At 73.0% G+C, this 922,746-nt stretch carries 756 protein-coding genes, 11 tRNA genes, 1 other RNA gene, 8 pseudogenes, 4 CRISPR repeat arrays and 2 riboswitches (2 of these 782 running past the window's edge); of the genes and pseudogenes, 393 read left to right on the top strand and 383 right to left on the bottom strand.

The window, feature by feature from the left end:
* On the top strand, positions 1–1,066 hold the 3' portion of the coding sequence (locus MQV74_RS16370; RefSeq protein ID WP_242718375.1) for a M6 family metalloprotease domain-containing protein. 209 nt of this gene lie to the left of the window's left edge; the window shows 1,066 of its 1,275 coding nt (coding positions 210–1,275); the start codon falls outside the window, past its left edge; its stop codon occupies positions 1,064–1,066.
* Positions 1,067–1,242: 176 nt separating this feature from the next.
* Here the strand turns inward: MQV74_RS16370 and MQV74_RS16365 are convergent.
* The 7 genes from MQV74_RS16365 to MQV74_RS16335 form a co-directional block, all read right to left on the bottom strand.
* A tRNA-Lys gene (locus MQV74_RS16365) sits at positions 1,243–1,316 on the bottom strand.
* Positions 1,307–1,909: a bifunctional DNA primase/polymerase gene (locus tag MQV74_RS16360; protein ID WP_242718373.1), complete on the bottom strand. Its 603-nt coding sequence runs from the start codon at positions 1,907–1,909 to the stop codon at positions 1,307–1,309. Before MQV74_RS16360 ends, MQV74_RS16365 begins: the two co-directional genes overlap by 10 nt.
* A gap of 170 nt (positions 1,910–2,079) precedes the next feature.
* Positions 2,080–2,427 carry a hypothetical protein gene (locus MQV74_RS16355; protein ID WP_242718371.1) on the bottom strand — a complete coding sequence of 116 codons (348 nt, stop codon included), beginning with the start codon at positions 2,425–2,427 and terminating at the stop codon, positions 2,080–2,082.
* Between the two features lie 330 nt (positions 2,428–2,757).
* Positions 2,758–4,104: an AAA domain-containing protein gene (locus tag MQV74_RS16350; RefSeq protein WP_242718370.1), complete on the bottom strand. Its 1,347-nt coding sequence runs from the start codon at positions 4,102–4,104 to the stop codon at positions 2,758–2,760.
* Positions 4,101–5,687: a hypothetical protein gene (locus MQV74_RS16345; protein ID WP_242718368.1), complete on the bottom strand. Its 1,587-nt coding sequence runs from the start codon at positions 5,685–5,687 to the stop codon at positions 4,101–4,103. The genes MQV74_RS16350 and MQV74_RS16345 overlap by 4 nt, the downstream gene beginning before the upstream one ends.
* Positions 5,688–5,727: 40 nt before the next feature.
* Positions 5,728–7,005, bottom strand: a complete 1,278-nt coding sequence (locus MQV74_RS16340; RefSeq protein WP_374120783.1) for a hypothetical protein — start codon at positions 7,003–7,005, stop codon at positions 5,728–5,730.
* Entirely contained in the window at positions 6,890–7,999 is a 1,110-nt protein-coding gene (locus tag MQV74_RS16335; protein ID WP_242718366.1) for a phosphatase PAP2 family protein, read from the bottom strand. Before MQV74_RS16335 ends, MQV74_RS16340 begins: the two co-directional genes overlap by 116 nt.
* Before the next feature lie 305 nt (positions 8,000–8,304).
* On the opposite strand from MQV74_RS16335, the gene MQV74_RS16330 reads away from it, so the two are divergent.
* Positions 8,305–8,901: a histidine phosphatase family protein gene (locus MQV74_RS16330; protein WP_138959872.1), complete on the top strand. Its 597-nt coding sequence runs from the start codon at positions 8,305–8,307 to the stop codon at positions 8,899–8,901.
* Positions 8,902–8,913: 12 nt separating this feature from the next.
* Here MQV74_RS16330 and MQV74_RS16325 read toward each other — a convergent pair whose 3' ends face one another.
* A complete protein-coding gene (locus MQV74_RS16325; protein ID WP_242718364.1) occupies positions 8,914–10,335 on the bottom strand; it encodes a tetratricopeptide repeat protein in 1,422 nt (473 codons plus the stop codon).
* Between the two features lie 325 nt (positions 10,336–10,660).
* Here MQV74_RS16325 and MQV74_RS41175 point away from each other — a divergent pair, with 325 nt between their 5' ends.
* Both MQV74_RS41175 and MQV74_RS16315 read left to right on the top strand, forming a co-directional pair.
* Positions 10,661–11,242, top strand: a complete 582-nt coding sequence (locus MQV74_RS41175; protein ID WP_308402275.1) for a hypothetical protein — start codon at positions 10,661–10,663, stop codon at positions 11,240–11,242.
* A gap of 301 nt (positions 11,243–11,543) precedes the next feature.
* A complete protein-coding gene (locus MQV74_RS16315) occupies positions 11,544–12,407 on the top strand; it encodes a spermidine synthase (RefSeq protein ID WP_242718362.1) in 864 nt (287 codons plus the stop codon).
* A gap of 16 nt (positions 12,408–12,423) precedes the next feature.
* Here MQV74_RS16315 and MQV74_RS16310 read toward each other — a convergent pair whose 3' ends face one another.
* Positions 12,424–12,948, bottom strand: a complete 525-nt coding sequence (locus MQV74_RS16310; RefSeq protein WP_242718360.1) for a hypothetical protein — start codon at positions 12,946–12,948, stop codon at positions 12,424–12,426.
* Between the two features lie 131 nt (positions 12,949–13,079).
* On the opposite strand from MQV74_RS16310, the gene MQV74_RS16305 reads away from it, so the two are divergent.
* Positions 13,080–13,766: a response regulator transcription factor gene (locus MQV74_RS16305; protein ID WP_242718358.1), complete on the top strand. Its 687-nt coding sequence runs from the start codon at positions 13,080–13,082 to the stop codon at positions 13,764–13,766.
* Between the two features lie 34 nt (positions 13,767–13,800).
* On the top strand, positions 13,801–15,228 hold the full coding sequence (locus MQV74_RS16300) for a sensor histidine kinase (protein ID WP_242718356.1): 1,428 nt from the start codon (positions 13,801–13,803) through the stop codon (positions 15,226–15,228).
* A gap of 155 nt (positions 15,229–15,383) precedes the next feature.
* Here the strand turns inward: MQV74_RS16300 and MQV74_RS16295 are convergent, their stop codons facing one another.
* From MQV74_RS16295 to MQV74_RS16280, 4 genes are read right to left on the bottom strand one after another with little or no spacing between them, the layout of a single operon-like run.
* Positions 15,384–16,829, bottom strand: a complete 1,446-nt coding sequence (locus MQV74_RS16295; RefSeq protein ID WP_242718354.1) for a GH1 family beta-glucosidase — start codon at positions 16,827–16,829, stop codon at positions 15,384–15,386.
* A 57-nt stretch (positions 16,830–16,886) separates the two neighbouring features.
* Complete coding sequence (locus MQV74_RS16290; protein ID WP_242718352.1) at positions 16,887–17,807, bottom strand: carbohydrate ABC transporter permease; 921 nt, start codon at positions 17,805–17,807, stop codon at positions 16,887–16,889.
* 9 nt (positions 17,808–17,816) lie between these two features.
* Positions 17,817–18,806 (bottom strand): carbohydrate ABC transporter permease, encoded by a 990-nt coding sequence (locus tag MQV74_RS16285; RefSeq protein WP_242718350.1) that lies wholly within the window; start codon positions 18,804–18,806, stop codon positions 17,817–17,819.
* Positions 18,807–18,813: 7 nt separating this feature from the next.
* Positions 18,814–20,190, bottom strand: a complete 1,377-nt coding sequence (locus MQV74_RS16280; RefSeq protein WP_242718348.1) for an ABC transporter substrate-binding protein — start codon at positions 20,188–20,190, stop codon at positions 18,814–18,816.
* 262 nt (positions 20,191–20,452) lie between these two features.
* Between MQV74_RS16280 and MQV74_RS16275 the strand changes: the two genes are divergently transcribed.
* Positions 20,453–21,508, top strand: coding sequence for a LacI family DNA-binding transcriptional regulator (locus MQV74_RS16275; RefSeq protein ID WP_242718346.1), 1,056 nt, complete (start codon positions 20,453–20,455; stop codon positions 21,506–21,508).
* On the opposite strand, the gene MQV74_RS16270 is transcribed toward MQV74_RS16275, so the two are convergent.
* The 3 genes from MQV74_RS16270 to MQV74_RS16260 are packed head-to-tail and all read right to left on the bottom strand — an operon-like array spanning position 21,411 to position 22,598.
* The gene (locus MQV74_RS16270; protein WP_242718344.1) at positions 21,411–21,956 is read right to left on the bottom strand and encodes a hypothetical protein; all 546 of its coding nucleotides are present in this window, start codon (positions 21,954–21,956) and stop codon (positions 21,411–21,413) included. The two genes, MQV74_RS16275 and MQV74_RS16270, sit on opposite strands and share 98 nt — an antisense overlap.
* A complete protein-coding gene (locus MQV74_RS16265) occupies positions 21,949–22,155 on the bottom strand; it encodes a hypothetical protein (RefSeq protein ID WP_242718342.1) in 207 nt (68 codons plus the stop codon). The genes MQV74_RS16270 and MQV74_RS16265 overlap by 8 nt, the downstream gene beginning before the upstream one ends.
* Positions 22,152–22,598, bottom strand: coding sequence for a hypothetical protein (locus MQV74_RS16260; RefSeq protein ID WP_242718340.1), 447 nt, complete (start codon positions 22,596–22,598; stop codon positions 22,152–22,154). The genes MQV74_RS16265 and MQV74_RS16260 overlap by 4 nt, the downstream gene beginning before the upstream one ends.
* Positions 22,599–22,893: 295 nt before the next feature.
* Here MQV74_RS16260 and MQV74_RS16255 point away from each other — a divergent pair, with 295 nt between their 5' ends.
* Genes MQV74_RS16255 through MQV74_RS16245 form a run of 3 tightly spaced genes read left to right on the top strand, consistent with a single transcriptional unit; the run spans position 22,894 to position 24,529 of the window.
* The gene (locus tag MQV74_RS16255) at positions 22,894–23,154 is read left to right on the top strand and encodes a hypothetical protein (protein WP_242718338.1); all 261 of its coding nucleotides are present in this window, start codon (positions 22,894–22,896) and stop codon (positions 23,152–23,154) included.
* Positions 23,126–23,653, top strand: coding sequence for a DUF6879 family protein (locus tag MQV74_RS16250; protein ID WP_242718336.1), 528 nt, complete (start codon positions 23,126–23,128; stop codon positions 23,651–23,653). The genes MQV74_RS16255 and MQV74_RS16250 overlap by 29 nt, the downstream gene beginning before the upstream one ends.
* A gap of 24 nt (positions 23,654–23,677) precedes the next feature.
* Positions 23,678–24,529: a helix-turn-helix domain-containing protein gene (locus tag MQV74_RS16245; RefSeq protein WP_242718334.1), complete on the top strand. Its 852-nt coding sequence runs from the start codon at positions 23,678–23,680 to the stop codon at positions 24,527–24,529.
* Positions 24,530–24,583: 54 nt separating this feature from the next.
* Here the strand turns inward: MQV74_RS16245 and MQV74_RS40790 are convergent, their stop codons facing one another.
* The 5 genes from MQV74_RS40790 to MQV74_RS16225 all read right to left on the bottom strand — a co-directional run bounded on the left by MQV74_RS40790 (position 24,584) and on the right by MQV74_RS16225 (position 27,774).
* Positions 24,584–24,709 carry a hypothetical protein gene (locus MQV74_RS40790; RefSeq protein ID WP_278194162.1) on the bottom strand — a complete coding sequence of 42 codons (126 nt, stop codon included), beginning with the start codon at positions 24,707–24,709 and terminating at the stop codon, positions 24,584–24,586.
* A 144-nt stretch (positions 24,710–24,853) separates the two neighbouring features.
* Positions 24,854–24,926: transfer RNA gene (locus tag MQV74_RS16240), tRNA-His, on the bottom strand.
* A gap of 114 nt (positions 24,927–25,040) precedes the next feature.
* Positions 25,041–25,643 (bottom strand): oligoribonuclease, encoded by a 603-nt coding sequence (gene orn / locus MQV74_RS16235; protein WP_138959861.1) that lies wholly within the window; start codon positions 25,641–25,643, stop codon positions 25,041–25,043.
* Between the two features lie 10 nt (positions 25,644–25,653).
* Positions 25,654–26,964 (bottom strand): helix-turn-helix domain-containing protein, encoded by a 1,311-nt coding sequence (locus tag MQV74_RS16230; protein WP_242718332.1) that lies wholly within the window; start codon positions 26,962–26,964, stop codon positions 25,654–25,656.
* 396 nt (positions 26,965–27,360) lie between these two features.
* A complete protein-coding gene (locus MQV74_RS16225; RefSeq protein ID WP_374120627.1) occupies positions 27,361–27,774 on the bottom strand; it encodes a hypothetical protein in 414 nt (137 codons plus the stop codon).
* Between the two features lie 542 nt (positions 27,775–28,316).
* On the opposite strand from MQV74_RS16225, the gene MQV74_RS16220 reads away from it, so the two are divergent.
* Positions 28,317–28,841 (top strand): universal stress protein, encoded by a 525-nt coding sequence (locus MQV74_RS16220; RefSeq protein WP_030681921.1) that lies wholly within the window; start codon positions 28,317–28,319, stop codon positions 28,839–28,841.
* A gap of 306 nt (positions 28,842–29,147) precedes the next feature.
* Here MQV74_RS16220 and glmS read toward each other — a convergent pair whose 3' ends face one another.
* The 3 genes from glmS to MQV74_RS16205 all read right to left on the bottom strand — a co-directional run bounded on the left by glmS (position 29,148) and on the right by MQV74_RS16205 (position 32,304).
* Positions 29,148–30,965, bottom strand: coding sequence for a glutamine--fructose-6-phosphate transaminase (isomerizing) (glmS, locus tag MQV74_RS16215; protein ID WP_242718331.1), 1,818 nt, complete (start codon positions 30,963–30,965; stop codon positions 29,148–29,150).
* A 29-nt stretch (positions 30,966–30,994) separates the two neighbouring features.
* Positions 30,995–31,252, bottom strand: a complete 258-nt coding sequence (locus tag MQV74_RS16210; RefSeq protein WP_242718329.1) for a hypothetical protein — start codon at positions 31,250–31,252, stop codon at positions 30,995–30,997.
* 143 nt (positions 31,253–31,395) lie between these two features.
* Positions 31,396–32,304 (bottom strand): DUF4429 domain-containing protein, encoded by a 909-nt coding sequence (locus MQV74_RS16205; RefSeq protein WP_242718327.1) that lies wholly within the window; start codon positions 32,302–32,304, stop codon positions 31,396–31,398.
* Positions 32,305–32,429: 125 nt separating this feature from the next.
* Between MQV74_RS16205 and MQV74_RS16200 the strand changes: the two genes are divergently transcribed.
* A complete protein-coding gene (locus tag MQV74_RS16200; protein ID WP_242718325.1) occupies positions 32,430–34,079 on the top strand; it encodes a beta-N-acetylhexosaminidase in 1,650 nt (549 codons plus the stop codon).
* 57 nt (positions 34,080–34,136) lie between these two features.
* On the opposite strand, the gene MQV74_RS16195 is transcribed toward MQV74_RS16200, so the two are convergent.
* The 7 genes from MQV74_RS16195 to MQV74_RS16165 all read right to left on the bottom strand — a co-directional run bounded on the left by MQV74_RS16195 (position 34,137) and on the right by MQV74_RS16165 (position 43,356).
* Positions 34,137–34,715, bottom strand: coding sequence for a GNAT family N-acetyltransferase (locus MQV74_RS16195; protein WP_242718323.1), 579 nt, complete (start codon positions 34,713–34,715; stop codon positions 34,137–34,139).
* Positions 34,716–34,745: 30 nt separating this feature from the next.
* Positions 34,746–36,188, bottom strand: a complete 1,443-nt coding sequence (locus MQV74_RS16190) for a pyridoxal phosphate-dependent decarboxylase family protein (protein WP_242718321.1) — start codon at positions 36,186–36,188, stop codon at positions 34,746–34,748.
* A 236-nt stretch (positions 36,189–36,424) separates the two neighbouring features.
* A complete protein-coding gene (locus MQV74_RS16185) occupies positions 36,425–37,465 on the bottom strand; it encodes an ABC transporter substrate-binding protein (protein ID WP_242718319.1) in 1,041 nt (346 codons plus the stop codon).
* Between the two features lie 185 nt (positions 37,466–37,650).
* Entirely contained in the window at positions 37,651–38,811 is a 1,161-nt protein-coding gene (locus MQV74_RS16180; protein ID WP_242718317.1) for an acyl-CoA dehydrogenase family protein, read from the bottom strand.
* 5 nt (positions 38,812–38,816) lie between these two features.
* Positions 38,817–39,776, bottom strand: a complete 960-nt coding sequence (locus tag MQV74_RS16175; protein ID WP_242718315.1) for a hydroxymethylglutaryl-CoA lyase — start codon at positions 39,774–39,776, stop codon at positions 38,817–38,819.
* Positions 39,773–41,719 carry an acetyl/propionyl/methylcrotonyl-CoA carboxylase subunit alpha gene (locus tag MQV74_RS16170; RefSeq protein WP_242718313.1) on the bottom strand — a complete coding sequence of 649 codons (1,947 nt, stop codon included), beginning with the start codon at positions 41,717–41,719 and terminating at the stop codon, positions 39,773–39,775. Before MQV74_RS16170 ends, MQV74_RS16175 begins: the two co-directional genes overlap by 4 nt.
* A 20-nt stretch (positions 41,720–41,739) precedes the next feature.
* Entirely contained in the window at positions 41,740–43,356 is a 1,617-nt protein-coding gene (locus MQV74_RS16165) for a carboxyl transferase domain-containing protein (RefSeq protein WP_242718311.1), read from the bottom strand.
* Between the two features lie 83 nt (positions 43,357–43,439).
* Here MQV74_RS16165 and MQV74_RS16160 point away from each other — a divergent pair, with 83 nt between their 5' ends.
* The 3 genes from MQV74_RS16160 to MQV74_RS16150 all read left to right on the top strand — a co-directional run bounded on the left by MQV74_RS16160 (position 43,440) and on the right by MQV74_RS16150 (position 46,297).
* The gene (locus tag MQV74_RS16160) at positions 43,440–44,045 is read left to right on the top strand and encodes an SACE_7040 family transcriptional regulator (protein ID WP_242718308.1); all 606 of its coding nucleotides are present in this window, start codon (positions 43,440–43,442) and stop codon (positions 44,043–44,045) included.
* A gap of 213 nt (positions 44,046–44,258) precedes the next feature.
* Entirely contained in the window at positions 44,259–45,416 is a 1,158-nt protein-coding gene (locus MQV74_RS16155; RefSeq protein ID WP_242718306.1) for an acyl-CoA dehydrogenase family protein, read from the top strand.
* Positions 45,417–45,424: 8 nt separating this feature from the next.
* Positions 45,425–46,297, top strand: coding sequence for an acyl-CoA thioesterase (locus tag MQV74_RS16150; protein WP_242718304.1), 873 nt, complete (start codon positions 45,425–45,427; stop codon positions 46,295–46,297).
* Positions 46,298–46,307: 10 nt separating this feature from the next.
* On the opposite strand, the gene MQV74_RS16145 is transcribed toward MQV74_RS16150, so the two are convergent.
* Positions 46,308–47,093 (bottom strand): phosphatase, encoded by a 786-nt coding sequence (locus MQV74_RS16145; protein ID WP_242718302.1) that lies wholly within the window; start codon positions 47,091–47,093, stop codon positions 46,308–46,310.
* Positions 47,094–47,244: 151 nt separating this feature from the next.
* Complete coding sequence (locus tag MQV74_RS16140) at positions 47,245–48,744, bottom strand: PucR family transcriptional regulator (RefSeq protein WP_308402274.1); 1,500 nt, start codon at positions 48,742–48,744, stop codon at positions 47,245–47,247.
* A 134-nt stretch (positions 48,745–48,878) separates the two neighbouring features.
* On the opposite strand from MQV74_RS16140, the gene MQV74_RS16135 reads away from it, so the two are divergent.
* The 5 genes from MQV74_RS16135 (at position 48,879) to MQV74_RS16115 (ending at position 58,188) form a co-directional block, all read left to right on the top strand.
* The gene (locus tag MQV74_RS16135; protein WP_242718298.1) at positions 48,879–50,327 is read left to right on the top strand and encodes a sodium:solute symporter; all 1,449 of its coding nucleotides are present in this window, start codon (positions 48,879–48,881) and stop codon (positions 50,325–50,327) included.
* 258 nt (positions 50,328–50,585) lie between these two features.
* Positions 50,586–51,578, top strand: a complete 993-nt coding sequence (gene speB, locus MQV74_RS16130; RefSeq protein ID WP_242718296.1) for an agmatinase — start codon at positions 50,586–50,588, stop codon at positions 51,576–51,578.
* Positions 51,575–53,260, top strand: a complete 1,686-nt coding sequence (locus MQV74_RS16125; protein ID WP_242718294.1) for a thiamine pyrophosphate-binding protein — start codon at positions 51,575–51,577, stop codon at positions 53,258–53,260. Before speB ends, MQV74_RS16125 begins: the two co-directional genes overlap by 4 nt.
* Positions 53,261–53,382: 122 nt before the next feature.
* Complete coding sequence (locus MQV74_RS16120) at positions 53,383–54,309, top strand: serine hydrolase (RefSeq protein WP_242718292.1); 927 nt, start codon at positions 53,383–53,385, stop codon at positions 54,307–54,309.
* A 99-nt stretch (positions 54,310–54,408) separates the two neighbouring features.
* On the top strand, positions 54,409–58,188 hold the full coding sequence (locus tag MQV74_RS16115; RefSeq protein ID WP_242718290.1) for an ABC transporter ATP-binding protein: 3,780 nt from the start codon (positions 54,409–54,411) through the stop codon (positions 58,186–58,188).
* Positions 58,189–58,233: 45 nt separating this feature from the next.
* Here MQV74_RS16115 and MQV74_RS16110 read toward each other — a convergent pair whose 3' ends face one another.
* Positions 58,234–58,746: a hypothetical protein gene (locus MQV74_RS16110; protein ID WP_242718288.1), complete on the bottom strand. Its 513-nt coding sequence runs from the start codon at positions 58,744–58,746 to the stop codon at positions 58,234–58,236.
* Between the two features lie 160 nt (positions 58,747–58,906).
* Here MQV74_RS16110 and MQV74_RS16105 point away from each other — a divergent pair, with 160 nt between their 5' ends.
* The gene (locus tag MQV74_RS16105) at positions 58,907–59,299 is read left to right on the top strand and encodes a hypothetical protein (RefSeq protein WP_242718286.1); all 393 of its coding nucleotides are present in this window, start codon (positions 58,907–58,909) and stop codon (positions 59,297–59,299) included.
* Between the two features lie 181 nt (positions 59,300–59,480).
* On the top strand, positions 59,481–60,890 hold the full coding sequence (locus MQV74_RS16100) for a S28 family serine protease (protein WP_242718284.1): 1,410 nt from the start codon (positions 59,481–59,483) through the stop codon (positions 60,888–60,890).
* Positions 60,891–60,955: 65 nt separating this feature from the next.
* Here MQV74_RS16100 and MQV74_RS16095 read toward each other — a convergent pair whose 3' ends face one another.
* The 3 genes from MQV74_RS16095 to MQV74_RS16085 all read right to left on the bottom strand — a co-directional run bounded on the left by MQV74_RS16095 (position 60,956) and on the right by MQV74_RS16085 (position 64,653).
* The gene (locus MQV74_RS16095; protein ID WP_242718282.1) at positions 60,956–61,576 is read right to left on the bottom strand and encodes a hypothetical protein; all 621 of its coding nucleotides are present in this window, start codon (positions 61,574–61,576) and stop codon (positions 60,956–60,958) included.
* A gap of 131 nt (positions 61,577–61,707) precedes the next feature.
* Positions 61,708–63,597, bottom strand: a complete 1,890-nt coding sequence (locus tag MQV74_RS16090; RefSeq protein ID WP_374120782.1) for a glycoside hydrolase family 3 protein — start codon at positions 63,595–63,597, stop codon at positions 61,708–61,710.
* A 138-nt stretch (positions 63,598–63,735) separates the two neighbouring features.
* Positions 63,736–64,653 (bottom strand): LysR family transcriptional regulator, encoded by a 918-nt coding sequence (locus tag MQV74_RS16085; RefSeq protein ID WP_242718278.1) that lies wholly within the window; start codon positions 64,651–64,653, stop codon positions 63,736–63,738.
* Positions 64,654–65,130: 477 nt separating this feature from the next.
* Here MQV74_RS16085 and MQV74_RS16080 point away from each other — a divergent pair, with 477 nt between their 5' ends.
* The gene (locus tag MQV74_RS16080; RefSeq protein WP_242718276.1) at positions 65,131–66,051 is read left to right on the top strand and encodes an EamA family transporter; all 921 of its coding nucleotides are present in this window, start codon (positions 65,131–65,133) and stop codon (positions 66,049–66,051) included.
* A complete protein-coding gene (locus tag MQV74_RS16075; RefSeq protein ID WP_242718274.1) occupies positions 66,048–66,779 on the top strand; it encodes a MerR family transcriptional regulator in 732 nt (243 codons plus the stop codon). The genes MQV74_RS16080 and MQV74_RS16075 overlap by 4 nt, the downstream gene beginning before the upstream one ends.
* Before the next feature lie 130 nt (positions 66,780–66,909).
* Here the strand turns inward: MQV74_RS16075 and MQV74_RS16070 are convergent, their stop codons facing one another.
* Positions 66,910–67,707, bottom strand: coding sequence for a sugar phosphate isomerase/epimerase family protein (locus MQV74_RS16070; RefSeq protein WP_242718272.1), 798 nt, complete (start codon positions 67,705–67,707; stop codon positions 66,910–66,912).
* Positions 67,708–67,910: 203 nt separating this feature from the next.
* On the opposite strand from MQV74_RS16070, the gene MQV74_RS16065 reads away from it, so the two are divergent.
* On the top strand, positions 67,911–68,093 hold the full coding sequence (locus MQV74_RS16065) for a hypothetical protein (protein ID WP_242729399.1): 183 nt from the start codon (positions 67,911–67,913) through the stop codon (positions 68,091–68,093).
* Positions 68,094–68,488: 395 nt separating this feature from the next.
* Here MQV74_RS16065 and MQV74_RS16060 read toward each other — a convergent pair whose 3' ends face one another.
* A complete protein-coding gene (locus MQV74_RS16060) occupies positions 68,489–69,544 on the bottom strand; it encodes a LacI family DNA-binding transcriptional regulator (protein WP_242718270.1) in 1,056 nt (351 codons plus the stop codon).
* Positions 69,545–69,693: 149 nt separating this feature from the next.
* Here MQV74_RS16060 and MQV74_RS16055 point away from each other — a divergent pair, with 149 nt between their 5' ends.
* From MQV74_RS16055 to MQV74_RS16045, 3 genes are read left to right on the top strand one after another with little or no spacing between them, the layout of a single operon-like run.
* On the top strand, positions 69,694–70,845 hold the full coding sequence (locus tag MQV74_RS16055) for a Gfo/Idh/MocA family protein (protein ID WP_242718268.1): 1,152 nt from the start codon (positions 69,694–69,696) through the stop codon (positions 70,843–70,845).
* Positions 70,842–72,044 (top strand): dihydrodipicolinate synthase family protein, encoded by a 1,203-nt coding sequence (locus MQV74_RS16050; protein WP_242718266.1) that lies wholly within the window; start codon positions 70,842–70,844, stop codon positions 72,042–72,044. Before MQV74_RS16055 ends, MQV74_RS16050 begins: the two co-directional genes overlap by 4 nt.
* Positions 72,041–72,895, top strand: coding sequence for a sugar phosphate isomerase/epimerase family protein (locus tag MQV74_RS16045; RefSeq protein WP_242718264.1), 855 nt, complete (start codon positions 72,041–72,043; stop codon positions 72,893–72,895). The genes MQV74_RS16050 and MQV74_RS16045 overlap by 4 nt, the downstream gene beginning before the upstream one ends.
* On the opposite strand, the gene MQV74_RS16040 is transcribed toward MQV74_RS16045, so the two are convergent.
* The 6 genes from MQV74_RS16040 to MQV74_RS16015 all read right to left on the bottom strand — a co-directional run bounded on the left by MQV74_RS16040 (position 72,855) and on the right by MQV74_RS16015 (position 79,481).
* A complete protein-coding gene (locus MQV74_RS16040; RefSeq protein WP_242718262.1) occupies positions 72,855–73,268 on the bottom strand; it encodes a DUF937 domain-containing protein in 414 nt (137 codons plus the stop codon). The two genes, MQV74_RS16045 and MQV74_RS16040, sit on opposite strands and share 41 nt — an antisense overlap.
* A 241-nt stretch (positions 73,269–73,509) precedes the next feature.
* A complete protein-coding gene (gene rbsD / locus MQV74_RS16035) occupies positions 73,510–73,905 on the bottom strand; it encodes a D-ribose pyranase (protein ID WP_242718259.1) in 396 nt (131 codons plus the stop codon).
* Complete coding sequence (locus MQV74_RS16030; RefSeq protein WP_242718257.1) at positions 73,902–74,831, bottom strand: ribokinase; 930 nt, start codon at positions 74,829–74,831, stop codon at positions 73,902–73,904. The genes rbsD and MQV74_RS16030 overlap by 4 nt, the downstream gene beginning before the upstream one ends.
* A gap of 60 nt (positions 74,832–74,891) precedes the next feature.
* A complete protein-coding gene (locus tag MQV74_RS16025) occupies positions 74,892–76,844 on the bottom strand; it encodes an ABC transporter permease/substrate-binding protein (RefSeq protein WP_242728743.1) in 1,953 nt (650 codons plus the stop codon).
* Between the two features lies 1 nt (position 76,845).
* Entirely contained in the window at positions 76,846–78,435 is a 1,590-nt protein-coding gene (locus MQV74_RS16020; protein ID WP_242718255.1) for a sugar ABC transporter ATP-binding protein, read from the bottom strand.
* A complete protein-coding gene (locus tag MQV74_RS16015; protein ID WP_242718253.1) occupies positions 78,432–79,481 on the bottom strand; it encodes a LacI family DNA-binding transcriptional regulator in 1,050 nt (349 codons plus the stop codon). The genes MQV74_RS16020 and MQV74_RS16015 overlap by 4 nt, the downstream gene beginning before the upstream one ends.
* A 181-nt stretch (positions 79,482–79,662) precedes the next feature.
* Between MQV74_RS16015 and recD2 the strand changes: the two genes are divergently transcribed.
* Together recD2 and MQV74_RS16005 are read left to right on the top strand one after the other, a co-directional pair.
* Complete coding sequence (gene recD2, locus MQV74_RS16010; RefSeq protein WP_242718251.1) at positions 79,663–81,918, top strand: SF1B family DNA helicase RecD2; 2,256 nt, start codon at positions 79,663–79,665, stop codon at positions 81,916–81,918.
* Between the two features lie 220 nt (positions 81,919–82,138).
* Positions 82,139–83,437 (top strand): citrate synthase, encoded by a 1,299-nt coding sequence (locus MQV74_RS16005; protein ID WP_242718249.1) that lies wholly within the window; start codon positions 82,139–82,141, stop codon positions 83,435–83,437.
* 639 nt (positions 83,438–84,076) lie between these two features.
* On the opposite strand, the gene MQV74_RS16000 is transcribed toward MQV74_RS16005, so the two are convergent.
* The 4 genes from MQV74_RS16000 to MQV74_RS15985 form a co-directional block, all read right to left on the bottom strand.
* Positions 84,077–86,335 (bottom strand): heavy metal translocating P-type ATPase, encoded by a 2,259-nt coding sequence (locus tag MQV74_RS16000; protein WP_242718247.1) that lies wholly within the window; start codon positions 86,333–86,335, stop codon positions 84,077–84,079.
* A gap of 109 nt (positions 86,336–86,444) precedes the next feature.
* Positions 86,445–86,693 (bottom strand): heavy-metal-associated domain-containing protein, encoded by a 249-nt coding sequence (locus MQV74_RS15995; protein ID WP_242718245.1) that lies wholly within the window; start codon positions 86,691–86,693, stop codon positions 86,445–86,447.
* Positions 86,694–86,850: 157 nt separating this feature from the next.
* Entirely contained in the window at positions 86,851–87,051 is a 201-nt protein-coding gene (locus MQV74_RS15990; protein WP_138959819.1) for a helix-turn-helix transcriptional regulator, read from the bottom strand.
* A 347-nt stretch (positions 87,052–87,398) separates the two neighbouring features.
* Complete coding sequence (locus MQV74_RS15985) at positions 87,399–88,316, bottom strand: sugar phosphate isomerase/epimerase family protein (protein ID WP_242718243.1); 918 nt, start codon at positions 88,314–88,316, stop codon at positions 87,399–87,401.
* Positions 88,317–88,433: 117 nt separating this feature from the next.
* On the opposite strand from MQV74_RS15985, the gene iolC reads away from it, so the two are divergent.
* The 6 genes from iolC (at position 88,434) to MQV74_RS15955 (ending at position 96,293) form a co-directional block, all read left to right on the top strand.
* Entirely contained in the window at positions 88,434–89,432 is a 999-nt protein-coding gene (gene iolC, locus MQV74_RS15980) for a 5-dehydro-2-deoxygluconokinase (protein WP_242718241.1), read from the top strand.
* A 62-nt stretch (positions 89,433–89,494) separates the two neighbouring features.
* Positions 89,495–90,349 (top strand): Cgl0159 family (beta/alpha)8-fold protein, encoded by an 855-nt coding sequence (locus MQV74_RS15975; RefSeq protein ID WP_441349356.1) that lies wholly within the window; start codon positions 89,495–89,497, stop codon positions 90,347–90,349.
* A 31-nt stretch (positions 90,350–90,380) separates the two neighbouring features.
* Positions 90,381–91,184 carry a 5-deoxy-glucuronate isomerase gene (gene iolB, locus MQV74_RS15970; protein WP_242718237.1) on the top strand — a complete coding sequence of 268 codons (804 nt, stop codon included), beginning with the start codon at positions 90,381–90,383 and terminating at the stop codon, positions 91,182–91,184.
* Positions 91,181–93,058: a 3D-(3,5/4)-trihydroxycyclohexane-1,2-dione acylhydrolase (decyclizing) gene (gene iolD, locus MQV74_RS15965; protein WP_242718235.1), complete on the top strand. Its 1,878-nt coding sequence runs from the start codon at positions 91,181–91,183 to the stop codon at positions 93,056–93,058. The genes iolB and iolD overlap by 4 nt, the downstream gene beginning before the upstream one ends.
* Before the next feature lie 13 nt (positions 93,059–93,071).
* Entirely contained in the window at positions 93,072–94,574 is a 1,503-nt protein-coding gene (gene mmsA, locus MQV74_RS15960; RefSeq protein ID WP_242718233.1) for a CoA-acylating methylmalonate-semialdehyde dehydrogenase, read from the top strand.
* 321 nt (positions 94,575–94,895) lie between these two features.
* Positions 94,896–96,293 carry an APC family permease gene (locus tag MQV74_RS15955; protein ID WP_242718231.1) on the top strand — a complete coding sequence of 466 codons (1,398 nt, stop codon included), beginning with the start codon at positions 94,896–94,898 and terminating at the stop codon, positions 96,291–96,293.
* A gap of 86 nt (positions 96,294–96,379) precedes the next feature.
* Here MQV74_RS15955 and MQV74_RS15950 read toward each other — a convergent pair whose 3' ends face one another.
* Positions 96,380–97,561 carry a threonine synthase gene (locus tag MQV74_RS15950; protein ID WP_242718229.1) on the bottom strand — a complete coding sequence of 394 codons (1,182 nt, stop codon included), beginning with the start codon at positions 97,559–97,561 and terminating at the stop codon, positions 96,380–96,382.
* Positions 97,562–97,721: 160 nt separating this feature from the next.
* On the opposite strand from MQV74_RS15950, the gene MQV74_RS15945 reads away from it, so the two are divergent.
* Positions 97,722–100,421 (top strand): alpha/beta fold hydrolase, encoded by a 2,700-nt coding sequence (locus tag MQV74_RS15945; protein WP_242718227.1) that lies wholly within the window; start codon positions 97,722–97,724, stop codon positions 100,419–100,421.
* A gap of 80 nt (positions 100,422–100,501) precedes the next feature.
* Positions 100,502–101,374: an ABC transporter permease gene (locus MQV74_RS15940; protein ID WP_242728741.1), complete on the top strand. Its 873-nt coding sequence runs from the start codon at positions 100,502–100,504 to the stop codon at positions 101,372–101,374.
* Here MQV74_RS15940 and MQV74_RS15935 read toward each other — a convergent pair.
* Together MQV74_RS15935 and MQV74_RS15930 are read right to left on the bottom strand one after the other, a co-directional pair.
* Positions 101,371–103,062 (bottom strand): hypothetical protein, encoded by a 1,692-nt coding sequence (locus MQV74_RS15935; protein ID WP_242718225.1) that lies wholly within the window; start codon positions 103,060–103,062, stop codon positions 101,371–101,373. The genes MQV74_RS15940 and MQV74_RS15935 overlap by 4 nt on opposite strands.
* Positions 103,063–103,159: 97 nt before the next feature.
* Positions 103,160–103,633 (bottom strand): SCP2 sterol-binding domain-containing protein, encoded by a 474-nt coding sequence (locus tag MQV74_RS15930; RefSeq protein ID WP_242718223.1) that lies wholly within the window; start codon positions 103,631–103,633, stop codon positions 103,160–103,162.
* Positions 103,634–103,763: 130 nt separating this feature from the next.
* Here MQV74_RS15930 and MQV74_RS15925 point away from each other — a divergent pair, with 130 nt between their 5' ends.
* Both MQV74_RS15925 and MQV74_RS15920 read left to right on the top strand, forming a co-directional pair.
* Positions 103,764–104,420 (top strand): TetR/AcrR family transcriptional regulator, encoded by a 657-nt coding sequence (locus MQV74_RS15925; protein ID WP_242728739.1) that lies wholly within the window; start codon positions 103,764–103,766, stop codon positions 104,418–104,420.
* 302 nt (positions 104,421–104,722) lie between these two features.
* Positions 104,723–106,642: an AMP-dependent synthetase/ligase gene (locus tag MQV74_RS15920; protein WP_242718221.1), complete on the top strand. Its 1,920-nt coding sequence runs from the start codon at positions 104,723–104,725 to the stop codon at positions 106,640–106,642.
* Between the two features lie 3 nt (positions 106,643–106,645).
* Here the strand turns inward: MQV74_RS15920 and MQV74_RS15915 are convergent, their stop codons facing one another.
* Positions 106,646–107,131 carry a MarR family transcriptional regulator gene (locus MQV74_RS15915; protein ID WP_242718219.1) on the bottom strand — a complete coding sequence of 162 codons (486 nt, stop codon included), beginning with the start codon at positions 107,129–107,131 and terminating at the stop codon, positions 106,646–106,648.
* Positions 107,132–107,242: 111 nt separating this feature from the next.
* On the opposite strand from MQV74_RS15915, the gene MQV74_RS15910 reads away from it, so the two are divergent.
* Together MQV74_RS15910 and MQV74_RS41380 are read left to right on the top strand one after the other, a co-directional pair.
* Complete coding sequence (locus MQV74_RS15910) at positions 107,243–107,605, top strand: HGxxPAAW family protein (RefSeq protein ID WP_242718217.1); 363 nt, start codon at positions 107,243–107,245, stop codon at positions 107,603–107,605.
* Between the two features lie 44 nt (positions 107,606–107,649).
* Entirely contained in the window at positions 107,650–108,138 is a 489-nt protein-coding gene (locus tag MQV74_RS41380) for an SCO4225 family membrane protein (RefSeq protein WP_374120781.1), read from the top strand.
* Here MQV74_RS41380 and MQV74_RS15905 read toward each other — a convergent pair.
* Positions 108,100–108,172, bottom strand: a tRNA-Arg gene (locus MQV74_RS15905). The two genes, MQV74_RS41380 and MQV74_RS15905, sit on opposite strands and share 39 nt — an antisense overlap.
* 308 nt (positions 108,173–108,480) lie before the next feature.
* Between MQV74_RS15905 and MQV74_RS41170 the strand changes: the two genes are divergently transcribed.
* The 7 genes from MQV74_RS41170 (at position 108,481) to MQV74_RS15870 (ending at position 117,578) form a co-directional block, all read left to right on the top strand.
* Positions 108,481–110,085 carry a dynamin family protein gene (locus MQV74_RS41170; RefSeq protein ID WP_242718215.1) on the top strand — a complete coding sequence of 535 codons (1,605 nt, stop codon included), beginning with the start codon at positions 108,481–108,483 and terminating at the stop codon, positions 110,083–110,085.
* Positions 110,082–111,998: a YfjP family GTPase gene (locus MQV74_RS15895; protein ID WP_374120626.1), complete on the top strand. Its 1,917-nt coding sequence runs from the start codon at positions 110,082–110,084 to the stop codon at positions 111,996–111,998. Before MQV74_RS41170 ends, MQV74_RS15895 begins: the two co-directional genes overlap by 4 nt.
* A 268-nt stretch (positions 111,999–112,266) precedes the next feature.
* Positions 112,267–112,791 (top strand): single-stranded DNA-binding protein, encoded by a 525-nt coding sequence (locus MQV74_RS15890; RefSeq protein ID WP_242718213.1) that lies wholly within the window; start codon positions 112,267–112,269, stop codon positions 112,789–112,791.
* A 324-nt stretch (positions 112,792–113,115) separates the two neighbouring features.
* The gene (locus tag MQV74_RS15885; protein ID WP_242728730.1) at positions 113,116–114,615 is read left to right on the top strand and encodes a Cys-Gln thioester bond-forming surface protein; all 1,500 of its coding nucleotides are present in this window, start codon (positions 113,116–113,118) and stop codon (positions 114,613–114,615) included.
* Between the two features lie 179 nt (positions 114,616–114,794).
* The gene (gene ettA / locus MQV74_RS15880) at positions 114,795–116,459 is read left to right on the top strand and encodes an energy-dependent translational throttle protein EttA (RefSeq protein WP_242718211.1); all 1,665 of its coding nucleotides are present in this window, start codon (positions 114,795–114,797) and stop codon (positions 116,457–116,459) included.
* Between the two features lies 1 nt (position 116,460).
* Positions 116,461–116,895, top strand: a complete 435-nt coding sequence (locus tag MQV74_RS15875) for an acyl-CoA thioesterase (protein WP_242718209.1) — start codon at positions 116,461–116,463, stop codon at positions 116,893–116,895.
* Positions 116,892–117,578, top strand: a complete 687-nt coding sequence (locus MQV74_RS15870) for a hypothetical protein (RefSeq protein WP_242718207.1) — start codon at positions 116,892–116,894, stop codon at positions 117,576–117,578. The genes MQV74_RS15875 and MQV74_RS15870 overlap by 4 nt, the downstream gene beginning before the upstream one ends.
* An 18-nt stretch (positions 117,579–117,596) precedes the next feature.
* On the opposite strand, the gene MQV74_RS15865 is transcribed toward MQV74_RS15870, so the two are convergent.
* Positions 117,597–118,001, bottom strand: coding sequence for a globin (locus MQV74_RS15865; RefSeq protein ID WP_242718205.1), 405 nt, complete (start codon positions 117,999–118,001; stop codon positions 117,597–117,599).
* Between the two features lie 85 nt (positions 118,002–118,086).
* Here MQV74_RS15865 and MQV74_RS15860 point away from each other — a divergent pair, with 85 nt between their 5' ends.
* Positions 118,087–119,076 carry a methyltransferase domain-containing protein gene (locus MQV74_RS15860; protein WP_242718203.1) on the top strand — a complete coding sequence of 330 codons (990 nt, stop codon included), beginning with the start codon at positions 118,087–118,089 and terminating at the stop codon, positions 119,074–119,076.
* Positions 119,077–119,118: 42 nt separating this feature from the next.
* Here the strand turns inward: MQV74_RS15860 and MQV74_RS41525 are convergent, their stop codons facing one another.
* The 14 genes from MQV74_RS41525 to MQV74_RS15790 all read right to left on the bottom strand — a co-directional run bounded on the left by MQV74_RS41525 (position 119,119) and on the right by MQV74_RS15790 (position 138,985).
* Positions 119,119–121,089: an FHA domain-containing protein gene (locus MQV74_RS41525; RefSeq protein ID WP_242718201.1), complete on the bottom strand. Its 1,971-nt coding sequence runs from the start codon at positions 121,087–121,089 to the stop codon at positions 119,119–119,121.
* A gap of 141 nt (positions 121,090–121,230) precedes the next feature.
* A complete protein-coding gene (locus MQV74_RS15850) occupies positions 121,231–122,574 on the bottom strand; it encodes a vWA domain-containing protein (protein WP_242718199.1) in 1,344 nt (447 codons plus the stop codon).
* A gap of 140 nt (positions 122,575–122,714) precedes the next feature.
* Positions 122,715–124,055: a PP2C family protein-serine/threonine phosphatase gene (locus MQV74_RS15845; protein WP_374120624.1), complete on the bottom strand. Its 1,341-nt coding sequence runs from the start codon at positions 124,053–124,055 to the stop codon at positions 122,715–122,717.
* Between the two features lie 11 nt (positions 124,056–124,066).
* On the bottom strand, positions 124,067–126,655 hold the full coding sequence (locus MQV74_RS15840) for a serine/threonine-protein kinase (RefSeq protein ID WP_242718195.1): 2,589 nt from the start codon (positions 126,653–126,655) through the stop codon (positions 124,067–124,069).
* Positions 126,652–127,971, bottom strand: a complete 1,320-nt coding sequence (locus MQV74_RS15835; protein ID WP_242718193.1) for a hypothetical protein — start codon at positions 127,969–127,971, stop codon at positions 126,652–126,654. The genes MQV74_RS15840 and MQV74_RS15835 overlap by 4 nt, the downstream gene beginning before the upstream one ends.
* Positions 127,972–128,078: 107 nt before the next feature.
* The gene (locus tag MQV74_RS15830) at positions 128,079–129,110 is read right to left on the bottom strand and encodes a glutamate ABC transporter substrate-binding protein (RefSeq protein ID WP_242718191.1); all 1,032 of its coding nucleotides are present in this window, start codon (positions 129,108–129,110) and stop codon (positions 128,079–128,081) included.
* Positions 129,111–129,150: 40 nt separating this feature from the next.
* Positions 129,151–130,614 (bottom strand): hypothetical protein, encoded by a 1,464-nt coding sequence (locus MQV74_RS15825; RefSeq protein WP_242718189.1) that lies wholly within the window; start codon positions 130,612–130,614, stop codon positions 129,151–129,153.
* Positions 130,615–130,942: 328 nt separating this feature from the next.
* Positions 130,943–131,920 (bottom strand): N-acetylglucosamine kinase, encoded by a 978-nt coding sequence (locus MQV74_RS15820; RefSeq protein ID WP_242718187.1) that lies wholly within the window; start codon positions 131,918–131,920, stop codon positions 130,943–130,945.
* A complete protein-coding gene (locus MQV74_RS15815; RefSeq protein ID WP_242718186.1) occupies positions 131,911–133,176 on the bottom strand; it encodes a 6-phospho-beta-glucosidase in 1,266 nt (421 codons plus the stop codon). The genes MQV74_RS15820 and MQV74_RS15815 overlap by 10 nt, the downstream gene beginning before the upstream one ends.
* 7 nt (positions 133,177–133,183) lie before the next feature.
* Positions 133,184–134,095 (bottom strand): carbohydrate ABC transporter permease, encoded by a 912-nt coding sequence (locus tag MQV74_RS15810; protein WP_242718184.1) that lies wholly within the window; start codon positions 134,093–134,095, stop codon positions 133,184–133,186.
* A gap of 6 nt (positions 134,096–134,101) precedes the next feature.
* On the bottom strand, positions 134,102–135,034 hold the full coding sequence (locus MQV74_RS15805; protein ID WP_242718182.1) for a carbohydrate ABC transporter permease: 933 nt from the start codon (positions 135,032–135,034) through the stop codon (positions 134,102–134,104).
* A 13-nt stretch (positions 135,035–135,047) separates the two neighbouring features.
* Positions 135,048–136,388 (bottom strand): ABC transporter substrate-binding protein, encoded by a 1,341-nt coding sequence (locus tag MQV74_RS15800; protein ID WP_242718180.1) that lies wholly within the window; start codon positions 136,386–136,388, stop codon positions 135,048–135,050.
* Positions 136,389–136,452: 64 nt separating this feature from the next.
* A complete protein-coding gene (locus tag MQV74_RS15795) occupies positions 136,453–137,631 on the bottom strand; it encodes an ROK family transcriptional regulator (protein WP_242718178.1) in 1,179 nt (392 codons plus the stop codon).
* A gap of 274 nt (positions 137,632–137,905) precedes the next feature.
* Positions 137,906–138,985, bottom strand: coding sequence for a mechanosensitive ion channel family protein (locus tag MQV74_RS15790; RefSeq protein WP_242718176.1), 1,080 nt, complete (start codon positions 138,983–138,985; stop codon positions 137,906–137,908).
* A gap of 298 nt (positions 138,986–139,283) precedes the next feature.
* On the opposite strand from MQV74_RS15790, the gene MQV74_RS15785 reads away from it, so the two are divergent.
* Positions 139,284–139,820 (top strand): HNH endonuclease, encoded by a 537-nt coding sequence (locus MQV74_RS15785; RefSeq protein WP_138959776.1) that lies wholly within the window; start codon positions 139,284–139,286, stop codon positions 139,818–139,820.
* 155 nt (positions 139,821–139,975) lie between these two features.
* Here MQV74_RS15785 and MQV74_RS15780 read toward each other — a convergent pair whose 3' ends face one another.
* Positions 139,976–142,909: a beta-N-acetylglucosaminidase domain-containing protein gene (locus tag MQV74_RS15780; protein WP_242718174.1), complete on the bottom strand. Its 2,934-nt coding sequence runs from the start codon at positions 142,907–142,909 to the stop codon at positions 139,976–139,978.
* Positions 142,910–143,273: 364 nt separating this feature from the next.
* On the opposite strand from MQV74_RS15780, the gene MQV74_RS15775 reads away from it, so the two are divergent.
* The 3 genes from MQV74_RS15775 to MQV74_RS15765 are packed head-to-tail and all read left to right on the top strand — an operon-like array spanning position 143,274 to position 145,978.
* Complete coding sequence (locus MQV74_RS15775; RefSeq protein ID WP_242718172.1) at positions 143,274–143,510, top strand: hypothetical protein; 237 nt, start codon at positions 143,274–143,276, stop codon at positions 143,508–143,510.
* 8 nt (positions 143,511–143,518) lie between these two features.
* Positions 143,519–145,690 carry a 4-alpha-glucanotransferase gene (malQ, locus tag MQV74_RS15770; protein ID WP_242718170.1) on the top strand — a complete coding sequence of 724 codons (2,172 nt, stop codon included), beginning with the start codon at positions 143,519–143,521 and terminating at the stop codon, positions 145,688–145,690.
* Between the two features lie 48 nt (positions 145,691–145,738).
* On the top strand, positions 145,739–145,978 hold the full coding sequence (locus MQV74_RS15765; protein WP_242718168.1) for a hypothetical protein: 240 nt from the start codon (positions 145,739–145,741) through the stop codon (positions 145,976–145,978).
* An 86-nt stretch (positions 145,979–146,064) separates the two neighbouring features.
* Here MQV74_RS15765 and MQV74_RS15760 read toward each other — a convergent pair whose 3' ends face one another.
* Complete coding sequence (locus tag MQV74_RS15760; RefSeq protein WP_242718166.1) at positions 146,065–146,589, bottom strand: MarR family winged helix-turn-helix transcriptional regulator; 525 nt, start codon at positions 146,587–146,589, stop codon at positions 146,065–146,067.
* A gap of 155 nt (positions 146,590–146,744) precedes the next feature.
* Between MQV74_RS15760 and MQV74_RS15755 the strand changes: the two genes are divergently transcribed.
* Positions 146,745–147,704 carry an EamA family transporter gene (locus tag MQV74_RS15755; RefSeq protein ID WP_242718164.1) on the top strand — a complete coding sequence of 320 codons (960 nt, stop codon included), beginning with the start codon at positions 146,745–146,747 and terminating at the stop codon, positions 147,702–147,704.
* 252 nt (positions 147,705–147,956) lie between these two features.
* A complete protein-coding gene (locus MQV74_RS15750) occupies positions 147,957–148,820 on the top strand; it encodes a DMT family transporter (RefSeq protein WP_242728727.1) in 864 nt (287 codons plus the stop codon).
* Here MQV74_RS15750 and MQV74_RS15745 read toward each other — a convergent pair.
* The gene (locus MQV74_RS15745; protein ID WP_242718162.1) at positions 148,810–149,421 is read right to left on the bottom strand and encodes a hypothetical protein; all 612 of its coding nucleotides are present in this window, start codon (positions 149,419–149,421) and stop codon (positions 148,810–148,812) included. The genes MQV74_RS15750 and MQV74_RS15745 overlap by 11 nt on opposite strands.
* Before the next feature lie 198 nt (positions 149,422–149,619).
* Here MQV74_RS15745 and MQV74_RS15740 point away from each other — a divergent pair, with 198 nt between their 5' ends.
* Positions 149,620–150,513 (top strand): LysR family transcriptional regulator, encoded by an 894-nt coding sequence (locus MQV74_RS15740; RefSeq protein ID WP_242718160.1) that lies wholly within the window; start codon positions 149,620–149,622, stop codon positions 150,511–150,513.
* Between the two features lie 162 nt (positions 150,514–150,675).
* Here MQV74_RS15740 and pepN (MQV74_RS15735) read toward each other — a convergent pair whose 3' ends face one another.
* Positions 150,676–153,243 (bottom strand): aminopeptidase N, encoded by a 2,568-nt coding sequence (pepN, locus tag MQV74_RS15735; protein WP_242718158.1) that lies wholly within the window; start codon positions 153,241–153,243, stop codon positions 150,676–150,678.
* A 187-nt stretch (positions 153,244–153,430) separates the two neighbouring features.
* Here pepN (MQV74_RS15735) and MQV74_RS15730 point away from each other — a divergent pair, with 187 nt between their 5' ends.
* The 5 genes from MQV74_RS15730 to MQV74_RS15710 all read left to right on the top strand — a co-directional run bounded on the left by MQV74_RS15730 (position 153,431) and on the right by MQV74_RS15710 (position 158,336).
* Complete coding sequence (locus MQV74_RS15730) at positions 153,431–154,450, top strand: ABC transporter substrate-binding protein (protein WP_242718156.1); 1,020 nt, start codon at positions 153,431–153,433, stop codon at positions 154,448–154,450.
* A gap of 10 nt (positions 154,451–154,460) precedes the next feature.
* Positions 154,461–155,363: an ABC transporter permease gene (locus tag MQV74_RS15725; protein ID WP_242718155.1), complete on the top strand. Its 903-nt coding sequence runs from the start codon at positions 154,461–154,463 to the stop codon at positions 155,361–155,363.
* Positions 155,363–156,136 carry an ABC transporter permease gene (locus MQV74_RS15720; RefSeq protein WP_242718153.1) on the top strand — a complete coding sequence of 258 codons (774 nt, stop codon included), beginning with the start codon at positions 155,363–155,365 and terminating at the stop codon, positions 156,134–156,136. The genes MQV74_RS15725 and MQV74_RS15720 overlap by 1 nt, the downstream gene beginning before the upstream one ends.
* Before the next feature lie 128 nt (positions 156,137–156,264).
* Complete coding sequence (locus MQV74_RS15715; RefSeq protein WP_242718151.1) at positions 156,265–157,065, top strand: ABC transporter ATP-binding protein; 801 nt, start codon at positions 156,265–156,267, stop codon at positions 157,063–157,065.
* Positions 157,062–158,336, top strand: coding sequence for a flavin-dependent oxidoreductase (locus tag MQV74_RS15710; RefSeq protein WP_242718149.1), 1,275 nt, complete (start codon positions 157,062–157,064; stop codon positions 158,334–158,336). The genes MQV74_RS15715 and MQV74_RS15710 overlap by 4 nt, the downstream gene beginning before the upstream one ends.
* On the opposite strand, the gene MQV74_RS15705 is transcribed toward MQV74_RS15710, so the two are convergent.
* Complete coding sequence (locus tag MQV74_RS15705; protein ID WP_242718147.1) at positions 158,305–158,505, bottom strand: DUF397 domain-containing protein; 201 nt, start codon at positions 158,503–158,505, stop codon at positions 158,305–158,307. The two genes, MQV74_RS15710 and MQV74_RS15705, sit on opposite strands and share 32 nt — an antisense overlap.
* Before the next feature lie 8 nt (positions 158,506–158,513).
* Positions 158,514–159,365 carry a helix-turn-helix domain-containing protein gene (locus MQV74_RS15700; protein ID WP_242718145.1) on the bottom strand — a complete coding sequence of 284 codons (852 nt, stop codon included), beginning with the start codon at positions 159,363–159,365 and terminating at the stop codon, positions 158,514–158,516.
* Positions 159,366–159,600: 235 nt separating this feature from the next.
* On the opposite strand from MQV74_RS15700, the gene MQV74_RS15695 reads away from it, so the two are divergent.
* The gene (locus MQV74_RS15695; RefSeq protein ID WP_242718143.1) at positions 159,601–160,038 is read left to right on the top strand and encodes an ATP-binding protein; all 438 of its coding nucleotides are present in this window, start codon (positions 159,601–159,603) and stop codon (positions 160,036–160,038) included.
* Here MQV74_RS15695 and MQV74_RS15690 read toward each other — a convergent pair.
* Positions 160,035–161,219, bottom strand: a complete 1,185-nt coding sequence (locus tag MQV74_RS15690; RefSeq protein ID WP_242718141.1) for an MFS transporter — start codon at positions 161,217–161,219, stop codon at positions 160,035–160,037. The two genes, MQV74_RS15695 and MQV74_RS15690, sit on opposite strands and share 4 nt — an antisense overlap.
* Before the next feature lie 125 nt (positions 161,220–161,344).
* On the opposite strand from MQV74_RS15690, the gene MQV74_RS15685 reads away from it, so the two are divergent.
* Entirely contained in the window at positions 161,345–162,229 is an 885-nt protein-coding gene (locus MQV74_RS15685) for a LysR family transcriptional regulator (protein ID WP_242718139.1), read from the top strand.
* Between the two features lie 6 nt (positions 162,230–162,235).
* Here MQV74_RS15685 and MQV74_RS15680 read toward each other — a convergent pair whose 3' ends face one another.
* The 3 genes from MQV74_RS15680 to MQV74_RS41165 all read right to left on the bottom strand — a co-directional run bounded on the left by MQV74_RS15680 (position 162,236) and on the right by MQV74_RS41165 (position 166,175).
* Positions 162,236–162,751 (bottom strand): DUF1203 domain-containing protein, encoded by a 516-nt coding sequence (locus tag MQV74_RS15680; RefSeq protein ID WP_242718137.1) that lies wholly within the window; start codon positions 162,749–162,751, stop codon positions 162,236–162,238.
* Between the two features lie 176 nt (positions 162,752–162,927).
* Positions 162,928–163,935 carry an aspartate-semialdehyde dehydrogenase gene (locus MQV74_RS15675; RefSeq protein ID WP_242718135.1) on the bottom strand — a complete coding sequence of 336 codons (1,008 nt, stop codon included), beginning with the start codon at positions 163,933–163,935 and terminating at the stop codon, positions 162,928–162,930.
* A 182-nt stretch (positions 163,936–164,117) separates the two neighbouring features.
* Positions 164,118–166,175 (bottom strand): TerD family protein, encoded by a 2,058-nt coding sequence (locus MQV74_RS41165; protein ID WP_308402273.1) that lies wholly within the window; start codon positions 166,173–166,175, stop codon positions 164,118–164,120.
* 231 nt (positions 166,176–166,406) lie between these two features.
* Here MQV74_RS41165 and MQV74_RS15665 point away from each other — a divergent pair, with 231 nt between their 5' ends.
* The 3 genes from MQV74_RS15665 (at position 166,407) to MQV74_RS15655 (ending at position 169,469) form a co-directional block, all read left to right on the top strand.
* Complete coding sequence (locus MQV74_RS15665) at positions 166,407–166,949, top strand: RNA polymerase sigma factor (RefSeq protein WP_242718127.1); 543 nt, start codon at positions 166,407–166,409, stop codon at positions 166,947–166,949.
* Positions 166,946–167,746 (top strand): hypothetical protein, encoded by an 801-nt coding sequence (locus MQV74_RS15660; RefSeq protein ID WP_242718125.1) that lies wholly within the window; start codon positions 166,946–166,948, stop codon positions 167,744–167,746. Before MQV74_RS15665 ends, MQV74_RS15660 begins: the two co-directional genes overlap by 4 nt.
* Before the next feature lie 226 nt (positions 167,747–167,972).
* Complete coding sequence (locus tag MQV74_RS15655) at positions 167,973–169,469, top strand: M28 family metallopeptidase (RefSeq protein WP_242718122.1); 1,497 nt, start codon at positions 167,973–167,975, stop codon at positions 169,467–169,469.
* Positions 169,470–169,569: 100 nt separating this feature from the next.
* Here the strand turns inward: MQV74_RS15655 and MQV74_RS15650 are convergent, their stop codons facing one another.
* The 4 genes from MQV74_RS15650 to MQV74_RS15635 all read right to left on the bottom strand — a co-directional run bounded on the left by MQV74_RS15650 (position 169,570) and on the right by MQV74_RS15635 (position 175,322).
* On the bottom strand, positions 169,570–172,869 hold the full coding sequence (locus MQV74_RS15650; protein WP_242718120.1) for a S8 family serine peptidase: 3,300 nt from the start codon (positions 172,867–172,869) through the stop codon (positions 169,570–169,572).
* A gap of 536 nt (positions 172,870–173,405) precedes the next feature.
* Positions 173,406–173,852, bottom strand: a complete 447-nt coding sequence (locus MQV74_RS15645) for an NUDIX hydrolase (protein ID WP_242718118.1) — start codon at positions 173,850–173,852, stop codon at positions 173,406–173,408.
* A gap of 56 nt (positions 173,853–173,908) precedes the next feature.
* On the bottom strand, positions 173,909–174,793 hold the full coding sequence (locus MQV74_RS15640; protein ID WP_242718116.1) for a pyridoxamine 5'-phosphate oxidase family protein: 885 nt from the start codon (positions 174,791–174,793) through the stop codon (positions 173,909–173,911).
* 73 nt (positions 174,794–174,866) lie between these two features.
* The gene (locus MQV74_RS15635) at positions 174,867–175,322 is read right to left on the bottom strand and encodes a VOC family protein (RefSeq protein ID WP_242718114.1); all 456 of its coding nucleotides are present in this window, start codon (positions 175,320–175,322) and stop codon (positions 174,867–174,869) included.
* 156 nt (positions 175,323–175,478) lie between these two features.
* On the opposite strand from MQV74_RS15635, the gene MQV74_RS15630 reads away from it, so the two are divergent.
* The 3 genes from MQV74_RS15630 (at position 175,479) to MQV74_RS15620 (ending at position 179,321) form a co-directional block, all read left to right on the top strand.
* Positions 175,479–176,033, top strand: a complete 555-nt coding sequence (locus tag MQV74_RS15630; RefSeq protein WP_242718112.1) for a CGNR zinc finger domain-containing protein — start codon at positions 175,479–175,481, stop codon at positions 176,031–176,033.
* 267 nt (positions 176,034–176,300) lie between these two features.
* A complete protein-coding gene (locus tag MQV74_RS15625) occupies positions 176,301–178,052 on the top strand; it encodes a TIGR03767 family metallophosphoesterase (RefSeq protein ID WP_242718110.1) in 1,752 nt (583 codons plus the stop codon).
* A 111-nt stretch (positions 178,053–178,163) separates the two neighbouring features.
* On the top strand, positions 178,164–179,321 hold the full coding sequence (locus MQV74_RS15620) for a serine hydrolase domain-containing protein (protein WP_242718108.1): 1,158 nt from the start codon (positions 178,164–178,166) through the stop codon (positions 179,319–179,321).
* Between the two features lie 107 nt (positions 179,322–179,428).
* On the opposite strand, the gene MQV74_RS15615 is transcribed toward MQV74_RS15620, so the two are convergent.
* Positions 179,429–180,496, bottom strand: coding sequence for a hypothetical protein (locus MQV74_RS15615; RefSeq protein ID WP_242718106.1), 1,068 nt, complete (start codon positions 180,494–180,496; stop codon positions 179,429–179,431).
* A gap of 311 nt (positions 180,497–180,807) precedes the next feature.
* Between MQV74_RS15615 and MQV74_RS15610 the strand changes: the two genes are divergently transcribed.
* A complete protein-coding gene (locus tag MQV74_RS15610; protein ID WP_242718104.1) occupies positions 180,808–181,884 on the top strand; it encodes a S1 family peptidase in 1,077 nt (358 codons plus the stop codon).
* 74 nt (positions 181,885–181,958) lie between these two features.
* Here the strand turns inward: MQV74_RS15610 and pepN (MQV74_RS15605) are convergent, their stop codons facing one another.
* On the bottom strand, positions 181,959–184,547 hold the full coding sequence (gene pepN, locus MQV74_RS15605) for an aminopeptidase N (protein ID WP_242718102.1): 2,589 nt from the start codon (positions 184,545–184,547) through the stop codon (positions 181,959–181,961).
* A gap of 147 nt (positions 184,548–184,694) precedes the next feature.
* On the opposite strand from pepN (MQV74_RS15605), the gene MQV74_RS15600 reads away from it, so the two are divergent.
* Positions 184,695–185,351, top strand: coding sequence for a mycothiol-dependent nitroreductase Rv2466c family protein (locus MQV74_RS15600; protein WP_242718100.1), 657 nt, complete (start codon positions 184,695–184,697; stop codon positions 185,349–185,351).
* A 139-nt stretch (positions 185,352–185,490) separates the two neighbouring features.
* On the opposite strand, the gene MQV74_RS15595 is transcribed toward MQV74_RS15600, so the two are convergent.
* From MQV74_RS15595 to MQV74_RS15585, 3 genes are all read right to left on the bottom strand, one after another.
* Positions 185,491–186,141 carry a superoxide dismutase gene (locus MQV74_RS15595; protein WP_242718098.1) on the bottom strand — a complete coding sequence of 217 codons (651 nt, stop codon included), beginning with the start codon at positions 186,139–186,141 and terminating at the stop codon, positions 185,491–185,493.
* Between the two features lie 228 nt (positions 186,142–186,369).
* A complete protein-coding gene (locus MQV74_RS15590; RefSeq protein WP_242718096.1) occupies positions 186,370–187,776 on the bottom strand; it encodes an amino acid permease in 1,407 nt (468 codons plus the stop codon).
* 234 nt (positions 187,777–188,010) lie between these two features.
* The gene (locus MQV74_RS15585; protein ID WP_374120623.1) at positions 188,011–189,435 is read right to left on the bottom strand and encodes an amino acid permease; all 1,425 of its coding nucleotides are present in this window, start codon (positions 189,433–189,435) and stop codon (positions 188,011–188,013) included.
* 291 nt (positions 189,436–189,726) lie between these two features.
* Here MQV74_RS15585 and MQV74_RS15580 point away from each other — a divergent pair, with 291 nt between their 5' ends.
* Positions 189,727–190,311, top strand: coding sequence for a biotin transporter BioY (locus MQV74_RS15580; RefSeq protein ID WP_242718094.1), 585 nt, complete (start codon positions 189,727–189,729; stop codon positions 190,309–190,311).
* A gap of 39 nt (positions 190,312–190,350) precedes the next feature.
* Here the strand turns inward: MQV74_RS15580 and MQV74_RS15575 are convergent, their stop codons facing one another.
* Entirely contained in the window at positions 190,351–191,694 is a 1,344-nt protein-coding gene (locus MQV74_RS15575) for an FAD-binding oxidoreductase (RefSeq protein WP_242718092.1), read from the bottom strand.
* A gap of 105 nt (positions 191,695–191,799) precedes the next feature.
* A complete protein-coding gene (locus MQV74_RS15570; RefSeq protein ID WP_242718090.1) occupies positions 191,800–193,254 on the bottom strand; it encodes an amino acid permease in 1,455 nt (484 codons plus the stop codon).
* 272 nt (positions 193,255–193,526) lie between these two features.
* Between MQV74_RS15570 and MQV74_RS15565 the strand changes: the two genes are divergently transcribed.
* Both MQV74_RS15565 and MQV74_RS15560 read left to right on the top strand, forming a co-directional pair.
* Positions 193,527–194,012: a ribose-5-phosphate isomerase gene (locus MQV74_RS15565; RefSeq protein WP_242718088.1), complete on the top strand. Its 486-nt coding sequence runs from the start codon at positions 193,527–193,529 to the stop codon at positions 194,010–194,012.
* A 156-nt stretch (positions 194,013–194,168) separates the two neighbouring features.
* Positions 194,169–195,032 (top strand): Fpg/Nei family DNA glycosylase, encoded by an 864-nt coding sequence (locus MQV74_RS15560; RefSeq protein WP_242718086.1) that lies wholly within the window; start codon positions 194,169–194,171, stop codon positions 195,030–195,032.
* 40 nt (positions 195,033–195,072) lie between these two features.
* Here the strand turns inward: MQV74_RS15560 and MQV74_RS15555 are convergent, their stop codons facing one another.
* Positions 195,073–196,308, bottom strand: a complete 1,236-nt coding sequence (locus MQV74_RS15555) for a GNAT family N-acetyltransferase (protein ID WP_242718085.1) — start codon at positions 196,306–196,308, stop codon at positions 195,073–195,075.
* Between the two features lie 164 nt (positions 196,309–196,472).
* Between MQV74_RS15555 and MQV74_RS15550 the strand changes: the two genes are divergently transcribed.
* The 3 genes from MQV74_RS15550 to MQV74_RS15540 all read left to right on the top strand — a co-directional run bounded on the left by MQV74_RS15550 (position 196,473) and on the right by MQV74_RS15540 (position 201,129).
* A complete protein-coding gene (locus MQV74_RS15550; RefSeq protein ID WP_138959732.1) occupies positions 196,473–197,657 on the top strand; it encodes a PP2C family protein-serine/threonine phosphatase in 1,185 nt (394 codons plus the stop codon).
* Positions 197,658–197,827: 170 nt separating this feature from the next.
* Positions 197,828–198,679, top strand: a complete 852-nt coding sequence (locus MQV74_RS15545) for an ABC transporter ATP-binding protein (RefSeq protein WP_242718083.1) — start codon at positions 197,828–197,830, stop codon at positions 198,677–198,679.
* A complete protein-coding gene (locus MQV74_RS15540) occupies positions 198,676–201,129 on the top strand; it encodes an ABC transporter permease (protein ID WP_242718081.1) in 2,454 nt (817 codons plus the stop codon). The genes MQV74_RS15545 and MQV74_RS15540 overlap by 4 nt, the downstream gene beginning before the upstream one ends.
* A 67-nt stretch (positions 201,130–201,196) precedes the next feature.
* On the opposite strand, the gene MQV74_RS15535 is transcribed toward MQV74_RS15540, so the two are convergent.
* The gene (locus MQV74_RS15535; RefSeq protein WP_242718079.1) at positions 201,197–202,396 is read right to left on the bottom strand and encodes an acyltransferase family protein; all 1,200 of its coding nucleotides are present in this window, start codon (positions 202,394–202,396) and stop codon (positions 201,197–201,199) included.
* Between the two features lie 714 nt (positions 202,397–203,110).
* Here MQV74_RS15535 and MQV74_RS15530 point away from each other — a divergent pair.
* Together MQV74_RS15530 and MQV74_RS15525 are read left to right on the top strand one after the other, a co-directional pair.
* Positions 203,111–203,305: a hypothetical protein gene (locus tag MQV74_RS15530; RefSeq protein WP_242718077.1), complete on the top strand. Its 195-nt coding sequence runs from the start codon at positions 203,111–203,113 to the stop codon at positions 203,303–203,305.
* A 43-nt stretch (positions 203,306–203,348) separates the two neighbouring features.
* Entirely contained in the window at positions 203,349–205,463 is a 2,115-nt protein-coding gene (locus MQV74_RS15525) for a protein kinase domain-containing protein (protein WP_242718075.1), read from the top strand.
* A gap of 99 nt (positions 205,464–205,562) precedes the next feature.
* Here MQV74_RS15525 and MQV74_RS15520 read toward each other — a convergent pair.
* Positions 205,563–205,636: transfer RNA gene (locus MQV74_RS15520), tRNA-Gly, on the bottom strand.
* Between the two features lie 159 nt (positions 205,637–205,795).
* On the opposite strand from MQV74_RS15520, the gene MQV74_RS15515 reads away from it, so the two are divergent.
* The 5 genes from MQV74_RS15515 (at position 205,796) to clpX (ending at position 210,697) form a co-directional block, all read left to right on the top strand.
* A tRNA-Pro gene (locus tag MQV74_RS15515) sits at positions 205,796–205,872 on the top strand.
* 218 nt (positions 205,873–206,090) lie between these two features.
* Positions 206,091–207,491 (top strand): trigger factor, encoded by a 1,401-nt coding sequence (gene tig / locus MQV74_RS15510; protein WP_242718073.1) that lies wholly within the window; start codon positions 206,091–206,093, stop codon positions 207,489–207,491.
* Between the two features lie 319 nt (positions 207,492–207,810).
* Positions 207,811–208,416 carry an ATP-dependent Clp protease proteolytic subunit gene (locus MQV74_RS15505; protein WP_030362534.1) on the top strand — a complete coding sequence of 202 codons (606 nt, stop codon included), beginning with the start codon at positions 207,811–207,813 and terminating at the stop codon, positions 208,414–208,416.
* A 104-nt stretch (positions 208,417–208,520) separates the two neighbouring features.
* Positions 208,521–209,192: an ATP-dependent Clp protease proteolytic subunit gene (locus MQV74_RS15500; protein WP_242718071.1), complete on the top strand. Its 672-nt coding sequence runs from the start codon at positions 208,521–208,523 to the stop codon at positions 209,190–209,192.
* Between the two features lie 218 nt (positions 209,193–209,410).
* Positions 209,411–210,697 carry an ATP-dependent Clp protease ATP-binding subunit ClpX gene (clpX, locus tag MQV74_RS15495; RefSeq protein ID WP_030673850.1) on the top strand — a complete coding sequence of 429 codons (1,287 nt, stop codon included), beginning with the start codon at positions 209,411–209,413 and terminating at the stop codon, positions 210,695–210,697.
* Positions 210,698–210,792: 95 nt separating this feature from the next.
* On the opposite strand, the gene MQV74_RS15490 is transcribed toward clpX, so the two are convergent.
* The 3 genes from MQV74_RS15490 to MQV74_RS15480 form a co-directional block, all read right to left on the bottom strand.
* On the bottom strand, positions 210,793–211,584 hold the full coding sequence (locus MQV74_RS15490; protein WP_242718069.1) for a hypothetical protein: 792 nt from the start codon (positions 211,582–211,584) through the stop codon (positions 210,793–210,795).
* 86 nt (positions 211,585–211,670) lie between these two features.
* Positions 211,671–212,693: a hypothetical protein gene (locus MQV74_RS15485; protein WP_242718067.1), complete on the bottom strand. Its 1,023-nt coding sequence runs from the start codon at positions 212,691–212,693 to the stop codon at positions 211,671–211,673.
* 46 nt (positions 212,694–212,739) lie between these two features.
* Entirely contained in the window at positions 212,740–213,711 is a 972-nt protein-coding gene (locus MQV74_RS15480) for a hypothetical protein (RefSeq protein ID WP_242718065.1), read from the bottom strand.
* Positions 213,712–213,875: 164 nt separating this feature from the next.
* Between MQV74_RS15480 and MQV74_RS15475 the strand changes: the two genes are divergently transcribed.
* Entirely contained in the window at positions 213,876–216,500 is a 2,625-nt protein-coding gene (locus MQV74_RS15475) for a valine--tRNA ligase (protein WP_242718063.1), read from the top strand.
* A gap of 142 nt (positions 216,501–216,642) precedes the next feature.
* On the opposite strand, the gene MQV74_RS15470 is transcribed toward MQV74_RS15475, so the two are convergent.
* From MQV74_RS15470 to MQV74_RS15450, 5 genes are all read right to left on the bottom strand, one after another.
* Positions 216,643–217,995, bottom strand: a complete 1,353-nt coding sequence (locus MQV74_RS15470; protein ID WP_242718055.1) for a glycosyltransferase family 2 protein — start codon at positions 217,993–217,995, stop codon at positions 216,643–216,645.
* 39 nt (positions 217,996–218,034) lie between these two features.
* Entirely contained in the window at positions 218,035–219,177 is a 1,143-nt protein-coding gene (wecB, locus tag MQV74_RS15465; protein WP_242718053.1) for a non-hydrolyzing UDP-N-acetylglucosamine 2-epimerase, read from the bottom strand.
* Between the two features lie 298 nt (positions 219,178–219,475).
* The gene (locus MQV74_RS15460; protein ID WP_242718051.1) at positions 219,476–220,153 is read right to left on the bottom strand and encodes a response regulator transcription factor; all 678 of its coding nucleotides are present in this window, start codon (positions 220,151–220,153) and stop codon (positions 219,476–219,478) included.
* On the bottom strand, positions 220,150–221,313 hold the full coding sequence (locus MQV74_RS15455) for a PAS domain-containing sensor histidine kinase (RefSeq protein WP_242718049.1): 1,164 nt from the start codon (positions 221,311–221,313) through the stop codon (positions 220,150–220,152). The genes MQV74_RS15460 and MQV74_RS15455 overlap by 4 nt, the downstream gene beginning before the upstream one ends.
* 9 nt (positions 221,314–221,322) lie before the next feature.
* On the bottom strand, positions 221,323–221,943 hold the full coding sequence (locus tag MQV74_RS15450; RefSeq protein ID WP_242718048.1) for a hypothetical protein: 621 nt from the start codon (positions 221,941–221,943) through the stop codon (positions 221,323–221,325).
* A 183-nt stretch (positions 221,944–222,126) separates the two neighbouring features.
* Between MQV74_RS15450 and MQV74_RS15445 the strand changes: the two genes are divergently transcribed.
* Positions 222,127–223,308, top strand: coding sequence for a sensor histidine kinase (locus MQV74_RS15445; RefSeq protein ID WP_242718046.1), 1,182 nt, complete (start codon positions 222,127–222,129; stop codon positions 223,306–223,308).
* Positions 223,309–223,345: 37 nt separating this feature from the next.
* Here the strand turns inward: MQV74_RS15445 and MQV74_RS15440 are convergent, their stop codons facing one another.
* Positions 223,346–224,353, bottom strand: coding sequence for a rod shape-determining protein (locus tag MQV74_RS15440; RefSeq protein ID WP_278194157.1), 1,008 nt, complete (start codon positions 224,351–224,353; stop codon positions 223,346–223,348).
* A 210-nt stretch (positions 224,354–224,563) separates the two neighbouring features.
* Between MQV74_RS15440 and folC the strand changes: the two genes are divergently transcribed.
* From folC to obgE, 17 genes are all read left to right on the top strand, one after another.
* On the top strand, positions 224,564–226,099 hold the full coding sequence (gene folC / locus MQV74_RS15435) for a bifunctional tetrahydrofolate synthase/dihydrofolate synthase (RefSeq protein WP_242718042.1): 1,536 nt from the start codon (positions 224,564–224,566) through the stop codon (positions 226,097–226,099).
* 5 nt (positions 226,100–226,104) lie between these two features.
* On the top strand, positions 226,105–226,461 hold the full coding sequence (locus MQV74_RS15430; RefSeq protein WP_242718040.1) for a DUF4233 domain-containing protein: 357 nt from the start codon (positions 226,105–226,107) through the stop codon (positions 226,459–226,461).
* Between the two features lie 237 nt (positions 226,462–226,698).
* A complete protein-coding gene (ndk, locus tag MQV74_RS15425) occupies positions 226,699–227,112 on the top strand; it encodes a nucleoside-diphosphate kinase (protein ID WP_242718038.1) in 414 nt (137 codons plus the stop codon).
* Positions 227,113–227,409: 297 nt separating this feature from the next.
* Positions 227,410–228,429, top strand: a complete 1,020-nt coding sequence (locus MQV74_RS15420) for a rod shape-determining protein (RefSeq protein ID WP_030362602.1) — start codon at positions 227,410–227,412, stop codon at positions 228,427–228,429.
* A gap of 272 nt (positions 228,430–228,701) precedes the next feature.
* Complete coding sequence (gene mreC / locus MQV74_RS15415; protein ID WP_242718036.1) at positions 228,702–229,652, top strand: rod shape-determining protein MreC; 951 nt, start codon at positions 228,702–228,704, stop codon at positions 229,650–229,652.
* Between the two features lie 13 nt (positions 229,653–229,665).
* Positions 229,666–230,340: a rod shape-determining protein MreD gene (gene mreD, locus MQV74_RS15410; protein ID WP_242718034.1), complete on the top strand. Its 675-nt coding sequence runs from the start codon at positions 229,666–229,668 to the stop codon at positions 230,338–230,340.
* 93 nt (positions 230,341–230,433) lie between these two features.
* On the top strand, positions 230,434–232,683 hold the full coding sequence (gene mrdA / locus MQV74_RS15405; RefSeq protein WP_242718032.1) for a penicillin-binding protein 2: 2,250 nt from the start codon (positions 230,434–230,436) through the stop codon (positions 232,681–232,683).
* Between the two features lie 49 nt (positions 232,684–232,732).
* Positions 232,733–233,929 carry a rod shape-determining protein RodA gene (gene rodA, locus MQV74_RS15400; protein ID WP_242718030.1) on the top strand — a complete coding sequence of 399 codons (1,197 nt, stop codon included), beginning with the start codon at positions 232,733–232,735 and terminating at the stop codon, positions 233,927–233,929.
* Positions 233,930–233,989: 60 nt separating this feature from the next.
* Positions 233,990–235,528, top strand: coding sequence for a CYTH and CHAD domain-containing protein (locus MQV74_RS15395; protein WP_242718028.1), 1,539 nt, complete (start codon positions 233,990–233,992; stop codon positions 235,526–235,528).
* 93 nt (positions 235,529–235,621) lie between these two features.
* Entirely contained in the window at positions 235,622–237,547 is a 1,926-nt protein-coding gene (locus MQV74_RS15390) for a TIGR03960 family B12-binding radical SAM protein (RefSeq protein ID WP_242718026.1), read from the top strand.
* 78 nt (positions 237,548–237,625) lie between these two features.
* Complete coding sequence (locus MQV74_RS15385) at positions 237,626–238,786, top strand: hypothetical protein (RefSeq protein WP_242718024.1); 1,161 nt, start codon at positions 237,626–237,628, stop codon at positions 238,784–238,786.
* A gap of 49 nt (positions 238,787–238,835) precedes the next feature.
* Complete coding sequence (locus MQV74_RS15380) at positions 238,836–239,738, top strand: TIGR03936 family radical SAM-associated protein (RefSeq protein ID WP_242718022.1); 903 nt, start codon at positions 238,836–238,838, stop codon at positions 239,736–239,738.
* Between the two features lie 248 nt (positions 239,739–239,986).
* The gene (locus MQV74_RS15375; protein ID WP_242718020.1) at positions 239,987–244,393 is read left to right on the top strand and encodes an Rne/Rng family ribonuclease; all 4,407 of its coding nucleotides are present in this window, start codon (positions 239,987–239,989) and stop codon (positions 244,391–244,393) included.
* 196 nt (positions 244,394–244,589) lie between these two features.
* Positions 244,590–245,954, top strand: coding sequence for a phospholipase D-like domain-containing protein (locus tag MQV74_RS15370; RefSeq protein ID WP_242718018.1), 1,365 nt, complete (start codon positions 244,590–244,592; stop codon positions 245,952–245,954).
* Between the two features lie 281 nt (positions 245,955–246,235).
* Complete coding sequence (rplU, locus tag MQV74_RS15365; RefSeq protein WP_030673925.1) at positions 246,236–246,556, top strand: 50S ribosomal protein L21; 321 nt, start codon at positions 246,236–246,238, stop codon at positions 246,554–246,556.
* Positions 246,557–246,570: 14 nt separating this feature from the next.
* Positions 246,571–246,825 carry a 50S ribosomal protein L27 gene (gene rpmA / locus MQV74_RS15360; protein ID WP_010986870.1) on the top strand — a complete coding sequence of 85 codons (255 nt, stop codon included), beginning with the start codon at positions 246,571–246,573 and terminating at the stop codon, positions 246,823–246,825.
* 157 nt (positions 246,826–246,982) lie between these two features.
* The gene (gene obgE / locus MQV74_RS15355) at positions 246,983–248,431 is read left to right on the top strand and encodes a GTPase ObgE (RefSeq protein ID WP_242718016.1); all 1,449 of its coding nucleotides are present in this window, start codon (positions 246,983–246,985) and stop codon (positions 248,429–248,431) included.
* Between the two features lie 113 nt (positions 248,432–248,544).
* Here obgE and MQV74_RS15350 read toward each other — a convergent pair whose 3' ends face one another.
* Positions 248,545–250,626, bottom strand: coding sequence for a hypothetical protein (locus MQV74_RS15350; protein ID WP_242718014.1), 2,082 nt, complete (start codon positions 250,624–250,626; stop codon positions 248,545–248,547).
* A 393-nt stretch (positions 250,627–251,019) separates the two neighbouring features.
* Here MQV74_RS15350 and proB point away from each other — a divergent pair, with 393 nt between their 5' ends.
* The 5 genes from proB (at position 251,020) to MQV74_RS15325 (ending at position 256,343) form a co-directional block, all read left to right on the top strand.
* Positions 251,020–252,180, top strand: coding sequence for a glutamate 5-kinase (proB, locus tag MQV74_RS15345; RefSeq protein ID WP_242718012.1), 1,161 nt, complete (start codon positions 251,020–251,022; stop codon positions 252,178–252,180).
* A gap of 279 nt (positions 252,181–252,459) precedes the next feature.
* Positions 252,460–252,972, top strand: coding sequence for a hypothetical protein (locus tag MQV74_RS15340; protein ID WP_242718003.1), 513 nt, complete (start codon positions 252,460–252,462; stop codon positions 252,970–252,972).
* A 168-nt stretch (positions 252,973–253,140) separates the two neighbouring features.
* Positions 253,141–254,427 carry a glutamate-5-semialdehyde dehydrogenase gene (locus MQV74_RS15335; protein ID WP_242718001.1) on the top strand — a complete coding sequence of 429 codons (1,287 nt, stop codon included), beginning with the start codon at positions 253,141–253,143 and terminating at the stop codon, positions 254,425–254,427.
* A gap of 103 nt (positions 254,428–254,530) precedes the next feature.
* Positions 254,531–255,157, top strand: a complete 627-nt coding sequence (locus MQV74_RS15330) for an SCO2584 family spore wall biosynthesis protein (protein ID WP_242717999.1) — start codon at positions 254,531–254,533, stop codon at positions 255,155–255,157.
* A gap of 121 nt (positions 255,158–255,278) precedes the next feature.
* Positions 255,279–256,343 carry an SCO2583 family membrane protein gene (locus tag MQV74_RS15325; RefSeq protein ID WP_242717985.1) on the top strand — a complete coding sequence of 355 codons (1,065 nt, stop codon included), beginning with the start codon at positions 255,279–255,281 and terminating at the stop codon, positions 256,341–256,343.
* A 42-nt stretch (positions 256,344–256,385) separates the two neighbouring features.
* On the opposite strand, the gene MQV74_RS15320 is transcribed toward MQV74_RS15325, so the two are convergent.
* The gene (locus MQV74_RS15320) at positions 256,386–257,546 is read right to left on the bottom strand and encodes a M48 family metallopeptidase (RefSeq protein WP_242717983.1); all 1,161 of its coding nucleotides are present in this window, start codon (positions 257,544–257,546) and stop codon (positions 256,386–256,388) included.
* A 114-nt stretch (positions 257,547–257,660) separates the two neighbouring features.
* Between MQV74_RS15320 and MQV74_RS15315 the strand changes: the two genes are divergently transcribed.
* The 7 genes from MQV74_RS15315 (at position 257,661) to MQV74_RS15285 (ending at position 262,373) form a co-directional block, all read left to right on the top strand.
* Entirely contained in the window at positions 257,661–257,813 is a 153-nt protein-coding gene (locus MQV74_RS15315) for a hypothetical protein (RefSeq protein ID WP_171075740.1), read from the top strand.
* Between the two features lie 106 nt (positions 257,814–257,919).
* Positions 257,920–258,084 (top strand): hypothetical protein, encoded by a 165-nt coding sequence (locus MQV74_RS15310; RefSeq protein ID WP_138959695.1) that lies wholly within the window; start codon positions 257,920–257,922, stop codon positions 258,082–258,084.
* A 67-nt stretch (positions 258,085–258,151) separates the two neighbouring features.
* Positions 258,152–258,802, top strand: coding sequence for a nicotinate-nucleotide adenylyltransferase (gene nadD / locus MQV74_RS15305; RefSeq protein ID WP_242717981.1), 651 nt, complete (start codon positions 258,152–258,154; stop codon positions 258,800–258,802).
* Positions 258,803–258,818: 16 nt separating this feature from the next.
* Positions 258,819–260,555, top strand: a complete 1,737-nt coding sequence (locus MQV74_RS15300) for an LCP family protein (RefSeq protein WP_242717979.1) — start codon at positions 258,819–258,821, stop codon at positions 260,553–260,555.
* 542 nt (positions 260,556–261,097) lie between these two features.
* Positions 261,098–261,556: a ribosome silencing factor gene (gene rsfS / locus MQV74_RS15295; RefSeq protein ID WP_242717977.1), complete on the top strand. Its 459-nt coding sequence runs from the start codon at positions 261,098–261,100 to the stop codon at positions 261,554–261,556.
* Entirely contained in the window at positions 261,553–262,194 is a 642-nt protein-coding gene (locus MQV74_RS15290; RefSeq protein ID WP_242717975.1) for a histidine phosphatase family protein, read from the top strand. Before rsfS ends, MQV74_RS15290 begins: the two co-directional genes overlap by 4 nt.
* Positions 262,195–262,300: 106 nt before the next feature.
* Positions 262,301–262,373, top strand: a tRNA-Ala gene (locus MQV74_RS15285).
* Between the two features lie 124 nt (positions 262,374–262,497).
* On the opposite strand, the gene MQV74_RS15280 is transcribed toward MQV74_RS15285, so the two are convergent.
* Positions 262,498–263,319 carry a helix-turn-helix transcriptional regulator gene (locus MQV74_RS15280; protein ID WP_278194798.1) on the bottom strand — a complete coding sequence of 274 codons (822 nt, stop codon included), beginning with the start codon at positions 263,317–263,319 and terminating at the stop codon, positions 262,498–262,500.
* Positions 263,320–263,974: 655 nt separating this feature from the next.
* Between MQV74_RS15280 and MQV74_RS15275 the strand changes: the two genes are divergently transcribed.
* From MQV74_RS15275 to MQV74_RS15265, 3 genes are all read left to right on the top strand, one after another.
* On the top strand, positions 263,975–265,339 hold the full coding sequence (locus tag MQV74_RS15275; protein ID WP_242717973.1) for an MFS transporter: 1,365 nt from the start codon (positions 263,975–263,977) through the stop codon (positions 265,337–265,339).
* A gap of 89 nt (positions 265,340–265,428) precedes the next feature.
* Positions 265,429–265,605 carry a hypothetical protein gene (locus MQV74_RS15270; RefSeq protein WP_242717971.1) on the top strand — a complete coding sequence of 59 codons (177 nt, stop codon included), beginning with the start codon at positions 265,429–265,431 and terminating at the stop codon, positions 265,603–265,605.
* Positions 265,606–265,608: 3 nt separating this feature from the next.
* Positions 265,609–265,842 (top strand): hypothetical protein, encoded by a 234-nt coding sequence (locus MQV74_RS15265; RefSeq protein ID WP_016643127.1) that lies wholly within the window; start codon positions 265,609–265,611, stop codon positions 265,840–265,842.
* On the opposite strand, the gene MQV74_RS15260 is transcribed toward MQV74_RS15265, so the two are convergent.
* The gene (locus MQV74_RS15260; RefSeq protein ID WP_242717969.1) at positions 265,821–267,119 is read right to left on the bottom strand and encodes a glycosyltransferase 87 family protein; all 1,299 of its coding nucleotides are present in this window, start codon (positions 267,117–267,119) and stop codon (positions 265,821–265,823) included. The two genes, MQV74_RS15265 and MQV74_RS15260, sit on opposite strands and share 22 nt — an antisense overlap.
* Positions 267,120–267,232: 113 nt before the next feature.
* On the opposite strand from MQV74_RS15260, the gene MQV74_RS15255 reads away from it, so the two are divergent.
* Positions 267,233–267,305 (top strand) — tRNA-Ala (locus MQV74_RS15255).
* Positions 267,306–267,367: 62 nt separating this feature from the next.
* On the opposite strand, the gene MQV74_RS15250 is transcribed toward MQV74_RS15255, so the two are convergent.
* Together MQV74_RS15250 and MQV74_RS15245 are read right to left on the bottom strand one after the other, a co-directional pair.
* Positions 267,368–268,954, bottom strand: coding sequence for an NADH-quinone oxidoreductase subunit NuoF family protein (locus MQV74_RS15250; RefSeq protein WP_242717967.1), 1,587 nt, complete (start codon positions 268,952–268,954; stop codon positions 267,368–267,370).
* The gene (locus MQV74_RS15245; protein WP_242717965.1) at positions 268,951–270,309 is read right to left on the bottom strand and encodes a cytochrome b/b6 domain-containing protein; all 1,359 of its coding nucleotides are present in this window, start codon (positions 270,307–270,309) and stop codon (positions 268,951–268,953) included. Before MQV74_RS15245 ends, MQV74_RS15250 begins: the two co-directional genes overlap by 4 nt.
* A 416-nt stretch (positions 270,310–270,725) precedes the next feature.
* On the opposite strand from MQV74_RS15245, the gene leuS reads away from it, so the two are divergent.
* From leuS to MQV74_RS15215, 6 genes are all read left to right on the top strand, one after another.
* Positions 270,726–273,641, top strand: coding sequence for a leucine--tRNA ligase (gene leuS, locus MQV74_RS15240; protein WP_242717963.1), 2,916 nt, complete (start codon positions 270,726–270,728; stop codon positions 273,639–273,641).
* Positions 273,642–273,934: 293 nt separating this feature from the next.
* On the top strand, positions 273,935–274,726 hold the full coding sequence (locus MQV74_RS15235; RefSeq protein WP_242717961.1) for a hypothetical protein: 792 nt from the start codon (positions 273,935–273,937) through the stop codon (positions 274,724–274,726).
* A gap of 145 nt (positions 274,727–274,871) precedes the next feature.
* Positions 274,872–275,717 carry a DegV family protein gene (locus tag MQV74_RS15230; protein ID WP_242717959.1) on the top strand — a complete coding sequence of 282 codons (846 nt, stop codon included), beginning with the start codon at positions 274,872–274,874 and terminating at the stop codon, positions 275,715–275,717.
* Positions 275,718–276,189: 472 nt separating this feature from the next.
* On the top strand, positions 276,190–277,032 hold the full coding sequence (locus MQV74_RS15225) for a ComEA family DNA-binding protein (RefSeq protein WP_308402272.1): 843 nt from the start codon (positions 276,190–276,192) through the stop codon (positions 277,030–277,032).
* Entirely contained in the window at positions 277,029–279,734 is a 2,706-nt protein-coding gene (locus MQV74_RS15220) for a ComEC/Rec2 family competence protein (protein ID WP_242717955.1), read from the top strand. The genes MQV74_RS15225 and MQV74_RS15220 overlap by 4 nt, the downstream gene beginning before the upstream one ends.
* A gap of 168 nt (positions 279,735–279,902) precedes the next feature.
* On the top strand, positions 279,903–280,805 hold the full coding sequence (locus MQV74_RS15215) for a YceI family protein (RefSeq protein WP_242717953.1): 903 nt from the start codon (positions 279,903–279,905) through the stop codon (positions 280,803–280,805).
* An 18-nt stretch (positions 280,806–280,823) separates the two neighbouring features.
* Here MQV74_RS15215 and MQV74_RS15210 read toward each other — a convergent pair whose 3' ends face one another.
* Positions 280,824–281,069 (bottom strand): hypothetical protein, encoded by a 246-nt coding sequence (locus MQV74_RS15210; protein WP_138959682.1) that lies wholly within the window; start codon positions 281,067–281,069, stop codon positions 280,824–280,826.
* A gap of 90 nt (positions 281,070–281,159) precedes the next feature.
* Between MQV74_RS15210 and holA the strand changes: the two genes are divergently transcribed.
* Entirely contained in the window at positions 281,160–282,146 is a 987-nt protein-coding gene (gene holA, locus MQV74_RS15205; protein ID WP_242717951.1) for a DNA polymerase III subunit delta, read from the top strand.
* An 802-nt stretch (positions 282,147–282,948) separates the two neighbouring features.
* On the opposite strand, the gene rpsT is transcribed toward holA, so the two are convergent.
* Positions 282,949–283,215, bottom strand: coding sequence for a 30S ribosomal protein S20 (gene rpsT / locus MQV74_RS15200; protein ID WP_242717949.1), 267 nt, complete (start codon positions 283,213–283,215; stop codon positions 282,949–282,951).
* A 201-nt stretch (positions 283,216–283,416) separates the two neighbouring features.
* Here rpsT and lepA point away from each other — a divergent pair, with 201 nt between their 5' ends.
* Entirely contained in the window at positions 283,417–285,279 is a 1,863-nt protein-coding gene (gene lepA, locus MQV74_RS15195; protein WP_242717947.1) for a translation elongation factor 4, read from the top strand.
* Positions 285,280–285,656: 377 nt separating this feature from the next.
* Positions 285,657–287,546, top strand: a complete 1,890-nt coding sequence (locus MQV74_RS15190) for an AMP-dependent synthetase/ligase (protein WP_242717939.1) — start codon at positions 285,657–285,659, stop codon at positions 287,544–287,546.
* A gap of 62 nt (positions 287,547–287,608) precedes the next feature.
* Here MQV74_RS15190 and MQV74_RS15185 read toward each other — a convergent pair whose 3' ends face one another.
* Positions 287,609–288,193, bottom strand: a complete 585-nt coding sequence (locus MQV74_RS15185; RefSeq protein ID WP_242717937.1) for a response regulator — start codon at positions 288,191–288,193, stop codon at positions 287,609–287,611.
* 12 nt (positions 288,194–288,205) lie between these two features.
* Positions 288,206–292,393 (bottom strand): HAMP domain-containing protein, encoded by a 4,188-nt coding sequence (locus tag MQV74_RS15180; RefSeq protein WP_242728722.1) that lies wholly within the window; start codon positions 292,391–292,393, stop codon positions 288,206–288,208.
* A gap of 530 nt (positions 292,394–292,923) precedes the next feature.
* Between MQV74_RS15180 and MQV74_RS15175 the strand changes: the two genes are divergently transcribed.
* Together MQV74_RS15175 and hemW are read left to right on the top strand one after the other, a co-directional pair.
* Positions 292,924–294,849, top strand: coding sequence for a SpoIIE family protein phosphatase (locus tag MQV74_RS15175; RefSeq protein ID WP_242717936.1), 1,926 nt, complete (start codon positions 292,924–292,926; stop codon positions 294,847–294,849).
* Between the two features lie 54 nt (positions 294,850–294,903).
* Positions 294,904–296,130 carry a radical SAM family heme chaperone HemW gene (hemW, locus tag MQV74_RS15170; RefSeq protein WP_242717933.1) on the top strand — a complete coding sequence of 409 codons (1,227 nt, stop codon included), beginning with the start codon at positions 294,904–294,906 and terminating at the stop codon, positions 296,128–296,130.
* 56 nt (positions 296,131–296,186) lie between these two features.
* On the opposite strand, the gene MQV74_RS15165 is transcribed toward hemW, so the two are convergent.
* Positions 296,187–297,011 carry a DUF3097 domain-containing protein gene (locus tag MQV74_RS15165; protein ID WP_242717931.1) on the bottom strand — a complete coding sequence of 275 codons (825 nt, stop codon included), beginning with the start codon at positions 297,009–297,011 and terminating at the stop codon, positions 296,187–296,189.
* Positions 297,012–297,067: 56 nt separating this feature from the next.
* Positions 297,068–297,823 carry an MBL fold metallo-hydrolase gene (locus MQV74_RS15160; RefSeq protein WP_242717929.1) on the bottom strand — a complete coding sequence of 252 codons (756 nt, stop codon included), beginning with the start codon at positions 297,821–297,823 and terminating at the stop codon, positions 297,068–297,070.
* A gap of 251 nt (positions 297,824–298,074) precedes the next feature.
* Here MQV74_RS15160 and hrcA point away from each other — a divergent pair, with 251 nt between their 5' ends.
* From hrcA to MQV74_RS15065, 19 genes are all read left to right on the top strand, one after another.
* Entirely contained in the window at positions 298,075–299,091 is a 1,017-nt protein-coding gene (gene hrcA, locus MQV74_RS15155; protein WP_138959673.1) for a heat-inducible transcriptional repressor HrcA, read from the top strand.
* The gene (dnaJ, locus tag MQV74_RS15150) at positions 299,092–300,228 is read left to right on the top strand and encodes a molecular chaperone DnaJ (protein WP_242717921.1); all 1,137 of its coding nucleotides are present in this window, start codon (positions 299,092–299,094) and stop codon (positions 300,226–300,228) included.
* 164 nt (positions 300,229–300,392) lie between these two features.
* The gene (locus tag MQV74_RS15145) at positions 300,393–301,475 is read left to right on the top strand and encodes a nitronate monooxygenase (protein ID WP_242717919.1); all 1,083 of its coding nucleotides are present in this window, start codon (positions 300,393–300,395) and stop codon (positions 301,473–301,475) included.
* The gene (locus MQV74_RS15140; protein ID WP_242717918.1) at positions 301,472–302,221 is read left to right on the top strand and encodes a 16S rRNA (uracil(1498)-N(3))-methyltransferase; all 750 of its coding nucleotides are present in this window, start codon (positions 301,472–301,474) and stop codon (positions 302,219–302,221) included. Before MQV74_RS15145 ends, MQV74_RS15140 begins: the two co-directional genes overlap by 4 nt.
* A 156-nt stretch (positions 302,222–302,377) precedes the next feature.
* Entirely contained in the window at positions 302,378–302,965 is a 588-nt protein-coding gene (locus tag MQV74_RS15135) for a hypothetical protein (RefSeq protein WP_242717917.1), read from the top strand.
* A gap of 45 nt (positions 302,966–303,010) precedes the next feature.
* Entirely contained in the window at positions 303,011–306,241 is a 3,231-nt protein-coding gene (locus tag MQV74_RS15130) for a S41 family peptidase (RefSeq protein WP_242717916.1), read from the top strand.
* Positions 306,242–306,347: 106 nt separating this feature from the next.
* Complete coding sequence (locus MQV74_RS15125) at positions 306,348–306,701, top strand: histidine triad nucleotide-binding protein (RefSeq protein ID WP_138959668.1); 354 nt, start codon at positions 306,348–306,350, stop codon at positions 306,699–306,701.
* Positions 306,702–306,707: 6 nt separating this feature from the next.
* Positions 306,708–307,616 (top strand): ribonuclease Z, encoded by a 909-nt coding sequence (locus tag MQV74_RS15120; protein ID WP_242717915.1) that lies wholly within the window; start codon positions 306,708–306,710, stop codon positions 307,614–307,616.
* Positions 307,617–307,752: 136 nt separating this feature from the next.
* Positions 307,753–308,754 (top strand): adenosine deaminase, encoded by a 1,002-nt coding sequence (locus MQV74_RS15115; RefSeq protein WP_242717914.1) that lies wholly within the window; start codon positions 307,753–307,755, stop codon positions 308,752–308,754.
* 107 nt (positions 308,755–308,861) lie between these two features.
* The gene (locus tag MQV74_RS15110; RefSeq protein WP_242717913.1) at positions 308,862–309,170 is read left to right on the top strand and encodes a hypothetical protein; all 309 of its coding nucleotides are present in this window, start codon (positions 308,862–308,864) and stop codon (positions 309,168–309,170) included.
* On the top strand, positions 309,170–310,501 hold the full coding sequence (locus MQV74_RS15105) for a hypothetical protein (RefSeq protein ID WP_242717912.1): 1,332 nt from the start codon (positions 309,170–309,172) through the stop codon (positions 310,499–310,501). Before MQV74_RS15110 ends, MQV74_RS15105 begins: the two co-directional genes overlap by 1 nt.
* 18 nt (positions 310,502–310,519) lie before the next feature.
* Complete coding sequence (locus MQV74_RS15100) at positions 310,520–311,164, top strand: hypothetical protein (protein ID WP_242717911.1); 645 nt, start codon at positions 310,520–310,522, stop codon at positions 311,162–311,164.
* 1 nt (position 311,165) lies between these two features.
* The gene (locus MQV74_RS15095; RefSeq protein ID WP_242717910.1) at positions 311,166–311,768 is read left to right on the top strand and encodes a hypothetical protein; all 603 of its coding nucleotides are present in this window, start codon (positions 311,166–311,168) and stop codon (positions 311,766–311,768) included.
* Between the two features lie 67 nt (positions 311,769–311,835).
* On the top strand, positions 311,836–313,125 hold the full coding sequence (locus tag MQV74_RS15090; RefSeq protein WP_242728709.1) for a glucarate dehydratase family protein: 1,290 nt from the start codon (positions 311,836–311,838) through the stop codon (positions 313,123–313,125).
* Between the two features lie 39 nt (positions 313,126–313,164).
* A complete protein-coding gene (locus MQV74_RS15085; protein WP_242717909.1) occupies positions 313,165–314,337 on the top strand; it encodes a carbohydrate kinase family protein in 1,173 nt (390 codons plus the stop codon).
* A 135-nt stretch (positions 314,338–314,472) separates the two neighbouring features.
* Complete coding sequence (locus tag MQV74_RS15080; protein ID WP_138959661.1) at positions 314,473–315,525, top strand: PhoH family protein; 1,053 nt, start codon at positions 314,473–314,475, stop codon at positions 315,523–315,525.
* 13 nt (positions 315,526–315,538) lie between these two features.
* Complete coding sequence (gene ybeY / locus MQV74_RS15075) at positions 315,539–316,036, top strand: rRNA maturation RNase YbeY (protein ID WP_138959660.1); 498 nt, start codon at positions 315,539–315,541, stop codon at positions 316,034–316,036.
* Between the two features lie 4 nt (positions 316,037–316,040).
* On the top strand, positions 316,041–317,339 hold the full coding sequence (locus MQV74_RS15070) for a hemolysin family protein (RefSeq protein ID WP_242717908.1): 1,299 nt from the start codon (positions 316,041–316,043) through the stop codon (positions 317,337–317,339).
* Positions 317,336–317,692, top strand: coding sequence for an MmcQ/YjbR family DNA-binding protein (locus MQV74_RS15065; protein WP_242717907.1), 357 nt, complete (start codon positions 317,336–317,338; stop codon positions 317,690–317,692). Before MQV74_RS15070 ends, MQV74_RS15065 begins: the two co-directional genes overlap by 4 nt.
* A 63-nt stretch (positions 317,693–317,755) precedes the next feature.
* Here MQV74_RS15065 and MQV74_RS15060 read toward each other — a convergent pair whose 3' ends face one another.
* A complete protein-coding gene (locus MQV74_RS15060) occupies positions 317,756–319,054 on the bottom strand; it encodes an MFS transporter (RefSeq protein WP_242728707.1) in 1,299 nt (432 codons plus the stop codon).
* A 222-nt stretch (positions 319,055–319,276) separates the two neighbouring features.
* On the opposite strand from MQV74_RS15060, the gene MQV74_RS15055 reads away from it, so the two are divergent.
* The 3 genes from MQV74_RS15055 (at position 319,277) to era (ending at position 321,767) form a co-directional block, all read left to right on the top strand.
* On the top strand, positions 319,277–320,182 hold the full coding sequence (locus tag MQV74_RS15055) for a helix-turn-helix transcriptional regulator (protein WP_242717906.1): 906 nt from the start codon (positions 319,277–319,279) through the stop codon (positions 320,180–320,182).
* Between the two features lie 30 nt (positions 320,183–320,212).
* Positions 320,213–320,563 carry a cytidine deaminase gene (locus MQV74_RS15050; protein WP_242717905.1) on the top strand — a complete coding sequence of 117 codons (351 nt, stop codon included), beginning with the start codon at positions 320,213–320,215 and terminating at the stop codon, positions 320,561–320,563.
* A gap of 241 nt (positions 320,564–320,804) precedes the next feature.
* Entirely contained in the window at positions 320,805–321,767 is a 963-nt protein-coding gene (gene era / locus MQV74_RS15045; protein WP_242717904.1) for a GTPase Era, read from the top strand.
* Here era and MQV74_RS15040 read toward each other — a convergent pair.
* The 3 genes from MQV74_RS15040 to MQV74_RS15030 all read right to left on the bottom strand — a co-directional run bounded on the left by MQV74_RS15040 (position 321,764) and on the right by MQV74_RS15030 (position 324,641).
* The gene (locus tag MQV74_RS15040; protein ID WP_242717903.1) at positions 321,764–323,140 is read right to left on the bottom strand and encodes a GH1 family beta-glucosidase; all 1,377 of its coding nucleotides are present in this window, start codon (positions 323,138–323,140) and stop codon (positions 321,764–321,766) included. The genes era and MQV74_RS15040 overlap by 4 nt on opposite strands.
* A gap of 78 nt (positions 323,141–323,218) precedes the next feature.
* On the bottom strand, positions 323,219–323,485 hold the full coding sequence (locus tag MQV74_RS15035) for a protealysin inhibitor emfourin (protein WP_138959652.1): 267 nt from the start codon (positions 323,483–323,485) through the stop codon (positions 323,219–323,221).
* 70 nt (positions 323,486–323,555) lie between these two features.
* Positions 323,556–324,641, bottom strand: a complete 1,086-nt coding sequence (locus tag MQV74_RS15030) for a M4 family metallopeptidase (RefSeq protein WP_242717902.1) — start codon at positions 324,639–324,641, stop codon at positions 323,556–323,558.
* Positions 324,642–325,014: 373 nt separating this feature from the next.
* Here MQV74_RS15030 and leuA point away from each other — a divergent pair, with 373 nt between their 5' ends.
* The 5 genes from leuA (at position 325,015) to MQV74_RS15005 (ending at position 332,018) form a co-directional block, all read left to right on the top strand.
* Entirely contained in the window at positions 325,015–326,736 is a 1,722-nt protein-coding gene (leuA, locus tag MQV74_RS15025) for a 2-isopropylmalate synthase (RefSeq protein WP_242717901.1), read from the top strand.
* A gap of 305 nt (positions 326,737–327,041) precedes the next feature.
* A complete protein-coding gene (locus MQV74_RS15020; RefSeq protein ID WP_242728705.1) occupies positions 327,042–327,701 on the top strand; it encodes a TerB family tellurite resistance protein in 660 nt (219 codons plus the stop codon).
* Between the two features lie 173 nt (positions 327,702–327,874).
* Positions 327,875–329,971 carry an MMPL family transporter gene (locus MQV74_RS15015; protein WP_242717900.1) on the top strand — a complete coding sequence of 699 codons (2,097 nt, stop codon included), beginning with the start codon at positions 327,875–327,877 and terminating at the stop codon, positions 329,969–329,971.
* 71 nt (positions 329,972–330,042) lie between these two features.
* Positions 330,043–331,347, top strand: a complete 1,305-nt coding sequence (locus MQV74_RS15010; protein WP_242717899.1) for a sensor histidine kinase — start codon at positions 330,043–330,045, stop codon at positions 331,345–331,347.
* Complete coding sequence (locus MQV74_RS15005) at positions 331,344–332,018, top strand: response regulator transcription factor (protein WP_242717898.1); 675 nt, start codon at positions 331,344–331,346, stop codon at positions 332,016–332,018. The genes MQV74_RS15010 and MQV74_RS15005 overlap by 4 nt, the downstream gene beginning before the upstream one ends.
* An 18-nt stretch (positions 332,019–332,036) precedes the next feature.
* Here the strand turns inward: MQV74_RS15005 and MQV74_RS15000 are convergent, their stop codons facing one another.
* From MQV74_RS15000 to MQV74_RS14980, 5 genes are all read right to left on the bottom strand, one after another.
* The gene (locus tag MQV74_RS15000) at positions 332,037–332,960 is read right to left on the bottom strand and encodes a dihydrodipicolinate synthase family protein (RefSeq protein WP_242717897.1); all 924 of its coding nucleotides are present in this window, start codon (positions 332,958–332,960) and stop codon (positions 332,037–332,039) included.
* Positions 332,957–334,042, bottom strand: coding sequence for an oligopeptide/dipeptide ABC transporter ATP-binding protein (locus MQV74_RS14995; RefSeq protein ID WP_242717896.1), 1,086 nt, complete (start codon positions 334,040–334,042; stop codon positions 332,957–332,959). Before MQV74_RS14995 ends, MQV74_RS15000 begins: the two co-directional genes overlap by 4 nt.
* 113 nt (positions 334,043–334,155) lie before the next feature.
* A complete protein-coding gene (locus tag MQV74_RS14990) occupies positions 334,156–336,180 on the bottom strand; it encodes a dipeptide/oligopeptide/nickel ABC transporter permease/ATP-binding protein (RefSeq protein WP_242717895.1) in 2,025 nt (674 codons plus the stop codon).
* Positions 336,180–337,139, bottom strand: coding sequence for an ABC transporter permease (locus MQV74_RS14985; protein WP_138959643.1), 960 nt, complete (start codon positions 337,137–337,139; stop codon positions 336,180–336,182). Before MQV74_RS14985 ends, MQV74_RS14990 begins: the two co-directional genes overlap by 1 nt.
* A 57-nt stretch (positions 337,140–337,196) precedes the next feature.
* Complete coding sequence (locus tag MQV74_RS14980; RefSeq protein ID WP_242717894.1) at positions 337,197–338,825, bottom strand: ABC transporter substrate-binding protein; 1,629 nt, start codon at positions 338,823–338,825, stop codon at positions 337,197–337,199.
* 208 nt (positions 338,826–339,033) lie between these two features.
* Between MQV74_RS14980 and MQV74_RS14975 the strand changes: the two genes are divergently transcribed.
* On the top strand, positions 339,034–340,941 hold the full coding sequence (locus tag MQV74_RS14975; protein ID WP_374120622.1) for a beta-galactosidase: 1,908 nt from the start codon (positions 339,034–339,036) through the stop codon (positions 340,939–340,941).
* On the opposite strand, the gene MQV74_RS14970 is transcribed toward MQV74_RS14975, so the two are convergent.
* Positions 340,899–341,792 (bottom strand): NmrA family NAD(P)-binding protein, encoded by an 894-nt coding sequence (locus tag MQV74_RS14970; protein WP_242717893.1) that lies wholly within the window; start codon positions 341,790–341,792, stop codon positions 340,899–340,901. The genes MQV74_RS14975 and MQV74_RS14970 overlap by 43 nt on opposite strands.
* A complete protein-coding gene (locus MQV74_RS14965) occupies positions 341,785–342,216 on the bottom strand; it encodes a nuclear transport factor 2 family protein (RefSeq protein ID WP_242717892.1) in 432 nt (143 codons plus the stop codon). The genes MQV74_RS14970 and MQV74_RS14965 overlap by 8 nt, the downstream gene beginning before the upstream one ends.
* 83 nt (positions 342,217–342,299) lie before the next feature.
* Here MQV74_RS14965 and MQV74_RS14960 point away from each other — a divergent pair, with 83 nt between their 5' ends.
* Positions 342,300–342,938: a TetR/AcrR family transcriptional regulator gene (locus MQV74_RS14960; RefSeq protein WP_242717891.1), complete on the top strand. Its 639-nt coding sequence runs from the start codon at positions 342,300–342,302 to the stop codon at positions 342,936–342,938.
* A 546-nt stretch (positions 342,939–343,484) separates the two neighbouring features.
* Complete coding sequence (locus tag MQV74_RS14955) at positions 343,485–350,096, top strand: non-ribosomal peptide synthetase (protein ID WP_242717889.1); 6,612 nt, start codon at positions 343,485–343,487, stop codon at positions 350,094–350,096.
* Positions 350,097–350,153: 57 nt separating this feature from the next.
* Here MQV74_RS14955 and MQV74_RS14950 read toward each other — a convergent pair whose 3' ends face one another.
* Both MQV74_RS14950 and MQV74_RS14945 read right to left on the bottom strand, forming a co-directional pair.
* On the bottom strand, positions 350,154–350,348 hold the full coding sequence (locus MQV74_RS14950; RefSeq protein ID WP_138959637.1) for a DUF397 domain-containing protein: 195 nt from the start codon (positions 350,346–350,348) through the stop codon (positions 350,154–350,156).
* Positions 350,330–351,172, bottom strand: a complete 843-nt coding sequence (locus MQV74_RS14945) for a helix-turn-helix domain-containing protein (protein ID WP_242717887.1) — start codon at positions 351,170–351,172, stop codon at positions 350,330–350,332. The genes MQV74_RS14950 and MQV74_RS14945 overlap by 19 nt, the downstream gene beginning before the upstream one ends.
* A 115-nt stretch (positions 351,173–351,287) precedes the next feature.
* On the opposite strand from MQV74_RS14945, the gene MQV74_RS14940 reads away from it, so the two are divergent.
* From MQV74_RS14940 to MQV74_RS14925, 4 genes are all read left to right on the top strand, one after another.
* Positions 351,288–351,530, top strand: coding sequence for a hypothetical protein (locus tag MQV74_RS14940; protein ID WP_242717885.1), 243 nt, complete (start codon positions 351,288–351,290; stop codon positions 351,528–351,530).
* Positions 351,527–351,742 carry a hypothetical protein gene (locus MQV74_RS14935; protein ID WP_030674182.1) on the top strand — a complete coding sequence of 72 codons (216 nt, stop codon included), beginning with the start codon at positions 351,527–351,529 and terminating at the stop codon, positions 351,740–351,742. Before MQV74_RS14940 ends, MQV74_RS14935 begins: the two co-directional genes overlap by 4 nt.
* A 162-nt stretch (positions 351,743–351,904) precedes the next feature.
* A complete protein-coding gene (recO, locus tag MQV74_RS14930) occupies positions 351,905–352,651 on the top strand; it encodes a DNA repair protein RecO (RefSeq protein WP_242717883.1) in 747 nt (248 codons plus the stop codon).
* A gap of 58 nt (positions 352,652–352,709) precedes the next feature.
* The gene (locus MQV74_RS14925) at positions 352,710–353,531 is read left to right on the top strand and encodes an isoprenyl transferase (protein ID WP_172386326.1); all 822 of its coding nucleotides are present in this window, start codon (positions 352,710–352,712) and stop codon (positions 353,529–353,531) included.
* A gap of 57 nt (positions 353,532–353,588) precedes the next feature.
* Here the strand turns inward: MQV74_RS14925 and MQV74_RS14920 are convergent, their stop codons facing one another.
* From MQV74_RS14920 to MQV74_RS14905, 4 genes are all read right to left on the bottom strand, one after another.
* Positions 353,589–353,999: a Fur family transcriptional regulator gene (locus MQV74_RS14920; RefSeq protein ID WP_242717881.1), complete on the bottom strand. Its 411-nt coding sequence runs from the start codon at positions 353,997–353,999 to the stop codon at positions 353,589–353,591.
* A 159-nt stretch (positions 354,000–354,158) separates the two neighbouring features.
* Positions 354,159–355,052, bottom strand: a complete 894-nt coding sequence (locus tag MQV74_RS14915) for a metal ABC transporter permease (RefSeq protein WP_242717879.1) — start codon at positions 355,050–355,052, stop codon at positions 354,159–354,161.
* 10 nt (positions 355,053–355,062) lie between these two features.
* Positions 355,063–355,848, bottom strand: coding sequence for a metal ABC transporter ATP-binding protein (locus tag MQV74_RS14910; protein WP_242717877.1), 786 nt, complete (start codon positions 355,846–355,848; stop codon positions 355,063–355,065).
* 41 nt (positions 355,849–355,889) lie between these two features.
* Positions 355,890–356,882, bottom strand: coding sequence for a metal ABC transporter substrate-binding protein (locus MQV74_RS14905; protein ID WP_242717875.1), 993 nt, complete (start codon positions 356,880–356,882; stop codon positions 355,890–355,892).
* Positions 356,883–357,159: 277 nt separating this feature from the next.
* Here MQV74_RS14905 and MQV74_RS14900 point away from each other — a divergent pair, with 277 nt between their 5' ends.
* Entirely contained in the window at positions 357,160–358,539 is a 1,380-nt protein-coding gene (locus MQV74_RS14900) for a glycine--tRNA ligase (RefSeq protein ID WP_242717873.1), read from the top strand.
* Positions 358,540–358,614: 75 nt separating this feature from the next.
* On the top strand, positions 358,615–358,824 hold the full coding sequence (locus MQV74_RS14895; protein ID WP_242717871.1) for a hypothetical protein: 210 nt from the start codon (positions 358,615–358,617) through the stop codon (positions 358,822–358,824).
* Positions 358,825–358,846: 22 nt separating this feature from the next.
* Here MQV74_RS14895 and MQV74_RS14890 read toward each other — a convergent pair whose 3' ends face one another.
* The 3 genes from MQV74_RS14890 to MQV74_RS14880 all read right to left on the bottom strand — a co-directional run bounded on the left by MQV74_RS14890 (position 358,847) and on the right by MQV74_RS14880 (position 362,113).
* On the bottom strand, positions 358,847–360,376 hold the full coding sequence (locus MQV74_RS14890) for a GMC family oxidoreductase (protein WP_242717869.1): 1,530 nt from the start codon (positions 360,374–360,376) through the stop codon (positions 358,847–358,849).
* Positions 360,377–360,467: 91 nt separating this feature from the next.
* The gene (locus tag MQV74_RS14885) at positions 360,468–361,061 is read right to left on the bottom strand and encodes a TetR family transcriptional regulator (protein WP_242717867.1); all 594 of its coding nucleotides are present in this window, start codon (positions 361,059–361,061) and stop codon (positions 360,468–360,470) included.
* Between the two features lie 35 nt (positions 361,062–361,096).
* Positions 361,097–362,113, bottom strand: a complete 1,017-nt coding sequence (locus MQV74_RS14880; RefSeq protein WP_242717865.1) for an aldo/keto reductase — start codon at positions 362,111–362,113, stop codon at positions 361,097–361,099.
* Positions 362,114–362,345: 232 nt separating this feature from the next.
* Between MQV74_RS14880 and MQV74_RS14875 the strand changes: the two genes are divergently transcribed.
* Both MQV74_RS14875 and MQV74_RS14870 read left to right on the top strand, forming a co-directional pair.
* The gene (locus MQV74_RS14875) at positions 362,346–362,690 is read left to right on the top strand and encodes a DUF6247 family protein (protein WP_242717863.1); all 345 of its coding nucleotides are present in this window, start codon (positions 362,346–362,348) and stop codon (positions 362,688–362,690) included.
* Entirely contained in the window at positions 362,687–362,830 is a 144-nt protein-coding gene (locus MQV74_RS14870) for a hypothetical protein (protein WP_242717861.1), read from the top strand. The genes MQV74_RS14875 and MQV74_RS14870 overlap by 4 nt, the downstream gene beginning before the upstream one ends.
* Positions 362,831–362,935: 105 nt before the next feature.
* On the opposite strand, the gene MQV74_RS14865 is transcribed toward MQV74_RS14870, so the two are convergent.
* Positions 362,936–364,393 carry an MFS transporter gene (locus MQV74_RS14865; RefSeq protein ID WP_242717859.1) on the bottom strand — a complete coding sequence of 486 codons (1,458 nt, stop codon included), beginning with the start codon at positions 364,391–364,393 and terminating at the stop codon, positions 362,936–362,938.
* A gap of 51 nt (positions 364,394–364,444) precedes the next feature.
* Positions 364,445–365,974, bottom strand: a complete 1,530-nt coding sequence (locus tag MQV74_RS14860) for an MFS transporter (RefSeq protein ID WP_242717857.1) — start codon at positions 365,972–365,974, stop codon at positions 364,445–364,447.
* A gap of 107 nt (positions 365,975–366,081) precedes the next feature.
* Here MQV74_RS14860 and MQV74_RS14855 point away from each other — a divergent pair, with 107 nt between their 5' ends.
* Both MQV74_RS14855 and dusB read left to right on the top strand, forming a co-directional pair.
* Positions 366,082–366,972, top strand: a complete 891-nt coding sequence (locus MQV74_RS14855; protein ID WP_242717855.1) for a helix-turn-helix transcriptional regulator — start codon at positions 366,082–366,084, stop codon at positions 366,970–366,972.
* A gap of 130 nt (positions 366,973–367,102) precedes the next feature.
* A complete protein-coding gene (gene dusB / locus MQV74_RS14850; protein WP_138959622.1) occupies positions 367,103–368,254 on the top strand; it encodes a tRNA dihydrouridine synthase DusB in 1,152 nt (383 codons plus the stop codon).
* 86 nt (positions 368,255–368,340) lie between these two features.
* Here dusB and MQV74_RS14845 read toward each other — a convergent pair whose 3' ends face one another.
* Together MQV74_RS14845 and MQV74_RS14840 are read right to left on the bottom strand one after the other, a co-directional pair.
* Positions 368,341–370,380: an amylo-alpha-1,6-glucosidase gene (locus MQV74_RS14845; RefSeq protein WP_242717853.1), complete on the bottom strand. Its 2,040-nt coding sequence runs from the start codon at positions 370,378–370,380 to the stop codon at positions 368,341–368,343.
* Entirely contained in the window at positions 370,373–371,887 is a 1,515-nt protein-coding gene (locus tag MQV74_RS14840; RefSeq protein ID WP_242717851.1) for an MGH1-like glycoside hydrolase domain-containing protein, read from the bottom strand. Before MQV74_RS14840 ends, MQV74_RS14845 begins: the two co-directional genes overlap by 8 nt.
* A 172-nt stretch (positions 371,888–372,059) precedes the next feature.
* Between MQV74_RS14840 and MQV74_RS14835 the strand changes: the two genes are divergently transcribed.
* Both MQV74_RS14835 and ppdK read left to right on the top strand, forming a co-directional pair.
* Positions 372,060–373,310 carry an ROK family transcriptional regulator gene (locus MQV74_RS14835; protein ID WP_242717849.1) on the top strand — a complete coding sequence of 417 codons (1,251 nt, stop codon included), beginning with the start codon at positions 372,060–372,062 and terminating at the stop codon, positions 373,308–373,310.
* Positions 373,311–373,751: 441 nt separating this feature from the next.
* Positions 373,752–376,478: a pyruvate, phosphate dikinase gene (gene ppdK / locus MQV74_RS14830; protein WP_242717847.1), complete on the top strand. Its 2,727-nt coding sequence runs from the start codon at positions 373,752–373,754 to the stop codon at positions 376,476–376,478.
* A gap of 136 nt (positions 376,479–376,614) precedes the next feature.
* Here the strand turns inward: ppdK and MQV74_RS14825 are convergent, their stop codons facing one another.
* Together MQV74_RS14825 and MQV74_RS14820 are read right to left on the bottom strand one after the other, a co-directional pair.
* Positions 376,615–377,364, bottom strand: coding sequence for a DUF4232 domain-containing protein (locus MQV74_RS14825; protein WP_242717845.1), 750 nt, complete (start codon positions 377,362–377,364; stop codon positions 376,615–376,617).
* A gap of 149 nt (positions 377,365–377,513) precedes the next feature.
* Complete coding sequence (locus MQV74_RS14820; RefSeq protein WP_242717843.1) at positions 377,514–380,303, bottom strand: AfsR/SARP family transcriptional regulator; 2,790 nt, start codon at positions 380,301–380,303, stop codon at positions 377,514–377,516.
* A gap of 181 nt (positions 380,304–380,484) precedes the next feature.
* Here MQV74_RS14820 and MQV74_RS14815 point away from each other — a divergent pair, with 181 nt between their 5' ends.
* Complete coding sequence (locus MQV74_RS14815; RefSeq protein WP_242717841.1) at positions 380,485–382,017, top strand: alpha/beta hydrolase; 1,533 nt, start codon at positions 380,485–380,487, stop codon at positions 382,015–382,017.
* Positions 382,018–382,039: 22 nt separating this feature from the next.
* On the opposite strand, the gene MQV74_RS14810 is transcribed toward MQV74_RS14815, so the two are convergent.
* The 4 genes from MQV74_RS14810 to MQV74_RS14795 all read right to left on the bottom strand — a co-directional run bounded on the left by MQV74_RS14810 (position 382,040) and on the right by MQV74_RS14795 (position 387,156).
* Entirely contained in the window at positions 382,040–382,876 is an 837-nt protein-coding gene (locus MQV74_RS14810) for a carbohydrate ABC transporter permease (RefSeq protein ID WP_242717839.1), read from the bottom strand.
* A 3-nt stretch (positions 382,877–382,879) separates the two neighbouring features.
* Complete coding sequence (locus tag MQV74_RS14805) at positions 382,880–383,824, bottom strand: carbohydrate ABC transporter permease (protein WP_242717837.1); 945 nt, start codon at positions 383,822–383,824, stop codon at positions 382,880–382,882.
* Positions 383,821–385,080 carry an ABC transporter substrate-binding protein gene (locus MQV74_RS14800; RefSeq protein ID WP_242717835.1) on the bottom strand — a complete coding sequence of 420 codons (1,260 nt, stop codon included), beginning with the start codon at positions 385,078–385,080 and terminating at the stop codon, positions 383,821–383,823. The genes MQV74_RS14805 and MQV74_RS14800 overlap by 4 nt, the downstream gene beginning before the upstream one ends.
* Positions 385,081–385,296: 216 nt before the next feature.
* Positions 385,297–387,156 carry an APC family permease gene (locus MQV74_RS14795; protein WP_242717833.1) on the bottom strand — a complete coding sequence of 620 codons (1,860 nt, stop codon included), beginning with the start codon at positions 387,154–387,156 and terminating at the stop codon, positions 385,297–385,299.
* A gap of 224 nt (positions 387,157–387,380) precedes the next feature.
* Here MQV74_RS14795 and MQV74_RS14790 point away from each other — a divergent pair, with 224 nt between their 5' ends.
* Positions 387,381–387,965, top strand: coding sequence for a hypothetical protein (locus MQV74_RS14790; protein ID WP_242717832.1), 585 nt, complete (start codon positions 387,381–387,383; stop codon positions 387,963–387,965).
* A gap of 13 nt (positions 387,966–387,978) precedes the next feature.
* Here the strand turns inward: MQV74_RS14790 and MQV74_RS14785 are convergent, their stop codons facing one another.
* The 9 genes from MQV74_RS14785 to soxR all read right to left on the bottom strand — a co-directional run bounded on the left by MQV74_RS14785 (position 387,979) and on the right by soxR (position 397,158).
* Complete coding sequence (locus tag MQV74_RS14785; RefSeq protein ID WP_242717830.1) at positions 387,979–388,911, bottom strand: oxidoreductase; 933 nt, start codon at positions 388,909–388,911, stop codon at positions 387,979–387,981.
* A 230-nt stretch (positions 388,912–389,141) separates the two neighbouring features.
* Positions 389,142–389,918, bottom strand: coding sequence for an SDR family NAD(P)-dependent oxidoreductase (locus MQV74_RS14780; RefSeq protein WP_242717828.1), 777 nt, complete (start codon positions 389,916–389,918; stop codon positions 389,142–389,144).
* A 61-nt stretch (positions 389,919–389,979) separates the two neighbouring features.
* On the bottom strand, positions 389,980–390,324 hold the full coding sequence (gene nirD / locus MQV74_RS14775) for a nitrite reductase small subunit NirD (protein ID WP_242717826.1): 345 nt from the start codon (positions 390,322–390,324) through the stop codon (positions 389,980–389,982).
* Positions 390,321–392,867: a nitrite reductase large subunit NirB gene (gene nirB / locus MQV74_RS14770; protein ID WP_242717824.1), complete on the bottom strand. Its 2,547-nt coding sequence runs from the start codon at positions 392,865–392,867 to the stop codon at positions 390,321–390,323. The genes nirD and nirB overlap by 4 nt, the downstream gene beginning before the upstream one ends.
* Position 392,868: 1 nt before the next feature.
* The gene (locus MQV74_RS14765) at positions 392,869–394,092 is read right to left on the bottom strand and encodes an NAD(P)/FAD-dependent oxidoreductase (RefSeq protein WP_242717822.1); all 1,224 of its coding nucleotides are present in this window, start codon (positions 394,090–394,092) and stop codon (positions 392,869–392,871) included.
* A gap of 158 nt (positions 394,093–394,250) precedes the next feature.
* Entirely contained in the window at positions 394,251–394,898 is a 648-nt protein-coding gene (locus tag MQV74_RS14760; RefSeq protein WP_242717820.1) for a class F sortase, read from the bottom strand.
* A gap of 109 nt (positions 394,899–395,007) precedes the next feature.
* The gene (locus MQV74_RS14755) at positions 395,008–395,553 is read right to left on the bottom strand and encodes a hypothetical protein (protein WP_242717818.1); all 546 of its coding nucleotides are present in this window, start codon (positions 395,551–395,553) and stop codon (positions 395,008–395,010) included.
* A gap of 204 nt (positions 395,554–395,757) precedes the next feature.
* Positions 395,758–396,618 carry an aminotransferase class IV gene (locus MQV74_RS14750; RefSeq protein ID WP_242717816.1) on the bottom strand — a complete coding sequence of 287 codons (861 nt, stop codon included), beginning with the start codon at positions 396,616–396,618 and terminating at the stop codon, positions 395,758–395,760.
* Positions 396,619–396,699: 81 nt separating this feature from the next.
* On the bottom strand, positions 396,700–397,158 hold the full coding sequence (gene soxR / locus MQV74_RS14745) for a redox-sensitive transcriptional activator SoxR (RefSeq protein ID WP_242717814.1): 459 nt from the start codon (positions 397,156–397,158) through the stop codon (positions 396,700–396,702).
* Positions 397,159–397,221: 63 nt separating this feature from the next.
* Between soxR and MQV74_RS14740 the strand changes: the two genes are divergently transcribed.
* Entirely contained in the window at positions 397,222–397,857 is a 636-nt protein-coding gene (locus tag MQV74_RS14740; RefSeq protein WP_242717812.1) for an NADPH-dependent FMN reductase, read from the top strand.
* A 13-nt stretch (positions 397,858–397,870) separates the two neighbouring features.
* Here the strand turns inward: MQV74_RS14740 and MQV74_RS14735 are convergent, their stop codons facing one another.
* Positions 397,871–399,217, bottom strand: a complete 1,347-nt coding sequence (locus tag MQV74_RS14735) for a sensor histidine kinase (RefSeq protein ID WP_242717810.1) — start codon at positions 399,215–399,217, stop codon at positions 397,871–397,873.
* Positions 399,214–399,981: a hypothetical protein gene (locus MQV74_RS14730; RefSeq protein ID WP_242717808.1), complete on the bottom strand. Its 768-nt coding sequence runs from the start codon at positions 399,979–399,981 to the stop codon at positions 399,214–399,216. The genes MQV74_RS14735 and MQV74_RS14730 overlap by 4 nt, the downstream gene beginning before the upstream one ends.
* Before the next feature lie 309 nt (positions 399,982–400,290).
* Here MQV74_RS14730 and cutA point away from each other — a divergent pair, with 309 nt between their 5' ends.
* A complete protein-coding gene (gene cutA / locus MQV74_RS14725; RefSeq protein WP_242717806.1) occupies positions 400,291–400,626 on the top strand; it encodes a divalent-cation tolerance protein CutA in 336 nt (111 codons plus the stop codon).
* Positions 400,623–401,081 (top strand): gamma-glutamylcyclotransferase family protein, encoded by a 459-nt coding sequence (locus MQV74_RS14720; RefSeq protein WP_242717804.1) that lies wholly within the window; start codon positions 400,623–400,625, stop codon positions 401,079–401,081. Before cutA ends, MQV74_RS14720 begins: the two co-directional genes overlap by 4 nt.
* Here MQV74_RS14720 and MQV74_RS14715 read toward each other — a convergent pair.
* The gene (locus MQV74_RS14715; protein ID WP_242717802.1) at positions 401,026–403,185 is read right to left on the bottom strand and encodes a molybdopterin oxidoreductase family protein; all 2,160 of its coding nucleotides are present in this window, start codon (positions 403,183–403,185) and stop codon (positions 401,026–401,028) included. The two genes, MQV74_RS14720 and MQV74_RS14715, sit on opposite strands and share 56 nt — an antisense overlap.
* Before the next feature lie 402 nt (positions 403,186–403,587).
* On the opposite strand from MQV74_RS14715, the gene MQV74_RS14710 reads away from it, so the two are divergent.
* From MQV74_RS14710 to MQV74_RS14690, 5 genes are all read left to right on the top strand, one after another.
* Positions 403,588–404,349, top strand: coding sequence for a sirohydrochlorin chelatase (locus tag MQV74_RS14710; RefSeq protein WP_242717800.1), 762 nt, complete (start codon positions 403,588–403,590; stop codon positions 404,347–404,349).
* A 46-nt stretch (positions 404,350–404,395) separates the two neighbouring features.
* Complete coding sequence (locus tag MQV74_RS14705) at positions 404,396–405,736, top strand: deoxyguanosinetriphosphate triphosphohydrolase (RefSeq protein WP_242717798.1); 1,341 nt, start codon at positions 404,396–404,398, stop codon at positions 405,734–405,736.
* Between the two features lie 118 nt (positions 405,737–405,854).
* On the top strand, positions 405,855–407,117 hold the full coding sequence (locus tag MQV74_RS14700; RefSeq protein WP_242717796.1) for an NAD(P)/FAD-dependent oxidoreductase: 1,263 nt from the start codon (positions 405,855–405,857) through the stop codon (positions 407,115–407,117).
* Positions 407,118–407,288: 171 nt separating this feature from the next.
* Complete coding sequence (gene dnaG / locus MQV74_RS14695) at positions 407,289–409,187, top strand: DNA primase (protein WP_242717794.1); 1,899 nt, start codon at positions 407,289–407,291, stop codon at positions 409,185–409,187.
* Between the two features lie 115 nt (positions 409,188–409,302).
* Positions 409,303–410,619 carry an RNA polymerase sigma factor gene (locus tag MQV74_RS14690; protein ID WP_242717792.1) on the top strand — a complete coding sequence of 439 codons (1,317 nt, stop codon included), beginning with the start codon at positions 409,303–409,305 and terminating at the stop codon, positions 410,617–410,619.
* A gap of 2 nt (positions 410,620–410,621) precedes the next feature.
* Here MQV74_RS14690 and MQV74_RS14685 read toward each other — a convergent pair whose 3' ends face one another.
* From MQV74_RS14685 to MQV74_RS14670, 4 genes are all read right to left on the bottom strand, one after another.
* A complete protein-coding gene (locus MQV74_RS14685) occupies positions 410,622–412,520 on the bottom strand; it encodes an ABC transporter ATP-binding protein (RefSeq protein ID WP_242717790.1) in 1,899 nt (632 codons plus the stop codon).
* 26 nt (positions 412,521–412,546) lie between these two features.
* Positions 412,547–414,280 (bottom strand): ABC transporter ATP-binding protein, encoded by a 1,734-nt coding sequence (locus MQV74_RS14680; protein ID WP_242717788.1) that lies wholly within the window; start codon positions 414,278–414,280, stop codon positions 412,547–412,549.
* 338 nt (positions 414,281–414,618) lie between these two features.
* Positions 414,619–416,046 (bottom strand): FGGY family carbohydrate kinase, encoded by a 1,428-nt coding sequence (locus tag MQV74_RS14675; RefSeq protein WP_242717779.1) that lies wholly within the window; start codon positions 416,044–416,046, stop codon positions 414,619–414,621.
* A 233-nt stretch (positions 416,047–416,279) separates the two neighbouring features.
* On the bottom strand, positions 416,280–416,582 hold the full coding sequence (locus tag MQV74_RS14670; protein WP_242717777.1) for a YtxH domain-containing protein: 303 nt from the start codon (positions 416,580–416,582) through the stop codon (positions 416,280–416,282).
* 168 nt (positions 416,583–416,750) lie between these two features.
* On the opposite strand from MQV74_RS14670, the gene MQV74_RS14665 reads away from it, so the two are divergent.
* Positions 416,751–416,823, top strand: a tRNA-Asn gene (locus MQV74_RS14665).
* A gap of 5 nt (positions 416,824–416,828) precedes the next feature.
* A tRNA-Asn gene (locus MQV74_RS14660) sits at positions 416,829–416,901 on the top strand.
* Here MQV74_RS14660 and MQV74_RS14655 read toward each other — a convergent pair.
* A complete protein-coding gene (locus MQV74_RS14655) occupies positions 416,875–417,072 on the bottom strand; it encodes a hypothetical protein (RefSeq protein WP_242717774.1) in 198 nt (65 codons plus the stop codon). The genes MQV74_RS14660 and MQV74_RS14655 overlap by 27 nt on opposite strands.
* 92 nt (positions 417,073–417,164) lie before the next feature.
* Between MQV74_RS14655 and MQV74_RS14650 the strand changes: the two genes are divergently transcribed.
* Positions 417,165–417,238, top strand: a tRNA-Ile gene (locus tag MQV74_RS14650).
* Positions 417,239–417,729: 491 nt separating this feature from the next.
* A CRISPR array of direct repeats spans positions 417,730–418,308; the repeat unit is 29 nt; unit sequence GGGACCACCCCCGCACGCGCGGGGACCAC.
* Between the two features lie 117 nt (positions 418,309–418,425).
* Here MQV74_RS14650 and cas2e read toward each other — a convergent pair.
* From cas2e to MQV74_RS14605, 9 genes and pseudogenes are all read right to left on the bottom strand, one after another.
* A pseudogene (gene cas2e, locus MQV74_RS14645) lies at positions 418,426–418,788 on the bottom strand (type I-E CRISPR-associated endoribonuclease Cas2e).
* A complete protein-coding gene (gene cas1e / locus MQV74_RS14640; protein ID WP_242717772.1) occupies positions 418,785–419,759 on the bottom strand; it encodes a type I-E CRISPR-associated endonuclease Cas1e in 975 nt (324 codons plus the stop codon). Before cas1e ends, cas2e begins: the two are co-directional and overlap by 4 nt.
* Positions 419,756–420,514 carry a type I-E CRISPR-associated protein Cas6/Cse3/CasE gene (gene cas6e, locus MQV74_RS14635; protein WP_242717770.1) on the bottom strand — a complete coding sequence of 253 codons (759 nt, stop codon included), beginning with the start codon at positions 420,512–420,514 and terminating at the stop codon, positions 419,756–419,758. Before cas6e ends, cas1e begins: the two co-directional genes overlap by 4 nt.
* On the bottom strand, positions 420,514–421,260 hold the full coding sequence (gene cas5e / locus MQV74_RS14630; protein ID WP_242717768.1) for a type I-E CRISPR-associated protein Cas5/CasD: 747 nt from the start codon (positions 421,258–421,260) through the stop codon (positions 420,514–420,516). Before cas5e ends, cas6e begins: the two co-directional genes overlap by 1 nt.
* Complete coding sequence (cas7e, locus tag MQV74_RS14625; protein WP_242717766.1) at positions 421,257–422,456, bottom strand: type I-E CRISPR-associated protein Cas7/Cse4/CasC; 1,200 nt, start codon at positions 422,454–422,456, stop codon at positions 421,257–421,259. Before cas7e ends, cas5e begins: the two co-directional genes overlap by 4 nt.
* Before the next feature lie 97 nt (positions 422,457–422,553).
* Entirely contained in the window at positions 422,554–423,372 is an 819-nt protein-coding gene (gene casB / locus MQV74_RS14620; RefSeq protein WP_374120621.1) for a type I-E CRISPR-associated protein Cse2/CasB, read from the bottom strand.
* Complete coding sequence (gene casA / locus MQV74_RS14615; protein ID WP_242717764.1) at positions 423,369–428,111, bottom strand: type I-E CRISPR-associated protein Cse1/CasA; 4,743 nt, start codon at positions 428,109–428,111, stop codon at positions 423,369–423,371. The genes casB and casA overlap by 4 nt, the downstream gene beginning before the upstream one ends.
* 850 nt (positions 428,112–428,961) lie before the next feature.
* Positions 428,962–430,151: a CRISPR direct-repeat array (repeat unit 29 nt; unit sequence GGGACCACCCCCGCACGCGCGGGGACCAC).
* A 254-nt stretch (positions 430,152–430,405) separates the two neighbouring features.
* Positions 430,406–431,086 (bottom strand): class I SAM-dependent methyltransferase, encoded by a 681-nt coding sequence (locus MQV74_RS14610; protein ID WP_242717762.1) that lies wholly within the window; start codon positions 431,084–431,086, stop codon positions 430,406–430,408.
* 157 nt (positions 431,087–431,243) lie between these two features.
* Positions 431,244–431,684, bottom strand: a complete 441-nt coding sequence (locus tag MQV74_RS14605; RefSeq protein ID WP_242717760.1) for a glycine-rich domain-containing protein — start codon at positions 431,682–431,684, stop codon at positions 431,244–431,246.
* Between the two features lie 192 nt (positions 431,685–431,876).
* Here MQV74_RS14605 and MQV74_RS14600 point away from each other — a divergent pair, with 192 nt between their 5' ends.
* Both MQV74_RS14600 and MQV74_RS14595 read left to right on the top strand, forming a co-directional pair.
* Complete coding sequence (locus MQV74_RS14600; RefSeq protein WP_242717758.1) at positions 431,877–433,184, top strand: helix-turn-helix domain-containing protein; 1,308 nt, start codon at positions 431,877–431,879, stop codon at positions 433,182–433,184.
* A gap of 182 nt (positions 433,185–433,366) precedes the next feature.
* A CRISPR array of direct repeats spans positions 433,367–433,639; the repeat unit is 29 nt; unit sequence GGGACCACCCCCGCACGCGCGGGGACCAC.
* Positions 433,640–433,921: 282 nt separating this feature from the next.
* Positions 433,922–434,383, top strand: a complete 462-nt coding sequence (locus tag MQV74_RS14595; protein ID WP_242717756.1) for a hypothetical protein — start codon at positions 433,922–433,924, stop codon at positions 434,381–434,383.
* Positions 434,384–434,426: 43 nt separating this feature from the next.
* Here the strand turns inward: MQV74_RS14595 and MQV74_RS14590 are convergent, their stop codons facing one another.
* From MQV74_RS14590 to MQV74_RS14565, 6 genes are all read right to left on the bottom strand, one after another.
* Entirely contained in the window at positions 434,427–435,806 is a 1,380-nt protein-coding gene (locus tag MQV74_RS14590) for a NucA/NucB deoxyribonuclease domain-containing protein (RefSeq protein ID WP_242717754.1), read from the bottom strand.
* A gap of 859 nt (positions 435,807–436,665) precedes the next feature.
* Positions 436,666–437,172 (bottom strand): hypothetical protein, encoded by a 507-nt coding sequence (locus tag MQV74_RS14585; RefSeq protein WP_242717752.1) that lies wholly within the window; start codon positions 437,170–437,172, stop codon positions 436,666–436,668.
* Between the two features lie 76 nt (positions 437,173–437,248).
* Positions 437,249–438,430 carry an RHS repeat-associated core domain-containing protein gene (locus MQV74_RS14580; RefSeq protein WP_308402271.1) on the bottom strand — a complete coding sequence of 394 codons (1,182 nt, stop codon included), beginning with the start codon at positions 438,428–438,430 and terminating at the stop codon, positions 437,249–437,251.
* A 283-nt stretch (positions 438,431–438,713) separates the two neighbouring features.
* A complete protein-coding gene (locus tag MQV74_RS14575) occupies positions 438,714–439,205 on the bottom strand; it encodes a hypothetical protein (protein ID WP_242717750.1) in 492 nt (163 codons plus the stop codon).
* 151 nt (positions 439,206–439,356) lie between these two features.
* Positions 439,357–440,031 (bottom strand): response regulator, encoded by a 675-nt coding sequence (locus MQV74_RS14570; protein WP_242717748.1) that lies wholly within the window; start codon positions 440,029–440,031, stop codon positions 439,357–439,359.
* Between the two features lie 14 nt (positions 440,032–440,045).
* Positions 440,046–441,272 (bottom strand): sensor histidine kinase, encoded by a 1,227-nt coding sequence (locus tag MQV74_RS14565; protein ID WP_242717746.1) that lies wholly within the window; start codon positions 441,270–441,272, stop codon positions 440,046–440,048.
* A gap of 413 nt (positions 441,273–441,685) precedes the next feature.
* Between MQV74_RS14565 and MQV74_RS14560 the strand changes: the two genes are divergently transcribed.
* The 18 genes and pseudogenes from MQV74_RS14560 to MQV74_RS14465 all read left to right on the top strand — a co-directional run bounded on the left by MQV74_RS14560 (position 441,686) and on the right by MQV74_RS14465 (position 490,863).
* Positions 441,686–441,991, top strand: coding sequence for a hypothetical protein (locus MQV74_RS14560; protein ID WP_242717744.1), 306 nt, complete (start codon positions 441,686–441,688; stop codon positions 441,989–441,991).
* The gene (locus MQV74_RS14555) at positions 441,991–443,451 is read left to right on the top strand and encodes a M14 family zinc carboxypeptidase (RefSeq protein WP_242717742.1); all 1,461 of its coding nucleotides are present in this window, start codon (positions 441,991–441,993) and stop codon (positions 443,449–443,451) included. Before MQV74_RS14560 ends, MQV74_RS14555 begins: the two co-directional genes overlap by 1 nt.
* Before the next feature lie 187 nt (positions 443,452–443,638).
* Complete coding sequence (locus MQV74_RS14550) at positions 443,639–444,253, top strand: flavin reductase family protein (RefSeq protein ID WP_242717740.1); 615 nt, start codon at positions 443,639–443,641, stop codon at positions 444,251–444,253.
* A gap of 451 nt (positions 444,254–444,704) precedes the next feature.
* The gene (locus tag MQV74_RS14545; RefSeq protein ID WP_242717738.1) at positions 444,705–445,772 is read left to right on the top strand and encodes a LuxR C-terminal-related transcriptional regulator; all 1,068 of its coding nucleotides are present in this window, start codon (positions 444,705–444,707) and stop codon (positions 445,770–445,772) included.
* A 703-nt stretch (positions 445,773–446,475) separates the two neighbouring features.
* The gene (locus MQV74_RS14540) at positions 446,476–447,336 is read left to right on the top strand and encodes a 3-hydroxyacyl-CoA dehydrogenase family protein (protein WP_242717736.1); all 861 of its coding nucleotides are present in this window, start codon (positions 446,476–446,478) and stop codon (positions 447,334–447,336) included.
* A complete protein-coding gene (locus MQV74_RS14535; protein ID WP_242717734.1) occupies positions 447,336–448,007 on the top strand; it encodes an O-methyltransferase in 672 nt (223 codons plus the stop codon). The genes MQV74_RS14540 and MQV74_RS14535 overlap by 1 nt, the downstream gene beginning before the upstream one ends.
* 14 nt (positions 448,008–448,021) lie before the next feature.
* On the top strand, positions 448,022–448,297 hold the full coding sequence (locus tag MQV74_RS14530) for an acyl carrier protein (RefSeq protein ID WP_242717732.1): 276 nt from the start codon (positions 448,022–448,024) through the stop codon (positions 448,295–448,297).
* Positions 448,290–449,390 carry an acyl-CoA dehydrogenase family protein gene (locus tag MQV74_RS14525; RefSeq protein ID WP_242717731.1) on the top strand — a complete coding sequence of 367 codons (1,101 nt, stop codon included), beginning with the start codon at positions 448,290–448,292 and terminating at the stop codon, positions 449,388–449,390. The genes MQV74_RS14530 and MQV74_RS14525 overlap by 8 nt, the downstream gene beginning before the upstream one ends.
* Before the next feature lie 27 nt (positions 449,391–449,417).
* Positions 449,418–450,509, top strand: a complete 1,092-nt coding sequence (locus MQV74_RS14520; RefSeq protein ID WP_242717729.1) for an HAD-IIIC family phosphatase — start codon at positions 449,418–449,420, stop codon at positions 450,507–450,509.
* An 87-nt stretch (positions 450,510–450,596) separates the two neighbouring features.
* The gene (locus MQV74_RS14515) at positions 450,597–452,462 is read left to right on the top strand and encodes a BTAD domain-containing putative transcriptional regulator (protein WP_242717727.1); all 1,866 of its coding nucleotides are present in this window, start codon (positions 450,597–450,599) and stop codon (positions 452,460–452,462) included.
* 83 nt (positions 452,463–452,545) lie between these two features.
* Positions 452,546–458,971, top strand: coding sequence for an SDR family NAD(P)-dependent oxidoreductase (locus MQV74_RS14510; RefSeq protein WP_374120620.1), 6,426 nt, complete (start codon positions 452,546–452,548; stop codon positions 458,969–458,971).
* Positions 458,972–459,005: 34 nt separating this feature from the next.
* Positions 459,006–469,313, top strand: a complete 10,308-nt coding sequence (locus MQV74_RS14505) for a type I polyketide synthase (RefSeq protein ID WP_242717723.1) — start codon at positions 459,006–459,008, stop codon at positions 469,311–469,313.
* Positions 469,314–469,328: 15 nt separating this feature from the next.
* Entirely contained in the window at positions 469,329–472,187 is a 2,859-nt protein-coding gene (locus MQV74_RS14500) for an aminotransferase class III-fold pyridoxal phosphate-dependent enzyme (protein ID WP_242717721.1), read from the top strand.
* Positions 472,188–472,257: 70 nt separating this feature from the next.
* Positions 472,258–473,769 carry an MFS transporter gene (locus MQV74_RS14495; RefSeq protein WP_242717719.1) on the top strand — a complete coding sequence of 504 codons (1,512 nt, stop codon included), beginning with the start codon at positions 472,258–472,260 and terminating at the stop codon, positions 473,767–473,769.
* 233 nt (positions 473,770–474,002) lie between these two features.
* Entirely contained in the window at positions 474,003–475,208 is a 1,206-nt protein-coding gene (locus tag MQV74_RS41160; protein WP_242717716.1) for an acyl-CoA dehydrogenase family protein, read from the top strand.
* 218 nt (positions 475,209–475,426) lie between these two features.
* Positions 475,427–483,835: a type I polyketide synthase gene (locus MQV74_RS14485; protein ID WP_278194149.1), complete on the top strand. Its 8,409-nt coding sequence runs from the start codon at positions 475,427–475,429 to the stop codon at positions 483,833–483,835.
* 51 nt (positions 483,836–483,886) lie between these two features.
* A pseudogene (locus tag MQV74_RS14470) lies at positions 483,887–489,310 on the top strand (SDR family NAD(P)-dependent oxidoreductase); the annotation flags it as partial.
* A 401-nt stretch (positions 489,311–489,711) separates the two neighbouring features.
* A complete protein-coding gene (locus tag MQV74_RS14465) occupies positions 489,712–490,863 on the top strand; it encodes an acyltransferase family protein (protein WP_242717712.1) in 1,152 nt (383 codons plus the stop codon).
* Positions 490,864–490,938: 75 nt separating this feature from the next.
* Here the strand turns inward: MQV74_RS14465 and MQV74_RS14460 are convergent, their stop codons facing one another.
* Positions 490,939–497,313 (bottom strand): type I polyketide synthase, encoded by a 6,375-nt coding sequence (locus MQV74_RS14460; RefSeq protein WP_441349355.1) that lies wholly within the window; start codon positions 497,311–497,313, stop codon positions 490,939–490,941.
* Between the two features lie 11 nt (positions 497,314–497,324).
* On the bottom strand, positions 497,325–498,716 hold the full coding sequence (locus MQV74_RS14455; RefSeq protein WP_242717708.1) for a PucR family transcriptional regulator: 1,392 nt from the start codon (positions 498,714–498,716) through the stop codon (positions 497,325–497,327).
* A gap of 257 nt (positions 498,717–498,973) precedes the next feature.
* On the opposite strand from MQV74_RS14455, the gene MQV74_RS14450 reads away from it, so the two are divergent.
* Positions 498,974–500,302, top strand: coding sequence for an acyltransferase domain-containing protein (locus MQV74_RS14450; RefSeq protein WP_242717706.1), 1,329 nt, complete (start codon positions 498,974–498,976; stop codon positions 500,300–500,302).
* Positions 500,303–500,377: 75 nt separating this feature from the next.
* On the opposite strand, the gene msrA is transcribed toward MQV74_RS14450, so the two are convergent.
* Positions 500,378–500,926, bottom strand: a complete 549-nt coding sequence (gene msrA / locus MQV74_RS14445) for a peptide-methionine (S)-S-oxide reductase MsrA (RefSeq protein WP_278194148.1) — start codon at positions 500,924–500,926, stop codon at positions 500,378–500,380.
* A gap of 224 nt (positions 500,927–501,150) precedes the next feature.
* Between msrA and MQV74_RS14440 the strand changes: the two genes are divergently transcribed.
* From MQV74_RS14440 to MQV74_RS14420, 5 genes are all read left to right on the top strand, one after another.
* Positions 501,151–502,212, top strand: a complete 1,062-nt coding sequence (locus MQV74_RS14440; protein ID WP_242717698.1) for an ABC transporter substrate-binding protein — start codon at positions 501,151–501,153, stop codon at positions 502,210–502,212.
* 2 nt (positions 502,213–502,214) lie between these two features.
* Positions 502,215–503,288 (top strand): FecCD family ABC transporter permease, encoded by a 1,074-nt coding sequence (locus tag MQV74_RS14435; RefSeq protein ID WP_242717696.1) that lies wholly within the window; start codon positions 502,215–502,217, stop codon positions 503,286–503,288.
* Between the two features lie 6 nt (positions 503,289–503,294).
* Positions 503,295–504,119: an ABC transporter ATP-binding protein gene (locus tag MQV74_RS14430; protein WP_242717693.1), complete on the top strand. Its 825-nt coding sequence runs from the start codon at positions 503,295–503,297 to the stop codon at positions 504,117–504,119.
* Between the two features lie 97 nt (positions 504,120–504,216).
* On the top strand, positions 504,217–506,109 hold the full coding sequence (locus MQV74_RS14425; protein ID WP_242717691.1) for a serine/threonine-protein kinase: 1,893 nt from the start codon (positions 504,217–504,219) through the stop codon (positions 506,107–506,109).
* A gap of 146 nt (positions 506,110–506,255) precedes the next feature.
* The gene (locus tag MQV74_RS14420; protein ID WP_242717689.1) at positions 506,256–507,029 is read left to right on the top strand and encodes an FHA domain-containing protein; all 774 of its coding nucleotides are present in this window, start codon (positions 506,256–506,258) and stop codon (positions 507,027–507,029) included.
* On the opposite strand, the gene MQV74_RS14415 is transcribed toward MQV74_RS14420, so the two are convergent.
* Genes MQV74_RS14415 through MQV74_RS14380 form a run of 8 tightly spaced genes read right to left on the bottom strand, consistent with a single transcriptional unit; the run spans position 507,004 to position 514,486 of the window.
* Entirely contained in the window at positions 507,004–507,963 is a 960-nt protein-coding gene (locus tag MQV74_RS14415) for a DNA-binding protein (protein ID WP_242717687.1), read from the bottom strand. The two genes, MQV74_RS14420 and MQV74_RS14415, sit on opposite strands and share 26 nt — an antisense overlap.
* A gap of 24 nt (positions 507,964–507,987) precedes the next feature.
* Positions 507,988–509,031: a pyridoxal-phosphate dependent enzyme gene (locus MQV74_RS14410; protein WP_242717685.1), complete on the bottom strand. Its 1,044-nt coding sequence runs from the start codon at positions 509,029–509,031 to the stop codon at positions 507,988–507,990.
* Positions 508,952–509,962, bottom strand: a complete 1,011-nt coding sequence (locus MQV74_RS14405; protein ID WP_242717683.1) for a GHMP family kinase ATP-binding protein — start codon at positions 509,960–509,962, stop codon at positions 508,952–508,954. Before MQV74_RS14405 ends, MQV74_RS14410 begins: the two co-directional genes overlap by 80 nt.
* On the bottom strand, positions 509,959–510,789 hold the full coding sequence (locus MQV74_RS14400; protein ID WP_242717681.1) for a Rossmann-like domain-containing protein: 831 nt from the start codon (positions 510,787–510,789) through the stop codon (positions 509,959–509,961). Before MQV74_RS14400 ends, MQV74_RS14405 begins: the two co-directional genes overlap by 4 nt.
* Positions 510,786–511,523 carry a methyltransferase gene (locus MQV74_RS14395; RefSeq protein ID WP_242717679.1) on the bottom strand — a complete coding sequence of 246 codons (738 nt, stop codon included), beginning with the start codon at positions 511,521–511,523 and terminating at the stop codon, positions 510,786–510,788. Before MQV74_RS14395 ends, MQV74_RS14400 begins: the two co-directional genes overlap by 4 nt.
* Positions 511,520–512,320, bottom strand: coding sequence for an ABC transporter ATP-binding protein (locus MQV74_RS14390; protein WP_242717677.1), 801 nt, complete (start codon positions 512,318–512,320; stop codon positions 511,520–511,522). Before MQV74_RS14390 ends, MQV74_RS14395 begins: the two co-directional genes overlap by 4 nt.
* Entirely contained in the window at positions 512,317–513,480 is a 1,164-nt protein-coding gene (locus MQV74_RS14385; protein WP_242717675.1) for a FecCD family ABC transporter permease, read from the bottom strand. The genes MQV74_RS14390 and MQV74_RS14385 overlap by 4 nt, the downstream gene beginning before the upstream one ends.
* Positions 513,470–514,486 (bottom strand): ABC transporter substrate-binding protein, encoded by a 1,017-nt coding sequence (locus MQV74_RS14380; RefSeq protein WP_242717673.1) that lies wholly within the window; start codon positions 514,484–514,486, stop codon positions 513,470–513,472. Before MQV74_RS14380 ends, MQV74_RS14385 begins: the two co-directional genes overlap by 11 nt.
* Positions 514,487–514,788: 302 nt before the next feature.
* On the opposite strand from MQV74_RS14380, the gene MQV74_RS14375 reads away from it, so the two are divergent.
* On the top strand, positions 514,789–515,970 hold the full coding sequence (locus MQV74_RS14375; protein ID WP_374120779.1) for an MFS transporter: 1,182 nt from the start codon (positions 514,789–514,791) through the stop codon (positions 515,968–515,970).
* Between the two features lie 43 nt (positions 515,971–516,013).
* Here the strand turns inward: MQV74_RS14375 and MQV74_RS14370 are convergent, their stop codons facing one another.
* Positions 516,014–517,528, bottom strand: a complete 1,515-nt coding sequence (locus MQV74_RS14370; RefSeq protein WP_242717671.1) for a GAF domain-containing protein — start codon at positions 517,526–517,528, stop codon at positions 516,014–516,016.
* Positions 517,529–517,567: 39 nt separating this feature from the next.
* The gene (locus MQV74_RS14365) at positions 517,568–518,605 is read right to left on the bottom strand and encodes a rod shape-determining protein (RefSeq protein ID WP_138959557.1); all 1,038 of its coding nucleotides are present in this window, start codon (positions 518,603–518,605) and stop codon (positions 517,568–517,570) included.
* 251 nt (positions 518,606–518,856) lie between these two features.
* Between MQV74_RS14365 and MQV74_RS14360 the strand changes: the two genes are divergently transcribed.
* On the top strand, positions 518,857–520,182 hold the full coding sequence (locus tag MQV74_RS14360) for an MFS transporter (protein ID WP_242728683.1): 1,326 nt from the start codon (positions 518,857–518,859) through the stop codon (positions 520,180–520,182).
* Between the two features lie 37 nt (positions 520,183–520,219).
* On the opposite strand, the gene MQV74_RS14355 is transcribed toward MQV74_RS14360, so the two are convergent.
* Genes MQV74_RS14355 through MQV74_RS14340 form a run of 4 tightly spaced genes read right to left on the bottom strand, consistent with a single transcriptional unit; the run spans position 520,220 to position 527,482 of the window.
* Entirely contained in the window at positions 520,220–524,143 is a 3,924-nt protein-coding gene (locus MQV74_RS14355) for an SAV_2336 N-terminal domain-related protein (protein WP_242717669.1), read from the bottom strand.
* The gene (locus tag MQV74_RS14350) at positions 524,130–525,161 is read right to left on the bottom strand and encodes an AAA family ATPase (RefSeq protein ID WP_242717667.1); all 1,032 of its coding nucleotides are present in this window, start codon (positions 525,159–525,161) and stop codon (positions 524,130–524,132) included. The genes MQV74_RS14355 and MQV74_RS14350 overlap by 14 nt, the downstream gene beginning before the upstream one ends.
* 33 nt (positions 525,162–525,194) lie before the next feature.
* Positions 525,195–527,021: a VMAP-C domain-containing protein gene (locus MQV74_RS14345; RefSeq protein ID WP_242717665.1), complete on the bottom strand. Its 1,827-nt coding sequence runs from the start codon at positions 527,019–527,021 to the stop codon at positions 525,195–525,197.
* A complete protein-coding gene (locus tag MQV74_RS14340) occupies positions 527,018–527,482 on the bottom strand; it encodes a CU044_2847 family protein (RefSeq protein WP_308402270.1) in 465 nt (154 codons plus the stop codon). The genes MQV74_RS14345 and MQV74_RS14340 overlap by 4 nt, the downstream gene beginning before the upstream one ends.
* A gap of 161 nt (positions 527,483–527,643) precedes the next feature.
* On the opposite strand from MQV74_RS14340, the gene MQV74_RS14335 reads away from it, so the two are divergent.
* Positions 527,644–531,387 (top strand): S8 family serine peptidase, encoded by a 3,744-nt coding sequence (locus MQV74_RS14335; RefSeq protein WP_242717663.1) that lies wholly within the window; start codon positions 527,644–527,646, stop codon positions 531,385–531,387.
* Positions 531,388–531,459: 72 nt separating this feature from the next.
* Here MQV74_RS14335 and MQV74_RS14330 read toward each other — a convergent pair whose 3' ends face one another.
* Positions 531,460–532,920, bottom strand: a complete 1,461-nt coding sequence (locus tag MQV74_RS14330) for an acyl-CoA synthetase (RefSeq protein ID WP_242717661.1) — start codon at positions 532,918–532,920, stop codon at positions 531,460–531,462.
* Between the two features lie 236 nt (positions 532,921–533,156).
* On the opposite strand from MQV74_RS14330, the gene MQV74_RS14325 reads away from it, so the two are divergent.
* On the top strand, positions 533,157–534,038 hold the full coding sequence (locus tag MQV74_RS14325; protein ID WP_242717660.1) for a hypothetical protein: 882 nt from the start codon (positions 533,157–533,159) through the stop codon (positions 534,036–534,038).
* 10 nt (positions 534,039–534,048) lie between these two features.
* Here MQV74_RS14325 and MQV74_RS14320 read toward each other — a convergent pair whose 3' ends face one another.
* From MQV74_RS14320 to MQV74_RS14280, 9 genes are all read right to left on the bottom strand, one after another.
* The gene (locus MQV74_RS14320; RefSeq protein ID WP_242717658.1) at positions 534,049–534,642 is read right to left on the bottom strand and encodes a hypothetical protein; all 594 of its coding nucleotides are present in this window, start codon (positions 534,640–534,642) and stop codon (positions 534,049–534,051) included.
* A gap of 56 nt (positions 534,643–534,698) precedes the next feature.
* Entirely contained in the window at positions 534,699–534,932 is a 234-nt protein-coding gene (locus tag MQV74_RS14315; RefSeq protein ID WP_242717656.1) for a Trm112 family protein, read from the bottom strand.
* Positions 534,929–535,840, bottom strand: a complete 912-nt coding sequence (locus tag MQV74_RS14310) for a hypothetical protein (RefSeq protein WP_242728679.1) — start codon at positions 535,838–535,840, stop codon at positions 534,929–534,931. Before MQV74_RS14310 ends, MQV74_RS14315 begins: the two co-directional genes overlap by 4 nt.
* A gap of 17 nt (positions 535,841–535,857) precedes the next feature.
* Complete coding sequence (locus MQV74_RS14305; protein ID WP_242717654.1) at positions 535,858–536,622, bottom strand: class I SAM-dependent methyltransferase; 765 nt, start codon at positions 536,620–536,622, stop codon at positions 535,858–535,860.
* Positions 536,619–537,965, bottom strand: coding sequence for a condensation protein (locus tag MQV74_RS14300; RefSeq protein ID WP_242717652.1), 1,347 nt, complete (start codon positions 537,963–537,965; stop codon positions 536,619–536,621). Before MQV74_RS14300 ends, MQV74_RS14305 begins: the two co-directional genes overlap by 4 nt.
* A complete protein-coding gene (locus tag MQV74_RS14295; RefSeq protein WP_242717650.1) occupies positions 537,962–542,425 on the bottom strand; it encodes an alpha-(1->3)-arabinofuranosyltransferase in 4,464 nt (1,487 codons plus the stop codon). Before MQV74_RS14295 ends, MQV74_RS14300 begins: the two co-directional genes overlap by 4 nt.
* Complete coding sequence (locus MQV74_RS14290; protein WP_138959543.1) at positions 542,422–543,159, bottom strand: class I SAM-dependent methyltransferase; 738 nt, start codon at positions 543,157–543,159, stop codon at positions 542,422–542,424. Before MQV74_RS14290 ends, MQV74_RS14295 begins: the two co-directional genes overlap by 4 nt.
* On the bottom strand, positions 543,156–544,334 hold the full coding sequence (locus MQV74_RS14285) for a glycosyltransferase family 4 protein (RefSeq protein ID WP_242717648.1): 1,179 nt from the start codon (positions 544,332–544,334) through the stop codon (positions 543,156–543,158). The genes MQV74_RS14290 and MQV74_RS14285 overlap by 4 nt, the downstream gene beginning before the upstream one ends.
* Before the next feature lie 275 nt (positions 544,335–544,609).
* Positions 544,610–545,680, bottom strand: a complete 1,071-nt coding sequence (locus MQV74_RS14280) for a DUF3068 domain-containing protein (protein WP_242717646.1) — start codon at positions 545,678–545,680, stop codon at positions 544,610–544,612.
* 376 nt (positions 545,681–546,056) lie between these two features.
* On the opposite strand from MQV74_RS14280, the gene MQV74_RS14275 reads away from it, so the two are divergent.
* The 3 genes from MQV74_RS14275 (at position 546,057) to MQV74_RS14265 (ending at position 548,275) form a co-directional block, all read left to right on the top strand.
* Positions 546,057–546,209, top strand: a complete 153-nt coding sequence (locus MQV74_RS14275; protein WP_242729398.1) for a hypothetical protein — start codon at positions 546,057–546,059, stop codon at positions 546,207–546,209.
* A gap of 49 nt (positions 546,210–546,258) precedes the next feature.
* A complete protein-coding gene (locus MQV74_RS14270) occupies positions 546,259–547,482 on the top strand; it encodes a helix-turn-helix domain-containing protein (protein WP_242717644.1) in 1,224 nt (407 codons plus the stop codon).
* Positions 547,483–547,582: 100 nt separating this feature from the next.
* A complete protein-coding gene (locus tag MQV74_RS14265) occupies positions 547,583–548,275 on the top strand; it encodes an SCO2400 family protein (protein WP_242717642.1) in 693 nt (230 codons plus the stop codon).
* A gap of 108 nt (positions 548,276–548,383) precedes the next feature.
* On the opposite strand, the gene MQV74_RS14260 is transcribed toward MQV74_RS14265, so the two are convergent.
* Positions 548,384–548,827, bottom strand: a complete 444-nt coding sequence (locus MQV74_RS14260) for a MarR family winged helix-turn-helix transcriptional regulator (RefSeq protein ID WP_242717640.1) — start codon at positions 548,825–548,827, stop codon at positions 548,384–548,386.
* Positions 548,828–548,973: 146 nt separating this feature from the next.
* Between MQV74_RS14260 and MQV74_RS14255 the strand changes: the two genes are divergently transcribed.
* Together MQV74_RS14255 and MQV74_RS14250 are read left to right on the top strand one after the other, a co-directional pair.
* The gene (locus MQV74_RS14255) at positions 548,974–550,008 is read left to right on the top strand and encodes an NADP-dependent oxidoreductase (protein ID WP_242717638.1); all 1,035 of its coding nucleotides are present in this window, start codon (positions 548,974–548,976) and stop codon (positions 550,006–550,008) included.
* Positions 550,009–550,091: 83 nt separating this feature from the next.
* On the top strand, positions 550,092–550,520 hold the full coding sequence (locus tag MQV74_RS14250) for an organic hydroperoxide resistance protein (protein ID WP_242717636.1): 429 nt from the start codon (positions 550,092–550,094) through the stop codon (positions 550,518–550,520).
* 119 nt (positions 550,521–550,639) lie between these two features.
* Here the strand turns inward: MQV74_RS14250 and MQV74_RS14245 are convergent, their stop codons facing one another.
* A complete protein-coding gene (locus MQV74_RS14245; RefSeq protein ID WP_242717634.1) occupies positions 550,640–553,201 on the bottom strand; it encodes a M14 family zinc carboxypeptidase in 2,562 nt (853 codons plus the stop codon).
* Positions 553,202–553,314: 113 nt separating this feature from the next.
* Between MQV74_RS14245 and MQV74_RS14240 the strand changes: the two genes are divergently transcribed.
* Entirely contained in the window at positions 553,315–554,121 is an 807-nt protein-coding gene (locus MQV74_RS14240) for an EI24 domain-containing protein (RefSeq protein WP_242717632.1), read from the top strand.
* A gap of 73 nt (positions 554,122–554,194) precedes the next feature.
* Here MQV74_RS14240 and MQV74_RS14235 read toward each other — a convergent pair whose 3' ends face one another.
* Positions 554,195–555,457, bottom strand: coding sequence for a pyroglutamyl peptidase (locus tag MQV74_RS14235; RefSeq protein WP_441349354.1), 1,263 nt, complete (start codon positions 555,455–555,457; stop codon positions 554,195–554,197).
* A 249-nt stretch (positions 555,458–555,706) separates the two neighbouring features.
* Between MQV74_RS14235 and MQV74_RS14230 the strand changes: the two genes are divergently transcribed.
* Positions 555,707–556,282, top strand: coding sequence for a hypothetical protein (locus MQV74_RS14230; protein ID WP_242717630.1), 576 nt, complete (start codon positions 555,707–555,709; stop codon positions 556,280–556,282).
* Here the strand turns inward: MQV74_RS14230 and MQV74_RS14225 are convergent.
* On the bottom strand, positions 556,214–557,173 hold the full coding sequence (locus tag MQV74_RS14225) for a LysR family transcriptional regulator (protein ID WP_374120618.1): 960 nt from the start codon (positions 557,171–557,173) through the stop codon (positions 556,214–556,216). The genes MQV74_RS14230 and MQV74_RS14225 overlap by 69 nt on opposite strands.
* A 49-nt stretch (positions 557,174–557,222) precedes the next feature.
* Between MQV74_RS14225 and MQV74_RS14220 the strand changes: the two genes are divergently transcribed.
* From MQV74_RS14220 to MQV74_RS14210, 3 genes are all read left to right on the top strand, one after another.
* A complete protein-coding gene (locus MQV74_RS14220; RefSeq protein WP_242717626.1) occupies positions 557,223–558,068 on the top strand; it encodes an NAD(P)-dependent oxidoreductase in 846 nt (281 codons plus the stop codon).
* A gap of 66 nt (positions 558,069–558,134) precedes the next feature.
* Positions 558,135–558,512, top strand: a complete 378-nt coding sequence (locus tag MQV74_RS14215; protein ID WP_242717624.1) for a RidA family protein — start codon at positions 558,135–558,137, stop codon at positions 558,510–558,512.
* A 77-nt stretch (positions 558,513–558,589) separates the two neighbouring features.
* Positions 558,590–559,438: an SDR family oxidoreductase gene (locus MQV74_RS14210; protein WP_242717622.1), complete on the top strand. Its 849-nt coding sequence runs from the start codon at positions 558,590–558,592 to the stop codon at positions 559,436–559,438.
* 4 nt (positions 559,439–559,442) lie between these two features.
* On the opposite strand, the gene MQV74_RS14205 is transcribed toward MQV74_RS14210, so the two are convergent.
* The gene (locus MQV74_RS14205; RefSeq protein WP_242717614.1) at positions 559,443–560,348 is read right to left on the bottom strand and encodes an SGNH/GDSL hydrolase family protein; all 906 of its coding nucleotides are present in this window, start codon (positions 560,346–560,348) and stop codon (positions 559,443–559,445) included.
* Positions 560,349–560,728: 380 nt separating this feature from the next.
* On the opposite strand from MQV74_RS14205, the gene MQV74_RS14200 reads away from it, so the two are divergent.
* Complete coding sequence (locus tag MQV74_RS14200) at positions 560,729–561,223, top strand: DUF3145 domain-containing protein (protein ID WP_242717612.1); 495 nt, start codon at positions 560,729–560,731, stop codon at positions 561,221–561,223.
* An 80-nt stretch (positions 561,224–561,303) separates the two neighbouring features.
* Here MQV74_RS14200 and fabF read toward each other — a convergent pair whose 3' ends face one another.
* From fabF to MQV74_RS14175, 5 genes are all read right to left on the bottom strand, one after another.
* Positions 561,304–562,566: a beta-ketoacyl-ACP synthase II gene (fabF, locus tag MQV74_RS14195; protein ID WP_242717610.1), complete on the bottom strand. Its 1,263-nt coding sequence runs from the start codon at positions 562,564–562,566 to the stop codon at positions 561,304–561,306.
* A gap of 89 nt (positions 562,567–562,655) precedes the next feature.
* Positions 562,656–562,904 (bottom strand): acyl carrier protein, encoded by a 249-nt coding sequence (locus tag MQV74_RS14190; RefSeq protein WP_030358543.1) that lies wholly within the window; start codon positions 562,902–562,904, stop codon positions 562,656–562,658.
* Positions 562,905–562,975: 71 nt separating this feature from the next.
* On the bottom strand, positions 562,976–564,007 hold the full coding sequence (locus MQV74_RS14185) for a ketoacyl-ACP synthase III (protein WP_242717608.1): 1,032 nt from the start codon (positions 564,005–564,007) through the stop codon (positions 562,976–562,978).
* 15 nt (positions 564,008–564,022) lie between these two features.
* Positions 564,023–564,961: an ACP S-malonyltransferase gene (locus MQV74_RS14180; RefSeq protein WP_242717606.1), complete on the bottom strand. Its 939-nt coding sequence runs from the start codon at positions 564,959–564,961 to the stop codon at positions 564,023–564,025.
* Between the two features lie 89 nt (positions 564,962–565,050).
* Positions 565,051–566,286 (bottom strand): PucR family transcriptional regulator, encoded by a 1,236-nt coding sequence (locus tag MQV74_RS14175; protein WP_374120617.1) that lies wholly within the window; start codon positions 566,284–566,286, stop codon positions 565,051–565,053.
* Positions 566,287–566,345: 59 nt separating this feature from the next.
* Here MQV74_RS14175 and MQV74_RS14170 point away from each other — a divergent pair, with 59 nt between their 5' ends.
* The gene (locus tag MQV74_RS14170; RefSeq protein WP_242717604.1) at positions 566,346–567,002 is read left to right on the top strand and encodes a pirin family protein; all 657 of its coding nucleotides are present in this window, start codon (positions 566,346–566,348) and stop codon (positions 567,000–567,002) included.
* Between the two features lie 113 nt (positions 567,003–567,115).
* Here MQV74_RS14170 and MQV74_RS14165 read toward each other — a convergent pair whose 3' ends face one another.
* Positions 567,116–567,931: a serine hydrolase domain-containing protein gene (locus MQV74_RS14165; protein WP_242717602.1), complete on the bottom strand. Its 816-nt coding sequence runs from the start codon at positions 567,929–567,931 to the stop codon at positions 567,116–567,118.
* A gap of 111 nt (positions 567,932–568,042) precedes the next feature.
* On the opposite strand from MQV74_RS14165, the gene MQV74_RS14160 reads away from it, so the two are divergent.
* On the top strand, positions 568,043–568,483 hold the full coding sequence (locus MQV74_RS14160; RefSeq protein WP_242717600.1) for a MerR family transcriptional regulator: 441 nt from the start codon (positions 568,043–568,045) through the stop codon (positions 568,481–568,483).
* Between the two features lie 26 nt (positions 568,484–568,509).
* On the opposite strand, the gene MQV74_RS14155 is transcribed toward MQV74_RS14160, so the two are convergent.
* The 3 genes from MQV74_RS14155 to MQV74_RS14145 form a co-directional block, all read right to left on the bottom strand.
* A complete protein-coding gene (locus MQV74_RS14155) occupies positions 568,510–569,379 on the bottom strand; it encodes a DUF4429 domain-containing protein (RefSeq protein WP_242717598.1) in 870 nt (289 codons plus the stop codon).
* A gap of 75 nt (positions 569,380–569,454) precedes the next feature.
* A complete protein-coding gene (locus MQV74_RS14150; protein ID WP_242717596.1) occupies positions 569,455–570,666 on the bottom strand; it encodes an alpha/beta hydrolase in 1,212 nt (403 codons plus the stop codon).
* A gap of 289 nt (positions 570,667–570,955) precedes the next feature.
* A complete protein-coding gene (locus MQV74_RS14145; RefSeq protein ID WP_242717594.1) occupies positions 570,956–571,585 on the bottom strand; it encodes a TetR/AcrR family transcriptional regulator in 630 nt (209 codons plus the stop codon).
* Positions 571,586–571,712: 127 nt separating this feature from the next.
* On the opposite strand from MQV74_RS14145, the gene MQV74_RS14140 reads away from it, so the two are divergent.
* Together MQV74_RS14140 and MQV74_RS14135 are read left to right on the top strand one after the other, a co-directional pair.
* Positions 571,713–573,332 (top strand): MFS transporter, encoded by a 1,620-nt coding sequence (locus MQV74_RS14140; protein ID WP_242717592.1) that lies wholly within the window; start codon positions 571,713–571,715, stop codon positions 573,330–573,332.
* A 289-nt stretch (positions 573,333–573,621) separates the two neighbouring features.
* A complete protein-coding gene (locus MQV74_RS14135) occupies positions 573,622–574,050 on the top strand; it encodes a peptidase inhibitor family I36 protein (RefSeq protein ID WP_242717590.1) in 429 nt (142 codons plus the stop codon).
* Positions 574,051–574,083: 33 nt separating this feature from the next.
* Here MQV74_RS14135 and MQV74_RS14130 read toward each other — a convergent pair whose 3' ends face one another.
* Together MQV74_RS14130 and aceE (MQV74_RS14125) are read right to left on the bottom strand one after the other, a co-directional pair.
* A complete protein-coding gene (locus MQV74_RS14130; RefSeq protein ID WP_242728673.1) occupies positions 574,084–574,881 on the bottom strand; it encodes a potassium channel family protein in 798 nt (265 codons plus the stop codon).
* Between the two features lie 121 nt (positions 574,882–575,002).
* Positions 575,003–577,750: a pyruvate dehydrogenase (acetyl-transferring), homodimeric type gene (gene aceE / locus MQV74_RS14125; RefSeq protein WP_242717588.1), complete on the bottom strand. Its 2,748-nt coding sequence runs from the start codon at positions 577,748–577,750 to the stop codon at positions 575,003–575,005.
* Between the two features lie 432 nt (positions 577,751–578,182).
* Between aceE (MQV74_RS14125) and MQV74_RS14120 the strand changes: the two genes are divergently transcribed.
* The 6 genes from MQV74_RS14120 (at position 578,183) to MQV74_RS14095 (ending at position 582,892) form a co-directional block, all read left to right on the top strand.
* Entirely contained in the window at positions 578,183–578,614 is a 432-nt protein-coding gene (locus MQV74_RS14120; RefSeq protein WP_058845858.1) for a DUF3052 domain-containing protein, read from the top strand.
* Positions 578,615–578,766: 152 nt separating this feature from the next.
* Complete coding sequence (locus MQV74_RS14115; RefSeq protein WP_242717586.1) at positions 578,767–579,234, top strand: peroxiredoxin; 468 nt, start codon at positions 578,767–578,769, stop codon at positions 579,232–579,234.
* A 149-nt stretch (positions 579,235–579,383) separates the two neighbouring features.
* Positions 579,384–579,959, top strand: a complete 576-nt coding sequence (locus tag MQV74_RS14110) for a TerD family protein (RefSeq protein WP_138959518.1) — start codon at positions 579,384–579,386, stop codon at positions 579,957–579,959.
* Between the two features lie 112 nt (positions 579,960–580,071).
* Positions 580,072–580,647 (top strand): TerD family protein, encoded by a 576-nt coding sequence (locus MQV74_RS14105; protein ID WP_138959517.1) that lies wholly within the window; start codon positions 580,072–580,074, stop codon positions 580,645–580,647.
* Positions 580,648–580,774: 127 nt separating this feature from the next.
* Positions 580,775–581,920: a DUF475 domain-containing protein gene (locus MQV74_RS14100; RefSeq protein WP_242717585.1), complete on the top strand. Its 1,146-nt coding sequence runs from the start codon at positions 580,775–580,777 to the stop codon at positions 581,918–581,920.
* A gap of 234 nt (positions 581,921–582,154) precedes the next feature.
* Positions 582,155–582,892 (top strand): TerD family protein, encoded by a 738-nt coding sequence (locus tag MQV74_RS14095; RefSeq protein ID WP_242717583.1) that lies wholly within the window; start codon positions 582,155–582,157, stop codon positions 582,890–582,892.
* Positions 582,893–582,910: 18 nt separating this feature from the next.
* Here the strand turns inward: MQV74_RS14095 and MQV74_RS14090 are convergent, their stop codons facing one another.
* Positions 582,911–583,834, bottom strand: a complete 924-nt coding sequence (locus tag MQV74_RS14090) for a TerD family protein (protein ID WP_242717581.1) — start codon at positions 583,832–583,834, stop codon at positions 582,911–582,913.
* Positions 583,835–584,223: 389 nt separating this feature from the next.
* On the opposite strand from MQV74_RS14090, the gene MQV74_RS14085 reads away from it, so the two are divergent.
* From MQV74_RS14085 to MQV74_RS14070, 4 genes are all read left to right on the top strand, one after another.
* The gene (locus MQV74_RS14085) at positions 584,224–585,390 is read left to right on the top strand and encodes an HpcH/HpaI aldolase/citrate lyase family protein (RefSeq protein ID WP_242717579.1); all 1,167 of its coding nucleotides are present in this window, start codon (positions 584,224–584,226) and stop codon (positions 585,388–585,390) included.
* 46 nt (positions 585,391–585,436) lie between these two features.
* Positions 585,437–587,926, top strand: coding sequence for a phosphoribosyltransferase (locus MQV74_RS14080; protein ID WP_242717577.1), 2,490 nt, complete (start codon positions 585,437–585,439; stop codon positions 587,924–587,926).
* Entirely contained in the window at positions 587,923–588,732 is an 810-nt protein-coding gene (locus MQV74_RS14075) for an HAD family hydrolase (protein WP_374120616.1), read from the top strand. Before MQV74_RS14080 ends, MQV74_RS14075 begins: the two co-directional genes overlap by 4 nt.
* A gap of 310 nt (positions 588,733–589,042) precedes the next feature.
* On the top strand, positions 589,043–589,258 hold the full coding sequence (locus MQV74_RS14070) for an FmdB family zinc ribbon protein (RefSeq protein ID WP_242717575.1): 216 nt from the start codon (positions 589,043–589,045) through the stop codon (positions 589,256–589,258).
* Here the strand turns inward: MQV74_RS14070 and MQV74_RS14065 are convergent.
* The 4 genes from MQV74_RS14065 to MQV74_RS14050 all read right to left on the bottom strand — a co-directional run bounded on the left by MQV74_RS14065 (position 589,255) and on the right by MQV74_RS14050 (position 593,341).
* A complete protein-coding gene (locus MQV74_RS14065) occupies positions 589,255–590,238 on the bottom strand; it encodes a sugar kinase (RefSeq protein ID WP_308402269.1) in 984 nt (327 codons plus the stop codon). The two genes, MQV74_RS14070 and MQV74_RS14065, sit on opposite strands and share 4 nt — an antisense overlap.
* A complete protein-coding gene (locus tag MQV74_RS14060; RefSeq protein ID WP_242717573.1) occupies positions 590,235–590,906 on the bottom strand; it encodes a bifunctional 4-hydroxy-2-oxoglutarate aldolase/2-dehydro-3-deoxy-phosphogluconate aldolase in 672 nt (223 codons plus the stop codon). The genes MQV74_RS14065 and MQV74_RS14060 overlap by 4 nt, the downstream gene beginning before the upstream one ends.
* Before the next feature lie 50 nt (positions 590,907–590,956).
* Entirely contained in the window at positions 590,957–592,288 is a 1,332-nt protein-coding gene (locus MQV74_RS14055; RefSeq protein WP_242717571.1) for a hypothetical protein, read from the bottom strand.
* 249 nt (positions 592,289–592,537) lie between these two features.
* On the bottom strand, positions 592,538–593,341 hold the full coding sequence (locus tag MQV74_RS14050; protein WP_242717569.1) for a DUF4097 family beta strand repeat-containing protein: 804 nt from the start codon (positions 593,339–593,341) through the stop codon (positions 592,538–592,540).
* 191 nt (positions 593,342–593,532) lie between these two features.
* Between MQV74_RS14050 and MQV74_RS14045 the strand changes: the two genes are divergently transcribed.
* Positions 593,533–593,604 (top strand) — tRNA-Val (locus MQV74_RS14045).
* Positions 593,605–593,644: 40 nt separating this feature from the next.
* Here the strand turns inward: MQV74_RS14045 and MQV74_RS14040 are convergent.
* Both MQV74_RS14040 and MQV74_RS14035 read right to left on the bottom strand, forming a co-directional pair.
* On the bottom strand, positions 593,645–594,178 hold the full coding sequence (locus MQV74_RS14040) for a hypothetical protein (protein ID WP_242717567.1): 534 nt from the start codon (positions 594,176–594,178) through the stop codon (positions 593,645–593,647).
* Between the two features lie 173 nt (positions 594,179–594,351).
* Entirely contained in the window at positions 594,352–594,639 is a 288-nt protein-coding gene (locus MQV74_RS14035) for a hypothetical protein (protein ID WP_242717565.1), read from the bottom strand.
* 310 nt (positions 594,640–594,949) lie between these two features.
* On the opposite strand from MQV74_RS14035, the gene MQV74_RS14030 reads away from it, so the two are divergent.
* Complete coding sequence (locus MQV74_RS14030; protein WP_242717563.1) at positions 594,950–595,177, top strand: DUF2277 domain-containing protein; 228 nt, start codon at positions 594,950–594,952, stop codon at positions 595,175–595,177.
* Positions 595,178–595,194: 17 nt separating this feature from the next.
* On the opposite strand, the gene MQV74_RS14025 is transcribed toward MQV74_RS14030, so the two are convergent.
* Positions 595,195–595,824: a DedA family protein gene (locus MQV74_RS14025; protein WP_242717561.1), complete on the bottom strand. Its 630-nt coding sequence runs from the start codon at positions 595,822–595,824 to the stop codon at positions 595,195–595,197.
* 272 nt (positions 595,825–596,096) lie between these two features.
* On the opposite strand from MQV74_RS14025, the gene MQV74_RS14020 reads away from it, so the two are divergent.
* A complete protein-coding gene (locus tag MQV74_RS14020) occupies positions 596,097–596,702 on the top strand; it encodes a superoxide dismutase family protein (protein ID WP_242717559.1) in 606 nt (201 codons plus the stop codon).
* 94 nt (positions 596,703–596,796) lie between these two features.
* Here MQV74_RS14020 and MQV74_RS14015 read toward each other — a convergent pair whose 3' ends face one another.
* The 4 genes from MQV74_RS14015 to MQV74_RS14000 form a co-directional block, all read right to left on the bottom strand.
* Positions 596,797–597,252, bottom strand: a complete 456-nt coding sequence (locus MQV74_RS14015) for a DoxX family protein (RefSeq protein WP_242717557.1) — start codon at positions 597,250–597,252, stop codon at positions 596,797–596,799.
* Positions 597,253–597,452: 200 nt separating this feature from the next.
* Positions 597,453–599,393 carry an FAD/NAD(P)-binding protein gene (locus MQV74_RS14010; protein ID WP_242717555.1) on the bottom strand — a complete coding sequence of 647 codons (1,941 nt, stop codon included), beginning with the start codon at positions 599,391–599,393 and terminating at the stop codon, positions 597,453–597,455.
* A 146-nt stretch (positions 599,394–599,539) separates the two neighbouring features.
* Positions 599,540–601,159, bottom strand: a complete 1,620-nt coding sequence (locus tag MQV74_RS14005) for an alkaline phosphatase D family protein (protein WP_242717553.1) — start codon at positions 601,157–601,159, stop codon at positions 599,540–599,542.
* 76 nt (positions 601,160–601,235) lie between these two features.
* Positions 601,236–601,883 carry an HNH endonuclease family protein gene (locus tag MQV74_RS14000; protein WP_242717551.1) on the bottom strand — a complete coding sequence of 216 codons (648 nt, stop codon included), beginning with the start codon at positions 601,881–601,883 and terminating at the stop codon, positions 601,236–601,238.
* A 487-nt stretch (positions 601,884–602,370) separates the two neighbouring features.
* Here MQV74_RS14000 and MQV74_RS13995 point away from each other — a divergent pair, with 487 nt between their 5' ends.
* Both MQV74_RS13995 and MQV74_RS13990 read left to right on the top strand, forming a co-directional pair.
* Positions 602,371–602,949 carry a TMEM165/GDT1 family protein gene (locus MQV74_RS13995; RefSeq protein ID WP_242717549.1) on the top strand — a complete coding sequence of 193 codons (579 nt, stop codon included), beginning with the start codon at positions 602,371–602,373 and terminating at the stop codon, positions 602,947–602,949.
* A gap of 231 nt (positions 602,950–603,180) precedes the next feature.
* Positions 603,181–603,846 (top strand): HAD family hydrolase, encoded by a 666-nt coding sequence (locus MQV74_RS13990; protein WP_242717547.1) that lies wholly within the window; start codon positions 603,181–603,183, stop codon positions 603,844–603,846.
* A 107-nt stretch (positions 603,847–603,953) separates the two neighbouring features.
* Here MQV74_RS13990 and MQV74_RS13985 read toward each other — a convergent pair whose 3' ends face one another.
* A complete protein-coding gene (locus tag MQV74_RS13985; protein WP_242717545.1) occupies positions 603,954–604,748 on the bottom strand; it encodes a peptidoglycan-binding domain-containing protein in 795 nt (264 codons plus the stop codon).
* Between the two features lie 276 nt (positions 604,749–605,024).
* Between MQV74_RS13985 and MQV74_RS13980 the strand changes: the two genes are divergently transcribed.
* Positions 605,025–607,076, top strand: coding sequence for an MDR family MFS transporter (locus tag MQV74_RS13980; protein ID WP_278194145.1), 2,052 nt, complete (start codon positions 605,025–605,027; stop codon positions 607,074–607,076).
* A gap of 74 nt (positions 607,077–607,150) precedes the next feature.
* Here the strand turns inward: MQV74_RS13980 and MQV74_RS13975 are convergent, their stop codons facing one another.
* Both MQV74_RS13975 and MQV74_RS13970 read right to left on the bottom strand, forming a co-directional pair.
* Positions 607,151–607,468 carry an antibiotic biosynthesis monooxygenase family protein gene (locus MQV74_RS13975; protein WP_242717543.1) on the bottom strand — a complete coding sequence of 106 codons (318 nt, stop codon included), beginning with the start codon at positions 607,466–607,468 and terminating at the stop codon, positions 607,151–607,153.
* A gap of 72 nt (positions 607,469–607,540) precedes the next feature.
* Positions 607,541–607,945, bottom strand: coding sequence for a J-domain-containing protein (locus MQV74_RS13970; protein ID WP_242717541.1), 405 nt, complete (start codon positions 607,943–607,945; stop codon positions 607,541–607,543).
* Positions 607,946–608,023: 78 nt separating this feature from the next.
* Here MQV74_RS13970 and MQV74_RS13965 point away from each other — a divergent pair, with 78 nt between their 5' ends.
* On the top strand, positions 608,024–608,416 hold the full coding sequence (locus MQV74_RS13965; protein ID WP_172386709.1) for a hypothetical protein: 393 nt from the start codon (positions 608,024–608,026) through the stop codon (positions 608,414–608,416).
* A gap of 18 nt (positions 608,417–608,434) precedes the next feature.
* Here MQV74_RS13965 and MQV74_RS13960 read toward each other — a convergent pair whose 3' ends face one another.
* The gene (locus MQV74_RS13960) at positions 608,435–609,106 is read right to left on the bottom strand and encodes an O-methyltransferase (RefSeq protein WP_242717539.1); all 672 of its coding nucleotides are present in this window, start codon (positions 609,104–609,106) and stop codon (positions 608,435–608,437) included.
* A gap of 94 nt (positions 609,107–609,200) precedes the next feature.
* Positions 609,201–610,604, bottom strand: coding sequence for a glycine betaine/L-proline transporter ProP (gene proP / locus MQV74_RS13955; protein ID WP_374120778.1), 1,404 nt, complete (start codon positions 610,602–610,604; stop codon positions 609,201–609,203).
* A gap of 457 nt (positions 610,605–611,061) precedes the next feature.
* Here proP and MQV74_RS13950 point away from each other — a divergent pair, with 457 nt between their 5' ends.
* Positions 611,062–613,290 carry a bifunctional glycosyltransferase 87/phosphatase PAP2 family protein gene (locus tag MQV74_RS13950; protein ID WP_242717535.1) on the top strand — a complete coding sequence of 743 codons (2,229 nt, stop codon included), beginning with the start codon at positions 611,062–611,064 and terminating at the stop codon, positions 613,288–613,290.
* Here MQV74_RS13950 and MQV74_RS13945 read toward each other — a convergent pair.
* Positions 613,247–614,881, bottom strand: coding sequence for a hypothetical protein (locus MQV74_RS13945; RefSeq protein WP_242717533.1), 1,635 nt, complete (start codon positions 614,879–614,881; stop codon positions 613,247–613,249). The genes MQV74_RS13950 and MQV74_RS13945 overlap by 44 nt on opposite strands.
* A 233-nt stretch (positions 614,882–615,114) precedes the next feature.
* On the bottom strand, positions 615,115–616,359 hold the full coding sequence (locus MQV74_RS13940; RefSeq protein WP_242728655.1) for a cytochrome P450: 1,245 nt from the start codon (positions 616,357–616,359) through the stop codon (positions 615,115–615,117).
* Between the two features lie 292 nt (positions 616,360–616,651).
* Between MQV74_RS13940 and MQV74_RS13935 the strand changes: the two genes are divergently transcribed.
* The gene (locus MQV74_RS13935) at positions 616,652–617,821 is read left to right on the top strand and encodes a steroid 3-ketoacyl-CoA thiolase (protein ID WP_242717531.1); all 1,170 of its coding nucleotides are present in this window, start codon (positions 616,652–616,654) and stop codon (positions 617,819–617,821) included.
* Between the two features lie 219 nt (positions 617,822–618,040).
* Here MQV74_RS13935 and MQV74_RS13930 read toward each other — a convergent pair whose 3' ends face one another.
* The 6 genes from MQV74_RS13930 to MQV74_RS13905 form a co-directional block, all read right to left on the bottom strand.
* Positions 618,041–618,448 (bottom strand): transglycosylase SLT domain-containing protein, encoded by a 408-nt coding sequence (locus tag MQV74_RS13930; protein ID WP_242717529.1) that lies wholly within the window; start codon positions 618,446–618,448, stop codon positions 618,041–618,043.
* Positions 618,449–618,833: 385 nt separating this feature from the next.
* Positions 618,834–619,724, bottom strand: a complete 891-nt coding sequence (locus tag MQV74_RS13925) for an ECF transporter S component (protein ID WP_242717527.1) — start codon at positions 619,722–619,724, stop codon at positions 618,834–618,836.
* A complete protein-coding gene (locus tag MQV74_RS13920) occupies positions 619,717–621,447 on the bottom strand; it encodes an ABC transporter ATP-binding protein (protein ID WP_242728653.1) in 1,731 nt (576 codons plus the stop codon). The genes MQV74_RS13925 and MQV74_RS13920 overlap by 8 nt, the downstream gene beginning before the upstream one ends.
* Before the next feature lie 2 nt (positions 621,448–621,449).
* Positions 621,450–622,625 carry an energy-coupling factor transporter transmembrane component T gene (locus tag MQV74_RS13915; RefSeq protein WP_242717525.1) on the bottom strand — a complete coding sequence of 392 codons (1,176 nt, stop codon included), beginning with the start codon at positions 622,623–622,625 and terminating at the stop codon, positions 621,450–621,452.
* A gap of 14 nt (positions 622,626–622,639) precedes the next feature.
* On the bottom strand, positions 622,640–623,302 hold the full coding sequence (locus MQV74_RS13910) for an SCO2322 family protein (protein ID WP_242717523.1): 663 nt from the start codon (positions 623,300–623,302) through the stop codon (positions 622,640–622,642).
* Positions 623,299–624,510 carry a prenyltransferase/squalene oxidase repeat-containing protein gene (locus MQV74_RS13905; RefSeq protein ID WP_242717521.1) on the bottom strand — a complete coding sequence of 404 codons (1,212 nt, stop codon included), beginning with the start codon at positions 624,508–624,510 and terminating at the stop codon, positions 623,299–623,301. The genes MQV74_RS13910 and MQV74_RS13905 overlap by 4 nt, the downstream gene beginning before the upstream one ends.
* Before the next feature lie 434 nt (positions 624,511–624,944).
* Here MQV74_RS13905 and MQV74_RS13900 point away from each other — a divergent pair, with 434 nt between their 5' ends.
* Positions 624,945–625,766: an SDR family oxidoreductase gene (locus MQV74_RS13900; protein WP_242717519.1), complete on the top strand. Its 822-nt coding sequence runs from the start codon at positions 624,945–624,947 to the stop codon at positions 625,764–625,766.
* A gap of 25 nt (positions 625,767–625,791) precedes the next feature.
* Here the strand turns inward: MQV74_RS13900 and MQV74_RS13895 are convergent, their stop codons facing one another.
* A complete protein-coding gene (locus tag MQV74_RS13895) occupies positions 625,792–626,844 on the bottom strand; it encodes an MBL fold metallo-hydrolase (RefSeq protein ID WP_242717517.1) in 1,053 nt (350 codons plus the stop codon).
* Positions 626,845–626,963: 119 nt separating this feature from the next.
* On the opposite strand from MQV74_RS13895, the gene MQV74_RS13890 reads away from it, so the two are divergent.
* Both MQV74_RS13890 and MQV74_RS13885 read left to right on the top strand, forming a co-directional pair.
* Positions 626,964–628,436 (top strand): aldehyde dehydrogenase, encoded by a 1,473-nt coding sequence (locus MQV74_RS13890; RefSeq protein WP_242717515.1) that lies wholly within the window; start codon positions 626,964–626,966, stop codon positions 628,434–628,436.
* Complete coding sequence (locus MQV74_RS13885; RefSeq protein ID WP_242717513.1) at positions 628,436–628,669, top strand: ferredoxin; 234 nt, start codon at positions 628,436–628,438, stop codon at positions 628,667–628,669. The genes MQV74_RS13890 and MQV74_RS13885 overlap by 1 nt, the downstream gene beginning before the upstream one ends.
* 45 nt (positions 628,670–628,714) lie before the next feature.
* Here MQV74_RS13885 and MQV74_RS13880 read toward each other — a convergent pair whose 3' ends face one another.
* Complete coding sequence (locus MQV74_RS13880) at positions 628,715–629,344, bottom strand: TetR family transcriptional regulator (protein ID WP_242717511.1); 630 nt, start codon at positions 629,342–629,344, stop codon at positions 628,715–628,717.
* Between the two features lie 328 nt (positions 629,345–629,672).
* Between MQV74_RS13880 and MQV74_RS13875 the strand changes: the two genes are divergently transcribed.
* From MQV74_RS13875 to MQV74_RS13865, 3 genes are read left to right on the top strand one after another with little or no spacing between them, the layout of a single operon-like run.
* Positions 629,673–631,082 (top strand): glycosyltransferase family 4 protein, encoded by a 1,410-nt coding sequence (locus MQV74_RS13875; protein ID WP_242717503.1) that lies wholly within the window; start codon positions 629,673–629,675, stop codon positions 631,080–631,082.
* Entirely contained in the window at positions 631,076–631,840 is a 765-nt protein-coding gene (locus MQV74_RS13870; RefSeq protein ID WP_242717501.1) for a class I SAM-dependent methyltransferase, read from the top strand. The genes MQV74_RS13875 and MQV74_RS13870 overlap by 7 nt, the downstream gene beginning before the upstream one ends.
* On the top strand, positions 631,837–632,907 hold the full coding sequence (locus MQV74_RS13865) for a prenyltransferase (protein ID WP_242717499.1): 1,071 nt from the start codon (positions 631,837–631,839) through the stop codon (positions 632,905–632,907). Before MQV74_RS13870 ends, MQV74_RS13865 begins: the two co-directional genes overlap by 4 nt.
* A gap of 23 nt (positions 632,908–632,930) precedes the next feature.
* Here the strand turns inward: MQV74_RS13865 and MQV74_RS13860 are convergent, their stop codons facing one another.
* On the bottom strand, positions 632,931–633,233 hold the full coding sequence (locus tag MQV74_RS13860) for a hypothetical protein (RefSeq protein WP_242717497.1): 303 nt from the start codon (positions 633,231–633,233) through the stop codon (positions 632,931–632,933).
* A 227-nt stretch (positions 633,234–633,460) separates the two neighbouring features.
* On the opposite strand from MQV74_RS13860, the gene MQV74_RS13855 reads away from it, so the two are divergent.
* The 4 genes from MQV74_RS13855 to MQV74_RS13840 all read left to right on the top strand — a co-directional run bounded on the left by MQV74_RS13855 (position 633,461) and on the right by MQV74_RS13840 (position 637,807).
* Entirely contained in the window at positions 633,461–634,012 is a 552-nt protein-coding gene (locus tag MQV74_RS13855; protein WP_242717495.1) for a hypothetical protein, read from the top strand.
* Positions 634,013–634,234: 222 nt separating this feature from the next.
* Positions 634,235–635,485, top strand: coding sequence for a hypothetical protein (locus MQV74_RS13850; RefSeq protein WP_242717493.1), 1,251 nt, complete (start codon positions 634,235–634,237; stop codon positions 635,483–635,485).
* Positions 635,482–637,038 carry a substrate-binding domain-containing protein gene (locus tag MQV74_RS13845; RefSeq protein WP_242717491.1) on the top strand — a complete coding sequence of 519 codons (1,557 nt, stop codon included), beginning with the start codon at positions 635,482–635,484 and terminating at the stop codon, positions 637,036–637,038. Before MQV74_RS13850 ends, MQV74_RS13845 begins: the two co-directional genes overlap by 4 nt.
* Positions 637,039–637,069: 31 nt before the next feature.
* Positions 637,070–637,807, top strand: a complete 738-nt coding sequence (locus tag MQV74_RS13840) for a hypothetical protein (protein WP_242717489.1) — start codon at positions 637,070–637,072, stop codon at positions 637,805–637,807.
* 10 nt (positions 637,808–637,817) lie between these two features.
* Here MQV74_RS13840 and MQV74_RS13835 read toward each other — a convergent pair whose 3' ends face one another.
* The 5 genes from MQV74_RS13835 to MQV74_RS13815 all read right to left on the bottom strand — a co-directional run bounded on the left by MQV74_RS13835 (position 637,818) and on the right by MQV74_RS13815 (position 643,613).
* On the bottom strand, positions 637,818–638,828 hold the full coding sequence (locus MQV74_RS13835) for an LLM class F420-dependent oxidoreductase (RefSeq protein WP_242717487.1): 1,011 nt from the start codon (positions 638,826–638,828) through the stop codon (positions 637,818–637,820).
* A 116-nt stretch (positions 638,829–638,944) separates the two neighbouring features.
* Complete coding sequence (locus MQV74_RS13830; protein WP_242717485.1) at positions 638,945–639,808, bottom strand: hypothetical protein; 864 nt, start codon at positions 639,806–639,808, stop codon at positions 638,945–638,947.
* Positions 639,809–640,030: 222 nt separating this feature from the next.
* A complete protein-coding gene (locus tag MQV74_RS13825) occupies positions 640,031–641,053 on the bottom strand; it encodes an N-acetylmuramoyl-L-alanine amidase (protein WP_242717483.1) in 1,023 nt (340 codons plus the stop codon).
* A gap of 10 nt (positions 641,054–641,063) precedes the next feature.
* On the bottom strand, positions 641,064–641,738 hold the full coding sequence (locus MQV74_RS13820) for a class I SAM-dependent methyltransferase (protein WP_242717476.1): 675 nt from the start codon (positions 641,736–641,738) through the stop codon (positions 641,064–641,066).
* 120 nt (positions 641,739–641,858) lie between these two features.
* Entirely contained in the window at positions 641,859–643,613 is a 1,755-nt protein-coding gene (locus MQV74_RS13815; protein ID WP_242717473.1) for an MFS transporter, read from the bottom strand.
* Positions 643,614–644,034: 421 nt separating this feature from the next.
* Between MQV74_RS13815 and MQV74_RS13810 the strand changes: the two genes are divergently transcribed.
* Together MQV74_RS13810 and MQV74_RS13805 are read left to right on the top strand one after the other, a co-directional pair.
* Positions 644,035–645,237, top strand: coding sequence for a lipid-transfer protein (locus MQV74_RS13810; RefSeq protein WP_242717471.1), 1,203 nt, complete (start codon positions 644,035–644,037; stop codon positions 645,235–645,237).
* 144 nt (positions 645,238–645,381) lie between these two features.
* Positions 645,382–646,809, top strand: a complete 1,428-nt coding sequence (locus MQV74_RS13805) for a DHA2 family efflux MFS transporter permease subunit (protein WP_242717469.1) — start codon at positions 645,382–645,384, stop codon at positions 646,807–646,809.
* 9 nt (positions 646,810–646,818) lie between these two features.
* On the opposite strand, the gene MQV74_RS13800 is transcribed toward MQV74_RS13805, so the two are convergent.
* The 3 genes from MQV74_RS13800 to MQV74_RS13790 form a co-directional block, all read right to left on the bottom strand.
* Positions 646,819–647,460 (bottom strand): response regulator transcription factor, encoded by a 642-nt coding sequence (locus MQV74_RS13800; protein WP_242717467.1) that lies wholly within the window; start codon positions 647,458–647,460, stop codon positions 646,819–646,821.
* A gap of 127 nt (positions 647,461–647,587) precedes the next feature.
* Complete coding sequence (locus MQV74_RS13795; protein ID WP_242717465.1) at positions 647,588–648,103, bottom strand: lytic polysaccharide monooxygenase auxiliary activity family 9 protein; 516 nt, start codon at positions 648,101–648,103, stop codon at positions 647,588–647,590.
* Positions 648,104–648,278: 175 nt separating this feature from the next.
* Entirely contained in the window at positions 648,279–649,538 is a 1,260-nt protein-coding gene (locus MQV74_RS13790) for a sensor histidine kinase (protein ID WP_242717463.1), read from the bottom strand.
* A gap of 309 nt (positions 649,539–649,847) precedes the next feature.
* Here MQV74_RS13790 and MQV74_RS13785 point away from each other — a divergent pair, with 309 nt between their 5' ends.
* The 3 genes from MQV74_RS13785 to MQV74_RS13775 all read left to right on the top strand — a co-directional run bounded on the left by MQV74_RS13785 (position 649,848) and on the right by MQV74_RS13775 (position 652,812).
* Positions 649,848–650,720, top strand: coding sequence for a MaoC/PaaZ C-terminal domain-containing protein (locus tag MQV74_RS13785; RefSeq protein ID WP_242717461.1), 873 nt, complete (start codon positions 649,848–649,850; stop codon positions 650,718–650,720).
* A 63-nt stretch (positions 650,721–650,783) separates the two neighbouring features.
* Positions 650,784–651,860 (top strand): Zn-dependent alcohol dehydrogenase, encoded by a 1,077-nt coding sequence (locus MQV74_RS13780; RefSeq protein WP_242717459.1) that lies wholly within the window; start codon positions 650,784–650,786, stop codon positions 651,858–651,860.
* Between the two features lie 10 nt (positions 651,861–651,870).
* Positions 651,871–652,812, top strand: coding sequence for a 3-oxoacyl-ACP reductase (locus tag MQV74_RS13775; RefSeq protein ID WP_242717457.1), 942 nt, complete (start codon positions 651,871–651,873; stop codon positions 652,810–652,812).
* Between the two features lie 65 nt (positions 652,813–652,877).
* Here the strand turns inward: MQV74_RS13775 and MQV74_RS13770 are convergent, their stop codons facing one another.
* On the bottom strand, positions 652,878–653,045 hold the full coding sequence (locus tag MQV74_RS13770; RefSeq protein ID WP_242717455.1) for a hypothetical protein: 168 nt from the start codon (positions 653,043–653,045) through the stop codon (positions 652,878–652,880).
* Positions 653,046–653,089: 44 nt separating this feature from the next.
* Positions 653,090–654,397, bottom strand: coding sequence for a hypothetical protein (locus tag MQV74_RS13765; RefSeq protein WP_242717453.1), 1,308 nt, complete (start codon positions 654,395–654,397; stop codon positions 653,090–653,092).
* Between the two features lie 216 nt (positions 654,398–654,613).
* On the opposite strand from MQV74_RS13765, the gene MQV74_RS13760 reads away from it, so the two are divergent.
* From MQV74_RS13760 to MQV74_RS13745, 4 genes are all read left to right on the top strand, one after another.
* Positions 654,614–655,654: an ABC transporter substrate-binding protein gene (locus tag MQV74_RS13760; protein ID WP_242717451.1), complete on the top strand. Its 1,041-nt coding sequence runs from the start codon at positions 654,614–654,616 to the stop codon at positions 655,652–655,654.
* A gap of 191 nt (positions 655,655–655,845) precedes the next feature.
* Positions 655,846–656,724, top strand: coding sequence for a Nif3-like dinuclear metal center hexameric protein (locus tag MQV74_RS13755; protein WP_242717449.1), 879 nt, complete (start codon positions 655,846–655,848; stop codon positions 656,722–656,724).
* The gene (locus MQV74_RS41155) at positions 656,721–657,464 is read left to right on the top strand and encodes a zinc ribbon domain-containing protein (RefSeq protein WP_308402381.1); all 744 of its coding nucleotides are present in this window, start codon (positions 656,721–656,723) and stop codon (positions 657,462–657,464) included. Before MQV74_RS13755 ends, MQV74_RS41155 begins: the two co-directional genes overlap by 4 nt.
* A gap of 9 nt (positions 657,465–657,473) precedes the next feature.
* Complete coding sequence (locus tag MQV74_RS13745; protein WP_242717439.1) at positions 657,474–658,838, top strand: bifunctional RNase H/acid phosphatase; 1,365 nt, start codon at positions 657,474–657,476, stop codon at positions 658,836–658,838.
* 90 nt (positions 658,839–658,928) lie between these two features.
* Here the strand turns inward: MQV74_RS13745 and eda are convergent, their stop codons facing one another.
* The gene (gene eda / locus MQV74_RS13740) at positions 658,929–659,561 is read right to left on the bottom strand and encodes a bifunctional 4-hydroxy-2-oxoglutarate aldolase/2-dehydro-3-deoxy-phosphogluconate aldolase (protein ID WP_242717437.1); all 633 of its coding nucleotides are present in this window, start codon (positions 659,559–659,561) and stop codon (positions 658,929–658,931) included.
* Between the two features lie 73 nt (positions 659,562–659,634).
* Complete coding sequence (gene yaaA, locus MQV74_RS13735; RefSeq protein WP_242728651.1) at positions 659,635–660,435, bottom strand: peroxide stress protein YaaA; 801 nt, start codon at positions 660,433–660,435, stop codon at positions 659,635–659,637.
* A 176-nt stretch (positions 660,436–660,611) separates the two neighbouring features.
* On the opposite strand from yaaA, the gene MQV74_RS13730 reads away from it, so the two are divergent.
* From MQV74_RS13730 to rnpB, 6 genes and pseudogenes are all read left to right on the top strand, one after another.
* Positions 660,612–662,060 carry an RNB domain-containing ribonuclease gene (locus MQV74_RS13730; RefSeq protein ID WP_242717435.1) on the top strand — a complete coding sequence of 483 codons (1,449 nt, stop codon included), beginning with the start codon at positions 660,612–660,614 and terminating at the stop codon, positions 662,058–662,060.
* A gap of 299 nt (positions 662,061–662,359) precedes the next feature.
* Positions 662,360–662,785, top strand: coding sequence for a DUF4260 family protein (locus tag MQV74_RS13725; RefSeq protein WP_242717433.1), 426 nt, complete (start codon positions 662,360–662,362; stop codon positions 662,783–662,785).
* Between the two features lie 18 nt (positions 662,786–662,803).
* Positions 662,804–663,337, top strand: coding sequence for a TetR/AcrR family transcriptional regulator (locus tag MQV74_RS13720; protein ID WP_374120615.1), 534 nt, complete (start codon positions 662,804–662,806; stop codon positions 663,335–663,337).
* Positions 663,338–663,630: 293 nt separating this feature from the next.
* Complete coding sequence (locus MQV74_RS13715) at positions 663,631–664,437, top strand: AraC family transcriptional regulator (protein WP_242717431.1); 807 nt, start codon at positions 663,631–663,633, stop codon at positions 664,435–664,437.
* An 85-nt stretch (positions 664,438–664,522) separates the two neighbouring features.
* Positions 664,523–665,305: pseudogene (locus MQV74_RS41370) on the top strand (DMT family transporter); the annotation flags it as partial.
* 118 nt (positions 665,306–665,423) lie between these two features.
* An RNA gene (rnpB, locus tag MQV74_RS13705) (RNase P RNA component class A) lies at positions 665,424–665,819 on the top strand.
* A 312-nt stretch (positions 665,820–666,131) separates the two neighbouring features.
* On the opposite strand, the gene MQV74_RS13700 is transcribed toward rnpB, so the two are convergent.
* The 7 genes from MQV74_RS13700 to MQV74_RS13670 form a co-directional block, all read right to left on the bottom strand.
* Entirely contained in the window at positions 666,132–667,529 is a 1,398-nt protein-coding gene (locus tag MQV74_RS13700) for a DUF6177 family protein (protein WP_242717427.1), read from the bottom strand.
* 153 nt (positions 667,530–667,682) lie between these two features.
* Positions 667,683–668,144 (bottom strand): hypothetical protein, encoded by a 462-nt coding sequence (locus MQV74_RS13695; RefSeq protein ID WP_242717425.1) that lies wholly within the window; start codon positions 668,142–668,144, stop codon positions 667,683–667,685.
* A 33-nt stretch (positions 668,145–668,177) separates the two neighbouring features.
* On the bottom strand, positions 668,178–670,436 hold the full coding sequence (locus tag MQV74_RS13690; RefSeq protein WP_242717423.1) for a hypothetical protein: 2,259 nt from the start codon (positions 670,434–670,436) through the stop codon (positions 668,178–668,180).
* On the bottom strand, positions 670,433–670,822 hold the full coding sequence (locus MQV74_RS13685) for a DUF6507 family protein (protein WP_308402266.1): 390 nt from the start codon (positions 670,820–670,822) through the stop codon (positions 670,433–670,435). The genes MQV74_RS13690 and MQV74_RS13685 overlap by 4 nt, the downstream gene beginning before the upstream one ends.
* A gap of 58 nt (positions 670,823–670,880) precedes the next feature.
* On the bottom strand, positions 670,881–671,192 hold the full coding sequence (locus MQV74_RS13680) for a pore-forming ESAT-6 family protein (RefSeq protein WP_242717419.1): 312 nt from the start codon (positions 671,190–671,192) through the stop codon (positions 670,881–670,883).
* Positions 671,193–671,228: 36 nt separating this feature from the next.
* Positions 671,229–671,558 (bottom strand): hypothetical protein, encoded by a 330-nt coding sequence (locus tag MQV74_RS13675; RefSeq protein ID WP_242717417.1) that lies wholly within the window; start codon positions 671,556–671,558, stop codon positions 671,229–671,231.
* 336 nt (positions 671,559–671,894) lie between these two features.
* Positions 671,895–672,452 carry an NUDIX domain-containing protein gene (locus tag MQV74_RS13670; RefSeq protein WP_242717415.1) on the bottom strand — a complete coding sequence of 186 codons (558 nt, stop codon included), beginning with the start codon at positions 672,450–672,452 and terminating at the stop codon, positions 671,895–671,897.
* Positions 672,453–672,706: 254 nt separating this feature from the next.
* On the opposite strand from MQV74_RS13670, the pseudogene MQV74_RS13665 reads away from it, so the two are divergent.
* The 4 genes and pseudogenes from MQV74_RS13665 to MQV74_RS13650 form a co-directional block, all read left to right on the top strand.
* Positions 672,707–673,645 (top strand): annotated as a pseudogene (locus MQV74_RS13665) (sensor histidine kinase); the annotation flags it as partial.
* 173 nt (positions 673,646–673,818) lie between these two features.
* Complete coding sequence (locus tag MQV74_RS13660; protein WP_242717411.1) at positions 673,819–674,487, top strand: response regulator; 669 nt, start codon at positions 673,819–673,821, stop codon at positions 674,485–674,487.
* Between the two features lie 272 nt (positions 674,488–674,759).
* Positions 674,760–680,999: a DNRLRE domain-containing protein gene (locus tag MQV74_RS13655; RefSeq protein ID WP_242728647.1), complete on the top strand. Its 6,240-nt coding sequence runs from the start codon at positions 674,760–674,762 to the stop codon at positions 680,997–680,999.
* Positions 681,000–681,082: 83 nt separating this feature from the next.
* Positions 681,083–681,589, top strand: coding sequence for a hypothetical protein (locus tag MQV74_RS13650; protein ID WP_242717409.1), 507 nt, complete (start codon positions 681,083–681,085; stop codon positions 681,587–681,589).
* A gap of 31 nt (positions 681,590–681,620) precedes the next feature.
* Here the strand turns inward: MQV74_RS13650 and MQV74_RS13645 are convergent, their stop codons facing one another.
* The gene (locus MQV74_RS13645) at positions 681,621–682,505 is read right to left on the bottom strand and encodes a glycosyltransferase family 2 protein (protein ID WP_242717407.1); all 885 of its coding nucleotides are present in this window, start codon (positions 682,503–682,505) and stop codon (positions 681,621–681,623) included.
* A gap of 365 nt (positions 682,506–682,870) precedes the next feature.
* Between MQV74_RS13645 and MQV74_RS13640 the strand changes: the two genes are divergently transcribed.
* Both MQV74_RS13640 and MQV74_RS13635 read left to right on the top strand, forming a co-directional pair.
* Entirely contained in the window at positions 682,871–683,338 is a 468-nt protein-coding gene (locus tag MQV74_RS13640) for a hypothetical protein (protein WP_242717405.1), read from the top strand.
* Positions 683,339–683,431: 93 nt separating this feature from the next.
* Positions 683,432–684,388, top strand: a complete 957-nt coding sequence (locus MQV74_RS13635) for a phosphotransferase family protein (RefSeq protein WP_242717403.1) — start codon at positions 683,432–683,434, stop codon at positions 684,386–684,388.
* A gap of 15 nt (positions 684,389–684,403) precedes the next feature.
* Here the strand turns inward: MQV74_RS13635 and MQV74_RS13630 are convergent.
* Both MQV74_RS13630 and MQV74_RS13625 read right to left on the bottom strand, forming a co-directional pair.
* A protein-coding gene (locus MQV74_RS13630; protein WP_374120566.1) for an IS5 family transposase occupies positions 684,404–685,347 on the bottom strand; the annotation gives its coding sequence in 2 pieces (ribosomal slippage) (positions 684,404–684,928 and positions 684,931–685,347; 942 coding nt in all).
* A 62-nt stretch (positions 685,348–685,409) separates the two neighbouring features.
* The gene (locus MQV74_RS13625; RefSeq protein WP_242717401.1) at positions 685,410–686,189 is read right to left on the bottom strand and encodes an SAM-dependent methyltransferase; all 780 of its coding nucleotides are present in this window, start codon (positions 686,187–686,189) and stop codon (positions 685,410–685,412) included.
* 202 nt (positions 686,190–686,391) lie between these two features.
* On the opposite strand from MQV74_RS13625, the gene MQV74_RS13620 reads away from it, so the two are divergent.
* Positions 686,392–686,715 carry a nuclear transport factor 2 family protein gene (locus MQV74_RS13620; protein WP_242717399.1) on the top strand — a complete coding sequence of 108 codons (324 nt, stop codon included), beginning with the start codon at positions 686,392–686,394 and terminating at the stop codon, positions 686,713–686,715.
* Positions 686,716–686,742: 27 nt separating this feature from the next.
* On the opposite strand, the gene MQV74_RS13615 is transcribed toward MQV74_RS13620, so the two are convergent.
* The 3 genes from MQV74_RS13615 to MQV74_RS13605 all read right to left on the bottom strand — a co-directional run bounded on the left by MQV74_RS13615 (position 686,743) and on the right by MQV74_RS13605 (position 689,364).
* Complete coding sequence (locus tag MQV74_RS13615) at positions 686,743–687,627, bottom strand: PhzF family phenazine biosynthesis protein (RefSeq protein ID WP_242717397.1); 885 nt, start codon at positions 687,625–687,627, stop codon at positions 686,743–686,745.
* Positions 687,628–687,703: 76 nt separating this feature from the next.
* Entirely contained in the window at positions 687,704–688,171 is a 468-nt protein-coding gene (locus MQV74_RS13610; protein WP_242717395.1) for a lamin tail domain-containing protein, read from the bottom strand.
* Between the two features lie 314 nt (positions 688,172–688,485).
* Positions 688,486–689,364, bottom strand: coding sequence for an SDR family oxidoreductase (locus tag MQV74_RS13605; protein ID WP_374120614.1), 879 nt, complete (start codon positions 689,362–689,364; stop codon positions 688,486–688,488).
* Between the two features lie 132 nt (positions 689,365–689,496).
* Between MQV74_RS13605 and MQV74_RS13600 the strand changes: the two genes are divergently transcribed.
* The 5 genes from MQV74_RS13600 to MQV74_RS13580 all read left to right on the top strand — a co-directional run bounded on the left by MQV74_RS13600 (position 689,497) and on the right by MQV74_RS13580 (position 696,852).
* Positions 689,497–691,128 carry an alkaline phosphatase D family protein gene (locus MQV74_RS13600; RefSeq protein ID WP_242717391.1) on the top strand — a complete coding sequence of 544 codons (1,632 nt, stop codon included), beginning with the start codon at positions 689,497–689,499 and terminating at the stop codon, positions 691,126–691,128.
* A gap of 209 nt (positions 691,129–691,337) precedes the next feature.
* A complete protein-coding gene (locus tag MQV74_RS13595) occupies positions 691,338–692,636 on the top strand; it encodes a multidrug effflux MFS transporter (RefSeq protein ID WP_242717389.1) in 1,299 nt (432 codons plus the stop codon).
* On the top strand, positions 692,585–693,766 hold the full coding sequence (locus MQV74_RS13590) for a serine hydrolase domain-containing protein (RefSeq protein WP_242717387.1): 1,182 nt from the start codon (positions 692,585–692,587) through the stop codon (positions 693,764–693,766). The genes MQV74_RS13595 and MQV74_RS13590 overlap by 52 nt, the downstream gene beginning before the upstream one ends.
* Positions 693,767–693,835: 69 nt before the next feature.
* Positions 693,836–694,843 carry a small ribosomal subunit Rsm22 family protein gene (locus tag MQV74_RS13585; RefSeq protein WP_242717385.1) on the top strand — a complete coding sequence of 336 codons (1,008 nt, stop codon included), beginning with the start codon at positions 693,836–693,838 and terminating at the stop codon, positions 694,841–694,843.
* A 59-nt stretch (positions 694,844–694,902) separates the two neighbouring features.
* Positions 694,903–696,852 (top strand): glycoside hydrolase, encoded by a 1,950-nt coding sequence (locus MQV74_RS13580; protein WP_242717383.1) that lies wholly within the window; start codon positions 694,903–694,905, stop codon positions 696,850–696,852.
* A 47-nt stretch (positions 696,853–696,899) separates the two neighbouring features.
* On the opposite strand, the gene ddaH is transcribed toward MQV74_RS13580, so the two are convergent.
* Both ddaH and MQV74_RS13570 read right to left on the bottom strand, forming a co-directional pair.
* A complete protein-coding gene (ddaH, locus tag MQV74_RS13575; protein WP_374120613.1) occupies positions 696,900–697,727 on the bottom strand; it encodes a dimethylargininase in 828 nt (275 codons plus the stop codon).
* Positions 697,728–697,890: 163 nt separating this feature from the next.
* Positions 697,891–698,070 (bottom strand): DUF6243 family protein, encoded by a 180-nt coding sequence (locus tag MQV74_RS13570; RefSeq protein ID WP_242717381.1) that lies wholly within the window; start codon positions 698,068–698,070, stop codon positions 697,891–697,893.
* 182 nt (positions 698,071–698,252) lie between these two features.
* Here MQV74_RS13570 and MQV74_RS13565 point away from each other — a divergent pair, with 182 nt between their 5' ends.
* Complete coding sequence (locus tag MQV74_RS13565) at positions 698,253–698,897, top strand: TetR/AcrR family transcriptional regulator (RefSeq protein WP_242717378.1); 645 nt, start codon at positions 698,253–698,255, stop codon at positions 698,895–698,897.
* Here MQV74_RS13565 and MQV74_RS13560 read toward each other — a convergent pair.
* On the bottom strand, positions 698,884–699,762 hold the full coding sequence (locus MQV74_RS13560) for a glycerophosphodiester phosphodiesterase (RefSeq protein ID WP_242717376.1): 879 nt from the start codon (positions 699,760–699,762) through the stop codon (positions 698,884–698,886). The two genes, MQV74_RS13565 and MQV74_RS13560, sit on opposite strands and share 14 nt — an antisense overlap.
* Positions 699,763–699,932: 170 nt before the next feature.
* On the opposite strand from MQV74_RS13560, the gene MQV74_RS13555 reads away from it, so the two are divergent.
* A complete protein-coding gene (locus tag MQV74_RS13555) occupies positions 699,933–700,679 on the top strand; it encodes a bifunctional DNA primase/polymerase (RefSeq protein ID WP_242717374.1) in 747 nt (248 codons plus the stop codon).
* 3 nt (positions 700,680–700,682) lie between these two features.
* Here the strand turns inward: MQV74_RS13555 and MQV74_RS13550 are convergent, their stop codons facing one another.
* The 7 genes from MQV74_RS13550 to MQV74_RS13520 all read right to left on the bottom strand — a co-directional run bounded on the left by MQV74_RS13550 (position 700,683) and on the right by MQV74_RS13520 (position 708,213).
* On the bottom strand, positions 700,683–701,657 hold the full coding sequence (locus tag MQV74_RS13550) for a hypothetical protein (protein WP_242717372.1): 975 nt from the start codon (positions 701,655–701,657) through the stop codon (positions 700,683–700,685).
* Positions 701,658–701,732: 75 nt separating this feature from the next.
* Positions 701,733–702,605: an iron uptake transporter permease EfeU gene (gene efeU, locus MQV74_RS13545; protein WP_242717370.1), complete on the bottom strand. Its 873-nt coding sequence runs from the start codon at positions 702,603–702,605 to the stop codon at positions 701,733–701,735.
* 4 nt (positions 702,606–702,609) lie between these two features.
* Positions 702,610–703,881 carry an iron uptake transporter deferrochelatase/peroxidase subunit gene (gene efeB, locus MQV74_RS13540; RefSeq protein ID WP_242717368.1) on the bottom strand — a complete coding sequence of 424 codons (1,272 nt, stop codon included), beginning with the start codon at positions 703,879–703,881 and terminating at the stop codon, positions 702,610–702,612.
* A 27-nt stretch (positions 703,882–703,908) separates the two neighbouring features.
* The gene (gene efeO, locus MQV74_RS13535; protein WP_242717367.1) at positions 703,909–705,072 is read right to left on the bottom strand and encodes an iron uptake system protein EfeO; all 1,164 of its coding nucleotides are present in this window, start codon (positions 705,070–705,072) and stop codon (positions 703,909–703,911) included.
* Between the two features lie 131 nt (positions 705,073–705,203).
* Positions 705,204–706,040, bottom strand: a complete 837-nt coding sequence (locus tag MQV74_RS13530; RefSeq protein WP_242717365.1) for a heme ABC transporter ATP-binding protein — start codon at positions 706,038–706,040, stop codon at positions 705,204–705,206.
* Positions 706,037–707,128 (bottom strand): FecCD family ABC transporter permease, encoded by a 1,092-nt coding sequence (locus MQV74_RS13525; RefSeq protein WP_242717363.1) that lies wholly within the window; start codon positions 707,126–707,128, stop codon positions 706,037–706,039. Before MQV74_RS13525 ends, MQV74_RS13530 begins: the two co-directional genes overlap by 4 nt.
* A complete protein-coding gene (locus MQV74_RS13520; protein WP_374120612.1) occupies positions 707,125–708,213 on the bottom strand; it encodes a heme/hemin ABC transporter substrate-binding protein in 1,089 nt (362 codons plus the stop codon). Before MQV74_RS13520 ends, MQV74_RS13525 begins: the two co-directional genes overlap by 4 nt.
* 32 nt (positions 708,214–708,245) lie before the next feature.
* On the opposite strand from MQV74_RS13520, the gene MQV74_RS13515 reads away from it, so the two are divergent.
* From MQV74_RS13515 to MQV74_RS13505, 3 genes are all read left to right on the top strand, one after another.
* Positions 708,246–709,739: an HtaA domain-containing protein gene (locus MQV74_RS13515; RefSeq protein WP_242717359.1), complete on the top strand. Its 1,494-nt coding sequence runs from the start codon at positions 708,246–708,248 to the stop codon at positions 709,737–709,739.
* 69 nt (positions 709,740–709,808) lie between these two features.
* Positions 709,809–711,350, top strand: coding sequence for an HtaA domain-containing protein (locus tag MQV74_RS13510; protein WP_242717357.1), 1,542 nt, complete (start codon positions 709,809–709,811; stop codon positions 711,348–711,350).
* A 78-nt stretch (positions 711,351–711,428) separates the two neighbouring features.
* Entirely contained in the window at positions 711,429–712,166 is a 738-nt protein-coding gene (locus MQV74_RS13505; RefSeq protein ID WP_242717355.1) for a PhzF family phenazine biosynthesis protein, read from the top strand.
* A gap of 37 nt (positions 712,167–712,203) precedes the next feature.
* Here MQV74_RS13505 and MQV74_RS13500 read toward each other — a convergent pair whose 3' ends face one another.
* Together MQV74_RS13500 and map are read right to left on the bottom strand one after the other, a co-directional pair.
* A complete protein-coding gene (locus MQV74_RS13500) occupies positions 712,204–712,890 on the bottom strand; it encodes a biliverdin-producing heme oxygenase (RefSeq protein WP_242717353.1) in 687 nt (228 codons plus the stop codon).
* A 128-nt stretch (positions 712,891–713,018) separates the two neighbouring features.
* Positions 713,019–713,876 (bottom strand): type I methionyl aminopeptidase, encoded by an 858-nt coding sequence (map, locus tag MQV74_RS13495; protein WP_138959401.1) that lies wholly within the window; start codon positions 713,874–713,876, stop codon positions 713,019–713,021.
* A 70-nt stretch (positions 713,877–713,946) separates the two neighbouring features.
* Between map and MQV74_RS13490 the strand changes: the two genes are divergently transcribed.
* On the top strand, positions 713,947–714,177 hold the full coding sequence (locus tag MQV74_RS13490; RefSeq protein ID WP_242717351.1) for a hypothetical protein: 231 nt from the start codon (positions 713,947–713,949) through the stop codon (positions 714,175–714,177).
* 541 nt (positions 714,178–714,718) lie between these two features.
* On the opposite strand, the gene MQV74_RS13485 is transcribed toward MQV74_RS13490, so the two are convergent.
* A complete protein-coding gene (locus MQV74_RS13485) occupies positions 714,719–715,969 on the bottom strand; it encodes an MFS transporter (protein ID WP_374120777.1) in 1,251 nt (416 codons plus the stop codon).
* Between the two features lie 275 nt (positions 715,970–716,244).
* A complete protein-coding gene (locus MQV74_RS13480) occupies positions 716,245–716,856 on the bottom strand; it encodes a hypothetical protein (protein ID WP_242717347.1) in 612 nt (203 codons plus the stop codon).
* 80 nt (positions 716,857–716,936) lie between these two features.
* Between MQV74_RS13480 and MQV74_RS13475 the strand changes: the two genes are divergently transcribed.
* From MQV74_RS13475 to MQV74_RS13465, 3 genes are read left to right on the top strand one after another with little or no spacing between them, the layout of a single operon-like run.
* Positions 716,937–718,022 (top strand): sialidase family protein, encoded by a 1,086-nt coding sequence (locus MQV74_RS13475; RefSeq protein ID WP_242717345.1) that lies wholly within the window; start codon positions 716,937–716,939, stop codon positions 718,020–718,022.
* 36 nt (positions 718,023–718,058) lie between these two features.
* Positions 718,059–718,763 (top strand): NADPH-dependent F420 reductase, encoded by a 705-nt coding sequence (npdG, locus tag MQV74_RS13470; protein ID WP_242717343.1) that lies wholly within the window; start codon positions 718,059–718,061, stop codon positions 718,761–718,763.
* 23 nt (positions 718,764–718,786) lie between these two features.
* Positions 718,787–719,050, top strand: coding sequence for a hypothetical protein (locus MQV74_RS13465; RefSeq protein ID WP_242717341.1), 264 nt, complete (start codon positions 718,787–718,789; stop codon positions 719,048–719,050).
* On the opposite strand, the gene MQV74_RS13460 is transcribed toward MQV74_RS13465, so the two are convergent.
* The gene (locus MQV74_RS13460) at positions 719,040–719,834 is read right to left on the bottom strand and encodes a site-2 protease family protein (protein WP_242717339.1); all 795 of its coding nucleotides are present in this window, start codon (positions 719,832–719,834) and stop codon (positions 719,040–719,042) included. The two genes, MQV74_RS13465 and MQV74_RS13460, sit on opposite strands and share 11 nt — an antisense overlap.
* 213 nt (positions 719,835–720,047) lie before the next feature.
* On the opposite strand from MQV74_RS13460, the gene MQV74_RS13455 reads away from it, so the two are divergent.
* Positions 720,048–723,392, top strand: a complete 3,345-nt coding sequence (locus MQV74_RS13455; RefSeq protein WP_242717337.1) for an AfsR/SARP family transcriptional regulator — start codon at positions 720,048–720,050, stop codon at positions 723,390–723,392.
* 28 nt (positions 723,393–723,420) lie between these two features.
* Here MQV74_RS13455 and MQV74_RS13450 read toward each other — a convergent pair whose 3' ends face one another.
* The 3 genes from MQV74_RS13450 to panB form a co-directional block, all read right to left on the bottom strand.
* Entirely contained in the window at positions 723,421–724,275 is an 855-nt protein-coding gene (locus tag MQV74_RS13450; RefSeq protein WP_242717335.1) for an ABC transporter permease, read from the bottom strand.
* A complete protein-coding gene (locus MQV74_RS13445) occupies positions 724,272–725,309 on the bottom strand; it encodes an ATP-binding cassette domain-containing protein (RefSeq protein ID WP_242717333.1) in 1,038 nt (345 codons plus the stop codon). Before MQV74_RS13445 ends, MQV74_RS13450 begins: the two co-directional genes overlap by 4 nt.
* A gap of 217 nt (positions 725,310–725,526) precedes the next feature.
* Positions 725,527–726,408: a 3-methyl-2-oxobutanoate hydroxymethyltransferase gene (gene panB, locus MQV74_RS13440; RefSeq protein ID WP_242717331.1), complete on the bottom strand. Its 882-nt coding sequence runs from the start codon at positions 726,406–726,408 to the stop codon at positions 725,527–725,529.
* A gap of 219 nt (positions 726,409–726,627) precedes the next feature.
* Between panB and MQV74_RS13435 the strand changes: the two genes are divergently transcribed.
* The 4 genes from MQV74_RS13435 (at position 726,628) to MQV74_RS13420 (ending at position 731,674) form a co-directional block, all read left to right on the top strand.
* Positions 726,628–728,232 carry a DHA2 family efflux MFS transporter permease subunit gene (locus tag MQV74_RS13435; protein ID WP_242717329.1) on the top strand — a complete coding sequence of 535 codons (1,605 nt, stop codon included), beginning with the start codon at positions 726,628–726,630 and terminating at the stop codon, positions 728,230–728,232.
* Between the two features lie 199 nt (positions 728,233–728,431).
* Positions 728,432–729,034 carry a TetR/AcrR family transcriptional regulator gene (locus tag MQV74_RS13430; protein ID WP_242717327.1) on the top strand — a complete coding sequence of 201 codons (603 nt, stop codon included), beginning with the start codon at positions 728,432–728,434 and terminating at the stop codon, positions 729,032–729,034.
* Positions 729,035–729,273: 239 nt separating this feature from the next.
* On the top strand, positions 729,274–730,296 hold the full coding sequence (locus tag MQV74_RS13425; protein WP_242717325.1) for an endonuclease/exonuclease/phosphatase family protein: 1,023 nt from the start codon (positions 729,274–729,276) through the stop codon (positions 730,294–730,296).
* Between the two features lie 160 nt (positions 730,297–730,456).
* Positions 730,457–731,674, top strand: a complete 1,218-nt coding sequence (locus MQV74_RS13420) for an MFS transporter (protein ID WP_242717323.1) — start codon at positions 730,457–730,459, stop codon at positions 731,672–731,674.
* Positions 731,675–732,273: 599 nt separating this feature from the next.
* Here the strand turns inward: MQV74_RS13420 and MQV74_RS13415 are convergent.
* The 3 genes from MQV74_RS13415 to MQV74_RS13405 all read right to left on the bottom strand — a co-directional run bounded on the left by MQV74_RS13415 (position 732,274) and on the right by MQV74_RS13405 (position 736,755).
* Complete coding sequence (locus MQV74_RS13415; RefSeq protein WP_242717321.1) at positions 732,274–734,028, bottom strand: NAD+ synthase; 1,755 nt, start codon at positions 734,026–734,028, stop codon at positions 732,274–732,276.
* A 91-nt stretch (positions 734,029–734,119) separates the two neighbouring features.
* Positions 734,120–735,823: a multicopper oxidase family protein gene (locus MQV74_RS13410; RefSeq protein WP_242717320.1), complete on the bottom strand. Its 1,704-nt coding sequence runs from the start codon at positions 735,821–735,823 to the stop codon at positions 734,120–734,122.
* A gap of 128 nt (positions 735,824–735,951) precedes the next feature.
* Positions 735,952–736,755 carry a hypothetical protein gene (locus MQV74_RS13405; protein WP_242717318.1) on the bottom strand — a complete coding sequence of 268 codons (804 nt, stop codon included), beginning with the start codon at positions 736,753–736,755 and terminating at the stop codon, positions 735,952–735,954.
* Positions 736,756–736,825: 70 nt separating this feature from the next.
* On the opposite strand from MQV74_RS13405, the gene MQV74_RS13400 reads away from it, so the two are divergent.
* The 4 genes from MQV74_RS13400 (at position 736,826) to MQV74_RS13385 (ending at position 740,964) form a co-directional block, all read left to right on the top strand.
* The gene (locus MQV74_RS13400) at positions 736,826–738,346 is read left to right on the top strand and encodes an APC family permease (protein ID WP_242717316.1); all 1,521 of its coding nucleotides are present in this window, start codon (positions 736,826–736,828) and stop codon (positions 738,344–738,346) included.
* Between the two features lie 13 nt (positions 738,347–738,359).
* Positions 738,360–739,082 (top strand): DUF998 domain-containing protein, encoded by a 723-nt coding sequence (locus MQV74_RS13395; protein ID WP_242717314.1) that lies wholly within the window; start codon positions 738,360–738,362, stop codon positions 739,080–739,082.
* Positions 739,079–739,879: an alpha/beta fold hydrolase gene (locus tag MQV74_RS13390; protein ID WP_242717312.1), complete on the top strand. Its 801-nt coding sequence runs from the start codon at positions 739,079–739,081 to the stop codon at positions 739,877–739,879. Before MQV74_RS13395 ends, MQV74_RS13390 begins: the two co-directional genes overlap by 4 nt.
* A 656-nt stretch (positions 739,880–740,535) precedes the next feature.
* Positions 740,536–740,964, top strand: coding sequence for a DUF5990 family protein (locus tag MQV74_RS13385; protein WP_242717310.1), 429 nt, complete (start codon positions 740,536–740,538; stop codon positions 740,962–740,964).
* Between the two features lie 398 nt (positions 740,965–741,362).
* Here MQV74_RS13385 and MQV74_RS13380 read toward each other — a convergent pair whose 3' ends face one another.
* Together MQV74_RS13380 and MQV74_RS13375 are read right to left on the bottom strand one after the other, a co-directional pair.
* The gene (locus MQV74_RS13380) at positions 741,363–741,998 is read right to left on the bottom strand and encodes a DUF305 domain-containing protein (RefSeq protein WP_242717309.1); all 636 of its coding nucleotides are present in this window, start codon (positions 741,996–741,998) and stop codon (positions 741,363–741,365) included.
* Between the two features lie 30 nt (positions 741,999–742,028).
* Positions 742,029–742,700, bottom strand: a complete 672-nt coding sequence (locus MQV74_RS13375; protein WP_242717307.1) for a DUF3105 domain-containing protein — start codon at positions 742,698–742,700, stop codon at positions 742,029–742,031.
* 294 nt (positions 742,701–742,994) lie between these two features.
* On the opposite strand from MQV74_RS13375, the gene MQV74_RS13370 reads away from it, so the two are divergent.
* Complete coding sequence (locus tag MQV74_RS13370; RefSeq protein WP_242717305.1) at positions 742,995–743,483, top strand: RrF2 family transcriptional regulator; 489 nt, start codon at positions 742,995–742,997, stop codon at positions 743,481–743,483.
* Here MQV74_RS13370 and MQV74_RS13365 read toward each other — a convergent pair.
* The gene (locus tag MQV74_RS13365; RefSeq protein WP_242717303.1) at positions 743,378–744,667 is read right to left on the bottom strand and encodes a globin domain-containing protein; all 1,290 of its coding nucleotides are present in this window, start codon (positions 744,665–744,667) and stop codon (positions 743,378–743,380) included. The genes MQV74_RS13370 and MQV74_RS13365 overlap by 106 nt on opposite strands.
* 300 nt (positions 744,668–744,967) lie before the next feature.
* Here MQV74_RS13365 and glnA (MQV74_RS13360) point away from each other — a divergent pair, with 300 nt between their 5' ends.
* Positions 744,968–746,329, top strand: coding sequence for a type I glutamate--ammonia ligase (gene glnA / locus MQV74_RS13360; RefSeq protein WP_138966394.1), 1,362 nt, complete (start codon positions 744,968–744,970; stop codon positions 746,327–746,329).
* 78 nt (positions 746,330–746,407) lie between these two features.
* Here the strand turns inward: glnA (MQV74_RS13360) and MQV74_RS13355 are convergent, their stop codons facing one another.
* The 17 genes from MQV74_RS13355 to MQV74_RS13275 form a co-directional block, all read right to left on the bottom strand.
* Positions 746,408–747,673: a tyrosine-type recombinase/integrase gene (locus MQV74_RS13355; RefSeq protein ID WP_242717301.1), complete on the bottom strand. Its 1,266-nt coding sequence runs from the start codon at positions 747,671–747,673 to the stop codon at positions 746,408–746,410.
* A gap of 74 nt (positions 747,674–747,747) precedes the next feature.
* Entirely contained in the window at positions 747,748–747,993 is a 246-nt protein-coding gene (locus tag MQV74_RS13350; protein ID WP_242717299.1) for a helix-turn-helix domain-containing protein, read from the bottom strand.
* A gap of 460 nt (positions 747,994–748,453) precedes the next feature.
* Positions 748,454–749,929, bottom strand: a complete 1,476-nt coding sequence (locus tag MQV74_RS13345; protein ID WP_242717297.1) for an ATP-binding protein — start codon at positions 749,927–749,929, stop codon at positions 748,454–748,456.
* Position 749,930: 1 nt separating this feature from the next.
* Positions 749,931–750,791 (bottom strand): DNA primase, encoded by an 861-nt coding sequence (locus tag MQV74_RS13340; protein ID WP_242717295.1) that lies wholly within the window; start codon positions 750,789–750,791, stop codon positions 749,931–749,933.
* Positions 750,792–750,880: 89 nt separating this feature from the next.
* Positions 750,881–751,060, bottom strand: coding sequence for a hypothetical protein (locus MQV74_RS13335; protein ID WP_242717293.1), 180 nt, complete (start codon positions 751,058–751,060; stop codon positions 750,881–750,883).
* Positions 751,057–751,806, bottom strand: a complete 750-nt coding sequence (locus MQV74_RS13330) for an exonuclease domain-containing protein (protein ID WP_242717291.1) — start codon at positions 751,804–751,806, stop codon at positions 751,057–751,059. Before MQV74_RS13330 ends, MQV74_RS13335 begins: the two co-directional genes overlap by 4 nt.
* Complete coding sequence (locus MQV74_RS13325) at positions 751,793–752,194, bottom strand: hypothetical protein (RefSeq protein WP_242717289.1); 402 nt, start codon at positions 752,192–752,194, stop codon at positions 751,793–751,795. The genes MQV74_RS13330 and MQV74_RS13325 overlap by 14 nt, the downstream gene beginning before the upstream one ends.
* Positions 752,191–752,391: a hypothetical protein gene (locus MQV74_RS13320; protein WP_242717287.1), complete on the bottom strand. Its 201-nt coding sequence runs from the start codon at positions 752,389–752,391 to the stop codon at positions 752,191–752,193. Before MQV74_RS13320 ends, MQV74_RS13325 begins: the two co-directional genes overlap by 4 nt.
* A gap of 17 nt (positions 752,392–752,408) precedes the next feature.
* A complete protein-coding gene (locus tag MQV74_RS13315) occupies positions 752,409–752,714 on the bottom strand; it encodes a hypothetical protein (protein WP_242717285.1) in 306 nt (101 codons plus the stop codon).
* Between the two features lie 158 nt (positions 752,715–752,872).
* On the bottom strand, positions 752,873–754,960 hold the full coding sequence (gene traB, locus MQV74_RS13310; protein ID WP_242717283.1) for a plasmid transfer protein TraB: 2,088 nt from the start codon (positions 754,958–754,960) through the stop codon (positions 752,873–752,875).
* 11 nt (positions 754,961–754,971) lie between these two features.
* The gene (gene traA, locus MQV74_RS13305) at positions 754,972–755,505 is read right to left on the bottom strand and encodes a plasmid transfer protein TraA (RefSeq protein ID WP_242717281.1); all 534 of its coding nucleotides are present in this window, start codon (positions 755,503–755,505) and stop codon (positions 754,972–754,974) included.
* Positions 755,505–755,993, bottom strand: coding sequence for a hypothetical protein (locus MQV74_RS13300; RefSeq protein WP_242717279.1), 489 nt, complete (start codon positions 755,991–755,993; stop codon positions 755,505–755,507). The genes traA (MQV74_RS13305) and MQV74_RS13300 overlap by 1 nt, the downstream gene beginning before the upstream one ends.
* 165 nt (positions 755,994–756,158) lie before the next feature.
* Entirely contained in the window at positions 756,159–756,470 is a 312-nt protein-coding gene (locus MQV74_RS13295) for a hypothetical protein (RefSeq protein ID WP_242717277.1), read from the bottom strand.
* A 29-nt stretch (positions 756,471–756,499) separates the two neighbouring features.
* On the bottom strand, positions 756,500–756,883 hold the full coding sequence (locus MQV74_RS13290) for an RRQRL motif-containing zinc-binding protein (protein ID WP_242717275.1): 384 nt from the start codon (positions 756,881–756,883) through the stop codon (positions 756,500–756,502).
* A gap of 10 nt (positions 756,884–756,893) precedes the next feature.
* A complete protein-coding gene (locus MQV74_RS13285; RefSeq protein WP_242717273.1) occupies positions 756,894–757,904 on the bottom strand; it encodes a DUF2637 domain-containing protein in 1,011 nt (336 codons plus the stop codon).
* A complete protein-coding gene (locus MQV74_RS13280; protein WP_242717271.1) occupies positions 757,901–758,230 on the bottom strand; it encodes a hypothetical protein in 330 nt (109 codons plus the stop codon). The genes MQV74_RS13285 and MQV74_RS13280 overlap by 4 nt, the downstream gene beginning before the upstream one ends.
* Positions 758,227–758,517 carry a hypothetical protein gene (locus tag MQV74_RS13275; RefSeq protein ID WP_242717270.1) on the bottom strand — a complete coding sequence of 97 codons (291 nt, stop codon included), beginning with the start codon at positions 758,515–758,517 and terminating at the stop codon, positions 758,227–758,229. Before MQV74_RS13275 ends, MQV74_RS13280 begins: the two co-directional genes overlap by 4 nt.
* Positions 758,518–759,120: 603 nt before the next feature.
* Between MQV74_RS13275 and MQV74_RS13270 the strand changes: the two genes are divergently transcribed.
* From MQV74_RS13270 to MQV74_RS13260, 3 genes are all read left to right on the top strand, one after another.
* Positions 759,121–759,489 (top strand): GntR family transcriptional regulator, encoded by a 369-nt coding sequence (locus MQV74_RS13270; protein WP_242717268.1) that lies wholly within the window; start codon positions 759,121–759,123, stop codon positions 759,487–759,489.
* A 233-nt stretch (positions 759,490–759,722) separates the two neighbouring features.
* Entirely contained in the window at positions 759,723–760,946 is a 1,224-nt protein-coding gene (locus tag MQV74_RS13265; protein ID WP_242717260.1) for a helix-turn-helix domain-containing protein, read from the top strand.
* A 52-nt stretch (positions 760,947–760,998) separates the two neighbouring features.
* Complete coding sequence (locus tag MQV74_RS13260; RefSeq protein ID WP_242728643.1) at positions 760,999–761,448, top strand: NUDIX domain-containing protein; 450 nt, start codon at positions 760,999–761,001, stop codon at positions 761,446–761,448.
* Positions 761,449–761,490: 42 nt separating this feature from the next.
* Here the strand turns inward: MQV74_RS13260 and MQV74_RS13255 are convergent, their stop codons facing one another.
* Positions 761,491–761,706, bottom strand: coding sequence for a hypothetical protein (locus tag MQV74_RS13255; protein ID WP_242717258.1), 216 nt, complete (start codon positions 761,704–761,706; stop codon positions 761,491–761,493).
* A gap of 259 nt (positions 761,707–761,965) precedes the next feature.
* Positions 761,966–762,725: direct repeats of the CRISPR family, unit length 29 nt; unit sequence GGGACCACCCCCGCACGCGCGGGGACCAC.
* A gap of 448 nt (positions 762,726–763,173) precedes the next feature.
* Positions 763,174–764,223 carry an HNH endonuclease gene (locus MQV74_RS13250; RefSeq protein ID WP_242717256.1) on the bottom strand — a complete coding sequence of 350 codons (1,050 nt, stop codon included), beginning with the start codon at positions 764,221–764,223 and terminating at the stop codon, positions 763,174–763,176.
* A 220-nt stretch (positions 764,224–764,443) separates the two neighbouring features.
* Between MQV74_RS13250 and MQV74_RS13245 the strand changes: the two are divergent.
* From MQV74_RS13245 to aac(3), 3 genes and pseudogenes are all read left to right on the top strand, one after another.
* Positions 764,444–764,530 (top strand): annotated as a pseudogene (locus MQV74_RS13245) (glutamine synthetase); the annotation flags it as partial.
* Between the two features lie 144 nt (positions 764,531–764,674).
* A complete protein-coding gene (locus MQV74_RS13240) occupies positions 764,675–765,148 on the top strand; it encodes a F0F1 ATP synthase subunit B family protein (RefSeq protein WP_242717252.1) in 474 nt (157 codons plus the stop codon).
* Positions 765,149–765,326: 178 nt separating this feature from the next.
* A complete protein-coding gene (gene aac(3), locus MQV74_RS13235; RefSeq protein ID WP_242717250.1) occupies positions 765,327–766,175 on the top strand; it encodes an aminoglycoside 3-N-acetyltransferase in 849 nt (282 codons plus the stop codon).
* Here the strand turns inward: aac(3) and MQV74_RS13230 are convergent.
* Together MQV74_RS13230 and MQV74_RS13225 are read right to left on the bottom strand one after the other, a co-directional pair.
* Positions 766,168–766,590, bottom strand: coding sequence for a VOC family protein (locus tag MQV74_RS13230; RefSeq protein ID WP_242717248.1), 423 nt, complete (start codon positions 766,588–766,590; stop codon positions 766,168–766,170). The two genes, aac(3) and MQV74_RS13230, sit on opposite strands and share 8 nt — an antisense overlap.
* Before the next feature lie 58 nt (positions 766,591–766,648).
* Positions 766,649–767,083, bottom strand: coding sequence for a VOC family protein (locus tag MQV74_RS13225; protein WP_242717246.1), 435 nt, complete (start codon positions 767,081–767,083; stop codon positions 766,649–766,651).
* A gap of 377 nt (positions 767,084–767,460) precedes the next feature.
* Between MQV74_RS13225 and MQV74_RS13220 the strand changes: the two genes are divergently transcribed.
* Complete coding sequence (locus tag MQV74_RS13220) at positions 767,461–770,451, top strand: bifunctional [glutamine synthetase] adenylyltransferase/[glutamine synthetase]-adenylyl-L-tyrosine phosphorylase (RefSeq protein ID WP_242717238.1); 2,991 nt, start codon at positions 767,461–767,463, stop codon at positions 770,449–770,451.
* A 122-nt stretch (positions 770,452–770,573) separates the two neighbouring features.
* Here MQV74_RS13220 and MQV74_RS13215 read toward each other — a convergent pair whose 3' ends face one another.
* The 3 genes from MQV74_RS13215 to MQV74_RS13205 form a co-directional block, all read right to left on the bottom strand.
* Entirely contained in the window at positions 770,574–771,419 is an 846-nt protein-coding gene (locus MQV74_RS13215; protein ID WP_242717236.1) for a phosphatase PAP2 family protein, read from the bottom strand.
* Between the two features lie 104 nt (positions 771,420–771,523).
* A complete protein-coding gene (locus tag MQV74_RS13210; protein ID WP_242717234.1) occupies positions 771,524–772,570 on the bottom strand; it encodes a LacI family DNA-binding transcriptional regulator in 1,047 nt (348 codons plus the stop codon).
* Between the two features lie 25 nt (positions 772,571–772,595).
* On the bottom strand, positions 772,596–774,287 hold the full coding sequence (locus tag MQV74_RS13205) for a glycoside hydrolase family 13 protein (protein ID WP_242717232.1): 1,692 nt from the start codon (positions 774,285–774,287) through the stop codon (positions 772,596–772,598).
* Positions 774,288–774,552: 265 nt separating this feature from the next.
* On the opposite strand from MQV74_RS13205, the gene MQV74_RS13200 reads away from it, so the two are divergent.
* The gene (locus MQV74_RS13200; RefSeq protein WP_242717230.1) at positions 774,553–776,304 is read left to right on the top strand and encodes a fused response regulator/phosphatase; all 1,752 of its coding nucleotides are present in this window, start codon (positions 774,553–774,555) and stop codon (positions 776,302–776,304) included.
* On the opposite strand, the gene MQV74_RS13195 is transcribed toward MQV74_RS13200, so the two are convergent.
* The 5 genes from MQV74_RS13195 to MQV74_RS13175 all read right to left on the bottom strand — a co-directional run bounded on the left by MQV74_RS13195 (position 776,301) and on the right by MQV74_RS13175 (position 784,458).
* Entirely contained in the window at positions 776,301–777,008 is a 708-nt protein-coding gene (locus MQV74_RS13195; RefSeq protein WP_242717228.1) for a TetR/AcrR family transcriptional regulator, read from the bottom strand. The genes MQV74_RS13200 and MQV74_RS13195 overlap by 4 nt on opposite strands.
* Positions 777,009–777,082: 74 nt before the next feature.
* Positions 777,083–778,165 (bottom strand): PDR/VanB family oxidoreductase, encoded by a 1,083-nt coding sequence (locus MQV74_RS13190; RefSeq protein ID WP_242728641.1) that lies wholly within the window; start codon positions 778,163–778,165, stop codon positions 777,083–777,085.
* 2 nt (positions 778,166–778,167) lie between these two features.
* Entirely contained in the window at positions 778,168–779,082 is a 915-nt protein-coding gene (locus MQV74_RS13185) for a metal-dependent hydrolase (protein ID WP_242717226.1), read from the bottom strand.
* Positions 779,083–779,241: 159 nt separating this feature from the next.
* Positions 779,242–781,170 (bottom strand): hypothetical protein, encoded by a 1,929-nt coding sequence (locus MQV74_RS13180; RefSeq protein ID WP_242717224.1) that lies wholly within the window; start codon positions 781,168–781,170, stop codon positions 779,242–779,244.
* Between the two features lie 162 nt (positions 781,171–781,332).
* A complete protein-coding gene (locus MQV74_RS13175) occupies positions 781,333–784,458 on the bottom strand; it encodes an alpha-N-acetylglucosaminidase (RefSeq protein ID WP_242717222.1) in 3,126 nt (1,041 codons plus the stop codon).
* Between the two features lie 113 nt (positions 784,459–784,571).
* Here MQV74_RS13175 and MQV74_RS13170 point away from each other — a divergent pair, with 113 nt between their 5' ends.
* Positions 784,572–784,997, top strand: a complete 426-nt coding sequence (locus MQV74_RS13170) for a hypothetical protein (protein WP_242717220.1) — start codon at positions 784,572–784,574, stop codon at positions 784,995–784,997.
* A 77-nt stretch (positions 784,998–785,074) separates the two neighbouring features.
* Here the strand turns inward: MQV74_RS13170 and MQV74_RS13165 are convergent, their stop codons facing one another.
* The 3 genes from MQV74_RS13165 to MQV74_RS13155 all read right to left on the bottom strand — a co-directional run bounded on the left by MQV74_RS13165 (position 785,075) and on the right by MQV74_RS13155 (position 788,511).
* Positions 785,075–786,523: a DUF1996 domain-containing protein gene (locus MQV74_RS13165; protein ID WP_242717218.1), complete on the bottom strand. Its 1,449-nt coding sequence runs from the start codon at positions 786,521–786,523 to the stop codon at positions 785,075–785,077.
* A gap of 75 nt (positions 786,524–786,598) precedes the next feature.
* Entirely contained in the window at positions 786,599–787,249 is a 651-nt protein-coding gene (locus tag MQV74_RS13160) for a LuxR C-terminal-related transcriptional regulator (protein ID WP_242717216.1), read from the bottom strand.
* Entirely contained in the window at positions 787,234–788,511 is a 1,278-nt protein-coding gene (locus tag MQV74_RS13155; RefSeq protein ID WP_242717214.1) for a sensor histidine kinase, read from the bottom strand. The genes MQV74_RS13160 and MQV74_RS13155 overlap by 16 nt, the downstream gene beginning before the upstream one ends.
* A 291-nt stretch (positions 788,512–788,802) precedes the next feature.
* Here MQV74_RS13155 and MQV74_RS13150 point away from each other — a divergent pair, with 291 nt between their 5' ends.
* A complete protein-coding gene (locus MQV74_RS13150) occupies positions 788,803–790,986 on the top strand; it encodes an MMPL family transporter (protein ID WP_242717212.1) in 2,184 nt (727 codons plus the stop codon).
* On the opposite strand, the gene MQV74_RS13145 is transcribed toward MQV74_RS13150, so the two are convergent.
* The 5 genes from MQV74_RS13145 to MQV74_RS13125 form a co-directional block, all read right to left on the bottom strand.
* A complete protein-coding gene (locus tag MQV74_RS13145) occupies positions 790,970–792,010 on the bottom strand; it encodes an NAD-dependent epimerase/dehydratase family protein (RefSeq protein ID WP_242717211.1) in 1,041 nt (346 codons plus the stop codon). The genes MQV74_RS13150 and MQV74_RS13145 overlap by 17 nt on opposite strands.
* A 67-nt stretch (positions 792,011–792,077) precedes the next feature.
* Positions 792,078–792,671: a winged helix-turn-helix domain-containing protein gene (locus tag MQV74_RS13140; RefSeq protein ID WP_242717208.1), complete on the bottom strand. Its 594-nt coding sequence runs from the start codon at positions 792,669–792,671 to the stop codon at positions 792,078–792,080.
* Between the two features lie 379 nt (positions 792,672–793,050).
* Positions 793,051–794,079: a glutamine synthetase gene (glnII, locus tag MQV74_RS13135; RefSeq protein ID WP_242717206.1), complete on the bottom strand. Its 1,029-nt coding sequence runs from the start codon at positions 794,077–794,079 to the stop codon at positions 793,051–793,053.
* A 178-nt stretch (positions 794,080–794,257) separates the two neighbouring features.
* Positions 794,258–794,728 (bottom strand): hypothetical protein, encoded by a 471-nt coding sequence (locus tag MQV74_RS13130; RefSeq protein WP_242717204.1) that lies wholly within the window; start codon positions 794,726–794,728, stop codon positions 794,258–794,260.
* 163 nt (positions 794,729–794,891) lie between these two features.
* Entirely contained in the window at positions 794,892–795,260 is a 369-nt protein-coding gene (locus MQV74_RS13125) for an arsenate reductase family protein (RefSeq protein ID WP_242717203.1), read from the bottom strand.
* A 167-nt stretch (positions 795,261–795,427) separates the two neighbouring features.
* On the opposite strand from MQV74_RS13125, the gene MQV74_RS13120 reads away from it, so the two are divergent.
* The 3 genes from MQV74_RS13120 to MQV74_RS13110 all read left to right on the top strand — a co-directional run bounded on the left by MQV74_RS13120 (position 795,428) and on the right by MQV74_RS13110 (position 798,409).
* Positions 795,428–795,784: a hypothetical protein gene (locus MQV74_RS13120; RefSeq protein WP_242717201.1), complete on the top strand. Its 357-nt coding sequence runs from the start codon at positions 795,428–795,430 to the stop codon at positions 795,782–795,784.
* Between the two features lie 231 nt (positions 795,785–796,015).
* On the top strand, positions 796,016–797,356 hold the full coding sequence (locus MQV74_RS13115; RefSeq protein WP_242717199.1) for a DUF2252 domain-containing protein: 1,341 nt from the start codon (positions 796,016–796,018) through the stop codon (positions 797,354–797,356).
* Positions 797,357–797,443: 87 nt separating this feature from the next.
* Complete coding sequence (locus MQV74_RS13110) at positions 797,444–798,409, top strand: asparaginase (RefSeq protein WP_242717197.1); 966 nt, start codon at positions 797,444–797,446, stop codon at positions 798,407–798,409.
* 84 nt (positions 798,410–798,493) lie between these two features.
* Here the strand turns inward: MQV74_RS13110 and MQV74_RS13105 are convergent, their stop codons facing one another.
* Complete coding sequence (locus MQV74_RS13105) at positions 798,494–799,627, bottom strand: haloacid dehalogenase-like hydrolase (RefSeq protein WP_242717195.1); 1,134 nt, start codon at positions 799,625–799,627, stop codon at positions 798,494–798,496.
* Between the two features lie 193 nt (positions 799,628–799,820).
* Here MQV74_RS13105 and MQV74_RS13100 point away from each other — a divergent pair, with 193 nt between their 5' ends.
* The 8 genes from MQV74_RS13100 to MQV74_RS13065 all read left to right on the top strand — a co-directional run bounded on the left by MQV74_RS13100 (position 799,821) and on the right by MQV74_RS13065 (position 806,766).
* Positions 799,821–800,693: an AraC family transcriptional regulator gene (locus MQV74_RS13100; protein WP_242717193.1), complete on the top strand. Its 873-nt coding sequence runs from the start codon at positions 799,821–799,823 to the stop codon at positions 800,691–800,693.
* 5 nt (positions 800,694–800,698) lie between these two features.
* Positions 800,699–801,145 (top strand): VOC family protein, encoded by a 447-nt coding sequence (locus MQV74_RS13095; RefSeq protein WP_242717191.1) that lies wholly within the window; start codon positions 800,699–800,701, stop codon positions 801,143–801,145.
* Positions 801,146–801,168: 23 nt separating this feature from the next.
* Positions 801,169–801,354, top strand: a riboswitch (cobalamin riboswitch).
* Positions 801,355–801,503: 149 nt separating this feature from the next.
* Positions 801,504–802,517 carry an ABC transporter substrate-binding protein gene (locus MQV74_RS13090; protein ID WP_242728639.1) on the top strand — a complete coding sequence of 338 codons (1,014 nt, stop codon included), beginning with the start codon at positions 801,504–801,506 and terminating at the stop codon, positions 802,515–802,517.
* Complete coding sequence (locus MQV74_RS13085) at positions 802,514–803,578, top strand: FecCD family ABC transporter permease (RefSeq protein ID WP_374120611.1); 1,065 nt, start codon at positions 802,514–802,516, stop codon at positions 803,576–803,578. Before MQV74_RS13090 ends, MQV74_RS13085 begins: the two co-directional genes overlap by 4 nt.
* Positions 803,575–804,462 (top strand): ABC transporter ATP-binding protein, encoded by an 888-nt coding sequence (locus tag MQV74_RS13080; protein WP_242717189.1) that lies wholly within the window; start codon positions 803,575–803,577, stop codon positions 804,460–804,462. The genes MQV74_RS13085 and MQV74_RS13080 overlap by 4 nt, the downstream gene beginning before the upstream one ends.
* Positions 804,459–804,899, top strand: coding sequence for an MmcQ/YjbR family DNA-binding protein (locus MQV74_RS13075; protein ID WP_242717187.1), 441 nt, complete (start codon positions 804,459–804,461; stop codon positions 804,897–804,899). The genes MQV74_RS13080 and MQV74_RS13075 overlap by 4 nt, the downstream gene beginning before the upstream one ends.
* A gap of 51 nt (positions 804,900–804,950) precedes the next feature.
* Complete coding sequence (locus MQV74_RS13070) at positions 804,951–805,379, top strand: Rrf2 family transcriptional regulator (protein ID WP_242717185.1); 429 nt, start codon at positions 804,951–804,953, stop codon at positions 805,377–805,379.
* Between the two features lie 184 nt (positions 805,380–805,563).
* A complete protein-coding gene (locus MQV74_RS13065; protein WP_242717183.1) occupies positions 805,564–806,766 on the top strand; it encodes an MFS transporter in 1,203 nt (400 codons plus the stop codon).
* A gap of 45 nt (positions 806,767–806,811) precedes the next feature.
* On the opposite strand, the gene MQV74_RS13060 is transcribed toward MQV74_RS13065, so the two are convergent.
* Both MQV74_RS13060 and MQV74_RS13055 read right to left on the bottom strand, forming a co-directional pair.
* Entirely contained in the window at positions 806,812–808,023 is a 1,212-nt protein-coding gene (locus MQV74_RS13060; RefSeq protein WP_242717181.1) for a cation:proton antiporter, read from the bottom strand.
* Positions 808,024–808,064: 41 nt separating this feature from the next.
* A complete protein-coding gene (locus tag MQV74_RS13055; protein ID WP_374120610.1) occupies positions 808,065–808,760 on the bottom strand; it encodes a class I SAM-dependent methyltransferase in 696 nt (231 codons plus the stop codon).
* Positions 808,761–808,863: 103 nt separating this feature from the next.
* Between MQV74_RS13055 and MQV74_RS13050 the strand changes: the two genes are divergently transcribed.
* Positions 808,864–809,199 carry an ArsR/SmtB family transcription factor gene (locus tag MQV74_RS13050; protein WP_242717172.1) on the top strand — a complete coding sequence of 112 codons (336 nt, stop codon included), beginning with the start codon at positions 808,864–808,866 and terminating at the stop codon, positions 809,197–809,199.
* 116 nt (positions 809,200–809,315) lie between these two features.
* Here MQV74_RS13050 and MQV74_RS13045 read toward each other — a convergent pair whose 3' ends face one another.
* The 4 genes from MQV74_RS13045 to MQV74_RS13030 all read right to left on the bottom strand — a co-directional run bounded on the left by MQV74_RS13045 (position 809,316) and on the right by MQV74_RS13030 (position 813,674).
* Positions 809,316–809,528, bottom strand: a complete 213-nt coding sequence (locus tag MQV74_RS13045; protein WP_242729397.1) for a hypothetical protein — start codon at positions 809,526–809,528, stop codon at positions 809,316–809,318.
* Between the two features lie 776 nt (positions 809,529–810,304).
* Entirely contained in the window at positions 810,305–810,964 is a 660-nt protein-coding gene (locus MQV74_RS13040; protein WP_242717170.1) for a hypothetical protein, read from the bottom strand.
* Positions 810,965–811,014: 50 nt separating this feature from the next.
* Entirely contained in the window at positions 811,015–811,917 is a 903-nt protein-coding gene (locus MQV74_RS13035; RefSeq protein WP_242717168.1) for a 5'-methylthioadenosine/S-adenosylhomocysteine nucleosidase family protein, read from the bottom strand.
* The gene (locus tag MQV74_RS13030; protein WP_242717166.1) at positions 811,914–813,674 is read right to left on the bottom strand and encodes a hypothetical protein; all 1,761 of its coding nucleotides are present in this window, start codon (positions 813,672–813,674) and stop codon (positions 811,914–811,916) included. The genes MQV74_RS13035 and MQV74_RS13030 overlap by 4 nt, the downstream gene beginning before the upstream one ends.
* Positions 813,675–813,758: 84 nt before the next feature.
* Here MQV74_RS13030 and MQV74_RS13025 point away from each other — a divergent pair, with 84 nt between their 5' ends.
* On the top strand, positions 813,759–814,478 hold the full coding sequence (locus tag MQV74_RS13025) for an NUDIX hydrolase (RefSeq protein ID WP_242717164.1): 720 nt from the start codon (positions 813,759–813,761) through the stop codon (positions 814,476–814,478).
* A gap of 274 nt (positions 814,479–814,752) precedes the next feature.
* On the opposite strand, the pseudogene MQV74_RS13020 reads toward MQV74_RS13025, so the two are convergent.
* The 3 genes and pseudogenes from MQV74_RS13020 to MQV74_RS13010 form a co-directional block, all read right to left on the bottom strand.
* A pseudogene (locus tag MQV74_RS13020) lies at positions 814,753–815,241 on the bottom strand (hypothetical protein); the annotation flags it as partial.
* Between the two features lie 483 nt (positions 815,242–815,724).
* A pseudogene (locus MQV74_RS13015) lies at positions 815,725–816,216 on the bottom strand (RNA polymerase sigma factor); the annotation flags it as partial.
* A 328-nt stretch (positions 816,217–816,544) separates the two neighbouring features.
* Positions 816,545–818,380: a TerD family protein gene (locus MQV74_RS13010; protein ID WP_242717162.1), complete on the bottom strand. Its 1,836-nt coding sequence runs from the start codon at positions 818,378–818,380 to the stop codon at positions 816,545–816,547.
* A gap of 606 nt (positions 818,381–818,986) precedes the next feature.
* Between MQV74_RS13010 and MQV74_RS13005 the strand changes: the two genes are divergently transcribed.
* From MQV74_RS13005 to MQV74_RS12985, 5 genes are all read left to right on the top strand, one after another.
* On the top strand, positions 818,987–819,940 hold the full coding sequence (locus MQV74_RS13005; RefSeq protein ID WP_242717160.1) for a D-alanyl-D-alanine carboxypeptidase family protein: 954 nt from the start codon (positions 818,987–818,989) through the stop codon (positions 819,938–819,940).
* 152 nt (positions 819,941–820,092) lie between these two features.
* Positions 820,093–820,989 (top strand): endonuclease/exonuclease/phosphatase family protein, encoded by an 897-nt coding sequence (locus MQV74_RS13000; protein WP_374120776.1) that lies wholly within the window; start codon positions 820,093–820,095, stop codon positions 820,987–820,989.
* Between the two features lie 61 nt (positions 820,990–821,050).
* Positions 821,051–821,761: a two-component system response regulator CseB gene (gene cseB / locus MQV74_RS12995; protein WP_242717156.1), complete on the top strand. Its 711-nt coding sequence runs from the start codon at positions 821,051–821,053 to the stop codon at positions 821,759–821,761.
* Position 821,762: 1 nt separating this feature from the next.
* Positions 821,763–823,088: a sensor histidine kinase gene (locus tag MQV74_RS12990; RefSeq protein WP_242717154.1), complete on the top strand. Its 1,326-nt coding sequence runs from the start codon at positions 821,763–821,765 to the stop codon at positions 823,086–823,088.
* A 789-nt stretch (positions 823,089–823,877) separates the two neighbouring features.
* Complete coding sequence (locus MQV74_RS12985; RefSeq protein WP_242717152.1) at positions 823,878–824,147, top strand: GntR family transcriptional regulator; 270 nt, start codon at positions 823,878–823,880, stop codon at positions 824,145–824,147.
* Positions 824,148–824,220: 73 nt separating this feature from the next.
* Here the strand turns inward: MQV74_RS12985 and MQV74_RS12980 are convergent, their stop codons facing one another.
* On the bottom strand, positions 824,221–824,955 hold the full coding sequence (locus MQV74_RS12980; protein ID WP_242717144.1) for a GntR family transcriptional regulator: 735 nt from the start codon (positions 824,953–824,955) through the stop codon (positions 824,221–824,223).
* A 195-nt stretch (positions 824,956–825,150) separates the two neighbouring features.
* Here MQV74_RS12980 and MQV74_RS40765 point away from each other — a divergent pair, with 195 nt between their 5' ends.
* From MQV74_RS40765 to MQV74_RS12895, 17 genes are all read left to right on the top strand, one after another.
* The gene (locus MQV74_RS40765) at positions 825,151–825,399 is read left to right on the top strand and encodes a helix-turn-helix domain-containing protein (protein WP_278194137.1); all 249 of its coding nucleotides are present in this window, start codon (positions 825,151–825,153) and stop codon (positions 825,397–825,399) included.
* Entirely contained in the window at positions 825,396–825,821 is a 426-nt protein-coding gene (locus tag MQV74_RS12970) for a hypothetical protein (protein ID WP_242717140.1), read from the top strand. The genes MQV74_RS40765 and MQV74_RS12970 overlap by 4 nt, the downstream gene beginning before the upstream one ends.
* Positions 825,821–825,988: a hypothetical protein gene (locus MQV74_RS12965; protein ID WP_242717138.1), complete on the top strand. Its 168-nt coding sequence runs from the start codon at positions 825,821–825,823 to the stop codon at positions 825,986–825,988. Before MQV74_RS12970 ends, MQV74_RS12965 begins: the two co-directional genes overlap by 1 nt.
* Positions 825,985–826,197 (top strand): hypothetical protein, encoded by a 213-nt coding sequence (locus MQV74_RS12960; RefSeq protein WP_242717136.1) that lies wholly within the window; start codon positions 825,985–825,987, stop codon positions 826,195–826,197. The genes MQV74_RS12965 and MQV74_RS12960 overlap by 4 nt, the downstream gene beginning before the upstream one ends.
* Positions 826,194–826,565: a DUF6907 domain-containing protein gene (locus MQV74_RS12955; protein ID WP_242717134.1), complete on the top strand. Its 372-nt coding sequence runs from the start codon at positions 826,194–826,196 to the stop codon at positions 826,563–826,565. The genes MQV74_RS12960 and MQV74_RS12955 overlap by 4 nt, the downstream gene beginning before the upstream one ends.
* Positions 826,562–826,804, top strand: coding sequence for a hypothetical protein (locus MQV74_RS12950; protein ID WP_242717132.1), 243 nt, complete (start codon positions 826,562–826,564; stop codon positions 826,802–826,804). The genes MQV74_RS12955 and MQV74_RS12950 overlap by 4 nt, the downstream gene beginning before the upstream one ends.
* 193 nt (positions 826,805–826,997) lie before the next feature.
* On the top strand, positions 826,998–827,834 hold the full coding sequence (locus MQV74_RS12945) for a hypothetical protein (protein WP_242717130.1): 837 nt from the start codon (positions 826,998–827,000) through the stop codon (positions 827,832–827,834).
* On the top strand, positions 827,831–828,280 hold the full coding sequence (locus MQV74_RS12940; protein WP_242717128.1) for a hypothetical protein: 450 nt from the start codon (positions 827,831–827,833) through the stop codon (positions 828,278–828,280). The genes MQV74_RS12945 and MQV74_RS12940 overlap by 4 nt, the downstream gene beginning before the upstream one ends.
* An 11-nt stretch (positions 828,281–828,291) precedes the next feature.
* A complete protein-coding gene (locus tag MQV74_RS12935; RefSeq protein WP_242717126.1) occupies positions 828,292–828,789 on the top strand; it encodes a hypothetical protein in 498 nt (165 codons plus the stop codon).
* 19 nt (positions 828,790–828,808) lie between these two features.
* Entirely contained in the window at positions 828,809–829,318 is a 510-nt protein-coding gene (traA, locus tag MQV74_RS12930; protein WP_242717121.1) for a plasmid transfer protein TraA, read from the top strand.
* Between the two features lie 45 nt (positions 829,319–829,363).
* Entirely contained in the window at positions 829,364–831,355 is a 1,992-nt protein-coding gene (gene traB, locus MQV74_RS12925; protein WP_242728634.1) for a plasmid transfer protein TraB, read from the top strand.
* An 871-nt stretch (positions 831,356–832,226) separates the two neighbouring features.
* Positions 832,227–832,427, top strand: coding sequence for a helix-turn-helix domain-containing protein (locus MQV74_RS12920; RefSeq protein WP_242717120.1), 201 nt, complete (start codon positions 832,227–832,229; stop codon positions 832,425–832,427).
* 247 nt (positions 832,428–832,674) lie between these two features.
* Positions 832,675–833,544: a bifunctional DNA primase/polymerase gene (locus tag MQV74_RS12915; protein ID WP_242717119.1), complete on the top strand. Its 870-nt coding sequence runs from the start codon at positions 832,675–832,677 to the stop codon at positions 833,542–833,544.
* Positions 833,541–835,157 carry a DNA primase family protein gene (locus MQV74_RS12910; RefSeq protein WP_242717118.1) on the top strand — a complete coding sequence of 539 codons (1,617 nt, stop codon included), beginning with the start codon at positions 833,541–833,543 and terminating at the stop codon, positions 835,155–835,157. Before MQV74_RS12915 ends, MQV74_RS12910 begins: the two co-directional genes overlap by 4 nt.
* 172 nt (positions 835,158–835,329) lie before the next feature.
* Complete coding sequence (locus MQV74_RS12905; RefSeq protein ID WP_242717117.1) at positions 835,330–835,992, top strand: hypothetical protein; 663 nt, start codon at positions 835,330–835,332, stop codon at positions 835,990–835,992.
* Entirely contained in the window at positions 835,989–836,834 is an 846-nt protein-coding gene (locus MQV74_RS12900) for a hypothetical protein (protein ID WP_242717116.1), read from the top strand. The genes MQV74_RS12905 and MQV74_RS12900 overlap by 4 nt, the downstream gene beginning before the upstream one ends.
* A 357-nt stretch (positions 836,835–837,191) precedes the next feature.
* Positions 837,192–837,485 (top strand): HNH endonuclease, encoded by a 294-nt coding sequence (locus tag MQV74_RS12895; RefSeq protein ID WP_242717115.1) that lies wholly within the window; start codon positions 837,192–837,194, stop codon positions 837,483–837,485.
* Between the two features lie 3 nt (positions 837,486–837,488).
* Here the strand turns inward: MQV74_RS12895 and MQV74_RS12890 are convergent, their stop codons facing one another.
* Positions 837,489–837,719, bottom strand: a complete 231-nt coding sequence (locus MQV74_RS12890; protein ID WP_242717114.1) for a hypothetical protein — start codon at positions 837,717–837,719, stop codon at positions 837,489–837,491.
* Between the two features lie 210 nt (positions 837,720–837,929).
* Between MQV74_RS12890 and MQV74_RS41150 the strand changes: the two genes are divergently transcribed.
* Positions 837,930–839,045, top strand: a complete 1,116-nt coding sequence (locus tag MQV74_RS41150; RefSeq protein WP_242717113.1) for a site-specific integrase — start codon at positions 837,930–837,932, stop codon at positions 839,043–839,045.
* A 6-nt stretch (positions 839,046–839,051) separates the two neighbouring features.
* Here MQV74_RS41150 and glnA (MQV74_RS12880) read toward each other — a convergent pair whose 3' ends face one another.
* Positions 839,052–840,461: a type I glutamate--ammonia ligase gene (gene glnA / locus MQV74_RS12880; protein ID WP_242717112.1), complete on the bottom strand. Its 1,410-nt coding sequence runs from the start codon at positions 840,459–840,461 to the stop codon at positions 839,052–839,054.
* Between the two features lie 222 nt (positions 840,462–840,683).
* Between glnA (MQV74_RS12880) and MQV74_RS12875 the strand changes: the two genes are divergently transcribed.
* Complete coding sequence (locus tag MQV74_RS12875) at positions 840,684–841,151, top strand: RDD family protein (RefSeq protein ID WP_242717110.1); 468 nt, start codon at positions 840,684–840,686, stop codon at positions 841,149–841,151.
* Between the two features lie 365 nt (positions 841,152–841,516).
* Here the strand turns inward: MQV74_RS12875 and MQV74_RS12870 are convergent, their stop codons facing one another.
* Entirely contained in the window at positions 841,517–842,875 is a 1,359-nt protein-coding gene (locus MQV74_RS12870) for a transcriptional regulator (protein ID WP_078868937.1), read from the bottom strand.
* Positions 842,876–843,430: 555 nt separating this feature from the next.
* On the opposite strand from MQV74_RS12870, the gene MQV74_RS12865 reads away from it, so the two are divergent.
* From MQV74_RS12865 to MQV74_RS12850, 4 genes are all read left to right on the top strand, one after another.
* A complete protein-coding gene (locus MQV74_RS12865; protein ID WP_030679670.1) occupies positions 843,431–843,868 on the top strand; it encodes a glycine-rich domain-containing protein in 438 nt (145 codons plus the stop codon).
* A gap of 83 nt (positions 843,869–843,951) precedes the next feature.
* Positions 843,952–844,803 carry a protein kinase domain-containing protein gene (locus tag MQV74_RS12860; RefSeq protein WP_078868936.1) on the top strand — a complete coding sequence of 284 codons (852 nt, stop codon included), beginning with the start codon at positions 843,952–843,954 and terminating at the stop codon, positions 844,801–844,803.
* 933 nt (positions 844,804–845,736) lie between these two features.
* Positions 845,737–846,168 carry an SH3 domain-containing protein gene (locus MQV74_RS12855; RefSeq protein WP_051855111.1) on the top strand — a complete coding sequence of 144 codons (432 nt, stop codon included), beginning with the start codon at positions 845,737–845,739 and terminating at the stop codon, positions 846,166–846,168.
* Positions 846,169–846,453: 285 nt separating this feature from the next.
* Entirely contained in the window at positions 846,454–846,732 is a 279-nt protein-coding gene (locus MQV74_RS12850; RefSeq protein ID WP_063761278.1) for a hypothetical protein, read from the top strand.
* Positions 846,733–847,447: 715 nt separating this feature from the next.
* Here MQV74_RS12850 and MQV74_RS12845 read toward each other — a convergent pair.
* On the bottom strand, positions 847,448–848,197 hold the full coding sequence (locus MQV74_RS12845; protein WP_242717108.1) for a GntR family transcriptional regulator: 750 nt from the start codon (positions 848,195–848,197) through the stop codon (positions 847,448–847,450).
* Positions 848,198–848,399: 202 nt separating this feature from the next.
* Between MQV74_RS12845 and MQV74_RS12840 the strand changes: the two genes are divergently transcribed.
* From MQV74_RS12840 to MQV74_RS41365, 7 genes and pseudogenes are all read left to right on the top strand, one after another.
* Positions 848,400–848,780 (top strand): hypothetical protein, encoded by a 381-nt coding sequence (locus MQV74_RS12840; protein ID WP_030679654.1) that lies wholly within the window; start codon positions 848,400–848,402, stop codon positions 848,778–848,780.
* On the top strand, positions 848,780–849,229 hold the full coding sequence (locus tag MQV74_RS12835; protein WP_030679652.1) for a hypothetical protein: 450 nt from the start codon (positions 848,780–848,782) through the stop codon (positions 849,227–849,229). Before MQV74_RS12840 ends, MQV74_RS12835 begins: the two co-directional genes overlap by 1 nt.
* Entirely contained in the window at positions 849,229–850,560 is a 1,332-nt protein-coding gene (locus tag MQV74_RS12830) for an FtsK/SpoIIIE domain-containing protein (RefSeq protein ID WP_051855109.1), read from the top strand. Before MQV74_RS12835 ends, MQV74_RS12830 begins: the two co-directional genes overlap by 1 nt.
* A gap of 17 nt (positions 850,561–850,577) precedes the next feature.
* Positions 850,578–850,748, top strand: coding sequence for a hypothetical protein (locus MQV74_RS12825; RefSeq protein WP_158857715.1), 171 nt, complete (start codon positions 850,578–850,580; stop codon positions 850,746–850,748).
* 100 nt (positions 850,749–850,848) lie between these two features.
* Positions 850,849–851,220 (top strand): hypothetical protein, encoded by a 372-nt coding sequence (locus tag MQV74_RS12820; protein WP_030679649.1) that lies wholly within the window; start codon positions 850,849–850,851, stop codon positions 851,218–851,220.
* 109 nt (positions 851,221–851,329) lie between these two features.
* Positions 851,330–852,730 carry a replication initiator gene (locus MQV74_RS12815; protein ID WP_051855107.1) on the top strand — a complete coding sequence of 467 codons (1,401 nt, stop codon included), beginning with the start codon at positions 851,330–851,332 and terminating at the stop codon, positions 852,728–852,730.
* Between the two features lie 296 nt (positions 852,731–853,026).
* Positions 853,027–853,527 (top strand): annotated as a pseudogene (locus MQV74_RS41365) (recombinase family protein); the annotation flags it as partial.
* 921 nt (positions 853,528–854,448) lie between these two features.
* On the opposite strand, the gene MQV74_RS12810 reads toward MQV74_RS41365, so the two are convergent.
* The 5 genes from MQV74_RS12810 to lipB all read right to left on the bottom strand — a co-directional run bounded on the left by MQV74_RS12810 (position 854,449) and on the right by lipB (position 858,374).
* On the bottom strand, positions 854,449–854,679 hold the full coding sequence (locus MQV74_RS12810) for a hypothetical protein (protein ID WP_234334398.1): 231 nt from the start codon (positions 854,677–854,679) through the stop codon (positions 854,449–854,451).
* A gap of 334 nt (positions 854,680–855,013) precedes the next feature.
* Positions 855,014–855,724 carry a DUF4191 domain-containing protein gene (locus MQV74_RS12805; protein ID WP_030679641.1) on the bottom strand — a complete coding sequence of 237 codons (711 nt, stop codon included), beginning with the start codon at positions 855,722–855,724 and terminating at the stop codon, positions 855,014–855,016.
* A 30-nt stretch (positions 855,725–855,754) separates the two neighbouring features.
* Positions 855,755–855,958, bottom strand: a complete 204-nt coding sequence (locus MQV74_RS12800; protein WP_138959333.1) for an SCO2195 family GlnR-regulated protein — start codon at positions 855,956–855,958, stop codon at positions 855,755–855,757.
* A 452-nt stretch (positions 855,959–856,410) separates the two neighbouring features.
* Positions 856,411–857,376 (bottom strand): lipoyl synthase, encoded by a 966-nt coding sequence (gene lipA / locus MQV74_RS12795; protein WP_242717107.1) that lies wholly within the window; start codon positions 857,374–857,376, stop codon positions 856,411–856,413.
* Between the two features lie 137 nt (positions 857,377–857,513).
* Positions 857,514–858,374 carry a lipoyl(octanoyl) transferase LipB gene (gene lipB, locus MQV74_RS12790; RefSeq protein ID WP_242717100.1) on the bottom strand — a complete coding sequence of 287 codons (861 nt, stop codon included), beginning with the start codon at positions 858,372–858,374 and terminating at the stop codon, positions 857,514–857,516.
* 252 nt (positions 858,375–858,626) lie between these two features.
* Between lipB and MQV74_RS12785 the strand changes: the two genes are divergently transcribed.
* Positions 858,627–860,072 carry a regulator gene (locus tag MQV74_RS12785; RefSeq protein WP_138959330.1) on the top strand — a complete coding sequence of 482 codons (1,446 nt, stop codon included), beginning with the start codon at positions 858,627–858,629 and terminating at the stop codon, positions 860,070–860,072.
* 133 nt (positions 860,073–860,205) lie between these two features.
* Here MQV74_RS12785 and MQV74_RS12780 read toward each other — a convergent pair whose 3' ends face one another.
* Entirely contained in the window at positions 860,206–861,630 is a 1,425-nt protein-coding gene (locus MQV74_RS12780) for an NAD(P)/FAD-dependent oxidoreductase (protein WP_242717098.1), read from the bottom strand.
* A 375-nt stretch (positions 861,631–862,005) separates the two neighbouring features.
* Positions 862,006–862,941 carry a TIGR01777 family oxidoreductase gene (locus MQV74_RS12775; RefSeq protein ID WP_242717096.1) on the bottom strand — a complete coding sequence of 312 codons (936 nt, stop codon included), beginning with the start codon at positions 862,939–862,941 and terminating at the stop codon, positions 862,006–862,008.
* 62 nt (positions 862,942–863,003) lie between these two features.
* Between MQV74_RS12775 and MQV74_RS12770 the strand changes: the two genes are divergently transcribed.
* Together MQV74_RS12770 and MQV74_RS12765 are read left to right on the top strand one after the other, a co-directional pair.
* Positions 863,004–863,492, top strand: coding sequence for a GNAT family N-acetyltransferase (locus tag MQV74_RS12770; protein WP_242717094.1), 489 nt, complete (start codon positions 863,004–863,006; stop codon positions 863,490–863,492).
* 164 nt (positions 863,493–863,656) lie between these two features.
* Positions 863,657–864,790 carry a PP2C family protein-serine/threonine phosphatase gene (locus tag MQV74_RS12765; RefSeq protein WP_242717092.1) on the top strand — a complete coding sequence of 378 codons (1,134 nt, stop codon included), beginning with the start codon at positions 863,657–863,659 and terminating at the stop codon, positions 864,788–864,790.
* Between the two features lie 73 nt (positions 864,791–864,863).
* Here MQV74_RS12765 and MQV74_RS12760 read toward each other — a convergent pair whose 3' ends face one another.
* Positions 864,864–865,385, bottom strand: coding sequence for a DUF4240 domain-containing protein (locus tag MQV74_RS12760; RefSeq protein ID WP_242728632.1), 522 nt, complete (start codon positions 865,383–865,385; stop codon positions 864,864–864,866).
* 133 nt (positions 865,386–865,518) lie between these two features.
* Between MQV74_RS12760 and MQV74_RS12755 the strand changes: the two genes are divergently transcribed.
* Entirely contained in the window at positions 865,519–866,454 is a 936-nt protein-coding gene (locus tag MQV74_RS12755; RefSeq protein WP_242717090.1) for an SDR family oxidoreductase, read from the top strand.
* An 18-nt stretch (positions 866,455–866,472) separates the two neighbouring features.
* Here the strand turns inward: MQV74_RS12755 and MQV74_RS12750 are convergent, their stop codons facing one another.
* The 7 genes from MQV74_RS12750 to MQV74_RS12720 form a co-directional block, all read right to left on the bottom strand.
* Positions 866,473–867,450, bottom strand: a complete 978-nt coding sequence (locus MQV74_RS12750; protein ID WP_242717088.1) for a helix-turn-helix transcriptional regulator — start codon at positions 867,448–867,450, stop codon at positions 866,473–866,475.
* Positions 867,451–867,639: 189 nt separating this feature from the next.
* On the bottom strand, positions 867,640–870,345 hold the full coding sequence (gene aceE / locus MQV74_RS12745; RefSeq protein WP_242717079.1) for a pyruvate dehydrogenase (acetyl-transferring), homodimeric type: 2,706 nt from the start codon (positions 870,343–870,345) through the stop codon (positions 867,640–867,642).
* Between the two features lie 277 nt (positions 870,346–870,622).
* Positions 870,623–871,267: a GntR family transcriptional regulator gene (locus MQV74_RS12740; RefSeq protein ID WP_138959321.1), complete on the bottom strand. Its 645-nt coding sequence runs from the start codon at positions 871,265–871,267 to the stop codon at positions 870,623–870,625.
* A gap of 126 nt (positions 871,268–871,393) precedes the next feature.
* The gene (gene sucB, locus MQV74_RS12735) at positions 871,394–873,178 is read right to left on the bottom strand and encodes a 2-oxoglutarate dehydrogenase, E2 component, dihydrolipoamide succinyltransferase (RefSeq protein ID WP_242717070.1); all 1,785 of its coding nucleotides are present in this window, start codon (positions 873,176–873,178) and stop codon (positions 871,394–871,396) included.
* 61 nt (positions 873,179–873,239) lie between these two features.
* Positions 873,240–874,628, bottom strand: a complete 1,389-nt coding sequence (lpdA, locus tag MQV74_RS12730; protein ID WP_138959319.1) for a dihydrolipoyl dehydrogenase — start codon at positions 874,626–874,628, stop codon at positions 873,240–873,242.
* Positions 874,629–874,953: 325 nt separating this feature from the next.
* Positions 874,954–876,498 (bottom strand): leucyl aminopeptidase, encoded by a 1,545-nt coding sequence (locus MQV74_RS12725; RefSeq protein ID WP_242717068.1) that lies wholly within the window; start codon positions 876,496–876,498, stop codon positions 874,954–874,956.
* A gap of 102 nt (positions 876,499–876,600) precedes the next feature.
* Entirely contained in the window at positions 876,601–877,404 is an 804-nt protein-coding gene (locus MQV74_RS12720; protein WP_242717066.1) for an adenosylcobinamide-GDP ribazoletransferase, read from the bottom strand.
* Between the two features lie 99 nt (positions 877,405–877,503).
* Here MQV74_RS12720 and MQV74_RS12715 point away from each other — a divergent pair, with 99 nt between their 5' ends.
* Positions 877,504–878,274 carry a hypothetical protein gene (locus MQV74_RS12715; RefSeq protein ID WP_242717064.1) on the top strand — a complete coding sequence of 257 codons (771 nt, stop codon included), beginning with the start codon at positions 877,504–877,506 and terminating at the stop codon, positions 878,272–878,274.
* On the opposite strand, the gene MQV74_RS12710 is transcribed toward MQV74_RS12715, so the two are convergent.
* The 3 genes from MQV74_RS12710 to cobT all read right to left on the bottom strand — a co-directional run bounded on the left by MQV74_RS12710 (position 878,208) and on the right by cobT (position 881,846).
* Positions 878,208–878,915 (bottom strand): hypothetical protein, encoded by a 708-nt coding sequence (locus MQV74_RS12710; RefSeq protein WP_242717062.1) that lies wholly within the window; start codon positions 878,913–878,915, stop codon positions 878,208–878,210. The two genes, MQV74_RS12715 and MQV74_RS12710, sit on opposite strands and share 67 nt — an antisense overlap.
* On the bottom strand, positions 878,912–880,678 hold the full coding sequence (locus MQV74_RS12705) for a phosphatidylglycerol lysyltransferase domain-containing protein (RefSeq protein ID WP_242717061.1): 1,767 nt from the start codon (positions 880,676–880,678) through the stop codon (positions 878,912–878,914). Before MQV74_RS12705 ends, MQV74_RS12710 begins: the two co-directional genes overlap by 4 nt.
* Before the next feature lie 121 nt (positions 880,679–880,799).
* Positions 880,800–881,846 carry a nicotinate-nucleotide--dimethylbenzimidazole phosphoribosyltransferase gene (cobT, locus tag MQV74_RS12700; RefSeq protein WP_242717058.1) on the bottom strand — a complete coding sequence of 349 codons (1,047 nt, stop codon included), beginning with the start codon at positions 881,844–881,846 and terminating at the stop codon, positions 880,800–880,802.
* Positions 881,847–881,967: 121 nt separating this feature from the next.
* On the opposite strand from cobT, the gene MQV74_RS12695 reads away from it, so the two are divergent.
* Positions 881,968–882,759, top strand: a complete 792-nt coding sequence (locus tag MQV74_RS12695) for a class I SAM-dependent methyltransferase (RefSeq protein WP_242717056.1) — start codon at positions 881,968–881,970, stop codon at positions 882,757–882,759.
* A 7-nt stretch (positions 882,760–882,766) separates the two neighbouring features.
* Here the strand turns inward: MQV74_RS12695 and MQV74_RS12690 are convergent, their stop codons facing one another.
* Positions 882,767–883,978 (bottom strand): bifunctional adenosylcobinamide kinase/adenosylcobinamide-phosphate guanylyltransferase, encoded by a 1,212-nt coding sequence (locus MQV74_RS12690; protein ID WP_242717054.1) that lies wholly within the window; start codon positions 883,976–883,978, stop codon positions 882,767–882,769.
* Positions 883,979–884,067: 89 nt separating this feature from the next.
* On the opposite strand from MQV74_RS12690, the gene MQV74_RS12685 reads away from it, so the two are divergent.
* Complete coding sequence (locus tag MQV74_RS12685) at positions 884,068–884,289, top strand: hypothetical protein (protein ID WP_242717052.1); 222 nt, start codon at positions 884,068–884,070, stop codon at positions 884,287–884,289.
* Positions 884,290–884,353: 64 nt separating this feature from the next.
* Here MQV74_RS12685 and MQV74_RS12680 read toward each other — a convergent pair whose 3' ends face one another.
* The 3 genes from MQV74_RS12680 to MQV74_RS12670 all read right to left on the bottom strand — a co-directional run bounded on the left by MQV74_RS12680 (position 884,354) and on the right by MQV74_RS12670 (position 886,836).
* A complete protein-coding gene (locus tag MQV74_RS12680) occupies positions 884,354–885,406 on the bottom strand; it encodes a S1C family serine protease (RefSeq protein ID WP_242717049.1) in 1,053 nt (350 codons plus the stop codon).
* 78 nt (positions 885,407–885,484) lie between these two features.
* Positions 885,485–886,177, bottom strand: a complete 693-nt coding sequence (locus tag MQV74_RS12675; RefSeq protein ID WP_242717047.1) for a class I SAM-dependent methyltransferase — start codon at positions 886,175–886,177, stop codon at positions 885,485–885,487.
* Between the two features lie 53 nt (positions 886,178–886,230).
* A complete protein-coding gene (locus tag MQV74_RS12670; protein WP_242717045.1) occupies positions 886,231–886,836 on the bottom strand; it encodes a DUF3043 domain-containing protein in 606 nt (201 codons plus the stop codon).
* A 343-nt stretch (positions 886,837–887,179) separates the two neighbouring features.
* Here MQV74_RS12670 and MQV74_RS12665 point away from each other — a divergent pair, with 343 nt between their 5' ends.
* The 4 genes from MQV74_RS12665 (at position 887,180) to MQV74_RS12650 (ending at position 890,413) form a co-directional block, all read left to right on the top strand.
* Positions 887,180–887,962, top strand: a complete 783-nt coding sequence (locus MQV74_RS12665; RefSeq protein ID WP_242728630.1) for a PspA/IM30 family protein — start codon at positions 887,180–887,182, stop codon at positions 887,960–887,962.
* A gap of 27 nt (positions 887,963–887,989) precedes the next feature.
* On the top strand, positions 887,990–888,268 hold the full coding sequence (gene pspAA, locus MQV74_RS12660; protein WP_242717043.1) for a PspA-associated protein PspAA: 279 nt from the start codon (positions 887,990–887,992) through the stop codon (positions 888,266–888,268).
* Positions 888,269–888,482: 214 nt separating this feature from the next.
* Positions 888,483–889,736, top strand: a complete 1,254-nt coding sequence (locus tag MQV74_RS12655; RefSeq protein ID WP_242717041.1) for a sensor histidine kinase — start codon at positions 888,483–888,485, stop codon at positions 889,734–889,736.
* Positions 889,733–890,413 (top strand): response regulator, encoded by a 681-nt coding sequence (locus tag MQV74_RS12650; RefSeq protein ID WP_242717039.1) that lies wholly within the window; start codon positions 889,733–889,735, stop codon positions 890,411–890,413. Before MQV74_RS12655 ends, MQV74_RS12650 begins: the two co-directional genes overlap by 4 nt.
* 38 nt (positions 890,414–890,451) lie before the next feature.
* Here MQV74_RS12650 and nadA read toward each other — a convergent pair whose 3' ends face one another.
* Positions 890,452–891,657: a quinolinate synthase NadA gene (gene nadA / locus MQV74_RS12645; protein WP_374120609.1), complete on the bottom strand. Its 1,206-nt coding sequence runs from the start codon at positions 891,655–891,657 to the stop codon at positions 890,452–890,454.
* Between the two features lie 201 nt (positions 891,658–891,858).
* Here nadA and erpA point away from each other — a divergent pair, with 201 nt between their 5' ends.
* Positions 891,859–892,215 (top strand): iron-sulfur cluster insertion protein ErpA, encoded by a 357-nt coding sequence (gene erpA / locus MQV74_RS12640; protein ID WP_138959304.1) that lies wholly within the window; start codon positions 891,859–891,861, stop codon positions 892,213–892,215.
* A gap of 80 nt (positions 892,216–892,295) precedes the next feature.
* Here erpA and MQV74_RS12635 read toward each other — a convergent pair whose 3' ends face one another.
* Positions 892,296–893,837, bottom strand: a complete 1,542-nt coding sequence (locus MQV74_RS12635; protein ID WP_242717035.1) for a hypothetical protein — start codon at positions 893,835–893,837, stop codon at positions 892,296–892,298.
* A gap of 251 nt (positions 893,838–894,088) precedes the next feature.
* Positions 894,089–894,307: a hypothetical protein gene (locus tag MQV74_RS12630; RefSeq protein WP_242717033.1), complete on the bottom strand. Its 219-nt coding sequence runs from the start codon at positions 894,305–894,307 to the stop codon at positions 894,089–894,091.
* Between the two features lie 179 nt (positions 894,308–894,486).
* Here MQV74_RS12630 and MQV74_RS12625 point away from each other — a divergent pair, with 179 nt between their 5' ends.
* On the top strand, positions 894,487–895,461 hold the full coding sequence (locus MQV74_RS12625; protein WP_242717031.1) for a carbohydrate kinase family protein: 975 nt from the start codon (positions 894,487–894,489) through the stop codon (positions 895,459–895,461).
* Between the two features lie 262 nt (positions 895,462–895,723).
* Here MQV74_RS12625 and MQV74_RS12620 read toward each other — a convergent pair whose 3' ends face one another.
* Entirely contained in the window at positions 895,724–897,106 is a 1,383-nt protein-coding gene (locus MQV74_RS12620) for a cysteine desulfurase/sulfurtransferase TusA family protein (RefSeq protein WP_242717029.1), read from the bottom strand.
* Between the two features lie 319 nt (positions 897,107–897,425).
* On the opposite strand from MQV74_RS12620, the gene ctaC reads away from it, so the two are divergent.
* The 4 genes from ctaC to MQV74_RS12600 all read left to right on the top strand — a co-directional run bounded on the left by ctaC (position 897,426) and on the right by MQV74_RS12600 (position 901,923).
* On the top strand, positions 897,426–898,388 hold the full coding sequence (gene ctaC, locus MQV74_RS12615; protein WP_138959299.1) for an aa3-type cytochrome oxidase subunit II: 963 nt from the start codon (positions 897,426–897,428) through the stop codon (positions 898,386–898,388).
* Positions 898,385–900,124 (top strand): aa3-type cytochrome oxidase subunit I, encoded by a 1,740-nt coding sequence (ctaD, locus tag MQV74_RS12610; protein ID WP_138959298.1) that lies wholly within the window; start codon positions 898,385–898,387, stop codon positions 900,122–900,124. The genes ctaC and ctaD overlap by 4 nt, the downstream gene beginning before the upstream one ends.
* Positions 900,121–900,519, top strand: coding sequence for a cytochrome c oxidase subunit 4 (locus MQV74_RS12605; RefSeq protein WP_138959297.1), 399 nt, complete (start codon positions 900,121–900,123; stop codon positions 900,517–900,519). The genes ctaD and MQV74_RS12605 overlap by 4 nt, the downstream gene beginning before the upstream one ends.
* Positions 900,520–900,672: 153 nt before the next feature.
* Positions 900,673–901,923 carry a L,D-transpeptidase gene (locus tag MQV74_RS12600; protein WP_242717027.1) on the top strand — a complete coding sequence of 417 codons (1,251 nt, stop codon included), beginning with the start codon at positions 900,673–900,675 and terminating at the stop codon, positions 901,921–901,923.
* A gap of 22 nt (positions 901,924–901,945) precedes the next feature.
* Here the strand turns inward: MQV74_RS12600 and MQV74_RS12595 are convergent, their stop codons facing one another.
* Positions 901,946–902,347 carry a hypothetical protein gene (locus tag MQV74_RS12595; protein ID WP_242717020.1) on the bottom strand — a complete coding sequence of 134 codons (402 nt, stop codon included), beginning with the start codon at positions 902,345–902,347 and terminating at the stop codon, positions 901,946–901,948.
* A gap of 164 nt (positions 902,348–902,511) precedes the next feature.
* Between MQV74_RS12595 and ctaE the strand changes: the two genes are divergently transcribed.
* The 6 genes from ctaE (at position 902,512) to MQV74_RS12565 (ending at position 909,801) form a co-directional block, all read left to right on the top strand.
* Positions 902,512–903,132, top strand: a complete 621-nt coding sequence (gene ctaE / locus MQV74_RS12590; RefSeq protein WP_138959294.1) for an aa3-type cytochrome oxidase subunit III — start codon at positions 902,512–902,514, stop codon at positions 903,130–903,132.
* Between the two features lie 101 nt (positions 903,133–903,233).
* Positions 903,234–904,043 carry a cytochrome bc1 complex diheme cytochrome c subunit gene (gene qcrC, locus MQV74_RS12585; protein ID WP_138959293.1) on the top strand — a complete coding sequence of 270 codons (810 nt, stop codon included), beginning with the start codon at positions 903,234–903,236 and terminating at the stop codon, positions 904,041–904,043.
* Positions 904,040–905,092 carry a cytochrome bc1 complex Rieske iron-sulfur subunit gene (gene qcrA, locus MQV74_RS12580; protein WP_242717018.1) on the top strand — a complete coding sequence of 351 codons (1,053 nt, stop codon included), beginning with the start codon at positions 904,040–904,042 and terminating at the stop codon, positions 905,090–905,092. Before qcrC ends, qcrA begins: the two co-directional genes overlap by 4 nt.
* Entirely contained in the window at positions 905,089–906,741 is a 1,653-nt protein-coding gene (gene qcrB / locus MQV74_RS12575; protein WP_242717016.1) for a cytochrome bc1 complex cytochrome b subunit, read from the top strand. Before qcrA ends, qcrB begins: the two co-directional genes overlap by 4 nt.
* Positions 906,742–906,898: 157 nt before the next feature.
* Entirely contained in the window at positions 906,899–907,963 is a 1,065-nt protein-coding gene (trpD, locus tag MQV74_RS12570; RefSeq protein ID WP_242717014.1) for an anthranilate phosphoribosyltransferase, read from the top strand.
* A gap of 86 nt (positions 907,964–908,049) precedes the next feature.
* A riboswitch (SAM riboswitch) is annotated at positions 908,050–908,167 on the top strand.
* Positions 908,168–908,349: 182 nt separating this feature from the next.
* Positions 908,350–909,801, top strand: a complete 1,452-nt coding sequence (locus MQV74_RS12565; RefSeq protein ID WP_242717012.1) for an aminotransferase class V-fold PLP-dependent enzyme — start codon at positions 908,350–908,352, stop codon at positions 909,799–909,801.
* Here the strand turns inward: MQV74_RS12565 and MQV74_RS12560 are convergent.
* The 7 genes from MQV74_RS12560 to MQV74_RS12530 all read right to left on the bottom strand — a co-directional run bounded on the left by MQV74_RS12560 (position 909,717) and on the right by MQV74_RS12530 (position 916,159).
* Positions 909,717–910,976, bottom strand: coding sequence for a glycerate kinase family protein (locus MQV74_RS12560; protein ID WP_242717010.1), 1,260 nt, complete (start codon positions 910,974–910,976; stop codon positions 909,717–909,719). The genes MQV74_RS12565 and MQV74_RS12560 overlap by 85 nt on opposite strands.
* Before the next feature lie 32 nt (positions 910,977–911,008).
* Positions 911,009–912,424 carry an SLC13 family permease gene (locus MQV74_RS12555; protein ID WP_242717008.1) on the bottom strand — a complete coding sequence of 472 codons (1,416 nt, stop codon included), beginning with the start codon at positions 912,422–912,424 and terminating at the stop codon, positions 911,009–911,011.
* Between the two features lie 103 nt (positions 912,425–912,527).
* Positions 912,528–913,190, bottom strand: coding sequence for a response regulator transcription factor (locus MQV74_RS12550; protein ID WP_138959287.1), 663 nt, complete (start codon positions 913,188–913,190; stop codon positions 912,528–912,530).
* Positions 913,187–914,569 (bottom strand): sensor histidine kinase, encoded by a 1,383-nt coding sequence (locus tag MQV74_RS12545; RefSeq protein ID WP_242728628.1) that lies wholly within the window; start codon positions 914,567–914,569, stop codon positions 913,187–913,189. Before MQV74_RS12545 ends, MQV74_RS12550 begins: the two co-directional genes overlap by 4 nt.
* Positions 914,570–914,714: 145 nt before the next feature.
* Positions 914,715–915,071 (bottom strand): small secreted hydrophilic protein, encoded by a 357-nt coding sequence (locus MQV74_RS12540; RefSeq protein ID WP_242717006.1) that lies wholly within the window; start codon positions 915,069–915,071, stop codon positions 914,715–914,717.
* Positions 915,072–915,149: 78 nt separating this feature from the next.
* Positions 915,150–915,431, bottom strand: a complete 282-nt coding sequence (locus MQV74_RS12535) for an Lrp/AsnC family transcriptional regulator (RefSeq protein ID WP_055550052.1) — start codon at positions 915,429–915,431, stop codon at positions 915,150–915,152.
* Positions 915,428–916,159: a rhomboid family intramembrane serine protease gene (locus tag MQV74_RS12530; protein ID WP_242717004.1), complete on the bottom strand. Its 732-nt coding sequence runs from the start codon at positions 916,157–916,159 to the stop codon at positions 915,428–915,430. Before MQV74_RS12530 ends, MQV74_RS12535 begins: the two co-directional genes overlap by 4 nt.
* 165 nt (positions 916,160–916,324) lie before the next feature.
* On the opposite strand from MQV74_RS12530, the gene MQV74_RS12525 reads away from it, so the two are divergent.
* The 5 genes from MQV74_RS12525 to MQV74_RS12505 all read left to right on the top strand — a co-directional run bounded on the left by MQV74_RS12525 (position 916,325) and on the right by MQV74_RS12505 (position 921,765).
* Positions 916,325–916,564 carry a hypothetical protein gene (locus MQV74_RS12525; protein ID WP_138959284.1) on the top strand — a complete coding sequence of 80 codons (240 nt, stop codon included), beginning with the start codon at positions 916,325–916,327 and terminating at the stop codon, positions 916,562–916,564.
* Positions 916,565–916,599: 35 nt separating this feature from the next.
* Positions 916,600–917,949, top strand: coding sequence for an NYN domain-containing protein (locus MQV74_RS12520; RefSeq protein WP_242717001.1), 1,350 nt, complete (start codon positions 916,600–916,602; stop codon positions 917,947–917,949).
* 214 nt (positions 917,950–918,163) lie between these two features.
* Entirely contained in the window at positions 918,164–919,228 is a 1,065-nt protein-coding gene (locus MQV74_RS12515) for a C40 family peptidase (RefSeq protein WP_242717000.1), read from the top strand.
* A gap of 229 nt (positions 919,229–919,457) precedes the next feature.
* Positions 919,458–920,495 (top strand): C40 family peptidase, encoded by a 1,038-nt coding sequence (locus MQV74_RS12510; RefSeq protein ID WP_242716998.1) that lies wholly within the window; start codon positions 919,458–919,460, stop codon positions 920,493–920,495.
* Between the two features lie 70 nt (positions 920,496–920,565).
* Positions 920,566–921,765: a hypothetical protein gene (locus tag MQV74_RS12505; protein ID WP_242716996.1), complete on the top strand. Its 1,200-nt coding sequence runs from the start codon at positions 920,566–920,568 to the stop codon at positions 921,763–921,765.
* Here the strand turns inward: MQV74_RS12505 and MQV74_RS12500 are convergent.
* Positions 921,722–922,746, bottom strand: partial view of a glycosyltransferase 87 family protein gene (locus MQV74_RS12500; RefSeq protein ID WP_242716993.1) — the 3' portion only. 301 nt of this gene lie beyond the right edge of the window; the window shows 1,025 of its 1,326 coding nt (coding positions 302–1,326); the start codon falls outside the window, past its right edge — the gene reads right to left on this strand; it ends in the stop codon at positions 921,722–921,724. The genes MQV74_RS12505 and MQV74_RS12500 overlap by 44 nt on opposite strands.

Below are 922,746 nucleotides of genomic sequence, written 5' to 3'. Positions count from 1 at the left end.
GGGCGTCGACACCTGGAACGCCGCGTATCCGCGGCCCACCCGGAGCCGCGACGCCGTCATGGTCTTCCTGTCGTTCCCGGACTCGCCACCGGTGACGACGCCCGCGGAGCTCGCCGCGGACTACTTCCCCGAGACCAGCGACTTCTTCGCGCGTGCCTCGTACGGGCGGTTCCGGTTGCGCGCGCATCCCCAGTCCGAGTGGATCCCGATGCCCAAGGCGTCCACCGCGTACGCCATAGAGCGCGACTGGAACGCCCAGCGGCGGGCTTCCTATCTGCGGGACGCGCTGGCGGCGGCTGATCCGCACGTGGACTTCTCCGCGTACGACATCGTGTACTTCGTGGCCGATCCGGACGCGCCGGGCGTGGACTCGGACGCGACGAAGGTCGTGAACTTCGACCGGCCGATGCGTGCCGACGGGGCCTCGATCCGGCGCATGGTCACGGTCTTCGAGCGCCATCCGCCGGACCGCAACGTCCTCGCGCACGAGACGGGCCACGTCTTCGACCTGCCGGACCTGTACCACCGGCCGACCGACGGCGAGGGCGACTGGGACACGCACGTCGGCGACTGGGACGTCATGGGCAGCCAGTTCGGCCTGGCCCCCGACCTGTTCGGCTGGCACAAGTGGAAGCTGGGCTGGCTGGACCCGCGCCAGGTGGTCTGCGTCCGGGGCGGCGGCCCCCGGCGGCTGACCCTCGAACCCCTGGCGGCGCCCGCCCGCGGCGGCGTCGGCGGCACCAAGCTCGCGGTGATCCGCACCGGCCGGGGCAGCGCCGTCGCGGTCGAGGCCCGCGGTCCGGCGGGCAACGACCATGCGACGTGCAGCGAGGGCGTCCTGGTGTACCGCGTCCACAGCGACAAGGCGTCGGGCCGGGGCCCCGTCGAGGTGGTGGACGCCCACCCGCGCACCGAGGCGTGCTGGAGCGAGTCGGTCTATCCGCCGCTGGCGGACGCGCCGGTGCGCGCGGGGGAGAGCTTCACGGTGCCGGGCGCCGGGGTCAGGATCGAGGTCGCGGACCGCACCCGGTCCGGCGGCTGGACCGTGGAGATCACCCCGGCCTGAGCCGGTACCGGTCACGGACAGCAACGAAAGAGGCCCCTCGCCTTGCGCCTGGGGCCTTGCCCTCAGTGAGGGGGTGTGGGTGGCGAAGCCCCCACGACGCGCGGCGAAGCCATGCAGAAACAGAGATGGCGAGGCGCGCTCGCGCTTTCCGCGAACATGCCTCGCCATCGTCATCGTGCGCCGCCAGGGACTCGAACCCCGGACCCGCTGATTAAGAGTCAGCTGCTCTAACCAACTGAGCTAGCGGCGCCTGCTGACGTCGTAGACCTTAGCACTCTGATCGCCGCTGGGAAAAATCGATATACGCACCGCGGCCTCCGTGGCGCCCCGGGCGGCCCGTAGGCAGGCCCACAGGACCACCTCGGGCCCCGGCAGCCAGGGGCTGCGGGTGTCGGGGGCGACCACCCAGCGTGACCCGCCGCGGTCGCGCTCGTCGCGCGCCAGCGGCGGCACGGTGACGGCGTCCCCGGCGCCGTGGCAGAGCAGCGACGGCACGGCGGAGCCCCACTCCTCCCAGCGCAGCAGCGAGGGGAGCCGCTGGGCGGTGCCGGGCGCGGCGAAGAGCAGGACGCGGCCCCGGTGCACGGCGACGGGGCCGGAGCCCGGCCCCTCGTGCCAGAGCCGGTCGACCATGCGCCGCCCGAACACGGCGGGCACGCTCACCACGTCGAAGGCGCTGCCGCAGGACAGCACGGCGGGTTCGTGGGGCCGGGCCCGCCAGTCGGTGAGGACCCTGCGCGGATACGTTTCCGCGGAGGTGAGCCAGGTGGCGCCGTCGGCGGTCACCTCGGCCGCGGAGCCGAACGCGTGGGGCTGCGGGCTGTGGGGGAGGGTGAGGCTCATGGCGACTACGTGTACCGGGAGTGAGTGCCCGGTTCCGCAGGGTTCCCGAAAGCCGGGACAGTGGCCGCCGGGGTGGGGTACCGTGCGCCCTCGGCATATGCCAGAGGGCTTGCCGGGGGGAGTGGGGCGGACGGGCCTCGTGGGGCCCGGGACGCCCGCGCCGCGGTGGCCTACGGCGTGCCCGTGCCGTCCCTGCGCAGCAGGTCCCGGCCGAACTCCACCATCTTCTTGGCGTAGTCCTCGGTCCACTGCGCGCGCTCGGCGATGTCCGCGTGCGTGAGCCGGTCGAACCGCCGCGGATCGGCGAGCTGCGCGGCCGCGATCGCCTGGAACTCCACGGAGCGGTCCGTCGCCGCGCGGAAGGCGAGGGTCAACTCGGTCGCCCGGGAGAGCAGTTCGCGCGGGTCCTCGATGGACTCCAGGTCGAAGAAGTGCTCCGGGTCTGCGGCGGCTTCCGCGGGCTCGAAGAGCAACGGCGCGGGGCGCATGCGCTTGCCCTGGGCCTCGGGTTCCGCCATCTTCACGTTCCTTCCCTCGTACGCCACGTGCCGCGACCCATTGTCCCCCGCCCCGCAAGAGGCCGGGGACTGCGGCCTCGTCGCCCCGACCGACACACGCGGCGCGCGTGCCGGTGCGGTGGTGTGTGCGGTGTGGCGTGGGCCGGTGTGGGGGTGGTGGTCAGGGGCGCCAGTGCACGCGGTGTTCGGTCAGGTGGGTCCAGGTCGTCATCATGGCGTCCCAGCCGTCGGGGCTGTTTTCCTTGGCCGCCTCCGGCGGCGTGCCGGACTCCGTCCGGCGGTGGGGCGGTGGTGTGTGCGGTGTGGCGTGGGCCGGTGTGGGGGTGGTGGTCAGGGGCGCCAGCGCACGCGGTGTTCGGTCAGGTGGGTCCAGGTCGTCATCATGGCGTCCCAGCCGTCCGGGAACTTCACCGTCACGCCCAGGCGTACGGGCTCCGTCGACGGGTGGTCGTCGAGCAGGGAGTCCACCCCGGCCCGGCACACCACCACGCACGCGTGCCGGTGCCGGGAGGTGAGGACGCACAGCCGGCCCGTCTCCAGGTGGAACGCCGTCGCGTCCGGGCGCCCGGACAGCGGGTGCAGCACCACCGTGACGTCGAACTCCCGCCCCTGGAGCCGGTTCGCCGTGTCCACGGTCACGTCCACCACGCCGAGCGCGGCGAGCGCCGCGCGCACGGCCGCCGCCTGGTCGCGGTGCGCCGTGCCCACGGCCACCCGGTCCGCGGTCAGCGGCACCGGCTCCGCGTCCCGCTCCGACGTGGCCGCCCCGCCCCGGTCGAGCAGCCGCCGCACCACCAGGGCGACCGCCCGCACTGCCTCCGGGTCGGTGCGCGGGGTGTGCCGGGCGGGCAGTTCGAGCAGGCCCCAGCCGGAGGCCGCCGCCTCGTCGATCACCCGGTCGGGCCCCGAGCCGTCCGAGGGCACCGCGAAGCGCAGGGCCCGGTCCTCGGGGCCCGTACCGCTGCGGAACGGCGTGAACGGATAGAACGCGTCCGACACCAGCGGCGCGGCCGACGCGGGCAGCCGCCACGACACCGGCAGGCGGTGCTGCGGCAGCTCGGGGTTGTGCGCGAGCAGCGTGGACACCGCGCTGGCCGACGGGTCGTAGGCGAGCCCGGCCCACTGCTCGGCCTCGGCGATCGCGAACGGGTCCAACTGCCCCGGGTCGCCCACGAACAGCGCCCGCTCGAAGAGCCCGGCCACGGCGAGCAGCGCGTCGGACCGCATCTGGTACGCCTCGTCGACGATCGCGTGCCCCCACGGCTCGACCCCCTGCACGTGCGCCCACTTCGCGGCGGTGGACACCACCACGTCGAGGCCCGCCAGGTCGGCTGCCTTCGTGGACTTCTTGACGTTCGCCAGGCCGTCGAGCGCCTTGTCGTACGGGTCGGAGTCGCTGCTGTGCAGGCGCCCCACCGGCAGCTCGGGGTCCTTCTCGGCGAGGCGCAGGACCAGGTCGTCCACCTGGGCGTTCGTCTGCGCGACCACCATCAGGGGCCGCCCCGCCGCCGCCAGTTCGCGCGCGGCCCGCACGACGAGCGTGGACTTGCCCGCGCCGGGCGGCGAGTCCACGACGACGCCGCGGTGCGCGCCCTGGAGCGTGTCGCGCAGGATCGCCTCGGTGGCGCGTGCGGCCGCGGCACCGGGGTCGAAGGCGGTGGGCGATGCCGGGCTCACAGGGTGTCCTCCGCGGTCACGGGGTCGGGGGTCTCGGCGGCGCCGTCCGGCGGGCCGCCGTGCGTCCAGGGGGTGTCCTCCGGGCCGGGCAGCTTCGGGCCGCCCCGCTGCTCGTGCTCGAACAGCGTCCAGCACAGCCGGTCGCCCGCCTCCGGCACGGAGCCGGGCTCGGGCTCCTTGCCGCGCCCCATCTTGTCCACGATCCGCAGCACCAGCGCGCCGTCCCCCTCGTACGTCACGAAGTGCGCGGTCTGCGGCTTCCCGGCCAGGGAGCGGTACACCTTCACGCCCTCGTCGAGATGCGGCCGGTCGGCCGTGCGCACGGTGACCAGCGGGCGCGGGCGCGGCGACTTGCCCTCGCTGTACGCCATCACGACCTGGGTGACCTGCCCGGCGAACGCCTCGCCGCGCAGCCGCCGCCCGGCCATCACCAAGGGGTCGTCGAGCGCCTCGTGCGCGTCCAGCCGCGCCTGCTCGCGCTCGCGCGTGGCCAGCTTCTGGGCCGCCGTCACCGCGTCGTCCCGGCGCGGCTGCGGCGGCTCGCCGGCGGCGACCCGGTCGCGGTGCGCGGTGAACGACCAGCGGTCGCTCCGCCACCGGTCCTCGGCGTGCGCCGCCTCGGGCAGCGTGCACAGCGCGTCGAGGCCGCGCCACACCGCGTCCCAGGTGGGCCGGGTACGGCTGTCCACCAGGGCGCGGATCTCCCGCTCGGCGGCGGTGAGCCCGGCCAGGCGCGCGTCCGCCGCCGCTCCGTCCTCGGCGGCGGCGAGGGCCGTCCGCGCGCGGTCGTAGGCCTCGATCGCCGGAGCCAGCAGGTCGTTGTCGAACGCCGGGTCGGTGGCCGGGCCCGCGGGCGGGCACAGCAGCTGCCCGGCGGCGTCCCTGGCCAGCTCCGCGCGGAGCGCCGCGGCCGCGCCCGAGGTGCCGTCGGGCGCCTCGATCCAGGCGAGCAGCGCGCCCAGGTGCTGCTCCTCCAGGCTGGACTGGCCCGTCGCCCAGTGCCGCGACAACAGGTCCGTCATGGCGAGCAGCAGGGCCGACCCCGGCACCCGGGCGCGCTCCCCGAAGTGCGTCAGCCAGCGGCCGAGCAGCGGCACGCGCGGCGGCGCCGGATGCGGAGTGTCCGGGTCCTGCTCGGCGGTGCGGCGGAACCGCATGGAGCGGCCGAGGAGCCGGACGAACTCGATGCCCGCACGGCTCGGCACGATCAGCTGGGGCGCGTCCGCGCACAGGTCGACCTCGACCTTGACGCGCTTGCCGGTCTCCGGGTCGGTCTCGGTGCGCTCGGCCGCCTCCACGTCGTCGCCGTACGCCTCCACGTACGGCAGCAGCACGTCGGCGAGCTCGGCGAGGAAGGCGAAGCGGAGGTCGCGGTCGCGGGGCTGGGGGACGACGAGCAGCCGCGGGGCCGTGCGCTCGGTGCCGATCAGCGCCCCGAGCGGGGCGCCCGCCTCACCGGCCGTGGTCAGCGGGACGAGGACGAGCGGGCGCTGGGACAGGTGGCGGTGGCGCACCGTGGCCCGGGGCTGCGCCCGCCCGCTGGCCGTGGCCTCCAGCCGCGCGAGGTTGTCGATGAGGGTCATGGGCGGTGCCTCGGGGTCCTTGCGTGCGGAATGGGGGACATCAAGCCCGTCCGGCGTTTGAGGACGAGGCGCGAAGCGCCGATGGAGCGGGGGCCCCGGGGGCGGCAGCCCCCGGGTTTCGGGAAAGGGGTGGGCCTGGGGCGCACCCGCGAGGCTCGGCCAGCGCCTCCGCCCGCAGCGCCCCGGCGGCGCGCAGCGCGGCCACCACCGGGTCGTCCGGATCCCCGGCCTCGCCGCGCGCGGCCGCGAGGGCCTGCTCCACCGTGGTCAGCGCGCCCAGCTCCCCCCGCAGCGACCGCCCGAGCGCCGTGACCTCGCCCGCCGCGCGGGAGCGCGCACGGCAGTGGAAGGCCAGCTCGCAGGCCGCGAGGCACTCCGGCGCATAGGTCGCGGGCACCGCGTCGACCGCGGCGGTCAGCTCGGCGGCGGGACGGGTGACGTCGAACGTCGTGCCCGGCGGCAGGCCTGCCGCGATGTCCTCGACGCGGGTGAGCCGGGACAGCTGGCGGCGGGTGACGGAGAGCTGCTTGCGGATGTCGACGGGGGACGCCGTCGGCAGGTTCGAGAAGTCCTTGGGGCAGACCAGGAGGACCTGGTCGCGGACCCGGGGCGCCGGGCCGTCGAGCCGGGCGGCCAGGTCCTCCAGGGCGAGGGCGTACACCGCCGCCTGCCGGGCGGCCGCGCCCACCTTCGCCGCGTCCGCCGCACCGTCGATCATCGGGAACGACTTGATCTCCACGACCGTCCACGTGCCGTCCGGGGCGACCACCACCGCGTCCGGCTCGAGGAAGGCCGGGGTGCCCGCGACGTCCAGGGCCAGCATGGGGTGGTCGAGCAGCGTCCAGGCCCCGGCGGCCGTGGCCTCGCGCAGGGCGAGCTCCGTGCGGGCCGCGCGGCCCCGCGGGCCCGCCGCCGTGAGGTCCGGCGTGTGTGCCTCGCCCGGCACCGGCTCGGGGCCGCCGCCCACGCGCGCGTGCGTGAGCCGGAGCAGTTCCGCGCCGCCGTCCGCCTTGACCCGCGCTTCGAAGGCGTGCCCGCGCATGAACGCGAACTGGGACTGCCCGAACGCCGATGGTGCGCCGAGCGAGCGCGCGAGCTCCGCCTTGGGCACGCCCGCGCCGTCCAGGAGCGCCCGTCTGCGACAGCCCGGGTTCGCCGCGAGCGCGGCGAGGGCACGGGCGTCGAGCGGCTGCGCCGGTACGTCAGGTCCGCGCAGCTCCGCCAGCCGTCGCCGCAGCGCCGTCCCCGGTGTCGGCGGTGTTGGCGGGGTGGCCTGCCGGTCGTGCGCTCCTCGGGCCGCGGGAGCCGGACTCGGCACCGAGCTTGCGCTGATGGGGAATTCGCTCACCCGCGGAAGTCTGGCATCCGCCACTGACAACGGAGGCGTGTGCGCCGGAAGTGGCGTCCGCGGCCCGCCCCGCGTGCACGCGCGCGTCGGCGCCCTCGGCGGACGCGGTGTCCTGGCCGGAACCGGAACCGAACCGGCCGGGCAGCGCCGCCGCGACCACGGGCCGCAGGCGCGCCTTGAGCCGCTGCGCGAGCCGCTGGACCGGCTTGACCAGGAGCAGCCCCACGAGCATCACGGCGACGCCCGCTACCGCGTCGAGGAAGTAGTGGTTGGCGGTGCCCATCACGACGATCGTGGTCAGCAGCGGATAGGCGACCGCCGCCGTCTTGGCCACCGGGCCGCGCCCGTACCGCCACAGCATCACGCCGCACCACAGGGACCAGCCGACGTGCAGGCTCGGCATCGCCGCGTACTGGTTGGTCATCCCGCCGAGGCCGCGCGGGGCGCTGGCCTGGCCGCCCCACCAGCCCCAGTCGCTGTACTGCGCCATGGTGTCGACGAACCCGTGGCCGGAGTCCAGGAGGCGCGGCGGACAGGTCGGCATCAGCGAGAAGCCGATCAGGCCGATCAGCGTGGAGACCATCAGCCAGGTGCGGGCCGCGGCGTAGTGCACGGCCCTGCTGCGGAACAGCCAGATCAGGATCAGCGGGGTGACCAGGTAGTGCAGCGACGCGTACCAGAAGTCGGCCGGGACGCCGAGGGACGCGTGGGCGGTGAACCACCGGTTCAGCGGGTGTTCGAGGTTCAGGTTCAGGGCCTTCTCGACCCGCAGGATGGACAGGCCGTGGTCGACGGCCGTGGTCACGTCCCCGCGCGCCAGCAGGCGGCCCGCCGAGTAGGCTCCGTAGACGAGCAGGATCAGCGGCAGCTCGGTCCACCAGCGCAGGCGGAGGCCGGGGACACTCCGTGTCCGGTGCCCGGATATGCCGCCGTTGCCGGCGCCCTGTGCCTCGGTGTGCGGCATCCGGTGGGTCCCCCATCTCAGTTCGCGCTGTTCTCACTCAGTTCTCACGGCGTACGGCCGCTGGGTCACTTTACGGCGTACGCGAAGGCCGACGAGCCATCCCCCTGGTGGTCATAGACGCAGAGATCGGCGCGCGGGTTGCTCATCGCGCGCGTGAGTGATGATGGAAGGAAACAGAAGGGCACATGAGGGAGCGGACAATCACTTGTCCGCTTTTGTCCCAGTCGATTTCTGACATATCGCCTCGCCTCACTGCTGCCCGCTGCCCCCTCGCTCCTCCTCGCACCTCCTTAGGAAGGCTCCTCATGGCACCGCGCATCCTGCTGGCCCGGCACGGACAGACGGAGTGGTCGCTGTCCGGCAAGCACACCGGCAGGACCGACATCCCGCTCCTGGACGAGGGCAGGCGCGGTGCCAAGCTGCTCGGCGAGCGGCTGCACCGGGCGCCCTACGACGGCCTCCCCGGCGTCGAGGTCCGCACCAGCCCGCTCTCCCGCGCGCGGGAGACGTGCGAGATCGCCGGGTTCGGCGACCGGGCCGCGGAGTGGGACGCCCTGATGGAGTTCGACTACGGCGCGTACGACGGCCTGACCCCGGCCGACATCCAGGCGATCCGGCCCGGCTGGTTCATCTGGCGCGACGGCGTGCCGGACGGCGAGACGCTGGCGCAGGTCTCCGCGCGCGCCGACGAGGTGATCGACTGGGCCCGCGGCGCCGACCGGGACGTGCTCGTCTTCGCCCACGGCCACATCCTGCGCGCCATCGGCGCCCGCTGGCTCGGCAACGACATCTCCTTCGCCTCCCGCATCCGGCTCAACCCGACGTCCCTCTCGGTCCTCGGCTGGGCGTACGGGGAGCCCGCGATCGAGTCCTGGAACGAGACCGGGCACCTGGCCGGCTGAGCGGGCCCGCCGTCAGGCACGCGCGCGGGACGCGTGGTGCTCCAGGAAGTCGGTCACCCCTGAGGCGCGCCGGTGCGGGAGCAGCACGCGCGCGGTGGTGGCGAGCATCCCCTGGATGCGGGACGACTGGACCTCGTCGAGCAGCGCGAGTACCCGCAGGCCCGCCGCCGCCGCCTCGTCCGGGCGGCCCGCGCGGGCCAGGTCGTCGGCGAGCTCGGCGGTGTACAGGGCGATGTTCCGGGTGAACTCGGGCGTCTGCGCCGCCGCCACGTGCGCCGCCCGGTGCGCGTGCCGCGAGGCGCGCTCCCAGTGGCCGAGCGCCGACCAGCACTGGGCCTCCAGGCCCGCCAGCTCCGCGGGCCCGTAGAAGGTCATCCACTCCGGGTCCTGCGGCCCTGCGCCCCGGTCGAACAGGGCGTGCGCCTGCGACAGGGCCCGCTCGCAGCCCGCGCGGTCGCCGAGGCCCGCCCAGCCGCCCGCCTCGCGCAGCGCGATCAGCGACAGGAGCCGGGGCGAGGCGACCTGCCGGGCGGCGCGCGCCGCGGCCTGGGCCGCCCGCACCGCCTCGCGCGGGCGCCCGGCGTCGCGCGCGAGGAACGCCGTGTTGCAGAAGGCGTGCGCCTCAAGGGCGGGGTCCCCGGACATCCGGGCCGTCGCGAGCGCCTCCGCGTAGTGCGAGCGGGCGTCGTCGAAGCGGCCCGAGTCGTGCGCCAGCCAGCCCACGGAGATGGCCAGTTCGCCCGCGCCCGTGTACAGCCGGTCCGCCGTGGCCGGGCGTGCGGTGCCCGCGTCGAGCAGGGCGTAGGCGGTGCGCAGCGGCGCGGCGGCGCGCCGGTAGAGGCCGTCGGCGCCGTGCCGGTCGTCGAGCAGCCGGATCCGGCGGACCGCCTCCTCCACCGCGTGCACCTCGGCCTCGCCCGCCGTGCGGGGGCGCGGGACGGTGCCCGCGGCGGCTCCGGCGGTGCCGCTCAGGGGCAGGGTCGTCAGGGAGGCGGCCGCCACGGTGGCGGTGCCGCTGGTCATGAATGCGCGACGCCGCACGTCGCTCTCCTCGTCGCTGTGGTTCTCTTCGTGGTGCCGGAGCCCGCCCGGGGCGGGGACGCGGCCCAGGCCGTGCGCCGGGGGCGCGCCGGAGTCCGTGCGCGCCCCCCGGCCGCGTACCGCAGCGCGCGGTGCGAAGCCGAGGTCCGTCAGCGTCCGGCCGGGGAACATGTGCAGGAACACCCGTTCGTACGCGTAGTTGGGGCAGCGGATCTCGCCCGCCTCGACGCGGCCGACGTACCGCGCGTCGCAGCTGACCCGCTCGCCGATCTCACGCGCGGCCCGCCGCACCAGGGCCGCGAACTCGCCCGGTGAGCGCTGCCCGCGCAGCCGCCGGAAGGCGAGGTTCGGCCGCGGCGGCGGGGTGGACGAGGCCGTGGAAGACGACGCCATGCCGGATCCTCTCGTGGGGACCGAGGCCCTCTCGTGGGGGACCGTGCCGACGAACCGCCGGAGTCCCGCGCCGCGCGCCCCGCCCCCGCGCTGCCCCGTGGTCCGGCCGTGTCCCGGCGGAGCAAGAAAGTACCCTCTGTGACCCGATGACGACGTGGAGTTTGGCTACAAACCGGATATCTCACCCGTGATCTGCCATGAACTGCCATCCTTTGCGGCGGCGTGGCGCCGTAGCCGTTGACGGGGTGGCGCGTTGAACCAGTGCGGAGAGGGAGCGAAGCGGCTTCCGCCCTGGCGAGGAGGGGTTCCCTTGTTGGAGGTCGGCATGGAGAACAGCGAATCTGGGGGCTCACTGACCACGGCGCGGCACCGGCCGAGCCAGGACCGCAGTGCCGGACCCGGCGGCGGCGAGTCGTGCGGCCCCGCCCATCCCGGGCCCCGGGGCCACGAGCCGTACGCACGTCACGCCCCGTCCGCCCCGCACACCGCCCACACCCCGTACAACCCCCACGCCCCGTACGCCCCGCACGGCGTCGACCCCGGTCAGGAGCACTGCGACCTGGTGACCGTGCCCGCGCGGCAGGGCCTCGAAGCCGTCGACATCCTGCGCCGGGGCGCCGGGCACGAGGCCGTGGGGCCCGTCCTGCACGACGGCGGCTGCGACACCCTCGGCTTCCTGGTGCCGCCCGGCACGGCCGCCGCGTGGGACCTGCCGGGCAGCGCCTGTACGCAGACCTTCGGCGGGCCCGGCACGGGCACCCAGGGCCCGACGCCCCCGCCGCCCGTCGCCGGCACCGGCTGGCTGGTACCGCCCCGCCCGACGGACCCGGTCACCGACCCCGCGGCCCTCCGCGCCGCCCTCGGCGAGGCCCAACGCATCATCGAGGCGGCCGACAACTGCCGCTGAGCCCTGCGCTGAGCCCTGCCGGGGTGGCCGGCCGTTGATCGGCCTTCGGCCTCGTCCTCAAACGCCGGACGGGCTTGATGGTGCCGCTGCGGGCCGCATCTCGCCTGCGGGCGGGCGCCGCTGGTCCGCGGACGAGATCCGGCCCGCACCGGAGACTTTCAGCCTGTCCGGCGTTTGAGGACGAGGCGCGGAGCGCCGACAAGGGCCGGGGCCCGGGGGCGGCCGGCCCCCGGTTCGGGGAGGGGCGGGCCTGGGGCGCACCGCGCGAGCGGCACCCCGCGGCCCCGGCGATAATGGCCCGATGGCAAGGAACAGGCGGAGCCGGGACGCGGCGCGGGAAGCCGTGGTCGAGGAGGTCGACGGCGGCCTCGCCGAACTGCTGCCCGACCGCGACCGCCCCCGCGCCTGGACCCTCGTCATCGACGGCGCGCCCCAGTCGCACGTCGACCTCGACGACCCCGCCCACCTCGACTTCGAGTACCAGCGCAGGCTCGGCCACATCGCCGACCTCGCCGCCCCGGCCGGCGCCCCCCTGCACGTGCTGCACCTCGGTGGCGGCGCCCTCACCCTCGCCCGCTACGTCGCCGCGACCCGCCCCCGCTCCACCCAGCAGGTCGTCGAGCGCGACACCGCCCTCGTGAGCCTGGTGCGTCGCGTGCTGCCGCTCGACCCGCAGGCACGCGTGCGCGTGCGCGGCGCCGACGCCCGCGAGGGACTCGCCAAGCTGCCGGACAACTGGGCGGACCTGGTGATCGCCGACGTCTTCAGCGGCGCCCGCACCCCCGCGCACCTGACGTCCGTGGAGTTCCTCGGCGACGTACGCCGCGTCCTGAAACCCGAAGGGCACTACGCCGCCAACCTCGCCGACGGCCCGCCGCTCGGCTATCTGCGCGGCCAACTCGCCACCGCCGCCGCCGTCTTCGCCGAGCTCGCGCTCGTCGCCGACCCCGCCGTGCTGCGCGGCAAGCGCTTCGGCAACGCCGTGCTCCTCGCCTCCGCGCGCCCCCTGCCCATCGCCGAGCTCACCCGGCGCAGCGCGAGCGACCCGCACCCGGCGCGCGTCGAACACGGGCGCGCCCTCGTGGACTTCGGCGGCGGGGCGGCCGCCGTCACCGACGCGAGCGCGGTGGCCTCGCCCGCGCCGCCGCCCTCCGTGTTCCGCTGAGCCTTCGGGCCGCGGCTCAGTACGCGGTGACGTCGACCCGCGGCGCGTGGTCGTGCCACGCGCAGAACACCGAGACGCGGTCCGCGCCCGACGTGAACTCCACCCGGATCCACGCCCGGGTCTTCCACACCCGCATCGACCAGCCCGTCGCGGGCGACGCCGAGACCAGCGTGGCGGAGTCCCCGCCGAGGTCGAACACGACCCGGCCGCCGTCGGTGGGGTAGGTCTTCACCCGGCCGGTCGCGGGCCCGGCGGGAGGGGACGTCCGGGGAGCCGGAGCGCGCGCCGCGGGCGGCTCGCGCGACGGCTCGGGGGCGGCCGAGGGCCGCGCGGGCCTCGACGAGCGCGCGCCGGGCTCCGGTTCGGGCCGGTGTGTGGACGACGACACCGCGCGCTCCGGGTGCTCCGCCGCGAGCGGCAGGGCGCGCGGCGGATCGTAGGCCGTGCCCGCCATCACGGTGTGCACGCCCCACCACGACAGCGTGACCGCCACGCCCGTGGCGAGCGACCACGCGCCGGCGTGCAGGAGACCTCTGCGCATAGCGCGCCATGGTGCCCCACCACCACCCCGGTGGCCACATCACCCGCTCCCGGCAAGGGACATGACGCCCATGTCCGGGCCAAAAGTCCCACGGGGCACCGGCACTGTCCGCATGGCGTACGGTGCCGCCCATGGCTCGTGTGCTCGTCGTCGAGGACGACCCGTTCGTCCGCTCGGCCCTCATCCGGCATCTGTCCGACGCCTCCCACACCGTACGGAGCGTCGGCACCGCCCTGGAGGCGCTGCGCGAGGTCGCCCACTTCCGCTTCGACGTGGTGATCCTCGACCTCGGCCTGCCCGACCTCGACGGCGCCGAGGCGCTCAAGATGCTGCGCGGCGTCACCGACGTACCCGTGATCGTGGCGACCGCGCGCGACGACGAGGCGGAGATCGTCCGGCTCCTCAACGACGGCGCCGACGACTATCTGACCAAGCCCTTCTCCGTCGAGCACCTCTCCGCGCGCATGACCGCCGTGCTGCGCCGCGCCCGCGGCTCAGGGGCGTCACCGGCGAGCCGGGTGCTGCGCGTCGGCGGCCTCGCCATCGACCCGCTGCGCCGCCGGGCACAGCTGGACGGCGCGCCGCTGGACCTGACCCGGCGCGAGTTCGACCTGCTCACGTTTCTCGCCGGGCGGCCCGGCGTCGTCGTGGCGCGCAGGGAACTCCTCGCCGAGGTGTGGCAGCAGAGCTACGGCGACGACCAGACCATCGACGTCCATCTCTCCTGGCTGCGCCGGAAGCTGGGCGAGACCGCCGCGAGCCCCCGCTATCTGCACACCCTGCGGGGCGTCGGCGTGAAACTGGAGCCGCCGCTGTGACGGCGGCGGACGGCGCCCCCGGGGAGCCCGCGCCATGAGGTGGGCCCTGGTGAAGGTGTGCCTGGCCGTCACGACGATGGTCGTGGCCGCCTTCGCCGTTCCGCTGGGCCTCGTCATCCAGGAGATGGCCCGCGACCGCGCCTTCTCCGCCGCCGAACGGCACGCCGCCGGCATGGGCCCCACGCTGTCCATCACCACCGACCGCGCGGAGCTCACCCGGGCCGTCGCCACCTCCGAGGCGGGCGGCCAGGGGCGCATGGCCGTACACGTCCCCGCCGTCGGCTCGCACCCCGCGCTGACCATCGGCGACCGCCGCGCCCACGCCCACGACGTCGCCGCGACGCGCGAGCAGGGCCGGGCCAGGACCGTCACCGCGCCCGGCGGCTACGCGCTGCTCCAGCCCTTCGCCATCGGCTCCGGAGAGATCGCCGTGGTCGAGATCCACGTGCCGGAGAGGGAGGTCAGCAAGGGCGTGACCACGGCCTGGCTGGTGCTCGCGGGCGTCGGGGTCGGGCTCGTCATCGGCTCGGTGGCCGTCGCGGACCGGCTCGGCGTCCGCATGGTCCGGCCCGCGAGACGCCTGGTCGGCGCCGCCCGCGACCTGGGCGAGGGCAGGCTCGGCGCCCGCGTGCCGGAGGAAGGGCCCACCGAACTCCGCCTGGCCGCTGTGGCGTTCAACTCGATGGCCGACCAGGTCGTCCACCTCCTTGCCAACGAGCGGGAGCTGGCCGCCGACCTGTCGCACCGCCTGCGCACCCCGCTGACCGTGCTGCGGCTCAACGCCGCCTCCCTCGGCGACGGGCCCGCCGCCGAGCAGACCCGGATCGCCGTGGAGAAGCTGGAGCGCGAGGTCGACACGATCATCCGCACCGCCCGCGACGCCAAGCCGCGCACGGCCGCCAGCGGTCCCGGCGCGGGCTGCGACGCCGCCGAAGTGATCCGTGAGCGGATGGAGTTCTGGTCGGCGCTCGCCGAGGACGAGGGGCGCGAGGCGCGCGTCGCGGGCGTGGAGCGGCCCGTGTGGATACCGGTGGCGCGGGCCGATCTGGTCGCCGCGCTCGACGCGCTGCTCAGCAACGTCTTCCGGCACACCCGGGAGGGCGCGGCGTTCGCCGTGGACGTGCACAGCGGCGAGGACGCGGTGATCGTGCTCGTCTCCGACGCGGGCGACGGCATCACCGACCCCAAGGCCGCCCTCGCCCGGGGCAGCTCCGGCGGCACGGGCGGCACGAACGACGTGCGGGGCCCGGGCGGCGCGATCGGGTCGACGGGGCTCGGCCTCGACATCGCGCGCCGCCTGGCCGAGTCGACCGGCGGCGACGTACGGATCGGCCGCTCGGTCCTCGGCGGCACGGAGGTGCGGCTCTGGCTCCAGCGCGGGGCCGTCCGGCCGTCGGCCGGACGCCGGGCGGCACGCGCGATGGTGCGCCGCCGACGCCGCACCCCGGCCCGCGGCGGCTAGGGCCTGTGCGGCCGGGCCTTAACGACCCCCGATGCCTTCCTTAAGTCCGGCATAAGGGCCGCTACGGCGCCCCGGAGCAGGGCTAACGTGCGGTGCGGATCCCCCCACGGGAACGCGTGCCCCGGCCACCCCCCTCCGGCCGGGGCACGCACCGTTCACCCCTCGGCCACCGCCCGGGGCAGCTCCCCGCTCGCCGCGACCTTCGCGTACCAGCGGGCGCTCGACTTGGGCGTGCGCAACTGCGTCTCGTAGTCGACGTACACCGCGCCGAAGCGCTTGCTGTAGCCGTACGCCCACTCGAAGTTGTCCAGGAGCGACCACAGGAAGTAGCCCCGGACGTCGGCGCCCTCCAGGATCGCCGCGTGCACGGCGGACAGGTGTCCGTGCAGGTAGCGCACCCGGTCGGGGTCGTGGACCGCGCCGCCCTCGGGCTTGTCGTCGTAGGCGGCGCCGTTCTCCGTCACATAGAGCGGAACCCCGGGGGCCTGAGCGGTGTATTCGAGGAGAAGGTCCTTCAGTCCCGTGGGATCCACCGGCCAGTCCATGGCGGTGAGTTCGCCGGGCGCGCGGTGGAAGGAGACCAGGGAGTCCGCGCCCGGCCAGGGGGAGTGGTCGCTGCCCCCGTGCCCGTCGTGGCGCGGGGCACCGGAGGGGGCGGCGGCCGACACGACAGCGGGGGAGTAGTAGTTGATGCCGAGGAAGTCCAGCGGCTGCCGCGTGACGTCCAGGTCGCCGTCGCGCACGAAGGCCCAGTCCGTGACCCGCGCGGTGTCCGCGAGCAGATCGTCGTCGTACGCGCCGCGCAGCATCGGCCCGGTGAAGACCCGGTTGGCGAGCGCGTCGATCCGGCGCCGCGCGTCCAGATCGGCGGGCGACGAGGTGAGCGGGCGCACCGCGCTCGGATTGAGGCTCACCCCGATCCGGGCCCGGGCGGGCAGGGCCGCGCGCAGCGCCCGGGCGCCGAGGCCGTGTGCGAGGCTGAGGTGATGGGCCGCGCGCAGGGCGGCGGCGGGGTCGGTGCGCCCGGGGGCGTGCACCCCCGAGCCGTAGCCCAGGAAGGCGCTGCACCAGGGCTCGTTGAGGGTCGTCCACAGCTCCACGCGGTCGCCGAGCGCCCCCGCGACGATCCCGGCGTACTCCGCGAAGCGCTCGGCGGTGTCCCGCTCCGGCCAGCCGCCGCCCCCCGGGCCCCCGCCGGGCAGCGCCGATTCGAGTTCCTGGGGCAGGTCCCAGTGGTAGAGCGTGACCATCGGCGTGATGCCGTGCGCGAGCAGCTCGTCGACGAGCGCGCGGTAGAAGTCGAGGCCGCGCTGCACGGCGGGCCCGCGCCCGGTGGGCTGCACCCGGGGCCAGGACACCGAGAAGCGGTAGGCCTTGAGCCCGAGGTCCGCCAGGAGCCGCACGTCCTCGCGCCACCGGTGGTAGTGGTCGCAGGCCACGTCCCCGGTGTCGCCGCCGAGCACCTTGCCCGGCGTATGGCTGAAGGTGTCCCAGATCGACGGGGTCCTGCCGTCCTCCCGCACGGCCCCTTCGATCTGGTACGCGGCGGTCGCGGCACCCCACAGGAAGCCGGGGGGAAACCGCAGGTTCGCATCGGGCATGGAAGCGCTCCCAGGATTCGTACGGATGGAGGAGGGGCGGGACGGCGGGGCGCGGGCTCACCCCTTGACGGCGCCCTGCATGATCCCGCCCACGATCTGCTTGCCGAACAGGACGAAGGCGAGGAGCAGCGGCAGCGTGCCGAGCAGCGCGCCCGCCATGATCACGGACTGGTCGGGGATCTGCCCCCGGCCGAGCCCGGCGAGGGCGACCTGCACGGTGGGCTCGCCGCCCTGGGTGAGCGCGATGATCGGCCAGAAGAAGTCGTTCCACGCCATGACGAAGGTCAGCATGGCCAGGACGGCCATCGCGGGCCGCGCCGCGGGGAAGACCACGTGCCAGATCAGGCGCAGGCTGCTCGCCCCGTCCACCCGAGCCGCCTCGATCAGCTCGGTGGGCAGCGCCTCGATGAGGTACTGGCGCATGAAGAACACCCCGAAGGCGCTGACCAGCGTCGGCAGGATCACCGACTGCAGCTGATCGGTCCACCCGAACTCCGCGATCATCATGAACAGCGGTACGACACTGAGCTGCGGCGGCACCAGCATCGTGCCGATCACCAGAAGCAGCAGCAGACCGCGGAAGCGGAAGCGCAGCTTGGCGAAGGCGAAGCCCGCGAGGGTGGAGAAGAGCACCGTGCCGATGGTGATCGTGCCCGCCACCACCAGGGTGTTCAGCAGGGCGGTGCCCATGTTGGCGTCGGTCCAGGCGATCTCCAGGTTCTTGAAGAGATTCCCGCCGAACCAGAACGGGGGCGGTGTCTGGGCCAGCCGCGTATTGGTCCGGGACGCGGCGATCGCCGTCCACACCAGCGGGAAGAGCGACCCGATGGTGAAGAGGACCAGGACGGCGTACGTCAGCTTCCCGCCGTGCAGCTGCCGTCCGGCGCCGCGCTTCCCCGGGCCGCGCCCGCGCCGTACGGGACCGGACCCGGGCCTGCCGGTGCGCGGTGCGCGGCGCGTCTGCGTCACGTCGGTCATGTCATCCCCTCACGCGCTCTTGCGGATCCACCGGCCGACCGCCCAGTTGAGCAGGCCGATCAGCACGAGAATGAGGAACATGGTCCAGGCGATCGCCGAGGCCCGCCCGAGGTGCTGGTTGAACCAGCCCTGCTCGTACAGATACAGACCCAGCGTCTGGAACTGGTGGTCCGAGCCACCCGTGGGGCTCGCCCCCTGACTGAAAAGGAGCGGCTCACCGAACAGCTGCGTCGCCCCGATCGTCGACACCACGCAGGTGAACAGGATCGTGGGCCGCAGCGACGGCACCGTCACCCGCAGGAACTGCTGCCAGCGGCTCGCCCCGTCGAGCGCCGCCGACTCGTACAGATCGTGCGGAATGGCCTGCATCGCGGCGAGGTAGATCAGCGCGTTGTAGCCGGTCCACCGCCAGATCACGATGGCGGACACCGCGAGCTGTGCCGTCCAGTCGCCGTTCTGCCAGTCCACGGCGTCGATCCCGACGAGCCCGAGCCCCCAGTTGATCAGCCCGTGGTCCGTCCTGCTGAACATGAGCACGAACACGAGCGTCGCCGCCGCCACCGACGTCGCATAGGGAGTGAGGATCGCGACCCGGAAGAACATGGACCCGCGCAGCCGGTAGTTGAGGAGATGCGCGAGCCCGAGCGCCATCAGGAGCTGCGGCACGGTGGAGAGGAGACCGATGGTGACGGTGTTGCGCAGCGCGTTCCAGAAGAAGTCGTCGTCGAGCAGCCGCGAGAAGTTGCGCAGGCCCACCCACTCCATGTCGGTGGGTGCGCCGAGCTCCACCCGGTGCAGCGAGGCCCACCCCGTATAGAGGAGCGGAAAGAGCCCGAAGGCGACGAAGAAGAGGAAGAACGGCGCGATGAGGGCGTAGGGGCTGAACCGCACGTCCCAGCGGTAGAGGCGGCTGCGCCGCGTCCGGCGGCGCTCGTCCCGGGCCGTGTCCCCCGCCGGGGCGGGGGACACGGCCGTGCGGGAGTCACTCGGAAGGTCCATCACCGCGTCACTGGTCCAGCGCGTTGTCGATGGTCTTCACGGCCTTGCCCCAGGCCTTGTCGGGCGAGGTGCCCTTCTGGTCGACGCCGAGCATCCCGGTGTCCGCCAGGTACTGGGAGATGATCCCGTCCTTGGGGCCGATGGGCTGGACGGGCACGCCCTCGGCGGCCCTGGAGAAGATCCGGCCCACGGGCGCGTCGCCGAAGTAGGGGTTCTTGGCGTCCTTCACCGCGGGCAGGCCGTAGGCCGCGCTGGCGCTCGGGAAGCTGGCCCGCTCGTCGAACAGCTTGGCCTGCTGCTTCGGCGCGGTCAGCCAGGCCGCGAGCTTCGCCGCCTCCTCCTTGTGCTCGCCCGCCTCGGGCACGGTGAGGAAGGAACCGCCCCAGTTGCCGGGCTTCGGCGCGGCGGCGACGTCCCACTGGTCCTTCGCGTCGGCGCCCGCCTTGTCCTTGATGTAGCCGAGCATCCAGGGCGGGCAGGTCACCGTGGCGAAGGAGCCATTGGCGAACGCCTGGTCCCAACTGGGCTGGAACTGCTGGAGCTTCGCGGTGAGCCCGGCCTCGGCGAACCGCGCCGCGAGGTCCCAGCCCTCCTTGACCGCCGGGCTGTCCTTGTAGACGAGCTCGCCGTCGGCGTCGTAGAACTTCTGCGTGCCGGAGGCGTGCACGGCGGCCATCACGCCCGTTGCGCCGTCCACGAAGGCGGTGCCCTTGGGCGCCTTCTCCTTGAAGCGCTCGCCCGCCCGGAGGTACTTGTCCCAGTCCCCGGCCCACAGCTTGCCCACGGCCTCGCGGTCCGTGGGAAGTCCGGCCTTCTTGAACATGTCCTTGCGGTAGCAGATGCCGGTCGGGCCGATGTCGGTGCCGAGTGCGATGGTCCTGCCGCCCTCGGCGGTGCCCTGCTTCCACTTCCAGCCGAGGTAGGCGCTCTTGTCGACGCCGGGGGCCTTGCCGAGGTCCACCAGCTTGTCCGCGTGGCTGCCGGTCAGCTCGGCGACGTTGCCGACCTCCACGGCCTGGATGTCGGACAGGCCGCTGCCGCTGCTCAGATGGGTGAGCAGCGCGGGCCAGTAGTTCTCGTTGCGCTGGACGGAGTTCTGCTTGATGTCGATGTCCGGGTGGAGCCGCTCGTACTCCGCGTACAGACCGGCCTCCTGGAGGCCGAAGGCGCCGAAGACGCCGATGGTCAGGGTCGTCTTCCCCTTGCCGCCTCCGCCCCCGCCGCCGGAGGAGCCGCCGGTGCCCGGGTCGTCGGAGTCCTCCGCGCAGCCGGTGAGCGCTCCGCCGGCGAGCGCAGCGACGGCCGCGAGCACCACGGCCGTACGGGGCGTTCGAGTCCTGTAGCGAGTCCGGTCATGCGTCCTGCGGCTTCTGCTGTGGCGCATGGTGTCCTCCTAGTGCTCCGCCGTACCACCTACCAGTCAACTGCCCTGTGGGCGTCATGAGTTGGAGAGGGGCGGCTCGGCCGGAGCGTGCGGATCGTGAAAGAGCCGAGTAGGGTGGGAGCGCTCCCATATTTGATGCCTTGAAGGGTTACGGCTCGTTGCGGGGGTGTCAAGGCACCGGACGGCGGGAGTTGCGGGCCGTCGGCGCCGTCGCTGGTGGCCGGGGCCCGGCTGTTAGATTTCGCGTCGTGGGGAGGCACTGATGGGGAGTCGTCAGCCCAAGGGGCGCAGCGGGGGGCGGCCCACGCTGGAAGAGGTGGCCGCGCTGGCGGGCGTCGGCCGGGGGACGGTGTCCCGGGTGATCAACGGTTCGCCGCGGGTGAGCGCGCACACCCGCGCCGCCGTGGAGGAGGCCGTCGCCGAGCTGGGGTACGTGCCGAACACGGCGGCCCGCGCGCTCGCCGCGAACCGTACGGACTCGATCGCCGTGGTCGTCCCCGAGCCCGAGTCGCGGTTCTTCGCCGAGCCGTACTTCTCGGACATCATCCACGGTGTGGGGGTCGCGCTCGCGGACACCGACCTCCAGCTCCTGCTGACCTTCGCGGGCGGCGACCGGGAGCGCCGCCGCCTCGCGCAGTATCTGTCGGCGCACCGGGTGGACGGCGTCCTCCTGGTGTCGGTGCACGCGGACGATCCGCTGCCGGACCTGCTGCAGCAGCTGGAGATACCGGCGGTGATCAGCGGTCGCCGCCGCGCCGACGAGCCGCTGGCCTCGGTGGACTCCGACAACTTCGCGGGGGCCCGCGCCGCCGTCACCCATTTGGTGGCCCGGGGCCGCCGCCGGATAGCCACGATCACGGGCCGCCTCGACGTGTACGGGGCCCAGCGGCGCCTCGACGGCTACCGCGACGCCCTGGCGGAGGCCGGGCACGAGCCGGACGAGGCCCTGACGGCGCGCGCCGACTTCACCGAGGAGGGCGGTCGGCGGGCGATGGCGGACCTGCTGGCACGCAGGCCGGACCTGGACGCGGTCTTCGCCGCGTCGGACGTGATGGCGGCGGGCGCGCGTCAGGTCCTGCGCCGGGCGGGCCGCCGCATACCGGACGACGTGGCCCTGGTCGGCTTCGACGACTCGGCGATCGCCCGCCACATGGATCCGCCCCTGACGAGTGTGCGCCAGCCCATAGTGGAGATGGGCCGCACGATGACGGACGTCCTGCTCACCGAGATCGCCGACCCCCGCCCGGCGGCGTCCCGCCGCCTCGCCCGCCCTCAGATCGTCCTGCCGACGGAACTGATCCCCCGCGCGTCGTCCTGAGGCGGGGACCGGGGCAGTCGCGTGCGTGGAGGTAGCCGAACATCGGCCAGGGCTCTTCGCGCCAGAAGTGCGGGCGCAGGGGCTGGCCGGGGGTGATGGGGGCCTGGCAGGCGGCGCAGCGTATGGCCGGGTGGCCTGCCTGTTCCCGTACGGTCAGGTGGTTCATGCCGAGGGCCCGGCCCGGCTCGCACGGGCCGTAGGGGCACCGGTGGCAGGTGACGGTGTGGTCGTACCAGGCGAGGTAGGTCGTCAGGGAGTGCGTCCTGACCTCGCAGCAGTCCAGGCAGCCGTGCGGCCGGAAGGGGCCGGGGCTGCCGAGGTCGATCCCCTCGCCGGGGCGGAACGCGTGCGCGCACCAGACGCAGGCGCCACCGGACAGCTGCGCCGCGTCGAGCGTGCCGGGCCGGGGGAGGGCGGCGAGCAGTACCACCGGCTTGGGCTCAGGCATCCCGGCCTCCTGCGGCCGGGCCCGCGGGCGCGGCGGCTGTGCGGCCACCCTCGATCCAGGCGGCATGCAGCCGCGCACCTTCGGAGCAGTCGGCGAGGATGCCGAAGTGCCGGCGGGGGCAGGTGTTCAGGTGCTCGCGGTAAGCCTCGTACGGGCCCCTCGGTTCCTGGCCGTCCTCGCGGTCGTCGAGGCCGGTCATGGTCGGCCCACCGTCCACAGCGGATCGGCGGTGGCGAGCAGCGCGCGCAGAGCCAGGGTGTCGCACAGGTTCCCGGGATGCTCCGGCGGCACCACCCAGCTCATGAGGTACGCGATGTGCCCCACACGGGGGACCCCGAGGAAGGTGCCCGTGCTCAGGCGCTCCTCCGGGCCGTCCCACTCCGCGCCGGGCGTCACCAGGAAGTAGTACGCGCCGAGGGTGCTGCGCAGGTCCCGGATCACCGGGCCGCCCAGCCAGTCCCGCAGGGCTGCGGCCACGGTGGCGGGCTCCTCGCTGGCGACCGCGGCGTGGATCCGCTGGGCGGGTACGCGTACGGCGTCGAAGCACCGACCGAGCGGGATCATCGCGACGTAGGCATCCGTCCACTCCCGCCGGGCCCGGCCCGGCAGGGGGTGGGCTTGAGCCAGCCAGTCAGCGATCAACCTGTTCTCCCCCTGTGTCTGAGCGCTGCTTCTCGGCGCTTGCACGGGGGCCGCACTCTCGCCCATGTCGACTCCTTGGTGGTCGGCCACGCCCCGGGGCCGGTCGCACGGTCACCGGGGTCTTCGCTGTGTCTTTCGACGCTAGGAGTGCACCGGAGTCGACCACCAGCTCTGTGCAGATCTGTGCAGTCTCCTACCGGCAGCACTTCTGTGGTCCGTCAGCTCCCTTGACCTGGGCCCCTTGCCGCCACGATCGTGGCGCACAGAAACGCACACTCTGCTGACGGAGGATGACGTGCCGTTACTGTTCATTGGGATCGACCCCGACACCAAAACCGCCGACAGCCCCACCGTGTGGGTCGACCAGGACAAGCGGGAACTCGTCCTCCAGGGGTGGGAGCCGGCGCCCGAACTCCACGCTGAATGCGCCGCCTTCGAGGCGCCCGGCCACGCCGTCGGCATCCCGGACGGTGAAGCCGTGGTCCGAATCCCTGCGAGGATGATCGACATGATCAGGGAGGCGTGCGATGTCCTTCAGCGAGCCGACGATCACTGAGCTGATGGACGGCTGCACACGGACCGCGGTGCACCTGGAGATGCGGGACCAGTATGGTGTCGCTGCCGAAGCCGAGGACTTCCGTACCTGGCTGGAGACCGGCGAGTTCGATGCCGATCCCTCCTCGGAGGACTGGGCGCCGTGGGTCGACCTTGTGGCCCGGGCCGTCGGCCGTGGCGTCGCTGTGCGACGTGCTCGCATCGTGTCCGAACCCGTATCCGATTACATCCGGTACGAGCACGCTTCCACCATGGTCAACACGCACGCTGGTGAGGAAGTGCGCTGGCTGCCCCGCCGTCATGCCTCGGCCCTCTGCCTGCCCGGCAACGACTTCTGGCTCTTCGACGACCGTATCGTCCGCTGGGGCTACTTCTCGGGCGACGGTGCGCTGGTCGGACACGAGATCTCGGAGGACCCCGCATCCGCCAAGCTGTGCAGGGACGCCTTCGCGGCGGTGTGGGAACGAGCCATACCGCACGACGACTACCGGATCGACTGAGCAGGAAGCACCGGCAGCCAGCTCATGTCCGTCTCCCCTTCCTCGTCGGCCCAGGCCGCGCGCGAAGCTGTCGCCCGGCAGCTCCGCACCCTCCGCAAGGAGGCCGGGATGACGCTCGTGCAACTGGCTGCCGCGTGCGACTGGCACCACTCCAAGACGTCGCGGATTGAGAACGCGCTCACCGGGCCGTCGGCGTACGACATCCGCCGCTGGTGCACTGCCACCGGCCGTAGTGATCAGGCCCAAGACCTGATCGTCCAGTCCATCAACGCCGAGACGCTGTACCAACAGTGGCGCGACCAGGTGCGCTCCGGGCTCCGACACATCCAGGAGAGCCGGGTCGGTTTCTTCCGCGGCACCGAGCTGTTCCGCGTGTACTCCTCCGGCCTCGTACCCGGCCTCCTCCAGACCGAGGGGTACGCGACTGCCGTCCTCCGCATCGCTGCGGACTCGAACGACCTTGCTGTGGACGACAGCGTGGAAGCCGCGCGCGCACGCATCGAGCGATCCCGCCTCATCCACGAACCGGGACATCGCTTCGTGGCGGTGATCGAAGAGTCCGTCTTGCGCTACCGGATTGCTGGAGCAGAAGCCATGTCCGCCCAGCTCGGCTACCTGCTCACCGCGGGGGCCTTGCCCGCCGTCTCCCTCGGCATCATCCCCGTAGCCGGCGAGCGGACGCACTGGCCGGAGGAGACGTTCCACATCTACGACGACAAGCTGGTGGCCATGGAACTCGTGTCGGCCGAGGTACGTGTCACCCAGCCCTCCGAGGTAAGCCAGTACGTGAAGACGTTCGAGCGTCTGCGGAGCATGGCCGTCTACGGTGCGGAGGCCCGCGGCCTCATCCTCCGCGCGATCGAGGCGCTGCACTGAACAGGGCACGACGAAGGCTCCCTCCCGTCCGAAGGCGCGAGGGGGCGAAGCGTTTCAGCGGGCGATCAGTGCGAACAGGCCAGAACCAGCGCCGATCACCCCGGCGAGAGCGGCGATCGTCGGCAGGTCCCCGGTCCCAGCGATCACCGCGTACCCCGTGGCGTCCGCTTGGCCCGTCATGGCGCCGAGGCAGGCGCCCGGCCGCAGGGTCACAGTGCCGGTCGTGAGGACGCGAAACCAAGATCGTGTTCCCGTGGTGTTCCCAAACGTCGGGGAACGACAAGGGCCCGACCTGCTTTCGCAGGTCGGGCCCTTGATCATCAGGGTGAGTGACGGGACTTGAACCCGCGGCCACCTGGACCACAACCAGGTGCTCTACCAACTGAGCTACACCCACCATGAGCCGGTCTTTTGTCTTTCTTCTGACCGGCCGAGAAAAAGTGTACAGGGTCCGAAGGGGTGCTCGCGCACCCCTTCTTCCGACCCCGTCCACCAGGCCCTTTCGGGCCGCCTAGCTTGCGGGCAGGACGTGCTTCGCGGCGATCGACTTCGCCGTGTCCGAGTCCGGGCCCGGCTGCGGGACGAAGATCGCCTCGCGGTAGTAGCGCAGCTCGGCGATGGATTCGCGGATGTCGGCGAGCGCCCGGTGGTTGCCGTTCTTGTCCGGACTGTTGAAGTACGCCCGCGGGTACCAGCGCCGGGCGAGCTCCTTGACCGAGGAGACGTCGACGATCCGGTAGTGCAGGAAGTTCTCCAGGGTCGGCATGTCCCGCAGCAGGAAGCCGCGGTCCGTGCCGACCGAGTTGCCGCACAGCGGGGCCTTGCGGGGCTCCTTCACGTGCTCACGGATGTAGTCGAGGACCTGCTCCTCGGCGGCGGCCAGCGTGGTGCCGCCGGACAGCTCGTCGAGGAGTCCCGAGGTGGTGTGCATCTGCCGCACCACCTCGGGCATGGTCTCCAGGGCTCCGTCCGGCGGGCGGATCACGATGTCCACACCTTCGCCGAGCACGTTCAGTTCCGAGTCGGTGACCAGGGCGGCCACCTCGATAAGTGCGTCATCCGTCAGCGAGAGCCCGGTCATCTCGCAGTCGATCCACACCATGCGATCGTTCATGCGCCCAACCCTACGGCGCGCTCCTCTGGCCGGGGAGCGGCGTGCGTCCCTGCGCGTACGCATCGGCGGTTTGCTTGCCCGCGTCCATGGCCAGGGACGCGGCCCCGAAGGCGCTCGCCGCCGCCGTACGCCGTGTCTGGGCCGGCACCGGACCCGGGGGCATGCCCGGATTCGGTCCCGGCACGGAACCGTGCCCGCCCGGTCCGCCCATCCCGTCCGGAGCCGAGACCACGGCGGGCGCGCTGGGCATGGCCATCGGGCCGCCGGTCGCCCCGGCGGCACCGTCCAGACCGCGCTCGCTCTGGGGCCTGCGCGCCCGGTACGCGGCGCGGTAGGCGGCGGGCGAGGAGCCGAGCTGGCGCCGGAAGTGGCCGCGCAGCGCGACGGGCGAGCGGAAGCCGCAGCGTCCGGCGACCTCGTCCACGGAGTAGTCCGAGGTCTCCAGGAGCCGCTGTGCCTGGAGCACCCGCTGGGTGATCAGCCACTGCAGGGGAGCGCTTCCCGTCAGTGAGCGGAAGCGCCGGTCGAAGGTGCGGCGGCTCATGTAGGCGCGGGCGGCGAGCGTCTCCACGTCGAACTGCTCGTGGAGGTGTTCGAGCGCCCAGGCGACGACCTCGGCCAGCGGGTCGGCGCCGATCTCCTCCGGGAGCGACCTGTCCAGGTAGCGCTCCTGGCCGCCCGCGCGGCGCGGCGGCACGACGAGCCTGCGGGCGAGCGCGCCCGCCGCCTCGTTGCCGTGATCCGTGCGCACGATGTGCAGACAGAGATCGATTCCGGCCGCGGTTCCGGCCGACGTCAGGACGTCCCCGTCGTCGACGAACAGCTCGCGCGGATCGACGTGGACGGACGGATATCGTTTGGCGAGCGTCGGCGCGTACATCCAGTGCGTCGTCGCCGGGCGGCCGTCCAGTAAACCGGCCGCCGCGAGGACGAACGCGCCGGTGCACAGACCGACGATGCGGGCCCCTTCTTCGTGTGCCCGGCGCAGCGCGTCGAGCGCCTCCAGCGGTGGCGGCGACGTGATGGACCGCCAGGCCGGGACGACGACGGTGCCGGCTCGCGCGATGGCCTCCAGGCCATGCGGCGCGGTGAGTTCGAGTCCGCCCGTGGTGCGCAGCGGCCCCTCCTCACCGGCGCATACGAGCAGCCGGTACCGGGGCACTCCCGCGTCCTGCCGGTCAATGCCGAACACGGAGAGTGGTATGGAACTCTCGAAGATGGGACCACCGCTGAAGAGCAGCACCGCGACGATTTCCCGACGGCGCCGCCCGGAGAGTTTGCGCGCCGCAGCTTCCTGCACGGCAGTGGAGTCGTGGCTCATGGCGCTAAGCCCCCCTCGGTCGTCGCGGCTCCCTGTTCTTGACGTGCTTGCTGGACCTGTCGCTCCTGCACGTTTCCCCTCGGTCCTCCACCAGTCCCCCGCCGTACTACAGTCAAGATCGAATCTACTGCGTCGTGTGACGCTGCCGTGACCAGTTCAGCACTCGGCGCATTGTCGACATGGCAACTTGGCGTGAAGCATTCGATCACGAAGCGTCGCACTCACGGGCCGTGCAGGGAAGTGCGCCTCGTCTCAGTGGCCGGTCAACGTAGGGTGCGGATGCCTTCTGCGCTCCTTTCACCCCTGGTGGGACGTGGGTTGACCCCCCGTTCGGCCAGGGAATGCGGACCAGCCGGAAGTTGGCTGAAAACGTATGGAGGAGTGCGCCGGAATCGGTCAGTCCACCGGCGCGTTCGGCCCCGCGTGCCGCCCGCCCCGGCGCGCCCCCGGAGCCGCTCCCGCCCGGCGCCCGGCGGTGGCGGGGCGCCGCTCGACGCGGGCCCGCTCGGCCCCCCGCTCGGACTGCCTGAGCAGCACCCGGCACACCCCCGTCACGGCCGCGAGCCCGAGGGCCGATCCGGCGGCCCCGGCCAGCGAGGTCCCGTACCCGACGAGCACGACCGGGACGAGGACACAGGAGAACGCGGCCCAGCGCACCACGTCGCTCGCCGACTCCTGCGGGACCGTCCCGGGCGTCTCGGCGCCCAGGGGCCCGGCGGCCTTGGGGCCCCGGCGCTCGCGCGCCCCCTCGGGGGCGCGGCGGCGGGTGGTCGGTGCGGCGGCTGGGGCGGCGGTGATCGGTCCTGGCACGGCGTACTCCCTGCGGCGGTGGTTTCGCACGTGGTGTCTGTTCCTGGGGATGTCTCCGAAAGAGTGGTTTCACGGGTTCAACGCGTGGCCATGCGGCCGGTCACTGGCCGGAAGGGGCCAGTGCGCGCGAACCGGGCGCAAACCGCCTGTACGGGGCAGCTGCCATTGCCATCCGGGCCCCGCTCATGCATGCTCCGGTGAACGCCGCGAGGCCGTGCGGAGGCCGCATCGAGGCCTCGCGCGGGCGGCGTCAGCCGCCGTCACGGCCCGGGAGACCCCCGGCCGGGACCTGGGCAGGAGAGGAGTGTCGCCGTACCCTTGGGGGTAAGGGGTTGGGAAGATGATTCCCGGACACGCGTCCGGTGACGGCCCGTGTCCGCCGAAGGCCGCAGGGCCCGACCCGCACAGATCCGCGCTCGACCCGCTCCCCGTACTCCACCCGGGAATCCGCGCACGACCCGCTCCACGGCGCCGCACCACGGGCGCCGCAGCACCTGGACAGAGCCGACCCTCCCACAGAGGACTCCTTCGCCGAGACACCGATGGCCGGTCACGAATTCTCCGAACCCGCGGACCGCAAGCGGCAGGTCGCCGATCCGACGACGACCCCCCAAGCGGCGGAAGAACCACGTCATTCCTGCGATCCGGCCTTCCGGCACGGCGTCGTCGTCGGCTTCGACGGCTCGACGTCCAGCGAGCGGGCCCTCGCCTACGCGATCGGCATGGCGCACCGCTCCGGCTCCGGCCTGATCATCGTCCACGTCGCCAACCGACTGCCCACCACCGTCTGGGCGGGCTGTGAGCCCCCGGTCTTCGTGGACGTCCCCGACCACCGCACCGAGGTCCTCGGTCTGGAACTGGCCTGCGCGGACTATCTGTCGGAAGTGCCCTGGATCCTCGTCGAGCGCGGTGGCGACATCTGCCACGAGCTCGAAGAGGTCGGCCGGGAGTACTCCGCGGACGCCATCGTCGTCGGCTCGACGCACGGCATCGTGGGGCGCATCTTCGGCTCCGTCGCGGGCCGTCTCGCGCGCCGTGCGCAACGGCCCGTCGTCGTCATTCCGTAACGTCCCTCCGTCCCAGGTGGGATGAGGGTGTCACGGCGTCAACTTCCGTGCCGCGGCGCATAAATCTACTCGTGCGTAGAGGTGGTTCGTGCCCTTGTGAAGGGTACATACCGGTCGCCGGGGCGCCGCAGCACAGCGACTTCCCACCGCGGCCTCCCGCGGACCCCCGGCGTCCTGCCGGCCGGGGGGTGACGGCCACCGGCTGAGGCAGGCACGGGCCGGGGTAATGGGCGACCCCGGTTCCTGAAGGAGTGGCCCCCCGTGTGCTTGGTGGCACGCGCGGGGGGCCACTCACTCGTGCGGCGCCTACTCGACGGTGACGGACTTCGCCAGGTTGCGCGGCTTGTCGATGTCCCGGCCGAGCGCCAGGGCCGTGTGGTAGGCGAGGAGCTGGAGCGGGATGCCCATGAGGATCGGGTCCAGCTCGTCCTCGTTCTTCGGGACGACGATGGTGTGGTCGGCCTTCTCCTGCTCCTGGTGCGCGACCGCGAGGATCTTGCCGCTGCGGGCCTTGATCTCCTCCAGGGCCGCCCGGTTCTTCTCCAGGAGGTCGTCGTCGGGCACGATCGCGACCGTCGGCAGGGCGGGCTCGATCAGGGCGAGCGGGCCGTGCTTCAGCTCGGACGCGGGGTAGGCCTCGGCGTGGATGTAGGAGACCTCCTTGAGCTTGAGGGAGGCCTCGCGGGCCACCGGGTAGCCGCGCACCCGGCCGATGAACAGCATCGACTTGGCCTCGGCGAACTCCTGCGCCAGCTTCTGGATCTCGTCCTCGCGCGCCAGCATCTGCTCGATCTGCGCGGGCAGCTGCCGCAGGCCCGCGATGATCCGCTTGCCGTCGGCGACCGACAGGTCCCGGATGCGGCCCAGGTGCAGGGCGAGCAGCGCGAAGGCGACGGTGGTGTTGGTGAAGCACTTGGTGGAGACGACGCAGACCTCGGGGCCCGCGTGCACGTACACGCCCGCGTCCGCCTCGCGGGCGATCGCGGAGCCGACCACGTTGACGATGCCGAAGACGCGGGCGCCCTTGCGCTTGAGCTCCTGCACGGCCGCGAGCACGTCGTACGTCTCACCGGACTGGGAGACGGCCACGTACAGGGTGTCGGGGTCGACGACCGCGTTGCGGTAGCGGAACTCGGAGGCGGGCTCGGCGTCGGCGGGGATGCGGGCCAGCTCCTCGATCATCTGGGCGCCGATCATGCCCGCGTGGTACGAGGTGCCGCAGCCGAGGATCTTCACGCGCCGGACCTTGCGGGCGTCGTGGGCGTCCAGGTTCAGGCCGCCGAGGTGCACGGTGGAGAAGCGGTCGTCGATGCGGCCGCGAAGGACGCGGTCCACGGCGTCGGCCTGCTCGAAGATCTCCTTGTGCATGTACGTGTCGTGGCCGCCCATGTCGTACGACTCGGCCTCCCACTCCACGGTGGTCGGCGAGGCCTGGGTGCTGGAGCCCTCGGTGGTGTACGTGCGGTAGTCGTCGGCCTTGAGGGTGGCCATCTCGCCGTCGTCGAGGGTGACGACCTGGCGAGTGTGGGAGACGAGCGCGGCGACGTCCGAGGCGACGAACATCTCCTTCTCGCCGATGCCGAGGACGACGGGCGAGCCGTTGCGGGCGACGACGATGCGGTCGTTGAAGTCGGCGTGCAGGACGGCGATGCCGTAGGTGCCCTCGATGTGGCGCAGGGCCTCGCGGACCCGCTCCTCCAGGGTCTCGGCCTGGGAGCGGGCGATGAGGTGGGTGATCACCTCGGTGTCGGTCTCGGAGCGGAACTCCACGCCGTCGGCGAGCAGCTTGGCGCGCAGCTCGGTGGCGTTGTCGATGATGCCGTTGTGGACGACGGCGACCTTGTTCGCGCCGTCGAGGTGGGGGTGGGCGTTCTCGTCGGAGGGGGCGCCGTGCGTGGCCCAGCGGGTGTGGGCGATGCCGGTGGTGCCGGTGAAGCGCTTGGGGACACGGGCCTCCAGATCGCGCACGCGGCCCTTGGCCTTGACCATCTTCAGGCCGGTGGCCTTGGGGCCGGTGATGACGACGCCCGCGGAGTCGTAACCGCGGTACTCCAGGCGCTGGAGTCCCTCCAGGAGGAGCGGGGCGACGTCACGCTTGCCGATATATCCGACGATTCCGCACATAAGGGTCCCTTGGGTGTGGTGGGGATGGTCTAGCCGTAGACGATGCGGCGCAGCTGCCTGAGCGAGAGCTCGGGCGGGGCCACGGCGCGGTAGCGCAGGTCCGCCGCGATCCGCTCGAAGATCACCGTGTTCACCAGGCCCTGACCCTGGAGTTCGCGGTGGCGGCGGCGGACGTACGCCTCGGTCGTCTCGTCGAAGTACGCGAGCACGTCCTGGATCACCCGGAGCGCTTCGCCGCGCTGGAGCTGGGTGGAGCGCGTCAGGTGATCGACAAGGTCTTCGTGCACCCGTTGATCCTGGATTACACAGGGTCCTTGCGCAAGAATCCTGCCCGGAATCGGGCAGGATTCGCTCGATTGCTGACGGAGGAGGGGTGTGCCGCTGCTTCGTCCCCGGGGGCCCGGGGTCCTGGGGTCTTGGGGCCCCGGGGTCACATGCGCTTCAGGACCGCCTGCTTGGCCGCCGTGAACTCCTCGTCCGTGAGGATGCCGCTCCGGTGCAGCTCGCCCAGCTCGCGCAGCCGCCGGAGCAGCGCGTCGTGGTCGTCCTCTGCCGGGGCCGCCGGTGCGGGCGCGAGGGCGGGCGCGGTGGTCGGCGCGAGCTGCTCCGGGGCCGGAGCGGGGGCCGGGGCCGAGGGGCGTGCCGGGTGCGGCAGCCGGGCCTGGACGGCCGCCGCGACGAGCGCCATCAGCGGGTCCTTCTTGAAGCCCCACAGCTCCACCGAGTTCGGGTCGTACTTCGGCGGGGCCTTGGTGGGCGCGTTCCGCACGGTGAAGCGGAGGTAGCCGTTCTCCAGGCCTATCGCGGGCTGCCACTCGACCGCGGCGACATCGGCGAGCGCGATCGTACGGGTGCCCGCCGCGGCCTTGGCCTCCTCCGTCTTCCAGTTCCACTCGAGGCGGACCTGCTCCCCGTCGAAGCTCACGGTGGCGTCACCCGCGGAGACCTGGAGCGGCACGGACGGCCCCGACAGGAGATAGGCGTCACAGCCCGCGGCCGGGACCTGTTCCAGCAGCAGGGCGTTGCGCAGCTCGTCGACCACGTACTCGGCGACGCCGTACCGGTCGGGCTCCACCGCGAGCTGGTACGGGTCGGAGGAGTCGGCGAGCTTGCCCGCGGTCGCCTGGAGCAGCGGGTCCGCACCGGCGCGCAGGCGCAGCCGGAGCCGCCCGCTCTTCTTGCCCTGTTCGAAGGCGACGCCCGCCAAGGCCTGTAGGGGCAGCGTGAGTTCGCCCAGGGTCTTGCGCAGCAGCGAGACGCCCTTGTCGCGCCCCGGCACGAGCCGCAGCGTCACTCCGTCGAAGGTCCAGGTCCCGTCCCGCTGGATGATTTCCGCCATGGGGGGATTCTCGCACCGCGACCCTGGTCAGGTGGTCTACACCTTGACCCGGCCTGGGGTGCGCGGTACGGATGGTGACGGTTCGACCGCATCACATCCGCGTTGCCTGTCGAAGGGACCCGCTGGTGAGAAAGGACCACCGACCGACACGTGTCATCGGCTCTCTGCTCCTCATCGCCGCCGCCGGACTGTCGACCGCGGCGGTCGCGCCGGGCGGCGAACGCCGCCCCGCTGCCGCGCCCACCCCGCTCGGCCGGATCATCCCCGCACCCCTGAAGGCCGAGGCGTACGGGCCCGGTTACGAGATCACCGCCGAGACCCGGATCCGGGTCGGCGACCACCCCGAGGAGCGCCGCGTCGGCGAGTACCTCGCCCGGCTGCTCCGCCCCGCCACCGGCTTCCGGCTCCCCGTCACCGACCGCGCGGGGCGCGACGGCATCCGGCTGCGCATCGGCGCCGGGCACGCAGACCTCGGCAACTTCGGCAACTTCGGCAACTTCGACAACAAGGCCCTCGGCCGTGAGGGCTACCGGCTGATCTCCGAGCGCCGCTCCCTCACCCTCACCTCCTGGTCCGGCGCGGGCCTCTTCCACAGCGTCCAGACGCTGCGCCAGCAGCTGCCCGCCGCCGTCGAGCGGACCTCCCCGCAGCGCGGCCCCTGGCGGATCGCGGGCGGCACCATCGAGGACACCCCGCGCTACGCCTACCGCGGGGCCATGCTGGACGTGTCCCGCCACTTCTTCCCCGTCGGCCAAGTCAAGCGGTTCGTCGACCAGTTGGCCCTCTACAAGATGAACACGCTGCACCTGCACCTGAGCGACGACCAGGGCTGGCGCATCGCCGTCGACTCCTGGCCGCGCCTGGCGGAGTACGGCGGCTCCACCCAGGTCGGCGGCGGCCCCGGCGGCCACTACACCAAGGAGCAGTACCGGGAGATCGTCTCCTACGCGGCCTCGCGGGGCCTCGAAGTGATCCCCGAGATCGACATGCCGAGCCACACCAACGCCGCGCTCGCCTCCTACGCGGAGCTGAACTGCGACGGCGTGGCGCCGCCCCTGTACACGGGCACGGAGGTCGGCTTCAGCTCGCTGTGCGTGCACAAGGACGTCACGTACGACTTCGTGGACGACGTGATCCGCGAGCTCGCCGCGCTCACCCCGGGCCGCTACCTCCACATCGGGGGCGACGAGGCGCACTCCACCAGCCACGAGGACTTCGTGACGTTCATGACCAAGGTGCAGCCGATCGTCGCCAAGTACGGCAAGACCGTGCTCGCCTGGCACCAGCTCACCGAGGCGACGCCCGCGCCGGGCGCCGTCGCGCAGTACTGGGGCTACGACCGCACCGGTCAGGCCGAGCGCGACCGGGTCGTGAACGCGGCGCGGGGCGGCACGGGCCTGGTGCTCTCGCCCGCCGACCGCTCCTACCTCGACCACAAGTACGACAAGGACACCCCGCTCGGTCTGAAGTGGGCCGGATACGTGGACGTGCGGCGGGCCTACGACTGGGATCCGGGCAGCTATCTGCCGGGCGCTCCGGCCGACGCGATCCTCGGCGTCGAGGCGCCGCTGTGGACGGAGACCCTGTCGAGCACCGCGCACCTCGACTACATGGCGTTCCCGCGCCTGCCCGGTATCGCCGAGCTCGGCTGGTCGCCCGCCACCAGCCACGGCTGGGAGCCGTACCGGGCGCGGCTCGCGGAGCAGGCGCCGCGCTGGGACGCCCTGGGCATCGGCTACTTCCGGTCGCCGCAGGTGCCCTGGCCCGGGCACTGATCCACCGGGTACGGGGACGGGGTCGCGGAGGACCGTACTCCGCGACCCCGTCCGGCCTCAGGGGCGTGCCGCCGTCAGGGCGGGGCGGGCGGCCACGGCCCGGCGGACTGCGGCCGCCTCGAACCGCTCGCGGGTGCAGAGGCTGAGCAGGCTGTGCTGCTCCGGCCGCTCGACCTCGTACGCGACCAGGAAGCCCACGGCCTCGTGGAGCTCCTGCGCGGCGTGGTCGGCGACGTCGGCCTCGACGACGACCCGTACCGTCCGGGGGTCGGCGAAGAGGTGCTCCAGGACCGTGGTGAGCGCCGCCTGGCCGAAGGCGGGGGCGCGGTCCGCGTCCGGGGCGACCAGGAAGTGCAGGCCGACGTCGCCGGGTTCGGGCTCGTAGGGGCCGACGGGTTCGGCGTGGCGCGGGTCGTGGCGCTCCACCAGGAACGCGGGCGCGCCGTCGCGCAGACCGACGAACGCGTCGTGGTGCTCCTCGGCCGCGACGTGCATGTACGCACGCTCCACCTCGTGGAGTCGCGCGCCCCACATCGGCCAGAAGACGGACCGGGGGTGCGTCACCCACGGGTGGATGACCTGGGCGTCCGTGAAGGGGTCGAGGGGACGCAGGGTGAGGGTTCCGAAGGGGCTCATACGGCGGACTCCTGGCGCGGCTCGCGGGGGTCAGCTGGCGCGGTCAAGGCTCTCTCCCAGGTACTGCTCGGCGTGGCCCGCGATCAGGTCGAGCACGGCGGTGAGGTTGGCGGCCGTGGTCTCCGGGTCGCGCAGGGCCAGCTTCAGGTACTGGCGCTCGCCCGCCCTGGTGCCCGCGACCACGGCCGCGCCGGAGGCGTAGAGGGCCTTGCGGGCGTACAGGTTGGCGCGGTCGATGTCGGCGGGGGAGCAGATCGCGGCCGGGATGTAGCGGAAGACGAGGGTGGTGAGGTCGGGCTCGGCGACGACGTCGAAGCGCGGGTCGGCCGCGATGAGGTCGAAGCCGCGGGCGGCTGCCCCGCAGATCTCGTCGAAGAGGTCGCCGACGGCGTCCGCGCCCATGACGCGCAGCGTGAGCCAGAGTTTCAGGGCGTCGAAGCGGCGGGTGCCGCGCAGGGGTGTCCCGGCCCGGCCGGGGGCGCGTTCCCACGCGGCGCGGCGCGGGTCGAGGTGGTCCGTGAGGTCCGCCGCGTGCCGCAGCGTCGCCGCGTCGCGGACGAGGAGCGCGGAGCAGTCGGCGGGCTGGAAGAAGGACGCGTGGAAGTCGACCGTCACGGAGTCGGCGCGCTCGATGCCGTCGAGGAGGTGGCGCCGGGTGCGCGAGAGCAGGGGCCCGCCGCCGTGCGCGGCGTCCACGTGCAGCCAGGTGCCGTGGTGCGCGCACACCTCGGCGAGTTGCGGCAGCGGGTCGACGGAGCCGAAGTCCGCGGTGCCCGCCGTCGCGACGACGGCCATCGGGGCCAGGCCCTCGCGCGCGCAGCGCTCCAGTTCGCGGACGAGCGCCACGGTCTGCAGGCGCCCGACCCGGTCGGTGGGGACGGCGACGACGGCGTCAGGGCCGAGGCCGAGGAGGTGCGCCGCTCTGCCGACGCCGGGGCGGGCCGCAGCGGACGTGAACACTCGCAGGGCGCGCGGGTCGTCGGCTCCGGCCTCCTCGCGGGCGAGCAGCAGCGCCTGGAGACCGGCCTGGTCGCTGCCGGAGGTGAACACGCCGTCGGCGGCGGGGCCGAGCCCGGCGCGCTCGGCCGTCCAGTCGACGAGGCGCTGCTCGATGAGGGCGGCGCCCGCGGGCCGGTCCCGGCTGTCGGGCGAGGAGTTCACGGCGGACAGCACGGCCTCGCCGAGGACGGCCGGGATGACGACCGGGCCGTCGTGGCCCGCGAGGTGGTGGGGGTGGTGGAAGGAGACCGCGTCGCGCAGGTACAGCGCGTCGAGCTCGTCGAGGGCGGCCACGGTGTCGCGCAGCGGGGCGTCGAGGTCGACGGCGGCGACGCGGGGGGACGGGTCGTCGGCCTGGTCACCGGTGAACGGCCGGGAGGCGGCGGCGACTTCGGCGGCCACCCGCTCGACTCCCTCGGTCAGGCAGGCGCGGTACCGCTCGGCGGTCGTGGCGTTGAGCAGGTGCGAGCGCATGAACGGTCCTCCAGGTGAGGGGACTGGGGTCGCGCCCCGGGGCAGGGCACAGCGGGGAGGAGTCCGGGGCGCGACGTTGAACTAAGGTTAGCCTAACCTAAGTTCAAATCAAGGGGGCGGGAGGGGTCCAGGAGGCGGCCGGTACGCAGAAGCCGCCCTCTCCGCGAGGGCGGAGGGGCGGCTCTGGGTGGGGGTGGCGCCTGGCCCGGGTGCGGGGCCCGGTCCCGGGCGTCGGGTCAGGAGACCTTCTTGGCCTTCTCGATCGCCTCGGCGAGGTCCTCCAGGATCGGCGCGCACTTGGCGTAGGAGAAGATCGGCTCCGTCACGCGCGGGATGACCTGCCCGGCCTTCACCGCGGGCAGCTTGCCCCAGGTGGGCTTCTGGTCCGCGAGGCCCTCCGGCTGGAGGGCGGAGGTGCGGTTGTCCATCATGATGACGTCGGCCTTGTACGTGTCGACGTTCTCCCAGGACAGGTTCTCGAACCAGCCGCCGCTCGCCTTGAGGGCCTGCGCCGGCGGCTCGACGATGTTCACGCCGAGGGCCTTGAAGTACTCCAGGTCGGCGGAGAGGTTCGTGCCGGAGACGTAGAAGACGTCCGCGCTCGCGGAGCCCACCAGGACCTTGATCTCCGGCCGGGACTTCGCGGCCTTGCGCAGCCGCTCCGCCGCCGCCTCGAACCGCTTCTTCGCCTTGACGACCTTGTCGGCCTTCACGTCCGCGCCGAGCGACTCGGCGAGGGCGAGCAGCCGCTCCAGGGGCTTGGTCATCTGGCGGTCGTACACCGAGACGCCGACGCTCGGGGCGAGCTTGAGGATCTTGTCCTTGGACGCCTCGGGGACGTACCAGAGCGTTCCCTTGTCGTCGAACATGGTCGAGATCAGGACATCCGGCTGGAGTCCCACGTACTTCTCGATGTTGAACTGGTCCCACGCGTTGCCGAGGATCGTCAGCTTGCTGATGTCCATGTCGCCGGCCTGGACGTCCGCCTTGCCGTCCTTGGTCCTGGTGGGGCCGAAGACACCCTTCACCTCGATGCCGTAGTCGAACAGCGCGGCGGCGACGCCGGTGAACGCGACGATGTTCTTCGGCGTGGAGTCCTTCTTGGCCGTCTCGCCGCGGTCGTCCTTGAACGACCAGGGCCCGCCGTCCTCCCCGGTGCCGCCGCCCTTGCTCTTGTCGGCCTTCTCGTCCCCGCACGCGGCGAGGGCGGCGGTGAGGCCGAGGGCACCGCCCGCGGCGAGGACGCCGCGGCGGCTGAGGTGGGGGAGACGGGACATGGGGGTCTCTGCTTTCGTAGGGAACCCCCTGATGGGGTCCTGGCCGGAAATCGTGCTTAGGTTAACCTAACCTTCCCTGTCGCCCGGCAGCGACCCCCGGCCCGGCCGTTCATGGGCCGCCGGGCATGACGAACCCCGCCCGCGGACCCCGGAGAAGGGGGGACGGGCGGGGCTGCGGGACGGGGTCAGGACGTGAGGCCCAGTTCTCGGGCGATCAGCATGCGCTGGACCTCGCTCGTGCCCTCGCCGATTTCGAGGATCTTGGAGTCCCGCCACATGCGGGCCACGGGGTACTCGTTCATGAAGCCGTAGCCGCCGTGGATCTGGGTGGCCTCGCGGGCGTTGTCGACGGCGATCGTCGAGGAGTACAGCTTGGCGAGGGCCGCCTCCTTCTTGAAGGGCTCCCCGGCGACGAGCCGGGACGCCGCGTCGCGCCAGGCGAGGCGGGAGGTGTGGGCCTTCATCTCCATGTCGGCGATCTTGAACTGGATGGCCTGGTTGGAGCCGATCGGCCGCCCGAAGGTGTGCCGCTCCTTGGCGTACTTCACGGACTGGTCCACACAGCCCTGCGCGAGCCCCGTCGCGAGCGCGGCGATGGCGACGCGGCCCTCGTCGAGGATGCGCAGGAACTGGGCGTAGCCGCGGCCCAGCTCACCGAGGAGGTTGGCGCGCGGCACGCGCACGTCCGCGAAGGACAGCTCCCGGGTGTCCGACGCGTTCCAGCCGACCTTGGAGTACGGCGCCGCCACCGTGAAGCCCGGGGTGCCGGACGGCACGATGATGGAGGAGATCAGCGGCTTGCCCGTGTCGGTGCGGCCGGTGACGGCCGTGACCGTGACCAGGCCGGTGATGTCGGTGCCGGAGTTGGTGATGAAGCACTTCGTGCCGTTGATGACCCATTCCCCGGTGGCCTCGTCCAGGCGCGCCGTCGTCCGGGTGCCGCCCGCGTCCGAGCCCGCGCCGGGCTCGGTGAGCCCGAACGCCCCGAGCAGCTCGCCCGAGCACAGCCGCGGCAGCCAGGTGCGCTTCTGCTCGTCGGTGCCGAAGAGGTGCAGCGGCATCGCGCCCAGCGAGACGCCCGCCTCCAGGGTGATCGCGACGGAGGAGTCGACCCGCGCCAGCTCCTCCAGGGCGATGCCGAGCGCCAGGTAGTCGCCGCCCATGCCGCCGTACTCCTCCGGGAACGGCAGGCCGAACAGGCCCATGCGGCCCATCTCGCGCACGATCTCGTACGGGAACTCGTGCCGCTCGTAGTAGTCGCCGATCTTCGGGGCGACCACGTCGTTCGCGAACGCCTCGACGGTGCGCCGGAGTTCCTCGTGCTCTGCGGAGAGGTGGTGGTCCATGGAGATCACGGCTCCTTGTGGGAGAGGGCACGCACGGTGCGGGACGGGCTCGGTCGGCCCAACTGGGTGGCCATCCACACGCTGGTGTCGGTGAGGCGGCCGAGGTCGACCCCGGTCTCGATGCCGAGGCCGTGCAGCATCCACACGAGGTCTTCGGTGGCGAGGTTGCCGGTGGCGCTCTTGGCGTAGGGGCAGCCGCCGAGGCCGCCCGCGGAGGCGTCGACGGTGCTCACGCCGTGCTGGAGCGCGGCGAGGGTGTTGGCCAGGGCCTGGCCGTAGGTGTCGTGGAAGTGCACGCCGACGCGGTCCGTCGGCACGCCCTGTTCGTTGAGCGCGGCGAGCAGCGCCAGGACGTGGCCCGGTGTGGCCACGCCGATGGTGTCGCCGAGGCTCAGCTCGTCACAGCCCATGTCCATGAGCGCCTTGCAGACGCGGACGACCTGGGAGACGGGGACCGGGCCCTCCCAGGGGTCGCCGAAGCACATCGAGAGGTAGCCGCGCACGTGGACGCGGTCGTGCGCGGCCTGCGCGGCCTTGGCGCGGGCCACCACCGGCTCGAACATCGCCAGGGCCTCGTCCACCGTGCGGTTCAGATTGGCCTTGGCGAAGGACTCGGTGGCGCTGGCGAACACGGCCACGCGGCGGGCGCCGAGCGCGAGCGCGCGGTCCAGGCCGCGGTCGTTGGGGACCAGGACCGGCAGGTGCACGCCCTCGATGTCGCCGAGCAGCGGGAAGAGCCGCTCGGCGTCCGCCAGTTGGGGCACCCACTTGGGGTGCACGAAGCTCGTCGCCTCGACGGTGGTCAGGCCCGCGTCGGCCAGGCGGTGCACGAACTCCGCCTTGACCTCGGTGGGGACCGTCGCCTTCTCGTTCTGCAGGCCGTCGCGGGCGCCGACCTCGTGGATGCGGACCCGGGCCGGCAGGCCCTGGGCGGGGACGGCCATGGGCAGGCCGGGGGCGGTCATGACGCCTCCCCGGCGCTCTCGTCGGGGACCACCACGGCCAGGACCTGGTCCATGGCGACCGTGCTGCCAGGGGTGACGTCGAGCTCGGTGACGGTGCCCGCGTGCGGCGCGGAGATGACGTGCTCCATCTTCATCGCCTCCACGACGAGCAGGCTCTGGCCCGCCGCCACGTGGTCGCCGGGGGCGACCTTGACGACGGTGACGGTGCCGGGCATCGGGGCGGTCAGCGCGTCCGCCCCCGCGTGGGCCGAGCCGGTCAGCGCGGCCTCCACCGGGTCGTGGTCCCGGACCTCCCAGGCGTCGCCGTCCCGGCCGAGCCACGTTCCGGCGCGGTGGTAGCGGTGGGGCCCCGCCGCGGGCTCGCCGAGGTCGCCGAGGTCCACCTCGGTGCCGCCGTCGGCCGTGCGGCGGGTGCGGACGACCACCGGGTCGTGCCCGGGCACCCGCAGGTGGTGCGCCGTCCACGCGGGCTCGCCTCCGAGGCGCCAGCCGCTGGGCACCGAGAAGGGGTCCACCCACCCGGTGGCGGCGGGGACGCCGGCCCGCGCGAGCGCCGCGGCCTCGTACACCCCGGCCGGGACGTCGGCGTCCACCAGGCCCTCGGCCTCGCGCTCGACCAGGCCGGTGTCGAGCTCGCCCGCCACCACCGCCGGGTGGGCGAGGAGGCGGCGCAGGAAGCCGGTGTTGGTCGGCACGCCCAGGATGACGGTGTCCGCGAGGGCCGCGCGCAGCTTGCGCAGGGCCGTCGCCCGGTCGGGTCCGTACGCGATCACCTTCGACAGCATCGGGTCGTACAGGCTGCCGACCTCCGTGCCCTCGCTGAGGCCGGAGTCGGTGCGCACGCCGTCGCCGGAGGGCTCGCGAAGGAGCACGACCGTGCCGCCGGACGGCAGGAAGCCGCGGGACGGGTCCTCGGCGCAGATGCGGGCCTCCACGGCGTGCCCGGTCAGGCGTACGCCGTCCTGGCCGAAGGGCAGCGGCTCGCCCGCCGCGACCCGCAGCTGCCACTCCACCAGGTCGAGTCCCGTGATCAGCTCGGTGACCGGGTGCTCCACCTGGAGGCGGGTGTTCATCTCCATGAAGTAGTAGGAGGACGGGTCGCTGCCGGGGACGATGAACTCGACCGTGCCGGCGCCGACGTACCCGCAGGAGCGCGCGGCCTCGACGGCGGCGGCGCCCATCGCGGCGCGCGTCTCCTCGTCGAGCAGGACGCTGGGCGCCTCCTCGATGATCTTCTGGTGGCGGCGCTGGAGGGAGCACTCGCGCTCGCCGAGGTGGATGACGTTGCCGTGGGCGTCGGCGAGGACCTGGATCTCGATGTGCCGGGGGCGGTCGACCCAGCGCTCCACGAGCAGGGTGTCGTCGCCGAAGGAGGCGCGCGCCTCGCGCCGGGCGGCGGCGATCTCCTCGCCGAGCAGCGCGGCGTCGCGGACCAGGCGCATGCCCTTGCCGCCGCCGCCTGCGGACGGCTTGAGCAGGACCGGGGTGCCGATCTCCCGCGCGGCGGCGGTGAGCTGGGCGTCGGTGAGGCCGCTGCCCGAGGAGCCGGGCACCACGGGGACACCGGCCGCGCGCACGGTCTCCTTGGCGCGGATCTTGTCGCCCATCAGGTCGATCGCGGCGGCGGGCGGCCCGATGAAGACGAGCCCGGCGTCCGCGCAGGCCTGCGCGAAGGCGGCGTTCTCCGCGAGGAAGCCGTAGCCGGGGTGGACCGCCTGGGCGCCGGACGCGGCGGCGGCCGCGAGGAGGCGATCCACCGAGAGGTAGCTCTCGCTCGCGGGCGCGGGGCCGAGGCGCACGGCCGTGTCGGCCTCGCGCACGTGCCGGGCGTCGGCGTCCGCGTCGGAGTGGACGGCCACCGAGCGGACGCCGAGGGAGCGCAGCGTGCGGATGACGCGGACGGCGATCTCGCCCCGGTTGGCCACGAGGACTGTCTCGAACATGCTCATTCCGTGTCTGCCCCTCACATCCGGAAGACGCCGAAGCCGCGTTCGCCCAGGGGCGCACCGGCACACGCGGTCAGGGCCAGGCCGAGCACCTGGCGGGTCTCCAGCGGGTCGATGACGCCGTCGTCCCACAGGCGTGCCGTGGCGTAATAGGCGCTGCCCTGCTGTTCGTACTGCGCGCGGACGGGGGCCTTGAAGGCCTCCTCGTCCTCCTGCGACCACGGCTCGCCGCGCGCTTCGAGCTGGTCGCGCTTGACGGTGGCGAGCACCGACGCGGCCTGCTCGCCGCCCATCACGGAGATCTTGGCGTTCGGCCACATCCACAGGAAGCGGGGCGAGTAGGCCCGGCCGCACATGGAGTAGTTGCCCGCTCCGTACGAACCGCCGACCACGACGGTCAGCTTGGGCACGCGGGCGCAGGCCACGGCGGTGACCATCTTGGCGCCGTGCTTGGCGATGCCGCCCGCCTCGTAGTCCTTGCCGACCATGAAGCCGGAGATGTTCTGGAGGAACACCAGCGGGATGCCGCGCTGGTCGCACAGCTCGATGAAGTGGGCGCCCTTCTGGGCGGACTCGGAGAACAGGATGCCGTTGTTGGCGACGATGCCCACCGGGTGGCCGTGGAGGTGCGCGAAGCCGGTGACGAGCGTCTGGCCGTACTCCGCCTTGAACTCGGCGAAGCGGGAGCCGTCGACCACGCGCGCGATGACCTCGCGCACGTCGTACGGGGTGCGGGAGTCCACCGGCACCGCGCCGTACAGACCGAGGGGGTCGACCTTCGGCTCCTCGACGGGCCGCACCTCCCAGGGCAGCTGTCCGCGCGCGGGCAGCGTGGAGACGATCGTGCGCACGATGCGCAGCGCGTGCGGGTCGTCCTCCGCGAGGTGGTCGGTGACGCCCGAGACGCGGGAGTGGACCTCGCCGCCGCCGAGCTCCTCGGCCGTGACGACCTCACCGGTGGCGGCCTTCACCAGGGGCGGGCCGCCCAGGAAGATCGTGCCCTGGTCGCGGACGATGACGGCCTCGTCGCTCATCGCCGGGACGTACGCCCCGCCGGCGGTGCAGGAGCCGAGGACCGCCGCGATCTGCGGGATGCCGGCGCCGGACATCCGGGCCTGGTTGTAGAAGATCCGCCCGAAGTGCTCGCGGTCGGGGAACACCTCGTCCTGCATGGGCAGGAAGGCGCCGCCGGAGTCCACCAGGTACAGACACGGCAGGCGGTTCTCCAGGGCGATCTCCTGGGCCCGCAGGTGCTTCTTGACCGTCATCGGGTAGTACGTGCCGCCCTTGACGGTGGCGTCGTTGGCGACGATCACGCAGTCGCGGCCGCTGACCCGGCCGATGCCCGCGATGACGCCGGCCGCGGGGGCGTCGCCGCCGTACATCCCGTCCGCGGCGAGCGGGGCCAGCTCCAGGAAGGGCGAGCCCGCGTCGAGCAGCGCGTCGACGCGCTCGCGCGGCAGCAGCTTGCCGCGCGCCACGTGCCGCTGCCGGGCGCGCTCGCCGCCGCCGAGCCGGGCGGCGGCGAGCTTGCCGCGCAGCTCGGCCACCAGCGCGGCGTGCGCCGACTCGTTCGCCCGCCAGGCGTCCGACGCGGGGTCCGCCGCGCTCGTGAGGACCGGTGCCTGTTGCATCCGCTGTGCTCCCCGGGTTAGTGAGCGTTAACGTCAGGGCTTCAGGTTAACGACCGCTAACGGCCCTGTCTAGAATCGTTTCCATGGCCACCAGGACCGACGCCCCCACCCGCCGCGAGCAGATCCTCAAGGAGGCCGCCCGGCTCTTCGCCGAGCGCGGGTTCCACGGAGTCGGCGTGGACGAGATAGGAGCCGCCGTCGGCATCAGCGGCCCCGGTCTGTACCGCCACTTCCCGGGCAAGGACGCGATGCTCGCCGAGCTGCTCGTCGGCATCAGCGAGCGGCTGCTCACCGGGGGTAAGCGCCGCTCCGCGGAGGCCGCGGGCTCGCCCGGCGCCGCCCTGGACTCGCTCATCGAGGGCCACATCGACTTCGCCCTGGACGACCGCCCGCTCATCACTCTCCACGACCGCGAGCTGGACCGCCTCCGGGACAGCGACCGCAAGATGGTGCGCCAGCTCCAGCGGCAGTACGTGGAGCTGTGGGTGGCCACGGTCCGCGAGGTGTACCCGGGGCTCGCCGAGGTGGAGGCGCGCGCGTCCGTGCACGCGGTCTTCGGCCTGCTGAACTCGACCCCGCACCTGGGCCGCCCGGGCGCCCTGCCGGGCCGCGAGGAAACGGCGGCGCTGCTGCACAGACTGGCCAGAGGGGCACTGGCGGCGGCGAACGCGCGCCCGTCCGGCGCGTGAGGGCACGATCAAGCCCGTCGAGGGGGCACCTCCCTGCTCCTTAAGAGCTTGGGGGAGCTTGAGGACGAGAAAGGCCGAAGGCCGCGAGGGCCCGCGCCCCCGCCGGTTACGGCTTTCGCTCTGGACGGTCACGGAAACCCACGGGTAACCTCGACCTGAGCAAGCGCTTAGCCAGCGGCGCTTGGCCGGATCCGTGACCCAGGGAGCTCAGTCGTGCGGCGTACCGTCTTCAACGAGGACCACGAGGCATTCCGGGAGACCGTCCGGGCCTTCATCGAGGCCGAGGTCGTGCCCGTGTACGACGAGTGGTACGCGGCGGGCCAGGCGCCCCGCGACTTCTACTACAAGCTCGCCGAGCTCGGTGTCTTCGGCATCCGCGTCGAGGAGGAGTTCGGCGGCGCGGGCATCGACTCGCACAAGTTCGAGGCCGTCATGTACGAGGAGACGGCCCGCGCGGGCGTCTCCTTCGGCGGCTCCGGCGTGCACGTGCTGCTGGGCCTGCCGTACATCCAGATGCTCGCCACCGACGAGCAGAAGAAGCGCTTCCTGCCCAAGTTCGTCTCCGGCGAGGAGATGTGGGCGCTCGCCATGACCGAGCCGGGCACCGGCTCCGACGTCGCGGGCATGAAGACCACGGCCAAGCTCTCCGCGGACGGCACGACCTACGTGCTCAACGGCGCCAAGACCTTCATCACCGGCGGCGTGCACGCCGACCGCGTCATCGTCTGCGCCCGCACCGCGGCCCCGCGCGAGGACGACCGCCGCTTCGGCATCTCCCTCTTCGCGGTGGACACCAAGGCCGCGGGCTACTCCGTCGGCCGCAAGCTCGACAAGCTCGGCCTGAAGGTCTCCGACACCGCCGAGCTGGCGTTCGTCGACGTCGAGGTGCCCGTCGAGGACCTGCTCGGCGAGGAGAACAAGGGCTTCGCCTACCTCGGCCACAACCTGGCGTCCGAGCGCTGGGGCATCGCCTTCGGCGCCTACGCGCAGGCCAAGGCCGCCGTCCGGTTCGCCAAGGAGTACGTGCAGGAGCGCACGGTCTTCGGCAAGTCCGTCGCCTCCTTCCAGAACACCAAGTTCGAACTGGCCGCCTGCCAGGCCGAGGTGGACGCCGCCGAGGCCGTCGCCGACCGCGCCCTCGAAGCCCTGGACGCGGGCGAGCTGACCCCGGCCGAGGCCGCGTCCGCGAAGCTCTTCTGCACCGAGGTCGCGCACCGCGTCATCGACCGCTGCCTCCAGCTGCACGGCGGCTACGGCTTCATGAACGAGTACCCGATCGCCCGTCTGTACGCCGACAACCGCGTCAACCGCATCTACGGCGGCACCAGCGAGGTCATGAAGATGATCATCGCGAAGTCGATGGGTCTGTAAGTCCGCGCATGAGCCGGGAACTTCAGGACCTCCTCGACCTGCTCGACCTGGAGCGGGTCGAGGAGGACATCTTCCGGGGCACGAGCCGCTCCGCCCTGGTGCCGCGCGTCTTCGGCGGGCAGGTCGCGGCCCAGGCGCTTGTCGCGGCGGGCCGTACGGTGCCCGACAACCGGCCCGCCCACTCGCTCCACGCCTACTTCCTGCGCCCCGGCGACCCCGGCGTGCCGATCGTCTACACCGTCGACCGCATCCGCGACGGGCGCTCCTTCACCACCCGCCGCGTCGTCGCCGTGCAGCACGGCCAGCCGATCTTCCATCTGTCGGCGTCGTTCCAGGCGTACGAGGAAGGGCTCGAACACCAGGTGGGGATGCCCGCGGCGCCCGACCCGGAGACGCTGCCCACGGCCGCGGAGGCGCTGCCGCTGCACCTGCCGCCGGACGTCGCCCGGCGGCTGATCGAGGCGCGCGCCGCCGTCGACCTGCGGTACGCGGACCTGCCGCCGTGGGGCACGGTGGGACGGCCCAGAAAGCCGCGCTCCCAGGTCTGGTTCCGCACCAACGGCAAGCTCGAAGGGGAGCACGCGGGGTCGCTGCTCCACCTGTGCCTGGCCACCTACGTGTCCGACATGACGCTGCTCGACTCGGTGCTGCTCGCGCACGGGCGCGGCGGCTGGGCCGTCGGGGACGTCGTGGGCGCGTCCCTGGACCACGCGATGTGGTTCCACCGGCCCTTCCGGGCGGACGAGTGGCTCCTGTACGACCAGGAGTCCCCGTCGGCGGGCGGCGGCCGGGGCCTCGGCCAGGGCCGCATCTGGACCCGGGACGGCAAGCTCGCCGTCACCGTCATCCAGGAGGGCGTCGTCCGGGTCCCGAGGTCCTAGCGGGCCCCGCTCAGGCCTGCGGCAGGCCCGCCGCGTCGAGCAGGTAGGCCGTCATCGGGTCGTAGTGGCGGGGGCTCGTCACGTGGTCGTCCAGGGGGACCGTCACCTGGAGCGTGCCCTCGGCCTCCCCGATGAACAGGGCCGGGTCGTTGCAGTCCGCGTAGCCGACGGCGTCGATGCCGCGCTGGCCCGCGCGGCCCGCCCAGCCGTGGTCGGCGACGACCAGGTCCGGCAGCGGGCGCTCGGCGCGCAGGAGGCCGTCGAGGACCGCGTTCATCGGCTCCGGCGAGTGCGTGTGCCACAGCGTCGCGCCGCGCTCCAGGACCGCCACGTCCGCGAACTGGAAGAGGAAGCCCTCGTCCGCCGTCAGGCCGTCCGGGATGACGACGATCTCGCAGCCCGCGGCGCGCAGCGCTGCCGCCGTCGCCCGGTGCACGTCGAGCAGGCCGCCGGGGTGGCCGGTCGCGAACAGGACGCGCTCCTTGGCGCTCGCGGCCTTGCGCAGCCGCCCCGCCATCCGCTCCAGGGCGTCGACCGTCAGCTCCGGGTCGATGGTGTCCTGGCCCTGGCGGTGCAGCGGGTCGTCGATCACGCCGCAGCGCTCGGCCATCACCGCGAGCACGTCCTGCTCGTCGCTCCAGCGGTCGTCGAGCTCCAGGCCGAGCCAGTAGTGACGGTCGCCGTTCGCGAGCTTGCGGTAGTGGTCGAGGTTGTTCTCGCGGGGCGTGGCGACGTCCCCGGCGATCCGGGTGCGGACGAGGTGGTCGACGAGCGCGGCACGGCTGGGTATCGGCATGGGTCCATTGTGCCGTCGGCCCTGCGGGGCGGGCGGGGTGCGGGCCGTCTGTCGGGTGCGGCTCCGTCGTGGTTGCTCGCGCCCACGCGGCGGAGCCGCAGAGTGATACAGCCCCGCGCCCCTTCGGGGCGCTGCCCGTTCCGGTCGTCGCTCAGCCAGGGCGGTTCAGCGCGAACCACAGTTCCATGCGTACGTCCGGGTCGTCCAGGTCGGCGTCCAGGAGGGCGGCGCAGCGGGTGACGCGCTGGCGCACGGTGTTGCGGTGCACGGACAGGGCACCGGCCGTGCGGTCCCAACTGCCGTGCAGGGAGAGCCAGGTGCGCAGCGTCTCGGTGAGGGCCGCGCTGCCGCCGAGCGGAGCGAGCAACACGCGCGCGTGGGCGTCGGCCTCGGCGGGCGCGACCAGGGCGGACAGGCCCGTCTCCTGATGCCGCACCAGCGGGACACGGGTGGCCTCGGCCCGGCGCACGGCCCGCGCGGCCTGCGCCTCGGCGGCGGCGAGGGCCTCGGGGGCGGCGGGTGCGGACACCCCGAGGGTCCAGCCGCCCTGCGCGGTGACCTCGCGGTCGGCGGGCAGCAGCAGCGTGGTGGCCTCGGGCCCGGAGTCCACGAGGGTGCTGCCGAGCGCCGTGGCCAGGGACGCGGGGGTGGGCGGCGGCGCGCCGGAGCCGCGCTGCACGCGCGCGTGGACCACGGTCCAGCGGTCGGCGCCGAGCAGGGGCGCCACCTCGTCCGGGCCCGCGCCGAGCAGCAGCCGGACGAGGGCCGCGGAGCGCGCGGACTCGGTGGCGCCCTGGTGGGGCGCGGTGAGCAGGGCGAGCAGGACGGCGGCGACCTGGGCGACGGTGTGGTCGCCCGGCTCGCGGCGCGGCGTCGCGACGCCGAGGGCCAGGCCCTGCGGCCCGGCGAGCGCGTACGCGGCGAGGTGCGTGGCGTCGACGGTGTCCGTGCCGGAGGCGGGGGCAGGGCGGGGTTCGGCCGGGTGCAGCACGACCCCGGCGAGCCGGTCGAGGGCGGCGAGGGCCGCCGCGCCGGGCGGGGTGCCCGCGCTCTGGGCGGGCGTTCCGTCGGCGGTGTGCAAGGCCGCGTACCCGTCGAGGCGCGTCGCCAGCTGCCGCAGCAGCGCGGGCACCGGGTCGGGCCGTGCGGCGGCCGCGGCCAGGCCTTGCTGGGCCTGGGCGACGCGGCGCAGCTCGGTGTGCCTGGCCTCGGCCATCAGCTGCCACACGGCCCGCGCGACCCCGCTGAACGTCGTCTGCGGCGGCACTTCGAGCAGCGGGAGGCCGTGGCGGTCGCACGCCTCCACCAGCGCGCGCGGCACGGTGTCGTGCACGGGGGCGACGCCGAAGCCGAGGGCCGCGCCGCCCGCCGCCACGATGCGGGACACGTATGTGTCCAGGGGCGCGCCCTCGGCCGCCGCGTCCGGCACGTGCACCCCGGCCGTCAGAAGCAGCTCGCCGCCCAGGAGGTACGGGTAGGGGTCGGCCATCTCCGAGGTGTGCACCCAGTGGATGTCGGCGGCCGCCGCGTCCGGGCCCGCGATCTGCCGCAGGCCGAGGCCTTCGCGCGCGAGCAGGGAGGCCAGCGGGACGGGCGGGGTGGGCGGGGCGGAGGGCGGCGGGGCCGAGGGTGGCGGGGTGGACTCCGTCATGGTGGATGATCCCTCCATCCGGACCGGGAAAAGTAGAGGAAACGTACACTTCAGCGATGCTTTCCGGCCACCTAGGGTCGTGTCGACCGTCACACCGAGGTCGTCCCCCTCAGGCGCGTGAAGGAGAGGTACCCATGGCTGTCGACTATGCGGTGATCGTCGTCTATCTCGCGGGGATGCTGGCCATGGGCTGGTGGGGCATGCGCCGCGCCAAGTCCAAGAGCGAATTCCTGGTCGCGGGCCGCCGTCTGGGGCCGTGGATGTACTCCGGCACGATGGCCGCGATCGTCCTCGGCGGCGCCTCCACCATCGGCGGCGTCGGCCTCGGCTACACGCACGGCCTGTCCGGCGCCTGGATGGTCTTCACCATCGGCCTGGGCCTGCTCGCCCTCTCCGTCTTCTTCTCCGCCCGCATCGCCCGGCTGAAGGTCTACACCGTCTCCGAGATGCTCGACCTGCGCTACGGCGGTCGCGCGGGCGTCCTGTCCGGCGTGGTCATGTGGGGCTACACGCTGATGCTCGCGGTGACCTCGACCATCGCGTACGCCACGATCTTCGACGTCCTGTTCGACGTGAACCGCACGCTCGCCATCGTCATCGGCGGCTCCATCGTCGTCGCGTACTCCACGCTCGGCGGCATGTGGTCGATCACGCTCACGGACATGGTGCAGTTCGTCGTCAAGACGATCGGCGTGCTGCTCCTGCTGCTGCCCATCGCGGTCGTCAAGGCGGGCGGCTTCGGCGAGATGAAGGCGAAGCTGCCGGACGAGTACTTCGAGCCGTTCGGCGTCGGCGGCGAGACGATCTTCACCTACGTACTGATCTACACCTTCGGCATGCTCATCGGGCAGGACATCTGGCAGCGGGTGTTCACCGCGCGCAGCGACAAGGTCGCCCGCTGGGGCGGCACGGTCGCCGGTACGTACTGCCTCGTCTACGCGCTCGCGGGCGCCGTCATCGGCACCGCCGCGAAGGTCATGTACCCGAAGCTGCCCAGCGCCGACGCCGCCTTCGCCACCATCGTCAAGGACGAACTGCCCATGGGCGTGCGGGGCCTCGTGCTCGCCGCCGCGCTCGCCGCCGTGATGTCCACCTCGTCCGGCGCGCTCATCGCCTGCGCGACCGTGGCCAACAACGACATCTGGTCGCGGCTGCGGGGCGCGTCCGCGCAGGGGGACCCGCACGACGAGGTGAAGGGCAACCGCGCCTTCATCCTCGTCATGGGCATCGGCGTCATCGGCGTCTCCATCGCCCTCAACGACGTCGTCCAGGCGCTGACCGTCGCGTACAACCTGCTCGTCGGGGGGCTGCTCGTGCCGATCCTCGGCGGGCTGCTGTGGCGGCGGGGGACCGGGGCGGGCGCGCTCGCCGCGGTCGTCTCGGGCGGGCTGTCGGTCATCGGCCTGATGTGGCACTACGGCATCCTCGCGAACGAGCCCATCTACTACGGGCTGCTGACCTCGCTCGTGGTGTACGTGGCCGTCTCGCTGGCCACCCGCCCCACCGACGCGGGGACGCTCGCGGCTTGGCGTGACCGGGTCGCCGGGCGCGGGGCCGAGGCGGAGGCACCCGTGCCTGCCTGATTCCTTCCCCGACCCCGCCCCTTCCCGAGACTGGGGGCTCCGCCCCCAGACCCCCGCTCCTCAAACGCCGGAGGGGCTGCCACACAGCCGCAAGCGGCACCATTCAGCCCGTCCGGCGTTTGAGGACGAGGCGCGGAGCGCCGACAAACGGGGGTCCAAGGGGGCGGAGCCCCCTTGTTCGGGAAGGGGCGGGTCTGGGGCACACCCGTGAGGGTTCACACTGTTTACGCACATTCGTTACACCAGGAGACACCGACCATGAGCAGCACCGAGAACACCCCCCAGGGCGCCTCCGCCGAGCCCCGCGGCCCGGTGGACTCCTCGCGGATCCCGCGCTACGCGGGGCCCGCGACCTACGCCCGCCTCCCCCGCCTCGACGAGGTCGGCACCGCGGACGTGGCGGTCGTCGGCGTCCCCTTCGACTCGGGCGTGTCGTACCGCCCGGGCGCCCGCTTCGGCGGCAACGCGATCCGGGAGGCGTCCCGCCTCCTTCGCCCGTACAACCCGGCCCAGGACGCGTCGCCGTTCGCGCTCGCCCAGGTCGCCGACGCCGGCGACATCGCGGCGAACCCGTTCAACATCAACGAGGCCGTGGAGACCGTCGAGGCCGCCGCCGACGACCTGCTCGGCACCGGCGCCCGCCTGATGACGCTCGGCGGCGACCACACCATCGCGCTGCCCCTGCTGCGCTCGGTGGCGAAGAAGCACGGCCCGGTGGCCCTGCTGCACTTCGACGCGCACCTCGACACCTGGGACACCTACTTCGGCGCCGAGTACACGCACGGCACCCCGTTCCGCCGGGCCGTGGAGGAGGGCATCCTCGACACCGAGGCCCTCAGCCACGTCGGCACCCGCGGCCCGCTGTACGGCAAGAAGGACCTCACCGACGACGAGAAGATGGGCTTCGGCATCGTCACCTCGTCGGACGTCTACCGGCGCGGCGCCGACGAGGTCGCCGACCAGCTGCGCCAGCGCATCGGGGACCGGCCGCTGTACATCTCCATCGACATCGACTGCCTCGACCCGGCCCACGCCCCGGGCACCGGAACCCCGGAGGCGGGCGGCATGACCTCCCGCGAGCTCCTGGAGATCCTGCGCGGCCTGGCCTCCTGCAACCTGGTCTCCGCCGACGTCGTCGAGGTCGCCCCGGCCTATGACCACGCCGAGATCACCGCCGTGGCCGCGTCCCACACCGCGTACGAACTGACGACGATCATGTCCCGCCAGATCGCGGAGGCCCGCGCCAAGTGACCCACGACCACGACCTGGAACTGAGGCCCACCGCCGCGCAGACCGAGGCCGCCCTCAACCCGCCCGCCGGGCGCAACGGCGGCGACCTCGTCGTCGAGACCCTGCGCGGGCTCGGCGCGGCCACCGTGTTCGGCCTGCCGGGGCAGCACGCCCTCGGCATGTTCGACGCGCTGCGCCGCTCCGACCTGGCCTACGTCGGCCTGCGCGTGGAGAACAACGCCGGGTTCGCGGCGGACGCGTACGGCCGGGTCACCGGCGAGGTCGCGCCGCTGCTCCTGTCGACGGGGCCCGGCGCGCTCACCTCGCTCGCCGCGCTGCAGGAGGCCGCCGCCGCGAGCGCCCCCGTGCTCGCCATCGGCAGCCAGGTCCCCGTCGCCGGGCTCGGCGGCGGGCGCCACGGCTATCTGCACGAACTGCGCGACCAGCAGGCCTCGTTCCGGGACGTGGTCAAGTCCGTCCACACCGTCCGCACCCAGTCCCAGATCCCGTCCGCGATCGCGGCGGCCTGGGAGTCGGCCCTCACCGCGCCGCACGGCCCGGTGTGGGTGGAGATCCCGCAGGACGTGCTGCTCGCGGAGACGGCCCTTCCGCAGGTCACCGCCGTGGACGCGACCCCGCGCGACCTGGTGCCGCGCCCGGAGCTGACCGCCGTGGCCGCCGATCTGCTGACGCGCGCCGAGCGCCCGGTGATCATCGCGGGCGGCGGGGTCGTCCGCGCCGACGCCTCCGGCAAGCTCCGCGCGCTCGCCGAGAAGCTGAACGCGCCGGTCGTCACCACCTTCGGCGGCAAGGGCGCCTTCCCCTGGGAGCACCCGCTGTCCCTCCGGTCCTGGCTGGAGGACCGGCACACCACCGACTTCCTTGAGGACGCCGACGTCCTGCTCGTGGTCGGCTCCGGGCTCGGCGAACTCTCCTCGAACTACCACACCTTCGCGCCCCGCGGCCGGGTCGTCCAGATCGAGGCCGACCCCGGCAAGCTGGAGTCCAACCATCCCGCGCTCGGCATCCACGCCGACGCCCGGCTCGCCCTGACCGCGCTCCTGGAGACCGTGGGGGAGCGGCCCGACCCGGCGGCGCCCGAGCGGGTCGCGGCCGTCCTGGCGAAGGTCCGCGAGCGGATCGACGGGCAGGGCCTGACCCTGGAGCAGGACGTCCTCGCCTCCGTACGGGCCGCCCTGCCGGACGGCTCGCCGTCCTTCTGGGACATGACGATCCTCGCCTACTGGGCGTGGTCCGCCTTCGACGCGCGGCGCCCCAACACCATGCACTCGGCGCAGGGCGCGGGCGGCCTCGGCTACGGCTTCCCGGCCGCGCTCGGGGCGGCCGCCGCGGACCCGACGCGGCCCGTGCTCGCCGTCTCCGGCGACGGCGGCGCGATGTACTCGATCGCCGAGCTGGCCACCGCCAGGCAGTACGGCCTGAACGTGACCTGGCTGATCGTCGACGACGGCGGCTACGGCATCCTGCGCGAGTACATGGCGGACGCCTTCGGCGAGGCGACCGCCACGGAGCTGGCCCGGCCCGACTTCGTCGCGCTCGCCGAGTCGTTCGGGGTGCCGGGGGTGCGGACCTCGCCGGAGCGGCTGCGGGACGACCTGGCGAAGGCCCTGGCGGAGCCCGGGCCGAGCGTCGTCGTGCTGCCCGCGCTCCTGCGGATGTTCGCACCGACGCACCTCGGCTGAGGGCGAACGATCGGTTTCGTCACAGTACTGTTCCGCGTACAACCATTCACTCGTGCGGGTGAGTCATGGGATGCGCGTGCGGCAGGAGCGCACGCGCGTACCGAACTACGGGGGGAACCTCCATGACTCACCGCATATCCCGGCGTGCCCGCGTGCTGAGCGCGGGTGCGGCCGCCGCCGTCCTCGTGCCGGTCCTGGGGACGGCCGCCGCCACTCCCGCCGCCGCCGCGACGGCCCAGGTCAAGTGCACCTCGTCCCAGCCGGACCTGGCGAAGAAGCTCACCAAGGACATCAACGCCGCGCTGAAGAACCGCAAGGGCACCATCGCCGTCGGCCTCTACGACAAGGCCACCAAGACGACGTGCACCCTGCGCGGCACCACCGCGTTCGACTCGGCCAGCGTCGTCAAGGTGACCGTGCTCGCCACGCTCCTCTGGGACGCGAAGAAGAACGACCGGTATCTGACGGACCGCGAGTCCAGCCTCGCCAAGGCCATGATCACCAAGTCGGACAACAACGCCACCAGCGCGCTGTGGCGCCAGCTCGGCGCGGGCAAGGTCAAGAAGTTCCTCGCCGCCGCGAAGATGACCAAGACCGTGCCCGGATCGGGCGGCTACTGGGGTCTGACCCGGATCAACGTCCAGGACGAGCAGAAGCTGCTCGCCCTGGTCACCGCGCCGAACTCCGTGCTCAGCGACAACGCCCGCGCGTACATCCTGAAGCTGATGAACCAGGTCGTCCGCGACCAGCGCTGGGGCACCCCGGCGGGCGCCCCCTCCGGCGTCAAGACCCACGTCAAGAACGGCTGGCTGCCCCGGGCCACGCACGGCTGGCGCGTGCACAGCATCGGCGCCTTCAAGGGCCGCGGCCACGACTACACGATCTCCGTGCTCACCCACGGCAACGGCTCCATGAACTACGGCGTCGACACCATCCAGCGCGTCTCCAGGGCCATCCACAAGGACCTGACCCCGCTGACCCAGGCCCCGCAGCGCTACGCGCCGACGGAGACCCCGAAGGAGGCGTCGGTCCCGGTCCCGCAGTCCTGACGGACCCCCCTTCATCCCGCCGCGTTTGTTGCGGCGGGATGAAATCCGTTCCTCGCCGTGTTGGGCCTCTCGGCAGGTCAGGACGGCGGGAGGAATGCGGTGACGGAGCGGCCGGAGCGGCAGGGCTGGGCGAGACGGCTGTGGGGGTACGCCTGGCGCTACCCCAAGGACGTGGTGCTCGCGCTCGGCTCGTCCCTCGGGGGCATGGCCGTCATGGCCGTCGTCCCGCTGCTCACCAAGGTCGTCATCGACGACGTGATCGGCGACCACAGCCGCGCCATGGCCCCCTGGGCGGGCGCCCTGCTCGGCGCCGCCGTCCTCGTCTACGTCATGACGTACGTCCGCCGCTACTACGGCGGCCGCCTCGCCCTCGACGTGCAGCACGACCTGCGCACGGAGATGTACGACACCATCACCGCGCTCGACGGGCGGCGGCAGGACGAGCTGTCCACCGGGCAGGTCGTCGGCCGGGCCACCAGCGACCTCCAGCTGATCCAGGGCCTGCTGTTCATGCTGCCCATGACCATCGGGAACGTCCTGCTGTTCGCGATGTCCCTCGCGATCATGGCCTGGCTCTCGCTGCCGCTCACCCTCGTCGCCCTGGCCGTCGCGCCCGCCCTGTGGTGGATCGCCCGCCGCAGCCGCAGCAGGCTGCACCCGGCGACCTGGTACGCGCAGGCGCAGGCCGCCGCCGTCGCGGGCGTCGTCGACGGGGCCGTCAGCGGCGTGCGCGTGGTGAAGGGCTTCGGGCAGGAGGAGCAGGAGACCGGGAAGCTGCGCGAGGTCGGCCGCAGGCTGTTCGCGGGCCGGCTGCGCACCATCCGGCTCAACTCCCGCTACACGCCCGCCCTCCAGGCCGTGCCCACCCTCGGGCAGGTCGCGATGCTGGCGCTCGGCGGCTGGCTCGCGGTCGAGGGGGAGATCACGCTCGGCACCTTCGTCGCGTTCTCGACCTACCTCGCGCAGCTCGTCGGCCCGGTGCGGATGCTCGCCATGGTCCTGACCGTCGGCCAGCAGGCCCGCGCGGGCGCCGAGCGCGTCCTGGAGCTCATCGACACCCGGCCCGCCATCGCGGACGGCACCAAGGAACTGCCCGCCGACGCCCCGGCGACCGTCGAGTTCGACGACGTGGCGTTCTCCTACGACGACGGGCGACGCCCCGTCCTCGACGGGCTCAGCTTCGAGATCCGCGCCGGCGAGACCCTCGCCGTGGTCGGCTCCTCCGGCAGCGGCAAGTCCACCGTCTCGCTGCTGCTGCCCCGCTTCTACGACGTGTCGCGCGGCGCCGTCCTCATCGGCGGCCACGACGTGCGCGAGCTGACGCAGGAGTCCCTGCGCGCCGCGATCGGGCTCGTGCCCGAGGACTCCTTCCTCTTCTCCGACACCGTGCGCGCCAACATCGCGTACGGCCACCCGGAGGCGACGGACGAGGAGATCGAACGGGCCGCCCGCGCCGCCCAGGCGGACCGTTTCATCAGCGAGCTGCCCGACGGCTACGCCACCAAGGTCGGCGAGCACGGGCTCACCCTCTCCGGCGGCCAGCGCCAGCGCGTCGCGCTCGCCCGCGCCATCCTCACCGACCCGCGCCTGCTGGTGCTCGACGACGCCACCTCGGCGGTGGACGCCCGGGTGGAGCACGAGATCCACGAGGCGCTCAGGCAGGTCATGGAGGGCCGCACCACCCTGCTCATCGCGCACCGGCGCTCCACCCTGGGCCTCGCCGACCGCATCGCCGTCCTCGACGGCGGCCGGCTCGCCGCCATCGGCACGCACGCCGAGCTGGAGCGCACCTCGCCGCTGTACCGGCGCCTGCTCACCGACCCCGACGAGCTCGGCGGCGTCTCGCCCGGCCACACCGCGCCGCCCCGCGCGGCCCAGGCCGTCGAGGACACCTCCGTGCGCGAGGAGCTGGACGCCGAGTTCGACGCCGAGCGCGGCATCACCCCGCGGCTGTGGACGGGCGACCGCGAGCCCAAGGACGCCGCGCTCGCCGGGGCCCCGGCCACGCCCGAGCTGCTCGCGCAGGTCGACGCGCTGCCGCCCGCCACCGACACGCCCGACATCGACGAGGCACGGGCCGTCGCCCCCGAAGAGGCCTACGGCCTGCGCAGACTGCTGCGCGGCTTCGGCCTGCCGCTGCTCCTGAGCCTGCTGCTCGTGGCCGTGGACGCGGGGATGGGGCTGCTCCTGCCCGTCCTCATCCGGCACGGCATCGACGAGGGCGTCTCGCAGGCCGCGCTCGGCGCGGTGTGGGCGGCGTCGGGCCTCGCGCTCGTCGCCGTCGCCGTGCAGTGGGTGGCCCAGACCGGCGAGACCCGGATGACGGGCCGCACCGGCGAGCGCGTCCTCTACTCGCTGCGCCTGAAGATCTTCGCGCAGCTCCAGCGCCTCGGGCTCGACTACTACGAGCGGGAGCTGACCGGGCGCATCATGACCCGGATGACGACGGACGTGGACGCCCTGTCCACGTTCCTCCAGACGGGCCTGGTCACCGCCTTCGTCTCCGTCGTCACCTTCTTCGGCATCATGGCCGCCCTGCTCGTGATCGACCTCCAGCTCGCCCTCGTCGTCTTCGCGACGCTCCCGCCGCTCGTCATCGGCACGTACTTCTTCCGCAGGTCGAGCGTGAAGGCGTACGAGCTGGCCCGCGAGCGCGTGTCCGTGGTCAACGCCGACCTCCAGGAGACGGTGTCCGGGCTGCGGATCGTGCAGGCGTTCCGGCGCGAGCGCACGGGCGGCGCGCGGTTCGCGGCCCGCAGTCAGGACTACCGCCTGGCGCGGGTGCGCGGCCAGTGGCTGATCTCGGTGTACTTCCCGTTCGTGCAGCTGCTGTCCTCGGTCGCGGTGGTCGCCGTCCTGATCGTGGGCGCCCACCGCGTGGACGCGGGCACCCTGACGACCGGCGCCCTGGTCGCCTACCTCCTCTACATCGACCTGTTCTTCGCCCCGGTGCAGCAGCTGTCCCAGGTCTTCGACGGCTACCAGCAGGCCACCGTGTCGCTCGGCCGCATCCAGGAGCTGCTGCGCGAGCCGACCTCGACGAAGGCCCCGGACGAACCCCTTGACGTGCTCTCCCTGCGCGGCGAGATCGCCTTCGAGGGTGTGGAGTTCGCGTACGGGGGCGACGCGGAGGAGGCCACCGGGACGGCCGTCGCCGAGACGGCCGCCACCGACTCCGCCGTGGCGGAGACCGCGCTCAGCGGCATCGACCTGCGCATCCCCGCGGGCCAGACCGTGGCCTTCGTCGGCGAGACCGGCGCGGGCAAGTCCACCCTGGTCAAGCTCGTCGCCCGGTTCTACGACCCGACGGGCGGCCGCGTCACCGTCGACGGCACCGACCTGCGCTCCCTCGATCTGACCTCGTACCGGCACCGGCTCGGCGTCGTGCCGCAGGAGGCCTATCTGTTCGCGGGCACCGTGCGCGACGCCATCGCCTACGGCCGCCCCGACGCCACCGACGCGGCGGTCGAGGCCGCGGCCCGCGCGGTCGGCGCGCACGACATGATCGCCACGCTCGACGGCGGCTATCTGCACGAGGTGGCCGAGCGCGGCCGCAACCTCTCGGCCGGGCAGCGCCAGCTGATCGCCCTGGCCCGCGCGGAGCTCGTCGACCCCGACATCCTGCTCCTGGACGAGGCCACCGCGGCCCTGGACCTGGCCACCGAGGCCCAGGTCAACCTGGCCACGGACCGCATCGCGGGCAAGCGTACGACGCTGGTGGTCGCCCACCGCCTGACCACGGCAGCCCGCGCGGACCGCGTGATCGTGATGGACCACGGCCGGGTCGCCGAGGACGGCACCCACGACGAGCTGCTCGCCCGCGACGGCCGGTACGCGCGCCTGTGGCGCACGTTCGTCGGGGAGCCGGTGGAGGCCTGAGCCCGCCCGGCCGAGGGCGGTGACGGCGGAGGTCGGCCGCCGGGCTCAGTACGCCGACTTGATGTCCGTGATCCTGCGGGTCGCCAGGTCGGACTGGACCGTCAGATAGGTGTATGTGGGCTTCTGGCCGGTGCCCCAGGTCAGGCGCACCGTGGAGGTCGTCTTGCCCATGCCGCTGTCGCCCGCGGTCACGCGCCAGGCGGTCGGCACGTTCTGCGCGCGCAGCACGCCGTCGGCGTCGTGGCGGCGCTCCCAGCCGAGCAGCCGCTCGCGCAGGTCCGGCGTCAGATAGAAGGTGCGCAGGGCGGCGGCGGCCTTGTTGGAGCCGGGGTCGTTCGCCACGTCGATGTAAGCGCCGTAGAAGTGGGCGACCCGTTCGTAGGCGGGTCCCGGGCTGCCGCTGCGGGCGGGTGCCTGGCCCGGCTCGGCGGATACCCGGCCCGGCTCGGCGGAGGCCGCGGACGGCACGGCGGCCACGGCGGCGAGGAGGGCGGCGGCGAGGATCGGACGGGCGCCGCGAAGGCCGGAGCCGCGGCGTAACGGACGTATCGGAGTCATCGGATGTCCTGCCTTTCACGTTCTGCTCCGTTCGACCACGGGTGGCTTCGGGAAGTTGTGTCAAACCTGCAAAATGGCAGGCACCATTCCGCAACCGTCGGATGCCTGTCCGGCGTCCGTACGTCCGTACGCTGATGCCGGGGTGGCGGGAGGGGTCATCGTGGAGAGTGGTCGGATACGGCGCCGCGTGGCGGGAGGCGCCGCCGCGGTCGCCGCTGCCCTCTTGTTCACGCTGGTGGGCCCCGGCGCGGGCGCGGCCCAGGCCGCCCCGGTCTGCCCCGGCCAGAAGATCCGCACGCTCGCCTTCGCCACCGGCAAGGTCGTCCTCTACAAGAAGCGCGGCTTCGTCTGCGCCGTGACCTACGCCAAGAGCGCCCGCAACCGCAAGCCCATGTCCGTCAGCGTGCAGGCGCGCGGCAGCCGACCGGTGCGGGACCACGGCCGCTTCGTGCGCCTGGCGGGCCCGGTGAAGGTGCACGCGGGCCACCGCTGCGTGTGGATCAAGGGCGATGTGAGCGGCCGCGGGGTCAGCTCCGGCTGGATCCTCTGCTGACCGCCCGGCGCCACTCCCGGCACGGGCCGCGCGTCCGCTGGGCGGACCCGGCCGTCCCCTAAGTGAATTTTCCCCCGCCCGAGATGGCGGTGAAGCACCCCTTTGTCGCCAATGCGGCCTGGTGTGCGGCCAGTTGCTCCGTTAGGTTCCGGGGAATTGCCGCGCCGACAGGGGAGGACGCATGCGCAAGGCGCTCAGATGGGTGCTGTCACTCGTGGTGCTCATAGGCACCATAGGCTTCACCGGAGCCACGGCGGCCACCGCCGCCACGCCCGGGGCACCCGCAGCCAAGACCGACATCAAGGACCGGCTCCTCGCCATCAAGGGCATGAGCCTCATCGAGGAGAAGCCGTACGACGGCTACCGCTTCTTCGTCCTGAACTACCGCCAGCCGGTGGATCACCGGCACCCCTCCAAGGGCACCTTCCAGCAGCGCATCACCGTGCTGCACAAGGACACCGCCCGGCCCACCGTCTTCCACACCTCGGGCTACGGCCTGAACGTGAACCCGGGCCGCTCCGAGCCCACCCGCATCATCGACGGCAACCAGGTCTCCATGGAGTACCGCTTCTTCACGCCGTCCCGCCCGGCCCCGGCCGACTGGAAGAAGCTCGACATCTGGCAGGCCGCCAGCGACCAGCACCGCATCTTCAAGGCCCTCAAGCCGATCTACACGAAGAAGTGGCTGTCCACCGGCGCCTCCAAGGGCGGCATGACCGCCACCTACTTCGAGCGCTTCTACCCGCGCGACATGGACGGCGTCGTCGCGTACGTCGCGCCCAACGACGTGAACAACAAGGAAGACTCCGCCTACGACCGCTTCCTCGCGACCGTCGGCACCAAGGAGTGCCGCACGAAGATCGAGGCCGTGCAGCGCGAGGCCCTGGTGCGCCGGGAGCCCCTGGAGAAGCTGTACGCCGCCCACGCGGCCGCCAACGGCTACACCTTCAAGACCATCGGCAACCTCGACAAGGCCTTCGAAGCCGTCGTCCTCGACGTGAACTGGGGCTTCTGGCAGTACCAGCAGTCGGCGACCGCCTGCGCGAAGGTGCCGACCGCCGCGGCGGCCTCCGACCAGGTCCTGTTCGACTGGATCGAGGACGTCGGCGGCTGGTCCTCCTACGCCGACCAGGGTCTTGAGTACTACACCCCGTACTACTACCAGGCCGGTACGCAGCTCGGCTCGCCCGACATCAAGCAGCCCTGGCTCGCCGACCTGAGCCGCTACGGCTACCAGCCGCCGCGGAACTTCGTGCCGCGCGACATCCCGATGACCTTCCAGAAGCACGCCATGAAGGACGTCGACCGCTGGGTGCGCCACAACTCCCACCGGATGATGTTCGTGTACGGGGAGAACGACCCGTGGGGCGCGGAGCCGTTCCGCCCCGCGCGCGGGGTCAAGCACGACTCCCACGTCTTCACGGCGCCGGGCGGCAACCACGGGGCGAACGTCGCCGGGCTCACGTCCGCCGACAAGACCAAGGCCACGGAGCGCATCCTCGCCTGGGCCGGAGTCCCCACGGCGAAGCCGGCCCCGTACGACGCGAAGCTCGACCGCGAACGCCTGCGCGAGCAGACGCTGCGGCCGTAATCGGCGCTCCGCGCCTCGTCCTCACACGCCGGGCGGGCCGAATCCGGCCCGTCCGGCGTTCTGAGTCACACCCGGACCGCGCAGCCGACCGGGCGGGTGCCGCCCAGGGACACGTACAGGGCGGTGCCCGGCGCGCAGGAAGGCCGCGTGGCCACGGCTGCCACGACGCGGTACTCCGGGGCCCGGCGGCCCGAGCCGTCGCAGGGGGTCTCGCGGACCTCGCCCCGCCCGGCCCCGTACACACAGTCGCCCACGACGGTCCGGGGCCCGCCCCCGCCCCCGGGATCCCCGGGATGCGGCGGCTCCAGATTCCGCATGCAGGCGTACCCGCGCGACACCTCCCCGTCGCCGTCCTCGTCGACGGCGGGCCGGCGCTCGCTGATGTGCAGGACGTAGTCGGTGCGGGCGGGACACAGGGGCCCGTCGCCGACGGGCCCGTCGTGGCGGGCGATGACGCGCGCGGCGGCCCGCTCGCTGCCGCAGGGCACCTCCGTGACGCGCTCGCGCCCCCGCGACGCGCAGTCATCGATGCCGAGAAAGACGGCCCCGTGCCCGCCGGGCGCTCCGGTGAGCGAGGGCCGCTCGGAGGGGGCGTCGGAGCCCCCAGACTTCTGACATCCCGCCAGGACCAGGGCGGCGGCGAGCAGCGCGCCCCCGCACGCCGCTTCCGCCCTGGTCGTCCACATGGCAGCCCCCCGCCCCATGACCATGTGTACCCAGCGTGACCCCGCCACGCGCGGGCACGCCAGGCGCTCGGGAGGCTTTGCGCTCGTTGGCGACGGGGCGGGACGCGCGCTGCGTACGGCCGGTACGCCCGTCAGTCGGACGCGGCGTACGGCTCGTACGAAAGGCCGTGCCCGATGGGGTACAGCACCTGCCCGGGGTCGTCCGGGCGCGGCACGGGCACCGGCAGGCGGCCCGTGGGCCGGGTGCGCCCCGCGATGACGCGGGCGGCGGCGCGCAGTTCGACGTCGGTCCAGGAGTAGGTGGCGAGGGCGGCGCCACCGGGCAGGTCCTGCGGGGTGCGGACCGCGAGGGTGACGACGGGCACGCCGGTGGCGGTCAGCGCGGCGACGAGGCCGTGCTGCGCGTCGCCCTCCGCGACGTCGTAGGCCGTGACGAGCACGGCGGCACGCCCCGCTGCGGCGGCCACGGCGTCGTCGACGGCTTCCTTGGAAGGCGCTCCCCCCGTGCTCAACACGGCGACGTCGAAGCCGAGTTCGGTGAGCGCGGCGGCGAGGACGGAGGTCGGCGGACCGGTCGTGCCGGACGGGGACACCGGGTCGGCGCCGACGACGAGCAGGTCGCGATGGGTGTCGGGGGACAGCGGGAGCAGGCCGTCGTCGTTGCGCAGGAGCGTGGTCGTACGGTCGGCGATGCGGTCGGCGGCGGCGCGGTGGGCGCTGCTGCCGACGGTCTCGTCGACGCCGTCGAGGGAGACGTACGGATCGTCGAAGAGCCCGAGCTTCGCCTTGAGTTCGAGGACGCGCAGCACGGAGGCGTCGATGCGCTCCTCGCTCAGCTCGCCCTCGCGCACGGCGCGCACGACCGCGTTCCAGGCGAGCTCCGGCTGCGGCGGGTCCAGGAGCTGGTCGACACCCGCCTTCAGGGCGAGCACGGCCACGCGGTCGTCGCCGTACTTGGTGCGCACGCCCTGCATGGACAGCGAGTCGGTCACCACCAGGCCCTGGTGGCCGAGCTGTTCGCGCAGCACGCCGGTGACGATCGGGTACGAGAGGGTGGCCGGGTCGAGCGCCGGGTCGAGGGCGGGCACGACGAGGTGCGCGGTCATCACGGCGTCGACCCCGGCGGCGAGCGCGGCGCGGAACGGCGGGGCGTCGAGCTCCTCCCACTCCTCGCGGCTGTGGTGGATGTGCGGAAGCGCGGTGTGGCTGTCGGTCTCGGTGTCGCCGTGGCCGGGGAAGTGCTTGGCGGCGGTGGCGATCCCGGCACTCTGGTAGCCCTCGATCTGGGCGGTCACGAAGCCGGAGACGGCGTCGGGGCCCGCGCCGAAGGAGCGTACGCCGATCACGGGGTTGGCCGGGTTCACGTTCACGTCGGCGGAGGGCGCGTAGTTCTGGAAGACGCCGAGCGCGCGCAGTTCGGCACCGGCGATGCGGGCCGCCTCGCGCACGTCGTCGTGGGAGCCGCCCGCACCGAGCGCCATCGCGCCCGGAAGGAGCGTGGCGGGCGCGCCGACGCGGGCGACGACGCCGTGCTCCTGGTCGATGGTGAGCAGCAGCGGCACGCCGGGCGACTGCCCGAGGGCGACGCGCTGCACGTCGTTGGACAGGGTGGCGAGCTGGCGCGGATCACGGGTGTTGTGGGCCCAGCCGAAGTAGATGAGCCCGCCGGGCCGGAACTTGGCGACGGCCTCGGCGGCGGTGCGGACCCCGAGCTCGCGCTCGTTGACCTCCATGTCGGCGGGGTCGGGCTCGGTGGCGTGGTGTCCGTACACGTGCAGGACGAAGAGCTGGCCGACCTTCTCTTCGAGCGTCATGCGAGCCAGGAGGGCACGCGGGTCGTCCACGGTGACAGGGGCAGCGTCAAGAGAGTCGTGAGGCACCTGCCACGGATATCCCGTGCCGTGCGGCGGGTCAAGGCTCCGGAAGCCGGGACGGTGCCGCCACCGGCGCAATGGAGGGGGCGCACCGGTGGCGGCTCGCTGCCGGCCGCGGGCGGCGGAGAGGGAGGTCAGCGGTCGCAGCCAGCAGCGATGCCGACACCGCTCGCGAGACTCTCCGGCAGCGTGTCCGTTGGACGAGCGGGCCGCCCTCCGGGTTCCCCGAGGGGCGCGGAACGCGCGAAGTCGGTGCGCGCGGTGACGCTGGGACGCAGGAGCCGCTCAACAGGCCCGCGCCGGGCCCTGGTCGGGCCACGCCTCCTGCAGCACCCGTACGGTCTCCGCGATCGCGGGCCGCCGGGCGGCGCCGGTCCGCCACACCGCGTACAGGCGGCGCATCGGCAGCGGGTCGAGGCGCACCGCGACCACACCGGGCGGCAGCGGGCCGCGCCCGAGACGGGGGATCAGCGCGATGCCGAGCCCGGCGGCGACGAGCGCGATCAGCGTGGGGTTCTCCTCGGCCTGGTGGACGATGTCCATCTCGCACCCGGCGGCCCGCATCGTCCGCACCAGCCAGTCGTGACAGATCTGCCCCGGCGGCTGCGAGACCCAGCGCTCGCCCTTCAGATCGGTGCGCCGCACGGCGTCCCGCCCGGCGAGCGGATGACCCTCCGGTACGAGCAGGTCGCACAGGTCGTCGCCGATCACCGCCTGGTCGACGCCGGGCGGCGTGGCCAGCGGAGTGATGTCCCAGTCGTGCACGACCGCGAGGTCCACCACGCCCTTGGCGACGAGGTCCACCGACAGATGCGGCTCGACCTCGGAGAGCCGGGCGTCCAGGGCCGGATGGCGCCGCGCGAGCTCGGCGAGGACCCCGGGCAGCAGCCCGCGCGCCGCGGAGGCGAAGGCCATGACCGTCAGCCGCCCCGCGGGCACGCCGCGCCGCTCCTCCAGCTCCGTCTCGGCGCGCTCCATGACGGCCAGCAACTCCCGTGCGGCAGCGGCGAGATGCAGCGCCTCCTCGGTGAGCGCGACGCCGCGCCCCCGGCGTTCGAGCAGGGTGGTGCGGGTCTCCCGTTCCAGCTTGGCGATCTGCTGGGAGACGGCGGAGGGCGTATAACCGAGGGCGGCGGCGGCCGCGCCCACGGTCCCGTGCACGGACACGGCGTGCAGCGCCTTGAGCCGGGCCAGATCGAGCAAGGAGACCTCCTGGGGTTCACGGGGGGCAGGCGCGGCCGCCGGATGATCGGAAACCCTCACCACCACGGGCGTACGGGCCCCGCCACCACGACGGGACCACAGAAGCGACGACGCACGGAACGGCGGGGCACCGAGGCGACGGCGCCGGAACAGGCACCGGAACGGCGGGGCACCGAGGCGACGACGCACCGGAACAGGCACCGGAACGGCGGGGCACCGAGGCGACGACGCACCGGAACAGGCACCGGAACAACGGGGCACCGAAGCGACGACGCACCGGAACGGGCACCGGAACAACGGGGCACCGAAGCGACGGCACACCGGAACGGGCACCGGAACAACGGGGCACCGAAGCGACGACGCACCGGAACGGGCACCGGAACAACTCACCGACACCCAAACACTAAGCACAGCTAAATCCAATCATGAAGAAATCCGTGCTGGTGCTACACGCTCCCGGCGAGTGATCCTCGACGCATGCGTCCCTCCCACATCGCCCTGGCCGTGCTCGTCACCGCCATCTGGGGCGTCAACTTTGTCGTGATCGAGATCGGCCTCGACCACTTCCCGCCGCTGCTCTTCTCGGCCCTGCGCTTCCTGGTCGCGGCGCTGCCCGCCGTGTTCCTCGTCGGCCGCCCCAAGGTCGCGTGGAAGTGGCTGATCGGCGTGGGCCTGGCCCTGGGCGTGGCGAAGTTCGGCCTGCTGTTCATCGGCATGGACGCGGGCATGCCCGCGGGCCTGTCCTCGCTGGTCCTCCAGGTCCAGTCGGTGTTCACCGCGCTCATCGCCTTCGCGGTGCTCGGCGAGGTGCCCTCGCGCATACGCGTGGCGGGCATGGCCGTGGCGCTCGCGGGCATCGGCGTGGCGGCGGTCGACGAGGGCGCGTCGGGCCCGCTGACCGCCTTCGGCCTGACGATCGCGGCCGCCGCCTGCTGGGGCGTGTCCAACGTCCTCACCCGCAAGGCGGCACCTCCCGACGCCCTGAACTTCATGGTGTGGGTGAGCACGGTCCCGATCCTGCCGCTGCTCGCCCTCTCGCTGCTGTTCGAGGGCCCGTCCCGCGACCTGGACGCGCTGCGCTCGCTCGACTGGCAGGGGGCGGGGGTCGTCGTCTGGGTGGCCTGGGTCGCGACGGTCTTCGGCTTCGGAGCCTGGGGGTGGCTGCTGCGCCGCCACCCCGCGTCGACAGTGGCGCCCTTCACGCTCCTGGTCCCGGTGTTCGGCATGTCGTCGTCGGCGCTGTTCCTCGACGAGTCGGTGAGCGGACTCCAGTGGTGCGCGGCGGCCCTCCTGGTCGGCGGGGTGGCGCTGACCTCCTTCGCCCGTACGCCGAAGCCTCCGGCGTACGCTGCGCCCATGCCTCCCGCAGCCACGAAGGAAACCGCGACACCGGTATGACCGCCGAGCGAGCCCTGCGCCCCGTCGACCTGGCCCGGCTCGCGGGCGTGTCCACCCAACTGGTCCGCGACTACGCGGACGCGGGCGTCCTGCCGCCCGTGGAGCGGACCGCGTCCGGCTACCGCCGCTTCCACCCGGTGCACGCCCGGGCGCTCCTGACGTACCGCGCGCTGGCGAGGGGCTTCGGTCCGGAGACGGCGCGGGAGATCATGCGCGCGGTGCACGCGGACGACGTGCCCGGGGCGCTGGCCCTGGTGGACGCCGCGCACGCGGAACTGCACGCCCGGCGCGAGGCGTTGCGGGCGACGGCCGAGGCGCTCCAGGCGGTCGCGGGCGAGGCCTCGGCGGACGAGCCCGGGCTCCGCCGCCCCCGCGTCCCGCTCACCGTGTCGGAGGCGGCGGCCCGGGTGGGCGTGCGCCCCTCGGCGCTGCGGGTGTGGGAGTCGGCGGGCCTGCTCGCACCCGCCCGGGAGCGCGGCACCCACTACCGCCGCTACGGCGCGGCGGACCTCCGCGACGCCCGCATGATCAGCCTGCTCCGCCAGGCGGGCCACCCCCTGGCCCAGATCCGCCCGGTCCTTGAGGACCTGCGCGAGACGGGCGGCAGCGAGGCCCTGCGCGCGGCCCTGGACCGCAGGACGCGGGACCTCACCCGCACGTCCAGGGCGACCTTGGAGGGAACGAGCCGCTTGCACGCGTACGTGACGGAAGCGGAGACGGAGCACTGAGCGCTACGGAGCACTGAGCGCTACGGGGCACTGAGAACTACGGGACACTGAGCGTGACGGGGCACTGAGTGCTGCGGACGGAGCACTGAGCGCTGCGTACGGAACACTAACCGCTAGGGAGCACTGAGAACTACGGGGCGCTCGCGTCACTCACGAGCCGGGCGAGCAACTCCCGCCCCCCGCTCAGCAATTCATCAAGCGGAGGGGCATCCTCGTACCACCGCTTCTCGTACTCCCAGCACAGCCAGCCGTCCCAGCCCCGCCGACCGAGGAGCTGGACGCACTCGGCGACCGGGAGCGCCCCGGCCCCGAGGGCGAGGGGGGTGGTGTCATCGGCGCTCGCGATGTCCTTCACCTGGACGTAGCCGAGATAGGGCCCGAGCGCGGCGAAGGTCTCGGTGACGTCCTCGCCGCCCAGCCAGGTGTGCATGAGGTCCCACAGGGCACCGGCGTGCAGATGCCCGACGGCGCCGAGGACGCGGGCGGCGTCGGCGCCGGTGCGGTGCGAGTCGTGGGTCTCCATCAGCACCCGCACCCCGGCGTCGGCGGCGAACTCGGCGGCGACCCCGAGCCGCCGGGCGGCGACGGCGTCGGCGTCGGTGCCCTCCCCGCCCCCGGGAAAGACGCGGACGAACGGAGCTCCCAGGTCCCGGGCGAGCCCGACCAGCCCCCGTACCTCGTCGAGGACGGCCTCGTCGGGTTCGTCCGAGGCGAGCCGCGCGTACCCGGCGACCCCCAGCACGGAAACCCCGGCGTCCTTGAAGGCGGCGGCGACATCGGCCCGTTCGGCGGCGCCGAGCCCCGGGTGGACGGGTTCCTCGGGATGTGCGCGCAGCTCGACGCCGTGGTAGCCGTGCGTGGTGGCGAGGCGGAGCACGTCCGCGACGGGCAGGCCGGGCACGCCGAGCGTGGAGAAGGCGAGTTTCATGGCCGGGACCCTATCCAGAACGCCCCGCGTCATTCGTCCCCGAGCGGAAGCCGCCAGTCCTGCCCCACGAGGCCGACGCCGATGGGCCGATGGGCCTTCTTCTCGACCAGGACGAACCCTCCCAAGCCTGAGCCACTTGAGGCTTACCACAGCGATTCTCCGCTCCAGAGCGCAAAACCCTCAAGAGCAACTTCAATGAAACGATGGAAGCCATGAGATTCCACCTGGAAGTCGAATGCGACGAGACGGCGGCGCACCACGAACTGCCCCGGATCCTGCGCTACTGGGCGGGCAACCTCCACCACTGCGAGCTGACCCCCGGCGCGACACAGAAGATCTACGACTCCGAGTACAACGAAGTGGGCAGCTGGACGATCAGCCACTGAGCACGGTCAGTCGCCGACGAAACGGAAGGGGACACGGCGGTATGTCCGCCCGGAGCACAGCAACGGCACTGCCCCGGGCAGGAACCCACCCCGCGCACATGACGGCGAGGACGGACATACCGCCGGGGCCCCGCCCCTCCTGGACGGCAGGCGCAAAACGCGGTGGGAAAGAGGGCAGCGAACCGGCACCGGGCGCAAGGCGCGGCGGGAAAGAGGGCAGCGAACCGGCACCGGGCGCAAGGCGCGGCGGGAAAGAGGGCAGCGAACCGGCACCGGGCGCAAGGCGCGGCGGGAAAGAGGAAGACGAACCGGCACCGGGCGCAAGGCGCGGCGGGAAAGAGGAAGACGAACCGGCACCACAACGAACCGGCACCACAACGCAGCGGCCCCCAGAGCTAACCAGCCCCGCCAGGGACCCCCGTGGACCCCCGCACCATCAACTCCCCGTGCACCGTGGCGATCCCCCCGGGCGGCTCCTCCTCCCGCCCCATGGCGATCCGCCCGGCCCGAGCCCCGGCCTCGTACAGCGGCAACCGCACGGTGGTGAGCGCGGGCACCGCGTCCACGCTGAACGGCAGGTCGTCGAACCCGGCCACGGACACGTCCCCGGGAATCGAGAGCCCCCGGTCCCGCAGGGCGGCACACGCCCCCAGGGCGACGGTGTCGTTCGCGGCGACGACGGCGGTCAAGCCGGGCTCGCGCCGCAGGAGTTCGACGGTGGCGTCGTATCCGGAGCGCCGGTCGTAGGGCCCGTGCAAGGTCAGCCGGGGATCGTCGGGAAGGCCGGCCGCCGAGAGGGCCTCCTGGTGCCCTTCGAGCCGGTGGCGCGTGGTGGTCCGCTCCACGGGCCCCGCGATGTACCCCACGAGCCGGTGCCCGAGCCCCAGGACGTGCTCGGTGAGGCGCCGCCCGCCACCCCGGTTGTCGAACGTGAGGGCGACGGAGTCCGGAGCCCCCTCGGCCGGAGGCCGCCCGCACAGCACCACCCGGGACCCCGCGTCCCCGAGCCGCCGCAGCTTGGCCCCGATGGCCGCCGCGTGCTCGGGATCCTCGCTGGTCCCCCCGGTGAGCACGACGGCGGCGGCCCGCTGCCGCTGGAGGAGCGTCAGATAGGTCAGCTCGCGCTCGGGGGAGCCGCCCGTGTTGCAGACGACGGCCATGCGCTCGCCCCCGGCGCGCCCGCCGGGCCCGCCTATCTCGGACTGGACGGCGCTCGCGATGATGCCGAAGAAGGGGTCGGCTATGTCGTTGACGAGGATGCCGACGAGGTCGGAGGTCGCGGCGGCGAGCGAACTCGCGGGCCCGTTGAGGACGTAGTCGAGCTCGTCCACGGCGCGCAGGACGCGCTCGCGGGTGGCGGCGGCGACGGGGTAGTTGCCGTTCAGTACGCGGGAGACGGTGGCGGGGGACACCTGGGCGCGGGCCGCCACGTCCGCCAGGGTCACGGTCATCTAGTGGTCCTCCGGTCCTCCGGTCTTGTACGAACGTTGTCCGCAGGCTAGCTTCTCCCCCGTAGAAAGCGCTTGCTACGCCTCGAAGGGCAGGTGGATCGACGCGAACCTGCCCCAAGAGCCACCCCGGGCCCCAGGGAGGAACTCACGTGACAGGCAGGACGGTCCGTATCGCCATGAACGGCGTGACCGGACGGATGGGTCACCACCAGCACCTGGTCCGCTCCTTGCTCGCGCTGCGCGAGGAGGGCGGCCTCGACCTGGGCGACGGCACCCGGCTGTGGCCGGAGCCGGTCCTGGTGGGCCGCAGGGAGGGCGCGCTGCGCGAGCTCGCGGACCGCTACGGCCTGACGAACTGGTCGACGGACCTGGCGGAGGTCCTGGCGGACCCGGCCGTCGAGGTCTACTTCGACGCGCAGGTGACGGCGGCGCGGGAGGCGGCGCTGCGGCAGGCGATCGCGGCGGGCAAGCACGTCTACACGGAGAAGCCGACCGCGACCACCCTGGACGGGGCCCTGGACCTGGCCCGGCGGGCGCACGCGGCGGGGGTGAAGCACGGGGTGGTCCAGGACAAGCTGTTCCTGCCGGGCCTGCGGAAGCTCAAGCGCCTCCTGGACGGCGGGTTCTTCGGCCGGGTCCTGTCGGTGCGGGGGGAGTTCGGCTACTGGGTGTTCGAGGGCGACTGGCAGGCGGCGCAGCGCCCGTCGTGGAACTACCGGGCGGAGGACGGCGGGGGCATCGTCGTGGACATGTTCCCGCACTGGGAGTACGTGCTGCACGAGCTGTTCGGCCGGGTCCGGAGCGTCCAGGCGGTGACGGCGACGCACGTGCCGCAGCGCTGGGACGAGCGGGGGAAGCCGTACGACGCGACGGCGGACGACGCGGCGTACGGGATCTTCGAGCTGGAGGGCGGAGTGATCGCACAGATCAACTCGTCCTGGGCGGTGCGGGTGCACCGGGACGAGCTGGTCGAGTTCCAGGTCGACGGCACCGAGGGCTCGGCGGTGGCGGGCCTGCGCGGCTGCCGCGTCCAGCACCGAGCGGCGACGCCGAAGCCGGTGTGGAACCCGGACCTGCCGTCGCGGCACGCCTTCCGCGAGCAGTGGCAGGAGGTGCCGGACAACGGGGAGTTCGAGAACGGCTTCAAGGCGCAGTGGGAGCTGTTCCTCAGGCACGTGTACGCGGACGCGCCGTACCACTGGGACCTGCTGGCGGGGGCCCGGGGGGTGCAGCTGGCGGAGCTGGGCCTGAGGTCGGCGGCGGAGGGCCACAGGATCGACGTACCGGAGATCGCACTGTGAGGGAAAGCGGAGCGAAGGCCGACAACGCGGCAGGCCACGACGCGGCAGGCCACGACGCGCCAGCCCACGACGCGCCAGCAGCCGACAGAACACCTCAGCCCGAACAAGAACGAAGCGCCCCCGCGCAAGCCGGACCCCGCACGGTCTTCGCCGCGGCCCACATCGTCGCGGACCCACACGCGGACGTCCCCCCGGAAGGCCCCGCCGCCGTCGACTGGGACGCCACCCTGGCCTTCCGCCGTCACCTGTGGGCGCACGGCCTGGGCGTGGCCGAGGCGATGGACACCGCGCAGCGCGGCATGGGCCTGGACTGGCCGGGCGCGGCGGAGCTGATCCGGCGCTCGGCGGCGGAGGCGAAGGCGGTGGGCGGCCGCGTGGCGTGCGGGGCGGGCACCGACCAGCTCACCGGGGCCGCGGCCACCCCGGCCGAGGTGCGCGACGCGTACGAGGAGCAACTGGCCCTGGTCGAAGAGGCGGGAGCGCAGGCGATCCTCATGGCGTCCAGGGCCCTGGCGGCGACGGCGAGGGGCCCCGACGACTACCTCTCCCTGTACGGCGGGCTGCTGGACCAGGTCACGGAGCCGGTGATCCTGCACTGGCTGGGCCCGATGTTCGACCCGGCCTTGGAGGGCTACTGGGGGACGCGAGACCTGGACGCGGCAACGGAGACGTTCCTCCAGGTCATCTCCGCCCACCCGGAGAAGGTGGACGGTGTGAAGATCTCGCTCCTGGACGCGGACAGGGAGAAGGCGCTGCGCCGCCGCCTGCCGCCGGGCGTCCGCTGCTACACGGGTGACGACTTCCACTACCCGGAGCTGATCGCGGGCGACGAGCACGGCTTCAGCGACGCGCTCCTCGGGGTCTTCGACCCACTGGCGCCCCTGGTGGCGAAGGCGATGCGCGCGCTCGACGCGGAGGGCCCCGCAGGGTTCCGCGCGATCCTCGACCCCACGGTGGCGCTGGCCCGCCACCTCTTCGAGCCCCCCACGCGCTACTACAAGACGGGTGTGGTGTTCCTCGCCTGGCTGGCGGGCCACCAGGAGCACTTCACCATGGTCGGCGGACTCCAGTCGGCGCGCTCGCTGCCCCATCTCCTGACGGCGTACGAACGGGCCGCGGGGCTGGGCCTGTTCCCCGACCCGGGCCTGGCGGAACACCGCATGGGCCTGCTGCGAGAGGTCCACGGGGTGGGGCGATGACGGGCACGGCGGCGGCACCCACGGAGTTCAGCGTCAACCAGATGACGGTCAAGCAGCTCCCCCTGCCCGAACTGGTCGCGGCCTGCGTGGACTTCGGCATCAGGGGCGTCGGCCTGTGGAGGGAGCCGGTCCGGGCGTACGGGGTGGAGGCGGCGGCGAAGCTGGTGCGGGACGCGGGCCTGACGGTCACCACGCTGTGCCGGGGCGGCTTCCTCACCGCGGCGGAACCGGTGGAGCGGGCCCGGGCCCTGGCCGACAACCGCGCGGCCGTGGACGAGGCGGCGGCGCTGGGCACCGACACGCTGGTCCTGGTCCCCGGCGGCCTCCCGCCCGGCGACCGCGACCTGCTCGCGGCCCGCGCCCGCGTGGCCGCGGCGTTGGTGGAACTCGCCCCCTACGCGGCGGCCAGAGGGGTCCGCCTGGCCGTCGAGCCGCTGCACCCCATGTACGCGGCGGACCGCAGCGTCGTGTCCACACTGGCGCAGGCGCTGGCCCTGGTGGAGCCGTTCCCGGCCGAGCGGGTGGGCGTGTGTGTGGACACGTACCACCTGTGGTGGGACGACACCGTGCCCGACCTGGTCGTCCGGGCGGGTGCGGCGGGCCGTCTGCACGCGTTCCAGCTGGCCGACTGGACGACGCCGCTGCCGCACGGCGCGCTCACCGGCCGGGGCCCGCTCGGCGACGGGGCGGTCGACTTCGCCCACTGGCGCCGCCTGATGTCAGGGGCGGGCTACGCGGGGCCGGTCGAGGTGGAGCTGTTCAACGAGGAGCTGTGGGCGCGGGACGGCCGCGAGGTCCTCGCGGAGACCGTCAGGAGGTACGCGGAGGTGTGCGGCCCGCGCGCTTGCTGAGCACGGCGAGGATCACCGGGATCAGCAGTTCGATCACCCGGGTGACCGTGGCCACGGGCAGGCCCGTCTTCTTCGAGACCGCCGTCGCCACGGGCTTGGCGACCTTGGCCAGGAAGCCTGCCGTCATGCCGCCGCCGAGCAGCCCGCCGAGGCCGCCGCCCAGCGTGGCGACGCCTTGGAGCGGTGGTTCTTCCGCGGGGGCGGGCGCCTGTGCGGCCGCCTCCTCCTGAAGGGGCGCGGACAGGGTGGAGGCCGTGGTGCCCACGACGCTCCGCGCCCCCTCCGCGTCCGTGCCGAGCAGGGTGGCGATCTCCTGGAGCTTGTCGTCGCCCAGCTCGTTCATCACGTCGTCTTCGAATGAGGTGTCGCTCATGTACGGAAAGCTACGTCCGGGCGGGTTTGTCGGCACCCTGAAATCTTCCGGAGTAACTTTCCGAAGCCGTGCAACCGTTCCCGGGTGTCACGGGTCGTAGTGGGTGTCATGCGCTCTGGAGGGGGGATCTGGGGGGATCCGGAAGGGCGCTGACAAGGGAGGGGAAACCGAAGGGGCCCGGTCGACGGACCGGGCCCCTTCGAAAACGCCGGATGCGGAACGCCGGGCCCCACACCACACCTCAGAAAAAGACCCCGCAGGTCAGCAGCACATTCGCATAAGGCCGAGCCTCCCCGGTGCGCACGACGAGCCGCGCGCCCGCCGACCGCTCCTTCACCTCGTCGTGCGGGACGAGATCCAGCGCGGCTCCCGGGAAGCGCTCCGCCAGGAGCCCGGCCGCCGCCGGATTCGCCGCCCGCACCTCGACGGCCGCCACCGCGCCCTCCACCACGAGCTCCGCGAGCAGCCCGTCGAGGACCTGCGCGAACGACGGCACCCCGGCCGTGAACGCCAGATCCACCACCCGGGGCCCCACCGGAACGGGCATGCCCGCGTCGCACACGAGCACGCGGTCCCCGTGGCCGAGCTCCGCGAGCGCGCCCGCGAGATGGCGGTTGAGTATGCCCGCCCGCTTCACCGCGCCGCGCCCGCCCCGCCGAGCTCCGCCACCTCGGCGGCCGTCGGGTACGAGGCCTGCGCCCCCGCCCGCGTCACCGCGAGGGCCCCGACCCGCACCGCGTACCGCGCCGCCGCCACCAGGTCCTCGCCCACGCCGAGCCGCCACGCGAGAGCCGCCGTGAACGCGTCCCCGGCACCCGTGGTGTCCACCGCGTCGACCTTCACCGACGGCACCCGCTCGCAACCCTCGGCCGTGGCCACGAGCGCGCCCTCGGCGCCCAGCGTCACCACCACCGAGCGCGGGCCGAGCGCGAGCAGCCGCCCCGCCCACTCCTCCGGGGAGTCCGGCACCCGCGCACCGGCGCCCTCAAGGATCACCCGCGCCTCGTGCTCGTTCACGATCAGCGGATCGCAGGCCTCAAGGACCTCCGACGGCAGCGGGGCGGGCGGCGAGGGATTCAGCACGAGCCGGGCCCCGGGCGCCAGGCCCCGGGCCGCCTCCGCGACCGTCTCCAGCGGGATCTCCAACTGGAGCGAGACCACCCGCGCCGCCGCGAACAGACCCCGCGCCGCCCGTACGTCGGCGGGTGTGAGCCGCGCGTTCGCGCCCGGCGCCACCACGATGCTGTTGTCACCCGACGGGTCCACCGTGATCAGCGCGACCCCGGTCGGCGCGCCGCCCACGAGGACGCCCGCCGTGTCGACGCCCGCCGACTCCTGGGCGTCCAGGAGCAGCCGCCCGTGCGCGTCGTCGCCGACCCGCGCGAGCAGCGCCGTGCGCGCCCCGAGCCGGGCCGCCGCCACCGCCTGGTTGGCGCCCTTGCCGCCCGGGTGGACGGCCAGGTCGGAGCCGAGGACCGTCTCGCCCGCGCCCGGCCGCCGCGCCACGGCCGTCACCAGGTCGGCGTTGGCCGACCCCACGACCAACAGGTCGTACTCATCCATTCCCGTACTGCCTTTCGCGCTGTTCACGCCGCCTGAAGTGGCCGCCCTGCCACCGTACGGTCACTGGAAGGCCTTCACGTTCTCCGCCGTGACGACCTTCACCGGCACCTTCACCAAGGACGGCACCTTCTTGTCGTCGGCCACGGCCACCGCGTTGCGCACCGCGATCCGGCCCAGCTCCTTGGGCTGCTGCGCCACCGACGCGTACAGCGTGCCGTCCGCGACGGCCGTCAGACCGTCCGGCGTGCCGTCGAAGCCGACCACCGACACCGACTTGCCCGCCTTGCCGCCGAGCGCCTTCACCGCGCCGAGCGCCATCTCGTCGTTCTCGGCGAACACGCCGTCGACGCCCCCGTGCGACTGGAGCAGGTTCGTCATCACGTCCAGGCCCTTGGTGCGGTCGAAGTCCGCGGGCTGCTTGGCCACCACCTTGATGCCGGGGAAGGCCTTGATGCCCTCGGCGAAGCCCTGGCCCCGCTCACGGCTCGCGGACGTGCCCGCCGTGCCCTGGAGGACCACCACCTCGCCCTTGCCGCCGAGCTTGTCGGCGAGGGCCTTCGCGGCCTGCCTGCCGCCCGCCACGTTGTCGGAGGCGACGAGCGTGGCGACGTCCGCCTTGTTCACGCCCCGGTCCGCGGCCACCACCGGGATCCCGGCCTTGTTCGCGGCGCGCGCCGCCGGGCCCACCGCGTCGGAGTCGACCGGGTTGACGATGACGGCCTTCATGTTGCCGCTGGTGAAGTTCTGCAACTGGTTGGCCTGCTGGGAGGCGTCGTTCTGCGCGTCCGTGACCGTCAGGTCCACGCCCGCCTTCGCCGCCTCGGCCTGCGCGCCCTCCTTCATCTGGACGAAGAAGGGGTTGTTCAGGGTCGACAGGGACAGGCCGACCTTCGTGGACGTACCCGAAGAGCCGTGGTTCCACAGGGACACCGCCGCGATGACGGCCGCCGCGAGAACCGCCGCCAGCGTGTACTTCACCGCCTGCGGGCCCTTGCGCCCGGCCCCCGAGGACGTACTGCCCACCGGCGTGCCCGCCGTCGCCGACGTCCGCCGGCGCAGCGAGTCCAGGAGCACGGCGAGCGCGATCACGACGCCGATGACGACCTGCTGCCAGAACGCCGACACCGAAAGGAGGTTGAGGCCGTTGCGGAGCACCGCGAGGATGAGGGCGCCGATCAGCGTTCCCGACGCCTTGCCGACGCCGCCCGCGAGGCTCGCCCCGCCGATGACGACCGCGGCGATCGCATCCAGCTCGTAGCCCTGCGCGGCCTGCGGCTGCGCGGACACCAGGCGGGAGGCGAGCACGATGCCCGCGACGGCCGCGAACAGACCGGAGAGCGCGTAGATCGCGATCTTCTGCCGCTTGACCCGCAGGCCCGAGAGGCGGGCCGCCTCCTCGTTGCCGCCGATCGCGTACATGGAGCGGCCCAGATACGTACGCGCCAGGATCAGCGCGGTGATCAGGCCCATCGCGACCATCACGAGCACCGGCACCGGCAGCCAGCCGCCGAGCGTGTCGCCGACCTTGGACACGGACTCCGGGAACGCGATCGGGCTGCCCTGCGAGATCACCAGGGACAGGCCGCGGCCGATCGACAGCATCGCGAGCGTCGCGATGAACGGCGGCAGCTTCCCGTACGAGACGAGCAGGCCGTTGACGACACCGCAGGCCAGGCCCGTGGCGACCGCCAGGATCAGGGCGATCCAGACCGGCACGCCCTCCTTCGTCGCCGACCAGGCGAGGACGGTCGCCGAGAGCGCCGCCACCGAGCCGACCGACAGGTCGATGCCCGCCGCGACGATGACGAACGTGACGCCGAACGCGAGGATCGCCGTCACGGCCGCCTGCACGCCGACGTTGAGCAGGTTCTGCGTGGTGAGGAAGTCGCCGGAGAGCAGCGACATCGCCACCACCAGAACCACCAGGGCGCTCAGCGCGCCGTTGTCGAGCAGCACGCGGCGCAGGTCGAGGCCGCTGCCCGCGCCGGCTGCGCCGGGCTTGTCCGGACGCAGGTCAGTGGTCGCCACGGGAGGCTCCCTTCTCGTCGTTGTCGTCCCCCGCGGGGGCGCTGTCGTGCCGCTCGGCGGCGGCCCGGTCAAGGGCGGTGGCGGTGCTGACGGCCAGGGCCATCACGGCGTCCTGCGTCGCTTCCCCGGCAGCCAGTTCGCCCGCCAGGCGGCCCTGGGCCATCACCAGGACCCGGTCGCTCATGCCGAGCACCTCCGGCAGGTCGCTGGAGATCATCAGGACGGCGTGCCCGGCCGCCGTGAGCTCGTTGATCAGCTGGTAGATCTCGACCTTCGCGCCGACGTCGATGCCGCGCGTCGGCTCGTCGAGGATCAGCACCCGCGCCTTGGCGAGCAGCCACTTGCCGATGACGACCTTCTGCTGGTTGCCGCCGGACAGGGTGCGCACGTGCTGGTGCAGGCCCGCCATGCGCACGCCGAGCTGCTCGGCGATCCGCTCGGCCGCCGCGCGCTGCCCGGCGCGGTCCACGAGCCCGGCCCTGGTCGCCGAACGCAGCGTCACCAGGCCCAGGTTGTCCGCCACCGAGGCGTCGAGGACGAGGCCCTGGCCCTTGCGGTCCTCGGGCACCAGGCCGATGCCCGCGGTCATCGCCGCGTACACGTCGTGCCGGGGGACCGGGCGGCCCGCGACCTCCACCGAGCCCTCGTCGTACGGATCGGCGCCGAAGACGGCCCGCGCGACCTCGGTGCGGCCCGCGCCGACCAGGCCCGCGACGCCCACGACCTCGCCCGCGCGCACCTCGAAGTCCACGCCGTGGAAGACGCCGCCGCGGGTCAGACCGCGCACCCGCAGCAACGGCGCGCCCTCCTCGGCGACCTCGGGGCGCTCCCTGGGGTACTGCTGCTCGATGGAGCGGCCCACCATCAGGCGCACCAGCTCGTCCTCGGGGGTGCTCGCGGGCACCTGGCCGACGCTGCGGCCGTCGCGGATGACGCTCACGCGGTCCCCGAGCGCGGCGATCTCCTCCAGGTGGTGCGTGATGAAGACGACGCCGACGCCGTCCGCGCGCAGCGCCCGTACGAGGGAGAAGAGCGTGTCGACCTCTCCGGAGGTGAGCACGGCGGTCGGCTCGTCCATGATGAGCACGCGCGCGTTCAGGCTGAGCGCCTTGGCGATCTCCACCATCTGCAGCCGGGCGATGCCGAGTTCGCGGCAGCGGGCGCGCGGGGACACGTCGACGCCCACGCGCGCGAGGAGCCCGGCCGCGTCGGCCTCCATCTTCTTGCGGTCGATCAGGCCGTAGCGGCGGGGCTGGCGGCCCAGGAAGATGTTCTCGGCCACCGTCAGATCGGGGACGAGGTTGAACTCCTGGTAGATGGTGGCGATCCCGAGCCGCTCGGCGTCCTGCGCGCCGTGCACGCGGACCTCATCGCCGCCCACCAGGATGCGCCCGGCGTCGGGCTGGTGGGCGCCGGACAGCATCTTGATCAGCGTGCTCTTGCCCGCGCCGTTCTCGCCGAGCAGCACGTGCACCTCGCCCGCGCGCAGGTCGAAGTCGACGCCGTCGAGCGCCACGACGCCGGGGAAGGCCTTGCGGATGCCCTCGACGCGCAGCAGCTCACCGTCGTGGCTCACGGGGTGCTCCTTCCAGCAGGGGATTCCTCGGTGGGGGCTTCGGGGGCGGCGGGCTCGCCGCACGAGCGCCGGACGACCAGGCGCGCGGGCAGCGTCACGGACCGCGGCACGCGCCCCTCGATGCGGTCGGCGAGCGCCCGTACGGCGGCCCGGCCGAGCTCGCCCGTCGGCTGCGCGATCGCGGTGATCGGCGGGTCGGTGTGCACGAACCACGGGATGTCGTCGAACGCGGCGAGCGCGATGTCGTGCGGCACGCGCAGGCCCCGCGCGCGGACGGCGTCGAGCGCGCCGAGCGCCATCAGGTTGTCCGCGGCGAAGACCACGTCGGGCGGTGTCGGCAGGTCCAGGAACCGCTCGGTGGCGCGCCGCCCGCTCGCCGCCTGGAAGTCGCCCTGGCCGACGTAGGCGGCGGGCAGGTCGAGGCCGTACTCCGCGAGCGCCTCGCGGAAGGCCTCGACGCGCTCGCTGCCGGTGGTCGTGGCGGCGGGGCCCGCGATGATGGCGAGCCTGCGGTGGCCGAGCGCGTACAGATGGGCCACCAGGTCGCGCACCGCGGCGCGCCCGTCCGAGCGGACGACGGGCACGTCCGCGCCCGCGATCCACCGGTCCACGAACACCATCGGGGTGCCCGCGCGCGCGGCGTCCAGGACCAGCGGGGAGCCGCCGTCGGCGGGGGAGACGAGCAGGCCGTCGATGCGGCGGTCCAGGAGGGTGCGGATGTGGTGGTCCTGGACCTCGGGCCGCTCGTCGGCGTTGCCGAAGATGATGCTGTAGCCGAGCGCGCGGGCCTCCTCCTCGACGGAGCGGGCCAGCTCGGTGAAGTACGGGTTCAGGACGTCGCTGATGACGAGCCCGAGCGTGCGCGTCTGGTCGGTGCGAAGGGACCGGGCCAGGGTGTTGGGCCGGTAGCCGAGTGCCGCCACGGCGTCGAGCACGCGGGTGCGGGCGGCCGGGCTGACGGACGCGTGCCCGTTCAGGACCCGGGACACCGTCGCCACGGAGACTCCCGCACGGGCCGCGACGTCTTTGATGCCGACGCTTGCCACTGCCGATGCCACCTCCTCGTGGAATCGATTACACGAGGGAGTGAAAACGATTACACGATGGCTGACAACCCCTTGACAGCTGGCCGAAACCAGATCGTGACCCAGGCCACGCCTGCCCCTCGCGCCCCTGTACGAGGGGATCGCCGGACGCGTTGTCGGTGCCCGGCGGTAGCGTCGGATCATGTCGACTGCTGCCCGGCAGGGTTCGCCCGGTGTCCCCGCACCCCGCACGGCCGTCCTGGAGGGCGTCCTGGAGCGGATCACGTTCGCCAGCGAGGAGACGGGGTACACGGTCGCGCGCGTGGACACCGGCCGCGGCGCCGGGGACCTGCTCACGGTCGTCGGGTCGCTGCTCGGCGCGCAGGTCGGCGAGTCGCTGCGGATGGAGGGCCGCTGGGGCTCCCACCCGCAGTACGGCAAGCAGTTCACCGTGGAGAACTACACGACGGTGCTGCCCGCCACGATCCAGGGCATCCGCCGCTATCTCGGCTCCGGCCTCATCAAGGGCATCGGCCCCGTCATGGCCGACCGGATCACGACCCACTTCGGCGTGGACACCCTGGACGTCATCGAGCACGAGCCCAAGCGGCTCATCGAGGTGCCCGGCCTCGGCCCCAAGCGCACCAAGAAGATCGCCGATGCCTGGGAGGAGCAGAAGGCCATCAAGGAGGTGATGGTCTTCCTCCAGGGCGTCGGCGTCTCCACCTCCATCGCCGTGCGGATCTACAAGAAGTACGGCGACGCCTCCATCTCCGTGGTCAAGAACCAGCCGTACCGCCTGGCCGCCGACGTCTGGGGCATCGGCTTCCTCACCGCCGACCGCATCGCCCAGTCCGTCGGCATCCCGCACGACAGCCCCGACCGCGTCAAGGCCGGCCTCCAGTACGCCCTGTCGCAATCCACCGACCAGGGCAACTGCTTCCTGCCCGAGGAGCGCCTCATCGCCGACGCGGTCAAGCTCCTCCAGGTCGACACGGGCCTGGTCATCGACTGCCTCGCCGAGCTCGCGGGCGAGGAGGAGGGCGTGGTGCGCGAGTCCGTGCCGGGCCCCGACGGCGGCCCCGACGTCACCGCCGTCTATCTGGTGCCCTTCCACCGCGCCGAACTGTCCCTGTCCGCCCAGCTGTTGCGCCTCCTGCGCGCCGACGACGACCGGATGCCCGGCTTCCAGGACGTGGCCTGGGACAAGGCGCTCGGCTGGCTGGCGGGGCGCACCGGCGCCGAGCTCGCCCCCGAGCAGGAGGCGGCCGTCCGGCTCGCGCTGACCCGCAAGGTCGCCGTCCTCACCGGCGGGCCCGGCTGCGGCAAGTCCTTCACCGTGCGCTCCATCGTGGAGCTGGCCCGCGCCAAGAAGGCCAAGGTGCTGCTCGCCGCGCCCACGGGCCGCGCCGCCAAGCGCCTGGCCGAGCTCACCGGCGCCGAGGCCTCCACGGTCCACCGCCTGCTCGAACTGAAGCCGGGCGGCGACGCCGCGTACGACCGGGACCGGCCCCTGGACGCCGACCTGGTGGTCGTGGACGAGGCGTCCATGCTGGACCTGCTCCTGGCCAACAAGCTGGTGAAGGCCGTCCCGCCCGGCGCGCACCTGCTGTTCGTCGGCGACGTCGACCAGCTGCCGAGCGTCGGCGCGGGCGAGGTCCTGCGGGACCTCCTGAGCGACGGCAGCCCGATCCCCGCCGTGCGCCTGACCCGCATCTTCCGGCAGGCGCAGGAGTCGGGCGTGGTCACCAACGCCCACCGGATCAACTCCGGCCAGCCGCCCCTGACCCAGGGCCTCGCGGACTTCTTCCTCTTCGTGGAGGAGGACACGGAGGAGGCCGGGCGTCTCACCGTCGACGTCGCGGCCCGCCGCGTCCCGGCGAAGTTCGGGCTCGACCCGCGCAGGGACGTCCAGGTCCTGGCCCCCATGCACCGCGGCCCCGCGGGCGCCGGCACGCTGAACGGCCTGCTCCAGCAGGCCATCACCCCCGGCCGCCCCGGCCTGGCCGAGAAGCGCTTCGGCGGCCGCGTCTTCCGCGTGGGGGACAAGGTCACCCAGATCAGGAACAACTACGACAAGGGGAGCAACGGCGTCTTCAACGGCACGGTGGGCGTCGTCACCGCCCTGGACCAGGACGAGCAGCACCTGACGGTCCTGACCGACGAGGACGAGGAGATCTCCTACGACTTCGACGAACTCGACGAACTCGCCCACGCGTACGCGGTGACGATCCACCGCTCCCAGGGAAGCGAGTATCCGGCGGTGGTGATCCCGGTCACCGCCGGCGCCTGGATGATGCTTCAGCGGAATCTGCTCTATACGGCCGTGACACGCGCCAAGAAGCTGGTCGTACTCGTCGGTTCGCGCAAGGCTCTGGGGCAGGCCGTACGCACGGTCTCCGCGGGCAGGCGCTGCACGGCCCTGGACCACCGGCTCGCGGGCCGCCACACGGCTTGACGTCAACGCCCCCACGCGGTTGATCGATCATTTGAGTCGTAAAGGTCACACACCACTTTCGGAACGGGGACGAAGGGGGCAGGATGACCAGGTTGGCGGCACTGAGTGCCGCTAGTAGGCCCAATGGTCGACCCCGAGTGCACTCTCCAGGGCCAAATGGGGGATGGTAGAGACAGTCAGGGCACCTCGAAGAAGAGGCACAACGTCGGTGAGGGATGACGTGAGCGAGAACGCTAACAAGGCTGTAGTACTGCGGTACGGCGATGACGAGTACACCTACCCGGTGATCGAGTCCACCGTCGGCGACAAGGGCTTCGACATCGGCAAGCTCCGCGCCCAGACCGGTCTGGTGACCCTGGACAGCGGCTACGGCAACACCGCCGCCTATAAGTCCGCCGTCACCTACCTCGACGGCGAGCAGGGCATCCTGCGCTACCGCGGCTACCCGATCGAGCAGCTGGCCGAGCGCTCCACCTTCCTCGAGGTGGCGTACCTGCTGATCAACGGCGAGCTGCCGAAGGTCGACGAGCTGGCCACGTTCAAGAACGAGATCACCCAGCACACCCTGCTGCACGAGGACGTCAAGCGCTTCTTCGACGGCTTCCCGCGCGACGCCCACCCGATGGCCATGCTGTCCTCCGTGGTCAGCGCTCTGTCCACGTTCTACCAGGACAGCCACAACCCGTTCGACGAGAAGCAGCGTCACCTCTCCACGATCCGGCTGCTCGCCAAGCTGCCGACGATCGCGGCGTACGCGTACAAGAAGTCGATCGGCCACCCCTTCGTCTACCCGCGCAACGACCTCGGGTACGTCGAGAACTTCCTGCGCATGACCTTCTCGGTCCCCGCCCAGGAGTACGAGCTCGACCCGGTCGTCGTCTCGGCCCTCGACAAGCTGCTCATCCTGCACGCGGACCACGAGCAGAACTGTTCGACGTCGACGGTCCGCCTGGTCGGCTCGTCGCAGGCGAACATGTTCGCCTCGATCTCCGCGGGCATCTCCGCGCTGTGGGGCCCGCTGCACGGCGGCGCCAACCAGTCGGTCCTGGAGATGCTGGAGGGCATCCAGGCCAACGGCGGCGACGTCGACTCCTTCATCAACAAGGTGAAGAACAAGGAGGACGGCGTCCGCCTGATGGGCTTCGGCCACCGGGTGTACAAGTCCTTCGACCCGCGCGCCAAGATCATCAAGGCGGCGGCGCACGATGTCCTCTCGGCCCTCGGCAAGTCCGACGAGCTGCTCGACATCGCGCTCAAGCTGGAGGAGCACGCGCTCTCCGACGACTACTTCGTCTCGCGCAACCTCTACCCGAACGTGGACTTCTACACCGGTCTGATCTACCGGGCCATGGGCTTCCCGACCGAGATGTTCACGGTCCTGTTCGCGCTCGGCCGCCTTCCGGGCTGGATCGCGCAGTGGCACGAGATGATCAAGGAGCCCGGGTCGCGCATCGGGCGTCCGCGCCAGATCTACACCGGCGAGGTCATCCGCGACTTCGTCCCGGTGGAGTCCCGGTAGTACCGGCTGCTCCACCCCACCCACAGCCCGCCGCCCTGTCGCGGCGGGCTGTCGCATGTCCCCGCTGTCGCGGCGATTTCTCCCACCCGCCCGCCGTTGTCCGGCCGGGGCCACCCAGCCCGTCCGGCGTTTGAGGACAAGCGCGTCAGCGCGGGCTTTTGAACCGGTTCGAGGCGCCCACGCCAGCGAAAAGCGCCCCGCCGTCGATCCCCCCACGGGTCGACGGTCGGGGCGCTTTCCTTTGCCCCGGTGCGGATTCCCCCCACGGGATCCGGCCGGGAGTCTGAGGTGCTGCCCGAGTCTGGGTGCGGTGCTGCGATCTGCCGGGACGCGTACGGATTCGGGGGGGCCGCTCAAAGCTCCCCGGTGCACGTGCCCCGGCCAACGCTCCCCTGGCTCTCAAGGAGCCGGGGGTACCCCCTTCGGTGACATCCCCCAAGATGTCCCCGAACACCGGAGGGATCCCCCAAGATCCCTCTGGTGTCGCCCTCTTAGACTCACGAGCCCCCTCGATGGTTACGTTCGGAACGTTGTGATCTGCGTCTCTTGCATATGTCCTGTGTGCACACAAGAGGACCCATATGTGGATTCCCCTGCCCACGTGAGGGTCCCGCGAAGACAGTGTGAAGGATCGCGAGTCTATGTGAAAGACCGCAAGCGGAGGCTGTTCGTCACTACGAAGACCGATGAGCAGGCCATGGCCGCTCCGGCGATCATCGGATTGAGCAGCCCGGCGGCGGCGAGCGGCAGCGCGGCGACGTTGTAGCCGAAGGCCCAGAAGAGGTTGGACTTGATGGTGGCGAGGGTCCTGCGGGACAGCCGGATGGCGTCCGCCGCGGCCCTCAAGTCACCGCGTACGAGAGTGAGATCACTCGCCTCGATCGCGGCGTCCGTGCCGGTGCCCATGGCCAGACCCAGGTCCGCCGTGGCGAGTGCGGCGGCGTCGTTCACGCCGTCGCCGACCATGGCGACGACCCGCCCCTCGGCGCGCAGCCGCCGCACCACGTCCGCCTTGTCCTCGGGCAGCACGTTCGCGTACACGGTGTCGATGTCGACGGCCCGTGCGACCGAGTCCGCCACGGCCTGGTGGTCGCCGGTCAACAGGACCGGGGTGAGCCCGAGTTGCCGCAGCTCGCGCACCGCTTCGGCGCTGGTGTCCTTGACGGTGTCGGCGACCGCGAGCAGCCCGCGCGCGACGCCGTCCCAGGCGACGAGCACGACGGTGCGGCCCGCCGCCTCGGCCCGCGCGCGGGCGTCGGCCAGCGCGTCCAGGTCCGTGACCCCGGCCCCGGCGAGCAGCCGCGCGCTGCCGACGAGGACCGCGTGCCCGTCCACGGTGCCGCGCACCCCGGCCCCGGGCACGTTCTCGAACCGCTCGGGCACCGGCAGGTCCGCCACGTCGAGCCCCGACTGCCGTGCGGCGCCCGCCGCCACGGCCCGGGCCACGGGGTGCTCGGAGGCGTGCTCCAGGGCGCCCGCGAGGCGCAGCAGCTCCTTCTCGCCGGTGCCCTCGGCCGCGTACACCTCCTGGAGGGTCATCTTGCCGGTGGTGACGGTGCCGGTCTTGTCGAGGACGATGGTGTCGACGCGGCGGGTGGACTCCAGGACTTCGGGGCCCTTGATGAGGATGCCGAGCTGGGCGCCGCGCCCGGTGCCGACCATCAGGGCCGTGGGCGTGGCGAGCCCGAGGGCGCACGGGCAGGCGATGATCAGTACGGCCACGGCGGCGGTGAACGCCGCGGACGCGCCGACGCCGTTGCCGAGCCAGAAGCCCAGCGTGGCCACCGCGAGGGCGAGGACGACGGGCACGAAGACCGCGGAGATGCGGTCGGCCAGGCGCTGTGCGGCGGCCTTGCCGTTCTGCGCGTCCTCGACGAGCTTGGCCATCCGGGCCAGCTGCGTGTCGGCGCCGACGCGGCTCGCCTCGACGACCAGCCGGCCGCCGCTGTTCACGGTGGCCCCGGTCACCGTGTCCCCGGCGGTGACGTCGACGGGCACGGACTCGCCGGTCAGCATCGACACGTCCACGGCGGACGCCCCCTCGACGACCGTGCCGTCGGTGGCTACCTTCTCGCCGGGCCGCACGAGGAACCGGTCCCCGACCTTCAACTCACTGACTAGAACGTTCTTTTCAATCCCGTCACGAAGGACGGTGACGTCCTTGGCGCCCAACTCCATCAGCGCGCGCAGCGCCGCACCCGCTTTGCGCTTGGAGCGCGCCTCCAGATAGCGGCCGAGCAGGATGAACGTGACGACGCCCGCGGCGACTTCAAGGTAGATCGCCGAGGAACCGGCGGTACGCGTCACCGTCAGGTCGAAGCCGTGCCGCATGCCGGGCTCCCCGGCCGTGCCGAGGAACAGGGCCCACAGCGACCAGCCGAAGGCGGCGAGCGTCCCGAGGGACACGAGCGTGTCCATGGTGGCGGCGCCGTGCCGGGCGTTCAGGAGCGCGGCCCGGTGGAAGGGCAGGCCGCCCCACACCACGACCGGCGCCGCGAGCGTGAGGGACAGCCACTGCCAGTACGTGAACTGGAGCGCCGGGACCATCGCGAGCACGACGACCGGCAGCGCGAGGGCGGCGGAGACCAGCAGCCGCCGCAGCAGCCGGTCGGCCTCCGTGAGGTCGGCGGTGGTGGGGCGCCCGGCGGGGTCCACCGGCGCGTCCGGGCCTTCGGGCCGCGGCGGGACGATCTCGCGCGCCGAGTAGCCGAGCTTCTCGACGGTGGCGAGGAGGTCGGCGACCTCGACCCCCTCGGCGTAGCTGACCTTCGCCTTCTCCGTGGCGAGGTTGACCGACGCGGTCACGCCCTCCATGCGGTTCAGCTTCTTCTCGATGCGTGCCGAGCACGAGGCGCAGGTCATGCCGCCGACGGCGAGTTCGACCTCGGAGGTGTTCATGACGGCTCTTTCGCGGCGTGGGGGGTACGAGGGCGACGGCGCGTGGTGCGCAACGGGCTCAGGGCCCCGCGCCGTGGTGGCGCGGGGCCCGGGGCCGGGGCGGGGGAGGTCAGGCGGTCGCGCCGGTCAGCTCGTAACCGGCCTCGTCGACCGCGGCGCGGACGGCCTCCTCGTCGAGCGGGGCCGCGGAGACCACGGTCACCTTGCCGGTGGCGGCGATCGCCTGGACCGAGCTGACGCCCGCGATCTCGGAGATCTCGCTGTTGACCGCGGACTCGCAGTGGCCGCAGGTCATCCCCTTCACGTCGTACACGGTGGTGACGGCGCCGGGCTGCGAGGTCTGGGCGTTGGCGGTCATGTCGTTCTCCTCAGTGAAACGTGTGTGACGTGCGGTTGTCGGAACGTCGACGGGGCGAGGGGCTCCGGTAGCTCCAGGGAACCTCCCGACGCGCTTCACACTATACCCCTAGGGGGTATTTTCCAAGAGGGGCTGGGGTGACGGGGCAAGACGGGGGTCACTCGCCCTTGCGCGCGCGGTTGCCGGGCCGCGACGCGACCCAGGCGCGGATGGTGTCGGCGTACCAGAACGGCTTGCCGCCCTCCACGTGGTCGGGCTCGGGCAGGAGGCCGTGCTTGCGGTAGGAGCGCACGGTGTCCGGCTGGACGCAGATGTGCGCGGCGATGTCTTTGTACGACCAGAGCCTGCGGTCGGTCATCAGTGGCTCCTCCCTGTGCGCACCCAGGGCGACCGGAGCGGCCGACGGGGGAGCTGGGCGCGGCACTGGTGTCACTCAGCCTGTGCCCCGTGAACGACGGAGAGTGACTGTGGAGGAGTGCTTGTCGACTGGCTGTGACGGGAAACCCGCGTACGTGTCACATGTGTGACGGGAGTGCAGTGTTTGTCACCTACGTGACGCGCTTGACTGGCGCGGGCGCCCGGCGTGTTGGGGGCGCGTTCACCCGTCGAGGGAGTAAAGGGGCGGCCGCCGAGGGGGGCCCGGGCACGGCTGAGGGGAGGCCGCGCGGTCGCGGCCTCCCCTCGGGTGTCAGGAGCGTGCGGGCCTCACGCCCCGCAGGAGCGCAGGAAGGCGCGGGTGCGGCGGGCGATGGGCAGCGGCTTGTCCGGCGCGCACGGGTACATGTCCTGCTCGACGATGGCGAACAGGTCGACGCCCAGCTTCTCGGCCGCGGCGAGGACCGGTTCGAGCGCGGGCACGCCGGCGGGTGGCTCGCACATCACGCCGCGCGCGACGGCGGGCCCGAACGGCATGTCCTGCGCCCGCACTTCGGCCAGGACCGCCGGGTCCACCTGCTTGAGGTGGAGGTATCCGATGCGCTCGCCGTACGTCTCGATGAGCTTGACGCTGTCGCCGCCGCAGTACGCGTAGTGGCCGGTGTCCAGGCACAGCGAGACGAGGGCGGGGTCCGTGGCGTCGAGGAAGCGGGCGACGTTCTCCTCGGTGTCGATGTGGGTGTCCGCGTGCGGGTGGACGACGATGTCCAGGCCGTAGCGCTCGCGCACCTCGTGGCCGAGCCGCTCGGTCTGTGACGCCAGGTGGCGCCACTGCTCCGGCGTCAGCGTCGAGTCCTCAAGCACGTCACCGGTCTTGTCGTCGCGCCAGAAGGACGGGATGACGACGAGGTGCCGCGCGCCCATCGCCTGCGTGAGGCCGGCGATGGCGGACACGTGCTCCCACGTCCTGTCCCACACGTCCGGGCCGTGGTGCAGGCCGGTGAACACGGTGCCCGCCGAGACCTTCAGGCCGCGGCGCCGCGTCTCGTCGGCGAGCAGGGACGGGTCGGTCGGCAGATAGCCGTACGGGCCGAGCTCGATCCACTCGTACCCCGACGCGGCGACCTCGTCGAGGAAGCGGCTCCACGGCACCTGCTGGGGGTCGTCGGGGAACCACACGCCCCAGGAGTCGGGGGCCGAACCGATCCGGATGCGGGACATCCCTGACATGTTCGTCTGCTGCGCCATGGCCGCAAGCCTCGCCGCCCGCCGAGAACAGTGTCAAGCAGTAGTCCGAATGTAAGGACAAAATGTTGACAGGGTTCCTGGGACGGGATTAGACCTGAGGGAAGCCACCATGAAGGGATGTGCAGGGTGACCGATCCGCACCCGGATCCGCGCGCCGACGCCGGCGCCGATCCGTACGACGTCATCACGATGGGCCGGATCGGCGTCGACCTGTACCCCCTCCAGACCGGGGTGCCGTTGTCGCAGGTCACGACGTTCGGGAAGTTCCTCGGCGGCTCGGCGTCGAACGTGGCGGTCGCGGCGGCCCGGCTCGGGCGGCGCGTCGGCGTCGTCACGCGGACGGGACAGGACCCCTTCGGCGCGTACCTGCGCGGCCAGCTGCGCGCGTTCGGCGTCGACGAGCGGTGGGTCACCGAGGTGCCGGACCTGCCGACGCCGGTCACCTTCTGCGAGGTGTTCCCGCCCGACGACTTCCCGCTGTACTTCTACCGCCTGCCCAAGGCCCCCGACCTGGAGATCCGCGCGGACGAGCTCGACCTCGGCGCGATCGCCGCGGCGCGGATCTTCTGGGTCACCGGCACCGGCCTCAGCGAGGAGCCGAGCCGGGCGGCGACCCTGGCCGCGCTCGCCGCCCGCACCGGCGGGACCACCGTCTTCGACCTCGACTGGCGGCCCATGTTCTGGCGCGACCCGGAGGCGGCGCGCCCCCACTACGCCGCCGCGCTGCGGCACGCGACCGTCGCCGTCGGCAACGTGGACGAGGTGGAGATCGCCACCGGCGTGCGCGAGCCGCGCGCCGCCGCCGAGGCCCTGCTCGCGGCGGGGGTCGAGCTGGCCGTGGTCAAACAGGGGCCGAAGGGCGTGCTCGCGATGGACCGGGCGGGGGCGGTGGCGGAGGTGCCGCCGCTGCCGGTGTCGGTGGTGAACGGGCTCGGGGCGGGCGACGCGTTCGGCGGGGCGCTCTGCCACGGGCTGCTCGCCGGGTGGGAGCTCGCTCGGGTGATCCGGTACGCCAACGCGGCGGGGGCGATCGTCGCTTCGCGCCTGGAGTGCTCCTCGGCCATGCCGTACGAGGCCGAGGTCGAGGCCGCCCTTGAAGCGGGGGCCGTGCGGTGAGCCGCTCCGGCACCTCCGGCACCTCCGGCACCTCCGGCACCTCCGTCGATGTTTCCGCGCTCGTGCGGACGCGTGCCCACCATCCCGAAGCCATCGCCGAAGCCGCGGCGCGGCGGGTGCGGCGGCCTTTGGTCGGGGCCTCCGGGCGGTTGATGATCATCGCGGCGGACCACCCGGCGCGGGGCGCGCTCGGCGTGGGCAAGGACCCGCTGGCCATGGCCGACCGGGCCGACCTCCTGGAGCGGCTGTGCCTGGCGCTGTCCCGGCCCGGCGTCGACGGCGTGCTCGCGACCGCCGACATCCTCGACGACCTGCTGCTGCTCGGCGCGCTCGACGGCAAGGTCGTGATGGGGTCCATGAACCGGGGCGGGCTCGCGGGCGCCGCCTTCGAGCTGGACGACCGGTTCACCGGCCACCGCGCCGAGGACCTGGAGCGGCTCGGCTTCGACGCGGGCAAGCTGCTGCTGCGCGTGGACTACGAGGACCCCGGGTCGCTCGCCACGCTGTACTCCACCGCGCGTGCGGTCGACGCGATGGCGGAGCGTCAGCTTCCGGTGTTCGTCGAGCCGTTCCTGTGCCGCAGGTCGCCCGGCGGTCTGCGCAACGACCTGAGCGCCGAAGCGGTCACCCGGTCCATCGCCATCGCGTCGGGCCTCGGGGGCACGTCCGCGTACACCTGGCTGAAGGTCCCCGTGACCGAGAACCCGGACGACATGGCGCGCGTCATGGAGACCTCGACGCTGCCCGCCGTGCTGCTCGGGGGAGACATCGGCGGGGACACGGACACCGCCTTCGAGAAGTGGCGCGGTGCGCTCCAGTTGCCCACCGTGTACGGCCTGGTGGCCGGGCGGACGCTGCTGTACCCGCCGGACGGGGACGTGGCGGGCGCGGTCGACACCGCCGTCGGGCTGCTGTAGCCGTGACGTACGCACCCGACAGGAGACCCGCATGACGTACGTACCGAAGGGAAGCGCGGCCGAGGGCCCGTACGCCCTCGCCGTCGATCCCGCGCGCGCGGGCTGGGTGTACTCCAGTTTGCGCGTCGTCGAACTCCCGCCCGGCGGGTTGCACTCCTTCGCCACCGGGGAGAGTGAATGGATCGTGCTCCCGCTGACCGGCGGCTGTACGGTGCACGCGGAGGGCGAGATCATCGAACTCCTGGGCCGGGAGAGCGTGTTCAGCGGAGCGAGTGACTTCGCTTACGTTCCCCGCGATACCCGCATCCAGATCGCCTCCGGCGTGGGAGGCCGCTTCGCCCTGGCAGGAGCGAAGTGCGAGCGCCGACTCCCCGCCCGCTACGGCCCCGCGCCGGAGGTCCCCGTCGAGCACCGCGGCAGCGGCACCTGTGCCCGCCAGGTGCGCAACTTCGCCGCAGCGGACACGTTCGCGTGCGACCGGCTGATCGCCGTGGAGGTCATCACGCCCGGCGGCAACTGGTCCTCGTACCCGCCGCACAAGCACGACGAGCACCGCCCCGGCGTCGAGGCCGAGCTCGAGGAGATCTACTACTTCGAGATCGAGGGCGACTCCGGCTTCGGCTACCAGCGGGTCTTCCCCTCCCGCGAGGGCGGCACCGACGTGCTCGCCGAGGTGCGCTCGGGCGACGCGGTCCTCGTGCCCGACGGCTGGCACGGCCCGTCCGTCGCCCAGCCGGGCCACACCATGTACTACCTGAACGTCATGGCGGGCCCCGGCGACGAGCGGGAATGGAAGATCTGCTTCCACCCTGACCACACGGAGGGATACCGATGAGCGGCACGGTCCGGCTCACCACCGCCCAGGCCCTGGTGCGCTTCCTGGCCCGGCAGTTCACCGAGCGGGACGGCGTCCAACGGCGCCTCATCGGCGCGACCTGGGGCATCTTCGGCCACGGCAACGTCGCCGGGCTCGGCCAGGCCCTGGTGGAGCACGGCGACGAGATGCCCTTCCACCAGGGGCGCAACGAGCAGGCCATGGTGCACGCGGCCGTCGGCCACGCCCGGCAGTCGGGGCGCCTGACGACCCACGCCGTCACCACCTCCATCGGCCCCGGCGCCACCAACCTCGTCACGGGCGCCGCGCTCGCGACCATCAACCACCTGCCCGTCCTGCTGCTGCCCGGCGACGTCTTCGCGACCCGCCCGGCCGACCCGGTGCTCCAGCAGCTCGAAGTGCCGTACGCGGGTGACGTGTCGGTGAACGACTGTCTGCGCCCGGTGTCGGCGTACTTCGACCGCGTCACCCGGCCCGAGGCGCTGATCCCCGCCGCGCTCCAGGCGATGCGGGTGCTCACCGACCCGGTCGCCACGGGCGCGGTGACGCTCGCGCTGCCCCAGGACGTGCAGGCGGAGGCCTTCGACTGGCCGGCGGAGTTCCTCGCCGAGCGCGTCTGGCCGGTGCGCCGCCAGGCCCCCGACCCCGCCGAGGTCCAGGCCGCGGCGCGGGCCGTGCGCGCCGCCGCGCGGCCCCTGGTCGTCGCGGGCGGGGGAGTGCACCACAGCGAGGCCGAGGACGCCCTGCGCGCCTTCGCCGACGCCACCGGCATCCCGGTGGCGTCCACGCAGGCGGGCAAGGGCTCCCTGCGCCACGACCACCCGGCGGACGTCGGCGGCATCGGCCACACCGGCACCGCCACCGCCGACGAACTCGCCCGCGACGCCGACCTGGTGATCGGCGTCGGCACCCGCTACACCGACTTCACGACCGCGTCCGGCACGCTCTTCGCCGCGGACGGCGTGCGCTTCGTGAACCTCAACGTGGCGCCCTTCGACGCCCACAAGATGGCGGGCGCGACCGTGGTCGCCGACGCCCGCGCGGGCCTGGAGACGCTGACCCGGGCGCTCGCGGGCCACCGCGTCGACACCGCGTACACGGCCGCGTACACGGCGGGGAAGGAGCGCTGGGAGCGGCGCGTCGACGCCGCCTACGCGGCCGACGACCCGGCCGCGCGCCCCACCCAGGCCCAGGTCCTCGGCCTGCTCGACGCGCTCGTCACCGACGAGGACGTCGTCATCAACGCGGCGGGCTCGCTCCCCGGCGACCTGCACAAGCTGTGGCGGGCCCGCTCGCCGCGCCAATACCACGTCGAGTACGGCTACTCCTGCATGGGCTACGAGATCCCGGCGGCGATCGGCGTGTCCCTGGCCGCGCCCGAGCGGCCCGTGTGGGCGCTGGTCGGCGACGGCACGTATCTGATGATGCCCACCGAGATCGTCACGGCGGTGCAGGAGGACATCCCCATCAAGGTCGTCATCCTGCAGAACCACGGCTACGCCTCCATCGGCGGCCTCTCGGAGTCCGTCGGCGGCGAGCGCTTCGGCACCGACTACCGCTACCGGGCGCCCGACGGCACGTACACGGGCGGCCCGCTGCCCGTGGACCTCGCCGCCAACGCGGCCTCGCTGGGGCTGCCCGTGACGCGGGCGAGGACCGTGGCCGAGCTGCGCGCGGCCCTGCGCGAAGCGCGCGAAGCGGACGGCCCCACATGTGTCTACGTGGAGACGGAAACGGCAGACACAGTGTCGGGCCCGCCCCCGGCGCAGGCGTGGTGGGATGTGCCCGTGGCCGAGATCGCGACCCGCCCGTCGGCGGTCAAGGCCCGCGAGGAGTACGACCGGCACGTGTCCGCCCGGCGCCGCCATCTGTGAAGGAGTTCTTGGCATGACGAAGACCGTCGACCACTGGATCGGTGGCAAGAGCGTCGAGGGGACCTCCGGCACGTACGGCCCGGTCACCGATCCGGCGACCGGCGCCGTGACCACCCGGGTCGCCTTCGCGAGCGTGGACGAGGTGGACGCGGCGGTGGCCGCCGCCAAGGCCGCGTACGCGACCTGGGGCCAGTCCTCGCTGGCGCAGCGCACCACCGTCCTGTTCAAGTTCCGTGCGCTGCTCGACGCGCACCGCGACGAGATCGCCGAGCTGATCACCGCCGAGCACGGCAAGGTGCACTCGGACGCGCTCGGCGAGGTCGCGCGCGGCCTGGAGGTCGTCGACCTGGCGTGCGGCATCAACGTGCAGCTCAAGGGCGAGCTGTCCACGCAGGTCGCCAGCCGCGTGGACGTCTCCTCGATCCGCCAGCCGCTTGGCGTCGTCGCGGGCATCACGCCCTTCAACTTCCCGGCGATGGTGCCGATGTGGATGTTCCCGCTCGCCATCGCGTGCGGCAACACCTTCGTCCTGAAGCCCAGCGAGAAGGACCCGTCGGCCGCGATGCGGGTGGCGGAGCTGCTCGCCGAGGCGGGCCTGCCGGACGGCGTGTTCAACGTGGTGCACGGCGACAAGGTGGCTGTGGACCGGCTCCTGGAGCACCGGGACGTGGCCGCGGTGTCCTTCGTGGGCTCGACCCCGATCGCCCGCTACATCCACACCACGGCCTCCGCGAACGGCAAGCGCGTCCAGGCCCTCGGCGGTGCCAAGAACCACATGCTGGTGCTTCCGGACGCCGACCTGGACGCGGCGGCCGACGCCGCCGTCTCGGCCGCGTACGGCTCCGCGGGCGAGCGCTGCATGGCCATCTCGGCCGTCGTCGCGGTCGGTTCGGTCGGCGACGAGCTCGTCGCGAAGATCAAGGAGCGCGCCGAGAAGATCAAGATCGGGCCCGGCAACGACCCGGCATCCGAGATGGGCCCGCTCATCACGGCCGCGCACCGCGACAAGGTGGCCGCGTACGTGACGGGCGCCGCCGCGCAGGGCTGCGAGGTCGTCCTGGACGGCACCGGCTACACCGTGGCGGGCCACGAGGACGGCCACTGGATCGGCCTGTCCCTGCTCGACCGGGTGCCCGTCACGGCGGACGCGTACCGGGACGAGATCTTCGGCCCGGTCCTGTGCGTGCTGCGCGTCGACACCTACGACGAGGGCCTGGCGCTCATCAACGCCTCGCCGTTCGGCAACGGCACGGCGATCTTCACCCGGGACGGCGGCGCCGCGCGCCGCTTCCAGCTGGAGGTCGAGGCGGGCATGGTCGGCGTGAACGTGCCGATCCCGGTGCCGGTGGGCTACCACTCCTTCGGTGGCTGGAAGGACTCCCTCTTCGGCGACCACCACATCTACGGCAACGACGGCACGCACTTCTACACCCGCGGCAAGGTCGTCACCACCCGCTGGCCGGACCCCTCGGACGCCCCGGCGGGCGTGGACCTGGGGTTCCCGCGCAATCACTGACAGCTCCACCCCACTGAACGAAGCCGTCCGCCCTGCGGACGGCTTCGTTCCTTTTTTCGCCGATCAGCTGCGGTTCCCGCACGGAGGGGATGAATGGTGCGGGAAAGGCGTGGATGCAGTTCGACCTTGCTATCAAAGGTCAGCAAGGCGAACGTCTGGCTAATTGCCACCTATAGTCGCCAACGTCTGCGATTCATTGGTCAGTTGAATATCGTCGGGGCTGCGGATTCCGTAGGTAACCGGCCATTGACGTTTTCCTGACGCGGGGTTTCGATGACGCTCTGCCGCCCCCCTTTGGTACGAGCCGATCGGAATCGCCGCATGACCGAAACGCTGCACACGCCGCCGCAGGCCGCGGCCGCCCCCGGGGCCCCGGCTGCTCCCCGCAAGCTGAAGCGGTCCATCGGCGTCGTCGGCGGCACCCTGCTCACGCTGTCCTGCGTGACGCCCGCGTCCACGCTGTTCGTGGTCGTGCCCGATCTGTTCTCCTCGCTCGGCACCGCCACCACCCTCACCATCGCGATCGGCGCGCTGCTCTGCGTCGGCGTCGCCTTCTGCTACTCCGAGCTCGGCACGCTCATCCCCAGCGCGGGCGGCGAGTACGCGATGGTCTCCACGATGGCCGGACGGCTCGCGGGCTGGCTCGTGTTCGTGCTCTCGCTGCTCGTCGTGATGATCGTGCCGCCCGTGATCGCCATGGGCACGGCCGACTACCTCGCGCCCCTGGTCAAGATCGAACCCGCCTACGCGGGCGCGGGCGTGATGCTCCTCGCCACCCTCGCGGGCCTGCTCGACCTGCGGGCCAACGCCTGGATCACCGGGATCTTCCTGGTCCTCGAAGTGGTCGCGGCCGCCGTCGTGGCCGTCCTCGGCTTCGCCCACGCCGAGCGCGGCGCGGGCAGCCTCGTCGACCTCACCGTGGCCGACGGCTCCGGAGACGGCACCAAGACCGTCACCGCGATGCTGATCGTCTCCGGGCTCGCCATCGCGCTCTTCGTCACACAGGGCTTCTCCACGGCCGTCTACCTCTCCGAGGAGATGGAGAACCCGCGCCGCAACGTGGCCCGCACCGTGCTGCTCACCCTCGGCATCTCGGCGGTCGTCCTGCTCGTGCCCGTCGCCGCGATCACCCTGGGGGCGCCGGACCTGGCCGCCCTCACCGGCGGTGACATCGGCGGGATGGTCACCGCCTGGTCCAGCTCCGGCGTCGGCACCTTCATCAGCCTCTGCGTGGCCCTCGCCATCATCAACGCCGGCATCGTCATGGTCATCCAGAACTCCCGCGTCCTGTTCGCGTCCGCGCGCGACAAGGCCTGGCCCGAGCCCGTCAACGCGGTCCTGTCCCGGCTCGGCGGCCGCTTCGGCTCCCCGTGGGTCGCCACCCTCCTGGTCGGCGTCCCCGGCGCCGCGCTCTGCTTCGTGAACCTCGACACCCTGTACGGCGTCACCGGCGTGTCCGTGACCGGCATGTACCTGCTCGTCGCGGTGGCGGCCCTGCTCGCCCGCCGGGGCGGCCACGGCGCCGCCCCGGCCTGGCGGATGCCGCTGTGGCCCGGGATCCCGCTGGTGCTCATCGCGGTCCTCGCGTACGTACTCAGCCAGCAGGAGGCGCGGTACCTCCTGTGGACCGGCGGCATCGTGGCCGTCGCGACGGTGTACTGGGCCTGCTACCTGCGGCCGCGGGCGGCCACGCGCTGGCTGGTGACGGTGCCGGAGTAGCCCTGGCGGGGCGCGAAAGAATCAGCCCCTCCGGCGTTTGAGGAGCGGGGGTCTGGGGGCGGAGCCCCCAGGAATCGGGAAGGGGGCTACAGCTCCAGCCAGTCCTCCGCGGCCTCCGCGGCCGGCTTCGCCAGGAGGTCCCGGTCCTTGAAGCCGCTGGACGTGGAGACGCAGACCACGGGGCCCTCCACGTCCGGGCCGAGCTGCCGCAGGCCCGCGAGGCCCGCCGCCGCGGACGCCTCCGCCCACACCCCGCCCCGCGCCAGCTCCGCCCGCGCGGCCACCAGCTCCTCGTCGGTCACGAGCAGCGCCGCGCCCCCGCTCTCGCGCAGCGCGAGCACGCCACGGTAGCCGCCCACCGGGCAGTCGATGGCGTACGCGGCGGTGTCCCCGACGGGGACGTGCGCGGCGGGCACTCCCTCGCGCACGGCGGCCGCGAGGGGCCCGCCGACGGCGGGCTCGCAGGAGTACAGGCGCGGCATCCGCTGCCCGTACCCGAGCCGCACCAGCTCGGCGAACCCCTTCCAGACGCCGAACAGCATCTCCCCGTACCCGGTCGGAACGAACACCGCGCGCGGGAGGGCGCCGAGTTCGTCGTGGATCTCGTAGGCGATCGTCTTGTAGCCCTCGGGCCCGAACCCGTGCCCGGTGTGCGCGGCGGACGTGAGGTTGCTGACGGGGTGGTAGCCGGTCCGCTCGACGATGCGGCGCAGGAGCGGCCACCGGTCGTCGGCGGGCACGTGCAGCACGGTGGCGCCGTACGCGCGCAGGAACGCGTCGACGGCGGGCGGGGCGTCCGGCGAGGTGAGGACCACGCACGGAAGACCGGCCCGCGCGGCGTACGCGGCCGCCGACGCGCCGTGGTTGCCGGAGGAGGCGACGACGACACCGGGGGCGCCGACGCCGACGGCCGCGCTCACCGTGATCCGGTTGAGCCGGTCCTTGTGGCTCCAGGTCGGGTTGCGGGACTCGTCCTTGATCCACACGCCGTCCTCCAGGGGGAGCAGCGGGGTGCCGCCCTCGGCGAGGGAGGGGGCGCGCAGCGGCGGAAGGAGCGGCGCCCAGCGCTCGTGCCCGCGCGGCCGCGCGGCGGCGGCTCCGGGCGCGAAGAAGCCGTCGGGGACCTGGTCGTAGGCGTAGTCGACGTCCACCGGGTACGCGACGTCGTCGGTGCTCGTGACCGGGCAGCCCGCCGTGAGCGGCGGCCAGAGCGGGAAGCGGACGGCAGGGTCACCCAGCGAACGCTGGCCGATGGCAAGGGATGTCATGGGTCAGCAGCGTAGGTGCCCCTGACATCCGGTGCGGGGCGCCGGGGGCCTCCGTACCGCGGCGGACGTACGGGGGCGGCGAACCGTACTCCCCGGGGAGACAGCGGGGTTCCGACCGGCGGCTGCATCGGTTGTCGGTGACCGCCCGTACCGTTGACGCATGGATCTACGACTGCCCCGGGCCGGAGCCTGGAAGGCGGCGCTGCGCGCGCCGCGGCGGACGGCCGCCGCCGCGGCGGCGGTTGTGGTGCTCGCGGGCGCGGGCACGTGGACGGCGCTCGCGTCCGACGAGGCACCCGCGGTGCGCCGCACGGACCAGACGCTCGCCACGGGCCGCGGCCAGGGGCAGGAGGTGCGGATCGACACCTCGTACTTCACCGCGGGCGACCCCGGCACCAAGCGCCCCGCGGTCCTCGTCGGGCACGGCTTCGGCGGCAGCAAGGACGACGTGCGCGAGCAGGCCGAGCGCCTGGCCCGCGACGGGTACGCGGTCCTGACGTGGTCCGCGCGCGGCTTCGGTAAGTCCACGGGCCGCATCGGGCTCAACGACCCCAAGGGCGAGGTCGCCGACGTGTCGCGGCTCGTCGACTGGCTGGCGAAGCGCCCCGAGGTCCGCCTCGACAAGGACGGCGACCCGCGCGTGGGCGTCACGGGCGCCTCGTACGGGGGCGCGGTATCGCTGCTCGCGGCCGGGCACGACGACCGGATCGACGCCATCGCCCCGCTGATGACGTACTGGAACCTGGCGGACGCGCTGTTCCCCAAGGACGTCTTCAAGAAGCAGTGGGCCGGGATGTTCCTGAGCGCGGGCGGCGGCTGCGACAAGTTCGAGCCGAAGCTCTGCGCGATGTACGAGCGCGTGGCGGTCGCCGGCAAGCCCGACGCGTCGGCACGCGAACTGCTCGCGGGGCGCAGCCCGGCCGCCGTCGGCGACCGCGTCAAGGTGCCCGCCCTGATCGTGCAGGGCCAGCGGGACTCGCTGTTCCCGCTCGACCAGGCCGACGCGATGGCCAAGGCGATCCGCGGCAACCACGCGCCCGTGGCGGTCGACTGGACGGCGGGCGGCCACGACGGCGGCGACCAGGAGACCGACCGGGTCGAGGGCCGGGTCACGCGGTGGTTCGACCGCTACCTCAAGGACGACAAGGGCGCCGACACGGGCCCCGCCTTCCGCGTCACCCGCACCGGCGGCATCGACTCCACGGACGGCGCGGCGACGCTGCGCGGCGCGAGCGCCGACCGCTACCCGGGGCTCGGCGGCGGGCTGCGCGAGGTCCCGCTCACCGGACGCCCGCAGACCTTCGACAACCCCGCGGGCGCCGCGCCGCCCGCCGTCTCCGGACTGCCGGGCCTCGGCGGCGCGGGCGGGGGCGGCGACGGCCTGAGCCGTCTGTCCTCGCTGGGCGTCGGCGTCTCCCTCGACGTCCCCGGGCAGTACGCCGCGTTCGAATCGAAGCCGCTCACCGAGGACCTGCGGATCACCGGCGCCCCCGCCGTGCGGGTGCGGGTGAAGTCCGACAGCGCGGACACGGTGCTCTTCGGCAAGGTCTACGACGTGGGGCCCGGCGGCGGCCGCCAGCAGGTGCTGCCCGCGCAGCTCGTCGCCCCGGTGCGGATCGGCGGCGCCGTGGACGGCAGGACCCTCGACCTGCGGCTGCCCGCCGTCGACCACGAGCTGAAGAAGGGCCACCGGCTGCGCCTGGTGTTCGCCGCCACCGACCTGGGCTATGCCTCACCGGCCGAACCGGCCGCGTACACGGTGGCGCTGAAGAGCGGCCTGAAGGTCCCGACGGCCCCCGGCGTGGACACGGCCGCGGCCCCGCTGCCCGCCTGGGTGTGGTGGCTGCCGCTGGCCGGCGCGGCCCTCGCGGCCGCCCTGCTCCTGGTCGGCCGCAGGCGCGTCACGGCGCCCGCGCCCGACCCGGACCTCGCCGACGTGCCCCTCCAGATCACCGGCCTGAGCAAGCGGTACGCGAAGTCCACCGAGCGGTACGCGGTCCGCGAGCTGTCCTTCCGCGTCGAGAAGGGCCAGGTCCTCGGCCTCCTCGGGCCGAACGGCGCGGGCAAGACCACCACCCTGCGCATGCTGATGGGCCTCATCCGCCCCGACGCGGGCGAGATCCGCGTCTTCGGGCAGGCCATTCGGCCCGGCGCGCCCGTCCTGTCCCGGGTCGGCGCGTTCGTCGAGGGCGCCGGCTTCCTGCCGCACCTGTCCGGCCGGGAGAACCTGGAGCTGTACTGGCGCGCCACCGGCCGCCCCGCCGGGGACGCGCACCTGGAGGAGGCCCTGGAGATCGCCGGGCTCGGCGACGCCCTCGCCCGCGCCGTGCGGACGTACTCCCAGGGCATGCGCCAGCGCCTCGCCATCGCCCAGGCCATGCTGGGCCTGCCGGACCTGCTGATCCTGGACGAGCCGACGAACGGCCTCGACCCGCCCCAGATCCGCGAGATGCGCGAGGTGATGATCCGGTACGCGGCGGGCGGCCGCACGGTCATCGTCTCCAGCCACCTCCTCGCCGAGGTGGAGCAGTCCTGCACGCACCTGGTCGTCATGGACCGGGGCCGCCTCGTGCAGGCGGGCCCGGTCGACGAGATCGTCGGCGCCGGGGACACGCTCCTGGTGGGCCTCGCGGCGGACATCCCCGACCCGCTCGTGGAGAAGGTGGCCTCGCTCCCGGGCGTGGCGTCGGCGGCCCGTACCGAAGGCGGGCTCCTGGTGCGGCTCGACGGCGGCCCGGCGGCCACGGGGGCGGCCCTCCTTCCCGAACTGGTCCGCCTGGAGGTGCCCGTGGAGGCGCTCGGCCCGCACCGGCGTCTGGAAGACGCGTTCTTGACCCTGATCGGAGGAGGTGCGGCGTGACGGCCCCACAGGACACGACGGCGGCCCCGGAGGGGCCCCGGGCCGCGGCGGCGGCCGAGGGACCCCGGGAGACCGGCACGGTGGCGGCCGACGGCCCCCGGGACACCGGCGCGGCCACCGCGCCCGGCTACCGCCCGGGCCGCACGCTGCCGCTGCGCGTCGAGGCCGCCCGCCAGCTCAAGCGGCGGCGCACGCTCGTCATGGGCGGCGTCCTCGCCCTGCTGCCCCTCGTGCTGCTCCTCGCGTTCGCGATCGCCGGTTCGCCGGGCGGCCGCAACGACCGGGTGACGCTGATGGACACGGCCACGGCCTCGGGCGTGAACTTCGCGGCGACGTGCCTGTTCGTGTCGGCCGGGTTCCTGCTCGTCATCCCCGTCGCGCTGTTCTGCGGGGACACCGTGGCCTCCGAGGCGGGCTGGTCGAGCCTGCGCTATCTGCTCGCGGCGCCCGTGCCCCGGGCCCGGCTGCTGTGGTCCAAGCTGGCGGTGGGGCTCGGCCTGAGCGCCGCCGCGATCGCGCTGCTCCCGGTGGTGGCGCTCGTCGTCGGCACGATGGCGTACGGCTGGGGGCCGCTGGAGATCCCGACCGGCGGCGTCCTGGAGCCCGGCACGGCCGCGCGGCGCCTCGCCGTCGTCGTGGCGTACGTCTTCGCGTCCCAGCTGGTCACGGCGGGCCTCGCGTTCTGGCTCTCCACGAAGACGGACGCGCCCCTCGGCGCCGTCGGCGGCGCGGTCGGCCTGACGATCGCGGGGAACGTCCTGGACGCGGTGACCGCGCTCGGCGGCTGGCGCGACTTCCTGCCCGCGCACTGGCAGTTCGCCTGGGCGGACGTCTTCCAGCCCACCCCGGAGTGGTCGGGCATGCTCCAGGGCACCGCCGTCTCGGTGACGTACGCGCTGGTGCTCTTCGCCCTCGCGTTCCGCGGGTTCGCGCACAAGGACGTGGTGTCCTAGGGCCTGCCCGCACCGCACAGCTCGCGTTCCGCCCGCACCGGATCGTTCGGGAAGCGGAACGCGGTGCGCTCCAGGGCGCCGCCGACGTTGCGCAGGAAGCGCCCCGCCGTGAGGGGCTCCCGGGTGGCCGCGCGGAGTTCGGCCAGCGGGCCGCAGGCCAGGGCGCGGCGGGCTGCGGCCACCCGCGCCGGGTCCATGCCGGGCGGCAGGTCGCCGGTGCCCCGGTCGGCGACGATCCACTCGTCGGGGAGCCGCTTGTCGTGGCCCACGCGTGCGTGGGCGATGCGCTCGGAGTGGGCGGCCAGCGGGTAGGCGAGCCCGATGGGGTCGAGCGCCGCGCCGTCGAGGGGGACGACGGTGCCGTTGAGCCCGAGCGTCGCGTAGGCGCCGGACACGGAGGGCGCCGCGCCCTCGACGCGGGTGCGGGCCAGGAACAGCGTGGGCGCCCCGGTGTGCGCGGCGTCCCGCACCTCGCGCGCGTACGCGGCGTTGCCCCGGAACCCGGCGAAGGTGTGCCGCAGGGGGTGCGCGGCCGCGTTCTGCCGCACGTACACGCCGCGCTCGTCCGCGATGCCGCGCGGCCCGATCAGCCCCTCGTACGGGATGCGCAGCGACGCCGCGCAGACCAGGGCCCACGCTCCGACGCCGACCGTCGTGAGGGTCCACGCGCGCGTGGCGGGCACCACGAACACCGGCAGGACCAGCAGGAGGAGACCCGGCAGGAACATTCGGGCGTGCATGAAGTCCCCGCCGACCTTGATGACGTACGCCCAGCACAGGACCCCCGCGACGACGGGCGCGAACGCGGGCACCATGGGCACCGCGCGCACCGGCGCCCCCGGCGACACGGGCGACACCGGTCGGCCGCCGCGCCGCGCGGGCAGCACCGTCGCCAGCACGAACAGGGCGGGCAGCCACAGCAGGTACGGCCCGGCGAAGTCGGCGAGGTAGGTGGCCCCGCGCCCCCACAGGCTGGACGAGGCCTCCTTGGTGACGCCGGGCAGCGGCATGAGGTGTCCGTAGTAGCCCATCCGGAAGACCTCGTAGGCGACGGGCAGCGCGCCCGCGGCGGCCGCCCCGGCGAGCGCGGCGCGGCGCGAGGGGCGCGCGCTCAGCCACTGCGCGCCGAGGAACACGGCGGACACCAGGGCGAGATCGGGCCGCACCAGCGGACCGAGCCCGAGGACGAACGCGGTGGACAGAGCGCGCGGACGGGTCACGAGCAGCAGCCAGGCGCCCGCGATCCAGCACGTGGCGAGCCCCGTCTCCAGGCCGGAGGTGGCGAAGTCCCACACGGGCGGCAGCGCGAGCGGCACCAGGGCGCCGAGCGGCAGGAGGGGGCCGCCGGACGCCCCCGTGTGCAGGCGCGCCGCGCCCCACGCCGCGAGTGCGAACCCGGCCGCCGTGAGCAGCAGCCCGCCGTACACCGCGGCCGTCACCACGTCGGCCCCCGGCAGCCCCGCGAGGACGAGCAGCCACTGCCACAGCGTGCCCGTCGAGGACTCGGCCCGCTCGCCCACGTTGAACACCGGCCCGTGCCCCGCGAGCACCTGCCGGACCGTCCGGACGTAGATGTGCCCGTCGTCGGACATCCAGCGCCGCTGGTACCCGGCCCAGACGACGGCGAGCGCGGGCAGCAGACACACGACGACCCGGAAGGGCTGCCGGGACCGGAGGGGAGGGTGCATGGATGTCATGCCCGGTACTTCGGCGCAGGTCAGCGAGGCCTTAAGGGGCGGGCCCGGGGCGCCCCGGCGAGGGGCGGGACCCGCGCGGGCGGCCCCGTCACGCCTTGGGGATGTCGAAGTACCGGGTGAGCCCCGCGGCCAGCGCCACGTCCCCCACGACCTTGAGCTTGCGGGTCATGAACAGCATGACGGGCTGCGCGTTGCCGGACGCCAGCTTCAGGAACTCCGCGTCGCCCATCACCAGCGTGACCCGCGGCTCCGCCGCCGAGCGCCCCTCGCGCACCACGCACGCGCCCTCCGCGATGTCCGTCTCGTACACCGCGTCCCCGACGCCCCCGCTCCCGGTGACCTGCCAGCGGATCAGCGCCTCCAGGGAACCCGCGGCCTCTGGCCTGAACTGCTGCTCCATGCGCGTGAACACCTCCCGCAGGACGCGGGCGCGCAGCGGGCCGTCCGTGGCGATCTCGGTGAGTTCCTTGCCGGAGAGGCCCTTGACGATCCGCGCGAACTCCGTGGGTGTGACACTGGCGAAGTCGAGCCCCGCGATTCCCCCGGCCTTGTCCGTCCCCATCGCAAGCTCCTTACCACGAAGTAAACTTACTGGGAGGTAAGGTAAAGCCGGGGCGAGGAGGCTGACAAGAGTGGGTGGCACGCCACAGGGGCGCAGGCGGCGCGTTCCGCGCAAGGAGCGCGAGCAGCAGATGATCGACGTGGCGGTCCAGGTGTTCGCCAAGCGGGGCTACCACGCCGCGTCGGTCGACGAGATCGCCGAACTGGCCGGGATCTCCAAGCCGATGGTGTACCTCTACCTCGACTCCAAGGAAGGCCTGTTCCTGGCCTGTCTGCGCCGGGAGGCCGACCGGTTGGTCGCGGCGTTCCAGGGGGCGGCCCGGGAGGCGGCCGCGAGCGGCCCCGACGGCGCCCGGGACCGGGGCGCGCGGCCGGGCGCGACGAAGCCCCTGGGCGCCCCCGAAGTGCGCCTGTACGCCGGGCTCCTGGCCTTCTTCTCCTTCGTCGCCGAGCACCGCGACAGCTGGGTGGTGCTCCACCGCCAGGCGTCGGAGCTGAGCGAGACCATCGCGGCCGCCGTCGCCGACGCGCGCCGCGCGGTGATGGCGCAGGTCGCGGAGCTCGTCCGGGCGGGCATCGAGGAGAGCGCGACCCCCTCGCAACTCACCGAAAGGGACGCCGATTTCGTGGCCCACGCCCTCGTGGGCGCCGCCGACTCGCTCACCGACTGGATGGTCCGCAACCCGGACCAGTCGCCGGAGGGCGTCACCCTGCGCCTGATGAACATGGTCTGGGTCGGGATGGGGCGGGTCCTGGAGGGGGAGGTATGGATTCCGTCCCACGACTGACGCCGCTCCGTCGGCTGGTCCGCGTCTGGCGCCGTGCTGTCGGCTGGTCCGTGTCTGGCGCCGCGCCGTCCCCTCGTTCGCGACTGGCCGCGCGATGGCTTCCGTCCGACCGGCGTCCGCGATGGCTTCCACCGGCATCCGCGACGCCTGCCGTCCGACCGGTACCCGCGATCGCTTCCGGCTCCTTCCGTTCCGCTTGCCGGACTTCCGTGCGACCCATTGAATTTCCCCTACGCACCGGTAAGTTGACCGAAAAGTAAGTACGCACGTACCCGCACCACGGACACGTACCGGGAGCCGTCATGGGCGTACGCAAGGACTTGAAGAAGGCGCGGAGGCACCCCGGTCTCGCCGGGCTCGCCGAGGTCGACCTCGTCCGGGACGAGCGCGGCGTGGTGCGCGAGGCCCGCACCCCCGCCCTCGTCCCGGAGGCCACGCACGGCAGCACGGCCGACATCCCCTTCACCAACGCGGCCGAGGCCCCCGACGCCGTGGTGCTGCGCCGCAAGGAGGCGGGCCGGTGGCGGCCCGTGACGGCCGCGGCCTTCGCCCGCGAGGTCACCGCGGCCGCGAAGGGCCTGATCGCGACGGGGCTCGCACCGGGCGGCAGGGTCGCCCTGATGTCCCGTACGCGCTACGAGTGGGCGGTGCTCGACTTCGCCGTCTGGGCGGCGGGCGGCCAGACCGTGCCCGTCTACCCGACGTCGTCGGCCGCGCAGATCGAGTGGATCGTACGGGACTCCGGCGCGAGCCTGCTCTTCGCCGAGACCCCGGCGAACGCGGCGACGGCGCGGGACGCCGTCGCGGGACACGACGCGCCCCTGACCGTCCGGACGATCGACGACGGCGCGGTCCTCGAACTCGCCGAGCGGGGGCAGGAAGTGAGCGACGAGGAGGTCGCCAAGCGGCGCGCGGCGCTCACCCCCGACACCATCGCCACCGTCTGCTACACCTCCGGCACCACGGGGCGCCCCAAGGGCTGCGTCCTCACCCACGGCAATCTGCACGCCGAGGCGGCCAACACCGTCGACCTGCTGTACCCGGTGTTCAAGGCGATCACCGGCCAGCAGGCCGCCACGCTGCTCTTCCTGCCGCTCGCCCACATCCTGGGCCGCAGCATCCAGATCGCCTGCATGCTCGCCCGCATCGAACTCGGCCACTGTCCGAGCATCAAGCCGGACGAACTGCGGCCCGAACTGCGGGCGTTCAGACCGACGTTCGTCGTCGGCGTGCCGTACCTCTTCGAGAAGATCCACGACACCGGTCGCGCGACCGCCGAACGCATCGGCCGGGGCGCCTCCTTCGACCGCGCGGAGCGGATCGGCGTGCGCTTCGCCGAGGCGTATCTGAACAGGTTCCTCGGCACCGGACCCGGCCCGTCCGCCGGGCTCCGCGTCGGCTGGGCGCTGTACGACCTGCTCGTCTACCGGCGCATCCGCAAGGAGGTCGGCGGCCGTCTGCGCTATGCCATCAGCGGCGGCTCCCCGCTCGACCGACAGCTCAACCTGTTCTTCTACGCCGCCGGAATCGTCATCTACGAAGGCTACGGACTCACCGAGACCACCGCGGCCGCCACGATCACCCCACCGCTGCGGCCGCGCCCCGGAACCGTCGGCCTGCCGGTGCCCGGCACCGCGGTGCGCATCGCGGACGACGGCGAGGTGCTCATCAAGGGAGGCATCGTCTTCACCTCGTACTGGAACGACCGGGACGCCACCGACGCCGTCCTCACCGGCGACTGGTTCGCCACCGGCGACCTGGGCGCCCTCGACGAGGACGGCTACCTCACCATCACCGGCCGCAAGAAGGACATCATCGTCACCAGTGGCGGCAAGAACGTCTCGCCCGCCGTCCTGGAGGACCGGCTGCGCGGCCGTGCCCTGGTCGGCCAGTGCCTCGTCGTCGGCGACAACCGCTCCTACGTCGGCGCGCTCATCACCCTCGACCCGGAGGCCGTGGCGCACTGGCTGGCCGTCCGCAAGCGCCCCGCGGACACGCCGTCGGCCGAGCTGCGCCGCGACCCGAAGCTCCTCGCGGACCTCCAGAAGGCCGTGGACCACGCCAACGAAGCGGTGTCACGGGCCGAGTCCATCCGCCGCTTCGCGGTCGTGGAGGGGGAGTTCAGCGAGGAGAACGGCTTGCTCACCCCGTCGCTGAAGATCAAGCGACGGGCCGTGGAGCAGGCGTACGCGCAGGAGATCGAGGCGCTCTACCGGGGCTGAGCGTCAGGGCGCGTCCGGCTCCTCGCACGACTCCTCCAGATAGGTGCGCGCGACGGCGCTCGCACGCGCGGACCAGGCGGCGATCACGGCGATCTCGTCGGGTGTGAAGTCGTCGAACAGCGCCATCAGGCGCGCGTAGTACGGCTCGTAGATCTCCCGCACGCGCGCGGACGCGGCCGGTACGGCGACGACGCGCACCCGGCGGCGGTCGGCGGGGTCGGGGCGCCGGGTCACGAACCCGCCGCGCTCCAGGCGGTTGAGGATGCCCGTCACCGCGCCCGTCGTGACGTGCGCGCGGGTGGCCAGTTCGCCCGCGGTGACCGCGTCGTCCCCGGCCTGGAGGACGTACGCGAAACAGATCAGGTCCGTGACGGACAGGCCGAGGTTCCGTGCGAACTCCTGCTGCCCGACCACGCTCGTCGCGACGAGGTCGTCCACCGCGGAGACCACGTCCTGCGCGGACGCGCTGGGGCGGCGCTTGCCCTCCATTGAAATCCCTTAGTACGTAAGATAAATTGCTTACTCGCTAAGGCATCTTACGTCTGGTGCCGGGGGCGCGGCCAGGCCGTGCCCCCGGCGGGCACGGGGAGGGCGCGACACGTGAGTACACATGACGACGGCCACACGATCGCCGGCTGGACCGGCTGCGCGGTCGGCACGGTGGGGGCGCTGATCGCGGGAGTGGGCATCACCGGCTGGCGCCCGGGCATCTGGCTGGGGCTCGGCGTGATGGCCCTCGCGGTGTTCGTCACCTGGTTCCTGCACCTGGCGGGCTGGGGCAAGGGGCCGGGTCCGAGACCGGCGTCCCAGCGGCCCATGGGGCTGCGCGACGGCACGGCGCGCGCGGGGCACCCGGGCTGTGTCGGCTGCCGTCTGGCGGGCCGCCGGGGGGCGGCTCCCGGAGTGACGGCGGCCCCTTCCCGGCGGGAGAGCGAGGACGAGGTGGCGCACCCGGTCGCGTGAAGGGTGCCCTGGCCCGGTGGCCGTCCCGGTGAGTACGCGTACTCATGCCGGGGGCGGGCCGCCGGGCCACAGTGGTGCTCGCCGAACCGGACCGAGCCCGAGGACCCGCGATGCCGCCTGTCGCCCGCCCACGCCGCCGCCTGCGCCGCCTGCTCGCGCTCGCCACGGACACCTGGCTCGCGCGGGCCTACCTCGCGGTGGTCGCGGCGGCGCTGGCCTTCTTCCTGGGTGCCTGGTACGCCGGTCCCGACCCGGGGCTCGCCGGGTTCTACCCGTTCCTCGTCACGGCGCCGCTCGGCGGTCTCGCCCTCCTGGCGTCGCTGCCTGCCGAGCAGTCCTCGCTCACCTGGCTCGCCCCGTCGGTCTTCGCCGTCGGCACGGCGGCGGCGGGCCTCTGCAACGCGGCGCTGCTCGGCACCCTCGCGCGCGTGCCCGCAGCAAACGCGCGCGTGCCCGCAGCAAAAAGGCCTTCCCGAAGGAAGGCCGATGAGGTGCGCCCCCGGCAGGACTCGAACCTGCGGCCAAGTGCTTAGAAGGCACCTGCTCTATCCACTGAGCTACGGGGGCCGGGTGGTGGCCGGTGGCCTGGAGCCCGGTGTGGGGCCGGTCCGTGACCTTGCCGGGGACAAGGATAGGGCTCCCGGGTCCTTGTCCCTGGTGCTTCACCTCCGCACCGTGATGTGGAGGTTCGGTGAAGCGGTCCTGATAATCGCAGGCAGGTGCGAATCTCGCAGCGCTTTTGGCGCCTGGCGCCCCGGGTGTTGTGCACTCGTTATGCCTGTGTCCCACTCGTCCCTTCCGTCACGTGTGTCCGATCGGCGCGCAGGCGTGCCCATATGCTTCAGAAAGCCATCAAAATTGGGCATTCTTCGTATGTGGTGACCTTGGACGTACGGCCTCAACTGCTTGACGCGCTTTCCACCCTGCGTGAGCGTGTCGCCGCCGCACGCTTTCCGCTCCCCCTGGCGGGGGCGCCACGCGCGCGTGCCAACCGGGACGAGCTTCTGGCCCAGCTCGACGACTATCTGGTGCCCCGGCTCAGGGCCCCCGAAGCACCCTTGCTCGCCGTCATCGGCGGGTCCACGGGGGCCGGAAAGTCGACGCTCGTGAACTCCCTGGTGGGCCGTCAGGTCAGCGAGGCGGGTGTGCTGCGGCCCACGACGCGCACGCCGGTACTCGTCTGCCATCCGGAGGACCACCACTGGTTCGCGGGGATGAGGGTGCTGCCGGACCTCACGCGCGTGTGGGTGCCGCTGCAGGACGGCGAGGAGGGCGCGAGGGACGGCGACGGCAGCCGCGTGCTGCGGGTGGAGACCGCCGACACGCTCCCCAGGGGGCTCGCCCTCCTGGACGCGCCCGACATCGACTCCCTCGTTGCCGACAACCGCGTCCTGGCCGCCGAACTCATCTGCGCCGCCGACGTGTGGGTCACCGTCACCACGGCCGCCCGCTACGCCGACGCCGTGCCCTGGCACCTGCTGCGCACCGCCAAGGAGCACGACGCCACCCTCGTCACCGTCCTCGACCGGGTGCCGCACCAGGTCGTCACGGAGGTGTCCCGGCAGTACGAGGCGCTGCTCGCCAAGGCGGGCCTCGGCGACGTGCCCCGCTTCACCGTGCCCGAGCTGCCCGAGTCCGCGGGCGGCGGGGGACTGCTGCCCGCGACCGCCGTGGCGCCGCTCCTGGCCTGGCTCGCCGACCGCGTGCGGGACACCGCGGCCCGGGAGGAGGCGATCGCGCGCACCGCCCACGGAGTGCTCGGCTCGCTGAACTCCCGCATGCCCGAACTCGCCGGTGCCGTCGCCGCCCAGCACGCGGCCGCCCTGCGGCTCACCGCCGCCGTCGACGAGGCGTACGAGGGCGAGCACGCGCGCGTACGGGAACGGCTCCAGACGGGCGCGGTGCTCGCCGGGGACGCGCTGAAGCGCTGGCGGGCCTATCCGCTCGACTGCGGCCCCGGAGAGCTCCTGGACGCCGTCTCGGCCGGCCTGGAGACGCTCCTGGTGTGTGCCGTCACCGCCGCCGACGAGCGCGTGGACGAGGCCTGGCGCCGCGAACCCGCCGCCGGGCTCCCCAGCCTCGTCCCGCGGCGCGAGGACGGCGCGGAGCACCGCGTCGGGATGGCCGTGCGCCGCTGGCGGCGCGTCCTGGAGGAGTACGTGGAGGACGAGGTCCGCGCGCTCGACCGCGTCGACAAGGGCGCCCCGCCCGACCCCGACGTGCTCACCGCGCTGCTCGCCACGGCCCTGCTCGGCGGTCGCCGGGCGCGCTCCGCGGGGGAGACCCTCGCCGAACGCGTCGGCGCCCACGGCGCGCTGCGCCTGCGCGACCGGGGCGGCCGGCTGCTCACCGACTACCTGGACACCGTCCTCGGCGCGGAACGGGAGCGGCGCCTCGCCCCCCTCGACGCGCTCGGCGTCCACCCCGAACCCCAGGCCGAACTCATCGCCGCGCTGTCCGTACTGCAGAAGGAGAGGTGACCGCGGTGACCGCCGTCACGGATCACACCGACCACGCCGACCGGCCCGAAGACCCGGCCTCCCGCGCGCGGGAGGCCGACGGCATCTGGGACGACGGCCTCATCGCACGACGGGCCGGAGCCGGTGGCAATGGCTCCCCTGGAGGCGACGATCCGGCGGGCACGGGCTCTACGAGGACGGGGGACAGGGGCGCGACAGGAGACGAAAGCTCGTCCGCCTGCGGCGCGTCCTCCCCGTACGCGAACTCCTCCGGCTACGAGAAGGCCTACGACAACGACGGCCCCTACGAGGCCACCGCCGAGGCGACCGCCCTCTACGAAGGGCCGCTGCGCGCCCGGCTCGACGCGCTGCGGGAGCTGATCGGCCTCTCCAGGACGCGCCTCGACAGCGCCACGCTCGCCGAGGCGGGGCGCGTCCTCGACGAGGCGGCGGCCCGGCGGCGCCTTTCCGACCGGCACACCGTCGTGGCCATCGCCGGGGCCACGGGCAGTGGCAAGTCGACGCTGTTCAACGCGCTCGCAGGCGTGATGATTTCCGAGACCGGCGTCCGCAGGCCGACCACGGCCGCGCCCATCGGGTGCAGCTGGACGGACGGCGCCGCGGGCCTGTTCGACCGGCTCGGCATCCCGGGGCGACTGCGCAGAAGGCCCCTCCCGGGGGCCGACGCCCAGGCCCTGGAGGGTCTCGTCCTCGTCGACCTGCCTGACCACGACTCGGCGGCCGAGGACCACCGGCGGCACGTGGACCGCATCCTCCGGCTCGTCGACGCCGTCATCTGGGTCGTCGACCCGGAGAAGTACGCCGACGCGGTCCTGCACGAGCGCTATCTGCGGCCCATGGCGGGCCACGCCGAGGTCATGTTCGTCGTGCTCAACCAGACGGACCGGCTCCCCGGGGACGCCGCCGACCAGGTGCTCGACGATCTGCGCAGGCTGCTCGACGAGGACGGCATCGCCCTGGGCGAGCACGGGGAACCGGGCGCCGCGGTGCTCGCCCTGTCCGCGCTGACCGGTGACGGCGTCGGAGATCTGCGCGAGGCGCTCGGGCAGTTCACGCGCGAGCGGCGTGCCGCCGCGCGCCGCGTGGAGGCGGACCTGGACGCGGCGGCCGCGCGCCTGCGCCCGGTGTACGCCGCCGACGCGGGGCCCGCCGTCGGCCGGGGGCGGGTCGGGCTCAGCGAGGAGGCCCGCGAGGAGTTCGCCGACCGGCTCGCCGAGGCGGTCGGCGCCACGGCCGTGGGCCAGGCCGCCGAGCGCGCCTGGCGCAGGCACGCGAACAAGGCGTGCGGGACGCCCTGGCTGCGGCTGTGGCGCTGGTACGAGGCGCGCCGCTCGCCGTTCGGGTCGATCGTCGCGCCCGTGACCCGCGCCCCCGTCGACGAGGAGGCCACGGCACGCGCGCGCGTGGAGCACGCCGTGCGCACGGTCGCCGACGAGGCGGCGACGGGGCTGCCCACGCCCTGGGGACAGGCCGTGCGGGAGGCCGCGGCACGCGGCGCCGAGGGGCTGCCCGAGGCGCTTGACGAGCTGGCCGTGCGGGCCGGGCTGCCGCGGGGACGCCCGCCCAGGCCCGGCTGGTGGCCGGTCGCGGTGTTCGCGCAGGCGGTGATGACGCTGCTCCAAGTCGTCGGCGGACTCTGGCTGGTGGCACAGATCGTGGGGGTCGCGACGCCGAACCTGGGCGTGCCCGTGCTGTTGATGCTCGCGGGCGTCCTGGGCGGCCCCGGGGTGGAGTGGCTGAGCCGGATGGCGGCACGCGGACCCGCACGCCGGTACGGCTTCGAGGCGGAACGCAGGCTGCGGGAGGCGGCCTCGGGGTGCGGCCGGGCACGGGTGCTCGACCCGGTGGCGGCGGAGCTGCTGCGGTACCGGGAGGTGCGGGAGCAGTACGTGCGGGTGGCTCAGCGGGGGTGAGGGGGCCGGGCCACCAGGGGGGAAGCGGCCCGGGCGGGTAGTGGTCGAGGGTGCCCGCCGGTAGCGGACGGGAGCACCACCGGTAGAGGCCGGGGGCGCCGCTGGAAGCGGAAGGCCTCCGTCGGGTGACGGAGTTGTCCACAACCCGCGGGTACGGCACAGCGCTCAGCGGGCCCGGCCGGACCGGCGCAGTCTGGATCTGCGGTCGTCGCGACCGCCGCCGACGCGGGAGAGGCCCGCACGCGGTGTGTGAGGGAGGGGTTCGGCGATGAACGACACGATGATCACGGTGGTGGGGCGGGTGGCCACGACACCGGTGTTCCGGGAGCTGCCGTCCGGCCCGGTGACGCGCTTCCGGATCGCGGTGACACCCCGTCACTTCGACCGCGCGCGCAATGAGTGGGCGGACGGACACACCAACTTCTTCACGGTCTGGGCCCGAAGGGCCCTCGGCCTGAATGCGCAGAGCTCGCTGTCGGTCGGCGAACAGGTCATCGTGCAGGGCAGGTTGAAGATCAAGGACGAGGAGCGCGGCGGCCAGCACTGGCTGTCGGTGGACATCGACGCGCACGCGATCGGCCACGACCTGGCACGCGGGACGTCCGCGTTCCGCCGCGGCAAGGTGCAGACCCAGGCGCCGATGGAGCGCGAGCCCGCCTGGGAGTCACCCGTGGAAGGGGTCGACCCGGGCGCCGAGAGCGCGAGCGGCGCGGCGGCGGATGCCACGGCCACGGTGCGAGCGGAGCCTGGAGCCACGGCGGAGGCTCGCCCGGAACCGGCCGCGGTCGGCTGAGGCGCCGGACGACCCGACCCCGCGCCCAACGCCCGCCGTCCCTCTGTGAAATGAGGGGAACGGAACCATGGATTTGTCGATAAGCCCAGCTCAACGGGGGCGTTGCCGATAACGATTCCGATTCGGATCGGTTGTCGGACGGTCGTACTGGGAACGGCGATGCGTCGCGTCTTTAGGATGCCGGGCGTGGCTCCGTGGGTCAGTTGGTGCCCGAGTGGAGCGCTCGGCAGGTGACTCTGCTCGCTCTGAGTCTGCTGGCGGGACCCGTCCCCCCATGTGAATCGGTCCTGCCCGGAGGGGAATTCTGTGTTTGCTGCGTTGTCCATACGGGGTCGAGGCGCCGCGCGCCTCGCCGCCGCGCTGGTCGCGTCCGGGCTCGTCTCGGCGGGCGCGACAGCCACCGCGGCGGCGGCCGTGGCGACGGACGCCCCGCCGTACCGGGGCGGGGCCACCGCCACCCTGGACGGCCTGAAGACCTACAGCCAGGCCGTCATCCGCGAGGACGGCGAGAGCCAGAGAATTCCCGCAGGACTCTTCGAGATGTCCGTGGACAACGGCGGCACCCTCCAGACGTACTGCGTCGACCTCCACAACCCCACGCAGAAGGACGCGCAGTACAAGGAGACCCCTTGGCGCGGCACGTCCCTGCACGCCAACCACGACGCGGGCAAGATCCGCTGGATCCTCCAGCACTCCTACCCCCAGGTGAACGACCTGGCGGAGCTGGCCCGCAAGGCGGGCGCGGGCTCGCTCACCGAGGAGACGGCCGCGGCGGGCACCCAGGTGGCGATCTGGCGCTACTCGGAGAAGGCCCAGAGGACGCAGAAGACGGAGAAGAAGACGGAGAAGGCGAAGAGGGCGGAGCGTACGGGCAAGTCGGACAAGGCGGGCCGGACCGCCGGGGTCGAGGTGGAGGCGGTGGACCCGCGGGCCGAGAAGCTCGCGGACTATCTGGAGCGCAGCGCGCGCACCAGCCCCGAGCCGAAGGCGTCCCTGACCCTGGAGCCGCCCGCCGTGTCCGGCCGCGCGGGGGAGCGGCTCGGCCCGGTGACCGTGCGGACGGGCGCGGACAGCGTGGCCGTCATACCCCCCGCCGACCCGGCGAGCGGAGTGCGGGTCGTCGGGAAGAACGGCAAACCGGTGAAGTCGGTGTCCGACGGCGGCAAGCTGTACTTCGCCGTCCCCAAGGGCACGCCGGACGGCATGGCCTCGCTGGAGGTGCAGGCGTCCACGACCGTGCCGGTCGGGCGGGCCTTCACCTCCGAGACCAGGAGCCAGACGCAGATCCTCGCGGGCTCCAGCGAGTCGACGGTGGCCGCGACGGCGACCGCGCACTGGGCGCGCAAGGGTCCGGTACCGGCGCTGTCCGCGGAGAAGAACTGCGCGGAGTCCGGCGTGGACATCACGGCGAGCAACAAGGGGGACGCGCCGTTCACCTTCAGCCTGATGGGCACCAAGCACACCATCAAGGCCGGTGCGTCACGCACGGTGACGATCCCGCTCCAGGAGGACCAGGCTTACGACTTCACGATCACCGGGCCCGGCGGCTTCGAGAAGCGCTTCAGCGGAGTGCTCGACTGCAGGACCGAAGCCGGTGCGGTCGTCGGTGTCGGCGGCAAGGCGCAGCCCGCGCCCCAGCCGAGCCCCGCGTCGGCGGGCGGCACGTCCGGCGGCGACCTCGCGGCGACCGGCGGGTCGAACGCCACGCCCCTGATAGCCGGGCTCGCGATCGCCCTGGTCGTGGTCGGCGGCGGCGCGGTGTTCCTGCTCCGCAAGAAGAACGACCCGGCTGGGGCCGACAAGGCCCCCACGACCGAGAAGTGAGCACGCCGTGACCAATCGGTCACGGTGTGCCCCACCGGCCCCGGGCCCGCCACCCGCACTCCTTGCGGGCGGTACCTGCAGGTCGGGCGGGCCGCACGGCTATCCGGTTTTCTCCGGGGGGTAGCCGTACGGCAAGATGGGGTGTATCTGCCCACACACTGATTGCCGGACGGTTTCTCTTGGCTGAGTACATCTACACCATGCGCAAGACGCGCAAGGCGCACGGCGACAAGGTGATCCTCGACGACGTCACCTTGAACTTCCTGCCTGGCGCGAAGATCGGTGTCGTGGGTCCGAACGGCGCCGGTAAGTCCACGGTGCTGAAGATCATGGCGGGTCTGGAGCAGCCGTCGAACGGCGACGCGTTCCTGTCGCCCGGCTTCACCGTCGGCATGCTCCTGCAGGAGCCGCCGCTGGACGAGTCCAAGACCGTCCTGGAGAACGTCCAGGACGGGGCCCGCGAGGTCATGGACAAGCTCAAGCGGTTCAACGAGGTCGCCGAGCTGATGGCGACCGACTACTCGGACGCGCTCATGGAGGAGATGGGCAAGCTCCAGGAGGACCTCGACCACGCGAACGCGTGGGACCTGGACACCCAGCTCGAGCAGGCCATGGACGCCCTCGGCTGCCCGCCCGGCGACTGGGCGGTCACCAACCTCTCCGGTGGTGAGCGCCGCCGCGTCGCGCTGTGCAAGCTGCTCCTGGAGGCGCCCGACCTGCTGCTCCTCGACGAGCCCACCAACCACCTGGACGCCGAGTCCGTGCAGTGGCTGGAGCAGCACCTCGCGCAGTACCCGGGCACCGTCGTCGCCGTCACCCACGACCGGTACTTCCTGGACAACGTCGCCGAGTGGATCCTGGAGCTCGACCGCGGCCGCGCCCACCCCTACGAGGGCAACTACTCGACGTACCTCGACAAGAAGGCCACCCGCCTCAAGGTCGAGGGCCAGAAGGACGCCAAGCGCGCCAAGCGCCTCAAGGAAGAGCTGGAGTGGGTCCGCTCCAACGCCAAGGGGCGCCAGGCCAAGTCCAAGGCGCGACTCTCCCGCTACGAGGAGATGGCCGCCGAGGCCGACAAGATGCGGAAGCTGGACTTCGAGGAGATCCAGATCCCGCCGGGCCCCCGCCTGGGCAACATCGTCGTCGAGGTCAACAACCTCTCCAAGGCCTTCGGTGACAAGGTCCTCATCGACGACCTGAGCTTCACGCTGCCGCGCAACGGCATCGTGGGCGTCATCGGTCCGAACGGCGCGGGCAAGACCACGCTGTTCAAGATGATCCAGGGCCTGGAGACCCCGGACGCCGGCAGCATCAAGGTCGGCGACACCGTCAAGATCTCCTACGTCGACCAGGGCCGCGCGAACATCGACCCGAAGAAGACGCTGTGGGCCGTCGTCTCCGACGAGCTGGACTACATCAACGTGGGCCAGGTCGAGATGCCCTCGCGCGCCTACGTGTCCGCGTTCGGCTTCAAGGGCCCGGACCAGCAGAAGCCCGCGGGCGTGCTCTCCGGTGGTGAGCGCAACCGCCTCAACCTGGCGCTGACCCTCAAGCAGGGCGGCAACCTGCTGCTCCTCGACGAGCCGACCAACGACCTGGACGTCGAGACCCTGTCGTCCCTGGAGAACGCGCTCCTGGAGTTCCCGGGCTGCGCCGTGGTCGTCTCCCACGACCGCTGGTTCCTGGACCGCGTCGCCACGCACATCCTGGCGTACGAGGGCGAGTCCAAGTGGTTCTGGTTCGAGGGCAACTTCGAGTCGTACGAGAAGAACAAGATCGAGCGCCTCGGCCCGGACGCGGCCCGTCCGCACCGCGCCACGTACAAGAAGCTCACCCGGGGCTGACATGGCCCGTCATCTGTACAGCTGCCCGCTGCGGTGGTCGGACATGGACGCCTTCGGGCACGTCAACAACGCGGTCTTCCTGCGGTACTTGGAAGAGGCGCGCATCGACTTCATGTTCCGGCTCTCGTCGGAGGACGGCCCGTCGTTCTCCGGCGGGTCCGTGGTGGCACGGCACGAGATCGACTATCTGCGGCCGCTGGTGCACCGGCACGAGCCGGTCACCATCGAGTCGTGGGTGACGAAGATAGGCGCCGCGTCCCTGACGGTCTCGTACGAGATCAAGGACCCGGAGCAGGTGTACGTGCGGGCGACGACGGTCGTCGTGCCGTTCGACCTGCGGGCGCAGCGCCCCCGGCGGATCACCGCCGAGGAGCGCGCGGTCCTGGAGGAGTACCAGGACGACAGCGCGGGCGGTGCGGAGGCGCTGGTCGCATGACCGCGCGGCTGCACTTCGTGGACCCGGGGGAGGCGGCGGACCTGGCCGCCTTCCTGGCCCGCCTGCTCCACTACGACAAGGCGGCCGCGGTGCGGCTGCAGGCGGCGGGGGAGACGCTCGCCGTGTTCGGGCGGCCGCCGTCGTTCGAGGTCCTCGCGATCCGGACGGCGCGGCTCGCCAAGCCGTACGAGGACGGGCTCGACACCTCGCTCGACGTGACGGTGTCCGCGGGCGAGTTCCTGGAGTCCGTGGGGGAGTCGGCGGAATCGGCGGGGACGGCGGGTACGGCCGCCGTGCCCGCCGCCGTGACCGGACCGCCGTGGGCCGGTGTGCTGCCGCCGCGGGGCGGCTGGGAGCACGTCCCCGGCCTTCCGGCCGCGCCCGAGGTGCGGGCGCTGGTGCGCGGTGCCGTCACCGAATTCCGGGCCCGGGTCGAGGAGTTGGCGCCGGAGCGGAGGGTCCGGGCGGAGCTGGACCGGGTGGGGCGGGAGATATGGTCCCGCGTCGTGCCGGGCACGGGGCTGCCCGTGCGGGCCGCGCACGCGGCGCAGTCGCTCGGGTTCCTGCGGGGGGATTCCCTCGACCTGCTGGCGGCCGGGGTCTGGCTGCGGCTCCGCACGCCCTACGGGTCCGTCGCGCTGCGGCGGGCGGGCGTCGGAGCGCTGTCCGTCACGCCCGCCTGAGGCGCGTGGCGGGCCCGCTCAGCCCGGGGTGTTCACCATGGAGGCGGCCGCGTAGGTCAGGTAGTTCCACAGCGTGTGCTCGTGCTCATCGGCGAGGTCCAGGGAGTCGACCGCCGCGCGCATGTGCCGGAGCCAGGCGTCGTGGGCCGCGCGGTCGACCGTGAAGGGGGCGTGGCGCATGCGCAGCCGCGGGTGGCCGCGGTTGTCGCTGTAGGTGCGGGGGCCGCCCCAGTACTGCATCAGGAACAGCACGAGGCGCTCCTCGGCCGGGCCCAGGTCCTCCTCCGGGTACATGGGCCGCAGGAGCGGGTCCTCGGCGACGCCCTCGTAGAACCGGCGCACCAGGCGCCTGAAGGTCTCCTCGCCGCCGACCTGTTCGTAGAAGGTCTGCTCCTGAAGCGTGCCGCGCGGGATCTCATTCACCTCTCCATGGTCTCAGACGCCGTGGCCGAGGACGGAAGGCTTAGGACCGCTCGCATCGGACGCCTGGGAGCAGCACAGTGGGGGTATGGGTGCGCAAGCTCCGCTCAGGGACGAACCCGACCCCGTCGTCGCCGCCGAGGCGCGGGCCGCTCTGGTGCGGGACATCGAGGCGGGCGGTGCCTTTGACGGCGATCCCGGCTGGCGGGAGGCGTTCGAGGCGGTGCCGCGGCACGTGTTCGTGCCCTACTACTACGTGAGCCAGACCGGGGGCTACGAGCGGCTGTGGGGCGAGGATCCCGACCCGGTGCGGCGGGCCAGGTGGCTGCGCGGGGCGTACGCGGACGCGCCGCTCGCCACCCGGGTCAGGGACGGGGAGCTGCTCTCCTCCAGCAGCCAGCCCTCGCTCATGGCCAAGATGCTGGTGGAGCTCCAGGTCGGGGACGGCGGGCCGTACGACGTCCTGGAGATCGGCGCGGGCACCGGTTACAACGCGGCGCTGCTCGCCCACCGGCTCGGGGACGGCCGCGTCACGACCGTCGACCTGGACCCGGAGATCACCGAGTCCGCGCGGCGGCACCTCGCCGTGGCCGGGTACCGGCCCGCCGTGGTCACCGGGGACGGGGCCGCGGGGTGCGCGCGCCGGGCGCCGTACGACCGGATCGTCGCGACCTGCACGCTGAACTCGGTGCCGAGGCCGTGGCTGGCGCAGTGCCGCCCCGGGGCGCTCGTGCTCGCGCCCCTGGCGACGGGGATCATCGCGCTGCGGGTGCGGGACGCCACGCACGCGGAGGGGCGGTTCCTGCACACCCCCGCGTACTTCGTGCCGCTGCGCGGCGGCAGCGGGCGGGTGGCGGGGGAGCCGCACCTCGGGGGGCTGCCGCGCCGGGCACTGCAGAGCGAGCTGTTCCGCTTCCTCCTGGAGCTGACGGCCGGGACCCTGGATCCGTACGAGGCGCTCGCGCTGTGGCAGCGGGAGGGGCGCCCGGTGCGGGAGCGGTTCGGGGTGACGGTCAGCGGGGAGTACGCGTGGGCGTGGCTGGACGACCCCGAAGGGCCGTACGCCTGGCCGCTGTGACGGCGGGCGTACGGCCCTTCGGAGTCGCGCTGTGCGTGGGGGTCAGTCGCGGCGGACGGTGATCGTCGTCCAGGCGCCCACGTGCACCTTGTCGCCGTCCTGGAGCGGGACGGGGACGAACGGCTGGATGGGCTCCTCGCCGCCGTTGACCGTGGTGCCGTTGGTCGAGTTCTGGTCGACGACCGCCCAGCCGCCGTCGGGCTGCTGGACCAGGATCGCGTGCTGGTGCGATACGCCCGGGTCCTCCGGCGGCACCGACAGGTCGATGTCGGGGGTGTCGCCGGTGGAGTGCCGGCGGCGGCCGATCGTGACCTGGTTGCCGACCAGCGGGCGGTGCTGCTCGGGCGAGTACGCGGGCAGGTTCAGGCCCGCGGCCTCGGGGCCGCTGCGCTGCATCATCGCCATGAAGTACTCGCGGTCGGGCCCGATGGTCGCGGTCCAGGTCCCCGGGCCCTGCGGCTGCCCCTGGGGCGGGAAGCCCTGCGCGGGCGCCTCGGCCGAGGGCGGCGAGATGACCCAGTCGTCCTCGCCACCGGCCAGCGGGCCCGACGGGCCGGGCCCCGGCGACGGGGGCCCCTGCGGGGCTCCGGCCTCGCGCGGGAACGCGGGCGGCGCGGGGGGACCCTGCTGGAACCCCTGCGGCGCACCGCCTCCCGGTCCGCCGGGCGGTGTCGTGGAGGGGCCGCCGCCGGGGCCGCCGGGGCCGCCGCCGAAGGGCGGGATCGGCTCGGCGGGGCGGTTCACCTGCGAGGGGCGGGAGCCCTGGTAGTCGAAGGGGTCGTGACCGGAGCCGGAGCCCGCGGACGGGGGGAACTGGGAACCGGGGTTCGGGCCACCGGGCCCACCGGGGCCTTCCGGGCCGCCGAACGGGCGGGCCCCACCAGGCCCACCAGGCCCACCAGGCCCACCAGGCCCACCAGGACCGCCGGGACCGGAAGGACCGTTGCCCGGCCCGCCGGGGCCTTCGGGCGCGCCGGGGCCGCCGAAGGGCCGCGGTCCGCCGGGCCCACCGGGACCGCCAGGGCCTTCCGGGCCGCCGAACGGGCGGGGCCCACCGGGTCCGCCGGGAGCGCCACCAGGCCCGCCAGGGCCCTCGCCGAAGGGGCGGGGCGCGCCGGGTCCACCGGGGCCCTCGCCGAAGGGACGGGCGCCACCGGACGCGCCGGGGCCGCCGGGCCCACCGGGACCCCCGGGGCCACCGAACGGACCAGGGCCGCCCGCGGGACCGGGGCCACCAGGGCCGCCGGGTCCACCGGGACCCCCCGGCCTACCGGGGCCCTCCGGACCGCCGAACGCACCGGGACCGCCAGGGCCACCCGGCCCACCCGGACCCGGTCCGCCGGGCCCACCGGGACCCGGTCCGCCGGGCCCACCGGGACCGTCAGGGCCGCCGAACGGCCCACGGCCTCCAGGCGCACCAGGTCCCCCGGGACCGCCGCCGGGCCCACCGGGACCCCCGGCCGGACCGGGGCCCCCGGGCCCACCGAACGGACCGGGACCACCCGGCGTACGTCCGGGACCACCGGGGCCGTCAGGGCCACCGAACGGACCAGGACCGCCAGGACCGCCAGGACGGCCAGGCCCACCGGGGCCGCCGGGCCCCGCGGACCCGTCGAAGCCGGGCCGCGACGGACCGCCGGGCCCGGGCATGCCCGGGGACGTGGGCAGCGGAGGGTTCGGCGCGGCGGGTGTGTACGACGTCGCCGTGTTCGTCAGGAAGTTCCAGCGGCACTCCTCGCAGAACGGCGCGTTCGCCTCGCGGGGGGTGCGGCACTGGGGGCACAGCTCGGGCTCGCGGCCCGGCACCGCGGACAGGTGCGGGCGGCCGCCGGGTGCGGGCGGCGGCCCGGGGTGCCCGGGTCCGGGCCCGCCGGGGCCCGGCGGCGGGTAGCCGTACCCGGCGGCCGGGGGCGGCGGGGAAGGCGGCGGTGGTACGGCACCGGCCATGCGGTGACCGCAGACCTCGCACCAGTCGTCGGAACCCGACTGGTGTCCGTTCGGGCAGGTCGGCATGTCGGCGCTTCCCCCTCTCCTTCTCCGGCCCGAGGGCCGTGTGCGGTGCTTGTCCGGTACGGGCAGACGTAGCTGTACTGCGCCGTCGTATCACGACGCTCCGTGCCGTCGTATGACGAGGGACACGTTGGCTCGCTCGTGCTACTTCTTCACGCGCACGGTCTTCGTCGAGCGCGTCTCGAGCGTCATCTCGTCGGCCTCGGCGACGCGCGCCTTCAATCGAACAGTACCTGTCGTGGCGTCCACGACGTCCACCACCTTCGAAAGCAGCTTCGCGGTGTCCTCGTTGCCGGAGGCGCTCGCGAGCTGAACGGCCCGGCCCAGCTTGGCCGTTGCGCCGTCGAGGTCGCCCAGCTTGCGGGCGTCCAGGCCCTGCTGGATCACCTGGGCCAGCTCGGCCTGGCCGGTGTAGTGCGCGACCTGCGGATTGATGGAGGTGGACGCCGCCAGATCGTCGGTCCACACCGCCCGCACCAGGCCCTGGGACAGCGTCTGTACGGTGCCGTCGGGCTGCGGCACCACCAGGGAGACGCGGGCGGCGAGCATCTCCTGGCCGAGCTCGGCGCCCGGGACGCGGACGCAGACGTGGTAGTCGCGGGACTCGTCGCCCCAGGAGCCGGTCGGGTAGTCGCCCGCGCGCGGCCCGGCCTCGGTGCGCCGGTCGGTCAACTCCTCGACGGTGGGCGCCACTTGCTTGACGAAGACGATCTCGACGCCCATCGGGGTCCACAGCCGCAGGCTGACGTCGGCGACCTCCTTGCCCATGGCCGTCTCCATCATGCGCGTGAAGTCGTCGGCGAGGCCCGCGGGGTCGGCGACGATGTCGGCGGTGCCGAGCAGCGCGGAGGCGATGCCTGTGACCTCTTTCACCTCCCAGTCGGTGCCGACGCCACGGGCGTCGCAGGTGAAGCGGCCCGCGCAGGCGTCGAGGGAGGCGCGCAGGGCGTCCGGCGACTCGTGTTCGTTGCGCCCGTCGGTGAGCAGGATGCCGTGCCGTATCGACACCTCGGCGGAGGCGAGCAGCCGGTCGGCCAGGCGCAGCCAGGTGCCGATGGCGGTGCCGCCGCCCGCGCTGAGCTTGCGCAGGGCCTCCTTGGCCTGGGCGCGGGTCTGCGGGCCCGCGACGGCGAGGCGGCCGCCGCCGGGGTAGACCTCCTTGGCGACGTGGGTGCCGCCGATGACGGCGAAGTGCACCCCGTCGCGCAGGGCGTCCACGGCGGCGGCCGTGGCGTCGCGGGCGCCGCGCATCTTCGTCGGCGGGTAGTCCATGGAGCCCGAGCAGTCGACCATGATGGCGACGGCGGCGTCCGGTCCCTGGCCCGCCGCGTACAGATGGGGCGCGCTGACGGCGGAGCCGATGGTGCCGCCGCCGGTGGAGGTCACCGTGGCGATCGCGTTGACCTCGCGGCCGCCCTCCGGGAGGTACTCGTTCTGATAGACGTCGACGGTGAACTGCGGGACGCTCGACTTGAAGAAGTTGGCCATGGTTGCTGTTCCCCCCTGAGACGGTTCCCACGGCGGTCCCACGGTGTGGGCGCGCGCATGAAGTACGGGTGCACGGCAGCCCTTCGGGGCCCGTACCGTACGAAGGTCCCGGCGCGGGCGACGGCGTCGCGCCCGGACCGCTAGGCCGATCCTGCCCCTCGCGACGCGGCCGGGAACGGCAGGACCGCCACTGTTACGTTGTCGTGGCCGCCGCCGTCGAGGGCGTGGCCGACGAGCACCTGGGCGCTGTGCAGCGGCCGTTCGGCGGCGTCCGCGGGCACGGCCGCGGCCATCTCCTCGGCCGCCTCCGCGTAGTTCCACAGGCCGTCGGTGCACACCACCACTACACCCGCACGGTCCGGTTTGAAGGAAGCGGTGTGCGGCTCCAGTTCGTACGCGTCGGCGCCGAGCCAGCCCGTGATGGCGTGGGCGCGCTCGTCGGCGTACGCCTCGGCCTCGTTCATCAGGCCCGCGGCGACCATCTGCGCGGCCCAGGAGTCGTCCTCGGTGAGGCGGACGGCGGGGCCCGTGCGGTCGACGGGGACCCAGTAGACGCGGCTGTCGCCGACCCAGCCGACGACGAGCAGGCCGCCGGTGACGACGGCGCCGACGAGGGTGCAGGCGGGCGCGTTCTGGTGCGGGTGGTGCTCGCGGGCCGCGGCGGGCTCGTCCGCGAGGGCGTTGACGGCGTCGGCGGCGGCGACGATCGCGTCGTGCATGGCCTGCTGCGGATGGGTGCCGTGCGGCAGGGCCGCCCGCAGGGACGCGTCGGCGGCGCGGGCCGCGGCCGCGGAGGCCTCGTCGGGGCGGGTCGCCGAGGAGACGCCGTCGCAGACGATCGCGACGACGGCGGGGGAGCCGTCGGGCAGGGCGGCCGTGGAGATCGCGAAGGCGTCCTCGTTGCGGTGGTGGCGCAGGCCGCGGTCGCTGACGGCGGCGACCGCGTCGAGCTCCCGCTCCATGTGGTCGCGCTCGCGCGGCTGGGCGTGCCCGCAGTTCTCGCAGTAGCCGTCCGGCGCGACGCTGCCCGCGCGGCAGGCGACACAGACCTTGGTCTCCGCTGCGGGCCCGGCCGCGGGGGCCGCCGGGGCACCGGCGCGCGGGTCGGGGGCGGGCAGCGGATAGTCGTCGGGCTCGGCCGTCTCGTCCCGGCCCGCGTGTCCGTCGCGCGCGTCGGCGCTCTCCCGTACGCGGACGTCGTCGGCGTCCTGGGTCTCGTTCGCGGCGATGTCGCCCAGGGAGCCGCGCGCGGCGTCGGGGACGTCGGGCCACGCGTCGGGCCCGTCCGGGGGAGCCGCGGGGGGCGCCGCCGGGGGCTCGGGGGCGGTGCGGGGCAAGCCGTTGATCACCAGCGTGGGGCGGTCGTCCGGTGACACCGGGGCCGCCGAGAGGTTGTAGCCGCACGCGCCGCAGTACAAGTCGCCCGTATCCAGGGGCCACTCGCAGCTGGGACACGTCGACAGGGCCGCCGGTTGGTGCATTTCCGACATCCTCACACCCACGTCCTGGGGCGGAAACGGTTTGCCCGCTCCACCAGTTCGATCCTTTCCTCGCCACCCTGGGCGAGCCGGGCGAGCGTCCGGTACGCGCGCTCCAGACCGAACCGGAGGCCGCGCTCGTCCAGATCGCTGCCGAGCAGTACGGTCCGCGCGTGCCGGTCGCCGGAGGCCGTCGACGGAGCGGAGGCGTGACCAGAGTGCCTACCGGAGAGTACCCAGTCGAGCGCGGTGCCGAGCACCTCGGTCGACAGGTGCTCCCTGCGCACCGCGTCGAGCCCGAAGCCCGCGAGGGCCTCCACCTGCCCGGCTGCGGCCGTCAGGTCGTCCAGGAAGCCCGCTCCCGGCCCCTGGGCCGTGTCGAACGTCATACGCCGCCGCAGCCGCGCCCGCACCGCCGCGACCCGGGCCGCCGTGTAGTGGATCGACGACTCCGGCACCGACTCCAGGGTCCGTACGGCGCCCGCGCGGTCGCCGGTGGCCAGCTGGACGCGGGCCAGGCCGAAGGCGGCGCTGACGTAGCTCGGGTCGGTGGTCCACACGAGGCGGTAGTACTCGGCGGCGTTGTCCAGCTGGCCGAGGACCTCGGCGCACAGGCCGAGGGCCAGCTTGGGTGCGGGCTCGCCGGGGAACGCGTCGTAGATGGCGTCGAAGGACAGCGCCGCGTTCTCGTGGTCGCCGGTGGCGAGGGCGGCGACGCCCCGGTACCAGACGACCCGCCAGTCGTCCGGGTAGTCCTTCTCCAGGGCCTCCAGGGCGTTCCCGGCCAGGGTGTGTTCGCCCAGGGTGAGGCGGACGCGGAGCTCGCGCAGGCGGAGTTCGGCGGAGCGGGCGGGGGCCGCCTGGAGGGCGGCCAGGAGTTCGCCGCCGCCCGCGGAGTCGACCAGGCCCGCGAGGAAGCCGGCGTTCGGGTCGGCGGGGTCGACTCTGGGAACGGGCAGGGCGAGGGCCGCGGCGGGGGTGTCCAGGGGCTTTACGGGGACGGGGGCTCCTGCCGGAGTGCCGTTCTCCCCGGCGGGGGCCACGGCCGCACGGGCGCGGGGCACCGCAGGGGCGGCGGCCGGGGTGCGGGAGCCGAGGAGCGAGACGTCGCCCTCCACGTCGCCGAACAGTTCCGTGTCCGTGACCTTCAGTTCCGGGCCGAACAAGGTGGACAGGGCGGGGCGCGGGCGGCCGCTCTGGAGGGCCACCACCTCGCGGAGGACGCCCGTCAGCTGTTCGGCCATCTCCTGGGCCGAGGCGAAGCGGCGGGCCGGGTCGGGGTCGGTGGCCCGGACGAGCAGCCGGTAGAAGGACTCGTACCGGCGGAAGACCTCGATGTGGTCCGGGTCGGGCAGCAGGTCCACGAAGACGCTGGTGTAGCCCTGGAAGTCGAAGGTGAGGACCGCGAGGGTGCGCGCCACCGTGTACAGGTCGGACGCCACGGAGGGGCCGACCTCGGCGACCTCCGGCGCCTGGTAGCCCACCGTGCCGTAGATCGCGGACTCGGCGTCGTCCATGCGGCGGACCGCGCCCATGTCGATCAGCTTGAGCTGGTCCTCGGTCTGGATGGCGTTGTCGACCTTGAAGTCGCAGTACAGCAGGTTGCGGCTGTGCAGATGACCGAGGGCCTCCAGGGCCTCGATGCCGTACGCGCAGGCCTGCTCGACCGGGAGCGGATCCCGCTTGCCGCCCTGGGTGCGGCGGCCGTTGGCGATCTCCTTGAGGGACTTGCCGCCCACGTACTCCATGACGATGTAGCCGTCCATGGAGCCCGTGCGCTGGTCCAGGTGCTCGACGAAGTTGTAGATCCGCACGATGTTGGCGTGCTCGATCTCGGCGAGGAAGCGGCGCTCGGCGATCGCGGCGGCCATGGCGTCCTGGTCGCCCGTGTCGAGCAGGCCCTTGAGGACCACCCAGCGGTCGGACACCGCGCGGTCCACCGCCAGGTACACCCAGCCGAGGCCGCCGTGCGCGAGGCAGCCCACGACCTCGTACTGGCCGTGCACGATGTCGCCCGGGTGCAGCTTGGGCACGAAGGAGTACGGGTGGCCGCACTTGGTGCAGAAGCCCTCCGTGCGCCCCGGCCGGTCGCCGCGCGCGCGGCCCACCGGGGCGCCGCAGTCGGAGCGCGAACAGAACCGCTTGCGCTCGGGCACCTCGGGGTCGCGCTGCACCGCGCCGCGCGGGTCGGGGCGCGGCACCCCCGGCACGGCGACCAGGCCCATGCCGAGACGGGCGCGCGCCGAGGAGCCGCTGGCCGTGCCCGAGCTGCGCACGGAGACCGACCGCGACGACGTGCGGCCCGACAGGGAGCGCGAGAGGCGGCCGGAGACCGAGCGGCGCGACGACTGGGAGCGCGAGGAGCGCGAACTGCCGCGCGTGGAGCGGGAGGAGGCGGACCGGCCCGAGGCGCCCGAGCCCTTGGCGCCGCCGGTGATGCCGGTCGCGGGCGAGCCCACCATGCCCTGCGGCGAGACGACCGGGGCGAGCCCGCAGGTGTCGCAGTACAGCTCGCCGCCGCCCACGTCCTCGTACGCGCCGGTGCAGCCGGGCCGCTGGCAGGGCCGCGGCCCCGCGGGCCCTCCGGCCGTGTGCTCGCTCATGCGTCCCCCCTCCGGTCGGCGGGCCCGCCCGGTTGCGGGACCCGCGGTGCAAGGGCCTCGGCGGCGGCCTGTTGGAAGCGCAGCACCGCCTGCTCGGCGACGCGCAGGTCGCAGGGCGCGCTCCAGAGCATCCGGCGCGCGGTGTCGTACCGCTCGATGAGGAACGGGTCCTCGGCGAGGCCGTGCCGGGCGACCTTCGCCTTGTACGCGTCGAGGCGGCCGCGCAGCTCCGCGCGGACCGCGAGCGGCGCGGTGACGGCGGTCAGCGACTCGCGGGCGCGCAGGAGTTCGTCCTCGGCCTTCTGCTCCAGGGACTCCAGGAGCGGCGAGAGCCGGTGCCACTGGGCGTTGCGGCGGTAGTCGGCGGCCATGGCCAGCTGCTCCTGGAGGGCCGTCGGCGGTCCGGAGACGGCGGGCACCTCGGACGCGGCGATCTTCGCGAGGACCTCGCCGCGCGCGGAGCGGGCCTCGGCGAGGGTGCGGTCCGCGCGCGACAGGAGGTCGCGCAGCTTGCCGAGCCGGGCCTCGGCGTCCTGGCGCACGGTGAGCACGGCGTCGATCTCGCGGCGCACGTCCTCCAGGGCGCGGGCCGCCGTGTCGTAGCGGTCGGTGTGCGGGCGGCCGCCCCCGGGGGCCGAACTGCCCGGCGCGGGCTGCCAGAAGGCCAGCGGGTCGGACACCACCTGCTCGCGCAGCAGGGCCAGCTCCCGCGTGATGCTCTCCAGGTCGTCGCCCGAGGGGTGCTCGCCGGGGCGCACGCCCACGGAGTGCGCGAGCTGCCGGGTGCGCTGGAGCTCGGCGGCGAGCAGGTCGATGCGGGCGGGCAGCGCCGACCAGACGGCGTCGGCGGCGACGACCGTGTCCAGGGAGTGCGCGTACAGGTCGTTCATCCGTGCGACCAGCTCTTCGAGGGTGAACCGCTCGGTGAGCCTGGCGGGGCCGGTGATCGAGGGGGCGGCGCCCGACGCGGACCCGCCCGCGAGCGTGACGCTGTCGCCGCGCAGGAGCAGGGTCAGCTCCGTCAGGTCGTCGCGGTTCGGCCAGCGCCTGCGCTCGCGCACGTCGCGGGCGGTGCGCAGGGCGCCCGCGTACGCGTCGAAGTACGTCCACAGGAGCGTGATCTGGCGCTCGGCGCCGAGCCACCGCTCCTGGGTGGTGCCGGTGAGCCGGGCGCCTTCGAGCAGCCGGCGCCCGGCGTGGTCCTGGAGGGCGAGGAGCGAGGTCTCGATCGCCTCGTGCTCGGCGTCGAGGCGGGCAAGGGCACGGTCCACCTCGTCCCGGTCCATGACGGGGCCGGGGGGTCCCGCGACGCTCATCGATCACCTCTCCGCTCTGTGGTGCGAACTCGTGCGTGCTGTCACATCAGTCGCCGGGTCTCGTCGGGCCGGTCCTCGTACTTCGGGGTACTTCGGGGTACTTCGGGTCAGTCCTTGTACTTCGGCTTCGGCGGGCGGGCCGAGGAGCCCAGGTCGTCGGCGAGCCAGTCGTCGTACGACTTCTTCCAGCCGTCCTTGCGGTAGTCCTCCAGGACGTCGTTCACCCGGCGGACCAAATCGTCGGCGCCCTTCTTCATCGCCACGCCGTAGTACTCGGTGGTGAACGGCTTGCCCTTCAGTGCGACCGTCGGGTCCTGGGCGGCCTGGCCCGCGGCGAGCGCGCCGTCGGTGAGGACCGCGTCCACCTGGCCCAGCTGGAGCCGTACCAGGCAGTCGAGTTGGTTCGGCACCGTGGTCTTGATGTCGGCACCGAAGCTCTTCTCCTTGAGGGCGGCCTCCGCCGTGGAGCCCGTCGCCGAGCACACGCGCTTGCCCTTGAGGGTGTCGTTGTATCCGGTGATGGTGGACTTCCTGGGGGCGAGCACCTGCTGGCCGGTCTCGAAGTAGGCCGTCGAGAAGTCGACTTGCTCGATGCGCGCGCAGTTGATGGTCATGGTGCGGACCACCATGTCGACCTGGCCGCTCTGGAGGGCGGGGATGCGCTGGTTGGTGGGGATCGCCCGGAACACCACCGCCTTCCGGTCGCCGAGCAGGCGTTCGGCGATCTCCCGGGCGAGGTCGATGTCGAACCCCTCCAGCTCGCCCTTCTCCTTGTTCGGGTCGCGGTAGCCCCAGCGGTAGCTGTTCTGGTCGACGCCCACGACGAGCTTCCTGACCTTGCGCTTCTTGATCGCTTCGAGCACCGGGCCGTCCTTGGGCGAGGGCCGCAGGCTGCGCTCCGGCTCCTTGCACTGCTCGTCGGCGCGCGCGGGCGCGGCCTGGGTGAGCCGGTCGGCGCCCCGCGAACCGGCCTTCCGCGCCGCGCTGTTGGCGCTGCCGCCGTCGCTGAGCCGGGGCAGGACCAGGACGAGGGCGGTCGCCAGGAGACAGGCCAGCGCCATCGTGGCCACGCCTCCCCAGCCGCGCAGCCGCGCCACGCCCCCGCCGTGCCACCGAGTCCCGTCACGTCGCGTACGCATCGTCCGCGTGCCTCCCTTCACCCCGTCACCCCTGCCCCGCTCACCGGTACTCCGACAGCCTGCGGCCGATGCCGAGCACCGCGCCCGCCGCGCCGAGGACCGCGAGCACGGCGGCGCCGACGGGCAGGCCCGTCATCGCGCCCTTTCCGTCCTCCGCGGCCTGCTGGAACTCGCTCTGCTCGTGGGCGAGCGCCGTGTCGAGGGCGGCGTCCACGTTGTCGAAGGACTCACCCGTCGACTCGCCCTTGGCGCTCTCGGAGCCGATGACCTTGTCGAGGGCGGCCTCGTAGTAGCCCGCGTCGTCGCTGGCGCGGGCCGACTTGTGCCGGGCCTTCCACTCGGTCACGTTGTCCGCGGCCGCCGCGACCGGGCGTCGTCCCGCGCTGTCGTCGGCGAGCCGGGCCGCCTGCGAGAGCAGCCCGGACTCGCCCGCGAGCCGGCGCATCTGCTGCTGGTAGGCGGTGTCGAACTTGTCCTTCACGTCGCCGCCCGTGGTGACCGTCTCCGCGCCCCTGCTGACCAGGGTCAGGTTCTCGTTGCCCCGGGCCTTGAGGGAGCTGATCCGGGCGTCGTTGAGGACGGTCAGGGACCGTACGCCGTCGTCGTACGAGGTGCTGAGGCCGGAGCGGGCCACGGTGTGGCCGACGACGAGCCACAGCAGGACGACAGCGGCGGCCGTGCTGGCGGCGAGGAGGCCCGCGTTGAACACCCGGTTCGTGCGCCGGTAGTTGCGGCGCTGGGCCCACACGAGCGCGGCCAGGGCGAGGGCGCCGAGGGCCAACGAGGCCCACGGGTAGGGCTCGGCGTCGGCGTAGTCGTCGTCCAGGCGCTGGTTCTCGGCCTTGTAGAGCTTCTCCGCGGCGGGGAGCATGCGGGTCTGCATGGTGTCGTTGGCGTACCGCAGATAGGCGCCGCCGAGGGGCAGGCCCTGACGGTTGTTGGCGCGGGCCCGCTCGATCAGGGACGTGTACCGGGGCAGCAGCTTGTTGAGCGCGCTGATCGCCGCGGCCGACGAGCCGTTGCCTCCGGTGCCCGCGTTCGCCGCGGCCGTGGCCAGCTTCTCGCTGGCCCGCTCGATGTCCCGCTGGTAGCGCTCCCTTATGTCGGCGGGCTCCTGGCCGCCGCCCAGGAAGCCCGTCGACGCGGCCGTGTTGGCGTCCGCGAGGGAGCGGTAGATCGCGGCGGCGTCCGCGCTCAGCGGCTGGCTGCGGTGCAGCACGCGGTCCGCGGCGTCCGCGCGCGACGTGGTCTCCCAGGTGGTGACCGCGCCGAACGCCAGGACCAGGGCGGCGAGGACCGCGCCGATGACGCGCAGCCTGCCCGGCTCCGTGGTGGCCGCCTTGCGCAGGCGCTTGAGGCCCTCCGCCCAGGCGGGCTCCCGCGCGGGGGCCTTGGGTGGCGGCTCCGGCGGCGCGGCGGGCCGCGCGGCGGGCTGCGCCGCGGGCGGTGCCTCGGGTGCTGCTGGCGGGTGTGTCACCTGGGCCTCGACCTCCCCCTTGGTCATCGGGCGTGGCACCGCCGTGTCTTCCCGGTCCCCGGGCCCTGGTCCCTGGGCGTCGGCGGGAAGTGGTGCTCGGCCGCAAGTATCGCCGTCGGGGCGGGGATCCGCACGGGGCTTGCCTCGATCTTGTGCGGATTGCGGTGGGCCGCGCACCTTGGAACACGCGCTCGACCCCACTCCGGTTCCCTCCCCCACCGCTACCGCGGCGGGTTTTCCCCCATTCCGCCCGCCTCCAAGGAGGGCGGGCGGAGAACGACGGCGTGTGGCGGACCCGACCGGCTCGTCGGGCGTTTGGAGGACAAGCGTGGTGGCGCGGTGCTCTGAGCCGGGGTCAGAGGGCGTAGTGCTGGCGGAGGCGGGCGTACGCGGAGGGCGGGGCCGCCGTGGTGTCCAGGGCGAGGAGGGCCGCGCCAAGGACGGGGGGCTCGGTGACCACGCGGGGCACGGCCTTGGGCGCGCGCTCGGCGAGCCGGGAGCGGACGCCGTCGTCCAGGAGGCGGTGGCGCGCGGCCAGCACGCTGCCGCCCAGGAGCACCGGAGCCGCCTCCTCCAGCAGATCGAGGCGCCCCAGCGCCACCGCGGCCATGGCGACGATCTCCTCCGCCATCCGCTCCACCAGCCCCCGCGCCACCGCGTCCCCCGCCGCGGCCGTGGCGAAGAGCACGGGCGTCAGCTCGTGCTGGCGCACCGCCTCGACGTGGCCCAGGTGCAGCGCCTCGATGAGCGCGTACATCGAGTCGAGCCCGAAGTGCGCGGGCAGGTCCCGCATCAGCGCGGTGGGCCCGCCGCGCCCGTCCTCGGCGCGGGCGGCGTGCCACAGGGCCTCCTGGGCGAGCCCGCCGCCCCCGCCCCAGTCGCCGGAGATCTTGCCGATGGCGGGGAAGCGGGCGGTGCGCCCGTCGGGCAGCATGCCCACGCAGTTGACGCCCGCGCCGCACACCACGGCGACGCCGCGCGGCTCGGCGTCCTCCAGGAGACCCGCGCGCAGCACCGCGAAGGTGTCGTTGCGCACGTCGACGGTCCCGCCCCAGCCGCGGCGGCGCAGCGCGTCGGCCAACTCCCTTTCCTCGACGGGCAGATCGGCGTTGGCCAGGCAGGCCGAGACATGCCCGACGGACGTCAGGCCCGCCTCCCCGAGGGCCCGGCCCACGGCGTCCGCGAGGACGTCCACGGCCGGCTCGACGCCGTCCTGCGGGGGCCGGAATCCGCCGCCGCGGGCGGTGCCGGCGACGCTGCCGTCGGCCGCGACCACCGCGACGTCGGTCTTGCTGTTGCCCGCGTCGATGGCGAGCACGGAACTCAGGCCCACGCCAGGTGCTCCCGGTTGTGCGCGACGAGCTTGTCGGTGAGCTGCTCCGCGTACGCGTACTGGCCGACCAGCGGGTGGGCGAGCAGGGCCTTGAAGACGCGGTCGCGGCCGCCGTGCAGGGCCGCGTGCAGCGCCAGGTCCTCGTACGCCGTGACGCTCGCGACCAGGCCGGAGAAGAGCGGGTCGAGCGAGGGGACGGCCAGCGGCGTGGCGCCCTCCTTGCCGACGGAGGCCTGGACCTCGATGACCGCGTCGTCGGGGAGGAAGGGGAGCGTGCCGTTGTTGTAGGTGTTGACCACCTGGTACGGGCTGCCCCCGCCACCGAGGAGGGACGCCGCGAGGTCCACGGCCGCCTCCGAGTAGAAGGCGCCGCCGCGCTTGGCGAGCAGCTCCGGCTTCTCGTCCAGGGCCGGGTCGCCGTACATCGCCAGCAACTGCCGCTCCATCTCCGCGACTTCGGCCGCCCGCGAGGGCTTGGTGGCCAGCTCCCGCACGACCTCGTCGTGCTGGTAGTAGTAGCGCAGGTAGTAGGAGGGGACGACGCCGAGGCGGTCCACCAGGGTCTGCGGCATGCGCAGGTCGGCCGCGATGGCCTCGCCGTGCTCGGCGAGGAGGCCCGGCAGGACGTTCTCGCCCTCGGGGCCGCCGAGCCGGGCGCCGAGCTCCCAGGTCAGATGGTTCAGGCCCACGTGGTCCAGGTGCACCCGCGCCGGGTCCACGCCCAGGTGCGCGGCGAACTTCCGCTGGAAGCCGATCGCCACGTTGCACAGGCCGACGGCCTTGTGCCCGGCCTGGAGCAGCGCGCGGGTGACGATGCCGACGGGGTTGGTGAAGTCGATGATCCAGGCGTTCGGGTTGGTGCGGCGCACGCGCTCGGCGATGTCCAGGACCACCGGGACGGTGCGCAGTGCCTTGGCCAGGCCGCCCGCTCCGGTCGTCTCCTGGCCGACGCAGCCGCACTCCAGGGGCCAGGTCTCGTCCTGCTGGCGGGCGGCCTGGCCGCCGACGCGCAGCTGGAGCAGGACCGCGTCGGCGTCGGCGACGCCCGCGTCCACGTCGGAGGTGGTGACGATCCGGCCGGGGTGGCCCTGCTTGGCGAAGATGCGCCGGGCGAGGCCGCCGACGAGTTCGAGGCGCTCCGCCGCCGGGTCGACGAGGACGAGCTCCTCGATCGGCAGGGTGTCCCTCAACCGCGCGAAGCCGTCGATGAGTTCGGGTGTGTAGGTCGAGCCTCCGCCGACCACTGCGAGCTTCATTGCTGAATCAGCCCTTTACTCCGGTGAGGGTGACGCCTTCGACGAAGGCCTTTTGTGCGAAGAAGAAGATGACGATGACCGGAGCCATGACCAGGAGCGTCGCCGCCATGGTCATGTTCCAGTTCACCATGTGGGCGCTCTTGAAGGACTCCAGGCCGTAGCTCAGCGTCCACGAGCCCGGGTCCTGCGCCGCGTAGATCTGCGGGCCGAAGTAGTCGTTCCAGCAGTAGAAGAACTGGAAGAGCGCGATCGCCGCGATGCCCGGCTTGGCCATCGGCACGATGATCGTGAGGAGGGTCCTGAACTCGCCGCAGCCGTCGACGCGCGCCGACTCGATGTACTCCTTGGGGATGGTCAGGAGGAACTGGCGGAGCAGGAAGATCGAGTACGCGTCGCCGAACGCCATCGGGATGATCAGCGGCCACAGCGTGCCGGACAGGTGGAACTGCTGAGCCCACACCAGGTACATCGGGATCACGATGACCTGCGGCGGCAGCATCATCGTGGAGATGACGAGCAGCATCGCGGTGCGGCGGCCGCGGAAGCGGAACTTGGCGAGGGCGTACGCGACGGGGATCGCCGAGCACACGGTGAAGAGCGTGCCGAGGCCCGCGTACAGCAGGGAGTTGCGCCACCAGGTGAGGAAGCCGTCGGTCTCGAAGACGGTCTTGTAGTTCTCCCAGTGCCAGGAGGACGGCCACAGGTCGCCGCTCATCGCCTGGGAGTCGCTCATCACGGACGTCAGGAAGACGAAGACGAACGGCAGGAGGAAGAGCAGCGCGACGGCTATCGCCACGCTGTGCACGGCGATCCAGTGCAGGATCCGCTTGCGGCGGGCGCGGGCGGCCGCCGGGTCGCGCCGCCCCGCGGGCGCGGCGGCCTTCGAGGACGCGGGCGCGCTGAGTGTCGTGGAAGTCATGGGGGATCAGTCCTCCGCCGAGAGCAGGCCCGAGCGCTTGCGCATGAGCAGCAGGGTCGCGGCCATGGCGATGGCGAAGAGCACGAGCGAGAGCACGCACGCGGCGCCGGTGTTGAAGTTCTGGAAGCCCATCGAGTAGACGAGCTGGGGGACCGTGAGCGTCGAGTGGTCGGGGTAGCCGGGCTGGATCACCGACCCCGGGCCGATGTTGACGCCGGAGGCGATCTTCCCGGCGACCAGGGCCTGCGTGTAGTACTGCATGGTCTGGACGATCCCGGTGACCACGGCGAACATCACGATCGGTGTGATCGAGGGCCAGGTGACGTACCGGAACTTCGCCCAGGAGCCCGCTCCGTCGAGCTCCGCGGCCTCGTACTGCTCCTTCGGTACGTCGAGCAGCGCGGCCATGAAGATCACCATCAGGTCGCCGATGCCCCACAGGGACAGCATCACCAGGGACGGTTTGGCCCAGTTCGGGTCGTTGAACCAGGTGGGCGCGTCGATGCCGACCTTGCCGAGGATCTCGTTGACCGGCCCCGTTCCGGGGTTGAGCAGGAAGACGAAGGCGACGGTGGCCGCCACCGGCGGGGCCAGGTAGGGGATGTAGAAGGCGGTGCGGAAGAACCCGACGCCGCTCTTGATCTTCGTCACGAGCAGGCCGAGGCCGAGCCCGAAGAGCACGCGCAGGGCCACCATCACGACGACCAGCCACAGCGTGTTCCACAGGGCCGGGCCGAAGAGCGGCATCTGCTCGAACACGTACCGCCAGTTCTTCAGGCCCACGAACGTGGGCTCCTTGATCTGGTTGTAGTGCATGAACGAGAAGTAGACGGTGGCGATCAGCGGGTACGCGAAGAAGACGCTGAAGCCGATCAGCCAGGGGGAGAGGAAGCCGAGCACGCGCAGTCTGCGGCGCGTCGGGGGCGAGAGTGTGGCCATGGCGGTGCCCTCCTCAGTTCTCTGCCTGGAGGTTGTCGGCGTCGATCTGGTCGTCGAGTTTCTTCAGGCCCTTGCGCAGGTTCTTCTCGTGGCCCGCCTCGACCCCGTACGAGAAGTCCCCGAACGAGTTGACGTAGGAGTTGCCGTTGGTGGTCGGGGGCAGGGCCCGGCTGTGCTCGCTCCGCAGGATCTTGAAGAAGGTGCGGAACGTCGGATCGGCGTCCAGCTTCGGGGACCTGAGGGCCGCGAAGGTGGACGGCACGTTGTGGATGGCGTTGGCGAAGTCCACGACCTGGCCGGTGTCGGCGGTCAGGAAGCGCACCAGCTCCCAGGCGGCGTTCTGGTGCTTGCTGCTGTGCGCGATGCCCGCGACGGTGCCCGTGATGAAGCCGCGGCCGTAGGTGTCGGCCTGGTCGTCGGGCACCGGAAGGGGCGCGACGTCCCAGTTGAACTTCGCCTTGGCGTCCTTCAGCATCAGGCCGCGCCACTCGCCGTCCAGGAGCATGGCGAGCTTCTGGGTGAGGAAGGCGTTCTGGCTGGACATCTCGTCGCCGAAGGTCAGGCGGAACTTCTCCAGGTCTCCGAAGCCGCCCTGCGCGTCGATCAGTGCGTTCGTCGTCTTGAAGTAGTCGTACGAGGCGGGTTCCTTCGCCAGCCGCGACGTGCCGTCGGCGTCGAAGTAGCGCGGGCCCCACTGCGCGAAGAGCCGGTCGGGGCTGCCCTGGTACAGGCGGAAGTTGGGCATGTAGCCGACCCGCTCGTACGAGTCCTTGCCGCTGCGCACGGTCAGCTTCTTCGCCGCGGCCTTCAGCTCCGACATGGTGCGCGGCGGGCGCTTGATGCCCGCCTTGTCGAAGAGGTCCTTGTTGTAGTACATGCCGAACGCGTCCGCGAGGAGCGGCAGCGCGCACTGGGTGCCCTCGTAGCTCGTGTAGTCGAGGAGGGTCTGGGGGAACGTCTTCTTCTTGTCGAGGCCGGTCTTCTTCATGAAGGGGTCGAGGTCGACCCACATGCCGGAGTCGCAGTACTGGCCGACGTTGTTGGTGGTGAAGGAGACCACCACGTCGGGGGCCTCGCCGCCGCCCGCCCTGAGGGCCTGGTTGATGGTGGCGTCGGTGACGTTGCCGGTCGCCTTCACATCGATGTTCGGGTGCAGCTTCTCGAACCGCTCGATGCTCTCGTCGATCGCCTTGACCTCACCGGGCGCCGACCAGCCGTGCCAGAACTTGAGCGTCACGGGCTTGGTGGGATCGTCGTCGTCGCTGCCGGTGCTCGGGTTGGCGCAGCCGGACAGGAGCAGTCCGGCGGCGGCGAGCACGACCGGCACGCGTGCGCGTATGCGCCATCGCGGCATGGCGGACTTCCTTTGCGGGAGGGGGAGGGGAGCGGACGGGGGAGTGCGGGGTTCGGGCAGCGGCTCAGGCCGTGTCGAAGAGGGTGTCGCGGGCCTGGGTGAGGGCCGTGCGCAGGGCGCCGGTGAGGATCGGGTCGCCGTCCAGCTCGCTGATGCGCAGCAGGGGGCGGGGCAGCGCGAGGCCGGTCAGCTCGGCCTCGACGCGCAGGCGCAGCTCCTCGCCGCCCGCCTGCGGCACCTGGCCGGACAGCACGACGAGCTCGGGGTCGACGACCGCCACGACCGCGGCGAGGGCGGTGGCGATGTGCCCGGCCAGCTCGTCGCGCACGGCGGGGTCGGCGAGGGCGTCGGCGAGCGGCTTGCCCCCGGCCCGCCTGCGGACCACGGAGCCGGAGACGAGGCTCTCGAAGCCGCCCCGGTAGGAGCCGGGCTTCGACTCGGGGCCGCGCAGGAGCGGGGCGCCCGGCACCGGCATGTAGCCGATCTCGCCCGCGCCGCCGGTCGCGCCGCGCAGCAGGGTGCCGCCGAGGACGATCGCGGCGCCCACGCCCTCGTCGAGCCAGGCGAGCACGAAGTCGTCGTGGTCCTGGGCCGCGCCCTCGTACTGCTCGGCGATGGCGGCGAGGTTCACGTCGTTCTCGATGGTGACCGGGGTGCCGAGCACCTCGGCGAGCTCGGCGCGCAGGGTGCGCGAGTGCCAGCCGGGCAGGTGCGGGGCGTAGCGGAGGCGGCCGTCGTGCGGGTCGATGGCGCCGGGCGTGCCGATGACGGTGGCGCGCAGGTCGTCGTGGCCGAGCCCGGCCTGGGCGAGCGCCCCGTCCACGGCCTCGGCGACGAGCTGGGCGGTGCGGTGGCGCACGTCCTCGGCGATGGCGTCGGCCTCGATGCGGAAGCGGCCCACCTCGCGCCCGGTGATGTCGGCGACCAGGGCGGTGAGCCCGGTGGGGTCGGCGGACAGGGCAGCGACGCTGCCGGCGCCGGGGTCGATCTCGTACAGGACGGCGTTGGGTCCGGGACGGCCGCTCTGGAGGCCGGTGGTGCGGACCAGGCCCGCGCTCTCCAGGCGGCTGAGCAGCTGCGAGGTGGTGGGCTTGGACAGGCCGGTGAGCTCGCCGATGCGGGTGCGGGTGAGCGGCCCGTGGGCGGCGAGCAGGTCGAGCGCGGCGCGGTCGTTCATGGCGCGGAGCACGCGGGGCGTGCCCGGAACGCCGGGCGACCCGTTGGACGGGGTGGTTCCGGCCATCGCTGACGACACCTGCCCTTCGGCGACCCGCCTCCCCACGTCACTGTTAGGAAGGCTTCCTATTGGTTGCGAGGAACGTAAGCCGCCGTGAAGGGCCCGTCAAGAGTGGGCGGCGCGGGGGCAACCAAGTCGTTACCTGCGGAAGATCCACCGGGGCGCACGCGCGGACCGCGGACGCCGAAGGGGGCGCCCGGCCGGTGCCGGGCGCCCCCGAGGGCGGTCGAGAAGGGTGTCCGAAAACAGCCGGAGGGGCTCCCGCGGTGGGGCCCGACGGCTACTTCGACAGGTTCGGCGGCGGTATCGGCGACGCCGTCAGCGACTGCGGGGACGTCGCCGAGGCGTACGCGGACGGCGCCGCCATGCCCGCCGTCGGGTCGGCGGCGGGCGCCTCCTCCAGCGGCAGCGGCAGGCCGCCCACGATGCGGATGCCCTCCTCGTCGAAGGCCCGCTTGATGCGCCAGCGCAGCTCGCGCTCCACGCCGAGCGACTTGCCCGGCATCGTCTTCGCCGAGACCCGTACCACCATCTGGTCGAGCAGCACGCTGTCCAGGCCGAGCACCTCGACCGGGCCCCACAGCTGCTCGTTCCAGGGCTCGTCCTTGCCGATGCGCTCGCCGACCTCGCCGAGCACCCGCTTGACCTTGTCCAGGTCCTCGTCGGGGCGCACGGTCACGTCGACCCCGGCCGTCGACCAGCCCTGGGAGAGGTTGCCGATGCGCTTGACCTCGCCGTTGCGCACGTACCAGATCTCACCGGCGTCGCCGCGCAGCTTGGTGACGCGCAGGCCCACCTCGACGACCTCGCCGGAGGCCACCCCGGCGTCGATGGAGTCACCCACGCCGTACTGGTCCTCCAGGATCATGAAGACGCCGGAGAGGAAGTCGGTGACCAGGTTGCGCGCGCCGAAGCCGATCGCGACGCCCGCCACACCGGCCGAGGCGAGCAGCGGCGCGAGGTTGATCTCGAAGGTGCTGAGCACCATGAGCGCGGCCGTGCCCAGGATCAGGAACGACGCCACCGAGCGCAGCACGGACCCGATGGCCTGCGACCGCTGCCGCCGCCGCTCCACATTGACCAGGAGCCCGCCGAGCGCGGTGCCGTCCACGGCCTGCGCCGTGCGGTTCATCCGGTCTATGAACTTGGTGATGGTGCGCCGTACGAGCACTCTGAGGACCATCGCGATCACGACGATCAGCAGGATGCGGAGCCCGATGGCGAGCCACGTCGACCAGTTCTCCTCGACCCAGCTCGCGGCGTTCTGAGCACTCTCGTGCGCGTCGTCGAGCGTGACGGGCTTCGGCGTCTTCGTCGGGTCCGGGTCCGTCCCGGCGGCCGAGAGCACGGACAGGAACACGGCGGGTACCTCCAGGCATAGCGGTCTGCCCAGGAGATGCGCCGGGCAGACCCACCACACTAACGGGGCATTGTGTGGGGATCGTTGTCATGTTCGAAGGCGGCCGGGTGATCACCCGGTGACCAGCGGCAGCTCAGCGGTGGGAACACGTGTCATCAGCGGTGCCGGAGGGGTGTGGTTGAAAACACTTCAGGGCCGTTACCGGGACATGGTGGCGCTACGACCAGGCATGAGGGGAAACTGGTCCACAGATCGTCCCGGCGCGAGCCACGCGCCGCCGGCGTACAAGGAGGCCTCCGTGCCGCATGTCCTGGTCCTCAACGCGTCGTACGAGCCCCTTGGCGTCGTACCGCTCCGCCGCGCGCTCATCCTCGTCCTGGAGAACAAGGCACTCTGCCTCGAGGAGTCCGGCGCCTTCATGCACAGCGCGACCCGCACCATCCCCGCACCCAGCGTGGTCCGGCTGAAGCGGTTCGTGCGGGTCCCTTACCGGGGGCCCGTTCCTCTGACGCGACGTGCGCTGTTCGCCCGCGACGGCGGCCGGTGCATGTACTGCGGTGGCGTCGCAACCAGCGTCGACCACGTCATTCCGCGCAGCCGCGGCGGTCAGCACGTCTGGGACAACGTGGTGGCGTCCTGCCGCCGCTGCAACCACGTGAAGGCCGACCGGCACCTGATGGAGCTCGGCTGGCGCCTGCGCCACAAGCCCGCCCCGCCCACAGGTCTCGCCTGGCGCATCATCGGCACCGGGCATAGGGACCCGCGCTGGCTGCCGTACCTGCAGCCGTTCGGCGCGGACGACGCGATGGCCCGGATCGACGGCATCTCCGCCTAGGGGATCGGATCGGTTCGGGCCTTCGTCGTAGCCACGACGGCGCACGGCCAGGATGTGCGGCGTCGCGGCTACGACGGCATCGCGACCACGACGGCATCGCGACCACGACGACGGAGCACGAGCACGGCGTACGGGCACGCGCCGGGCCCCGGTTCTCAGCCCGCCGCCGGACGCTCGGCCACGGCGTAGGCCTCCACCGACCACAGCGAGTAGCCGAAGCGCGTCGCCCGCCGGTCGCCCTGCACGCGGACGAAGCGGGTGCCCGGCGCGTCCATGCGGACCGACTCGCGCCCGCCGCGCCCGTCGCGCACGGTGGCGGCCGTGCGCCACGTCCTGCCGTCGGCCGACGTCTGGATCCGGTACGCGGCGGCGTACGCGTCCTGCCAGCGCAGCACCACCTGGCCCAGGCGCACAGGGCCGGCCAGCTCCAGCTGCCACCAGGCGCCGTCCTCGGCCGGTGACGACCAGCGGGTGGCGGCGTCCCCGTCGAGGGCGGCCGAGGCCGGGAAGCGCGCCGTCTCGTCGCCCGAGGACGACGCCCGCGCCCCGCGCGCCAGGTCCGGGCCGCCGGTGCGGGGATAGGCCCGCACCGCCACCGTCCGCGTTCCGCCCGCGAAGGACACCGGGATCTCGTACGTCCCCGCGCGCGTGCCCGCGGGGACGGTCACGTCGAGGGGCACCTCGACCCGCGTGCCGCGCGGCAGCGCCGTCGCCTCCGGGACGCGCACCTGGATGCCCCCGGGCGCCCGCGCCTCCAGGCGCCCGTGCACGGGGCCGGGGCGGCGCGGGAGCAGCCGGGCCGTCAGCCGGGCGGGGGCGCCGCCGATCTCCGCGTCCGCCTCGGCGCGGGTCAGCGTGAGCCGGGCCGCGGGGCCGTCGGCGAACCAGGGCGCCAGGTGCAAGACCGTTCCGCCGGACGCGGTGACCCGTACGGCGTCGGCGCGCAGGCCCGGCTCCGGGCGGGCCTCGGTGAACCCGGAGGCGGAGAGCCCGGCGAGGCGGCGCCAGCCCGCGCCCGGCACGTGGGCCTCCAGCGCGCCCCGGGTGCCGGGGTCCGTCAGGGCCGTCACGGCGGTCAGCTCCCGGGCCCGGCCCCAGCGGGCCTCGGGCCCGTGGGCCGCGTGCGGGCCGTCGAGCCCCGCCCACCGCCCGTACGCCCGCTCGACGCGGTCCAGGAACGGGTCAAGGACGCCCGCGCCGACCGTCACGCCGCCGGTCCGCAGCTCCGCGCGGAGCCCGTGCAGGGCCCGGGCCGCGCGCCAGGCGGTGGCGCCGTCGTCGCGGGCGGTCGCCGACAGCAGGGCGACGGCCGTCTCACCCGCCGCGCCGTAGCGCGCCAACTGCGCGGTCCAGGGCGCCACTTCGCGGCCCACCTCCGTCCCGGCGAGGTGTCCGGGCGCCGCACGCATGACGGCGAAGGCGGACCGCAGCTCGTGGGCGGCGGCCTCGGCACCGGCCGGGTCGGGCGTCGTGCGCGCCGCCCAGAAGGCCCGAAGCAGGGGCCGCAGATAGGCCGACTCCTCGGCGCCGAGGACGGACGAGGCGTCGTTGCCCGCGAGGGCCCGCAGCGCGCCGCGCGCCCGCACGTCCCCGCCCGCCAGGTCGTCGATCGCCGCGAGCCAGGACGCGTGGGGCCGGTAGCCGCGCGGGTTCCAGGCGTAGTCGGCGGCCGTGAACAGCGGGATGCGGGACGCGGCGGGCTGCTCCATGGCGTTGCCGAGCAGGCCCGCCGAGCCCTGCGCCACGGCGGGCTCGCGGCCCGTATAGGGGCCGAGGAAGACGCGGTCCCGCGCGAAGTCGTTCACCGGGTAGTTGTCCATCGTGACGAGCGGATGCGCGCCGAACGCCTCGCGCGCGCCCGCCAGTTCACGGCCCGTGATGGTGCGCGGCACGACGCCCACGCCCGTCCACGCCACCTCCACCCCGCCGTCCAGGCGCCGCGCGAGGGCGTCGCGGTACGCGGTCGAGCCGTCCTGGAAGTACTCGGTCGGCATCAGGGACAGCGGTCGCGCCCCGGGGTGCCGGGCGGCGAGGTGCCGGGACAGGGCGTTCGCGACCCGGGCCTGCGCCCGTGCCGCGGCGCGGGGGCCCGAGCCGAAGGCGTCCGCGTCCTCGGCGCAGTGCCACTCGCTGTAGCTCACGTCCTGGAACTGGAGCTGGAAGGCGCGGAAGCCCAGCGCCCACATGGCGTCCACCTTGCGGGCGAGGTCCCGCACGTCCCGGTCCGACGACAGGCACATGCCCTGGCCGGGGGCGACCGCCCAGGCGAGCGTCACGTGGTTGCGGGCGGCCCGCTCGGCGAGCGCGCGGAAGTCGGCGCGCTGCGCCGCCGGGTACGGCTCGCGCCAGCGGGCCTGGCGGTACAGGTCGTCGCCCGGCGCGTACAGATACCGGTTCTGCTTCGTCCGGCCCATGAAGTCCAGCTGGGCCAGGCGCTGTTCGTGCGTCCACGGCGTGCCGTAGAAGCCCTCGGTCAGGCCGCGCGCCGGGGCCGCGGGCCAGTCGCGGACGCGGACGCCGGGGATCAGCCGGGCCCGGGCGTCCGTCAGTTGCCGCAGCGTCTGCGCCGCGTGGAAGAGGCCGTCGGGGCCGACGCCGTCCAGGGCCACCGTGCCCCGGCCCGCGACCTCGCCCACCGCGAGGCGGTAGCCGCCCGGGGGCAGGCCGGTGCGCGGCCGGGCGCCGAGCGCGCGCAGGGCCTCGGCCGCGCCGGCGCCTCCGGCGTGGATCACCAGGTGCGTGCCGGGCGGGGGAGGGGTGCCCTCGCGCACCTCGGTGAACCGCCGTGCGCCCGCGCCGCGCAGGAGGCCGCGCAGTGCGTCCAGGGCGTGCGGGTCGGCGTCTCCGTCGGAGACCAGGACGACCGCGTCGCCGACGGGGACCGGGGCGGTGGCCGTGGGCTCCAGGTCGTGGGGGCGAGGCCACACCTGTGGGGGCTCGGCGGGGGTCCGCTCGGCGTCCGTACGGGGGCCGCCCGGGGGCGGTGGGGCGGCGAGGGCCGGTTCCGTGAGGGCGGTGGTGGTGCCCAGGGTGCTCGCGATGACGGCTGCGGCGATGGCGGCCGCGCCCTTCCTGCCCCGCAGTTGCACGGCCTCCTCCTCGTCACTGTCGTCGCACGAACCGTCACGTAGAGCACTGAGCCCACCATTGCCGCGGGGCGGGTGTCAACGCCGGGGCCCGGCCCTCGCGGGGCGCCCCTGGCCCGCCCCTTCCCGATCCGGGGGCCGGCGCCCCCGCGCCCCCGCCTTTCCGGCGCTCCGCGCCTCGTCCTCAAGCGCCGGACGGGCTGAGACTGCCGGATGTCCGCCTCCCTCTCGGGGAGGGTGCTGTGACCAGCGTCACCTTCGCGGGTCGTTTGCGTCTGTGGTGCGGCGCAGTGGGTATGCCCCCGGGAACCGAAGCCCGCGAAATCCCTCGCGCATCCGCGCCCACCCGCGAAACAAGGAGCGTCCCGTGCCCCCTTCGGCGAATCTTCTCCCGTCCGGCCTTCCCCTGGAGGTCTCGCACCCGGACTCAGGACTCGAAGGCTCCTGCTCCTGCGGCTGCCTGGAACCGCCCCTGACCAGCGAGCCCCCGCTCGCCGCCGCCGCGCCGCTGACCAGTGAGCCCCCGCTCACCGACGCCGCGCCCCTCACCAGCGAGCCGACCTCCACGGGCACGGCCGCGGGCCTGGACCCGGCCGGGATCTAGGGCGCGGGGTGACCCTGGCCCGGCTCGCCGCCCTGCACGGCGTGGCCGCCTCGTACTCCCCGTCCCCGGGCCGCACGGTCCAGGCCTGTGAAGCGGCGGTCGTCGCCGCGCTCGCCGCACTCGACGTCGACGCGAGTACGCCGGACGCGGTGGGCGCGGCCCTCGCGGAGCGCGAACGGGCCCTGTGGGAAAGGCTGTTGCCTCCGACCCTGGTCCACTGGCGCGCACCGGAAGGCGGGCCGGAGGAGTTACCGAAGGGCGACACCGCCCCCGAGGCCCTCCGCGCGCTGCCCGCCCGCACCCGCCTGAACCTCCGTACCGAACAGGGCGAGACCCTCGCCTGGGACGCCCCGTCGCCGCCCCCGCACCTGCCGCTGGGCGCCCACCGGCTGCGCGCCACCACCCCGGACGGCGCCGTCGCCGAGGCGCATCTCCTCGTCGCCCCGAGCCGCGCGCCCGAGCCGCGCGCGCGGGCGTACGGCTTCCTCGTCCAGCTGTACTCGCTGCTGAGCCGCCGCTCCTGGGGCATGGGCGACCTGGGGGACCTGGCGGAGCTCGCGGCCTGGGCGGGCCGCTCGGTGGGTGCGGGCTTCGTCCAGGTGAACCCGTTGCACGCGGCGGTGCCCGCGCCGCCCGGCGGCAGCAGCGACCCCTCGCCGTACCGGCCGTCCTCGCGCCGCTTCCCCGACCCCGTGCACGTACGGGTGGAGGACGTACCGGAGTTCGCGCGGCTGCGCGGCGCGGCGCGGCAGCGGGCGGGCGCCCTGCTCGAACGCGCCGACGGGCTGCGGCGCGCGGTGCTGCGGGACGGGTGCCTCATCGACCGCGACGCGGTGTGGGCGGCCAAGGCCGAGGCGCTCGAACTGGCCGCGCGGGTGCCGCTCGGCCCCGGCCGCTGCGCCGCGTACAGCGACTTCCTCGCCGAGCGCGGCGAGGCCCTGGAGGCGCACGCCACCTGGTGCGCGCTCGCCGAGCGGCACGGGCCCGACTGGCACGCCTGGCCCGCGCCCCTGCGCGACCCGGACAGCCGCGAAACCGCCCGCGCCCGCGCCGAGTTGATGGACCGCGTCGACTTCCACGAGCGCCTCGCCTGGTACGTCGACGAGCAACTGGCCGCCGCGCAGCGGGCCGCGCGGGACGCGGGCATGGGCATCGGCCTCGTCCACGACCTGGCGGTGGGCGTGCACCCGGACGGCGCCGACGCCTGGGCGCAGCGGCGCTGCTTCGCGGCGGGCATGTCGACGGGCGCGCCCCCGGACGCCTTCAACGCGCACGGCCAGGACTGGAACCTGCCCCCGTGGCGCCCCGACCGGCTCGCGGAGTCCGGGTACGCGCCGTTCCGCGAGCTCCTGCGCGCGGCGCTGCGGCACGCGGGCGCGGTGCGCATCGACCATGTGATGGGCCTGTTCCGGCTGTGGTGGGTGCCCGAGGGCCGCCCGCCCACGGAGGGCACGTACGTGCGGTACGACGCCGAGGCGATGCTCGCCGCCCTCGTCCTGGAGGCGCACCGCGCGGACGCGCTCGTCATCGGCGAGGACCTCGGCACCGTCGAGCCGGGCGTGCGCGATGCGCTGCGCGAGCGCGGGGTGCTCGGCACGTCGGTGCTCTGGTTCGAGCGGGACTGGGCCCAGGAGGAGGGCGGGGCGGAGGGGTCCGGGTCGGGCAAGGTGCTGCCGCCCGGGGAGTGGCGCGCGGACTGCCTCGCCACCGCCACCACCCACGACCTGCCGTCCACGGCGGCCCGCGTCACCGGCGAGCACGTCACGCTCCGCCACGACCTGGGCCTGCTGGCCCGGCCGCTGGCCGCCGAGCGCGCCGAGGCCGCGGCCGACGTGCGCGAATGGCTCGCGCTCGCCGCCCGGCTCGGGCTGCTGCGCGGCGGCGCCGGGCACGAGGAGGACGAGGTGCGCGCGGTGCACCGGCTGCTGCTCGCGACCCCGGCCCGGCTGATCGGGGTCTGGCTGCCGGACGCGGTCGGGGACCGCCGCCCGCAGAACCTGCCGGGCACCTTGGACGCGTATCCCAACTGGCGGCTGCCCATCGCCGACGCCGCCGGGCGCCCGGTGTCCCTGGAGGACCTGACGGCCTCGCCCCGGCTGCACGCGCTGCTCGACGTCTTCCGGGAGTTCCGGGGCGCCCGCACCGGCGGGGCCTGTCGGGGCCCGGGCGCGGTCCCCTGATGGCACCCCGGGCGCGCGGCCCGCGGAGCCGTTCGCTAGTTTGGCATCGTGGACAAGAAGAACGCCCTGCGCGCCGGTGCCGTTGCCACCGGTACGACGCTGATGATGCTGCTCATGTCGTCCCCCGCGCTCGCGCTCACCCGCGACGACGGCGACGACCCGGCTCCCAAGCTGAGCGTCGTGGAGACGCTCGGGCTGTACGTGGCGGCACCGATCGTCCTCTTCCTGGTGATCGCGGGTCTGGTCATGGTGGGTGACAAGTCCCGCAAGCAGCAGAAGCAGGGCTGATCCGCCCCCTTTTCTGACGCCGAGGGCGCCCCTCGGCGACGTACACGTTCTGCGTGTACGTCGCCGGAGGGCGCCCTCGTGCGTGTTCAGGCGGGTGCGGCGCCCGCGAGCAGCTTCCTGAGCAGGTCGGCCAGCTGGGCCGTCTCCTTCTCGTCGAGCCCGGCGGCGCCGAGCGCCGCGCGCTGCGCCTCAAGACCGGCCACGACGGCCCGGTCGACCAGCTCGCGCCCCGCGTCGGTCAGCGTGACCTGGAGTCCGCGCCGGTCGTTCGGATCGGGCGAGCGGCGCAGCAGGCCCGCCCGCTCCAGCTTGTCGAGGCGCCCCGTCATGCCGCCGGTGGTCAGCATCAGCGTGGCGGAGAGCTGCCGGGGCGAGAGCGTGTACGGCTCGCCGTGCCGGCGCAGCGTGGCGATGACGTCGAACTCGCCCCGGGTGGTGCCGACTTCGCGGTAGGCCTTCTCGACGCGGTCGCCGACCGCGTGCGCCACGCGGTACACGCGGCCGTAGATCTCCATGGGGGTCGTCTCCAGTTCGGGCCTGACCGAGGCCCACTGACCGATGATCGCGTCGACGGCGTCGGCATCGACGCGCGGAGTGTCCGGGGAGTTCATGGGGGAAGTATCGGCCCCACTCCAGAAGCTTGCAAGTAAGCAGATCCAAGCTAAGTGAATTTTCGCTAAGTGGGTTGACGTTAAGTAGCTTGCAGCTAAGCTAATCACCATCAAGCTTCCACTACGGCCTGTCGGGCCGCCGAGAGAGGTGCGCCATGAACCGTGCCGCCACGATCCTGCTCACCGCCTACGCCCCCATCACCTGGGGCTCCACCTACGCCGTCACCACGGAGTTCCTCCCGGCGGACCGGCCCTTGTTCACGGCCATGATGCGGGCGCTGCCCGCGGGGCTCCTGCTGCTGCTCCTGTCCAGACGGTTGCCGAAGGGAGTGTGGTGGGGGAAGGCGGCGGTCCTCGGCGCGCTGAACATCGGAGCCTTCTTCCCCCTCCTGTTCCTCTCCGCCTACCGCCTGCCCGGTGGCATGGCCGCCGTCGTCGGCTCCGTCGGGCCGCTGTTCGTCGCCGGGCTCTCGGCCCTCGTCCTCAGTGAGCGCCCGACCGTCCGCACGCTGCTCACCGGGATCGCGGCCGCGTTCGGCGTCAGCCTGGTCGTCCTCAAGGCCACCGGGAGCCTGGACACGATCGGCCTGCTCGCGGCGGTGGCGTCCACCGCGTCGATGTCCACGGGCACCGTGCTCACCAAGCGCTGGGGCCGCCCCGAGGGCGTCGGCCCGCTGGCCCTGACGAGCTGGCAGCTGACCATGGGCGGCCTGCTCATCGCGCCGCTCGCCTTCTTCGTCGAGGGCGCGCCGCCCGCGCTCGACGGCCGGAACATCGCGGGCTACGTGTACCTGTCCATCGCCGGTACGGCCGTCGCCTACTGGCTGTGGTTCCGCGGCTTCAGCCGCCTCAGCGCGACGCAGGTCAGCCTGCTCGGACCGCTCTCGCCGCTGACGGCGGCGGTCATCGGCTGGGCGGCGCTCGGCCAGTCGCTGACGGCGGTGCAGGTGGCGGGCATGGCGCTCGCGTTCGCGGCGACGCTGTTCGGTCAGCTCAAGCCCCGTGAGAAGGCGGCGGCGACCGGGGCGCGGACGGTGGACGAATCGTTCAGCTCAGCTTCAAAGAACGGTCGGAAAGATTCGATGGACCTGACCGATCCGGCGGTGCGACGGTAGCCAGGCAGGCGAACGCACCCACCGCCCCGGACCCGGGGAGAGAGGCGAGGGACATCAGTGGCGACGACCCTGGACCGGACCGTCGAGCCGAGCGCGGAGGACGCGGAGGACGCGAAGGGCGCGAAGGGCGCAGGGGGCGCAGGGGACACAGGGGGCGCGAGGGATACGGGGAGCGCACGGGCCGACCGGGCCGACCAGGACGACTGGTCGGCCCGGTCGGCCGTTGTCGGAGGCCTCGGCGCCGGGCTCGGGCTGGCGCTGCTCGCGACCGTGGTCTGGTCGGGCAGCTTCGTCACGTCCCGCGCCCTCGCCGACAGCGTGCCGCCCGTCCAGCACGCCTTCTGGCGCTGGCTGATCGCCGTCGCGGCGGTCGCGCCCTTCGCGCTCCGCCGGACCTGGCGCGCACGGGCCGTCCTGCGCCGCCACTTCGGCTACCTCCTCGCCGCCTCCTTCCTCGGCGTCACCCTCTACAACACCCTGGTCAACCAGGCGGGCGTGACCACCACCGCGGGCAACATGGGCATGATCATGGCCGCGTCGCCGGTGCTGATGGCCTGCTACGAACGCCTCGGCGGGGCCCGGCTCGGCGCCCGCCGCACCACCGGCATGCTCATCGCCTGCGCCGGGGTGCTGCTCCTGGTCAGCAAGGGCTCCCTCGCCCTCGACCTCGCCCCCGGCGACCTGTGGGTGATCGGCGGCGCCCTCGCCTTCGGCTCCTACAGCGCGCTGCTGCGGCGCAGGCCCCCGGAGCTCGGCGGACTGCCCTTCCTCTTCGCGACGTTCGTGCTCGGCGCGCTGATGCTGCTGCCCGCGTACGCCGTCAGCCTCACGGTCCAGGGCGGCTTCACCCCGACACCCGGCACGGTGACGCCGCTGCTGTACGTGGGTGTCGTCTCCTCGGCCGTCGCCTTCTTCGCCTGGAACAAGGCCATCGCCCTGATCGGCGCGGCCCGCGCCGGAGTCGTCTACTACCTCCAGCCCGTCTGCGTGGCGCTGCTGTCCTACGCCCTGCTCGGCGAGGGGATGAGCCGGCCGAGGGCGGCGTGCATGGGCCTGATCCTCGGCGGGGTGGTGCTCGGTTCGACGGCGGGCCGCGGGCGGGCGCTCAGCTCCTGACCCGGTCCTTCAGGGCGTACCCGCCGTCGACGACCGCGGCGTCGGCGGCCGGTGCCATGCACCGCGTGAGCTTCGGCCCGCCCTTGGCCGTGGCGCCGCTCAGACCGATGCGGGCGGTGTCCCGCGCGGTGCGCTTCCCGTCGCCGCCGGGGACGTAGAAGCTGACGCCCATACGGGTGTGCCGGTCGAGGGCGGTGCGCCAGGGGTGTCCGGGGCTGGTGCGCACGAGGATGCCGGTGACCGTGGCGGTCGGGCCGCCCGTGGTCAGGCAGTCCACCTTGAAGTCGCCCCACAGCGTGCGCGCGCGCCTGCCGTCGCGGGCGGGGTAGCTGTGCTGGATGCGGAACGTGCCCGTGCTCCGGCCCTTCAAGGACGAACCGCCCCCGGGAGAGACGGCCTTGGCGTCGACCCTGATCCGGACGTCCTCGTCCTCGACCGGATAGTCCATGCGTCCCTCGCCCTTCAGTACGGAGGTCACGACCGGGGTCTTCGCGGCGGCGGGCCGCGGTTCACCGCCCGACGGGCCGGCGAGGGCCGCGGGCACGGTCACCGCGGTGGCGAGGGCGGCGAGGGCGGTGGCACGAAGGGCGTTCTTCAACACGGCTGCGGCTCCTGCGGGGCGAGGGCGGGGAGGGCGCGCCCGCCTGACTGTACGGGCGCGCCCGGCCGGCGGGACGGGGCACGCCCGGCCGGTGTGCTCCGATCCTCCCGGGCGGCCGGGGGCCGGGGCGTCGGTCCCCGGGCCTTACCGCCTCCGCCGCGCGGGGGAGACCGGCGGGGCCGCGGGTACGTTGGCCGCATGAGTGAGTGGGACATCAAGAAGCTGCGGATCCTGCGCGCGCTGCGGGACCACGGCACGGTGACGGCGGCCGCCGGGGCGCTCAGCATGACGCCGTCCGCCGTGTCCCAGCAGCTGTCCAACCTCGCCCGGCAGCTGGACGTCCCCCTCCTCGAAGCGCAGGGGCGGCGGGTGCGGCTCACCGGCGCCGCGCACCTCGTGCTGCGGCACGCCGAGGCGGTCTTCGCTCAACTGGAGCGGGCCGACGCGGAGTTGGCCGCGCATGCCCGGGGCGACGAGGGGGAGGTGCGGGTCGGGGCCTTCTCCACGGCGGTGCCCGCGCTCGTGGTGCCCGCCGTACGGGCCCTGCGGGCGGCTCGGCCCGGCGTCTTCGTACGGGTCCGGGAGGCCGAGGCGGCGCAGGCGTACGAGCTGCTCGCGGCGGGCGAGGTGGATCTGGCGCTGTCGCTCGCCGCGCAGGCCCCGGCGCGGAGCGACCCCCGCTTCACCGGGGTCACCCTCTTCGCCGATCCGCTGGACGTCGCCCTGCCCGAGGGGCATCCGCTGGCCCGCGAGCGGGGGCTGCGGCTCGCCGACCTCGCCGACGAGCCGTGGATCTTCGGTGGGTCCGGGCCCTGGTCGGACATCACGCGGGCCGCGTGCGAGGCGGCGGGGTTCGTGCCGGAGCAGGCGCACAGTGCCGCGGGGTGGACGGCGATCCTGGCGATGGTGGGGGCGGGGATGGGGGTGGCGCTCGTGCCGCGGATGGCGGGGGCCGCCGGGTGCGGGGGCGTGGTGACGCGGGGGCTCGGGGCGGAGCGGCCCTACCGCCACGTCGTCGCGGCGACCCGGCGGGGGGCGCCCCCCGCCGTGACCCACGTCCTCACGGCCCTCCGCACGGCGGCCCCGGCCTGAGCCCCACCCGCGGCGCTCTGCGTCGGGGCCGGGCCGGCGAAGCTCGGGGGTTACGGGTGGGCGGGTGCCCACCCAGCCGCAGCGCCCCGCGTCGGGGCCGGGCCGGCGGAGCCGGGGAGCTGCGGGTGGGTGGGGGGGAGAAGACCCCCGCGGTAGCGGGGGTCAGGCCTTGTCGGCGGCCCGCGCCCGCAGGGCCCGCTCCACTCCGGCCCGGGACTCAGTGATCAGGCGGCGCAGAGCCGGGGTCGGCTCGGCGGAGGCGAGCCACGCGTCGGTGGCGTCGAGCGTCGCCCGGGACACCTGGACCGACGGGTAGAGCCCCACGGCGACCTGCTGCGCCATCTCGTGCGACCGGGACTCCCACACCGCCTTGACGGCACCGAAGTACCTCTCCGCGTAGGGCGCGAGCAGCTCCCGCTGCTCGGTCTGCACGAAGCCGGAGATCACGGCCTCCTGCACGGCGTTGGGCAGCGCGTCGGACTCCACGACGGACGCCCACGCGGCCGCCTTGGCCTCGGGGGTCGGCCGCGCGGCCCGCGCGGCGGCGGCGTGCCGCTCGCCCGCGGCGGTCTTGTCCCGCGCGAACTCGGCGTCGATGCCCGCCTCGTCGAGGCGGCCCGTGGCCGCGAGCCGCCCCACGAACGCCCAGCGCAGCTCCGTGTCCACGGCGAGGCCCTCGATGGTCTCGGAGCCGTCGAGCAGCCCTTCGAGCAGCGCGAGGTCGGACTCCGTGCGGGCGGTGGCCGCGAACGCCCGCGCCCAGGCGAGCTGGTGGTCGCTGCCGGGCTCGGCCGCGCGCAGGTGCTCCAGGGTCGCCTCCGTCCACCGCGCGAGCAGCGCGTCGCGCCCGGCCGGGTCGGCGTACAGGTCGAGGGCGAGCTTCACCTGGCGGTGCAGGGACTGCACCACGCCGATGTCGGACTCCTTGGCGATGCCGGAGAGGACGAGCGCCAGGTAGTCGCGCGTGGGCAGCTCCGCGTCGCGCGTCATGTCCCAGGCTGACGCCCAGCACAGGGCGCGCGGCAGCGAGGCCTCGAAGTCGCCGAGGTGCTCGGTGACGAAGGCGAGGGACTCGGCGTCCAGGCGGACCTTCGCGTACGACAGGTCGTCGTCGTTGAGCAGGACGACCGCCGGGCGGGCCCGGCCGACCAGGGCCTCCACGGCCGTCAGCTCGCCGTCGACGTCCAGCTCCACGCGGTCGGTGCGCACGAGCTTGCCCGAGCTGTCGTCGAGGTCGTACAGGCCGATGGCGATGCGGTGCGGCCGCAGGGTGGGCTCGCCCGTGGCGCCCGCGGGCAGCGCCGGGGCCTCCTGCTTGACGGCGAAGGAGGTGATGACGCCCGCGGAGTCGACGTCCACGACCGGGCGCAGGACGTTGATGCCCGCGGTCTGGAGCCACTTCCGCGACCAGGTCTTGAGGTCGCGGCCGCTGGTCTCCTCCAGGGCGCCGAGCAGGTCGCTGAGGCGGGTGTTGCCGAACGCGTGGCGCTTGAAGTACGCCTGCACGCCCTGGAAGAACTCGTCCATGCCGACGTAGGCCACCAGCTGCTTGAGGACCGAGGCCCCCTTCGCGTAGGTGATCCCGTCGAAGTTGACGAGCACGTCGTCGAGGTCGCGGATGTCCGCCATGATCGGGTGCGTGGACGGCAGCTGGTCCTGCCGGTACGCCCAGGTCTTCATGGAGTTCGCGAACGTCGTCCACGAGTGCGGCCAGCGCGAGCCCGGCGCGTACGCCTGGCAGGCGATGGAGGTGTAGGTGGCGAACGACTCGTTCAGCCACAGGTCGTTCCACCACTCCATGGTCACGAGGTCGCCGAACCACATGTGGGCCAGCTCGTGCAGGATGGTCTCGGCGCGCACCTCGTACGCGGCGTCGGTCACCTTGGAGCGGAACACGTACTGGTCGCGGATCGTCACCGCGCCCGCGTTCTCCATCGCGCCCGCGTTGAACTCCGGCACGAAGAGCTGGTCGTACTTCTTGAAGGGGTACGCGTAGTCGAACTTCTCCTGGAACCAGTCGAAGCCCTGCCGCGTCACCTCGAAGATCGCGTCCGCGTCGAGGAACTCGGCGAGCGAGGGCCGGCAGTAGATGCCGAGCGGCACGCTCTGCCCGTCCTTCTCGTACGAGGAGTGCACCGCGTGGTACGGGCCGACGATCAGGGCCGTGATGTACGTGGAGATCCGCGGCGTGGGCTCGAAGGACCAGAGGTCGTCCTTCGGCTCGGGCGTCGGCGAGTTGGAGATCACCGTCCACCCGGCGGGCGCCTTCACGGTGAACCGGAACGTGGCCTTCAGGTCCGGCTGCTCGAAGGAGGCGAACACGCGGCGCGCGTCCGGCACCTCGAACTGCGTGTACAGATAGGCCTGCTCGTCCACCGGGTCGACGAAGCGGTGCAGGCCCTCGCCGGTGTTCGTGTACTCGCAGTCGGCGACGACGCGCAGCTCGTTGCGCCCCTCGCGCAGGTGCCTCAGGGCGATCCGGGAGTCGCGGAAGACCGCGGCGACGTCCAGGGCGTGGTCGTTGAGGACCACCTCGTGGACGGCCGGGGCGATCAGGTCGATGAACGTCTCGGCGTTCGCCTCGGCGCTGTCGAAGCGCACGGTGGTCACCGACCGGTAGGTGCCGCCCTCCTGCGCTCCGGAGAGGTCGAGATCGATCTCGTACGAGTCAACGGTGAGCAGCTTCGCCCGCTGCTGCGCCTCTTCGCGGGTCAGATTGGTGCCGGGCACGCGGTCATCTCCTCAGTGCGACTTGCGAAGTTTCTGTGATGTTTCCGGCCATCCTTCCATGCGGGGCGGCGGGGTGCCCCGGCCCATTGTTCTCGGCCCGCCCTGCGGTTAGCATCCGCGCGTCGGCTCAGGCCCCGCAGGCCTCAGCGGGCCCGACGGTGGCGGTCACGCGCGGAAGCAGGTGTATATGGCACGGGGAGTACGGGGCCGGTTACGCGGGACCTGTCCGCGCGCGGTCCTCGCCCCGGCGGCGGCCCTGGCCCTGCTGCTCGCCACGGCGGGCTGCGGCGACTCCGGCGGCGACGACGGGGGCGGCGCGGCGGACGGCAAGGGCCTGGAGAAGGCCACGATCACCGTCGGCACGATGCCCGTGGCGGACACCGCTCCGCTGCAGCTCGCGATCAGCAAGGGCTTCTTCAAGGCCGAGGGGCTCACCGTCCGCACGACGACGCTCCAGGGCGGCGCCGAGTCGGTCGGCAGGCTGCGCGCGGGCGCCCTCGACATCTCCTTCGGCAACTACGTCTCGTTCTTCCTCGCGCACGCCAACAAGGCCCTGGACGTGCGGATCGTCGCCGACGCCTTCGCCCTGGCGCCCAAGACGCACGCGGTCCTGGTGCGCAAGGACTCGCCGGTCAAGACCCTGAAGGACCTCGAAGGCAAGAAGATCGCCGTCAACACCAAGCGGAACATCAGCTCCCTGCTCGTCCAGAAGGCCGCCAAGGCCGAGGGCGTCACGTTCGACGAGGACGAGGACTTCGCCGAGGTCGACATGCCGAACATGGAGACCGCCCTGAAGACGGGCAGCGTCGACGCCGTGCAGGCCGCGGAGCCCTTCGTCAGCGCGATCGAGGAGTCCGGCACCGGCCGCGTCGTCGCCGATCTCGGCAGGCCGCCGACCGCGGGCTTCCCGATCGCGGGGTACGCGACCACGGCCCGGTTCGCCGAGCGGAACAAGAAGACCGTCGAGGCCTTCCAGCGGGCCATGGCCCGCGCCCAGAAGCAGGCCGCCAACCGCACCACGGTCGTGCGCACGCTGCCCGACTACACCAGGATCACCCCCGACCAGGCCGCCCAGCTGCACCTCGGCGGCTATCCGATGGCCCTGGACCCGGCGCGCCTGCGCCGGGTGGTGGACCTGATGCGGGAGTTCGGCTATCTGCGGCGGCCGCTCGACATCGAGCCCCTCCTCGTGCGCACGGGGCCGTGAGGGCGATGCGGTGAAGGAGGCGGCGCGCTTCGGTCCCGGGTCCGGCCCGGAGACAGGGGCGCGCGCCCGCCGCCGCGTGCGCCCGGGCGCCCTTCCGCGCGCCGGGGCGCTCGTCTCCCGGCGGTGGGGGCGGGCCCTGCTCGGCGCGCTCGGCGTGGGCGGGGCCGTGCTCCTCCTCGAACTGCTCTCCCGCACCGGCGCCTTCGGCGACGGGGAGCTGCCGCCCGCCACCTCCGTGCTCGCCCGCGCCGCCCGGATGGCCGTCGACGACGGCTTCCTCGGCCATCTGGGCACCACCGTCTCCGCCTGGCTCGGCGGGCTCACGCTCGCCGTCGCCCTCGCCGTGCCCGCCGGGCTCCTCCTCGGCTCGCTGCCCCGGCTCGACGCCGCCAGCCTCGCCGTCGTCGAGCTGGCCCGGCCCGTGCCGTCCGTCGCGCTCATCCCGCTGGCGATCCTCGTGTTCGCCGAACCGGTGCGGGTCGAGCGGTCCCTCGTCTGCTACGCCGCGCTGTGGCCGATCCTCCTCAACACCCTGTACGGGCTCCGCGACGTCGACCCCGTCGCCAAGGAGACCCTGCGGTCCTTCGGCTTCGGGCCGCTGTCCGTCCTCTGGCGGGTGTCCCTGCCGAGCGCGGGCCCGTTCGTGCTCACCGGGGTGCGGATCGCCGCCTCCGTGGGGCTGATCGTGGCGGTCAGCGCGGAGCTGCGGGCCGGGGGCGACTCGGGGCTCGGCGTGTATCTGCTCCAGACGCAGTCCGGGGGCGGGCGGCCGGACCTGATGGTGGCGGGGGCGGTGTGGGCCGGGGCCCTGGGGGTGGTGGCGAACGGGGTGCTCGTGGCCGTGGGGCGGGGGCTATTTCCCCACGGTGCCAGTGCGGCGCGCTCGTCCTCCAACGCGGGACGGGCTGAGTAGTGGCCACCCGCCGCGTTCGGCGAACCGTACGCTTCCTCGCGCTGCGCGGCTGGCTGCTCGCTCTCCTCGTCCTCGTCTGGGAAGTGGCCGCCCGGCGGGCCGGGGACGTCTACTTCCCGCCGCCCGGCCGCATCGTGCGGCTCATGGTGCGCGAACCCGGGCTCGACGCGCTCCGGCAGAGCCTCGGGCAGCTGCTGCTCGGGTGGGCGATCGCCGGGGCCGTGGGGGTGGCCGTCGGGGTGGGGATCGGGCTCTCGCGGGTGGCGCGGCACGTGCTCGAACCGGTGCTGCAGTTCGCGCGGGCCGTGCCGCCGCCCACGCTCATCCCGTTCTTCATGGTCGTCTTCGGGCTCGGCACGTCCATGCGCCTCGCGACCGTCGTGTTCGGGGTCGTGTGGCCGGTGCTGCTCAACACCGTCGACGGGGTGCGCTCCGTCGAACCGGTGCAGCTGGACTCGGCCCGGGTCTTCGGCCTGGGCGGGGCCGCGCGGCTGCGGTACGTGGTGCTGCCCGCCGCCGCGCCGAAGGTCTTCGCGGGGCTGCGCGTCGCGCTCGGCTTCGCCCTGATCCTCATGGTCGTCGCCGAGCTGATGGGGGCGGGCGACGGGGTCGGCGCCCGGCTCAACGCGGCCGAGCGGGAGTTCCGCCCCGACCGGATGTGGGTGGTGATCCTCCAGCTCGGCGCCGTCGGCTGCGTACTCAACGGACTCTTCCTGCTGGTCGAGCGGAAGGCACTGGCCTGGCACCGGGGCGCCAGGCGCGGAAACACCTAGGGCGTGGGGGCGCCCGCCGTTCCCGTGCAACCGGTTCACCCGGCACAGAGGGAACGACCGAAGCACGTGAGCACTCAATTCACATAGACCACGAGGCAGTTGGCATCACGGCACAGGGGGAACACGGGATGTTGGACATCGCGGGGCTCAGTCATCGCTACGACGACGGACATCAGGCGGTCGAGGACGTCGAACTCTTCGTGGACCGGGGCGAACTGGTGAGCATCGTCGGCCCCTCGGGGTGCGGCAAGTCCACGCTGCTGCGGTGCGTGGCGGGCCTCCAGCGGCCGAGCGCGGGCCGGATCACGGTCGGCGGCCGGGCCGTCGACGGCGCCGTGCCGGACGGCCTCGCGGTCGTCTTCCAGGACTACACGCGCTCGCTCTTCCCCTGGCTGACCGTCCGCGACAACGTGGCCCTTCCGCTGCGCCGCCGGGGCCTCGACCGCGCCGGGCGCCGCGCCCGCGCCCGGGACGCGCTCGCCCAGGTCGGCCTCGCGGACGCGGCGGCCAAGTACCCCTGGCAGCTCTCCGGCGGCATGCAGCAGCGCGTGGCCATCGCCCGGGCCCTGGCGTACCGGCCCGCGCTGCTGCTCATGGACGAGCCCTTCGGCTCGGTGGACGCGCAGACCCGGGAGGACCTGGAGGACCTGCTCCTGGCCGTACGGGGCGGACACGCGGAAGGCGGCGGGCACGCGGCGGACGGCCAGGACGCGGCGCCGGGGCGCATGACCATCCTCCTGGTCACCCATGACATCGACGAGAGCGTGTACGTCGGCGACCGCGTCGTCGTCCTCAGCGGCGCCCCGGGCCGCGTCCACCGCGAGCTGCGGGTCGAACTCCCCGCGCCGCGCGACCGGATCGCCACCCGCGGCCTGCCCGAGTTCGTGAAGCTCCGGGCCGAGGTCGGACGGGCGGTGCGACGGCCATGACCGTGGACGTACTGATCGCGGGCGCGGGCATCGGCGGCCTCACCACCGCGCTGAGCCTGCACGCGGCGGGTATCGGCGTGCGCGTCGTCGAACCGGTCGACGTGCTGCGGCCCGTCGGCGTCGGCATCAACCTCCTCCCGCACGCCGTACGGGAGCTGACCGAGCTGGGCCTCGGCGACCTGCTCGCCGCGACCGGCGTGCAGACGGCCGACATGGTCCACTACGACCGGCACGGCAACCGCATCTGGGGCGAACCGCGCGGCCTCGCGCTCGGCTACCACTGGCCGCAGTACTCCATCCACCGCGGCGCCCTCCAGATGCTCCTGCTCGACGCGGTGCGCCAGCGGCTCGGTGACCGGGCCGTGGTCACCGGCACGGCGTTCGTCCGCTTCATGGAGGACGGCAACGCGCTGCGGGTCGTCCTGCGGGACGTGGCCCGCGGGCGGGAGCACGCGGTCCGGGTCCGGGCCCTCGTCGGCGCCGACGGCCTCTACTCGACCGTCCGCTCCCGGCTGCACCCCGGCGAGGGCCCGCCGCGCTGGAACGGCATCCGGATGTGGCGCGGCGTCACCGAGTGGCACCCGGTCCTCGGCGGCCGCACGGTCGCCGTCGCGGGCAGCAACGCCCACGCCAAGCTGGTCGTCTACCCCATCTCGCGGGAGGCCGAGCTGCGCGGCCGGGCCCTGCTCAACTGGGTGGCGGAGGTCCGCTTCCCGCCGGAGCCGGGCGGCGGGCCCGGTTCCGCCGACTGGAACCGGGGCGGCCGCCTCTCCGACGTCCTGCCGCACTACGCGGGCTGGCGCATCGGCGACCTCGACGTGCCCGCCCTCTTCGCCGCGACCCGCCGCATCCTGGAGTACCCCATGGTCGACCGGGAGCCGCTGCCGTGGTGGGGCAAGGGGCCCGTCACCCTTCTCGGGGACGCCGCGCACCCCATGTACCCCGTGGGCTCCAACGGCGGCTCCCAGGCCATCCTGGACGCCCGCGTCCTGGCCCGCTGCCTGGCCCTGACCGACCCCGACCGGGCCGCGGGGCTCCGCGCCTACGAGGAGATCCGCCGCGAGGCCACCTCCGCGCTGGTCCTCGCCAACCGCCGCATGCCCGCCGACCGCTTCCTCGCGGCGGTCGCCGAGCGCGCCCCGGACGGCTTCGAGCGGGTGCAGGACGTCCTGACCCCCGCGGAGCTCGGCGAACTGGAGGCCGCGTACCGCTGGACGACGGGCACGGATGTCGCGGAGCTCAACGGGAGGGGTTCGTGGGGCCTTCCCTGAGCCGGTCCAGAAGCCGGGCGAGCGCGGCGGGGGTGGTGGTCAGCACGGTGCCCGGGGCGTCGCTCTCGCGCAGGTGGAGGGCGCCGTGCGTGGAGGCGACCTCGACGCAGTGGTCCCCGTCGCCGCCGTCGGAGAAGCTGGACTTCTGCCAGGCCGTTACCGGGGTCATCGGTCGTCTCACAGCTCCTCCGTCACACGCTGGATCAGGTCGCGCGACCGCGCGGGGTCGAGTGCCGCCTCCTCCACCTTACGGAGCAGGGCCCGGAGTTGTCGCAGTTGGGCCTCGGCGTCGACGGGACCCTTGTTGACGGGCGCGTCCCTGAGTCCGGTGTCCAGCCTGCGTACGGGGCCGCCGAGGTACATCATCGAGGCCCCGGCACCGGCGAAGCCGTCCTGGTCGACGGGGATGACGCGCACCCGGATGTGGTCCTGTTCGCTCAGGTCGAGGATCTGCCGGAGCTGAGTACGGGCGACCTGACGGTCGGACACGCGGATCCGCAGGGCGAATTCGTGGACGATCGCCTCGTACGGCGTGGGGCCGTCGCCCTCGATGACGGCGCGGCGCCGCATGCGGTGCTCCACCCGGGGCTCCAGCTCACCCGTCGGCAGCCAGGGGTTGACGTACGAGTAGATCGCCCGGGCGTAGTCCGGCGTCTGGAACAGCCCCGGCACGTGCGTGATGACCACCTCCCGCAGGAACGCCGCGTGGTGCTCCAGCTCGGCCAGGTCGAGGAACGCCTGGGGCAGCACGCCCCGGTACTCCTGCCACCAGCCGCGGGTCCGGTCGGTGGCCATCGCCACTAAGGCGTCGACCAACGCCTCGTCCGTGCAGGCGTAATGGGCCGCGAGGCGGCGGACCCGCTCCTCGCTCACGCCCGCGATACCGGTCTCGATCTGGCTCATCTGGACGGAACTCGCTCCGAGGAGGGCCGCGGCCTCGGTCGCCTTCAGTCCGGCCGCGTCGCGCATCCGGCGCAGTTCGCTGCCCAGGCGCACCTGCCGGGCAGTGGGGTGTCGCCTCGTCGCCATCATCGGCTCCTTGGTCCAACTCGCCCTGCGGGTCTCCTCGTTCGGGTGTCAGATTACGTGTACGGCTTGCGAGGTCATAATTTTCAGGCCTACCGTCAGTGATGTGTCGCTCACGCAGTGAGACATCGGGAGTTCCGGAGACGGGCCGTCCCCGCACGCCATGACGGGGTGATCCGTAGCCGCCCGGGGTCCGTCGCGTGTTCCCAACTCCTCAGACCCCAAAGGAAGTTCGCCTATGTCCGAGGGCGGCTGCAAACCTGAACCCTTTCCCGGCGCCGAGCCCTGGGAGTACACCCTGCACATTCCGCGCGAGCTCTGCGCGGTTACTGTGTGTCGCCATACGCTCCGTGTGATCCTCACCGTGCACGGCCTCGGCGGCGTCGTCGACGTGGCCGAACTCCTGGCGACCGAGCTGGTCTCCAACGCCGTGCGCCACACCAAGGGCCCCGTCTCCTTCCGCCTCCTGTGGGCCGACGGAGTCCTCCGCATCGGCGCCTGGGACGCCGACCCCACGCCGCCCGCCCCGACCCCGCGCCCGGCACCCCTCGACCTGGAGGACGGCCGGGGGCTCGACCTGATCCGCTGCTGCTCCGACACCTGGGGCTGGCACCCGCTGCCGGGGGAGGGCGACGCGGGCAAATACGTCTGGTGCGAGCTCGGCGCGGCCGCCTAGCGCGTACTCCTGCCCACCGTCGCCACCACCCCCAGGGCGAGCACCGCGAGGCCGCCGCCCAGCCACAGGACGTCCGTCGCGCCCAGGCCGTCGGCGACCCGGCCGCCGAGCAGGGCGCCCAGGGCGATCGCCATGTTGAAGATCCCGGCGAAGAGCGCGGACGCGGCCTCGCGGGCCTGGGGGGCGGCGGCCATGACCCAGTTCTGGGAGGAGACGGAGACGCCGCCGTAGGCGAGGCCCCAGGCGACGAGCAGGGCGACGGACGCGGGCAGGGACGAGCCCGCCGGGACCAGGAGCAGCACCACCGCCGCCAGGGCCGCGGAGATCAGCAGGAGGGCGCGGCGCGGGTCGCGGGCGGCGAAGGCGCCGCCCAGGAAGTTGCCCGCGATGCCCGCGACGCCGTAGCACAGGAGGAGGCCGCTGATCAGGCCCGCGCCCACGTCCGGCACCCGCTCCAGGACCGGACGGACGTACGTGTACGCGGCGAAGTGGCCGACGACCAGGAGCGCCACCGCGATCAGGCCGACGCGGAGCCGGGGCAGGCGCAGCAGGCCGGGGAAGACGCCGAGGCGCACCGGCTCGCTCGGCGGCAGCGCCGGGAGCACCACGGCGAGCAGCACGGCCACGCCGAGGCCGAGCGCGGCCACCGCGCCGAAGGCCCAGCGCCAGCTGGCGAGTTCGCCGAGGAAGGTGCCCGCGGGCACGCCGAGGACCGACGCCACGGCTATGCCGCTGAAGATCACGGCGGTGGCCCGGCCGACGGACTCGGCCCGCACCAGGCGCACCGCGAGGGAGGCCGCGACGGCCCACACGCCGCCGATGCAGAGGCCGACCACGAGCCGCGCGACGAGCAGGACCTCGAAGGACGGCGCCAGGGCCGACAGGAGGTTCGCGGCGCCCAGGAGGAGCATCAGGCCGCACAGGACGGCCCGGCGGTCCGCGCCGCGCACCGCGACCGGCAGGAGCAGGGCGGCGAGCGCCGCGACCACGCCGGGCAGGGTGACGGTCAGGCCCGCCGTGCCGTCGGAGACGCCGAGGCCGGAGGCGAGCGAGGTGAGCAGGCCGACGGGCAGCATCTCCGTGGTGACGACGGAGAAGGTGGCGGCGGCGACGGCGACGACGGACAGCGGCAGGGCCCGCTGCCGCGTGTCCACGTGGGGGGTCTGGGTCAGTGTTTCCATGGGCGTTTCCATGGGCACCAGACAACGCCCGCCCGGCGACCGGGAACAACGCCGAAGATCTCATCCTTGAATGAGCGGGACTCATCGATCCCGGAACGATCGAGCGTGGGCGGGAGCTGGCGGCGGTGGGCGGAGTGGAGATACGGGAGCTGGAGTGCTTCCTCGTGCTGGCCGAAGAGCTGCACTTCGGACGGGCGGGGGCTCGGCTGTATGTCTCACAGGGCCGGGTCAGCCAGCTGCTCGCCGCGCTGGAGCAGCGGATCGGCGCCCGGCTCGTGGAGCGTACTAGCCGCCGGGTGCGACTGACCCCGCTCGGCGAGCGATTCCGTGCGGAACTGAGTCCCGCCTACGCGGAGTTGGCCGCGGTCGTCGACCGGGCGAAGGAGGCCGCGCGCGGGGTGGAGGGCCGCCTGCGCATCGGCTTCCAGGGCACGGCGGACGCCCGGCTCATGGAGGCCATCACCACCTTCCGGAAGCGGCATCCGGCCTGCGTCACGGAGATCGCGGAGGTGCCCTTCGCGGACCCGTTCGGGGCGGTGCGCCAGGGCGAGGTGGACGCGGCGATCGTGCTCCTGCCGGTGGCCGAGCCGGACCTCGTCCTCGGCCCGCTCTTCTCCCGGCAGCAGCAGACCGTCGCCGTGTCGGTGCGGCATCCCTTCGCGGGGCGGGAGCGGCTCGCCGCGGCCGAACTGCGCGGCCTGCCCCTCGTCGCGGCGGCGCCGCCCGCCCCCGCCTACTGGCGCGAGGCCCACGCCCCCTCGGCCCTGCCCGCGCCCGCCGTCCGGACCCTCCAGGAGGGCCTCACCCTGGTCGCCGCGGAGCAGGGCGCGATGCTCCTGTGCCGCCCCACGGCCGCGTACCACGGCCGCGAGGACGTCGTCTTCGTACCGGTGGACGGGGTGCCGGACTCGGTGCTCGGCATGGTCTGGCACCGGGACGGCGAGACGGAGCGGGTGCGGGCGTTCGCGCGGGCGGTGACCGAGGCGACCGCCGTGCCGGCGGCGGCGTGACGCCCGTTACGCGGCTTCGGGGCGGCGCACCACGAAGTGGAGGCAGCCGTACTCCACGGCACGGACGTGCACCTGGGTGACCTCCGGGTCGGCGAACGCCTCCTCGAAGGCCTCGTCGTAGCCCGCCGTCGTGTCCTCGGGGAGCTCCAGGAGGCGGCCGCCGACGATGTGGCCGCGGTCGTCGTAGCGGCGGAAGGCGCGCAGCGCTCCGGCGCGCGCGAACGGGTAGCCGGTGGCGGCCTCCTCCGCGGGGCCTTCGCAGGGGTCCGCGTGGATGAAGACCGGGCCCTGCTCGTCGTACGCGCCCGGCCGGGCTCCGGTCTGTGCCGCCCAGCGGCGGAGCGGGGCGTACGCGACCAGGGCGACGCGGTCGCCCGGGGCGATCGGGCGCAGGCAGCAGCGCAGCGGCGAGCCGCCCTCCGCGTCGACGTACGGCACGCAGGCGCGGCCCGCGTCGTCCCTCTCGCGCAGCTGCGCCAACGCCTCCGGCTGGATGGGCTGAGGTGTGTACAAGGTGCTCATGCCCCCCACCATGGCCCCCGGCCACCCCTCACGCTGGCACCTTTCGGACACCGTCCTCCGCGGACAGATTCAGCCCGTCCGGCGTTTGAGGACGAGCGCGGAGCGCGACAGACCGAGCCCGTCCGGCACGTGAGGACGAGGCGCGCAGCGCCGATGGGCCCGGTTCAGCTGTCCGGTCAGGACTTCGCGACCAGCTCGGCGATCTGCACGGCGTTCAGCGCAGCGCCCTTGCGGAGGTTGTCGTCGGAGATGAAGAACGCGAGCCCGTGCTCGACGGTCTCGTCGCGGCGGACGCGGCCGACGAAGGCCTCGTCGCGGCCCGCGGCGACCAGCGGGGTGGGCACGTCGGTGACGACGACGCCCTCCGCGCCGGAGAGGATCTCGACGGCGCGCTCGGGGCTGATCGGCCGCTCGAAGCGGGCGTTGACCTGGAGGGAGTGGCCGGTGAAGACGGGCACGCGCACGCAGGTGCCGGAGACCTTGAGGTCGGGGATCTCCAGGATCTTGCGGGACTCGTGGCGGAGCTTCTGCTCCTCGTCGGTCTCGTTCAGGCCGTCGTCGACGACGGAGCCCGCCATCGGCAGGACGTTGTACGCGATCGGGGCGACGTACTTGTCGGGCGCGGGGAAGTCCACGGCCGCGCCGTCGTGGGCCAGCTTCGGGGCGTCGGCGCCGACCTTCTCGATCTGCCCGTACAGCTCCTCGACGCCCGCGAGCCCGGAGCCGGAGACGGCCTGGTAGGTGGCGACGACCAGCGAGGTGAGCCCGGCCTCCTGGTGCAGCGGCTTGAGGACGGGCATCGCGGCCATGGTCGTGCAGTTCGGGTTGGCGATGATGCCCTTGGGGCGGTCGGCGATCGCGTGCGGGTTCACCTCGGAGACGACCAGCGGCACCTCGGGGTGGCGGCGCCAGGCCGAGGAGTTGTCGATCACGACGGCGCCCTGCGCGGCGACCTTCTCGGCGAGGGCCTTGGAGGTGGCGCCACCGGCCGAGAACAGCACGATGTCGAGGCCGGTGTAGTCGGCGGTCGAGGCGTCCTCGACGGTCACGCCGTCGATGACGGTCCCGGCCGAGCGGGCCGAGGCGAACAGGCGCAGCTCGTCGACCGGGAACTTCCGCTCGATCAGGATCTTGCGCATGACCGTGCCGACCTGACCGGTGGCTCCGACGATTCCGACCTTCACGGCTACTCCCTAAAGTTCTGGCACGTGCCTCGGCTGGCTTTCAGCCTTCCCATCATGCGGGGGACCCCGGGGCGCCTGTCCAATTCATTGAGGTCTCAATCGTGTGCGGGGGCGGCGCTGACCAGCAGGTGAGACGCCGTCCCCGGGCCGGGGCCCGGGGACGGCCCGGTGCCGCGGGGCCCTCAGCCCCGGTGCTCGATGCCCCAGCGGCCGCTGGTCCTGATCTGCAAGTAGCCGCCGGGCAGCAGTTGCAGGCCCGCCGCGGTGCTGATCCGCCGCACCGGTTCGAGCCGCTCGTCGAGCTCCCAGAGGACCAGGAGGTCGATCAGGCCCCGGCCCTCGTGGGTGAGCATCATCTCGGTCTCCGTACCGGTGTGACGTACGACTCCATAGCCCTGCCCTTCGACGCGCCCGCCCTTGCCGAGGGCGGGCGCGCCGGCCACCGGGGCCGGTTCGATCCGCCAGGCGGTGTGGTCGCCCGTGCTGACCAGGACGTACGCGTAGCCCGCGGGGGAGACCCAGAGCGGCCCGGTGACGGGGCGGCGGCGCCCCGAGGTGTCGGCGGAGATCGCCGTGCGGCCGTGCGCCTGGACGGTGCGGGTGCTCAGGGGGGCGTCGTCGGAGCCGGTGCGGGCGAGGCCGAGCAGCGCGGGCGGCCCGTCGTAGCGGAACACCGCGCTGCCCGTGCCCTCGGCGGGGCCGGTCAGGGGCGGCGCCTGCTCGACGGGCAGCAGCCGCAGGCTCCAGTCGCCCGTGCCGTCCAGCTTGAGGCGCACCTGCGCGGCGCCGTCGCGGAAGATCAGGGTCCGGCCACGCTCGCCGTTGTTCTGCCCGCTGAGGAACTGCTCCTCGTCGTCGTACTCGTCGAGCAGCTTCGCCTCGTACCCGAGGAAGGAGTCCTCGCCCGCGATCGCGTAGTCGAGCAGCGCGGGTCGGCCGGGGGCCGGGTTGACCAGCGTGACCGTGGCCCGGCCCCGCCCGGAGTAGGCGCCGGTCGCCTGGGCGACGGCCTGGTCGACGACCGGCAGCGGGCGCGCGCTGAGCTGCCAGGGGCCGTCGGCCTCCAGGGCGAGCAGCAGCGGCCCGTCGGTGAGCGGCACGGTCTGGCGCAGCCGGTCGGTGTCGTTGACGAGCAGGTCGTAGTCGTCGAGGTCGCGCAGCCGGGTGGCGTCGTAGCTCTTCAGGCCGATGTAGCCGCCGCCGTCCTCGTCGCCCGCGAAGTCCACGTCGAGGTCGGCGGCCGTGCCGTGGTACGCGAGCACGTCGGGGCCGTAGCCCTGGAGCGCGCCGGGGCCGAGCGGGCGGGCCGCCGAGAGCGGCAGGACGCGTACGCCCCACTCGTTGTCGGCCTCCACGCGCAGGCGCAGCGGGCGGCCCTGCGGGACCTTGACGAGCATGCGGCCCCGGAAGTCGTCCAGGGTGCTGTTGAAGAGGTAGTCGTCGTCCTTGTTGCGCCGGTTGAGCGTGGTCACGCCGAAGTAGCCGTCGCCGCGCTGCCACGCCTCGACGAGCACCGCGGCGCCGGGCGGCAGCGGTACGTCGACGCTGACGACGCCGTTGCCGTGGCCCTGCTGGGCGAAGGGGTGGAACTCGGGGCCCAGGGGCGCGGCGGGCGCGGGCCCGGGTGCGGGTGCGGACGGCGCGTACGAGGGCTGCGGCACCGGCTGCGGCTGGGGGACCGGCTGTGGTGCGGGCGCCGGGGCGGGCGGCGCCGGCTGCTCCATCGCGATGCCGAAGTCCGTCGCCAGGCCCGCGAGGCCGGACGCGTAGCCCTGCCCGACCGCACGGAACTTCCAGCCTCCGTCGCGCCGGTAGAACTCGCCGAGCACGAACGCCGTCTCCGTGGACGCGTCGGTGACCGCGTAGTGCGCGACGACGCCGCCGTCACCGGTCATGGCCTGGAGGTACAGGCCGGGCACCGCGCCGAAGGTGCCGCCGTCGCAGGACCCGGCTATCAGCACGCGCTGGACGTCCGGCTCGACCCTCGGCAGGTCCACCTCCAGCCACTCGGCGAGCTGCCCGCCGCCCTCGGCCGTGCCCGCGTGCCGCACCGCGCCGGAGGGGTGCGCGGGCTGGTTGTAGAAGACGAGGTCGGCGTCGCCCCGGACCGTGCCGCGCGCGTCGAGGAGCAGGGCGGAGGCGTCGACGACGGGTGCCCCGGGCACCTGCGAGCGGCAGACCGCGACCCGCAACGGAGCCACCGGGACAGGGGTGTTGGCCCCCTTGGAGATGTGCGTCATGGGGCTCATCGTGTCAGTGGAGACAGTGTGAAGTCGATGAGGAGAAGTGGCGGAGAGGCTTCCGGATGTGCCACCCCCGTCACGCCGTTGACCTGCGGCGACGCGCCCCGCCCCGGCAACTGCCCCGCCCGTCGGAGGCGCCTCCCCGCCCCGCTGAAGACAGCTCCCCGCCCCGTCGAACGATTCGGCCCGCTGCCGCGTCGTAGGGGAAACGGAGGAGGGGGAGGGGCATTGCTGCGCGGAAAACCACGCCGTCAGGCGCGCGACGCGGCCGACCGCCCGGCGGCAGACCCGCTCGATCCGGCCCAGGAGGCCCGGGTCCGGGCCGTCCTGTCGCTCGGCGGAGTGCCGTACGGCGAACTCCAGGACGGGGTGCAGCAGGTCAGGCTGCGGCTCCTGGAACGGGCGGCGAAGGGGGAGCAGGCCCCGCGGAACGTGTCCGCCTGGGCCGCGGTCGTCGCCTCGAACTGGGCCGTGGACTGGCACCGGGCCCGGCACCGCCAGGAGCGGCTCGGCGAACGGCTCGCCGCGCTGCGCCCGGAGCGGCCCGAGGACGACGGCGCCGAGTCGCGCGTCCTGTCGCTGGCCGTGGCCCAGGGCCTGGACGAACTGCCGGACGGCCAGCGGCAGGTCGTCGTCCTGCGCTTCTACGCGGACCTGCCGGTGCGGGAGATCGCCGCCGAGCTCGGCATCCCGGAGGGCACGGTCAAGAGCAGGCTGCACACGGCTGTACGGATGCTGCGCACGCGGCTGCGGAAGGAAGAGGTGGTGTGACCGTGGCGCACGGCGCGTACGACGGGCACGACGAGCACGAAGGCCGCGCCGCGCGGGGCGGGCCGCCCGGGGAGCGGTACGACGGCCCCGACGCGCTGATGCTCGCGGTCACGGACGAGCCCGTGCCCGAAGCGGCGCGCGCCGACGAGGAGTTCCTGGCCGAGCACGCGGCGGCGGTCGCGGACGTGGCGGCGCTGCGGGAACAGCTGCGGGCCGTGGGGGACGCCCTGGCGCGGGGCCCGCGGGAGGCGCCGCCGCGACCGGTGCGGGGCCCGGGCGCGCCCGGGTGGCGGCGCGCGCTGCTCGCCCTCGCCGCCACGGCCGCCGCGGGCCTGCTCGGCGGTGTGGTGTGGCTGGGCGCGCGGGCCGACCTCGGCGCGGGGGACGACGGGGCCGGCAAGGCGGCGGGCGCCGACGCCGGGGTCGAGCGCCGGGGGCCGGGCGAGGACGCCCCCCAGCAGGACGCGGACGGCAAGCGGTCGCCCGCGGGCTACGTCGCCTGCGCCCGCCTCATCGTCGAGGGCACCGTGCGGAGCGTGGAGACGCTGCCGGGCGGCGGCCAGGACCGGATCACCCTGGACGTGTCCCGCGCCTACAAGCCCGCCGACGCGCCGGAGGAGGTGACGTTCGTGATGGACGTGAACGTGGATCCGCCCCTGCGCGCGGGCGACCGTGCCCTGATCGGCATCCCCGAGGGGGAGGCCTCGCCGGACCTCTGGGCGACGGGCAAGGACATCCCCGACGAGCGCCGCTGGATCGTCGCCGCACTGCCGAAGGCGCGCGGACTGGAGTGCTGAGGGGTGCGGACCGGAGCGCTGAGGCACGCGGAGCGGAGCGCTGAGGGACACGGACTGGAGTGCTGAGTTCCGGTGACAGTTGGGTGAAGGCGCTGTTGCGCCCGACGATAAACCCTTTGAACTGCGGTTTTTCCGGGCTAACTTCCTTCCACCGCGATCACTGGTGATCACATGCGATCGGCAGTGATCGTCACAGGTCACCGAACCCCCCCATGGAAGGACCCCCGTGCGCGCACCCCGCAGCCGGGCGACGGCCGCTCTCGTCTCCGCGGCCGTCGCCGTCCCCGTCCTCTTCGCCGCCGCACCCCAGGCGGGCGCGCAGGCCGACCACAAGCCGCACCCCACCACGCAGGAGCGGCAGGCGAAGAAGCTCGCCAAGAAGCTCGTCGAGAAGTCCTCCGGCAAGAGCGCCTACCGCCACCTGGAGAAGTTCCAGGAGATAGCGGACAAGAACGGCGGCAACCGCTCCGCGGGCACCAAGGGACACCAGGCGTCCACCAAGTACGTGCACGACCGCCTGAAGAAGGCCGGGTACAAGGTCTCGTACCAGGACTTCACGTTCTACGAGTCGCAGACGCTGCGTGAGGGCGCGGCCGTCCTGTCGCCCGAGGCGCGCAAGCTCAACGCCGTGGCCTTCGACTTCAGCAAGGCGACGCCCGAGGGCGGCATCCAGGCGCCGCTCGCCGCCGCCCGCGTCGACGCCACCCCCGGCTGCGAGGCCGACGACTACACCTCGGACACCTTCACCGGCAAGATCGCCCTGGTGAAGCGCGGCTCCTGCACCTTCGCCGAGAAGGAGGCCGCCGCGGCCAAGGCGGGCGCGGTCGGTCTGATCCTGTACAACCACTCCGGTGACAAGCCCGTCCACGGCAACCTGGAGACCCCGGACAACGCGCACATCCCGGCCGCGGGCATCACCCTGGCCGAGGGCGAGGCGCTCGCCAAGCAGATCGCCCAGGGCGAGGTGAAGGTCTCCCTGGACGTCGCCACCAAGGCCGTCCCGCACAAGACCCGCAACGTCATCGCGGAGACCCGCGGCGGCCGCGCCGACCGCGTCGTCGGCCTCGGCGCCCACCTGGACTCCGTGCCCGAGGGCCCCGGCATCAACGACAACGGCTCCGGCTCCGCCGGTCTGATCGAGGTCGCCGAGAAGCTCGCCAAGGCGACCAAGGGCGGCACGAAGCTCAACAACAAGGTCCGCTTCTCCTGGTGGTCCGCCGAGGAGCTCGGCCTGCTCGGCTCCGACCACTACGTCAAGTCGCTGACGGCCAAGCAGAAGAAGAACATCAAGCTGTATCTGAACTTCGACATGATCGGCTCGCCGAACGCGGCCGAACTCGTCTACGACGGCGACAACTCCGACAACGTCGGCTCCGGCCCGGGTCCGAAGGGCTCCGCCCAGATCGAGAAGCTGATCAACGGCTTCCTCGACAAGAAGAAGGTCCCGCACTGGGGCACCGACTTCGACGGCCGCTCCGACTACGGCCCCTTCATCGCCGAGGGCATCCCCGCGGGCGGCACTTTCACCGGCGCCGAGGGCCTCAAGACCGAGGAGCAGGCGGCGAAGGCGGGCGGCAAGGCCGGCCGGCCCTACGACCCGAACTACCACGGCAAGGGCGACACCCTGAAGAACATCGACCGCAAGATCTTCGACGTGAACGTCGACGTCATCGCGAACGCGGTCGGCGTCTACGCGCAGGACCTCGGCTCGCTCAAGCGCTGATCCCCCGCGCGGCACCGCCGCGCGCACGAGAACGGGGCGGGCACCTGGACCAGGTGCCCGCCCCTTCCGCATGCCGTGCAGCGGACGGTCTCCGTAGCGGTTACTCGCTGACCTTCGCGACCGTCACGGTGCCGGTGCCCGCGACGGTGCCGCGCGCGTTCAGGAGGTTGACCTCGCCGAAGAGCACCCGGCCCGAGGCGGCGGGGGCGCCCGCGACGAGCTCGGCCGCGACGGTGGCGGACTCGCCGTTGGCGAGCTTCACCGGCTTGGCCTCGTCGACCTTGACCTGGCCGAGCGACGCGGAGAAGAACACGTCACGGTAGTCGTACGCGGTCTGGCCGGACGGGATGGAGTAGCCCGCGACCTCGATCGTGTACGTGCCCGGGGCGGGCTTGGCGATGCTCACCGACTCGTCCGAGTCGCCGTCCGCCGACTGCGCGACGACCCGGCCGTCCTTGAGGACCGCGAGGTCCAGGTCGGCGCGGGCGTCCGAGGTGGCGCCGATCGCGGCGTCCAGGCGCTCGGCACCCTCGGGCACGACGACCGTGGTGGTCTGCTTCTGGCCCTGCTTGACGGTGGGCCGCGCGGTGACGGCCGAGCCCAGCGAGCCGCCCTTCAGCTTGCCGTCCACCGTGGCGTAGTCGTTCGTCGCCTTCCAGGTGACCGGGGTCGGCTGCCCGACCTTGGCGTCGTCGACCTTCTGCGGCGCCGGGGCGAAGGACACGCCGAGCGCGGACACGTTCAGCGTGTACGGGTTGTCGAGCACCGGCGAGGTGCGCCGCGACTCGACCTCGATCTCCCAGACGCCCGGCGTCGGGTCCTTGTACGACCGCAGGTCGGGACGGCAGGTGTTGTCCGGGTTCGGGAAGTTCGGGTAGCAGACGAGCGAGGAGGTCTCCTCGGACGGCAGGCCGTAGGGGTGCACGGAGATGAAGCGCGTCTGGCTCTTGTCCGCGAGCCCGCCGAGGGCGACCTCAAGGGTCTTCGTGCCCTTGGGGACCGTCACGAAGTACGACTTGGTGCTGTTGCGCTGCACCGAGCCCTTGGCCGTGTACGTGAACTTCGGCTTGGCCAGCTCCTTGGAGACCACCACGGTCGTCATGATCTGGTGGTCGATGCCGGGCGTGCGCTTGTCGTTCACGGTCAGACGGGCGCTGGAGACGCCCGCCGACTGCGGCGCGGCCTGCACCTTGACCGTGACCGGCTTGTCGCGGGTCAGCAGGACCTCGGAGGGGCCGACGAGCCGGAACGTCTTCTCGTGGTTGTTCGCGAACTTCAGCTCGTGCCGCACGGGCCCGCGCGGCCCGGTGGTCCGGGTGAGGGTGACCTTGTAGGTCTTCTTCTCGCCCGCCTTCAGGCCGCCCTCACGGTCGTACAGACCGGTGCCGGGCTTCTTCAGCTCCTGGTCGAGGGCCGTGTCGACGGGCGCCTTCACGGTGTACTCGTGCGCCTTGGCGCCGCTCTTGATGGCGTCCCAGGCACCCATGACGTCCATCCGGCCGGTGCCCTGCTCATAGGCCTGGACGCCGGGGATGCGGTCGGCGGTCGAGGTGAGCGCGGTGCGCAGCTTCGCCGGGGTGAGGTCGATCCGCTGCTGCTTGGCGGCGCTGAGCAGCAGCGCGGCCGAGCCCGCCGCCTGCGGCGACGACATCGACGTGCCGTTCAGCATCGAGTAGCCGGCCGGGAGCTTGTAGCCCGCCTCGACGACCGGGCCACCGGGCAGCCAGGTCTGCGTGGTGTTGATGGCCGAGCCCGGCGCGGTGATCAGCGGCTGGAAGCCGCCGTCCTCACGCGGCCCGCGCGAGGAGAAGTTGAACATGCCGTACTTCTTCGTCACCTCGGAGCCGTAGTTGGCGGCCCAGGTCTCCTTGGAGATGGCCGCGCCCACGGAGATGACGTGGTCGGCGAGCCCGGGGTCGCCGATGGTGTTGGCGCCGGGGCCCTCGTTGCCCGCGGAGATGACCAGCTGCACGCCGTAGGTGTCGATGAGCCGCTTGTACAGCTCGGCACGGGCGTTGTTGCCGTCGTTCAGCGCGGGCAGTCCGCCGATGGACATGTTGACGATGTCGACGCCGCGCTTGGTGACGAGGTCGATCATGCCCTCGGTCAGGGCCACGTTGGTGCAGCCGCCGGACCAGGTGCAGGCGCGCGAGGAGACGATCTTGGCGCCGGGCGCGGCGCCGCTCATCTTGCCGCCGAACAGCTTGTTGGCGGCCGTGATGCCCGCGACGTGCGTGCCGTGCTCGGACTCGATGAGGCCGATGTTCACGAAGTCGGCCTTCTTGCCGACCCAGTCGCCGCCGTAGGGGTCCGTCGGGACGTCCTTGCGGATCTCCACGACGAACGGCACGCGCTCGGCGACGTCGGTGGCCGGGTCGTCCTTGCCGAAGTAGGCGACCTGGTGCTTGTCCCCGTAGGGCTTCATCGCCTTGTCGTCGGTGAAGTCCTTGTTGTCGTTCAGGTCGACGCGGACGGTGCCGGCGGCCGGGTCGTACAGGACGCCCCAGGTGTCCGTCGTGTCCCCGTCGCGGTTCAGGTCGCCCTTGGCGTCGCCGCCCGCGGTGGCGGCCTCGCGGAACCGGCTGATCTGGAAGGACCCGGAAGGCGCCTTCCACGTGTCCCCGTCCCACGTGAAGGACGGACCGCTGACCGGGTTCGTCATCCGCCGCCAGGTGCCGTCGCCGTCCACGATCGGGTCGGTCGCCGTCACCCAGTCGGTGATCTTGCGCTCGCCGGTGGTGGTCTTCTGCAGCGCCGGGTGCCCGAGGTCGACGCCCGAGTCGAGGACGCCGATGGTGATCCCGCGCCCGTCCGCCTTCGGGTTCTTCTTCACGAAGTCCACGGCGCCCGTCTCGAAGGACGGGTTGTACGGGTTCTTGGCGGGCGTGTCCTTGCCGGGCGCGGGGTAGGCGGCGGCGCCCGCGGCGGGCCCGGCCCCCTTCGCGCTCTGCGGCTTCGGGTCGTCCAGCTCGATCTCCTGGCGCAGGTCGATGCCGTGCACCGTGGTGAGCTTGCTCGCCGCCTTGATCGCGGCGTCGGCCTTCGCGGTCGGCACGGAGGCGCGGACGTAGCCGAGCTTGTCGTACGTGCGGCCCACCGAGCCGCCCTCGACGGCGTCCAGCTGCTTCGCGACCTGCTCGGTCGCGCCCGGCTGGGTCGCGACCATCATGGTGACGGTCTTGTCGCCGTCCGCCTTCGCGTCCGCGAGCAGTTCCGCGTCGGCGGCGCCCAGCTTGGCGGCGGCGGACTTCGGAGCCGGGGCGGGGGTGTCGTCGGCGAAGGCCAGGGGGAGCGGGGCCGCCGCGGTCAGGGCGGCGGCCACGGCTATCGCGGTGGCGAGGCGGGCGGTGCGTCTCGCGCCCGCTCCGTCCTCGGTGGAGTGCTGTGCTTCGCGGGTCATCTACATCCCTGTACGTGAATTCGAAGTGGTCAGGTTCGAAGGGGCCAAAGCGGTCCGGAAATCGGGGCCGGATGACCGCTCAGCTTTACGTAAGGGGTGCCTTTTTGGGGAGCCCTGCCTGCCCCGGGGTTACGCGGTGGCGTACTTCCGCCATACGCCATGAGGAACAACCCGCCCCATAACGGGACTTGCCCCCACCGGCTCCTCGCGGGGCGCCCCGGACCCGCCCCTTCCCGAACCATGGGCCGCGGCCCCTGAGACCCCGCCTCCACCGCACTCGCGGTGCTTTCCACCCACCCGCCCCCTGAGGCCCACGGAACGACGGCGGGGAAGCCGCGAGGTCGGGGCCGGGCGGGTCGCCGGGGCGGCACGGGTGGGGGTGGTGGGGAAGACCGCCGCGGTAGCGGCGGAAGCCGGACGACGGCGGGGAAGCCGCGAGGTCGGGGCCGGGCGGGTCGCTGGGGCGGCACGGGTGGGGGTGGTGGGAGGGAACCCGCCGCGGTAGCGGTGGGGAGGACCGGTTCAGGACCCAGGGGTCAGGCGAGGTGACCGTTGGGCGGCCGCCCACGCCACAGGTCGAGCCCGACGTCCACCAGGCTCACCCGGTCAAGCCCCGGCACGGAGTCCAGCGCGTGCCACGCCGCCAGGTCCGTCGACCCCGACGTCTCGTGGCGCAGCGACCCCCCGACCACCCGCCCCTCGTACACGAGCCGCACCCCGTGGAAGTCGGCGACCGCCCCGAGCCGCCGCGGATACCGCCGCCGCAGCGAGTCGACGCCGAGCAGCACGACGGGCTCCACGGCGTACCCCGTCTCCTCGTCGACCTCGCGGATCACCGTGTCGTAGGGGTCCTCGCCGTGGTCCATGCCTCCCCCGGGCAGCGTCCAGCGCTTGCTGCCGTCCCCCGCGACCCAGCGGGCGAGCAGCACCGATCCGTCCCGCACGCATACGGCGTAGGCCGCCACCCGGAGCTCCTTGTGCATTCGCTGACGTTAGACCGCGTACACCGGCAAGGCACGGTCTGTTACCCAACTGCCGATCACGGGTTGGCGGGGGAGTACTCCGGCGCGGACCACGTCCACGGGCTGGCCCCGGCGGTCTCGACGGCCCCGTCGACGCGGAAGCGGACGGTGCGCTCGCCGCCGGGCCCGTACGCGGTGGCGGCGGTGCCGGTGAGCTGGAGCGCGGTGCCGCTGGTCCAGTCGAGGAAGAGCAGCCCGGCGCCGGGGTCGGCGGTGAGGTTGCCCAGGGTGAGGAACATGGCGTTGCCCGCGTAGTCGGGCCAGCTCAGCTCGGTCGGGGAGTGGACCCGGACGAAGCCGGGGTTGCCGCCCCGGTGGCTGGCGTCCGCGCCGCCGTCGCGCACGGTGGCGACGAAGAAGGTGTCGGCGGCGGCGACGAACCGCCGCTGGGCCGCGGTCAGCTCGGAGGTGACGCGCGGCGCCGCCGCGGCCCCGTCGCGCCGCCCGCCGACCAGCTGCCGCCGCTGCAGGTACTTGGGGCAGTTGGAGAACACCTGGTCCGCCTCGATCGCGAGGCCGCGCGGCGTCGGCCGGGCCCTCCCGTTGAGCCGCATGCGGCGCCGGGTGCGGGGGTCGAGGGCGATCGTACCGACGGGCGTGCCGGGGCGGCCGAGCGCGGCGGCGAGCGGGTCGCCCGCCCCGGCCCCGCCCGCCACGGACACCTGGTGCGCCCCCGTGGCGCGGACGAAACCGGGGTCGCCGGTGAGCGGCGAGGCCCACACCCGCCCGCTGTCCGGGTCCCGGGCGCCGACGACCAGCATCGGCTGGAGCACGAGGAACGCGGCGGCGACCGGCCGGATGCCCGGACCGATGGACCGGCCGACGTGGTCGGCGAGCGCGCGGACGCCCACGCGGTCCTGCACGGCGCGTGAGCCGCGGTGGTAGGGATCGTGCGAGGTCACGACGGCGCCCTCCTTCGGGGCTCGGGAAAGCGGGAAAGCGGGAAGCGGGGGGGCGGCGGTGCGGAGCGGACTCCTAGAAGAAGCCGCAGGTCGGCGCCGAGCCCGACGGGGCCGTGCCGGTGCCGGCGCCGGACCGGGTGTAGATCTCCAGACGGGTGCCGTCCGGGTCGTGGAAGAAGATCCCGCCGGACGCCGCGCCCTCGCCGTGCGGCACGACGCCGTCGTACGCGAACTCCACGCCGTGGGCCCGCAGATCGCGCTCGTAGTCGCGGACGACGTCGACGGACTCCACCTCGAACGAGAGGTGGTGCAGGCCCGCGCGCCCGGAGTCGTACGCGCCGCTCGCCTGCTGCCACAGGGTGAGCGCGAGGGTGCCCGCGCGGCCGAGGAAGGCGTAGCGGCGGCCGTCCTCGGCGCCCTCGCCGGTCACCTCGAAGCCGATGACGTCCCGGTAGAAGGCGAGCGAGCGGTCCAGGTCGGTGACGTTCAGACCGATGTGGCCGGTGGGCGGTGCGCTGATCGTGGTCATGACTCTCCCCTGTGAGTGCTTGCGTCCGGCGGCACGGGGGAGCTGTCGGTCCTCCGCGCCGGATCGGCTAACCGTTGAAAGTTAGATTAGTGGTTAGTGATCGAGAGCGTCAACCGCTCACGTACTCTTGACTGGTTAGCTCTGAAGGGAGAGCCCATGCCCGCCGCCCACGACCCCCGCCCGCTCACCGGCGAGCCCCTCTCCCTGGACCTGCTCAACACCCGCTGGATGCACGACGGCGCCCGCGAGGACCTGCTCACCGACCCCGAGGGACTCGCCGTCTGGCTCGCCGCGAACGGCCTCGACGCGCGCTTCACCGCCGACGCGCCGACGCTGCGGAACGTCCTCGCCGCCCGCGACGCCCTCGCCGGACTCGTCGACCTGCCGGGCAAGCCGGGCGGCGACGCGACGGCGGTCGCCCGCCTCGACGCGGTGCTCGCCCACGGCCGGATCCGCGCCCGGCTCACCCCCGAAGGCCCCGCCGAGGAGCCGGAGTTCGCCGACCCGGCCTGGGGTCCCGCCTGGCTCGCCGTGCGCGACTACCTGGACCTGCTGTCCGCCGCGCCCGACCGGATCCGCGGCTGCGCCCACGAGGCGTGCGTCCTGCACTTCTTCGACACCTCGCGCAACGGCACGCGGCGCTGGTGCAGCATGGCCGTCTGCGGCAACCGGGCCAAGGCCTCACGCCACTACGCCCGCACCCGCCCCTGACCCCGGCGCGCGCCCCCGGGCCGCCCCCCTACCCCGGGAAGTGAACGGCGCGTGACCGGCGCGCCTCCGTCCGGAGAGATGCGCATGCACACGCAGGGTGCCCCTCAGATCCACTTACGGTGATCGGCGTCACCCGTTGTGGCGTCGTTAACGCGCAGGTCACCCCCGCTGCCAACGATCCAGTACGAGCGGGGAGCGCACCGGACAGCCACGGTCCGGACCTCCCCGCGACCACTGCCGACGCGTTCGCACTCGGGGAGACGCGCCATGTCGCGCATACGCTCTGTCGCCACCGCCGTCACGACCGCCGCCGTCAACCGCCGGGCGTTCCTCGCCGCGACGGGCGCGGTGTCCCTGTCCGCCGGCGTCGGATACGCCGTGGGACCGGGAGGCCACGGGAAGGCGGCCGCCGCCCAGCGCGGCCCGGTCGCGGTGTCCCGCCCCGCGCCCGCCGCCCCGCTCGCCCCCTACCGCACGGGCACGACCCTCCGCTCGGCGGCCGCGCCCCGGGGGACCTCCGGCTTCCGGCGCCTGGGCGAGGGACCGGCCTGGCCCCGCGTGGTCCGCGCCGACCTGGCCCCGGCCCACCGGGGCCGACAGGAGCGCCGCACCGCGCTCGCCGCCTTCGTCCAGTTCACGGACCTGCACCTGGTCGACGTACAGCATCCGCTGCGGTACGAGTACCTGCGCGCCCAGACGGCGAGCGCGTGGCGGCCGCAGGAGGCCCTGTCCGTGGCGGGCGCGGTCTCGCTCGTCGAGCGGGTCAACGCGCTGCGCGGCGCGCCCGCCACCGGCGCGCCCCTGCACTTCGTGATGACGACCGGCGACAACACGGACAACAACTCCCGCACCGAACTCGACTGGTTCCTCAAGGTGATGAGCGGCGGCCGCGTCACCCCCAACTCCGGCGACCCGCGCCATTACGAAGGCGTGCAGAACAGCGGTCTGAAGCTGTACTGGCACCCCGACGCCGCGCTGCGCGACGCCGACAAGCGCGTCGGCTTCCCGCAGCTGCACGGCTTCCTCGACGCCGCGATCCGGCAGGTCAACAGCCCCGGCCTGAACCTCCCCTGGTACTCCACCGTCGGCAACCACGACGCCCTGCCCGGCGGCTGCTACGCCCCCGGCGACTCCTACTTCGCCGACCTCGCCGTCGGCGGCCGGAAGCTGATGTCCCTGGACGCGGCGCGCGGCGCCGCCCTGTGGAAGGCCGTCAAGAAGGGGCAGGATCCCAAGGGCGCCCACTTCAAGGAGGTGCTGCGGGCGGAGAAGCGGCGCATGCGGTCCGTGACCCCGGACGCCGCGCGCGCCCCCTTCACCCCCGCCGAGTACGTCCGGGCCCACCTGGACCCGGCACACGCGGGCCGCGGCCCCGTCGGCCACGGCTACACCCAGGAGAACCTGGCCGACCGCACGCAGTACTACGCCTTCCGCATCACCGACGACGTCCTCGGCATCAGCCTGGACACCACCGACCCGGGCGGCCACTACGAGGGCTCGCTCGGCACCGCCCAACTGCGCTGGCTGGAGCGGACCCTGAAGGCCGTCGAGCGCAGCGGCGACGCCTCGTACGTCATCGTCTTCAGCCACCACACCAGCCGCACCATGCGCAATCTGGTCACCGACCCGCACCACCCGCGCGAGGCCCGGCACGGCGGCGAGGAGGTGCTCGCGCTGCTGCGCCGCCACCGCTCCGTCCTGGCCTGGGTGAACGGCCACAGCCACAAGAACGCCATCACCCCGCACGGCTCGCTCTGGGAGGTCTCCACCGCGTCGCACGTGGACTTCCCGCAGCTCGCGCGCGTGATCGAGCTGGTCGACAACCACGACGGCACGCTGTCCCTGTTCACCACCCTGATCGAGTCGGCGGCCCCGCACCGCACGGACTTCGCCGACCTCTCCCAGACCGGACTCGCCGCGCTCTACCGCGAGCTGGCCTTCAACGCCCCCGGCGCCAAACCCGCCCTCGGCGGCGAACCGGGCGACCGCAACACGGAACTCGTCCTCCGCAAGCGCTGAGCCCCGCCCCGCCGACCGCCTCCGCCCGACCGCCCCGGCCGTGACTTCCCGGCCGGGGCGGAGTTCTGCCCTGCGTGACGGGCGGACGTACGGACGAAGGGACGGCGACCCATGGCAGTGCCGAGACGGCTCACGCCGATGCGCAGGGGGTGCGTGGCGGCGGCCCTGGTCGCGGCGGTGGCGGGTGCCCTGACCGCCCCCGCGGCCGCGACGCCCGGCGCGGACCGGGACCACCGCGGGACCCGGGCCGCCCTCGACGCCGCCGTGCGCGGCGGCGTCCCCGGCGTGACGGCCCACGCACGGGACCGGCACGGCCCCTGGAGCGGCGCCGCGGGCGTCGGCGACCTGCGCGAGGGCACCCCGCGCGGCGCGCACGACCGGTTCCGCGCGGCCAGCATCACCAAGACGTTCGTGGCGACCGTGCTGCTCCAGCTGGAGGCGGAGGGCAGGCTCGACCTCGACGACCCGGTGGGCGCGTGGCTGCCCGGCGTGATCGAGGGCCACGGCCACGACGGCGACCGGATCAGCGTCCGGCAGCTCCTCAACCACACCAGCGGCATCCACGACTACAGCGAGGACCCGGACTTCGACCGACGGCTCACCACCCCGGAGCACCGCCACCGCACCTGGCGGCCGGCGGCCCTGGTCGCGCTCGCGCTGCGCCACGCGCCGGACTTCGCCCCCGGCCGGGGCTGGGCGTACTCCAACACCAACTACGTCGTCGCCGGAATGGTCATCGAGAAGGTCACGGGCCGCCCCTACGGGGACGAGGTACGCGACCGGATCATCATCCCCCTGCACCTGCGCGCCACCTCCGTGCCGGGCACGAGGGCCACCCTGCCCCGGCCCAGCTCGCGCGCGTACTCCAAGCCCGCCGGCACCGCGCGGAGCAGGACGTACGACGTGACCGAGCTGAATCCGTCCATGGCGGGCGCCGCGGGCGAGCTGATCTCGGACGCGGCGGACCTGAACCGCTTCTACACGGCCCTGCTCCGCGGCGACCTGCTGCCCCCCGAGCAGCTCGCCGCGATGAAGAGGACGGTCCCCGCCCGGGGGGAGGAGGGCGTGGGCGGCCGTTACGGCCTCGGCCTGCTGCGGCTCGAACTGCCCTGCGGCACGGTCGTGTGGGGCCACGGCGGCGGCATCCACGGCTCGCTGTCCCTGGCCCTGACCACGACGGGCGGCGGGCACGCCCTGACGTTCCACTTCAACGGCGACTGGGCGGGCGGCCAGGACCGCATCGTGGCCGCGGAGTTCTGCGGCGCCTGACCGCCGCCGTCCGCACCCGCGCGGGGGCGGAGCCCCGCCGTCCGGAGCTCCGCCCCCGCACCCCCCTTATGGGGCACGCGCCGTGCCCGCGGGCACGGACGGCCGCGCTATCTGGGCAGGACCACGATGTACGCCGCCGGATCCCGGTCGCAGGAGGCCATCAGGGCCGTCAGGACGACCGCCGCCTGCTGGTCGGGGGCGTCCCGCAGCTTCTTCGGGGTGATGTGGACGACGGTGACGCCGAGCCGCTCCAAGTGCTCGCGCTTGCGGGCGTATTCGGACCACTGCTCGTCGTCCTCCTGCTCCTTGCGCCCCGTGCGCCCGTGCCGCGGCGCCCGCGTGTCCAGCTCCACGGCCACGGCCTGCTCGGGCCAGTACGCGTCGACGCCGCCCAGGTGCGGCCCGCCCGGCAGGCGCAGATCGACGTTCCACAGCGGATCGGGGAGCCCGTGGTCATGGACCAGGGCGTGCAGCCGGTCCTCGGCGATCGCGCGGCCCTCGGCGAGCAGCGAGTCCACGGCGTCCACCACGTGCGGACGGCCGAGCAGCCGCGCCCGGTTCAACTCGGCCACCAGGGCGGCCGGTTCGCAGTGCCCGCCGCGCACCGCCTCGGTGAGCAGCCGCCGCACCGCGCGCGCCTCGGCGAGGTGGGCGACGGCGTCGGCGAGCGCCCGCGCCACGGGCGCCACCGGCACGCCGGTGATCTGCAGCGGTGTGGGCAGCGTGTGCGCGCGGACGAGGCGGGCGCAGCCGGTCGAGCGCAGCCGTCGGGTGCGCGGGACCAGGACGTCGATCCGGTCCAGGGAGAGCAGCGGCGGCGTGGAGGAGAAGCGGTGCAGGGTGAGGGCGGCGAGCCCGGTGATCATCGCGTCGGCGTAGCCCGCGTGCGGCTCGCCGGGCCGCGGCTGCGCGGGGATCGCCCGGGACTCCTTGGCCGGGGGCCGCCCGGCGTAGAGCAGCACGCCGTGCAGCCGCTCCTCGCTGGTGGGCGGGCCGGGGTGGAGCAGATGGACCCCCGGAAGCAGCTGCTGCCAGGGGCCGCCGGGGCGGCAGTGCGCGCTGACCTCGGCGGCGCCGACGCCGTGCGCGCGCAGCTGGGCCGTGCTCATGACGCGGCGCTGGGCGTCGGCGAGGTGGCGCAGGGGGCGGGGGGAGAGCGGGGTGTTGTGGTTCATGCCGTGGCCATTCCCGGTGCCGGTCCGCCGCCTAACCGCTGTTACAGTCCCGTCGACAAAACCGGACAAGCCCGTCCTAAAGTACGGGAGTTCGAAGGCCGAAAAGGTGCGGTTCGAGGGGCGTGCGGCGGGGACGGAGTGCGTCCGCTTTCTCGCGCCACCCCCTTGTGGGCGGTCGGCCCCGTCGTCATACTCGGCGCGATACTTGGCATGGACGCGACGTAATCCCGTCGGCGGTCCGCGCCAGGAACCGGTAACTCCCCGGAGCCGCACCCGACTTGGGCGGCTCCATCCCCCCATGGAGGTACTGAGTGACACCCCCACGAGCAACGACACGGCGCCTCGTCCTCACCGGCATCGGCGTCGCCGCCCTCGTCGCGGGCACCCTCTCCGCGGCGACCACCAGCTCGGCGGCCTCGGACCCCACTCCGAAGGCCCTCGGCGCCACCGCGGCGGGCAGGCTCGCCGACACCCTGACCGACGGCTTCCCCGGCGGCACCGCGGGCGCCTACTACGACGCCGCCGCCAAGAAGCTCGTCGTCAACGTCCTCGACGAGGCCGCGGCCGACCGGGTCCGCGCCGCCGGAGCCGAGCCGCGGGCGGTCACCCACTCCCAGGCCCAACTGGACGCCGCCCAGCGGGCCCTGGGCGAGCACGCGGTCCCCGGCACGGCACGCGCCACGGACCCGGTCCTCAACAAGGTGGTCGTCACCGCCGACTCCACGGTCAGGGGCGCCGCCCTCGACCGGCTGAAGCAGCGCGTGGCGGCCCAGCACGGCAAGGCGGTCCTGGAGCGCACCGCGGGGAAGTTCCAGCCCCTCATCCGCGGCGGCGACGCCATCTGGAGCTCCAGCGGGCGCTGTTCGCTCGGCTTCAACGTCGTCAAGGGCGGCCAGCCCTACTTCCTCACCGCGGGCCACTGCGCCTCCCTCGCGGGCACCAGCTGGTCCGAGACCCGCGGCGGGCCCGTGATCGCCCAGGTCGAGGACTACGGCTTCCCCGGGCGCGACGACGCCATCGTGAAGTACACCGCGAACGTCGCCCACCCGAGCGAGGTCAACCTCTACAACGGCGGCTCCCAGCAGATCACCGGGGCCCGCCAGGCCGTGGTCGGCGAGCAGGTGCAGCGCAGCGGCTCCACCACGCAGCTGCACGGCGGCAGCGTGCAGCGGCTCAACGCGTCCGTCTCCTACCCGCAGGGCACGGTCAACGGTCTGATCCAGACCAACGTCTGTGCCGAGCCCGGTGACAGCGGGGGCTCGATGTTCGCGGGCAGCAGCGCGCTCGGTCTCACCTCCGGTGGCAGCGGCAACTGCTCCAGCGGCGGCCGGACCTACTTCGCGCCGGTCGTGGACGCGCTCTCGCGCTACGGAGCGCAGATCGGCTGACGCCTGGGCCGGGTCCCCGGGCCGGGGCCGCACCGCTGCGGCCCCGGCCCGGGACACGGTCGGGGAGGCCCCCGCTATCCCTCGGTGGAGCCGGTGTCGCAGGCCTGGGCGCGCAGGGCCCGGGACAGGTCGTCGCGGGACTCCAGGACGAGGCGGCGCAGGGCCGGCGGGGCCGCCTCGTGCGCGGAGAGCCACGCGTCGGCCGCGGCCACCGTCTCCGGACTGTCCTGGAGGTGCGGGAACAGGCCCCGCACCACGTCCATGCCGATCTGGATGGACCGCTCCGCCCAGACCCGCTCGATGGCGGCGAAGTACTTCGGGGCGTACTCGGCGACGAGCCCGCGCTGCGAGGGCTGCGCGAAGCCCGAGATCGTCGCCTCCACCAGGGCGTTGGACAGCGCGTCCGACTCCACCACGGAGGCCCAGGCCTGCGCCTTGACCGCCGCCGACGGCCGCGCGGCCAGGCAGCGGACCTGGTGGCGCTTGCCGGAGGCCGTGTCGTCGCGGGCGAGCTCGGCCGCGAGCGCCCGCTCGTCCGCCACCCCGTGCACCGCGAGCGGCAGCTGGAACGCCCAGCGCAGCTCCTGGTCCACATCGAGGCCGTCGATCTTCGCGGTGCCGTCCAACAGGCCCTGGAGGAGCTGGAGGTCGGCGTCCGACGAGGCCACGGAGGCGAAGAAGCGCGCCCACGTCAGCTGGTGCTGGCTGCCCGGCTCGGCGATCCTGAGCTCCCGCAGCGCGCCCTCGGCGAGCAGTCGCCCGCCCGCCTCGCGCCAGCCGGGCGCGGCGTAGTGCGTGTGGGCCGTGCCCGCCCAGGCGTGCAGCATCTGGAGCACGCCGATGTCCGTCTCGCGCCCGGCGAACCGCAGCACGAGGCCGACGAAGTCCCGCGCGGGCATGAGCCCGTCCCGCGTGAGGTTCCACAGCGCCGACCAGCACAGGGCGCGGGCGAGGGGGTCGGTGAGGTCGCCGAGGCGCTCGCGCAGGGTGGCGAGCGAGGTCTCGTCGAAGCGGATCTTGCAGTACGTCAGGTCGTCGTCGTTGACCAGGACGAGCTCGGGGGCCTCGGCGCCGACGAGCTCCGCGACCGTGGTGCGCGGGCCCTCGACGTCCACCTCCGCGCGGGCGTACCGCACGAGGTCGCCCGCCTCCGAGCGGCGGTACAGGCCCACGGCCACGCGGTGCGGGCGCAAGCTCGGGTGGCTCTCGGCCGCCTCCTGGACGACGGCGAGCTCCGTGACGCGGCCCTCCGCGCTCAGGGTGACCTGCGGGGTGAGGGAGTTGACCCCCGCCGTCTCCAGCCAGGCCCGCGACCAGGCGGCCATGTCGCGCCCGCTGGTCTCCTCCAGGACCGAGAGCAGGTCGCCGAGGCGGGTGTTGCCGTACGCGTGCCGCTTGAAGTAGCGGCGGGCGCCCTCCAGGAAGGCGTCGCGGCCCGCGTACGCCACGAGCTGCTTGAGGACGGAGGCGCCCTTGGCGTACGTGATCCCGTCGAAGTTCAGCTTGGCGTCCTCCAGGTCGCGGATGTCGGCCGTGACCGGGTGGGTGGAGGGCAGCTGGTCGGCGCGGTACGCCCACGCCTTGCGGTTGTTGGCGAAGGTGATCCAGCCGTTGGTGAACCGGGTCGCCTCGACCATCGAGAAGGAGCCCATGAAGTCGGCGAAGGACTCCTTGAGCCACAGGTCGTCCCACCAGCGCATGGTGACCAGGTCGCCGAACCACATGTGCGCCATCTCGTGCAGGATGACGTTCGCCCGGCGCTCGTACGACGCCTGGGTCACCTTGCCGCGGAAGATGAACTCCTCGCGGAAGGTCACACAGCCCGGGTTCTCCATCGCGCCCAGGTTGTACTCCGGCACGAAGGCCTGGTCGTACTTCCCGAAGGGGTAGGGGAAGTCGAAGTGGTCGTGGAAGAAGTCCAGGCCCTGCTTGGTGACCAGGAAGACGTCGTCCGCGTCGAAGTGCTTGGCCAGGCCCTTGCGGCACATCGCGCCGAGGGGGATCTCCAGACGGGTGCCGTCCTCGAAGACGCGCTCGTAGGAGTCGGTCACGTAGTGGTACGGGCCCGCGACGACCGCCGTGATGTACGTCGAGATGGGCTTGGTCTCGGCGAACTGCCAGACGCCGTCCACCTGTTCTCCCGCGCCGTTGCTCCACACCGTCCAGCCCTCGGGGGCCTGTGCGGAGAAGCGGAAGGGGGCCTTCAGGTCGGGCTGCTCGAAGTTCGCGAACACCCGGCGGGAGTCCGCGGGCTCGTACTGCGTGTAGAGATAGACCTCGCCGTCCTCCGGGTCGACGAAGCGGTGCATGCCCTCGCCGGTGCGGCTGTAGGCGCACTGGGCGTCCACCACCAGCTCGTTCTCCTCGCGCAGGTCCTCCAGCGCGATGCGGCTGCCGTCGAAGACCTCGGACGGGTCGAGGTCCTTGCCGTTCAGCGAGACGGCCGTGACGCTCGGGGCGATCAGGTCCGCGAAGCTCGCCGCGCCCGGCTCGGCGCAGCGGAAGCGGATCGTGGTGACCGAGCGGAAGGTGCGCGGCGCGGTGTCGCCTTCCTGGCTGTCGCCGACCGCCGACCGCAGGTCGAGGAAGACCTCGTACCCGTCGACGGACAACAGCGCGGCCCGCTCCTGGGCCTCGTCGCGGGACAGATTCTCACCGGGCACGGGCGGCACTCCCTCGTGGCTCGCATGACTCTCGTTCGAATGCCTCTGATCCTCGCACGTGCCCCGGTCGGCGGACATCCGGGAATGCCCTGCCACACCCCCGACGTTCCCCTGGCCAGGCTTCGCACACATTCCCTAGGGAGAGACATGTCCGCGTCCTCTGCGACCACCGAGAACGGCAAGACCCCCGTCGACTTCTGGTTCGACCCGCTCTGCCCCTGGGCCTGGATGACCTCCCGCTGGGTCCTGGAGGTCGAGAAGGTCCGTGACATCGAGGTCAGCTGGCACGTGATGAGCCTCGCCGTGCTCAACGAGAACAAGCTCGACGAGCTGCCCGAGGAGTACCGCGACATGCTGGCGACCAAGGCCTGGGGCCCGGTCCGCGTGGCCATCGCCGCCGAGCAGGAGCACGGCGCGCAGGTGCTCGGCGACCTCTACACCGCGCTCGGCACCCGCATCCACAACCAGGGCGAGGGCCCCACCAAGGAGGCCGTCGCCGGCGCCCTGAAGGAGGTCGGCCTGCCCGAGTCCCTCCTCGACCACTGGGACACGACGCCCTACGAGGCCGAGCTGCGCGCCTCCCACAACGAGGGCATCGAGAAGGTGGGCCAGGAGGTCGGCACGCCCGTCATCGCCGTCCCCGGCCCCGACGGCGAGCAGATCGCCTTCTTCGGCCCGGTCGTCACCCCCGCCCCCAAGGGCGAGGCGGCCGCCAGGCTCTGGGACGGCACCCTGCTGGTGGCCTCGACCCCGGGCTTCTACGAGATCAAGCGCACCCGCACTCAGGGCCCGATTTTCGACTGAGGGCTGAGAGCCAAGCCGAAAGGCCCCCGCGAGTCACGTCCTCGTGGGGGCCTTTCGTTCATCCGCCTGCCGACGCGAAGGTTGAGAAGACGATCACGAGGCAGGACGTGTCACGCGGGCGCGGGGCCCGTGGGGTGGCTCAGGGGGCCAGCAGCAGGCTGTTCACGCGCTGCTTGGCGGCCTCGTAGCGCTTGGCCACGTCCTGCCAGTTGACGACCTGCCACATGGCCTCGATGAAGTCCACCTTCTGGTTCTTGTACTGCAGGTAGAAGGCGTGCTCCCAGGCGTCGAAGACCAGGATCGGCGTGGAGCCCTGGCCGACGTTGCCCTGGTGGTCGTAGACCTGCTCGACGATCAGGCGGTTGCTGAGCGGCTCGTAGGCGAGCACGCCCCAGCCCGAACCCTGCGTCGTCGCCGAGGCCTTCGTCAGCTGCGCCTTGAACTTGGCGAAGGAGCCGAAGGACTCGGTGATGGCGTCCGCGAGCTCGCCCACACCGTCGGCGTGGGTGGGCTCGCCACCGCCGCCGTCCTTGGGGCTGTTCATGTTGTGCCAGTAGATGCTGTGCAGGATGTGCCCGGAGAGGTGGAAGGCCAGGTTCTTCTCCAGGCCGTTGACGGCGCCCCACGCGTCCTTGTCGCGTGCCTCCGCCAGCTGCTCCAGGGTGTCGTTCGCGCCCTTCACGTATGCGGCGTGGTGCTTGTCGTGGTGCAGCTCGATGATCTGCGGGTTGATCACCGGCTCGAGCGCCGCGTAGTCATACGGAAGTTCAGGAAGCGTGTAAATGGCCATCAGCGAGCCCTCCGACCGTGCCCCGCGGGGGACCGTGCCGTTTTGCCCGGCGCCGCGGTGCACCTCTTATTGCGATCCATGTGCAAGTGCAGGCTAGCAGCAGGAGGTGCCTGAAGTTGATCAGCCCTTGGCCCTAGGTCGCGAGCCCCGGGCGCACCGGGAACGGGGACGGCCGAAGGCCCGGTCCACGTGGGTGGACCGGGCCTTCGGCCGTCAGGAAGGGTCGGGTCAGGCGCTCGGCGCCGCCTCGCGGCCCTCGGCCATCTTCTGCCGTACGAAGCCCACGACCATCAGGAGCAGTGTGAGACCGCCCGTGTAGTACAGCTGCGTACGGGTCTCCTCCTCGCGGGCCATCAGGACGAACACCGTGGCCATCCCGGCGAGCGCCACGTACGTCAGCCAGGGGAAGAGCCACATCTTCACGACGAGCGTCTCGGGGGCCTCGCGCTCCAGCTTCTTGCGCAGCCGCAGCTGGGCGGCGGCGATGAAGAACCAGACGACGAGGATGATCGCGCCGATGGTGTTGAGCAGCCACTGGAAGATGTCGTCGGGCCGCCAGTAGCTGAGCAGCACGCACAGGAAGCCGAAGACCGACGAGGTGAGGACCGCGATCCGCGGCACGCCGTTGAAGAGCCGCCCCAGGGCCTTGGGGCCCTGGCCGCGCTGGACGAGCGAGTTGGCCATGCGGGAGGCGCCGTAGATGTTGGCGTTCATCGCGGAGAGCAGGGCGACCAGGATGACGACGTTCATGATCTCGCCGGCGCCGTCGATGCCGAGGTGGTCGAGCGTGGCGACGTACGGGCCCTTGGTGGCGACCTCCTCGGAGGTCCAGGGGAGCAGCGTCACGACGACGGCCATGGAGCCGATGTAGAAGATGGCGATCCGCCACATCGCGGTGCGCACGGCCTTGGCCACGCCCTGGACGGGGTGCTCGGACTCGGCGGCCGCGATGGTGACCGTCTCCAGGCCGCCGTAGGCGAAGACGGAGGCGAGCAGGCCCACGATGAGGCCGTCCACGCCGTTGGGCATGAAGCCGCCGTGCCCGGTGAGGTTGGCGCTGCCCGGCGCGTCGGTGTCGGGGAGCCAGCCGAGGATCGCGAGCACGCCGATGGCGAGGAAGAGCACGATCGCGGTGATCTTCAGGGCGGCGAACCAGAACTCGAACTCGCCGAAGTTCTTCACGGCCGCGAGGTTCGTGGCGCAGAACATCAGCATGAAGAGGGCGACCCAGGCCCACTCGGGCACGCCGGGCACCCAGCCGTGCACGATCTGCGCGGCGCCGATGCCTTCGAGGCCGACGGCCACGCAGAGCAGGAACCAGAAGGACCAGCCCGCCGTGAACCCGGCCCAGGGGCCGAGGGCCCGCTCGGCGTGCACGGAGAAGGAGCCGGACGCGGGGTTGGCCGCCGCCATCTCGCCCAGCATGCGCATGACGAGCATGACCAGGGCGCCGGACAGCGAGTAGGCCAGGATGATCGAGGGCCCCGCGGCGGCGATGGCCTTCCCGGAGCCCACGAAGAGCCCGGCGCCGATGACGCCGCCGAGGGCGATCATCGACAGATGACGCTGCTTGAGACCGTGCCCGAGGGGGGCGTCGGCCTGGGGTGGTGCGTCTTTCACGGACGTCTGAGACATGGGCGTCCCTGTTCGCTAGCGGGGAGACGGAAGGAAGGAACCGCGCGGGAACCACAGGGGGAAGTGGGGCACAGTCTGAGCACTGGCACCGCTGACAGGGAACAGTTGACCGGTATACGGACACGACGCTCACACAAGGTGAAGACGTCTTCACGATTTCGTCATACTCGCGTGATCCGGCGGGGTGTTTCCGTCACGACGTCCCACCGGTGTCATACGCCGTTCGTAGAAGAGTTACGTACGGCGCGTACGTCGCGTCGCCCACTCCCGCAGGAGTGCCACCGCGATCACCACCGCCGTGGCGCCCGCCGACCACAACAGCTGCGGGCGCGCGCCGTCGTCGCGCAGCATCAGCGCGATCACCACGCCCATCCCCGCGAGCGCCGCCCACGTCAGCCAGGGGAAGAACCACATCCGCAGGGTGAGCCGCTCCGGCGCCTCGCGCTCGATGCGGCGGCGAAGGCGCAGCTGCGAGACGGCGATCAGCGCCCAGACGAAGAGGAGGGCCGCGCCGACCGAGTTGAGCATGTAGAGGAAGACGGAGTCGGGCCACTTCAGATTGAGCAGCACCGACACGAAGCCGAAGGCCACCGAGGCCAGCACCGCGCGCCGCGGCACCCCGCCGCGCGACACCTTCAGCAGGCCCCGGGGGGCCTCGCCGCGCTCGGCGAGCGAGAAGACCATGCGCGAGGCCCCGTACAGATTGGCGTTCAGGGACGACAGGAGCGCCACGAACACCACGATGTTCATCAGGGTCCCGGCCGCGGGGACGCCGATGGAGTCGAGCACCTTCACATACGGGCTGAACCCGGCCTGCTGCGCCGTCCACGGCAGCACCGTCACGATGACCAGCATCGAACCGACGTAGAAGAAGAGGATGCGGTACACGGCGCTGCGCACCGCGCGGGCCACGGCGCGCACCGGGTCGTCGGACTCGGCGGCCGCGATCGTGACGATCTCCAGGCCGCCGAAGGCGAAGAGGACCACGACCACGCCGGAGATCACCCCGTCCCAGCCGAGCGGCAGGAAGCCGCCCTCGCCGGTGAGATGGGTGAGCCCCACCGGGTCGGTGTCCGGCAGGAGTCCGAAGACCGCGAGGAGCCCGAGCACCAGGAACGCGACGATCGCGAAGACCTTCAGGGCGGCGAACCAGAACTCGAACTCGCCGAAGTTCTTCACCGCCGCGAGGTTGGCGCCGGTGAAGAACACCATGAAGAGGAGCACCCACGCCCACTGCGGCACGCCCGGCACCCACGCGTGCGCGATCCGCGCCGCGCCGGTCGCCTCCACGGCGAGCACGACGACGAGCAGGAACCAGTACATCCAGCCGACCGAGAACCCGGCCCAGCGGCCCAGCGCCCGCTCGGCGTGCACGGAGAACGCGCCCGACGAGGGCATCGCCGCCGACATCTCGCCGAGCATCCGCATCACGCACATCGCGAGCGCGCCCGCGATCAGGTACGACAGGACGATGCCGGGCCCGGCGACCGCGATCCCGGCGCCCGAGCCGACGAACAGGCCGGCCCCGATGACACCGCCGAGGCCCAGCATGGTCAGATGGCGCTGCTTGAGGCCGCCGCCGAGGGGCTCGGCGGGGCCGAAGGGGTCCGCGGGAGCCGTCGAGGGCACCCCCGAGTCGGGCCGCTGGTGATCGTGCATCGGGCTCAGCTGACTCTCAGGGTGCTCGGGGTGCTCAGAGGCGAGTTGGTGAGACTCCACAGTCTCACCGGCGCGTGCCCCTGAACGCAAAACCCGGCCCCGGCATTCCTGACCTCCGTGACCAGCATCACGCCCGGCAGGGTGTGGGCCGCGCCCTTTGTGCGGAGCCCACCAAGGGGGAGCCGCTCCCTTTGTCATCCGCGCCCCCTGATGGGGCGCCCGCCCCGGGGTTAGGGTCAGGTCGTCCCACGCACCACCTGCCCCCAGACGTCCCAGAACCGCGGAGTCCCGATGAGCACAGCCGCCGCCACCACCCGCCCGGGCCAGGTCCTGGCCGACCTGATCCCCGCCTCCCGCCTGCGCGACGCGACCCTCGTGCTCGGCGGCGCCGCGCTCACCGGCCTGGCCGCCCAGCTCTCCGTGCCCGTGCCGGGCTCGCCGGTGCCGGTGACGGGGCAGACCTTCGCCGCGCTCCTGGTCGGCACGGCGCTCGGCGCGCGCCGCGGCTTCCTGTCGCTCGCGCTGTACGCCCTGGTGGGCATGGCGGGCGTGCCGTGGTTCGCCGAGGCCAAGTCCGGCTACGGCATGCCCTCGCTCGGCTACGTCCTCGGCATGATGCTCGCCGCCGCGGCGGTGGGCTCCCTGGCCCGGCGCGGCGCCGACCGGAACGTGCTGCACACGGCCGGGACGATGGTCCTCGGCTCCGCGATCATCTACGCCGTCGGCGTGCCCTACCTGGCCGCGTCCACCGGCATGTCCCTGACCGAGGCGGTCGCCGCGGGCCTCACCCCGTTCCTCATCGGCGACGCCCTCAAGGCGGCCCTCGCCATGGGCGCGCTGCCGCTGTCGTGGAAGCTGCTCGGCGACAAGAGCTGACCCGACGACGGGGCCGGGCGGCGGTCGCCGCCCGGCGGCTCAGCCGACGTTGTAGTTCCGCCTGAAGAGGTTCGCCGGGTCGTACGTGGCCTTCAGTCCGGCGAGCCTCTTCCGCGTGTCCGCGTCGTACACGCCCTCCGGGCGGTCGCCGCCCGCCAGCGCGAAGTTCACCGACCGGCCGACGGCGTGCGGGGCCAGCGGGGCGAAAGCCCGCGCGTACAGCTCCCGCAGCGCCTCGCGGTCCGTGCCCTCCAGGGGCGACAGGATCCGCACCGCCCAGGCCGCGCTCCGGTGCGGCACGGCGTTGTCGTGGTGGACGGGCCGGGCGAGCGCGCCGCCCAGGTGGTTGAGCTGGACGACGTGCATGTGGTCCGCGGCGGGCCCGGTGAGCGCGAGCAGCCGCTCCGCGCCCGGCAGGTCGAGCTCGGTGAGCATCAGGTTGTCGCCGTAGTAGGAGTGCGGGAAGTCCGGGTCGTTGTGGATCGTGTGGCTCTCCGTGTACGGCAGCTCGCGCAGGCTGTCCGAGACGGTCGGCCCGAGCGCGCGCAGCGGCGCCACGAGCCGCTCCCCGTCCTCGGCCGGGCCGGTGCAGGCGATGCGCACCGTCACCAGATAGCGGCCCCGCAGGTGCGGCGGGAGCTGGTCCATGTCCGGGTAGACCAGGGCGGCGACCGACGAGGTGAGCGCGTCGGGCACGGTCTTGGCCCAGGCGGCGTAGCCGCGCAGGACGGCCGCCGGGTCGACCTCGCGGCCGTCGAAGGCGAGGGCCCCGCCGTACAGGCGCGCCACCGGCACCAGGCCGATCTCCAGAGCGGTCACCACGCCCAGGTTCGCGCCGCCGCCGAGCAGGCCCCAGAACAGCTCGGGTTCGCTCGCCGCCGTCACGTGCCGCAGCGTGCCGTCCGCCGTCACGACGTCCACCGAGCGCACGTGGTCGGCCGCGTAGCCGAACTCCCGCGCCAGGATGCCGATCCCGCCGCCCAGGGTGTACGAGACGACGCCCACGCCCGGCGCCGAGCCGTTCAGCGGGGCCAGGCCGTGCTCCGCCGCGGCCGCCACCACCTGGGACCAGCGCGCCCCGGCCCCGACCCGCGCGGTGCGCGCCCCGGCGTCGACGGCCACGGCGTCCATGCGGCGCGTGCTGATCAGGACGCCGCCCCGCGCGGCGTCCGGCAGGCCGTGCCCGGTGGCCTGGACGCCCACGGGCAGGCCCGCGTCGGCCGCGTACCGCACGGCGGCCACGACGTCCTCGGGGTCCGACGCGGCGAAGACCACGTCCGGCCGCTGGGCGAAGCCGGTCTGGAAGCCCGCGACCTCGTCCTCGTACCCCTCCTGACCGGGGCGGAAGGTGAGTCGCTTGGCGGTGGGGTCGCTGAGTTCCACGGGGTGCCTCCGTCGTGCGTGGTGTGCGCGGCGATCGCGCTGACGGAGGTCACCCCGCCGCCGTGAACCGATGAGCAGTACCGACTACTACGAGTACTACGAGTACTACGAGGAGACCCGCTCCCGGGGCGCCACCTTCTCGCGGACCAGGGCGATGCCGAGGACCAGGGCGCCGACGAGCAGCGAGAGCACCATCTGCTTGCGCCCGGCGTCGTCGTACAGCATGTAGACGATCACGAACGAGATCATGCCGATGGTGACCCAGGTCAGATACGGGAACAGCCACATCTTCACGACGAGCTTCTCCGGCTGCTCGCGCAGGATGATGCCGCGCATCTTCAGCTGCGTGAAGCAGATGACGAGCCACACGAACAGGGCGACCGCGCCCGACGAGTTCAGCAGGAAGTCGAAGACGGTCTCGGGCCACTGGTAGTTGAACCACACGGCGGCGAAGCCGAAGACGACCGAGCCGAGGATCGCGGTGCGCGGCACGCCCGATGCGGTGGTGCGGGCGAACGCCTTCGGGGCGTCGCCGCGCTCGCCGAGCGAGAAGGCCATGCGCGAGGCCGTGTACAGGCCGGAGTTGAGGCAGGAGAGCACGGCCGTCAGGACGATCACGTTCATGACCTGGCCGGCGTGCGGGATGCCGATCGAGTTCAGCGCGGCGACGTAGGAGCCGTCCTTGACGATCGACTTGTCGTTCCACGGCAGGAGCGTGATGACCACGAAGATCGAGCCGAGGTAGAAGACGCCGATGCGCCAGATGACGCTGTTCGTGGCCTTGGTGACGGCGCGCTGCGGGTCCTCCGACTCACCGGCGGCCAGCGTGACGATCTCCGAGCCCATGAAGGAGAAGACCACCATCAGGACGCCGGTGAGGATCGCGCCCGCGCCGTTGGGCATGAAGCCACCCGCGTCGGTGAGGTGCTTGAAGCCGTCCCCCGGGTTGTCCGAGCCGGGCAGGACGCCGAACACGGCGAGCAGGCCGATGAGGACGAAGCCGCCGATCGCCACGACCTTGATGCCCGCGAACCAGAACTCGAACTCGCCGTAGGAGCCGACCGAGACGAGGTTGGTGGCGGTGAGCACCACCATGACGATGAGCGCCCAGCCCCACTGCGGGACCGCGGGCACCCACTCGTTGAGGATCACGGCACCGGCGGTCGCCTCGACGGCGAGCACCACGACCCAGAAGAACCAGTACAGCCAGCCGATGGTGAAGCCCGCCCAGCGCCCGAGGGCCTGGTCGGCGTAGGCCGAGAAGGAACCGGAGGACGGCCGCGCCGCGGCCATCTCGCCGAGCATCCGCATCACGAGCACGACCATGGTGCCCACGAGCGCGTACGACACCAGGATCGCGGGGCCCGCGGCCTTGATGCCCGAGGCGGACCCGACGAAGAGACCCGCACCGATCACGCCACCGATGGCGATCATCGACAGATGGCGGTTCTTGAGACCGGCCTTGAGGCCGTCACCGTCGCCGTTCCCGCTCCCCGGCTGGGATTTCACAGGCCCGCCGGGGGTGCTGTCTTCCTTCGCAAGGGACGGTTGCGAGGTCATAGGCAGATCCTTTGGTTCACGGGCAAGAGCTTCCGCATTAAAAGCTCATGGGCGTACGGGACGAAAGACCCGTCTCCGGATCGTTGTATTCAGCGGAATGCAGAGTGAACGATCGGTCACTGACGATGACCGGACACCGGATTGGCCTGAACCAATCGGCGCCCGCAGAGCGCCCGACGAGCCGCCGGAGCGCCGCCGGGGAACTGCCGAAGAGCGGCCGAAGACCCGACCCACGACGGCTTCCCGCCGCCGCGCATGCCACACTCGGACCCATGCGCGTGTACCTCGGCTCCGATCATGCCGGTTACGAACTCAAGAACCACCTCGTCGAATGGCTCAAGGCCCACGGCCACGAGCCCGTCGACTGCGGGCCCCACATCTACGACGCCCAGGACGACTACCCGCCCTTCTGCCTCCGCGCCGCGGAGAAGACGGCCGCGGACCCCGACTCCCTCGGCATCGTCATCGGCGGCTCCGGCAACGGCGAGCAGATCGCCGCGAACAAGGTGAAGGGCGTGCGGGCGGCTCTCGCCTGGAGCGAGCAGACGGCGGCGCTCGGGCGCGAGCACAACGACGCGAACGTGATCTCCATCGGCGGGCGCATGCACACCGAGGCCGAGGCGACCAAGTTCGTCGAGATCTTCCTCGCCACGCCGTACTCCGGTGAGGAGCGGCACACCCGCCGCATCAAGATGCTGGCGCGCTACGAGACCTCGGGGGAGCTCCCCCCGATCCCGCCCCACCACCCGCAGGCCTGACCTCTCGCGAGGCGCCCCAGACCCGCCCCTTCCCGATTCCCGGGGGCTCCGCCCCCAGGCCCCCGCTCCTCGAACGCCGGAGGGGCTGGATCCTCCAGCGCGGTCAGGGGCGCCATCCGCGAGGCCCCCGAGAGGCCCCCGACAGGAGGCGACACCGTGCCGGAAGGGCACACCATCCACCGGCTCGCGGCCGATCACCGGAGCCGGTTCCAGGGGCACCCCGTGCACGCCACCAGCCCCCAGGGCAAGTTCTCCGACGGCGCGGCCCTCGTGCACGGCCAGCCCCTGGACACCGCGGAAGCGCACGGCAAGCACCTCTTCCTCGGCTTCGCCGCGTCCGGCTGGGTCCACATCCACCTGGGCCTGTTCGGCAAGTACACCTTCGGCGACGCCCCCGCCCCGCCGCCCACGGACACCGTCCGCCTGCGCCTGGCGAACGCCACCCACTACAGCGACCTCCGCGGCCCCACCACCTGCGCGCTGATCACCGACGGCGAGAAGCAGGAGATACACGCCCGCCTCGGCCCGGACCCGCTGCGCCCGCAGGGCGGCGAGAACGACCCGGACAGGGCCTGGCGCCGCGTCTCCCGCAGCCGCACCACCATCGCCGCCCTCCTCATGGACCAGAAGGTCATCGCGGGCGTCGGCAACGTCTACCGGGCCGAGGTCCTCTTCCGCCACGGCATCGACCCGTACACGCCCGGCAAGGACCTCACGCACCGCCAGTGGACCGCGATCTGGGCGGACCTGGTGGACCTGATGCGCGAGGGCGTGCGCAACAACCGCATCGACACCGTGCGGCCCGAGCACACCCCCGAGGCCATGGGCCGCCCGCCGCGCGTGGACGACCACGGCGGCGAGGTGTACGTGTACCGCAGAGCCAGGATGGCCTGCCACATCTGTGGCGGCGAGATCCGCACCGCCGATCTCGCCGCCCGCAATCTGTTCTGGTGCCCCGGGTGCCAGCGAAGGGCGAGTCCGGGCACGCGGCGTGCCGGATCGAGCCCGTCCGGCGCTTGAGGACGCGCGCGCGGCGCGAGGACCCGCGCGAAGCCCCCGGCTAGAACCCGTGCGGCAGCCAGGGCGCGACCTCCGACCCGAAGGCCAGGCTCGCCTCCGCCAGGGCCCCGGGGCGCAGCTCCCGCACCCGGCCCGCCCGGGCGAGCTCCGCCAGGGACACGCCGCCCAGGTACGCCGAGCCCACCTCGCGCACCGACAGGGCGAGGTCGGCGGGCGCGTCGTCGTCGGCGCGCTTGCAGGAGGCGCCCTTGGGGTCGCCCGTCAGCCGCCAGCGCCCCTCGTTCCAGGGGCAGAAGGCGTCGGTGACGTCCAGGACCACGTCCACCGGCGCCCGGTACGTGCGCGCCTCCAGGGCCGCGCCGACCTCCACCGGACGCACGTGCAGCGAGTCGCGCATCACGAGTCCGCAGCGCCGCACGTCCGAGACGAGGTGCAGCAGCGGGTCGTCCACCGGCACGTTGAGCGACTCGACCCGGGAGGTCAGGTCGATGTCGCAGAGGAAGCGCCACAGCGCGGCGTGCGCCGCCGGGTCCAGCGCCTCCACGGCGCGCACCCGGACCACGCCCTTCGGGCCCTGGACCTCCCACCCGGACGTGACCGCGAAGTACGCGTACCCGACGACCTCACCGCCGCGCTCCGCGAGCACGCACTGCAACGGCGAGGCGCCGTCGCGGTCCCGCTCCGGGTCCAGGAGCGGAAGCCGCTCCCAGCCCGGCTGCCGCGCCAGCATCCCGGGGCGGCCGGGCACCACGCGCGCGTACACGGCCTCACAGGCCGCCGCGGCCTCGGCGGGCACGGCGTACCGGAGCCGCACCTCGTCCGTGCCCGCGGGCACGGTCAGGCGCACCCGCGCCGTGTCGATCGACACGTTGAACAACCACGTCGCCGCGCCGTACCCGAACCGGCCGTAGATCGCGGGCTCGGACGCCGTCAGGACCGCGAGGGCCTCCCCGCGCTCCCGCAGGTCGTCGAGCTGCCGCCGCATCATCGAGGTGAGCAGCCCGCGGCGGCGGTGCGTGGCCGCCACGCTCACCATCGTGACGCCCGCCGCGTCCACCAGGGCCCCGCCGGGCACCGTCATGCGGAAGCTGAAGGCCCCGGCCGTACCGACGCACTCCTCGCCGTCCCAGAGGCCGAGGGAGCGGTCGTACTCCGTGAGGTCGTCCCACAGCTCGCGCTCCTCCGGCGCCTCGTGGAGCCCGCCGAAGGCCCGCTCCAGCGTTCCGTACCAGCGGTCCCAATCTCTCTGGCTCAACTCCCGCAAGTCTGCTGTCATATGCCATGCCTACCAGGGCTCCTGGGACGCGGCGAGATGTTTTCCGCGTACCGGAACGCGCGTGTGGACGCTGGGAGCGGAGATACGGGCGAGGTGCCCCTGAAGGGGGACAAGAGGTACCTCCCGTGCGAAGCGCCTGGCCCGGTGGATAGGGTCCACGAGCAATGGCGGTACGACGAAACAAGCGCGAGCGGCGCGCACCGCGTGAGCGGCGCGCCGCAGCCGAGACGTTCCCGGCCCGGATGAAGAAGCGGCTCCACCGGGCCCGCATAGGGCTGCGCAAATCCGGAGTGGACTACTTCCGGGGCGACGGCTCGGACTGGGTGGCGCTCGCCGCGCTGCTCCTGACCGTGCCGGTGATCACCGTGTGCACGATCGTCAACCCGGTGTGGTTCTCGCCCTCCGTCCTCGTCCTGCCGATCGTCGCGGGCGGGCTGCTGCTCAGGCCCTCCAGCCTCCTCGGCCTGTACGCGGCGTCCGCGGCCGCCCTCATCGTGGAGTCCGCCCGGCTCGGGCCCTACACCGAGGGCCCGGCCCGGGTCACCCCCGGCACCGTCCTGACCGTCGCCGCGTGCGGCTTCTTCGGGCTGCTCATCGCCCAGTTCCGCAGCCGGGTCGGCGTGCCCTGGCGCGGCGGCGGAACGATGCTGTTCGACCTGCGCGAGCGCATCCGCGTGCAGAGCAAGCTGCCGAAGCTGCCGCGCGGCTGGCACCGCGAGATGGCGCTGCGCCCGGCGGGCGGCCAGTCCTTCTCCGGCGACTTCGTCGTCGCCGCCCGCACCAACGGCGGCCGCACCCTGGAGGTCGTCCTCACGGACGTCTCCGGCAAGGGCATGGACGCGGGGTCGCGTGCGCTGCTCCTGTCCGGCGCGTTCGGCGGCCTGCTCGGGTCGCTCCCGCCGCACGCCTTCCTGCCCGCCGCCAACGGCTATCTGCTCCGCCAGGACTGGGACGAGGGCTTCGCCACGTCCATCCACCTCGTCCTCGACCTGGAGACCGGCGACTACGAACTCCTCTCCGCCGGACACCTCCCCGCGCTCCAGCTGAGCGCGGGCACGGGCCGCTGGGAGGAGAAGGCCGGGGAGGGCCCCCTCCTCGGGGTGTACGACGGCGCCCAGTTCGACCCCGTCAAGGGCTCCCTGCGCCCCGGTGACGTCCTCATGCTGTTCACCGACGGCATCGTCGAGACCGCCGACCGCGACATCGGCGAGGGCATCGACCGCCTCACCGGCGAGGCCGACCGCTACGTCGCCGGAGGCTTCCACGGAGCCGCCTGGCACCTCATCGAGGCCGTGGCCAAGGACGTCAACGACGACAGGGCCCTCCTCCTGCTCTGCCGAGACGCCTGACCTGGCCCCTGGGGCGCACCCGCGAGGGCCCCCGCCCAGGTGCCACCCCGGGGCAGGTGGGGGAAACCCCACCCCCTATTCGCCGGTGCACCTCATGGCCCGGGCAGGGCCGGAATCCGTACGTTCGATGCATCAAGCACGCACAGGACGACGGAAGGGCTGGGCAAGCCATGGGGCTGCGCAAGAAGAGGCAGCGGGGCGAGCGGACCACGACCCCCGCCCCCGCGGAGAGGGCACCGTACGGCGCCCCGTCCGACCGGGCGGTGGAGCTGCGCGGCGTCCGCCGCCAGTACGGCCGCGGCGACCGGGCCGTGCACGCCCTGCGCGGCATCGACCTCGCCCTGCCCCGCGGCAGCTTCACCGCCGTGATGGGCCCCTCCGGCTCCGGCAAGTCCACGTTCCTGCAGTGCGCGGCGGGCCTGGACCGCCCCACGGCCGGCACGGTCCACCTCGGCGGCACCGAGATCACCGGCATGAGCGAGAACAAGCTGACGGCCCTGCGCCGCACCCGCCTGGGCTTCGTGTTCCAGGCCTTCAACCTGCTGCCCTCGCTCACCGTCGAGCAGAACGTCCTGCTGCCGATGCGCCTCGCGGGCCACCGCCCCGACCACCGCAAGGCCGCCGACGTCCTGGCCCGCGTGGGCCTCGGCGACAAGGGCAGGCGCCGCCCGGGCCAGCTCTCCGGCGGTCAGCAGCAGCGCGTCGCGATCGCCCGCGCCCTGGTGACCGAGCCGGACGTGGTGTTCGCCGACGAGCCGACGGGCGCCCTGGACACCACCACGGCCGCGGAGGTCCTCGGCCTGCTGCGCTCGGCCGTCGACGGCATGGGCGCCACCGTGGTCATGGTCACCCACGACCCGGCCGCCGCCGCGTACGCGGACCACACGCTGTTCCTCGCCGACGGCGAGATCGTGGACCGCCTGCAGGGCGCGTCGGCCACGCGGATCGCGGACCGGATGCGCGCCCTGACGGTGCCCGCGGCCACGCCCGCGCCCCCGTACGCGGGAGTGGCGGCGGCATGAGCTTCGTCCCGAACGGCCTGGCCCGCGCGGCCGTCCGTTTCAAGCCCGCCGCGTTCGTGGGCACGTTCGTCGCGCTGATGATGGCGTCCCTGATCGTGTCGGCCTGCGGCATCCTCCTGGAGACGGGCCTGCGCGCCTCCGTGCCGCCCACCCGCTACGCGGACGCGCCCGTCGTGGCCGCCGCCGACCAGCGCGTCCACTTCGGCAGCGGCGACAGCGCCTCCACCACGCCGGTCCCGGACCGGGCCCGCCTCGACGGCTCCCTGGTCGCGAAGGCCGCGGCGGTGCCCGGGGCGCGCACGGCCGTCGCGGACGTCACCTTCCCCGTCGCGCTCCCGGCGAAGGGCGGCGACAAGGCCCTGACCGCGCACGGCTGGGGAGCCACCGCCTTCACCGGCGAGAAGCTCACGGCGGGCCGCGCGCCCGCCGCGGGCGAGGCCGTCCTGGCCCACGCCGGCGCCCGCGTCGGCGACCGCGTGACGCTGACCACGGCTGAGGGCCCGCGCGACGTCCGGGTCTCCGGCACGGTCTCCGGCGCCACCGAGCCCACCGTCTGGTTCGGCGACGCCGAGGCGCTCCGCCTCTCCGGGCACCCGGGCCGCGTCGACGCGATCGCGGTCCTGCCCAAGGACGGCGTCACCGAGGCGACCCTGAAGGCCCAGGTCGCCAAGGCCCTGGACGGCAAGGCGAAGGTCTACACGGGCGAGGACCGCGGCGGCGTCGAGGACCCCTCGCTCGTCGGCGCCGAGGAGCTGCTCACCGGCCTCGGCGGCTCCTTCGGCGGCATCGCCGCGGTGGTCGCCGTCTTCACCGCGGCGGGCACCGTCGCGCTCTCCGTCGGCCAGCGGGCCCGCGAGTTCGCCCTGCTGCGCGCCATCGGCACGACCCCGCGCCAGGTGCGCCGCACCATCGCCACCGAGACGCTGCTCGTCGCGCCGCTCGCGGGCGCCCTCGGCTGCCTGCCCGGCATCGCCCTGGCGAGCTGGTGGTTCGGGCAGCTCAAGGACCGCGGCGCCGTGCCGGACGCGGTGGACCTCGCCGTCTCCTGGATCCCGCTCGTCACGGCGGCGGGCACGGCCGTCCTCACCGCCCTGCTCGCCGGGTACGCGGCCGCGCGCCGCCCCTCCCGCATCAAGCCGGGCCAGGCCCTCAGCGAGGCCTCGGTGGAGCGGCTGCGGCCCGGCTGGATCCGTACGCCGCTCGGCATCGCCGCGACCGTCGGCGGCATCGTCCTGTCCCGGGTCGCCGCCACCTCGACCGGCGACGACGCGGCGAACGCGGCCCTCGGCGTCGTCATGCTGTTCATGCTGGCGGTGGCGCTGCTCGGCCCGCTGGTGGCGCGCGGCTGCGCGGCCCTCTTCGGCCTGCCGCTGCGCGGCGCGGGCGCCTCCGCGTCCCTCGCGGCAGCCAACTCCCGTACGAACGCCCGCAGGCTGGCCTCCGCCATCACCCCGATCGTCCTCGCCATGGCGTTCGCCTCCACGCTCGTCTTCATGCACACCAGCGAGGACAAGGTGACGGCGGACCAGCAGCGGGACGGTATCACCGCCGACCACATCGTCACGTCCGGCGCGGGCTTCGGCCCCGGCGCCGTGCGCGAGGCGGCCGAGGCCCCCGAAGTGACCTCGGCGGTCGGCCTGTTGAAGACGTCCGTGCTCATCCCCATGGGCTCCGGCGGCGACCGCTGGCTGCAGTCCGCGAGTACTCAGGGCGTCACCGGCTCCGCCGCGGCCCTCGCCGAGGTGCAGGACCTGAACGTGAAGACCGGCGAACTGACCCTCCGCGAGGGCGAGATCGGCCTCGACGCGAACCTCGCGACCTCCGCGCACCTGAAGACCGGCGACCGCGTCGAGCTGCGCCTGCCCGACGGCACGAAGATCCGGCCGAAGCTCGCGGCGACCTACGAGCGGGGCCTCGGCCTCTCCCAGGTCACGCTGCCCGCGGCCGCGGTGCGCCAGCACGTCACGGCCGCGCTCGACACGGAGATCTGGACGAAGGGCGGCACGGCGGCCGGGCTGAAGTCCCTCGGCACGGTCAGCGACCGGGACGGCTACACCACCGCCCAGTCCCTCGACCGGAAGCTCAACGCCTGGGCCAACACCGTCATGGCGGCCGTCCTCGGCGGCTTCGCGGCCGTCGCCGCCGTCAACACGCTGGTGATGACGGTCCTCGACCGGCGCCGCGAGCTCGGCATGCTGCGTCTGATCGGCTCGACCCGCGGCCAGGTGATGCGGATGGTCCGCTGGGAGGCGCTGCTCGTGACCTGCGCGGGCGTGATCATCGGTACGGCCATCGCGCTCGCCACGCTGGTACCGATGGTGCGCGGCCTCACCGGGGAGTCCCCGTACGTCCCGCCGCTGCTCTACGCGTCCTTCGCGGGCTCGGCGATCGTCCTGGGCCTCCTGGCGACGACCCTCCCGGCCCGCGCGGCACTGCGGACGTCCGCCTGACCGAAGGACGGGCACAGCCCCAGGCTCCGAGCAACCGTTGGCCTGGGGCTGTGCGTTCGGGGGGGGGCTAGCGGGCGGACGCTCCCGCCCGTTCCCGCGCGACCTCGGTCGCATCGCGGCGGAACGCCCACTCCATCCGGGGCTCCATGGCGAAGCGGAACACCCGCAGCACCACCGGCGTGCACAGCGCCGTGACCACCGCCGCGGCCACGACCGAGACGAACACCTCGCCCAGCGGCCGGTGCAGCCACGGGTAGTCCTCGAACCAGCCCCAGAACCGGGAGCCCTTCGCGAGGAACCCGTGCAGCAGATACCCGTACAGGGTCCCCGCGCCCAGGACGGTGAACCACATCCTCCGCCGCGGCACCCACGCGAAGAAGCACGCGGTGAGCACCACGGAGCAGCCGAAGAGCGCCAGCGTCATCACGACGCCGATCCACCACGGCACGCCCAACTCCTGGGCGCTGTCGCGCCGGTAGAACCACACCGACGTCATCCGCGGCGCCGCCCAGTAGGCGAGCGCGACCGCGCAGGCGAAGACGGGAACCGACAGGATCCGGACCTCGCGCCGCCGCACCAGCTGGAAGTGCTCGGGCTTCAGGAACAGGCCGAGGACGAAGAACGGCATGAACTGCAGGACCCGTTGGAGGTCCAGGTCGTCGCCGATGTCGGGGGAGATGACGGCGAGCAGGGCCACGCCCAGGGAGAGCGGCACCGGCCGGCGCACGACCTTCCACAGCGGGACCGTCAGACGCCACACGAACAGGGCGATCAGGAACCAGGTCAGATACCAGGGGTCCAGCAGGCTGATCGGCTGCGTCGGATCGTCGTCCGCCCACCGTTTGAAGAAGGTGTAGGCGACCTCGAAGACGACGTACGGCACGGCGACACCCGTCACCAGGCGCTTGAGCCGGTCGGGCCGCATGTCGAAACTGCGGGAGAAATAGCCGGAGATCAGGATGAAGGCCGGCATGTGAAACGTGTACACGGTCATGTACAGCGCCTCGGCGGTGCGGCTGTGGTCGGTCAGTGGCTCCCACGCGTGGGCCATCGCGACGAGCACGATCGCCAGGTACTTGGCGTTGTCGAAGAACGCGTCGCGCTGCTTGGCGGGGCGTCCGGCGGGGCCGGTGGCGGAGCGCGGGGCGGGAGCGGCGGGGCGGGGGGAGTGGTGGGGGGAAGCGGATCCGGGGGAGTGCGGGGCCGTCTCCTGTACGGGGGGCAGCGGTGCCCGGTGCCGGCCGTGCGGCTGCACGGAGTTCGTCACAGGCCCTCCCACCAAGAGCTCGGTGAGACGATCCGGGACCGCACTGCGCTTACGGGGGTCATGGCAGCGTGGAACATCTGGGGCACCCTAGCGCCGCCCCGCTGTTCCCGTAAAACTCTCGGCTCATTCATTCGTGCAATGCCTCGCCAATACGCTCGTAACGACGTCGACAACCCCGGCCGGTCCGTCTGTCCGCCGCTCGGCCGGGTTCGCGCAATTAGGCCCCGGGTACCCGGGGCGAAAGACCGAAAACTCACTGATCGCTGTCCGATACGTCACCACTCGTACCGCTTAAATCGTGCATAACGCCTGCGGGCGACTCTGGTGAAATGTCCCGGTTGATCGGTCCGTGATGGGTTATGGGAACCCGTGCGATGTGTTCTCTGCCACCATTCGAATTCCCGGTGAACTGCCGGTGCGGGAGCCGGTGCGCGGGGCCGCCGGGCGATGGCTGGCCATGGAAACGATCACGTCGAATTCGCCCTCCAGTGGAACCGTCGAATTGCCGTACGGATGCGGGTGGCGGCCGTGCGGCGCGCGCCCCGCGGCCCTCCGCGGCACGGGCGGGACGGGTGCGTCACTGGTCAACGTGTGGCCGACGATGTGTCACCGGCCGCATAGGGCGCTCGTGTTGGTGGCACGATGGTTCCTGGCGGGGGTGTGCGGGGCCGTACCCCCCGGGCGGGAGAGCGACCGACCTAGGGTGTGATGAGTGTGGCCATTTCGCTGTCAGTGGTACTGCTGTTGGCGATCGTCCTCGTCTTGATGATTCGTCAAGGGAACATCAAGGTATGGCCCGCCATCGTCGCGGCGACTTTCGGCTTCACCCTCGCCTCGACGGGAATGGCGGACGACATCCAGGAGCTTCTCAACTCCTTGGCGGAGACCATCGGTGACATAGATTTCTGACGGCTGAAGGTCGCCCGCGGCGACACTGGGGGGTCTGAGAGCGGTGGCGCTGCGGGAAACGGACCCCGAGGCCGTCGGCGGCTATCCGGTCGAGGACCGCCTCGGCTCGGGCGGGATGGGCGTCGTCTATCTCGCGCGCTCCGCGTCCGGGCGGCGCCTCGCGGTCAAGGTCGTGCACGCCCAGTACGCCGACGATCCGGAATTCCGCACCCGGTTCCGCCGCGAGGTCGAGGCCGCGCGGCAGGTCAGCGGCGCCTTCACCGCCCCCGTCGTGGACGCCGACGCGGACGCGCCGAGCCCGTGGATGGCCACGCTCTACATCCCGGGCGAGAACCTGGGCGAGTACGTGCGCCGCCACGGTCCGCTGCCCGCGGAGCGCCTCCCGGAGCTCGCGGCGGGCCTCGCCGAGGCGCTGCGCGACATCCACCGCGTGGGTGTCGTCCACCGCGATCTGAAACCGGCCAACGTGATGCTGGCCGACGACGGCCCCCGCGTCATCGACTTCGGCGTCTCCCGCGCCGCCGAAGCCCTCGCCGGGGACCCCCTCACCCAGACCGGCCGCGTCATGGGCACCCCGCCCTACATGTCCCCGGAGCAGCTCACCTCGCCCCGCGACGTGGGCCCCGCGTCCGACGTCTTCTCCCTCGGCTCCGTCCTGGTCCACGCCGCCACCGGGCGGGGCCCCTTCGACGACGTCTCCCCGTACGAGACGGCGACCCGCGTCGTCGAGGGCGACGCCCGCCTCGACGCCGTACCCCCCGACCTGCGCGCCCTGGTCACCCTCTGCCTGGCCAAACACCCCAAGGAGCGCCCGACCCCGGACGAACTCCTGTCCCTGCTGCGGGGCGAGCCCGTGCCGCCGCGCCCCGCACCGCCCGCCGAGGCCGCGCCCGCGCCGCGCCCGCGCCGCCGCCGCAGGCTGCTGATCACCGGGGCGGTGGGCGGGGTGCTCGCCGCCGCGCTGACCCTGGGCGCGGTCCAGTGGCTCAAGCCGGACGACGCCGTGTCCCGGGCCCTGCCGCCCGGCTGGCGGGCGTGGCAGGCGCAGGACACCCGTACCGATGACGGGAGCAACAGCCCGTTCAGCCGCTGTGTCGTCGCCCGCGGCGGGCTGGTGTGCGCGGGCGGCGGCGCGAAGGCGGCGCGGTTCTCCCTCGCCACCGGCAAGCTCGCCTGGGGCGCGCCCGCCGTGGGTGCGGGCGGCCTGGCCGACCAGGGCACCGTCTTCGGCGCCTCGGGCGACCGTGATCGTGTGTACGTATACAGGGACAAGTCGGCCGGGGGAGACAGCGCCCCTGAGCCCGTCTACGAGCTCCAAGCCATCGACAGCCGGACCGGTGACGTGCTGTGGCGCCGGGCGTACCTGGAGGGCCTGGACGTCCAGTCGCCGCCCAACTCCGAGCTGGAGCTCGGCGACGTGGCGGTCGTGAAGGGCGGCCTCCTCGCCCGCTACGGCGCCAAGGCGGACCGGTACGCGCTGCTCGCCGACCGCGCGAAGGGGAAGCCCCGCTGGCAGCGCCCCCTGCCCGTCCCGGACAGCTGCGGCGTCAACGCCGCCGGCGGCCACGGCTATCTGATCTGCCTCTCCGAGAAGGAGACCCGCCTCTCGCGCCTGGACCCGGACACGGGCAAGCCGAGCTGGACGGCGCGGCTCCCCGGGGCGCTGCTGTTCCTCGGGCAGGCGGACGGGCGCCTGGTCTTCGCGGAGAACATCCAGGAGGCGACGCACCGCACGGTGGTCACGGTCGACGTGGCCTCCGGCGGGCACGCCGTCCGCTCCGTGCCCCTCTCCCACCGCCAGCCCGGGGCGTCGAACATCACCCTCAGCGACGGCACCGTCTACTACACGCTGTGGAACGGCCGCGTCAGCGCCGTCGACCCCCGCTCGGGCCGTCAGCTGTGGAGCGGCGACTCCGAGGTGGAGAACCCGGGCCCGCCCCTCGCGGGGGAACACCACGTCTTCCTGGCGTCCCCCAGCGGCCGCCTCGGCGCCCTGGAGCGGAGTACGGGCAAGGTGGACTGGTCGCGCCCCGCGCGCAGCACCGACGTGCTGTCCTCCTCGGACAGCCCCGGAGCCCCCCTGACCCTCGTCGGCGACGCCCTCTACGTCCCCTACGGCATCCGCTCCGTGTACAGCCTCGACATCCGCAACCCGTGACCCCTGCGCACGGGCGCGGGCGCGTGGGCGTGGGCGTGGGCGTGAAAAAGCCTCCGGCCCGGGGTCCAGGGACGAACCTGGACGCCGGGCCGGAGGCCGTGGAGCGGGCGACGGGAATCGAACCCGCGTAGCTAGTTTGGAAGACTAGGGCTCTACCATTGAGCTACGCCCGCACAGCTGGTGCAGCGGCTCGCAGATCGGCGAGCGCGGCACGGCATGCATCGTAGCGGGTCACGGCGGTCCGCCGCACACCCCCGTCCCCGCGCTCTTCCCGAGCTCCCGCAAGCGGGCGCCGCACCCCCCGCGGGCATGTACCCTACGTGTCGCACCGACGGGGTGTGGCGCAGCTTGGTAGCGCGTCCGCTTTGGGAGCGGAAGGCCGTGGGTTCAAATCCCGCCACCCCGACCAGCAGGATCTTTCCAGCTCAGTGGCCGGTTTCCCGGGCCGAAGATCCGGATGCGGGCGCTCCGGCCGGTTTCGCGGCCCGTCTTCGGCCTGTCTTCGGCCCGTCTTTCAAGATCGCATTGTGGGTCGGCTCCCGCGTGCCGTTACTATGCAAGCTGTGTGCCCGTGTGTCTCTCGACCGGGCAGAAACCCAAGCAGTCAGCCCACAAGGAGACCGAACCGTGAAGAGCGCCGTGGAGACCCTGAACCCGACCCGGGTTCGGCTCACTGTCGAGGTGCCCTTCGAGGAGCTCAAGGACAGCCTCGACGCGGCGTACAAGAAGATCAACCAGCAGGTCACGGTGAAGGGCTTCCGTAAGGGCAAGATCCCCGCCCGGGTCATCGACCAGCGGTTCGGCCGCGGTGCTGTGCTGGAGGAGGCCGTCAACGACGCCCTCCCGAAGTTCTACACGGAGGCGGTCAACGAGGCCGAGCTCAACGTCCTGGGCCAGCCCGAGGTCGACATCACCGAGCTGAAGGACAACGAGACCCTCAGCTTCACCGCCGAGGTCGACGTCCGCCCGACCATCGAGATCCCGGACTACTCCGGCATCGAGGTCGAGGTCGACGCGGTCGAGGTCAGCGACGAGGACGTCGACAAGGCCGTCGAGGACCTGCGGGGCCGCTTCGCGTCCACCGCGCCGGTCGAGCGCGCCGCCGAGGACGGCGACGTCGTGACGATCGACCTGGAGGCCAAGGTCGACGGCGAGGTCCTGGAGGACGGCGTCGCCAGCGGCGTCTCGTACACCATCGGCTCCGGCGAGCTCCTCGAAGGCATCGACGACGCCGTGAAGGGCCTGGAGGCCGACGGCGAGGCCACCTTCACCTCCGAGCTGAAGGGCGGCTCCGCGGCGGGCAAGGAGGCCGAGGTCACCGTCAAGGTCACCCAGGTCGCCAAGCGCGAACTGCCGGAGCTGGACGACGACTTCGCGCAGCTGGCGTCCGAGTTCGACACCCTGGACGAGCTGAAGGCCGACAGCCGCAAGCGCCTGGAGACGGCCCGCCAGTTCGACCAGGCCACCCAGGCCCAGGAGCGCGTCCTGGACAAGCTCCTGGAGCTCGTCGAGGTGCCGGTCCCCGAGAAGCTGCTCGAGGACGAGATCCGCACCCGCAAGCACAACCTGGAGCACCACCAGCTCGGCCAGATGGGCCTCGACCTCGGCAAGTACCTGGAGATCCAGGGCAAGTCCGAGGAGGAGTTCGACACCGAGACCCGCGAGCAGGCGGTCAAGGGCATCAAGACCCAGTTCATCCTCGACGAGCTGGTCAACAAGGAGAAGCTGAACGTGAACCAGGAGGAGCTCACCGAGCACCTCATGCGTCGCGCCCAGTCCTCCGGCATGAGCCCCGACCAGTTCGCCCAGGCCGTCGTCGAGGGTGGCCAGGTGCCGATGCTCGTCGGCGAGGTCGCCCGCGGCAAGGCGCTCGCGGTGGTCGTCGAGGCCGCCACGGTCAAGGACACGAACGGCGAGGTCGTGGACCTCGACGACGAGGACGAGGCCGAGGCCGACTCCGTCGAGGGTGAGCAGGCCGAGGCCGCCGCCGACTCCGCCAAGGCGGACGAGGAGAAGGCCGAGGGCTGATCCCCTCGCGCACCTGTGCAAGGGCCCCCGGGACACCGTCCCGGGGGCCCTTCGCGCCCCGTCCCCGCCCCGCGGGGCGCGTCGGCGGGTGCCGCTGCGTCGCGGCCGAGCACGCAGTTCTCCGCACCCCTTCGGGGCACGGCTCCGCAGGGCGTGCTACCTGCGCTCACAGCGAACAGTTGCCCTTGCGGGATTCCCCGAAGGGGGCCGCGCGTTAGGGTCCATGAATACGGGGGCAGTGGAGTCGTTGCCCTCAGAACGAAGATGCTGAGACGGCCGGTGCCGTCAGAGACGAGCAGGTGGATACGTGACGAATCTGATGCCCTACGCAGCCGGTGAGCCGTCCATCGGTGGTGGCCTCGGCGACCATGTCTACAACCGGCTGCTCGGCGAGCGCATCGTCTTCCTCGGCCAGCAGGTCGACGACGACATCGCGAACAAGATCACGGCGCAGATGCTCCTCCTCGCGGCCGACCCCTCGAAGGACATCTACCTCTACATCAACAGCCCCGGCGGCTCGGTGACCGCCGGCATGGCGATCTACGACACCATGCAGTACATCCCGAACGACGTGGTGACGATCGGCATGGGCATGGCCGCCTCCATGGGCCAGTTCCTGCTGACCGGCGGCACCGCGGGCAAGCGCTTCGCCCTGCCGCACACGGACATCCTGATGCACCAGGGCTCCGCGGGCATCGGCGGCACGGCCTCCGACGTCAAGATCCAGGCCGAGTACCTGCTGCGCACCAAGCAGCGGATGGCCGAGATCACCGCCCGCCACTCCGGCCAGACGGTCGAGGCGATCATCCGCGACGGTGACCGCGACCGCTGGTTCACCACCGAGGAGGCCAAGGAGTACGGCCTCATCGACGAGATCATCAGCGCCGCTTCCGGTGTTCCGGGCGGCGGCGGCACGGGCGCCTGAGAAGGCGCCCAGGGGGCCTCCTGAGGCCCCCGCCCGGGGCGGCCCGCATCCGGCCCGCCCCAGCCGACCAAGCCCACGCTCATCACCAGGACGGAACACCCCAGATGAACAGCTTCCCCGTCAGCGGCCAGCCCGCGGGCCTGCACACCGGCCCCCAGGTGGACAACCGTTACGTGATCCCGCGCTTCGTCGAGCGCACTTCGCAGGGCGTGCGCGAGTACGACCCGTACGCGAAGCTCTTCGAGGAGCGCGTGATCTTCCTCGGCGTCCAGATCGACGACGCCTCCGCCAACGACGTCATGGCGCAGCTCCTGTGCCTGGAGTCGATGGACCCCGACCGGGACATCTCGGTCTACATCAACAGCCCGGGCGGCTCCTTCACCGCCCTGACGGCCATCTACGACACGATGCAGTTCGTGAAGCCGGACATCCAGACGGTCTGCATGGGCCAGGCGTCCTCCGCCGCGGCCGTGCTCCTGGCCGCCGGCACCCCCGGCAAGCGGATGGCCCTGCCGAACGCGCGCGTGCTGATCCACCAGCCGTCCGGCGGCACCGGCCGCGAGCAGCTCTCCGACCTGGAGATCGCGGCCAACGAAATCCTCCGGATGCGTACGCAGCTCGAGGACATGCTGGCCAAGCACTCCTCGACGCCGATCGAGAAGATCCGCGAGGACATCGAGCGCGACAAGATCCTCACCGCCGAGGACGCGCTCGAGTACGGCCTGATCGACCAGATCATCTCCACCCGCAAGATGAACAACTCCGCGGTCGCCTGATACTCGTCCGGGGAAACCGCAGCACCAACTGCCCGCTCCTTGGCGCGGTCGCGTCGGTCCGTGGCGATCTGCGACATTTCGTAGTTCTTCACGGTTCCGCGTAGCAGCGAACCGCGCCAAGGGGGGCCCGAACGGGGGGCCAGGCAAGGTACCGTCGGATACAAGGCACCAGGAGCCGCTGGACCAACGGCGTCTCCCAGGCGAAGGGGAAGCACACCGTGGCACGCATCGGTGACGGCGGCGATCTGCTCAAGTGCTCGTTCTGCGGAAAGAGTCAGAAGCAGGTCAAGAAGCTCATCGCAGGCCCGGGCGTGTACATCTGCGATGAGTGCATCGACCTCTGCAACGAGATCATCGAGGAGGAGCTCGCCGAGACGAGCGAGGTCCGCTGGGAAGAGCTGCCCAAGCCCCGCGAGATCTACGAGTTCCTCGAGGGGTACGTAGTCGGCCAGGAGCCCGCCAAGAAGGCCCTCTCCGTCGCCGTCTACAACCACTACAAGCGCGTCCAGGCCGGGGAGAACGGCGGCGCGCAGGGCCGCGAGGACGCCATCGAGCTGGCGAAGTCCAACATCCTGCTGCTCGGCCCCACCGGCTCCGGCAAGACGCTGCTCGCCCAGACCCTGGCCCGCATGCTGAACGTCCCCTTCGCCATCGCGGACGCCACCGCGCTCACCGAGGCGGGGTACGTGGGCGAGGACGTGGAGAACATCCTCCTCAAGCTCATCCAGGCCGCCGACTACGACGTCAAGAAGGCCGAGACGGGCATCATCTACATCGACGAGATCGACAAGGTCGCCCGGAAGAGCGAGAACCCGTCGATCACGCGTGACGTTTCGGGTGAAGGCGTCCAGCAGGCCCTCCTCAAGATCCTTGAGGGTACGACGGCCTCGGTCCCGCCGCAGGGCGGCCGCAAGCACCCGCACCAGGAGTTCATCCAGATCGACACGACGAACGTGCTGTTCATCGTGGGCGGCGCCTTCGCGGGCCTGGAGAAGATCATCGAGGCCCGGGCGGGCGCGAAGGGCATCGGCTTCGGCGCCACCATCCGCTCCAAGCGGGAGTTGGAGGAGAAGGACCAGTTCGAGGACATCATGCCGGAGGACCTGGTGAAGTTCGGGATGATCCCCGAGTTCATCGGCCGCCTTCCCGTCATCACCTCGGTCCACAACCTCGACCGCGAGGCCCTGCTCCAGATCCTCGTCGAGCCGCGTAACGCGCTGGTGAAGCAGTACCAGCGACTCTTCGAACTCGACGGTGTGGAGCTGGACTTCGAGCGCGAGGCCCTGGAGGCCATCGCGGACCAGGCGATCCTGCGCCAGACCGGCGCGCGCGGCCTGCGCGCCATCATGGAGGAGGTCCTCCAGTCGGTGATGTACGAGGTGCCGTCCCGCAAGGACGTCGCCCGCGTCGTCATCACGGCGGACGTCGTCCACTCCAACGTGAACCCGACGCTGGTCCCGCGCGAGGTGCGGGGCCCGGGCGCGGGCGAGCAGAAGTCGGCCTAGCCCGACCCCGTTCGAACGACCAGGGGCGCCCGGCGAGTTGACCTCGCCGGGCGCCCCTGTCGCATGGGCCGCTCGGACGCGGCCGTGCGGGCGGCTCACCGCTTCACACGGACCTCGGAGCGAAGTTTCCTCGCGGTCTCCGCGGCGTCGTCAAGGGACGGGCTCTTGCCCGCCACGACGTCCGCGATCACCATCGGCATGGAGAGGCCCACCGTGCTGTGGTCGCCCCAGATGCACACGGCCATCCGCGCCTCCTTGGGGCCGGAGCCCGTGCCGCCGCTCACGCCGGAGCCCTTCTTGACGTGGGCCTCCTGGCACTTGAGGACGAAGCCGTCGGCGCTGAAGTCCCGGGGGCTGCCGACCATTTCGCCGGAGTTGCCGCCGTTCGCGCTGTCCTTCTTCGCGTCGGCCTTGGCGCCGGCGAACAGGGCGTCGACGGTCTTCTCGGGGTCCTCGACCTCTCCGTAGACCCCGCCGAACTGGAGCAGCTTGCCGCCCAGCGGGTCGGCCCCGCCGTTCACCTGGTAACCGGCGTGCACGGAGGTGGGGTCCTTCACCCCGTGCTTCTCGGCGTCGTCGAGGTCGTCGAAGCCGCCCGACATGGTGCCGCTGCCCTTCTTGTACTCGCCGAGCACGGTCTCGGGCGCGACCAGCTTGTGCGGCCCGTCGTCCTTGACGGCCGCGGAGCCGCTGTCGCCGCCCCCGCCGAGCACGAAGTACGCGCCGACCCCGACCGCGGCCACGACGGCGACGGCCCCGACGACGAACCCGGCCTTCTTCCGGCCCCCACCCTGCGGGGGCGGGGGCGCCTGCCCGTAGCCGAGCGGCGGGGCCTGCGGTGGCTGGGGCGGCTGCTGGCCGTACGGGCCCGGCTGGTACTGGGTCATCGAGGTTCCTCTGTGCTGGTGCTGCGCGAAGGGCCCGGCCGGAGCGCCCGGCCGGGCCCTTCGCTGGTGCTGACTGACCCGGAGGGTCAGGCCTTGACGCGGACTTCCTTGCGGAACTTGGCCGCGGTGGTGGCGGCCTCTTCCAGGTCGGGGGACTTGCCCCCGAGCGCGCCCGCCACGTCCGTGGTGATGACGACGCCGATCGTGCTGTTGTCGCCCCAGATGCACACCGGCATCTTCATCTCCTTCGGGCCCTGGGACCCGGCCGACGAGGACGAGCCGGAGCCGAGCTCCATCTTCATCTCCTGGCACTTCATGATCGCGCCGTCGAGCTCGGAGGGGTTGTACGACTTGGGCTCGCCGATCGGCGTGAGCTTCTGGCCGCTCGAACCGACGCCGGAGGAGGAGTCCGACCTCTCGGAGAAGCCGTCCTGCGCCTTGGTGAACATGTAGTCGACGACCTTCTCCGGGTTGTCGATGTCACCGTAGAGGCCGTTGAGCTGGAGCAGCTTCTGTGCCAGCGGGTTGTCCTTGCTGCCCGACTCGTACTGCACGCTCAAGTCCTTGGCGTTCTTCACGCCGTTCTTCTCGGCCTTCGCGCGGCTCTCGGAGGTCATGGAGTCCTCCCTGGACTCCTTCTTCGTGTAGTCGCCGAGCACGGTCGCGGGTGCCGTCAGCTTGTGCGGGCCGTCGTCCTTGACCGAGCCGCTGCCGCCGCTGTCGTCGCCCGCGAACAGGAAGTAGCCGCCGACCGCGACCGCCACGACCACCGCGACCGCGCCGATGACGGCGCCCGCCTTCTTGCCGCCGCCTCCGCTCGGCGGCGGGGGCGGGACCTGGCCGTACGGGGCCTGGGGCGGCTGCCCGTACGGGGCCTGCCCGTAGGGGGCCTGCTGCGGCGGGACGCCCTGGGGCGCCTGCTGCGGGTAGCCGTAGCCGGGCTGCTGCGGGGCCTGGGGCGGGTAGCCGTAGCCGGGTGGCGGGGCCTGGGGCGGCTGCCCGTAGGGGCCCGGCTGCTGCGGCTGGCCGCCGCCGTACGGACCGGGCTGCTGGCCCCCGTACGGACCAGGCTGCTGACCGCCGTACGGGCCCGGCTGGTTGAAGCTCATTGCTGGGGTTCCCTCCGTTAACTGCTGCTGCGAGCGCGTGCGCGCGTCACTTCTTCACGCGGGCCGCGTCGCGGTACTTGGCGGCGAGGTCGGCGACGTCGTCCGTCGCCATGCCGTCCCCGCCGGAGATGAAGGCGGCGGCGTCGGTGGCGGTGACGATGCCGGCGGTGCTCCGGTCGGCCCAGGCGCAGATCGGGATCTCCAGGCTCTTGCCGCCCTCGGAGACCTCGGCCCGCTGGCACTTCATCAGCGCGTTGTCCAGGTCGCCGGGCGAGACCGACTCCGGGCTGCCCTGCCAGGTGACCTCTTCCTTGTCGCCGCCGCTGTCGCTGTCCTTCTCCGTCTCCTCGTGCATTTTGTCGAACGCCTTGTCGACGGTCTTCTCCGGGTCGCTGATCTCGCCCGACATGCCGACGACGTTCAGGCCCTTCGTCTTGAGCCCGCTGCCGGCCTTGTAGTTCGCCTTCTCCTGCACGGCGTTCTTGATCCCGATCGCGGCGGCGTCCTCCTGGTCGGCGTCGCCCAGCGGGCCGCCGGAGGAGTCCGACGAGACGTCCTTCTGGTACTCGCCGACCGAGGCCGGGGACACCAGCTTGTGCGGCCCGTCGTCGGTGACCGAGCCGGAGCCGCCGTCGTCGCCCCCGACGACGAAGTACGCGCCGACGCCGATCGCCGCGACCACCGCGACCGCGCCGATGATCAGGCCCGTCTTCTTGCCGCCGCCTCCGCTCGGCGGCGGGGGCGGCGGGACCTGCCCGTAGGGAGCCTGTCCGTAGGGGCCCTGCGGCGGCTGCCCGTAAGGGGCCTGCGGCTGCCCGTAGGGGGGCGCCTGCGGGGGCTGCTGGGGGTAGCCCTGGGGGTAGCCGTAGCCGGGCGGCGGGGCCTGCGGCGGCTGGCCGTACGGGGGCTGCTGGGGCTGGCCGCCGTAGGGACCGGGCTGCTGGGGCTGCCCGCCGCCGTACGGACCCGGCTGCTGCGGCTGCTGGTCGCCGTACGGGCCCGGCTGGTTGTAGCTCATGATGAAGCTCCCCCTCGAACGCGTGTGTGCGCCTACGTTCTCCCACACGTTTATGTGTTCCCGACATCCTGACCGACGCCGGGAGCACCGTGGGGCCCGGGGAGTCAACCGTTACTGAAGATTCCGGTTTCGGGACCACACTGTGACACCCCTAAACTGGGCCCGTGACCGAGAACGCTCAGCAGCAGCCTCCAGCGACCACCCCCGAGCTCCCGACGCAGTACGCACCGGCCGAGGTAGAGGGGACGCTGTACGAGCGCTGGGTAGAGCGCGGTTACTTCGACGCGGACGCGAAGAGCGACAAGGAGCCCTTCACCGTCGTCATCCCCCCGCCGAACGTCACCGGCAGCCTGCACCTGGGCCACGCCTTCGAGCACACCCTCATCGACGCCCTCACCCGCCGCAAGCGCATGCAGGGCTACGAGGTGCTGTGGCAGCCCGGCATGGACCACGCCGGCATCGCCACGCAGAACGTGGTGGAGCGCGAGCTCGGCAAGGAGGGCAAGTCCCGCCACGACCTCGGCCGCGAGGCCTTCGTCGAGCGCGTCTGGCAGTGGAAGGGCGAGTCCGGCGGCCAGATCTCCGGCCAGATGCGCCGCCTGGGCGACGGCGTCGCCTGGTCCCGCGAGCGCTTCACCATGGACGAGGGCCTCTCCCAGGCCGTCCAGACGATCTTCAAGCGGCTCTACGACGACGAGCTGATCTACCGCGCCGAGCGCATCATCAACTGGTGCCCCCGCTGTCTGACCGCCATCTCCGACATCGAGGTGGAGTACCAGGACGACGACGGCGAGCTCGTCTCCATGACGTACGGCGAGGGTGACGAGACGATCGTCGTCGCCACCACCCGCGCCGAGACCATGCTGGGTGACACCGCCGTGGCCGTGCACCCCGACGACGAGCGGTACAAGCACTTGGTCGGCAAGCAGATCAAGCTGCCGCTGACCGACCGCTCCATCCCCGTCGTCGCCGACACGCACGTCGACCCGGAGTTCGGCACCGGCGCCGTCAAGGTGACCCCGGCGCACGACCCGAACGACTTCGAGATCGGCCAGCGCCACGACCTGCCGAACATCACGGTCATGGACGAGCACGCGGTCATCACGGTCCCCGGCCCCTTCCAGGGCCTGGACCGCCTGGAGGCCCGCTCCGCCATCGTCGGCGCGCTGCGCGCCGAGGGCCGCATCGTCGCCGAGAAGCGCCCGTACTCCCACTCCGTGGGCCACTGCTCGCGCTGCAAGACCACCATCGAGCCGCGGCTCTCCATGCAGTGGTGGGTCAAGGTCGGCCCGCTCGCCAAGGCCGCCGGTGACGCGGTCCGCGACGGCAAGGTCAAGATCCACCCGCAGGAGATGGAGAAGCGCTACTTCGACTGGGTCGACAACCTCCACGACTGGTGCATCTCGCGCCAGCTGTGGTGGGGCCACCGCATCCCGGTCTGGTACGGCCCGAACGGCGAGATCGTCTGCGTCGGCCCCGACGAGGAGGCGCCCACCGGCGAGGGCTGGACGCAGGACACCGACGTCCTCGACACCTGGTTCTCCTCCGGCCTGTGGCCGTTCTCCACGCTCGGCTGGCCGGAGCGGACGGACAGCCTCGCGAAGTTCTACCCGAACTCCGTCCTGGTCACCGGCTACGACATCCTCTTCTTCTGGGTCGCCCGGATGATGATGTTCGGCCTGTACGCGATGGACGGCACCCCGCCGTTCCACACCATCGCCCTGCACGGCATGGTCCGCGACCAGTTCGGCAAGAAGATGTCGAAGTCCTTCGGGAACGCGGTCAACCCGCTGGACTGGATGGACAAGTACGGCTCCGACGCCCTGCGCTTCACCCTCGCGCGCGGTGCCAACCCCGGCGTCGACGTGCCGATCGGCGAGGACTGGGTCCAGGGCTCCCGCAACTTCGCCAACAAGATCTGGAACGCCACCCGCTTCGCGCTGATGAACGGCGCCACGGTCGAGGGCCCGCTGCCGGACGCCGCCGAGATGTCGGCGACCGACCGCTGGATCCTCTCGCGCCTCAACACCGTGGTCGCCGAAGTCGACGCGTACTACGAGGACTACCAGTTCGCGAAGCTCTCCGACGCCCTGTTCCACTTCGCCTGGGACGAGGTCTTCGACTGGTACGTGGAGCTGTCCAAGACCACGTTCATGGCGGGCGGCCCGGCCGCCGAGGTCAGCAAGCGCGTCCTCGGCGAGGTCCTCGACGTCACGCTGCGCCTGCTCCACCCGGTCGTGCCGTTCGTGACGGAGACCCTGTGGACCACGCTGACCGGCGGCGAGTCCGTGGTCATCGCGGAGTGGCCGACCGACTCCGGCTTCCGGGACGCGGGCGCCGAGAAGGAGATCGCCTCCGTCCAGGACCTGGTCACCGAGGTCCGCCGGTTCCGCGCCGACCAGGGCCTCCAGCCCGGCCAGAAGGTCCCGGCCCGCCTCACGCTCGACGGCACGCCGTTCGCCGCGCACGAGGCCGCCGTCCGCCAGCTCCTGCGCCTCCAGCCGGAGGGCGAGGCCTTCGCGGCGACGGCGACCCTGCCGGTCGCGGGCGCCACGGTCGCGCTCGACCTGTCCGGCACGATCGACGTGGCGGCGGAGCGCAAGCGGCTCGCCAAGGACCTGGCCGCCGCCGAGAAGGAGAAGGCCCAGGCCACCGCCAAGCTCGGCAACGAGGCGTTCCTGGCGAAGGCGCCCGACCAGGTGGTCGACAAGATCCGCGGCCGCCTCGCCAAGGCCGACGAGGACATCGCCCGCCTCCAGGCCCAGCTGGACAACCTCCCGGCGGCATAAGGCGGTTCGCCCGCAGGCATACGAAGGCGCCCAGAACTCACAGGAGTTCTGGGCGCCTCCGTCGTAGTCCCGCGTCGGGAGCGCCCCCGAAGGGGCGCGGGGAACGGCGCGACCAGCCACCACGGACCCGCAGACGAAGTACTTACGCCTCCGTCGCCACCGGCCCCGTCCCCACGGCTTCCGCGTTGCGCCGCGTCTTCGCCCAGCCGTTGCGGCCGCGCAGGAGCCGCAGGAAGCCGCGCGCCGCCACGATGAACACGTGGTACGCGTACACCCACAGGGCGAGACCCCACAGCAGGCCGGTGAGCCGGGAGCGGTCGGGCGCGTAGTCCCGTCGGTAGAGCGGGCCCCAGGCCACGAACGGCAGCACCGACAGGGCGCACAGGCCCAGGATCAGCGGCCAGGCGCCGAGGAACGCGTCGCGCATCGAGCCGCCCACGACGACGCTGCCGAGCAGCAGCAGGCTGAGGACGAGCGTCGCGACGTGCGCGAGGGGCTGCATGAACGTGTACAGGGTCTCCAGGACCCCGCGGCCCGAGTAGTGGCGCGAGGCGACGATGCGCGGCGCGTACCGCACGCACTGGAGGTTGCCCTGCGCCCAGCGGGTGCGCTGGGTGAGGAAGCGGCGCAGCCGCGGCAGGCCCTCCTGGGAGACGTAGGTGTCGGCGATGTGTGCGATCCGGTAGCCGCCCAGGATCATGTGCAGGCCCAGCTCGTAGTCCTCCAGGAGCGCGTCGCGCTGCCAGGGGCGGCGCTCGGTGGCGGCGATGTGGTCCAGGGCGGTGAGCCGGGTGAACTGGCCGTTGCCGCCCAGGCCCACGGAGCCGGTGCGGCCGCGCAGGAGCTGCATGCCCGCGTTGGACACGGCGAACTCCATGTCCTGCATGCGCACCAGGAGCCGCGCCACGGCGTTGGCGAGGCGCCCGCGCTCGGGCAGCGGCGGCCGCTCCTCGTCGACGTTGCGCATCCGCACGCTGACCTGTACGCCGCCCACCTCGGGGTCGGCGAACCCGGCCTGCCCGCTGACCCGGGCGAGCGCGTCCGGCGCGAGCCGCCCGTCGGCGTCCACGACGCACACGACGGCCAGGGACCGGTCGGTGTCCTCGGGCAGGAAGGCGTTCAGCGCCGCGTACGCGGAGTTGAGGGCCGCGCCCTTGCCGACGCGGGCGTCGGGGCGGCGGCGCGAGACCAGGTGCACCCGGGCGTCGTCCGCCGCGAGCGCGGTGACGACGGCCGCGGTGGTGTCCTCGCTGTCGTCGTCGACGACCCAGACGTGCGCGGCCGGGAAGTCGGCCCGCAGCTGGGCGACGGTCGTGCCGATGACGGTCTCCTCGTCGCGGCACGGCACGAAGAAGTGCCAGGTGAAGGGTGTGGCGTCGCCTTCCGGTGCCTCCGGGCGGCGCACGTAGGCGTGGCGGGAGCCGGCCCAGTACAGCAGGAAGCAGGCGAGCAGGAGGAACGGCAGGGCGTAGAGCAGGACGTGGGAGCTGGGCATGGGGTCCTCGTGCGGGTGGGGGGACGGGGGAGGAGCCGGTCAGGCGGCGGCGGGGAGCTCGCGCTCGGCGCCCGCGGCGAGGGCGCCGAGGAGGACGGCGATCCGCTGCGAGGCGAGGCCGTCGCCGAACGGGGACGGCAGCCCGGCGAGGTGCCGCAGGCCGTCCTGGCCCTCCGCGAGGCGGCGGCGCGCCGCGCGGCCGATCTCCCGGCCCGGCGGGACGAGCTCGGCGAACCCGGCGTCCATGGCCTCGGGCCGCTCCGTGGACCGGCGGACGACGACCAGGGGCCGGCCCAGGACGGTGGTCTCCTCCTGGATGCCGCCCGAGTCGGACACGATGACGGCGGCGTGCCGGGCGAGGCCGAGGAACTCGCCGTAGCCGAGGGGTGCCAGCTCGGTGAGCGGTTCGAGCAGGTGCGTGAGCCCGGCCGCCTCGATCCGGGCGCGGGTGCGCGGGTGGACGGCGAACAGGACCGGCAGTTCCTCGGCGAGGGCGGCGAGCTCGCGCAGGACGGCGGCGAGCGCGGCGGGGTCGTCGGTGTTCTCCGGGCGGTGCGCGGTGGCGAGGACGTAGCGGTCGGCGCTCACGCCGTGCGCGGCGAGCAGCGCGGCGCGCTCGTCGGCGGCGGGCAGGTGCTCCTGGACGGCCTCGACGACGGTGTTGCCGGTGACGGTGATCCGCCCGGCCGGGACCCCTTCGGCGCGCAGCAGGTCGCGGTTGTCCTCGGTGGCCGCGCAGAGCACGTCCGCGAGCTGGTCGATGACGACGCGGTTGTGTTCCTCGGGCATCGCCCGGTCGTGGCTGCGCAGGCCCGCCTCGACGTGGACGAGCGGCAGCGAGCGGGCGTTCGCGGCGAGCGCCCCGGCCAGGGCGGCGTTGGTGTCGCCCTGCACCACCACGGCCAGCGGCGGCTCCTCGGCGAACAGGGTGTCGAGCTGGGCCAGGGCCGCGGAGATCTGCACGGCGCGGGGCTTGCCGCCGATGCCGTCGAGCAGGGTGGGCTCGGGCAGGCCCAGCTCGGTGAGGAACCGGCCGGAGAGCGCGGCGTCGTAGTGCTGGCCGGTGTGCACGAGGTGTGCGGCCGGGCCGAGGATGCGGACCAGGTGGGCGATCTTCACCAGTTCGGGGCGGGTGCCGATGACGATCGCGACCGAGCGGGGCGGGAGGGCGGGGGCGTGCAACGGGGCTCCTGGCGGGTGGGGCTTGGCGATACGCAGGAGCTTGTGGGGCGTGGGTTGCGGCGGCGGCTCGCCTTCGGTTGCCCAACGGTTGCGGCGCCTGCGGCCGCACGTGTTCAGGGCCTTGGCCCCGGCCCACAGGTCCCGCCCGCCCGGGACTTTGGTCCCTCGGCCCGGGGGATCCAGCCCGTCCGGCGTTTGAGGACGAGGCGCGGAGCGCCGCCGAACGGGGGTCCAAGGGGGCGGAGCCCCTTTGATCGGGAAGGGGCGGGTCAGGGGCGCCCCGCGAGGGCAGCGGACCTCAGCCCTCGCCCCGGTAGCGGTAGCCGAGCCCCCGCACCGACTCCAAGGGGTCGCCCCCCTCACCCACCGCGAGCTTGCGCCGCAGCCGGAGCACCGCGAACTTCACCCGCTCCCGCCCGCTCCCGCCGGGGTCGTCCCAGACGAGGTCGAGGAGTTGCTCGATGGTGACGACCCGCCCCCGGTTGCGGACGAGGACCTCAAGGAGCCGGTACTCGATCGCGCTGAGCCGCGTCTCGTGGCCCTGCCACACCGCCGACCGCCGCTCGGGCACGAGCCGCAGGCCCGCCTCGACGTAGTCGCCCCGCCACTGCCCGGGGTTGGAGCGCCGAAGGAGCGCCTCCACGCGGGCGAGCAGCTCGACGTGGTCGAAGGGCTTGCACAGGTAGTCGTCGGCGCCGGAGCGAAGGCCGCGGACGCGCTCGGCGGGGCTCGTGCGGCCGGAGAGGATGAGGACGGGCAGGTCGGTGAGGTCGCGGGTGCGGTCGAGGACCTCCCAGCCGTCGAGGCCGGGCAGGACCAGGTCGAGCACCATGAGCGCGGGCCGCCGGGCGAAGAGGAGCTTGAGCGCGGCCTGCCCGTCGTCGGCGGTGACGACGTCGTACCCGGCGCGGGTGAACAGGACCCGCAGGGCGAGCCCCAGGTCGGGGTCGTCCTCGACGAGCAGCAGCCGGGTCATGCCGGGCCGGTCCCGGGCGGGCCGCCGAGCGGCAGCCACACCTCCACGCCGGTGCCGTGCCCCTCGTCGCTGTGGACGGCGACGGTGCCGGAGTGCAGCCGTACGGCGTCGCGTACGACGCTCAGGCCGAGGCCGGTGCCCGGATAGCCGCCGCGCCGGGCGTTCGGGGCGCGGACGAACTCGGTGAAGACCTCCTCCTGGAACTCCTTGGGGATGCCGATGCCGCTGTCGGTGACGGTGATGCGCCAGCCGGGCGGCGCGGGCGGCTCGGCGGTGCCGGGCCCGTCGCACGGCCGGGCGGTGACGGTGACGGTGCCGCCGGCGGGGGTGAACTTCACGGCGTTGTCGAGCAGCGAGGCCAGCGCCCGCTCCAGCTGGTCGGCGTCGCCGGTCAGCGGTGGCCGGCCGCCGCCGGGCAGGTCGAGGGCCATGAAGACGCCGTCGCGGGTGGCCCACGGGGTGATGTCGTGCACCAGGCGGGTCAGCAGGCGGCCCGGGTCGAGCGGGGCGAAGGAGGGCGGTGCGCCGCTCGCGGCCTCCGCGTACCGGTGCAGGAGCCCGTCGGCCATGTCCTGCATGCGGGTGGCGGCCCGCCGGATCGTGTCCAGGTACGCGCGCTGGGCCTCGTCGAGGGCGCCGCCCGCGGGGTCGCTGAGGAGTTCGCAGAAGGTGAGTACGGTGGCCAGCGGGGTGCGCAGCTCGTGCGAGGTGCGGGCGGCGAACTCGGCGCGGTCGCGGGCCAGTTCGCCGAGCGTGTCGATGTGCCGGTGCAGGTCGGCCTCGTAGCGGCGCTGCTCGGTGACGTCCTCGACGAGCCACAGGACGCCCAGGTGCCGCTCGCCCGCGTCGATGGGCTGGCGGCTGCGGCGCAGCGTGCGCCCGTCGCGGAGGCGGAGCTCGGCCCTGCGGACGAACTGGCCGCGCAGCGAGCGCAGCGCGGCGGTGTCGCGCTCCGGGAGCAGCCGCGTCACGGCGTCGGCGATGGGGTCGGCGGGCGCGCCCGTCGAGGTGTCGACGCCGTGCAGGCCGCAGATCTCCGTGAACTGGGGGTTGGCCGCCACGACCCGGCCGTCGTCGCCGACGAGCAGCGCCCCCATCGGGATGGCCCGCAGCACGGCCGCGGAGAACGGGGCGTGCAGGCCCCGGGGCTCCGTCGTCATGCGCGGGGCCTAACCGGCGGGCTCGGCCGCGGGCGGGCCCAGCGGTTCGGGGCCCGGCGCCGGGGCCAGGCCGAGCCGGTCGAGCTCGGCGTCCGCGAGCGCGTCCAGGGTGCGCGGGTCGGCGGTGCGCCAGCCCTCGGCGAGGCTGCCGGGGGTGGCGTCCGGCAGGGCGGCGGCGGTCGCGGCTACCTCGTCGAGGGGGCGGAGCAGCGCGCGCAGGGCGAGCAGCTCGCGCCCATTGGCGAAGGCCCCGAGTTCGCGGGCGGCGGCGGCCTGCCGCACCCAGCGCACCCGGCGCGGCAGCCAGAGCGCGAGGACGAGGCCGATGGGCAGCAGGAACAGGCCCGCGGCGGCCACGGCGAGCGCGGCGCGCAGCGTCACCGGGTCGACGTCGTCGACGAAGCCGACCACCGAGCGCAGCGCGGCGCCCACGTCGTCGCCGACCAGGGGCAGGCGCGCGGCGGGGGACCGCGACGAGGCGACGCCCGAGTCGGGGCCGGGGCGGCCGAGCAGCACGGCGAGCCGGTAGGCGACGAGGGCGGCGGCGGTCCACAGCGCGGTCCACACCAGGACGGCCGCGTCCCCGGCGAGCTGACGGGTCCTGCGACCCGGATTCTGGGCATACCACATGGTCCGATTGGAACGCCGGTCCGCGCGGGGGCGGGGCCGCCGCGCCGGGGAGTACACCCGTTGTCGTACGAGGACGACGCCCGGCTCCGGCCCGTGCCGTGCGGCGCGTCACTCCGTCGGGCGGGCGGGCGGGCCGGAAGTCCGATGTGTCGGGTCGAAGGCCTCAGCGATGATGGAGGGGATATGCACGACCGGCCCGCCGCTGTCACGGCGCTCAGCCAGGCGGTGGCCGCGGGCCGTCGCCTCGCTCGGCGTTGCACGCGTGAACCTCGTGTACTCGACCTCCTCACGGCGGGCTCCTGCCTCGCCCTGATGGCCCTGGACGTGCCGGGCCTGGCCGCGGCCGACAATTCGCTGACCGGGGTCACGGCCGCGCTCGTCCTCACGGCGGGCGCGGCGACGCTGCTGCTGCGGCGGGTCGCGCCGTGGGTGCCGTACCTGGTGGCGCTGGTGCTGCTCGGCTGGCTGCACGAGCTGACGCTCGCGCAGTTCGCCCTGTACTCGCTGGCCCGCTACCGGGGCCGCCTGGCCGGGGCCGTGGGCGTGATCGGCTATGTGTCCTTCGCGTACGTGATGTTCAATCTGCCCGGCTGGCCGGTGCACAGGGGCGACACGCTCAGCGAGTTCCTCAGCCTCGTCGTGCCGATCGGGGCGCTCGCCGCGGGCGTCGGCGTCGCCGCCAACCGGCAGGACCTCGTCCGCGCGCTTGAGGCCCAGCGGGCCGAGACGGAGACGCTGCAGGCGGTGCAGCGGGAGCGGGCGCGCATCGCGCGCGACGTGCACGACTTCGTCGGCCGCGAGCTCACGCTGCTCAGCGTCCGCTCCCAGGTGCTCGCGCGGCGCGCGGCGGGCGGCCCGCACGCCGACGGCTTCGAGGAGCTCTCCGAGACCGCGCGCTCCGCGCACCGCATGCTGAACGAGATCATCGTCCAGCGCGGCGTCGACGGCCGCCCCACACCCGGCGTGGAGGCCCTCCCCGAGCTGGTCCGGCGCAGCGCCCTCGCGGGCAGCCCCGTCGACCTGCACGTCGACGCCGCGGCCCACCGCCTCTCGCCCCTGCGCCAGGCGGCCGTGCACCGGGTGGTGCAGGAGTGCCTCACGAACGCGGCGAAGTACGCGCCCGGGGAGGTCGTCACGGCCCGCGTCACCGTCCGGGAGGGCCGTCTGCGCGTCCGCGTCAGCAATCCGCTGCCCTCCGTGGGGCCCGCCGGGGAGCCCGACGGGCCCGCGGCGCCGGTGTCCGCGGGGACGGGGACGGCCGGGATGGGCGAGCGCGTCCGGACCCTGGGCGGCACGTTCTTCGCGGGCCCGCGCGACGGCTCGTACGAGGTCGAGGCCGACCTCCCCACCGACGAACCGGTCTGACCCCGCACCCTCCGCGAAGGAGCGGGGCCTCAAGGGCTCAGGCCGCGGACATGACCCGCTCGAGTCCGTCGAAGTCCTCCACGCACTTCCCGCACCCCAGCGCCACGCTGTCCAGCGGGTCGTCGGCCGCGAAGACGGGAATCCCGGTCGCGGAGGCGAGCCGCAGATCGAGGCCGGGCAGCAGCGCCCCGCCCCCGGTGAGGACGATGCCGTGCTCCATGACGTCCCCGGACAGCTCCGGGGGACACTCCTCAAGGGTGGCCCGCACCGCCGCGATGATCGCCTCCACGGGCTCGTCGAGAGCGGCCCGCACCTCCCGCACGGTCAGCTCCACCGTCTTGGGCAGACCGCCCACCTTCTCGCGGCCCCGCACGGTGAAGGTGCGGTCCTCGAAGGAGTCCTCGCCGGGCACCGGCCACGCCGAGCCGATCCCGACCTTGATGTCCTCGGCGGTGCGCTCGCCGATGAGGAGGGCGTGCTCCTTGCGGACGTAGTCGGTGATCGCGGTGTCGAGGCGGTCGCCGCCGACGCGCAGGGACTGGGCGGTGACGATCCCGCCCAGGGAGATCACGGCGACCTCGGTGGTGCCGCCGCCGATGTCGACGACCATGGAGCCGCGCGGCTCCGCCACGGGAAGCCCCGCGCCGATCGCCGCCGCCATCGGCTCCTCGACGAGGTGCACGGCCCGCGCCCCGGCCCGCTGCGCGGCGTGCACGATGGCGCGCCGCTCGACGGGCGTGACGCCGCTGGGGACGCACACCACCATGCGCGTACGCGGGCGGCGCCCCGGGACGGCCTTGCGCACGAAGTGCCGGATCATCTCCTCGGCCGCCTCGAAGTCGCTGATCACGCCGTCCTTGAGGGGGCGGATGGCCGTGATGGAGCCGGGCGTGCGGCCGATGGTCTCCTTGGCCTCCGTCCCGACGGCGAGCGCGGCGCGCGCGCCTTCCTTGACGGCGACCACGGACGGTTCGTTGAGCACGATGCCCTGACCGCGGACGTACAGAAGCGTGTTGGCGGTGCCGAGGTCGATCCCTATGTCCATGATCGCCAAGTTTGCCGGGCCCATTCGGGCGACGGAGGGACCAAGGTCCCGAATCGGACAGGCCTAAAGTCCCGACCCGTGGCGGAGGCGGCCCGCGCGGCCTCCGCGGGCGGCCGCCCCGGGCCGATCGGGCACGGGGGAGCGGGGTCCGGGGCGGGCGGGGCCCCGCCCGCCCGGCCGCTGTCGGTGGGTCTCCGTAGACTGGCGTACGTGAGTGACCTCCCTCCGAACGACAGCCCGCGCGACGACGAGACCGGCCCGGCCGACTCCTTCGACCAGTTCGACGACATCGTCGCCGCCGAAACGGACCGCGACCCCGACCTCGCCGTGATCGAGGCGGGCAGCCGCACCCTGCGCACCCAGGGCGGCCCGCCGCAGGGCGACGTCCCGTCCCGCCCCGCCGACCCCGAGGTGGACAGGGCGCTGCGCGAGGTCGAGGGGGAGCTCGTGGCCCGCTGGCCCGAGACCAAGCTGGACCCGTCGCTGCGGCGCATCGCCCTGCTGATGGACGTCCTGGGCGAGCCCCAGCGCGCGTACCCCTCGATCCACATCACGGGGACGAACGGCAAGACGTCCACGGCCCGCATGATCGAGGCGCTCCTCGGCGCCTTCGAGCTGCGCACCGGGCGGTACACGTCCCCGCACGTCCAGTCGATCACGGAGCGCATCAGCCTGGACGGCGCCCCCATCGACCCCGAGCGCTTCATCGAGGCGTACCAGGACATCAAGCCGTACGTGGACCTCGTCGACGCCAAGGAGGAGCACCGCCTCTCCTTCTTCGAGGTACTCACGGGCATGGCGTACGCGGCCTTCGCGGACGCCCCGGTCGACGTCGCCGTCGTCGAGGTCGGCATGGGCGGCACCTGGGACGCGACGAACGTGATCGACGGCGCGGTCGCCGTCGTCACCCCCATCGACCTGGACCACACCGACCGGCTCGGCACCACGCCCGCCGAGATCGCCGTCGAGAAGTCCGGCATCGTCAAGCAGGACGCGACGGTCATCCTGGCCCAGCAGCCGGTGGACGCCGCGCAGGTGCTCCTGAAGAAGGCCGTCGAGGTGGACGCGACGGTCGCCCGTGAAGGCTTGGAGTTCGGGCTCATCGGCCGCCAGGTCGCCGTCGGCGGCCAGCTGCTCACGCTGCGCGGCCTCGGCGGGGAGTACGAGGAGGTGTTCCTGCCGCTGCACGGCGAGCACCAGGCGCACAACGCGGCGGTGGCGCTCGCCGCCGTCGAGGCGTTCTTCGGCGTCGGCGCCCAGCGCGTGGAGCCCCTGGACATCGACACGGTCCGCAAGGCCTTCGCCGCGGTGGCATCCCCGGGCCGCCTCGAAGTCGTCCGCCGCTCGCCCACGGTCGTCCTCGACGCCGCGCACAACCCGGCGGGGGCCCGTGCCGCCGCGGCGTCCATCAGCGAGGTCTTCGACTTCAGCCGGCTGATCGGCGTCCTCGGCGTGAGCGACGGGAAGAACGCGCGCGGCATGCTGGAGGCCTTCGAGCCGATCTTCGCCGAGGTCGTCGTCACGCAGAACTCCAGCGACCGCGCGCTCGGCGCCGACGAGCTCGCGGCCATCGCCGTCGAGGTCTTCGGCGACGACCGGGTCCAGGTCGAGCCGCGTATGGACGACGCCCTGGAGGCGGCGATCACCCTCGCCGAGGAGGAGGGCGAGTTCGCGGGCGGCGGCGTCCTGGTCACCGGCTCCGTCATCACCGTGGGCGAGGCCCGACTGCTCCTGGGGAGGGGCTGACCGCCGTGCGTACGCTCTGTTCTTCGACCCTCATCGGGGAGTTCCTCGTCATCGGATTCGCCGGTCTGGTCGCCATGAAGGACCCGGACCTGGAGACGAGCACGGTCTGGACGGTGTGCGGCGTCGCGATGGCGCTGTCCGTCCTGCTGTGCGGCATGGTCACCCGGCCGGGTGGGGTCCAGCTCGGCTGGGCCCTGCAGGTCGCGCTGATCGCGAGCGGCTTCGTGGTGCCGATCATGTTCTTCATGGGGGCGATGTTCGCCGCGCTGTGGTGGGCGTCCGTGCACTTCGGCCAGAAGATCGACGAGGCGAAAGCGCGGTTCGCCGCGCTGGCCGAGCAGGGGGAGGCCTCCGGGGGCTGACCCGGCCTCCCCCCCGGGGCCCCGGGGCCGTGCATCGCGCTGCGCGCTCGTCCTCAAACGCCGGACGGGCTTTCTTCGGCCCCCGGCCTCGTCCTCAAACGCCGGACGGGCTATTTCCCCGAACTGCCGGAGTGGCTCGATATCGCGCTCACCCGATGGCCACCCTCCGTAGTGCCCCCGGTATCGTGCGGAATCCATCCCATGTGATCGTGAAAACACCTCTTGGAGCCGCACACCATGAGCCAGCGCACGCTCGTTCTTCTCAAGCCCGACACCGTTCGCCGGGGACTGATCGGGGAGATCATCGGCCGTATCGAGCGCAAGGCGGGCTGGACCATCTCCGCGCTGGAGCTGCGCACCCTTGACCAGGACACGCTGGAGGCGCACTACGGCGAGCACAAGGGCAAGCCGTTCTACGAGCCGCTGGTCGCGTTCATGGCCTCCGGCCCGGTGGTCGCCCTCGTCATCGAGGGTGAGCGCGTGATCGAGGGAATGCGCCAGCTCGCGGGCCCGACCGACCCGATCGCCGCCGCGCCCGGCTCCATCCGCGGCGACTTCGGCAGCATCGTCCGGGAGAACCTCGTGCACGCCTCCGACTCCGAGGAGTCCGCCGAGCGCGAGCTCAAGATCTTCTTTCCGGGTCTCGTCTGAGGTTCCGGGTCCTGACATGTAGTCAGTGCGATCGCTCCACCGACCAGGGACGGCCGAAGAAATTCGGCCGTCTTTTGGCATATGCGCCCCGATTGGGGGAACCCGTGCCTCGGATGGCACGTCTCCAAGAGCGGGGCGCCACATCATCTGCTGACAATGGCGGAGACCCTCGCGCCGTGTGCGTGCGGGCGAGACTACGATGGAAGCCTCCACGCCACACAGCACCCACCTCGCCTACCTAACAAGCCATCACACGCTCCACTAGGGAAGGCCAGACGCATCCTCATGGGGAACAACATGTCGTTCATCGGCCGTGACATGGCTGTCGACCTCGGGACCGCCAACACGCTGGTGTACGTCAGGGGTCGGGGGATCGTACTCAACGAGCCGTCCGTCGTCGCGATCAACACCAACACCGGCGGCATCCTCGCGGTCGGCGCAGAAGCGAAGAAGATGATCGGGCGCACGCCCGGCAACATCGTCGCGGTGCGTCCGCTGAAGGACGGCGTCATCGCCGACTTCGAGATCACCGAGCGGATGCTCCGCTACTTCATTCTGAAGATCCACAAGCGTCGCTATCTGGCCCGCCCGCGCGTCGTCGTCTGTGTGCCCTCCGGTATCACCGGGGTCGAGCGCCGCGCCGTCATCGAGGCCTCCTCGCAGGCGGGTGCCCGCCAGGTGCACATCATCGAGGAGCCCATGGCCGCGGCCATCGGCTCCGGCCTCCCGGTCCACGAGGCCACCGGCAACATGGTGGTGGACATCGGCGGCGGCACCACCGAGGTCGCCGTCATCTCCCTCGGCGGAATCGTCACGGCACAGTCCATCCGCGTCGCGGGCGACGAGCTGGACAACGCGATCATCCAGCACATCAAGAAGGAGTACTCCCTCCTCCTCGGTGAGCGCACGGCCGAGCAGATCAAGATCACCATCGGTTCCGCGTACGACATGGACGCCGACGAGCACACCGAGATCCGCGGCCGCGACCTGGTCTCCGGCCTGCCCAAGACCGTGGTGATCTCCGCGGCCGAGGTCCGCAAGGCGATCGAGGAGCCCGTCAACGCCATCGTCGACGCGGTCAAGACCACGCTCGACAAGTGCCCGCCCGAGCTGTCCGGCGACGTCATGGACCGCGGCATCGTCCTGACCGGCGGCGGCGCGCTCCTGCGCGGCCTCGACGAGCGGCTGCGCCGCGAGACGGGCATGCCGATCCACATCGCCGAGGACCCGCTGGACAGCGTGGCGCTCGGCTCCGGCAAGTGCGTCGAGGAGTTCGAGGCGCTCCAGCAGGTGCTCGACGCCCAGCCCCGCCGCTGACCCGTAGGGGACGACGACAGGGACGACGTCCCGCCGCGTGACACCAGGCGCCCGGTCACTACAGTGGCCGGGCGGCCGCGTCCGCTGACCGGACGTCACGACCCGCACACGACCTGACGTGAAAAGGTCCGCCGTACGAGTGCCTGCCGCCTCGTGCGGCGGATCGTTGATATATAGGCAAGGCATAAGAATTCCGCGGACTTCGGGGCTCCGGGGACCCCGCGGGCTCACATTCCGCAGATTCCTACTTGAGGAAGGCACGGCCGCCGCACGTGAGGGACACACGAGAGAGCCGGCTGCTCCTGGTGCTGCTGATCGCCATCGCGTTCGCACTGATCACGGTGGACATCCGCGGTGGCGAGGATTCACCGGTCGACGGTGCCCGCCAGGCCGCCGCCACGGTCTTCGGCCCGGTCGAGGACGGCATGGCGGGCGCGGTGGACCCGATCGGCAACGCCATCGGCGCGGTCCGCGACTCCGGTGGCCGCCACGACCGCATCGCCCAGCTGGAGCGGGAGAACGCCGCGCTCAAGGCCAAGCTCGGCAGCGACGACCGCAACCGCAGCCGGGTCAAACAGCTCGACTCCCTGCTCAAGACGGCGGGCGCGGGCCAGTACGGCATCAAGGGCGCGGAGGTCATCGGCATAGGAGCGGCCCAGGGCTTCTCCTGGACGGTCACCATCGACGCGGGCGCGAACGACGGCCTCAAGCGCGACATGACGGTCCTCAACGGCGACGGCCTGGTCGGCCGCGTCACCACCGTCGGCCCGTCCACCGCGACGGTGCTGCTCGCCAACGACCCCGACTTCACCGTCGGCACCCGCATGGAGAAGACCGACGAGCTCGGCTTCGCCTCCGGCCAGGGCGACCGCCCGCTGCGCGTCCAGATGCTCAACGGCAAGGCGAAGATCAAGAAGGGCGACCGCCTGGTCACCTTCGGCTCCCAGGCCGACAAGCCGTTCGTGCCGGGCGTCCCCGTCGGCCAGGTCGTCCGCGTCGACCCCTCCGGCGGCGACCTGACCCGGAACGTGTACGTCCGGCCGTATGTCGGCTTCACCAAGCTGGACGTCGTCGGCGTCGTCGTCGAGGCCCCCCGCAAGGACCCCCGCGACACCGTCCTGCCGTCCAAGCCCGCCAAGCCCAAGCCCGCCCCCACCGTCACGGTCACCGCGACGCCGTCCGGGCAGGCCCCCGCCGACGGCACCGAGCGCGACGAGCAGTAGGAGCACTGACACCATGCGCTTCAACCGGATCCTGCTCTCCAGCGCCCTCGTCGTGGTCGCCCTCGTCGTCCAGGTCAGCGTGCTCGCCCGGCTCCAACTCCCGGGCGCCGTACCCGACCTGGTCCTGCTCACCGTCCTCGGCCTGGCCTTCGTGTACGGCCACGTCGGCGGCGCCCTGATCGGCTTCGGCGCGGGCCTGCTCACCGACCTGGCACCGCCCGCCGACCACGCCGCGGGGCGCTACGCCCTCGTGCTGTGCGTCATCGGCTACCTCGCGGGCCTCGCCAAGCCCGAGACCGGACGGCTGCGCTCCGCCAGCGGCCCGCTCTTCGTCGTGGTCGGCGCCGCCGTCGGCTCGACGCTCCTGTACGCGGGCGTGGGCGCCCTCGTCGGCGACGACGCGGCCCGCCACGTCGGCCTCGGCGGACTCCTGTTCACGGCCGCCCTGTACGACCTGCTGCTCGCGCCGTTCACCATTCCGCTGATCATCGCGCTCGCCCGCCGCGCCGAGAACGACCCGCTGGGCGAGACCGCCACGGGCGCCAAGGCCGCCGACGTCTCCTCGGGCTTCCTGTCCTCCGGCACCGGCCTGAGCATCGGCAGCCAGCGCGGCGGTGGCCTGCGCACCAAGGCGGCCAAGGTCCGCGCCGCCCGCGCCGGACGCATCAAGGGGGTCAAGCGCCTGTGAGCGCACCGCAGTCGACGCACGGAACCAGGGGAGGGGCGCAGTGACCGTCCGCCCGTCGTCCGCCACCGCCCTTCCGCAGAGGGGGCTGCGCCCATGACCAACATCCCGGAGACGGGCCGCACGCCACGCGTCCAGATCCGCCTCGTCGTCATCCAGATCCTCGTCGTCTCGCTGCTCCTCACCCTCGGCGGCCGCCTGTGGTACCTCCAGGTCCGCAACGGCGCCGAGTACGCCGAGGAGGCCTCCGGCAACCACGTCCAGCAGGTCGTCCAGCCCGCCGTGCGCGGCGAGATCCTCGACGCCCGCGGCGTGCCCATCGCCGACAACCAGACCCGCCTCGTGGTCTCCGCGTCCCGCACCGAGCTGATGAAGATGAAGGACGACGGCAAGGGCGTCCTCACCAAGCTCGCCGACGTCCTCGGCATGAGCCCCAAGGACGTCTCCGACAAGGTCCGGCTCTGCGACTCCAAGACCCCGCAGCCCTGCTGGAACGGCTCGCCGTACCAGCCCATCCCCATCACGGACGAGGCCACGCCCAAGCAGGCCCTGCAGATCCGCGAGCGCTCCGAGGACTTCCCCGGCATCACCGCGGAGCCCACCGCCGTGCGCCGCTACGCCGCGCCGGGCAAGTCCAACACCGCCCAGGTCCTCGGCTACCTCTCGCCCGTCACCGACGACGAGATCAACAAGGCCAAGGACACCGACTCGCCGTTCCTGCGCTCCGACCAGGTGGGCCGCTCCGGCCTGGAGCGGACGTACGACAAGCAGCTGCGCGGCAAGGCGGGCGTCACCCGCTACGAGGTCGACAACCTCGGGCGGGTCATAGGGAAGGCCAAGTCCGACAAGGCCGAGCCCGGCTCGAACGTCGTGACCAGCATCGACGCCCGCGTCCAGGCGGTGTCCGAGTACTGGCTGAACAACGCCATGAAGAAGGCACGCGACGAGTTCGACAAGAACACCGGCGAGAACTACAAGGCCGACGCGGGCGCCGTCGTCGTCATGGAGAACAAGACCGGGCGCGTCGTCGCCATGGCCTCCAACCCGACGTACGACCCGAACGCCTGGGTCGGCGGCATCTCCGGCAAGGACTACGCCAAGCTCACCGGCAAGAAGTCCAACTACCCGCTCCTGAACCGCGCCATCCAGGGCCAGGCCGCCCCCGGCTCGATCTTCAAGGTCATCCCGACGACCGCCGCGGTCAACGCGGGCTACGAGTTCAACGGCCGCTACCCCTGCCCCAGCTCGTACTCCATCGGCGGCCAGGTCTTCAAGAACTTCGAGTCCCAGGGCCACGGCAGCATCACCCTCGGCCAGGCCCTGGAGGTCTCCTGCGACACCGTCTACTACAAGCTGTCGCACGACGAGTGGCGCAAGGACGGCGGCAACAAGCCCGCGAAGGACCCCAAGGATTGGTTCTACCGGACCGCCCACCAGTTCGGCCTCGGCAAGGAGACCGGCGTCGACCTGCCGAACGAGGTCAGCGGCCGCGTCCCCGACCGCCAGTGGAAGAAGGACTACTGGAAGGCCAACAAGGACGCCTGGTGCAAGCAGGGCAAGAAGAGCGGCGACTACGCCGAGCGCATCGCCTACGAGAACTGCCTCGAAGGCATGAAGATGCGCGCCGGTGACTCCGTCAACTACTCCATCGGCCAGGGCGACACGCTCGTCACGCCCATCCAGATGGCCACGATCTACTCCGCCATCGCCAACGGCGGCACCCTCTACAACCCCACCGTCGGCAAGGCGATCATCAGCCCCGACGGCAAGCACGTCGAGGAGATCAAGCCCGAGGCGCACGGCAAGCTGCCCATGGACGCGGCCCTGCGCAAGGACATAGACGGTGCCCTCGCCGACGTCGCCACCAAGGGAACCGCCGCCTGGCGGTTCGGCGGCTGGCCGCAGGACAAGATCCCGATGCACGCCAAGACGGGCACCGCCGAGGTCTACGGCAAGCAGACGACGTCGTGGTTCGCGACGTACACCAAGGACTACTCGATCGTGATGACGATCTCCCAGGGCGGTACGGGCTCCGGCGCGTCCGGGCCCGCCGTGCGCCAGATCTACAACGCGATCTACGGCCTGGACGACAGCGGCAACCAGGACCTCAAGAAGGCCCTGCTGCCCCAGCCGCAGAAGTCCCTGCCGAAGATCGAGGCCGACGGCTCCATCGACGCCCCGAAGATCAAGCCGTACAAGCCCGGCAAGCCCAAGCCGCCGCAGGAGCTGACCGACCAGCAGCAGGACCAGGACCAGCAACAGGACCAGGACCAGCAGCAACAGGATCAGCAGGACCAGGACCAGCAGGAACTCGCGGGCGCGCCCGCGGGCTGGAGGCGCGACTGATGTCCCGCCCGTCTCCCACCACCGCCCTTCCAAGGAATGGGCTGCGCCCATGACCATGAACAACGGTTTCTCCGTCTCGGGCTACGGCCCCGAGCGCTCCACCATGGCCCGCCTGTTCGCCCGCGACTCGCTGCTGCGCAGGCTCGACTGGTGGATACTGCTCGCCGCCCTCGCGCTCTCCGTGATCGGCTCGGCGCTCGTCTACTCCGCGACCCGCAACCGCACCGAGCTGGTCGGCGACGACCCGTACGCCTTCGTGACCAAGCACGTCATCAACATCGGCATCGGCCTCGCGCTGATGGCGGGCACGATCTGGCTCGGCCACACCATGCTGCGCACCGCCGTGCCGATCCTCTACGGCATCTCGGTCTTCCTGATCCTGCTCGTCCTGACCCCGCTCGGCGCGACCGTCAACGGCGCCCACGCGTGGATCGTCATCGGCGGCCAGTCGCTCCAGCCCTCCGAGTTCTGCAAGATCACCATCATCCTGGGCATGGCGATGATGCTCGCGGCCCGCGTCGACGCGGGCGACCGGGAGCACCCCGACCACCGCACCGTCGTCCAGGCCCTCGGCCTCGCCACCGTACCGATCATGATCATCATGCTGATGCCCGACCTCGGCTCGGTCATGGTGATAGTGATGATCGTCCTCGGCGTCCTGCTCGCCTCCGGCGCCTCCAACCGGTGGGTCTTCGGACTGCTCGGCGCGGGCGCGCTCGGCGGCGTCGCCATATGGCAGCTCGGCGTCCTCGACGACTACCAGATCGCCCGCTTCGCCGCCTTCGCCAACCCCGCGCTCGACCCGGCGGGCGTCGGCTACAACACCAACCAGGCCCGCATCGCCATCGGCTCCGGCGGCCTCACCGGCACCGGGCTCACCCACGGCTCCCAGACCACCGGCCAGTTCGTCCCCGAGCAGCAGACCGACTTCGTCTTCACCGTCGCGGGCGAGGAACTGGGCTTCGTCGGCGCGGGCGCGATCCTGCTCCTCCTGGGCGTCGTCCTGTGGCGCGCCTGCCGCATCGCCCGCGAGACGACCGAGCTGTACGGCACGATCGTCGCCGCCGGGATCATCGCCTGGTTCGCCTTCCAGGCCTTCGAGAACATCGGCATGACCCTCGGCATCATGCCCGTGGCGGGCCTGCCGCTGCCCTTCGTCTCCTACGGCGGAACCTCCATGTTCGCCGTCTGGGTGGCCGTCGGCCTCCTCCAGTCGATCAAGGTGCAGCGGCCCCTGTCGGCCTGATCCCGTCACCGGGGCGCCCAGGGACTGCCGGGCGCCCCGGATCGCGTCTAGATTCGGCTCATGGCGGAGACGAAGCGCGAGATCGAGCGGAAGTACGACGCCGGGGCCGGCCAAGGCCTCCCTGACCTAAGCGGCGTCGCCGGAGTCGCCGACGTCATCGACAAAGGCGTCACCGACCTCGACGCGGTCTACTACGACACCGCCGACCAGCGCCTCGCCCGCGCCGCCATCACCCTGCGCCGCCGCACCGGCGGCTCCGACGCGGGCTGGCACCTGAAGCTCCCCGTCTCCCTCACGGACGGCGTGCGCGACGAGATCCAGGCCCCCCTGTCGGACGACGTGCCGCCCGCGCTCACGGGACTCGTCCGCTCCCGGGTGCGCGACACCCCCCTGGTGCCGGTCGTACGCCTCCGCTCGGCGCGCGCCCTGCGCCACCTCGTCGACGCGTCGGGCACTCTCCTCGCCGAGGCCAGCGTCGACGACGTACGGGCCCAGCGGCTGCACGACGGCTCCGCCACGACCGCCTGGACGGAGATCGAGGTCGAACTGGCGGAGGAGACGCCCCCGACCCTCCTGGACAAGGTCGAGAAGAGGCTGAACAAGGCGGGGGTACGCCGCGCGACGTCGACATCGAAACTGGCGAGGGCCCTGGCCGAAACGGCGGACCCCGCCGACAGCAGGCGTCCGGCGCGGCCCTCGGCGCCCGGCACGGACGACTCGGCCGGGAGTCACGTCCTGGCGTACCTCCACGCACAACGCGAAGCCCTCGTGGCCATGGACCCCGCCGTCCGCCAGGACCTCCCCGACTCCGTCCACCAGATGCGCGTGGCGACCCGCCGCCTGCGCAGCGCCTTCAAGACGTACCGCAAGATCCTCGACCGGAACGTCACCGACCCGCTCGGCGAGGAGCTGAAGTGGCTGGCCGGCGAACTGGGCGTGGACCGCGACCGCGAGGTCCTCACCGAGCGCCTGACCACCGCCCTCGCGGACGTCCCCCGCACGCTGCGCCTCGGCCCCGTCCGCGCCCGCCTGCGGATCTGGTCGATCGCGGGCCGCACCGGATCGCGCCGCAAGACGGTCGCCGTCCTCGACTCGGCGCGCTATCTGGCCCTCCTCGACGCCGTCGACGCGCTGCTCGCCGACCCGCCGCTGCGCGAGGCCGCCGCGGCCCCCGCCGAGAACGCCCTGCCCAAGGCGGTGCTCAAGGACTTCGACCGGCTCGCGGCCCGCGTGGACCAGGCCCTCGCCCTGGCCCCCGGCGAGGAGCGCGACGTGGCGATGCACGAGGCCCGCAAGGCCGCCAAGCGCGCCCGGTACGCGGGCGAGGCCGCGAAGCCCGCCCTGGGCAAGCCCGCGAAGCGCTTCGCCAAGCGCATGAAGGCCGTGCAGAGCGTCCTCGGCGAGCACCAGGACAGCGTCGTCGCCCGCGAGGCCCTGCGGAACCTGGCGATCCAGGCGCACGCGGCGGGTGAGTCCGCGTACACCTGGGGCCTGCTGTACGGCCGCGAGGAGGCGGCCGCGGCGGCCCGGGAGCGGGAACTGCCCGAGGTGTGGGCACGGGCGGCGGCACCGAAGGTGCGGAGCGCGCTCGGCGGCTGAGCCCGCGGCGGGGTGGGCCGATCGAGGTACGGGGCGCGGGCCCGGCCACGTTAGGCTTGAGGGTCACCCCTGTCAGCTCACGAAGGTCCAGCGATGTCTGTCGAGTCGGTTTTCCCACAGCTCGAAGCCCTGCTCCCGCATGTGCAGAAGCCGATCCAGTACGTAGGCGGCGAGCTCAACTCCACGGTCAAGCCGTGGGACTCCTGTGACGTCCGCTGGGCGCTCATGTACCCGGACGCGTACGAGGTCGGTCTGCCCAACCAGGGCGTCATGATCCTCTACGAGGTCCTGAACGAGCGCGAGGGCGTCCTCGCCGAGCGCACGTACAGCGTGTGGCCGGACCTTGAGGAGCTGATGCGGGAGCACAAGGTCCCGCAGTTCACGGTGGACAGCCACCGGCCGGTCAAGGCCTTCGACGTGTTCGGCCTGAGCTTCTCCACGGAGCTCGGCTACACGAACATGCTGACGGCCCTGGACCTCGCGGGCATCCCGCTGGAGGCGCGTGAACGCACTGTCGACGACCCGATCGTCCTCGCGGGCGGCCACGCGGCCTTCAACCCCGAGCCGATCGCGGACTTCATCGACGCGGCGATCATCGGCGACGGCGAGCAGGCCGTGCTCGACATGACGGAGATCATCCGCGTCTGGAAGGCCGAGGGCCGCCCCGGCGGCCGCGAGGAGGTCCTCTTCCGCCTCGCCAGGACCGGCAACGTCTACATCCCGGCCTTCTACGACGTCGAGTACCTCCCGGACGGCCGCATCGGCCGCGTCGTGCCGAACAAGTCCGGTGTGCCGTGGCGCGTGTCCAAGCACACCGTCATGGACCTCGACGAGTGGCCGTACCCGAAGCAGCCGCTGGTCCCGCTCGCGGAGACCGTCCACGAGCGCATGTCCGTGGAGATCTTCCGCGGCTGCACACGCGGCTGCCGCTTCTGCCAGGCGGGCATGATCACGCGCCCGGTGCGCGAGCGCTCGATCACGGGCATCGGCGAGATGGTCGACAAGGGCTTGAAGGCCACGGGCTTCGAGGAGGTGGGCCTGCTCTCCCTCTCGTCCGCCGACCACTCCGAGATCGGCGACATCGCCAAGGGCCTCGCGGACCGCTACACCGAGGACAAGATCGGCCTGTCCCTCCCCTCCACCCGCGTGGACGCCTTCAACGTCGACCTGGCCAACGAGCTGACGCGCAACGGCCGCCGCTCCGGCCTCACGTTCGCCCCCGAGGGCGGCAGCGAGCGCATGCGCAAGGTCATCAACAAGATGGTCTCCGAAGAGGACCTCATCCGGACCGTCGCCACCGCGTACGGCAACGGCTGGCGCCAGGTGAAGCTGTACTTCATGTGCGGCCTGCCCACCGAGACCGACGACGACGTCCTGCAGATCGCCGACATGGCGATGAACGTCATCCAGAAGGGCCGCGAGGTCTCCGGCTCGAACGACATCCGCTGCACGGTGTCCATCGGCGGCTTCGTGCCGAAGCCCCACACCCCGTTCCAGTGGGCGCCGCAGCTCAGCGCCGAGCAGACGGACGAGCGCCTCACCAAGCTGCGCGACAAGATCCGCGGCGACAAGAAGTACGGCCGCTCCATCGGCTTCCGCTACCACGACGGCAAGCCCGGCATCGTCGAGGGCCTCCTCTCCCGCGGCGACCGCCGCATCGGCGCCGTCATCCGCGCCGTCTACGAGGACGGCGGCCGCTTCGACGGCTGGCGCGAGCACTTCTCCTACGACCGCTGGATGGCCTGCGCCGACAAGGCCCTGCCCGCCTTCGGCGTGGACGTCGACTGGTACACCACCCGCGAGCGCACCTACGAGGAGGTCCTGCCCTGGGACCACCTGGACTCCGGCCTCGACAAGGACTGGCTCTGGGAGGACTGGCAGGACGCCCTCGACGAGACCGAGGTCGAGGACTGCCGCTGGACCCCGTGCTTCGACTGCGGGGTGTGCCCGCAGATGGACACCCACATCCAGGTCGGCCCGACCGGCAAGAAGCTGCTGCCGCTCACGGTCGTCAAGTAGGCGGTCCGGGGCGTCGGCGCCGGCGTCGCAGTTCGGAAACGGGGGGAACGGGGTGCCGGTGGCGGCGTCTCACTAGGCATGGACCTTGAGAAGGGGCTCCCGCCGGAGCCGCAGCCGCAGCCGCAGTGGAAGCCGTGGCCCGAGCGGGTGCCGGAGGTGGCTGCCGAGCCGGTGGCCGCCGTGCCCGTGTCGCTGACGAAGGACGCCCCCGAGCCCGCCCCGCGGGCCGAGGGGTGTCTCGTGGTGGCGCTGCGGCTGCCGGTGCGGATCGTGGTCCTGGTGCTCGTGGTGCCGGTGCGAATCGTGTGGGACGCCCTGGTGGTGTGCGCGCGGTTCGTGTACGACCGGGCGCTGCGGCCGGTCGGCCGGGCGCTCGGGTGGGTCTGGCGGGGGATCGCCGCCGTCCTCGCCATCATCGGCAAGGCCCTCTTCGTCTGGCCCTGGGTGGCCCTGTGGCGCCATGTGCTCAAGCCGGTCGGGCTCGGGCTCCTCTGGCTGGCCCGCCTGCTGGTCGTCGTCCCCGCCGTGTGGGCGTACCGGCGGGTGCTCACGCCGCTCGGGCACGGGCTCGTCCTGCTGGGGCGGATGCTCGTGGTGGTGCCCGCGCGGTGGCTGTACGCGCGCCTCCTGACACCGGTCGGGCACGGTCTCGCGTGGCTCGCGCGGGGCGTGTGGTGGGTGGTGCGGGGCATCGGCCTCGGGTTCTGGTGGGTGCTGCGGGGCATCGGGATCGTCGTCGGCACCCTCTTGCGGTGGATCTTCGTGGTGCCCGCCGTCGCCCTGTGGCGGTGGGTGCTCGCGCCGGTCGGCCGGGCCGTCGCGTTCGTCGCGGGGGAGATCGGGGACGCGTTCGGACACGCCTGGCGGGTCGCCGGGCACATCTCGCGGGCCGTGTGGCGCTTCCTCTGCCGACTGCTCCAGTTGGTCTTCGTGGAGCCGGGGCGCTGGGTGTACCGGCACCTCTTCACACCGGTCGGACACGTCCTGCGCGACGCGCTGTGGCGCCCGGCGGGCCGGGCCGTCCGGGCCGTGGGCCACGTCGCCCGCGCGGCACTCGGCTCCGTGCGCGACAGCGCGCGGGAGGCCCGGGCGGACTTCCGGCGGCTGCTGTTTGGCTCGTCCCGCGAGAAGCTGTCCGTCACCGAGGGTCCCGGGGCCCGGAGGGAACCCGCGGGCGGCGAAGCGCGTACTCTAGACAAGAAGGTCCGGCGCGAAATGTCCCCGCCGAAGCGAGGATGATCCGGACCACGACACCGGGCAAGCGTCCGCCCGGACGTGCTCCCCGCCCATGTGGGGGCAGCGTCACGGACCGCGTACACGAGGAGAAGTTCCCCTGGGCAAGCGACAGCCCGAAGGCCCGCCGCCCGCGCCCGTGGCGCAGCGCATCCGTCTGCGTTACACCAAGCGCGGCCGCCTCCGGTTCACCAGCCACCGTGACTTCCAGCGCGCCTTCGAGCGGGCGTTGCGCCGCGCCGAGGTGCCCATGGCGTACTCGGCGGGCTTCACCCCGCACCCGAAGGTGTCGTACGCCAATGCCGCACCCACCGGCACGGGCAGCGAGGCCGAGTATCTGGAGATCGCGCTCACCGAGCCCCGCGACCCGCAGAAGCTGCGGGAGCTGCTCAACGAGTCGCTGCCCGCCGGGCTCGACATCACGGACGCCGTCGAGGCCCGCACCTCCGGGCTCGCCGACCGCCTGACCGCCTCCGTGTGGGAGCTGCGCCTCGACGGCGTGGAGACCGCCGACGCCGAGCGGGCCGCGGACGCCTTCCGCGCCGCCGAGACCGTCGAGGTCCAGCGCCGCACGAAGAACGGGATGCGCACGTTCGACGCCCGCGCCGCCGTCGTGAGCCTGGGCGCCCTCACCCCGGAGGCGCTCGCCTCCGTCGCTGATAGGCCGACCGACAAGCCCTGTGCGATACTGCGGCTGGTTGTGCGGCACGTGACACCTGCCGTCCGACCCGACGACGTCCTGTCCGGTCTCCGAGCTGTGGCCGACCTGGCGCCGCCGGTCCCCGCAGCGGTGACCAGGCTGGCGCAGGGGCTTTTCGATGAAGAGACCGGCACGGTGACCGACCCGCTCGCGCCCGACCGCGAGGCAGTCACGGCCGCCCCGGCCGATCGGCATCCCGATGCGGGGGCCGCCGCAGCTGCCGCCGCGAAGGCGCCGGCGCCGGAAGGTCCCGCGTAGGGGCGCTCGCCGAGCACACCGCAGCGCCGCCCTTGGTACTCGGGAGCCACCTGGGCCGGGCGGCGCACTGACCAGAAGACTTTCGCCAGGCCGTCCGCCAGGAGCGTACGGAACCGGCGAGACAAGACATAGACAGCTCCCGTGCGGCGCCCGCGCCCTCGGATGGCGGCCCCGCGCGACATGCGAGGGCCGCGGGTACGTCCGGCTTACGGCGCGGCGCCCGGGAGCGTGACGGGAGAACCGCCCGCATGCTTGAGCCGAACGACCCCACTGAGGGCTCGCAGAACAGCAGCACCCCCAGCGACACGCTGCCGCCGCGCCGTCGGCGCCGCGCCGCGTCGCGCCCCGCGGGACCGCCCGCGGGCACCGCCACGGACGCCGCGCCGGCCATACCGGCCGCCCCCGCCACCGTGGACCCGGACGCCGAGGAGACGGACGAGACGGCCGCCGAGGCCCTCGCCGCCGAGCAGGCCGGGCAGGCCGAGGCCGTCGAGCCGTCGGTCGCCGAGGCCGCGGAGACCGTTGAGGCGGCTCCGGTGGCGCGTACGCGTCGGCGTGCGACGCGTAAGGCGTCCGCTCCGGCCGGTGCGCCCAAGGCTGCCGAGGAGGCCCCGCAGGAGGCCGAGGCCGCCGAGCCGTCGGTCGCCGAGGCCGCGGAGACCGTTGAGGCGGCTCCGGTGGCGCGTACGCGTCGGCGTGCGACGCGTAAGGCGTCCGCTCCGGCCGGTGCGCCCAAGGCCGCTGAGGAGGCCCCGCAGGAGGCCGCCGCTGCCGCCGAGCCGGTGGCCGCTGAAGCCGTCGCCGCCGAGCCGGTCGCCGTCGAGCCGGAGGCCGAGGCCGCGCCGCGGCGCTCGCGCCGCCGTGCCACCCGTGGCGTGACCGCGCCCACCGCCGAGGCGCAGGCCGAGGCCGCGCAGACCGAGCAGCCCGCCGCCGCGGCGGAGCCCGCCGTCGAGGCGCCGCAGGCCCCGCAGGCCGAGGAGGAGGCCGAGTCCGCCGCGCCGCGCCGTTCGCGCCGCCGCGCCACGCGCGCCGTCTCCGCCCCCGCCGCCGAGCCGCAGGCCGAGGAGACCCCCGACGTGCCGGAGACCCCCGCAGCCGCGGTCCCCGAGGCCACCGCTGCCGCCGAGTCCGAGGCGCCCCGCCGCGCCCGCCGCCGTGCCACGCGCGCCGCGGCCGCGCCCGCCGCCGAGGCGAAGGCCGCCGAGGCCGCGCAGGCCCCGCAGGCCGCCGAGGCCCCGCAGGTTCCGCAGGCCGCCGACGAGGCCGAGGCCGCGCCGCGCGCCCGCAACCGCCGTCGCGCCACCCGCAAGGCCGCCGCCGGGTTCACCGCCCCGCCCGCCGAGTCGCGTACCCGGGGCGAGGACGAGGGTCGGCGCCCCGCGCGCCCCGCCGTCGCCATGTTCCAGGCTCCGGTGTTCACCGAGCCGATGTTCCAGACCCCGGAGCGCGCCGCCGCCGCTGCCGCCGCCGAGGCGGCCGAGGCGGAGGCAGCGCCCGCGCCCGCCCCCGAGGCCCCCGCCGCTCCGGTCGCCGAGGAGGAGACGGGCCCGCGCCGTCGCCGTCGCCGCCGCGCCGCCGACGAGCAGCCCGTCGAGGCCCCGCAGCCCGTCGAGGCCGTGGAGCCCGTCGAGACGGAGGAGCCGCAGGACGCCGAGGCCGAGGCCGAGACCGGTGACGTCGCCGAGGGCGAGGAGGCCGGCGAGCGCCAGGGCCGCCGTCGCCGTCGTGGTGGCCGTCGCCGCCGCCGCGGTGAGTCCGCCGACGCCGACGGCATCGACGGACCGGACGAGGACGTCGCCGCCGAGCAGGCGGAGCAGGACGCCGAGGACACCGCCGAGCAGGTCGCGGAGGACGCCGAGGAGGCCGACGAGGCCGCCGAAGGACCGGCGGGCTCCAGCAGCAGCCGTCGCCGTCGCCGCCGTCGTCGCCGCGCCGGTGACGCTGCCGAGAGCGAGCCGGGCGAGGGCGACCCGGAGCGCACGGTCGTGAAGGTCCGCGAGCCGCGCAAGAAGTCCGCGGACGACGGCACGCCGAGCGACGAGGTGCAGTCCATCAAGGGCTCGACCCGTCTTGAGGCGAAGAAGCAGCGCCGCCGCGAGGGCCGCGAGCAGGGCCGCCGCCGGGTGCCGATCATCACCGAGGCCGAGTTCCTGGCCCGCCGCGAGGCGGTCAACCGCGAGATGATCGTCCGCCAGAACGGCGACCGCACCCAGATCGGCGTCCTCGAGGACAACGTGCTCGTCGAGCACTACGTCAACAAGGAGCAGTCGACGTCGTACGTCGGCAACGTCTACCTGGGCAAGGTGCAGAACGTCCTGCCGTCGATGGAGGCCGCCTTCATCGACATCGGCAAGGGCCGCAACGCCGTCCTGTACGCCGGTGAGGTCAACTTCGAGGCGCTCGGCATGGCCAACGGGCCGCGCCGCATCGAGTCCGCCCTGAAGTCCGGCCAGTCCGTGCTCGTGCAGGTCACCAAGGACCCGATCGGCCACAAGGGCGCCCGCCTGACCAGCCAGGTCTCGCTGCCCGGCCGCTACCTGGTCTACGTGCCCGAGGGCTCGATGACCGGCATCAGCCGCAAGCTGCCCGACACCGAGCGGGCGCGCCTGAAGACCATCCTCAAGAAGATCGTCCCCGAGGACGCGGGCGTGATCGTGCGCACCGCCGCCGAGGGCGCGAGCGAGGACGAGCTGCGCCGCGACGTCGAGCGGCTCCAGGCGCAGTGGGAGGACATCCTCAAGAAGTCGAAGATGACCACGACCAGCTCGCCGAGCCTGCTGTACGGCGAGCCGGACATGACCGTCCGCGTGGTCCGCGACATCTTCAACGAGGACTTCTCCAAGGTCATCATCAGCGGTGACGACGCCTGGCAGACCATCCACGGCTACGTCTCGCACGTCGCGCCCGACCTCGCCGACCGCCTCCAGCGGTGGACGTCCGAGGTGGACGTCTTCGCGACGTACCGGATCGACGAGCAGCTCGCGAAGGCGCTCGACCGCAAGGTCTGGCTGCCGAGCGGTGGTTCGCTGGTGATCGACAAGACCGAAGCCATGGTCGTGATCGACGTCAACACCGGCAAGTTCACCGGCCAGGGCGGCAACCTCGAAGAGACCGTCACCAGGAACAACCTGGAGGCGGCCGAGGAGATCGTGCGCCAGCTGCGGCTGCGCGACCTCGGCGGCATCGTCGTCGTCGACTTCATCGACATGGTCCTGGAGTCCAACCGCGACCTCGTCCTCAGGCGGATGCTGGAGTGCCTGGGCCGGGACCGCACGAAGCACCAGGTCGCCGAGGTGACCTCGCTGGGTCTCGTCCAGATGACCCGCAAGCGCGTGGGCCAGGGCCTGCTGGAGTCCTTCTCCGAGACCTGTGTCCACTGCAACGGCCGCGGTGTGATCGTGCACATGGACCAGGCGACGTCGGCCGGTGGCGGCGGCAAGCGCAAGAAGCGCGGCCGCGGCGGTGCCGAGCACACGCACGAGGCCCCCGCCGCCGTCGAGGCCGAGGACACCGCCACGGAGACGGCGGCCGAGGTCGAGGCGGAGACCGCCGCGCCGGTGGCCCTGCCCGAGCCGGACTTCGCGGCGGACGAGGAGCTGTACAGCAGCGCCGCGGAGGCCGAGGCGGCCGCGGCGTCCCGGGGCCGTTCGCGGCGCCGGGCCACGCGCCGCGCGTCGGCTCCGGCGGGCGCGCCCAAGGCGGAGCAGGCCGAGCAGCCCGAGCAGTCGCCCGAGGCCGAGCGGCCGGAGTCCGGCAGGAAGGCCAAGAAGGCCAAGTCCGGCACGGCGAAGGCGCGGTCCGCGAAGGCCGAGGCCGAGACGGCCGAGCCCGTGAAGAGCGAGCCCGTGACGGCCGAGCCCGTGGCGGTCGAGGCCGACACGGTGGAGCCCGTCGAGGCCGCCCCGGTGGCCGAGGCCCCGGCGCCCGCCGTCGAGGACGACGCCGCTCCCAAGGGGCGTACGCGCCGCCGCGCGACCCGTAAGGCGTCGGCTCCGGCCGGTTCGCCGAAGGCCGCGGGCGACGCCGAGGTGATCGTCACGGAGGCCGCCAAGCAGGAGCCGACGGCCCCGGCCGAGCCGGAGCCGGTGGCCGCTGCCGCCGAGCCCGTCGCGGAGCCGGTCGCACCGGCCGTCGCGGAGCCCGTCGCCGAGGCCCCGGCCCGGCCGCGCCGCCGCGCCGTCCGCAAGGCGACCGCGCCGACCGCGTCGGAGGACGCGGCCGTGGTGGTCCTGCCCGCGGCGGACAAGCCCGCGGAGCAGGCCGACGGGGCGCAGCGGACGGACAAGGCCGAGCAGGCCGCCCCCGTCGCCGAGGCCGCCGAGCCGGAGCAGGCCCCCGAGGCCCCGTCCGCGACCGCCGGCGAGGCGACCGCGGAGGAGGCCCCCGAGGCCGAGGCCAAGGCCGCCAAGAAGACGGCCCGCAAGACGGTCAAGAAGGCCACTGCCAAGAAGGCCGCCACGAAGAAGACGGCGGCCAAGAAGACGGTGGCCAAGACGGCGGCGGCCAAGACGGCCGCGACCAAGAAGACCGCGGCCAAGAAGACGACCGCGAAGAAGACGACGGCCAAGAAGGCGGCGAAGAAGACCACCGCCAAGAAGGCCGCGGCGGCCGAGCAGTCGGCGCCGTCCGCCGTCGCGGCCGACGCGAGCTGACCCGCGAGGGATCAGCGACCGCGGAGGTCAGCAGCTCGGAGCCCCCGTCCGGCGCACGCGCCGGGCGGGGGCTCCGGCGTTCCCGCGCTCCACCATCACCTATCCGTTGGGGTTGTCCGCTTCCGGCCCGTACTTGGTGCCGGGGCGGGATACCTGTAAGACTCACGGGGTCCGTTGAGCAAGGGGAGGGATGGACATGGCGGGAGCACGTCCACACGGGATACGTCTGAGGGGCACGGGACGCCACCGGGCGGTACGGCCCGCCAGGGGAGGGCGCCAGGCCGCCGCGCTCGCCACGGTCCTGTCGGCCGCCACCCTGCCGGCCGCGGCCACCGCCACCGCCGCGCCCGCCGGGACGCCCGCCTGGCCCGAGGGCCCCGTCTTCAACGACCCGCTGGGCACCGTCGACCAGCAGCACGCGATCCGCACCCGGCTCATCGAGCTGACCGACGCGGCCGTGGAGGGCTCGACCATCAAGGTCGCCGTCTACCACGTCTGGGAGGCTCCCATAGTCGAGGCGCTCGTCGGCGCCCACAAGCGCGGGGTCAACGTACAGATCCTGCTCGACTCGACCAGCAAGACGGACCGCCCGGACAACACCGCGTACGCCACGCTCGTCAACGAGCTCGGCGCCAACCGGACCAAGTCGTCCTTCGTGACGCTGTGCCCGCCGAACAAGTCGTGCCTGGGCGACCCGCGGTACGGCAAATCGATCATGCACAACAAGTTCTGGCTGTTCTCCGAGGTCAAGGGGGCCCGGGACGTCGTCGTCCAGACCACGTCGAACTCGACCCCGTCGGCGCACACCAAGTTCTTCAACGACGCGCTGCTGCTGCCGGACAACCCGGCCATGTACGACGCGTTCTCCGAGTACTTCACCGACATGGTCGGCAGGAACTGGGAGGCCTGGGACTACCGCACGGCCAGCAGCGGCCGCTACAAGGCGTACTTCTTCCCGCGCGTCGGCACGGTGAACGAGACCGACACCATGTACTCGGTCCTGAACAACGTCTCGTGCACCTACAAGGACGCACACGGCGTCAAGCGCAGCACCAAGGTCCGCGCCTCCATCTTCAAGATCACGCGCAAGCAGATCGCCGACAAGCTGGTCTCCCTGCAGAAGGCGGGCTGCGCCGTCGACCTGGTGTACGCCGAGACGGACAGCGCCAAGAGCCAGAACGGCAGGCCCGGCACCTGGGAAGGGCTGCACAAGCCCGGCGGCCCGGCGCTGCGCTGCTTCAACGACGACCGGGACCCGCTCAGGCCCGGCCAGAAGCTCGTCACGCCGTACATCATCCACAGCAAGTACGTGCTGATCGACGGCAAGTACGACGGCAAGATCAAGAAGGTGTCCTTCACCGGTTCGCAGAACTACACCGCGCCCGCGCTGCGCGAGAACGACGAGCTGATCGTCAAGATCGACGACGACGCCGTGCACAACACGTACCTCAAGCACTTCAACCGCGTGAAGAAGGTGGCGTGGCCCGGTACCAAGGACAAGACGGACCTGTGCCGGGGCGTGAAGCCGCTGCCGCCGGACGGTGAGAAGCCGACGCGCTAGCGCTTCGCCGGAGCCGCCGAGAGGAGCTGTCGACCGGCTGCGGGCCCGTCGTGGCCGGTCGCGCAGTTCCCCGCGCCCCTTCGGGGCGCTTCTCGGGACCCGGTTTGACCCTTACGGGCGGGCCCCGTAATCTTGACCGTCGGCGTGTCCATACGTGCGCCCATCCTCGTAAACCTTCTTCCCTCCCGGAATTCCTACGGATCTTCGGGAGAGGCCGATCGCGCTGTCGCTGCGGACGGCTGGACTGCGGGGATTCCGTTCCGAGCGAGAGAGAGATCCGCGTGTACGCCATCGTGCGCAGCGGTGGTCGCCAGCACAAGGTTGCTGTCGGCGACATCGTTGAGGTTGACAAGATTTCCACCGCCAAGGTTGGCGACACGGTCGAGCTCTCGACCCTGCTCGTTGTCGACGGCGAGTCCGTGACCAGCGACCCGTGGGTCCTGGCCGGCATCAAGGTCACGGCCGAGGTCGTGGACCACCACAAGGGCCAGAAGATCGACATTCTGCGCTACAAGAACAAGACCGGCTACCGCCGTCGCCAGGGTCACCGTCAGCAGTACACGGCGATCAAGGTCACCGGCATCCCCACGGCTGCGAAGTAAGGGACTGAGACAAGATGGCACACAAGAAGGGCGCATCGTCCACCCGGAACGGTCGCGACTCCAATGCTCAGCGGCTCGGCGTGAAGCGCTTCGGCGGTCAGGTCGTCAACGCCGGTGAGATCCTGGTCCGCCAGCGCGGCACCCACTTCCACCCGGGCTCGGGCGTCGGCCGCGGCAAGGACGACACCCTGTTCGCCCTGGACGCCGGCGCGGTGGAGTTCGGTACCCACCGCGGCCGCAAGGTCGTGAACATCGTCCCGGTCGCCTGAACGGCACTCTGACCGGAACTTTCGCGAGGCGGACCTCACTTCCCTGTCGGGAAGCGGGTCCGCCTTTCGCGTGTTTTGAATAGACACAGCACAGCTAGACACTTTCGTACTCCTCCGGCCCCGCGGCCGGGGGGACCCTTCCAGGAGGCACCGAACCATGACCACCTTCGTGGACCGCGTCGAGCTGCACGTCGCCGCGGGTAACGGGGGCCACGGCTGTGCCTCCGTCCACCGTGAGAAGTTCAAGCCGCTCGGCGGCCCGGACGGCGGCAACGGCGGCCGTGGCGGCGATGTGATCCTGGTCGTCGACCAGTCGGTCACCACCCTGCTCGACTACCACCACAGCCCGCACCGCAAGGCCACCAACGGCAAGCCCGGCGAGGGCGGCAACCGCTCCGGCAAGGACGGCCAGGACCTGGTCCTGCCGGTGCCGGACGGCACGGTCGTCCTGGACAAGCAGGGCAACGTCCTCGCGGACCTCGTCGGCCACGGCACCTCGTACGTCGCCGCACAGGGCGGCCGCGGCGGCCTCGGCAACGCGGCGCTCGCCTCCGCCCGGCGCAAGGCCCCCGGCTTCGCGCTGCTCGGCGTGCCCGGCGACGCGGGCGACGTGGTCCTGGAGCTCAAGACCGTCGCGGACGTGGCGCTCGTCGGCTACCCGAGCGCGGGCAAGTCCTCGCTGATCTCGGTCCTGTCCGCCGCCAAGCCGAAGATCGCCGACTACCCGTTCACGACGCTCGTGCCGAACCTGGGCGTCGTCACCGCGGGCTCCACCGTCTACACCATCGCCGACGTGCCCGGCCTCATCCCGGGCGCCAGCCAGGGCAAGGGCCTCGGCCTCGAGTTCCTGCGCCATGTCGAGCGCTGCAGCGTGCTCGTGCACGTCCTGGACACCGCGACCCTGGAGTCCGACCGCGACCCGGTCTCGGACCTCGACGTGATCGAGGCCGAGCTGCGGCAGTACGGCGCGGGCCTGGAGAACCGGCCCCGGCTCGTCGTCCTCAACAAGGTCGACATCCCCGACGGCCAGGACCTCGCCGACATGGTCCGCCCCGACCTGGAGGCCCGCGGCTACCGCGTCTTCGAGGTCTCCGCCGTGGCCCACAAGGGCCTCAAGGAGCTGTCGTTCGCGCTCGCCGAGTTCGTCGCAGGGGCACGGGCCGCCAAGCCCAAGGAGGAGGCCACGCGCATCGTCATCCGGCCCAAGGCCGTCGACGACGCGGGCTTCACCGTGACGCGCGAGGACGACGAGGGGGCGCCCCTGTACCGCGTCCGCGGCGAGAAGCCGGAGCGCTGGGTCCGCCAGACCGACTTCAACAACGACGAGGCCGTCGGCTACCTCGCCGACCGGCTCAACCGCCTCGGCGTCGAGGACCAGCTGATGAAGGCGGGCGCCCGCGCGGGCGACGGCGTCGCCATCGGCCCCGAGGACGCCGCCGTCGTCTTCGACTGGGAGCCCTCGATGTCCGCCGGCGCGGAGATGCTCGGCCGCCGTGGCGAGGACCACCGCTTCGAGGCGCCGCGCCCCGCCGCGCAGCGCCGCCGCGACCGCGACGCGGAGCGCGACGAGTCGGAGCAGGAGTTCAACGACTTCAACCCGTTCTAGACCCTGGCTCCCTGCCCTGCCCTGCCCACGGCCGGGGCAGGGAGCAACCGTCGGAACAAGCGAAGGGGCCCGGAGCGAATCACTCGCTCCGGGCCCCTTCGGCGTACGAAGAGCTACGCGGACTCCAGCTCCTCCGCGGCGGCCTCGGCCGCCTCGGCGGCCGCCTCCTCCGCGGCCTCCTCCCGCTGCGCGGGGATCTCCGCGGCGACCCGCGCGGCAGCGCGCACGCGCCGCGCGTCGGACTTGGCGCTCAGCGCCACCGCCGCCGCGTTGAAGCGGACCAGGGAGGGCGGGTCGGAGGGCCCGAGGAGGTGCTCCTTGAGCTCGGCACGCGCCTCGGCGTACACGTCGTGGCCGGGGTCGCGCACGGCGGCCAGGAGCGCGGGCACGCCCTCCGCCTCGGGCGACAGGATGGCCGCGGCCCGCACCGTCGGGAAGCCGGCGCGGAAGTCCGCCTCGCTCAGCCCCGTGGTGTTGGCCACCGCGTACGGCTTCTCGCTGCTCAGCCAGTCGGACACGACCGACGAGACGTCGCTGATGAGCACGTCGGCCTGGTTGAAGCAGGAGAAGATCGCCGGTCGCGACTCGGTGATGATCTGGTGCTCCCACTCCGGCAGGGCCGCCCAGTACGCGGTCTCCCAGGCGAGCGTCGCCTCGATGATCGCGGCGCGGATGTCGCCGTCGGGCTTGCCCTGGAGCATCATGCGCTCCTGTTCGTCCGCGCCCTTGCGGAACTTCTTCGCCGTGAGGAGGTTCAGCTCCTCGGTGCGGCGGACCAGCTCGGCCTCGGCCTCGGGGCCGGGCCGGGCGCCGGAGCGCTGGACGTTGGCCTCGCGGATCATGGCCTTGATGCGCTCGTTGGCGGCGCCCGCGGCCGGGATCTGGGAGCCGGTCATCGGGTGCGGCTTGTAGATCAGGCGCACACCGGGGTCGGCGAGCAGGTGCCGGACGATGTTCTCGCCCGCGAGGATGACCGAGGTGTTGCCCGGGTTGCCGTCCCAGCCCTCCCAGGTGGGCGCGTACAGGACGGTCGTGAACGCACCGGTGGGCGCGCCCGAGTACGGGCGGATCGGGGACAGCTGCGGACGGCCGACCTCGACGACGTCCTGGTCGGCCACGCCGATGTCGGCGAGCTGGTAGCGCTCGCGCGCGGCGGGACCGGCGACCCACACCTCGTCGTACGCCTTCGCGTACGGGTTGCAGGAGGACAGCTTGTCGCTCTCGCCGTGGTTGATGAAGGCGTGCTTGATCGACGGGATGCGCAGCACCTGCGAGGTCTTCGCGGCGTTCGCCGGGTGCAGGAGCATCTTCAGCGTCGACTGCTCCAGGGAGAACATCGTGGCGACCTTCGGGAAGCAGATGATCGGCACGTCCGTGGAGTCGATCTTCTGGACCATGAAGCGCTCGCGGAGCACGATCAGCGGGTTGCCGTCGAGCTGCGAGAGCGTGGAGAGCCACATGTTGGCCTGGTACGCGGAGGTGGTGCCGCCGGAGAAGTACATGCCGACGGTCGGCTGGTAGTCGGCCAGCCACTGGTCGAGCCACTCCATGACCGCTTCGGTGTTCTTGGCGCGCTTCTTGGGGAGCAGCCAGGTCATGAGGTAGACGACGCTGCCGCCCAGGAGCGCCAGGGAGATGCCGAGGCCGATGCCGCCCCAGTACGCGTCGGTGGTGGCCGCCGTGAGCAGCAGGCCCAGGGTCGTCGGCACCGAGAACAGGAGCAGGCGGCGCGCGTGCTGGCGGGCCAGCAGGCGCGGCGGCGCGGCGGTGAGGTGCAGCGCGGAGGTGTCGATGTTCCGCGTGAGCACCGGCAGCTGACGGCTGCGGCGGACCATGACGGCGGTCGCCGTGCAGGTGAAGTGCAGGGCGAAGAAGACGAGCAGCGAGACGGTCAGCGGCGACTGCTCGGCGAGCGGCTCGATGCCGTCGATGCGCAGCAGGCCGACGAGGATCAGCATGTCGCGCAGCAGCTGCCGGACGATGACGTCGAAGCGGACCTTGCCGAGCAGGGAGAGCAGCCCCGGCTGCTTGTACTGCAGGTAGATGTCGAGCGCGAGGTTCGCCGCGGAGGCGGCGATGAACACCGGGACGTACGGAATCAGCGCGGTGGCGAGCTGTGCCGCGAAGAGTGCGAACATCGTCAGCAGCGCGGTGAGCTGCACGATGCGGCGGTTGGCGAGTCCGGCGGAGGGCACGGGCTTGAGCTCCTGGCGGGGGGCGGTCGGACAGGGCGGGGGCGGTACTGGAGTCCGGAACATGAGGACGGGGCCTGCTTCAGACGAGGCTCGTCACTCATCCGGATAAGAGGAAGACCCCTGACCGTATGACGCCGGGTGCCTCCGTAGCAATCTTCCGTGACGCTCATCACCGCATATAGGGGCAAAGGTCACAGGGTGCATGGGCCGGAATCCCGTCGTGTGGCTGCTTGACGCCCCTGCGGAGCGCCCCGGCGGCCCCCTGGCCGCTCGCTGGCCGCCCCCGTACGGTCCACCGGCCGGAACGCCGGGGCGCCGGGCCCCGGTCTTCGCGTAGATTCGCAGGGCCAGCAGCATCGGGATCATTTGGGGAAGCGCGTGACTAGGCAGGGCGTGGCAGAGGCTCACCGGGTCGTCGTCAAGGTGGGGTCCTCCTCGCTGACCACCGCTTCGGGGGGCCTCGACGCGGACCGCGTTGACGCGCTCGTCGACGTGCTGGCCAAGCACCGAAATCTGGGGGCGGCCCGAAGGGTCTCGGTTGAGGGCGGTGGCGGGAGACGGGTGGGCGGGGGCGAGCGCGAGATCGTGCTCGTGTCGTCCGGTGCCATCGCCGCCGGGCTCGCGCCGCTCGGCCTGCGCCGCCGCCCCAAGGACCTGGCCCGCCAGCAGGCCGCGGCCAGCGTCGGCCAGGGCCTGCTCATGGCCCGCTACACGGCCTCCTTCGCGCGCTACGGCCTCCGCGTCGGGCAGATCCTGCTCACCACCGACGACACCAGCCGCCGCGCCCACCACCGCAACGCCTCGCGCACCCTCGACAAGCTCCTCGCCATGGGCGCCCTGCCGGTCGTCAACGAGAACGACACCGTCGCGACCGACGAGATCCGCTTCGGCGACAACGACCGGCTCGCCGCCCTCGTCGCCCACCTCGTCCGCGCCGACCTGCTCGTGCTGCTCTCGGACGTCGACGGCCTGTACGACGGCGACCCCGCGGCCGAGGGCACCGCGCGCATCGGCGAGGTGCGCGGCCCCGCCGACATCGCGCACGTCAAGATCGGCAGCGCGGGCAAGGCGGGCGTCGGCACCGGCGGCATGGTCACCAAGGTCGAGGCCGCCCGGATCGCCGCGGCCGCGGGCATCCCCGTCGTCCTGACCTCCGCGAGCCACGCGTCGGACGCCCTCGCGGGCCGGGACACGGGCACGTACTTCCACGCCACCGGGCGCCGCTCCGCGGACCGTCTGCTGTGGCTCCAGCACGCCTCGGCGCCCCGGGGTGCCGTCACGCTCGACGACGGGGCCGTGCGCGCGGTCGTGGAGGGCCGCAAGTCGCTGCTGCCCGCGGGCATCGCGGCCGTCGAGGGCGACTTCATCGCGGGCGACCCGGTCGAGCTGCGGGACCCCGCGGGGCGTGCCGTCGCCCGCGGCCTGGTCAACTTCGACGCCAAGGAGCTGCCCCGGCTCCTCGGCCGCTCCACGCACGAGCTCGCCCGCGAGCTCGGTCCCGCGTACGAGCGCGAAGTGATCCACCGCGACGACCTGGTGGTCCTGCACCCCTGAGGCGCCCCGGCCGGGCCGCGCCCCGCCCCTGAACGCGCGCTCCCGCGAACCCCTGTGCGGCCCGCCCCGCTATCCCCGCCCACCCCGTCGACACCAGCGGAAATCAGGCCGAAAACAGGCGCGAACGCCGTTCACGGACCGGCTCGCCCGAGGGGAAACTCCGGAAAATCGCCCCGAGAGACCGCTTGTCCTGCTCAACTTTGTTGCAAGGCAGTTCCGCACGACCGTTGCGTAACGACCGTTGCGCATCCGCATGAGGACTGGTTGAAGGAGGCCGTCGTGAGACGAGTGCGCCCAGGGGCGGCGTCCCGCGGGTCGGCTGAGCGCGCCCTGACGAGCGTCGCCGCGGGGGCGGCGTACACCGGGGGCACGGGCGATGACCACGACCGGGAGACAGGCGCGCGGCAGCCGGACGAGAGCCCCCGGGAGACGGGCGGCGAGCGCGCCGAGGCCCCGCGCCTGTGGCACGTGACACTCAGCGTCTCCGGCACCAGGACCCCGTTGCAGGAGGTCAGGCGCGGTCTCGAACAGCTCGCCCACGACCACCCCTTTCTGCTGACCAGCCGGTACGCCCACGACCACGCGGAAATCCGCTACTGGGAAGAGGCCCGCGACCTGCACGACGCCGCGGCGGTGGCGCTGCGCCTGTGGGGCGAGCACCGGCAGACCGCGCAGCTGCCGCCCTGGGAGATCGTCGGCCTCGAAGTGATCGACCGCGACACGTATCACCAGCGCATCGCGGAGGGGTACGGGCCGCTGCCCGCGACCCCGGTCGGCGTCCACCCCTTCTAGGCGGCGGCGACGCCGGGGCGGCCCGCGGCCGTGGCGACGTACGGCTCCATTCGCGTGGGCGCGCCCCGCCCCAAACGACCCGCGGATGCGTCACACGCGGAAACCGGCCATGTCTCGCGGAGCGGGACACCCCATGGACGCGGGCGCGCGCAAGGCTACGCTTCCGGCATGACCGCCCCGCTCTCCCCGTACGACAACATGTCCCCGGTCGCGCAAGCGGCCTACCGTGCCCGCGCCGCCGCCGCGCGGCTCGCGCCGCTGCCGCGGGCCGCGAAGGACGACGCGCTGCTCGCCGTCGCCGACGCCCTGGAGGTGCGCACGGCGGAGATCGTCGAGGCCAACGCCGAGGACGTCGAGCGCGCCCGCGCGGCCGGGACCAGCGAGGCGATCGTGGACCGGCTCACGCTCACGCCCGAGCGCGTGCGCGCCATCGCCGCCGACGTGCGGGACGTCGTCGCCCTGCCCGACCCCGTCGGCGAGGTCGTGCGCGGCTCCACGCTGCCCAACGGCATCGACCTGCGCCAGGTCCGCGTCCCCCTCGGCGTCGTCGGCATCATCTACGAGGCCCGGCCGAACGTCACCGTGGACGCCGCCGCCCTGTGCCTGAAGTCCGGCAACGCGGTGCTGCTGCGCGGTTCGTCGTCCGCGTACGCCTCCAACACGGCGCTGGCGCGCGTCCTGCGCGACGCCGTCGGCGGCGCCGGGCTCCCGGCCGACGCCGTCCAGCTCGTGCCCGGCGAGAGCCGCGACTCCGTGCGCGAGCTGATGCGCGCCCGCGGCCTCGTCGACGTCCTGATCCCGCGCGGCGGCGCCTCGCTGATCAAGACGGTCGTCGAGGAGTCCACCGTCCCCGTCATCGAGACCGGCACCGGCAACTGCCACGTGTACGTCGACAAGGACGCCGACCTCGACATGGCCGTCGAGATCCTCATCAACTCCAAGGCGCACCGCGTCAGCGTCTGCAACGCCGCCGAGACCCTCCTGGTGCACGCCGACATCGCCGACGCCTTCCTGCCGCGCGCCCTGGACGCGCTCGCCGGGGCGGGCGTGACCGTGCACGCCGACGAGCGCGTCCAGGCGTACGCCCCCGCCTCGAAGGCCACCGTCGTCCCGGCGACCGCCGAGGACTGGGAGACCGAGTACCTCTCGTACGACATCGCGGCCGCCGTCGTCGACTCCCTGGAGCAGGCCGTCGAGCACATCCGGCTGTGGACCTCCGGGCACACCGAGGCCATCGTCACCACCTCGCAGCAGGCCGCCCGCCGGTTCACCCAGCTCGTGGACTCCACGACGGTCGCCGTGAACGCCTCCACGCGGTTCACCGACGGCGGCCAGTTCGGCTTCGGCGCCGAGATCGGCATCTCCACGCAGAAGCTGCACGCGCGCGGGCCGATGGGCCTGCCGGAACTGACCTCGACGAAGTACATCGTGACCGGCGACGGACACGTGCGCTGAGGCCTTGTGGCCCCCGCCCGACGGGCGGGGGCGTTCGGGGTCACAACTGCTGAATTCCCTTTCCGTCTGCCCAAATCCACCACTCCAGGTCTACGCTGGACGCGTGCCGGAGGACGTGGGGGGCACGCCGTTCGCAGGCGGCGGGGAGCCCGACGACGACCGCGACCACGGGGGTGCGGACGACGAGTTCGCCTCCGTGGTCTTCGACGAGGACTTCGTGCGGGCCGCGGAAATCCACGAACCCACCGCCGTGGAGCGCCTCCTGGCCGCCGCCCAGGCCCGCGCCGAGGCCGAGGCCCGCCGCGGCCGCTCCCGCCGCTCCGGCTCCGACGCACGGGACGCGGCGGACGGCGACTTCGACGACTACGCCTACGACGGATACGGCCCGGACGACGGCGTCTTCGGCCCCGACCGTGACGTCGACGAACTCGACGACCTCGACGACGCGGAGCTGATGGAGGACGGCCGCGGGCGCTACGGCCGGCGCGGCGGCAAGGTCCGCTGGCACCGCCCCGTCGCCTGGATGCTCGCCCTCCTGATGGGCATAGGCATGGTGGCCTTCGCCTTCGCCGCGGTGTACCGCGGGGCGTCGTCCGGCCGCCAGGACCGCATACCCCCGCCCGCGACCACCGAGGTCGAGCAGACCCGGGGCGCGGGCGAGGCCGGCGGCCCCTCCGCGTCGGCGGAGTTCGGCCAGCCCGCCGTACCGGCCGAGCCGCGCACGCCCTGACACCCTCCCGCGAACCCCCGCACGAGCTCGGCGAACGTGCTGACGCGGCACGTGAGGAGTTGTCAGAACTTGTCGTGTACCAGGGCGTTTACCGCGCGTCCCGGAGACCTACCCTGAAGGTATGGGCGGGCCAGGAGAACCACCTGCGGGGACACCCGAGGGCGCTCCCGGAGGTGAGGACGAGTACCGATCCGTCGTCTTCGACGAGTCGTTCGTACGCGCTGCGCGATTACAGGAGTTCTCCGCGCGCGAGCGGATGGGCGACCACGCGCGCGCCGTCCGCCGCAGGCCGAGCCCGCACCGCAGGCTCTCCCGGCAGGTGGTGATCCTCGTCGTCCTGATCACCGTCGCCTTCGGCACCGCCATCTACATGGGCGTGCGCCAACCGTACGAGACCCCCGTGGCCCGCCGCCCCGAGCCGCTGCGCATGACCGTCATCCCGCTCGCCCCGCAGGGCCGCGTGCCCGGTGCCGGGAAGGTCGCGGACCTGTTCGCGAAGAGCCCGGCCGCGCAGTTCGGCGTCGGCGCCAGCGGCATCGCGCTGCCCGCCGCCCGCCGCACCGCGCACTTCACCGAGGACCAGGTCGTCGCCGCGCTCGCCACCGCCAAGGACTACCTCGTCGAGTCCTCGCTCGACCCGGACGTGCTCAGCGGCCGCACCGTGCGCTCCCCGCGGGTGCTGCTCGACCCCGCCCAGCTCGACCAGTTCGACCGCAGCTTCAGCCGCCCCGCCGCCGACGGGCGGCACGCGCCCACCGGCTGGCTGGTGCGGTTCGACCCGGCGAGGACCGCGCTCGCCGACCCGGGGGTGCGGGTGAACGGCACGCTGCGCGCCGACGAGACCGACAAGGAGACCCTCGAAGTGGCCTCCGACCACACCTTCGTCTACGCGCTGCGGCCCGCGGGCGCGCACGGCCACGCGCGCGCCTCGCTGTTCACCGTCCGGCGCGAGCTGCACTTCCGCTTCGACCGCGACGACCTGCGCATGCACCAGACCGAGCTGCTCGCGTCGTACGTCCAGGCCGGGCCGCTGAGCTGCGCCGCCGACAGCACGCGGCTGCTGCGGCCGCTGCTCGCGGGCCAGGAGGCGGGCCCCGGCGGGCCCGCGGGTACCGACCCGTACGCGACGGGCCGGGCGACGGCGCTGTGCGGGGCCCTGGCGGGCCCGGTCCGGGACGGGACGTAGCGGATGGCCGGTCGGCCAGGGGCGTGGCCGACCGGCCTGGGGCTACTTCTCGCCGGGGCCTTCCGAGGGCCCGTCGCCGCCGGGGCGCTCGGAGGATTCGCCGCCGCCCTGGCCCGTGAACCGGCCGCGCAGCTTCCCGCCGAGGTCGCCCGCGCCGCCCGCGATGTCCGTGACCAGCTTCATCAGCGGGTCCTTGCTGTTGCGCACCGTGTCCGCGTACGACGACGCCGACTGCCGGAAGGAGTCGGAGACGGAGGTGTCCTTGTCCTCCTGGCGGCGCGGGTAGTGGCCGTCCATGATGCGCTGGTAGTCGCGGGTCGCGGCCCACTTCCTCAGCTCGGCGGCGCGCACGGTGGTGAAGGGGTGGGAGCGCGGCAGCACGTTCAGGATCTTCAGGACGGAGTCGCGCAGGTCGCCGCCCGCCTCGTACTCCTCGGCCTGCTCCAGGAAGGCGTCCACGTTCATCTCGTGCAGGTGGTTGCCGCCCGCGATCTTCATCAGGCCGCGCATGGACGCCTGCAGGTCCTGGCCGACGAGCAGGCCCGCGCGGTCCGCGGACAGCTCCGACTTGCGGAACCACTCGCGCAGCGCGGTCACGATCGCCATGATCGCCACGTTGCCGAGCGGGATCCACGCCACCTTCAGGGCGAGGTTCGTCAGGAACAGCAGGATCGTGCGGTAGACCGCGTGGCCGGACAGGGCGTGGCCCACCTCGTGGCCGACGACCGCGCGCATCTCCTCCTCGTCGAGCAGCTCGACCAGGCCGGTGGTGACCACGATGATCGGCTCGTCGAGGCCGATGCACATCGCGTTCGGCTTCGGGTCCTGCGTGACGTACATCGGCGGGACCTTCTCCAGGTCCAGGATGTAACAGGCGTCCCGCAGCATGACGTTGAGGTGCGCGAACTGGGCGTCGGACACGCGTACGGAGTCCGAGAGGAACAGCAGCCTGAGGCTGCGCTCGGGGAGCAGTCCGCTGAGTGCCTTGAAGACCGTGTCGAACCCGCTGAGCTTGCGCAGGGCCACCAGGGCGGAGCGGTCCGCCGGGTGCTCGTACGCCCGGGACGAGATGCCGGGGAAGCGCCTGCGCTGCCTGCTCGGCACGCTCTCCCGGCCGCTGCCCGTCCCGTCGCTGCCGCTGTCGCCGCCTGTGCCGTCGTGGCCGTTGTGGCTGTCCTGGCCGTCGTGGTTGCCGTTGGTCATGCCGCATCCCCCATGTCGTGTCCGTCCGTCGCGTCCGCAATCGTGCCCCCGAGACGGGGCCCAGCCTAGGCGGAGATACCGTGGCGGGGCAGCGCACAGAAGGAGCCATCCGCCATGGAGTACATCTCTTCCGCCGACGCCCTCACCCTGGCCGCCCACGCGGCCGACAAGCAGGGCCCGGGCAACCTGCTCCGCGTCGTACTGATCGTGATGGTCGTCGGCTGCGTCCTGGTGGGCTGGCTGTTGCTGCGGGGATACCGGAAGTGACGGGCCCGGGGAGCCCCGGCAGGGCGCCGTCGCCGCACCGGCACACCCCGCATACGATGTGCCCAAGTCTTTACCCCGATCCCACACCGGATAGGTCCTGCTGACGATGAGCCTCCACGCCACCGCCGCCCAGTTCGTCACCCTCGCCTCCTCCGAAGGTGAGCACGTCGATGAGCACGCGAGCCTGAGCCCCTACGTGACCGGCGGCGGCGCCTTCGTCGTCCTGCTCCTGCTGCTGTGGATCACCACGCGCTTCAACCGCGACCGCTGAGCCCCGCGGTCCGGGGCCCTGCGGCTGGAACCCGGGTCGCCCGGCGGGGCCGGTAGTGTCTGCACGCATGGGAGAGCAGGACATGCCGACCGGCCCGCAGGGCGGACCTGGCACAGGCCCGGCGAGCGCCGCCAAGCGCCGCCTGGGCGTCATGGGTGGAACGTTCGATCCGATCCACCACGGACACCTGGTGGCGGCCAGTGAGGTCGCCGCCCAGTTCCACCTCGACGAGGTCGTGTTCGTACCGACCGGGCAGCCGTGGCAGAAGAGCCACAAGCTGGTCTCGCCCGCCGAGGACCGCTATCTGATGACGGTCATCGCGACCGCCGAGAACCCGCAGTTCTCGGTCAGCCGCATCGACATCGACCGCGGCGGCCCCACGTACACCACGGACACCCTGCGCGATCTGCGCCGCCTCAACCCCGACACGGACCTGTTCTTCATCACGGGCGCCGACGCGCTCGGTCAGATCCTCACCTGGCGGGACACCGAAGAGCTGTTCTCGCTGGCCCACTTCATCGGCGTCACCCGCCCCGGCCACACCCTGACCGACCCCGGCCTGCCCGAGGGCGGCGTCTCCCTCGTGGAGGTCCCGGCCCTCGCGATCTCCTCCACGGACTGCCGCTGCCGGGTCGCCAAGGGGGAGCCCGTCTGGTACCTGGTGCCCGACGGCGTGGTGCGTTATATCGACAAGCGCGAGCTGTACCGCGGCGACTGAGCCGAGAGGGGCACCGGTGAACGACCGACAGTACGACCCGTACGGCGGCGAGTACGAGGGTGACGCGGCGGCTCAGTACGAGGTCGTCGGGTACGACGAGTACGGGCGGCCGGTCTACCAACTGGTGCCCCGCCAGGCGGCGGCCCCCGCGTACGACACGTACGCGCAGCCCCAGCCCCAGCCCCAGCAGGCGTACGGGTACGACCCGTACGCCCAGGGGACGGGGCAGCAGCCCGCAGCCTCCGGGTACGAGACGGGCGCGTTCACCGCGCAGCCGTACGACGCGTACGCCACAGGGACTCCGTACGACACCGGGACCTCCTACGGAGCGGCGGAGCAGACCGGCTGGATTCCACAGCAACAGCAGCAGCAAGAGCAACAGCCGTCGCAGCCGCAGGTGCCGCAGCAGGCCCACGCCGCGCCGGAGGCGGCGGATGGCCGCGGCGGGCAGGCCGACGGCGGGGGCCGCGGCTCCGACGAGCCACGCGAGTACCTCACCGAGCAGTTCTCCTTCATCGAGGAGCCCGACGAGGACTCCGAAGACGTCATCGACTGGCTGAAGTTCACGGAGAGCCGTACCGAGCGGCGCGAGGAGGCCAAGCGGCGGGGCCGCTCGCGGGTCGTCGCGCTGGTCGTCGTGCTCGCGCTCGCCCTGGTCGGCGGCGTCGGCTATCTGTGGGCCGCGGGCGAGCTGCCCGGCCAGTCGGACGAGAAGTCCGGCGGCGCGGCCGCCGCCGGGCCGCAGAAGCGCGACGTCGTCGTCGTGCACCTGCACAACACCAAGGGCGGCGGCACCTCCACCGTGCTCCTGGTGAACAACACCACCACCCGGCGCGGCTCCGCCGTCCTGCTGCCCAACTCCCTCGCCCTGACGGGCGACGACGGCACCACGACCACGCTCGGCAAGTCCGTCGACGACGACGGTTCGACCGGCACGCGCGAGGAGCTGGACACGCTGCTCGGCACGGAGGTCGAGGGCACCTGGCGCCTCGACACCCCCTACCTCAACAACCTCGTCGAACTCGTCGGCAACATCGACATCGACACCAACGCCGACGTGCCGGACCCCAAGGCCAAGCGCAAGGGCGAGGCGGCGCTCGTCAAGAAGGGCGAGCAGCAGACCCTGAGCGGGCCGATGGCCGTCGCCTACGCCACCTACCGCGCGCCCGGCGAGGGCGAGAACGCGCAGCTCGCGCGGTTCGGCCAGGTCATGCAGGGCGTGCTGCGCAAGCTGTCGTCCGACCCGCAGGCCGCCACGGTCACCGTGCAGTCGCTCGCGCAGATCCTCGACCCGTCCCTGAAGGAGAAGGACCTCGGCACCTTCCTCGCCAAGCTCGCCGACCGCGCCAAAGGCGGCGACTTCGCGACCGCGCTCCTTCCGGTGCGGCAGGACGGCACGCTGACGGAGAAGGCGGCCGCCGGGGTCGTCAAGGACGTGCTCGGCGGCGTCGTGAAGAGCCCGGAGCAGGGCGCGGCGGTGCGCGTCGGCGTGCGCAATGCCACCGGCGCCAAGACCGCCACCGAGAACGCCCGCATCGCCCTCGTCAACGGCGGCTACACCTTCGTCGACGGCGGCACCGGCTCCGCGCCCGCCACGTCCTCGCAGGTCACCTACGGCGATGCGGACAAGAAGAAGGAGGCGGCGGAGGTCGCCAAGACCCTGGGCCTGCCCGCGAGCGCCGTCCGCAAGGGCGACCCGGCGTCGAACGCGGACGTGTCCGTGGTGCTCGGCCAGGACTACAAGAGCCGCTGAGGCCGCCGACCGGAGCGGTCGGTGGGCTGCGGGGGCCTCGGCAGGTCCTGCCGGCGCCTTCGGTAGGGCTGCGGGGCCGTCGGCAGGTCCTCCCGGAGACGTCGGCAGGCTGCCGAGGCCGTCGACGGGGCCTGCCGAAGCCGCTGGCGGGGGATGCGGGGGCCCCGGCAGGTCTTGGCGGAGCCGTCGGCAGGCTGTCGAGGTCGTCGACGGGGCCCGCCGGAGCTGTCCGGTGGGGTTGCCGGAGCTGTCTGGCGTGGCTGCGGGGGGTGTGCGGTGGGGTTGCCGGAGCGTCCGGCGGGACTGTCGGGGGGTGTGCGGTGGGGTTGCCGGAGCTGTCCGGCGTGGCTGCCGGAGGCGTGCGGTGTGGCTGTCGGAGACGTCCGGCGAGGCCGCCGAGGGCGTGCGGTGTGGCTGCCGGGGGCGCTGAGCGGGGGCGTCCGTTCCGCCCCGGTCCCCGGTGATCGAATAATCGTCTGGGGAGCCGTCCGCAGTCCGTGAGACCCTTGACGGGTATTGCCCGTCTGAAGGAAAGCTCTCTAGTGACCGCCACGGACCGCTCCACCGAGCTCATCACCGTCGCCGCCCAGGCGGCCGCCGACAAGCTCGCGCACGACATCATCGCGTACGACGTCAGCGACGTGCTGTCGATCACGGACGCCTTCCTGCTCGCCTCGGCGCCGAACGACCGCCAGGTCAAGTCGATCGTCGACGAGATCGAGGAGCGCCTGAACAAGGAGCTCGGCGCCAAGCCGGTGCGCCGCGAGGGCGACCGCGACGCCCGCTGGATCCTCCTCGACTACGTCGACATCGTCGTCCACGTCCAGCACAGCGAGGAGCGCGTCTTCTACGCCCTCGAGCGGCTGTGGAAGGACTGCCCCGAGATCGAGCTGCCCGCCGACGCCAAGGCCACGCGCGGCAAGGCCGAGGAGCACGCCAAGCTCCAGCAGGCCGCCGAGGAGGCCGAGGAGATGCGGCACCTCGGTGGTGAGCTGCGGTGACTGCCCGCGGCTGCCGCATCATCCTGTGGCGGCACGGCCAGACGTCCTGGAACCTGGAGCGCCGCTTCCAGGGCTCCACGGACATCGAGCTGACCGAGGCCGGTGCCGCCCAGGCGCGGCGCGCCGCCCGGCTGCTCGCCTCGCTGAAGCCGGACGCGATCATCGCCTCCGACCTCAAGCGTGCCGCCGCGACAGCCGCCGAGCTCGCCGCCGTCACGGGCCTCGACGTCACGCACGACGAGGGCCTGCGCGAGACGTACGCGGGGCAGTGGCAGGGCCTCACCCACGAGGAGATCATCGACCGCTTCGGCGAGCAGTACGCCGCCTGGAAGCGCGGCGAGCCGGTGCGGCGCGGCGGCGGTGAGCTGGAGACCGAGGTCGCCGACCGGGCCGCCCCCATCGTGCTGCGGCACGCGGAGAAGCTGCCGGAGGACGGCACGCTCGTCGTGGCCAGCCACGGCGGCACGATCCGTACGACCATCGGCCGCCTCCTCGGCCTGGAGTCGCACCACTGGGAAAGCCTGGGAGGGCTCTCCAACTGCTGCTGGTCTGTCCTCGGCAGGGGCGCCCGAGGCTGGCGCCTCCTTGAGCACAACGCGGGTACGCTGCCCGAGCCGGTGCTCGGCGACGACGACTAGCCCGCAGGTCACGGCCCTCGTGGCCGGTCCCGACGCGGATTTCGCGTTTGGGCAGGTGGCAGGCTAAAGTTCTTCTTGTTCGCCCCGCAGAGCGGGAAGAACGCAAGGGGCTATAGCTCAGTTGGTAGAGCGCTTGCATGGCATGCAAGAGGTCAGGAGTTCGATTCTCCTTAGCTCCACAGTCCAGGTCCCGTCCCCGTCAGGGGGCGGGGCCTTTTGTTGTCCGCTGGTCTTCTTGCTCAGTGCTTTCGACGCTCAGTGCTTTCACCTCTCGGCGCTCTTGCCTCTCGGCGTCCTCGTTGCTCAGCGGCCGGTCTCCGCGTGCCGCAGCTCCCGGAGCCGGGCCGTTCCCCTGCGGGTCTCCTCGTCGTCCGGGGTGTAGACCACGATCCGGCACTCCGGCATGCCGTTGATGGACAGCGAGACCGACGTCATCCGCAGCTCGCCGACCGCCGTGTGGCGGAAGGTCTTCACCCGCGGCCCCGGGGGTATGACGTTCCCGCTCGCCCAGAGGTCCGCGAACTCCGGGCTGGCCAGGGACAGTCCGCGGATGAACTCCTCCCAGGCGGGCTCGCCCACGTGCCGCCCGTACGCGCCGCGCAGCGTGGCCACCATCACCGGCAGCTCCGTGTCCCGGAAGACCAGCGGGCAGTCGCACCGGGGCACCACGAAGAGGGTCCACAGGACGTTCGGCACGCCTATGGCCTCCGTCTCGGGGACCATGAACAGATCGCGGTAGGCGGGGTTGGTGGCGAGGATGTCGTACCGCGTGTTGTAGACCACGGCCGGGTGCGGGTCCAGGGCGTCGATGATGCCCTGGATCTCGGGGCCGACCGCCTCGGCCGCCGCCTCGTGCCGGACGGCGTACGGCACCTCGGCCAGGTGATAGAGGTGCTCGTGCTCCGCCCGGTCCAGGCGCAGGGTGCGGGCGACGGCGTCCAGGACCTGCGCGGAGGCGTTGATGGGGCGGCCCTGCTCCAGCCACGTGTACCAGGTCACGCCGACGCCGGAGAGCTGGGCGACCTCCTCGCGGCGGAGCCCCGGAGTGCGGCGGCGCGGGCCCGGCGGCATGCCCACGTCGGCCGGGGTGACCCGGGCCCTGCGGCTGCGCAGGAAGGCGGCCAGCTCGGGGCGCCGTCGGGTCGCGGCTGCGGGCGTGCGGGCGGGGGCGGCCGCGGGGGCGGCCCCGGCGTCGGCCGTGCGGGGCGCCCGACCGGTGGCCGACCCCCGTGCGGCACTGGTCGGACGCCCTGCACCGTCGACGCCGGGGAGCGCTGGCGGGTTCGGCGGGCTTGGCGGGGTGCGCGGGGCCGCGTGGGCGGGCGTGGGGCTCGGGGCCGCTTGGCCGGATGCGGGGGCCGGGGCCGCCTGGGCGGACCCAGGGCCCTGTGCAAGGGCTGGGGCCGCCTGGTCGGTCGCGGGGGCCGCTTGGCCGGTCGCGGGGGCCGCTTGGCCGGACAGGGAGCCCGGGGGCACGTCGACGGGTGCCGGAGCCGCTGCGCCGGGAGCGGGCCCCGGAGCCGCACGGCCCGGTGCGGTGTGCGGGCGTGCCCTGCTCGTCGTGTCCATCGTCGTCACGTCCCCCATCGTCACCGTCAGGACCGCCCCGTGCCAGGTGCTGTCAGTACCAGCATCCGCGGGCTCTCACTACCTGTACCGAACCGTCGGCACTCTCATGGACATGGCGACCACAAGACCCTCGGCCCCGACCCCGGTCTCAACTCCCGCGTCCAGTAAAGCCCCCGGCACTGACAATCGCCCGGGACGCGTCCTCGCGGCCGTGCTCGCGGCCCAGTTCATGGCGCTGCTCGACGTGTTCATCGTCAACGTCGCGGCGCCCACGATCCGTACCGACCTGCACGCGTCCGGCGCCGGGCTGCAACTCGTGATCGCGGGCTACACCATCACGTACGCCGTCCTGCTGATCACCGGTGCCCGGCTCGGCGAGCGGCTCGGACACCGGCGCGTCTACATCGCCGGGCTCGCCCTGTTCACCGCCGCGTCGCTGGCCTGCGGCCTGAGCCGGAGCACCGGCCAGCTGATCGCGTTCCGCCTGGTCCAGGGCGCGGGCTCCGCGCTGCTCATTCCGCAGGTCCTGAGCCTCATCCAGCGCACCTTCACCGGGGAGGCCCGGGTGCGGGCCCTCGGCGCCTACTCGGCGGTGCTCGCCACGGGGGCCGCGGCCGGGCAGGTGGTCGGCGGCGTCCTGGTCAGCGCCGATCTGTTCGGCACCGGCTGGCGCCCGGTGTTCCTCGTGAACGTGCCGGTCGGCGTGGTCCTGCTGGCGCTCGCCGCCCGCGTCCTGCCGGCCGACGGCACGCCCCCTGCCGGGCGCGCCCGCGGCCTCGACCTGCCGGGCCTCGTCCTGCTCGGCGCCACCGTCTCGCTCTTCACCGTGCCCCTGGTCCTCGGCGAACAGAAGGGCTGGCCGCTGTGGACCTGGCTCTCCCTGGCCGCCTGCGTGGTGTTCTTCGCCCTGTTCTGCGGCTACGAGTCCCGCCTGGCCAAGCGCGGTGGGGCGCCGCTGATCTCACCGAGGCTCCTGCGCACCCCGGGCATGGGCGTCGCCGTCCTCCGCCTCGCCGTCATCATGGCGGTCAACGCGGGCTTCCTGTTCGTGCTCACGCTGCACCTGCAGGGCGGCCTCGACTACAGCGCGCTGCGCGCGGGGCTGACGTTCGCCCCGACCGCCATGCTCTTCGGCGCGGTCGGCCTGACCTGGCGGAAGTGGCCCCGGGCCGTCCAACCGGCGCTCGTCCCCTGCGGATTCGCGCTCACCGCGGCGGCGAGCCTCGCCGTGGGCCTGCTGCTGCGCGACGGCCGCGACATCGGCGGCTGGCTGTACGTGGCGTTCGTCGCCGTGGGCATCGGGATGTCGCTCGGCTTCAGCCCGGTCCTCACGCGCGCGTTGGCGACGGTCAGGCCCGAGGACGCGGCGGACGCCAGCGGTCTCCTCGCGACCGTCACCCAGCTCGGCCAGGTGACGGGCGTCGCGGTCTTCGGCGCCCTCTTCCTCGGCCGGCTTGAGTCACCGGGCGCTCCGGGAGCGTATGCGTCGGCGGACGCGCTCCTGGTGTGCTTCTACGCGCTCGCCGCGGCGGCCGCCCTCGGGGCCGTGTCCGGACTGGTACGTATGCGTCGCTGACCGCCTCGCCGTGGTCGTGGCAGAATTCGGGGGGCCGGAAGGGGACTGCACCAGTGCGCCGACGGTGACCCGACGGGAGGGAGAGCGCGATGCCTGCGAGCATCCTCGGGGAGGCCGGCGGCCTCCCCGAAGTGGCGGAGATACGGTCCGGTGACGCCACGCTCCTCAACTGCCCTTCCTGCGGTTCGGCCCACGTCGCCCAAGTCCTCGGTGACAACGGCGGAGTCAGTTACGTGTGCACGGCCTGCGGCCACAGCTGGAGCTGATCGATGGGTGCACACAGGCGTAAGTGCGACTGGTGCGGCAGCGGTACGCCGATCGTCCGCGACATGGAGCCGGTGAACCCGGACTACCAGTACTGGTGCGAGGAGTGCGCGCGGGCGCTGATCATAAAAGGCGACCCCATCGAGACGTACCGCGAACTCGAAGGCGAGCCGATCTACGGCCGTCTGCTCGACGAGCACTGCACGCTCAAACGCTTCTACTCCTTCGCCACCGCCTGAGCGCGACCCCGGAGGGGCCTCCCCGGGCACTCCGCGAGCCCGCGGGGCCCGCGCCGCACGGCGGCCGCCGCCACCGCGAGGAAGCCGAAGGCCGCCAGCGGGTACACCGCCGACAGGCCCATCTGGCCGACGCTCTGGCCGAGTTCGGGCCGCCCCGGACGGTGCGGAACCCACCACAGGGCGTACGAACAGAACACCACGACGAGCCCGCCCGCGGCCGCCCACCCAACCGGTCCGCCCCGGCGCGCGGCCCGCGTCCACAGGAGCAGCGCCATCGGCACCCACCACACCCAGTGGTGCGACCACGACACGGGGCTCACGAGCAGCGCCGTCGCCGCGCAGGCGGCCGCGCCCCAGGCCCGCTCCCCGCGCACCGCGGCGGTCACCGCGACCCCGAGGCCGCCCGCGCACACCAGCACGGCGCCCGCCGTCCACCACAGTCCGGGCTCCCCGGTGTGCAGCAGCCGGGCGAGCACCCCGCGCAGCGACTGGTTCGCCGTCTGCTCCGTGTGTCCGGCCCGGCTCGTCTCGAAAACCACGCGGGTCCAGAAGTGCCGGGAGTCGTCCGGCAGCACGACGACGCCGGCCAGCGTCGTGGTCAGGAACGCCCCGGCGGCCACGCACGCGTGCCGCAGGGCGGGCGGCCGCCCGCCCCGTCGTACCGCCTCCACGACCCCGACGAGCAGCAGGAACACCGCGAACAGCGCGGGCGTGAGCTTGATCGCCGCGGCCACCCCGATGCCCACTCCCGCCCACCGGTGGTCCGGGCGCCGGGTCAGGTCCCACAGCACCAGGACCGCGAGGAGGAGATTGATCTGCCCGTAGCGCAGCGTCGTCCACACCGGCTCCGACCAGACGGCGATCGCCGACACCCACAGAGCGGTCTCCACGCGCGCGTGCCCGTGCCGTCCCCTTCCGGGTGCGTGCCCCCGCCCGTCGATCAGCCGCAGGCACAGCCGGACGAAGACGACCAGGAGGAGCAGGTTCCCGGCCGTCGCGAGCATCCGGAGGTCCGCGACGTCCGGCACGGTCAGCGGCGTGAAGAGCAGCGCGGCGAAGGGCGGGTACGTCATGGGCAGGTGCGCCTCGGTCGCGCGCAGCGCGTACAGGTCGCCGCCCGCACGCGCGGTCGCGCCCTCCGCGCGGTAGACCATCAAGTCGATCATCGAGACGTCGGCAGCGCGCTGGGCCGCCCAGAAGGCCACGAAGGAGAACAGGCAGACCCCGGCGGCGAGCGGTACGCGGCGGCGGGCGGCGACGGACACGATCACGGTCACGACGCGGGACGGTAGCGCCGCTGTGCGTCCGGAACGGAAACGATTTGGTGGTGCGGGGGGTCCACCGTGTAATGTTGGCGGAGCCGCCGGGGAAACCGGGCGGAACACAGCAAGGGGCTATAGCTCAGTTGGTAGAGCGCTTGCATGGCATGCAAGAGGTCAGGAGTTCAATTCTCCTTAGCTCCACAGTGAATGGAGAGCGGGCCACCCGGATCGGGTGGCCCGCTCTCGTGTGTCCTCCTCGTGTTCTACGGCCGTCCGCTGCCCAGGGCGCGGCGTCCGCGCCCGCGCGGCAGCATCGGCAGGATCCCGGACGCGCCGGGCGCCGCCGGGTCCTCCTCGACGCGCAGGGCGAGCGCGGGGCAGCGCCGCACGGCGCGCTGGGCGCGGGCTTCCGCGTAGCGCGGCACCGACGTCTCCGCGACCGACGGGAAGCCGTCGGGGCCCAGCTGGATCAGCTCCGGGACGATGTCGGCGCACAGGCCGTGTCCCTGGCACAGCGTCCAGTCGACGGCGAGCTTGCGGCCGCTGGGCGCCTCGCCCTGCGGGGCGTCGTCCTGGAGGGGCAGCACGCCCTCCACCGGGCGCCCGCAGCCGTCTCCCAGGACGTGTGCCGCCAGGTCGTCGGTGAAGGCCGCGATCGTGGACTCCAGGAAGGCCGCCGAGCCGTCGGGATGCTTGCAGGCGCCGCGCCGCTTCACCGCCCGCGTCACCTCCCGCAGCGCTTCCAGGGCGGTCGGTCCGCCGCCGTCCAGGACGTCCGCGAGCCCGCGCGCGGCGGCGGGCAGGCCCAGGTAGCAGGGGCCGCACTGGCCCGCGCTCTCGGCCGCCAGCCAGTGGGCCACGCGCAGGGACTCGCCGAGCGGGCAGGTGCCGGGGCCGATCGGCAGCACGGCGCCCGCGCCCAGCGCGCCTCCGCAGGCCTCCAGGGCGGCACGGGAGACGACGGCGTCGTGCGCGGTGACGGGGTCCAGCCACTTGCCGTGGTAGCCGCCCGTCAGGACGCCCTGCGGCAGCGGGGGAGCGCCCGCGAGCTGCAGAACGTACCGCAGCGGGACGCCCGTTGGGACCTCCACCACCATGGGGCGCGCGACGGCCCCGGAGACGGTCAGCAGAACGGTGCCGGGCTCGTCGCGCAGTCCTGTGCGCCGGTAGCGGTCCGCGCCGGTCCGGGCGGCGACGGCGAGCTGCGCGAAGGTCTCCGCGTTCGACAGGAGCGTGGGCGCGCCGCCCACCCCGGAGTCCGCGGTGCGGACCTTGCGCCCCGGAGGCAGCGCGGGACCGCCGTCCGCGGAGCGTACGAGCGCGGAGGACTCGCCGGTCACCATGCGCACGGGGTTGCGCTGCACGCGCGCGCGAAGGCGCGAGCCGCGCCGGTCGCTCAGGCCCCGCTCGCCGAGCGCGGCGCGCATCGACGCCTCCGTGGAGTCACGGGTCACACCGACGATCAGGGTGCGCGCGCCCAGGGCCTCGGCCGTGAGCAGGGCGCCGTCCAGGATGAGGTGCGGGGCGCGGTTGATCAGGACGGTGTCCTTGCGGCAGGCGGGCTCGTCCTCGCTGCCGTTGACGACGACCACGGGACGTACGCCGCGGCGGATCGCGGACTCGGCGACGGCCCGCAGCTTCGTGGCGAACGGGAAGCCCGCGCCGCCGCGGCCGCGCAGGCCGATCGCCTCCGCGAGTGCGGCCAGCTGCTCGCCCGCCACGGGCTTGAGCGGGCCGTGCACCTTCAGGTGCATGGCGAGGTCGAGCCGCTCGACCAGATCGAAGCCCGAGGTCAGCAGCGGAAGCCCGACGACGCGGACTTCGGGGACGTCGGGCAGGGACGCGTTCACTTGCTGCCTCCGGCGGGCGCGTTCCAGGGCTCACCGGTGCTGGGCGCCTGGAACGGGCCGAGTAGGGGTTGTGCGGCGGTCCCGTCGTCTTCGCGCACGGGCTCGTACGGCGGGTCGGCCGTGGGCGGGTGGTAGACGGGCCGGGACCCGGTGTCGTAGCAGCCCTCGGAGTGCGGGCCCGGTTCGTCGGAGCCGAACCGGGTGTCTCCGTAGTCGTGTTGCGTGTCTTGAGGGTCTACGGAGTCGTAGCGCACGCCCGGGGGTTCGTATCGGGTGTCTACGGAGTCGTACCGGGTGTCTACGGAGTCATGCGAAAACGGGGGGCCGGGGGCCTCGGCCGGAGGCGGCGGCGAGGGCGCGGGCCAACGGGGTGCGACGGTGGGCAGGACCTCGGTCGTCCTGAGGTCCGGCGGGAGACCGGTCTCGTCCTGGTCGGCGGGCGTGGCGAGCGCGCGGTAGGCGGCGGCGATGCCGGTGACGGGGGCCTGCTCGGCCGGGACGCCGCGGTCGCCGGGGGCCGTACCCGGGAGGGGGGCGGTCCGGGGGTCCCGGACCGCCGCCCGGGCGCGGCGGCGCGACCGGCCGGGCGCGCCCCAGCCGTCGGGTTCGAGGACGGCGAGGATCCGGGCGGCCGCCTTGCGCTTGACCGGGGGCGGTGCCGCCCGCAGCGCCATGGCTCCGGCGACCGCGACGAGGCACAGGCAGTACAGGGCGACCACCCACGGCTTCGGCGGACGGCCCGCGTACAGGCCGTGGATCAGGGCGGCGCACCAGGCGGGGTAGGCGAGCATGTGCAGGGCCCGCCAGCGCGAGGCGACCTGGACCGGTGAGGCGAAGGCGCTGCGCAGGGCGCCGGTGACGCTGGTGGTGACCATCAACAGGCCGGCGAGCGACCCGAGGCCGATGAGTCCGTCGCTGCCGGTGACGCCGAGGCCGAAGGGGATGACCGCGCCCACCAGAGACACGTGGTCGAGGGCGAGTTTGACGGTGCCGTGCAGGAGCAGGAAGCCGACGGAGGCGACCGCGGTGGCCCGGTGCACGGCCTGGGCGAGCAGGCGCTGGCGGGAGTCCAGGAAGAGGCGGTCGGACGCGACCAGGCCCCAGGCGACGGACGCGGTCAGGGAGACCAGGGACAGGACGCCGGTGGTGTAGTCGAGGGCGGCACGGAAGTCGTCGCCTCCCGCGAACACCAGCAGGGGTATCAGGAGCAGCGCGGCCGTGGTCAGCAGGCCGCGGGCCGCTCTGCCCGGCCCGGCGAACGAGCCGGCGAACGGCCCGGCCGGCGAGCGGAGCGAGGGGGAGCCGGATAACGCGGGGCTCCGGGGACGCTTGCGGTGCGGGTGCAGAGGGTTCATGGGGGCGACTCCGAAATGGTCCGGTCGCCGCATGCTAAGTCGCCCCATACCGGCGGGTACGTGGTTTGAGTTATTGCGTTGTTATCAAAGTGCGACTCGATCTTGGTGTTGCCCCGATAGTGGGCGGTACGCGGAGTAATCCTTGGCCAAGGGTGAGCCTCCGCTTTCCGTGCGGCACCGCGGGGCCGGATCCGGCCGGAGCGGGACGAACTGCGTCGCTCCGGCTCGGGGCCCTGCGGTACTCTGACGCCATGCGTGCCGTACGCCTTCTGCTTAGCGGGCCGCGCTGATCAGTCCCGACCGCCCAGTGAGCGTGGTCGGAATCGGCGCGGCGTCCCCTCCTGTGCGAGGGGCATTTTTATTTGGCCACACAGCCGTTTCCGCAGGCAGAGACGATCGATGGAGCTTTGAGGACCATGAGCGAGACGAATTCCTCCGCCACCGCCGAAGGTGCGGGGGGCGCCCCTTCGGCCGCCGAGGCGGCCGCACCGCACCGCTACACGGCCGCCCTGGCGGCCGAGATCGAGGCGCGCTGGCAGGACGTCTGGGACGCCGACGGCACGTACGAAGCACCCAACCCGAGCGGTGACCTGGCCGGCGACCCGGAGCTGGCGTCCCGCCCCAAGAAGTTCATCATGGACATGTTCCCGTACCCCTCGGGTGCGGGTCTGCACGTGGGCCACCCCCTGGGGTACATCGCCACGGACGTGTTCGCGCGCTTCCAGCGCATGACGGGCCACAACGTCCTGCACTCCCTGGGCTTCGACGCCTTCGGTCTGCCCGCCGAGCAGTACGCGGTGCAGACCGGCACGCACCCGCGCGTGTCCACCGAGGCCAACATCGCCAACATGAAGGCGCAGCTGCGCCGTCTGGGCCTGGGCCACGACAAGCGCCGCTCGTTCGCGACGATCGAGCCGGAGTACTACAAGTGGACCCAGTGGATCTTCCTGCAGATCTTCAACTCCTGGTACGACGACGAGCTGCGCAAGGCCCGTCCGATCGCCGACCTGGTCGCCCAGTTCGAGACCGGTGAGCGTGTCGTACCGGACTCCACGCGCGCGTGGAGCGAGCTGTCCGCCGCCGAGCGCGCAGACGTCCTGAGCGGCTTCCGCCTGGCCTACGCCTCCGAGGCCCCCGTCAACTGGTGCCCGGGTCTGGGCACCGTCCTGGCGAACGAGGAGGTCACCGCCGACGGCCGCTCCGAGCGCGGCAACTTCCCGGTCTTCAAGTCCAAGCTTCGCCAGTGGAACATGCGCATCACGGCGTACGCCGACCGCCTGCTGGAGGACCTGGACGCGCTGGACTGGCCCGAGGCCATCAAGCTGCAGCAGCGCAACTGGATCGGTCGCTCCGAAGGCGCCCGCGTCGACTTCCCCGTCGGCTCCGGCGACGCGGCGATCACGGTCTTCACCACCCGCCAGGACACCCTGTTCGGCGCCACGTACATGGTCCTGGCGCCCGAGCACGAGCTGGTCGACTCGCTGGTCCCGGCCGCCTGGCCCGAGGGCACCCACGAGGTGTGGACCGGCGGGCACGCGACGCCCGCCGAGGCCGTCGCCAAGTACCGTGCCGTCGCCGCCGCCAAGTCCGACGTCGAGCGCCAGGCCGACGCCAAGGAGAAGACCGGCGTCTTCACGGGCGTGTACGCCACGAACCCGGTCAGCGGCGAGCGCGTCCCGGTCTTCATCGCCGACTACGTCCTGATGGGCTACGGCACCGGCGCGATCATGGCCGTCCCGGCGCACGACACCCGGGACTTCGCCTTCGCGCGCGCCTTCGAGCTGCCGATGCGCTGCGTGGTCGAGCCCTCCGACGACCGGGGCACGGACCCGTCGACGTGGGACGAGGCCTTCGCCTCGTACGAAGCGAAGATCGTCAACTCCTCCGGTGACCACGTCTCCCTGGACGGCCTGTCCGTCGTCGAGGCCAAGGCCCGCGTCACCGAGTGGCTGGAGCGCGAGGGCATCGGCCGCGGCACCGTCAACTTCCGGCTGCGCGACTGGCTGTTCAGCCGCCAGCGCTACTGGGGCGAGCCCTTCCCGATCGTCTACGACGAGGACGGCGTCGCCCACCCGCTGCCCGAGTCGATGCTGCCCCTGCCGCTGCCGGAGGTCGACGACTACTCGCCGCGCACCTTCGACCCGGACGACGCCGACACCCGGCCGGAGACCCCGCTGTCCCGCAACGAGGACTGGGTCAACGTCACGCTGGACCTGGGCGACGGCTCCGGCCCGCGGCGCTACCGCCGCGAGACCAACACCATGCCCAACTGGGCGGGCTCCTGCTGGTACGAGCTGCGCTACCTGGACCCGCACAACGACCAGCAGCTGGTCGCCCCCGACATCGAGCGCTACTGGATGGGTCCGCGCGCGGGCCAGCCCACCGGCGGCGCCGACCTGTACGTCGGCGGCGCCGAGCACGCCGTGCTGCACCTGCTGTACGCGCGCTTCTGGTCGAAGGTCCTGTTCGACCTGGGGCACATCTCGTCGGCCGAACCGTTCCACAAGCTGTTCAACCAGGGCATGATCCAGGCGTACGTCTACCGCGACAGCCGCGGCTTCCCGGTCCCGGCCACCGAGGTCGAGGAGCGCGACGGGCAGTACTTCTTCGAGGGCGAGCCGGTCAAGCGCGAGCTGGGCAAGATGGGCAAGTCCCTGAAGAACGCGGTCACCCCGGACGAGATCTGCGAGGAGTACGGCGCGGACACCCTGCGCCTGTACGAGATGGCGATGGGCCCGCTGGACGTGTCCCGCCCGTGGGACACGCGCGCGGTCGTCGGCCAGTACCGCCTGCTGCAGCGCCTGTGGCGCCTGATCGTCGACGAGGCCACCGGCGAGGCGACCGTTGTGGACGCGGAGCCCGGCGAGGACGCGCTGCGCGCCCTGCACAAGGCGATCGACGGCGTCCGCCAGGACCTGGAGGGCATGCGGTTCAACACCGCCATCGCCAAGATCACCGAGCTGAACAACCACCTGACCAAGGCCGGGAGCGCGGTGCCGCGCTCCGTGGCCGAGCGTCTGGTGCTGCTGGTGGCGCCGCTGGCCCCGCACATCGCCGAGGAGCTGTGGCGCCGTCTGGGCCACACCGACTCGGTCGTCCACCAGGACTTCCCGGTCGCCGACCCCGCGTACGTCGTGGACGAGACCGTGACCTGCGTCGTGCAGATCAAGGGCAAGGTCAAGGCGCGCCTGGAGGTCTCCCCGGCCATCTCCGACGACGAGCTGGAGAAGGTCGCCCTGGCCGACGAGCGGGTCGTGGCCGCGCTGGGCGGCGCGGGCATCCGCAAGGTCATCGTGCGGGCGCCGAAGCTGGTGAACATCGTTCCCGCCTGACCCTCCCCAGGTGCCCGCCCGGACGCTCGCCGCGCTCCGGACGGTCTGTGAGGCGACGGGTGACCGGCCGGACCCCGCACGGGGGCCGGCCGGTCAACTGTTCGCCGGGCGGGGCACGTTGCCCCGGGCGCGGCCGTGGCGTCGGGCCGACGGCATCCGGGTAGTCCCCTACGGGCAGGTTCCGGGTTCCGCTGGAACCCTCGGACGGCCTGCTGCGTTTACCGTGGAGAGGCAGACGGGCCCGTCCGCCGACGACCTCACCGACCGCCCAGCCCGGCCGAAGGAGAAGCATCGTGGAAGCCGTGATCGCAGTGGTCGCGCTGCTCTTCGTGCTGTTCCTGGCAGTCGGGGCGTATGCGGTGGTCAAAGCCGTGGGCGCCGCCAAGCGCGGCGTGGACCGCACCCTCTCGCAGGCCCGCCGGACGGTCGAGGACACCACGCTGCGCGCGAAGACGTTCGCGCAGCCCGGCGCCGTCGGCGAGCTGGCCCAGCTCCGGCTCACCCTGCGCACATCGATGCGGGCCACCCAGGACGCCCTGCACGCGGGCGTCGCCGAGGACCCCTCGCTGCACGAGTCCCTCGCGCTCTTCGAGCGCCTGAGCGTCCACGGCCACGAGCTGGACGACGAGCTGAAGCGCCTGGAGAGCGAGCCGGACCGCATCACCCTGAGCCAGCGCCTGCCCTCCCTGAAGGAGCGCACGCAGCAGATCACGAAGGCGGCGGACTCCCTTCGCTGGGCGGCCCGCGACCGCGCCCACAAGTTCGCGGACGACGATCTGGACCTGCTGCGCAACCAGATCGACATGGAGGCGGGCGCCCTGCGGCACTGGACGACGGAGCCGTCCGACACCCAGCCCGCCGCGCCCTCCGCGCCTCCCACGTCCTCGGCCTCGCCGTCCTCCGCGCCCACGTCGCCGTGGCCCGACCCGGCACCGGCGGAGTCGTCGCCCCGGTCCGCGGCGACGGCCCCCACGGAGCGCTCCGACCGCACCGCCCAGGAGCCGACGAGACCCGCGATCACACCGCCGAGCCCGCGGCCGACGTACGCCTGGGAGAAGCAGACCAAGCCGGAGAGCACCACCTGAGCACGTCTGATCCGCTGCCGACGCCGTCGCAAGGCACTGGTCCGCCCGGGGTCTGCCCGGCTCCGCGCGGCTCGTCACGGGCGCCGTCGCCCGGGTGACGGGGTCGGACTGCCGCGTCAGGGTTCCTGCGGGTAATCTCCAGCTCATGTCCCGCCATGTCGCGATCGTCACCGATTCAACGGCCTACCTGCCGCAACGGACGATGGAGCGGCACGGCATCACCGCGGTGCCGCTGACTGTGGTGCTCGGCAACCAGGCGCTCGAAGAGGGCACCGAGATCTCGGCCCGCTCCCTCGCGCTCGCCCTGCAGAAGCGCCGACCCGTGACCACGTCCCGGCCGAGCCCCGAGGTCTTCGCGCGCACCTACCGCGAGGTCGCCGAGGCGGGCGCCACGGGCATCGTCTCGCTGCACCTGTCGGCGGAGTTCTCCGGGACGTACGACGCGGCCGTCCTCGCGGCGCGCGAGGCGCCGGTGCCGGTACGCGTCGTCGACACCGGCATGGTCGCGATGGCCCTCGGCTTCTGCGCCCTCGCGGCCGCCGAGACCGCCGAGTCGGGCGGCTCCGTGGACGAGGCGGTGTCCGCCGCAGAGAAACGGGCCGCGAGCACGTCCGCGTACTTCTACGTGGACACCCTCGACTACCTCCGCCGCGGCGGGCGGATCGGCGCGGCCCAGGCGCTCCTCGGCTCCGCGCTCGCCGTGAAGCCGCTGCTCGAACTGGACGGCGGGCGCATCGAGCTCCTGGAGAAGGTGCGCACCGCGTCGAAGGCGATCGCCCGGCTCGAAGAGATCGCGGTCGAGCAGGCCGGTGCGCACGAGGTCGACATCGCGGTCCATCACCTGGCGGCGCCCGAGCGCGCCGAAGCGCTCGCGGAGCGGCTCAGAGAGCGTGTGCCGTCACTGGCGGAGCTGCACGTCAGCGAGGTGGGCGCGGTGATCGGTGCGCACACGGGGCCGGGGCTGCTGGGGGCTGTGGTGTCGCCTCGGTGAGGTGACGTGGGTCGGTGTCCCGGATTTCGCCGGGGCCAGTGGCTGGTATGGCCTCGTGTGGGTGACTGAGTTATCCACAACTCCCCGGTAGTCCCCGGGAATTACCCAAGATCAACGCGCTTCCCGCGGGCTGTCTAGCGTCGTGGGCATGGAACTTCGATCACCTTCACGGACAGCGGCAGGCACGGCGGGCGGAGAGCCGAGCCCGGCCTCCCACGTCCGAGTGACGTATCGCCACGCCCGTCGGCGTGCCCGGCGAAGGCGGGCCGCGGCGGAGGCGATGCGGCTGCGGGCGGAGACGCTCTTCGCCGGGGCTGCCGGGGCTGCCGGGGCCGCCGGGGCCGATCCGGCCGGTCCCGGTCCGGTGGGGCCTCGCCGAGCGGGAGTTGGCACGGCGGAGCATGGTGCGCTCTCACCGGCACCGGCACCGGCACCGGCACTGGCCTCGGTCGAGCCGGAGCACGCGAGGGCCTTGCCGGAGGCGGAGGACGCGTACGACCGGCCCGCGCGGGCGGCCCCCTCGTGGCGGGCGCGGGCCGGGCTCGCCGTGCGGGAGCGGCTTCCGGTCTGGGTGCAGCGCAGATGCGGCCTGGAGCGGCGGAGCGTGCTCGCGCTCGGGGTGGTCCTCGTCGTGGCGGCGGTGTTCGCGGCCCAGCACTTCTGGAGCGTCCGGGCGCAGCCGGTCCGGGCGCCGGACGTGGTGGGTGAGGCGGCGGCGCCCGGCCCCGAGGGAGGTCCGTCCCCGTCACCGGGAGCGCTGCCGGACGCGGGGCCGCCTCCGGGGGCCGGAGGGGCTGAGGGCGACCAGGGAGCCGGTGCCGGACAGGGCAGCGGTGCCGGGGCGCCGGGCGAGGCGGGGGCGGCAGGCGGCGGGCTCGTCGTGGACGTCAGCGGCAAGGTCCGCAGCCCCGGTGTTCTCCGCCTGCCCGCCGGCTCCCGCGTCGCCGACGCGCTGCGGGCCGCGGGCGGGGTGCGCCCCGGCACGAAGACCGACGCCCTCAACCGCGCCCGGCTGCTCGTGGACGGTGAGCAACTGGTCGTGGGCGGCCCCGTGCCACCAGCACCCGGGGTGCCCGCAGGGGGAGCGGCGGCCGGACCGCCCGGTGCTCCCGGAGCAACCACGGGCCCCGTCGCGCTGAACACCGCCACACCTGAGCAATTGGACACCCTGCCTGGGGTCGGCCCGGTCCTCGCGCAGCACATCATCGACTACCGCACGGACCACGGCGGCTTCCGCTCGGTGGACGAGCTCCGCGAGGTCAACGGCATCGGCGACCGACGCTTCGCCGACCTGCGGAATCTCGTGTGGCCATGAGGCGGCCGGGTGCGCGGCCGCAGGACGGTGGGCACGCGAGGGCGGGGCGCGCGGACGCCCGTGCCGCTGGGGCCCGGCGCCTCGGCTCGGCCCACCCCCGCCAGGAAGGCCCGGTGGACCTGCGTCTCGTGCCGCCCGCCCTGGCGGCCTGGGCGGCTGCTGCCCTGGCGCTGGACGCCCCGCCCCGCCTGGTGGTGGGCGCGGTGGTGGTCTGTGTGGTGGTCGCCGGAGCCCTGCTGGTGACGTGGACGGCGTGCGGGCGCCCGGCGGCCGGGACGCGCGGCCGCCTGGGCCGGTGGCGGGGCGGAGCCTGGGGGCGGGTCAGCGTGGCGGCCGTCCTGTTGTGCGCCGGGGCGGCGGCGGCCTCCGCGGGGCTGCACGGGGCGGATCTGCACCGAGGCCCGGTCCCCGGGCTCGCCCGGGAGTACGCCACGGTGACGGCGGAGCTGGAGGTGACGTCTGACCCGCGCCGCACCCGCCCTCGGGTCACGGGGGACCGCCCGATGCCACCGGCCGTGGTGCTGAACGCGGACGTCGTGCGGGTCACGGAGACGGACGGTACGACGACCGTGACGCGGACACCGGTGCTGGTCGTCGTGCGGCAGGAGGAGAAGGAAGGGGGACGCGACACCGGCACCGAAGGTCCGCAAGGAGCGCCGGAAGCGCGAGCGGAGGCGCGCGGGGCCGGGCAGCGGCGGGACTCCCCGTGGCTCGGGCTGCTGCCGTCCACGCGGCTGCGGGTGCGGGCGGACCTCGTGCCGCCGCTGCCCGACAGCGGAGGCATCGCGGCGGTGCTGCGCGTGCCGGGGGACCGGGGGCCGCGGGTGACCGGGGAGCCTTCGGGGGCGCAGCGGTTCGCGGGAGGGCTGCGCGGAGGGCTGCGGGAGGCGACGGACGGGCTGCCCGCCGACGCGCGGGCGCTGCTGCCGGGGCTGGTGATCGGGGACACCTCCCGGGTGCCTCCGGAGCTGGAGCAGGCGTTCCGGGCGACCGACCTCACGCATGTGCTGGCCGTGAGCGGGGCCAACCTCACGATCGTCCTCGCGCTGCTCATCGGCCCGCCGGGGACGGCCCACCGGGCCGAACGGCGCGGTCTGGCGCCACGGTTGGGCATTCCACTGCGGACCACGGCGCTGCTCGGGGGCGCGCTGACGCTCGGCTTCGTGCTGGTGTGCAGGCCGGAGCCGAGTGTGGTGCGGGCGGCGGCGTGCGGGCTGGTGGTGCTCCTTGCCCTCGCCACGGGGCGGCGCAGATCGCTGATCCCGGCGCTCGCCGCCGTGGTCCTGGTGCTCGTCCTGTACGACCCGTGGCTGTCGCGGAGCTATGGCTTCCTGTTGTCCGTGCTCGCCACGGGGGCGTTGCTGACGCTCGCGCCGAGGTGGAGCGCCGGGCTTCGGCGGCACGGGGTGCCGGGGCGGCTCGCCGAGGCGCTGGCGGCCGCGGCGGCGGCGCAGGCGGTGTGCGCGCCGGTGGTGGCGGTCCTCGCGGCGCGAGTGAGCCTGGTGGCGGTGCCGTGCAATCTGCTGGCGGAGTTCGCGGTGGCACCGGCCACGGTGCTCGGGTTCGCCGCGCTCGCGGTGGCGCCGGTGGCGATGCCGGTGGCCAAGGTCCTGGCGTGGGGCGCGAGTTGGCCGACCGAGTGGATCGCGGGCATCGCGCGGACGGGGGCGTCGCTGCCCGGGAACGGGGTGGACTGGCCGGGCAGTTGGCGCGGCGCGCTGCTGCTCGCCGCCGTCACGGTGGTGCTCGTCCTGGTCGGCAGGCGGCTCGTGCGGCACCCGTGGGTGTGCGCGGCGTGCGCGCTGCTGCTGCTCGCCGTGGTCGTCCAGCCGCCGCCGCTCACCCGGGTCATCGCGGGCTGGCCGCCGCCCCGGTGGCGCCTGGTGATGTGCGATGTGGGGCAGGGGGACGCGACCGTCCTCGCGGCGGGGCCCGGTGCCGGGGTGGTCGTCGACGCGGGGCCCGACCCGATGCTCGTGGACCGCTGCCTGCGGTCGCTCGGCATCACGCGGGTGCCCTTGGTGCTGCTCACGCACTTCCACGCGGACCATGTGGCGGGGCTGCCGGGGGTGCTGAGGGGGCGTTCGGTGGGGGCGATCCAGACGACGGGGTTCGGGGAGCCGCCGGGGCAGGTGGCGTTCGTGCGGGCGCAGGCGGCCGCGCGGGGGGTGCCGGTGACGCGGGCCGAGGCCGGGGAGCGGCGGCGCACGGGGGAGCTCGACTGGCAGGTGCTCTGGCCCGCACCACGCCCGGCATCGGCCCCGGAGGGGGCGAACGACGCCAGCGTCACGCTCCTGGTGCGCACCCGGGGCCTCACCCTGCTGCTGCTCGGCGACCTCGAACCGCCCGCGCAGCGAGCCCTGGTGCGCACCCCGGCGGGCGCGGCGCTGCCGCGTGTGGACGTCCTGAAGGTCGCGCACCACGGGTCGGCGTATCAGGATCCGGGGCTCCTGCGCCGGGCTGGGCCGCGGCTGGCGCTGATCTCCTGCGGGGCGGACAACTCCTACGGACACCCCTCGCCCCGCACGGTGTCCGCGTTGCGCGGGATGGGGGCGATGGTGGTGCGGACCGACGTGGACGGTGCGATCGCGGTGGTCGGAGGGCGGGCCGGGGGAGGGTCCAGGGGGAGGGACGGAGGGGCAGCCGGGGTCGCGGGCGGGGAAGGGGAGGCGGAGCTGGGGGTGGTCACGCGCCGGCCCTGAGGCGGTGTCGTGGGGGAGGGCTCAATTCGGGTCAGCCGGACAGTCGGAGCAGTTCTTCTGTTTCTGCAATGTTCTTGCTGAAGTAGGCGCGTTTGCATCGAAAGCCGCAACGGTGATCGAATGCCTCTTCGTTATAGGTGTTGTCAAGGCCCGCGGAGGTGCGTCGCAGTGTTCGGCCGTTGGCTGGGAAACCGTTGGAGCCGAGGAGGGCGGTCCGGCCCGCTGTCGGCGGTGGCGGTCCCGTCAGGTGCCGGGGTGCTCAGCTGCCGGGTGCTCGACCCCGTGAACGAGTCGGTGCAGCACGCGGAGCTGTCCGTCACCGACACCATGGGGCGCAAGGTCGTCAGCGGTGGGACGGACCCGTTCGGGTCGTTCGTGACGGCGGTTCCCGCGGGGGAGTACCGGCTCGCGGTGTCGGCGGAAGGGTTCACGCCGTACCGGGCGAACGTCACGGTCGCCGAGGGCGCGCACGCGTCGATGGGTGACGTGACGCTCCAGGTGGCGCAGCTGCCGACGCTCCCGGATTCGGGGGACTGGGACATCGACCCTATGCACTCCACCATCGGGTTCACGGCGCGGCACATCGGGCTCGCGCGCATCCACGGGCGGTTCAACACGTTCGCGGGGGCGATCCGTCTCGCCGAGCGGATGGAGGAGTCCGCGATGCACGTGGTGATCGATGCCGCGTCCATCGACACGGCCGTCAAGATGCGCGACGACCATCTGCGGTCCGGTGACTTCCTGGACGTGGAGCGGTACCCGACGATGGAGTTCTACAGCGACCGCTTCGTGCACAAGGGCGGCAACCGCTGGGCGATCACCGGCGCGCTCTCGCTGCACGGCGTGACGCGGACGGTGACGCTCGACGCCGAGTACCTGGGCGTCGGCCAGGGCATCCAGGGCGAGACCCGGGCGGCCTGCCGCGCGACGACCGAGCTGCACCGCGACGACTTCACGATCACCTGGCAGACCATGCTCGCCCGGGGCATCGCCGCGGTCGGCGCCAGCATCACCATCGAGCTGGACATCCAGGTCGTGCCGAAGAGCGTCGCCGCGGCGGCCGCGGCGTAGGGCTCAGAGAGCTGGGGCTCAGGGGGCTTCCAGCCAGCCCTCGTACTCCGCGGCGAGGCCGTCGAGCGCCGTCGGGTCCAGACGCCGCTCCGGGTCCTCGACGACGACCAGCCACTGGGCGTCCTCGGCGTCGTCCTCGCCCGCCAGCGCGTCGCGTACGAGCTGGGGCTCCTCGGCCACGCCGAAGCGGTCGGGGAGCTCTTCGGCGACTTCTTCCGCCGCGTCGCGGTCGGGCAGCACCAGGACATGTCGTACGTCGGTCACCTGGCCATTCTCGCCCACGGGCGGCGGGGGACCGGACGCGGTTCCGGTGGCGCCTCCGGCTGTCGGTGGCGCGTGGGATGCTTGACGGCGATGGCCAGGAAGAACGCACAAGACGACCCGCTCGCCCCCGTCACGGTAGCCGTGGGGCAGGAGGACCTGCTGCTCGACCGTGCCGTGCAGGAGGTCGTCGCCGCGGCCCGCGCCGCGGACGCCGACACCGATGTGCGGGACCTCACCCCCGACCAGCTGGCGCCCGGGACGCTCGCGGAGCTGACCAGCCCGTCACTGTTCGCCGAGCGCAAGGTCGTGGTCGTGCGCGGTGCGCAGGACCTGTCGGCGGACACGATCAAGGACGTGAAGGGGTACTTCGGCGCGCCCGTGGAGGAGATCACCCTCGTGCTCCTGCACGCGGGCGGCGCCAAGGGCAAGGGGCTGCTCGACGCGGCCCGCAAGGCCGGGGCGCGGGAGGTCGCCTGCCCCAAGATGACCAAGCCCGCGGACCGGCTCGCGTTCGTGCGGGGAGAGTTCCGCACGCTCGGGCGCTCGGCGACGCCGGAGGCCTGCCAGGCCCTGGTGGACGCGATCGGCAGCGATCTGCGGGAGCTCGCCTCCGCCGCGGCGCAGCTGGTCGCGGACGTCGAGGGGACCATCGACGAGGCCGTCGTCGGGCGGTACTACACCGGGCGGGCCGAGGCCTCCAGCTTCACCGTGGCCGACCGGGCCGTGGAGGGGCGGGCCGCCGAGGCGCTGGAGGCGCTGCGGTGGTCGCTCGCCACCGGGGTCGCGCCCGTGCTGATCACGAGCGCGCTCGCGCAGGGCGTGCGGGCCATCGGGAAGCTGTCCTCCGCCCGGGGCGGGCGCCCCGCCGACCTGGCGCGGGAGCTGGGGATGCCGCCCTGGAAGATCGACCGGGTGCGGCAGCAGATGCGGGGGTGGTCTCCCGACGGGGTGGCGGTGGCGCTTGCCGCTGTCGCGGAGGCCGATGCGGGGGTGAAGGGCGGGGGGGATGATCCCGAGTACGCCCTGGAGAAGGCGGTCGTCGCCGTAGCCCGCGCCGCCCGCCCCCGCCGCCCCTGACCGGTGCCCCGGCCCTGACCGGTGCCCCGCCCCTGACCGGTGCCCCGGCCCTGACCGGTGCCCCGGCCCTGACCGGTGCCCCGGCCCTGACCGGCGTCCCTGGCCCCCGCCGGCGCTGACCGGTGTCCCCGCCCCTGACCGGTGTCCCCGCCCCTGACCGGCGTCCCCGGCCCCCGCCGGCGTCTCCGGCCCCCGCCGGCGCTGACCGGTGCCCCCGGCCCTGACCGGCGCCCCCGCCCCCCGCCGCCCCTGACCGGCGCCCCGGCCCACGTTCCCCACACCCGCGCCCCCGGCCCCCGCTCCCCACACTGACCCCGGGCCTGACCCAGCCCTGGGAGCGCGCACACACCGGCCCCCCCCCCGGGCCTGGGGGCGCGCACACACCGGCCCCCCCCCGGGCCTGGGGGCGCGCACACACCGGCCCCCCCGGGCCTGGGAGCGCGCACACACCGGCCCTCCCGGGCCTGGCCCAGCCCCGGGAGCGCGCCCGCTCGGACCGGCCCCTCCTGGGGGATCCAGTCCCGGCCCAAGCCCAGGAAGCCCAGCCCCAGCCCCCCCAGCCCCGCCAGGTCGCCGGAGCCCCAGAAACACCGGCCCCCTCCCCCAGAAAACCCAAAAGACCCCACCCTCGCCCCGGGGAAGGGGCAAGGCGTGGGGTCTCTTGGTTACGCGATGTGTTGAGCTCGCACCCGCGTGGCGAACGCAGGCCGCGTGCGGGCTCGGGGTGTCGGCCGGGAGCGGATGAGAGAGGGCCCGCTCTGGGTCCTGCCGACGGTTACATCAGGTAGTGGTCCAGAAGGACTCAGCCCTGGAGGGACGCGACCTTCGAAGCAAGCGCCGACTTCTTGTTGGCGGCCTGGTTCTTGTGGATGACGCCCTTGGAGACGGCCTTGTCCAGCTTGCGGTTGGCGTCGCGCAGGGCGACGGTGGCCTTCTCGACGTCGCCCGCGACGATGGCCTCACGGGTCTTGCGGATCGACGTCTTGAGGGCGGACTTGACCGACTTGTTGCGCAGGCGCGCCTTCTCGTTGGTCTTGTTCCGCTTGATCTGGGACTTGATGTTCGCCACGAAAGAGCCTTTTCAGGTTCAGGTACCGCTGGTTTCTCTGACATGCGCCTCGCGCTGAGAGGGCTACGAGACACAGCTGACCACGGTACCAGCCCTCTTCGGGGCGGCCCAAACCGATGGGCACGGCCCACCCGTGGGACCATGGAGGCTACGTATCGATCCGACCCGAGGCATAAGGCGCCTCAAGAGACAGGACCCTGCGTGCCCGCGACCCCTAAGAATGTGCCCGAACCGAGCCGTACCGACCCGGCTCTGATCCGCAATTTCTGCATCATCGCGCACATCGACCACGGCAAGTCCACGCTCGCCGACCGCATGCTCCAGCTGACCGGTGTGGTCGAGCAGCGCCAGATGCGCGCCCAGTACCTCGACCGCATGGACATCGAGCGTGAGCGCGGCATCACGATCAAGTCCCAGGCGGTGCGTCTGCCCTGGGCCCCCACCGAGGGCCCGGACCAGGGCAGGACGCACATCCTCAACATGATCGACACCCCGGGACACGTGGACTTCACGTACGAGGTCTCGCGGTCGCTCGCCGCGTGCGAGGGGACGGTCCTGCTCGTCGACGCCGCCCAGGGCATCGAGGCGCAGACCCTCGCCAACCTGTACCTGGCGATGGAGAACGACCTCAAGATCGTCCCGGTGCTCAACAAGATCGACCTCCCGGCCGCCCAGCCCGAGAAGTTCTCCGAGGAGCTCGCGAACCTCATCGGCTGCGACCCGGAGGACGTCCTCAAGGTCTCCGCGAAGACCGGGCTCGGCGTCGAGGCGCTGCTCGACCGGGTCGTGGCCGAGGTCCCGGCGCCCGTCGGCGTCGCGGACGCGCCCGCCCGCGCGATGATCTTCGACTCGGTGTACGACTCGTACCGGGGCGTCGTGACGTACGTCCGTGTCGTCGACGGCCAGCTCAACAAGCGTGAGCGGATCCGGATGATGTCGACGGGCGCGACGCACGAGCTCCTGGAGATCGGGACGAACTCGCCCGAGATGCTCGCCGCCGACGGCCTCGGCGTGGGTGAGGTGGGCTACCTCATCACCGGCGTGAAGGACGTGCGCCAGTCCAAGGTCGGTGACACGATCACCTCCCTGCACAAGGGCGCCACGGAGGCCCTCGGCGGGTACAAGGACCCCAAGCCGATGGTCTTCTCGGGCCTGTATCCGCTGGACGGCTCGGACTACCCGGAGCTGCGCGACGCGCTCGACAAGCTCCAGCTCAACGACGCCGCCCTGGTGTACGAGCCGGAGACCTCCGCCGCGCTCGGCTTCGGCTTCCGCGTGGGCTTCCTCGGCCTGCTGCACCTGGACGTGATCCGCGAGCGCCTGGAGCGGGAGTTCGGGCTCGACCTGATCGCCACCGCGCCGAACGTGGTCTACCGCGTGATCATGGAGGACGGCGCCGAGCACGTCGTCACCAATCCGAGTGAGTTCCCCGAGGGGAAGATCGACCAGGTCTTCGAGCCGGTGGTGCGGGCGACCATCCTCGCGCCGTCGGAGTTCATCGGCTCGATCATGGAGCTGTGCCAGAACCGGCGTGGCACGCTGCTCGGCATGGACTACCTCTCCGAGGACCGCGTGGAGATCCGCTACACGCTGCCGCTCGCGGAGATCGTCTTCGACTTCTTCGACCAGTTGAAGTCCAAGACCCGCGGATACGCCTCCCTCGACTACGAGCCCACCGGCGAGCAGTCCTCCAGCCTGGTCAAGGTCGACATCCTGCTGCACGGCGACAAGGTCGACGCGTTCTCGGCGATCACGCACAAGGACGCGGCGTACGCGTACGGCGTGCGGCTCGTCGCCAAGCTGCGCGAGCTCATCCCGCGGCAGGCCTTCGAGGTGCCCATCCAGGCCGCCATCGGCTCGCGGGTCATCGCCCGCGAGACCATCCGTGCCATCCGCAAGGACGTCCTCGCCAAGTGCTACGGCGGTGACATCTCGCGTAAGCGGAAGCTGCTCGAGAAGCAGAAGGAAGGCAAGAAGCGGATGAAGATGGTCGGCTCCGTGGAGGTCCCGCAGGAGGCCTTCATCGCGGTGCTCTCCAGTGACGAGGGCCCCAAGAAGAAGTAGCCCTCCGCCCGGCCGCAGCCGGGTTCCCCGCTGTGTGGAAAGCGCTCGTCCGTCGCCCGGACGAGCGCTTTTCGTCTGTCGGCGAGTGCGGCTTCCGGCTGTCCGCGGGCGCCGCTTCCGGCTGTCGGTGAGCGCCGCGCGGCGCCCTTCCCGTCGTCCGGCGGCAGTGAAGCTACCGCCCCGTTCTGTAGAAAGTGACAGGCAGCAGCCCCTTACGTGGCGGGCGTCCGGCCTCTACCCTGATCACTGCTCGGAGGTTACTCGCAAGTTAAACAACGCGCCTGGAGTGGCAGCGGAGCGCAGCAGCCCCACGCAGCCAGCCAGTAGCCACACGCAGCCAGCCAGTAGGACGCACCGTCGCGGGCCCGGAGGATGTCGTGAGCGACACACAGACCTTGATCGAGAACCGACCGCCTTCGGTGGCGCACCTCCTGCTGGAGCGCGTCGCGGCGACGCCGGAGGCCGAGGCCTACCGATACCCCGTCCCCGCGGCCTCGGGCGAGGGCCCGGACGACTGGAAGTCGCTGAGCTGGGCGCAGGCCGCCGAGCGCGTCGACGCCGTGGCGGCGGGCCTCATCGATCTGGGACTCGCGCCGGAGGACCGGGTCGCCCTCGCCTCGGCCACCCGCATCGAGTGGATCCTCGCCGACCTCGGCATCATGTGCGCGGGCGCCGCCACGACGACGATCTACCCGCAGACCAACGCCGAGGAGTCCGCGTTCATCCTCGCCGACTCCGGCAGCCGGGTCCTGATCGCCGACAACGCGGAGCAGCTGGTCAAGGCGCGTGCGCAGCGGGCGAACCTGCCCGACCTGAAGCACGTCGTCGTCTTCGACCCGGCGGGTGCCGAGCCCGCCGACGACGACCCCGAGGGGTGGGTGCTCAGCCTCGCGGACCTGGAGGCGCGCGGCGCCGCCCGCCTGGAGAAGAACCCGGACGCGGTCAGGCAGCGCATCGAGGCCATCAGGGCCGACCACCTCGCGACGATCATCTACACCTCGGGCACCACGGGCCGCCCCAAGGGCGTGCGCCTGCCGCACGACAACTGGTCGTACATGGCGAAGGCCATCGCGGCGACCGGCCTGCTCTCGGCCGAGGACGTGCAGTACCTGTGGCTGCCGCTCGCGCACGTCTTCGGCAAGGTGCTCACCAGCGGGCAGATCGAGCTCGGGCACGTCACCGCCGTCGACGGCCGCGTGGACAAGATCATCGAGAATCTGCCGGTGGTCCAGCCGACCTACATGGCGTCCGTGCCGCGCATCTTCGAGAAGGTCTACAACGGCGTCGTGGCCAAGGCCCGGGCCGGTGGCAACGCCAAGTACAAGATCTTCCAGTGGTCGGCGGACATCGCCCGCGAGTACGCGAAGACCAGCCAGGACAACTTCCGCAGGACCGGTGTGGCCTCGGTGCCCTTTGGCCTCGGCGCCAAGCACAAGGTCGCCGACAAGCTGGTGTACGCCAAGCTGCGCGAGGCCTTCGGCGGGCGGCTGCGGGCCGCGGTGTCCGGCTCGGTGGCGCTCGCCCCGGAGATCGGCTACTTCTTCGCGGGCGCCGGGATCCACATCCTGGAGGGCTACGGGCTCACCGAGTCCTCCGCGGCCTCCTTCGTCAACCCCGGCGAGGCCTACCGCACCGGCACCGTCGGCAAGCCGCTGCCCGGCACCGAGGTGCGGATCGCGGACGACGGCGAGATCCTGCTGCGCGGCCCCGGCATCATGGAGGGCTACCACAAGCTGCCCGAGAAGACCGCCGAGGTCCTGGAGTCCGACGGCTGGTTCCACACCGGCGACATCGGGGAGCTGTCCCCCGACGGCTATCTGCGGATCACCGACCGCAAGAAGGACCTGTTCAAGACCTCCGGCGGCAAGTACGTCGCGCCCACGGAGGTCGAGGGCCAGTTCAAGGGCGTGTGTCCGTACGTCTCCAACATCCTGGTGCTCGGCGCCGACCGGAACTTCTGCTCCGCCCTCATCGCCCTGGACGAGGCCGCCATCATGGGCTGGGCCGGGGAGAACGGCCTGACGGGCAAGAGCTACGCCGAGGTCGTCGCGGCCCCCGCCACCGTCGCCCTCATCGAGGGGTACGTACAGCAGCTCAACGAGGGCCTCCAGCGCTGGCAGACGCTCAAGAAGTTCAAGCTGCTCCCGCGCGACCTCGACGTCGAGCACGGCGAGCTGACGCCGAGCCTGAAGCTCAAGCGCCCGGTCGTGGAGCGGGAGTACAAGGACCTGATCGAGGAGATGTACGCGGGCGCACGCGAGGCCTGAGCCCACACCTGCGACGCGGCGGGGCGCGGCGGGGCGCGGCGCGAGGAGGTGCGGCGGGGCGGTCACACGCTCCGTCTGCGCCGCATCTCCCGCAGGATCTCCTCCATGCGCGCGATCTGGCGGCGTACGTCGGTCATGTCGTCGAAGCCCCGGTCCGCCAGCTGCCGCTCGACCGCCGCGAGGCGCAGCGACAGCTCGTCGAAGTGTTCCTGCTCGCGCGCCAGCATGTGCTCCAGCTGCTGGTTCTTGCGGTGCAGCTCCAGGAACACGGTGACCTTCGCGCGGAGCACCCAGGGGTCGAAGGGCTTGGTGAGGTAGTCCGCCGCGCCCGTCGCGTAGCCGCGGAAGGCGTAGCCCGCGTCGTTGTCGGTGCCCGTCAGGAAGATGATCGGCACGTCCTTCGTCTGGTCGAGGCGCTTGATGTTGGAAGCGGTCTCGAAGCCGTCCATGCCCGGCATCCGTACGTCGAGGAGGACCACGGCGAACCGCTGCCGCAGCAGGGCCTTCATCGCCTCCTCTCCTGAACGGGCGCGTACCAGCGGTTCGTTCAGGGACCCCAGGACGGCCTCCAGGGCCACGAGATTGTCCTCCATGTCGTCGACGAGGAGGATGCTCGCGTGGTCCGCTGTGGTGGCCTCAGTGCTCATGGTGACGGTGCCTCACTCGGTCGTCGGCAAGATCGCGGTCTCCCCTTGAGCGCCGCGCGGTTCCGTATCGGCGGTTCCTGCGGGTGCCGCGTCGACGGCTTCCGGGGGCGCGCCCGCCTCCGGGGGCCCGACGGTCTCCACAGGCCTGACGGCCTCCGGGGACGCGGACGCCTTGGGCTCCGCCGGCTCGCCCTCGGGGTCCAGGAGGGCACAGACGACGGTGAGCAGCTGGTCCACGTCCACCGGCTTCGGAACGTAGTCGGTGGCGCCCTGCGAGATGGCCTTCTCGCGGTCGCCGGGCATGGCCTTGGCGGTCAGGGCCACGATGGGCAGACCCGTCCAGCGGTGGGAGCGGCGGATGGCGGCGATGGTCTCGTAGCCGTCCATCTCCGGCATCATGATGTCCATCAGGATCAGGTCGGTGTCGGGGTTGCGCTCCAGGGTCTCGATGCCCTCGCGGCCGTTCTCCGCGTACAGCACCACCAGGCCGACGCGGCTGAGGACGTGGGTGAGCGCGAAGACGTTGCGGATGTCGTCGTCGACGATGAGCACCCGGCGGCCCGGCAGCACCCGGCCCGCGTGCCCCTCCTTCCACGCCTCCAGCTTGGTCGGTGCGGGCCAGTTGTCGTCGGCCTCGGGCACGGTGTGCGCCGACAGGACCATCTGCTCCCGGGGCTCGGGCGCGGGCACCGTCCGCGAGGACGCGTACGCCACCGCCGCCGCGCCGTGGCCGGGGTGCACCACGGGCACGTACAGCGTGAAGGTGGAGCCCTCGCCGGGGCGGGACTCGGCGGTGATGCGGCCGCCGAGCAGGCCCGCGATCTCGCGGCTGATGGACAGGCCGAGTCCGGTGCCGCCGTACTTGCGGTTGGTGGTGCCGTCGACCTGCTGGAACGCCTCGAAGATCACCGGGAGTTGCTCGGGCGGGATGCCGATGCCGGTGTCCTTGACGGTGAAGCTGATCAGATCGCCGCGGTCGCTGAGCAGCGGGTCGGGGGACTGCTTGACGTGCTGCACGCTCAGCTCGACGCGGCCGTTCGCGGTGAACTTGACCGCGTTCGACAGGAGGTTGCGCAGGATCTGCTGGAGGCGCTGCTCGTCGGAGAACATCTCGCGCGGCACGTCGTGGCCGACCGTGACGTCGAAGGCGAGGCCGCGGTCCAGCGTGAGCGGGCGGAACGTGGCGTGCACGTAGTCCAGGACCTTGATCAGCGGCAGCTTCTTCGGGCGTACGTCCATGCGGCCCGCCTCGATCTTCGACAGGTCGAGGATGTCGTTGATCAGCTGGAGCAGGTCCGAGCCCGAGCGGTGGATGGTGGTGGCGAACTGCACCTCCTGGTCGGACAGATGGCCGTCGGGGTTGTCGGAGAGCAGCCGGGCGAGGATGAGCAGCGAGTTCAGCGGGGTGCGCAGCTCGTGCGACATGTTCGCGAGGAACTCCGACTTGTACTGCGACGAGGTGGCGAGCAGCGCCGCCTTCTCCTCCAGCTCGGCGTTCGAACGGCGCAGCTCCGCCTGCTGGCGCTGGAGCTCGTCGGAGCGCTCCTGGAGCTGGGTCGCGAGCCGCTGGGACTCGCTGAGCAGGGACTCCGTACGGGAGTTGGCGATGATCGTGTTGATCGCGACGCCGATGGTGTTCACGAACTGGTCGAAGAACGCCAGGTGGACGTCGGAGAAGCGGGAGAAGGTGGCCAGCTCGATCACACCGAGCAGCTTGTCCTCGAAGAGGATCGGGATGATCACGACACTCGCGGGCGAGGCGTCACCGAGACCCGAATGGATCTTGATGTAGTCGGGCGGCACCTCGTCGAGGAGGATGCGCTTCTTCTCCAGGGCCGCCTGGCGCACCAGGCCGTGCGCGGGCATGCCGGTGGTGTCGACGAGGAAGCCCTGCTCCTCCATGCCGGTGTCCTGGGCCGAGCCGTACCCGGCGATGAAGGCGAGGCCCTTCGCGGGCGAGGCCTGCAGCGGGGCGGTGCCGTCGGCGTCCGGGTTGGCCAGGAAGAACGCGCCGTACTGGGCGTTCACCAGCGGGGTCAGCTCGCGCAGGATCAGATCGGCGACCTCCATCAGGTCGCGGTGGCCCTGCATCAGGCCGGCGAGGCGGGCGAGGTTGGACTCCAGCCAGTCCTTGGCGCGGGTCGTCTCGCGCAGGTTGGACACCATCAGGTTGATGTTGTCCTTCAGCTCGGCGACCTCGCCCCTGGGCTCGACGGTGATGGAGCGGGACATGTCGCCCTGCGCCACGGCGGACGCGACCTCGGCGATGGCGCGGACCTGCGTGGTGAGGTTGAGCGCCAGCTCGTTCACGTTCGTGGTCAGGCGCTTCCAGGTGCCGTACACGCCCTCGACGCGGGCCTGGCCGCCGAGCTGCCCCTCGGAGCCGACCTCCCGTGCGACGCGTGTCACCTCGGACGAGAAGGACGACAGGGTGTCCACCATCGTGTTGATGGTGGTCTTCAGCTCCAGGATCTCGCCGCGCGCGTCCACGTCGATCTTCTTCGACAGGTCGCCCTGGGCGACGGCGGTCGCGACCTGGGCGATGTTGCGCACCTGGCCCGTCAGGTTGTCCGCCATGTAGTTGACGTTGTCGGTGAGGTCCTTCCACACGCCCGAGACGCCGAGGACCTGGGCGCGGCCGCCGAGGCGGCCGTCGGTGCCGACCTCGCGGGCGACGCGTGTCACCTCGGCGGCGAAGGCGCGCAGCTGCTCCACCATCGTGTTGACGGTGTCCTTCAGCTCCAGGATCTCGCCGCGCGCCGTCACCGTGATCATCTTGGACAGGTCGCCGTTGGCGACGGCGGTGGTGACCTGGGCGATGTTGCGCACCTGTGAGGTGAGGTTCGACGCCATGAAGTTGACGTTGTCGGTCAGTTCCTCCCAGACGCCGCTGACGCCCCGCACCTGGGCCTGACCGCCGAGGTTGCCCTCGGTGCCGACCTCGCGGGCCACGCGGGTGACCTCGTCGGCGAAGGCGGAGAGCTGGTCGACCATCGTGTTGATCGTCGACTTCAGCTCCAGGATCTCGCCCTTGGCCTCGACGGTGATCTTCTTCGACAGGTCGCCCTGGGCGACGGCGGTCGACACCAGGGCGATGTTGCGGACCTGCGAAGTGAGGTTGTCCGCCATGAAGTTGACGTTGTCGGTGAGGTCCTTCCACACGCCCGAGACGCCGCGTACGTGGGCGCGGCCGCCGAGGTTGCCCTCGGTGCCGACCTCGCGGGCCACGCGGGTGACCTCGTCGGCGAAGGCGGAGAGCTGGTCGACCATCGTGTTGACGGTGTCCTTGAGCTCCAGGATCTCGCCGCGCGCGTCCACGGTGATCTTCTGGCTCAGGTCGCCGTTGGCCACGGCGGTGGTGACCTGGGCGATGTTGCGCACCTGTGAGGTGAGGTTCGACGCCATGAAGTTGACGTTGTCGGTGAGGTCCTTCCACACGCCCGACACGCCGCGCGCCTGGGCGCGGCCGCCGAGCCTGCCCTCGGTGCCGACCTCGCGGGCCACGCGCGTGACCTCGGCGGCGAACGCCGACAGCTGCTCCACCATGGTGTTCACGGTGAGCTTCAGTTCGAGGAGTTCGCCGGTGGCCTCGACCGTGACCGTGCGGGTGAGGTCGCCCTGCGCCACGGCCGTGGTGACGAGCGCGATGTCGCGGACCTGCGCGGTCAGGCGCGAGGCCATCGTGTTCACGGCCTCCGTCACATCGCGCCAGCTGCCCGAAAGGCCCCGGACCTTGGCGCGCCCGCCGAGCCTGCCCTCGGTGCCCACCTCCCGGGCGACGCGCGTGACTTCCCCCGTGAAGAGGGACAGCTGGTCGACCATCGTGTTGACGGCGCGCCCGAGCCGGCGCAGGTCGCCGCGCAGCTCGCGGGAGCCGTCGTGCAGGTCGACGCGCTGGGTGAGGTCACCGCCCGCGACGGCGTTCAGGACCCGGGTGGCGTTCGTGGCGGGCGCGACCAGGGACTCCAGGAGGGAGTTCACCTCGATGATCCGGGTGGCCCAGCTGCCCTGGCCCGGGCTGGCCGTGAACCGCTCGTCGAGCCGTCCGTGGCGCACCATCTCCCTGCGCACCCGGATGAGCTCGCCGTCGAAGTGCGTGGAGCGGTCCACGAGTTCGTTGAAGGCGGTGATCAACTCGGTCGTCAGGACCGAGCCGCTCAGCGGCGCCTTGGTGAAGTTCCCGTCGCGGGCGGCCCGCATGGCGGCGAGCAGGGCCCGCAGACTCGCGGTCTCGGCCTCGGACATCTCCCGGGGCGGGGCGCCGACGGCGGGCAGCGCCTCCACGTCCGGGGGCGCGGCGGGCGCGGGCAGCTTGGCGCGCGCGGTGGGGGAGCGGCGCGTGGCCGAGGCGCGCGACACCTTCCCCGGGTCCTTGCCCTTGGGGGCGGCCGGTGGTCGGGTGGGCGGGGTCGGCGGGGGCGTACTGGCGGCGGGGGGCGGCGTCTGGCCGGGCGATGCCATGGTGAAGTCCGAGGTCACTGTGTGGAGCGGGAGCGGAAGGGGGCCAGGTGCCTCAGCGGAGGCGGGGGTCGGGGTCCGGGCGGATACCGGCGTGTCTGCCGATGCCGAAATCTGACCGTGTCCGGGCGCGGGCTTAGCACTGTTCTCACTCATGATGGCCCACTTCGGTAACTCGGTGCTTATGGGCACAGTCAGTCTGTCACTCTGTCCGTGTCGCCTGAGGCGTAACGTCCGAACTGCTCAGGAGCCGCACTGTGGGGGCCATTCCGATGCAACGGGAGACCGCTGTCCGCGCCTCCGTCGAGTCCGCTTCACGCCCAGGGCCATCGACGGTAGTGCGCACGTCCCTGCCGGGAAACCCGCTTGCGCCCTCCGCCGCGCGCCGGTTCGTCCGCGCGGCGCTCGCCGACTGGGTGGAGCTCGCGGTGCCCGCCGCCGCCCGGATCAGCGACCGGCTCGTGGACGACGCGGTGCTCCTGGTCAGCGAGTTGGTGACGAACGCGGTGGTACACGCGGGCACGTCCGTCGAGCTGCTGTGCCGCTTGGACGAGGTGACGCCCGGCGAAGGCCCCTGCGACGGCCTCGACGCCCTGGTCGTGGAGGTCTCCGACCACCACCCGGCGCGCGCCGTGCGCAGCGAGCCGCCCTCCCCCCACCCCGGCACGCCCGAGTACGGCCGCGGCCTGCAACTCGTCGCCACCCTCGCCGAGTCCTGGGGCATCACCTACCGCTCGGGCACCAAGACGGTCTGGGCGCGCCTCCCCGTGGACAACGAGCGGATACTCGCCGACCTCCCCGACTTCGAGGCGTACGCCGGTGACACGGCGCTCCAGCGCGGGCTCCGTTCCGCCGAGATCCTCGCCCCGGCGCCCAAGCGGGTCGCGCACGACACGGAGTGGATCAACCGGGGCGCGCTCACGTTCCTCGCCGAGGCCTCCGACATGCTCGCGGGGCAGTTCGACGAGAACCTGGTCGCGGCCCTCGCCGGGCAGCTCCTCGTGCCGCGGCTCGCGGACTGGTGCGCGGTCTGGCTCGACGACGAGGCCGACAGCGCCGGGCGCGCGGCGGGCGCCCGCGCCCCCGGCACCCGTCTCGCCCGCGTCTGGCACACCAGTGAACAGCGGATAGAAGAGCTGCGCCGCGTCCTGGAGAAGGAGCCGCCGAGCCTCGCCGACACGGCGGGCCCCGGCGCGGTGCCGGTGTCCTGGCCGGGCGACGCCTTCGGCGGCGACTCCACCGGCGCCGCCGTCGCCTACCGCCTGGTGGCGGGCGGCCGGAGCCTCGGCGCCCTGGTCATCGGCCGGGCCGGGCTGCCGCGCTTCCCCGACGAGGTCACCGGCCTCGTCGAGGACTTCAGCCGCCGCGTGGCCCTCGCCATCAGCGCCGCCCGCCGCTACCAGCGCCAGGCCACCATCAGCCGGGTCCTCCAGCGCGGACTGCTGCCGAGCGCCGTCGCGGAGATCCCCGGCGTGCAGAGCGGCGTCGTGTACGAGCCGCGTGAGCAGGGCGGGCCCGGCGGCGACTTCTACGACGTGTTCCCCGCGGGCGACGGCCGCTGGTGCTTCGCCCTCGGCGACGTCCAGGGCAAGGGCCCCGAGGCCGCCGTCGTCATCGGCCTGGCCCGCCCCTGGCTGCGGCTGCTCGCCCGCGAGGGCTACCAGGTCGCCGAGGTCCTCGACCGCCTCAACCAGCTCCTCCTCGACGACGCCACCGAGGCCGCGGACGCGGCGGCCGCCGTCGTGGCCGTCGCGGGCGGCCAGGGCGTGCCGCCCGAGGGCGCCACCGCGCGCTTCCTGTCCCTCCTGTACGGCGAGCTCGTGCCGTACGACGGCGGGGTGCGCTGCACGGTGGCGTGCGCTGGGCACCCGCTGCCGCTGCTCCTGGACGCCGACGGCCGGGTGCGGCCCGCCACCGGGCCGCAGATGCTCCTCGGGGTGGTCGACGACGAGACGTACACGAGCCAGACCTTCGACCTGCTCCCCGGTGACACGCTGCTGTGCGTCACGGACGGCGTCACCGAGCGCCGCACCGGCGGGCGCCTCTTCGACGACGGCGACGGGCTCGCCAAGGCCCTCGCCGACTGCGCGGGGCTCGACGCGGAGCTCGTGGCGGAGCGCATCCGCCGCCTCGTCCACGAGTTCTCGACGCGGCCGCCCGACGACGACCTGGCGCTCCTGGTGCTCCAGGCCCGCTGACCCCGGGGCGGAGGCGACGGAGGGGACCCGCGGGCCGGGCCCATAATGGGAGGTATGCCTTCCGCCCTGCCCGATGGAGAACCCGTGCCCCAGGACGGGGCGCTCCCCCCGTCCGCCCTGGGCGGAACGGCCCCACTCGGCTTCTACCTGCACGTTCCGTACTGCGCCACGCGCTGCGGCTACTGCGACTTCAACACCTACACCGCCCCCGAGCTGCGCGGCACCGGCGGTGTCCTCGCCTCGCGGGACAACTACGCCGAGACCCTCGTCGACGAGGTCCGCCTGGCCCGCAAGGTTCTCGGCGACGACCCGCGCCCGGTCCGCACGGTCTTCGTCGGCGGCGGCACGCCCACGCTCCTCGCCGCCGAGGACCTCGTCACGATGCTGAGCGCCGTCCGCGACGAGTTCGGCATCGCCGACGACGCGGAGATCACCACCGAGGCGAACCCGGAGTCGGTCGACCCCGCGTATCTGAGCACCCTGCGCGAGGGCGGCTTCAACCGCGTCTCCTTCGGCATGCAGAGCGCCAAGCAGCACGTTCTGAAGATCCTCGACCGCACGCACACCCCCGGGCGGCCCGAGGCCTGCGTCGCCGAGGCGCGCGCGGCGGGCTTCGAGCACGTCAACCTCGACCTGATCTACGGCACCCCCGGCGAGAGCGACGACGACTGGCGGGCCTCCCTCGACGCCGCGATCGACGCCGGGCCCGACCACGTGTCCGCGTACGCGCTGATCGTCGAGGAGGGCACGCAGCTCGCCCGCCGCATCCGGCGCGGCGAGGTCCCCATGACGGACGACGACGTGCACGCCGACCGCTATCTGATCGCCGAGGAGGCACTGTCGGCCGCCGGGTTCCAGTGGTACGAGGTGTCCAACTGGGCCACCTCGGAGGCGGGCCGCTGTCTGCACAACGAGCTGTACTGGCGGGGCGCCGACTGGTGGGGCGCGGGCCCCGGCGCGCACAGCCACGTTGGGGGCGTGCGCTGGTGGAACGTCAAGCACCCCGGGGCGTACGCGGCGGCCCTCGCGGAGGGGCGTTCGCCGGGGGCCGGGCGTGAGCTCCTCGCGGACGAGGACCGCCGAGTGGAGCGGATCCTCCTCGAACTGCGGCTCCGGGACGGCTGCCCGCTGTCGCTCCTGAAGGAAGCGGGCCTGGCCGCCTCGCGCCGCGCCCTGACGGACGGCCTCCTGGCCCCCGAGCCCTACGAGCGGGGCCGTGCGGTGCTGACCCTGCGGGGCCGCCTGCTGGCCGACGCGGTGGTGCGGGACCTGGTCGACTGAGGTCCTGGTGGACTGAGGACCTGGTGGACTGAGGGCCCGCCCGCCCCGCCGGGAAGCTACGGGGCGGGGGCCGTCACGAAATCGATCAGTTCCTCCACGCGGCCGAGCAACGCCGGCTCCAGGTCCTTGTAGCTGCGCACCGAGCCCAGGATCCGCTGCCACGCGGCCCCGGTGTTCTCCGGCCAGCCGAGGGAGCGGCACACCCCGGTCTTCCAGTCCTGGCCGCGCGGCACGCGGGGCCAGGCCGCGATGCCCAGGGACGACGGCTTCACCGCCTCCCAGACGTCGATGTACGGGTGGCCGACCACCAGCGCGTGCGGGCTGGAGACCGCGGCCGCGATCCGGGACTCCTTGGAGCCGGGCACGAGGTGGTCCACGAGGACTCCGAGGCGCGCGTCGGGGCCCGGCGCGAACTCCTCGACGATCGCCGGGAGGTCGTCGACGCCCTCCAGGTACTCGACGACGACGCCCTCGATGCGCAGGTCGTCGCCCCACACCTTCTCGACGAGCTCCGCGTCGTGGCGCCCCTCCACATAGATGCGCCCGGCGCGTGCCACCCGTGCCCGCGCCCCGGGAACGGCGATCGAGCCGGACGCGGTGCGCGCGGGCCGCGCTGCCGCTGCCGCCGCCTTCGGGCGGACGAGCGTGACGGCCCTGCCCTCCAGGAGGAAGCCGCGCGGCACCATCGGGAACACCCGGTGCTTGCCGAAGCGGTCCTCAAGGGTCACCGTCGGGCCCTCGGCGGTCTTCTCGCAGCGGATCACCGCGCCGCAGAAGCCGGTCCTGACCTCCTCCACCACCAGGTCGACGTCGGCGGGGACTTCGGGGACGGGGGCCGACCTCTTCCACGGCGGGGTGAGGTCCGGGTTGTAGCTGCGCATTCGACAGACGTTATGACATCGCGTGACATCCCGTCACGGGGACGTGCCCGCGTCGCTCACCGCACCCCGAACCGCGCCGCCAGCTCATCGCGTTGGGCCCGTACGAAGGCCGCGTCGACGACCGCCCCGTGCCCGGGCACGTACCGCGCGTCCGGGCCGCCCAGGCCGAGCAGCCGGTCGAGCGCGGCGGGCCACCGCCCCGGGACCGCGTCGACACCGGCCTGGGGTTCGCCCGACTCCTCCACGAGGTCGCCGCAGAAGACGACCTCGGGCTCTCCGGGCGCGCCGCCGGGCACCAGGACCGCCAGGTCGTGGCCGGTGTGGCCGGGGCCGACGTTCGCGAGGAGCACCTGGACGCCGCCCAGGTCGAGGGTGCGCTCCCCGCTCACCAGGTGGTGCGGGAGCACCAGGACGTCGGTGGCCTCGGCGGCGGCGCGGGCGTCCAGGCCGTGGGTGACGGCGTCCGTGCGCAGGCCCTCGCGGTCGGCGTCGAGCACCGCGTCGACGCCGACCGCGCCGAACACCTCGACCCCGGCGAACGCCGCGGCGCCGAGCACGTGGTCGAAGTGCGGGTGCGTCAGCGCGAGATGGGTCACACGGCGGCCGCCGCCGAGCAGCCGCTGGGCCTCGGCGCGCAGCAGCGCGCCCTCCCGCAGGCTGGATCCGGCCTCGATCATCAGGGCGGCCCCGTCGCCCACGACCAGCCCGACCGTGCAGTCCCAGACGGGCAGCCGGCGCCGTCCCACCCGTGCGGTGAGCCGCTCCCAGCCCGCCTCCTGCCAGTCAGGGGCCGGTGTCACGCTTACGTCCATACGGTGACGCTAGCGCCACCCCCGGCGCCCGGCAGCCGGTGCCCCCGTGCCGTCGGCGCCGCGGCGCGGGGCGCGAGCGGGCCGGTGGCACGGGCCACACGTGGGCATGACTAAAGGAGTCGGCCCTTGCCGGGGCTGTACCCGGCGGCCGTACACTGACTCGATGAAGGTTGGCACTCGCGCGTGGTGAGTGCCAGGGTGGGGCCGCCGCGGGGGCCACGGACGAGGGACGACAGGTGGAGGTGTGCGCGATGCTCAGTGAACGCAGGCTTGAGGTGCTGCGCGCCATCGTCCACGACTACGTGGGCACCCAGGAGCCGGTCGGCTCCAAGGCGCTCACCGAGCGTCATCACCTGGGCGTCTCTCCGGCCACGGTCCGTAACGACATGGCGGCGCTGGAGGAGGAGGGGTTCATCGCCCAGCCGCACACCAGCGCCGGGCGCATCCCCACCGACAAGGGCTACCGGCTGTTCGTGGACAAGCTGGCGGGCGTCAAGCCGCTGAGCTCCCCCGAGCGCCGCGCGATCCAGCACTTCCTGGACGGCGCCGTCGACCTGGACGACGTCGTGGGCCGTACGGTGCGGCTGCTCGCGCAGCTGACCCGGCAGGTCGCCGTGGTGCAGTACCCGTCCCTGACGCGGTCGACGGTGCGCCACGTGGAACTGCTCTCGCTCGCCCCGGCCCGGCTCATGCTCGTCCTGATCACGGACACGGGGCGGGTCGAGCAGCGCCTGATCGACTGTCCGGCGCCGTTCGGCGAAACGTCACTCGCGGACCTGCGGGCGCGGCTCAACAGCCGGGTCGCGGGCCGCCGGTTCTCGGACGTGCCGCAGCTCGTCCAGGACCTGTCCGAGTCCTTCGACAAGGAGGACCAGGCCACGGTGGCGACGGTCCTGTCCACCCTCCTCGAAACCCTGGTCGAGGAGAACGAGGAGCGGATGATGATCGGCGGCACCGCCAATCTCACCCGCTTCGGACATGACTTCCCTCTCACGATCCGGCCGGTCCTCGAGGCCCTGGAGGAACAGGTCGTCCTCCTCAAGTTGCTTGGTGAGGCTACGGATTCGGGCATGACCGTGAAGATCGGTCACGAGAACGCCCACGAGGGACTCAGCTCCACGTCCGTGGTCTCCGTCGGCTACGGTTCGGGAGGCGAGGCAGTGGCCAAGCTAGGCGTGGTCGGACCGACCCGCATGGACTATCCGGGAACGATGGGAGCAGTACGCGCAGTGGCACGTTACGTCGGACAGATCCTGGCGGAGTCGTAAGTGGCCACGGACTACTACGCCGTGCTCGGCGTGCGCCGCGACGCGTCCCAGGACGAGATCAAGAAGGCTTTCCGGCGGCTCGCGCGCGAGCTGCACCCGGACGTCAATCCCGATCCCAAGACGCAAGAGCGCTTCAAAGAGATCAACGCCGCCTACGAGGTCCTCTCGGACCCGCAGAAGAAGCAGGTCTACGACCTCGGTGGTGACCCGCTGTCCCAGTCGGGCGGCGCGGGCGCGGGCGGTTTCGGAGCCGGTGGCTTCGGCAACTTCTCGGACATCATGGACGCGTTCTTCGGTACGGCGTCGCAGCGCGGGCCGCGCTCGCGCACCCGCCGCGGCCAGGACGCCATGATCCGGCTGGAGATCGACCTCGACGAGGCGGCCTTCGGCACGACCAAGGACATCCAGGTCGACACGGCCGTCGTCTGCACGACGTGCTCCGGCGAGGGCGCCGCGCCCGGCACCTCCGCGCAGACCTGTGACATGTGCCGCGGCCGTGGCGAGGTGTCCCAGGTCACGCGGTCCTTCCTCGGCCAGGTCATGACCTCGAGGCCCTGCCCCCAGTGCCAGGGCTTCGGCACCGTGGTGCCCACGCCGTGCCCCGAGTGCGCGGGCGACGGCCGGGTCCGCTCGCGGCGCACCCTCACGGTCAAGATCCCCGCGGGTGTCGACAACGGCACCCGGATCCAGCTCGCGGGCGAGGGCGAGGTCGGCCCCGGCGGCGGCCCGGCGGGCGACCTCTATGTGGAGATCCACGAGCTGCCCCACGCCGTCTTCCAGCGGCGCGGCGACGATCTGCACTGCACCGTCACCATTCCGATGACGGCGGCGTCGCTCGGTACGAAGGTGCCGCTGGAGACGCTCGACGGTGTCGAGGAGGTCGACATCCGGCCCGGCACGCAGTCCGGGCAGTCGATCCCGCTGCACGGGCGCGGCGTCACGCATCTGCGGGGCGGCGGCCGCGGCGACCTGATCGTGCACGTGGAGGTGCTCACCCCCACGAAGCTCGACGCCGAGCAGGAGCGGCTGCTGCGGGAGCTGGCGAAGCTGCGGGGCGAGGAGCGGCCCACGGGTCAGTTCCAGCCGGGGCAGCAGGGGCTGTTCTCCCGCCTGAAGGATGCCTTTAACGGGCGTTAGCGCTTGAACGGTGGGCCCCGGGCGGACGACGAGCCGCAGCGCTCCGCGCCGGGGCCGCACCGGCGAAGCTGGGAGCCACGGGTGGGTGGGGGAAATCCCGCCGCGGTAGCGGCGGGGACGTACCCCGCACGAGGCGCCCCCGCCAGACGTGGCACGATGCCGGTATGGTCTCCCCTCTCCACGCTCTCTGTCGTCATCCGATCGTGCAGGCCCCGATGGCGGGCGGGGGCTCGACCCCGCAGCTCGCGGCGGCCGTGTCCGAGGCCGGGGGGCTCGGCTCGCTCGCGGCCGGGTACAAGACCGCCGACGGCATGTACCAGGAGATAAAGCAGGTCAGAGGCCTGACGGCGCGCCCGTTCGGGGTGAACCTCTTTATGCCGCAGCCCGCCTGCGCGGACCCCGCGGCGGTCGAGGTGTACCGCAACCAGCTCGCCGGAGAGGCCACCTGGTACGAGACGGAGCTCGGCGACACCGACGGCAAGCTCGACGACGGCTACGAGGCGAAGCTGGCGATCCTGCGCGACGACCCCGTGCCGCTGGTGTCGTTCACGTTCGGCTGCCCCTCCCGCAAGGACCTCCAGGCCCTGGAGCGGGTCGGCACCACGACCGTCGTCACCGTCACCACGCCCGAGGAGGCCCTGGCCGCGCAGGCCGCGGGCGCCGACGCCGTGTGTGTCCAGGGCGTCGAGGCGGGCGGCCACCAGGGCACGCACCGCGACAACCCGGAGACGGACGGCGCCGGGATCGGCTTGCTGAGCCTCATCACGCAGGTCAGGGAGGCCGTACAGCTGCCCGTCATCGCCGCGGGCGGACTGATGCGCGGCGCGCAGATCGCCGCGGTGCTGGCGGCGGGCGCCGACCTGGCGCAGCTCGGCACCGCGTTCCTCGTCACCCCGGAGTCCGGCGCGCAGCCGCTGCACAAGCAGGCCATGACCGACCCGCGGTTCGTGCGGACCGAGCTGACCCGGGCGTTCTCGGGCCGCCCCGCGCGCGGGCTCGTCAACCGCTTCATGCGTGAGCACGGCCCGTACGCGCCCGCCGCCTACCCGCAGATCCACTATCTGACGTCCGAGCTGCGCAAGGCGGCGGCCAAGACCGGCGACCCGCAGGCCATGGCCCTATGGGCGGGCCAGGGCCACCGGCTCGCGCGCCAGCTGCCCGCCGGAGAACTCGTGGAGGTGCTCGTGGCCGAACTCGACGAGGCGCGGGCCGTGTCCGCGGGCCGGGACGCGGGCGGTGCCGCATGACCGCGCCGGTGTTCGTCGTCGACGACTTCGCGGGGGCCGCGCCCGGACGGACGTACGTGCTCGAAGGCCCCGAGGGGCGGCACGCCGTGTCCGTGAAGCGGCTGCGCGCCGGTGAGGACGTGGTGCTCACCGACGGCGCGGGGCGCTGGGCGCACGGCACCGTGGCCGCCGCCGAGGGCAAGGACCGGCTCCTGGTCGCCCTCGACGAGGACGGCGTACGCGAACAGGAGGCGCAGAGCCCCCTGATCACCGTCGTCCAGGCGCTGCCCAAGGGCGACCGCGGTGAACTCGCCGTGGAGACCATGACGGAGACCGGGGTGGACGCCGTCGTGCCCTGGGCCGCCTCCCGCTGCATCACGCAGTGGAAGGGCGAGCGCGGTCTGAAGGCGCTCGGCAAGTGGCGGGCGACGGCGCGCGAGGCGGGCAAGCAGTCCCGCCGTGTCCGCTTCCCCGAGGTCGCGGAGGCCGCCACGACCAAGCAGGTCGCGGGGCTCCTCGCGGACGCCGACTTCGCGGGCGTCCTGCACGAGGAGGGCAGCGAGCCGCTGGCCACCGCCCCGCTCCCGGCGTCCGGCCGGATCGTGCTCGTCGTCGGGCCCGAGGGCGGCGTCTCGCCGGAGGAGCTCGCGGCGTTCGCCGAGGCGGGCGCGAAGCCGTACCGGCTCGGGCGCAGCGTGCTGCGCACGTCGACCGCGGGCACCGCGGCGACGGCGCTGCTCCTCGGCCGCACGGGCCGCTGGTCCTGACCGGACGGGCGACTGGACAGATGGCCGCAACCGGTCTACCGCCCGGGCCCGGGCGGTGGCACGCTGCCATCCATGGGGGTTGTGAGGCGACTACCGCGACCTGTCCGGCGTAGGCGGATCCCGGGCCCGGGCACGGCGAGAGGGCGGCGGATCCTCGTGGCCCTCGTGGCCGCGGGCGCCACCGGGTTCGCCCTGGCCGCTTGCGACCCCGTCGAGGGTGACATGAGCACCTCCGCCATCGCGCTGACCACCGACAAGATGGGCACCGCCGAGCTGGAGCGCCAGCACCTGGACGTGGGCTGGTTCAACTGCACGGCCTCGTTCGTGAAGAAGGACGGCGACGGCGAGCGGAAGGCCACCGACGAGCCGCGCGAGGCCGAGGTCGACTGCCAGGGAAAGTCCGAGGACGACAAGGACATCACCCTCAAGGGCAGGGTCACTGACGTGCGCAACGGCAAGTGCGTCCGCGGCAATCTGACCGCGCGGGTCGAGGGCAAGGAGTGGTTCCGCGTCGACGTGCTCGGCAACTGCGAAGGCGGCAAGGGGAACGACGACGACGGCGACAAGGGCGACGGCGACAACGACGGAGGCAACGGCGGCGGCGACAACGACGGAGGCAACGGCGGCGGCCGCCACACCCCGCCCGTGAACCACGACCCCGGCCGGGACGAGCCAGGGCCCACCGCCACCGTCACGGTGACCGAGCGGCCGGACCCCACCTGCGACTGCTATCCGGGCAAGTGATCCAAAACGGTGCCCCGCGCGGCGTCGCCTGCTTAGGGTGACGGTGTGACACAGCCTGCCTACCTCCGGTTTCCGCATCCGCACGGCGAGTTGACCGCCTTCACCGCCGAGGACGACGTATGGATCGCGCCTCTCGACGGCGGTCGGGCCTGGCGGGTCAGCGCCGACAACACGCCCGTCAGCCACCCGCGGATCTCCCCGGACGGCACCACCGTCGCGTGGACGTCGACGCGTGACGGAGCGCCCGAGGTGCACGTCGCGCCCGTCGACGGCGGCCCGTCCAAGCGCCTCACGTACTGGGGGAACGCGAAGACGTCCGTGCGCGGCTGGACGCCCGACGGGCGGGTCCTCGCGGTCGGCGCGCACGGCCAGGCCTCCTTCCGCCGCACCTGGGCGCACGCCGTGCCGCTCGACGGCGGGCCCGCGGAGCAGCTGCCGTACGGACTCGTCGGCGACGCGGCGCACGGACCCGACGGCGAAGTCCTGCTCCTGTCCGCGCCGATGGGCCGCGAGGCGGCTTGGTGGAAGCGGTACCGGGGCGGCACGGCGGGGAAGCTGTGGATCCGGACGCGGCGGCCCGAGACCTCCGCCGAAGCCGCCGAAGCCTCCTCCGGCCCCGGCTTCGTGCGCGTCCACGAGGGCCTCGACGGCAACATCGAGCACCCTCTGTGGGTGGGCGGCCGCATCGCCTTCCTCTCCGACCACGAGGGCGTCGGCGCCCTGTACTCGTCCCTGCCCGACGGCACCGACCTGCGCCGCCACACGCCCGTCGACGGCTTCTACGCCCGGCACGCCGCCACCGACGGCACCCGCGTCGCCTATGCGAGCGCCGGTGAACTCTGGCTCCTGGACGACCTGTCGGACGCCGCGCCGCGCCGTCTGGACGTCCGGCTCGGCGGGCAGCGCGTCGACCTCCAGCCGCACCCGGTCAGCGCGGCCCGCTGGTTCGGGGCCGCGGCGCCCGACCACGGCGGGCGCGGCAGCGCCGTCTCGGTGCGCGGCGCCGTGCACTGGGTCACGCACCGCGAGGGCCCCGCCCGCGCGCTCGCCGCCGCGCCCGGCGTCCGGGCCCGCCTTCCGCGCACCTTCCGCGTGGACGGCGAGGAGCACGTGGTGTGGGTGACGGACGCGGAGGGCGACGACGCCCTGGAGTTCGCGCCCGCGACCGGCCCCGCCCCCGGCGCGACCCCGCGCCGCCTGGCCGCGGGGCAGCTCGGGCGGGTGCTCGCGCTCGCCGTGGCGCCCGACGGCAGCCGCGCGGCCGTCGCCTCGCACGACGGCCGGATCCTGCTCGTGGAGCGCGAGAGCGGCGAGGTGCGCGAGGTCGACCGCGCCGAGCACGGCGAGGCCACCGGCCTCGTCTTCTCGCCGGACTGCGCCTGGCTCGCCTGGTCCCACCCCGGGCCGCGCCCGCTGCGCCAGCTCAAGCTCGCCAACACCGCGGACCTGTCGGTCTCGGAGGCCACCCAGCTGCGCTTCCGCGACTACAGCCCGGCGTTCACGCTCGACGGCAAGCACCTGGCGTTCCTCTCCGCGCGGGCCTTCGACCCGGTCTACGACGACCACGTCTTCGACCTCGCCTTCGTCGGCGGCTCCCGGCCGCACCTGCTCACCCTCGCGGCCACGACACCCTCGCCGTTCGGGCCGCAGCGGCACGGCCGGGCCTTCGACTCCGCCGAGGGGCCGCACGCCGAGACCCCCGACAGCGAGGGCTCGCCGGTGACCCGGATAGACCTGGAGGGCCTCGTCGACCGCGTGGTGCCCTTCCCCGTCGAGGCCGCCCGCTACAGCACGCTGCGCGCCGCCAAGGACGGGCTGCTGTGGCTGCGCCACCCGGTGCGCGGCGTGCTCGGCGCGTCGCGGGCCACCCCGTCGGGGCCCGAGCCCTGCTCCGCCCTGGAGCGCTACGACTTCGCCCAGCGCCGCGTCGAGGAACTGGCGGGCGACGCCGACCACTTCGCCGTCACCGGCGACGGCAAGCGGATCCTGCTGTGGGCCGACGGCAAGCTCAAGGTGGTGCCGAGCGACCGGCGGGCCTCCGCCGACGAGGACAGCGACACCAACATCGCCGTCGACCTCGGCCGGGTCCGCCAGGAGGTCGACCCGGCCGCGGAGTGGCGGCAGATGTACGCCGAGGCGGGCCGCCTCATGCGCGACAACTTCTGGCGGGCCGACATGGGCGGCGTCGACTGGGACGGCGTCCTGGAGCGCTACCGCCCCGTCCTGGACCGCGTCGCCACGCACGACGACCTCGTCGACCTGCTGTGGGAGGTCCAGGGCGAACTGGGCACCTCCCACGCCTACGTGGTGCCCCGCGGCGGCTACGGCAGCCGCCAGGGCCTCCTCGGCGCGGACCTCTCGCGCGGCGAGGACGGCCTGTGGCGCGTCGACCGGGTCCTGCCGTCGGAGACCTCCGACCCGGCCGGGCTCTCCCCGCTGGCCGCGCCCGGCGTCGCCGTGCGCGCGGGCGACGCGGTCCTCGCCGTCGGCGGGCGGCCCGTCGACCCCGTCACCGGTCCAGGGCCGCTGCTCGTCGGCACCGCGGGCAAGCCCGTCGAGCTGACCGTGTCCCCGGCCGGGGGCGGCGACCCGCGGCACGCCGTGGTGATCCCCGTGGACGACGAGGAGCCGCTGCGCTACCACGCGTGGGTCGCCGACCGCCGGGCCTACGTCCACGAGCTCTCCGGTGGCCGCCTCGGCTACCTCCACGTCCCCGACATGCAGGCGCCCGGCTGGGCGCAGATCCACCGCGACCTGCGCGTCGAGGTGGCCCGCGAGGGCCTGGTCGTGGACGTCCGCGAGAACCGCGGCGGGCACACCTCGCAGCTCGTCGTGGAGAAGCTGGCCCGGCGCATCGTCGGCTGGGACCTGCCGCGCGGCTCCGGGCCGCTCAGCTACCCCGGGGACGCCCCGCGCGGGCCCGTCGTCGCCGTGGCCAACGAGTTCTCCGGCTCCGACGGGGACATCGTGAACGCGGCGATCAAGGCCCTCGGCATCGGTCCCGTCGTGGGCACGCGCACCTGGGGCGGCGTCGTCGGCATCGACAGCCGCTACCACCTCGTCGACGGCACGCTCGTCACCCAGCCCAAGTACGCCTTCTGGATGGAGGGCCACGGCTGGGGCGTGGAGAACCACGGCGTCGACCCCGACGTCGAGGTCGTGGTGACCCCCGACGACCACGCGGCCGGACGTGACCCGCAGCTCGACGAGGCCGTCCGCATCGCCCTGGCCGCGCTGGCCGAGAACCCGGCCAAGACGGCGCCGCCGCTGCCCTGACCGGGGCCGCGGTCCGCCCGTGCGCGGGCGGACCGGTCCCCGGCGGGCCCGCACACACGGGCGGATAGCATGCCGACGTAGGCAAACATGATCAGGAGGTTGGACCATGGCGGGCGAACCACAGGACGACTGCTTGTTCTGCAAGATCGTGGCGAAGGAGGTGCCCGCGACGGTCGTGCGCGAGACGGAGACCACCCTCGCCTTCCGCGACATCAACCCCCAGGCGCCGACGCACGTCCTGGTGATCCCCAAGGTGCACTACCCGGACGCCGCGTCCCTCGCCGCCGCCGAGCCCTCGGCCGCCGCCGACGTGCTGCGCGAGGCGGGCGAGGTGGCCGCCCAGGAGCAGGCGGACAGCTACCGCATCGTCTTCAACACCGGGGCCGGCGCCGGACAGACCGTCTTCCACGCGCACGCCCACGTCCTTGGAGGCCGCGGCCTCCAGTGGCCCCCCGGATAGCACCTCGTGTCCGCACGCGAACTGGTGGTGCTCGGCACCGCGAGCCAGGTCCCGACCCGGCACCGCAACCACAACGGGTACGTGCTGCTGTGGGACGGCGAGGGCATCATGTTCGACCCCGGCGAGGGCACGCAGCGGCAGATGCTGCGTGCCTCCGTGGCCGCGCACGACCTCAACCGCATCTGCGTCACGCACTTCCACGGGGACCACTCCCTGGGCCTCGCGGGTGTCATCCAGCGCATCAACCTGGACCGCGTGCCGCACCCCGTCACCGCCCACTACCCGGCCTCCGGGGAGCACTTCTTCGACCGCCTGCGGTACGCGACCGCGTACCGCGAGACGGTCCGCATCGCCCAGGAGCCCGTCGCCGCCGACGGCCTCCTCGCCACCGCGCCGTCGTACCGCCTGGAGGCGGCGAAGCTCTCCCACCCCGTCGAGTCGTACGGCTACCGCGTCGTCGAGCCCGACGGGCGGCGCATGCTGCCGAGGCTCCTCGCCGAGCGCGGCGTCACCGGGCCCGACGTCGGGGTCCTCCAGCGCGAGGGCAGCCTGCGCGGAATCAGCCTCGACGAGGTGAGCGAGGTGCGCCGCGGGCAGCGGTTCGCCTTCGTGATGGACACCCGGCTGTGCGACGGCGTGCACGCGCTCGCCGACGGCTGCGACATGCTCGTCATCGAGTCCACGTTCCTCGACGAGGATCATCAACTGGCCTCCGACCACGGTCATCTGACGGCAGGTCAGGCCGCTGCGGTGGCCCGGGACGCGGGGGTCAGGCACCTCGTCCTCACCCACTTCAGCCAGCGGTACCCGGACCCGTCCGTCTTCGAGCAGCAGGCGCGGGCCGCCGGTTTCGAGGGGGAGCTGACGGTGGCGCGGGACCTGATGCGGGTGCCGCTGCCGAAGCGCAGCCCCTGAGGCCGCGGGGGGCCCGCCGACACCGCTCGGGCCCCCTGAGCCGCCCAGCCCCGGCCGCCGCTCGGGCCCCTCGATCCGCCGAGCTTTCCCCCATTGCCCCACACCCCCCCAGCCCCCCAGAACGAAGAAGCACCTCATGCCCCTCCCCAAGGCCGAACTCCACCTGCACATCGAAGGCACCCTGGAGCCCGAGCTCGCCTTCGCCCTCGCCGAGCGCAACGGCGTCACCCTGCCGTACGCCGACACCGAGGCCCTCCGCGAGGCCTACCTCTTCCAGGACCTCCAGTCCTTCCTCGACCTCTACTACGGCCTCATGGCCGTGCTGCGCACGGAGGCCGACTTCGAGGAGCTCGCCGACGCCTACCTCGCCCGGGCCGCGGCCCAGGGCGTGCGCCACGCCGAGATCTTCTTCGACCCCCAGGCCCACACCGCGCGCGGCGTGGAGATCGGCACGGTCGTCGAGGGCCTGGGCCGCGCGCTCGACCGCAGCCGCGAGCGCCACGGCATCACCACCCGCCTCATCATGTGCTTCCTGCGCGACGAGTCCGCCGAGTCGGCCATGGAGACCCTGGAGGCCGCGAAGCCCCACCTCCACCGCATCACCGGGGTCGGCCTCGACTCGGCCGAGGTGGGCCACCCGCCGCGCAAGTTCGCCGCCGTGTACGAGGCGGCGGCCGCGCTCGGCCTGCGCCGGGTCGCCCACGCGGGCGAGGAGGGCCCCGCCGCGTACGTGACCGAGGCCCTGGACGTCCTCGGCGTCGAGCGCATCGACCACGGCCTGCGCTGCGTCGAGGACCCGGAGCTGGTCCGCCGCCTGGTCCGCGACCGCGTCCCGCTGACCCTCTGCCCGCTCTCCAACGTCCGCCTGCGCGCCGTCGACGTCCTGGAGGACCACCCCCTGCCGCAGATGATGGCCGCGGGCCTGCTGTGCACCGTCAACTCCGACGACCCCGCGTACTTCGGCGGCTACGTCGGCGACACCTTCCACGCGGTGCACGAGGCCCTCGGCCTCGACGAGAACCAGCTCCGCGAACTGGCCCGCAACTCCTTCGAGGCGGCCTTCCTCGACGGCTCCCCGGAGGAGGAGGCGCTGCGCGCGGAGTACCTGGCGGAGGTCGAGGCGTACCAGTTCGACTAGAGGCCTCCTTTCGAGTGGTCAACCCGGCGCTGCCGCGCCGGAGTTGATCTCGTGCTCGATACGCTCGCCCCTCCTTGATGCCGACCGGACCGGGAGGGGCGTCTGGCGTGGGCGAGTACACGAAGGTCGACGATCTGCGCCTGATCCACGAGATGGGCGCGGGCCTCGGCCGCGTCAAGGACGCCTTCGACGGACTCGACGAGCTGCGAGGCCAGTACGAGGACGACTTCGGCGACGGCGGTCTGGCCGACCGCTTCGGCGAGTTCGCGGACGACTGGGAGGGCCACCGGGAGGAGCTCGCCGACGAGGTCGCCCGCCTCGCCGGCCTCGCGAAGGCCGCCGCGAGGGCGTACGACGGCGTGGACGGCGAGCTGGCCCGCGCCCTGCGCGCCTCCGACAAGCCGACGAGGCCCTGATGGGCGCCGCCCGGCCCCGGGACTGGCAGCCCCTCGCGGACAGCGACCCCGTCCCCGGCGACCCCGACCGCGTCGAGGAGCTCGGCCGCAAGCTCCGGCGCACGGCCGACGAACTGGAACGGCAGGTCCGCCACCTCAAGGCCGCCGCCGAGGTGACCTCCTGGGACAGCGCGGCGGGCCGTGAGTTCCGGGGCCGGGCCAAGAAGTGCCGGGGTCGCCTTGAAGCCGCGCACGGGCGCTACCGGGCGGCCGCCGATGCCATCGGCGACCGGATCGTCGACCACGGCGGCGACTACGCGGCGAACGCCGCCGCGCCCGCCGGTCCGTACGTCACCGAACTCCACCGGGCCCAGAAGATCGCCGACATCGCCCGGCGCGAGGCCCTGGGCGCACAGGAGCGCGGCAGCGCCGCGAAGAAGGCCCTCGACGGTGACGTCGGCCATCGCCGCAAGGCCGAGCTCGAGCAGCAGGAACGGGAAGCCGGGGACGCCCTCGACGCGGCCCGCGCGAAGCTCCGCGAGGCGCTGCGGATCCGCGACGCCGCCGCGCGGCGGGCCCGCGACGCCCTCGCCGACGCCGTCCCCGCCGACTCCCTCAAGGACGGCTTCCGGGACCGCTTCGCCGCCTTCGTGGACCGCGTCGCCTCCGTCACCGAGGCCATCGCCAAGTGGGCCGGCCTCGCCGCCCTCGCCGTCGGCTGGATCCCCGCCGTCGGCCAGGGCCTGGCCACCCTCCTGGGCGCGGTCTCCATGGCCGCCACCCTGACCGGCATCGCCTGCACCGCCACGCAGGTCGCCATGGGCGACGCGCAGTGGACAGAACTCGCCTGGTCGGCGGTGGGCCTACTGGCGATGGGGGCGGGCAAGGCGTTTTCCAAGGTGGCTGGGCGGTATGTGTCGGGGACGTTGCATCGGATGCGGTTGGCCAAGGGTGGCCGGGAGACGCCGCGTCAGATGAAGCGCAACCGCAAGGCTCTGAATCGGCAATTGCAGGGTGGACGCCTGGAAGAAGGCGATATCTCCGCGTCCCTTCGGGAGCCCATCACGGAGGTCTTCAGCGCCTCCACTTGGAAGAGTGGTTTCCACGGTGGATACCGCCAAGCTTGGCGTGAGCTCAAGGACCGCGGGGGCGGGAATGGTCTCAAAGGCGCGCTGAAGTCGGTTTCGCTGGCTGATGCCTCAGTGGCATCCGGCCTGAAGGAAATCAAGCACCTGGGCAAGTCCCTGGGGCAGTACGACGCGGTGAACAAACTGTCCCGAACAGCTACCGGTATGACATTGGCGGGATCAGGAATCACCGCTGGAGGCTTGTTCATGGACGAGGTTCACTGAGGAGAGGGCGGGCGAGTCATGAGGTCTGATGAGGACTACGTCATCGATTTCGACTTCGGCGACGACTGGCTGGGGCTGACGCTGTACGAGGGGTCGCGGGCGGAAGCGGAACGGATCGCAGCCGAGCTCGTCGAACAGTTCAATCCGCTGGAACTGTTGGTGGGGAAACCTGCCTTGCAGCGCGAGCTCACGCAGCTGGCGCTGAACTTGAACGCCGAGGGCCCTGTACTGGCCTGTGCCATGTACACGGTGGGTGGCCAGCGCCTGGCGGAGCTGGCGGCCAGCAGTTATGGCGAGGACGGGGTGCCCAGGCCGACTCCCGACGAATGGCGCTCCCGACTGCTGGACTGGGGCGACGCCAAACCGAAGAGCACTCCCGCAGTGTCCGATCTGGAGCTTCCCATTGGCCCTGCGCTGCGCATTCAAGCGGTATTGGAGGAAAGGCGCCGCTTCGGTTTCGGCCGTCGACTGTCGGAGACTCTGCGGTACGCGGTCTGGCCGACAGGACAGGAAGAGATCTTCGTCCTCAACGTGGACTGGCTCTCGTTCGACCGGTCCGACGAAGTCACGCACCTCGCCGACAAGCTCATGTCCACCATCCGCCTCGTGCCCGTTCCTTCGGACTTCGACGAGCGGAATGCCACGGCCCGGGGTGGGGCCTGACATGCCTACCCGAGCCCAGCGAGTCGATCCGCCTGCCGAGTACGGCATTCTCGTTCCCGAGGGATGGTTCCAGCTCCCCCTGCACCCCCCAAAAGCGCGCGACCGCGCCCTCGTCGTACTCGTGGGGCGGCAGCTCGCCGGGGTCGATCACGTGCCGTTGGTCGAGGAGCGGCTGGTGCGGGAATTGCGGGAGGAGGTCAAGAGGGCGGGGCGGGTGGGTGGGGTGGAGCTTTATCTGTCGCTGCTGAGGCTGGGCGGCGTGCCCCTGGCCTCCTCCCTCCTGGTGAGCCTCGCCCCCGAGGCCTGGCCCGGCTGCCGGACGGCGTGCGACCTGGCCCGGCGGCTCCCGGGCGCCGAGCTCGTGGAGCTGGCGGGCGCGGGCGAGGCCGTGCGGGAGCGGCGCACCGAGGCACCGGCCCCGGAGCGCCTCATGGGCGGCACGCTCGGCACGACCACGGTGGTGTACAACCTGCCGGTGCCGACGAGCACGGCCTGGCTCACGCTGACCTTCTCCACGCCCATGGAGGCCCTCGCGCCCCGGATGGTCGAGCTCTTCGACACCGTTGCGGGGACCCTGCACTGGCAGGGGCGGGAGGGGCATTGACGGCGCCGGTGGGCCTCCCTAAGGTGCGTTCTTATATGTGGACAGCGTTCACCCTGCCGGAGGCGCCATGCTCACCGTCACCGATGTGCGGCTCACCCCCGTGCTCGTCGCCGACCCCCCGCTCCTGAACACCCAGGGGCTGCACCAGCCGTACACGCCACGCCTGATCATCGAGGTGGAGACGGAGGACGGCACGGTCGGTGCGGGGGAGACGTACGGCGACGGGAAGTATCTGGAGCTGGCCGGGCCGCTGGCCGCGAAGCTGGTGGGGCGGGAGGTGGGGGACCTCAACGGGCTGTTCACACTGGCGGACGGCATCGGCGTGGACGCCCGCCGCGTGGACACCGCCGTCGACGTCGGCGGCCTGCGCGGCACGCAGACCGCGGACAAGCTGCGCCTCTCCGTGGTGTCCGGGTTCGAGGTGGCGTGCCTGGACGCCCTCGGCAAGGCGCTCGGCCTGCCCGTGCACGCGCTGCTCGGTGGCAAGGTGCGGAACTCCGTGGAGTACAGCGGCTATCTGTTCTACAAGTACGCCGCGCACCCGCGGGGCGTGGTCGCCGAAAAGGACGGCTGGGGGCCCGCGCTCGGCCCGGAGGGCATCGTCGCGCAGGCGCGGGCGTTCGCCGAGCGGTACGGGTTCCGGTCGTTCAAGCTCAAGGGCGGTGTGTTCCCGCCGGCGGAGGAGGCCGCCGCCGTCAGGGCGCTCGCCGAGGCCTTCCCGCGGGCGCCGCTCAGGCTCGACCCCAACGGAGCCTGGTCCGTGGAGACTTCGGTGAAGGTCGCCGACGAGCTCGCGGACGTACTGGAGTACCTGGAGGACCCGGCCCTCGGCACCGCCGCCATGGCCGAGGTCGCCGCGCGGACCCCTGTGCCGCTCGCCACCAACATGTGCGTGACGACCTTCGAGGAGATACCCGAGGCCTTCGCGCGACGGGCCGTGCGCGTGGTGCTCAGCGACCACCACTACTGGGGCGGTCTGCGGCGGACGCGGGAACTGGCCGCCGTGTGCCGGACGTTCGGCGTGGACGTCTCCATGCACTCCAACACGCACCTGGGGATCAGCCTCGCCGCCATGACGCACGTCGCGGCCACCGTGCCCGGCCTGCGGCACGCCTGCGACACGCACTACCCGTGGCAGAGCGAGGACGTGCTGACCGAGCGGCTGCGGTTCGAGCGGGGGCACGTCACCGTCAGCGACGCCCCGGGGCTCGGCGTCGAGATCGACCGCGACCGGCTCGGCGCGCTGCACCGGCGGTGGCTGGACGAGGACTTCGCCGCGCTGCGGGACCGGGACGACGCGGCGGCCCTGCGGCGCGCGGAACCGGAGTGGGTGACTCCGTCCGTGCCGCGCTGGTAGCGGGCCCTGCCTGTCGGACGCGTCGGTTACGTTGCCTCCATGGCCGTACCACCTGCCGTACCACCTGTCGTACCCACCGGAACGCCCGCGGCGCCGGACCGCCCGCGCGCCGCGCCCGACGGCACCGCCGTGGATCCGCTCAAGTCGGCCCGGCGCGCGGGCGATCCGCCCTGTGACGTGTATCTGACCGGCACCGTGTTCCTCGACATCATCTTCACCGGCCTCGACTCCGCGCCCGTGCGCGGCACGGAGTCCTGGGCCCGGGGCATGGGGTCGAGCCCCGGCGGCGTCGCGAACATGGCGACCGCGCTCGCCCGGCTCGGCCTGCGCACCTCGCTCGCCGCCGCCTTCGGCGACGACCACTACGGGGAGTACTGCTGGGACGCCCTGGAGCAGGGCGAGGGCATCGACCTGGCCTCCTCGCGGACCGTGCCGGACTGGCACTCGCCGGTGACGGTCTCCATGGCGTACGAGGGCGAGCGGACCATGGTCAGCCACGGCCACGAGCCGCCGCCCGACGCCCACGCGCCGGACGGCGGCGCGCCCGCCTGCCCGCCCCGCGCGCGGGCCGCCATCGCCTCCCTCACCCCGGGCACGCGCGCCCCCTGGATCGAGTCCGCGGCCCGGCGCGGGACGACGATCTTCGCCGACGTCGGCTGGGACGACACGGGCCGCTGGGACCTGGGGCAACTGCCCGACCTGCGGCACTGCGAGGCCTTCCTGCCGAACGCGGAGGAGGCGATGCGGTACACCCGCACCACCTGCCCGCGCGCCGCCGCCCACGCCCTGACCGCGCACGTGCCGGTCGCCGTGGTCACCCTCGGAGCCGAGGGCGCGTACGCGGTGGACGGGCGCACCGGCGAGACCGCGTCCGTGCCCGCCATCGAGGTGGAGGCGCTCGACCCCACCGGCGCGGGCGACGTCTTCGTCGCGGGCTTCGTGACCGGCACCCTCGCCGACTGGCCGCTCGCCGACCGGCTCGCCTTCGCCGGACTGACGGCCGCGCTGTCCGTGCAGGAGTTCGGGGGCTCCCTGTCGGCGCCCGGCTGGGAGGAGATCGGCGCCTGGTGGCGGCGCGTGCGCGAGCTCGACCAGCAGGACCCCGTGGCCCTGGAGCGCTACGGCTTCCTGGAGGCGCTGCTCCCGGACACCGCGCGCCCCTGGCCGCTGCGGCGTGCCGTGCCCACCATCGGCTTCCGGCGTTCCGCCTGAGGCGCCGGGGATCCGATGGCCGTGGAAAAGCCCTACGGCGTTGTCCGTGGTGAGTCGTACTCTTGGCAGTACGAAGGACGCCGAGCGGGGGACGCCCCGCGACGAGGAGGACGTGCAGGCCTTAAGCGCCGGCCCATGACTCAGACACCGACAGCTCAGACCCCTGCGCAGGCACAGGCGCGAGCCCACTTCACGGTCCCGGCCAAGCACCCCATGGTGACCGTCCTTGGCTCCGGAGACGCGCTGCTGCGCGTGATCGAGCAGGCCTTCCCGGCGGCCGACATCCACGTCCGGGGCAATGAGATCAGCGCCGTGGGGGACGCCCGTGAAGTCGCCCTCGTGCAGCGCCTGTTCGACGAGATGATGCTGGTGCTCCGCACCGGACAGCCGATGACGGAGGACGCAGTGGAACGCTCGATCGCCATGCTCAGAGCGGGCGAGACCGGCGAAGGACCGGACGAGACCCCGGCCGAGGTGCTCACCCAGAACATCCTCTCCTCGCGCGGCCGCACCATCCGCCCCAAGACGCTCAACCAGAAGCGGTACGTCGACGCGATCGACAAGCACACGATCGTCTTCGGCATCGGCCCCGCGGGCACCGGCAAGACCTATCTGGCCATGGCCAAGGCCGTCCAGGCCCTCCAGTCCAAGCAGGTCAACCGCATCATCCTGACCCGCCCCGCCGTCGAGGCGGGCGAGCGCCTCGGCTTCCTGCCCGGCACGCTGTACGAGAAGATCGACCCCTACCTCCGCCCGCTGTACGACGCGCTGCACGACATGCTGGACCCGGACTCGATCCCGCGCCTGATGGCGGCCGGGACCATCGAGGTCGCCCCGCTGGCGTACATGCGCGGCCGGACGCTGAACGACGCGTTCATCATCCTGGACGAGGCGCAGAACACGAGCCCCGAGCAGATGAAGATGTTCCTCACCCGGCTCGGCTTCGAATCCAAGATCGTGATCACGGGCGACGTCACCCAGGTCGACCTGCCGAACGGCACGAAGTCCGGCCTGCGCCAGGTCCAGGACATCCTGGACGGCGTCGACGACGTGCACTTCTCGCGGCTCACCTCGCACGATGTCGTCCGGCACAAGCTGGTCGGCCGTATCGTCGACGCGTACGAGAAGTACGACAGCGAGAACGGCACGGAGAACGGCTCCCACAAGGGCCGGTCCAGAGGAAAGTAGAAGACACAGCGCCATGTCGATCGACGTCAACAACGAATCCGGCACCGAGGTCGACGAGCAGGCGATCCTCGACATCGCCCGCTACGCGCTGGCGCGGATGCGGATCCACCCGCTCTCCGAACTCTCGGTGATCGTCGTGGACGCCGACGCCATGGAGCAGCTGCACATCCAGTGGATGGACCTGCCCGGCCCCACGGACGTGATGTCCTTCCCGATGGACGAGCTGCGCCCGCCGATGAAGGACGACGAGGAGCCCCCGCAGGGGCTCCTCGGCGACATCGTGCTGTGCCCCGAGGTCGCCCTCAAGCAGGGCGAGGAGGCCCCCACGGCCCACTCCATGGACGAGGAGCTCCAGCTCCTGACCGTCCACGGCGTCCTGCACCTGCTCGGGTACGACCACGAGGAGCCCGACGAGAAGGCCGAGATGTTCGGCCTCCAGGCCGCCATCGTCGACGGCTGGCGGGCCGAGCAGGGCCTCACCGGGCCCTCTCCGGCGCCGACCGTCTCGTAAGCGCATGTCCCTCCAGCTCATCGCGGGCGCCGTCGCCCTGGTCGTGGTGGCCTGGCTCGCCGCCTGCGCCGAGGCGGGCATCGCCCGCGTTTCCAGCTTCCGCGCGGAGGAGGCCGTCCGTTCCGGGCGGCGGGGCAGCGCGAAGCTCGCCCAGGTCGCCGCCGACCCGACCCGCTATCTGAACGTGGCGCTGCTCGTCCGCGTCGCCTGTGAGATGGCGGCGGCGGCCCTCGTGACGTACGCCTGCCTCCAGGAGTTCGACGCGACCTGGGAGGCCCTCGCCGTCGCCATCGGCGTCATGGTCCTCGTCTCGTACGTGGCCGTCGGCGTGTCCCCGCGCACCATCGGCCGCCAGCACCCGCTGAACACGGCCACGGCCGCCGCGTACGTCCTGCTCCCGCTGGCCCGCGTCATGGGGCCCGTCCCGCCCCTGCTCATCCTCATCGGCAACGCGCTCACGCCGGGCAAGGGCTTTAGGCGCGGCCCCTTCGCCTCCGAGGCCGAGCTGCGGGCCATGGTCGACCTGGCCGAGAAGGAGTCCCTGATCGAGGACGAGGAGCGCCGCATGGTGCACTCCGTCTTCGAGCTGGGCGACACGCTCGTGCGCGAAGTCATGGTCCCGCGCACCGACTTGATCTCCATCGAGCGCTACAAGACCATCCGGCAGGCGCTGACGCTCGCGCTGCGCTCCGGCTTCTCGCGCATCCCGGTCACCGGCGAGAGCGAGGACGACGTGGTCGGCATCGTCTATCTGAAGGACCTGGCCCGCAAGACGCACATCAACCGCGACGCCGAGAACGACCTGGTGTCGACCGCCATGCGCCCCGCCACCTTCGTGCCCGACACGAAGAACGCGGGCGACCTGCTGCGCGAGATGCAGCAGGAGCGCAACCACGTCGCCGTCGTCATCGACGAGTACGGCGGCACCGCCGGGATCGTCACCATCGAGGACATCCTGGAGGAGATCGTCGGCGAGATCACCGACGAGTACGACCGGGAGCTGCCGCCCGTCGAGGACCTGGGCGGCGGCGCCTACCGCGTCACCGCCCGCCTCGACATCGGCGACCTCGGCGAGCTGTACGGCCTGGAGGCGTACGACGACGAGGACGTGGAGACCGTCGGCGGACTGCTCGCCAAGCAGCTCGGGCGGGTGCCGATCGCCGGCGCCAAGGCCGTGGTGACGCTGCCGGACGAGCGGGCGCTGCGGCTGACCGCCGAGGCCGCGGCGGGACGGCGCAACAAGATCGTGACGGTGCTTGTGGAGCCGGTGGGGACCGGCTCCGGGGAGGAGACCGGACGATGACCCCGCAGGAGCTGCGGACGTTCTGCCTGGCGTTCAACGACGCGGTCGAGGACTTTCCCTTCGGCCCCGAGACGTCGGTGTTCAAGGTGGCGGGCAAGCTGTTCGCCCTGAGCGCCCTGGACCGGGAGCCACTGACGGTCAACCTCAAGTGCGACCCCGAGATCGCCGCGCAACTGCGGGCCCAGTACCCGGACATCGTGCCCGGCTGGCACATGAACAAGCGGCACTGGAACACGGTCACGGCCGACGCCGACCTGCCCGACCAACTGGTCCGCGAGCTGATCGAGGACTCCTACGACCTGGTGGTGGCGGGCCTGCCCCGCGCCGAGCGACTGCGCCTCGACCGCCCCTGACGCCGGACACCGAAGCACCCCCGCCCTCACCGGGCGGGGGTGCTTCGCCGTTTCCGCGGCGGCTCAGCGGCGCCGGAGCAGGGCCCTGGCCAGCAGGGCCGCCGTGACGAGGACGATCGCGGCGTCGATGGCCAGGACCGTCCGCGTGCCCGCCAGGACGTCGTCACCCGTCGTCGCGAGGACGCCGAGCAGGGGGATGCCGATGGTGATGCCCACCTGTTGGGTGGAGGTGACCAGGCCGGTGGCGAGGCCCTGTTCCTCGTCGGGGACGCCCGAGGTGACCGTGACGCCGTAGCTGACGATCGCGCCGAGGTGGAACATGCTGGCCACCGCCACGGCCACGGTCGCGAGCCACACCGACCAGGCGCCCTCGCCGATCGCGAGGAGCGCCGCCACGAACACGCCCTGGCCGAGCAGCGAGCCCACCAGCGTGCGGCGCGGCCCGAAGCGGCCGATGACCTTCGGCGCGCGCATGCCCGCGAAGACCGACACGACGCCCTGGACACCGAAGACCAGGCCGGTCTCGAAGGCGGAGAGGTCCAGGACGTCCTGGAAGTAGAGGGTCAGGACGAAGACGACCGTCGACATCATCGAGAAGGTGACGAGACCGCCGACGTTGCCCCACGCCACCGTGCGGCGGCGCAGCATCGGCAGGGACACCAGCGGCGCCGCCGCGCGCGTCTCGACGTACCCGAAGGCGGCCAGCAGGGCGACGCCCGCGACCAGGCCGACCAGCACGTCGGCGCCGCCGAAGCCGCGCTCGGCGGCCGTGGACAGGGCGTAGATCAGGGCGAGCAGGCCGCCGGTGACCGTCACCGCGCCGGGGACGTCCAGGCGCGGGCGCTCCGGCGTGCGGGACTCGGGCAGCAGGCCGGGCGCCAGCGGCAGCACGATCAGCGCGAAGAGGGTGAGCAGCCCCATCGTGGAGCGCCAGCCGAGGGTGTCGGTGAGGACGCCGCCGAGCACCATGCCGACGGTGAAGCCGAGGGACAGGAGCGTGCCGGAGATGCCGAGCGCCCGGTCGCGCTGCGGGCCCTCCGGGAACGTCGTGGTGAGCAGCGACATGCCGGTCGGCACGATCGCGGCGGCGCCCACGCCCTGCAGCGCCCGCCCGGCGAGGAACGACACCGGGTCCCAGGCGAAGGTGGCGAGCAGCGAGGCCGCGCCGAACAGCGCGAGCCCGCCGAGGAACAGCCTGCGCCGCCCGAACAGGTCGCCGACGCGGCCGAAGAGCAGCAGGAAGCCGCCGGACGGCAGCGCGAAGGCGGTGACGGCCCACTGGAGCGCGGTGTGGCTCATGCCGAGGTCCGCGCCGAGCACGGGCAGCGCCACGTTCAGGACGGAGAAGTCCAGCGCCACCATGAACTGCGCGGCGCACAGCACGAACAGGATGAGCTTGTCGCGGGGGGAGAGCTTCGGGCCCCCGCGGCCACGGCGGGCGCGTCCGCGGCCGGGGAGGCCGGTGCGGCGGGGGAGGGAGCGGAGGTGTCTGTCGCCATGGTCACGAGCTTGTGGCCGCCGGAATAGCCGTGGGGAGCCGGAACTTATGCTGGTGGTACGACCACCAGGCAGATCGGCGGGCGGATGACGGGGGGAACGGTGGCCAGTGGGGCCGGGGAGCGGACCGACGGGGCGAAGGCCCGTCGCCGAGTGGAGCTGCGCGACTTCCTGATGAGCAGGCGCGCCCGGGTGAGCCCGGCGGAGGCCGGACTCCCCGAGGGCGGACGGCGGCGCACGCCGGGGCTCAGGCGCGAGGAGGTCGCCGTGCTCGCGGGCGTCGGCGCGTCCTGGTACCAGTGGCTGGAGCAGGGCCGCGACATCTCCGTGTCGCCGCAGGTCCTGGACTCCGTGGCGCGCGTCCTGAAGCTGTCCGGCACCGAGCGCCGCCATCTGTACGTGCTCGCGGGCCTCAATCCGCCCGCGCCGCGGGCCGAGCGGGACGCCGAGCACATGAGCGAGGGCCTGCGGCGGCTCATCGACACCTGGATGCCGTACCCGGCGCACATCATGGACCGCTACTACAACTGCGTCGTCTACAACGACGCGGCCGCCATGGTCCTCGGCATGCGCCCCGAGACCACGCAGAACTGCATCCTCGACTTCTTCACGGACCCCATGTACCGCTCGCGCAGCGTCAGCTGGGAGGAGAACGCGGCGACGCTCGTCGCGCAGTTCCGCGCCGCCTGCTCCGAGAACCCGGGCGACGAGGGCTTCCAGGAGCTCCTCGACCGGCTGCACGCAGTCGGCGAGGAGTTCACGAGGCTGTGGGAGCGGCAGGACATCCGCCCCGCGGGCCTGGTCCACAAGGAGATCGACCACCCCCTCGCGGGTCTCCTGCACGTGGAGTCGACCGCCCTGAAGGTGCCCGCGCGGCCCGATCTGACGATCGTCATGCACACGCCGCTGCCGCTCGCGGACACGGCGGCGAAGCTGGAGTGGCTGGCCACGCCCCAGGCGCGGCGCGGGGCCATGTACCGGGTGGCCGGCTGAGCCGGGGGAACCCCTCCTTATGCTCGTGCCATGACTGAGCGCACCGACCTCGGCCCCGAGGACCAGAAGATCGTCACCCTCGCGCGTTCGGCGCGGGCCCGCAACGGCGTGCCGGAGGGCGCGGCCGTACGGGACGAGACCGGGCGCACGTACGTCGCCGGGACGGTCGCTCTCGCGTCCCTGGAGCTGTCCGCGCTGCGTACGGCCGTGGCGATGGCCGTGGCGTCCGGTGCGGAGTCCCTGGAGGCGGCGGCCGTCGTCTCCGGCGCGCAGTCCCTCGCGGACGCCGACCTGGCCGCCGTGCGGGACCTGGGCGGCCCCGGTACCCCGGTGTTCCTGGCAGGGGCCGACGGCGCGGTCCGGCTCACCACCCAGGCCTGACCCTCGCGGGGCGCCCCGGGCCCGCCCCTTCCCGATCCGGGGGCTGCGCCCCCGTGCCCCCGCCTTTTTCGGCGCTCCGCGCCTCGTCCTCAAACGCCGGACGGGCTGAAAGACCTCCGGCGCACGCCGTGGGTATCCAGCCCGTCCGGCGTTCGAGGACGAGCGCGTCAGCGCGATGAAGGGCGGGCGGGTGGGGGGACGGCGCGGCCCGAGGCGACCCGGGCGGAAAAGATCAGGGAGAATGGGCGGCATGAGCGTGCGAACCCAGACACCCCAGCCGACCCAGCGGAGCGACCACCGTGCGGGTTTCGCCTGCTTCGTCGGCCGCCCGAACGCGGGCAAGTCGACCCTGACGAACGCTCTGGTCGGCAAGAAGGTGGCCATCACCTCGAACCGGCCGCAGACCACCCGGCACACCGTGCGCGGCATCGTGCACCGCCCCGACGCGCAGCTGATCCTGGTCGACACCCCCGGCCTGCACAAGCCGCGCACGCTCCTCGGCGAGCGGCTCAACGACGTGGTCCGCACCACCTGGGCCGAGGTCGACGTGATCGGCTTCTGCCTGCCCGCGGACCAGAAGATCGGGCCCGGCGACCGGTTCATCGCCAAGGAGCTGGCGGCGATCAAGAAGGCGCCGAAGGTCGCCATCGTCACCAAGACCGACCTGGTCGACAGCAAGGCGCTCGCCGAGCAGCTCATCGCGATCGACCAGCTCGCCAAGGAGCTCGGCTTCCAGTGGCAGGAGATCGTGCCGGTCTCCGCCGTCGGCGAGAAGCAGGTGGACCTGCTCGCCGACCTCCTGGTGCCGCTGCTGCCCGAGGGCCCCGCGCTCTACCCCGAGGGCGACCTCACGGACGAGCCCGAGCAGGTCATGGTGGCCGAGCTGATCCGCGAGGCGGCCCTGGAGGGCGTGCGGGACGAGCTGCCGCACTCCATCGCCGTGGTGGTCGAGGAGATGCTGCCCCGCGAGGGCCGCCCCGCCGACAAGCCCCTGCTGGACATCCACGCCAACGTCTACATCGAGCGGTCGAGCCAGAAGGGCATCATCATCGGCCCCCAGGGCAAGCGGCTCAAGGACGTGGGCATCAAGTCCCGCAAGCAGATCGAGGCGCTGCTCGGCACGCCGGTCTTCCTCGACCTGCACGTGAAGGTGGCCAAGGACTGGCAGCGCGACCCCAAGCAGCTCCGCCGCCTCGGCTTCTAGCCCGCCCGGGTCCCCGGCCCGGCGAGGGCCGACCTGAGCCAGTGGTAGGACGCCTTCGGGGTGCGCTGCTGCGTGGCGTAGTCGACGTGGACCAGGCCGAACCGCTGGCGGTAGCCCTCCGCCCACTCGAAGTTGTCCAGGAGCGACCAGACGAAGTAGCCCCGGACGTCGACCCCGGCCGTCATCGCCCGGTGCAGGGCCCGCAGGTGGCCGTCCAGGTACGTGATGCGGTCCTGGTCGTCCAGGCCGTCGTAGGAGCAGCCGTTCTCCGTGATGACCAGGGGCGGGAGCCGGTCGCCGTACCGCTCGCGCAGGGTCAGGAGCAGCTCGGTGAGGGCCTCGGGGACCACCGGCCAGCCGAAGTCGGTCAGGGGGCGCCCGGTGATCTCGCGGGGCGCGAAGGGCAGCTGGGGCGGCAGCGTCACGCCGGAGAAGCGCGTGGCGTGCTCGGCGGGGGCGCCCACCTTCGTGGGCTGGTAGAAGTTCACGCCGTACCAGTCGAGCGGCTCGGCGATCACCTCCAGGTCCGCCGCGAGGTCCGGTACGTCGGCGGCGAGCAGCTCCATGACGACCTCGGGGTAGCGGCCCAGGAGCAGCGGGTCGGAGAAGAGCCGGTTGAGCAGGACGTCGTAGAAGTCGGCGGCCTCGCGGTCGCCGGGGCTCCCGGAGGCGGGCCAGGTCGGCCCGTGCGAGTTCGCGATGCCCACGTCCCGGGCGCCCGCCGCGCGCAGCGCCCGCACCGCGAGGCCGTGGCCGAGGAGCTGGTGGTGGGCCGCGGGCAGGGCGTCGAAGAGCAGCCGCTTGCCGGGCGCGTGCTGGCCGAGGGCGTGACCGAGCAGGGTGTGCTCGGCGGGCTCGTTCAGGGTGATCCACTTGCGCACGCGGTCGCCGATGCGGGCCGCGACCACGGCCGCGTACTCCGCGAAGCGCTCGGCCGTCGCGCGGGCGAGCCAGCCGCCCGCCTCCTCCACGGCCAGCGGCGTGTCCCAGTGGAAGAGCGTCGGCACGGGCCGCACGCCCGCCGCGCACAGCTCGTCGACGAGCCGGTCGTAGAAGTCCAGGCCCCGCTCGCTGACGGCGCCCGTGCCCGTGGGCAGCACGCGCGGCCAGGACACCGAGAAGCGGTACGCGCCGACGCCCAGGTCGCGGACGAGGGCCACGTCCTCGCGGTAGCGGCGCACGTGGTCGCAGGCCACGGCGGCCGTGGTGCCGTCCTTCACGTTCCCCGGCAGGGCCGTGAAGGCGTCCCACACCGACGGGCCGCGCTCGTCGGCGGCGCCCTCGATCTGGTGGGCCGACGTGGCCACGCCCCACAGGAAGTCGTGCGGGAACGGGGGCAGCGGGGCACAGGGGCCCGAAGGGATGGTCGCCATGCGCGGGATCATCCGCACCGGCCGGAACGGAAGTCAACGCCCGTGCGCGCACAGGGCGTTGCGGCCGCCCTTCGCCGCCTACGCACCCTCCTTCAGGACCCGGGTGATCAGCTGGCGCTGGTCCTCGGTCAGACGCGGGTCCGCGCAGTACACGGTGCGTCCGTCGACGGTGATCTGGTAGCTGAAGCCGTCGGGCACGCCGATCGGTGGCTCGCCCCGGCCGTCGGCGACGGCCCGCTCGGCCAGGGCGTGCCACTCCTGGGCGTCCACGCGCGCGGTGGTGTCCACCTCCGCGTGCCGCTCGATGCCCCCGAAACCTCCGGTGCGCTTCACCTGGATACGCATGGGTCCTGTCTACTCCAGGCCCGGGCGCCCCGCCAGGCGGCCCCGGCGGGCCCGACGGCTTCCGGCCGGATCAGGTGGCGGGCACCTTCACCTGCGCCCAGGCGTCCAGGACGGCCTTGAGCTCCTCGCCGTCGCCGTACTTGGCGCGGGCCGCGGCGACCGTCAGTTTGGCGAAGTCCGCGAAGGACGCGTCCTGGGCCAGTTCGCCGCCGGTCAGGACGGCGTACCAGATCTGTCCCGCCCGCTCCCAGGAGTGCCCGCCGAGGGCCTGGGCGAGCAGGTAGAAGGCGTGGTTCGGGATGCCGGAGTTGATGTGCACGCCGCCGTTGTCGCGGCCGGTGCGCACGAAGTCGTCCATGGTGGCGGGCTGCGGGTCCTTGCCGAGGACGTCGTCGTCGTACGCGGTGCCCGGGGCCTTCATGGAGCGCAGCGCGGTGCCGGTGACGCGCTCGGCGAGCAGGCCCGCGCCGATCAGCCAGTCGGCCTCGGTGGCGGTCTGGCCGAGGGTGTACTGCTTGATCAGCGAGCCGAAGACGTCCGCCATGGACTCGTTCAGGGCGCCCGGCTGGCCGAAGTAGGTGAGGTTGGCGGTGTACTGCACCACGCCGTGGGTCAGCTCGTGGCCGATCACGTCCACGGGGATGGTGAAGTCGAGGAAGATCTCCCTGTCCCCGTCGCCGAACACCATCTGCTCGCCGTTCCAGAAGGCGTTCCCGTAGTCCTCGCCGTAGTGCACGGTGGCGTTCAGCGGCAGGCCGCCGCCGTCGATCGAGTCGCGCTCGAAGTGTTTGAAGAACACCTCGAAGGTCGCGCCGAGGCCGTCGTAGGCGCGGTTGACGGTCGCGTCCTTGCCGGGCTTGTCGCCCTCGCCGCGGACTTTGCGGCCGGGCAGCTCGGTGCGGTGTTTGGCGTCGTGGACGGTGCGGTGCGGCTTGCCCTCCGCCGCGCCCTTGGGCGCGGCGACGGACGGGGCGCCGATGACGGTGGTCAGGCGGCGCTGGGTGCGCTCGAAGGCGTCCCGCTGAAGGGTGCGGCGGGCCGGTTCCGCGAGGGCGGGGTCCTGGTTCTGGGCGAGGGTGTCCAGGACGAACGGCGGCACGATGGTGCAGAAGACGGGCTCGAACCTCTCCGGGTTCCCCGTTGGGTTGGCGGTCATGCGTGGCAATGTGGCACTGGGTCATGCCGCTGTCACTAGCTGCCACCATGATTGGTGAAATACCGGGATACGGGGCCTGGGCGGCGGCCTGGACTGCTAGGGGCCGGGGCGCTTTAACGCCCCATCCCCTCGCCCCGGCCCGCCGGACCGGCTGGAATATCCGAGGAGCACCGATACAGGTCCCGCATAGTGATACGGGACGCCGTATCGGCGGAGGCTCGGTTAGGCTGCTGAGCGTCATGCGTTACGGGCTGCTTCTCCTTAGCTGCCGCGGCGAGGGCCTGTAGTCGAGGCCGACCCCCTCCCCGCGGAGTTCGGTGCTGCGCAAGACCGTCGGCCGTCCAGAAGGACTCACCGAGGAGCCCCGCACACCATGCCGAACTTCCAACGTCCCTCCGCCCTGCCGATCCACAAGTACGGCCAGTACGAGCAGGTGGACCTGCCCGACCGCACCTGGCCCGACCAGCGCATCACCGTGGCGCCCCGGTGGCTGTCCACGGACCTGCGCGACGGCAACCAGGCGCTGATCGACCCGATGTCCCCGGCCCGCAAGCGGGCGATGTTCGACCTGCTGGTCAAGATGGGCTACAAGGAGATCGAGGTCGGGTTCCCCTCCTCCGGGCAGACCGACTTCGAGTTCGTACGGTCGATCGTCGAGGACGAGGACGCCATCCCCGACGACGTGACGATCTCGGTGCTCACGCAGGCCCGCGAGGAGCTGATCGAGCGCACCGTCCAGTCCCTGAAGGGCGCCAAGCGCGCCACGGTGCACCTGTACAACGCGACCGCGCCGGTGTGGCGCGACGTCGTCTTCCGCGGCTCGCGCGACCAGGTCAAGCAGATCGCCGTCGACGGCACGCGCCTGGTCATGGAGTACGCGGAGAAGATCCTGGGCCCGGAGACGGTCTTCGGCTACCAGTACAGCCCGGAGATCTTCACCGACACCGAGCTGGACTTCGCCCTGGAGGTCTGCGAGGGCGTCATGGACGTCTGGCAGCCCGACGCCGAGCGCGAGATCATCCTGAACCTGCCCGCGACCGTCGAGCGCTCGACGCCCTCCACGCACGCCGACCGCTTCGAGTGGATGAGCCGCAACCTGTCCCGCCGACAGTACGTGTGCCTGTCCATCCACCCGCACAACGACCGCGGCACCGCCATCGCCGCCGCCGAGCTGGCCGTGATGGCCGGTGGCGACCGCGTCGAGGGCTGCCTGTTCGGCCAGGGCGAGCGCACCGGCAACGTGGACCTGGTCGCCCTGGGCATGAACCTGTTCAGCCAGGGCATCGACCCGCAGATCGACTTCTCGGACATCGACGAGATCCGCCGGGTGTACGAGTACTGCACGCAGATGGAGGTCCACCCCCGCCACCCGTACGCGGGCGACCTCGTCTACACCGCCTTCTCCGGCTCCCACCAGGACGCCATCAAGAAGGGCTTCGACGCCATGGAGGCCCGCGCGGCCGCCGCGGGCAAGACGGTCGACGACATCGAGTGGGCCGTGCCGTACCTGCCCATCGACCCCAAGGACGTCGGCCGCTCGTACGAGGCCGTGATCCGCGTCAACTCGCAGTCCGGCAAGGGCGGCATCGCCTACGTCCTGAAGAACGACCACAAGCTGGACCTGCCGCGCCGGATGCAGATCGAGTTCTCGAAGATCATCCAGGCGAAGACCGACGCCGAGGGCGGAGAGGTCTCGCCCGACGCCATCTGGAGCGTCTTCCAGGACGAGTACCTGCCCAACGCACAGGACCCCTGGGGCCGCATCCAGCTGCGCGCCAGCCAGACCACGATGGGCGAGGACGGCGCCGACACCCTGACCGTCGGGGCGATCGTGGACGGTGACTCCACGGTCCTCACCGGCACCGGCAACGGCCCGATCTCCGCGTTCTTCGCGGCCCTGCAGTCCATCGGCATCGACGCCCGGCTGCTGGACTACCAGGAGCACACGATGAGCGCCGAGGCCTCCGCGCAGGCGGCTTCGTACATCGAGTGCGTCGTCGGCGACAAGGTCCTGTGGGGCGTGGGCATCGACGCGAATACGACACGCGCCTCGCTGAAGGCGGTCGTCTCGGCCGTCAACCGCGCGGCCCGCTGAGGCTGTTCGACCCCCAGTTCGACCGGTGTTTTCGTGGCCCCGTCCGCCCCTGCGGCGGGCGGGGCCACGGCGCGCGGGGCGCCTGGTCACGGACCTGCTACCGGCCATCTCCCGTCGGGGGTACTGACGCGGCATCATCGATGTGGCTAACATCACGCCAACGCGGCAGGGCGGCCGCGGAGTCGTGGAGGTGCGTGGTGCTGCCAGACCGGGAACGAGACGGCCGGAACGTCCCCGACCCCCGCGCCCCGGGCGCCCCGCCGGACCGCGGCCGACGCCACGGCCGCCTCGCGGGCCTGATCCGGATGCGCCGCCTGATCGGCACCCGCACCGCCTGGACCACCGTCTGCGACGGCGAGTTCTTCTGCCCCGGCTGCGGCGGCGACCGCAACTACCAGCGGCGCAGCGGGCACCGTCGGTTCGTCCTGCTCGGCGTGCCGCTGCTGTCCCGCGGCCGGACCGGGCCCGTCGTCGAGTGCGCCGCCTGCCAGGACCACTTCGGGCTCGACGCGCTCGACCACCCCACCACCATCCGGCTCGCCGCCATGCTCCGCGAGGCCGTGCACACCGTCGTCATCGCCGTGCTCACCACCGGCGGCGCGGCCTCCCGCAGCACGCTCGACGCGGCCGTCGCCACCCTGCGCGGCGCCGGGTTCGACGACTGCACCGAGGAACGCGTCGTCGCCCTCGTCAACGCCCTCGCCGCCGACACCGGCCGCCCCGGCGCCCCCGACTGCGCGCCCGGCCTCGCCATCGAACTCCACGAGGCGCTCGGCCCCCTCGCCCCGCACCTGGCCCCCGCGGGCCGCGAGGCGCTGCTGCTCAAGGGCGCCCGCATCGCGCTCGCCGACGGGCCGTACACACCCGCCGAGCGGGACGTGCTCGCCACGGCGGGCTGCGCGCTCACCATCGGCACGGACGACGTGGCCCGGCTGATGGCGGCCGCCCAGCGCACCCCGTCCTGAACCCGCCCCGGTCCGCGCCCCCGTACTCCCCGCGGATACTCCCCGGGGAGTAGTCCCCGCCCCCTGCCACCCGTGGGCGTAACGCCCAACTCGCCCCCGCGTCCGACGCATTGATCCTCCCGTGACGGAACTCTGGAAGCCGTCAGACACCGTCACGGGAGGGAGGCCCACCGATGGGGGCCGCGACAACCACCAAGCGCCGACGACCACGTGCGGTGCCCTGGGTGCTGCTCGGCATCTGGGTCGCCGTCATGGCGCTCGCGGGACCGTTCGCCGGGAAGCTCGGAGACGTCCAGCACGACCGGGCCGTGGACTACCTGCCGTCGAGCGCCGACTCCACCCAGGTCGCCAAGATCCAGGAGCGGCTGCCCGGCGGCGAGACCACCGAGCTGGTGCTCGTCTACCACCGCGACGGCGGCCTGGAGCCCGCCGACCGTGCGCTCGCGGACCGCCAGGCCGCGCGGATCGACCGGGAGCTGGACCTCGTCGCGACGCCCACGGGGGTGGCGTCGAAGGACGGGACGACCCTGATGTACCCGGTCGCGAGCACCGCGCCCGGCACGGACGAGGAGAAGCGGGACGCCTTCGTCAACGACGTACGGGACGTCGTCAAGGGCGGCGGGGGCCTCAGCGTCGACGTCGGCGGGTCCGGCGCGCTCGCCACCGACGCCGGCGAGGTCTACCAGTCGCTCGACGGACCGCTGCTCTACACGACCGTCGCCGTGGTCGCGGTGCTGCTCGTCCTCATCTACCGCAGCCCGTTCCTGTGGCTCGTGCCGCTCGTCGTCGCGGGCGTCGCCAACGTCCTCTCCATGGGCGTCGCCTACGGCCTCAACCAGGCCTTCGGCACCAGCGTCAGCGGCCAGAGCTCCGGCATCATGACGATCCTCGTCTTCGGCGCGGGCACCGACTACGCCCTGCTCATCGTCTCCCGCTACCGCGAGGAACTGCGCCGCGTCGAGCGGCCGTACGACGCCATGGTCACCGCGCTGCGCGGCTGCGGCCCCGCCGTGCTCGCCTCCTCCGGCACCGTCGCCGTCGGCCTGCTCTGTCTGCTCGCCGCCGACCTCAACTCCAGCCGGGGCATGGGCCCGCTGGGCGCGGTGGGCGTGCTGTGCGCGCTCGTGGCGATGCTGACGCTGCTGCCCGCGCTGCTCGTGGTGCTCGGGCGGCGGGTGTTCTGGCCGCTGGTGCCCGCCTTCGGCAGCGAACCCAGGAAGCGCCGCTCGCTGTTCGCCTCCATGGGCTCCTCCGCCGGGCGCAGGCCGCTGGTCGTCCTCGCCTCCGGGGCCGTGCTGCTCGGCGCGCTCGCCCTCGGCGCGTTCAACCTGCCCGGCAACCTCAAGCAGGAGGACTCCTTCACCAGCAAGCCCGACTCCATCGCCGCCATGGAGACCCTCGCCGCCGCCTATCCGGAACGCGGCACCCAGCCCATCAACGTCATCGTGCCGACCGCCGAGGCCGACGAACTCCTCGGCCGGGCCCGCTCCGTGGCCGGAGTCGACAGCGTCGCCCGCGGCCGCACCGCCGAGAAGTGGACCGAGCTGTCCGTGGTCGCCAAGGCCCCGCCGCAGACGGCCGCCGAGACCGCCACCATCGAGGCCCTGCGCGACGAGCTCGACCCGCGAGGGGCGTACGTGGGCGGGCCGAGCGCCGAACAGCTCGACCTGAAGGACACCAATGCCCGCGACCGCCTGGTCGTCGTGCCGATCGTCCTCGCCGCCGTGCTCCTCATCCTGGTCGCGCTGTTGCGCAGCCTGGTCGCCCCGCTCCTGCTGCTCCTCGCCGTCGTCGCGGTGTGGGGCGCCTCGCTCGGCATCGCGGGCCTCGTCTTCGAACCGCTCTTCGGCTTCGAGGGCACCGACCCGGGGCTCGGCCTGCTCTCCTTCGTCTTCCTCGTCGCCCTCGGCGTCGACTACGGCATCTTCCTCATGCACCGCATGCGCGAGGAGTGCCTCGCGGGAGCGGAGACCGGCGCCGCCGCGCTCACCGCGCTGCGCACCACCGGTGGCGTGATCGCCTCCGCGGGTCTGGTGCTCGCCGCGACGTTCTCGGTGCTCGTCAACATGCCGCTCGTCCAACTCGTCGAGCTGGGCTTCGTCATCGCCGTCGGCGTGCTCCTCGACACCTTCCTGGTCCGTACGTACCTGGTGACGTCCGCGAGCCTCGCGCTCGGCCGGAAGGTGTGGTGGCCGGGGCCGCTGTCGCGGCGGCCCGCCGCTCCCGCCCCGCCGGAGCGGGAGGAGCCCGCACTGACCGCGGTCCGCTGACCCCGACGCACACACCGCGGCGCCCCTCCCTGCCGGAGGGGCGCCGCCTTCCTGGATGATGGGGCCGCGCCATGGACACCGACACACTCGACCCGTGTCCGCGGGAAGGGGGACCCGACGACGTGCCGTACCCGCCGCCCGCCACCCGCCCCTGGTGGCCGTTCTCCGGAGCGGCGCCGGGCTCGCGCCGCGCCCTGCGGGAGGACGCGCTGTTCGCGGTGGTCCTCGCCGCCTGCGCCGCGCTGCTCGCCGTCGTGCTCAAGGACGGCCGGGAGCCGGACGCGCTCGGCTGGGCCCTCCTGCTGTGCGGCCACGTCCCGATCGTCTGGCGCCGCCGCAGGCCGATGGCGGTGCTCCTGGCCACCATGGCCTTCGTCGGCCCGTACCACGCCCTCGACTACGACCACGCCGCCGCGACCCACGTGGGCATGGTCGCCCTCTACACCGTCGCCGTCTCCGGCCGCCCCCGCCGCACCCTCCTGACCGGCGTGCACATCATCGCGATCATCCTCGTCGTCAACACGGGCGTCGGCGGCGACCCGGTCACGGAGGTCGTGCGCATCACCGGCTGGATCGTCGCCGTGCTGGTCTTCGGTACGTACGTCCGCGTGCACCGGCAGTACTTCGCCTCGGTCGTCGAGCGCGCCGAGCGGGCCGAGCGCACCCGCGAGGAGGAGGCGCGGCGCCGCGTCGCCGAGGAGCGGCTGCGGGTCGCCCGCGATCTGCACGACCTGCTCGCGCACAGCATCACGCTCGTCGGCGTCCAGACCTCGGTGGCCGCGCACGTGCTCTCCGCCGACCCCGAGCGCCTGGACCGGGCGGCCATCGCTGGTGCCCTCGACGACATCGCCGACACCTGCCGCGCCGCGCGCGGCGAACTCCGGGCCACCCTCGAAGTGCTGCGCTCCGGGCCCGAGTCGGGCCCGGGGGCCGACGAGTACCGCGGCCCGCTGCCCGGCATCGACGGCATCGGCGACCTCGCGGGGGCGGCCCGCACGGCCGGGGCCGAGGTCGAGCTCGCGATGGCGGAGGTGGCCTCGGTGCCGCCCGTGGTCGGGGCCGCGGCCTACCGCATCGTGCAGGAGGCCCTGACCAACGCCGTGCGGCACGGCGGCCCCGGCCTCGCGGTGCGCGTGGCGATAGCGGAGCGCGCGGGCGCCCTGTGCCTGTCCGTGACCGACGACGGCACGGGGCCCGCCGCACCCCCCGCCGCGCGGGCCGCGCCCGGGTTCGGCATCATCGGCATGCGGGAGCGGGCACGCAGCGTCGGCGGGACGCTGGAGGCCGGGCCGCGCGACGGACGGGGGTTCGAAGTGGTGGCGGAACTGCCGCTGGGGGCACGGGAGTCGGCACGGGCCGAGGAGGTGGCGCGGTGAAGATCCGCGTGCTCCTCGCCGACGACCAGGCCCTGGTGCGGGCCGCGTTCGCGATGCTCGTGGAGTCCGCGCCCGACATGGAGGTGGTGGCCCAGGCGGGCACCGGGCGCGAGGCGGTGGAGCTGGCCCGCGCCCGGCGCGCCGACCTCGTGGTCATGGACGTGCGCATGCCCGACCTCGACGGGATCGAGGCGACGCGCCTCATCGCCGCCGACGAGGACCTCGCCGGGGTGAAGGTCCTCATGCTCACCACGTACGACACCGACGAGCACGTCGTCGAGGCGCTGCGGGCCGGGGCGTCCGGCTTCCTCGTCAAGGACACCAGGCCTGCGGAGCTCCTGGACGCGATCCGCACGGTGGCGGCGGGCGACTCCCTGCTGTCCCCCGGCCCGACGGCCCGCCTCATCGCCCGCGTCCTGCGCCAGCCCCAGGCCCCCGGCGCCGCGGACGACACCCCCCGCTCCCTGGCCGCCCTCTCCGACCGCGAACGCCAGGTGCTCACCCTGGTCGCCCGCGGCCTGAACAACACGGAGGTGGCGGAGGCCCTGGGCCTCAGCCCCCTCACGGCCAAGACCCACGTCAGCCGCATCATGGGCAAGCTGACCGTCCGCGACCGCGCCCAGCTGGTCATCACCGCGTACGAGGCGGGCCTGGTCAGACCGGGCGGGTGAGGGCGGCTCCCGCCGTCGCTACAACAGCCCCGCCGCCGCCAGGTGTTTGCCCACGCGCTCCACGTCCTCCGGGGAGAGGGGGATCTGGGGAACGGCCGTGGTGGGGTGGTCGATGACGCCGCGCAGATGCAGGGCGGCCTTGAAGGCGCCCAGGCTGGAGGAGCTGCGGCCCATCCGGGCGGGGGAGCCCGTCTCGGTCATGCGGAACAGGGCGCAGAGGCGTTCCTGCTCGGCGCGGGCGCCGTCGAGGTCTCCGGCGCGGGCCGCGCGGTAGAGGCGGACGTAGCCGTCGGGGTCGACGTTGCCGAGGCCGGGGACCACGCCGTGCGCGCCCATCGCGAGGGCCGAGTCGACCGTCAGCTCCGAGCCGGTGAGGACGCTGAAGGCCGGGGGCGCGCCGAGGAGCACGCGGCGCAGGCCGCCGTCGTCGCCGCTGGAGTCCTTGAGCCCGGCCAGGGTGCCCTCGGCGGCGAGGTCGAGGACGAGGTCGGCGTCGAGCTTGGTGTGCACCGAGACGGGCAGGTCGTACGCGAAGACGGGCAGGCCGCCGCGCTCGGCGACGAGCCGGTAGTGGCGGGCGATCTCGGCGGGGTGGGTGCGGGTGTAGAAGGGCGCGGTCACGACGGTGCCGTCGGCTCCGGCGGCGGCAGCGGTCCGTACGTGGTCGAGGACGCGCAGCGTCGTCATGTCGATGGCCCCGGCGAGGACGGGGAGCTGGCCGCCGACGTGGTGGACGACCGTGGACACGACGGTCGCGCGGTGGGCGTCCGGCAGGTACGCCGCCTCCGACGAGGAGCCGAGGACGAACAGCGCGTCCACGCCCGCGCCGACCAGGTGGTCGACGAGGCGCTCCAGCGAGGCGACGTCCACCTCGTTGTCCGGCGTCAGGGGGGTGCAGACGGGCGGGACGACACCGGTCAACAGGGTGGGGAGTGCGGTCATGGAGCCTCCTTGGACGTGGCCGTGGCGGCGGCCGTCGCGGTGGATGCCGGCTGCGAAGCCTGTGCCGACTGGCTGACGAGGTCGCGCGTGGTCTCGCCCGCCGGTACGGGGTGGTGGCACCGGAAGCGGTGCGCGGGCCCCTCCTCCGTAGTGTCCGGCATGGCCGCCGCGCACGCGTCGTCCGCCTTCCAGCAGCGTGTCCGGAAGGGGCACCCGCTGGGCGGCCGGGTGGCCGAGGGGACGGGGCCGACGAGCGGGATGGGGTCGATGGGGTCCAGGAGGCCGGGCGTGGCGGAGAACAGGGCGCGGGTGTAGGGGTGCCGGGCCTGGTCGAGGATGTCGGCGGCGGGCGCCTCCTCGACGATCCGGCCCAGATACATGGTGATCACCCGGTCGCTCATCCTGCGCACGGTCTGGATGTCGTGCGAGACGAACACCAGGGCCAGGCCGAGGCGTTCCTTCAGATCGAGGAGGAGGTTGAGGATCTGGGCGCGGACCGAGACGTCCAGGGCGCTGGTGGGCTCGTCGGCCACCACGAGTTCGGGTTCCAGGGCCAGCGCCCTGGCGATCGCGACGCGCTGGCGCTGGCCGCCGGAGAGCTGGCCGGGCAGCCCGTCCGCGAGCGCCGGGGGCAGGCCGACGAGGCTCATCAACTCCCGTACGCGCTCCTCACGCCTGGCGGGTTTGCCGCGCCGGTGGACGTCGAGCGGGTCGCGCAGGATCTGGCGGACGGGAAGCCGCCGGTTCAGGGCGGTCGAGGGGTCCTGGAAGATCATGGCGGTGTCGCTGCCGATGGTGGTGCGCCGCTCCGGGGGCTTCATCCGCCACAGGTCGCGGCCGCGGTACTCGACGGTGCCCGAGGTGGGGCGCTGGATGCCCACGAGTACCTTGGCCAGGGTCGACTTGCCGCAGCCGGACTCGCCGACGACGCCGACGGTTTCGCCGGGGGCGATGGTCAGGTCGGCGCCGGTGAGCGCGTACACCTTGTCGCGGGAGAGGACGCCGCCGGTGCGGGCCTTGTGCACGACGTGCGCGGCGCGCAGCGCGATGAGCTCTGGCGGCGGCGCCTCAGCGGGCGTCATGCGCGGCCTCCTTCCCGTGGCCGGGCCGTCCGGGCGGGCTGGTCTCCGTCGGGATCTGCGGGCCGCCAGTGGCTGGTCGCGCAGTTCCCCGCGCCCCTTGGGGGCGCTGCTGCTCAGCTGCGGTCATGGATCGCCTCGCCTTCTCGGGGGTCCTGCGCGCGGGGCGGGGCCGCCGCCGCGGGCTCGTGGGGGGCCAGGGCCGGGTGGTGGCAGGCCGTCCGGTGTGCGGGCTCGCCCAGGAGTTGCGGCGCTGTCGTGCGGCACAGCTCGTTCGCGAGCGGGCAGCGGTCCGCGAAGCGGCACCCGGCGGGGAAGTCGGCGGGGGAGGGCACGACGCCCTTGATCTGGGTGAGGCGCTGGGCGGCGGACTCCAGGGAGAGCACGGAGCCGAGCAGGCCGCGCGTGTAGTGGTGGGTGGGGTACTCCACGAGCTCGGCGGTGACCCCGGTCTCGACGATCTGGCCGCCGTACATCACCGCGACGCGGTCGGTGACGTCCGCGACGAGCGCCAGGTCGTGGGAGACCAGGATCAGAGCGAAGCCGAGCTCCGCCCGCAGCCGCAGGAGGAGCTGGATGACCTGCGCCTGGACGGTGACGTCCAGGGCGGTGGTGGGCTCGTCCGCGACGATCAGCTTCGGGTCGCGGGACAGGGCCATCGCGATGAGCACGCGCTGGCGCTGGCCGCCGGACAGCTCGTGCGGATAGCTGCGCAGGGTGCGGTCCGGGTCGAGGCCCACCAGGGAGAGCAGTTCGGCGGGGGAGCGGTGGCCGCCGCGCCGGACGACCTGCTTGAGCTGGGCGCGTACGGTCATCGCGGGGTTGAGGGACGACAGGGCGTCCTGGTAGATCATCGCCATGTCGTGGCCGAGCAGTCGGCGCCGGGCCCGCATGGGCAGGCCGATGAGCTCCTGCCCGGCGAAGGTGACGTGGCCGCGGACGCGGGCGCCCTTGGGCTGGAGCCCCATGACGGTCAGGGCGGTGAGGGACTTGCCGCAGCCGGACTCGCCGACCAGGCCGAGGACTTCGCCGGGCCGCACCTGGAAGCTGATGCCGTCGACGATGTCGACGCCGCCGTGCCGGGCGTCGAAGCCGATGGCCAGGTCCCGCACGTTCAGGACGGGCGTGCCCTCGGGCAGCGGCCGGGCGCGGGCGCGCAGGCGCGCTGCGGCGTCGGCGAGGCCCGGCAGTTCGAGGACCTCGCCGCTGCCGGGCTCGGGCGCCTCCACCTTGTCCTTGGCGTCGGCCGGGTCGACCTCGCGGCCCGAGGGCGCGGCCCAGGCGTCGGACACGCCTTCGGACAGGACGTTCAGGGACAGGACGGTCAGGAGCATCAGGAGGCCGGGGAACACGGTGGCCCACCAGCCGCCGATGAGCACCATGTTCTTGCCATCGGCGATGACGCTGCCCCAGGACGGGTCGGGGGGCCGGACGCCCGCGCCGATGAAGGACAGCGAGGCCTCGAAGACGATGGCCTCGGCGACCTGCACGGTGCAGAAGACGAGGACGGGCGCGGCGCAGTTGATGGCGACGTGCTTGATGAGGATGTGCGGGGTGCGGGCGCCCACGACGCGTTCGGCGGTGACGTAGTCCTCGCTGTACTGGTCGAGGACGTTGGCGCGCACGACACGGGCGATGGGCGGGGTGAACAGGAACGCGATCGCGCAGATGAGAACGGTGATGCCGCCGCCGAACACGGCGACGAGGACGGCGGCGAGCGCGATGCCGGGGAACGCCATGACGATGTCGAGGACCCGCATGAGCGACTCGTCCACGGCCTTGCGCGAGGTCGCGGCGACCGCGCCGACGACCGCGCCGACGGTGAGGGCAAGCAGGGTCGCGCCGAGCCCGATGGCGAGCGACCAGCGGGCGCCGTACATGAGCCGGCTGAGGATGTCCCGGCCGAGGCTGTCCTGGCCCATCCAGTGGTCGGCGGAGGGGTGCCCGGTGCCGTCCACCAGGGACTGCTGGTCGAGCGGGTCGTGCGGGGCGAGCAGCGGCGCGAACAGGGCGACGAGGACGACGACGGCGAGCACGCCGACCGCGATCCGCGACAGGACGGGCAGCTTGCGCAGCGAGCGCAGGCGGAGCCCCGGCCGGGCGAGCCGGTCGGTCAGCGCCTTGCGCGAGGCGAACGGCATCAGGAGGTTCCCCTCAGGCGCGGGTTGACCAGGAGGTAGAGGATGTCGATGACGAGGTTCACCACGACGAAGCCGACGGCGGTGGTGATGACGACGCCCTGCACGACGGCGGGGTCGCCGTTCTTCACCGCGTCGATCATCAGCTTGCCCATGCCCGGCAGGGAGAAGATCGTCTCGATGACGACGGCGCCGCCGAGCAGATAGCCGACGCGCAGGCCGAGCACGGTGAGCGGGTTGATGAGGGCGTTGCGCAGGACGTTGCGGCCGACGACCACGACGGGCGGCAGGCCGCTGCCCACGGCGGTGCGGACGTAGTCCTTGTCGAGCTCCTCGACGACGGCGGTGCGGATGATGCGGGTCATCTGCGCGGCCACCGGCAGGGACAGGGCGAGCGCGGGCAGCGTCATCGTCCTGAGCCAGCCGGTGAAGGAGTCGTTGGGGTTGATGTAGCCGCCGGTCGGGAACCAGCCCAGGTCCACGGCCAGGTACTGGATCATGAGCAGGGCCAGCCAGAAGCCGGGCGCGGCGACGCCGGTCAGGGAGACGACGCGGACGATCTGGTCGGGCAGCCGGTCGCGGTAGATCGCGGCGGTCACGCCGAGCAGCAGCGAGACGACGACGGCGATGCCGAGCCCGAGGAAGGTGAGCTGCATCGTCAGGGGCAGGGCCGTGGTGACCTGGTCGACGACCGCGGAGCGGGTCAGGACGCTGATGCCCATGTCGCCGTGGAGCAGGTCGCCGACGAAGTCGGCGTAGCGCACGGGCAGCGGGTCGAGCAGGCCGTTCTCCTCGCGGAACTGATGCAGTTGCTCGGGGGTCGGGTTGGCGCCCTGGAAGAACGCGGAGGCCGGGTCGACGTCCGAGAAGCGCATGACGAGGAAGACGAACAGGACGATGCCGAGCAGCAGCGGGACGAGCAGGGCGAGGCGGCGGAGCAGGATGCGCAGGATCGCGGTCACGTGGTACGGCTCCTCATTCCGGAGGGGTGCGGCTCCTCGGGGCGCGGGGCGTGCCCGTCAGACCCACCGGGCCTGGAGGAGGTTGACGCCGGGGTAGGGCTGGGGCCTTATGCCGCTGAGCCGCTTGGCGTTCCACGCCGTCATCAGCTCGTTGTGGACGACGGGGTAGAGCACGGCCTCCTCGGCGACGAGGTCGATGTAGTCCTGGACCATCGACTTCTTGCGGGTGGCGTCGGACTCGCGGGTCGCCTTGTCCATGAGCCGGAACAACTCCTTGGCGCGGGCGTTGCCCGCCCAGCGGGCGTAGCCCATCCAGATGTTCTCGGGGCCGTAGTTGTAGTGCATGATCAGGTCGGCCTCGATGCCGAACTGGTTGGGGTTCGAGGCGGCCGCGACGACCTGGAAGTCCTTCTTCTGGTCCAGCTTGGTGAAGACGGCCGTGGTCTCCTGCGGGTCCAGCGTGGTCTTGACGCCGATCGCGTCCCAGGAGGCCTTGATGGTGGGCAGGCAGTCGCTGATCCAGCTGACGTTGACGGCCATCAGGTTGATCTTCAGGCCCGAGACCCCGGCCTCCTTGAGCAGGGCCTCGGCCTTCTTGGGGTTATAGCCGTACACGGTCCTGGCCGGGCGGTAGCTGGGGTTGCCCTCGTTCAGGAAGGACGTGGCGGCCTTGCCGTGGCCCTTCAGGGCGACGTCGATCATCTTCGCGCGGTCGATGGCGTAGTGCAGGGCCTGGCGCACCCGCACGTCGTCGAAGGGCTTGTGGGCGGTGTTGAACATCAGGAAGAGGTTGTTCATCCCTGCGCCGCCCTCGACGGTCATGCCGCCGCCCTTGAGCTGCTCGATGTTGGCGTACGGGATGTTGTCGGCGAGCTGTGCGTCCGCGCTGCCGCCCGAGATCTTGGCGACGCGCGGGGCGGCCTCCACGATCGTCAGCCAGTTCATCTTCTTGAAGGCGGCCTTGCGGGGCCCGTTGTAGTCGTCGTACGCCTCGAAGGTCGTGTTGGACTTCGGGTGGTGCGAGACCTGCCGGTACGGGCCCGAGCCGATCGCCTTGCCCTTGGTGGCGTCGTCCCAGGCGCCCGGCGCGGAGTACACGTGCTTGGGCATGATCTTGGCGAGGGTGAGCCGCGCCGCGCCGTCGGGGAAGGGGAACTTGAGTACGAGCTCGACGTTGCGCGCGTCGACCTTGCGGACCTCCTTGAGCCAGCCCGCGAAGAAGCCCTTGGCCAGGGTCTGGGTGCCGGGGTCCAGGATGCGGTCGAAGACGAACACCACGTCGTCGGCGGTGACCGGCTTCCCGTCGTGCCACTTGGCGCCGGCCCGCAGTTCGAACTTCCAGGTCGTGGCCTTGAGGTCGCTCGGCACCGCGGTGGCGAGCTGCGGGTAGGGCTCACGGCTGATCGGGTCGGTGCCGAGCAGCGCCTCGTAGATGTGTTCGTTGCCCGCCATGGCGAACGCGGACGCCGTCTGCGTGGGGTCCCAACTGCCGTCGTTGCCGTAGCCGATGACGGCGGTGAGGGTCCCGCCCCCGCCGCCCCCGGTGTCGTTGGTGGACTCGGGCCCGCCGCACGCCACGAGGCCGCCGCCGAGGCCCGCGGCCGCGCCCAGGGCGCCGGTGTACCGCAGGAAGGACCGCCGACCGGGTCCGTCGCCGTCACGTGTCACGGGGATGGGGTCGCTCACGAGTGCCTCCCTGAAGGAGTGGGGAGAGGGTGCTCCCCACGTACCGGTGCGGATCGGGTGGGGGGACGGTGGGGAGATGCGCGGTGCGGACGCGGGCCCGGGCGGGCCCCGCGGGAGTACGCTGCGGCTCAAAGGTCCGACGTCCTACGTCGTGCTGGCGCAGCGACCATAGGAGCGGGCCAGGGCCTGGTCAAGGTGTCGGACGGGGGTGTTTCGGGACGTGGGCGAGGAGAGCGGGCGGCTCCGGTGGTGGCGCGGACCGCTGGGATCCGTGGGCTTCGGCGGGGACTACAACCCCGAGCAGTGGGGCCCGGACGTGCACGCCGAGGACGTCGGGCTGATGCGGGAGGCGGGGGTCGGCCTCGTCACGCTGGGGATCTTCGCATGGGCGCGGACCGAGCCGACGCCCGGCGGCCACGACTTCACCTGGCTGGACGACCACATGGACCGGCTCGCCGCCGCGGGCGTGCGGGTGTGCCTGGCGACGATGACGGCGTCACCGCCGCCGTGGCTGGCCCGGCTGCACCCCGCGACGCTGCCCGTCCTGGAGGACGGCACCCGGCTCTACCCGGGCTCGCGCCAGCACTGGTGCCCGTCGAGCCCCGTCTTCCGGCGGTACGCGGTGCGCCTGGTGGAGCGCCTCGCCGCGCGGTACGCGGACCACCCCGCGCTCGCCCTGTGGCACATCGGCAACGAGTACGGCTGCCACGTCTCGCGGCACTGCCACTGCGAGGTGTCCGCGGCCGCCTTCCGCACCTGGCTGCGCGCCCGCTACGAGACCCTGGACGCCCTCAACGACGCCTGGTCCACGGACTTCTGGTCGCAGCACTACGCCGCCTGGGACGAGATCCACACCCCGCGCGCCGCGCCGTCCTTCCGCAACCCCGCCCAGCTCGCCGACTACTGGCGCTTCTCATCCGATGAATTGCTCGACTGCTACCGGGCGGAGAAGGCCGTGCTCGCCCGACTGACCCCGGGCGTGCCCGTCACCACCAACTTCGTTCCCGTCGCCAGGACCCTGGACCTCTTCCGCTGGGCGCCGCACCTCGACGTCGTCTCCTACGACTCCTATCCGGACCCGCACGACCCGGACGCCGCCCGGCGCGCGGCCTTCTCGTACGACCTGATGCGCGGCCTGAAGGGCGGGCGCCCCTGGCTGCTGCTCGAACAGGCGCCGTCGGCGGTCAACTGGCGGCCCCACAACGGCCGCAAGCCGCCCGGCAGGATGCGCCTGGACAGCTGGCAGGCGGTGGCGCACGGCGCCGACGCGGTCCTGTTCTTCCAGTGGCGCCAGTCGCGCGGCGGCGCCGAGAAGTTCCACTCGGCGATGGTGCCGCACGCGGGCCCCGACACGCGGATCTTCCGCGAGGTGAGCGCGCTCGGCGCGGAGCTTGCCGGGCGGCCCGAGCTGCTCGGCGCGGTGCCCGAGCGGGCCGACGCGGCGCTCCTGTTCGACTGGGGCGCCTGGTGGGCCCTGGACACGGGCGCCCACCCGAGCGAGGTGGACTACCTGGAGGGCGCGCTCGCGTACCACCGGCCTCTCTACGACGCGTCTGTAGCGTGCGACGTGGTGCCGGTCGACGGGGACCTGACGGGCTATCGGCTGCTGCTCGTGCCGCATCTGTACTCCGTGTCGCGGTCGGTGGCCGCGCGCCTGGTGGCGTACGTGGAGGGCGGCGGCACGCTCGTGATGTCGTACTTCTCCGGGATCACCGACGAGCACGACCGGGTGTATCTGGGCGGCTATCCGGGGCCGTTCCGGGAGGTACTCGGCCTGACGGTGGAGGAGTTCGCGCCGCGCGCGGACGGCGGCTGGGGGGAGGTGCTCCGCCTTGAGGGCGCCGGGGCCGTGCCGGGCTTCGGCACGGACGGGCCCGCCGTGACCCGGCACGCGTACGGGCGGGGCACCGCCTGGTACGTGGCCTGCGACCCCGGCCCGGAGGCGTTGCGCGCCCTGCTCGACCGGGTGCGCGCGGAGTGCGGGGTGCGCCCGGTGGCGGCAGGCCTTGACGAGGGCGTGCAGGTGCGGGCCCGGGTCACGGCGGCGGGGGAGCGGCTGCGGGTGCGGCTCGACTACCGCGACGGGGCGGTGGCCGTCGAGCGGGACGACGCGTAGGCGTCCCGGTACATCCGCGCGAAGCTCCGGGGCGATGCGCCCGTGACGCGCTCGACGGTGTCGGTGACCCGGTCCTCGATGCCCCGGCTTATGCCGTCGTCGAGCGCGGCCAGGATCCGCGCGAACGCGGCGGGCATGCCGTGCTCGGTCAGCCGCGCCGCGAGCGCGTCGGGCGGCACGGCCCGGTGGCGCACGGCGCGGCCGGTGACGCGGCTGACGACCGCCGCCACGTCGGCGTACGACAGCGCCTCGGGGCCGGTGACGACGAGGTCGGGCCCCGGTGGGAGGGGGTCGGTGAGGGCGCGGGCGGCCACGGCGGCGATGTCGTCGGCGTCGACGAAGCCGACGCGTCCGGTGCCGGTCGCGGTGGTGAGCACGCCGTCGCCCCGGATGCTCTCGGCGTGCAGATGGTCCCCGGTGAAGTTCTGCATGAACCACGACGGGCGGAGCACGGACCACTCCGCGAACGGTCCTTCGTCGGCGAGGAGTTGGTGCACCCGCCCGACGCCGGGGCCGCCCGCCTCGATGGCCGAGGAGCTCAGCAGCGCCACGCGCGTCACGCCCTCCGCGCGGGCCTGCTCCAGGAAGGGCCCCATGACGGCGGCCGGGTCGGGCTCGGCGACGGGCGGGACCAGATAGGCGCGGTCGGCGCCGCGCAGGGCCTCGGCGTGCGTGTCCGGGTCGTACCAGTCGAACCTGACGGCGTCGCGGCCCGCCCCGCCCCGGCGGCTCGCGGCGCGCACGGTGTGGCCGAGGGCGGCGAGCCGGGCGGCGACGCGGCTGCCGGTGGTGCCGGTCGCGCCCGTGACGAGGACGGTCAGCGGCTCGGCCGTCTTCAGTGGCTCAGTCATTCACGGCCGCCGTCAGGGACGCGGGGACGGCGAGCGGGTTCCAGTAGTCGCGGTAGCGCACGATCAGGCCGTCCCGGACCGTGACGACGGCGACGTAGGTCATCTCGAAGGGGCCGCCGGTGGCGGTCACGCGGCCTTCGGCGCGCATCTCCGCGACGATCGTGCCCGGGTCGCCCGTCTCGTGGACCTCCACGTACGGGAACGCGTCGTACGCGATGTGGTCGCTGAGGCCGCGCAGATAGGGGCCGAGGGCGGCGCGGCCGTCGAGCCGCCGGGGGTAGCCGTCGGGCGCGAAGGGGAACTCGGCGACGGCGTCCTCGGCGAAGAGGGCGATCCAGCCCTCCATGTCACCGCGGATCAGGAGGTCGAGGCCGTGCCGGAACAGCTCGGCGGGGCGAGCGTCGGAGGGTGGGGTGGTGGGCATGGGGGAGTACCGTCCCTTACGATTCGGACTGCTGGTCCGCTTCGACGATACGGACTGGCAGTCCGCTTTGTAAAGGTGAGCTGATGCCCAAGAGCCCTGAGAGCCCCGAGAGCTCCGGAAATCCCGGGAATCCGGAGAGCTCCGAGACGCCCGTGCGCAAGGCCCGCGCCGACGCGGCCCGCAACCGCGAGGCCGTCCTCGCCGCCGCCGACGCCCTCTTCGCCCGCGGCGAGAGCCCGCGCGGCGTGTCCATGGACCAGGTCGCGGCGGCGGCCGGGGTCGGCAAGGGCACGCTGTTCCGGCGGTTCGGGGACCGGGACGGGCTGATCCGCGCCGTCTTCGACGCGCGCAGCGGGGCGATGCGCGCGGCGGTGGAGTCGGGGCCCGCGCCGCTCGGCCCGGACACCCCCGCGCGCGAGCGCGTCCCCGCGCTCCTGGACGCGCTCCTCGGCTTCAAGCTCGACAACCGCCCCCTCGCGCTGGCCCTGGAGGAGCCCGGCGGCACCAGCCCCTACCGGTCGGCGCACTACGCCTGGTGGCACGGCGTCCTGCGGGACGCCCTCGCGGCGGCGGGAGGCGTGCCCGACCCGGGGTTCGCGGCGCACGCGCTGCTCGCGGCCGTGCGGGCGGACCTCGTGGAACACCTGGCGGCGGTGGAGGGCGTGACGGCACCGCAGCTGCGGGAGCGGCTCGCCGCGTACGTGGCGAACGTGCTCGGTTGAGGGCGTCCCCGGGCCGCGGGCATCCGGTGTGCACGCGGTGGAGAAGCGGGGCCGGAAGGCGCGGGAATTCCCTTCCGCCCGCTGTCTCGTCGACCAGACATCCCGCCCGGGTGTTCCAGAAATACGGACGACTTCCATCCCCTTGAGCCGGGCCGATGGCGTGCGTCAGCAATGCGCTGCGGTCTTTTCCTCGTACGAGAGATCGAGTTAAGGTCCGGCAAAGAGACCGGCCGGATTCCGGCACTTCGCTGAGCCGAATTCCGCCCCGGTCGTGGCGCCGCACGCGCGGCGCTCCTGTTTCTCACCTTCGATGACAGCTGTACGCGGCTGTCGGCACGCGCGCCCCCCCGCCCGTGCCGGCCGTCGCCCAACGGCTGCCGGCGTGCGCGTCCCCCCGCCCGCGTCGGCCGCCGTGCTCCTTGCACGCGGAAGAGCCGTGCGCGCGGAAATGACCCGTGCGCGCCGGTTCGCTCCTTCCGCGTGCCCCGGTTCTGGGTCCGGGTTGACCTCACGTTCGGCCTATTCCGGAATCAGTAGGAGTTTCTTGTGACCCATCTTCAGGGGACGGGCGCCGGGGCCGCGCAGGCCTCCGGCGCCACCATCGCCGCGGTCTTCGAGGGGCGGGCGGCCGCATCCCCGGACGCCGTCGCCGTGGTCGGCGCCGACGGCGCGTCGATGACGTACGGCCGGCTCGACGAGCGGGCCGACCGACTGGCCCGCGTGCTGCGGGCGCGGGGGGTGGCCGAGGAGTCGCTGGTCGCGGTGGCGCTCGACCGTTCCGCGGAGTACCTGATGACGGTCCTCGCCGTGCTCAAGGCGGGGGGCGCCTATCTGCCGCTGGACCCCGGATACCCGGTGCGGCGGCTCGCGTTCATGCTGGCGGACGCGGCGCCCGTCGTCGTGGTGACCGACACGGCCACGGCCGCGAAGCTGCCGGACCACGACCGTCCGCGCCTGCTCCTCGACACCCCGGACACGGCCGCCGCACTGGCGTCCGCCCCGGCCGGGCCCCCGCCACGGGCCGGTCACGGGCCGGGCCGACTCGCCAACGTGATCTACACCTCCGGCTCCACCGGCACCCCCAAGGGCGTGGGCGTCACCCACCGGGGCGTCCTGACCATGGTCGCCGACCCCCGGGTGGCGGGCGGCCCGCACACCACCACGCTCCAGCAGGCCCCGCTGGCCTTCGACGCCTCCACCTACGAGATCTGGATGCCCCTGCTGCACGGCGGCACCGTCGTGGTGGCCCCGCCCGGCGTCCTGGACGGCGACGCCATGGCCACGCTCATCACCCGGCACGGCGTCACCGGGACCTTCGTGTCCGCGGGCCTGTTCCGCGTGGTGGCCGACGAGCAGCCGGACGCCTTCGCCGGGCTCGACGAGGTGTGGACCGGGGGCGACGTCGTGCCGCCCGAAGCGGTGCGCCGGGTGCTGCGCGCCTGCCCCGGCCTGACGGTCCACCACGCCTACGGGCCCACCGAGTCCACCGTCTACGCCACCTGCCGCCCCGTCACCTCGGCGGACGCCGTGAGCGAGCCCGTGCCGATCGGCTCGCCGCTGGAGGGGACGCGCGCGTACGTCCTCGACGCCGGGCTGCGGCCGGTGGCGCCGGGCGTCCCCGGCGAGCTGTACCTCGCGGGCGAGGGCCTGACCCGCGGCTATCTGGGCCGTGCGGCTCTGACCTCGGAGCGGTTCGTGGCCTGCCCCTTCGACGGGTCCGGTGAGCGCATGTACCGCACCGGCGACCTCGTGGCCTGGACGGACGAGGGCGAGCTGGAGTTCCGCGAGCGCGCCGACGCCCAGGTGAAGATCCGCGGCTTCCGCATCGAGCCCGGGGAGATCGAGGCCGCCCTGGAGACCCACCGCCAGGTGGCCCACGCGGTGGTCGTCCCGCGCGAACTGTCCGGCGGCCGGGGCAAGCACCTGGTGGCGTACACCGTCCGCGCGGGCGAGGAGACGTTCGAGGCCGGGCGCGGCGGCGGCACCGGCCACTTCTCCCTCGACTCCGGCGCCGGGCCCGGGGAGCTGCGGGCGTACCTCGCGCAGCGGCTGCCCTCGTACATGATCCCGGCCGCGTTCGTGGTGCTCGACGAGCTGCCCCTGACGGCCAGCGGCAAGGTGGACCGGGCGGGCCTGCCCGACCCCGAGTTCCACGGCGCGGAGTACCGGGCCCCGGGCGACGCCCGCGAGGAGTGCCTGGCCGCGCTCTTCGCCGAGGTCCTCGGCGTGGAACGGGTGGGCGTCGACGACGACTTCTTCGCCGTCGGCGGCGACAGCATCCAGTCCATCCAGGTCGCGACGCGCGCCCGGGGCCAGGGCCTCGCCGTCAGCGCCCGCGACCTCTTCGAGCACCGCACGGTCGCGGCCCTCGCCGAGGCCGTGACCACGGCCGACACCGCGGCGCTCGTCCTCGACGAATTGGACGGCGGCGGCGTCGGCTTCCTGCCGCACCTGCCCGTCACCCACTGGGTACGGGAGTGGGGTCCGGGCTTCGGCCGGTTCTCGCAGGCCATGGTCCTCGAACTGCCCGAGGGCATCGACCGCGCGGGTCTCGCGGCGACGCTCGGCGCGCTCTTCGACCGCCACGACCTGCTGCGCGCCCGCCTGACCGAGGAGGGTTCCGACGAAGGCCCCGGCCTGGTGGTCGCCCCCGTCGGCGCGGTGGACGCGGACGCCCTGATCCACCGCGTCCCCCACGACGGCCCCTGGGACGCGGCGGGGGAGGCCGGGCCCGCCGAGGCCTGGCGCGGCCTGCTCCTGGCCGAACTGGACGCGGCGGCCGGACGGTTGGACCCCGATGGCGGCGTGATGGCCCAGTTCGTGTGGTTCGACGCGGGCGCGGGCCGGGCCGGGCGGCTGCTCGCCGTGCTGCACCACGTCGTCGTGGACGGCGTCTCGTGGCGGATCCTGATGCCGGACCTGGCCAGGGCCTGGCAGGCGGTCGGCCGGGGCGAGACCCCCGACCTCGCCCCGGTGGGCACCTCGGTGCGCCGCTGGGCCCACGCCCTGGTGACGGAGGCCCGGCGCCCGGAGCGCGCCGCCGAGCTCGGCCTGTGGCGCTCCGTCGTGACCGGCCCCGACCCGGACCTGGGCACGCGCCGCCTCGACCCGGCGGTGGACACCGTCGCCACCCTGTCCAAGGTCCGCGTCCAGCTCCCGGCCCACGTCACCGAGACCCTCCTGACGACGCTGCCCGCCGCTTTCCGGGGCGGCGTCAACGACGGGCTCCTGACCGGCCTCGCGATGGCCGTGGCCCGCTGGCGCGCGGCGCGCGGCGTGGCCGAGCCGTCGTCGCTGATCCGTCTGGAAGGCCACGGGCGCGAGGAGGCGGCCGCTCCCGGCGCCGATCTGTCCCGCACCGTCGGCTGGTTCACCAGCTTCTTCCCGGTACGCCTGGACGTGTCGGGCGCCGATCTGGAGGAGGCCTTCGCGGGCGGCCCCGCCGCGGGGGCCCTCGTCAAGGCGGTCAAGGAGCAGCTCCTCGCCCTCCCCGACAAGGGCATCGGCTACGGCCTCCTCCGCTATCTCAACCCCGAGACGGCCGCGGTCCTGGCTCCGCACCCCGTGGGGCAGATCGGCTTCAACTACCTGGGCCGGTTCTCCGCGGACGCCGACATGCCCGCCGAGCTGCGCGGCCTCGGCTTCACCCAGGCGCCCGGCGTCGCCGAGCTCGCCGAGCTGGACGCCGGGCAGGACCCGGCGATGCGGGCCCCCGCCGAGCTGGACATCAACGCCCACGTGTCCGACACCGCCGAAGGCCCGTGCCTCGGCGCCCTGTTCACGGCGCCGGAGGGCGTCCTGTCCGAGGCCGACGTCCAAGAGCTCGCACAGCTGTGGTGCCGCGCGCTCGAAGGCCTGGCCCGGCACGCCGAGCGGCCCGGCGCGGGCGGCCCGACCCCGTCCGACATGCCCCTGGTGAAGGTGGACCAGGCCGACATCGACGGCTGGCGGGAGCGCTACCCCGGGCTCACCGACATCTGGCCCCTGTCGTCCCTCCAGAAGGGCCTGCTGTTCCACTCGACGATGGCGCGCGAGTCCGGGGCGGCCTTCGACGCCTATCTGTGCCAGTACACGCTGCACCTGTCGGGGCCGGTGGACGCCGAGCGGCTGCGCGGCGCCGCGCAGGCCCTCCTCGACCGCCACCCCGCGCTGCACACCGCGTTCGTGCCGGGCCCCAGCGGCGAACTCGTCCAGCTCCTCGTGGACGGCGTGGCCCTGCCCTGGACGACGCGGGACCTCGGCGCGCTCGACGAGGCGGCGCAGCGGGACGCCCTGGAGGAGTTCCTGGCGCACGACCTCACCGTCCTGTTCGACCCCGCCGCCCCGCCCATGCTGCGCATGGCCCTGCTCACGCTGGCCCCCGACCGGCACGAACTGGTCCTGACGGCCCACCACGTGCTGCTCGACGGCTGGTCCCTGCCGCTGCTCACACAGGACCTGCTGCGCCTTTACGCCGCCGACGGCGACGGGTCCGCGCTGCCGAGGGCCCGCGGCTACCGCGACTATCTGGCCTGGCTGGCCCGGCAGGACTCCGGGGATCCGGCCCGGGTGTGGCAGGAGGAGCTCGCGGGGGTCGAGGAGCCCACGCTGCTGTTCCCCGAGGCGGAGTCCGACGCCGACAGCACCGGCATCGGCCTGGCCGACGTGCCCCTCCCGGCGGCGCGGGCGCGGGAGCTGACCCGGCGCGCCACCGAGCTGGGCATCACCCTCAACACGCTGGTGCAGGGCGCCTGGGGCGTCCTCATCGGCTGTCTGACGGGCCGCCAGGACGTGGTGTTCGCGGCGCCCTCGTCGGGACGGCCGCCCGCCCTCGCGGGGGTGGAGTCGATCGTCGGGATGTTCCTCAACGCGCCGCCGGTGCGCGTGAAGTACTCGCCGGGCGACACCGTCGCGCAGGTCCTCAGGAACCTCCAGCGGCGGCAGGCGGCCCTCCTGGACCACCATCACCACAGCCTCGCCGACATCCAGCGCGGCACCGGGCTGCCGAAGCTGTTCGACACGGCCATGGGCTTCGAGTCCTTCCCGCTGGACCGCGTGGCCGTGGCCGAGGCGAGCGCGGCGGCCGGGTTCACCGTGACCGGGCTGCGCTCGTTCACCGCCAGCCACTATCCGGTGACGGTGTTCGTCTACCCGGACGGCCCGCACCTGCGGCTCGTCGTGCACTACCAGCGGCACGTCCTGGACCAGGCCGCTGCCGACAAGCTCGCCGCACGGTTCGCCTACGTCCTCGGCCGGTTCGCGGGGGACCCCCACGTCCGGGTGAGCGAGGTCGGGGCGCTCGGCGCCACGGAACGCGCGCGCGTGCTCCAGACGTTCAACGACACCGCTCGCGAGCTTCCCGAGGAGACCGTCACCGAGGCCTTCGCGCGGCACGTCGCCGCCACTCCGGACGCGACCGCGCTCACGGAGGCCGACGGCACCACCCTGACGTACCGGCAGCTCGACGGCCGGGCCAATCGTCTCGCCCGGCTGCTGCGCGAGCGCGGCGTGCGCCAGGACGCGGTCGTCGCCGTGGCCGTGCCCCGCTCCGCCGCGTACGTCGTCTCCGTCCTCGCGGCCCTCAAGGCGGGCGGCGCCTATCTGCCGCTCGACCCGGACTACCCTGCCGCGCGCCTGGAGTTCATGCTCCGCGACGCCGCGCCCGCCGCCCTGGTGACCGTCGGGCGGACGGCCGCCGCTCTGCCCGCGGCCGACTGCCCCCGCCTGGTCCTGGACGACCCCGGCACGGAGGCCGAGCTCGCGGCCGTCGGCGACGAGGCCCTGCCGCCGTCCTGGCACGGGCATCCGGACCGCCTCGCCTACGTGATGTACACCTCCGGCTCGACCGGCACGCCCAAGGGCGTCGGCGTCCCCCACCGGGCCGTGACCGCGCTCGCCGCGGACCGCGTCTACGAGGGCGGGGCGCACGAGCGGGTCCTGATGCACTCGGCGCAGGCCTTCGACGCCTCCACCTACGAACTGTGGGTGCCGCTGCTCAACGGCGGCGCCATCGTCGTCGCCCCGCCCGGACGCCTGGACGTCGCCACTCTCGCCCGGATCGCCGAGGAGCACCGGCCGACCGGCGCGCTCCTCGCGACGGGCCTGTTCCGGGTGGTCGCCGACGAGCAGCCCGAGGTCTTCGCGGGCTTCCGCGAGGTGTGGTCGGGCGGTGACGTGCTGCCCCCGGCCACGGCGGAGCGGGTCCTCGCGGCCTGCCCCGGCACCAGGGTGGTCAACCTGTACGGGCCCACCGAGGCCACCGTGGGCGTCTCCTCCCACCCCATGGCGGGCCCCGACGACATCGGCGCGGCGGTGCCCATCGGCCGCCCCCTGGACAACACCCGGCTCTACGTCCTCGACGGGGCGCTGCGGCCGGTGCCGCCCGGGACGCCCGGTGAGCTGTACATCGCGGGCGACCACCTGGCCCGGGGCTACCGGGGGCGGTTCGCGCTGACCGCCGAGCGGTTCCCCGCCGATCCGTTCGGCGCGGCCGGGGGGCGCATGTACCGCACCGGTGACGTGGTCGCCTGGACGCCCGACGGCCGCCTCGACTTCCGGGCCCGCGCCGACGCCCAGGTCAAGATCCGCGGCTTCCGCATCGAGCCGGGCGAGGTGCAGGCAGCCCTTGAGCAGCACCAGGACGTGGCCCAGGCGGTGGTCGTGCCCCGTGAGGACGCGACCGGGCACGGCAAGCACCTCGTGGCGTACGTCGTCCCCGAACAGGCCGACTCCACCGCCCCCCTGTCGGTGGAGGAGCTGCGCACCTTCGCCTCGGAGACCCTGCCCGAGCACATGGTCCCGGCCGTCGTCATGGTCCTCGACGCGCTGCCGCTGACCACCAACGGCAAGGTCGACAAGGGGGCGCTGCCCGCGCCCGAGGCCGCCGCGAGCACGTACGTCGCGCCGTCCACCGACCAGGAGCGGCAGCTCTGCGAGCTGGTCGGGCAGGTCCTTTCCGTCGAGCGGGTCGGCATGGACGACGACTTCTTCCGCCTCGGCGGGGACTCCGTGTACGCGACGCAGCTCGCGAGCCGGATCAGCAAGGCGATGGGGGTGCGGGTGCCGATCCGGGCGGTGTTCGAGGCCAACAGCATCGCGGACCTCGCGCGGACGGTGGCCTCGGCCCCGGTCGACTCCGCGCCTCGGCTGCGCCGCTTCAGCGAGGCCGCGACGTCGTAGCCTGCCGGTTCGCTGGGGCTGGCCGCGCAGTTCCTCGCGCCCCTTCGGGGGCGCCCCCTAGCGGGCCACCTCGCGGATGAAGGCTTCCCAGGCGGCCCCGCCTATCACCAGGGCGGGGCCGCCTGGGACCTTGCTGTCCCGAACGGGGACGACCCCGTCACGTCCGTCAGCGACCTCGACGCAGTTGCCACCCTCGCCGTTGCTGTAACTGCTCTTGCGCCAGCGGGCGTTGCTCAGGTCGTACTCGCGCATCGTCTGAAGTCCTTAGCCGCCGATTCGATCCGGGCGAGGGACACCCCCGGCGACAGCGCGGCGCCCCTGAGCAGATCGTATGCGTGCTGCGCACGCTTCACTACGGCTGGATCGTCCAGCAGTTCGCCCCAAAACGAGGTCTCTGTATAGACCGTAGGCGGAGCATCGTCGAACTCCATAAGCCTGAGATCTCCAGTCATGGAGGCGCAGGCTCCTTCCGCGCGCGGCAGCACCAGCACCAGTGCCTTGCGCTCGCGTGCCAGCGCGGCGATGTGCTCCAGCTGCTCCGCCATCGCGACGCTGCCGCCGACCGGCACGGACAGCAGGTTCTCGTGCAGGATCGCCCAATACACAGGCCGTGCCGCGTCCGCGAGGATGCGTTGCCGGTCCAGCCGGGCGGACACCATGTCGTCGACGTACTCGTCGGCGGCGAACGGATTGGCCGCCAGGGTGACCGCCTTCGCGTACGGCGCTGTCTGCAACAGGCCCGGAACCACCGACGGAGCGAACTCGCAGATCTTTGTGGCCAGGGCCTCCAGGTCCGCGACGGCGGCGAAATAGTCCGCGTAGCGCTTGTCGTCGATCAACTTGCGCCAGGTACGTTCGAAAAAGCCCTCGGTTTGCAGGACCTCGTCGATCCGCTGAGCCACGTCCAACTGCGGCTTCCGAATGGCCTGTTCGAATTGGCCGATGTAGCCGCCGGACACAAAAACGCGGGCCCCCAACTCCACTTGGGTGAGGCCCGCGTTCTCGCGCCGTCGCTTTAACTCCGCCCCGAAGAACTCCCAGGCCGCCTGGCGTGACCCATGGGCACCTTTGGCCATGGATAACTCCCCTCCTCTGCGCCGACGTTGTAGAGCACAGACTCCTGCCAACAGTAGACGCACTGCGTCACGGTGGAGACACGAAGCGTGAAATTCAACGACTAAGGGGAGCCACGTGACGGCGAATGGAGCCACCGGCGAGTCGCACTCGCGGGCGTGTGTGGAAGAGGCGGAGGACACGGTGAAAGAATTGCGCGCTGCCCTGGAGAGGGCGGGAATGTCGTTGCCGTCGCTGCGGGTGGACCCGGCGACCGTCGCGCGGCAGGCGCCGTGCCCCCTGGTGGACCTCGGGCGGTGCTCGGTGGAGGCGGCGGCACGCCTCGCGGCCCTGCTGCCAGGCGCGGGGGTGCACCCATGAGGCTCCCCATCGGAACGTACGCGGTGGACACCCGGACCGGGAGGGTCGGCAGGGTGATGGGCCACGAGGGGCCGTACGTACAGCTGCGCCCGTACGGAGGCGGGCGGGAGTGGGACTGCGCCCCGGAGAAGCTCCGGACGGCGACGTCGGCGGAGCGCCTGCGCGCGGCGACGGCGTACGCGAACGCGCGGAGCAGGGGGGAGGTGCCTTGACTGCGGGCGTAAGCCCGGCTGGGGGAGTGCCCCGAAGGGGCGCGGGGAACTGCGCGATCAGCCCCAGCGAACTCGCAGGCGAGCAGGGGTGCCGCCAGGCCGGGCAGGGGGCCGGGGCCGCCCCGGCCCCGGTGCCCCCCGGGCATACGGGAGAATGGGCCCATGAGCCTGTTCCGTGACGACGGTGTCGTGCTGCGCACCCAGAAGCTGGGTGAGGCGGACCGCATCATCACGCTGCTCACGCGCGGGCACGGGCGGGTGCGGGCCGTGGCCCGCGGGGTGCGCAGGACGAAGTCGAAGTTCGGCGCGCGCCTGGAGCCGTTCTCGCACGTGGACGTGCAGTTCTTCGCGCGGGGCAGCGAGCTGATCGGGCGCGGCCTCCCGCTGTGCACGCAGAGCGAGACCATCGCTCCGTACGGTGGCGGCATCGTCACCGACTACGCCCGGTACACGGCGGGCACGGCGATGCTGGAGACGGCGGAGCGCTTCACCGACCACGAGGGCGAGCCCGCGGTGCAGCAGTACCTGCTGCTCGTCGGCGCTCTGCGGACGCTCGCGCGCGGCGAGCACGAGCCGCACCTCGTCCTCGACGCGTTCCTGCTGCGCTCGCTCGCCGTGAACGGCTACGCGCCGAGCTTCACCGACTGTGCCAAATGCGGCATGCCGGGCCCCAACCGCTTCTTTTCGGTCGCCGCGGGCGGCTCGATTTGCGTGGACTGCCGGGTGCCGGGCAGCGTCGTACCGTCGGCGGAGACCCTCGCGCACCTCGCGGCGCTCCTGACCGGTGACTGGCAGACGGCGGACGCCTGCGAGTCCCGGCACGCGCGGGAGGGCAGCGGGCTCGTATCGGCCTACCTGCACTGGCACTTGGAGCGCGGGCTGCGCTCGCTTCGGTACGTGGAGAAGTAGCCGCGGGCCACAGCGGCACGCAGCCCGCGAAGATCGCTAAGAACTGGAGTAGCTCCCCATGGCACGACGCGGAATCCTCGGACGGTCCCGCCGTGAGTACACCTCGCCCGAGCCCCACCCCTCGGGCGCGCGGCCGCCGAAGATCCCCGGCGAGCTCGTCCCGCAGCACGTCGCCGTCGTCATGGACGGCAACGGCCGGTGGGCCAAGGAGCGGGGCCTGCCGCGCACCGAAGGGCACAAGGTCGGCGCCGAGCGCGTCCTCGACGTCCTCCAGGGCGCGATCGAGATGGGCGTGGGGAGCATCTCCCTGTACGCCTTCTCCACCGAGAACTGGAAGCGCTCGCCCGACGAGGTCCGCTTCCTGATGAACTTCAACCGGGACTTCATCCGCAAGTCCCGCGACCAGCTCGACCGGCTCGGCGTGCGCGTGCGCTGGGTGGGCCGCATGCCCAAACTGTGGAAGTCCGTGGCCAACGAACTCCTGGTCGCCCAGGAGCAGACCAAGGACAACGACAAGCTGACGCTGTACTTCTGCATGAACTACGGCGGCCGCGCCGAGATCGCCGACGCCGCGAAGGCCCTCGCGGAGGACGTGCGCGCCGGGCGGCTCGACCCGTCCAAGGTGTCCGAGAAGACCCTCGCGAAGTACCTGTACTACCCGGACATGCCGGACGTGGACCTGTTCCTGCGCCCGAGCGGCGAGCAGCGCACCTCCAACTACCTGATCTGGCAGAGCGCGTACGCCGAGATGGTGTTCCAGGACGTCCTGTGGCCGGACTTCGACCGTCGCGACCTGTGGCGGGCGTGCCTGGAGTACGCCTCGCGCGACCGCCGCTTCGGCGGCGCGATCCCGAACGAGGACCAGCTCAAGAAGGGCTAGGCGCACGGCAGAGGGCCCGCACCGTCGTACTGACGGTGCGGGCCCTCGTGCGTGCCGCTACTTCTTGGCGCAGTCCGCACACGTACCGAAGATCTCGACCGTGTGCGCCACGTTCACATACCCGTGCTCCGCGGCGATGGCCTCCGCCCACTTCTCCACCGCCGGGCCCTCGACCTCCACGGCCTTGCCGCAGACGCGGCACACCAGGTGGTGGTGGTGCTCGCCGGTCGAGCAGCGGCGGTAGACCGCCTCGCCGTCGTTGGTCCGCAGGACGTCCACCTCGCCGGCGTCGGCGAGGGACTGGAGCGTGCGGTAGACCGTGGTCAGGCCGACCGAGTCGCCGCGGTGCTTGAGCATGTCGTGGAGGTCCTGCGCGCTGCGGAACTCGTCCACCTCGTCGAGAGCCGCAGCCACCGCGGCTCGTTGCCGTGTGGCCCGGCCTCGCACGGGGGGTCCCGCCGTCGTCACAGATGCCTCCTCAGCGCTCGTCCGCACAGTTGTCACAGGTCGTCTCTCGCCCCGCCATTGTGCCAGGTCGATACTCCACCGTGACCAGAGTGCTCTCGGACAGTGATCCGGCGCGGTCTGGACCATGCCTCTTCGATCACTGCCCCGACGGGAGCCGTCTCAGACCTTGACCCCGTCCGCCGTGCCTCGGGCGCCCGGCACGTCCGCCGTGCACGCCGCGTCCCCCCGGGCCGCGGACCGCGCCCTTCTGCGGGCGAGCGGCGCGGCCAGGATCGTCAGGGCGATGAACACCCCGATCGTCAGGAGCACGATCGTCGCGCCGGGCGGCACGTCCTGGTAGTACGAGGTGACCGTGCCGCCGATCGTCGCGGTGACGCCGATCGCCACCGCGATCGCGAACGTCGCCGCGAAGCTGCGGGTGAGCTGCTGCGCCGCCGCCACCGGGACCACCATCAGGGCCGACACGAGCAGCAGGCCCACCACGCGCATGGCGACGGTGACGGTGACCGCCGCGGTGACCGCGGTCAGGAGGTTGAGCGCGCGCACCGGCAGGCCCGTGACCCGCGCGAACTCCTCGTCCTGGCTCACCGCGAACAGCTGGCGGCGCAGCCCGACGGTCACCAGGACCACGAACGCGGCGAGCAGGCAGATCGCCGTCACGTCGTCCTGCGAGACGGTGGAGAGCGAGCCGAACAGATACGAGCTGAGGTTCGCGTTCGAACCGCCCGGCGCGAGGTTGATGAACATGACGCCGCCCGCCATGCCGCCGTAGAACAGCATCGCGAGGGCGATGTCGCCGCGCGTGCGGCCGTACCAGCGGATCAGCTCCATGATCACGGAGCCGACGACGGCGACGGCCGTCGCCATCCACACGGGAGACGTGGAGAGCAGGAAGCCGAGGCCGACGCCGGTCATCGCCACATGGCCGATTCCGTCGCCCATCAGGGCCTGGCGGCGCTGCACCAGATAGATGCCGACGGCCGGGGCCGTGATGCCGACGAGGACGGCCGCGAGCAGCGCCCGCTGCATGAACGCGTAGTTCAGGATTTCCATCGCCGGGTCCTCAGGTCAGCAGGCCGGTGCGGACGGGGGCCGCGTCGGCTTCGTGCGGATGTACGTGGTCGTGGCCGGGCAGCGCGTGCTGGCCCACGGCCTTCGGGGGCGGCCCGTCGTGCAGCACGCAGCCGTCGCGCAGCACCACCGCGCGGTCGATCAGCGGCTCCAGGGGGCCCAGCTCGTGCAGCACGAGCAGCACGGACGTGCCGCGCTCCACCTGGCGGCGCAGGGTGGCCGCGAGGACCTCCTGGCTGGCGAGGTCCACGCCCGCCATCGGCTCGTCCATGATCAGCAGGTCGGGCTCGGAGACCAGGGCGCGGGCGATGAGCACCCGCTGGTGCTGGCCGCCCGACAGGGCGTTCACGGAGTCCTTGGCCCGGTCGGCCATGCCGACCTGCTCCAGGGCGTCGCGCACGGCCTCCCGGTCGGCCTTGCGCAGCACGCCGAACCTGGTGCGCGAGAGGCGGCCGGAGGCCACGACCTCCGTGATGGTCGCGGGCACGCCGCCCGCGGCCGTGGTGCGCTGCGGTACGTAGCCCACGCGGGACCAGTCGCGGAAGCGGCGGCGCGGCGTGCCGAAGAGCTCGATCGCGCCGCCCGTCACCGGCACCTGGCCGATCACCGCGCGCACCGCGGTGGACTTGCCCGAGCCGTTCGCGCCGAGCAGCGCGACGACCTCGCCCGCGCCGACCGTCAGGTCGATGCCGCGCAGGACCGGGCGCGCGCCGAGCTCGGCGGTCACCCGGCGCAGGGATATGACGGGCTCACCCGCGCCGTCGCTGGCGTTGCCCATGTCGTGCCCCTTTCCGGAGGGGGTCGGCCCTCGGCCGGTGGTCACTTGGCGCCCAGCGCCGTGCGCAGGGACTTCAGGTTCGACCGCATCACCTGGACGTAGTCGTCACCCCGGGACTTCTCCGTGATGCCCTCGATCGGGTCGAGTACGTCCGTCTTGAGCCCGGTGTCGTCCGCGAGGGTCTTCGCGGTCTTGTCGCTGACGAGCGTCTCGTAGAACACCGTCGTCACGCCGTCGGCCTTCGCCATCTTCTGGAGCGCCCGCACGCGGTTCGCGCTCGGCTCGCCCTCGGGGTCGAGGCCCGAGATGGCCTCCTCGGTGAGGCCGTAGCGCTCGGCGAGGTAGCCGAAGGCCGCGTGCGTGGTGATGAAGACCTTGGTCTTGGTGTCCTTCAGGCCGTTCCTGAACTCCGTGTCGAGGCCCTTGAGCTTCTTCACCAGGGCCTCGGTGTTCTTCTCGTACGTGGCCCTGTGCTTGGGGTCGGCCTTCGCGAAGGCCTTGCCGACGCCCTCGGCGACCTCGCCGTACCTGACCGGATCCAGCCAGATGTGGGGGTCCTTGCCGCCGTGGTCGTGGCCGTGGTCGTGGCCCTCGTGACCCTCTTCTTCGCCTTCTTCGGGGTGTTCCTCGGCGTGGCCGCCCACCTCGGTGCCGTGCTTCTCCAGGCTGGTGAGGGTCGCCGCGTCGATCTTCGTCTTGACGGCGGACTGGCTGATCGCCTCGTCCACGTTCGGCTGGAGGCCCTTCAGGTAGAGGGCCGCGTCGGACTCCTCCAGCTGGGCGCGCTGCTTGGCGCTGATCTCCAGGTCGTGCGGCTCCTGGCCGGGCTCGGTGAGGCTGGTGACCTCGACGTGCTTCCCGCCGATCTGCTCCGCGAGGTACTGCATGGGGTAGAACGACGCCACCACGTCGAGCTTGCCCTTGTTGTTCGTGGCCGCGGGGTCGTCGGAGCCGCACGCCGAGAGGGTGGCGAGGGCGAGGGCCGTGGCGGCGGTGAGGGCGGTGCGGGGTATGAGGTGGCGTCGTACGTTCATGACACTCATTTTCAACAATTATGGAAACGATTGTCAACAAACCCCCGCCCCATGTGCCCGGCCTCACGCTGTGCGCCGCCGCGTGCGCCCTCGGCCGCCGTACGGGCCGGGAAAGGGGCGAAGGTGGAGGAGAGGGGCGGGTGGGTGGGAGGGAATCGGCCGGGGGGAGAACCGATTTGATCCGGGGGGTGCGGGCGCCGGTAACCTGAAGCATTCGCTCCTGGAGCCGCCGCCCACAGGGCGGCCGTTTCGTCGTCGTCGTAATGAAGAGAGCACCGTGGCCGCCGACAAGATCGACACCATCGTCAGCCTGAGCAAGCGCCGAGGCTTCGTCTTCCCCTGCAGCGAGATCTACGGCGGCCAGCGCGCCGCCTGGGACTACGGACCGCTGGGCGTCGAGCTGAAGGAGAACCTCAAGCGCCAGTGGTGGCGCTACATGGTCACCTCGCGGGAAGACGTCGTCGGCATCGACTCGTCCGTGATCCTGGCCACCGAGGTCTGGCAGGCCTCCGGTCACGTCGCCACCTTCACGGACCCGCTGACCGAGTGCACCTCCTGCCACAAGCGCTACCGCGCCGACCACCTGGAGGAGGCGTACGAGGAGAAGAAGGGCCGCGCCCCCGAGAGCCTCGCGGACATCAACTGCCCCAACTGCGGCACCAAGGGCCAGTTCACCGAGCCCAAGCAGTTCTCGGGCCTGCTCTCCACGCACCTCGGCCCGACCCAGGACTCCGGCTCGGTCGCGTATCTGCGCCCCGAGACCGCGCAGGGCATCTTCACCAACTTCTCCCAGGTGCAGACGACGTCGCGGCGCAAGCCTCCGTTCGGCATCGCCCAGATGGGCAAGTCGTTCCGCAACGAGATCACGCCCGGCAACTTCATCTTCCGCACCCGCGAGTTCGAGCAGATGGAGATGGAGTTCTTCGTCAAGCCGGGCGAGGACGAGAAGTGGCAGGAGTACTGGATGGAGCAGCGCTGGAACTGGTACACCGGTCTCGGCCTGAGCGAGGAGAACATGCGGTGGTACGAGCACCCGAAGGAAAAGCTCTCCCACTACTCCAAGCGCACCGCTGACATCGAGTACCGCTTCCAGTTCGGCGGCAGCGAGTGGGGCGAGCTGGAGGGCGTCGCCAACCGCACCGACTACGACCTGTCCGCGCACGCCAAGGCCTCCGGCCAGGACCTGTCGTACTTCGACCAGGAAGCCGGCGAGCGCTACACGCCGTACGTCATCGAGCCCGCGGCCGGTGTCGGCCGCACCATGCTCGCCTTCCTGCTCGACTCGTACTTCGAGGACGAGGCGCCCAACGCCAAGGGCAAGCTGGAGAAGCGCACGGTCATGCGCTTCGACCACCGCATCGCCCCGGTGAAGGCCGCGGTCCTGCCGCTGTCCCGCAACCCGGAGCTGTCCCCGAAGGCCAAGGGCCTGGCCGCCGCGCTCCGGCAGAACTGGAACATCGAGTTCGACGACGCGGGCGCCATCGGCCGCCGCTACCGCCGCCAGGACGAGATCGGCACGCCGTACTGCGTCACCGTCGACTTCGACACCCTTGAGGACAACGCGGTGACCGTGCGCGAGCGCGACACCATGAAGCAGGAGCGGGTCTCCCTCGACCAGATCGAGGGCTACCTCGCCACGCGTCTCGTCGGCTGCTGACGCGACCGCACCACTGCGCCACCGAGCCCCCGGTTCCTGGAACGGAACCGGGGGCTCCGGTGCACACTGAGGGCCATGCGGACGACGGCCACGCGCAAGGTCAGCAGATGGGACCAGCACGGGCGCGCCCACGTCGTGCGCCTGCACCGGGCGGGCGCACGGCGGCAGCTGGTCTGTGACACCTGCGGCTGGCACGCGCGGGCACGGTTCCTGCCCTGGCTCCAGGCCGAGGAACACCTGGAGCGCATCCACCAGGCGACGGTGAATCCGGCGGCCGGGCCCTAGGGGCCCGCCTTCGGGCCAGGCCTCAGGTTCCGGACCGCACGAGGGCCGCCGCCTTCTCGCCGATCACCAGCGCCGCCGCGTGCGTGTTCACGGACACGATCGACGGCATCACCGACGCGTCCGCCACGCGCAGGCCGCGCAGGCCCCGCACCCGCAGCTCCGGGTCGACCACCGCGTCCGCCCCCGTGCCCATCGCGCAGCTGCCCGCCAGATGGAAGTACGGTCCCGTCGCCGCCGTCAGGAACGCGCGCGTGCGCGCCTGGCCGGGCAGGACCTCCCGTGCTCCCCAGCGGGCGAGCGGCCCGGCGGCCGCGATCTCCCGCGCCACCTCGATGCCGTGCAGCATGCGCCGTACGTCGTCCTCGTCGGTCAGATAGCCCGGGTCGATCAGCGGCGGCGTGTCCGGGTCCGCGTCCGCGATCCGCACCGCGCCCCGGGAGCGCGGCACCGTGGCCACGCCGAGCGTGAAGCAGTTCTCCGGCGCCGCGAGCGTCGGCGGGTGGTACGGGACGTGGACGCACAGCACCTGCATGTCGGGGCCCGGCAGCGACGCCTCGCTGCGCCAGTGCAACGAGGCCTCCGACAGGTTCGCCCGGCCCGCAGGGATCGGCGGGTCCACCTCGAAGACCACCCCGCACAGCGGATGGTCCTGGAGCGCGCGGCCCACGCCCGGCAGGTCGTGGCACGGGTCGACGCCCGCCGCGCGCAGCTCGTCGGCGGGGCCGACGCCCGAGAGCAGCAGCAGCCGGGGCGAGTCGACGGCCCCCGCGCACACGATCACCTCGGCGCGCGCGTGCGCCGTGACCGGGGCGCCGCCGCGGAGGAACTCCACACCGGTGCACCGGTCGCCGTCGAGCAGGAGGCGGCGCGCGCGGGAGTCGGCGGACACGGTGAGGTTCGGCCGGGTGCCGTCCAGGGGGCGCAGATACGCGTCGGCGGCGCTCTGCCGCGCCCCGTCGGCGATCGTCAGGTCGGGCCAGCCGACGCCCTCCTGGGCCGCGCCGTTGAAGTCGTCGGTGCGCGCGTGGCCCGCCGCGACGGCGGCCTCGACGAAGGCCGCGGACAGCGGGTTGGCGTCCTCGGGCCGCACGGGCGCGACCCGCAGCGGGCCCGCGTCCCCGCGGTGGGCCCGGTCGCCGCCGGGCACCGACTCCATGCGCTTGAAGTGGGGGAGCAGGTCGTCGAAGCCCCAGCCCGCGCAGCCCGCCGCCGCCCAGCGGTCGTAGTCCGCGCGGTGCCCGCGCAGGAACACCAGGCCGTTGACGGCGCTCGACCCGCCGAGCGTCCGGCCCCTCGGGCACGGCAGCGAGATCCCGCCGACACCCGGCTGCGGCACCGTCCGGTAGCCGTGGTCGGCGTCGCCGCCCATGAGCGAGGGCCACGCGTACGGCGTCGCGAGGTCCGCCTTGGGGCGCTCGGGGCCCGCTTCGAGGAGCAGCACGGTGCGGTCCCGCTGCTCGCTGAGCCGGGCCGCGACGACACATCCGGCGGATCCGGCCCCCACGACGACGTAGTCGTACTCCGTCGCCAACTCCCTTGCCCCTAAAGCCACTTGGCCCCTCCTGTCTGCCTGGGTGATGGGTGGGGCCAGGCAATCAGGAGGGGCGGCCGGGGCGCAGCGAAACGCCGAAAACGCAGGGGATTCAGGGGCGGAGGGCCGCCAGCGTCAGGTCGACGACCGCCGCGAAGGCCTCGTCGATGCCGGGCGTGAACCACTCGCGGGAGTAGCCCGGGTCGTGGAACCGGCCGGTGGCGTCGAAGACCGCGCGGGCCGTGAGCCCCGCGTCCGCGACGGGCGAGGCCAACTCGCCCCGGGCGACGCCCTCCTCGACGATCACGCGCAGGTGGGAGACCAGGTCGGCGATGTGCGCCTCCACCACGCCGCTGTTCTCGCCGAGCAGGACCTCGTACGTGGCGAACAGCTCCGGGTCGTCGCCCGCCTTCCTGCGCTTGGCCGCGAACAGCACCGTGAACCAGCGGCGCAGCCGCTCGTCCGCGGGCGCCGAGCGGTCGTCCACGACGCGCTGGAGCTCGGCCGTCGTCCGGTCCAGCCAGCGCTCGGTGACCGCCTCCCGCAGCGCCGCCTTCGTACGGAAGTGGCGGTACACGGCGGCGTGGCTGACGCCGAGCGCGCGGGCCACGTCCACCACGGTGGCCTTCGCGGCCCCGTGGCGGCGCAGCACGTCCTCGGTGGTGGCGAGGATGCGCTCGGCGGTCAGGGTCTCGGTCGTAGCCATGGCCAAGACGGTACCCGGCGCCTTCGGCGCCCTCGTCAGCGCTCGCTGTCGAGGTGTGCCATCTGTGCCTCGGGGTAGCGGTCGCCCGCGGCCGCGCCCGCGGGCACGGCCTCCTCGACGGCGGCCAGGTCGGCGGCGTCGAACCGGACGTCCAGGGCGCCGAGGGCCTCGGTGAGGCGGTCCCGGCGGCGGGCGCCGACCAGCGGCACGACGCTCGCGCCGAACCGCGGGCCCTGGGCGAGCACCCAGGCGATCGCGGTCTGCGCGACGCTCACGCCCTTCGCCTCCGCGATCTTGCGCAGGGCGTCGACGAGGTCGAGGTTGCGCTGGAGGTTCTCGCCCTGGAAGCGGGGGCTGACGCCGCGGAAGTCGTTCGCGGCGAGCTTGCGGTCGCGCGCGAAGTGCCCGGAGATCAGGCCGCGCGAGAGCACGCCGTACGCGGTGACGCCGATGCCGAGCTCGGCGGCGGTGGGCAGGATCTCGTCCTCGATGCCGCGCGAGATCAGGGAGTACTCGATCTGGAGGTCCGAGATCGGTGCGACGGCGGCGGCCCGGCGCAGCGTGTCGGCGCCGACCTCGGACAGCCCGATGTGCCGCACGTGGCCCTTCTCGACCAGCTCGGCGATGGCGCCGACGGTCTCCTCGATCGGCACGGTCTCGTCGACGCGGGCGATGCGGTACACGTCGATGTGGTCGACGCCGAGGCGCTGGAGCGAGTACGCGGCGAAGTTCTTCACCGCGGCGGGCCGCCCGTCGTAGCCGGCCCAGCCGCCGTCCGGGTCCCGAAGGGCGCCGAACTTCACGCTGGTGAGCGCCTTCTCGCGGTGCGCGGCGGGCGCGGTGCGCAGGGCTTCGCCGATGAGCAGCTCGTTGTGGCCCATGGCGTAGAAGTCGCCGGTGTCCAGCAGGGTGACGCCCGCGTCGAGCGCGGCGTGGACGGTGGCGATCGACTCGCCCCGGTCCGCCTCGCCGTACAGCGCGGACATCCCCATGCAGCCGAGACCGAGAGCGGAGGAAACGGGACCGGTGCTGCCGAGCTTCAGGGTGCGCATGAGGGCTCCTGGGGGTGTGCTGGGTAGGGGACGGCGTCACGGTCCCGGGGGAGGACCGACCAAGCGCCGCACCTCCAGCATGCACCCTCCGGTTACAGATTTCAAGTTCTGTAATCTGTAACTTGTCGCCCGGGGCCGCAGCTCCCGCGGCCCTGGCGGAACCTGCGCGTGGCGCCGGGCCGCAGCGGTAGGCTCCGGAACCGGAGAGGCACGGGCCGATGGAGGAGACGACATGAGCACCGCCGCTACCGACTCGCCCGGCATCCCGCCCATGCCGGAGAGAACTCCCAAGGCCCTCCGCGACGCCATCGCCCAGTACGCACCGCGGCTGCTCCCCGACTTCGACGCGCACTGGAAGCGGGCGATCGCCGACACGTACGACCTCGGCCCTGTGCCCGCGTTCATGGCCCGCTGGTGGGGTGAGTACGCCATCGCCCGAGACCCGCACCTGGACGCCCACCTGACGGATCTCGAAGCACGCGCCACCGAGGCCACGGACGTCGCCGAAGCCGGGAAGCTCCTGGAGGAGGCGTCCAACATCCGCCACATGGCCGCCCGCACGGAGCCCGGCCAATGAGCGACGGCGGGTTCTTCGGGCCTCCCTGGCAGATGGACTGGACCCTCAAGGCGCAAGCCGCGCGCGACGCCCTCCGGTACGTCTTCATGCACCGCGTGGACGATCCGCAGATCGTCGTCGAGGAGATCTTCTGGCAGTGACGCCTGCCTCGACGGCGTGGGCGGTGCCGCGTTCGGTGGGGCGGATCCGTACCGAGTGGCGGTCGCTGCTCCCGCGGACGCGGAGGGGGGCCTCGGCCGGCCCCGTCAGGTGGGCCTGGACGCCTGGGGTGCCCCGTCCGGCTCCGGGGCCAGGCGGTCCGCCGTGCGCCCGGCCGTGGCGCGGGCCCACCGGCCGCTGGTCAGGGCGCCCACGACGAGCACCGCGACACCGCAGCCCGTGATGATCCACCAGGCCGGGCGGCTCGCCGCCGTGAAGTCCCGCGCGTACGACGACGTGACGCCGGAGGCCAGGACCGCGCCGATCACCGCGACGCCGAGGGTCTGGCCGATCTGGCGGCTGGTGGAGGCCACGGCGGCGGCCACCCCGGCCTGGGCGCGGGGCATCCCGGCCACGGCGGTGTTGGTGATGGGCGCGTTCACGACGCCGAAGCCGATGCCGAAGAGGACATAGGCGAGGAGGCGGGTGGCGGGCTCGTCCGCCGCGTCGAAGGCGGCGAAGAGGACACCGGACGCCGTCATGGCGACGCCCGCGACCAGGAGCGACGGCCGGGGGCCCCGGCTGCCGACCAGGCGCCCGGAGAGCGGGGCGCACACCAGGGTCATCGCCGCCATGGGCAGCATCCACAGGCCCGCGTGCAGCGCGTCCAGGCCGCGTACGTCCTGGAGGTAGAGGGTGGACAGGAACAGGAAGCCGCCCAGCGCGGCGAACGCGCTGATCGCGATGACCGTGGCCCCGCTGAACGGCGCCGAGCGGAAGAACCGCAGGTCGATGAGGGGCTCCGCGCGGCGCGGCTCGTACAGGAGCAGCCCCGCGAGCGCCGCGGCCGCGGTGCCCCCGCACAGCATGATCAGCGGCGAGGTCCAGCCCGCCGTGGGCGCCTCGATGATCGCGTAGGTGAGGGCGCCGAGCAGCAGCATCACCAGGACCTGCCCGACCGGGTCGGCGCGGCGCGGCTTCGGCGCGCGGGACTCCGGGACGTACCGGGTGGTCAGGAACAGCGCGACGAGGCCCACCGGCAGGTTCACCCAGAAGATCGCGCGCCAGCCCACCGCGTCCACGAGCAGGCCGCCCACCAGCGGGCCCGCCGCCATGGAGATGCCGACGACCCCGCCCCACACCCCGATGGCCCGGGCCCGCTCGCGCGGCTCGGTGAAGGTGTTCGTGATGATCGACATGGCGACGGGGTTGAGCATGGAACCGCCCACCGCCTGGATCATGCGGAAGGCGACGAGCGACTCCAGGTTCGGGGCGAGGGAGCACAGCACCGAGCCGAGGGTGAAGACGGCGAGCCCCGCCTGGAACACCCGGCGGCGCCCGACGCGGTCCCCCGTCGAGCCCGCCAGCATCAGGAGCGAGGCGAGGACCAGGGTGTACGCGTCGACCGTCCACTGCATGCCCGAGATGCTGGTGTCGAACTCCCTGGCCATGGTGGGCAGGGCGACGTTCAGGATGGTGTTGTCCAGGCTCACGATCAGCAGGCTCATGCAGCAGATCGCGAGCACCAGTTGGCGGCGCCGGGGGCTCAGCTCGGACTCGGGCATACAGCCGACGGTATCCCCGGGGCGGGTGCCGCGCCCCGGGCGGCCCGGGGCTCAGCCCGGGTCGCGCGCCGGCCTGAGGCCCAGCGCGGCCAGGCCGAGCAGGCCCGCGAGCTGCGCGCCGAGCACGATCGCGAACGCGCCGCGCAGGCCGAGGCCCGGCTCCAGGGCCAGGAACAGCGAGCCGAGCGTGGCGACCCCGACGGCCAGGCCCGACTGCTGGGCGGTCGCCGCGAGACCGCTGCCCGCGCCCGCCCGCGCCGGGGGCACGGCGGCCAGCAGCACGCGGTAGTACAGCGGCAGCTGGATGCCCTGGCCGAGGCCGCACAGGAGCAGACCGGGGGCGAGCGTCAGCGGGCTGAGCGCGGACCACGGGGCCCACAGGACGGTGGCGGCGAGCACGGTGAGGCCCGCGCCGTGCACCAGGGCGCACAGGGGCAGGGTGCGGGCGCCGAACCGGTTCACCACGCGCGGCAGCAGCAGGGACGCGCCGAACTGCGCGAGCCCCATGGGGATCAGCGTCAGGCCCGCCTTCAGGGCGCCGTAGCCGAGCCCCTCCTGGAGCGTCACGGCGCTGACGAACATGAAGCCGCTGAAGCCGATGAAGATCGGGGCGCCGATCAGCAGACCCCGTACGACCCCCGGCTCGCGCAGCAGCGACAGGGGAAGGAGCGGGCTGCCGCCGGTGCGCTCCGCGCGCCGCTCCACGGCGGCGAACGCCCGGATCAGCAGGGGTGCGGCAAGGAGCGTGAGCACCGACCACAGCGGCCAGCCCGCCGAGCGGCCCTCGGTCAGCGGCAGCAGCAGCGCGAGCAGCGCGGCGGCAAGGAGCACGGTGCCGCCGACGTCGCCGCGCCCCGGCTGCCCGGCCCGGCTGTCCGGCACCGACCGCAGCGCGAGCGGCCACGCGAGCGCGACGGCCGGCACGTTGATCAGGAACGCCATGCGCCAGCCGGTCCCCGCGAGGTCGGCCGACACCAGGACCCCGCCGAGCACCTGCCCGAGCACCATCGCGAGCCCGCTCACCGCCCCGTACAGGGCGACGGCCCGCGCGCGCCGCTCGCCGCGCGTCGTCGCGTGGAGGGTGGCGAGCACCTGCGGAAGCAGCAGCGCGGACGCGGCGCCCTGCGCGGCCCTGAACGCCACGAGCGACCAGGCGTCGGGGGCGACACCGCAGGCCAGCGAGGTCACCCCGAACCCGGCGACGCCCCACAGGAACAGCCTGCGCCGCCCGTACGCGTCCCCGAGCCTGCCGCCGAGGACCAGCAGCACGGCGTACGCGACGGCGTACCCGGCGGCGATCATCTCCAGGGCGGACGGGGAGGCGCCCAGATCGCGCTCGATGTCGGGCAGGGCCACGTTGACGACGAAGAAGTCGGTGCTCGGCAGGGAGGCGCCGAGCAGGAGGGCGAACAGGCCCAGGGCGCTGAGCGCGGGAGCCGGGGCCGGGACGGCCGCGGCGGTCCCGGTCGTGGTGGTCGTGGTGGTCGTGGTGGGAGCTGTGGGAGCTGTGGGAGCTGTGGGAGCTGTGGGAGCTGTGGGAGTTGTGGTGTGCGGCGTCGTAGGAGTCGTTGTGCGAGTCACGGATACGACGATGAGCAGTCGCCAAGACGGGTACCAGAGTGTCTTTATCCTGGTAGTAGACGCACCTGGCAACGGGGCGCGGGCTGCGCGAGGCTGGGAGCGTGACCATGGCCATGACCGCAGAGCCGCTGACGCCCACGGGGCCCGTCGCGGACGACGCCACCCGCAGGCGGGAGCTCGCCGCCTTCCTGCGCAGCCGCCGCGAGCGGATCACGCCCGAGCAGACGGGCCTGCCGCGCGGCACCCGGCGGCGCACGCCCGGCCTGCGCCGCGAGGAGGTCGCGCAGCTCTCCGCGGTGGGCGTCACCTGGTACACGTGGCTGGAGCAGGGGCGGCCCATCCGGGTCTCCGCGCAGGTCCTCGACGCCATCGCCCGCGCCCTGCTCATGGACCAGACCGAGCGCGGCCACCTCTTCGCGCTCGCCGGCGTGGTCGACCCGCGCCCCGAGACCGAGTGCCCCCTCGTCACCGGCACCGCCCTGCGTCTGATGCACCGCATGGCGCCCTACCCGGCGACCCTGCAGAACGCCCGCTACGACGTCCTCGCCCACAACGGCCCCTTCGCGCAGGTCTTCGGCGAGCTGACCGAGCTGCCGCCCCGGGAGCGCAACTGCCTGTGGCTGCTCGTCACCAGCAAGCGCTGGCGCGAGACCTTCCTCGACCGGGACGAGATGCTGCGCGACCTGATCGCGAAGTTCCGCGCGGGCATGGCCGAGCACGTGGCCGAGCCCGCCTGGAAGGAGCGGCTCGACGGGCTGCTCAAGGAGTCGGCGGAGTTCCGCGAGCTGTGGCGGCGCCATGAGCTGGGTGCGATGTCACCGCACGTCAAACGCTATGAGCACCCCCAGGTGGGGCTGCTCAGCCTGGAGCACCGCACGATGTGGTTCGCGCCGGAGTCGCAGGCCTACCGCCTCGTCGCGTACGTGCCCGCCGACGACGGCACCGAGGAGCGCCTGGAGCGGCTCGCGGAGCTGGCCAAGGGGCCGGGCGGAGCCTGAGGAACCGGCCCGGCGGGGCCCGGGGGGCGGGCCGGTCGCGGGCCCGGGACCGGCGGGTCGCGGGCTGAGGGACAATGGATGCTTGCCCGCTCCTCATCGAGAGTCCCGCACGTTCCCGGAGAGCCGCCCGATGTCCCAGCCGCAGACCGCACCGTCGACGCTGTCGATCGGTCCCCACCTGGTGCAGCCGCCCGTCGTGCTCGCGCCCATGGCGGGGATCACGAACGCGCCGTTCCGGACCCTGTGCCGGGAGTTCAGCGGCGGCAAGGGCCTCTTCGTCAGCGAGATGATCACGACGCGTGCGCTCGTCGAGCGCAACGAGAAGACCATGCAGCTGATCCACTTCGACGCGAGCGAGAAGCCGCGCTCGATCCAGCTGTACGGCGTCGACCCGGCCACCGTCGGCAAGGCCGTCCGCATGATCGCGGAAGAGGACCTCGCCGACCACATCGACCTCAACTTCGGCTGTCCGGTCCCCAAGGTCACGCGCAAGGGCGGCGGCTCCGCGCTGCCGTACAAGCGCCACCTGCTGCGCGCGATCCTCAAGGAGGCCGTGAGCGGGGCGGGCGACCTGCCGGTCACGATGAAGATGCGCAAGGGCATCGACGACGACCACATCACGTACCTGGACGCGGGGCGCATCGCCGTGGAGGAGGGCGTCACCGCGATCGCCCTGCACGGGCGGACGGCCGCGCAGCACTACGGCGGCACCGCGGACTGGTCCGCGATCGCCCGCCTCAAGGAGCACGTCCCCGAGATCCCCGTCCTCGGCAACGGCGACATCTGGTCGGCGGCGGACGCCGTGCGCATGATGCGCGAGACCGGGTGCGACGGCGTGGTCGTCGGGCGCGGCTGCCTGGGGCGGCCGTGGCTGTTCGGCGACCTGGTGGCGGCCTTCGAGGGCCGTACGGAGGACCTGGCGCGGCCCACGCTGCGGACCGTCGCCGACGTCATGGTCCGGCACGCCGGGCTCCTCGGTGAGTGGATCGGGGACGAGGCGCGGGGCGTCATCGACTTCCGCAAGCACGTGGCCTGGTACCTCAAGGGGTTCTCGGTCGGCTCCGAGATGCGCAAGCGCCTCGCGATCACGTCGTCCCTCGCGGAGCTCCGGGGCGGGCTCGACGAGCTGGACCTGGACCAGGCGTGGCCCGACGGGGCGGACGGGCCGCGCGGGCGGACCTCCGGCAACAACCGGGTGGTCCTGCCGGACGGGTGGCTCCGCGACCCCTACGACTGCGCGGGCGTCTCCGAGGAAGCCGAACTGGACACCTCGGGCGGCTGACGGCTTCCCGCTGGACCGGCCTCCCCCTGTGACCACCCGTCCCGCCCAGCGGGACGATTGCCCACAGCGGAGACGGCTGGTACGGGTCAGCCGATCGTGATCGCTGTCAGGAGGGCCAGGGGGGCCGCCGCCGAGCGGGAGTCCTGGGTGCAGGCGTGGGGGTAGGGGACCGGCTCGGGGTAGGCGGTGCGTTCGTAGCCGGCCAGGACTTCGGGGAGCCGGCCGCAGGCCGTGGTCGCGGCGTCCACCAGGGCACGGGCCACCACCCGGGCCTCGTCGTGCAGCCCGTACCGCGAGAGCCCGAGCGTGATGAGCGCGTTGTCGTGGGGCCACACCGACCCGCGGTGGTAGGAGAGCGGGTGGTACGCCCCCTGCCCGGCGGCCAGCGTGCGCACGCCCCAGCCGGAGAAGAAGTCGGGTTCGAGGAGGCGGCGCCCCACCGCCTCGCCGTACTCCTTGTCGAGGAGCCCGGACCACAGCAGGTGCCCCGCGTCGGAGGCGAGCGCGTCGACCTGCCGCCCCTCCCCGTCGAGCGCGAGCGCGGGAAAGCCGCGCGCGGCCATCCAGAAGTCCCGCTGGAAGCGGTCCCGCAGGTCGGCGGCGGCCTGGGTGAGCAGGTCGGCGTAGACGGGGTCGTCCCAGACGGCCCGGGCGAGCCAGGCCGTGCGCCGCAGCGCGTCGTACGCGTAGCCCTGGGCGCCCGCGGCCATGACGGGCCCGGTCGGCCGGTCCCCGTCGGCGCCGCAGATCGCGCCGGGCGAGTCCTTCCAGTTCTGGTTGGCGAGTCCGCCCTCGTCGGCGCGGTAGACGAGGTAGCCGCGCGCGGTGAGCCCGCCGTGGTCGAGCATCCAGCCGACGGCGGCGCGCGCGTGCGCCTGCAACCGGCGGGCGAGCGCCGTGTCGCCGGTCTGCTCGGTGTACGCGCCGAGCAGGACGAGGAAGAGCGGAGTGGCGTCCACGGAGCCGTAGTAGCGCCCGTACGGGACCTGGTCGAAGTGGGCGAGCTCGCCGTGCCGCACCTCGTGCACGATCTTGCCGGGCTGCGCGGCCCGCCCCCGCGTGGCCTCGGTGGCCTGGGTCGCGGCGAGCGCGGGCAGCGTCGCGGCGGCCAGGCGCGGCAGATGCGGCAGCGCGAAGAGCGAGGTCAGGAGCGCGTCACGGCCCAGCAGGGTGAGGAACCAGGGGACCCCGGCGCCGGGCACCCGCAGCTCCTCGCCGTCGGGCCCGCGCGCGGGCACCTGGAGCGCGGCGAGGTCGAAGAGTCCGCGCGTACACGCGGCCGCGAGCTCGGGCCAGGCCGCGGGCAGCGGCACGTCGGCGGTGAACTCCCGCTGCACAGCGGCCAGTTGGGAGATGGCGGCGCTCGGCGACACGGGTGCGGGCGGCAGCGGCGGCGCGCCGTGCGGCGCCGCGGCGACGGTCAGGGCGAGCTCGGCGGAGGCGTGCGCGGCCAGTTCGAGGGCCCAGACGAGCCGCCGGGCCCCGGTGCCGGTCTCCTCGACGGCGTCCGGCGCGGGCTCGGCGGTGACGGTGGTGCGGGCCAGCCAGTCCCCGCGGCGGTAGGCGAACTCGATGCCGCCCGGGCCCCGTTCGTCCGCGTCGCCCGGTGCCTGAAGGACCCGCCGGGACCGGACCGCCCCCGGCTTCGCGTACGTACGGTGGTCCGCGCGCAGCTCGAACTGGTCGGTGAAGTCGGCGTCGGCGGTCAGCGCGAGCCGCAGCGTCGTCGGCACCGGGCGGTTGCTGGTGATCCGCACGGCCTCGACCAGCGTGCCGTCGGTGACGGCCTGCTCGCGGAAGAGCGTGTAGGCGGGCGGCTCCTGACGGCCGCCGCGCGGCACGAGCACGCAGCGCGCCACGTCCGCGCCCACGCCCCCGCCGCCGGTCCCGCCGCCTGTCCCGGAGGCAGGCCCGGCGGTCCCGGCGGGTCCGCCCCCGGCGGGGCTCAGGACCTCGGGGACGGCGCCGTCCACGGTCAACTGCCAGCGGCTCAGGTGCCGCGCGTCGCGCACGAAGAGGCCGTCGGGGGAGCCGCCGCCCGGAACGCCGCGGATGTCACCGCCGGGGCCGACGGCCGCGAACGTCGTCCCGCGTACGAGCAGGTGATGGTGGTGCCGGTCAGTCATGTCGGGCCCTCTCGCTCCTGCCAGCCCCCGCTGTGTGGTGTGCGGACGCGTGGTCCGCGTCCAGGTGCAGATCCAGTGCCAGTGCCGCGCTCCAGCTGAAGCCGCGGGTGCCGCAGCCGCGCCCCGTGTACGGATCGACGTACTCGGAGAAGCCGGAGGCCGCGGCCACGTCAAGGAGTGCCGCGCGCAGGGCGTCGGCCCGCGCCCGCTCGCCGTGCAGCCGCAGGCCGCGCTCGACCAGCCAGTTGGTGTTGATCCAGGCGGGCCCGCGCCAGTAGCGGCGGGCGTCGAAGGCCGGGCTCAGCAGGTCGTGGCTGGGGACGAGCCGGGCCCGGCCGCCGAGCGCGAAGTGCGGGCCGCACACCGTGTCCACCAGGGCGGTGACGACCTCGCCCGGCAGCCCGGGCAGCAGCAGCGGGACGAGCCCGGTGACCCCACGCTCCGCCACCGGCGCGCCCCCGTCGGGCCCGGCCCGCAGGTCGCGGCACCGGAAGATCCCGGACGCCGGGTCCCACAGCCGCTCCACCAGGGCCCGGGTGAGCCGCTCCGCGCGCTCGTGCCGGGCCGTCGCGGCGACGCCGAGCTCGCCGGTGATGCGGGCGAGGGCGTGCTCGGAGGCGATCAGGAGGGCGTTGAAGGCCGGGTCCTCGACGGCGAAGTCGCCCTGCCGCTCGGCGGGTCCGGGGTCGGCGGCGCCGTACCTGCGGTCGCGGTAGTCCGCCGCGAGCCGTACGTACCGTCCGTAGTCGAGGTCCGTCGGCCGGTCGCGCGGGCAGCCGTGGTCCAGGTCGGCGCGGCGGAAGGTGCGCGGCAGCGCGGGGGGAACGCGGCTCAGTGGGCCGTCCCAGCAGGGGCTGTTGTCCATGCCCTGCTCCCAGGGGTGGACGACGGCGGCGAGCCCTGCGCCGCCGAGGTCGCGCCGGTGCAGCAGGAAGCGGTGCCAGGCCGCGAGGCGCGGGTGGACGCGCGCGAGGAAGGAGCGGGCCCGGGACAGACCGGGGTCGGCGAGGTGCACCAGCCAGGCGGCGAGGGCGTGCACCGGCGGCTGCACGATGCCGGAGGTCTGCACGCCGCCCGGCGCGCCCGCCGCGCGCCCGGCGGTGGCGGAGCGCCAGAAGTCGGGGCTGGGGAAGTACGCGTCGAGCGGCACGGAGGGGTTGAACACGATGTGCGGGACGCGGCCGTCGCCCCACTGCGCGCCAAGGAGCGTCTCCAGCTCCAACTGGGCGCGCAGCGGCGACAGATGGCGCAGCCCGATCGCGATGAACGCGGAGTCCCAGGACCACTGGTGGGGGTACAGCTCGCGGGACGGGACGGTGGAGGCGCCGGTCCAGTTGCCGTGCAGCACCCGGGCGGCGGCCGCGCGTAAGGGGTCCGGGTCGCCCCTCGCGCCCGCCCCGGCCGCGCTCTTCGGCGCGCTCGCGCCGCTCGTCGCCCCGTCGGCCAGGACCGCGGCCGCCGGGGAGGACGGCGCCGTCACCGCGGCGCCCGTGGTGGTGCGGTCCACGCGTCTCTCCCTCAGCCCGGCAGCGCGCTTCCCGTGCCGACAGGCTGTCAGTTCGGCTTGTTCCACCCTAGGGTTACGTCTACTTAACACGCAAAACCCAATATGTAACGTCGAGTTGACGCGCGCAAGGGGAGACGTGGGTAGGCAAGGAAGCAGGGGACGAGGAGTGGCCATGAGGAACGGGACCTCGGTGCGCGGGACCGCCCAGGCGAGCGCGGGCGACCTGCTGCACCTCGTGCGCAGCGGCCGCGCCACCACACGCGGCGCCCTCCAGCAGGTCACGGGCCTCTCCCGGGCCACGGTCGGCCAGCGCCTCGACCGCCTCTTCCGCGCGGGCTGGCTGCGCGAGGGCTCCCAAACGGTGGCCGGTTCCCCGCTCGGCGGCCGCCCCGCGGCGCGTCTGGAGTTCGACGACGGGCACGCCGTGGTCCTCGCCGCGGGCCTGGAGACCCGGCACGCCCGCGCGGCCCTGCTCACCCTCACCGGTGACGTCCTCGCCGAGCACACCGGGCCCCTGCGGGTGGACGAGGGGCCGGAGCGGGTCCTGGACGAGCTGGGGGTCCGGTTCGCCGCGCTGCTGCGCGAGGGCGGCCGGGCCGCGCGCGCGGTGTGCGGCATCGGGCTCGCCGTGCCGGGCCCGGTCGACAGCGAGACGGGCCGCGTGGTGCAGCCGCCGATCATGCCGGGCTGGGACGGCTACGACATAAGAGCGCGGCTGCGCCGCTCCTTCGCCGCGCGGGCGGGCGGCTCCGCCCGGGTGCCGGTCCTCGTCGACAACGACGCCAACCTCATGGCGTACGGGGAGCAGCGCGCGGCCTATCCCGGTTGCTCGGCCTTCGCCCTGGTCAAGGTCTCCACCGGCATCGGCGCGGGCGTCGTCGTGGACGGCTCCGTGTACCGGGGCGCGGACGGCGGCGCGGGCGACATCGGGCACATACGGGTGCCGTGGGTGCCCGGGAGCGAGACCGCACTGTGCCGCTGCGGCTCGTACGGCTGTCTGGCGGCGGTGGCCAGCGGGCGCGCGCTCGCCGGGCGGCTCGCGGCGGCGGGCGTGCCCGCGCCCTCCGGCGCGGACGTGACCTCCGGCTCCGACGTGGCGGAGCTGCTCGCGGCCGGGCACCCCGAGGCGGTGCGCCTCGCGCGCGAGGCGGGGCAGCGGGTCGGCGAGGTGCTCGCCACGGTCGTGACGCTCCTCAATCCGGGCGTTCTGATGATCGCGGGAGATCTGGCCGGAACGCCCTTCCTGACAGGCGTGCGGGAGCTGCTCTATCAGCGGGCGCTGCCGCGCTCCACCGCTCATCTGGAGATCGTCACCTCGCGGCTCGGCGAGCGGGCGGCCGTGACCGGGGCGGGAGCCCTGGTGGTGGAGCACCTGTACGCGCCGCAGCGCGCGGAGGAACGGCTCGCGGCCCTCGGCTTCTGAGCCGGGCACGGGGTGCCCCGATCTTCGCCCCCACCCTCCCGACGGCCTCTCGGGTGAGCCGAGGAGCGCTCAGATGCCAAAACTTTGGCAAGTCAGGGCGTGATTCTCGCCACCCCTGATAGCCCCTACGCTCAGATGAGCGGATCTTGCCCCGCTGCACCTTTCCAAGGGGTGGCACTGAGTGCCACGCGTTGACACTTCAAATGATCGATCACATTGCTACGTTCCGTGCTCAATGGGGAGCCTGGATTCACGCTGCGCGTTTATGTCTTCAAGAGGTGAACTCACTCCAGTCAAGATCATTACTCGCGCGTTACTTTCGATCTGCTGGCACACGGGTGGTTGCGACCGCATGACCCACAAGTGGACGTACCCAGAAGCCTTCGATCTGGGTATGTTCCTCGCCGTCAGGGCAGCCGCGTCCTCGAGGAGTCGAGACCCGTGTCGGAAAACAAAGATCCCCACGTAGCTCAGGGCGTGAAGTTCGTTTACGACTTCACCGAGGGCAACAAGGACCTCAAGGACCTCCTCGGTGGCAAGGGTGCGAACCTCGCCGAGATGACCAACCTGGGCCTTCCCGTCCCTCCGGGCTTCACCATCACCACCGAGGCCTGCAAGGTCTACCTCGACAGCGGCGAGGAGCCCGTGGCGCTGCGCGACGAGGTGAGCGCGCACCTCGACGCCCTTGAGCAGAAGATGGGCAAGAAGCTCGGCCAGGCCGACGACCCGCTGCTCGTCTCGGTCCGCTCGGGCGCCAAGTTCTCCATGCCCGGCATGATGGACACCGTCCTGAACATCGGGCTCTCCGACAAGTCCGTCCAGGGCCTCGCCAAGCAGGCGGGCGACGACCGGTTCGCCTGGGACTCCTACCGCCGGCTCATCCAGATGTTCGGCAAGACCGTCCTCGGCGTCGAGGGCGACCTCTTCGAGGACGCCCTGGAGGCGGCCAAGGACGCCAAGAAGGTCACGGTCGACACCGACCTGGAGGCGGCCGACCTCAAGAAGCTCGTCACCAAGTTCAAGAAGATCGTCAAGGCCGAGGCGGGCCGCGACTTCCCGCAGGACCCGCGCGAGCAGATGGACCTCGCCATCAAGGCGGTCTTCGACTCCTGGAACGGCGACCGGGCCAAGCTCTACCGCCGCCAGGAGCGCATCCCGCACGACCTGGGCACCGCCGTCAACGTCTGCTCGATGGTCTTCGGCAACCTCGGCCCCGACTCGGGCACGGGCGTGGCGTTCACCCGCGACCCCGCGAGCGGCCACCAGGGCGTCTACGGCGACTACCTCCAGAACGCGCAGGGCGAGGACGTCGTCGCGGGCATCCGCAACACCGTCCCGCTCGCCGATCTGGAGCAGATCGACAAGAAGTCGTACGACCAGCTCATGCAGATCATGGAGACCTTGGAGACCCACTACAAGGACCTCTGCGACATCGAGTTCACCATCGAGCGCGGGCAGCTGTGGATGCTCCAGACCCGCGTCGGCAAGCGCACCGCGGGCGCGGCCTTCCGCATCGCGACCCAGCTCGTCGACCAGGGCCTGATCAGCGAGGCCGAGGCGCTCCAGCGCGTCACCGGCGCCCAGCTCGCGCAGCTGATGTTCCCGCGCTTCGACGACGAGGCCAAGGTCGAGCAGCTCGGCCGGGGCATCGCCGCCTCGCCGGGCGCCGCCGTCGGCAAGGCCGTCTTCGACTCCTACACCGCCATCAAGTGGTCGCGCTCCGGCGAGAAGGTCATCCTGATCCGCCGCGAGACCAACCCCGACGACCTGGACGGCATGATCGCCGCCGAGGGCATCCTGACCTCGCGCGGCGGCAAGACCTCGCACGCGGCCGTCGTCGCGCGCGGCATGGGCAAGACCTGTGTCTGCGGCGCCGAGGACCTTGAGGTCGACACCAAGCGCCGCCGCCTCACGGTCGGCGACACCGTCGTCGAGGAGGGCGACGTCGTCTCCATCGACGGCTCCACGGGCAAGGTCTACCTGGGCGAGGTCCCGGTCGTGCCGTCCCCGGTCGTCGAGTACTTCGAGGGCCGCATGCACGCCGGTGCCGACGACGCCGACGAGCTCGTCCAGGCCGTGCACCGCATCATGGCCTTCGCCGACGGCAAGCGCCGGCTGCGGGTGCGCGCCAACGCCGACAACGCCGAGGACGCGCTGCGCGCCCGCCGGTTCGGCGCGCAGGGCATCGGCCTGTGCCGCACCGAGCACATGTTCCTCGGCGAGCGCCGCGAGATGGTCGAGAAGCTGATCCTCGCCGACACCGACGGGGAGCGCGAGGAGGCCCTGAAGGCCCTGCTCCCGCAGCAGAAGCAGGACTTCGTCGAGCTCTTCGAGGCGATGGACGGGCTGCCGGTCACCGTCCGCCTGCTCGACCCGCCGCTGCACGAGTTCCTGCCCGACATCACCGAGCTTTCGGTCCGCGTCGCGCTCGCCGAGTCCCGCAAGGACGCCAACGAGAACGACCTGCGCCTGCTCCAGGCCGTGCACCGGCTGCACGAGCAGAACCCGATGCTGGGCCTGCGCGGCGTCCGCCTCGGCCTGGTCATCCCCGGCCTGTTCACCATGCAGGTCCGCGCGATCGCGGAGGCCGCGGCCGAGCGCAAGAACGCCAAGGGAGACCCGCGCGCCGAGATCATGATCCCGCTGGTCGGCACCGTCCAGGAGCTGGAGATCGTCCGCGACGAGGCCGACCGGGTCATCGCCGAGGTCCAGGCCGCCACCGGCACGGATCTGAAGCTCTCCATCGGCACCATGATCGAGCTGCCCCGCGCCGCCGTGACGGCCGGTCAGATCGCCGAGGCCGCCGAGTTCTTCTCCTTCGGCACGAACGACCTCACCCAGACGGTGTGGGGCTTCAGCCGCGACGACGTGGAGGCCTCGTTCTTCACGGCGTACCTGGAGAAGGGCATCTTCGGCGTCAGCCCCTTCGAGACCATCGACAAGGACGGCGTCGGCGCCCTGGTGCGCAGCGCCGTCGAGGCGGGCCGCGCCACGCGCCCCGACATCAAGCTCGGCGTCTGCGGCGAGCACGGCGGCGACCCGGAGTCGGTGCACTTCTTCCACGAGGTGGGCCTCGACTACGTCTCCTGCTCGCCCTTCCGCATCCCGGTCGCCCGCCTCGAAGCGGGCCGCGCCGCCTCCCAGGCCCAGGGCAGCGACCACCGGTAGAGCCCCGGGTCCGTCGCCGTGTCCCCGACCCTCAACCGATGCGGCGACGGCCCCGGCCCACGACGAAGGGGCGGCACCCTGTGCGGGGGTGCCGCCCCTTCGGGCTGCCCGGGACTGGGGGGTGTCCGGGCAGGTCTCAGAAGCCGTACGGCTTGGCGGTGTTCCAGTTGGTGACGTCCGCGCTGGACCAGGTGAACTTCGACGGCACGCCCTTGGCGAAGGCCTCCTGGTCGGTGCCGGGGCCGGTGTCGCCGGTGCGGTCGCGCAGCGCCAGGGACAGGCTCGACGAGGTGTGGGACCGCGGGCCGTCGGCGAAGAGGTTCACGGCGGAGTAGACCTTGCCGCCGGGCTTGACCGTGATGCGCGCGGTGCCGCCGGGGGCGTCCTTGGCGGAGTGGCCGAGGACGTTCACGGTGTTCCCGAGCATGACCGACGGGTACGAGGTGACCCAGCACGGCTTGGCGTCGGCGTTCACGGCGGTGATCAGCAGGTGCTCGCCGCGCTGCTTCGCGAAGCGGTGGAGCACGGAGTACGACATCTCGGTGCCGTCGCACTGGCGCACGGAGGCGGAGCGCGCGGCGTCGACGGTGGTGCCGGAGCCCTTCGCGACCGAGGCCGACGCGGCGCCGGAGGGGCCGGTCTGCCCGCCGCCGCCCGTCGCGGCCGGGCCGCCGGTCTTCGCGGCCGTGCCCGCCGCGTCCGTGCCCTCGGACTTGCCGGACGTGTCCGCGGTCTTGCCGGACGTGTCCGCCGTCTTGCCGACCGTGCTCACCCGGTTCTTCCCGGCGCCGTTGTCGTCCGAGCTGCCGCAGGCGGTCAGGGACAGGGCCAGGGCGGCGGTGGCCGTGGCGGCGAGAGCGGTGGTGCGGATACGCGACGTACGCATGGAAGGTCCCCCTGTGCGGTGGTGCTGGTCGGTGCGGTCCTCGCGGGGTCGCCCCCGCTGTGAGCACTACTTTCGTCGCCCCCGCTGGCGTTCCGCTTACGCCCGGCTGATGTCCCGCTGACGTGCCGCCCGCACTCGTCGTGCCGTCCTCAGGGCTGCGCTCTGAGCCGCATCACCGCTGTGTCGTAGCGGGCTCGCAGGCCCACGTCCGCCGAGACGCGCAGCAGCGCGCCGAGCGCCCCGACCGCGCCCTCGTCGAAACCGGACGCTTCCGCTTCGTGGGCCGCGGTCTCCAGGCGGCTCACTCCCGCGCACTCGTCGCCGAGGCCGATCAGGGCCTCCCCGGCCGTGGTGAGGAGCAGCACCCGCGACGCCGCCGACGTCTGCGGGGAGATGTCGACGGCGAGCGCGGTGGTGGCCGTGTCGAGGGCCGCCCGCCACTCCTGGAGGACCAGGCGGTGCCGGGCCAGGTGGTGCAGGGCGAGCCGTTCGGTGTGCCGGTCGCCCGCCCGGCGCGCGAGGCCGACGGCCCGAAGGCAGCCCTCCGCCGCTTCCTCGGGGTCGCCGAGGGCGGCCTGGACGAGGGACAGGTTGATGAGTGCCGTCGCCTCCCCGGGCACGTCCTCGGCGCGCGCGGCGAGCTCGGTCGCGGCCTCCAGATGGGCCAGGGCGTCGCCGGTGCGGCCCTCCTCGGCGAGGACCCAGCCGAGCAGGGCCCGCACCCGCGCCTCGGCGCGGGCGTCGGCATCGGCCCTCGCGGCGTCGAGCGCGGTCTCCAGGAGCGGTGCCCAGCCGTCCCGGTGCCGCCACACGATGTGCGGCCACAGCGCGAGCACGAGCCGCCAGGTCCTGCCGTGCAGGGCGGCGGCGCGGGCCGCGCCCACCGCCAGGGTCAGATCGTCGCGCTCGGCCGCGTACCAGGCCATGGCCTCCTCGCGGCCGGCGAACTCCCTTACGGCGGGCGGCCGGTGGAAGTCCCCGGGCAGTCCGAAGCAGGCCTCCTCGCCGGGCTCGGCCGCGGCGATCGCGGCGAGGGCGGTGGCGATCTGGTGGTCGAGCACCCGGGGCACCGTGTCGGGCCCGGCGTCCAGGCCGCGCGCGTAGAGGCGCACGAGGTCGTGCAGCGACCAGCGCCCCGGTGCGGAGCGGGTGACGAGGTGGGCCGCGGCGAGTCGCTCCAGGGCGGCCTCGGCGGCCTCCGGGTCGGTGCCCGCGAGGGCGGCGGCCGTGAACCGGTCGACGTGCGTGCCCGGGTGGCGGCCCAGATGGGCGAAGTGGTGCGCGACGTCCGCGGGCAGGCGGCGCACGGTGAGCCGCAGCGCCGCCCGCACGCCCGTGTCCTCCACGTCGAGCAGGGACAGCCGGCGCGACTCGTCGGACAGTTCGGCGCTCATCGCGCCGAGCGACCAGTCCGGCTGGTCCGCGAGCCGCGCCGCGGCCACCCGCAGCGCGAGCGGGAGCCCGCCGCACAGTTCGGCGAGGCGCCGGGCGGCCACCGCCTCCGCGCGCACCCGCTCCTCGCCGAGGACCGCGGCGAGCAGGGCCGTGCCGTCGTCCGGTTCGAGGACGTCCACCGGCACGGGCCGGGCCGCGTCCGAGGCGATCAGGCCACGCAGGCGGTACCGGCTCGTGACCACGGTGACGCACCGGGCGCCCCCCGGCAGCAACTCCCTGACCTGCGCGGAGTCGCGTGCGTTGTCGAGGACGACGAGGAGCTGCCGGTCGGCGGCGAGCGAGCGGTACAGGGCGGAGGCGCCGCCCGCCGACTCCGGTATCCGGCGCGGCCCCACCCCGAGCGCGAGGAGGAACTCGCGCAGCACCTCGAGGTGGTCGGGATCGCCCGTGTCGCTGAAGCCGCGCAGGTCGGCGTAGAGCAGACCGCCGGGGAAGGCGGCGCGCTCGCGGTGCGCCCAGTGCACGGCGAGCGCCGTCTTGCCCACGCCCGCGGGCCCGGTCACCAGACACACGGGTGCCTCGCCCGCGGCGGCGCGGGACAGCGCGGTGAGTTCGGCGGCGCGCCCGTGGAAGCCGCGGGGCATCCGGGGCAGCAGGTCGACGGTGGCGGCGGACCGGGGAGCCGTGGGCGCGAGCGGGGCGGGAAGCGGGGCGGCGGCGGGAAGCGGGGCGGCGGCGACGGGTGCGGCCGGGGTGCCCTTCGCCGGGGCGGCCGGGGCCGGTGCGGGGGCGTCCGCTGCGTCGTCCGCGCCGCGCAGCGCCGCCGCGTACGCGTCCGCGAGCTCCCGGCCCGGGTCCACGCCCAGCTCGTCCGCGAGCAGCCGCCGGGTGCGGTGGAACCAGTCGAGCGCCTCCGAGCGGCGCCCCGCCCGCTGGAGCGCCCGCATCAGCGCGGCCGCGAGGGACTCGCGCAGCGGATGGGCCTCGGCCTCCGCGCGCAGGACGGCCGCCGCCCGGTGGTGCTCGCCCTGGCGCGCGTAGGCCGCGGCGAGCAGCTCCACGGAGGCGAGCCGGAGCTCCTCCAGGGCGTGCGCGGCGGCGAGCAGCGGCGGGCTCGGATAGGCACCGGTCAGCGCGGGCCCCTGCCACAGGGACAGGGCCTCCTCGTACATGGCCACGGCGTCGCCGGGCGCGCGCTGCTCGCGGGCCAGCGTCACCAGCTCCTCGAAGCGGTGGGCGTCGAGCAGCGACTCCGGCATCCGCAGGAGGTAGGCCGCGCCCCGCGTGACCAGCTCGACCCCGAACACCTCGGCGCCCGCGTCGGCCAGCAGGCTCCGCAGCCGCGACACATGGCCCTGGATGACGCTGCGGGCGCGCGGCGGCGGCTCGTCCTCCCACAGGGTGGCGGTCAGCTGCTCCACCGGGACGGGGCGGTTGGGCCGGAGCAGCAGGGCGGCGAGGAGGCTGCGCCGCTTGGCGGGACCGAGGTGCAGCTCACCGGCCTCGGTGCCGACGGACACCGCTCCGAGCAGCCGGAACTCCACGTGTGCACCCTTCCAGGGGGAAAGCGGACAGTTTATCGGAGGGCCCGTTGCCGCTTTTCCCGCACCGGTTGACCGTGTTCACGCCACCTTTGGCTCGTTCCGGGCGCGGCGGGCGGAGGCGAGGGGCCCGCGTTCGCGTCCCACAGTGCGGTACGTCCACACGAACCGAAGGGAGCTCCACGTGGCCCACTCCGCACCGAGACGCCTCGTCGTGCCGCTGCTCGCGCTCGGCCTGACGGCGACCCTCGCGCCCTCCCTGGCCGCGGGCCCGGCGGCGGCCGCGCCCGACGACGCCGGGGCGCGCGACCTCACGCGGTACACCCAGCAACAGCTCACCTGGAAGCGGTGCGCGGCCGACCTGCCCGCGAAGTTCCAGTGCGCGACGCTCAAGGTGCCGCTCGACTACAGCGCGCCGCGGGGCAAGACCCTCAAGGTCGAGATCTCCCGGGTCAGGACGAGCAAGCCCGGCAAGCGCCACGGCATCCTGACCTTCAACCCGGGCGGGCCCGGCGCGTCCGGGCTCGACCTGCCGCTCGGCGCGTCCCAGGGCCTGCCCAAGGCCGTCCTCGAACGGTACGACCTGATCGGCTTCGACCCGCGCGGCATCGGCAGGAGCTCGCCGCTGAGCTGCGGGCTCACCGGCGCCGACCAGTACTTCCCGCGGCCGACCCGCTCGCGGGCGGAGTTCGACCGGAACGCGAAGTGGGCCAAGTCCGTCGCGGACAGGTGCCGCACGAAGAACCCCGGCGTGCTGCCGTACATCAACACCCGCAACACCGCGCGCGACATGGACGTCATGCGGGCGGCCCTCGGCGAGAAGAAGCTGTCGTACTACGGCGTCTCCTACGGCACCGCGCTCGGCTCCGTGTACACGCAGCTGTTCCCGAAGCGCGCGGACCGGGTCGTCCTCGACAGCGCCGTCGACCCCGGGCTGATGTGGCGGGGCATGTTCCGCATCTGGGCGCAGGAGGTCGGACCGGCCTTCACGCGCTGGTCGAAGTGGACCGCCGAGCGCGACGCGACCTACCACCTCGGCGCCTCCCCGGCGAAGGTGCAGCGGACCTTCTGGAAGCTCGTGGAGCGGGCCGACCGCGAGCCGATCGTGTTCGACGGCGAGAAGCTCGACGGCGCCGCAGTGCGCACCCTCGCCCGGCCCGAGTTCTTCACCGTCCGCAGCGGGGCCGAGCTGGTGCGCAAGCTGAAGCGCGCCGCGGCGGGCGCCACGGTGTCCGGGCCCTCGGCGGCGCCGGTGGAGGACAACGAACTCGCCGCCCAGTTCGCCGTGGTCTGCGCCGACTCGGCCTGGCCCCGCGACCCGGAGACGTACTACCGCGACGTGGTGCGCGACACCGTCCGCTACCCGCTGTACGGGGACTTCACGTCCGGCATCGCGCCTTGCGCGTACTGGCCGCGGGGCGCGGAGCCCGTCACCAAGGTGGACAACGGCGTCCCGCTGCTCCTCGTGCAGAACGAGTGGGACTCGCAGACCCCGCTGGTGGGCGCGCGGAACATGCACCGCGCCCTCAAGGGCTCGCGGATGATCACCGTCGACGAGGGCGAGGGCCACGGCGTCCTCTTCGGTGACCGCCGCTACCCGTGCGCGGAGAACCCGTCCATGCGCTACCTGGCCACCGGCAAGCTCCCGGCCAAGGACGTGACGTGCCGCGTCACGCCCGGCCAGCGCCGCGCCGGGGCCGCCCCGAACGCCTTCTAGCGGCCCTGCGGGGGCGGGGCGGTCAGTCGTCGATGCCCGACCGCTCCACCCCCGCCACGATCCACCGCTGGAAGAACAGGAACACCACGAGCAGCGGCAGGATCGACACCGCGGCCGCGACGAACAGCTCGTGCAGCCGGATCACCTGCGAGGTCGTGAACGAGGCGAGCGCCACCTGCACCGTCCACGCCTCCCGGTCCTGGCCGATCACCAGCGGCCACAGGAAGGAGTTCCAGGCGCCGATGAACACGATGGTCCCGACCGCCGCGAACACCGGCCGCGTGTTCGGCACGACCACGCGCCAGTACGTGCGCCAGTAGCCGAGCCCGTCCACGCGCGCCGCGTCCTCCAGCTCCCGGGGAAAGCCCAGGAAGTACTGGCGGAAGACGAAGCAGGCGAAGGCCGAGAACAGCGTCGGCACGATCAGGCCGCGCAGGGTGGAGACCCAGCCGAGCGAGGACACGAGCACGAAGCTCGGCACGAAGGTGACGGCGGCCGGGACCATCAGCGTGGCGAGGATCGCGTAGAACACGTGGTTGGCGTACCGGTACGGGATGCGGGCCAGGCCGTAGCCCGCGAGCGAGGCGAGCAGCAGCGTGCCGAGGGTCGTCAGGACCGCGATCAGCGCCGAGTTGAACAGGGAGCGGGCCATGGGCACCGTCGAGTCCCGGAACAGCTCGGTGACGTTCGAGAAGTGCAGCGTGGACGGGAAGAACGTCCAGTCCGGCGACGTGATGTCCGCCTCGGACGCGAGGCCGTTGCGCACCAGGAGGTAGAACGGGACCAGGAAGAGCAGGGCAAGGGCGATCAGCAGGGCGAGCCGCAGCGCCCGGCCCACGCGCACCCACGCGTCGTGCATGGCTCAGGCTCCCTTCTCGTCGCTCCGGCCGAGCCCGAACCAGCGCGCCTGCCCGACCGTCACCACCGCGATGATCAGGGCGAGGAGCACCGCGCCCGCGCTGCCGAGGCCGAGGTTCTGCCCCTGGCCGAGCGCCGTGTAGTAGAGGTAGACCAGCGGCGGCCGGGCGTACGGCGGGTAGCCGCGGGCGTCGGAGAGCAGGTTGTAGAACTCGTCGAAGGCCTGGAAGGCGTTGATGACCAGGAGCAGCGCCACGGCGACGGACGTGGCGCGCAGCTGCGGCAGCGTGATGTGGCGAAGGACCTGCCAGCCGGGCCGGGCACCGTCCACGGCGGCCGCCTCGTACAGGGTGGGCGAGATCCGCTGGAGACCGGCGAGGAAGAGGACCATGTAGAACCCGGCCTGGAGCCACAGGCGTACGGTGACGATCACCAGCCAGTACCAGGGCGGGTCCGTGGTCGACAGCCAGGCCGTCTGGTCGGCGCCGAACCAGCCGAGCACGGTGTTCGCGAGCCCGAACCGCACCCCGTTGAAGATCGACATCTTCCAGATCAGGGCGGCCACGACATAGCTGCACGCCGCCGGAAGGAAGAACACCGACCGGAAGAACGCCTGCGCGCGGCGCAGCCGGTTCACCATCAGGGCGAGCGACAGGGACAGCACGAACGTCGTCGGCACGATGAAGGCCGTGAACACGGCGAACGTCCACAGGCTGTCGGTGAACGCGTCGTTCCGCAGCATCGCCGTGTAGTTGTCGAGGCCGACGAACTCCGTGGGCGAGACGGTGTTGTGGGCGTCGAAGAAGCTGAGGTAGACGCTCCAGCCGAGCGGGACGTACGTGAAGACGAACAGGCCGAGCACGAAGGGGCCGACGAACACCCAGAACCACAGGGTGCGGTTCTGCGGCCCGGCGAGCCGCCGCGCGAGGCCGGGGCGGCCGCCGCTCACGCGGACTTCTTCCGCACGCGGGTGAGCTCCGCCGACACCTTGCGCACCACAGACCTCAGTTCGCTCTCCGGATTCGCGCCGGACTTGATGATGCGGCTGAGCGCGTCCTGGTACGCGACGCGGCTCGCGGGCGTCCACAGGAGCGGCTCGGCGTGGCCGTTCTCGGTGGAGAAGCGCACGGCGTCCGCCGCGGGGCCCTTGGCGAGCGCGTCGGCCTTCTTCGCGAGGGAGAGCCTCGCGGGGATGTGGAAGCCGTAGCTGAGCGCGAAGTCCTGCTGGTAGGCGGTCTTGTCGACCCACAGCCACTTCAGATAGTCCTTGGCCGCGTCCTCGTGCCGCGAGCGGGAGCTCACCGCCGCGCCGTACGCGCCCACCGGCACGGCGGGCTTGCCGCCGGGGCCGTCCGCGGGGAAGGCGAGCACCCCGAAGTCGTCCCCGAGCGCCTTCTGCACCGCGGGCAGCGCCCACAGGCCCGACCACTGCATGGCGGTGAGGCCCTGCACGAACGCCGACGGGTCCGACCAGTCGGAGGGCGCGCCGAGCAGCAGCGCCTTCGCCTTGTACAGCTCGCGCACCTTGGCGAGCGCGCGGGCGGCGGCCGGGTCGTCGAAGCCGACCTTGCCGTCGTCGGTCACGAGGGTGAGGCCCGCCGCGTACAGGGGGGTGCCGCCGAGGACGCCCGCGCCGCCGTCGTTGCCGAGGAAGAGCCCCTTGGTCTTCTTGGTGGTCAGCTCCTTCGCCGCGTCGACGAGCGCGTCGAGGGTGCGCGGCGGCTCGACGCCCGCGTCGGACAGGAGGCTCTTGCGGTAGTACAGCAGCTGCATGTCGACGACCTGCGGGATCGCCCAGATCCGGCCGTCGTGCGTCTTGGGCGCGAGCACCACCGGGTTGAAGTCGTCCCTCACCCCGTCGAGCAGGTCCGTGACGTCCACGACCTGGCCGCCCCGGATCTGGTCCAGGCTGGGCCCGTTGACCTCGAAGACGTCGGGGCCCGACTTCGTGAGCAGGGCGGCGGCGGTCTGCTCGTCGTAGTTGCCGGGACGCCACTGGACCGCGACGTCCGCCTCGCCGTACGCGGCCGCGTACCGCTTGACGGCCTGCTCGGTGCCCGCCTCGCCGTACTGGTGGTACCAGTGCGAGAGCCGCGGCCCCTTGCCGCCCGAACCGCCGCCGCCGCGGCCGGTGTTGGACCCGCACGCGGTGAGCAGCCCGAGCGCGGCGGCCGAGCCGAGCAGTGTCCTGCGGTTCATGGTCATGACGTGTCCCCCTGCGTGGATCGACGGGTACGTGTCGGGCCCAACGATCAACCATGCAGGGGGATTACGACAGGCGTATTGCGGCCGTGTGTTTGCCCCGGTCGATCGGGGGCCCGCGGACGAGAGCCGGTCCGCACCGGCGGCCGTCCGGCCCGTCCGGCGTTCGAGGACGAGCGCGCCGGCGCGATGACGGGCGGGCGGGGGAGGGCTGCCGGATCAGCGCCGCCGCGCGAGGCGGAAGCGGAGGCGGCAGATGACCGCGTCCGTGTCGCGGCGTACCGCGTGGGCGAGGACGGCGCCCCGCTGGTTCTGGAGCAGCCGCTGCCACAGGTGCGCGGGCTCGACCTCGGGGATGAGGACGGTGACCCGGGTGCCGGGGTGGTACTGGTACACCCTGCGGACGTACGCGGCGACGGGCCGCCCGACCGTGCGCGCGGCCGAGGGGAGTTCGACGAGGTCGACGCCGGGGTTCCACAGCTCCCAGTCGCGCCGCAGCGCCGCCGTGGCCGCGCGGTCCTCGGGGTCGTCGTGCGTGACGGTGACCGCGCGGACCTCGTCGCCCAGGGACACGGCGGCGTTGAGCGCCTCGCAGGTGAGCCGGGACAGTCCGGACACCGGCACGATCACCAGGGAGTGGTCGCGGTGCGGCGGCTCGGGGACGCGGCCGAGGCCGAGGTCCTCACCGATGCGTCCGTACGCCCGGTGCACGACCTCGAAGCCGCACACGATCGCGGGCAGCGCGAGCACGATCAGCCAGGCGCCCTCGGTGAACTTGGTGGCGGTCACGACGACCGCGGAGACGCCGGTGAGGACCGCGCCGAAGCCGTTCAGGAACGCCTTCGCGGGCCGGCCCGCCGCGCGCCAGTGGAGCACCATGCCGGTCTGGCAGAGCGTGAAGCCGACGAAGACGCCGATGGCGAAGAGCGGCACGAGGGTGTTGGTGTCGCCGCCGGAGAAGACCAGGAGGGCCGCGCCCGCGACGGCGAGCGCGAGCACGCCGTGGCGGTGGACCTGCCGGTCGGCCTTGAGGGCGAACACGTGCGGCAGGTAGTTGTCCCGGGCCAGCAGGCTCATCAGGACGGGCAGACCGCCGAAGGAGGTGTTCGCGGACAGGGCGAGCAGGACCATGGTGGCGAACTGCACCACGTAGAAGGCCCAGTTGTGGCCAAGGGACGCGTCCGTGAGCTGCGCGAGCACGGTGACGCCCTCGACGGGCTGGAGCCCGAAGCGGGAGATCAGGACGGACAGGCCGATCAGCATCACGCCGAGGAGCGCGCCGAGCGCGACCTCCGCGTGCTGGGCCCGCTTGACGCGCGGGGAGCGGAAGGACGGCACCGCGTTGGCTATCGCCTCGACGCCGGTGAGGGCGGAGCAGCCGGACGCGAAGGCCTTGAGCAGGAGCAGCGCGCCGACCGTGGTGGCGTTGTCGGCGAGGGCGGAGGCGTGGCCTGCGGCGGCCTCGGTGGAGACCGGCCCGTCACGGAACAGGCCGACGGCGACCATGGTGAGGATCGCGCCCACGAACACGGCGGTCGGCACGATGAACACCCGCGCCGAGTCGACGATGCCCCGCAGGTTCACCGCGGTGATCAGGACGAGGACGCCCAGGCACAGCCACAGCCGGTCGCCGTACAGGCCGGGGAAGGCGGAGGTCAGGGCGGCCACGCCGGCGGTCACGGCGACGGCCACGTTCAGGACGTAGTCGAGGACGAGGGACGCGGCCGCGACCAGGCCCGCGCGGCGGCCCAGATGCGTCTTCGCGGCCGCGTAGGAGCCGCCGCCGTCGGGGAAGGCGGCGATGACCTGCCGGTAGGAGGCCACGAGGACGGCGAGCAGACCGGCGATCGCGAGCGTCACGGGCAGCGTGAAGCCGAGGCCGTGGCCCCCGGCGGCGGCGAGGACGAGCACGATGGCCTCGGGACCGTAGGCCACGGAGGCCATGGCGTCCAGGGAGAGGGCGGCGAGGCCCTGCAGCGCGGTGAGACGGTGACGGTCGCCCGGGTCCGGGACGCCGGAACCGGTATCGGGGGGCTCCTCGATGGCCGGGGCGCCGGGGCGCTCGGAGACGGTCGTCATGGTGTGTGCCTTTCGAACGGGATGGCCAAGAACGCGGCTGACCTCAGCGTCAGCGCGCGGAGCGGGCCCGGAGTCTCTTCTTGGCGGCTCCTTGGCGGGGGCGAGCGGCTTCTTGACGCCGCGTTAAGGCCGGCTGTCAGCTTCGCGTCAAGGTGTGGCATGGATGTGTATGCGGTACGTCAACAGCGCGTCCGGGCCCGTGGGGCCGCTCTACGGTGCGGCTCATGGGACTTGACTGGAGGACGCGGGCCGCGGCGCACCGCGGCGCCGTCCGCGGGGGCACGCGCGAGCACCGGATGCCGACCCGCGACGAGGTGGTGACCGACCGGCGCTGGGGGGCCGACCTGCGGGCCGCCGTCTTCTGTTCGCTGGCCCTGCTCGCCCTGATCGTCCTCGTCGACCTGGCCGCGGGCACGCTGAGCGCGCTCCGCGTCGCCCTGTGGGCGGTGCTCGCGGTGCTCCTGTACGTGATCCTGCACCCGGCGCGGGTCACGGCGGGCCCCGGCTGGCTCGCGGTGCGCGGCCCGCTGCGGCAGCGGCACGTGTGCACGAACCTGCTGACCAGCGTCCACGTCAGCCGGACCGTCGCCGCGCGGCTCGTCCTGTGCGACTCGCTCGGCCACCGCGTCGAGTTCGACCCGAGGGTCCTGGCCGAGAACCCGCTGCTGCTGCACCGCCTCGACGCGGGGGCCCGCGCCGCCCGGGCCTCGGGCCTGCTGCGCTGCGGGGTGACCGACCTCGCCTGGCTCACGGCACGCCTGGACGGCACCTGCGCGAAGGCCGTCTTCGAGGCGTCGGGCCTGCGCTGACGCGGCGGCGCGGTCAGCCCTTGAGGGCCTCGTACCGCACGCCGGTCAGTTCCTCCGACGCCTTCCACAGCCGGGCGGCGGCCCGGTCGTCGCGGGTCCACTTCGCGCGCAGGGACGGCGCGGGGGAGCCGCGCCAGTTGAGCAGGCGGGGCCCGGTGAAGGAGTCCGGGCGCACGCTGGGCGCCGTGGCCGCGTACAGGACGGGGAGCGCCCCGGCCTCCGCGGGCTGGGCGACCAGGCGGTTGCCGAGCGCCATGACCGCCTCCACGGCCTTGCGGCCCTCCATCCTCGGCCCGGCCGCCTGGAGGTTCGTCGAGGCGTAGCCGGGGTGGGCGGCGGCCGCGACGACGTCCGCGCCCGCGCTGCGCAGGCGGCGGGCCAGTTCGTGCGTGAACAGCAGGTTCGCGGACTTGGAGCGCGCGTACACGAGCCACCGGCGGTAGCGCTGCTCGCTGTTGAGGTCGCGCGGGTCCACGGTGGCGAGCAGGTGGAGCATGCTGGACACGGTGACGACCCGGGCTCCCGGGGCGGCAAGGAGCGCCGGCAGGAGCAGCCCGGTGAGCGCGAAGTGCCCCAGGTGGTTGACGCCGAACTGCGTCTCGAACCCGTCGGCGGTGCGGCGGTGGGGCAGGGCCATCACGCCCGCGTTGTTGACGAGCAGGTCGAGCCGCCCGCCGCGCTCGCGGTCGTGGCGCCGCGCGAACTCCCGTACGGAGCCGAGGTCTCCGAGGTCGAGCGGCCACACCTGTGCGTCGGCGGCGGGCACCTCGGCGGCGAGCCGGTCCAGGGCGGCGGCGCCGCGCGCCTCGCTGCGGCAGGCGAGCACCACCCGGGCGCCGCGCCGCGCCAGCTCCCGTGCCGTGCAGTAGCCGAGCCCGCTGTTGGCCCCGGTGACCACGGCGTCGCGTCCGCTCAGATCGGGCATGTCGGCGACGGTCCATCCCATGCGCGCGAGCGTACGCCGGAACACGCGAACGGGCGATGCCGCCGCAGCCGAACGCAGGCGGGAACGCGGCGGCGGACAAGGGAATTCAGGCCTGTCCGGCGACGGGAACAAGGCAACGGACAAGGGCAATCAAGCCCGTCCGGCGCTTGAGGACGAGGCTGAGGGTAATCAAGCCCGTCCGGCGTTTGAGGACGAGGCCGAAGGCCGATCTACCCGCACAGGACGCCCCGTCAGGAAGAGGCTCCGCCGTCCACGACGAGGTCCGTGCCCACCACCGACGCGGCGTCGTCCGACGCGAGGTAGAGCACGGCGGCGGCGATCTCCGCCGAGTCCACGACCCGGCCGAGCGGCGACTCGTTCAGCATGCGCGCAGCGCGATCCGCCTCGGTCTCGCCGGGCCGCAGCGACATGGAGGTGGCGGACGCGCCGGGGGACACGGCGTTGATGCGCACGCCGTCCTGGATGTGGTCCAGGGCGGCCGCGCGCGTCAGCGCGGACACCGCGGCCTTGGAGGCGACGTACCCGGCGATGCCCGGGCGGCGCTTGTGGGCGCCCAGGTTGGAGGCGATGTTCACGATGGCGCCGCCGCCCGTCTGGGAGCGCATCTGGCGCACCTGGGCCTGGAGGGCGAACAGCACGCCGCTCACGTTGACGTCGAGCAGCGTGCGCCAGTCGTCCTCGGAGAGCTCGGCGACGGGTGCGCCGCCCTTGAAGACGCCCGCGTTGTTCACCGCCACGTCGAGCGAGCCGAAGCGGTCGACGGCGGCCCGCACCAGGGCCTGGACCTCGGCGGCGCGCGTGACGTCGGCGACGTGCGCGAGCCCCGTGCCGCCCGCCTCCTCGATCAGCCCGACCGTCTCCTTGAGCGGGGCCTCGGAGCGCCCGGCGACGACGACGTTCGCGCCCTCGGCGGCGAGCGCGAGCGCGACGGCGCGGCCGAGTCCGGAGCCGCCGCCGGTGACGAGGGCGGTGCGGCCGGTGAAGCGGTGGCGGGGGGTGACGGGCATGGCGGACTCCTACGGCGGGACGAGGACGGCCCGGCCCCATTCTGGACCGAGCGATCCAATACTAGGTCCCGAGCCGTGCCGCGTACACCCCCACCCGGACGTCGTCATCGTCCAGGCACTGCCCCGTCGCCAGGTCGAAGCGCTGCTTCAGCAGGGGCGAGGCCACGAAGACCCGGCCGTCCGCCGAGCCGAGCAGGCCGCGCGAGAGCACGGCCGCGCCGGAGAACGGGTCGCGGTTGTCGATGGCGTATACGCGGCGGGACCGGTCGAGGAACACCGCCGCCTGCCGCCGCCCGTCGGGCAGCAGGACGGCCACCCCGCGCCCCGGCGTGAGCCGGGACGCGTCGCACAGGGTCAGCCAGTCGCCGTCGAGCCGCAGCTGCACGCTCGCACCGGTCGTCGTCACGCGGAGGTTCCTTCCAGGTCGGCGGCCCGGCGGGTGCCGATGGCCAGCAGGGGCAGGTCCGGCTTGATCTGCTCGCGCTCCGGGACGAAGGCGACCGTCGGGTCGGGGGCCCCGGGCGCGTTCACGAACGACACGAAGCGCGCGAGGCGTTCGGGGTCGTCGAGGGTCGCCGCCCACTCGTCGCGGTAGTGGCTCACGTGCTCGGCCATCAGCGCCTCCAGGTCCGCGCCCAGGCCGAGCGAGTCGTGGACGACGACGTCCCGTACGTGCTCGACGCCGCCCTCGATCCGCTCCAGCCACGTCGAGGTGCGCTCCAGGCGGTCCGCCGTACGGATGTAGAACATCAGGAACCGGTCGATCAGGCGGACCAGTTCGTCGTCGTCCAGGTCCTGAGCGAGCAGGTCGCCGTGGCGCGGGGTCGCGCCGCCGTTCCCGCCGATGTACAGGTTCCAGCCGCCCGACGTGGCGATCACGCCGAAGTCCTTCGAGCGGGCCTCCGCGCACTCGCGCGCACAGCCCGACACGGCCGACTTCAGCTTGTGCGGCGCGCGCAGGCCCCGGTAGCGCAGCTCCAGGTCGACGGCCATGCGCACCGAGTCCTGCACGCCGTAGCGGCACCAGGTCCAGCCGACGCAGGACTTCACCGTGCGCAGCGCCTTGCCGTACGCGTGCCCGGACTCGAAGCCCGCCTCCACGAGCCGCGCCCAGATCGGCGGCAGCTGCTCGACGCGCGCCCCGAACAAGTCGATGCGCTGCCCGCCCGTGATCTTCGTGTAGAGGCCGAAGTCCCGGGCCACCTCGCCGATCACGATGAGCTTCTCCGGGCTGATCTCACCGCCGGGCACGCGCGGCACGACCGAGTAGGAGCCGTTCTTCTGGAGGTTGGCGAGGAAGTGGTCGTTGGTGTCCTGGAGCGCGGCCTGCTCGCCGTCGAGGACGTAGCCGTCCGCGCCGATCGCGGGCGCGAGCGAGGCGATGATCGAGCCGACGGCGGGCTTGCACGTCTCGCAGCCCTCGCCGCCGCGCGCGCCCTCCCGGCCGTGGGTGTCGAGCAGCTCCGCGTACGAGGTCACGCGGCGGACCCGGACGATCTCGTACAGCTCGGCGCGGGTGTGCGGGAAACAGCCGCACAGCCCCGCGTCGCCCGACTCCGGCAGGAGCTGCCCGACGAGCTTCACGCAACTGCCGCAGCCCGTACCGGCCTTGGTGCACTTCTTCACCTCGGGCAGCGTCGCGCAGGCCTGGATCGCGGCCTTCGTGACGTTGTGGCAGGTGCAGATCACCGCGTCGCCGGGCAGCGCCTCGGGGCCGAGCGCCTTCGCCGCGCCCGCGCCCGCGGGAAGCACCAGCTGCTCGGCGGGGACCGGCGGCACCTGCCCGGTCAGCGCCCGCAGCGTGCCGTACGCCTCCGCGTCGCCGACGAGGACACCGCCGAGCAGCTCCCCGCCTGCGCCCACGACCAGCTTCTTGTACGTGCCCGAGCGCGAGTCGGAGTAGACGACGTCGAGGCAGCCGTCGGCCGCCCCGTGCGCGTCGCCGAACGACGCGACGTCCACGCCGAGCAGCTTCAGCTTCGTGGACAGGTCGGCGCCGGTGAACGCCTGCCCCGTGCCGGAGGCGATGGCCTCCGCGGCCGTGCGCGCCATCTCGTAGCCGGGCGCGACCAGGCCGTACACGCGCCCGTCCGCGGCCTGCGCGCACTCGCCGATCGCGTACACCGCCGGGTCGCCGGTGCGGCACAGGCCGTCGACGGTGATCCCGCCGCGCTCGCCCACCGGCAGGCCGCAGTCGCGGGCCAGCTGGTCGCGGGGGCGGACGCCCGCGGAGAACACCACCATCTCGGTGGCGAGCTCCGAGCCGTCGGACAGGCGCATCGCCGCCACGGCGCCCTCGTCCGACGCGACGATCTCCTGCGTGCCGACGCCCGTGTGCACGCTCAGGCCGCGCCCGGTCAGGGTGCGCAGGAGCGCGGCGCCGCCGCCCTCGTCCACCTGGGCGGGCATGAGGCGGGGCGCGAACTCCACGATGTGCGTGGCGAGTCCGAGGCCCTGCAGCGCGCCCGCCGCCTCCAGGCCGAGCAGGCCGCCGCCGACCACCGCGCCCGTCGTGGCGTGCTTCGTCGCGTACTCCTCGATGGCGAGGACGTCCTCGATGGTGCGGTAGACGAAACAGCCCGTGGCGTCCCTGCCGGGCACCGGCGGCACGAACGGGTACGAGCCGGTGGCCAGTACGAGCGTGTCGTACGCCACCGTGAACCCGGAGCGCGCGGTGACCGTGCGGGTGCGCCGGTCGACGCGCTCGACCGGGTCGTCCACGCGCAGCTCGATGCCGTGCCGGGCGAGGAAATCCTGGTCGGTGAGGGAGAGTTCGTCGGGCGTTCGGCCCTCGAAGTACGAGGTGAGCCGGACGCGGTCGTAGGCGGGGCGCGGCTCCTCGCACAGGACCACCACGCGGTGCGTGGCGGTGACCCCGCGCTCGGCCAGCTCCTCCAGGAAGCGCTGGCCGACCATTCCGTGGCCGACGAGGACAAGGGTGGGCGGCATGTCAGTGACCTCCGTCGTGGGTGAGCAGATGCAGTGGCGGGGCGCCGTCGTCCGGCAGGGGCTCGTCGGCCTCCCAGGCGCGGGCGAGCGCGCCGACCGCCGCGAGATCGCCGAGCAGGACGCCGCCGACGAGCCGGTCGCCGCGCACCACGACCTTGCGGTACGTGCCGCGGGTGGCGTCCGCGAGGCGCAGGACGTCGTCGTCGGGGTGGGCCTCGGGCTCCCCGAACGCGGCGACGTCCAGCGGGCGTTCGGCGTGCGGGAGGGTGAGGCGGGTCAGCGAGCGGGTGCCCGCGTACGGCCGCGCCGACTCCGGCGCGGTCAGGGCCGCGGCGAGGGCGTCGGCCTGGTCGAGCGCGGGCGCGGCCAGGCAGGGGGCGCGGCCCGCGTGCTCGGCGCAGTCGCCGATGGCGTGCACGCGGGGGTCGTCGGTGCGCAGCGCGTCGTCGACGACGACGCCCCGGCGCACGGCGAGGCCCGCGGCGCGGGCGAGTCCCACGCGGGGGCGGACGCCGCAGGCGAGGACGGTCAGCTCGGTGTCGAGCACGAACCCGTCCGCGAGCTCGACGGACGTCACGGCGTCCCCGTCCCCGTCGCGGCGCACGCCCCGCACCCGGCACTCCGTGTGCACCTCCACGCCGAGCCGCGTCAGATGCGCCCGCACCAGGTCCGAGGCGGCCGGGTCGAGCTGGCGCTCCATCAGCCGGTCGCCCTGCTGGGCAAGGACGACCCGGGCGCCCCGGTCGGCGAGCGCGCGGGCCGCGCAGACGCCGAGGAGGCCGCCGCCGATGACCACGGCGCGGCAGCCGGGCGCCACGGCGGCCGAGAGCGCCAGGCAGTCGTCGAGGGTGCGGAACGCGTGCACGCCGCCGGGCAGGTCCGTGGCGCCCGGCGGGAACAGGCCGCGCAGCGGGGGCAGGACCGGGTTCGCGCCGGTGGCGAGCACCAGGGTCTCGTACGACACCCGGGAGCCGTCCGCGCACCGGACCGTCCGCTCCGCGCGGTCGATCCGCACCGCCTGCGTGCGCAGGTGCCGGGCCGGGGCGGGCAGCGCGATCACCTCGGGGGTGAGCCGTCCCGCGAGCACGTCCGTGAGCAGGACGCGGTTGTACGGGGCGTGCGGTTCCTCCCCGATCAGCAGGGCGTCCGGGCCGAGCCGCGCGGCGAGCCGGGCTCCGGCGAGCCCGGCCCCCACCACGACGGTCCGCGCGCTGTGACTGGTCATGCCCCGCAGCCTGCGGCCCGGGTGTTACCCGACGGCCACCACGGTGTTTCCCCCGGGGAACGGTGACCTCAGGCCCGGACGGGGCCCGCTGTGAGGTAGGGGCCGGGCCGGGCGAAGCCGGGAGTCATGGGCGGGCGGCTTCGGTCGGGGCGTCCGCGTCAGGGGCGCGTGCCCGTCAGGTGGGCGAAGACGACCACGTTGCCCTGGTAGCCCGTGCGCTTCGAGTACGCCCCGCCGCAGGTGATCACCCGCAGCTCGGCCCGCGCCGCGGCCCCGTACACCTTCTCGTCCGGGAAGGACTTCGCGTCGTAGACCTCCACCGCGTCCACCGCGAAGAGCGCGACCGTGCCGTCGCGCCGCTCCACCTCGACGACCTGCCCCTTCTTGAGGGCCCCGAGGCGGTAGAAGACCGCGGGCCCGTCGGCGTTGTCGACGTGCCCGGCGACGATCGCCGTGCCGCGTTCGCCGGGCGTGGTGCCCGCCTCGTACCACCCGGCGAGGTTCTCCTGCCGCGGCGGCGGGACGTCGAGGCTGCCCTGGCGGGTGAGGCCGAGCCCCATCAGCGGCGCGTCCACGCCGATGGCGGGGACGCGGACGCGGTCCGGCGGCGAGGGCGGCAGCGGCGCGGCGCCGGGCGCGGAGCGCGTCCCCGGCGAGGCGGCCTGCGCGGCCGAGGGCTGCGGCGGCGGATGCCCGGCCGTGCCGCTGTGCAGCAGCCACGCGCCGGAGCACAGGGCGAGCGTGGTGACGGTCCCTATGAGCGCGGTCCCGGCCCTGCCGCGGCCCGCGCGCGGGCGGTCTGCCATGGCGTCCCCTCGGGGTTCGGGGCCCCTCCCCGCCGCCGCGGCCGCGAGGGACACGGCGGCCCGGCGGGGGGAGGGGACGGTGGTACCTGCGGACTGCGGAGGGTGTCCGTCAGATCCTGTCGCCTCTCGCCCGGCGATGCAGGAGCCAGGTACCGCCCGCGGCGGCGACGGCGAGAGCGGCCACGCCCGCCGCGGTCTGTGTGGGGTCGGGACCGAGCGCGCCGCCGACCCCCGTCTTCACGTGTCCCCTGGGATGCGCGGGCGCCCGCTCGCGCGCGGCCGCCGTGGAGGTGAGCGTCACCGTCAGATCGCCGGTGACCGTCCGGCCGCGGGCGGCGGACCCGGAGCAGCGGGCCACGATCTCGTACGTGCCGGGCTGCGCGGACGGCGGCACCCGGAACCGCCCCGTCGCCTCGGCCGCGCCCGTGGCGGAGGCCAGGGCGAACGTGCCCGCCCCCACCGCGCTCGCGTCGCCCGCCGCGGTGCCGTCCGCGCCGCACGCCGCCGTGCGCACCGTGACGGTGGTGCCGGGCGTCACCGGCGACGGCGCGATGCCGAGGCCGCCCGTGTCCGCCGCCGACGCGGGGCCTGCCAGCAGGCCCGCCGCGGCGACGGCGAGCGCGGCGGTGGTCGTCAGGTGGCGGGCGGTGCGCATGGGGCGTGCTCCTGTCGGGCCGCGTACGGGACACACCTCCGAGGTAACGTGCACTCCGCCCCGCACGCCTGCTGATGCCCCATCAGAAATGCCGCGCCGGTCCGTGCCCCGGCGCTGCCGCCGCCGCGTTCCAGCAGGTCACCGGCGTACCGACGGAAAGACTCCGAAGGCGTGGCGCGGCACCTGTGAATGGGTGACCCGGCCTCAGATCACGTCCCCGGGCACGCCCTCGTACAGGTCGGCGACCGTCGCCATGAGCTTCTCGTCGACGGGGAAGTCGTGGTCGTCGACGCGCCGGACGGGGGAGACGCCCCAGGAGTTCGTGACGAAGGCGGCCCGGTAGGAGGGCAGGTCCCGCAGGAACACCGGACCCCGCCGGGTGGGGAGCCCGGCGTCCGCGAGCCGGGGTTCGAGCAGCCCCATGGTGATGCCGCGCAGGTGCGGCGCCTCGGGCCAGACGACCTCGCGCCCGTCGAAGAAGGCCACGTTCGTCACCGCGCCCTCGCTGACCGCGCCGTCCGGGCCGGTGAGCAGCGCCTCGTCGTAGCCGAGCCGCTCCGCCTCGCGCCGGTGGTACGTCTGCCCGAAGCCGCCCAGGTGCTTGAGGTGCGCGGCGGGCCGTACGTACGGGACGGACTTCAGGGACTGCGCCCGCTCGGCCATGGTCGCGGGCAGCTCGACGGGCGGGCGGACGGTGACCATCAGGGAGGGCTCGCCGTCCGGGGCGTGCACGTAGACGCGCACGGCGGCGTTCAGGAGCACCCCGCCGGCCGTCCCGCCGCCCGCGCCGCCGCCCGTTCCGCCGTTCGCGGAGCCGTCCCCGGCGAGCGCGTGCCGGATCGCCGCGCGGACCCGGTCGCCGTCCAGGCCCTGGTCGAAGAGCTCGCGGCTCGCCGCGTCGAGCCGCTCCAGGTGGAGCGAGAGGCCGCGCACCGTGCCGCCCCTGACCTGCATCGCGGTGAAGTGTCCGAAGCCGTCGAGGGCGCGGGCGCGCAGCTGCTCGGCGGTGGCCGGGGCCCCGTCGATCTCCAGGCGGTCGGGGGCGGCGGGGTTCGAAGTCGTCATGGGGACCACCGTACGGACGCGCTCACCGGCGGGGACGGGCGGGAGTGGCCCCGGCGCCCGTGCCGGGGGCGGCCCCCGGGGTCAGTCCTCCAGCAGACGGCGCGGCCCCGGCCCGTGCGCGGCCAGCTCGTCCCACGGGTTCGACAGGGCGCACTTGTCGAGCGAGAGGCAGCCGCAGCCGATGCAGTCCGTGAGGTTGTCGCGCAGCCGCCGCAGCGTGCGGATGCGCTGGTCGAGGTCGTCCCGCCAGCACTCGGATATCCGGGCCCAGTCCTCGCGGGTCGGCGTGCGGTCCTCCGGCAGCAGGGCGAGCACCTCGCGGATCGTGGCCAGCGGGATGCCGAGCCGCTGCGAGGTGCGGATGAAGGCCACGCGGCGCAGCGTGTCCCGGCTGTAGCGGCGCTGGTTGCCGCTGGTGCGGCGGCTGGTGATGAGCCCCTCCCGCTCGTAGAAGCGCAAGGCGGAAGGCGCCACTCCGCTGCGCTCGGCGAGCTCGCCGACGGTGGCTTCCTTGGCGTCCGGTGCGAGGTGCGCGGTCATGCCGACAGATTAGTCACGGAAGCCGCTTGACCTAAACCATGGTTTAGCTAAGAGGCTTGCCGCATGAACACCACCACCGACGTCTCCCCGTCCCCCGCCGCCGCCCTGTCCGCCACGGCCGCGAAGCCCGTGAAGGTCGCCGTCGTCGTCGGCAGCAACCGCGAGGGCCGCTTCGGCCCGGTCGTCGCCGAGTGGCTGCTGCGCCACGTGCGCGAGCACCAGGGCTTCGAGGTCGACGTCGTCGACCTCGCCGAGGTCGACCTGCCGACCTCCCTCTCGCACCGGCCGGACGCCGCGACCCGCGCCGAGCTCGCCAAGGTCTCCCCGAAGCTGGCCGCCGCCGACGCCTTCGTCGTCCTCACGCCCGAGTACAACCACTCCTACCCCGCGTCCCTGAAGAGCCTGATCGACTGGCACCACCCCGAGTGGCAGGCCAAGCCCATCGCGTTCGTCTCCTACGGCGGGCTCTCCGGCGGCCTGCGCTCGGTCGAGCACCTGCGCCCGGTCTTCGCCGAGCTGCACGCCGTCACCATCCGCGACACCGTCTCCTTCCACAACGCGGGCGCCCTCTTCGACGACGAGGGCAACCACAAGGAGCCCGCGGCCGCCGACGCCGCCGCGAAGGCGATGCTGGACCAGCTCGCGTGGTGGGCGTGGGCGCTGCGCGCGGCCAAGGAGGTCCGGCCGTACGGGAGCTGACCCCGTGCGCCGCTCACGCCTGAGGCAGCCGGACGACCGCGACCGCGCCGCCGTCCGGCGCGTTGGCCAGCTCCACCCGGGCGCCGACGACCGCGGCCTGGCCGAGCGCGATGGTCAGGCCGAGCCCGGTGCCCTGGCCGCGCTCGCGGGCACCGGTCTCGAACCGCTGCGGGCCCGCGCGAAGCAGGTGCTCGGGGAAGCCGGGCCCGTGGTCGCGCACGGTCACCACGGCCCCGTCGACGCTGAGGTCGACGGGGTCGCCGCCGTGCCGCCGTGCGTTGCCGACGAGGTTCGCCAGGATCCGCTCGAGACGGCGGGCGTCGGTCCGTACGAGCCGCTCCCCGGAGCTTCGGAACCGTACGCCGCGGTCCGTGGACTGCCCCGCGAAGAGCCCCCGTTGGGCCATCCCCTCGACGAGCGCGCCGAGCGGGTGCACGTCCAGGTCGGGCCGCTCCACGTCCGCGTCGAGCCGCGCCACCTCAAGCAGGTCCTCCGTCAGCGCGCGCAGCGCGCACACCCGGTCGCGCACCAGCTCCGTCGGGCGGCTCGGCGGAAGCAGCTCGGCGGCGGTGTGCAGTCCGGTCAGCGGGGTGCGCAGCTCGTGCGCCACGTCCGCGGTGAACCGCTGCTCGGCCTCCAGGCGCCGCTGGAGCGTCGCGGCCATCGTGTCGACGGCCGTCGCCAGGTCGGCGACCTCGTTCCTGCCGTGCCGGAAGCCGGGCGGCAGCGGATGGCCGATGCGGGCGTCCAGGTCGCCCTGGCTGATGCGGCGGGCGATGGCGGCCGCGGCCCGCAGATCACGGCTGAGCCTGCTGGCGAGCGCGGCGCCCCCGAGCGCGGCGAGCGCGACGACGACGGCACCGGACACCAGGAGCTGCTGGTCGAACTCGGCCATCTCCCCGGCCTGTTCGCGCAGCGGCAGCCGCACGGACAGGACCCGGTCGCCGACCGGGCGCGCCGCCCACACCGCCGGGTCGCCGGACTCCATGTCGAGGTACGTGCCGCGCCGCCCGGCGAGCGCGGCCGCGCGCAGCGGCTCCGGCAGGCCTGGCGCGTCGAGGGCGGAGTGCGTGCCGTCCCGGGTGCCGTCCTGGTCGACCTGGCCCGTCAGCTCGTACAGCTGCCGCACCCGCACCAGCTGCGCGGTCGCCCCGGAGCGCGCGCTCGCGCCGACCTGGTCGAGCCGCGCCTGGTGGACGAGGAGCCCGATCGCCACGGCCACGACCGCGCAGCCCGCGGCGAGCAGCGCGGCGATCTTCCAGCGCAGGCCGAGGGTGTTGAGCGGGGCGAGCACGCGGCGCGGGGCCCGCACGAGCCACCGGGCGCGGCCTTCCACGCCATCGGCCTGTCCGGGCGTCACGAGCGGGTTCCCGGGCGGGCGGGGGGCGTGGACGACGGCGTGGGCGGTGGCGTGGACGACGGCTCGGACGACGGCTCGGACGACGGCCCGGGCGCCGGGGAATCGCCGCCGCCGTGGCCGGGGGAGCGGTCCGGCTTCCGGTAGTTCTTGGTGTCGCTGACCGTCGACATCCGCTTGCCGTCCCAGTGGTAGCGCACGGCCTGCTCGCCGCCGTCGGCGCACGGGCTGCGCACCAGCAGATCGGTGCCGAGCACCTCCACGGCGATCCGCTTGCCCGCGGTGAAGAGCACCGGGTAGACCTTGCCGCCGCGCTCGGCGTAGACGACGACCGCGCTGCGCCCGCTCTCCAGGTCGATCGCGAGCAGCAGCTCCGGCCTGCCGTCCCCGGACAGGTCGACGAGCACCGGCGGCCGGATCCCGGAGCGCCCCGGCTTCTCGATCATCGGCCGGTCCGCGAGCGTCCTGAGGCGCGGGTCCGCGCGCAGCAGCTCCCGCACGTCTAGCCCGGCGAGCCCGCGGGGGCCGAGCTCGCCGAGGCCGTCGAGCGGCTCGGGCGGCGGCAGCTTCGTCGCGGTCTCGGCGCCCGGCGCCGACGGCGTCGTACCGGACCAGCCGGGCCACAGCGGCTTCGGGCTCGGCTGCACCGACACCGGCGGCGCGGGCTCACCCGCGTCGAGGCCGCCGCTCGCCCCGCAGGCGCAGAGCACGGCGACGGTCAGGACGGCCAGGGGCACGCCCAGGAGGAGGCGGAGACGCAGAGTCATGAGGGGACCGATGGACGACGGAGGCTGGGCGGCGGCCGGCCCGAGGGACGCACCGGGAGTGCGGCACGGGACCGGCCACCTGGGGTCGACGCTAGGAAGGACGCATCACGGAAACCGGGAGGTTGTGTAACAGCCGTCACTAAAGCCGGGAAAACCCCCAGCTCGGGACCTTCGGCCAGGCCGGTAGCCTCCCCAGCGCACCGGCCCTTCCCCGCGCGGGGCCTTCCCGTACAGGTTGATGTTGAGCTTCTTGGCGATCCGGGCCCTTCCCCGCGCGCGGGGCCTTCCCGTACGAAAGGAACACACGCCGTGACGGAACCGAGCACGCCCGCCTTCCTGCTGGTCCTGACCACCACGGACACCGCCGACAAGGCGGACACCCTGGCGCGCGCCGCGGTCGAGGCCCGCCTCGCCGCCTGCGCCCAGATCAACGGCCCCGTCACCTCCGTCTACCGCTGGGACGGCGCCGTGGAGACGGCCCGCGAGTGGCAGGTGTTCCTGAAGACGACGCAGGAGCGGTACGCCGCCCTGGAGTCCTGGCTGCTCCAGACCCACGACTACGAGACCCCGGAGATCATCGCCACCCCCGTCACCCGCGGCAGCGCGGCCTACCTGGGCTGGCTCGCGGAGGAGACCGCCGAGTGACCGAGCGGCTGCCGTTCTTCGTGTACGGAACGCTGCGCCCGCGCGGGCGCAACCACGCCATCCTGTCCGGACGCGTCCTGACCTGCGCGCCCGCCCTGCTCCCCGACGCCGTCCTGTACGCCGGACCCGGCTACCCGTACGCGGTCCGGGCCCCCGGCGCGGGCCCCGTCCACGGCGACCTCGTGACCGCGCGCCCCGAGACGTACGGGCGGCTGCTCGCCGACCTCGACCACCTGGAGGAGCACGTCCCCGGCGACCCGCGCAGCCTCTACCTCCGCGAGGCCCTCCCCGTCGTCCGCGAGGACGGCACGACGGCGCGGGCCTGGGTGTACGTGGCGCCCCCGCCCCTGGCCGCACGCCTCAGGGCCACGGCGGAGCCGCTGCGCGGCGGCTCCTGGCTCACCCCGGCCCCGTCGGAGCCTCCAGTGCCTCCAGGCGGACCGCGCACACCTTGAACTCCGGCATCCGCGACACCGGGTCCAGCGCGGGGTGGGTCAGGACGTTGGCCCGCCCCTCGCCGGGCCAGTGGAACGGCATGAACACCGTGTCGGGCCGGATGCCGGGCGTGACCCGCGCGGGCGCGGTGGCCCGGCCGCGCCGCGACACCACGGCGACCGGCTCCCCGTCGGCCACCCCGACCCGCGCCGCGAGCCGCGGATGGAGCTCCACGAAGGGCCCCGGCGCGGCGGCGTTCAGCTCGGCCACGCGCCGCGTCTGCGCCCCCGACTGGTACTGGGCGAGCACCCGCCCCGTGGTGAGGATCACGGGGTACTCCGCGTCCGGCTCCTCGGCGGCCGCCCGGTGCGACACCGCCACGAACCGGGCCCGCCCGTCCTCGGTGGCGAACCGCTCCAGGAACAGCCGCGGCGTCCCGGCATCCGGGGCCCCACCCGCCCCGTGCCCGTCCCCGTCCCCGTCCTCAGGGCAGGGCCAGAACACCCCCTCGCCGTCGCCCTCCGCGAGGCGTGCGTACGTGATGCCCGAGTAGTCCGCGAGGCCGCCCGCGCTGGCGCGGCGCAGCTCGTCGAAGACCTCCTCCGGCTCGGCCGGGAAGCCCTTGCCGTGGCCGAGGCGGTCCGCGAGGCCGTGGAGCACGTCGAGGTCGCCGCGCACCCCGGGCGGGGGGTCCACCGCCTTGCGCCGCAGCAGCACCCGGCCCTCCAGGTTCGTCACCGTGCCGGTCTCCTCGGCCCACTGCGTCACCGGCAGGACGACGTCGGCGAGCGCGGCGGTCTCCGAGAGCACCACGTCCGCGACCGCCAGGAAGTCGAGGGACCTGATCCGCTCCTCCACGTGCGCGGCCCGGGGCGCCGACACCACCGGGTTGGAGCCCATGAGCAGCAGCGCCCGCACGTCCCCGCCGAGCGCGTCGAGCAGTTCGTACGCCGACCGTCCCGGCCCCGGCAGCGCATCCGGGTCCACGCCCCACACCGCCGCCACGTGCGCACGCGCCGCGGGGTCCGTCAGCTTGCGGTAGCCCGGCAGTTGGTCGGCCTTCTGACCGTGCTCACGGCCGCCCTGCCCGTTGCCCTGCCCGGTCAGACAGCCGTACCCGGACAGTGGCCGCCCGGGCCTGCCCGTCGCCAGGCACAGATTGATCCACGCGGCCACCGTGTCCGTGCCCTTCGCCTGCTGCTCGGGGCCGCGCGCGGTGAGCACCATGGCGTGCTCGGCCGCGCAGAACCGCCGTACGGCATCCCGCAGTTGAGGCACCGGAACGCCCGTGATCCGCTCCACGTGCTCCGGCCAGTGCGCCATCGCTGCCGCCCGCGCCTCGGCCCAGCCGCTGGTGCGCGCGGCCACGTACTCCTCGTCGACGTGACCCTCGGTCACCACCAGGTGCAGCAGGCCGAGGGCGAGCGCCAGATCCGTGCCGGGGCGCGGCGCCAGATGCAGATCGGCCTGCTCGGCGGTGCGGGTGCGGCGCGGATCGACGACGACCAGCGAGCCGCCGTTGTTCCTCATCTCTGTGAGGTGGCGCAGCGCGGGCGGCATCGTCTCCGCCAGGTTCGAGCCGACGAGCAGCACGCACCCGGTGCGGGCCACGTCCGCCAGCGGGAACGGCAGCCCCCGGTCGAGGCCGAACGCCCGCTGCCCCGCCGCCGCGGCGGACGACATGCAGAACCGCCCGTTGTAGTCGATCTGCGAGGTCCCGAGCACCACCCGCGCGAACTTGCCGAGCGCGTACGCCTTCTCGTTGGTGAGCCCGCCGCCGCCGAACACCCCGCACGCGTCCGCGCCGTGCGCCGCGCGCGTCCGGGCGAGCCCCTCGGCCACGCGGTCCAGGGCCTCCTCCCAGGTGGCCGGTACGAGCCCGCCCGTGGCGTGGGATCGGACGAGGGGCTCGGTCAGACGCACCCGGGAGGAGAGCACCTCGGGTGCCGTGCGGCCCTTGCCGCACAGCGCGCCCCCGTTGACGGGGAACGCGGGCCGCTCCACAACCTTCACGCCTTCGCCCTCGCGCGCAAGCCCCATGCCGCACTGGAGCGCGCAGTACGGACAGTGGGTGGGCGTGACGGCACCGGACGGGGCGTCCTGAACGGGAGGGGAGGGCTGCATGCCCGCCACTTTTCCCCGCGCGTGTTTCCCGCCCTGACACGGCGGGTTACGCGCACGGTACGCGGGGCTCCACGGGACGCTCCGGCGTCTGTGAGCGAAGCGTTGGGGCCGGGCGGGCGGAGCTGGGGAGCCATGGGGGGGCGGGCACGCCGGGAAATCAGCGGCAGCGCGGAGCGACGGGGCCGGTCCGGCGAAGCCGGGGAGTGACGGGTGGGCGGGTGGGGGAATCCCGCCGCGGTAGCGGTGGGCACGGTGGGGCACCAGCGGCAGCGCGGAGCGTCGGGGCCGGGCGGACGAAGCCGGGGAGCCACGGGTGGGCGGGAGGGAGGGCCCCGCACAAGGCGCCCACGCCAGAAACCGCCCCGCAACAGCAAGGCAACGCGCCCCCGCCACCCTCACCCCATGACACCGCCCCACCCCGCCGAGAACCAGGCCCCGGCCCTGATAGCCGTGGCGCACGGCAGCCGCGACCCCCGCGCCCTGGCCACCGCCACCGCGCTGCTCGCCGCGACCCGCGCCCACCGCCCCGGCCTGGACGTCCGCCTCGCCCACATCGAGCTCACCCGCCCCCTGCTGGACGAAACCCTCCACGACCTGGGGCCCAGGCCCGCCGTCCTCGTACCGCTCCTCCTCAGCCACGGCCACCACGCCCGGCACGACATCCCCGCCGTGGCGGCCACGCACCCGCGCTCGCGCGTGGCCGCCCCGCTGGGCCCGCACCCGCTGCTCACGGAGGTCCTGCACGCCCGCCTCCTGGAGGCGGGCTGGCCCGCGGCCACCGGCAGCCACGGCGTCGTCCTCGCCGCCGCGGGCTCCCGCGACCCCGCGTACGCCGCCGACACGCGCCGCGCCGCCGCCCTGCTCGCCCGCCGCCTCGGCGTGCCCGTCGTCCCCGGCTACGCCGCTCCCACCCCCGCGACACCCACCGGCGTGACCGCCGCCGTGCGCGGCCTCACCGCCGCCGGGGTCCGCCGCGTCGCCGTCGCCTCGTACTTCACGGCGCCCGGCCGCTTCGCCACCGAGGCCGCCGCCGCCACGCCGTGGCTCGCCGCCGCCCCGCTCGGCGCGCACCCGGCCCTCGCCGCGCTCCTGCTGCACCGCTACGACCAGGCGCGTTCCGCCGATCGCGCCCCGGCGCCGCCGCGGTGCCCGGCGCCCGCCTGACGGGGCCGCGGCGCGCCCCGCCGGCGCCTGCGTCTACTGTCGGGGCATGGCAGGCACCGCACCGCACGCCCGGACCGAGCACACGGCGGACCCCTCCGCCTATGACGAAGCCGCCGCCGAGCGCTGGGCCGCCGAGCCCGACAAACGGCCGGGGCGCACCGCCTTCCAGCGGGACCGCGCGCGCGTCCTGCACTCCGCGGCGCTGCGCCGCCTCGCCGGAAAGACCCAGGTGGTCACACCAGGCACGAAGAGCCAGGCCTGGGACGCCAGTGCCCGCACCCGCCTCACCCACTCCCTGGAGTGCGCCCAGGTCGGCCGCGAGCTGGGCGCCGCCCTCGGCTGCGACCCGGACCTGGTGGAGACCGCCTGCCTCTCCCACGACCTCGGCCACCCGCCCTTCGGGCACAACGGCGAACAGGCGCTGAACGACCTGGCCCAGGACTGCGGCGGCTTCGAGGGCAACGCCCAGTCCCTGCGCCTGCTCACCCGCATCGAGCCCAAGCGCTTCGTCCTCAGCCCGGACACCGGCGACCTGGTCAGCGTGGGCCTGAACCTCACCAGGGCCGCCCTGGACGCCGCCACCAAGTACCCCTGGCCGCGCGGCGCCCACCCCACTGATCCTGACTCCGTGAAGTTCGGCGTCTACGAGGACGACCGGCCCGTCTTCGACTGGGTCCGCAAGGGCGCCCCCGGCCACCGCACCTGCTTCGAGGCGCAGATCATGGACTGGTCGGACGACGTCGCGTACTCGGTGCACGACGTGGAGGACGGCCTGCACGCGGGCCACATCGATCCGAACGCGCTGCACGCCGAGCCCGAGCGCCGGGACGTGTACGCGGTCGCCATCGGCCGCTACGTCCCCGCGGACACCGACCCCGAAGAGCTCGCCGCGGCCCTCGACCGCCTCCAGGACCAGGAGTGGTGGCCGCACGGCTACGACGGGTCCGCCGTCGCCCAGGCCCGTCTCAAGGACGCCACCAGCCAGCTCATCGGCCGCTTCTGCCTCGCCGCCGAGACCGCGACCCGCGCGCGGTACGGCACGGGCCGGCTCACGCGCTACGCCGCCGAGCTCGTCGTCCCGCGCGAGGCGCGCCTGGAGTGCGCGGTCCTCAAGGCCGTCGCCGACCGCTATGTGATGCAGCGCCCCGCCCAGACCCGGCTCCGCGCCGACCAGCGCGTCTGCGTCGCCGAGCTCGCCGACGCGCTCACCGCGCGCGCCCCCGAGGGCCTCGACCCCCAGTTCCGCGCCCTGTACGACGCGGCGCCCGACGACCGCGCCGCCCAGCGCGTGGTCATCGACCAGATCGCGTCGCTCACGGACGCCGCCGCCCGTTCCCTGCACGCGCGGCTCACCGGATCGTCCCGGAACGCGCACAGTGGTGAGTGACCGGGGAGGTGACCACAGGATGTGACGGAAAGTGGCCGGATTGGGGTACAACCCCTTCCGCCCTCACGCTGCGTGCGGGACTCTCCCAGTGGACTCAAAGGTTTCGAGGAGGCATCAAGTGGTCGACGCGGATCAGACGTTCGTCATCGTCGGAGGAGGTCTCGCGGGTGCGAAAGCGGCGGAGACGCTCCGCGCCGAGGGCTTCACCGGCCGGGTGATCCTCATCGGGGACGAGCGCGACCACCCGTACGAACGCCCACCGCTCTCGAAGGGGTACCTCCTCGGCAAGGAGGAGCGCGACAGCGTCTTCGTCCACGAGCCCGCGTGGTACGCACAGGCGGACGTCGAGCTGCACCTCGGTCAGACCGTCGTCGCCATAGACCGTGCCGCGCACACCGTCCGGCTCGGCGACGGCACCGTCATCCGTTACGACAAGCTGCTGCTCGCCACCGGCGCCGAGCCCCGCCGTCTCGACGTGCCGGGCACCGGGCTCGCGGGCGTGCACCACCTGCGCCGCCTGGCCCACGCCGACCGGCTCCGCCACGTCCTGGCCGCGCTCGGCCGCGACAACGGCCACCTGGTGATCGCGGGCGCCGGCTGGATCGGCCTCGAAGTCGCCGCGGCGGCACGGGAGTACGGCGCGGAGGTCACCGTCGTCGAGCCCGAGCCGACCCCGCTGCACTCCGTCCTCGGCCCCGAGGTCGGCCAGATGTTCGCCGACCTGCACGCCGAGCACGGCGTCCGCTTCCACTTCGGGGCCCGCCTCACCGAGATCACCGGGCAGGACGGCATGGTCCTCGCCGCCCGCACGGACGACGGCGAGGAGCACCCGGCGCACGACGTGCTCGCCGCCATCGGCGCCGCCCCGCGCACCGCCCTCGCGGAGTCCGCGGGCCTCGCCCTCGTCGACCGCGCGGACGGCGGCGGCATCGCCGTGGACATCAGCCTGCGCACCTCCGACCCGGACGTCTACGCCGCCGGGGACGTGGCCGCCGTCCGGCACCCGCTCTTCGACACCCGCCTGCGCGTCGAGCACTGGGCCAACGCCCTCAACGGCGGCCCGGCCGCCGCCCGCGCCATGCTCGGCAAGGAGGTCACCTACGACCGCGTGCCGTACTTCTTCTCCGACCAGTACGACGTCGGCCTGGAGTACTCGGGCTGGGCGCCCCCGGGCACGTACGACCAGGTGGTGATCCGCGGAGACGCGGGCAAGCGCGAGTTCATCGCCTTCTGGCTGAGCGAGGGCCAGGTCCTCGCCGGGATGAACGTCAATGTGTGGGACGTCACGGAGACCATCCAGAAGCTCATCAGGTCCGCCGCCCGCCCCGACCCCGACGCCCTCGCCGACCCGTCCCGCCCCCTGACGGCCCTGCTCGACTAGCTCCCCGGACGCCGGACGGGCTGGGTCTTCCAGCCCCTCCGGCGTTCGAGGAGCGGGGTCTGGGGCGGAGCCCCGGTTCGGGAAGGGACGCCCGCGCGCGGAGCGCGCCGATGGGCACCGCGGGGCGCACCGCGAGGCGGAGCTGCCCACGCCGGGCCGTAGAATTTCCGCGTGGCTGGGCGGATCAATGACGAGGATGTGAAGGCGGTTCGGGACGCGGTCCCGATCGACGCCGTGGTGTCCGAGTACCTCCAGCTGCGCAACGCGGGCGGCGGAAACCTCAAGGGCCTGTGCCCCTTCCACGACGAGAAGTCCCCGTCGTTCCAGGTCAGCCCCAGCAAGGGCCTCTTCCACTGCTTCGGCTGCCAGGAGGGCGGCGACACCCTCACCTTCGTGATGAAGGTCGACCACCTGACCTTCTCCGAGGCGGTGGAGCGCCTCGCGGCCAAGGCGGGCATCACCCTGCGCTACGAGGAGGGCGGGTACAACCCCTCCCACCAGCGCGGCGAGCGCATCCGCCTGGTCGAGGCGCACAAGGCGGCCGCCGAGTTCTACACGGCCCAGCTGGAGTCCCCCGAGGCGGAGATCGGCCGCAAGTTCCTCGCCGAGCGCGGCTTCGACCAGGCCGCGGCCGCGCACTTCGGCGTCGGCTACAGCCCGGCGGGCTGGGACCACCTCACCCGCTTCCTGCGCGGCAAGGGCTTCACCGACAAGGAGCTGACCCTCTCCGGCCTCTCCCAGGAGGGCAGGCGCGGCCCCATCGACCGCTTCCGGGGCCGGCTGATGTGGCCGATCCGGGACATCGGCGGCGAGGTCGTCGGCTTCGGCGCCCGCAAGCTCCGCGACGACGACAACGGCCCGAAGTACCTGAACACGCCCGAGACCCCGATCTACAAGAAGTCCCAGGTCCTGTACGGCATCGACCTCGCCAAGAAGGACATCGCCAAGGCCAGCCGCGCCGTCGTCGTCGAGGGCTACACCGACGTCATGGCCTGCCACCTCGCGGGCGTCACCACCGCCATCGCGACCTGCGGCACCGCCTTCGGCGGCGACCACATCAAGATCCTCCGCAGGCTGCTCATGGACAACGGCTCGGCGCGCGTGATCTTCACGTTCGACGGCGACGCGGCCGGGCAGAAGGCGGCCCTGCGCGCCTTCGAGGACGACCAGAAGTTCGCCGCCGAGACGTACATCGCGATCGCGCCCGACGGCATGGACCCCTGCGACCTGCGCCTCGCCAAGGGCGACTCCGCGGTCACCGACCTGGTCGAACCCCGCACGCCGCTCTTCGAGTTCGCGCTCCGCCAGATCGTCGCGCGCTACGACCTGGAGACCCCCGCGGGCCGCGCCGCCGCCCTGGACGAGGCCGCGCCCGTCGTCGCCCGCATCAAGAACAGCGGCGCGCAGCACGAGGTCGCCGTACAGCTCGCGGGCATGCTCGGCATCCTCGACACGCAGTTCGTCGTCAAGCGGGTCGCGCAGCTCGCCCGCTGGGCGCGGGACCGCGGCGGCAAGGGCCCGGCGCCGGGGCGCGGCCCCCAGACGGTCCCGCAGGCCGCGCCCGCGGTCGCCTCGGGCCCCGCCCTGAACCTCCGCAACCCCGTCTACGCCACCGAGCGCGAGCTCCTCAAGCTCGCCCTCCAGCGCCCGGACCTGGTCTCCCCGGCCTTCGACGCGTACGGCGTGGACGAGTTCACGGCCGCCCCGTACGCGGCCGTGCGCCAGGCCGTCATGGAGGCGGGGGGCGCCGAGTTCGGCGCCCAGGACCCGCAGGAGTACCTCGTGCGGGTGCGCGACGCCGCGCCCGACGACGCGGTCCGCGCCATGGTCACGGAGCTGGCCGTGGAGGCGATCATGCGCCGCACGGTCGACGAGGCGTACGCGGGGGAGCAGCTGGTCACCGTGCGGCTGCGGGCCGTCGACCGGCGCATCCGCGACGTCCAGGGCACCTTCACCCGCCTCAGCGGCGGCCACGGCGACCCCCAGCAACTCACCAACGTCCAGAACGAGTTGTGGGTCCTCCAGCAGTACGCCCGCGCCCTGCGCGAACGGGGCGCGGCGGCCCTCTGACACTCGCGGGTCTGAGGCGCCCCGCGAGGGGTAACCGACCGGTTACGGACCGGACTCAAAAAGTCACCGCACGCCCCTCGTGGCGGCCGTGTGTCGTACTCCACACTGGGTGGCGGTGCCTGAGTCCTCGGAGCGCGGCCGGACCGCAGACAGTGCCTGCGGGTCCGACGATTCCGCGGTTCCACACATCGTGTTCGGGACGGACAGCGGCGAGGCCGTCGACGCCGGTCCCGTTGTACCGCTGCCACCCGCCTCAGCAGCGATCACCCTGGAGGTCGCCCCCGTGCAGACCCAGACCCTCACCGAAACCGACACCGCGCCGGCCGTGGACGTGGAGGCGGAAGCCGACGTCATCACGACCGTGCCGCCGCAGAGCCGTGGCGCCCGGCACCCGGAGCTCGCGCCGGACGAACGCCTGGCCGACCCGCCCGGGGCCGGGGCCGCTGAGCCCGCCGAAGCCGCCGAGGCCACCGTCGAGACGATCGAGCTGCCGAGTCCGCGCGGCCGGGCGGATACCGGCGGCCCCTCGTCCGACCTGTTCCGCCAGTACCTGCGCGAGATCGGCCGCATCCCCCTGCTCACCGCCGCCGAGGAGGTCGAGCTCGCCCGCGCCGTCGAGGCCGGGCTGTTCGCCGAGGAGAAGCTGGCCGGCACCCCCGACCTGGACTCCCAGCTGGCCCTCGACCTGGACAAGCTGGTCGTCGTGGGCCGCATGGCCAAGCGCCGCCTCATCGAGGCGAACCTCCGCCTCGTGGTGTCCGTGGCGAAGCGGTACGTGGGGCGCGGCCTGACGATGCTCGACCTCGTCCAGGAGGGCAACCTGGGCCTCATCCGGGCGGTCGAGAAGTTCGACTACGCGCGCGGCTACAAGTTCTCCACGTACGCGACCTGGTGGATCCGCCAGGCCATGTCCCGGGCGCTCGCCGACCAGGCCCGCACCATCCGCGTGCCGGTGCACGTCGTCGAGCTGATCAACCGGGTGGTGCGGGTGCAGCGCCGCATGCTCCAGGAGCGCGGGTACGAGCCGACGCCCGAGGAGGTCGCCGCCCACCTCGACCTGCCGCACGAGCGCGTCAGCGAGGTGCTCCGGCTCGCGCAGGAGCCGGTGTCGCTGCACGCGCCCGTGGGCGAGGAGGACGACGTGGCGCTCGGCGACCTCATCGAGGACGGCGACGCGGCGAGCCCCGTGGAGTCGGCCGCCTTCCTGCTCCTGCGCGAGCACCTGGAGGCCGTGCTCTCCACGCTCGGCGAGCGCGAGCGCAAGGTCGTCCAGCTGCGCTACGGCCTCGCGGACGGCAGGCCCCGCACCCTGGAGGAGATAGGCCGGATCTTCGGCGTGACGCGCGAACGCATCCGCCAGATCGAGTCCAAGACCCTCAACAAGCTGCGGGACCACGCCTTCGCGGACCAGCTCCGCGGCTATCTGGACTGAGGTCAGCCGACCTCCGCCACGGCCTGCGCGAACTGCGCGGCGTACAGGCGGGAATAGGCCCCGCCCGCGGCAAGGAGCGCGTCGTGCGTGCCCTGCTCCACGATCGCCCCGTTCTCCATCACGAGGATGGTGTCGGCGTCGCGGATGGTGGAAAGCCGGTGCGCGATCACGAACGACGTGCGCCCGTGCGCGAGCCGCGCCATGGCCTTCTGGATGAGGACCTCGGTGCGGGTGTCGACCGAGCTGGTCGCCTCGTCGAGGACCAGGATCACCGGGTCGGACAGGAACGCCCGCGCGATGGTGATGAGCTGCTTCTCGCCCGCGCTGACGCCCGTGCCCTCGTCGTCGATGACCGTGTCGTACCCGTCCGGCAGGGTGCGGATGAACCGGTCGGCGTGCGCGGCCCGCGCGGCCTCCTCGATCTGCTCGCGCGTGACCTCGCCCGCGGCCCCGTACGCGATGTTGTCCGCGATGCTGCCGCCGAACAGCCAGGTGTCCTGGAGGACCATGCCGATGGCGCCGCGCAGCTCGTCCCGCGTCATCTTCGTGATGTCCGTGCCGTCCAGCGCGATGCGGCCGCCCGTGACCTCGTAGAACCGCATGAGCAGGTTCACGAGCGTGGTCTTGCCCGCGCCGGTGGGGCCGACGATGGCGACGGTGTGGCCCGGCTTCACGACGAGCGACAGGTCCTCGATCAGCGGCTTGTCCTCGGCGTAGCGGAACGACACGTGCTCCATCTCCACGCGGCCGCGCAGCTCGGCGGGGCGCTCGCCGGGGACGGGGTCGGGCCCCTGCTCCTCGGCGTCCAGGAGCTCGAAGATCCGCTCGGCGGACGCGACGCCGGACTGCACCAGGTTCGCCATCGACGCGACCTGCGTGAGCGGCATCGAGAACTGCCGCGAGTACTGGATGAAGGCCTGGACGTCACCGATCGACAGGGCACCGGAGGCGACCCGCAGACCGCCGACCACGGCCACCAGGACGTAGTTCACGTTCGACATGAAGAACAGCAGCGGCTGCATGAGCCCGCTGTTGAACTGCGCCTTGTACGACGCCTCGTACAGCGCGTCGTTGTGCGTGGCGAACGCCTTCGCCGACTCCTCCTGGCGGCCGAACACCTTCACCAGGGTGTGGCCGGTGTACATCTCCTCCACGTGCGCGTTCAGCGAGCCGGTGGACTTCCACTGCTGCACGAACTGCGGCTGCGACCGCTTGCCGACCTTCGTCGCCACGACGAACGACAGCGGCACCGTCACCAGGGCGACGAGCGCGAGCAGCGGCGAGATCCAGAACATCATGATCAGGACGCCGACGATCGTGAGCAGCGAGCTGATGAGCTGGCCCAGCGTCTGCTGGAGCGTCTGGTTGATGTTGTCGATGTCGTTCGTGGCCCGGCTGAGCACCTCGCCGCGCTGCCGCTTGTCGAAGTACGACAGCGGCAGGCGCGACATCTTCGCCTGGACGTCGCCCCGCAGCCGGAACACGGTGCGGTTGATGGCGCGGTTCCCCAGGCGCGTGCCCACGGTCATCATCAGGCCCGCGACCGCGAACACGGCCGTGGCGAGCAGCAGCACCTCGCCGACCGCGCCGAAGTCGATGCCCTGGCCCGGGGTGAAGTCGAGGCCGGTGAGCATGTCGGCCATGCCGCCCTCGCCGTGCTCGCGCAGCCGCTCGATCGCCTCGCCCTTGGACTCGCCCTCGGGCATGGTCCGCCCGACGATGCCCGCGAACACCAGGTCGGTGGCGTGCCCGAGGATCTTCGGTCCGAGCACGGACATCGCGACGCTCAGGACCACCGCGGTGAGCATCCCGTACATCGTGGCCCGCTCCGGCCGGAACTGCGCGAGCAGCCGCTTCCCCGAGCCCTTGAAGTCCATGGACCGGGAGTCGGGTCCCATCATGGGTCCACCCATGCCACCAGGGGGCATTACGCGGCCTCCGCTTCCGTCAGCTGGGAGAGGACGATCTCCCGGTACGTCTCGTTGTCAGCCATCAGCTCGTGGTGGCGGCCGGTGCCGACGACCCGGCCCTCGTCCAGGACGACGATCCGGTCGGCGTCGCGGATCGTCGACACGCGCTGCGCGACGATCACGACCGTGGCCTCGCGGGTCTCGTGCGTGAGCGCGGCCCGCAGCGCCGCGTCGGTGGCGTAGTCGAGCGCGGAGAACGAGTCGTCGAACAGATAGATCTCCGGACGCTGCACGAGCGTGCGCGCGATGGAGAGCCGCTGCCGCTGCCCGCCGGACACGTTCGTCCCGCCCTGCGCGATGGGCGCGTCGAGCCCCTCCTCCAGGGACTCCACGAAGCCCTTGGCCTGCGCCACCTCCAGGGCGTGCCACAGCTCCTCGTCGGTGGCGTCCGGGTTGCCGTACCGCAGGTTGCCGGCCACGGTCCCGGCGAACAGGTACGGCTTCTGCGGGACGAGCCCCACGGTCCGCGCGAGCAGCGCGGGCTCCACGGAGCTCACCGCCACGCCGTTGACGAGGACCTCGCCCTCGGTGACGTCCATCAGGCGCGGCACGAGGCTCAACAGCGTCGACTTGCCGCTGCCCGTGGAGCCGATCACTGCGGTCGTCTCGCCGGGCCGCGCGGTCAGCTCGATGCCCTTGAGCACCGGCTCCTCCGCGCCCGGGTAGCGGAATCCGGCGCCGCGCAGCTCCAGGTGGCCGTGGCCGCGCAGCTCGCGGACGGGCTCGGCGGGCGGCACGACGCTGGTCTCGGTGTCCAGGACCTCCTGGATGCGCTCGGCGCACACCTCGGCCCGCGGGATCATCATGAACATGAACGTGGCCATCATCACGGCCATGACGATCTGGAGCAGGTACGCGAGGAACGCGGTGAGCGCGCCGATCTCCATGGCGCCGCTGTCGATGCGGTGCGCGCCGAACCAGACGACGGCGATCGACGACAGGTTCACCACCGTCATGACGACCGGGAACATCAGCGCGAGCAGCTTGCCGCTGGCGAGCGAGACGTCGGTCAGGTCGCTGTTGGCGCCCCGGAAGCGGTCCTTCTCGTAGGGGTCGCGCACGAAGGCGCGGATCACGCGGTTGCCGGTGATCTGCTCGCGCAGCACGCGGTTCACCGTGTCGAGCCGCACCTGCATGGTGCGGAACAGCGGCCGCAGGCGGCGGACGATCAGGCTGACGCTGATGCCGAGCACCGGCACGACGGCGAGCAGCACGCCGGACAGCGGCACGTCCTGGCCGAGCGCCATGACGATGCCGCCGACGCACATGATCGGCGCCGACACCATCAGCGTGAACGCCATCAGGACGAGCGTCTGCACCTGCTGCACGTCGTTGGTGGTCCGCGTGATCAGGGTGGGCGCGCCGAACTGGCCCATCTCGCGCGCGGAGAACGACTGCACGCGGTCGAAGACGGCAGCCCGTACGTCACGGCCGAGCTCGGCGGAGGTGCGCGCGCCGTACAGGACCGCGCCGATGTTGCACACCATCTGGACCACGGTGACGGCCAGCATGACGGCGCCGAACGTCAGGATGTAGCCGGTGTCCCCCTCCACGACGCCGTTGTCGATGATGTCGGCGTTCAGGGTGGGGAGGTAGAGAGAGGCGCAGGTCTGCAGGAACTGCAGGAGCACCAGCAGGGCGATGGGCTTTTTGTACGGATCCAGGTGGGTCCGCAGAAGTCGTATGAGCACGCTCGTCTCTCGGCAGAGTCTCGGAGTTGGGACGGAGTCGGGGCGGCGGGCGAAGGGCCGCCCACCATCCTGCGCCACCGACCCCGGCCGTGTGCAACCGATTAACCCATGACCGGGTCAAAAATCAGCCCTGGTCAAGTTCTGGGCACACTGAACGCTTCATTTCCCTCACGGAACGTGGCGGAATGCCTTACTCCGGGCCGAGGGATGTGTGGGGGCATGCCAAGGCGTGCCGCGGCGCGTGTGTGTCCGGGGCGTGGGGGAGGCGCGGGGCGTGGGGCGTTCGGCGCGCGGGGTGCTCGGGGTGGGGAGCGAGGGCGCGGGGGTGTGGGGGCGGCTCAGGGCGCGAAAGCACCCGGGTGCGCCTGCTCGCGCACCGTTACGTACTGCTGGCGCACCGCCTGCCCCACCGCGAGCTCCTCGCCCGGCTCGAAGACCTGCGTGACCGCGCCCTGCCACTGCGGCAGCTGCCCGGTGAGCGCCCAGGTCGCCTGGCGCGCGGCGCCGATCGCGGCGTAGTCGGCGGGCTGGACCACCACGACCTGCGTACCGAAGAGCATCGGCGCGACGGCCCGCACGGCGGGCAGCTCGGCGGCGGACCCGAGCAGGAACACCCGCCGCACCTCCACCCCGCGCCCGCGCAGCACGTCGAGCGCGTCGCCGAGCCCGCAGAGCATGCCCTCGAAGGCCGCCCGCGCCAGGTGCTCCGGCTTCATGGACTCGCGCCGCAGCCCGGTCAGGGTGCCCGCCGCGTGCGGCAGGCTCGGCGTCTTCTCGCCCTCCAGATAGGGCAGCAGGACGAGCCCGTGGGCGCCGGGGGTCGACTTCAGGGCCAGGTCGGAGAGCGTCTCCAGGTCCGGGACGCCCAGCATCTCGGCGGTGCCGCGCAGCGCGCGCACCGCGTTCGCCGTGTGCACGACGGGCAGGTGCATGCCGGTGGCGTCGGCGAGCGAGGTGATCGTGCCGGTCGGGTCGACGAGGGCCTCGTGGTGGACGGCCATCACGGAGCCGGAGGCGCCGAGCGACACCACGGCGTCGCCCCGCATCACGCCGAGCCCGAACGCCGCCGCCATGGTCGCGCCGGTGCCCGCCGATATCAGCAGCCCCTCGGGCGTCGTCCCCGCGGCGTCGGCGGGGCCGATGACCTCGGGCAGCATCGCCTGGTGGCCGAGCGCGAGCTCGACCAGGTCCGGCCGGTACCCGCTGGTCGCCGCCGACCAGTAGCCGGTGCCGGACGCACCGCCCCGGTCCGTCGTACGCCGCGCGGGCCGCCCCAGGAGCTGCCACACCAGCCAGTCGGGGGCCTGCATGAGCAGGTTCGTGCGCAGTGCCGCCTCCGGCTCGTGCCGGGCCAGCCAGCGCAGCTTCGCGACCGGCTGCGCGGCCTGCGGGACGGAGCCCACGGCCTGCGCCCAGGCCTGGCGGCTGCCGAGCCCGTCGATGAGGTCGGCCGCGGCGACCTGGGCGCGCGGGTTGTTGCCGACGAGCGCGGGCCGCACGGTCGCGCCCTGCGCGTCGAGGGGGACGAGGGCGTGCTCCTGCGCGCAGACGCCGATCGCCTGGACGCCTTCGAGGAGCCCGCCGCCCGCCGCCTCGCCGAGGGAGAGCAGCCAGGCCTGTGGATCGACGTCGCTGGGCCGCGCGCCTTCGGGGCCCTCCAGCGGATGTGGGGCGTACCCCTGCCTGAGTACGGCGCCCGTGTCGGTGTCACAGACCACGATGCGTGTGAAATCGGGCGAGCTGTCCAACCCCGCGACTATCCCCATGCCGAGGATTCTGCCGCACCCGGGGGGATGCCCCGCACATACGTCCGGGAAGGCGGCGGCCGTGGATCCGTGAGGGCCGGGGACGCGACCCTGGCGCGGGTCCGGGCACGGCCCCGGGGGCGCCCCCGGGCATGGGTCCGCCCCGGGCGGAAAGTGCCAGCTCCGGCCCGGGGCGGCGGCGCGGCAGAGGGGAAGGACGGCGATCACGTCGCCCCTCCGCTCCGCCGGACTGCCTAGGTGTTACTGGTCCCCCAGTCGTCCTCGGCGTCGCCCTGCCCGCGCTCGCGCAGCGACCGCACCCGCTCGGCCACGGACTCGGGCATGCGGTCGCCCACCTTCTCCGAGACCGTGTGGAAGGCCTTGCCCGCGACCTCGCGTCCCTGGAGGGCGGCGGACTCGACGGTGTTGCGCACGGCGGGGTTCTGGGAGACCTCGCGGAGGGATTTCTTCAGCTGCTCGTAACGCTCGCGCCCGGCGCGCGTGCCGAGCACGTACCCCAGAGCCAGACCTGCCACGAACGTGAGCCGGTAGCGCATGACGGCCACCCTTTCCCTTGCCTCGACTGCCGACGTCGGTCGCCTGGGGATACCGATTGGCGGAGCACCCCCCTGCTTGCGCTAATGTATGTGTCGCAGCGAGCGCACGCCGCCCGGGAATCCCCAGGCAGGTGACATTGTTGCAGTGACTCCGTCACCAAGAGTCATTCCCCTGTAGCTCAATTGGCAGAGCAGCCGGCTGTTAACCGGCAGGTTACTGGTTCGAGTCCAGTCGGGGGAGCTCGGTCTCCTGTAGCTCAATTGGCAGAGCAGCCGGCTGTTAACCGGCAGGTTACTGGTTCGAGTCCAGTCGGGAGAGCTGTACGACGAGGACCCCTGAGGCACCACCCGGCGCCCAGGGGTCCTCGCGCGTGCCGGAGCCGCCCCCTGCCCCGGCCCCCAACGGCCCCTTGCCCGGGCCCTCGAGGCCCGCGCACACGAACTCGTTCCGCCCCTGGTGGAACCGCGCGGGCCGCAGCGGCATCCTCATGGTCGTGCGATGCCGACCAGCCGAAGCAGGAGATCGTATGAGCGGCTATGCTGCGGCAGACGGCGCGCACAAATGTGCGCGACGCGCCGTTAGGGGCGGTAGCTCAGCCGGTTAGAGCAGCGGACTCATAATCCGTCGGCCGTGGGTTCGAGTCCCACCCGCCCCACTGCGCGCTCTGCGCGCAAAATCGTTCTGACCTGCGGAAACGCTGGTTGGAGGGTGTTCTGTGTGAGGCGGTTGCCTCCACTCGGTGAGGCAACCGCGCGCCCTTGTGGCCCCAGCGGGCCTTCAGCCTCCTCCTGACCTGGGGATGGCGCCTGCGGGACCCGTGGTCGACGGTCCCACGGCTCCTCCCGCTGACTCCACACGCACGGAATATCCGCGCCCTCGGTCGTCCCAGGAAGCGTCCGGGATGTACGCACCTGCCCACTGGCCCTGGCCGGCGGATCGCCTCCCTGATGAAGCCGGCGGAGCGAGTCGTCACTGCTGCCTTCGGCCAGGCTGGCGTCGGCGCCGCGGGTCGTTACAGCGCATCGATCGCGCTCGCAGACGGGATGCGTCGCCAACCCGACCTGTTCCAGCGGGAAGCGATCCGCCGCCGGGGTCCCGCACGCGCAGGGACCACGAGAAGGCGCCCGACCGGTAGAGAGGCCAGACGGGATCACCCCTGCACGCGCGGGGACCACGGGTTGGCGTTGCCCTGGCGGATGATGCGGCCGGGACCACCCCCGCACGCGCGGGGACCACCCGCTCGAAGTGACGCGGCTGCATGACCTGAGCGGGACCACCCCCGCACGCGCGGGGACCACAAGGTCACGTACGGGCAGCGCATCACCAAGGCGGGACCACCCCCGCACGCGCGGGGACCACCCGCAGCAGGGAGCGGGCACGCTTGGGCACGGGGGACCACCCCCGCACGCGCGGGGACCACACCAACTCATCTGCGCCTATGGCAGTCTCGCCGGGACCACCCCCGCACGCGCGGGGACCACTCACGGCCACCGACCCGGAGGGCTACGCCCCGGGGACCACCCCCGCACGCGCGGGGACCACCTCGTGGCCGTCGCGGTCCTGTCGCTCATCCTGGGACCACCCCCGCACGCGCGGGGACCACCGGCTTCTCGGCGGCCGCGGCGGGCGCCTTCGGGGACCACCCCCGCACGCGCGGGGACCACTGAACGTGGACTCGCTGTCCCGTGAGCCCGAGCGGACCACCCCCGCACGCGCGGGGACCACAGGCCGCGACCTGGGGTTTCGTACGGGACGGTCGCTGTTTTTGCGTACTTTCATGGAGGCCGACTTACCTCCTGAAGCGGTAGGGGGCGTGGCGAATGCCTACAAAGTGGTCTTCTCTCATCTGCTACCGAAGCGCCGCCGTTTCGCTGCCTTGCTCCAACCTTGCCGTGGGGGAGTCGCAGGGCTCCCGCTGGGCGAAGGCGAGTGGGGTGCGGGACGGTTGAGGAGGGTGAGGCCTTCGTGGTCGGTGGGGTGCCAGGTGTGTTCGTGGGTGTCGAAAGTGAAGCCTTGTTCGTTGTCGGATTGGTAGGCCAGTAGGGCCCGGCCCTTGCCACGGTATTGGCGGACTTCGTCTCACAGGATGTCGCGGACTCGGGCGGAGGGAGAGCCGAGGAAGACGCCGGGGGAGATCTCCAGGAGCCAGCGGGTGAGGAATCCGCGCAGTCCGGCGGGGCAGTTGGCCAGGACGATGACGGTCACCAGATCGGCTCCTCGCCGGTCCCGTCAGCTGCCGCTGAGCGGCCGTAATTGCGACCGCCCTCGATGTGACGGTCACCGTCGGACTGCAGGGTCACCTGGTCCGTGGTCTCGTCCGGCGCCAGGCGGCTGTGAGGTTCGAGCAGGCCCTTGATGTCCGCTACGCAACGATCGAGCAGCCTCGTCGTGTTGATGCGGTCCCGCAGGGAGCGGCGTGTGCGGGAGGCGACGTCGTCGTCTCCCTGGGCTGCCGCGTCGAAGGCGGCGGGGATGCCGATTTCCGTCTTGTAGAGGTCGGCGATGTCGAGGACGAAGGAGCGCTCGTGCCCGGAGTGGACGAAGCCGAGGCCGGGTGAGCAGCCGAGGGCCACCACTACCGCGTGGGCGATGCCGTACATGCACTGCGCGGCAGCCGTGACGGCTTGATTGGGGGCGTCCCCGGCGCTGAAGTCGCCGTGGTGGTACTCGCGTCGCCGCCAGGGTACGCCGGTGCGGGCCGACTCACGGCGGTAGCACTCCTTGACCCGGCGGCCCTCCATGTTCAGCAGTTCCTGTCGGGTACGGGTCGAAGGGTCGTCCTGGGGAAAGCGCAGGTGGTACATGGCTCGTGCCACCTGGAGGCGTGAGCGGAGGTTGGCCCACGCCGTGGCCTGTGCCTCGACGAGCCTGGACGAACGGGTCAGGGCCCGTCCGCCCGCGTAGAAGCGCACCCCGCGTTCGCCGACCCAGGCGACCCCGGCACCGCATTCGCCGAGTACAGACATCGCCTGATGGGTCACGCGCGTGCCTGGGCCGAGAAGCAGGGTGCCAATGGTGGCCGAAGGGATGTGCGTCACCCCGTCCGCGTCGCTCGCGGTGATCGCGTTGTCCTCGCGGTGGATCGTGCACCGCTCCAGGTAGATGAAGGAGACACGATCACCGACTCGGCTCAGTTCGCGCGGAGTGGAGGCGCTTCGGGCGCCGACGGTACTCATGATGCCCGGACCGGAGCGAGCGTCATCAGGCCGCAGCCGTACGCTTTCGCCTTCCCCAGGCCGTGGGTGAGGGTGCGGCGGAAGACATCCAGATCGGTGATGCGAAGCCGCCCGTCGAAGGTGACACGGGTGAACTCCACGGGCTGGCTCATGAGCTTCCCGCTACCCCTGGCCTCCTGGTGGCCCGCGTCGTTCGCGTTCCGCTTGCGGAACTGCAGGGGAAGACGGTCGTGCACGATGACCTCGTGCTCATGGCCTCGCTCGGTGAGTCGGCGTTCAGCAGGGGTGCGCAGTACCTCGAACCCGGCCCGCTCCTGGCGTTGGAGCAGCCAGTTGATCTGGTGTGCGGGGGTGACGTGTGCGGCGCGTTTCGTGCGTGACCTCGGGGCGTCTTCTGGTTTGCGGATGTTGTGGACGGGGTTCGCGGTGAGACGGAAACTCCAGATGTCGCCGACTGCGAGGGCGTTGAGGAACTCTCCGTACGCGAACGTGCTCCACCCCTGCTCTTCCAGGGCGGGCCAGCCCGCCTGTTCGACGAGGTGCGTCAGGTCGGGCCGGGTGGGGCTGACGATGAACAGGTCGGTCCGCCCGCCCGCCGCCGGGTCGGTCCGCCACAGCACGCGTGGCCCTTGGCCATCACGCGACGGGAGTTCGGGGAAGGACATGTTGATGGCGCCGTGGAGCAGGTGAGGTGACCCGAGGAGCCGACGGGCCTGCGGGCGTCCGGTGTTGATGCGGAAGCGGGTCAGGTACATCAGAAAGTCCTTGGAGGGGGTGGAGCGGTCGGCCCGGCGGTGTCGAGGCGGCGGAGGCCGATGGTCGGGTCGTGCGCGGAGGGCGCGTCGACGTGGCCGGTGAGGACGCCGCGCAGGGCGTACTGCCGGTGGCGTGGGTCGTAGCTCACCGGGGAGTCCCGCATCGACAGGTGCGGGGTCTCGCCAGGCGGGCAGTCCACGAGCAGATCCAGCGGATCGGGATCGGATGGATTCTCGCCGCGCTTCGCTGCCTGCCGCACGTACCAGTGGGAGGCCTGCAAGGGAGCGCCCCGCAGGGCCTCCTCCAAGGTGACGCCCCGCTGCGGCAGCCCCATGTCGAGTGGGCGGGACGGCGGGCAGGAGCGGCGGCCAAGGTAGGGAAGGAAGTGCGGGGCGAGCACCGCCTCGTGTAGGCGGTGCAGCAGGTCCTCATCCCCCTCGACCCCGGCGACGAAGACGGCGTCGCTGAGGTAGAACCGCTCGGACAGCGGCATGGCCTTGCCGGAGTCGGCGTGGTGCGCAGTATGGAAGTCCCGCAGCCTGGAGCCGGGTTGGTCGATCCGCACGCCGAACCGCAGCGCCACCAGATCGGAGAGGTCCGCATCGCGCGGACGCCCCTCGGCGGCTGCAAGCAGACCGAGCACGCCGCTCTTGGTGGGTGCGTTCTCGGTGCTGCGGCGGGCGAAGCGGGCTGCCGACCCCCACGACTGCATGGGGCCGGCGAGCCGTAGCAGCAGCACCGTCATGCCCCGGACCCCACCCGCCGCGCCACCGCCGCCGTCACGTCCCGCAGCAGCACATCGAGCGTGACGCCCGCGCCGAGCGGTGCCAGCGTCTGCGTGTCCTGACCAATCCGGAACACCCAGCTGTGCTCGTCGGAGTCGATGCCGTACTGGCGCTCCAAGTCCGGGACGTACTCCGCGAGGCGGGCACAGCTCTCGCGCAGGTAGCCGCCGCCAACCCCTTGCGGCACCGGCTCCTCGAAAGCCCCGACGAAGCTGACCGGGCGGCGGTCGCGGAGCTTGACGATGACGGCGGCGGGCAGGGTGTGGTTGCCGAAGGTGTTGATCTTCCCGGTGGGCAGGGAGGTGATGAACGCCTCCAAGAACGCGCTGACGGCCTTCTCCACTGGAGCGCTCGGTGATTCTTCTTCCTTGAGCCCAGCCCCGAGGTTGCGCTGCAACTCGTCCACGTCGACGGCCGCGTAGCGGTAGAGCGTGGCGGAGTTGAAGTCGACGGTTCCGATCATCCCGGCGCCGGACTCGTCGTCCGGGCTCAGGTCGTCCACGGCCGTGTAGTAGTCGGATTCGATCTCCGACTTGTGCACGCCGATGGCGTGGGCCACCTGGACGGCCGCTTCGACATTGAGGTCCGCGGAGTCCGCGACCATCCGTCCGAACAAGGCGATGTCCACCGAGTGCCGGGTGTCCACGGCCAGCTTGGCCTGTGCCTTGTTCTCCTTGACTTTGAGGTGCTCCTTGAGCACTTTCACATCGCCGTCGGGCCCGCTGCCCGCCACCACGAACGCGGCCAGGGCGTCCAGTTGCGTTCTGCTGAGGAACATCAGATACGGGGCTTCCGGTGCTGCGGAGGCGTCCTCACCGTTCTTCGGCTTGCGCTTCGGCGGCTCGATCTTGGAACCCGTGGCCGCTTCGAGGACCGCGGCCGCCAGCTGTACGGCCGGTTCCTTCAGGGAGGGGTCCTTGTCGGTGATCCGCTGGGCCAGTGCCTGGGTGACCTTCTTCGTCCGGACGCCGAGTGCGTCGGCGGGCAGCAGGTCGTCGAAGGCCTTTCGTGTGGCGCGCTTCCATGCCTGGCTGGAGACGCGGGCCCGCCGCACTCCGCCGAAAATGGCTGACTTGGGCGTCCCGGTGTCGTCGCGGTTGAGGTTGCTCGGCGGGACGGTCTGCAGGATGTGGATATCGAGGATGGTCCGGGGCACGGTTATTCCGTTCTTCTCGGATCGACCTGCGGCGTTCGGCCCGCGCGCAGGTGGGGCCAGGGGGCGTGTTGTGGCGCGTCTCTGCGTGGGGTGGGTGCTATTCGCCCGCGTCCGCGGCTGTCAGGTCCAAGCCCTCGGCAGAGGGGCCGGGCGCATTCCGCTCGTCCGCGGCCGTCGCCGACGGGTCGTACACGCGGTGGAAGCCCCGCCCCCACTCCCGCCGCACATCGGCTTGGAACGTCGACTGCTGCCAGCGGTCGAGCTGGTCGGCGAGGAGGCCGTAGTCCAGGGGGATGCGGGCGGAGCGCAGCAGCAGCACCATCTCGCGAAGGCGGACGGCCAGCGTCTCGAAGTCGGTCGAGCTGCCGATGCGTACGAAACGCTTGCGCACGGCAGGGTTGAGCTCCGTGTCCGGGACTGTCCTGGACCGCACGGCCTCATCCTGGGCGCTGCCCGACCCTGGGTTCTCCTTGTCGTCCCGGTCCTTCGTGCCCGCCTTGCCCTCGGACAGGCGCCGCGCGGCACGGCCCAGAGCCCAGCGAGGGACGTGCATCGCCTCGTCGCGCAGCGACTGCTGGTGCAGTGCCCACAGCGTCACAGCCAAGTGGACCGCGCGGTCCTCGCGGTCCTCCCGCTCTTCACGCCACCTTCTTTCCGGATACGACAACGGCTCCGGCGTGCCGTCCTCTCGCTCCCGCGCCGCCCGCTCGCGGAGCCTCGTCAGCGCCTCCAAATCATCGAGACCCCAACTGGTGGGTGAACCGTGAGGATCCCGCCCGACCTCGCGGCGCAGCCTGGCCACTGCCGCGACCGAGGACGCGACGTCGCGTCGGTACCCGGCTTGCAGCCGCCCGATGGTCTCCGCAGCCGCTTGTCCGGCGGGGGAACGTGTGGTGCCGTTGCTGGCTGAGGTCACGGTGTTGCCTCCGTACGGATGTCAGTGGCGGCCCGGGATTCGGGGGAGCGCGGCGCTGGCGTTCCGGCGACGGGTGGCCCGAGGACCTTGTCGAGCCGGGCGCGGAACCAGCTCTCGGCGCGGCCCGCGTCCAGCAGCCGAACTCCGAGCTTCGGGATGTCCACGAGGCGCCCCTCGTCGGCGGCGGGCCCTGCGGAACGGAGGAGCTGCCTGCCGAGCCTCGTCATGTGCCGCCGCACTGTGGACCGCCACTCCTGCCGAGCCGTGTGCAGATCGGGAAAGGTGAGCAGGTCCTTCAGCCACGCTCGGTACGGGCCGTCTAGCGCCCCGAATCCGAGGTCACGCGCGGTGTCGTTGGGCGCAGCGGGGTCGGTGCCCGCGGCACGGGCGAGGTTCGCGGCGAGCTGCCCGAGCGCGGTCACGGCCCGATCGGCTTCGCTGACGGCGTCCAGGGCGGCGGCGCCGTAGATCGGGTCCTTCTCGTGGAGAGTGATGACGGGCAGGACGACGGAGTCGTCGGCGATCTCGTCGATCACGGACTGCTGGGTCCCGTACTTGGCACCGATCAGCCGCAGTCGCACCAGTTTGCTGGGGAGGATTTCCCCATTGGTGATCACTTGGGTGATCCAGTCGGTGATGCCGGAGCGCAAGGTCTCCGCGGCCTCTCCGCGCCTGGCCATGTCCGACGCCTGCTGCCGGGCGGGCAGCAGGGAGGCGAGTCCACGCCAGGCCGCCTTGCTGGGGTCGTGCCGCTGGGGCATGTACACCAGCGGGCGCTTCTGCTTCTTCTCCTGGGTGGGGCTGCGGCGCCAGCTGGACATCGGCTCCAGTGTCCGGGGGGAGGACATGGCGAGTCGGTCGCCGTATCCGAGGATCACGCCGGTGACGACACCGTCTCGCGCGTGCAGCCGGACTCTGCGGCTCTGCCAGGTGTACAGGTCCCGCAGGCCGCGGGGCCCGCCGGAGGCATCGTCACGTTCCTCGGCCCCGACCCGCGGGCGTCGCCAGACGGGCCGGTCATCGTCCGCGCTCGGTGCCGCGCGCCCGTGGTACGCCTCCTCGAAGGCGATCAGGTTGAGCAACAGCGTTTCCCGCAGCGTGTCACCCTCGGCGAAGATTCCGCCGAGGTCTCCCAAGGAGCCCACGCCCAGCGGGTAGACCTTTCCTGCCTTCCCGCGCGTGTCGCCGACCATGGCGGACTTGATCCCCGAGGTGTCGTAGGCATGGGCGTGCACGAGCCAGCGCGCCGCCTCCGCGTACGACAACTGATCGACTCCAGGTCGTCGCATGGCGAAGAAGGGTTCCCCCACGGGGACGTCCGCGACGATGCGGCTGAGCGGGGCCAGCTCGTCCTTGGCCGTGCGGAGATCCGCGACCTGGTAGAACGGGTCGTCGGGGTGGAAGAGGTCGAAGCGGTCGCGATGGCGCTTCAGGTAGCTCGCCACCGCGGAGAACGGGTCGTCCGCGAGCCAGAGGTCCTCCCACGCCTCCAGCTCGGCGGGCCCCTCCAGGGTGTCGTACAGGATGGCGAGCAGCAGCCGGAGCAGGGCCAGCTCCTGCGTGGGGATGTCGCCCACGAGCCGCCGCAGGCGGTGAGCCTCTTCGAAGAGACCGAGCAAAGAGACCTCCTCCACCGTGCCTTCGACATGCTGGACGGGAAGCCACGGCGAGGACACCAGGTCGAAAGAGGGGGGCCGTACGCTCATTGCGGCCTCCGGTTCCTGTTCACGTTCGCCAGCAGGGAGAGGGGCGTCGACGGTGTCCCGCGTTTCGATAAGTCCCCTAATGCGGCGTCCATTTGGGCTTCCCCTCTCTGCTGCTTCCCTTGTTGTGTCTTCCGGCCTGGCACGCCCCTCCGTGGGCATGCCGGGAGCCGTCACCCGCAGCCCATCGGTCCGGCTGTAGGTGAGAAGGAAGCCTGACAGACGGGTCTGACAATCGGCGTCCAAGACGAGAATCAGCTCGCCCGCGAGCCAGGGGCACTCCTTGACCTGCCATGCGGGAACCAGGAAGCGCTCCAGCTCACCGATGGTCCACTGGGTGCTGAAGCGTCCGGGGAGCGTGAGGGCGCTCGCCGCCACCGCCTCGGCCGCGCGGCGCGACGGCGGGAAGTCGACAGGCAACTCGAGCCCACCACGCCCGCCCTCGGCCCCGTCGTCCAGCCACGGGACGGTCGTGAGTCGCCTGTCAGCTTGCTGCTGTACGACCAGCACCTCCAGCGTCTCGGCGGTATCGCGGACTTGGGCGCGCCCGGCAGGGCTGTCGTCCGCGTCGCCGGCATGCGCGTTCAGCCAGCCGTACACCGGCCTCCCCGGCCGCCGTACCGGACTGAGCAGGAAACTCTCGGCCCGTTCTCGCTTCTGTCCGAGCAAGCGGTCGTGCTCGACCCGTGCCTCGCCCATCTGGTCGGCCCAGGAGCCGGGGCAGACCGGCTCGTCGCCGTACACGGCCTGGACGAGTGGGCTGATCCCGTCGGGAAGCACCAAGGCCTCGCCGTCCAGGAAGGGGCCGAGCACCGCCAGCGTGCGCAGCAGCGTGTACGCGCTCCGGTAGACGGCCAGCGTCCCGGGAACGGGCTTGGGTGGCTCGGCTCCCCAGTCCACGCCCGTGATCAGGCAACGCGGCCGGGCCAGACGTGCAGGCCGCGGCCTCACATGCCGATGCAGCCGCCCCATGCGCTGCAGCACCAGGTCCACCGGCGCCGCGTCCGTGACAAGGAAGTCGAAGTCGACATCGAGCGACTGCTCGAGAACTTGGCTGGCCACTACGACGTGTCGGTGTGGCCGCTCCGCTCCGTCCGGCCCGAACATCCGGAGCATGGCCGCGTCCTTGGTGGCCCGGTCCGCGGCCAGGAACCGCGAGTGCGCCACGGTCACGGCGTCCGCCCCGAGCTGGGCCCGCAGCGCGTCAGCTGCTTCCAGCACTCGGTCGACGGTGTTGCGGACGACCAAGGCGCAACCGCCGTCGGCCAGTTCGCCGTCCAGGCGATCGGCGAGGATGGCGAGGTCGTCGTCGATGCGTTCGATCCGTACGTCGGTACGGCGGCCGGAGGCGGCCGGAGGTGTCGCGGTGATTGCCGTGTGCCCGGGAGCGGCCGCCGTGAGGAGTGGGTACGCCGTGCCGGAGTCGGGGCTCCCGTCGTCACTCCCACCGCAATAGGCGGCGATGAGTGCCTTCCTGCGGGCAGCGGGAAGCGTCGCCGAGAGCAGGACGACCGGGACGCGGTACGCCGCCAGCCACTCGAGCACGCGATCCAAGTACCTACCCATGTAGGCGTCGTACGCGTGCACCTCGTCGATGATGACGACCTTCCCCGCGACCGCGAGGTGCCGCAGTGCTAGGTGTCGGCTCTTGAGCCCCGCGAACAGCACCTGGTCAATGGTCGTCACCGCGAAAGAGGCCAGGAGCTGTTTCTTCCGCCCGCGCAGCCACTGATGTGCGTGCAGCCCGGCGGGTCGGTGCGCAGCCGACGCTATGGACTCGCCGCCGTCGAGGTCCACGGCGGCGATGGTCCGCTGTCCTTGGGCGAGCAGACCGGCCCATTCGTCGTTGAGTGCGGCCTTGGCGTGCGCGAGGACGACAGAGCGCGGCGCCTTTTCCTCCTCGGCCCCTGGAAGGCGGTTCAGCCATGCCGTCACCCGGGAGAACATGGCATCGCTCGTGGCACGTGTCGGCAGGGCGATCAGAACTCCGCCCGCTCCCGCGCGAGCGGCGAGGATCTCCGCAGCCGCGAGCGCCGCCTCTGTCTTTCCTTCACCCATCGGGGCCTCGATCACCACCAGGCCTGGCGTGGGCATCGTCCGGGCCAGTTGAACGGAGGCGCTCTGCACAGGCCGAATCTCCGCCTCGGCCAGCTGGGGAAACCGCCGCACGAACAACTCCGCGGGCGAGCCCGGTGGATCCTCGGGTGCCCACGGCCCGGGCAGCGCGAGCCCCTCCCACGCCGCCCGGAACCGCCGCCGCTCACCGACCGGGCCTTCCGGGCGCCACGTCTCGGGGTCGTACGGAAAGAGCTCGGGTGAGCTGGCGATCCAGTCGGCGAGGATCACCACGGCGGTCAGCGCCACCTGCGCGGGCTGAGGCAACCGCACACCACGCCACTCCGGAAGCCGTTCGGCCACGCCCGCCAATTCGGCGCACCCATCCATGAGTTCGTACTGAACCCGGTGCCACGCCGCCTCACTGGCGCCTGGATGCCGCAGCAGGTACGGCCGCAGCTGAAGATCATGGATCTGCTGGTGATCGGGGGGCACCCCATGGTGCCCGCCTGCCACCACCGCGAACTGCCCCGCTATCCGATTGCCCAGACCGAACCGTTCGGACAGCCACTCCTGCAGCAGCAACTGCCCGGCGAGTCCGTGTGGTGCGAGCTTCCTGTCCTGCCCGTACTCCTTGAGGAGAAGCATGTCGAGTCCGACATCCCGCATGAGGCTCGCCAGCGGCTCGACTTGGCAGGCGAAGGCGGGGGTTGCCTTTCCGACGTCATGGGCGGCCCCCAGGAAGCGGACCAGCCGAAGGGCGTCGTCCTCCGCGCCGGGCAGCGCCGTGGCCACCAACTTCACGACCCCTCGGGGCACCCAGCGCTCCCACAATTGCCCGGCCGTGGCCGCGCTGTCCGCCAGGTGCCGCCAGAGGGGCAGCGAAGTGTCCGACGAGCGTTCGTGCTTCGCCCACACCTGATGGGCGGCCGGAGACAACGCGGCGAAGGGTGCTGGGGTGTCCGGGATGTCTGGGGTCATGGATCCAGGGAACATGCCTGCCACATCCTGAGTACGCGGCTACGAGAAACGCGCTGATCGGGCTCAACGAGGTGCTACATGGGCGCCACGGAACCCGGCGCGGGCAGGGGGAACCCCTGGTGCCGACGCACAGGTCGGCACCAGGGTGTCCCGCCGTGACCGTCAGGCCGAGCGCGGACGGAACACGCCCGCATAGACCAGCACCACGATCACGATCACGGCGCCCCACGCCCAAGGTGCGTACGGGGAGGGCGTCGAGGGGTACGTCGTGATCAGCGCCATGAGCAGGGCGTGCGCGGCGGGAGGAGGTTGAGGTAACGGAGGCTCGGACGGGGATGCGGGCGCGCTTCGGTCGTCCACGGATAACATCCTGTCGTGTCGTCGGAGCTCGGCTCCTGCGGCCTTCCGGACCCCCTGGCCTCTCGATCCGACGAGCTGTGGCCAGGGGGTCCGGCCTGTTGGGGCCAAGTCCGTTTTGTGGGTGGGGAGTTGAGCGTACCGTTCGTAGGGTGCTGCGTCTTGAGGTTTGTTGATTGATCTCTTCAGCCGATTAGGCTTCCCAGTTTCAAACTGGGAAGCGCAGTCAGCGGCCTTGGTTCACCCCGCCCACCTCTGCCGGGCCTGACACGCGAGCTGCCGTGAGCGCGGCAGTGAGATTTCCGTTGTCCAGGTAGCTGTTGGCTGCCTGCCGTAGCGCTGGTGGGAACCTCCCAGGACATCGGCGGGGGGTGCGGGCTCATGGAGCCCACGGATGGGCTGGCCCGACGTGGGGTGATGGCCGTCTCGGTTCGGCGTAGCCCCGCATGGGCGGGGAACACGTTGGGACGCAGGCTGCCGACTGGGCATCCCAGGGACCACCCCCGCACGCGCGGGGACCACGTAGTGCACTCCCGATGGTATCCACAGCAATCGGGACCACCCCCGCACGCGCGGGGACCACGCCGACTCGGACGTCACGCTGGAGATGGCCGGGGGACCACCCCCGCACGCGCGGGGACCATCGCCCTGGCAGCGCCTCGCCGCCTGCCGCCTGGGGGCCACCCCCGCACGCGCGGGGACCACGCCTGCCCCTGTGTGGGATGCGGCCCCTGAAAGGGACCACCCCCGCACGCGCGGGGACCACCGGCTGCAAGCCCGGCGGCACGGTCCTCGACCCGGGACCACCCCCGCACGCGCGGGGACCACGGTCCGCTACCGATGAGGCAGCAGCTCGCGCGGTGGACCACCCCCGCACGCGCGGGGACCACCTTCGCGGGGCGAGCCTCCCACGTGCAGAAACGGGACCACCCCCGCACGCGCGGGGACCACAACGAGGGCGTCGAACTCGGCAACCTCGCCTGGGGACCACCCCCGCACGCGCGGGGACCACATGCGCCGGGCCCAGGCGCGAGGCCCGGTTGCGGGACCACCCCCGCACGCGCGGGGACCACCCAGGCCTGACACCACCGAAGGAGCCCACCGTGGGACCACCCCCGCACGCGCGGGGACCACAACTGGTTCGGCGTGCGGCCCGGCCTGCAACTGGGACCACCCCCGCACGCGCGGGGACCACCACGATCACGTGCAGGAGACGGGCGTTCGCCAGGGACCACCCCCGCACGCGCGGGGACCACAGTGCGGCGATGGCCATGCCGGTCTTGTCCGCGGGACCACCCCCGCACGCGCGGGGACCACTGACTGGGTTCCCGTACTCACCGTTCCCGCCCGGGACCACCCCCGCACGCGCGGGGACCACGGCTGCGGAGTGCGGGGGCCGGTGGGGGCGCTGGGACCACCCCCGCACGCGCGGGGACCACGAGACCTGGAGGGTGCCCGGACCGGAGAAGCGGGGACCACCCCCGCACGCGCGGGGACCACGTGGCGGCGGTGCCTGGCCAGGTGTAGGCGCCGGGACCACCCCCGCACGCGCGGGGACCACCGGAATCCGGCGTCCCAGGCGATCCGGACCGCGGGACCACCCCCGCACGCGCGGGGACCACAAGCCCCGCGCCCTGCCAAGCCGCTCCAGGGAGGGACCACCCCCGCACGCGCGGGGACCACAGGCCGCGACCTGCAGCTTTACACAGCGGACACTGGGTTTCCCCTTACTTTCAGAGGAACCGCCATTCCGCCCCATTAGCCATCAAACGCTACTAACCATTGCAAAGCCCCATTCGGTGACAGCGGCTGAAGGCCAGGCCGACGGCGTAACCCTATGCCCGCTGCCGACGCAGTCTCGTGGTCAACTCGTACTCGGCCTGCTCCTGCAGAAGCGCAGGCCCCTGTCCTCGCTGGCCGTGAGGCGGGCGCGGCTGTCAGGCGGCAGCGTGCGCGCGGACCAAGAGGGTGCCGACCGGCTCGTCGGCGGGGGCCGGCAGGACCGTGGCGTCCACGTCGGTGAAGCCGTGCCGTTTGAGCAGGTCTGTCCAGGCCTCGGGGCCGTACTGCCATCGCAGCACAGTGAGTTCGCGCTCGCGGCCCTCCAGCCACTTGCCGCGCATGCGTTGGGGTCCGTACGTCTCGCCGGTCGGCTCGGCGTGGGCGAAGGCCAGGACGCCGCCGGGGGTGAGGCGGCGGGCGATGAGGGGCAGGAGCTGGTCGGGGTCGGTGAACCAGACGGCTCCCCACACGCTGTAGACCGCCTCGAACACCGTTGAGGTGGTGGCGAGGAACTCCACGGCGTCGGCGCGCACGAACTCCAGCCGCGGGGTGTCCTGCCACCAGGCGCGGGCGCGCGCGACCTGGACGGCGGACAGGTCCACGGCGGTCACCTCCACGCCCTGCCGGGCGAGGTGCGCGGCTTCCGTGCCTTCCGCGGGACCCAGGTCGAGGGCGCGCTGAGGCAGGGGAGTGCCCAGGAATTCGGCGCCGGGCCCGTGGCCGGGGTACTGCGTCCACTCGAACACCGCCGCGTCCGGCCGCAGCGCCGGGCCCTCGTCGCGGTGGGGTTTGTAGGTGTCCCAGTACTCGGCCGGGGTCTGCGGCGCGCGGGGCATGAGGCTCCTTGAGGGGGCGGCGGGGCCGGTGGAGTGGGTCACCGTACCGATCCGTCCGTCCCTGCGCAGGGAGATGACGCAGTCGGCTCGAGGAGCAGCGGGAACGGGCCCGGAAGCGCGCCGCGCGCTTCCGGGCCCGTTCGGGTGAGGCCGGTTCTCAGTGACAGTTCGCCCCCGGACGGCAGGGGCCGCACTTGGTGAAGTCGGCCTCCCACAGCTTCCGGTCCACCTCGAAGCCGTTGTCGGCGATGATCCGGGCAGTGCGCTCGACCGAGCCGTCGTACTTGAAGGCGATCTCAGGGATGTGCTCCAGGAAGCGGCCGTCGAAGTGCTCGGCGCAGAACTCGCGGTAATTCCGCGTGTCCAGGATGAACACGTGCACCGCGATGTCCACGATGCGCCCGCAGCACATCTCCAGACCCTGGCCCCACTTCTCCATCGCGGTGATCAGATAGCTGACGGCCGCGTGGAAGAGGCGGGTGGCCATCACCTCGTCGAAGGGATGGTCCCGCATCAGGAGCTGCACCTCGCGCTCCCACACCTCCGGCTTCACATACGTACGCGGATCGCGTACCAGAGTCTTGACTGCTGTGACCATGCTGACCTCCCGGTGCGCCGGTGTCGCCGACCGCCCGTCCGGGGCGACATGCCTCCACGAAAGCGCCGTTGAGAGCGCGACGGCAGTCAACTCTCTTACGATGCAAGCCGTTTGCAGGTCGTGCACATGCGGTCGACGGCGCACGCCTGGGCCTCTACCGTGGACGTTCCTGCCCCGCGAGCGGAGGTGGGCATGGCTGCCACCGGTACCGACCCGCTGTGGAACAGCGCACTCGTCCGCACGCTCGCCGCCCGCTGCGACCCGGGCGGGCTGATCCGGCTCGGCCGCGCGCACCGCGGCTGGCGCCAGAGTGACCTCGGTGAGCGCATCGGCTGCTCGGCCTCCACCGTCTCTCGAATCGAACAGCGCGGCCGACGCACCGACCTCACTGTCCTGCGGCGTGCCGCCCGCGAGGTGGGCGTACCGACACACGTGCTGGCTGCGTCGCTCGGGCTCAGTGCCTCTCCAGCCACTAGGGTGGCCCGCGACAGGCCACGCTGTGCCGAGGAGGCCGATCCCATGCGCCGTCGTACGCTTCTCGCCGCCGCGGGGCTTGCCGGCCCTGCCACGCTGCTGAGCTCGCTGGACGACGCGCTGGCCGTCACGCCCGACCCGACCGGGTCACCGGTCCTTCTCGACGCCCGGCTGGCCGCGGCCCGCGCCACCTTTGACGCCGGCCGCCACACGGCATTCCTCCACGGCCTGGCCGGACTCCTCGGAGACCTGCACCACGACGTTCGTACGTACGGCACCGACCACGCCCACGCTCGCCTGTCCGCCTGCTACGGCCTGGCCACCGCCGCCCTGATCAAGATCGGCCGCTACCCGCAGGCCCGCCTGACTGCCGACCGCGCCTCCACCCACGCCGAACTGTCCGGATCCCCGCTGGTCGCAGCGTCCGCTGCCCGCGAGCTGAGCATCGTCCTGCGCCACCAGGGCCAGTCCCCGGCCGCGCAGCGGCTGGTCCACCAGGCCCTCCGGGGCGTCGAGCGGACCGGGCTCAGGACCGACGCCCAGGCCTCGGCGTACGCCCAGATGCTCTGCACCACCGCGTACACCGTGGCCCGCGCCGACGACCGCGACCAGGCCCTCGCCATGATCACAGAGGCTCGCCGCGCCGCCCGCAGCCTCCCCGACGAGGCTCCGGCGGAGCGACTGTTCCCCCTTACTCCGGCCGCCGTCGACCTGTACGCGGTCGGCGTGCACTGGGCACTCGGCGACGCGGGTACGGCCCTCGACGTGGGCCGTGGCCTGTACCCCGGCCACTTCAGGACACCCGAGCGCAAAGCCAGGCTGCACACTGACCTCGGCCGCGCGTGGTGGCAGTGGGGCAAGCCCGAACAGACGGCGACGGAGCTGCTCTCGGCCGCCCGGGTCTCGCCGGGCGAGGTACGCGACCGCCCCGCGATCCGGACGATCATCTCCGACCTGCGGACCAAACATCCACGGACACCGGGCGTACGCGAACTGGCCGCGGCCGCGGGGCTGACCGCCGCCTGACACCTGGCGCCCGCCTTGGCCGCCGCCCCACGGGTGAGGAGTGAAGGCAGGGGCCGCGCAGAGCACCTCCAGAGCCGCGATGCGCTCTGCGTGGAGTCCCGGCAGGGGATGATGTGATCGAGGGGGCTATCCCGCACGCGCGGGGGCCACCGCCCCGGCCCGCTGATGAGCAGGGCCGCGGTGGGACCACCCCTGCACGCGCGGGGACCACCACCAGCCGTACATGGTGCAGGCGAACCTGCCGGGATCACCCCCGCACGCGCGGGGACCACCGCTCCTCCACGGCGGGCTCGCCGTCGCACCGGGGACCACCCCCGCACGCGCGGGGACCACGGCGACCTCAAGGGCGTCGGCGACTGGGCCATGGGACCACCCCCGCACGCGCGGGGACCACTCCCCGGAGACCTCGACCCACCCGGCGCCGAGGGGACCACCCCCGCACGCGCGGGGACCACAGGCTGCGACCTGCGGCTCTATGTCGTCGGCAGTGGATTTCCCCTTACTTCTTGAGATACCGACATTCCATCCTGATATGCGCAATCGCCAGCATGTGCCGCCAAGGTCCGATGATGTAGGTCATTGGAACGCCCCTACTTGGGAGGGGTGTTGGCCTGCTGGTGTACCCATGGTGCCTTGAGGGCCGCGCATCGGTGGATTGTTGGGATGTCACGGCGGACGTGTGGTGCGGGGATGCGATTCTGAGGGTCGTCTAGGGTTGGCGGACAGGGAGAGGTCTCGTGGCCAAGTTGGTTCAGGAGCAGCTGCTCGAGGTGTTCGTGGACGACTATGCGTTCGCTCTTCAGGAGTCGTGGGATGCCGAGCTGCCGGTCGAGTTTCCCGACGGCTTGAACGTCGGTGTGTTCGTGAACGCGTTTCCGGGCCGGGTGGACGTGTCCAGTGCCGGTCACATTCATACTGCCGCAGTGAAGGTGCAGGTGTGGGACGGGGCGCCGCCTGCTGAAGACGCCTCTGCGTGGGATGTGAGAGACGAGGCCGGGTTCGAGTCGGTGAGCGGTGACGTCGCTGTGTGGACCCCGACCTTGGGGCGCACTGATGATCTGATCGAGCTCGGCAGAAAGGGCTCGTGGCGGGTGCGGGTGCACTGTGCGGGCCGTGACGAGGTGGCCGCGTTGAGGGGTTCGGAAGAGTCCGTTGTGGGCGTCGAGCGCTATCTGGTGCAGTTCTTCCCGGTCTGCTGACTGGTGCGGGGGCGGCTGGTGGGCGTCGGTCGCCCCCGGTTCGTCACGTTGTGATCTTTACGAGGAAGGCGTCGTCCCTGGTGTCGGCGAGCACCCTGTTCTTGGCGTAGAAACCTTTCAGCAGCAGCCCGGCGTCGCGGTTGTGCTCTGCCAGAACGGGCTTGGCTGAGAAGTTGAACTTCCTCGCGTCTGGGTCGTATTGGTGTTCGGCGGCTCCTTCCAGTGTGGAGCGGAAGGGGTACTCGTCGCACTGCTTCTTGCCGCCCTCCGTGTAGTTCGGGCCCCAGTACCTCTTGCACTGAGCGATGGCGGCCTTGCCGTTGTCCTCGTTGCGCCCGCTGTCTCGTGTGCGGTGCAAGGGGGCATTGGGATTCTGTCCGGGTACCTTCTTGGCGGACATATAGGGCTTCGTGTCGTCCGGGCTGAGGAAGGCGAGCCGGATGTGCTTGGCGACTTCCTGCTCCACCGCTCCGTTCTTGGCGCTGTACACGAGCGGGACGGCGTAGCTGAAGGTCGCCGCACCACGCCGGGCGGGGTTGCCGCTGCCGGTGGAGTTGGCCAGATAGCCGGCGGCCTCCCACCGGGGAGCGAGCAGGAACAGCTTGGTGCTGGAAGGGGGCTTCACGGCCCACGGGGCGGGAGGCGTGACGGTGACGGTCGGTTGGTAGACCGCGAAGATCGTGTCGAGCCGACCGCTGCCCTGGCCCGGTTCGGCGTGGACGGTGTGCGTGAACGACTTCTGCCGCTTGGCCTCGGCGAAGGTCTTGGTGCCAGGCATAGTTCCGCCGTAGGTATAACGAGCGCGGGACGGCCAGCTTTGGGTGATCTTCGGCTTCACCGAGATCTTGAGGGCGTCGGCGGGAATGCTGCCGTTCTTGCCCATCTCGCTGAAGTGGAATGTGTATTCGGTCTTCCGGCTGTTCTTGGCGACCGTGCCCACCACGCGCAGGTTGAACCAGCTCTGTCCCTTGACGCGTCCGTTCTTCAGCCAGGTCTGGAGGAAGGACGTGCCGGTGCACACCGCGAAGCGGGACTTGACGAAGAACTTCTTGTCGCTTCCCAGACCCTTCCGGCATTCGTCCAGGGTCATCTTCCGCGAGGGCTCGGGGTAGACGGCGTCACCGGGAGCCGGGACCGAGGGCCGAGCCCCAGAGGGTGAGGCGGGTGGCGAGGGCGCGAAGGACGACTCCTTCGCGACTGTCCCATGGGCGACGGCAGGTCCAACTGTCTCGGCCGCGGTGAGAGGCTTCTGCGTTCGGCTGGTCCGGGCCATCGCGTGCAGTCGTTCCAGGCCGCCGTCGGCTTGAAGCTGCGCGAGTGAAGGAAGGGCGGTGCCCAGTGGCAGTGCGTAAGTGAGCACGGCTGCGTCCGAGCCGTCGTCGGCGAGCGCGGGTGCGGCGGCGGGCAGGGCGGTGACGGCCAAGGCGACGGCCAGGGTCGTGCGGCACGATATGTCCAACCACGGTCTTGTCATGGGACGTTCTCCTGTTCGGTTCGTGCCGGGCTCGTCCGGGCACAGAGGCGCAAGGTTTACCGAACTGGTGACCGAAGCGTGGCGTGGAAGGCTCAAGGCGGCGCGATACTGCGCTTCGCTGGCCGGAAGCGCCCTGGCTGCCCCTGGGGCCTTGGCACGTCACGATTGATGCGAACTGGCACGCTGAACCCCTGTGGAGCTGCCGCGGGAGCGGTGGAAGGCTCACGCCCCGCAGCAGGCGCTCGCGCCCGTCTGACTCGCGGCGCTCACCGTGACTGCTGTCGAGTGATCCTGGGTCGTGCACCGTGGCCGCACGATCGATCAGACCGTTGCAGGCGGTCGTGCGGATGCGGCAGTGGCGGGACTTGTGTGCGTGTCATGGGTGCTTGACCGAGGGGCCCGTGAAGCCTAGATGGTGGCGAAACTTGCGGGTTCTACTCGGCGGTGAGGCTGGAGGTGGTGCGCAGCAGGGCGCGGTACTGGCCGTTTGATGGGGCCTCGCACGCGCGGGGACCACCGAGGCGGAGGCAGATCCAAGGGCGAGCCCAGGGGCCACCCCCGCACGCGCGGGGGCCGCAGGGTGTGACCTGCGGCTCTACGTGGTCGGCAGAGCCTCCCTGGCCGCAGCGTTCTGGCGATGAACTAGCGCTGGAGCCGTGGCTGTAGAGGCGCGTCGGAGCGAGTCTTGGGTGGGTGTTGCGGGCAGGACCGGGTATGCAGCCGCTGGTGGCGCTGCCGCGTGAATGGGATGCGGCTTTGCGCGCGGCAGATCACCAGGCCCTTCCCTTCTCGGAAGGGTGAGTTCTGGTTAGTGGTCCTGTCGACGTCGCATCCAATGGGCGACGTCCCGTCGATGCGTCGCCTGCACCAGCGCGTCGATCCTGGCGCCGGATTCTGTCTCGATGGAGAGGGCCTTCCCTTGGTGGAAGGTGACTCGCTTGCCCGGGTGCAGGGCCCCTCTCGGGCGTCCGGTGAACGTGGATCGGGACTGGATGAGCAGGCGTTGGTCGGTCAACGCCACGGCGAACTCATCGCCGAGCAGGAAGAAGGGCAGTCGTCCAACCCTCCGGCGCACTGCCACCACCAGTCTTACTTGTTCGCCTTGCGGTACTTGGTCCCGGATGTTCCATTGAGCGATGGTTCGTAACATCCGGAGATTCACGGCGTAAACAAGGGCTACGAAGGACGCGTCCCAGATGACGGACGGGGCGAGAGCCCATCCGGCGATCCACGGGGTGGAGATGATGGCGATGGCTGCAACGAGCATGGACAGGCGGGCGGAGCCGATCGCAATGCCTTTGGCGGCGGGGTTCATTCCGTTCCCTCGGGTCGGCTGCGCGGGCCGGGGCGCTGTGCCTCCCTGGAGTTCGGGAGGCACAGCACGGGGTGGCTCAGTTTACGTAGTAGATCGGACGGAGGCCGGGCGCCCACGGCCCGAGGAGGCCGCCGGTGATGCCGCCGGACAGGCCTTCGACGGTGTTCTGGCCCGTGGCCTTGGCCATCCCGGCACCCGCCGCGCCGCCCCAGAGGGCTCCGGTGACTGCGCCCGCGAAGAGGCAGGCGGCTCCCGCGGTCGCTCCACAGGCGGCTCCGACGGCAACGGTCGCGGCGGCGCCGACGGCGACGCCCACAGCGGTGCTGACGGCAGCCTTGGCCCAGCCGGGCATGCCCCATAGGCCGTTCGGGTCGATCATGTTGGTGAGGTCACCCGAGGCGTAGAGGTACGGGTTGGTTTCGAGCCCGGCCGGGTCGGGCTGGGTGAAGCGGCCGAGGCGTGGGTCCATGTAGCGGGCCTCGTTGTGGTAGAGCCCGGTGGGGTCCTGGTAGCCGCCGGCGAAGCGGTACGGCTGGGGGGCCTTCTCACTGATGTTCCGGGTGACGCCGCGCGGGCTGTAGTCGTAGGTGTTGACCTTCGCGCCCTGGTCGTTGACGACGACCCTGGTGGAGCCGATGGCGTCGGTGAGGTAGTAGTACGTGCTCTGAGTCCTCGACGTTCCCTCCGTACGGGAGGAGTTGAGGTTTCCGCCCGGCTCGCGGGTGAAGTTCATGTCCACCCCGGCCGTGGTCTTGGAGGACAGGCCGACGGGGCCGTGGTGGAAGGTGGTGTCGCCGAACTGGGTGCGCTCGGACTGGTCGGTGGAGGCGTAGCGCCCCTTGAGGTCCTGCCCGCCCTGTGTGAGGGAGGTGAGTTGGGAGAAGTCGTTCCACTGGCCGCCCGTGCGGGCCGACTCAGGGGTGGGGGCGGCCGCGGTCTCGTTCCCGGCCTTGTCGTAGGACCAGCCGTCGGTGTCGCCGTTCTTGCCGGTGATCTGGGAGGCGTCGTTGTAGGTGTAGGTGGTGCCGCCGGGACAGCCCGCCTTGGTGCCCTGGGAGGTGAGGTTGCCCGCCTTGTCGTAGCAGTACAGCCAACTGCCTTCGACCGTGGTCCCCTTGGTCTCGTTGGTGAAGGTGAGTCTCCCGGCGGAGTCGTACGTGTAGGCGCGCTTGAGTCCGGCGACGGCGTCGGTCTCGGTGCGGATCTGCGTGCCGTCCCTGGTGGTGCGCGGCAGACCAGCCGCACGCGTGGCGAGCACGGCATGCTCCCCTTCACCGTGGCGCCAACGATGAGATCATCCGCAATCGCGGGAACCAGGGCTGCCGCTGTCTCTCGGGGACGAGAGGCGGGCGTTGTCGGCCTTACGCGTGCCTGGGTGGCCTCGGCGTTCCGCCCTCCACCGGTTGACCGCAGGGCCGTGCTTGCCGGCGAAGTTACCAGCAAGGGTGCGAGCCCGGTCGCGTCACGTGACCGGGCTCGCTTCCCCCGTGGTTACCGCGGTACCGGGCGGGGCGCCGCCGTCAGGAACCGCGCTGAGTGCCTCAGTACTTGTTCAGGCGCCAGTTGCTCCAGTGTCCGGGGGCGCCGCCGGTGCTGCCGCCGTTGAACCGCTCCTTGTACCAGGCCCTCCCGTCGGTGCCCTTACAAGTGATGGCGAAGTTCCACCCGTTGGCCCAGGCCATGTCGATGGAGTGGTTGCCGGGCTGGGTGCACTGTCCCCCGAGCGAGGTCCAGCCGCTCGTTCCGCTGCCGGAGCCCCACTTCGTGTACGCCTGCTTGTTCGTGCCGATGACGAAGACCTGCCACTGCCCGTTGGGCAGCTTGTGCTTGAGCTGACTGTTGCAGTAGAAGCTTCCGCCCCAGTTGCTGTAGTGGCACCAACCACCGCTCTGGTAGGTCGTTCCCGGGTCCGATACGGCTACGGCGGCACCGCGGCTCGCGGAGCCCGTGGCCGCCTGGGCCGTCACGGCCGTGCCTCCGAGGGCGAGCGTGGCGCCCAGGGCGAGGCCCGTCAACGCGTGTGATGTGCGCATGGTGATTCCCCCTTGTTCTCCGGTGTTCTCCGGTGGTGTGCTCGACACGAGAACCTAGGGGAGGGCATCGGGGTTCGCGTCAGGCGCTCGTTAGACCTTGCTCGTCAACCGAGCACGTAACCGGGGTAAACCTGGGCGGCAGCCGACCGGCTCAGGCCCCCGGCCCGGACCCCGGCACCACGAGTCCGCTCTCGTAGGCGACGACCACGGCCTGGGCGCGGCTCTTGAGGTCCAGCTTGGTCATGATGCGGTGCAGATGCGTCTTCACCGTGCCTTCGCTGAGGAAGAGCTCGGCGGCGATCGCGTCATTGGTGAGTCCGCGGGCCACCAGGGTGAGGACGTCGAGTTCGCGCGCGGTGAGCTCGGCCAGCTGCTCGGGGCGGCGCAGCGCGGCACCCGGGCGGGGCGTGTACGCCTCGATGAGGCGGCGCATGACCGTCGGCGCGAACAGCGCGTCGCCACCGGCGATGGTGGCAATGGCGCCGAGCAGCCGCTGCGGCGGGGTGTCCTTGAGGAGGTAGCCGCAGGCGCCGATGCGCAGTGCGTCGTACACGTACTCGTCCACGTCGAACGTGGTGAGGACGACGACGCGCGGCCGTGGAGCGAGGTCCAGGGCGAGGATGCGCTCCGCCGCGGTGAGGCCGCTGATGCCGGGCAGACGGACGTCCATGAGGACGACGTCGGGCCGGTGCCGCTCGGCCAGGGACACGGCTTCCTCGCCGTCCGCGGCCTCCGTGACGGACGTGAAGCCGGGCGTGGCGCGCACCAGCGCGGCCACCCCCGCCCGGATCAGGTCTTGGTCGTCGACGACGAGAACACTGGTCATGTACGAGCTCCCCCTTAAGCCGCGCTGCCGTCCGGCGCGTCGGGCGCCGGTGTCGCGGCGCCGGTCGGAAGGGTGAGCCGGACCTCGTACCCCCCGTCGCGCCGCGGCCCGGCGGACAGCGAACCCCCGCAGAGGTTCGCCCGTTCCCGCATCCCGATCAAGCCGTACCCGCTCTCCGGCGCCGAAATGGCCGGTTCGTGGCTGTCGCCGGACACCCTGCCATCGTCGCGCACGGCGACCGTCACCTGGTCCGGCTCATAGGTGATGTGTACGTACGCGCTGGTGGGCGCCGCGTGCTTGACCACGTTGGTCAAGGCTTCCTGGACGACGCGGTACGCGCACAGGTCCGGGCCCAGGGCCAGCTTCCTGACGGTGCCCCGGGTGCGGACGGTGACGGTGACGCCCGCCGCGCCGAGCCGTTCGGCGAGCTCCTCGACCCGGCTGAGCCCGGGCGGAGCGTGCCGCGGCGCACCGCCGCCCTCCTCGTCGCCGACGTCGTCCACGCGCAGCATCGACAACAGGCGCCGCAGCTCGTCCAGGGCCTCGCGGCTGGAGTCCGCCACGGCGGACAGGGCCGAGCGTGCCGTCGCGCCGTCTGAGTGGAAGACGTACGCGGCCAGGCCCGCCTGCACGGAGATCGCCGACAGGTGGTGGGCGACGACGTCGTGCAGTTCGCGGGCGATGCGGACCCGCTCGCCGAGGACGGCGTTGCGCGCGTGCGCCGCCTGCTCGTTCGCCAACTGCGCGCTCAGCCGCCGCAGTTCGAGATTGCGCTGGGTGATCAGGCGCATCGCGTGCCCGAAGGCCAGGGCGATCGCCGGGATGAGGATGCCCTGGGCGAGGACGAGGATCGCGGGAAGGCGCCCGCACACCCCGTTGTAGAGGAGCACGGCGCCGGTCAGCGCGGCCGAGGTGAGCGACACGCGTGGCGTGCGCGTCGCGGCCACGCTCACCAGGGCGATCATCGGAGCCCACCAGTTCAGCGAGGGCTGGTAGCCGAGCGCGAGATACCCGGTGTACGCCGCGCAGGAGACGGCGAGGGCCACCACGGGGGCCGAGCGGCACCACGCGAGGGGCAGCGCGACCAGGCAGGTGAGCAGGTACGCCCGCGCGTCGAACGGCGCCCACCCCTCGGGGTGGTACTCGTGCCCCGCGACGCTTCCGCTCACCGCGAGACCGGCGGCGAGGGCGGCGTGGACGATCCGCTGAACGGGCGCGGACCGCACTGATCTCACCTGCATCGGGGGATGGTAGGCCCGCGGGCAACTCCTGTCGTCAGTCCCACGGTTGAGTCGCCGTCAACTGTGGTGAGTGCGGACTCGGGTCAGGCCGGCAAGGAACTGGGAGGTGTGCGCGGCGTCCCCGAGCCTCGATCTCCGCCCGGACCTGGTCGTCGGGCTCGGTGTGGTGCGCCGACGCCCGCTCCGCGGCCCTTCGGGGGGGGGCGGGGCCCGGCGGTTGTGGCGGGGCCGTTGACAGGGAGGGCGAGGGGTTCCATCGTCGGTGGTGGTGGATTGTCGGGTTTCGGTGGGTCCTGCGGGGCCGGGCGGTGCTGGTCGGTGGATGGGCGCCGACGCCCCGGCCGGGCCGGGTGACGGGGCCGATCGTTCGGGGAGCCGAGTCCCCCTCCGGCCGTCCCCGTAGGGAGAGGGACATGAGCGAATCGGCCGAGCGCCCCACGGCGCGTTTCGACGCCACGGTCCACCCCGGAACGACGCACCGGGATCTTCGGGGTGTCGCCGGGCTCGACCTGGACCGGATTCCCGATCCGGAGGGCGCGGTCCGGGTGCTCGTCACCGTGGAGGAGTGCCGTCGGCTGGTGGAGAGCGGGTACGAGGTCCATCTGCACGCGACGGTGCCCGTGCGGCCGCTGCCCGGCGAGCTGGTGGAGCGGGACGACGCGGTCAGGGCCTGGCTGGAGGAGCGGTTGCGGGGCATCCGGCGGGCGGGGGGTGCCTGATGTACCGGACGGTGTCCCAGCTCGACCTGGTGGGCTCGCAGCTCGCCGCGTCGTTCCCGCAGGTGTGCACGAGGATCCAGCTGCCCGAACTCTCCCTCCAGGGGCGCCCCGTCTTCGCCCTGCGGCTGCGCGGCGGGCCGGGCGGGGACCGCCGCGGCGTCCTCCTCGTGGGCGGCACCCACGCGCGCGAGCTGATGAACCCCGACGCGCTGGTGGAGCTCGCCCTCGACCTCGTCGAGAGCTACCGCAACGGCACGGACGTCGTGTACGGCGGCCGCACCTGGACCGCCCTGGACGTGCGGCTCGTCCTGGAGAGCCTCGACGTGTGGATCGTGCCCTGTGTGAACCCCGACGGGCGCCACCGGGTGATGACCGTGGACAACATGTGGCGCGGCAACCTCCGCGACAACCCGGGAACCCCGTGCGACGGCGTCGACCTCAACCGCAACACGGGGTTCGTCTGGGGCGTGACGGAGGGGCAGACCTCGTGCAGCCCCTGTAGCGAGGTCTTCGTGGGGTCCGGCGCGTTCTCCGAGCCGGAGACCCGCAACGTCAAACACCTGCTGGACACGCGGACCATCCACACGTTCGCAGACGTGCACTCGTTCTCCGAGCTGGTCCTGTATCCGTGGGGCCACGCCCACAGCCAGACCGACGACCCGGCGCAGCGGTTCACGACCCTGCCCACCGGCACCTGCGCGCCCCTCGGCGTCCCCGGCTACCGCGAGTACATCACCCCCCGGGACCTGCTCCGCTTCACGACCGTCGCGGGCCGGGTCGTCGAGGCGATCGCGGCGGTCCGCGGCCGTACGTACACCCCGCAGACGGGCCGGGCGCTCTACGCCACCACCGGCACCCAGAGCGACTACGCCTACAGCCGGCACATCGCGGATCCCGCGCTGCACAAGACGTACGGCTTCACCCTGGAGACGGGTCCGCGCGTCGACACCGTGGAGGACTCCTTCCACCCGCGCGACCCCACCCTCGTCAAACGCGACGCCAAGGCGGGCGTGCTGGCCCTCGCCCAGCAGAGCGTCTGCGCCTTCGACCTGATCGGCGTGCGGCTGCTCGGGCGCCGGACCGAGGTGGACGCGCTGCGCCGGATACGCGACGAACAGCTCGCGACCACCGGGGCGGGGCGGGAGTGGATCACTCTGATCGAGGGGGTCGAACTTCCCGTCGCGTCCGTGGTGTTGGGTGACGAGCGGCTCGCGGGGCGGGTCGCCGCGCTGATGGAGCGCGCGGGGAAGGTGGTCCTGGACGCGAAGCTCGTCGTGACGGACGAGGACGTCGACCTGGGACTGGCCCTCCTGAACGAACTCGCCGAGCGGGCCGGGGCCGGGGACGAGCAGGTGCGGGTCGACCTGAAGGCCGTCGGCGCGGCCCTCGACCGCGCGCGACGGCTGCCCGCGGCCGAGGTCGTGCGGGACCTGATGAGCCGGGGGCCGAGGGAGAAGTAGGCGGGCGTCCGGCCCGGGGCGCCCACGGCTTGCGTTCGGGCTCGCGCGGGTCGGGGCCGCCCCGAGGGCCGACTGCGTTCGAAGGCCAAATCCGGGCGGCGGTCTTGGTGACTCGTCCCAACATGGGGATCTCGGGGCTCCATATACTTTCGATACAACGAGGAGTTGGCTAGTCGAGGAGTCGATTATGGTTGCCCCGTTCGACGCGACGGAGTTCCGGCGGACCCTCGGCTATCTGCCGACCGGGGTTACGGTCATCACCAGCACCGGGGAGTTCGGTGAGCCGGTGGGCATGGCCTGCAACTCCTTCATGTCGGTTTCGTTGAATCCTCCGCTGGTCATGTTCTGCGCAGGGAAGGCGTCGGCGACTCTCGTCGACCTCCGGCGGAGCGGCAGATTCTGCGTCAATATCCTGGGCAGCGACCAGGGAGAACTGTGCCGAAAGTTCTCGATCAAGGACATCGACCGGTTCGCCGGTGTTCCGTGGACGGATTCGCCCGTCGGCCCTGAACTGGGCGGTTCCGTGGCCTGGATGTCCTGTGTCATCGAGGTCGAGCACGATGCCGGGGACCACGTCATCATCATCGCCAGGGTGACCGCGCTGCGAGTGAACCCGGACGAGCCCGCGCCGCTGGTTTTCCACCGCGGAAAGTTCGGGTCGTTCCACGAGAGCGTGGATCCGCTTTCCGTCGCGGCCGCGCTGCCCCGGCAGACGGTCGGCGGCAGCAGACGCGTACCGCCGGTAGCGCCGGGCGCGTACGGATACGCGCGGGGATACGCGTACGGATACGCGCACGGATAAGGGGCGCAGGCCGCTCGCGTCCCGTACCGCGGCTTCGGCGTGGAACCGGGCGGGGGTATGTGCTGTCCAGATTCTGGACCGTCCACAAACGCCGATCTCCGGAATTCATTGGTCCGGATAACTGTGTCATGGTGGGTGGTGGCGCGGCCGTCAGTGGCCGACACTCCCGCGTCCGCCGCTCTGGTATGACCCCGCGGGACACGTGATTGCCACACCTTTTCGCAGGTCAGCGATTTCAGATGAAAGAGCGGAATCGTGCGTTCGGTGCTCTGGTCCGCGCACTTCCTCGTCTCTCCGGTCGCCGGGGCGAAGGTGCGGCGAGCATCGCAGAAACGATTCTTCTTTTCGCATGTCTCCCATAAAGGAATAGAAGCGAATAAACCAGACTTACGACAGCAACCGCGGCTAATGGCACCTGGCTCATCGGGGGTGAGTCCTATACATTGGCGTATTGGTAGAAACATCGAACACCGCTCAGGCAGATTATCCCATCCTGGGGGAATTGGAGGGGATACTTAGTGAAGTTGGAGCGCCTTTGTTTCCCAGGCCAGTTGCTGGAGTTTTTGAAGTTTATGAATGGAGTTTAGACAGGGACGGCTTCGCCGTCGACGACGTCGCCCACGAGCTGGGTTTCCGTCCTGCCGAGAGCGAGGAGATCGTCGCCAAGCTCCTGGAGCTCCAGCTCATTCAGCCGTCCCGGGACCGGGACGCCTGGTTCATTCCGACGGACCCGGGCATCGCCTCTTCGCAGCTCCTGAACCAGGGCGAGCTCGACCTGCTCGAACGCAAGCTGGCGGTGGGTCAGCTCAGAAACGATCTGGCGCGGCTCTCACTGCTTTTCCGGTCGAGCAAGTTCGGTAGTCAATATACAAACTCGTTCGATATTGTGAAAGTCCCCGAGACGGTCCGACTGCTGCTCTCGGAGGCGGCCGCGAACAGTTCCCAGGAAGTCGTCTGCATGCAGCCCGGCAGCGGATGGCCCGCCGACGATCTGGTCGAGTCGCAGAACAACGATTTTCAGGCGCTCAAGCGGGGGGTGCGTCTGCGAGTCCTCTACCAGCATGCCGCCAGGTTCGACACGCCGACCCGCGAGCACGCGGGCAAGCTGATCGAGTCCGGCGCCGAGATCCGGACGGCCGGCGCGCTGTTCGGAAAGATAGTCATCTTCGACCGCACCGCGGCGTACATCCCGGCGAGCGGCGAGGACGGCGGTGCCGTCGTCATCCAGGAGCGCTCGCTCATCGACTTCCTCCACTCCTGTTTCGAGCACGTCTGGGCGACCGCGAAGGAGTTCGACACCCGGCGGGCGGAAATCGATGTCATCGGCGGTGACATGAAAAAGGAGATCGTCAAGATGTTGATCTCCGGCGCCAAGGACGAAGCCATCGCCCGGCGCCTCGGCATATCCGTGCGCACCTGCCGCAAACACATCGGTCAGGTCATGCAGATGTTCGGCGCGACAAGCCGCTTCCAGTTCGGCTACCTCGTGAAGGAGGCGAACCTGGAGGAGGACGTGTAACGCGCGACCCGAGGAAGCCGCACGGCGTCCGGCCTTACGCAACACGGCCGGTCGCCGGGCGGCCGCGCCCTGCCCCGGGGCCCTGGCCCGCGCCCGCCGCACCGGCGGGCCCGCCCTGCCCCGGGGTCGAGGTGTGCCCAGGTCGGGCGGGGGGCGGGGAGGTTCCTCAAGTGGAAGTGCAGCTTGATGAGCGGGCTGCGGGGTGGAGCCGCCGTGTGTTCTGTCAGACACTGTGGGCCGTTGCAACAGTGCAACCGCGGAGTTGTTCGCTGAACACCAAGGGGGCCGCGTCCATCTATTCATTCCTCGTTTCGCAGGCCGGTCGGGGCAGTACCTGTTGTGCCTCCGGAGTCATCGCGGCGGGGTAATCTGCGTATAGGGCGGTGCACACGAGTTTCGTGGCGCGCGACCCATGCGAATGTTTAATATTTCTTGGTTACTTCCTTTGGGTCGAGTGTCGTAAAGTCCTCGGTGGCGGGGGCTTTGTCGTCGGCGCCGCACATGCGGCTTGGCCGATCTGCCGATCCATTTTCTTGTTCGCATACATCAAGCGCGATTCTCTGAATTCGGCTATTTTCTTCCGGAAAATCCTTGTCGGACGTAAAGCTGAGGTGTGCTCAATGAGCGGGTCTGTCGTGTGTGGAGCCGGTCGGGGGCCGGGAAACCCCCCGGCCGCTCGGGAACGGACGGGTGTGGTCGTCCGATGACCGGCAACGGGGGAGAGCAGCGGCTCGCGGTCTTCGGCGCGGGCGTGATGGGCATCGGCATCGCGACGCTGGCCGTCGGCCGCGGCGTACCGGTGACGCTCGTGGACGTGGACCAGGAGCGCCTGGGCACGGCCCGGCGTCGGCTCCGCGACGAGCTGCGGCTCGCGCAGATGATGGGCGCCCTGCCGCGGAGCGGACCGGCCGGTGAGCTGGAGCTCGCCGACTCCGTGGCCGCCGCGGCGGACGCGACCTGGGTGATCGAGGCGATCACCGAGGTCGCCGAGCTGAAGACCAAGGTGCACCGGGAGATCGCCGCCGCGGTCGCGCCCGGCACGCTGCGGGTCACCAACACCTCGTCCATCCCGGTCGACGAGCTCGCTGGCCAGGTTCCGGCCCCCGAGGACCTGGCCGGCATCCACTTCATGAATCCGCCGTACCTGATCGGGACGCTTGAGGTCGTGCGCGGCCCGCGTACGTCGGAGCGGACGATGACGGCCGTGCGGGAACTCCTGGCCCTCCTGGGCCGCAAGGGCATCGTGGTCGGCGACGGCCCCGGCTTCGTCACCAGCCGCGTCCTGCACCGCATGATCAACGACGCGGCGAACGTCGTCGAGGAGGGCCGGGCCACCGCCGAGGACGTCGACGCCCTGATGGAGGGCTGCCTCGGCCACCCGACGGGCCCGCTGCGGACCGCCGACCTGATCGGCATCGACAACCTCGTCGACTCCCTGTGGGTGCTGCACGAGCGCACCGGGGACGAGGGCTGCCGCCCCAGCGAGCTGCTCCTGCGCAAGGTCGCCGAGGGCCACCACGGCCGCAAGACCGGGCGCGGCTTCTACGAGTACGAGGTCCGCTGATGGCCGGCCAGGTGGAGCTGGACGAGAGCGTCCTCGACTACGTGCGCTCGGTGTCCCTGCGCGACGACGAGATCCTGCGCGACCTCGTCAACGAGACGGCGTTCATGCCGTCCCTGAACGCCATGGTGACCATGCCCGAGGAAGGGCAGCTGCTCGCCCTCCTCGTCGGTCTCACCGGCGCCTCCCGCGTCCTTGAGGTCGGCACGTTCACCGGCTACAGCACGCTGTGCATGGCGCGTGCGCTGCCCGTCGGCGGCTCCATCGTCACCTGCGACATCAGCGCGCGCTGGACGAAGATCGCCCGACGGTACTGGGAGCGCGCCGGGGTCGCCGACCGCATCGAACTGCGGCTCGGCGACGGCGCCGAGAGCATGGCGGCCCTGCTCGCCGAGCACGGCCCCGAGACCTTCGACCTGGTCTTCATCGACGCCGACAAGACCGGCTACGCCCGCTACTACGAGGAGGCGCTGACCCATCTGCGGCCCGGCGGCCTCGTCGTGCTCGACAACACCCTCTACTTCGGCCGGGTCGCGGACCCCGAGGCGCACGACGCCGACACCGAGGCCATCCGCGAGCTCAACGCCTCGCTCCACGTCGACAGCCGGGTGGAGCTCTCGCTGCTCCCCATGGCCGACGGCATCACATTGGCACGCAAGAACAAGGCGCAGTGAGAAAGGGACTTCCCATGACGGACTCGACAACGGAACTGCCCGTCGCCGCCATCGAGCAGCAGATCGGCGCGTTCCTTGAGGCCAAGACCAAGATGACCTGGGAGCCGGAGGTGGACCTGTTCGCCTCGGGCGCGGTCTCCTCGCTCTTCGCCATGGAACTCGTGGTGTTCGTGGAGAGCACCTTCGACGTCGAGGTCGAGGGCCCCGACCTCGCCCTGGACAACTTCCGCACCCTGCGGACCATGAGCGCGCTCGTGACCCGGCTGCGCGGCGGGGGCACCGGTGCTTGACGCCCTGACGGCGCTGGTGACCGAGACGGTCGGCGACGCCGCGAGCGAGTGGGACGTCACGGGCGAGATCCCGCTCGGCGTGCTGCGCGGGCTCGGCGCCAAGGGCGTGCTGTGCGCCGAGGCGAAGCCGCAGTTCGGCGGCCTCGGCCTGGCCGGCCTGGACAACGCCGAACTCACCGCGCACACCGGGGCCCTGTGCAGCTCGCTGCGGTCGGTGATGACCTCGCAGGGCATGGCCGCCTGGACGCTCCAGCGGTTCGGTGACAAGGCGCAGCGCGCCGAGTACATCGGCCGCCTCACCGGCGGCGAGCTCGCCGCGGTGGCGTTCAGCGAGCCCGGCGCGGGCAGCGACCTCGCCGCGATGAGCACCGAGATCCGCCGCGACGGCGATGACATCGTCGTCAGCGGCACCAAGACGTGGATCACGGTCGCCGGGTACGCCGACTGGATCGTCGTCTTCGGCCGCTACGAGGGCGGCGGAGCCGTCGCCATGGTGCCCGCCACGGCCCCCGGCGTCCAGGTGACGCGGGTGCCCGAACCGCTGGGCTGCCGGGCCGCCGGACACGCCACCGTCCAGCTCGACGACGTACGGCTGCCCGCCGGGCACCTGCTCGCGGTGGCGGGCCAGCCGGTCGTCATGCTGACCACCATCGCGCTCACCTACGGCCGGCTCTCGGTGGCCTGGGGATGCGTCGGCATCCTGCGCGCCTGCCTCACGGCCGTCGCCCGGCACGCCAAGGGCCGCGAGCAGTTCGGCAAGCCCCTGCTCCAGCACCAGCTCGTCGCCCGGCACCTCGCCGAGCTGTACGCCGCCGAGCGGACGGCGACGCTCGCCTGCGAGCGGGCGAGCGCCAGCTGGGACAGCGGTTCGCCGGAGCAGGTGCCCGCGTCGGTCCTCGCCAAGCACGTCGCGGCCACGAACGCGGCCAGGGGCGCGGCCTCCGCGGTGCAGGTGCTCGCCTCCGCCGGAGCGGTGGGCGGCCACGTGGTGGAACGGGCCTTCCGGGACGCCAAGTTGATGGAAGTCATCGAGGGCAGCAACGAGATCTGCCAGCTCATACTCGCCGAGCACGCCGCCGCGGCGGCGGGCTGAACGGTCCCACGGAACGGGGGAGCGAACGTGTCAGAAGCACAACCCATCGTGAAGTGTCTGGTCTGGGATCTCGACAACACCCTGTGGCAGGGCACACTCGTCGAGGACGGCCACGTCGAGGTCGACGACACCCTCCGCAAGGTCGTGGCGGAGCTCGACGCCCGGGGCGTCCTGCAGGCCGTGTCGAGCCGCAACGACCACGACGAGGCGTGGGCGAAGCTGGAGGAGCTCGGCCTCGCCGAGTACTTCGTCCTTCCGCACATCGGCTGGGGCCCGAAGTCGGAGTCCGTGCGCTCCATCGCCGAGCGCCTCAACTTCTCCCTGAAGACGATCGCGTTCATCGACGACCTGCCCACCGAGCGCGCCGAGGTCACCTACCACCTGCCCGAGGTGCGGTGCTACCCGGCCGAGCAGGCGGGCCAGTTGCTCGACCTGCCCGAGTTCAGCCCGGCGGTGGTCACCGTCGACGCGCGCAGGCGCCGCGAGATGTACCAGGCCGGGTTCCAGCGCGACCAGCAGCGCGAGGAGTACCAGGGCGCCGACGAGGAGTTCCTGCGCTCGCTCGACCTGGTGATGCGGATCGGCAAGGCCAGGGACGAGGAGATCACCCGGGTCGAGGAACTGACCCTGCGGACCAGCCAGATGAACGCGACCGGCGTGCACTACTCGGACGCCGCGCTGCGCTCCCTGCTGTCCGACGAGGACCACGAGGTGCTCGTGGTCTCCATGGCCGACCGCTTCGGGCCGCACGGCGCGGTCGGGGTCATGCTGATCGAGAAGACCCCGGGCGCCTGGCGCATCAAGCTGCTCGCCACCTCGTGCCGGGTCGTGTCGTTCGGCGCGGGCGCGGTGCTCCTGCGCTGGCTCACCGACGCCGCCGCGCGCGCCGGTGTGCACCTCGTCGCCGACTTCAGGCGTACGGAGCGCAACCGGATGATGGAGGTCGCCTACCGGTTCGCGGGGTTCGCCGCCGCCGAGTGCGCCTGCCTCGCCGCGTTCTCCGCGCCCGAGGGAACCGAGTGCCTGCATCTGGAGCCGGTCCGTCAGGACCCGCCGACCACTCTGCGCGTCCTGGCCCCCGAGCCGCTCGTCGGCGGGCCCGAGGCGGAGTGGCGGTAGGCGGGGACAGCACGCACGGCTCACGCTGAACACGCACGATCTACGGGGGATGTCTTGCAGTTCTTGGTACTTGGCCCGTTGCAACTGATGGACGAAGGGAAGCCGATCGCGCTCGGCGGCGACCGCCGCCGGGCGACGCTCGGCCTGCTGCTGCTCAACGCCAACCGGGAGGTGGCGACGAGCAAGCTCCTCGACGGGCTGTGGGGCACCGACGAGACGCCCGTGACGGCACGCAAGGTCCTGCAGAACGCCGTGCGGGGCCTGCGCGTCACGTTCGCCGAGCACCCGCACGGCGACGCGCGCCCGCCCGCCCTGCTGACGTGCGCCCACGGCTACCGGCTCGAAGTCGACCCCGAACAGGTCGACATGTTCCGCTTCCACCGCCTCGCGCGGGTGGGCCGCGCGGAGCTGGCGGCCGCCCGCCCCGGCGCCGCCGCGGCCACCCTTCGAGAGGCGCTCGGCCTGTGGCGCGGGCGGGCCCTCGCCGACCTCGTCGAGTCCGGGCACTCCTGGGCGGAGCTCACCGCCCTGGAGAACGCGCGGCTCGACGTGATGGAGGACTACTACGAGGCCGAGCTGGCGGGCGGCCGCCACCAGGCGGTCCTCAGCGAGCTCGAGGCCATGGTCGAGGCCGAGCCGCTGCGGGAGCGGGCGTGCCACCAGCTGATGCTCGCGCTCTACCGCGGCGGACGGCAGGCCGACGCCCTCGCCGCCTACCGGCGGGTGCGGGTGCGGCTCGCCGAGCAGTTCGGGCTCGAACCCGGGCGCGAGCTGCGCCTCCTGCAGCACGCGATCCTGGTGCACGACCCGTCCATCGCGGCGCCCGCGGCGCCCGCGCGACCGGTGGTGATCTCCGGCCTCGGGCAGGAGACGGAGCCCCGCGAGCGCCCGGTCGTCCGGCCGGTCCAGCTCATCCCGGCGCAGCGCTCCGTCGCCCGGAGCGGGGTGAGCACCGTCCTGATCCGCGCCGACTACGCCGCCGGCGGCCGGGCCGGGGACGTCGGCCGGGCCCTGGAGCGCACCGCGCGGATCGTGCACGAGGAGGTGGGGCGGCTCGGCGGCGTGGTCGCCGGGTCGACCGGATCGGTCACCCTCGCCCTGTTCCGGGCCGCGACGCCGCGCGACGAGGGCGCCGCGCAGGCCGCCGAGCGCGCGGTGCGGGCCGCGATGGCGCTGCGGCAGCGGATCTGCTTCGACGTCCCCGACGGCGAGCGGCCCGTGCTGCGCGTCGCGGTGGCCACCGGCGAGATGCGGGGACGCCCCGGCGGCTCCGCCCGGGAGCCGCTGCCCGTCAACGGCGCGCTGCTCGTCGACAGCGAGTCCCTGCTCCAGGCCGCCGAGGACACGGAGATCGTGGTGTGCGGCCGTACCAGGAGACTGACCGGAGCGGCGATCGCGTACGGCCGTGAGGGCGGGACCCGGCCGCGCTGGGCGGTCAAGGGGCGCTACCGCGACTCCTTCGCCAAGGCGGAGGTCCTCGACCGCGAGCCCGAACTCGGCGTGCTGAACAGCCTCCTGGAGCGGGTCAGGCGCCGCTCGCGGCCGCACCTCGTCCTGGTCGTCGGCGGGCCGGGGATCGGGAAGTCGCCCCTGCTCGCGGCGTTCGAGCGGCGCGTGGAGAACGCGGCGACCGTGCGCCTTGCCTCCACGGGGGCGAGCACCCCGAACGTGGCGAAGCTCGCCGAGCACGGCCCGCTGGTGGTGTTCGCCGACGATCTGCACCGGGCCGACCCCGCGGTACTGGAGTTCGTCGAGGAGCTCCTCGACGCGCCGCAGCCCCTTCCGGTGCTCGTGGTCGCCGCGGCCCGCCCGGAGCTGTTCCGCAGGCGCCCGGGGTGGGGCGCGGGGCAGCGGCACGCCAGCCGGATGACCCTCGAACCGGTGGCCGTCGAACCGCGCGTCGAGGCACCCCGGGGACCCCGTCTGGTGAGGCTGTGCCATGTCGCCAGTTGAGAACGCGCCCGCCGGTTGGTTCCGGGGGCCAAATTCGCCGCCCGGTCCGGTGTTCTCGAACCCGGCTGCCCACCACCCCCGCAATGTTGACTGGCCGAGCTGAGTACCCCGGCCGGAGGAGTGACGAGACGATGGAGAACGAGGGCAGGCTGCGGAACTACCTCAAGCAGGCCGTCGGCGAGCTGCAGGACACGCGCGAGCGCCTGCAGGAGCTGGAGCGGGCGGCCAGCGAGCCGATCGCGATCGTCGGCATGGCCTGCCGCTACCCGGGCGGCGTCGTCTCGCCGGACGGCCTGTGGGACCTGGTGACCGAGGGCCGGGACGCCATCGGGGCGTTCCCCGCCGACCGCGGCTGGGACGTCGAGGGCCGCTACGACCCGAACCCCGGCGTGCCGGGCACCTACTACGCCCGCGGCGGCGGATTCCTGTACGAGGCGGCCGAGTTCGACGCCGAGTTCTTCGGGATATCCCCCAGGGAAGCCCTCGCCATGGACCCCCAGCAGCGGCTGCTCCTGGAGACGTCGTGGGAGGCCCTGGAGCGGACCGGCGTCGACCCGCAGGCGCTGCGGGGCAGCGACACCGGCGTGTTCGTGGGCCTCATGGGCCACGGCGGGCAGCGCTACGGGCTCGGCGCGGAGGAGTCGGGGCAGGGCGGCGAGGGCTTCGGCGGCACCGGCAGCGCGGCCAGCGTCGCCTCCGGCCGGATCGCGTACCTCCTCGGTCTGGAGGGGCCCGCGCTCACCGTGGACACCGCGTGCTCGTCGTCGCTCGTGACGATGCACCTGGCCGCCCGCGCGCTGCGCGGCGGCGAGTGCTCGCTCGCCCTCGCGGGCGGGGCCGCCGTGATGGCGACCCTGGACACGTTCGTCGAGTTCAGCCGGCAGCGCGGCCTCGCCGAGGACGGCCGCTGCAAGGCGTTCTCGGCCGCCGCGGACGGCACGGGCTGGTCCGAGGGCGCGGGCATGGTCGTCCTGGAGCGGCTCTCCGACGCCCAGCGGCTCGGGCACCCGGTGCTCGCGGTGATCCGCGGCAGCGCGGTCAACTCCGACGGCGCCTCCAACGGCCTGACCGCCCCGAACGGCCCCTCGCAGCAGCGCGTCATCCGCCAGGCCCTCGCCGACGCGGGCCTCACCGCGGCCGACGTGGACGTCGTGGACGCGCACGGCACCGGCACCCGCCTCGGCGACCCGATCGAGGCGCAGGCCCTCCTCGCCACCTACGGCCAGGAGCGCCCCGCGGACCGGCCGCTGTGGCTGGGCTCCCTGAAGTCCAACATCGGGCACACCCAGGCCGCCGCCGGGGTCGGCGGCGTGATCAAGATGACCCAGGCGCTGCGCCACGGCCTCCTGCCGCGGACGCTGCACGCCGACGAGCCCTCGCCCGCCGTGGACTGGGAGTCGGGCGCGGTGGAGCTGCTCACCGAGGCGCGCGACTGGCCCGAGAACGACCGGCCGCGCCGGGCCGCGGTGTCGGCGTTCGGCATCAGCGGCACCAACGCCCACCTGATCATCGAGCAGGCACCGGAGCCGTCGGCCGGGGCGGAGCCGGAGGCGGTCACGGCCCCGTCGGCCGGGGCGGAGGCAGGGGCGCGGACCGCGACGGGGCCGGTGGCCGGGGCGGAGCCCGCGCGGCTCCCCCACGCCACCGCCCTGCCGCTGCTCCTCTCCGCCTCCTCCACGGCCGCGCTCGCCGCCAGGGCGGAGCAGCTGCACGCCCTCGCCCCGGCGGCCGCGCCCCTGGCCGTCGCGCTCGCCACCCGCGCGCCCCGGCTCCCCCAGCGCGCGGCCGTCACCGGCGACGACCCGTCGGCGGGCCTGCTCGCCCTCGCCGAGGGGCGGCCGTCGCGGGACGTCCTGACCGGTGTCGCGCGCCCGCGCGGCAAGACGGTGTTCGTCTTCCCCGGGCAGGGCTCCCAGTGGTCGGGCATGGCGCTCGACCTGTACCGCGACTCGGACGTCTTCCGCGCCCAACTGGACGCCTGCGCCGTCGCCCTGGAGCCGTACGTCGACTGGGACCTCCTCGACGCGCTCGCCGGGCCCCTCGACCGCGTCGACGTCGTCCAGCCCGCCCTGTGGGCCGTGATGATCTCGGTCGCCGCGCTGTGGCAGCACCACGGCGTGACCCCCGACGCGGTCCTCGGCCACTCCCAGGGCGAGATCGCCGCCGCGTACGTCGCCGGGGCGCTGTCCCTGGAGGACTCCGCGGCCGTCGTCGCCCTGCGCAGCCAGGCCATCACCCGGCTCGCGGGCACCGGGGGCATGGCCTCCGTGCAGCTGCCGCAGGACGGCACGGAGCGGCGCATCGAGGCGTACGGCGGCTCCGTGGAGGTCGCCGCGGTCAACGGCCCCGGCAGCACGGTCGTTTCGGGCCGGCCCGAGGACCTGGCGGACCTCGTCGCGTCCTGCGAGGCCGACGGCGTCCGCGCCCGCCTCGTCCCGGTGGACTACGCCTCGCACTCGGCCCACGTGGAAGCGCTGCGCGAGGAGATCCTCACCGCGCTCTCCGGCATCGCCCCCGGCCCGTCCCGGGTCCCCTTCCACTCCACCGTCACCAACGAGGTCGTGGCCGGCCCCGAGCTCGACGCCGCGTACTGGTACGGCAATCTGCGCAGGACCGTCGGCTTCGCCCAGGGCACACGCGCCCTGCTCGACCAGGGCCACGGGGTGTTCGTCGAGGTCAGCGCGCACCCCGTCCTCGTGAACGCGATCGGTGAGACCGTCGAGGAGGCGGCGGCCGACGCCGTCGTCCTGGAGTCGCTGCGCCGCGACGACGGCGGGCGGACCCGCTTCCACACCGCGCTCGCCAAGGCGTACGTCCACGGCGTCGAGGTCGACTGGCGGATCCCGCCCGGCGCGGCGACCACCGCGGAGCTGCCCACCTACCCCTTCCAGCGCAGGCGCTACTGGCTGGAGGAGCCCGCGGCGGTCGGCGACACCTCGGCCCTCGGCCTGCGCAGCGCGGAGCACCCGCTGCTCGGCGCGGCCCTGCGCACGGCCGACGCGGACACGCTCGTCCTCACCGGGCGGCTCTCCCGCAGCGCACAGCCCTGGCTGTCCGACCACGGGCTCGGCGCCTCGGTGCTGCTGCCCGGCACGGCCCTGGTCGAACTGGCCCTGCACGCCGGGGACCGGGTCGGCTGCGGGCACCTCGCCGAGCTCACCCTGCACGCGCCGGTCGTCCTGGACGCCGACCTGGACCTCCAGGTCCTCATCGGCGCGGAGAGCGGTGACGGCCGCCCGGTGAGCGTGCACACCGCCCCGGCCGGGACGGACGACTGGACCCGCAACGCGACGGGCCGGCTGACCAACGAGAGCCACCCGGCCCCCGACGACCTGACCGCCTGGCCGCCGCCCGGCGCCGCGGCCGTGTCCCTCGACGGGTTCTACGAGACCCTCGCCGAGCGCGGCTACGCCTACGGCCCCGCCTTCCAGGGCCTGCGCGCGGCCTGGCGGGACGGCGACGCGCTCTACGCCTCGGTGGCCCTGCCCGACGAGCAGGACGTCACCGGCTTCGGCCTGCACCCCGCGCTGCTCGACGCCTCGCTGCACGCGGCGGGCCTCTCCGGGGCCGACGGCGTCCGGGCCCCGTTCAGCTGGAGCGACGTGCGCCTGCACGCCACCGGCGCGCGGACCGCCCGGGTCCGCCTCACCCCGGCGGGGCCCGACGCGGTCGCCGTACTCGTCACCGACGAGGCCGGGCAGGCCGTCGCCTCGGTCGGCGAACTGGCCCTGCGGCCGGTGGACGTGGCCGCGCTCGGGCACCGGCGCGCCGACACCTCGGCCCTCTTCGCCCTGGACCTGGTGCCGGTGGACCTGCCGGAGCCGCCCGCCGAGCGGACCTGGATCGAGCTCGGCGCCGACGGCCAAGGCCGCCCGGCCGCACCGGTGTCGGCGACGGCCGCCCTGTGGACCTGCCCCGAGGGCGAGGTCGAGGACGTCGTCGACCGGACGCTGCACGTCGTACGGGCGTGGCTCGCCGAGCCGCACCTCACCGACGTCCCGCTCACCGTCCTCACCCGCGCCGACGACCTCGCCCACCGCGCGGTGACCGGGCTGCTCCGCACCGCGCGCAGCGAACACCCCGGCCGCCTGCGCCACATCGACATGGACGGCCACCCGCTGGCGCGGGCCGCGCTGCCCGCGGCGATGGCCGCCGACCATCCGGAGCTGGCCCTGCGCGGCGCGACCGCCGCCGTGCCCCGGCTCACCCGCGCCGCCGCGTCCCCGGCCCTGCCCGAACCGGCCGAGCGGCCGTGGCGCCTGGGTCTGACCTACCGCGGCGATCTCGACAGCCTGTCGCTCACGCCGTGCCCCGAGGTGCTGCGCCCGCTGGAGCCGGGCGAGGTGCGGGTCGCGGTGCGCGCGGGCGGCCTGAACTTCAAGGCCGTGCTCCTGGAGCTCGGCATGGTGGCCCGCGACGCGTGGTCGTCCCTCGGCGAGGGCGCGGGCATCGTCCTTGAGGTCGGCGCCGACGTCACCGGGCTCACCGCGGGCGACCGGGTGATGGGCCTGTTCACCGGCGGCCTCGGCACGGTCACGGTCACCGACCGCAGGCTGGTCGCCCCGATGCCCAAGCGCCTGACGTTCGCGCAGGCCGCCGGGGTGCCGGTGGTGTACCTGACGGCGTACTACGGCCTCGCGGACCTGGCCGGGCTCACCGCGGGCGAGTCGCTGCTGCTGCACGCGGCGACCGGCGGCATGGGCTTCGCCTCCCTCCAGCTCGCCCGGCACTGGGGCGCCGAGGTCTTCGGCACCGCCAGCTCCGGCAAGCGGGACGTGCTGCGTGCCTGGGGCTTCGACGACGACCACCTCGCCGACTCCCGCAGCCTCGGCTACGCCGAGCACTTCGCGAAGGCCACCGGCGGACGCGGTGTGGACGTGGTGCTCAACTCCCTCGCGCACGAGCACGTCGAGGAGTCCCTCGCCCTGCTTCCGCGCGGCGGACGGTTCGTGGAGATGGGCAAGACCGACATCCGCGACGCCGACGAGATCGCGGCGGCACACCCGGGCGTGCGCTATCGGGCGTTCGACGTGATGGAGGCCGGGTTCGACCGCATCGCGGAGATGCTGGAGGAGATCCGCGTCCTGTTCGACGAGGGCGTGCTGCGGCCGATGCCGCTCACCACGTACCCCGTGCACCGCGCGCCGGAGGCGTTCCGGTACCTCAGCCAGGCCCGGCACGTCGGCAAGATCGTCCTCACCCTGCCCGCGCCGCTCGACCCCGGCGGCACCGTCCTCGTGACCGGCGGCACCGGGGTGCTCGGCGGGCTCGTCGCCCGGCACCTGGTCGCCGAACACGGCGTACGACGGCTGCTGTTGACCAGCAGGCGCGGCCCCGCGGCCGACGGCGTGGACGCCCTGGTCGCGGACCTGCGGGCCGCGGGCGCCGAGGTGTCCGTGGTGGCGTGCGACGTCTCCGACCGGGAGTCCGTCGCCGAACTCGTCCGCTCCGCACACCGGCTCACCGGCGTGGTGCACGCCGCGGGAGTGCTCTCCGACGGGGTCCTGGAGGCCCTGACGCGGGAGGACCTCGACGCCGTGCTGCGCGCGAAGGCCCGCTCGGCGTGGCACCTGCACGAACTGACGCAGGACCACGACCTGTCCCTGTTCGCGCTGTTCTCCTCGGTCGCCGGGGTGCTCGGCAGCGCGGGCCAGGGCGGCTATGCCGCGGCCAACGCCTACCTCGACGGACTCGTGGAGCACCGGCGCGGCCTCGGCCTGCCCGGCACGTCGATCGCGTGGGGCCTGTGGGCGCGGGAGAGCGCCATGACCGGCCACCTGAGCGACGGCGACAAGGACCGCCTGGCCCGGATGGGCCTCGGCGCGATCGACGACGAGCAGGGGCTCGCCCTGTTCGACGCGGCGCTCGCGCTGCACCGCCCGCTCGCGGTGGCGGTGCCCGTCGACGTGGCCCGGCTGCGGGAGAGCGGGCAGCCGGTGCCGGAGCTCCTGTCGGCCCTCGACCCGGCCGCGCAGGTCCGGCGGCGCGTCGTCGCGCAGACCGCGGCCACCACCCAGGCGGACCGGCTCGTCGAGCTGCCCGAGCGGCAGCGCCGCAAGGAACTCCTGGAACTCGTACGGGAGTCCGCCGCGGTCGTCCTCGGCCACAGCACGGCCGAGTCGGTCGACGAGGACAGCGCGTTCAAGGACCTCGGGTTCGACTCGCTGACGGCGGTGGAGCTGCGCAACCGCCTCGGCACCGCCACGGCCCTGCGGCTGCCGCCGACGGTCGTGTTCGACCATCCGACACCGGCCGGGCTCGCCGCGTTCCTGGACGGACTGCTCGTCCCCGCGCAGGAGACGACCGTCGGCTCGCTCGTGACGGAACTCGACCGGCTCGCCGTGGCCGACCTCGACGAGGACGAGCGGGACGTGCTCGCCAAGCGGCTCCAGGAGGTGCTGCGCCGCCTCGCGGCGCCGGCCGAAGCGGGCGGGGAGGAACGGGACTTCACCGAGGCCTCCGACGACGAAATCTTCGACTTCATCGACGGCGAACTCGACATCGCCTGATCTCGCCCGTCCGAACGAAAGGGGGCTGCCCGGGATGTCCAACTCCAACGAGCAGAAGCTTCGAGAGTATCTGCGGCGGGTCACGACCGACCTGCAGCGGGCGCGGCGGGAGCTGCACGACGTACAGACCGCCGCCCGCGAGCCGATCGCGATCGTCGGCATGGCCAGCCGCTTCCCGGGCGGCGCCCGCACCCCCGAGGAGCTGTGGGAGCTGCTCCGCGACGGCGGCGACGCCCTCACGGAGTTCCCCGACGACCGGGGCTGGGACCTCGACCGGCTCTCCGACCCCGACCCGGAGACCCCGGGCACCACGTACCTCACCAAGGGTGGCTTCCTGGCCGACGCCGCCGGGTTCGACGCCGAGTTCTTCGGGATCTCGCCGCGCGAGGCGCAGGCGATGGACCCGCAGCAGCGCGTCCTGCTCGAAGCGTCCTGGGAGGCCCTGGAGAACGCCCGCATCGACCCGGCGTCGCTGCGCGGCAGCTCGGGCGGCGTGTTCGTCGGCGTGATCCCGCAGGAGTACATGCCGCGCGCGGGCGAGACGCCCGAGGAACTGGAGGGCTTCGTGCTCACCGGCGGCACCACGAGCGTCGCCTCGGGCCGCATCTCCTACGTGCTCGGCCTCCTTGGCCCGACGGTGACCCTCGACACGGCCTGCTCGTCGTCGCTGGTGTCCATGCACCTCGCGGAGCAGGCGCTGCGCAATGGGGAGTGCGACATCGCCCTCGCGGGCGGCGCCACCGTGATGTCGGGCCCCAGCGTGTTCGTGGAGTTCTCGCGCCAGCGCGGACTCGCGCCGGACGGCCGCTGCAAGGCGTTCGCGGCCGCCGCGGACGGCACCGGCTTCTCCGAGGGCGTCGGCGTCCTCGTCCTCGCCCGTCTCTCGGTGGCGCGGGAGCGGGGCCTGCCCGTACTCGCCCTGGTCCGGGGCAGCGCGGTCAACTCCGACGGCGCCTCCAACGGCCTCACCGCCCCGAACGGCCCCTCGCAGCAGCGCGTCATCCGCCAGGCCCTCGCCGACGCCGATCTCTCGCCCGCCGAGGTCGACGTGGTGGAGGCGCACGGCACCGGCACGAAGCTGGGCGACCCGATCGAGGCCCAGGCCCTGCTCGCCACGTACGGGCAGGCGCGTACGGAAGGATCGGACGACCAGCCTTTGCTGCTGGGGTCGTTGAAGTCGAACATCGGGCACACGCAGGCCGCTGCCGGTGTCGCGGGTGTCATCAAGATGGTCATGGCGATGCGCCACGGCGTGGTTCCGAAGACCCTCCACGTCGACGAGCCCACCCCCGCGGTGGACTGGACGGCCGGTGCGGTCGAGCTGGTCACCGAGGAACGCCCCTGGCCGGAGACGGGACGGCCGCGCCGCGCGGCGGTCTCCTCCTTCGGGATCAGCGGCACGAACGCCCACGTCATCCTTGAGCAGGCCCCGGCGGCCGAGCCGGTGGCGGAGGAGCCGAGCGGTTCGTTGCCGGTGGTGCCGGTGGTGGTGTCGGCGCGTTCGGCGGAGGCGTTGCGGGCGCAGGCGGGGCGGTTGGCCGCTGCGGTGGGTGAGGGGGCTTCGCTGCTGGATGTGGGTCTGTCGTTGGCGGGTTCGCGGTCGGTGTCGTTCGAGCATCGTGCGGTGGTGCTTGCGGCCGAGGGCGATGAACTGGTCGCCGGGCTGGAGGCTTTGGCTCGTGGTGAGTCGGGGCCGGGTGTGGTGTCGGGGGTTTGCGGTGAGGGGCGTACGGCGTTCTTGTTCACGGGGCAGGGTGCCCAACGCCCGGGTATGGGGCGGGAGTTGTATGACGCTTTGCCTGTGTTCGCGGCGGCTTTCGATGAGGTCTGTGCGGGGTTTGAGGGGTTGTTGCCGGGGTCGTTGAAGGAGGTGGTGTTCGGCGGGCGGGGGCTGGATGAGACGGGGTGGACGCAGCCTGCTCTGTTCGCGTTCGAGGTGGCGTTGTTCCGGTGGGTGGAGTCCTTGGGTGTGGTGCCGGACTTTGTGACGGGGCACTCGATCGGTGAGCTGGCGGCGGCGCATGTGGCGGGTGTGCTGGGGTTGGAGGACGCGTGCCGGGTGGTGGCCGCGCGGGGGCGTTTGATGCAGGCCCTGCCTGCGGGTGGGGCGATGGTGGCGGTGCAGGCCGATGAGGCCGAGGTCCTGGCACTGCTGGAAGGCCATGAGGCGCAGGCGGGCATCGCCGCGGTCAACGGCCCGGCCTCGCTGGTGATCTCCGGTGTCGAGGACGTGGTGGCCGGAATCGCGGACGTCCTGCGGGAACGGGGGCGCAAGACGAACCGGCTCACGGTCTCTCACGCCTTCCACTCGCCGCTGATGGACCCGGTGTTGGAGGAGTTCGCCGCCGTCGTCAATGGCGTGACCTTCAACGAGCCGGCCATTCCCATGGCGGCGTCGGTGGAGGAGGTGTGCTCGCCTGCCTATTGGGTGCATCACATTCGGCGTGCGGTGCGTTTCGCCGATCACGTGGTGCGGCTGCGGGAGCAGGGCGTGGCCCGGTTCGTGGAGATCGGCCCCGACGGCGTGCTGACGGCGATGGGGGCGCAGAGTGTGGAGGCGTCGTTCATCGCGTTGCAGCGCCGGGAGCAGTCCCAGGTGCGTACCGTGCTGGCCGGGCTGGCCCGGTTGCACGCGGCGGGCCACACGGTGGACTGGGAGCGGCTGTTCACAGGCACCCCGGCCGCCCTGGTGGATCTGCCGACGTACCCCTTCCAACACCAGAACTACTGGATGGCGGGCCCGGCGTCCGGTGACGTCGTGTCGGCGGGGCAGGTGGCGGCGGGCCATCCGATGCTGGACGCGGTGGTGCGCGTCGCCGGTGCCGACGAGGTCGTGTTCACCGGGCGCCTCTCGGCGCGGACGCACGCCTGGGTGGCCGAGCACGAGCTGGGCGGCCGCGCCCTGGTGCCGGGCACCGCGCTGATCGACATGGCCGTGGCGGCGGGCGACGAGGTCGGCTGCGCCGGTGTGGACGAGATGGTGATCACCGCGCCGCTGCGCGTCCCCGAGTCGGGCGGCGTCCGCGTCCAGCTCGTGGTGAGCGAGGCGCGGGACACCGGACACCGGCCGTTCGCGATCTACTCCTGCCCGGAGGCCGACCAGGACGCCGAGGAGGAGTGGACCTGCCACGCCACCGGCGTGCTCGCCGCCGAGGCCCCGGAGCCCGCGTTCGAGCTGAGCCAGTGGCCGCCCGCGGGCGCCGAGCCCGTGGCGACGGAAGGGTTCTACGACCGGCTCGCACAGAGCGGCTACGTCTACGGCCCGCTCTTCCGCGGCCTGCACGCGCTGTGGCGCCGCGACGGCGACGCGGGCGCCGAGTTCTTCGCCGAGGTCGCGCTGCCCGAGGGCGCGGACACGGCGCGGTTCGGCATGCACCCGGCCCTGTTCGACGCGGCCATCCACCCGCGCGTCGTCGCCGCGATCGCCGACGCGGGCGAGGACTTCACGCTCCAGCTGCCGTTCGTGTGGAACGAGATCTACCTCTACGCCACCGGCGCGAGAGCCCTGCGGGTGCGCGTGGTCATCGACGCGGAGACCGACGGCAAGACGTCCTGCCAGGTGCAGCTCGCCGACGAGAGCGGGCAGCCGGTCGCCGAGGTGCGCTCCGTGGAGGCCCGCCCCGTCTCGGCCGACCAGCCGGCCGGGCGGGACGAGACGGCCGGTTCGCTCTTCGGCGTGGACTGGGTGCCCGTCGAGGCGGCCCCGGCCGAACCGGCCGGTCGCTGGGCCCTGCTCGGCACCCCCGCCCTACCGGTCGGCGAGGTGCTGCCCGTCGACCGCTGCGCGACCCTGGCGGACGCGGCCGGGGCCGACGTGCTCCTGTTCGCCCCCGCCGGGCAGACGGACACCCACGTCGTGACCTCGGTGCACGACACGGTCGTGGAGACGCTCGACCTGGTGCGGGAGTGGCTGACCGGCGAGGCGTTCCTGTCGGGCCGCCTCCTCGTGGTGACCCGCGGCGCGGTCACGACCGGCCAGGACGGCGGCGCGCCGGACCTGGCGGGGGCCGCCGTGTGGGGCCTGCTGCGGTCCGCGCAGGCCGAGCACCCCGACCGGATCGTGCTCGTGGACGTCGACGACGCCCCGGCCTCGCTCACGGCCCTGCCCGCGGTGCTCGCGGCGGGCCACGACCAGGCCGCGGTGCGCGCCGGTGCGGTGACCGCGCCGCGCCTGGCTCCGCAGGCCCCGACGGACGTCGCGGGACCGGAGTTGGCGTCGGAGGGGACGGTTCTGGTCACGGGTGGTACCGGTGCTCTGGGTGGTCTGTTCGCCCGGCATCTGGTGGGTGCGTACGGGGTGCGGCATCTGGTCCTGACCAGCCGTCGGGGCCAGGACGCTCCGGGGGCGCGGGAGCTGGTGGCGGAGCTGACCGGGCTGGGGGCCGCGGTCACGGTCGCCGCGTGTGACGCCGCCGACCGCGACGCGCTCAAGGCGGTGCTCGACGCCATCCCCGCCCAGCATCCGCTCACCGGTGTCGTGCACACCGCCGGAGTCATCGACGACGGCATCATCACCGCCCTCACCCCCGAACGTGTTGCCACGGTCCTGCGGCCCAAGGTCGACGCCGCCTGGCACCTGCACGAACTCACCCACGACCAACCCCTCACCCTCTTCGCCCTCTTCTCGTCCCTCGCGGGCACGCTGGGCAACGCCGGGCAGGCCGGATACACGGCGGCCAACCACTTCCTCGACGCCCTCGCGCAGCACCGCCGCGCCCACGGCCTGCCCGCCGTCTCCCTCGGCTGGGGCCTGTGGGACACCGAGGGCGGTCTGCAGGCCGGGGCCGCGGAGCAGCTGAGGCAGACGGGCCTCAAGCCCCTGACGCCGCGGGCCGGAGCGGCCCTGTTCGACCGGGCCCTCGCGCTGGGCAGCCCGGTCACCCTCCCCGCGCGGCTCGACCTGCGGACGCTGCGGTCCGGCTCCGTGCCGGTCCCGGCGATGCTGCGGAGCCTCGTCGGCCGCCCCTCGCGCCGGGTGGTCCGCCAGGGCGCGGGCGACCAGCGGGCGCTGGCCGGACGCCTCGCCGCGCTGCCCGAGCAGGACCGGCACGAGCACGTCACCGAGCTGGTGCGGACCGAGGTGGCCGCCGTGCTCCAGTTCGGCGCGGGCGAGCGGATCAGCGAGAACGTGCCGTTCCGCGACCTCGGCTTCGACTCCCTGACGGCGGTCGAGCTGCGCAACCGGCTCGCCGCGGTCACCGGCCTGCGCCTGTCGCCCGGCGTGGTCTTCGACTACCCGACGACCTCGGCGCTCGCCGCGTACGTCCTGGCCGAGCTGAGCGGCGACCTCGCGGCCCCGGCCGCGGCCGTCGCGGCGGCGGTCCCGGGCTCCGGCGGCGAGAACGAGCCCATCGCGATCGTCGGCATGGCCTGCCGCTTCCCCGGCGGGGCCACCACGCCGGAGGGCCTGTGGCGGCTCGTCGCCGACGGAGTCGACGCGATCGGCGACATGCCGGACGACCGCGGCTGGGACATCGAGCGGCTGTGGGACCCCGACCCCGACAAGCCGGGCACCTTCTACACGCGGGAAGGCGGATTCCTCTACGACGCCGCCGAGTTCGACGCGGGCTTCTTCGGCATCTCGCCCCGCGAGGCCCTCGCGATGGACCCGCAGCAGCGGCTGCTCCTGGAGACCTCGTGGGAGGCCCTGGAGAGCGGCGGCATCGACCCGCGGTCGCTGCGCGGCAGCGACACCGGCGTCTACACCGGTCTGACCGCGCAGGAGTACGGCGCGGGCGCGGGAGCGGCCGAAGGGGGCGCCGAGGGCTACCTCCTGACGGGCTCCACGACGTCCTTCGGCTCCGGCCGGATCTCCTACGTCCTCGGGCTCGAAGGCCCGACGATGTCCATCGACACGGCCTGCTCCTCGGTCCTCGTGTCCCTGCACCTCGCCTCGAACGCGCTGCGCAGCGGCGAGTGCGGCCTCGCGCTCGCGGGCGGCGCGACCGTGATGGCGCAGCCCATCGGCTTCGTCGAGTTCTCCCGGCAGCGCACGCTGGCGCCCGACGGCAGGTCCAAGGCGTTCGACGAGTCCGCCGACGGCACCGGCTGGTCCGAGGGCGTGGGCCTGTTCGTCCTGGAGCGGCTCTCCGACGCCCGGCGCAACGGGCACGCGGTGTTCGCCGTGGTCCGGGGCAGCGCGGTCAACTCCGACGGCGCCTCCAACGGCATGACCGCGCCCAACGGCCCCTCGCAGCAGCGCGTCATCCGGCAGGCCCTCGCGAACGCCGGTGTCGCACCGGCCGACGTGGACCTCATCGAGGCGCACGGCACCGGCACCCAGCTCGGCGACCCCATCGAGGCCGAGGCCCTGATGGCGACGTACGGCAGGGAGCGGCCCGCCGACCGCCCGGCCTGGCTCGGCTCGGTGAAGTCCAACATCGGGCACGCCCAGCACGCCGCGGGCGCCGGCGGTCTGCTCAAGGCGATCATGGCCATGCGCCACGGCGTCCTGCCGAAGACCCTCCACATCGACAAGCCGACCTCCGCCGTGGACTGGGAGTCGGGGGCGGTGCGGCTGCTCACCGAGGCGCGCCCGTGGCCGGAGCTCGACCGGCCGCGCCGGGCCGCGGTCTCCGCGTTCGCGCTCAGCGGCACCAACGCGCACGTCATCCTGGAGCAGGCCCCCGACGAACCGGCCGGATCCCGGGCCGAGGTGTCCCTGCCGGTGGTGCCGTGGGTCCTTTCGGCCAAGTCGCCGCGGGCCCTGCGCGTCCAGGCCGAGCGGCTGCTCGCCCTCCTGGAGGCCGACACCGAGCCGGACCCGCTCGACGTCGGGTTCTCGCTGGCGCAGCGCTCCGCGTTCGACCACCGCGCGGTGCTCGTCACCGGCGGCGGCGCGGACGCCCTGACCGGGCTGCGGGCGATCGCCGGGGCCGAGGCGCCCGCCGCCGGGGACGGCCGGACCGCGTTCCTGTTCACCGGGGCCGCCGACGGCCCCGACCCCGCGCTGTACGAGACGCTGCCCGTGTACGCGAAGGCGTACGACGAGACCCTGGCCGGGCTCGGCGAACAGGGCCGGGACGCGGCCGCGTTCGCCGCCGAGGTCGCGCTGTACCGCCTGGTCAGGGCCTGGGGCGTCACCGTCGGCTGCGTCGCGGGCACCGGTGTCGGCGAGCTCGCCGCCGCGCACGTCGCCGGGGCGCTCTCCCTGGCCGACGCGGGCCGCCTCCTGACGGCGGGGGACGCGGCGCGGGTGACGTACGACGAGCCGCGGATCCCCGTGGTGTCGCTGCGCACCGGCAGGCCGCTCACCGCCGACGACCGGCCGGGCAGCGACGGGACCGAGGGCAGCGCCGCCGCCGAGCGGTGGCTCGCCGAGCGCGGCGTGACCCGGAGCGTGGAGTCCGGCTCCCGGCGGGTGCTCGCGGGGTCGGTGCTCCTGCTCGCCGAAGGACGACCCGCCGTGCACGCCGTGCTCGACGGCGTGGGGGAGCTGTTCGTCGCCGGTGCGGCCGTCGACTGGGCGGCCGTGTTCGCGGGCACCGGAGCGGGCCGGACGGCCCTGCCCACCTACCCGTTCGAGCGCCGCAGGTACTGGGCCGCCGAGTCCGGCCCCACCGGCGGCGAGAGCGCCGAGGCCGGGGCGCACGCCCTGCTGGGCGCGGCCGTCGCCGTGGCGGGCCGGGACGAGACGGTGTTCACGAACCGGCTGTCCCTGACCACCCACCCGTGGCTCGCCGACCACGTCGTCGCCGGGGTGCCGGTGCTGTCCGGCGCGGCCCTGGTGGACCTGGCGATCGGCGCGGGGGACGCCACCGGCTGCCCCGACCTCGCCGAACTCACCGTCACCGAGCCCCTCGTGCTGCCGGGCCGGGGCGCCTTGCGGACGCAGGTCGTGACCGGAGCGCCCGACGGCACCGGGCGGCGGACCGTGGGCATCTACACGCGGCCCGCCGACACCACGGACGGCGAAGGACCCGCCCCGGAGTGGACCTGCCACGCCACCGGCGTGCTCGCCCCCGCCGCCGACCGGGCCGACACCGAACCGGCCGTCTGGCCACCGGCCGGGGCCGAGGCGGTGGACTGGGCGTACGAGGACCTCGCCGACGCCGGGCACCGCTACGGCGAGGCGTTCCAGGGCCTCACGTCGGTGCTGCGCCGGGGCGACGAGCTGTTCGCCGAGGTCCGGCTGCCCGAAGGCGCGGCCGCGGACGTCGGTGGCTACGGGATCCACCCGGCCCTCCTGGAGGCCGCCGTGCAACCGCTGTTGATCGGCGGGACCGGGGCGGTCCCGGACGGCTCCGCGCTGCTTCCGCTCGCCTGGGAGGGCGTCGCCCTGCACGCCAGTGAGGCGACGGCCGTGCGGGTGCGCCTGGCTCCGGCCGGTGCCGACGCGTTCCGCCTGGAGGCCGTCGACGAGGCCGGGCTCCCCGTCCTCGTGGCCGCGTCCGTGCGGCTCGCCCCGGCGGTCCTGACCCCCAGGGACGGCGCCGCGGCTCCGGTGTCCGCCGGTACGGCCCCGCTGTTCGCGCCGGAGTGGACACCGGTCGCACCGGTGTCCGACGACGAGCCGGAGAGCCTGCTCGCCCTGCTCGGCGACGCCACCGGCGACCTCGCCGGGATCGCGCCGCTGCGCTTCGACGGCGTCGACGAGGCGGCCGCGTCCTTCACCCCGTGGGACGTCCTCCTCGTCGAGCCGTCGCGGCCGGACCCGGCGGGCGACCCGGTGGCCGCCGCGCACCGGGCCGTGGCGCGGGCGCTCGACACGGCCCAGCTCTGGCTGGCCCAGGAGGACCTGCCGGACAACCGCCTGGCCGTGGTGACCAGGGGCGCGCTGGCCGTCGGCGCCGAGGACGAGGTGCGCGACCCGGCCGGAGCCGCCGTGTGGGGCCTGCTGCGCTCCGCCCAGGCGGAGAACCCCGACCGGATCCTGCTCGTCGACCTGGACGACGACCCGGCCTCCGTCGACCAGCTGCCCCTGGTGGCGCAGGCGGGCGAGCCCCAACTGGCCATCCGCGCAGGCGCGTTGTTCGCGCCGAGGCTCGCGCCCACGGCCGCGTCCGACGCGGCGCCGCCCGCCCTCGTGGACGGCGGCACCGTACTGGTCACCGGCGCCGACGGGGAGCTGGGCGCCCTGTTCGCCCGGCACCTGGTCACCGCGTACGGGGTGCGGCACCTGGTGCTCGCCGACCCGCACGGCCCCGGCTCGCCCGCCGAGGGGCTGCGCGAGGAACTCGCCGCTCTGGGCGCGACGGCCACCGTGGTGGCCTGCGACCTGGCCGACCGCGAGGCCGTGCGCGCGCTGCTCGCGGGCATCCCGGCCGCGCACCCGCTCACCGGGGTCGTCCACACCGAGAACGTCCTGGACGACGGGGTGTTCACCGCGCTGACCCCGGAGCGCGTCGCCGCCGTGCTGCGGCCCAAGGTGGACGGGGCCCGGCACCTGCACGAGCTGACCGCCGACGCCCCGCCCGCGCTGTTCGCGCTGTTCTCCTCCGTGGTCGGTCTGCTCGGCAGCCCCGGGCAGGCCAACTTCGCCGCGGCGAACGCCTACGCGGACGCCCTCGCCGCCCACCGCCGCTCCCGTGGGCTGCCCGCGGTGTCGCTCGCCTGGGGCCGGATGGTCGAGGGCGGGCAGCCGGGCCTGCGGGTGATCGCCGGGGACGAGGCGTGCGCGCTGTTCGACGCCGCCCTCGCCACCGGGCTCGCCGTGGTCGCGCCCGCGCCGCTCGACCTGGCCGCCCTGCGCCGCGACCCGGCGCAGGTCCCGGCGGTGCTGCGCGGACTCGTGCCGCGCGGCGAGCGCCGCCGGGCCGGCGCGGACACGCCGGGCGACCGGTTCGCGGACATGGGCCGGGCCGAGGCCGAGGCGTACCTGCGGGACCTGGTGCGGGCCGAGGCGGCCGCGGTGCTCGGCCACGCGGCACCGGACCACCTCCAGTGGGAGGTGTCCTTCCGGGACTCCGGCTTCGACTCGCTGTCCGCCGTGCAGTTCCGCAACCGCCTCGGCGAGCGGACCGGCCTGTCCCTGCCGACGACGCTGGTCTTCGACCACCCCTCGCCCGGTGCGCTGGTCGACCACCTGCTGGAACGCCTCGCCCTCACCGACGGCGTCAGCCGGCGCTCGGCCCTCGCCGAACTGGACAAGCTGGAGGCCGTCCTGATGGCCGTCCCGGTCGGCGCGGAGGCCGACGAGGAGTCCGGCCGCACCGAGATCGCCGCCCGGCTCAACGCCATCCTCACCCGCTGGAACAAGGCCTGGACCGACGCGCGGCCCGACGCGGTCCCCGGCACCGGCGACACGGACCTGGCCGCCGCGATCGAGACCGCGACGGAGAACGAGGTCTTCGACTTCATCGACCGGGAACTCGGCCGCGCTTCCGCCCAACCGAACCGCTGACCACCAGGAGACACGGTGAACTCACCCACCCGATACGCCGAAGCCCTACTGACCGGCATGCTCGGCACCTTCGGCCTGAACCTCAGTTACGTCCGGGCGGAGCAGAACTCCCTGTACTACCTGGACGAGAGCGGCACCGAGGTGCCGGTGCTCGACCTGGTCGGCGGCTGGGGCTCGCTCATGCTCGGCCACAACCACCCGGAGATCGTGGCGCACGCCAAGGAGCTCCTCGACACGGGCGTGCCCGTGCACTCGCAGTTCTCCGAGCACCCGACCGCCGACCGCGTCGGCGCGCTCCTGAACGGGATACTCGGCCGGGAGTTCCCCGGCGCCGAGCCCTACCCGGTGATCTTCGCCAACAGCGGCGCGGAGGCCGTCGAAGCGGCCGTCAAGCACTGCGAGTTCGACCGCGTGCTGCGGCTGAAGAGCCTGTTCGAGCAGGTCGAGTGGAACGTCGACGCGGCCGTGAAGGCCGTGGGCGACGGCTCCGCACAGCTGCCCGACGACACGTCCCTGCTGCCCGGCGACGTGCCGGTGCCGACCACCGCCGAGGAGTTCGGCGCGCTGCTCGGCGCGGTGGCCGCGCACAACATCGGCCTCGCGGGCACGAGCCCGGTGTTCTTCGCCCTGGAGCGCGCCTTCCACGGAAAGCTCCTCGGCAGCACCCAGTTCACCTTCAACCCGACGTTCCGCGCGGCGTTCGCCTCGCTCGGCCTGCCCGTGACGTTCGTACCGCCGAACGACGCGGCCGCGCTGGAGAGCGCCCTCGCCGAGCACCGCGTCGCCGCGCTCGACGTCGAGGTCGTGGACGGCAGGGTCACCCTCGTCGAGCGGCCCTTCCCCGTCGTCGGCGGGCTGATCGTGGAGCCGATCCAGGGCGAGGGCGGGATCCACGCGCTGACGCCCGAGTACGCCGCCCGCGTCCGGGAGCTCTGCGACGCGGCCGGGTGCCCGGTGATCATCGACGAGATCCAGACCGGCATGGGCCGCACCGGGAAGTTCTTCGCGAGCTCCCACATCGGGCTGCTCGGCGACTACTACCTCCTCGGCAAGTCCCTCGGCGGCGGCATCGGCAAGACCTCCGCCATGCTGGTCCGGCAGTCGCGCTACCGCCCCGAGTTCGAGCTGGTGCACAGCTCGACCTTCGCCAAGGACGGCTTCACCACGTCCATCGCCCTGCGCACCCTCGAACTCCTCGAAGCCGACGGCGGGGCCGCCTACGACCTGGCCGCCGAGCGCGGCGAACGCGTCCTCGGCATGCTGCGCGAGCTGGCCGAGGAGTACCCCGACGTGGTGCTCGACGTCCGCGGCAAGGGCCTGCTCATCGGCCTGGAGTTCGCCGACCAGAGCCAGGCCGCCTCCCCGGTCATCCGCGAGAAGGCGGCCGCGGGCCTGCTGGTCTTCCTGATCGGCAGCTACCTCCAGCTGGTCCACCGCATCCGCACCGGGCCGACGGCCAGCGTGCCCAACATGCTGCGGATCGAGCCCTCGATCCACCTCACCGACGAGGAGATCGAGCAGCTGCGCACCGGCCTCACCGCGGTCTGCGAGATCCTGCGCCACCAGGACGCGCTGCCGCTGATCCACCCGCTGACCGGCGCCGCGGGCCGGCCGCGCGAGATCCAGGACTTCCGGACGGAGCGGCAGGCCGAGGCCGCCGCGCCGGAGGCCGATGACGCGGCCACCCACAAGGTCGCGCTCGTCAGCTACCCGCTGACCCCGGACACGCTGCGGGAGCTCGACCCCTCGCTCGCCGGCCTGGACGACGCGGCGCTGCTCGCCTACGTCCAGCGCTCGGAGCTGCTCAAGGACCTGCCCGCGACGGCCCCGGTCCGCTACACGTCCCCGCAGGGCACCTCGGTCGACCTCACCGTCTACCCGCTCCTGGTGTCGCAGCACCAGCTGCGCGCCTACCGGACCACCGGGCAGACCTTCCTGATCGGCCTCGACCTCGACCGCCGGGTGCGCGCGGCCAAGGCGGACGGCCACGACACCGTCGGCATCGGCTTCGGCCTCGGCACGGTGAGCGAGCACGGCAGCGCGCTGCGGGTGCCCGGCGTCACGGTGACCGCGGGCAGCACCCTCGCGGTCGGCGCCACCCTGGCCGCGCTCGAACAGCCCGCGCTCGCCCGGTTCGGCGACCTGGCCGGGCTGACCGTCGCGGTCGTCGGCGGCGGCGGCCGCGTGGGCTCCGCCCTCGCCGCGCTCAGCGCCGAGTACGTCGCGCGGATCGTCCTGGTCGGCAGCGGCCGGGAGGGCTCGGCCGAGCGGCTGCGCGCCACGGAGCACCGGATCTACCAGGACGCGTGGACGCGGATCGCGGCCGGGGGCGAGCTGAGCGGCATCGCGGCGGCGCTGTCCGCCGAGCCGCTCATCACCAAGTGGCTCGCCGACGGGCGCCGCGGTGACGAGCCGAGCGCCGAGGCCGTCGCCGCGCATCTCGCTGATTCCTATGACGTCAACCCGTTCGTCGTCGCGACCGACGACCTCGCCGAGGCACGGAATGCGCACGCGGTGATCGCGGCGCATTCGAGTCCGGTTCCGGTTCTCGCGGAGAAGCATCTCGCGCAGGGCGCGATCGTCGCCGATCTCTCCTTCTTCGGCACCGGTGCGGAATCAGCCATTGTCGCCGGGCGGGACGATTTGCTTTACATACGGGGTGGTGTTCTTTCGGTACCGGAGGATACTATTCTGCCGCGTGGTTTCAATGGTCCATTGAACACGGGTGAATTGCTGGCGGGGACTGCGGAAGCAATCGTCCTCGCCCTGTCCGGCGCTGGCGGAACGTTGAGCGAAGGCGCCATTACCCAGGAACGGGTGCACGCAATCATCGACCTCGCCCAGCAGCACGGGTTCGAGGCGATTTCCACCTGACGTCTGCCGGGAATTCAGCTCGCCGGACCATCGGCCGATGGTCCGGCCTGATCGACAAAGGGTAAGTGGAATGTCAGAGTCAGCAGAATCCGGAGCAAAGGTGGCGGCGGAACTCTCGTCCGATCCGCACTACGCCAAGCGCTGGTTAATCCTCGCCGTCATCGGTATCGCCCAGTTCACGATCTTCCTGGACACCACGGTCGTCAACATCGCGCTGCCGTCGGCCCAGGCCGACCTCGGCTTCGGCGACGGCGACCGGCAGTGGGTGGTCACGGCCTACGCCCTCGCCTTCGGCAGCCTCCTGCTGATCGGCGGCAGGATCGTCGACCTGATCGGCGCCAAGCGGTCGCTGATGATCTCCATCGTCGGCTTCGGCATCATGTCGGTGCTCGGCGGCGCGGCCAACGGCTTCTCCATGCTGATCACGGCGCGCGCGCTGCAGGGCGCCTTCGCCGCCCTGGTCGCACCGGCCGCGCTGTCGTTCCTGCTGACCGTGTTCAAGGACCCGAAGGAACGGGTCAAGGCCTTCGGCGTCTACGGCGCGCTCGGCAGCGGCGGCCTCGCGCTCGGCCTGCTGCTCGGCGGTGCCCTCACCGACTGGCTCGACTGGCGCTGGTGCCTGTACGTCAACGTCATCTTCACGGCGGCGGTGTTCGTCGGCGCGATGCTGACCATGCACAACCGGCAGGCGGAGCACCGTCCGGACAAGCTCGACCTGCCCGGCACGGTGACGGCCTCCGTCGGCCTGTTCTGCCTGGCCTACGGCCTGTCCAACGCCGACGACGGCGAGTGGGGCGGCGCCGACGTGTGGGGCCTGCTCCTGGCGGGCGGTGTCCTCCTTGTCGCGTTCGTCCTGTTCGAACTCCGTACGCGCACCCCGCTGCTCCCCATGCGGATCGTGCTGCACCGCAACCGCGGCAGCGCGTATCTGGGCATGTTCCTGCTGGGCATCGGCCTGTTCGTCCAGTTCCTCTTCCTGACCTACTACCTCCAGTTGATCCTGGACTTCTCGGCGATCGAGAGCGGTCTCGCCTTCCTGCCGATGATCGTCGGCATCGCGATCGGCGCCACCACCATCCCGCCGGTGCTCGAACCGAAGCTCGGCTCGCGCGTGCTGATCCCCGGGGGTCTCATCCTCGCCGCCGTGGGCTCGTTCTGGCTCAGCCAGCTCAGCGTCGACAGCTCGTACGCCGCCGGCATCCTCGCGCCCATCTTCATCGCGGGCGTCGGCTTCGGCCTGGTGGTCTCGCTGGGCGCGGCAGTCGCCACGGTCGGGGTCGAACCGCAGGACGCCGGTGCCGCGTCGGCCCTGGTCAACACCGTGCAGCAGGTGGGTGGTTCGATCGGCACCGCGCTGCTCAGCACGCTGGCGATCACCGCGGCGGACAACTTCGTCGAGGGCAAGCAGCCCACGCCGCAGCTCGCCGCGGAGGCGTCCGTGGAGAGCTACACCACGGCGTTCTTCTGGGGCGCGGTGGTCTTCCTCGCCGGGGCGGTCATCTGCGGCCTCCTCTTCGACCGCTACGTGACGGCCCAGGCCGACTCCGAGCTGGGGGAGGCCGCACCCGTCCCCGGGGTGTGAGGACAGCGCGCCCCCGAAGGGGCGCGGGGCTGCGTCGATATGCGGCTCCGCCGCGCGGGCGCGACAAGCCACGACGCACGCGCAGGCGAAGAAGCTCCACGGCCGCCTCGCTGGTACTTGGTCCCAAGTACCAGCGAGGCGGCCGCATTTGGTATCGGCGGGCCCTGGGGCCGCGAGGCCCCACTGGATTGACTAGCCCGCACGGAGTGATGCGACCTACCGAGGAGGACTTCGTGACAGCAGTGGCCGGTGAGCGGGCTGACATCACAACCGGAGCGGCAGCGGTGGACGCGGCGGAGCTGTTGCGCCGGGCCCGCGAGCTCGCTCCGCTGATCCGCGAGCACGCGGTGAAGACCGAGCAGGACCGCAGGCTCGCGGAGGAGGTCGTGGTCGCGCTGCGGGACGCCGGTCTCTTCCGGCTCACGACGCCGACCCGGTTCGGCGGCTACGAGCTGCCGATGCCCGACCTCCTGTCGATCATCGTCGAGGTCGGCAAGGCCTGCGGCTCCGCGGGCTGGAACCTGTCCATCGACACCGCGTCGACCCGGTTCGCGCTGAACGCGCTGCCGGAGACCGCCCTGGAGGACGTGTTCGAGGGCAACCCCGACGCGTACGTGATCTCCACGGCGCACCTGTCCACGACCAAGGCGTGGCGCGCCGAGGGCGGGTTCAAGGTGAGCGGCACCTTCCCGTGGAGCTCGGGCTGTGAGATCGCCGACTGGGCGTACATCCCGGTCGTGCACGTCTACGACGGCGACGAGCAGACCACGGACCTCGTGGGCGTCGTGGTGCCCATGAGCGACCTGCGGATCGAGCGGACCTGGCACTCCGCGGGCCTGTCCGGCTCCGGCACCCACACGGTCGTGGCCGAGGACGTGTTCATCCCGGAGCGCCGGGCGACCCCGTTCAGCCTCACGGACCTCGTGGGCGAGGACCACCGGGACAGCATGCTCATCCAGGGCAGCGCGCAGTCGCTGGCCGCGATCGTCGGGGCGGCGCACGGCGCCCTGGAGGTCACCAAGGCGCACCTGGACAAGGGCCGTCCGATCACGTACGCCAACTTCGAGCGGGCCGCGGACGCGCCCTCGGTGCAGATGTGGTTCGGCGAGGCCGCGCACCTCATCGAGACCGCCCAGCTGCATCTGACGGAGGTCGGCAGGGCGCTCGACGGCATTCCTGAGACCCAGCAGATGCCGTGGGCGGACCGGGCGCGGATCCGCATGCACGAGAAGTCCGCCCAGGAGAAGTCGCGGGCGGGCGTGGAGAAGCTCCTCGACGCGGTCGGCGGCAGCGCGTTCGCCCTCTCGAACCCGCTGCAGCGCCTGTGGCGCGACATCGCGGTGATGAGCCGGCACAACGCGCTGAACGCGCCGCTCATCCTGGAGGACTACAGCCGTGCCGTCCTCGATGTGCACCCGGCGGTGACCCTGCTCTACTGACGCCGTGGATCCGGCCCCTCAAATGGGCGGCCGGACCCGTGTGTCGCCCGCGCGCCGGTATTATCCGTGGCCGAAAGAATACGGTCACTGGATAATGCCGGTGCGCCTTTTTATAGAGGTCTTCCTGTTCGCCGCTGTTCCCTGCCACCAGATTCCGCATCGCGTTTTGGGACCCGGCGACAAGCCGGGCCGTCGGAAGGCATTGTTGACTGCACGGCATGAGACAGATCGCCGTGGTCGGATTGGCTTGTCGGTTCCCTGGGGCCAGTGACGGCCACGAGTTCTGGCACGTGCTGCGGACCGGGACCGACGCGATCCGCGAGGCCCCCGACGACCGCTGGCGCGGCGCCGAACTGCCGCACCGGCTCGGGGGGTTCGTCGAGGGCATCGACCGGTTCGACGCCTCGTTCTTCGGCATCTCGCCGCGCGAGGCCGCCGCGATGGACCCGCAGCAGCGCCTGATGCTGGAACTGTCCTGGGAGGCCCTTGAGGACGCCCGGATCGTCCCCGCCACGCTCGGCGGCGGCGACACCGGCGTGTTCGTCGGCGTCATGTGGGACGACTACGCGGCGCTCCAGGACCGCCTGGGCGAGGCCGGCATCGGCCGCCACACGATGACCGGCACCCGCCGGAGCATCATCGCCAACCGCGTCTCGCACCACCTCGGCCTGCGCGGGCCGAGCCTCGCCGTCGACACCGCGCAGTCCTCCTCGCTCGTGGCCGTCCACATGGCGTGCGAGAGCCTGCGCCGCGGGGAGTGCGGTGTCGCCATCGCGGGGGGCGTGAACCTCAACATCCTGGCCGAGACGACGCTCGGCGCGGCCCGCTTCGGCGGCCTGTCGCCGGACGGCCGCTGCTTCACCTTCGACGAGCGGGCCAATGGGTTCGTCCGGGGCGAGGGCGGCGGCGCCCTGGTGCTCAAGCCGCTGGCCGACGCCCTCGCCGACGGCGACGACGTCTACTGCGTCCTCAACGGCGGCGCCATGAACAACGACGGCGCGGGCGAGGGCGAGCACGCGGGCCTGACCGTGCCGAGCGGGTCCGCGCAGGCGGAGGTCGTCCGGCAGGCGTACCGGCGCGCCGGTCTCGCCCTGCGCGGCGTGCAGTACGTGGAGCTGCACGGCAGCGGCACCCGGGTGGGCGACCCCATCGAGGCCGCCGCGCTCGGCGCCGCCCTGGGCCACGCCCGGCAGCCGGATGCCCCGCTCGCGGTGGGCTCGGTCAAGTCCAACATCGGGCACCTGGAGGGCGCGGGCGGCATCGCCGGGCTGCTCAAGGTGGTCCTCAGCATCCGCCACCGGCAGCTGCCGCCGAGCCTGCACTTCACCGCGCCGCCCGCGGACATCCCCCTGGACGAGCTGCGCCTGCGGGTGCAGACCGAGCTGACGCCGTGGCCCGATCCCGACCGGCCGCTGGTGGCCGGGGTGAGCTCGTTCGGCATGGGCGGCACGAACTGCCACCTGGTGGTCAGCGAGCCCCCGGCGACCGGTGCCGCGACCGCCCCGACCGCCGCCCCGACCGCCGCCCCGACCGCCGACCGGACCGGCGCCCCGGCCGTCGACGAGCGCCCGGCCCCCGCCGCCCTCGCCTGGCCGGTCTCCGGCCGTACCCCCGAAGCGCTGCGCGCCCAGGCCGCCCAGCTCCTCTCCTTCGTCGACGGCCAACCGACGGCGCCCGCCGCGGACATCGGCCTGTCCCTCGCCACTACCCGGACCGCCTTCCGGCACCGCGCCGTCGTGACCGGCGGCGACCGGGCCGAACTCCGCGGCCGCCTGGCCGCGTTCGCCTCCGGCGCGGCCGTCGCCGGAGTGGTCGAGGGCCAGGCGACAGCGCCCGGCAAGACGGTGTTCGTCTTCCCCGGGCAGGGCTCGCAGTGGGCGGGCATGGCCGTCGGACTCCTGGAGTCCGTACCGGAGTTCGCCGCGTCGATGCGCGCGTGCGAGGAGGCCTTCGCGCCCTACGTCGACTGGTCCCTCGACGCGGTCCTTCGCGACGCGGCGGCCCTGGAGCGGGTGGACGTCGTCCAGCCCGCGCTGTTCGCCGTGATGGTGTCCCTGGCCGCCGCGTGGCGCTCCTGCGGGGTCGAGCCCGCGGCGGTCGTCGGGCACAGCCAGGGCGAGATCGCCGCCGCCTGCGTGGCGGGCGCCCTGTCCCTGGAGGACGCCGCGCGCGTCGTGACGCTGCGCAGCCAGGCCATCCTCGCCCTCTCCGGGCGCGGCGGCATGGTGTCGGTCCTGCGCTCCGCCGCCGAGGTGCGCGACCGGATCGCCGAGTGGCACGGCGCGGTGTCGATCGCCGCGGCCAACGGCCCCTCGTCGGTGGTGCTCTCGGGCGACGCCGACGCCCTGGACCGGCTCGTCGAACGGTGGACCGGGGAAGGCGTCGAGACCCGCAGGATCGCCGTCGACTACGCGTCCCACTCGGCCCACGTGGAACAGATCGAGGAGCGCCTCCGCACCGTCCTCGAAGGGATCCGCCCGAGGACGTCGGCGGTGCCGTTCTACTCCACGGTGACCGGCGGCCTGCTGGACACCGCCGAGCTCGACGCGGCGTACTGGTACCGCAATCTGCGCCGGACGGTGGAGCTGGAGCGGGCGACCGAGGCGCTGGTGCGCGACGGGCACGGCGTGTTCGTCGAGTGCAGCCCGCACCCGGTGCTCGTGCCGCCGCTGCGGGAGACGGTGGAGCGGGCCGGCGTCGCGTCCGCCGTCGTCACCGGCTCGCTGCGCCGGGGCGAGGGCGGCCCCGAGCGGTTCCTCACCTCGCTCGCCGAACTCCACGCGCGCGGCGCCGAGGTGGGCTGGTCGCGCGTCTTCGCCCTGCGCGGCGCCCGTACGCTGCGCCTGCCCACGTACGCCTTCCAGCGCGAGCGGTACTGGCTGGCCGAGGCCACGGCCGGACCCGCGGCCCCCGCCCTCCCCGAGGCCCCGGGCGCCGAGCCCCCGACGGCCGCCGCGGCGGCGGCCCCCGCCCTCCCCGCCGGGCCCGAGCTGCTGGCCCTCGTACGGTCGACGGTCGCGGTCGTGCTCGGACACGCGGACGGCGATGCGGTGGAGCCCGGCACGACCTTCAAGGAGCTCGGCTTCGACTCGCTGTCCCTGGTGGAGCTCCGGGACAGGCTGAGCACGGCGACCGGCCTCGCCCTCCCGGCGGGGACGCTGTTCGGCCACCCGACACCGGCACAACTCGCCGACCACCTGCTGACGTTGGTGCCGGGCGGCGAGCGGGCCACGGGCGACGTGGTCCCCGCCGTCGCCGCGGCGGCCGACGAGCCCATCGCGATCGTCGGGATGGCCTGCCGCCTCCCCGGCGGCGTCGCCTCGCCGGAGGACCTGTGGCGCCTCGTCCTTGACGGGACCGACGCGATCTCCGAGTTCCCCGCCAACCGGGGCTGGGACACCGACCGGCTCTACGACCCCGACCCGGACCGGGCGGGCACGTCCTATGCCCGGCACGGCGGATTCCTGCACGACGCCGACCAGTTCGACCCCGAGTTCTTCGGCATCTCGCCCCGCGAGGCCCTCGCCATGGACCCGCAGCAGCGCCTCCTCCTGGAGACGTCCTGGGAGGCCCTGGAGCGGGCCGGGCTCGACCCCGCGGGGCAGCGCGGCGCGTCCGTGGGCGTGTTCGTCGGGGCGATGGCGCAGGACTACGGCCCCCGGCTGCACGCCGCGCACGCCGAGTCCGACGGCTACCGCCTCACCGGCAGCACCATCAGCGTGGCCTCCGGGCGCATCGCCTACACGCTCGGCCTCCAGGGCCCCGCCGTCACCGTGGACACCGCGTGCTCCTCGTCCCTCGTGGCGCTGCACCTGGCCGCGCAGGCCCTGCGCGCGGGGGAGTGCTCGCTGGCCCTCGCCGGAGGCGTCGCGGTGATGTCGACGCCCGGCATGTTCGTGGAGTTCAGCAGGCAGCGCGGCCTCTCCGAGGACGGCCGGTGCAAGGCGTTCGCCGCCGCGGCCGACGGCACCGGCTGGGCCGAGGGCGCGGGCACCGTGGTGCTCGAACGGCTCTCGGACGCGCGGCGCAACGGGCACCGCGTCCTCGCCGTGGTGCGTGGCAGCGCGGTCAACCAGGACGGCGCGTCCAACGGCCTCACCGCGCCGAACGGCGTCGCCCAGGAACGCGTCATCCGCCAAGCCCTCGCCGGTGCCGGGATGTCCGCCGCCGACGTCGACGTGATCGAGGCGCACGGCACCGGCACGACGCTCGGCGACCCGATCGAGGCCGAGGCGCTCGCGGCCACGTACGGCCGCGGCCGGGCACCGGAACGCCCGCTGCTGCTCGGCTCCCTGAAGTCGAACATCGGCCACGCCCAGGCCGCCGCGGGCGTGGCCGGGGTGATCAAGATGGTGCAGGCCCTGCGGCACGGCACGGTCCCGCGGACCCTGCACGTCGACGAGCCGACGCCGCACGTGGACTGGGCCGCGGGCGGCCTCGAGCTGGTGACCGAGGCGCGCCGGTGGCCGGAGACCGGCCGGGCGCGCCGGGCCGGGGTGTCCTCCTTCGGCATCAGCGGCACGAACGCCCACGTCGTCATCGAACAGGCCCCGCAGGAGCAGGAGCAGGAGCAGGAGCAGGAGCAGGAGCAGCAGGAGGCGCGGCCCCCGTCGGCGCGCCCGGAGCCCGGACCCGTGCTGCCCTGGGTGCTCTCCGCGAGCGCGCAGGACGCCGTCGCGGACCAGGCGGCGGCCCTGCTGTCCTTCCTGGACACGCACCCCGGCCTCGACCCGGTGGACGCCGGGTTCGCGCTGGCCGCCGCCCGTTCCGGACTGCCGCACCGGGCCGCCGTCGTCGCCGCGGACCTGCCCGCGCGGCGCCGGGGCCTCGCGGCGCTCGCCGAGGGCAGCGACGCCCCCGGCGTGGTGCGCGGCACCGCGCGCGAGCCGGGCGGGATCGTGTTCGTCTTCCCCGGCCAGGGCTCGCAGTGGGCCGGAATGGCGGTGGAACTCCTCGATGCGGCCCCGGTGTTCGCCGCGTCGATGCGGGCGTGCGCCGAGGCCCTGGCCCCGCACGTCGACTGGGACCTGTTCGAGGTGCTGCGCGACGCCGCGGCCCTGGAGCGGGTGGACGTCGTCCAGCCCGCGCTGTTCGCGGTGATGGTGTCCCTCGCCGCGCTGTGGCGCTCCTACGGCGTGGAGCCCGCCGCCGTGGTGGGCCACTCCCAGGGCGAGATCGCGGCCGCCTGCGTCGCCGGGGCCCTCGACCTCGCGGACGCGGCGAAGGTCGTCGCCCTGCGCAGCAAGGCCATCCTGGCCCTGTCCGGCACCGGCGGCATGGTCTCGGTCGCCCTGTCCGAGGACGCGGCCGCCGCCCGGCTGCACCGGTGGCAGGGCCGCATCTCCGTGGCCGTCGTGAACGGCCCGGGGGCGGTCGTCGTCGCCGGGGCGCTGGACGCCCTCGACGAACTCGTCGCCTCCTGCGAGGCCGACGGGGTGCGCGTCAAGCGGCTCCCGGTGGACTACGCGTCGCACTCGGCGCCCGTGGAGCGGATCGCCGACGACCTCGCCGCGCTGCTCACCGGCCTCACACCGCGCCCCGCGGCGATCCCCTTCTACTCGACGGTCACCGCCGACGTCCTGGACACCACCGCTCTCGACGGCGCGTACTGGTACCGCAATCTGCGCCGGCAGGTCCGCTTCGCCGAGACCGTGGGCGTGCTCGCCGAGCGGGGGCACTCGGTGTTCGTCGAGGTCAGCCCGCATCCGGCACTGACGACCGCGGTCGAGGACCTGGTCGACCACGCGGTCGCCGTCGGCTCCCTGCGCCGCGACGACGGCGGCCCGGAACGCTTCCTGACCTCGCTCGCCGAGGCGTACGCACGCGGCGTGCGCCCCGACTGGCGGGCCGTCTTCCCCGGCGCCCGGCCCGTCGACGTCCCCACCTCCGTGTTCCGGCGGCGGCGCTACTGGCTGGAGCCCGCACGCACCGACGCGACGGCGGACGTCGAGGCCGCGGGCCTCGCCGCCGCCGACCACCCGCTGCTCGGCGCGGTGGTGGAACTGCCCGACTCCGGCGGCGTCGTCCTGACCGGACAGCTCTCCCTGCGGTCTCAGGCCTGGCTGGCCGACCACGGGCTCGGTGACACGGTGGTCCTGCCCGGCGCGGCCTTCGCCGAACTGGCGATCCGCGCGGGCGACGAGGTCGGCTGCGACCAGGTGGCGGACCTGACCTGCGAGGTGCCGCTGGTCCTGCCGCAGCACGGCGCGGTCGCCGTCCGGGTCACGGTCGGCGACGAGGACGAGTACGGCCGCCGCGCCCTGGCCGTCCACGCCCGCCCGGCGGACGGCTCCGGCGGCTGGACCCGGCACGCGAGCGGCCTGCTCGCCTCGGGCCCCGCCGAGGAGTTCGACCTGAGCGCGTGGCCGCCGCCGGGCGCCGTCGCGGTGGACTGGGACGGCGGCTACGACCGCTGGACCCGGCTCGGCTACCACTACGGCCCGGCGTTCCAGGGCCTGCGCTCCTGGTGGCGGCGGGGCGACGAGGTGTTCGCCGAGGTCGCCCTGCCCGAGGAGGCCGCGGCGGACGCGGGCCGGTTCGGGCTGCACCCGGCGCTGCTCGACGCGGCCCTGCACGCCGCCGTCGGGGACGGCCCGGACTGCCGCCTGCCGTTCTCCTGGCAGGGCGTGTCGCTGCGCGCCACCGGCGCGGCCGCGCTGCGCGTGTGGATCGCCCCGGACGGCCCGGACACCCTCGCGCTGCGGCTCGCCGACGCCTCCGGGGCGCCGGTGGCCTCGGTGGAGGCCCTCGCGCTGCGGCCGATGCCCGCGGGCGAGCTGACCGCGGGGCCCCCGGACGCGCTGTTCCGCGTGGACTGGACCGAGGCGCGCGCACCCGAGGCACCCGCAGCGGCTCCGACGTGGGCGGCCGTCGGCCCCGACGACCTCGCGACCGGCGCGCCCCGCCACGCCGACCTCGGCGCGCTCGCCGCCGCGGGCCCGGTGCCGCAGACCGTCCTCGCCCCGGTCACCGAGGCCGATGCCCACGCCGTCGCGGGCCGCGCGCTGAGCCTGATCCAGGAGTGGCTGGCCGACGACCGGTTCGCGGCGTCGAAGCTGGTCTTCGTCACACGGGACGCGCTGGCGGTGGACGAGCCCGCAAGGGGAGCGCCCGTCAGGGGCGCGGGGAACTGCGCGACCAGCCACGGCGAGTCCGCAGACGACCGACGGCCCGACGCGGCACACCCCGAGGAGAGCTTGGGCATCGCGGGCGCCACGGCGTGGGGCATGGTCCGCACCGCGCAGCGGGAGCACCCCGACCGCTTCGCGGTCGTCGACCTGGACACCCACGCGGCGTCCACCGCGGCCCTCTCCACCGCCCTGGCCGCGGCCGAACCCCAGCTGGCGCTGCGCGAAGGGCGGCTGCTCGTGCCCAGGCTCGCCCGCGCCACGGGCCTGCCCACGGCCCGCCCCGAGCTCGCGCGGGGCACGGTCCTCGTCACCGGCGCCACCGGCACCCTCGGCGGGCTCTTCGCCCGGCACCTGGTGACCCGGTACGGCGCCACGCGTCTGCTGCTCACCAGCAGGCGCGGCCCCGACGCCCCCGGCGCCGCCGAACTCGCCGCCGAGCTGACCGGGCTGGGCGCGGACGTCACCGTGGCGGCCTGTGACATCGCCGACCGGGACGCCCTGGCCGCGCTCCTCGCGGCGGTCCCAGCCGACCGGCCGCTGACCGGCGTCGTGCACGCCGCGGGGCTGCTCGACGACAGCGTGCTGGAGGCGATGCGGCCCGAGCAGCTGCGCCGGGTCCTCAGGCCCAAGGTCGACGCGGCCCTCAACCTGCACGAACTGACCCTCGGGCTCGACCTGTCGATGTTCGTCCTGTTCTCCTCGGTCGCCGGGATCCTCGGCCTCCCGGGGCAGGCGAACTACGCCGCCGCCAACGCGTTCCTCGACGCCCTCGCCCAGCGCCGCGCCGCGCGGGGCCTGCCCGGCGTGTCGCTCGCCTGGGGCCTGTGGGCCGAGGCCAGCGGCATGACCGGCCACCTCGCGGACGCCGACCTGAGCCGGATGCGGCGCACCGGACTCGCGCCGCTGACGTCGGCGGAGGGCCTGGCCCTCTTCGACGCGGCGGTGTCCTCCGGCACGCCCCTGCTCGTCCCGGCCCGCCTCGACCCGGCGGCCGTACGGGCCCAGGGAGCGGTGCCCGCGCTGCTGCGCGGCGTGGTCCGCGAGCGGGTCCGCCGCACGGCGGCGGCGACGGGCGGCCCCGCCGGTGCCGCCCCGCTCGGCGAGCGCCTGGCCGCGCTGTCCGCCGAGGAGCGCGCGGAGGCCCTCCTCGCCCTGGTGCGCGAGCACACCGCGACCGTCCTGGCCCACGGCGCACCGGGCGGGGTCGACCCGGCCCGCACCTTCAAGGAGCTCGGCTTCGACTCCCTGACGGCCGTGGAGCTGCGCAACCGCCTGGGCACGGCGACCGGCCTTCGGCTGCGGGCGACCCTGGTGTTCGACTACCCGACGCCGTCGGCGCTCGCCGCGCACATCGGCGCCGCGCTCGGCCCGGCCGCACCCGCCGTACCCGAACCGGCCGCGGCGGCACCGGAGTCCGCGCCGCCGGGCGGCGAGCTCGACGGTCTTGAGCTCGCGGAGCTCTTCGATCTCATCGATGGCGAACTTGGCACGTCCTGAAGCGGGGGTCTTGTGAGTAACGAAGAGAAGCTGGTCGACTACCTCAAGCGGGTCACGGCCGAACTGCAGCAGACCAAGCAGCGGTTGTCGGACGCCGAGCGGGCGAGCCGGGAACCGATCGCCGTCGTCGGCATGGGCTGCCGCTTCCCCGGCGACGTCGGCTCGCCGGAGGAGCTGTGGCGGCTGCTCGACGCGGGCGGCGACGCGATCACCGTGTTCCCCGCAGACCGGGGCTGGGACGGCGACGCGCTGTACGACCCGGACCCCGACACACCGGGCCGCACCTACACCCGGCGCGGCGGGTTCCTGCGCGGGGCCACGGACTTCGACCCGGAGTTCTTCGGCATCTCGCCGCGCGAGGCGGTGGCGATGGACCCGCAGCAGCGCCTCCTCCTGGAGACCTCCTGGGAGGCCCTGGAGCGGGCCGGGGTGCGCCCGGCCTCGCTGCGCGGAGCCCGGGTCGGGGTGTTCGCGGGCGCCATGGCCCCGGACTACGGGCCCCGGCTGCACCAGGCCGTCGGCGGCGCGGAGGCGCATCTGCTGACCGGCACCACCAACAGCGTCGCCTCCGGGCGGATCGCGTACACCTTCGGGTTCGAGGGCCCCGCGGTCACCGTCGACACGGCGTGCTCCTCGTCGCTCGTGGCGCTGCACCTGGCGGTGCAGTCGCTGCGCCGGGGGGAGTGCACGATGGCGCTCGCGGGCGGCGCCACGGTGATGTCGACGCCGGGCATGCTCGTCGCCTTCAGCAGGCAGCGCGGCCTGTCCCCGGACGGGCGCTGCAAGTCCTTCGCCGACGCGGCCGACGGCACCGGCTGGGCCGAGGGCGCCGGGATGCTCCTGGTGGAGCGGCTCTCGGACGCCCGGCGGCTCGGCCACCCGGTCCTCGCCGTGGTGCGCGGCAGCGCGGTCAACCAGGACGGCGCGTCCAACGGCCTGACCGCGCCCAACGGCCCGGCGCAGCAGCGGGTGATCCGGCAGGCCCTGGAGAACGCGGGCCTGACCACCGCGGACGTCGACGCCGTCGAGGCGCACGGCACCGGCACCAGCCTCGGCGACCCCATCGAGGCGCAGGCCGTCCTCGACACCTACGGCGCCGAGCGCGACCGTCCCCTGTGGCTCGGCTCGCTCAAGTCCAACATCGGGCACACCCAGGCCGCGGCCGGGGTCGGCGGCGTGATCAAGATGGTCCTCGCGCTCCAGCACGGCGTCCTGCCCCGGACCCTGCACGTGGACACCCCGTCGTCGCACGTCGACTGGTCGACGGGGGCGGTGAACCTGCTGACCGAGCGGCGCGAGTGGCCGGTGACCGGCGAGCCGCGCCGGGCCGCGGTGTCCTCGTTCGGCATCAGCGGCACCAACGCGCACCTCGTCCTGGAGCAGGCCCCCGAGGCGGAGGAGACCGAGCAGGCGGAGCAAGTGCCGCTGCCCGCCGTGCCGTTGGTGCTGTCCGCCAGGACCCCCGAGGCCCTCGCCGCCCAGGCCCGGCAGCTGCTCGCCGCGGTGGACTCCCTGGACCCGCTGGACGCCGGGTTCACCCTCGCGACCACCCGGACGGCGTTCGAGCAGCGGGCCGCCGTGGTGGCGAAGGACCAGGAGGGGCTGCTCGCGGGCCTGCGGGCGATCGCGGGCGGCGGCGCGGGCTCGGGCGTGGTGCGCGGCGTCGTCCACGGCGGCCGCACCGCCTTCGTGTTCGCCGGGCAGGGCACCCAGCGGCTCGGCATGGGCCGCGAGTTGTACGCGGCGTTCCCGGTGTTCGCGGCGGCGCTCGACGAGGTGTGCGCCGGGTTCGACGGACTGCTCGACCGGCCGCTGCGCGAGGTGCTGTTCGCGGGGCCGGACGCGGAAGCCGGGCTGCTCGACCGGACGGGCTGGGCGCAGCCCGCGCTGTTCGCGGTCGAGGTGGCCCTGGCGCGGCTCCTCGGCTCGTGGGGCGTACGCCCCGAGGTCCTGGCCGGGCACTCGATCGGTGAGCTCGCGGCGGCGTTCGTCGCGGGCCTGTGGACGCTTCAGGACGCGTGCCGCGTGGTGGCGGCGCGCGGCCGGCTGATGGAGCGGCTGCCCGAGGGCGGCGCGATGGTGTCGGTGCAGGCCACCGAGGAGGAGGTCGCCGAGGCCCTGACGGGCACCCCGGGCGAAGGAGCGGGCACCCCGGGCGACGGGGCGGGCGCCCCCGGCGAAGGGGCGGGCATCGCCGCCGTCAACGGGCCCCGGTCCGTGGTGGTCTCGGGGGCGGAGGAGGCGGTCCTCGCGGTCGCCGGGCACTTCGCGGCCCTCGGCCGGCGCACCAAGCGGCTGCGGGTGAGCCACGCCTTCCACTCGCCCCTGATGGACCCGATGCTGGAGCCCTACCGCGAGGTGCTCGCCGGTGTGGCCTTCCACGAGCCGGTCCTGCCGATCGTGTCGACCGTCACCGGTGAGCCGCTGACGGCGCGGGAGGTGTGCTCGCCGGAGTACTGGGTGCGCCAGGTCCGCGAGCCGGTGCGGTTCGCCGCCGCGGTGCGCCGCCTCCAGGACGACGGGGTCACCCGGTTCGTCGGCGCGGGCCCCGACGCCGCGGTGACCACCATGGCGGAGGGCTGCCTCGCGGAGCGGGACGGGGAGCCCGCGCCGGTCGTGGTGCCGGTCCTGCGCGCCGAACGGCCGGAGGCGGCCACGGCGCTGACCGCGCTCGCCGCGGTGTACGTGCACGGCGTGGAGGCGGACTGGCAGCAGGTGTTCGCCGGGTCCGGCGCGCGCGCCGTGGAGGTGCCGACGTACGCCTTCCAGCGCGAGCGGTACTGGATGGACGTGACGGCGGCGGCCGGGGACCTGCGGGCCGCGGGCCTGACCGCGGGGGAGCACCCGCTGCTCGGCGCGGTCCTCTCGCTGCCGGAGTCCGGCGCGACGGTCCTGACCGGACGGCTCTCCCTGGAGACCCAGCCGTGGCTGGCCGACCACGCGGTGTTCGGCCGGGTGGTGGTGCCCGGCGCGGCGTTCGTGGAGATGGTCCTGCGCGCGGGCCGCGAGGTCGGCTGCGGCCTGCTCGACGAACTGACGCTGCACGCCCCGCTGGTCATCGGCGAGCGGACCGGGGCCCGCGTCCAGGTCGTGGTCGAGGACGGCGACGGGTCCGGCCGCCGGGCGGTGTCGGTGCACGCCCAGGTGGAGGGCGGCGAGTGGGTCCGGCACGCCGAGGGATCGCTGGCCGACTGGGCCCAGCCCGCGGGCTTCGACGCAGCGGTGTGGCCGCCGGAGGGGGCGCGGGAGGTCCCGCTGGACGACCTGTACGCCGGTCTCGCCGCGCGCGGCTACGACTACGGCCCGGTGTTCCAGGGGCTCACGGCGCTGTGGCGGCGCGGCGACGAGGTGTTCGCCGAGGTCGCCCTGCCCGCGGAGGCCGCGGCCGACGCGGACCGGTTCGGGCTGCACCCGGCGCTGCTCGACGCGGCCCTGCACACCATCTGGTTCGGCGACTTCCTCGACGGGCCGGACGGCGCGGTCCTGCCGTTCGCCTGGTCGGGCGTGTCCCTCTCGGCGGCCGGGGCGGCCGCGCTGCGGGTGCGGATGGCGGGCGCGGGAGCGGATGCGGTCTCGGTGCAGCTGGCGGACGCCGCCGGGGTGCCGGTGGCGTCGGTCGACGCGCTGCGGGTGCGGCAGATGCCCGCCGACGGGCCGGGCGCGCCCGCGGACTCGATGTTCCGCGTCGACTGGTCGGCCGCGCCCGCCGAGGCGGCCGCCGCCGCCCGCTGGACGCTCGTACGGGAGGTGGCGGAGGTTCCCGACGACCCGGGCGTGGTGTTCCTGCGCTGCCCGGACGGGCCCGACGCCCGGCAGGTCACCGCCGAGGTCCTCGCCGTCATGCAGGAGTGGCTCGCGGACCCGCGGTGTGCCTTCGGCACGCTGGCCCTGGTGACCGAGGGCGCGGTCGCCACCGCCGCCGGGGAGCCGGTCGACGGGCTCGCCCAGGCGGGCGTGTGGGGCCTGGTGCGCTCGGCGCAGACGGAGAGCCCGGGCCGGTTCGCCCTGGTGGACGTGGACGAGGCGGCGGCCGGGGCCGTGGCGTGGGGCGAACTCGCCGCGCTGCTCGGCCAGGAGCCGCAGCTCGCCCTCCGCCGGGGCCGGGTCCTCGTGCCCCGTCTCGCCCGGGCCGAAGCGGGCGGCTCCACCGCGCCCGCGGGGGCGTTCGGCGCCGGTACGGTGCTCGTCACCGGCGGCACCGGAACGCTCGGCGGGGTCGTGGCCCGGCACCTGGTGAGCGCGCACGGCGTACGGCGCCTGGTCCTGGTCAGCCGCGCGGGCGCGGACTCGCCGCGCGGCGTCGAGCTGGCGGCCGAGCTGACGGAGCTGGGGGCCGAGGTCGCCCTCGCCGCCTGCGACACCTCCGACCGGGCCGCGCTCGCCCGCGTCCTCGCGGACGTCCCCGCCGAGGCCCCGCTGACGGCGGTCGTGCACGCGGCCGGCGTCGTCGACGACGGGGTGCTCACCGAGCTGAGCCCGGAGCGGCTCGACGCGGTGCTCAGCCCCAAGATGGTCGCCGCGTGGAACCTGCACGAGCTGACCCGCGGCCTCGACCTGTCGGCGTTCGTCCTCTTCTCGTCGATGTCCGGTCTGATCGGCCCGGCGGGCCAGGCCAACTACGCGGCGGGCAACGCCTATCTGGACGCCCTCGCGCAGCACCGCCGGGCCCGGGGCCTGCCCGGTGTGTCCCTGGCGTGGGGCATGTGGGCCGAGCGCAGCACGATGACCGAGCACCTTTCCGACATGGACCTGGCCAGGCTGGCCCGGTTCGGCGTGACGCTGTCCTCGTCGGAGCAGGGCGTGGCGCTCCTCGACGCCGCGCTCGGCCTGGACGAGCCGGTCCTGGTGCCGGTGGCGCTCGACCTGGCGTCGATGCGTGCCCAGGCGGACGTGCCGCCGATCCTGCGGCGGCTCGCGGGCCGGGGCGCGGCCCCGCGCCCCGCGCGCCCGGCGCCGGTGAGCGCGGGCTCCCTCCTCGACCGGCTCGCCGGGCTGCCGGAGGACGACCGCTACGAGGTCCTCCTCGACCTGGTGTGCACGGAGATGGCCCGCGTCCTGGACTATCCGGCGGGCCGGACGGTGGCTCCCGACCGGGCGTTCTCCGAGCTGGGCGTCGACTCGGTGGCGGCCGTGGAGTTCCGCAACCGCCTCGGCGCGGAGACCGGCATGCGGCTGCCGCAGACGCTGGTGTTCGACCACCCGACGGCCGAAGCGGTGGCCCGTGAGCTGATCCGCGAGCTCGCGGACCGGGCCCCGCGCCCCGCGCCGGGTTCGGTCCTCACGGAGCTCGACCGGGTCGACGCGGCCCTGACGGCGTCCTCGGTGACGGGGCCCGACGGGGACGAGATCGCGCAGCGGATCGAGGGCCTGCTGGTACGGCTGCGCACGCTCAGGGACGCCGACAGGTCCGGGCCGAGGCTCGACGTCACGGACGCGACGGACGAGGAGCTCTTCCAGTTCCTGGACGGCAGTTGAGGGCGGGGCCCGCCGTGACCGCGCGCTGAGGCGCCGCGGGCGGCGGGCCCGAAAGCCGCGAAGGGTCCGCTCGGGGCATCGGCCGCTGCTCCGAACGGGCCCTTCGCTTTTTTCACGGCCGTGCGGCAATTCCGCGCCCATCGCGCGGTAATCCCCTGAAGGGCGCGCGGTTACCGTGGCATGACCGCGCGCAAGGGAAAGCGTGTCAGTCTTCCGCTACCCAGTCACATTCGTTTTCTGGTACGGAGGCCACCCATGTCAGGCTACCCGATAGCGCGGGCCATTCCTGCGCAATCACAGACCAATTCCATTTGTTTTCGGCCGAGTTCCGGCCGGATGCGTTCTGGGCGGCCGATTTCCGGCCGCTCGGTTCACGGCCGCTCGCATTCCGGGCGGATCGCATGCTGACGCGGCTGCCGTCCCTCACGGGTCTGCGCTTCGTGGCGGCCCTGATGGTCTTCGCCACGCACGTCGTCTGGTACACCCAGCTCATCCCGGGCGACACCGGGGTGAGGCTCCGGGACGCCTTCGCCCTCTCCGGCTCGTACGGCGTCGGCTTCTTCTTCATCCTGAGCGGCTTCGTCCTCGCCTGGACCGCCCGCGCGAGCGACACGACGACCTCGTTCTGGCGCCGCCGCCTGGTGAAGATCGGGCCCATGCACTGGGTCACCTTCGGTCTCGCGGCGCTCTTCGTGCTCAGCACCGACCGGCCCACGCGCACCGTCGACTGGCTCGCGTCCCTGACCATGCAGCAGGCGTGGTTCCCCGACATCCGGACGAGTTCGGCCGTCAACGGGGTGAGCTGGTCGCTGGCGTGTGAATTCTTCTTCTACCTGGCCTTTCCGGTCCTTTTCCCCGTGGTGCGCCGCATTCGCGAGGAATGGCTGTGGCCGGCGCTCGCCGTGGTGCTCGGCCTGATCGTGGGGGCATTCCTCGTCGCCACGTACGCGGTGAGCGACCAGCCCGGCCTCATCGGCTTCGGTCTGACCGGCGAGGTCTCCTTCGACCAGGTGTGGTTCGTGTACTTCTTCCCGCCGGTCCGCGCGCTCGAATTCGTCCTCGGCATCGTCCTGGCCCGGATCGTGGCGGCGGGGCGGTGGCCGCGCATCGGTCTGGTGCCCGCCTTCGCGATCGCCGTCGCCGGTTACGTGCTCGCCCTGAAGCTGCCGTACCTGGCGGGCACGGCCGGGATGTCGACGGTGTGGACCGCGCCGCTCATCGCCGCCGCCGCGGTCGCCGACCGGGAGCAGACCCCGTCGGTGTTCCGCAGGCCCGCGATGGTGTTCCTCGGCGAGATCTCCTTCGCCTTCTACATGGTCCACTGGATCATCATCATGACGGTGGCCGACCGGATCGGCCCCACCCGCACCTTCTCGCTCGCGACCGGCTCGCTCCTGGCCCTCGCCCTGCTCGCGGCGGCCGTGGTGTCCGCCACGATTCTGTACTGGTGCGTGGAGAGACCCCTGATGCGCCGCTTCGGCCGCCACCGCCCGGCCGCGGTCGCCCCGGTCGCGCCGCCCGCGAAGGCGGAGGACCAGCGCGTACTCGACTGAGCGCCATCCCAAGCCGGAGGGCCGGGCGCGTCCCACGGGACGCGCCCGGCCCTCCGTGCCGCGGCCGTCGGCCGGCTAGCCGACCCGTACCGGCTCCGGGAAGTATCCGGCTTCCGTGAAGAACTCCGCGTACGTGGCGAAGAGTTCGGCGTCGATCTCCGGGCAGGTGATGCCCGTCCCGGCCAGGGCGGCCTCCGTCGCGCTGACGTCCACCCGCATGTACAGGGCCTCGCCCGCGGTCATGTAGGCGCGGAAGATGTCGATCGTCGGGAAGAGCGCGTTGTCCCGGTCGTCGCGGACCGTGGCCTCGAACTCGTCCCAGGACACCTCGTCCAGGACGTGGCCCAGGGCGCGGAGCTGCGTCACCATGTCGGCGAAGCTGACCGCCACCGGGTTGAACAGGTGGAAGGTCCGGCTGTCCGCCGTGCGGGACAGCTCCAGGACGGCCGCGCTGACGTAGTCCACCGGCACCATCGGGAACAGCGCGTTCGCGCCCGTCGGCACCTTCCCCGCCTGGAGGCTGCCCTTGAGGCTCAGCCAGACGAAGTCGCGGGTCTGGCAGGCGCCGTTGGTCCGCGCCCCGGAGATGACGTCGGCGCGGTAGACCGACACGGGCAGGCCGCGCTCCTGGGCGAGCCCGATGATCTTCTCGGCGACGTACTTGCTCTGCCGGTAGCCGTTGGTCAGCTCCTCCGGCGGCCCGGTCGGGTCCTCGGGGGTCAGACCGGCGCCGCCGGGCGCCGCCTTGGCGAAGACGCCGGTGCTCGACACGTAGTGCAGCGGGACCGTCCGGTGCAGCGCGGCGAGCCGCAGCGCCTCCTCGGTGCCGGTGACGTTGGCCGCCTTCAACGACTGGTACGGGTGCAGCCAGTTGACGGTGGCGCCCGCGTGGTACACCGCGTCGACCTCCCGCGCGAGCCGGTCGTACCGCTCGTCGGTGAGTCCGAAGCGCGGCGCGGAGAGGTCGCCGGGGAGCACCCTGAGGCGGTCGGGGTCGATGTCGTCCCAGATGCCGTACCAGGTCAGGCCGGACCGCAGCCGGTCCAGGGCGGCCGCCTCGTCGGCGCCCCTGACCAGGCAGTGCACGGTGGCTCCCGTCGACCGCATGAGGTCCCTGAGCAGGAAGCCCCCGACGAACCCCGTCGCCCCGGTGAGGAACACCTGCCCGGGGTCGGCGACCACGGTGACGACCTCGTCGGCCGGGACCACGTCGTCGGCGAGCCGCACCTCGGCCGCGAAGTCCACCGCGGACCGGGCGGGCGCCTCGGACCGGCTGGCGAGCTCCGCGCCGAGGTGGTCGATGAGCGCCGCGGGGGTGTTGTGGTCGAACAGCAGGGTCGGCGGCAGCCGCAGACCCGTCACGCCCTCCAGGTGGTTGCGCAGCTCCACGGCCGTGAGCGAGTCGAAGCCGAGGTCCGTGAAGACGGTGGCGGGGGTGATGCCGTCGGTCCTGCCGTGGCCGAGGATCGCGGCCACCGACGAGCGCACCAGGTCGAGCAGCAGCTCGCGCCTGCCGGACCCGTCGAGCTCGGCGAGGCGCTCCGCGAACTGCCCGCTGTGCGCGGCCGCTGCGGTCACCACGCGCCGGTCCGGCCTGCGCACCAGGCTCCGCAGCACCGGGAAGAGCGGGCCCGCCTGCCGTTCGAGCAGCCCGACGTCGAGGTGCATGGGCACCGTCGCCGGGTGCGTGGCGGCGAGCGCCGCGTCGAACAGCTCGGGCCCTTCCTCCGGCGCGATGGGCCTGAGGCCCGACTGCGTCGCCCGGCTCCAGTCGACCTCGGAGAGCCGCGACGCCATGCCGTGCTCCTGCGCCCACGCCGCCCAGGCCAGCGAGTCGGCCGGGAGGCCGTTGGCCCTGCGGTGCTGGGCGAGGGCGTCGAGGAACAGATTGGCGGCCGAGTAGTTCGCCTGCCCCGGTGAGCCGATGACACCGGCGACCGACGAGAAGAGGGCGAAGAGGGTGAGGGGTTGGTCGTGGGTGAGTTCGTGCAGGTGCCAGGCGGCGTCGACCTTGGGCCGCAGGACCGTGGCAACACGTTCGGGGGTGAGGGCGGTGATGATGCCGTCGTCGATGACTCCGGCGGTGTGCACGACACCGGTGAGCGGATGCTGGGCGGGGATGGCGTCGAGCACCGCCTTGAGCGCGTCGCGGTCGGCGGCGTCACACGCGGCGACCGTGACCGCGGCCCCCAGCCCGGTCAGCTCCGCCACCAGCTCCCGCGCCCCCGGAGCGTCCTGGCCCCGACGGCTGGTCAGGACCAGATGCCGCACCCCGTACGCACCCACCAGATGCCGGGCGAACAGACCACCCAGAGCACCGGTACCACCCGTGACCAGAACCGTCCCCTCCGACGCCAACTCCGGCGCGGCCGTGGTGGCCGGGCGCACCCTGGCCATCCTCGGGGTGCTCGCGCGGCCCGCGCGGAGGGCCACCTGCTCGTGGCCGGAGGCGATGGCGGCGGCGAGGCACCGGGCACTCGCCGGGTCGTCGTCGAGGTCGATCAGGGTGATCCGGCCGGGGTTCTCGACCTGGGCGGACCGGACGAGGCCCCACACCGGGGCCGCGCCGAGGTCGACGTCCTCGCCGTCACGGGTCGCGACGGCGTTCCGCGTGACCAGGACGAGCCGGGAGGTCTCCAGGGCGAGACCGTCCTGCACCAGTTCGAGCGCCCGCAGGGTGCTCCGGTGCGCCGCGTCCACCGTGCCGTCCCCGGACGGCACGTCGAGTACGGCCACGAGGACGTCCCCCGCGGCGTCCGCGACGCTCTCGACGCGGTGCCCGACGCCGTCCGGCGCGTCGCCCAGCACGGCGAGGCGGGTGGGCGTGAGGTCCTCGGGGTCGGGCAGGGCGACCGGCGACCAGACGACGTGGAACAGCGAGTCGCCACTCGCCCCGTCGAGCCGCTCCACGGGCGCCACCGGGGTCGGCCGCAGCGCGCGGGCCTCGGCGACCGGCTCGCCCGACTCGTCGGCCAGCCACAGCCGGAACGCGTCGTCGCCCTTGGCCCTGAGCCAGACCCGCAGCGTGCGCGGCCCGGAGGCGTACAGGGTGAAGCCGTGCCAGGACAGCCCCGTGGTGTCGCGCCCGGCGGCGAGCAGCGGGTGCAGCGCGGCGTCGAGGAGCGCGGGGTGGAGCCCGAACGCCGCCACGTCCGCGTCGTCGGGCAGCGCGACCTCGGCGAACAGGTCGTCGCCCCGCTGCCACAGCGCCCGCAGCCCCTGGAACACCGGCCCGTGCGCGAAGCCCTTCTCGGCGAGCCGCTGGTAGAAGCCGTCGAGCCCGGCCGGGGTCGCGCCCGGCGGCGGCCAGGCCTCCAGGGACACCAGGGGCGCGGGCTGCGCCTCGGTGAGCAGGCCGGTGGCGTGCGTCCGCCACGGCGCGTCGTGCTCGTCCCGGTCGGGCCGGGAGCTGATGGTGATCCGCCGGTACGCGTCCTCGCCCGCCGCGCCGATGGCCACCTGCACCTGTACGCCGCCGCTCTCGGGCACGGTCAGCGGGGTGCCGACCGTCAGGTCGGCGACGCCGGAGCAGCCGACCTCGTCACCGGCGCGGACCGCGAGCTCGACCAGGGCGGCCGAGGGCAGCGTCGCGGTGCCGCCGACGCGGTGTCCGTCGAGCCAGGGGTGGGCGTGCAGCGAGAGCCGCCCGGTGAACACCGCCCCGTCGTCACCGGCGAGCCGGACGGCCGTGGCGAGGAACGGGTGCCCCGGCGCGCCGAGCCCGAGCCCGGCCGTGCTCCGCGAGGCCGCCGAGGTGCTGTCCAGCCAGTAGTTCTGGTGTTGGAAGGGGTACGTCGGCAGATCCACCAGGGCGGCCGGGGTGCCTGTGAACAGCCGCTCCCAGTCCACCGTGTGGCCCGCCGCGTGCAACCGGGCCAGCCCGGCCAGCACGGTACGCACCTGGGACTGCTCCCGGCGCTGCAACGCGATGAACGACGCCTCCACACTCTGCGCCCCCATCGCCGTCAGCACGCCATCAGGGCCGATCTCCACGAACCGGGCCACGCCCTGCTCCCGCAGCCCCACCACGTGATCGGCGAAACGCACCGCACGCCGGATGTGATCCACCCAGTAGCCGGGCGAGCACACCTCCTCGACCGAAGCCGCCATGGGAATGGATGGTTCGTTGAAGGTCACGTCATTGACGACGGCGGCGAACTCCTCCAACACCGGGTCCATCAACGGCGAGTGGAAGGCGTGGCTGACCGTGAGCCGGTTCGTCTTGCGCCCGCGTTCCCGCAGGACGTCCGCGATTCCGGTCACCACGTCCTCGACACCGGAGATCACCAGCGAGGCAGGGCCGTTGACCGCGGCGATGCCCGCCTGCGCCTCATGGCCTTCCAGCAGTGCCAGGACCTCGGCCTCATCGGCCTGCACCGCCACCATCGCACCACCCGCAGGCAGGGCCTGCATCAAACGCCCCCGCGCGGCCACCACCCGGCACGCATCCTCCAACCCCAGCACACCCGCCACATGCGCCGCCGCCAGCTCACCGATCGAGTGCCCGGTCACAAAGTCCGGCACCACACCCAAGGACTCCACCCACCGGAACAACGCCACCTCGAACGCGAACAGAGCAGGCTGCGTCCACCCCGTCTCATCCAGCCCCTGCCCGCCGAACACCACCTCCTTCAACGACCCCGGCAACAGCGAATCAAAATGCCCACAGATCTCATCGAAGGCGGCCGCGAACACCGGGAAAGCGTCATACAACTCCCGCCCCATACCCGGACGTTGGGCTCCCTGCCCCGTGAACAAGAACCCCGTACGCCCCTCCGCGGCGACCCCCGACACCACACCCGGCCCCGACTCACCCGCCGCCAAAGCCTCCAGCCCGGCCACCAACTCAGCACCATCAGCCGCAAGCATCACCGCACGATGCTCGAACGACACCGACCGCGAACCCGCCAACGACAGACCCACATCCAACGGAGACACACCGTCCCCGACCACGGACGCCAACCGCTCCGCCTGCACCCGCAACGCCTGTTCGGTCTTCGCCGAGAGCGCCACGGGGACCACCGGCAGTGCCGCCGTCGGCTCCACCGGCTCGCCGGGGTCGGCTGCCGGGGCCTCTTCGACGACCAGGTGGGCGTTGGTGCCGCTGACGCCGAAGGAGGAGACGGCGGCGCGGCGCGGGCGGCCGGTCGTCGGCCAGGGGCGTTCCTCGGTGACCAGCTCGACCGCACCGGCCGTCCAGTCGACGGCGGGAGTGGGCTCGTCGACGTGGAGGGTCTTCGGAACCACGCCGTGGCGCATCGCCATGACCATCTTGATGACACCCGCGACACCGGCAGCGGCCTGCGTGTGCCCGATGTTCGACTTCAACGACCCCAGCAGCAAAGGCTGGTCGTCGGGCCGGGACCGGCCGTAGGTCGCGAGGAGCGCCTGGGCCTCGATCGGGTCGCCGAGCATCGTGCCGGTGCCGTGCGCGTCGACGACGTCGACCTCGGCGGGGGAGAGCCCGGCGTTGGCCAGGGCCGCGCGGATCACGCGCTGCTGCGAGGGTCCGCTCGGGGCGGTCAGGCCGTTGGAGGCGCCGTCGGAGTTCACCGCGGTGCCCCGGATCACCGCGAGGACCGGCAGCCCGCGCCGCCGGGCCTCGGAGAGCCGCGCGAGGGCGAGGACGCCGACGCCCTCGGAGAAGCCGGTGCCGTCCGCGGCGGCCGCGAACGCCTTGCAGCGGCCGTCCGGCGAGAGGCCGCGCTGCCGCGAGAACTCCACGAAGGGGTCCGGGACCGGCAGGACCATCGCCCCGCCCGCGAGGGCCAGCGAGCACTCGCCGCCGCGCAGCGCCGACACGGCCTGGTGGATCGAGACCAGCGACGACGAGCAGGCCGTCTCCACGGTGACCGTCGGGCCTTCGAGGCCGAGGAGGTAGGAGATCCGGCCGGAGGCGACGCTGGTCAGCATCCCGGTCATCATGTAGCCCTCGGTGCCCGCGGCCGAGGCGTCGACGTCGGACGCGTAGCCCGTGTACATCACGCCGACGAACACGCCGGTGTCGCTGCCGCGCAGCGAACGCGGGTCGATGCGGGCCCGCTCGACGGCCTCCCACGTGGTCTCCAGGAGCAGCCGCTGCTGCGGGTCCATCGCGAGGGCCTCGCGCGGGGATATCCCGAAGAAGGCCGCGTCGAAGCCCTTCACGTCGCTGAGGAAGCCGCCCTCGCGCGCGGAGACCTTGCCGGTGGCGTCGGGGTCCGGGTCGTACAGGTCGTCCACGTCCCAGCCGCGGTCGGCGGGGAATCCCGAGATCGCGTCGACGCCGTCGGCGGCCAGGCGCCACAGGTCGTCGGGTGTCGTCACGTCGCCGGGGTAGCGGCAGCCCATGCCGACGATGGCGATGGGCTCGGAGCGGCCCGCCTCCAGCTCCTCGACCCGGGCCCGGGCCTTGTGCAGGTCGGCGGTGACCCACTTGAGGTAGTCGAGGAGCTTCTCGTCCTTGTTCATCTGCTGACCGCTCATTTGGCTACCGCCCGAATCGAGTTCTCAAGGCCTGTCGCGGGATCGTGGTCGGCGAGCACCGTGGAGCCGAGCCGTCCCGCCAGGTACAGCGCGAGGTGCAGGCGCAGGCGGTCCTCGCGCAGGGACCGCCCGAGGAGCTGCTCCGCCTTCTTCACCCGGTAGACCACGGTGTTCTTCGCGATGTGCAGGTGTTTGGCGGTGAGGGCGACGCCGCGCTCGTTGTCCAGGAGACAGCGCACGGTCTCGCGCAGCGCGGCCATGGACCTGTTGTCCGCGGCGAGCGGACCGAGTTCGCGGCGGACGAAGTCGGCGGTGGCCTCGGCGTCGTTGCCGAGCAGGATCACCGGCTCCAGGTCGCCGTAGTCGCAGAGCCCGTACGGGCCGGGCTCGATGATGCCGCCGACGCGCTCCGCGGTGACGGCCTGCTCGTGGGAGCGCTGGAAGCCCGCCACGCCGTCGCCCGGCAGGCCGGAGGCGACGTGGATGTGCGGGGGCAGGTCCACGGGCTTCTCGGCGCGCCGCAGTTCGGCCGGGCGGTCGGTGGCGCGGCCGCCCCACGCCCACAGTCGCCCCGGGCCCGCCGGGAGCATCAGCATCGAGGAGCAGCCGACCTGGTCGAGCAGGCGCAGGGCCGTGGCCTCCAGCTCGCGGCTGCTGTCGGGGCTGATCTCGTCCTGCCACAGGACGAGCGCGACGTGGTGCAGCGTCAGGTCGTACCCGAGCTGGCGCAGCGCCCGCATGGTGTCGACGGGCTTGCCCTTGAGGATCGAGGAGACCAGCTCCAGGCGCTCGCCCACCGAGCCGGCGAACCAGCGGTCGCGCTCGGCGGCGAACTTCTCGGCGACCGCGGCGGACAGCGTCTCCATTCCCTCGAAGAGGTCGGCGGAGATGGACCGCATCATCGTCGCCTGGTCCTCGGCGGGGATCACGGCGTCGCGGAACTCGAACAGCTCACGGGTGAAACTCGCGTGGGCGGCCCGGACATAGCGAAGGACGTGGTCGACGGTCGTGTTGTCCGAGATGCGTTCCCGAATGGTGTGGGTGAGCTCCGCGGAAAGGACGCCGGTGATGGATCTTATGCCGCTGAGCCGCAGGACGACCCAGAGCGCTATCGCCTCGACGAGCCTGGTCTCGCTGCGGGACTTCTGGTCGAAACGGGCGAAGGGCTCTCCGGAGAGTTCGGCAAGCAGCAGGCGGCTGTTCTCGATCGCCCAGCCGGTCGCTCCCGTACCGACGCGGGCGACTACCTCCTCGACCAGCTGCGGATTCGTCGCCGGTAAATGGAGTACAGAGTCGTCGGCGGGGCGCAGTAGATGCAGCAGGGAACTGGTGGACGTGATCTGGGGACGCGCAGGAATAGTGGCCTGCGAAGTCGGGCAGCCTGACAACGAGTAGCCTCCCTAACGGAAAGCGGACGCGACTGGGTGCGGGCAGCCTATACGCGCTTTCGGCCACGGCGGGTAACCGCCCGGTAACCGGCCCTGACCGGCGGAATTACCGCGCGGTGGGCGGTAGTTCCGGGCTGTGGGGATATCTTGCGCTCGCGGTCCACCGATCGGCAGTGGTCTTGGCGCTGCCCGGTCCCGCCGATGGGCAGCGGTCTGCGCTGCGCGGTCCCCCTGATTGGCAGCGACGAGGAGTGCTCGTGACCAAGCCCGCCACGCAAGACCTTCGAATCGGCGCAGTGACCGGCACGGTGCCGTGGGTGCTGTCCGGGCGCAGCGCGGCGGGACTGCGCGCCCAGGCCGGCCGCCTCCTCGCCCGGCTCGCCCCCGGGCCGGCGGCGGGCGCGGGCGAGGCCGCTCTGCTCGCCGAGGTGGGCCGGTCGCTCGTGGCGGCCGGGGCCGCGGGCGAGTTCCGGGCCGTGGTCATCGGGCGCGACCGCGCCGAACTGCTCGACGGGGTGCGCGCGCTCGCCGAGGAGCGGCCCGCGCCGCACGTGATCACCGGCCGGGCGCCCCGGCGGGCCGGAGCGGGCACCCGACCGGTGTTCGTCTTCCCCGGCCAGGGCACCCAGTGGGCCGGCATGGCGGTGGCGCTGCTCGACGCCTCGCCCGTGTTCGCCGAGGCGGTCCGGGACTGCGAGAAGGCCCTGTCGCCGTATCTGAACTGGTCTCTTGAGGACGTGCTGCGCGGCGTGCCGGGCACCCCGCCGCTGGACCAGGTCGACGTCGTACAGCCCGTCCTGTTCTCGATGATGGTGTCCCTGGCCCGGCTGTGGCGCCGCTTCGGCGTCGAGCCGGGCGCTGCGGTCGGCCACTCGCAGGGCGAGATCGCGGCGGCGCACGTCGCGGGCGCGCTGTCCCTCGACGACGCCGCGCGGATCGTCGCGCTGCGCAGCCAGGCCCTGACGAAGATCCGCGGCCGGGGCGAGATGCTGACCGTGCTCGCCCCCGGCGACCAGGTGCGCGCCATGCTGGCCGACTGGGAGGACACCCTCTCGGTGGCCGCGGTGAACGGCCCGGCGACCCTCACGGTCTCGGGCGACACGGCCGCCATGGCCGACTTCGGCGCCGCGCTGCGGGCGGCCCGGATGATGCGCTGGCGGGTGCCGGGCGTGGACTTCGCCGCGCACTCGCCGCACGTGGAGGACCTGCGGGAGACCCTCCTCGACCTGGCCGCGAGCGTCGAACCCGCGGCGGGCGACGTGCCGTTCTACTCGACGGTGACCGGGCGGCGCGTCGACACCGAAGGGCTCGACGCGGAGTACTGGTACCGGAACCTGCGCCAGACGGTCAGGTTCGACGACGCCGTGCGCTCCCTGGTCGCCGACGGCCACGAGGTCTTCGTCGAGTGCAGCGCCCAGCCCGTGCTCACCGTCGGCATGCAGGACATCGTGGAGGAGCTCGGCCGCTCGGCGGCGCTCATGGCGACGCTGCGCAACGAGGACGGCGGCGCCGCCCGGTTCCTCGCCGCGCTCGCGGAGGCGTACGTCCACGGGGTCGCCGTGGACTGGACGGCGGCCTTCGTGTGACGGACCCCCACGGGGCCGAAGGCCCTGACCGGGGCTCCGGTCAGGGCCTTCCCGTACGCGGCCGGTGCCGCGCCGTCAGTCGACGTCGATGCCCAGAGTGCGGAGCTTCGGTTCGATGACCGCCCGGCAGTACGGCTGGAAGCGGTTCTTGTTGTAGAAGTCCTGCTGATCGGAGTCCGCGACGACGAACTGCTGATAGGGCCGGAGATCGGTCACGATGTCCTGCCCCAATTCCTTCCGCACCCGGTTCATGACCTGTTCGGAACGTGCCCGCTGGTCCTCGTCGACGTAGAAGATCGTCGAGTGGTAAACGGTGCCGTGGTCCGCTCCGCTCTGGTTCGGTGTGGTCGGATCATGGCTCTGGAAGAAGAGGGTGAGTATCTCCTCGAAAGAGATGGTGTCGGGCCGGAACGTCAGCTGCACCGCCTCGACGAACTTCTGCGGATTGAGTCCGTAGCGCTCGTAGTCCTCGTAGTTGGGGGGCGGGCCGTGGTCTCCCGCGAAACCCGCGACACTTGATGTCACACCGGGGGTCCGACGCATCACCGCGTCGAAGGACCAAAAGCATCCGGGACCGAGTGTCGCGGTCTCGGCATTCCCTGGTTCGGATATTTCATCGGCCATCGGAGTCCTCCCCAGACTCAGGTCCGAATTTTCGCTCGATGGTAGCAGGAATTACATTTCCAGCGGGTGGGTGAAGAGGCCGTGCGGGAAGGGGAGTTCGGCGGTTTCGCGGACCGTGCGGAGTGTGCGTACCGAAGCGGCGGGAACCCGGCGCGGCCCCGGTGCGACTCCTGGGCTGCCGGTGCGCGAGGCCCGGCGCTCGGAGCGGTTCCAGGAGAGGTGCGATGCGTACGCGTACGGGGTGGGGAGTGGCGGCCGCGGTGGGCGGTCTGCTGGCCGCGGGCTGCGGCGGTGGCGGCGACGGCACGGACGGCCCCGCAGCGGACGGCGGGGCCGCGGGGTTCCCGGTGCGGGTCACCGACTGCGAGGGCAACGCGACCAGCTTCTCCGCCGCGCCCCACAAGATCGTGACCAGCAACGCCGCCGCCCTGGAGCTGCTGCTCAGGCTCGGCGCCGGGGACCGGGTGGCCGGCACCGGCTTCCCGCCCGGCAAGGGCACGCTGCCGGGCGCGCTCGGGGCGCGGGCGGACGACGTGAAGGTGCTCAGCCGCTCCGTGATCCCCAAGGAGAAGCTGCTCGGCTCCGGCGCCGAGCTGTACATCGACAGCTTCGCCTCCATGGGAGGCATGGGCGGCGGCATGGGCGACACCCCGACCCCCGAGGAGTACAAGGCGGTCGGCATGAAGCACATCTACCTGAAGTCCACCGCCTGCGCGCAGGGCCGCAAGGGCCCTGTGACCGATCTGTCCGCCGTGGAGCGGGACATCACCTCGCTCGGCGCCGTCACCGGCAACCGGAGCACGGCGAAGGAACTCGTCGACGGCATGCGGACGAAGCTGGCCGCCGTGCGCACGGCGGTGCGCGGTGTCCCCGAGCGGAAGCGGCCCACGTACTTCTTCTTCGACTACGACGCGGGGACCAAGCAGCCCATGGCCGTCTGCAACCGACAGGTCGGCCACGCGGTGATCACCCTCGCGGGCGCACGGAACGTCTTCGCGTCCTGCGACGGCGCGTTCAAGCAGGTCGGCTGGGAGGACGTGGTCTCCAAGAACCCGGACTGGATCCAGCTCGGCGTCCGCAACCGCGGCAGCGCCGCGGCCAACGAGAAGGCCTTCGACGAGGCCAGGAAGTGGCTGGAGAGCAACCCGGCCACCAAGGGCCTGCGCGCCGTGAAGCAGGGGAAGTTCCTGCGCGTCGGCTCCGAGGCCACGACCATCGCGGGCGTCTCCAACGCCGACACCGTGGTGCGGATCGCCAAGACCCTCTACCCGGGCAAGGTCCGCTAGCCGTGGCCTCCCCGCGCACCGGGGCGAAGGAGACGGGCCGCGCCGACGGCGACGCGCGGGTCCTGCCCGCGGGGCCCGTCGCCGCGGGCCTGGCCGTGCTGCTCCTCGCGGCGCTCACCGCGGCCGTGTCCTGGGGCTCGACGGCGCTGCCGCCGGGCGAGGTGTGGGGCGTCGTCGGGCGCAGGCTGACCGGCGCCGCGCCGAGGCCGGGCACCAGTGACCTGATCGTGTGGCAGCTGCGGGTGCCGCGCGCCCTGCTCGCCGCGCTCGTCGGCGCCGGGCTCGGCCTGGTCGGCACCGCCGTGCAGGCCCTCGTACGCAATCCGCTGGCCGACCCCTATCTGCTGGGGGTCTCCAGCGGAGCCTCCCTGGGGGCCGTCGCCGCGATCGTCCTCGGGGCGGGCGCGGGCAGCGCGCTCGGGCTCTCCGGCGCGGCCTTCGCGGGCGCCCTCGTGACCTTCGCCCTGGTGTGGGCCGTGGCCCGGCGCGGCGGCGGCTTCGCGCCCCTGCGGCTCGTGCTCGCCGGGGTGGCGATCGGCCAGTTCCTGTCCGGGTTCACCAGCTACCTGGTGCTCCAGGCCGGGGACGAGCAGCAGACGCACAGCGTGCTCTTCTGGCTCATGGGCAGCCTGAGCGGCGCCACGTGGCAGCTGATCGCCGTGCCCGCGGTGACCGTCCCGGCCGCCCTGGTGCTGCTCCAGGCACGGGCCCGGGGCCTCAACGCGCTCCTGATGGGCGACGAGACGGCCGCCGGGCTCGGCGTCGACGTGGGGCGGCTGCGCCGGGAGCTGTTCGTGGTGACGAGCGTCCTCACCGGCTCCCTGGTGGCGGTGTCCGGGGCGATCGCCTTCGTCGCCCTGATGGTGCCGCACACCCTCCGCCTCCTGGTGGGCGACGACCACCGCAGGCTGCTGCCGCTGTCCGCGCTCGGCGGGGCCGTCCTCATGGTCGTCGTCGACATCGTGTGCCGGACCGCCATGGACGCGCAGGAGCTGCCCGTCGGGGTCGTCACCTCGCTGATCGGCGCCCCGGCGATGCTGTACCTGCTCGACCGGCGTCTGAAGAACGGGAGTTGAGGCCGCGTGCGCGTCGACATCGAGGACCTGTCCGTCGCCTACGCCGGGCGCACCGTCGTCGCGGGCGCGCACCTCGTCGCCGCCGAGGGCGAGATCACCGGGCTCGTCGGCCCGAACGGCAGCGGCAAGTCCACGCTCCTGCGCACCGTCTACCGTCATCTGCGGCCGGTGGCGGGCCGGGTGCTCCTGGACGGGGCCGATCTGCGCGCGCTGACCCCCGCGCGCTCGGCCCGGCACGTCGCCGCGCTGCCGCAGGAGCGCGGCGCGGACGTCGAGCTGACCGTGCGCGAGGTCGTCGCGATGGGGCGCACGCCCTACAAGCGGGCCTTCGCCGGGGACGGCGCCGCCGACCGGGACACCGTCGCGCGCGCCCTCGCCGAGGTCGGCATGGACGCGGCGGCCGGACGCCGCTTCGCGGCCCTGTCCGGCGGCGAGCGCCAACGCGTCCTGCTGGCCCGCGCGTTCGCCCAGGACCCCGACGTCCTCGTGCTCGACGAGCCGACCAACCACCTCGACGTGCGCCACCAGGTGGAGCTGCTCGCCCTGCTGCGCGGCAAGGGGCGCACCACGCTCGTGTCCCTGCACGACCTCAACGCGGCCGCCTCGGTCTGCGACCGCCTGCACGTGCTGCACGGCGGGCGCGTCGTCGCGTCCGGACCGCCCCGCGAGGTGCTCACGCCCGCGCTGCTCGCCGAGGTGTTCGGCGTCCGGGCGGCCGTCGTGGACCATCCGCTGACCGGCGACCCCCTGATCGCCTTCGACCACCGGGAACCGGCGGGGGAGCCCGCGGCCGACGCGCCGGAGCGCGTGCGGTGCGCGGACATCCCGTGAAGGCCCTGTGGCGTGCCCCGCGCCCGCAGTAGGTTCGGTGAGCGCGTGGCCGCCCACGGCCGCCCGCGGGTCCGGACCACGGCTGAGGGGAGCAGGGGTGCGCCGGGGCACGACGGTCGGCGGGCGCTACCGGCTGGTGCGCGGCCCCCTCCACGGGGGCATGGGCGAGGTGTGGATCGCCCGCGACCAGCGGCTGCCCCGTCAGGTCATCCTCAAGCGGCTGCGGCGGCGCGGCCGCCGCGGCACCGACCGCAGGGAGTCCGACCGCCTCGAAGCCGAGGCCCGCGCCCTCGCGCGGTTCAGCCACCCCCACGTCGTCACCCTGCACGACGTGCTCACGCTGCCCGAGGGCGCCCTGCCGCGCCGCAGGACCGCGTCCTGGCTGGTCATGGAGTACGTGTCCGGGGGCAGCCTCGCCGACCGGCCGCCGCTCACACCCGGGCGGGCCGCGCGCGTCGGCGCCCAGGTCGCGGCCGCGCTCGCCGCCCTGCACGCCGAGGGGATCGTGCACGGCGACGTGAAGCCCGGCAACGTCGTCGCCACGCCCGAAGGCCTCGCCAAGCTCGCGGACTTCGGCGCCGCCTACCGGGTGGGCGGGCAGGAGACCCTCACCCCGCCCGGCACGGTCAGCTACACGCCCGACTACGCCGCCCCCGAAGTCGTGCGCGGCCGCCCCGAACCGGCGTCGGACGTGTTCTCCCTCGCCGCCCTGCTGCACACCCTCGTCACCGGCCGCCCGCCGCGCCCGCACACCGGCGGCGACGTCGACCCGTTCGTCGCCGAGCGGCAGGCCGAGCGCGGCGAGGTCGCCCTCGACCCGGGCCTCGGCCCGCTCGGCGAACTGCTGCCCGCGATGCTCGACCCCGCGCCGAAGAACCGCCCGGGCGCGGCCGAGGCGGGCCGGCTGCTCGCCGGGATCGCGGGGCCGCAGGAGCCGCTGCCGCACGGGGACATGGGCGGCGACGGCGCGGGCGAGGGCGTCGGCCAGGACAGCGAGAGCTCCGGGCGGATGGTGCTTCCGGGCAGGTCACGGCAGTTCCTGATCGTGGCGGCCGTGGCCGGGGTGACGCTCGCCGCCGCCCTGTGGCTGCCGCCCCTGCGGCCGGACGGCCACGACGAGGGGCCCGGCGCGACGCACCGGGCCCCGGCGGCCTCGCCCCTCGGCGACCACCGCACCGTCGACCCGTGCGCCCTCGCGGACCCGGCCGCCCTCAAACGCTTCGGCCAGGCCGAACTCGACCGGCACTACGGCAATTTCGACCGCTGCGACATCCTCGTGGACACCGGTGGCGACGCCCCCGTGGACGTCCAGTTCCACCTCGACACGGGCGGCGGCTCCGGGCGGCCCGCACCCCGCCGCACCGAGGGGAACGTGGCCGTGGTGAAGGAGTCCGGCGACAGCGACGAGTGCGTCCGCACGCTGCTCCTGGCCACCGAACGCGACGCGCACGCCGCCGTGGTCGTGGAGGACACCGGGTCCGGCCGTGACGGCACCGCGCAGCTGTGCGCCGTGGCCGACGCCGCCACCCGCGCGGCCGTGCGACGGCTCAACGCCGGGCCGCTCGCCCGCCGCCCCGAGGCCGGGCCCGACTCCCTCGTCCACCAGGACGCCTGCGCGCTCCTGGCCGGGCGGGCCCTCGAAGCCCTGCCCGGCGTCGACGCCCGCGACCCCGACGTCGGCTTCGGCAACTGGGACTGCGAGTGGGCGAGCACCACCAGCGACCTCTGGCTGGAGCTCCGCTTCGACCAGGGCAGGGCGGTGCCGGACGCGAGCGACGGCACGCTCACCCGCGTCGGCGGCCGCCGGGCCGTCGTCGAGCCCGGCGCGGAGGGGCCGCGCACGTGTCGCGTCCGCGTGGTGCACCGTGACCCTGGCGGTGGCCGGGCCGTCGAGACCCTCAACGTCACCGTCGGCGGCGATCCCTCCCGAGACCGGCTGCGCCGTCTTGCGCTGCGCTTCGCCGCGGAGGCGGTCGCTGAAATCCGTTGAATCTGCGGGCCGTCTGTGGCTGGTCGCGCCCGCGCGGCGGAGCCGCATAGGGACACAGCCCCGCGCCCCTTAGGGGGCGTACTTCGGGACGGGTCCCGTGACAGGGCATCCACACTGGCGGACACCGCGGCCAAGGAGGAGACGCCATGAACGGTCCCGCGAGCCTCGCGCGCGGCGTCGCGCCCGCGCCGCCGGGCACCCTGCACGCGCGCACCGTCACCGGCGACCTCCAGGCCCCGCCCAGGCCCGGCCTGACCGTGCGGTTCGGACGCGGCGAGGAGCCCGGCGTCGACCTCGGCGTCGGCGAGCACGACCTGATGGTGAGCCGCCGCCACGGCGAACTCACGTACCGCGACCGCGCCTGGTGGCTGCGCAACACCGGACGCCAGCTGCTGCGCCTGCCGCGCGGCCGGATGATGCACTCCAGCACCGACCCGGTGCCGCTCGCGCCGGGCTACACCCCGCTGTTCGTGCGCGGCTCCGGCTACCGCGAGCACCTGGTCGAGCTGTACGTCACGGGCCACGACGACCTTGGCCCGGTCTCCCGCCGCCGCGCCGACACCGTGCCGCCCAAGCGGTGGCCGCTGTCGGACGAGGAGCGGCTGCTCCTCGTCGTCCTCGGCCAGGAGTACCTGCTGTACGAGGAGAGCCCGCGCCCGCTGACCTATCCCAGGGCGGCCGAGCAGCTCGCCTATCTGCGCCCCGACGAGCTCTGGGGGGAGCGCAGGATCGAGTACCGGATCGAGGTCGTGCGGCGCAGGCTGCACGACGGCGGCTTCCCGTACCCGCTCCTGCACGACACGTCGGTGGGCCGCCCGTCCGACAACAGCCTGCTGCACAACCTGCTCAGGGGCCTGGTGGAGTCCACCACGCTGGTGCCGCCCGACCTCGGCCTCATGGACGACGAGCCGGACCGGTAGCGGGCAGTGACTCCAGGAGGAACACGGCGGCGTCCCGCAGGGACGGGGGCGCGGCGCCGGGCTCCCGCAGGCGGCGGGCGAGCCGCCCGAGGACCTCCGTGGTGCGCGCGGAGCCGATGGCCCCGGCCCGCGGGGCGAGGTCCGCGACCAGCCGCTCCGCGTCCCGCCAGGCGCCCGCCCGGACGAGGGCCGCGAGCAGCTGGGCGGTGAACAGGTGCCGGTAGGACGGGCCGGGCGCGGCGGCCGCGCGGTGCAGCGCGGGCACCGCCCCTCCGGTGTCGCCGAGCCGGGCGAGGACCCAGCCGCGGTGGCCGAGCAGCTCCCACTCGTCGAGCCACCACGCCCACGGCGGATCGTGCCGCGAGACGCCGTCGAGGAACCGGCTTCCGGCCCGCGCGAGCAGGTCGCGCGGCTCCCGCCGGGCGCCGAGCAGCGCGGTCGCGTGCGCCTCGCGGATCAGGACGAGGCTCGCCACGCGCGGCGGCAGCGGCCGCGGCCCCCGCGCGCGGGCGGCGGCGGCCAGCGCGGCGCGGGGGCGGCCGGTGTGGGCCAGGAGCATGCTGTCGTTCAGGAGCGTGAGGCGGGCCGTCCAGCGGTCGCCGCACCGCTCCGCGAGGGCGAGCGCGCGGGCGTTGAGCCGGTGCGCCCGCCGGTAGTGGCCCGCGTCGAACAGGATCCACCCGGCGACCTCGTACAGCTCGGCGAGCGCGGCGAGCCGGTCGCTGTCCGCGCCCCGCGCGGCGCCGGACGGGCGGCGGCGGGCCGGGTGCGCGCGCGGCCCCGCCGCCGTGCCGGGCAGGCCCCGCAGGGCCGCGCGCACCAGCGGCACGGCGGCGCGGGCGCCGTGCTCGGCGTCCACGGCGACGAGCCGCCGCACCGCGTCCACGGCGTACGCGGTGACGTCGCCCTCCTCTCCCTTTCCGTGCTCCACCACGCCTCCCCCCGGCCGCAACGATCTCTATGTGCGCTGCAACGGCCCCCGCGCGGGCTCTGTTCCCGCCGCGGCCGGGGCCGCCGCGCCCGCCCACTCCATCCGCGACCAGGGCAGCGCGAGCGCGTCCAGGGACGTGACCGTGCGCGGTGCCAGGGACGCCAGCGGGGCCGCCTCCGCGTGCCGGGCGAAGACCGTGTCCACGTAGCGGTGGCCGGTGTCGGCGGCGATGAAGACCGTGGTGCGGCCGGGGGCGGCGGCGTGCTCCCAGCGCGCGGCCGCGTAGGCGGCGCCGGTGGACAGGCCCGCGAACAGCGCGTGCCGCCGCAGCAGGTCCACGTTCCCGGCGAGCGCGGTGTCGAAGGACAGCCAGTGCAGGGTGTCGTACGCCGGGTGGTGGACGTTGGCGAACGGGATGGAGCTGCCGATCCCGGCGATGATGATCTCCGGGTCGGCGACGTGCTCGCTGCCGAAGGTGACGCTGCCGAAGGGCTGCACGCCGACCAGGCGCACGTCGGGGCGGCGGGCCCGCGCGTAGCGGGCGAGGGCGCCGGTCGAGGCGCCGGAGCCCACGCCGCCGACGAGGGTGAGGCCGCCGGTGGCACCGGTCTCCGCGCACACGCGGTCCGCGATCGCCTCGTAGCCGAGGTAGTGGATGTCGTCGTGGTACTGCCGCATCCAGAAGTACTCGGGGTGCTCGCGCAGGATCTCGTGGACGCGCGCGACGCGCCGCTTCTGGTCGAGCTTCAGGTCGTCGCTCGGCGGCATCTGTTCCAAGGTGGCGCCGAGGACGGCGAGTTGGGTGCGCAGGGTGTGGTCGACGGTGGTGGAGCCGACGATGTGGCAGCGCATGCCGTAGCGGTGGCAGGCGAGCGCCAGCGCGTAGGCGTAGATGCCGCTCGAACTGTCGAGCAGCGTGTCGCCGCGGCGCACCGCGCCGGTGTCCAGGAGGTGGCGCACGGCCGCGAGGGCCGAGACGGCCTTCATGGTCTCAAAGCGCAGGCAGACGAACCCGTCGGCCACGCGTATCAGGTCGGGGCGGCCGATCGCTTCCGCGATGTGCTCGTCCATGCGGGGGCTCCTCGCTCGTGGTCGCAGACGTGGGGGTGGTGTGGAAGGTGTGGGTGGCGGGGATGCCCGTGGCCGCGAGGGCCCGGCGGCAGGCCCGCACCCGGCCGCGCAGGTCCCGCGCGGCGGGGTCGAAGAGCAGCCCCGCCACGTTGCCGCTGTGCGCGACCTGGACGCCGAGCGCGCCGACGCGGCCCGCGATGCCGGTGAGCGCGGTGAACTCCGCGTGCGGCAGGACCCGCTGGCGCAGCCGGGCGCTCTCGGTGGCGACGTGGCCGAGCAGCGCGGGGTCGGCGGCGGCGACGGCCTGGCGCAGCAGGCCCCGCAGCCGTTCGTAGGCCGGTACGTCGGTGTCGTCCGCCGGGGCGGGGGCGGGCAGCGCGAGGGTGTCCACCGACCGGCCGCCGCCGAGCGCGCAGCCGACGACGACCGCCGGGGGCAGGGCCGCGCCGAGGTCCTCCAGGACGCGGCCCTCGCGCTGGGCGAACAGCAGCGCGCGGCCGTCCAGCATCAGCGGGTCCGAGGCGCGCTCGGCGCGCACCGCGAGCCGCGCGACCGCCTCCGGCGCGAGGCGCACGCCGAACGCGTCGGCGACCGCGCGCACGGCCGCGATCACGTCGCTGCTGGACGAGCCCATGCCGAGCCCCACCGGGACGTCGCCGACGAGCCGCAACTCGCCGCCGCACAGCGGCTCCTCGCCGTGCGCGGCGCACTCGGCGAGGGCGTACGTCGCCGCGCGCAGCGCCTTGGTGCGGTCGGCGGGGACCACCGTCACGGCCGCGGTGCCCGGGCGGCGGGTGAACTCCGCGCGGGTGCCGAGCCCGGCGAGCGGCAGCGTGACCAGGCCCGCGACGCGCCGCCCGCGTCCGTCCAGGAACACGCCCTGGAGGATCTCGCCGTGGTGGCAGGCGGCCCGCCCGGTCCCGGCCCTCATGCCCCGCCCTCGTCGCCCGGCGCGGCCCGGTACCGGTACAGGACCGTCGGCTCGGCGCTGAACTGCGAGAACGGGAACGGCTCCGCGGACAGCGCGGTCACCCCCGCGCCCAGGAAGGCCCGCGCGACGGCGCTGCCGGACTGCGCGTACACGACCAGCGGGACGCCCCGCTCGCGGCAGCGGGCGAGGATCGTGTCGAAGCTGCCGTTGGACAGGGTCATGCCGGTGGCGACGACGGCGTCGGCCTTGTCGAGGACCGCGTGCATGTCGCGGCTCACGGGGTCGCCCCACTGGGTCGTCCGCAGGTTGAAGTCGCAGGGCAGCGGGTCGCCGCCGCGCTCGCGGATCGCCGCGACGAGCGGGTTGACCACGCCGATCAGCGCGACCTTGGCGCCCGGCCCGATGTCGAGCAGGTCCGCGACGGCCGTGTCCCGGGCCACCGCGCGCACCTCCGGCGGCCCGGCGGGCAGCGTCACCGGCTCGGCCCCGGCGGCCTCCCGGTGCGGCGCGACGCAGGCCAGGTAGGCGTCGAGGGCGGCCGTGCGCAGCGGCGTCGGCGCGTCCTTGAGGAGTGCGGCGAGCGAACTCCCGGACGCCTCGCGGCAGATGGCCGGGTCGATCTCGCCCGCCTCGAAGGCGCAGCCGCCGAAGGCCCCGCCGACACGGACGAGGACGTACTGGTTGAGGTAGGTGACGTCGCCCCCGGCGAGCCGCGTGCCGTGGTGGATCCAGAACACGCTGGTGGCCGTCAGACCCGCCGGATCGGGGCCCAGTTCGCCCGCGAGGGCGGCGGCGAGAAGCTCCTGGACGTTCTCGGGGTGCTTCATGCCCGGCCTCCCCGGGTGAAGGCGAACAGGAAGGTGAGCACGCCGTCGCGCCAGTCGCGCACGGAGTCGACCCGTGGCGCGAAGCCCCGGTCCTGGGCGTCCTGGACGATGCGGCGCAGGTCGGCGGTGTTCGACGCGATCACGTACGCCACGCCGTCCGGCGCGAGCAGCTCCCGCTCGGCGAGCTGCGTGAAGAACCGCGCGAGCAGGGACGAGCCGACGCAGGTGTTGCGCACGACGTCGGGGTCCTCGCTCACCGGCTCGCTGACGGCGGGCGGGTTGAAGGTGACGACATCGAGCCGCGCGCCGGGCGGAAGCCCGTCGAAGAGGTCGCCCGCCGCGGGCAGGAACGCCGTGCCCTCCCGGGGGCCGACCAGGCGGGCGTAGTGCCGGGCCGCGGTGGCGACGCTGGTGGCGTGCACGTCCATCGCGTAGATCTCACGTGCCCCGCGCACCCCGGCGGCCACGGCCTCCACGCCGAGCCCGGCCCCCATGGCCCCGTAGCGCAGACCGCGGGTCTCTATGCGGCCGTCGAGGATCCGCTCGTGCGCCATCCGGCTGGTCTCGCCGGGCAGGAACACGCCGGGCGGCACGTCGAAGCTCCAGCCGTTCCACGCGTACGTACGCGTGGTGCGCAGGTCCGCCTTCGGCTGGTTGAGCGCGACGATCCGCTCGGCGGGCAGGGGTGGCGGCAGCTGCCGCAGCAGGTCGGGTCCGGTGGCTCGGGTGTTCATCGACTGTCCTTTTCCGTAGGGGAGTCGGGGGAGGGGAGGGGGCCGCGGTAGCTGACCGCGAAGTGGCCGAGGGCGTCCGGCCCCGGCTCGGCGTCGACCTCGAAGACCTCCGCGAGCAGCTCGGGCGTCAGGACGTCCTTCGGCGGCCCGGCGGCGACGAGGCGCCCGCCGTGCAGCAGGAGCAGCCGGTCGCAGTGGCGGGCGGCGAGCGACAGGTCGTGCAGCGCGACGAGGACGGTCTGGTCGGTGCCCGCGAGCAGGGCGAGCAGCTCCAACTGGTGCTTGACGTCGAGGTGGTTGGTCGGCTCGTCGAGCAGGATCGCGTACGGCTGCTGGGCGAGCGCCCGGGCGATGTGGGCGCGCTGGCGCTCGCCGCCGGACAGGGCCTTCCAGGTGCGCTCGCGCAGCCCGGTCAGGCCGAGCCGCGCCAGGGCGGCGTCGACGACGGCCCGGTCGTGCGCGTCGGGCCCGCGCCACCGGTCCCCGAACGGCGTCCGGCCGAGGCTCACCACGTCCACGACCCGCAGCTCGCTGTCGGTGTCGGCGGCCTGCTCCACGAAGGCGACGCGCCGGGCGACGCGCCGCGCGCTCCAGGCCCCGATCGGTTCCCCGTCGTAGCGGACGACGCCCTCGGTGGGCGCCCGGAGCCCGGCCAGGCACCGCAGCAGGGAGGACTTGCCGGAGCCGTTGGGCCCGATCAGGCCGACGGTCTCGCCCGGGGCGACGTCCAGGGACACGCCGTCGACGACGGCCCGGCCCGCGACCGCCCAGGCCACGTTCTCCGCGGTGATCCTCACAGCTCACCCCGCCCGCGCAGGACCAGCAGGAACAGCGGCACGCCGAGCAGCGCGGTGAACACGCCGACGGGCACCTCCTGCGGTGTGAACGCGACCCGCGCGAGCGCGTCCGTCCACACCAGGAACACCGCGCCGACCAGGGCCGACAGCGGAAGCAGCACCCGGTGCCCGGGCCCGACGAGGAACCGTACGCCGTGCGGCACGATCAGGCCGATGAAGCCGATCGCGCCCACGGACGCGACGGCCACCGACGTCATCAGGGACGTCACGACGAGGAGGACCCAGCGCGTGGTGCGCACGTCGACGCCGAGCGACGAGGCCGTGTCCGCGCCGAAGGAGAACCCGTCGAGGGCCGCCGAGTTCAGCCAGAGCACGAGCAGTCCCACCGCCGTCACGGCGGCCGTCACGGCCACCGCGTCCCAGCGCGCGGGTGCCATCGAGCCGAGCAGCCACTGCGTGATCGCCCGGATCATCTCCGCGTCCCCGGACGCCATCAGGACGAGCGAGGTGAGGGCCGTGAACAGCTGCGACACCACGACGCCCGTCAGGACGATCCGTACCGAGTCGAGGCCGCCGCGCCGCAGCAGCAGCATCAGGAGCGCGAACGACACCATGGCGCCCACGAACGCGCCGCCCGTCACGCCGAGCGAGGCGGACCCGACCCCCAGCACCACGACGGTGACCGCGCCGGTCGAGGCGCCCGAGGAGATGCCCAGGAGATAGGGGTCGGCGAGGGCGTTGCGCGTGACCGCCTGGAGCGCGGCGCCGCACACCGCGAGCGCGGCGCCGACCAGGGCCGCGAGCAGCACGCGCGGCACTCTGAGCTCCCAGATAAGCGAGTCCACGAGCGGCGCCGACGGCTCGGCGCCTAGGCCCAGGTGGAAGCCGGCGCTGCGGGCGATGTCCCCGTAACCGACGTCGGTGGTGCCGATGCGCACGGACACGGCGGCGGACGCGACGAGGGCGAGCGCGGCCAGGAGGAAGAGCCCGGCCCGCGCGCCCGGCCCCCGCAGCACGCTCCGGGCGGCCGCGGGGGCGGCGGCCCCGGGGGAGCGCGCCGCCGTCCGGGCCGAGGGGTGCAGCAGGTCCGGTGCGCCGCCGCCAGGACCCGGCGGCGCGGGCAGGCCGACGGCGCCCGCCGGACCCGGGCTAGCGGACATACCCGAGGTCCTCCATCCCCGTGACGAGCCGCGGCAGGGCGCCGACCGCGCGGACCGAGGGGTCCATCTCCGTGCCGGGTATCTCGACGAAGCGCTTCTCCCGCACGGCGGGCAGCTTCGCCATCACCGGGTTGGCCCGGACCGCCGCGAGCTTGTCCTCGGCGCTGTCGCCCGGCTTGCCGCGCTCCGACAGATCGCCGAGCACGATGAAGTCCGGCTTGCGCTTGGCGACTTCCTCCCAGCTGACCTGCGGCCAGTCCTCGTCGACGTCGTCGAAGGCGTTCCGCGCGCCGACCACGCGGCTCATCTCGCTCGGCACCGCGGAGCCGCCCGCCACGTACGGGGTGTCGCCGTACACCGAGTACAGCCACACCACGGTCGGCTCGCCCTTGACCCGCTTCTTCGTCCTCGCGGCCTCGGCGAGCGCGGCGCGCTGCCGCTTCACGAGCTTCTGCGCGCGCTCCTCGACGCCGAAGACCTTGCCGAGGTCGGCGTAGTCCTTGAAGAGCAGTTCGAAGGGGGTGCGGTCGGCGCCGCGCGGCGGGCAGTCCACGGCGCTCACGAACGACGGGAGCCCGAGACCGGCGAGCTCCTCGCGGGTGCCGACGCGGTCCTTGGTGAAGTAGTCCGCGAAGCCGCCGACGGCGAGGTCGGGCGCCGCGGCCCGCAGTTGCTCGCTCGTGAGGATCTTCGGGCTGAGCACCTTCACCTCGTCGTACGCCGACGCGTACTCCGGCGCGATCTTCGTCTTGAGGTTGGACGTGCCGGCCATGCGGTCCTGGAGCCCGAGCTCGAGGAGCACCTCGGTGGAGGACTGGTCGAGGGCGACGGCATGCTGCGGCGGACCGTCGAAGTCCAGCTTCTTCCCGCAGCTCGTGACGGTCGTCTTCCGGGCGGCGGCCGCCCTGTCGTCCGACGGCTCGCTGCCGCCGGAGGCACAGCCGACGGCCGTGAGGGACAGGACGAGGGCGGCTGTGCCGAGGCGGACGGGGTGACGCGGACGCATGGGACCTCCGGTGTGGGTGGGGACGCGACAAGGGTACTGTAATGGCAATCATTTTCATTAACGGGTCTCGGGGTGGCTGCCGACGAAGGGCGGCCGCCCGTGAACGGGCCGCAAGTCCCTTACTGATGCGGGGACTTGGTGGCCCGGTCGGGACCGCATAACGATTTCGAGACCGCGCGGACCGCGCGGACGACAGCAGAGGAGTACGTCACGTGGCGACCACGCCAACGCAAGCGGCCGGGCCCGCCGAGGGTGCGGAAGGGGGTGCGGCGGAAGAGGGCACGGCCCCGACGCGGAGCGTCCTGCGGGAACCCGCCTTCCTGCGGCTCTGGGCGGGCACCACCGCGTCCGGGCTCGCCACCTGGGCGCTGCCCTTCGTCCTCGGGCTCGCCGTGCTCGACCGCACCATCGGCGCGGGCACCCTCGGCCTGCTGCTCGCCGCCCGCACCGCGGGCTTCCTCGTCGCGGTCGCCGTCGGCGGCGTCCTCGCCGACCGGTACTCGCGGCGCGGCGTCGTGCTCTGGTCGGGCCTCGCCGCCGCGGCCGCGACGCCCCTCCTCGCGCTCGGCCTCGGCCGCTCGCTCCCGCTGATGCTGGCGGCCGCCGTGGTCGCGGGCGCCGGGCAGGGCGCGTGCCGCCCCGCCTTCCAGGCGCTGACCGCCGAGGTCGTCGACGAGGACCGGCGCCAGGCCGCCAACGCCGCGATGACCCTGTCCGTACGGGCCACCACGCTCACCGGACCCGCGCTCACCGCGCTGCTCGCCGTGGTCCTCGACACCTGGGCGCTGCTGCTCGGGATCGGCCTGCTGTGGCTGGTGGCGGCGCTGGTGCCGGGCCCCGGCCGGGCGGCCGCGGCCGCGGACCGCGAACGCACCTCCTTCCTCTCCGAGTTCGGCGAAGGACTGCGGGAGGCCCGGCGCCACCCCTGGTTCCTCGCCGGGCTCGGGGCGCTGACCACCGTCATAGCCACCGGCTACTCGGCGACCGGCGTGGCCCTGCCGCTGGTCAGCCGCGACAAGTACGACACCGGGGTGGTGCTCGCCGCCGCCATGACCGCGTACACGCTGGGGGCGCTCGGCGGCGCCCTGGTCGTCGCCCGCTGGCGGCCGCGCGCCCAGGGCCGGGCCGCCCTCGCGGGCCTCGCCCTCTACGGCTTCGCACCGCTGAGCCTCGTCCTGCCGGTGCACTGGGCGGTCGTCGTGGCGGCGTACGCGGTGGCCGGGGTCGGCATCGAACTGTTCAACGTGCCGTGGTTCACCGCCACCCAGCGCGAGGTCGCGCCCGACAAGCTGGCACGGGTGTCGTCCCTGGACTTCATGCTCTCCTACGGCCTCGCCCCCGCGGGCCTCGCCCTGATCGCCCCGGCCATCGACACCTTCGGCCCCCGCCCCGTCCTCGCGACCTGCGCGACCCTGTGCTTCGCGGCCCCGGCGGCAGCGGCCCTGGTACCGAGCAGCCGGGGCTTCAGCAGGACTGCGGCCTGATCTCCCCCCCCCCGGCGGCAGGGGGCGGCACGCGGGGGTCCGGTTAGAGCGGGGCCTGCCAGGTGGTGGTCGTGCCCGTGTCGGAGGCGGCGTCCGCTTCGCCGTCGTCGTGGACGACGAGCCGCACACCGGCACGCCCGTCCGGCAGGACCCCCACCTCCACCGTCACCTCCACCCGGGTGACGCCGGGGCGCCGCGACGCCGCGGCCAGGGACCGGCGCAGGGCGGCGAGGAGGCGGCCCGCGGTGGGCTCCGTGACCCGGGTGTCCACCGCGCCCGTGAAGTGGACCGACGGCTGCACCCCGAGCACCGCGCCCGCCCCGGCCGTCTCCTTGAGGACCTTGCCCCGGAACGTCGTCGGCGCGTCGGCGGGCGGCTGCTGGAGCGCGAAGATCGCCGTCCGCACCTCCTGGATGGTGGACTCCAGCTCGTCCACGGCCTGGTCGAGCGCCGACTGCTCGGGGGCGGAGCCGGCCCTGCGGCGCGTCGACTCCAGCATCATGCCGGTCGCGAAGAGCCGCTGGACGACGAGGTCGTGCAGGTCGCGGGCGATGCGGTCGCGGTCCTCGAGCACGGCGAGCCGCTGCCGGGACTGCTGCGCGTCGGCGAGCACGAGGGCGAGCGCGGCCTGCGAGGCGAACTGGGTGGCGAGCAGCCGCTCCACCGCCGTGTACGGGCGTTCGCCGCGGCGGCGCGGCAGCGCGAGCGTGCCGATGAGACGGCCGCCCGCCTGCAGCGGCAGCATCATGCTCGGCCCGAACCGGGATCGCACACGGGTCGTCATCCGGGGGTCGGTCGCCGAGTCCTCGATGAACACCGGCTGCCCGCCGAGGAGTTGCTCCAGGACGGCGCTGCCGGGCGCGATGGTGGTCCCCATGAGGTCGTTCTGCGCGGCCGCCGCGGGGTGGCGCCGGTACCCCGGCCCGGCCGCCCCCGAGGTCGCCGCCGCGACGATCCGCATGCCGCCCTCGGCCGTCGGCTGGAGGACGACGCCCGCCGCAGCGTCCGCGAGGAGCCGGGCCTGCTGAGCCACCGTCATCAGGGCGTCGGGGGCCGCCTCGCCGGTGAGGAGGGCCGTGGTGACCGCGGCCGCGCCCTCGATCCAGCGCTCCCGCTGCCGGGCGGTCTCGTACAGGCGGGCGTTGGCGATGGCGATGCCCGCCTGGCTCGCGAGGACCCGCAGCATCCCCCGGTCCTCGGCGGTGAAGACGCCGCCCCGCTCGTGGGTGAGGCGGAGCAGGCCGAACTCCTCGTCCTGGACGTGGATGGGGACGCTCAGCACGGAGTCGCCGTCGTCCCGGTCGTCCCCGTCGCCCTCGTCGTCCCCGGCGTCCGCCGCGCCGGGCTCCGGCTCCGCTCCGGCCGTGAACCGCTCCGGCCGCGCGCCCTCCGCCGCCGGGACCCGCAGCACGGCGTGCCGGGCCCCGGTCAACGCGGCGGCGCTGTCCACGATGTGCTGGAGCGTGGGGCGCAGGGACAGCTCCGTGCCGACGCCGATGACCGCGTCCAGGAGCAGCGGCAGGGGCGGCGGAGCTCCGCTGACGACGTCGTCGGTCATGGCGGCGGCGTCCTCCCGTAACGGACGGGCCGGGCCTCGTCAGCCTGTCAGGGGGGCGAGGACCAGCGGCTGGATCTTGCCCTCCAGCATGGCACCGAGGCCGAGCACCGCGCACACGTCGGGCCGCTCCGCGATGTGCACGGGCATGCCCGTCGCGTTCCGCAGCATCTGGTCGAGGCCGGGGAGCAGCGCGCTGCCGCCGACCATCATGATGCCCCGGTCGGCGAGGTCGGCCACGAGGTCCGGCGGGCAGTCGCGCAGCACCTTGCCGATGCCGTCGAGCACGGCGGTGAGCGGGGTGTGGATGGCGTTGCGGACGGCCGCCGTGTCGACCTGGACGGAGCGGGCCAGGCCCGTCGCCACGTCCCTGCCGTGGATCTCGGTGGACTCCGGGCCGTGCGGGGTCAGGCCGTTGCCGCTGAGGGCGAGCTGCAGGGGGCGTACCGACTGGGAGGGCAGCATCAGTTCGTGCTGGTGGCGCAGGTGCTGCACGATCGCGTGGTCGATGGCCTCGCCGCCCACCGGGATCCGCTCGGCCGTCACGATGGAGCCGAGGGAGAGCACCGCGACCTGCGTGGTCGCGGCGCCGCACACCATGATCATGGTGGCTTCGGCGCGCTCCACCGGAAGCCCGCAGCCCACCGCCGCCGCGATGAGGGTGTCCACCAGCTCCACGCGCCGCGCGCCCAGGCCCACCAGGGTCTCGACGGTGGCGCGCTGCGCGAGCGGGTCCGCGTCGTGCGGGGTGCACGCGGCCGCGCGCAGGCGGGGCTTGCGGCGCAGGGTGCGGCGCAGCTTCTCGCCGAGCAGGCTGCGCAGCATGCGCTGGGCCATCTGGATGTCGACGACCGTGCCGCCGGACACGGGGCGTACGACACGGATGTAGGCGGGGGTGCGTCCCGTCATCTGCTCCGCGAACTGGCCGACCGCGATGAGCGCGCCCGTGCGCGTGTTCACGGCGGCCACACTCGGCTCGTCCACGACGAGCCCGGCCCCCTTCACGAACACGCGCGTACGGGCCGCCCCCAGGTCGACGCCGATATGGCAGCGGCGCAGCTGTTCCAGACTGACGGTCACGGCGGATCCTCCCGAGAGCACGCGGGGGCCCACCGGGCGGTGGGCCCTGCCCTTCGCATCCTGCGGGGGCCCGGGGGCGGGCGCATGCGGGGGTGGGCCGGGCGGGGTGCGGCCGAGCGGGTGGTTCCGCACGCTGCACGGGCCGGACACACCCGGCGCGTAAATCAGTTCTTGGCCTCCAGGGGGGCCGGTTAGCATCCCGTGTGACACGAGCATCCACTGAAGACGCGACTGACGACGAGCGCCCCGCCATAGCGGACGCGGGGCCCGGTTCCGGCGCGTCCGTCGCGCCCAAGCGCCGTATCCTCGCCGATCTGACCCCGCTGCGGACCTCCGCCGACTACCGGCGGCTCTGGCTCGGCAACACCGTCTCCTGGGTCGGCCAGGCGATGACCGCCCTCGCGGTGTCCCTCCAGGTGTACGACATCACCGGGTCCAGCTTCTCGGTCGGCCTCGTCGGGCTGTTCTCGCTCGTCCCGCTCGTGGTCTTCGGCCTGTACGGGGGCGCGATCGCGGACACCGTGGACCGCCGCAAGCTCGGCCTGTACTCGGCCATGGGTCTGTGCGCCCTGTCGGTGATCCTCGCGGTGGCGGCGTTCGCGGACTTCCACCGCGTGTGGTTCCTGTACGGCGTGGTCGCGCTCCAGGCGACGTGCGGCGCCCTGAACTCGCCCGCCCGCACGGCGATGATCCCCCGCCTGCTCCCGCCCGAGCAGCTGCCCGCCGCCAACGCCCTCACCTCCCTGACCACCACGTCAGGCACGACCGTCGGCCCCATGCTGGGCGGCCTCATCGTCGGCCTGTGGGGCTACCAGGCGGCGTACGCCATCGACGCCGTCGCCTTCACGGCCGCGCTGTACGCGATGTGGCGGCTGCCGTCGATGCTCCCCGGCGAAGACGGCGCCGACGGCGGCGCCGACGGCGGCGCCGACGGCGGCGCGGCGGCGGACGGCGGCAAGCGGCGCCGGGCCTCCGTGGTCGACGGCCTCCGCTTCCTCGCCACCCGGCCCAATCTGCGCATGACGTTCTTCACCGACATGTGCGCCATGGTGCTCGCGCACCCGCGCGCGCTGTTCCCCGCCATCGCCGTCGTCTGGTACGGCGGCGACGCCAAGACCGCGGGCCTGCTCGCGGCGGCGCCCGCCGTGGGCGCGCTGCTCGGCAGCGTGTTCTCCGGCTGGCTCGGCCGCATCCACCACCACGGGTTCGCCATCGCGCTCTCGGTGGCGGGCTGGGGCACGGCCGTCGCCGTCTTCGGCCTCACCCGCGACCTCTGGCTCGGCGTCGTCTTCCTGGCCCTCGCGGGCGCCGCCGACACCATCTCCATGGTGTTCCGCAGCACCATGCTCCAGGCGGCCACGCCGGACGCGATGCGGGGGCGCCTGCAAGGCGTGTTCATCGTGGTGGTGGCGGGCGGCCCCCGCCTCGGTGACTTCCTCGCGGGCACGGTCGGCGACCTGACATCGCCCCGGGTGGCGATCGTCGGCGGCGGCGCGGCCTGCGTGCTCGCGGTGGGCCTGTTGGTGCTGCGCTGGCGCGCCTTCCTGCGCTACGACGCCCGCGACCCGCAGGCCTGACGCCGCGACGCCCGCGACCCGCGCAGGCCTGACCGGCTCAGCGGCCGCGCACGGCGTCCACGACCTCGGCCAGGGAGCCCACGGTGTGCCGGGCTCCGGCCGCGAGGAGGCGGTCCCGGGCGCGGTCGTCCGGGGCAAGGCCGACGAACGGCACCCCGGCGGCCGCCGCCGCACCCGCCTCCGCCACGGTGGACCCGATCATGACGCAGCGCTCCGCCGGGGTGCCGAGGCGGCCGAGGACCCGGCGCAGCCCGTCCGGGTCGGGCAGCAGCCGCGTCAGGTCGGGCGTGCGGCAGGCGATCGCGTCGGCCGGGACGTCGAGCGCGTGCGTCGCCACGTACGTCGCGACGGCGCGCGGCGCGGTGTCGGTGACGACGGCCAGGCCCCGGCGGGCGGCCCGCACCGCCCGCACCAGCGCGGCGGCGTGCGGCACGGGCCGCGCCCCGTGCACCGCCTGGCGCTCGATCCGGTCCAGCTGGTCGTGCAGCTCGCCCGCCAGGGCGCCTTCCCCGGCGAACGCGCGCAGGACGTCCACCGGGTGCGTGAACGTGGTCCCGGCTGGCGGCCGTACCCCTTCCGGATCCCGCTCCCGTACGGCGAGCGAGAGCAGCCGCTGCACGGCGTCCCGGGCCTTGCCGGGCGCGTAGAGGCGGGCGAGGGTGCCGTCGAAGCCCAGGACGAAGGCGGCGGCGCGGTCGAGGTCCGCCGCCAGCAGGCCGGGGGCCGCCGGGAGCCTGCGGTACCAGGCGTCCGCGCCGGGCACGGGCTCGAAGAGCGGGTCGCCCAGGGCCTCGCGCAGGCCGGAGGGGACGACCACGACCGCGTGGTCGGTGCTCGGCGGGAGTCCCGGCCCCGGGGGGTCGTCGACCGTGACGAGGAGCCCGAGCCCGTTGAACCTCCGTACGACGTCCGGCAGTTCCTCCAGGAGCACGGTCATCAGCTCGGGCAGGGGGGTGCCGGGGCCGAGGGTCGCGTCCCAGCCGTTCTCGCGGGGCAGCAGCTCGAACTGCTCGGCCTCTACGCCGCCCTGGACCAGCAGCTCGACCACCGCCCGGCTCAGCTTCGTCAGGGCGTCCGCCTGCCAGCCGGGGCGGGCCGCGAAGGCGAAGGAGAGGGTCGTCCCGGTGTCGGACACGCGCTCCAGGAGCGACTGGCGCATGCCGCGGAGCTGCGCGCGGAACGCGCGGGCGGCGGGGCCGGGCACGCCCTCCAGGGGCTCGTCCGTCCACAGGGCGAGCGCGGCGGCGGCGCGTTCGGCGAAGGCCCGGGTGCTCCCCGCCGCGTGCGCGCGCTCCGCCTCGGCGTGCAGGTCCCGGAAGCGCAGGACGTCGACGGCGGCGGTTCCCTCCACCGGGTCCACCGGCAGGAAGCAGCCGTCGTCGTCCTCCATCACGCCGAGATTCTCGGACAGGTGGAGGGCGTACGCGTCGACGAGGCGATCCGCGTCGGGCGGTACGTCGTCCTCGTCCCAGAGGGCGGCCACCAGACCGTCTTCGTCGACGGGTTCCCCCTCCGCTCGTACGAGTGCGAGGAGCACCGCCTGTTCCGGGCCCGGGCCGGTGGGCAGCGAGCGCTCGTCCTGGAACACCCGGACGCGGCCGAAGAAGCAGTAGCGGCGGCCCGTGAACGCCAGGTCGCGCAGGCGCGTGAAACCCTCCTCCTGGGTGTCCGGGTGGTGGGACAGGAGGTCGGCGATGGAGGTCTCCAGGACCACGCGCAGCCGCTCCGGGAGGCCCGTGAGGCGGAGGTGGAGCGTTCCCCGGGGCTCCTGCCCCAGGCACAGGGTGCGGACGAGTTCCCCCAGCGCGCGGAAGTCGTCGGTGCGGCTCGCGGTGCCGAGCGGCACGAAGTCCAGGACCTTCAGGACGGGGCCCTCCGGGGTGACGAACACGGTCCGCAGGGAGAGCGCCCCGTGCGGGAGGCCGTGGTCGTGCAGGAGGGCCAGGGCCTCGGCGATGCCGGGCAGTAGCGAGATCAGCTGCGGGGCGGGCAGGCCGTGCGGGGAGTCGCGCAGCAGGATGCGCAGGTTGTTGCCGTGGACGAACTCCTGCACCACGTAGGGGGAGTTCTCCGCGATGCCGTAGTCCGTGATCGCGGCCAGTCCAGGGTGGCGGAGCCTGACGAGCCTCATCGCGTTGCCGAGCACGTGCAGCCGTCCCCACGTCTGCCGTGAGTAGGTCCGGATCAGGACGCGGGCGCGGTCGTCGTGCGTGTCCTCGGCCAGCCACTCGTCCGCCGCCGCCATGCGGTGCAGCAGCCGGTAGCGGCCCGCGAACAGCCCCGTGCGCTCGGTGAGGCGCCGCACGCTGTCCGGGCTCACCTCGGCGAAGGGCTCCGCCGCCACCTCCTCGGCGCCCCGGCCCGTTCCGGGGGCCACGGCCCGCAGCTCTCCCGGTGCCGTCCCCGCCCGCTCGTCGATCAACGCGCCGACACGGACCAGGAGTTGCCGGGTGCGGCCCTTGGCGGACCGCGGCAGGGTCGTGAGCAGCACCTCCCGCACGCCCTCGCGGAAGGCGTACGCCCCGGGCTCCCCGCCCGGCCGCTCGCTCAGCATGCCGCTGAGGACGACCTCCGCCAGGTGCTGGGGGAGCGGCCGGCGCGACACGGCGGCGTGGACGAGCCGCATCACCGGCAGGTGCGGTTCGCCCACCGCCAGATGACCGGCCAGGCGGAACGCCTCCGGGGACGCCGACGAGCGGAAGCGCAGCACCAGGTCCTCGGCGGACAGCAGGGCGATGTCCTCGCGCGGCTCGTCGTCGGGGCGGGCGGGCGCCGGGCCCAACCAGGCCGCCGCACCCGGCAGCTGGCGGCCCCCGGTGTCGGCCACCAGCTCCGCCCAGTGCCGCAGCCATGCCGGGGCGACCTCGACGACGGGGACCGGTACGGCTCCGCAGGGCGGGGCGGAGCCGTCGTACGGGGCGAAGCCGAGGGCCGCCGCCGGGGCCGCCGCGTGCGGCGCGCCGAGGAGCCCCGGGGCGGCGGGGAACGCCGTGGTGGGCCACAGGCGCTCGGGCAGGGGCTGGACCACCGCGAGCGGCAGCCGGTCCGCCCAGTGGCGCAGCGTCCGGAACCAGCGGCGGCCCGCCGGGCCCTCGCGCCACTGCGGGCCCATGCAGTCGCTGACCACGAGCGTGACCGTGCGGCCCGTGGCGGGCACCTCGGCCGCGCGCGCCGGGACCGTGCCGTCCGGCGCGACGCGGTGCAGCTCCACCGTGCGGAACAGGCCCGACTGGACGAGCGCGGTGTGCAGTTCGCGGACCAGCGGCAGCCAGAGCGGCATCGTGGGCCCGTCGTCGTACACCAGGCACAGGCGCAGCCAGCGCTCGTCGGCCGGGCGGAGCACCGGCAGCCAGGCGCGCGGGCCCGCTCCGAGCGCGGCGATGCGGTGGGCCGTGGCCGCCTCGTCGAGGACGCGCCGGTCGGGCGCGGGCACGCGGCGGCCGAGCGGGCGCAGGGCGCGCTGGAGGGCCAGGGGGCGGGAGACCATGGGCGGGACGGGGACGCGGACGCCGGTGCCGCCGCCGGCCGGACCGGGGGTGCCAGGCCGTGCCGCGGCGCCGGAGCCCGACGCCGGGTCCGCCGTGCGCGGCGTCCCCTGCGGGCCCGGGCGTGGCCGCGGGCCGGGGCCGGCGGGCAGGTGCAGCGGGACGCGGTCCTCGGGGGGCGGCTCCGGCAGGGCGGGGTGCGGCGGCTCGGGCGGGGCCGCGGGGCGGCGGCCGGCGGTGGGCGGGGCCGCTCGCGGGGGCCGGGCGGCCCAGGCGCCGTCCTCGTCCGGGGTGCCCGGGGGCGGCGCCATGTGCCGGGCGAGCCAGAGGAGTTCGGCCAGCTCCTCGGCCGAAGGCCCGGTGCCGGTGCCGGTGCCGCGTGCTGCCGCGAGCACGGCGGAGAGCCGGTCGACGGGGGAGCGCGCGCCCCCGTCGGACCGGCCCGCCGGGGGCGGCGGGGCGTCAGAAGGCGGCATCCGGTCCCTCGTCACCGGCCGGGCCCCCGCCCTCGCTGAGGTAGGGCATGAGCAGCCGCGCCAGCTCGTCGCGCGACGGGGTGTCGAGGCCCGCCGCGCCCGTGAGGTAGATCGCGTTGAGGAGCTGGTCGGTGGCCAGTTCGCCGCCGCTGCCGCGCTCCACGAAGCGGGTGATGAGCTCGCGGGCGTAGGCGTCGGGCGTGCCGAGATGGGCGCGGACGATCTCCTCCAGGTGCTCGCCGTGCGGCTGCCGAAGGCGCAGCGTGACGCAGCGGCGCAGGAACGCGGGCGGGAACTCCCGCTCGCCGTTGCTGGTGAGCACCACGAACGGGAAGGCCCGGCAGCGCACGCGCCCCTGCCGGACCGGGACCGGCGGCCCGGAGTCGGCGGTGGGCAGGGCCGCCTCCGGCGCGTGGCGGGCGACGCGGACCAGCTCCGGGATCTCGTACTGGCCCTCCTCCAGGACGTTGAGGAGGTCGTTCGGCAGGTCCAGGTCGCTCTTGTCGACCTCGTCGACGAGCAGGGCGCGGGGGCGTTCGTAGGGCAGCAGGGCGGTGCCGAGCGGCCCGAGGCGCAGATGGTCCTCGACGCCCGCGCGGTCCTGGGGCGACCCGTCCTCCTGGGCGCGCCCGGCCGCGTACAGGCGCGACAGCGGGTCGTACTGGTAGAGCCCGTCGTGCAGCGTGCTGCGGCTGGTGATGTTCCACCGGAGGACCGGGCCGAGCCCCAGCTCGCGCGCGACGGCGTAGGCGAGGCTCGACTTGCCGCTGCCGGGCGGCCCCGTCACCAGCAGCGGGCGGCGCAGGTACAGGGCGGCGTTGACGAGCTGGACGCACTCCTCCGTCGCGCGGTACGTACGGGCGCGGTGCGCGCGGTCCGGTGACGTCGCGCGGGCGCCCGGCTCCGGGACCGGCAGGACGGGGCCGCCGTCGAAGGCGCGCCACGGGGGCGGCGGCGGCAGCTTCGTGATGCCGTCGTGCGGCTCGCTGCCGCCGGTGTAGACGGGCCACAAGGACATGCGGACTCCGGGATCTCCGTAGGGGGCGGGCGGTCAGGCGACGGGGGAGCGCAGCGGGGCGGGCGCGGCGTCCGGGAAGCAGCGCGGGTCGTCCCACAGCAGTTGTACGTCCCGCGCCCAGTGCCGGTCGGGTTCGTCGGCCGCGTCGGCCGCCTCCCGGAACTCCAGGACGTGACGCGGCAGTTCGGCGGGCGGGAGCCGGGACAGCTGGGCGGCGAGCTGGTCGAGGAAGGCCGCGCCCGTGCAGGCGCCGCCGTCGTGCTCGCAGCCCGTGCGCGGCCAGAGCAGCACCGGCGCGGGCGCGTTCAGGGACGCCTCGAAGTGCGGGCGCAGCCGCGGCGACCTCGGCGGCGCGGCGAAGCCCGCCAGGTCGGCCTCGTCGTGGCGCAGCCGGAAGCGCAGCTTGTTCGGCTTCTCCCCGGCCGCGCAGTCCACCCGGTGCACGGCCGTGGTGGCCTTGGCGTCGAGCCGCTCCCACTTGCGGGCGAGCTGGTGGCGCAGGCCGCCCGCGCGCCGCGCCCGGTCGGTGACCACCAGCGGGTACGAGCAGCCGAGCGGCGTCGGGTCGTCGGCGCTGCGCGCCCAGTGCGCCACGGGCTCGTTGAGCCACTCGCGGGGCAGGACGAACGCGATCAGCTCGGCCGCGTCCAGGGGGAGCCTGCCGAAGGCCTCCTCGATCAGCTCCTGCACGTAGGGGCGCACCCGCCCGCGCGCGAGCGTCCGCGAGCCCACGGGGTGTCTGCGCCCGTCCCGGCACGCGGACACCTCGACCAGGACCTGGTCGTCCCCGGCCCCGCTGCGCGCGAGCTCCACGAGGATGGGCGACCAGACGGCCCGGTCCCGCGCCACGGGACCCGCCGGGGCGGGTGCGGCCACCGGGGCCGGGACGCACGGCGCCTCCCGCACGCCCACCGGCCCCGGGGCGCGCACCGCGTCGCCTGCCACGGTCACGGTCACGGGCTCCGGAACCGGTGCGGCCGTCCGCCCGGGGACGTCCGCCGCCCCCTCCGGCGGCTCCACCAGAGCCCGCAGGCGCTCCGTGAAGCGGGCCGCCGCGCCCGGCACCTCCACCTCCGAGAGCACGTACCACGCCGCCGACCACAGCGAAGGGAAGCCGCCGGGCGGCGGTGGCGGGCCGAGGGGGCCGACCGCGTCCCGGTAGAGGCGCTCCGGCGCGCACGTCAGGGCCGCCCCGGCCGTCTCGGCCCGGTCCACCAGGTCGCGCAGGCGCGCCGGGTCCGCGCCGGGCCGGAGCGGGGCAGGGACGAGCCCGGCGAGGCGGGGCCAGTAGCGGGCCATGACGTGCGCGGGCAGCATCCGGCCCGTGCGCACGCCCGCGGCCCCGGCCGCCGCCGAGACCATGCCGACGACGAGCCCGCTGTCCGCGAGCGCCACGGCGGCCCCGCTGAAGCCGGGCGCGAGCGGCTGCCCGTGGGCGCTCCAGGCCTCCAGCTGGATCCACTCGTCGGCGATCAACTGGGCGGCGGTGGCGCGGTACTCGGCGATGGTGCCCTCCTCGTACCCGCGCGGAAAGCCGTACGCGACCAGACGGGGCCGGGGCTCCGCGTACGCGTCGTCGGGCCCGGCGAACCCCGCGGGCGCGATCGGCACCGGCCGCTCCAGCTCCAGGACGGCGAGGTCGCCCGGGTCGGTGCCGCGTCCCGCCCAGCCCCCGTGCGCGTCGACCTCCGCGGCCACCGTGCCGAGGTCCCCGCGGTGCGGGAAGGCGACGGCGACCGGTGCCCGGACGCTGTCCCGTACGACGTGTGCGCAGGTCAGCACGTGCCGGTCGGACACGAGGAAGCCCGCGCCCGTCTCGCGGCCGCACTCCACCCGGGCGTGCCAGGACGCGCTGCTCATGAGGTGGCGGCGGACTCCGGGCGCGGGGCGGAGGCGGGCGCGGGGCCCGCCGAGGCCGCGGGGCTCGTCGACGGCGCGGGGTCCTTCTCCGGTGACCAGGAGAGCCGCACCAGGAGATGCCCCTCGGCGGAGCCCTTCACGAGCACCGCCCCGGCCTCGGCCGTCATCCGGACCCCGAACTCGATCTCCACCGTGTCCGGCTTGAGCGTGCCGTCGCGGAACACCTGGAGCGCCGACTCGGCGGCCGCCCGCGCGCTGTCCAGGGTGGCCTCGAAGGTGCGGGCGGCCTGCGCGGGCCCGTCGCCGCGCGAGACGAGCCGGACGCCGTCCAGGTCGTCGGGGTCGAGCGCCACGACCACCCGCGCGCCGCTGTTCGTCGTGTACTCGACCAGACCGCCGTCCATGCCGCCCCCGTCGTCACGCGGGCCCACCGCGGCCCACTGCTCGGTCTCCGAGCCCACATTCTGGCCGACGTCCCCGCTGGCGGAAAGCCGCCCTGGCAGCTTCCCGCCAGGACCGCGCAACTCTCCCGCAACACAAGCGGACTGACACTTGCCGCATCGCTCGTGGCCCCCGCGCCCCGGGCGCCACCCGCATGTGGTGCCGACGAAGAGAGGTCGCCTTGAGACCGAGACCCCGTCAAGCCCGCCGCCCCCGACGGGCCCGCCGCACACTCCTGCCCGCCGCCCTCGCCCTCGCCCTGCTGCCCGCGGGGCTGACCGCGGCCGCCGCCTCCGCGACGGCGGCACCGGGGCCCGGCCCCCGTACGCCCCAACCGGCCGCGCCCGCACGGCAGTCCACCGTCACCCTCGTCACCGGCGACGAGGTGACCGTCACCCGGCTCGGCGGCGGCAAGCAGACCGTCACCGTCGACCGCCCGCGCGGCGCGAGCGGCGCCGTGCGCACCCGCGTCGTCGACGGCCGCGTCACCGTCGTGCCGGACGAGGCCCGCCCGTATCTGCGCGCGGGCGTCCTGGACGAGCGCCTCTTCGACGTGTCGGAGCTGATACGTCAAGGAGCCGGAGTCCGGCAAGGAGCACGGGGGGCCGCGTCCGGTGGCCTTCCGCTCGTCGTCACGTACGAGAAGGACGCCCCCGCCGCCCGCGCGGCGCCGCGCGGCACCCGCCAGGTCCGCTCGCTGCCCAGCATCCGGGGCGCCGCGCTCAAGGCGGCGCCGGGCCCCGCCTTCTGGCGGGGCGTCACCGGCGCCGGGAAGGCCCCGCGCGCCCTCGGCGGCGGCATCGCCAAGGTGTGGCTCGACGGCCGGGTCCGCGCGGACATGGCGGCCAGCAACGCCCAGATCGGCACCCCCGAGGCCTGGCAGGCCGGACTCACCGGCAAGGGCGTGAAGGTCGCCGTCCTCGACACCGGCGTCGACGCCACCCACCCCGACCTCAAGGGCCGCGTGGGCGCCACGAAGAGCTTCGTCCCCGGCGAGGAGGTCGCCGACCGGGGCGGCCACGGCACCCACGTCACCTCCACGGTCGGCGGCAGCGGCGCCGCCTCCGACGGCAAGGAGAAGGGCGTCGCGCCCGGCGCGGAGCTCGCCGTCGGCAAGGTGCTCAGCGACGACGGCTTCGGCAGCGAGTCGCAGATCGTCGCCGGGATGGAGTGGGCCGCCAGGGACGTGGACGCCAGGATCGTGTCCCTGAGCCTCGGTTCGAGCGAGCCGAGCGACGGCACCGACCCGATGGCCGCCGCCGTCAACGCCCTCACCAAGGAGACCGGCGCCCTCTTCGTGGTCGCCGCGGGCAACACCGGCGCGCCCTCCTCCATCGGCTCGCCCGCCGCCGCCGACTCCGCGCTCACCGTCGGCGCCGTCGACTCCGCCGACGAGGCCGCGTACTTCACCAGCCAGGGCCCCCGCCACGGCGACCGGGCCCTCAAGCCGGACCTGTCCGCCCCCGGCGTGGACATCCTCGCCGCCCGCTCCCGACTGACCCCCGGACAGGGCGACTACACCACCATGAGCGGTACGTCGATGGCGACCCCGCACGTCACCGGCGTCGCCGCGCTGCTCGCCGAGCGCCACCCCGACTGGTCGGGGCAGCGGCTCAAGGACGCCCTGATGTCCACGTCGCACGAGCTGGACGCGTCCGCGTACACGCTCGGCGCGGGCCGCGTGGACGTGCCGTCCGCGATCGGCGCGAAGGTGACCGCGACCGGCGCCGCCGACCTCGGCTTCCACCCGTGGCCGTACGACGAGAACAAGCCGGTGCGCCGGACGGTGACGTACACCAACGCGGCCGACGAACCCGTGGAGTTGAGCCTCGCCGCCGAGGGAGCCGCCGAGGGCGTCGTCACACTCGCCGACACGAAGCTCACCGTGCCCGCGCACGGCACCGTCGCCACCACCGTCACCGGCGACGGGGCGCGGGCGCCCGTCGGCAACACCAGCGGCCGCATCGTCGCGAGCGCGGGCGGCGAGCGCGTCGCGCACACCGTCTTCGGCCTGGTCAAGGAGGAGGAGCGGTACACGCTCACGCTGCGGGTCAAGGACCGCGACGGCGCCCCGACCGGCGCCGACGTCGTGGTGCACCCGCTGGCCAAGGGCGCGGACCCCACCCCGGCGGCGGTCGGCGGATCCGGCGAGCTGAAGCTGCGGCTCAAGCCCGGCGCGTACTCCCTGTCCTCCTTCCTCGACGTGCGCGGCGCCCACGGCGCCGACTCCCTCGGCCTCGGCTTCCTCGCCGCGCCCGAGGTCACCCTGGACCGGGACCGGACCGTCACCCTCGACGCGCGCGAGCTGCGGGAGATCACCGCGAAGGTCCCGCGCCGCAGCGAGACCCGGCAGCTGCTCATGGAGGCCGCCCGCACCGCGAACGGCTCCTCCTACCAGGGCGCCGTGCAGGTGCCCGTCACGTACGACAGCGTCTTCGCGGCCCCGACGCCGAAGGTCCGGCAGGGCACCTTCGCGTACCGGACCGTCTGGCGCCTCGGCAAGCCCGTCCTCGACGTCGAGGGCATCGGCGCGGCCGTCGCGCAGCCCGGCGGCACGGTCGCCGACGGCCGTTCCCGGCTGAAGGCCTTCGACGCCGGGGACGGCACCCCGGGCGCGTACGCGGGCAAGGACGCACGCGGCAAGGCCGCCGTCGTGCGCCGCACCGGCGCGGCCGGGCAGCCCACGCCCGCCGCACTCGCCCGGGCGGCCCAGGACGCGGGCGCCGAGGCGCTGTTCGTCACCGACGGCGTGCCCGGCCGCCTCAACGCCTGGTTCGGCACGGACGACAACGCGGACCGGCCCCTGACGATCGCCACGGTCGGCGCCGCCGACGGGGCACGGCTGCTCGCCGCCGCGCGCGCGGGCCGCACGCTGGAGACGACCGGCACCCCCTACACGCCTTACGTCTACGACCTGGAGGACGGCTTCACCGGCGCCGTCCCTGACCGGCCGCTCACCTACGCGCCGGGCAAGCGCGAACTGGCCGTCCTGGACGCCGCGTTCCACGCGCCCGCGCGCAGGGCCACGCCCGGCGGGGAGTTCCGCTACTCCCTCACCGACACCTTCCCCGTCGGCCTCGGCTTCCTGGAGAAGATCGCGTACCCCGCCGAGCGCACCGACTACGTGGCCTCCGGCAAGGGCCGCCTGTGGCACGAGACCGTCCACGCCGGGCCCACCGCCCTGGAGCAGCGCGGCGGGCTCGTCGACTACCGGGGCGGCAGGCGCACCGGGCTCGACTGGTTCAAGCCCCTCTGGCACCCGTGGCTCGGCTCCGGGCTCGGCTGGGGCCAGGAGCGCACCGGCGACGACCTGGCCTTCAACGTGCCCGGCTGGGGCGACTCCGGGCCCGACCACACCGGCTTCGGCGACGTGTGGAACGACGACTCCATGACGCAGGTCAGCGCCGTCTACGCCGACGGCGAGCTGGTCGACCGGCGGAAGAGCTCCGGCGTGTACGTGTGGGACGCCGCGCCCGAGGAGCGCACGTACAAGGTCGTGACCGACACCACGCTCTCTGCCGAGCGGTGGCGCCTGGCCACCGAGGGCCACGCCGAGTGGACCGTCCGCTCCGCCCGCACCCCCGCCGACCGCAGGACCGTCCTGCCCGTGCTCAACCTCGGCTTCGACGTCGACACCGACCTGTACGGGGACGTGCGCGGAGGCCGGACGCTGCCGGTGGGCCTCTCGGCCGCCTACGTCCGGGGCGCCGCCGACACCGGGTCGGTCCGCTCCGCGCGGCTTGAGGTGTCCTACGACGACGGGGCGTCGTGGGCCGCTGTCCCGCTGCGGCGCGACGGTTCCTCGTGGAAGGGGAAGCTGCGGGTGCCGCGCGGCGCGGGCGCGGTGTCGCTGCGGGGCTCCGCCTCGGACGACCGGGGCGGGTCGGTCACCCAGGAGATCCTGCGCGGCGTGGGCGTGCGCTAGCGCTCTCCCCGCCCACCCGTCCCCATCAGGGGGCGGGTGGGCGGGGACCCGCCGCGGTAGCGGTGGGGCGGTTCAGCCGGCCGCGGTCAGGGCTCGCTTCAGGATCTTGCCCATGTCGTTGCGCGGGAGGGCGTCGAGGACGTGCAGGGCCCGGGGGCGCTTGTGGGGGGCGAGCCGGTCCGCCACGTGGGCGGCGAGCTCGTCGAGGGACGGCACACGGCCGGGGTCCGCGGGCACGATCCACGCGACGACCCGCTCGCCCAGGTCGGGGTCGGGCTCCCCGGTGACGGCGGCCTCCCGCACCCCGTCGTGTTCGAGGAGCGCGTTCTCGATCTCCCCCGCCCCGATCTTGTACCCGCCGCTCTTGATGAGGTCGGTCGCCTTGCGCCCGACGATGCGGACGTACCCGTCGGGCTCCCGCACGGCCATGTCCCCGGTCCGGAACCACCCGCCGTCGGCGAACGCGGCCGCCGTGGCGTCGGGCCGGTTGAGGTACTCGGTGAAGAGGTTCGGCCCGCGCACCTGGATCTCGCCGACGGCGTCGGGCTCCGCGGGGACCTCCCGGTCCGCCTCGTCGACGAGGCGGAGTTCGACGCCGGGCAGCGGCACGCCCACGGTGCCCGCGCGGGCCTCGCCGTCCGCGCGGACGCTGGTGTTCATGAGCGTCTCGGTCATGCCGTACCGCTCGATGACGCGCCGCCCCGTGGCCGACGCGATCCGCTCGTGGTCGTGCACGGGCAGCGCCGCCGAGCCCGACACCAGGAGCCGCGCGCCCGCGAGGGCCTTGACCAGGCCGGGCTCGTCGGGCAGCGCCTCCGCGACGCGGTGGTACATCGTGGGCACGCCGAAGAGCATCGTGGCCCCCGAGGCCAGCTCCCGGGCGACGCCGTCCGTGCTGAACCGGCCGAGGTGGCGCAGCGATCCGCCGCGCCGCAGCGGCCCGAGGACGCCGAGGATCAGGCCGTGCACGTGGAACAGCGGAAGGCCGTGCACCAGGACGTCGTCGCCGGTCCACTGCCAGGCGTCGGCGAGCGCGTCGAGGGTGGCGGCGAGCGCGCTCCGGGGCAGCACCACGCCCTTGGGCGGGCCCGTCGTACCGGAGGTGTAGACGACGAAGGCGGGAGCGTCGGGGGACACCTCCCGGGGCGCGGCGGGCGCGGGCCCGGCCGCCGCCGGGTCCACGTCGATGCGGTCGAGTCCCGCGAGGGCCGGGGGCAGTTCGTCGCCGGGGGCCGCGAGCACCAGGGACGGCGCGCTGTCCCCGACGATGTGCCCCAGCTCCTTCTCGCCCGACTTGGGGTTGAGCGGCACCGCGGGCACCCCGGCGAGCAGCGCCGCCACCACGCCGACGGCGGTCTCCAGGCCGGGGGTCGCCCAGACGGCCACGCGGGCCGCGCCCGCGTCGACGAGCCGGCCGGCCAACGCGCCCGCCGCCGTGCCGAGTCCGGCGTAGGTCAGGGCCCGGTCCCCGAACCGCAGGGCCGGGGCGTCGCCCGGCACCGTCAGGGCGGGGATGAGGGGTTCGGGTTCCACGAGTCGTCCTCCGTATGTACTCAGCGTGTGCACGGCGGCTCGATGAGGGCGTGCCGCCGCCTGCACCACGATCATTTCCCCCGGCAAACCTATCCACCTCCCCGCCGCCCCAAGCCCCCGGCCGAGGGCCGGGGGAAATGCGCTTTCCCGGTGGGGGAGGCGCGGGTTAGCCTGCGGCTTCCGTCGTCCGGCTCCATGGTGCCCGCCCCGGGCCCCCGCACCCGAGGAGAGCGCCCGTGGCCCTCGCCGTCGCCCTTGCCACCTTCCGGCCCCAGGACCACATCGGCGCCGTGGACCGCGACCTGCCGGACCTCGCGCGGGCCGTCGGCGCGGCGGGCGCCACCGCGCGGGTCGCGCACTGGGACGACCCGGACGTCGACTGGGGCGCGTACGACCTCGTCCTCATACGCTCGACCTGGGACTACATCGAGCACGTCGCCGAGTTCACGGCCTGGGCCGAGCGCGTCGCCGCGGTGACGCGGCTGGCCAACCCGGCGGACGTCGTGCGCTGGAACGCCGACAAGCGGTACCTGGGCGAGCTGACGGCGGCCGGGGTGCCGACCGTGCCGACGGCGTACGCGGCCCCGGGACCGGACGCGGAACCGGACCTGCCCGCGGGCGAGTTCGTCATCAAGCCCACCGTCGGCGGCGGCTCCCACCTCGCGGGGCGCTACGGCCCCGGCGGGCACGCGGCCGCGCGGGCCCACCTCGCCCGGCTGGCCGCCGAGGGCCTCACCGCGATGGTGCAGCCCTACATGAGCCGGATCGACACCACCGGCGAGCGCGCCCTGATCTTCTTCGGCGGCCACTACCGGCACGCCATCCGCAAGGGCGCCGTCCTCACCCCGGGCACCGCGTACGACGCCGACAAGACCTCGCACCCCGACGTCCGCGCCTGGCGGCCCACCGACGCCGAACTCGCCCTCGCCGAGCGCGCCCTGGCCGCCGTGCCCGGCGCCCCGGAGCTGCTGTACGCCCGCGTGGACCTGGTCGACGGCGACGACGGCGCGCCGCACGTGATGGAGCTGGAGCTGATCGAGCCGAACCTGTTCCTCGACGTCCACCCGGAGTCCCTGCCGGTGGTCGCGGAGCTGATCGTGAAGGCGGCCGGACAGTGACCCGGCCCCGCTAAGGGCCCTCGGGGTACGAGACGCGCTGCAACAGGCCCCAGGTGAACTCCGCCACGCACGCCCGCGGCCGCCCGGTCTCCCCGTCCGCGGCGCTGAACGCGAGCCGCCACCGCGTCGGCGCCGTGCCCTCCATCGGCCGCGCGGGGGCGAAGGCGCGGGCGGCCTCGTCGACCGTGCAGGACCAGGGCGTGAGGTCGGCGAGCGTGCGCAGGGCGGGGGCCGCGGCGCCGGGGGCCCGCACCAGCCACTCGTTCCAGACGGCGTTGCGCGGCCCGAGCAGCACCTCGAAGCGGAGGTCGGGCCAGAGCGGCACCGGCCACAGCAGGGCCTCGCACTCCAGGTCGCCGATGGTGCGCCGGGCGGTGGCCGAGGGCTCGCCGAGCACCGAGCGGTAGCGGGAGACGGCGGCCCGTGACCGCGGGGAGCGCACCATCGCCTGCCAGCGCCGGTTGGCCTCGCGCATCTCGCCGATGGAGACGCCGAGGGCGTGCCGGGCGTCCTCGACGAGGTCCGGGTTGTGGTCGGCCATGCGGCGCAGCAGCACCAGCTGGAAGTCCAGCGGGGTGAAGGGCGCGGAGGGGCTTGAGGGCATGGATCCATCGTGGCCCATCACCCGGCCGGGGGTGGACGGCCCCTCCGCGCCCCGGCTCAGGGAGCGGTCTGCGTCAGGAGCCGCTCGTGCTCCTCCTCGGTGACCTGCTCGCCGGAGGACGGAAGGAGCTGCGGAATGCCGTCGACGATGGGGTAGCGGCGGTGCAGCCGCGGGTTGTACAGGGCCTGGTCCGCCTCCGCAGGGCCGGACCGCTCGGGCCGCACGAGCACCAGCGGCCCCTTGTCCAGCGGGCAGGCGAGGATCTTCAGGAGCGGGTCGTCGGGGTTCATCCTGAGGTCAGCTCCTTGGGAGGCGTGGAGGTGGGGGCGGCGGGCGGCGCGTCGTGCTTGGGCATGACGAGCAGGACCGTCACGGCCAGGGCCGTGCCCGCCACCCGCAGCGCGAGGCGCGCCGGGTCGTGGGGCAGCGCCTCGCCGAACGCGAGCGTGCCGAGCACCGCGGTGAACAGGCTCGTCACCGTCGTGCACACCGGCACGATCAGCGAGGCCCGGCACCGCTGGAGCGCCGCCTGCGACATGACCAGGCCGAACGCGCCGGTGAACAGCAGCAGATAGGGGTAGGGCGAGCGCAGCAGGTCGAGCAGCGCGCCGCCGATGCCGTGCGTCGTCAGCGAGCTGGAGACGCCCTTGATGGCCAGCGAGCTGACGCCGTACAGGAGGCCGACGGCGACGCCGTACTCCACGCCGGACGTCGGCTGCCGGTGCTGTTGTCCGGCCCGGCGCTCGCCGTTCGCGTACAGCCAGACGCCGAGGGCGAGCGAGGGCAGGCTGACCAGCAGGACCAGCGCCACCGGGGCGTCCTTGCCCACGGTGTCGGCGCCCTCGTCGAGGGAGAGCACCACCATGAGCAGCGCGACCAGGATCGCGCCGACGGCGATCCGCTCGCGCCCCGAGGTCCGCTCGCCGAGCAGCCGCGAGGACAACAGCAGGAGCAGGACGAGGCCGGAGACGAAGATGCCCTGGGCGGCGGCGATCGGCAGCGTGCGGTAGACGGCGAGCTGCGCGCCGAAGCCCGCCGCGAGCGCGAGCGAGCCGCCGAGCCACAGCGGGCTGGAGACGACCTGCCCGAGCAGCCGCAGCGGTGCCCGCACGCTCACCGAAGGCATCGCGGACAGGGCCCGCTTCTCCAGGACGAAACCGGTGCTGTAGAGGACGTTCGCGAGCAGCGCCGCCACCACACCCACCCACATGGGCCTCAGATCCTTCGGGCGTGCAGCAGGAGGATCGAGGCGGCGCCCGGCACGGCGCAGGCGAGCCGGTCCAGGGCCCGCAGCGGCCGGGGCACGCCGTGGAAGGGCGCGCCCGCGAGCCGGACCACGTCGAAGCCGGAGGCCGCCACGAACTCCTTCAGCGCGCGTGCGGTGTACAGGCGCAGGTGCCCGACGACCTCGCGCCCCGGGCGGCCGTGGATGGCGCGCAGGCTCACCTCGGAGAACACCGGCTGCACCCCGGCGAGCAGCAGGCCGCGGTTGTACCAGGCGGCGAGGTTCGGCGTGGACAGCATGAGGTGGCCGCCGGGACGCAGCACGCGGCGCAGCTCGTCGAGCGCGGCGTCGGGGTCGACGAGGTGCTCGACGACCTCGCTGAACAGCACCGCGTCCACCGTTCCGGACGCGAAGGGCAGGCCCCCGTCGGTGAGTTCGCCGCGCACGACGTACGGCAGGTGGCCGCTCGCGCGCCGCAGCGCATCCTGGGACCAGTCCACGCCGATGACGCGGTGCCCGGCGAGCAGGGGCGCCGCGACCCGGGCGGCGGAGCCGTCGCCGCAGCCCACGTCGAGGACCACGCGGGCGCCGCGCGTCGCGGGCCCGAGCGCGGCGGCGAGCATCCGTGCCTGCCGCAGGCTGCGGGCGTCACCGGAGGCGACGGGGACGGCCGGGTTCTCGTAGAAGTCCCGCAGGCCGTGCGGGCGTTCGGGCGCGGGCCGCGCCGCGGCCCCTGTCGTGCCGGTCGTCGTCATGGGGCGGGTTCCTCCTCGGTGACGTGGAGGTAGTGCTCGAAGAGGTCGCGCAGCCGGGCGCCGTCGCCGTGGCCGAGCAGCGTCCGGGACCAGCGCAGGGCCAGGTGCAGCCGGCCCCCGGTGGACGCGGTGGTCACGGTCAGGCCGCGCGGCATGCGGGCGGGCGCCGAGAACCACACCGCGTGCGCCGCCCCGGCGTCCCCGAAGTCGAGGGCGTACGGTATCCGGCCGATGTTGCTGAGCAGCGTCGTCGACGTCCACGGCGCGGCCGCCCTGCGCAGCCCCCGGGTGACGGCCGCCCGCATCCCGACCGGCAGGACCGGCGCGGTGAGCAGCGTCGCGCCGTGGCCGAGCTGCGGCCGGGAGAGGGCCTTGAGGGCCCGGGTGCGGTCGGAGGTGCGGCGAAGGAGCGTACGGACGTCCTCGGGGCGCGGTGCGGTGTCGAGGAGCGGCGTCAGCTCGTCGGCGCCGAAGGGGACTTCGACGAGCCGCGTGCCGTTGCCGATGGGCATCGACATGTCGCGGGGGCGGTCGTCCACCGGCATGGTGATGCGCAACGGCCGCGGCTTCGCCCCGTGTTCGCGGTTCCAGTGGGCGATCATCAGGGCGGTCGCGATCATCAGCTGGTCGTTGACGGTGAACGGCGAGCCCTTGGGGCGGCGCGGCACCGGCAGCTCCGCGACCAGCATGCCGTTGCCCGGCGACGGCTCCGGGGCGCCGTGGGCCACGCGCGCGGGCGGGGTCCACGGCGAGGGCAGCTCCGGCGTGTCCGCGGCCGGGGCGGTCGCGGGCGTGCGCGTCGGGGGCGCGGCGGGCGCGTTGTCCCGGCCCCCGTACAGCTCGGCGGCCGTGGCGAGGACGCGCAGACAGGCGGGGCCGTCCAGAGCGGTGTGGTTGATGGTGAGGAACAGGACGCTCGCCGCCCCGCTCCCCTCCGGCGCGGCGACGACCTCCAGGCGCACCGGAGGGGACGCGGTCAGCGGCGGCGCGTCGCACAGCGCCCGCTCCCGGGCCCGCCGCAGGCCGTCCGCCCGCGCCTCGGGGAAGGTGACGACCTCCACGTCGGGGCCGTCGGTCAGCTCCCACTCGTAGCGGCGCCGGTACCAGGCGCCGCGCGCCTCGCGCATGAGGATGCGCGGATGGCGGCGCAGCGCCTCGGTGAAGGCGGTCCGCAACCGGTCCGGGTCCGGGGCGCCCGGCAGGTGCACCTCGATGTGGACGGTCTCCGGCTCCTCCTCCTGGAGGCAGTGCCGGGCGACCTCGTCGACGACGGGGAACGGCACCCGGCGCCGCGGACGGCCGGGACCGTCCGCGCGCCGTGCCGGGTGTTCCAGCGCGGTCATGCCTGGTGGTCCTCTCCTTGCTCCGTGCCGTCGCCGGACTTCCGCTCGCGGTGCGGCAGCGGCGGTGCCCCCGGGCCGCGGTCGGGGCCGAGCGGCAGCGTCGTCGCGGACGGGTCGCTGTCCGACGGTCCGGCGGGCCGCGCGGACGGGCCGGGCCCCGGTGCGGGGGCGGGCTTCGCGAGCGGGTCAGCGCCCGGGGAAGCCCCGGCACCGGCGCCCGCGGGTCCGGAGCCCGGCACCGCCGCGGGTGGCTGCGGCGACCCCGCGGGTGGCGCGGCCTGACCGGGCACGGGCGTTCCGCCCGGACCCGCGGCCCCCGCAGGGGCGGCCTCCCGCACCGCCACCAGGGCCGCGAACAGGCCGATGAACGCCATGATCTGGGCCGCGTGCCCGAAGGCCCCCTCGTCCGCGGCGACCGTCTCCCCGGCACCGACGGCGGCGGCGATCCCCGCCCCGGTGAGCGCGACGAAGGCCAGCGGCGCGAGCAGCTGGTGCCGTCGCCACGCGAGCACCGCGAGGGCGGGCACGAGGAGCGCGAACCAGCCCGCGACGACCACGGCCACCAGGGTCAGGGCCACCGTGCCGAGGACCGCGCCGGGCGCGGGCGGCGCCACGTCGGGGCCGTCCGGGTTGGCGTCCTTGCGGCGCACGAACACGAGCACGACGAGCGCGAGGACGCCGACGCCACCGCCGATGAGCCCGGCCTCGTACGCCGTGGACGGCTCGTAGCTGAGCTTGACGGTGCCGCCCTCGCCGGCCGGGATCAGCCAGCCCTGCTGCCAGCCGCCGAGCCGCACCTCGCGCAGCTCCTCGCCGTTCAGGGTCGCCTTCCAGCCGTCGTTGACGTTCTCGTACGTGGTGAGGTACGAGGCAGCGCCGTCGCCGACGGTGAGCTCGCGCCGGTCGCCCAGCCAGTCCTTGACGCGCAGGTCGCGCGCGGTGGTGTCGAGGTCGCCCGGCGTGCCGCGCGTCAGCGTGACGTCGGTGAGCTTGAGCGGGCCCGCGTCACCGGCCTCCACGGTGTGCTCGCCCGCGCCCAGGTTCACCTCGGGCCGGGGCTTCGGCCGCCGTTCGCCGCGCTCGCACAGCGTGACCTCGACGGGCCGCCGCTGCACGAGGTCGCGCACGGTGCCCTTCACGGAGGTCGGGTACAGCTTGCCGTCGACGGCCACCTCGGGGCCCTGGCCGCAGGCGAGTTCGAAGGTGCGCCCGGCCCGCGGCTGCTTGGTGCGGTACTGGTCGAGCGCCGGGACGTACGCCTCGGTCAGGCCGACGGGCAGCTGGAGCTTCTCGTCCGCGACCGGGTTGTGCAGGGTCAGCGGCGCGGTCTCGGTGATGGTGATGTCGAGGCGGTCGGTGGTGATCGGCGTGAAGCGCGCCATGCCGTTCTCGTCGACACCGGCGACCGCCGCGCCGTCCGGCGAGCTGATCTCGATCTTCTGGGCCCGCGTCGACAGACCGCCCGCGGGGGGAAGCACGATCTCACCGACGGGCACCTTGCCGGGCCAGCGCAGATGGATCACCGGGCTGTCCCCGGCGATCCACGCGGTGGTCAGGTCGCCGTCCGTCAGGTTGCGCGCGGACAGGCCCGTGCCGAGGCCGGACGTGGAGTCGGCGCTGGCGCGGATCTGCTGGCGCTGGTCGGGAGCCACGTCGTAGAGCAGCTCGTCGAGCGCGGACCCGGGCACGGCGACGGCGCTCATCCGCACGTCGTACGTGTCCTGGCCCCCGGTCGTGAACCGGCGGTGCAGACCCGGCTCGGAGGTCACGGGCGACAGACCGCTGAGGTCGGCCGAGCGGTGCATGGAGTACGTCGTCGCGTCGGCGTCGGCGCCCTCCGTGCCCTTCACGTCGTTCGGCATCCGCAGCAGCTTGGTCACCTGGACGCCGGGGATGCTGATCTCCGCGAACCCGGCGCCGGTCAGGCCCTCCGTCGCCACCTGGGAGTCCAGGATGGTGATCTTGATCCAGCCGGTGTCGCCCGGCACGGCGGCGACGCGCTGCGTCGTGCCGTTGGCCTTGAGGAACGACTCCTTCTCGCCCTTCTCGGTCTCGACCCGCACCCGCGTCGGGGCCGCCCGCACCTCGTCCTGGGGCAGCGGCGTCACCTTGAACGAGGCCGGGACGGCCGTCTTCTTCCGGAACTCCGCCTTGATCCACTCGCCGTCGGGGCTGCCCGGGTTGCCTTCCGTCCAGGCCGTGTCGGGGTTGCCGTCGAAGGCGTTCACGGGGTCGTACTGCGGCAGGTGGAAGAGCCAGTTGCCGTAGGAGGAGGCCGTCACCGACTTCGCGCCGCGCAGCTCCGCCGTCGTCTGGTGCTCGATCCCCTTGGTCGGCAGGATCTGGTGCGGCTTCTTGCCCGGGTCCTGGAGCGCGTCCGGCGCGTTCCGCTCGTCACGGGTGTACGTGTACGAGGTGTTGGTGTTGACCAGGCCGAACCGCGTGTCCGCGCGCCGCAGGCCGTCACCAACGGCCTGGAGCCCGGGCGCGGACCCGAGGCCGGGGTGGTTGTCCCCGGTCAGGACCACCGGGCGGTCGCGCAGCTGGGGGTCGGCGGACAGCGGGAGCAGTGCCTCCGGGCCGCCGCTGACGACGGCCGTGTTGGACACCGGCTTCAGGCCCGCCTGGCCCGGCCGCGGGGTGTCCTTGCCCGGGGTGTAGATCTCCACCGCGCGCTGGCGCGGGTAGAGGCCCTCGACCTGCACGGGCGTGTCGTTCGCGATGCGGCCGCCGGTCTGGGTGGGGCCGAAGCCGGTCACCCGCGTGTAGCCGGACTGCTCCAGGGTGCGCTTGACGGTCGCCGTCGGGACGTGGCCGATCTGGTCCGGGTCGAGGTCGTTGCGCACCACCACGTAGTACAGGCCCGCCCGCGTCAAGTAGTCCTTCAGGCCCGGGACCTGACTGCCCGTCATCAGTGCCTGCTCGACGGCGTCCATGGCGCGCCGGTTGCCGGGCGTGCCGAAGGGCACGTAGTCGCGCTGGGCCCAGCGCGACTCGGCCTGCACGTCGAGGGGCTGGTCGATCGGGGAGCCCCAGGTGTAGATGCCGTGCGCGGACGCGGGCACCACCAGGGCGCGCGAGTCCGGCGAGTACTTGTCCAGCCAGTCGGCCGTGGCCTGCCAGTGGTTCGGCAGCTTCTTGAACGAACCGGGCTGCAGGATCGAGCCGTTGAGGTACGGCCACAGCAGACCGGGAAGCACCAGGACGGCCGCGATCAGGGGCGCGTACCGCCGCCCGGGCAGGGCCCGCGCGCCGCGCGCGGGGCTCACCACGCCCGCCAGGTGCGCGAGACCGAGGGCGAGGGCGAGCGCGAGGCCCGTCTGGAACTTGTAGATGTTGCGGAACGGCACCAGCCCGCCGTTCAGCCAGTCCTGCACCGTGCCGTGGAAGAGCGCCCCGGAGGCGCCGCCGTACCCGGCGAGCAGGACCAGGACGGTGGAGAGGACCGTCAGGGTCAGCCAGCGCCGCTCCGGCAGGTCGCGGCGGGCGAGCCCGGCGAGCCCGAGCCCGGCCGCGAGCGCCGAGCACACGACGGTGACCACGGAGGTCGCCACGGTCCAGCCCGCGGGCAGCCAGGCGTCGCCGAAGTGCAGGTACGCCACCCAGTTCCCGGCGCCGCGCAGCGCCTCGGTGGCCGACATGGTGCCGGTCGTGGTGGCCGCGTTCTCCACGTACGGAAGGAAGTTCTCGCCGTAGATGCCGAGCAGCAGCAGCGGCACCACCCACCAGGCGGTGGCGAGGACGACGCCCGGCACCCACCAGACGATGAGCTTGCGCTTACGCGGCCCGTTCGGGCGCGAGAGCAGGTACAGCGCGACGGGAAGCAGCGAGGCCAGCGTCGACGCCGCGTTCACACCGCCCATGAACGGAATGACGAGCGCCGAGCGGAACGCCGCGATCCGCGCGGTCACGCGGTCGTTGGTGAGCGGAAGCAGCACCCACGGCAGGAAGGCGCCGGGCAGCGCCGCCGCCGACGTCGAGCCGATCACCACGGTGAACGTCGGCCACAGCGCGTACACCACCGCGCCGAGCAGCCGCGAGCCGCGGCTGCCGATGCCGAGCCGCTCGGCGAGCCGCAGCGCGCCCCAGAACGCGGCCGTCACGATCAGCGAGAACCACAGCCGCTCCGCGATCCACACCGGCAGCTGGAGCAGGTCGGTGAGCGCGTAGTACGGCAACATCGGGAAGGCGTACCCGATGTACTGGTCCTGGAGGCCCCCGAAGCCGCCCCGGTCGTGCCACAGCTGACCGAGGTCGGAGAGGAACTGCCATGGATCGACGGCGACACCCAGCTTGGTGTCGAACGTCATCCGCCCCGGCTTCACCGCGAGGAAGCACACGAGCGTGACGGCCCAGAACCCGGCGAGCCAGCGCCGCCGGCGCGGGCCGTGCTCGGGTTCGGGCCGGCGCGCCGTCGGCCGCGTCGCGGCCGGGGGAGGGGCCTGGACCGTTGTGGTCATGGACACCGCCTGAGGATGAGGAGAAGGTTCCAGGTCGTGAACTCACGCACGCCCGGTACCTTCGCCACGGACTCGGCGAGGAACGGCCAGTAGCGCGAGCGCGCGGAGACGACGGTGACGTCGTCGCGCGCCCGCACCTGTCTGAGCGTGGGTCCTATGTGGTGCGCGAAGAGATTGACGCCGAGCGTGTGCTTGGCGGGCGTGCCGGTGCGCCGCTCGTAGCGGGCGCGGGCGCGCTCGGCGCCCAGGTAGTGCCAGGGTGCCCACTCGTGGCCGCCCCAGGGGGACAGCCAGTTCGTGAACGCCACGTAGATGAGTCCGCCGGGCCGGGTGACCCGGACCAGCTCGCTGAGGAAGGTCTGCGGGTCGGCGACGTGCTCCAGGACGTTGGAGGAGAACGTGACGTCGGCGGCGCCGGTCGCCACGGGCAGCAGATAGCCGTCCGCGACCACCGCGCCCTCGGGCGGCTTGGCGCCGCTCGCGTCCCGCGCGCCGAGCTCCCGCAGGTCCGGCTCGAAGAGGAACGCCTGCGCGCCGCGTCTGCGGAACTCCTCGGTGAAGTAGCCCGCGCCGCCGCCGACGTCCACGACCACCTTGCCGTTGACGGGCAGGTACCGCTCGACCTGGTCGGCGGCGTCGCGGGCGAGCAGCGCGTAGCAGCGCTCCGGTTCCTGCCGCTCCCGTAGGAAGGCCCGGAACAGGGTCGCGGAGCGGCGCAGCGAGGGATCCTTCACCCGGACCCCTCGGCGGACGACGGGGCCGACTCGTGCGCGGCGACCGCCTCGGCGGCCACCGCGGCGAACTGCCGCACCGTGTTGGCCCAGCGGAACTGCGCGGCGCGCTCGGCGGCGGCCTTGCCGAACGCCCGGCGCCGCTCGGTGGAGAGCGCGAGCGTGCACCAGGCGGCGGCGAAGGAGCTCTCGCCGCCCGCGAGCAGCCCGGTCACGCCGTCCTCGACGGAGTCCCGTACGCCGGGTACGTCGAAGCCGATCGCGGGCGTGCCGCGCGCCGCGGCCTCGGTGATGACCAGGCCCCAGCCCTCGACGGCGGAGGGGTGCAGGAGCAGCCAGGCGGCACACAGCAGCCGGTGCTTCTCGGCCTCGGAGACGTGCCCGGTGAACTGCACGCCCGGGCCCGCCATCCGCTCCAGGCGGGCCCGCTCGGGGCCCTCGCCGACGATGACGAGCCGTCCGCCCGTGACCGGGCGGACCCGCTCCCACAGGCGCAGGAGCAGATCGACGCGCTTGTACTCGACGAGGCGGCCCATGGCGAGGAAGAGCGGTTCGTCGGAGCGCTCGTGCAGCGGCCCCGGCTCCTCCACGCCGTTGTGCACGACCCGGATGCGCTCGCGGTCGACGCCCAGGTCGCGCAGGGCGGTGGCCGTCGAGGGCGAGACGGCGACCAGGAGGTTGCCGCGCTGGGCGCCCGCGAGCGCCCAGTGTTCGAGCCTGCGCCCGAGCCGGGCGGCCGGGGCGAGGGGGCCCTGGAAGCGCATCGCCCACAGCTCGGTGTGGACGTGGTTGACCAGGCAGAGGGTGGGGCCGCGGTGCCACAGGGGCGCCAGGTACGGCATGCCGTTGCACACCTCGACCAGCAGGTCGCTGCCGCCGATCTGGCGGCGGTAGGCCGAGCGGGCGCGCAGGTAGTGGCCCAGGTCGCCGCCCGCGGACACCACGCGGTAGTCGCGGTAGGCGGCGGGGCCGCCGCACAGCAGCGTGACCTGGTGACCCCCGCGGGTCAGCCCGTCGGCCAGGCGGTCGACGAGGAGTTCGGAGCCGCCTGCCGCGGGGTTGCCGAGATCGCGGCGGGCGAGGAAGGCGATCCGGCGCGGCTGCGGGGGAAGCGCCGGCAGGAGCCGCGCGGGCCGCTGGGCGGCGGGGCGCAGCGACGACGGCACGTGCTGGGGCATGGGGTGCTCCAACTCGTCTCAGGGTGCGGAACTGTGGGGGGATCGGACGGCAGTGCGGTGGCGCTCTTCCTGGCTGTGGTGGCGGACGGGCGGTGCTCGGCGGGGTTCCGGGTGCTGCGTGGGGGCGGAATCCCGCAGGTCGGTCGGGGGTGCGGGGTGCTCGGGGGGTGGTGCGGGCCGGTGCGTGTGGGTGGGGTGGTTAGTTTTCGCCGCACCGAACGGTGCGGCTACTCACCGGCGTGACAATTTCAGGCCTTCTTAGATCTGACGTCTCATCATTTCGTGCTGGTTTGCAGGGCGCTTCGTGAGATATCGGAATGTGGACCTTCCGCATCCGGATTTCCACCGTGCCCGTTCGAGCCATGCGGGCCGTTCGGGTCCTGGGGGTCGTCCACCCCGTCCGTGCCCGCGCTCCGGCCCCGCAGGACCAGCGCGCCGCCGAACAGCGCGAGCGCCCCGCCCAGGACCACACAGAGCAGCGGCAGGGTCTCGCCGACCAGCTTCAGGCGCGAGCTGTCGTCCTTGGCGAGCTTGACCTGGGCCCGCTGCGTCTTCTCGTTGAACGCGATCCGCCGGCTGTCCAGGAGCACCGTGCGGTCCGTCTTGCCGCCGGGCGCGCGCAGCGTCTTGCGCGGGCCGATGGCCGCGTAGATGATCCGGCCGGTGCGCTTGTCGGCGACCAGTTCGATCTTGTGGTTCGCGTACCACTCCTCGGCCATGACCTGGCTGCGCTTCGGCAGCCCGACCAGGCGCCCCGGCACCTGCCGGGTCCCGGCCTTCGTGGCCTTCACCTCGCCGGTGAAGCGGTAGCCCTCGTACCCCTGGACCTTCTTCGGGCCCTTGTACGTCAGCGGGACGGTGTCGCCGAGGGTGCTGTCCCACCACAGGTAGGCGCGCTTCTGCACGTCGAAGGGGAACTTCAGGTACGCCTCGCCCTCGAAGTACGGCTTCTCGCCGCAGCAGTGCACGGGCTTGTTGGTCTTGCGGTCGGTGACCCAGCGCTCCAGCGTCCACAGGAACGAGTCGTGCGGGTCGGCGGCGGGCAGCGACTTGTCCGGGTCGACGGACGTGGACACGTCCCAGATCGCCCGCCCCGACTTCTCGCTGTCGGCGACGTCGCCGCGCACCTGCCGGGTGATGGTGAGGTGCTGATCCTTTACGGTCTTGACCTTCTCGGTATCGAAATAGCTGCCCGTCCCTTCGAAGACGGTGATCTGGTCTACGTCGATCGGCGTGCGTTTCGCCCGCGGCTCGACGTACCAGGCCAGCATCGGGGCCAGGACCAGCAGAAAGGCGCCGAGACCGAGCAGGACCAGGGACAAGGGCGAGGCTGTACGGCGCGTCATCCGGCGCTCCTGCCGTGAGGTGAACAGGGGGACGGTCGAACACAGAGCTGTGGAGCACGAAAGCGGTGGATCACGGATCGGTCACACACTGGTCGGCCGCTCAACTGTGAGGCATTACCGATGAGTTGCGCAGGTGCTTCGGATCTGTTGCTGATGAGTTGCCCGAATCGCTGCGCCGCTGTCACCACGGTGTTACTGACCCGTATGAGCCGCGAACGCTAGGCGGACCCTTGACGCAGTGTCAATGGTTGTCGACACTGGGCACCTGCCGGGCGGGGTCGGCAACGGGCCGGTTATCGACTCTGTGTAACCGGACAGTTCGTGATCAGGGTGGGGTACGACCTCCAGCAGAGAGGCTGACCCTCGTATGCACAGAATGCTCGCCGCGGCACTGACCGTAGCCGTCGCCGCGGCCCTCGCCGTGGGCGCCGGCTTCGGCGTCGTCGCGCTCCTGAACGCCACGCCCGACCAGCCCAACCGTCCGCTCGTGCACTACGAATCACCCGACCGCGACCAGCGGGACCAGTGATCCGGCCATGTCCGCCGCCCCCGACGTCTCCGAGAGCGAGCGCCCGACCATGACTCGCTCTGCCTGGCGCGACGTGCCGCCCCTCCAGGTCAGACGCTTCGCCGCGCTGGCCCTCGAAGAGGTGCCCGTGCTCGCCCAGGACATCCTGCGGGAGATCCGCGCCGAGTATCCGGGCCTGCCCGTCGTCCTCGACGACTCCGGCGAGCCCATGGCGCTCGTCGGCATCAGGCGCGCCCTCGAAGGCTTCGTCCAGCAGCTCGCCGCCGCCGACCGGCCGCGCTACCACCCCGAGGTCTTCCAGGAGTTCGGCCGCGGCGAGGGCCTGGAGGGCCGCAGCCTCGACTCGCTCCAGGCGATCTACCGCCTCGGCGTCCGGCTCGCCTGGCGCCGCCTCGCCGAGATCGGCCAGCAGACCGAGATACCGCCCCCGGCCATGTACGAACTCGCCGAGTCCGGCTTCGAGTACCTGGACGGCCTGGTCGACCAGTCGGTGCGCGGCTACGCCGAGGCCGCGGCCCGCCAGGCCGGGGAGCGGCTGCGGCTGCAACGCAAGCTGATGGAGTTCCTGCTCGCCGAGCGCCGCCCCGAGCCGCAGCCGAACTCCGTGCTCGGTGCCGAGGGCGGCCTCGACGAGCGGGCCGCGCGGGTCGGCTGGCCACTGCCCGAGCGCGTCGCCGTCGGCGTGCTGCTGCGCCCGGCGCGCGAGGCGGTCGCCCCGGCCGTCGGCGAGGGCGTGCTGCTCGACATGGAGGCCGAGCAGCCCCGCATGGTCGTGCCCGACCCGGAGGCCGCGGGCCGCCCCGAACTCCTCCGCCGCGCCATGACCGGCTGGTCCGGCGCCATCGGCCCGCCCGTGCCGCTCGCCGACGCCGCGAAGTCGCTGCGCTGGGCGCAGGCGGCGGTCGGCCTGATGCAGCGCGGACTGCTGCCCGCGGGCGAGGTGCTGCACTGCACCGAGCACACGGAGGCCCTGGTCCTGCTCCAGCCCGAGGAGCTCATCGAGGACCTCACCCGGCGCTGTCTCGCCCCCCTGGAACACTGCGGGCCCGCTCACGGCCGCCGCCTCGCGCAGACGCTGCTCGCCTGGCTGGAGACCCGCGGCGGCGCCCCCGAGGTCGCCGCCCGCCTTGGTGTGCACCCGCAAACCGTGCGCTACCGCCTGCGGCAGATCCGGGAGCTGTGGGGCGACGAGATCGACGACCCGGACCGCCGCTTCGAGCTGGAGCTGGTCCTGCGGGCCCGGCGGCTGCGGGGCGAACTGGGGCGCCCCTGACCCACCGGGCGCACACCGCTCCCGGACGGTTCAGTTCCGCACACAACCTTCACAGCTTCGGCTTCCTCCCGCCCCGCGCGGCACCTAGCCTCCATGCCTCATGGGCCCCACGGATTACTGCCACGCGTGCCACCGGCACCTCAACGGCGCCTTCGCCTGCCCCGGCTGCGGAACCCCGGCCGAGGCGTGCCGCGCGTACGAGCCGTACGACACGTACGAGCCGCACGAGGCCGACGGCGCGCACGAGGAGCAGCCCCGGGAGCCGGAGCGCCCCGGAGGACGTACCCGCCGCGCGGCCCAGCACCGCCGCCGTCGCCGCCGCGTCCTGCTGGCCACCGCGGGCCTGGCCCTGGCCGCGGGCGGCCTGAGCTTCGCCGAACTCGGCACGGAGTCGCGCTCCGAACGCCCGCGGCAGGCGTCCTCGGCCGAGGACGAGCCGCGCCACGACACCGCCGAACGCCCCGACGGCACGGCGGACGCGGCCGATGCGGACACCTCCGCCGAACCGGTTTCGTCCTCGGCGTCCCCGTCGCAGGACGCGACCACGGGCACCCCGCAGGAGAAGGAACGGGAGGGGGCGGTGGAGGTGGCACGGAAGGAGACCGCCCCGGACGAGTCGTCCTCGTCGGCGCGCGGCCCGTCCGCCTCCGACCCCCGCCCCGAGCCCACCTCGAACACCCCCACCACGGCCCCGGCCCCCAAGCCCACGACGTCCAGGACTCCGACGAACAAGCCACGCCCGACCCCGACCCCGACGGAATCGTGCGACCGCTTCCTGTGGTGGTGCACCTAGGCGGCCGGGGGCGCCCCGAAAGGGGCGCGGGGAACTGCGCGACAAGCCACAAGCCACAAGCCACAAGCGGCCTGCGGACGCAAAGGAACAAGGGAGAAGGCGAGGGCGCTAGCCCTCGCCCAGCATCCTGCGCAGCAACCCGCGAAGGGACTCGCGCTCGTCCCGGGAGAGCTGGGCCAACGGCTCGCGCGCGAAGTCGAGGGACTCGCGCAGACTCCGCGCGGTCCGCACCCCCTCCGCCGTCGGCGCCGCCAGCTTCACGCGGCGGTCGGCCGGGTCGGGGCGCCGCTCGACGAGGCCCCGGGCCTCCAGGCGGTCGACGATTCCGGTCACGTTCGACGGCTCGCACTTCAGCTTCTGGGCGATGCGCCGCATCGGCATCGGCTCCAGGGAGAGCAGCCCGAGGACGCGGGCCTGCGCCCCGGTCAGGGCGTGCTTGCCCGCCGCCACCTCGTACTCCTCGTGATAGCGCGCCACGACCGTGCCGATCAGCTCGACGACCTCGAGCGTCAGCGGGTCGATCCGGGGGGCGGGGGAGTCCTTGGTGACCATGTCTCACAGCGTACCCATTTACTTGACAATCTAAAATATCGAAGCGCATGCTTATTTCAGAACCTGAAGCATTAGGCCCCGCAGCCCTCGCACCCCCGACGGCGCACGGGGCCTGACGTCCGAGGAAGTCTGAGGAGGACGCCCCCATGTCCGTCACCCCCGAGCAGCTCCCGGCCACCGGCCGCGCCTGGCACCTCGTGCGGCGCCCGCACGGCTGGCCGGTCCCGGAGGACTTCGCGCTGCGGGAGGTCCCCGTCGAGGCCCCGGCGGAAGGCCGCGTCCTGGTCCGGAACCTGCACTTCTCCGTGGATCCGTACATGCGCGGCCGGATGAACGACGTGAAGTCGTACATCCCGCCGTTCCAGCTCGACCAGCCCATGGACGGCGGCGCCGTCGGCGTGGTCGTGGCCTCGAACGCGGACGGCTTCGCGGTGGGCGACCACGTACTGCACTTCTCGGGCTGGCGGGAGTACGCCTCGGTGCCCGCGCGGCACGCGACCAAGGTGGACCCGGACGCGGCCCCGCTCTCGGCATACCTGGGCGTGCTCGGCATGACGGGCCTGACGGCGTACGCGGGTCTGCTCGAAGTGGCCTCCTTCAAGGAGGGCGACACCGTCTTCGTCTCCGGCGCCGCGGGCGCGGTCGGCAGCCAGGTCGGCCAGATCGCCCGGCTCAAGGGCGCCGCGCGCGTCGTCGGCTCGGCGGGCTCGGACGACAAGGTCAAGCTCCTGGTCGAGGAGTACGGCTTCCATGCGGCCTTCAACTACAAGGACGAGAAGCCGGTCGTCGACCAGCTCAAGGAGGTGGCCCCCGACGGCGTCGACGTCTACTTCGACAACGTCGGCGGCGAGCACCTGGAAGCCGCCATCAGCCGCATGAACGTGGGCGGTCGCGCCACCATCTGCGGCATGATCGCGGGCTACAACGACACCGAGCCGACCCCCGGCCCGCGCAACATGGCCATGATCATCGGCAAGCGCCTGCGGCTCCAGGGCATGCTCGTGGGCGACCACGAGAACCTCCAGCCGCAGTTCGTGCGCGAGGTCGGTGCCTGGGTCCGCTCCGGCGATCTGAAGTACACCGAGACGTTCGCGCACGGCATCGACAGCGGCGTGGACGCCTTCCTCGGCATGCTGCGCGGCGAGAACACCGGCAAGATGATCGTCTCGCTCGACGGCTGAACTTCCGCCACTCGGTAAGGTAATTCCAGATCGCCGGGCCGGCGGGCGCGCGGAACGGCACACACCAGGAGGATTCGACACCCATGTCCATCCAGAACATCGACGTCAAGTACACCGCCGTGGCCACCGCGGAGAACGGCCGCGACGGGCGGGTCGCCTCCGACGACGGCAAGCTCGACGTCGTCGTGAACCCGCCGAAGGAGCTGGGCGGCAGCGGCGCGGGCACCAACCCCGAGCAGCTCTTCGCCGCCGGTTACAGCGCCTGCTTCCAGGGCGCGCTCGGCGTCGTCGCCCGCCGCGAGAAGGCCGACATCTCCGGCTCCACGGTCACGGCCAAGGTCGGCATCGGCCAGACCGAGTCCGGCGGCTTCGGCCTGGAGGTCGAGCTCGTGACCTCCATCCCGAACGTGGACGAGGCCACCGCCAAGGCCCTGATCGAGCAGGCCCACCAGGTGTGCCCCTACTCGAACGCGACGCGCGGCAACATCAAGGTCGACATCAAGCTCGCCTGACCTGCCGCCCTCAAACGCCGGAGGGGCCGTATACAGCCCCTCCGGCGTTTGAGGAGCGGGGGTCTGGGGGCGGAGCCCCCAGGTTCGGGAAGGGGCGGGCCTGGGGCGCCCCGCGAGGGCTAGCGCGCAGCGAACAGCGCCCGCGCCACCTGGGCGTACTCCCCCTTCGGGTGCGCCCGGAACAGGGGCTCCGTACCGAAGAGGGTGACCTCCGTGCCCTGGGCGGAGCCACTCACCACGGAGGCCTGGCCGGCCGCGTCGGAGGGCCCACCGCGCCCGCCGTCCGCAGGACGCCAGTGCCCCGACACCAGCGGATTCCCCGAGCCGTACGACTCCTCGACCCGCACCCCGTCCCCGAGCCCCGTGAACCACACCGGGGCGTAGACGAAGCTGAACCCGGCCGCCCCGCGGGCATCGCGCACGCGCACCACGCCGTTGGCGTCGCCGTTGCCCTCGACGGCGGTGACGGGCAGCAGCCCGGCCGCGGAGTTCAGCGCGGCACCCTCCGCGCCGCGCCCCACAAGACGGCCCCCGCGCGCGAAGAACGCGTCGAGCCGGGCCTTCGCCCCGGCGTTCAGCTTCTCGTGGTCCAGGCCCGCCGACACGAAGAGCACGTCCGTCCTGCCCCAGTCGAAACCGGAGTTGAGGGCGTTCGTCGACACGGGCACCACGTCGAAGCCCATCTCCCGCAGCGCGAACAGCTCGCCCGGCGTCACCGCGGCCGCGACCCGCGTGCGCCGCAGCACCTCGCCGCCGCGGGCCCGGGTCGCGTGGAAGGCGACGTCGTACTCGGCGGCGGCCTCCCGAGCGAGCCGCCGCGCGGACCCGGGCACGATCGCGCCGCCGTCCCCGGCGTCGCGCACCGCGACCCCGTCGCCGAGCAGCGAGTTGAGGGCCGCGACCTCGCGCGGGTCGTCGAGCCGCAGCCGCAGGTCACCGCGCGGCGCGACCCGCGCGACCCGGGTGGCGGCGTGCACGCGCCGGGCCGGGACCCGCGCCGGGTCGCCCTGGCCCACCGACCGCACGGACGCGCCCCACAGCCGCCCGAGGCTCCAGCCCGAGATGTCGTACATGGCCGACACCTTGGCGCTGATGTCACGGCCGTCGGCCAGGATCACGTTCGCCAGGCCCCGCTTGGGCTGACGCATGTCGACGACGTACGAGCCCTTCGCGTACGAGCGCCCGCCGAGCCGGAAGTCCCCGGTGGCGCGCCGCACGCGCACGTCGTTGGCGAGCAGGTGGTCCACGAGCCGGGACGCGGCCGCCGCCGAGCGCTGGTCACGGCCGCCCGCCGGAATCACGTACGCGCGCGGGAACGTCGTCGTGTAGACGTCCTCCGGGCCGATGCCGGGCACCCCGGGCACCGTGTCCTTCGACACCGGCACCTGCTGCGCGCCCTCGGCGCCGCGCCGGAACACCTCGATCTGGTCCGCGATCAGCGACCGTCCCCTGCGGTCGGCGAAGCCGATGCTCGCCTTCATGGCCGCGCCCGCGATGTCCACGTTGATGGCGGCGCGGCGGCGCAGCTCGGCGACCGGCTGGGAGTCGTACTCCTCGTTGTTGACCTGCATCGGGAACTCGATGGTGTGCGCCGCGACCGCGCCGTGGAACGGCATGTACTGCGGTGTGAAGATGGGCGGCCAGTCGTCCCAGCCCTCCTTCTGGTCCCGGAACGGGATGATCGCGGGCCGCACGCCGTCCTTCGCCTCGGTGTAGCCGAGGCCGTTGACGGCCTTCTCCATGCCGAGGGCGTTGGCGTAGCTGTTCTTCAGGAACAGGTCGTACTCGTAGTTCTCGCCGTGCGGCGGCGTGGTCGGCTCGATCAGCGTGCCGTTGACGTAGCCGTGCAGGTCGATCATCACGGCGGGCTGCTTGGTGACGGCGATGCGCCGCACCGCGCGCGCCTCGGGCTGCGACGCGGTGATGAAGTCGCGGTTCAGGTCGAAGCCGCCCGCGTTCTGCCGGGTGCCCGCGATCCGGCCGTCGGGGTTCATGGTGACGTTGAAGTACAGGCGGTTGCGGGCGAGGAGCCGCCGCGTCCCGGCGTCCCGCGCCTTGGCCAGCTTCCTGATGAGCTTGAGGGCGGCGTCCGTGCCCTCCCACTCGTTGCCGTGGATGTTGTTGTTGATGAACACGGGCGTCTTGTACGCGGACTTGATCGCCTTGTCCTTGGCGGCCGCGGCGGGCGCCTCGCTGATGAGGCGGCGCATCCGCTCCTGCCGGGCCGCCTCGCGGGCCGACTCGGGCGCGGTCACCGTCACCAGGTACAGCTCGTGGCCGCCCGCCGAACGCCCGGCGATCTCCACGCTGACCCGGTCGCCGATCCGCTGGATCTCGTTCAGCTCGGGCGCGATGGCGTGGTACGGGGTCAGGCCCAGCTTGATGGACTTGTCGGCCGGGTCCGGCGGCTCCGGGGCAAGCCTGCGCTCGCGCGGATAGCCGCGGACCGCGCCCGTGCCCAGCGGCACGTCGGCGCCTTCCAGCGCCTGCCGGGCCGCGGCCTCGGGCGTCTTCGCCGCCTTGTCGGGTGCGTCGAGCGGCGTCCCGTCACGGACGACGGGGCGCGGCGCGGGCCGGGGGTCGGCGCTGGCGCCGCCCGGCGTGAGCACGGTGAACAGCAGCGTGCCCGCGGCGGCCGAGGCGGTGAGCAGAACCGGTCTGGATGGCCGGGATGTCCCCATCCGTACCTCCCTTGGAAGATCCTGAGAGACCCTGAGAGATCAGGTAGGGGAGGTCTACAGGGTGAACTCCTCCGCAACAAGAGGGTTTTCACCCACCGGATAAGGTGTGCCGCATGCGTGATCTAGGTCAGGGCTTCGGCTATCTGGTGCAGGGGCAGCGCTGGGTCGCCCAGCACCGCAAGCAGTACGGCTGGGGGCTGCTGCCGGGCCTCATCACCCTCGTGCTGTACGCGGCCGCGCTCGTCGCGCTCGCACTGTGGGGCACCGACCTGGTGTCCTGGGCGACGCCGTTCGCCGACGACTGGGGCGACCCGTGGCAGGGCGCGTTCCGCGGCTTCCTCACCGCCCTGCTGTTCGCCCTCGCCCTGCTCCTGTCCGTGGTGAGCTTCACGGCCGTGACCCTCCTCATCGGGGAGCCGTTCTACGAGTCCCTGTCGGAGCAGGTCGACGTCTCCGTGGCGGGCTTCGCCCCCGAGTCGGGCCTGCCGCTCTGGCGCGACCTGTGGATCTCCGCGCGCGACAGCCTGCGGATCGTGGTGCGGGCCCTGCTGTGGAGCGTCCTGCTCTTCGGCCTCGGCTTCCTCCCCGTCGTGGGCCAGACGGTGATCCCCGTCCTCGGCTTCCTCGTCACCGGCTTCTTCCTGGCGGAGGAGCTGACGGCGGTCGCCCTCCAGCGCCGGGGCGTCCAGCTCCGCGAGCGGCTCGCCCTGCTGCGCGCCCGCAAGACCCTCGCCTGGGGCTTCGGCGCGCCCCTCGCGGTGGCGTTCCTGGTCCCGTTCGTCGCCGTCTTCCTGATGCCGGGCGCGGTCGCGGGCGCGACCCTGATGGCCCGCGACCTCCTCGGCGAGGACGATGACGCCGCCGCCGGGGACGACGGGGCCGCCGCCTCCGACCCGCCCCGCACGCCCACCACGGCGTAGGCCCCGAAGCCGTGCCGCCGGCTTTCCCCAGGAAGCGGGAAGGGGCGGGCCTGGGGCGTCCGGCGAGGGACACCTAGGGGCGAGCCCCGGCCGACACCGCCGCCACCACGATCTGCCGCGTCTGCTTGACGATGTCGAGCCGGTTGCGCACGAACTCGGGGTCGGTGACCGCCCCGGTCGCCGGGTCGGTGTTGCCCGCCCCGAACTGCAGCACCGGCGTGTGCACATGCCCGCCCGGCAGCCGGTCGTGCAGCCCGAGCCGGTCGCGCAGCAGCGTCACCCGGTAGGCGATCTCGTTCGACAGGTAGTCACCGCCGCCGCCCTGGCGCGCGGCCGACCCGGGCGTCGGCCCGTCGGGCCGGTTCACGGGCGTGCTGCCGCCCGCGGGGATCTCGGTGACGGCCGTGTTGTCGTAGACGGGGAAGCGCCCGGTGGAGGCGGCGACGATGTCCTTGTACGGCAGCGTCGTCGTGGTCCACTGCGGCTGCGACGCGGGGTCGGGGACCGGCACGGTGCCGGTGCTCGACCGGTTCTCGTTGTCGCCGAAGCCGCCGCGCCACGCCCCGTTGGTCCGCTCGATGTCGAACTTGCCGACCCGCCCCTGGCTGACGGTCGTGAACAGGTCCACGCGCGGCAGCTGCCGCCGCAGCGCCCGCTCCACCGCGCCGTCCGCGAAGTCCGTCCAGCGCACCGGGAACGTGACCGTCTCGATCCGGACGGGGCCCGCGGCCGTCCGTACGACCGTGCCGTCGAGGGCGAGCGCCGTCGCGCCGGACGGGTTGCTGATCCGGACGTCCCGGTCCAGCGTGAAGGGGTCGAAGCCGGTCAGGAGCACCCGCTTCATCCGCTTGCCGTGCCCGTGGGGATACGTCACCGCGTCCTGGCCCCGGGACGACACCTCCAGCTTCCGCAGCAGCCGCGCGCGCTGCTCCGCGCCGAGTCCGAGGCCCTCGGGCTCCCACGCCCGCAGCTCCCGCGTCATCCCGAGCCGCGCCCAGTACAGCGGCCGGTCGTCGTCCCGGCTCAGGTCACCGCTCTGCGGCCCCCGCCCCTGCACCCGGTCCACGGCGCGCTTCCACAGCGCCTGCCCGTGGCGCACGACGATCCGCTCGGCCTGCCCGTACGAGTGCGCGCGGTCCAGGGCCCGCGCGAAGGCGGGCGCCACCGCGTCGAAGCCGCTGCGGCGCAGGATCTCCTGGGGCACCGCGCGCTCCAGGCGCTGCTCCTCGACGGTGGGCGCGGCCCCGCGCGGAGCCGGGGATCCGGCCAGGGCAGGTGCGGCCGAGGCCCCGAGCAACAGCGCGGCGCCGAGGGCCCCGAGCCGGAGCCCGACTATGTGAGACGAAGCCACGAGAGTCCTTCCGTTGCAGGTGAGGTGGCCGCAGTATCGCGGGGCGGGGGAGCCGCGCGCTACGGGTACGGGATCTTTGCCGGGCGGCGCGGCCGGTGGGGCCCGCGCGGCCCGCACCTGCCGCACGGCCCGCGGACGTCCACCCCCGGGCCCGGTCCGCCTCCCCCGCGCGGCGGAGGCGGACCACCGCGGGAGCCGATGCCCCGGCCGGGGCCGCGCACCAGCATGGAACGCATGCTGAGAGTCACCTCCCTGCCCGGCGTACCCCGCCGGATCGCGCTCGCCGCGCACGCGGTGCCGTGGGTCGTCCTGCCGTCCAGCCTGTGGCGCGTCGCCCTCGTCCTGGGCCTTCCCGTGTCCGACTACCGCCCGGGGCCCGGCGAATCGCTGTACATCCTCGCGCTCAGCGCCGTCTCGGAGGGCCTGGCCCTGCTGACGCTGGGTCTCGTCAGACCGTGGGGCGAGGTCGTGCCCCGCCGGCTGCCGCTGCTCGGCGGCCGCCCGGTGCGCCCGCTCGCCGCCGTGGTCCCGGCCGCGCTCGGCTCCGTGGCCCTCGCCGTGATCTGGGCCTGCGCCTTCTGGAGCGTGGGCACCGGCATGGACTCGGGCATCGGCCCCGGCGGCATGGGATCACCCGGGCAGGACGCGTTCCTGGTGCTCTGCTACGCCCCGCTGCTGCTCTGGGCCCCGCTGCTCATGGTGGTGACGGCGGACTACTACCGCCGCCGCACGGCACGCCCCTCAGCCGGTGAGCAGCCGCCCGGACTCCCGCAGGGCGGCCAGGAACGGCTCCACGCTGGGCGCGCGTGAGCGCCCCCGCGCCGTCGCCGCGTACACCGCGCGGGCGGGCGTGCCCTCGTCGTGGACGGGGACGAGCGCGACGTCCTGCCGTACGCCCTGGGCCGCGAGCGCCGGGATCAGCGTGACGCCGAGCCCGGCGGCGACGTACCCCTGCTTGGCGGTCCACTCGGCGACGACGTGGGCGACGCGCGGCCGGAAGCCGTGCCGCAGGGCGGCGTCGAGCAGCGTCCCGGCGGGCTCCGCGCTGCCGGAGATCCAGTCCTCCCCGGCGAGCCGCGCGAGCCCCAAGGCGGCCTCGCCCGCCAGGGGATGGGCGGCGGGCAGCGCCACGTACAGCGGCTCGTCCAGGAGGTGGTGCAGCTCGTACGCGTCCTGGGGGAGCGGGCCGCCCGTCGTGGACACCACGGCCAGGTCGAGCTCGCCGTCGGTGAGGCGGGTCAGCAGCGGCCCGGTGAAGCCCTCCTCGCGCGTGAGCGTCACCCCGGGGTGCCGGGCCCGGAACGCGGCGATGGCACGCGGCACCAGGGCCACGTCCGCCGTCGCGAACGCCCCGAACCGCAGCAGGCCGCGCGCGGCGCCCTCCAGGTCCGTCAACTCCTGCCGCAACCGCGACAGTTGGCCGGTGACGGCCCGCGCGTGCGGCAGCACGGCCCGCCCGTGCGCGGTGAGCCGCACGCCGCGCGGCAGCCGGTCGAAGAGCGGGGCCCCGCCGAGCGCGGCCTCCAGGGACGCGATCTGGCGGGACACGGCCGACTGCGTCAGGGAAAGCCGCCGCGCCGCCACCGTGAACGAGCCCTCCCCGGCCACCTCCAGGAAGGCCCGCAGCCAGTAGGTGGAGAGATCGGCGGCCCCCGGGCCGAGCCCGTCCGCTCCGCCATGCGTAGTCTGCATGCCTGCCATGCTAGACATTCGCTTGTCGCATCACACGCCCGGCCCTAGCGTCGTCCCCATGGAACAGCGCACACAGCAGCTTGAACGCATCGCCTTCCTCGGCCTCGGCCACATGGGCACGCCCATGGCCCGTCACCTGCTCGCCGCCGGGCACCCGTTGACCGTCTGGAACCGCACCGCCGCGAAGGCGGAGCCGCTCGTCGCCCAGGGCGCGCGCCTCGCGCCCTCGCCCGCCGACGCCGTGCGCGACGCCGACGTCGTGATCACGATGCTCGCGGGTCCCGACGCCGTGCGGTCCGTCGCCGACGCGATCCTTCCCGTCCTCCGCGAGGGCGCGTACTGGGTGGAGATGTCGACCGTCGGAACGGACGTCGTCAAGGAGCTGGGAGAGCGGGCCGCGGGCCGCGTCACGCTCGTCGACGCGCCCGTCGCGGGCAGCACGGACAAGGCCGCGGCGGGGCAGCTCGGCATCCTCGCGGGCGGCGACGCCGACGGGGTCGCGCACGTGCTCGCCCGGCTCGGGACCGTGACCCGCACCGGCCCCACCGGGTCCGGCGCCGCGCTCAAGCTCGTCGTCAACACCGCGCTGCTCGGCGGTGTCGCCCTGGTCGCCGAGGTCCTCGCCCTCGCCGACGCGCTCGGCCTGGACGGGGACGCGGCGCGCACCGCCCTCGCCCACGGGCCCCTCGGCGGCGCCGTGAACCGTGCCTTCGCCCAGGACGTGCACTTCGGCGCGGACCTCGCCGCGAAGGACACCGCGCTGGCCGCGCGGGTCACCCGCCTCCCCGTCACGGAGGCCGTCGCCGCCCACTTCGAGGCCGCTGCCGCCGACCCCGAGACCGTCCACCAGGACATCTCCCACACCGTGTCCCGCATCCGGGACCGCGCCACCCGCACCGACTGAAGACCGCGCCGACTGAAGACCGCACCTACTGAAGACCGCACCGACTGAAGACCGGAGCCCGCACCCATGCACGCCACCCTGGCCAACCCCGCCGACGCGCCCCAGCCCCTCGGCCCCTACTCCCAGGTCGCCCGCGTCCCGCTCGCCGACGGCCACGCGCTCCTGCACGTCTCCGGCCAGATCGCCGAGGGCGACGGCATAGCCGAGCAGAGCCGGGGCGTCTTCGAGACCCTCACCGCCCTCCTCGCCGCGTACGGCGCCACCCTCGACGACATCATCAACATCCGTACGTACCTGACCGACATGGACGACCTGCCCGGCTACGCCGCCGTGCGCCGCTCCTACCTCACCGGTACGCCGCCCACCAGCACGACGGTCCAGGTGGCACGCCTCTTCCGGCCGCAGGCGCGGATCGAGGTGGAGGTGGTGGCGGTGACCCCGTAGGAGCCCGGGACGGGCGTGCGGACACCCCTTCCCCTTGCGGACAGAACCTGACCGCAAGCCCTCCTAACGTCGTCCCCATGACCCACACCACCGCTTCCGCAGCCCGCCGCACCCACCTCGTCGCCGGCGCCACCGGCACCGTCGGCCGCGAGGTCGTCCGCGAACTCCTGGAGCGCGGCCAGCACGTCCGCGCGCTGACCCGCGACCCGGCGAAGGCCGGTTTCCCCGAGGGCGTCGAGGCCGTCCGCGGCGACCTCACCGACCCGGCGAGCCTCAAGGACGCCCTCGCCGGCGTCACCGGACTGCACCTGATCACCTTCAGCGGGGCCGCCTTCACGCCCCTGGAGACCGGTCCCGAGATCGTCCGCCTGGCCCGGGAGGCCGGGGTGCGGCGCATCACCGTCCTCAACGGCGGCGGCCCGACGCCCCTGGAGGACGCCGTGCGCGCCGGAGGCCTCGACTGGACCGTGCTCATGCCCGTCGAGTTCATGGCCAACGCCCTGGAGTGGGCGGAGGAGGCGCGCACCCGGGACACCGTCCGCGCGCCCTTCGCGGACCGGCTGAGCGCGCTGGTCCACGAGGGCGACATCGGCGCCGTCGCCGCGGTCGCGCTCACCGAGGAGGGGCACGCGGGGGAGGCGTACCTGATCACCGGGCCGCAGGCGCTGACGGTCCGGGACAAGGTGTCGGCGCTCGCCTCGGCGCGTGGCCGGGACATCGAACTCGTCGAGCTCAGCGAGGAGGAGGCGGCCGAGCGGATGCGGGCCGAGGGCCAGGACGAGTACACGATCGCCTGGCTCCTGGACGTCTACAAGAACACGCCCCCGGAGGGGCGCACCGTGATCGACACCGTCCGGCGCGTCACGGGCCGCCCCGCCCGCCCCTTCGCCGCGTGGGCCGAGGCCCACGCGGCCGACTTCCGCTGACCCCTCAGGGGCGGCGCGACGTGATCGTGCGGTACGCCATCTCGGCAAGGCGGGCCTGCCCGCTCTTGCTGGGATGGAACCAGTCCCAGTGGCTCAAGTGGTCCTCACCGAAGCGGAAGTCGAACACCGCCCCGCCGTCGTACCGGCACCGCAGGTCCTTGGCGCAGACCTCCTTGAGCACCGTGTTGTACGCCACGACCCGCTCCTGCACGGACTCCCTGCGCTGCGTGGCGGCCCGGTCCGTCGCGTCCGCGTCCTGGAGCATCGACTTGCAGATGCCGAGCTTCCACACCTGCTTGCCCAGCAGGTTCTCGCGGCCCTCGGACCACAGCCGCTTGAGGTCCGGCACGCTCGCCACGTACACCTGCGCCTTGGGCCGGGTGGTGCGCAGCGCCGCCATCGCGTCCTCGAAGTCCGCCCGGAACTCGGCGACCGGCGTCATCTCGGCGACGGAGGACCGGCAGGCGTCGTTGGCCCCCGCCATCACGGTCACGAGCTCCGGCCGCCGGGCGGCCGCCTGCTCCATCTGTCCGGGCAGATCGGCCATGCGGGCGCCGGTCTTGGCGTAGTTCCAACTGTGCGTGGCGGCGCGCTGCTTGCCGAGCAGCCGCTGCGCGAGGCTGCGCACCTCGCCGTCGCTGCCGGTCGCCCAGGACGCCTCGGGACAGTCGGAGAGCACCGAGCAGGCGTCGAAGCCGCGGGTGATGGAGTCGCCGACGGCGGCCAGGGAGCGGGGGCTCCCGTCCCACTCCGGCACGGCCTTGCGGCCCGCTCTGTCCTGCGCGGAGGGGCCGTTCGGCGCCGCGTCGTCACCGCCCGACGCGTCACACGCGGTGAGCGTGGCGATGCCGGTCAGAGCCGCCGCCGCGACGGCGACGGCGGCCCGGGAGCGGCGCCGTGAGTTCCGCATACTCGTCCCCTCTGTCCCGTAGTCGTCCAACGGGACGTCGTACGGGCCCTTCAGGTTGCGTGCCACCGCATGGTGAGATGTCCCGGCGACGGCCGACGGACACCCGGCCGGGGGGCAATGGGCCTCCCAGCGAGTGAAACATCCGTGTTGCCCGGCATGCGGACCGACGGTACGTCACAATCCTTGCCTCACATCACGGTAGCCTCGCCACCCAGTGGCAACCGATTTTTTTCGGTTCCGCTAAATTACATCACGTCACATCTGTCCGGTTTTCAGTCTTTCCTTGTCTTTCCTCGAATTCGAGGAACAGCTGGAACACCGCTCGGCACGGGCTCGGGGCCGCCGGGAACGGCGTGTCCCGTCCCACACTGGAGGTCCCGGTGACGACACGTGGAGTTCTGTACGTGCACTCCGCACCGCGCGCGCTGTGCCCGCACGTCGAGTGGGCGGTCGCCGGGGTACTCGGCGCCCGCGTCAGCCTCGACTGGATCAGGCAGCCCGCGGCGCCCGGTACGTGGAGATCCGAGTTCTCCTGGCGCGGCGCGGCGGGGACCGCCTCCAAACTGGCCTCCGCGCTGCGCGGCTGGCAGCTGCTGCGCTTCGAGGTCACCGCGGAGCCGTCCGCCGCGGCCGAGGGCGAGCGCTACAGCGCCACGCCCGAGCTCGGCATCTTCCACGCCGTCACCGGCATCCACGGCGACATCCTGATCCCCGAGGACCGGCTGCGCGCCGCCCTCGCCCGCTCCAAGGGCGGCGAGAGCGATCTGGAGGCCGAGGTCGCGAGGCTCCTCGGCAAGCCCTGGGACGATGAGCTGGAGCCGTTCCGCTACGCGGGCGAGGGCGCGCCGGTGCGCTGGCTGCACCAGGTCGTCTGACGCCTCGTCCGGGCGTACCGCACGCGACGCGAAGGGCCCCCACCGCTCGGTGGGGGCCCTTCGCGTCGGTTACCGGCTGGTCAGACCGTCCGGAAGGCGAGCACCACGTTGTGGCCGCCGAAGCCGAACGAGTCGTTCAGGGCCGCGATCGTGCCCTCGGGCAGCGGGCGGGCCTCGCCGCGGATGATGTCCGCGTCGACCTCGGGGTCGAGGTTCTCGATGTTGATCGTCGGCGGGGCGATGCGGTGCTTGAGCGCGAGGACCGTGGCCACGGTCTCCACGCCGCCCGCGCCACCGAGCAGATGCCCGGTCATCGACTTCGTCGACGCGATCGCCATGTGGTCCACGTCGTCGCCGAAGGCCTTGCGCAGTGCCTTGATCTCACCGATGTCGCCCTGCGGCGTCGAGGTGGCGTGCGCGTTGATGTGCGCGATCTCGGACGGCTTGAGGTCGTTGTTCTCGATCAGGTGGCGCAGCGCCTGTGCGATGCCGCTGCCGGAGGGCTCCGGCTGCGTGATGTGGTGCGCGTCGGCCGAGATGCCCTGGCCCACCGCCTCCACGTAGACCTTGGCGCCGCGGGCCCTGGCGTGCTCCGCGGACTCGAGCACGACCACGCCCGCGCCCTCGCCGAGCACGAAGCCGTTGCGGTCGACGTCCCAGGGGCGGGAGGCGCCCTGCGGGTCGTCGTTGTTCTTCGACATCGCCATCATGTTGCCGAACGCGACGATCGGCAGCGGGTGGACCGCCGCCTCCGTGCCGCCCGCGACGACGACGTCGGCGCGGCCGGTGCGGATCATCTCGATCGCGTAGCCGATGGCCTCCGCGCCCGAGGCGCAGGCCGAGACCGGGGTGTGCACCCCGGCGCGGGCGCCGAGGGCGATGCCGACGTTCGCCGCGGGCGAGTTCGGCATCAGCATCGGCACGGTGTGCGGGGAGACGCGGCGTACGCCCTTCTCCTTCAGCACGTCGTACTGGTCGAGCAGGGTCGTCACGCCGCCGATGCCGGAGGCGATGACCGCGCCGAGGCGGTCGGGGTCGACGCCCGGGTCCTCGCCGGCCTTCGCGGTGAAGCCCGCGTCCTGCCAGGCCTCCTGGGCCGCGATCAGCGCGAACTGCGCCGAGCGGTCCATCTTGCGGGCCTGCGGGCGCGGGATGATCTCGCCCGGTTCGACGGCGATCTGGCCCGCGATGCGGACCGGCAGGTCCTCGGCCCAGTCCTGCTCCAGGAGGCTGACCCCGGAGCGCCCGGCGAGCAGGCCCTCCCAGGTCGAGGCTGCGTCGCCACCCAGCGGTGTGGTTGCGCCGATACCGGTGACGACCACGGTGCGATTGGTCGAGTTCACTGGATTTCTCTCTCCACGATTGGTTCAGATGCGGATGCGGCGGCGCCACCGCCGGGTGGCGGCTGGCCAGAGCCTGCTGGCCGCCAGGCTCAGGCCTGGTGCTCGAGGATGTACTTGGTGGCGTCGCCGACCGTCTTGAGGTTCTTGACGTCGTCGTCCGGGATCTTCACGTCGAAGCGCTCTTCAGCGGCGACGACGACCTCGACCATGGACAGCGAGTCGACGTCCAGGTCGTCCGTGAAGGACTTGTCCAGCTGGACGTCCTCGACCGGGATGCCGGCGATCTCGTTGACGATCTCCGCGAGACCGTCGACGATCTCCTTCTCAGTGGCGGCCATGAGGCGCTCCTTCTTGTGTATCCAGAGGGTGTGACGGCAACCGTACGGATCCGAAGATCCGCAGCGGGTGCCTAGGGGAGGGTAACGACCGTGGCGGCGTACACGAGACCCGCCCCGAAGCCGATGACGAGAGCGGTGTCGCCGCTCTTCGCCTCGCCGGTCGCCAGAAGCCGCTCCATCGCGAGCGGAATCGAGGCTGCCGACGTGTTGCCGGTGGTCTCCACGTCACGGGCGACCGTGACGTGCTCCGGCAGTTTCAGAGTCTTCACCATCGAGTCGATGATCCGCATGTTGGCCTGGTGCGGGATGAAGACGTCCAGGTCGTCCGCGGTGATTCCGGCCGCGTCGAGCGCCTCCTTGGCGACCTTCGCCATCTCGAAGACGGCCCAGCGGAACACCGCCTGGCCCTCCTGCGTGATCGCGGGGAACTTGACCTCGCCGGCGGCGTCGACGGGCAGCTGGGTGACGTCGCCGATGCGGTACTCGTCCCAGGCCACGGTCTGCTTGATGGTCTCGGACTTGTCGCCCTCCGAGCCCCAGACCGTCGGGCCGATCGCGGGCTCCTTGGCGGGGCCCACGACGACCGCGCCCGCGCCGTCACCGAACAGGAAGGCCGTCTTGCGGTCCTCGAGGTCGGTCAGGTCGCTCAGCCGCTCCACGCCGATGACCAGGGCGTACTCCGCGGAGCCGTCGATGATCATGCCCTTGGCGAGGGTCAGGCCGTAGCCGAAGCCCGCGCAGCCCGCGGAGATGTCGAACGCGGCGGGCTTGCCGGTGCCGAGCTTGTCCGCGATCTCCGTGGCGATCGCCGGGGTCTGCTTGAAGTGTGAGACGGTGGAGACGATCACCGCGCCGATCTGCTCGGGCCGGATGCCCGCGTCCGCGATGGCCTTGCCCGCGGCCTCGACGGACATCGCGGCCACGGTCTCCTCGGGGGATGCCCAGTGGCGCGTCGCGATGCCGGAGCGGGAGCGGATCCACTCGTCGGAGGAGTCGATCTTCTCCAGGATGACCTCGTTGGGCACCACCCGGACCGGGCGGTAGCCGCCGACGCCCATGATGCGCGCGTACGGGGCGCCCTGGCTGGGCTTGATCTTCGTCATGCTCCAGGCTCCTTCTCAGGCACCCGCCGCGTCGGCGGCGGAGGCGGCGGTCTCGGCGATGAGTTCCCGCGCGGCGTCGAGGTCGTCCGGCGTCTTCACGGCCAGGTTCTTGACCCCCTTGAGCGCGCGCTTGGCGAGACCGGTCAGCGTGCCACCGGGGCACACCTCGATCAGCGCCGTGACGCCGAGCTCCTGGAACGTGTCCATGCACAGGTCCCAGCGGACCGGGTTCGCGACCTGGCCGACGAGGCGGGAGACCACCTCGGTGCCGCTCGCGACGGCCTGGCCGTCCCGGTTCGAGACGTACGTGAGTCGCGGGTCGGCGACCTCGAGGCCCTGGGCGGCCTCCTCGAGCACGGCGACCGCGGGAGCCATGTGGTGGGTGTGGAACGCGCCCGCGACCTTCAGCGGCACGACCTTCCGGACGCCCTCGGGCTTGTCCTCGGCGAGCGCGGCCAGCTGCTCGGCGGTGCCTGCGGCCACGATCTGGCCCGCGCCGTTCACGTTCGCCGGGGTCAGGCCGAGCTTCTCCAGGTGCGGAAGCGTCACCTCGGGGTCGCCGCCGAGGAGGGCGGCCATGCCCGTCTGCGTCACGGCGGCGGCGTCGGCCATGGCCAGGCCCCGCTTGCGGACGAAGCCGAGCGCGGCGTCCTCGGACAGCACGCCCGTGTACGCGGCCGCGGTGATCTCGCCCACGCTGTGCCCCGCGACGGCGCCCGGGGTGATGTCACCCAGTGCCCGCGCGGACAGCAGCCCCGCGGCGACGAGCAGCGGCTGCGCCACGGCTGTGTCACGGATCGCGTCGGCGTCCGCCTGCGTACCGTAGTGGACGAGGTCGAGCCCGATGGCGTCCGACCAGGCGGCGAGGCGGTCCGCGGCGCCGGGAAGGTCGAGCCAGGGGGTCAGGAAGCCGGGCGTCTGAGCGCCTTGGCCGGGAGCGACGAGTACGAGCACTCTCACACTCTCTCTTGTGGACAGTACGAACCGCCCGTGGGGACAGGGACGAAGAACCGCTGGGGGAATTGTAGGGGGCCGACAAAACCCTACGACTGGGGATCGCCAGCGGCCAGGCGTCCCAAGATCAGTGCGATCCGCAGTGTGAAGGCGGAGCGTACATCTGAAGGAGACCATCCGGTGACGTCGGTCACACGTCGAAGCCGGTAACGCACGGTGTTGGGATGCACAAAGAGCATCCGCGCCGCACCCTCCAGGCTGCTCGCCTGTTCCAGGTAGACACTGAGGGTCTCCAGGAGCGCGGAGCCCGCTTCCTCCAGTGGTCTGTAGATCTCCTCCACCAGCTGTTCCCGCGCCGCCGGATCGCCCGCCATCGCCCGCTCGGGCAGCACATCGTCCGCGAGCACCGGACGGGGAGCGTCCTGCCAGGCGGCGCAGGCCTTGAGCCCGGCCGCGGCGGCCTGGGCCGAGCGGGTCGCGGCGAGCAGGTCGGGCACGATCGGCCCGGCCACCACGGGCCCCGCCGCGTACGGCCCGATCAGGGCCTTGGCCACGGCCAGGGGGTTGTCGTTGCCGCCCGCGATGACGACCAGACGGGCGCCGAGCACTCCGGTGAGGACCTGGAGCTTCGCGTGCCGGGCGGCCCTGCGGATGGCCTCGACGGTCAGCTCGCTGTCGCCGTCGGGGGCGGTGCCGAGGACCACGCACACGTGGTCGGGGGAGTTCCAGCCGAGCGCGGCGGCCCGGGACACGGCGCCCTCGTCGGCCTCGCCGGACAGCACGGCGTTCACCACGAGGGACTCCAGGCGGGCGTCCCAGGCACCGCGTGCCTCGGCGGCCTGGGCGTACACCTGAGCGGTGGCGAAGGCGATCTCGCGGGCGTAGACGAGCAGTGCCTCGCGCAGCACCGCCTCGTCGCCGGGCGCGGCCACCTCGTCGATGGCGGACTCCATGACCTCGATGGTCGTCCGCACCATCTCCACGGTCTGGCGCAGCGTGATGGCGCGGGTCAGCTCGCGCGGCGCGGTCCCGAAGACGTCCGTCGAGATCGCCTGCGGGGCGTCCGGGTGCCGGAACCACTCGGTGAACGCGGCGATGCCGGCCTGGGCGACCAGACCGATCCACGAGCGGTTCTCCGGTGGCATGGCCCGGTACCAGGACAGCGTCTCGTCCATGCGCGCGATGGCCTGCGCGGCGAGGCTGCCGGACGACTTCTCCAGGCGCCGCAGGGTCGCGGTGTGCGGGTGGGCGCGGCCGGTGCGGGCCGGACCCGTGGCGGTGGCGCCTGTGTCCTGGTGGATTTCGTTCGCTGAGGGTTCGGGCACGGGGACAAGACTGCCTTATCGGGGCGGCGGCGTGCGGGGCCGGGTCTACCGTGGGGGACGTGATTGATGTGCGGCGCTCCGGCGAGCGGTACCCCGGCGGCGACCCCGGGGCGGGGATCGACTCCTACCACGCGTTCTCCTTCGGGCCCTACTACGAGCCCGACAATCTCCGCTTCGGCGCGATGCTCGCCTGCAACGAGGAGCGCCTCGCCCCCGGCGCGGGCTTCGACGAGCACCCCCACAGCCACACGGAGATCGTCACGTGGGTGGTCGAGGGCGAGCTGACCCACCGCGACTCCACCGGCCACGAGTCGCTGATCGGGCCCGGCGACGTCCAGCACCTCAGCGCCGGCGCGGGCGTCCGCCACGTGGAGCGCAACGCGGGCCCCGCCCCCCTGACCTTCCTCCAGATGTGGCTCGCCCCCCTGGAGCCCGGCGGCGACCCCGCGTACGGGATCGTGCCCGGCATCGCCGACTCCACCCCCTACGCCCTGCCCGCGGCGGGCGCCCTCCTGCACGTCCGCCGCCTCGCCCCGGGCGAGCGCACGGCGATCCCGCCCGCGCCGCACGTGTACGTCCACGTGGTGCGGGGCGAGGTCGCCCTGGGCCAGGAGGAACTGGGCCCCGGCGACTCGGCGAGGATCACGGAGGAAGAGGGCCTGGAGGCCGTGGCGTACGAGACCCCGGCGGAACTGCTGTTCTGGGAAATGCCCTAGCCGGTTCCTGTGGGCGGCTGGTCCGCCCAGGGGGCGGAACGGGCGGGCACAGGGCGGACCCCGCCGCGCCGGACTGCGCACCACCCCCGCCCCCGCCCACGTACAGCCGAAGCTCAGAGCTCAGCCAGCACCGCGTCCGTGAGGACGGGCCACGCCTCGACGGCCCAGGGCCCGAAGGCCCGGTCGGTGAGGGCCACACACGCGGCCCCCGCGTCGGGGTCGACCCACAGGAACGTTCCCGCCTGCCCGAAGTGCCCGAAGGTCCGGGGCGAGGACGAGGCCCCCGTCCAGTGCGGAGCCTTGCCGTCCCGGATCTCGAAGCCGAGCCCCCAGTCGTTGGGGTTCTGGTGCCCGTACCCCGGAAGCACCCCCTTGAGCCCCGGATGCGTCACGGACATGGCCATCGCCACGGTCCGCGGATCGAGCAGCCGCGGCGCCTGCACCTCGGCGGCGAACCGTACGAGGTCGTCGACGGTCGACACCCCGTCCTTGGCGGGCGACCCGCCGCCCGCGAGCCCGGTGGACGTCATCCCGAGGGGTTCGAGCACGGCCTGGCGCAGATAGTCGGCGAAGGGGATGTCCGTCGCCTTGGCGATGTGGTCCCCGAGCACCTCGAACCCGGCGTTGGAGTACAGCCGCCGCGTGCCCGGCGCGGCCATCACCCGGTGCTCGTCGAAGGCGAGCCCGCTGGTGTGCGCGAGCAGGTGCCGCACGGTCGACCCCTCGGGCCCGGCCGGCTCGTCGAGCTCGACGGCGCCCTCCTCGTACGCGACGAGCGCCGCGTACGCCGCGAGCGGCTTGGTGACCGAGGCCAGGGCGAAGCGGTGCGCGGTGGGCCCGCGGCTCCCGGCCACGGTGCCGTCCGCGCGGACGACGGCGGCGGCAGCGGTGGGGACCGGCCAGTTCTCGATCAACTCCAGGCTCTGCATGCGTACGAGCGTAAGCGCCGTGCCCTCGCGCCGGCAGCCAGGGGGTCGGCCCGCAGGAGCGGGTGAAAACCCCTTGCTTCGAGTGCGCTCGAAGGCCATAGCGTGGGGGCCATGACGGTCATGGAGACGGGCTCCGCCCTCGCGGAGAGCCAGTACACGATCAGCGAGGTCGCCGCGGAGACCGGGCTGAGCGCGCACACCCTGCGCTGGTACGAGCGGATCGGCCTGATGCCGCACATCGACCGCTCCCACACCGGCCAGCGCCGCTACCGCGACCGCGATCTGCGGTGGCTGACGTTCCTCGGCAAGCTGCGCGCCACCGGCATGCCGGTGGCGGACATGGTGCGCTACGCGGAGCTGGTGCGCGCGGGCGACCACACCTTCGCCGAGCGCCAGGACCTCCTGGAGCAGACCCGGCGCGACGTCCGCGCGCGCATCGAGGAGCTCCAGGACACCCTCGCCGTGCTCGACCACAAGATCGGGTCGTACGCGGTGGCGCGGTCGGAGGCCGCCGTCAGCGCGGAGGCGGCCGCCGGGGCCTGCGGGTCCTGACTGCTCACGGACCGCTCACGGGCCGCTCACAGCTCGGCGAGCAGCTCCGTCTTCTTCGCCGTGAACTCGTCGTCCGTGAGCAGACCCGCCTGGTGCAGCTCGCCCAGGTGCCGGATGCGCTCGGCGATGTCGGCCGGGTCGCGCCGCCCCGCCGGGGCCGCCGCGGCGCTCTGCGCCACCGGGGCCGGGCCGGACGCCCTGACGGCCGCGAGGACCGACGCGGCGAACGGCAGTGACTCGTGCACAGGGCCGTAGCCGAGCCCGAAGACGACCGCCGCCGGGTCCTGGTCGGCCTGGGCGGGCTGCGCCACCGGCGACTCGCGGCGCAGCAGGCGCAGATGCCCCTCGAAGACCTCCGGGGAGCGCCACTCGATTCCGCTGAGGTCGGTCACCGCGAAGCTCTGGTCCCCGGCCTTCCACTTGGCCGACGACGCGCCGGTCCAGAACCAGCGGAAGGCCACCGCCTTGCCGTCGAAGGACGCCTTCCCGTCGTACGCCTTGAACTGCAGCGGAGCCTCGGGCGCGGCCACCAGATAGCGGTCCGCCTCTCCCGGGTCCTCGGCGGGCAGCAGGGCGCGCAGCTCGTCCGCGTAGTACTCGGCGAGCGTCTCCCGCTCCGCGGGCAGCACCAGGCGGTACGGGTCGGCCCCGTCCTTGAGCTGTCCCGCCGCTGCCTCCATCAGTGGATCGGCACCTGGTCTCGGGACCAGGTGCAGAACCGTCGTCCCCCGTTTGCCCGGTGTGAGCGTGACCCCCGCGATCGCCTCAAGGGGGATGCGGCGCTCGCCGAGAGCCTGGAACAGCTTCGGCGTACGGATCCCCCGTTCGAAGCGGATGAGCACGGAGTCGGACTCGAACTCCCAGGCGGCGTGAAAACCGGCCAGTACATCACCCATGCGGCTCATCGTATGCGGCACGCGCTCCTCCGTCTCTCCTGCGGCGGGCCGCTGTTTCGCCGATTTCTACGCGCGTCAGGCCGCCGTCGTACCGGAAATTCCGTCGTGGCAGCCCGCGTCCCCGTCGGCGCAGCGCACGGCGTCGTACGCGCCGACGCCGATCCGGGCGAAGTTGCTGAGGCTGTCCGTGCCCGGCTCGAAATAGCCGGTGTGGCCCCGGGCGCGGTCGGCGGACACCACGCGGGCGCCGAAGCCGCCCGACACCGGGTCGGCGCCGTGGCCGAGCCCGCCGACTTCCATGTGCGGCACATCCTGGATCCAGTCGTCGCTGTCCCGTGCGGCCCACACCCGCGCGCGGGTGCCGAGCCCTGACACGTTGTCGGCGCGCATCCCGGGGCTGCCCGCGACCGCGATGTCCGTGACCCGGTCGGGCAGCCGCCGGGCGGCGACCCCGCACACCACCGAGCCGTAGCTGTGGCAGTACAGCGCCACGCCGGTGCGCCCCGGCAGGGCGCGGACCAGCGAGTCGAGGCGGACGGCGCCGTCGTCGGCCCGCATGGAGGTGGCGGCGTCCACACCGAGCCCGACGGGCGTGGTGTAGTCGGCCCACGCGATCACGGCGGTCCGGGTGCGGGGGTCGGTCCTGCGCTCGGCGCGGTAGAGGGACCGGGCCATGCCCACGGGCGCCGCGTACTTGCGCTGGGTCCGCTCGAAGGTGAGGACGTCGGTGTCGACGCCGGGCACGATGACCGACACGCGGCTCGCCCGGTCGAGGTCGCCGAGGACCTCGGCCATGCGGCCCGAGCCCATCGGGTCGAAGGCGAGGACCTGGCGGTCGGGGCGCATCATCACGCCGAACCGCTTCATCCTGCGCTCCGCCTCCTGCTTGCCGACGGGCGAGAGCCGGTCGTCGTGCATGCGCCGCCGCTCGATCACCCGGGCCTGCTTGAGGGCGATGCGGTTCGCGCGGTAGCGCAGCGCCACGGGGGCGCCGTTCATGTTGCCGACCGCGAGCGGGTAGCGCACGGCGAGCCGGTCGCGCTGGTACGCGGTGAGCGAGGCGAAGAACCGCGCGAGCCGGTCGGCGGGCGCACCGGGGTCGGGCAGCTCGCGTCCGTCGATGTGCCCCCGCTCCCAGGCGGCGAGGGTGGCTTCGAGCGGCGACGCGTCGCCTCTGTTCTGGCGCACCGCGGTCCACCCGGTGGTCGCCAGCATGACGAACACGACGGTGAGCGCGAGCAGCGCGCGCCAGATGCTGAGTTGGGGGGATGAGTCGAAGGAAGTCACTGCGGGACACCCTAGGAGAAGGCTGAAGCCCACCGTGCGCGGGGTGAGGCAGATCACGTTTCTTGCTGGGTATTTGTGGCAAAGCGGGCACACGTCGTATCGGATGGTCACACTCCGTCGAAGGGGCGTACGTGTGGCGCACATGGGGCGCGAGGGGGAGCGGGGGCGGGAGCCGCCACGAAGCGTCAAGCTCCGCTACCCAACGTAGCGGTCGGCGGGGGGTGTTGATCGGCCGCGCTCGGCGTCGGCGGTCGCCTCCGGGACGGCTCCGCCGTGCCCGCGGAACGGGTCAGCGCCCCCGGTGCCAGTCCTCCGCGAGCGCGCCCAGGTGGTCGAGGTACTCCTCGGTCGTCGCGCGGATCGAGGCGACGCTGACGTCCTCGCCGGTGGCCCACAGCCGCCCGGCCGCCCGCATGACGCCCCCGAACGCTGCGGTCGCCACCCGCGGTCGCGGATCCGCGGGGTCCAGGCCCTCCCGTTCGGCGAGCACGTGCGCGGCCCGTGCCTCCAGTTCGGTGGAGCGGTGCAGGTGGGCGGCGAGCAGCGAGGGCGTCGACTCGATCATCTGGTACGTACGGATGTGGAGTTCGACCGGGATCAGCTCGGCCATCGCCTCGTTCATGGCCTCCCAGGAGTCGAGCACGGCGCCGCGCAGCGCCAGGAACGGCGGCTCGCCCGGCGGGCGTTCGCGCAGCGCCCGCATGAAGCGGGTCTCCACCATCTCGGGGACGGCGAAGGCGGTCTCCTGCTTGCCCGCGAAGTGCCGGAAGAACGTGCGCTGGGAGACGTCGACGGCCTCGACGATCTCGTCGACCGTCGTCTCCTCGAACCCCTGTGTGGTGAACAGTTCGAGCGCCGCGCGCAGCAGCGCGTCACGGGTGCGCCGCTTCTTGAGTTCGCGCAAGCCGGGCCTGGTCACGCCGCTCTCTTTTCTCCTGGATTCCGCTCACCCTACCGGCGCCCTCCGGGGAGCGCGGGCATCCGCGTCAGCGGCTGTCTTGTGAGGCTCCCTACCAAGTGTCAGTGGCTGACACTAGCCTCGGTCCATGACGACTCAGACTCCGATCGGCTCGGCGGACAAGCCGCCGGATCCGTCCTCAACCTCCGGCCTGGGCAAGGGACTTCGCGGTCATCCCTGGCTGACCCTGGTCTCCGTCGGGATCGGCGTGATGATGGTGGCCCTCGACGGCACGATCGTCGCGGTCGCCAACCCGGCCATCACCAAGGACCTGGACGCCACGCTCGCGGACGTCCAGTGGATCACCAACGGCTATCTGCTCGCGCTCGCCGTCGCCCTCATCACGGCGGGCAAGCTCGGTGACCGCTTCGGCCACCGCCAGACCTACCTCATCGGCGTCGTGGGCTTCGCCGCCGCGTCCGGTGCCATCGGCCTGTCCGACACCGTCTCCCTCGTCATCGCCTTCCGCGTGCTCCAGGGGCTGTTCGGCGCGCTCCTCATGCCCGCCGCGCTCGGCCTGCTGCGGGCGACCTTCCCGGCCGACAAGCTGAACATGGCCATCGGCGTCTGGGGCATGATCATCGGCGCCTCCACCGCGGGCGGCCCCATCGTCGGCGGCCTGCTCGTCGAGCACGTCAGCTGGCAGTCGGTCTTCTACATCAACGTGCCCGTCGGCGCCCTCGCGCTCGTCCTCGGCCTGGTGATCCTCAAGGACCACCGCGCGGAGAAGGCGCCCCGGTCCTTCGACGCCCTCGGCATCGTGCTGCTCTCGGCCGCGATGTTCGCCCTGGTCTGGGGGCTCATCAAGGCGGGCGACCCGTGGGGCTGGGGCAGCGGGAAGACGTGGCTGTTCCTCGGCGGCTCCGTCCTCTGCTTCGTCCTGTTCGCCTTCTGGGAGACCCGGGTCGAGGAGCCGCTGATCCCGCTCGCCCTGTTCCGGTCGGTGGCGCTGTCCGCGGGCGTGGCCCTGATGGTCCTGATGGCCTTCGCCTTCCTCGGCGGCCTGTTCTTCGTGACCTTCTACTTGCAGAACGTGCACGGCATGAGCCCCGTCGACAGCGGCCTGCACCTGCTGCCGCTGACCACCATGATGATCGTCTCCTCGCCGGTCGCGGGCGCCCTGATCACCCGGGTGGGACCGCGCCTGCCGCTCATGGCGGGCATGGTCTGCACCGCCGCCGCGATGTTCGGCATGACGAGCCTGACGGAGGACACCGGCACCCTCGCGATGTCCCTGTGGTTCGCGCTGCTCGGCCTCGGCCTCGCGCCGGTCCTGGTCGGCGCCACCGAAGTCATCGTGGGCAACGCGCCGTTGGAGCTGTCCGGCGTCGCGGGCGGCCTCCAGCAGGCGGGCATGCAGGTCGGCGGCAGCCTCGGCACGGCCGTCCTCGGCGCGGTGATGTCCACCACCGTGGACTCCGACCTGGCGGACAACTGGCGGGACGCCGGGCTGCCCGGCACCCCGCCGCCCGGCCTGGAGAAGGCGGCCTCGACCGGATCGGTGCCCGAGGAGGTGGCCACGTCCCCCGGCATGACCGAGAGCACCTTCGCCCGCATCACCGACGTCGTCCACGACACCTTCATGTCGGGCCTGGGCGTCGCGTTCGCCGTGGCGGGCGTGGTCGGCGCACTCGCGGCGGCGGTAGCCCTCCTGACCAAGCGCGGCACGAACACGGAGCCGGGCGGGGGAGGGGCGGGCCACATCTAGCCGCCGCCCCGGCCGGTCAGCGCCCCGAAGGGCCAGCGCCCCGAAGGGGCGCGGGGAACTGCGCGACAAGCCACGACGCACCCGCAGGCGAGAGGCAGCCGACAGCGGCACGGCGAAGCGGCCGGGTGTTCTCAGGGAGATCCCCTGAGGGTGAGGGGCCAGGCCCCTCCGGGCTCAGCCCGGGGGATTTCGCCTATCCGGGTGAGCCCCACCGAAACCCCTTCCCGCCCCGGGCACCCGCGGCGGAGAGTGACGACAAGTGATCGATACGACACGGGGGTTCACACACATGCGTACGACCAAACCCGCCGCCGCCTTCACGGCCCTCACCGCGGCCGCGCTCGCCGCGGCGGTCCTCACCCCCGCCCACGCGGGCACCGCGGGCACGACGGGCACCACAGCCCCGGCACGGGCCGGTGCCGCTCCCCCGGGCAAGCTCGGCGCGTGCGGGCCCGGGGAGCTCTGCCTCTGGGAGAAGGCGGGCTTCAAGGGCGAGCGGCACGTGTTCGAGCTCGCCGGGGTCGACATCGAGAGCTGCGTCGCGCTGCCGGAGGGGGGCAGCGCGCAGGCCCTCGCCAACCGCACCGGCCGCCCCGTCACGACGTACCAGTCCCGGGAGTGCGCCGAGACGGCCGAGTTCAACACCTATCCCGGCGGTGGCACCTGGGCCCCCGAATCGCCCTATCGCATCAGGGCGTTCAAGGTCTGGGAGCGCTGAGGCGCGCGGCCGCCCGGCCCGCCGACAGGCACGTCAGGGCCTGCGGGGCCCCGGGACGGGCGGGGCGGCCGCCTCCTCGTCGGACACCGGGAGCGGCACGGGGCCACCGGACAGCGCGGCGACCTGCGCCCGCAGCGCCATCACCTCCGCCGTGAGGGCCTCGATCGCCGCGGTCTGGCGCCGCTCCTCCAGGTTGTCCTTCTCGAAGCGGGCGATGAACCAGGCCGCGATGTTGGCGGTGACCACACCGAGCAGCGCGATGCCCGACAGCATCAGGCCCACCGCGAGGACCCGGCCGAGCCCCGTGGTCGGCGCGTGGTCGCCGTAGCCCACGGTCGTCATCGTGGTGAAGGACCACCACACGGCGTCCCCCAGGGTCTTGATGTTGCCGTCCGGCGAATCCCGCTCCACGGACAGCACCGCGAGCGAGCCGAACATCAGCAGGCCGACCACCGCCCCCACGACGTACGTGGTCAGACGTATCTGTGACGCCATCCGCGCCCGCCGCCCCACCAGGAGCAGCGTCGCGACGAGCCGAAGGAGTCGCAGCGGCTGGATCATCGGCAGGAGCACGGCACACAGGTCGAGCCAGTGCGTGCGGACGAAGTGCCCCCGGTGCCCGGCCAGCGAGAGCCGCACCAGGTAGTCGGCGGCGAACGAACCCCAGACGAACCACTCCACCGCCGTGCAGGCGCCGGTCAGGGACGCGTTCGCCTCGGGCCTGACTATCGGTACGGCGTAGGCGACGGCGAAGGCCACGGCCAGGGCGAGCAGCGGACGTTGCGTGCGGCGCTCCCAGCGGACCTGTGCCGACGGCTGCCGCTCGGCCATTTCCTCCATGAGCGCATCGTAGGAAAAGCCCGAAGGGCGACGGGCCCCGGGCCCGTCGCCCTTCGCACTGATGAGGTGTTCGCAGGAGGTGGAGGGTGGTGGAGAGGCGCGCCGGAGCGCGTTACGCGTCGCCTCCGGCGGCGCCCGGGTCGGCCGCCGTCACGTCCAGGAGCTGGTAGCGGTCGATCGCCTGCTTCAGCGCGGAGCGGTCCACCTTGCCCTCGCGGGCCAGCTCGGTGAGGACCGCGACCACGATCGACTGCGCGTCGATGTGGAAGTAGCGGCGGGCCGCACCCCGGGTGTCGGCGAAGCCGAACCCGTCGGCGCCGAGCGACTGGTAGGTGCCGGGCACCCAGCGGGAGATCTGGTCCGGGACGCTGCGCATCCAGTCGGAGACCGCGACGAACGGACCCTCGGCCCCCGACAGCTTGCGCGTCACGTACGGCACGCGCTGCTCCTCCTCGGGGTGCAGCAGGTTGTGCCGCTCCACCTCCACGGCCTCGCGGCGCAGCTCGTTCCAGGACGTCGCGGACCAGACGTCCGCCTTCACGTTCCACTCCTCGGCGAGGATGCGCTGCGCCTCGACGGCCCACGGCACCGCGACGCCCGAGGCGAGGATCTGCGCCGGAATGGCGCCCCGCTCGCCGGACTTGAGGCGGTGGACGCCCTTGAGGATGCCCTCCACGTCCACGTCCGCCGGCTCGGCCGGGTGCTGGATCGGCTCGTTGTAGACGGTCAGGTAGTAGAAGATGTCCTCGCCCGGCTTGCCGTCGGCCGTCTCGCCGTACATCCGGCGCAGGCCGTCCTTGACGATGTGGGCGATCTCGAAGCCGTACGCCGGGTCGTACGCCACACAGGCCGGGTTGGTGGAGGCGAGCAGCTGCGAGTGGCCGTCGGCGTGCTGGAGCCCCTCGCCGGTCAGCGTCGTGCGCCCGGCGGTCGCGCCGAGCACGAAACCGCGCGAGAGCTGGTCGCCCATCTGCCAGAACTGGTCGCCGGTCCGCTGGAAACCGAACATCGAGTAGAAGACGTACACCGGGATCAGCGGCTCGCCGTGCGTCGCGTAGGCGGAGCCCGCGGCGATCAGGGACGCCGTGCAGCCCGCCTCGGAGATGCCGTCGTGCAGCATCTGGCCGGTCGGCGACTCCTTGTACGCGAGCAGGAGCTCGCGGTCCACGGCCTCGTACTGCTGGCCGAGCGGGTTGTAGATCTTCGCGCTCGGGAAGAAGGAGTCCATGCCGAAGGTGCGGTACTCGTCCGGCGCGATCAGCACGAAGCGCTTGCCGATCTCCTTGTCCCGCATCAGATCCTTGAGCAGCCGTACGAACGCCATGGTGGTGGCGATGGACTGCTGGCCGGAGCCCTTCTTCACGGACGCGTACGTCTTGTCTTCCGGCAGCTGCAGCGGCTTGGCGCGCACGACCCGGGTCGGGACGTAGCCGCCCAGGCCCTTGCGGCGGTCGTGCATGTACTGGATCTCTTCGGAGTCGCGGCCCGGGTGGTAGTAGGGCGGCGCGCCGTCCTCCAGCTGCTTGTCGGTGATCGGCAGGTGCAGCCGGTCCCGGAAGCCCTTGAGGTCGTCCACGGTCAGCTTCTTCATCTGGTGCGTGGCGTTGCGGCCCTCGAAGTTCGGACCCAGCGTCCAGCCCTTGATCGTCTTGGCCAGGATCACCGTCGGCTGGCCCTTGTGCGCCTTGGCCGCGGAGAACGCCGCGAAGATCTTCCGGTGGTCGTGACCGCCGCGGCCCAGGTGCAGGACCTGGTCGTCGGTCATGTTCTCGACCATGGCGCGCAGCCGCTGGTCCTCGCCGAAGAAGTGGTCGCGGATGTACGCGCCGGTCTCCGTGGCGTACGTCTGGAACTGCCCGTCCGGGGTGGTGTTCATCTTGTTGACCAGGACGCCGTCGCGGTCCTGGGCGAGCAGCGGGTCCCAGCTGCGGTCCCACACCAGCTTGATGACGTTCCAGCCCGCGCCCCGGAAGATCGACTCCAGCTCCTGGATGATCTTGCCGTTGCCGCGCACGGGGCCGTCGAGGCGCTGGAGGTTGCAGTTCACGACGAACGTGAGGTTGTCCAGGCCCTCGCGTGCGGCCAGCGAGAGCTGGCCGAGCGACTCGGGCTCGTCCATCTCGCCGTCGCCGAGGAAGGCCCAGACGTGCGACTTCGCCGTGTCGGCGATGTCGCGCGCCTCCATATAACGATTCATGCGCGCCTGGAAGATCGCGCCGAGCGGCCCGAGACCCATGGAAACCGTCGGGAACTCCCAGAAGTCCGGCATCAGCCGCGGATGCGGATAGGAGGAGAGGCCGTAGGGCTCCTTGGACTTCTCCTGCCGGAAGGCGTCGAGCTGCTGTTCGCTCAGCCGGTCGAGCAGGAAGGCGCGGGCGTAGATGCCCGGCGACGCGTGCCCCTGGAAGAAGATCTGGTCGCCGCCGTCGCCCTCGTCCTTGCCGCGGAAGAAGTGGTTGAAGCCCACGTCGTAGAGCGAGGCGGAGGAGGCGAAGGTGGCGATGTGGCCGCCCACGCCGATGCCGGGGCGCTGGGCGCGCGAGACCATCACCGCGGCGTTCCAGCGGGTCGCGTTGAGGATCTTCCGCTCGATCTCCTCGTTGCCGGGGAAGAACGGCTCGTCCTTGGTCGCGATGGTGTTGACGTAGTCCGTGCTGCGCATCTCGGGCACGGCGACGCGCTTCTCACGTGCGCGTTCGATCAGCCGGAGCATCAGATAGCGGGCCCGCTCCCGGCCGCGCTCGTCGACGGCGGCGTCGAGGGAGTCGAGCCATTCCTGGGTCTCTTCGGGGTCGAAGTCCGGGACCTGGCTGGGCAGACCGCCAATGATGATCGGGTTGCGATCGGATCCGGAAGCCACGCTGTTCCTTCGCTGTGTTGTCGCGCATGCACGCGATCGGATTCGTGCTCTGCCTTGACTCTGCTCTGAACTCTGCATTGCGCTGTGCGTGTGCTGGGTGTGCCGTACCGGCTCGTACGACGTTCACCATCGTGTACCCCGGTGGTGGATACGTCATCTTTACTGGGGGGTAACCGGGATGCTGACTGGTGACCCTGGGGTAGGCTCGGTCAAATCGCAACGATACGCCCATCCTGCCTAAGGGCCGTGCGGCCCCGTACGGGCCCGACGGATGTGGCGGGAGTTGCGGTGACACGGCCGGGAACGTCACCGTTTCGGCGGTCTCGACGGCCGGGTACTTGCGCGATCCGTCCCGCCCGTGTGGACTACGGCCAATGCCCCGCGCACGCGCGTGGCTGAAGGCATTCCCAAAACATGATCAGGAGGCAATCCGTGAGCGCGACCGCGGACCACGCGGAGACGAACCTTGCCGTAAGGCTGGGTTTCCAGCCCGACATGGTGGTCCAGGAGATCGGCTACGACGACGACGTCGACCAGGAGCTCCGCGAGGCCATCGAGCAGGCTACCGGCACGGAGCTCGTCGACGAGGAATACGACGACGTGGCTGATGCCGTGGTGCTCTGGTTCCGTGAGGACGACGGGGACCTGACTGATGCGCTGGTGGATGCCATCGCGTACATGGAGGAGGGCGGCTCGATCCTGCTCCTCACACCGAAGACGGGCAGGGACGGCTACGTCGAGCCCAGCGAGATCGGTGAGGCATCCACCACGGCGGGTCTGTCCCAGACCAAGAGCATCAACGCGGGCAAGGACTGGAACGGCAGTCGGCTCAGCACGCCCAAGGGTGCCGCCAAGAAGAGGTAGCCGGCCACAGGCCCACCGCACGGCCCCCGACGGTCCCGCCCGTCGGGGGCCTCACGTGTTCCGCCACCCGCCCCCCTCCCCGCTCCGGGCCCGGGGGCCCGCCGTAGGCTGGGGGACGCCCCAATGGCGTACCCGAAGGGAAGTGGGTTCTCGTGACGGTTGCGGTCGGCGAGACGGCTCCGGAGTTCGAGCTCAAGGACAACCACGGGCGGACCGTGCGGCTGGCGGACTTCCGGGGACGCAAGAACGTCGTGCTGCTGTTCTATCCGTTCGCCTTCACCGGCGTGTGCACCGGCGAGCTGTGCGCGCTGCGCGACGAGCTGCCCACGTTCGTCAACGACGACACGCAGCTGCTCGCCGTCTCCAACGACTCGATCCACACCCTGCGGGTCTTCGCGGAGCAGGAGGGGCTCGAATACCCCCTGCTCTCCGACTTCTGGCCGCACGGCGAGGTGTCCCGGGCCTACGGCGTCCTCGACGAGGACAAGGGTTGCGCGGTGCGCGGCACCTTCATCATCGACAAGGACGGCGTGGTGCGCTGGACCGTCGTGAACGGCCTGCCCGACGCCCGCGACCTGAACGAGTACGTCAAGGCCCTCGAGGGTCTCGGCGGCCGCTGAGGCGGCGGTCGCCCCCTAGGGGCGACACCCTGGGATTCTTCGGGTGCGGAGCCTGTGGCGGGCGGGAACCGCTCACTAGGATCCAGACGTTGATCCGATGGCAAGCACGACTGGGGCTCCCCGCCCCTGGACACTATTTGGGAGGACTCGTGGGAGTCAGCCTCAGCAAGGGCGGCAACGTATCGCTGAGCAAGGAGGCGCCTGGTCTGACCGCGGTCACGATCGGCCTCGGCTGGGACGTCCGTACCACCACCGGTACGGACTTCGACCTGGACGCCAGCGCCATCCTGACGAACGCGGAGGGCAAGGTCACCAGCGACCAGAACTTCGTGTTCTTCAACAACCTGAAGAGCCCGGACGGCTCCGTCGAGCACACCGGTGACAACATCACCGGTGAGGGCGAGGGCGACGACGAGCAGATCAAGGTCAACCTCGTGGCCGTCCCGGCCGACGTCGAGAAGATCGTCTTCCCGGTCTCCATCTACGACGCCGAGAACCGCCAGCAGTCCTTCGGCCAGGTCCGCAACGCGTTCATCCGCGTGGTGAACCAGGCGGGGGAGGCGGAGATCGCCCGCTACGACCTCTCCGAGGACGCCTCCACGGAGACGGCCATGGTCTTCGGCGAGCTCTACCGCCACGGCGCGGAGTGGAAGTTCCGCGCCGTCGGCCAGGGCTACGCCTCGGGCCTGCGCGGCATCGCGCAGGACTTCGGCGTCAACGTCTGAGCCGAGCAGTCCGCAAGAACCGAGCCGTCCGGCGCCGCACTCCCGAGTGCGGCGCCGGACGCGCTCAGCACGACAGCCCAACGGCAGGCACCACCCCGGGGAGGACACGATCATGGGCGTCACACTCGCCAAGGGAGGCAACGTCTCCCTGTCCAAGGCCGCACCCGACCTCACCCAGGTGATGGTCGGACTCGGCTGGGACGCTCGCTCCACCACCGGAGCCCCCTTCGACCTCGACGCCAGTGCCCTGCTGTGCCAGTCGGGCCGGGTCCTGGGCGACGAGTGGTTCGTCTTCTACAACAACCTGAAGAGCCCGGACGGCTCCGTCGAGCACACCGGTGACAACCTCACGGGCGAGGGCGACGGGGACGACGAGTCGCTGCTCGTGGACCTGTCCAAGGTCCCGGCCCACTGCGACAAGATCGTCTTCCCGGTCTCGATCCACGAGGCGGACAACCGGGGACAGACATTCGGCCAAGTCAGCAACGCGTTCATCCGTGTGGTCAACCAGGCGGACGGCCAGGAGCTCGCCCGCTACGACCTCTCCGAGGACGCCTCCACGGAGACCGCGATGATCTTCGGTGAGGTGTACCGCTACGGCGGCGAATGGAAGTTCCGCGCCGTCGGTCAGGGGTACGCGTCCGGTCTGCGGGGCATCGCTCTAGACTTCGGAGTCAATGTTTCCTAAAGGACTCTGCCCGGGCTCCCCAAACAGCTGACGCGGTCGGCTCGCAGGGGTTCCCGGGAAGTCCCCGGAAGCGCAAGCGGCCGGGGACGGCGCGGGGGAGACCCGTACACACACGATGGGGTAGCCAGTGGTTCTGAAAACCTTCGGCTGGTCGTTCGCAGTCACTGCGCTCGGCTTGGTCGCAGCGGTGCTCTTTGGGGGGTGGACGGCGTTCGGGATCGTGGCGATCCTGTCCATCCTCGAGATCTCGCTGTCCTTCGACAACGCGGTGGTCAACGCCGGGATCCTGAAGAAGATGAATGCCTTCTGGCAGAAGATCTTCCTCACCATCGGCATTCTCATCGCCGTCTTCGGCATGCGCCTCGTCTTCCCGGTCGTGATCGTTGCCGTCAGCGCGAGCATGGGCCCGATCGAAGCGGTCAAGCTCGCGCTCAACGACAAGGACCAGTACCAGCAGCTGGTCACGGACGCGCACCCGTCCATCGCCGCCTTCGGTGGCATGTTCCTGCTGATGATCTTCCTCGACTTCGTCTTCGAGGACCGCGACATCAAGTGGCTCGGCTGGCTGGAGCGCCCGCTCGCCAAGCTCGGCAAGGTCGACATGCTGTCGGTCTGCATCGCGCTCGTCGTGCTGCTCGTCTCCGCGATGACCTTCGCCAAGAACGCGCACCAGCACGGCGGCACCCACGCCGACAAGGCGGAAACGGTCCTGATCTCCGGTGTGGCGGGTCTGATCACCTATCTCATCGTGGGCGGTCTCTCCAGCTACTTCGAGGACAAGCTGGAGGAAGAGGAGGAGCGCGAGCACGAGGCCGAGGAGGAGGCCAAGGCCAAGGGCAAGCAGGTCTCGGTGATCCAGCTCGCCGGCAAGGCCGCGTTCTTCATGTTCCTCTACCTTGAGGTCCTGGACGCGTCGTTCTCCTTCGACGGCGTCATCGGCGCCTTCGCGGTCACCAACGACATCGTCCTGATGGCGCTCGGCCTCGGCATCGGCGCGATGTACGTCCGGTCGCTCACGGTCTACCTGGTCCGCCAGGGCACCCTCGACGACTACGTCTACCTGGAGCACGGCGCGCACTACGCCATCGGCGCGCTCGCCGCGGTCCTGCTCGTCACGATCCAGTTCGAGATCCACGAGCTCATCACCGGCTCCATCGGCGTCATCCTCATCGGCGCCTCCTTCTGGTCGTCCGTGCGCCGCAACAAGGCGCTGGCGGCGGCCGAGGGACAGTCGGGCTCGGACGAGAAGGCAGAGGTCTCCTCAGGCGTCTGACCGCCCCGGGCCCCGGCCCGGCCACGAGCACCGCACTGGCGGCGTCCCCGGCACGGGGGCGCCGCCAGTGGCGTCCGGGCGCTGCCGTACGGTGAGATCCGGATCACTGGACGGGACGTGTGACACCGGCTCCGGCGAGGAATTCTCTTGTTCGGGGCCGCAGTTGGGGCGCGGCTCCCCGGCCGCCCCGGGGGCGCGGGCGGACGGTGACCGGGGCATCGAGTGGGGGTAGGCATGGGCTTCTTCGACGGTCTGCGGCCCGGTCGGGCGATGGACTTCGCGGCGGGCGCGGCCGCGACGAACGCCATCGAGCTGACCAAGCGGCATCCGATGGTCTCGCTCACCAAACAGGGCGCGGCCACGGGCAACCTCCGCGTCAACCTGTCCTGGCAGATGCGGACGTCCGACCTCATCGGCAAGAAGCGCGGCGGCGGCCTGCTGCGCCACCCCTTCAAGCTGTTCCAGCCCGAAGAGGTCCAGGCGCACACCCAGAGCATGGTCAATGTGGACCTCGACCTCGGCTGTCTGTACGAGCTGGCGGACGGCGCCAAGGGCGTGGTGCAGCCGCTCGGCAACTTCTTCGGGAGCATCAACTCGCCGCCCTATGTGAAGGGCAGCGGCGACGACCGGTTCGGTTCGGGCACGGGCGAGACGCTGTACGTCAACCTCGACCACCGGGAGTCCATCAAGCGGCTCCTGGTGTTCGTCTACATCTACGACCAGACCCCGGCGTTCGACCGCACCCACGCCAAGGTCACGCTCTACCCCAGCAACGGCCCGCGGATCGAGATCGACCTGGACGAGCGCCAGCCGCAGGCCCGCTCGTGCGCGGTGGTCCTCCTGGAGAACATCAAGGACGAGCTGATCGTGCGCCGCGAGGTGAAGTTCGTCTACGGCTTCCAGGCCGAGCTCGACCGGCTCTACGGCTGGGGCCTGCAGTGGGGCCGCGGCTACAAGTCCACGGTCGGCTGAGCCGCCGCCGCGCCCCGCTCAGCGCGGCAGGAACTGCGGCCCCTGCGGCGGCATCCGGAAGGCCGGGTCGGGCACGGGCGCGACCGGGTGCGGATAGCCGTACGCGGGCTGGGGCGCCACCGGGGGCTGGGTGACGTGCGCGGCCGCGGGCTGCGGGTAGCCGTAGGCGGGCCCCGGCGCCGGGTAGCGCGGCGGCTGGGGCGGGTAGCCGTACGCGGGCTGGGGGGCGATGGCGGGCGCGGGCGGCGCGACCGGGTACTGGGTGTGGGGCTCCGGACGGGCCGGGGGCGGCGGCTGTACGGGGTGGGCGGCCGAGGGCTGCGCGGCGCCGGGCCCGCGCGGCAGCGAGGCGTCCGGGGTCGGCTCGGGCACCGCCTCCGACTCGTCCACGGAGATGCCGAAGTCGGTGGCGAGGCCCACCAGGCCGTTGGAGTACCCCTCGCCGAGGGCGCGGAACTTCCAGCCCTCGCTGCGGCGGTAGAGCTCACCACAGATCAGCGCGGTCTCGGCGCCGGTCTGCGGGGTGATGTCGAAGTACGCGAGCGGCTCGGTGGCGGCAGCGGCGGCGGGCGAGGCGTCGTACAGCAGGATCCGCAGCGCCCGTACCTGCTCGAAGGGCACGTCCTCGGCGGAGGCGACCAGGAGCACGCGGTCGACGGCCGCGTCGAGGCCCGCGAGGTCCGCCTGGACGGTGTCGGTCAGATGGACGGCGGTGCCCTCGGTGACGCGCTTCTGGCCCAGGCGCCAGACCTTCCCGGAGGGGTGGCGCGGCTGGTTGTAGAAGACGAAGTCCTCGTCGGAGCGCACTCGGCCGTCGGTGCCGAGCAGCAGCGCCGACGCGTCGACGACGGGGGAGCCCTGGCTCAGCGTCCAGCGCAGGACCGCGCGGACCGCGGTGGCTTCCAGCGGGACGTTCGACCCCTTCAACATCGCGTGCGTCATGCCGTCATCCTGCCCTTCCCGTCCCGGGCGGTACAACGTGGGGGCCCGGGGCACTGCCCCGGGCCCCGGTCCGCGGCGCCTCAGGCCCGAGCGCTTCGCCGGGTGTGCCACGCTGGGACGTCGCTCGCCTGCGGGTCTGTTGTGGCTGGTCGCGCAGTTCCCCGCGCCCCTACGGAGCGCGCCCCCTCCCGGGAGCGGCCCAAGGGGGCGCCTTGTCCTATGACACCCGGTTGTGCCGGTGTGGTGCCGAGGTGTGCGTCATGGCCGGGTTACCTGGATTTCACACCCGAGGGGAACCTCCGACACCCGCCCTTACGTACTATTACCGGCCACATCTTCGGATCGCATACGCGATGCGGGCGGAAGCAGGAGAATCCCAGGGGAACCCCATGCGTCACTTCGGGCACATAGCCCCAGAGGTGCGAGAGCGCCTCTTTCACAGGGAGCCGTGTGCCTTCACCGCGGACTCCCCGCCGCAGCTCATCGCCGCCGCTCTCGGCGCCACGCTGTACAGCCCGGCCACGCGGCCGCGCCTGGCCGACGACATCCTCAAGCAGGCCGGCCGTGGCGTGATCTCGATGGTCATCTGTCTGGAGGACTCCATCGACGACGCCGAGGTCGTCGGCGCCGAGGAGAATCTGATCCGGCACTTCCGGGATCTCGCCGAGCGCCCGGACGCCGATCCTCCGCTGCTCTTCATCCGCGTCCGCGACCCGGAGCAGATCCCCGACCTGACCCGCAGGCTCGGCCCCGCGGTCCGTCTCCTGTCCGGATTCGTACTGCCGAAGTTCACCGAGGAGCGGGGCGTTCCGTTCCTGGAGTCGCTCACCGCCGCCGAGACGGCGAGCGGGCGGCGCCTGTTCGCCATGCCGGTCCTCGAATCGCCGCAGCTCCTCCATCTGGAGAGCCGCGCCGAGACGATCACCGGGATCGCCCGCACCGTCGACAAGTACCGCGACCGGGTGCTCGCGCTGCGGCTCGGCGTCACCGACTTCTGCTCGGCGTACGGGCTGCGCAGGCCCCCGCACATGACCGCCTACGACGTGCAGATCGTCGCCTCCGTCATCGGCGACGTCGTGAACCACCTCGGCCGTGCCGACGGCACCGGCTTCATCGTGACCGGGCCCGTGTGGGAGTACTTCCGCGTCCAGGAGCGGATGTTCAAGCCGCAGCTGCGCCAGAGCCCGTTCCTGGAGGTCCGCGCCGAGGAACTGCGCCAGGCCCTGATCGAGCACGACCTCGACGGCCTGCTGCGCGAGATCGAGCTGGACCGGGCCAACGGCCTGCTCGGCAAGACCTGCATCCACCCCTCGCACGTCATGCCCGTGCACGCCCTGTCCGTGGTCAGCCACGAGGAGTACGGCGACGCCCAGGACATCCTGCGCCCCGAGCGCGACGGCGGCGGAGTCATGCGGTCCGCGTACACGAACAAGATGAACGAGGTGAAGCCGCACCGCGCCTGGGCCGAGCGGACCCTGCGCCGCGCCGAGGTCTTCGGCGTCGCGCGCGAGGACGTCGGCTTCGTGGAGCTGCTCTCGGCGGGACTGCCCGTCTGATGGCGCGACGGAACCAAGAAGTGACAGCGAGTGATGGTGAGCGGCAGTGAGTGACAGAAAGGCGTCCGAGGACGTGGTGTGGTCGGGTACGTGGGTCGCTGAGCGGCTGGGTGTGGAGCTCGTCGGCGACGACCTGCGGGAGCTGCTCGGGCTCGCGCTGCGGCGCAACCCCAGGCGCGCCCACCTCCTGGTGTCGAACGTGCTGGGCAAGCACGTGCCGCAGCTGCCGTCCGTGGTGCGGCGCTCCGGATACGAGCTCGGCCTGCGGGTGCGCGAGCTGCTCGGCCCGGACGCGTGCGCGCGCGCCGTCGTGCTCGGCTACGCGGAGACGGCGACGGGCCTCGGCCACTGCGTCGCCGACGGCGTCGGCGACGCCCCCTACCTGCACTCGACGCGCCGCCCCGTCGCGGGCGTGGCCCGCGCGGGCGGCTTCGAGGAGGCCCACTCGCACGCCACCTCCCACCTGCTGCTCCCCGAGGACCCCCGGCTGCTCGCGGGCGCGGGCACCCTCGTCCTCGTCGACGACGAGTTCTCCACCGGCAACACCGTCCTCAACACCATCCGCGACCTGCACGCGCGCTTCCCCCGCGAGCGGTACGTCATCGTGGCCCTGGTCGACATGCGCGCCCCCGCCGACCGCGACCGCCTCGACGCCTTCGCCGCGGAGATCGGCGCCCGCGTCGACCTGGTGGCCCTCGCGTCGGGCACGGTGCGGCTGCCGGAGGACGTCCTGGAGAAGGGGCGCGCCCTGGTCGAGGCCCACGAGTCGCACGAGGCGCAGGGGGAGCGCGGGGAGCGCGAGGGCGCGGCGGAGCGGCTGCCCGCGCCGCGCACCGAGCCCGCCCCCGTCACCCGCGTGCCCCTGGCCTGGCCGGACGGCGTCCCCGACGGCGGCAGGCACGGCTTCACGCCCGCGCACCGGGCGCGCCTGGCCGCCGCCCTGCCCGGCATGGCGGAGCGGATCGCGCGGGCGCTGCCCGAGAGCGCCCGGCGCGTCCTCGTCCTCGGCTTCGAGGAGCTGATGTACGCGCCGCTCGCGCTCGGCGTCGCCCTGGAGGGGCACCTCGGCGGCGAGGCGGAGGTCCGCTACTCCACCACCACCCGCTCGCCCGTCCTCGCCGTCGACGACCCGGGCTACGCCATCCGCACCCGGCTCGTCTTCCCCGCCCACGACGACCCCGCCGACGGTCCCGGCGACCGCTACGCCTACAACGTGGCGGGCGGCGGCTTCGACGCGGTCGTCGCCGTCGTCGACTCCACCGCCGACACCCCCGCCCTGCACGCCCCCGACGGCCTGCTCGCCCGCCTCGCCGCGCACACCGGGCACGTGCTGCTCGCCGTCGTGCCCTCGTACGCACCCGAAAGGTCCCCGTCCGTGCTGCCCGAACCCCTCCGCGGCCCCGCCTTCTCCTCGTACGCGCCCGACGACGTCGGCTGGCTGCTCCAGGACCTGTCGGCGGTCACGCTCGAAGCGCCCACCGAGGAGCGCGAGGAGGCGATCCAGAGCGGCGGCGCGCACTACGCCGAGTCGCTGCCCGTCGAGTACCAGCCGAGCGCGCAGTACCAGGAGCTGTTCCGGGCCGCGCTCGACGACTCCGCCGCCCGGATCGCCCGGGCCGTCGGCACGGTCACCGAGACGGTCATCGCCGAGCGCTCGCCCCGCCCCGTGCTCGTCTCCCTGGCCCGCGCGGGCACCCCCGTCGGCGTCCTGATGCGCCGCTGGGCGCAACGCCGCCACGGCCTCGACCTGCCGCACTACGCGGTGTCGATCGTGCGCGGCCGCGGCATCGACGCCAACGCGCTGCGCTGGCTCGCCGCGCACCACGACCCGGCCGACGTCGTCTTCGTCGACGGCTGGACGGGCAAGGGCGCCATCACCCGTGAACTCGCCGCCGCGATACGGGAGTTCGAGGAGGTCGAAGGCGTCACCGGCTTCGACCCGGACATGGCCGTGCTCGCCGACCCGGGCTCCTGCGTGCGCACGTACGGCACCCGCGAGGACTACCTCATCCCCTCCGCCTGCCTCAACTCCACGGTCTCCGGCCTCGTCTCGCGCACCGTGCTGCGCGCCGACCTCGTCGGCCCCGACGACTTCCACGGCGCGAAGTTCTACCGCGAGCTCGCGGGCGCCGACGTCTCCGCCGACTTCGTGGACGCGGTCGCCGCCCGCTTCGACGAGGTGGGCGACGCCGTGGACCGGCGGGTCAAGGAGATCCTGGCCGCCGACCGCACCCCCACCTGGGAGGGCTGGGCCGCCGTGGAGCGGATCAGTGAGGAGTACGGCATCCACGACGTGAACCTCGTCAAGCCCGGCGTCGGCGAGACCACGCGCGTGCTCCTTCGCCGCGTGCCGTGGAAGATCCTCGCCCGGGCCGGGGCGGGCGCCGACCTCGACCACGTCCGGCTGCTCGCCGCCCAGCGCGGCGTGCCCGTCGAGGAGGTGGACGGGCTCCCGTACACCTGCGTGGGCCTCATCCACCCCCAGTACACGCGCGGGGCGACCGGCGCCGACGGCAAGGCGGTGACCGGAGCGTGAGCGCCCGCCCCGTCCGGCTGGTCGCCAGCGACCTCGACCGGACCCTCATCTACTCCGCCGCCGCGCTCGGCCTGCGCATGCCCGACGCCGAGGCGCCGCGCCTGCTGTGCGTCGAGGTGTACGAGGGCAAGCCCCTGTCGTACGTCACGGAGACCGCGGCCGGACTCCTCGCGGAGCTCGGCCGGACCGCCGTGTTCGTGCCCACGACCACGCGTACGCGCGAGCAGTACGCGCGCATCCACCTGCCGGGTCCCGCGCCCGCGTACGCGATCTGCGCGAACGGCGGGCAGCTGCTCGTCGACGGCGTCCCCGACCTCGCCTGGCGCGCGGACGTCGACCGGCGCATCGCCGCGGAGTGCGCCCCCCTGGAGGAGGTCCGCGCCCATCTGCTGCGTACGGCGGACCCGGCCTGGCTGCTCAAGGAGCGCGTCGCCGAGGACCTCTTCGCCTATCTGGTCGTCGAGCGCGCCCTGCTGCCGGACGGCTGGGTCAAGGAGCTCGGCGTGTGGGCCGGGCAGCGCGGCTGGACCGTCTCGCTCCAGGGGCGCAAGGTGTACGCCGTGCCGCGGCCGCTCACCAAGAGCGCGGCCATGCGCGAGGTCGCGCGGCGGGTGGGCGCCGACGAGACGCTGGCCGCGGGCGACTCCCTGCTCGACGCGGACCTGCTGGCCGCGGCGGACCGCGCCTTCCGCCCCTCGCACGGGGAGCTGGCCGAGGTGGGCTGGACCGCGCCCGGCCTCGTGGTGGTGCCGGAGGCGGGGGTCGCGGCGGGGGAGTCGATCGCGCGGCGCCTCCTGCCGGAGTGACCTCCGCGGTGCGCCCCAGGCCCGCCCCTTCCCGAACCGGAGGCCGGCCGCCCCCGGGCCCCCGCCGTTCATCGGCCTTCGGCCTCGTCCTCAAACGCCGGACGGGCTGGATGGTTGCCGGTGCGGACCGCATCTCGCCTGCGGGTCGAACCGATCCGCCGTCCGCGGACGAGATGCGGCCCGCACTGGAGACTTTCAGCCCGTCCGGCGTTCGAGGACGAGGCGCGGAGCGCCGACAAAGCGGGGGCACGGGGGCGGCGGCCCCCGGATCGGGAAGGGGCGGGTCTGGGGCGCGGCGTAATCTTGGGGCATGCCCCGTTACGAGTACCGCTGCCGCCCCTGCGGCGACACCTTCGAGCTGAGCCGCCCGATGGCGGAGTCCGCCGACCCGGCCGTGTGCCCGGCCGGCCACGAGGACACCGTGAAGCTCCTGTCGACCGTGGCGGTCGGCGGCAGCGCACCGGCCCCCGCCGGAGGGGGCGGCGGCGGTGGCGGAGGCTGCTGCGGCGGCGGCTGCTGCGGCTAGCGCAGCACGTCGGCCGCGCCGAGCAGGCCCAACTCCGCCCGCGTAGGGGCGCCTTCCCAGTCCCCGCGCGAGGCGACCGCGAAGGCCCCGGTGGTCACCGCCCGCTGAAGGCGTCCCGGCACGTCCGCGCCGTCGAGCAGCGCGGACAGGTACCCGGCGACGAACGCGTCCCCGGCGCCCACGGTGTCGACGACGCGCACCGGCACGGCGGGGCGGTGCCACACCGCGCCCCCGCCCCCGTACGCGGTGGCGCCGTCCGCGCCCAGCTTCACGACGACCTCCGGGACGCCGAGCCGCAGCAGCCGCTCGGCCGACTCCCGTACGTCGTCCGGCTCTTCGTCCGGCGGCAGGCACACCGGCAGCTCGTCGGCGGAGGCCACGAGCACGTCGACGGCCGGCAGCCAGGGGCGCAGGAAAGCCCCCGCCTCCCGCGTGCTCCACAGCCGGGAGCGGAAGTTGACGTCCAGGCAGACGGGCACGGCGTGCTCGCGCGCCAGGCGCAGCACGCCCTCCCAGGCGGCGCGGGCCGCCTCGCCGAGGGCCGGGGTGACGCCGGTCAGATGCAGCAGGCGCGGCGGCGCGGCGGCGAAGGCCCGCGCGACGGCCTGGGCGTCGACGCGTGAACCGGCCGACCCGGAGCGGTAGTAGTGGACCCGCGTCACCTCCGGAAGGCGCGGCTCGAAGAGGATCAGACCGGTGGGCGCGTGCGGGTCGCGGCGGGCGCCGGTGACGTCCACGCCCTCGGCCCGCAGCGTCCGCAGGACCAGCTCACCGGCCTCGTCGTCGCCGACGGCACCCGCCCAGGACGCGCCGTGCCCGAGCCGGGCCAGGCCCACGGCGACGTTCGACTCGGCTCCCGCGACGGACACGCTCATGGTGCCGCCCAGCTTCAGCGGCCCCGCGCCGCGCAGGGCGACCATGGTCTCCCCGAAGGTGAGGACGTCCGGGCCGGGGCCGCTGCCCGCCCGCACCCCGCTCACGCGCACACCTGCGCGAACCGCCGCGCGCGCCGCCGCAGGGCGTCCAGGTCGCCGCCGTCCGCCGCGTCCCCGACGAGCGGCGAGCCGACGCCCACCGCCGCCGCACCGTGCTCCAGATAGGCGGCCGCCGCGTCCGCGTCCACGCCGCCGACCGGCACGAACGGCAGGCCGGGGAACGGCCCGCGGAGCGCCTTCAGATAGTCGGGGCCGCCCGTCGCCGACGCCGGGAAGACCTTCAGGGCGGTCGCGCCCACCGCGCTCGCGGCGATCACGTCGGTCGGGGTGAGGACGCCCGCGAGCACCGGCAGGCCCAGCTCCAGGCCGGTGTCGACACCCGCGCCGAGGCCGGGGGTCACGATCAGGTTCGCGCCCGCCCCGGCCGCGCGCCGGGCGTCGTCAGCGGTCAGGACCGTACCCGCGCCGAGCCACGCGTCCGCGCCGAGCTCGGCCCGCGCCCTGCGCAGCACACCGAGCGCGTCGGAGCCGCTCAGCGAGACCTCGACCAGCGGCACGCCGGACTCGACGAGCGCCAGGACGGTACGGAACGACGCCTCCGGGTCGCGGCCGCGCACGATGGCGAGCAGCCGCCGGGCCCGCAGCGCGGCGAGGAAACCGGCCGCACCCGCGGCCGGACCGTCGGTCGGACTCTTGCGCACACCCTCGGTCATGCCCTCAGGCTCGCACAGCCGCCGGGCCGCCCCGACGCGGGGCCCGGGGCTCAGCCCGCGCCCTGGCCCCGCTCCTCGCGGATCCGCGCGACCACCCGGGCCGCCGTCGCGCGCACGGCCTCCATCTCGGTCAGGAACTGCCAGTAGTCGGGGTGGCGGCCCTCCAGGGCCTCCACCGCGCGGTCCAGGCGGGCCACGGACTCGTCCAGCGGGCGGGCGTCCCGCGGGTCGGGGCGCTGGCGGCCCGCCATGGCCAGGCGCTGGGCGTCCCGGACCGCGAACCGGGTGCGCTCGATCTCCGCCTGCGGGTCCTTGGAGACCTCGTTGAGGCGCCGCAGCCGCTCACCGGCGGCGGACACCGCCTCGTCGGTGGAGTTGAGCAGGGCCCGCACGGTCGACAGGCGCGCCGTCGCGTCCGGCCACCGCTGCTCCTCGCGGGCCCGCTGGGCCTCCGCCAGCTTGGCCTCGGCCTGCCGTACGTTCTCCTCGGCCTGCTCGGGGACGCGCTGGAGGTCCTGCCAGCAGGCCGCGGTGAAGCGGCGGCGCAGCTCGCTGAGGACCGGCTCGACCTGCTCGCTGCGGGTGGTCAGGGCCTGGGCGCGGGTGCGCAGCGACACCAGGCGCCGGTCGATCTCGCGGGCCCGCTCGGGCAGCCGCTCCGCCTCCGCGCGGACGGCCTCCCCGTCGCGTACGACGCGGTCGGCGCGCTGCAGCGTGTCGGCGACGCCGTGCTGCCCCGCGCCCTGGTTGAGCTTGGTCAGCTCGGGCGCGAGCGCGGCGAGCCGCCCCGCGAGGCCGTCGGCCTTCAGGCCCGCGCCGCGCACCGCGTCCAGGGCGTTGCTCGCGGCGAGGAGCGTCTGGCGGGCCCGCTCCACGGCCGGGGCGAGCCGGGCGAGCTGCGTCTCCGCCTTGTCGAGCAGCGGCCCGAGCCCCTGCGAGAAGCGGTCCAGGTCCTGCTTGGTCCTGCCGAGCGCGTCCTTGGCCGCCGTCAGCTCGGTGCGCGCCCGGGTCGCGGCGGACGTCTCCAGGTCGTCCCGGTCCAGGTCGTGCGCGTCGACCGCGGTGATGTACTGGTGGCTGACCTCGTCGATGCGCTGCCCGAACGCCTCGAAGTCGGCGGCCGCCCGCCGCGCGGCGGGCGAGGAGTCCACCGCCACGATCGTCTCGATGGAGATCCGCAGGTCCCGCTGCGCGGTGTCCAACTCGTAGAACGCGGCCGCCGCCGCGTCCTTGGCCGCCTGCGCCTCGGCCCGCGCCCCTTCCCCCCGCCCACCGAACCACCGCCGCGTCCCGCCTCCGGCGAAGGCCCCGGGCAGCACGGCGACGACAAGGGGCACCAGGGCGAGCGTCAACGAGCCCCGAAGGGGCGCGGGACGGGACACTCTGCGGCTCCGCCGCGTGGGCGCGACAGGCCACGGCGGACCCGCAGATTTTCGTACGGGCGACACGAGACGGCGCACACCGCCGAAGGCGGAAGGGGCCACCGGCACCGAGGGACAGGCACAGGAGGCCGTGCCACACCTGTGTGGCTGCGATGGTGTCGCCGTCACTGTCCCTCTCCCGTGCTGTCGTCCGCCCTGCCAGGCCGGTGTCACATTCTCCCACCGGTGGAGGACGAACACACGGGGTGGTCAGTTCGCCGCGCGCACCGTGATGTGGCCGTCGACGCTGCGTACCGACACCCGGTGCGGGCTGTCGTCGGCGCGCGGCACGGACACGTCGACGCCGCCGTCCACGCTGTCGGTGTCCACGCGGTACCGGGCGTCGGGCAGGGTGACGGTCACGGACCCGTCCGTGCTCCGCGCCCGCACCCGGTCCGGTACGGCGCCGAGTTCGAGCCACACGGAACCGTCCCGGGAGCGGGCGCTGACCTGCTTCGACGTGACGCCGTCGGTCCGCACCGACCCGTCGGCGCTGCTCAGGTCCAGCGGCCCGCTGGAGTTCCGCACGGTCACGCTGCCGTCGGCCGTGCGCACCTTCAGGGGCTCGCGGAAGCCGCTGGCGGTGACCTGGCCGTCGCGGTTCAGGATGGTCACGGCGACGCCGCGCGGGACGACGACGCGGTGCTTGGCGGAGCAATTGCTGATCACCCCGCTGCACTTCACGCGGAACGTCAGCTTGTCGCCCTCGGCGCTCTGCTCCCACGTGACCTTGGGGCTGTTGCCGAGCACGGTGCGCCCGTCGAACCAGCGCGTGACCCGGACGTCCTTCACGTGGTCCGACACGACGACGTCCAGGGCGGAGTCGTCGGAGTCGAGGGTCAGCGTCCGTCCGGGCAGGCTGAACGCCCGCCGGTCCGGCGTCTTGTCGTCCTCGGCGCTCGCCCCGCAGGCGGCGACGAGCCCGCAGACGGCCACCGTGGTGCCGACACCGGCGAGGATCCGCGCGCTCCGCGGCCCCAGCGGACCCCGGCGGCGGCTGTGGGCGGTGGTCATGACGTTCTCTCCCCTGGAAGCCCCCTCGCGACCCCTGCCGCGAGCTCACATCCGACCGTAGGGAGCGGGGCGCGCCCGGGGGATCCGGGCCGCTACCGGATCCGGGGTGGGGATATCCCCCGGGCCGGTCGGGGGCCCGCTACGGGTTTGCGGTCCACCGCCACCGGCAAGGTAGGCTGTCCACTCGTCCCGGGCGCGTAGCTCAGGGGTAGAGCGTCGCCCTTACAAGGCGAATGTCGGCGGTTCGAAACCGTCCGCGCCCACCGGGTTCAGCATCACACCGTCGGCCTCTCGGAGAGATCCTCACGATCCCCGGGGGGCCGTCGGCTTGTTCGCGTTCAGGACGGTCTCCGCGTTCTTCAGGGCGCGGGCGCGGAGTTGGCGCCACTGGGTGAGCTCCGTGCGGTGGCCGGCGCGGACTTCGGCGAGCGGTCGGTCGGCGTGGGCGGCTTCCGGCTTGAGGTTGTTCACCACCGTCGAGACGCGGAACCAGCGCTTCTGGTCGCCGTACAGGGTGCGCTGGGCCGCGGCCAGGCAGCCGTCGGTGTGCGCGCCCACCGAGTGGCCCGTGGGCAGGGTCAGGGAGAGCTCCGTGCGGCCGGTGCCGAACAGGGCGGCGGCCACGCGCTGCCGCTCGGCGGCGGGCGGCGGGCGCTCGCCCGGGCGGGGCGGGGTGAAGCCCCGGTGGCGCAGACAGCCGTCGGTGAGCCGCTGCTGCGCCGCCTTGATGACGTCGTCCGGGTTCGGCGCGGGCGGACGCGGCGCGGGCGACGAGCACCCCGCCGCGAGGGCGCCCGCCAGGAGCACGGGCAGGGGGACGAGGGCGCGCAGGCGCATGGGGGCTCCCGGGGTGGGCTCGGCACGGTGCGTGCGCAGACTCCCCGGTGGCGGGGCGGGTAAGCATCGCTTCACCCGCGACGGTGAGTAGTCCTACCGGTTCCGGTGGCACGTCGGGGCCGCGGGGCCAGGGCCTGTCCGCCGCGTCGGCGCGGCGTCGCACCTGACAGGCCCTAGGTGCGGCGTGCCTGCTTCGACGGGTGCGTACGGCGGTACCTGCGGTCCCAGCGCTCCTGGCGGGACCGGCGGATGCGGTAGTCGCGGTACGTGGCGGGGGCGCTCGGCCCGCCCTTGCCGCCGGTGCCCGCGCTCCCGGCTCCGGTCAAGCCGCCCTTGACCGCGGCGCGGTCGTGGCGGCGGATCAGGAAGTACGCGATCCCCGCGGCGAGCAGCCACAGCAGGGGCTGGTTGAAGCCGAGGGCGATCAGGACGAGCAGCAGGGCGATGGTCAGGACGATCATGGATGTACCTCCGCAGGCTGGACGCGGGGGCTGGGCGTGACCTTCAGGGACGGGGCGGGCCCGCGCCGCGCGAAGCGGGGGCGGCTCCGGAGCGCGAACCGCGGAGCGGCGGGTCGTACACGGGCTCGTTCGGGCCTTCGTACGGCGGAGTCAACGCCCGCCGTCGGTGCCTGTCAATGCTCTCGGGGCTTCCGGAAGGCCGCCGCTCACGGCTCCTTGGGCTCCGTCCGGGTATCCACCGACGCCGGTGCCGAAACCTGCGAGGGGCACAGGGTTCTCGTCGGGGGCCGGGACGCGCGAAGCTGGAGGCATGTGCCGCAGCATCAAGACGCTTCGCCCGCCCGCGCTCCCCGAGGAGGCCACCGAGGACGAGATCCGGGCGGCCGCGCTTCAGTACGTACGCAAGGTGTCCGGGTTCCGGGCGCCCGCCGCGCACAACCAGGAGGTGTTCGACCGGGCCGTGGACGCGGTCGCGGCGGCCACGGCCGAGCTGCTCGACGGCCTTGAGGTCCGGGGCGCCCGCGAGGCCCGGTCCTGAGCGCCCGACGGGCTTCCCTAGGCGCCGGACGGACTTGAGTTCGCCGCGGGGCGGCGGACCAGGTAGGCCGCGCCCGCGCCCGCCGCGGCGAGGGCCAGGACGGAGACGCCGGTGGCCAGCCAGGTCGCGCCGAGCCACTGGCCGCCGAAGTAGCCGAGGCCCACGCTGTAGCCGGCCCAGGCCACGCCCGCGAGGGCCGACCAGGGCAGGAAGTCGCGCTTGCGGCGGTGCGCGGCGCCCGCGCCGAGGGAGACGATGGAGCGCCCGGCGGGGGCGAAGCGCGCGATGACGACGAGGACGCCGCCGCCCCGCGAGAGGGCCGTGCCGAGTCGCTCCTGCGCGCTGGTCAGGCGCCGGGAGCGGGCGATGGCCCGGTCGAGGCGCTCCCCGCCGCGCCAGGCGATGCGGTAGGCGACGAGGTCGCCGAGCACGGACGCGGTCGCGGCGCACAGCATCAGAAGCAGGATGTCCGGCACGTCGTGCGGCACCCGCCCCGTGCCGGTGCCCGCAGCGGCCGCGGCCGTGGCCGCGGTGATGACGAGGACACCGCTGGGCAGCAGCGGCAGGAACACGTCGAACAGGACGGAGAGGGCCACGACCGCGTAGATCCACGGACTGGCGGTCAGCGCCCCCACACTCTCAAACACCCGAATCTCCCCGTAACTCCCCGGTCGGCAACTCATCGCCGCGATTTCTCGGGGAGCGGCGGGTGGCGGCCTGACGACAGCTGTACAGCGTACGCCGCGGGATCGCCCAGAGATCCACTGGGGGCTCAGTTGTTCGCTACGTCACGTTCATCAGGGGGTCGGCTCGTTCACCCGGCGGGCCGCGCGGCCGCGGCGTACGGTGGTGGGCGGCCCGTACGAACAGTGACAGAGCGCCCCAAAGGGGCCTGACCTGGCGATACGAGGAGCTTGCCATGGTGGCAGGAGTGTTTGCCTCGGCTGTTGCGGCGGCTGTGCTCGCCGCGGCCGGAGCCGTCGGAAGCGGCACGGCGGACCGGGTGGAGAGTGGTGCGACGGACCGGGTGGAGAGCGGCGCGACCGACCGTGCGGGAAGTCGCACGTCGGACCGTGTGGAAGTCCGCGCGGAGGCGCGGTTCGCACCGCCGACGGCCTTCGTGCCGTCCGCCGCGATCACGTACGAGCAGCAGCTCGTCCCCGCGGCCTCCTGGATCGAGGTGACGCAGCGCAGCGATCAGATCGGCACGCGTGTCTCCCTGCGCGTGAAGGGCCTGCAGCCGGGCCACGCGTACGGCGTGCACGTGCACCAGAAGCCGTGCGGCGCGGACCCGGCGGCGGCGGGACCGCACTACCAGAACGAGCCGGGTCCCATGAATCCGGAGAACGAGGTATGGCTGGACTTCACCGCTGCCAAGGACGGTTCCGGCAAGGCGTCCGCCGTCCACAACTGGGGCTTCCGGCGCGGCGAGGCCGCGGCGGTCGTGCTGCACCGGGAGCAGGGCGGCGCGGGTGAGCGGCTCGCGTGCTTCAGCGTGCCGTTCGCACCGCCCCCGGCGGGCTAGGGCTCCGGCCCTGCCGTCCGCGCATGACGGTGCCCCCGTTCCGTACCCGTGAACCGGTACGGAACGGGGGCACCGTTCGCGCGTGGGGGCGCGGTCAGGCCGCGATGGGGGTGCGGTCGGAGCCCGCTCCGGCCTTCTGCTCGCTGCGGGCCGCCGCGATGAGGCGGTCGACGCCGAACGCCCCGGAGCCGGTGAAGACCAGGAGCAGCATGGCCCAGCAGAACATCGCCGAGGCCTCTCCCGCGTTCTCTATCGGCCACAGGGCCTCGGGCTGGTGGACCTTGAAGTAGGCGTACGCCATCGAGCCGGACGAGAGGAACGCCGCCGCGCGGGTGCCGAGGCCGAGGGCGACGAGGGCGCCGCCGACGAGCTGGATGACGGCCGCGTACCAGCCGGGCCAGGTGCCCGCGTCGATGGTGGCGCCGTTGCCGTCGGTGCCGCCGAAGGCTCCGAAGAGCGAGGCGGCGCCGTGGCAGAAGAAGAGCAGGCCGACGACGATGCGGAAGAGGCCGAGGGCATAGGGCTGGGCGCTGTTCAGCCGCTCAGTCATGGTGGGGGACTCCTTCGGTCTTGTTCGGTTGGGGACGTGAACCGATCGCGAAGCCTCAAGATTAGGTGGGCCTAAGTAGTACTTGCAACTTCAACATCTGAGTCTTTTATGAGAATCACCTGTATTCGGCCGTCTCGTTCTTCCCTTCCCTCCCTGCTCGTACGGGGTGCGGCCGGTTCCGGGGGCAACTCCGCGCTCGCTCATGAGGTGTTGGTCTGTACCAAGTCGGGGGTCTGGACCAAGTCTGGAGCCTGGGGAGTGCCGGGGGCCAGAGTCGTGCCGGGGAAAGCTGTCACGGCCCGCAGCGCGGCACGCGCCACCGCGTCCGCGTCCGAGAGCGTCACCGAGTCCACGCCCGGCCGCGCCCCGGCCGCCGTCACCCAGTGCACGCCCTCCGTGGGCACCCCGAACGCGAACCGCCGTGGGTGCGCCCGCCCTTGACGGTCGATCAGGTGATAGGGGCGCCCGGTCACGTCGAGGCCGCCCGTCTCGTGGTCGTCGACGGTGTGCGGGCGGCACTGCCCGGTCCGCAGCAGGCCCGCGAGCAGCGCGTCCCCGGTGCGCCGCAGGTCCGGCTCCGGGAGCCGCGCCTCCACGAGGGCCGTCACCCGCACCTCGGAGCCCGGCACGTCCGGCGAGCGCGCGACGAACGCCCCGTCCCGCGCCCGCACGTCCAGGCGCGGCCCGAGCACCTCGACCACGCCCGCCTCGATCAGCGCCGTCAGCTCCTCCGTGCGGCGCCGGGGCGGGCCGATCGACAGGAAGGCGTTCAGCGGGGTGTACCAGGCGTCCAGGTGGTCGCGGCGCGAGCGGCCCGTGATGCCGCCGTGGTCCACGGCGAGCCGCAGCTCGTTGCGCAGGTCACGCAGCACGTCGAGGGCCGACTTCAGCGGGCCCGCGACATTGCCGAGCGCGGCCTGGGCCGCGTCCTCGCGCAGCCGGGCGAGCAGCCAGGCGCGGAACTCCTCCGGCGAGCCGAAGACCTGCCCCGCGCACGGCCGGGCGAGCCGGTCCCAGGACCAGCGGTCGGCCTCCGCTATCCCGAACGCGTCCAGGAGCAGGGGCTCTTCGGGCCCCCGGTGGGGGAGGTCGAGGAAGCGGTCGCGGAAGTCCCGCGCCCGCCCGGGTGTGCCACGGGCGCTCAGCAGCGCCCCGTAGTAGACCGTCTCCACCTCCTTCGCCACCAGCGGCCAGACCTCGGCGAGGAAGTCCGGCGCGTCCCCGCTGTCCGCGCGCTTGCGGAAGCGGGCGATCGCGTCGGCGGTGAGCAGGGCGGGCTCGTGCCGTCCGTAGAGGCCCTTCGCGTTGTCGCCGCGGGCGTGGTACGGCACGCCGCGCCGCGAACCGGCGTACAGGCGCGGCTCGTTGCCCGACGGTACGTAGCGCGGCGGGCGGCCCGGGGTGCGGACGAAGCGGCCGCCGCGGCCCTCGGTCAGGAGCGTCACGTGGTCGAAGAAGTTCAGGCCGAGCCCGCGCAGGAGCACGGGAGCGCCGGGGGCGAGGGCGGAGAGGTCGACGTCGGCCGGGTTGGCGGGCCGGACGTGACACAGGCCGTGGCGGGCGGCGTACTCCGAGAGGCCGGTCGGCGCGGCGTCCGGCGCGGCGGGCAGATGGCCCTGGGCGAGCACCACGGCCGACAGGCCGGTCAGGGTGCGGGAGTCGTCGAGCACGAGGGTCTGGAGGCCGTCGGCCGTCTCGGTCAGACGGGTCGCGCGGGCCGCGTGGGCGACGACGCGGACCGCGTCCGGGGCCGTGCGCAGCGTCCGGGCGAACACCCACTCCAGATAGCGGCCGTACGCGGCGCGCGTCGGATAGTCGTCCGGGCCGAGCCCGGGTATGTGCCCGTCCCCCGCCCACTCGTACAGGCTCGGCCCCGGTCTGACCGGCCCCGCGCAGTCGACGCTCGCGTCGGTGAACAGGGTCACCTGGGAGGCGACGGTGTTCATCAGGAGCTCGGGCGCCTGGTCGGTGCGCCAGACCCGGCCGGGGCCCGGGGGCGCCGGGTCGACCACGTGGACGGTGACCCGCGTGCCCGGGGCGAGCAGTTCGGCGGCCGAGGCGCAGAGGCGTTCCAGGACGCTGGTGCCGCGGGGGCCCGCCCCTACGACGGCCAGGGCGGGGGTGAGGGGTGCGAGGGACAAACGGGGGCTCCCTTTGCGGTGACGGCGGATGCGGCGGATGCGGCGGTCGTGGTGCGTGGGGAAGCGGACCGTCCGCATCATGCCTCGCGGCGCGCCCCGGGCCCGCCCCTTTCCCGAAACTGGGCACTCCGCCCCCGGGCCCCGCCCTAGAGCCGCCGGGTCGCCGTGGCCGTCAGGCCCCCGGTGCGCCGGGCCTGGTCCAGGCGGAGCTCCGCGGCGCGGCCCCGCATCGTCAGGGTCATGAGCTGGTTGCCGAACCAGGGGCCACCCGTCCTGCGCCAGCTCACCTCGGAGCGGGCCAGTCTGCCGTGGCGGGCGAAGAGGCGGCCGAGGGCGCGCCCCGCGCGGCTCCAGCCGAAGCGGAAGCCGACGCGTATCGAGGCGGGGATGGAGTTGTGCACGGGCGAGCAGGTGAGTTGCAGGACCCGCGCGGCGGGCGCCGAGCCGCGCGGCCAGGCGGGTTCGGCGACGTAGGCGTGGTGGACGTCGCCGGACAGGACGAGGACGGTCGCCGGGGCGTCCGGGCCCGTGCCCGCCTCGGCTATCAGATCGGTGAGCGCGGCGAAGGAGTCGGGGAACGCCGCCCAGTGCTCCAGGTCCGCGCGCCGCCGCAGGTCCTCGCCGAAGCGGGCCCAGCGCGCGCCGCGCTCGCCGCGGCACAGCGCGGCGTTCCACCCCTCGGCGTCGTGGATGAGGTGCGGGAGCAGCCAGGGCAGCGAGGTGCCGATCAGGAGGTGGTCGTAACCCCCGTCGAGGGCCTGCTCGCGCAGCCAGCGCGCCTCGTCGGCGTCGAGCATGGCCCGCCGGTCCTCGTCGAGGACGCGGGCGGCGCGGGTGTCGACCATGAGCAGGCGCACGCGGCCGAAGTCGCGGCGGTAGCTCCACCGGGCGGCCTTGGGGTCGGCGTCGGCGCGGGCCGCGAAGGCGCTCAGCGCGTCCGTGCCGTCGGGCGTCGCGCGCACCGCCGCGTACAGCTCGTCGCGGTCGAGTTCGGCGGGCGGCAGATTGCCCAGGTGCTGGTACACCCAGTACGACATCAGGCCGCTGCGGACGCGCTCGGCCCACCAGGGCGTGGCCCGCATGTCGGCGAGCCAGGAGGCGCTGGTGTTCCAGTCGTCGATGACGTCGTGGTCGTCGAAGACCATGCAGCTCGGCACGGTGGAGAGCAGCCAGCGCACCTCGGGGTCGAGCCAGGACTCGTAGTAGAGGTGGGTGTACTCCTCATAGTCCGCGACCTGGTCGCCCGGGGGCTCGGACAGGTCACGGCGTGCGGCGAGCCAGCGGCGCGTGGCCCCGGAGACCTCGTCCGCGTAGACCTGGTCCCCGAGGAGCAGCAGGACGTCCGGGCGCTCGGCGGCCGGGTCGGCGGCGATGCGTGCGGCGAGGGCGTCCAGGGCGTCCGGGCCGACGGGGTCGTGCTCACCCGCGGGCGGCGCGGCCCAGCGGCAGGAGCCGAAGGTGACGCGGACGGCCTCCGGCTCGTCCGGCGGCGTCCGCACGGTGCTGGGAGGGAACGGGCTCTCGGGCAGCGGCCAGACGGCGCCCCCGTCGAGCGTCACCTCGTACGCGGTCTCCGTGCCGGGGCGCAGTCCGGTCACCGGGACGAGCGCGTAGTGGTGCCCGGCGATCTGGAACGTGCGGGCCGAGCCGCCCGCGCCGTCCGCGCACCGCACCTCGGCGGTGCAGGGCCGGTCGGCCTCGACCCACACGGTCGCGCTCCGCCCGTCGACGTGTCTCAGCAGAGGGCCCAGACGCAGCCGTGCCACAGTGATCACTCTCCTCCGTCGCCCCGTACGGTACGGAACGACGGAGGCGGGCGGGACGGTTCCGGCGATCTGCCGGTCAGCAGCCGTTCAGGATCGAGGCCAGCTTGCTCTTCTCGGCCGGGTCGACGCTCAGGTTGTAGTGCTGCTTCACGTCCACCCACATGCGCGCGTAGAAGCAGTGGTAGGAGGCGGCCGGCGGCAGCCACTCCGCCGGGTCCTTGTCGCCCTTGGCCTGGTTGACGTTGTCGGTCACCGCGATGAGCTGGGGCTGGCCCAGGTCGTTGGCGAAGGCCTGGCGCTGGGACTGGGTCCAGGCGTTGGCGCCGGACTTCCAGGCCTCGGACAGCGGCACCACGTGGTCGATGTCGAGGTCGGAGGCCTGGGTCCAGGTGGCGTCGTCGTACGCGGACTTCCAGGTGCCGGAGACGGCGGCACAGCTGCCGTCCTGCTGGACGTTCTCGCCGTCGCGCTTGAGGACGACCTCGCGGGTGTTGCAGGCCCCGGACTGGGTGATCCAGTGCGGGAACTTGGACCGGCTGTAGCCGTCGGACGAGCCCTCGGCGCGCTCGGTGAGCTGGCCGAGGTAGGTGCGGGCGGTGGCGGCGCTGACCGGCGCGGGCGGCGCGGCCTGGGCGGGGGAGCCGGACAGGAGGGTGGCGGCACTGGCGAGGGCGGCGGCGCCGGCGAGGGCCGCGAGGCGGCGACGCGCGTAGATTCCGGGCATGCGAACTCCCTTGAGGTGGGGGGATGTTGACCACTCGGGCGTGGACAGGCTGACGGTGTGGGGTGGCCAGCAGGTGTGCGCGCGGTGACAGGGTCGCGTCAAAAGGGTGGCCGGGGCAAGGGGTTCGCCGGTATGTCACGGCTTGTCATATGTGCGCGGGGCCAAGGGGGTTGCGCGGAAGTGACCTGGCTCACCCCGCGCGGCGCCGGGAGCCGGACCAAAGTCCCTGTTCACGGGCCTGGAGGGATCGCGTAGCATGGCCGGTGCAGAAGGGGAGTAGCTCTTCGCCGGACCGTCGACACACTGCTCAGCGCAAGCTGGGCCGGCGCCCGGAGGCGGCCCACCCGGTGGGCGGCCAGCGAGACCTTCGGCAAGCAGTGCCCCGCGCACACATCCGTGTGCGCCGCTGTGCGCTGCCGTGCCGAGGTGTCGTACGCGAAGGCTGCTGCGAAGCTCTCGGCGGGGTGGCCCGACCGATTGAGGAACCTTGATCAGCTTGAGTGTGACGGCGCTCGTCTTCGGCGTCGTCTTCCTTGCCGAACTGCCCGACAAGACCGCGCTCGCCGGTCTCGTGCTCGGCACCCGCTACCGCGCGAGCTACGTCTTCGCGGGCGTGGCCGCCGCGTTCACCGTGCACGTCGTGCTCGCCGTGGCCGCGGGCAGCGTCCTCACCCTCGCCCCGCAGCGCCTGGTGCACGCGATCACCGGCCTGCTGTTCCTCGGCGGCGCCGCGATGCTGCTCCTGAAGAAGGGCGATGACGACGACGAGGTCAAGGCGCCCAAGGACCAGAGCTTCTGGCGGGTCTCCGGGGCGGGCTTCATGCTCATCCTGGTCGCGGAGTTCGGCGACCTGACGCAGATCATGACGGCGAACCTGGCCGCACGCTACGACGACCCGCTGTCGGTCGGCATCGGCGCGGTCCTCGCCCTCTGGGCGGTCGCCGGGCTCGGCATCGTCGGCGGCAAGGCGCTGATGAAGCGGGTGCCGCTGGCCCTCATCACCAAGATCGCGGCACTCCTGATGCTGGCGCTCGGGCTGTGGAGCCTCTACGAGGCCGTGGCTTGAGGCGGCCGTGGTGCGGAAGCGGTGGATGTCCCCGGGTGGGGCCGCTGGCAGGGGGTCTGACCTGCGTTGTTGCCGCTTGCTGGACTTGTTTTGTACCGTGAAGAAACAAAGTGGCTCCGCCCGTACTCCCTGACCGGCGGGCGGGGTCGCCTTGTTCCCGTCGACCTTCTCTCGACCTCCCGAGCTCCTCTCGACGCGTGTGCGGGTTCCCTTCGCCTTTGGAGTACGCCGATGACGGCCGTGACCGAACTGACCGCCCGAGCCCTCCTCCTCGACATGGACGGGACCCTCGTCAACTCCGACGCCGTCGTGGAGCGCTGCTGGCGCGACTGGGCGGCCCGGCACGGGCTCGACCCGGACGAGGTCATGAAGGTCGTGCACGGCCGCCAGGGGCACGCCTCCATGGCGCTGCTGCTGCCCGACCGGCCCATGGCCGAGAACCACGCGGAGAACCGCGAGATGCTCGCGCGCGAGACCGCCGACCTGGACGGCGTCGTGCCCGTGCCCGGCGCCCCCGCCTTCATGGCCTCCCTCGCCGGGCTCCCGCACGCCCTGGTGACCTCCGCCGACGTCGCCCTGTCCACCGGCCGCATGGGCGCGGCGGGGCTTCCCCTGCCCGCGATACGCGTCACCGCCGAGAGCGTCGGCGCCAGCAAGCCGGACCCGGAGGGCTTCCTCAAGGGGGCGGCGGAGCTCGGGATCGCTCCCGAGGACTGTGTCGTCTTCGAGGACTCGGGGGCGGGGATCGCGGCGGGGCGCTCCGCGGGCATGCGGGTCGTCGGGGTCGGCCCCCGGGCGGCCGAGTACGGCCCGACCGTGTGCGTCGACGACCTCACCCAGGTGCGGGTCGCCGCCCTGCCGGGCGGGGGGCTGCGGCTTTCCTTCGGCTCCTTCTGAGTCCTCGTCGGCGCCGCGCCGGTCCCGTCGTCGTTGACCTGCGGGTCCGTTCTGGCTGATCGCGCAGTTCCCCGCGCCCCTCAGGGGGCTCCCCCCCCGCGTCCCGCCTAAGGGGACGCTTCGGTCTCTGCCTCCAAGGATCTGCGGGTCGCCCTGCCGTAGGTGCCGAGGGGGTCCTGGGTGATGCCTCGTGCCCATTGGTAGCGCGCCACCGCCTGGGCCAGCAGGGGGGAGTAGACGCCGTCCGCCGGACCCTCGTACAGCTGTGACCGGCGCAGGCGGTGCTGGAGTTCGGTGACCTCCGGGCCGCGGTCGCCCAGGCGCAGGATGGGGGGAGGGGACGGCGGGAAGGACACCGTGCCGGTGGCGCGGGCCGTCGTGCGCGTCGGGGACGTGGCGGGCGCGTGCAGGGGTCGCAGGGAGGGCGATGCCGATGACGTCGGGGACGCGGAGGGCGAGGGCCGCTCGCGGCTCGGCGCCGGAGTCGGCGTCGGCCTCGGGGGTGGGCTGGTGACGGGCTCGGCCGACACGCGCGCGGCCGGTTCCTCCGGCGGCGGGTCGTCGTCGGTGCTGGCCGTGGTGTCCGGCAGCGCCCGGTCGGAGCCGCCGCCACCGCCCCCGGAGAACATGCCGGTGGCGAACACGGCCGCCGAGGCGAACAGGGCCCCCGCCCCCGCGAGCAGCGTCGTACGGCCGCCCCTGCGGGCCCGTCTGTGGGCGGTCCGCACGGCGCCCCGCTCCCCGGCCGCGCGCGACGCCGCGGACCGGGCCACCGGGGGCGGCGGAGCCCACGAGAGGGCCGGAAGCGGCGCCCGCGGCTCCGGCAGCGTCACGTACGGGCGGATCCGCAGCGGATCGAAGTCCTCGGCGGCCGCCGCCTGCGCGGAACGGGTCTCGCGCATCGCGTCCGCCGTCTCGCGCGCACAGCCGCACGCGGGCGCACCACCCGGCGCACGCGATCTGCCGCACCGGGGACAACACGCCCCCACCGGCGTCCCACCAGGCCCTAAGGCAGGCTCCTCGGGCCCCACGGGCCTCCCGTGCTGCTCGCTCACTGGGTGCTCCCCTCGCTCGGCGGCCCCGTAGAGCTCCCCAGGAGTATGCAGCCGTACGACTCAACAGGCCATAACGGGTGACTCGGCTCAGGATGGAGATGAGGAGCACCCGGGGAGGTGGCCATGACGCAGGACGTGAGCGCCCGTCCGTCCGGGCCGGAGCACGGGGCAGGGCCCGGCGAACACGTGCCCGGTGGCGTACTGGTCTCCATCGGCGCGCTGCTGCTCGGCATGCTGCTCGCCGCCCTCGACCAGACCATCGTCTCCACCGCCCTGCCGACGATCGTCAGCGACCTCGGCGGCATGGAGCACCTGTCGTGGGTCGTCACGGCGTATCTGCTCGCCGCCACGGCGGCCACCCCGCTGTGGGGCAAGCTCGGCGACCAGTACGGCCGCAAGAAGCTCTTCCAGACCGCCATCGTGATCTTCCTGGCGGGTTCGGCGCTGTGCGGCGCCGCCCAGAACATGCCCGAGCTGATCGCCTTCCGCGCCCTCCAGGGCCTCGGCGGCGGCGGGCTCATGGTCCTGTCGATGGCGATCGTCGGGGACCTGGTGTCGCCGCGCGACCGCGGCAAGTACCAGGGCCTGTTCGGCGCGGTCTTCGGCGCCACCAGCGTGCTCGGGCCGCTGCTCGGCGGCCTGTTCACCCAGCATCTGAGCTGGCGCTGGGTCTTCTACGTCAATCTGCCCGTCGGCGCGGTCGCGCTCGTCGTGATCGCCACCGCGCTGCGCATCCCGGCCCGCTCGACCCAGCACACCATCGACTACCTCGGCACCTTCCTCATCGCGTCCGTCGCCACCTGCCTGGTGCTCGTCGCCTCGCTCGGCGGCACCACCTGGGGCTGGGGCTCCCCGCAGATCATCGGGCTCGCGGTGCTCGGCGTGGTGCTCGCCGGGTGCTTCGTCGCGGTCGAGCGCAGGGCGGCGGAGCCGGTGCTCCCGCTGCGGCTCTTCCGGGTGCGCACCTTCGCCCTCTCCGCCGTCATCAGCTTCGTCGTCGGCTTCGCGATGTTCGGGGCCATGACGTACCTGCCGACGTTCCTCCAGGTCGTCCAGGGCGTGTCGCCCACCATGTCGGGCGTGCACATGCTGCCGATGGTCATCGGCATGCTGATCTCGTCGACCGCGTCCGGCCAGATCGTCAGCCGCACCGGCCGCTGGAAGGTGTTCCCGATCGCGGGCACCGGCGTCACCGCGCTCGGCCTGCTGCTCCTGCACCAGCTGAGGCCCGACAGCCCGACCTTCGAGATGAGCGCGTACTTCTTCGTCTTCGGCTTCGGGCTCGGCCTCGTCATGCAGGTGCTCGTCCTGATCGTGCAGAACGCCGTGGGCTACGAGGACCTGGGCGTGGCGACCTCCGGCGCGACCTTCTTCCGGTCCATCGGCGCCTCCTTCGGCGTCGCGGTCTTCGGCACGGTCTTCACCCACCGGCTCGGCGACAAGCTCGGCACGGCCCTCGCCGGGCAGCAGCTGCCGCCCGGCGTCGGCGTCGACTCGCTCAAGGCCGATCCGCGCGGCATCGCGGAGCTGCCGCCGGGGCTTCGGCCCGGCGTCGTCGACGCGTACGCGAGCTCGATCACCGACGTCTTCCTGTACGCGGCCCCCGTGGCGCTCGCCGCGTTCGTCCTGGCCTGGTTCCTGCGCGAGGACAAGCTGCGCGGGGCGGTCACCGCGCCCGACCCCACCCAGACGCTCGCCAGCAACCCCGTCCAGCGGTCGTCGTACGACGAGGTGGCGCGGGCCCTGTCGGTCCTCGGGACGCGGGAGGGGCGGCGCGCGGTCTACGAGGACATCACCCGGCGGGCCGGGTACGACCTGCTGCCCGCCGCGAGCTGGCTGCTCCTGCGCATCAGCAGGCACGGGCACGTGGAGCCCGCGACGCTCACCGAGCGCAGCATGGTGCCGCTGACCGTCATCACCCAGGCCGCGCGCCAGCTGGAGGAGCGCCGCCTCGCGGTGCGCGAGGGCCTGGGCCTGCGGCTGGCCCCCGAGGGCGCACAGGCCGCCGCCCGCCTCGCCAGGGCCCGCGAGGACTCCCTCGCGGAGCTCCTCGGCGACTGGTGGGGCCCGGAGCGCCCGACGGACCTGATGCGGCTCGTGGAGGAGCTGGGCGCGGAGATGTGCGGCTCGGACGGCGAGCGCCCGCGGGGCCCCGTGCGGGGAGCTGCGCGGTAGGGCTGCGCCGTTGATCACCTGCGGGTCCGTCGTGGCTGGTCGCGCAGTTCCCCGCGCCCCTTCGGGCGCGCCCCCTAGGCCTGCTTCGGGGCGGCCTGCTGCACGACCTCGAAGGACCAGACCTCGTTGCCCGTCGCGGCGGGCTTCGGGCGGTCGCCGCCGCCCTGGTGGGCCGCCTTCATCGGGCCCTCCATCCACGCCTGGAAGGACGCCTCGTCGCGCCAGCGCGTGTACACCAGGTAGTTGTCCGTCCCCTCGACCGGGCGGAGCAGCTCGAACCACTCGAAGCCGTCCGAGCCCTCGACGGTCCCCGCGCGGGACGCGAAGCGCTTCTCCAGGACCTCGCGCTGCTCGGCGGGCACGTTCAGGACGTTGATCTTCACGATGCTCATGGGGTCATCCTCGCCTACGGCCGCGTCGGGGCGGCGTGAGGCCCCGGTCCCGCCCGGACCGGGGCGCCGGGGTCAGGTGGCGCGCCGTTCGCGCCACTCGCGCGCCACCTCGTCCACGTCGTACGGCCGCAGGCCCAGCGGCGGGCCCGGCGGAGGCGTGCGCAGCGCCTCGCGGATCTTGTCGTTGAGCTCCGTCACCAGGCGCCGGGCCACGCGTTCGGACGGGGCGTCGAGGGCGGCCGCGACGACGTCCTCGGCCTCCTTGCGCAGCGCGAGCGTGGGCGACAGGAAGGACACCCCCTCATGGGCCAACTTCCGCTTGATCCACCACAGTTCGTCGTACGCCGCGGTCGTGTCGTCGGACAGGGGTCGGCCGCGGCCGGGCAGCGCGGCGAAGTCCCCGCGCTCCTCCGCCTCGCGGATCTGCCGGTCGATCCAGGACTCGAAACTCACCCCGGGGGGTTTCCGCTCCGTCATGGATCCATGGTCCCCGAGGCAATCGGCGGCGGCGAGGCTAGGATGCGCGCGAGTGTCCGAAACCATGGGGGTGCGGAGATGCTGGAGCTCACGATGGCCACGGTGTCGGGTGCGGACGCGGGCGCGACCGCGGGCATGACGATGGCGGAGGCCCCCAGCGAGCCGGGCGCGGTGCTCCTGGTCGGCCGCGACGGCAGCGTGTGCCGGCTCGTGCCGCCGCAGGACTGGCTGTTCGTGTCCCGTACGCATCTGGAGTTCCGCTGCGGCCCCGACGGCGTCTGGACCGTCACCTGGCTGCGCGGTTCCCAGCCGAACCCGGCGTCCGAGGTCCGCCTCCTCGCCCACGGCGCGGCGACGCCGCTCGCCTACGGAGGGGCGGCGCCGCTGCCGCGGGGCGGCTCGGGGGAGATCGTGGTGCAGGACCGCTCGGGGCCGCGGAGCGTGAACGTGGGCTTCTACCACGAGGGGTGAGCCCCGGTCCGCCGTGGCTCAGGCCCGCACCCGGGCCAGCGCGAAGCCGTCGTAGCCCTTGTCGCCGACCGTCTGCACCGCCGTGCCGTCGAGGTCGGGGTGGCTCGCGATGAGCTCAAGGGCCTCGCGGGTGCCGAGGATCGACGGGTCGTCCGAGGCGGCGTCGGCGACCCCGCCGCCCCGGACCACGTTGTCCAGGACGATCAGGCCGCCCGGCCGGGTCAGCTTCAGGGACCACTCCAGATAGCGGGCGTTGTTCGCCTTGTCCGCGTCGATGAAGACCAGGTCGAAGGGGGCGGTGCCCTCGGCGTGCAGCGCGGCCAGGGAGTCGAGGGCGGGGCCCGTGCGCACCTCGGCGACCTTGTCCAGACCCGCGTGGGCGAGGTTGGCGCGGGCCACGGCGGCGTGGGCCGGTGCGAACTCCAGGGTGATCAGGCGGCCGTCGTCGGGCAGGGCCCGGGCCAGCCAGATGGTGCTGTAGGCGGCGAGGGTGCCGATCTCCAGGATCCGCCCGGCCGGGACGAGCCGGGCCAGGAGGTGGAGGAGCTTGCCCTGCGTGGGGGTGACGCTGATCGGGGGCAGCCCCGCGGCCTCGGCGGCGTGGCGGGCGTGGGTGAGGGCCTCGTCCTCGGGGACGAGGAGGTCCGTGAAGTAGCTGTCCACGGTGGTCCAGGCGGGGTGGGCCGTCACAGGGGGCTCCTAGGTGCGGGGGTGGCGTGGGCGGTGTGCCCTGCCGGTGGGCTCCCCACTCCCGCCCCACCCCGAAACCACGGCCTCCGGGGGGTCAGGCGCCGGGCTCGACCGCGGGCGGCGACCCCGGCAGGGGGCGGCCCGCGGACTCCGTCATGCGCCAGACGGCGAAGCCGCCCACGACGGCCGCGGCCATCATGTAGTACGCGGGCATCATGACGTCCCCGGTGGCCCCGATGAGGGCCGTGACCACCAGGGGGGTCGTCCCGCCGAAGACGGACACGGAGACGTTGAAGCCGATGGACAGCGAGCCGTAGCGGACCTTCGTGGGGAAGAGCGCGGGCAGGGCCGACGGCATGGCGGCCGTGAAGCAGACCAGGAGCAGGCCGAGTGCCGCCATGCCGAGCCCGATGGCCCACAGGGAGCCGTCGCGGATCAGGAGCAGGGCGGGCACGGAGAGCAGGAAGAAGCCGGCGCAGCCCGTCGCGATGACCGGGCGGCGGCCGACCCGGTCGGTGAGCGCGCCGACGATCGGCTGGGCGCACATCATCAGGGCCATCACCGCGAGCACCACGAGCAGGCCGTGCGTCTCGTCGTACTTCAGCTCGCCGGTCAGGTACGTCGGCATGTACGACAGGAGCATGTAGTCGGTGACGTTGAAGACCAGGACGAGGCCCACGCACAGGAGCAGGGTGCGCCACTGGCCGGTCACCATCTCGCGCAGGCCGGTCCTGCCGCGGGTGCGCTCGTCGGCGTGCGCCCGCTCCAGCTGGGCCGCGAACGCCGGGGTCTCCTCCAGGCGCATGCGCAAGTAGAGGCCGATGAGGCCCATCGGGCCCGCGATCAGGAACGGGATACGCCAGCCCCAGGACAGCAGGTCCTCGCTGGACAGGAGCGCGGTCATCAGCGTGACCAGGCCCGCGCCGCCGATGTAGCCCGCGAGGGTGCCGAACTCCAGCCAGCTGCCGAGGAAGCCGCGCCGCTTGTCGGGGGCGTACTCGGCGATGAAGGTGGCGGCGCCCGCGTACTCGCCGCCGGTGGAGAAGCCCTGCACGAGACGGGCGATCAGCAGCAGGACCGGGGCCCAGACGCCGATCGTGGCGTAGGACGGGATCAGGCCGATCGCGAACGTGCCCGCCGCCATCATGATCATGGTGAGGGCCAGCACCTTCTGGCGGCCCACGCGGTCGCCGAGGGGCCCGAAGACCATGCCGCCGACGGGGCGGATCAGAAAGGCCGCGGCGAAGGCGCCGAAGGTGGACAGGAGCTGTGCCGTCGGGTTGCCCGACGGGAAGAAGACCTTGCCGAGGGTGACCGCGATGTAGCTGTAGACGCCGAAGTCGAACCACTCCATCGCGTTGCCGAGCGCGGCCGCCTTCACCGCGCGCTTGACGAGCGCCGGGTCGGTGACGGTGACCTCGGGGGCCGGGGCGCCGCCGGGTCCCGCGGGGGGCGGCGCCTGCTGCTTGCTCGGGGCGACGGGGGTGGCGTTCGGCAAGAGCTCGCTCGCCTGCCTTTCGATCGACGACAAGGACACAAGTCGACGACCATAGGTGTAAGCACCACCATTACGGAGAGTCGTTATCCCGTGTCATAGAGAGGTAAAAGTGGGTGTACGCAGCTCAAACGGATCAAGATGGTCCAGTGCGGACATGGCGGCTTTGTGATCTATGTCGCGTCCCGCCCCGGGAACCGAACCCCGGGGCGCCGAGAGTTCTGTGAAAGAGGGGGTGGCCGTCGTCGTGCCTGGTACGGGCCTTGTCCGGGCGGGTGCCCCGGGGGCCGCCCCGGTTGGCCACCTCAGCCGGGAAGCCGGTAGAAAGCGGTGTGGCTGCCAGGTGAAGCGGGGGTTGCGCGCGTCTCTCCCATGGGCGTGCGAGCCTCTTCAGGTGAGATCGCGGATCTCCTGGCACTGTGAACGAGGATGACGGATGGGGCGGGAGGGCCGACAGGGCGTGGCGAATGTTGAGCACAGGGGACCGGGAAGCGCCTTTGGCGCGGGGACGCCCGGTCCGCCCAAGGCGCGGATCGAGGCGATCCGGGTCGCCCTCTGGCTGGTCGCCGCCGTCCTGGCGGTCCGGCAGGCCGCCGTCGTCCTGCGCACCCCCAAGGGCGAGCGGCTGACCGACCTGGAGACCTGGATCGGGCCGAACGGCGTGCTGCACGTGAAGGGCTCGCTGTACGACGCGGACAAGTTCACCGGCACGCCGTTCGCCGGGCTCGTCCTCAAGCCCTTCGCCAGCTCCGCCGAGCAGGCGCTCGGCTGGGCCTGGACCTTCGGCACCCTCGGGCTCGTCGTCGCCCTCGGGCTCGTCGTCGCCCGCGCCCTGCCGCAGCCCGTCTCCCGGCGCGCCTCGCTGCTCGCGGCGCCCGTCGCCATCTGTCTGCTCATGCTGTCCCTGCCGGTCCGCAACACGCTGCACCTGGGGCAGACCAGCATCATCCCGGTCCTGCTCGTGCTGCTCGGGTGCTTCGCCGCCCGGGGCGAGCGGGCCAGCGGCATCCTGATCGGTGTCGCCGCCGCGCTCCAGCCCGCCGTGCTGCTCTTCGCGCCGCTGCTGTGGTTCACCGGCCGCAGGAAGGCCACCGCGTCCCTCGGCCTCACCTTCGCGGGGCTGACCGCGGTCGCCTGGGCGGCCCTGCCGCACGACTCGACGACGTACTGGGTGCACCACCTGGCGGGCGCGGGCCTCGGCGCGAACCCGGACGCCAACGCCAACCAGTCCCTGCACGGCGCGCTGCTCCGCTTCGGGCTTGAGGGGCCGCTGGAGATCGGGCTCTTCCTGGCCCTGGGCGCCGCCGTCGCCTTCCTCGGCCTGCGCCGCGCCGTGCGGTACGCCAAGGACGGCCAGCTGCTGCTCGCCGTCGCGCTCACCGGCTGCGTGGCCGTCGCCGTGTCCCCGACGAGCTGGCAGCACCAGCTCCTGTGGCTGCTGCTCGCAGTGGTCGGCCGGGTCGGCAAGCGCGCGTCCGACCGGTACGTGTGGCCCATCGCCATCGTCCTGGTGATGACGCTGCCGTCGAAGATGATGCTCCCGAACATGTCGGTCCTCGACCCGCTGCGCGACAACGTGGTCCTGCTCGCCGCGCTCGCCTCCGCGCTGATCGTGCCGTTCCTGTCCCGGACCGCGCCGGAGTACCGCAAGCCGATCCCCACCTCGTACGCCGCCCCGGTCCCGGCGCGGTGGAAGTGGGTGCCGCTGTTCCCGTTCTGGCGGCGCGTGCTCACCCGGCCGAACCTGCTGCTCGAACTGCTCCTGATCCGCGTCGGCTACTCCGCCTACCAGCAGACCCGCCTCGCCGCGACCGGCGGCACCATCTCCGGCGGCCGCGAGCGGGCCGAGGCGCACGGCGAGCAGATCCACTCCATCGAGCAGTTCCTGCACATCGACATCGAGCACTGGTTCAACCATCTGACGGCACGGACGCCGTGGATGGAGAGCTTCTTCAACTTCTACTACACGTCGTTCCACTTCGTGGTGCCGCTGAGCGTCCTCGCGATCCTGTATCTGCGGCGCCCCGCCCAGTACCGCTGGGCGCGCTCCGCGCTCGGCTTCGCCACGCTGCTCGCGCTCGTCGGCTTCTGGGGCTACCCGCTCGCGCCGCCGCGCCTGATGGAGGACCTGGGCTTCATCGACACCATCCACGGCCCGCAGGACTTCTCGCAGCCGGACTACGGCACGCTGACGAAGCTCACCAACCAGTACGCGGCGATGCCCTCGCTGCACTTCGGCTGGTCCCTGTGGTGCGGTCTGACCATCGCGATCCTCGCCCCGAAGTGGTGGATGAAGGCCCTCGGCCTGCTGCACCCGTTCTTCACGGTGTGCGCGATCGTCGGCACCGGCAACCACTGGGTGCTCGACGCGGTGGGCGGCGCGGCGGTCGTCGGCGCGGGCTTCGGCCTGACCTATCTCCTCCAGGGGCCGCGGGTGAAGGAGGCCCTGAAGCTCGGTCCGCCGAAACCGGGGCTCGGATCCCTGGTGCCCGCGACGGCGGGGGCCGGGGGCGGAGCGGAGCCCGCGGCCGGGCCCGAGCCCCAGATCGGAGCCCAGGCCAAGGCCGGGAGGACCGGGGCCAAGGTCGAGAGAGCCGAGGGCGAGAGCCGGGAGGGCCCCGAGCCGCCGGACGGGTCCGCGCCCGTCAGCAGCGGGCGGGACGCGCCGGGCGACCGTACCCCGAGCTGATCGTGTAGGTGCCCGGCGCGGGCACCGTGAGCCGGGTGAAGTCGCCCTCCTTGGCCAGGCACGCGCCCTCGGCCCGCAGCCACGGCGAGTACACGATGCGCACGGTGACCGGCCCCCGCTCCGGGACCCGCACCACCACGTCCGTACTGGTGGAGCGGACCACGGAGGCGGGGGCCGACGCCATCGGGACGGCGTTGCGCACCCGGAAGACCTGCCAGTGCCTGCCCTTCCAGACCGGCTCCAGCCACTTCGGGCGGCTCCTGACGAGGGCGGCCTCGTCCAGGGCGGGCCCGTCCGGGCGCCCGGAGGGAAGGACCACGAAGCCCACCGCCCACTTGTCGAGCCAGGCCCGGTAGGTGGTGGCGGAGAACGAGCCGTCGTAGAAGAGGCGGCCGCGCTCGATGTCGAGCTGGCGGTTCCAGCCGCGCGCCATGTTCACGTACGGGGCGAGCGCGGTGGCCTCGCGGTGGTTGCGGGCCGGGACCACCTCGACCCGGCCCCGGTCGGCACCGAGCCGCTGCAGGGCGCTCACCACGCCGTGGGTGTCGGTGGCCCACGCCGGGACCACCGTCGACACCTCCAGGTCGTCGACGGTCTTCTGCGCCACCCACGCCGTCGACGCGACGAGCGCCGCGACCAGCGCGACGCGGCGCAGCACCGGGAGCGCCGGGGTGAGGAGCGCGGCGAGCAGCAGCGCGGGCGCGACCAGCTCGGCGAGCCGCTCGACGTTCGTGCCGATCGGCGAGGGGATGAGGTACGTCAGGACGGTCCCGGCCGCGTACACGCCCGCGCCCCAGCGCAGCACCCGCCACTCGCGCGGCCCCGCGACGATCAGGACGAGGCTGAAGAGGACCGGCGGGACGATCCGGTCCGCCCACATCAGGTGCTCGCCCTTGAAGGGGAACAGCACGGTCGTGGTGCCGACCACCGCGACGGGCGGAAGGAGCAGGGCCAGGGCCCGGCCCCACTCCCGTACGAAGAAGTAGCCCGCGCCCGCCACGAGCAGGAACAGGCCCGCCACCGGGGATGCCATGGTGGCGAGCGCCGCGCACAGGGCCGCGACGGCCGGGCGCCGGGTGCCGAGCAGGGCGAGGACGGCGCCGAGCCCGAAGGCGAGGCCGAGTGCGAACGTGGTGCGCCCGGAGGCGACGTTGCACCACACGGCGAGCGAGGCGAGCACGGCGGGGGCGACCGGGCGGCTGACCCCGGCGCGCTCGATGAGCTTGGCGACCAGCCAGGCACCGGCGACCCCGGAGAGCACCGTGACGGTCTTCACGCCGAGCACGGCCATCAAGTACGGCGAGATCACGCTGTAGTTGGCGGTGTGCATGCCGCCGTACCAGAACAGGCTGTACGCGGCCGTGCCGTGGTCGTCCGCGAAGCGGGCCCAGGCCTGCTGCGCGGCGAGGTCGCCGCCGCCGGTGGCGAGGAACGCGGCCCAGACCGCGTACAGCGGGAGCGTGGGGGCGGTGGCGAGGACGGGGACGCGGTGGCGCCGGTAGAAGGAACGGACGATTCGGAAGGGATTCTTCCGGTCGGTGGGTGAGCTGCCGGTGGGAACGATCGAGAGGTCGGCAGAGACCACGGTCACCGTTTCCGTTCGAAGTCTTGATGCTGATGAAGGGGCGGCGTTCACCCCCCAAGACGCTCCGGATGACGAAAACGTTGGCGCGATCTGCCGATCAAGTGAACATATGGCGGAATGACTCGGGGTGGTTCGCGGTGGTACGCGCGTGATGATCGGTTCGTGCGAGGCGCGGGTTTCGGCCAGGGGAGGCAGGGGCGGAGCGTAGGGGATGGGCCCCTGCCTCCCGTGGGGCCCGGTCAGCGGGTGCTGACCCGGAGCTCCTTGACCCCGTTGAGCCAGGCCGAGCGGAGGCGGCGGGGGTCGCCCGTCAGGCGCAGGTCGGGCATCGCCTCGGCGACGGCGTTGAAGATGAGGTTGATCTCCAGGACCGCGAGGGACTTGCCGAGGCAGAAGTGCGGTCCGCCGCCGCCGAAGCCGAGGTGGGGGTTCGGGTCCCGGGTGATGTCGAACGCCTCGGGGTCCGCGAAGACTTCGGGGTCGTGGTTGGCGGAGGAGTAGAAGATGCCGACGCGGTCGCCCCGCTTGATCCGGGCGCCGCCCAGCTCGGTGTCCTCGGTGGCCGTGCGCTGGAAGGAGACCACGGGCGTGGCCCAGCGCACGATCTCCTCGGCGGCGGTCACCGGCCGCTCCCGCTTGAAGAGGTCCCACTGGTCGGGGTGGGTGAGGAAGGCGTGCATGCCGTGCGTGATGGCGTTGCGCGTGGTCTCGTTGCCCGCGACGGCGAGCAGGATCACGAAGAACCCGAACTCGTCGGAGGAGAGGTTCCCCTCGTCCTCCGCCGCGACCAGCTGGCTGACGATGTCCCCGGCCGGGCACTCCTTGCGCGCGGCGGCGAGGTTCATCGCGTACGAGACGATCTCCATGGCGGCCTCGGTGCCGACCTCCTCGGTGATCGCGTACTCCGGGTCGTCGTACCCCGCCATCTTGTTGGACCAGTCGAAGATCTTGGAGCGGTCCTCCTGGGGGACGCCGATGAGCTCGGCGATGGCCTGGAGGGGCAGCTCGCAGGCGACCTGGGTGACGAAGTCGAAGTCGCCGTCGGCCCGAGCGTTCTCCAGAGCGGCGCGGACGATCCCGTGGGCGCGCGATCGCAGGGCGTCCTCCAGGGAGCGGACGGCGCGGGGCGTGAAGCCGCGCTGGACGATCTGGCGGACCCGGGTGTGCTCGGGCGGGTCCATGTTGAGCATGATCAGCTTCTGGACCTCGATCTGGTCGCGGCTGATCGACTCGTTGAAGCGGATGATCGCGGTGTTGAGGTTCGAGGAGAACAGCTCGGGGTGCGTGGAGACGTGCTTGACGTCGGCGTGCCGGGTCACGGCCCAGTAGCCCGCGTCGTCGTAGCCGGCGATCCCCGGCCGCTGCGCCACCCAGCGCACCGGCTCCACCTGCCGAAGGCGCGCGAACTCCGGGAAGGGCACGCGGTCTTGGAGGACGTCCGGGTCGGTGAAGTCGAACCCGTCGGGCAGCGCGGGACAGGGCATCGGGGGCTCCAGGCGTTCGGCACCGGTGTGGTCGGGCGGCGGTGTGCGGCCGCACGGGGTCTGACGGTCCATCAGGAGATGGCTCGAAAGGTAATAACGGGTTCTACAAGTCGCAAGGCTCGCGGGGCGGTTCGTTGCGCGCGCGGCGGGTCCGGGTGTGTGCACGACCCTTGCGGGAGAGGGGTGGGGCTCAGCAGACTGCTCAGCAGAACTAGAACGCGTACCAGTTCTCGCGTGCTACGCGGGCGGGGCGCCGGGACGCCCCGCGGCATCCGGAGGAGAGGACGAGATCGTGGCCGCCGAACCTGTCATCGTCGAAGCCGTACGCACCCCGATCGGCAAGCGCGGAGGAGCCCTCGCCAACCTCCATCCCGCCTACCTCCTCGGCGAGACCTACCGCGAGCTCCTCGGGCGGACCGGCATCCACGCCGACTGCGTCGAGCAGATCGTCGGCGGCACCGTCACGCACGCGGGCGAGCAGTCCATGAACCCGGCGCGCACGGCCTGGCTCACCATGGGACTGCCCTACGAGACGGCCGCGACGACCGTCGACTGCCAGTGCGGCTCCTCGCAGCAGGCCAGCCATATGGTCGCCAACATGGTCGCGGCAGGCGTGATCGACATCGGCATCAGCTGCGGCGTCGAGTCCATGTCCCGGGTGCCGCTGGGGTCCGGCAGCAAGCACGGCCCGGGCAAGCCCTTCCCCGACGAGTGGAACGTCGACCTGCCCAACCAGTTCGAGGCCGCCGAGCGGATCGCGCGCAGGCGCGGGCTCACCCGGCGGGACACGGACGCCCTCGGGCTGCTCTCCCAGGAGCGGGCGGCCGCCGCGTGGGCCGAGGAGCGCTTCAAGCGGGAGACCTTCGCGGTCCAGGTGCCCACCACCGAGGAGGAGCAGGCCGCCGGGCAGGGCATGTGGCGGCTCGTGCACCGGGACGAGGGGCTGCGCGACACGTCCCTTCAGGCCCTCGCCGGGCTCAAGCCGGTCATGCCGAGCGCCGTGCACACCGCCGGGAACTCCTCCCAGATCTCCGACGGGGCCGCGGCCCTGCTGTGGGCCTCCAAGCGGATGGCACGCGCCCTCAAGCTCAGGCCGCGCGCGCGGATCGTCGCGCAGGCCCTCGTCGGGGCCGACCCGCACTTCCACCTCGACGGGCCCGTCGACGCGACCTGGGCCGTGCTCGGCAAGGCCGGGATGTCCCTGCGGGACATCGACCTCGTCGAGATCAACGAGGCCTTCGCCTCGGTCGTGCTCAGCTGGGCGCGGGTCTTCGAGCAGGACCTGGAGAAGGTGAACGTGAACGGGGGCGCGATCGCGCTCGGGCATCCCGTGGGCGCGACCGGGGCGCGGTTGCTGACCTCGGCCCTGCACGAGCTGGAGCGGCGGGACAAGGAGTTCGCGCTGGTGACGATGTGCGCGGGCGGTGCGGTGGCCACCGCCACGATCCTTCAGCGGCTGTAGCGCCGGGCGCTCCGCCCCCTGGGCCCCCGTATCGGCGCTCCGCGCCTCGTCCTCAAACGCCGGACGGGCTGAAAGTCTCCGGCTCGGGCCGCGGGTATACAGCCCGTCCGGCGTTTGAGGACGAGCGCGCCAGCGCGATCAGGGCGGGCGGGTGGGGAAAAGGGCGGCCACCCCGCCCGGGGGTGACCGCCCTCACTGTTCGAGGCCCAGGGGCCAGGCTCAGTACCAGCCGTTGGCCTGCCAGTGGTTCCACGCCGCGCACGGGCTGCCGTAGCGCTCCTTCATGTAGGAGTGGCCCCACTTGATCTGGGTCTCGGCGTTGGTCTTCCAGTCGGCGCCCGCCGAGGCCATCTTCGAGCCGGGCAGGGCCTGGACCAGGCCGTACGCGCCGGAGGAGGAGTTCGTGGCGGTGACGTTCCAGCCGCTCTCGTGGGAGACGATCTTGTCGAAGCACTGGAACTGGCCGGCGTCGCCGATCACTCGCTGCGCCACGGCCTTGGCCGAGTCGGACGCCGGGGCGGCCTGAGCGGGGGCCGCGGCGAAGACCATGCCAGTGGCGGCGGCGGCGAGGGCACCGCCGACGAGGGCCTTCTTGGGCGTGATGCGGCGGAGGAGCGTGACGGACACAGAGGACCTTCCGGTCGGGTACAGGACGGTCGCGGTGCGCTTGCCGCTCCGGCTCGTGAGGAGCGGGGGCAAATGCGTCGGCGCCGAGGCCTTGAGCTGTTTCCCGGAAGTGCCCGGGGGGCTCGTGGACGGCCGGTCGGCGCCGTGCGACTCATCCAGAGAAGCAGGGCTGTTACGCCGCCGCAATGACCCCTCTTACTAGTGGCACTCGCACCTCGGACGAAGGGCCCCGCTGTGATCTGGCTCTCAATCCGCAGGTCAGAGGGTGAATTGGCGTGTACGTGACAGTGGAGTGCGGCTACGGGGTCCGGTAGTAGAGGACCAAAGTCCTGTGGGGCGCCTCACCGCCCACCCCCCTGTTTCATCACAGAACGCGCAACGCCGCTCACGGCTTCGGGGCCTCGAATGTGACCGGCGCCTCGAACGCGGCCCGCCGCGTGGCCCGGCGCAGCGCCTTCAGGACGGCCGGGCCGAGCGCGAGGCTCAGCACGACGGTGAGCACCGCCCGCGGCAGGTCCCAGCCGAGCGACGTGGCCAGGCAGTACGCGAGGAAGCGGGCCAGGTTGTCGCCGACCGCGTCGCCGGGCACGAAGGAGACGCCGGTGGCGAGGCCGGAGATGTAGGGCCAGCCCTGGAGGTTCATCACGGTCCCGTACAGGACGGACGCCACCGCCCCGTACGCGCCGAGCAGCCACAGCTCACGGCGGCCCCGCAGGGTGTCGGCGCCGGGCAGGAGCCCCGCGCCCATGCACACCCACCCCATGGACAGCATCTGGAACGGCATCCAGGGGCCCACACCGCCGGTGAGCAGCGCGGAGGCGAACATCGACACGGCCCCGAGGACGAAGCCGAAGCCCGGTCCGAGCACGCGCCCGCTCAGCACCATCAGGAAGAACATCGGCTCGATCCCGGCCGTACCGGCGCCGAGCGGCCGCAGCGCGGCCCCGGCCGCGGCGAGCACCCCCAGCATCGCGATGGCCTTCGCGTCCAGGCCGACGTCCGAGATCGTCGCCACGACCACGCCCACGAGGAGGGGGAGCAGGGCGGCGAACAGCCAGGGTGCGTCTTGCGCATGTGCGCTGATGGTCGACTCGGGCCCGGCGAGCAGGGGCCAGGCGAAGGCCGCCACGCCGATGGCGCTCACCAGGGCCAGGGCGGCCACGGAGCGGGGGCCCAGCCTTATGGGGCGTACCTGGGCGTTCTGTTCTCTGCGGGCCGTCGGGGGCTGGTCGCGCGGTTCCCCGCGCCCCTTCGGGGCGCTCCCTCCCTCACCCATCGGAACCCTCCAAGGCGTCACGTACCTGGGAAACCGTGAGCCATCGCTGTGGTGCCAGGACCTTCGTGACCTGCGGGGCGAAGGCCGGGGACGACACGACCACCTCGGCGGTGGGGCCGTCGGCGACGACCTCGCCCTCGGCGAGGATCACCACCCGGTGCGCCAGCTCGGCAGCGAGCTCCACATCGTGCGTGGCCAGGACGATCGCGTGGCCCTCGGCGGCGAGGCCGCGCAGGATCGTGACCAGACGGGCCTTGGCCGCGTAGTCCAGGCCCCGGGTCGGCTCGTCGAGGAGCAGCAGCGGCGGCCGGGCCGTGAGGACGATCGCGAGGGCGAGGGCCAGGCGCTGGCCCTCGGACAGGTCCCGCGGGTGCGTGTCGTCGGCGATGCCGGGCAGCAGCTCCGCCACCAGGTCGCGGCAGCTGCCCGCGGGCGCCCCGGCGTCGTGGTCGGCGGCCGCGCACTCGGCGGCGACCGTGTCCGCGTACAGCAGGTCGCGCGGCTCCTGCGGGACGAGGCCGACGCGGCGGATCAGCTCGCGCGGGGCCGTGCGGTGCGGGGCGAGACCGCCCACGCGGACCGTGCCGGCCGTCGGCGGCAGCAGGCCCACCAGGGTGGACAGGAGGGTGGACTTGCCCGCGCCGTTGCGGCCCATCAGGGCGAGGGTCTCGCCCGGCGCCACGGCCAGGTCGACGCGGCGCAGCGCCTCGACGCGCCCCCGGCGCACCGCGAGCCCCTCGACCCGCGCGCCGCCCGCGGCCGCGCCCTGACCCGCGGGTTCCCCGGGCGCCGTCCGCCCGAGCCGCCACCACCGGCCCGCCGGGGCCGCGCGCCGCGCCTCTGTCGAGGCAGGCGCGGCAGGCGCGGCGGACGCGGTGGGCGCCGCGCCCCGCTCCGGCGGCACGGCGTCGGCGAGCCGCTCGCGCAGCCCGGCCGCCTTGCGCCGGGCGTCCCGCACGGTCAGTGGCAGCGGGGTGAGCCCGGCGAGCCGGCCCAGGGCCACGACCGGCGGAAACACCGGCGAGACCGCCATCAGCTCGGCCGGGTCGCCCAGGACGGGGGCCGCGCCGGGCGAGGCCAGGAGCAGCACCTGGTCGGCGTACTGGACGACCCGCTCCAGGCGGTGCTCGGCCATCAGGACCGTGGTGCCCAGGTCGTGGACCAGGCGCTGGAGGACGGCCAGGACCTCCTCGGCCGCCGCCGGGTCGAGCGCGGACGTCGGCTCGTCGAGGACCAGGACCCGGGGGTGCGGGGTGAGGACGGAGCCGATGGCGACGCGCTGCTGCTGGCCGCCGGACAGGGTGGAGATGGGCCGGTCCCGCAGCTCGGCGAGGCCGAGCAGGTCGAGGGTCTCCTCGACGCGGCGGCGCATCACGCCGGGGGCGAGCCCCAGCGACTCCATGCCGTACGCCAGCTCGTCCTCGACCGTGTCCGTCACGAAGTGGGCGAGCGGGTCCTGGCCCACCGTGCCGACCACGTCGGCGAGCTCGCGCGGCTTGTGGGTGCGGGTGTCGCGGCCCGCCACGGTCACGCGCCCGCGCAGCGTGCCGCCGGTGAAGTGCGGCACGAGCCCGCTGACGGTGCCGAGCAGGGTGGACTTGCCGACCCCGGACGGGCCGACCACCAGGACCAGCTCGCCCTCGGGGACGGCCAGGTCCACGTGCTCGACGGTGGCCCTGGCCACGCCCTCGTACCGTACGGAGACGTCCTCGAACCGGATCATGGTCATGGGCTCTGCTCCTGGGCGGCGGCTCGGGACGGGCGGGGGGCGGGGGCCTCGGCGGGCGGCGGCACCGGTGCGACGAACGCCGGGAGCAGGCCGAGCAGGATCGCCGCGGCGGGCCACAGCGGCAGCTCCGGAGCGACCAGCGGGACGACTCCCGGACGCAGGGCCGCGGCCCCGGACGAACTCGCGGCGATCATCAGGCCCGCGACGGCGGCGCCGGACCCGGCGACGAGCCAGGCGCGCACGCCCCACACGTCGGGCCGGTAGCGGGTGCGCACCGCGCGCCGCCCGCCGAGCCACAGGCCGCCGAGCGCCGCGGCGAGCCCGGCGCCGAGCACCGGCAGGCCGTACGTCCCGCCATCCGCGGTCAGCAGCCCGTACGTGCCCGCGCACACGCCCAGGAGCCCGCCGAGCGTCAGGGCCGCCGTGGTCCTGCGCACCCGCGCGGGCACGGCCGCGGCGCGCCCGAAGCCGCGCGCGTCCATCGCGGCGGCCAGCGCCACGGACCGTTCGAGGGCGCCCTCCAGGACGGGCAGGCCGACCTGGAGCAGGCCGCGGACGCCGCGGTCCGCGCGTCCGCGCAGCCTGCGCGCGGCACGCAGCCGCTGGACGTCGGCGATCAGGTTCGGCGCGAACGTCATCGCGACGACGACGGCGACCCCCGCCTCGTACAGGGCGCCCGGCAGGGCCTTCAGCAGCCGGGCCGGGCTCGCCAGGGCGTTCGCGGCGCCGACGCAGATCAGCAGGCCCGCCAGGCGCACCCCGTCGTACAGCGCGAACACCACGCCCTCCGCGGTGACCCGGCCGCCGATCCGCACGCCCTGCGCCCAGTCCGGCAGCGGCACCTCCGGCAGCGTCACGATGAGGTGGGTGCCCGGGATCGGCGAGCCGAGGAACACCGCGAAGACCAGGCGGATGCCGATGACGAACAGGGCGATCTTCACGAACGCCCCGTACGCGCGCGCCCACGGAGCGGAGGTGCGCCGGGCCGCGACGACGTACCCCGCGACCCCGACGAGCAGCCCGATGAGCAGCGGGTTGGTGGTGCGGGACGCGGCCGTGGCGAGCCCGAGGGCCCACAGCCACCAGGCGCCCGGGTGCAGGGCGTTGGAGCGGTTCGCCTCGGGGGCGGGGCGGCGGCGCGGGGCGGCCCGCACATCGCGTGGGCTGGTCATCGCGTCGGGCCGGCTCACCCGCGCCGGCGGCGGGCCTGCCAGACGGCGGCGGCGCCGAGCACGACCACGGCGGCGACCCCGGCGACCAGGCCGACGGACGGGCCGCCGTCGCCCTCGTCGGCGGCGCTCCGCCCGCTCCGGTCGCCCTTGTCGCCGGACACCTGCTCGCCGCAGCCGGACTTCGGGTAGTCGGCGATGGCACACAGCAGCGCGTTGTTGTCGTAGCGCAGGGGCTTGGCGACCGCGGCGAGCGCGTCGGCGCTCGACCCGCCGTCGTCGATGCGGGCGCACGCGGTACGCGGCTTCGGCGGGGTCCGCCCGTCCGGGGCGTCGGCGGCCGTGCCGAAGTCGATGACGACCGCGATCCGCTTCTTGCCCGCCGCGGCCTTCGTGTCCGCGCAGACGGTGTCGAAGTCGGCGGTGCCGCGCGGCTTCTTCGCGGTCTTCGCGTCGGCGGACACGGCGAAGCGGAACCCGTCCACGTCCCCGTCGTCGGGCCGTGCGGTCGAGGGCCCCTGGGTCGCGTACGTCCACGCGCCGCCCTCGCCGCGCTGCCAGAACGACCAGTAGCGGTAGTCGGCGGCGTGGGCGGGGGCGGCCGCGAGGAGCGCGAGCAGGGCGGCGAAGAGCACGGCCACCGTGCGGCGGTGGCCGTGTCCGCGACGGCGGTGCGTCACAGCTGGTTCTTCTTGCGGCCGCTCAGGAGGAAGCCGATGCCCGCGCCCGCGGCCAGGCCGACGCCGACGATCCACCAGACGCTCACGCCACTGCCGTCGTCGTCCTTGTCCTTCTCCTCGTCGGCGGCCTGCGCCCGCGGGGCCGGGCCGGTCGCGTTGAGCTGCTTGACCAGGTCGGCGCCGCCGAAGTCACGCGGGTCGAGGCCCGCGGCGTGGGCGGCGAAGACCAGCTGCGCGTAGGCGGCGGGGCCGCCCTGCTTCGCCCAGTCCGCGGAGTTGCCCGCGAGCCACTGGGCGGACTTCTCCGCCTGCTCGCCCTGGCCCGCGGCGGCCAGCGCGACGACCGCGTCGGCGGTGTTGCCGACGTCGGGCTTGTCCGTGGAGCCGGGCAGGGACGAGGTGAGGTGGCCGGACTTGCCGAGGGCGTCGATGAGGTAGCCGGTGCCGTTGGCCGCGGCCTGGTCCGCCGACGCGGCCTTGACGCACTTCGGCGCGGCGGCGTCCTTCTTCGGCGCGCTCACGACCAGGCCCTTGCCGAGGCCGCCGAGGACACCGGCCGCTGTGGCGTCGGCGTTCGGCGCGAGCTTGCCGGACTTGGCGTCGGCGAGGCCGAAGGCACCGCCGTCCTTGCCGCAGTCCATGGCGAGCTTCGTCAGCGCGTCCAGCGGGGTCCTGCCCTTCTGGGACTTCGCCGTCGCGGGCTTCTCCCCGGCGGCGGCGAGCGCGCCGATCACGATGCCGGTGGAGTTGGCGTCGCTCGGCAGGCCCGGGGTGTAGCCCCAGCCGCCGTCCTGGTTCTGCACGGACTTCAGCCAGGCCACGCCCTTGTCGACGGCCTTCTTCTCGCCGCCGAGCGCGGCCAGGGCCTGCACGGCCGCGGCCGTCGAGTTGCTGTCGACCTGAGCCTTGGAGTCGCAGGGCACGTCCGCGTCGGCGCGGTAGGCGGCGAAGCCGCCGCTGCCGCACTGCTGGCCGGTCAGCCAGTCCACGGCCTTCGTCGCGGGCGTGACCCCGGTCGCGTCCTGCGCGAGCAGGGCGTACGACTGCCGGAACACGCCGTCGAACTTCGGGTCCGTCTTGCCGTACAGACCCGAGGGGAGCGTGCCGGAGGGCGAGGGCGAGGCCTCGTCGGCGAGGGCGGCCGGGGCCGCGGCCGTGCCGAGGGCGGCGACGGCGGCCAGGGCAGCTGCGCTGCGGCGAACGTTCATGATGCGGCGGGTGCCTCTCCCTGCGGGGAGCCGGGCGGCACGGCACGACAGGGGCACCGGGCGGCTCCGGCTCCGTATGCCTCGACGGTGCCGGCCATCGGTACGGTCCCGATGACGCGAGCCGGTCACGCGTCGCACGAGGTGCTCCGGCTCGCCACGGGCGGGTTGTGCCACGGCGGCCTCTCCCGGACCGAGCGAAGCCAGGACCTCGGGGAAGGTGCAGCGCCGGACTTCCACCGGCTTCCCCTCGTACGTACGTGATGACGACCCGCACACTCTACCGGCCCGTACGCCGCCCTTCCCGGCACGCGGCCCGGCGGACGCCGAGGGTGCGCCGAAGGGGGCGCGGCCCGTGATCGCGCTCTGGTGCGGTCCGTGCGGCGGGCGTAGCGTGGCGGGAGCCTCAAGGCGCGGCAGTCGAGGGGAGCACCACCGTGACGGACCCGAGCCGTGGGCAGCAGGACCGCAGCGCGGACCAGGCCGCCCGCACCTATCTGATCACCGGGGCCGCCTCCGGCATCGGCAGGGCCACCGCGCGCAGACTGAGCGCGCGGGGTCACCGGGTCATCGGCGCGGACCTCAAGGACACCGACATCGGCGCCGACCTCTCCACCGCGGAGGGCCGCGCGCTGCTCGCCGAGGCGGCGGCCGACCTCGGCGGCGGGCGGCTCGACGCCGTGATCGCCTGTGCGGGCATCGCCGCGTACGACCCGGTGACCGTGCGGGTGAACGCCTTCGGCGCCATCGCCACGCTCACCGGACTGCGGCCGCTGCTCGCCGCGGGCCGCGATCCGCGCGCGGTCGCCGTGGCGTCCGTGGCCGTCCTGCACCCCGCCGACCCGGCGATCGTCGAGGCGGTGCTCGCCGACGACGAGGCCGCGGCCGTCGCCGCCGCGCGCGCCGCGATCGAGCGCGGCGAGGAGCAGCGGGTGTACGCCTCCGCCAAGCACGCCCTCGCGCGGTGGGTGCGGCGCGCCGCCGTGAGCGACGCGTGGGCGGGCGCGGGCATCCCGCTGAACGCGATCGGACCCGGCATCATCCGCACCCCCATGAGCCGCCCCATGATCGAGGACCCGGAGATCCGCGCGATCGCGGACGCCGCCGTCCCCATGCCGCTGAACGGCTACGGCGAGCCGGAGCAGGTCGCCCCGCTGCTCGACTTCCTCACCTCGCCGGAGAACACCCACGTCACCGGCCAGGTGGTCTTCATCGACGGCGGCGCGGACGCGGTGCTGCGGGGCGAGCTGAGCTGGTGACGGGGCGGGCGAGCGCCGCGGGGCCTCACACCGCCGCGTACGCCACCGGGTCGCTGCCCGGCACCGCCTGCGCGCGTCCCAGCTTCACCAGCCTGCGCACATGCGCCTCCGCCTCGGAGACGGCGATGGTGCGGGACCCCGGGGGGATGTCCGCCCAGGGCCTGTTCCACTCCATGCGCTCGGCGAGCTGCCAGGGGGTGCGTGCCTCGGCGAGCAGCGCGAGCAGGTCCGCGAGCCGCGCCTCGTGGTGGGCGAGCAACTCCCGTACGCGGGCGGGCGCGTGGGCGAAGGCGTGCTGGTGCGCGGGCAGGACCTCCGCGACACCGAGCCGCCCGATGCGCTCCAGGGAGTCCAGGTAGTCCCCGACGGGGTCGGTCACCGTCCGGTCGTCCGGGTCCTCGTACAGGCCGATGTGCGGGGTGATGCCCGGGAGCAGGTGGTCGCCGCTGAACAGGCGCCCGCGCCCGGGGAGTCGAGCCGGGTGCTCCTCCTCCAGGTGCAGGCACACGTGGCCCGGGGTGTGGCCCGGCGTCCAGATCGCGCGCAGGCGGCGGCCGGGCAGGTCGAGGAGCTCGCCGGGCGGGATCGGCCGGTCGGGCAGGGCGGGAAGGCGGGCGGCGAGCCCGGGGACGCGCCCCGCGTCGCGGGCGGCGGCCAGCGGCGCCACGTGCCCGGCGGGCGCGCCCGCGGCGGTCAGCTTGTCCACCAGATACCCGAACCACCGCCGCATCGGATACTCCCGGGTGCGCCGCACCACGTGCGCGTCGGCCTCGTGCATCGCGAGCCACGCCCCGGAGGCGGCCCGCACCCGCGCGGACAGGCCGTGGTGGTCCGGGTGGTGGTGGGTGAGCAGCACCCCGTGCACCTCGGCGACCTCGGTGCCGCAGGCGGCGAGCCCCGCGACGAGCACGTCCCACGACGCCGGGTCGTCCCAGCCGGTGTCGATGAGGACGGGGCCCCGGTCGGTGTCGAGCACGTACACCAGCGTGTGGCCGAGGGGGTTGTCCGGGATCGGCACGGCGATGCTCCACACCCCGCCGCCGTGTCCGGTCACCCCTGGGTCCGTCACCTGGGTCATCCGCCGCCCCCCGTCCCTGCCGCCGGAGCTGTCGGCCGCACGGCCGTTGCCCACTATAACTAGAACTGATATCAGTTCTGAAACAGCGTCAGAAAGCGTCCCGCAGGAGGCGGTCGGCCATGACGGAACTCGTGGAGCACGGACAGCTGTTCATCGGCGGGGAGTTGACCCCGCCGCTCGGCAAGGACGTCATCGAGGTCGTCTCGCCGCACACCGGCGAGGTCTTCGCGCGGGTGCCGCACGCCGCGACGGCCGACGTCGACCGGGCCGTCGCCCTCGCCCGCCAGGCCTTCGACGAAGGGCCCTGGCCGCGGATGGGCCTCGACGAGCGGATCGAGGTCGTCACGAGGATCAAGGACGGCCTGGCCGCGCGGCACGAGGAGCTCGCCCGGGTCATCAGCTCCGAGAACGGCACCCCGATCACCGCCTCCGTCCTGGTGCAGGCCCTGGCCGCGATGATGGTCTGGGACGCGGCGATCACCACGGCGCGGGAGTTCCGTTACGAGGAGGCGCGCGCGGGCGTGCTCGGCGGGATCCTGGTGCGGCGCGAGCCCATGGGCGTCGTGGCGGCCGTGGTGCCGTGGAACGTCCCGCAGTTCACCGCCGCGGCCAAGCTCGCGCCCGCGCTGCTCGCCGGGTGCCCGGTGATCCTCAAGACCTCGCCGGAGACCCCGCTCGACGCGTACGTCCTCGCCGAGATCGTCGCCGAGGCGGGCCTGCCGGAGGGCGTGCTCTCCATCGTCTCCGCGGGCCGGGAGGTCAGCGAGTACCTCGTCGGACACCCCGGCGTCGACAAGGTGTCCTTCACCGGGTCCGTGGCCGCGGGCAAGCGCGTCATGGAGGTCTGCTCCCGCCATCTCACGCGCGTGACGCTGGAGTTGGGCGGCAAGTCGGCCGCCGTCGTCCTGCCCGACGCCGACGCGGCGAGCGCGGTGGCGGGCATCGCGCCCTACGCGTGGATGATCAACGGCCAGGCGTGCGTGGCCCAGACCCGCATCCTCGTGCCGCGCTCCCGTGCGGGCGAGTTCGCCGATGCCTTCGCCGCCGCCGCGTCCGCGCTGAAGGTCGGCGACCCGATGGACCCGGCGACCGAGCTCGGGCCGCTGGTCGCCGAGCGGCAGCAGCGGCGCTCGCTCGACTACATCCGCATCGGTCAGGAGGAGGGCGCCAAGATCCTCGCGGGCGGCGGCCGCCCCGCCGGGTTCGACCGCGGCTGGTACGTCGAGCCGACGTTGCTCGGCGGCGTCGACAACTCCATGCGGGTCGCCCGCGAGGAGATCTTCGGGCCCGTCATCTGCCTCATCGAGTACGGCGACGAGGAGGAGGCCGTGCGGATCGCCAACGACTCCGAGTACGGCCTCAGCGGCAGTGTGTGGACCGCCGACGTCGAGCGCGGCCTGGACGTCGCCCGCCGGGTGCGCACCGGCACGTACGCGGTGAACACCTTCAGCCTGGACATGGCGGGCCCCTTCGGCGGTTACAAGAACTCCGGCCTCGGCCGGGAGTTCGGGCCCGAGGGGTACGGCGAGTACTTCGAGCACAAGATGATCCATCTGCCCGCCGGGTACACGCCCGAGGGGGCCGGGGACTGATGGGCGACCGCTGGCACGTCGAGGTCGACCGGTCGGTGTGCATCGGCTCCGGGATGTGCGTGAACCTCGCGCCGGACGGCTTCGCCCTGGACTCCGCCCGTCAGTCGCACCCCAGGCGGGCCGAGGTGGACGCGTCCGAGCAGCTCCTGGGGGCCGCCGAGGGCTGCCCGGTCGAGGCCATCACGATCAGCCTGCTCGGCAGCGGCGAGGTGGTGTTCCCGCCGGAGGAGTAGCGGGGCGCTTCCGGGGGCCGGGCGTGCGCTGCCCGGGGGCGTGCGCTACGCCGGGTCCGGCGCGGTCAGGTCGATCAGCCGGCACACCATCTCGATGTCGATCTTCACCTGGGCGATGGAGGCCCGGCCGGAGAGCCAGGTGATCAGCGCCGAGTGCCAGGTGTGCTCGATCACCCGCACCGCGGAGAGCTGCGCCGCCGTCGGCTGCCCGTCCAGGCCCATGGCGTCCAGGACGATCGCCGTCGTGAGCCGCGAGACCGTGTCCACCTCGGGGCTCACGGAGCGGTCGGCGAACGTCAGGGCGCGCACCATGGCGTCCGCGAGGTGCGGCTCGCGCTGCAGCGCGCGAAAGGCCCGCATCAGGGTCTCCGCGACCCGCTCGGCGGGCGTCCGTCCGGCGGGCGGCCGCTTGCGCAGCGTGGTGTGCATGTGCTGGAGCTGGTCCTGCATCGTCGCGACGAGCAGGTGCACCTTCGAGGGGAAGTAGCGGTAGAGCGTGCCGAGCGCGACCCCGGCGGCCTCCGCGACCTCGCGCATCTGGACCGCGTCGAAGCCGCCCCGGCTGGCCAGTTGGGCACTGGCGTGCAGGATGCGGCGGCGGCGCGCCTCCTGGCGCTCGGTGAGCGGGGGTGACACCGTCGCCCGCGCCCCGGCCGTCTTCGCGTCAGCTGTCATCGTCCCGTCGCCCCGTCAGTCCCGTCAGCCGTCCCTGGGGTCCCGGGGGTCCCGAGCCCGGCCCACTCGTCCGCAAAAGATCCCACAGTTCCGCCCCGTGGTCCCGTCCGTGGGACGCCGGGACCGCGACCGCGAAGCGACCGTACAGCAGGGCGGTCGCCGTGGCGCGAATCACCTGATCCGGGCCTTCCGGCGTGGCTACCTGCCGGTAGATTCGAGCCCGTCCGGCGATCACGGGCGGTCGCGACGGGAACCAACTCTGAAACTTGTTCTACATTACCGTCCCGGCGTAGTCTCGCGGACAACTGAAGGAAGAAGGGGGCCGACAGTGACCGCTGAGGCCAGAGAGGCCGGCCCCCCGCCGGGCCCTGCGACGGACGGCGGCCGCGCCCTGCGCATCGCTCTCCTGACCTACAAGGGGAACCCGTTCTGCGGCGGCCAGGGCGTGTACGTACGGCACCTCTCGCGTGAGCTCGCCCGGCTCGGCCACCGCGTCGAGGTCATCGGCGCCCAGCCCTACCCGGTGCTCGACGAGGGCGAGGACCTCGCCGGGCTCAGCCTGACCGAGCTGCCGAGCCTGGACCTCTACCGCCAGCCGGACCCCTTCCGCACCCCCAAGCGCGACGAGTACCGCGACTGGATCGACGCCCTCGAAGTGGCCACGATGTGGACCGGCGGCTTCCCGGAGCCGGTCACCTTCAGCCTGCGGGCCCGGCGCCAACTGCGCGCCCGGCGCGGCGCGTTCGACGTCATCCACGACAACCAGACGCTCGGCTACGGCCTGCTCGGCGACCTCGGCGCCCCGCTGGTGACGACCATCCACCACCCGATCACCGTCGACCGGCAGCTGGAGCTGGACGCGGCCGCCGACTGGAAGCGCCGCGCCTCCGTGCGGCGCTGGTACGCGTTCACGCGCATGCAGAAGCGCGTCGCGCGCCGCCTGCCCTCGATCGTCACGGTCTCCGGGACCTCGCGCCAGGAGATCGTCGACCACCTCGGCGTCCGCCCGGACCGGATCGACGTCGTCCACATCGGTGCCGACACCGACCTCTTCTCGCCCGACCCGGCCGTGCCCCAGGTGCCGGGCCGGATCGTGACGACGTCCAGCGCGGACGTGCCGCTCAAGGGCCTGATCCACCTGGTCGAGGCGCTCGCGAAGACCCGTACGGAACACCCCGACGCGCACCTCGTCGTCGTCGGCAAGCGCGCCGAGGACGGCCCGGTCGCCGCCGCCATCGAGCGGTACGGCCTCGAAGGGGCCGTCGAGTTCGTCAAGGGCATCACGGACGCGGAACTCGTCGACCTGGTGCGCTCGGCCCAGGTCGCGTGCGTGCCCTCCCTGTACGAGGGCTTCTCGCTGCCCGCGGCCGAGGCGATGGCCACGGGGACGCCGCTGCTCGCCACGACCGGCGGGGCCATCCCGGAGGTCGCGGGGCCCGACGGCCGCACCTGCCTCGCCGTGCCGCCCGGCGACTCGGGGGCGCTGGCCGCGGGCCTCGGACGGCTCCTCGGCGACCCGGAGCTGCGGGCCCGGCTCGGCGCGGCCGGGCGCGCCCGCGTCCTCGAACGCTTCACCTGGGCGCGGGCCGCGCAGGGCACGGTGGAGCGCTACCGCGCGGCCATGGCCGGCTCCGCGGGCCCGGCCCCGGTCCGCCCCGCGGCCCCGCGCGGCGCGGCTCCCGCGGCCGCCCTCACCGAAGTTGCTGGCCCCCACCACGAAAGCAGGACCCCGTGCTGACCGTCGACTTCACCCGCTTCCCCCTCGCGCCGGGGGACCGCGTCCTCGACCTCGGCTGCGGGGCCGGACGGCACGCCTTCGAGTGCTACCGGCGCGGCGCCCAGGTGGTGGCGCTCGACCAGAACGGCGAGGAGATCCGCGAGGTCGCGAAGTGGTTCGCGGCCATGAAGGAGGCGGGCGAGGCCCCGGCGGGCGCCACCGCGACCGCGATGGAGGGCGACGCGCTCAACCTGCCCTTCCCCGACGAGTCGTTCGACGTCGTGATCATCTCCGAGGTGATGGAGCACATCCCCGACGACAAGGGCGTCCTCGCGGAGATGGTCCGGGTCCTGAAGCCCGGCGGCCGCATAGCCGTGACGGTCCCGCGCTACGGCCCGGAGAAGGTCTGCTGGACCCTCAGCGACGCGTACCACGAGGTCGAGGGCGGCCACATCCGCATCTACCGCGCCGACGAACTCCTCGCCAGGATGCGGGAGTCGGGCCTCAAGCCCTACGGCACCCACCACGCGCACGCGCTGCACTCCCCGTACTGGTGGCTCAAGTGCGCGTTCGGCGTGGACAACGACAAGGCGCTGCCCGTCCGCGCGTACCACAAGCTCCTGGTCTGGGACATCATGAAGAAGCCGCTGGCGACGAAGCTCGCCGAGCAGGCCCTGAACCCGCTGATCGGCAAGAGCTTCGTGGCGTACGCGACCAAGCCGCACCTGCCGCGCGCCGCCGCCACCCCCGACCCCGCTGACGCGAAGGCCGGGGCGTGACGAGTCCCGAGCGCACCGAACACCTGGCCCTGCCCGGCGTTCTGACGGCACATCAGGCAGCGGACACGGTCCGCGGCATCCTCGCCGCGCAGCGCCCCGACGGCGCCATACCCTGGTTCCGCGGCCACCACCTGGACCCGTGGGACCACACCGAGGCGGCCATGGCCCTGGACGCGGCGGGCGAGCACGCGGCCGCCGCCCGCGCCTACGACTGGCTCGCCCGGCACCAGAACGCGGACGGCTCCTGGTACGCGGCGTACGCCGACGGCGACCCGGACGCCGTCACGGACCGGGGCCGCGAGACCAACTTCTGCGCGTACGTGGCCGTCGGCGTCTGGCACCACTACCTGACCACCGGCGACGAGGCGTTCCTCGACCGGATGTGGCCGGTGGTCGTGGCCGCCGTCGAGTTCGTGCTCGCGCTCCAGCAGCCGGGCGGCCAGATCGGCTGGAAGCGGGAGCCGGACGGAACCCCGGTCGCCGACGCGCTCCTGACCGGCTCCTCCTCCGTCCACCAGGCGCTGCGCTGCGCCCTCGCCATCGCCGAGACGCGCGAGGACCTCCAGCCGGACTGGGAGCTGGCGGCGGGCGCCCTGGCCCACGCGATCCGCCGGCACCCCGAGCGGTTCCTCGACAAGGACCGCTACTCGATGGACTGGTACTACCCCGTCCTCGGCGGCGCGCTCACCGGGGCCGAGGCCAAGGCCCGCATCGAGGAGGGCTGGGACCGCTTCGTCGTGCCCGGCCTCGGCGTGCGCTGCGTGGTGCCCAACCCCTGGGTCACCGGCGGCGAGAGCGCCGAGCTCGCCCTCGCCCTGTGGGCGCTCGGCGAGTCCGACCGCGCCGTGGACGTCCTGAAGTCCATCCAGCACCTGCGCGACGACGAGACCGGCCTGTACTGGACGGGCTACGTCTACGACGACGCGGCCGTCTGGCCCGTCGAGCAGACCACCTGGACGGCGGGCTCCCTGCTGCTCGCGGTGGCGGCGCTCGGCGGCGACGAGGCGACCTGCCGGGTCTTCTCGGGCGCGGACCTGCCCGCGGGGCTCGACCCGGACTGCTGCTAGGGCCTGTCCGGCGGGGCCCGCGCTCAGTGGCGGCGCAGCTGCCCCGCCACCAGGTGGCCGACCACGAGGTACACGACGGCGGCCAGGCCGTAGCCCGCCACGACCCGCGCCCAGCGCTCGTCGAAGGTGAACAGGTCGTGCGACCAGCTCGCGAGCCACTGGGCGACGTCGCGCACGACCTGCACCAGGTCGTTGCCCCGGTTGGCCTTCAGCAGGTCCATCAGGATCCACAGGACGATGATGACCGCCGCGACGTCCGCGATGACGACGATGACCTTCGCGGCGTCGGCGCCGCCTCGGGTGCTCTTGGTGAATCGGGGGGACATGAGGGGCGGGTACCGGCTTCCACGCCGTTGAAACCCGGAGGGCCGGGAGCCCAGGAGCCAGGGAGCCCAGGAGCCAGGGAGCCCAGGAGCCAGGGTGTCCAGGAGTCGGGGTGTCCGGGAGCCAGGGTGTCCGGGAGCCTCCAACGGCCCCGCCCGCCTTGCGGGGCCGCCCGGGCGGGGCGAGGCTGCTGGCCGGGGGAGCCGTCCCCGCCTCCGGGAGGTCACCCGTGTTCCGCTCCGCACCGGCCGCCGCGGTACGCCGCGCGCTCGTCCCGCTCCTGCTGTGCTGCGCCCTCCTCGTCGGGGCCACGGGCTGCGGCGGTGACGACGGCGACCCGGCGAGCCCCACCGGCACCAGCTCCGCCGAGCGGCAGAAGTTCGCGAAGACCCGCTTCGTCACCAACGCGGGGCTCGCCGCCGGCGCGACGTACCAGTGGATCGTGAAGCCGTACCGGGACGGCCGCTTCAAGGCGGGCGCGGACGGGCGGAGGTTCGCCCTGGTCAAGGCCGGGATCGCCGGGGCCTTCAGCTACAACCGGCTCAGGGCGGCCCTGCGCAACGCCCAGGGCGACGCCGCCCTCGCCCGGGCCGTGGCCCCCCTGACGGCGGGCGTCGAGGCCCTCAAGGACCTCCCGTCCAAGCTCCGCAAGGGGGAGTCCACGGAGGCGGTGGTCGGGTCCTTCGACGACACGATCAACTCCGTCAAGGAGGCGGGCCGCTCCGCGGGCGTGGAGGTCACGAACCAGGTGCCTTCCACGGGCCAACTGACCAAGGGCTGAGGCCCCTGCGCCACCGGCCCTACCGGCCTGCGGCCTCGCCCTCGGGGTCCGGGGGCGGAGCCCCCAGGAAGCGGGAAGGGGCGGGTCCGGGGCGTCCCGCGAGGGCTGCGGCAGCTGATGGACCGTCATTCACCTTAGGTTCAGGCGGAGTTAGCCGGTCCCCGGCGCCCCGTTCGCGGGGGAGGCGCATGCTCCTGCCCCCGCCCGAGGCAGGAGAGCGCGGTGCCCGACAGAGCCAGCACGTCCAGCAGAGAAGAACCCCGCCTGGCCACCCGCCGCCCGGCGGCCCGGCGCCGCCGCTTCCCCCGGCACGTGGTCGCCGCGATGCCCCTCGCCCTCGCGGGCACCCTCGCCCTGCTCGTCTCGGGCAACGCCCTGCGCCCCTTCGAGCGCATCACGACGATCGACGGCAAGATGGCGTCGAAGTCGGACTACTTCAAGGACCCCGAGGTCCAGCGCCTGCTCCTGAAGCACGGCATCCGCGTGGACATCCACCGCCTGGGCTCGCGCGGCATCGCCACGCAGTCGCTCGCGGGCATGGACGTCGTCTTCCCCTCGGGCCAGCCCGCCGCCCGCCTGATCATGCGGGACCAGCGGCGCTCGGTGCGCACCGCCCGCCCGTTCGTGACGCCCCTGGCCCTCGGCACGTTCCGCGCGTACGCCCAGACGCTGGTGGCCGCGGGCGTGGCCCGCCCGCAGCGGGCGCGCGGCGGCGGGGACACGCTGTACTACGACCTCGACATGGCGGGGTTCCTGAAGCTCATCGAGCGCGACAAGACCTGGAACGGCATCGGCTACCGCGCCCACTCCGCGCACAGCAACAGCGGCCGCGTCCTCGTGCGCACCTCCAGCGTCTGCGAGTCCAACGCCGCCGGTACGTATCTGAGCATCCTCGCCTTCGTGAAGAACGGGAACCGGCCCCCGGGCACCGAGCGCAAGCGCGGCGACGCGCGCGGCGGTGACCCGGTCCTCGACGTCGCCGCCAAGGTCAAGCCGCTGATCAACCTCCAGGGCATGGCCGCCGACGAGCAGGCCGACAGCTACTTCTCCGACGAGGGCGAGTCCATCGCGCCGGTGTCGCTGATCTACGAGCACCAGTTCCTCGCCCACCAGGTGGACTTCCAGAAGCGGCACCGGCGGGCCGACAGCCGCCGCGTGCTGCTCTACCCCTCGCCGCAGGCCCTCACCGAGCCGCAGCTCATCTCCCTCAACGAGGAGGGCGACCGGCTCACCGCCCTGATGGAGTCCGACCCCGCGCTGCGCCAGCGGGCCATCGAGCTGGGCTTCCGGGTGCGGTTCTCCGGCGAGGACAGCACCAGCGAGCAGCTGAACTCCTATCTGCGCGCGCACGGCGTGCAGGTGCCCACCCCCAACCCCGACCAGACGAAGGCCGACGCGCCCGACCTGGACGCCCTGGAGCGGATCATCAACCACGTCGGCACCTGCCCGCCCGTCGACGGCGGCCCCTCGTGAGGCGGCGCGCCCTCGCCGTCTGCCTGGCGCTGCTCGCCACCACCCTGACCGCCTGCGGCCGAGGCGGGGACACCACGACCCTGCGGGTGCTTGCGAGCCCCGAACTCGCCGACGTGGAGCCGTTCCTCGGCGAGCTGAAGGACGACACGGGGGTCGAACTCGACATCGACTTCAAGGCCACGGCCGACCTCTCCGAGCCGCTCGGCTCCTACGACCTGGCCTGGCCCGCCTCCGACCGCTCGTACCTGCTGCGGCTGCGGGAGCGCGGGCGGCCCGCCGCGCCGCCCGAGTCCACCGCGATCATGCGCTCCCCGGTCGTCGTCGGCCTCACCCGCGCCACCGCGGAGCGCGTCCGCGCCTCCGCCCGGGGTGGCCGGATCACCTGGGCCGACATCGCGGACGCCGCCGCCGACGGGACCGTGCGCTTCGGCATGGCCGACCCGCGGCGCAGCGACACCGGGCGCGCCGCGCTCGTCGGCGTGGCCACGGCCGCCGCGGGCACCGGCGGGGTGCTGCGCGAGCGGGACGTGTCCTGCGACCGGCTGCGCGGCTTCCGCTCCGGGCAGACGCTCACCGCCGCCAGCTCCCGCGCCCTGGTCGACGCCTACGTGCGCCGTCCCGGCCGGGCCAACGCCCTCGTCGCGCACGAGGCGGAACTCCTCTCCCTGAACGCGGCGGGGACCCTGCGCCGCCCCCTGGAGATCGTGCACCCGGCGGACGGCATGGTCCTGTCCGACTTCCCGCTGGTGCTGCTCGACGCCAAGCAGCACAAGGCGTACCGCAAGGTCGTCGACTGGCTGCGGCGCGACGACGTACAGAAGAAGCTGGTGGAGCGCACCTGGCGGCGGCCCGTCGGCGCGGACGTGCCCCGGCCGCCGCAGCTGCGGTCCGCCATCGGCAACGCGCTCTCCTACCCCGACCAGCTCTCCGTCATCCAGCGCCTGATGGACGACTACGGCGACCCGGCCCGCCGCACCGGCGACCACGTGGTGTTCCTGCTCGACTTCTCCACGTCGATGCGCGGCGCGCGGATGGCGGACCTGCGCGCGGCCTTCGCCGGGCTGAGCGGCGCGGACCCCACGGCGGCGGGCAAGTTCGCCCGCTTCTACCGGGGCGAGCGGCTGACCGTGGTGCGGTTCGCGGGCCGCGTCCTGGAGGAACGTACGGTGACGGTGCGCGGCGACGGCGATCTGCGCGCCCTGAACTCCTTCGTCGCGGGCGGCGGCTTCGGCGACGCGACGGCCGTGTGGTCGGCCCTCGACCGGGGCTACGACCGGGCCGGGGCCACCGTCGGCGCCGAGCCGGGCCGCCGTGTCTCGATCGTCCTGATGACCGACGGCGAGAGCAACTCGGGCCTGTCGTACGGCCAGTTCGCCCGCCGCTACGCGCAACGGGGCGCCGCCGTGCGGGCGGTGCCCACCTTTCCCGTCCACTTAGGAGAGGCCGACGCGAAGGCGCTGCGGCGCGCCGCCGGGGCGACCGGCGGCCGTGTCGTGGACGCCGGATCCTCCTCCCTCTCCCAGGCGTTCAAGGAGATCCGTGGGTGTCGTTGACAGTGCGTGGTGGGACCTGTGGTGGCCGTGGATGACCGTATGGCTCCTGACAGCGGTGTGCGTGGGCGTGCTCGTGCGCCACGCCCTGGTGCGCCTCGGCTGGCTCCGGCGCGGCCCGCGGCGGGCCGCGCGCGGCCGCAGGACCTTCCACGGCATGTGCTTCTACCTGCACGAGCAGCGGGTGATGGACCTCTACCAGACGGGCGGTTTCTCGGCCGCCCTGGAACAGGAGGTGGCCGACCGCACGAACGTGACGGCGGGCTTCAGCCTGTGGACGAGGTTCCGCGGCTCCGGCGGCACCGCCGGGCGGGACGTCACCAAGGAGCGGTTCACCTCGTACGTCCAGCAGAACACCCCCATCACGGTGATAGGGCTGCTCATGGACACCATGCGCAGGGAGGACGCCGTCGTCCACGCCGACCTCACCACGGGGCTGCTCGTCCCCAACCGGGCCCTCGCCGACAGCCTGCGCGACAGTGACGACGACCGCGTCGCGCTCAGCGCGGTGATGTCCGAGTTCGTCTCGGTCACCGGGCGCTTCACCGCGCGCGGCCTGCCCGGCGGCGACGTCGTCCTGCGCGCCCGCTACGGCGAGGGCCGCCCGGCCGCCCACGTCAGGATCACCTGCGCCGAGGACGGCATCCGCGAGGAGTTCCACGAGGAGGACTACTTCAGCGGCGAGTTCCAGGCCCGCTGCCTGGGCAAGGTCCGCACCTGGAACCGCGACGCGGGCGAACTGACCCTGGACCCGGTGGCCATCTTCCGCTGAGCCGCGACGGCTAGCCGCAGAGCTCGGCGAGGACGCGCAAGGTGTGCGGCTCCCGGGCGAGGACCAGGAGGTCGGTGACGGGTCCCTCGCGCCAGAGTTCCAGGCGTTCGGCGATCCGCTCGCGCGGGCCGACCAGGGAGATCTCGTCGGCAAAGGCGTCCGGCACGGCGAGCACGGCCTCCTCCCGACGCCCGGCCAGGAACAGCTCCCGCACCCGCCGCGCCTCGTCGGCGAAGCCCATCCGGGCCATCAGGTCGGCGTGGAAGTTCCTCTTCGCGTGCCCCATGCCGCCGATGTAGAAGCCGAGCATGGCCTTCACCGGCAGGAGGCCCTCCTGTACGTCGGCGCACACGGTCGCGCGGACGAGCGGGGCCACCATGAAGTCGTCCCGCAGGCCGGTGAGCGAGGCCTCGTACACGTCCGGGCGCGTCGGCGACCAGTACAGGGGGAGCCAGCCGTCCGCGATCCGGGTCGTCTGGGCGACGTTCTTCGGCCCCTCGGCGCCGAGCAGCAGCGGCAGGTCGCCGCGCAGGGGGTGGGTGATGGACTTCAGCGGCCTGCCGAGCCCGGACCCGTCGTCCCCCGGGTAGGGCAGCGGGTGGAACCGCCCGTCGAGCGTCACGGGGGCCGCGCGCCGCAGCACCTGGCGTACGACGTCCACGTACTCCCGCGTCGCGGTCAGCGGGGAGGCGGGGAACGGCCTGCCGTACCAGCCCTCCACCACCTGCGGCCCCGAGAGCCCGAGCCCGAGGAGCACGCGGCCGCCGGAGAGGTGGTCGAGGGTGAGGGCGTGCATGGCCGTGGCGGTGGGGGAGCGGGCGGCCATCTGCGCCACCGCCGTGCCGAGCCTGATCCGTGAGGTGTGCGCCGCGATCCAGGTCAGCGGCGTGAACGCGTCCGAGCCCCAGGCCTCGGCGGTCCACACCGAGTCGTACCCGAGCCGCTCGGCCTCCTGGACGAGCGCGAGCTGCCCGGGTTCGGGGCCGCGCCCCCAGTACCCGAGCGCGAGCCCGAGCCGCATGGTCCCTCCCGCCTGCCAGCTGACGGTACGTCAATTTCCTGTCCCGCCGGGACTGTACGCCAGCGGCCCCCCGCCCGGAAGGGCGAGGGGCCGCTGAAGCGTTGCGGAAGGCCGGGTCAGCCGCGCTGGATCCCGGTGGTGTCCTGAAGCACACCGCGACGCCCGTCCTGCGTCTGCGCCACCAGGCTCTGGCCGCGCTGCTCGACGGCCAGGTACCAGGTGCCCGGCGCCAGTTCGGCGATCGGGGTCGGCGAGCCGTCCTCCGGGTACAGCGGACGCGGCACCGGCACGGCGAACCAGAACGGCGAGAAGTCCGCCGACGCGGGCTGCGCCTGCGCGGCGGCCGGCGGCGGAGTGGCGCCGCCACCCTGCGGCTGCGGCTGCCCGCCGAACGACGGCTGCTGCGGCTGCCCCGGCTGCGCGCCGTACGGCTGCGACTGGGCCCCCGGGTAGCCGTAGCCACCCTGCGGCTGCCCGCCGTAGGGCTGCGGGGCGACCGGCCCCGGGGCGCCCATGAGGGGGGCCTTGAGGGCGGGGACGATGTTCGTGGCGACGGCGGCGGCGACGAGGACGAGAGCGCCGATCAGGCCGAGGATGAGGCCGACACCGGCGTCGGGGGACTCGGCGCCACCGCCGCTGCCGCCGAACCTGGCGTTGAGGACCTCGAAGACCTTGTCGTAGGACTGGCCGGTGTCGAAGATCGCGCCGAGCGAGCTCCAGGCGGCGGCGAAGGTGAGGCCGATGCCGAAGGTTCCGAGGTCCAGACCGGCGACCTTGCGCTGCGAGCCCGTGGCGCGGCCCACGACGATGAGCCCGGCGCCGATGATCCCGGCGAGGTAGACGCTCATCAGCAGGTTGCCGTTGTCCCAGGCAGTGGGGGCATCGTCACCGTCAAAGGTGTCGAGGAACGAGGCGATGAAGAGCAACACCGCTGCTCCGATCACCACGCCGTCGCCTCGAGTGAGGGAGCGGAAATTCACTTCAGGTCCTTCGTCAGTCGTCTCGTCGGTAGAGGCGTCGCTGTCGCCTGGTCGCGGATGCTCGCGGGCGTGAAGCGGCGGGGGTGGCCCCTCATCGTACGGAGGACCTTATCCTCCGCCCGGCCGGGGTGTCTGCTTGAGATAAAGATCGTCACTCAGCGAAGATCTCCCGGTTGCCGTCCCGTGACGAGGCGGCGACGGACTCCTCAATACCGCCCGCGCTCAGCCGGTGAGGAAGCTCGCGATTCCGGCGGAAATGCCGTTCGCGGCCTTCTGGCGCCAGCCGGAGTTCGTGAGCAGGGCCTCGTCCTTCGGGTCGCGCATGTTGCCGCATTCGATGAACACCTTGGGGACCTTGGAGAGGTTGAGGCCGCCGAGGTCGCGGCGGACGTCGAGGCCGGTGCCGTCGCCGACGTAGTTGGAGGGGGCGCTCCTGGTGGCGGAGAGGAACTGGCCCGCGATGCGTTCGCCGAGGTCGCGGGAGGGGCCGACGATGGCGGTGGTGTCGGCGGCGCCGCCGCGGACCTTCGCGGGCAGGATCACGTGGAAGCCGCGGTTGCCGACGGCCGAGCCGTCGGCGTGCAGGGAGACGACCGCGTCGGCGCGGGTCGCGTTGCCGATGCGGGCGCGCTCGTCGACGCACGGGCCCCACGCCCGGTCGCCGTCCTGGGTGAGGCGGACCGTGGCGCCCTGCCGGTGCAGCAGGTCCCGCAGCCGGTGGGCGACGTCGAGGGTGAACCGGGCTTCGGTGTAACCCCGGTTGGTGGAGGTGCCGGTGGTGTCGCACTCCTTGGAGTTGGTGCCGATGTTCACCGGGCGGTTGATCTCCGCGGTGTGCCGGAAGTTGCCCGGGTTGTGGCCCGGGTCGATCACCACGACCTTGCCCTTGAGGGGGCCCGAGGGCGCGGGGCGGCCCCCCGACGGGGCCTTCCCCGACGGCTTGTCGTCCGCCTTGCCGCCGCCCTTGCCCGCCGGCTCGCCCTTCGGCTTCTCCGGTCTGCCCGGGGCGGGGGACTTCGAGGGGTCGTCCGCGGTCGGCTTCGAGGGCGCGTTCTGGTCCGAGCGGCTGGTCGACGGCAGCGCTCTCGGCGGCTCGGCGCCCTCCGATCCGCTCGTCGCGTCGTGGATGAGGTAGCCCGCGAGCGTGGCGGGGGCGAGCACGGCGAGGGTGACCGCGAGCGTGCGGCCGCCGCCGAAGCGGCGGGGCGGGCGCGGTGGCTGACTGTCCGGACCTACGTACGACACGACAGGGAGCCTATCCGCGGCCGGAGTCGCCCGCGCCGGTTCGGCGCAGGACGCGGAGGGAGTCGGTGACGGAGGCCTCAGTGAACGTCCCGGACTCAAGTGCCCTGAGGTAGACGCGGTACGGGGCCTGCCCCGTCCACTCGTCCACCGGGTCGGGGAACACGTCGTGGATGACGAGGAGACCACCCGGTGCCACGTGCGGCGCCCACCCCTCGTAGTCCGCGTTCGCGTGCTCGTCGGTGTGCCCGCCGTCGATGAAGACCAGGCCGAGCGGGGCCTGCCAGAGCCGTGCCACCTGCGGGGAGCGGCCGACGACCGCGATCACGTGGTCCTCCAGGCCCGCCTTGTGCAGCGTGCGCCGGAAGGCGGGCAGCGTGTCCATCCGGCCCACCTCCGGGTCCACGGTCTGCGGGTCGTGGTAGTCCCAGCCGGGCTGCTGCTCCTCGCTGCCCCGGTGGTGGTCGACCGTGATCACACTCACACCGGCCGCGCGGGCCGCGTCCGCGAGCAGGATCGTGGAGCGCCCGCAGTACGTGCCGACTTCGAGCAGGGGGAGCCCGAGGGCCGTCGCCTCGCGCGCGGCCGCGTACAGGGCGAGCCCTTCGTGGACGGGCATGAAGCCCTTGGCCGCCTCGAAGGCGCCGAGGACCTCCGGTGCAGGGGCCTGAGCCTGAGTGGCAGCCATCGTCGTTCCTTCCGGGGCTCGACCTGCGCGGGATCCACCCGCGTACGTACGGGCGCCCATGGTGCACCACACCCCCGGCACCGGGGTGACGGGGGTGTGGCCCGGGGCCGCGCGGACGGCTCAGGCGAGGACCTCGCTGTCGCCGGGCAGGGCCAGGTCGACCTCGACGGGCCGCCCCTCGCCCCGGTACGCGGCCGAGACGGCGCCCGGCGCGTGCCCGGCGGCGGTGGCCGAGAGCACGTACGCGCCGTCGGCAGGGACCGCGAGGGCGTAGCGGCCCTCGCCGTCGGTGAGGGCGGCGCCCGCTCGGCGGCCGTGCGGGTCGATCAGCGTGACCTGCGCGCGGGCGACGGGCGCCCCGGCCGGGGAGAGGACCCGCCCCCGGAACCCGCCGGTGAGCGCCTCGGCGGCCCGGGCGAGCGCGGCGTCCTCCTCGCTGCTGGCCCGCAGCTGCGGGTGCTGCCCGGCCGCGGCCCGCTCCCTGCCCGGCAGGAACAGCGCGAACACGAGGCCGATCGCGACGGCCCCGGTGGCGATGAGGAAGGAGGCGCGGAAGCCCTCCATGGTGGGCACCTCCACGGGGCCCACGGTGTGGGCGGTGTTGGCGAGCACCATGCCGATGACGGCGCTGGACACGGAGGTGCCGATGGACCGCATCAGGGTGTTGAGGCCGTTGGCCGCGCCCGTCTCGGACGGGTCGACGGCGCCGATGATGAGCGCGGGCAGCGAGGAGTAGGCGAGGCCGATGCCCGCGCCGACCACGACCGAGATGACGATGGTCTGCCAGGCGGCGCTCATCAGGCCGAGGCCCGAGCCGTAGCCGATGGCGATGACGAGCATGCCGAGGATCAGCGTGACCTTCGGCCCGTACGCGGCCGAGAGGCGGGCGTAGAGGGGCGCCGTGAACATCATCGTCAGGCCGAGCGGCGCCACGCACAGGCCCGCGACGACCATCGACTGGCCGAGGCCGTAGCCCGTGGCGGCGGGCAGCTGGAGGAGCTGGGGGAGCACGAGCGAGATGGCGTAGAAGGCGACGCCGACCATGATCGAGGCGAGGTTGGTGAGCAGCACCTCGCGCCGGGCCGTGGTGCGCAGGTCGACCAGCGGCGCCTCGACGCGCAGCTCCATCACGCCCCACAGGACGAGCACCACCGCCGAGGCCGCGAACAGGCCGAGGGTCAGGCCCGAGGTCCAGCCCCAGTCGCTGCCCTTGGTGATGGGCAGGAGGAAGAGGACCAGGCCCGCCGAGAGGCCGAGCGCGCCGAGGACGTCGAAGGTGCCCGGGGCCCGCAGCGGGCTCTCCGGCACCAGCAGGACGATGAGCAGCATGGCGAGCGCGCCGAGGCCCGCGGCCCCGAAGAACAGGGCGTGCCAGTCGGCGTGCTGTGCCACGAGGGCGGCGGCGGGCATGGCGAGGCCGCCGCCGACGCCTATGGACGAGCTCATCAGGGCCATCGCCGAGCCGAGCTTCTCGCGGGGCAGTTCGTCGCGCATCAGGCCGATGCCGAGCGGGATGGCGCCCATCGCGAAGCCTTGCAGCGCCCGCCCGGCGATCATGACGACGAGGTCGTCGGTGAGGGCGCACACCAACGAGCCGACGACCATGACCGCGAGGCTGGTGAGCAGCATCCGGCGCTTGCCGAAGAGGTCGCCGAGTCTGCCCATGATCGGGGTGGCGACGGCGCCCGCGAGGAGCGTCGACGTCATGACCCAGGTGGCGTTGGACGGCGTCGTGCGCAGCAGGGCCGGCAGGTCCTTGATGACGGGGACGAGCAGCGTCTGCATGACGGCGACGGTGATGCCGGCGAAGGCGAGGACGGGCACGACGCCGCGGGGTGCGCGGCCGGCGCGGGAGTGGGCCGTCGCGTGGGACATAGGGCTGAGGCCTCCGGGACGAAGGGTGACGGGGCGGTGGGGCGGTGCGACGGCCGGGTGGGGCGTGGAGCGCGTCGCGCGTGCGGCGTGGGTGCGGGTGTCGTGGGTGCGGGTGTGAGGGACAGGGCGTCACGCGTGTGGCAGGTGGAGCGTGCGGGACACCCGCGATTACATGCACGATGAACTTGTTTCCCGGGGCGACTATTCCGACGTATGTCGAACCAGGGGAACTCTTGACCTTCCATTGACCGCGTCTGTACGCGCGCCGGTCGCCCGCCCCGCTCGCCGCCCGCCCCTCACTCTGCCCGCCGCTCGCCGCCCTACCCCCTCGCGCGCCTCGCGCCTCGCGCCTGACCTTCCATCAGATTGGAACGTGTTCTATTCTTCCGCCGTCCCGCCGGGCACTGCCAGGGAGGCACGGATGAAGGCGTACGTCGTCGGCGTCGGCATGACGAAGTTCGAGAAGCCCGAGACCAGGGACTGGCAGTACTGGGACATGGCGGAGGAGGCGGGCACCGCGGCCCTGGCGGACGCCGGGCTTCCGTACGCGGTGGTGGAGCAGGCGGTCGTCGGCTACTGCTTCCAGGCCTCGACGGCGGGCCAGCGCGCGGTGTACGGGCTCGGCCTGACCGGGCTGCCCGTCTACAACGTCAACAACAACTGCGCGACCGGCTCGACCGCCCTGATGCTCGCCCGCCAGCTCGTCGAGGGCGGCGCGGGCGACTGCGTCCTGGCCCTCGGCTTCGAGCGGATGAAGCGCGGCTCCCTCGGCGGGAGCGGCGACGGCGACTTCGCCGCGTCCCCCGTGGCCCGCCACTACGGCGTCATGGCCGCCCGGCACGGCTTCGCGGCCACCCCGCCGACCGCCCAGATCTTCGGCAACGCGGCCCGCGAGCACATGGAGCGGTACGGCACGACCCCCGCGCAGCTCGCGGCGGTGGCCGCCAAGAACCACCGGCATTCGGTGCGCAATCCCCTCGCCCAGTTCAGGGACGCGTACACCGTGGACGAAGTCCTCGCCGCCCGGGCCGTCCACGCCCCGCTCACCAAGCTCCAGTGCTCGCCCACCTCCGACGGCGCGGCCGCGGCGCTCGTGGCGTCCGAGCGTTTCGTGGAGCGGCACGGGCTCGCGGACCGGGCCGTCGAGATCGTCGCCCAGGCCATGGCGACGGACACCGAGGAGTCCTTCGCCTCCGGCTCCTGCCTCGACGTCGTGGGCCGCCCGCTGACGCGCGCGGCGGCGGACCGGGTCTACGCCCGCGCGGGCCTGACCGCCGACGACCTCGACGTCATCGAGCTCCACGACTGCTTCTCCGTCAACGAACTCCTCACGTACGAGGCGATCGGCCTGTGCGCGGAGGGCGAGTCCGGCAAGCTCGTCGAGTCCGGCGCGACCACGTACGGCGGGCGCTGGGTGGTGAACCCCTCCGGCGGGCTGATCTCCAAGGGGCACCCCCTGGGCGCGACGGGTGTCGCCCAAGTCGCCGAGCTGACCTGGCAGTTGCGGGGCGAGGCGGGGGAGCGGCAGGTGCCGGGGGCGCGGGTCGGGCTCGCGCACAACATCGGGCTCGGCGGCGCGGCGGTGGTGACGCTGCTGCGGAAGCCGGAGCGGGACGGGGCGTGACTTCCGGAGTGGGGCGGGGCGTGACCGGGACTTCCGGGGCGGAACGGTGAAGGACCGGGACTTCCGGCCTAGGTCCCGCGCCCCACGGCCTCCCCCGCCAATTTCCGATGTACGGGGCACGCGTCGGCTGTCAGCATGGAGCCCATGCTGGAGACCCCCGTCGACACCCCGATATCCCGGCGCGCCGCCGCCCCCCTGTGGCTCGTCGTGGCCGCCGCCTGCGCCGGGCAGTTCCTCGTCGTCCTCGACGTGTCCGTCGTCAACGTGGCCCTGCCGTCCATGCGCGCCGACCTGGGCCTCAGCGCCACGGGCCTGCAGTGGGTCGTCAACGCCTACTCCATCGCCTTCGCCGGGTTCATGCTGCTCGGCGGGCGCGCGGGCGATCTGTTCGGGCGCAAGCGGATGTTCCTGGTGGGGCTCGGCCTGTTCACGCTCGCCTCGCTCGGCGGGGGACTCGCGCAGGAGGGGTGGCAGCTGCTCGCCGCGCGGGCGGTGCAGGGCCTGGGCGCCGCCGTCCTCGCGCCCTCCACCCTGACCATCCTCACCTCCGCCGTGCCGGAGGGGGCCGCGCGGGTGCGGGCCATCGCCACCTGGTCGGCCGTCGGGGCCGGGGGCGGCGCCGCGGGCGGACTCGTCGGCGGCGTCCTCACCGACGGGCTCTCCTGGCGGTGGGTGCTGCTCGTCAACGTGCCCGTCGGCGTCCTCGTGTTCGCCGCCGCACTGCGCTGGATCAGCGAGAGCCGGGCGAGCGGCGCCCGGCGGCTCGACGTGCCCGGGGCCGTCCTGGTCACCGCGGGCATCGCCACGCTCGCCTACGGCATCGTGCAGACCGAGGTGGAGGGCTGGACCGCCGCCGCGACCCTGGTGCCGCTCGTGGCCGGGCTCGCCCTGATCGGCGCGTTCCTCGGCGTCGAGGCCCGCTCCAAGGCACCGCTCATGCCCCTGAAGCTGTTCCGGGTGCGGTCCGTATCGGCGGCCAACGCGACCATGTTCGTCTGCGGCATGGGCCTGTTCGCGATGTGGTTCTTCATGACCCTCTACGCGCAGAACGTCCTCGGCTACACGCCCCTGGAGGCCGGGCTCGCGCTCATCCCCAGCTCCGTCAGCGTCGTCGTGGGCTCCAAGGTCGCGCCCCGGCTGATGCGGGTCATGGGGGCGCGGACGGTCACCGTCATCGGCGTCCTGACCGCCGCCGCCGGATTCGCCTGGCAGTGGCGGATGCTCGCCGGGGACGGCGCGCACGGCGCGTACGTCACCTCGATCATGCTGCCCGGCATCCTCATGATGCTGGGCGCCGGGCTCGCGGGCACCCCCCTGGCGTCCCTGGCCACCAGCGGGGCCGAGCCCGGGGACGCGGGGCTCGTCGCGGGCCTCATCAACACCTCGCGCACCATGGGCGGTTCGCTGGGGCTCGCGATCCTCTCCACGGTCGCCACGGCCCGCACGGCCGGGCGGCCCGGTCCCGCGGCGGTCGCGGACGGCTACGCCCTCGCGTTCCTGTGGGGCGCGGTGTTCCTCGCCCTGGCCGCGCTCGTCGTCCTCGTCTGGATGCCGCGCGCCGCCCGCGACTGACCGGCGGGGCTACAGCCACCCCTGGTGGCGGGCCTCCCGCACGGCCTCCATGCGGTTGCGCGTGCCCGTCTTGCCGATGGCGGCCGACAGGTAGTTCCGTACGGTCGACTCCGACAGGTGCAGCGCTGCCGCGATGTCGGCGATCGTCGCCCCGTCCACCGAGGCCCGCAGCGCGTCCGCCTCGCGCGGCGTGAGCGGGCTCGGCCCCGCGCTCAGCGCGGCCGCGGCCAGGGCCGGGTCGATGACGGTCTCGCCGCGCAGCACCTGGCGGATCGCCTCCGCGAGGTCCTCCACCGGCCCGTCCTTGACCAGGAAGCCCGCCGCGCCCGCCTCCATCGCCCGCCGCAGATAGCCGGGCCGCCCGAACGTGGTGAGGATCAGCACCCGGCAGTCCGGGCACTCCTCCCGCAGCTCCGCCGCCGCGTCCAGGCCGCTGCACCCGGGCAGCTCGATGTCGAGCAGTGCCACGTCGGGCCGTACCGTGAGCGCGGTCCGCACGATCTCGTCGCCCGCCCCGACCTGGGCGACGACCTCGATGTCCGGCTCCATGCCGAGCAGCAGCGCGAGCGCCCCGCGCATCATGCCCTGGTCCTCGGCGAGGAGGACCCGGATGCATTTCGCGGGGCGGCGGTCTTCGGGCATCTCGTCCATGGCGTCAGGCTAAGGCCGGAACGCCAGGTCGGGGCAGCGCGCGTGGTGACCGGCCGGCCGGACCCCCGGGGGCTTTCGGGTCCGGCCGGCCTGCCCCCGTCCGGGGGTTCGGGCGAGCCCCGGAGCGTCAGCCCCTGATGTTGATGTCGACGCAGGCGTAGAACGCGTTGGCGGTGTCGTAGATGTTCCAGACCGCGAGCATCTTGTGCCGGCCCGTGATGCCGCCGAAGTCGACGGTGTGCGTGACGGTCGTGGGCGGCTGGCGGCCGCCGTCGTTGATCTCCTTGATCTTGCGGCCGTCGACGAAGTACTGCCAGGTGCTGGTGCGGTGGGGTGCCGTCAGACGCCAGGTGAACGCTTGCGAGGAGGAGACGTCGGAGACCTTCCAGCCCTTGCTGTCGTCGTCCAGGTCGCGGAACCGCGCGTTGCCGCCGCTGCAGCTGGTGAGGCCCTTGGGGCCCTCGACGCTCTGCGGCTCCCACTTGATCTCGCCGCACGGGACGGTGTTCGCCGCGCACTGGGCCTGGCGGCTCGGCGGCGAGTTGATGTAGCCGTGGGCGCTCGCCGGAGTGACCGAGGCGAGGACGAGGACGGGCGCGCACACCGCGCCCAGGCCCGCGGCCAGCTTCCGTTTGGTGTGCATCGTGTGCTCCCTCCGCGGTGGGGGATGAGGGGGGAACCGGCCCGGCGCCTGGGCCGGTCCATTGGCCTAGACCTTACGGATTGACTGAACTCCGTCAAGGGTTGCGGCAGGTTCTGGCACACCGGGCGCCCTGGCCGCAGGTCCGTGCCCCGGCGTCACGGGCGGGCGCCCCCGGTCACGCCCGGGCGGCCTCCGCCCGCTCCGCCCCCGGCTCGGCCTGCTCCCCGCCGCCGGCCGGCAGCGCGGCCGTGACCCGGAAGCCGGAGCGCGGCGCCGGGCCCGACTCCAGGGAGCCGCCCGCCGCGGCGAGGCGCTCGGCCAGGCCCTTGAGTCCGCTGCCGGGCGGGGTCGAGCCCACGCCGCGGCCGTCGTCGGTGATCAACAGGCGGGTCCGGTCGGCGGTGCCGGTGACCTCGATCTCGCACCGGCTCGCCCGGGCGTGCCGGACGACGTTGGTGGCCGCCTCGCGCACCACCCAGCCGAGCAGCGCCGAGGACGGCGGGTCGAGCGGCGGCCCCGACTGGCGTACGACCGTCTCCACGCCCGCGGCGTCCAGCAGGTCGCGCACCCGGTCGAGCTCCGTGGCCAGCGAGGCCTCGCGGTAGCCGGTGACGGCCTCGCGGATCTCGGTGAGCGCCTGCCTGCCGACGGACTCGATCTCCGCGACCTGGCCGAGCGCCGCGTCCAGGTCGCGCGGCGCGAGGCGGCGCGCGGCCTCCGACTTCACCACGATCACCGACAGGGTGTGGCCGAGCAGGTCGTGCAGGTCCCGGGAGAAGCGCAGCCGCTCCTCCGCCACCGCGCGCCGCGCCAGCTCCTCACGGGCCGCCCGCAGGTCCCGTACCGCCTCGGACAGGGACAGGATCGCCGCCGTCACCATCGTCGAGAGGAACGTGCCGTAGGCGATGTTGACGCCGTCCCAGCCCTCCCTGAGCCCGGCGACCGCGCCCGCCAGACCGCTCAGGGCCAGGCCGATGGGGCCGAGGCGGCGGCCCCGGACCACCGCGCCGACGGCGAGGCCGAACAGCGGGAAGAACATCAGCCAGTTCCCGCCGTACCCCGCGGCGAGCGCGACGGTCAGCACCCCCATCGCCAGGAGCGCGGCCAGCGTGGCGCGCGCCTCCCGCTTGGCCTTGTCGAAGGCCCGGAACGCGATCGAGACGTACAGCGAGTTGAAGACCAGCAGGCCGATGGCCGCGATCCACGGGTTCGGGGTCCTGCCCTGGAGCAGGTGGGAGAACGCGCCCAGGCCCATGAGCAGCCATGGAAGCAGTGCGAAGCCGCTGGGCGGGCCCGCGAGCGCCGCCCTGTCCTGCTTGCAGTTCCGCTTCCGCTCCCGCCAGGCGGCCTTCTGCTCCGGCCACTCGGCGCGCCACGCGGCCCGTGCCGCGCGCGCCTCGTGCAGTCGGCGGGTGACACCGCGCATCCAGGACATCTCGTACTCCCCCGATTCCGTTCCTCGTGTGACGTCGACGGTACGAAACGGGGGCCGGGGTGCGTAGACCCCTGCGTACCGTCCTCGCCAGGACAAATGTCATGGGTGGCGACGGTGACAGCAGACCTGACGCTACGTCAGGTATGGCCGTCGGGAGCCTTCCCAACTCCGGGGCGCTGGGCTATACAGGAGAGCGCCGGACTGGAACGCGTTCTAGAACGGGCTCCTCCGGCCCCGTCGCGACCTCGGTGCGGCCGACGGTGCGGACGGTCGCACCGAGGTCTCACGACCACCAAGGAGCCGCCACCCATGCCCATCGATGCCGCCAAGGCCCTGGCCGCCGAGCCCCGCAGCGCCGAGATCAGCTGGGGCCACAAGGACGTGCAGCTCTACCACCTCGGCATCGGCGCGGCCGCCAACCCCGACAAGGAGCACCCCGCCACCGACCCGGACGAGCTGCGCTACACGCTGGAGTCCCGGCTGCACGTGCTGCCCAGCTTCGCCACCGTCGCGGGCGCGGGCATGGGGGCCATGAGCGCGCTCTCCGCCCCCGGCATCGACGTGCACCTGTCCGCCGTCCTGCACGGCGGCCAGGCCATCGAGCTGCACCGCCCCATCCCGGTGAGCGGCACGGCCACGCTGACGTCCAAGGTCGCGGCCGTCCACGACAAGGGCAAGGCCGCCGTGATCGTCCTGCGGGCCGAGGCGTCCGACGGCGACGGGCCGCTGTGGGCGAGCGAGGCACAGCTCTTCCTCCGCGGCGAGGGCGGCTTCGGCGGCGAGCGCGGCCCCTCCGCGCGGCCCGCCGCGCCCGACCGGCCCTTCGACCGGACCGCCGAGCGCCCCGTCCGGGAGGACCAGGCGCTGCTCTACCGCCTGTCCGGCGACTGGAACCCGATGCACGCCGACCCCGAGTTCGCCGCGCTCGGGGGTTTCGACCGGCCGATCCTGCACGGCCTGTGCTCGTACGGGATGACGCTCAAGGCCGTCGTGGACACCGTGCTCGGCGGCGACGTGTCACGGGTGCGCGGCTACCGCACCCGCTTCGCCGGGGTCGTCTTCCCCGGCGAGACCCTGCACATCGGCATGTGGGAGTCCGCGGGCCGGGTCCAGGCGGCCGTCACGGCCCTGGAGCGGGACGGGGCGCCGGTGCTCGCGGACACGGTCGTGGAGCACGACTGACGTACGGACCACCGGTGCACCACGGACGCCACGTACCCCAGAGGTGAGAGGAGCCCCACCCTCATGCGCGCAGCCGTACTGCACGAGACAGGCCAGGACAAGCTCGACGTGCTCGACGACGTCGAGGCGGTGGGCTTCGGCCCGGGGAAGGTGCGCATCCGCGTCCGGGCCACGGGCCTGTGCCACTCCGACGTGTCCGCGATGAACGGCGTCCTGCCGCAGCCCGCGCCGTTCGTCCCCGGGCACGAGGGCGCGGGCGAGGTCATCGACGTCGGCGACGGCGTCACGAACGTCAAGCAGGGCGACCGGGTCGTGGTCTGCTGGCTGCCGGCCTGCGGGCAGTGTCCCGCCTGCCGGCGCGGCCAGACCGAGCTGTGCCTCGCCGGGTTCATGAACGCGGGCACGCCCAACTTCAAGCGCCCGCAGGGCGACGTCTTCGGCTTCGCGGGCACCGGCACCTTCACCGAGGAGGTCGTGGTCGACGCGGCCTGCGCGGTGCCGGTCCCCGACGACGTGCCGTACGACATCGCGGCGCTCATCGGCTGCGGCGTCACCACCGGGCTCGGCGCGGCCCTCAACACCGCCGACGTGGCGGCCGGTTCGTCCGTCGCCGTCATCGGCTGCGGCGGCGTCGGCGTCTCGGCGATCCAGGGCGCGCGGCTCAAGGGCGCGGCCCACATCGTGGCCGTCGACCCCGTGGCGGCCCGGCGCGAGGCGGCGCTGCGGTTCGGCGCGAGCGAGGCGGTGGCGCCCGACGCCCTCGACGACGCCAAGCAGCGGGCCACGGCGGGCGAGGGCTTCGACTACGTCTTCGAGGTCGTCGGCAAGTCCGCCACGGCCCGTGCCGCGTACGAGGCGACCCGGCGCGGCGGCACGCTGTGCGTGGTCGGCGCGGGCGCCATGGACGACCACGTCCGGTTCAACATGTTCGAGCTGTTCTTCGACGAGAAGCGCATCCTGCCGTCCCTGTACGGCGGCGGGGACGTGCTGCGGTCGTACGAGCGGGCCATCGCGCTGTGGCGCGCCGGACGCGTCGACCTCGCGGGCATGATCACACACCGGGTGCAGCTCGCCGAGATCAACGAAGCCCTGGACCAGATGCGCACGGGCGCGGCCCTGCGGACCTGCATAGAGATCTGAGGGAGTCACCGTGCTGCAGCCGCTTGAGGGCCTGTCGGCCGTCGTCACCGGGGCGGGCCGCGGGCTCGGCCGGGCCGAGGCGCTCGAACTCGCCCGGCTCGGGGCGAGCGTCGTCGTCAACGACTTCGGGCAGCCGGGCCGCGACGGCACCGGCGCGGCGTGCGCCGGGCCCGCGGAGGACGTCGCCGCGGAGATCCGCGAGGCGGGCGGCAAGGCCGTCGCCCACTCCGGGGACGTGGCCGACCACGCCCAGGCCCGCGCCCTGGTGGACCTGGCCGTCGAGACCTACGGCAAGCTCGACGTCCTCGTCAACAACGCGGGCATCCTGCGGGACCGGATGATCTTCTCGATGTCCGAGGACGAGTGGGACTCGGTCGTCCGCGTGCACCTCAAGGGCCACTTCAACACCGTCCGGTTCGCGTCCGCCCACTGGCGCGAGCGCTCCAAGGCGGCGGGCGGCCCGGTCTACGGCCGGATCGTGAACACCTCGTCGGAGGCGTTCCTCGCCGGGTCCGCCGGACAGCCCAACTACGCCGCCGCCAAGGGCGGGATCGTCGGCCTGACCACGTCCACGGCGCTCGCCCTCGCCAAGTACGGCGTGACCGCCAACGTCATCTGCCCCCGGGCCCGTACGCGGATGACGTCCGACGTGTTCGCGGGCTTCGCCGAGCCCGCAGCGGGCGAGCTCGACCCGCTGGCGCCCGAACACGTGGCCCCGCTGGTCGGCTATCTCGCCTCGCCCGCGGCCGGGCGCGTCAACGGCCAACTCCTCGTCGTGCACGGGGGCATGGTGGCCGTGATGGAGCGCCCCAGGGTGGCCGCGGTGTTCCGGGCCACCGCCGGGGCCTTCAGCTCCGGGGAGCTGGACGAGTCCCTGACCCCGTACTTCACGGGCCGCCCGGAGGGCGAGACCTTCGCCGCGACGGAGGTCCTGTCCCTGAAGCACGCCTGATCCCCGAAGGAGGAGCGGAGCCCCCAGGATCGGGAAGGGGCGGGTCTGGGGCGCCCCCGCGAGGGCTAGCCCTCGGTGCCCTGCCTGCGGTGGCGGCCACTCGGCGCGGCCTCCTCGTCATGCGCGGCCCCGGGCCCCCGGTGGCGCCCGTGCCCCGCCGCGTCCTCGGCCTCGGCGTACAGCGCCGCCTGCCGCGGATCCGTCCCCATGTCCATCGTCGTGTCGGTCGTCATGAAACTCACCCCGTAGTAAAGATCGTTCGTACCGGCGGGCGAGTCTAACCGCCCGCCGCGCGCCCCCCGAGGGGTGCCTGCTGCAGGGGCACGGGCCGGGTGGCCCGGGGGGCGCCGCCCCGCCCCCCGGGCCCGTCGGGGCCGCGCGGGCACGGGCCCGCGGCGGCGGTCTTCGGGGGCGCCCCGGCGGTCTCGGCGGGGCGGGCGGCCGGGGCTCCGGGCACCTCGACCCGGGCGACCCCGCACGGCACCGCCCCACCGGCGTACGGCAGGCGCAGCACGCCCTCGGGCGTCCAGTGGCCGACGCCGGGCAACCAGCCGTCGGGCGGGGCGAGTTGATGGACCCTGCGGTCGGCGGGGCGCCAGGCGCAGAGCGCGGGGCGGGCCGAGGGGCCGGCGGTGTCGAGGCGCAGGGCGACCGCGCAGGCCTCCGGGATGAGGACCTGGCCGGGCTGGATCGCGAACGGCGTCGCCCCGCTCCCGGGAAGGCGCAGGCACTCGGGGAAGCGCACCGGATGCGTACTGCCCAACACGCCCCAGCCGAGGCGCGGTTCGCCCGGCGCGTCGGAGCGCAGGAGCAGCAGCCCGCTGGCGGCGTCGGCGAGCAGCAGCCGGTCGTCGCTGTCGGCCGCGATCTGGAGCAGCGGCGTCACCTCGCCGCCGCGCTCCAGGTCGACGGCCACCGTCTTGGTCAGCCCGTCGAGCTCCCGGTCGAGCGCGAGCATGCGGTTGGTGCCGTCGAGCCAGACGCCGCCGGTGCAGCGGCCGGGGACCTCGGCGAGGTGCTCGGGCCCGAACGAGCCGCCCGCGACCAGCCAGACCGCCGTGGAGCGCTCGCCCGCCGCGAGGGCGTACGCGTACGTGCCGTCCGGGGCGGGCGGCAGCAGCGTCAGCTCCGCGCCCGCGCACTCCACGCCGCCGAGCGCCACCTCGCCGGTGCCGGGCCCGGTGGGGTACAGGAGCGCGAAGACGTGGCGGCCCGCGGCCCGCCGGTGCACCAGGACGCGGCCGTCGGCCATCGGGTGCACCGCCGTGCCGGGCTCCTCGGGCTGGTGCCCCGGCAGCGGCACGGCGTACGGCTCGGGGGAGTCGAGCGTCCAGCGCTCGGGGTACCAGGAGCCGCCGGTGTGCGTGAGCCGGGCGGCGTAGGCGCCGTCGGCGGTGAGGACGGCGGCCGGGGCGGGCCCCTGTCGCGGGGCGGCGGACGCCGAGGGGCCAGGGGGTCCGGGCACGAGGACCGTCCCGCCGCCCGGCACCGGGACGCGCAGCGGCGCGGGTCCGGCGGGCGGTGGCGGGGGCGGCGGCGCCGCCGGGGGAGTGGGCGGTGAGGGCTCGGCCACAGGCGCTGTCATGGGGGTCACCTCCGCTCGCGACGCTAGTTTTCGCACGTTCTGGCGTGGCATCCGAGGCCGGTCGCTTCACGCGTACGTGTGGTGATGTCCCGAATCGCCTGAGAAGCCGGGGGCGAATGTGCTGGGCGAGGGAGCAGATATGGTTAGGCAAGCCTAAGTTGCACTCGGGTCCGCCCCTCGGCCCCGCGCGCCCCGCACGTCCCCCTGGAGCACCGCATGTCCGTACGACGCCGTCGACCCGCCCGCGCCACCGCCGCAGCGGCCCTCGCCGTGGCCGGGGCGCTCGCCCTCGCGGCCTGCGGCTCCGGCGACGGCTCGGGCAAGAGCGGCGACGGCAGCGGCAGCAAGGCCGTGGCCCAGGGCGGCGAGGACTTCGCCAAGGCCGCCGAGCGGACCGCGCGGATGGGCACCACGGCGAAGCCCGGCCAGTTCCCGCGCACCCTCACGCACGCCCTGGGCAGGACGGAGCTGAAGCAGCGGCCGCAGCGGGTCGTGGTCCTCGACGTCGGCGAGCTCGACAACGTCGTGTCCCTCGGCGTCAAGCCCGTCGGCTACGCGCCCACCGAGGGCGACGACGGCGTCCCCGGCTATCTGAAGAAGCGGGCGGGCAGCCCCCAGGACATCGGCACGATCAACTCCCTCAACCTGGAGGCGATCGCGAAGCTCAAGCCCGATCTGATCCTCGGCAGCGAGCTGCGCGCCGCCAAGCTCTACCCGCAGCTCTCCAAGATCGCCCCCACCGTGTTCTCCGTGCGCCCCGGCTTCACCTGGAAGGAGAACTACCTCCTGAACGCGGCCGCCCTCGACAAGTCCGCCGAGGCCAGGGCCCAGCTCGGCGCGTACGAGAAGAAGGCGAAGGCGCTCGGCGACGAGCTCGGCCCGAAGAAGCCGACCGTCACCATGCTGCGGTACCTGCCGGACCGCGTCCGCCTGTACGCGAAGGCGTCGTTCATCGGCACCATCCTCGAAGACGTCGGTCTGCCCCGGCCCAAGAACCAGCAGGTCGACGATCTCGCCACGGAGATCAGCCCGGAGAAGATCGACGAGGCGGACGCCGACTGGATCTTCACCGGCGTGTACGGCGACCCGAAGAAGACCGGCCGCTCCGCCGCCGAGCGCAACCCGCTGTGGAAGAAGCTCGACGCCGTGAAGGAGGGCCGGGCGAAGAACGTCCCGGACGAGACCTGGTACCTGGGCCTCGGCGTGACCGCGGCCGACGCGGTCCTGGACGACCTCAGGGGCCACCTGGCCAAGTAGCCGGACACTCGGCGCCCGGGCGCCCGGGCGCCCGGGCGTCCAGGCGCCCGGGCGGCCGGGCCCCGGCCCCCTGGGCGCCTGTGGCGAAGATCACTGGTGCCGTGGGGGCGGGGGCCATCGGCGGCGATCGGCCAGGTCGGCGAGAGCGGCGCCGGTTCAGGCGCGCAGGACCTACAGGTAGCCTTTTGTGCGTGCCCCGTCTGTCTGAAGTCATCGCCGCGCTCGACGCCCTGTGGCCCGCGGAGCGGGCCGAGCAGTGGGACGCGGTCGGCACGGTCTGCGGTGACCCGGACCAGGAGGTCTCCCGGGTCCTGTTCGCCGTCGACCCCGTCCAGGACATCGCCGACGAGGCGGTCCGGCTCGGCGCCGACCTGCTCGTCACCCACCACCCGCTCTATCTGCGCGGTACGACGACGGTGGCCGCCTCGACGTTCAAGGGCCGGGTCGTCCACGACCTGATCAAGAACGACATCGCGCTGCACGTCGCCCACACCAACGCCGACACCGCGGACCCCGGCGTCTCCGACGCCCTCGCGGGCGCGCTCGGCCTGCGCGTCCTGCGCCCCCTGGTGCCGGACCCGGCCGACGAGCACGGACGGCGCGGGCTCGGCCGGATCTGTGAGCCGGAACACCCACTGACCCTCGCCGAGTTCGCCGAGCAGGCGGCGAAGCGGCTGCCCGCCACCGCGCAGGGCGTCCGCGTCGCGGGCGACCCGGAGCAGCTCATCCGTACCGTCGCGGTCAGCGGCGGCTCCGGCGACGGCCTCTTCGGCGCCGTGCGCGCAGCGGGCGTCGACGCCTTCCTCACCGCCGACCTGCGCCACCACCCGGTGTCGGAGGCCCGCGCCGAGGCACCGCTCGCGCTGCTCGACGCCGCGCACTGGGCCACCGAGTGGCCCTGGTGCGAGCTGGCGGCCGCCCAGCTCGACCAGATCTCCGACCGGCACGGATGGGGCCTTCGCGTCCACGTCTCGAAGACGGTCACCGACCCCTGGACCGCCCACGCGGCGTCGTCCCCCGCAGGGAGCGCCCCCGGCGCCCCTTCTGATTCCTTTGGAGCCCCCAACTGAACGCCGCGCCCGCCGACCAGATCCGTCTCCTCGACGTCCAGGACCTGGACGTCCGCCTCGCGCAGCTCGCGCACAAGCGCAAGTCGCTGCCCGAGCACGCCGAGATCGAGTCGCTGACGAAGGACTTCACGCAGCTGCGCGACCTGCTCGTGGCCGCGCAGACCGAGGAGAGCGACTGCGCCCGCGAGCAGACCAAGGCCGAGCAGGACGTGGACCAGGTGCGCCAGCGCGCCGTCCGCGACCAGCAGCGCCTGGACTCCGGCGCGGTCACCTCGCCCAAGGACCTGGAGAACCTCCAGAAGGAGATCGCCTCCCTCGCCAAGCGCCAGGGCGACCTGGAGGACGTCGTCCTCGAGGTCATGGAGCGCCGTGAGTCCGCGCAGGAGCGCGTCGCCGAGCTGACCGAGCGGGTCTCCTCCGTGCAGGCGAAGCTCGACGACGCGACGGGCCGCAGGGACGTCGCGCAGGCCGAGCTCGACCGCGAGGCCGCCACGGTCACCAAGGACCGCGAGGTCGTGGCCGGGGCCGTCCCCGCCGATCTGCTCGCGCTCTACGACCGGCTGCGCGTGAAGCAGGGCGGCATCGGCGCGGCCAAGCTGCACCAGCGGCGCTGCGAGGGCTGCCGCCTGGAGCTGGACATCACCGAGGTGAACGAGATCAAGGCGGCCGCGCCCGACAAGGTCGTGCGCTGCGAGAACTGCAGCCGCATCCTGGTGCGCACCTCCGAGTCCGGCCTGTAAGGGGCGGGCGTGGCGCAGGAGTTCATCGTCGAGGCCGACGGCGGCTCCCGGGGCAACCCGGGGCCCGCGGGCTACGGCGCGGTCGTCATCGACGCCGTCACCGGCGAGACGCTGGCCGAGACCGCCGAGTACGTCGGCGTCGCCACGAACAACGTGGCCGAGTACAAGGGCCTGGTCGCGGGCCTGAAAGCGGCACGCGACCTGGACCCCGAGGCGACGATCCGCGTCCGCATGGACTCCAAGCTGGTCGTCGAGCAGATGTCGGGCCGCTGGAAGATCAAGCACCCCGACATGAAGCCCCTGGCCGCCGAGGCGGCCGCGGTCCTTCCGCGTGCGCAGGTCACCTACCAGTGGATCCCGCGCGAGAAGAACAAGCACGCGGACCGCTTGGCGAACGAGGCGATGGACGCGGGCAAGCGCGGCGAGCAGTGGTCGCCCTCGGCGTCCACCGCGGACCTGCGCGCCGCGTCCCGCGCCGCCGCGGAGCCCGCGGGCCCGCCCGGCGACGCGGCCGCGGGCGCGGCGAAGGCCCGGGCGGCCCTCGCCGGGGCGACGGGCAAGGCCGCCGCCGGGGCGGTCGCGGTTGCGGACGCCGTGGCCGCCGACGTGCGCGCGGCGCACTCCGTGGCGGCGGGCGACTCCGCCACTTCCGGCACCGCTACTTCCGGCACCGCCACTTCCGGTACCGCCACCTCCGGCGCCGGTGCGGACACCGCGAACCCGCCCGTCGGCTGGGCCGCGCCCGCCGACCTCGGCGCCCCCGCGACCTTCGTGCTGCTGCGGCACGGCGAGACCCCGCTGACGCCCGAGAAGCGCTTCTCCGGCAGCGGCGGGAGCGACCCCTCGCTGTCCGACGCGGGCCGGGAGCAGGCCGTCCGGGTCGCCGCCGCGCTCGCCGCGCGCGGCACCGTGCAGGCCGTCGTCTCCTCGCCGCTGCTGCGCTGCCAGGAGACCGCCCGCACGGTCGCCGCCCGGCTCGGCCTCGACGTCGAGCTGGAACCGGGGCTGCGCGAGACGGACTTCGGCGCCTGGGAGGGCCTCACCTTCGCCGAGGCGCGCGAGCGCTACCCCGACGAGCTGACGGCGTGGCTCGCCTCACCGAACGTCGCGCCGCCGGGCGGCGAGTCCTTCGCCGAGGTCACGAGCCGGGTCTCGGCGGCCCGCGACCGGCTCCAGGCCGCGTACGCGGGCCGCACCGTGCTGCTCGTCACGCACGTCACGCCCATCAAGACGCTCGTCCGGCTCGCGCTCGGCGCGCCGCCCGAGTCGCTGTTCCGCATGGAGCTGTCGGCGGCCTCGCTGTCGGCCGTGGCGTACTACGCGGACGGCAACGCCAGCGTGCGACTCCTGAACGACACGGGGCACCTGCGCTAGCGCCCCGAAGGGGCGCGGGGAACTGCGCGACCAGCCACGACGGAGCCGCAGTCGATGGGCGACCCGTCGTGACAAGGGCCGGCGAAGCCTCTAGCGCAGGCCCGCCGCCTCCCGGGCCAGGGACTCGATCCGCGTCCAGTCCCCGGCCGCGACGGCGTCGGCGGGCAGCATCCAACTGCCGCCCACGCAGCCGACGTTCGCCAGTCGCAGGTACGACGGCGCGGACGCCGCGGAGACACCGCCCGTCGGGCAGAAGCGGGCCTGCGGGAGCGGGCCCGCGAGCGACTTCAGATAGGCGGTGCCCCCGGCCGCCTCGGCGGGGAAGAACTTCATCTCGCGCACGCCGCGTTCGAGCAGCGCCACGACCTCCGAGGTCGTCGAGACGCCCGGCAGGAACGGGACGCCCGCCCCCTTCATCGCCTCCAGGAGCGCGTCCGTCCACCCCGGGCTGACCAGGAACCGGGCGCCGGCGTCCACCGAGGCCTTCACCTGGTCCGCCGAGAGGACCGTGCCCGCGCCCACCACCGCGTCCGGGACCTCGGCGGCGATCGCCCGGATCGCGTCCAGGGCCACCGGCGTCCGCAGCGTGACCTCGATGGCGGGCAGGCCCCCCGCGACGAGCGCCCGCGCCAGCGGCACGGCGGCGTCGACGGTGTCCACCACCACTACGGGGATGACGGGGGCGAGGTCCAGCACGGAGGCCTGGGCGGCGGGGGTGTCCATGGGGGCATCGTGCCTCGCCGCCACCACCCTCCGCAAAGCCCGTTGCACTGCCTGCAACGGCGCGGCGGGGGCCTCAGTGGATGTCCCGCACCACCACGTCGAGGGACCACGCCGCGGTCGGCTTCGCGGGCGGCTGCGCCTCCACCGCGTAGCCGAGGTCCCGGAGCGCCTCCACCAGCTCCGCGGGGGACGCGGGCGCGGCCCCGGCGGTCAGGAGCGAGCGCACCACGCGGCCCTTCGTGGCCTTGTTGAAGTGGGAGACGACGGAGCGCCGTTCCACGCCGTCCACCACGCGCGCGTGCAGCACCCGTACCGTCGCGGTCCGCCCCGCGACCTCGCCCTTCGGCTTCCACCCCGCCGCGTACGCCGCGGAGCGCAGGTCCAGGACGAGCCCGTCCCCCGCGGCCTCGGGGAGCACGGCCGCCATCGGGGTGCGCCAGTGCGCGGCGAGCGCGCCGAGGCCCGGCAGCTTCACGCCCATCGAGCAGCGGTAGGAGGGGATGCGGTCGGCGACGGAGACCGCGCCCCACAGGCCGGAGAAGACGAGGAGGGAGCGCGCGGCCCGCCGCTTCGCCGCGGCGTCGAGCGTGGCCAGGTCGAGCGCGTCGTACAGGACGCCGGTGTAGATCTCACCGGCGGGCCGGGCCCCCGCGGTGCGCAGCTCGGCGTTCTTGGCGACCTCGCCGCGCAGCCCCTCGCTGAGGCCGAGGACCTCGCGTGCCTTCTCCTCGTCGGCGGCGCACAGCTCCACGAGCTCGTCGAGGACGGCGGCACGGGCCTCGGCCAGACCCGCGAGCGACAGCGACTCGGGCTTGAGCGGCGCCCCGCGCCCGGAGGCGGCCTTACCCTCGGACGGCGGCAGCAGAACGAGCACGATCACTTCTCCTTCGAGGTCACGGGGCCGGGGCCGGGCCCCCGCGACAGCGTACGGGGTGGCGCGCCGAGCGGTGGCTCCCCAGGGGCGCGGGGAACTGCGCGACCAGCCACGACGGACCCGCAGACGACGGCATCCGGATGCCACCCGGTGGGGCCGGGCCTACGCTCGGGGGTATGCCCCGGCGCAAGTTCCGCGTGACCGGCGCAGCCGAGGCCCCGCTGCGGGCCGCCCTGCGGGAGCTGCGCACAAGGCTGGACGTACCCGAGGAGTTCCCGGCGGGGGCCCTCGCGGAGGCGGAGCGCGCCGCCGCGGCCCCGCGGCTGCCCGACGAGGACGCGACGGACGTCCCCTTCTTCACGATCGACCCGCCGGCATCCGTCGACCTGGACCAGGCCATGCACCTGTCGCGGCGGCCGGGCGGCGGCTACCGGGTGCGGTACGCCATCGCCGACGTGGCCGCGTACGTCACCCCGAAGGGCCCGCTCGACGCCGAGGCCCACCGGCGCGTCACCACCCTCTACTTCCCCGACGAGAAGGTGCCGCTGCACCCGACCGCCCTCAGTGAGGGCGCGGCCAGCCTGCTGCCGGACCAGACCTGCCCGGCGCTGGTGTGGACACTCGACCTGGACGCGGACGGCCGCACCGAGTCCGCCCACGTCCGCCGCGCCCTGGTCCGCAGCCGCGCCAAGCTCGACTACGACGGCGTGCAGCGGAGCATCGACGCGGGCACCGCGGAGGAGCCGCTCGCGCTGCTCGCGGACATCGGCCGGCTCCGCGAGCGCCTTGAGGTCGAGCGCGGCGGCATCTCCCTCAACGTCCCCGAGCAGGAGGTCGTCGAGGGCGAGGGCGGCGACACGTACGCGCTCGCCTACCGCGCGCCCCTGCCCGCCGACGGCTGGAACGCCCAGATCTCCCTGCTCACCGGCATGGCCGCCGCCCAACTCATGATCGACTCCGGTACGGGCGTCCTGCGGACGCTGCCGACGGCCCCGGACGGCGCGGTCGGCCGTCTGCGCAGGACCGCGAAGGCGCTGGGCATCGACTGGCCGCACCACGTCCCGTACGCCGCGCTCGTCCGCTCCCTCGACCCGCGCCGGCCCCGCCACGCCGCGTTCCTCCAGGAGTGCACGACACTGCTGCGCGGCGCCGGGTACACCGCGTTCAGCGGCGGCGAGGTCCCCGAGCTGACGACCCACGCCGCGGTGGCCGCGCCGTACGCGCACTGCACGGCGCCGCTGCGCCGCCTCGTCGACCGGTACGCGGCCGAGCTGTGCCTGGCCGCGTGCGCGGACGCCGCGCCCCCGGAGTGGGTGCTCGCGGCCCTGTCCGGCCTGCCCAAGGAGATGGCGGAGGGCACGCGGCGCGGCAACGCCGTGGAGCGCGCGAGCGTCGACATCGTCGAGGCGGCCCTGCTCAAGGACCGCGTGGGCGAGCTCTTCGACGGGGTGGTCGTGGACGTGAAGGAGGCGGAACCGGCCGTCGGCACCGTCCAGCTGACCGACCCCGCCGTCGTCGCCCGCATCGAATCGGCCGCGGCCCGGCTGCCCCTGGGCGAACGCCTGCGCGTCCGCCTCGCCCGGGCGGACCCCGCCGAGGCGAAGGTCCTGTTCACTCCGGCGTGACGAGGTCGTGCGCCGTCGGCGGGACCGGCGCCTTCCGCCGCTCCTGGGCGCCGCGGAGCGCGTCGACGAGGCCCTTCGGTCGTCGACGTGCAGCCGCACCACCCGGGCGTACGCCGTCCGCCCCGGCGGCCGGACGAACGCGACGGATTCGCCGAGCTCCACGGTGACCGTCGTCTGGTTACCGACGGAGACGTCGACCGTGCCGTCGGCGCCGAAAAGGTCAAGCCTCCGTCTTGACGGCTAACAGCGTTAGCCATACGGTGTGGCTAACGCTGTTAGCTGCACTCGGAGGAGACCTCATGGCCGCCGTCGCCACCCCCGCACCGAAGGCCCCGGCCCGCACCGCCGTGCGTGTCGTGCTGCGCGTCGGCTGGTTCGCCGCCGCCGTGTTCTGGACGGTCCTCGCCGTCCTGGAGGGCGTGCACCACGGCTGGCCCGCGGGCACCGCCGCGCTGCTCTTCGCCCTCGCCCCCGACCTGGCCCTCTTCGTCGGTCTGGGCGAGGCGCCCCGCACGGCCCGCGGCCAGCTCCCGCCCCGCGCCGTCCCGTACTACAACGCGGCCCACCGCGCCCTGGTCCCCCTCGCGCTCCTCGCCGTCTACACCGTCGTGCCCCTCACCTGGCCCCCCGTGCTCGCGGCCCTGTGCGGCTGGCTCGCCCACATCTCGTACGATCGCGCCTTCGGCTATGGACTGCGTACGAAGGAAGGGTTCCAGCGTGGCTGACCGAGGAAGGGTTCCGGCGTGGCCGACCAGCGACTGACCGCCCGCGCCCGCGAGATCGTCACGGCGGCCCGCGCCCTCGTGGAGGAGGCGGGCCCCGAGGCGCTGACCATGCGCTCCCTCGCCGACCGGCTCGGCATCAAGGCGCCGTCGCTGTACAAGCACTTCCCCGACAAGGCCGCGGTCGAGGTCGAGCTGATCGCCCAGCACCTTGCCGAGTCCGCCGCGGCCTGCGAGGCCGCCGTGGACCGCGCGCCCGGCTCCCTCGCGGCCCTCGCCGAGGCCTACCGGACCCACGCCCTGGCCCACCCGCACCTCTACCGCCTGGCCACCGAAGGCCCCCTGCCCCGGCACGCCCTGCCGCCCGGCCTGGAGGAACGGGCGGCGGCTCCGCTGCTCCGCGTCTGCGATGGCGACGCGGAACGGGCCCGCGCCGTATGGGCCTTCGCCCACGGCATGGTCATCCTGGAGATCCACGGCCGCTTTCCCGAGGGCGTCGGCCTCGGGGAAGCGTGGAAGCGGGGCGTGACGGCGTTCGAGGGAAGCGCCCGGTAGGGAGGCGCCCCCCAGGGGGCGCGGAGCTTTGTCGACATGCGGCTCTCTCGTACGGGCGGCCCCCGTAGGGGCGCGGGGAACTGCGCGACCAGCCACGACGGATCCGCAGGGACGCGACGACCGGCAAGGCACGTCCAGCACGGAGGCACGGGGGGGCGACGGGGATGACTGGCAGGGGAGGGGCACGTGGCGGCACCGAACGCGGGGGCGGCGAGCGCGGTGGCGGTGGCGGTGGCGGTGGCGAGCGCGGTGGCGGTGGCGGTGGCGAGCGAGCGATCTGGACCCGAGCCCCCTTGGGGGGCGGCGCCACACTGGACCTGCTGACCGCCCGCTTCGACCGGCACCGCTACGCCCCGCACGCCCACGACGAGTTCACCGTCGGCGTCTGCGTGGCGGGCAGCGAGATCATCGACTACCGGGGCGGCCGCCTCGACATCGGCCCCGGCGCCGTGGTCGTCCTCGCCCCCGGTGAACCCCACACCGGCCGCCCCGCCCCCGGCGACGGCTACGCGTACCGCGCGATGTACCCGGCCCCGCACCTGCTGGCCGACGCGACCAGGGACCTGCCGCACTTCAGGGAGGCGGTCGTGGACGACAGACAGCTGGCGGAGGCCCTCTACGCGGCCCACACCGACCTGAGCGGAGACGGCACCACCGACCCCCTGACCGCGCTCGCCGCCGAGTCCCGGATCGCGTGGCTGCTCAGTACGCTGGCCCGCCGCCACGGCAGCGCGCGCCCCGCACCGGACGCGGTCCCGGGCGCGGCCGTCGTAGCCCTCGCCGTCCGCGACCGGCTGGCGGACGACCTCAGGACGCCGCCCACGCTCGCCGACCTCGCGGCCGAAACCGGCCTGTCCCGCTACCAGTTGCTGCGTGCCTTCCGTACGACGATGGGGATGCCGCCCTACGCCTGGCTGGCCCAGCACCGGGTCGCCAGGGCCCGCGCGCTCCTGGAGGCGGGGCGCAGGCCCGCCGAGGTCGCGGCCCTGGTGGGCTTCGCCGACCAGGCACATCTCACGCGCTGGTTCAGGAGGGTGCTGGGGGTGACACCGGCGGCGTACCGCGCCAGCGTGCGCGCGGGCGCCGCGTACGCGACCTGAGCGTGGTGGGCCCCGCGGCCCCGCTCCTCCCCGGCGCGCAACAACGTTCAAGACACCCACCGCCACCTCTCCGCACACTGCGGGCATGACGGCACGTGGCTGGTTCCTCTTCTCCCTCATGGGTGTCCTGTGGGGCATCCCGTACTTGATGATCAAGGTGGCGGTCGACAGCGATCTGACACCCTCGATGGTGGTGTTCACGCGCTGCGCGCTCGGCGCCGCGCTGCTGCTGCCCTTCGCGATACGCCAGGGCGGACTCCCCGGCGTACTGAAGACCCACTGGCGCCCGATGCTGGCCTTCGCCGCCGTGGAGATCCTCGGCCCCTGGTGGACCCTGACGGATGCCGAACGGCACCTGTCCAGCTCCACCGCGGGCCTCCTGATCGCCGCGGTGCCGATCATCGGCGCCGCCCTCGCCCGCTTCTTCGGCGCCGCCGAACGCCTCGGCAGCCGCCGCCTCACCGGCCTCGGGCTCGGCTTCGCGGGGGTCGCGGTCCTGACCGTGCCGCAGCTGACGGGCGGCGACGCCTGGTCCCTGACCGAGGTCCTGATCACGGCGCTCGGCTACGCCACGGCCCCGCTGATCGTGGCCCGCCACCTCCGGCAGGTGCCCACGCTCCAGCTGATCGCCCCGTGCCTGGCGCTCGCGGCGGTCGTGTACGCCCCCGCGGCGGCGGCGACCTGGCCGGGCGAGGTCCCGGACACCAAGACGCTCGCGGCCCTGGCGGGCCTCGGCGTCATCTGCACGGCCCTGGCCTTCGTGGTCTTCCTGGAACTCATCCACGAGGCGGGCCCGACCCGGGCCGTCGTCTTCACGTACGTCAACCCGGCGGTGGCGGCGATCGCGGGCGTCGTCTTCCTCTCCGAGCACCTCACCCCCTCCTTCTGGGCCGCCTTCACCCTGATCCTGGCGGGCTCGTTCCTGGCCACGGCGGCCTCGGCGCCGCGGGGCCGGTCACGGCGGGTACCATGGTCGACACGGCAGACGAGCCGGGCGGACGGCCGCGTGGAGGTCCTTGCGGACCTCTCCGAGGAACGTCCGGGCTCCACAGGGCAAGGTGGTGGCTAACGGCCACCCGGGGTGACCCGCGGGACAGTGCCACAGAAAGCAGACCGCCCAGCTTGCTGGGTAAGGGTGAAACGGTGGTGTAAGAGACCACCAGCGCCTGAGGTGACTCAGGCGGCTAGGTAAACCCCACCTGGAGCAAGGTCAAGAGGAAGCACCCCGGTGCTTCTGCGCGGACGTTCGAGGGCTGCCCGCCCGAGTCCGCGGGTAGACCGCACGAGGTCGGCGGCAACGCCGGCCCTAGATGGATGGCCGTCTCCCCGGCCGCCGCGAGGCGCCCGGGCGACAGAACCCGGCGTACAGCCCGACTCGTCTGCCTTCCCGCCTCTGACCAGCGCGCTTACTGCGCAAGTGCGCACTGGACGTGCACTGCTCCTGCGCCCGGGATGTGCACTGGCTCCTGCACCCGCACGCCCCGCTGCCCGCGAGCCCGCTTCCGGCCCGCGCTGGGATGGGCCGTGGGAGCAACGCCTCACCTGTCTGCGCTCGGCCTTCTCCTGGCCGTCCACCACATGGCGCTGTACGGCACCCGCCGCGAGCAGATGCGGCCCGCACGCCGCCTGCCTACTACTCGAACGCGCCCGCCAAGAGGATGAGCCGTGGAGTGCGGCCGAGGAGCGGGCACTCGCTAGGCGGTGAGGTGGCGCGTGAGTGCCTTCAGGGTTTCCCAGACGGAGGGGTCGCTGCCGTCGCCCAGGGGGTAGTGCAGGGCGGGACCGTCGGCGGGGCCCAGCGATATGGGGGTGGCGTCGATCGGGGGGCGGCGGGCGTGGGTGAGGCCGACCTTCCGTACGGCGTCGGGGCCGAGAGTGAAGGCGAGGGGGATCGGCGGGGTCTCCCAGCGTGGAGGGATGGTCAGGTCGCGGCGGGCGGCGCGCAGGCTCGTGAGCATGGAGACGAGGCCGTGCTCGGCGGCAAGGGCTTCGGCGAGGGGCGCGATGGTGTCGACTGCTGGGGTCTCGCCGAGGCCGAAACCGATGGCGAGGGTGACGTCTTCCTCCACCCCGGCGGGGGTGCGGGAGACATGGATCGTGGCAAGGGCGGGGCGGGAAGGGTTCCCGACGGCGATGAGCCAGGTGGGCCGGGGCGCGCGTCGGCGGGCCAGGGCGGTGACCTGGCGACGTGACCAGGGCAGGTTGACGGGTTCTGCCGTGCTCCAGCCCGCGGGCGGGGCGCCGGTGAGGTGCCGGAAGGCGGTTTCCAGTGCACCTGCGAGTACGAGACTGTCCTCCGCCGAGTGCCGCGCGCGGATGGAGAGGAGCAGCTGACGCTCGCCTGAGTCGGTGGCGGGTGCGAAGGCTGCTGCCGGGCGCGCTGTGCCGTCTTCCCCGCGTACGGGAGTGAACTGGCCGTCCTGCCAGTGCAGTACAGCGCCCGAGAGTCCGTCGTAGTAGCGGTTGTCCGGGTGTTGGACGACCCATCGGTTCGGGTGGCCCTGGAGAGCCGTGCGGGTGGCCTGGGAGAGGCGGGCGTGTGGCGGTGTGACGATCTGCAGGGCGAGGTCGGCGGTAGTCGCGATGTGCAGGGCATCGGACATCCAGCTGGTCATGGCGACGACGGGGCGGTCTTGGATGACGACGGCCGCTTTGTCGGTCAGTACGTCGAGGGCGGGCGGGGGCGCTTGATCCGGGGCCGGGAGGTCGGCAGGGAGTTCGACGACCGCGGTGTGGGCGGTTCGCGGGGGCCACACGCTGCCGCCGAGCACGGCCGTCACCCGCCCGGCGAAGGACCCGGCGAGCCGCCCGGCTTCTTCCCAGGCCGTGGCGGCGCGGGCCTCCGTCCACCAGAAGGGGCCGTCGGGTGCGGGCACGCCATCACCGAGCAACCGTTCGGCCTCGCCGGGCACTTGGACGAAGAGGGGTGCCTCGACCGACACCAGCGGCAGCCCGCTCGGCGCACACAACTGCACGACGGCTCCGTTGGCCAGCGTTCCGACCGTGAGGTCGGGACCACCCGCGAACAGCCCGGCGAGCACGGTCTTGGGGTCGGGCATGGTCGGGGTGAGGGCGATGACGTCCCTGGTCACGGTTGTTCGATCTCCGTCAGGTGCGCTCGGATGGAATGCTCGCCGGGCCAGGCGTGCTGGAGCAGGCACTTGGGCTGGTATGCCAACTCGACGTCTACGGGGATCGCTCACCGTGAACCAGGTGACAGAGGCTGGCGGCCTCAGGGCCGCGGTTCACTCATCATGGCTTGGCGAAACACGGAGCACCGCTTCGGCGTTAGCGATCATCCTGGCAATCTCAATGGGGGGATTCCTGAACTCCTCCATGACGACGTCATACGGCTCTACCCGATGCGTCTCACCATCGAGTCCTGAGGCTTGAATGCAGTAGCGATAGCCAGCTGGGGAACTGGGATCGTCGACGCGGGTCCAGGCGGCTCCACGTCGACGAACGAGGACGTCGCCGAGGAACGAAGTGAGGTCACTGTGCAGTGTGATCCAGTCCGACTGTTCGAACTGGTCAAGAGGCAGGCGTGAAACGTAGTTCTGGAGTCCGGGCAGTAGTTCCAGTGGATCCGCCTCAAACCGATCACGCGTAATACCCAGCATGTCCGCAAGATGACCGACGTTCCGATGGGCCCCCTCAGCCCATTCCTGGGTTTCCGCGTCGACCTCTTCCGGCGTTCCGTCGTGCATGATGCCTAGCCTTTCAATCGCCCTGTGGCAAGTCTATTTCTTCGGAGTGGGGCCGTACTCAAGGAATATGATCCTGGCCTTCTTCAGGTATTCTCTGAGTTCAGCCGAAGGGCCAGCATGTGTGAACGACCAGCGTGGATCATACTTTGGATTGATCCGCCTCAATGCTATGTCCTTGTGGATCTGTTCCTTTATGTGTTTACTGAGCGGGACTTCGCCCTTGACCGCCTTCTTGGTGCCGTCGTGCAACGTGATCGTGCGGTATTCGTGGTAAGTCTTCACTTCGACCGCGAGCGTACGGCCGTCAGGCATGTCGACCGGCACATCTACCTTCCGCCCGCCCGATGCCGTAACTGGATACACCGGGTCTGCATTTGTGGGAACCGGGTAGTGGCGTTCCGGGGCCCCGCCGAACATTTGCCGGTGGAACTCTTCACCGCGTTCCCAACGAGTACGCGGATGGCGCGTTTTGCGAACGTCGTCCAGTGTGAGCGGGCCGTCCGCGGGAAGCAACTCTGGTCTGGTCGGGCCGGGGTGATGGCCGGTATCGGCATCGTGGGCGGCACCGGGCTCTTCCGCGTCCTCGCCTCGGACAGGCTCGGCTCCGTCATTCGCTCCATGTGTGTCCGGCACGTCGTCACCGACTCGCCCGCCGCTGCCCGAGCCCCGCGGATCCGGCGCATGGCTCGGCTCGCCCGTGCCGGGATGTGGGGTGTCGGTCCCGCTGGGCCGGGAGGGACTCCTCGGTGAGTTGTCGGCGGAGTGGTGATCGCCACCACCCCTGCCGGGTGCCGGTTCAGGGCCGCGAGCAGCGGCGCTACCGCCGCCTCCAGTCGCGGTGTCGTGACTGGCCTGGGGCGGCAAGTGCCCGCCCGCACTCCCATGAGCGGCTCGCGGCGACAGGCCCTTGGCCGCACCACTGTGGGAAGACTGGGCGCCGGAGCCGACCAGGGCGGGTTCTGGTTGAGGCGTAGGAGCGTTCTCCGGCTGGGCCCGTGGGTGGGCGGGGGCTTCCTGGTGGGGTGTTTCAGTGATGGGTTTGCCGTCGGCGTCGGCCCGGACCCACTTGCCGTCCTTGATGACAACTTTGGAGCCGTCGTCGAGGGGGAGCTCGCTGTACACGCCACTGCGGTCGGGCGTGAGGCCGAGGCCGGGGCGGAGGCGGCTGGTGACCTCGGAGAGCTTCGGCAGGGAGCGGATGGCCTTCCCGGTGGCTCGTGCTCCCAGGACGACGGGATCGATGGCGTTGCCGACCTTGGCCAGGGCACCGGCGCCCTTGGCCGCGATGCTGCCGCCCTTGGCCGCGGCGGATGCCGCTCCCATCGGTGCGGCGCCCAGAGTGAGCATGTTGAAGGTTGCCGTGCCCGCGGCCCGTGCGGGATTCTCGTCCCACTGGTCCCAGGCGACGACGGCCTTCGCGAAGTCCCTGGCGGCCTGCTTCTGCCGTTTCTCCCCGGCGCTCTCCTTGTCGGGGCCGAACGCTTGGTCCATGACCCAGTCGTAGGGCTTCACCGAGTACTGGCCTATGCCGCCGATGACGTCTCCGAGCTTGCTCCAGGCGTCGCTCGTGTCGCCCTCACCGATACCGGCCAGCGTGCCGAGGCCCTTCAGGCCGGCCCACGCGCCGTCGACGATCAGGCCGTCCCATAGGGAGGACTTGGCGCCGTGCACGAACCAGTCCACGCTGCCGGTCTCGTAGGTCCGGCTTTCCTGAGTCCCCCAGGGGAGTTCCTTGGCACCTTTGAGGGTGTCGAGGTCATATCCGTACATGACCTCCTTCTTGTTCGCCTTGTGACTGCCGTCATCCACGACGAACTTTGGGCCGCCCACGATCGCGGAAATCTTGGAAGCCGCGTTCCGCTCCGCTTCCTCGAAGGCGTTCTTGGCGGCGGCCACATCGTGCATCAGCTGCTTGTGCTCATCGACCTTGTCCTGGTCCTCCGTCCAGTCGTCGTCACCCTCGACGCTGGCTGCAAAAGCCACGGCGCGTGCCCGCAGCCGGTCCAGCCGCTTGGCGAAGGGACGGGCCTCGGAAACGAAGGTCTCCAGGGCATCGGCAACCTTCTCCAGATTCCCGGCGAAGGAATCGGCCCTGTCCATCACCGGCTGGGTGGTGGCGAACAGGTCTTCGGCTTCCGGTGCCTTGTAGTAGGCGCCCAGCATCTGGAAGCGGGAGTGCACCGAGGCCCCGCCGCTACGGATGCCCACGGCATTGCTCCGCAGCTCGGATATGTCCTTTTCCAGTTGTTCGAAGCTGCCTGTGAACTGCGGTATGCCCGTCGGGTCGATCACTTGTGGCCGTCCTGCTTGCCACCCACGCGCGGCAGGTCGACGACGGGCGCGGCCAGGGACCGGAACTGGGCGATCGTCGCCATGTGCAGGTCACCAATGACGTAGAAGGTGGTGGCCTCGTGCGCCCCGTTCACCGACTTCGCGGCCCGGGCGCCGAGAAACAGCACATCCTGCGCGGTCTCCTGCGCGAACAGTGCGAGCGCCGCGCCGATCGGCCCCGTCGCGTCCGAGCCGCAGGACGCCTCGCCCAGCGTGCCCGCGGAGGCCGCCGCGCTCTTCACGTTCCTTCCGTACGCCTTGACGTCCTTGGCCAGGTCGTCCATCGCCAGCCCCACCAGCGACGTCACCGACGACACCCCTGACGGTGAGATGTCCCACCCCGTCACGACAACCCCCTGTGAATCCCTGTTGTGTGCCTACGCGCGCGACGACGGCCTGTCGCGCTCAGCCGATGCTGTTCACTGCCGCCCGCGCTCGCGACAGGGTCGACTGCGCCGTCCCGTCGTTCTCCTCCAGCGTCGAGCGCACCAGGCGGATGATCTCGCGGACCTCGTTCGCCGCCTTGTTCCAGCGCACTTCCTTGCCGTGGTATTCGTCCGAGACACCGTCGGCCTGGTAGTCCGCCATCGCCGCCTTCACCGCCCGGTCCCGGTCCCCGAGCACCCGCTCCAACTGCCCGATGACGACGTGCAAACCACCCTGCACATCCGCCGACGCACCCGTGTCATACGAACGCCGGTCCTGATTCCCTGCCATGACAAACCCCTTTAGCAGTGCTGAAAGTGGACACGCTCAGCCGGAGAAGCGGGCCGCCTGGAAATTGGCCGCGCCCATGTTCCGCCGCGCGTTGTCCGACTGCTCCTGCGTGCCCGTCCCGAACGCCTCGTCCATGCCCGCCTGGCCACCCAGGATCGAGCGCAGCGAACCGTTCAACGCCGCCGTGATCTCGTCCGCCCGCAGCTTGAAGGAGTCGAACGTCGCCTTGCCCGCGCCGTTGAACTTGCCTTCCAGTGGATCCGCCGCCGACACCAACGCCCGGATCAACGCACCCAAGTCATCACTCGACCCCGACGTCTGCTTCCCCAGCGTCGACAGCGTCGTCTCACCCATATCGAACTTCATGAATCCCCCTCCTGCTCCGCGACAGGCTGCGCCATGGGAGCGGGCGTACCTCGTCACGTCCTGCTCACGGCCCCCGCGCGCATCACGCACCGTATCGAACATGCTCTCTCGTGGGTCATTGCAGACGCAATGCAGGATGGAGACAGGTGGCTCGAACCATCCGCTGAGTGACGCCGCGGCCTACGGCACTTCGCGGACGCGGTCCGGGCGGCCTCCGGCCTGGAACCGCGCAAAGCCCAGGCCCGCACGCGGCACGCCCGCCTGGCCGCGTACAGTCCGACTCGCCTCCCCCCTTCGGCAGGGGAAGCCCCCGGCGGGTGGTCCCGGCCTGGTGTTTCAGCAGTGCGGCGTCGCGGAGGGTGTGACGCCCGGCTCGGCGGTCTGTCGTCCGGAGGCCGTCTGCTGGTGGCTCGAGAGCAGCGCGACTTCGAGATAGGCAGTTGTGCCGCTGGCGGCGGCCTGGACGGCGGCGGTGAGCAGTTCCGTGTTCGTGGCGTCGGTGAGGTGGACAGCCCTGTCCGGTTCCACCCAGTCGAACCCCAGCAGTTCGCCCTCGGGGATGCGGACGCGGGACCGGTCGGCCGGGTCGATGGTCCCGGCGAACACGAACAGCAGGCACGGCATCGGCTTGTCACCGATGCCGTAGGTGCCACCGGGAAGGTGCTGGAAGGCCAGCAGGCGGCCGACGGTGACCGGTACGCCGATCTCCTCCCGAGCCTCGCGCCGGGCACACTCGCGGGGTGTCTCCCGGCCCTCCGCCTTCCCGCCGGGGACGACCCAGTGCCCGGTCCTGGCGTGGTGCACGAGGAGCAGGCGGCCCTCGTGCTCGATGAGCGTGGCGGCGGCGACGACCGGTGTGTCCGCGGGCTGCGGGGCGATGGAGTTCTCGCTCATCGCGACAGCTTCTCGGCCCGCCGCCCGGCGGGGACGTGTTCTGGCATACGCCACCCGAAAGGGGGCGGTGCGGCTCGGACGGCTCCCGGCGCCCGGGCCGACGCGGCGCCCAGCTCGGCCCTCGCCCCGAAATGGGTGTCACCACGGATGGATTCCTGGCCACCCCCTGTCCACACTGGTCCGGTTCGGCGGGATACGCCGGGTGCGTCCGGTCCGGGAGGATGGGGGTGCTGTTGTGGGCGAGAGGGAGTGCGGTGTCGTTGTTCTGGCGGATCTTTTCGATGAACGCCGTCGTGCTCGTGGTCGCCGCGCTGCTGCTTCTCAGTCCCATGGTCACCGTGTCCAGCCCGGTGCTGCTCGGCGAGGCGCTGGTCGTGCTGGGCGGGGTCGTGGCGATGCTGGTGGCGAATGCCGTGCTGTTGCGGGTGGGGCTCGCGCCGCTGAAGCGGCTGAGCCGGGCCATGGCCGCCGCCGATCTGCTGCGGCCGGGGGCCAGGACCGCCGTCGCGGGGCACGGGGAGGTCGCCCAGCTCATCAGCACCTACAACGCCATGCTCGACCGGCTTGAGAGCGAGCGCGCCACCAGCAGCGCCCGGGCGCTGTCCGCCCAGGAGGCCGAGCGCCGCCGGGTCGCGCGGGAGCTGCACGATGAGGTGGGGCAGACCCTCACCGCCGTGTTGTTGCAGGTCAAGCGCGTTGCTGACCGGGCGCCCGAGCCGCTGCGCGAGGAGCTGAGCGGCGTGCAGGAGACCACCCGGGGCAGCCTCGACGAGATCCGGCGCATCGCGCGGCGGCTGCGCCCGGGGGTCCTGGAGGACCTGGGGCTCGTCAGCGGCCTGCGGGCCCTCGCCGCCGAGTTCACCGAGTCCGGCCTCGCCGTCCACGACCGTTTCGACTCCGGCCTGCCCCGCCTGGACGGGGAGGCCGAACTCGTGGTGTACCGCGTCGCGCAGGAGGCCCTCACCAACACCGCACGGCACGCGGGCACAGGCCGGGCCGAGTTGGCCCTGCGGTGCGCACGGGACGGGGTGGAACTGGCCGTCCGCGACGAGGGCCGTGGCCTGTGCGACGCCGCGGAAGGCTCCGGCATCCGGGGCATGCGGGAGCGCGCTCTGCTCCTCGGGGGACGGCTGACGGTGGGGGCGGACCCGGCCGGGTCCGGCACGGGCACGGTCGTACGCCTCTGGATCCCGGCGGCCCGCACCACCACGCGCCCCTTCGGGACCGACCGCGCCGTCGGGCCCGGCGGCACCGACGCGTCGGCGGGGACGGCTCCCGCCGCCCTGTTCGCCGTCGGCGCCGGCGGCCGCCCAGCCGTGCCCCCCACCTCGTACGTCTCCGACGTCCCTTGCCCGGAAGGCCCCGCATGACCGGCGTGACCGCTTCCGCCGCCGCGCGGATCCTGCTGGCTGACGACCACGCCCTGGTCCGCCGCGGGGTGCGGCTGATCCTCGACGGGGAGGAGGACCTCTCCGTGGTGGCCGAGGCGGGGGACGGGGCCGAGGCGCTCGCGCTGGCCAGGGAGGTGCGGCCGGATCTCGTGGTGCTCGACGTGGCGATGCCGCGCCTCACGGGACTCCAGGCGGCCCGGGAGCTGTCCCGGCTGCCGGACGGGCCCCGCATCCTGATCCTGACCATGTACGACAACGAGCAGTACTTCTTCGAGGCCCTCAGGGCCGGAGCGTGCGGGTACGTGCTCAAGTCCGTCGCCGACCGCGACCTCGTCGCCGCGTGCCGGTCCGCGATGCGCAACGAGCCCTTCATCTACCCCGGCGCGGAGAGCACCCTCATCCGCAAGTACCTCGACCTGCTGCGGCAGGGCCGGGCGCTGCCCCGCAAGGCGATCACCGACCGCGAGGAACAGATCCTGAAGCTCGTCGCGGAGGGGCACACCTCCAAGGAGATCGGCGACCTGCTGACCATCAGCGCCAAGACCGTGGAGCGGCACCGCGCGAACCTGCTCCACAAGCTCGGCCTGCGCGACCGGCTCGCCCTGACCCGGTACGCCATCAGGGCAGGCCTGATCGAGCCCTAGCCCGTCCTCCCGAAGGACCCCGCCGACGGCCCCGTACGACCGCCGCTCGGTGATGCCGTGCTGCCCGCGTACCCGCCCCGCCGCGGGACGTGCGTACGCCGCGCCCCAGACCCCACACCCCCCCACAGCCACCACCGCACCCACACCAAGGGGAGACTGTGCACCACCGCAGGGAACACGCGCCCGTACCCGAGGACACCGGGTACCGAAGACGCCGCCGGTTCGGCGACGGGCCCGCGCCGAAGTCGCTCGCCACCGGGCTCGCGCTGCTCATGGCCGTGACGTGTCTGTACGGCGCCGAGGCCGCGACGGCCGCGCCCGCGGAGCCGACGGGCAAGGCCGCGAAGCCCACCGCCACGACCGCCGCGGACATCGCGTCGGCCCGGGTCGCCGCCCGCCTGAACGGCAAGCGGATCGAGGCCCTGGCGGAGCGCACCGAGACGTCGACGACCTGGGCCAACCCCAACGGCAGCCTCACCACCGAACTGACCGCGGGGCCCACCCGGTTCGAGGACGAGGAGTCCGGCCGGTGGCGGGACGTCGACCTCGACCTGGTGAAGAACGACGACGGCTCGGTGGAGCCGAAGGCCCACCCGCGCGGCCTGGAGCTCGGGGCACCCGGCGGCAAGCGCCTGGCCCGCATCGACCAGGACGGCGCCGCCCGCGACCTCGTCACCCTCGGCGAGGGCGAGAAGCGCCTCACGCTCCGGTGGAACGGCGGCCTGCCCGCGCCGAAGCTGGACGGCACCCGCGCCACGTACGAGAACGCCGTGCCCGGCGCCGACGTGGTGGTCGAGGCCACCCGCACCGGCTTCGAGCAGTTCGTGGACATCAAGCGCAGGCCGACGGAGAAGGGCTACCGCTACACGCTGCCCCTGCGCGCCAAGGGCCTCACCGTGCGAGAGCACCGCGACGGCAGCCTCTCCTTCACCGACAAGAAGTCCAAGAAGTCCGCGGTGATGCCCGCGCCCGTGATGTGGGACGCCACCGTCGACCCCGTCTCCGGCGAGCACACCCGCCGCGCCCCGGTGAAGATGAAGGCCGTCAAGGCCAAGGGCGGCGTCGACCTCGTCGTCACCCCCGACGCGGAGTTCCTCGCCGACCCCAGGACGACGTACCCGGTCACCGTCGACCCGTCCACGTCCTCGCTCGGCAACGTCTTCGACACGTACGTGCAGCAGGGTGAGACCCGGGACTGGTCCACCGACACCGAGCTGGACTTCGGCAACCCGGGTACGAAGAACGCGAGCGGCACGCCGCGCACGGCACGTTCCTTCATCTCCTGGGACACCCGGCCGGTCCAGGACGCGCTCGTCATGGACGCGAAGCTGTCCCTGTGGAACTTCCACTCCGCCAACGACAAGGACTGCAAGGCCCAGCCGTGGGAGGTGTGGTCCGCCGGAGCCGCGTCCACGTCCTCGCGCTGGACCGCGCAGCCCGCGTGGACCGCGAAGAAGGCGACGTCGAACGAGACGCGCGGCAACCCCTCCTGCACCGCGGCCCCCGACGGCTGGATCAATGCCGACGTGACGGCCCTCGTCCAGGAGTGGGCCTCGGCGAAGGCGGCCCGCGGCCACATGGGCCTGCGCGCCGCGAACGAGACCGTGGTCGCGCAGTGGAAGCGGGTCAACTCCGCGAACGCCGCGACCCGTCCGCCCAAGCTCGCCGTCACCTACAACTACCGGCCGCGCACCGGCACCAAGCAGGAGGCGGGCCCGCCGTACTTCTCCTACGGCGGCGCGTACGTGGTGAACAGCCTCACCCCGACGCTGCGCGACACCTTCACCGACGCGGACGGCGACAAGGTCAACGGCACCTTCCAGATCTTCGACACCGCCACCGACAAGCAGGTCGGCAACGTCCTGGTGTCGAAGTGGGTGCCGTCCGGGCAGGTCGCGTCCGTGACCGTGCCGACGGGCGTGCTCGCGCACGGCAGGACGTACAAGTTCCGCACCTCGCCGTACGACAACGCGCACTACAACACCGGCTGGTCGGCGTGGAAGACCTTCACGGTCGACACCTCCGCGCCGTCCGCGCCCACGAAGGTCACGTCCACGGACTACCCGAAGGGCGCCTGGGTGAAGGGCGCGGGCAAGCCCGGCACGTTCACCGTCACGCCGCCCGGCTCCGACCACAACTGGCTGGAGTGGTCCCTGGACGGCGTGACCTGGACGAAGGAGCCCACCGGCGGCGCGAGCGCCGCGAAGAACATCTCTGTGACCCCGCCGAAGGACGGCACGCACACCCTCCAGGTACGCGCCGTCGACAAGGCCGACAACAAGTCCGAGGCCGTCGAGTACACCTTCCACGCCGGGCCCGGCGGCTTCGTGCAGCCCTCCGACGGCGAGCGCACCGCACGCCGCCTCCCGCTGCTCGCCGAGGCCGACGGCGACACGTTCGACCAGGTGTCCTTCTCGTGGCGCCGCGCCGAGGCCGACGCCTGGGTGCGCATCCCCGCCAAGGACGTCAGCGCGGGCGGCAGCGCCCTCGACGGCTGGCCCGTCGCCCTCACCAAGGGCCGCAGCGACCGGATGGTGTGGAACGCCACCGACACCGTCGACCCCGACGGCAGCGTCCAGATCAAGGCCGACTTCACCGGGCCGAAGGGCGCCACGGGCAGCACCGCGCCGCTCACCGTCGTCGTCGACCGCGACGCCAGTGACGCCGCGACCGCCGAGACGGGCCCCGGCTCGGTGAACCTGCTCACCGGCGACCACACCCTGTCCGCCACGGACGCCTCCGCGTTCGACCTGTCGGTGAGCCGCACCGCCTCGTCACGGACCCCCGACAAGGGGGCCAAGCAGGAGAACCAGGCGCCGATCTTCGGCAAGGAGTGGGTGGCGGGCACCGCCGCCGAGCTCACCGACTCGGACTTCTCGCACCTGCGGAAGATCTCCGCGACGGCCGTGGCCGTCGTCGACGCCGAGGGCGAGGAGACCCACTTCACCGCGAACGCGGCCAAGAGCGCCTGGATCCCGGAGCCCGGCTCCGAGGACCTCACCCTCAAGGGCGGCGTCACCGGGTCGTTCACGCTGACCGACACCGAGGGCACCGTCACCGAGTTCACCCGCACCGACGCCGCCGCCACCACCTGGCAGGTGTCCAGCACCCTCCTCGACGGGCTCGCCAACTCGACGACGACCATCGTGTCCGAGTCCGTGACCGTCGACGGCAAGAAGCTGGCCCGGCCCAAGCGCGTGGTCGCGCCCACCTCGGCCGCCTCCGCCGCCGCCTGCACCGCGACCCCGGCCACCAAGGGCTGCCGCGTCCTGGAGTTCGTGTACGCGGACCGCACGACCGCCTCCGGCGACTCCTTCGGCGACCACGAGGGCCGGGTCAAGGAGCTGCGCCTGTGGGCCACCGCCCCCGGCGCGAACGAGGCCACCGCCAAGTCCGTCCAGACGTACGCCTACGACGGCGGCGGCCGGCTGCGCCAGGCCTGGAACCCGCAGATCAGCCCGGCCCTCAAGTCCGCCTACGACTACGACGGCGCGGGCCGGGTCACCACGTACACCCCGCCCGGCGAACTGCCCTGGACGTTCACGTACGGCAAGGCGGGCAGCGCCGCCACCGCCGGTGAGGGCATGCTCCTGAAGGCGTCCCGCGCCGGCCTGAAGCCGGGCACCACCGGCACGCAGGAGGGCACCGCGAGCACCGCCGTCGTCTACGACGTGCCACTGACCGGCGCCAAGGCCCCGTACAAGATGGGTGCGGCCGACGTGAAGGCGTGGGGGCAGCTCGACGCCCCGACGGACGCGGCGGCGGTGCTCCCCGCCGACGCCGTGCCGTCCGCGCACTCCGGCGACGAGCTGACCGCGGCCGCGTACCGGCGCGCCGACGTGCACTACCTGGGCGTGTCGGGCCGCGAGGTCAACACGGCGACGCCCGGCGGGCACCTCACCACCACCGAGTCCGACCGCTTCGGCAACACGGTGCGCGAACTGAAGCCCGCCAACCGCGCGGTCGCCCTCGGCCTGACCACCGCCGACAAGGCCGTCCAGGCCGACCTGGGCCTGGCCGGACTCAGCCCGGCGGAGCGCGCCGACCTGCTCGCCACCCGCTCCCTGTACAACGACAACGGCACCCGCAAGCTGGAGGAGCTCGGCCCGCTGCGGCGCGTCGACCTGACGGCCGACCTGAAGTCGGGCGCCACCACCCTGGTCCCGGCGGGCACGTCGGTGGCCGCGCGCGGCAGGACCCTCAACGAGTACGACGCCGGGCGTCCCTCGGACGGCACGGCCAAGGTCAAGGACCAGGTCACCAAGGTCACGACGGGCGCGGAGGTCCGCGAGCACCCGGGCGTCCTCGGCGAGAGCCGCGTGACGCAGACGGTGTTCGACTGGGCCAAGGGCCAGCCCGCGAAGACGATCCAGGACCCGGGCGGGCTCGCGCTCACCACGACCACCGAGTACGACGCCCAGGGCCGGGTCGTCAAACAGCTCCTGCCGGGCGCGAACGGCTCGGACGCCGGGACCCGCGTGACCAGCTACTGGTCGGCGACGGGCAGCGGCCGCTGCGCCGGGCGCCCGGAGTGGGCCGACCTGGTCTGCGAGGTCGCGCCGGGCGGTGACGTCACCGGCGGCAGCCAGCCGAAGGAACTGCCGTCGTCCACCACCGAGTACGACTGGTGGGGCAGCCCCGCGAAGGTCACCGAGACCGCGAACGGCGTGACCCGCACGACCACGACCACGTACGACGACGCGGGCCGCCAGACCAAGGTGGCCGTGACCGGCGGCACGGGCGAGCAGGTCCCTCAGTCCACGACCGAGTACGACCCGGCCACCGGCCAGGCGGTGCGGACGACGTCGCCCACGGGCGGCAGCCTCACCAAGACGTTCGACAGGCTGGGCCGCCAGGTCGCCTACACCGACGCCGACGGCGGCACCACCACCACCGAGTACGACCTGCTCGGCCGCCCGGTGAAGGTCACCGACACGGCGCCGTCCACCGTCACGTACACCTACGACACCGCGGCCGAGCCGCGGGGCCTGGCCACGAAGACCGTCGACTCCGTCGCGGGCACGTTCCAGGCCGCGTACGACGCCGACGGCTCCGTGGAGAGCGAGAAGCTGCCCGGCGGCTACACCCTCACGCAGACCGAGGACACCGCGGGCGCGGTCACGGACCGCACGTACACGCGGGACAGCGACGGCACGGCCGTCTACTCCGACACCGTGACCACGTCGGTCCACGGCCAGGTCACCGAGCACGCGGGCTGGTCGGGGCAGAGCTACCGCTACGACGCCACGGGGCGCCTGACCACCGTCGAGGACACCGCGGAGACGGTGTGCACGCGCCGTGCCTACGGCTTCGACGCGCGGGCCAACCGCACGTCCCTGACCACCGCGACCGCCGCGCCGGGCGCCGACTGCCCCGCTTCGGGAGGCACCACCGCCAAGCACACCTACGACAGCGCCGACCGGCTCGTCGACCCGGGGTACGCCTACGACGCCTTCGGCCGCACCACCACGGCTCCCGGCAACGGCTCGCTCGGCTACTACGCCAACGACCTGGTGCACCGGCAGACCGAGGGCGGCAAGCGGCAGACCTGGCAGCTCGACGCCGCCCTGCGGTTCCGCTCCTGGACCGTCGAGTCCGGCTCCGGCTCCACCTGGACCAAGGAGCAGTCCAAGGTCAACCACTACGACAGCGACGGCGACAACCCCCGCTGGATCGTGGAGGACACCGCCACCGGCGCCCTGACCCGCATGGTGGACTCCGCCTCCGGCGACCTGGCCGCCACCACGGACAAGACCGGCAACGCGGTGCTCCAGCTCACCACCGTCCACGGTGACGTGGCGCTCCAGCTGCCCCTCGACAAGAGCCGGGCGCCCGTCGCGCTCGACTCCGACGAGTACGGCAACCCGCGCGCGGGCCAGGCCCCGACCCGCTACAACTGGCTGGGCGGCAAGCAGCGTTCGGCCGAGACCCTCACCGGGCTCACCCTGATGGGGGTGCGTCTGTACCACCCGGCCACCGGCCGCTTCCTGTCCGTCGACCCGGTCTACGGCGGCGGCAACAACGCCTACGAGTACGTGGGCGGCGACCCGGTCAACCGCTTCGACCTCGACGGCAAGTGGTGGAAGAAGGTCAAGCGCGGCCTGAAGAAGGTCGGCCGCAACGTCCGCAAGAACTGGCGTACGTACGCCGGGTACGGCGCGACCGCGGCGTGCATCGTCGCCTCGGCGGGCACCTGCGCGATCGCGAGCGTCGCGGTGTTCGCCGCGACGTCCGCGGCCGACGGGCGCGGCGGCAAGTGGCGGACGAAGAAGTACTGGCGGTCGACGGCCAAGTCGGCGGCCTGGACCGCCGTGGGCGTCGGCGCGGGCCGCTTCGCCGCGGGCTCCTGGTGGAAGTCCAGCAAGGGCTTCTCCCGGGGCGGCAGGCATGCCGCGGGCCGCAGCCGGCACGCCAAGCGGTTCTCCTACCGCAGGACGGCGTGGGGCTACGCGGGCAACGCGTGGACCGGCACGCTCACCTGCGGGATGAGCTGGAAGATGCGGTACTGCTAGCGGCAGCCCGCCCGGTCGGGGGGCGTCGCGCCACGTGCGCGGCGCCCCCGCCGGGCGACCCGGAGGATGAGGCGTACAGACACATGCACTACACCAACCGGCCCGTGCGACGGGCCTCGTGGGCGATCGTCGCGATGATGGCGCTCGTCGCCGCCCAGTTCCTCTTCGGCGGCGAGGGGCCGCGCGACGTCTGGGACGTCGCCCTGGCCCTGGCCCTGCCCGCCGGGGTGACCTGGGTCCTTGTCCGCACCGGCCTCACGCCGTCGGTGGTGTGGGACGAGAAGCGGCTCGTGGTCCGCAACCCGTTCTTCGTGTACGAGGCGTGCCTGGCCGACGTGCGGCTGCTCGGCCGGGCGGGCCGGGGCGGGGCGCTGCACGTCGAGGGCGTCGGCACGGTCCTTCCGTGGGCGATGACGCGCTCGGTGTTCGACGGGCGCAGGGCCGAGGCCGCGCGGCGCGAGCTGCGGCAGGCGGTGCGGCGGGCCGGGGGCGCGGCGACGGAGCCGGTCCGGCGGCGCTTGCGGGTGGAGTGGACCGACGTCCTGGTGCTGCCGATCCTGGGGGCGTTCGTCTGGGCGTTCCTGCCGTAGCCCGGTCCGGCGAGGCGGCGGGCGGGGGCGGTCAGATGAGGGGCGGGCGCCCCAGCTTCGTCATCAGCCACACCGTGCGCCAGCGCATCGGCCGCCGCTCGCCGCACGAGGTGCGCAGGCCCTCGACGAAGCCGCCCGCCCAGGCGCGCAGGCCGCCGAGGGACCGGGTGCGCAGGAGCGTGAGCAGCGTCCACACCGCGAGGTAGAGGGGGACGAGCGGCAGCGGAAGGCGGCGCCGGGCCAGCCAGACGCGGTTGCGGGCCGTCATGCGGTAGTAGACGGCGTGCCGGGCGGGGGACGTCTTGGGGTGCTGGAGCAGCAGCGCCGGTTCGTACAGGACCTTCCAGCCGTCGTCGAGCGCGCGCCAGGCGAGGTCGGTCTCCTCGTGCGTGAAGAAGAAGTCGGCGGGCCAGTCGCCGGTCCGCTCCAGCATCTCCATGGAGAAGGCGTGGCCGCCGCCGAGGAAGGACGTGACCAGGCCCCGGCGCATCGGGTCCTTGGCGCGCAGGCGCGGCACGTGGCGGCGCTGGGTCTCGCCGTGCTCGTCGGCGATGCGGAAGCCGACGACGCCGAGGCGCGGGTCCTCGGCGAACAGGCTGCGGACGGTGCGGAACACGTCGGGGTCGACGAGCAGCCCGTCGTCGTCGAGCTCGACCGCCACGTCCACGTCGCCGAACTCGCGCAGCCGCCGCAGGGCGACGTTGCGGCCGCCGGGGCAGCCCAGGTTCTCGTCGAGAGCGATCGTGGTGACCTCGCCGGGGTAGGCGGGGAAGTCCGGCAGCTCGGTGCCGTTGCCCACGATGACGACCCGGGTGGGCGGGACGTCCTGCTTGGCGACGGACTCCAGGAGGGCGTCGACGTCCTTGGGGCGGTTGCCCATGGTCACGATGGCCACACCCAGGCGCGGTTCGGACACGGGGAGCCCTCCAGATCGGGTCGCAGGGGTGGTCGGAGCGGTTCGGCCGCGGCCGGGGGAGCGGTGCGCCGCCTTGACGGTTCTGGCGATGGTAGCCGTTCACCGGTGTGTTCATCGCACGACGGGGCGCGTTCATGGCGTTCGCTCCGGCGCGTGCGCCAGGTGGCGCAGCGAAGGGGGCGAACGGCTCGGCCGGTTTTGGTCGTGACATGTCAAAAATCAAGAAGGCGGCCCTTGTGACCTCTGGGGGAGCGTGCCTCAATGCCCCCAACCCAAATCGCTGACACACCGTCAGCCGCCGTGGGGCGGGGCGTGTTCAGCGAGGCGGCACCCCACACTCCCCCCATGCGAAGGCAGGCCACTCCATGCGGCACGGCAGACTCGCCCTCTGTTCGGCACTCGGCACCGCGGCGCTCACGCTGAGCGCCCTCGCCCTCTCCCCGACCGCGACCGCCGTGGACCCGACGACGGCGACCCTCGACTTCGAGTGCGGCTCGTTCGGCTCGGGCGCGGCGACCCTCAAGGCCACGCAGAACGGCACCAGCGCCACCATCGAACTCTCCACGTCCGCGATCACCGCGCCGGTCAACGTCGGCGCGGGCGCCGTCAACTCCACCCTCACCCTCACCAAGAACGGCACCGGCACCACCACCTTCACCGGCAACGCCAACCCGGCCATCCCCGCGGGCAGCGCCATCTCCACCGGCCCGCTCAAGGGCACCGTCGCCTCCGGCGACAGGCTCTCGGCCAAGTCCCTCAAGGTCGTCGTCTTCGGCATCACCGTGACCTGCAACGCCACGTCGGCGCAGAAGCCGGGGCCGTTCGTCTTCTGACCGCCCCGCAGGGTGCCGCCGCCCGGTCGGCGGGCGGCGGCACCCCGGTAATCCCGTTGCCGCCGTGCCCGCGCCCTGCCTACCGTTCCGATCATGCTGCCCCCCGTGCACACCGACGAGGAGTGGGACGCGATCGTCCCGGACGAGGCCGTGATGCGGCCCGGCGCGGCGGACCTGTGCGCCCGGCTCGGCCTCGCGGGGGCGCCGCTGACCCGCTTCCGCGAAGGCTCCCAGCCCGTCTACGCCGTCGGCGACGACCTCGTGCTCAAGCTCTTCCCCGCCGCCGCGGCCGACGACGGCGTCACCGAGGCCCGCGTCCTCACCCACGTGCACGGCCGCCTGCCCGTCGCGACCCCCCGGGTCCACTCCTGCGGCGCGTACGAGAACGGCTGGCGGTACGTCCTGATGTCCCGGCTCCCCGGCGAGGGGCTGCACCACGCCTGGCCGCGCCTGCCCGGGGCCGACCGGGAGCGGCTCGTCGAGCGGGCCGGGCGGACGCTCGCCGCGCTGCACGCCCTCGACCACGCGCCGCTCGCGGACGCCCTCGGGCCCGGCGACTGGGACGCGTTCCTGGCCCGGCAGCGGGCGGGCGCCGTCGAGCGGCAGCGCGCACGGCACCTCCCCGAGCACTGGCTGGAGCAGATTCCGGACTTCCTCGACGCGGTGGAGGGTGCGGGGGAGGGCGGGGTGGCGCCCGCCGCCGGGGCCCGGCGCGCCCTGCTGCACACCGAGTTCATGCGCGAGCACCTGCTCGCCGCGCTCGCGCCGGACGGCCGCTGGGAGCTCACCGGGCTCTTCGACTTCGAGCCCGCGATGATCGGCGACCCGGCGTACGACTTCGTGGCCGTCGGCCTCTACGTCACGCGCGCCGACCCCCGCCTCCTGGCCCGCCTCAGCACGGCGTACGGCCGCGCCTTCGAGCCCCGTCTGCTCCTCGCCCACACGCTGCTGCACGTCTACGGCAACCTGCCCCGGTACCTGCGCGAGCTGCCCGCCCCGCCCGAGCCGACCCTCGACGCGCTGGCCGAGCACTGGTTCGGGCGCGGCTAGCGGCTCCGGGCGGGGCTAGGGCGTTTCTGATGGCTCTTGGACGGTGTCGCGGAGCCAGATGACGATCGCGGTGACGGTGAGGGTGCCGTTGAAGATGTAGTCGCGTTTGTCGTACCGGGTGGCCACCGCGCGGAACTGCTTCCACTTGTTCACGCACCGCTCAACGGCGTTGCGGTGGCGGTACTGGGCCGTGTCGAAGGCCGGGGGCCGGCCACCGCGGCGTCCGCGCTTCTTGCGGTGGGCACGCTGGTCTTCGGGCTGCGCGATAGTGGCCTTGATGCCGCGTCGTTGCAGGTAGGCGCGGTTGTCGCGGCTGGAGTACGCCTTGTCGCCGCGGACCCGGTTCGGTCGGCTGCGCGGGCGGCCTGCACCACGGCGCCGGATGCGTAAGCCGTCCAGCACCGAGGCGAACATTGTGCTGTCACCCCGTTGGCCCGGCGAGGTCAGCCAGTGCAGAGGACGGGCCCGGTCGTCGGAGAGCAGATGGACCTTGCTGGTCAGCCCGCCCCGCGAGTGCCCCAATGCCTCGCGCCCATCTGCCTCCTCACGAGCCCCGCCCCCTTTTGCGGGTAGTCAGCGGGAGCCTTGCGGGGCGCCCCGGCCGCATGCTGATGTGCCCGGCAGGACGTCGAGTCGATGTTGACCGCCCACTCCTGCCGGGAAATTTCGCGGGCATGGGCCTCGTCCGGGTCGTCGGCATCCGCTTCGATCTGCAGCTCTTCCAAGATGGTCCGCCAGGTGCCATCGGCCGACCAGCGGCGATGACGCTCATAGACGGTTTGCCAGGGCCTGTACCGTTCCGGCAGATCAGGCCAGGGGACCCCGGTCCGGGCTCGGAACAGCACCCCGTTGACGATCTTCCGGTGATCGGCCCACTGTCCGCCCGGCCTGCCGTTTCCGGGCAAAAGAGGCTCAATCTTCCGCCACTGCGCGTCCGTGAGCTCGTGTCGCCGCACCATACGAGCGTCCTGCCCGGACGACCACGAGATCTACCCAACCACCAAGAGCCATCAGAAACGACCTAGTCCACGGGCACGAGCGTCAGATAGGCGATGCCGAGCAGGCCGCGGTAGCCGCGCAGCCAGGTCGCGCGGTGCCGGTCCGCGCGCTCGCGGGCCTCTGCCGCGCGCGGATGCCCGGCGTTGGCGGCGAGCCAGACCTCGACGTCAGCCAGGTACGCCGACTCGAACTCCTCCCACTCCTCGGCGTTCGCCGTCTCCACCCACATCGGCCGGAAGCCCGCGGCGACCGCCGCGTCCGTCAGGTCGCCCAGGAGCAGATGCTCCTCGGCGCGGGCGTCCGGCCACAGCGCGGCCAGCTCCGCCGCCGTCGGCGTGCGCTCCCAGAAGCCCTCGCCGAGGACGACGCGCCCGCCGGGGCGCACCAGGCGGCGCAGGGCGCGCAGCGCGTCGGCGGTGTGCGGGGGCGCGGCGTCTGCCGGGCGCAGGGTGTGGGCGGAGCCGAGGCAGAGCACGACGTCGGCCGGGCCGCGCGCGGTGTCCGTCGCCGACTCGGCCGCGAACTCCACGCGGTCCGCGAGCCCCCTGGCCCGGGCCAGGTCCCTGCCCCGCTCCAGGTCCTCCTCGTTCAGGTCGACCCCGACGGCGGTGGCGGCGGGCGCCGCATCGAGGAGCCGCAGCGTCAGCTCGCCCCAGCCGCAGCCGAGGTCGAGCACGGTGGGCCGGTCCGCGGCGGTCAGGGCCTCGGCGGCCCGCGCCACGATGCGGGTGGCTCGTGCCTCGGACAGGGGGCCGTGGAAGGTGAGGCGAGTGAGGCGGGGCGGGGCGTCTGTGGAGGTCATGGTGGCGCACGCTATGCGTTCGTGGTCGCCCGGTGCACGGTATTTATGCCTGGTGGTGGCCCGGACGCGCCCCTTCCCGCTCCTGGGGGCTCCGCCCCCGGACCCCCGCTCCGCACACGCCGGAGGGGCTGGAACTCGGGCGTGGTGACGGAGCGTACGGGCGCCGGTGGCGGGAGCGGCGTGGCGGTGTGACCGTGGACGCATGACCATTCCGGTGAACCAGCTCAGCGACCCGACGGTCAGGGACTTCGTCACCGCCCTGAACGCGGGCGACAAGACCGCTCTGACGGGCCTGCTCACGCCCGACGCGACCATGTCCGACGACGGCACCGACCGGAACCTGATGGAGTGGCTGGAGCGCGAGGCCTTCTCCTCCGGCGGCCACATGGACGTCGAGTCGGAGGCGGACGACGGCCTCTCCCTCGTGGCCGACTACCGCAACGACACCTGGGGCGCGATGCGCACCAAGTGGCAGTTCACGGTGGACGGCGGAAAGGTGTCCCGGTTCGAGACCGGACAGGCCTGAACCGGGACCGGAGGGCGTCGCTCCAGGTCAGGCCGGGATGCGGACCGCCGCGCCCGACACGCGCACCCGCGCGTCCCCCTCGCGCAGCGTCACCGTGAGGACGCCGGGGCGCCCCATGTCCACGCCCTGGTGCAGGGTCAGCTCCGCCGCGGCGGGCACGAGGCCGAGCTCGCGCGCGTAGGCGCCGAACGCCGCCGCTGCCGCGCCGGTCGCCGGGTCCTCGACGACGCCGCCGACGGGGAACGGGTCCCGCACGTGGTAGACGGACGGGGTCTCCCGCCAGACCAGCTGGACCGTCACCACGTCGAGCCGCAGCATCAGGGACTTCAGCCGCTCGAAGTCGTAGTCCAGGTCGGCGAGCCGCTCGCGCGTGGCCGCCGCGAGGACCAGGTGCCGGGCGCCCGCGAAGGCGATGCGCGGCGGCAGCTGCGCGTCGAGGTCCTCCGCCGCCCAGCCGAGGGCGGCGAGGGCCTCAGTGACGTCGGCCGCGGGGGCCTCGCTCACCTTCGGCTCGACGCTGGTCAGGGTGGCGCGCAGCGCCCCGTCGGCCGCCGCGACGGTGACCGGCACGGTGCCGGCCAGGGTCGCGAACACGAAGTCGCCGGGCCCGTCGCGCTCGGCGAGGGCGACCGCCGTCGCCACGGTGGCGTGGCCGCAGAAGGGGACCTCCATCTGCGGGCTGAAGTACCGCACGGTGAACGCGCGGCCCTCGGACTCGAGTCCGGCGGGTCCGGGCGTCACGAACGCCGTCTCGCTGTAGCCGAGGTCCGCGGCGATCGCGAGCATCCGCGTCGCGTCGAGCCCGTCGGCGTCGAGGACCACTCCGGCCGGGTTGCCGCCCTCGGGGTCGGTGGCGAAGGCCGTGTAGCGCAGGACGTCGGTGGTCTGGGCGTGCTGGTCTGATGTGCTCATGCCGCACGATAACCCCCGTGCGGTCCGGGAGTGTTCCCGGGTCGCACGGAGGTGTGCGCGCGAGCCCCGCGCGGGCTCAGTGGCAGTTCTTGGAGCCCCCGTCGCGGGTGGTCCAGGAGCAGGAGTCGAGCTGCGAGCCGTTCGGCTTGATCAGGCGGGCCTTGTCGGTGGTGTTGTTCCACACGTGCCAGCCGCGGCCCCAGTAGCGCACCCCGGAGGCGTTGGTGCCCTTGCCGGTGCGGACCTTGACGGTCTTGCCCGCGCCTATCTTGTAGCTGCCGAAGGTGTAGGTGTAGTTGGTGTTGTCCTTCAGCCGGTAGCCCTTGAGCTGGATCGGGCTGCGGCTGCTGTTGTGGATGTTCACCCACTCGCCGTTGACCGAGGCGCGGGCGGTGGTGTCCCGGCCCGGGCTGTCGTACTGGATGAAGCCGAGGTGCAGACCGCCCTGGTGGCGCGGGGCCGCGGTCGCCGGGCCTGCGGCGAGCAGCGGGGCCGTGAGTGCGGTGGCGGCGAGGACGGCCGTGGCCGCCGAACGAATGCGCAACGTGTGCTCCGTGTGTGAAGTTTCCGTGGAGGGCTGCCGAGCCTAGCGGCTGGCCGCGGGCCCCGAGGGCGGATTCCGGCGGTTGGCCAGAGCCTGGTCCCCAGCTCGTCCGAAATCCGTAGGGGCGTCATCCGCCGCTCGGCGCAGGGCGGTTCCGCGCCCGAGCAGGCATGGTGAAGTCCGCTGCGGTACGGCTGTGCCGCGCCATCACGTCGGACGTCTGCGGCCTCGTCGTTGCTGGTCGCGCCCACGCGGCGGAGCCGCACACAGACACAGCCCCACGCCCCTGCGGGGCGCTCCCCGGCGTAGAGCCCTCAGCCCCGCCCCACATACGGCATCGTGGTCGCGAGCACCGTGGCGAACTGCACGTTGGCCTCCAGGGGGAGTTCCGCCATGTGCCGCACCGTGCGTGCCACGTCGGCCACGTCCATCACCGGCTCGACCGCGACGTCCCCGTTGGCCTGCGGGATTCCCGCGCGCATGCGTGCGGTCATGTCCGTAGCCGCGTTGCCGATGTCGATCTGGCCGACGGCGATGCGGTACGGACGCCCGTCCAGGGACAGGGACTTGGTCAGGCCCGTGAGGGCGTGCTTGGTGGCGGTGTACGCGACGGAGTGCGGGCGCGGCGCGTGCGCGGAGATCGAGCCGTTGTTGATGATCCGGCCGCCGCGCGGCTCCTGCTCCTTCAGCTGCCGGAACGCCGCCTGCGCGCACAGGAACGCGCCGTTGAGGTTCGTGTCGACGACCCGGCGCCAGTCGTCGTACGCCAGCTCCTCGACGGGCACGCCGCCGGGCCCGAACGTACCGGCGTTGTTGAAGAGCAGGCCGAGCCGCCCGAACCGCTCGCGCGCGGCGGCGAAGAGCGCGGTGACGTCGTCGGGGGCACAGACGTCGGCCCGTACGCACAGCGCCCGTTCGCGGACGGCGTCGCCCAGGTCGGCGGCGGCCAGGGCGACCGTCTCGCGCAGTGGGTCCTCCCGGCGGCCCGCGAGCGCGACGGACCAGCCCGCGCGCAGCAGTTCCACGGCGACGGAACGGCCGATTCCGGAGCCCGCCCCGGTGACCACGGCGGTCCTCGCGGCGGCCTCCGGGGCGGCCTCCGGAGACGTCTCCCCGGCCGTCCCAGCTGCCACGGAGGCCTCCTGAGGGTCCGTCCGGGAGGCGCGGGGGGAGGCCGTTCGCTCTGCGTTCATGGCCCCGCAGCGTACGGGAGGGTCCGCAACTCGGACATCATCTGCTCGACATATGGCTGTTGTGTACGTGACAGGCCATCGTCGTCCCTCGGCACTCCAATGCACCGTACAGCCATTGTCCGGGAGGGGCACATGTCAGCTTCAGGTCACCACGCACCCGAACTCCGCGCGGCAGCCCGCCACTTGGGCCGTCGTCGCTTCCTGACCGGTACCGGCGCGGCCGCGGCGCTCGCCTTCGCCACCAACCTGCCCACGGCCGGTGTCGCGGGCGCCGCCGAGCTCGACGCCGCACGCATCCCCGACGACCCGTTCACCCTGGGCGTCGCGTCCGGCGACCCGCAGCCCGACTCCGTGCTCCTGTGGACCCGCCTCGCGCCCAGGCCGTACGAGGAGAACGGCGGCCTGCCCGCCGAGCGCGTCACCGTCCAGTGGGAGCTGTCCCGCGACCCCCGCTTCCGCCGCTCCGTCAGACGCGGCACCGCGACCGCGCACCCCGAGTTCAACCACTCCGTGCACGTCCAGGTCGACCACCTCGACACCGACCGCGCGTACTACTACCGCTTCCGCACCGGCAAGTGGACCTCCGACACCGGCCGCACGCGGACCGCGCCGCACCCGCACGGCCGCACCGGCGCGCTCACCCTGGCCGCCGTGTCCTGCCAGGCGTACCACGACGGCTACTTCACCGCGTACAAGCACCTCGCGCAGGACGACGTCGACGTCGTCTTCCACCTCGGCGACTACCTCTACGAGTACGCCGTGAACTCCGTCGGCGGCGCCCGCAAGTACACCGACCGCGTGCTGCCCGACGTCTTCAACCGCGAGACGCAGACCCTCGACGACTACCGCCGCCGGTACGCGCTCTACAAGTCCGACCCCGACCTGCGGGCCGCGCACGCCGCGCACCCCTTCGTCGTCACCTGGGACGACCACGAGGTCGAGAACAACTACGCCGACGACCTCGACGAGAACGGCAACCCGCCCGAGGAGTTCCTGCTGCGCCGCGCCTCCGCGTACCGCGCGTACTGGGAGAACCAGCCGCTGCGCCGCCCGCAGCGGCCCTCCGGGCCCGACATGCAGCTCTACCGCCGCCTCCAGTGGGGCCGCCTCGCCCAGTTCGACATCCTCGACACCCGGCAGTACCGGTCCGACCAGGCCTACGGCGACGGGGCGCACGTGCCCGGGCCCGAGTCGCTCGACCCCAAGCGGACCATCACCGGCGCCGGCCAGGAGCGCTGGCTCATCGACGGCTGGCGCCGCTCGCGCGCCCTGTGGAACGTCGTCCCGCAGCAGGTCACCTTCTCCCAGCGCAAGTTCGACCTGAACCCCGTCGCCAAGGTCAGCATGGACGCCTGGGACGGCTACGCGGCCTCGCGGCAGCGGGTCCTCGCCGGGGCGAAGGCCGCCGACGTCGAGAACCTCATGGTCCTCACCGGTGACGTACACGTCGGCTACGCCTTCGACATCCTCGACGACTTCGACAAGCCGTCGTCGAAGATCGTCGGCACCGAGATCGTCGCGACGTCCATCACCAGCGGCAAGGACGGCGCGGAGCGCCCCGCCAACTGGGAGACGTACACGAAGGCCAATCCGCACCTGAAGTTCTACAACGGCCGCCGCGGCTACGTGACCGTCGCCCTGGGCCGCGACGAGGCCCGCGCCGACTTCAAGACGGTCTCCGCCGTCACCACGCCCGGCGCACCCCTGACGACAGCCGCCTCCTTCGTCACGGAGGCGGGCAACCCGGGCCTGCACCCGGCGTAGCTCCCCCCGCTTCTCGGCGCTTCGCGCCTCGTCCGCAAACGCCGGACGGGCTGGATGGTGCCGCTTGCGGCTGTGTCTCAGCCCCTCCGGCGCTTGCGGAGCGGGGCTCTGGGGGCGGAGCCCCCAGGAAGCGGGAAGGGGCGGGATTGGGGGCCGCCCGGCAGGGCCTGCGACGATAGGGGGACACGACAACTACCGGGAGGGGCGCGATGGCGGAGACACAGGCAGAGGGACAGATACGGGAGGCGGCGGGGCCCCAGGACCCCGCCGCCCGCCGCATCGCCACAGGGGCCCTCGTCACGCTCATCCTCGGCGGCCTCACCGCCATGCCCCCGCTCTCCATGGACATGTACCTCCCGGCCCTGCCGGAGGTCACCGACGCCCTGCACGCCCCGGCCGCCACCATCCAGCTCACCCTCACCGCCTGCCTCATGGGCATGGCGCTCGGCCAGCTGGTCGTGGGGCCGATGAGCGACAAGTGGGGCAGACGCCGCCCCCTCCTCGCCGGACTGCTCGTCTACGTCCTCGCGACGGCGATCTGCGCGTTCGCCCCGACCGCCGAGCTGCTCATCGCCTTCCGCCTGCTCCAGGGCCTCGCGGGGGCCGCCGCGATCGTGATCGCGCGGGCCGTGGTGCGCGACCTGTACGACGGCGTGGAGATGGCCCGGTTCTTCTCCACGCTGATGCTGATCTCCGGCGTCGCCCCCGTCGTCGCGCCGCTCATCGGCGGCCAGGTGCTGCGCCTGACCGACTGGCGCGGCATCTTCGTCGTCCTGACCGTCGTGGGCATCGCCCTGACGCTGCTCGTGTGGCGCAGCCTGCCGGAGACCCTCGCGCCCGGGGACCGGCACGGCGGCGGCACCGCCGAGGCCCTGCGCACCATGCGCGGGCTCCTCGCGGACCGCGTCTTCACCGGCTACATGGTCGCGGGCGGCTTCGCCTTCGCGGCCCTGTTCGCGTACATCTCCGCGTCCCCGTTCGTCATCCAGGAGATCTACGGAGCCTCGCCGCAGACCTTCAGCCTCCTGTTCGGCGTGAACTCCGTCGGCCTGATCGTCGTCGGCCAGATCAACGGCAAGCTGCTCGTGGGCCGCGTCAGCCTCGACAAGGCGCTGGGCTTCGGGCTCGTGGTGATCACGCTCGCCGCGACCGCGCTGCTGCTGATGACGAGCGGCGTCTTCGGCGACGTCGGCCTCGTCGGGGTGGCCGCCGGGCTCTTCGTCCTGATGTCGGCGATGGGCCTGGCCATGCCGAACACCAACGCCCTCGCGCTGATGCGCACCAAGCACGCCGCGGGGTCGGCCTCCGCGCTGCTCGGCACCTCCTCCTTCCTGATCGGGGCGATCGCCTCGCCGCTCGTCGGCATCGCGGGCGAGAAGACCGCCGTCCCGATGGCCGTCGTCCAGCTGGCGTGCGGGCTGGCGGCCATCGGCTGCTTCGTGGGACTGTGCCGCCCGTGGCAGCGGAGCACCAGCACCAAGGAGGAGCCGGCGGGAGCGGACCGCTGACGCCGCCCCGGGTCCTCCGCCCGGGCACCGCGGACCGCGCCGGACTCGACCCCGACGCCCTCGCCCGCCTCGTCCACGACGTGCGGGAGCTGACGCGCGGCCCGCGGCCGTGGTGCGCGGGCGCCGTGGTCCTCGCCGGGCGCGGCCCGGTGATCGCCGTGGCCGAGGCGGCGGGCTGGGCGGTGCGGTACGCGGCGTACGACGAGCGGGCCGACGCGGGCGTCGAGCTGCCGGACGGGCGGCGGGTGCCGATGACCGTGGACACGCCCTTCGACCTGGCCTCGCTCACCAAGCTGTTCACGACCGTGGCGGCCGTGCAGCAGCTGGAGCGCGGCACCCTCGGGCTCGACGAGCCGGTCGCGGCCCACGTCCCGGAGTTCACGGGCGCCGCCGCGCACGGGATCACCGTGCGCCGGCTCCTGACCCACACGTCCGGCCTCCGGCCCGAGCTGCCGCTGTACGACCTGCCCGACGCCGCCGCGCGGCTGCGGGCCCTGCGCGCCGAGGCGCCCTCCGGTCCGCCGGGCACCCACCTCTACTCCGACCTGAACCTGCTGCTGCTCCAGCACGTCCTGCAGCGCGTCACCGGGCAGCCCCTCGACGTGCTCGTCCGCGACGGCATCACCCGGCCGCTCGGCATGGCCGCCACCGCCTTCGGGCCCTGCCCCGGCGCGGCCGCCACCGAGGACCAGCGCGGGCCCTGGGCGAAGGCCGACCGGGGGATGCTCCGCGGCGAGGTCCACGACGAGAACGCGTGGGCGCTCGGCGGCGTGGCGGGCCACGCCGGGCTCTTCTCCACCGCGCGGGACCTCGCCGTGTTCTGCCGGGCGCTGCTGTGCGGCGGCGCGTACGGCTCCGCCCGCATCCTGGGGCCCGCCTTCGTCGACCTGATGCTGGCGCCGCCCGGACTCGGCTTCGCCGTCGACCAGCCGTGGTTCATGGGGGAGCTCGCGGGGCGCGGCGCGGCCGGGCACACCGGTTTCACCGGCACGTCCCTGGTGCTCGACCGCGCCACGGACACCTTCCTGGTCCTCCTGGCCACCACGGTCCACCCCCGGCGGCGGCCCCCGGCCAACGCCCCGCGCGCCCGGGCCGCCACCACCCTGGCCAGGGCGCTGCGCCCCCGCTGACCCGCCGGGGCGCCGGGCCCCCGGCCCCGTGGAGCCGAGCCCTCCGGCTCCGGTGTCTAAAATCGACAGGTGCACGACCACCCTTCCCCCGCCGAGACCCTCCGCACCGCCCTCGCCGACCTGCTCGCGGACCTCCCTCCGCGCGCCGCGGCCCAGGCGGTGGACCGGCTGATCGCGAACTACCGGGGCGCCACCCCGACCGAGGCCCCCGTCCTGCGGGACCGCGCCGACGTCACGGCGTACGCGGCGTACCGGATGCCCGCCACCTTCGAGGCCGTGCACTCCGCCCTGCGGGCGTTCGCCGCCGCGGCCCCCGAGGGCTGGGCCCCCGCGGGCCACACCGACATCGGCGGCGGCACGGGCGCCGCCACCTGGGCGGTCAGCGCCACCTGGCCGGGGGAGCGGCCCGTCACCGTCATGGACTGGGCCGAACCCGCCCTGGACCTGGGCCGCGAACTGGCCGCCGCGCACCCCGGCCTGGCCGCCGCCCAGTGGCAGCGCGCCCGCATCGGCGCGTCGCTCACCGTGGCGCCCACCGCCCTCGTCACCATCTCGTACGTCCTCGGCGAACTCACCGGCGACGACCGGGCCTGGGTCGTCGACGTCGCCGCCCGCGCCGCCACCGACGCCGTGGTCGTGGTGGAGCCCGGCACCCCGGACGGCTACGCCCGCGTCCTACAGGCCAGGGACCGGCTCGTCGCCGCCGGGTTCCGGGTGGCCGCGCCCTGCCCGCACAGCGACACCTGCCCGATCGTGCCCGGCAGCGACTGGTGCCACTTCTCCGCCCGGGTCAGCCGCTCCTCCCTGCACCGCAAGGTCAAGGGCGGCTCCCTGGCGTACGAGGACGAGAAGTTCGCGTACGTCGCCGCGGTCCGCGCCACCGGACCCGCGGCCGAGGGCCTCGCCCCCGCGCCCCGCCGCGTCGTCCGCAAGCCGCAGATCCGCAAGGGCCAGGTCCTCCTCGACCTGTGCGAGGCGGAGGGCGCGCTGCGCCGGGAGACCGTGACGAAGCGGCACGGGGCCCTCTACCGGGAGGCGCGGGACGCCGCCTGGGGCGACGCCTGGCCACAGGCTTAGGCCCCGCGCCGGGCCGCGCTCTTAGAAGCTCCTTAGAACCGGTGACTATCCACGTCACCATGTCCCTCAAGATCACAGCCTTCGGGCTGGCCCTCGCCCTCGCCGCCGGGGGCGCCCCCGCCGCGGCGGCCCCGGACCGGGCCCCCGGCGCCGGCGTCGAACTGGCCGTCCGCGGCGGCACCGCCGTCGTGGACACCGCCACGCTCGCCGTCCGCGCCCGCACCCGCGACGGCCACGACCGGCTGCTCTCGGCCGCCTCCGCGACCCCGCTCGGCCCGCCGGGGCCCGTGCACCGGCTCGACGGCGGCCGGGTGCGCTGGAGCTACCCCGAGCGCGGCCTCGACGTCACCGCCCGGCCCGACCACGGGCGCCTCGCCCTGAGCTTCGCCGCCCGCCGCGACACCACGCTGCGCTGGCCCGTCACCGGCGTCGGCGCCCCGGCCGCCGCGAGCCTGCAACTCCCGCGCGGCGAAGGGCTCGACATCCCGGTGGCCGATCCCTTCTGGACCTCCGGCGGCGGCCGCCTCGCGGGCACGAGCGTCGACGTGGGCGCCGACCTCACGCTGCCCCTGTGGGGGTACTCCGCCGGGCGGCACGGCGTCAGCTACCTCACCCCGACCGACATCGGCACCTCGCTCGCCTTCACCACGGCCCACGGGCGCCTGCGCGCCACCGCCACGCACGCCTTCCGCCGCGCCGAGGGCACCCGCGCCTACACCGTCACGCTCGCCCTGACCGACGGCAGCCCGGTCGCCCCCGCCGCCGACTACCGCGCCTACCTCGCCGAGCGCGGCCGGCTCGGCAGCCTGCGCGCGAAGTTCCGGCAGAACCCGGCGGCCCGGCGGCTCCTCGGCGCGTTCCACGCCTATCTGTGGGGCGAGGCCCGCACCGCCGCCGGGGTGCGGCGGCTGCGCGTGCTCGGCGCCGACCGCATGTGGCTCGGGTACGACGCCGGTCCTGGACCCATGGACAAGAAGGCGGTCGCCGCGGCGAAGGCCGCCGGATACCTCGTGGGCCCGTACGACACCTTCGCCAACGGGCAGGATCCGAAGACCGCCGACAGCCCCACCTCCGTGTGGCCGAGGCGGGTCTACCCGGACTTCTGCGTCCGGAACGCCGACGGCACCCCGCACACCGGATTCGGCGGCCGCGGCTGCTACTTGAGCTCTGCCGCCTTCGAGCGCGCCGAGCCCGCCCGCCACTACCTGGCCGACCGCACCCGCGCCATGGTCCGCAACGGCTCCGACAGCTACTTCCTCGACGTGGACGCCACCGGCGAGCTGTTCCGCGACCACTCCGCGGTCCACCCGATGACCAAGGCCCAGGACCGTGCCCACCGCCTCGCACGGATGCGCCGCATCACCGGCTCCGGCCTCGTCCTCGGCTCCGAGACCGCCCAGGCCTGGGCCAACCAGGCCCTCGCCTTCGACCACGGCAGCGCGACCCCCGTCGCCGACGGCCTGTGGACACTCCAGAGGGACCGGGAGAAGTGGGGCGGCTACTACCCTGCGAGCGCCCCGAAGGCGTTCTTCAAGCCGGTACGCCTGCCCGCCGATCTGAGCCGGGCCATGTACGCGCCGCGCTACCGCGTCCCGTTGTACGGGACAGCCCTGCACGGCGCGACCGTCAGCGCCGAGCGCTGGGAGCTGTCGTACGAGAAGCTGCCCGCGGAGAAGACGCGGCGCGCTCTGCTCGCGATGCTGTACGACCGGCCGCTCAACTACGTCCTCGACGGGCCCGCGCTGACCCGCCACGGCCGTGAACTGGCCGCGCTCCAGCGCTACTTCTCGCCCCTGCACCGGGCGGCCGGGACCGAGCGGCTCACGTCGTTCCGGTGGCTGACCGGCGACCGCTCCGTCCAGCGCACGGTCTTCGGCGACGGCACCCTGACCGTCACCGCCAACTTCGGCACGAAGACCCGCGCGGGGCTTCCGGGCGGCTGCGCGGACGCGAAGCTGCGCACGGACACGCGGCCGCGGCGGCTGTGTCCGGCGGACGCGGGCTCCTGAACGGAAAGGGTGCGGGCGGCTCCGGCCGCCCGCACGGGTACGGGCGCTCAGCGCGTCCGCAGCTCCTGGGTGCAGCACTTCACGCTGCCCCCGCCCTTGAGCAGTTCGCCCAAGTCCATGCCGATCGGCTCGTAGCCGCGGTCGCGCAGCGGCTGGAAGAGCCCGGTCGCCGCCTGTGGAAGGAGCACGTGCAGACCGTCGGAGACGGCGTTGAGGCCGAGGGCCTCGGCGTCCGCCTCCTCGGCGATCAGCGCGTCGGGGAACAGTCGCTTGAGCACGGCCTGGCTGCCCGGCGAGAACGCGCCCGGGTAGTACATGACGTCGTCCGCCGTGTCGTCCAGGACCGCGAGGGCGGTGTCCAGGTGGTAGTAGCGCGGGTTGATCAGGTCCAGGCCGATCACCGGGCGGCCGAAGACCTCCTGGGCCTCGCCGTGCGAGAGCGGGCTGGCCCGGAAGCCGCGGCCCGCGAGCACGTAGGAGGACGTGACGGCGAAGTCGCCCTCGCCCTCGTTGATGTGGGTCGGCTCGTGCACGTGCTCGAAGCCGTGGGCGCGGAACCACTCCAGGTGGGCCGCCGCCTCGGCCTGCCGCTCGGGGTAGGCGAAGCTCGCGCCGAGGACCCGGCCGTCGACGACGGTGGCGCCGTTGGCCGCGAAGACCATGTCCGGCAGGTCGGGTCGGGGTTCGAGCTCCTCGACGGTGTGGCCGAGCGAGCGGTAGCGGTCGCGCAGGTCTTCCCACTGGGCGATGGCCAGCGGGACGTCGACGGGTTTGGCGGGGTCCATCCACGGATTGATGGAGTACGTGACCTTGAAGTGCGCCGGTGGGCACATCAGGTAGCGCCGGGGTGTGGCGCGCCGGGCAGCTTGACGCAACGAAGGCTCCTCACGAACCGCAGGGGCTATTGCTGCCCATGGTGCGGTCTGAGGAGCCTTCGCGCAGTGATCTGCGTTGCTCGAACTGTGGTGTGGACGGGAAATTGCTCATGAACCGGAGGTTCCGGCGGTCAGGAGCCTCCGTTCTCGGGGGCATCCCGCGTCATGAGTCGTGGTTCGCCGCCCGGCCCTCCTGGAGTTTGCGCAGCAGCTCACGCTTCTGTTCCTGGGGGCTGAGCCCCCCGCCGACGCGGCCCGCGCCCTTCCCGCCGCGCAGGGCCTTGCGCGACAGGTTGCTGCGGGTGCCGCCCACGCCGAGCATTCCGGATCCGCCTCGCGACATGGTGTGACCTCCGTGAGTCGTCGAAGTAGTCGTCGGCGCGGGTGCCGCACCGGCGAGCAACGAGACGTTGCGTCTCGTCGTGCGTCGACAGTAATCGAGACGCTCCGTCTTGTCGAGCGCATTAAGGATGTCGTCGGCGTTGGTGAGACGCGGCGTCTCGCGGCGCTGCTACATTCGACGGCATGGCCCAGAAGACCGCACCTGACTCCACGCGCCGCAGCGAGCGTTCCCGCCGCGCGATCTACGACGCCGCTCTCGCCCTGGTCGGCGAGGTCGGCTACGGCAAGATGACCATCGAGGCGATCGCCGCCCGCGCGGGCGTCGGCAAGCAGACCATCTACCGCTGGTGGCCCTCCAAGAGCGCCGTCCTGCTCGACGCCTTCCTGGACCTCGCCGAACAGGCCAACGCCCAGCTCAGCGAGGAGGCCGGGCTCGCGGAGCCCGCGACCGACATCCCGGACACCGGCGACCTCGAAGCCGACCTCAAGTTCGTGCTGCGCGCCACCGTCGACGAGATGACCGACCCCAAGTTCGACGCCCCCGCCCGCGCGCTCGCCGCCGAGGGCGTCGTCAACCAGGAGCTCGGGGCCGAGTTCGTCGAGAAGCTCCTCGAACCCCAGCTCCAGCTCTATGTGAAGCGTCTGCGCAGCGGCCAGGACCGCGGCGAGATCGCCGCCCACGTCGACCCGCGCATCGCCCTCGAACTGTGGACGGGCCCGCTCGCCCAGCGCTGGATGCAGCGCACGGGCCCGCTCACCCACGCGTACGCCGACAAGCTCGTCGAGTACGCCCTCTACGGCATCGCGCCTCGCGTCACCGCTGGTTGAGCGGCCCCAGCGGGCGCCGGGCCGCCTTCCGCGCGCCCTTGACCGGGGTCCGCGAGAGGAGACCGGGGGCGTCCGTGATCACGCCGTTGCAGCCGAGCCGGAGCACCCGGTCGCGCTGCGCGGGCGTGGTCACCGTGTGCGCCCACACGCGCGGGACGCCGGAGTTCACCGCCCGCCGCAGGTCCTCGTCGCGCGCCTTGTAGTCCACGTCCAGTACGTCGACGAACGACGCCCAGCGCTCCGGGCGGTCCGAGCGCAGCTGCTGCTTGGACCGCCACAGCTGCGCGAGCAGGCCCAGGTGGTGCGCGCGCCGGGCCACCCAGGGCTTGTTGGAGTTCACGAACACCGAGCGGGCCAGGCCGCGCTCGTGGATCAGCGCGCTCAGCCGGTTCAGGCTCTCGGGGTCCTTCGCCTCCAGCATCAGCATGACCCGCCCGCCGAACCGGTCGAGGACCTCCGTCACGGTCGGCGGCCGCTCGATCCGCCACAGGCCCGGCACGTGCCGCTGCGGGCGCAGCCGTACGTGCTGCCACTCGCGGGCGGTCAGCAGGTGCACCGGCCCCGTCGCGTACGTCGTGCGGTCCAGGGTCGCGTCGTGCAGCACCACCAGGGTGCCGTCGGCCAGCATCCGCGTATCGGCGTCGATGACCTGCGCCGTGCCCCGCTCGAACGCCGCCATCAGGCCCGACATGCTGTTCTCCGGCACCTCCAGGGCGCCGCCCCGATGGGCGGTGTAGACGAACGGCGGCAGCGCGTCGACCGTGAGGGGGCCGCCGCCCCACTCCAGCGGGGCCAGGAAGGCGGTGGGCCCGGTGAGGGCCAGGGCGGTGACGCCCGAGAGTGACAGCACAGTCCGTGTGACCATGGCGACCACGGTAGGAGCGGAAAACGCCACTTCGCCCGCAATGACTCGCTATGTCACCCCCCGCCTTGCATCACCCCAGCTACCCCGGATGTGGGCTACGGCCACCCGAGGAGCAGGATGGTGGGACCATAGGTCATGCTGTTCCGCACGACGGCGAGGTGAGGGGATAGATGGGCGCAGAGTTCGGCCGGACGTCCGGCGCGCAGAGCAGGATCTCCCAATGGCTTCGCCGACGGGCACGTGCGGGCGCGGACGGCGACGCCGAAGCCACGCGCCGTGAGGACCTGCTGCTCGCCGTCGCCGCGGCGGGGCTGCCGCTCGCGCCGGCCGCGTACCCCGCCGGATACCGCTGTTCCTGCGACCGCATCGGCTGTCCCACCCCCGCCCGGCACCCCGTCTCCTTCGCCTGGCAGACCCAGTCCACCACCGACCGCGGCCAGATCGAGCGCTGGGCGCGGCACCAGCCCCAGGCCAACTTCATCACCGCGACCGGCATGGTGCACGACGTCCTCGACGTGCCGCTGGAGGCCGGGCGGGCCGCCCTCGCGCGGCTGCTCGCCGACGGCATCGAGGTCGGGCCCGTCGCCGAGTCCGAGGGGGCGCACGGGCAGGCGCGGATGCTCTTCTTCACCGCGACGCGCGGCACGCCGGAGGACGAGGACGAGTGGTGGCCCTGCGAGCTGGACTGCCACCCGGAGACGATGGACGAGCATCCGGGGCTGCGGTGGCACTGCCGCGGGTCCTATGTGCTCGTGCCGCCCGCGCGACTGCCCGGTGACCTCGCGGTCGGCTGGGTGCGGGGGCCCGAGTTCGCCCTGCCCGACCCGCTGACCCTCCTGGAGATCCTCACGGACGAATGCGCCCGGTACGCGGGGGAGCCCCAGGGGGACGTGGCCGCCTGGCCGCTGCGCGGCTGAGGGCTACTCGCCCTTCGCTCCCACCAGACCCTGCATGCGGCCCAGTATGGCGACCTCGCCCTTGGCCCCGGGCGTCAGGGAGACCTGGTTCGAGACGCGTTCCAGGGTGACGGACTGCTTGGCCTCGCCCTTCATGAGGGCCTTGACGTCCGGTTCCACGGTGACCGTGAGGCCCTTGGACGCGGTCTGCTTCTCGTAGTGGTGGGTGGAGAAGAAGACGAGCGCCCCGCCGTCGCGGGTGCGCAGGCCTATGGGGGCGAACGCGCCGGTGTTCCGCGGTTCGTCCAGGTACTGCACGGCGAGGCCGAGGCGCTTGCCGTTCCTGTCGCGGGCGGCCTTCCACTGCGTGGTGTGCGGGCCCGGGGCGAACGCGTCGCCGCCGGACTTGAGGAACGCCGTGTACGCCGCGCCGAGCCGTCGGGGCGCCAGCGCGAGACCGGCCCGGTCGGCGGCGACCGGCTCCACGTACCCGTCCTCGTCCCGCTTCAGGTCCGGGATCCGGTCGGGACGGACCAGGTTCAGATACGTGGCCTCCCACAGCTGGTCCCCGTCGGCGCGGGTGAAGACGATCAGCCAGCGGTAGCCGTGCGGCTTGCGGTTGCTGAGGGCGTTGACGACGAAGAACCGGGGCCAGCCCGCCTTCTTCGGGACCGCGTACTCGACGTCCGTGAACCGCAGCGGCACGTGCCGGGCGTTGCCGCCCGGGTGCTGCGCGCGCCGCGCCTTGAGGCCCGCCTGGTTGATGGCGCCGAGCGGGCCGGTGACGCGGGCCGCGTCCAGGGCGGGGTCGTAGGCCCGGTCGGCCTTGTTGTAGGCGCGCAGGAAGTCCTTGAGGGCGCGGGCCGCCTCGGTTTTGGTCGCGGTCGGGATGACCTCCCGCTCCCCGTGCACCGTCACGCATCCGCTCGCCGTCGTCGACAGGGCGAGTGCCGCTGCCGCCGAGGCACCGAACCGCCCGAGCCTGCGCACCCTGATCATGGGACCCCTTCACTCTCCCCGCTCCCGGGCCCGAACCCTACCGGGGCCCCGCCGGGAGCGGGCGCGGGGGCGCCGTCAGGAACCGGAGGCGTCGGCCTTCGCCGTGTCGGCGCCCTTCGGGGCCCGCTCGGCGGGCGTCCGGGAGCCGGTGCGGGCCGGTGCGAGGAACAGCGCGAGGACCGGCACCAGGTACAGCGACCAGACGACCGCCTGGAGGACCGTCGGGTTCGGCTGGAAGTTGAACACGCCCTTCAGGAGGGTGCCGTACCAGCTGTCCGGCGGGATCGTCGTGCTGATGTCGAACGCCTTGTCCTCCAGGCCGCCGAGGAACCGCGCCTCCTGGAGGTCGTGCACGCCGTAGGCGAGGACGCCCGCCGCCACCACGACGAGCATCGCGCCGGTCCAGGTGAAGAACTTGGCGAGGTTGATGCGCAGGGCCCCGCGGTAGAACAGCCAGCCGAGCGCGATGGCCGTGAGCAGGCCGAGGACCACGCCGAGCAGCGGCGCGTGCGTGCCGTCGTTCGACGCGCGGACGGACGCCCAGACGAACAGGGCGGTCTCCAGGCCCTCGCGGCCCACGGCCAGGAACGCCGTCGCGACGAGGGCGGCCGTGCCCATCCGGAGGGCCGCGTCGAGCCGTCCGTGCAGCTCCGCCCGCAGGTGCCGGGCGGTGCGCCGCATCCAGAAGACCATCCACGTCACGAGCCCCACCGCGAGGATCGACAGGGAGCCGCCGAGGGCCTCCTGCGCCTCGAACGTCAGCTCCTGCGAGCCGAAGGTGAGGGCGCAGCCGAAGCCGAGGGACAGCGCCACGGCGACGCCGATGCCGGTCCACACCGGGGCGAGCGCGTCGCGCCGCTCCGTCTTCACCAGGTATGCGACGAGGATGCACACCACGAGGCTGGCTTCCAGGCCCTCCCGCAGGCCGATCAGATAGTTGCCGAACATCGCCTCATGCCTTCCCGGTGAACAGCGCGCGGCCCCACCAGTCGTCCTTGTCCCGCACCCCGGGCGGGACGGCGTAGACCGCCGAACCCACGTGCTGGATGTATTCGTTGAGCGCGTCCTTCGCCGCGAGCGAGCGCTGTACGGGGATGAAGCCCTCGCGCACGTCGCGCTGGTAGGCCAGGAAGAACAGGCCCGCGTCGAGGCGGCCCAGTCCGTCGGTGCCGTCGGTGAAGGAGTAGCCCCGGCGCAGGATCGTCGCGCCGCCGTTGGAGTCGGGGTGCGCGAGCCGTACGTGCGCGTCGGGCTTCATCGCCTTCAGGAACGGCTCGTCGCGCTCCTCGGCCTTGCCGACGGCGGCGCCCTCGCCCTTGTCGCGGCCGAAGACGTCCTCCTGCTCGCGCAGCGAGGTGCGGTCCCAGGTCTCGACGTTCATGCGGATGCGGCGCGCGACGAGGTAGGAGCCGCCGGTCATCCAGTCGGGGCCGTCCTTCTCGCCGACCCACACGTGCCGGGCGAGGCGGGCCTCGTCGGTGCCCGCGATGTTGCGGGTGCCGTCCTTGAAGCCCATGAGGTTGCGCGGCGTCTGGGCGTCGGGCGTGGTCGAGGACGTCTTGCCGAAGCCGAGCTGCGACCAGCGGATGGCGACCTTGCCGAAGCCGATGCGGGCCAGGTTGCGGATCGCGTGCACCGCGACCTGCGGGTCGTCCGCGCAGGCCTGGACGCACAGGTCGCCGTCGCTGCGGGCCCGGTCGAGGTTGTCGCCGGGGAACTTGGGCAGGTCCACGAGGGCCTCGGGGCGCCGGCCCGCGAGGCCGAACCGCTCGCCGTGCTTCTCGAACAGGGAAGGGCCGAAGCCGAGGGTGAGCGTCAGGCGCGAGGGCCTGAGGCCGAGCGCCTCGCCGGTGTCGTCCGGCGGCGCCTCGGCGAGCCCGCCGAACGCGCCCTCGCCGACCGCGTGGCCCGCGGTCATCCGGGCCGCCGCCCGCGTCCACTCCTTCAGGAGCGCCACGAACTCCTCGCGGTCCTCGGTCTTCACGTCGAACGCGGCGAAGTGCAGCCGGTCCTGGACGGGCGTCGCGATGCCCGCCTGGTGCGGGCCGTGGAAGTCGACGGCCGCGCCGGTCGAGGCCGCGGGCACCGCGTCACCGGCGCCGGACTCCTCACGGGTCACCGCGACCGCGCCGCCCGCGGCCGCCGCGCCGAGCACGAGCCCGGCGCCGCCCCAGCCGAGCAGGGAACGCCGCGACGGCGCACCGGTGCTGGTCTCTTCAGCCATGGTTGAGCCTCCCCTCCCTGGGACGCGTCACTTGGAGGTGACGACGGCCGCCGCGAGCTTCGACAGCGGCTCCGCGAGCGCGTTCACACCGTCGAGCAGCTCCTTGCGGTCCGCCTTGCCGACCTTGTCGTACGCCGTGAAGTCGTAGGAGTCCGCGGTCTTCTTGCCGGCGCGGTGCCCGTCGAGGAGCTCGCCCAGGGCCGCGAACTGCTTGTCGAGCTCCTTGGCGAGCGCCGGGTCGTTCTCCGACGCCACCGGCTTGAGCAGGACGTAGGCCTTCTCGGCGCCCTCCACGTTGGCCTTGAAGTCGACGAGGTCGGTGTGCGAGTAGCGCTCCTCCTCGCCGGTGACCTTGCCGGTGGCGACCTCGTCGAGGAGCTCCTTGGCGCCGTTGGCCATGGACGTCGGGGTGATCACGGCCTTGCCGACGCGCTTGCGCCAGTCGGCGAGGTCCTTGTCGAGCCGGGTGGCGAGGTCCTTCTCGCGCTGCCCGATCCTCTCGTCCTGCCAGAGCGCGCGCTCCAGGCGGTGCCAGCCCGTCCAGTCCTTCGCGGGGTCCTGGTCGTCGCCGAGGCCGTCCTCGCGGACGTCGACCTTCGGGTCGATGTCGCCGAACGACTCGGCGACCGGCTCGGTGCGCTCCCAGCCGATGCGGGAGGGCGCGTACGCCTTCTTCGCGGCCGCCAGGTCGCCCTTCCTGACCGCGTCCGTGAAGACCTTCACCTTGGGGAGCGTCTCGTCGGCCTGCGCCTGGACGTAGGAGCGGTATTCGGCCACCGCCTTGTCCAGGCGCGGGTCGCGCTTCGCCGCCTTGCCGCCGCCGGTGGCCGTCACGGACTGACGGATGCCCTTGCCCTTCATGCCGGGCTTGCAGGCGATGCGGTAGTCGCCCTCCTTCACCTCGGCGGTGAGGGTCTGGCGGGTGCCGGGGCCGATGTTCTCGCGCTCGCTGACGATGCGGTCGTCGGGGAAGAGGAGGTAGACCTCGGTGACCTTGGAGCCCTTGTTCTCGATGGCCAACTTCACGTGCCCGGCGGGGAATTCCTTCTTCGACACCGCGCACTTGTCGTCGCTCGCGGTCACCTTGATGGTGCCGTCGCCGCCCTTGCCGTCGCTCTTCTCGGTGCAGCCGGTGAGGGCCACGAGGGCCGCCGCAGCGGTGGCGGCGAGGGGGAGGCGGGCGCGGTGCATGGAGGCTCCAGTTGGAAGAAAGTGAGGGGAGCCTAACTTAACCGAGCCTTACTTCGGGCATGACCACGAGCGGGCAAAGGACAGGTCAAGCGATGTCCTGAAATCGACGGTGATCATTGGTGCGGTCGCCGTCAGCTGCCCCCTCGCACCGGCGTCACCAGCGGCTTTCCGGTCCGCGGATGGGGAAACACCTCGATCGGCTGGCGGTACACACCGGACAGCAGCGCCGCGTCGAACACGTCACACGGGGCGCCGTCCGCGGCCACGGTCCCGCCGTGCAGCACCACCGCCCGGTCCGCGTACGCCGCCGCGAGACCCAGGTCGTGCAGCACGACGACCACCGCGTCCCCGGCGGCGGCGCGCTCCCGGCAGATCCTGAGGACCAGCTCCTGGTGGCGCAGGTCGAGCGCGGCGGTCGGCTCGTCGAGCAGCAGCAGCGGCGCCCGCTGGGCGAGCACGCGGGCCAGCGCGACCCGGGCCCGCTCGCCGCCGCTGAGCGCGGAGAACGGCCGCGCCGCGAACCCGGTGACCTCCGTGGCGGCCATCGCCTCGCGCACCACCTTGTCGTCGTCCTCCTCCAGGCGGGTCCCGGCCCAGGGCGCGCGCCCCATCCGGACGACCTCCTCGACGGCGAAGGGGAAGGACAGCGCCGCCGACTGCGGCAGCACGGCCCGGTGCAGGGCCAGTTCGCGAGGGGGCCAGTCCCCGGCTGCCCGGCCGCGGATCCGCACGGCACCGGAGGTGACCGGCAGGTCGGCGGCGAGCGCGGCCAGGAGGGTGGACTTCCCCGCTCCGTTGGGGCCGACGAGGGCGAGCACCTCGCCCGCCCGGGCCGGCACCGACACGCCCCTGAGGACCTCACGGCCGCCGAGCGCGAGCCGCGCGTCGGCGGCCTCGGCGAGGACCTCGCCGGGTGTCACGGGCCCGGGCAGCGCGCGCCCCCGCCCGCCGAAGAGCCGCCCGATCATGCCCAACCCCCTTGCTTGCGACGGGTCCTGCGCAGCAGCCAGAAGAAGAACGGGCTGCCGAAGAGCGCGGTGAGCACGCCGAGCGGCAGCTCGGCGGGGGCCGCCACGGTACGGGCCGAGAGGTCGGCGCCGACGAGCGCCACGGCCCCGCCGAGCGCGCTGCCCGGCACCAGGAAGCGGTGCCCCGGCCCCGCCGCCATCCGCAGCACGTGCGGCACGAGCAGCCCCACGAACGTGATGACCCCGGCCACCGCCACAGCCGCGGCGGTGAGCAGCGCCACCACGAGCACCAGGACGATCCGCAGCCGCTCCACGTCCACGCCCAGGTGCCGCGCGGGCCGCTCCCCGAGCGCGAGCAGGTCCAGCCTGCGGGCGTACAGGGGAGCGACGAGCAGCCCCGCCGCCGCGCACGGCAGCACGGCGAGCACCTTCGGCCAGGTGGCCTGGGCGAGCGAGCCGAGCTGCCAGAACGTGATCTGCGAGACCTGGGCGTTGTCGGCGAAGAAGATGAACAGGCCGATCAGCGCGCCCGCGAAGGCGTTCACGGCGATGCCGGTGAGGATCAGCGTCACCACTTCGCTGCGGCCACCCTCGCGCGACAGGGCGTACACGAGCAGCACGGTGGCGAGACCGGCCGCGAACGCGCACACCGTGACGGTCCAGTTCCCGAAGAAGCTCAGGCCGAAGGCGATCGAGGCGACCGCGCCCACGGCCGCGCCGGAGGAGATCCCGATGACGCCCGGCTCGGCCAGCGGATTGCCGAACACGCCCTGCATCAGAGCGCCCGCGCAGCCCAGCGAGGCGCCCACAAGGAGTGCGAGCGTCACGCGCGGAAGGCGCACCTTCCACAGCACGCTCTCCGGCACCCGCTCCAGGGCGTGCCCGCCGAGCCCCGCGCGGTGCTGGACGGAGGCGAGGACGTCGCCGAGCGGGATGTCGTACGCGCCGAGCCCCGCGGACAGCAGGCACAGCACGGCGAGCACGGCGGTCAGGGCGGCGGTGAGCAGCGCGGGCGTGCCGCGCCGCCCGCGCCGGGCGGTGGCGGTCTCCCGCGCGGGGGCCGCCGCGGACTTGGTCGCGAGGGTCATGCGGCGTCCCCGTACAGCTGGTCCACGAGGGAGGCGAGCACCCGGTCCGTGCGCGGGCCGTAGTTGAGGAGCATCCCGTCCTCGACGGAGACGACGCGGCGGTCCATGCCCGCCGGGGTCTCGGCCACACCGGGGATCTTCACCAGGCCGTCGACGCCGCCGACCGAGTCGAGTCCCTTGGACATCACGAGGATCGCGTCGGGCGCGGCCTTCGCGAGGGCTTCGCTGGTGATCGCCGTGAAGTCCTTCCGCAGGCCCGACTCCTTGCCCGCGTCGACGGCGCCCGCCGCTTCCAGCAGCGACGGGGCGCCCGAATCGCGGCCGCCGAGCAGATACACGGAGGCCGAGCCGCGCAGATAGAGGAAGGCCACGCGCGGCTTCTTCGCCCCGGCGGGCACGGACCGGCGCACCTTGTCGAGCCGTTGCTCCGTACGGGACGTGAGGGCCGCGCCCGCCTTCGGGACGCCGAGCGCCTGGGCGACCGCCTCGATGCGCGGGCCGACGTCGTCCAGGCCCTTGGCCGGGTCGAGGACGACGAGGGGGATGCCCGCGTCCCTGATCTGGTCGACGGCCTCCGCGGGGCCCGTCGTGCCCTCGGCGAGGACGACCGTCGGCTTGAGGGAGAGCACGCTCTCCGCCGACACGTCGTGGGCCCGCGTCACGACGGGCAGCTTCTCGGCCTGCTCGAAGGTCGCGGTGACGTCCCGGCCCACGACGTGCCCGCCGAGGCCCAGGGTGAACACGATCTCGTTCAGGCTGCCGCTGAGCGGCACGATCCTGCTGGTGTCCTCGACCGTGACCTTCTCGCCGTCGGCGGAGTCGACGGTCACCGGGAGCTTCGGCTCCGGCGTGCCCTTGAGCGGTTCGACGCGGTCGGCGCGGGCGGCCTTCGTCCCCGTGCCGCTGCCTGCTGAGCCTCCGTCACCCGTCGATCCGCATCCGGTGAGGGAGAGGGCGAGTGCGGCCGCCAAGGCGCCGACCGTCCGGAGTGAGCGCGGCTTACGCACCGAAGTCCACCGTCCTGTCGTGTGGTTCCTGATGACGAGATCATAGATTAGGTTAGCCTTACCTAACGATCTGGGCATCGCCCTGTCATCGTTCCGCTTGGAGGTGCCCCATGCCGTTGTCCAGACCGCCGCACCCGCCCCGTGCCCACAGCGCCCGCGCCGTCGTCGTGGCCGTGCTGGCCGGACTCGTCACCGCGCTGCTCCCGGCGGCCGCCGCCCACGCGGAGGAGCGCACCGTGCGCGGCGGCAGGCTCGACTGGGGGCTCAAGTCCTCCTTCCAGAGCTATGTCACCGGGCCCGTCGCGCACGGCAGTTGGAACCTCCGGGGCGGCGCGGCCACCGTCGGCGGCAGCCAGTTCCGCTTCCACTCCGCCCAGGGGTCCTACGACCCGGCGAGCGGTGCCTTCAGCGCCGCCTTCTCGGGCGGGGTGCACTTCACCGGCCACCAGAAGGGCTCCTCGTACCAGCTCGACCTGACGGTCAGCCGCCCCACCGTGAAGGTCTCCGGCGGCTCCGGCACGCTCTACGCGGACATGGTCAGCAAGGCCAAGGGCACCGGGAAGGTCACCTCGACCGCGCAGGTGCCGCTCGCCTCGCTGAACCTGTCCGGCATCGACATGAAGGGCGGCTCGGGCCCGATCGCCCTCACCAACATCCCCGCCACGCTCACCGTGCAGGGCGCGAAGGCTTTCGCCGGGTACTACACGGCGGGCACCCGGCTCGACCCGGTGAGCCTGTCGACGGACCTCGCGGCCACCGGTGAGAAGCCCGCCGACAAGCCGTCCAAGAAGCCCGGCGACTCCGGGGGCAAGGGCGGCAAGAAGGACGCCAAGGGCACGAAGGCGAAGGCCGCCGGGCGCATCGAGGACGCCGCCGTCGACTGGGGCGTGCGCCGCACCTTCCGCGAGTACGTCTCCGGCTCCATCGCCCAGGGCACATGGACCCTGTCGTCCGGGGCCCAGGACGGCGGCGCGCTGTTCCGCTTCCCGCGCGGCGAGGGCTCGTACGACGAGAAGAAGCGCACCCTCGACGCGGACTTCACCGGTGCCGTCCGCTTCACCGGGAAGCACGGGCTCGACATCCGACTGAGCCGGGTCGCGGTCGGCGTCGAGGACGGCGAGGGCACGCTCTACGCCGACGTCGACAGCGGGGACTTCACCAAGAAGAAGGCGCCGCTCGTCACCTTCACCGGCAAGGGCCTCGCGGACCTCAAGCCGAAGGACGGCCTCGTCGCCGTCACCGAGGCGCCCGCGAAGCTCACCGCCGACGGGGCCAGGGCGTTCGGTTCCCTGTACAAGGCGGGCACCGCGATGGACCCCGTCTCGCTGGCGGTCGCCGTCGACGAGAAGGCGGAGCTGCCCGCGCTGCCGGACCTCGGCTCGGCCCCGGAGCCGAAGGCCGCGAAGGCCCCGGCCTCCGGGCCGAAGGCGGAGAAGGCCGCGCGGTCCGCCGACGACACGTCGGACTCCTCGCCCGCCCTGCCGATCACCATCGGCGCCGTCGCCGCCCTGCTCGTCGCGGCAGCGGTCGTCTTCGGCGTCACCCGCAAGCGCCGCACGGCCCGCGCGACCGGCACCGCCGACGACACCACCGGCACCTCCTGAACCACCCCGTCCCCGCTCCCCGCTTCCTCTTCCCTCCCTCCCCTCTCCCTCCACTCCAAGGAGCACACCATGGCTGCCCCCCGCCGCCCCATAGTCCGCGCGGCCGCCGTCGCGACGGCCGCCGCGCTCGGCGCGAGCGCGCTCACCCTCCCGGCGTTCGCCGCCGACGAGCCCGCCGCCGCGTCCCCGAAGGCCCCGCCGGTGTACAGCGTCGTGGACGGCACCCTGGACTGGGGTCTGAAGGAGTCCTTCCGCAACTACGTGGTCACCATGGCGGCAGGAAAGATCACCACCACCGGCGGCGCCCAGCAGGCCCCGCGCAACGGCGTGTTCACCTTCGGCGGCGCCGAAGGAACGTACGACCTGGGCAACCACGCCCTGAAGACCGCCTTCAAGGGCGGCGTCCGCTTCACCTCCACCGCGCACCGATTCGACATCACCATCGCCGACGTGAAGGTGCGCACCCAGGGCAGGACCGGCGCCATCCAGGCGGACGTCACCCTCAACGGCACCAAGCAGAACGACGTCGACTTCGCCACGCTCGACCTCAACGGCATCCAGCCGGGCCACGGCGAGGGCGGCGCGGTGACGTACAAGGACATCCCGGCGAAACTGACGGCCAAGGGCGCGAAGGCCTTCAACGGCATGTACCGCGAGGGCGAGGTGCTCGACCCCGCCACCCTCACGGTGAAGCCCGGCGCGCCCGTCCCCGGCCCGGACCCCAAGCCGACCCCGTCGACCCCCACGAAGCCCAAGCCCAAGCCGAAGCCCGAGCCCAAGCCGACTCCGTCGACCCCCGCCAAGCCGAAGAAGGTCGTCGGCGGCAAGATGGCCTGGGGCATGAAGGAGAGCTTCCGCCGCTACGTCTCCACCGGCGGCAAGATCACGACGGCCGGTGGCGCCAAGAAGAACTCAGGCGGATTCGACTTCCCCTACGCCAAGGCGAAGTGGAACGCGAGCGCCAAGACGGTGGACGCCTCCTTCGGCGGCAGCGTGCGGTTCCGGTACCAGGCACACGGCATCGACATGACGTTCAGCGACCTCAGGGTCAAGGCGAGCGGCAAGAAGGGCACGCTGTACGCCGACGTGAAGGCGCAGGGCCGCACCCGTGACGACGTGAAGTTCGCGACGCTCGACCTGTCCCGCGTCTCGTACGCCGCCAAGAACGACGTCGTGCTCCTCAGCAAGGTCCCCGCGAAGTTCACGGCGGCGGGCGCGAAGCAGTTCGCCAACGGCACGGTGGGCTCCATCTACAAGGCGGGTGACCCGATCGACCCGGTGACCGTCGCGCTCACCCTGTCCGACCGGGCGAAGGTCCCGTCCGCCGCCGCGGTCCCCTCCGGCTCCACGGGCTCCTCCGGCTCCGGCGCCTCCGGCACGGGCGGCGACGCCGTGCCCGCCGGTTCCGTGGGCGGTGGCGGTTCCGTGGGCGGCGGTGGCTCCGTCGGTGACGGCGGCACCGGGGCCCTCGCGGAGACCGGCTCGGACGCTCCGTCGGGCGCGCTGCTCGGGGTGGCGGGCGCGGTGATCGCGGCCGGTGCGGGCGCCGTGTACGCGGCGCGGCGGCGCGGGCCCGGCCACGGTGTTCCGGGCGTGACGCCCGCCCCGTGACCCGGGCCGGGGTGTGACGACCCCAACTCCTCGTCCGGCGCCGCACGTCCGTGCGGCGCCGGATGCTTGAATGCCCGAATGACCGAAGAACAGGGGCCGGGGGTACCCGGCGCGCCGGGCGGGACGCAAGCGCCCGCCGGGGCCGATGTGCACGCCGGAGTCGATGTCCTGCGGGTCTTCTGCGGCCCCGACGGCCGGTACGGCAACGAGCTCGGGGTCGTCAGGAACGGCGGCCGCGTGCCCGCGCGCGAGGCGCGGCAGGAGCTCGCCGGGAAACTCGGCTTCAGCGAGACGGTGTTCGTCGACGACCCCGAGCGCGGGCACATCGACATCTACACGCCCACCACGCGGCTGCCCTTCGCCGGATACCCCTGCCTCGGCGCGGCCTGGCTGCTCGACGTGCCCGAGCTCGTCACCGAGGCCGGGGTCGTCGAGGCGCGGCAGGACGGGGAGTTCACCTGGATCACGGCGCGGGCGCAGTGGGCGCCGCCGCGGACGCTGCGCGCATACGGTTCGGCGGCCGAGGTGGAGGCGCTCGCGGTGCCGCCCGCCGGGGAGTGGATCTACGCCTGGGCGTGGGAGGACGAGGCCGCGGGGCGGGTGCGGGCGCGGGGGTTCCCCGGGCGCAACGACGGCATCCGCGAGGACGAGGCCACCGGGGCGGCGGCCCTCCTGCTCACCCACGAACTGGGCCGGGCCCTCAACATCACCCAGGGCCGGGGCTCCCAGATCATCACGGCACCGGGGCCCGACGACCTCATCGAGGTGGGCGGCCGCGTGGCCCTTCCTTCGCACGCCACTTGGCCCGCGGCCTGAGCGAGGGCCGGGGCCCGGGCGAGGAGGGGGGCGGGGCTTACGCGGCGTGCGGGAACTCGGTGGCCAGGTCCCGGAACAGGGCCGTGTTCAGGGCGAAGGCCCGCTTGCACTCGTCGACGATCCGGTGCCGCTCCAGCTCGTCGGGGACGGTGACCTCGATCCGGTCGAGCAGCTCGCGGTAGTCCCGCTTGAACGCGGCCGGGTTGGAGATCCCCTCGAAGACGTAGAAGCGGACCCCGTCGCCCTTGCGGGCGAAGCCCCAGGCCTTCTCGGCCCGGCCCCGGATGATCTGCCCGCCGGAGAGGTCCCCGAGGTAGCGGGTGTAGTGGTGGGCGACGTAGCCGCCGGGCCAGGTCCGCGCGCACTCCTCGACCCGGGCCGCGTACGCCGCCGTCGCGGGCAGGGCGGTGGCGTGCTCGCGCCAGTCCGCGCCCCGCAGATGGGCGAGGTCCCGCTCCAGCTCGGGGACGCGCTCCAGCTCGGGCCGGACGAACGGCCCCGCGACGGGGTCGTCGCGCAGGGCCTCGGTGCCGTTCTCCAGGGCGCGGTAGACGAACCAGAGCTGTTCCGTGTAGCGCGCGTACGCGTCCACGCCCAGACGGCCGCCGAGCAGATCGCTCATGAACGTCGAGGTCTCCGCCTCCGTGTGCTGTTCGTGGGACGCGGTGCGGATGAGCGTCGAGAACGAGAGCGGTGCGGTGGGCTGAGGGATCGCCGAGTCCATGCGGGACCTCCGGATGCCGAAAGGGGGCGGGAAACCAGTGTGGCCAGCACCGATCATGCAAGTTAGGCTTACCTAAGTCAACTGGTTCCCGACGCCCTGTCGGTAAAAACGTTACGCGCCCGTCCGGTTCACGGCAGCGTGAGGATCTCCGTCCCGCTGTCCGTCACCACGAGCGTGTGCTCGAACTGCGCGGTGCGCTTGCGGTCCTTGGTCACGACCGTCCAGCCGTCGTCCCACATGTCGTACTCGTGCGTCCCCAGCGTCAGCATCGGTTCGATCGTGAACGTCATGCCGGGCTGGATGACCGTGGTCGCGTGCGGGCTGTCGTAGTGCGGGACGATCAGGCCGGAGTGGAACGACGTGTTGATGCCGTGACCGGTGAAGTCGCGGACCACGCCGTAGCCGAAGCGCTTGGCGTACGACTCGATGACGCGGCCGATGATGTTGATCTGACGGCCCGGCTTGACGGCCTTGATGGCGCGGTGCAGGGCTTCACGGGTGCGCTCGACGAGGAGCCTCGACTCCTCGTCCACGTCGCCCACCAGGTACGTCGCGTTGTTGTCGCCGTGCACGCCGCCGATGTACGCGGTGACGTCGAGGTTCACGATGTCGCCGTCGCGCAGCACGGTGGAGTCCGGGATGCCGTGGCAGATGACCTCGTTGACCGAGGCGCACAGCGACTTCGGGAAGCCGCGGTAGCCGAGCGTCGAGGGGTAGGCGCCGTGGTCGCACATGTACGCGTGCGCGATGCGGTCGAGCTCGTCGGTGGTCACGCCGGGAGCGATGGCCTTCGCGGCCTCCTCCATCGCGCGGGCGGCGATGCGGCCCGCCGTGCGCATCAGCTCGACGGTCTCCGGGGTCTGCACCTCCGGCCCGGTGTACGGCGTCGGGGCGGGCTTGCCGACGTACTCCGGGCGCCTGATGTTCCCGGGCACGGAACGGGTGGGAGAGAGCTCCCCTGGTACGAGCAGTGACTGGCCAGACATGCCAGCGAGTCTAACGAGCGCGGATGGGGCAGCATGGCGGGAGAGGACGGGGGAGACGGGAGCTGTGGCCATGGCGCTGTTCAAGAAGCGGACCGCCGGGAAACCGGGCGAGTGGTACTACTGCCTGGAGCACAAGAAGGTCGAGGAGGGTCCGGAGTGCCCCGGCAAGGACCGGTTCGGGCCCTATGCGTCCCGGGAGGAGGCCACCCACGCGATGCAGACCGCGTCCGAGCGGAACCTGGAATGGGACACGGACCCTCGCTGGCACGACGCCCCCGGCCCGGACCGGCCCAACCCCTGAGCCCCACCGGGCCCGGCCCTCCCCGCTGCGCGGGGCTCCACCCACCCGCGGCACCTCGGCCTTGCCGGGCCCGCCCCGACGCGGAGCGCTCGCGACCGAGCGGACGACCCCACCGCTACCGCGGCGGGCCCCTCCCGCCCGCCCACCCGTGACGCCTCGGCTTTGCCGGGTCCGGGCCCGACGCGGAGCGCTCGCCGCTGAGTGGGTGGTGCCGCCGCTGCCGCGGCGGGTTTCTCCCGCCCGCCCGCCGCTATCGCCTCGGTGTTGCCGGGTCTGGCTCCGGCGCGGTGCGCTTGCGGGTGGTGCCTTATGGACTGCCGTCCTGGGTGGGGGCGGGTGAGTGGGACTGCCCCGGCGGCGCGCAGCGCGGCGCCACGGGCCGCCCCCCCCGCTGTGGGCAATCGTCCCGCTGGGCGAGTGGGGCATCCCCTGCTCGAGCGAAGCCGAGAGCTTGGGGAAGGGTGGGCACAGCCCCAGGTGCCGAGCAACCGTTGAGGCAGGGGCAGGGGGTGCAGCTCGGCTCGGGGGGCTGCCGGGCGGGCTACGCGGCAGCGGCCCGGCGGGCGGCGTCCTCGTCCGTGCGGGAGTCGTAGGAGAGCAGCGCAGGGAGCACCGCGCACAGCGCGCCCACCGCGCCCACGCAGACGAGCCCGCCGGACCAGATGGCCGGCCGGGCCCCCGTCCACCCGGCCGCCGCCCCCGCCCGCACCTGCCCGAGCTGCGGCCCGACGCTGTAGGAGAGGACCTCGATCCCCGCGAGCCGTCCCCGCAGCTCGTCGGGGATGGTCTGGTTCCAGATGGTGCTGCGGCCCAGACCGCTGAGCATGTCGCCCGCCCCGGCGAGCGCGAGGGCGACCAGGACGAGCCACACGTTCGACAGGAGCCCCGCCGCCGTGATGGCGAGCCCCCACCCGGCCGCCCCGCACACCACGAGCACCCCGTGCCGCCGTACCCGTGAGGTCCACCCGCTGGTGAGGCTGAGCAGCAGCGACCCGACGGCCCCGGCGGCGTACATCAGGCCGAGCGACCACTCCGCGTCCAGGTCGTCCGCGAGGAACGGGAAGATGGTGTTGGGGAAGGCGAAGACCATGGCCGCCCCGTCGATGGCGTAGGTGCCGAGGAGCACGGGCCGCGACCACGCGTACCGCGCCCCCTCCGCGAGCCCCCGCAGTGACGGCTTCTGCGCGCCGTGCGCGGCGGGCGCGGGCGAGAGCCGGGTGCACAGTGCCACGGAGACGGCGAAGCCGACGACCGTGACCGCGTACGCGCTGGCGTGCCCGGCGTAGGCCACGACGACACCGGCGAGGGCGGGCCCGGCGATGGCGCCGACGTTCCAGCGCAGCGAGTTGAGCGCGGCGGCAGCCGTGAGCTGGTCGTGCGGCACGATCCTGGCGAGGAGCGAGTCGAGCGCGGGGCGCTGGAGCCCGGCGAGCCCGGAGACCCCGGCCGCCACCAGGTACAGGGGCCACAGGAGCGGCTGCGGCAGCAGCGCGTTGACGAACAGGACGAGGGCGAGCACGCCGAGCGCGGCCTCCGTCAGGAGGATCACCGTGCGCCGGTCCACCGCGTCGGCGAGCGCACCGCCGTACAGGCCGCAGACGATCAGCGGGACCAGCTCGACCGCGCCCATCGCCCCGACCGCGAGCGGCGAGTCGGTGAGGTGCTTGATCTGGAGCGGCAGGGCGATCAGCGCCATGGAGCTGCCGAAGTAGGTGACCAGGCCCTGGACCCAGAGGAGCCGGAAGTCCCGGCTGGAGCGCCAGGGGGAGAGGTCGGGCAGTATCGCGGCGATTCGTTTCACAAGGGGACATGGTCAGCGGGCCGGGCGACGCCCCGCAAACGATTTCTCCCCCGCCCGCCAACCCGATGCCCGCAAACCACACCCGTGGACCCGCGCCACACCCGTGGACCCGCGCCACACCCGTGGACCCGCGCCACGCCGCTGGCCCGTGCCACGCCCGGCGGCCCGCGCCACGCCGGGTGACCCGCACTACGCCCGGCAACCCGCCCGCGCCCCGTCCGTGGACCCGCGCCACACCCGCCGGCCCCCACCCGTCGGCCCCGTCCTCACCACCGCGTCGGTGGCGGAGCCGTCAGCTGGTCCGCCAGTCGTGAGAGGCGGTCGCGCACGCGGCGGCGGCCCCGGGGCGCGGGCAGGCTGTTCTCGCCCGTCGCCGCGCTCACCAGGTGCTGCACTGTGTCCAGGTCGAGGTCCCCGGCGCGCGGCACGGTGAGTGCCTCGTGGGCGAGCGCCCCGAGTTCGTCGCCCGCGCCCGTGTCCGGGCCGAGCGCGAAGACCGTCGCGCCCGCGCGCCGCGCGTCGTGGACGCGCGACAGCAGCCCCGGCGCGGGCGTGCCGGGCGCCACCACGAGCAGCGTCTCGCCGCGCCGCGCGGCCTCGACGCGGCCGAGCCCCACCGACAGGTGCGCGGGCGCCCCCGCCCGCGGCCGGTGGCGCACGAGCGTGGGCGTCAGCTCGGGCGTGCCGGACCAGGCGGCCTCGTCGGTGAGGTGCGCGGCCAGGTGCCACGGCTCGTACTCGGGCGTGCCCACCAGGAGTAGGCCCCCGCCGTGCGGCACCACACCGGCGCGCAGCGCCCCGGCGAAGCGCCGCGTGGCGTCCGGCCATTCGGTGCCGTTCAGAACTTCGCGCAGCAGCGCGACCCGTACCGCGTCCATGGAGGCGCATACTGCCTCAACAAGTCATTCGTACAGCCGCAGTTCACCACGAATTCCCCCGAGGTGGGGAAGGGGCGGGGATGGCAGTGGAGACAGTTGAGGCGTCCGTCCCGTTCCGGGCGGGCCGCGAAGGGTACGCCAGCTTCCGCATCCCGGCGGTGGTCGTCACGCACGACGGCTCCGTGCTCGCCTTCTGCGAGGGCCGCGTCGGGTCGCAGGAGGACTTCGGGAACATCGACATCGTGCTGAAACGGTCCACCGACGGCGGCCGCACCTGGGGCCCGCTCCAGGTCGTCGGCGCCAACGGCACGGACCTCGCGGGCAATCCGGCGCCCGTCGTCCTCGACACCGGACGGGTCCTGCTCGTCCAGGTCAGGAACGCGGCCGCGGCCTCCGAGGACGCCATCCGCCGCGGCCAGGTGGCCGCGGCGGACGGCCGCAGGGTCTGGGTGCAGCACAGTGACGACGACGGCCTCACCTGGTCGGTGCCCCGGGAGATCACCAAGCAGGTGAAGCGGACCGGCTGGCGCTGGTACGCGACCACGCCGGGCCACGCGATCCAGCTCGGCGGCGGCAGGATCGTCGTCCCCGCCAACCACTCGCTGCCGCCCACCGGCACGGACAACGGCACCGAGGGCCGGTACAACGGCGGGCACTGCCTGCTGAGCGACAACCTCGGCCAGACCTGGCGCATCGGCTACGTCGACGACAACACCAACGGCTACATCAACGTCAACGAGACCACCGCCGCCGAACTGCCCGACGGCCGCGTCTACTTCAACACCCGCAACGACTCGCCGGCCCCCGGCAACCGCGCCGACGCCCACTCCCGCGACGGCGGCGCGAGCCTCGTCAAGCCCTTCCGGCCGCAGTCCTGTCTGACCGGACCCGTCGTCGAGTGCAGCGTGCTCCAGCTGCGCGACCCCGACGTGCTGCTCTTCTCCGGGCCCGCCGACCCCGGCTTCCGCGCCCGGATGAGCATCCACAGGAGCGACGACGACGGCACCACCTGGCAGCCCGTGCACACCGTCGACGGGCTGCCCGCCGCCTACTCCGACCTCGTACGCCTCGACGAGGACGCCGTCGGACTCCTGTACGAGACCGGGGACTTCGGCGCGTACGAGACGATCACCTTCCGCAGGGTGCCGCTCGACCGGCTCACCTGACCGCGGCCGCCGCGGAGGCGGACGTAGGGTCTGACCATGACTTCCACGGAAAGTGTGCAGAAGACGCCCGCCAAGGACCCCTGGGACCTGCCCGACGTGTCCGGGCTCGTCGTCGGGGTCCTCGGCGGCACCGGCGACCAGGGGCGCGGCCTCGCCTACCGCCTCGCCCGCGCCGGGCAGAAGGTGATCATCGGCTCGCGCGCGGCCGAGCGCGCCGAGGCCGCGGCCACCGAGCTCGGCCTCGGCGTCGAGGGCGCGGACAACGCCGAGTGCGCGCGGCGCAGCGACATCGTGATCGTCGCCGTGCCGTGGGACGGCCACGCCAAGACCCTCGAAGCGCTGCGCGAGCCGCTCGCGGGCAAGCTCGTGATCGACTGCGTGAACCCGCTCGGCTTCGACAAGAAGGGCGCGTACGCCCTCAAGCCCGAGGAGGGCAGCGCCGCCGAGCAGGCCGCCGCGCTGCTCCCCGACGCGCGGGTGACGGCCGCCTTCCACCACCTGTCGGCCGTCCTGCTCCAGGACGCCTCGATCGAGGAGATCGACACCGACGTGATGGTGCTCGGCGAGAGCCGCGCCGACACCGACCTGGTGCAGGCGCTGGCCGCCCGCATCCCCGGCATGCGGGGCGTCTTCGCCGGGCGGCTGCGGGGCGCCCACCAGGTGGAGTCCCTCGTCGCCAACCTGATCTCCGTCAACCGGCGCTACAAGGCGCACGCGGGGCTCCGGGTCACCGACGTCTAGGCCTGTGCTCCGGCGGGCGGGGCATGGGGGACACTGGTGCGGTACGTCCGTCCGGAATGCCGCGTTGCTGTGATCAGGAGCCGAACCCCATGCCCCGCCTAGCGCTGTACACCCTCGTCGTCTGCGTCCTGGCCGTCGCCGCCGCCGTGGTCTCCTTCGTCCAGGGCAGCCTGCTCGGCATCGTGTGGGTCCTGCTGGCCGGCCTGTCGTCCAACATGACCTGGTACTACGTCCGCCGGGCCAAGCTGGAGCGGGCGGCGCGCGAGGCCGCCGCCGCTAGCCGGTGATCCCGGGGATGTCCGGGGTGCCCTGCCAGAAGCGGTAGAGCCGCTGGCCCCAGTAGGTGTCCCACTCCTCCACGCCGAGGCCGCGCAGGATGGCGTCCACCGCGTCGAAGAAGGCGTCGTTGACCTCCGGGATCCACAGGATGCCGAACACCGCGAGCAGGCCGAACGGCGCGAAGGGCTCCACCTGGCGGCGGACCGAGTACGACAGCCACGGCTCGATGACGCCGTAGCCGTCCAGGCCCGGGATCGGCAGGAAGTTCAGGATCGCCGCCGTCACCTGGAGCAGCGCGAGGAACGCCAGGGCGTAGCGGAACGTGTCCGGGACGCCGTCGAGCGCGTCCAGCCAGAACGGGGCCGTGCACACGACGGCGAACAGCACGTTCGTCAGCGGGCCCGCCGCCGAGATCAGGCTGTGCCGCCAGCGGCCCCGGATCCGCCCGCGCTCGATGAACACGGCGCCGCCGGGCAGGCCGATGCCGCCCATGACCACGAAGAGCACCGGCAGCACGATGCTGAGCAGCGCGTGCGTGTACTTCAGCGGGTTCAGGGTCAGATAGCCCTTCGCCCCGACGGAGATGTCGCCGCCGTGCAGGGCGGTGCGCGCGTGCGCGTACTCGTGCAGGCACAGCGACACCACCCAGGCCGCCGTCACGAACAGGAAGACGGCGAAGCCGGGGTTGTCCGCGAAACCGGTCCAGGCCGCCCAGCCGCTCACCGCGGTGACGGCCGCGATGCCGAGGAAGACGGGGCTGACCCGGCGGTCGCCGTGGGAGTGGCCGGTCATGGTGCGGGGCTCCTGAGGTTCGTGCGGTCGCCGTACGCCCGCCCACGGGCGGGCGGCAGGCCTGCGGCCTGCGCGGCGTGCCCGACCGTACAGCAGGAGTACGTGAACGTCCGGCGACGGCGGGGTGGTTCCACGGAGCGGGAACGAGGGCCCCGTGGTGCCCGGGACGGAGCCTGGACCCGGGCCCGGAGCGCGAACGGCGACAATGGGGGCGTGCGATATCGCGTTCTAGGCATCACCCGGGCCCTGCGCCCCGACGGCACCCTCGCCGCCGTCGGTGGTGCCCGACTGCGTGCCCTGCTCGCGGCGCTCGCGCTGCGGCCGGGGCGGACCGTCCCGGTGGCCGTCCTGGTCGACGAGGTGTGGGGCGACCAGACCCCGGCCGACGCCGCCGGCGCGCTGCAGGCCCTGGTGGGCCGGCTGCGCCGGGCGCTCGGCGCGGAGGCCGTCGCCTCGGTGAACGGCGGCTACCAACTGCGGGCGGCGCCCGACGACGTGGACGCGCACCGCTTCGAGCGCCTCGTCGGCGAGGGCACGCGCGCCCTCGCCGACGGCGACCCGGCCAAGGCGGCCGTCGTCCTCGACGACGCGCTCGCGCTCTGGCACGGGGACGCCTTCGCCGATCTGCCGGACCACGCCGCGCACGCCTCCCGCTGGGCGGCCCGGCGCCTGGAGGCCCGGCGCGCCCGTCTCGCGGCGGCCGTCGCCCTCGGCCGGGCCGAGGACGCCCTGCCCGAGATCACCGCCCTGTGCGACACACACCCGCTCGACGAGCCGCTCCAGGCGCTGCGCCTGCGCGCCCTGCGCGCGGCGGGCCGCGCCGCGGAGGCCCTCGCCGCCTACGACGACGTCCGCCGCCTCCTCGCAGACCGCCTCGGCACCGACCCGGGGCCCGAACTGCGCGCCCTGCACGAGGAGTTGCTGCGCCCCGGCGCGGCTGCGGACCACGCCGGGCCCGCCGCCCCGCAGGAGCGCGCGGGCGAGGAGCGGGCGGGCGCCGCGCGGGCGCCGGGAGCGGCCGCCCCCGGCAACCTCCGCGTCCGGCTCACCTCCTTCGTCGGCCGCGCGGGCGACATCGACGCCATCCGGGAGGACCTGCGGCGGGCCCGGCTCGTCACCCTGGTCGGTCCTGGCGGGGCCGGCAAGACCCGGCTCTCCCAGGAGGCCGCCGAGGGGATCGAGCCCCCGGACGGGGTGTGGCTCGCCGAACTCGCGCCCCTGGACGACCCGGAGGGCGTGCCGGAGGCCGTGCTCACCGCGCTCGGCGCCCGCGAGACCGTGCTGCGCGGCGCGGGCGCGGAGGAGCTGCGCGCGGCGGCGGAGCGGCTCGGCGACGACCCGGTCCTCAGGCTCACCGAGTACTGCGCGCCGCGCCGGATGCTGCTCATCCTCGACAACTGCGAGCACGTCATCGACGGCGCCGCCCACCTCGCGGAGCGGCTCCTCGCGGCCTGCCCCGGCCTGACCGTCCTCGCCACCAGCCGCGAACCCCTCGGCGTCCCCGGCGAGGCGCTGCGCCCCGTCGGCCCGCTGCCGGAGCCCTTCGCCCTGCGGCTGCTCGCCGACCGGGGGCAGGCGGCGCGCCCGGGCTTCCGGGTGACGGACGACCCGGAGGCCGCCGCCGAGATCTGCGCGCGGCTCGACGGGCTCCCGCTGGCCATCGAGCTGGCGGCGGCCCGCCTTCGGATGCTCACGCCGCGCCAGATCGCCGACCGCCTCGACGACCGCTTCCGGCTCCTGACGAACGGCGCCCGCACGGTCCTGCCGCGCCAGCAGACCCTGCGCGCCGTCGTCGACTGGTCCTGGGACATCCTCGACCGCTCCGAGCGGGCCGTCCTGCGCCGCCTCGCGGTCTGCGCGGGCGGCTGCGACCTCGCCGCGGCGGAGGCGGTGTGCGCCGCCCCCGGGGCCGGGGACGTCGAGGTCGACCCGCGCGACGTGCCCGACCTGCTCGGCTCCCTCGTCGACAAGTCCCTGGTGGTGGCCGCCCCTTCGGCCGCGGGCGGCGGCATGCGCTACCGCCTCCTCGAGACCGTCTACGAGTACGCCGTCGAGCGGCTCGACGAGTCGGGGGAGCGGGCCGCGACCGAGCGCGCGCACCTCACCCACTTCCGGGAGCTGGCCCGGCGCACCGACCCCGAGCTGCGCGGCCACGGCCAGCGCGCGGCCGTCTCGGTCCTGGAGAACGAGTACGAGAACCTGCGCACCGCGCTGCGCCGCGCCGTCGCCGCCCGCGACGAGCACGAGGCGCTGTGCCTGGTGCACTCCCTGTCGTGGTTCTGGCTGATGCGGGACCTGCGCACCGAGGTCAGACACTGGTCCCGCGAGGTGATGGCGCTGGGGCCCGACCCGTTCGCGGAGCCGGTCGCGCCGGTGGAGCCGCTGCACGAGCGCTGCACCGACGCCCCGCCGCCGATGCGGCCCGAGGTGCTCCAGGAGGCCCGGCGCGGGGTGCACCTGGTGCACATGTCCTGCATGGACATGGACCCGGACGCCTGGCAGACCCCCCGGGCCGAGGAGAAGCTGCGCGCCATCCGCGAGGCCTACCGGCCGGGCCTGCCGCAGACCTGTCGGAACCCCGGGAGCCTGTGGTTCTACGCCGTCCTGCTGAGCGGCGACGTCCTGCGGGTCCGGGAGATCGTGGACCGGACCGTCGCCGCCTGCCGCGACTTCGGCTACACCTGGGAGCTGGCCGGGGCCCTGCAGTGGCGGGCCAACGTCCTGGCCAACCGCGTCGACTGGGCGGGCGACGCCTGGCAGGACGCCGACGAGGCCCTGGAGATCTTCACCCGGCTCGGCGACACCTGGGGCATGGCCGAGGCGCTGTCCTCGCGCGCCGAGGCACATGAGCGGCGCGGCGCCTTCCCGCGCGCCGCCGAGGACTTCGCGGCCGCCATCGCCCACGCCGAGGCGCTCGGCGCCAAGACCCAGGTGTCCCTCCTGACGGCCCGGCTCGGCGCGGTCTTCGTCGAACTGGGCGAGACCGAGCGCGGCGAGCGGCTGCTGCGGCGCGTCGTGGACGACAGCGTGGGCCGCCTCGACGGGGCGCTGCCCGCCGCCCGCATCTTCCTCATCGGACTGCTCGGCATGCGCGGCCGGGTCCGCGAGGCCCGCGACCAGCTGATGCTGCTGCGCAAGGAGTTCAAGGCGGTCGGCTTCGCCGTCTTCGACGGCACGGTGCTCGCCGTCAGCGCCTGGCTCGACACCATCGAGGGCCACTACGAGGGCGTGCTCGCGGGCGCCCGCGCGACCCTGGAGAAGGCCGCCGACCCGCTGTCGCAGATCGTGGCCCCGCAGCTGCTCGCCGTCCATCTGGGGACCGTGGCCCACGCGCTCGCCCGCACCGACCCGGGCCGGGCCGCCGTCGCGGCGCGCCTCCTTGCGGTGGCCGACGGACAGCTGCCGCCCGGCCACGTACGGACCGTCTTCGAGCGGGAGGTGCGCACGGCCGCCGAGCACGCGGTCCGCACGCCCCTCGGCGACGCGGCCTACGCCGCCGCGTACGCCGAGGGCGACGGCCTCGCCTGGGAGGAGGCCGTCGCGGCAGCGGGTCTGTGACGCCCTCGCGGGGCGGGCGCCGCCGACGTCACGTCTTCGTACGGAACTTGTGGATCGCGATCGGCGCCATGACCGCCGTCAGGCCCACCGACCAGATCAGCGTCACCCAGATGTCGTGGGCCACCGGCAGGCCGCCGTTCATCAGGCCGCGCGCGGCGTCCGCGAGGGACGACAGCGGGTTGTAGTCCGTGAACGCCTGGAGCCAGCCGGGCATGGAGTCGGTCGGCGCGAAGATCGACGAGCCGAACTGCAGCGGAAGGAGCACCAGGAATCCCATTCCCTGGATGGCCTGGGCGCTCTTCATCACGACGCCCATGGTGAGGAAGATCCACATCAGGCCTATGCCGAAGACCATGGCGAGGCCGACGGCCGCGAGCAGACCGGGGACGCTCTCCACGGAGAAGCCGATGCACAGGGCGACGATGAAGAGGATCCCGGTGGCGACCAGCATGCGCATGAGCTCGACCACGATCTTGGCGATCATGACCGAGGAGCGCCCGATCGGCAGCGACCGGAAGCGGTCCATCACACCGGTCTGGAAGTCCTGGTTGAAGCCGGTGCCCACACCCATGGCCATGTTCATCCCCATCATGGCCATCAGACCGGGGATGACGTACTGGATGTACTCCTCGCGGCCGCCGCCGAGCGCCTGGCCGACGGAGCCGCCGAAGACGTACACGAACAGGAGCGTGAAGACGATCGGCATCAGGACGGCGTCGAACATCGACTCCACGTCCTGCTTGATCCACAGCAGATTGCGGCGCACCAGGGCGCCGGTGTGCCGCACGAACGCGCGCAGGCCGATGCGGGTGTCGGCCCGGTCCGTGAGCGGGACGGCCTGGCTCGGGGGCGCGGGGGGCGCCTTGACTGCGGTCGCGCTCATGCGGCGACCTCCTCGTACTCGGTGGTCGCGGCGTCGTCCGTGAGGCCGGCCTTGTGGCCGGTCAGGGACAGGAACACCTCGTCCAGGCTGGGCAGTTCGGTGGCGATGTCGGCGAGTGTGATGCCGCGCGCGCTGAGCACGCCGACGACCGCCGTGAGCTGTTCGTCGCTGAGGATCGGCACGAGGACCGTGCCGTTCTCGGTGTCCACGGTCGTGGTGGCGAGGCCGGTCAGGCCCGCCTCGTCGAGCGCGTGTGCCGTGGGGCGCAGCTGCGCCGGGTCGGCCGGGCGGATCCGCAGGGTGCGGCCGCCGACCTTCGCCTTCAGCTCGCCGATGCTGCCGCCCGCGACGACCCGGCCGCGGTCGATGACCGTGAGCTCGCCGGCGAGCTGCTCGGCCTCCTCCATGTACTGGGTGGTGAGCAGGACGGTGACGCCGTCCTCGCGGACCATGCGCCGGACCTCGTCCCAGACCTCGTTGCGCGTGCGCGGGTCGAGGCCCGTGGTGGGCTCGTCCAGATAGAGCACGGCCGGGCTGCCGATCATCGACGCCGCGAGGTCGAGGCGGCGGCGCATGCCGCCGGAGTACGTCCGCACCGGGCGCTTGGCGGCCTCCGTGAGGGAGAAGCGCTCCAGGAGGGCGTGGGCCCGCGTGCGGGCCTCCTTGCGGGGCAGGTCGAGCAGCCGCCCGATCATGTACAGGTTGTCGTAGCCCGAGAGCTTCTCGTCCACCGAGGCGTACTGGCCGGTGAGGCCGATGACGCGGCGCAGCTGGCGCGGCTGGCGCAGCACGTCGTAGCCCGCGACGACGGCGCTGCCGGAGTCGGGGGTGATCAGGGTGGAGAGGCAGCGTACGAGCGTGGTCTTGCCGGCGCCGTTGGGCCCCAGGACGCCGAGGACGGTGCCCTCGCGGACGTCCAGGTCGACGCCGTCCAGCGCCTTGGTCTCGCCGTAGTGCTTGACCAGCCCCCGTACCGAGACGGCACTCGCCGTGCCGCTCGCTCCCCGTTGGGGGGTGTTCTCGATGCGTGTCATGCCCTACATGAGAGCAGCCGCCACCGACAACGCGCCGACAGATTTCCTACAGGCGGACGACAGCGGCACCGACAGACACCGATGGACACCCACGGAGAACCGACAGAAAGCTGACAGATCCACTCTGCCGGGGCCGGCAGCCCGCCGACGGGGGACGGTCGGCGGGCTGCCGTCAGTGCCACAGTGGCTCGAAAGGAACGCCGGTCGGCGCTCCGGACTAGCGGACGGAGTGCTCCGCGGCCGGGAACGCCCCGCCGACCACGTCCTCGGCGAACGCCTTCGCGGCGTCGCCCATCACCCCGCGCAGATCGGCGTACTGCTTCACGAAGCGCGGCATCTTCCCGCCGGTGAGGCCCAGCATGTCCGTCCACACCAGGACCTGCGCGTCGCAGTCGACGCCCGCGCCGATGCCGACGGTCGGGATGTGCAGCGAGCGGGTGACCTCGGCGGCGAGCTCGGCCGGTACGAGTTCGAGCACCACGGCGAAGGCGCCCGCGGCCTCGGCGGCCTTGGCGTCGCGCACCAGCTGGTGCGCCGCCTCCTCGCTGCGGCCCTGGACGCGGTAGCCCATGGTGTGCACGGACTGCGGCGTGAGGCCCAGATGGGACATGACCGGGATGCCGGACTGCACGAGCAGCTCGGTCTGGGCCAGCGAGCGCTCGCCGCCCTCCAGCTTGACCGCGCCGACGCCCGCCTCCTTGACCAGGCGCGTCGCGGACCGCAGGGCCTGGACCGGCCCTTCCTGGTACGAGCCGAACGGCAGGTCGGCGACGATCAGGGCGCGGCTCGTGCCCCGTACGACGGCCGCCGAGAGCATGGTGATCTCGTCGAGGGTGACGGGCACGGTGGTGTCGTACCCCAGGTGGCAGTTGCCCGCCGAGTCGCCGACGAGCATGACCGGGATCCCGGACTCGTCGAAGACGGACGCGGTCATCGCGTCGTACGCGGTGAGCATGGGCCACTTCTCGCCGCGCTCCTTGGCTGCGGTGATGTCGCGGACCGTGATGCGGCGTGTGCCCTTGCCGCCGTACAGCGTCTTGCCGCTGTCGGTCTTCCGCCCGTTCCGGGCAGGGCTCTGGGCAGCCGAAAGCTGCGTCATCGCAACGGCTCCTTCTGTCGTCTCGAGGCGCCCTGACGGCGTCCCCGGATCACGTCCATGGTGGCATCGCGTGCCGCCCGGGCGCTAGAGGGGTTCTTTTCAGCCGTTTTGGAGGCGTGCGACGGACGTGGGTGTTCCTGGGTGTCCTTCCGGGAAAAGGCTGGCAAAGCCTTTCCAATACGAGACGGTCTCGTATCGGAATGTGGCTAAGGTCGAAGCATGACAACACCTGCCGTCCCCGGCACGTCCCGGATACCCGAGGCCGTCCACCGGCGCCGCTGGGCGATCCTCGGCGTCCTGATGCTCAGCCTGCTGATCGTCGTCCTGGACAACTCCATCCTGAACGTCGCGATCAAGACCATCTCCACGCCCGCACCCACCGGCCTCGGCGCCACCCAGGGCGAGCTGGAGTGGGCCATCAACTCCTACACGCTCGTCTTCGCCGGTCTGCTCTTCACCGCGGGCCTGCTCGGCGACCGCGTCGGCCGCAAGAAGGTGCTGCTCGCCGGGCTCGCGGTGTTCGGCATCGGCTCCGCGCTCGCCGCCCAGTCCGGCTCGCCCGTCGAGCTCATCGCGTTCCGCGGGGTGATGGGCCTCGGCGCCGCCTTCGTGATGCCTGCCACGCTCGCCGTCCTCATGAACGTCTTCGAGCGCGAGGAGCAGCCCAAGGCCATCGGCATCTGGGCGGCGGGCGTCGGACTCGCCGTCGCCATCGGCCCGATCACCGGCGGCGTCCTGCTCGACCACTTCTGGTGGGGCTCGGTCTTCCTCATCAACGTGCCGATCGTGATCGTCGCGCTGATCCTCATGGTCGTCCTCGTACCGGACTCCAAGGACCCGAAGCCCGGCCGGATCGACCTGGTCGGCGTCGTCCTGTCCGTGATCGGCCTCGTGCTGCTCGTCTACGGCATCATCAAGGGCGGTCAGCTGGCCGACTTCACCGACCCGGCCGTGCTCGCGACCATCCTCGCCGGGCTCGCCGTACTCGTCGGCTTCGTCTGGTACGAGAAGCGCGCCGACCACCCGTCCATCGACATCTCGTACTTCAAGAACCGCGTCTTCTCGGCGGCGATCACCGCGATCGCGCTCGTCTTCTTCGCGCTGATGGGCGTCACGTTCTTCTCGGTCTTCTACACCCAGAGCGTGCGCGGCTACACGCCGCTGCAGACCGGACTCCTCATGCTGCCGCTCGCCGCCGCGCAGCTGATCTTCGCGCCGCGGGCGCGGCACGTCGTCGACCGGTTCGGGGTGCGGGCCACCTGTGTGGGCGGGCTCTCCGTCATCGCCGTGACCCTCGCCGCGTTCACGATCTTCGACTCGGACACGCCGATCTGGGTCCTGGAGGTCGTCTTCTTCCTCATGGGCACCGGGATGGCGCACATCATGACGCCCACCAGCGTCGTCATCATGCAGGCGCTGCCGCGCGAGAAGGCCGGCTCCGCGTCCGCGCTCAGCAACACCTTCCGCCAGGTCGGCGGCGCGCTCGGCATCGCGGTGCTCGGGTCCGTGCTCTCCGCGGCGTACCGGGGCGGCGTGGAGGACGAGATGCGGCTCCTGCCCGCGGGGATGCGGCACACGGCGGGCGAGTCCATCGAGGCGACCCTCGGCGCGGCCGCGCGGCTCGGGCCGCGCGGCGAGGGCCTGGTCTCCGCCGCCAACGACTCCTTCCTGCACGCGATGCACGTCACCGCCCTGTGCGGCGCGGGCGTCGCCCTGGTGGGCGTCCTGGTCGTGGCCCTGTTCCTCCCGGGCAAGCCCCCGGCCTCCGCCGCGCCCGCCCCCGCCGAACCCCTCGACCGGGAGCCCGCCGCCACCGGCCGGTAGCGCCCGGCGGCGATGGCCCACAGCGGGCGGTTCCCGCTGTGGGCAGCCGGTCCGCCAGGGGCGGAACGGGTGGGCACAGCCCCAGCCGCCCCGGGCCGTCGGCGCAAGGGTGTGGGCGAGGCCCGCGGCAAGGGGGCACGCCGGACTGCCGGGCCAGGGAAAATGGGCCCAGCCGCTCAACCGCAGAGGAGTCGACACCGTGGAGCAGAGCCCCACCCGAGCCACCCGCGGCCGCCCCCGCAGCGAGGCCGTGGAGCGGTCGATCCTGGAGGGCGTCATCCGGCTCATCGAGGAGGGCACCCCCCTCGCCGAGCTGTCCATCGAGCGCATCGCCCGCACCGCGGGCGTCGGCAAGGCCACCATCTACCGCCGCTGGAGCGGCAAGGAAGAGATCTTCGTCGACGTCCTGCGCACCCTGGAGGCCCCGCCCGCCGTCCTGCCCGGCACCTCCATGCGCGACGACCTCGTCGTCCTCCTGGAGCAGATCCGCCGTCGCGGTCTGAACCTGCGCGCGTCGGCGATCCTGCACAACGTCTTCGCGCAAATGAAGACCCTGCCCAAGCTCTGGGACGCGTACCACGCGACGGTCATCGAGCCGCAGCGCCGCCGCACCCACGACGTCCTGCGCCGGGGCCAGGAGAACGGCGAGCTGCGCGCGGACGTCGACATCGCGCTCGCCCACGAGCTGTTCGTCGGCCCCATGCTGGTCCGTACCGTCATGCGCTCCGACGCCCCCCTCGACGAGGACCTGCCGGAGCGCGTGGTCGACCTGGTCCTCGACGGACTGCGCCCCTCCGAGTGAGCCCCCGAGAGGGGTCCGGGGTGTTAGCGTGTCGCCCCGAGCAGCCCTGAACTCGCAGGCAATATGCGCGTTTCGTCACAGAGTGCGGACCCTGGGGGCGCATCCGGAACCTGTCGTGCGCCCCCGCTCGTCCTCGGGTCCGTAGGGCCGTCCACGGACGGCGGGGACGACACCCGATCATCGCCTAGGGTTCAGGGGCGGGGGACGGTGTGCACGGCAGTCAGTGAGGCGACGAAAGTATGGCGCAGGCGTACAAGGCGGAGACGGACAGCGGCAGCTCGCGGCCCGAGCGCCAGGGCTCCCCGCTGCGGCGTTTCGTCGACGGCTGGCGGGGTGACCCCGGCATCTGGCGGCGCGGACTCGTCACGGCCGGATTCGCGGTCGTGATCGGTCTGGTGATGCTCGTGCACGCCCAGATCCCGAACGGCGTGGGCAACCTCGGCAGTCTCACCGAGACGTTCCTGCCGTGGCTCGGCCTCTTCATCCCCGTGCTCCTCGTCATCGCCGTCGTCCGCAAGTCCGCGACCGCCCTCATCACCCTGCTGCTCCCGGTGATCGTCTGGCTCGACGCCTTCGGCGGCCTCGTCACCGACAAGTCGGGCAGCGGCGGCGACCTCACCGTGGCCACGCACAACGTGAACGCGGACAACCCCGACCCGGCCTCGACCGCCCGTGACGTCGCCGCGTCCGGCGCGGACGTCATCGCCCTGGAGGAGCTCACCTCCGCCGCGGTCCCCACGTACGAGAAGGCCCTGGCGGGCACGTACAAGTACCACTCGGTGCAGGGCACCGTCGGGCTGTGGAGCAAGTACCCGCTGACCGCGACCAAGCCCGTCGACATCAAGCTGGGCTGGACCCGGGCCATGCGGACGACCGTGCACACGCCCAAGGGCGAGGTGGCGTTCTACGTCGCCCACCTGCCGTCGGTGCGGGTCAAGCTCGACGCGGGCTTCACCGCGGGCCAGCGCGACGACAGCGCCGACGCGCTCGGCGAGGCCATCTCCCGCGAGAAGATCGGCAAGGTCATCCTGCTCGGCGACCTGAACGGCACGATGAACGACCGCGCCCTGAACGCCGTCACCTCCCAGATGCGCTCCACGCAGGGCGCCGCGGGCGACGGCTTCGGCTTCAGCTGGCCCGCGTCGTTCCCGATGGCCCGCATCGACCAGATCATGGTCAAGGGCGTCGAGCCGGTGTCGTCCTGGACGCTGTCGCGCACGGACAGCGACCATCTGCCGGTGGCGGCGAGCGTCGACCTCTGACGGCCACGCGCCCGTAACCTCGCGGAACGCTCGGGCGGAATACTGGATGCGGGCTTCTTTGTTCCGCACATGAACTTAACGATTCCCCTGATCGCTCCCTGCCCTCGTACGAGCTGTCCCCCTGCCCTCGTACGGGCCGTTCGGAAGGTAATACGTCTCCATGCCCCTGGCCCTGCTCGCCCTCGCCGTGGGCGCCTTCGGCATCGGCACGACCGAGTTCGTGATGATGGGCCTGCTGCCCAACGTCGCCGACGACCTGGACATATCCATACCCACCGCCGGACACCTCGTGTCCGCGTACGCGCTCGGTGTCGTCATCGGCGCCCCGCTGCTCGCCGCCGTCACCGCGCGGCTGCCCCGGCGCCGCGTCCTGATCGGCCTCATGGTCCTCTTCGTCGTCGGCAACGCGCTCTCGGCCGCGGCCTCGGACTACCACCTGCTCCTCGCCGCCCGCTTCCTCAGCGGACTGCCGCACGGGGCGTTCTTCGGCGTCGGCGCGGTCGTCGCCACCGGGCTCGTCGCGCCCGAGCGCAAGGCGCGGTCGGTGTCCCTGATGTTCCTCGGGCTCACCGTCGCCAACGTCGTCGGCGTCCCCATCGCCACGCTCATGGGGCAGCAGCTCGGCTGGCGCGCCACGTTCCTCGCCGTGAGCGCGATCGGGCTCGCCGCCATCGCCGCCCTCGCGCTGCTCGTCCCCGCCGACCACGGCCACGGCGAGGGCGCGGGCCTGCGCGGCGAGCTGCGGGCACTCGGCTCGCTGCCCGTGTGGCTCGCGCTCGGTACGACCGTCGCGGGCTTCGGGGCGCTCTTCGCCGCCTACAGCTACGTCACGCCGATGCTCACCGACTCCGCGGGGTTCGCCGAGGCCAGCGTGACGCTGCTGCTCGCGCTCTTCGGCGTCGGCGCCACCGCGGGCAACCTGCTCGGCGGGCGGCTCGCCGACCACGCCCTGCGCGGCACCCTCTTCGGCGGCCTGGCTTCCCTCGCCCTGGTCCTCCTCCTCTTCCCGCTCTTCATGAAGGCCGAGTGGAGCGCCGCCGTCGGCGTGACCCTCCTCGGCATGGCCGCCTTCACCACCGGATCGCCCCTCCAGCTCATGGTCATGGAGAAGGCCGCCGCGGCGCCTTCGCTCGCCTCCTCCGCCAACCAGGCCGCGTTCAACCTCGCGAACGCCGGTGGCGCGTGGATCGGCGGCCTCGCCCTCGCGGCGGGCTTCGGCGTCACGTCCCCCGCCCTCGCCGGCGCGGCCCTCGCCGTCCTCGGCCTCGGTGTCGCGGCGATCGCCTACGCCGAAGACCTCCGCCGCGCGCCGTCGACGTCCCCGGGCCGGGTCATCACCGGCACCGCCGCGTCCCCTCGCGAGCGGACCCGCCACTGACACCCCGCCGCGCGCCGGGGCCGTGCCCCTGCCCGTGCCTGGCACCACCGCGGCACCCGCCCCGGCACAGCTGGGAGGCCCCACCCTGGGCCGGGTGCGGGGGCTCTGGCCACCTGCACCGGGCGTCACCGCGTGGCCGGCGTGAGCCCCGCACGCCCCGCCGCGCTACGCGCAGCGAGGACAGCCCCACCCACCCGCCCCCACCCGGGGCACGGTTGGGAAGGCCCCACCCTGGGGCGGGTTGGAGGGGGAGCCCTGCCGTCAGCGCCGAGCGGCGTCACCGCGCGCGCGAGCACCCACGGGGCGTCACCGCGCTGCGCGCAGCCGGGACAGTCCCACCCACCCGCCCCCACCCAAGGGCAGCAGGTAAAGCCCGGCCGGGCGCGGGCGTGGCGGTGTCGCCCACCCACCCGCAGCGCCCCGCGTCGGGCCCCGCCTCGCGCAGCCGGGGAGTTTCGGGTGGGCGGGTGGGAGGGAAGGCCGCCGCGGCAGCGGCGGTGTCGTCCCACCGTGGCGGCGGGGGTCGCAGCCCCGCGGGGGCCGGGCCCGGGGAGGGGGCCCCGCCGCGGTAGCGGTGGGGAGGTGCGGCCCGCCGGGGGCTAGAGGCGTTCGCGCCACGCGTTGGTGATCGGCAGCCGCCGGTCCTTGCCGAAGCCCTTGGGGGAGATCTTGGTGCCCGGCGGGTACTGCCGCCGCTTGTACTCGGCGGTGTCCACCATCCGCAGCGTCCGCACGACGAGCTCCGCGTCGAAGCCCGCGGCGGCGACCGCGTCGGCGCCCTCGTCCCGGTCCACGTACCGTTCCAGGATCGCGTCGAGGACGGGATAGTCCGGCAGCGAGTCCGTGTCCACCTGGTCGGGCCGCAGCTCCGCGCTCGGCGGCTTGCTGATGGAGTTCTCGGGGATCGGCGGGGTCCCGCCGCGCTCGGCGGCGGCCCGGTTGCGCCACTTCGCGAGCCGGAAGACCGAGGTCTTGTAGACGTCCTTGATGGGTCCGTACGCCCCGACGGAGTCGCCGTAAAGCGTCGAATAGCCCACCGCCAGCTCGGACTTGTTGCCCGGCGCGAGCACGATGTGGCCCTCCTGGTTGGAGAGCGCCATGAGCATCGTGCCGCGCAGCCGCGACTGGAGGTTCTCCTCGGCGAGCCCGGTGAGCCCGAGGGACTCCATGTACGCGTCGAACATCGGCGCGATCGCCACGGTGCGGAAGTGGAGGCCGGTGCGCCGCGCCAGCTCCGCCGCGTCGGCGATCGAGTGCTCGGAGGAGTACCGGGAGGGCATCGCGACCCCGTACACGTTCTCCGCGCCGAGCGCGTCGCAGGCCAGGGCGGCCGTGAGCGCCGAGTCGATGCCTCCGGAGAGCCCGATGAGCACGGAGCGGAAGCCGTTCTTCTGGACGTACGCGCGCAGGCCGACGACGAGGGCCGAGTAGACCTCCTCGTCGTCGTCGAGGCGCTCCGCGTACGTGCCGGTGTGCTCGGCCTCGTACGGTGCGAGCGGCTCGGCGGAGAGCGTGACGTGCTCGATGCGCAGCCCGTCGTCGACGACGCCCGACGGCGCCTGCGCGGCGGCCGCGGGCAGCTCCAGGTCGAGCACCACGCAGCCCTCGGCGAACTGCGGGGCCCGCGCGACGACCTCGCCGTCCTTGTCGACGACGATCGAGTCGCCGTCGAAGACCAGCTCGTCCTGACCGCCCGTCATCGCCAGGTAGGCGGTGGTGCAACCGGCCTCCTGCGCCCGCTTGCGGACCAGTTCGAGCCGCTGGTCGTCCTTGTTCTGCTCGTACGGGGACGCGTTGATGGACAGCAGGAGCCCGGCCCCGGCCGTGCGGGTCGCCGGGACGCGGCCGCCGTCCTGCCACAGGTCCTCGCAGATCGCGAGCGCCACGTCGACGCCGTGCACGCGGACGACCGGGAGCGTCTCGCCGGGGACGAAGTAGCGGAACTCGTCGAAGACGCCGTAGTTGGGCAGATGGTGCTTGGAGAAGGTGAGCGCCACCTCGCCGCGGTGCAGCACGGCCGCCGCGTTGCGCGGGGCTCCGGCGGGCTGGCCGTAGCGCGGCTTGGCCTCGTCGCTGCGGTCCAGATAGCCGACGACGACGGGCAGTTCGCCCAGGCCCTCGTCGTGGATGCGGACCGCGAGCGCGCGCAGGGCCTGACGGGACGCCTCCACGAAGGAGGAACGCAGGGCGAGGTCCTCCACCGGATAACCGGTGAGTGCCATCTCCGGGAACGCGACGAGGTGCGCGCCCTGTTCGGCGGAGTGCCGGGTCCAGCGGAGGACCGCGTCCGCGTTCTTGGTGAGGTCGCCGACGGTGGAGTCGATCTGATTCAGCGCAAGGCGTAGTTGAGGCACGGCCCCAGTGTAATCGTCAACCCGACGCGATGCCCCCGGGACGGCCGGCCGGCGGCCGCCCGGAGACCTTGCGTCACGGCTCTGACCTGGGTCAGGAGCGGTAGCCGAGGACGGTCATCATTCCTGCCTCCGCGTGGTACACGTTGTGACAGTGGATCATCCACAGGCCCGGGTTGTCGGCTTCGAAGTCCACCGTCAGGCGGCCGTTCGGCAGCACGATCGCGGTGTCCTTGCGGGGGCGCCCGGGGGCGCTCGCCAGGGCGAAGGTGTGGCCGTGCAGATGGAGGGGGTGCCACATCGACGTGGAGTTGCTGAACTCCAGGCGCACGCGCTCACCGGCGCGCACCGGGTGCCGCTGATCCGGTGCGTAGGGCTGCTTGTCGAAGGCCCAGTCGTATTTCTCCATGCCTCCCGTCAGCCGGATCTTGATGGTGCGGTCGGGGTCGCCGGGCCTGAGGGCCACGGAGTCGTCCGCGGTGAGCCGCTCGGCGAGCACCACGCGTCCCTTGAGCTCCTTGGGGCGCGCCGACGGTGACGGGGCGCGGCCGCCGCCCGTGCGGAGCACCGCCCGGGCCGCCGCCTTCTTCCCCTCGGCCACGGCGGTCAACGGGAAGACGCCGTCCTTGGCGGTGACCAGGACGTCGTACCGCTCGCCCATGCCGATGAGCAGGGCGTCGGCCTTCTGGTGCCGCACCGGGAAGCCGTCGGCGTGCGTGACCGTCAGCTCGTGGCCGCCGAGGGCCACCCGGAAGGCGGTGTCACCGCCCGCGTTGATCAGGCGCAGCCGGATGCGGTCGCCGGGGCGGGCGCGGAAGGAGGTGGGGGCCTCGGGGGTGCGGCCGTTGATCAAATAGTGGGGATAGGCCACGTCACCCGCGTCCCGGCCGAGGATGTCGCTGGTGGAGCCCATGAGCATGCGGGACGGTCCCTTGGGGGTGGGCTCGGGGGAGGGCTTCGCGGAGCCGGTCAGGGCGGTGCGGGACATGTGCCCCGCGTGCCCCGAGCCGCCACTGCTGCCGGAGCCGTCCGAGCCGCCGGACCCGCCGGAGCCCCCCGACCCGCCGTGGTCCATGCCGCCCCCGTGGTCCATGCCTCCGCCCATGTCCATGCCGCCCCGCAGCTCCGCGAGGACCGCGTCGGGGGTGGAGCCGTCGACGCCGTCGACCCAGTCGTCGAGGACGACGACCCACTCCTTGTCGTACGCCAGGGGCTCCTGGGGGTCGTCGATGATCAAGGGTGCGTACAGCCCCCGGTCCTGCTGGGTGCCGGAGTGCGGGTGGAACCAGTAGGTGCCCGGGTGCGGGACCTTGAAGCGGTATGTGAAGGCGGCGCCGGGCTTGATGTCCCGCTGGGTGAGGGCGGGGACGCCGTCCATGTCGTTGCGCAGGGCGAGGCCGTGCCAGTGCAGGCTCGTGGGCTGCGGGAGGTGGTTGGCGAGGGTGAGCGAGAGCGTGTCGCCCGCTGTCGCGCGGATCTCCTTGCCGGGCAGCGCGTCGCCGTACGCCCAGGACCTGACCGTGGGGCCGCCCAGGTCGAGCGTCGCGGGCATGGCCATGAGCTTCAGCTCGCGCAGGCGGCCGCCGCCCGGACGCTTCTTCTCGGCGGCGGCGACCTCGGGGCCGGAGGGCGTCACATAGCCCTTCGAACCGGCCGAAGGGCCGCCCCGGCCGCCGTGGCCGGAGTGCGAGCCGCCGCTGGAGCAGGCCGTGACGAGCCCGGCTCCGGCGGTGGCGAGGGCGGCGCCGAGCAGGGCTCGGCGCGATGTGTGCGGGGTGCGCTCGGTGTGGGTGCGCATGACTGGATACACCTCGTCCGTACTGAGTGGTGCGTGCAGAAGGGCGCGTCTGCTGCTTCTGGTACACCGCTCCGGCCCCGGAGGTTCCCACCGCGGCACGGGCAGCGCGAAGCAGCCGGTACGGCGGCCTAGATCCGCAGCACGGAGAGCCGGGCGAGGAGCGCGCGCGGCGGGGGCGGCTCGGGCCACGGCGCGGCCCGGAGCCCGGCGGGCAGCAGGACGGGCGCGGCCACCGGCGGCCGCGCCGCCACCGCGCCGAACAGCGCGAGCACGAGGGCCCCGCCCAGGACGGCCAGGCACACGGACATCGGGTCCATGCCGGTGCCGTGGGAAGGAGAACCGGGCGGGGAGGCCGCACGGGCGACGGCGTGACGCGCGGTCAGGGGCTCGGCCCCTGAGTGCGGGACGGCCTGACGCACGGCCATGGGCGGCCCGACGTCCCCGTCCGTGACGATGTGGCTCATGGCCAGGGGCCCGGCGCCCGGATGCGGGGTGGCCTGACTCGCGGTCATGGGTCCGACGTCCGGGTGCGTGACGGTGGGGCCCGCGGCCATGGGGTCGGTGCCCGTGTGCGGGACGGCCTGATGCGCGGCCACGGGACCGATGCCCGCGCGCGTGACGACGTGGTTCGTGGTCAGGGGCCCGGCGCCCGCGCGGGGGGCGGCCTGTTTCCCGGCCACGGGCCCGGCGCCCGCGCGCGGGGCGGCCTGGGTCCCGGCCGCGGGCCCGGACCCCGCATGCGTGACAGGGTCCGCCCCGGTGCCCCGAGTCCCGGGCCCCGTGGCGTCCGCCACGCGCGCGTGGGCCGAGGGCGTCGAGCCGCCCCCGTGCTCCTGCGGATGCCCCAACGTGTGCATCGTCACGATGCCGAACAACAGCGCCACGAGGAGCAGGAATCCGCTCGCGCTCGTGGGCAGTTGCTTCGGGGTCATGGGCGGGAGCCTACCCCTCCCCGGTATGGGGCGATGTGCGGGGCCCGCGAGAAACATTGATCATGAACCCATGACGACTACGGACAAGCCCGGACAGAGCGCGGGCGAGACGACGGCGGCCGAACAGGCCGCGGCGGCCGCGAAGGCCGGTGACGCCGGGGCCGCGGAGTTCGGGGAGGACACCGGGACCTCACGGCAGTTCATCTCCTGGGTGACGCTCGCCCTGATGACCACCGCCTCCGTGGCGAGCCTGCGGCCCTCGCCCGCCATGGCCATCTACGGCCTCGCCGCCGTCTTCCTGTACCTCCTGCCCGCCGTGGTCTTCCTGCTGCCCACGGCCCTCGTCGGCGCGGAGCTGGCCTCCGGATGGACGGGCGGCATCTACCGGTGGGTGAGCGAGGCGCTCGGCAAGCCGCTCGGATTCGTCGCGGTGTGGTGCCAGTTCGCGATGACCATCGCGTACTACCCGAGCCTGCTCGCGTACGTGGCCTCGACGTTCGCGTACGTCGTCCATCCGAGCCTCGCCGAGGACGGCCTCTACGTAGCCATCGTCATCGTCGTCATCTACTGGACCGGGGTGTGGATCACCTCGCGCGGCACCAAGACCGTGGCGGGCCTCTCGTCCCTGGGGCTCGTGATCGGCACGCTCATCCCCGGCGTCGTGCTCGTCGCCCTCGGCCTCGTCTTCCTGGGGCAGGGCAACGAGCCCGCCGCGCCCATGACCGCCGACCACTGGCTGCCGCCGTGGACGGGCCTGGCCAGCCTCGTGCTCATCGTCAACAACTTCCTGTCGTACGCCGGCATGGAGATGAACGGCGTCCACGTGTCGTCGCTGCGGCACCCGCGCGCGGAGTACCCGCGGTCGATCTTCCTGGCCACCGGTCTCGTCCTGCTGATCTTCGTCGTTCCGGCCCTGGCCATCAGCTGGGTCATGCCGTCCGAGCAGCTCAGCCTCACCGCCGGGCTCATGCAGGCCTTCCAGGCGTTCTTCGACCACTTCCACATCGGCTGGATGACGAAGGTCGTCGGGATCATGCTCGTCATGGCCGCGCTCGGCGGCATGCTGACGTGGCTCGCGGGGCCCGCCAAGGGCCTGGTGACGCTGGCCCGGCAGGAGGGCTATCTGCCGCCGTTCCTGCAGCGCTTCAACAAGCACGGCGTGCCCCTGAACATCATGATCGCGCAGGGTGTGATCACCACCCTGATCGGCGTCCTGTACGCGTTCAGCGACGACGTCTCCAGCGCGTACTGGATGTTCTCGGTGATCACCGTGCAGATCTACCTCATCGCGTACCTGCTGATGTTCGTGGCCGTGGTGCGGCTGCGCCGCACCCAGCCGCACGTCGAGCGCGGCTTCGTGGTGCCCGCCGTCACGCTCGTCGCCGGGGTCGGCTTCGTCGCCTCGGCGTGCGCGCTCTGCATCGGCTTCGTGCCGCCGGACCAGTTCGGCGACGCGCCGCTGTGGCGCTATCTGATGATCGTCGGCGGCGGGCTGCTCGCGATCGGCGTGGCCGCGCCGGTCGCCTTCCTCAAGTTGCGCAAACCGGAGTGGATCCACCCCGACCACCAGGGCGCGAATGCCCTCAACTAGCCTCAAGACGCGTATGTCCCCCACGCCCCGAGACACCGAAGCGCCCCGCGCCGTGCGCGTGGCCGTGGCCGCGCTCCTGGTCCTCGGCGCCGCCGCGTACACCTCGTGGACCCTCGAAGCGGTCCTGCCGACCGGACTCTCGCCGCTCCGGACGTACGTGAGCGAGCTCGCCGCCGAGGACCAGCCGTACGGGGCCTTCTTCCGGGCGGTGGACTTCGCCGCGGGCGTGCTGGTGTGCGCGGGGGCCCTGGGCGGCCTGGCGCGGCTGCGGTGCCGTACCGCCGTGCCGCGCGTCCGCGCCCTGTCGGCCCTCGGCTGGGCCGGGCTCGTCCTCTTCGGCGCGGCCACGGCGGCCGACGCGCGCCTTCCGCTGAGCTGCGCGCCCACCGTGGACGCGGCGTGCCTCGCGCGCGAGCGGGCCGGGCTCGTGCCCGCCACGCACTCCGCGCACGCGGTCAGCAGCAGCGTGGCCGTGGCCGGGGCGCTGGTGGGGATGGTGCTCCTGACGGCGGCCGTACGCCGTGCGGGCGCGGGCGGGGCGCGGCAGCGGACGGTGCTCGCGGTGCTCGTGGCCGTCGAGCTCGCCGCCACCGTCTGGACCCTCGCGGGCGTCTTCGCCCTCGACGCCGGGCACGGCACGTGGGGGCTCGGCATCGGTCAGCGGCTCCAGGTGCTCGCGATCGCCCTGTGGCTGGTGGGCCTGGCGTGGCTCGTCCTCGTACGACGGCGGAGGTGACCGGGAGGGTGTTCGTACGGATCGACGGGGTCCCGCACCACGTGGACGTGACCGGGGACGGCCCCGTGTGCGTGCTCAGCGCGGGGCTCGGGCTCGCGTGGTTCGAGTGGGACCCGGTGGTCGAGCTGCTCGCCCCCGCCCGCACCGTCGTCCGCTTCGACCGGCCCGGGCTCGGCCGCAGCGGGCCCGCGCGCGGGGTGCCCACGCTGGCGGGGGAGGCGCGGCGCGTCGCCCGTGTCCTGGACGCCGTGGGGCTGGGGGAGCGGGCCGTGACGGTCGTCGGGCACTCGCTCGCGGGGTTCCACGCGGAGGCGTTCGCGCGGGGGTGGCCGGGGCGGGTGGCCGGGCTCGTCCTCGTCGACTCCAGCGTGGAGGAGCGGACGCGGGCGCTGCCCGCGCGCGGGGCGCGGGTCGCGGGGGCGCGCGCGGGCGGGGCGGTCCTCGGCGCGCTCGGGGTGCCGCGGGCTCTCGGGCCCCTGTTGCGGGGCGGGGGCGTGCCGCGGGGGCCGCGGGCGGTGTACGGGGTGAGCCGGGTGTGGCGGGCCGGACTCGTCGAGTACGTGACGTACGGCGACGTGGCGCACGAACTCGCCCTGCTCAGGCGGGAGGCCGCGCTGCCGGACGTGCCGGTGGCGGTGCTCGCCGCGGGCCCTGCGGGCGCGAGCCGCTGGGTGTCCCGGCAGCGCGCCCTCGCGGCGTCCCTCGGGGCGTCCTTCCAGGCCCTCCGCCCCGCGGGCCACCTCCTGATGCGCGACCGCCCCCACGAGGTTGCCACGACGATCCTGGCCACGCGGTAGCCGGGGCGGCGACGCCCACTGCTGCCCCCCGCCCGGGGCGGGAGCCCGCGGGGCACCAGCCGCGCTCCGCGCCGGGCTCCGCTGCACGGTTGCTCGGCACCTGGGGCTGTGCCCACCCGTTCCCAAGCTCTCGGCTTCGCTCGAGCAGGGGATGCCCCACTCGCCTTGCGGGACGATTGCCCACAGCGGGCGGGGCCCGTGGCGCCGCGCTGCGCGCGGCCGGGACGGTCCCCGCCCGGGGCGGGAGCCCGCGGAGCACCTTGCGCGGGCGCCTCCCGCCCCAGCCAGGCCCCGCAACGCCTCGCACCCCACCGCCTCGAAGGCACAGCCTGCCCCCAGACCCCGGCACCAAAGGCCGCGCTGCGCGCCGCCGGGACAGTCCCACCCACCCACCCCCACCCAGGACGGCAGCCCATAAGGCACCACCCGCAAGCACAGCGCGCCGGGCCCGGACCCGGCAAGGCCGAGGCGAAACGGGTGGGCGGGTGGGAGAAACCCGCTGCGGCAGCGGCGGCACCACCCACCCAGCCGCGACCGCACCGCGCCGGACCCGGACCCGGCAACACCGAGGCGATACGGGTGAGCGGGCGGGAGAAACCCGCCCCGGCAGCGGTGGGGAGGGGGCGTTGTCAGAGGGGCGTGGTGCCATGGAGGGCATGACTCAGAAGCTGGTGTTGCGGGTGGTGGGGCGGGAGTTGCCGGGGGCGGAGTGCGGGGAGTTCCGGGACGTGCACGTGGCGGTGCAGCGGGGCAGGGAGCCCGAGGGCCCGGTCCGCGGGGACGCGCCCGAGGCGGTGTGGGAGTTCGAGGTGGCGATGGCCCCCGCACCTGACGGCACGCCCGACTTCAAGGGTCCGTACGCGCAGGGCAAGCGGGGCGAGCGGTTCTTCTACCTGACGTGGGGTGAGCTGCCGCCCGGCGGTGACTTCGCGATGTTCCGCCGCGCCAAGCTGTTCTTCGCGGACCTCCCCGAGGACGTGCTCGCGGCCGGGGCGGGCGTCGCCGAGCTGGGGCTCACGGACGGCGCGGGAATGCCGCTGTGCGCGGCGGTGCGCCCACCGCGCGTGACGTGGCGGGCAGGCTGACCTGGGCCCGGTCCGCAGTGGGTCCGGGCCGCTATGGGCCCGGGTCACCATGGGTCCGGGCCGCAACAGGCTCGGGTCGCTCTGGGGCCGGACCGCGATGGGCCTGGGCTGCAATGGGCCTGGTCCGCAGAGGGTCCAGGCCGCCGTGGGCCGGGGTCGCTCTGGGTCCGGGCTGCCGTGGGTCCGAGCCGCAGTGGGCCTGGGCCTGAGTGGGGCCAGGCCGTTCTGGATCCGGGCCGCAGTAGGTCCAGGCCGCAGCGGGCCGGGGGGGCGCAATGGATCCGGGCCGCCGTGGGCCAGGGCCGCTCCGGGCCCGAGCCGCCGTGGGCGCCGCAGTGGGTCCGGGTCGCTCTGGGTCCGGGCCGCCCAGGGGCCGGACCCCTGGCGCTGTCGGAGGGCTAAGGCTTCGCGCCCCGGGCCTTCAGGAGGTCCGCCATCAGCTTGACCTCGGACTCCTGGGACTCCACCATCCCCTGCGCGAGCCGCCGCTCGACCGGCACCGCGCAGCGCTCCACGCACCCCTGCGCCATGTGGATTCCGCCCTTGTGGTGGGCGGTCATCAGCCGCAGGTAGGAGATCTCCGCCTTGCGGCCGTTGAGCTTGCCGAGCCGCTTCATCTGCGCGTTCGTCGCCATCCCGGGCATCAGCGCGCCGTCGTCGCCCGCCGGGGCGTCGCCCATGCCCATCCACTTCATGGGCGCGTCCTCGGACACCTTGGGCAGCTCCCACAGGTCGAGCCAGCCGAGCATCATGCCGCGCTGGTTGGCCTGGGTCTGCGCGATGTCGTACGCGAGCCTGCGGATCTCCTCGTTCTTCGTGCGGTCGCGGACGATGTACGACATCTCCACGGCCTGCTGGTGGTGCACGGACATGTCGCGGGCGAAGCCCGCGTCCGCGGAGGTGCTCGACGGCACGCCGTCGGCACGGGAGCCCGAGCCGGAGGGCTCGTCGTCGGCGGCCACCGCGGCCGTGATGCCGCCCGCCGCGAGCACCGCGCCCAGGACGGCGCCGGTCAGCCAGTCGCTGCGCTTCATCACTGCCCCATCCCCGTCCTCACGGACGTGTCACTGCCCCTTGCCGTTGGTGCAGGCGGCACCCGGCTCGGGGGTCTGCTTGCCCTGGACGAACGTGGAGAAGAACGAGCCGACCTTCGCGTCGTCCGCGCCCGTGATCGCCCGCTGGTGGCCCCAGGCCGTGAGCAGCAGCGGCTCCTTCTGCTTCTTGACCGGGCTCATCAGCGAGTACGGCGTCTTCTTCACCTTCGCCTCGAGCTTCTTCAGGTCGGCGGGCTTCGCCTGGTCGTTGTACGTCACCCAGACCGAGCCGTGTTCGAGGGAGTGCACGGCGTTCTCGTTCGGGATCTCGTTCTGGTACACGTCGCCGTTGCAGTTCATCCACACCTGGTTGTGGTTGCCGCCCACCGGCGGCGTCACCGGGTACTTCACCTTGCCCGCGACGTGGGTGCGGCCCAGCTTCTTGGCGTCCCAGACCTTCTCGCCGTCCTTGGTCCTGGTGAACTGCGCCACGGCCGCCGCGTCGCCCGCCTTGCCCGAGTCATCGTCGTCGTCGGCCTGCGAGACCAGGAAGTAGCCGCCGATGCCGAGTGCCGCGACGATGACCGCGCTCAGGGTGATGGTGAGTGCGCGGGCGCGGCGCTCGCGGGCGACTTCGGCGCGCCGCATCTCCGCTATTCGGGCCTTGCGTTCGGCGCTGCTCGTCTTCTTGGCGGAACCCATGGTGTGTCCTTCTGCGGAAAGGGACGGATCGGATGGGTCGAACAGGGGGCGTTGCGAGTGCGTTGATCGTAGCCCGCGTGCCGCCGAGCGGAAGGGCCGCTCTTCCAATCTCCCAAATCCAGCACGGGCGGCGCCCCTTGACCGTCGCCATCCGGCCGACCGTGCGCGGGGACGGGTGCCCCTCCCGGAGCCCGGGCCGGATTCCGCCGCGCCCCGGGCCGGACCCCGCCGCTCCGCAGGCCGCGCCGCCTCGAAAATTTGAACCCCTCATGCGCATTCCCTACGCTGCGCGACATGCGGCTCCTGCACTCCACCGACCTGGCCCTGCGCATGCTCATGCGTCTGGCCGTCGCGGACGCGTCGGGCCGCCGCCCCGGGGACGCGCCCGCGACCGGCACCGCCCCCACCACCCGCCAGGTGGCCGAGGACATGGCCGTTCCCTACACGCACGCCGCGAAGGTCGCCGCGCGCCTGACGCACCTCGGCCTCGTCGAGGCCCGCCGCGGCAGGGGCGGCGGGCTCGTGCTCACCGAGGCGGGGCGCACCGCGTCCGTCGGGACGCTGGTCCGCGAGTTCGAGGGCGACGGGGACGTCGTGGAGTGCGACGGCGCGACGCCCTGCCCGCTGAACTCGGGGTGCCGGCTGCGGGGCGCGCTGCGCCGCGCGCAGGAGGCGTTCTACGCCACCCTCGACCCGCTGACCGTCGCGGACATCGTGGCCTCGCCGACGGGACCGCTGCTGCTCGGGCTCGCGAGCCACAGGTCGGGGCCGAAGACCTCGTAGTGGACGGCGGCGGGCGCGACCCCCTTGGCGAGGAGCTGGGAGCGTACGGCCTTCATGAAGGGCAGCGGCCCGCACAGGTACGCGTGCGTGCCGGGCGGCACCGGCAGGGCGGTCAGGTCCACGCGGCCCGTGCGGTCGGCGGGGTGGCCCGGCTCCGGGCGCTCGTACCAGAAGTGGGCCGTGGCGCCCGGCAGCGCGTCCGCGTACGCGCGGTGGGCGGCGCGCAGCGCGTGGTCGGCGGGGGAGCGGTCGGCGTGCACGACGGTGACCGGGCCCCGGTGCCCGGCGGCCGCGAGCTCTTCGAGCATCGCGACCATGGGTGTGACGCCGATGCCCGCGGAGGCGAGGAGGAGCGGCGCGGGCGCGTGGCCGCCCGGGCCGCGCAGGGCGCTGTCGTCGAGGACGAGGTCGCCGTAGGGGGCGGAGATCCGCAGCCGGTCGCCCACCTCCACGCGCGCGTGGAGGTGGGCGGAGACCTCGCCGTCGGGCCCGGCGCCGCCCCGGACCCGCTTCACGCTGATCTGCCGCACGTCCGTGCCCGGCAGCCCTGACAGGCTGTACTGGCGTATCTGCCGGGCCCCGTCCGCGAGCTCGACCTGCACGGACACGTACTGGCCCGCGCGGAAGGCGGGCGGGGGCGTCCCGTCGGCCGGGCGCAGCCGGAAGGTGGCGACGTCCGCCGTCTCCTCGATCCGCTCCACCACGTCCCACGCGCGCAGGGCGTCATCGCCCGCCGTACTGCCCCGCTCGGCGTAAAGGCGGGCTTCGATCGCGATGAGGGCGTTCGCCATCAGCCAGTACACCTCGTCCCAGGCGGCCGCCACCCGGGGCGTGACGGCGTCGCCGAGGACCTCGGCGATGGCGGCGAAGAGGTGCCGGTGGACCGTCTCGTACTGGCCGGGCGCGACGCCCAGGGACGCGTGCTTGTGCGCGATGCGGGCGAGCATCACGTCGGGCCGCTCGTCCGGGCGGTCCACGAGGTGCGCGGCGAAGGCGGCGATGGACCCGGCGAGGGCCCGGCGCTGGGTGCCCGCGGCCTGGTTGCCGCGGTTGAAGAGGTCCCGGAGCAGCTCCGGGTGGGCGGCGAAGAGCCGGTCGTAGAAGCGGGCGGTGATGTCCTCGATGGCGGCCCCGACGGCGGGCAGCGTGGCGCGGACGGCGGCGGCGGACTGGTCGGACAGCAAGGTGCCTCCTCTCGCGGGACGGGCGTCCCGGCTCGCGCGGCGCGGCGCCCCGTCCCCCGCGGGACCGGGGCACGGCTCCGCACGGGACCGGAGCCCGGCCCGCGTAAAACTTGCATCTGAGATACCACTTTAAGCGGATGGTCCGACGCGGCTGTCACCGCCTCCGGAGAACCGTGCAGTATGGGCGATGAGCGGCCGCAACGCGCGTGAAACCGTGTGGTGGGATGCTCATGTGCCGGGGCGACGTCCCATGGCTTGGGAGCAGCCGGTTCCGACCAGCAAGGATGGGTGGAAGTCGAGATGGACAAGCAGCAGGAGTTCGTGCTCCGCACTCTGGAGGAGCGCGACATCCGGTTCGTGCGCCTGTGGTTCACGGACGTACTCGGCTTCCTGAAGTCGGTCGCGGTCGCCCCCGCCGAGCTGGAGCAGGCCTTCGACGAGGGCATCGGCTTCGACGGCTCGGCGATCGAGGGCTTCGCCCGCGTCTACGAGTCCGACATGATCGCCAAGCCGGACCCGTCCACCTTCCAGGTGCTGCCCTGGCGCGCGGAGGCGCCCGGCACGGCCCGGATGTTCTGCGACATCCTGATGCCGGACGGCTCCCCGTCCTTCGCCGACCCGCGCTACGTCCTCAAGCGCGCCCTCGCCAAGACCTCCGACCTCGGCTTCACCTTCTACACGCACCCCGAGATCGAGTTCTTCCTCCTGAAGGACCGGCCCCTGGACGGCTCGCGGCCCACCCCCGCCGACACCAGCGGCTACTTCGACCACACCCCGCAGAACGTGGGCATGGACTTCCGCCGCCAGGCCATCACGATGCTCGAATCCATGGGCATCTCGGTCGAGTTCAGCCACCACGAGGGCGGGCCCGGGCAGCAGGAGATCGACCTGCGCTACGCGGACGCGCTCTCCACGGCGGACAACATCATGACGTTCCGCCTGGTCATGAAGCAGGTGGCCCTGGAGCAGGGCGTCCAGGCGACGTTCATGCCGAAGCCGTTCTCCGAGCACCCCGGCTCCGGCATGCACACGCACCTGTCCCTCTTCGAGGGCGACCGCAACGCGTTCTACGAGTCCGGCGCCGAGTACCAGCTCTCCAAGGTCGGCCGCTCCTTCATCGCGGGCCTCCTGAAGCACGCCGCCGAGATCTCCGCGGTCACCAACCAGTGGGTCAACTCCTACAAGCGCATCTGGGGCGGCTCCGAGCGCACCGCGGGCGCGGGTGGCGAGGCCCCCTCGTACATCTGCTGGGGCCACAACAACCGCTCGGCCCTCATCCGCGTGCCCATGTACAAGCCCGGCAAGACCGGCTCGGCCCGCGTCGAGGTCCGCTCCCTCGACTCCGGCGCCAACCCGTACCTGGCCTACGCGGTCCTGCTCGCCGCGGGCCTCAAGGGCATCGAGGAGGGCTACGAACTCCCGCCGGGCGCCGACGACGACGTCTGGGCCCTCCGCGACGCCGAACGCCGCGCCCTCGGCATCGAACCCCTCCCGCAGAACCTCGGCGAGGCGATCCACCTCATGGAACGCTCCGAACTGGTCGCGGAGACCCTCGGCGAGCACGTCTACGATTTCTTCCTGCGCAACAAGAAGCAGGAGTGGGAGGAGTACCGCTCCGAGGTCACGGCCTTCGAACTGCGCAAGAACCTGCCGGTGTTGTAGCCACAGGTCAGAGCGGTATCTGGTGGCTTCCTGGTGAGGGGCCACGGTCGACGACCGTGGCCCCTCACTGTCGTCCGTCTACCGCTGGGCCGTCTGTGGGCCGTCGGACGCTGAATCGGGCCGCTGGAACACCGCGTCCACGGCCTTGCGGCTGCGCCCTTCACTGCTCGGCAGGAGGTGCGTGTACACGCGGAGCGTGAAGCCCGGGTCCGTGTGCCCGAGGTACGTGCTCAGCGCCTTGATGTTCTCGCCAGCGTCCAGCAGCACCGACGCGTAGAAGTGCCTGAGGGCATGCATGCCGTGCTCGCGTGCGGCCTGGTGGCGCTCGCCTGGCTTGGGTTCGGGTATGACCCCGGCTTCCACGAGAGCGTTCTTCCAAAAGCGCGTGTTGAAGTCCGTGCGCCGGACGGCGCCGTCACCGTCGGGGCGCACGAACAAAAGCCGCTTCGTGACCGGCCGTCCGTCGGGGCGCTGCCACGGCAGCGTCACCTTCACAGGCGGATGGGCGCTCATGTGCTCCTTGAGCACGTGCGCCACGGAGTCCGCGAGCGGCACGTCCCTTTCCTTCTCGCGCTTCGGAGGGGCGAATACGAGCTTCCCGCCGGACACCTTCACCTGGTTGCTGACGTGCAGCCAACCCGTATCGAACCCGATCTCATCGACCGGCAGACCGAAAACCTCGCCCTGCCGAAGACCACACCCGGCACCCAAGTCGACAGCCGCGCGGTACTGCTCCGGGAGCGCGGCGCGTACGGCGAACGTGCGCTCAGCGGTCCACGGGACCACACGACGGTTGTTCGGGCCGGGCGCGCGGACGCTCCTCGACTTGCACGGATTCCGGTGCAAGTGGTCATCTTCCACGGCCGCCGTGAACACGGCGGAGACACTCGCGAAGATGACGCGGCGGTAGGAGGACGCGGGAATCGCGCGCTCCAACTCGGCAAGCCAGTCGCGGATGTGCTCGGGCTTGAACGAGCCGAGCGGCCGCGACCCCAGGTATGGGATGGCGTGCCGGCGGATCTGAACGCCGACGGGCTCTCTCGTCGTGGCGTCGGTGGTCTGCGTCTTGAGCCACTTCTCGGCGTACTGGCGGAAGGTGGTGCGACCGGCCTTCGGGTCGACGTAGCGGCCGCTGTCCATGTCGGCATTGATCCTGTCCAGCCACTGCTCGGCCTTGCGCTTCTGCCCATAGGGGAAGCTCTCGGACTGCTCGGTGCCGTCGGGGCCGACGTAGCGGGCGCGGTAGCGCTTGCCGGTCCCGTAGCGGTCGGTCCTGGTGCGGACGGTCTTGCCGTCGGGGGTGGTTTCGGTCTTGAACCAGCGGTCCTGGACGTGGCCTGCCATGTAGTGGTTGTGCCTCCTCAGACAGATGGGAGGGCCACGAGGTGGCCCTCCCATGGGAACGGAGATGGTGCGGGTCAAGCCGCGTCAGCTTCAGCGCGCTGACGTTCCATGACGTAGGCGCGTACGTCGGCGGGGTCGTAGCGCACGTGCTTGCCGATGCGGAAGCCGGGCGGGCCGGTGCGCTTCTTGCGCCACTGGTAGACGGTCTCCTTGGGCACGTTGAAGATCTCGGCTATGTCGTCAGGGGTGAGGTACCGGTCGGGCAGGCCGCCGCGGAGGGTCGCGCGGGGGTCCGGTTGAGCGGAACGGGTTCGGCTCATGAGGTCCTCGGAGGTCGAGTCACGTTGCTGCCGGGCTGGAGGCTTCTCAGGGGGTGCGTCTGTCCGAGGTGCGGATTTCTGCGTCACCGCGTCATCTGCGTCATCCGTGTGTCTGACCTGCGGTTTTGGGTGACGCAGAGGATCGGGTGTGCGTCGCCGGTGCGTCATGGGCTGCGTCATCGGGTGACGCAGGTAACGCAAGATGACGCAGACTTTCGGCTCTGCGTCATCGCTGTAGCGGCAGGTCAGGGGCCGTTTTCGGCCCTGGGGTGACGCAGGTGACGCAGCGTCTTCCCTCTTAGGAAAAGAGAAGGGGCGTCTGTGGTGGTGTGGTGCGCCTCAGGGCGTGAAGAAGGAGCCGCTTCGCGGCGCGACCCTTGGGCGGCGCGGTGCGCCGAAGAGCAAGAAGAGCACGCCGGGCGCGGGGGTGCTCTTCTTGCTTGTCCGGTCCGGACCGCGGTCAGGGGAACGGCTGCTGCTCGTGAGGCGGCGGGGCTGCCTGGTGGCCCATTTCGAGGTAGCGGCCCTCTTTGGTGCGGCCGGAGTCGATGAGGACGCCGCGGGCGGCGAGGGTGGGCTGGAGGCGCTTGAGGCGGTCGGAGAGGACCTTGCCGGTGGTCGGCCATCCTTTGGGCAGGGAGTGGAAGTCCTCGCCGGTGTAGAGCTGGCTGAGGCAGTGGAGCCACTCGGTGGACGTCATTCGCTGTGCCTCGCCGGGCACGATGCTCTCGGCGTGCCGGAGGACGGTCTGCGCGAGGAGGTCGCCTTCGATGACGTCGTCGTTCAGGTCGTCCAGCCGGGCCCGGTACGCCGCGAGAGCCCCCAGGCCGGTCGCTACGTCGAGCTGCGCACACAGGTGCGCGAAGTCGGCCATACGCAGATCGGTCGGTGTCTCGGCCTGCGCTGCGCGGACCTTGACGGTGAGGTCCAGCAGGGAGCCGAGGACGACGGGCAGCACGTCTTCGTACTCCGTCCACAGCTCCGCTTCGGTGCGCCTCACGCGGGGCCGCTCCAGGCGCAGGGGCAGGAGGCGTTCGGCGAGGTCGGGGCGGATGACGCCGACGTCGATACCGGTCAGCAGCAGGGGGCGGCGGTAGCGGGCGCGGTGGACGTCCCCGTCGGTGAACAGGGCGCGCTTCACGTTCTCGGCGCCGGTGACGATGCAGCACATCGCATCGGACAGGTCGGGCGTCATGTGGGAGAGGTTGTCCAGCGCGGTGACCCATCCCGCGGCCACGGCCGCGATCAGGTTCTCCTCATCCTTCGGAGCCCGGCGCAGGTCGCCGCTCATGCCCTCGATGATCCGTACTAGCATCCGCCCGCCGGTGGACTTGCCCGCGCCCTGCGGGCCGGTGAGGAACGGGGCGGGGACGGGCACGCAGGGGCCGAGGCAGCCGATCAGCCAGGCGATGGCCAGGCACTCGGTCTCGGCGCCCGCGAAGTTGCACAGCCGCAGCAGGAGGTCGATGCCCTTGCCGTCGGTGTCTTTGACCGGCAGCGGGAGCTCCCCGGTGAGCTGGGTGCGTCGCCAGCACACTTCGCGCGGGTCGGGGGTGGTGATCTCCCAGCCGATGGGGTGGATGCGCACGGACTGCCCGTCGCTGCGGCCCAGGTCCAGCCAGGTCGCGCCGTCGAAGCCGGGGGCGACGCGGATGTGGACGGGCTGGACGTCTTCGTACAGGGCGAGTGCTTCGATCAAGTCCAACGCCTCCTTCAGAGCGCTCCCGTTGAACACGCCGACCCCGTCGCGGAAGAGGCCGACCATGAGTTCCTGGCGGTGGCTGCCCGTGGTCCCCTGGGAGCGGATGGGGCGGGCGACGGGGTGGCCGTTGCGCTGCGCGTACACGGTGCCGTCGGCGGTGCGGAAGTAGCGGAAGTGGGCCTGCGCGTAGTCGGTGATGACCTCGCGGGCGGGGGGCTTGTCGTCGTCGGCCATGTCACAGCCCTAGCCGGGCGCGGGCGTTGGTCCACGCGTCTGTGCAGTGCCGCAGGGTTTCGCCCTTGGCCTGCGCCGCCGTGAACAGGCGCGCGACGTGGGTGTCGGTGAGGCAGCCGCACCGGCCGTGCGTGGACAGCACGGCCAGGAACGTGCGGTAGACCGTGGCGTGTACTGCTTCGCGGGCGTCGGTGATGCGCTGCACGGCCATGACCATGCCGAGCTCCAGATAGGCGGGGGTGCGGTGAGGGCACGCCCCGCCCCCTGCCGGTACGGGCCCGGTGATGGTCTGCGGTGTGGGGTGCGCTGCGGCAGGTTTGCGTGTGGCCAGCGCGCGGACGGCGTCCGGCAGGGTGGTGAGGGTGCCGGTGCCGGGGCCGAGCCAGCGGGCGTAGGCCATGCGGGACTTGATGTCGATGCCGGGGCGTACTCCGTGCGAGGAGGGCATGGTGCCCGCATACAGCCAGTGCTGGCCGCGGGTGGTGGGCAGGGTGCGGGTGGGGGGCAGGTGGGCTTGGGCCCAGGCGATGGCGTCGGCGTGGTCGAGGTCGACGACGGTCAGGCGGATACCGGCGGGGTGGTAGGCGATGGCGGCGGCCTGCCGCCACGCGGGCCTCCAGGCCGGGGAGGCGAGGGTGCCGGGGTCGGTGGTCGCGGCAGCCCAGGCGTGGCACGGACGCGGGCACGCGCACGGCCCGGCCTGCTTCATGTTCGGTCGGCCACCGCAGGCGTTCTTGGCACAGGCGGGGCAGTTGCCGAAGGGGGCCTTGCCCACGCGCAACGGCAGCACCGGCACACCTTGGGCCGCGAGCTGGAGCGCGGTGCGCAGGTGCTCTGCCCGAATGTTGGTCGGTTGCGTCATGCTGGATACCTCCACAGGTCAGTTCGTGGCAGGTGGACAAGGGCGGCCCCGCGACTTTGGCGAGACGTAGGGGGCCGCCCTTGGCGTTGCTAGGTGTTCGGCTGGTCGTCCTCGGGCTGCTTGAGGGTGGCGGTGAGGTAGAGGCGGGTGCGCATGCCGTCGCGGGTGGGGTAGGTGCGGGCGACGCCGGTACGGAAGGCGGCGGCGAGCGTGCGGGTGATGGTGTCGGCGTCGTGGTGGTCGCAGATGATCCGGATGTCGAAGGTCATGCGTTCTCCTCGGCGGAGGGGGCGGGGATCAGGGGCCAGTCGGGGGTGACGCTGGCGGACGGGTCGGTGCGGCGCAGGTGCGCCTGCAGGCTCGCGGCCTGCTCGGCCGCCCACCCCTGCTGGCAGATGTGAAGGTTGGCCAGCGCGATAGCCGCGAGGTGGGGGTGGGCGCGGGGCAGGCGCCAGGCCAGGCGGGCGGCGGCGAGTGCGTCCTGGACGGGGTCGTTGGGGCCGTCGTGGCGCACGCGGTAGTGCTCGCACAGGGCGGGCAGGGTGCGCCGCCCGCGCCGGTAGCGCGCCGCCTGCTTGTCGAGTACGGCCGGATCGATGACCGGCGCCACGTCCCCGTCCAGGAAGGGCACGTCGTGGCGGGCGCACTCGCGGGCGAGCACGGTCAGCGCGTACGGGGCGCGGAAGACCACCAGCGGGAAGCCCGCGGCCAGCGGCTCGGCAAGCGCCGCAACGATCTCCGGCAGCGCCTCGGCGGGTGCGCGCCCGTCGGCGCGGGCCTGGTCGGTGGTGATGTGGTGGATCGCGGCCGCTTCGGCGGGGATCTCGATGCCGGGGTCCAGCAGCCAGGTGGTGGTCTCCGGCGGGGTGTCTCCGCCGACCGCGGCGACGGCTGCGGCCACGATTCGGGCCCGCTCCGGGTTGAGGCCGGTGGTCTCCACGTCGAAGGCCAGCATCGGCCCGTCCGGCCAGGCGCCGGGAGCTGCCGCGGTGTTGTGCTGCTCAGTGTCCGTCATGGCTGGCCCCCTGCGTGGCGTTGGGCAGGGGGTACCAGTTGGCGAGCTGGTACATCTCCAGGACTTCGATCAGCAGTTCGTCGACCTCGCCGGTGGGGTCGTCGGGGTCGGTGACCAGGACGCGGGGCGGGCTGGTGAGGCGGGCGTGGATGCACAGGCGGTGGGCGGGGGCGTCGTCGGGGTCGACGCCCGCGCGCAGGGTCCAGGTCTGGCGCTCGGCGGCCAGCACCAGCGGGTCGCCGCGCAGCGCGCCGCGGTAGACGAGCCGTAGGGCCACCGCTTCGGGCAGGTGGTCGAGCTGGACGAGGTCCTGGGTGCGGGCGTGCAGGAAGGCGCGGGCCTGGTCGGGGCCCACGATGAGGTCGAGTGGGGTGGTGGGAGCTTTCACGAGGCAGGCTCCTTCGGGGCGGTGCGCAGGACGACGAAGGCGTCGGTGCGCAGGTCGTAGTGGACGTGCACCGGCTCGTTGGTGCGGGTGCGTTCCTCGGTCGCGGCGTGGGCGGCTTTCAGCGAGGCCCGCACGTCACCGGCGGGGAAGCACTGGAGCGGAACGGGGTGGTGGCCCGTGCAGGTGGTGCAGGGCATGTCTCCTCCCGGCAAGGTCACTTGGGTGCGCGGAAGAGCTTGAGGGTGATGCCGCCGACGCCGATCGGGCCCGCGGCGCCGCCGATGGCCATGGCGGTGTGGGCGGCGAAGTCGAGCAGGGCCAGGAACGCGGCCACGACGCCGAACAGGCCGATCACGCCCGCCCCGGCGACCGTGAGGGGCAGCAGGTAGGTGCGGGCCGGGCGTGCGGTGGGGTGGGTGGTGGTGTGGATGATGATGGGCTGGCCGGTGGTCTGCGCGCGTCGGTAGTCGTCGACGGGGATGTGCGGGGCCAGGTGTCCGGGCGGGCCGGTGTGGTGCATGCGTGGTGCTCCCTTCCGCGTGCCGTGTATGGGTGCGGGCCCGCACGTTGCGGGCCCACAGGTAGGCGTCAGGCGGTGTCAGGAGCCCACTGTCAGGGCGCGTGACACCGCATGTGCCTAGGGGTTTGGGTGTCAGGCGCCCGTGACGGTGTCAGGCGTCACGCGGCCGTCAGGGCAGCGGGAACGCCGCCGTCGGGGCGCGGAACGATCCGCCAGCGGCCGGTGGTATTGGTCGCCTCCAGGCGGCCCTCGACCGCGGCTTCCTTCAGCCTCGCGGAGACCCACGGGCGGGACAGGCCGTGCTGGTCGCACCAGTCCATGAAGTCGCGCGGGCCGACGACCATGCGCCCCGCGGTCTCGAACTCGCTGAGTGCCTGCGCGAACAGCGCGCGGGCCTCGGCCGGAGAGGGCTTGCGGCCGCTGTCCGTCCCGAACAGCGGGGTGTCGTCACCCTGCTGCGCCTCGGGCAGCTCGGCTTCCTCGTCGATATCGGCGTCCTCGGGGTCGACCAGCAGGCCCGCCCCGTCGGCCCCGTCCTGGTCTCCTTGGTCCTCGTCCGCGCGGGCCTGCGGCGCCGTCGGTGTGCTGCCCGACTCAGGGGTGGAACGGCCGGTGTACGCCACCCCGGCCACGGATTTGAGGGCGGCGGCGGTTACGGGGTCGGCGGCCGCGCCGTGGCGCTGCGCCCACAGCGCGAGCAGCTCCATCGTGTCCACGGCGCGCGGCGTGAAACGCCAGGTGCGGCCCGGGGAGGCGTACCGGTCCTCGTCGATCCCGGGCGAGACGACGTAGCAGTAGCCCGGCTTGCGGTTACGCCACGCCCCCGGGTGCGCGCCCGCCGCGATCACCTCGTCGGGCAGGCTGAACCCCTCGTCATCGGGGTGGCAGCCCAGCGCGATCACCGACGGCATGGAGGAGCGCGTGGACGTCGACATCTGGTCGTAGGACGGACGCTGCAGCGAGATGACCAGGGCGACGCCCGCCGAGCGGGCTTCCTGGGCGATCCCGGTGAACGCGTCGTCGCCGACGAACCGCAGGGTGTTCGCGGCCTCCTCGAACCAGGCGACCATGAACGGCATCCCCGCACAGCCGCACGCGCGCCCGTCGGGACGGCACGAGTGCTTCGGGTCGCGCTGTTCGCGCGCGGCCTGCGGCTCCCACTGGCGGTACTGGTGCTGGCCAAGCCAGCGCGTGCGGGCCGGGATCGCCACCTGCACCGCCGCCACCATGGTCTCGGACGGGGCCCCGCCCTCCACTGCCCAGTCGTAACCGGGCAGCAGAGGGCGAAAGTCCTGGAAGGCTTTCGGGTCGGACATGAGCAGGACGACGTCGCGGCGCGAGAGGATCTCTGTCTGAAGGTTGAGGGCGGCGTCGCCCTTTCCGGACCCGGTGCCGCCCGCGATCAGCACGTGCGTGCTGTTGCGGCCCGACTCCTGGTCGCCGGGCAGCCACAGAAGCATCGGCGACCCGTCGTCATACCGGCCGATCACGAGCGGCTCGGCGATCGAGCCGCCCAGGTTTGAGGGGCCCTCCCACTCCACGGTCTCGGCGAGCATGTCCTCGGGGACGATGACCAGGTCCCCACGCCGGGCCGAGTCCGGGTCCGGCTGGTAGCGCACCGCAGAGGCGGGCAGGTCCAGCGCGGAGGCGATGCGCGGCAGGGCCCCGGCCATGTCCGCGTTGGTCTGCGTGCCCGCGTCGAGCTCGACGCGGGCCGTGGCCCGGTTCGGCTCCGCCTTCGCTGCGCGGATCTGCGCGCGGGCCAGGCCGATCTTCTCCATCAGGCCGCCGTCCGCACCGCCCGCATCGCTGGTGTCGGAGGTGCGCATGAAGATTCGCACGTTCCACGACAGCGCCAACGCCGGGCCGCCCATCAGGTAGAGGTCATCGACCGGCCCGGCGGCGGGCCCTGCGAGGCAGGCGGCCGTCAGCCAGGCCGAGCCGAGTGCGGTGGTGATGGCGGAGTGCAGGCGGCGCTGCTTGCTGGCGCTTTTGCCGATCACCCACGCGCCGCCGGACATGGCGACGGAGGTGAGGGTCAGACCGACGGCGGCGGCCGGGGAGGCCGCCCACCGCTCGTGACCGAGGACTCCGGCCAGGCCCACCCCGGCCACCCCGAGCCACGGCGGCAGGTGCGGCTTGACGCGGCTGAGGAGGTAGTTGCCCACCCCGCTGGCACCCGAGCCGCCTTCACGCGTGCCTGCCAGGTGCGCGAACTGCGCCTGGAGGTTCTGGTCTGTGGTCATCGCGCGGCGCCTCACTGCTGTGCCCAGTTCATGGGCGGGGTCTTCGGCTTGCGGGCGCGGTGGCGGACGCGGTTGATCTCCTCCTGGTACTCCTGCTGGAACACCGCGTAGCAGGCGGCGGCGTTCTTGGCCGCGTCGCGCAGCGCGTTCGCGGAGCGCTTCATCTTCCGGGAGACCTTGGCCGCGCGCATCCGTGAGCCCAGCACCCGCCCCTCCGGATCCGGCACCGCGGCGAGGATGCTCTGCATGATCTCGGCGGCCATCGCGACCTCCATGGACAGCATCACCCCGGCCGCACGCAGCGTGTTGCAGTAGTTGCGCACCTGGGCAGGGCTGCTGAACTCCGGCGGCGGCAGCAGGCCCTGCTGCCCGCCCCCGCCCCGGTGTTGGGAGGGCCGGTTGACGTTGATGTTGATGGACGGCATGAAGGAGCCGCCCATGGCGCCGACAAAGCCCCCGGCGGCGGCCCCGGCGGCCTGCGCGCCGTTGGCGAACTTGTTGCCCTTGTTGGCGCCCGCGGCGCCGTTACGGGTCGGGGTGACCATCAGTCCGTCTCCTTGGAGATCGAGCGACGCAGCACAAACCAGGCCCCCTGAGCGCCGAGCAGGCCCAGGAACCACAGGACACCCAGCGGCCCGCACAGCGGGCCAAGCAGGATCGCGAGAGCCGTCCACAGGCCGACGACGGCCGCGGCGGCCGCGGCGGCCCACTGCCAGGACCGCTCCCCGCCCTTGACGCGACGGCGCAGCGGCGGGATGGCCAGGACGAGCAGAGGCAGCAGCCCGGCCACGGCCACCAGCACTCCGGCCCAGGGGGCGAGGACGTGCAGGATCGCGGCCAGCAGCAGGAGCAGCACGGCCGTGGCGGTGGGGAGCAGGGCCAGACGCTGGCGCCATAACAGCAGCCCGACCGTGTGCAGGGCGCGGGCGGTGAGGGAGGGACGCTCGGGCACGACTAGCAGGAAGGAGTCCTGGCGGCGGCCGCGCTGGCGCGGGATACGGACCGTGGTGGCCCCGGCGGACACCTTCACCATGCGAGGGCGAGTAGGACTGGGCACAGCAACACTCCTTGGATGAAAGCTCAGTGGTGGCAGCGCAAGGCTGCTTCCAGGGCCTGACACATCGGCGCGGGCAGGCGCCTTCGCAGTCGCGGTGAAGGCCGGACCTGGATACGGCGCCTGGAGTTGGGGCGCTGGTTGTCACACCGTGTGGTGCGGGTGTGCGGCAGCAACCCGCTGCCAGCGACGGTGCTCGGCGGCGCCTGCGCGCGTCAGGCGGACTTGGAAGGTGCAGCCCGAACGTGTGCAGCGGTGCGTCGTGGTGTGCCGGGCGTCAACGATGCGGAACAACAGGTCCAGGGCGCTGGCCAGCACCGAGCCCGCACACGCCAGCAGCAGCAAGAGCGGCACGTGGTGGTCGTGCAGGCGCAGGCCTACCGCCATGGCCAGCGTCGTCGCGATGGCGGCACAAGCGGGAATGACGAGACGGTCACGGAACGTGCTGCGGGTCACGATCAACCTCCGGTCAAGGGACGGAACGTTCAGGCGGCGTGCTGTTCGGTGGCGGCGATGCAGGCGCCGCAGATGCCGTAGGAGCGGGGGATGCAGTAGCCGACGTCGCGGCAACAGCTGGGGCAGGTGCGGCGCGCCAGCATGGCCAGCGCGAGCGCACCCCACTTGCGCGAGGTCATCGGCCGCACGGGTTTGGCCAGGTCGATGCGGTAGAGGTAGGCGACCTGGTGGCCGTCGGCGCGGCGGTTGGCGCGCATGACCTGCGCGGCGATCGGCTGTCCGCCCGGCCGCAGCCCGCGGGCCCGCAGCTGGCGGCGCGTGGCCAGACCGGCCGGGGCCAGGCGGTAGGGGTAGGCGGGTATCCCGTAGCGGGCACCGGTCGGGTCGAAGCAGTCGGCGTAGGCGTGTGACATCACCGGCCTCCTAGCGGCTGGCGATGGCCAGGTCGGCACGGGCGCTGGTGTGCTGCGGGCGGTGCTCGGCGTAGCGGGCGGAGACCCAGCCCACCGACCAGCCGCACAACTCCGCCGCCGCCCGCACCGACAACTCCGCCGCGAACGCCGCACTCACGATCTGACGGGCCTCAGGCTCGGGCAGCTTGCCCGGAGCCGGGCCGCGATCCAGCAGCCCAGCGCGTTCACGCTCCGCCCGCTGCTGGCGTTCACGCTGTTCACGAACGGCAGCCTCCTGCGCTGCGCGGCGCTGCTGCGCGGCCTGCTCGGCGGCCTCGCGGGTGAGGCGTTCACGGTCTGACTCGCGCTGTTCATGCTCGCGTTCACGGCGTTCACGCGCCTCCCGCTCGGCGGCTTCTACGAGCTGGCGGGCTTCGCGCTCCTCGCGCCACTGCCGCTCTTCCCGCTCAGCCTGTTCACGGGCCAGGCGGGCTTCGTGTTCACGCTGTTCACGCGCCAGCAGAGCGGCGTGCTCACGTTCCTCGCGCGCTTCTGCACGGGCTCGCTCGGCGCGTTCCCGGGCCGCTTGCTCGGCCAGGTCGCGCTCGGCTCGCTGGCGCTCCTCCAGCACCGCGACGGTGTCCGCGAGGGCGCGGCGGTAGGCCAGGCTGGTCTCGGCGGTGACGATCAGCAGCAGCGGCGCCACCGCATGCACCGCCACCCCGACCAGGTCCTTCTTCAGGGCGGAGTCGGCGGTGTTCAGCGCGAGGGTCATGCCGCCGGTCATCCACCGCAGCGTGATCGGCCACCCGCCTCCCTGCCCGCCGAGACGGGCCAGGACGGAGTCGAGGCGGACCACGATGACCACGGCGGCATCCACGACCAGGGGCAGGATGGGCGCCGTCCACTCCCACCGAGCGGGGGTGTGCGCGGCCATCAGCGGCGTGACCGTCAGGACGGAGTAGAGCATCGCCCCGCACACGATCAACCATGTGCCCAGCGTCAGCGCGCGCTCGGCTGAACGGATATGAACAGCGTTCACGCCGCACCCCCGGCCGCAGCCGGAACGGGGACCTTGCCGAAGCCGATCAGCTCCAGCTCGGCGTCCGCGAGCGTCGCATTCGCCTGCAGCACGCGCGTGCGGCCGCCACCTTGAACATGGCCGTTCACGTCCTGCGGGGCGATGCCCAGCGCCTCCCGCCATGCCTCGAAGCCCGGCAGGTCGTCGTGGAAGCTCAGCCGCAGCTGCTCCGGGAAGATCGGCGACACCTGGACATCCGGCGCCGCCAGATGCCCGAAGTCCACCGCGAGCAGCCGCAGCACGCGCAGCGGCACGGCCAGATCATGCAGTGCCAGGTTCTGGCTCACGCCGCTACCGCCCTGTTGGTGCTGCCACGGCGGGCGGCCGGTCGGGGCAGAGGAACGACACTCAGTTCCGGCATGTGCGCGTCGATGGCCTCGGCGGCGATGCGCGCCACAGTGTCGGGCAGGTGCGGGTTGTCGGCGAGGATGTCGCGAGCTGCATCCTCGCGAGCCGCGCGCTCCATCTCGCTCTCAGCTTCCACCCCCAGCCACAGCTCAATGGGGGTGCCGAGGGCGAGTTCGATGTAGTCGTCGGCCGAGACGACCTGATGGATGCCGATGAAGGACTTCATGGCGAGGCTCCTGATAGGGCGGGATGGAAGGAAGCCGAGGCGGGCGCGGGCCTTTGGCGAGGCGGCGCAAATCCACGGCGGGGAGGCTGAACGGGGAGCAGAGACCCTCTTCAGCTCAGCGGGAGTGGCGCCCCGGTCGGGAGTCGAACCCGGCCTTTCGACCATCGGGGCGGAAGAATCTGAATCGCGTCATCGTCACTGCTCTGACGCCAGCAGGGCGGCGCGCACCAGGTGGCGCCCCAGGGCTGACCTCCCGTGAGGAAGGGATGATCCCCAAGAGCGTTCTCCAGAGCTGGCACGCGGGGCAGGGACAGGTTCGCCCCGCCACGAGGTGGCCGCCGACGGCCGTCACCCGGGCCGTTGCGGGGACAGGGACTCTCACCCTGTCGACTTGTCACGCTGTTGAGTTCTCAATCAACGGACGCTTCCTTCGTACTCGCCCCAGCGGGGCTTTCCTCCGGGCGTTGGAGCGCAGCCAAGCCGCCCTCCCATCGAGCAATCTCGCCCGATGTGAAACTGTTCTAGCACGGCTGCTACAACTAGTACAAGAGGTTGTGTTGGTCGTGCTGCTTGACCTAGATCAAGAAGAGCTAGCATCGACGCATGACGCCTACTTCTGACGACGCGCGACGGGTGAACGAGCAGATCGCCGAGACCCTGCGGGACGAGATCAAGACCGGCAGGCTGAAGGTGGGGGACAAGCTCCCCTCGGTTCGCGCGATCGCCGAGCGCTTCGAGGTCGCCGCGGGGACGGCGACCAAGGCTGTCCAGCTTCTCGCGAAGTGGGGCCTGGTGGCCCCCGACTCGACGCGCGGCTACTTCGTGAGCGCTCAGGTCTCAGACGGTGAGGAAGTTCAGGAGCCCAGCCCCGAGTTCGCGGCCATCATGGAGGAGGTCGCAGCGATGCGTGAGCACCTGGCGCGTCTCGACGAGCGTCTCCAGCGGTTGGAGCAGTCGGAGAAGCGGAGTTGACGGGATCCGCCAGGCGCCGCGCCCTCTCCGCGAGGGCGCCCACTTCCGCGGAGAGCTCCGTAAGGGCCACCATCACCTGGTGCCGCTCATCAGCCGTCAGAGACATGCCTGTGCCTCCTTGCCGCCGCCGTGGGCGTCTCGGTCTCGACACAGACGACGCTATGACCAGGCCCTTGAGCGACCCCGGAAAAACCTTCCGGGGTCCTCATCCCAACTGAGGTGAGGCTGAAGCCATGCGAGGAATGACGCAGCACCTGACGATCGGCGAACGCGTGGCCTGGTACCGGCATCGCCGAGGCCTCTCCCAAGAAGTGCTGGCCGGACTGGTCGGCCGTACGTCGGACTGGCTCGGCAAGGCGGAGAACAACCGCATCGAGCTCGATCGCCTCTCCGTGATCCGCGCCCTGGCGCACGCCCTGGACGTGTCCGTCAGCGACCTGATCGGCGAACCCACCCTCCTGGAGTGGTCGAACGACAGCGGCCGGCGCACCGTCCCCGCTCTGCGCGAAGCCCTCATGGACTACCGCCAGTTGACCCCGCTCCTGAGCGCGCCCGCCGACGGCGAGCCCCCGACCCTGGCGAACCTTCGAACCGACGTCGGCGAGGTGTGGGACGCCTACCAGGCATCACGCTTCGGCTTCGCCACACAGCAGCTGCCGCTCCTCCTCGCCGACGCGCTCCTGGCTGCTCGTACGTACGCGGGAGAAGAGCGCGAGGAGGCCAACGCCCTGCTGGCCCTGACGTACCAGGGCGCGGCGATGGTGCTCGGCAAGCTCGGCGAGAACGAACTCGCGTGGATGGCCGCCGACCGCGGACTGGCCGCTGCCCAGCAGAGCGGCAACAACGTGATCACGGGATCGCTCTTCCGTTCCGTGACTCACTGCCTGCTGTCGACCGGGCGGTACGAGACCGCCGTGCAGCTCGTGGGCGACGCGGCCGGATTCCTGGAACCAGGGCTCGGCGAGGCGACGCCCTCGTTCCTGTCCGTCTACGGGACCTTGTTCCTGGCCGGGTCGATGGCGGCCGCCCGTGCGGAGGACCGCGCGACGACGCAGGCCTTCCTGCGTGAGGCGGAAGCGACGGCAACGCGGCTCGGCTCCGACGCCAACCACATGTGGACCGCCTTCGGTCCGACCAACGTCGCCATCCACAAGGTGGCCACGGCCGGGGAACTCGGAGACTTCCAGGTCGCTTCCGACCTCGGACCGCAGATCGATACGAGCAGCTTGCCCGTCGAGCGCCGGGTACGTCACGACCTCGAAGTGGCGCGCGCACTCACTGCCCGAAACCGCACCGACGAAGCACTCGCCGTCGTCCTCGAAGCCGAACAGCTCGCGCCCGAGCAGGTCAGGCACCACTACATGAGCCGCGAGCTCGTACTCGGCTGGGTCCGCGGCACGCGAGGCCGGCCAAGCAGCTCCGTGGCGGACCTGGCCGACAGGCTTCGAGTCGTCTGAGGTGGTTAGGCTCGGTCACGTGAGCGAGACCCAGAACGAACAAGAGGCGAAGATGGCGCGCCCGCGCATGGCCGCGGGCGCGTTGTTCTTTGACGAGCAGGGGCGCGTCATGCTCCTGGAGCCGACGTACAAGGAGTACCGGGATATCCCCGGCGGGTACGTCGACGCTGGCGAGTCCCCGCTGCAGGCATGTGTGCGGGAGGTCCGCGAGGAGCTGGGCATCACTCCAGGGATCGGCCGTCTCCTGGCCGTCGACTGGGCCCCCAGCCCTGCTGAAGGCGACAAGGTGCTGTACCTCTTCGACGGTGGTGCTCTACCGGCGCAGCTTCAGGAACAGATCCGGCTGCAGCGTTCCGAGATCAAAACGTACGCCTTCCACAGCGTCGACGACGTCGACTCTCTGACCATTCCGCGCCTCGCACGCCGAGTCCGGGCTGCCGTGATTGCTCGTAGTGAGGGCCAGGTGGCTTACTTGGAGCACGGCCAGCATCCAGAGCGGTAGGAGCCGCAGTCATGACTTGGATATCTGCGGACTGCCCCTAGTTCACGGGGTGCCCGCATCCGAAACGCTCTGCGCGAGGTCACCCACGGTTCGCAGGATGCCCTGGCCGAAGTCGGTGGGAGCGATCAGCACGCCGAACGTCACCGCTACGGTGAGGACCATCGTTTGGTCGACCCGGCTTCTGGCCTGTACGCGTCGACGTACGAGCACGATGAGGATGACAGCGAGCAGAACAGCCAAGTTGATCGTCAGCTTCACCGGTCGGCCCTTCCCCCAGGCAGGAACGTCCCAACTTTCCTGTGTAGCCAGGGTCGCGTGACTCGGCGACTCGGATGCCTGTGGTTGGCGGCAAAGCGCTCATCTGGGGCCGGATTAGCTCGCCGTTGACACCCTGGGGATCTTCGGCTCGGACACCTCGACGAGAGCAGATTCACGGTCCAGTCGCCCGCTTCGCAGGCTTAGGATCACCCTCGCGCGGAGACCACCACCCGGCCCCGGCATTGCCGTGAGGGCGCTCGGGGCCACCCCCGCACGCGCGGGGACCACCCGGCATTCAGGGGCATTGGCCGTGGAGCGGGGGGGCACCCCCGCACGCGCGGGGACCACTGCCATATGTCGGCCAGCACAACTTATGGTTTGGGACCACCCCCGCACGCGCGGGGACCACCGGTACACGGGCGGCACCCGGATCGCGGCCGCGGGACCACCCCCGCACGCGCGGGGACCACGAGGAGAACTACAGCGAAGACTTCCTCTTCAAGGGACCACCCCCGCACGCGCGGGGACCACCGGTGGTCGATGGGTGACATTCACGACTGGTCGGGACCACCCCCGCACGCGCGGGGACCACTCTCCTTCGGACCGGGCCACGGCCCACATTGTGGGACCACCCCCGCACGCGCGGGGACCACGAGCACATCCATCTCACTCGGGACGAGATGCAGGGACCACCCCCGCACGCGCGGGGACCACTGGGCATTCGTCGGCTTCGGCGGCCGCGTCCAGGGACCACCCCCGCACGCGCGGGGACCACACCACCTGCTCGGTGCGCTCGTCGTCCCAGCCGGGACCACCCCCGCACGCGCGGGGACCACACCACCTGCTCGGTGCGCTCGTCGTCCCAGCCGGGACCACCCCCGCACGCGCGGGGACCACCCCAACGAGCTCATCTCCGACAGCGCCGTGTCGGGACCACCCCCGCACGCGCGGGGACCACGACGCCGAGCTCTACGACGGCATCACCGGCGAGGGACCACCCCCGCACGCGCGGGGACCACAGGAGCTGACCAGGCACGTTAGCGGGTCGAGCCCCCGATTCCATTCACTTTCAAAGGAACGGACATTTCACCCTGGGATCGACTTGAAGCGGCACTTCGGATTCTAGGGGCCCTCCCCAGAGCGTGGCCCTGGGTTCGGTTGCGCGCTGCGAAGTGCGTGAGGAGTGCGTGAATCTCCTGGGTGTGGTGGCCGAGGCTGGCCGGGCCGCAGCTCAGGGGTGTTCTGGGCTGCCTGATCCACACGGCCTCCGGAGCCATGCACCACTAGGTTCATGCGACGCCAGGGAACGGTCAGACACGGCAGCACCCGCAGGTGGGCCCCCGTCCAGGGAGCCAAACAGGGAGATTCACGCCGGACGCACCTGGACTCCCGTGGACTGGCTCGCATCTCGGATGCTGTCACACGGGGTCCCGCAGGGGCCCAGGTTCAGCCTTGATTGCCAATCCGTCAAACATCGGCGCTCTCTGTCGCTGGGCGTGGCCCCGGCAGTCCGGATCCTTGCCTGCTTTCCTGCTCACGCACCAGCAGGCGGAGCTCGGCCGGTGTGGGCCATGGCGCGCTGCGGTGAATCATGCGGTGGCAGTTCGAGCAGATCAGTGCAAGGTCGGACAGCTTGGTGGCGCCTTCTCCTGCTACGTGGAGGGGTACCACGTGGTGGCACTCGATGTACCCCTTGCCTCGCTCGCCGTAGACCTTGCCGAAGTCGAAGCCGCATGCTTCGCAAGACAGCGTTCCGCCCTGCTTCAGAACCGAGGCGATCTTCCTCTTCCTGAGTCCCTTGTTCCGCTCGCGCGTGCGGTGGCGACGGTAGAGGACCCGCCCTTCTGGTGCACTGACGTCGTCGTCCAAGTCCTCATCTTCGGACAGCGACACAGGCTGAAGGGCGCCAGACCGCAAGCCCTCGCGGAGGAGCTCGGCTGCTCGCGCCATCTCTGCCGGCCGGTCGAGGAAGTCTTGCAGCACCTCACGGTCCAACTGCCCGCCGTTGGTGGGCCTTCCCTTGTAGTCGGGGTGGAAGCTGGCGATGTTGAGCGTCTTGTAGGCCGCGCCATTGCGGTTGCGGTACTCAGCCGCTCGCTGCTCGGGCGGGTAGGCAGCGAGCAGTTGCAGGAGGTCGGACAGCTCAGCCACCCGCGGGTCTGAGGCGGAGAGGCCCTGCCAGTCGTTCCGGGCGACCACGTCACAAGCCAGCACCAGCTCGTCGCGGGTCCACTTCGGGCTACGCGACACCCCAACCTGGAAGCCTTCGCGCTTGAGCCAGTCGACCGCGTGCCCCACCCCGCCACTGAGCTCGTCCCAGGTGAGCGCCCTGCCTTGGGAGTGCTTGTGCGCTACTCCTGCAACCGCCTTGGAGTCGTACTCCTTGCCGTCATGCAGGATCAGGAACTTCCGGGCGGGCTTGAAGCCGTACAGCTCAAGGAACGACTCCGCTCCAAGGTCGTCGTACTCCTGCAAGGTTTTCAGGATGTCGTCGCGCGAGATGGCCCCTTTTTCCATGAGCGGAGCCTACGGGGCGGGTACGACAGTGGGCCTCTTCCTCCTCCCGGGCACAGCCGGTGGGCCACTGAACCGCGGCCGGCAACAGACTCCGCCGGGCCGTCTACGGGCCGTGCGAGGGCGACCCGCCGTGACCAACAACGACCGACGACGGCCGTACGAGCGCTGGTCACCGCTGCGTCAGAGGTGATTGAGCCAGGTCGTCCATAGGCCGCGCCACTTCCTGCGCAACAAGAAGCAGGAGTGGGAGGAGTACCGCTCCGAGGTCACGGCCTTCGAGCTGCGGAAGAACCTTCCGGTGCTGTAGGGGCGCGAACCTTCCGCGCTCCTCGGCGGCTTGGGGCTCGGGGAGGTCTTGGGCTCCGGGGGTCTCGGGGCGCGCGGGGTTTTCGGTCAGAAGTGTGCTCGAAAGCGCGTTCGTTCCGGGCGGGATATGGGTAGATCGTCCGGCATGGATCTCCTCGCGCTCGAACTCGGTCCCCTCCGGCCGCGCGCCGTCGATCTGCTCCTCGGCGGCGTGCTGTTCGCCGCTGTCTTCTGGGCCTTCGCCGGAGTGCTGCTGCCCCGTCTCACGCGGACGCTGGCCGAGCGGGAGCGGCTGACGGAGGGGCGGGCCCGTGCGGCCGACGCGGCCTTCGCCGAGGCGGCCCGGGCGGGCGAGGCGCGCGCGGGCGTCCTGGCCGACGCGCGGCACGAGGCCGCCCTGACCCGGCAGCGCGCCATGGAGGAGGGCACCGAGGCGATACGGGCCGCCCGGGAGGCCGGGCTGCGCGAGCGGGACCAGGTCGTGGCCGCCGGCACCGCCCGCGTCGCCGCGGAGCGCGCCGCCGCGAGGGCCGAACTGGAGGGGGACGCAAGGCACTTGGCGGCCCGTCTGGCCGAGCGCATCGTCGGCGAGCCCTTGGGCGCCGCGACCGACCGCTGAGCCGCCCGGCGATTGATCGCTGAGCCGCACGGTGACCGACCGTTGAGTGGCATGGTGACCGACCGTTGAGTGGCACGGTGGCCGACCGTTGAGCCGCACGGTCGCCGTCGTCCCCCGGACTCCCCGGGCCGGTAAATGAGTTGCTCGCCTGCCGTGGCGCGCGGTTAGCGTCGCGGGCATGGACGAAGAGGAACTGCTGAAGCGCTCCGGTGGCCCCGTGACCCGGGGGCGGCTCGTGCGGGATCTGCGGGCGCTGGGGCTCGGCGCCGGTGACGTCGTCATGTTCCACACCCGGATGTCCGCCATCGGGTACGTGGCGGGCGGGCCGCAGACGCTCATCGGGGCGCTCGGCGACGCCGTGGGGGAGCGCGGCACGCTGATGGTGACCTGTGGGTGGAACGACGCGCCGCCGTACGAGTTCAGTACGGAGTGGCCCCAGGAGTGGCAGGACGCCCTGCGCGCGGAGCACCCCGCGTACGACCCGGAGCTGAGCGAGGCCGACCACAACAACGGGCGGCTGCCCGAAGCGCTGCGCCGGTGGCCCGGTGCCGTGCGCAGCCGCCACCCCGACGCCAGCTTCGCCGCGCTCGGCGCCGACGCGCGGGCGCTGATGGCCGACCACCCCTGGGACGACCCGCACGGCCCGGACAGCCCCCTCGCCCGGCTCGTGGCGAAGGGCGGCCGGGTGCTCCTCCTCGGCGCGCCGCTCGACTCGCTCACGCTGCTGCACCACGCCGAGGCCCTCGCCGACGCCCCCGGCAAGCGCTTCGTGGACTACGAACAGCCCGTCCTGGAGGGCGGCGAGCGCGTCTGGCGGCGCTTCCACGACATCGACTCCGCCGACGGCGCCTTCGACTACTCCCCGGTCGTGCCGGACGGCGTCTGGCCGTTCGAGGTCATCGCCCGTGAGCTGCTCGCCACCGGGAAGGGCGCGCGGGGGCTCGTCGGCGCCGCCGAGAGCCATCTCCTGGAGGCCCGGGACGTCGTGGAGTTCGGCGTGGCCTGGATGGAGGAGAGGCTCAGATGACCTCCCGCAGCGGCTGGGCCGCCCGGACCTTGTACTCCTGGACGCACCAGCCGTTGCCGTCGGGGTCCGTGAAGTACATGAAGGTGGCGCCGTCGGCCTCCCCGTACGAGACCGTGTCGGACAGTTCGAGGCCGCGGGCGGTCAACTCCTCGCGGGCCTGCTTCAGATCGGCGACCACGAGCTGGAGGCCCTGGTACGAGCCGGGTGCGGGCGTCGGGCCCGGCGTCGACTCCCAGACGGTGTCGCCGAGGATCACGGAGCAGCCGGAGCCGGGCGGCGTCAGCTGCACGAGCCGTATGCCGGGCGCGACCTCCCCGTCGATGTCGACGTGGAAGCCGCACTTGTCCGCGTAGAAGTCCCTGGACCGGTCGATGTCGCTGACGGGGAGGGGGATCACTTCGAGTGTGTAGTCCATCGATTTCTCCTCACGGTCGGGGCGTCCGCGGGGCCGGGACGCCCTCGTGGTCGGTCCGTCAGCGTTCCGCGAGCGGGGACGGGGCTTCCTGCACCGTCCAGCCGTTGCCGTCCGGGTCCTTGAAGAAGCAGAAGGAGCTCCACTCCGCGTCACCCTTGCCGTCCTCCCAGCCCCGCGCGCCCAGCGTCCGCACCGGCGTGACGTCCACGCCGCGGCCCGCGAGCTCCGCGCGGGCCGCCTCGATGTCGGTCACGCAGAGCTGGAGGCCCTGGAGCGAGCCGGGCGCCATCGCGTCCTGGCCGGGGGCCGGGGGCAGGCCGGTCATCATCGCGAACGAACAGCGCGAGCCGGGCGGCGTGATCTGGATGACGCGCACGCCCGGCGCGACCTCGCTGTCCAGGTCCGCCTTGAAGCCGCACTTGGTCTCGTAGAAGTCCTTGGCCCGGTCGAGGTCCGCGACCGGCAGCGTCACGACCTCCAGCGTCCACTCCATGGCTTGTTCCCTTCCTTCGGGGCGTACGCCCCGACCAGGGCGCACGTCGGGCTGCTCATCGTACGGATATCTGTTCGATTAGGGAGGGGCTTCGACGCCCTCGGTACGTCCGCCGCCGGTGCCGCGCCTGCCTCCGGTGCGTCCGCCGTCGGTGGCGCGCCCGCCTCCGGCACGCCCGCCCCCCCCGTGGCACGTTCGCCCCCGCTGCCCCGTCCTGGCTCGTCATGACGGCCCTCCTGTCGCTTCCATGCTTGCGTCCCGGGGCGGACCGCGCACGCCCGGGAAGGCGGACCGCGCACGCGCGGGAAACTCGTCGGACCGCGCCCCGTCACCGCTCGGTAGGCTCTGGCCAGGACAGGCGAGCGAAAGGCGTGCAGATGACGCTGCCGCAAGGGCGCAGGAGCAGCACGTTCACGCGGCTGCTGCGGCACGGATTCACCGACCCGTCGGCCGCCGAGCGGCTGCTCGCCGCGCCCGGCCTCGACGCCGTCCGCGCCGACCCCGTGCTCCTGGACGCGCTCGGCGCCACCGCCGACCCCGACGTGGCGCTGCTCGGCCTCGTCCGCCTCGTGGAGGGACAGGCCAAGGAGTCCGCCGAGACCGACCGGCGCGAACTCCTCGACACCCTCGTCAGCTCCAAGCCGCTGCGCGACCGGCTGCTCGGCGTCCTCGGCGCCTCGGAGGCGCTCGCCGACCACCTCGCCCGGCACCCGCGCGACTGGCGCGCCCTGGTCACCTACGAGGCCGCCGATCTGCACCCGGGCGTCGAGGAGTTCGAGCGCGGCCTCGCCGGGGCCACCGACCCGGTCTCGCTGCGCGTCGCCTACCGCCGCTGCCTGCTCTCCATCGCCGCCCGCGACGTGTGCGGCACCACCGACGTCGCCCAGACCGCCGCCGAGCTCGCCGACCTCGCCACCGCCACGCTGCGCGCCGCGCTCGCCATGGCCCGCGCCGCCGCGCCCGCCGACGCCGCCCAGTGCCGCCTCGCGGTCATCGCCATGGGCAAGTGCGGCGGCCACGAGCTGAACTACGTCTCCGACGTCGACGTCATCTTCGTCGGCGAGGCCGCCGACGGCGTCGACGAGGGCAAGGCGCTGCGGGCCGCGACCCGGCTCGCCTCGCACCTGATGCGGATCTGCTCGGACACGACGGTCGAGGGCACCATCTGGCCCGTCGACGCCAATCTGCGCCCCGAGGGCCGCAACGGCCCGCTGGTGCGCACCCTGTCCTCGCACCTCGCCTACTACCAGCGCTGGGCCAAGACCTGGGAGTTCCAGGCGCTGCTCAAGGCCCGGCCCGTCGCGGGCGACGCCGAGCTCGGCGCGGAGTACGCCGCCGCCGTCGCGCCCCTGGTCTGGCAGGCCGCCGAGCGCGAGAACTTCGTCGCCGACGTGCAGAAGATGCGTCGCCGCGTGATCGCCAACATCCCGGCGGGCGAGGTGGACCGCGAGCTGAAGCTCGGCCCCGGCGGCCTGCGCGACGTCGAATTCGCCGTACAGCTCCTGCAGTTGGTGCACGGCCGCGCGGACGCGTCGCTGCGCAGCGGTACGACGCTCGACGCCCTGGCCGCGCTCGCCGCCGGGGGCTACGTCGGCCGCGTCGACGCCACCCAGCTCGACGACGCCTACCGCTTCCTGCGCTCCCTGGAGCACCGCATCCAGCTGTACCGCCTTCGCCGCACCCACCTCGTGCCCGAGGACGACGCCGACCTGCGCCGCATCGGCCGCTCCCTCGGCATGCGCACCGAGCCCCTCACCGACCTCGGCCGCGCCTGGAAGCGGCACACCACCGTCGTCCGCCGCCTGCACGAGAAGCTCTTCTACCGCCCGCTGCTCGACGCCGTCGCCCAGCTCGCCCCCGGCGAGACCCGGCTGAGCACCGAGGCGGCCCGCGAGCGGCTCGTCGCCCTCGGGTACGCCGACCCGGCCGCCGCCCTGCGCCACCTGGAGGCCCTCGCCTCCGGCGTCACCCGCAAGGCCGCCATCCAGCGCACGCTCCTGCCGGTCCTGCTCGGCTGGTTCGCGGACTCCGCCGACCCCGACGCGGGCCTGCTCGGCTTCCGCAAGGTCTCCGACGCACTCGGCAAGACCCCCTGGTACCTGCGCCTGCTGCGCGACGAGGGCGCGGCGGCGGAGAACCTCGCCCGGGTCCTCTCCGCCGGGCGCCTCGCCCCCGACCTGCTCCTGCGCGCCCCCGAGGCGGTCGCCCTGCTCGGCGACGAACGCGGCCTGGAGCCGCGCGGCCGCGCCGCCCTCGAACAGGAGGTCCTGGCCGCGGTGCGCCGCGCCGACGGGCCCGAGCAGGCGGTGGCCGCCGCCCGCGGGGTGCGGCGGCGCGAGCTGTTCCGCACCACCGCGGCCGACCTCATCGCCTCGTACGGCAGCGCGGGCGGCGACGCGGGCGCGCTCGTGGACCGCGTGGGCACCGCCGTGTCCGACCTGACCGCCGCCACGATCGCGGGCGCCCTGCGCGCCGTGGTCCGCGACGGCTGGGGCGACGAGCTGCCCACCCGCTTCGCCGTCATCGGCGTGGGCCGCTTCGGCGGGCGCGAGCTCGGCTACGGCTCCGACGCCGACGTCCTCTTCGTGCACGAGCCCCGCGAGGGCGTCGACGACCAGGAGGCGGCCAAGGCCGCGAACAAGGTCGTCGCCGAGATGCGGCGCCTGCTCCAGCTGCCCTCCGCCGACCCGCCGCTCCTGATCGACGCCGACCTGCGCCCCGAGGGCAAGAGCGGCCCGCTGGTCCGCACCCTGAAGTCGTACGCCGCCTACTACCGCCGCTGGTCCCTCGTCTGGGAGTCCCAGGCGCTCCTGCGCGCCGAGCCCGTCGCGGGCGACGCGGACCTCGGCAGGGCCTTCGTCGAGCTCGTCGACCCGCTGCGCTACCCCGCCGAGGGGCTCGGCGACGAGGCGGTCCGTGAGATCCGCCGCCTGAAGGCCCGGATGGAGACCGAGCGCCTGCCGCGCGGCGCCGACCCCACGCTGCACACCAAGCTGGGCCGCGGCGGCCTCTCCGACGTCGAGTGGACCGTCCAGCTCCTCCAGCTCGGCCACGCCTGGGCCGAGCCGGGCCTGCGCACCACCCGGACCCGGGAGGCCCTCGCCGCGGCCTGCGCGGCCGGGCTCATCCCCGGCGAGGAGGCCGGGATCCTCGACGAGGCGTGGGTGCTCGCCACGCGGGTGCGGAACGCGGTGATGCTGGTGCGGGGGCGGGCGGGCGACACGTTCCCGTCCGACGGTCGTGAGCTGGCGGCCGTCGGGCGTTACCTCGGGTACGAGACCGGGCACGTCGGGGACATGCTGGACGACTACCGCCGTACGACGCGACGGGCGCGGGCCGTGATGGAAGCGCACTTCTACGGCGCGTAGCCCTCGCGGGTGCGCCCCAGGCCCGCCCCTTCCCGCTCCGGGGGCTGCCGCCCCCGTGCCCCCGCTTGACCGGCGCTCCGCGCCTCGTCCTCGAACGCCGGACGGGCTGGAGGACTCAGGGGTCAGGCCTTGAGCGGTGGGATCTGCTGGGGCAGGGCGTAGGGGAAGGCGCCGTACCAGAGGCGGACGACCGCGTAGCCGAAGGCGAGGCAGATCATGCCGCCCACCGCGTCCAGCCAGAAGTGGTTGGCGGTGGCGACGATGACCACGAGCGTCGCCACGGGGTAGAGCAGGCCGAGGACCTTCGCCCAGGGCACCGAGGCGAGGGCGAAGATGGTCAGGCCGCACCACAGGGACCAGCCGATGTGCATGGACGGCATCGCCGCGTACTGGTTCGACATGTTCTTGAGGTCGCCGGACGCCATCGAGCCCCAGGTGTTGTGCACGATGACGGTGTCGATGAAGTCCCCGCCGGGCATCAGCCGGGGCGGCGCCAGTGGATACAGGTAGTAACCGAGTAGGGCCACCGCCGTGGTCGCGAAGAGGACCAGGCGCGTGGCCGCGTACCGGCCGGGATGACTGCGGTACAGCCACACGAGAACACCGAGCGTGACGATGAAGTGCAGTGTCGCGTAGTAGTAGTTCATGCCGACGATGAGCCATGTCACGGAATCCACGGCGTGGTTGACGGAGCGCTCCACGGCGATGCCGAGGGTGTTCTCCACGTCCCAGATCCAGTCGGCGTTGCGCAGCGCTGCCGCCTTCTGCTCCGGCACCGCGTTGCGGATCAGCGAGTACGTCCAGTAACTCACCGCGATCAGCAGGATCTCGAACCACAGCCGTGGTCGCCGGGGCGTACGCAAGCGGCGCAGGAAATTCCGCCCAAAGCGGTCATTCTGCTCGCCCGCGCTGGGTGATGTGGTGGGCCGCTGGCGGCCTTCCAGTGTCGTCACAGTCATCTCACCCATAGGCACAGAGTCTGCCAGATACCCACCTCACCTCAGATCATCCCCCCGATGGGTTCCGGGCGCACTCCCTACACCTCAGGGACGAGCCGCTTCAGGCCGGATTCCTAGGGGGCGGACCCGCTGCCCGGCCGTCCGTCCGGGCACATCGCCGTGGAGCCGCGCACGACCAGCTCCGGCATGAAGACGAACTCGCTGTGCGGCGCGGGCGTCCCCGCGATCTCCTCCAGGAGCGTGCGGACCGCGGCCTGGCCCATCGCGGGCACGGGCTTGCGGACCGTCGTCAGGGGCGGATCCGTGAAGGCGATGAGCACCGAGTCGTCGAAGCCGACGACGGAGACGTCGTCCGGCACCTCCAGGCCCCGGTCCCGCACGGCCCGCACCGCGCCGAGCGCCATCATGTCGCTGGCGCAGACGACGGCCGTGCAGCCCCGGTCCAGGAGCGCGGACGTCGCCGCCTGACCGCCTTCGAGCGTGTACAGGGAGTGCTCGACCAGCTCCGCCTCGACGGCGTCCGGCGCCAGCTGGAAGCGCTCCCGCATGGTGCGTGTGAAGCCCTCTATCTTCCGCTGCACCGGTACGAAGCGGCGCGGGCCGAGGGCCAGGCCGATGCGGGTGTGGCCGAGCGACGACAGGTGCGTGACCGCGAGGCGCATGGCCGCGCGGTCGTCGGGAGAGATGAACGGTGCCCGCACCGCGGGCGAGAAGCCGTCGACGAGCACGAAGGGGACGCCCTGGGCGCGCAGCCGCTCGTAGCGCTCGGTGTCCGCGGTGGTGTCGGCGTGCAGGCCCGAGACGAAGATGATGCCCGCGACGCCCCGGTCCACCAGCATCTCGGTGAGCTCGTCCTCGGTGGAGCCGCCGGGGGTCTGGGTGGCCAGGACGGGCGTGTACCCCTGCCGGGTGAGGGCCTGCCCGATCACCTGGGCGAGCGCGGGGAATATCGGGTTCTCCAGCTCGGGCGTGATCAGGCCGACGAGGCCCGCGCTGCGCCTGCGCAGTCGTACGGGCCTCTCGTAGCCGAGGACGTCGAGCGCGGCGAGCACGGACTGACGGGTGGCCGCAGCGACGCCCGCCTTGCCGTTCAGGACCCGGCTCACGGTCGCCTCGCTGACCCCCGCCTGGGCTGCGATGTCGGCCAGTCGCGCGGTCACAGGATTGGACTGTACCGGGCGACTCTCACGCTGCCCACCAGACCGTCGTGTCGGGGGGCACGACGGTGCCCGCGGCGGAGCCGTCCAACTCGGCTCCCGACGGGTCCGAGTTGGCGCTGCTCAGGAGCAACTGGCCGGGGGCGGGGAGCGTTACCGGACGGTCCGTGAGGTTCACGGCGACGACCACGGCGCCGCCGGGGCCCTCCTCGGCGTGCCTGCGGAAGAGGAGGACGCCCTCCGGGGCCTGAAGCCACTCCACGGCGTCGCCCGCCCCCAGCGCCGGATGCGCCCGGCGCGCGGCGAGCGCGGCGCGGTACAGCGCCAGCGTCGAGCCCGGGTCGGCCTCCTGCGCCTCGACGGTCAGCTCCTGCCAGGCGGCGGGCTGCGGCAGCCAGCTCGGGCCGCCCTCCACGGGCCCGAAGCCGAACGGCGGCCGGGTCCCCGACCAGGGCAGCGGCACCCGGCAGCCGTCGCGGGTGCCCTCCTGCCCCGCGCCGTCCCGGCCCGAGCCGCGGAAGAACGCCGGGTCCTGGCGCACCTCGTCGGGCAGGTCCGTGACCTCGGGCAGGCCGAGCTCCTCGCCCTGGTAGAGGTAGGCCGAGCCGGGCAGCGCCAGCATGAGCAGGGTCGCGGCGCGGGCCCTGCGCAGCCCGCGCGCCGGGTCGCCGGGGGCGAGGCGGGTGGCGTGCCGGACCACGTCGTGGTTGGAGAGCACCCAGGTCGCCGGGGCGCCGACGGCGTTCATGGCGGCCAGTGAGCGGTCGATCACGGCACGCAGCGCCGCCGCGTCCCACTCCGTCGTCAGATAGGCGAAGTTGAAGGCCTGGTGCAGCTCGCCCGGGCGCAGGTACAGCGCGCTGCGCTCCACCGTCGGCGTCCACGCCTCGGCCACGGCGACGCGCTCGCCGTCGTACGCGTCGAGGACCGTGCGCCAGTCGCGGTAGACCGCGTGCACGCCGTCCTGGTCGAAGTACGGCGTGGGCCGCACGCCGAGCAGCTTGACCTGTTCCCCGTGGCCGACGTCCGGCAGGCCCGGCGCCTTGACGAGGCCGTGCGCCACGTCGACGCGGAAGCCGTCCACGCCCAGGTCGAGCCAGAACCGCAGGACGGAGCGGAACTCCTCGTGCACCGCCGGGTGCTCCCAGTTGAAGTCGGGCTGCTCGGGCGCGAAGAGGTGCAGGTACCACGCGCCGTCCGCGGTCCGGGTCCAGGCCGGGCCGCCGAACACCGACTCCCAGTCGTTGGGGGGAAGTTCGCCGTGCGCGCCCTTGCCGGGGCGGAAGTGGAACCGCTCCCGCAGCGGCGATCCGGGGTCGGCGAGGGCCGTGCGGAACCACTCGTGCTGGTCGGAGCAGTGGTTCGGCACGATGTCGACGATCACGCGCAGGCCAAGACCGTGGGCCGCGCGCACCAGGTCGTCGGCGTCGGCGAGGGTGCCGAACACCGGGTCGACCGCGCGGTAGTCCGCCACGTCGTACCCGGCGTCGGCCTGCGGCGAGGCGTAGAACGGCGAGAGCCAGACGGCGTCGACGCCGAGTCGTCTCAGATGGGGGAGCCGGGCGGTGACGCCCGGCAGGTCGCCCATGCCGTCGCCGTCGGAGTCGGCGAAGCTGCGCGGGTACACCTGGTAGATGACCGCGTCGCGCCACCAGCCGGTGGGCGCGGCGGCGGTGCGGTCGGCGTCGTCGGCCGGTGCGTCGGTGAGGTGCTGGGTCATGAAGTCCCTTGCCGGTACGGGGATCGACTGCGGCTCCCCGACGGCGTGCGCGGGGAAGCCGGACGCCCTGGTGAACGCCCGGCGGGAGGCGAAGGTCACGAGGGGGCGGGCCCGGTGCGGGCCGCGCGTTCGCCGCGGGCGGGGGCGCAAGGGCGCCATGCGCTCCCCAGAAGTGTGTCGGAGCGCTAGCGTGGACGGGCGATCCGAGCGTGCCGATGGGGCCCGCTGTCGTCCGCAGCTCCGGGGGGCAGTCCACGTGGGCGTCATGGAGAACGTCACGGGCCACAAGCGAGAGGCCCGGCCGGACGCCACCACCGTTCTGGTGGTCGACGACGTGCCCGCGAGCCGGTACGCGCTGGGCGCGGTCCTGCGCCGGGCAGGCCACCGGGTCCTGCTCGCCGGGAGCGCGGGCGAGGCCCTGCTCGCCCTCGACGCCCGGCTGCGCGCGGGCGAACTGCCCGACGTGGCGCTCGTCGACGTCGGCCTGCCCGACATGAGCGGCTACGACCTGTGCCGCCGCATGAAGGCGTCACCCTCGACCGCGGGCCTGCCCGTCGTGCACTTCTCCGCCGTCGCGCACGGCTCCCTCGACCGCTGCCGGGGCCTGGACGCGGGCGCCGAGGCCTATCTGACCGTGCCCGCCGAGCCGGAGGAGATCGAGGCGGTGGTGCGCGCCGCCGCCCGCGGTGCCCGGCGCCGCAGCGCGGCCACGAACCGGGCGGGCCGGCTCACGCTGCTCGCCGAGGCCGTCCTCGACATCCAGTCCGCGGGCTGCCCGGGCGAGCTGGCCGAGACCGCCGCCACCCAGGCGGCCCGGCTCAGCGGCACGCCCGCCGCGGCCTTCGTGCTCGACGACGAGGGCGAGATGCACCGCGGCCTGTCCCGCCGCAGGGCCGCCACGGCACTGCCCGACCGGGGCGCCCACGACGCCGTGGCCCGGCTGCTGCGCGGCCTCATGTCCGGCAGGACCGGCGCCCACAGCACGGTGATCCCCGCGCCGGTCTGGCCCGCCGGGTTCTTCGGCGCGGGCCCCTTCGCGGCGGGCCCCGAGGTCCTGGAGCCCCACCCGGACATCCGCGCGGGCAACGGCCACGGCGGCGGGCGCGCGCAGGACGACCCGCTCCTCGCCCCGCCCGACGGCGCGCTGCTCGCCCTCGCCCGGACCCGCGAGGACCACCCGCCGGTGTGCCTGGCGACGCCCGCCGACGCGCGGGACCACGCCGCCGAGCTCACGCGCCTCGCCCACGCCACCGCACGCGTCGCGGAGCAGCTCTTCATGTACGAGAAGGAACGCCACGTCGCCCTCACCCTCCAGCGCAGCTTCCTGCCCGCCCGGCTGCCGCACACCCCCGGCGCGGAGGTCGTGGTCCGCTACGAACCGGCCTCGCGGGAGGCGGAGATCGGCGGCGACTTCTACGCCGCGCTGCCCACGTCCGCGGGCGTGCTCACCGGCATCGGCGACGTCGTGGGCCACTCCCTGGACGCGGCCACGGTGATGGTGGAGCTGCGTCACGCGCTGCGCGCCTACTGCGTGGAGGACCCGGACCCCGGCGCGCTCGCCGAGCGCCTGGACCGCATGCTCCAGCGCTACCACCCGGACGTCACGGCCACCTTGTGCCTGGCGCTCGTCGACCCGGCGACGGGCCGCGCCCGGGTGGCCAACGCCGGGCACATCCCCCCGCTGGTCGTCCATGACGGCGGTACGGCCGCGTACGTCGCCGCGCGCGGCCCGCTGCTCGGCCTCGGGCTGCCGCGGCCGGAGACCACCGAGGAGCGCCTGACGCCCGAGGACCGCCTCCTGATGGTCACCGACGGCCTGATCGAGACGCGCGGCACGGACCTCGCCGTGTCGATGGAGCACCTGCGCGTCGCGGCCGCGGGCGCTCCGCACGGCGTGACGGCCCTGTGCGACACGCTCCTGGAGTGCTTCGGCCGCGAACGGGACGACGACATCGCGCTGTTGGCGCTGCGCCTCACCGGCGACGGCCGGAACGCCGCCGACGGACCCGGGAGCTAGGACGGCAGCACGGCGGCCGGCGCGAACGCGGCGAGGCGGGACAGCAGGTCCGCGAACGGGCCGTCGGCCGGTTCGTCCGCGAGGACCTGGCCGAGCAGCTCCGCCATCTCCTGGTCGTACGCCGCGCTGACCGCCGCCAACGCCGCGAAGTCGTGCACGAGTTGCCGCTCCAGCTCGGCACGCGGAATGCGGCGGCCGTCCAGCCAGATCAGGGCGGTGGACTCGGCGAGGGAGATCCAGGAGCGCACGACGAGCTCCAGGCGCGCGGGCGGCGCGGCGATGCCCAGGTGCGCGACGATCTGGTCGTACGCCGCCTGGCGCACCGAGTCGATCATGGCGTTCGTCGTGGAGGAGCCGACGGCGGGGCCGCCGCGCATCAGCGCGTAGAAGCCGGGCCCGTGCTCGTCGACGAAGCCGAAGAACCGGCCCGTCACCCGCAGCAGGCGGGCGCCCAGGGGCCCTTCGCGCGGCTCCACGAACCGCTCGGCCAGCTCGTCGGCGGCGCGCTGCAGGGCGGCCTCGTACAGGCTGAGCTTGCCGGGGAAGTAGTGGTACACGAGCGGGCGCGAGATGCCGGCGGCCGAGGCTATCTCGTCGATGGAGACGTCCTCGGGCGAGCGGTGGCTGAACAGTTCGAGCGCGACCCCGATCAGTTGCTGCCGCCGCTCCTCGACACCCATCCTGCGCCGCGTCCCCGTAGTCATGCGAACACTCTACCGATCCGTTCGGGGGATGAACGGAGGCCCCCGCTCCGCCCGTTCGCCGCCGCCGGGCGCGCTCACAGGTCGAGGACGATCCGCTCCCCCCGCGCCCGGGACACGCAGAGCAGCATCGAGTCGCTCCGCTCGCCGTCGGTGAGGAGTTCGTCCCGGTGGTCGATCTCGCCCTCCAGGACCCGCTGTTGGCAGGTGCCGCAGAAGCCCTGCTCGCAGGAGTACGGGGTGCTCGGCAGCTCCTCGCGGACGGCGGCGAGCACCGTGGTGTCGCCGTCGACGGTCACCGTGCGGCCGCTGCGGCGCAGTTCGACCTCGAAGGCGCCGCCGGCCGCGGGGGCGCGGGGCGCGAACCGCTCCAGATGCGGCGGGCCGCTCTCGGGCAGCGCGGCGGCCACGGCGGCCATGAGCCCCTCGGGCCCGCACACGTACACGGCGGCGCCCTCCCCGGCGGCGCCGTCGAGGAACCCGGCGACGTCCGGCCGCCCGTCCGTGTCCTCGGCGACGACGGTGACCCGCTCGCCGCCCGCCTCCGCCACCTCGTCGAGGAAGGGCATGGAGGCCCGGGAGCGCCCGCAGTACAGCAGCCGCCAGCGGCCGCCCCGGGCCTCGACCGCCCGGACCATGGGCAGGATCGGGGTGATCCCGATGCCGCCCGCGACGAACACGTACGCGGGGGCGTCCGCGACCAGCGGGAAGCGGTTGCGCGGCCCGCGCACCTCGACCTCCGCGCCCTCGCGCAGCTCCTCGTGCACCTCGCGCGACCCGCCCCTGCCGCCCTCGTCGGCGCCGATCCTGCGGGTGGCGATCGTGTACGAGGTCGGGTCGCCGGGGTCGCCGCACAGCGAGTACTGCCGTACGAGCCCCGAGGGCAGCACCAGGTCGAGATGGGCGCCCGGCTCCCAGGCGGGCAGCGCCCGCCCCTCCAGGCGCAGTTGGACGACGCCGTCGGCGACGGGAACGCGGCGGGCCACGCGCAGCCGCAGGGCCCGCGAGCGCGGCTGCCCCGAGACGGGCGTCTCCAGGGCGGGCAGCGGCCACAGCGGGGACGCGCCGATGCGGCGGCGCAGGGCGCGCCTGGTCCGCCCGGCGACCAGGACGGCGCCGGTGACGAGCAGGGCGGTGCGGGCGGTGCGGGGCAGCGGCATGGTCACGCGGCTCCGTTCGCGCGGGCCTCGGCGGCGGTGGCGGCGGGGGACGAGGCGAGGTAGGCGACGGCCTGGGCCGTGCTGCCCTCCTGCGAGGGGTGGTAGGAGCGGCTCAAGTACGTGGGGACGGACCGGAGCATGGCGCCGGTGCTGGGCAGCGTGCCCGCGCGGCCGCTCCGGTGGAAGTCCCTGAAGGTCGCCTTGCCGCCCTGCAGCGTCGGGTCGTTCTCCATGAAGAAGCGGGCGCCGCGCTGCCACAGGAACACCAGCGCCGTGAAGGCGGTGGCCCAGGTGCGGGCCCGGCGGCGGTAGCAGCCGTCGAGGTGCACGAACAGGTCGAAGGCGACGGAGCGGTGCTCGACCTCCTCGGCGCCGTGCCAGCGCAGCAGGTCCAGCATCGTGGGGTCGGCGCCGCGCCGGTCCAGCTCGTGCGCGTTCAGGACCCAGTCGCCGAGGAAGGCGGTGTAGTGCTCGATCGCCGCGATCATCGCGACGCGCTCCTGGAGCCACCAGCGGCGGGCCCGGCCCGGCGGCAGCGTCCGGTCGCCGAGCAGCTTCTCGAAGAGCCAGTCGACCTGCGCGGTGTACGGGGTCGGGTCGAGGCCCTGCTCCCGCAGGTGCGGCAGGACTTCGTCGTGGGCCTGGGAGTGCATGGCCTCCTGGCCGATGAACCCGATGACGTCCGCCCGCAGTCGCTCGTCGCGGATGAGGGGGAGCACCTGCTTGTACACGTGCACGAACCAGCGCTCTCCCGCGGGCAGCAGGAGGTGCAGGACGTTGATCGTGTGCGTGGTGAAGGGGTCGCCCGGGAGCCAGTGGAGGGGCGTCTTCTCCCAGGAGAAGGAGACGTTGCGGGCCTTGAGCGGTATGTGCTCGGAGGCGACGGGCTGGGGGAGCCGGGCCTTCGTGTTAGACATGGCGTCAATGTACGGCCGAGTAACCCAGTGGGTACACCCCTCGGAAGGGCTTTTCGGGCCGCGCCCCATAGAGGTCGCGGCCTGAGGGCCCGCGCCCCATAGGGGCGCGGGGAACTGCGCGACAAGCCACGACGGTCCGCAGACGATCGACGGCAGAGGTCAGTGAAGAACGCTGAGGCTGGAGCCGTCCGCGAGCCTCGCGGTCAGCTGAAGCCGTTCCCCCCGCTTCGCGGGAAGCGCGGCCAGATGACCGGTGACAGGCTCTCGCCCAGAGACCCGCACCGAGGCCACGTCCTCGCTGCCCGCGGCCAGGACGTACCAACTTCCCGTACGGGCCTTCCACAGCACGCCCGCGAGCACGCGCGGCTCGCGCTCGCCGCAGGCGGGCGAGTTCTCGGCCTTGGCGGCGACGGCGCCCGCCACGGCGCCGGGCGTCAGGACCTGGGCGAGGGCCTGGCTCCCGTTGCCCTGCCACGTCTCCGCGCGGGTGCACACCCAGCGCGCCCGGCCGCTGCCGTCGGGCAGGGCCTGGCGGGCGTACTGCCACGCGTTGACGGACCGGACGCCGTGCGAACGGGCGGCCGCGAGGGAACAGGCGGTCCGGTCCCAGTCGGTGGCGCGGGCGTCGCGGGGCGCGGTGGGCCGCCCCGCGGTGAGCCGGGCGGGGGTGAGCTCGCCGAGGTCCGTGGAGAGCCGCGTGGCGCCGTCCGCCTCGCGCAGCTGGAGCGCGTTCCAGGAGCGGCAGTCGCCCGCGAGGGCGGGGCTCGCGAAGGGCGCGGTGACGCCGTCGGCGCCGCGCCGCAGCGCGGTGGCGGCCGCGCCCGGCCTGAGCAGGTCGCGGACGGCGGCGGAGCGCACCCAAGGAGCCGTCAGATAGCGGACGTTGCCGTCGGCGCGGCCGAGCACGACCGCGCCCGAGTCGGCGGCGGTGGCGCCGTCGACCCGGGCGAAGTCGAGCGCGGCGCCGCCGGTGCCGTCCTTGGGCTCGGCGTACCGCACGACGCGCAGGCCGTCGTGGAGCAGGACGACGCGCGCGGCGTCGACCTCGCCCGCGAAGAGCAGCTGCGCGGGCCCGGGCGGCGCCCCCGCCGCGGTGCCCGGCGTCGCCGAGACCCGTACGGACTCGCCGGGCCGCGCCCACACCGCGAGGGCGCGGCGCAGCAGGGCGGTGTCGCCGGTGAGTTCGCCGCGCGCGGGCCACACCGTGAAGTCGGTGCGCGGGGAGCGCTTCCAGGCGGCGGGCGCGGCCTTCGTGAGCTTGGCGGGGTCGAGCGCGGCCTCGGCGGCCGGGTTCTTCGCGTACGGGGGCGCGGCGGCGCCGTCCGGGCCCCAGCCCTCGCCCGGCATGCCGAGCAGCGCCCCGCAGACCAGGGCGGCAGCGGCGGCCACGGCCGCGGCCCGCAGGTGCTGCCTGCGCCGCATCAGGTCGGTGGGCCTGGCCTGGAGGGAGCAGGGGTCGAACTCGGGGGACTCCAGGAGCGCGTACAGGGCTTCGACGCCGTCTGCCTCGGTGAGGGCGGTGTCCGGGTCGGCGACCCCGGCGGCGTCGAGGGCGCGGCGCACCTCGTCGTCCCCGAGCCGTTCGAGGCCGCGCAGCACGTAGGCGGCGCGGGCGGGCCCGGACAGGGCGGAGAGCCGCTGGTCCAGGGCGAGTTCGTCGGCGCCGCCGGAGCGCGGGAACAGCCTGAGGCCCCACACCTGGGGCAGCAGCGGCGGCAGCTGGGACCGCTTGGGCCAGGCCCGGCGCCGGAGCGGGAGGCCCGCTTCGAGGGCGGCGCGCAGCACTTGGCGGCGCACGTAGGCGTAGCCGGGGTCGGCGCTCCGGCCGGGTCCGCGCTGGTCCGGCACGACCGCGGTCTGCGTGCGGCCGCGGGGCAGGGCCCGCTGGACGAGCGCGTGCGCGGTCAGGACGCGGCGGTTGCGGCCGAGGCCGGGCGGCAGGACCAGGTAGGCCAGGCGGACCAGGCGGGGGTAGTGCTCGACGAGGGCGGCTTCGGCCTGCTCGACGTCGACGACGGACCTGGCGGACCCGGTCTCCCCGGCCCCTCCGGTCGGCGCGGCGGCTTTCGTGGACTGCGATGACGACACGTTCAGCAGAACGAGCGAATGGTCCGACGGTCACTTCACGCCGGTGAGCTGCGCCGGAGAGGCTGGATCTTCCAGCCTCTCCGGCGTTTGAGGAGCGGGGGTTTGGGGGGGCGGAGCCCCCAGGAATCGGGAAGGGGCGGGTCCGGGGCGCACCGCGAGGGGTCAGGTCAGGTGCCAGGCGCTGAACTCGACGAGGCCGTGGGCCTCCGTGCCGGCGTTGGCCGCGGTCATGAAGAGGCCCACGTCCTGGACCGCGGCCGCCCCGGGCGGGGACACCGTGGCCACGGCCCGCCAGGAGCCCCCGTCGTCCGTGGACAGCTCCCCGGTGAAGGCGCCCCCCGCCCGGGTGAGGCGCAGCAGCACCGGTGCCTTGACGCCGGTGACGCGGCGGTACGTGTCCAGGGTGCCGTCGCCGGTCGTGTCGTAGGAGAGGACGACGCCGTTGGCGGGGGTGACGGCCAGGTTCAGGAAGCCCGGGGAGCCGGGGGTGGACAGGGAGTTGCGGGCGACGACGCCCGCCCGGGCCCAGGGCCCCGTGGCCGCCTGGGAGTCGACGCGCACGGTCACGGAGACCCCGTCCCGCAGGGCCCCCGGCCTGAAGAGCGTGCCGAACTCCGCGGTGCCGCGCCACAGATCGGCCCCGGCGCCGTCGATGGCGTACCGCCCGTCGAACTCGCCGAAGACGGCGGCGTTGTTGGTGTAGGTGCGCCACGCGGGGCCGAGCGGCCCGGCTTCGAAGAGGGTGCCTTCGTGGACCGCCCGCACCCGCGGCTCGCCCCGGGGCCCGTACTCCACGGCGATCGTGTACGGCAGGGGCCTGAGCGGCCGGTCGAGGGGCGTGCCGGGGGCGTGGGCGCGCCAGGCGACCGTGCCGGAGCCCCCGGCGGGCACGCGGGGCAGCGACGTCGGCCCGTCGGGCTCGGCGGCGATGCCGGTGAGGGCGAAGTCGACGCGGCCGGTGGCGCGCAGCCCGTTGACGTTGCGGAAGCGGGCCTCGACGCGCGCGCTGCCGCCGGGCGGGAACGCGGGCGGCTCGGCGGTGACTTCCAGGGAGCCCTGGTAGGGCGCGCGGGCGAGCGCGTCCCGGACCTGCGAGGCCGTGCGGTGCGCGTCGGTGACCGGCCGCAGCGGATGGTCGTCGCGGCGGCGCGTCCACGGCTCCTCGAAGGTGCCGAACCAGTCGACCGCCTTGGGCGGGCGCCCGGCAGCGAGCGCGTCGGCGAGCTCGTCCAGCCACCGCTGCCAGCGCGGGGTGTAGAAGTCGCGCAACAGGCCGTGCCACTCGCGGTTGCCGTACTCGTGCAGATTGCCGGGGTCGGAGGTGGCGCGGTCGCCCCACACGGTGATGAGGACCCGTGCGGTGCGCTCGAACTCGGCGCGCTCGGTGTCGTTCGTGGCGAGCCGCCGCGCGTCGTCGAGCCACGGTCCGAGCAGGAAGGCCTCGTGCGCGCCGGTCACGTCGTCCGCGAGCCGCATCAGGCGCAGCCACAGCGTGGACAGGGCCCGGAAGGTGTCCTGGTCCTTGCGCAGGTAGGCGGCTCTGAGTTGGGGCAGGAGCTGGCGGCTGCGGTGGGCGAGGGCCTGGCGGGCCACGTCCACCAGGTCGTACTTGTACGCGGCGCTGCCGCGAAGGCGTGGTGCGACGCCGAGCAGACCCGTGAGGGCCGCGTCGAAGCGGGCGGGGTCGTAGGTGAGGGCGCGCGGCGCGTACTCGGCGGCGCGGTTCGCGGCCAGGTCGGGGCGGGCCGCGAACAGCGAGTCGTGCGGGTCGCTGCGCTCCACCGCCGTGTGCTGGTACGCGGTGTCGTGCAGGGCGCGCCAGGCGGACCGCGCGGCGCGGTCGTGCCCGCCGTAGCGGAAGCCGGCGTAGGAGGAGAACCACGCGGCGCGGTCCACCTCGTCGTCACGCCAGGCCAGTTCGGAGAAGAGGGCGAAGGCGGCCGGGTCGCGGTCGGTGGCCTCCGGGAGATAGGCGGTGCCGACGAGCGCGCTGTCCGGCTTGTCGCGCCAGGCGAAGAACTTCTCCTGCCAGACGTGCGCGCGGGCGCCGATGGTGGTGCGCCCGCCGAAGTTCGGGATGGTGCCGAAGCAGTAGGGCGTGCCGCCCCAGTCCTTCTCGCGGTCGGTGACGGTGGCGTAGCGGTCGGACACGCCGTCGACGATGAGCATCTTCTTCTTGTCGATGGCGTCGAGCAGCTCGGGCAGCGGGTTCTCCTGCCAGCCGAGGATCACCCAGGTCGCGCCCGGGTGCGCGGTGCGCAGGGCCTTCTCCACGCCGCGCGCGGCGTCCGGCACGGGCACGTCGCCCGCGGTGCCGCCCTCGTGCAGCAGGTCCATCTTGAAGTGCCCGGCCGCGCCGAACAGATCGCGCTGGTGGCGGTAGAAGGCCGCGGCGACCCGTGCGAACGCGTCGGTGCGCGGGTCCAGCCAGTCGGGCCGCTTGAAGCCGTGCCAGGTGCCCTGCGGCACGACCCGGGCGTCGCCGCCGTTGCGGGTGACGAAGCCGTCGGGGACGTGTCCGTAGTAGCCGGGCAGGACCGGCGCCATGCCCAGCTCGCGCAGCCGGTCCACGATCCGGCGGCCGAGCTTCGCGCGGCGCGCGATGAGCTCCGGCGAGAGCGGGCCGCCGTAGCCGGACAGGTTCTGCAGCAGCCACCAGGGCTGGTGCGAGGGCGCGGGCAGCCAGGCGCGGGACTCGGCGTCGGTGTACTGGAAGTCCTTCAGGAGGCGGTGGTAGACGGCCTCGGTGCCCGCGATGACGAAGACCTCGTTGCAGCCGTGCAGGGCGAGGAGGTCGATCATGCGCTCCCAGTACGGCCAGTCGGCGTACGGGGCGGTGTAGCCGTCGTTGGTGTCGTTGAGCGCGAACCGGTGGGGGAGCGCGGTGGACCGGGTGAGCGGGCGCGCGGGCGCGGGCAGCCGGCGCGGCAGGTTCAGCTGGCCGCCGTTCCAGGCGAGGTGCGCGCCGCACACGTACTTCAGGTACCAGTGGACTCCGGCGAGCAGCACGGCGGGTGTGGTGCCCGACACCTCGACGCGCCCGGAGGTCCCGGTCACGCGGAAGCGGTCCCGGCCGCCTTCCGCCGGGACGAGTCTGAGCCGGAACTGGTCCGCGTGGTGGGGGAGTCGCCGATTGAGCACGGCGCGCGCCGCGTCCGTATCGAAGGCCGGGCCCCGGACGGGCCCCTCGGCCGCGTGGGCGGGCAGGGCCGGAAGCGCGGTGCCCAGGCCGGTGAGGCCGAGGGCGCCCGCGGTGCCGAGGACGGAGCGTCGCGATGGCTCGTACATGTGTACCCCCCTGCGTCGATGGCTGCGGCGCACGGTATCCGGGCGGCCTGCGGGACGCGACGGAACGCACGGACACGGCGCGTTCACATCACCTGATGAGACGGGAGCGACGGATGAGGAGCATGGTGTGGGCGGCCGGGGCCGTTTCGGCCACCGCGATCGGCCTGGTGATCGCGGCCGGGCTCGCGGGCGGCGACGGCGGCTCCGGGTCCGGGCCCGCGCGCCCCGCGACGGCCACCGGCACCCTGGAGCAGCTCGCGGCGAAGGCCGAGTGCGCGCCCGACGTCCAGACGGACGCGGCGGAGCTGCGCCAGGCGAACTGCCGGAACGGGGACGGCCGCTTCGTGCTCGCGACCTTCGCCACCGACCGCGGCGAGCGCGAGTGGCTCAACCAGGCCAAGGACTACGGCGGCAGCTACCTCGTGGGCCGCAAGTGGGTCGCGGTGGGCGAGCCGGGCGTGCTCAGGGCGCTGCGCGGCCACCTCGGCGGGACGGTGGAGCGGTCCTCGCACCACGCGTCGGGGAGCGACGGTGGTTAGGGGGGACGAGGACACTGGCCCTGGGCACGTAGGGCGCTCCGGTCACCGCGCGAGCCGACCGCGCAGCAGTCTGGGGGTCAGGCGCAGCGGCGGTTGTCGTTGATGCACGAGGCCACGCGCTGCATCAGCTTCCGGTCGAACACGTTGATGAAGTCGCCGTGGTCGGTGACGGGCTTGTGGAGTTGCTCGGGGAAGGAGTCCACGGCGAAGCCGGGGCCCGGCGGCACGTCGTACACGATGCGCTGCACGAGCTGCGGCACGGCGCGGAAGCCCCGGGGGCAGCGGCCGCTGCGCGGGTCGGCGAAGGCGACATGTGTGCGGTGGTTGGCGCTGTCGGTGTTGCGGCCGTCCCAGCAGCTCTGGAAGGTGAAGGTGCGGACCACTTTGCTGCCCTCGGGGCAGATCGGGTACTTGTCCTTCAGCTGCCGGTTCTCGAATCCGGTGCAGCTCCAGGAGGCGTTGGCGTTCGCGTCGCCGTTGGTGAACGCCTTGGCGTCGCCGGTGATGACGCGCAGGAACCGCGGCATCGCGGTGACCTTGCCGACGGGGCTGCCGACGAACTTCAAGGTGACCTGGTCCGGCGTCTGGATCTCGCCGACGTTCTTGTCCCGGCCGCCGCCGTCCGCGCCGGAGTCGTCCTCGTCGTTCCCGTTCTGGAGCCGCAGGACGGGCCAGTAGTACGTCGACTTGTCGCCCTGGTTGCGGCAGCTGGTGCGGCCGCCGGCGAGTTCCTGGTCGCTGGAGAAGGCGTCGGTCTCCTGGTTGCCGACGTAGTCGTGCATGTGGTGGGCGCCGTTGCTCACGCCGGGCGCCACGATGACGTTGTCCGGGTTGAACTTGCCGTTCGCGTTCGTGCCGCAGCGCGTGGTGAAGGTGCCGCGCGAGGCGCCGCGCTGGTTGCGGGGCTTTTGGACGTTGGGCCGTACGGAGGTGATGTCGACGAAGTCCCCGGCCTCGGGGCCGTTGCCCGCCTGGCCCTGGCCCGGACCTTGGTCCTGGCCCGGTTCCTGGCCCGGTTCCTGATCCTGGCCCGGCCCCTGGTCCTGGCCCGTGTCTCCCGGTGGCGGCCCGTCGTCGTCGGCGCGCATGGTGCACGGCGCCATGCTGTCGAGGTCCGCGGGGGCCTCGCCGCTCCGGTCGATCGCGGACCGGATGGCGTCGATGGTGGGCCGCCGCCGCTCCTCCAGCGGGCCGAGGACCGCGCTCTGGTCCTCGGGGTCACCGGCCTCGGCGAACCGTGCGTACGCCTCGGTGATCTGGCTGTCCAGGGCGGCGAGTTCGCGGTCGACGTCGGCGCGCGCGTCGTCGGGGACCTCCGGCAGCTGGTTGCCCACGTCCGGGCAGCTGATGGTGGTGGCCCGGATTCCGCCGTCCCGGGCCTGGGGCGGCGGACTCTCCTCGGCGTTCGCGTAGACGTTCACCGCGACGAGTCCGCCGCCGCCCAGGATGAGCGCCGCCGACGCGGCGATCGCCCGCCCGGCCAGCTTTGATCGTTTTCGTGAGGTGCGTCGTGTGGTGCGTCCCATGGGATGACGTACGCAACAGGGGCCCGCCGCGTTCAACGCGGAGCGGGTGAATCCCGTACGGCGAACGGCAGTTGATCAGCGGCCCTGGTCGAGGAAGGCGAGAACCGCGAGGACGCGGCGGTTGTCGTCGTCCGAGACCGGAAGATCGAGTTTCGCGAAGATGTTGGAGGTGTGCTTGGCGATGGCCCGCTCCGTCACCACGAGCTGCGCGGCGATCGCGGCGTTGGACCTGCCCTGCGCCATCAGCTCAAGGACCTCGCGCTCGCGCGGGGTCAGCGCGCCGAGCGGCTCGTTCGCCGACCGCCGCGACAGGAGCTGCTGGATGACCGTCGGGTCCATCGCGGTGCCGCCCGCCGCGACCCGGCGCACCGCGTCGACGAACTGCTCGGCGTCGAACACCCGGTCCTTGAGGAGGTATCCGACGCCGCCGGTGCCGTCGGCGAGCAGCTCGCGCGCGTACAGCTGCTCCACGTGCTGGGAGAGGACCAGGACCGGCAGGCCCGGGCGCGCGCGGCGCGCGGCGAGGGCGCACTGGAGCCCCTCGTCGGTGTGCGACGGCGGCAGCCGGACGTCGACGACGGCGACGTCCGGCTGCAGCTCCGCCAGGGCCTTGGTCAGCTCAGGACCGGTCTCCACGGCGGCCGCGATCTCGAAGTCGAACGCCTCCAGCATCCGCACCAGGCCGTCGCGCAGCAGGAAGAGGTCTTCGGCTAGGACAACTCGCAAGGGATCTCCATGGTCACCATGGTCGGGCCGCCAACGGGGCTGCTGACGGCGAGTATGCCGTCGAATGTACCGAGCCGCCGTTCGATCCCGCTCAGGCCGGTTCCCGAGCCGACGCTCGCCCCGCCCTTGCCGTTGTCGGTGACCGCGATGCGGAGCATGCCGTCCGCGTGGTGGACGTCCACCCAGATCCGCTCCGCCTGCGCGTACTTGACCGCGTTCGTCAGGACCTCGCTCACCGCGAAGTACGCCGCCGCCTCCACCGAGGCGTCCGCCCGGCCCGCCAGGTCCACGTCCACGTCCGTCGCCACCGGCAGGCGCAGCGCGAGCGCCCGCACCGCGTCGCCGAGGCCGCGCTCGGCCAGGACCGGCGGGTGGATGCCGCGCACCAGGTCGCGCAGCTCGGTGAGCGCCTCGCCGGAGTTCTGCCGGGCCTTGGCGATCATCTCCTTGGCCTTGGCCGGGTTCTTCTCCACGATGGCCTCGATGGTGCCGAGGTCCATGCCCATGGCGACGAGACGGGCCTGCGCGCCGTCGTGCAGATCGCGCTCGATGCGGCGCAGTTCGGCGGCGGAGCTGTCCACGGCGTCGTGCCGGGTCTCCTCAAGACGGTCCACGCGCTGCGCGAGCTCCCGCTCCCGCATGGTGGCCGTCGGGGCGAGCAGGGTGCGCGAGAGCTGGAAGTGGGCGCGCAGCAGCAGCGGATTGACGTACAGGCTCAAGGCGAAGAAGGCGGTGCCGAGCGCGGCGGCGGCGAACGCGGCGTTCTGCGAGGTGACGTGGATGAAGGCGAACCATTCGCCGCCGCCCGCGTCGTAGATCGGCTTCCAGACGCCGCAGGCGAGGACCCAGCCGTACCCCATGTACAGGACCAGGGAGGGCGGGAGGACCGCCGGGACGACGCCGAAGGTCATGTTCACCAGGAGCCACTGCATGTCCCGCCAGGTCGCCGGGTCCTTGAGCATCCGGCCGCACCGCTCCACCTGCCCGGCCACGCCGCGGGCAGGCCGCGCGGGCTCCTGCCGGTAGGGGACCGGAATCGTCACGCCGGCCCACTCCCCGGCGTGCACGCGGTGCAGCGTCGCGTACGTGCGTACGGCGGTCAGGACCAGCGGGGTGGTGAACACGCCGAGCCCGAGCGGGATCAGCACGATCGACACCACCGAGAGCACGAAGAGCGTGATCGATCCGACCAGCGAGAGGACCGTCATGTACAGGCCGCGCGCTCCCGCGAGCAGGCTCTCGCGCACCCTCGACGTCTTCATGGTCTCCCTCTCCTCGGCTGCCGTGACCGGCCGCGACCGGATGTGTCCGCCCGTGGCCCGCTGTGTCCCGTGGTGTGCGAAACCACCGGGCACAAGGACAGTTTCCCTGGTCGGGGCGGTCCGGGTCATTCGGTTCCGCCCCCAGAACGGGGGTGTACCTGACGACACCCCCCGGCCTCGCCCTGTGCTTCCCCGAGAGGGGGGCTCGGCGGCTGGGTCCGGACGCCGCCCATTCCTAGCGTGTTTCACGTCAACTCGCTTAACTCACGCTTACCAATGGGGGCGAAGGTCATGAGCGCCAAGAGGCTGAACCTCGCGGCACGACTCGGGGTGTGGAGCGCGCACCACCGCAAGAAGGCGATCCTCGGCTGGCTGCTCTTCGTGGTGCTCGCCACCGTCGTCGGCGGCGCCACCGGCACCGTCACCGCGGACGACGACGAGATGGGCACCGGCGACTCGGCGCGTGCCGCGAAGATCCTCAAGGACGCGGGCATCGACGAGCCCGCGGCCGAGCTCGTCATGGTCAGCGCGCGGACCGCCGACGGCTGGCGGGAGGCGGCCGCGGACCTCGCCGCGGCGATCGAGAAGACCGGCGGGACGACGCGGGTGGAGCCGCCGCTGCCCTCGAAGGACGGCAAGGACGCGCTGCTCCGCTTCGCGCTCAAGGGCGATTCCGACCAGGCCGCCGACCGCGTCGACCCGGTGCTCGACGCCGTCGACCGGGCCAGGGAGGCGGGCGCGGCGCACGGCATCGCCGTCCACCAGTTCGGCGACGCCAGCTCCGAGAAGTTCCTCAAGGACCTGCTCGCCGACGATCTGAAGAAGGCCGAGTTCATGGCGGTGCCGCTCGCGCTCGCCATCCTCCTGGTCGCCTTCGGCGCGGTCGTCGCCGCGCTGCTCCCCGTCGGGCTCGCGCTGACCGCCTGCGTCGCCGCCTTCGGGCTGCTCGGGCTCGCCAGCCACGCGGTGCACATGGCCGAGACCACGTACTCCGTGATGTTCCTGATGGGCCTCGCCGTCGGCGTCGACTACTGCCTGTTCTACCTGCGGCGCGAGCGGGACGAGCGGGCCGCGGGCCACGACGCCGAGACCGCGCTGCGGATCGCCGCCGCCACCAGCGGGCGCGCCGTCCTGGTCTCCGGCCTCACCGTGATGGTGGCCATGGCGGGCATGTTCCTGTCGGGCCTGCTCCTCTTCAAGGGCTTCGCCGTCGCCACGATCCTGGTGGTGTGCGTGGCGATGCTCGGTTCCGTGACCGTCCTGCCCGCGCTCCTGTCCTGGCTCGGCGACCGCATCGACGCCGGGCGTATCCCCTTCCTCAACCGCCGCGCCAAGAAGGGCGTCCACGCCAGCGGCACGCTCGCCGGGTCCCTGGTGAAGCCGGTCCTCGCCCGGCCCAAGGTCTTCGCCGTCGCCTCCGCGGGGCTGCTGCTCGCGCTGGCCGCGCCCGCGCTCGGCATGAAGACCGAACAGCTCGGCCTGGAGAAGCAGTTCGGCTCGGACGCGCGGCTCTCCGTGGCGTACCGGGAGATCACCGACGAGTTCCCCGGCGGTCCCGCGCCCGCCCGCGTCGTCGTGCACGCCGACGACATCGGGGCCGCGCCGGTCCGCGACGGCCTGCGGACGCTCACCGCGAAGGCGGGCGAGGGCGCCGAGCTGACGCTGCACAAGGCCGCGAACGTGGCCGAGATCGAGGTGCCGCTGCCGGGCACCGGCAGCGACGCGGCCGCCAGGAAGGCCCTGGACGACCTGAGGTCGGACGTGCGGGACTTCCGCGCCGACACGCGCGCCGACGGCCTGGAGGCCCATGTCGGCGGGGAGCTCGCCGGGTCGCGGGACTTCACCGACCGGCTCGGCGAGGGGATCGTGCCGGTCTTCCTCTTCATCGCCGCCGTCACCTTCCTGCTGATGCTCCTCAGCTTCCGCTCGGTGGTCATCGCGGTGACCTCGATCGCCCTGAACCTGCTGTCCGTGGGCGCGGCCTACGGCGTCATGACGGCCGTCTTCCAGCACGGCTGGGGCGCCTCGCTCATCGGCTCGGAGAAGGTCGGCGCCATCGAGAGCTGGATGCCGCTGTTCGTGCTCGTCGTCCTCTTCGGCCTGTCGATGGACTACCACGTGTTCGTGGTCTCCCGGATCCGTGAGGCCCGCGACCAGGGGCTCGACAACCGGGCCGCGATCCGCGAGGGCATCTCGCGGACCGCGGGGGCCGTGACCGGGGCCGCGGTGATCATGGTGGCCGTGTTCGCGGTGTTCGGCATGCTGTCCATGCAGGACATGCAGCAGATGGGCGTGGGGCTCGGGGTCGCGGTCCTCCTCGACGCCACGGTGGTCCGCATGATCCTGCTGCCGTCCCTCATGACCCTCCTCGGCGAGCGCAACTGGCACACCCCCCGAGGCCTCCGCTGGCTCCCGCAGGTCTCCCACGGCGAGACCCCGACGGAGCCCCCGGCCCGGGTCAGGGTCCCGGCGTGACCCCCGCTGCCCGGGGCGCCGCCCGGCGCCCCGGGCAGGGCTGTGCCAGGGCCTTCGCCTCCTTCGCCGGGGAGAGGCCCACCGCCGGGCGGTCCGGGCGCCGGGGGGCCACCCCGCCGAGCGCCTGGAGCCAGGCCCAGGTGTCGGCCACGGTCGAGGCCAGGGGGCGGCAGCGCGCCCCGGCCCTGGCCGCGCTCGTGTCGTGCATCGTGTCGTACAGCTCGCCCGGCGGCAGCCACACCGGCAGTTCCGACCACGGCTCGATCCCCGCGGCGAGCACGGCCTCCGGCGCCGTCCACCGCAGCTCGGCACCAGGCCCCCCGGCCACGTCCACGCAGGCCTCCAGGAGGTCCCCCATCGTGGCGTGGCCCTGGGGGCACACGAGGTTGTAGGGCCCGTGCAGCCCGGCCGCCACCGCGTCGAGCGTCCACTGGGCGAGGTCCCGTACGTCGATGTACTGGATGCCCGCCGCCCGGGGCCCCGGCGCGAGCACGGGACCGCCCCGCGCGACCCGGTTCAGCCACCAGGGGAGGCGCCCGATGTTCTCGTAGGGGCCGAGGATGAGCCCGGCCCGCACGAGCAGCGTCCGCCCGGGCCCGAAGGCGGCGTCGGCGGCGAGCTCACCGCCCCGCTTGTCCTCGGCGTACGCCACCGCGTCCGCGTCCGGATCGCCGTCCACGACGGGGAACGACTCGTCCGAACCGGCCTCGCCGGGGTAGCGGTACACCGAGCCGCTGGACACGTACACGTACCGCCCGGCGCGCCCCGCGAGCAGCCGCGCGGCGTCCCGCACGGCCCGCGGCGCCCCCGACCAGGTGTCGACGACGGCGTCCCAGGTGCCGCCGTCGGCGGCGAGGGCGGCGAGCCCGTCGGGCGCCGCGCGGTCGACGGTGACCGTCCGCGTCCCGGCGGGGGCCGGGTGCCGGCCGCGGTGGCAGACCGTCACGTCCCAGCCGCGCGCGAGCGCGGCCTCCGTGACGGCCCGCCCCACGAATTCCGTACCACCGAGCATCAGAATCCTCATGATCCGAACTCTGCACGCCAGGACCGGCCCGCGGGAACCGGATTCCGCCGACAGGAGAACGGGCGGGTCAGCCCGCCGTCGAAGGCGCGTACTTGTAGCCCACGCGCCGCACCGTCTGGATCGTCCTGCGGTGCTCGGCGCCGAGCTTGCGCCGCAGCCGGGCGACGTGGACGTCGACGGTCCGCCCGTCGCCCACGTGGCCGTAGCCCCACACCGTCGTCACCAGCTGGTCGCGCGTGTGCACCCGGTGCGGGTGCGCGACGAGGTGCGCGAGCAGCTCGAACTCCAGATACGTGAGGTCCAGATGGCGCCCGTCGACGTGCGCGGAGCGCCGCGCGGCATCGATCCGCACGGGCCCCTCGCCGCTCGTCGCGGCGGCCTGTTCGGGCTCGGGCGCGACGGACGCGAGGTGCTCCTGCCCGGCGGGCAGCAGGACCAGATAGCCGATCATCGGCGGCTGGCCCGGCAGCGCGGGCAGGGTGTGCTGCGGCGCGGGCAGGAGCGTCGCGCCGGGCGGCAGGAAGCCGGAGAAGTCGGCGAGGTCGGAGATCCGCGCCACCTCGTCGGGGGCGACGGCCCGCAGCCGTCCCCGCGCCGAGGGCGCGGTGGGACGGGTGGCGGTGGCGGCGTTGGCGGCGGTGAAGGTACGGGAGTTCGCCATGAGTCAGCTCTTTCGCGCTAAGGAGTCGTCGAGGACGTACGTCGTGCGCGTCAGGCCGGAGGCCGGGGAAACGGCTTTAGAGGGCCCGCGCGTTCAGCGCGCGGCAACACACCCGGTCGAAGTCGTGGTGCTGCCGGGAAGGCCAGAAGGGCTCAAGGTCATGATGACCCGTCGCGGTGTTCTGGAAGCTGCCCATGGCCCCCATTGAAGCAGATGGGAACGGGTCCGGCGGACCCCTTCTCGTACGTTGATACGCCGTCTTGGCATTTGGATGGCCTGAAGTGGCGCCCCTGACAAGGGGCGTTGAGCAGCACGAAAGGGGCGCCCACCACAGCGGTGGGCGCCCCTTTTTGAAAACCGGCACAACGTACGGAACAGGTCAGACCTGACCGGCCTTCTCCAGGGCCGCGCAGCAGGTGTCGACAAGCAGCCGCGTCACCACGTACGGGTCGACGTTCGCGTTCGGGCGGCGGTCCTCGATGTAGCCCTTGCCGTCCTTCTCGACCTGCCACGGGATGCGGACCGAGGCGCCGCGGTCGGAGACGCCGTACGAGTACTCGTTCCACGGGGCGGTCTCGTGCAGGCCGGTGAGGCGGTCGTCGATGCCCGCGCCGTAGTTCTTGACGTGGTCCATCGGCTTGGAGCCCTCGCCGAGCGACTCGCACGCGGTGATGATCGCGGGGTAGCCCTCGCGCATGGCCTTGGTGGAGAAGTTCGTGTGCGCGCCCGCGCCGTTCCAGTCGCCCTTGACCGGCTTGGGGTCGAGGGTCGCGGAGACCTTGAAGTCCTCGGCGGTGCGGTAGAGCAGCCAGCGGGCCACCCACAGCTGGTCGGAGACTTCCAGCGGGGACAGCGGGCCGACCTGGAACTCCCACTGGCCGGGCATGACCTCGGCGTTGATGCCGGAGATGCCGAGACCGGCCTTGAGGCAGTTCTCCAGGTGGGCCTCGACGATGTCACGGCCGAAGATCTCGTCCGAGCCGACGCCGCAGTAGTAGCCGCCCTGCGCGGCGGGGAAGCCGCCGACGGGGAAGCCGAGCGGGCGGTCGCCCTCGAAGAACGTGTACTCCTGCTCGATGCCGAAGATCGGCTCCTGCGCCGCGAACCGCTCCTCGACCTCGGCGAGCAGCGCCCGCGTGTTGGAGGAGTGCGGCGTCATGTCCGTGTTCAGGACCTCGCACAGGACCAGGATGTCGGCGCCGCCGCGGATCGGGTCCGGACAGGAGAAGACCGGCTTCAGGACGCGGTCGGAGGCGTGGCCCTTCGCCTGGTTCGTGGACGAGCCGTCGAAGCCCCAGAGGGGGAGCTCGGCGCCCTGTGCGTCATCGGTGAGGATCTTGGTCTTGGAACGGAGCTTGGCGGTCGGCTCGGTGCCGTCGATCCAGATGTACTCAGCCTTGAAGGTCACGGGCCTCATCCTTAGAACACTTGGTACGGCGCAGTCGTGCGGGTGCTGCGGGCCGTGGCGATGACGGCAGCCTGTCAACACGCGATTTCCCGTCCGTTGCCCATATGTGAACCCCGTGTTACCTGGGGCGGGAGTGGTTCAGATCACCCCGCGGGGCCGGTGCCGGGCGGGCGCGGCGCTACTTGATCACCGCGTTGGCCGCCGCGATCAGCAGGCCGATCGCCGCGTCGGCGACGCCGATGAGCACGGCCGAGCGCCTGCGGTAGCCCGAGCGCAGCGCGGCGAAGGTGCCCCAGCCGAAGAGCAGGGCCGCGTTCAGGCCGAGCCCGGTGTACGTGACGCTCCGCTCGGGCCAGTCCATGATCCCGGCGAGGACGAGGAGCGCGACGGTCGGCCAGCAGGCGATGACCACCGGCCACTCGTCGGCGAGCGCCCAGCCGAGCTGGCGCCAGCGGTGGCTGCCGCTGCCCGGCCTGTGCGTGGCCATGTGGTGGGCGTAGCCGTGGGCGAGCGCCGCCGTGCCCGCGGTGACCATGACCCAGGCGGCGTCGTAGTACGGCGTGAAGCGCTCGCCCTCGGACTGCAGGGCGGCGAGCAGCGCGCTCGCGAGCACCGTGCCGTAGACGCCCCCGGCGAGCCAGCTCCGCACGGGCCGCTCCCTTCACTCGTCCCGCGCCGCCGGTGCGGCCCGGGTGGAGCGCTCCACCCTACGTACGAATGTGCAGGTGTTTGTAAAGGTTTGCCCGCTCTTGTCGCTCGGTCGCCCTGCGCCTGTCCCGGTCGCCGGGCCGGGCGCGGGGCGTCCCGGCGCGTCACCGCCCCAGCGCGTCCCGCACCGCCTCCTCCGTGCGGGCCACCACCGCCGTGCCGTCGTCCGCCGTGATGATCGGCCGCTGGATGAGCTCGGGATGCGCGGCGAGCGCCTCGATCCACGCCTCGCGGCCGGAGTCGTCGCGCGGCCAGCGGGCCCGGTCCTTCAGATCGAGCTCCTTGGCGGCGGCCTCCTGGGTGCGGGTGATGTCCCAGGGTTCGAGGCCGAGCCTGCCGAGCACGACGCGGATCTCGTCGGCGCTGGGCACGTCCTCCAGATAGCGGCGCACCGTGTACGCGGCGCCCTCCGCGTCGAGCAGCGTCAGGGCGCTGCGGCACTTCGAACAGGCGGGGTTGATCCAGATCTCCATGCCGCACACGCTACCTCCGAACCATCCGCCCCACGCCCCCTCAAACCCCTTCTGGCCAGCGGGGATTGCCTCGCTGGGCACGGGCCGTTGTCAGTGCCGGCACGTAGAATGGAAGCAATGTTCGAAGGGGCCCGCGAGGGTTCCCGAACCGCGACAGGAGGATGTCCGTGCCCGCTGCCGCAGTCCCGTCCCTGCCCGCCGAGCCGACCGCCCGCTCCCGCAACCGCACCCCGTCCCGAGCGTCCCGCACCCCGTGCCCGGCCCAGCAGCCGCTGCTCGACGTGCCGTACGTCCCGATGGAGAAGCACCCCCTGCCGCCCGGCCGCCCCCGCGAGTGGTACGTCACGCACAACCGCCGCCTCAAGGCCATGCGCCTGGCCATCGCCCTGCTCGACGCGGGCGTCTGGGTGCCGAACCAGGCGAGCAACGTACGGATACGCACGATGGCCGAAACGGTGGGCATCCACCCCCCGTCCGACACGACGTGCCACATGGTGCGCGCCTTCATGCGCTACAACCGCTGACGCGGATCCTCCCCGGGCCCGGCGTCACCCGCTCGGCGTACCCGACATGCGCGCCCGCGCGCTCCGGCGTTGGCTGCTCTTGGTCCCTCACACCCGTCCGGCGTGTGCGGCCGTGCGCGCGGCGCGACCGACGGGGTCGCGGGGGGAGAGCCTCCTGACCACGGGAAGAGGGGCGGGCCCGGGGTGCCCCGCGAGCACCCCGGGCCCGCCCGCCGAAAGGGGAGACCGCCCATGACCACCGCGGCCGAGCGCGCGGAGCGGGGCAAGGCCGCCCGCAAACGGGCCTCCCGGTCCTCGCACGGGATCTGGATCCCCTCGGCGGACCGGCCCGACCCGGTGGCCGTCCTGGAGCGGCAGGCCGCCGACCGCGTGCAGGAGCTCCTTCCGATCCGCTACGGGCGCATGGCCGCGTCCCCGTTCGCCTTCCTGCGCGGAGCCGCCGCCGTGATGGCGGGCGACCTCGCCGCCCAGCGCCACACCGGCCTCACCGTGCAGCTCTGCGGGGACGCGCACCTGCTGAACTTCGGCGTGTTCGCCTCACCCGAGCGCCGCCTCCTGTTCGACCTGAACGACTTCGACGAGACGTACCCCGGCCCCTTCGAATGGGACGTCAAACGCCTCGCCGCCAGCGTCGCCGTGGCCGCCCGCGAGACCGGCAGGGGCGAGGACGGGGCCCACGACGCGGCCCTCGCCGCCGTCACCGCCTACCGCACCGGCATCCGGCGCCTGGCCCGCAAGGGCGAGCTGGACGTCTGGTACGCCAGCGTCGACACCGACGACCTGCTGCGCCTCATGGGCTCCGCGCGCCGGCGCGAGCGCGCCGAGGCCCGCCTCGCGCACGCCCGCCGCCGCACCAGCCTGCAGGCCCTCGGCAGACTCACCGAGGTCGTCGACGACCGCCGCCGCATCGTCCACGACCCGCCCCTCCTCGAGCCGGCGGGCGCCCCCGACATGGCCGCCCTGCGCAAGATCTTCGGCGACTACCGCTCGACGCTCGCCGAGGAGCGCCGCCTCCTGCTCGACCGCTACCGCTTCGTCGACGCCGCCCGCAAGGTCGTCGGCGTCGGCAGCGTCGGCACCCGCTGTTTCATCGTGCTGCTGACCGGCCGGGACGCCGAGGACCCGCTGTTCCTCCAGATCAAGGAGGCCGTGCGGTCCGTCCTCGAAGAGCATCTGCCCACCGGCCCCTACCTCCACCCGGGCCACCGCGTGGTCGCGGGCCAGCGCCTGCTCCAGGCCGCGGGCGACATCTTCCTCGGCTGGATGACGGGCCCGCAGGGCCGCGCGTACTACTGGCGCCAGCTGCGCGACATGAAGGGCTCCGTGGACGTCGCCGCCCTCGAACCCGCCGAACTCCTCGCCTACGCCCGCCTCTGCGGCACCGCCCTCGCCCGCGCCCACGCCCGCTCCGGGGACCGTGTGGCCATCGCCGCCTACCTGGGCTCCGCCGACACCTTCGACCGGGCCGTCGCCGCCTTCGCCGTGCGCTACGTCTCCCAGAACGCGACCGACCACAAGGCGCTGACCAGCGCGATCGAGGCCGGGGTCCTCACCGCGACCACGGCGTACTGACGGGGCCCGCCGCCCGGACCGCCGTGTGACGCGCGCAACCACGCCTCCTGGTTTCGGGCCGGTGCGGGCCCGGGGAGAGCCTCCGGCATGACCACAACCGTCAGTGTCTTCACCCTCGGCGGCACCATCTCCGCCCAGTCCGGCGGTGGCTCCACCCGCCTCACCGGCTCCCAGACCCTCGCCACCGTCCCCGTCCCGGACGGCGTCAAGACGGAGCTGCACGACGTCCGCAGGCTCCCGGGCTCCTCCCTGACCCTGGAGGACCTGGCCGACCTCGCGGAGCGCGTGGACGAGGCCACCGCCGCGGGCCACGGCGTCGTGGTCGTGCAGGGCACCGACACCCTGGAGGAGACGGCCTTCCTGCTCGACGTGGTGTGCGCGCCGCGCGCCCCGATCGTGGTCACCGGCGCGATGCGCCGCCCCGACCTGCCGGGCGCCGACGGCCCGGCGAACCTCGCCGCCGCCCTCGCCGTCGCCGCCGACCCGCACTGCCGGGGCCTCGGCGTCCTCGTGGTCCTCGCCGACGAGATCCACGCGGCCCGGCACGCGCGCAAGGCGCACACCACCTCGCTCACCACCTTCGTCTCGCCCGGCGCGGGCCCGCTCGGCCGCGTGGTGGAGGGCGTGCCGCGGATCCTGCTGCGCCCCCAGGAGCCCACCGTGGAGCGCCCGCTGCGGCTCGGGAACGCCGTCCGCGTGGCCCTGCTGACGCTCTCCCTCGGCGACGGCGGCGAGCTCCTGGACGCGGTGGACGACCGCTTCGACGGCCTGGTCGTGGCGGCCTTCGGCGCGGGCCACGCACCCCAGTGGCTGGTCGAACCGCTCGCGGCCCGCGCCGCCCGGATGCCCGTCGTCCTCGCCTCGCGCACCGGCGCGGGCCCGCTCCTCAGCGAGACCTACCGCGGCCCCGGCTCCGAGGCCGACCTGCTGTCCCGCGGCCTGATCTCCGCGGGGTCCCTCGACGCGCCCAAGGCCCGCCTGCTGCTCCACGCCCTCCTCGCGGCCGGCGCGGACCGCGGGACGATCGAGGCAACGTTCAACCGCCTGAGGTGAGCGCCCCGCCTGAGGTGAGCGCCCGAAGGGGCGCGGGGAACTGCGCGACCAGCCACGGACGAAGCGGCACATGCACCCCAACGCTCAGCCAATCTGCTCCGGCGTCACCGTCAGCCACCGCTTGTCCGCGGTCAAGGGCAGCCCCAACTCCCGTTGCCGCGCCGCGTTCTTCCGCTTCATCGCGTCCAGCTGCTTCATGTAGCTGTCCTTGCGGTTGACCCACACGCGGACGCCCCCGTGCCGCACGTCCGCCGAGTGGAAGAGCATCGGCCCGTCGCTCGACGGCGTGTCCCCGGCCACGAGGACGGGCTTCTTCCACTCGTCGATGTACGTGGAGATCGCCGCGGGCTTGCCCTGGTACCAGGTCAGCGGCGCCCACAGCCGAGGCGTCAGCTCGTAGCGGGCGAGCCGCGCCCGGTCCTTCGGCCCGAAGCGGCCCTCGGCGATCTCCTTGCGGGAGCTGGTGACGCGGCCGGTCCTCGGGTCCTTGAGCTGGAGGCCGACGCCGATGACGTTGCGCGGCTTCACCCCGTACCCGTACCGGGGGTCGGCGAGCACCATCCGCACCAGGTCCTCGCTCGCGGCGCTCACGACGTACACCTCGATCCCGTGCGCGCGCAGCGCCCCGTACAGCTCCCGCATGCCGGGGGAGAACTCGGGGCGCCGGACCTCGGTCCGCGTCACCTCGCCGTTCTCGTAGTACGTCGCCGGGATCGGCCTGTCGTACGCGAGCAGTTCGTCGACGTACCCCTTGAGCTTCTTCAGCGTGAAGCCGGAGAAGATCTGCGCGGCCCAGGGGTAGCAGACCTGGTCGTCGACCTCGCAGAGGCGGTTGTAGTAGCTGTAGAGGCTCTCCTTGTGCGTGGCCGTGTCCTTGAACGGGATGACCTTCAGGGACGGGTCCATCGACTTCCGGGTCAGGACGCCCTTCATCTCCAGGAACGGAAGCAGCGCCTCCTCCAGGTCGTTGCGGTACGTCGTGTTGTCCGCGTCGAAGACGGCGTACGCGCCCTTGTGGGCGTTCTTGGCGATGACCTCGCCGAGCTCGGCGGCCACCGGCTTCGGCCAGTGCGCGAGCCGGACGGGCGCGTCGGACGGGCGCGCGTCGGCCGTGCCCGCGCCCGGCCACAGCGCGCCGCCCGCGAACACCGCCGCCGCGAGCGCCCCCGCGAGTCCGAGGGCCGCCCGCTTGCTCCTGCTTCGTGCTCGTACAGCCATGGTGTCCGTTCCTCGGGTCCTCGCCAGGTGGTGCGCCGCCCCGTGCGGAGCGGCGGGACATGCTACGAGCGCGCGGAGCCGATTCCCATGATCGATGTCACGGTGCGTGGCGGGCATGGGACGCGGCGGAGCGGGTAGTGGCGGGGGCACGCGCGCGGCCGCGCCCGGCTCCTCGCGCGGTCACAATGGACGCATGGACACCGCCCGCCGCGAGTTCGTCCGCGCCCCGCTCCCGCCGGAGCAGGGCGGCAAGGTCGTGTCCGCCGTGGGCTACCGCACGAGCGGCGAGACGCCGGGTCTGCACCGCGGCCTGCCGTCGCCGTATCTGACGCTGATCTTCTCGTTCGACGGGCCCGTCGTCACCGGCTCCACCGCGGAACAGGCCACCGGGCCCGACGCCGAGCGCACCGACATCGTCGTGGGCGGCCTGCACCAGAGCCCGGCGTACGTCGTGCAGCCCGAGCACCAGGCGGGCATCCAGCTCGCCGTGCACCCGCTCGCGGCCCGCTCGCTCCTCGGCCTCCCGGCCGCCGAGCTGACCGGACGGCTCGTCACCGACGGCACGGACGTCCTCGGCCGGATCGCCGCCGGCGTCCGCGAGCGGCTGTGCGAGGCCGACGGCTGGGACGAGCGGTTCGCCTGCCTCAACGCCTACTTGGCGCGCCGCGCCGCCGACGCCGAGCGCCTCGCCCCGGTCCGCCCCGAGGTCGCCGAGGCCTGGGCGTGGCTCGCCCGGCACCGGGGCGCGGGCACCCTGCGGGGCCTGGCCGCGCACGTCGCGCTCAGCGAGCGCCGCCTGACGGCCCTGTTCCGCGCCGAGACCGGCGTGACGCCCAAGCAGGCCGCCCGCCTGATGCGCTTCCAGCACGCGAAGGCGCGGGTCGTGCGCGCGGTCGTCGCGGGCGCGCCCGCCGACCTCGCCCGCGTCGCCGCCGACTGCGGCTACTACGACCACTCCCACCTGGTGCGCGACTTCCGCCAGTACACGGGCGCGAGCCCGAGCGCCTGGCTGGCCGAGGAGTGCCGGAATATCCAAGCCGGGGGACACCGCGACGGCGAAGACTGAGGGACATGAACACCAGCGAAGCGGTACAGAGCAGCCACACCTCCCCGAACCCGCGCACCCCGGACGTCTGGCCCACCTTCCAGGCCCACGACGCCCCCGCCCTCATCGACTTCCTCGTCACCACCGTCGGCTTCCTGCGCACCGCCGTGTACGAGGACGGCGGCCGCGTCGCCCACGCCCAGCTCGACTGGCCCGAGGGCGGCGGCGTCATGCTCGGCTCGTACGACCCGCGGTCGGCCGAGTGGTGCCTGCAGCCGGGGACGTTCGGCGCGTACGTCGTCACGGACCACGTCGACGCCCTCTACAGCCGCCTCAAGGAGGCGGGCGTAGAGGTCGTCCGCGAGATCGAGGACCAGCCGTACGGCAGCCGCGAGTTCGCCGTCGCGGACCCGGAGGGCAACAAGTGGTCCTTCGGCACCTACCGCGGCGAGCCGCACCCCGAGCAGGGGTGACGTCCTCCCGGCCCGCGGCGGGGTGATAGCTTGCGCACGCCAGTCGCGCCCGCACCCGGGCCAGGGAATCCGGTGGGAATCCGGAACTGACGCGCAGCGGTGAGGGGGACGGGCGGGACCAGCGGCCACTGGATGTCACGGACATCCGGGAAGGCGGCCCCGCCCGGACGAACCCGAGTCCGAAGACCTGCTGGCACCGCCGACCGCGCGCCGGGCGGCGGGGTTTCGCAGACCAGGCTCCGCGCATGAGCCATGAGACCCGGGAAGACCTGTGCCTCCTCTCGTCCCTCGCGCACGCCGCGCGGCCGCCCGCCCCCGCAGTGCCGCCCCCGGTGCCCGCACCGCCCCCGGGCCGCGCCTGACCGCCCTGCTCGCGGCGGGCGGCCTGCTCCTGCTCACCGCCTGCGGCGGCTCGGCCGAGCGGAGGGACGCGGGCGCCAAGGCCCCCGGCTACCCGGTGACCGTCACCTCCTGCGGCGAGAAGGCCGAGGTCACCTCGCCGCCCGAGCGGGCGGTCTCCCTCGACCAGGGTTCCACGGAGATCCTGCTCTCCCTCGGCCTCGCCGACCGCATGGCGGGCACCGGCACCTGGACCGACCCGGTCCTGCCCGGCCTGAAGAAGCAGAACGCGAAGGTCGAACGCCTCGCCGACCGCTACCCGTCCCTGGAGAAGGTCCTCTCCAAGGAGCCGGACTTCGTCAGCGCGTCGTTCCTCTACACCGTCGGCAAGGGCGGCGTCGCCGACCGCGCCAAGTTCACCGAGCTCGGCGTCCCCGTCTACGTCTCGCCCACCGACTGCGCGGGCAAGGACAACGGCGGCGACGGCGACGGCACCCGCACCAAGACGCTCACCATGGACACCGTCTACGGCGAGATCCGCGACCTGGCCCGGGTCTTCCACGTCCAGGCGCGCGGCGAGCGCCTCGTCGCCGACCTCAAGTCCCGCGTCACCCGGGCGAAGCGGACGCTCAAGTCGTCCGACGCGTCCGTCCTGTACTGGTTCTCCGACTCCAAGGCGCCCTACATCGCGGGCTGCTGCGGCGCGCCCGGCGTCATCACGCGCGCCCTCGGCGTCCGCAACGTCTTCGCCGACACGCGCGCCGAGTGGCCCCAGATCAACTGGGAGACCGTGGCCGACCGCGACCCGGACGTCCTCGTCATCGGCGACCTCACCCGCAAGGCCCAGTCGGCCGAGAGCGCCCGCCAGAAGATCAGGTTCCTGGAGTCCAACCCCGTCACCAAGAACCTCACGGCCGTGAAGAAGAAGCGGTACGTGCTGCTCAGCGGCCAGGCCCTCAACCCGACGATCCGCACGGTCGACGGCATCGAACAAGTCGCGGCGGGGCTGCGCGCGTTCGGCCTGGCGCGGTGAGCACCGCCGTGCGCGAGCGGACGCGCGGCTCCCGGCGCGGACGGCACGGCGCCGGGCGCGCGGCGCTGCTGTGGGCGGCGGGCCTGGTGGCCCTGCCGCTGTCGGTGGCCGTCGCCGTCACCATCGGCCCGGCCGACATCTCCGTACCGGACGTCTGGGCGGCGGTGGCCGCCCACCTCGGCTGGGGCGAGGCCGAGCTCACCCCGCTGCGCGACGGCATCGTATGGAACCTGCGCATGCCGCGCACCCTGCTCGCGGGCGTCTGCGGGGCGGGCCTCGCCGTGTGCGGCGCGGTCCTCCAGTCGCTCCTGCGCAATCCGCTCGCCGACCCCTTCGTCCTCGGCGTGTCCTCAGGGGCGTCCACGGGCGCGGTGGCGGTGGTGGTCCTCGGGGTCGGCGGGGGAGCGGTGTCGGTCTCCGGCGGGGCGTTCGCCGGAGCCCTGTGCGCGTTCGGCTTCGTGCTGCTCCTGAGCCAGGCGCTGGGTGCCACGACGGACCGCGTGGTCCTGTCCGGGGTCGCGGCCATGCAGCTCTTCTCCTCCCTCACCTCCTTCGTCATCCTGACGGCCGCCGACGCGGAGACGACGCGCGGCGTCCTGTTCTGGCTGCTCGGCTCGTTGAGCGGGGCGGACTGGACGGACGTGGTGGTGTGCGCGGCGGTCCTCGCCGTGGCCCTGGTGATCTGTCTGTCCCAGGCCCACACCCTCGACGCGTTCGCCTTCGGCCAGGACGCGGCGGCCGCCCTGGGCGTGCACGTCACCCGGGTCCGGCTGCTCCTGCTGTGCACCACGGCCCTGCTCACGGCCGCCCTGGTCAGCGCGGCCGGGGCCATCGGCTTCGTCGGCCTGACCCTGCCGCACGCGGCCCGCGTGCTCGTCGGCCCGCGCCACGCCCGCCTGTTGCCGGTGACGGCCCTGACCGGCGCGGTCTTCCTCATCTGGGTGGACACCCTGGCCCGTACGCTCCTGGACCCGCAGGAGGTGCCGGTCGGGGTGGTCACGTCGCTGATCGGCGTCCCCGCGTTCGTGGCGGTCCTCTACCGCACGAGGAGGGTCGGATGAGCGCGGCGAAGTCCCAAGCAGGGCCGTCGGCAGGCCCTCCGGCGGAGCTTTCGGCGGACCTTCCCGCGGCGGGCGGCGCGGGCCTGAGCGCGGACCGGGTCTCCCGGACCGCGGGCGGGCGCCTCATCGTCGACGGCGTCACCCTCGCTCCGCGCCCGGGCACGGTGGTCGGTCTCCTGGGCCCCAACGGCTCCGGGAAGTCCACGCTCCTGCGCCTCCTCGCGGGCGTCCTGGCCCCGACCGCCGGGGCGGTCACCCTCGACGGCGAGCCGCTGCGCGACCTGGGCCGCCGCGCGGTCGCCCGCCGCCTCGCCCTGGTGGAACAACAGGCGGACACCCAGGTCGACCTGACGGTACGGGACGTCGTCCGCCTGGGCCGGGTCCCGCACCGCCGCGCCTGGGTGCCCTCGACGGCCGAGGACGAGCGGGCCGTCACCGAGGCCCTGGCCCGCACGGGCCTGGCCGACCGCGCCGACCAGCCCTGGCACACCCTCTCCGGCGGCGAACGCCAGCGCTCCCACATCGCCCGGGCCCTGGCCCAGTCCCCGCGCGAGCTCCTCCTCGACGAGCCCACCAACCACCTGGACATCCACCACCAGCTGGACCTCCTCGCCCTGGTGGCCGCCCTCCCCGTCACCACGGTGATCGCCCTGCACGACCTCAACCTGGCGGCGATGTTCTGCGACGAGATCCTGGTCCTGAAGGAGGGCAGGGCGCATGCGCACGGCACGCCGGTGGAGGTCATCAGCGAGCCCCTCATCGCGGAGGTCTACGGCGTGCGGGCCCGGGTCACCCCGCCCACCGCGCCCCAGGACCACCCCACCGTCACCTTCCTGCGGCCGTCGGACCCGCCGCCCGCACTCCCCGGAGGACCACGCGGATGACCACGCCTCCCGACGCCGAGGTCCCCCTCGACGCGCTCGCGCACCTGCGCGGGATCTGCGGCCGCCTCCCCGAGGCGTACGAGGAGCGGGCCTGGACCGGCGTCCGCTGGCGCGTCCGGGGCCGCACCTTCGCCCACGTCTACGTCTCAGACCCCGCGAGCCCCGCCGCCACCCACGCCCACGCCGCCGTGCCCACCACGACCCTCACGTTCCGCGCCCACGGCGAGGAGCTGGCTGCCCTGACGAACGCGGGCCCGCCCTTCTTCCGCCTGGGCCGGGGCGCCGACGTGGTCGCCCTGCACCTGGACGCGGCCGCCGCGGACTGGTCGGAGATCGCCGAACTCCTCGTGGAGAGCTATCGGTCCCTGGCCCCCAAGAAGCTCGCGGCACTCCTCGACGAGGACGGACGGGGCTGGACAGCCACGCCCCTGTCGTAACAGAATCGGTTTCGACAGCAGAGCCGAGCGAACCGAGCGACCGGAGGGCCCGTGAGCGCCAACAGCCGCATGACCGTGGCCACGCACGCGCTGACGTGGATGGCCCTGGTCTGCCCCAAGCGGCCCGACGGCATCGTGACGTCCGACGAGATCGCCGCCAGCGTCAACACCAATCCGGTCGTCATCCGCCGCACGCTCGGCGGTCTGCGCGACGCGGGCCTCGTGGTGTCGCAGCGCGGCCAGGGCGCGGGCTGGCGCCTGGCCCGCGAGCCCGGCGCGATCACGCTCCGGGACGTCTACCTCGCGGTCGAGCCCGACCCGCTCCTCGCCCTCCACGCCTCCGCTCCCAACCGGAAGTGCCCCGTGGGGCGCGGCATCCCGCCGGTCCTGCGCGGCGCGTACGACCGCGCGGAAGAGGCGATGAAGGCCGAACTGGCCGGGGTCACCGTCGCCGACGTGCTCAAGGAGACGGTCGCCTGACCCTGTCGAACGGGCCGGTCCGTGCGGACCGGCCTTTTTTGAGCCCTGTGTCGTAACGGGTTCAGTTACATCTCCCGCTCGTCCGCTCGCTCGGACGGCCCCGGCGCGCCCGGCGCACTCCGTGCATCCCTCGCGCGCACCGCACCCGTTGTGCCCCGACACCCCAACCGGAGGTCCCGCACCCGTGTACCGATCACTCCTCGTCCTCGCCGCCGGAATGTTCGCCATCGGCACCGACAGCTTCGTCATCGCCGGGATCCTGCCGGACGCGGCCGACTCGCTCGGCGTGTCCGTGGGCACCGCGGGATGGCTCCTGACCGCCTACGCCTTCACCTACGCCGTACTGGGTCCCGTCATGGCCGCGTGCACCGCGCGCAGGGCCCGGCGGCCGCTGTTCCTCGCCGGGTTCGCCGTCTTCACCGCGGGCAACCTCCTGACCGCCTTCGTCCCCGACTTCGGCGTGGCCCTGGCCGGCCGGGCGCTGGCCGGGTTCGGCGGGGCGATGGTCACCCCGGCGGCCGTCGCGGCGGCCGCGGCCCTCGCCCCGCCCGAGCGGCGCGGCCGCGCCATCGCCACCGTGATGACGGGCCTCAGCGCGGCGACGGCCCTCGGCTCGCCCCTCGGCACGGCGATCGGCAGCGTCACCGGCAACTGGCGCCTCACCATGGTCTTCGTGTCGGCCCTCGGGGTCCTCGCCGCCGCGGCCGTCGCACTGCTGCTCCCCGCGATCCCCACGCCCCCGGCGGTCCCGCTGCGCACGCGCCTCGCCCCGCTCGCCGACCGCCGCATCGGCCTCACCCTCCTCACCACGCTCCTCGTCTACACCGGCCTCTACACGGTCTACTCCTTCATCAGCGCGAGCCTCGACCGCGCGACGGACGGCAGCGGCACCACCCTGGCCGTGCTGCTCTTCGTCTGGGGCCTGGCCGCCACCGCGGGCACGCTCGGTTCGGGCGGCCTGGTCGACCGCTTCGGCGGCCGCCGCGTCATCAACACCGCGACAGCCGTGGCGGCGGTCGACTTCGCCCTCCTGCCGTGGACGAGCGCCCATCTCCCGTCCACCGTCGTGGCGTTGCTCGTCTGGGGCGTGTGCGGCTGGGGCCTCCTGGCCCCGCAGACCCACCGCCTGATCACCGCCCTGCCGACCGCTGCCCCCCTGCTCACGGGGCTGGCCTCGGCCATGGTCTACGTGGGCGTCTCGGCGGCTCCCCTGGTCGGCCAGGCGGGCATGGCCTGGGCGGGCCCCCACTGGCTCGGCCCCGTCGGCGCGGCCTTCATCGCCCTCGGCCTCGTCACGGCGGAGGCGGCCCACGCCGTCATCGCCCGCGAAGGGCGCCGCACGGCCACCGCCCCCCGGTCGCGGGCCGCGGAGGGCGCACGCAGCTGACGGCCCGGCGTCGCCCGGCGTCCGGGGCGCGGTGGGCCGACGGGGTCACCACGTCTCGGACGCCCCGGCCGTGGGGGAGGAGGGTCCGGCCCGCCGGCCGGCCAGGGCCTTCAGGGCGAGCAGCGGGAAGACCAGGACGGAGAGCATGGCCGCGCCGACCAGGGCGGCGGCTTCGCCCGCGCCCAGGACGCCGTCGTCGGTGCCGATCGCGGTGATGGCCGCGACGAGCGGCAGACAGGTCGAGGAGTACAGGGTGAGCGCGGCGCGTTCGCGCCGGGACAGGTCGCGCGGGGCGAGCAGCCAGGCCGGCCCCCCGCGCACCAGGAGGAACAGCAGGAAGAAGACCGGCAGGAGGGCGAGCGGACGGCCGCCGTGCAGCAGGGCGGAGAGGTCGAAGCCGATGCCGGTGACGACGAAGAACACCGGCACCAGGAAGCCGAACCCCATCGCCTCGATCCTGCCGAGGACCTCCGCGCCCACCTCGGGGGCCGCGCCCCGCAGGACGAGCCGGGTGAGGAGCCCGGCGGCGAACGCGCCGAGGAGCGTGTCGAGGCCGAACGCGGCGGACAGACCGAGCATCGCGGCCAGCAGCAGCATCACGTACCGCACGGCGAACTGCCCGCTGGAGTGCAGGGTCCTGGCGACGACGCGGGCGAACCACGGAGGGCGCGGGCGCAGCGCCCAGAAGACGGCGACGGCCGTGATCGCGGCGAAGGCGACGAGCAGCGCGGTCGCGACGCCGGGTCGGCGGCCGCTGAGCAGCAGCGAGATCGCGATGACCGGCCCGAACTCGCCGACCGCCCCGAACGCCATCACCACGGTGCCGAACCGGCCGCGCAGCAGGTCCGCGTCGCGCAGCATCGGCAGGACGGCGCCGAGCGCGGTGCTGGTCAGTGCGGTGCCGATGACGAAGCTCTTGGTGGCCTGCGCGCCGGTCAGGGCGAAGGCGCTGCCGAGCGCCACGGCGAGCGACACGGCCCAGGCCCCGACCGAGCGGCGCAGCGTGTCCCCGCGGACGGCCGCGAACTCGATCTCGTACCCCGCCAGGAAGATCAGCATCGAGAGGCCCAGGTCCGACAGCGTGTCGATGACGGCGTCGGGGTGAGCGAGGCCGAGCACGTCCGGGCCGATCAGGATGCCGAGGGCGATCTCGAAGAGGGCCACGGGAACGGTGAGCCGACGCCCGACCGCGTACGCGAGGAGCGGGGCGAGCACTGCCATGGCCATGATCAGGATCAGCGTCCCGGGATGCGACATGCGTACTCACTAGCACAAATCCGGGCAAAGCGATCAAGCGGTCAAACCGGGCGCGCCGGGGACGTCTGCGTCACGCGCCACAGCCGGCGTGGCAGCTCGCCCTCCTCGAACGTGTGCACCTCGTCCAGGGTCCATCCGTCCGCGAGGGCGTCGACCAGGGCGCGGGAGAAGAAGTGCACGGCGAAGCCACCGTGTTCGTGGATGTCGTCGCCGTGGTCCGTGCCCGCGCCGTAGTGCGCGTCACCGGTGTGCCGCACCGTGTAGACGAAGGTCCCGCCGGGTCGCAGCACCCGCCGGACGTCGTCCACCAGGGCGTGGATCTCCTTCGTGGACAGCGCCATGCACAGCAGCATGTGCGCGAACACCGCGTCCACGGAGGCGTCCGGCAGGGGAAGCGGTTCCCGCACGTCGTGCACGGTGGTCGTCACGCGCTCGGCCACGCCTTGGGCGCGTGCCGCGGCGCGCGCCTGCTCAAGACCGACGGGGGAGAAGTCGGCGGCCCGGACCGTGAAGCCCTCGCGGGCGAAGTGCAGGGCGTCGCGGCCGTGCCCGGCGCCGAGTTCGAGCACGTCGCGAGCCCCGGCCGCGCGGAACGCGGCGGCCGCGTGGACGGCGGGGGCGGAGGGTGCCTCGCCGTACATGCCGGGGTGCGCGGTGTACGTGCTCTGCCAGTGCGCGCGCTGCGCGTCCGCCAGGTGCTGGCCGTCGTCTGCCAGGTGTCTGCTGCCGTCCGCCACGTCGTCGTCCTCCTGCTGGTGCGTACGGATCAGCCTAGGCGCCCGCCCTCGACCCCGATTGTCCACGATTCCCTGAATTCAGGATCAGATGTATGGTCATGGGGTGCTGACCGTTGCCCCTGACATCGAGGTCCTCGCCCGGTTCGGCCGTGCGCTCGCCGATCCGATCCGCTGCCGCGTCCTCATCGCCCTGCGTGAGGCACCCGCCTACCCCGCCGACCTGGCCGACGTGCTCGGCGTGTCCCGTACGAGGCTGTCGAACCACCTGGCGTGCCTGCGTGACTGCGGTCTGGTCGTCACGGTGCCGGACGGGCGCCGCACGCGCTACGAGCTGGCCGACGAGCGCCTCGGCCACGCCCTGGACGACCTGCGGGCCGCCGTGGTCGCCGTCGAGAGCGACCGCACGTGCCCCGACGCCGAGACGAAGGGCTGTTGTTGACGTGGTCTCCCTCTCGCTCGGGCCGAGCCCGGCCCGTCGTGACGCGCTCACCCGCCGCATACGGTTCCTGGTCGCCGCGACCATCGCCTACAACGTGGTCGAGGCGGCCGTCGCCCTCACCGCTGGCACCCTCGCCTCCTCCACGGCCTTGATCGGGTTCGGATCAGGTCCTCCCCGTACCCCATGCGGGTCGCGAACTCCACCGCTCGCAGCCCGGCGGCGACTCGCCAGAACTTGATCTGACGGCCGATGAGTTCGGCGATCGCGATGGGCTCACCGTCGGCATCGACCTCCCAACCGACCTCGTCCATCTCCTCGTTGCCGTCCAAGGCGCACCTCCCGGGGTCACCGTACGTACTGGCTCGATCACGGTTCAGCGTCCGGATGCTCGGTTGCTCCGAGGTGTGTGAACCCGGAAATCACCCGCGCCCGTACGCCGAGGCGGGCCGAGTGGCCGGAGCGGTTGGTACCGGCCACTCGGCCCACACGCCCGGCTGATCTCAGCCGCGGTTTCCCGGCCCCGCCCTGTTCAGGGCGGGGCCATGGCGACGGTGGTGGCAACGACGAAGAGCAAGCCGCGCCCACCCCGGCACGGGGACGAGCCGGTCGAAGGGGACGAGCACGGCTGCCCAAGTCGCCAGGCCAGGGCATTCCTGGCGTACACGGGTGGGCTCACTTCACCATGCTGGACAGGCATCCGGCGGCCCCGGCCCCGGCCCCGGCCCCGGCCCCGGCCCCGGCCCCGGCGACGTTCACGGCGATCTCCTTGGCGGCCTTTGTCATCGGCCGACCTTCGAGGGCCTCGCAGTGCTTCTCCTTCTCCTGGCCCTTCTAGGACTTGTCGAAGTAGCAGTTCGCGATGTGGTGTTCCTGCGCCGGGCCACCGCGGAAGCGGTGGCGGACACGGCCAGGCCCACCGTGACGGAAAGAAGCACCGCGGTGGCAGCAGACTTGATCGTCACTCAGAACCTTGAGCTTCGTCAGGCCATGGCCGCCAGGTTCTCGTCGGCCGGGGCCCGCCACCTGATCTGGGTGGTCATCAAATACCCGAGCCGGCGCATCGAGCAATCCACCGACCGGAGGGGTGGACCTCCACCGCATAGCGCTACGGCGCAGTGGATACAGGCGAGCTGCCGGCCCAAGTCGCATCGAACTGCTGTAAGGCGAAAGCGTATAGAAACCCGGGTGTGCGCGCATATAGGCATGGGGAATTTCCGCCGTGAGCGGAGCGGCTGTAGAAGGTGATGTAGGCGCCTCGGTCCGTCACGATCACCCGGCAGGTATTGGGCAAATTGAAACTGTGGAGCTCGAAGTTGCTTTGTGTTCGCGATGCCTGCACGAGATAGTCGATGTTCGTCTGCACCTGGCTCCTGAGCAGGCGTGGAGTGAAGCCGGGGTCGAAGCGGCACACGTCGTGCGAGCGTCGGTCCAGCCATGAGTCAGTCCGTGTGCTGGGGTCGGGCAGGAGGATCTGCACCGACTCCAGGGACAGCTCGCCCGACCACAGTGGCGAGAACGTCTCGCGAGTGAGGACGTTTCCACGTCCAGCCAGGATCTTGATCCAGCGGGCCTGGCCCAGCTCCCGCTCGATGTCCTGCTCGGCGGAAGACTGATGCTGGTACACGCGCCCGAGCCCTGTTCCCGTGAACCATGAACAGGCGGTGACCAACCACCACAGGGGGCGTGAGCCGCGCAGCAGGCTGAAGACGAGCACGACCCCGCTGGCCGCCAGGGAGCTGAGAATCCCGAACACAAAAGCCGTCATGTGTGCTTCCTCCCTGTCCGAGTCGTCACGAGCTTGCGGGCGCTTCTCGGTCAGCAGAGGTAGGGCACCAGTTCTCGCAGGACATGAGCGGCATTGCGTGCCGCGAGGTCATGGAACCCGTGGCCCTTCTTCTCGTCGGCGTTGTCGGAAACGCCGCGCACGACCACCCAGCCAGGGTTGTTCTCCCCGTGGATGGAATGCTCCTGCCAGTACTGACTCAGGCCACCGGCTTCCATGTCCACCGCCAGGACCTTCTCGTGATAGCCCGTGAGGAACTGCCGAATATCACTCTCGCGGTCCGCGATCACTGCTTCGCCCGACCCGATCAGGCCCGGGTAGACGGAGAACTCTTCTGACGCGTGCGGTGGGGTCTGGCCGTGGATGCGTGCGGGAGTTCCATTGTCCGCGAAATAGGCGTTCACCGCGTGGACGACCGGTGCCGGCGCCTGCCGGTGCTCCCCTCGGCGGCGCACGTCACCCTTGCCATTGATCTTGCGGTTCTCGTAGTAGATGACGTCGGTGGAGACGATCACGTTTCCTATGCGGGCGTGCTCGTCATGGATGCCACCGCCCACGCCGACCAACGCCCATAGGCGCGGGTTGTAGTGACGGCGCAGGTTCTCCAGTGCGCCCATGGCCGACCGCTGTCCCTGGCTCTGGCTCTGCGTGGCTACGACACGGAGATCCTTGCTTGGCATGCTGTAGGTTCCGCGGTAGAAGTACAAGCCGCTCGGCTCTTTGTGGCGTTCCAGGTTCAGCGAGTATCTGACGGCCTGGAGTTCCTCGCTGAGGATCGTGACCACTCCGATGTCCCACGCGGAGACCTCCTCGCCCAAGGCGGTCCCGGATCCTTGAGATGGCGCACCCACGGAGACCTGGGCTCGTTCACCGATAGCGTTGTTGCTGAACGTGTTGTTGTTTCCGTAGTTGGTGATGCCCCGATTGGTGGTCACGGGGTTCCTCCGCTCTCTCGGTTGTTCTGGCCTGCCGATTGGTTTCCTGAGCCGCTGACCTGAGCCGCGTCGCCAACTGCGTTGTTGCTGAAGGTGTTGTTGTCGCCGAAGTTGAAGATCCCGCTGTTGATGATGTTGAGGGCGCGGTCGGTGAACTCTGAGATGTCCACGTCCTTGTCATGCAAGTAGTCGCTGGCGGCCCGCAGGAGTCGCCGCTCTATGGTTTTCATCCGGCCCAGGATGTCGCTCTTCTCCAGCTGAACCTTCGACCACGCTTGAGCCGCTTCCTCCCGGGTGCTGATGCGCGTGCCGATCAGGACGTTGCGGATTGGCGTCGAGGTGAGGTCGCGGGGGAGCAGCGCGGCCTTTCCCAGGACGTAGGAGTAGCGGAGGACCCGCCACAAGCGCGATATCTCCCTCGGCAGTGCGGACAGTTCCCTGAGCGCCGCCCAGATGACAGCGGTGGTGCCGTTCTGACCGAACTCTTCTGTGTGCTGGAAGGACCGGGGTGTGTGGGCGAGGACGCACGCTGCTGTGGAGATGCTCAGGGTCCGCCCTTGCAGATTGACGCGCAGCAGAACGGTCGCGACGAACTCCCCTCCCTCCATGGGCGTGGTGATCTCGAGGAAGTGGTGCTGCTTGGACCCCGGGGTGTTGATGATGGCGTGCATGTCGGTCTCGCCGATGCGAGGCGGCAGGAGCGCGCGATCCGCTGCCACGTCGGTCTCCGCGACGTACACGCGGTCCCGGACCTCCACGGGGAGCCGGACCTCCCCGTTGTCGGTGTCCAACTCCTGGACGGCCTTTCGCAAATGCTCGACCAACTCGTGGGCCTGAAAGGGAGGCACGGGGTGTTCGCGCTCATGAAGCGGTGTCTTGTCGTCGCCGGGGCGCAGCAACTGGATGCAGATCGGTGGGTTCCACTGATAGACGAGTTCTCCCGCACCGACGAACGGTGACTCGTCGCCGAAGAGCGTGAACCGGGCGAGGTCGTCCTCGTCCTCGCTGTGGCGAGGGCGTCGGTACACGGCACAGGCGTGACTCTGCTGTTCATCCGCCACGCGTTGTCGCCGGGACAACTGTCGCGGCCTGAGGTCCTCGGCTCGCAGGATGCGGTTCAGCATCACCTGGCGCGTGGCCCCGACGGTCAGGCACGCGAGCACGATTGCTCCCGCCGAGCAGAGGGCGGACGTGACGTGGACCGGGAAGAAGACCGCCACGGACAGCCCGGTCAGCATCACGGCAAGTGCGGAGACGCCGAGTTGTCTGAACGCGCGCGTCTTCTCCGAGTGCTTGATCCTGCCCGAGTACTTCCACGTGAAGACCAGGGTGAGCAGGGTCAACTGCCGTCGCGCCGAGGTCAGGCCGCGCCGCCTGGAGTTCGGCTGGAGCCGGGGTTCCGGTTCGGTGTCCCGGAGCAGGATCGCGACGTGGAGCAGCCATAAGAGCGCGAGGCCGCAGGTGACCAGGACGGTGGTGGTCATGGCACCCGCGAGGGCCGGAAGGATCGCGGCCCCCGCGACCGCCGTGCGGAGCGACGAGCTCAGCGCCGCGGCCAGCCATGCGTGGTGCATCACCGGAACGATGTCGAATCCGTAGGACGGAGCGACTCTTCGGTGAGTGGCGGTGCACACCTCGTCGATCACGAGGTCACGGAATCGTTCGTCCACATACACGCCGGCGCATAAGTGACGTGTGGCGGCGGTCGCCCCGCCAGTGGCTTCCTCGGCCAGCGGTGGCGCATCGGAAGTGATCACGCTCTACCCCCGCCTGTAGGGTTAAGGTTGATATGACCATAAGTGCTGAACGTGTTCAGGTCAATATGACCTTTAGGGGCTCTAGTGGATGACTGGCTGAAGGACTCCGTGGAGGTGGAAGCGTCGTGGGTGACGGTGGATCTGACGATCTTCACGGTCCGGGACAACCAGTTGATGGTTCTCCTGGTCGAGCGAGGGGTGGAGCCGTTCCGCGGCCGTCCTGCGCTGCCCGGTGGATACGTCCAGAAGAGGGAGACCCTGCGTGAAGGGGCGCTGCGTGAGCTCTGGGAGGAGGCGAGCGTCGACGGCAGCCGACTGCACCTGGAGCAGCTGGGTGCCTACGGAGATCCTCGGCGCGACCCGAGGGGAAGGGTGGTCACCATCGCCTATCTGGCGCTGGGACCGGATCTTCCCGCTCCCGTGGGCGGTACCGACGCTGAGCGCGCCTACTGGTCACCTGTCTCTCGACTTACGGACAGTGCGCAGGGGTTGGCCTTCGATCACATGGACATCCTCTCCGACGCCGTGGAAGAGGTCCGTAGGAAGCTCGAGTACACAGCCGTAGCTACGGCATTCTGCGGAGATGTCTTCACCTTGAGCGAGCTGCGCACGGTGTACGAGGTCATCTGGGGGCAGGTCCTTGATCCGAGCAACTTCCGCCGTAAAGTGATCAAGATGGCGGGATTCGTCGAGCCGACAGGAGAGCAACGCCTTCCCCCCACCGGGCGCCCTGCCGCGCTCTACCGCCGGGGAGACGCATGGCTGCTCAGTCCACCCCTTCTGCGCGGTGGGCAGCAGACGTAGCGCGGATGTCGACGGACAGTCGTACCCCCGGCGAGGACGCTGACGGGCCCAAGTGCCGTCCAGCGGTGTACGTGCCGTCCGGGAGCCGTCGTAGGTGACCTTGGTGGATCAGCATCGAAAGAGCTGCTGCTTCGGTCGTGCCGAACTCCTTCAAGGAGCGCGCGATGTGCGTGGGGGACACCGCGCCAGAAGGCGATCGCATGACGATGTCCAGGATCCGATGGGCTTGCGCGGTGGTGTGACGGGTGGGTTGCCTCGAGGCCGGTGGGCCGCCAGGTCCGCTGTGCAGCCAGTCGTGCATGGCGCTGGTGAGTGCGGAGCCGGCGGCGAGCGCGGCACCCGCGCCCACCAAGCCGCGTCGGTTGAGCATGAGGTCCATTCCCGTGAATTCGGTGAGGACCGCGGCGGTTCGCTCGGGCGCCCACGGCACGCCGTCCGGGTGCTCCACGCTCCCGTCGGCGCGCTGTTTGCCTACGCGCCCGTGCCGGACCAGACCGAGGTCCTCGATGGTCACGACACGGCCGAGACGCTCGGTGAACAGGACCGCCAGGACCCGTGGCACGGGATCGCGCGGGATCTCTCCCATGTCGATCCAGCGCCGCACCCGTGAGGTGTCGGTGGCCAGCTGCGGATGACCCATCGCGGCCGCCTGCCGGTTCACCAGCCCGGCGAGTTCGCTCCTGGACCAGCCGGTCAGACCGAAGAGGTCTCGCAGACGGGTATTGGGGGTGCGGGACGGTTCGTCCGGAGGGTGCTCGGACAGCTTGAGGTCGACGCTGCGGCCGAGTCTTCTCGCCATGCAGCGGGACACCGACTGCATGCCTTCTGACACGGTGTCGCGACTCGTGCCGCTCGGGACGGTGAAGACGATGGTGTCGCGGGTGAAGCTGAGCGCGTTGAAGGGTACCCCTACCAGGCTCGTGGCCTTCGACCACACCCGCCGGGTTCTCCATAGGCTCCACCACCTGCCGACGAACGACTCTGGACCGGTGGCGCAGCGCTGTCGGACGTACCAGAGGAGACAGCACCCAACGACGAGCGAGAGAGCGCCTGTCGGCCAGCACTCATGCAGCAAGGCCACCAAGGCGCGACCCTCGCGCCACCATCGGGCGGGGAGCGCGTCCTCCCCTTCTTCCATACGGTTCCTCGCCGGATCAGCGCCGTGCCGTGGGCTCTCGATACGACCTGCCACATACACGATGGCGGTGACCACAGCGGCACCGAGACTCGCCCTGAGGAGGGCCATGCCACGGGAGATATGAGTGGCCACCGTCCCCGGGGCCCTGTCCATGAGGATGGCGGTCTCGTCCCGGGTGAGGCCGAGCGCCTTCGTTGCCCATACGGCAGTGCGCTGTGAGCGGGGCAGTCCGGCCAGGGCTCTTTCGACGGCGCAGCGGTTGGCGATCAGCGCGGCGCAGTCCGGGGACTGCACGGGGTCGAACCGCAGGGGGTCAGCTGTGCGACGGGCTTCCCCTCGGCTGTGACTCGCCTGCTTCCGGGCCCAACTGGCCGCTTCGGTAAGGATGATCGCGCGTACGTAACTGAGCGGGTACTCGATGGTGGAAGGGTTGCGCAGGGCCTTGGCGAAGGCGTTCTGCACGAGGTCCTCCGCGGAGACGACGGACTCCGGCACGGCGCGGGAGTCAAGGGCGCGCCGGGCGATGCCCACCAAGGCGTGCTGGTGCTTCGCGTACAGGACGGCCAAGTCGTCGGCGGTCGCTGCCTCCTGCTCAGTCATCGCCCGCCCCGCGCTCCGACCGAGTGCTCCGCGGCTCTCCCGTGCCTTCCGACCGGGCCCGGATGATCTCGGCTCGGGCCGCGGACCGGTTGCGCTGGGCCACGCTCTCGAGCCAGCCCTTGAGTGCCGGGGTCAGCGGGACTACCGCGGACAAGAGTGCAGCGGCGAACTCCATCGTTCTCCCTCCCTTGGGGTGTGGCCGAGGGCGCTGAGGGGCGCGGTGGCCGTTCGTACAAGAGAGGTGCGGCAGCGCCGTTCTGATGACATGGCGTCCGCGATTTTTGATTCCGTGTTCTACCCAGTGCCCGACTGCGTCTCCGAACGTCGATCAGTCGGCGACATCGACGCCGTAGCCACGAGCCAGGTCGGCCAGGCCGTGGTCGTAGCCCTGCCCCACGGCCCGCAGCCGCCAGCCGTCGCCGCGGCGGTAGATCTCGGCGAGGATCATGGTGCGCTCGGTGGTGGCGGCGTCCAGCGTGGCTCGGGCCGTCGAGGCCGCACCGATCCCGTGGCTGGCGGTGACCTCGATGGCGCCGACGTCGGAGAACGTCGCGGCGCCGTCGATCGCGGCGGCGACGACGACCCGGTGGACCTCCAGGGGCAGCCGCCCGAGGTCGGCAGTGACGGCCTGCTCCGTGGGCCCGTCCAAGGCCAGTCGCAGCGTGCCGTCCGGATGCTCGGGCGCGCCGTAGAAGACGAAGTCCTCGTCGCCCGCCACCTGCTCCTGGGCGTCGAGCGCGAAGGCGACGACATCCACCTCACACGCGGCGTGCTGACTCCAGGTGGCGGCCACCGTCCACGCCGCGCCGGCGTGGGGCAGGTCGATGACGGCGCCTCGGACCAGCAGGTCCACCGCCTCGGACGCGGTCTCCTCCGTGCCCTGCGGGGCCGCGGCGGCGGGTGAGACGAGCCAGTCACCGTCGTGCACGCGCAGGCCCAGGGTGGTGATGCGGCTCAAGCGCCGGTCCGCTTCGCCACCGGCGAGGACCACGACGTCGGTGACGCTGGCGGACAGGTTGACCGCGGCGGAGGCACCGAGCGAGAGCGCACGGGAGCGCGCCGCCACGGCCTCATCGTGCGTTCCGCCCAGAACCAGGACCCGGCGTCCGGCCAGCGGCTGGCCCGCCGTGGCTGCGGGGGCGACCGTGCGCTGTGTGGGAATGCTCGGCGCAGGAGCGGGCTGCTTGGCCGCCCCGGAGGTCGCCGAGGCCTCGGTCCGCTGTCTCGCGGCACTGACGCGGGCCGTGCCCTTGGCTTGGCCGGGCCGCACATCGTCCAGCAGTCGCAGATAGGTCGGCTCATCCACGAGGGGGACCCCCTCGGCCGCGGCGCGGCGCAGCTTGCCGGACGCGCCGCCGGGGTCGTTGGTCACCACGACGCTGGTCAGACCGCTGACCGAGGTCATCACATTGAGCCCGGCCGCCACCGAACGGGCGGTCAGCTCTTCGCGGGCGACCTGGGTCTCCCCGGTGACGGCGACCTTCATCCCCTGGACCAGCGGACCGCCTTCCCCCAGTCGGCCCGGATTGCGGTAGGCGCACGGGGTCTTGGGGACGTAGGGCTTGTAGTCCTGGCGCGGAGGGCAGGTCAGGAGCGGCAGGGGCAGCCCCAGCCGCTCGGCGGCGCTCAGCGAACCCCGCAGGATGCCGGAGAGCACCCGTACGTCGTCCTGCGCGTCATGGGCCCGCTCCTGGAGCACGCCGTAGTGCGCGGCCAGCGTGCCCAGCTTGAGGTCGGGCGTCGCGGGCGCGACCAGGCGGTTGAGGGACAGCGTGCACAGGCGGCTGTTCACCGGCACCCAGGAACGGGCGCGGGCGAACTCGTGGGCCAGGAAGTCGTAGTCGAACTGCGCATTGTGGGCCACCAGGACGCGGCTGCTCAGCAGTGCCCCCACCTGCGGCGCGATGTCCTCGAAGACCGGCGCCCCGGACAGCCGGGCGGGGGTGAGGCCGTGGATGTGCACCGGGCCCGGGTCACACCCGGGGTTGAGGAGCGTGGAGAACTCACCCGTCTGCCGGCCGACCCCGTCCAGGGTGATGACAGCGAGGGACAGGATGCGGTCGTGGCCGGGCCTCAGCCCGGAGGTCTCCACGTCCACCAGCGCCCAGTCATGGACGTAGTCGGGCAAGGTGGGCCACTTCGACTTGGACGACGGCAAGGCCATGCTGGGGCTCCCCTCCCGAGCGCGACAGGGCGCCGCACCTGCCCGCGGTGATGTCGATCGTGTGGGATTTTCGCATGGGTTGACCCCTGTTCGTGGTGGAACCGCCTGGGAGGGCTGCCCCGGCTGACCAGTCGATTCACCCGTGGTCTCCGATGCCTGGCCGGGATCCCGCACGGCCGCCCGGCCGCCCTGCTGGTGCGAATTGGATACGCATCGCGGTGTGCTGCCCCCGCCCTTGGCGAAGCCGTCCCGCACGAGGGATCCGTACGCGGCGTGCACGTCCGCCGGAATCTCCCGCTCGATCGCGAATTCGACCTCCGCGCGAACGATCGCCTTTCCACGTAGGGCTTGGAGAGAGCAGCACCGTGGCCGGGTGGATACCGGCGACGGCGAGGCCGGGGCCTTCCGGCCCGCGCGGAGGACATCCGGTGCGTCTCCGGCTCCCGACCCCGGCCGCGACGGCTGATACCTGGATGACACATTTTCGCGGGCCACCGGATGCACGGCCCTGATCGGTTGGATGCGCTCTCCGTCAAACCTTGGTGACGTGCGGAGATCACCGCACGTGCCGGTCGTGGAGGGGTGCTTGCGGTGAGGGGTCGTCGGATGCGGGGCGTCGGGGCTGCGTGCGGAGGCACCGCGCTGCTGGCCGTCGTCGGTGTCGGAGGGTGGTTCGGCTTCGCCCGGGACGAGGGCGGCGTGGACCCGCGGCCGCGCGGGGCCGCCGCGGTCGCCGAGCGGCTCGACCTGCCGTGGCCCCGGGAGGGGCAGACGAGCATCGCGGTGGAGGGCGTCGGCAGCCTCGGCAGTACGGGCGGGAGCGAGCCGGTGCCGATCGCGAGCGTCACCAAGGTCATGACCGCGTACGTGATCCTCAAGGAGAACCCGCTGGCGGCCGGGGAGCAAGGGCCGCGGATCACCGTCGACGCGACCGCCGCCGAGGAGTCCCACTCGCTCGACGAGTCGACCGCCCCGCTCCGCGAAGGGCGGCGGCCCACCCAGCGTCAGCTCCTGGAACTGTTGCTGCTGCCCTCCGGCAACAACGTCGCCAGGCTGCTCGCCCGCTGGGACGCCGGCAGCGAGAAGGCGTTCGTCGCGAAGATGAACCGCGCCGCCACGCGGCTCGGCATGGACCGTACGACCTACACCGGCGCCAGCGGATTCGAGGCGAGCACCAGGAGCACCGCCGACGACCAGCTCAAGCTCGCCCGGCAGGCGATGAAGGAGCCCGTGCTGCGGGCCGTGGTGGCGCTGCGCAGCACGACGGTGCCGGGGGTGCCCGGCACCGTCACCAACACCAACCGCCTCCTCGACGAGCCCGGGGTGATCGGGCTCAAGACCGGGTCGAGCACCCCTGCGGGCGGCAACCTCATGTGGGCCGCGGAAGTGACCTCCGGCGCGCGGCGGCACCTCGTGCTCGGCGTCGTCCTCGGCCAGCGCGCCCGCACCACCCCCGCGGAGGGTCTGGACGCCGCCCTGGAGAAGAGCGGCGCACTGATCGAGGCCGTACGGACGGGCCTTCCGGCCGCGCTGCGTGGCGGAGAGCTGGTGCGGACGTGAGCCTGTTGCCCCCACGGGCCGACGGTCAGGCCGAGCTGCCCGAGCGTGCCGGATCCCAGGCCGAGTTGGCCGAGTGTGCCGAAGTCCAGGCCCAGTTGTCCGAGCGCACCGAAGCCCCGGCCGGAGGCAGTCGTTCCGACCGGGCCGGGTGGATCGTGGCCGCGCTCGCCGTGTTCGTCGCGCTGCTCATGCTCGGGCACTCGCTCGTGCCCAACACCCTCGGGAACGCCGGCAGCCTCCTTGAGACCTTCCTGCCCTGGCTCGGGGTGAGCGTGCCGGTCCTGCTGGCGGCGGCCCTGCTGCGCCGGTCCGCCGTGGCCTGCGCCGCGGTCGCGCTCACGGCCATCGTCTGGTGCTCCCTGTTCGCCGGTACGGTCCTCGACAAGAGCTCCACGGGCGGGGACCTGTCCGTGGTCAGCCACAACGTCCACGACGGCAACCCCGACCCGAAGCGCACCGCCCGCGACCTCGCCGCCTCGGGCGCCGACGTCATCGCCCTGCAGGAGCTGACCTCGCGCACCGCCCCGGTGTACGAGCGGACCCTGGCCGACGCCTATCCGTACCACGCGGTACGGGAGTCCGTCGGGCTGTGGAGCAAGCGTCCGCTCCGTGCCGCGGAGCCCCTCGCGATCATGCCGTGGACCCGCGCCCTGCGGGCCACCGTCGACACCCCCAAGGGGCCGCTCGCCGTGTACGTCGCCCATCTCGCGTCCATCCGTGTGCACCCGAGCAGCGGATTCGCCACGGAGAAGCGCAACGAGGCGGCCGCGCGGCTCGCCGGTTTCGTACGCGAGGAGAAACTGCCCCGGGTCGTCGTCGTGGGCGACCTCAACGGCACCACCGACGACCGCGCGCTGCGGCCGCTGACCTCCCGGCTCAGGTCGGCGCAGGAGGAGGCGGGGCAGGGCTTCGGTTTCAGCTGGCCCGCCGCGTTCCCGGTGGTCCGGCTCGACCAGGTCCTCGCGCGCGGGGTCACGCCGGTGTCGGCCTGGACCCTGCCGCGCACGGGAAGCGACCATCTGCCGGTCGCGGCCTCCTTCCGGCTGTGAACGGCCTCCGCGCCGACGCGACCGGTCGATCGGCGCCGCGGAAACGATCTAGGGTGACCTGATGGGACAGAACCGTGGCGGCGCCACCGCCGGCGTCCGCATCCTGCTGGTCGAGGACGACGAGACGATCCGCAGGTCCGTCGGCATGGTCCTGGAGCGCTACGGCTACCAGGTGGCCGCGGCGCCGGACGGGCTGACGGGCCTGGAGATGTTCCGGGACGGGCAGCACGACCTGCTGCTGCTCGACGTGATGCTGCCCTTCCTCGACGGGATCGGGCTGTGCCGCAGGATCCGTGAGACGAGCCAGGCCCCGATCCTGATGATGTCCGCCCGGGGCGACGCGCTGGACGTCGTGGCCGGACTCGAAGCGGGCGCTGACGACTACGTCGTCAAGCCCGTCGACACCACGGTCCTGGTGGCACGCATCCGCATGCTGCTGCGCCGGGCCACGTTCTCCGCGGCCGCGCCCGAGACGGCCGACGACGGCGGGGTGCTCACCTTCCGGGACCTCACCGTCGACACCCGGGGCCTGGAAGTGCGCATCGGCGGAAGCCCGGTGGCGCTCACCCCCACCGAACTGCGGCTGCTCCTCGAATTCGTGGCCGCGCCCGGAATCGTCCTGGAGCGGCAGCGGCTGCTGCGCACCGTGTGGGACTACGGCTGGGAGGGCGACAGCCGGGTCGTCGACCTGGCGGTGCAGCGGCTGCGCAAGAAGATCGGCGCCGACCACATCGAGACCGCGCGCGGTTTCGGCTACAAGTTCCGGCGCTGACGTGGCACGTGACGCGGTCCGTGACCGCCGCGCGCTCCTGCGCTTCGTCGACCCCCGCTCGCTGCGCTGGAAGATCGCCGCCGGGGTCGCCGCCGCGGCCTGCGCGATGGCCGTCGGCATCGGGGTGCTGGTGCACCAGCGCACCGAGGAGCGCGCGCTGGGCATCGGCCGCGGCACGGCCGCGCGCGAATTCGAGCTGGCCAAGGCCGAGTTCCTCGGTGAGCAGCCCGACAGCTCCGGCCTGCGGGGACGCCCGGACTACATCGTCGGCGACGAGGTGCCCGACCCGCTGCTGGACCGCCTCGGCTCTTCCTCCACGCCTGTGACCTGGTACGACACCCGCAATCCGCTGCAAGGGCCCGCCATGTGGGCGGCGGGGCGGGCCGACGGGACCGTGCTCGCCGTCCGCGTCGACATGGTCGGCGAGCAGCTCAGCCTCGAAGCCCTCGACCGGCACATCCGGTACGCGGCCATCGCCACGCTGGCCGTCGTCGTCCCCCTCACGCTGCTCGCCGCCGAACTGGTCCTGCGACGCCTGCGGCGCGTCGCGGGGACGGCCCGCCGCATCCGGCACGGCGACCTCGACGCGCGTACCGAAGGCCGCGGCCATGACGAGATCAGCGAGATCTCCTCGGCCGTGGACCACATGGCGGACGCGCTCCAGGAGCGGCTGCGCGGCGAGCAGCGCTTCACCGCGGACGTCGCCCACGAGCTGCGCACGCCCCTGACCGGGCTCGTCACCTCGGCCTCGCTGCTGTCCGAGAGCGAGGCCACCGACCTGGTCCGGGACCGGGTGCGGGTGCTGCGCGGCCTGGTGGACGACCTCCTGGAGATCTCGCGCCTCGACGCGGGCGCGGAGCGGGCCGACGTCCAGCCGGTGCCGCTCGGCGAGCTGGTGACGGAGTCCGTGCGCAGGGCGGGCCTGGCGGACCACGTCACCGTCACCGTCGTCGGCCGCCCCGTGGCCGAGACCGATCCGCGCCGCCTCGACCGCGTCGTCACCAACCTGGTCCTCAACGCCCACCGCCACGGCGGGACCCCGGTGGAGGTCACCGTCGACGGCACGACCATCGCCGTACGCGACCACGGCCCCGGCTTCCCCGAGGACCTGCTCCGCCACGGCCCGCAGCGCTTCCACACCGCCGCCGCCGAACGCGGCCACGGCCACGGCCTCGGCCTGACCATCGCCACCGGTCACACCCGAGTCCTCAACGCCCACCTCACCCTGACGAACGCGACCCCCCAGGGCGCCCTCGCCACCCTGACCCTCCCGCGGCCGCCCTCAACGCCACACCGCTACACCGACGACGAAGGCCGCCACCCATAGGCGACGGCCTCCCACACCGAGCCTGACACCAGGCCGGGGCTCTTTAGATGTCGAAGTACAGCTCGAACTCTGACAGGGCTCGTGCCACCTGCGTGGCGAATGGGCAGTCGCGCTGACCTGGGCATTTGACCGTTGGGACGCGTTGGTAATAGCTAGGAACGTTAGAAGGTTCTGCGGACTGATTGCGGACCGCGCATGTCACTGACGGTCGCGTTGCACGCGAAGGGCCCCTCGCCTGACTTCACAGGGCGAGGGGCCCTTTTTTGCGTCCATGGGGCGTCGTGAGCGCCTATCGGCGCGGCGCTGGGGCGGTCTGTGACGGAGGGAGCGGCGTGGGACACAGCTTGTGCGACTCGACTGTGGGGCTGGCGCCCGACCCCGTGTGCACGATGTCGTTTCGGGTGGCCTGTCCGGCAGTGATCGGCTGGTGGCAGTGCCAGCAGAAGGGCCCAGTGGTCATGACTGGGCCTCGCTCAGGGTCGCGTCGAGAGCTCGCCGGATGGGGCACTCCCGCCAGTTCACCTTGCAGTTCTGGCACGAGGCCGCAGTCCTGAGCAGTGCGTGGCAGGCCGGATCTGATAGGGGTTCGCCCGCTGTGGGGGCGCGGTCGGGCTCGGTATCCTCGGCCATGTCGACTCCTTGGTGTCGGCCACAGCCTCCGGACCGTGCCCTCGGCCGCGGAGGCTCTTTGCGTTGTAGCAGCGTAGGCCTACTTAGTACGTCTTGGTACGTCCTCAGACGGCCTAGCTCGATCTATGCCCACTCAGGTGGTCCTCTTACGGTCGGAACATGATCGACCTTGACCGGGACGCCATGACGCCGATGTACGTGCAGCTCGCCAACGTGCTGCGCGACCGGATCCGCAACGGCGAGATCCCGGTTGGCCGGCGCCTGCCCTCTCAGGCGGAGCTCGAGGTCGAGACCGGCGGCGCCGTGTCCCGGCGGACCATCAAGAGCGCACTCGAGCTCCTCGCCGCCGAGGAGCTCGTGCAAGGCGTTCAGGGCAAGGGCGTGTTCGTCATCGCCAAGCCAGGTGACGCCAGTAAGGGCCAGGCTTAGCCATCGCTTCGAAGAGCGCAGAGCCCCACCCGATGGCTCTGGGTGGGGCTCTTACGTTCGCACGGGGGAGTGCTCAGTCGCGGTCGTGCTCCCGCGTGAGTTCGCGGCCTGGCCCGTGGTAGTCGACGGCGTACTCGGTCGGCTCCCCATGTTGGTCCCAGTAGTGGTTCACCACGACGAGTGTCCGCTCACCCGCGTCGACCCCCAGGTGCTCGGCGACGTCGGCGGGCACCTCGCGGATGGCGATGGTGTCGCGCTGCCTGGAGGCGCGGCGGCCGGTCGCGTCCTCGATGGCTCCGAACGTCATCTTCGGAAGCGCCTCGGGGCGTAGCAGCTCAGGGGCTCGCTCTGCGATGCTCCCTTCGATCCAGGTGGTTGAGACCGTCTTGACGCCGAGGGTGTCGAGGTAGCGTCGCCGCCTCTTGACCACCTGAGTGCCCTCGTCGAGACCGAGCGCGTCGGCGACCTCCCGCGTCGCCGGTTCGAGGTCTGCGCCGAGGAACTCGACGGTGTCGTTGTCGAGGCCGTCGCCACCCGCCCGCAAGCGACCCAAGCGGTCGGCCCCAGCGATGATCTTTCGCGGTTTAGCTGCGACAGTTCTGACGCCTTGCCCAGTGACGGCGTACCCCTCTGCACGCAGCGTAGGGGCGACGCGTGCCGCCGTGGCGGAGCTGATGCCTTCGGTGCGCATGATCTCTCTTGCGGACGGGATCGGGTCGCCCGGCAGCAGCTCACCTCGTTCAATCTGCGCCTTGATCTTCTCCGCGATCCGCTTGTACGGCGGTAGCGGAGTGGGGACCTCGGACATTCAATTCCTTCCCGTTCTAAGACGCCTTAGAGAAGCTATTGACTTCCCTACTGTTCTAAGACACCTTAGGTGACGCGGCTTCGCTGCGACAGGGAGCCCGTTCCGAACACGCCAAAGCCCTGGCGGGGTGATCGCAGTGCTCGCAACACTGCGCCCGCCAGGGCTCCGCATCCATCGAGATCTGGAGTCTCAACGATGCACGTCGAGCCTATCGCGCCTGCCCCGGAGCAGGTTCAGGAGCAGACCTCCCCGCTCCGACCCAAGACGATCGCCGCCGCTCTCCGAGTGAGTGACCACACGGTCTACGCCGAGATCAAGTCGGGTCGTCTGGCGTCGTACCGCGTGGGTCAGGGGCGGGGGACCATCCGCGTCTCCCGCGCCGCCTTCGAGCGGTACCTCGCCGACCGCGGCATCCCCGCCGCAGACCTGGCGGTGGCACTGTGACGATCACCGCCGATCTCCTCTGCATGTCCATCGACGAGCCGGTTCCGTTCACGCTGACCGAGCGGGCCGCGCGCGTCGTCAAGCCGTCCGTCGACTTCGTCATGGACGCCCCCATTCAGCAGCTCCTCGACGAGCTGCACGTGGAACTCGTCGAATCGTCGATCACGGACCCCGGATACACCGGGCACGCCATCGTCGCGCGCGGCGAGGTCGTCGTCTGGCTCCCGCCGAACCGGCCGGAGTTCGAACGCGACTGCATGACCCGCTACCTGATCGGCGACGCGCTCCGCGTCGACGGCCTGCCGCCGCTTCCCGAGCAGTTCAAGGTCACGGAGTTCACGAACATCACAGGCGACGTCAACGACGCCATCCGCGCCCAGGCTGACGAGGCGCTGCGCCGCGTCCGTGAGGACGGTGCCTGATGGGTGAGCGTCAGATCCTCGCCGACTTCCCGGCCGGCGCCCCGCGCGGCAGCTGGCCCGCCGAGGAGCGTGCCGCCGAACTGCGCTCCCAGGGGCAGCCCGCCACGGTCGTCATGGACCTCGACTCCGACCGCTTCCTCGTCGTCGTGAAGACGGTGGCGTCATGAGCTACGACCCTCTGCACACCCCGGGCTCTACGGTCCCGGTGCCTGGCCCCTTGGACCTTGAGGTGCGGCTCGCCCGCGACGTTCTCGCCGAGGTCTCCACTGCGAACATCCACGCCCACATCGAGATGATCGAAGCCGCGGCGAGCCTCGACTGCCGACTGCGTTTCCTGCTCGCGGCGTTGGACGCCGAACGAGGTGGTCAGCCGTGACCGCCCGCACGATGACGGTGGAGACGGGGGATCACGGCCCGGTGCGGCTGCCGGTCCCGTCGTGGGTGACGTGGACGACGCCGGCCGTCGACTACCGCTCCGACATCTGCCACAACGGCGCGGAGTACCCACTGATCGTGGTCACCCCGTGCTGCGGTGAGGTGCGGGTGGCGACGGCGCAGCTGACGCAGTGGCCGTACTCCGTGGACGACACGGAGGTGCGGGCCGCTGTCGAGCTGGACAACAACCACGAGTTCGACTCCGAGTCCCTCGCCGGGTTCCTCGACGCGCTCGTGGTGTGGGCGGTCGGCCCCATGCACGCCCTGCACGAGCAGCTGCAGCGCCTCGAAGGGGGCGACGCGCCGTGACCGAGCCGCCTGTGAAGGTCGTCGGCCGCCTGGTTGTCGACCTTGGGGAGGGCCGCGAGGACCGGACGCGCTGGCAGCGCCTCATCTACTCGCGGCAACCGCGCGCCTTCTACGAGTGTTTCCGCCCCGGCTGCACGCGACGGATCGAGGGGCCCGTGTCCGGTCCGGAAGAGGTCAAAGCGTTCGTGGCGACCGCGCGAGCAGAGCACGTCAACTTGCTGCACGGGGGCGTGTCGTGACCGCCACGTGGCCCGTGCGCCGGCCGACCGAGCACGCCGCGATCCGTGCGGTGGACCGGTCGCCCCGCCCGATCCCCTCCGTTCCCGCCCTGATGGCCGCGCTCCTCGTCGCGAACGAGCGCCGTGACCGTGAAGGGCTCTGCTTGGCCGCGCACCGTGTCGTGCGTGCTGCCGCCCCGAAGGAGGCTGGCGAATGAAGACCGAACCCGATGTTCTGGGCTGGTCGGCCATGCTGGCGTGCATCGTCGTGACCGCGCACGGGGAATGGTCTCTGGCCGTTGCCTGTGGCTACGTCACGACGGTGGCGGCCGGCCTGCCCATCGCTATCGATGCCTACGCGATCCGTGCGATGCGGGCCGGGAAGGAGATCCTTCCCCCAGTGCTGCTGATGGTCGCCACGAACGCCGGGGCGCACCTGGTGCACGGCGGCATGCTGCGGGTGACACCGTGGCTGATCGTCCTCGTGTCAGCCATCGCCCCCGTCGTCCTGTGGCGGGTACACGCGCTGCGGCGGCACGAGTCGGCCGAACCCGAGTCGACAACTGATGACATTGTTATCAGTTCCCCGACACCCGTCGTCGAGCCCGTACCCGAGACGAAGCCGGAGCCTTCCCGGCCCGTACCTGTGGCCGTACCCGAGGGGGCGCGGACGCTCCCAACATTCGGGTGCCGCGGGGAACTGCAGCGGGCGTTGCGCAATGAGCGGCCCGCCCTCGTACCCGCCGCCGAGTACACCCGTACCCGCGCTGAAGTACACGCGGAGTGGACCGTACCCGGCGACTACGTCGACGAGAACGGCGACCCGGCTGACGATTCGGGGGCAGCCGTCGCCCCGTGGGAATCCGCGAAGTACGAACTCGGCTGGGCAGCCACGCACTTCAGTGACGAGCTGCTCGCCGGGAAGCTGCCCACTATCCGCGCCATCAAGGACCGCCTGTCGGTAGGGCAGGACAAGGCCAAAGAGGTGCAGGCAGGCTTCCGTGAGGCACTGTCCAAGCCGCAGGAACCTGCCGGGGCGGTGGCACCGTGAAGCCGTCCAACCTGCCTGAGCAGTACCGCCGTTACGCCGAGCAGCCGCTGACGGGCGTCGTCGAGCTGTCGAGCGAGCGTGAGGCGGCCGTGTGGGTGCCTGGCGCCTACGGCGGCATGGTCGCCGTCCCCAAGTCGCAAGTCCCCGCGCGCATCGAGGCGACGCCCGTCCGTGACCTGACTCCGCAACGTTTGTTCGACCCGACCGCGCAACGCCTGCTCGGCGCCGGCCTCGGCGGCGGTGCGCTGCTGTGGGGCGGCGGCCAGCTGCTCTCAGGGGCCAGCCAGTTCGTCAGCGCCTTGACCGGGGCGGGCGCCCTGGTGTTCTTCCTCGCCCTCGTCGGGGCCCGCGCCGTACTTGGCCGCGGCGCCACCTACGTGCGCCACGAGCAGCACACCCACGTCCACCAGAAATGGCTTGGCCGCACCAACATCCACAACCAGTAGTGGGGGAGCCCATGCCCAGCCGTACCCGTACCCGGAAGACATCGTCCGGGGTACACACCGTTCGTATCCCGCGCGGCCGTGGCCGCCGAGGACAACCGTTCGTCGTCATCGTCCCGGAGCGGCCCACGCTCACCCTGGAAGCGCTCGGCGTCGCCGCCTGTGGCTACCTGTGGCGGGCGCGTACCTCGCTGTACCCGACCGTACTCGCCGTACTCGGCTTCGTACTCGCCGCCGTACTTCACGTACTCGCCTGGTGGTCCTGCTTCCTGCCCGGGGCCGGCGTCGTGGCGCCCCTGGCGTGGCTCGCCGTGGCACAGCGCAGTGACCCCGCCGCCGGAGCTGAACTCGCTTTGCGTGCCGCTCTGGCGTCCGCGCTGACGCTCGCCGCGCTCTGGCTGACCGCGGCCATGGCGTTCGGCCCCACCACCGGCCCCCTGGAACTGATCTGGCTGCTCGCCCTCATCGGCGCCCAGGCCATCTGGCTCATCATCCGCCGCACCTCGAACTGACCAAGGGAGCTCCCTTCCGATGGCAAACCAGACGCACAACGGCGCCCCCAAGGGCAACAAGTTCGCGAACGCCGGAGCTGCCGCGGGCGGTTTCGCGGGCGGACTCGCCGGATCAATCACCCCGCCCATCAACATCACCATCAACCGCGGCAACGGCGGTGCGCCCAAGCAGGCCCGCACACTGCTGCCCGACCCGGACTTCTACTCCCCGGCCAGGGTCCGCAACTACTGCAACACGCTGCGGGCCGTCGGCGTGACGCTGTCCATTGAGGTCGCCATGGCCGCCGAAATCCTGCAGGCCACCCTGGCGGCCGTACCCGACCCCGACGGGCGGGCGATGGGCTCCCGCATCCGCGCCGCGAAGGTCTCCCGCAAGATGCGCCGGTCCGCCGTCGCGCTCCGCTCCGCCGCGAAGAACGCCGCCGCCTGCTACGCCACCTTCCAGCAGGAGTACGAGGAAGAGATCAACCGGGTACGCCACCGCGCCCGCAAGCCCAAGACGCCCGCCATGAACTGGGCCGAACAGTAAGGAGGCAAGGCCATGGCCAGCACGGACAACGACGCGCAAGTGCTCATGCAGATGCTCGACGCGCAGCGCGGCAACTCCACCGGCGGCGGTGTGGGCGCCTACCTGCTGCACCGCGCCAAGCCGCACATCCCCCCGTGGCTGATGGCCGGCGCCACCGGCCTGGCGGGTGGCGGGGCGAACCTGATGTGGGCGGGCTCGGCAGCTGCCGCGGTCGGCCTGACCCTGTCCTCGGTCGCGCTCACCGGGGTCACCTGGTGGGCGGGCCGCTCCACCAGCGTGCAGCGCCGCCTGCACTCCGCCATCACCGTGGCGGCCGGAGCGTCGTGGTTCACCACGGCCGCGCTGGCCGGTCCGTTCACGGGGCCGATCCCCGACCTGTTCCTGATGGGCGGCCCCACCCTGGCCCTGTCGTGGAACGTGCGGCTGCTGCTGCGCACCCCCGACACCACTGGCGGGGGCGGGGGCGACAAGGGGCTGCTGGAGAAGGTCGGCCTGGCCCGCGCGCAGATCGGCGCCGGGAAGGTCGAGCCGAACCGGGTCACCGCGCCCGTCACCCTCGTCAGCGGTGAGCAGACCAACGACGACGTCGCCAAGGTTCTCCCGAACATCGCGTCGGCACTGGATGTGCCCCGCACGGCGGTGCGCTACCAGCCGGACCCGGACTCCGAGCGCCGCGGTGACCTGGTCATCGTGCCCGAGGACATGCTCAAGCAGGCCGCCGAGTGGGAGGGCCCGTCCTCGCCGGGCGGGTCGATCGCCGAGCCGCTGGTCATCGGCCGCTACGACGACGGCTCACCGATGTACCTGTGGCTGCCCGGCGACCCGAAGGCCAAGCGCAACAGCACACACCTGCTGGTCGCGGGCGGTACCGGGTCCGGTAAGGGCGACCTGGCCCTGAACCTGCAAGCCGAGATCATGTCCCGCCGCGACGTCATCGTCTGGTTCTCCGACCCGAAGATGTTCCAGGACTTCCGGCCGCTGCTGCCCGGCTACGACTGGGCAGTTGAGGGCGGTGCCCCCACCGAGGGCATGGTCGAGTCTTTGAAGGTCGTCATCCCCGCCCGTACCCGCTGGCTGGGACAGCACGGATACCGGCAATGGCTTCCCGAGGCCGCGCAGGAACAGAAAGATCCCGCGCACTCCTGCCGCGCCGACGGGAAGGCGTGCGGCTGCCCCGGCATGCCGTTCATGGTCGCCTGGATGGAAGAGGCCGCCAACACGCTGCGATACCTGGGCACCGACGCGTTCACCGGCATCGCGCAGGAAGCCCGCTCGGCAGGCGTCGCCCTGGTCGTGTCCCTGCAGCGCCCCACCTACGACCAGATGGACGTCAGTACCCGCGCCTCCCTGCCGTCCGTCATCGCGCTCGGCTGCACCCCCGACGACGAAGCCTTCTCCCTGCCCGAGGAGGTTCTCGACGCCGGCGCCCACCCGGGCGTGTGGCGCAACCGCAGGCCCGGCTACTGCTACGTCGTCTCCCCGGGCATCCCCGAGGACCGCTACGCCTCCCCGGGCCGCACCTGGTTCATGCCCGAGAGTGTCACCGGCCTGCTCGAGGCCGTCGCCGAATGGTCGGCCCGCAACGGCGCCCGCCCGGACCCGGTCACCGCCCAGGCCGCCGAGTCCGTCGTCGGACGGGCCTACACCGACCGGAAGGACGCCGGAGAGATGAACGGCGCCAACGAGGACGACACCGACGAAGACGTTCTCGTCGACCCCGAGGACGCCGACATCGACGAGAACCTCGACCTGCCCGACACGCAGGAAGGCGACGACGAACCCATCTTCGGGAAGGACACCGGGCGCAAGCCGGAACCCGAGGAAGCCCGCCGACTGTTCGCCGCGGCGCTCGAGGAGTTCGAACGGAACGGACAGATGATCGTGGGCCCGAAGGACTTCAGCGACTGGTGCGAGGAGCACAACCTTGGCCGGTCCTGGGTGTCGCTGCGGCTGAAGGAAGCCTACGAAGAGGGTCGTCTGAAGGAGACCAGCAAGGCCGGGCGGTGGCGCATCGTCCCCGCCCTGGCATCGGCGTAACACCCCGTAACGCGTTACGGCCCCCTAACAGCCAAAACCCTAGGCACGGGCGGGTGTCACGCGCCCTAACAGCAGGCCGTGACACCCGCCCGGCACCCGTCGTAACACTCCGGGGAGGTACCTCGTGAACGACCCTATGCCCTGTTCTGACTGCCGACAGCTACGAGGATCGACCCGGACGTCCGGGCGGCAGAAGGCCGATCTCTCGGGCGCGGGCTGTCCACCTCTGGACGGTTCGCGGGGTGACGCCCTCAGCCCTGGCCAAGTCGGTGGCTGGCCGCGCGGACTCAGCGGCAACGCGCAGGTAGCGGAGAGCGAGGCGAGCAAAAAAGCGGGCGTCATCCGGGCCCGATGGGTTCCCGAGAGGGCCCTCGTAAGGGTCATCCGGGCCTGCCATTACAGAGGCTTGTACCTTGGCGCCGGCCGTGGCGCGGCGAGACCGAACAGCTGACTCGATCGCCGCGAGCGGGAAGGCCCGCAGTTCTCCGATTCCGACCGCTCCAGGTCCCGGGACGTAGACGCCAGTGATCACAATGCCGCTGTCGTCCGTGCCCATCCGCAGCATGAGGCGCCTCCCGGTGTCGGCATTCTCAATCAGGTCCCATGACACGGGGTCCTCGACGCCAGTGGTCAGACCAGCGGCCGCGTCCAGTTGGGAAGCGTGAGCCTGGTCGATGGGAGAGGCGATCACGCGCCAGGGCTGCGGCAGGTCTTGGTCAGTAATCACAAGCCGACGGTATGCCCGATATCAACGCCAGTCAACGTGATCGCGCAATCACGATGACGCCCTTGCGCAATCACGACACGGTGCGGTACACCTGAGGTTGTCGTGATTGATCGAAAGCGACACGACACGTCTTGAGAGGCACAAATGACCTTGCAAGAACGCATCGACAAGTACATGACCACCGAAGAGGTGGCCCGCCGATACCGGACCGCCCCCGGCACCATTCGCTACTGGCGGCACATCGGGTACATCCCCGGCGGCGTCAAGCGCGGCCGACGAGTCCTGTACGACCCTGAGGCGCTCGACCGCTGGGACGCCGGGCAAGCCGGAGGCACCGCAGCATGACTCAGAACGCAGAAACGCCCCGGGCCGAATCCGGGGCGTTTCAGAAAGTCTCCGCGGCTAGCGGGTCGACTACGGCCAGCTTGCCACAGCTCATCGCCCGACCGGTACCCGTGCAGACGTCGGGGCGAACGGAATTCGCCGCACGCTGCCCCGAGTGCAAGTCGTGGCACCGGCACGTCGCACTCGGCATCAAGACGGCCCCGTGCGGCACCGTCTACCGGCTCGAGTTCGCCAGCAAGGGGGCGGCATGAGCAACCACGACAACGCCCTCGACAACGCCCTTCGGGCGGCACAGCTCGGGTACGCCGTGGCGCCCACCACTATCCGCAAGACCCCCGCCATCCCTTCCCCGCACGACCGGGGGCACAACTGCAAGGGGCAGTGCGGAAAGCCCGGACACGGCGTGTACGACGCCACCACCGCCCCCGGAGATGTACGGCGTCTGTTCGGTCTGGCCCCGAAAGCGGTCGGCTACCTGATTGCCTGCCGTGGCCGCCTCATCGGTCTCGACATCGACCGGAAGAACGGCGTCGATGGGTACGCCACGCTCGCCCGTCTCGGACGTGAGCACGGCTTCGAGATCCCCGAGATGACGACCACCGTGTTCACCCCGACCGGCGGTGCGCACGTGTGGATGGCCGTCCCCGACGGGGTCACGGTGCCGAACTCGGTCGGACGACTCGGCCCCGGTCTCGACGTCCGGGGGACCGGCGGGTACGTCGTCGGCCCCGGCTCGATCGGGCAGGCCGGGGAGTACACGTTCCATCCGAAGGTCGGCTACGTCGACCCGCGGCCGGTCCCCGAGCAGCTGCTGAGGCTGATGCTGCCCCCGTCCCCGGTCGCCCGTCCGGCGCCACGGCGGGCGGTCGCCTCTGATGCTGATGGGCGTGCCCTCGCTGGTCTCGTCGACGTCGTCCTGCGGGCCGCCCAGGGCGGACGGAACTCGGCTCTGTACTGGGCTGCTTGCAAGGCGTGGGTGCATGTGTCAGACGGACATCTCGCGGCCTGTGACGTCGAGGCTGAACTGATCGGCGCGGCTCTCCAGGTCGGACTGGGTGAGGCGGAAGCACGCCGCACGGTGGCGTCCGCCGGCCGCGGAACGGGGGTGTCTGCGTGAAGGACTTGCAGGGTCCGGGTCGGATTCCGGCGCCCACGAACCCCATGGCTGTCGCGCGGCGGATGTCGCCGCGGTGGCAGACCGAGGATGGCGTCCTGACGTTGCGGCATTGGCGAGCGACGTGGATGCAGTGGGAGCGCTCGTACTGGCGGGAGCTCGACGACCAGGAGGTACGCGCCGACCTGTACAAGCTCCTGGAGCACGCCGAGTACTGCGCAGGTCTCGACAAGGACGGCAAGGAGGTGATCAAGCCGTGGGCGCCGACGATCCGGAAGGTTGCCGACCTAATGGGGGCCACGGCCGCCATCACTCATCTGCGGCCGTCCGTCGACGCACCCGCATGGATCAGTGAACGAGACGCGGTGAGTCGCGACTCAGACCCGTCCTTTACGCACGGAAAAGACGGACCGATCGTCGCCTGTGAGAACGGGCTTCTCCGCGTCTCCGATCGGGAGTTGATGCCGCTCACGCCAACGTTCTTCAATCTGGTGTCGGTCCCCTTCGACTTCCGGAAGGGGGCCACGGCGCCCGCCTGGGAAGCGTTCCTCACCCAGGTGTGGCCGGACGATCCCGACTCGATCGCCGCGTTGCAGGAGTGGTTCGGCTACGTCCTGTCGGGCCGCACCGATCAGCAAAAGATGCTGCTCGTGGTAGGCCCCACCCGGTCCGGCAAAGGCACGATCGCCCGCATCCTCACGGCCCTGGTCGGCAAGGGAAACATGGCGGGCCCGACGCTCGCCGGTCTGGCCACCAACTTCGGTCTGGCCCCGCTGCTGGGCAAGTCCCTGGCCGTCATCTCCGACGCGCGTCTGAACGGCAGGGACGGACAGGAAGTCGTCGAGCGCCTGCTCACCATCTCCGGTGAGGACACCATCGACGTCGACCGGAAGTACCGCCCGCAGTGGACGGGCAAGATGCCCACCCGCCTCATGGTCCTGTCCAACGAGCTGCCCAACTTCGGGGACTCGTCGGGCGTGATCGCCAACCGGTTCATCGTCCTGACCATGCAGGTCTCATGGCTGGGCAAGGAGGACACCGAACTGACGGGCAAGCTGGCGGCCGAGATGCCCGGCATCCTCAACTGGGCACTGGACGGGCTTGCCCGCCTCGAGGCGCAGGGACACTTCACGGAACCGTCAGCGTCCACCGAGGCTGTCATCACGATGCAGGACACAGCCTCCCCGATGTCCGCCTTCGTGCGGGAGTGCTGCGAGACCGGGCCCACGGAGACGGTTCTCGTCGACGACCTGTGGAACGCGTGGAGCTCGTGGACTGAGGACAACGGAGTCAGACGGGGCAACAAGCAGTTGTTCGGCCGCAACCTTGGCTCGGTCGTCTCCCAGGCGAAGCGCACCCGCCCCCGCGGTGATGACGGCCGCCAGGTACCCACGTACACCGGCATCGGCCTGAAGCCTCGCAGTGGCGACCACATTGGGAAAAGTCGCGACTCACCGCGGCTCACGGACTCTGGAGACGGTCTGAGTCGCGGTGAGTCGCGACACAACCCATTGTGGTCGCCACTTACAGACGCGCCGAAGTGCGCCGTCTGTGGCTTCCCCTTCGAGCCCCTCGAACCCGGGCAGACCGCGCACCCCGGCTGTGATGCCGCATGACCCGGGCCGGCCTTCGCTGCGTCGTATGCGACCGCCCGTTGAAGTCGGGCCGGGGGCGGGCCTGCGTCCGTGGTTGCGGAGCCCATCTCTGCAGGGCCGCCCGGGTCCCTCACTGTTCCGACGTACACGGCGGGCAGTGCCCGCATCACAACACCCTGGAAGGACGTTGATCATGACCCCCGAGCAGATCTTCAACAAGTCCGGCGCCGACCTGTCCGCCGAAGCGCAGCGCGCCCTCGACGGCACCCGGCAGCAGGGAGCAGCCAACGCGGAATCCGCCCGTGCGGTCATCGATCGAGTCATGGACCGCAAGGGACTCACGGACCAGGCGAGGCAGGCAGCCGCCTCACGCACCTTCCGCCAGGCGCAGGCCCGCGCCGAGCAGCTCGTCAGCGAACACATCGCGGGCGTGGAGCGGTTCAAGCAGAGCCGCCTCGACCGCGCCTTCGGAGCCCGCGGCGGCGACGCCCAGAGCCTGATGGCCCGCCGCCAGGCACAGCAGATGGTCACCAGCGCCGACGAAGACTGGAAGGCGATGGACCTGCTGAAGACCGCGCAGCAGGACGGTGACACCCAGCTCGCCCAGGTCGTCGCCGGCCACGCCTACTCGATGGGCTGGACGGACGTCGTCGACCAGTGGAACCACGACGGCGCTCACAACACCGCCATCGCGGGACTCCTCGAGGCGCAGCAGCTGCCCGACACCAACGACATCGGCTGGCGGATGGGCGTGGCCGCCGAGTACTACGTGGACAAGCCCGCCGTCCTCGACGGCCTGCGCGATCACGAGATCGACCGTCTCGCCCGTGACGACCTCGGAGGCGAGGCCGCGTGATCACCTTCGATGCCGACACCGGCAGCGCACAGAAGGCGGTGAAGGCCGCACGGCGCCGCAAGCTGCCCGTGCCCGCCGAGATCGACGCGACGGCCGCCATGGTCGATGTGGCTCTGAAGGCGGCGCACATGCAGCCCCCCGAACGCCCGACCCGCGACGACGTTCCCGCCACCGCCCAGGAGCTGGCCGCGCTCATCGAGGAGCGGGCCCACGCCCACCGCATCGCCCTCGCCCACCAGGCCGTGGGCACGGACTTCCTCGAGCCGATCGCCCGCAAGTACAACGCCCTTGTACGCGACCGCGTCCCCGGCTGGATCATGGCGTTGCAACCCGAGTTCAACGGCCTGATCAAGCAGCTGCGCATCCAGTCCCGAAAGCTGCCCGACAGCCTCGACCGCAACCACCTGAACTGGAACGACCCAGCCGTCACCGCGCCGTGGGAGAAGGCGGAAGGCATCGCCTTCCAGCTCGACCAGATCGTCCACGACCGCCAGGACATGGCACGGGCAGGCGGGCTCGCGGGCGAGGGTGGCCAGGACTCCGCGCTGTACGCGGTGGCCAAGCTGCCCAAGCCGAGCACTGAGGCTGTGGTGCAGCACGTGATGCGCACCCACGTCAGCCCCGAGATGCAGCAGTGGCGAGAGCTACGACACCAGCCAGTCTCACGCTGGCTGCAGCTGGTGCGCTCCGAGCACCTGACCATCGAGCTGGCCACACCCGACGAGGTACGTGAGCGAGCAGCACTCAGGGACAAGTGGGTCGAAGCCATCGCGTTGCGAGGCGTTGCACCAGTACCAAGCCAGAAGGCCATCAAGGCCATCGAGTCAGCGCTGCAAGGCTGACCGATGAAGACGTCGACGCTCCGCGAAGCGCTGGGGGCCGGCGCCGAGCGTTGCAGCGTCGACACCGCGGTCCGGCCGGTCTTCCTGGGCCGTTCGCCGGCCGGACCGCACCAAATGTGGATCAACCACCCGGGACCGGATCCCCGCCCCCGCGATCTTCAAAGATCGAAGACGTATAGCTGCTGACCTTCTGCCCGGGTTTGGAGGTTTTGGATCTTGCAAAGCCGCAGGTCAGAAAAACAGGGGTCGGCCGCACGCAGATCCCGGCGTGCTACACGGCTTCGGTCTGCCGGTGATCGCCTACCGGGTTCCCTTCCCACCCCAATCGCTGTCCGCTTCGCCCGAATTGAGGTTCTGATGGCTCACAACTGGAACACGAGTAGCCGCAAGTCACGCCTGCCTGCGGACTGGGAGAAGCGCCGTAAGCAGGTGATCGAACGGGATGTGGTCTGCCAGATCTGTTTCGTCCGTGTCGCAACGGTCGCGGACCACATCGTTCCGATGACCGATAACCATGATCTGGATGCGCTTCAGGGTGCCTGCGATCCGTGTCACCGGGTCAAGACCGCCAAGGAAGCGGCTGCCGCGCGTGCGGCACAGCCCCGCCCGACCGCACGCCGTGGTGACGAGCCGCATCCCGGTCTTCTCTGACCCTCAGGCCTGGAAGTAGGGCAACCTCTTCAGGTCTTGGAGCAGCTTCAAGGATTGCTCATCTTCGAGCTCGATGGTGATCTTGGCCGTGTAGCCATCCTCTGCCTTCTTAGGCTCCACGTGGAACTCGTGACCCGCCTCGACGATCAGCTTCAGCACCTTGCAGATATCGAAGGAATCAGTGTCACCGGTGGTGATCGTTGCGCTTCCCTGAAGTCTGTACTGGTTTCCCATAACGCTCTCCTCCGCCAGCTGAACCTCAGGCTTCAAGCGTGCGCCCGTGAGAGAGCTGTCGGCAACAGATGGCCCCTGCCTAGGTTGTTCCTCCCCGCACTGCGGCTTTTTGGGTCGCGATGCGATGGGACGAACAGATCACTGCAAACACCCCCATCCTCAAGGGACGCCGTGCGAGCGTGTCAGTCCTTGCTGGAGAGAGGTACCGACGTGGCAAGCAAGAGCATCAAGAAGAGGCCGAACGGTAAGTGGCGGGCCCGCTACCGGGATCTCGCCGGTAAGGAGCACGCCCGTCACTTCGCGCGCAAGACCGACGGTAAGGACTGGCTCGACGAGGTCACAGCCGCGCTCGTAACCAATACCTACGTTGATCCGAAGGACAAGAAGGTCACCGTCGACGAGTGGTGCGACCTGTGGATCGAGTCCTACGCGAAGCGCGAGTCGACCGTGCGTCAGGCCAAAGTGCACCTGGCGCAGATCCGTGCCGAGTTCGGCCCGCTGCCGCTGATGGCCGTGGACGAGATGGCGGTCAAGAGGTGGATGGCGCGTCTGCTGCGAGAAGGGGTGGCGCAGTCGTACCGGTTCGCCCTGCACAGCCGCCTCTCTCAGGTGATGCGGGCCGCAGTGCGCGCGAAGAAGATCACGGCAAATCCGTGTTCCCGGGAGAGCTCGCCAGGCGCAGGCAAGCAGCGGCCCTACGTCTGCACGGAAGCGCAGCTGTGGGAGCTGTACGAGGCCGCGGAAGAGAAGTACCGCCCCGCGCTGCTGCTGGGGGCGTTCGCCGGCCTCCGGGTCGCGGAAGCGTGCGGTTTGCGCGTGACCGACGTAGACCTGAGCGCACGGACGATAACGCCAGCGGTGCAGTACCCGTGCATGCCCCTCAAGACGGAGGCGAGCATGTGGGCCGTGCCGATCCCGGACGAGTTCGTGGGGGAGCTGAAGCGGCTGTTCGGCGGACGTGAGGATGGCTGGGTTCTGCTCGACGACGACGGCTCACAGCTGGGGCCGTGGAAGATCGAGCGGCACATGCGCCGGATCCGAAAGCAAGTGCCGGGGCTGTCCGCGCAGTTCCGGTTCCACGATCTTCGTCACTACTACGCGAGCATGCTGATCGCGAACGGCAACGACGTGAAGGTGGTGCAGCGGCGACTGCGGCAGGCGAAGGCTACGACGACGCTGGACACATACGGTCACCTCTGGCCCGACTCCGACCAGACCACTCGGGACGTTGTCGGCCGCGCAATGCAACCCTTGATCAACAAAACTGCGGACCCTCTGCGGACTGTCGAAGAGTCCGCAGAGGGTCCGGCCAGCTCAGAGCACTGATGATCTTTAGAGGTCGAAGTACAGCTCGAACTCGTGCGGGTGCGGACGCAGCTGGATCGGGGCGATTTCGTTGGTGCGCTTGTAGTCGATCCAGGTCTCGATCAGGTCGGAGGTGAAGACGCCGCCGGCCTGGAGGTACTCGTTGTCCGCCTCCAGGGCGTCGAGGACCGCGGGGAGGGAGGTGGGGACCTGGGGGACGCCCGCGTGCTCCTCGGGGGCGAGCTCGTAGAGGTCCTTGTCGATCGGCTCGGCCGGCTCGATCTTGTTCTTGACGCCGTCGAGGCCCGCGAGCAGGAGGGCCGAGAAGGCGAGGTAGGGGTTCGAGGAGGGGTCGGGGGCGCGGAACTCGACGCGCTTGGCCTTCGGGTTGGAGCCCGTGATCGGGATGCGCATCGCGGCGGAGCGGTTGCGCTGCGAGTAGACCAGGTTGACCGGGGCCTCGAAGCCGGGGACCAGGCGGTGGTAGGAGTTCACCGTCGGGTTGGTGAAGGCGAGGAGGGAGGGGGCGTGCTTGAGGATGCCGCCGATGTAGTAGCGGGCGGTGTCCGAGAGGCCCGCGTAGCCCTGCTCGTCGTAGAAGAGGGGCTCGCCGCCGGTCCACAGGGACTGGTGGACGTGCATGCCCGAGCCGTTGTCACCGAAGATCGGCTTCGGCATGAAGGTCGCGGTCTTGCCGTTGCGCCAGGCGACGTTCTTCACGATGTACTTGAAGAGCATCAGGTCGTCGGCCGCGGCGAGCAGCGTGTTGAACTTGTAGTTGATCTCGGCCTGGCCCGCCGTGCCCACCTCGTGGTGCTGGCGCTCGACCTTCAGGCCCTGCTTGTCCAGCTCCAGGGAGATCTCCGCGCGCAGGTCGGCGAAGTGGTCGACCGGGGGAGCCGGGAAGTAGCCGCCCTTGTAGCGGACCTTGTAGCCGCGGTTGTTCTCGACCGCGCCGGTGTTCCAGGCGCCCGCCTCGGAGTCGATCTCGTAGATCGAGCGGTTGGCGGAGGTCTCGAAGCGCACCGAGTCGAAGACGTAGAACTCGGCCTCGGGGCCGAAGTACGCGGTGTCCGCGATGCCGGTGGAGGCGAGGTAGGCCTCGGCCTTCTTGGCGACGTTGCGCGGGTCGCGGGAGTACTGCTCGCCCGTGATCGGGTCGTGGATGAAGAAGTTGACATTGAGTGTCTTGTCACGGCGGAAGGGGTCCACGCGGGCTGTCGACAGGTCCGCGCGCAGCGCCATGTCGGACTCGTGGATGGCCTGGAAGCCGCGGATGGACGAGCCGTCGAAGGCCAGCTCCTCGTCGGGGTCGAACGCCTCCGCCGGCACCGTGAAGTGCTGCATCACACCCGGCAGGTCGCAGAAGCGGACGTCTACGAACTTCACGTCCTCGTCCGCGAGGAACTTCTTGGCGTCGTCGGCGTTCTGGAACATCCAGCTCCTCCTACTCCCGCCCAGGAGGAGCGGGGTTGCAGCTCGGTCGTGCGGCCAGTGCGGTGGCACACGCTGGACCCGACCATAGGGAGGGGGCATTTCTCAAGCGTGACCCGTTTGTTTCGCCGAAGTTAACCGGGCGGGGGTGCCGGGGCCCATCGGCCCCCTCCCACCCGGACCCCGCCGGGCCCCGTACGGGATCGGGCGCAGTACCGTGGACGGGTGGACAACAGGCAAGCAATCGGATCGTGGCTCTCCGGCCCCCGCGCGGCAGCAGAGGACGCGGGCGTCGACTTCGGATACCGGGGAGAGCGGCTCGGCCTGCCCGAGGAGGGCCCGGGTTCCATCGCCCGGCCCGGGCGCAGGCTCGGGGCGATCGCCGTGGACTGGGCCCTGGTCATGGTGATCGCATACGGCCTGTTCGCCCGGGACAACGCGCAGGCGGCGGGCAACTGGGCGCTCGGCCTGCTCTTCGTCATGAGCGTGCTGACCGTCGGCACGGTCGGCTGCACGCCGGGCAAGCGCCTCTTCGGCCTGCGCGTCATCGCCGAGGACGGCGGCCGCCTCGGCCTCGGCCGCGTCCTGGTGCGCAGCGTGCTGCTGTGCCTCGGCATCCCCGCCATCATCTGGGACCGCGACGGCCGCGGCCTCCACGACCGCCTGGCCCGCGCGGTGCAGGTCCGCGGCTAGTTCCCGCACGACAGAGCGCACGCACAGACGCCGATGCGCAGACAGACGCCGATGGGGCGGCCGGAACCTTCTGGTTCCGGCCGCCCCATCGGCGTTAGGCGTACGACGCGCTAGCGCGCCTTCGGACCGCGCGGCATGCGCACGTTCTTGGGCATCGGCCCCTTCGGGACTGTTCACGCAGGTAGCATTTGCGTTCACTCTGCGCTCGTAGGGTCTCACCTGGGGTAATGCGTGGATCAAGGGCGGTACCTGCCGGGGGACCGCCCTTGATCATTGTGGGGCCAGTCGTTGACCCGCGTGAAGCCTACGGGCAGAAGCTGGGGACGGTGTCCCTTCGGGCGCATCGAGAGATGCCGCATACGTCGCTACACAGCCAAGAGGGCGCGGGCCCGCTCGTTGATATCTGCGACGAGAGGGTGTGCGCCGAAGGGGACCATCCGCCGCTGCACATCTTGCAGTGCTTCCACGGCACGGGAGGACTTCACCTGTCGGGCGAGATCAATTGTCTTCACGCTCGCAGAGTGAGCGGCCTCTAGATCCTTTCGCTGTAGGTGCGTGACGGCCAACGCGGCCTGTGACATCGCTCCGCGCCGCGCTCGATTCTGCTTCTTGGCATATTCGATGGAGCGCGTTGCATGCTCGGCTGCCCGCTCCGGTTGCTCCAAGTCGCGGAAGGCGTTGGCGATTTCTCCATGGAGGTAGGCTCCATCAATGAATTTCGCCCACGCGGGCTTATCCTTTTCGGATTCCGCACGTGAAAATTCCTTCTCGGAATTCAGCACTGCTCGCGCGGTGCCCGCCTTGTCTCCAAGGGCTGCCAGGGCGCGTGCTTCCAGGACCCAAAGGTCTGCGCGACACGACGGCGCATCGACTTTGGCGAGGCCGTGACGCCCCGTCTGCGCTAGCCTTCGCCCCTCTTCCGGGTTCCCGGTGAGTGTCGCTTGGTCGGCCATGCCTGCCAAGACGTGGGCACCTAGTGCTGCATCGTGTGACTCGTCAGCCATCCGAAGGCTTTGAATCAAGTACCGATGCGCGGCCGAATGCTCTCCATTATCGAATGCCATCCATCCAAGCAAGTAGGTCTGCTCACAGATGGCGGCAGTGAGGGCGCGATAGACCTTTTTGGAGTAGGCCTGCCGCAACAGCGGATAGACGTGCTCGTTCATGTACTTCTTGAGCAGATCACGCCCACTACCCCCGCCTTGCATGACGTCAATCTCTTGGAATGCGCCAAACATGTTGCGAACCTTCGTGACGTCTTCAAGTCGGAGGCGTTCACTGCTCGTGGGTTCCGGGGCCTGGTCGAGAGTGCTCAAAAGCCAGTCACGCGATGGGCCGATACCGGCTCCCACTGCGAACGGCGTTGCTGCCAGGAATTTCCTGCGATCCATATCCGCTCTCCCGAGTTCGGTCACGGCCTCGACAGTTTCTGCCCACGATGCGTGGTACGTCAGCGAACGGTCAAGGTCTGGCGGGTCTCCTAGGCCAACGTCGTACGTAGTGATGCGGCGGCCGAGGCGAGCGGAGAGGACATCCGCGATGATCACGGGTAGCGGGGCCCGTGGGGTCATGCCGTCCATCCAGCGCCGGACGCTGCTGGCATCCGGGCTGACCTGAACATGTCCGATGTCCTTGGCTCGGGCCTGTACTCGCCGAGCCAGCTCGGCTTGGCTCATCCCGGAGCGAGTGAGCATGTCGCGGAGTCTTCCGTTCGGGTTCGTCATCGCTGCACGCTGCTCCTTTGGCTCCGGTCAGAAGTGCCAAGGTTTACCACCCCCTCAGACGCTACTCCCTTTGCCCGCACGGGAGTTGTCTTGGTGTCGAACTCGCCGCCGCTCGATTCGGAGCAGAGCACATGGCACCCACAGATATCGCCGCGGCGCATCCGCCGTAACCGAAACTCCGTTCGCTTGCGCCCTGTCGGCGGGGCGCAACCGAACGGGTGGCTCCGCCCTCCGCGCCGCGCCCTTTCTGCCCGGACCCCGCTTCGGGGGACGGTCGGCAGGGCGGAGCCAGCAAGGCCCCCGCGTCCGTCTTCGTCCCGTGCATCAGGGATGGGCGCGGTATGGCCCGGCCCTATGGCCCTGACTCTGACATCGGGGCTGCCGGGCCAGCGGTTAGCCCCCGACTCTGCTGCAAGGGGTGCTGCTTGTCGGGGGCTCACCGTCCATCGGTTCCGTCCCTGTCGTCTTGGCTCTGGCCTGCTTCCCCCGACTGGTGAGGCTGGGCGGCGGGGGCGGTTCGCAAGGTGCACCACTCCACCTAGGAGGGAACGTGCAATGACCGCAACAGCGACCGAACTCCGCACGGGCTCCTCGCTCGTGAGCGAGGAACTTGCCCGCAGCGTCGCCCACTTCGTCCACGTCCACAGTGGGCAGTCGATGGAGCGTGCGCAGCGGATAGCTGATCAAGCGTTCGCGTTCGTCTACACCGCTGCGACGACCCAGCGGATGGTCCCGAGCGATGACGTGGACTTGGGCCTACATGCGTTCATCCTGCACACGCGGGAGTACGCCAAGTTCTGCCAGAGTCACGCGGGTCACTTCCTGCACCACACCCCCGCGATCGGCGCGGGCTGCCGCACGGTGGAGGACGTCACCGCGTCGGCGCGCGCTCTCAAGGCGGCTGGCTTCGTGGTCTTGGATGACCTGTGGACCGTGAACGGGGAGAACGCTGCGCAGTGTGATGCGGACTGCGGACGCCCCTACGGCAAGTGATCTGTCCGCGCTAGTGGCGCGCTAGCGGCAGAGCCGATCCGGGGCTGTAACGGATCGGCTCTGCCCTGTTGAAAGGATCTCCAGTGAACGACCCTTACCCCATCCCGGCGCCCGTGGCTCACCTGCTGCAAGCGGAGTCCAGCACGCTGGTGCTCCATCGGCGCGGCTCGACCGTATGGCATGTGCGTACGAGCCTGGCTGAGTACGCGGTGAAGCTCGGATACCCGATCACGGCTACCGACGAGTGGGAGGCTGCGGAGTGGCCTGCTCTGGCTCCGGCACGGGAGGGCGCGGTGCTTCAGGAGCTGGGGTGCGACGTGGCCGTGTACGGCAAGTGGGAGCGCGGAACCTGGAACGTGCAGCCGTGGCATGACGGAGTCAGCCTGCAAGTCCTGTGGACGTCCCTCCGGTCCCGTGAGCGCGTCGTGGCTCCTCCGGCTCGTGATGCTCTGGCTTGTGCGCGGGTTCTCGCCACACTGCACGACAAGGGGTACGTGCACGGTGACGTGCAGCCTGCTCACTTCATCGTGCGCCAGGACCCCGTACAGGCCGTGCTGATTGATCTCGCGCTGGCGCGAGGCGCTGAGATCCCGCAGCGGGTCGACTTCCCGTACCGGGGCTGTCTCGTGCACTACGAGAGCCCGGAGATCGCCCGGCAAGTCCTGGAGTACGGGGAGGCGGAGCCGACACAGTCTGCGGACGTCTACGCGCTGGGAGCGTCGCTGTTCATGGCGGCCACCGGGTGGCGCCATGTGGAGTACCCCGATGACGCACCGCGCGCTGTACAGCGTCAGGCGGTGGCGCTTGGGCCGCACCGACCGGTGAACGTGGCGGGTGCGCTGGGGCGGCTGATCGTCGACATGCTGCGTCCCGTGTCGGAAGACCGACCGACCGTCCATGAGGTCTGCAAGGCGCTGGAAGAGGCGCCCGCGTAGATCCACCGTCGTCAGCGGAGTGATCTCCGTTGGCGGATGAAGCGCCCCGAGGGATCGATTAGGCCCGATCCGCCGGGGCTTGCCGACACAGCTGACTAGGAGCTGAATCGACCATGCGCGATGCTATCGCCAAAGCCTTCGGATGGGTGCTGGACCGGCTACCAGGGGCTCGACGCCCCGACGGGCCCGGCCGTCACTCGGAGGAGTTCTTAGCCGCACACAACCCGCTAGTGCACGGTCCCGTCTACGTGGCCCCATGGTCCCGGCCCTGGACGTGCCCGACCAAGGAGGAGGCGCAAGCTCTCTTCCGGGCCGAAGCGACCATGCCGCTTGCCTTCAGGCGACGCGGTCGGCAACGAGAGCACATCCGGCCGCCGCGTTCTGAGCGTGCCCGCCAACAGGAGGCGGAGCCATCCGGCATAGGCATAGACGAGCGGGAGCGCGTGAGGCTGCGACAAGTCGCCCTCGCCTTCTCTGAGTTGGGCTACGACTGGTGCGGCTACGTGCCATCCGGGCTCGCCTCGGCGGTGATCGCATGAGCGGCAGCACAGATGCCGGTGAGCGCTCGGGGCCGGAGCGCGTGTTCACTGTCTGCGGGCACTGGACTACCGCGCCCGTGGCGATCGGCTCTACGCAGAGTGCGAGCGGAGGAGCGGGGGACACCCTCTCCTCATGCGCGGATCACGCGCACTTGTTCGCTCAACTCCCGCAATGGGATGAGATACCCCTTATGCGACGTTAAGTCGCTAACCCTTGAAGCCCCTGTTCCGAATGCGGAACGGGGGCTTCCTGTCGTGAGGGTGAGGCCTGGCATGCCACTCATTCGGATAAGTGGTTGACCCATGACCAGATGGGGCGCAAGTCTGGAAACTCATTCGGATGAGTGGTTGACCGATGGGTTGGCTGCTCGCCTCGACCTGAAGGAGTTTTCAGATGGCACGCAAGATTCGCGGGATGGCGCTGGCGGCGGCGGTGGCGGTCGGCGTCGGCATGGTGGGTGTGTCGGCGGCGTCGGCCATGCCGGACGTCCCGTCCACGCAGCACGGACCTTCGGCGGCGGTGCGAACACCGGTCCCGGTGCCGGGGCCTGCGGGGACTGCTGCGGCTGCGGCTGCGGCGGGCGCCGACGGGTTACAGCGCGGTGAGATCGCCCGGGCGACGGTGAACGGCCTCCGGCTGCGCACCGGTCCGGGGACCCAGTACCGGATCCTGGGCATGCTGGCGAAGGGGGACCGGGTCAAGCTGGTCGGCGCGAAGCAGGATGCGCGGGGGCAGATCTGGCACCGGGTGACCCTGCGGGGCGGCTCGGCCTACGGGCTGCCCTCCGGGTATCGCGGCTGGGTGACGGCGGCGTACCTGTACTGAGGTCCGGCGCGGTCTGAGTGGGCCCCCTCTTCGCGTGGTTTGCGGAGAGGGGGCCGCTTTGACGGGTTTGTGGCCAGTGTGGCGCTAGATATTCCCACGGCATTTTTGAATATTTTCGTGTCTTGGCAATCCAGAACAGTCGCGGTGGATACCATCGGGAGTGCACTACTGAACATCGCGCGAGACTCGGCCGCTCGATTGGCGCTTTCCAATCGCCTTACGGTCGCGGGGGGTTGTCGGACTCTGACCCGGGAGTTGATTTGCTCGTGCAGGGAGAGATTTGCAGTGGTGAACAATTCGGGAATTGGCAACGGCGGTCCAGATGACGGCCTCTGGGTGCCCGACGTGGATTACGTGGCGGGGTGGGTGGAGGCGCGCGCGGCGGCGGATGCGGTGAACGCTGCGGCCGCTTTGTGCGGGCTGGAAGGCGACGTGCGGGCCACGCCGCACGCGGACGCCCGAGGTGAGGCGGTGGTGTGGATGTGCCCGAACGGGGCTGCCCGGGTTGCCGAGGTGCTGGCGCTGTGGGCGCACGGCGGGCAGACCGGCTTAGGCGAGAGCTGAGAGGAGAGATCATGCGGCACAACGAGTGGCAGACCCGGCGGGGCTCGCGGGTGCGGATCCAGAGGGAGCGGGATGGGGAGTTCATTCGCTGCGAAGGCTGCCCCGGGCTCATCCGGATCACGGGCGCCGGACCCGCCCGCGCCGCTGCGGAGGAGCACGCGCGCACCTGCACGCGCTAGGGCGCGCGTGTTGCGCCAAACCTCCCTGGCAGTCTGAGAGTTGCCCGGATCCGGCTGTTGGCCTACGCGCGTCACACTCCCAACCTTCCTCTGATCATCGCCCGTTCTGAACCTGAGCCACCGAAAGCCAGCCACGACGGCGGCGCGGACGAACGGCGGCCGCAGGGAGGTCCCGTGCACCACGGACGGGCCCGGCCACGCCACCGGCGCCTTGGGCCCCTGCGGTCGGCGGACGCCATGGAGCGCGCACCCCTCGTCGGTCGTACCGCAGCGCCGGAGGCGTGAGGAACGCCCCGACCCGTAGGCGAAGATCATCAACCTCCAGCCGGCCCCCGCCCAAGATCAACTAGCTGTCGCCGCGGCGCCGTTGAAGATCAAAAAGAGGCCCCCGCGGAGGCCTCTTCGTGATCATGATGCAAGGGGGTCGGGCGGCCCGGACGTCCGGGCGGGACCGGCCGGAGGCCGCATGCCCGTCCGGAGCGGCCGGAGCCGCCCGGCGCGCCCGCAGGGCGCGCCCTTGAGGAAGTAGAGAAAAGTTACGCCGACTTCGGGGGCGTCTTCTTCGCTGCCGGGCGCCGGGTCGGGGCCAGATGGAAGGTCACGCGGGTGCTGGCGGCCGGGGCACGCAGCTCCTCGCAGATCAACGGACAGTCGGTGTCGGCGTCGCTGATGATCCGGTAGGTGACCATGAGCGGCCCGGGGTCGGTCAGGGCGAGGGAGGCGCGCTCGTCCGGGTAGGGCAGGCGGGCGGTGATGTGCTCGGTGATGGTGAGCGTGCGCCCCTCGGCCAGGTGCGCGTAGACCTCGGCGAGCGGGGCGTCCGGCGCCTGGGCGAGAGCGGGTACCTCGGCGGCCGTGGCGAGCGGGATGATGGTGCGGTGCGCGACGCGGGCGGCGGTCTGCGGGTCCCGGAACGTGCGGTCGACGCTGAACGCGTCCTGGTCCCGCTGCCGCAACAGGTCGCCCATGTCGCCGGTCAGCGTGGTGCGGGACACGGCGGGCGCCTCCGCCTCGGTGAGATCCGGCAGCTGCCAGGTCTTCCCGCTGCGGTAGACGGACCGGTCCACGCGGTACGTGGCCCGGCTGCGGTTGCGGTCCAGCACGGTGGCGCCCTTGCCTTGGCGGACCTCGATGAGTCCCATGCCGCGCAGCTCGGCGATGGCCGAGCGGACCGTGGCCTTGGCAATGCCGTACATCTGGACCATGGCGTTCTCGGACGGCAGGAGGTCGCCGGGCTGGTACTTCCCCTCCTTGATCTCTTCGGCCAGTTTGCGTGCAACATGCACGTATAGCGGGTCGGGTCGTGCGATGTGCTGGCGTTCGGTGGCCATGCCGCTACCCTTCGGCGGTCGGTTGATGATCTTGTCAGTGCGTAAAGCTCCCCACCGGCAGGATATGGGGTTGACCGTGAACCGCATAGGGGGTGACTCTATTCACCACTCATTCGGATGAGTGGTGAACTGATGAGTCAAGTTGAGAGGAACTCCTGTGCAGACCAAACCGATTGATACCGCCCGCCTCGGCGTCATGCGCTGTGTGATCGCCCCCGAGGCCCGGATGACTCCCGATGGGGCGGTGCGCCGCGACCGGGAGGGCCGGACGCTGTGGACGACCGGGATCTCTGTCCGGCAGCGCGAGACGCGCCGCGCGGACGTGATCACTGTGGTGACCAGCGTGCAGCCGCAGGGTGTGAAGGAGGGCGCCGAGGTCAAGATCACGGACCTGTGGGCGAACGAGTGGGCCATGGACGGCCGGTCCGGGACGACGTGGCGGGCTGAGGCGATCACCCCCGTGTCGGCGGGCGGCCCGTCCGGCGGCGGCTCCGGCGGCTCCGTGCGCGGTGGCAAGTCGGGCGGCGGTGAGAGCTGATGGACCGGTACTTCTGGCATCTGTCGAGCGCCCAGGCGTCCGGTATGGCGTGTGTGGTGTGCGGCGCTGACCTGATGTCTGAGGGGGCGGCCATGGCGATGGTGGGCCGTGACCCGGCGACCGAAACGCAGGTCTACGCCTGCAAGGACCCCTGCGCGGTCGGCGTGGCCACGGAGGCTGAGCGGATGGCGGCCGAACTCCGCGCGATCACTGGCACAGATGCCCTCAGCCAGGATGCCTCGCTGGGCCAGGATGGCGAGTTTGGCGCGCTGCTGCGGGAGATGCGCATCCTGGTCGGCAACGAAGCGCTGCTCGCTGCGATCACGGACATCCCCACCCTGCTGTTCCTGCTGGAACTGACGGAGCATCACGCGGGGCTCGCCGCAGCGCGCTCCCGGGTGATCTATGACCGGATGCGCAGCAACGAGCCCGGCGACGGGGAGGCGTGATGCCTCCTGTGATCGTGTGGGTGCTCCTCGGCCTGGCCGGTCTCGGCTGGCTCACGCGCCGCTGGTGGCAGCCACGCTTGGCGGCCCGGGGCCTGGACGTGCGCGAGCTGCCGGTGCGGTGGTGGCTGGTCGGCTACCCGCAGACGGCCGTGCGGATCGTCTTCAGCTGGCGGCGGCTGTGCCAGGTCACCAGCCTGGCCGTGAGCCTGCGCGCCTCCCACCAGAGGGTGATCGGCAAGGGGACCGTGGTGGAGGGCCGGGCGCTGCGGCCCTCGGTGCCCCGGCTGAGCTGGCCCCTGCCGACGCGGCGCGGCCTCACGGTGCGGGTGGTGATGCACCCCGGGCAGACCCCCGCCCCCTACTACGCCGCGGCGCGGGCCATGGAGCACGCATGGCGGGTCCACCACGTCCACGTGACCTCGCCCCGGCGGGGGCATGTGCTGCTCACCATCACGGCCGTTGATCCGCTGACGGGTCAGCTGCCTGCCGCAGAGTGCACCGGGGAGCTGCTGTCGGCGGATGTCGGCTGGTGCGAGGACGGCGTGGCCTTCGTGATCGACTTCCGGCGTACGCCGCACTGGATGATCACCGGGGCAACGCAGAGCGGGAAGTCAACGCTGCTGGCGGCGCTGGTGCGTGCCCTGACTCCACAGCCGGTCGCGCTGCTGGGTCTCGACTGCAAGGGCGGCATGGAGCTGGGCCCTTTCGGGCGGCGGCTGACCCTGCTGGCCACCAGTCGGCGTGAGGCGGTCGCGCTGCTGGAACGGCTGGTGCGGGAGATCAAGGAACGCACGCGAGTGTGCCGGGACGCGGGAGCGCGCTCGATCTGGGACCTGCCGGAGAAGAGCCGCCCCGTGCCGCTGGTGCTCCTCGTCGACGAGATCGCCGAGCTGTACCTGACCGACGGTTCCCGCTCGGAGCGGGAGGCCGCTGAGCGGTGCGGGACGCTGCTGCTGCGGATCGCCCAACTCGGTGCCGCCCTGGGCGTACACCTGGTGGTCGCCGGGCAGCGTGTCGGCTCCGATCTCGGCACCCGGGTCACCTCGCTGCGGGCGCAGCTCGGCGGACGCGTCGCCCACCGGGCCCACGATGAAGCCTCCGCCGAAATGACGCTCGGCGATATCAACAAAGACGCGGTCGTGGTCGCGCAGAGCATCACGGAAAACGAGCAAGGCGTGTGCGTCGTCGCGATGCAAGGGCGCTGGACCCGTGCCCGCTCCCATCTGATTTCACCGGAGGAGCGGGCGGAAATCGCGGCCACCGGCCCACCCCTTCGGGTGTTCCTTTCCGGCCTCTACCCCGAGCCTGCGGAAGGAGGACGGACGGAATGACGCACTCAAATCTGTATGTGGTCGACGCGTTCCTGATGTTCTACGCGTTCATGCTGGCGCGCTCCCGCGAACTCAAAATCCATCAGGTCCTGCTCATCGCACTAGGCGGTTTCCTGCTGGCTATGACCCCGCTCGGCTATCCCATCTGGCTGTTCGTCCTCGCGGTCGGCAACGGGGTCTTCGGCTGAGAGCGGGCACCCCGCCCACGACCAAGATCACCGGCCCGGCAGCCGGCCCCAACCCAAGATCAACATCCGGCCTCTGCGGCCCTCAGCTGGAAGGACCATCATGGATCACCTGCTGGTGTACCTCGCCCGGAGCCTCCTCTACGCCGTGATGAGCCTGATCACGGCCCTCGGCGGGCTGGTCTCGTCCTCGACGCACCCGGCCACGCCGACCGAAAGCGGCGTCACGGAAGTCGGGTGCTCGGCGGTCAAAGTCAGATCCCAACCCGCAGCGAACGCGTTAGCGCGCGGCGTCGCCTATCGCGGTGACGCGTTCACCTACACCCAATTCACCTACCACCGCAGCGAACGCGCCTGGTACACGCGCGGAGAGATCGTGCGCGGGCATGACCGCGTCACCATCTCCGGCTACATCCCCTATGAATGCGGAACTCCCTACGGCAGCAATGCACTTCCGCTTCCGGCCACCCGCTGACCGGATACACCGCGCGCTGGCGCATCACTCCTCCTCGCCACAGAGCGATTCCTCAAAGGAGCTGACATGACGACGACCGCACCCATTCCCACACAGAGAGGTCCCCCGCATGCGCGCCTATCCCACCGACCCGGCGGCGCGGCGCTCGGCACTGGACGATGCCGAGCGACTGCGCCGCCTGCCCTCCATCGACCGCGACTTGATCCGCCTCGCCCACGAGCCCGGCTTCCCCCGCTGGCTCGACCAGATCAAGGCCACCGGCGGCTGCGCCCGCCCCGTCTACCTGTCCGGGCACACCACCGTGCGCGACGCGGCCACCGGCGCCGTGCTGCGCCACTACACCACCGCCGACGAGCCCGGCGGCCGGATGCCCGTCCGCTGCCGCAACCGGCGCCAGAGCCGCTGCGAGCCCTGCTCCCGCCAGCACGCGGGCGACACCTACCACCTGGTCCGCTCCGGCCTCCAGGGCGGCAAGGGAGTCAGCGAGCGGGTACAGCTCCACCCCCGGCTCTTCCTCACCCTCACACCCCCCGGCTTCGGTGCCGTGCACCGCGCCAGCGACACGGGCCCCTGCAAGCCCCAAGACCCGGCAGCGCGCTGCGAGCACGGGCGCCCCCTCGCCTGCCACCAACGCCACGACAGCCGCGCACCGTTGGTGGGTCAGCCGCTGTGCCCCGACTGCTACGACCACACCGGACACGTCCTCTGGCACGCCTGCGCCGGACGGCTCTGGAATCGCTTCTGCCACGCTGTCCGGCGGCGCCTGGCCACCCTGGCGGGCATCGCCCAAACCCGGCTGCGGGAACACCTGGTGCTCTCCTTCGCCAAAGTCGCGGAATTCCAGCGACGCGGAGCCGTTCACTTCCATGCCGTCATCCGCGTGGACGGCCCCAACGGACCCAGCACACCGCCCTCGGCATGGGCGACTGCCGAACTCCTGGAACAGGCCGTACGGGAGGCTGCAGACTCCGCCCACGTCCACTCGCCCTACTCACCTGCCACCGGCGAACGGCTGATCCGCTTCGGCACCCAACTGGACGTGCACCCCATCACCACGGCCCTGGATTCCACAACTGCCGTCACGGATGACGCCGTTGCGGCATACATCGCCAAATACGTCTCCAAGAGCGTCGGTGACGCGGGCGGAGTCGACTACCGGATCACGCATTACGCGAGCATCCACCACGCGCCCGTGAATGCTCACCTACGCGCCCTCATGGCTACCTGCTGGCGCCTCGGAGCACTGCCCGAACTCGCATCCCTCAACCTGCGCGCCTGGACACACACCCTCGGATACCGGGGCCACGTACTCACCAAATCCCGCCGCTACTCCACCACGTACGGGCAGCTGCGGGCAGCACGCGCAGACCACCAAACCGGCACTAGCCATCTCGATGAGGAGGCCAAAGAAACGGTCACAGAATCTGCCTGGCGGTACGTCGGGGTCGGCCATTCCTTAGCTGAAGCCGAATTGGCTGCCGGGGTAGCGCATCACTCGGGGGAATTTTGACTATCGAATACGAAAGGAGTAAACACTATTCGTTGGATTCATTGCCGAGTGAAGACCTGTTGCCAGATGATGATGAGCGAGCGAAGTTGAAGCACAGTCAAGATCGAAATCGCGGAGATCCTGATCTTCGTGTTGTGTGGGAGGAGACGGCTGAGCCAGGATCGGAGGCGGCGCATCGCCGAATATTGGAAATCCTATTTGGATTCCGGCGATCATCCTCTACATTCGAGTGACCGCATAGGTGACCCCGGCAGCGGTGCAACGCTCCGGGGTCTGGCCACTCTGGGAGGAGTGACATGGGGAAGTCTGTCACAGCTGCCATCGAGATCGCAGCTCAAGCCACGCAATCGCCGCTTCGAGCCGTCGACTACTTGCGGGTCTCTACTGATCAGCAGAAGAAGGGGTACGGGATCGCCTACACGGGTGCGCGGACGGCCGCCTTCATAGCGGACAAGCGATGGGCGCACGTAGAGACCTTTAAGGATGAGGGCGAGAGCGGCAAGCTGCCTTGGCGTCAACGTAAGGATGCCGCTCGGATCATGACTCTGGCCTGCCAGAGGCCGCGCCCCTTTGATGTGGTTGTGGTGTACGAGACGCGGGCTATTGGGCGGCGGAATCGAATCTTCTGGGAATGGGTTTGGACCCTGCAAGACCTCGGCGTCTTCGTGGCGGTTGTCGATGAAGATATCGACAATACAACCGAAGACGGTGAAGCGCGTATGCAGGAAAGAGCCACTGAAGACTTCAGGGAACTGAAGAAGATCCGGATGAGGACGCAAGGAGGAATCCAGAGGAAGGCTGAGCTAGGAGAATTTCCCGGCGGGGTCGCGCGATACGGATACCGCATCGAAAACCAGGGGCGTAAAGGCGAACAGGCTCTCGTCCTAGATGACTGTGATGGTGGCTCGGCGTGCAGCCGCACTGACCCATGTTCCGTAATTCATGAGGCACCCGTACTCCGTTTCGCGAGAGAGATTGCAGTCCGGGTGAAAGGGGTATGGGACACGGTCGCACTCTACCTCAATGCGGAAGGTTTCATGACGCGCTCCGGGGTGCCGTGGACAGGAGCAAATATCCGATCCCGCCTTATGGATGAGGATTTCCTCAATGCACGCTACGTATTTCGCAGTGAACGCCGTGCGATACTCGGGCCAGACGGTCAACCAGTTTGGGGAAAGAGTGTCACTATCCCATTGCCGCCCATGTTTACGCCGGATGAAGTGACGGAACTTCGGAGGGCTGCCACAAAGTCCCATCGGAAACCTGCCGTGTCCCAGCGTCCTTACCCGCTGTCCAGTCGCCTTCGTAGTCTGTGCGGAAAGCATTATGTCGGGGCGAGCGCCAGCGCTCTTTCCACCGTGCACTATCGCTGCAAGGGGAAGAGTGCCGCTTTCCCGGGCGCGTCGGTGTGCGACTGTTCGCAACTCGACGCAGACGGAATCGAGCGTTGGGCTTGGAGTCAGTTATTCGGGCTCTTAGGGGATAGAGGAAGACTCAAGAAACTAGCTAGTGATTGGGCAGGGCAGGACGAAGAAGAGGCGGTGGATTCTACTGCCCGGCTGTTTGAGCTGGATCGAAAGATCGCAGAGCAATGTGCGGCGATCGACATTGCGCGTTCCTTGAGCGCGAAAGAGGTAGTGCGTAGAGGGCTTTCCGGAAATGCTGCGGAATCCGCAGTCGAAAAGGCTCTGGCGTCACTCCAAGAGGAATTGGAATACCTAGAGCGTGAGCGTGCGGAAGCTGCCGCTGCGCAAGTAGAGGCCGTAGATGTTGAGGTGCGATCGGCGAGCCTCGACGAGCTGGTTTGCTTGGCTCAAGGTCGGCTGCGGAATCTGAGCGCGGACGAGATCGCCGAGCTGTACGACCTGCTCGACATCAAGATCAGGTTGCTTGGTCCACCCCCGCCGATGCACAGGGGTTTGGCTTGCCCGGTGGCGACCTGGTTCCACGAGAGGGAGCGTCTTGTGCCGACCATGGAAGAGGAGGCGTGGTCTCGCGTGGCGGAGGCGTTCCCAGATGGCGGGACGCGGCCTCGGCAGAAGGGAGGGCTCGCGCCGCGTGTCGTGCTGGAAGCGTTCTTGGAGAAGGCTCGCACGGGCGCCACGTGGACTGAACTGGACGCCAGGTGTGGCTCTACGGGACTCCGGGGCCACTGGAGGAGGTGGCTCAAGTCCGGGCGCTGGGAGGCGGCTCTAGCGGCGCTGGAAGGGTGCGAAGGGGAACCAATAGCTGAGCCTCACCCCCTGCCATCCATGGAGATGACAGGGAAGGTGAGGCCAGAACTCATCGTCGGGGCGCCTTGGGCGGGCGTACGCCCTTCACACCCTTCGGCATCGGCCCCTTCGGCAGGGGCATGTTGCTCATGAGGTCCCCCATCGCCTTCAGACGGTCGTTGGTGGCCGTCACCTGGGGGCCCTGGAGGACGCGGGGGAGCTTCAGGAGGGTCGTGCGCAGCTTCTTCAGCTCGACCTGGCCCTCGCCCGTGCCGACGATGACGTCGTGCACGGGGACGTCCGCGACGATGCGGGCCATCTTCTTCTTCTCGGCGGCCAGCAGCGGCTTCACGCGGTTCGGGTTGCCCTCGGCGACGAGGACGATGCCCGCCTTGCCGACGGTCCGGTGCACCACGTCCTGGCTGCGGTTCATCGCGACCGCGGGGGTCGTCGTCCAGCCGCGGCCGATCTTGTCGAGCACCGCGGCCGCCGCGCCGGGCTGGCCTTCCATCTGGCCGAAGGCCGCCCGCTCGGCACGGCGCCCGAAGACGATCGCCATCGCGAGGAAGGCGAGCACGAAGCCCAGGATGCCGAGATAAACGGGGTGGTCGATCCAGAGGCCGATCGCGAGGAAGACACCGAAGGTGACGATTCCCACAGCTGCGATGACGAGACCGATCTTGGAGTCGGTCCGTCGGGTCATCTTGTACGTGAGGGCGATCTGCTTGAGTCGCCCCGGGTTCGCCGCGGCGTCCGCCGCGGTGGTTTCCTTCCTCGCCATGCCGTGAAGTCTACGTGTCCCGGCGGGCTACTACGACGTGCGGGTTGGTCCCGCCTCTTCCAGCACGCGCTGCGCCTCGACCCGGTCCTTCGCGCGGCGCCGGTCCTCGAGCACGGAGGTCCAGGCGTTGCGGCGTGCGGTGCGCTGGCCACCGCGCAGGAGCAGGGACTCGACGGCGCGCAGCGCGTCGGTGACGGACGGAATGGCGGTGGCGCGTACGGGCGCGGCCTGCATGGTGATGCCCTCCGAGATCCGAGAAGCGATGGTGAACGGGGGAACGCTACGAGTGGCTCTCGCTGGCACTGCGTCGTGCGGTGGGGGCCAGTGGCCGGTGCTGCCGCCGGGCCTCTGGGTAAGGCCCTACGTGCGGTAGTTCCAGCGTCACTGATTGGTGTTACCAGGGCGTGACCGAGCGGTCAAACACCGATGAAGCCTTGACGCGAAGGGCCCGAACGCTGACGCGGCCCATACGGTCGCCCCTACCTGCGGAGACCGTATGGGCCGCGAAATCTCGGCCACTACCGAGTGGTAGCTGCTTGTGCGCGGATTCACACGCGCCCGCCCCGATGCGGATGCGCCCGCTCCGATGCGGATGCGCCCGCTCCGACGCGGACGCGCACCCTCCGGCCAGGCCGTGCCGACATGCGCACCGCGGCCCGGCCCTACGCCGGGCCCCCGCTCGCGCGTCAGACCGCCTGCGAGGCCACGTACGCGCCGCGGCGCTCGATCGCCATCTGGTAGAGCCGCCCCGCGCGGTACGAGGAGCGGACCAGCGGGCCCGACATGACGCCGGAGAAGCCGATCTCCTCGGCCTCCTCCTTGAGCTCGACGAACTCGTGCGGCTTCACCCAGCGCTCCACCGGGTGGTGGCGCACCGACGGGCGCAGGTACTGGGTGATCGTGATGAGCTCGCAGCCCGCGTCGTGCAGCTGCTGGAGCGCCTCGCTGACCTCCTCGCGGGTCTCGCCCATGCCGAGGATCAGGTTCGACTTGGTGACCAGGCCCGCCGCGCGGGCCTCGGTGATGACCTTCAGGGAGCGCTCGTAGCGGAAGCCGGGGCGGATGCGCTTGAAGATGCGCGGCACCGTCTCCACGTTGTGGGCGAGCACCTCGGGGCGGGACGAGAAGACCTCGGCGAGCTGGTCCGGCTCCGCGTTGAAGTCGGGGATCAGCAGCTCGACCTTGGTGTGCCCGGTCTCGCGCTCCGCGGTCATGGCGTGGATCTGACGCACGGTCTCCGCGTACAGCCAGGCGCCGCCGTCCTCCAGGTCGTCGCGGGCGACGCCGGTGATCGTGGCGTAGTTCAGGTCCATCGTGACGACGGACTCGCCGACGCGACGGGGCTCGTCGCGGTCGAGGGCCTGCGGCTTGCCGGTGTCGATCTGGCAGAAGTCACAGCGCCGCGTGCACTGGTCACCGCCGATGAGGAACGTGGCCTCGCGGTCCTCCCAGCACTCGTAGATGTTGGGACAGCCCGCTTCCTGGCAGACCGTGTGCAGGCCCTCGCTCTTCACGAGCTTCTGGAGGGCGTTGTACTCGGGGCCCATTTTCGCCCGGGTCTTGATCCACTCGGGCTTGCGCTCGATGGGGGTCTGGGCGTTCCGGACCTCCAGGCGCAGCATCTTGCGTCCGTCGGGTGCGACTGCGGACACATCGGCTCCCTGCTAGCTGGCGTAACTTCGATTCATCGGCGCACCCCAGGGTACGCCCGTTGTCTCATGGGGCTTACTCCCGGCCAACCTCTGGCCAAGGGGGTGCATTCCCGAAAGCGCCCCCGGCCGCGCGGAGGCTAGGAGGCGGCGGCCTCGGGGACCCGCTCGGCGGCCGGTCCCGCGGCGGCGTGCCCGGAGGTCTCCGCGGGCTGCTGCTCGATGACCCGCGGCTTCAGGTCCGCGTTCTCCAGGATGTCCTTGAGGTGCTTCTCCACCACCGGCAGGACGTCGGCGATCGTGACGTCGCGCCCCAGCTCGTTGGCGATGGACGTCACGCCCGCGTCGCGGATGCCGCACGGGACGATCCTGTCGAACCAGGTGTTGTCCGGGTTCACGTTCAGCGCGAAGCCGTGCATCGTGACGCCCTTGGCGACGCGGATGCCGATCGCGGCGACCTTGCGGTCCTCGCGGCGCTGGCCCGCGTTGGAGGGCGCGTACTCCGGGCCGTTGAGGCGGGGGTCGAACTCGTCGTCCGTCAGGCGCGGGTCGAAGTCCAGGCTGAGCCCGCCGAGCGCCGCGCGCTGCTCCACCGGGTCGCCGAGGACCCAGACGCCGCTGCGGCCCTCGATCCGCGTCGTGGCCAGGCCGAACTCCGCACACGTTCGGATAAGTGCCTCTTCCAAGCGCCGTACATGTGCTACGACGTCCACCGGACGGGGCAGTTTCTGGATCGGATAGCCGACGAGCTGCCCCGGGCCGTGCCAGGTGATCTTGCCGCCGCGGTCCACGTCCACGACGGGCGTGCCGTCCAGCGGGCGCTCGTTGTCGGCCGTGCGGCGGCCCGCCGTGTACACCGGCGGGTGCTCGAGCAGCAGGCAGGTGTCGGGTCCCTCGTCCGCGAACCGGGCCGCGTGCACGCGGCGCTGCTCGTCCCAGGCCTCCTGGTACTCGACGTAGTCCGGGCCGAAGCCCAGCCGGATGAATCGCAACTCGCCCACGGCGCGTGCCTCCCTAACCTCACCGTGCACCGAAACCTCACCGCACACGGAAACCTTCACCGTGCACGGATCGCGCCCCAGCCACTGTACGACTGGCGTTCTCCCGTCAGCCCTCCGGCCAATCCTCACACGATCGGATGAATGCGGCTTGAAGGTCCCGACGGGGGCGGTGCAGGCCGTTACATTCACGCCGTTCACGAGGCCAAATGGGCTGCTCAAGGCAGGCCCAAAGGGCAGGAGACCGCACAGCTGATGACGGAACGACCCCCGCAGCGCACCCCCAACCGCCAGCTCGCCGCACTCATCGCGGAAGCCGGATTCTCCAATGCGGGCCTGGCCCGTCGCGTCGATCAGCTAGGGCTCGAACACGGGCTCGACCTCAGGTACGACAAAACATCGGTGACACGCTGGCTCCGTGGCCAGCAGCCGCGCGGTACGACGCCCGCGCTGATCGCCGAGGTCTTCACCCGACGCCTCGGCCGCCGTCTGTCCGCGCAGGACCTCGGGCTCGACGCCTGCGCGCCCGTCTACGCCGGGCTCGAGTTCGCGGCGACGCCCGAGGAGGCCATCGACATCGTCGGCGGCCTGTGGCGCAAGGACTCCGGCAGCCACGCCGAACTGCGCAAGATCGCCTTCACCCCGGCCGGGCTCGTGGTGCCGAGCCGGGACTGGCTCATCGGCCGCGCCGACGAGCGCGTCGCCCGCGGCGGGGAGCCGCCGCAGCCGCCGCGGGTGCCCCCGCAGGGCCGCCCCGGGGTGCCGCGCCAGCGCCGCGACACCGACCGCGGCCCCGGGCACCGCGTGTCCGGCGGCGACATCGCGGCGCTGCGCTCGGTCGGCGAGCTGTTCCGCGCGCTCGACCACGCCTACGGCGGCGGCCACGCCCGCCAGGCCCTCGTGCGCTATCTGGAGCACGAGGCCGAGCCGATGCTCCGCGGCACCTACAACGAACAGGCCGGGCGCCGGCTGTTCGCGGCCGCCGCCGACCTCACCCGGCTCGCGGGCTGGACGTCGTACGACATCGCGGCGCACGGCCTCGCCCAGCGGTACTTCGTGCAGGCCCTGCGCCTGTCCCAGGCGGCGGGCGACCGCGCGTACGGCTCCTACGTCCTGATCACGATGAGCCGTCAGGCCGTCTATCTGGGCCACGGCCGCGAGGCCGTGCAGCTGGCCCGGGTCGCCCAGCAAGGTGTGGGCTCCTCCGCGCCGCCGGTGGTGCAGGCCCTGCTGCACGCCGTGGAGGCGCGCGGCCACGGCGTACTCGGCGAGGTGAGGGCGTGCACGGCCTCCATGGTGCGCGCCGAGCGCGCCCTGGAAGCCGCCCGGCCGGGTGACGAGGTCCCGTACTGGGCGCGCTTCTTCGACGAGGCCCAGCTCGCCGACGAGTTCGCGCACTGCAACCGCGACCTCCAGCAGTACCGCGCGGCCGCCCAGCACGCCGAGCGCTCCCTCCAGCTGCGGGCCCCCGGGTACGCCCGCTCCCGGCTCTTCTGCCGGGTCGTCCTCGCCACCTCGCGCCTCGGCCTCGGCGAGCTGGAGCAGGCCTGCCAGCTGGGCGCGGAGGCGGCCCAGGCGGCGGGCGAGATGCGCTCGGTGCGGGCGGTGGAGTACGTGCGCGACTTCGAGCGCCGCCTGGAGCCGTACCGGGACGCGGCACCGGTGCGCGGGTACCGCGACAAGATCGCGGCGCTCGGCTGACCACGGGGGCGCCTCCGGCGGGGCGCCCCCCTTCCTCCGTCGCCGGTCGGCTGCCGGTGTGTGGGGGCTGGTCGCGCCCGCGCGGCGGAGCCGCACATCGAAGCAGCCCCGCGCCCCTTTGGGGCGCTGCCTCCTACGCCGCGGTCGGAAGTCGGTCCTCGGTGTGCGTAGGAGTGACGCCCAGGTCGGCCAGGACGGCGTGGGCCGCGCGGCGGCCCGAGTGCAGGGCGCCCTGCACCGTGCTCGTGTCGCGGTGGTCGCCGCACACGTACAGGCCCGACAGGAGCCGTACCGGACGGCGCAGGTCGTGCGGCGGCGGCATCGCGGGCACCGCCTCGCGGGTGTGGTGCGCGGCGAGCAGCTCCCACCGGTCCGTCGGCGTGCCGTACAGCTCGGCGAGGTGGGCGAGCACGGTGCGGTCGAGGTCGTCCGGCGGCGGGCCGAGGACGGTCGACGAGACGAGGAAGCGGCCCGCGGGCGCCCGGGTGGGGTCGACGTGGCTGACGACGGCCGTGTGCGCGACCGGGCCGCGCCGGTCGGCGTCCAGGAGCAGCGCGGGCTCGCCGAGCGGCGGCTCGGGGGCCGCGTGGTGCACCACGGTCATCGGGTGGAAGGACGGCACGCGCAGACCGGGGAGCAGCTCGGCGGCGGCGCGCGCGTCGGTGGCCAGGAGGACGCCCCGGCAGGTCAGCTCGCCGTGCTCGGCGGTCGTGACGCGGTTGGCGGCCACCGCCGTGACGCGGACCCCGGTGCGCACCGTCCCCGGCGGCAGCGCGGCCGCGAGCAGCTCGGGCAGGGCGTCGGCCCCGCCCTCGGGCAGACACAGACGGCCGCGCGCGAACGCGTGCAGGGCGAGGTCGGCGCACCGGCTGGACGTCGTCAGGTCGGGGTCGCAGAGCAGCGCGGACAGCAGCGGGCGCAGGAAGCCCTCGATGGTGCGGGCGGGCAGGCCGCGCGCGGACAGGGCCCGCGCGGCCGGGAGTTCGGGGCGCGCGAGCAGCCGCCGCACCGGGGTGGCGGCGAGCCGGGCCAGCGCGGCGCCGAGCCGGGCCTGGTCGAGCGCGCTCCCCAGCGGGGTGCTGCGCGCGGGCGGCCGTGACGGCCGCAGCGCGCGGCCGGACGGGGCCCCGCCCGGTGTCCGCAGCGGCGTCCTGGCCCCCGCGCGGGCCGGGCGCGGGACCAGGGGGGCGCTCGCAAGGGCGCGCGCCGCATGGAATGCGCCCCTTGTGCGCCTGGGGCCCTGGCCGCCGATGAACTCCGCCGCGCGGTGGTGCTGGCCCCCGCTGTGGACGAGCAGGCCGGGTGCGAACGGGCGCAGGGCGAGCGCGTCGAGACCCGGCGTGTGACGTAGTTCCGGATACGACGTGCTGAGCAGCTGCCCGATCTTGTCGAGCCGGAAGCCGTCCACCTTCTCGGTCGACATGCGGCCCCCGACGTAAGGGGCGGCTTCCAGGATGACGGTCGTTACTCCGGCCCTGTTCAGCTGGTGTGCGGCCGACAGTCCCGAGACCCCGGCTCCCACGATGACGACATCCGCATGGTGCGCAGGCTCTGGCACGTGCTCCTCCCGGAGGTTGCGCGGCTGCTGGGGACGCTTATGCCCGTCACAGGGTGGCGGAATCCCCGAGTTCCGCTTGAGGGTAGGAGCCCCGCGCGGCGTCGGCAGTCGCGCATGGACCGGGCATGGTCGCACGACGGTCGCACGCGGACGGCGAAACGATGGCGTGTGGGCACGCGGGGGCACCGCGAACGCCCGGGGCGCGGCCGCCCCCGGCCCCTTGCTCCCGTGGCCCCTTGCCTGTTCGTCGTCGAGTGCGGGTGTGCGGGTGTGCGGGTGTGCGGGTGTGCGGGTGTGCGGGTGTGCGGGGGCTGGGCGCGCCCGCGCGGCGGAGCCGCACCGAAGCAGTCCCGCGCCCCCACGGGGCCCTCGCCGCTACTTCAGTGCTGCGCGCACCGCCTCGTCGATCGTCGGGTGGGTGAAGGTGAAGCCGGACTCCAACAGTCGCGTGGGCAGCACGCGCTGGCTGCCGAGGACGTCCCCGGCCATCTCCCCGAGCACCAGGCGCAGGGCGGGGGCAGGGGCCGGCAACAGCGTCGGCCGGTGCAGCGCCCGGCCCATCGAGGCCGTCACCTCGCGGTTGGTCACGGGCGTGGGCGCGGTCAGGTTGAAGGGGCCGGACAGCTCGTCGCGGGCCAGCAGATGCCGCAGGGCGGCCACCTCGTCGCGCAGCGCGATGAAGCTCCAGTACTGCCGCCCGTTCCCGAGCCGCCCGCCCAGGCCTGCTTTGAACAGCGGGAACATCCGTCCCCAGGCGCCGCCCGAGCGCGCCACCACCAGGCCGCTGCGTGCGAAGGCCGTGCGGATGCCCGCGTCCTGGGCGGGCCGGGCCGCGGCCTCCCAGTCCACGCACATCGACGGCAGGAAGCCCTCGCCCGCGGGGGCGCTCTCGTCCACCGGGCGGTCACCGGTGGTCCCGTAGTAGCCGATCGCGCTGCCGTTCACGAACACCCGGGGCGGCTCGTCGAGCGAGGCCGCGGCGGTGGCCAGCGCCTTCGTGCCGAGCACCCTGCTGTCGTACATCTCCCGCTTGTACGCGTCGCTCCAGCGCCGGTCGCCGACCCCGGCGCCCGCCAGGTTGACCACGGCGGTACAGCCCGCGAGCCCCGCCGTGTCCACGCGGCCCGCCGCGGGGTCCCAGCGCACCTCGTCCGCCGTGCGCGGGGCGCGCCGGACGAGCCGCACCACCTCGTGTCCGTCGGCCGCCAGCGAGCGCGTGAGGGCCGATCCGATGAGTCCGGAGGCGCCGGCGAGGGCGACGCGGGTGGGCTGTTGCGAAGGGTCCGAGGGCTGCGGACGCGTAGGCTCCATGGGCCCATCCTGCCGCGAAAAGGGCGGGTGGGGCGTCGTACTCGCGCCGTACAGTGACGCTCATGCAGCAGACGTACATACGCGCGGCCCGCGCGGGCGACGACGACGTGCTGGCCCGCCTGGACCGCGAGAACTGGTCCACCGTGCACTCCGTGCAGCCCCGCCCCGCACCCCCGCACGAGCCGTTCTTCTCCGACCGCTTCGGCCCCCGCGACCACCTGGTCGCCGAGGTGGACGGCCAGGTCGTCGGCTACATCCGGCTCGGCTTCCCCACCCCGCTCGCCGTCAACGCGCACGTACGCCAGATCCTCGGCTTCGTCGTCGCCGAGCAGGTGCGCGGCAAGGGCGTGGGCCGGGAGCTGATCAGGGCGGTCGTGGCGGAGGCCCGCCGCCAGGGCGCGCGCCGCCTCACCCTGCGGGTGCTCGGCCACAACGCGCCCGCCCGGGCGCTGTACGAGTCCGAGGGCTTCGTGACCGAGGGCGTCCTGCCCGGCGAGTTCCTCCTGGACGGGCGGTACGTGGACGACGTGCTGATGGGCCGCCCCCTGTGACCTGCCCGGCCGCGGCCGCCCGCCCGGCCGCGGAGCCGTCCCCGGCGACCTCCCCGGGCGGCCGCGCGGGGGCGGAGCGACACCCGACCTGACCGGCCCGGCGTGCGGACGCCCCGCGCTCGTAGGAGCGTGAGGACGACGCCCGTCGCCGGGAAGGAGCCCGCATGCCCAGGCCCGCGGTGGGGCGGCGGAGCGCGCGCGACCCCGACCTGCGGGGCCGCGTGCCCACCCCGCCCTGGATGCGCTGGCCCGCGCCCGTGCTCCTGGTCCTGACCGTGGTCGTCCAGGTCCTCACGCCCAAGACCCTCGACCTGAGCTTCCTGCTCGCGGCCGTGCCGCCGCTCGCCGCCCTCGCCTACGGGCCCGCCGCCACCGCACTCCTCGGCGGCCTCGTGCTCCTGATGCTCAACCTCCCGCGCTACGACCTCGGCCACCCCGGTGAGAGCGACACCGCGACCGTGGCCTTCGTGGCCGTGCTCAGCGTGGTCTTCGCCGCCGTCCGCAGCCGCAGGGACGCCCAGCTCATCACCGTCCGCACGGTCGCGGAGGCCGCGCAGTTCGCGGTGCTTCCGCCGCTGCCGGAGCGGGTGGGGCCGGTGCGCTGTGCGGGCCTGTACCGGGCGGCGCAGCACGGCACCCTGGTCGGCGGCGACCTCTTCGACGTCCGCCGGGGCCCTCGCGGCGTGCGGGCCATGGTCGGCGACGTCCAGGGGCACGGCCTCGCGGCCGTCGGGACCGTGGCCGCGCTGATCGGCGCCTTCCGGGAGGCGGCCCTGGACGAGCCCGACCTGGAGGGCGTCGCCGCCCGCCTCGACCGGCGCCTGGTCACCGACGCCGAGGCCGTCGAGGACACCGAGGGCGCGCGGCGCGGCGAGCCCGGCGAACTCTTCGCCACCGCCCTGCTCATGGAGTTCGGGGCCGAGGCCGACGCCGACGCGCTGCGCCTGGTCTCCTGCGGCCATCCGCCGCCCCTGCTGCTGCGCGGCACCGCCGTCACCGAGCTGGAGGTGTCCCCGGGGCCTCCGCTCGGCCTCGGCATCGCCGGGGTCGCGCCGCCTCGGGAGACCGTGGTGGCCCTACGGCCCGGCGACTGGCTCCTGACCGTGACGGACGGCGTGACCGAGGCCAGGGACGCCTCCGGGGCCTTCTACCCGCTGGCGGCCCGGCTGCCCGCGCTCTTCGAGGCCGAGCAGGACGACCCGGCGGCCCTGACGGACGCGATCTGGCGGGATCTGGTGCGGTTCTCCGGCGGGGTACGGGACGACGTGGCGCTCCTGGTGTTCGCGTGGGAGCGCTGAAGGGACGAGGACACCTGGGGGACGGGGGACGGGGGACGGGGGAGGGGGGATGCGGAGGCCGTCAGGGCCGGGGCTAGCGGGCGGCGAACCGCTCCCACAGCTTCGGAAACCGCTGCGCGAGCACCGCGTCGTCCTCGAAGTCGATCGGGGTGCCCTCCGGCTCCGGCGGCGCGGGGGCGATGCCGAGGTCCGGCGCCACGACCCCGGTGAGCTGCTCGTACGCCTCGTCGGCCGCGTAGCCGAGCTCCTCGCCGTCGCCGTCGAGCTCCTCGTCGAAGTCGTCGAGCAGCTCGGCCAGGGAGTCCGGGTCGTGCAGGGCGCCCTCGAAGACCTCGCGGCCCTGCCCGATGAGCCAGCACCGGAAGTAGTCGAAGGCGTCGTCGCTGACGCCGTCGAGCAGCACCCAGGCGGCGCCCCACAGGTCCCAGCGGTAGGCGCGGTTGTAGCGGGCCTCGAAGTGCCGCGCGAAGTCGAGCACGGCGTCCGGGTCGGCCCGCAGCAGCCGCTCGACCAGCAGCTCGGCGTGGTCCTCCGGGTCGCCGTCGGCGGCCTCCCGGGTGCTGTCCACGATCTCCCAGAACTCCGTCTCGTCCATCACGGGACAAGCATCTGCCCTGGCGGGTAGGGGCGCACGCGGAGTGCTCCGGAATGCGGCTGTGTCGTTATGTGTGCACATGCCCCTGGAAAGCCCGACAGAAGATGTCGGCTTTCGGTGGAAGGCTCGTCCCATGGAGAACGCACAGACGACCACGGCCCCCCTGTCCGGAAAGATCGCCCTCGTCGCCGGGGCCACGCGCGGGGCCGGGCGGGCCATGGCCGTGGAACTCGGCCGGGCCGGAGCCACCGTGTACGCGACCGGACGCACGACCCGCGAGCACGTCAGCGAGGTCGGCCGCAGCCGCGAGACCATCGAGGAGACGGCGGAGCTCGTGACCGCGGCGGGCGGCCGCGGCATCGCCGTCCCCACCGACCACCTCGACCCCGAGCAGGTCGAGGCCCTCGTGGACCGCATCGACGCGGAGCACCACCGCCTCGACATCCTCGTCAACGACATCTGGGGCGGTGACGTCCACGTCGAGTGGGACAAGAAGATGTGGGAGCACGACCTCGACAAGGGCCTGCGCGTCCTGCGCCTCGGCGTCGAGACCCACATCGTGACCAGCCGCTTCGCGCTGCCGCTGCTCATCCGCAACGAGGGCGGCCTGGTCGTCGAGGTCACCGACGGCACCGAGGAGTACAACAAGCGCTACCGCAAGCCCTACTACTACGACCTCGCCAAGGCGGCCCCGCTGCGGATGGCCCGCGCGCTCGCCGAGGAGCTCACGGAGTACGGCTGCACGGCGGTCTGCCTGACGCCGGGCTGGCTGCGCTCGGAGGCCATGCTCGACACGTACTTCAAGGTCACCGAGGAGAACTGGCAGGAGGGCACCCGGCAGAACCCGCACTTCGCGATCTCCGAGACCCCCACGTACGTCGGCCGCGCCCTCGCCGCGCTCGCCGCCGACCCCGAGGTGGCGCGCTTCAACGGCCAGTCGCTCTCCAGCGGCGGACTCGCCAAGGAGTACGGCTTCACGGACGTGGACGGCTCCGCGCCGGACGCCTGGCGGTACATCACGGAGGTCGACCAGGAGAGCCCGACCGCGGACGTGACCGGTTACCGGTAGGCCGTCACCGGGCGGCCGTCACCGGTAGAGCTCGGCCATCCGCGCCGCCGTGGCCGCGAGCCGTTCGCGCAGCTCCGGCGGCTCCAGGACCTCCACCTCCGGGCCCAGCGCGAGCATCTGCGTGTACGCGACGGCGGGGGACTCGACGGGCAGGGTGACGGTCACCCGGCCCCGCTCGTCGGGTTCGGCGCCGTCGAGGGCCTCGTGGGCGGCAGCGCGGTCCGTGACGTACGGAAGCTGCCGGGCCCCGTCGGGCGACAGCCTGAGCACGGCCTCGTCCCGCAGGATGGCCCGCGCGAACTGCGCGGCCCGCTCCTCCCAGAAGCCGGGCAGGTCGAACTCCTCGTCCCGTACGAAGCGGTCGTCGCCGGAGGCGGCCGAGGAGACGGCCGTGAAGCGGTCGATGCGGTACACCCGGAAGGATCCGGTGTCCGGGACGCGGGCGCACAGGTACCAGACGCCCGCCTTCAGGACGAGGCCGTACGGCTCCAACTCCCGCTCCACCTCGCTGTCCTGGCGGCGGTAGCGGGCGAGGACGCGGCGGTCGTCCCACACCGCGTCGGCCACCGCGGGCAGCAGCTCCGGGGCCGGGGTCTCCTTGAACCAGCCCGGGGCGTCCAGGTGGAAGCGCTGCGCCGCGTTCTGCGAGGCGTCGCTCAAGGAGGGCAGGAGGGCAGCGGAGACCTTCAGGCGGGCCGCGGACGCGGCGTCCTCCAGGCCCATCTCGCGCAGCGCCCCCGGCACGCCCGACAGGAACAGGGCCTCCGCCTCGCTGCGGGCGAGCCCGGTGAGCCGGGTCCGGTAGCCGCCGATCAGCCGGTAGCCCCCGGCCCGCCCCCGGTCCGCGTACACCGGGACGCCCGCCTCCGAAAGCGCCTGCGCGTCCCGCGTGATGGTCCGCTCCGACACCTCGAGCTCGGCCGCGAGCTCGCCCGCGGTCATCGAGGCCCGCGCCTGCAACAGCAACACCATCTTGATAAGCCGGGCAGCACGCATGCCCCCATCATGCCGCGGCGGCGGAAAGGCGCTCCGCGCCGGGGCCGCGCCCGGCGAAGCCGTGGAGCCACGGGTGGGCGGGTGGGAGGAGACACCGCGTCAGCGGTGCAGAAAAGGTGCGGAAAAGGGGTGCGGGGGCCCTGCCCACCCCGGGCAGGACCCCCGCACCCCTCGTACCGAGCCGGAGGCTTACAGGCCGTACTTGGCCCGGGCCTCCTTCACCGCGGCCGCGGGCACCGCGCCGCGGCGGGCCAGCTGCGCGAGCGCCGCCACGACGATCGACTCGGCGTCGACGCCGAAGTGGCGGCGGGCCGCGTCACGCGTGTCGGAGAGGCCGAAGCCGTCCGCGCCGAGCGAGGAGTAGTCCTGCTCGACCCACTGGGCGATCTGGTCGGGCACCTGGCGCATGTAGTCGGACACCGCGAGCACGGGGCCCTCCGCACCGGCGAGCGCCTGGCGCACGTACGGCACCCGCTCCTCGCCGCGCAGCAGCGCCTCGTCCGCCTCCAGGGCGTCCCGGCGCAGCTCCGTCCAGGAGGTCGCGGACCACACGTCACCGGCCACGCCCCACTCCTCGGCGAGCATCCGCTGGGCCTTCAGGGTCCAGTGGATGGCCGTGCCCGAGCCGATGAGCTGGATCCGCGCGGCGTTGGCCGCCGGGGACAGGCCCGCGGTCTCGGCCGTGTTGAAGCGGTACAGGCCCTTGACGATGCCCTCGTCCACACCCGCGGGCTTCGCGGGCTGCGGCATCGGCTCGTTGTAGACCGTCAGGTAGTAGAAGACGTCCTTGTCCTCGGCGGCATCGCCCGGCTTGGCCTCGCCGTACATGCGGCGCAGGCCCTCCTTGACGATGGCACCGATCTCGTAGGCGAACGCCGGGTCGTAGGTCAGCGCCGCCGGGTTGGTGGAGGCGATGAGCGGCGAGTGGCCGTCCGCGTGCTGCAGACCCTCACCCGTCAGCGTCGTACGACCGGCCGTGGCGCCGATGAGGAAGCCGCGGCCGAGCTGGTCGCCGAGCTGCCACATCTGGTCGGCCGTGCGCTGCCAGCCGAACATCGAGTAGAAGATGTAGAAGGGGATCATCGCTTCGCCGTGCGTGGCGTACGCGGACGACGCGGCGATGAAGTCCGCCATCGAGCCGGCCTCGGTGATGCCCTCGTTGAGGATCTGGCCGTTCTTGGCTTCCTTGTAGTACATCAGCTGGTCGCGGTCGACCGGCTCGTACGTCTGGCCCTTGGGCGAGTAGATGCCGAGCGACGGGAACAGCGACTCCATGCCGAAGGTGCGCGCCTCGTCGGGGACGATCGGCACCCAGCGCTTGCCGGTCTCCTTGTCGCGCACCAGGTCCTTGACCAGCCGGACGAGCGCCATGGTGGTGGCCACCGACTGCGAGCCGGAGCCCTTGTCGAAGGCCGCGAAGGCCTTGTCGGCGGGCGCGGGCAGCGGGGCGAGCGCGTGCGTGCGGCGGGCCGGGGCCGGGCCGCCGAGGGCCGCGCGGCGCTCCTGGAGGTAGCGGACCTCGGGGGAGTCGGCGCCGGGGTGGCCGTAGGGCACCTGGCCGTCGACGAACTGGCTGTCGCTGATGGGCAGCTCAAGAAGGTCACGCATGTTCTTGAACTCGTCCGTCGACAGCTTCTTCATCTGGTGGTTCGCGTTCTTGGACGCGAAGCCCTCACCGAGGGTGAAGCCCTTGACGGTCTGCGCCAGGATGACGGTCGGCGCGCCCTTGTGCGCGAGGGCGGCCTTGTACGCGGCGTACACCTTGCGCGGCTCGTGGCCACCGCGGGACAGGTGGAAGCACTCGAGGATCTTGTCGTCGCTCAGCAGCTTCGCCATCTCGACGAGCGCCGGGTCCTTGCCGAAGAAGTCCTCGCGGATGTACGCGGCGTCACGCGTCTGGTACGTCTGCACCTGCGCGTCCGGCACCTCGCGCAGACGGCGGACGAGGGCACCGGTGGTGTCGAGCGCGAACAGCTCGTCCCAGGCGCCGCCCCACAGGGACTTGACGACGTTCCAGCCCGCGCCGCGGAACTGGGCCTCCAGCTCCTGCACGATCTTGAAGTTGGCGCGCACCGGGCCGTCGAGGCGCTGCAGGTTGCAGTTGATGACGAAGGTGAGGTTGTCCAGTTCCTCACGGGCGGCGAGTGCGAGGGCCGCCGTCGACTCCGGCTCGTCCATCTCGCCGTCGCCGAGGAACGCCCACACGTGCGAGGCCGAGACGTCCTTGATGCCGCGGTTCGTCAGATAGCGGTTGAAGCGGGCCTGGTAGATGGCCGACAGCGGGCCGAGGCCCATGGAGACGGTGGGGAACTCCCACAGCCAGGGCAGCCGGCGCGGGTGCGGGTACGACGGCAGGCCGTCGCCGCCCGCCTCCTGGCGGAAGTTGTCGAGCTGCTGCTCGCCGAGGCGTCCGTCGAGGAAGGCGCGGGCGTAGATGCCGGGCGACGCGTGGCCCTGGATGTACAGCTGGTCGCCGGAGCCGTCGCCCTCCTTGCCGTGGAAGAAGTGGTTGAAGCCGGTCTCGTACAGCCAGGCGGCCGAGGCGAAGGTGGCGATGTGGCCGCCGACGCCGTACTTGGAACCGCGGGTGACCATCGCGGCCGCGTTCCAGCGGTTCCACGCGGTGATGCGGGACTCCATCGCCTCGTCGCCGTCGATGACGGGCTCGGCGGAGGTCGGGATGCTGTTGACGTAGTCCGTCTCAAGGAGCTTGGGCAGCGCCAGGCCCGCGCCCTCGGCGCGCTCCAGCGTGCGGCGCATCAGATACGCGGCACGGTGCGGCCCGGCCGCCTTGGTCACGGCGTCCAGGGAGGCCTGCCATTCGGCGGTCTCCTCGGGGTCGCGGTCCGGGAGCTGGTCGAGCTCGCTCGGCTGGATGCGGGAGGGGTCGGTCATTACGCCGCCTTCCTGAGTCGGAGGGGTTCCCGTGCCTGGTCGGGCGGGGGCCCTTAACGGAAAGGGTCGGGGGTGCCCTAGGTCTTTGGCAGGACAGGGCGTGGGGCTCCGGTGGGAGCCCGTCGTCGACTGTAAGCCAGCGATCGATGATCGATCAAAGCGTTGAGCGGAAAACTTCCCTCTCGGGGCAAAAGTAGGCACAGGGTGCCATGGTGCAGGGCACCGGGTGCCTTGGATTCATCGGGTTTGCGCAGGTGGGGCGACGTATGAGCGCGGCTCACTCGGGATGAGCGTCACCGTCGGGCCGGGGCGCGCAGCCGAGGACATGGGCCTTCACGAGCTCCGCGATCCGGGGGTCACGGCGCCGGAACGCCTGCACGAGGGCCTCGTGCTCCTCCGCGTACGACTGCTGGACGGTGCCGAGCCAGCGGATGGAGAGCGCGGTGAAGACCTCGATGCCGAGCCCTTCCCAGGTGTGCAGGAGCACCGAATTGCCCGCCGCCCGCACCATCTCGCGGTGGAAGGCCACCGTGTGCCGCACCTGCCCGGTGCCGTCGCTGGCCCGGTCCGCCTCGTACAGGGCGGCGACGTGCGGCTCCAGGGCCGAGCAGTCGGCCGCGAGCCCGTCGGCGGCGAGCTCGGCCGCGATGGCCTCCAGGCCCGCCCGGACGGGGTAGCTCTCCTCCAGATCGGCCGCGGAGAGGTTCCGCACGCGCACGCCCTTGTTGGGCGCCGACTCGATCAGGCGCAGGGACTCCAGCTCCCGCAGGGCCTCGCGCACCGGCGTCTGGCTGACCTCCAGCTCGACGGCGATGCGCCGCTCCACGATCCGCTCGCCCGGCTTCCAGCGACCGCTGACGATGCCTTCCACAATGTGCTCGCGAATCTGTTCGCGCAGCGAGTGAATGACGGGCGCGGTCATATGGGGGCTCCGGAGGTCGGCTACTACGGGCGACCTCTAGACAATACGGCTGCGCCCCCGTCCGGAAACCTCCGGACGGGGGCGCAGCCGCCGATGAGACGAGTCTTACAGTCCGTCTCCGGATCCTTACAGGCCGAGCTCGACCTCGAACTCGCCCGCTTCGAGGATCGCCTTGACCGTGGTCAGGTAACGGGCGGCGTCCGCGCCGTCCACCAGACGGTGGTCGTAGGACAGCGTCACGTAGGTCATGTCGCGCACGGCGATGGTCTCGCCGAGGTCCGGGTGGTTGATGACCACCGGGCGCTTGACCGTGGCACCGATGCCCAGGATGGCGACCTGGTTCGGCGGCACGATGATCGTGTCGAACAGCGCGCCGCGCGAGCCGGTGTTGGAGATGGTGAAGGTCGCGCCGGACAGCTCGTCCGGGGTGATCTTGCTGGCGCGGACCTTGTTGGCCAGGTCGGCGGTCGCCTTGGCGATGCCGGCCAGGTTCAGGTCACCGGCACCCTTGATGACCGGGGTCATCAGGCCCTTCTCGGAGTCCACGGCGATGCCGATGTTCTCCGAGTCGAAGTAGGTGATGGTGCCCTCGTCCTCGTTGATGCGGGCGTTGACGACCGGGTGGGCCTTCAGCGCCTGCGCCGCCGCCTTGACGAAGAACGGCATCGGGGAGAGCTTGACGCCCTCGCGGGCGGCGAAGCCGTCCTTGGCCTTGCCGCGCAGCTTCATCAGCTTGGTGATGTCGACCTCGACCACGCTGGAGAGCTGGGCCTGGCCGTGCAGCGCCTTCATCATGTTGTCGCCGATGACCTTGCGCATGCGGGTCATCTTGACCGTCTGACCGCGCAGCGGGGACACCTCGAGGGCCGGGGCCTTCGACGCGGCCGGAGCGGCGGCCGGGGCGGCGGCGGGAGCCGGGGTGGCCTTCGCGGCCTCGGCGGCGGCGAGCACGTCCTGCTTGCGGATGCGGCCACCGACGCCGGTGCCCTTGACCGAGCCCAGGTCCACGCCGTTCTCGGCGGCGAGCTTGCGCACCAGCGGGGTGACGTAGGCGCCGTCGTCGGCCGGGGTGGCCGGAGCCGGGGCGGCCGGGGCGGCGGGCTTGGCCGGAGCCGGGGCGGCGGGGGCCGGGGCCGGGGCCGGGGCCGGGGCCGCGGGCTGCGCCGGAGCCGGAGCGGCAGCGGCGGGAGCGGCCGGGGCGGCCGGAGCCGGAGCCGGGGCGGCCGGCTGGGCCGGGGCGGGCGCCGGGGCCTCGGCGGGGGCGGCCGGGGCGGCGGCCGGAGCGGCCGCGGGGGCGGCACCGGCGGCACCGATGACGGCGAGCTTCGCGCCGACCTCGGCGGTCTCGTCCTCGGCGACGGTGATCTCCAGGAGCACGCCGGAGACCGGCGCGGGGATCTCGGTGTCGACCTTGTCGGTGGAGACCTCAAGGAGGGGCTCGTCGGCCGAGACCTCCTCGCCGACCTCCTTCAGCCAGCGGGTGACGGTGCCCTCGGTGACGGACTCGCCGAGCGCGGGCAGCGTGACGTCGGTGCCCTCGGCGGCGCCGCCGGCCGGGGCGGCGGGCGCCTCGGCGGGGGCGGCCGGAGCGGCCGGGGCCTCGGCGGCGGGCGCCGGGGCGGGCTCGGCGGCCGGGGCGGGCTCGGCAGCCGGGGCCTCGGCGGGAGCGCCGGAGCCGTCGTCGATGACGGCCAGCTCGGCGCCGACCTCAACGGTCTCGTCCTCGGCGACCTTGATGGAGGCCAGGATGCCCGCGGCGGGCGAGGGGATCTCGGTGTCGACCTTGTCGGTCGACACCTCGAGCAGCGGCTCGTCGGCCTCGACGCGCTCGCCTTCGGCCTTCAGCCAACGGGTGACAGTGCCCTCGGTGACGCTCTCGCCGAGCGCCGGAAGGGATACGGAAACCGCCATGGTTTCGGTTGCTCCTTACGAATTACGAAGTCTGTGGTCGGTCGCGTCCGTGGACTGAAGGTCAGTCGTGGGAGTGCAGGGGCTTGCCGGCGAGGGCGAGGTGGGCCTCGCCGAGCGCCTCGTTCTGCGTCGGGTGGGCGTGGATGAGCTGCGCCACCTCGGCGGGCAGGGCCTCCCAGTTGTAGACCAGCTGGGCCTCGCCCACCTGCTCACCCATGCGGTCGCCGACCATGTGGACGCCGACCACGGCACCGTCCTTGACCTGGACGAGCTTGATCTCGCCCGCGGTCTTGAGGATCTTGCTCTTGCCGTTGCCCGCCAGGTTGTACTTGAGGGCGACGACCTTGTCCGCGCCGTAGATCTCCTTGGCCTTCGCCTCGGTGATGCCGACCGACGCGACCTCGGGGTGGCAGTACGTCACCCGCGGCACGCCGTCGTAGTCGATCGGCACGGTCTTCAGACCGGCCAGGCGCTCCGCCACCAGGATGCCCTCGGCGAAGCCGACGTGCGCGAGCTGGAGGGTGGGGACGAGGTCGCCGACGGCGGAGATCGTCGGGACGTTCGTGCGCATGTACTCGTCGACCAGGACGTAGCCGCGGTCCATGGCGACGCCCTGCTCCTCGTACCCGAGGCCCTGGGAGACCGGGCCGCGGCCGATGGCCACGAGCAGCACCTCGGCCTCGAAGGTCTTGCCGTCGGCGAGGGTGACGCGCACACCGTTCTCGGTGTACTCCGCCTTCTCGAAGAAGGTGCCCAGGTTGAACTTGATCCCGCGCTTGCGGAAGGCGCGCTCAAGGAGCTTCGAGCTGTTCTCGTCCTCGGCCGGCACGAGGTGCTTGAGGCCCTCGACGACCGTGACGTCCGTGCCGAAGGACTTCCACGCCGAGGCGAACTCGACGCCGATGACGCCGCCGCCCAGGATGATCGCGGACTGCGGCACGCGGTCCAGGGTCAGCGCGTGGTCCGAGGAGATGATGCGGTTGCCGTCGATCTCCAGGCCCGGCAGGGACTTCGGCACGGAGCCGGTCGCCAGGAGGAGGTGGCGACCCTGGATCCGCTGGCCGTTCACGTCGACCGAGGTCGGGGACGACACGCGGCCCTCGCCCTCGATGTAGGTGACCTTGCGGGAGGCGACCAGGCCCTGCAGGCCCTTGTACAGGCCCGCGATGACGTCGTCCTTGTACTTGTGGACGGCGTTGATGTCGATGCCCTCGAAGGTGGCCTTGACACCGAACTGGCCGGCCTCGCGCGCCGAGTCGGCGACCTCGCCGGCGTGCAGCAGCGCCTTCGTCGGGATGCAGCCGTTGTGCAGGCAGGTGCCGCCGAGCTTGTTCTTCTCGATCAGTGCGACGTCGAGACCCAGCTGCGACGCGCGCAGGGCCGCGGCGTAACCGCCGCTACCACCGCCGAGGATCACTAGGTCGAAAACGGTGCTGGCGTCGTTCGCCACGTCACGTCCTCCATGCATGTGCGCCGTGCGCCGGACCCCTCTTTGCCGGGGACGACCGGTCGGTCGGCTGGTATACGGCCGCTCTTCTTCGGCCCTGTGGTGGGGGCCCTGTCCTGCCGAGAACCCATCTTCGCACTTGTCGGCGGCAGGCGGGACGCCGGGCCGGGCTGATCGGCCTCAGCCGGAGGTCAGGGCCACGTACGTACGTACGGATTTCATCGACAGCGAAATCCCGGTGCGGGAGGTGCGAGAGATGCGGGATGAGCGTGCCGACGCGTACGGCCCCGCGGGCGAGGGCGCCCCGGGGCCGTACGTCAGTGGCTGCTCAGCCGAGGTCGCCCGCGGCGGTGCGCTCCGCGAGACGCACCAGGGTGCGGACGGCGGAGCCGGTGCCGCCCTTGGGGGTGTAGCCGTACGGGGCGCCCTCGTGGAAGGCGGGGCCCGCGATGTCCAGGTGGGCCCAGGTGATGCCCTCGCCCACGAACTCCTTCAGGAACAGGCCCGCGACCAGGCCGCCGCCCATGCGCTCGCCCATGTTGGCGATGTCGGCGGTGGGGGAGTCCATGCCCTTGCGCAGGTGCTCGGGCATCGGCATCGGCCAGGACGGCTCGCCGACCTCCTCGGCGATCTCGTGGATCGACGTGCGGAAGGCGTCGTCGTTGGCCATGACGCCGAAGGTGCGGTCACCCAGGGCCAGGACCATGGCGCCGGTCAGCGTCGCCACGTCGACGATCGCGTCGGGCTTGTCCTCGGAGGCCTTGGTGAGGGCGTCGGCGAGGACCAGACGGCCCTCGGCGTCGGTGTTCAGGACCTCCACCGTCTTGCCGCTGTACATGCGCAGCACGTCGCCCGGTCGGGTGGCCGAGCCGGACGGCATGTTCTCGGCGAGGGCCAGCCAGCCGGTGACGTTGACCTCGAGGCCGAGGCGCGCGACGGCGACCACGGCCGCGAACACGGCGGCGGCGCCGCTCATGTCGCACTTCATGGTCTCGTTGTGGCCCGCGGGCTTGAGCGAGATGCCGCCCGAGTCGTACGTGATGCCCTTGCCGACGAGGGCCAGGTGCTTCTTCGCCTTGGACGAGGTGTACGACAGCTTGACCAGGCGCGGCGGGGCCGCCGAGCCCGCGCCGACGCCGAGGATGCCGCCGTAGCCGCCCTTGGCGAGCGCCTTCTCGTCGAGCACCTGCACCTTGATGCCGTGCTCCTTGCCGGCGGCCTGGGCCACCGCGGCGAACGCCTCCGGGTAGAGGTCGTTCGGCGGGGTGTTGATCAGGTCGCGGGCGCGGTTGAGCTCCTCGGCGACGGCCAGGGCGCGCTCGACGGCGGCCTTGTAGGCCTTGTCGCGCGGCTTGCCGCCGAGCAGGGCGGCCTCGGCGAGCGGGCCCTTGGTGTCCTTGGCGCCCTTCTTGGCCTTGGCGTCCTTGGCGTCGGCGGTGCCCTTGTAGGCGTCGAAGGCGTAGGCGCCGAGGAGCGCGCCCTCGCCGATCGCGCCCGCGTCGGCGGCGCTCTCCAGGGGCAGCGCGAACGCGGCCTTCTTCGAACCGGCCAGAGTGCGCGCGGCGACACCGGCGGCCCGGCGCAGCACCTCCGCGTCGTAGGCCTGATCCTTCTCGGGGACCGTGCCGAGGCCGACTGCCAGGATCACCGGCGCCTTGAAGCCGGACGGCGCGGGCAGCTTCGTCGCCTCACCCTCGGCGCCCGAGGCACCGAGGGTCTCCAGGACGGACGCGAGCTTGCCGTCGTACGCCTTGTCCACGGACTCGGCGCCAGGAGCCACGACCGGCCCCTTGGCGCCCTTCGCGACACCGACGACGATCGCGTCGGCACGCAGGCCGGACGCGGCGGCGGTGCTGAGAGTCAGAGCAGTCACGGTGCTGAAGTCCCTCTTTCATAGGAGGTTTCACTGAGTTCTTGCGGGCTTTGGGGTGGTAAGCCCGTCGCGAGCCTACGCCTGCAAGCAATGCGGTGTGCCTCACTGTGCGTGCTGGCCGAGGGCGAGCACAAGCAGCGCGGCCGTGGCGGCGGTCTCGGCGAGCCCGCCGAAGACGTCGCCGGTGACACCGCCGAACCGCCGTACGCAGTGGCGCAGGAGGCCCTCGGCGGCGGCGCAGGCGAGCAGCACGGCGGCCGCGTTCCGGACGGCGGAGACGGCTGTGCCGGCGCCCGTGACCGCTCCCGCGGCGGCGGCCGCGGCGGTGACGGCCACAAGGGCGGCCAGGGCCGCGCGCGCGGGGACCGTGCCCGCGACGGCCGCGCCGAGCCCCTCGGGCCGGGCCGGCGGCACCTCGGCGCGGGCGGCGAGGGTGAGTGCGAGCCGGGCGGCGGTGGCGGCCACGGCGGCGCCGCACAGACCGCGCGCCCAGCCGTCGTCGTACAGCTCGGCGAGGGCCGCGACCTGCGCGAACAGGGCCAGGACCAGGGTGATCACGCCGAACGGGCCGATGTCGGACTGCTTCATGATCCGCAGCGCGTCGGCGGCGGGCTTGCCGCTGCCGAGGCCGTCGGCGGTGTCGGCGAGGCCGTCGAGGTGCAGCCCCCGGGTGCCCGCGGCGGGCACGGCGACGGCGGCGACGGCGGCGAGCAGCGGACTCGCGCCGAGGGCGAGCAGCGCTGCCCCGAGACCCCCCGCGAGCAGGCCGAGGACGAGCCCCGCGACCGGGGCGCACAGCATGCCCGTCCGGGCGGCCTCGCGGTCCCACCGGTGCACGCGCACCGGCAGCGCGGTGAGCGTCCCGAAGGCGAAGCGGAGGCCGTCGGCGGGGGTGGGTCTGGGCATTGGGCGAGGTTACCCGGGCGGCCCGGGGCACCCGTCGCCGCCCTGCTGCGGCGGGTGCCCCGGCCTGCGCGCGGCGGCGGCGAACCGCAAGATGGGCCCATGGACGGCTGGTGGTACCGGAACGTCGTCGAGCCGGGGAAGCTGCCCCTGCTGCTCGCGCTGGTCTCCTTCGTGGGCTCGTTCCTGGTGACGCGCACCATCACCCGCCTCATCCGCGCCGGGAAGGGCCCGTTCCGGAACATCACCACCGGGGACGTGCACGTCCACCACGTCGTCCCGGGCATCTTCCTGATGCTGGTGGGCGGCTTCTGGGCGGTGGCTGCGGGGCGGCACGGCTTCGGCTCGATGTGCGCGGCCGTGATCTTCGGCATCGGCGCGGGCCTGGTCCTCGACGAGTTCGCGCTGATCCTGCACCTGGACGACGTGTACTGGAGCGAGCAGGGCCGCAAGAGCGTGGAGGTGGTGGTCCTCACCACGGCCCTGGTGGTCCTGATCCTCACCGGCTTCACCCCTTTCGGCGTGAACGAGCTCTCCGTGACCGAGCGGCACAACCGCTTCGCCTTCGCCCTGAACATCGTGGTGAACTGCGGCTTCGCGCTGATCGCGATGCTCAAGGGCAAGCTGCGCACGGCCCTGATCGGCATGGTGGTGCCGTTCGTGGCGCTCGTCGGCGCGATCCGCCTCGCCCGCCCGGGATCGGCCTGGGCGCGGCGGTTCTACCGCAACCGGCCGCGCGTCCGGGCCCGGGCGGGGCTGCGCGCGTTCCGCCACGACCGCCGCTGGACCGCCAAGCGGCGCTGGCTTCAGGACGTCATCGGCGGCAGGCCGGACCCGGAGCCGCGGCCCGCCCCGCCGCGGCGCCGCAGCTGACGCACCGCCGTGACGCCCGCGCACAGCACGAGCACGCCCGCGATGGCCGCCAGGTGCTCCTTGCCGGCGAGGTTGTTCTTGACCAGGACCTCGGCCACCATCAGGGCGATCACCAGGGCGCCGGTCGCGTACGCCCGGTAGCGCCAGCACACGAACACCGCGAGCCCGACGACCGCGGCCGACGGGCCGGTGTCGATGACCTGCGCGTCGGAGGCGGGAAGCCCGACCCAGCTGTCGGGCCCGATGGCGATGCCCACGCGCGCGTAGAGGGTGCCCGCGAGCGTCGCCGCGTAGCCGACGAGCAGCGTGCGCCACCAGCCGACGCAGATCTCGGCGATGCCGAACACCAGCAGGATCTGCGCGAGCGCGCCCCACACCGGCAGGTCGAGGGCGGGGACGAAGAGCGAGAGCGGGGTGCGGACGAGGGCGAGCCACAGCGGCTCCTCGGCCCGCACGGAGCCGATGTTCTGGACGAACTGGTAGCCCCAGGACTGGTTCTGCACGTACTGGAAGGCCGCGGTCAGGCAGACGGCACCGAGCGTCATCGGGATCGCGCGCCAGCGCCGCGCGGTGAGGCCGCGGCGCACCGTGGAGTACAGATCGCCCCACTCGGCACGGGCCAGCCGGGACAGGGTGCTCATCTTCGGGACTCCAAATGTGTGCGGTGCAGCCATTTCGGTAGGCCCGGAGCTTCCAGAAAGCCTTCGGCGCGGGCGGACGCGACACCGATGCGCGGCAGATCCGCGCTCTTCTCGAAGAGCAGGAACCGCGGCTCCCAGATGGGTCGGTACTTGGCGTTGGCGCGGTACAGCGACTCGATCTGCCACCACCGGGAGAAGAAGCTGAGCAGCGAGCGCCACAGCCGGAGCACCGGGCCCGCGCCGAGCCGCGAACCACGCTCGAAGACAGATCTGAACATCGCGAAGTTCAGCGACACCTGCGTGATCTGGATCTCCGCCGCGCGCTGGAGCAGCTCGATGACCATGTACTCCATCAGGCCGTTGTCGGAGTCCCGGTCACGGCGCATCAGGTCCAGGGAGAGGCCGTGCGGCCCCCAGGGGACGAAGGAGAGCACGGCCCGCAGCTCGCCCTCGCCGTCGAAGCACTCGAGCATCACGCACTGGCCGTCGTCCGGGTCGCCGAGGCGGCCGAGCGCCATGGAGAAGCCGCGCTCGGTGGCGCCGTCGCGCCAGTCGTCGGCGCGTTCGAGGAGGCGGGCCATCTCGTCCTCGGGGATGTCCGCGTGGCGCCGTACGCGCACCTGGTACCCGGCGCGCTTGACGCGGTTGTAGGCCTGGCGGACCGTGCGCATGGCCCGGCCCTCCAGGGTGAAGTCGGCGATCTCCACGATGGCCTCGTCGCCGAGCTCCAGGGCGTCGAGGCCGTGCCGGGCGTAGATCGTGCCCGCCTCCTCGCTCGCGCCCATCACCGCCGGGGTCCAGCCGTGCTCGCGCGCCTCGGCGAGCCACGGCTCGATGGCGCCGGGCCAGGCCTCGGGGTCGCCGATCGGGTCGCCGGAGGCCAGCGAGACGCCGCCGACCACGCGGTAGGTGACCGCGGCCTTGCCGGTCGGGGACCAGACGGCGCTCTTCTCGCGGCGCAGCGCGAAGTAGCCGAGCGAGTCGCGCTCGCCGTGCTTGGCGAGCAGGGCGCGGAGCCGCGCCTCGTCGTCCTCGCTGAGCGGGTCGACGGCCCGGCGGGAGCGGAAGGCCGCGTACAGGACGGCGATGACCAGGAGCGTGCTCAGGACGTTGATGGTGACGTTGACCCAGCCGGGCGTCGAGATGCCCGCGAACCGGGAGTCGTCGGCGGCCAGCGACACCAGGCGCATCGTGCCGTAGCGCCAGCGGTCGAGGAACGTCGAGCGGTAGTCGTCGTGGGCGTGGTTGGTGACGGTCACCAGGAGCGCGGCGAGCAGCGAGGTCGCGAGCAGCCCGCCGACGGCGACGGCCGCCGCCAGCTTGGGGTTGGATCGGTCGCCCTTGGCGTAGAACTCGCGGCGGCCGACGAGCAGCGCGGCGACGAAGCCCGCGGTGAGGACGAGCGAGATCCAGTTCTGCGCGTACTGCCGGATCTCGGGGAAGAACATCGCCACCGCGAAGAGCAGCAGGAACAGGCCGCTCAGTACGAGGTTGAGGATCCAGGAGGCCCGTTTGCGGCGGCGCATCGTGACCGCGAGGAACGCGGTGAACACGCCGGAGGCGAACCCCGCGGTGAGCATGTACGGGGTGAAGTAGTTCTCCGTGTTGTGCCGTCTGAGGTCCTGCCCCAGGGAGACCCAGACGGCACTGAGGAAGTTGACGAAGGCGACGGCCCGCAGATACCAGACGGCGGCCGCCGCGGCTCTCCGCGAGGCCGGGGTGGACGTCGTGCGCTGTTCTTCCTTCGGCCGTTCTTCTCCCATACAGCGGGATCTTATGGGGTGTTGTGGTGTGATATGGGGCTTGCTGTCCCGGTTCCCGCCGCGACCTGCGACTACTCGGAGCGCGAAGCTCCGCGGTCACCCGGAGACGGGAAGCCCCCGACTACTCGGCGACGGGAAGCTCCGCGGCCAGCGCCGCGGCGGAGCGCAGCAGCGGCACCGCGAGCAGCGCGCCCACGCCCTCGCCCACCTTCACCCCGTGGCTGAGCAGTGGTTCGAGCGCCATCCGGTCGAGCGCCTTGGCCTGCGCGGGCTCCCCGCTGTCGTGCCCGGCCAGCCACCAGTCCGGCGCCCGGAAGGCGACCCGCTGGGCCACGAGGGCCGCCGCCGCGGCCACCACGCCGTCCAGGACCACGGGCGTGCGCCGCACCGCGGACTGGAGCAGGAACCCGGTCATGGCCGCGACGTCGGCCCCGCCCACCGCCGCGAGCAGCTGCAGCTGGTCGCCGAGCACCGGCCGCGCGCGCCGCAGGGAGTCCCGGACCGCCGCGCACTTGCGCATCCACGCCAGGTCGTCGATCGGCCGCCCGCCGCGCCCGGTCACCACGGACGCGTCGGTGCCGCACAGCGCCGCGATCAGCGTCGCCGCGGGGGTCGTACCGCCGACGCTGACGTCGCCGAGCACGACCAGGTCGGTGCCGGAGTCGGCCTCCTCGTCGGCGAGCGCGATGCCCGCGCGCACCGCCCGCTCGGCCTCGTCGGCGGTGAGCGCGTCCTCGATGTCGATGCGGCCCGAGCCGCGCCGCACCCGGTGGCCCGCGACCTCGGCGGGCAGCTCGTCCGGGTCGCAGTCCAGGGCCAGGTCGACCACCCGCACGGGCACGTCGAGCCGCCGTGCCAGCACCGCCGCGGGCGCCTCGCCGGACAGGACGGACCGCACGAGGTCCGCCGCCCCGCCCGCGGGCCGCGCCGACACGCCGAGCTCGGCGACGCCGTGGTCGCCCGCGAAGAGCAGCGCCTTCGGCCGCTCGATCGGCTTGACCGGCACGGACGCCTGGGCCGCCGACAGCCACTCGGCGAGCTCGTCCAGGCGGCCGAGGGCACCGGGCGGCAGGCTCTGCCGCTCCCTGCGCTCCTCGGCGTCGCGGCGCACCCCGCCGTCGGGCCGCTCGATCAGGTCGGTGAAGTCGTCGAGAATCAGCGAGCTCATTCGGCGAACAGTACCGGCGGGCGGTGACACGTGCGCGAACGGCCCCGGGCCGGTCCGCCACCGGTGAGACAGGCCCCGCGACGTCGTTGCCCTGCCACCACTGATCCCATACGTTCCGTTTGTGTCGAATCGCCCTGTCCCGTCCGTCCGTCAGCAGGCCACCGACGACCCCGTCGAGCGCGTCCTCCGTGCCCGGCACTCCACCCGGCGCCACCGCGCCACGGCCCACGCCCTCGCCCGGCACCTCGAACCCGAGAGCTGGCTCGACGTCGGCACCGGACACGGCCGCCTCCCGGCCGCCGCCAAGGACGTCCTGCCGTACACCGCGTACGACGGCACGGACCCGGGCCACGCCGTCGAGGAGGCCCGCGAGGCCGGGCACGTCGAGGAGGCCCACCAGGGGCTCCTGCCGGACCTCGCGCCGCGCCTCGCCGACCGGTACGACGCGGTGAGCATGGTCCACCACCTGGAGCGCGTCCCCGACCCGGAGGCGGAGCTCGCCGCCGCCCGCACCGTCCTGCGCCCGGGCGGACACCTGCTGATCGAGGCCGCCGACCCCGAGTCCCGCTCCGCCCGGCTCCTCGGCCCCTGGTGGCCGCCGCACGCGCGCTCGCAGCAGCCGCGCCTGCTGTCCCTCGGCCGGCTCCGCGGTGCCCTGGAGGACCTCGGCTTCACCCTCGTCGACGTCGAGCGGCGCACCCCGCACCTGCCGCTGGACCTGACCGGCGCGGCCGTCCTCGTCATCGGCCGCCGGCTGCCGCGGGCCGCCGGGCCGCGCCGGGCGTGCGGCTGGGCGGCGGCCCCCCTGATCGTCCTCGCCTATGCCCTCGACCAGCTGCTCGCGCCCCTGCTCGTCCGCACCGGCTTCGGCAACACCTACCGCGTCATCGCCCGCCGCGAGCGCGACGACTGAGCCCTCCTCAGCCGCGCAGCGCCAGTGCCTGCCCCGCCACCACGAGCAGCACGTGCTCGCACTCGGCGGCGAACGCGGCGTTGAGGCGGCCCAGTTCGTCGCGGTAGCGGCGCCCCGACGCGGTCGCGGGGACGATGCCGGAGCCGACCTCGTTCGACACCGTGACCACCGTGCGCCGCGCGGCCCGCACCGCGTCCGTGAGCTCCGTGACCCGCTTGCGCAGCGCGCGCTCGCCGCCGCCCGCCCACTCGGTGTCGTCCCACGCGTTCACGTCGTCCATCGCGTGCGTCAGCCACAGCGACAGACAGTCGATGAGCAGCGGCGGCCCCGGCTCGGCGAGCAGCGGCACGAGGTCGCAGGTCTCCGTGGTGCGCCAGGAGCCGGGCCGCCGCTCGCGGTGGACGCGCACCCGCTCCGCCCACTCCTGGTCCCCGCCGCGCAGCCCGCCGGTGGCCACGTACAGCACGTCGGGGAAGGCCTCCAGGCGCCGCTCGGCCTCCACCGACTTGCCCGAGCGGGCGCCGCCGAGCACCAGGGTGCGGCGCGGCACGTCCGGCACGTCCTCGTACGCGCCGACCTCCAGGGTCGTGCCGTCCGGCACCGCCCGTGCCCCGGCCGCGGCGAGCCGCCGGGCCAGCTCGGGGCCCGGCGGCACCTCGTGGCCGACGTGCACGGCGAGCACGTCCGTGGTCGGGCCCGACGCACCGGCCGCCCGCAGCCGCGCGAGCCCGTCCGGGCGGCCCACGACGTCGGCCACGACCATGTCGTACACGACCTGCCCGCCGCCGTTCTCAGGGCCCGCCCCCGCGGGCGCGCAGCCCGGCGGCAGATACAGCAGTCGCCCGCCGTCAGGCCCGGTCACCTCGTAGCCGGTGCCGGGCGCGTCCATCGCGACGGCCCGCACCCGGTGCCCGGTGAGCAGCGCGAGCTCGCGGCCGTCCGGCACCCGGACCGGCTGCGGAAGCCCGGCCGGCACCTCCACGGCGGGCCCGTCGTGCGGATGCGAGAGCAGCACCTGGCGCACCCCGCCGAGCGAGTGCCCGGCGCGGGCGGCGGCGAAGGCGGCGCCCGGCGTCAGGTCGAGCAGCAGCACACCGTCCACGAGCAGGGCCGTCGCCGCCCGCGCCTGGTCGCCGAGCGCGGTCGCGCACGCGGCGCAGGGACAGCCGGGGCGGGGCAGCCCCTCGGGGGCTCCGGTGCCGAGCAGAGTCAGTTCCACAGGAAGATCCTCCCGCGTCGCCCCGCGCGCCGCGCGCCCGGCTAGGCTTCAAGCGGCTTCGGGACACCACTGGACCTCGGGAGGCTGACATGGCGGCATGGACGTGGCGGTTCGAGACGGCGGACGGGACGGAGGTCCGGCCCGCGGTGCAGCCGGAGGAGTTCACCACGCAGGGCGACGCGGAGACCTGGATCGGCGAGCACTGGAAGGAGCTCGCCGAGGGCGGCGCGGACCAGGTGACGCTCTTCGAGGACTCCTCGGAGATCTACGGCCCGATGAGTCTGCACGCGCAGGACGCGGCGCAGGCCTGACGCGCCGGATCCACGCACGCGGAGGGGGCGGGGGCCGTCGGCCCCCGCCCCCTCCGCGTGCCCCTTACATCTCTCCAAGGGTGACGTCGGCGGTCCGCTCGTCGCCGTCCCGTACGTACGTCACTCGCTCCTTGTCGCCCGGCTCGTCCCCGGCGAGCGCCTCCGACAGGGAGGTGACCGTGGTGATCTCGTCGTCCCCGAGCCCGGTGATGATGTCGCCGGGCCTGATGCCCGCCTTGTCGGCGCCCCCGCCGCTCCTGACCTCGGCCACGGCGACGCCCGCGGGCCGGTAGTCGTCCCCGAGGACCGTGCGCCCGCTGATGCCGAGCGCGGCCCGGCCCGAGTCGGTGACCTTGCCGCTCTTGACGATCTGGTCGGCCACCGTACGCACCATCGAGGCGGGGATCGCGAAGCCGATGCCCGGTGCCGCGCCGTCGCCCATGTCCGGGTCGGTCGCGGCGAGGGTCGGGATGCCGACGACGTCGCCGTCGAGGTTCACCAGGGCACCGCCGCTGTTGCCCGGGTTGATCGCGGCGGACGTCTGCACCATGTTCCCGATGGTGGCGCCGGTGCCGCCGCCCGCCCGGCCCTCGCTGACCGTGCGCCCGGTCGCCGAGACGATGCCCTGCGTGACGCTGGACGACAGGCCGAGCGGCGAGCCCATCGCGAGCACGATCTGGCCGACCTCCACCTTCCCGGAGTCGCCGAAGTCGGCGGCCTTCAGGCCGCGCGGCACCTTGTCGAGCTTGATGACGGCGAGGTCCTGCTCCGGGTACGCCGACACGAGCGTGGCCCCGAGGGGCTGCTCACCGGTGGCCGTGGTCACCTTGAAGGTCTTCTCCCGGCCCACCACGTGGGCGTTGGTGACGATGTGCCCCTTGTCGTCGTAGACCACCCCGGAGCCGAGGCTGTCGGAGGCGTCGATCTGGACCACGGAGGGCAGCGCGTCCTTGATGACCTTCAGGTAGTCGTCCTGAAGGTCATGTGCGGCGGCGGGAGCGGCCGCCTGAGTCGTCGACTCCTTCTCCCGGGAGCCCCCGCTCTCCCCGGCACACCCGGCCACCACCGCGACCGAGACCAGCACCCCCGCCACCACGAACCCACGCGAAGCTCTCATACCCCCCGAGTCTCACCGCCACCGCCCCGACCGTCCTCCGCTACGGGGCCGAACAGGGGGCGCCTCCCCGAGGGAGGATCAGTCGCGGGTGCCGCAGACGTGGAGGAGGGCGGCCACCGTGCGGTAGGGGTCGGTGCGTCCGGCCCGCTCCTCGGCGGCGAGGAGCCCGTCGAGCTCGGGCCCGGCGGCGGGCACCGCGTCGGAGAAGACCCGCACCCCGTACCAGGCCCGCAGCGGCGCGGCGATGCCCGCGAGCGCCCCGGAGACCGCGTCGAGGCGATGCGCCCGCGCACGCCCCCCGGAGGGGTCCTCGTACGTGTCGGCGCCGAACGCGGCGAGCGCCCCGCCCCAGTCGCCCCGCAGCGCGGGGGCCATGGCCAGCGCGTCCGCGTTCCGTACGACCAGGGAGAGCAGCCCGCCGGGGGCGAGTACCCGCCCCAGGCCCGCGAGCAGCGCGTCGGGCTCGTCGACGTACATGAGCACGCCGTGGCACAGCACGACGTCGAAGCTCCCGGGCAGGAAGTGCACGCCCGTGTCCCGCCCGTCGCCCTCGACGATGCGCATGCGGGACCGGATGCCCTCGGGCTCGGCGGCCGCCGCGGCCCGCGCGGCGGCGAGCCCCTCGGCCTCCCGCTCGACGCCCGTCACCTCGTGTCCGGCACGGGCGAGCCGGAGTGCCTGCACCCCGTGCCCCATGCCGACGTCGAGCACCCGCAGCCGCCGTCCCACCGGGAACCGCGCCGCGATCTGCTCGTCAAGCTGCCGTGCCACCAGTTCCTGGCACACGGCCGTACGCTCTCCAGGGCCTGCGCCCTGGACCTCGCTCAGGGCCGCTCCCCGCGCTTGACCTGCGGCTTCGGCAGCCGCAGCCGGCGCATCTGGAGCGAACGCATCAGGGCGTACGCGACGGCGCCCTTCTTGTGCTCGTCGGGGAAGCGCTCGTTCAGGCGCTTCTTCAGACGGAAGCCCGTGACGATCGAGTCGAGCACGATCAGGACGATCACGACGAGCCACAGCAGCAGCGCGATGTTCTGCAGCTGGGCGACGCGGACCAGGCTCAGGACGAGGATGAGCACGGCCATCGGCAGGAAGAACTCCGCCACGCAGAACCGGGAGTCCACGAAGTCGCGGGCGTACTTGCGCACCGGGCCCTTGTCCCGCGGCGGCAGATACCGCTCGTCGCCGCTGGCCAGCGCCTGGCGCTGCTTCTCCATGTTCGCGCGGCGCTCCTCGCGCGACCGCTTGGCGGCCTCCTTGCGCGTCGTCGGCGTGTTCATCACGCTGCGGCGCTGCGACTGGGCCACGGCACGCTTGGGGGTGGGGCGGCCCTTGGGGGCCTCGGGGTCACGGGAGGACGCGCTCTCGGCTACCGGCGCCTTGGCGGCCGGGGCCTTCTCGTCCTTGGATCGGCTACGGAACACAAAAGCCAAGGGTACGGGGTCAGCCGGAGGCGCGGGGCCGGAGGACCCCTTTCCCGGGGCTTTCCCGGGGCGTACCGGGGGAGGACCGGCGGGCGCATGGACCGGCGCCCTCCGGGGAACGATCCCGCCACACCGGGCGTCTTGCTGATGTGGCGGAGCGACAAAGGGGGCCGTCCCGGGCTGTTCCCGGGGGCGCACCTACTCCTTGCGCCGGAGGGGCGGGCGGAGCAGTCGTCCTTGGGGATGAGCGCATCCACCCGCGAACAGTGCGGTAATGGATACAGACCCCGTACCGTGGGTTCTGTTGCAGCAGCTGGAGCTGGAGTCCGTCAGAAGGGGGCGCGCGAAGCCCATGAGCGGTGTCATGAAGCGTATGGGGATGATCTTCCGCGCGAAGGCGAACAAGGCCCTTGACCGGGCCGAGGACCCGCGCGAAACCCTCGATTACTCGTACCAGAAGCAGTTGGAGCTGCTGCAGAAGGTGCGCCGCGGCGTCGCCGACGTGGCGACCTCCCGCAAGCGCCTGGAGCTCCAGCTCAACCAGCTCCAGAAGCAGTCCTCCACCCTGGAGGACCAGGGCCGCAAGGCGCTCGCGCTCGGCCGCGAGGACCTCGCCCGCGAGGCGCTCTCCCGCCGCGCGGCGCTCCAGCAGCAGGTCAGCGACCTGGAGACGCAGCACCAGACCCTGCAGGGCGAGGAGGAGAAGCTCACCCTCGCGGCCCAGCGCCTGCAGGCCAAGGTCGACGCGTTCCGTACGCGCAAGGAGACCATCAAGGCCACGTACACCGCGGCCGAGGCCCAGACCCGCATCGGCGAGGCCTTCTCCGGCATCTCCGAGGAGATGGGCGACGTCGGCATGGCGATCCAGCGCGCCGAGGACAAGACGGCCCAGCTCCAGGCCCGCGCCGGCGCGATCGACGAACTCCTCGCCTCGGGCGCCCTCGACGACTCCTCCGGGCTCGCCAAGGACGACATCCAGACCGAGCTCGACCGCCTCTCCGGTGGTACAGATGTAGAGCTGGAGCTGCAGCGCATGAAGGCCGAGCTGGCCGGAGGTTCCAGCGCCTCGCCGAAGCCCGCCATCGAGGGCGGCCAGGGGCACCCGCAGGACGCTCCCCGCTTCGACAAGCAGTAGCCACCGCTCACGTCCGAGGAGGGCGTCATGATCGTGAGGATCATGGGGGAGGGGCAGGTGAAGCTGGCCGACGGCCACTTCGCCGAGTTGAACAAGCTGGACGACGAACTGCTCGAAGAGATGGAGGGCGGCGACGAGGCGGGGTTCCGCCGCACGCTGCACGCCCTCCTCGACAAGGTTCGCGAACTGGGGGAACCCCTCCCCGACGACGCCCTCGAACCCTCGGAACTCATCCTCCCCGCCCCGGACGCCACCCTCGCGGAAGTCCGCGACATGCTCTCCGACGACGGCCTGATCCCCGGCTGACACCGCAGCGCCCCGCCTGCTGTGGGCAATCGTCCAGTCCCCCCGCTGTGGGCAATCGTCCCGCAGGGCGGGACGGGTGGGCACAGCACGAGGTGCCGCCGGACTGTGCATCAGGGGCCCATACGCCGGGGGGCCCGGGGGGTGACGTCAACCCCCGCCCCCCTGAACCCGCTTTCCGTTCCCCCCGCCGGACGGCGCCCCGTACCGTTTAGCCGTGACCAACTTTGAACGGTGCCGCGGCTGGGCCAGAACGCACCCGTTGGCCGTCGACGCGGTCCTCGCGGCCGCCGCCCTCGTCTTCATGGTCATCGGCTCCTTCGCCGAGCCTTACGGGGAGCGGGGCTCCAGCTGGAACGTGCACGCCCCGGGCGCCATGAGCGTCACCCTCATGGCCGTCGGCGCGGCCGCCCTCGTCTTCCGCCGCCGCGCCCCGTGGACGGTGCTCGCCGCCACCTCCGCGTTCTCCATCGTGGAGCTGGTGTCGACCGGCCCCCGCGCGCCGGTCGTGATGTGCGCCGTCGTCGCCCTGTACACCGTGGCGGCCCGCACCAACCGCCCCACCACCTGGCGCATCGGCCTGGTCACCGTGGCCGGGCTCACCGGCGTCGCCATGGTCGCGGGCCCCCTGCCCTGGTACGGGCAGGAGAACCTCGGCATCTTCGCCTGGACCGGCATGGCGGCCGCCGTGGGCGACGCGGTGCGCAGCCGCCGCGCCTTCGTCGACGCCATAAGGGAGCGCGCCGAGCGGGCCGAACGCACCCGCGAGGAGGAGGCCCGGCGCCGGGTCGCCGAGGAGCGGCTGCGCATCGCCCGCGACCTGCACGACGTCGTCGCCCACCACATCGCCCTGGTCAACGTCCAGGCGGGGGTCGCGGCGCACGTCATGGACAAGCGGCCCGACCAGGCGAAGGAGGCCCTCGCGCACGTCCGCGAGGCCAGCAGGTCCGCGCTCGGCGAGCTGCGCGCGACCGTCGGCCTGCTGCGGCAGAACGGCGACCCGGAGGCGCCCACGGAGCCCGCCCCCGGCCTGGCCCGCCTCGACGACCTCGTCGACACGTTCCGGCACGCGGGCCTGCCCGTGGAGGTGGCCCGCGGCGACAGCGGCCAGGCGCCTCCCGCCGCCGTGGACCTGGCGGCGTACCGCATCATCCAAGAGGCGCTGACGAACGTGCAGAAGCACGGCGGCGAGCGGGCCAAGGCGGAGGTCAGCGTGGTGCGGGTGGGGCCGAACCTGGAGATCACGGTGCTCGACGACGGTGCGGGTGACGACGTGCGGCCCGTCGACGACCCCGACCGCGGCGGCGGACACGGGCTCCTCGGCATGCGGGAGCGCGTCAGCGCGCTCGGCGGGCGGTGCAGCGCGGGGCCCCGCTACGGAGGTGGTTTCCGCGTCCATGCGATCCTGCCGGTCACGACCGTGAAACAGGGCGGCCGGGAGCACAGCCCGGCCAGGGGAGGGACCGCGTGACGATCCGGGTGCTGCTCGCCGACGACCAGGCGCTGTTGCGCAGCGCGTTCAAGGTCCTCGTCGACTCCGAACCCGACATGGAGGTCGTCGGCGAGGCCTCCGACGGCGCCCAGGCCGTGCGTCTCGCGAAGGCCGAGGCGGCCGACGTCGTCCTGATGGACATCCGGATGCCGGGCACGGACGGCCTCGCCGCGACCCGGCTGATCAGTGAGGACCCGGCGCTCTCCCACGTACGCGTGGTCATGCTGACGACCTTCGAGGTCGACGAGTACGTGGTGCAGTCCCTGCGGGCGGGGGCGTCCGGGTTCCTCGGCAAGGGCGCCGAGCCCGACGAGCTCCTCGGCGCCATCCGGATCGCGGCCGCGGGCGAGGCGCTCCTCTCGCCCACCGCGACGAAGGGGCTCATCGCCAAGTTCCTGGCGCAGAGCGACGGTTCGGACGGTGACGCGCCCGGCCGCGGCGAGCGGCTCGACGCGCTCACCGGACGCGAGCGCGAGGTCCTCGTCCAGGTCGCGGGCGGCCTTTCGAACGACGAGATCGCCGAGCGCCTGGAAGTCAGCCCGCTGACCGTGAAGACCCATGTGAACCGGGCCATGGCGAAACTGGGCGCCCGCGACCGTGCCCAACTCGTCGTGATCGCCTACGAGTCGGGCCTCGTACGGCCGCGGGGCGACTGACCACCGGCCGGCCGCCCCGCGACCGGCCGGCACACCGCCTACGGCAGCGCCAGCATCCGCTCCAGCGCCAGCTTCGCGAACTGCTCGGTCTCGCGGTCGACCTCGATGCGGTTGACGAGCTTGCCGTCGGCCAGGGACTCCAGGGCCCACACCAGGTGCGGCAGGTCGATGCGGTTCATGGTGGAGCAGAAGCACACCGTCTTGTCGAGGAAGACGACCTCCTTGCCCTCCGGCGCGAACCGGTTGGCCAGACGGCGCACCAGGTTCAGCTCGGTGCCGATGGCCCACTTGGAGCCCGCCGGGGCCGCCTCCAGGGTCTTGATGATGTGCTCGGTGGAGCCGACGTAATCCGCGGCCGCCACGACCTCGTGCTTGCACTCGGGGTGGACCAGGACGTTCACGCCGGGTATGCGGGCCCGGACGTCCTCGACCGACTCCAGCGAGAAGCGGCCGTGCACGGAGCAGTGGCCGCGCCACAGGATCATCTTCGCGGCGCTCAGCTGCTCGGCGGTCAGACCGCCGTTCGGCTTGTGCGGGTTGTAGACGACGCAGTCGTCCAGGGACATCCCGAGGTCGCGGACGGCGGTGTTGCGCCCGAGGTGCTGGTCCGGCAGGAAGAGGACCTTCTCGCCCTGCTCGAAGGCCCACTCCAGGGCCCGCTGGGCGTTCGACGACGTACAGATGGTGCCGCCGTGCTTGCCCGTGAACGCCTTGATGTCGGCGGAGGAGTTCATGTACGAGACGGGCACGACCTGCTCGGCGATGCCGGCCTCGGTCAGCACGTCCCAGCACTCCGCGACCTGCTCGGCCGTGGCCATGTCGGCCATCGAGCAGCCCGCGGCCAGGTCCGGGAGCACGACCTTCTGGTCGTCGGTGGTCAGGATGTCCGCGGACTCGGCCATGAAGTGCACGCCGCAGAAGACGATGTACTCGGCGTCCGGCCGGGCGGCCGCGTCCTTGGCCAGCTTGAACGAGTCGCCGGTGACGTCCGCGAACTGGATGACCTCGTCGCGCTGGTAGTGGTGGCCCAGCACGAAGACCTTGTCGCCGAGCTTCTCCTTGGCGGCGCGGGCGCGCTCCACCAGGCCGGGGTCCGACGGCGAGGGCAGGTCGCCCGGGCAGTCCACACCGCGCTCGCTGCTCGGGTCGGCCTGGCGGCCGAGCAGCAGGAGGGCGAGCGGGGTCGGCTCGACGCCGAGGTCCACGGGGGCCGCGGGGGATTGGGCGGTGGTCACGTCACGCACCCTTTCTGTTCTGCAGACGATGCCTTTTCGTCTAATTGACGTTATCTATCATAACCGCTTCACGTCAGTTTGACGATGCCCATAGTGTCGATGTGACGCATCCCCTGTGTGTCCCCGTGTGCGAGCATGGGAATGAATTCGCGGCCACACCGGTTGGAACCGGTCGGCAAGCAGTCTCCGTACTACCCGGGAGCGATGTAGATGTCCGTATCGGACGAGACCACCACCGTCACCGACGGCATCATCCTGACCGACGCCGCCGCGGCCAAGGTCAAGGCCCTGCTCGACCAGGAAGGCCGTGAGGACCTGGCACTGCGCGTCGCCGTTCAGCCCGGCGGCTGCTCGGGTCTGCGTTACCAGCTCTTCTTCGACGAGCGCGCGCTCGACGGCGACGTCGTCAAGGAGTTCGGCACCGTCAAGGTCGTCACCGACCGCATGAGCGCCCCCTACCTGGGCGGCGCCTCCATCGACTTCGTCGACACCATCGAGAAGCAGGGCTTCACGATCGACAACCCGAACGCCACGGGTTCCTGCGCCTGCGGCGACTCCTTCAGCTAAGTCGTGCGGACGAAGGCGGCGGTTCCCCCAAGGGGGAGCCGCCGCCTTCGCCTGTCCGCGGCCCGCTCGATCGGCGGGAGCTACGACCGCGGCGCGGGCTCGCCCTTCGCCACGCCCTCGGCGCGCGGCACCGCCGTGCCGCCCGGCGTGACGACCTTCCGGTCGCCGAGCGGCTTCTCCAGCGTCACGGGCAGCGTGTAGAACTTCGCGAGCGCGATGCACACCTTGCCCTTCTCCTCCGTCGCCGTGACCTTCACGGCGACCTGTCCGCCGCTCTCCCGCGCCGACGCCTCGTACGTGCTGCACACCCCGCCCGTGAAGTGCACGGTCAGCGTCCGCCCCGACGCGGTGTAGCCGTCGACCTTGATGTCGCTGGTGTAGGTGTCGCCTTTCGTGTCCGGCTTCGGCTTCGGCTCGGGATCGCCCGGAGCTCCGGGCGCCTTCAGATACGCGGGCTCCACTGCCGGGTGCTGCACCGTGTACGAGTCCCGCGCGCCCTGCGGCCTGGCCTCGAACAGCCACGACGGCACGAGCGTCTGCCGCCCGGCCACGAAGTGCGCGGCCAGGCCGAAGGTGGCGCCCTCCACGGCGATCGGTTCCTGCTTCGGCGGCACGGTCGGCGTGCAGGGCGCCTCGTCGCGCCGGGTGACCCCGTCGCCCTTGTCGCCCTTGTCGGCCTTGTGCGGCACCGGCGTCGCGCAGCCGCCGATGCTCACGCCGCCGCCCTTGCCCGACGCGTTCAGCAGGGCGAGGGCCTCGGCCGCGCCCACGACCGGGTAGGTCGCGCCCTTGTGCGGCTTCGCGAGCTGGCCGCCGGCGCCCACCACCTCGCCGTCCGGGTCCACCTGGACACCGGTCGACCAGCCGTACGTCGGCAGGCCGTCCACCTCGGGGTCGGCGTTCACCACCCGTACGGAGCCCATGAGCTGGCGCGCGTCCAGCTTGGCGCCGTCCTGGCCGAGGGCCTTCAGGACGGGCGCGGCGGCCGCCTTCGCGTCCCGCACGCCGACCGGGGTGCCGCCGTCCAGCTCCGAAGTGGTCCTGGGCGGGCACGGCTTGCCCTTCAGGCAGTTGTCGCCGCCGGGCTCGGACCGGGTGAACGACCAGGTGCCCGGGGCCTTGCGGGCCACCTGGAGCGAGGGGCCCGAGCCGTCGTTCGCCGGGCCGATCCGCCAGGAGTCGCCCTGCGCGGTCGGCGTGCCGGACAGGCCGAGCGCCTTGGCGAGCCGGGTCACCTGGTCCTTGGTGACCTCGCCGCGCGGCTCGTACACGGCGGCCTCGTCGGGGCCGTCGGGCAGCTCGCCCACGGCCCGGTAGGTCGCGCCCGAGGGGTCGGGTTCGCCCGGGGCGATGCCTTGGGAGGTGCTGGTGCCGCCCCCGCCGTTCGTCCCGTCCGAGCGATCCGTCCCGGAATCGGTGTGTCCGCCTGATCCGTCCGCGTACCCGTCCAGGGCGAGCGGCGGGGGCGGCCCGCCGTCGCCCGCCGGGCCGCTGTCCTTGCCGGACGGGTCCATGGCGAGATAGGCCCCGCCGCCGCCCGCCAGCAGGACCGCGGCCGCCACCGACGCGACCACCAGCGAGGGCCGTCGCCGCCGTCCGTCCTGTGCCTGATCGGTGCTCACCGCATCGCTCCTTCGCGTGCCCGGCCGTCCTCACGAGCCTGCACGGCGATCCGCCACGGCGCACGCGCGCCGCGGCGTCCCGTCGTACATGACATCCCCCCGACGGGGGACGGCGATGGGACGCGGCGGGGGAGCGACCGGTTCCCTCGACCGGTCCCGGGCCCCTCGCGCCCCAGCCCGGTGCGCCTCCCGACCCGTGCGCCTCAGTCCCCGCCGGTCTCAGTTCCCGTACGTCTCAGTCTCCGTACGTCTCAGTCCCCGTACTCGGACATCCCGTCGAGGAGGCGTGCGGACGCGGCCGGGACCGTCACGCCGTGGATCCGGGACGGCGGTACGGGCGTGCCGGCGGGCACCGCGGGCACGGCCCAGTGCCGGACCATGCGCGTGCAAGCACCACGCAATGTCTCCCAGCTCTCGACTCCCTGCTCGGAAGCCTGCGGCGCTGCGCTGTCCTGCGGAAAGAGGGTCATACCGGAACCGTATGCACCGCTGAGCTCAAGGAGAAAGACCTACTATCGGGTATTTTCAGCCGTTCATCGTTCCGGGTCCGACCGGATAGCGTTAACCGTCAACCGCCCACGCGACGTCCGTCACCGCCTTGACCACGAGGGCGGTGCGCCGCCGCTACACGCCGCAGGAGCTTCCAGCCGTGCGTATCGCAGTCACCGGCTCCATCGCCACCGACCACCTGATGACCTTTCCCGGCCGCTTCGCCGACCAACTGGTCGCCGACCAACTGCACACGGTCTCCCTCTCGTTCCTCGTCGACGCCCTCGATGTCCGCCGTGGTGGCGTCGGCGCCAACATCTGCTTCGGCATGGGCCAGCTGGGCACCCGGCCCGTCCTGGTCGGCGCCGCGGGCCCCGACTTCGACGAGTACCGCGCCTGGCTCGACCGGCACAACGTGGACACCGAGTCGGTGCGCATCTCCGAGACGCTGCACACCGCCCGCTTCGTCTGCACCACGGACGCCGACCACAATCAGATCGGCTCCTTCTACACCGGCGCGATGAGTGAGGCCCGCCTCATCGAGCTGAAGACCGTCGCCGACCGCGTGGGCGGCCTCGACCTCGTCCTGATCGGCGCCGACGACCCCGAGGCGATGCTGCGCCACACCGAGGAGTGCCGCAGCCGGGGCATCCCCTTCGCCGCGGACTTCTCCCAGCAGATCGCCCGGATGAACGGCGACGAGATCCGCACCCTCATGGACGGCGCCGCGTACCTCTTCTCCAACGAGTACGAGAAGGGCCTCATCGAGTCCAAGACCGGCTGGTCCGACGCGGAGATCCTGGGCAAGGTCGGGCACCGGGTGACCACCCTCGGCGCCAAGGGCGTGCGCATCGAGACCGCCGGGCAGGACCCGATCGAGGTCGGCGTGCCGCAGGAGGAGGCCAAGGTCGAGCCGACGGGCGTGGGCGACGCCTTCCGCGCCGGGTTCCTCTCCGGGCTCGTCTGGGGCGTGTCGCACGAGCGGGCGGCGCAGGTGGGCTGCATGCTCGCGACGCTGGTCATCGAGACGACGGGCACGCAGGAGTACGAGCTGCGGCGCAGCTCCTTCATGGACCGCTTCGCCGTGGCCTACGGCGAAGCCGCCGCCGCGGAGGTCCGCACCCACCTGGCCTGACCCCCGGGACACCCCCTCTCCCACCCGCCCACCCGTTTCACCCCGCCACCAGGTCCGGCCCCGACCTAGCGGCTCGCGCGTCGCCGCCCGCCTACTTCGCCGCTTCGCGGCGAACCCCGCCCCCGCCCCCATTCGGGGCGGGGGCGGGGGACACGCGGGCGGTCGCCGATGGTGCCCGGCCGAGGTCATCCAGCCCGTCCGGCGTTTGAGGACGAGGCGCGGAGCGCCGATGGAAGGGTGGGCGGGTGGTGGGGGGAGAGCCTCAGGCGCGGCGGCGGACCAGATAGGCCGTGCCGAGCCCCCGGGGCTCGGCGCCCACGTACTCCTGCTCCTGCGTCCAGCACCACGCCGGGATGTCCACGGCGGCCACCTCGTCGTCCGCCAGGACGGTCACCGTGCCGCCGATCCGCACGCGCGGCAGCGCCTTGGCCAGTTCGATGACGGGGTGCGGGCAGCGCTCGCCCAGGGCGTCGACGGTCAGGTCGTCGAGCGCGTCGGCCGGGGCGGCCCCGGACACCGGCGCGCCCAGCTTCGCGCGGACCCGGGCGACCGCGTCCGGCAGCACCTCCAGGAAGCGCTCCACGTCCGCCTCGCCCGTGCCGAGCGGCAGCGACACCCGGACGTTGCCCTCGCTGACCACCCCCATCGCCTTGAGGACGTGGCTCGGCGTGAGCGTGCTGCTGGTGCAGGAGGACCCGGAGGAGACGGAGAACCCGGCCCGGTCCAGCTCGTGCAGGAGCGACTCCCCGTCGACGTAGAGACAGGAGAAGGTGACCAGGTGCGGAAGGCGCCGCGCGGGGTCGCCGACGACCTGGACGTCCGGTACGAGGCCGGGCACCCGGGCCCGGATCCGCCCGGTCAGCTCGCGCAGCCGGGCCTCCTCGGCCGCGGCCTCGGCCCGCACCGCCCGCAGCGCCGCGGCGGCCGACACGATCGCCGGGATGTTCTCGAACCCGGCCGACCGGCCCGACTCCCGCTCGTCCACCGGCCCTTGGGGCGCGAACCGCACGCCCTTGCGGACCGCGAGCAGCCCGACGCCTGCCGGGCCGCCCCATTTGTGCGCGCTCGCCGTGAGGAGCGACCAGGGCCCGTCCACCGGCCCCCACCCGAGGGACTGCGCCGCGTCCACGAGCAGCGGCACCCCGGCCTCCCGGCACGCCGCCGCGGCCTCGGCCACCGGCTGACGGGTGCCGACCTCGTGGTTGGCGGACTGCAGACAGGCGAGCGCGGTGTCGTCGCGGAGCGCGGCCGCGTACGCCGAGGCGTCCACCGCCCCCGCGCGGTCCACGCCCACCTCGGTCACCGTGCCGCCCGCCCGCTCGTGCGCCGCGGCCGAATGGAGTACGGCGGAGTGCTCCACGGCGGACACCACCAGATGCCGCCCCGCGCGCCGCCGCCCGGCCAGGGCTCCCGCCATGCCGTCGTACAGCGCCCGCGTCCCGGACGTGGTGAACACCAGCTCGTCCGGGCGGCAGCCCACGGCTTCGGCGGCCGCCTCCCGCGCCGCGTCTAGCAGCAGCCGCGCCCGCCGCCCTTCCCGGTACAACCGGGAGGGATCGGCCCACCCCTCGTCCAGCGCGGCCTGCAAGGCCTGGCGGGCCACGGGGTGAAGAGGTGCGGACGAGGCCGCGTCGAAGTAGGACACGCCCACAAGCTAAGCGTCCTGAAGGGGCGCGGGGAACCGCGGGATCGGCGGGAGCGGGCCCGCACCCGCCGCACACGGGGGAGGCTCCCGGGCTGGTGGGCGCCCCGAACGACCGTCAGATCGCCGCCGTGGGCGGCGATCCGCCCCCCTTCGGAGTGACCCGCGGCGCGTTAGGCACCCTCCCCGCGCGACCCCAAATAGCGTCCAGTAGGGTTTGGTCCGCATAAACATCCAAACCCCTGCCCGACGCAGGGCGGCGACCGACCAGCGAGAAGGCCGCAGCCGAACCGCGCGGGCGAGACTCTCGGGAAGGCGCTACGTGAGTCCCAACGGCTCCGACCGCTCGCCGCGGCGCCCGATGCGGCGGAAGCTGCTGCAGGCACTGACTGCGGGCCTGGTCCTGGTAACCGCCACCGGTTGCACATACAAGGACTTTCCCCGCCTGGGTATGCCGACCCCGGTCACGGAGGAGGCTCCGCGGATCCTCTCCCTCTGGCAGGGCTCGTGGGCGGCTGCGCTCGCCACGGGCGTGCTGGTCTGGGGCCTGATCCTGTGGAGCGTCATCTTCCACCGGCGCAGCCGCACCAAGGTGGAGGTCCCTCCGCAGACCCGTTACAACATGCCCATCGAGGCGCTGTACACGGTCGTCCCCCTCATCATCGTCTCGGTGCTGTTCTACTTCACCGCCCGTGACGAATCGAAGCTCCTCGCGCTCGACGACAAGCCGGCCCACACCATCAATGTGGTCGGCTACCAGTGGAGCTGGGGCTTCAACTACATCGAGGACGTTCCGGGCTCCGACAAGGGCGACGCCAAGACGTCCAAGGACCTCGACGCCATTCCGGACCGCTTCCGCAAGGACTTCCCGGCGAACGCCGGCGGTGTCTACGAGGTCGGTACGCCCGGCGAGCGGAACCCGCAGAACGGCAACCCCGGTCCGACCCTCTGGCTCCCCAAGGGCGAGAAGGTCCGCTTCGTTCTGACTTCGCGTGACGTCATCCACTCCTTCTGGGTGGTGCCGTTCCTCATGAAGCAGGACGTCATTCCGGGCCACACCAACGCCTTCGAGGTGACTCCCAACAAGGAGGGCACCTTCATGGGCAAGTGCGCCGAGCTCTGCGGCGTCGACCACTCCCGGATGCTCTTCAACGTCAAGGTCGTCTCCCCCGAGCGCTACAAGAAGCACCTCGAAGACCTCGCGAAGAAGAACCAGACCGGTTACATCCCGGCCGGCATCGAGCAGACGGGCCACGAGAAGAACCGGGAGACGAACAACCTGTGAGCATCCTCAACGAACCCCAGGGTGCCGCGGCAGCGAACGACTCGTACGAGGACGAGCTGCCGGTCAGGCGCAAGCAGCCGGGAAACGTCGTCATCAAGTGGCTGACCACCACTGACCACAAGACGATCGGCACGCTCTATCTGGTCACGTCGTTCGCGTTCTTCTGCATCGGCGGTGTGATGGCGCTCTTCATGCGCGCCGAGCTCGCCCGTCCCGGCACGCAGATCATGTCGAACGAGCAGTTCAACCAGGCGTTCACGATGCACGGCACGATCATGCTGCTGATGTTCGCGACGCCGCTGTTCGCGGGCTTCGCGAACTGGATCATGCCGCTCCAGATCGGCGCTCCCGACGTCGCCTTCCCGCGACTGAACATGTTCGCCTACTGGCTGTACCTGTTCGGCTCGCTGATCGCGGTCGGCGGCTTCCTCACGCCGAACGGCGCGGCCGACTTCGGCTGGTTCGCCTACAGCCCGCTGTCGGACGCGGTCCGCTCCCCGGGCATCGGCGCCGACATGTGGATCATGGGTCTGGCCTTCTCCGGCTTCGGCACGATCCTCGGCTCGGTCAACTTCATCACCACGATCATCTGCATGCGCGCGCCCGGCATGACGATGTTCCGCATGCCGATCTTCACCTGGAACGTGCTGCTGACCGGTGTGCTGGTCCTGCTCGCCTTCCCGGTCCTGGCGGCCGCGCTGTTCGCCCTGGAGGCGGACCGCAAGTTCGGTGCCCAAATCTTCGACCCGGCCAATGGCGGGGCCTTGCTCTGGCAACACCTCTTCTGGTTCTTCGGCCATCCAGAGGTGTACATCATCGCCCTACCATTCTTCGGAATCATTTCCGAGGTCATTCCGGTCTTCTCCCGGAAGCCGATGTTCGGCTACATGGGCCTGGTCGGCGCGACCATCGCGATCGCCGGTCTTTCGGTGACGGTGTGGGCGCACCACATGTACGTCACAGGCGGCGTGCTCCTGCCGTTCTTCTCCTTCATGACGTTCCTCATCGCGGTACCGACCGGTGTGAAGTTCTTCAACTGGATCGGCACGATGTGGAAGGGCTCGCTGAGCTTCGAAACTCCGATGCTCTGGGCGGTCGGCTTCCTGATCACCTTCACCTTCGGTGGTCTGACCGGCGTCATCCTGGCCTCGCCGCCGATGGACTTCCACGTCTCCGACTCGTACTTCGTGGTCGCGCACTTCCACTACGTCATCTTCGGCACCGTGGTGTTCGCGATGTTCTCCGGCTTCCACTTCTGGTGGCCGAAGTTCACCGGCAAGATGCTCGACGAGCGGCTCGGCAAGATCACGTTCTGGACGCTGTTCATCGGGTTCCACGGCACGTTCCTCGTCCAGCACTGGCTGGGTGCCGAGGGCATGCCGCGCCGTTACGCGGACTACCTGGACGCCGACGGCTTCACCGCCCTGAACACGATCTCGACGATCGCCTCGTTCCTGCTCGGCCTGTCGATCCTGCCGTTCTTCTACAACGTGTGGAAGACCGCCAAGTACGGCAAGAAGGTCGAGGTCGACGACCCGTGGGGCTACGGCCGCTCGCTCGAGTGGGCGACGTCCTGCCCGCCGCCGCGGCACAACTTCCTCACCCTGCCGCGGATCCGCTCCGAATCCCCGGCGTTCGACCTGCACCACCCTGAGATCGCCGCGCTCGACCAGCTGGAGAACGCCGGTCACGGTGAGAAGGCTGCCGTGGCCGGTGGCAAGGAGGCCGGCAAGTGAAGATCCAGGGCAAGATGTTCATCTGGCTGAGCGTCTTCGTACTGGCCATGGCGATCGTCTATGGCTGGTGGTCGAAGGAGCCCGCCGGAACCACCGCGCTCTTCCTGGCCTTCGGCCTGTGCATCATGATCGGCTACTACCTGGCCTTCACGGCCCGGCGAGTCGACGCCGCCGCACAGGACAACAAGGAGGCGGACGTCGCGGACGAGGCCGGCGAGGTGGGCTTCTTCAGCCCGCACAGCTGGCAGCCGCTGTCCCTGGCCGTCGGTGGCGCGCTCGCCTTCATGGGCGTCGTCTTCGGCTGGTGGCTGATGTACTTCTCGGCTCCGATGATCCTCATCGGTCTGTGGGGCTGGGTCTTCGAGTACTACCGCGGCGAGAACCAGAACCAGTAGGTCCTCCCGCCGCACCCCAGGGGCCCGGACACTCCGTCAGGAGCGTCCGGGCCCCTGGCCGTTTCCGCCGCCGTCCCGCGTCCGCCTTCCGGGTGAACCCTCGTACGGGTCACTCACCGCGCACGGCGTGTCATACCTTCATACCGTGTGGTCATGAGCCACTCTCCGCGAATCCGCACGGTACTGAGCTGCACCCTCCTTGTGGTCGCCGTCGGCACGGTCACCACGGCCTGCGGGGCTGGCGGCCATCCGCTCTCGGCGAAGCCGTACGACGCGGCGAGCCAGATCGCCTTCAACGGCCCCGCGGGCAGCAGCGGGAAGGCCGACCCGGACAAGCCCCTCGAAGTCACCGCACAGGGCGACGACGGGCGCATCACGGACGTCACGGCCACCGACCAGCAGGGCCGCTACGTGGCGGGCGAACTCTCCGCCGACGGCACCCGCTGGCACAGCACGGTCCCCCTGGCGGCGGGCGCCCACTACACCGTGCGGGTGAGCACGGAGGACGACGAGGGCTCGCCCGGCCGCAAGGTCCTTGCCCTCGACACCGCGACGGCCGCCAAGAAGCGCCAGCTGAAGGTCACTTTCGGCCCGGAGGCGGGCAAGTACGGCGTCGGCCAGCCCGTCACCGCCAAGCTCAGCGCCCCCGTCAAGGCCAAGGCGGCGAGGGCCGTCGTCGAACGGGCGCTCAAGGTCCGCTCACAGCCCGCGACGGAGGGCTCCTGGCACTGGGTGGACAGCAGGACGCTGCACTACCGCCCCAAGGAGTTCTGGCCCACCCACGCCACCATCCACGCGCACTCCAACCTGGAGGGCGTGAAGGTCACCGACAAGCTGTGGGGCGCCGAGTCCAAGCCCCTGAAGCTGACCACCGGCGACAAGGTCGTGGCCGTCACGGACGCCTCCTCGCACTGGATGACGGTCTACCGCAACGGCGAGGAGATCAACTCCATCCCGGTCACCACCGGCAAGCCCGGCTACTCCACGCGCAACGGCATCAAGGTGGTGCTCGGCAAGGAGTACGTCGTACGGATGACCAGCGCCAGCATCGGCGCGTCGGACTTCTACGACAAGATGGTCTATTACGCCACGAGGGTCACCGACAGCGGCGAATACGTCCACGCGGCCCCCTGGTCGGTGGGCTCCCAGGGCTACGCCAACACCAGCCACGGCTGCACCGGCATGAGCACGGGCAACGCCGCCTGGTTCTACGAGACGGTCCGCCAGGGCGACATCGTCGAGGTCGTCAACAGCTACGGCGCCGACATGGACCACTTCGGCAACGGCTACGGCGACTGGAACGTCCCCTGGAAGACCTGGCGCAAGGGCAGCGCCCTCCTGGCCGACACCAAGGCGGGCCGCGCGGCACTGGCGGCGACCCGCCTGCGCCCCCAGTCGGTGTAGGGGGCGGGCGGGGGCGGGGCTCCTAAGCGCTCAGGGCGGCCCTGGAGCGCAGCAGAGAGGCCAGGGCGGCGGCGAACTCCACCGGCTCGACCGGCAGGGTCACCGCCGCCTCCGCGCGGCTCCAGGTGGCCAGCCAGGCGTCCTGCGGCCGCCCCATGAGCAGCAGCACGGGCGGGGCCTGGAAGACCTCGTCCTTGATCTGGCGGCAGACGCCCATGCCCCCCGCGGGCACGGCCTCGCCGTCGAGCACGCACACGTCGATGCCGCCGTGGTCGAGCTCCTTGAGGACCGCGGGCAGCGTCGCGCATTCGACGAAGCGGACTTCGGGGACGTCGGCGGCCGGCCTGCGCCCGGTCGCCAGGCGGACCTGTTCCCGGGTGCTCGCGTCGTCGCTGTAGATCAACACCGTGGCGGTCGGCTGCATGGTTCCTCCGCTTCGTCGAGGGATCTCGCGCGGATGCTACTCCTCCCGACACCCCGTCAACACCGGTTCGGACGGTGCCGCGATGGGCCATCCGGGCAGGACACAGGCCGCAGACACTCCGAACGGCACCCCCCGGGGTGAGGGCGGGATAAGCGACCGACATAATGTCGGTCGTGGCGACAGCAACGACAGTAGACACCGGGCACGCGCACCCGCCGGTCAATCGACCGAACCTCACCAGCGTCGGAACCATCATCTGGCTGAGTTCCGAGCTGATGTTCTTCGCGGCCCTCTTCGCGATGTACTTCACCCTGCGATCGGTGACCGGTCCCGACCACTGGAAGGAAATGGCCGATGCCCTGAACTTCCCGTTCTCGGCGACCAACACCACGATCCTGGTGCTTTCCTCCCTCACCTGTCAGCTCGGCGTGTTCGCCGCCGAGCGCGGTGACGTGAAGAAGCTCCGGATGTGGTTCATCGTCACCTTCATCATGGGTGCGATCTTCATCGGCGGCCAGGTCTTCGAGTACACCGAGCTGGTCAAGCACGAGGGCCTTTCGCTCTCGTCCGACCCGTACGGCTCGGTCTTCTACCTGACCACCGGCTTCCACGGACTGCATGTGACGGGCGGTCTCATCGCCTTCCTGCTGGTCCTCGGCCGCACGTACGCGGCCAGGAGGTTCACCCACGAGCAGGCGACCGCCGCCATCGTCGTGTCCTACTACTGGCACTTCGTCGATGTCGTCTGGATCGGCCTCTTCGCCACGATCTACATGATCAAGTAGTCGGCGCCGGGGTCGGGGCGGCACCGCGTCGCCCGCAGAGCCCGACGTACCGACACATTCCAGAAGCATCGACGCAGAAGATCCTGACACCGGGGTAATCCGTGAAAAAGCTCTCCGCACGACGACGCCATCCGCTGGCGGCGGTCGTCGTCCTACTCCTCGCGCTGGCGGCCACCGGGGGGCTGTACGCCGCGTTCGCGCCGGCGGACAAGGCGCAGGCCGACGAAACCGCTCAGTCCCTCGCCATCGACGAGGGCAAGAAGCTCTATGCCGTGGGCTGCTCCAGCTGCCACGGAACCGGCGGTCAGGGCTCGTCCGACGGCCCGAGCCTGGTCGGCGTCGGCGCCGCCGCTGTCGACTTCCAGGTCGGCACCGGCCGCATGCCGCTGCAGCAGCAGGGCGCCCAGGCGCCGAAGAAGAAGGTCATCTACAGCCAGGCCCAGATCGACCAGCTGGCCGCGTACGTGGCCTCGCTGGGCGCCGGCCCCTCCGTGCCGACCGAGAAGCAGGTCGACCCGAAGGGTGCCGACATCGCCAAGGGCGGCGAGCTGTTCCGCACCAACTGTGCCCAGTGCCACAACTTCACCGGTGAGGGTGGCGCGCTGACCCACGGCAAGTTCGCGCCGAGCCTCGAAGGCGTCAGCAAGAAGCACATCTACGAGGCCATGCAGACCGGCCCGCAGAACATGCCTTCCTTCCCCGACACGACCATGCCGGAGAAGAACAAGAAGGAAATCATCGCGTACATCGACGCGGTCAACAGCGAGAAGACCGAGAGCCCCGGCGGTCTCAAGCTGGGCGGTCTCGGACCGGTCAGCGAGGGCCTGTTCGCCTGGATCTTCGGCCTCGGCGCGCTGATCGCGGTCGCCGTGTGGGTCGCCGCCCGGACCGCAAAGGCCAAGAAGTCATGAGTAGCCAAGAAACCCCAGAAGAGAACCTGCCCAGCGAGCAGGAGTCCGCGCACGGCGCGGTGGCCGTCGCCGAGGACCCCTTCGCGGACCCGGGCCTGCCGCCGCACGAGCACCGCGTCCAGGACATCGACGAGAAGGCCGCCCGGCGCTCCGAGCGCACGGTCGCGATGCTCTTCACGATCTCGATGCTGGCGACCGTCGGCTTCATCGCCTCCTACGTGGCGTTCCCGGTCGACAAGAGCGTCTACATCTGGCCGATCGGGCACATCAGCGCGCTGAACTTCGCGCTGGGCATGACCCTCGGCGTGGCGCTGTTCTGCATCGGCGCGGGCGCGGTCCACTGGGCCCGCACCCTGATGTCCGACGTCGAGGTCGCCGACGACCGGCACGCGATCGAGGCCGAGCCCGAGGTCAAGGCCAAGGTCATGGCGGACTTCGCGGCGGGCGCGAAGGAGTCCCAGCTCGGCCGGCGCAAGCTGATCCGCAACACCATGTTCGGCGCGCTGACCCTGGTCCCGCTCTCCGGTGTCGTCCTGCTGCGTGACCTCGGTCCGCTGCCGGAGGACAAGCTGCGGCACACCCTGTGGTCCAAGGGCAAGCTGCTCGTGAACATGAACACGAACGAGCCGCTGCGTCCGTCCGACGTCGCCGTCGGTTCGCTCACCTTCGCCAAGCCGGAAGGCCTGGAGGAGCACGACCACGACTTCCAGACCCAGATCGCCAAGGCCGCCCTGATGATCGTCCGGCTCCAGCCCGACGACATCAAGGACAAGCGCGAGCTGGCGTGGTCGCACGAGGGCATCGTCGCGTACTCCAAGATCTGCACCCACGTGGGCTGCCCGATCTCCCTGTACGAGCAGCAGACGCACCACGTCCTCTGCCCGTGCCACCAGTCCACCTTCGACCTCTCCGACGGCGCCCGAGTCATCTTCGGCCCCGCCGGTCACGCCCTTCCGCAGCTGAAGATCGGCGTGAACGAGGAGGGCTACCTCGAGGCGCACGGCGACTTCGAAGAGCCCGTCGGTCCTGCCTTCTGGGAGCGCGGATGAGCACCGAGAACACCACGGCGACGGCGGCCCCGTCGACCGATTCACGCAAGAAAGCGCCCGCCGGCGAGCGGGTCGCGGACTGGGCCGACGGCCGGCTTGGGATCTACTCCCTGGCCAAGGCCAACATGCGCAAGATCTTCCCGGACCACTGGTCCTTCATGCTCGGTGAGATCTGCCTCTACAGCTTCATCATCATCATCCTCACGGGTGTGTACCTGACGCTGTTCTTCCACCCGTCGATGAACGAGGTGGAGTACCACGGCAGCTACGTGCCCCTGCAGGGCCAGCTGATGTCCGAGGCGTTCAACTCGACCATGCACATCTCCTTCGATGTGCGCGGTGGTCTGCTGATCCGGCAGATCCACCACTGGGCGGCGCTGATCTTCCTCGCCGGCATGTTCGTGCACATGATGCGCGTGTTCTTCACGGGTGCGTTCCGCAAGCCGCGTGAGGTCAACTGGCTGTTCGGCTTCCTGCTGTTCGTCCTCGGCATGTTCACCGGCTTCACCGGTTACTCGCTGCCCGACGACCTGCTCTCCGGCACCGGTGTCCGCTTCATGCAGGGTGCGGTCCTGTCCGTGCCGATCGTGGGCACGTACCTGTCGATGTTCCTCTTCGGCGGGGAGTTCCCCGGCGGCGACTTCGTCGCGCGGTTCTACTCGGTGCACATCCTGCTGCTGCCGGGCATCATGCTCGGCCTCGTGGTGGCGCACCTGATCCTGGTCTTCTACCACAAGCACACGCAGTTCGCGGGCCCCGGCAAGAGCAACAAGAACGTCGTCGGCATGCCGCTGCTCCCGGTCTACATGGCCAAGGCCGGAGGCTTCTTCTTCCTGGTCTTCGGTGTCATCGCGGCCGTCGCGGCGATCGCCTCGATCAACCCGATCTGGGCGATCGGCCCGTACCGCCCGGACCAGGTGTCCACCGGCGCCCAGCCCGACTGGTACATGGGCTTCGCCGAGGGTCTGATCCGTGTCATGCCGGGCTGGGAGATCAACCTCTGGGGCCACACGCTGGTCCTGGGCGTGTTCATCCCGCTGGTCATCTTCCCGCTGGTCCTCGCGGCCATCGCCGTGTACCCGTTCATCGAGTCCTGGGTCACCGGCGACAAGCGCGAGCACCACATCCTGGACCGCCCGCGCAACGCCCCGACGCGGACCGCGTTCGGCGTCGCCTGGGTCACCGCGTACATGATCATGCTGGTCGGTGGTGGAAACGACCTGTGGGCCACGCACTTCCACCTGTCGATCAACGCCATCACCTGGTTCGTCCGGATCTTCTTCTTCGTCGGACCGGTCATCGCGTTCGTCGTCACCAAGCGGATCTGCCTGGGCCTCCAGCGCCGCGACAAGGACAAGGTGCTGCACGGGCGCGAGTCCGGCATCATCAAGCGCCTGCCGCACGGTGAGTTCATCGAGGTGCACGAGCCCCTCGACCAGGACCAGCTGCACACCCTCACGGCGCACGAGCAGTACAAGCCGCTCGAGATCGGCCCGACGGTCGACGAGAACGGCGTCGAGCGCAAGGTGACGGGCTCGCAGAAGCTGCGGGCGAAGCTGTCCAAGGGCATGTACGGCGAGGACGGCCAGATCCCGAAGCCGACGGTCGACGAGTACAAGGAGATCACGAGCGGCCACGGCCACCACTGACCCCTAGGTCCCCGACCGTTGCAGGTCGCCACGGCAAGAGCCCCGTCCAGCACCTGGACGGGGCTCTTCGCCGTCCCCGGGCTGGATAGGGTGGGGGCACCCCCAGGGGCGGGGACGCGCCCCCTCGACGTACGCAGACGAACACACAGGAGCGGCCATGAGCGCTGTGACCCCCGCAGGAGGCGACACCGCGGCGGCCCGTTCCTGGCCCGACGTGCTGAACGGACTGCTCGACGGCCGCGACCAGAGCGCCGACGACACGGCCTGGGCGATGGACCGCATCATGCGCGGCGAGGCGACCGACGCGCAGATCGCGGGCTTCGCCGTCGCGCTGCGCGCCAAGGGGGAGACCGTCGAGGAGATCTCCGGTCTCGTCCGCGCCATGTACGCGCACGCGCACGTCATCGACGTACCCGGACCGAGCGTCGACATCGTCGGCACCGGCGGCGACGGCGCCAAGACCGTCAACATCTCCACCATGTCCGCGATCGTCGTCGCCGGGACCGGCGCGAAGGTCGTCAAGCACGGCAACCGGGCGGCCTCCAGCGCGTCCGGCGCCTCCGACGTCCTGGAGAAGCTCGGCGTCAATCTGGAGCTGACGCCGCAACGGGTGCGCGAGGTCGCGGACGAGGCCGGGATCACCTTCTGCTTCGCGGTGAAGTTCCACCCGGCGCTGCGCCACGTGGCCCCCGCGCGGCGCGAGCTGGGCATCCGCACCACGTTCAACTTCCTCGGCCCGCTGACCAACCCGGCGAAGGTCCGGGCCCAGGCCACCGGTGTCGCGGACGCGCGGATGGCGCCGATCCTCGCGGGCGTGCTGGCCGAGCGCGGCTCCTCCGCGCTGGTCTTCCGCGGCGACGACGGCCTGGACGAGCTGACCACCACGGCCACCTCCCGGGTGTGGGTGGTGCGCGACGGCGGCGTCCGCGAGGAGGCCTTCGACCCGCGGGACGTCGGCGTCGACCTGGTGCCCGTCGAGGCCCTCCGGGGCGCCGACGCCTCGTACAACGCGGAGGTCGCACGGCGGCTCCTGGACGGCGAGACCGGCCCCGTGCGGGACGCGGTGCTGCTGAACGCCGCGGCGGCCCTGGTCGCCCTGGAGCCGGGCGAGGGCCCGCTCGCGGAGGGGATCCGCGCGGGGATGGCGCGGGCGGCCGAGTCGATCGACTCCGGGGCGGCACGGTCCGCCCTCGCGCGCTGGGTGACGGCCAGCAACCGCTGACCGCGAGCCGCGTGTGGCGCACACCGCAGTCCGGATCCTGGACTGCGGTGTTGCGCTTGCAAGATCGTGTGGCAAGATGCTGCGCAGGTCATGAGTGACAGCGACTACGGCCCCGGCCCGCTGTCCGGCAACCCTCCGTCCGTGGCGGGGTGCCCCGGGTGAAGACCAGGCGGTGAACAGCAAGGTTCACCGCAAGCGCGGACCCCTCGCGTCACCAGGGGTCCTGGTCGTCGAGGGAGCAGTCTCGTGAGCCAGCGAATGCGATAGGGCCGAAGGCCCCGTTCTCCGTACCCCCTTCTTCCTTCTCCTGTGCCGTTGACCGGTCGCGTTGTCGCGTCGACCGCTGTCCGCACAGTGATCTCGCCTGCCTCTCACGGGAGTTCGCCATGCCTGCCTCCACCGCTGCCACCGCCGCCGTCGCCCCCGCTGTCGCCGCCACCGACTCCGAGTCCGCCGACCCCTGCTGCGCCGAGCCGCTGCCCGTGCTCGGCCGTGACGTGACGGTGCCCCTCGTCACCGGCGGCGAGGTGACGTACGCGGCCCTCGACTACGCGGCGAGCGCCCCGGCGCTGCAGCGGGTGTGGGACGACGTGGCCGCGTACGCGCCGTACTACGGCAGCGTGCACCGCGGCGCCGGGTACCTGTCGCAGCTGTCGACCGACCTGTTCGAGAACTCCCGCAGGACGGTGGCCGAGTTCCTCGGCTGCCGCGAGGGCGACCAGGTGGTCTTCACCCGGTCCACGACGGACTCGCTGAACCTGCTCGCCGCCGTCCTGCCCGCCGACTGCCAGGTCTTCGTCTTCGAGACCGAGCACCACGCCTCCCTGCTTCCGTGGCGCGACGCGCGCGTCACGTATCTGAACGCCCCCCGGACGCCCGGCGAGGCGGTGCGCACCCTGGAGCGCGCCCTCGCCGACCGGGACCCCTACGGGCCCGCCCTGGTGTGCGTGACCGGTGCCTCGAACGTCACCGGGGAGCTGTGGCCGGTGCGTGAGCTGGCCGCCGCCGCGCACGCCCACGGCGCCCGCATCGTCCTCGACGCCGCGCAGCTCGCGCCCCACCACCCCGTGGACATCGCGGAGTTGGACGTCGACTGGATCGCCTTCTCCGGGCACAAGCTGTACGCGCCCTTCGGCTCCGGGGTGCTCGCCGGGCGGGCCGACTGGCTGGGCGCGGCCGAGCCCTACCTCGCCGGCGGCGGTGCCTCGCGCACGGTGACGCGGCGTGCCGACGGGGGAGTGGACGTCGAGTGGCACGACACCGCCGCTCGGCACGAGGCGGGCTCGCCGAACGTCATCGGCGCCTACTCCATCGCCGCCGCCTGCAAGGCCCTGACCGAGGCCGGGTTCGACTCCCTGGTCGCGCGGGAGCGGCAGCTCATCCAGAAGGTGCGCGAGGGGCTCGCCGGGGTGCCCGAGGTGCGGGTGCTCTCGCTGTTCGGGGACGACGCGCCCCGGGTCGGGGTCATCTCCTTCGTGGTCGACGGCTGGAACAGCTCGCACTTCGCGGCCGCGCTGTCCGCCGAGTACGGCATCGGCGTGCGCGACGGCCTGTTCTGCGCGCACCCGCTGGTACGCACGCTCCTCGGCAGCGCCCCGGACGAGCCCGGCGAGTGCGGCGCCCCGGAGGCCGCCCCCGGCGAGCGGTCGCTGAACGCGATCCGCGTGAGCTTCGGCGCGGGCACCCCGGACGAGCACGTCGAGCGGTTCGTACGGGCCGTCAAGGAGCTGGTCAGCGACGGTGCGCGGTGGAGCTACCGCACCGAGGACGGGCGCTGCGTGCCCGACACCGACACCGGCACGGGCATCGGCACCGACGCCGCGGCCACCGCTGCCTGACCCGGCAGGCGCGAGCCGAGCAGGATCATCCGCAGGGCCCGCTCGGTGGCGTCGGTGAGGAATTCGCCGCCCCGGCCGAGCGCCTCGGTGAGCGTGACGGGGGCGGGCAGGATCGCGCTGTAGGCGTCCACGCCCGCCGCCCGCACCAGGTGCGCCCCGTCGCCGATGGTGCCCGCGAGGGCGAGCACCGGGCGGCCGAACCGCTTGGCACGGCGGGCCACTTCGGCCGGGACCTTGCCGCGCGGCGTCTGCCGGTCGAGGGCGCCCTCGGCGGTGACGACCAGGTCGGCGCGGGCCAGCCTGGCGTCCAGGTCGAGGTGGTCGAGGAGCACGTCGAAGCGGGGCAGGAGCCGGGCGCCGAGCGCGGCGAGGCCCGCGCCGAGGCCGCCGGACGCGCCGGTGCCGGGGCCGTGGAACAGATCGGCGCCGGCCTTCAGGTCGCGGGTGAGGACGTACGCCCAGCGCTCCAGGCCCGCGGCGAGCTCCTCGACCTGGGCCGGGGTCGCGCCCTTCTGCGGGCCGAAGACGCGGGCCACGCCCTGCTCGCCGCACAGGACGTTGTGCTGGTTGCAGGCGACGAGCAGCTCGGCCTCGGCGAGGCGCGGGTCGGCGGCGGAGGCGTCGACGTGGTGCAGCCGCGGCAGCTCCCGGCCGCCCTGCGGCAGTTCCCAGCCGTCGGCGTCCAGGAGCCGGACGCCGAGGGCCTGGAGGGCGCCCGCGCCGCCGTCCGAGGTGCCCGAGTCGCCGCAGCCCACCAGGATGCGGCGGGCGCCCGTGTCGAGCGCGGCGCGGATCAGCTCGCCCACGCCGTACGTCGTGGTGGCGCCGGGGTCGCGCAGCTCGCGCGGCACCAGGCGCAGGCCCGCGGCGGCCGCCATCTCCACCACGGCGGTGCCCGAGTCGAGGAGCGCGAAGTGGGTGCCGATGCGCTCGCCGAGCGGGCCGGTGGCGGGCAGCGCGACCAGCCGCCCGCCCGCGGCCGCGGCGAGCGCCTGGGCGGTGCCCTCGCCGCCGTCGACGAGCGGGATCAGGTCGACCCCGGCGTCGGGCAGGACGCGCCGGACGCCCTGTGCGATGGCCTCGGCCGCGGACTGGGCGGACAGGGACTCCTTGAAGCCGCTGGGGGCGATGGCGACACGACGGAGCGAGGACGGTGCGGGGGGCGTGTGCGGCATGGGGCGTACTCCTTGAGGGCGAGGGGCGGGGCTCAGCGGCTGACGGGCACGCCGAGCAGCGGCCACACCGCGAGGGCGAACAGCAGGACGAGCGCGGCCGTGAGCGGGGCCAGGACGGCGGAAAGCCGCAGCAGGTCGCGCGGGGTGTAGGTGGGGGTGCCGGGGATTTCGGCGAAGAGGGTGACCGGCTTCGCGGAGGCGGGCAGGGTGTGGCAGAAGCCCGCGGCGGCCGTGGACGCGAGGGCCGCGGCGACCGGGTTCACGCCCGCGCCGACGGCGGCGGCCACGACCAGCGGCACGAGGACCGACGAGCGGGCCGAGCGGGACTGCAGGACCAGATGGGCCGCCGTGCTGACCGCGACGACGACGGCGAGGAAGAGCCAGGGCGGCGCGTCGACGGGAAGCCCCGCCACGAGCCACGTCGCCGCGCCCGAGTCGGCGAGCGCCACGCCCATCGCCATCGTCGCGGCCATGAAGAGCAGCAGCGACCACGGCACGGTCTTCAGGGCGTCCTTGAGGCGGACGGTGCCGAGCGCGGGCGAGGCCGCCACGACCGCGCCGATCAGCGCGACCACGGCGGGCGGGACCCGGTGCAGCGGCTCGCTGCACCACAGCGCGACCACCGTGGCGAGCAGCAGCGCGCAGCGCGTCTCCGCGGGCTCCCAGGGTCCGGTCACGGGGCGGTCGCTGTGCGCCTGGATGTCCTCGGCGGCGATCGCGACCGGCCCCTCGCGGTCCGCCCGGCGCGTGGTCGTCAGGAGCACGGCCTCGGCGGCGAGGTGGGACGAGACGATCGCGAGCGGCAGGCCGAGCAGCAGCCACTTCGTGAAGCCGATCTCCTGGCCGGTGCTCTCCCACAGGACGGACACCGTGATCAGATGCGCGCCCGCCCCGATCAGGGTCGCGACCGCCGACAGCAGGATGACGGTCGGGAAGAGCAGCGCCAGCATCACGACCAGGCGCCCGCGGTCGGCGAGGACCTTGGAGAGGGCCAGGAAGACGGGCAGCGCGAGCGCGGCCCGGCCGGAGGTGGCGGGCACCGCGAACGCCGTGACGACGAGCGCGGCGGTCGTCAGGTGCGTCAGCTGCCGCACGCTGCGCGCCCCGCTGACCAGGAACGCCGCCGCACGCCCCGCGAGCCCGCTGCGCGCCACGGCGGCGGCGAGCACGAACGCGCAGATCAGCAGCCACACGGTTTCGTCCCCGAGGGTGCCGAAGAGGGTGTCGCTGCTGATCACGCCGGTGGCGGTGAGGGCGAGCCCCGCGCCGAGCGCGATGTACGTGTCGTCGACGGGCGTGCCGATCCAGGCGCAGGTGGCGAGCGCGAACACGGCGAGCGTGAGCCGGGCGTCGCCGCTCAGCCCCGCGAAGGTGCCGGGGACGGCGAGGAGCGCGCACAGGCTCAGGGCCAGGCACAGGAGGATCAGTTGCCGCGGTGTCGCTGTCACGCGTTCAGCGTCGCGGGGCGCGGTGAGCCCCCAATGAGCCGCACATGAAGGAAACTTCACCGAGCGCGCCCCGCCCTCGGCGCGGGCGCGCCGGTGGCACCGCTCAGGCGGGCAGGCGGTAGCCCATCCCGCGCACCGTCTCCAGACGCTCCGCGCCCAGCTTCTTGCGCAGCGCCCGTACGTAGACGTCCACGATGTTGGACCCGGGGTCGAAGTCGTAGCCCCACACGTGGGACAGGATCTGTTCGCGGGCGAGCACCTGCCCCGGGTGCCTCAGGAACAGCTCCAGGAGCACGAACTCACGGGCCGTCAGGTCCACCGTGCGCTCGCCGGAGCGGGCCCTGCGGGTGCGCAGGTCGAGGGAGAGCGTGCCCGACCTGAGGACCGTCACCTCCGGCGCGCGCGCCGCCGTGCGCAGCCTGAGGCGCACCCGGGCGAGGAGTTCCTCGAAGCGGAACGGTTTGGTCATCCAGTCGTCGGCGCCGCCCTCAAGACCGGCCACCGTGTCCCGCACGGAGTCCCGGGCGGTGAGCACGATGACCGGCACCGTCACCCGGGCCTCGCGCAGTTCGCGCAGCACGGTGAAGCCGTCGCGGCCGGGCAGGCCGATGTCCAGGACGACCAGGTCGAAGCCGCCGGTGAGGGCGTACTCGTAGGCCGCGTCGCCGTCGCCGACCACGGTGGTGGTGAAGCCGTTGGCGCGCAGGCCCTTCTCGACGAAGGAGGCGATGCGTTCCTCGTCCTCGACGATGAGGATGCGGTTCACGTGCGTACCTCTTCCAGGGGGCGTACGAGGTCCAGGGTGAGGGCGAAGGTGGCGCCGCCGCCCTCGGTGGCGCCGAGGCCCACCCGGCCGCCGTGGGCCTCGGCGATCGCGCGGACGATGGCCAGGCCGAGGCCAGCGCCGCTGGTGCGGGCGCCGCGCCGGGACGTGCCGCGCCGGAAGCGCTCGAAGATGACGTCGGCGTCCTGGGCCTGGACGCCGGGGCCGCTGTCGGCCACGTACAGCTCGATGTGCGGGCCCGTGATGCGGGAGCCCACGCGGATGCGTTCGCCGCGGGTGGTGTGCTGCACGGCGTTCTGCGCGAGCTGGACCATGGCCTGGGTGATGCGCTGCGGGTCGAGGACGGCCTCGCGGTCGGCGACCTCGGCCAGCTCCCAGTGGCGCTCGCCCAGCGTGCGGGCCTTCACGAAGACGTCGGCGGTGAGCTCGGCGAGCCGCACCGGCTCCGGGGTGATGAAGTCCGGGCGCTCGGCCTTGGCGAGCAGCAGCAGGTCCTCGACGATGCGGCTCATCCGGTCCAGTTCGTCGGTGACCAGGCGCACGGTCTCCTCGCGCTCGGCCGGATCGTCGCCCATGAGCTCCAGATGGCCGCGGACGATGGTGATCGGGGTGCGCAGCTCGTGCCCGGCGTCGTCGACGAACTCGCGCTGCGCGGCGAAGGCCCGCTCCAGGCGGTCCAGCATGCCGTTGAACGTCTCGGCGAGCGCGGCGACGTCGTCGCGTCCGCGCACCGGGATGCGCCGGGTCAGGTCCTGCTCGGTGAGCTGGGCGGCGGCGGTGCGCACCAGGCGGACCGGCTTGAGGATGCGCCCGGCCACGACCCAGCCGATGCCGGTCGTGAGCAGCAGCGCGACGCCGGAGATGGCGAGGAGGATGCGGAACACGTCGTCCGCCTTGGCCTGTTCGGCGCCCGGGTGGAAGGCGACGACGAAGGCGGCCTCGGGCTCGCCGCCGTGCGGGGCGACCTCGACCTTGGCCCAGCGCAGCTCGCCGGACGCCCGGTCGAGGGTGCCGGTGGAGCCCTTCGCCGCGAAGATCTGGCGGCGGGCGTCGGGGTCGCGGTGCAGCGGGTGCGCGACGGACAGCTCACGGGCCTGGGTGAGCTGGGCGGGGCCCTGGCCGGAGCGGTGGACGAGCCCGATCAGCTCCTCGCCCGGGTCGGCGTACTGCCGCTCCAGGAAGACTTCGAGGAGGCGGCGCGGGTCGGTGAAGCCCGCGCCGGTCTCCGGGTCGACGCCCCCGTCCACGAAGTGCGTGAACTCCCCGGTCTCCTGGGTGAGCAGCCGGTTCACCCGGTGGTCGACGTCGCGCAGCAGGATCGAGCGGGTGGTCGCTGCGACCGCGGCGAACGCGACCGCCATCACCACGAGCAGCCACAGCAGGATGCGGACGCGCGCCGAGATGCGGCGCCGCACGGTCCCGCGGGAGTCGCCGTCCCGGGAGCCGGGGGAGCCGGAGGGCTGATGCGCGTCGCGGGGGTCGCGCGGGCCGGGGGAGGCACGCGGGTCAGCCGTCGTCGCCCGGCCCGTCGTCGTCGGTGTCGTCGGCATCGTCTCCCGGCCGTCCGGGTCCGCCGGATCCGGAGCCCCGGTCGTCGTCATCGTCATCCGTGTCCCCCGCGCCGCCCTTGCCGTTCCCGCTCTGCTCGGAGCTCTCGCTGACCGGAGGCCGGTCGACGACCTGGTCGCTGGGGGTGGGCTCCGGCCCGGTGGGCGTGCCCGACGGGGAGCCGCTCTCCAGCTCCACCTTGGGCGGGACCTTCGGCTCGGCGGGGGAGTCCGTCAGGGCGTAGCTGGTCGCGGCGATGCCGAGGGGGATCGCCACGACGGCCGCGAGGGCCGCCATGCGGTGGGAGAAGACCATGGCAGCGAGCGTGCGGGGCGTACCGCGTCATCTGGATGAGCCGGGGATGAAGAAACCCTCATCCGGTGCGGTGCGCCGCTAGGAGTCGAGGCCGATCGCGAACGCGGCCTCCAGGTCGTGCTGCGAGTACGTGCGGAAGGCGACGTGCGTGTCCGTCCCCTCGACGCCCGGGATCTTGCTGATCCGGCCGGGGATGACGTCGGCCAGGTCGTCGTGGCGGGCCACCCGGACCATGGCGATCAGGTCGTACGTGCCCGTCACCGAGAAGACCTCGCTGACGCAGTCGAGGGCGGCGATCGACTCGGCGATCTCCGGGATCCGGTCGACGCTGGTCTTGATGAGCACGATCGCGGTGATCACGGCTGGCTGTCTCCCTCGGTGGCCGTTCCTGAGGCTTTCACTCTAGTCCCCCGCCGACAGCACCCCCAGGCGTAGACAAACCCGAGCGAAAAGCCCACGAGGTGCGCCAGATAGGCCACACCGGGCCCCTGTCGCTGCTGCCCCGCCGCCACCCACTGCAGCGCCACCCAGAACGGCAGCACCACCCAGGCCGGGAACCGCAGCGGCAGGAAGAACAGGAACGGGAAGAGGCTGGTGACGCGCGCCTTCGGGAAGAGATGGAGAAAGGCGCCGAGCACGGCGGAGATCGCCCCGGACGCACCGACGAGGGTCTGCCCGGACCCCGCGTGCGCGACGGCGTAGCCGAACAGGGCGAGACAGCCGCAGCACACGGCGAAGAGCGCGTACTGGAGGTGGCCCATGCGTTCCTCGACCATCACGCCGAACACGTACAAGAACAGCATGTTGCCCAGGAGGTGCAGCCAGCTGCCGTGCACGAAGAGGGCCGTCAGGGGGGTGAGAGCGGCTCGGGGCTTGCCGCTGAGGAGTTCGACGGGTACCACCCCCCAGCGTTCGAAGTAGGCCTGCTGGGCGGCGATGAGCCGGTCGCCCGTGCCGTACGAGGGGTTGAGTCCGGACAGCGGGGACAGGACGAAGACGACGCAGCAGACGGCGATCAGCGCGCACGTCACCGGGGCGGTCGGGCGCCTGAGCGCGCGGACCGCCGCCACGCCCCACGTGTTGATCATGCACAGAGCATGGCGTAAGCGAGCCAAACGGTACAGACCGCCTCGCCCGGGTGGTTGTGGGTACGGGACGGGCAGCCTCCGCAGGTGCACGCGGTGGTCCTTACGCAGGCCTTAGGGTTACGGGAAATACGCATCACGGCCTCCCGAAGGAAAGCGAACGTCACGATGACGGTTCCCCTGCCGACCGACACCACCCGATGGCGCTGCACGCTCTGCGGCAACCTCACGCGGTTCGATGTGACCCGCTCCTCGAAGGTCGTCGAATATGTGCACCTCGACCTGGCCGGAGAGCCGAACGTCGAGGAACGCGAGGTGGTCAGTGAGACCATCGAGTCGGTCCGCTGCCGCTGGTGCAACGCGGTGGACCAGGTGGAACTCGTGGACAGGCCCGGGGCCGGCTCCTGATGGGGGCGGGCCCCGCACAGCTAGTGGGGTGACCGATGGTGGAGAGCGCGGGCGGAACGCCGGAGGACGGCGCCGCCGAGGTGCTCGACCGTCCGCTGCCCGACGGCGTGCGGCGGGCGGTCGTACAGATCGTGTCGGACGGCTTCGGCGGCCTCACGGTGGGAGAACTGCCGCCGCAGCTGCGGCAGTACGCGCGCTTCACGCCCACCCGGCGCGTGAAGTTCGCGGGCAACGCCATGGCCGCGGCCCTGGAGGGCGACCCGGTGTTCCGCCAGCGCATCGGCGAACGCCTGCGCGAGGCCCAGCCCGAGCTCACCGCGGCCCTGGACGCGGGCACGCCGCCGCCCGCCGCCGACCCGCTGGACGTGGCGGCCGCCGCCTATGTGCTGCGCCCCACCGGCTGGGTGAAGCTCGTCACGGCCGCGGGCGAGGAGGCCCAGCGGGCGGACGCCGAGCGCGCCGACGAGGAGACCCGGGCCGAGCTGGAGCGGCTGCGCGCGGAACTCGCCGCCGCCCGCGCCCACACCAAGGTCGAGACCGACCGGCTGCGCGCGGAGCTGGACGCCGTGAAGAAGGAAGCCGAATCGATGCACCGCAAGCTGCGCGGGGCACTCAGCGACGTCAAGCGCGGCGAGGCGGCCCTGCGCAAGGTCACCGCCGACGCCGAGGCCGCGCGCGCCGAGGGGCAGGCGCAGCTTTCGGCCACCGACAGCGAGACCCGGCGCCTGAAGGCCCGCCTCGGCGAGGCGGAGGCGGCCCTGGAGGCCACCCGCAGGGCCGCGCGCGAGGGCCGCAGCGTCGAGGACATGCGGGTACGCCTGCTGCTCGACACGGTGCTCGACGCGGCCCAGGGGCTGCGCCGCGAACTGGCGCTGCCGCCGGTGTCGGTGCGCCCCGCCGAGACCGTGGACGCCGTCGAGCCCGGCCGGATGACGCCCAAGGACATCGCGGCCCGCGCCCTGTCCGAGAACGACCCGGCGATCCTGGACCAGTTGCTCGCGCTGCCCCAGGCGCATCTGGTCGTCGACGGCTACAACGTCACCAAGACCGGCTATCCCACGATGCCCCTGGAGAAGCAGCGGCTGCGCCTCCTCGGCTCGCTCTCGCAGCTCGCGCTGCAGACCGGGGCCGAGGTCACCTGCGTCTTCGACGGCGCCGAGCTGGCCGCGCCGGTGCTGCTCGCGCCGCCGCGCGGGGTACGGGTGCTCTTCTCGAAGCCGGGCGTCACGGCGGACGAGCTGATCCGCCAGCTCGTGCGCGCCGAGCCGCCGGGGCGGCCGGTGATCGTCGCCTCGACCGACCGCGAGGTGGCCGACGGCATCGCCAAGGCCGGGGCGCGGCCCGTGGCGTCCGTGGTGCTCCTGAAGCGGCTTACGCGCGGCTAGCCGGAATCCGTAACTGGCGTTCCCTATGCCTGAATTGGACCGCTGTCGCATGCGACGGAGCGTCAACTGACCGCTACGGTCCGTCGATCAACTGTAAAGAAAACGCTCGTTGACCGAATTTTTCGCGGTCAGGATTTGATCTGATCACAACGGGGTCACTAGGGTCGCGGCCAGACCTCCGCTCTGTTGATCACTCATCGAAGGAGCCGCCTTCGTGGCTTCCCACCGTCGTCTCAAGCAGCCGGGCCGCGCCCGCGTGACCGTGCTCACCGCGACCGCCGCGGCGGCCGTGGCGCTCACCTCGCAGGCGGCCAACGCCGCACCGAGCGAGAAGCCGAGCAAGGACGAGGTGAAGTCCAAGGTCGACAAGCTCTACGAAGAGGCGGAGAAGGCGACCGAGAAGTTCAACGGCGCCAAGGAGAAGCAGCAGAAGCTGGAGAAGCAGGTCGACCGCCTCCAGGACAAGGTCGCCCGCGGCCAGGACGACCTCAACGACCTGCGCGGCGGCCTCGGTTCGCTCGCCAGCGCGCAGTACCGCTCCGGCGGCATCGACCCCTCCCTGCAGCTGTTCCTCTCCGCCGACCCGGACAGCTACCTGGACAAGGCCTCCGCGCTCGACCAGCTGAGCACCAAGCAGGCCGAGGCGCTCAAGAAGATCCAGGCGAAGCAGCGCACCCTCGCGCAGCAGCGCAAGGAGGCCTCCGACAAGCTCGCCGACCTCGCCACCACGCGCGAGGAGCTCGGCAAGAAGAAGCGCGAGGTCCAGGGCAAGCTCGGGGAGGCGCAGCGCCTGCTCAACACGCTGTCCGCCAAGGAGCGCGCCGCCCTCAAGGCCAAGGAGGACCGCGCCAGCCGCGACGCCGAGCGCAAGGCCTCGGACACGGCCGACGCCCCCGAGACCAAGGCCCCCCAGGGCGGCGTCAAGGGCTCCAACCGCACCATGGCCGCGTACGCCGCCGCACAGAGCAAGATCGGCTCACCGTACGTCTACGGCGCCAGCGGCCCCAGCTCCTTCGACTGCTCCGGCCTCACCTCCTGGGCCTACGCCCAGGCCGACGTCTCCATACCCCGCACCTCGCAGGCCCAGGCGAACGCCGGTACGCGCATCGCGTCGCAGAGCGACCTCAAGGTCGGCGACCTGGTCATCTTCTACGGCGACCTGCACCACGTCGGCTTCTACGCGGGCAACGGCCAGGTGCTGCACGCCCCGCGCACCGGCGCCGTGGTGCGCTACGAGTCGATCAACAACATGCCCTTCCAGTTCGGCGTCCGCATCTGACCCCGACTGCCGTAGCGGCACCGCCCAATCGGGCGAATTCCGCCACCTTCCAGTGACCCCGCGCCCCGCCGATGACCTGCGTCTGAGGCGGGGCGTCACCGTGCGTAGGCACCGGAGGTCTTTGGCCGCGGCCTGATCACGCGGCTACTGTCGCGCGCGTTCCCCGACAACCGGGGTACGGCTCCCGCGTCCGCGGGGGTCCCTCCAGCGGAAGGGAGAGCGGCTACCCGTGGGGTCCCATCGCCGTCCCGCAGTCACCGGCCTCGACCGGAGCGCACGCGCCGCCACCGTCACCGTGCTGTCCGCCGCCACCGCGGCCGCGGCCCTCGCGGTGCCCGCGAGCGCCGCCCCCGCCGACCCGCCGACCGCGACAAAGGCCAAGGTCGACCGGCTCTACGAGCAGGCCGAGCAGGCGACGGAGGCGTTCAACAAGGCGGACGAGCGCGCGGACACGCTGCGCCGCCAGGTCGAGCGGTCCAAGGACAAGGTCGCCCGCGGCCAGGAGCGCATCAACGAGATGCGCGGCACGCTCGGCACGCTCGCCGAGGCCCAGTACCGCTCGGGCGGCATCGACCCCTCGCTCGCCCTCATGCTCTCCTCCGACCCGGACGCCTATCTGGACAAGGCCTCGGCCCTCGACCGCATCAGCGCCCGGCAGACCGGCCACCTCACCAAGCTCCAGCGCGCCCAGCGCGCCCTCGCCCAGGAGCGCACCGAGGCCGGGCGCAAACTGGCCGAACTGGAGAAGAGCCGCAAGACCGTCGCCCGCCACAAGCGCTCCGTCGAGGACAAGCTGGCCAAGGCGCGGCGGCTGCTCAACTCCCTCTCGGCGGCGCAGCGCGAGGAGTACGACAGGTCCTCGCGCTCGGCGGACGGCGGCTCGTCGCGGCCCGACCTCGCGAGCGCCGGGGCCCCGGCGTCCTCGCGCGCGGCCGCCGCCATCGCCGCGGCCCGCTCGGCGGTCGGCAAGCCCTACGTGTGGGGCGCCAACGGCCCCTCCGGCTTCGACTGTTCGGGCCTCACCCAGTGGTCGTACGCGCAGGCGGGCGTCGGTCTGCCGCGCACCTCGCAGGCGCAGCGCTACGCCGGGCGGCAGGTGCCGCTCGCCCAGGCACAGCCCGGTGACCTCGTCACCTACCGCGACGACGCCAGCCACGTCGGGATGTACGTGGGCAACGGCCAGGTCGTGCACGCGCCCTACCCGGGCGCCGCGGTGCGCTACGACCCGGTGGGGATGATGCCGGTGTCGTCCGTGACCCGGGTCTGAGTGACGCGATTGCGCGGGTGACCCGCCGTCGGCCGGGGGCGGCCCGCCCCGCCCCCGTACGATCGACAACGTGGCTGGTCGACGGCGTGGACGCGGAGTGTGGGCGGCGGGCATCGGTCTCGCGGTGCTCGCCCCCCTCGCGTTCGCGGGCTGCGGCGGCCCCGAGCCCGCGGACACCGTGCCCGACGGGGTGCGCGAGCTCCTGGACCGGCGCGCGGCGGCGGTGCTCGACCGCGACGAGCGGGCCTACGAGGCCACGGGCGGCCCGGTCACCGCGTACGACAACGTCCGTGAGCTGCCGCTGAGGTCGTGGTCGTACCGCCTCAAGGACTTCGACCGCGACGGGGCGCGCGCCACCGTCACCGCCGAGCTGCGCTACCGCGTGGCGGGCTACGACCGGGCGCCGCTCGGCGTCGACCGCACGCTGGTCCTGCGCGAGCGGAAGGGCCGCTGGTACGTCAGCTCCGAGCGGCCCGCGCGCAAGGCCGCCGAGCAGCTCTGGGACCAGGGCCGCGTCGAGTCCGTGCGCGGCACCCACAGCCTGGTCCTCGGCGTCGGCAGGGAGCGCGCGGACCTGAGACGGTACGCGCGCCTCGCCGACGACGCGGTGCCCGACGTGAGCGCCGCCTGGCCGCGCCCGTGGGCGGGCCGGGTCGTGGTGCTCGTCCCCAGGTCCCTGGACGGCATGGCCGACCTCCTCGGCGCGCCCGCCTCCGGCTACCAGGGCATCGCCGCGGTGACCACCGGCGAGGCGGGCGGCTCGGGCACGGCGCCCGCGGACCGGATCATCATCAACCCCGACGCGTACGGGGTCCTCGGCGACCTCGGCAAACAGGTCGTCCTCACGCACGAGGCCACGCACGTCGCCACCCGCGCCGACACCTCGCGGGCCACCCCGCTGTGGCTCTCCGAGGGCTTCGCGGACTGGGTGGGCTACCGGGGGACGGGCCGCGCGCCCGAGCAGGCCGCTCCCGAGCTGCGCCGCGCGGTCGTGGACGGCTCGCTGCCCGCGGCCCTGCCCGAGGACGCCGACTTCGGCTTCAGCGGCGACGCGAACCGTCTCTCCCGGGCGTACGAGGGGTCCTGGCTGGCCTGCCGGATGATCGTCGAGAAGTGGGGCGAGCGGAAGCTCGTGGAGTTCTACGCGGCCGTCGGCGCCCACGACGAGCGCGCGGGGGCGGTGGAGAAGGAGCTGCGGGACGTCCTGGGCGTCAGCCCCGAGGACTTCACCGCGCGCTGGCGGGACTACCTGCGGCGGGAGCTGGGCTGAGCGCGGGAGCGACCGTCACGACCGTCTGCCGCCACAGCGTCCGGCAGGCGAGGAACGCCGCCGCCACCAGGAGGCCGTTGCGGACGACGAGCAGCGTCACGCCGAGCGCGTCGCTCGCCACCACGTGCGCGAACCACACGGGGAACTCCAGGAACGTCACGAGCGTGGCGGCGAGCACGAGCCGGGCGGGCACGGCCATGCGGCTGTCCCGGTACGCCAGGCACACCGCCGCGACCCCCACCAGCCACACCAGGTACTGCGGGCTGATCACCCGGCTCGTGATGGTGAAGAGCAGCACCGCCGCGAAGGCCGCGTCCGCCGGGGTGGTCACCGACCAGGCGCGGGCCCGCGCCCGCCACAGCAGCAGCCAGCCGAGGGCCGCCACCGACAGGACCTGCGCGCCGGTGCTCACCACGGACACATAGGGGCCGAGGAACTCCACCGATCCGTAGTTGAGCTGCACGGTGCCCTGCCAGCCCAGGTGGCGCGCGACGTGGAAGACGAGCGAGCCCAGCGACTCCACCTCCGTGCCCCGGTCGCGCTGGAAGGCCAGGAACGCGAAGGCGCCCGGCATCGCCACCACGGACACCACCGCGACCACGGCCGCCGCGGCCGCCGCCGCGCCCCAGGAGCGCCGTGTCGCCACTCCGCGCGGGGCGCCCACGAGCAGCAGCACCGGCCACACCTTCACCAGCGCACCAAGGCCGGCGAGGGCCCCCGCCGCGCGGGCCCGGCGCGCGCCCGCCAGCAGGGCGGCGACCGCGAGCGCCGTCACCATCAGGTCGTACCGGGCGTAGGCGGTCGGGCCGAGCAGCGCCACGCCCGCCGTCCACACCCACACCCCGCGCAGCGTGCGGCCCGGCCGCCCGCCCGCGTGCACCAGCAGGCCCGTCACCACCGCGTCCGCCGCGAACGACAGGAGGAAGAACGCGGCGGGATAGCTGAGGAACGGCAGCAGCCCGGGGCCGAGCACCGCGAGCG

The sequence above is a fragment of the Streptomyces sp. AN091965 genome, from assembly GCF_022698285.1.
Lineage (GTDB): Bacteria > Actinomycetota > Actinomycetes > Streptomycetales > Streptomycetaceae > Streptomyces.
This window is presented reverse-complemented; position numbering and strand designations above follow the sequence as displayed.

What these genes read in the sequence shown, in the direction of transcription:
- MQV74_RS16360 (WP_242718373.1), bottom strand. Translation starts at nt 1,909, where the DNA reads ATGAGCCTCACCCTCCCCCACAGCCCGCAGCCCCACGCGTTCGGCTCC.
- MQV74_RS16355 (WP_242718371.1), bottom strand. Translation starts at nt 2,427, where the DNA reads ATGGCGGAACCCGAGGCCCAGGGCAAGCGCATGCGCCCCGCGCCGTTG.
- MQV74_RS16345 (WP_242718368.1), bottom strand. Translation starts at nt 5,687, where the DNA reads ATGACCCTCATCGACAACCTCGCGCGGCTGGAGGCCACGGCCAGCGGG.
- MQV74_RS16335 (WP_242718366.1), bottom strand. Translation starts at nt 7,999, where the DNA reads ATGCCGCACACCGAGGCACAGGGCGCCGGCAACGGCGGCATATCCGGG.
- MQV74_RS16330 (WP_138959872.1), top strand. Translation starts at nt 8,305, where the DNA reads ATGGCACCGCGCATCCTGCTGGCCCGGCACGGACAGACGGAGTGGTCG.
- MQV74_RS16325 (WP_242718364.1), bottom strand. Translation starts at nt 10,335, where the DNA reads ATGGCGTCGTCTTCCACGGCCTCGTCCACCCCGCCGCCGCGGCCGAAC.
- MQV74_RS41175 (WP_308402275.1), top strand. Translation starts at nt 10,661, where the DNA reads ATGGAGAACAGCGAATCTGGGGGCTCACTGACCACGGCGCGGCACCGG.
- MQV74_RS16315 (WP_242718362.1), top strand. Translation starts at nt 11,544, where the DNA reads ATGGCAAGGAACAGGCGGAGCCGGGACGCGGCGCGGGAAGCCGTGGTC.
- MQV74_RS16310 (WP_242718360.1), bottom strand. Translation starts at nt 12,948, where the DNA reads ATGCGCAGAGGTCTCCTGCACGCCGGCGCGTGGTCGCTCGCCACGGGC.
- MQV74_RS16305 (WP_242718358.1), top strand. Translation starts at nt 13,080, where the DNA reads ATGGCTCGTGTGCTCGTCGTCGAGGACGACCCGTTCGTCCGCTCGGCC.
- MQV74_RS16300 (WP_242718356.1), top strand. Translation starts at nt 13,801, where the DNA reads ATGAGGTGGGCCCTGGTGAAGGTGTGCCTGGCCGTCACGACGATGGTC.
- MQV74_RS16295 (WP_242718354.1), bottom strand. Translation starts at nt 16,829, where the DNA reads ATGCCCGATGCGAACCTGCGGTTTCCCCCCGGCTTCCTGTGGGGTGCC.
- MQV74_RS16290 (WP_242718352.1), bottom strand. Translation starts at nt 17,807, where the DNA reads ATGACCGACGTGACGCAGACGCGCCGCGCACCGCGCACCGGCAGGCCC.
- MQV74_RS16285 (WP_242718350.1), bottom strand. Translation starts at nt 18,806, where the DNA reads ATGGACCTTCCGAGTGACTCCCGCACGGCCGTGTCCCCCGCCCCGGCG.
- MQV74_RS16280 (WP_242718348.1), bottom strand. Translation starts at nt 20,190, where the DNA reads ATGCGCCACAGCAGAAGCCGCAGGACGCATGACCGGACTCGCTACAGG.
- MQV74_RS16275 (WP_242718346.1), top strand. Translation starts at nt 20,453, where the DNA reads ATGGGGAGTCGTCAGCCCAAGGGGCGCAGCGGGGGGCGGCCCACGCTG.
- MQV74_RS16270 (WP_242718344.1), bottom strand. Translation starts at nt 21,956, where the DNA reads ATGCCTGAGCCCAAGCCGGTGGTACTGCTCGCCGCCCTCCCCCGGCCC.
- MQV74_RS16265 (WP_242718342.1), bottom strand. Translation starts at nt 22,155, where the DNA reads ATGACCGGCCTCGACGACCGCGAGGACGGCCAGGAACCGAGGGGCCCG.
- MQV74_RS16250 (WP_242718336.1), top strand. Translation starts at nt 23,126, where the DNA reads ATGTCCTTCAGCGAGCCGACGATCACTGAGCTGATGGACGGCTGCACA.
- MQV74_RS16245 (WP_242718334.1), top strand. Translation starts at nt 23,678, where the DNA reads ATGTCCGTCTCCCCTTCCTCGTCGGCCCAGGCCGCGCGCGAAGCTGTC.
- MQV74_RS40790 (WP_278194162.1), bottom strand. Translation starts at nt 24,709, where the DNA reads ATGACGGGCCAAGCGGACGCCACGGGGTACGCGGTGATCGCTGGGACC.
- orn (WP_138959861.1), bottom strand. Translation starts at nt 25,643, where the DNA reads ATGAACGATCGCATGGTGTGGATCGACTGCGAGATGACCGGGCTCTCG.
- MQV74_RS16230 (WP_242718332.1), bottom strand. Translation starts at nt 26,964, where the DNA reads ATGAGCCACGACTCCACTGCCGTGCAGGAAGCTGCGGCGCGCAAACTC.
- MQV74_RS16220 (WP_030681921.1), top strand. Translation starts at nt 28,317, where the DNA reads ATGGCCGGTCACGAATTCTCCGAACCCGCGGACCGCAAGCGGCAGGTC.
- glmS (WP_242718331.1), bottom strand. Translation starts at nt 30,965, where the DNA reads ATGTGCGGAATCGTCGGATATATCGGCAAGCGTGACGTCGCCCCGCTC.
- MQV74_RS16205 (WP_242718327.1), bottom strand. Translation starts at nt 32,304, where the DNA reads ATGGCGGAAATCATCCAGCGGGACGGGACCTGGACCTTCGACGGAGTG.
- MQV74_RS16195 (WP_242718323.1), bottom strand. Translation starts at nt 34,715, where the DNA reads ATGAGCCCCTTCGGAACCCTCACCCTGCGTCCCCTCGACCCCTTCACG.
- MQV74_RS16190 (WP_242718321.1), bottom strand. Translation starts at nt 36,188, where the DNA reads ATGCGCTCGCACCTGCTCAACGCCACGACCGCCGAGCGGTACCGCGCC.
- MQV74_RS16185 (WP_242718319.1), bottom strand. Translation starts at nt 37,465, where the DNA reads ATGTCCCGTCTCCCCCACCTCAGCCGCCGCGGCGTCCTCGCCGCGGGC.
- MQV74_RS16180 (WP_242718317.1), bottom strand. Translation starts at nt 38,811, where the DNA reads ATGGACCACCACCTCTCCGCAGAGCACGAGGAACTCCGGCGCACCGTC.
- MQV74_RS16175 (WP_242718315.1), bottom strand. Translation starts at nt 39,776, where the DNA reads ATGACCGCCCCCGGCCTGCCCATGGCCGTCCCCGCCCAGGGCCTGCCG.
- MQV74_RS16170 (WP_242718313.1), bottom strand. Translation starts at nt 41,719, where the DNA reads ATGTTCGAGACAGTCCTCGTGGCCAACCGGGGCGAGATCGCCGTCCGC.
- MQV74_RS16165 (WP_242718311.1), bottom strand. Translation starts at nt 43,356, where the DNA reads ATGCAACAGGCACCGGTCCTCACGAGCGCGGCGGACCCCGCGTCGGAC.
- MQV74_RS16160 (WP_242718308.1), top strand. Translation starts at nt 43,440, where the DNA reads ATGGCCACCAGGACCGACGCCCCCACCCGCCGCGAGCAGATCCTCAAG.
- MQV74_RS16150 (WP_242718304.1), top strand. Translation starts at nt 45,425, where the DNA reads ATGAGCCGGGAACTTCAGGACCTCCTCGACCTGCTCGACCTGGAGCGG.
- MQV74_RS16145 (WP_242718302.1), bottom strand. Translation starts at nt 47,093, where the DNA reads ATGCCGATACCCAGCCGTGCCGCGCTCGTCGACCACCTCGTCCGCACC.
- MQV74_RS16140 (WP_308402274.1), bottom strand. Translation starts at nt 48,744, where the DNA reads ATGACGGAGTCCACCCCGCCACCCTCGGCCCCGCCGCCCTCCGCCCCG.
- MQV74_RS16135 (WP_242718298.1), top strand. Translation starts at nt 48,879, where the DNA reads ATGGCTGTCGACTATGCGGTGATCGTCGTCTATCTCGCGGGGATGCTG.
- speB (WP_242718296.1), top strand. Translation starts at nt 50,586, where the DNA reads ATGAGCAGCACCGAGAACACCCCCCAGGGCGCCTCCGCCGAGCCCCGC.
- MQV74_RS16120 (WP_242718292.1), top strand. Translation starts at nt 53,383, where the DNA reads ATGACTCACCGCATATCCCGGCGTGCCCGCGTGCTGAGCGCGGGTGCG.
- MQV74_RS16110 (WP_242718288.1), bottom strand. Translation starts at nt 58,746, where the DNA reads ATGACTCCGATACGTCCGTTACGCCGCGGCTCCGGCCTTCGCGGCGCC.
- MQV74_RS16100 (WP_242718284.1), top strand. Translation starts at nt 59,481, where the DNA reads ATGCGCAAGGCGCTCAGATGGGTGCTGTCACTCGTGGTGCTCATAGGC.
- MQV74_RS16095 (WP_242718282.1), bottom strand. Translation starts at nt 61,576, where the DNA reads ATGTGGACGACCAGGGCGGAAGCGGCGTGCGGGGGCGCGCTGCTCGCC.
- MQV74_RS16080 (WP_242718276.1), top strand. Translation starts at nt 65,131, where the DNA reads ATGCGTCCCTCCCACATCGCCCTGGCCGTGCTCGTCACCGCCATCTGG.
- MQV74_RS16075 (WP_242718274.1), top strand. Translation starts at nt 66,048, where the DNA reads ATGACCGCCGAGCGAGCCCTGCGCCCCGTCGACCTGGCCCGGCTCGCG.
- MQV74_RS16070 (WP_242718272.1), bottom strand. Translation starts at nt 67,707, where the DNA reads ATGAAACTCGCCTTCTCCACGCTCGGCGTGCCCGGCCTGCCCGTCGCG.
- MQV74_RS16065 (WP_242729399.1), top strand. Translation starts at nt 67,911, where the DNA reads ATGGAAGCCATGAGATTCCACCTGGAAGTCGAATGCGACGAGACGGCG.
- MQV74_RS16060 (WP_242718270.1), bottom strand. Translation starts at nt 69,544, where the DNA reads ATGACCGTGACCCTGGCGGACGTGGCGGCCCGCGCCCAGGTGTCCCCC.
- MQV74_RS16045 (WP_242718264.1), top strand. Translation starts at nt 72,041, where the DNA reads ATGACGGGCACGGCGGCGGCACCCACGGAGTTCAGCGTCAACCAGATG.
- MQV74_RS16040 (WP_242718262.1), bottom strand. Translation starts at nt 73,268, where the DNA reads ATGAGCGACACCTCATTCGAAGACGACGTGATGAACGAGCTGGGCGAC.
- MQV74_RS16030 (WP_242718257.1), bottom strand. Translation starts at nt 74,831, where the DNA reads ATGGATGAGTACGACCTGTTGGTCGTGGGGTCGGCCAACGCCGACCTG.
- recD2 (WP_242718251.1), top strand. Translation starts at nt 79,663, where the DNA reads ATGTCGACTGCTGCCCGGCAGGGTTCGCCCGGTGTCCCCGCACCCCGC.
- MQV74_RS16000 (WP_242718247.1), bottom strand. Translation starts at nt 86,335, where the DNA reads ATGAACACCTCCGAGGTCGAACTCGCCGTCGGCGGCATGACCTGCGCC.
- MQV74_RS15995 (WP_242718245.1), bottom strand. Translation starts at nt 86,693, where the DNA reads ATGACCGCCAACGCCCAGACCTCGCAGCCCGGCGCCGTCACCACCGTG.
- MQV74_RS15990 (WP_138959819.1), bottom strand. Translation starts at nt 87,051, where the DNA reads ATGACCGACCGCAGGCTCTGGTCGTACAAAGACATCGCCGCGCACATC.
- MQV74_RS15985 (WP_242718243.1), bottom strand. Translation starts at nt 88,316, where the DNA reads ATGGCGCAGCAGACGAACATGTCAGGGATGTCCCGCATCCGGATCGGT.
- iolC (WP_242718241.1), top strand. Translation starts at nt 88,434, where the DNA reads ATGTGCAGGGTGACCGATCCGCACCCGGATCCGCGCGCCGACGCCGGC.
- iolB (WP_242718237.1), top strand. Translation starts at nt 90,381, where the DNA reads ATGACGTACGTACCGAAGGGAAGCGCGGCCGAGGGCCCGTACGCCCTC.
- iolD (WP_242718235.1), top strand. Translation starts at nt 91,181, where the DNA reads ATGAGCGGCACGGTCCGGCTCACCACCGCCCAGGCCCTGGTGCGCTTC.
- mmsA (WP_242718233.1), top strand. Translation starts at nt 93,072, where the DNA reads ATGACGAAGACCGTCGACCACTGGATCGGTGGCAAGAGCGTCGAGGGG.
- MQV74_RS15955 (WP_242718231.1), top strand. Translation starts at nt 94,896, where the DNA reads ATGACCGAAACGCTGCACACGCCGCCGCAGGCCGCGGCCGCCCCCGGG.
- MQV74_RS15950 (WP_242718229.1), bottom strand. Translation starts at nt 97,561, where the DNA reads ATGACATCCCTTGCCATCGGCCAGCGTTCGCTGGGTGACCCTGCCGTC.
- MQV74_RS15945 (WP_242718227.1), top strand. Translation starts at nt 97,722, where the DNA reads ATGGATCTACGACTGCCCCGGGCCGGAGCCTGGAAGGCGGCGCTGCGC.
- MQV74_RS15935 (WP_242718225.1), bottom strand. Translation starts at nt 103,062, where the DNA reads ATGCACCCTCCCCTCCGGTCCCGGCAGCCCTTCCGGGTCGTCGTGTGT.
- MQV74_RS15930 (WP_242718223.1), bottom strand. Translation starts at nt 103,633, where the DNA reads ATGGGGACGGACAAGGCCGGGGGAATCGCGGGGCTCGACTTCGCCAGT.
- MQV74_RS15925 (WP_242728739.1), top strand. Translation starts at nt 103,764, where the DNA reads ATGATCGACGTGGCGGTCCAGGTGTTCGCCAAGCGGGGCTACCACGCC.
- MQV74_RS15920 (WP_242718221.1), top strand. Translation starts at nt 104,723, where the DNA reads ATGGGCGTACGCAAGGACTTGAAGAAGGCGCGGAGGCACCCCGGTCTC.
- MQV74_RS15915 (WP_242718219.1), bottom strand. Translation starts at nt 107,131, where the DNA reads ATGGAGGGCAAGCGCCGCCCCAGCGCGTCCGCGCAGGACGTGGTCTCC.
- MQV74_RS41380 (WP_374120781.1), top strand. Translation starts at nt 107,650, where the DNA reads ATGCCGGGGGCGGGCCGCCGGGCCACAGTGGTGCTCGCCGAACCGGAC.
- MQV74_RS15890 (WP_242718213.1), top strand. Translation starts at nt 112,267, where the DNA reads ATGAACGACACGATGATCACGGTGGTGGGGCGGGTGGCCACGACACCG.
- MQV74_RS15875 (WP_242718209.1), top strand. Translation starts at nt 116,461, where the DNA reads ATGGCCCGTCATCTGTACAGCTGCCCGCTGCGGTGGTCGGACATGGAC.
- MQV74_RS15870 (WP_242718207.1), top strand. Translation starts at nt 116,892, where the DNA reads ATGACCGCGCGGCTGCACTTCGTGGACCCGGGGGAGGCGGCGGACCTG.
- MQV74_RS15860 (WP_242718203.1), top strand. Translation starts at nt 118,087, where the DNA reads ATGGGTGCGCAAGCTCCGCTCAGGGACGAACCCGACCCCGTCGTCGCC.
- MQV74_RS41525 (WP_242718201.1), bottom strand. Translation starts at nt 121,089, where the DNA reads ATGCCGACCTGCCCGAACGGACACCAGTCGGGTTCCGACGACTGGTGC.
- MQV74_RS15850 (WP_242718199.1), bottom strand. Translation starts at nt 122,574, where the DNA reads ATGGCCAACTTCTTCAAGTCGAGCGTCCCGCAGTTCACCGTCGACGTC.
- MQV74_RS15845 (WP_374120624.1), bottom strand. Translation starts at nt 124,055, where the DNA reads ATGCACCAACCGGCGGCCCTGTCGACGTGTCCCAGCTGCGAGTGGCCC.
- MQV74_RS15840 (WP_242718195.1), bottom strand. Translation starts at nt 126,655, where the DNA reads ATGAGCGAGCACACGGCCGGAGGGCCCGCGGGGCCGCGGCCCTGCCAG.
- MQV74_RS15835 (WP_242718193.1), bottom strand. Translation starts at nt 127,971, where the DNA reads ATGAGCGTCGCGGGACCCCCCGGCCCCGTCATGGACCGGGACGAGGTG.
- MQV74_RS15830 (WP_242718191.1), bottom strand. Translation starts at nt 129,110, where the DNA reads ATGCGTACGCGACGTGACGGGACTCGGTGGCACGGCGGGGGCGTGGCG.
- MQV74_RS15825 (WP_242718189.1), bottom strand. Translation starts at nt 130,614, where the DNA reads ATGACCAAGGGGGAGGTCGAGGCCCAGGTGACACACCCGCCAGCAGCA.
- MQV74_RS15815 (WP_242718186.1), bottom strand. Translation starts at nt 133,176, where the DNA reads ATGAAGCTCGCAGTGGTCGGCGGAGGCTCGACCTACACACCCGAACTC.
- MQV74_RS15810 (WP_242718184.1), bottom strand. Translation starts at nt 134,095, where the DNA reads ATGACTTCCACGACACTCAGCGCGCCCGCGTCCTCGAAGGCCGCCGCG.
- MQV74_RS15805 (WP_242718182.1), bottom strand. Translation starts at nt 135,034, where the DNA reads ATGGCCACACTCTCGCCCCCGACGCGCCGCAGACTGCGCGTGCTCGGC.
- MQV74_RS15800 (WP_242718180.1), bottom strand. Translation starts at nt 136,388, where the DNA reads ATGCCGCGATGGCGCATACGCGCACGCGTGCCGGTCGTGCTCGCCGCC.
- MQV74_RS15795 (WP_242718178.1), bottom strand. Translation starts at nt 137,631, where the DNA reads ATGGCCGGAACCACCCCGTCCAACGGGTCGCCCGGCGTTCCGGGCACG.
- MQV74_RS15760 (WP_242718166.1), bottom strand. Translation starts at nt 146,589, where the DNA reads ATGAACTCCCCGGACACTCCGCGCGTCGATGCCGACGCCGTCGACGCG.
- MQV74_RS15755 (WP_242718164.1), top strand. Translation starts at nt 146,745, where the DNA reads ATGAACCGTGCCGCCACGATCCTGCTCACCGCCTACGCCCCCATCACC.
- MQV74_RS15740 (WP_242718160.1), top strand. Translation starts at nt 149,620, where the DNA reads ATGAGTGAGTGGGACATCAAGAAGCTGCGGATCCTGCGCGCGCTGCGG.
- MQV74_RS15730 (WP_242718156.1), top strand. Translation starts at nt 153,431, where the DNA reads ATGGCACGGGGAGTACGGGGCCGGTTACGCGGGACCTGTCCGCGCGCG.
- MQV74_RS15715 (WP_242718151.1), top strand. Translation starts at nt 156,265, where the DNA reads ATGTTGGACATCGCGGGGCTCAGTCATCGCTACGACGACGGACATCAG.
- MQV74_RS15710 (WP_242718149.1), top strand. Translation starts at nt 157,062, where the DNA reads ATGACCGTGGACGTACTGATCGCGGGCGCGGGCATCGGCGGCCTCACC.
- MQV74_RS15705 (WP_242718147.1), bottom strand. Translation starts at nt 158,505, where the DNA reads ATGACCCCGGTAACGGCCTGGCAGAAGTCCAGCTTCTCCGACGGCGGC.
- MQV74_RS15700 (WP_242718145.1), bottom strand. Translation starts at nt 159,365, where the DNA reads ATGGCGACGAGGCGACACCCCACTGCCCGGCAGGTGCGCCTGGGCAGC.
- MQV74_RS15695 (WP_242718143.1), top strand. Translation starts at nt 159,601, where the DNA reads ATGTCCGAGGGCGGCTGCAAACCTGAACCCTTTCCCGGCGCCGAGCCC.
- MQV74_RS15690 (WP_242718141.1), bottom strand. Translation starts at nt 161,219, where the DNA reads ATGGAAACACTGACCCAGACCCCCCACGTGGACACGCGGCAGCGGGCC.
- MQV74_RS15680 (WP_242718137.1), bottom strand. Translation starts at nt 162,751, where the DNA reads ATGAGCACCTTGTACACACCTCAGCCCATCCAGCCGGAGGCGTTGGCG.
- MQV74_RS41165 (WP_308402273.1), bottom strand. Translation starts at nt 166,175, where the DNA reads ATGACGCACATCTCCAAGGGGGCCAACACCCCTGTCCCGGTGGCTCCG.
- MQV74_RS15650 (WP_242718120.1), bottom strand. Translation starts at nt 172,869, where the DNA reads ATGACCCGCGAAGCACAGCACTCCACCGAGGACGGAGCGGGCGCGAGA.
- MQV74_RS15645 (WP_242718118.1), bottom strand. Translation starts at nt 173,852, where the DNA reads ATGCACAAGGAGCTCCGGGTGGCGGCCTACGCCGTATGCGTGCGGGAC.
- MQV74_RS15635 (WP_242718114.1), bottom strand. Translation starts at nt 175,322, where the DNA reads ATGACCACGATCAGCGCACCGCCCACCGGCCACATCGGTCTGAACGTC.
- MQV74_RS15630 (WP_242718112.1), top strand. Translation starts at nt 175,479, where the DNA reads ATGCCCGCCGCCCACGACCCCCGCCCGCTCACCGGCGAGCCCCTCTCC.
- MQV74_RS15625 (WP_242718110.1), top strand. Translation starts at nt 176,301, where the DNA reads ATGTCGCGCATACGCTCTGTCGCCACCGCCGTCACGACCGCCGCCGTC.
- MQV74_RS15620 (WP_242718108.1), top strand. Translation starts at nt 178,164, where the DNA reads ATGGCAGTGCCGAGACGGCTCACGCCGATGCGCAGGGGGTGCGTGGCG.
- MQV74_RS15615 (WP_242718106.1), bottom strand. Translation starts at nt 180,496, where the DNA reads ATGAACCACAACACCCCGCTCTCCCCCCGCCCCCTGCGCCACCTCGCC.
- MQV74_RS15600 (WP_242718100.1), top strand. Translation starts at nt 184,695, where the DNA reads ATGTCCGCGTCCTCTGCGACCACCGAGAACGGCAAGACCCCCGTCGAC.
- MQV74_RS15595 (WP_242718098.1), bottom strand. Translation starts at nt 186,141, where the DNA reads ATGGCCATTTACACGCTTCCTGAACTTCCGTATGACTACGCGGCGCTC.
- MQV74_RS15590 (WP_242718096.1), bottom strand. Translation starts at nt 187,776, where the DNA reads ATGTCTCAGACGTCCGTGAAAGACGCACCACCCCAGGCCGACGCCCCC.
- MQV74_RS15585 (WP_374120623.1), bottom strand. Translation starts at nt 189,435, where the DNA reads ATGCACGATCACCAGCGGCCCGACTCGGGGGTGCCCTCGACGGCTCCC.
- MQV74_RS15580 (WP_242718094.1), top strand. Translation starts at nt 189,727, where the DNA reads ATGAGCACAGCCGCCGCCACCACCCGCCCGGGCCAGGTCCTGGCCGAC.
- MQV74_RS15570 (WP_242718090.1), bottom strand. Translation starts at nt 193,254, where the DNA reads ATGACCTCGCAACCGTCCCTTGCGAAGGAAGACAGCACCCCCGGCGGG.
- MQV74_RS15565 (WP_242718088.1), top strand. Translation starts at nt 193,527, where the DNA reads ATGCGCGTGTACCTCGGCTCCGATCATGCCGGTTACGAACTCAAGAAC.
- MQV74_RS15555 (WP_242718085.1), bottom strand. Translation starts at nt 196,308, where the DNA reads ATGACAGCAGACTTGCGGGAGTTGAGCCAGAGAGATTGGGACCGCTGG.
- MQV74_RS15550 (WP_138959732.1), top strand. Translation starts at nt 196,473, where the DNA reads ATGGCGGTACGACGAAACAAGCGCGAGCGGCGCGCACCGCGTGAGCGG.
- MQV74_RS15545 (WP_242718083.1), top strand. Translation starts at nt 197,828, where the DNA reads ATGGGGCTGCGCAAGAAGAGGCAGCGGGGCGAGCGGACCACGACCCCC.
- MQV74_RS15540 (WP_242718081.1), top strand. Translation starts at nt 198,676, where the DNA reads ATGAGCTTCGTCCCGAACGGCCTGGCCCGCGCGGCCGTCCGTTTCAAG.
- MQV74_RS15505 (WP_030362534.1), top strand. Translation starts at nt 207,811, where the DNA reads ATGCCCTACGCAGCCGGTGAGCCGTCCATCGGTGGTGGCCTCGGCGAC.
- MQV74_RS15500 (WP_242718071.1), top strand. Translation starts at nt 208,521, where the DNA reads ATGAACAGCTTCCCCGTCAGCGGCCAGCCCGCGGGCCTGCACACCGGC.
- MQV74_RS15490 (WP_242718069.1), bottom strand. Translation starts at nt 211,584, where the DNA reads ATGACCCAGTACCAGCCGGGCCCGTACGGCCAGCAGCCGCCCCAGCCA.
- MQV74_RS15485 (WP_242718067.1), bottom strand. Translation starts at nt 212,693, where the DNA reads ATGAGCTTCAACCAGCCGGGCCCGTACGGCGGTCAGCAGCCTGGTCCG.
- MQV74_RS15480 (WP_242718065.1), bottom strand. Translation starts at nt 213,711, where the DNA reads ATGAGCTACAACCAGCCGGGCCCGTACGGCGACCAGCAGCCGCAGCAG.
- MQV74_RS15470 (WP_242718055.1), bottom strand. Translation starts at nt 217,995, where the DNA reads ATGCCCAGCTCCCACGTCCTGCTCTACGCCCTGCCGTTCCTCCTGCTC.
- MQV74_RS15460 (WP_242718051.1), bottom strand. Translation starts at nt 220,153, where the DNA reads ATGACCCGGCTGCTGCTCGTCGAGGACGACCCCGACCTGGGGCTCGCC.
- MQV74_RS15455 (WP_242718049.1), bottom strand. Translation starts at nt 221,313, where the DNA reads ATGACGACGGAGCCCCGGGGCCTGCACGCCCCGTTCTCCGCGGCCGTG.
- MQV74_RS15450 (WP_242718048.1), bottom strand. Translation starts at nt 221,943, where the DNA reads ATGTGGTATGCCCAGAATCCGGGTCGCAGGACCCGTCAGCTCGCCGGG.
- MQV74_RS15445 (WP_242718046.1), top strand. Translation starts at nt 222,127, where the DNA reads ATGCACGACCGGCCCGCCGCTGTCACGGCGCTCAGCCAGGCGGTGGCC.
- MQV74_RS15440 (WP_278194157.1), bottom strand. Translation starts at nt 224,353, where the DNA reads ATGGACATAGGGATCGACCTCGGCACCGCCAACACGCTTCTGTACGTC.
- ndk (WP_242718038.1), top strand. Translation starts at nt 226,699, where the DNA reads ATGAGCCAGCGCACGCTCGTTCTTCTCAAGCCCGACACCGTTCGCCGG.
- MQV74_RS15420 (WP_030362602.1), top strand. Translation starts at nt 227,410, where the DNA reads ATGTCGTTCATCGGCCGTGACATGGCTGTCGACCTCGGGACCGCCAAC.
- mreD (WP_242718034.1), top strand. Translation starts at nt 229,666, where the DNA reads ATGCGCTTCAACCGGATCCTGCTCTCCAGCGCCCTCGTCGTGGTCGCC.
- mrdA (WP_242718032.1), top strand. Translation starts at nt 230,434, where the DNA reads ATGACCAACATCCCGGAGACGGGCCGCACGCCACGCGTCCAGATCCGC.
- rodA (WP_242718030.1), top strand. Translation starts at nt 232,733, where the DNA reads ATGACCATGAACAACGGTTTCTCCGTCTCGGGCTACGGCCCCGAGCGC.
- MQV74_RS15395 (WP_242718028.1), top strand. Translation starts at nt 233,990, where the DNA reads ATGGCGGAGACGAAGCGCGAGATCGAGCGGAAGTACGACGCCGGGGCC.
- MQV74_RS15390 (WP_242718026.1), top strand. Translation starts at nt 235,622, where the DNA reads ATGTCTGTCGAGTCGGTTTTCCCACAGCTCGAAGCCCTGCTCCCGCAT.
- MQV74_RS15385 (WP_242718024.1), top strand. Translation starts at nt 237,626, where the DNA reads ATGGACCTTGAGAAGGGGCTCCCGCCGGAGCCGCAGCCGCAGCCGCAG.
- MQV74_RS15380 (WP_242718022.1), top strand. Translation starts at nt 238,836, where the DNA reads ATGTGGGGGCAGCGTCACGGACCGCGTACACGAGGAGAAGTTCCCCTG.
- MQV74_RS15375 (WP_242718020.1), top strand. Translation starts at nt 239,987, where the DNA reads ATGCTTGAGCCGAACGACCCCACTGAGGGCTCGCAGAACAGCAGCACC.
- MQV74_RS15370 (WP_242718018.1), top strand. Translation starts at nt 244,590, where the DNA reads ATGGCGGGAGCACGTCCACACGGGATACGTCTGAGGGGCACGGGACGC.
- rpmA (WP_010986870.1), top strand. Translation starts at nt 246,571, where the DNA reads ATGGCACACAAGAAGGGCGCATCGTCCACCCGGAACGGTCGCGACTCC.
- obgE (WP_242718016.1), top strand. Translation starts at nt 246,983, where the DNA reads ATGACCACCTTCGTGGACCGCGTCGAGCTGCACGTCGCCGCGGGTAAC.
- MQV74_RS15335 (WP_242718001.1), top strand. Translation starts at nt 253,141, where the DNA reads ATGACCGCCCCGCTCTCCCCGTACGACAACATGTCCCCGGTCGCGCAA.
- MQV74_RS15325 (WP_242717985.1), top strand. Translation starts at nt 255,279, where the DNA reads ATGGGCGGGCCAGGAGAACCACCTGCGGGGACACCCGAGGGCGCTCCC.
- MQV74_RS15320 (WP_242717983.1), bottom strand. Translation starts at nt 257,546, where the DNA reads ATGACCAACGGCAACCACGACGGCCAGGACAGCCACAACGGCCACGAC.
- MQV74_RS15315 (WP_171075740.1), top strand. Translation starts at nt 257,661, where the DNA reads ATGGAGTACATCTCTTCCGCCGACGCCCTCACCCTGGCCGCCCACGCG.
- MQV74_RS15310 (WP_138959695.1), top strand. Translation starts at nt 257,920, where the DNA reads ATGAGCCTCCACGCCACCGCCGCCCAGTTCGTCACCCTCGCCTCCTCC.
- nadD (WP_242717981.1), top strand. Translation starts at nt 258,152, where the DNA reads ATGGGAGAGCAGGACATGCCGACCGGCCCGCAGGGCGGACCTGGCACA.
- MQV74_RS15270 (WP_242717971.1), top strand. Translation starts at nt 265,429, where the DNA reads ATGCCTGCGAGCATCCTCGGGGAGGCCGGCGGCCTCCCCGAAGTGGCG.
- MQV74_RS15265 (WP_016643127.1), top strand. Translation starts at nt 265,609, where the DNA reads ATGGGTGCACACAGGCGTAAGTGCGACTGGTGCGGCAGCGGTACGCCG.
- MQV74_RS15245 (WP_242717965.1), bottom strand. Translation starts at nt 270,309, where the DNA reads ATGAACCCTCTGCACCCGCACCGCAAGCGTCCCCGGAGCCCCGCGTTA.
- leuS (WP_242717963.1), top strand. Translation starts at nt 270,726, where the DNA reads ATGAGCGAGACGAATTCCTCCGCCACCGCCGAAGGTGCGGGGGGCGCC.
- MQV74_RS15230 (WP_242717959.1), top strand. Translation starts at nt 274,872, where the DNA reads ATGTCCCGCCATGTCGCGATCGTCACCGATTCAACGGCCTACCTGCCG.
- MQV74_RS15220 (WP_242717955.1), top strand. Translation starts at nt 277,029, where the DNA reads ATGAGGCGGCCGGGTGCGCGGCCGCAGGACGGTGGGCACGCGAGGGCG.
- holA (WP_242717951.1), top strand. Translation starts at nt 281,160, where the DNA reads ATGGCCAGGAAGAACGCACAAGACGACCCGCTCGCCCCCGTCACGGTA.
- MQV74_RS15185 (WP_242717937.1), bottom strand. Translation starts at nt 288,193, where the DNA reads ATGAGCACTGAGGCCACCACAGCGGACCACGCGAGCATCCTCCTCGTC.
- MQV74_RS15180 (WP_242728722.1), bottom strand. Translation starts at nt 292,393, where the DNA reads ATGCGGGCCGCCCGCGACGGGAACTTCACCAAGGCGCCGCTGAGCGGC.
- MQV74_RS15175 (WP_242717936.1), top strand. Translation starts at nt 292,924, where the DNA reads ATGCAACGGGAGACCGCTGTCCGCGCCTCCGTCGAGTCCGCTTCACGC.
- hemW (WP_242717933.1), top strand. Translation starts at nt 294,904, where the DNA reads ATGCCTTCCGCCCTGCCCGATGGAGAACCCGTGCCCCAGGACGGGGCG.
- MQV74_RS15165 (WP_242717931.1), bottom strand. Translation starts at nt 297,011, where the DNA reads ATGCGCAGCTACAACCCGGACCTCACCCCGCCGTGGAAGAGGTCGGCC.
- MQV74_RS15160 (WP_242717929.1), bottom strand. Translation starts at nt 297,823, where the DNA reads ATGGACGTAAGCGTGACACCGGCCCCTGACTGGCAGGAGGCGGGCTGG.
- hrcA (WP_138959673.1), top strand. Translation starts at nt 298,075, where the DNA reads ATGCTCAGTGAACGCAGGCTTGAGGTGCTGCGCGCCATCGTCCACGAC.
- MQV74_RS15145 (WP_242717919.1), top strand. Translation starts at nt 300,393, where the DNA reads ATGGTCTCCCCTCTCCACGCTCTCTGTCGTCATCCGATCGTGCAGGCC.
- MQV74_RS15140 (WP_242717918.1), top strand. Translation starts at nt 301,472, where the DNA reads ATGACCGCGCCGGTGTTCGTCGTCGACGACTTCGCGGGGGCCGCGCCC.
- MQV74_RS15125 (WP_138959668.1), top strand. Translation starts at nt 306,348, where the DNA reads ATGGCGGGCGAACCACAGGACGACTGCTTGTTCTGCAAGATCGTGGCG.
- MQV74_RS15115 (WP_242717914.1), top strand. Translation starts at nt 307,753, where the DNA reads ATGCCCCTCCCCAAGGCCGAACTCCACCTGCACATCGAAGGCACCCTG.
- MQV74_RS15105 (WP_242717912.1), top strand. Translation starts at nt 309,170, where the DNA reads ATGGGCGCCGCCCGGCCCCGGGACTGGCAGCCCCTCGCGGACAGCGAC.
- MQV74_RS15100 (WP_242717911.1), top strand. Translation starts at nt 310,520, where the DNA reads ATGAGGTCTGATGAGGACTACGTCATCGATTTCGACTTCGGCGACGAC.
- MQV74_RS15095 (WP_242717910.1), top strand. Translation starts at nt 311,166, where the DNA reads ATGCCTACCCGAGCCCAGCGAGTCGATCCGCCTGCCGAGTACGGCATT.
- MQV74_RS15090 (WP_242728709.1), top strand. Translation starts at nt 311,836, where the DNA reads ATGCTCACCGTCACCGATGTGCGGCTCACCCCCGTGCTCGTCGCCGAC.
- MQV74_RS15085 (WP_242717909.1), top strand. Translation starts at nt 313,165, where the DNA reads ATGGCCGTACCACCTGCCGTACCACCTGTCGTACCCACCGGAACGCCC.
- MQV74_RS15080 (WP_138959661.1), top strand. Translation starts at nt 314,473, where the DNA reads ATGACTCAGACACCGACAGCTCAGACCCCTGCGCAGGCACAGGCGCGA.
- ybeY (WP_138959660.1), top strand. Translation starts at nt 315,539, where the DNA reads ATGTCGATCGACGTCAACAACGAATCCGGCACCGAGGTCGACGAGCAG.
- MQV74_RS15070 (WP_242717908.1), top strand. Translation starts at nt 316,041, where the DNA reads ATGTCCCTCCAGCTCATCGCGGGCGCCGTCGCCCTGGTCGTGGTGGCC.
- MQV74_RS15065 (WP_242717907.1), top strand. Translation starts at nt 317,336, where the DNA reads ATGACCCCGCAGGAGCTGCGGACGTTCTGCCTGGCGTTCAACGACGCG.
- MQV74_RS15060 (WP_242728707.1), bottom strand. Translation starts at nt 319,054, where the DNA reads ATGGTGGCGCTGGACTTCTCCGTCCTGAACGTGGCGCTGCCCGTGCTC.
- MQV74_RS15055 (WP_242717906.1), top strand. Translation starts at nt 319,277, where the DNA reads ATGACGGGGGGAACGGTGGCCAGTGGGGCCGGGGAGCGGACCGACGGG.
- MQV74_RS15050 (WP_242717905.1), top strand. Translation starts at nt 320,213, where the DNA reads ATGACTGAGCGCACCGACCTCGGCCCCGAGGACCAGAAGATCGTCACC.
- era (WP_242717904.1), top strand. Translation starts at nt 320,805, where the DNA reads ATGGGCGGCATGAGCGTGCGAACCCAGACACCCCAGCCGACCCAGCGG.
- MQV74_RS15040 (WP_242717903.1), bottom strand. Translation starts at nt 323,140, where the DNA reads ATGGCGACCATCCCTTCGGGCCCCTGTGCCCCGCTGCCCCCGTTCCCG.
- MQV74_RS15035 (WP_138959652.1), bottom strand. Translation starts at nt 323,485, where the DNA reads ATGCGTATCCAGGTGAAGCGCACCGGAGGTTTCGGGGGCATCGAGCGG.
- MQV74_RS15030 (WP_242717902.1), bottom strand. Translation starts at nt 324,641, where the DNA reads ATGACCGCCAACCCAACGGGGAACCCGGAGAGGTTCGAGCCCGTCTTC.
- leuA (WP_242717901.1), top strand. Translation starts at nt 325,015, where the DNA reads ATGCCGAACTTCCAACGTCCCTCCGCCCTGCCGATCCACAAGTACGGC.
- MQV74_RS15020 (WP_242728705.1), top strand. Translation starts at nt 327,042, where the DNA reads ATGCGCCGCCTGATCGGCACCCGCACCGCCTGGACCACCGTCTGCGAC.
- MQV74_RS15015 (WP_242717900.1), top strand. Translation starts at nt 327,875, where the DNA reads ATGGGGGCCGCGACAACCACCAAGCGCCGACGACCACGTGCGGTGCCC.
- MQV74_RS15010 (WP_242717899.1), top strand. Translation starts at nt 330,043, where the DNA reads ATGGACACCGACACACTCGACCCGTGTCCGCGGGAAGGGGGACCCGAC.
- MQV74_RS15000 (WP_242717897.1), bottom strand. Translation starts at nt 332,960, where the DNA reads ATGACCGCACTCCCCACCCTGTTGACCGGTGTCGTCCCGCCCGTCTGC.
- MQV74_RS14995 (WP_242717896.1), bottom strand. Translation starts at nt 334,042, where the DNA reads ATGACGCCCGCTGAGGCGCCGCCGCCAGAGCTCATCGCGCTGCGCGCC.
- MQV74_RS14990 (WP_242717895.1), bottom strand. Translation starts at nt 336,180, where the DNA reads ATGCCGTTCGCCTCGCGCAAGGCGCTGACCGACCGGCTCGCCCGGCCG.
- MQV74_RS14970 (WP_242717893.1), bottom strand. Translation starts at nt 341,792, where the DNA reads ATGACTGAGCCACTGAAGACGGCCGAGCCGCTGACCGTCCTCGTCACG.
- MQV74_RS14965 (WP_242717892.1), bottom strand. Translation starts at nt 342,216, where the DNA reads ATGCCCACCACCCCACCCTCCGACGCTCGCCCCGCCGAGCTGTTCCGG.
- MQV74_RS14960 (WP_242717891.1), top strand. Translation starts at nt 342,300, where the DNA reads ATGCCCAAGAGCCCTGAGAGCCCCGAGAGCTCCGGAAATCCCGGGAAT.
- MQV74_RS14950 (WP_138959637.1), bottom strand. Translation starts at nt 350,348, where the DNA reads ATGCGCGAGTACGACCTGAGCAACGCCCGCTGGCGCAAGAGCAGTTAC.
- MQV74_RS14945 (WP_242717887.1), bottom strand. Translation starts at nt 351,172, where the DNA reads ATGGCCAAAGGTGCCCATGGGTCACGCCAGGCGGCCTGGGAGTTCTTC.
- MQV74_RS14935 (WP_030674182.1), top strand. Translation starts at nt 351,527, where the DNA reads ATGAGGCTCCCCATCGGAACGTACGCGGTGGACACCCGGACCGGGAGG.
- recO (WP_242717883.1), top strand. Translation starts at nt 351,905, where the DNA reads ATGAGCCTGTTCCGTGACGACGGTGTCGTGCTGCGCACCCAGAAGCTG.
- MQV74_RS14925 (WP_172386326.1), top strand. Translation starts at nt 352,710, where the DNA reads ATGGCACGACGCGGAATCCTCGGACGGTCCCGCCGTGAGTACACCTCG.
- MQV74_RS14915 (WP_242717879.1), bottom strand. Translation starts at nt 355,052, where the DNA reads ATGGAAATCCTGAACTACGCGTTCATGCAGCGGGCGCTGCTCGCGGCC.
- MQV74_RS14910 (WP_242717877.1), bottom strand. Translation starts at nt 355,848, where the DNA reads ATGGGCAACGCCAGCGACGGCGCGGGTGAGCCCGTCATATCCCTGCGC.
- MQV74_RS14905 (WP_242717875.1), bottom strand. Translation starts at nt 356,882, where the DNA reads ATGAACGTACGACGCCACCTCATACCCCGCACCGCCCTCACCGCCGCC.
- MQV74_RS14895 (WP_242717871.1), top strand. Translation starts at nt 358,615, where the DNA reads ATGCGGACGACGGCCACGCGCAAGGTCAGCAGATGGGACCAGCACGGG.
- MQV74_RS14885 (WP_242717867.1), bottom strand. Translation starts at nt 361,061, where the DNA reads ATGGCTACGACCGAGACCCTGACCGCCGAGCGCATCCTCGCCACCACC.
- MQV74_RS14880 (WP_242717865.1), bottom strand. Translation starts at nt 362,113, where the DNA reads ATGCGCACCCTGAAGCTCGGCAGCACCGGTCCCGTTTCCTCCGCTCTC.
- MQV74_RS14875 (WP_242717863.1), top strand. Translation starts at nt 362,346, where the DNA reads ATGAGCACCGCCGCTACCGACTCGCCCGGCATCCCGCCCATGCCGGAG.
- MQV74_RS14870 (WP_242717861.1), top strand. Translation starts at nt 362,687, where the DNA reads ATGAGCGACGGCGGGTTCTTCGGGCCTCCCTGGCAGATGGACTGGACC.
- MQV74_RS14865 (WP_242717859.1), bottom strand. Translation starts at nt 364,393, where the DNA reads ATGCCCGAGTCCGAGCTGAGCCCCCGGCGCCGCCAACTGGTGCTCGCG.
- MQV74_RS14855 (WP_242717855.1), top strand. Translation starts at nt 366,082, where the DNA reads ATGGCCATGACCGCAGAGCCGCTGACGCCCACGGGGCCCGTCGCGGAC.
- dusB (WP_138959622.1), top strand. Translation starts at nt 367,103, where the DNA reads ATGTCCCAGCCGCAGACCGCACCGTCGACGCTGTCGATCGGTCCCCAC.
- MQV74_RS14845 (WP_242717853.1), bottom strand. Translation starts at nt 370,380, where the DNA reads ATGACTGACCGGCACCACCATCACCTGCTCGTACGCGGGACGACGTTC.
- MQV74_RS14835 (WP_242717849.1), top strand. Translation starts at nt 372,060, where the DNA reads ATGAGGAACGGGACCTCGGTGCGCGGGACCGCCCAGGCGAGCGCGGGC.
- MQV74_RS14825 (WP_242717845.1), bottom strand. Translation starts at nt 377,364, where the DNA reads ATGCGTACGTCGCGTATCCGCACCACCGCTCTCGCCGCCACGGCCACC.
- MQV74_RS14810 (WP_242717839.1), bottom strand. Translation starts at nt 382,876, where the DNA reads ATGCACGACGCGTGGGTGCGCGTGGGCCGGGCGCTGCGGCTCGCCCTG.
- MQV74_RS14800 (WP_242717835.1), bottom strand. Translation starts at nt 385,080, where the DNA reads ATGACCATGAACCGCAGGACACTGCTCGGCTCGGCCGCCGCGCTCGGG.
- MQV74_RS14795 (WP_242717833.1), bottom strand. Translation starts at nt 387,156, where the DNA reads ATGACGACCGTCTCCGAGCGCCCCGGCGCCCCGGCCATCGAGGAGCCC.
- MQV74_RS14790 (WP_242717832.1), top strand. Translation starts at nt 387,381, where the DNA reads ATGGGACTTGACTGGAGGACGCGGGCCGCGGCGCACCGCGGCGCCGTC.
- MQV74_RS14785 (WP_242717830.1), bottom strand. Translation starts at nt 388,911, where the DNA reads ATGGGATGGACCGTCGCCGACATGCCCGATCTGAGCGGACGCGACGCC.
- MQV74_RS14780 (WP_242717828.1), bottom strand. Translation starts at nt 389,918, where the DNA reads ATGCCCGTCACCCCCCGCCACCGCTTCACCGGCCGCACCGCCCTCGTC.
- nirB (WP_242717824.1), bottom strand. Translation starts at nt 392,867, where the DNA reads ATGCCGCCCACCCTTGTCCTCGTCGGCCACGGAATGGTCGGCCAGCGC.
- MQV74_RS14765 (WP_242717822.1), bottom strand. Translation starts at nt 394,092, where the DNA reads ATGACCAGTCACAGCGCGCGGACCGTCGTGGTGGGGGCCGGGCTCGCC.
- MQV74_RS14760 (WP_242717820.1), bottom strand. Translation starts at nt 394,898, where the DNA reads ATGGCAGACCGCCCGCGCGCGGGCCGCGGCAGGGCCGGGACCGCGCTC.
- MQV74_RS14755 (WP_242717818.1), bottom strand. Translation starts at nt 395,553, where the DNA reads ATGCGCACCGCCCGCCACCTGACGACCACCGCCGCGCTCGCCGTCGCC.
- MQV74_RS14750 (WP_242717816.1), bottom strand. Translation starts at nt 396,618, where the DNA reads ATGACGACTTCGAACCCCGCCGCCCCCGACCGCCTGGAGATCGACGGG.
- soxR (WP_242717814.1), bottom strand. Translation starts at nt 397,158, where the DNA reads ATGACCGCGCACCTCGCACCGGACGCCAAGGAAGCCACCGTCGGCGAG.
- MQV74_RS14740 (WP_242717812.1), top strand. Translation starts at nt 397,222, where the DNA reads ATGAACACCACCACCGACGTCTCCCCGTCCCCCGCCGCCGCCCTGTCC.
- MQV74_RS14730 (WP_242717808.1), bottom strand. Translation starts at nt 399,981, where the DNA reads ATGACTCTGCGTCTCCGCCTCCTCCTGGGCGTGCCCCTGGCCGTCCTG.
- MQV74_RS14715 (WP_242717802.1), bottom strand. Translation starts at nt 403,185, where the DNA reads ATGCAGCCCTCCCCTCCCGTTCAGGACGCCCCGTCCGGTGCCGTCACG.
- MQV74_RS14710 (WP_242717800.1), top strand. Translation starts at nt 403,588, where the DNA reads ATGACACCGCCCCACCCCGCCGAGAACCAGGCCCCGGCCCTGATAGCC.
- MQV74_RS14705 (WP_242717798.1), top strand. Translation starts at nt 404,396, where the DNA reads ATGGCAGGCACCGCACCGCACGCCCGGACCGAGCACACGGCGGACCCC.
- MQV74_RS14685 (WP_242717790.1), bottom strand. Translation starts at nt 412,520, where the DNA reads ATGATGGGACCCGACTCCCGGTCCATGGACTTCAAGGGCTCGGGGAAG.
- MQV74_RS14675 (WP_242717779.1), bottom strand. Translation starts at nt 416,046, where the DNA reads ATGGGGATAGTCGCGGGGTTGGACAGCTCGCCCGATTTCACACGCATC.
- MQV74_RS14670 (WP_242717777.1), bottom strand. Translation starts at nt 416,582, where the DNA reads ATGCGCTACCGGCTCACGTTCGTGGCAGGTCTGGCTCTGGGGTACGTG.
- MQV74_RS14655 (WP_242717774.1), bottom strand. Translation starts at nt 417,072, where the DNA reads ATGAGGATGCCGCTGCGGCCCGCGCGGTTCCACCAGGGGCGGAACGAG.
- cas1e (WP_242717772.1), bottom strand. Translation starts at nt 419,759, where the DNA reads ATGAGTACCGTCGGCGCCCGAAGCGCCTCCACTCCGCGCGAACTGAGC.
- cas6e (WP_242717770.1), bottom strand. Translation starts at nt 420,514, where the DNA reads ATGTACCTGACCCGCTTCCGCATCAACACCGGACGCCCGCAGGCCCGT.
- cas5e (WP_242717768.1), bottom strand. Translation starts at nt 421,260, where the DNA reads ATGACGGTGCTGCTGCTACGGCTCGCCGGCCCCATGCAGTCGTGGGGG.
- casA (WP_242717764.1), bottom strand. Translation starts at nt 428,111, where the DNA reads ATGACCCCAGACATCCCGGACACCCCAGCACCCTTCGCCGCGTTGTCT.
- MQV74_RS14610 (WP_242717762.1), bottom strand. Translation starts at nt 431,086, where the DNA reads ATGCCCCGCGCGCCGCAGACCCCGGCCGAGTACTGGGACACCTACAAA.
- MQV74_RS14605 (WP_242717760.1), bottom strand. Translation starts at nt 431,684, where the DNA reads ATGGTCACAGCAGTCAAGACTCTGGTACGCGATCCGCGTACGTATGTG.
- MQV74_RS14600 (WP_242717758.1), top strand. Translation starts at nt 431,877, where the DNA reads ATGGCTGCCACCGGTACCGACCCGCTGTGGAACAGCGCACTCGTCCGC.
- MQV74_RS14585 (WP_242717752.1), bottom strand. Translation starts at nt 437,172, where the DNA reads ATGAACCCCGCCGCCAAAGGCATTGCGATCGGCTCCGCCCGCCTGTCC.
- MQV74_RS14575 (WP_242717750.1), bottom strand. Translation starts at nt 439,205, where the DNA reads ATGCGCACATCACACGCGTTGACGGGCCTCGCCCTGGGCGCCACGCTC.
- MQV74_RS14570 (WP_242717748.1), bottom strand. Translation starts at nt 440,031, where the DNA reads ATGACCAGTGTTCTCGTCGTCGACGACCAAGACCTGATCCGGGCGGGG.
- MQV74_RS14565 (WP_242717746.1), bottom strand. Translation starts at nt 441,272, where the DNA reads ATGCAGGTGAGATCAGTGCGGTCCGCGCCCGTTCAGCGGATCGTCCAC.
- MQV74_RS14560 (WP_242717744.1), top strand. Translation starts at nt 441,686, where the DNA reads ATGAGCGAATCGGCCGAGCGCCCCACGGCGCGTTTCGACGCCACGGTC.
- MQV74_RS14555 (WP_242717742.1), top strand. Translation starts at nt 441,991, where the DNA reads ATGTACCGGACGGTGTCCCAGCTCGACCTGGTGGGCTCGCAGCTCGCC.
- MQV74_RS14550 (WP_242717740.1), top strand. Translation starts at nt 443,639, where the DNA reads ATGGTTGCCCCGTTCGACGCGACGGAGTTCCGGCGGACCCTCGGCTAT.
- MQV74_RS14540 (WP_242717736.1), top strand. Translation starts at nt 446,476, where the DNA reads ATGACCGGCAACGGGGGAGAGCAGCGGCTCGCGGTCTTCGGCGCGGGC.
- MQV74_RS14535 (WP_242717734.1), top strand. Translation starts at nt 447,336, where the DNA reads ATGGCCGGCCAGGTGGAGCTGGACGAGAGCGTCCTCGACTACGTGCGC.
- MQV74_RS14530 (WP_242717732.1), top strand. Translation starts at nt 448,022, where the DNA reads ATGACGGACTCGACAACGGAACTGCCCGTCGCCGCCATCGAGCAGCAG.
- MQV74_RS14515 (WP_242717727.1), top strand. Translation starts at nt 450,597, where the DNA reads ATGGACGAAGGGAAGCCGATCGCGCTCGGCGGCGACCGCCGCCGGGCG.
- MQV74_RS14510 (WP_374120620.1), top strand. Translation starts at nt 452,546, where the DNA reads ATGTTGACTGGCCGAGCTGAGTACCCCGGCCGGAGGAGTGACGAGACG.
- MQV74_RS14505 (WP_242717723.1), top strand. Translation starts at nt 459,006, where the DNA reads ATGTCCAACTCCAACGAGCAGAAGCTTCGAGAGTATCTGCGGCGGGTC.
- MQV74_RS14495 (WP_242717719.1), top strand. Translation starts at nt 472,258, where the DNA reads ATGTCAGAGTCAGCAGAATCCGGAGCAAAGGTGGCGGCGGAACTCTCG.
- MQV74_RS14485 (WP_278194149.1), top strand. Translation starts at nt 475,427, where the DNA reads ATGAGACAGATCGCCGTGGTCGGATTGGCTTGTCGGTTCCCTGGGGCC.
- MQV74_RS14465 (WP_242717712.1), top strand. Translation starts at nt 489,712, where the DNA reads ATGCTGACGCGGCTGCCGTCCCTCACGGGTCTGCGCTTCGTGGCGGCC.
- MQV74_RS14460 (WP_441349355.1), bottom strand. Translation starts at nt 497,313, where the DNA reads ATGAACAAGGACGAGAAGCTCCTCGACTACCTCAAGTGGGTCACCGCC.
- msrA (WP_278194148.1), bottom strand. Translation starts at nt 500,926, where the DNA reads ATGGCCGATGAAATATCCGAACCAGGGAATGCCGAGACCGCGACACTC.
- MQV74_RS14440 (WP_242717698.1), top strand. Translation starts at nt 501,151, where the DNA reads ATGCGTACGCGTACGGGGTGGGGAGTGGCGGCCGCGGTGGGCGGTCTG.
- MQV74_RS14420 (WP_242717689.1), top strand. Translation starts at nt 506,256, where the DNA reads ATGAACGGTCCCGCGAGCCTCGCGCGCGGCGTCGCGCCCGCGCCGCCG.
- MQV74_RS14410 (WP_242717685.1), bottom strand. Translation starts at nt 509,031, where the DNA reads ATGGACGAGCACATCGCGGAAGCGATCGGCCGCCCCGACCTGATACGC.
- MQV74_RS14405 (WP_242717683.1), bottom strand. Translation starts at nt 509,962, where the DNA reads ATGAGGGCCGGGACCGGGCGGGCCGCCTGCCACCACGGCGAGATCCTC.
- MQV74_RS14400 (WP_242717681.1), bottom strand. Translation starts at nt 510,789, where the DNA reads ATGAAGCACCCCGAGAACGTCCAGGAGCTTCTCGCCGCCGCCCTCGCG.
- MQV74_RS14395 (WP_242717679.1), bottom strand. Translation starts at nt 511,523, where the DNA reads ATGAACACCCGAGCCACCGGACCCGACCTGCTGCGGCAGCTGCCGCCA.
- MQV74_RS14385 (WP_242717675.1), bottom strand. Translation starts at nt 513,480, where the DNA reads ATGTCCGCTAGCCCGGGTCCGGCGGGCGCCGTCGGCCTGCCCGCGCCG.
- MQV74_RS14380 (WP_242717673.1), bottom strand. Translation starts at nt 514,486, where the DNA reads ATGCGTCCGCGTCACCCCGTCCGCCTCGGCACAGCCGCCCTCGTCCTG.
- MQV74_RS14370 (WP_242717671.1), bottom strand. Translation starts at nt 517,528, where the DNA reads ATGACCGACGACGTCGTCAGCGGAGCTCCGCCGCCCCTGCCGCTGCTC.
- MQV74_RS14355 (WP_242717669.1), bottom strand. Translation starts at nt 524,143, where the DNA reads ATGCCGCCTTCTGACGCCCCGCCGCCCCCGGCGGGCCGGTCCGACGGG.
- MQV74_RS14350 (WP_242717667.1), bottom strand. Translation starts at nt 525,161, where the DNA reads ATGTCCTTGTGGCCCGTCTACACCGGCGGCAGCGAGCCGCACGACGGC.
- MQV74_RS14345 (WP_242717665.1), bottom strand. Translation starts at nt 527,021, where the DNA reads ATGAGCAGCGCGTCCTGGCACGCCCGGGTGGAGTGCGGCCGCGAGACG.
- MQV74_RS14320 (WP_242717658.1), bottom strand. Translation starts at nt 534,642, where the DNA reads ATGCCCTCAAGCCCCTCCGCGCCCTTCACCCCGCTGGACTTCCAGCTG.
- MQV74_RS14315 (WP_242717656.1), bottom strand. Translation starts at nt 534,932, where the DNA reads ATGAACCCCGACGACCCGCTCCTGAAGATCCTCGCCTGCCCGCTGGAC.
- MQV74_RS14305 (WP_242717654.1), bottom strand. Translation starts at nt 536,622, where the DNA reads ATGACGACGACCGGCACGACAGGGGCCGCGGCGCGGCCCGCGCCCGAA.
- MQV74_RS14300 (WP_242717652.1), bottom strand. Translation starts at nt 537,965, where the DNA reads ATGACCGCGCTGGAACACCCGGCACGGCGCGCGGACGGTCCCGGCCGT.
- MQV74_RS14295 (WP_242717650.1), bottom strand. Translation starts at nt 542,425, where the DNA reads ATGACCACAACGGTCCAGGCCCCTCCCCCGGCCGCGACGCGGCCGACG.
- MQV74_RS14285 (WP_242717648.1), bottom strand. Translation starts at nt 544,334, where the DNA reads ATGCCCCAGCACGTGCCGTCGTCGCTGCGCCCCGCCGCCCAGCGGCCC.
- MQV74_RS14280 (WP_242717646.1), bottom strand. Translation starts at nt 545,680, where the DNA reads ATGACGCGCCGTACAGCCTCGCCCTTGTCCCTGGTCCTGCTCGGTCTC.
- MQV74_RS14275 (WP_242729398.1), top strand. Translation starts at nt 546,057, where the DNA reads ATGCTCGCCGCGGCACTGACCGTAGCCGTCGCCGCGGCCCTCGCCGTG.
- MQV74_RS14270 (WP_242717644.1), top strand. Translation starts at nt 546,259, where the DNA reads ATGACTCGCTCTGCCTGGCGCGACGTGCCGCCCCTCCAGGTCAGACGC.
- MQV74_RS14265 (WP_242717642.1), top strand. Translation starts at nt 547,583, where the DNA reads ATGGGCCCCACGGATTACTGCCACGCGTGCCACCGGCACCTCAACGGC.
- MQV74_RS14260 (WP_242717640.1), bottom strand. Translation starts at nt 548,827, where the DNA reads ATGGTCACCAAGGACTCCCCCGCCCCCCGGATCGACCCGCTGACGCTC.
- MQV74_RS14255 (WP_242717638.1), top strand. Translation starts at nt 548,974, where the DNA reads ATGTCCGTCACCCCCGAGCAGCTCCCGGCCACCGGCCGCGCCTGGCAC.
- MQV74_RS14250 (WP_242717636.1), top strand. Translation starts at nt 550,092, where the DNA reads ATGTCCATCCAGAACATCGACGTCAAGTACACCGCCGTGGCCACCGCG.
- MQV74_RS14245 (WP_242717634.1), bottom strand. Translation starts at nt 553,201, where the DNA reads ATGGGGACATCCCGGCCATCCAGACCGGTTCTGCTCACCGCCTCGGCC.
- MQV74_RS14240 (WP_242717632.1), top strand. Translation starts at nt 553,315, where the DNA reads ATGCGTGATCTAGGTCAGGGCTTCGGCTATCTGGTGCAGGGGCAGCGC.
- MQV74_RS14230 (WP_242717630.1), top strand. Translation starts at nt 555,707, where the DNA reads ATGCTGAGAGTCACCTCCCTGCCCGGCGTACCCCGCCGGATCGCGCTC.
- MQV74_RS14225 (WP_374120618.1), bottom strand. Translation starts at nt 557,173, where the DNA reads ATGGCAGGCATGCAGACTACGCATGGCGGAGCGGACGGGCTCGGCCCG.
- MQV74_RS14220 (WP_242717626.1), top strand. Translation starts at nt 557,223, where the DNA reads ATGGAACAGCGCACACAGCAGCTTGAACGCATCGCCTTCCTCGGCCTC.
- MQV74_RS14215 (WP_242717624.1), top strand. Translation starts at nt 558,135, where the DNA reads ATGCACGCCACCCTGGCCAACCCCGCCGACGCGCCCCAGCCCCTCGGC.
- MQV74_RS14210 (WP_242717622.1), top strand. Translation starts at nt 558,590, where the DNA reads ATGACCCACACCACCGCTTCCGCAGCCCGCCGCACCCACCTCGTCGCC.
- MQV74_RS14205 (WP_242717614.1), bottom strand. Translation starts at nt 560,348, where the DNA reads ATGCGGAACTCACGGCGCCGCTCCCGGGCCGCCGTCGCCGTCGCGGCG.
- MQV74_RS14190 (WP_030358543.1), bottom strand. Translation starts at nt 562,904, where the DNA reads ATGGCCGCCACTGAGAAGGAGATCGTCGACGGTCTCGCGGAGATCGTC.
- MQV74_RS14185 (WP_242717608.1), bottom strand. Translation starts at nt 564,007, where the DNA reads ATGACGAAGATCAAGCCCAGCCAGGGCGCCCCGTACGCGCGCATCATG.
- MQV74_RS14165 (WP_242717602.1), bottom strand. Translation starts at nt 567,931, where the DNA reads ATGCAGAGCCTGGAGTTGATCGAGAACTGGCCGGTCCCCACCGCTGCC.
- MQV74_RS14160 (WP_242717600.1), top strand. Translation starts at nt 568,043, where the DNA reads ATGACGGTCATGGAGACGGGCTCCGCCCTCGCGGAGAGCCAGTACACG.
- MQV74_RS14155 (WP_242717598.1), bottom strand. Translation starts at nt 569,379, where the DNA reads ATGGGTGATGTACTGGCCGGTTTTCACGCCGCCTGGGAGTTCGAGTCC.
- MQV74_RS14140 (WP_242717592.1), top strand. Translation starts at nt 571,713, where the DNA reads ATGACGACTCAGACTCCGATCGGCTCGGCGGACAAGCCGCCGGATCCG.
- MQV74_RS14135 (WP_242717590.1), top strand. Translation starts at nt 573,622, where the DNA reads ATGCGTACGACCAAACCCGCCGCCGCCTTCACGGCCCTCACCGCGGCC.
- MQV74_RS14130 (WP_242728673.1), bottom strand. Translation starts at nt 574,881, where the DNA reads ATGGCCGAGCGGCAGCCGTCGGCACAGGTCCGCTGGGAGCGCCGCACG.
- MQV74_RS14105 (WP_138959517.1), top strand. Translation starts at nt 580,072, where the DNA reads ATGGGCGTCACACTCGCCAAGGGAGGCAACGTCTCCCTGTCCAAGGCC.
- MQV74_RS14095 (WP_242717583.1), top strand. Translation starts at nt 582,155, where the DNA reads ATGGGCTTCTTCGACGGTCTGCGGCCCGGTCGGGCGATGGACTTCGCG.
- MQV74_RS14090 (WP_242717581.1), bottom strand. Translation starts at nt 583,834, where the DNA reads ATGACGCACGCGATGTTGAAGGGGTCGAACGTCCCGCTGGAAGCCACC.
- MQV74_RS14085 (WP_242717579.1), top strand. Translation starts at nt 584,224, where the DNA reads ATGCGTCACTTCGGGCACATAGCCCCAGAGGTGCGAGAGCGCCTCTTT.
- MQV74_RS14070 (WP_242717575.1), top strand. Translation starts at nt 589,043, where the DNA reads ATGCCCCGTTACGAGTACCGCTGCCGCCCCTGCGGCGACACCTTCGAG.
- MQV74_RS14060 (WP_242717573.1), bottom strand. Translation starts at nt 590,906, where the DNA reads ATGACCGAGGGTGTGCGCAAGAGTCCGACCGACGGTCCGGCCGCGGGT.
- MQV74_RS14050 (WP_242717569.1), bottom strand. Translation starts at nt 593,341, where the DNA reads ATGACCACCGCCCACAGCCGCCGCCGGGGTCCGCTGGGGCCGCGGAGC.
- MQV74_RS14040 (WP_242717567.1), bottom strand. Translation starts at nt 594,178, where the DNA reads ATGCGCCTGCGCGCCCTCGTCCCCCTGCCCGTGCTCCTGGCGGGCGCC.
- MQV74_RS14035 (WP_242717565.1), bottom strand. Translation starts at nt 594,639, where the DNA reads ATGATCGTCCTGACCATCGCCCTGCTGCTCGTCCTGATCGCCCTCGGC.
- MQV74_RS14030 (WP_242717563.1), top strand. Translation starts at nt 594,950, where the DNA reads ATGTGCCGCAGCATCAAGACGCTTCGCCCGCCCGCGCTCCCCGAGGAG.
- MQV74_RS14020 (WP_242717559.1), top strand. Translation starts at nt 596,097, where the DNA reads ATGGTGGCAGGAGTGTTTGCCTCGGCTGTTGCGGCGGCTGTGCTCGCC.
- MQV74_RS14015 (WP_242717557.1), bottom strand. Translation starts at nt 597,252, where the DNA reads ATGACTGAGCGGCTGAACAGCGCCCAGCCCTATGCCCTCGGCCTCTTC.
- MQV74_RS14000 (WP_242717551.1), bottom strand. Translation starts at nt 601,883, where the DNA reads ATGCCCGGAATCTACGCGCGTCGCCGCCTCGCGGCCCTCGCCGGCGCC.
- MQV74_RS13990 (WP_242717547.1), top strand. Translation starts at nt 603,181, where the DNA reads ATGACGGCCGTGACCGAACTGACCGCCCGAGCCCTCCTCCTCGACATG.
- MQV74_RS13985 (WP_242717545.1), bottom strand. Translation starts at nt 604,748, where the DNA reads ATGCGCGAGACCCGTTCCGCGCAGGCGGCGGCCGCCGAGGACTTCGAT.
- MQV74_RS13980 (WP_278194145.1), top strand. Translation starts at nt 605,025, where the DNA reads ATGACGCAGGACGTGAGCGCCCGTCCGTCCGGGCCGGAGCACGGGGCA.
- MQV74_RS13975 (WP_242717543.1), bottom strand. Translation starts at nt 607,468, where the DNA reads ATGAGCATCGTGAAGATCAACGTCCTGAACGTGCCCGCCGAGCAGCGC.
- MQV74_RS13970 (WP_242717541.1), bottom strand. Translation starts at nt 607,945, where the DNA reads ATGACGGAGCGGAAACCCCCCGGGGTGAGTTTCGAGTCCTGGATCGAC.
- MQV74_RS13965 (WP_172386709.1), top strand. Translation starts at nt 608,024, where the DNA reads ATGCTGGAGCTCACGATGGCCACGGTGTCGGGTGCGGACGCGGGCGCG.
- MQV74_RS13940 (WP_242728655.1), bottom strand. Translation starts at nt 616,359, where the DNA reads ATGCCCTGTCCCGCGCTGCCCGACGGGTTCGACTTCACCGACCCGGAC.
- MQV74_RS13925 (WP_242717527.1), bottom strand. Translation starts at nt 619,724, where the DNA reads ATGGGTGAGGGAGGGAGCGCCCCGAAGGGGCGCGGGGAACCGCGCGAC.
- MQV74_RS13920 (WP_242728653.1), bottom strand. Translation starts at nt 621,447, where the DNA reads ATGATCCGGTTCGAGGACGTCTCCGTACGGTACGAGGGCGTGGCCAGG.
- MQV74_RS13915 (WP_242717525.1), bottom strand. Translation starts at nt 622,625, where the DNA reads ATGACCAGCCCACGCGATGTGCGGGCCGCCCCGCGCCGCCGCCCCGCC.
- MQV74_RS13905 (WP_242717521.1), bottom strand. Translation starts at nt 624,510, where the DNA reads ATGAACGTTCGCCGCAGCGCAGCTGCCCTGGCCGCCGTCGCCGCCCTC.
- MQV74_RS13895 (WP_242717517.1), bottom strand. Translation starts at nt 626,844, where the DNA reads ATGACCCAGGTGACGGACCCAGGGGTGACCGGACACGGCGGCGGGGTG.
- MQV74_RS13890 (WP_242717515.1), top strand. Translation starts at nt 626,964, where the DNA reads ATGACGGAACTCGTGGAGCACGGACAGCTGTTCATCGGCGGGGAGTTG.
- MQV74_RS13885 (WP_242717513.1), top strand. Translation starts at nt 628,436, where the DNA reads ATGGGCGACCGCTGGCACGTCGAGGTCGACCGGTCGGTGTGCATCGGC.
- MQV74_RS13880 (WP_242717511.1), bottom strand. Translation starts at nt 629,344, where the DNA reads ATGACAGCTGACGCGAAGACGGCCGGGGCGCGGGCGACGGTGTCACCC.
- MQV74_RS13860 (WP_242717497.1), bottom strand. Translation starts at nt 633,233, where the DNA reads ATGTCCCCCCGATTCACCAAGAGCACCCGAGGCGGCGCCGACGCCGCG.
- MQV74_RS13840 (WP_242717489.1), top strand. Translation starts at nt 637,070, where the DNA reads ATGACCGTATGGCTCCTGACAGCGGTGTGCGTGGGCGTGCTCGTGCGC.
- MQV74_RS13835 (WP_242717487.1), bottom strand. Translation starts at nt 638,828, where the DNA reads ATGCGGCTCGGGCTCGCGCTCGGGTACTGGGGGCGCGGCCCCGAACCC.
- MQV74_RS13820 (WP_242717476.1), bottom strand. Translation starts at nt 641,738, where the DNA reads ATGGCTGCCACTCAGGCTCAGGCCCCTGCACCGGAGGTCCTCGGCGCC.
- MQV74_RS13815 (WP_242717473.1), bottom strand. Translation starts at nt 643,613, where the DNA reads ATGTCCCACGCGACGGCCCACTCCCGCGCCGGCCGCGCACCCCGCGGC.
- MQV74_RS13810 (WP_242717471.1), top strand. Translation starts at nt 644,035, where the DNA reads ATGAAGGCGTACGTCGTCGGCGTCGGCATGACGAAGTTCGAGAAGCCC.
- MQV74_RS13805 (WP_242717469.1), top strand. Translation starts at nt 645,382, where the DNA reads ATGCTGGAGACCCCCGTCGACACCCCGATATCCCGGCGCGCCGCCGCC.
- MQV74_RS13800 (WP_242717467.1), bottom strand. Translation starts at nt 647,460, where the DNA reads ATGGACGAGATGCCCGAAGACCGCCGCCCCGCGAAATGCATCCGGGTC.
- MQV74_RS13795 (WP_242717465.1), bottom strand. Translation starts at nt 648,103, where the DNA reads ATGCACACCAAACGGAAGCTGGCCGCGGGCCTGGGCGCGGTGTGCGCG.
- MQV74_RS13790 (WP_242717463.1), bottom strand. Translation starts at nt 649,538, where the DNA reads ATGTCCTGGATGCGCGGTGTCACCCGCCGACTGCACGAGGCGCGCGCG.
- MQV74_RS13785 (WP_242717461.1), top strand. Translation starts at nt 649,848, where the DNA reads ATGCCCATCGATGCCGCCAAGGCCCTGGCCGCCGAGCCCCGCAGCGCC.
- MQV74_RS13780 (WP_242717459.1), top strand. Translation starts at nt 650,784, where the DNA reads ATGCGCGCAGCCGTACTGCACGAGACAGGCCAGGACAAGCTCGACGTG.
- MQV74_RS13770 (WP_242717455.1), bottom strand. Translation starts at nt 653,045, where the DNA reads ATGACGACCGACACGACGATGGACATGGGGACGGATCCGCGGCAGGCG.
- MQV74_RS13765 (WP_242717453.1), bottom strand. Translation starts at nt 654,397, where the DNA reads ATGACAGCGCCTGTGGCCGAGCCCTCACCGCCCACTCCCCCGGCGGCG.
- MQV74_RS13760 (WP_242717451.1), top strand. Translation starts at nt 654,614, where the DNA reads ATGTCCGTACGACGCCGTCGACCCGCCCGCGCCACCGCCGCAGCGGCC.
- eda (WP_242717437.1), bottom strand. Translation starts at nt 659,561, where the DNA reads ATGGACACCCCCGCCGCCCAGGCCTCCGTGCTGGACCTCGCCCCCGTC.
- MQV74_RS13730 (WP_242717435.1), top strand. Translation starts at nt 660,612, where the DNA reads ATGCCCCGGCGCAAGTTCCGCGTGACCGGCGCAGCCGAGGCCCCGCTG.
- MQV74_RS13725 (WP_242717433.1), top strand. Translation starts at nt 662,360, where the DNA reads ATGGCCGCCGTCGCCACCCCCGCACCGAAGGCCCCGGCCCGCACCGCC.
- MQV74_RS13695 (WP_242717425.1), bottom strand. Translation starts at nt 668,144, where the DNA reads ATGCACGACGGAACGCCGGAAGAGGTCGACGCGGAAACCCAGGAATGG.
- MQV74_RS13680 (WP_242717419.1), bottom strand. Translation starts at nt 671,192, where the DNA reads ATGGCAGGGAATCAGGACCGGCGTTCGTATGACACGGGTGCGTCGGCG.
- MQV74_RS13675 (WP_242717417.1), bottom strand. Translation starts at nt 671,558, where the DNA reads ATGAAGTTCGATATGGGTGAGACGACGCTGTCGACGCTGGGGAAGCAG.
- MQV74_RS13670 (WP_242717415.1), bottom strand. Translation starts at nt 672,452, where the DNA reads ATGAGCGAGAACTCCATCGCCCCGCAGCCCGCGGACACACCGGTCGTC.
- MQV74_RS13660 (WP_242717411.1), top strand. Translation starts at nt 673,819, where the DNA reads ATGACCGGCGTGACCGCTTCCGCCGCCGCGCGGATCCTGCTGGCTGAC.
- MQV74_RS13655 (WP_242728647.1), top strand. Translation starts at nt 674,760, where the DNA reads ATGGCCGTGACGTGTCTGTACGGCGCCGAGGCCGCGACGGCCGCGCCC.
- MQV74_RS13650 (WP_242717409.1), top strand. Translation starts at nt 681,083, where the DNA reads ATGCACTACACCAACCGGCCCGTGCGACGGGCCTCGTGGGCGATCGTC.
- MQV74_RS13640 (WP_242717405.1), top strand. Translation starts at nt 682,871, where the DNA reads ATGCGGCACGGCAGACTCGCCCTCTGTTCGGCACTCGGCACCGCGGCG.
- MQV74_RS13635 (WP_242717403.1), top strand. Translation starts at nt 683,432, where the DNA reads ATGCTGCCCCCCGTGCACACCGACGAGGAGTGGGACGCGATCGTCCCG.
- MQV74_RS13625 (WP_242717401.1), bottom strand. Translation starts at nt 686,189, where the DNA reads ATGACCTCCACAGACGCCCCGCCCCGCCTCACTCGCCTCACCTTCCAC.
- MQV74_RS13620 (WP_242717399.1), top strand. Translation starts at nt 686,392, where the DNA reads ATGACCATTCCGGTGAACCAGCTCAGCGACCCGACGGTCAGGGACTTC.
- MQV74_RS13615 (WP_242717397.1), bottom strand. Translation starts at nt 687,627, where the DNA reads ATGAGCACATCAGACCAGCACGCCCAGACCACCGACGTCCTGCGCTAC.
- MQV74_RS13605 (WP_374120614.1), bottom strand. Translation starts at nt 689,364, where the DNA reads ATGAACGCAGAGCGAACGGCCTCCCCCCGCGCCTCCCGGACGGACCCT.
- MQV74_RS13600 (WP_242717391.1), top strand. Translation starts at nt 689,497, where the DNA reads ATGTCAGCTTCAGGTCACCACGCACCCGAACTCCGCGCGGCAGCCCGC.
- MQV74_RS13595 (WP_242717389.1), top strand. Translation starts at nt 691,338, where the DNA reads ATGGCGGAGACACAGGCAGAGGGACAGATACGGGAGGCGGCGGGGCCC.
- MQV74_RS13580 (WP_242717383.1), top strand. Translation starts at nt 694,903, where the DNA reads ATGTCCCTCAAGATCACAGCCTTCGGGCTGGCCCTCGCCCTCGCCGCC.
- MQV74_RS13570 (WP_242717381.1), bottom strand. Translation starts at nt 698,070, where the DNA reads ATGTCGCGAGGCGGATCCGGAATGCTCGGCGTGGGCGGCACCCGCAGC.
- MQV74_RS13565 (WP_242717378.1), top strand. Translation starts at nt 698,253, where the DNA reads ATGGCCCAGAAGACCGCACCTGACTCCACGCGCCGCAGCGAGCGTTCC.
- MQV74_RS13560 (WP_242717376.1), bottom strand. Translation starts at nt 699,762, where the DNA reads ATGGTCACACGGACTGTGCTGTCACTCTCGGGCGTCACCGCCCTGGCC.
- MQV74_RS13555 (WP_242717374.1), top strand. Translation starts at nt 699,933, where the DNA reads ATGGGCGCAGAGTTCGGCCGGACGTCCGGCGCGCAGAGCAGGATCTCC.
- MQV74_RS13550 (WP_242717372.1), bottom strand. Translation starts at nt 701,657, where the DNA reads ATGATCAGGGTGCGCAGGCTCGGGCGGTTCGGTGCCTCGGCGGCAGCG.
- efeU (WP_242717370.1), bottom strand. Translation starts at nt 702,605, where the DNA reads ATGTTCGGCAACTATCTGATCGGCCTGCGGGAGGGCCTGGAAGCCAGC.
- efeB (WP_242717368.1), bottom strand. Translation starts at nt 703,881, where the DNA reads ATGGCTGAAGAGACCAGCACCGGTGCGCCGTCGCGGCGTTCCCTGCTC.
- efeO (WP_242717367.1), bottom strand. Translation starts at nt 705,072, where the DNA reads ATGCACCGCGCCCGCCTCCCCCTCGCCGCCACCGCTGCGGCGGCCCTC.
- MQV74_RS13530 (WP_242717365.1), bottom strand. Translation starts at nt 706,040, where the DNA reads ATGATCGGGCGGCTCTTCGGCGGGCGGGGGCGCGCGCTGCCCGGGCCC.
- MQV74_RS13525 (WP_242717363.1), bottom strand. Translation starts at nt 707,128, where the DNA reads ATGACCCTCGCGACCAAGTCCGCGGCGGCCCCCGCGCGGGAGACCGCC.
- MQV74_RS13520 (WP_374120612.1), bottom strand. Translation starts at nt 708,213, where the DNA reads ATGCCCAGATCGTTAGGTAAGGCTAACCTAATCTATGATCTCGTCATC.
- MQV74_RS13515 (WP_242717359.1), top strand. Translation starts at nt 708,246, where the DNA reads ATGCCGTTGTCCAGACCGCCGCACCCGCCCCGTGCCCACAGCGCCCGC.
- MQV74_RS13510 (WP_242717357.1), top strand. Translation starts at nt 709,809, where the DNA reads ATGGCTGCCCCCCGCCGCCCCATAGTCCGCGCGGCCGCCGTCGCGACG.
- MQV74_RS13505 (WP_242717355.1), top strand. Translation starts at nt 711,429, where the DNA reads ATGACCGAAGAACAGGGGCCGGGGGTACCCGGCGCGCCGGGCGGGACG.
- MQV74_RS13500 (WP_242717353.1), bottom strand. Translation starts at nt 712,890, where the DNA reads ATGGACTCGGCGATCCCTCAGCCCACCGCACCGCTCTCGTTCTCGACG.
- map (WP_138959401.1), bottom strand. Translation starts at nt 713,876, where the DNA reads ATGTCTGGCCAGTCACTGCTCGTACCAGGGGAGCTCTCTCCCACCCGT.
- MQV74_RS13490 (WP_242717351.1), top strand. Translation starts at nt 713,947, where the DNA reads ATGGCGCTGTTCAAGAAGCGGACCGCCGGGAAACCGGGCGAGTGGTAC.
- MQV74_RS13480 (WP_242717347.1), bottom strand. Translation starts at nt 716,856, where the DNA reads ATGGACGCGGTACGGGTCGCGCTGCTGCGCGAAGTTCTGAACGGCACC.
- MQV74_RS13475 (WP_242717345.1), top strand. Translation starts at nt 716,937, where the DNA reads ATGGCAGTGGAGACAGTTGAGGCGTCCGTCCCGTTCCGGGCGGGCCGC.
- npdG (WP_242717343.1), top strand. Translation starts at nt 718,059, where the DNA reads ATGACTTCCACGGAAAGTGTGCAGAAGACGCCCGCCAAGGACCCCTGG.
- MQV74_RS13465 (WP_242717341.1), top strand. Translation starts at nt 718,787, where the DNA reads ATGGGGGACACTGGTGCGGTACGTCCGTCCGGAATGCCGCGTTGCTGT.
- MQV74_RS13460 (WP_242717339.1), bottom strand. Translation starts at nt 719,834, where the DNA reads ATGACCGGCCACTCCCACGGCGACCGCCGGGTCAGCCCCGTCTTCCTC.
- MQV74_RS13450 (WP_242717335.1), bottom strand. Translation starts at nt 724,275, where the DNA reads ATGAGCGCGACCGCAGTCAAGGCGCCCCCCGCGCCCCCGAGCCAGGCC.
- MQV74_RS13445 (WP_242717333.1), bottom strand. Translation starts at nt 725,309, where the DNA reads ATGACACGCATCGAGAACACCCCCCAACGGGGAGCGAGCGGCACGGCG.
- panB (WP_242717331.1), bottom strand. Translation starts at nt 726,408, where the DNA reads ATGACGCAGCTTTCGGCTGCCCAGAGCCCTGCCCGGAACGGGCGGAAG.
- MQV74_RS13435 (WP_242717329.1), top strand. Translation starts at nt 726,628, where the DNA reads ATGACAACACCTGCCGTCCCCGGCACGTCCCGGATACCCGAGGCCGTC.
- MQV74_RS13425 (WP_242717325.1), top strand. Translation starts at nt 729,274, where the DNA reads ATGGCGCAGGCGTACAAGGCGGAGACGGACAGCGGCAGCTCGCGGCCC.
- MQV74_RS13420 (WP_242717323.1), top strand. Translation starts at nt 730,457, where the DNA reads ATGCCCCTGGCCCTGCTCGCCCTCGCCGTGGGCGCCTTCGGCATCGGC.
- MQV74_RS13410 (WP_242717320.1), bottom strand. Translation starts at nt 735,823, where the DNA reads ATGCGCACCCACACCGAGCGCACCCCGCACACATCGCGCCGAGCCCTG.
- MQV74_RS13405 (WP_242717318.1), bottom strand. Translation starts at nt 736,755, where the DNA reads ATGACCCCGAAGCAACTGCCCACGAGCGCGAGCGGATTCCTGCTCCTC.
- MQV74_RS13400 (WP_242717316.1), top strand. Translation starts at nt 736,826, where the DNA reads ATGACGACTACGGACAAGCCCGGACAGAGCGCGGGCGAGACGACGGCG.
- MQV74_RS13395 (WP_242717314.1), top strand. Translation starts at nt 738,360, where the DNA reads ATGTCCCCCACGCCCCGAGACACCGAAGCGCCCCGCGCCGTGCGCGTG.
- MQV74_RS13385 (WP_242717310.1), top strand. Translation starts at nt 740,536, where the DNA reads ATGACTCAGAAGCTGGTGTTGCGGGTGGTGGGGCGGGAGTTGCCGGGG.
- MQV74_RS13380 (WP_242717309.1), bottom strand. Translation starts at nt 741,998, where the DNA reads ATGAAGCGCAGCGACTGGCTGACCGGCGCCGTCCTGGGCGCGGTGCTC.
- MQV74_RS13375 (WP_242717307.1), bottom strand. Translation starts at nt 742,700, where the DNA reads ATGGGTTCCGCCAAGAAGACGAGCAGCGCCGAACGCAAGGCCCGAATA.
- MQV74_RS13370 (WP_242717305.1), top strand. Translation starts at nt 742,995, where the DNA reads ATGCGGCTCCTGCACTCCACCGACCTGGCCCTGCGCATGCTCATGCGT.
- glnA (WP_138966394.1), top strand. Translation starts at nt 744,968, where the DNA reads ATGGACAAGCAGCAGGAGTTCGTGCTCCGCACTCTGGAGGAGCGCGAC.
- MQV74_RS13355 (WP_242717301.1), bottom strand. Translation starts at nt 747,673, where the DNA reads ATGGCAGGCCACGTCCAGGACCGCTGGTTCAAGACCGAAACCACCCCC.
- MQV74_RS13350 (WP_242717299.1), bottom strand. Translation starts at nt 747,993, where the DNA reads ATGAGCCGAACCCGTTCCGCTCAACCGGACCCCCGCGCGACCCTCCGC.
- MQV74_RS13345 (WP_242717297.1), bottom strand. Translation starts at nt 749,929, where the DNA reads ATGGCCGACGACGACAAGCCCCCCGCCCGCGAGGTCATCACCGACTAC.
- MQV74_RS13340 (WP_242717295.1), bottom strand. Translation starts at nt 750,791, where the DNA reads ATGACGCAACCGACCAACATTCGGGCAGAGCACCTGCGCACCGCGCTC.
- MQV74_RS13335 (WP_242717293.1), bottom strand. Translation starts at nt 751,060, where the DNA reads ATGACCTTCGACATCCGGATCATCTGCGACCACCACGACGCCGACACC.
- MQV74_RS13330 (WP_242717291.1), bottom strand. Translation starts at nt 751,806, where the DNA reads ATGACGGACACTGAGCAGCACAACACCGCGGCAGCTCCCGGCGCCTGG.
- MQV74_RS13320 (WP_242717287.1), bottom strand. Translation starts at nt 752,391, where the DNA reads ATGCCCTGCACCACCTGCACGGGCCACCACCCCGTTCCGCTCCAGTGC.
- MQV74_RS13315 (WP_242717285.1), bottom strand. Translation starts at nt 752,714, where the DNA reads ATGCACCACACCGGCCCGCCCGGACACCTGGCCCCGCACATCCCCGTC.
- traB (WP_242717283.1), bottom strand. Translation starts at nt 754,960, where the DNA reads ATGACCACAGACCAGAACCTCCAGGCGCAGTTCGCGCACCTGGCAGGC.
- traA (WP_242717281.1), bottom strand. Translation starts at nt 755,505, where the DNA reads ATGGTCACCCCGACCCGTAACGGCGCCGCGGGCGCCAACAAGGGCAAC.
- MQV74_RS13300 (WP_242717279.1), bottom strand. Translation starts at nt 755,993, where the DNA reads ATGGTGAAGGTGTCCGCCGGGGCCACCACGGTCCGTATCCCGCGCCAG.
- MQV74_RS13290 (WP_242717275.1), bottom strand. Translation starts at nt 756,883, where the DNA reads ATGTCACACGCCTACGCCGACTGCTTCGACCCGACCGGTGCCCGCTAC.
- MQV74_RS13275 (WP_242717270.1), bottom strand. Translation starts at nt 758,517, where the DNA reads ATGAAGTCCTTCATCGGCATCCATCAGGTCGTCTCGGCCGACGACTAC.
- MQV74_RS13270 (WP_242717268.1), top strand. Translation starts at nt 759,121, where the DNA reads ATGACGCCTACTTCTGACGACGCGCGACGGGTGAACGAGCAGATCGCC.
- MQV74_RS13265 (WP_242717260.1), top strand. Translation starts at nt 759,723, where the DNA reads ATGCGAGGAATGACGCAGCACCTGACGATCGGCGAACGCGTGGCCTGG.
- MQV74_RS13260 (WP_242728643.1), top strand. Translation starts at nt 760,999, where the DNA reads ATGGCGCGCCCGCGCATGGCCGCGGGCGCGTTGTTCTTTGACGAGCAG.
- MQV74_RS13250 (WP_242717256.1), bottom strand. Translation starts at nt 764,223, where the DNA reads ATGGAAAAAGGGGCCATCTCGCGCGACGACATCCTGAAAACCTTGCAG.
- MQV74_RS13240 (WP_242717252.1), top strand. Translation starts at nt 764,675, where the DNA reads ATGGATCTCCTCGCGCTCGAACTCGGTCCCCTCCGGCCGCGCGCCGTC.
- MQV74_RS13230 (WP_242717248.1), bottom strand. Translation starts at nt 766,590, where the DNA reads ATGGACTACACACTCGAAGTGATCCCCCTCCCCGTCAGCGACATCGAC.
- MQV74_RS13225 (WP_242717246.1), bottom strand. Translation starts at nt 767,083, where the DNA reads ATGGAGTGGACGCTGGAGGTCGTGACGCTGCCGGTCGCGGACCTCGAC.
- MQV74_RS13220 (WP_242717238.1), top strand. Translation starts at nt 767,461, where the DNA reads ATGACGCTGCCGCAAGGGCGCAGGAGCAGCACGTTCACGCGGCTGCTG.
- MQV74_RS13215 (WP_242717236.1), bottom strand. Translation starts at nt 771,419, where the DNA reads ATGGGTGAGATGACTGTGACGACACTGGAAGGCCGCCAGCGGCCCACC.
- MQV74_RS13205 (WP_242717232.1), bottom strand. Translation starts at nt 774,287, where the DNA reads ATGACCCAGCACCTCACCGACGCACCGGCCGACGACGCCGACCGCACC.
- MQV74_RS13200 (WP_242717230.1), top strand. Translation starts at nt 774,553, where the DNA reads ATGGAGAACGTCACGGGCCACAAGCGAGAGGCCCGGCCGGACGCCACC.
- MQV74_RS13195 (WP_242717228.1), bottom strand. Translation starts at nt 777,008, where the DNA reads ATGACTACGGGGACGCGGCGCAGGATGGGTGTCGAGGAGCGGCGGCAG.
- MQV74_RS13190 (WP_242728641.1), bottom strand. Translation starts at nt 778,165, where the DNA reads ATGCCGCTGCCCCGCACCGCCCGCACCGCCCTGCTCGTCACCGGCGCC.
- MQV74_RS13185 (WP_242717226.1), bottom strand. Translation starts at nt 779,082, where the DNA reads ATGTCTAACACGAAGGCCCGGCTCCCCCAGCCCGTCGCCTCCGAGCAC.
- MQV74_RS13175 (WP_242717222.1), bottom strand. Translation starts at nt 784,458, where the DNA reads ATGTACGAGCCATCGCGACGCTCCGTCCTCGGCACCGCGGGCGCCCTC.
- MQV74_RS13170 (WP_242717220.1), top strand. Translation starts at nt 784,572, where the DNA reads ATGAGGAGCATGGTGTGGGCGGCCGGGGCCGTTTCGGCCACCGCGATC.
- MQV74_RS13165 (WP_242717218.1), bottom strand. Translation starts at nt 786,523, where the DNA reads ATGGGACGCACCACACGACGCACCTCACGAAAACGATCAAAGCTGGCC.
- MQV74_RS13155 (WP_242717214.1), bottom strand. Translation starts at nt 788,511, where the DNA reads ATGAAGACGTCGAGGGTGCGCGAGAGCCTGCTCGCGGGAGCGCGCGGC.
- MQV74_RS13150 (WP_242717212.1), top strand. Translation starts at nt 788,803, where the DNA reads ATGAGCGCCAAGAGGCTGAACCTCGCGGCACGACTCGGGGTGTGGAGC.
- MQV74_RS13145 (WP_242717211.1), bottom strand. Translation starts at nt 792,010, where the DNA reads ATGAGGATTCTGATGCTCGGTGGTACGGAATTCGTGGGGCGGGCCGTC.
- MQV74_RS13140 (WP_242717208.1), bottom strand. Translation starts at nt 792,671, where the DNA reads ATGGCGAACTCCCGTACCTTCACCGCCGCCAACGCCGCCACCGCCACC.
- MQV74_RS13125 (WP_242717203.1), bottom strand. Translation starts at nt 795,260, where the DNA reads ATGGAGATCTGGATCAACCCCGCCTGTTCGAAGTGCCGCAGCGCCCTG.
- MQV74_RS13115 (WP_242717199.1), top strand. Translation starts at nt 796,016, where the DNA reads ATGACCACCGCGGCCGAGCGCGCGGAGCGGGGCAAGGCCGCCCGCAAA.
- MQV74_RS13110 (WP_242717197.1), top strand. Translation starts at nt 797,444, where the DNA reads ATGACCACAACCGTCAGTGTCTTCACCCTCGGCGGCACCATCTCCGCC.
- MQV74_RS13105 (WP_242717195.1), bottom strand. Translation starts at nt 799,627, where the DNA reads ATGGCTGTACGAGCACGAAGCAGGAGCAAGCGGGCGGCCCTCGGACTC.
- MQV74_RS13100 (WP_242717193.1), top strand. Translation starts at nt 799,821, where the DNA reads ATGGACACCGCCCGCCGCGAGTTCGTCCGCGCCCCGCTCCCGCCGGAG.
- MQV74_RS13095 (WP_242717191.1), top strand. Translation starts at nt 800,699, where the DNA reads ATGAACACCAGCGAAGCGGTACAGAGCAGCCACACCTCCCCGAACCCG.
- MQV74_RS13080 (WP_242717189.1), top strand. Translation starts at nt 803,575, where the DNA reads ATGAGCGCGGCGAAGTCCCAAGCAGGGCCGTCGGCAGGCCCTCCGGCG.
- MQV74_RS13075 (WP_242717187.1), top strand. Translation starts at nt 804,459, where the DNA reads ATGACCACGCCTCCCGACGCCGAGGTCCCCCTCGACGCGCTCGCGCAC.
- MQV74_RS13060 (WP_242717181.1), bottom strand. Translation starts at nt 808,023, where the DNA reads ATGTCGCATCCCGGGACGCTGATCCTGATCATGGCCATGGCAGTGCTC.
- MQV74_RS13040 (WP_242717170.1), bottom strand. Translation starts at nt 810,964, where the DNA reads ATGACGGCTTTTGTGTTCGGGATTCTCAGCTCCCTGGCGGCCAGCGGG.
- MQV74_RS13010 (WP_242717162.1), bottom strand. Translation starts at nt 818,380, where the DNA reads ATGGCCTTGCCGTCGTCCAAGTCGAAGTGGCCCACCTTGCCCGACTAC.
- MQV74_RS13005 (WP_242717160.1), top strand. Translation starts at nt 818,987, where the DNA reads ATGCGGGGCGTCGGGGCTGCGTGCGGAGGCACCGCGCTGCTGGCCGTC.
- cseB (WP_242717156.1), top strand. Translation starts at nt 821,051, where the DNA reads ATGGGACAGAACCGTGGCGGCGCCACCGCCGGCGTCCGCATCCTGCTG.
- MQV74_RS12985 (WP_242717152.1), top strand. Translation starts at nt 823,878, where the DNA reads ATGATCGACCTTGACCGGGACGCCATGACGCCGATGTACGTGCAGCTC.
- MQV74_RS12980 (WP_242717144.1), bottom strand. Translation starts at nt 824,955, where the DNA reads ATGTCCGAGGTCCCCACTCCGCTACCGCCGTACAAGCGGATCGCGGAG.
- MQV74_RS40765 (WP_278194137.1), top strand. Translation starts at nt 825,151, where the DNA reads ATGCACGTCGAGCCTATCGCGCCTGCCCCGGAGCAGGTTCAGGAGCAG.
- MQV74_RS12965 (WP_242717138.1), top strand. Translation starts at nt 825,821, where the DNA reads ATGGGTGAGCGTCAGATCCTCGCCGACTTCCCGGCCGGCGCCCCGCGC.
- MQV74_RS12960 (WP_242717136.1), top strand. Translation starts at nt 825,985, where the DNA reads ATGAGCTACGACCCTCTGCACACCCCGGGCTCTACGGTCCCGGTGCCT.
- MQV74_RS12945 (WP_242717130.1), top strand. Translation starts at nt 826,998, where the DNA reads ATGAAGACCGAACCCGATGTTCTGGGCTGGTCGGCCATGCTGGCGTGC.
- MQV74_RS12935 (WP_242717126.1), top strand. Translation starts at nt 828,292, where the DNA reads ATGCCCAGCCGTACCCGTACCCGGAAGACATCGTCCGGGGTACACACC.
- traA (WP_242717121.1), top strand. Translation starts at nt 828,809, where the DNA reads ATGGCAAACCAGACGCACAACGGCGCCCCCAAGGGCAACAAGTTCGCG.
- traB (WP_242728634.1), top strand. Translation starts at nt 829,364, where the DNA reads ATGCAGATGCTCGACGCGCAGCGCGGCAACTCCACCGGCGGCGGTGTG.
- MQV74_RS12920 (WP_242717120.1), top strand. Translation starts at nt 832,227, where the DNA reads ATGACCTTGCAAGAACGCATCGACAAGTACATGACCACCGAAGAGGTG.
- MQV74_RS12915 (WP_242717119.1), top strand. Translation starts at nt 832,675, where the DNA reads ATGAGCAACCACGACAACGCCCTCGACAACGCCCTTCGGGCGGCACAG.
- MQV74_RS12905 (WP_242717117.1), top strand. Translation starts at nt 835,330, where the DNA reads ATGACCCCCGAGCAGATCTTCAACAAGTCCGGCGCCGACCTGTCCGCC.
- MQV74_RS12895 (WP_242717115.1), top strand. Translation starts at nt 837,192, where the DNA reads ATGGCTCACAACTGGAACACGAGTAGCCGCAAGTCACGCCTGCCTGCG.
- MQV74_RS12890 (WP_242717114.1), bottom strand. Translation starts at nt 837,719, where the DNA reads ATGGGAAACCAGTACAGACTTCAGGGAAGCGCAACGATCACCACCGGT.
- glnA (WP_242717112.1), bottom strand. Translation starts at nt 840,461, where the DNA reads ATGTTCCAGAACGCCGACGACGCCAAGAAGTTCCTCGCGGACGAGGAC.
- MQV74_RS12870 (WP_078868937.1), bottom strand. Translation starts at nt 842,875, where the DNA reads ATGACGAACCCGAACGGAAGACTCCGCGACATGCTCACTCGCTCCGGG.
- MQV74_RS12865 (WP_030679670.1), top strand. Translation starts at nt 843,431, where the DNA reads ATGACCGCAACAGCGACCGAACTCCGCACGGGCTCCTCGCTCGTGAGC.
- MQV74_RS12855 (WP_051855111.1), top strand. Translation starts at nt 845,737, where the DNA reads ATGGCACGCAAGATTCGCGGGATGGCGCTGGCGGCGGCGGTGGCGGTC.
- MQV74_RS12835 (WP_030679652.1), top strand. Translation starts at nt 848,780, where the DNA reads ATGGACCGGTACTTCTGGCATCTGTCGAGCGCCCAGGCGTCCGGTATG.
- MQV74_RS12830 (WP_051855109.1), top strand. Translation starts at nt 849,229, where the DNA reads ATGCCTCCTGTGATCGTGTGGGTGCTCCTCGGCCTGGCCGGTCTCGGC.
- MQV74_RS12820 (WP_030679649.1), top strand. Translation starts at nt 850,849, where the DNA reads ATGGATCACCTGCTGGTGTACCTCGCCCGGAGCCTCCTCTACGCCGTG.
- MQV74_RS12815 (WP_051855107.1), top strand. Translation starts at nt 851,330, where the DNA reads ATGCGCGCCTATCCCACCGACCCGGCGGCGCGGCGCTCGGCACTGGAC.
- MQV74_RS12805 (WP_030679641.1), bottom strand. Translation starts at nt 855,724, where the DNA reads ATGGCGAGGAAGGAAACCACCGCGGCGGACGCCGCGGCGAACCCGGGG.
- MQV74_RS12800 (WP_138959333.1), bottom strand. Translation starts at nt 855,958, where the DNA reads ATGCAGGCCGCGCCCGTACGCGCCACCGCCATTCCGTCCGTCACCGAC.
- MQV74_RS12785 (WP_138959330.1), top strand. Translation starts at nt 858,627, where the DNA reads ATGACGGAACGACCCCCGCAGCGCACCCCCAACCGCCAGCTCGCCGCA.
- MQV74_RS12775 (WP_242717096.1), bottom strand. Translation starts at nt 862,941, where the DNA reads ATGGAGCCTACGCGTCCGCAGCCCTCGGACCCTTCGCAACAGCCCACC.
- MQV74_RS12770 (WP_242717094.1), top strand. Translation starts at nt 863,004, where the DNA reads ATGCAGCAGACGTACATACGCGCGGCCCGCGCGGGCGACGACGACGTG.
- MQV74_RS12765 (WP_242717092.1), top strand. Translation starts at nt 863,657, where the DNA reads ATGCCCAGGCCCGCGGTGGGGCGGCGGAGCGCGCGCGACCCCGACCTG.
- MQV74_RS12760 (WP_242728632.1), bottom strand. Translation starts at nt 865,385, where the DNA reads ATGGACGAGACGGAGTTCTGGGAGATCGTGGACAGCACCCGGGAGGCC.
- MQV74_RS12755 (WP_242717090.1), top strand. Translation starts at nt 865,519, where the DNA reads ATGGAGAACGCACAGACGACCACGGCCCCCCTGTCCGGAAAGATCGCC.
- MQV74_RS12750 (WP_242717088.1), bottom strand. Translation starts at nt 867,450, where the DNA reads ATGCGTGCTGCCCGGCTTATCAAGATGGTGTTGCTGTTGCAGGCGCGG.
- aceE (WP_242717079.1), bottom strand. Translation starts at nt 870,345, where the DNA reads ATGACCGACCCCTCCCGCATCCAGCCGAGCGAGCTCGACCAGCTCCCG.
- MQV74_RS12740 (WP_138959321.1), bottom strand. Translation starts at nt 871,267, where the DNA reads ATGACCGCGCCCGTCATTCACTCGCTGCGCGAACAGATTCGCGAGCAC.
- sucB (WP_242717070.1), bottom strand. Translation starts at nt 873,178, where the DNA reads ATGGCGGTTTCCGTATCCCTTCCGGCGCTCGGCGAGAGCGTCACCGAG.
- MQV74_RS12720 (WP_242717066.1), bottom strand. Translation starts at nt 877,404, where the DNA reads ATGCCCAGACCCACCCCCGCCGACGGCCTCCGCTTCGCCTTCGGGACG.
- MQV74_RS12715 (WP_242717064.1), top strand. Translation starts at nt 877,504, where the DNA reads ATGGACGGCTGGTGGTACCGGAACGTCGTCGAGCCGGGGAAGCTGCCC.
- MQV74_RS12710 (WP_242717062.1), bottom strand. Translation starts at nt 878,915, where the DNA reads ATGAGCACCCTGTCCCGGCTGGCCCGTGCCGAGTGGGGCGATCTGTAC.
- MQV74_RS12705 (WP_242717061.1), bottom strand. Translation starts at nt 880,678, where the DNA reads ATGGGAGAAGAACGGCCGAAGGAAGAACAGCGCACGACGTCCACCCCG.
- cobT (WP_242717058.1), bottom strand. Translation starts at nt 881,846, where the DNA reads ATGAGCTCGCTGATTCTCGACGACTTCACCGACCTGATCGAGCGGCCC.
- MQV74_RS12685 (WP_242717052.1), top strand. Translation starts at nt 884,068, where the DNA reads ATGGCGGCATGGACGTGGCGGTTCGAGACGGCGGACGGGACGGAGGTC.
- MQV74_RS12680 (WP_242717049.1), bottom strand. Translation starts at nt 885,406, where the DNA reads ATGAGAGCTTCGCGTGGGTTCGTGGTGGCGGGGGTGCTGGTCTCGGTC.
- MQV74_RS12665 (WP_242728630.1), top strand. Translation starts at nt 887,180, where the DNA reads ATGAGCGGTGTCATGAAGCGTATGGGGATGATCTTCCGCGCGAAGGCG.
- pspAA (WP_242717043.1), top strand. Translation starts at nt 887,990, where the DNA reads ATGATCGTGAGGATCATGGGGGAGGGGCAGGTGAAGCTGGCCGACGGC.
- erpA (WP_138959304.1), top strand. Translation starts at nt 891,859, where the DNA reads ATGTCCGTATCGGACGAGACCACCACCGTCACCGACGGCATCATCCTG.
- MQV74_RS12630 (WP_242717033.1), bottom strand. Translation starts at nt 894,307, where the DNA reads ATGACCCTCTTTCCGCAGGACAGCGCAGCGCCGCAGGCTTCCGAGCAG.
- MQV74_RS12600 (WP_242717027.1), top strand. Translation starts at nt 900,673, where the DNA reads ATGAGCCACTCTCCGCGAATCCGCACGGTACTGAGCTGCACCCTCCTT.
- MQV74_RS12595 (WP_242717020.1), bottom strand. Translation starts at nt 902,347, where the DNA reads ATGCAGCCGACCGCCACGGTGTTGATCTACAGCGACGACGCGAGCACC.
- ctaE (WP_138959294.1), top strand. Translation starts at nt 902,512, where the DNA reads ATGTCGGTCGTGGCGACAGCAACGACAGTAGACACCGGGCACGCGCAC.
- qcrA (WP_242717018.1), top strand. Translation starts at nt 904,040, where the DNA reads ATGAGTAGCCAAGAAACCCCAGAAGAGAACCTGCCCAGCGAGCAGGAG.
- qcrB (WP_242717016.1), top strand. Translation starts at nt 905,089, where the DNA reads ATGAGCACCGAGAACACCACGGCGACGGCGGCCCCGTCGACCGATTCA.
- trpD (WP_242717014.1), top strand. Translation starts at nt 906,899, where the DNA reads ATGAGCGCTGTGACCCCCGCAGGAGGCGACACCGCGGCGGCCCGTTCC.
- MQV74_RS12565 (WP_242717012.1), top strand. Translation starts at nt 908,350, where the DNA reads ATGCCTGCCTCCACCGCTGCCACCGCCGCCGTCGCCCCCGCTGTCGCC.
- MQV74_RS12560 (WP_242717010.1), bottom strand. Translation starts at nt 910,976, where the DNA reads ATGCCGCACACGCCCCCCGCACCGTCCTCGCTCCGTCGTGTCGCCATC.
- MQV74_RS12545 (WP_242728628.1), bottom strand. Translation starts at nt 914,569, where the DNA reads ATGGCGGTCGCGTTCGCCGCGGTCGCAGCGACCACCCGCTCGATCCTG.
- MQV74_RS12540 (WP_242717006.1), bottom strand. Translation starts at nt 915,071, where the DNA reads ATGGTCTTCTCCCACCGCATGGCGGCCCTCGCGGCCGTCGTGGCGATC.
- MQV74_RS12530 (WP_242717004.1), bottom strand. Translation starts at nt 916,159, where the DNA reads ATGATCAACACGTGGGGCGTGGCGGCGGTCCGCGCGCTCAGGCGCCCG.
- MQV74_RS12525 (WP_138959284.1), top strand. Translation starts at nt 916,325, where the DNA reads ATGACGGTTCCCCTGCCGACCGACACCACCCGATGGCGCTGCACGCTC.
- MQV74_RS12520 (WP_242717001.1), top strand. Translation starts at nt 916,600, where the DNA reads ATGGTGGAGAGCGCGGGCGGAACGCCGGAGGACGGCGCCGCCGAGGTG.